General features: G+C 68.3%; 795 protein-coding genes, 12 tRNA genes, 1 other RNA gene, 14 pseudogenes and 4 riboswitches (1 of these 826 cut by a window edge). Of the genes and pseudogenes, 492 read left to right on the top strand and 330 right to left on the bottom strand.

From position 1 onward, the window contains the following. The first annotated feature begins 67 nt into the window (after window positions 1-67). Genes BJ970_RS08430 through serS form a run of 3 tightly spaced genes read left to right on the top strand, consistent with a single transcriptional unit; the run spans window position 68 to window position 3,262 of the window. Window positions 68-766: a hypothetical protein gene (locus BJ970_RS08430; RefSeq protein WP_184725661.1), complete on the top strand. Its 699-nt coding sequence runs from the start codon at window positions 68-70 to the stop codon at window positions 764-766. A gap of 3 nt (window positions 767-769) precedes the next feature. Beyond that, window positions 770-1,939: a glutathionylspermidine synthase family protein gene (locus BJ970_RS08425; protein ID WP_184725659.1), complete on the top strand. Its 1,170-nt coding sequence runs from the start codon at window positions 770-772 to the stop codon at window positions 1,937-1,939. 60 nt (window positions 1,940-1,999) lie between these two features. Next, window positions 2,000-3,262: a serine--tRNA ligase gene (gene serS, locus BJ970_RS08420; RefSeq protein ID WP_184725658.1), complete on the top strand. Its 1,263-nt coding sequence runs from the start codon at window positions 2,000-2,002 to the stop codon at window positions 3,260-3,262. Between the two features lie 90 nt (window positions 3,263-3,352). Here serS and BJ970_RS08415 read toward each other — a convergent pair whose 3' ends face one another. Next, window positions 3,353-3,988, bottom strand: coding sequence for an endonuclease (locus BJ970_RS08415; RefSeq protein ID WP_184728955.1), 636 nt, complete (start codon window positions 3,986-3,988; stop codon window positions 3,353-3,355). A gap of 93 nt (window positions 3,989-4,081) precedes the next feature. On the opposite strand from BJ970_RS08415, the gene BJ970_RS08410 reads away from it, so the two are divergent. Continuing rightward, window positions 4,082-4,687: a helix-turn-helix domain-containing protein gene (locus BJ970_RS08410; RefSeq protein ID WP_184725656.1), complete on the top strand. Its 606-nt coding sequence runs from the start codon at window positions 4,082-4,084 to the stop codon at window positions 4,685-4,687. Between the two features lie 41 nt (window positions 4,688-4,728). Here BJ970_RS08410 and BJ970_RS08405 read toward each other — a convergent pair whose 3' ends face one another. After that, complete coding sequence (locus BJ970_RS08405; protein WP_184725654.1) at window positions 4,729-5,601, bottom strand: LLM class flavin-dependent oxidoreductase; 873 nt, start codon at window positions 5,599-5,601, stop codon at window positions 4,729-4,731. A 109-nt stretch (window positions 5,602-5,710) separates the two neighbouring features. On the opposite strand from BJ970_RS08405, the gene BJ970_RS08400 reads away from it, so the two are divergent. Further along, the gene (locus BJ970_RS08400) at window positions 5,711-6,523 is read left to right on the top strand and encodes an HAD family hydrolase (protein ID WP_184725652.1); all 813 of its coding nucleotides are present in this window, start codon (window positions 5,711-5,713) and stop codon (window positions 6,521-6,523) included. Between the two features lie 16 nt (window positions 6,524-6,539). Here BJ970_RS08400 and BJ970_RS08395 read toward each other — a convergent pair whose 3' ends face one another. Both BJ970_RS08395 and BJ970_RS08390 read right to left on the bottom strand, forming a co-directional pair. After that, complete coding sequence (locus BJ970_RS08395) at window positions 6,540-7,571, bottom strand: peptidoglycan recognition protein family protein (RefSeq protein WP_184725650.1); 1,032 nt, start codon at window positions 7,569-7,571, stop codon at window positions 6,540-6,542. Window positions 7,572-7,618: 47 nt separating this feature from the next. Beyond that, window positions 7,619-8,920 carry a glycosyltransferase 87 family protein gene (locus tag BJ970_RS08390; RefSeq protein ID WP_184725648.1) on the bottom strand — a complete coding sequence of 434 codons (1,302 nt, stop codon included), beginning with the start codon at window positions 8,918-8,920 and terminating at the stop codon, window positions 7,619-7,621. A 305-nt stretch (window positions 8,921-9,225) separates the two neighbouring features. On the opposite strand from BJ970_RS08390, the gene glf reads away from it, so the two are divergent. From glf to BJ970_RS08365, 5 genes are all read left to right on the top strand, one after another. Continuing rightward, complete coding sequence (gene glf, locus BJ970_RS08385; protein WP_184725646.1) at window positions 9,226-10,413, top strand: UDP-galactopyranose mutase; 1,188 nt, start codon at window positions 9,226-9,228, stop codon at window positions 10,411-10,413. Between the two features lies 1 nt (window position 10,414). Next, on the top strand, window positions 10,415-12,376 hold the full coding sequence (locus tag BJ970_RS08380; RefSeq protein ID WP_184725644.1) for a glycosyltransferase: 1,962 nt from the start codon (window positions 10,415-10,417) through the stop codon (window positions 12,374-12,376). Between the two features lie 22 nt (window positions 12,377-12,398). After that, window positions 12,399-12,980 carry a phosphatase PAP2 family protein gene (locus BJ970_RS08375; RefSeq protein ID WP_184725642.1) on the top strand — a complete coding sequence of 194 codons (582 nt, stop codon included), beginning with the start codon at window positions 12,399-12,401 and terminating at the stop codon, window positions 12,978-12,980. Window positions 12,981-13,197: 217 nt separating this feature from the next. Further along, window positions 13,198-14,154 (top strand): decaprenyl-phosphate phosphoribosyltransferase, encoded by a 957-nt coding sequence (locus tag BJ970_RS08370; RefSeq protein ID WP_221467662.1) that lies wholly within the window; start codon window positions 13,198-13,200, stop codon window positions 14,152-14,154. A gap of 142 nt (window positions 14,155-14,296) precedes the next feature. Further along, window positions 14,297-14,854 carry a Uma2 family endonuclease gene (locus BJ970_RS08365; protein WP_184725638.1) on the top strand — a complete coding sequence of 186 codons (558 nt, stop codon included), beginning with the start codon at window positions 14,297-14,299 and terminating at the stop codon, window positions 14,852-14,854. 199 nt (window positions 14,855-15,053) lie between these two features. Here the strand turns inward: BJ970_RS08365 and BJ970_RS08360 are convergent, their stop codons facing one another. The 10 genes from BJ970_RS08360 to BJ970_RS08315 all read right to left on the bottom strand — a co-directional run bounded on the left by BJ970_RS08360 (window position 15,054) and on the right by BJ970_RS08315 (window position 28,025). Beyond that, entirely contained in the window at window positions 15,054-16,322 is a 1,269-nt protein-coding gene (locus BJ970_RS08360; RefSeq protein WP_184725636.1) for an NAD(P)/FAD-dependent oxidoreductase, read from the bottom strand. A gap of 13 nt (window positions 16,323-16,335) precedes the next feature. Next, the gene (locus BJ970_RS08355; protein WP_184725634.1) at window positions 16,336-16,743 is read right to left on the bottom strand and encodes a GtrA family protein; all 408 of its coding nucleotides are present in this window, start codon (window positions 16,741-16,743) and stop codon (window positions 16,336-16,338) included. After that, window positions 16,730-17,737, bottom strand: a complete 1,008-nt coding sequence (locus BJ970_RS08350; RefSeq protein ID WP_184725632.1) for a glycosyltransferase family 2 protein — start codon at window positions 17,735-17,737, stop codon at window positions 16,730-16,732. Before BJ970_RS08350 ends, BJ970_RS08355 begins: the two co-directional genes overlap by 14 nt. Before the next feature lie 2 nt (window positions 17,738-17,739). Further along, the gene (locus BJ970_RS08345) at window positions 17,740-20,793 is read right to left on the bottom strand and encodes an arabinosyltransferase domain-containing protein (RefSeq protein WP_184725630.1); all 3,054 of its coding nucleotides are present in this window, start codon (window positions 20,791-20,793) and stop codon (window positions 17,740-17,742) included. Window positions 20,794-20,943: 150 nt separating this feature from the next. After that, window positions 20,944-24,129 carry an arabinosyltransferase domain-containing protein gene (locus tag BJ970_RS08340; RefSeq protein WP_184725628.1) on the bottom strand — a complete coding sequence of 1,062 codons (3,186 nt, stop codon included), beginning with the start codon at window positions 24,127-24,129 and terminating at the stop codon, window positions 20,944-20,946. Window positions 24,130-24,318: 189 nt separating this feature from the next. Continuing rightward, complete coding sequence (locus tag BJ970_RS08335) at window positions 24,319-25,146, bottom strand: class I SAM-dependent methyltransferase (RefSeq protein WP_184725626.1); 828 nt, start codon at window positions 25,144-25,146, stop codon at window positions 24,319-24,321. A gap of 9 nt (window positions 25,147-25,155) precedes the next feature. Continuing rightward, window positions 25,156-26,496: a condensation domain-containing protein gene (locus BJ970_RS08330; RefSeq protein WP_184725624.1), complete on the bottom strand. Its 1,341-nt coding sequence runs from the start codon at window positions 26,494-26,496 to the stop codon at window positions 25,156-25,158. Between the two features lie 16 nt (window positions 26,497-26,512). Beyond that, window positions 26,513-26,878 (bottom strand): DUF397 domain-containing protein, encoded by a 366-nt coding sequence (locus BJ970_RS08325; protein ID WP_184725623.1) that lies wholly within the window; start codon window positions 26,876-26,878, stop codon window positions 26,513-26,515. A 92-nt stretch (window positions 26,879-26,970) separates the two neighbouring features. Further along, window positions 26,971-27,168 (bottom strand): DUF397 domain-containing protein, encoded by a 198-nt coding sequence (locus BJ970_RS08320; RefSeq protein ID WP_184725622.1) that lies wholly within the window; start codon window positions 27,166-27,168, stop codon window positions 26,971-26,973. Window positions 27,169-27,185: 17 nt separating this feature from the next. Then, a complete protein-coding gene (locus BJ970_RS08315; RefSeq protein ID WP_184725621.1) occupies window positions 27,186-28,025 on the bottom strand; it encodes a helix-turn-helix domain-containing protein in 840 nt (279 codons plus the stop codon). A gap of 202 nt (window positions 28,026-28,227) precedes the next feature. Between BJ970_RS08315 and BJ970_RS39920 the strand changes: the two genes are divergently transcribed. Beyond that, window positions 28,228-28,434 (top strand): HC3 family zinc finger protein, encoded by a 207-nt coding sequence (locus BJ970_RS39920; RefSeq protein ID WP_376775110.1) that lies wholly within the window; start codon window positions 28,228-28,230, stop codon window positions 28,432-28,434. A 41-nt stretch (window positions 28,435-28,475) separates the two neighbouring features. Beyond that, window positions 28,476-28,808 (top strand): hypothetical protein, encoded by a 333-nt coding sequence (locus BJ970_RS08305; protein WP_184725619.1) that lies wholly within the window; start codon window positions 28,476-28,478, stop codon window positions 28,806-28,808. Between the two features lie 70 nt (window positions 28,809-28,878). Here BJ970_RS08305 and BJ970_RS08300 read toward each other — a convergent pair whose 3' ends face one another. From BJ970_RS08300 to dprE1 (BJ970_RS08280), 5 genes are all read right to left on the bottom strand, one after another. Then, window positions 28,879-29,883 (bottom strand): hypothetical protein, encoded by a 1,005-nt coding sequence (locus BJ970_RS08300; protein ID WP_246470770.1) that lies wholly within the window; start codon window positions 29,881-29,883, stop codon window positions 28,879-28,881. A gap of 763 nt (window positions 29,884-30,646) precedes the next feature. Continuing rightward, window positions 30,647-33,625, bottom strand: a complete 2,979-nt coding sequence (locus tag BJ970_RS08295) for an arabinosyltransferase domain-containing protein (protein WP_184725616.1) — start codon at window positions 33,623-33,625, stop codon at window positions 30,647-30,649. A 136-nt stretch (window positions 33,626-33,761) separates the two neighbouring features. Further along, window positions 33,762-34,517, bottom strand: coding sequence for a decaprenylphospho-beta-D-erythro-pentofuranosid-2-ulose 2-reductase (dprE2, locus tag BJ970_RS08290; protein ID WP_184725614.1), 756 nt, complete (start codon window positions 34,515-34,517; stop codon window positions 33,762-33,764). After that, a complete protein-coding gene (dprE1, locus tag BJ970_RS08285) occupies window positions 34,514-35,869 on the bottom strand; it encodes a decaprenylphosphoryl-beta-D-ribose oxidase (RefSeq protein WP_184725611.1) in 1,356 nt (451 codons plus the stop codon). Before dprE1 (BJ970_RS08285) ends, dprE2 (BJ970_RS08290) begins: the two co-directional genes overlap by 4 nt. Then, window positions 35,869-37,233: a decaprenylphosphoryl-beta-D-ribose oxidase gene (gene dprE1, locus BJ970_RS08280; RefSeq protein WP_184725609.1), complete on the bottom strand. Its 1,365-nt coding sequence runs from the start codon at window positions 37,231-37,233 to the stop codon at window positions 35,869-35,871. Before dprE1 (BJ970_RS08280) ends, dprE1 (BJ970_RS08285) begins: the two co-directional genes overlap by 1 nt. 199 nt (window positions 37,234-37,432) lie before the next feature. Between dprE1 (BJ970_RS08280) and BJ970_RS08275 the strand changes: the two genes are divergently transcribed. After that, on the top strand, window positions 37,433-37,870 hold the full coding sequence (locus BJ970_RS08275; protein WP_184725607.1) for a GtrA family protein: 438 nt from the start codon (window positions 37,433-37,435) through the stop codon (window positions 37,868-37,870). An 87-nt stretch (window positions 37,871-37,957) separates the two neighbouring features. Here BJ970_RS08275 and BJ970_RS08270 read toward each other — a convergent pair whose 3' ends face one another. The 6 genes from BJ970_RS08270 to BJ970_RS08245 all read right to left on the bottom strand — a co-directional run bounded on the left by BJ970_RS08270 (window position 37,958) and on the right by BJ970_RS08245 (window position 46,267). Then, window positions 37,958-38,224: a hypothetical protein gene (locus BJ970_RS08270; RefSeq protein ID WP_184725605.1), complete on the bottom strand. Its 267-nt coding sequence runs from the start codon at window positions 38,222-38,224 to the stop codon at window positions 37,958-37,960. A 281-nt stretch (window positions 38,225-38,505) separates the two neighbouring features. Continuing rightward, the gene (locus BJ970_RS08265; protein WP_184725602.1) at window positions 38,506-41,808 is read right to left on the bottom strand and encodes an arabinosyltransferase domain-containing protein; all 3,303 of its coding nucleotides are present in this window, start codon (window positions 41,806-41,808) and stop codon (window positions 38,506-38,508) included. A gap of 148 nt (window positions 41,809-41,956) precedes the next feature. Further along, window positions 41,957-42,871 (bottom strand): galactofuranosyltransferase GlfT1, encoded by a 915-nt coding sequence (gene glfT1, locus BJ970_RS08260; RefSeq protein WP_184725600.1) that lies wholly within the window; start codon window positions 42,869-42,871, stop codon window positions 41,957-41,959. Next, the gene (gene wzt / locus BJ970_RS08255; RefSeq protein WP_184725598.1) at window positions 42,868-43,686 is read right to left on the bottom strand and encodes a galactan export ABC transporter ATP-binding subunit Wzt/RfbE; all 819 of its coding nucleotides are present in this window, start codon (window positions 43,684-43,686) and stop codon (window positions 42,868-42,870) included. The genes glfT1 and wzt overlap by 4 nt, the downstream gene beginning before the upstream one ends. A gap of 16 nt (window positions 43,687-43,702) precedes the next feature. After that, entirely contained in the window at window positions 43,703-44,566 is an 864-nt protein-coding gene (gene wzm, locus BJ970_RS08250) for a galactan export ABC transporter permease subunit Wzm/RfbD (RefSeq protein ID WP_184725596.1), read from the bottom strand. A 1,170-nt stretch (window positions 44,567-45,736) separates the two neighbouring features. Beyond that, window positions 45,737-46,267, bottom strand: coding sequence for a bacterial proteasome activator family protein (locus BJ970_RS08245; protein WP_184725594.1), 531 nt, complete (start codon window positions 46,265-46,267; stop codon window positions 45,737-45,739). 145 nt (window positions 46,268-46,412) lie between these two features. Here BJ970_RS08245 and BJ970_RS08240 point away from each other — a divergent pair, with 145 nt between their 5' ends. After that, window positions 46,413-47,612: a cysteine desulfurase-like protein gene (locus tag BJ970_RS08240; RefSeq protein WP_184725592.1), complete on the top strand. Its 1,200-nt coding sequence runs from the start codon at window positions 46,413-46,415 to the stop codon at window positions 47,610-47,612. Between the two features lie 76 nt (window positions 47,613-47,688). Here BJ970_RS08240 and BJ970_RS08235 read toward each other — a convergent pair whose 3' ends face one another. After that, window positions 47,689-48,666 carry an NAD(P)H-quinone oxidoreductase gene (locus tag BJ970_RS08235; RefSeq protein ID WP_184725590.1) on the bottom strand — a complete coding sequence of 326 codons (978 nt, stop codon included), beginning with the start codon at window positions 48,664-48,666 and terminating at the stop codon, window positions 47,689-47,691. Between the two features lie 211 nt (window positions 48,667-48,877). On the opposite strand from BJ970_RS08235, the gene BJ970_RS08230 reads away from it, so the two are divergent. Next, window positions 48,878-50,398 (top strand): M28 family metallopeptidase, encoded by a 1,521-nt coding sequence (locus tag BJ970_RS08230; RefSeq protein WP_184725588.1) that lies wholly within the window; start codon window positions 48,878-48,880, stop codon window positions 50,396-50,398. A 122-nt stretch (window positions 50,399-50,520) separates the two neighbouring features. Then, the gene (locus tag BJ970_RS08225; protein ID WP_312864158.1) at window positions 50,521-51,681 is read left to right on the top strand and encodes an endonuclease/exonuclease/phosphatase family protein; all 1,161 of its coding nucleotides are present in this window, start codon (window positions 50,521-50,523) and stop codon (window positions 51,679-51,681) included. A gap of 95 nt (window positions 51,682-51,776) precedes the next feature. Here BJ970_RS08225 and BJ970_RS08220 read toward each other — a convergent pair whose 3' ends face one another. After that, window positions 51,777-53,297, bottom strand: coding sequence for an MFS transporter (locus BJ970_RS08220; RefSeq protein WP_184725585.1), 1,521 nt, complete (start codon window positions 53,295-53,297; stop codon window positions 51,777-51,779). Between the two features lie 303 nt (window positions 53,298-53,600). On the opposite strand from BJ970_RS08220, the gene BJ970_RS08215 reads away from it, so the two are divergent. Beyond that, complete coding sequence (locus BJ970_RS08215) at window positions 53,601-55,022, top strand: hypothetical protein (protein ID WP_184725583.1); 1,422 nt, start codon at window positions 53,601-53,603, stop codon at window positions 55,020-55,022. A 389-nt stretch (window positions 55,023-55,411) separates the two neighbouring features. Here the strand turns inward: BJ970_RS08215 and BJ970_RS08210 are convergent. Together BJ970_RS08210 and BJ970_RS08205 are read right to left on the bottom strand one after the other, a co-directional pair. Beyond that, a tRNA-Ser gene (locus BJ970_RS08210) sits at window positions 55,412-55,496 on the bottom strand. Window positions 55,497-55,544: 48 nt separating this feature from the next. Then, window positions 55,545-56,021 (bottom strand): MarR family winged helix-turn-helix transcriptional regulator, encoded by a 477-nt coding sequence (locus BJ970_RS08205; protein WP_184725581.1) that lies wholly within the window; start codon window positions 56,019-56,021, stop codon window positions 55,545-55,547. A gap of 98 nt (window positions 56,022-56,119) precedes the next feature. Between BJ970_RS08205 and BJ970_RS08200 the strand changes: the two genes are divergently transcribed. The 6 genes from BJ970_RS08200 (at window position 56,120) to BJ970_RS39405 (ending at window position 60,914) form a co-directional block, all read left to right on the top strand. Next, window positions 56,120-56,593, top strand: a complete 474-nt coding sequence (locus BJ970_RS08200) for a MarR family winged helix-turn-helix transcriptional regulator (RefSeq protein WP_312864157.1) — start codon at window positions 56,120-56,122, stop codon at window positions 56,591-56,593. Then, window positions 56,577-57,560 carry an ABC transporter ATP-binding protein gene (locus BJ970_RS08195; RefSeq protein WP_184725579.1) on the top strand — a complete coding sequence of 328 codons (984 nt, stop codon included), beginning with the start codon at window positions 56,577-56,579 and terminating at the stop codon, window positions 57,558-57,560. The genes BJ970_RS08200 and BJ970_RS08195 overlap by 17 nt, the downstream gene beginning before the upstream one ends. Continuing rightward, on the top strand, window positions 57,557-58,327 hold the full coding sequence (locus BJ970_RS08190) for an ABC transporter permease (RefSeq protein ID WP_184725577.1): 771 nt from the start codon (window positions 57,557-57,559) through the stop codon (window positions 58,325-58,327). Before BJ970_RS08195 ends, BJ970_RS08190 begins: the two co-directional genes overlap by 4 nt. Window positions 58,328-58,594: 267 nt before the next feature. Next, window positions 58,595-59,107 carry a GNAT family N-acetyltransferase gene (locus tag BJ970_RS08185; RefSeq protein WP_184725574.1) on the top strand — a complete coding sequence of 171 codons (513 nt, stop codon included), beginning with the start codon at window positions 58,595-58,597 and terminating at the stop codon, window positions 59,105-59,107. A 401-nt stretch (window positions 59,108-59,508) separates the two neighbouring features. After that, window positions 59,509-60,318, top strand: coding sequence for a protein-sorting L,D-transpeptidase LdtCP (locus BJ970_RS08180; RefSeq protein ID WP_184725573.1), 810 nt, complete (start codon window positions 59,509-59,511; stop codon window positions 60,316-60,318). Between the two features lie 50 nt (window positions 60,319-60,368). Next, window positions 60,369-60,914 (top strand): cousin-of-CoaP protein, encoded by a 546-nt coding sequence (locus BJ970_RS39405; protein WP_184725571.1) that lies wholly within the window; start codon window positions 60,369-60,371, stop codon window positions 60,912-60,914. Between the two features lie 253 nt (window positions 60,915-61,167). Here the strand turns inward: BJ970_RS39405 and hisC are convergent, their stop codons facing one another. Then, window positions 61,168-62,229 (bottom strand): histidinol-phosphate transaminase, encoded by a 1,062-nt coding sequence (hisC, locus tag BJ970_RS08170; protein ID WP_184725568.1) that lies wholly within the window; start codon window positions 62,227-62,229, stop codon window positions 61,168-61,170. Window positions 62,230-62,419: 190 nt separating this feature from the next. On the opposite strand from hisC, the gene BJ970_RS08165 reads away from it, so the two are divergent. From BJ970_RS08165 to BJ970_RS08130, 8 genes are all read left to right on the top strand, one after another. Next, the gene (locus tag BJ970_RS08165; protein ID WP_184728953.1) at window positions 62,420-63,124 is read left to right on the top strand and encodes a dienelactone hydrolase family protein; all 705 of its coding nucleotides are present in this window, start codon (window positions 62,420-62,422) and stop codon (window positions 63,122-63,124) included. A 112-nt stretch (window positions 63,125-63,236) separates the two neighbouring features. Further along, on the top strand, window positions 63,237-65,231 hold the full coding sequence (locus BJ970_RS08160) for an acetoacetate--CoA ligase (RefSeq protein ID WP_184725567.1): 1,995 nt from the start codon (window positions 63,237-63,239) through the stop codon (window positions 65,229-65,231). A 113-nt stretch (window positions 65,232-65,344) separates the two neighbouring features. After that, window positions 65,345-65,434, top strand: a tRNA-Ser gene (locus tag BJ970_RS08155). A 42-nt stretch (window positions 65,435-65,476) separates the two neighbouring features. Next, window positions 65,477-65,549, top strand: a tRNA-Arg gene (locus BJ970_RS08150). 176 nt (window positions 65,550-65,725) lie between these two features. Next, entirely contained in the window at window positions 65,726-66,043 is a 318-nt protein-coding gene (locus tag BJ970_RS39915; RefSeq protein WP_376775006.1) for a colicin E3/pyocin S6 family cytotoxin, read from the top strand. Beyond that, window positions 66,036-66,389, top strand: coding sequence for a hypothetical protein (locus BJ970_RS08140; protein ID WP_184725563.1), 354 nt, complete (start codon window positions 66,036-66,038; stop codon window positions 66,387-66,389). The genes BJ970_RS39915 and BJ970_RS08140 overlap by 8 nt, the downstream gene beginning before the upstream one ends. Next, on the top strand, window positions 66,379-67,317 hold the full coding sequence (locus BJ970_RS08135; protein ID WP_184725561.1) for an ImmA/IrrE family metallo-endopeptidase: 939 nt from the start codon (window positions 66,379-66,381) through the stop codon (window positions 67,315-67,317). The genes BJ970_RS08140 and BJ970_RS08135 overlap by 11 nt, the downstream gene beginning before the upstream one ends. A gap of 869 nt (window positions 67,318-68,186) precedes the next feature. After that, window positions 68,187-68,855: an RraA family protein gene (locus BJ970_RS08130; RefSeq protein ID WP_184725559.1), complete on the top strand. Its 669-nt coding sequence runs from the start codon at window positions 68,187-68,189 to the stop codon at window positions 68,853-68,855. 82 nt (window positions 68,856-68,937) lie between these two features. Here BJ970_RS08130 and BJ970_RS08125 read toward each other — a convergent pair whose 3' ends face one another. Next, entirely contained in the window at window positions 68,938-69,756 is an 819-nt protein-coding gene (locus BJ970_RS08125) for an SAM-dependent methyltransferase (RefSeq protein WP_184725557.1), read from the bottom strand. 728 nt (window positions 69,757-70,484) lie between these two features. Here BJ970_RS08125 and BJ970_RS08120 point away from each other — a divergent pair. Continuing rightward, window positions 70,485-71,114, top strand: a complete 630-nt coding sequence (locus BJ970_RS08120; protein ID WP_221467087.1) for an SRPBCC family protein — start codon at window positions 70,485-70,487, stop codon at window positions 71,112-71,114. Between the two features lie 19 nt (window positions 71,115-71,133). Here BJ970_RS08120 and BJ970_RS08115 read toward each other — a convergent pair whose 3' ends face one another. After that, window positions 71,134-72,162, bottom strand: coding sequence for an MFS transporter (locus BJ970_RS08115; RefSeq protein WP_246470769.1), 1,029 nt, complete (start codon window positions 72,160-72,162; stop codon window positions 71,134-71,136). A gap of 23 nt (window positions 72,163-72,185) precedes the next feature. Next, window positions 72,186-72,407 carry a hypothetical protein gene (locus BJ970_RS37680; protein ID WP_246470768.1) on the bottom strand — a complete coding sequence of 74 codons (222 nt, stop codon included), beginning with the start codon at window positions 72,405-72,407 and terminating at the stop codon, window positions 72,186-72,188. A gap of 43 nt (window positions 72,408-72,450) precedes the next feature. Here BJ970_RS37680 and BJ970_RS08110 point away from each other — a divergent pair, with 43 nt between their 5' ends. From BJ970_RS08110 to BJ970_RS08100, 3 genes are all read left to right on the top strand, one after another. Continuing rightward, entirely contained in the window at window positions 72,451-73,458 is a 1,008-nt protein-coding gene (locus tag BJ970_RS08110) for a GlxA family transcriptional regulator (RefSeq protein WP_184725555.1), read from the top strand. A 245-nt stretch (window positions 73,459-73,703) separates the two neighbouring features. Next, a complete protein-coding gene (locus tag BJ970_RS08105) occupies window positions 73,704-74,375 on the top strand; it encodes an O-methyltransferase (RefSeq protein WP_184725553.1) in 672 nt (223 codons plus the stop codon). Between the two features lie 87 nt (window positions 74,376-74,462). After that, window positions 74,463-75,248, top strand: a complete 786-nt coding sequence (locus BJ970_RS08100; protein ID WP_184725551.1) for an SDR family NAD(P)-dependent oxidoreductase — start codon at window positions 74,463-74,465, stop codon at window positions 75,246-75,248. Between the two features lie 65 nt (window positions 75,249-75,313). On the opposite strand, the gene BJ970_RS08095 is transcribed toward BJ970_RS08100, so the two are convergent. Further along, a complete protein-coding gene (locus BJ970_RS08095) occupies window positions 75,314-75,538 on the bottom strand; it encodes a hypothetical protein (RefSeq protein WP_184725549.1) in 225 nt (74 codons plus the stop codon). Window positions 75,539-75,846: 308 nt separating this feature from the next. Further along, entirely contained in the window at window positions 75,847-76,317 is a 471-nt protein-coding gene (locus BJ970_RS08090) for a YbaK/EbsC family protein (RefSeq protein WP_184725547.1), read from the bottom strand. A gap of 349 nt (window positions 76,318-76,666) precedes the next feature. On the opposite strand from BJ970_RS08090, the pseudogene BJ970_RS08085 reads away from it, so the two are divergent. Continuing rightward, window positions 76,667-77,776: pseudogene (locus tag BJ970_RS08085) on the top strand (MFS transporter); the annotation flags it as partial. A 123-nt stretch (window positions 77,777-77,899) separates the two neighbouring features. On the opposite strand, the gene BJ970_RS08080 reads toward BJ970_RS08085, so the two are convergent. The 3 genes from BJ970_RS08080 to BJ970_RS08070 all read right to left on the bottom strand — a co-directional run bounded on the left by BJ970_RS08080 (window position 77,900) and on the right by BJ970_RS08070 (window position 81,229). Then, the gene (locus tag BJ970_RS08080; RefSeq protein ID WP_184725545.1) at window positions 77,900-79,078 is read right to left on the bottom strand and encodes a cytochrome P450; all 1,179 of its coding nucleotides are present in this window, start codon (window positions 79,076-79,078) and stop codon (window positions 77,900-77,902) included. Window positions 79,079-79,114: 36 nt separating this feature from the next. Beyond that, window positions 79,115-79,807: a TetR/AcrR family transcriptional regulator gene (locus BJ970_RS08075; protein WP_184725543.1), complete on the bottom strand. Its 693-nt coding sequence runs from the start codon at window positions 79,805-79,807 to the stop codon at window positions 79,115-79,117. A 453-nt stretch (window positions 79,808-80,260) separates the two neighbouring features. Then, on the bottom strand, window positions 80,261-81,229 hold the full coding sequence (locus BJ970_RS08070; protein ID WP_184725541.1) for a prephenate dehydrogenase: 969 nt from the start codon (window positions 81,227-81,229) through the stop codon (window positions 80,261-80,263). 123 nt (window positions 81,230-81,352) lie between these two features. On the opposite strand from BJ970_RS08070, the gene BJ970_RS08065 reads away from it, so the two are divergent. The 5 genes from BJ970_RS08065 (at window position 81,353) to BJ970_RS08045 (ending at window position 85,278) form a co-directional block, all read left to right on the top strand. Next, on the top strand, window positions 81,353-81,841 hold the full coding sequence (locus BJ970_RS08065; protein ID WP_010307658.1) for a tRNA adenosine deaminase-associated protein: 489 nt from the start codon (window positions 81,353-81,355) through the stop codon (window positions 81,839-81,841). After that, entirely contained in the window at window positions 81,838-82,314 is a 477-nt protein-coding gene (locus tag BJ970_RS08060) for a nucleoside deaminase (protein ID WP_184725539.1), read from the top strand. The genes BJ970_RS08065 and BJ970_RS08060 overlap by 4 nt, the downstream gene beginning before the upstream one ends. 134 nt (window positions 82,315-82,448) lie before the next feature. Next, the gene (locus BJ970_RS08055) at window positions 82,449-83,009 is read left to right on the top strand and encodes an RNA polymerase sigma factor (RefSeq protein ID WP_184725537.1); all 561 of its coding nucleotides are present in this window, start codon (window positions 82,449-82,451) and stop codon (window positions 83,007-83,009) included. Between the two features lie 44 nt (window positions 83,010-83,053). Continuing rightward, window positions 83,054-83,139, top strand: a tRNA-Ser gene (locus tag BJ970_RS08050). A 339-nt stretch (window positions 83,140-83,478) separates the two neighbouring features. After that, window positions 83,479-85,278, top strand: coding sequence for a DUF8508 domain-containing protein (locus tag BJ970_RS08045; protein ID WP_184725535.1), 1,800 nt, complete (start codon window positions 83,479-83,481; stop codon window positions 85,276-85,278). A 52-nt stretch (window positions 85,279-85,330) separates the two neighbouring features. Here the strand turns inward: BJ970_RS08045 and BJ970_RS08040 are convergent, their stop codons facing one another. The 4 genes from BJ970_RS08040 to BJ970_RS08025 form a co-directional block, all read right to left on the bottom strand. Then, on the bottom strand, window positions 85,331-86,698 hold the full coding sequence (locus BJ970_RS08040) for an FAD-binding oxidoreductase (protein WP_184725533.1): 1,368 nt from the start codon (window positions 86,696-86,698) through the stop codon (window positions 85,331-85,333). A 137-nt stretch (window positions 86,699-86,835) separates the two neighbouring features. Next, a tRNA-Ser gene (locus BJ970_RS08035) sits at window positions 86,836-86,921 on the bottom strand. A gap of 128 nt (window positions 86,922-87,049) precedes the next feature. Further along, window positions 87,050-87,247 carry a DUF397 domain-containing protein gene (locus BJ970_RS08030; protein ID WP_184725531.1) on the bottom strand — a complete coding sequence of 66 codons (198 nt, stop codon included), beginning with the start codon at window positions 87,245-87,247 and terminating at the stop codon, window positions 87,050-87,052. Between the two features lie 9 nt (window positions 87,248-87,256). Next, on the bottom strand, window positions 87,257-88,102 hold the full coding sequence (locus BJ970_RS08025; RefSeq protein WP_184725529.1) for a helix-turn-helix domain-containing protein: 846 nt from the start codon (window positions 88,100-88,102) through the stop codon (window positions 87,257-87,259). A gap of 487 nt (window positions 88,103-88,589) precedes the next feature. On the opposite strand from BJ970_RS08025, the gene BJ970_RS36980 reads away from it, so the two are divergent. The 9 genes from BJ970_RS36980 (at window position 88,590) to BJ970_RS07985 (ending at window position 96,049) form a co-directional block, all read left to right on the top strand. Next, the gene (locus tag BJ970_RS36980) at window positions 88,590-88,835 is read left to right on the top strand and encodes a helix-turn-helix domain-containing protein (protein ID WP_221467086.1); all 246 of its coding nucleotides are present in this window, start codon (window positions 88,590-88,592) and stop codon (window positions 88,833-88,835) included. Further along, a complete protein-coding gene (locus BJ970_RS08020; protein ID WP_184725528.1) occupies window positions 88,774-89,007 on the top strand; it encodes a hypothetical protein in 234 nt (77 codons plus the stop codon). The genes BJ970_RS36980 and BJ970_RS08020 overlap by 62 nt, the downstream gene beginning before the upstream one ends. Before the next feature lie 245 nt (window positions 89,008-89,252). Further along, window positions 89,253-89,543 carry an SAV_915 family protein gene (locus BJ970_RS08015; RefSeq protein ID WP_246470767.1) on the top strand — a complete coding sequence of 97 codons (291 nt, stop codon included), beginning with the start codon at window positions 89,253-89,255 and terminating at the stop codon, window positions 89,541-89,543. Beyond that, window positions 89,544-89,840, top strand: a complete 297-nt coding sequence (locus BJ970_RS08010; protein ID WP_184725526.1) for a hypothetical protein — start codon at window positions 89,544-89,546, stop codon at window positions 89,838-89,840. A gap of 13 nt (window positions 89,841-89,853) precedes the next feature. After that, window positions 89,854-91,044 carry a hypothetical protein gene (locus BJ970_RS08005; protein WP_184725525.1) on the top strand — a complete coding sequence of 397 codons (1,191 nt, stop codon included), beginning with the start codon at window positions 89,854-89,856 and terminating at the stop codon, window positions 91,042-91,044. A gap of 9 nt (window positions 91,045-91,053) precedes the next feature. Continuing rightward, on the top strand, window positions 91,054-91,665 hold the full coding sequence (locus BJ970_RS08000; protein ID WP_184725524.1) for a hypothetical protein: 612 nt from the start codon (window positions 91,054-91,056) through the stop codon (window positions 91,663-91,665). 256 nt (window positions 91,666-91,921) lie between these two features. Further along, window positions 91,922-93,025, top strand: a complete 1,104-nt coding sequence (locus BJ970_RS07995) for a thermonuclease family protein (RefSeq protein WP_221467085.1) — start codon at window positions 91,922-91,924, stop codon at window positions 93,023-93,025. A 638-nt stretch (window positions 93,026-93,663) separates the two neighbouring features. Continuing rightward, window positions 93,664-93,758: signal recognition particle sRNA small type (gene ffs, locus BJ970_RS07990), an RNA gene on the top strand. Between the two features lie 62 nt (window positions 93,759-93,820). Next, entirely contained in the window at window positions 93,821-96,049 is a 2,229-nt protein-coding gene (locus BJ970_RS07985) for a DNA polymerase III subunit gamma and tau (protein WP_184725521.1), read from the top strand. A gap of 45 nt (window positions 96,050-96,094) precedes the next feature. Here BJ970_RS07985 and BJ970_RS07980 read toward each other — a convergent pair whose 3' ends face one another. Continuing rightward, entirely contained in the window at window positions 96,095-97,918 is a 1,824-nt protein-coding gene (locus BJ970_RS07980) for a S9 family peptidase (protein WP_184725519.1), read from the bottom strand. Between the two features lie 197 nt (window positions 97,919-98,115). Here BJ970_RS07980 and BJ970_RS07975 point away from each other — a divergent pair, with 197 nt between their 5' ends. The 8 genes from BJ970_RS07975 (at window position 98,116) to BJ970_RS07940 (ending at window position 105,743) form a co-directional block, all read left to right on the top strand. After that, window positions 98,116-98,439: a YbaB/EbfC family nucleoid-associated protein gene (locus tag BJ970_RS07975; RefSeq protein WP_221467649.1), complete on the top strand. Its 324-nt coding sequence runs from the start codon at window positions 98,116-98,118 to the stop codon at window positions 98,437-98,439. An 86-nt stretch (window positions 98,440-98,525) separates the two neighbouring features. Then, window positions 98,526-99,122 carry a recombination mediator RecR gene (recR, locus tag BJ970_RS07970; RefSeq protein ID WP_184725515.1) on the top strand — a complete coding sequence of 199 codons (597 nt, stop codon included), beginning with the start codon at window positions 98,526-98,528 and terminating at the stop codon, window positions 99,120-99,122. A 402-nt stretch (window positions 99,123-99,524) separates the two neighbouring features. After that, the gene (locus tag BJ970_RS07965) at window positions 99,525-101,222 is read left to right on the top strand and encodes an ABC transporter substrate-binding protein (RefSeq protein ID WP_184725513.1); all 1,698 of its coding nucleotides are present in this window, start codon (window positions 99,525-99,527) and stop codon (window positions 101,220-101,222) included. 78 nt (window positions 101,223-101,300) lie between these two features. Further along, a complete protein-coding gene (locus tag BJ970_RS07960) occupies window positions 101,301-102,311 on the top strand; it encodes an ABC transporter permease (protein WP_184725511.1) in 1,011 nt (336 codons plus the stop codon). 4 nt (window positions 102,312-102,315) lie between these two features. Then, window positions 102,316-103,248 carry an ABC transporter permease gene (locus BJ970_RS07955; RefSeq protein WP_184725509.1) on the top strand — a complete coding sequence of 311 codons (933 nt, stop codon included), beginning with the start codon at window positions 102,316-102,318 and terminating at the stop codon, window positions 103,246-103,248. 12 nt (window positions 103,249-103,260) lie between these two features. After that, a complete protein-coding gene (locus tag BJ970_RS07950) occupies window positions 103,261-104,259 on the top strand; it encodes an ABC transporter ATP-binding protein (RefSeq protein ID WP_184725507.1) in 999 nt (332 codons plus the stop codon). A 109-nt stretch (window positions 104,260-104,368) separates the two neighbouring features. Beyond that, the gene (locus BJ970_RS07945) at window positions 104,369-105,478 is read left to right on the top strand and encodes an ABC transporter ATP-binding protein (RefSeq protein WP_184725505.1); all 1,110 of its coding nucleotides are present in this window, start codon (window positions 104,369-104,371) and stop codon (window positions 105,476-105,478) included. A gap of 82 nt (window positions 105,479-105,560) precedes the next feature. Then, window positions 105,561-105,743: a hypothetical protein gene (locus BJ970_RS07940; RefSeq protein WP_184725503.1), complete on the top strand. Its 183-nt coding sequence runs from the start codon at window positions 105,561-105,563 to the stop codon at window positions 105,741-105,743. Between the two features lie 121 nt (window positions 105,744-105,864). Here BJ970_RS07940 and BJ970_RS07935 read toward each other — a convergent pair whose 3' ends face one another. The 3 genes from BJ970_RS07935 to BJ970_RS07925 all read right to left on the bottom strand — a co-directional run bounded on the left by BJ970_RS07935 (window position 105,865) and on the right by BJ970_RS07925 (window position 109,300). Further along, window positions 105,865-107,505, bottom strand: coding sequence for a hypothetical protein (locus BJ970_RS07935; RefSeq protein ID WP_184725501.1), 1,641 nt, complete (start codon window positions 107,503-107,505; stop codon window positions 105,865-105,867). 20 nt (window positions 107,506-107,525) lie between these two features. Beyond that, window positions 107,526-107,738, bottom strand: coding sequence for a hypothetical protein (locus BJ970_RS07930; protein ID WP_246470763.1), 213 nt, complete (start codon window positions 107,736-107,738; stop codon window positions 107,526-107,528). Window positions 107,739-108,166: 428 nt separating this feature from the next. After that, window positions 108,167-109,300, bottom strand: a complete 1,134-nt coding sequence (locus BJ970_RS07925; protein WP_312864156.1) for a mandelate racemase/muconate lactonizing enzyme family protein — start codon at window positions 109,298-109,300, stop codon at window positions 108,167-108,169. A gap of 263 nt (window positions 109,301-109,563) precedes the next feature. On the opposite strand from BJ970_RS07925, the gene BJ970_RS07920 reads away from it, so the two are divergent. Beyond that, complete coding sequence (locus BJ970_RS07920; protein ID WP_184725496.1) at window positions 109,564-110,253, top strand: DedA family protein; 690 nt, start codon at window positions 109,564-109,566, stop codon at window positions 110,251-110,253. 107 nt (window positions 110,254-110,360) lie between these two features. Here BJ970_RS07920 and leuA read toward each other — a convergent pair whose 3' ends face one another. Further along, entirely contained in the window at window positions 110,361-112,154 is a 1,794-nt protein-coding gene (leuA, locus tag BJ970_RS07915) for a 2-isopropylmalate synthase (protein ID WP_184725494.1), read from the bottom strand. Window positions 112,155-112,416: 262 nt separating this feature from the next. Between leuA and BJ970_RS07910 the strand changes: the two genes are divergently transcribed. From BJ970_RS07910 to BJ970_RS07900, 3 genes are all read left to right on the top strand, one after another. Further along, window positions 112,417-112,698, top strand: coding sequence for a hypothetical protein (locus BJ970_RS07910; protein ID WP_184725492.1), 282 nt, complete (start codon window positions 112,417-112,419; stop codon window positions 112,696-112,698). A 28-nt stretch (window positions 112,699-112,726) separates the two neighbouring features. Next, window positions 112,727-113,077, top strand: a complete 351-nt coding sequence (locus BJ970_RS07905) for a hypothetical protein (protein WP_184725490.1) — start codon at window positions 112,727-112,729, stop codon at window positions 113,075-113,077. 331 nt (window positions 113,078-113,408) lie between these two features. Further along, entirely contained in the window at window positions 113,409-115,214 is a 1,806-nt protein-coding gene (locus BJ970_RS07900; RefSeq protein ID WP_184725488.1) for an FUSC family protein, read from the top strand. 15 nt (window positions 115,215-115,229) lie between these two features. Here the strand turns inward: BJ970_RS07900 and BJ970_RS07895 are convergent, their stop codons facing one another. Together BJ970_RS07895 and BJ970_RS07890 are read right to left on the bottom strand one after the other, a co-directional pair. Further along, window positions 115,230-115,853: a nitroreductase family protein gene (locus BJ970_RS07895; RefSeq protein ID WP_184725486.1), complete on the bottom strand. Its 624-nt coding sequence runs from the start codon at window positions 115,851-115,853 to the stop codon at window positions 115,230-115,232. 100 nt (window positions 115,854-115,953) lie between these two features. Next, entirely contained in the window at window positions 115,954-117,195 is a 1,242-nt protein-coding gene (locus tag BJ970_RS07890) for a putative hexosyltransferase (protein ID WP_184725484.1), read from the bottom strand. Window positions 117,196-117,471: 276 nt separating this feature from the next. Between BJ970_RS07890 and BJ970_RS07885 the strand changes: the two genes are divergently transcribed. The 6 genes from BJ970_RS07885 (at window position 117,472) to BJ970_RS07860 (ending at window position 124,157) form a co-directional block, all read left to right on the top strand. Next, entirely contained in the window at window positions 117,472-118,737 is a 1,266-nt protein-coding gene (locus BJ970_RS07885; protein WP_184725483.1) for an aspartate kinase, read from the top strand. Then, window positions 118,737-119,804, top strand: coding sequence for an aspartate-semialdehyde dehydrogenase (locus BJ970_RS07880; protein WP_184725482.1), 1,068 nt, complete (start codon window positions 118,737-118,739; stop codon window positions 119,802-119,804). Before BJ970_RS07885 ends, BJ970_RS07880 begins: the two co-directional genes overlap by 1 nt. Window positions 119,805-119,956: 152 nt before the next feature. Then, window positions 119,957-120,532, top strand: a complete 576-nt coding sequence (locus tag BJ970_RS07875; protein ID WP_184725481.1) for a Uma2 family endonuclease — start codon at window positions 119,957-119,959, stop codon at window positions 120,530-120,532. 63 nt (window positions 120,533-120,595) lie between these two features. Then, complete coding sequence (locus tag BJ970_RS07870; RefSeq protein ID WP_184725480.1) at window positions 120,596-122,071, top strand: gluconokinase; 1,476 nt, start codon at window positions 120,596-120,598, stop codon at window positions 122,069-122,071. Window positions 122,072-122,214: 143 nt separating this feature from the next. Further along, entirely contained in the window at window positions 122,215-122,715 is a 501-nt protein-coding gene (locus tag BJ970_RS07865; protein WP_184725479.1) for a Fur family transcriptional regulator, read from the top strand. Then, a complete protein-coding gene (locus BJ970_RS07860) occupies window positions 122,712-124,157 on the top strand; it encodes a catalase (protein WP_184725477.1) in 1,446 nt (481 codons plus the stop codon). Before BJ970_RS07865 ends, BJ970_RS07860 begins: the two co-directional genes overlap by 4 nt. Before the next feature lie 375 nt (window positions 124,158-124,532). On the opposite strand, the pseudogene BJ970_RS39910 reads toward BJ970_RS07860, so the two are convergent. Continuing rightward, window positions 124,533-124,589: pseudogene (locus tag BJ970_RS39910) on the bottom strand (hypothetical protein); the annotation flags it as partial. Between the two features lie 77 nt (window positions 124,590-124,666). Between BJ970_RS39910 and BJ970_RS07850 the strand changes: the two are divergent. Continuing rightward, entirely contained in the window at window positions 124,667-125,212 is a 546-nt protein-coding gene (locus BJ970_RS07850; protein WP_184725473.1) for an MDR/zinc-dependent alcohol dehydrogenase-like family protein, read from the top strand. 12 nt (window positions 125,213-125,224) lie between these two features. After that, the gene (locus tag BJ970_RS07845; RefSeq protein WP_184725471.1) at window positions 125,225-126,115 is read left to right on the top strand and encodes a 2-deoxy-5-keto-D-gluconate 6-phosphate aldolase domain-containing protein; all 891 of its coding nucleotides are present in this window, start codon (window positions 125,225-125,227) and stop codon (window positions 126,113-126,115) included. 119 nt (window positions 126,116-126,234) lie between these two features. Here the strand turns inward: BJ970_RS07845 and BJ970_RS07840 are convergent, their stop codons facing one another. From BJ970_RS07840 to BJ970_RS07830, 3 genes are all read right to left on the bottom strand, one after another. After that, the gene (locus BJ970_RS07840) at window positions 126,235-127,782 is read right to left on the bottom strand and encodes a dynamin family protein (RefSeq protein WP_246470762.1); all 1,548 of its coding nucleotides are present in this window, start codon (window positions 127,780-127,782) and stop codon (window positions 126,235-126,237) included. Continuing rightward, window positions 127,779-129,590 carry a dynamin family protein gene (locus BJ970_RS07835; protein ID WP_184725469.1) on the bottom strand — a complete coding sequence of 604 codons (1,812 nt, stop codon included), beginning with the start codon at window positions 129,588-129,590 and terminating at the stop codon, window positions 127,779-127,781. Before BJ970_RS07835 ends, BJ970_RS07840 begins: the two co-directional genes overlap by 4 nt. A 162-nt stretch (window positions 129,591-129,752) precedes the next feature. Beyond that, window positions 129,753-131,030, bottom strand: coding sequence for an IniB N-terminal domain-containing protein (locus BJ970_RS07830; protein WP_184725467.1), 1,278 nt, complete (start codon window positions 131,028-131,030; stop codon window positions 129,753-129,755). 285 nt (window positions 131,031-131,315) lie between these two features. On the opposite strand from BJ970_RS07830, the gene BJ970_RS07825 reads away from it, so the two are divergent. Further along, window positions 131,316-132,680 carry an Hsp70 family protein gene (locus tag BJ970_RS07825; RefSeq protein WP_184725465.1) on the top strand — a complete coding sequence of 455 codons (1,365 nt, stop codon included), beginning with the start codon at window positions 131,316-131,318 and terminating at the stop codon, window positions 132,678-132,680. Window positions 132,681-132,703: 23 nt separating this feature from the next. After that, the gene (locus BJ970_RS07820) at window positions 132,704-135,160 is read left to right on the top strand and encodes a LuxR C-terminal-related transcriptional regulator (RefSeq protein ID WP_312864155.1); all 2,457 of its coding nucleotides are present in this window, start codon (window positions 132,704-132,706) and stop codon (window positions 135,158-135,160) included. Window positions 135,161-135,231: 71 nt separating this feature from the next. On the opposite strand, the gene BJ970_RS07815 is transcribed toward BJ970_RS07820, so the two are convergent. Further along, window positions 135,232-136,350 carry an alpha/beta hydrolase gene (locus tag BJ970_RS07815; protein ID WP_184725461.1) on the bottom strand — a complete coding sequence of 373 codons (1,119 nt, stop codon included), beginning with the start codon at window positions 136,348-136,350 and terminating at the stop codon, window positions 135,232-135,234. 169 nt (window positions 136,351-136,519) lie between these two features. Here BJ970_RS07815 and BJ970_RS07810 point away from each other — a divergent pair, with 169 nt between their 5' ends. Both BJ970_RS07810 and BJ970_RS07805 read left to right on the top strand, forming a co-directional pair. Further along, on the top strand, window positions 136,520-137,074 hold the full coding sequence (locus BJ970_RS07810; RefSeq protein WP_184725459.1) for an NADPH-dependent FMN reductase: 555 nt from the start codon (window positions 136,520-136,522) through the stop codon (window positions 137,072-137,074). Between the two features lie 112 nt (window positions 137,075-137,186). After that, on the top strand, window positions 137,187-137,687 hold the full coding sequence (locus tag BJ970_RS07805) for a Dps family protein (RefSeq protein ID WP_184725457.1): 501 nt from the start codon (window positions 137,187-137,189) through the stop codon (window positions 137,685-137,687). A gap of 122 nt (window positions 137,688-137,809) precedes the next feature. Here the strand turns inward: BJ970_RS07805 and BJ970_RS07800 are convergent, their stop codons facing one another. Beyond that, window positions 137,810-137,947 (bottom strand): hypothetical protein, encoded by a 138-nt coding sequence (locus BJ970_RS07800; protein ID WP_246470761.1) that lies wholly within the window; start codon window positions 137,945-137,947, stop codon window positions 137,810-137,812. Window positions 137,948-138,016: 69 nt separating this feature from the next. Further along, window positions 138,017-139,081: an NADH:flavin oxidoreductase/NADH oxidase gene (locus BJ970_RS07795; protein WP_184725455.1), complete on the bottom strand. Its 1,065-nt coding sequence runs from the start codon at window positions 139,079-139,081 to the stop codon at window positions 138,017-138,019. A gap of 98 nt (window positions 139,082-139,179) precedes the next feature. Here BJ970_RS07795 and BJ970_RS07790 point away from each other — a divergent pair, with 98 nt between their 5' ends. From BJ970_RS07790 to BJ970_RS07770, 5 genes are all read left to right on the top strand, one after another. Beyond that, on the top strand, window positions 139,180-139,365 hold the full coding sequence (locus BJ970_RS07790) for a GNAT family N-acetyltransferase (protein ID WP_246470760.1): 186 nt from the start codon (window positions 139,180-139,182) through the stop codon (window positions 139,363-139,365). Window positions 139,366-139,372: 7 nt separating this feature from the next. After that, a complete protein-coding gene (locus BJ970_RS07785; protein ID WP_184725453.1) occupies window positions 139,373-139,561 on the top strand; it encodes a hypothetical protein in 189 nt (62 codons plus the stop codon). 447 nt (window positions 139,562-140,008) lie between these two features. Next, complete coding sequence (locus BJ970_RS07780; RefSeq protein WP_184725451.1) at window positions 140,009-141,919, top strand: ABC transporter ATP-binding protein; 1,911 nt, start codon at window positions 140,009-140,011, stop codon at window positions 141,917-141,919. A gap of 168 nt (window positions 141,920-142,087) precedes the next feature. Then, entirely contained in the window at window positions 142,088-142,777 is a 690-nt protein-coding gene (locus BJ970_RS07775; RefSeq protein WP_184725449.1) for a class I SAM-dependent methyltransferase, read from the top strand. Beyond that, on the top strand, window positions 142,762-143,253 hold the full coding sequence (locus BJ970_RS07770; RefSeq protein ID WP_184725447.1) for a DUF1059 domain-containing protein: 492 nt from the start codon (window positions 142,762-142,764) through the stop codon (window positions 143,251-143,253). The genes BJ970_RS07775 and BJ970_RS07770 overlap by 16 nt, the downstream gene beginning before the upstream one ends. Window positions 143,254-143,339: 86 nt before the next feature. Here BJ970_RS07770 and BJ970_RS07765 read toward each other — a convergent pair whose 3' ends face one another. Then, window positions 143,340-145,175 (bottom strand): S9 family peptidase, encoded by a 1,836-nt coding sequence (locus BJ970_RS07765; RefSeq protein ID WP_184725445.1) that lies wholly within the window; start codon window positions 145,173-145,175, stop codon window positions 143,340-143,342. Between the two features lie 914 nt (window positions 145,176-146,089). Then, window positions 146,090-146,521: an NUDIX hydrolase gene (locus tag BJ970_RS07760; protein WP_184725443.1), complete on the bottom strand. Its 432-nt coding sequence runs from the start codon at window positions 146,519-146,521 to the stop codon at window positions 146,090-146,092. 64 nt (window positions 146,522-146,585) lie between these two features. Between BJ970_RS07760 and BJ970_RS07755 the strand changes: the two genes are divergently transcribed. From BJ970_RS07755 to BJ970_RS07700, 12 genes are all read left to right on the top strand, one after another. Next, complete coding sequence (locus BJ970_RS07755) at window positions 146,586-147,362, top strand: GntR family transcriptional regulator (protein ID WP_184725441.1); 777 nt, start codon at window positions 146,586-146,588, stop codon at window positions 147,360-147,362. 218 nt (window positions 147,363-147,580) lie between these two features. Beyond that, window positions 147,581-147,943 carry a hypothetical protein gene (locus tag BJ970_RS07750; RefSeq protein ID WP_184725439.1) on the top strand — a complete coding sequence of 121 codons (363 nt, stop codon included), beginning with the start codon at window positions 147,581-147,583 and terminating at the stop codon, window positions 147,941-147,943. Between the two features lie 193 nt (window positions 147,944-148,136). After that, complete coding sequence (locus BJ970_RS07745) at window positions 148,137-148,361, top strand: hypothetical protein (protein ID WP_184725437.1); 225 nt, start codon at window positions 148,137-148,139, stop codon at window positions 148,359-148,361. A 700-nt stretch (window positions 148,362-149,061) separates the two neighbouring features. Then, on the top strand, window positions 149,062-149,355 hold the full coding sequence (locus BJ970_RS07740; RefSeq protein ID WP_184725435.1) for a hypothetical protein: 294 nt from the start codon (window positions 149,062-149,064) through the stop codon (window positions 149,353-149,355). Window positions 149,356-149,433: 78 nt separating this feature from the next. Beyond that, entirely contained in the window at window positions 149,434-149,700 is a 267-nt protein-coding gene (locus tag BJ970_RS07735) for a hypothetical protein (protein WP_184725433.1), read from the top strand. A gap of 27 nt (window positions 149,701-149,727) precedes the next feature. Beyond that, a complete protein-coding gene (locus BJ970_RS07730) occupies window positions 149,728-149,895 on the top strand; it encodes a hypothetical protein (protein WP_246471855.1) in 168 nt (55 codons plus the stop codon). Between the two features lie 97 nt (window positions 149,896-149,992). Next, window positions 149,993-151,390: a cell division protein FtsK gene (locus BJ970_RS07725; RefSeq protein ID WP_184725431.1), complete on the top strand. Its 1,398-nt coding sequence runs from the start codon at window positions 149,993-149,995 to the stop codon at window positions 151,388-151,390. Between the two features lie 27 nt (window positions 151,391-151,417). Beyond that, window positions 151,418-151,612 carry a hypothetical protein gene (locus tag BJ970_RS07720; protein WP_184725429.1) on the top strand — a complete coding sequence of 65 codons (195 nt, stop codon included), beginning with the start codon at window positions 151,418-151,420 and terminating at the stop codon, window positions 151,610-151,612. Window positions 151,613-151,622: 10 nt separating this feature from the next. After that, complete coding sequence (locus tag BJ970_RS36975) at window positions 151,623-152,483, top strand: DUF2637 domain-containing protein (protein WP_221467076.1); 861 nt, start codon at window positions 151,623-151,625, stop codon at window positions 152,481-152,483. A gap of 117 nt (window positions 152,484-152,600) precedes the next feature. Beyond that, complete coding sequence (locus BJ970_RS07710) at window positions 152,601-154,127, top strand: replication initiator (protein ID WP_184725426.1); 1,527 nt, start codon at window positions 152,601-152,603, stop codon at window positions 154,125-154,127. Between the two features lie 3 nt (window positions 154,128-154,130). After that, the gene (locus BJ970_RS07705) at window positions 154,131-154,301 is read left to right on the top strand and encodes a helix-turn-helix domain-containing protein (RefSeq protein ID WP_184725424.1); all 171 of its coding nucleotides are present in this window, start codon (window positions 154,131-154,133) and stop codon (window positions 154,299-154,301) included. Next, the gene (locus BJ970_RS07700) at window positions 154,301-155,533 is read left to right on the top strand and encodes a site-specific integrase (protein ID WP_184725422.1); all 1,233 of its coding nucleotides are present in this window, start codon (window positions 154,301-154,303) and stop codon (window positions 155,531-155,533) included. Before BJ970_RS07705 ends, BJ970_RS07700 begins: the two co-directional genes overlap by 1 nt. 98 nt (window positions 155,534-155,631) lie before the next feature. On the opposite strand, the gene BJ970_RS07695 is transcribed toward BJ970_RS07700, so the two are convergent. After that, window positions 155,632-155,705 (bottom strand) — tRNA-Pro (locus BJ970_RS07695). 51 nt (window positions 155,706-155,756) lie between these two features. Next, window positions 155,757-156,719 carry a metallophosphoesterase gene (locus BJ970_RS07690; RefSeq protein WP_184725421.1) on the bottom strand — a complete coding sequence of 321 codons (963 nt, stop codon included), beginning with the start codon at window positions 156,717-156,719 and terminating at the stop codon, window positions 155,757-155,759. A gap of 176 nt (window positions 156,720-156,895) precedes the next feature. On the opposite strand from BJ970_RS07690, the gene BJ970_RS07685 reads away from it, so the two are divergent. Next, on the top strand, window positions 156,896-157,366 hold the full coding sequence (locus BJ970_RS07685) for a GatB/YqeY domain-containing protein (protein ID WP_184725419.1): 471 nt from the start codon (window positions 156,896-156,898) through the stop codon (window positions 157,364-157,366). A gap of 73 nt (window positions 157,367-157,439) precedes the next feature. Here the strand turns inward: BJ970_RS07685 and BJ970_RS07680 are convergent, their stop codons facing one another. Further along, window positions 157,440-158,216 (bottom strand): siderophore-interacting protein, encoded by a 777-nt coding sequence (locus BJ970_RS07680; RefSeq protein WP_184728951.1) that lies wholly within the window; start codon window positions 158,214-158,216, stop codon window positions 157,440-157,442. Between the two features lie 109 nt (window positions 158,217-158,325). Next, window positions 158,326-160,725 carry a penicillin-binding protein gene (locus BJ970_RS07675; RefSeq protein ID WP_184725417.1) on the bottom strand — a complete coding sequence of 800 codons (2,400 nt, stop codon included), beginning with the start codon at window positions 160,723-160,725 and terminating at the stop codon, window positions 158,326-158,328. Between the two features lie 248 nt (window positions 160,726-160,973). Between BJ970_RS07675 and BJ970_RS07670 the strand changes: the two genes are divergently transcribed. After that, a complete protein-coding gene (locus tag BJ970_RS07670) occupies window positions 160,974-161,273 on the top strand; it encodes a WhiB family transcriptional regulator (RefSeq protein ID WP_184725415.1) in 300 nt (99 codons plus the stop codon). A gap of 57 nt (window positions 161,274-161,330) precedes the next feature. On the opposite strand, the gene bagB is transcribed toward BJ970_RS07670, so the two are convergent. Next, window positions 161,331-162,470, bottom strand: a complete 1,140-nt coding sequence (bagB, locus tag BJ970_RS07665) for an ATPase BagB (protein ID WP_184725412.1) — start codon at window positions 162,468-162,470, stop codon at window positions 161,331-161,333. Next, complete coding sequence (gene bagA, locus BJ970_RS07660; protein ID WP_184725411.1) at window positions 162,467-163,468, bottom strand: ATPase BagA; 1,002 nt, start codon at window positions 163,466-163,468, stop codon at window positions 162,467-162,469. The genes bagB and bagA overlap by 4 nt, the downstream gene beginning before the upstream one ends. Before the next feature lie 199 nt (window positions 163,469-163,667). Here bagA and sp36 point away from each other — a divergent pair, with 199 nt between their 5' ends. From sp36 to BJ970_RS07640, 4 genes are all read left to right on the top strand, one after another. Beyond that, window positions 163,668-163,826 carry a Sp36 family protein gene (sp36, locus tag BJ970_RS07655; protein ID WP_093157991.1) on the top strand — a complete coding sequence of 53 codons (159 nt, stop codon included), beginning with the start codon at window positions 163,668-163,670 and terminating at the stop codon, window positions 163,824-163,826. Between the two features lies 1 nt (window position 163,827). Next, a complete protein-coding gene (locus BJ970_RS07650; protein ID WP_184725410.1) occupies window positions 163,828-164,286 on the top strand; it encodes a RidA family protein in 459 nt (152 codons plus the stop codon). 386 nt (window positions 164,287-164,672) lie between these two features. Then, complete coding sequence (locus tag BJ970_RS07645) at window positions 164,673-165,287, top strand: hypothetical protein (RefSeq protein ID WP_184725409.1); 615 nt, start codon at window positions 164,673-164,675, stop codon at window positions 165,285-165,287. A 28-nt stretch (window positions 165,288-165,315) separates the two neighbouring features. Further along, on the top strand, window positions 165,316-166,377 hold the full coding sequence (locus BJ970_RS07640; protein ID WP_312864154.1) for a hypothetical protein: 1,062 nt from the start codon (window positions 165,316-165,318) through the stop codon (window positions 166,375-166,377). Between the two features lie 81 nt (window positions 166,378-166,458). Here the strand turns inward: BJ970_RS07640 and BJ970_RS07635 are convergent, their stop codons facing one another. Then, window positions 166,459-167,346: a Gfo/Idh/MocA family protein gene (locus BJ970_RS07635; RefSeq protein ID WP_184725407.1), complete on the bottom strand. Its 888-nt coding sequence runs from the start codon at window positions 167,344-167,346 to the stop codon at window positions 166,459-166,461. A gap of 144 nt (window positions 167,347-167,490) precedes the next feature. On the opposite strand from BJ970_RS07635, the gene BJ970_RS07630 reads away from it, so the two are divergent. Together BJ970_RS07630 and BJ970_RS07625 are read left to right on the top strand one after the other, a co-directional pair. After that, window positions 167,491-168,321 (top strand): NUDIX hydrolase, encoded by an 831-nt coding sequence (locus tag BJ970_RS07630; RefSeq protein WP_184725405.1) that lies wholly within the window; start codon window positions 167,491-167,493, stop codon window positions 168,319-168,321. Beyond that, window positions 168,321-169,118 carry an MBL fold metallo-hydrolase gene (locus tag BJ970_RS07625; protein WP_184725403.1) on the top strand — a complete coding sequence of 266 codons (798 nt, stop codon included), beginning with the start codon at window positions 168,321-168,323 and terminating at the stop codon, window positions 169,116-169,118. Before BJ970_RS07630 ends, BJ970_RS07625 begins: the two co-directional genes overlap by 1 nt. A 293-nt stretch (window positions 169,119-169,411) precedes the next feature. Here BJ970_RS07625 and BJ970_RS07620 read toward each other — a convergent pair whose 3' ends face one another. From BJ970_RS07620 to BJ970_RS07610, 3 genes are all read right to left on the bottom strand, one after another. Next, a complete protein-coding gene (locus tag BJ970_RS07620) occupies window positions 169,412-170,650 on the bottom strand; it encodes an MFS transporter (protein WP_184725402.1) in 1,239 nt (412 codons plus the stop codon). A gap of 751 nt (window positions 170,651-171,401) precedes the next feature. Next, entirely contained in the window at window positions 171,402-172,076 is a 675-nt protein-coding gene (locus BJ970_RS07615) for a Crp/Fnr family transcriptional regulator (RefSeq protein WP_184725400.1), read from the bottom strand. Between the two features lie 93 nt (window positions 172,077-172,169). Then, window positions 172,170-172,424 (bottom strand): hypothetical protein, encoded by a 255-nt coding sequence (locus BJ970_RS07610; protein WP_029535541.1) that lies wholly within the window; start codon window positions 172,422-172,424, stop codon window positions 172,170-172,172. A gap of 243 nt (window positions 172,425-172,667) precedes the next feature. On the opposite strand from BJ970_RS07610, the gene nth reads away from it, so the two are divergent. Genes nth through BJ970_RS07590 form a run of 4 tightly spaced genes read left to right on the top strand, consistent with a single transcriptional unit; the run spans window position 172,668 to window position 176,074 of the window. Beyond that, window positions 172,668-173,498 carry an endonuclease III gene (gene nth / locus BJ970_RS07605; RefSeq protein ID WP_184725398.1) on the top strand — a complete coding sequence of 277 codons (831 nt, stop codon included), beginning with the start codon at window positions 172,668-172,670 and terminating at the stop codon, window positions 173,496-173,498. Beyond that, on the top strand, window positions 173,495-174,130 hold the full coding sequence (locus BJ970_RS07600) for a TlpA family protein disulfide reductase (RefSeq protein WP_184725396.1): 636 nt from the start codon (window positions 173,495-173,497) through the stop codon (window positions 174,128-174,130). The genes nth and BJ970_RS07600 overlap by 4 nt, the downstream gene beginning before the upstream one ends. Then, on the top strand, window positions 174,127-174,837 hold the full coding sequence (locus BJ970_RS07595; protein ID WP_184725394.1) for an NUDIX hydrolase: 711 nt from the start codon (window positions 174,127-174,129) through the stop codon (window positions 174,835-174,837). The genes BJ970_RS07600 and BJ970_RS07595 overlap by 4 nt, the downstream gene beginning before the upstream one ends. Window positions 174,838-174,889: 52 nt before the next feature. Continuing rightward, entirely contained in the window at window positions 174,890-176,074 is a 1,185-nt protein-coding gene (locus BJ970_RS07590; RefSeq protein ID WP_184725392.1) for a MarP family serine protease, read from the top strand. 147 nt (window positions 176,075-176,221) lie between these two features. Here the strand turns inward: BJ970_RS07590 and BJ970_RS07585 are convergent, their stop codons facing one another. From BJ970_RS07585 to acs, 3 genes are all read right to left on the bottom strand, one after another. Then, window positions 176,222-176,719 carry a phage holin family protein gene (locus BJ970_RS07585; protein WP_184725390.1) on the bottom strand — a complete coding sequence of 166 codons (498 nt, stop codon included), beginning with the start codon at window positions 176,717-176,719 and terminating at the stop codon, window positions 176,222-176,224. A 94-nt stretch (window positions 176,720-176,813) separates the two neighbouring features. Continuing rightward, entirely contained in the window at window positions 176,814-178,049 is a 1,236-nt protein-coding gene (nhaA, locus tag BJ970_RS07580) for a Na+/H+ antiporter NhaA (RefSeq protein WP_184725388.1), read from the bottom strand. Between the two features lie 218 nt (window positions 178,050-178,267). Beyond that, the gene (gene acs, locus BJ970_RS07575) at window positions 178,268-180,250 is read right to left on the bottom strand and encodes an acetate--CoA ligase (protein WP_184725386.1); all 1,983 of its coding nucleotides are present in this window, start codon (window positions 180,248-180,250) and stop codon (window positions 178,268-178,270) included. A gap of 215 nt (window positions 180,251-180,465) precedes the next feature. Between acs and BJ970_RS07570 the strand changes: the two genes are divergently transcribed. Next, window positions 180,466-181,212: a Fic family protein gene (locus BJ970_RS07570; RefSeq protein ID WP_184725384.1), complete on the top strand. Its 747-nt coding sequence runs from the start codon at window positions 180,466-180,468 to the stop codon at window positions 181,210-181,212. Between the two features lie 65 nt (window positions 181,213-181,277). After that, window positions 181,278-182,213, top strand: a complete 936-nt coding sequence (locus tag BJ970_RS07565; protein ID WP_184725382.1) for a nucleoside hydrolase — start codon at window positions 181,278-181,280, stop codon at window positions 182,211-182,213. A gap of 109 nt (window positions 182,214-182,322) precedes the next feature. On the opposite strand, the gene murQ is transcribed toward BJ970_RS07565, so the two are convergent. Next, window positions 182,323-183,234: an N-acetylmuramic acid 6-phosphate etherase gene (gene murQ / locus BJ970_RS07560; RefSeq protein WP_184725380.1), complete on the bottom strand. Its 912-nt coding sequence runs from the start codon at window positions 183,232-183,234 to the stop codon at window positions 182,323-182,325. A gap of 58 nt (window positions 183,235-183,292) precedes the next feature. Continuing rightward, window positions 183,293-184,213, bottom strand: a complete 921-nt coding sequence (locus BJ970_RS07555) for a MurR/RpiR family transcriptional regulator (protein ID WP_184725377.1) — start codon at window positions 184,211-184,213, stop codon at window positions 183,293-183,295. Between the two features lie 249 nt (window positions 184,214-184,462). Here BJ970_RS07555 and BJ970_RS39400 point away from each other — a divergent pair, with 249 nt between their 5' ends. Further along, a complete protein-coding gene (locus BJ970_RS39400; protein ID WP_184725375.1) occupies window positions 184,463-184,825 on the top strand; it encodes a hypothetical protein in 363 nt (120 codons plus the stop codon). A gap of 10 nt (window positions 184,826-184,835) precedes the next feature. On the opposite strand, the gene BJ970_RS07545 is transcribed toward BJ970_RS39400, so the two are convergent. The 5 genes from BJ970_RS07545 to BJ970_RS07525 form a co-directional block, all read right to left on the bottom strand. Beyond that, the gene (locus BJ970_RS07545; protein WP_184725373.1) at window positions 184,836-185,228 is read right to left on the bottom strand and encodes a PPOX class F420-dependent oxidoreductase; all 393 of its coding nucleotides are present in this window, start codon (window positions 185,226-185,228) and stop codon (window positions 184,836-184,838) included. A gap of 201 nt (window positions 185,229-185,429) precedes the next feature. Then, window positions 185,430-187,166 (bottom strand): serine hydrolase domain-containing protein, encoded by a 1,737-nt coding sequence (locus BJ970_RS07540; RefSeq protein WP_184725370.1) that lies wholly within the window; start codon window positions 187,164-187,166, stop codon window positions 185,430-185,432. Between the two features lie 10 nt (window positions 187,167-187,176). After that, on the bottom strand, window positions 187,177-188,400 hold the full coding sequence (locus tag BJ970_RS07535) for an exo-beta-N-acetylmuramidase NamZ family protein (RefSeq protein WP_246470758.1): 1,224 nt from the start codon (window positions 188,398-188,400) through the stop codon (window positions 187,177-187,179). Window positions 188,401-188,520: 120 nt separating this feature from the next. After that, window positions 188,521-190,293, bottom strand: a complete 1,773-nt coding sequence (locus BJ970_RS07530) for a glycoside hydrolase family 3 protein (RefSeq protein WP_312864152.1) — start codon at window positions 190,291-190,293, stop codon at window positions 188,521-188,523. Between the two features lie 538 nt (window positions 190,294-190,831). Further along, entirely contained in the window at window positions 190,832-191,671 is an 840-nt protein-coding gene (locus tag BJ970_RS07525; protein WP_184725368.1) for an HAD family hydrolase, read from the bottom strand. Window positions 191,672-192,366: 695 nt separating this feature from the next. Between BJ970_RS07525 and ssd the strand changes: the two genes are divergently transcribed. The 8 genes from ssd to BJ970_RS07485 all read left to right on the top strand — a co-directional run bounded on the left by ssd (window position 192,367) and on the right by BJ970_RS07485 (window position 198,450). Further along, entirely contained in the window at window positions 192,367-193,449 is a 1,083-nt protein-coding gene (gene ssd / locus BJ970_RS07520; protein WP_184725366.1) for a septum site-determining protein Ssd, read from the top strand. A 372-nt stretch (window positions 193,450-193,821) separates the two neighbouring features. Next, a complete protein-coding gene (locus BJ970_RS07515; RefSeq protein ID WP_312864436.1) occupies window positions 193,822-194,991 on the top strand; it encodes a TadA family conjugal transfer-associated ATPase in 1,170 nt (389 codons plus the stop codon). After that, on the top strand, window positions 194,985-195,785 hold the full coding sequence (locus BJ970_RS07510) for a type II secretion system F family protein (protein WP_184725364.1): 801 nt from the start codon (window positions 194,985-194,987) through the stop codon (window positions 195,783-195,785). The genes BJ970_RS07515 and BJ970_RS07510 overlap by 7 nt, the downstream gene beginning before the upstream one ends. Beyond that, complete coding sequence (locus BJ970_RS07505; protein WP_312864150.1) at window positions 195,782-196,483, top strand: type II secretion system F family protein; 702 nt, start codon at window positions 195,782-195,784, stop codon at window positions 196,481-196,483. Before BJ970_RS07510 ends, BJ970_RS07505 begins: the two co-directional genes overlap by 4 nt. 38 nt (window positions 196,484-196,521) lie before the next feature. Then, window positions 196,522-196,725, top strand: coding sequence for a DUF4244 domain-containing protein (locus BJ970_RS07500; protein WP_221467073.1), 204 nt, complete (start codon window positions 196,522-196,524; stop codon window positions 196,723-196,725). Further along, on the top strand, window positions 196,725-197,117 hold the full coding sequence (locus tag BJ970_RS07495; RefSeq protein ID WP_184725363.1) for a TadE family type IV pilus minor pilin: 393 nt from the start codon (window positions 196,725-196,727) through the stop codon (window positions 197,115-197,117). The genes BJ970_RS07500 and BJ970_RS07495 overlap by 1 nt, the downstream gene beginning before the upstream one ends. After that, entirely contained in the window at window positions 197,114-197,461 is a 348-nt protein-coding gene (locus BJ970_RS07490) for an Rv3654c family TadE-like protein (protein WP_184725361.1), read from the top strand. The genes BJ970_RS07495 and BJ970_RS07490 overlap by 4 nt, the downstream gene beginning before the upstream one ends. 317 nt (window positions 197,462-197,778) lie before the next feature. Then, the gene (locus tag BJ970_RS07485) at window positions 197,779-198,450 is read left to right on the top strand and encodes a bifunctional DNA primase/polymerase (RefSeq protein ID WP_184725359.1); all 672 of its coding nucleotides are present in this window, start codon (window positions 197,779-197,781) and stop codon (window positions 198,448-198,450) included. Between the two features lie 100 nt (window positions 198,451-198,550). On the opposite strand, the gene BJ970_RS07480 is transcribed toward BJ970_RS07485, so the two are convergent. Next, window positions 198,551-200,929: a DNA 3'-5' helicase SftH gene (locus tag BJ970_RS07480; protein WP_184725357.1), complete on the bottom strand. Its 2,379-nt coding sequence runs from the start codon at window positions 200,927-200,929 to the stop codon at window positions 198,551-198,553. Window positions 200,930-201,440: 511 nt separating this feature from the next. On the opposite strand from BJ970_RS07480, the gene BJ970_RS07475 reads away from it, so the two are divergent. The 6 genes from BJ970_RS07475 to BJ970_RS07450 all read left to right on the top strand — a co-directional run bounded on the left by BJ970_RS07475 (window position 201,441) and on the right by BJ970_RS07450 (window position 209,981). Then, a complete protein-coding gene (locus BJ970_RS07475; protein ID WP_221467626.1) occupies window positions 201,441-203,747 on the top strand; it encodes a sodium-translocating pyrophosphatase in 2,307 nt (768 codons plus the stop codon). A 162-nt stretch (window positions 203,748-203,909) separates the two neighbouring features. Then, complete coding sequence (locus BJ970_RS07470) at window positions 203,910-204,506, top strand: hypothetical protein (RefSeq protein ID WP_184725353.1); 597 nt, start codon at window positions 203,910-203,912, stop codon at window positions 204,504-204,506. Window positions 204,507-204,666: 160 nt separating this feature from the next. Then, window positions 204,667-205,260 carry a hypothetical protein gene (locus BJ970_RS07465; protein ID WP_221467072.1) on the top strand — a complete coding sequence of 198 codons (594 nt, stop codon included), beginning with the start codon at window positions 204,667-204,669 and terminating at the stop codon, window positions 205,258-205,260. A gap of 211 nt (window positions 205,261-205,471) precedes the next feature. Further along, on the top strand, window positions 205,472-208,258 hold the full coding sequence (gene topA / locus BJ970_RS07460; protein WP_376775004.1) for a type I DNA topoisomerase: 2,787 nt from the start codon (window positions 205,472-205,474) through the stop codon (window positions 208,256-208,258). A gap of 102 nt (window positions 208,259-208,360) precedes the next feature. Further along, window positions 208,361-208,693: a hypothetical protein gene (locus BJ970_RS07455; protein WP_184725349.1), complete on the top strand. Its 333-nt coding sequence runs from the start codon at window positions 208,361-208,363 to the stop codon at window positions 208,691-208,693. A 64-nt stretch (window positions 208,694-208,757) separates the two neighbouring features. Further along, the gene (locus BJ970_RS07450; protein ID WP_184728944.1) at window positions 208,758-209,981 is read left to right on the top strand and encodes a DNA polymerase III subunit delta'; all 1,224 of its coding nucleotides are present in this window, start codon (window positions 208,758-208,760) and stop codon (window positions 209,979-209,981) included. A gap of 912 nt (window positions 209,982-210,893) precedes the next feature. Here BJ970_RS07450 and BJ970_RS07445 read toward each other — a convergent pair. Further along, complete coding sequence (locus tag BJ970_RS07445) at window positions 210,894-211,109, bottom strand: hypothetical protein (RefSeq protein ID WP_184725347.1); 216 nt, start codon at window positions 211,107-211,109, stop codon at window positions 210,894-210,896. 132 nt (window positions 211,110-211,241) lie between these two features. Here BJ970_RS07445 and BJ970_RS07440 point away from each other — a divergent pair. The 3 genes and pseudogenes from BJ970_RS07440 to BJ970_RS07430 all read left to right on the top strand — a co-directional run bounded on the left by BJ970_RS07440 (window position 211,242) and on the right by BJ970_RS07430 (window position 213,912). Further along, window positions 211,242-211,315 (top strand) — tRNA-Thr (locus BJ970_RS07440). A gap of 742 nt (window positions 211,316-212,057) precedes the next feature. Next, window positions 212,058-212,441 carry a GNAT family N-acetyltransferase gene (locus tag BJ970_RS07435; protein ID WP_184725345.1) on the top strand — a complete coding sequence of 128 codons (384 nt, stop codon included), beginning with the start codon at window positions 212,058-212,060 and terminating at the stop codon, window positions 212,439-212,441. A gap of 131 nt (window positions 212,442-212,572) precedes the next feature. Further along, window positions 212,573-213,912, top strand: a pseudogene (locus BJ970_RS07430) (IS701 family transposase). 510 nt (window positions 213,913-214,422) lie between these two features. Here BJ970_RS07430 and BJ970_RS07425 read toward each other — a convergent pair. Beyond that, entirely contained in the window at window positions 214,423-215,886 is a 1,464-nt protein-coding gene (locus BJ970_RS07425; RefSeq protein ID WP_184725344.1) for a DUF2637 domain-containing protein, read from the bottom strand. Window positions 215,887-216,338: 452 nt separating this feature from the next. Beyond that, window positions 216,339-217,493, bottom strand: a complete 1,155-nt coding sequence (locus tag BJ970_RS07420; protein ID WP_184725342.1) for a trans-sulfuration enzyme family protein — start codon at window positions 217,491-217,493, stop codon at window positions 216,339-216,341. A 756-nt stretch (window positions 217,494-218,249) separates the two neighbouring features. Between BJ970_RS07420 and BJ970_RS07415 the strand changes: the two genes are divergently transcribed. From BJ970_RS07415 to BJ970_RS07405, 3 genes are all read left to right on the top strand, one after another. After that, a complete protein-coding gene (locus tag BJ970_RS07415; RefSeq protein WP_184725340.1) occupies window positions 218,250-218,837 on the top strand; it encodes a M23 family metallopeptidase in 588 nt (195 codons plus the stop codon). Window positions 218,838-219,146: 309 nt separating this feature from the next. Next, window positions 219,147-219,959 carry a DUF4231 domain-containing protein gene (locus BJ970_RS07410; protein ID WP_184725338.1) on the top strand — a complete coding sequence of 271 codons (813 nt, stop codon included), beginning with the start codon at window positions 219,147-219,149 and terminating at the stop codon, window positions 219,957-219,959. A gap of 164 nt (window positions 219,960-220,123) precedes the next feature. Continuing rightward, window positions 220,124-220,855, top strand: a complete 732-nt coding sequence (locus BJ970_RS07405) for a hypothetical protein (protein ID WP_184725336.1) — start codon at window positions 220,124-220,126, stop codon at window positions 220,853-220,855. Window positions 220,856-221,093: 238 nt separating this feature from the next. Here BJ970_RS07405 and BJ970_RS07400 read toward each other — a convergent pair whose 3' ends face one another. Further along, window positions 221,094-223,709: a PEP/pyruvate-binding domain-containing protein gene (locus BJ970_RS07400; RefSeq protein WP_184725334.1), complete on the bottom strand. Its 2,616-nt coding sequence runs from the start codon at window positions 223,707-223,709 to the stop codon at window positions 221,094-221,096. 155 nt (window positions 223,710-223,864) lie between these two features. Between BJ970_RS07400 and BJ970_RS07395 the strand changes: the two genes are divergently transcribed. Both BJ970_RS07395 and BJ970_RS07390 read left to right on the top strand, forming a co-directional pair. Continuing rightward, on the top strand, window positions 223,865-224,167 hold the full coding sequence (locus tag BJ970_RS07395) for a hypothetical protein (protein ID WP_184725332.1): 303 nt from the start codon (window positions 223,865-223,867) through the stop codon (window positions 224,165-224,167). Window positions 224,168-224,252: 85 nt separating this feature from the next. Then, window positions 224,253-225,872, top strand: a complete 1,620-nt coding sequence (locus BJ970_RS07390; RefSeq protein ID WP_184725330.1) for an MDR family MFS transporter — start codon at window positions 224,253-224,255, stop codon at window positions 225,870-225,872. Between the two features lie 124 nt (window positions 225,873-225,996). Here BJ970_RS07390 and BJ970_RS07385 read toward each other — a convergent pair whose 3' ends face one another. Continuing rightward, the gene (locus BJ970_RS07385; protein WP_184725328.1) at window positions 225,997-226,485 is read right to left on the bottom strand and encodes an inorganic diphosphatase; all 489 of its coding nucleotides are present in this window, start codon (window positions 226,483-226,485) and stop codon (window positions 225,997-225,999) included. A gap of 146 nt (window positions 226,486-226,631) precedes the next feature. Here BJ970_RS07385 and dacB point away from each other — a divergent pair, with 146 nt between their 5' ends. From dacB to folK, 9 genes are all read left to right on the top strand, one after another. Beyond that, complete coding sequence (dacB, locus tag BJ970_RS39395; RefSeq protein WP_184725326.1) at window positions 226,632-230,834, top strand: D-alanyl-D-alanine carboxypeptidase/D-alanyl-D-alanine endopeptidase; 4,203 nt, start codon at window positions 226,632-226,634, stop codon at window positions 230,832-230,834. Between the two features lie 168 nt (window positions 230,835-231,002). Then, window positions 231,003-232,127, top strand: coding sequence for an Rv3626c family coenzyme F420 biosynthesis-associated protein (locus tag BJ970_RS07375; RefSeq protein ID WP_184725324.1), 1,125 nt, complete (start codon window positions 231,003-231,005; stop codon window positions 232,125-232,127). Window positions 232,128-232,221: 94 nt separating this feature from the next. Continuing rightward, on the top strand, window positions 232,222-233,208 hold the full coding sequence (tilS, locus tag BJ970_RS07370) for a tRNA lysidine(34) synthetase TilS (protein ID WP_184725322.1): 987 nt from the start codon (window positions 232,222-232,224) through the stop codon (window positions 233,206-233,208). Window positions 233,209-233,253: 45 nt separating this feature from the next. Then, entirely contained in the window at window positions 233,254-233,808 is a 555-nt protein-coding gene (gene hpt, locus BJ970_RS07365; RefSeq protein WP_184725319.1) for a hypoxanthine phosphoribosyltransferase, read from the top strand. A gap of 220 nt (window positions 233,809-234,028) precedes the next feature. After that, a complete protein-coding gene (gene ftsH / locus BJ970_RS07360; RefSeq protein ID WP_184725317.1) occupies window positions 234,029-236,416 on the top strand; it encodes an ATP-dependent zinc metalloprotease FtsH in 2,388 nt (795 codons plus the stop codon). Between the two features lie 78 nt (window positions 236,417-236,494). Further along, a complete protein-coding gene (folE, locus tag BJ970_RS07355; protein WP_312864435.1) occupies window positions 236,495-237,109 on the top strand; it encodes a GTP cyclohydrolase I FolE in 615 nt (204 codons plus the stop codon). Next, window positions 237,106-237,957 (top strand): dihydropteroate synthase, encoded by an 852-nt coding sequence (gene folP, locus BJ970_RS07350; RefSeq protein WP_184725313.1) that lies wholly within the window; start codon window positions 237,106-237,108, stop codon window positions 237,955-237,957. The genes folE and folP (BJ970_RS07350) overlap by 4 nt, the downstream gene beginning before the upstream one ends. Then, on the top strand, window positions 237,950-238,339 hold the full coding sequence (folB, locus tag BJ970_RS07345; protein WP_184725311.1) for a dihydroneopterin aldolase: 390 nt from the start codon (window positions 237,950-237,952) through the stop codon (window positions 238,337-238,339). The genes folP (BJ970_RS07350) and folB overlap by 8 nt, the downstream gene beginning before the upstream one ends. 106 nt (window positions 238,340-238,445) lie before the next feature. Then, entirely contained in the window at window positions 238,446-238,940 is a 495-nt protein-coding gene (folK, locus tag BJ970_RS07340) for a 2-amino-4-hydroxy-6-hydroxymethyldihydropteridine diphosphokinase (RefSeq protein WP_184725309.1), read from the top strand. A 236-nt stretch (window positions 238,941-239,176) separates the two neighbouring features. Here the strand turns inward: folK and BJ970_RS07335 are convergent, their stop codons facing one another. Beyond that, entirely contained in the window at window positions 239,177-240,124 is a 948-nt protein-coding gene (locus tag BJ970_RS07335) for a MerR family transcriptional regulator (RefSeq protein ID WP_184728942.1), read from the bottom strand. 115 nt (window positions 240,125-240,239) lie between these two features. Here BJ970_RS07335 and BJ970_RS07330 point away from each other — a divergent pair, with 115 nt between their 5' ends. The 13 genes from BJ970_RS07330 to BJ970_RS07270 all read left to right on the top strand — a co-directional run bounded on the left by BJ970_RS07330 (window position 240,240) and on the right by BJ970_RS07270 (window position 254,813). After that, window positions 240,240-240,704 (top strand): DUF3180 domain-containing protein, encoded by a 465-nt coding sequence (locus tag BJ970_RS07330; protein ID WP_184728941.1) that lies wholly within the window; start codon window positions 240,240-240,242, stop codon window positions 240,702-240,704. Window positions 240,705-240,852: 148 nt separating this feature from the next. Beyond that, the gene (locus tag BJ970_RS07325; protein ID WP_221467069.1) at window positions 240,853-241,728 is read left to right on the top strand and encodes a DUF6779 domain-containing protein; all 876 of its coding nucleotides are present in this window, start codon (window positions 240,853-240,855) and stop codon (window positions 241,726-241,728) included. A 50-nt stretch (window positions 241,729-241,778) separates the two neighbouring features. Continuing rightward, window positions 241,779-243,038: a PrsW family intramembrane metalloprotease gene (locus BJ970_RS07320; protein WP_184725305.1), complete on the top strand. Its 1,260-nt coding sequence runs from the start codon at window positions 241,779-241,781 to the stop codon at window positions 243,036-243,038. 180 nt (window positions 243,039-243,218) lie between these two features. After that, a complete protein-coding gene (locus tag BJ970_RS07315) occupies window positions 243,219-244,118 on the top strand; it encodes a Rossmann-like and DUF2520 domain-containing protein (protein ID WP_184728940.1) in 900 nt (299 codons plus the stop codon). Then, window positions 244,115-245,041, top strand: coding sequence for a pantoate--beta-alanine ligase (gene panC / locus BJ970_RS07310; RefSeq protein WP_376775003.1), 927 nt, complete (start codon window positions 244,115-244,117; stop codon window positions 245,039-245,041). Before BJ970_RS07315 ends, panC begins: the two co-directional genes overlap by 4 nt. 91 nt (window positions 245,042-245,132) lie before the next feature. Beyond that, entirely contained in the window at window positions 245,133-245,609 is a 477-nt protein-coding gene (gene panD / locus BJ970_RS07305) for an aspartate 1-decarboxylase (RefSeq protein ID WP_184725300.1), read from the top strand. A 117-nt stretch (window positions 245,610-245,726) separates the two neighbouring features. Next, window positions 245,727-246,530 (top strand): type III pantothenate kinase, encoded by an 804-nt coding sequence (locus BJ970_RS07300; protein ID WP_184725298.1) that lies wholly within the window; start codon window positions 245,727-245,729, stop codon window positions 246,528-246,530. Between the two features lie 160 nt (window positions 246,531-246,690). Next, entirely contained in the window at window positions 246,691-248,145 is a 1,455-nt protein-coding gene (lysS, locus tag BJ970_RS07295) for a lysine--tRNA ligase (RefSeq protein WP_221467620.1), read from the top strand. A 185-nt stretch (window positions 248,146-248,330) separates the two neighbouring features. Continuing rightward, window positions 248,331-248,684 (top strand): histone-like nucleoid-structuring protein Lsr2, encoded by a 354-nt coding sequence (locus tag BJ970_RS07290; RefSeq protein WP_184725296.1) that lies wholly within the window; start codon window positions 248,331-248,333, stop codon window positions 248,682-248,684. A 285-nt stretch (window positions 248,685-248,969) separates the two neighbouring features. Next, complete coding sequence (locus tag BJ970_RS07285) at window positions 248,970-250,052, top strand: FecCD family ABC transporter permease (RefSeq protein WP_312864148.1); 1,083 nt, start codon at window positions 248,970-248,972, stop codon at window positions 250,050-250,052. Further along, window positions 250,049-251,149 carry a FecCD family ABC transporter permease gene (locus tag BJ970_RS07280; protein ID WP_184725295.1) on the top strand — a complete coding sequence of 367 codons (1,101 nt, stop codon included), beginning with the start codon at window positions 250,049-250,051 and terminating at the stop codon, window positions 251,147-251,149. The genes BJ970_RS07285 and BJ970_RS07280 overlap by 4 nt, the downstream gene beginning before the upstream one ends. Beyond that, complete coding sequence (locus tag BJ970_RS07275) at window positions 251,146-252,018, top strand: ABC transporter ATP-binding protein (RefSeq protein ID WP_184725294.1); 873 nt, start codon at window positions 251,146-251,148, stop codon at window positions 252,016-252,018. The genes BJ970_RS07280 and BJ970_RS07275 overlap by 4 nt, the downstream gene beginning before the upstream one ends. A gap of 242 nt (window positions 252,019-252,260) precedes the next feature. Further along, window positions 252,261-254,813, top strand: a complete 2,553-nt coding sequence (locus BJ970_RS07270) for an ATP-dependent Clp protease ATP-binding subunit (RefSeq protein ID WP_184725291.1) — start codon at window positions 252,261-252,263, stop codon at window positions 254,811-254,813. 118 nt (window positions 254,814-254,931) lie between these two features. On the opposite strand, the gene BJ970_RS07265 is transcribed toward BJ970_RS07270, so the two are convergent. Beyond that, a complete protein-coding gene (locus BJ970_RS07265; RefSeq protein WP_376775002.1) occupies window positions 254,932-255,726 on the bottom strand; it encodes a DedA family protein in 795 nt (264 codons plus the stop codon). A 356-nt stretch (window positions 255,727-256,082) separates the two neighbouring features. Here BJ970_RS07265 and BJ970_RS07260 point away from each other — a divergent pair, with 356 nt between their 5' ends. Next, a complete protein-coding gene (locus BJ970_RS07260; RefSeq protein ID WP_184725287.1) occupies window positions 256,083-257,084 on the top strand; it encodes an endonuclease/exonuclease/phosphatase family protein in 1,002 nt (333 codons plus the stop codon). 30 nt (window positions 257,085-257,114) lie between these two features. Here the strand turns inward: BJ970_RS07260 and BJ970_RS38805 are convergent, their stop codons facing one another. The 5 genes from BJ970_RS38805 to BJ970_RS07235 form a co-directional block, all read right to left on the bottom strand. Continuing rightward, window positions 257,115-258,044, bottom strand: coding sequence for a DUF1444 domain-containing protein (locus tag BJ970_RS38805; protein WP_184725286.1), 930 nt, complete (start codon window positions 258,042-258,044; stop codon window positions 257,115-257,117). A gap of 57 nt (window positions 258,045-258,101) precedes the next feature. Further along, window positions 258,102-260,042 (bottom strand): YhgE/Pip domain-containing protein, encoded by a 1,941-nt coding sequence (locus BJ970_RS07250; protein WP_184725284.1) that lies wholly within the window; start codon window positions 260,040-260,042, stop codon window positions 258,102-258,104. After that, entirely contained in the window at window positions 260,039-260,722 is a 684-nt protein-coding gene (locus BJ970_RS07245; RefSeq protein WP_184725282.1) for an ATP-binding cassette domain-containing protein, read from the bottom strand. Before BJ970_RS07245 ends, BJ970_RS07250 begins: the two co-directional genes overlap by 4 nt. Before the next feature lie 162 nt (window positions 260,723-260,884). Then, a complete protein-coding gene (locus tag BJ970_RS07240) occupies window positions 260,885-261,421 on the bottom strand; it encodes a 2'-5' RNA ligase family protein (protein ID WP_184725280.1) in 537 nt (178 codons plus the stop codon). Then, window positions 261,421-262,326, bottom strand: coding sequence for an iron-sulfur binding domain-containing protein (locus BJ970_RS07235; protein ID WP_184725278.1), 906 nt, complete (start codon window positions 262,324-262,326; stop codon window positions 261,421-261,423). The genes BJ970_RS07240 and BJ970_RS07235 overlap by 1 nt, the downstream gene beginning before the upstream one ends. 351 nt (window positions 262,327-262,677) lie before the next feature. On the opposite strand from BJ970_RS07235, the gene BJ970_RS07230 reads away from it, so the two are divergent. Continuing rightward, on the top strand, window positions 262,678-263,274 hold the full coding sequence (locus BJ970_RS07230) for a hypothetical protein (protein WP_184725276.1): 597 nt from the start codon (window positions 262,678-262,680) through the stop codon (window positions 263,272-263,274). A gap of 125 nt (window positions 263,275-263,399) precedes the next feature. On the opposite strand, the gene disA is transcribed toward BJ970_RS07230, so the two are convergent. The 3 genes from disA to BJ970_RS07215 all read right to left on the bottom strand — a co-directional run bounded on the left by disA (window position 263,400) and on the right by BJ970_RS07215 (window position 266,627). Next, entirely contained in the window at window positions 263,400-264,509 is a 1,110-nt protein-coding gene (disA, locus tag BJ970_RS07225; RefSeq protein WP_184725274.1) for a DNA integrity scanning diadenylate cyclase DisA, read from the bottom strand. Beyond that, entirely contained in the window at window positions 264,506-265,885 is a 1,380-nt protein-coding gene (radA, locus tag BJ970_RS07220) for a DNA repair protein RadA (RefSeq protein WP_184725258.1), read from the bottom strand. The genes disA and radA overlap by 4 nt, the downstream gene beginning before the upstream one ends. Before the next feature lie 160 nt (window positions 265,886-266,045). Then, the gene (locus BJ970_RS07215; protein WP_184725256.1) at window positions 266,046-266,627 is read right to left on the bottom strand and encodes a copper chaperone PCu(A)C domain-containing protein; all 582 of its coding nucleotides are present in this window, start codon (window positions 266,625-266,627) and stop codon (window positions 266,046-266,048) included. A 299-nt stretch (window positions 266,628-266,926) separates the two neighbouring features. Here BJ970_RS07215 and BJ970_RS07210 point away from each other — a divergent pair, with 299 nt between their 5' ends. The 7 genes from BJ970_RS07210 (at window position 266,927) to rlmB (ending at window position 272,233) form a co-directional block, all read left to right on the top strand. Then, the gene (locus tag BJ970_RS07210; protein WP_009947449.1) at window positions 266,927-267,415 is read left to right on the top strand and encodes a CarD family transcriptional regulator; all 489 of its coding nucleotides are present in this window, start codon (window positions 266,927-266,929) and stop codon (window positions 267,413-267,415) included. Between the two features lie 19 nt (window positions 267,416-267,434). Continuing rightward, window positions 267,435-268,124, top strand: coding sequence for a 2-C-methyl-D-erythritol 4-phosphate cytidylyltransferase (gene ispD, locus BJ970_RS07205; RefSeq protein WP_184725254.1), 690 nt, complete (start codon window positions 267,435-267,437; stop codon window positions 268,122-268,124). Beyond that, the gene (gene ispF, locus BJ970_RS07200; protein ID WP_184725252.1) at window positions 268,121-268,603 is read left to right on the top strand and encodes a 2-C-methyl-D-erythritol 2,4-cyclodiphosphate synthase; all 483 of its coding nucleotides are present in this window, start codon (window positions 268,121-268,123) and stop codon (window positions 268,601-268,603) included. The genes ispD and ispF overlap by 4 nt, the downstream gene beginning before the upstream one ends. Before the next feature lie 199 nt (window positions 268,604-268,802). Then, window positions 268,803-269,003 carry a hypothetical protein gene (locus BJ970_RS07195; protein ID WP_184725251.1) on the top strand — a complete coding sequence of 67 codons (201 nt, stop codon included), beginning with the start codon at window positions 268,803-268,805 and terminating at the stop codon, window positions 269,001-269,003. A 123-nt stretch (window positions 269,004-269,126) separates the two neighbouring features. Then, window positions 269,127-269,807: an HAD family hydrolase gene (locus BJ970_RS07190; RefSeq protein WP_184725248.1), complete on the top strand. Its 681-nt coding sequence runs from the start codon at window positions 269,127-269,129 to the stop codon at window positions 269,805-269,807. A 71-nt stretch (window positions 269,808-269,878) separates the two neighbouring features. Continuing rightward, window positions 269,879-271,273, top strand: coding sequence for a cysteine--tRNA ligase (gene cysS, locus BJ970_RS07185; RefSeq protein ID WP_184725246.1), 1,395 nt, complete (start codon window positions 269,879-269,881; stop codon window positions 271,271-271,273). 3 nt (window positions 271,274-271,276) lie between these two features. Beyond that, window positions 271,277-272,233 carry a 23S rRNA (guanosine(2251)-2'-O)-methyltransferase RlmB gene (gene rlmB, locus BJ970_RS07180; protein ID WP_184725244.1) on the top strand — a complete coding sequence of 319 codons (957 nt, stop codon included), beginning with the start codon at window positions 271,277-271,279 and terminating at the stop codon, window positions 272,231-272,233. Between the two features lie 79 nt (window positions 272,234-272,312). On the opposite strand, the gene BJ970_RS07175 is transcribed toward rlmB, so the two are convergent. Further along, a complete protein-coding gene (locus tag BJ970_RS07175; protein ID WP_184725242.1) occupies window positions 272,313-273,182 on the bottom strand; it encodes a phospholipid scramblase-related protein in 870 nt (289 codons plus the stop codon). Between the two features lie 161 nt (window positions 273,183-273,343). On the opposite strand from BJ970_RS07175, the gene BJ970_RS07170 reads away from it, so the two are divergent. From BJ970_RS07170 to BJ970_RS07160, 3 genes are all read left to right on the top strand, one after another. Next, complete coding sequence (locus BJ970_RS07170) at window positions 273,344-274,777, top strand: MBOAT family O-acyltransferase (RefSeq protein WP_184725240.1); 1,434 nt, start codon at window positions 273,344-273,346, stop codon at window positions 274,775-274,777. Between the two features lie 260 nt (window positions 274,778-275,037). Further along, window positions 275,038-275,391, top strand: coding sequence for a DUF6879 family protein (locus BJ970_RS07165; RefSeq protein WP_184725238.1), 354 nt, complete (start codon window positions 275,038-275,040; stop codon window positions 275,389-275,391). Continuing rightward, complete coding sequence (locus tag BJ970_RS07160; RefSeq protein WP_184725236.1) at window positions 275,375-275,641, top strand: helix-turn-helix domain-containing protein; 267 nt, start codon at window positions 275,375-275,377, stop codon at window positions 275,639-275,641. Before BJ970_RS07165 ends, BJ970_RS07160 begins: the two co-directional genes overlap by 17 nt. Window positions 275,642-276,188: 547 nt before the next feature. Here the strand turns inward: BJ970_RS07160 and BJ970_RS07155 are convergent. Then, window positions 276,189-276,798: pseudogene (locus tag BJ970_RS07155) on the bottom strand (SDR family oxidoreductase). A gap of 175 nt (window positions 276,799-276,973) precedes the next feature. Between BJ970_RS07155 and BJ970_RS07150 the strand changes: the two are divergent. Both BJ970_RS07150 and BJ970_RS07145 read left to right on the top strand, forming a co-directional pair. Beyond that, the gene (locus BJ970_RS07150) at window positions 276,974-278,017 is read left to right on the top strand and encodes a 2,3-butanediol dehydrogenase (protein WP_184725234.1); all 1,044 of its coding nucleotides are present in this window, start codon (window positions 276,974-276,976) and stop codon (window positions 278,015-278,017) included. A gap of 43 nt (window positions 278,018-278,060) precedes the next feature. Then, entirely contained in the window at window positions 278,061-279,344 is a 1,284-nt protein-coding gene (locus BJ970_RS07145; protein ID WP_184725232.1) for an alginate O-acetyltransferase AlgX-related protein, read from the top strand. A gap of 978 nt (window positions 279,345-280,322) precedes the next feature. Here the strand turns inward: BJ970_RS07145 and thpD are convergent. The 7 genes from thpD to BJ970_RS07110 all read right to left on the bottom strand — a co-directional run bounded on the left by thpD (window position 280,323) and on the right by BJ970_RS07110 (window position 285,740). After that, on the bottom strand, window positions 280,323-281,225 hold the full coding sequence (gene thpD / locus BJ970_RS07140; RefSeq protein WP_184725230.1) for an ectoine hydroxylase: 903 nt from the start codon (window positions 281,223-281,225) through the stop codon (window positions 280,323-280,325). Between the two features lie 215 nt (window positions 281,226-281,440). Further along, window positions 281,441-281,851: an ectoine synthase gene (locus BJ970_RS07135; RefSeq protein ID WP_184725228.1), complete on the bottom strand. Its 411-nt coding sequence runs from the start codon at window positions 281,849-281,851 to the stop codon at window positions 281,441-281,443. Between the two features lie 112 nt (window positions 281,852-281,963). Then, entirely contained in the window at window positions 281,964-283,211 is a 1,248-nt protein-coding gene (gene ectB, locus BJ970_RS07130; RefSeq protein WP_184725226.1) for a diaminobutyrate--2-oxoglutarate transaminase, read from the bottom strand. Between the two features lie 87 nt (window positions 283,212-283,298). Then, window positions 283,299-283,865 (bottom strand): diaminobutyrate acetyltransferase, encoded by a 567-nt coding sequence (ectA, locus tag BJ970_RS07125; protein WP_246470756.1) that lies wholly within the window; start codon window positions 283,863-283,865, stop codon window positions 283,299-283,301. 544 nt (window positions 283,866-284,409) lie between these two features. Further along, window positions 284,410-284,559, bottom strand: coding sequence for a hypothetical protein (locus BJ970_RS07120; protein ID WP_184725224.1), 150 nt, complete (start codon window positions 284,557-284,559; stop codon window positions 284,410-284,412). 335 nt (window positions 284,560-284,894) lie between these two features. Further along, window positions 284,895-285,203 (bottom strand): DUF3099 domain-containing protein, encoded by a 309-nt coding sequence (locus tag BJ970_RS07115; protein ID WP_184725222.1) that lies wholly within the window; start codon window positions 285,201-285,203, stop codon window positions 284,895-284,897. A 60-nt stretch (window positions 285,204-285,263) separates the two neighbouring features. Beyond that, window positions 285,264-285,740 (bottom strand): DUF2127 domain-containing protein, encoded by a 477-nt coding sequence (locus BJ970_RS07110; RefSeq protein WP_184725220.1) that lies wholly within the window; start codon window positions 285,738-285,740, stop codon window positions 285,264-285,266. 301 nt (window positions 285,741-286,041) lie between these two features. Between BJ970_RS07110 and BJ970_RS07105 the strand changes: the two genes are divergently transcribed. Then, window positions 286,042-286,338, top strand: a complete 297-nt coding sequence (locus BJ970_RS07105; protein WP_184725218.1) for a hypothetical protein — start codon at window positions 286,042-286,044, stop codon at window positions 286,336-286,338. A 235-nt stretch (window positions 286,339-286,573) separates the two neighbouring features. Here the strand turns inward: BJ970_RS07105 and BJ970_RS07100 are convergent. Next, a tRNA-Thr gene (locus BJ970_RS07100) sits at window positions 286,574-286,646 on the bottom strand. Window positions 286,647-286,881: 235 nt separating this feature from the next. On the opposite strand from BJ970_RS07100, the gene BJ970_RS07095 reads away from it, so the two are divergent. The 3 genes from BJ970_RS07095 to otsB all read left to right on the top strand — a co-directional run bounded on the left by BJ970_RS07095 (window position 286,882) and on the right by otsB (window position 292,592). Next, complete coding sequence (locus BJ970_RS07095) at window positions 286,882-288,321, top strand: threonine/serine exporter family protein (RefSeq protein WP_184725216.1); 1,440 nt, start codon at window positions 286,882-286,884, stop codon at window positions 288,319-288,321. Between the two features lie 143 nt (window positions 288,322-288,464). After that, window positions 288,465-289,904, top strand: coding sequence for an alpha,alpha-trehalose-phosphate synthase (UDP-forming) (locus BJ970_RS07090; RefSeq protein ID WP_184725214.1), 1,440 nt, complete (start codon window positions 288,465-288,467; stop codon window positions 289,902-289,904). 138 nt (window positions 289,905-290,042) lie between these two features. Beyond that, entirely contained in the window at window positions 290,043-292,592 is a 2,550-nt protein-coding gene (otsB, locus tag BJ970_RS07085; RefSeq protein ID WP_184725212.1) for a trehalose-phosphatase, read from the top strand. A gap of 55 nt (window positions 292,593-292,647) precedes the next feature. Here the strand turns inward: otsB and BJ970_RS07080 are convergent, their stop codons facing one another. Continuing rightward, window positions 292,648-293,748, bottom strand: coding sequence for a LacI family DNA-binding transcriptional regulator (locus tag BJ970_RS07080; protein ID WP_184725210.1), 1,101 nt, complete (start codon window positions 293,746-293,748; stop codon window positions 292,648-292,650). Between the two features lie 184 nt (window positions 293,749-293,932). Here BJ970_RS07080 and BJ970_RS07075 point away from each other — a divergent pair, with 184 nt between their 5' ends. From BJ970_RS07075 to BJ970_RS07055, 5 genes are all read left to right on the top strand, one after another. Next, on the top strand, window positions 293,933-295,027 hold the full coding sequence (locus tag BJ970_RS07075) for an ABC transporter ATP-binding protein (RefSeq protein WP_184725208.1): 1,095 nt from the start codon (window positions 293,933-293,935) through the stop codon (window positions 295,025-295,027). 224 nt (window positions 295,028-295,251) lie between these two features. Further along, window positions 295,252-296,214 carry a metal ABC transporter solute-binding protein, Zn/Mn family gene (locus BJ970_RS07070; protein ID WP_184725206.1) on the top strand — a complete coding sequence of 321 codons (963 nt, stop codon included), beginning with the start codon at window positions 295,252-295,254 and terminating at the stop codon, window positions 296,212-296,214. 3 nt (window positions 296,215-296,217) lie between these two features. Continuing rightward, window positions 296,218-297,063 (top strand): metal ABC transporter ATP-binding protein, encoded by an 846-nt coding sequence (locus BJ970_RS07065; protein ID WP_184725204.1) that lies wholly within the window; start codon window positions 296,218-296,220, stop codon window positions 297,061-297,063. Next, window positions 297,060-297,929 carry a metal ABC transporter permease gene (locus BJ970_RS07060; RefSeq protein WP_184725202.1) on the top strand — a complete coding sequence of 290 codons (870 nt, stop codon included), beginning with the start codon at window positions 297,060-297,062 and terminating at the stop codon, window positions 297,927-297,929. Before BJ970_RS07065 ends, BJ970_RS07060 begins: the two co-directional genes overlap by 4 nt. Before the next feature lie 77 nt (window positions 297,930-298,006). Continuing rightward, the gene (locus tag BJ970_RS07055; RefSeq protein ID WP_184725200.1) at window positions 298,007-298,516 is read left to right on the top strand and encodes an ion channel; all 510 of its coding nucleotides are present in this window, start codon (window positions 298,007-298,009) and stop codon (window positions 298,514-298,516) included. A 92-nt stretch (window positions 298,517-298,608) separates the two neighbouring features. Here the strand turns inward: BJ970_RS07055 and BJ970_RS07050 are convergent, their stop codons facing one another. Beyond that, window positions 298,609-299,643, bottom strand: a complete 1,035-nt coding sequence (locus BJ970_RS07050; protein WP_312864147.1) for an ADP-ribosylglycohydrolase family protein — start codon at window positions 299,641-299,643, stop codon at window positions 298,609-298,611. A gap of 298 nt (window positions 299,644-299,941) precedes the next feature. Here BJ970_RS07050 and BJ970_RS07045 point away from each other — a divergent pair, with 298 nt between their 5' ends. The 5 genes from BJ970_RS07045 to dapA (BJ970_RS07025) all read left to right on the top strand — a co-directional run bounded on the left by BJ970_RS07045 (window position 299,942) and on the right by dapA (BJ970_RS07025) (window position 308,237). Continuing rightward, window positions 299,942-302,797 (top strand): AfsR/SARP family transcriptional regulator, encoded by a 2,856-nt coding sequence (locus tag BJ970_RS07045; protein WP_246470754.1) that lies wholly within the window; start codon window positions 299,942-299,944, stop codon window positions 302,795-302,797. 2,410 nt (window positions 302,798-305,207) lie between these two features. After that, complete coding sequence (locus BJ970_RS38800; RefSeq protein WP_184725198.1) at window positions 305,208-305,693, top strand: hypothetical protein; 486 nt, start codon at window positions 305,208-305,210, stop codon at window positions 305,691-305,693. Between the two features lie 75 nt (window positions 305,694-305,768). Continuing rightward, a complete protein-coding gene (locus tag BJ970_RS07035) occupies window positions 305,769-306,503 on the top strand; it encodes an ESX secretion-associated protein EspG (RefSeq protein ID WP_184725196.1) in 735 nt (244 codons plus the stop codon). Between the two features lie 180 nt (window positions 306,504-306,683). Beyond that, window positions 306,684-307,346: a DUF3159 domain-containing protein gene (locus tag BJ970_RS07030; RefSeq protein WP_312864146.1), complete on the top strand. Its 663-nt coding sequence runs from the start codon at window positions 306,684-306,686 to the stop codon at window positions 307,344-307,346. 48 nt (window positions 307,347-307,394) lie between these two features. Beyond that, window positions 307,395-308,237, top strand: coding sequence for a 4-hydroxy-tetrahydrodipicolinate synthase (gene dapA, locus BJ970_RS07025; protein ID WP_184725194.1), 843 nt, complete (start codon window positions 307,395-307,397; stop codon window positions 308,235-308,237). A gap of 45 nt (window positions 308,238-308,282) precedes the next feature. Here the strand turns inward: dapA (BJ970_RS07025) and BJ970_RS07020 are convergent, their stop codons facing one another. Beyond that, window positions 308,283-309,236, bottom strand: coding sequence for an N-acetylglucosamine kinase (locus BJ970_RS07020; protein WP_184725192.1), 954 nt, complete (start codon window positions 309,234-309,236; stop codon window positions 308,283-308,285). A 240-nt stretch (window positions 309,237-309,476) separates the two neighbouring features. Here BJ970_RS07020 and BJ970_RS07015 point away from each other — a divergent pair, with 240 nt between their 5' ends. Beyond that, on the top strand, window positions 309,477-310,319 hold the full coding sequence (locus BJ970_RS07015; RefSeq protein ID WP_184725190.1) for an amidohydrolase family protein: 843 nt from the start codon (window positions 309,477-309,479) through the stop codon (window positions 310,317-310,319). A gap of 167 nt (window positions 310,320-310,486) precedes the next feature. On the opposite strand, the gene BJ970_RS07010 is transcribed toward BJ970_RS07015, so the two are convergent. Next, a complete protein-coding gene (locus BJ970_RS07010) occupies window positions 310,487-311,536 on the bottom strand; it encodes an SIS domain-containing protein (protein WP_184725188.1) in 1,050 nt (349 codons plus the stop codon). Between the two features lie 503 nt (window positions 311,537-312,039). Here BJ970_RS07010 and BJ970_RS07005 point away from each other — a divergent pair. The 3 genes from BJ970_RS07005 (at window position 312,040) to BJ970_RS06995 (ending at window position 315,226) form a co-directional block, all read left to right on the top strand. Further along, window positions 312,040-312,795, top strand: coding sequence for a GntR family transcriptional regulator (locus BJ970_RS07005; protein WP_184725186.1), 756 nt, complete (start codon window positions 312,040-312,042; stop codon window positions 312,793-312,795). Between the two features lie 231 nt (window positions 312,796-313,026). Continuing rightward, window positions 313,027-313,935 carry a hypothetical protein gene (locus BJ970_RS07000; RefSeq protein ID WP_184725184.1) on the top strand — a complete coding sequence of 303 codons (909 nt, stop codon included), beginning with the start codon at window positions 313,027-313,029 and terminating at the stop codon, window positions 313,933-313,935. A gap of 160 nt (window positions 313,936-314,095) precedes the next feature. After that, window positions 314,096-315,226: a S1 family peptidase gene (locus BJ970_RS06995; protein ID WP_184725182.1), complete on the top strand. Its 1,131-nt coding sequence runs from the start codon at window positions 314,096-314,098 to the stop codon at window positions 315,224-315,226. A gap of 64 nt (window positions 315,227-315,290) precedes the next feature. Here the strand turns inward: BJ970_RS06995 and thiE are convergent, their stop codons facing one another. Continuing rightward, complete coding sequence (gene thiE / locus BJ970_RS06990; RefSeq protein WP_184725180.1) at window positions 315,291-315,962, bottom strand: thiamine phosphate synthase; 672 nt, start codon at window positions 315,960-315,962, stop codon at window positions 315,291-315,293. Between the two features lie 149 nt (window positions 315,963-316,111). Continuing rightward, window positions 316,112-316,217, top strand: a riboswitch (TPP riboswitch). Between thiE and thiO the strand changes: the two genes are divergently transcribed. From thiO to BJ970_RS06975, 3 genes are all read left to right on the top strand, one after another. Then, window positions 316,213-317,340 (top strand): glycine oxidase ThiO, encoded by a 1,128-nt coding sequence (gene thiO, locus BJ970_RS06985; RefSeq protein ID WP_184725178.1) that lies wholly within the window; start codon window positions 316,213-316,215, stop codon window positions 317,338-317,340. It overlaps the preceding riboswitch by 5 nt. Then, complete coding sequence (gene thiS, locus BJ970_RS06980) at window positions 317,328-317,528, top strand: sulfur carrier protein ThiS (RefSeq protein ID WP_184725176.1); 201 nt, start codon at window positions 317,328-317,330, stop codon at window positions 317,526-317,528. The genes thiO and thiS overlap by 13 nt, the downstream gene beginning before the upstream one ends. A 1-nt stretch (window position 317,529) precedes the next feature. Continuing rightward, window positions 317,530-318,294 carry a thiazole synthase gene (locus tag BJ970_RS06975; RefSeq protein WP_184725174.1) on the top strand — a complete coding sequence of 255 codons (765 nt, stop codon included), beginning with the start codon at window positions 317,530-317,532 and terminating at the stop codon, window positions 318,292-318,294. 118 nt (window positions 318,295-318,412) lie between these two features. Here the strand turns inward: BJ970_RS06975 and BJ970_RS06970 are convergent, their stop codons facing one another. The 4 genes from BJ970_RS06970 to BJ970_RS06955 all read right to left on the bottom strand — a co-directional run bounded on the left by BJ970_RS06970 (window position 318,413) and on the right by BJ970_RS06955 (window position 324,059). Continuing rightward, the gene (locus tag BJ970_RS06970; RefSeq protein ID WP_184725172.1) at window positions 318,413-320,398 is read right to left on the bottom strand and encodes an FUSC family protein; all 1,986 of its coding nucleotides are present in this window, start codon (window positions 320,396-320,398) and stop codon (window positions 318,413-318,415) included. A 171-nt stretch (window positions 320,399-320,569) separates the two neighbouring features. After that, entirely contained in the window at window positions 320,570-321,436 is an 867-nt protein-coding gene (gene thiD, locus BJ970_RS06965) for a bifunctional hydroxymethylpyrimidine kinase/phosphomethylpyrimidine kinase (RefSeq protein WP_184725170.1), read from the bottom strand. A 97-nt stretch (window positions 321,437-321,533) separates the two neighbouring features. Then, window positions 321,534-323,183, bottom strand: a complete 1,650-nt coding sequence (thiC, locus tag BJ970_RS06960) for a phosphomethylpyrimidine synthase ThiC (RefSeq protein WP_221467067.1) — start codon at window positions 323,181-323,183, stop codon at window positions 321,534-321,536. Continuing rightward, window positions 323,171-323,292, bottom strand: a riboswitch (TPP riboswitch). Its footprint overlaps the gene before it by 13 nt. Window positions 323,293-323,480: 188 nt before the next feature. Further along, a complete protein-coding gene (locus tag BJ970_RS06955) occupies window positions 323,481-324,059 on the bottom strand; it encodes a peptide deformylase (RefSeq protein ID WP_184725168.1) in 579 nt (192 codons plus the stop codon). A 332-nt stretch (window positions 324,060-324,391) separates the two neighbouring features. On the opposite strand from BJ970_RS06955, the gene BJ970_RS37665 reads away from it, so the two are divergent. Beyond that, window positions 324,392-324,673, top strand: coding sequence for a DUF3263 domain-containing protein (locus BJ970_RS37665; RefSeq protein ID WP_246471280.1), 282 nt, complete (start codon window positions 324,392-324,394; stop codon window positions 324,671-324,673). After that, window positions 324,673-325,308 (top strand): LytR C-terminal domain-containing protein, encoded by a 636-nt coding sequence (locus BJ970_RS06945; RefSeq protein WP_184725164.1) that lies wholly within the window; start codon window positions 324,673-324,675, stop codon window positions 325,306-325,308. Before BJ970_RS37665 ends, BJ970_RS06945 begins: the two co-directional genes overlap by 1 nt. Window positions 325,309-325,335: 27 nt before the next feature. Here BJ970_RS06945 and BJ970_RS06940 read toward each other — a convergent pair whose 3' ends face one another. The 5 genes from BJ970_RS06940 to moeA form a co-directional block, all read right to left on the bottom strand. Continuing rightward, window positions 325,336-327,567, bottom strand: a complete 2,232-nt coding sequence (locus tag BJ970_RS06940) for an AAA family ATPase (RefSeq protein ID WP_184725162.1) — start codon at window positions 327,565-327,567, stop codon at window positions 325,336-325,338. Window positions 327,568-327,652: 85 nt separating this feature from the next. After that, the gene (gene pssA, locus BJ970_RS06935; RefSeq protein WP_184725160.1) at window positions 327,653-328,606 is read right to left on the bottom strand and encodes a CDP-diacylglycerol--serine O-phosphatidyltransferase; all 954 of its coding nucleotides are present in this window, start codon (window positions 328,604-328,606) and stop codon (window positions 327,653-327,655) included. Then, entirely contained in the window at window positions 328,603-329,325 is a 723-nt protein-coding gene (locus tag BJ970_RS06930) for a phosphatidylserine decarboxylase (RefSeq protein ID WP_184725158.1), read from the bottom strand. Before BJ970_RS06930 ends, pssA begins: the two co-directional genes overlap by 4 nt. Before the next feature lie 562 nt (window positions 329,326-329,887). Next, window positions 329,888-331,855, bottom strand: a complete 1,968-nt coding sequence (locus BJ970_RS06925; RefSeq protein WP_184725156.1) for a M48 family metallopeptidase — start codon at window positions 331,853-331,855, stop codon at window positions 329,888-329,890. 171 nt (window positions 331,856-332,026) lie between these two features. Then, window positions 332,027-333,271, bottom strand: coding sequence for a molybdopterin molybdotransferase MoeA (gene moeA, locus BJ970_RS06920; RefSeq protein ID WP_184725154.1), 1,245 nt, complete (start codon window positions 333,269-333,271; stop codon window positions 332,027-332,029). 87 nt (window positions 333,272-333,358) lie between these two features. Here moeA and BJ970_RS06915 point away from each other — a divergent pair, with 87 nt between their 5' ends. From BJ970_RS06915 to BJ970_RS06890, 6 genes are all read left to right on the top strand, one after another. Continuing rightward, the gene (locus BJ970_RS06915) at window positions 333,359-334,042 is read left to right on the top strand and encodes a TIGR00266 family protein (RefSeq protein ID WP_184725152.1); all 684 of its coding nucleotides are present in this window, start codon (window positions 333,359-333,361) and stop codon (window positions 334,040-334,042) included. 428 nt (window positions 334,043-334,470) lie between these two features. After that, window positions 334,471-334,674 carry a cold-shock protein gene (locus BJ970_RS06910; RefSeq protein WP_093268692.1) on the top strand — a complete coding sequence of 68 codons (204 nt, stop codon included), beginning with the start codon at window positions 334,471-334,473 and terminating at the stop codon, window positions 334,672-334,674. 147 nt (window positions 334,675-334,821) lie between these two features. Then, window positions 334,822-336,078, top strand: coding sequence for a serine/threonine-protein kinase (locus BJ970_RS06905; protein ID WP_184725150.1), 1,257 nt, complete (start codon window positions 334,822-334,824; stop codon window positions 336,076-336,078). Between the two features lie 255 nt (window positions 336,079-336,333). After that, the gene (gene groL / locus BJ970_RS06900) at window positions 336,334-337,962 is read left to right on the top strand and encodes a chaperonin GroEL (protein ID WP_184725148.1); all 1,629 of its coding nucleotides are present in this window, start codon (window positions 336,334-336,336) and stop codon (window positions 337,960-337,962) included. A 93-nt stretch (window positions 337,963-338,055) separates the two neighbouring features. After that, on the top strand, window positions 338,056-338,721 hold the full coding sequence (locus BJ970_RS06895) for a copper homeostasis protein CutC (RefSeq protein ID WP_184725146.1): 666 nt from the start codon (window positions 338,056-338,058) through the stop codon (window positions 338,719-338,721). Window positions 338,722-338,830: 109 nt separating this feature from the next. Further along, entirely contained in the window at window positions 338,831-340,819 is a 1,989-nt protein-coding gene (locus BJ970_RS06890) for a glycoside hydrolase family 84 protein (RefSeq protein ID WP_184725144.1), read from the top strand. A gap of 39 nt (window positions 340,820-340,858) precedes the next feature. Here the strand turns inward: BJ970_RS06890 and BJ970_RS06885 are convergent, their stop codons facing one another. Together BJ970_RS06885 and BJ970_RS06880 are read right to left on the bottom strand one after the other, a co-directional pair. Continuing rightward, a complete protein-coding gene (locus BJ970_RS06885) occupies window positions 340,859-341,107 on the bottom strand; it encodes a PspC domain-containing protein (protein WP_184725142.1) in 249 nt (82 codons plus the stop codon). Between the two features lie 119 nt (window positions 341,108-341,226). Next, the gene (locus BJ970_RS06880; protein WP_184725140.1) at window positions 341,227-341,784 is read right to left on the bottom strand and encodes a suppressor of fused domain protein; all 558 of its coding nucleotides are present in this window, start codon (window positions 341,782-341,784) and stop codon (window positions 341,227-341,229) included. A 114-nt stretch (window positions 341,785-341,898) separates the two neighbouring features. Between BJ970_RS06880 and BJ970_RS06875 the strand changes: the two genes are divergently transcribed. From BJ970_RS06875 to BJ970_RS06840, 9 genes are all read left to right on the top strand, one after another. Further along, window positions 341,899-343,146: a transposase gene (locus tag BJ970_RS06875; RefSeq protein WP_221467066.1), complete on the top strand. Its 1,248-nt coding sequence runs from the start codon at window positions 341,899-341,901 to the stop codon at window positions 343,144-343,146. After that, window positions 343,080-343,604, top strand: a complete 525-nt coding sequence (locus tag BJ970_RS36960; RefSeq protein WP_221467065.1) for a transposase — start codon at window positions 343,080-343,082, stop codon at window positions 343,602-343,604. The genes BJ970_RS06875 and BJ970_RS36960 overlap by 67 nt, the downstream gene beginning before the upstream one ends. Before the next feature lie 522 nt (window positions 343,605-344,126). After that, the gene (locus BJ970_RS06870) at window positions 344,127-345,044 is read left to right on the top strand and encodes an AAA family ATPase (protein WP_184725138.1); all 918 of its coding nucleotides are present in this window, start codon (window positions 344,127-344,129) and stop codon (window positions 345,042-345,044) included. A 40-nt stretch (window positions 345,045-345,084) separates the two neighbouring features. Further along, window positions 345,085-346,215 carry a vWA domain-containing protein gene (locus BJ970_RS06865; RefSeq protein WP_184725135.1) on the top strand — a complete coding sequence of 377 codons (1,131 nt, stop codon included), beginning with the start codon at window positions 345,085-345,087 and terminating at the stop codon, window positions 346,213-346,215. A 117-nt stretch (window positions 346,216-346,332) separates the two neighbouring features. Further along, window positions 346,333-347,448, top strand: coding sequence for an XdhC family protein (locus tag BJ970_RS06860; RefSeq protein ID WP_184725133.1), 1,116 nt, complete (start codon window positions 346,333-346,335; stop codon window positions 347,446-347,448). A gap of 127 nt (window positions 347,449-347,575) precedes the next feature. Then, complete coding sequence (locus BJ970_RS06855; protein WP_184725131.1) at window positions 347,576-348,157, top strand: (2Fe-2S)-binding protein; 582 nt, start codon at window positions 347,576-347,578, stop codon at window positions 348,155-348,157. Further along, on the top strand, window positions 348,154-350,586 hold the full coding sequence (locus BJ970_RS06850; RefSeq protein WP_184725129.1) for a xanthine dehydrogenase family protein molybdopterin-binding subunit: 2,433 nt from the start codon (window positions 348,154-348,156) through the stop codon (window positions 350,584-350,586). Before BJ970_RS06855 ends, BJ970_RS06850 begins: the two co-directional genes overlap by 4 nt. Next, window positions 350,583-351,437: an FAD binding domain-containing protein gene (locus tag BJ970_RS06845; protein ID WP_184725127.1), complete on the top strand. Its 855-nt coding sequence runs from the start codon at window positions 350,583-350,585 to the stop codon at window positions 351,435-351,437. The genes BJ970_RS06850 and BJ970_RS06845 overlap by 4 nt, the downstream gene beginning before the upstream one ends. 279 nt (window positions 351,438-351,716) lie before the next feature. Then, window positions 351,717-352,508, top strand: a complete 792-nt coding sequence (locus BJ970_RS06840) for an SRPBCC family protein (RefSeq protein ID WP_184725125.1) — start codon at window positions 351,717-351,719, stop codon at window positions 352,506-352,508. A 31-nt stretch (window positions 352,509-352,539) separates the two neighbouring features. Here BJ970_RS06840 and BJ970_RS06835 read toward each other — a convergent pair whose 3' ends face one another. From BJ970_RS06835 to BJ970_RS06800, 8 genes are all read right to left on the bottom strand, one after another. After that, complete coding sequence (locus BJ970_RS06835) at window positions 352,540-353,523, bottom strand: o-succinylbenzoate synthase (protein WP_184725123.1); 984 nt, start codon at window positions 353,521-353,523, stop codon at window positions 352,540-352,542. A 77-nt stretch (window positions 353,524-353,600) separates the two neighbouring features. After that, window positions 353,601-354,251 (bottom strand): suppressor of fused domain protein, encoded by a 651-nt coding sequence (locus tag BJ970_RS06830; RefSeq protein WP_312864145.1) that lies wholly within the window; start codon window positions 354,249-354,251, stop codon window positions 353,601-353,603. 76 nt (window positions 354,252-354,327) lie between these two features. Continuing rightward, the gene (locus BJ970_RS06825; protein WP_184725121.1) at window positions 354,328-355,989 is read right to left on the bottom strand and encodes a DNA repair helicase XPB; all 1,662 of its coding nucleotides are present in this window, start codon (window positions 355,987-355,989) and stop codon (window positions 354,328-354,330) included. 172 nt (window positions 355,990-356,161) lie between these two features. Beyond that, window positions 356,162-357,376 (bottom strand): sensor histidine kinase, encoded by a 1,215-nt coding sequence (locus tag BJ970_RS06820; RefSeq protein WP_184725118.1) that lies wholly within the window; start codon window positions 357,374-357,376, stop codon window positions 356,162-356,164. Next, a complete protein-coding gene (locus tag BJ970_RS06815; RefSeq protein WP_184725116.1) occupies window positions 357,373-358,053 on the bottom strand; it encodes a response regulator transcription factor in 681 nt (226 codons plus the stop codon). Before BJ970_RS06815 ends, BJ970_RS06820 begins: the two co-directional genes overlap by 4 nt. A gap of 10 nt (window positions 358,054-358,063) precedes the next feature. Further along, window positions 358,064-358,882 carry an FAD:protein FMN transferase gene (locus BJ970_RS06810; RefSeq protein WP_312864144.1) on the bottom strand — a complete coding sequence of 273 codons (819 nt, stop codon included), beginning with the start codon at window positions 358,880-358,882 and terminating at the stop codon, window positions 358,064-358,066. Between the two features lie 2 nt (window positions 358,883-358,884). Then, window positions 358,885-359,325 carry an FMN-binding protein gene (locus BJ970_RS06805; protein ID WP_221467064.1) on the bottom strand — a complete coding sequence of 147 codons (441 nt, stop codon included), beginning with the start codon at window positions 359,323-359,325 and terminating at the stop codon, window positions 358,885-358,887. A 26-nt stretch (window positions 359,326-359,351) separates the two neighbouring features. Then, the gene (locus BJ970_RS06800; RefSeq protein WP_312864143.1) at window positions 359,352-360,710 is read right to left on the bottom strand and encodes a ferredoxin reductase family protein; all 1,359 of its coding nucleotides are present in this window, start codon (window positions 360,708-360,710) and stop codon (window positions 359,352-359,354) included. Window positions 360,711-360,906: 196 nt separating this feature from the next. Here BJ970_RS06800 and BJ970_RS06795 point away from each other — a divergent pair, with 196 nt between their 5' ends. The 3 genes from BJ970_RS06795 (at window position 360,907) to mdlC (ending at window position 363,992) form a co-directional block, all read left to right on the top strand. Then, window positions 360,907-361,620, top strand: a complete 714-nt coding sequence (locus BJ970_RS06795) for a hypothetical protein (RefSeq protein ID WP_184729392.1) — start codon at window positions 360,907-360,909, stop codon at window positions 361,618-361,620. Between the two features lie 135 nt (window positions 361,621-361,755). Then, window positions 361,756-362,277, top strand: a complete 522-nt coding sequence (locus tag BJ970_RS06790) for an LppU/SCO3897 family protein (RefSeq protein WP_184725112.1) — start codon at window positions 361,756-361,758, stop codon at window positions 362,275-362,277. A 119-nt stretch (window positions 362,278-362,396) separates the two neighbouring features. Beyond that, on the top strand, window positions 362,397-363,992 hold the full coding sequence (mdlC, locus tag BJ970_RS06785; RefSeq protein ID WP_184725110.1) for a benzoylformate decarboxylase: 1,596 nt from the start codon (window positions 362,397-362,399) through the stop codon (window positions 363,990-363,992). Here mdlC and BJ970_RS06780 read toward each other — a convergent pair. The 5 genes from BJ970_RS06780 to BJ970_RS06760 all read right to left on the bottom strand — a co-directional run bounded on the left by BJ970_RS06780 (window position 363,989) and on the right by BJ970_RS06760 (window position 368,983). Continuing rightward, a complete protein-coding gene (locus BJ970_RS06780; RefSeq protein WP_246470752.1) occupies window positions 363,989-364,867 on the bottom strand; it encodes an ABC transporter ATP-binding protein in 879 nt (292 codons plus the stop codon). The two genes, mdlC and BJ970_RS06780, sit on opposite strands and share 4 nt — an antisense overlap. A gap of 6 nt (window positions 364,868-364,873) precedes the next feature. Beyond that, window positions 364,874-365,674 carry an ABC transporter permease gene (locus tag BJ970_RS06775; RefSeq protein WP_184725108.1) on the bottom strand — a complete coding sequence of 267 codons (801 nt, stop codon included), beginning with the start codon at window positions 365,672-365,674 and terminating at the stop codon, window positions 364,874-364,876. After that, window positions 365,671-366,438, bottom strand: coding sequence for an ABC transporter permease (locus BJ970_RS06770; RefSeq protein ID WP_184725106.1), 768 nt, complete (start codon window positions 366,436-366,438; stop codon window positions 365,671-365,673). Before BJ970_RS06770 ends, BJ970_RS06775 begins: the two co-directional genes overlap by 4 nt. Before the next feature lie 9 nt (window positions 366,439-366,447). Then, window positions 366,448-367,449, bottom strand: a complete 1,002-nt coding sequence (locus BJ970_RS06765) for an ABC transporter substrate-binding protein (RefSeq protein ID WP_246470751.1) — start codon at window positions 367,447-367,449, stop codon at window positions 366,448-366,450. Between the two features lie 514 nt (window positions 367,450-367,963). After that, entirely contained in the window at window positions 367,964-368,983 is a 1,020-nt protein-coding gene (locus BJ970_RS06760; RefSeq protein ID WP_184725104.1) for an ABC transporter substrate-binding protein, read from the bottom strand. 606 nt (window positions 368,984-369,589) lie between these two features. Between BJ970_RS06760 and BJ970_RS06755 the strand changes: the two genes are divergently transcribed. Genes BJ970_RS06755 through BJ970_RS06740 form a run of 4 tightly spaced genes read left to right on the top strand, consistent with a single transcriptional unit; the run spans window position 369,590 to window position 374,637 of the window. Then, window positions 369,590-372,856 (top strand): sensor histidine kinase, encoded by a 3,267-nt coding sequence (locus BJ970_RS06755; protein ID WP_246470750.1) that lies wholly within the window; start codon window positions 369,590-369,592, stop codon window positions 372,854-372,856. Window positions 372,857-372,876: 20 nt separating this feature from the next. Then, window positions 372,877-373,284 carry a roadblock/LC7 domain-containing protein gene (locus tag BJ970_RS06750; protein ID WP_063713963.1) on the top strand — a complete coding sequence of 136 codons (408 nt, stop codon included), beginning with the start codon at window positions 372,877-372,879 and terminating at the stop codon, window positions 373,282-373,284. Between the two features lie 32 nt (window positions 373,285-373,316). After that, window positions 373,317-374,060 (top strand): DUF742 domain-containing protein, encoded by a 744-nt coding sequence (locus BJ970_RS06745; protein WP_184725102.1) that lies wholly within the window; start codon window positions 373,317-373,319, stop codon window positions 374,058-374,060. Continuing rightward, window positions 374,041-374,637: a GTP-binding protein gene (locus tag BJ970_RS06740; RefSeq protein WP_184725100.1), complete on the top strand. Its 597-nt coding sequence runs from the start codon at window positions 374,041-374,043 to the stop codon at window positions 374,635-374,637. The genes BJ970_RS06745 and BJ970_RS06740 overlap by 20 nt, the downstream gene beginning before the upstream one ends. A gap of 52 nt (window positions 374,638-374,689) precedes the next feature. Here BJ970_RS06740 and BJ970_RS06735 read toward each other — a convergent pair whose 3' ends face one another. After that, window positions 374,690-376,942 (bottom strand): helicase-associated domain-containing protein, encoded by a 2,253-nt coding sequence (locus tag BJ970_RS06735; protein WP_184725098.1) that lies wholly within the window; start codon window positions 376,940-376,942, stop codon window positions 374,690-374,692. 247 nt (window positions 376,943-377,189) lie between these two features. Between BJ970_RS06735 and BJ970_RS06730 the strand changes: the two genes are divergently transcribed. From BJ970_RS06730 to BJ970_RS06715, 4 genes are all read left to right on the top strand, one after another. Beyond that, on the top strand, window positions 377,190-377,375 hold the full coding sequence (locus BJ970_RS06730) for a hypothetical protein (RefSeq protein ID WP_184725096.1): 186 nt from the start codon (window positions 377,190-377,192) through the stop codon (window positions 377,373-377,375). 212 nt (window positions 377,376-377,587) lie between these two features. Beyond that, the gene (locus BJ970_RS06725; RefSeq protein ID WP_184725094.1) at window positions 377,588-379,042 is read left to right on the top strand and encodes an NAD-dependent malic enzyme; all 1,455 of its coding nucleotides are present in this window, start codon (window positions 377,588-377,590) and stop codon (window positions 379,040-379,042) included. 114 nt (window positions 379,043-379,156) lie between these two features. Further along, window positions 379,157-379,636, top strand: a complete 480-nt coding sequence (gene moaC / locus BJ970_RS06720) for a cyclic pyranopterin monophosphate synthase MoaC (RefSeq protein WP_184725092.1) — start codon at window positions 379,157-379,159, stop codon at window positions 379,634-379,636. A gap of 88 nt (window positions 379,637-379,724) precedes the next feature. Continuing rightward, window positions 379,725-380,639 (top strand): molybdenum cofactor biosynthesis protein MoaE, encoded by a 915-nt coding sequence (locus BJ970_RS06715; RefSeq protein WP_184725090.1) that lies wholly within the window; start codon window positions 379,725-379,727, stop codon window positions 380,637-380,639. Window positions 380,640-380,880: 241 nt separating this feature from the next. On the opposite strand, the gene BJ970_RS06710 is transcribed toward BJ970_RS06715, so the two are convergent. The 3 genes from BJ970_RS06710 to moaA all read right to left on the bottom strand — a co-directional run bounded on the left by BJ970_RS06710 (window position 380,881) and on the right by moaA (window position 383,600). Then, complete coding sequence (locus BJ970_RS06710; RefSeq protein ID WP_184725088.1) at window positions 380,881-381,516, bottom strand: transglycosylase family protein; 636 nt, start codon at window positions 381,514-381,516, stop codon at window positions 380,881-380,883. A 1-nt stretch (window position 381,517) separates the two neighbouring features. Beyond that, window positions 381,518-381,663: riboswitch (cyclic di-AMP (ydaO/yuaA leader) on the bottom strand. Between the two features lie 583 nt (window positions 381,664-382,246). Next, window positions 382,247-382,537, bottom strand: a complete 291-nt coding sequence (locus BJ970_RS06705) for a MoaD/ThiS family protein (protein WP_184725086.1) — start codon at window positions 382,535-382,537, stop codon at window positions 382,247-382,249. A 4-nt stretch (window positions 382,538-382,541) separates the two neighbouring features. After that, window positions 382,542-383,600, bottom strand: coding sequence for a GTP 3',8-cyclase MoaA (moaA, locus tag BJ970_RS06700; protein ID WP_376775001.1), 1,059 nt, complete (start codon window positions 383,598-383,600; stop codon window positions 382,542-382,544). Window positions 383,601-383,748: 148 nt separating this feature from the next. Between moaA and BJ970_RS06695 the strand changes: the two genes are divergently transcribed. From BJ970_RS06695 to BJ970_RS06675, 5 genes are all read left to right on the top strand, one after another. Next, window positions 383,749-384,150 (top strand): TOBE domain-containing protein, encoded by a 402-nt coding sequence (locus tag BJ970_RS06695; RefSeq protein ID WP_184725084.1) that lies wholly within the window; start codon window positions 383,749-383,751, stop codon window positions 384,148-384,150. Beyond that, entirely contained in the window at window positions 384,147-384,902 is a 756-nt protein-coding gene (gene modA / locus BJ970_RS06690; RefSeq protein WP_184725082.1) for a molybdate ABC transporter substrate-binding protein, read from the top strand. The genes BJ970_RS06695 and modA overlap by 4 nt, the downstream gene beginning before the upstream one ends. A gap of 68 nt (window positions 384,903-384,970) precedes the next feature. Beyond that, window positions 384,971-385,741: an ABC transporter permease gene (locus tag BJ970_RS06685; RefSeq protein WP_184728925.1), complete on the top strand. Its 771-nt coding sequence runs from the start codon at window positions 384,971-384,973 to the stop codon at window positions 385,739-385,741. Next, window positions 385,738-386,829 (top strand): sulfate/molybdate ABC transporter ATP-binding protein, encoded by a 1,092-nt coding sequence (locus BJ970_RS06680; RefSeq protein ID WP_184725080.1) that lies wholly within the window; start codon window positions 385,738-385,740, stop codon window positions 386,827-386,829. Before BJ970_RS06685 ends, BJ970_RS06680 begins: the two co-directional genes overlap by 4 nt. 101 nt (window positions 386,830-386,930) lie before the next feature. Then, window positions 386,931-387,833 (top strand): IS5 family transposase, encoded by a 903-nt coding sequence (locus BJ970_RS06675; RefSeq protein WP_312864142.1) that lies wholly within the window; start codon window positions 386,931-386,933, stop codon window positions 387,831-387,833. 35 nt (window positions 387,834-387,868) lie between these two features. Here the strand turns inward: BJ970_RS06675 and BJ970_RS06670 are convergent, their stop codons facing one another. Beyond that, complete coding sequence (locus tag BJ970_RS06670; protein ID WP_312864433.1) at window positions 387,869-389,302, bottom strand: NF041680 family putative transposase; 1,434 nt, start codon at window positions 389,300-389,302, stop codon at window positions 387,869-387,871. Between the two features lie 732 nt (window positions 389,303-390,034). On the opposite strand from BJ970_RS06670, the gene BJ970_RS06665 reads away from it, so the two are divergent. Together BJ970_RS06665 and BJ970_RS06660 are read left to right on the top strand one after the other, a co-directional pair. Next, window positions 390,035-390,355 (top strand): hypothetical protein, encoded by a 321-nt coding sequence (locus BJ970_RS06665; protein ID WP_184725076.1) that lies wholly within the window; start codon window positions 390,035-390,037, stop codon window positions 390,353-390,355. A gap of 367 nt (window positions 390,356-390,722) precedes the next feature. After that, window positions 390,723-391,514, top strand: a complete 792-nt coding sequence (locus tag BJ970_RS06660; RefSeq protein WP_221467061.1) for an HAD-IIA family hydrolase — start codon at window positions 390,723-390,725, stop codon at window positions 391,512-391,514. Between the two features lie 115 nt (window positions 391,515-391,629). Here BJ970_RS06660 and BJ970_RS06655 read toward each other — a convergent pair whose 3' ends face one another. Next, complete coding sequence (locus BJ970_RS06655) at window positions 391,630-392,031, bottom strand: YccF domain-containing protein (protein WP_184725074.1); 402 nt, start codon at window positions 392,029-392,031, stop codon at window positions 391,630-391,632. Between the two features lie 115 nt (window positions 392,032-392,146). Then, window positions 392,147-392,935: a PhzF family protein gene (locus BJ970_RS06650; RefSeq protein ID WP_184725072.1), complete on the bottom strand. Its 789-nt coding sequence runs from the start codon at window positions 392,933-392,935 to the stop codon at window positions 392,147-392,149. A 141-nt stretch (window positions 392,936-393,076) separates the two neighbouring features. Between BJ970_RS06650 and BJ970_RS06645 the strand changes: the two genes are divergently transcribed. Next, window positions 393,077-394,699 carry an AMP-binding protein gene (locus BJ970_RS06645; protein ID WP_376775000.1) on the top strand — a complete coding sequence of 541 codons (1,623 nt, stop codon included), beginning with the start codon at window positions 393,077-393,079 and terminating at the stop codon, window positions 394,697-394,699. Window positions 394,700-394,748: 49 nt separating this feature from the next. Here the strand turns inward: BJ970_RS06645 and BJ970_RS06640 are convergent, their stop codons facing one another. After that, window positions 394,749-395,723 (bottom strand): R2-like ligand-binding oxidase, encoded by a 975-nt coding sequence (locus tag BJ970_RS06640; RefSeq protein ID WP_184725070.1) that lies wholly within the window; start codon window positions 395,721-395,723, stop codon window positions 394,749-394,751. Window positions 395,724-395,838: 115 nt separating this feature from the next. Between BJ970_RS06640 and BJ970_RS06635 the strand changes: the two genes are divergently transcribed. Beyond that, window positions 395,839-396,459 carry an HAD family hydrolase gene (locus BJ970_RS06635; protein WP_312864141.1) on the top strand — a complete coding sequence of 207 codons (621 nt, stop codon included), beginning with the start codon at window positions 395,839-395,841 and terminating at the stop codon, window positions 396,457-396,459. 1 nt (window position 396,460) lies between these two features. On the opposite strand, the gene BJ970_RS06630 is transcribed toward BJ970_RS06635, so the two are convergent. Continuing rightward, on the bottom strand, window positions 396,461-396,685 hold the full coding sequence (locus BJ970_RS06630; RefSeq protein WP_184729390.1) for a hypothetical protein: 225 nt from the start codon (window positions 396,683-396,685) through the stop codon (window positions 396,461-396,463). A 223-nt stretch (window positions 396,686-396,908) separates the two neighbouring features. Here BJ970_RS06630 and BJ970_RS06625 point away from each other — a divergent pair, with 223 nt between their 5' ends. Next, entirely contained in the window at window positions 396,909-397,301 is a 393-nt protein-coding gene (locus BJ970_RS06625; RefSeq protein WP_184725068.1) for a cold-shock protein, read from the top strand. Window positions 397,302-397,545: 244 nt separating this feature from the next. Here the strand turns inward: BJ970_RS06625 and BJ970_RS06620 are convergent, their stop codons facing one another. From BJ970_RS06620 to BJ970_RS06610, 3 genes are all read right to left on the bottom strand, one after another. Further along, on the bottom strand, window positions 397,546-398,022 hold the full coding sequence (locus tag BJ970_RS06620) for a DUF2771 family protein (RefSeq protein ID WP_184725066.1): 477 nt from the start codon (window positions 398,020-398,022) through the stop codon (window positions 397,546-397,548). A gap of 9 nt (window positions 398,023-398,031) precedes the next feature. Further along, a complete protein-coding gene (locus BJ970_RS06615; RefSeq protein ID WP_184725064.1) occupies window positions 398,032-399,744 on the bottom strand; it encodes an MFS transporter in 1,713 nt (570 codons plus the stop codon). A 198-nt stretch (window positions 399,745-399,942) separates the two neighbouring features. Then, complete coding sequence (locus BJ970_RS06610; protein WP_184728920.1) at window positions 399,943-400,761, bottom strand: glutaminyl-peptide cyclotransferase; 819 nt, start codon at window positions 400,759-400,761, stop codon at window positions 399,943-399,945. Between BJ970_RS06610 and BJ970_RS06605 the strand changes: the two genes are divergently transcribed. Both BJ970_RS06605 and BJ970_RS06600 read left to right on the top strand, forming a co-directional pair. Next, window positions 400,645-401,703 (top strand): DUF3027 domain-containing protein, encoded by a 1,059-nt coding sequence (locus BJ970_RS06605; protein ID WP_312864140.1) that lies wholly within the window; start codon window positions 400,645-400,647, stop codon window positions 401,701-401,703. The two genes, BJ970_RS06610 and BJ970_RS06605, sit on opposite strands and share 117 nt — an antisense overlap. Then, window positions 401,700-404,678 (top strand): sacsin N-terminal ATP-binding-like domain-containing protein, encoded by a 2,979-nt coding sequence (locus BJ970_RS06600; protein ID WP_184725060.1) that lies wholly within the window; start codon window positions 401,700-401,702, stop codon window positions 404,676-404,678. Before BJ970_RS06605 ends, BJ970_RS06600 begins: the two co-directional genes overlap by 4 nt. A gap of 3 nt (window positions 404,679-404,681) precedes the next feature. Here BJ970_RS06600 and BJ970_RS06595 read toward each other — a convergent pair whose 3' ends face one another. Beyond that, window positions 404,682-404,855 carry a DUF397 domain-containing protein gene (locus tag BJ970_RS06595; protein ID WP_246471262.1) on the bottom strand — a complete coding sequence of 58 codons (174 nt, stop codon included), beginning with the start codon at window positions 404,853-404,855 and terminating at the stop codon, window positions 404,682-404,684. Continuing rightward, a complete protein-coding gene (locus BJ970_RS06590; protein WP_184725056.1) occupies window positions 404,833-405,708 on the bottom strand; it encodes a helix-turn-helix domain-containing protein in 876 nt (291 codons plus the stop codon). The genes BJ970_RS06595 and BJ970_RS06590 overlap by 23 nt, the downstream gene beginning before the upstream one ends. 115 nt (window positions 405,709-405,823) lie before the next feature. Between BJ970_RS06590 and BJ970_RS06585 the strand changes: the two genes are divergently transcribed. Both BJ970_RS06585 and BJ970_RS06580 read left to right on the top strand, forming a co-directional pair. Next, window positions 405,824-406,102 carry an HC3 family zinc finger protein gene (locus BJ970_RS06585; protein ID WP_184725054.1) on the top strand — a complete coding sequence of 93 codons (279 nt, stop codon included), beginning with the start codon at window positions 405,824-405,826 and terminating at the stop codon, window positions 406,100-406,102. 605 nt (window positions 406,103-406,707) lie between these two features. Then, entirely contained in the window at window positions 406,708-407,391 is a 684-nt protein-coding gene (locus BJ970_RS06580; RefSeq protein WP_184725052.1) for a hypothetical protein, read from the top strand. 67 nt (window positions 407,392-407,458) lie between these two features. Here BJ970_RS06580 and BJ970_RS06575 read toward each other — a convergent pair whose 3' ends face one another. The 5 genes from BJ970_RS06575 to BJ970_RS06555 form a co-directional block, all read right to left on the bottom strand. Then, a complete protein-coding gene (locus BJ970_RS06575) occupies window positions 407,459-408,688 on the bottom strand; it encodes a hypothetical protein (RefSeq protein WP_184725050.1) in 1,230 nt (409 codons plus the stop codon). A 44-nt stretch (window positions 408,689-408,732) separates the two neighbouring features. Further along, a complete protein-coding gene (locus BJ970_RS06570) occupies window positions 408,733-409,308 on the bottom strand; it encodes a DUF3558 domain-containing protein (protein WP_184725048.1) in 576 nt (191 codons plus the stop codon). Window positions 409,309-409,321: 13 nt separating this feature from the next. Continuing rightward, a complete protein-coding gene (locus tag BJ970_RS06565; RefSeq protein ID WP_184725046.1) occupies window positions 409,322-409,723 on the bottom strand; it encodes a hypothetical protein in 402 nt (133 codons plus the stop codon). A gap of 145 nt (window positions 409,724-409,868) precedes the next feature. Further along, on the bottom strand, window positions 409,869-410,660 hold the full coding sequence (locus BJ970_RS06560) for an ESX secretion-associated protein EspG (RefSeq protein ID WP_184725044.1): 792 nt from the start codon (window positions 410,658-410,660) through the stop codon (window positions 409,869-409,871). Window positions 410,661-410,761: 101 nt separating this feature from the next. Next, window positions 410,762-411,058 (bottom strand): DUF2530 domain-containing protein, encoded by a 297-nt coding sequence (locus tag BJ970_RS06555; RefSeq protein ID WP_184725042.1) that lies wholly within the window; start codon window positions 411,056-411,058, stop codon window positions 410,762-410,764. Between the two features lie 60 nt (window positions 411,059-411,118). Here BJ970_RS06555 and BJ970_RS06550 point away from each other — a divergent pair, with 60 nt between their 5' ends. The 3 genes from BJ970_RS06550 (at window position 411,119) to BJ970_RS06540 (ending at window position 414,521) form a co-directional block, all read left to right on the top strand. Then, window positions 411,119-412,582 carry an NCS2 family permease gene (locus BJ970_RS06550; RefSeq protein ID WP_184725040.1) on the top strand — a complete coding sequence of 488 codons (1,464 nt, stop codon included), beginning with the start codon at window positions 411,119-411,121 and terminating at the stop codon, window positions 412,580-412,582. Between the two features lie 140 nt (window positions 412,583-412,722). After that, the gene (locus tag BJ970_RS06545; RefSeq protein WP_184725038.1) at window positions 412,723-413,157 is read left to right on the top strand and encodes a MarR family winged helix-turn-helix transcriptional regulator; all 435 of its coding nucleotides are present in this window, start codon (window positions 412,723-412,725) and stop codon (window positions 413,155-413,157) included. Window positions 413,158-413,294: 137 nt separating this feature from the next. Then, window positions 413,295-414,521, top strand: a complete 1,227-nt coding sequence (locus BJ970_RS06540) for an MFS transporter (RefSeq protein ID WP_221467060.1) — start codon at window positions 413,295-413,297, stop codon at window positions 414,519-414,521. A gap of 276 nt (window positions 414,522-414,797) precedes the next feature. On the opposite strand, the gene BJ970_RS06535 is transcribed toward BJ970_RS06540, so the two are convergent. The 3 genes from BJ970_RS06535 to BJ970_RS06525 all read right to left on the bottom strand — a co-directional run bounded on the left by BJ970_RS06535 (window position 414,798) and on the right by BJ970_RS06525 (window position 418,417). Then, window positions 414,798-415,430 carry a superoxide dismutase gene (locus tag BJ970_RS06535; RefSeq protein ID WP_184725034.1) on the bottom strand — a complete coding sequence of 211 codons (633 nt, stop codon included), beginning with the start codon at window positions 415,428-415,430 and terminating at the stop codon, window positions 414,798-414,800. A 436-nt stretch (window positions 415,431-415,866) separates the two neighbouring features. Further along, window positions 415,867-417,363: a glutamate-cysteine ligase family protein gene (locus BJ970_RS06530; RefSeq protein WP_184728919.1), complete on the bottom strand. Its 1,497-nt coding sequence runs from the start codon at window positions 417,361-417,363 to the stop codon at window positions 415,867-415,869. Window positions 417,364-417,481: 118 nt separating this feature from the next. Continuing rightward, window positions 417,482-418,417 (bottom strand): aldo/keto reductase, encoded by a 936-nt coding sequence (locus tag BJ970_RS06525; RefSeq protein WP_184725032.1) that lies wholly within the window; start codon window positions 418,415-418,417, stop codon window positions 417,482-417,484. A gap of 261 nt (window positions 418,418-418,678) precedes the next feature. Here BJ970_RS06525 and BJ970_RS06520 point away from each other — a divergent pair, with 261 nt between their 5' ends. Together BJ970_RS06520 and BJ970_RS06515 are read left to right on the top strand one after the other, a co-directional pair. After that, entirely contained in the window at window positions 418,679-419,482 is an 804-nt protein-coding gene (locus BJ970_RS06520; RefSeq protein WP_184725030.1) for a TrmH family RNA methyltransferase, read from the top strand. Then, the gene (locus tag BJ970_RS06515) at window positions 419,482-420,093 is read left to right on the top strand and encodes a DUF2537 domain-containing protein (RefSeq protein WP_184728918.1); all 612 of its coding nucleotides are present in this window, start codon (window positions 419,482-419,484) and stop codon (window positions 420,091-420,093) included. Before BJ970_RS06520 ends, BJ970_RS06515 begins: the two co-directional genes overlap by 1 nt. A gap of 159 nt (window positions 420,094-420,252) precedes the next feature. Here BJ970_RS06515 and sepH read toward each other — a convergent pair whose 3' ends face one another. The 4 genes from sepH to BJ970_RS06495 all read right to left on the bottom strand — a co-directional run bounded on the left by sepH (window position 420,253) and on the right by BJ970_RS06495 (window position 424,915). Then, entirely contained in the window at window positions 420,253-421,155 is a 903-nt protein-coding gene (sepH, locus tag BJ970_RS06510) for a septation protein SepH (protein WP_184725028.1), read from the bottom strand. Window positions 421,156-421,429: 274 nt separating this feature from the next. Next, on the bottom strand, window positions 421,430-422,572 hold the full coding sequence (serC, locus tag BJ970_RS06505; RefSeq protein WP_184725026.1) for a phosphoserine transaminase: 1,143 nt from the start codon (window positions 422,570-422,572) through the stop codon (window positions 421,430-421,432). Window positions 422,573-422,766: 194 nt separating this feature from the next. Further along, the gene (locus tag BJ970_RS39390; protein ID WP_184725024.1) at window positions 422,767-423,693 is read right to left on the bottom strand and encodes an SEC-C domain-containing protein; all 927 of its coding nucleotides are present in this window, start codon (window positions 423,691-423,693) and stop codon (window positions 422,767-422,769) included. Window positions 423,694-423,790: 97 nt separating this feature from the next. Continuing rightward, window positions 423,791-424,915, bottom strand: coding sequence for a citrate synthase 2 (locus BJ970_RS06495; RefSeq protein WP_184725022.1), 1,125 nt, complete (start codon window positions 424,913-424,915; stop codon window positions 423,791-423,793). Between the two features lie 296 nt (window positions 424,916-425,211). Here BJ970_RS06495 and BJ970_RS06490 point away from each other — a divergent pair, with 296 nt between their 5' ends. From BJ970_RS06490 to BJ970_RS06445, 10 genes are all read left to right on the top strand, one after another. Continuing rightward, window positions 425,212-425,514: an urease subunit gamma gene (locus BJ970_RS06490; RefSeq protein ID WP_093272126.1), complete on the top strand. Its 303-nt coding sequence runs from the start codon at window positions 425,212-425,214 to the stop codon at window positions 425,512-425,514. A 44-nt stretch (window positions 425,515-425,558) separates the two neighbouring features. Continuing rightward, entirely contained in the window at window positions 425,559-425,942 is a 384-nt protein-coding gene (locus BJ970_RS06485; RefSeq protein WP_184725020.1) for an urease subunit beta, read from the top strand. Next, a complete protein-coding gene (locus tag BJ970_RS06480) occupies window positions 425,923-427,650 on the top strand; it encodes an urease subunit alpha (RefSeq protein ID WP_184725018.1) in 1,728 nt (575 codons plus the stop codon). The genes BJ970_RS06485 and BJ970_RS06480 overlap by 20 nt, the downstream gene beginning before the upstream one ends. A 40-nt stretch (window positions 427,651-427,690) precedes the next feature. Next, window positions 427,691-428,383, top strand: a complete 693-nt coding sequence (locus BJ970_RS06475; RefSeq protein WP_184725016.1) for an urease accessory protein UreF — start codon at window positions 427,691-427,693, stop codon at window positions 428,381-428,383. Further along, the gene (gene ureG, locus BJ970_RS06470) at window positions 428,373-429,077 is read left to right on the top strand and encodes an urease accessory protein UreG (protein ID WP_184725014.1); all 705 of its coding nucleotides are present in this window, start codon (window positions 428,373-428,375) and stop codon (window positions 429,075-429,077) included. Before BJ970_RS06475 ends, ureG begins: the two co-directional genes overlap by 11 nt. A 109-nt stretch (window positions 429,078-429,186) precedes the next feature. Next, the gene (locus BJ970_RS06465) at window positions 429,187-429,954 is read left to right on the top strand and encodes an urease accessory protein UreD (protein ID WP_184725012.1); all 768 of its coding nucleotides are present in this window, start codon (window positions 429,187-429,189) and stop codon (window positions 429,952-429,954) included. A gap of 325 nt (window positions 429,955-430,279) precedes the next feature. After that, window positions 430,280-430,933: a pyridoxamine 5'-phosphate oxidase gene (gene pdxH, locus BJ970_RS06460; RefSeq protein WP_184725011.1), complete on the top strand. Its 654-nt coding sequence runs from the start codon at window positions 430,280-430,282 to the stop codon at window positions 430,931-430,933. A 98-nt stretch (window positions 430,934-431,031) separates the two neighbouring features. Next, the gene (locus BJ970_RS06455) at window positions 431,032-432,321 is read left to right on the top strand and encodes an MFS transporter (RefSeq protein WP_184725008.1); all 1,290 of its coding nucleotides are present in this window, start codon (window positions 431,032-431,034) and stop codon (window positions 432,319-432,321) included. A gap of 116 nt (window positions 432,322-432,437) precedes the next feature. Next, entirely contained in the window at window positions 432,438-433,841 is a 1,404-nt protein-coding gene (locus BJ970_RS06450) for an APC family permease (RefSeq protein WP_184725006.1), read from the top strand. Window positions 433,842-433,933: 92 nt separating this feature from the next. Continuing rightward, window positions 433,934-434,854: an aldose 1-epimerase family protein gene (locus BJ970_RS06445; RefSeq protein WP_184725004.1), complete on the top strand. Its 921-nt coding sequence runs from the start codon at window positions 433,934-433,936 to the stop codon at window positions 434,852-434,854. 73 nt (window positions 434,855-434,927) lie between these two features. Here BJ970_RS06445 and BJ970_RS06440 read toward each other — a convergent pair whose 3' ends face one another. Then, window positions 434,928-436,073, bottom strand: coding sequence for an acyl-CoA dehydrogenase family protein (locus tag BJ970_RS06440; RefSeq protein ID WP_184725002.1), 1,146 nt, complete (start codon window positions 436,071-436,073; stop codon window positions 434,928-434,930). A 140-nt stretch (window positions 436,074-436,213) separates the two neighbouring features. Between BJ970_RS06440 and BJ970_RS06435 the strand changes: the two genes are divergently transcribed. The 3 genes from BJ970_RS06435 (at window position 436,214) to BJ970_RS06425 (ending at window position 439,441) form a co-directional block, all read left to right on the top strand. Next, on the top strand, window positions 436,214-436,834 hold the full coding sequence (locus BJ970_RS06435) for a TetR/AcrR family transcriptional regulator (RefSeq protein WP_184725000.1): 621 nt from the start codon (window positions 436,214-436,216) through the stop codon (window positions 436,832-436,834). Further along, the gene (locus tag BJ970_RS06430) at window positions 436,831-437,760 is read left to right on the top strand and encodes a carbohydrate kinase family protein (RefSeq protein ID WP_184724998.1); all 930 of its coding nucleotides are present in this window, start codon (window positions 436,831-436,833) and stop codon (window positions 437,758-437,760) included. Before BJ970_RS06435 ends, BJ970_RS06430 begins: the two co-directional genes overlap by 4 nt. Before the next feature lie 376 nt (window positions 437,761-438,136). After that, window positions 438,137-439,441, top strand: a complete 1,305-nt coding sequence (locus BJ970_RS06425) for a citrate synthase (RefSeq protein WP_184724996.1) — start codon at window positions 438,137-438,139, stop codon at window positions 439,439-439,441. Between the two features lie 83 nt (window positions 439,442-439,524). On the opposite strand, the gene BJ970_RS06420 is transcribed toward BJ970_RS06425, so the two are convergent. The 9 genes from BJ970_RS06420 to BJ970_RS06380 all read right to left on the bottom strand — a co-directional run bounded on the left by BJ970_RS06420 (window position 439,525) and on the right by BJ970_RS06380 (window position 448,571). Beyond that, complete coding sequence (locus BJ970_RS06420) at window positions 439,525-441,099, bottom strand: glycerol-3-phosphate dehydrogenase/oxidase (protein WP_184724995.1); 1,575 nt, start codon at window positions 441,097-441,099, stop codon at window positions 439,525-439,527. A 154-nt stretch (window positions 441,100-441,253) separates the two neighbouring features. Beyond that, window positions 441,254-441,646 carry a hypothetical protein gene (locus tag BJ970_RS06415; RefSeq protein WP_184724993.1) on the bottom strand — a complete coding sequence of 131 codons (393 nt, stop codon included), beginning with the start codon at window positions 441,644-441,646 and terminating at the stop codon, window positions 441,254-441,256. Beyond that, window positions 441,639-444,464, bottom strand: a complete 2,826-nt coding sequence (locus tag BJ970_RS06410; RefSeq protein ID WP_184724991.1) for an FtsK/SpoIIIE domain-containing protein — start codon at window positions 444,462-444,464, stop codon at window positions 441,639-441,641. The genes BJ970_RS06415 and BJ970_RS06410 overlap by 8 nt, the downstream gene beginning before the upstream one ends. 137 nt (window positions 444,465-444,601) lie before the next feature. Then, window positions 444,602-444,853 carry a hypothetical protein gene (locus BJ970_RS06405; RefSeq protein ID WP_184724989.1) on the bottom strand — a complete coding sequence of 84 codons (252 nt, stop codon included), beginning with the start codon at window positions 444,851-444,853 and terminating at the stop codon, window positions 444,602-444,604. Between the two features lie 104 nt (window positions 444,854-444,957). Then, entirely contained in the window at window positions 444,958-445,218 is a 261-nt protein-coding gene (locus BJ970_RS06400) for a hypothetical protein (protein ID WP_184728917.1), read from the bottom strand. A gap of 182 nt (window positions 445,219-445,400) precedes the next feature. Further along, window positions 445,401-446,252 (bottom strand): hypothetical protein, encoded by an 852-nt coding sequence (locus tag BJ970_RS06395; protein ID WP_184724987.1) that lies wholly within the window; start codon window positions 446,250-446,252, stop codon window positions 445,401-445,403. Between the two features lie 125 nt (window positions 446,253-446,377). Further along, the gene (locus BJ970_RS06390; RefSeq protein ID WP_184724986.1) at window positions 446,378-446,737 is read right to left on the bottom strand and encodes a PRC-barrel domain-containing protein; all 360 of its coding nucleotides are present in this window, start codon (window positions 446,735-446,737) and stop codon (window positions 446,378-446,380) included. A 157-nt stretch (window positions 446,738-446,894) separates the two neighbouring features. Continuing rightward, the gene (locus tag BJ970_RS06385) at window positions 446,895-447,698 is read right to left on the bottom strand and encodes an alpha/beta hydrolase (protein WP_184724984.1); all 804 of its coding nucleotides are present in this window, start codon (window positions 447,696-447,698) and stop codon (window positions 446,895-446,897) included. A gap of 192 nt (window positions 447,699-447,890) precedes the next feature. Next, window positions 447,891-448,571 (bottom strand): DUF4232 domain-containing protein, encoded by a 681-nt coding sequence (locus BJ970_RS06380; protein WP_312864139.1) that lies wholly within the window; start codon window positions 448,569-448,571, stop codon window positions 447,891-447,893. 375 nt (window positions 448,572-448,946) lie between these two features. On the opposite strand from BJ970_RS06380, the gene BJ970_RS06375 reads away from it, so the two are divergent. Further along, entirely contained in the window at window positions 448,947-449,729 is a 783-nt protein-coding gene (locus BJ970_RS06375) for a GH25 family lysozyme (RefSeq protein WP_184724982.1), read from the top strand. A 154-nt stretch (window positions 449,730-449,883) separates the two neighbouring features. Further along, window positions 449,884-451,035, top strand: a complete 1,152-nt coding sequence (locus BJ970_RS06370) for a hypothetical protein (protein WP_246470748.1) — start codon at window positions 449,884-449,886, stop codon at window positions 451,033-451,035. Here the strand turns inward: BJ970_RS06370 and BJ970_RS06365 are convergent. Beyond that, window positions 450,990-452,069 (bottom strand): CopD family protein, encoded by a 1,080-nt coding sequence (locus BJ970_RS06365; protein ID WP_184724980.1) that lies wholly within the window; start codon window positions 452,067-452,069, stop codon window positions 450,990-450,992. The two genes, BJ970_RS06370 and BJ970_RS06365, sit on opposite strands and share 46 nt — an antisense overlap. 955 nt (window positions 452,070-453,024) lie before the next feature. Here BJ970_RS06365 and BJ970_RS06360 point away from each other — a divergent pair. The 4 genes from BJ970_RS06360 to BJ970_RS06345 are packed head-to-tail and all read left to right on the top strand — an operon-like array spanning window position 453,025 to window position 457,447. Continuing rightward, window positions 453,025-454,020 (top strand): DMT family protein, encoded by a 996-nt coding sequence (locus tag BJ970_RS06360; protein ID WP_184724978.1) that lies wholly within the window; start codon window positions 453,025-453,027, stop codon window positions 454,018-454,020. Then, entirely contained in the window at window positions 454,017-455,249 is a 1,233-nt protein-coding gene (locus BJ970_RS06355) for a glycosyltransferase (protein ID WP_184724976.1), read from the top strand. The genes BJ970_RS06360 and BJ970_RS06355 overlap by 4 nt, the downstream gene beginning before the upstream one ends. A 6-nt stretch (window positions 455,250-455,255) precedes the next feature. Next, entirely contained in the window at window positions 455,256-456,251 is a 996-nt protein-coding gene (locus tag BJ970_RS06350) for an alpha/beta fold hydrolase (protein ID WP_184724974.1), read from the top strand. Window positions 456,252-456,274: 23 nt separating this feature from the next. Beyond that, window positions 456,275-457,447, top strand: coding sequence for a glycosyltransferase family 4 protein (locus BJ970_RS06345; RefSeq protein ID WP_246470747.1), 1,173 nt, complete (start codon window positions 456,275-456,277; stop codon window positions 457,445-457,447). Here the strand turns inward: BJ970_RS06345 and BJ970_RS06340 are convergent. Next, window positions 457,428-457,868 carry a peptidase inhibitor family I36 protein gene (locus BJ970_RS06340; protein WP_184724972.1) on the bottom strand — a complete coding sequence of 147 codons (441 nt, stop codon included), beginning with the start codon at window positions 457,866-457,868 and terminating at the stop codon, window positions 457,428-457,430. The genes BJ970_RS06345 and BJ970_RS06340 overlap by 20 nt on opposite strands. 243 nt (window positions 457,869-458,111) lie before the next feature. Here BJ970_RS06340 and BJ970_RS06335 point away from each other — a divergent pair, with 243 nt between their 5' ends. Both BJ970_RS06335 and BJ970_RS06330 read left to right on the top strand, forming a co-directional pair. After that, the gene (locus BJ970_RS06335; protein ID WP_184724970.1) at window positions 458,112-459,767 is read left to right on the top strand and encodes an FAD-binding dehydrogenase; all 1,656 of its coding nucleotides are present in this window, start codon (window positions 458,112-458,114) and stop codon (window positions 459,765-459,767) included. A gap of 43 nt (window positions 459,768-459,810) precedes the next feature. Next, window positions 459,811-459,993 (top strand): hypothetical protein, encoded by a 183-nt coding sequence (locus BJ970_RS06330; RefSeq protein ID WP_184724968.1) that lies wholly within the window; start codon window positions 459,811-459,813, stop codon window positions 459,991-459,993. A gap of 121 nt (window positions 459,994-460,114) precedes the next feature. Here BJ970_RS06330 and BJ970_RS06325 read toward each other — a convergent pair whose 3' ends face one another. The 3 genes from BJ970_RS06325 to BJ970_RS06315 form a co-directional block, all read right to left on the bottom strand. After that, entirely contained in the window at window positions 460,115-460,477 is a 363-nt protein-coding gene (locus BJ970_RS06325) for a hypothetical protein (RefSeq protein ID WP_184724966.1), read from the bottom strand. 363 nt (window positions 460,478-460,840) lie between these two features. Beyond that, on the bottom strand, window positions 460,841-462,433 hold the full coding sequence (locus BJ970_RS06320; protein WP_184724964.1) for a monocarboxylic acid transporter: 1,593 nt from the start codon (window positions 462,431-462,433) through the stop codon (window positions 460,841-460,843). After that, the gene (locus tag BJ970_RS06315; RefSeq protein WP_184724962.1) at window positions 462,430-462,849 is read right to left on the bottom strand and encodes a DUF485 domain-containing protein; all 420 of its coding nucleotides are present in this window, start codon (window positions 462,847-462,849) and stop codon (window positions 462,430-462,432) included. Before BJ970_RS06315 ends, BJ970_RS06320 begins: the two co-directional genes overlap by 4 nt. 727 nt (window positions 462,850-463,576) lie before the next feature. Between BJ970_RS06315 and BJ970_RS06310 the strand changes: the two genes are divergently transcribed. The 4 genes from BJ970_RS06310 to BJ970_RS06295 are packed head-to-tail and all read left to right on the top strand — an operon-like array spanning window position 463,577 to window position 468,255. Next, on the top strand, window positions 463,577-466,552 hold the full coding sequence (locus BJ970_RS06310) for a sensor histidine kinase (RefSeq protein ID WP_184724960.1): 2,976 nt from the start codon (window positions 463,577-463,579) through the stop codon (window positions 466,550-466,552). 54 nt (window positions 466,553-466,606) lie between these two features. Next, window positions 466,607-467,047: a roadblock/LC7 domain-containing protein gene (locus tag BJ970_RS06305; protein WP_184724958.1), complete on the top strand. Its 441-nt coding sequence runs from the start codon at window positions 466,607-466,609 to the stop codon at window positions 467,045-467,047. Between the two features lie 7 nt (window positions 467,048-467,054). Then, entirely contained in the window at window positions 467,055-467,645 is a 591-nt protein-coding gene (locus tag BJ970_RS06300) for a DUF742 domain-containing protein (RefSeq protein ID WP_184724956.1), read from the top strand. After that, window positions 467,626-468,255: a GTP-binding protein gene (locus BJ970_RS06295; RefSeq protein WP_184724954.1), complete on the top strand. Its 630-nt coding sequence runs from the start codon at window positions 467,626-467,628 to the stop codon at window positions 468,253-468,255. Before BJ970_RS06300 ends, BJ970_RS06295 begins: the two co-directional genes overlap by 20 nt. Before the next feature lie 295 nt (window positions 468,256-468,550). Here the strand turns inward: BJ970_RS06295 and BJ970_RS06290 are convergent, their stop codons facing one another. Next, on the bottom strand, window positions 468,551-469,366 hold the full coding sequence (locus BJ970_RS06290) for an SAM-dependent methyltransferase (protein ID WP_184724953.1): 816 nt from the start codon (window positions 469,364-469,366) through the stop codon (window positions 468,551-468,553). A gap of 228 nt (window positions 469,367-469,594) precedes the next feature. Between BJ970_RS06290 and dprE2 (BJ970_RS06285) the strand changes: the two genes are divergently transcribed. Next, window positions 469,595-470,338 (top strand): decaprenylphospho-beta-D-erythro-pentofuranosid-2-ulose 2-reductase, encoded by a 744-nt coding sequence (gene dprE2, locus BJ970_RS06285; RefSeq protein ID WP_184724952.1) that lies wholly within the window; start codon window positions 469,595-469,597, stop codon window positions 470,336-470,338. A gap of 26 nt (window positions 470,339-470,364) precedes the next feature. Here dprE2 (BJ970_RS06285) and BJ970_RS06280 read toward each other — a convergent pair whose 3' ends face one another. After that, window positions 470,365-471,075, bottom strand: coding sequence for an ArsR/SmtB family transcription factor (locus BJ970_RS06280; protein ID WP_184724951.1), 711 nt, complete (start codon window positions 471,073-471,075; stop codon window positions 470,365-470,367). A gap of 65 nt (window positions 471,076-471,140) precedes the next feature. Here BJ970_RS06280 and BJ970_RS06275 point away from each other — a divergent pair, with 65 nt between their 5' ends. After that, window positions 471,141-471,974, top strand: a complete 834-nt coding sequence (locus tag BJ970_RS06275) for an isocitrate lyase/PEP mutase family protein (RefSeq protein WP_184724949.1) — start codon at window positions 471,141-471,143, stop codon at window positions 471,972-471,974. Here BJ970_RS06275 and BJ970_RS06270 read toward each other — a convergent pair. Next, window positions 471,884-472,627, bottom strand: a complete 744-nt coding sequence (locus tag BJ970_RS06270; protein ID WP_184724946.1) for a dienelactone hydrolase family protein — start codon at window positions 472,625-472,627, stop codon at window positions 471,884-471,886. The genes BJ970_RS06275 and BJ970_RS06270 overlap by 91 nt on opposite strands. A 114-nt stretch (window positions 472,628-472,741) precedes the next feature. After that, the gene (locus BJ970_RS06265) at window positions 472,742-473,506 is read right to left on the bottom strand and encodes a GntR family transcriptional regulator (protein ID WP_184724943.1); all 765 of its coding nucleotides are present in this window, start codon (window positions 473,504-473,506) and stop codon (window positions 472,742-472,744) included. A 517-nt stretch (window positions 473,507-474,023) separates the two neighbouring features. On the opposite strand from BJ970_RS06265, the gene BJ970_RS06260 reads away from it, so the two are divergent. Beyond that, complete coding sequence (locus tag BJ970_RS06260; protein WP_312864138.1) at window positions 474,024-476,294, top strand: molybdopterin-dependent oxidoreductase; 2,271 nt, start codon at window positions 474,024-474,026, stop codon at window positions 476,292-476,294. Between the two features lie 47 nt (window positions 476,295-476,341). On the opposite strand, the gene BJ970_RS06255 is transcribed toward BJ970_RS06260, so the two are convergent. Beyond that, window positions 476,342-477,400, bottom strand: a complete 1,059-nt coding sequence (locus tag BJ970_RS06255) for a peroxidase-related enzyme (protein WP_184724940.1) — start codon at window positions 477,398-477,400, stop codon at window positions 476,342-476,344. A gap of 248 nt (window positions 477,401-477,648) precedes the next feature. Next, on the bottom strand, window positions 477,649-478,062 hold the full coding sequence (locus tag BJ970_RS06250) for a VOC family protein (RefSeq protein WP_184724937.1): 414 nt from the start codon (window positions 478,060-478,062) through the stop codon (window positions 477,649-477,651). A 229-nt stretch (window positions 478,063-478,291) separates the two neighbouring features. Here BJ970_RS06250 and BJ970_RS06245 point away from each other — a divergent pair, with 229 nt between their 5' ends. The 3 genes from BJ970_RS06245 (at window position 478,292) to BJ970_RS39905 (ending at window position 481,105) form a co-directional block, all read left to right on the top strand. Beyond that, window positions 478,292-480,061, top strand: coding sequence for a hypothetical protein (locus BJ970_RS06245; RefSeq protein WP_184724932.1), 1,770 nt, complete (start codon window positions 478,292-478,294; stop codon window positions 480,059-480,061). Between the two features lie 97 nt (window positions 480,062-480,158). Continuing rightward, a complete protein-coding gene (locus BJ970_RS06240) occupies window positions 480,159-480,878 on the top strand; it encodes a nucleoside hydrolase (protein ID WP_312864137.1) in 720 nt (239 codons plus the stop codon). Continuing rightward, entirely contained in the window at window positions 480,824-481,105 is a 282-nt protein-coding gene (locus BJ970_RS39905; RefSeq protein WP_376775109.1) for a nucleoside hydrolase, read from the top strand. Before BJ970_RS06240 ends, BJ970_RS39905 begins: the two co-directional genes overlap by 55 nt. A 32-nt stretch (window positions 481,106-481,137) precedes the next feature. Here the strand turns inward: BJ970_RS39905 and BJ970_RS06235 are convergent, their stop codons facing one another. Beyond that, window positions 481,138-481,989 carry a hypothetical protein gene (locus tag BJ970_RS06235; protein ID WP_184724931.1) on the bottom strand — a complete coding sequence of 284 codons (852 nt, stop codon included), beginning with the start codon at window positions 481,987-481,989 and terminating at the stop codon, window positions 481,138-481,140. A 1,063-nt stretch (window positions 481,990-483,052) separates the two neighbouring features. Here BJ970_RS06235 and BJ970_RS06225 point away from each other — a divergent pair. From BJ970_RS06225 to BJ970_RS06210, 4 genes are all read left to right on the top strand, one after another. Beyond that, window positions 483,053-483,742 carry a KpnI family restriction enzyme N-terminal domain-containing protein gene (locus tag BJ970_RS06225; protein ID WP_184724925.1) on the top strand — a complete coding sequence of 230 codons (690 nt, stop codon included), beginning with the start codon at window positions 483,053-483,055 and terminating at the stop codon, window positions 483,740-483,742. A gap of 17 nt (window positions 483,743-483,759) precedes the next feature. Further along, a complete protein-coding gene (locus BJ970_RS06220) occupies window positions 483,760-485,184 on the top strand; it encodes a ParB N-terminal domain-containing protein (RefSeq protein WP_184724922.1) in 1,425 nt (474 codons plus the stop codon). Continuing rightward, window positions 485,184-486,998, top strand: a complete 1,815-nt coding sequence (locus BJ970_RS06215; RefSeq protein WP_184724914.1) for a DEAD/DEAH box helicase — start codon at window positions 485,184-485,186, stop codon at window positions 486,996-486,998. The genes BJ970_RS06220 and BJ970_RS06215 overlap by 1 nt, the downstream gene beginning before the upstream one ends. A gap of 143 nt (window positions 486,999-487,141) precedes the next feature. Next, a complete protein-coding gene (locus BJ970_RS06210; RefSeq protein WP_184724911.1) occupies window positions 487,142-488,410 on the top strand; it encodes a DNA cytosine methyltransferase in 1,269 nt (422 codons plus the stop codon). Here the strand turns inward: BJ970_RS06210 and BJ970_RS06205 are convergent. Next, window positions 488,342-488,800, bottom strand: a complete 459-nt coding sequence (locus BJ970_RS06205) for a very short patch repair endonuclease (protein ID WP_184724908.1) — start codon at window positions 488,798-488,800, stop codon at window positions 488,342-488,344. The genes BJ970_RS06210 and BJ970_RS06205 overlap by 69 nt on opposite strands. 150 nt (window positions 488,801-488,950) lie before the next feature. On the opposite strand from BJ970_RS06205, the pseudogene BJ970_RS06200 reads away from it, so the two are divergent. Both BJ970_RS06200 and BJ970_RS06195 read left to right on the top strand, forming a co-directional pair. Beyond that, window positions 488,951-490,415, top strand: a pseudogene (locus tag BJ970_RS06200) (DNA-3-methyladenine glycosylase 2 family protein). Window positions 490,416-490,429: 14 nt separating this feature from the next. Continuing rightward, window positions 490,430-490,942: a methylated-DNA--[protein]-cysteine S-methyltransferase gene (locus BJ970_RS06195; RefSeq protein WP_184724905.1), complete on the top strand. Its 513-nt coding sequence runs from the start codon at window positions 490,430-490,432 to the stop codon at window positions 490,940-490,942. A 55-nt stretch (window positions 490,943-490,997) separates the two neighbouring features. Here the strand turns inward: BJ970_RS06195 and BJ970_RS06190 are convergent, their stop codons facing one another. Then, window positions 490,998-491,264 (bottom strand): helix-hairpin-helix domain-containing protein, encoded by a 267-nt coding sequence (locus BJ970_RS06190; RefSeq protein ID WP_184724902.1) that lies wholly within the window; start codon window positions 491,262-491,264, stop codon window positions 490,998-491,000. 80 nt (window positions 491,265-491,344) lie between these two features. Next, the gene (locus tag BJ970_RS06185; RefSeq protein WP_281399525.1) at window positions 491,345-491,530 is read right to left on the bottom strand and encodes a response regulator transcription factor; all 186 of its coding nucleotides are present in this window, start codon (window positions 491,528-491,530) and stop codon (window positions 491,345-491,347) included. Window positions 491,531-491,689: 159 nt separating this feature from the next. On the opposite strand from BJ970_RS06185, the gene BJ970_RS06180 reads away from it, so the two are divergent. Further along, window positions 491,690-492,259 (top strand): hypothetical protein, encoded by a 570-nt coding sequence (locus BJ970_RS06180; RefSeq protein ID WP_184724899.1) that lies wholly within the window; start codon window positions 491,690-491,692, stop codon window positions 492,257-492,259. Window positions 492,260-492,408: 149 nt separating this feature from the next. Here the strand turns inward: BJ970_RS06180 and BJ970_RS06175 are convergent, their stop codons facing one another. After that, window positions 492,409-492,990: a TIGR03086 family metal-binding protein gene (locus BJ970_RS06175; protein WP_184724896.1), complete on the bottom strand. Its 582-nt coding sequence runs from the start codon at window positions 492,988-492,990 to the stop codon at window positions 492,409-492,411. Between the two features lie 61 nt (window positions 492,991-493,051). On the opposite strand from BJ970_RS06175, the gene BJ970_RS06170 reads away from it, so the two are divergent. Next, a complete protein-coding gene (locus BJ970_RS06170) occupies window positions 493,052-493,795 on the top strand; it encodes a helix-turn-helix domain-containing protein (RefSeq protein ID WP_184724893.1) in 744 nt (247 codons plus the stop codon). A 75-nt stretch (window positions 493,796-493,870) separates the two neighbouring features. Here BJ970_RS06170 and BJ970_RS39900 read toward each other — a convergent pair. From BJ970_RS39900 to BJ970_RS06120, 10 genes and pseudogenes are all read right to left on the bottom strand, one after another. Further along, a pseudogene (locus BJ970_RS39900) lies at window positions 493,871-494,107 on the bottom strand (carboxylesterase family protein); the annotation flags it as partial. Between the two features lie 285 nt (window positions 494,108-494,392). Further along, a complete protein-coding gene (locus tag BJ970_RS06160; protein WP_184724890.1) occupies window positions 494,393-495,562 on the bottom strand; it encodes an alpha/beta hydrolase family protein in 1,170 nt (389 codons plus the stop codon). A gap of 102 nt (window positions 495,563-495,664) precedes the next feature. Then, window positions 495,665-496,438 (bottom strand): MerR family transcriptional regulator, encoded by a 774-nt coding sequence (locus BJ970_RS06155; RefSeq protein WP_184724887.1) that lies wholly within the window; start codon window positions 496,436-496,438, stop codon window positions 495,665-495,667. Between the two features lie 185 nt (window positions 496,439-496,623). Then, window positions 496,624-498,306, bottom strand: a complete 1,683-nt coding sequence (locus tag BJ970_RS06150) for a transposase (RefSeq protein ID WP_446689084.1) — start codon at window positions 498,304-498,306, stop codon at window positions 496,624-496,626. Between the two features lie 866 nt (window positions 498,307-499,172). Beyond that, window positions 499,173-504,995, bottom strand: coding sequence for an anti-phage protein ProA (gene proA, locus BJ970_RS06145; protein ID WP_246470741.1), 5,823 nt, complete (start codon window positions 504,993-504,995; stop codon window positions 499,173-499,175). A gap of 189 nt (window positions 504,996-505,184) precedes the next feature. After that, on the bottom strand, window positions 505,185-506,771 hold the full coding sequence (locus BJ970_RS06140) for a serine/threonine-protein kinase (RefSeq protein WP_184724879.1): 1,587 nt from the start codon (window positions 506,769-506,771) through the stop codon (window positions 505,185-505,187). Between the two features lie 116 nt (window positions 506,772-506,887). Then, window positions 506,888-510,070 (bottom strand): type I restriction endonuclease subunit R, encoded by a 3,183-nt coding sequence (locus BJ970_RS06135; RefSeq protein ID WP_184724877.1) that lies wholly within the window; start codon window positions 510,068-510,070, stop codon window positions 506,888-506,890. Between the two features lie 6 nt (window positions 510,071-510,076). Further along, window positions 510,077-511,348, bottom strand: coding sequence for a restriction endonuclease subunit S (locus BJ970_RS06130; RefSeq protein ID WP_184724875.1), 1,272 nt, complete (start codon window positions 511,346-511,348; stop codon window positions 510,077-510,079). After that, window positions 511,345-513,336 (bottom strand): type I restriction-modification system subunit M, encoded by a 1,992-nt coding sequence (locus BJ970_RS06125; RefSeq protein ID WP_184724873.1) that lies wholly within the window; start codon window positions 513,334-513,336, stop codon window positions 511,345-511,347. The genes BJ970_RS06130 and BJ970_RS06125 overlap by 4 nt, the downstream gene beginning before the upstream one ends. A gap of 70 nt (window positions 513,337-513,406) precedes the next feature. Further along, complete coding sequence (locus BJ970_RS06120; protein WP_184724871.1) at window positions 513,407-515,497, bottom strand: N-6 DNA methylase; 2,091 nt, start codon at window positions 515,495-515,497, stop codon at window positions 513,407-513,409. 188 nt (window positions 515,498-515,685) lie between these two features. Between BJ970_RS06120 and BJ970_RS06115 the strand changes: the two genes are divergently transcribed. Continuing rightward, window positions 515,686-516,906, top strand: a complete 1,221-nt coding sequence (locus BJ970_RS06115) for a DNA sulfur modification protein DndB (RefSeq protein WP_184724869.1) — start codon at window positions 515,686-515,688, stop codon at window positions 516,904-516,906. A gap of 199 nt (window positions 516,907-517,105) precedes the next feature. On the opposite strand, the gene BJ970_RS06110 is transcribed toward BJ970_RS06115, so the two are convergent. Together BJ970_RS06110 and BJ970_RS06105 are read right to left on the bottom strand one after the other, a co-directional pair. Continuing rightward, window positions 517,106-518,347: an exonuclease domain-containing protein gene (locus tag BJ970_RS06110; protein WP_184724867.1), complete on the bottom strand. Its 1,242-nt coding sequence runs from the start codon at window positions 518,345-518,347 to the stop codon at window positions 517,106-517,108. Window positions 518,348-518,636: 289 nt separating this feature from the next. Further along, the gene (locus BJ970_RS06105) at window positions 518,637-519,179 is read right to left on the bottom strand and encodes a hypothetical protein (protein ID WP_184724864.1); all 543 of its coding nucleotides are present in this window, start codon (window positions 519,177-519,179) and stop codon (window positions 518,637-518,639) included. A gap of 672 nt (window positions 519,180-519,851) precedes the next feature. On the opposite strand from BJ970_RS06105, the gene BJ970_RS06100 reads away from it, so the two are divergent. The 7 genes from BJ970_RS06100 (at window position 519,852) to BJ970_RS06070 (ending at window position 528,795) form a co-directional block, all read left to right on the top strand. After that, a complete protein-coding gene (locus BJ970_RS06100; RefSeq protein WP_184724861.1) occupies window positions 519,852-521,054 on the top strand; it encodes a DUF6361 family protein in 1,203 nt (400 codons plus the stop codon). Continuing rightward, window positions 521,018-522,871, top strand: a complete 1,854-nt coding sequence (locus BJ970_RS06095; RefSeq protein WP_184724858.1) for a phospholipase D family protein — start codon at window positions 521,018-521,020, stop codon at window positions 522,869-522,871. The genes BJ970_RS06100 and BJ970_RS06095 overlap by 37 nt, the downstream gene beginning before the upstream one ends. Next, entirely contained in the window at window positions 522,868-526,044 is a 3,177-nt protein-coding gene (locus tag BJ970_RS06090) for a helicase-related protein (RefSeq protein WP_184724854.1), read from the top strand. The genes BJ970_RS06095 and BJ970_RS06090 overlap by 4 nt, the downstream gene beginning before the upstream one ends. 6 nt (window positions 526,045-526,050) lie before the next feature. Further along, entirely contained in the window at window positions 526,051-526,455 is a 405-nt protein-coding gene (locus BJ970_RS39895) for a UDP-N-acetylglucosamine 2-epimerase (RefSeq protein ID WP_376774999.1), read from the top strand. A 234-nt stretch (window positions 526,456-526,689) separates the two neighbouring features. Further along, a complete protein-coding gene (locus tag BJ970_RS06080; protein WP_246470739.1) occupies window positions 526,690-527,517 on the top strand; it encodes an aminoglycoside phosphotransferase in 828 nt (275 codons plus the stop codon). 85 nt (window positions 527,518-527,602) lie between these two features. Then, window positions 527,603-528,370 carry a DddA-like double-stranded DNA deaminase toxin gene (locus BJ970_RS06075; protein ID WP_184724851.1) on the top strand — a complete coding sequence of 256 codons (768 nt, stop codon included), beginning with the start codon at window positions 527,603-527,605 and terminating at the stop codon, window positions 528,368-528,370. Next, window positions 528,367-528,795, top strand: a complete 429-nt coding sequence (locus BJ970_RS06070) for an Imm1 family immunity protein (protein ID WP_184724848.1) — start codon at window positions 528,367-528,369, stop codon at window positions 528,793-528,795. The genes BJ970_RS06075 and BJ970_RS06070 overlap by 4 nt, the downstream gene beginning before the upstream one ends. 17 nt (window positions 528,796-528,812) lie before the next feature. Here BJ970_RS06070 and BJ970_RS06065 read toward each other — a convergent pair whose 3' ends face one another. Then, a complete protein-coding gene (locus BJ970_RS06065) occupies window positions 528,813-528,959 on the bottom strand; it encodes a hypothetical protein (RefSeq protein ID WP_184724845.1) in 147 nt (48 codons plus the stop codon). Between the two features lie 435 nt (window positions 528,960-529,394). Here BJ970_RS06065 and BJ970_RS06060 point away from each other — a divergent pair, with 435 nt between their 5' ends. Continuing rightward, window positions 529,395-530,462: a replication-relaxation family protein gene (locus tag BJ970_RS06060; RefSeq protein WP_184724842.1), complete on the top strand. Its 1,068-nt coding sequence runs from the start codon at window positions 529,395-529,397 to the stop codon at window positions 530,460-530,462. A gap of 415 nt (window positions 530,463-530,877) precedes the next feature. After that, window positions 530,878-531,222, top strand: a complete 345-nt coding sequence (locus BJ970_RS06055; protein WP_184724839.1) for a hypothetical protein — start codon at window positions 530,878-530,880, stop codon at window positions 531,220-531,222. A gap of 727 nt (window positions 531,223-531,949) precedes the next feature. Here BJ970_RS06055 and BJ970_RS40405 read toward each other — a convergent pair. Next, the gene (locus BJ970_RS40405; RefSeq protein ID WP_221467055.1) at window positions 531,950-532,519 is read right to left on the bottom strand and encodes a hypothetical protein; all 570 of its coding nucleotides are present in this window, start codon (window positions 532,517-532,519) and stop codon (window positions 531,950-531,952) included. On the opposite strand from BJ970_RS40405, the pseudogene BJ970_RS40400 reads away from it, so the two are divergent. Beyond that, window positions 532,475-533,158: pseudogene (locus tag BJ970_RS40400) on the top strand (recombinase family protein); the annotation flags it as partial. The gene BJ970_RS40405 and the pseudogene BJ970_RS40400 overlap by 45 nt on opposite strands. A 635-nt stretch (window positions 533,159-533,793) precedes the next feature. On the opposite strand, the gene BJ970_RS06040 reads toward BJ970_RS40400, so the two are convergent. Beyond that, a tRNA-Arg gene (locus BJ970_RS06040) sits at window positions 533,794-533,866 on the bottom strand. Window positions 533,867-534,227: 361 nt separating this feature from the next. Here BJ970_RS06040 and BJ970_RS39385 point away from each other — a divergent pair. Further along, window positions 534,228-535,316, top strand: coding sequence for a tetratricopeptide repeat protein (locus tag BJ970_RS39385; protein ID WP_184724836.1), 1,089 nt, complete (start codon window positions 534,228-534,230; stop codon window positions 535,314-535,316). Window positions 535,317-535,418: 102 nt separating this feature from the next. Here the strand turns inward: BJ970_RS39385 and BJ970_RS06030 are convergent, their stop codons facing one another. The 6 genes from BJ970_RS06030 to rpmB form a co-directional block, all read right to left on the bottom strand. Beyond that, window positions 535,419-536,903: a GGDEF domain-containing protein gene (locus tag BJ970_RS06030; RefSeq protein WP_184724833.1), complete on the bottom strand. Its 1,485-nt coding sequence runs from the start codon at window positions 536,901-536,903 to the stop codon at window positions 535,419-535,421. 86 nt (window positions 536,904-536,989) lie between these two features. Next, window positions 536,990-537,670 (bottom strand): 5,6-dimethylbenzimidazole synthase, encoded by a 681-nt coding sequence (gene bluB, locus BJ970_RS06025; protein WP_184724830.1) that lies wholly within the window; start codon window positions 537,668-537,670, stop codon window positions 536,990-536,992. A gap of 170 nt (window positions 537,671-537,840) precedes the next feature. After that, the gene (gene rpsR / locus BJ970_RS06020) at window positions 537,841-538,080 is read right to left on the bottom strand and encodes a 30S ribosomal protein S18 (RefSeq protein WP_184724827.1); all 240 of its coding nucleotides are present in this window, start codon (window positions 538,078-538,080) and stop codon (window positions 537,841-537,843) included. A 3-nt stretch (window positions 538,081-538,083) separates the two neighbouring features. Continuing rightward, window positions 538,084-538,389: a 30S ribosomal protein S14 gene (gene rpsN, locus BJ970_RS06015; RefSeq protein WP_184724824.1), complete on the bottom strand. Its 306-nt coding sequence runs from the start codon at window positions 538,387-538,389 to the stop codon at window positions 538,084-538,086. Window positions 538,390-538,536: 147 nt separating this feature from the next. Beyond that, window positions 538,537-538,704, bottom strand: coding sequence for a 50S ribosomal protein L33 (gene rpmG / locus BJ970_RS06010; protein WP_184724822.1), 168 nt, complete (start codon window positions 538,702-538,704; stop codon window positions 538,537-538,539). Next, entirely contained in the window at window positions 538,704-538,940 is a 237-nt protein-coding gene (gene rpmB / locus BJ970_RS06005; RefSeq protein WP_184724819.1) for a 50S ribosomal protein L28, read from the bottom strand. Before rpmB ends, rpmG begins: the two co-directional genes overlap by 1 nt. Before the next feature lie 97 nt (window positions 538,941-539,037). Here rpmB and mrf point away from each other — a divergent pair, with 97 nt between their 5' ends. The 9 genes from mrf (at window position 539,038) to BJ970_RS05960 (ending at window position 547,476) form a co-directional block, all read left to right on the top strand. Then, the gene (gene mrf, locus BJ970_RS06000; RefSeq protein ID WP_184724815.1) at window positions 539,038-540,297 is read left to right on the top strand and encodes a ribosome hibernation factor-recruiting GTPase MRF; all 1,260 of its coding nucleotides are present in this window, start codon (window positions 539,038-539,040) and stop codon (window positions 540,295-540,297) included. A 61-nt stretch (window positions 540,298-540,358) separates the two neighbouring features. After that, window positions 540,359-540,610: a type B 50S ribosomal protein L31 gene (locus tag BJ970_RS05995; RefSeq protein WP_184724812.1), complete on the top strand. Its 252-nt coding sequence runs from the start codon at window positions 540,359-540,361 to the stop codon at window positions 540,608-540,610. Window positions 540,611-540,763: 153 nt separating this feature from the next. Continuing rightward, window positions 540,764-540,916: a 50S ribosomal protein L32 gene (rpmF, locus tag BJ970_RS05990; protein ID WP_132492918.1), complete on the top strand. Its 153-nt coding sequence runs from the start codon at window positions 540,764-540,766 to the stop codon at window positions 540,914-540,916. A gap of 136 nt (window positions 540,917-541,052) precedes the next feature. Further along, the gene (locus tag BJ970_RS05985) at window positions 541,053-541,748 is read left to right on the top strand and encodes a response regulator transcription factor (RefSeq protein WP_221467568.1); all 696 of its coding nucleotides are present in this window, start codon (window positions 541,053-541,055) and stop codon (window positions 541,746-541,748) included. Next, window positions 541,745-543,172, top strand: a complete 1,428-nt coding sequence (locus BJ970_RS05980) for a HAMP domain-containing sensor histidine kinase (RefSeq protein WP_376774997.1) — start codon at window positions 541,745-541,747, stop codon at window positions 543,170-543,172. Before BJ970_RS05985 ends, BJ970_RS05980 begins: the two co-directional genes overlap by 4 nt. A gap of 164 nt (window positions 543,173-543,336) precedes the next feature. Continuing rightward, window positions 543,337-544,131 carry a DeoR/GlpR family DNA-binding transcription regulator gene (locus BJ970_RS05975; RefSeq protein ID WP_184724804.1) on the top strand — a complete coding sequence of 265 codons (795 nt, stop codon included), beginning with the start codon at window positions 543,337-543,339 and terminating at the stop codon, window positions 544,129-544,131. Then, window positions 544,128-545,201 carry a galactose-1-phosphate uridylyltransferase gene (gene galT, locus BJ970_RS05970; protein ID WP_184724801.1) on the top strand — a complete coding sequence of 358 codons (1,074 nt, stop codon included), beginning with the start codon at window positions 544,128-544,130 and terminating at the stop codon, window positions 545,199-545,201. The genes BJ970_RS05975 and galT overlap by 4 nt, the downstream gene beginning before the upstream one ends. A gap of 82 nt (window positions 545,202-545,283) precedes the next feature. Further along, on the top strand, window positions 545,284-546,648 hold the full coding sequence (locus BJ970_RS05965; RefSeq protein WP_246470735.1) for a S1C family serine protease: 1,365 nt from the start codon (window positions 545,284-545,286) through the stop codon (window positions 546,646-546,648). Between the two features lie 327 nt (window positions 546,649-546,975). Further along, window positions 546,976-547,476, top strand: a complete 501-nt coding sequence (locus BJ970_RS05960) for a MogA/MoaB family molybdenum cofactor biosynthesis protein (RefSeq protein ID WP_184728909.1) — start codon at window positions 546,976-546,978, stop codon at window positions 547,474-547,476. A 69-nt stretch (window positions 547,477-547,545) separates the two neighbouring features. Here the strand turns inward: BJ970_RS05960 and BJ970_RS05955 are convergent, their stop codons facing one another. After that, entirely contained in the window at window positions 547,546-547,839 is a 294-nt protein-coding gene (locus BJ970_RS05955) for an antitoxin (protein ID WP_184724798.1), read from the bottom strand. Between the two features lie 147 nt (window positions 547,840-547,986). Here BJ970_RS05955 and BJ970_RS05950 point away from each other — a divergent pair, with 147 nt between their 5' ends. Beyond that, a complete protein-coding gene (locus BJ970_RS05950) occupies window positions 547,987-548,172 on the top strand; it encodes a hypothetical protein (RefSeq protein WP_184724796.1) in 186 nt (61 codons plus the stop codon). A 57-nt stretch (window positions 548,173-548,229) separates the two neighbouring features. On the opposite strand, the gene mscL is transcribed toward BJ970_RS05950, so the two are convergent. The 4 genes from mscL to BJ970_RS05930 form a co-directional block, all read right to left on the bottom strand. Beyond that, window positions 548,230-548,691, bottom strand: coding sequence for a large conductance mechanosensitive channel protein MscL (gene mscL, locus BJ970_RS05945; protein ID WP_184724793.1), 462 nt, complete (start codon window positions 548,689-548,691; stop codon window positions 548,230-548,232). 86 nt (window positions 548,692-548,777) lie between these two features. Then, window positions 548,778-549,428 (bottom strand): SAF domain-containing protein, encoded by a 651-nt coding sequence (locus tag BJ970_RS05940; protein WP_184724790.1) that lies wholly within the window; start codon window positions 549,426-549,428, stop codon window positions 548,778-548,780. 215 nt (window positions 549,429-549,643) lie between these two features. After that, the gene (locus BJ970_RS05935; protein ID WP_184724787.1) at window positions 549,644-549,958 is read right to left on the bottom strand and encodes an FmdB family zinc ribbon protein; all 315 of its coding nucleotides are present in this window, start codon (window positions 549,956-549,958) and stop codon (window positions 549,644-549,646) included. Between the two features lie 98 nt (window positions 549,959-550,056). Continuing rightward, a complete protein-coding gene (locus BJ970_RS05930; RefSeq protein WP_184724784.1) occupies window positions 550,057-550,653 on the bottom strand; it encodes a 5-formyltetrahydrofolate cyclo-ligase in 597 nt (198 codons plus the stop codon). A gap of 37 nt (window positions 550,654-550,690) precedes the next feature. Here BJ970_RS05930 and BJ970_RS05925 point away from each other — a divergent pair, with 37 nt between their 5' ends. From BJ970_RS05925 to BJ970_RS37645, 6 genes are all read left to right on the top strand, one after another. Continuing rightward, the gene (locus BJ970_RS05925; protein WP_184724781.1) at window positions 550,691-551,593 is read left to right on the top strand and encodes a UTP--glucose-1-phosphate uridylyltransferase; all 903 of its coding nucleotides are present in this window, start codon (window positions 550,691-550,693) and stop codon (window positions 551,591-551,593) included. Window positions 551,594-551,645: 52 nt separating this feature from the next. After that, on the top strand, window positions 551,646-552,869 hold the full coding sequence (gene glp / locus BJ970_RS05920; protein WP_184724776.1) for a molybdotransferase-like divisome protein Glp: 1,224 nt from the start codon (window positions 551,646-551,648) through the stop codon (window positions 552,867-552,869). Window positions 552,870-552,876: 7 nt separating this feature from the next. Further along, entirely contained in the window at window positions 552,877-553,542 is a 666-nt protein-coding gene (locus tag BJ970_RS05915; RefSeq protein WP_184724773.1) for a GNAT family N-acetyltransferase, read from the top strand. A gap of 270 nt (window positions 553,543-553,812) precedes the next feature. Then, complete coding sequence (sepX, locus tag BJ970_RS05910) at window positions 553,813-554,595, top strand: divisome protein SepX/GlpR (protein ID WP_184724770.1); 783 nt, start codon at window positions 553,813-553,815, stop codon at window positions 554,593-554,595. Window positions 554,596-554,670: 75 nt separating this feature from the next. Then, a tRNA-Ala gene (locus BJ970_RS05905) sits at window positions 554,671-554,743 on the top strand. A 178-nt stretch (window positions 554,744-554,921) separates the two neighbouring features. Beyond that, window positions 554,922-555,263, top strand: a complete 342-nt coding sequence (locus BJ970_RS37645) for a hypothetical protein (RefSeq protein ID WP_246470733.1) — start codon at window positions 554,922-554,924, stop codon at window positions 555,261-555,263. A 101-nt stretch (window positions 555,264-555,364) separates the two neighbouring features. Here the strand turns inward: BJ970_RS37645 and BJ970_RS37640 are convergent, their stop codons facing one another. From BJ970_RS37640 to BJ970_RS05880, 4 genes are all read right to left on the bottom strand, one after another. Further along, window positions 555,365-556,513 carry a recombinase family protein gene (locus BJ970_RS37640; protein ID WP_246470731.1) on the bottom strand — a complete coding sequence of 383 codons (1,149 nt, stop codon included), beginning with the start codon at window positions 556,511-556,513 and terminating at the stop codon, window positions 555,365-555,367. A 48-nt stretch (window positions 556,514-556,561) separates the two neighbouring features. After that, the gene (locus BJ970_RS05895; protein WP_184724767.1) at window positions 556,562-557,131 is read right to left on the bottom strand and encodes a recombinase family protein; all 570 of its coding nucleotides are present in this window, start codon (window positions 557,129-557,131) and stop codon (window positions 556,562-556,564) included. A gap of 771 nt (window positions 557,132-557,902) precedes the next feature. Then, complete coding sequence (locus tag BJ970_RS05885) at window positions 557,903-558,769, bottom strand: IS110 family transposase (RefSeq protein WP_184724761.1); 867 nt, start codon at window positions 558,767-558,769, stop codon at window positions 557,903-557,905. A gap of 496 nt (window positions 558,770-559,265) precedes the next feature. Then, window positions 559,266-559,811, bottom strand: a complete 546-nt coding sequence (locus BJ970_RS05880) for an Lrp/AsnC family transcriptional regulator (RefSeq protein ID WP_184724758.1) — start codon at window positions 559,809-559,811, stop codon at window positions 559,266-559,268. A 177-nt stretch (window positions 559,812-559,988) separates the two neighbouring features. Here BJ970_RS05880 and BJ970_RS05875 point away from each other — a divergent pair, with 177 nt between their 5' ends. From BJ970_RS05875 to BJ970_RS05850, 6 genes are all read left to right on the top strand, one after another. After that, window positions 559,989-561,128, top strand: coding sequence for a zinc-binding dehydrogenase (locus tag BJ970_RS05875; protein WP_184724755.1), 1,140 nt, complete (start codon window positions 559,989-559,991; stop codon window positions 561,126-561,128). Between the two features lie 50 nt (window positions 561,129-561,178). Continuing rightward, a complete protein-coding gene (locus tag BJ970_RS05870; RefSeq protein WP_221467052.1) occupies window positions 561,179-562,549 on the top strand; it encodes an NAD-dependent succinate-semialdehyde dehydrogenase in 1,371 nt (456 codons plus the stop codon). 131 nt (window positions 562,550-562,680) lie between these two features. Next, the gene (locus BJ970_RS05865; protein WP_184724752.1) at window positions 562,681-564,138 is read left to right on the top strand and encodes an APC family permease; all 1,458 of its coding nucleotides are present in this window, start codon (window positions 562,681-562,683) and stop codon (window positions 564,136-564,138) included. Window positions 564,139-564,196: 58 nt separating this feature from the next. After that, entirely contained in the window at window positions 564,197-565,090 is an 894-nt protein-coding gene (gene dapA / locus BJ970_RS05860; RefSeq protein WP_184724749.1) for a 4-hydroxy-tetrahydrodipicolinate synthase, read from the top strand. A 57-nt stretch (window positions 565,091-565,147) separates the two neighbouring features. Further along, window positions 565,148-566,575 carry an aldehyde dehydrogenase family protein gene (locus BJ970_RS05855; RefSeq protein WP_184724746.1) on the top strand — a complete coding sequence of 476 codons (1,428 nt, stop codon included), beginning with the start codon at window positions 565,148-565,150 and terminating at the stop codon, window positions 566,573-566,575. Continuing rightward, window positions 566,572-567,546: an NAD(P)-dependent oxidoreductase gene (locus BJ970_RS05850; protein ID WP_184724743.1), complete on the top strand. Its 975-nt coding sequence runs from the start codon at window positions 566,572-566,574 to the stop codon at window positions 567,544-567,546. Before BJ970_RS05855 ends, BJ970_RS05850 begins: the two co-directional genes overlap by 4 nt. 211 nt (window positions 567,547-567,757) lie before the next feature. On the opposite strand, the gene BJ970_RS05845 is transcribed toward BJ970_RS05850, so the two are convergent. The 3 genes from BJ970_RS05845 to BJ970_RS05835 all read right to left on the bottom strand — a co-directional run bounded on the left by BJ970_RS05845 (window position 567,758) and on the right by BJ970_RS05835 (window position 569,243). Beyond that, a complete protein-coding gene (locus tag BJ970_RS05845) occupies window positions 567,758-568,000 on the bottom strand; it encodes a hypothetical protein (protein WP_184724740.1) in 243 nt (80 codons plus the stop codon). A 143-nt stretch (window positions 568,001-568,143) separates the two neighbouring features. Further along, the gene (locus BJ970_RS05840) at window positions 568,144-568,944 is read right to left on the bottom strand and encodes a DUF2637 domain-containing protein (RefSeq protein ID WP_184724737.1); all 801 of its coding nucleotides are present in this window, start codon (window positions 568,942-568,944) and stop codon (window positions 568,144-568,146) included. Further along, complete coding sequence (locus BJ970_RS05835) at window positions 568,941-569,243, bottom strand: sigma-70 family RNA polymerase sigma factor (protein WP_312864135.1); 303 nt, start codon at window positions 569,241-569,243, stop codon at window positions 568,941-568,943. The genes BJ970_RS05840 and BJ970_RS05835 overlap by 4 nt, the downstream gene beginning before the upstream one ends. Before the next feature lie 606 nt (window positions 569,244-569,849). On the opposite strand from BJ970_RS05835, the gene BJ970_RS05830 reads away from it, so the two are divergent. The 16 genes and pseudogenes from BJ970_RS05830 to BJ970_RS39885 all read left to right on the top strand — a co-directional run bounded on the left by BJ970_RS05830 (window position 569,850) and on the right by BJ970_RS39885 (window position 594,141). Continuing rightward, a complete protein-coding gene (locus BJ970_RS05830) occupies window positions 569,850-571,133 on the top strand; it encodes an MFS transporter (protein WP_246470729.1) in 1,284 nt (427 codons plus the stop codon). Continuing rightward, window positions 571,130-574,576, top strand: coding sequence for a carboxylic acid reductase (gene car, locus BJ970_RS05825; RefSeq protein WP_312864134.1), 3,447 nt, complete (start codon window positions 571,130-571,132; stop codon window positions 574,574-574,576). Before BJ970_RS05830 ends, car begins: the two co-directional genes overlap by 4 nt. 84 nt (window positions 574,577-574,660) lie before the next feature. After that, window positions 574,661-575,659: an NADP-dependent oxidoreductase gene (locus BJ970_RS05820; RefSeq protein ID WP_184724731.1), complete on the top strand. Its 999-nt coding sequence runs from the start codon at window positions 574,661-574,663 to the stop codon at window positions 575,657-575,659. 216 nt (window positions 575,660-575,875) lie between these two features. Further along, a complete protein-coding gene (locus BJ970_RS05815; protein ID WP_184724728.1) occupies window positions 575,876-577,045 on the top strand; it encodes a fumarylacetoacetate hydrolase family protein in 1,170 nt (389 codons plus the stop codon). Between the two features lie 57 nt (window positions 577,046-577,102). Beyond that, window positions 577,103-579,781: an ATP-binding protein gene (locus BJ970_RS05810; protein ID WP_312864133.1), complete on the top strand. Its 2,679-nt coding sequence runs from the start codon at window positions 577,103-577,105 to the stop codon at window positions 579,779-579,781. A 347-nt stretch (window positions 579,782-580,128) separates the two neighbouring features. Beyond that, window positions 580,129-582,246 (top strand): hydantoinase/oxoprolinase family protein, encoded by a 2,118-nt coding sequence (locus BJ970_RS05805; protein WP_184724725.1) that lies wholly within the window; start codon window positions 580,129-580,131, stop codon window positions 582,244-582,246. Further along, a complete protein-coding gene (locus BJ970_RS05800) occupies window positions 582,243-584,576 on the top strand; it encodes a hydantoinase B/oxoprolinase family protein (protein ID WP_184724723.1) in 2,334 nt (777 codons plus the stop codon). Before BJ970_RS05805 ends, BJ970_RS05800 begins: the two co-directional genes overlap by 4 nt. Next, a complete protein-coding gene (locus tag BJ970_RS05795) occupies window positions 584,573-586,183 on the top strand; it encodes an FAD-dependent monooxygenase (RefSeq protein WP_184724720.1) in 1,611 nt (536 codons plus the stop codon). Before BJ970_RS05800 ends, BJ970_RS05795 begins: the two co-directional genes overlap by 4 nt. After that, window positions 586,180-587,847, top strand: a complete 1,668-nt coding sequence (locus BJ970_RS05790; RefSeq protein WP_184724717.1) for a (2,3-dihydroxybenzoyl)adenylate synthase — start codon at window positions 586,180-586,182, stop codon at window positions 587,845-587,847. The genes BJ970_RS05795 and BJ970_RS05790 overlap by 4 nt, the downstream gene beginning before the upstream one ends. Further along, window positions 587,844-588,629 (top strand): maleate cis-trans isomerase family protein, encoded by a 786-nt coding sequence (locus tag BJ970_RS05785; protein ID WP_184724714.1) that lies wholly within the window; start codon window positions 587,844-587,846, stop codon window positions 588,627-588,629. The genes BJ970_RS05790 and BJ970_RS05785 overlap by 4 nt, the downstream gene beginning before the upstream one ends. An 85-nt stretch (window positions 588,630-588,714) precedes the next feature. Continuing rightward, the gene (locus BJ970_RS05780) at window positions 588,715-589,488 is read left to right on the top strand and encodes a TetR/AcrR family transcriptional regulator (RefSeq protein ID WP_184724711.1); all 774 of its coding nucleotides are present in this window, start codon (window positions 588,715-588,717) and stop codon (window positions 589,486-589,488) included. A 249-nt stretch (window positions 589,489-589,737) separates the two neighbouring features. After that, a complete protein-coding gene (locus BJ970_RS05775) occupies window positions 589,738-590,376 on the top strand; it encodes a VOC family protein (RefSeq protein ID WP_184724708.1) in 639 nt (212 codons plus the stop codon). Continuing rightward, the gene (locus BJ970_RS05770) at window positions 590,373-590,618 is read left to right on the top strand and encodes a hypothetical protein (protein ID WP_184724705.1); all 246 of its coding nucleotides are present in this window, start codon (window positions 590,373-590,375) and stop codon (window positions 590,616-590,618) included. The genes BJ970_RS05775 and BJ970_RS05770 overlap by 4 nt, the downstream gene beginning before the upstream one ends. Then, the gene (locus BJ970_RS05765; protein ID WP_184724702.1) at window positions 590,615-591,862 is read left to right on the top strand and encodes an alpha/beta hydrolase; all 1,248 of its coding nucleotides are present in this window, start codon (window positions 590,615-590,617) and stop codon (window positions 591,860-591,862) included. The genes BJ970_RS05770 and BJ970_RS05765 overlap by 4 nt, the downstream gene beginning before the upstream one ends. Window positions 591,863-592,055: 193 nt before the next feature. Then, window positions 592,056-593,324, top strand: a complete 1,269-nt coding sequence (locus BJ970_RS05760; protein WP_184724699.1) for an MFS transporter — start codon at window positions 592,056-592,058, stop codon at window positions 593,322-593,324. A gap of 65 nt (window positions 593,325-593,389) precedes the next feature. Beyond that, a pseudogene (locus tag BJ970_RS39885) lies at window positions 593,390-594,141 on the top strand (SDR family NAD(P)-dependent oxidoreductase). A gap of 401 nt (window positions 594,142-594,542) precedes the next feature. On the opposite strand, the gene BJ970_RS05750 reads toward BJ970_RS39885, so the two are convergent. The 3 genes from BJ970_RS05750 to BJ970_RS36940 all read right to left on the bottom strand — a co-directional run bounded on the left by BJ970_RS05750 (window position 594,543) and on the right by BJ970_RS36940 (window position 598,963). After that, complete coding sequence (locus BJ970_RS05750) at window positions 594,543-594,758, bottom strand: hypothetical protein (RefSeq protein ID WP_184724696.1); 216 nt, start codon at window positions 594,756-594,758, stop codon at window positions 594,543-594,545. A gap of 149 nt (window positions 594,759-594,907) precedes the next feature. Continuing rightward, window positions 594,908-597,337, bottom strand: a complete 2,430-nt coding sequence (locus BJ970_RS05745) for an AAA family ATPase (RefSeq protein WP_184724693.1) — start codon at window positions 597,335-597,337, stop codon at window positions 594,908-594,910. Between the two features lie 36 nt (window positions 597,338-597,373). Next, a complete protein-coding gene (locus tag BJ970_RS36940; RefSeq protein ID WP_221467049.1) occupies window positions 597,374-598,963 on the bottom strand; it encodes a restriction endonuclease in 1,590 nt (529 codons plus the stop codon). Between the two features lie 767 nt (window positions 598,964-599,730). Here BJ970_RS36940 and BJ970_RS39880 point away from each other — a divergent pair. The 4 genes from BJ970_RS39880 to BJ970_RS05720 all read left to right on the top strand — a co-directional run bounded on the left by BJ970_RS39880 (window position 599,731) and on the right by BJ970_RS05720 (window position 602,931). Then, a complete protein-coding gene (locus tag BJ970_RS39880) occupies window positions 599,731-600,045 on the top strand; it encodes a LuxR C-terminal-related transcriptional regulator (RefSeq protein WP_376774993.1) in 315 nt (104 codons plus the stop codon). A gap of 17 nt (window positions 600,046-600,062) precedes the next feature. Then, window positions 600,063-600,362 (top strand): flavin reductase family protein, encoded by a 300-nt coding sequence (locus tag BJ970_RS05730; RefSeq protein WP_184724690.1) that lies wholly within the window; start codon window positions 600,063-600,065, stop codon window positions 600,360-600,362. Window positions 600,363-600,742: 380 nt separating this feature from the next. Then, window positions 600,743-602,302 carry a tryptophan halogenase family protein gene (locus BJ970_RS05725; RefSeq protein ID WP_184724687.1) on the top strand — a complete coding sequence of 520 codons (1,560 nt, stop codon included), beginning with the start codon at window positions 600,743-600,745 and terminating at the stop codon, window positions 602,300-602,302. After that, the gene (locus BJ970_RS05720; protein WP_184724685.1) at window positions 602,302-602,931 is read left to right on the top strand and encodes a DUF6875 domain-containing protein; all 630 of its coding nucleotides are present in this window, start codon (window positions 602,302-602,304) and stop codon (window positions 602,929-602,931) included. Before BJ970_RS05725 ends, BJ970_RS05720 begins: the two co-directional genes overlap by 1 nt. 78 nt (window positions 602,932-603,009) lie before the next feature. On the opposite strand, the gene BJ970_RS05715 is transcribed toward BJ970_RS05720, so the two are convergent. Further along, the gene (locus tag BJ970_RS05715) at window positions 603,010-603,996 is read right to left on the bottom strand and encodes a methyltransferase (protein ID WP_184724683.1); all 987 of its coding nucleotides are present in this window, start codon (window positions 603,994-603,996) and stop codon (window positions 603,010-603,012) included. 418 nt (window positions 603,997-604,414) lie between these two features. On the opposite strand from BJ970_RS05715, the gene BJ970_RS05710 reads away from it, so the two are divergent. The 3 genes from BJ970_RS05710 (at window position 604,415) to lat (ending at window position 608,622) form a co-directional block, all read left to right on the top strand. After that, entirely contained in the window at window positions 604,415-606,283 is a 1,869-nt protein-coding gene (locus BJ970_RS05710) for a DEAD/DEAH box helicase (RefSeq protein WP_312864132.1), read from the top strand. Next, window positions 606,280-606,849 (top strand): SWIM zinc finger family protein, encoded by a 570-nt coding sequence (locus BJ970_RS05705; protein ID WP_184724681.1) that lies wholly within the window; start codon window positions 606,280-606,282, stop codon window positions 606,847-606,849. The genes BJ970_RS05710 and BJ970_RS05705 overlap by 4 nt, the downstream gene beginning before the upstream one ends. 405 nt (window positions 606,850-607,254) lie before the next feature. Beyond that, window positions 607,255-608,622 (top strand): L-lysine 6-transaminase, encoded by a 1,368-nt coding sequence (gene lat / locus BJ970_RS05700; protein ID WP_184724679.1) that lies wholly within the window; start codon window positions 607,255-607,257, stop codon window positions 608,620-608,622. Window positions 608,623-608,943: 321 nt separating this feature from the next. Here lat and BJ970_RS05695 read toward each other — a convergent pair whose 3' ends face one another. From BJ970_RS05695 to BJ970_RS05675, 5 genes are all read right to left on the bottom strand, one after another. Next, window positions 608,944-609,336 carry an Imm1 family immunity protein gene (locus tag BJ970_RS05695; RefSeq protein WP_184724677.1) on the bottom strand — a complete coding sequence of 131 codons (393 nt, stop codon included), beginning with the start codon at window positions 609,334-609,336 and terminating at the stop codon, window positions 608,944-608,946. Further along, a complete protein-coding gene (locus BJ970_RS39875) occupies window positions 609,336-609,524 on the bottom strand; it encodes a DddA-like double-stranded DNA deaminase toxin (protein WP_184724675.1) in 189 nt (62 codons plus the stop codon). Before BJ970_RS39875 ends, BJ970_RS05695 begins: the two co-directional genes overlap by 1 nt. A gap of 74 nt (window positions 609,525-609,598) precedes the next feature. Next, the gene (locus tag BJ970_RS05685; protein ID WP_184724673.1) at window positions 609,599-610,099 is read right to left on the bottom strand and encodes a hypothetical protein; all 501 of its coding nucleotides are present in this window, start codon (window positions 610,097-610,099) and stop codon (window positions 609,599-609,601) included. 10 nt (window positions 610,100-610,109) lie between these two features. Next, window positions 610,110-610,370 carry a hypothetical protein gene (locus tag BJ970_RS05680; protein ID WP_184724671.1) on the bottom strand — a complete coding sequence of 87 codons (261 nt, stop codon included), beginning with the start codon at window positions 610,368-610,370 and terminating at the stop codon, window positions 610,110-610,112. 119 nt (window positions 610,371-610,489) lie between these two features. Further along, a complete protein-coding gene (locus BJ970_RS05675; RefSeq protein WP_221467561.1) occupies window positions 610,490-611,944 on the bottom strand; it encodes a dolichyl-phosphate-mannose--protein mannosyltransferase in 1,455 nt (484 codons plus the stop codon). 225 nt (window positions 611,945-612,169) lie between these two features. Between BJ970_RS05675 and rsmI the strand changes: the two genes are divergently transcribed. Then, a complete protein-coding gene (rsmI, locus tag BJ970_RS05670) occupies window positions 612,170-613,003 on the top strand; it encodes a 16S rRNA (cytidine(1402)-2'-O)-methyltransferase (RefSeq protein WP_184724654.1) in 834 nt (277 codons plus the stop codon). Window positions 613,004-613,050: 47 nt separating this feature from the next. Here rsmI and BJ970_RS05665 read toward each other — a convergent pair whose 3' ends face one another. Further along, on the bottom strand, window positions 613,051-614,319 hold the full coding sequence (locus tag BJ970_RS05665) for an aminodeoxychorismate synthase component I (protein ID WP_184724651.1): 1,269 nt from the start codon (window positions 614,317-614,319) through the stop codon (window positions 613,051-613,053). Between the two features lie 213 nt (window positions 614,320-614,532). On the opposite strand from BJ970_RS05665, the gene BJ970_RS05660 reads away from it, so the two are divergent. From BJ970_RS05660 to BJ970_RS05600, 13 genes are all read left to right on the top strand, one after another. Then, a complete protein-coding gene (locus BJ970_RS05660; protein WP_184724648.1) occupies window positions 614,533-615,558 on the top strand; it encodes a glycoside hydrolase family 183 protein in 1,026 nt (341 codons plus the stop codon). Window positions 615,559-615,578: 20 nt separating this feature from the next. Continuing rightward, on the top strand, window positions 615,579-615,737 hold the full coding sequence (locus BJ970_RS05655) for a hypothetical protein (protein WP_184724645.1): 159 nt from the start codon (window positions 615,579-615,581) through the stop codon (window positions 615,735-615,737). A gap of 5 nt (window positions 615,738-615,742) precedes the next feature. Continuing rightward, entirely contained in the window at window positions 615,743-617,536 is a 1,794-nt protein-coding gene (metG, locus tag BJ970_RS05650) for a methionine--tRNA ligase (protein WP_184724642.1), read from the top strand. A gap of 78 nt (window positions 617,537-617,614) precedes the next feature. After that, window positions 617,615-618,451, top strand: coding sequence for a TatD family hydrolase (locus BJ970_RS05645; RefSeq protein WP_184724640.1), 837 nt, complete (start codon window positions 617,615-617,617; stop codon window positions 618,449-618,451). A gap of 211 nt (window positions 618,452-618,662) precedes the next feature. Further along, window positions 618,663-618,995: a transglycosylase family protein gene (locus BJ970_RS05640; RefSeq protein ID WP_376774992.1), complete on the top strand. Its 333-nt coding sequence runs from the start codon at window positions 618,663-618,665 to the stop codon at window positions 618,993-618,995. A 585-nt stretch (window positions 618,996-619,580) separates the two neighbouring features. Then, window positions 619,581-621,077, top strand: a complete 1,497-nt coding sequence (locus BJ970_RS05635; protein ID WP_184724634.1) for a resuscitation-promoting factor — start codon at window positions 619,581-619,583, stop codon at window positions 621,075-621,077. A gap of 161 nt (window positions 621,078-621,238) precedes the next feature. Further along, window positions 621,239-622,108 (top strand): 16S rRNA (adenine(1518)-N(6)/adenine(1519)-N(6))-dimethyltransferase RsmA, encoded by an 870-nt coding sequence (rsmA, locus tag BJ970_RS05630; protein ID WP_312864131.1) that lies wholly within the window; start codon window positions 621,239-621,241, stop codon window positions 622,106-622,108. Window positions 622,109-622,282: 174 nt separating this feature from the next. After that, a riboswitch (SAM riboswitch) is annotated at window positions 622,283-622,372 on the top strand. Window positions 622,373-622,631: 259 nt separating this feature from the next. Beyond that, on the top strand, window positions 622,632-623,651 hold the full coding sequence (locus BJ970_RS05625; RefSeq protein WP_184724631.1) for a methionine ABC transporter ATP-binding protein: 1,020 nt from the start codon (window positions 622,632-622,634) through the stop codon (window positions 623,649-623,651). Next, a complete protein-coding gene (locus tag BJ970_RS05620; RefSeq protein ID WP_184724628.1) occupies window positions 623,648-624,331 on the top strand; it encodes an ABC transporter permease subunit in 684 nt (227 codons plus the stop codon). Before BJ970_RS05625 ends, BJ970_RS05620 begins: the two co-directional genes overlap by 4 nt. A gap of 109 nt (window positions 624,332-624,440) precedes the next feature. Continuing rightward, complete coding sequence (locus tag BJ970_RS05615; RefSeq protein WP_184724618.1) at window positions 624,441-625,247, top strand: MetQ/NlpA family ABC transporter substrate-binding protein; 807 nt, start codon at window positions 624,441-624,443, stop codon at window positions 625,245-625,247. Between the two features lie 195 nt (window positions 625,248-625,442). Beyond that, window positions 625,443-626,408, top strand: a complete 966-nt coding sequence (locus BJ970_RS05610) for a 4-(cytidine 5'-diphospho)-2-C-methyl-D-erythritol kinase (RefSeq protein ID WP_512700280.1) — start codon at window positions 625,443-625,445, stop codon at window positions 626,406-626,408. 82 nt (window positions 626,409-626,490) lie between these two features. Further along, the gene (locus BJ970_RS05605) at window positions 626,491-628,272 is read left to right on the top strand and encodes an ABC-F family ATP-binding cassette domain-containing protein (protein ID WP_184724615.1); all 1,782 of its coding nucleotides are present in this window, start codon (window positions 626,491-626,493) and stop codon (window positions 628,270-628,272) included. A gap of 86 nt (window positions 628,273-628,358) precedes the next feature. After that, on the top strand, window positions 628,359-630,017 hold the full coding sequence (locus tag BJ970_RS05600) for a fatty acyl-AMP ligase (protein WP_184724611.1): 1,659 nt from the start codon (window positions 628,359-628,361) through the stop codon (window positions 630,015-630,017). A 60-nt stretch (window positions 630,018-630,077) separates the two neighbouring features. Here the strand turns inward: BJ970_RS05600 and pth are convergent, their stop codons facing one another. After that, window positions 630,078-630,653 (bottom strand): aminoacyl-tRNA hydrolase, encoded by a 576-nt coding sequence (gene pth, locus BJ970_RS05595; RefSeq protein ID WP_184724608.1) that lies wholly within the window; start codon window positions 630,651-630,653, stop codon window positions 630,078-630,080. Between the two features lie 109 nt (window positions 630,654-630,762). Beyond that, entirely contained in the window at window positions 630,763-631,365 is a 603-nt protein-coding gene (locus BJ970_RS05590; protein ID WP_184724605.1) for a 50S ribosomal protein L25/general stress protein Ctc, read from the bottom strand. A gap of 573 nt (window positions 631,366-631,938) precedes the next feature. Here BJ970_RS05590 and BJ970_RS05585 point away from each other — a divergent pair. Further along, window positions 631,939-632,553: a malonic semialdehyde reductase gene (locus BJ970_RS05585; protein ID WP_184724602.1), complete on the top strand. Its 615-nt coding sequence runs from the start codon at window positions 631,939-631,941 to the stop codon at window positions 632,551-632,553. Between the two features lie 86 nt (window positions 632,554-632,639). Here the strand turns inward: BJ970_RS05585 and BJ970_RS05580 are convergent, their stop codons facing one another. The 4 genes from BJ970_RS05580 to BJ970_RS05565 all read right to left on the bottom strand — a co-directional run bounded on the left by BJ970_RS05580 (window position 632,640) and on the right by BJ970_RS05565 (window position 637,420). Continuing rightward, window positions 632,640-633,620, bottom strand: a complete 981-nt coding sequence (locus tag BJ970_RS05580) for a ribose-phosphate diphosphokinase (protein WP_184728901.1) — start codon at window positions 633,618-633,620, stop codon at window positions 632,640-632,642. A gap of 29 nt (window positions 633,621-633,649) precedes the next feature. Then, on the bottom strand, window positions 633,650-635,167 hold the full coding sequence (gene glmU / locus BJ970_RS05575) for a bifunctional UDP-N-acetylglucosamine diphosphorylase/glucosamine-1-phosphate N-acetyltransferase GlmU (RefSeq protein ID WP_184724599.1): 1,518 nt from the start codon (window positions 635,165-635,167) through the stop codon (window positions 633,650-633,652). 356 nt (window positions 635,168-635,523) lie between these two features. Beyond that, on the bottom strand, window positions 635,524-637,281 hold the full coding sequence (locus BJ970_RS05570) for a GGDEF domain-containing protein (protein ID WP_221467047.1): 1,758 nt from the start codon (window positions 637,279-637,281) through the stop codon (window positions 635,524-635,526). 68 nt (window positions 637,282-637,349) lie between these two features. Further along, a tRNA-Gln gene (locus BJ970_RS05565) sits at window positions 637,350-637,420 on the bottom strand. Between the two features lie 419 nt (window positions 637,421-637,839). On the opposite strand from BJ970_RS05565, the gene BJ970_RS05560 reads away from it, so the two are divergent. Both BJ970_RS05560 and BJ970_RS05555 read left to right on the top strand, forming a co-directional pair. After that, the gene (locus BJ970_RS05560) at window positions 637,840-638,808 is read left to right on the top strand and encodes an acyl-CoA desaturase (protein ID WP_184724596.1); all 969 of its coding nucleotides are present in this window, start codon (window positions 637,840-637,842) and stop codon (window positions 638,806-638,808) included. A 173-nt stretch (window positions 638,809-638,981) separates the two neighbouring features. Then, window positions 638,982-639,575: a TetR/AcrR family transcriptional regulator gene (locus BJ970_RS05555; protein ID WP_184724593.1), complete on the top strand. Its 594-nt coding sequence runs from the start codon at window positions 638,982-638,984 to the stop codon at window positions 639,573-639,575. Between the two features lie 82 nt (window positions 639,576-639,657). Here BJ970_RS05555 and BJ970_RS05550 read toward each other — a convergent pair whose 3' ends face one another. Further along, window positions 639,658-640,848 (bottom strand): PQQ-dependent sugar dehydrogenase, encoded by a 1,191-nt coding sequence (locus BJ970_RS05550; RefSeq protein ID WP_184724590.1) that lies wholly within the window; start codon window positions 640,846-640,848, stop codon window positions 639,658-639,660. 155 nt (window positions 640,849-641,003) lie between these two features. Here BJ970_RS05550 and mfd point away from each other — a divergent pair, with 155 nt between their 5' ends. The 6 genes from mfd to BJ970_RS05520 all read left to right on the top strand — a co-directional run bounded on the left by mfd (window position 641,004) and on the right by BJ970_RS05520 (window position 650,659). Beyond that, complete coding sequence (mfd, locus tag BJ970_RS05545) at window positions 641,004-644,600, top strand: transcription-repair coupling factor (RefSeq protein WP_184724587.1); 3,597 nt, start codon at window positions 641,004-641,006, stop codon at window positions 644,598-644,600. A gap of 237 nt (window positions 644,601-644,837) precedes the next feature. After that, a complete protein-coding gene (locus BJ970_RS05540) occupies window positions 644,838-646,538 on the top strand; it encodes a BCCT family transporter (RefSeq protein ID WP_246470727.1) in 1,701 nt (566 codons plus the stop codon). Between the two features lie 228 nt (window positions 646,539-646,766). Further along, window positions 646,767-647,702, top strand: coding sequence for a SurA N-terminal domain-containing protein (locus tag BJ970_RS05535; protein ID WP_312864129.1), 936 nt, complete (start codon window positions 646,767-646,769; stop codon window positions 647,700-647,702). A gap of 150 nt (window positions 647,703-647,852) precedes the next feature. Then, the gene (locus BJ970_RS05530; RefSeq protein ID WP_184724584.1) at window positions 647,853-648,875 is read left to right on the top strand and encodes a nucleoside triphosphate pyrophosphohydrolase; all 1,023 of its coding nucleotides are present in this window, start codon (window positions 647,853-647,855) and stop codon (window positions 648,873-648,875) included. Window positions 648,876-648,997: 122 nt separating this feature from the next. Then, window positions 648,998-649,777, top strand: coding sequence for a lytic murein transglycosylase (locus tag BJ970_RS05525; RefSeq protein ID WP_312864128.1), 780 nt, complete (start codon window positions 648,998-649,000; stop codon window positions 649,775-649,777). Between the two features lie 81 nt (window positions 649,778-649,858). Then, window positions 649,859-650,659 carry a lytic transglycosylase domain-containing protein gene (locus BJ970_RS05520; RefSeq protein ID WP_312864127.1) on the top strand — a complete coding sequence of 267 codons (801 nt, stop codon included), beginning with the start codon at window positions 649,859-649,861 and terminating at the stop codon, window positions 650,657-650,659. Window positions 650,660-650,720: 61 nt separating this feature from the next. On the opposite strand, the gene BJ970_RS05515 is transcribed toward BJ970_RS05520, so the two are convergent. After that, on the bottom strand, window positions 650,721-651,098 hold the full coding sequence (locus BJ970_RS05515; RefSeq protein WP_184724581.1) for a tetratricopeptide repeat protein: 378 nt from the start codon (window positions 651,096-651,098) through the stop codon (window positions 650,721-650,723). Between the two features lie 260 nt (window positions 651,099-651,358). Between BJ970_RS05515 and eno the strand changes: the two genes are divergently transcribed. Genes eno through BJ970_RS05500 form a run of 3 tightly spaced genes read left to right on the top strand, consistent with a single transcriptional unit; the run spans window position 651,359 to window position 653,703 of the window. Beyond that, window positions 651,359-652,645, top strand: coding sequence for a phosphopyruvate hydratase (gene eno, locus BJ970_RS05510; protein WP_184724578.1), 1,287 nt, complete (start codon window positions 651,359-651,361; stop codon window positions 652,643-652,645). A gap of 3 nt (window positions 652,646-652,648) precedes the next feature. Further along, window positions 652,649-653,182, top strand: a complete 534-nt coding sequence (locus tag BJ970_RS05505; RefSeq protein WP_184724575.1) for an FtsB family cell division protein — start codon at window positions 652,649-652,651, stop codon at window positions 653,180-653,182. Between the two features lie 2 nt (window positions 653,183-653,184). Then, a complete protein-coding gene (locus tag BJ970_RS05500) occupies window positions 653,185-653,703 on the top strand; it encodes a DUF501 domain-containing protein (protein ID WP_312864126.1) in 519 nt (172 codons plus the stop codon). Here BJ970_RS05500 and BJ970_RS05495 read toward each other — a convergent pair. Then, the gene (locus BJ970_RS05495) at window positions 653,687-655,327 is read right to left on the bottom strand and encodes an acyl-CoA dehydrogenase family protein (protein ID WP_184724572.1); all 1,641 of its coding nucleotides are present in this window, start codon (window positions 655,325-655,327) and stop codon (window positions 653,687-653,689) included. The genes BJ970_RS05500 and BJ970_RS05495 overlap by 17 nt on opposite strands. A gap of 197 nt (window positions 655,328-655,524) precedes the next feature. Here BJ970_RS05495 and BJ970_RS05490 point away from each other — a divergent pair, with 197 nt between their 5' ends. From BJ970_RS05490 to BJ970_RS05460, 7 genes are all read left to right on the top strand, one after another. Further along, complete coding sequence (locus tag BJ970_RS05490; protein ID WP_184724570.1) at window positions 655,525-657,198, top strand: lytic transglycosylase domain-containing protein; 1,674 nt, start codon at window positions 655,525-655,527, stop codon at window positions 657,196-657,198. Between the two features lie 184 nt (window positions 657,199-657,382). Beyond that, the gene (locus BJ970_RS05485) at window positions 657,383-658,336 is read left to right on the top strand and encodes a Ppx/GppA phosphatase family protein (RefSeq protein WP_184724567.1); all 954 of its coding nucleotides are present in this window, start codon (window positions 657,383-657,385) and stop codon (window positions 658,334-658,336) included. Between the two features lie 206 nt (window positions 658,337-658,542). After that, window positions 658,543-660,171 carry a peptide ABC transporter substrate-binding protein gene (locus BJ970_RS05480; protein ID WP_184724564.1) on the top strand — a complete coding sequence of 543 codons (1,629 nt, stop codon included), beginning with the start codon at window positions 658,543-658,545 and terminating at the stop codon, window positions 660,169-660,171. 72 nt (window positions 660,172-660,243) lie between these two features. Next, entirely contained in the window at window positions 660,244-661,170 is a 927-nt protein-coding gene (locus BJ970_RS05475) for an ABC transporter permease (protein WP_184724561.1), read from the top strand. Beyond that, the gene (locus tag BJ970_RS05470; protein WP_184724558.1) at window positions 661,163-662,134 is read left to right on the top strand and encodes an ABC transporter permease; all 972 of its coding nucleotides are present in this window, start codon (window positions 661,163-661,165) and stop codon (window positions 662,132-662,134) included. The genes BJ970_RS05475 and BJ970_RS05470 overlap by 8 nt, the downstream gene beginning before the upstream one ends. Window positions 662,135-662,146: 12 nt before the next feature. Continuing rightward, window positions 662,147-663,157 (top strand): ABC transporter ATP-binding protein, encoded by a 1,011-nt coding sequence (locus BJ970_RS05465; RefSeq protein WP_221467045.1) that lies wholly within the window; start codon window positions 662,147-662,149, stop codon window positions 663,155-663,157. Continuing rightward, window positions 663,150-664,157: an ABC transporter ATP-binding protein gene (locus BJ970_RS05460; protein WP_184724555.1), complete on the top strand. Its 1,008-nt coding sequence runs from the start codon at window positions 663,150-663,152 to the stop codon at window positions 664,155-664,157. Before BJ970_RS05465 ends, BJ970_RS05460 begins: the two co-directional genes overlap by 8 nt. Before the next feature lie 76 nt (window positions 664,158-664,233). Here the strand turns inward: BJ970_RS05460 and BJ970_RS05455 are convergent, their stop codons facing one another. The 4 genes from BJ970_RS05455 to BJ970_RS05440 all read right to left on the bottom strand — a co-directional run bounded on the left by BJ970_RS05455 (window position 664,234) and on the right by BJ970_RS05440 (window position 667,910). After that, entirely contained in the window at window positions 664,234-664,473 is a 240-nt protein-coding gene (locus BJ970_RS05455) for a helix-turn-helix transcriptional regulator (RefSeq protein WP_184724552.1), read from the bottom strand. 16 nt (window positions 664,474-664,489) lie between these two features. Beyond that, a complete protein-coding gene (locus BJ970_RS05450) occupies window positions 664,490-665,326 on the bottom strand; it encodes an ABC transporter permease (RefSeq protein WP_184724505.1) in 837 nt (278 codons plus the stop codon). Continuing rightward, window positions 665,323-666,213, bottom strand: coding sequence for an ABC transporter ATP-binding protein (locus tag BJ970_RS05445; protein WP_246471224.1), 891 nt, complete (start codon window positions 666,211-666,213; stop codon window positions 665,323-665,325). The genes BJ970_RS05450 and BJ970_RS05445 overlap by 4 nt, the downstream gene beginning before the upstream one ends. Window positions 666,214-666,434: 221 nt before the next feature. Beyond that, window positions 666,435-667,910: a S10 family peptidase gene (locus BJ970_RS05440; RefSeq protein WP_184724499.1), complete on the bottom strand. Its 1,476-nt coding sequence runs from the start codon at window positions 667,908-667,910 to the stop codon at window positions 666,435-666,437. A 73-nt stretch (window positions 667,911-667,983) separates the two neighbouring features. Between BJ970_RS05440 and BJ970_RS05435 the strand changes: the two genes are divergently transcribed. The 5 genes from BJ970_RS05435 (at window position 667,984) to BJ970_RS05415 (ending at window position 671,663) form a co-directional block, all read left to right on the top strand. After that, window positions 667,984-668,730: a uracil-DNA glycosylase gene (locus BJ970_RS05435; protein ID WP_312864430.1), complete on the top strand. Its 747-nt coding sequence runs from the start codon at window positions 667,984-667,986 to the stop codon at window positions 668,728-668,730. 57 nt (window positions 668,731-668,787) lie between these two features. Further along, complete coding sequence (locus BJ970_RS05430) at window positions 668,788-669,069, top strand: type II toxin-antitoxin system RelE/ParE family toxin (protein ID WP_184724493.1); 282 nt, start codon at window positions 668,788-668,790, stop codon at window positions 669,067-669,069. A gap of 11 nt (window positions 669,070-669,080) precedes the next feature. After that, entirely contained in the window at window positions 669,081-669,380 is a 300-nt protein-coding gene (locus BJ970_RS05425; RefSeq protein ID WP_184724490.1) for a HigA family addiction module antitoxin, read from the top strand. 365 nt (window positions 669,381-669,745) lie between these two features. Then, a complete protein-coding gene (locus tag BJ970_RS05420) occupies window positions 669,746-670,849 on the top strand; it encodes a GntR family transcriptional regulator (RefSeq protein ID WP_221467044.1) in 1,104 nt (367 codons plus the stop codon). 346 nt (window positions 670,850-671,195) lie between these two features. Next, window positions 671,196-671,663, top strand: coding sequence for a hypothetical protein (locus BJ970_RS05415; RefSeq protein ID WP_184724485.1), 468 nt, complete (start codon window positions 671,196-671,198; stop codon window positions 671,661-671,663). A gap of 157 nt (window positions 671,664-671,820) precedes the next feature. On the opposite strand, the gene BJ970_RS05410 is transcribed toward BJ970_RS05415, so the two are convergent. Both BJ970_RS05410 and BJ970_RS39870 read right to left on the bottom strand, forming a co-directional pair. Continuing rightward, window positions 671,821-672,243 carry a type II toxin-antitoxin system VapC family toxin gene (locus BJ970_RS05410; RefSeq protein WP_184724482.1) on the bottom strand — a complete coding sequence of 141 codons (423 nt, stop codon included), beginning with the start codon at window positions 672,241-672,243 and terminating at the stop codon, window positions 671,821-671,823. Further along, entirely contained in the window at window positions 672,240-672,485 is a 246-nt protein-coding gene (locus tag BJ970_RS39870; protein ID WP_376774990.1) for a FitA-like ribbon-helix-helix domain-containing protein, read from the bottom strand. The genes BJ970_RS05410 and BJ970_RS39870 overlap by 4 nt, the downstream gene beginning before the upstream one ends. A 238-nt stretch (window positions 672,486-672,723) precedes the next feature. Here BJ970_RS39870 and BJ970_RS05405 point away from each other — a divergent pair, with 238 nt between their 5' ends. The 10 genes from BJ970_RS05405 (at window position 672,724) to BJ970_RS05360 (ending at window position 679,611) form a co-directional block, all read left to right on the top strand. Further along, window positions 672,724-673,128 carry a hypothetical protein gene (locus tag BJ970_RS05405; RefSeq protein WP_184724479.1) on the top strand — a complete coding sequence of 135 codons (405 nt, stop codon included), beginning with the start codon at window positions 672,724-672,726 and terminating at the stop codon, window positions 673,126-673,128. Continuing rightward, complete coding sequence (locus BJ970_RS05400; RefSeq protein WP_184724476.1) at window positions 673,110-673,544, top strand: type II toxin-antitoxin system VapC family toxin; 435 nt, start codon at window positions 673,110-673,112, stop codon at window positions 673,542-673,544. Before BJ970_RS05405 ends, BJ970_RS05400 begins: the two co-directional genes overlap by 19 nt. Window positions 673,545-673,700: 156 nt before the next feature. After that, the gene (locus BJ970_RS05395) at window positions 673,701-673,889 is read left to right on the top strand and encodes a type II toxin-antitoxin system RelE/ParE family toxin (protein WP_312864125.1); all 189 of its coding nucleotides are present in this window, start codon (window positions 673,701-673,703) and stop codon (window positions 673,887-673,889) included. Window positions 673,890-673,900: 11 nt separating this feature from the next. Beyond that, complete coding sequence (locus BJ970_RS05390) at window positions 673,901-674,200, top strand: HigA family addiction module antitoxin (RefSeq protein WP_184724470.1); 300 nt, start codon at window positions 673,901-673,903, stop codon at window positions 674,198-674,200. Between the two features lie 195 nt (window positions 674,201-674,395). After that, entirely contained in the window at window positions 674,396-674,986 is a 591-nt protein-coding gene (locus tag BJ970_RS05385; protein WP_184724467.1) for a DinB family protein, read from the top strand. A gap of 333 nt (window positions 674,987-675,319) precedes the next feature. After that, window positions 675,320-675,736: a RelB antitoxin-like protein gene (locus tag BJ970_RS05380; RefSeq protein ID WP_184724464.1), complete on the top strand. Its 417-nt coding sequence runs from the start codon at window positions 675,320-675,322 to the stop codon at window positions 675,734-675,736. Then, entirely contained in the window at window positions 675,733-676,158 is a 426-nt protein-coding gene (locus tag BJ970_RS05375) for a cytotoxic translational repressor of toxin-antitoxin stability system (protein WP_184724461.1), read from the top strand. The genes BJ970_RS05380 and BJ970_RS05375 overlap by 4 nt, the downstream gene beginning before the upstream one ends. A gap of 483 nt (window positions 676,159-676,641) precedes the next feature. Further along, complete coding sequence (locus tag BJ970_RS05370) at window positions 676,642-677,964, top strand: NAD(P)/FAD-dependent oxidoreductase (RefSeq protein WP_184724458.1); 1,323 nt, start codon at window positions 676,642-676,644, stop codon at window positions 677,962-677,964. A gap of 318 nt (window positions 677,965-678,282) precedes the next feature. After that, entirely contained in the window at window positions 678,283-679,419 is a 1,137-nt protein-coding gene (locus tag BJ970_RS05365; RefSeq protein WP_246470725.1) for an ATP-grasp domain-containing protein, read from the top strand. A gap of 115 nt (window positions 679,420-679,534) precedes the next feature. Further along, window positions 679,535-679,611: transfer RNA gene (locus BJ970_RS05360), tRNA-Leu, on the top strand. 570 nt (window positions 679,612-680,181) lie between these two features. On the opposite strand, the gene BJ970_RS05355 is transcribed toward BJ970_RS05360, so the two are convergent. Further along, a complete protein-coding gene (locus BJ970_RS05355; protein WP_184724455.1) occupies window positions 680,182-682,422 on the bottom strand; it encodes a hypothetical protein in 2,241 nt (746 codons plus the stop codon). Window positions 682,423-682,529: 107 nt separating this feature from the next. On the opposite strand from BJ970_RS05355, the gene BJ970_RS05350 reads away from it, so the two are divergent. Beyond that, window positions 682,530-683,861, top strand: a complete 1,332-nt coding sequence (locus BJ970_RS05350) for a transposase (protein ID WP_184724452.1) — start codon at window positions 682,530-682,532, stop codon at window positions 683,859-683,861. A 465-nt stretch (window positions 683,862-684,326) separates the two neighbouring features. On the opposite strand, the gene BJ970_RS05345 is transcribed toward BJ970_RS05350, so the two are convergent. Further along, the gene (locus BJ970_RS05345) at window positions 684,327-685,802 is read right to left on the bottom strand and encodes an amidohydrolase (protein ID WP_184724449.1); all 1,476 of its coding nucleotides are present in this window, start codon (window positions 685,800-685,802) and stop codon (window positions 684,327-684,329) included. 698 nt (window positions 685,803-686,500) lie between these two features. On the opposite strand from BJ970_RS05345, the gene BJ970_RS05340 reads away from it, so the two are divergent. The 3 genes from BJ970_RS05340 to BJ970_RS05330 are packed head-to-tail and all read left to right on the top strand — an operon-like array spanning window position 686,501 to window position 690,933. Then, on the top strand, window positions 686,501-687,385 hold the full coding sequence (locus tag BJ970_RS05340) for an MBL fold metallo-hydrolase (protein WP_184724446.1): 885 nt from the start codon (window positions 686,501-686,503) through the stop codon (window positions 687,383-687,385). A gap of 28 nt (window positions 687,386-687,413) precedes the next feature. Further along, window positions 687,414-688,991 carry an ABC transporter substrate-binding protein gene (locus BJ970_RS05335; protein ID WP_184724443.1) on the top strand — a complete coding sequence of 526 codons (1,578 nt, stop codon included), beginning with the start codon at window positions 687,414-687,416 and terminating at the stop codon, window positions 688,989-688,991. A 31-nt stretch (window positions 688,992-689,022) separates the two neighbouring features. Further along, window positions 689,023-690,933: an alkyl/aryl-sulfatase gene (locus BJ970_RS05330; RefSeq protein ID WP_312864124.1), complete on the top strand. Its 1,911-nt coding sequence runs from the start codon at window positions 689,023-689,025 to the stop codon at window positions 690,931-690,933. Window positions 690,934-691,028: 95 nt separating this feature from the next. On the opposite strand, the gene BJ970_RS05325 is transcribed toward BJ970_RS05330, so the two are convergent. Genes BJ970_RS05325 through BJ970_RS05310 form a run of 4 tightly spaced genes read right to left on the bottom strand, consistent with a single transcriptional unit; the run spans window position 691,029 to window position 694,616 of the window. After that, entirely contained in the window at window positions 691,029-691,847 is an 819-nt protein-coding gene (locus tag BJ970_RS05325; protein WP_184724440.1) for an HTD2 family dehydratase, read from the bottom strand. Then, complete coding sequence (locus tag BJ970_RS05320; RefSeq protein ID WP_184724437.1) at window positions 691,844-693,073, bottom strand: CaiB/BaiF CoA transferase family protein; 1,230 nt, start codon at window positions 693,071-693,073, stop codon at window positions 691,844-691,846. The genes BJ970_RS05325 and BJ970_RS05320 overlap by 4 nt, the downstream gene beginning before the upstream one ends. Further along, window positions 693,070-693,339, bottom strand: coding sequence for a hypothetical protein (locus BJ970_RS05315; RefSeq protein ID WP_184724433.1), 270 nt, complete (start codon window positions 693,337-693,339; stop codon window positions 693,070-693,072). Before BJ970_RS05315 ends, BJ970_RS05320 begins: the two co-directional genes overlap by 4 nt. After that, window positions 693,336-694,616 carry a hydroxymethylglutaryl-CoA reductase, degradative gene (locus tag BJ970_RS05310; protein WP_184724429.1) on the bottom strand — a complete coding sequence of 427 codons (1,281 nt, stop codon included), beginning with the start codon at window positions 694,614-694,616 and terminating at the stop codon, window positions 693,336-693,338. The genes BJ970_RS05315 and BJ970_RS05310 overlap by 4 nt, the downstream gene beginning before the upstream one ends. Window positions 694,617-694,896: 280 nt before the next feature. On the opposite strand from BJ970_RS05310, the gene BJ970_RS05305 reads away from it, so the two are divergent. Then, a complete protein-coding gene (locus BJ970_RS05305) occupies window positions 694,897-695,751 on the top strand; it encodes an alpha/beta fold hydrolase (RefSeq protein ID WP_184724425.1) in 855 nt (284 codons plus the stop codon). Window positions 695,752-695,848: 97 nt separating this feature from the next. After that, the gene (locus tag BJ970_RS05300) at window positions 695,849-697,771 is read left to right on the top strand and encodes a helix-turn-helix domain-containing protein (protein WP_184724423.1); all 1,923 of its coding nucleotides are present in this window, start codon (window positions 695,849-695,851) and stop codon (window positions 697,769-697,771) included. Here BJ970_RS05300 and BJ970_RS05295 read toward each other — a convergent pair. The 6 genes from BJ970_RS05295 to solA form a co-directional block, all read right to left on the bottom strand. Continuing rightward, complete coding sequence (locus BJ970_RS05295; protein ID WP_184724420.1) at window positions 697,755-698,180, bottom strand: cupin domain-containing protein; 426 nt, start codon at window positions 698,178-698,180, stop codon at window positions 697,755-697,757. The two genes, BJ970_RS05300 and BJ970_RS05295, sit on opposite strands and share 17 nt — an antisense overlap. 21 nt (window positions 698,181-698,201) lie before the next feature. Next, the gene (locus BJ970_RS37630; RefSeq protein WP_184724418.1) at window positions 698,202-698,975 is read right to left on the bottom strand and encodes an ATP-binding cassette domain-containing protein; all 774 of its coding nucleotides are present in this window, start codon (window positions 698,973-698,975) and stop codon (window positions 698,202-698,204) included. Further along, on the bottom strand, window positions 698,972-699,889 hold the full coding sequence (locus BJ970_RS37625; RefSeq protein WP_312864123.1) for an ABC transporter ATP-binding protein: 918 nt from the start codon (window positions 699,887-699,889) through the stop codon (window positions 698,972-698,974). Before BJ970_RS37625 ends, BJ970_RS37630 begins: the two co-directional genes overlap by 4 nt. Then, on the bottom strand, window positions 699,886-700,842 hold the full coding sequence (locus BJ970_RS05280; RefSeq protein ID WP_184724415.1) for an ABC transporter permease: 957 nt from the start codon (window positions 700,840-700,842) through the stop codon (window positions 699,886-699,888). The genes BJ970_RS37625 and BJ970_RS05280 overlap by 4 nt, the downstream gene beginning before the upstream one ends. Continuing rightward, window positions 700,839-701,789 (bottom strand): ABC transporter permease, encoded by a 951-nt coding sequence (locus BJ970_RS05275; RefSeq protein ID WP_184724412.1) that lies wholly within the window; start codon window positions 701,787-701,789, stop codon window positions 700,839-700,841. Before BJ970_RS05275 ends, BJ970_RS05280 begins: the two co-directional genes overlap by 4 nt. Window positions 701,790-702,051: 262 nt before the next feature. After that, entirely contained in the window at window positions 702,052-703,182 is a 1,131-nt protein-coding gene (gene solA, locus BJ970_RS05270; RefSeq protein WP_184724409.1) for an N-methyl-L-tryptophan oxidase, read from the bottom strand. A gap of 749 nt (window positions 703,183-703,931) precedes the next feature. On the opposite strand from solA, the gene BJ970_RS05265 reads away from it, so the two are divergent. The 8 genes from BJ970_RS05265 to BJ970_RS05230 all read left to right on the top strand — a co-directional run bounded on the left by BJ970_RS05265 (window position 703,932) and on the right by BJ970_RS05230 (window position 711,966). Then, window positions 703,932-704,357, top strand: a complete 426-nt coding sequence (locus BJ970_RS05265; protein WP_184724406.1) for an SsgA family sporulation/cell division regulator — start codon at window positions 703,932-703,934, stop codon at window positions 704,355-704,357. 759 nt (window positions 704,358-705,116) lie between these two features. Further along, window positions 705,117-707,408, top strand: a complete 2,292-nt coding sequence (locus BJ970_RS05260) for a polyprenyl synthetase family protein (RefSeq protein WP_184724403.1) — start codon at window positions 705,117-705,119, stop codon at window positions 707,406-707,408. A gap of 3 nt (window positions 707,409-707,411) precedes the next feature. Then, a complete protein-coding gene (locus BJ970_RS05255) occupies window positions 707,412-708,029 on the top strand; it encodes an ABC transporter ATP-binding protein (RefSeq protein WP_184724401.1) in 618 nt (205 codons plus the stop codon). After that, complete coding sequence (locus tag BJ970_RS05250; RefSeq protein WP_184724399.1) at window positions 708,030-708,824, top strand: ABC transporter permease; 795 nt, start codon at window positions 708,030-708,032, stop codon at window positions 708,822-708,824. A gap of 433 nt (window positions 708,825-709,257) precedes the next feature. Next, entirely contained in the window at window positions 709,258-709,548 is a 291-nt protein-coding gene (locus BJ970_RS05245; RefSeq protein WP_184724397.1) for a WXG100 family type VII secretion target, read from the top strand. Between the two features lie 131 nt (window positions 709,549-709,679). Continuing rightward, window positions 709,680-710,897 (top strand): WXG100-like domain-containing protein, encoded by a 1,218-nt coding sequence (locus BJ970_RS05240; RefSeq protein WP_184724395.1) that lies wholly within the window; start codon window positions 709,680-709,682, stop codon window positions 710,895-710,897. After that, the gene (locus BJ970_RS05235; protein ID WP_184724393.1) at window positions 710,894-711,262 is read left to right on the top strand and encodes a hypothetical protein; all 369 of its coding nucleotides are present in this window, start codon (window positions 710,894-710,896) and stop codon (window positions 711,260-711,262) included. Before BJ970_RS05240 ends, BJ970_RS05235 begins: the two co-directional genes overlap by 4 nt. Before the next feature lie 329 nt (window positions 711,263-711,591). Continuing rightward, entirely contained in the window at window positions 711,592-711,966 is a 375-nt protein-coding gene (locus BJ970_RS05230) for a DUF6188 family protein (RefSeq protein WP_184724391.1), read from the top strand. Window positions 711,967-712,044: 78 nt separating this feature from the next. Here the strand turns inward: BJ970_RS05230 and BJ970_RS05225 are convergent, their stop codons facing one another. The 3 genes and pseudogenes from BJ970_RS05225 to BJ970_RS05215 all read right to left on the bottom strand — a co-directional run bounded on the left by BJ970_RS05225 (window position 712,045) and on the right by BJ970_RS05215 (window position 736,560). Next, window positions 712,045-734,175 (bottom strand): DUF8616 domain-containing protein, encoded by a 22,131-nt coding sequence (locus BJ970_RS05225; RefSeq protein ID WP_446689098.1) that lies wholly within the window; start codon window positions 734,173-734,175, stop codon window positions 712,045-712,047. 1,421 nt (window positions 734,176-735,596) lie between these two features. After that, a pseudogene (locus tag BJ970_RS05220) lies at window positions 735,597-735,973 on the bottom strand (bifunctional 3,4-dihydroxy-2-butanone-4-phosphate synthase/GTP cyclohydrolase II); the annotation flags it as partial. A 62-nt stretch (window positions 735,974-736,035) separates the two neighbouring features. After that, the gene (locus BJ970_RS05215) at window positions 736,036-736,560 is read right to left on the bottom strand and encodes a flavin reductase family protein (protein WP_184724388.1); all 525 of its coding nucleotides are present in this window, start codon (window positions 736,558-736,560) and stop codon (window positions 736,036-736,038) included. 153 nt (window positions 736,561-736,713) lie between these two features. Here BJ970_RS05215 and BJ970_RS05210 point away from each other — a divergent pair, with 153 nt between their 5' ends. The 3 genes from BJ970_RS05210 to BJ970_RS05200 all read left to right on the top strand — a co-directional run bounded on the left by BJ970_RS05210 (window position 736,714) and on the right by BJ970_RS05200 (window position 746,691). Next, window positions 736,714-737,076, top strand: coding sequence for a hypothetical protein (locus BJ970_RS05210; protein ID WP_184724386.1), 363 nt, complete (start codon window positions 736,714-736,716; stop codon window positions 737,074-737,076). A 209-nt stretch (window positions 737,077-737,285) separates the two neighbouring features. After that, window positions 737,286-737,798 carry a MarR family winged helix-turn-helix transcriptional regulator gene (locus BJ970_RS05205; RefSeq protein WP_246470722.1) on the top strand — a complete coding sequence of 171 codons (513 nt, stop codon included), beginning with the start codon at window positions 737,286-737,288 and terminating at the stop codon, window positions 737,796-737,798. 241 nt (window positions 737,799-738,039) lie between these two features. Next, entirely contained in the window at window positions 738,040-746,691 is an 8,652-nt protein-coding gene (locus BJ970_RS05200; RefSeq protein WP_184724382.1) for a WXG100-like domain-containing protein, read from the top strand. Here the strand turns inward: BJ970_RS05200 and BJ970_RS05195 are convergent, their stop codons facing one another. After that, window positions 746,692-747,696 (bottom strand): Lrp/AsnC ligand binding domain-containing protein, encoded by a 1,005-nt coding sequence (locus tag BJ970_RS05195; protein WP_184724380.1) that lies wholly within the window; start codon window positions 747,694-747,696, stop codon window positions 746,692-746,694. A 107-nt stretch (window positions 747,697-747,803) separates the two neighbouring features. Here BJ970_RS05195 and BJ970_RS05190 point away from each other — a divergent pair, with 107 nt between their 5' ends. From BJ970_RS05190 to BJ970_RS05175, 4 genes are read left to right on the top strand one after another with little or no spacing between them, the layout of a single operon-like run. Further along, window positions 747,804-749,015 (top strand): M20 metallopeptidase family protein, encoded by a 1,212-nt coding sequence (locus BJ970_RS05190; RefSeq protein ID WP_184724378.1) that lies wholly within the window; start codon window positions 747,804-747,806, stop codon window positions 749,013-749,015. Further along, window positions 749,008-750,294, top strand: a complete 1,287-nt coding sequence (locus tag BJ970_RS05185; protein ID WP_184724376.1) for an MFS transporter — start codon at window positions 749,008-749,010, stop codon at window positions 750,292-750,294. The genes BJ970_RS05190 and BJ970_RS05185 overlap by 8 nt, the downstream gene beginning before the upstream one ends. 2 nt (window positions 750,295-750,296) lie before the next feature. Next, window positions 750,297-751,100 carry a cyclase family protein gene (locus tag BJ970_RS05180; protein ID WP_184724374.1) on the top strand — a complete coding sequence of 268 codons (804 nt, stop codon included), beginning with the start codon at window positions 750,297-750,299 and terminating at the stop codon, window positions 751,098-751,100. A gap of 33 nt (window positions 751,101-751,133) precedes the next feature. Next, a complete protein-coding gene (locus BJ970_RS05175; RefSeq protein ID WP_184724371.1) occupies window positions 751,134-751,337 on the top strand; it encodes a hypothetical protein in 204 nt (67 codons plus the stop codon). On the opposite strand, the gene BJ970_RS05170 is transcribed toward BJ970_RS05175, so the two are convergent. The 5 genes from BJ970_RS05170 to BJ970_RS05150 all read right to left on the bottom strand — a co-directional run bounded on the left by BJ970_RS05170 (window position 751,334) and on the right by BJ970_RS05150 (window position 756,580). Next, window positions 751,334-751,816, bottom strand: a complete 483-nt coding sequence (locus BJ970_RS05170; protein ID WP_184724368.1) for a hypothetical protein — start codon at window positions 751,814-751,816, stop codon at window positions 751,334-751,336. The genes BJ970_RS05175 and BJ970_RS05170 overlap by 4 nt on opposite strands. Continuing rightward, window positions 751,813-751,920, bottom strand: a complete 108-nt coding sequence (locus BJ970_RS39865) for a hypothetical protein (RefSeq protein WP_376775108.1) — start codon at window positions 751,918-751,920, stop codon at window positions 751,813-751,815. The genes BJ970_RS05170 and BJ970_RS39865 overlap by 4 nt, the downstream gene beginning before the upstream one ends. A 25-nt stretch (window positions 751,921-751,945) precedes the next feature. Next, entirely contained in the window at window positions 751,946-753,934 is a 1,989-nt protein-coding gene (locus tag BJ970_RS05165) for a glycoside hydrolase family 15 protein (protein ID WP_246470720.1), read from the bottom strand. A gap of 1,215 nt (window positions 753,935-755,149) precedes the next feature. Further along, window positions 755,150-756,328 (bottom strand): helix-turn-helix domain-containing protein, encoded by a 1,179-nt coding sequence (locus BJ970_RS05155; RefSeq protein WP_184724364.1) that lies wholly within the window; start codon window positions 756,326-756,328, stop codon window positions 755,150-755,152. Window positions 756,329-756,370: 42 nt separating this feature from the next. Beyond that, entirely contained in the window at window positions 756,371-756,580 is a 210-nt protein-coding gene (locus BJ970_RS05150) for a hypothetical protein (RefSeq protein ID WP_184724361.1), read from the bottom strand. Window positions 756,581-756,648: 68 nt separating this feature from the next. Here BJ970_RS05150 and BJ970_RS05145 point away from each other — a divergent pair, with 68 nt between their 5' ends. Beyond that, window positions 756,649-756,840, top strand: a complete 192-nt coding sequence (locus BJ970_RS05145; RefSeq protein WP_184724358.1) for a MerR family transcriptional regulator — start codon at window positions 756,649-756,651, stop codon at window positions 756,838-756,840. A gap of 19 nt (window positions 756,841-756,859) precedes the next feature. Here BJ970_RS05145 and BJ970_RS05140 read toward each other — a convergent pair whose 3' ends face one another. After that, entirely contained in the window at window positions 756,860-757,060 is a 201-nt protein-coding gene (locus tag BJ970_RS05140) for a hypothetical protein (protein ID WP_184724355.1), read from the bottom strand. A 1,166-nt stretch (window positions 757,061-758,226) separates the two neighbouring features. On the opposite strand from BJ970_RS05140, the gene BJ970_RS39860 reads away from it, so the two are divergent. From BJ970_RS39860 to BJ970_RS05125, 3 genes are all read left to right on the top strand, one after another. Further along, window positions 758,227-758,388 (top strand): DddA-like double-stranded DNA deaminase toxin, encoded by a 162-nt coding sequence (locus BJ970_RS39860; protein ID WP_184724352.1) that lies wholly within the window; start codon window positions 758,227-758,229, stop codon window positions 758,386-758,388. Then, window positions 758,385-758,816: an Imm1 family immunity protein gene (locus tag BJ970_RS05130; protein ID WP_184724349.1), complete on the top strand. Its 432-nt coding sequence runs from the start codon at window positions 758,385-758,387 to the stop codon at window positions 758,814-758,816. The genes BJ970_RS39860 and BJ970_RS05130 overlap by 4 nt, the downstream gene beginning before the upstream one ends. Window positions 758,817-758,985: 169 nt before the next feature. Beyond that, window positions 758,986-759,456: an AMP-binding enzyme gene (locus BJ970_RS05125; protein ID WP_184724346.1), complete on the top strand. Its 471-nt coding sequence runs from the start codon at window positions 758,986-758,988 to the stop codon at window positions 759,454-759,456. Between the two features lie 27 nt (window positions 759,457-759,483). Here the strand turns inward: BJ970_RS05125 and BJ970_RS05120 are convergent, their stop codons facing one another. Both BJ970_RS05120 and BJ970_RS05115 read right to left on the bottom strand, forming a co-directional pair. Next, window positions 759,484-759,816, bottom strand: coding sequence for a protealysin inhibitor emfourin (locus tag BJ970_RS05120; RefSeq protein ID WP_184724343.1), 333 nt, complete (start codon window positions 759,814-759,816; stop codon window positions 759,484-759,486). Further along, window positions 759,792-760,883, bottom strand: a complete 1,092-nt coding sequence (locus BJ970_RS05115; RefSeq protein WP_221467043.1) for a M4 family metallopeptidase — start codon at window positions 760,881-760,883, stop codon at window positions 759,792-759,794. The genes BJ970_RS05120 and BJ970_RS05115 overlap by 25 nt, the downstream gene beginning before the upstream one ends. Before the next feature lie 641 nt (window positions 760,884-761,524). On the opposite strand from BJ970_RS05115, the gene BJ970_RS05110 reads away from it, so the two are divergent. Beyond that, window positions 761,525-762,367 (top strand): hypothetical protein, encoded by an 843-nt coding sequence (locus BJ970_RS05110; RefSeq protein ID WP_221467042.1) that lies wholly within the window; start codon window positions 761,525-761,527, stop codon window positions 762,365-762,367. A gap of 65 nt (window positions 762,368-762,432) precedes the next feature. On the opposite strand, the gene BJ970_RS05105 is transcribed toward BJ970_RS05110, so the two are convergent. Next, on the bottom strand, window positions 762,433-762,933 hold the full coding sequence (locus BJ970_RS05105; RefSeq protein WP_184724340.1) for a hypothetical protein: 501 nt from the start codon (window positions 762,931-762,933) through the stop codon (window positions 762,433-762,435). Window positions 762,934-763,227: 294 nt separating this feature from the next. Then, window positions 763,228-763,506, bottom strand: coding sequence for a hypothetical protein (locus tag BJ970_RS05100; RefSeq protein WP_184724337.1), 279 nt, complete (start codon window positions 763,504-763,506; stop codon window positions 763,228-763,230). On the opposite strand from BJ970_RS05100, the gene BJ970_RS37620 reads away from it, so the two are divergent. The 3 genes from BJ970_RS37620 (at window position 763,507) to BJ970_RS05085 (ending at window position 766,628) form a co-directional block, all read left to right on the top strand. Further along, the gene (locus BJ970_RS37620) at window positions 763,507-764,082 is read left to right on the top strand and encodes a hypothetical protein (RefSeq protein ID WP_246470718.1); all 576 of its coding nucleotides are present in this window, start codon (window positions 763,507-763,509) and stop codon (window positions 764,080-764,082) included. A gap of 249 nt (window positions 764,083-764,331) precedes the next feature. Further along, entirely contained in the window at window positions 764,332-765,384 is a 1,053-nt protein-coding gene (gene yidC / locus BJ970_RS05090; RefSeq protein ID WP_184724334.1) for a membrane protein insertase YidC, read from the top strand. 455 nt (window positions 765,385-765,839) lie between these two features. Then, window positions 765,840-766,628 (top strand): Bax inhibitor-1/YccA family protein, encoded by a 789-nt coding sequence (locus BJ970_RS05085; protein ID WP_184724331.1) that lies wholly within the window; start codon window positions 765,840-765,842, stop codon window positions 766,626-766,628. A 197-nt stretch (window positions 766,629-766,825) separates the two neighbouring features. Here the strand turns inward: BJ970_RS05085 and BJ970_RS05080 are convergent, their stop codons facing one another. Both BJ970_RS05080 and BJ970_RS05075 read right to left on the bottom strand, forming a co-directional pair. Next, window positions 766,826-768,046, bottom strand: a complete 1,221-nt coding sequence (locus tag BJ970_RS05080; RefSeq protein WP_184724329.1) for an acetyl-CoA C-acetyltransferase — start codon at window positions 768,044-768,046, stop codon at window positions 766,826-766,828. A gap of 187 nt (window positions 768,047-768,233) precedes the next feature. Next, entirely contained in the window at window positions 768,234-769,160 is a 927-nt protein-coding gene (locus tag BJ970_RS05075; RefSeq protein WP_184724327.1) for an SGNH/GDSL hydrolase family protein, read from the bottom strand. A gap of 255 nt (window positions 769,161-769,415) precedes the next feature. Here BJ970_RS05075 and BJ970_RS05070 point away from each other — a divergent pair, with 255 nt between their 5' ends. The 3 genes from BJ970_RS05070 to BJ970_RS05060 all read left to right on the top strand — a co-directional run bounded on the left by BJ970_RS05070 (window position 769,416) and on the right by BJ970_RS05060 (window position 773,260). Next, window positions 769,416-770,783 (top strand): cystathionine beta-synthase, encoded by a 1,368-nt coding sequence (locus BJ970_RS05070; RefSeq protein WP_184728887.1) that lies wholly within the window; start codon window positions 769,416-769,418, stop codon window positions 770,781-770,783. Between the two features lie 101 nt (window positions 770,784-770,884). After that, window positions 770,885-772,012 (top strand): hypothetical protein, encoded by a 1,128-nt coding sequence (locus BJ970_RS05065; protein ID WP_184724326.1) that lies wholly within the window; start codon window positions 770,885-770,887, stop codon window positions 772,010-772,012. A gap of 108 nt (window positions 772,013-772,120) precedes the next feature. Then, window positions 772,121-773,260 carry a cystathionine gamma-synthase gene (locus BJ970_RS05060; RefSeq protein WP_184724324.1) on the top strand — a complete coding sequence of 380 codons (1,140 nt, stop codon included), beginning with the start codon at window positions 772,121-772,123 and terminating at the stop codon, window positions 773,258-773,260. Window positions 773,261-773,369: 109 nt separating this feature from the next. Here BJ970_RS05060 and BJ970_RS05055 read toward each other — a convergent pair whose 3' ends face one another. Then, on the bottom strand, window positions 773,370-773,621 hold the full coding sequence (locus BJ970_RS05055) for a hypothetical protein (protein WP_246470716.1): 252 nt from the start codon (window positions 773,619-773,621) through the stop codon (window positions 773,370-773,372). Window positions 773,622-773,882: 261 nt separating this feature from the next. Between BJ970_RS05055 and ilvA the strand changes: the two genes are divergently transcribed. Beyond that, window positions 773,883-775,094, top strand: a complete 1,212-nt coding sequence (gene ilvA, locus BJ970_RS05050) for a threonine ammonia-lyase (protein WP_184724322.1) — start codon at window positions 773,883-773,885, stop codon at window positions 775,092-775,094. A gap of 49 nt (window positions 775,095-775,143) precedes the next feature. Here ilvA and hppD read toward each other — a convergent pair whose 3' ends face one another. After that, the gene (hppD, locus tag BJ970_RS05045; RefSeq protein ID WP_184724320.1) at window positions 775,144-776,352 is read right to left on the bottom strand and encodes a 4-hydroxyphenylpyruvate dioxygenase; all 1,209 of its coding nucleotides are present in this window, start codon (window positions 776,350-776,352) and stop codon (window positions 775,144-775,146) included. A gap of 153 nt (window positions 776,353-776,505) precedes the next feature. Between hppD and BJ970_RS05040 the strand changes: the two genes are divergently transcribed. Then, on the top strand, window positions 776,506-777,006 hold the full coding sequence (locus BJ970_RS05040) for an Lrp/AsnC family transcriptional regulator (protein ID WP_184724317.1): 501 nt from the start codon (window positions 776,506-776,508) through the stop codon (window positions 777,004-777,006). Between the two features lie 99 nt (window positions 777,007-777,105). On the opposite strand, the gene greA is transcribed toward BJ970_RS05040, so the two are convergent. Beyond that, window positions 777,106-777,594 carry a transcription elongation factor GreA gene (gene greA / locus BJ970_RS05035; RefSeq protein ID WP_184724314.1) on the bottom strand — a complete coding sequence of 163 codons (489 nt, stop codon included), beginning with the start codon at window positions 777,592-777,594 and terminating at the stop codon, window positions 777,106-777,108. 192 nt (window positions 777,595-777,786) lie between these two features. Further along, a complete protein-coding gene (locus BJ970_RS05030; RefSeq protein WP_246470715.1) occupies window positions 777,787-778,332 on the bottom strand; it encodes a DUF4307 domain-containing protein in 546 nt (181 codons plus the stop codon). A 90-nt stretch (window positions 778,333-778,422) separates the two neighbouring features. Between BJ970_RS05030 and mca the strand changes: the two genes are divergently transcribed. After that, a complete protein-coding gene (mca, locus tag BJ970_RS05025) occupies window positions 778,423-779,304 on the top strand; it encodes a mycothiol conjugate amidase Mca (RefSeq protein ID WP_184724311.1) in 882 nt (293 codons plus the stop codon). Then, window positions 779,301-779,612: a hypothetical protein gene (locus BJ970_RS05020; protein ID WP_184724308.1), complete on the top strand. Its 312-nt coding sequence runs from the start codon at window positions 779,301-779,303 to the stop codon at window positions 779,610-779,612. The genes mca and BJ970_RS05020 overlap by 4 nt, the downstream gene beginning before the upstream one ends. A 156-nt stretch (window positions 779,613-779,768) precedes the next feature. Here BJ970_RS05020 and BJ970_RS05015 read toward each other — a convergent pair whose 3' ends face one another. Further along, on the bottom strand, window positions 779,769-781,664 hold the full coding sequence (locus BJ970_RS05015; protein WP_184724305.1) for an FtsK/SpoIIIE domain-containing protein: 1,896 nt from the start codon (window positions 781,662-781,664) through the stop codon (window positions 779,769-779,771). Between the two features lie 322 nt (window positions 781,665-781,986). On the opposite strand from BJ970_RS05015, the gene BJ970_RS05010 reads away from it, so the two are divergent. After that, on the top strand, window positions 781,987-784,011 hold the full coding sequence (locus BJ970_RS05010) for a thioredoxin domain-containing protein (RefSeq protein ID WP_184724303.1): 2,025 nt from the start codon (window positions 781,987-781,989) through the stop codon (window positions 784,009-784,011). Here the strand turns inward: BJ970_RS05010 and BJ970_RS38780 are convergent. Then, window positions 784,008-784,130 (bottom strand): hypothetical protein, encoded by a 123-nt coding sequence (locus BJ970_RS38780; protein ID WP_281399415.1) that lies wholly within the window; start codon window positions 784,128-784,130, stop codon window positions 784,008-784,010. The two genes, BJ970_RS05010 and BJ970_RS38780, sit on opposite strands and share 4 nt — an antisense overlap. A gap of 52 nt (window positions 784,131-784,182) precedes the next feature. Here BJ970_RS38780 and abmR point away from each other — a divergent pair, with 52 nt between their 5' ends. After that, window positions 784,183-784,776, top strand: coding sequence for an ATP-binding transcription factor AbmR (gene abmR, locus BJ970_RS05005; RefSeq protein ID WP_184724301.1), 594 nt, complete (start codon window positions 784,183-784,185; stop codon window positions 784,774-784,776). A gap of 36 nt (window positions 784,777-784,812) precedes the next feature. Here the strand turns inward: abmR and trhA are convergent, their stop codons facing one another. After that, entirely contained in the window at window positions 784,813-785,490 is a 678-nt protein-coding gene (gene trhA / locus BJ970_RS05000) for a PAQR family membrane homeostasis protein TrhA (protein WP_376774988.1), read from the bottom strand. A gap of 106 nt (window positions 785,491-785,596) precedes the next feature. On the opposite strand from trhA, the gene BJ970_RS04995 reads away from it, so the two are divergent. Then, a complete protein-coding gene (locus tag BJ970_RS04995) occupies window positions 785,597-786,373 on the top strand; it encodes an isoprenyl transferase (protein WP_184724299.1) in 777 nt (258 codons plus the stop codon). A 105-nt stretch (window positions 786,374-786,478) separates the two neighbouring features. Here BJ970_RS04995 and BJ970_RS04990 read toward each other — a convergent pair whose 3' ends face one another. Continuing rightward, the gene (locus BJ970_RS04990; protein WP_312864429.1) at window positions 786,479-786,730 is read right to left on the bottom strand and encodes a cousin-of-CoaP protein; all 252 of its coding nucleotides are present in this window, start codon (window positions 786,728-786,730) and stop codon (window positions 786,479-786,481) included. Window positions 786,731-787,024: 294 nt separating this feature from the next. After that, window positions 787,025-787,273: a cousin-of-CoaP protein gene (locus BJ970_RS04985; protein ID WP_184724297.1), complete on the bottom strand. Its 249-nt coding sequence runs from the start codon at window positions 787,271-787,273 to the stop codon at window positions 787,025-787,027. A 259-nt stretch (window positions 787,274-787,532) separates the two neighbouring features. Between BJ970_RS04985 and BJ970_RS04980 the strand changes: the two genes are divergently transcribed. Both BJ970_RS04980 and phoH2 read left to right on the top strand, forming a co-directional pair. After that, a complete protein-coding gene (locus tag BJ970_RS04980; RefSeq protein WP_184724295.1) occupies window positions 787,533-788,747 on the top strand; it encodes a DUF885 domain-containing protein in 1,215 nt (404 codons plus the stop codon). 538 nt (window positions 788,748-789,285) lie between these two features. Then, window positions 789,286-790,596, top strand: a complete 1,311-nt coding sequence (gene phoH2, locus BJ970_RS04975; protein ID WP_376775107.1) for an RNA 5'-3' helicase PhoH2 — start codon at window positions 789,286-789,288, stop codon at window positions 790,594-790,596. A 68-nt stretch (window positions 790,597-790,664) separates the two neighbouring features. Here the strand turns inward: phoH2 and BJ970_RS04970 are convergent, their stop codons facing one another. From BJ970_RS04970 to BJ970_RS04945, 6 genes are all read right to left on the bottom strand, one after another. Then, window positions 790,665-792,104, bottom strand: a complete 1,440-nt coding sequence (locus tag BJ970_RS04970; RefSeq protein ID WP_184724291.1) for a GuaB1 family IMP dehydrogenase-related protein — start codon at window positions 792,102-792,104, stop codon at window positions 790,665-790,667. Between the two features lie 256 nt (window positions 792,105-792,360). Then, window positions 792,361-792,519 carry a hypothetical protein gene (locus BJ970_RS04965; RefSeq protein ID WP_184724289.1) on the bottom strand — a complete coding sequence of 53 codons (159 nt, stop codon included), beginning with the start codon at window positions 792,517-792,519 and terminating at the stop codon, window positions 792,361-792,363. A 131-nt stretch (window positions 792,520-792,650) separates the two neighbouring features. Beyond that, on the bottom strand, window positions 792,651-793,070 hold the full coding sequence (locus BJ970_RS04960) for a DUF4288 domain-containing protein (protein ID WP_184724287.1): 420 nt from the start codon (window positions 793,068-793,070) through the stop codon (window positions 792,651-792,653). 12 nt (window positions 793,071-793,082) lie between these two features. Then, complete coding sequence (locus BJ970_RS04955; RefSeq protein WP_184724285.1) at window positions 793,083-794,597, bottom strand: ATP-dependent DNA ligase; 1,515 nt, start codon at window positions 794,595-794,597, stop codon at window positions 793,083-793,085. A 61-nt stretch (window positions 794,598-794,658) separates the two neighbouring features. Next, entirely contained in the window at window positions 794,659-796,053 is a 1,395-nt protein-coding gene (locus BJ970_RS04950; RefSeq protein ID WP_184724283.1) for a class II fumarate hydratase, read from the bottom strand. 149 nt (window positions 796,054-796,202) lie between these two features. Then, the gene (locus BJ970_RS04945; protein WP_184728882.1) at window positions 796,203-796,964 is read right to left on the bottom strand and encodes a S1 family peptidase; all 762 of its coding nucleotides are present in this window, start codon (window positions 796,962-796,964) and stop codon (window positions 796,203-796,205) included. A gap of 194 nt (window positions 796,965-797,158) precedes the next feature. On the opposite strand from BJ970_RS04945, the gene BJ970_RS04940 reads away from it, so the two are divergent. After that, complete coding sequence (locus BJ970_RS04940; RefSeq protein WP_184724280.1) at window positions 797,159-798,142, top strand: NAD(P)/FAD-dependent oxidoreductase; 984 nt, start codon at window positions 797,159-797,161, stop codon at window positions 798,140-798,142. 184 nt (window positions 798,143-798,326) lie between these two features. Here the strand turns inward: BJ970_RS04940 and glpX are convergent, their stop codons facing one another. After that, the gene (gene glpX / locus BJ970_RS04935) at window positions 798,327-799,361 is read right to left on the bottom strand and encodes a class II fructose-bisphosphatase (RefSeq protein WP_184724277.1); all 1,035 of its coding nucleotides are present in this window, start codon (window positions 799,359-799,361) and stop codon (window positions 798,327-798,329) included. A 176-nt stretch (window positions 799,362-799,537) separates the two neighbouring features. Here glpX and BJ970_RS04930 point away from each other — a divergent pair, with 176 nt between their 5' ends. Beyond that, entirely contained in the window at window positions 799,538-800,131 is a 594-nt protein-coding gene (locus BJ970_RS04930) for a DUF4245 domain-containing protein (RefSeq protein ID WP_184724274.1), read from the top strand. 67 nt (window positions 800,132-800,198) lie between these two features. Here BJ970_RS04930 and BJ970_RS36930 read toward each other — a convergent pair whose 3' ends face one another. From BJ970_RS36930 to BJ970_RS04910, 4 genes are all read right to left on the bottom strand, one after another. Further along, window positions 800,199-800,414, bottom strand: a complete 216-nt coding sequence (locus BJ970_RS36930) for an exodeoxyribonuclease VII small subunit (RefSeq protein WP_376775106.1) — start codon at window positions 800,412-800,414, stop codon at window positions 800,199-800,201. 35 nt (window positions 800,415-800,449) lie between these two features. Further along, window positions 800,450-800,869 carry a hypothetical protein gene (locus BJ970_RS04920; RefSeq protein WP_184724268.1) on the bottom strand — a complete coding sequence of 140 codons (420 nt, stop codon included), beginning with the start codon at window positions 800,867-800,869 and terminating at the stop codon, window positions 800,450-800,452. Between the two features lie 13 nt (window positions 800,870-800,882). Beyond that, entirely contained in the window at window positions 800,883-802,109 is a 1,227-nt protein-coding gene (gene xseA, locus BJ970_RS04915; RefSeq protein WP_184728881.1) for an exodeoxyribonuclease VII large subunit, read from the bottom strand. 109 nt (window positions 802,110-802,218) lie between these two features. Further along, window positions 802,219-802,665, bottom strand: coding sequence for a lipid droplet-associated protein (locus BJ970_RS04910; protein WP_184724265.1), 447 nt, complete (start codon window positions 802,663-802,665; stop codon window positions 802,219-802,221). Between the two features lie 119 nt (window positions 802,666-802,784). Between BJ970_RS04910 and BJ970_RS04905 the strand changes: the two genes are divergently transcribed. Then, the gene (locus tag BJ970_RS04905) at window positions 802,785-803,804 is read left to right on the top strand and encodes a 4-hydroxy-3-methylbut-2-enyl diphosphate reductase (RefSeq protein ID WP_184724262.1); all 1,020 of its coding nucleotides are present in this window, start codon (window positions 802,785-802,787) and stop codon (window positions 803,802-803,804) included. Between the two features lie 90 nt (window positions 803,805-803,894). Here the strand turns inward: BJ970_RS04905 and BJ970_RS04900 are convergent, their stop codons facing one another. After that, entirely contained in the window at window positions 803,895-804,887 is a 993-nt protein-coding gene (locus BJ970_RS04900) for a DUF6542 domain-containing protein (protein WP_184724259.1), read from the bottom strand. A 239-nt stretch (window positions 804,888-805,126) separates the two neighbouring features. Here BJ970_RS04900 and BJ970_RS04895 point away from each other — a divergent pair, with 239 nt between their 5' ends. From BJ970_RS04895 to BJ970_RS04880, 4 genes are all read left to right on the top strand, one after another. Continuing rightward, complete coding sequence (locus BJ970_RS04895; RefSeq protein ID WP_184724256.1) at window positions 805,127-806,719, top strand: sugar ABC transporter ATP-binding protein; 1,593 nt, start codon at window positions 805,127-805,129, stop codon at window positions 806,717-806,719. Beyond that, window positions 806,716-807,759: an ABC transporter permease gene (locus BJ970_RS04890; RefSeq protein WP_376774986.1), complete on the top strand. Its 1,044-nt coding sequence runs from the start codon at window positions 806,716-806,718 to the stop codon at window positions 807,757-807,759. The genes BJ970_RS04895 and BJ970_RS04890 overlap by 4 nt, the downstream gene beginning before the upstream one ends. 23 nt (window positions 807,760-807,782) lie before the next feature. Next, window positions 807,783-808,787, top strand: coding sequence for a substrate-binding domain-containing protein (locus BJ970_RS04885; protein WP_184724253.1), 1,005 nt, complete (start codon window positions 807,783-807,785; stop codon window positions 808,785-808,787). A 433-nt stretch (window positions 808,788-809,220) separates the two neighbouring features. Further along, entirely contained in the window at window positions 809,221-811,584 is a 2,364-nt protein-coding gene (locus BJ970_RS04880; protein WP_184724250.1) for a glycoside hydrolase family 172 protein, read from the top strand. A gap of 75 nt (window positions 811,585-811,659) precedes the next feature. On the opposite strand, the gene BJ970_RS04875 is transcribed toward BJ970_RS04880, so the two are convergent. Further along, window positions 811,660-812,655, bottom strand: coding sequence for a LacI family DNA-binding transcriptional regulator (locus tag BJ970_RS04875; RefSeq protein ID WP_184724248.1), 996 nt, complete (start codon window positions 812,653-812,655; stop codon window positions 811,660-811,662). A gap of 245 nt (window positions 812,656-812,900) precedes the next feature. Here BJ970_RS04875 and BJ970_RS04870 point away from each other — a divergent pair, with 245 nt between their 5' ends. The 3 genes from BJ970_RS04870 to BJ970_RS04860 all read left to right on the top strand — a co-directional run bounded on the left by BJ970_RS04870 (window position 812,901) and on the right by BJ970_RS04860 (window position 816,938). After that, window positions 812,901-814,316 (top strand): L-fucose/L-arabinose isomerase family protein, encoded by a 1,416-nt coding sequence (locus BJ970_RS04870; RefSeq protein ID WP_184724245.1) that lies wholly within the window; start codon window positions 812,901-812,903, stop codon window positions 814,314-814,316. Between the two features lie 104 nt (window positions 814,317-814,420). Continuing rightward, complete coding sequence (locus BJ970_RS04865) at window positions 814,421-815,920, top strand: FGGY-family carbohydrate kinase (RefSeq protein ID WP_184724242.1); 1,500 nt, start codon at window positions 814,421-814,423, stop codon at window positions 815,918-815,920. 121 nt (window positions 815,921-816,041) lie between these two features. Continuing rightward, complete coding sequence (locus BJ970_RS04860; protein ID WP_312864121.1) at window positions 816,042-816,938, top strand: alpha/beta hydrolase fold domain-containing protein; 897 nt, start codon at window positions 816,042-816,044, stop codon at window positions 816,936-816,938. 48 nt (window positions 816,939-816,986) lie between these two features. On the opposite strand, the gene BJ970_RS04855 is transcribed toward BJ970_RS04860, so the two are convergent. Then, complete coding sequence (locus BJ970_RS04855; RefSeq protein ID WP_246471204.1) at window positions 816,987-817,880, bottom strand: DNA recombination protein RmuC; 894 nt, start codon at window positions 817,878-817,880, stop codon at window positions 816,987-816,989. Between the two features lie 340 nt (window positions 817,881-818,220). Between BJ970_RS04855 and BJ970_RS04850 the strand changes: the two genes are divergently transcribed. Both BJ970_RS04850 and BJ970_RS04845 read left to right on the top strand, forming a co-directional pair. After that, window positions 818,221-819,405, top strand: a complete 1,185-nt coding sequence (locus BJ970_RS04850) for an exonuclease SbcCD subunit D (protein WP_184724234.1) — start codon at window positions 818,221-818,223, stop codon at window positions 819,403-819,405. Then, window positions 819,402-822,353: an AAA family ATPase gene (locus tag BJ970_RS04845; protein ID WP_184724232.1), complete on the top strand. Its 2,952-nt coding sequence runs from the start codon at window positions 819,402-819,404 to the stop codon at window positions 822,351-822,353. The genes BJ970_RS04850 and BJ970_RS04845 overlap by 4 nt, the downstream gene beginning before the upstream one ends. A gap of 279 nt (window positions 822,354-822,632) precedes the next feature. Here the strand turns inward: BJ970_RS04845 and BJ970_RS04840 are convergent, their stop codons facing one another. Next, on the bottom strand, window positions 822,633-823,133 hold the full coding sequence (locus BJ970_RS04840) for a methylated-DNA--[protein]-cysteine S-methyltransferase (protein ID WP_184724230.1): 501 nt from the start codon (window positions 823,131-823,133) through the stop codon (window positions 822,633-822,635). Window positions 823,134-823,179: 46 nt separating this feature from the next. Next, entirely contained in the window at window positions 823,180-824,658 is a 1,479-nt protein-coding gene (locus tag BJ970_RS04835) for a DNA-3-methyladenine glycosylase 2 (protein ID WP_184724228.1), read from the bottom strand. 170 nt (window positions 824,659-824,828) lie between these two features. Here BJ970_RS04835 and BJ970_RS04830 point away from each other — a divergent pair, with 170 nt between their 5' ends. The 3 genes and pseudogenes from BJ970_RS04830 to BJ970_RS04820 all read left to right on the top strand — a co-directional run. Beyond that, window positions 824,829-825,008 carry a hypothetical protein gene (locus tag BJ970_RS04830; protein WP_184724226.1) on the top strand — a complete coding sequence of 60 codons (180 nt, stop codon included), beginning with the start codon at window positions 824,829-824,831 and terminating at the stop codon, window positions 825,006-825,008. A gap of 100 nt (window positions 825,009-825,108) precedes the next feature. Further along, window positions 825,109-826,188: a redox-regulated ATPase YchF gene (gene ychF, locus BJ970_RS04825; RefSeq protein ID WP_184724224.1), complete on the top strand. Its 1,080-nt coding sequence runs from the start codon at window positions 825,109-825,111 to the stop codon at window positions 826,186-826,188. Window positions 826,189-826,217: 29 nt separating this feature from the next. Continuing rightward, window positions 826,218-826,316 (top strand): annotated as a pseudogene (locus tag BJ970_RS04820) (IS3 family transposase); the annotation flags it as partial. Window positions 826,317-826,405: 89 nt separating this feature from the next. On the opposite strand, the gene BJ970_RS04815 reads toward BJ970_RS04820, so the two are convergent. The 3 genes and pseudogenes from BJ970_RS04815 to BJ970_RS04805 all read right to left on the bottom strand — a co-directional run. Then, window positions 826,406-827,041 carry an XRE family transcriptional regulator gene (locus tag BJ970_RS04815; protein ID WP_184724220.1) on the bottom strand — a complete coding sequence of 212 codons (636 nt, stop codon included), beginning with the start codon at window positions 827,039-827,041 and terminating at the stop codon, window positions 826,406-826,408. A 41-nt stretch (window positions 827,042-827,082) separates the two neighbouring features. Next, window positions 827,083-827,948: pseudogene (locus tag BJ970_RS04810) on the bottom strand (aminotransferase class I/II-fold pyridoxal phosphate-dependent enzyme); the annotation flags it as partial. Further along, window positions 827,948-828,685 (bottom strand): annotated as a pseudogene (locus tag BJ970_RS04805) (aminotransferase class III-fold pyridoxal phosphate-dependent enzyme); the annotation flags it as partial. The pseudogenes BJ970_RS04805 and BJ970_RS04810, both read right to left, overlap by 1 nt. Here BJ970_RS04805 and bioD point away from each other — a divergent pair. Then, a pseudogene (gene bioD, locus BJ970_RS04800) lies at window positions 828,685-829,325 on the top strand (ATP-dependent dethiobiotin synthetase BioD). The pseudogenes BJ970_RS04805 and bioD sit on opposite strands and share 1 nt — an antisense overlap. A 17-nt stretch (window positions 829,326-829,342) precedes the next feature. Next, on the top strand, window positions 829,343-830,302 hold the full coding sequence (locus BJ970_RS04795) for an FAD-dependent oxidoreductase (protein ID WP_184724219.1): 960 nt from the start codon (window positions 829,343-829,345) through the stop codon (window positions 830,300-830,302). Between the two features lie 98 nt (window positions 830,303-830,400). Here BJ970_RS04795 and BJ970_RS04790 read toward each other — a convergent pair whose 3' ends face one another. Further along, on the bottom strand, window positions 830,401-830,697 hold the full coding sequence (locus tag BJ970_RS04790) for a 4a-hydroxytetrahydrobiopterin dehydratase (RefSeq protein WP_184724218.1): 297 nt from the start codon (window positions 830,695-830,697) through the stop codon (window positions 830,401-830,403). Between the two features lie 209 nt (window positions 830,698-830,906). Between BJ970_RS04790 and BJ970_RS04785 the strand changes: the two genes are divergently transcribed. From BJ970_RS04785 to BJ970_RS04775, 3 genes are all read left to right on the top strand, one after another. Then, on the top strand, window positions 830,907-831,593 hold the full coding sequence (locus tag BJ970_RS04785; RefSeq protein WP_184724217.1) for a response regulator transcription factor: 687 nt from the start codon (window positions 830,907-830,909) through the stop codon (window positions 831,591-831,593). Further along, window positions 831,590-832,975, top strand: a complete 1,386-nt coding sequence (locus BJ970_RS04780; protein WP_184724216.1) for a sensor histidine kinase — start codon at window positions 831,590-831,592, stop codon at window positions 832,973-832,975. The genes BJ970_RS04785 and BJ970_RS04780 overlap by 4 nt, the downstream gene beginning before the upstream one ends. A gap of 234 nt (window positions 832,976-833,209) precedes the next feature. Then, a complete protein-coding gene (locus tag BJ970_RS04775) occupies window positions 833,210-834,058 on the top strand; it encodes an NUDIX domain-containing protein (protein WP_312864120.1) in 849 nt (282 codons plus the stop codon). Between the two features lie 786 nt (window positions 834,059-834,844). On the opposite strand, the gene trpS is transcribed toward BJ970_RS04775, so the two are convergent. Then, window positions 834,845-835,810, bottom strand: a complete 966-nt coding sequence (gene trpS, locus BJ970_RS04765) for a tryptophan--tRNA ligase (protein ID WP_184724215.1) — start codon at window positions 835,808-835,810, stop codon at window positions 834,845-834,847. Window positions 835,811-836,019: 209 nt separating this feature from the next. Here trpS and BJ970_RS04760 point away from each other — a divergent pair, with 209 nt between their 5' ends. After that, a complete protein-coding gene (locus BJ970_RS04760) occupies window positions 836,020-836,337 on the top strand; it encodes a YciI family protein (protein WP_184724212.1) in 318 nt (105 codons plus the stop codon). Window positions 836,338-836,379: 42 nt separating this feature from the next. On the opposite strand, the gene BJ970_RS04755 is transcribed toward BJ970_RS04760, so the two are convergent. Next, complete coding sequence (locus tag BJ970_RS04755; RefSeq protein WP_184729388.1) at window positions 836,380-836,586, bottom strand: hypothetical protein; 207 nt, start codon at window positions 836,584-836,586, stop codon at window positions 836,380-836,382. 275 nt (window positions 836,587-836,861) lie between these two features. On the opposite strand from BJ970_RS04755, the gene typA reads away from it, so the two are divergent. The 6 genes from typA (at window position 836,862) to dapC (ending at window position 844,314) form a co-directional block, all read left to right on the top strand. Beyond that, on the top strand, window positions 836,862-838,775 hold the full coding sequence (typA, locus tag BJ970_RS04750; RefSeq protein WP_184724209.1) for a translational GTPase TypA: 1,914 nt from the start codon (window positions 836,862-836,864) through the stop codon (window positions 838,773-838,775). A 393-nt stretch (window positions 838,776-839,168) separates the two neighbouring features. Continuing rightward, entirely contained in the window at window positions 839,169-840,914 is a 1,746-nt protein-coding gene (locus BJ970_RS04745; RefSeq protein ID WP_184724206.1) for an ABC transporter family substrate-binding protein, read from the top strand. Window positions 840,915-841,140: 226 nt separating this feature from the next. Next, on the top strand, window positions 841,141-842,052 hold the full coding sequence (gene mshB, locus BJ970_RS04740; RefSeq protein ID WP_184724203.1) for an N-acetyl-1-D-myo-inositol-2-amino-2-deoxy-alpha-D-glucopyranoside deacetylase: 912 nt from the start codon (window positions 841,141-841,143) through the stop codon (window positions 842,050-842,052). Then, window positions 842,049-842,408 (top strand): hypothetical protein, encoded by a 360-nt coding sequence (locus BJ970_RS04735; RefSeq protein WP_184724200.1) that lies wholly within the window; start codon window positions 842,049-842,051, stop codon window positions 842,406-842,408. Before mshB ends, BJ970_RS04735 begins: the two co-directional genes overlap by 4 nt. 452 nt (window positions 842,409-842,860) lie before the next feature. After that, a complete protein-coding gene (fdxA, locus tag BJ970_RS04730; protein ID WP_184724197.1) occupies window positions 842,861-843,181 on the top strand; it encodes a ferredoxin in 321 nt (106 codons plus the stop codon). After that, entirely contained in the window at window positions 843,178-844,314 is a 1,137-nt protein-coding gene (gene dapC / locus BJ970_RS04725; RefSeq protein ID WP_184724194.1) for a succinyldiaminopimelate transaminase, read from the top strand. Before fdxA ends, dapC begins: the two co-directional genes overlap by 4 nt. A 137-nt stretch (window positions 844,315-844,451) precedes the next feature. On the opposite strand, the gene BJ970_RS04720 is transcribed toward dapC, so the two are convergent. From BJ970_RS04720 to BJ970_RS04695, 6 genes are all read right to left on the bottom strand, one after another. Next, complete coding sequence (locus BJ970_RS04720) at window positions 844,452-845,393, bottom strand: CHAD domain-containing protein (protein ID WP_184724191.1); 942 nt, start codon at window positions 845,391-845,393, stop codon at window positions 844,452-844,454. A gap of 146 nt (window positions 845,394-845,539) precedes the next feature. Further along, window positions 845,540-846,526, bottom strand: a complete 987-nt coding sequence (gene dapD, locus BJ970_RS04715) for a 2,3,4,5-tetrahydropyridine-2,6-dicarboxylate N-succinyltransferase (RefSeq protein WP_184724188.1) — start codon at window positions 846,524-846,526, stop codon at window positions 845,540-845,542. A 134-nt stretch (window positions 846,527-846,660) separates the two neighbouring features. Beyond that, on the bottom strand, window positions 846,661-847,098 hold the full coding sequence (locus tag BJ970_RS04710; protein WP_184724185.1) for an LppA family lipoprotein: 438 nt from the start codon (window positions 847,096-847,098) through the stop codon (window positions 846,661-846,663). A 217-nt stretch (window positions 847,099-847,315) separates the two neighbouring features. Next, window positions 847,316-847,855, bottom strand: coding sequence for an LppA family lipoprotein (locus tag BJ970_RS04705; protein ID WP_184724182.1), 540 nt, complete (start codon window positions 847,853-847,855; stop codon window positions 847,316-847,318). Further along, window positions 847,852-849,627, bottom strand: a complete 1,776-nt coding sequence (locus BJ970_RS04700) for an alpha/beta hydrolase (RefSeq protein WP_184724179.1) — start codon at window positions 849,625-849,627, stop codon at window positions 847,852-847,854. The genes BJ970_RS04705 and BJ970_RS04700 overlap by 4 nt, the downstream gene beginning before the upstream one ends. An 8-nt stretch (window positions 849,628-849,635) precedes the next feature. Then, the gene (locus tag BJ970_RS04695) at window positions 849,636-849,941 is read right to left on the bottom strand and encodes a hypothetical protein (RefSeq protein ID WP_184724175.1); all 306 of its coding nucleotides are present in this window, start codon (window positions 849,939-849,941) and stop codon (window positions 849,636-849,638) included. 189 nt (window positions 849,942-850,130) lie between these two features. Between BJ970_RS04695 and dapE the strand changes: the two genes are divergently transcribed. Further along, window positions 850,131-851,207 carry a succinyl-diaminopimelate desuccinylase gene (dapE, locus tag BJ970_RS04690; RefSeq protein ID WP_184728878.1) on the top strand — a complete coding sequence of 359 codons (1,077 nt, stop codon included), beginning with the start codon at window positions 850,131-850,133 and terminating at the stop codon, window positions 851,205-851,207. Window positions 851,208-851,564: 357 nt separating this feature from the next. Here dapE and BJ970_RS04685 read toward each other — a convergent pair. Further along, window positions 851,565-852,305, bottom strand: a pseudogene (locus tag BJ970_RS04685) (slipin family protein); the annotation flags it as partial. Between the two features lie 235 nt (window positions 852,306-852,540). Here BJ970_RS04685 and BJ970_RS04680 point away from each other — a divergent pair. The 7 genes from BJ970_RS04680 (at window position 852,541) to BJ970_RS04650 (ending at window position 856,873) form a co-directional block, all read left to right on the top strand. Continuing rightward, complete coding sequence (locus tag BJ970_RS04680; RefSeq protein WP_184724170.1) at window positions 852,541-853,326, top strand: LOG family protein; 786 nt, start codon at window positions 852,541-852,543, stop codon at window positions 853,324-853,326. Next, window positions 853,323-853,907 (top strand): LOG family protein, encoded by a 585-nt coding sequence (locus BJ970_RS04675; protein ID WP_246470708.1) that lies wholly within the window; start codon window positions 853,323-853,325, stop codon window positions 853,905-853,907. The genes BJ970_RS04680 and BJ970_RS04675 overlap by 4 nt, the downstream gene beginning before the upstream one ends. A gap of 41 nt (window positions 853,908-853,948) precedes the next feature. Beyond that, window positions 853,949-854,818, top strand: coding sequence for a dihydropteroate synthase (gene folP, locus BJ970_RS04670; RefSeq protein WP_312864119.1), 870 nt, complete (start codon window positions 853,949-853,951; stop codon window positions 854,816-854,818). Between the two features lie 289 nt (window positions 854,819-855,107). After that, window positions 855,108-855,440, top strand: coding sequence for a PadR family transcriptional regulator (locus BJ970_RS04665; RefSeq protein ID WP_184728876.1), 333 nt, complete (start codon window positions 855,108-855,110; stop codon window positions 855,438-855,440). A gap of 43 nt (window positions 855,441-855,483) precedes the next feature. Further along, window positions 855,484-855,834, top strand: a complete 351-nt coding sequence (locus BJ970_RS04660) for a DivIVA domain-containing protein (RefSeq protein WP_184724163.1) — start codon at window positions 855,484-855,486, stop codon at window positions 855,832-855,834. 3 nt (window positions 855,835-855,837) lie between these two features. Next, the gene (locus BJ970_RS04655) at window positions 855,838-856,296 is read left to right on the top strand and encodes an SRPBCC family protein (RefSeq protein ID WP_312864118.1); all 459 of its coding nucleotides are present in this window, start codon (window positions 855,838-855,840) and stop codon (window positions 856,294-856,296) included. Next, window positions 856,271-856,873 carry a DNA-3-methyladenine glycosylase I gene (locus BJ970_RS04650; protein ID WP_184724160.1) on the top strand — a complete coding sequence of 201 codons (603 nt, stop codon included), beginning with the start codon at window positions 856,271-856,273 and terminating at the stop codon, window positions 856,871-856,873. The genes BJ970_RS04655 and BJ970_RS04650 overlap by 26 nt, the downstream gene beginning before the upstream one ends. A 146-nt stretch (window positions 856,874-857,019) precedes the next feature. Here the strand turns inward: BJ970_RS04650 and BJ970_RS04645 are convergent, their stop codons facing one another. Continuing rightward, window positions 857,020-857,808 (bottom strand): enoyl-CoA hydratase-related protein, encoded by a 789-nt coding sequence (locus BJ970_RS04645; RefSeq protein WP_184724156.1) that lies wholly within the window; start codon window positions 857,806-857,808, stop codon window positions 857,020-857,022. A gap of 100 nt (window positions 857,809-857,908) precedes the next feature. Between BJ970_RS04645 and BJ970_RS04640 the strand changes: the two genes are divergently transcribed. The 3 genes from BJ970_RS04640 (at window position 857,909) to BJ970_RS04630 (ending at window position 860,426) form a co-directional block, all read left to right on the top strand. Beyond that, window positions 857,909-858,049: a hypothetical protein gene (locus tag BJ970_RS04640; protein ID WP_184724152.1), complete on the top strand. Its 141-nt coding sequence runs from the start codon at window positions 857,909-857,911 to the stop codon at window positions 858,047-858,049. 152 nt (window positions 858,050-858,201) lie between these two features. Next, complete coding sequence (locus BJ970_RS04635) at window positions 858,202-858,369, top strand: DUF3117 domain-containing protein (protein ID WP_009949794.1); 168 nt, start codon at window positions 858,202-858,204, stop codon at window positions 858,367-858,369. A gap of 479 nt (window positions 858,370-858,848) precedes the next feature. Then, window positions 858,849-860,426: a leucyl aminopeptidase gene (locus BJ970_RS04630; protein WP_184728874.1), complete on the top strand. Its 1,578-nt coding sequence runs from the start codon at window positions 858,849-858,851 to the stop codon at window positions 860,424-860,426. On the opposite strand, the gene BJ970_RS04625 is transcribed toward BJ970_RS04630, so the two are convergent. Continuing rightward, on the bottom strand, window positions 860,395-861,348 hold the full coding sequence (locus BJ970_RS04625) for a LysR substrate-binding domain-containing protein (protein ID WP_184724150.1): 954 nt from the start codon (window positions 861,346-861,348) through the stop codon (window positions 860,395-860,397). The two genes, BJ970_RS04630 and BJ970_RS04625, sit on opposite strands and share 32 nt — an antisense overlap. Before the next feature lie 63 nt (window positions 861,349-861,411). On the opposite strand from BJ970_RS04625, the gene BJ970_RS04620 reads away from it, so the two are divergent. Further along, complete coding sequence (locus BJ970_RS04620; protein ID WP_184724148.1) at window positions 861,412-862,620, top strand: MFS transporter; 1,209 nt, start codon at window positions 861,412-861,414, stop codon at window positions 862,618-862,620. On the opposite strand, the gene tatB is transcribed toward BJ970_RS04620, so the two are convergent. From tatB to sigE, 4 genes are all read right to left on the bottom strand, one after another. Continuing rightward, the gene (tatB, locus tag BJ970_RS04615) at window positions 862,599-862,988 is read right to left on the bottom strand and encodes a Sec-independent protein translocase protein TatB (protein WP_184724146.1); all 390 of its coding nucleotides are present in this window, start codon (window positions 862,986-862,988) and stop codon (window positions 862,599-862,601) included. The genes BJ970_RS04620 and tatB overlap by 22 nt on opposite strands. Window positions 862,989-863,207: 219 nt before the next feature. After that, window positions 863,208-864,878, bottom strand: a complete 1,671-nt coding sequence (locus BJ970_RS04610) for a S1C family serine protease (protein ID WP_246470701.1) — start codon at window positions 864,876-864,878, stop codon at window positions 863,208-863,210. A gap of 197 nt (window positions 864,879-865,075) precedes the next feature. Next, entirely contained in the window at window positions 865,076-865,816 is a 741-nt protein-coding gene (locus tag BJ970_RS04605; protein WP_184724144.1) for a zf-HC2 domain-containing protein, read from the bottom strand. Window positions 865,817-865,819: 3 nt separating this feature from the next. Continuing rightward, a complete protein-coding gene (gene sigE, locus BJ970_RS04600) occupies window positions 865,820-866,395 on the bottom strand; it encodes an RNA polymerase sigma factor SigE (RefSeq protein WP_184724142.1) in 576 nt (191 codons plus the stop codon). Window positions 866,396-866,685: 290 nt separating this feature from the next. On the opposite strand from sigE, the gene BJ970_RS04595 reads away from it, so the two are divergent. Continuing rightward, a complete protein-coding gene (locus tag BJ970_RS04595) occupies window positions 866,686-867,291 on the top strand; it encodes an O-methyltransferase (protein ID WP_184724140.1) in 606 nt (201 codons plus the stop codon). Between the two features lie 44 nt (window positions 867,292-867,335). Here BJ970_RS04595 and BJ970_RS04590 read toward each other — a convergent pair whose 3' ends face one another. Next, on the bottom strand, window positions 867,336-868,475 hold the full coding sequence (locus tag BJ970_RS04590; protein ID WP_184724138.1) for an Mrp/NBP35 family ATP-binding protein: 1,140 nt from the start codon (window positions 868,473-868,475) through the stop codon (window positions 867,336-867,338). Between the two features lie 269 nt (window positions 868,476-868,744). On the opposite strand from BJ970_RS04590, the gene BJ970_RS04585 reads away from it, so the two are divergent. After that, window positions 868,745-869,191: a MarR family winged helix-turn-helix transcriptional regulator gene (locus tag BJ970_RS04585; RefSeq protein ID WP_246471199.1), complete on the top strand. Its 447-nt coding sequence runs from the start codon at window positions 868,745-868,747 to the stop codon at window positions 869,189-869,191. A gap of 4 nt (window positions 869,192-869,195) precedes the next feature. Further along, on the top strand, window positions 869,196-869,642 hold the full coding sequence (locus BJ970_RS04580; protein WP_312864116.1) for an NUDIX hydrolase: 447 nt from the start codon (window positions 869,196-869,198) through the stop codon (window positions 869,640-869,642). Between the two features lie 13 nt (window positions 869,643-869,655). Here BJ970_RS04580 and BJ970_RS04575 read toward each other — a convergent pair whose 3' ends face one another. Next, window positions 869,656-870,183, bottom strand: a complete 528-nt coding sequence (locus BJ970_RS04575) for a DUF1003 domain-containing protein (protein WP_184724135.1) — start codon at window positions 870,181-870,183, stop codon at window positions 869,656-869,658. After that, complete coding sequence (locus BJ970_RS04570; RefSeq protein WP_184724131.1) at window positions 870,183-871,481, bottom strand: magnesium transporter MgtE N-terminal domain-containing protein; 1,299 nt, start codon at window positions 871,479-871,481, stop codon at window positions 870,183-870,185. Before BJ970_RS04570 ends, BJ970_RS04575 begins: the two co-directional genes overlap by 1 nt. 182 nt (window positions 871,482-871,663) lie before the next feature. Between BJ970_RS04570 and BJ970_RS04565 the strand changes: the two genes are divergently transcribed. The 7 genes from BJ970_RS04565 to BJ970_RS04535 all read left to right on the top strand — a co-directional run bounded on the left by BJ970_RS04565 (window position 871,664) and on the right by BJ970_RS04535 (window position 881,748). After that, window positions 871,664-872,620, top strand: a complete 957-nt coding sequence (locus BJ970_RS04565) for an HpcH/HpaI aldolase/citrate lyase family protein (protein ID WP_184724128.1) — start codon at window positions 871,664-871,666, stop codon at window positions 872,618-872,620. A gap of 192 nt (window positions 872,621-872,812) precedes the next feature. Further along, entirely contained in the window at window positions 872,813-876,337 is a 3,525-nt protein-coding gene (locus BJ970_RS04560) for a patatin-like protein (RefSeq protein ID WP_184724125.1), read from the top strand. A gap of 262 nt (window positions 876,338-876,599) precedes the next feature. Further along, complete coding sequence (locus BJ970_RS04555) at window positions 876,600-877,124, top strand: YflT domain-containing protein (RefSeq protein ID WP_184724122.1); 525 nt, start codon at window positions 876,600-876,602, stop codon at window positions 877,122-877,124. 454 nt (window positions 877,125-877,578) lie between these two features. Further along, the gene (locus BJ970_RS04550) at window positions 877,579-878,790 is read left to right on the top strand and encodes an ABC transporter substrate-binding protein (protein WP_184728870.1); all 1,212 of its coding nucleotides are present in this window, start codon (window positions 877,579-877,581) and stop codon (window positions 878,788-878,790) included. Next, window positions 878,790-879,725 (top strand): carbohydrate ABC transporter permease, encoded by a 936-nt coding sequence (locus BJ970_RS04545; RefSeq protein WP_281399517.1) that lies wholly within the window; start codon window positions 878,790-878,792, stop codon window positions 879,723-879,725. Before BJ970_RS04550 ends, BJ970_RS04545 begins: the two co-directional genes overlap by 1 nt. Then, the gene (locus BJ970_RS04540) at window positions 879,725-880,570 is read left to right on the top strand and encodes a carbohydrate ABC transporter permease (protein ID WP_184724119.1); all 846 of its coding nucleotides are present in this window, start codon (window positions 879,725-879,727) and stop codon (window positions 880,568-880,570) included. The genes BJ970_RS04545 and BJ970_RS04540 overlap by 1 nt, the downstream gene beginning before the upstream one ends. Window positions 880,571-880,575: 5 nt before the next feature. Then, window positions 880,576-881,748 (top strand): ABC transporter ATP-binding protein, encoded by a 1,173-nt coding sequence (locus BJ970_RS04535; RefSeq protein ID WP_184724116.1) that lies wholly within the window; start codon window positions 880,576-880,578, stop codon window positions 881,746-881,748. Between the two features lie 74 nt (window positions 881,749-881,822). Here the strand turns inward: BJ970_RS04535 and BJ970_RS04530 are convergent, their stop codons facing one another. The 4 genes from BJ970_RS04530 to BJ970_RS04515 form a co-directional block, all read right to left on the bottom strand. After that, the gene (locus BJ970_RS04530; protein WP_246470698.1) at window positions 881,823-882,305 is read right to left on the bottom strand and encodes a CAP domain-containing protein; all 483 of its coding nucleotides are present in this window, start codon (window positions 882,303-882,305) and stop codon (window positions 881,823-881,825) included. A gap of 336 nt (window positions 882,306-882,641) precedes the next feature. After that, window positions 882,642-882,833, bottom strand: a complete 192-nt coding sequence (locus tag BJ970_RS04525; RefSeq protein WP_184724113.1) for a hypothetical protein — start codon at window positions 882,831-882,833, stop codon at window positions 882,642-882,644. A 143-nt stretch (window positions 882,834-882,976) separates the two neighbouring features. Beyond that, on the bottom strand, window positions 882,977-884,056 hold the full coding sequence (gene corA / locus BJ970_RS04520) for a magnesium/cobalt transporter CorA (RefSeq protein ID WP_184724110.1): 1,080 nt from the start codon (window positions 884,054-884,056) through the stop codon (window positions 882,977-882,979). A gap of 476 nt (window positions 884,057-884,532) precedes the next feature. Further along, window positions 884,533-884,940 (bottom strand): NUDIX hydrolase, encoded by a 408-nt coding sequence (locus tag BJ970_RS04515; RefSeq protein WP_184728867.1) that lies wholly within the window; start codon window positions 884,938-884,940, stop codon window positions 884,533-884,535. A 166-nt stretch (window positions 884,941-885,106) separates the two neighbouring features. Between BJ970_RS04515 and BJ970_RS04510 the strand changes: the two genes are divergently transcribed. From BJ970_RS04510 to BJ970_RS04490, 5 genes are all read left to right on the top strand, one after another. Then, window positions 885,107-885,268: a hypothetical protein gene (locus BJ970_RS04510; RefSeq protein ID WP_184724107.1), complete on the top strand. Its 162-nt coding sequence runs from the start codon at window positions 885,107-885,109 to the stop codon at window positions 885,266-885,268. 26 nt (window positions 885,269-885,294) lie between these two features. Then, window positions 885,295-885,867: a PH domain-containing protein gene (locus BJ970_RS04505; protein ID WP_184724104.1), complete on the top strand. Its 573-nt coding sequence runs from the start codon at window positions 885,295-885,297 to the stop codon at window positions 885,865-885,867. 81 nt (window positions 885,868-885,948) lie between these two features. Further along, window positions 885,949-886,830 (top strand): PHP domain-containing protein, encoded by an 882-nt coding sequence (locus BJ970_RS04500; protein ID WP_221467517.1) that lies wholly within the window; start codon window positions 885,949-885,951, stop codon window positions 886,828-886,830. Window positions 886,831-886,878: 48 nt separating this feature from the next. Beyond that, entirely contained in the window at window positions 886,879-887,712 is an 834-nt protein-coding gene (locus BJ970_RS04495) for a RecB family exonuclease (RefSeq protein ID WP_184728866.1), read from the top strand. 26 nt (window positions 887,713-887,738) lie between these two features. Continuing rightward, window positions 887,739-888,134, top strand: a complete 396-nt coding sequence (locus BJ970_RS04490) for a hypothetical protein (protein ID WP_184724098.1) — start codon at window positions 887,739-887,741, stop codon at window positions 888,132-888,134. Window positions 888,135-888,197: 63 nt separating this feature from the next. Here BJ970_RS04490 and BJ970_RS04485 read toward each other — a convergent pair whose 3' ends face one another. Together BJ970_RS04485 and BJ970_RS04480 are read right to left on the bottom strand one after the other, a co-directional pair. Then, on the bottom strand, window positions 888,198-889,445 hold the full coding sequence (locus tag BJ970_RS04485) for an Rv3212 family protein (protein WP_312864112.1): 1,248 nt from the start codon (window positions 889,443-889,445) through the stop codon (window positions 888,198-888,200). A gap of 105 nt (window positions 889,446-889,550) precedes the next feature. Beyond that, window positions 889,551-891,179, bottom strand: coding sequence for a DEAD/DEAH box helicase (locus tag BJ970_RS04480; RefSeq protein ID WP_184724096.1), 1,629 nt, complete (start codon window positions 891,177-891,179; stop codon window positions 889,551-889,553). A 508-nt stretch (window positions 891,180-891,687) separates the two neighbouring features. Here BJ970_RS04480 and BJ970_RS04475 point away from each other — a divergent pair. Both BJ970_RS04475 and BJ970_RS04470 read left to right on the top strand, forming a co-directional pair. Then, complete coding sequence (locus tag BJ970_RS04475; RefSeq protein WP_184724093.1) at window positions 891,688-892,374, top strand: ferritin-like fold-containing protein; 687 nt, start codon at window positions 891,688-891,690, stop codon at window positions 892,372-892,374. Window positions 892,375-892,476: 102 nt separating this feature from the next. Then, on the top strand, window positions 892,477-892,704 hold the full coding sequence (locus tag BJ970_RS04470; RefSeq protein WP_184724090.1) for a DUF3107 domain-containing protein: 228 nt from the start codon (window positions 892,477-892,479) through the stop codon (window positions 892,702-892,704). Here BJ970_RS04470 and BJ970_RS04465 read toward each other — a convergent pair. Further along, complete coding sequence (locus BJ970_RS04465; protein ID WP_184728864.1) at window positions 892,625-892,921, bottom strand: DUF4873 domain-containing protein; 297 nt, start codon at window positions 892,919-892,921, stop codon at window positions 892,625-892,627. The two genes, BJ970_RS04470 and BJ970_RS04465, sit on opposite strands and share 80 nt — an antisense overlap. Window positions 892,922-892,942: 21 nt before the next feature. Next, window positions 892,943-893,563, bottom strand: a complete 621-nt coding sequence (locus BJ970_RS04460; RefSeq protein WP_184724087.1) for a TetR/AcrR family transcriptional regulator — start codon at window positions 893,561-893,563, stop codon at window positions 892,943-892,945. A gap of 173 nt (window positions 893,564-893,736) precedes the next feature. Between BJ970_RS04460 and BJ970_RS04455 the strand changes: the two genes are divergently transcribed. The 5 genes from BJ970_RS04455 to BJ970_RS04435 all read left to right on the top strand — a co-directional run bounded on the left by BJ970_RS04455 (window position 893,737) and on the right by BJ970_RS04435 (window position 899,162). Beyond that, window positions 893,737-894,711 (top strand): alpha/beta fold hydrolase, encoded by a 975-nt coding sequence (locus BJ970_RS04455; protein ID WP_246470696.1) that lies wholly within the window; start codon window positions 893,737-893,739, stop codon window positions 894,709-894,711. 171 nt (window positions 894,712-894,882) lie between these two features. Beyond that, complete coding sequence (locus BJ970_RS37615; protein ID WP_312864110.1) at window positions 894,883-895,893, top strand: DUF3152 domain-containing protein; 1,011 nt, start codon at window positions 894,883-894,885, stop codon at window positions 895,891-895,893. Between the two features lie 169 nt (window positions 895,894-896,062). Further along, a complete protein-coding gene (moeZ, locus tag BJ970_RS04445) occupies window positions 896,063-897,235 on the top strand; it encodes an adenylyltransferase/sulfurtransferase MoeZ (protein WP_184724081.1) in 1,173 nt (390 codons plus the stop codon). A gap of 122 nt (window positions 897,236-897,357) precedes the next feature. After that, entirely contained in the window at window positions 897,358-898,155 is a 798-nt protein-coding gene (locus tag BJ970_RS04440) for a TIGR02569 family protein (RefSeq protein WP_184724079.1), read from the top strand. A gap of 185 nt (window positions 898,156-898,340) precedes the next feature. Then, window positions 898,341-899,162 carry a uroporphyrinogen-III synthase gene (locus BJ970_RS04435; RefSeq protein WP_184724077.1) on the top strand — a complete coding sequence of 274 codons (822 nt, stop codon included), beginning with the start codon at window positions 898,341-898,343 and terminating at the stop codon, window positions 899,160-899,162. A gap of 32 nt (window positions 899,163-899,194) precedes the next feature. Here the strand turns inward: BJ970_RS04435 and BJ970_RS04430 are convergent, their stop codons facing one another. Continuing rightward, window positions 899,195-899,482 (bottom strand): MGMT family protein, encoded by a 288-nt coding sequence (locus BJ970_RS04430; protein WP_132483254.1) that lies wholly within the window; start codon window positions 899,480-899,482, stop codon window positions 899,195-899,197. A gap of 225 nt (window positions 899,483-899,707) precedes the next feature. On the opposite strand from BJ970_RS04430, the gene BJ970_RS04425 reads away from it, so the two are divergent. From BJ970_RS04425 to BJ970_RS04415, 3 genes are all read left to right on the top strand, one after another. Then, window positions 899,708-902,878, top strand: a complete 3,171-nt coding sequence (locus BJ970_RS04425; RefSeq protein WP_184724075.1) for an ATP-dependent helicase — start codon at window positions 899,708-899,710, stop codon at window positions 902,876-902,878. A 160-nt stretch (window positions 902,879-903,038) separates the two neighbouring features. After that, the gene (locus BJ970_RS04420; protein ID WP_312864109.1) at window positions 903,039-906,320 is read left to right on the top strand and encodes an ATP-dependent helicase; all 3,282 of its coding nucleotides are present in this window, start codon (window positions 903,039-903,041) and stop codon (window positions 906,318-906,320) included. 122 nt (window positions 906,321-906,442) lie between these two features. Further along, window positions 906,443-907,051: a hypothetical protein gene (locus tag BJ970_RS04415; protein WP_246470695.1), complete on the top strand. Its 609-nt coding sequence runs from the start codon at window positions 906,443-906,445 to the stop codon at window positions 907,049-907,051. A 129-nt stretch (window positions 907,052-907,180) separates the two neighbouring features. On the opposite strand, the gene BJ970_RS04410 is transcribed toward BJ970_RS04415, so the two are convergent. Beyond that, window positions 907,181-907,708, bottom strand: coding sequence for a hypothetical protein (locus BJ970_RS04410; protein WP_184724071.1), 528 nt, complete (start codon window positions 907,706-907,708; stop codon window positions 907,181-907,183). Window positions 907,709-907,971: 263 nt separating this feature from the next. Between BJ970_RS04410 and BJ970_RS04405 the strand changes: the two genes are divergently transcribed. Next, window positions 907,972-908,964, top strand: a complete 993-nt coding sequence (locus BJ970_RS04405) for a potassium channel family protein (RefSeq protein WP_246471179.1) — start codon at window positions 907,972-907,974, stop codon at window positions 908,962-908,964. Between the two features lie 294 nt (window positions 908,965-909,258). Beyond that, window positions 909,259-909,687, top strand: coding sequence for a hypothetical protein (locus BJ970_RS04400; RefSeq protein ID WP_184724066.1), 429 nt, complete (start codon window positions 909,259-909,261; stop codon window positions 909,685-909,687). A 183-nt stretch (window positions 909,688-909,870) separates the two neighbouring features. Here the strand turns inward: BJ970_RS04400 and BJ970_RS04395 are convergent, their stop codons facing one another. Next, window positions 909,871-910,830 (bottom strand): neutral zinc metallopeptidase, encoded by a 960-nt coding sequence (locus BJ970_RS04395; RefSeq protein WP_184724063.1) that lies wholly within the window; start codon window positions 910,828-910,830, stop codon window positions 909,871-909,873. Between the two features lie 511 nt (window positions 910,831-911,341). Between BJ970_RS04395 and BJ970_RS04390 the strand changes: the two genes are divergently transcribed. From BJ970_RS04390 to nudC, 8 genes are all read left to right on the top strand, one after another. Continuing rightward, a complete protein-coding gene (locus BJ970_RS04390; RefSeq protein WP_312864108.1) occupies window positions 911,342-912,967 on the top strand; it encodes a DUF2207 family protein in 1,626 nt (541 codons plus the stop codon). A gap of 197 nt (window positions 912,968-913,164) precedes the next feature. After that, window positions 913,165-913,575 carry a hypothetical protein gene (locus BJ970_RS04385; protein WP_184724057.1) on the top strand — a complete coding sequence of 137 codons (411 nt, stop codon included), beginning with the start codon at window positions 913,165-913,167 and terminating at the stop codon, window positions 913,573-913,575. Between the two features lie 44 nt (window positions 913,576-913,619). Beyond that, window positions 913,620-914,120, top strand: coding sequence for a DUF3558 family protein (locus BJ970_RS04380; protein ID WP_246470694.1), 501 nt, complete (start codon window positions 913,620-913,622; stop codon window positions 914,118-914,120). Window positions 914,121-914,136: 16 nt separating this feature from the next. Continuing rightward, window positions 914,137-915,501 carry a PPE domain-containing protein gene (locus tag BJ970_RS04375; protein ID WP_184724052.1) on the top strand — a complete coding sequence of 455 codons (1,365 nt, stop codon included), beginning with the start codon at window positions 914,137-914,139 and terminating at the stop codon, window positions 915,499-915,501. Window positions 915,502-915,581: 80 nt separating this feature from the next. Continuing rightward, window positions 915,582-916,403, top strand: coding sequence for an ESX secretion-associated protein EspG (locus BJ970_RS04370; RefSeq protein ID WP_184724049.1), 822 nt, complete (start codon window positions 915,582-915,584; stop codon window positions 916,401-916,403). A gap of 242 nt (window positions 916,404-916,645) precedes the next feature. After that, on the top strand, window positions 916,646-917,974 hold the full coding sequence (locus tag BJ970_RS04365; protein WP_184724046.1) for a M16 family metallopeptidase: 1,329 nt from the start codon (window positions 916,646-916,648) through the stop codon (window positions 917,972-917,974). Continuing rightward, entirely contained in the window at window positions 917,971-919,338 is a 1,368-nt protein-coding gene (locus tag BJ970_RS04360; protein WP_184724043.1) for a M16 family metallopeptidase, read from the top strand. The genes BJ970_RS04365 and BJ970_RS04360 overlap by 4 nt, the downstream gene beginning before the upstream one ends. Before the next feature lie 25 nt (window positions 919,339-919,363). Next, the gene (gene nudC, locus BJ970_RS04355; RefSeq protein WP_184724040.1) at window positions 919,364-920,290 is read left to right on the top strand and encodes an NAD(+) diphosphatase; all 927 of its coding nucleotides are present in this window, start codon (window positions 919,364-919,366) and stop codon (window positions 920,288-920,290) included. 92 nt (window positions 920,291-920,382) lie between these two features. On the opposite strand, the gene BJ970_RS04350 is transcribed toward nudC, so the two are convergent. Beyond that, a complete protein-coding gene (locus BJ970_RS04350) occupies window positions 920,383-920,706 on the bottom strand; it encodes an XRE family transcriptional regulator (protein WP_184724037.1) in 324 nt (107 codons plus the stop codon). Between the two features lie 254 nt (window positions 920,707-920,960). Here BJ970_RS04350 and BJ970_RS04345 point away from each other — a divergent pair, with 254 nt between their 5' ends. Next, a protein-coding gene (locus tag BJ970_RS04345; RefSeq protein WP_281399414.1) for an ATP-dependent DNA helicase UvrD2 crosses the window boundary here: on the top strand, window positions 920,961-922,746 show its 5' portion. 383 nt of this gene lie beyond the right edge of the window; the window shows 1,786 of its 2,169 coding nt (coding positions 1-1,786); the start codon lies at window positions 920,961-920,963; its stop codon lies off the right edge, out of view.

Genomic DNA, 922,746 nt, shown 5'->3' with positions numbered 1-922,746 from the left:
ACTTCGGAACCGATTCGTTGCCGGGCACGTCGCCCTGGTAGGTACTGTTGCGTCCGGGAGTGGGGCAATGACGGAAGATGGCAAGCCAGTGGCACACGACGACCGGCCGCAGCGGGACGAGGGGACCCCGCAAGGCACCCCGGAGCAAGCAGCCCAACCGACGCAGCCCGAACCGGCGGCAGAGGAGGGCCGCGGCCGGATCCGGTACCAGGATCCCGAGCACACGACGCCGCGGGAGCCGACCCTAGCGGAGCAGCGCGCCCGCATCGCCGCCGAGAAGCGCCGCGACGAACAGCACCAGGCCGAGCTCGAAGCCGCAGCGCGCAAGACGCAGAAGCGGCGCCGCATCATGATCGGCGGCGGCGCGACAGTCGGCGTCGTCGCGCTGGTCGCCGCGATGTACAGCGCGTCAGAGATCAGCAACGAGGCCAACGCGGTCACGCAGTATTGCGCGTCCGATCAGGGCGGCCAACCGGTCGCGGCGAACGACCAGAACTGCGACGAGAACTACGTCAGGTCGCACGGCGGATACATCGACCACGGCAGCGGTTTCGTCTTCATGCCGCTGTTCCTCGGCGGCCCCCCGGTGCCCCAGTACCGCTACGCCTACACCGCGCCGGGCTCACCGGCGCCTGCGGTCGGTTCGCCGGCGACGGGGTCGACCTTCGCCAAGCCGTCCGACTCGACGATCAAGAGCAAGACCGGCTCCACCATCCAGCGCGGTGGGTTCGGCATCAACAGCAAGAGCGGCAGCGGCGGGAGCTGACGAGTGCGGCGCAGGACTTCAGCGCGACGACCGGACTGGCAGGCCAAGGTCGAGGAGCTCGGGCTCGTCTTCGGCACGCCCGCGCGTGCGGCGGATGGCACGGCGCGGCCCTACTGGGATGAGGGCGTGCACTACGAGTTCAGCCTCGACGAGGTGCTGTCGCTGGAGGCCGACGTCGAGTTGCTGCAATCGATGTGCCTGGACGCCGTCGATCACGTCGTCACCACCGAGCGCTACAAGGACTTCGGCATCGCGGAGTGGGTCTGGCCGCACATCGCCGAATCCTGGAGGCGGCACGACCCGCACCTGTACGGCCGGTTCGACCTGCGCTACGACGGCAGCGGCCCGGCGAAGCTGCTGGAGTACAACGCCGACACCCCGACCTCGCTGCTGGAGGCGGCGGTCGTGCAGTGGCACTGGCTGACCGAGTGCCACGAGGGCGACGACCAGTGGAATTCCATCCACGAGCAGCTCGTCGCGCGCTGGGGCGAGATCAGCGAGCAGCTGGCCACCAACGAGGTGCACTTCACCTGGTCGTCCGCGGACGTCACCGGCGAGGACAACCTCACCGCGGCCTACCTGCAGGAGACGGCGGCGGAGGCGGGGCTGGACACCGTCGGCCTACCCATCGAGGAGATCGGCTGGGACGGCCTGCTGGAGCGCTTCGTCGATCTGGAAGAAGCGCCGATGAACTCGGTGGTCAAGATCTATCCCTGGGAGTGGATGGTCGACGACGACTTCGGCAAGCACGCCGTCAAGACCCTGCCGGCCACGCAATGGGTCGAACCGCTGTGGAAGATGCTGCTGTCCAACAAGGCGCTGCTGGCGGTCCTGTGGGAGATGCATCCCGGGCACCCGAATCTGCTGCCGACGTTCCTCGACCAGCCCGGCCTGCTCACCGAGTACGTGCGCAAGCCCCGGTTGGGGCGGGAGGGCAACAACATCGCGATCGTCGCCCCGGGTTGGGAGACCGAGACCGGCGGCGTGTACGGCGAGGAGGGCTACGTCTACCAGGCGTTTGACCCGCTGCCCGAATTCGATGGCATGCGCCCGGCGCTCGGTGCCTGGGTGGTCGGCGATTCCTCGGCGGGCCTCGGCATCCGCGAGACGGCGGGCCTGATCACCGACGACGGCGCTGCCTTCGTCCCGCACCGCATCCCCGCCATCTCCTGAGGGGCCGCTGGCCCACCCTGCGGGTGGGCACGTCGATGGCGCGAGCTACGCTGACCAGCTGTGATCGACCTGAAGACGCTACGCGATGATCCGGAAGCGGTGCGCGCTTCGCAGCGCGCGCGAGGAGAAGACGCGTCCCTGGTGGACGCGCTGCTGTCCGCCGCCGAGCGTCGCAGGTCCGCGGTGTCCCGGGCGGACAACCTGCGCGCGGAGCACAAGCAACTCGGCAAGCAGGTCGGCAAGGCCAAGGGCGAGGAGCGGGAAGCCCTGCTGACCCAGGCAAAGGAGCTCGCCGCGCAGGTCAAGGACGCCGAGGCGGAGCAGTCGGCGGCCGAGGACGAGCTGCTGCGGTCGCAGAAGGCCGTCTCCAACATCGTCGAGCCCGACGTGCCGCCGGGCGGCGAGGACGACTACGCCGTGCTCAAGCACGTCGGGGTCCCGCCGGAGTTCGACTTTGAGATCAAGGACCACTTGGAACTGGGCATCGCGCTCGGCGCCTTCGACATGGAGCGCGGCGCGAAGGTTTCCGGTGCCCGCTTCTACTTCCTGACCGGCGTCGGCGCGCAGCTGGAGCTGGCGCTGCTGAACATGGCCGCCGCCCAGGCCACCGCCGCCGGTTTCACCCTCGTCGTGCCGCCGGTGCTGGTCCGCCCGGAGATCATGGACGGCACCGGATTCCTCGGCGCGCACGCCACCGAGGTGTACCGGCTGGAGGATGACGACCTCTACCTGGTCGGCACCTCAGAGGTTCCGCTGGCCGGCTACCACGCCGGCGAGATCGTGGACTTCTCGGCGGGGCCGCTGCGCTACGCGGGCTGGTCGACGTGCTTCCGCCGGGAAGCCGGTTCTTACGGCAAGGACACCCGCGGCATCATCCGGGTGCACCAGTTCAACAAGCTTGAGATGTTCGTCTACTGCCGGGATGACGAGGCACGCGACGAGCACCAGCGGCTGCTGGGCTGGGAAGAGGAGATGCTCGCCAAGATCGAGGTGCCCTACCGGGTGATCGACACGGCGGCCGGGGATCTCGGCGCGAGCGCGGCCCGCAAGTTCGACTGCGAGGCGTGGGTGCCGAGCCAGCAGACCTATCGCGAGCTGACCTCGACGTCAAACTGCACCACGTTCCAGGCCCGGCGGTTGAACATCCGCTACCGCGACGAGGATGGGCGCCCGCAAACCGCGGCCACGCTCAACGGCACGCTGGCCACTACCCGCTGGATCGTCGCGATCCTGGAGAACCACCAGCAGCCGGACGGCTCGGTGCGGGTGCCGGAGGCGTTGCGCCCGTTCCTCGGCGGCCGGGAAGTCCTCGAACCCAAGTGACGTTCACCGGGTGAACGCCCGGGAGCGGTTCGCGGCACCTCGAAGTGCTCCCGGGCGGCGACCTGACGAGGCGGAACCCGCCGAGGCGGTTCAGGCGGCCTTGGTGATTTCGGCGGCGAGGCCCCGGTCGAGGGTGGCGCGGACCAGGGCGGCAGCCAGCCGGGCGAGGTCGGGACCCTCGACGAGGTCCGCGAGCCGGTGCGGGGCGGTGGGCAGGCCGAGCTTCTCCGCTCCCGCCAACGCCTTCTTGTCGAAGAACGGGCGGAGTTCGGGCCAGACCAACTGAACCTCGCGGCAGAAGATGTCCGCGCCGGCCGGGCCGAGCCGGGGCAGCGCGGTGAGTTTGTCCCGCAGCACGTCGATGTCCCCGTCGGCCTTCGCCCGCAACCGCCGGAGGTCGCCGTGGTACTCGTCGAGCAGCGCCCGCGCGCCCTTGCCGAGCGCCGTGGAAGTGCTTTCGTCGTACCGCACGTAGTGCCCGCGATCGAGCGCTTCGACCCGCTGCTGCCAGGTCGCGTCGCACATCTTCTGCGGCGTCCCGAACTCGGCGAGCTCGCGCGCGGCCGAGACCGCGAGCTCCGCCTTGATCCGGGTGGACATCAACACGGCCAGCACCAGCAACCGGTACAGCGGGGCGGGTTTGTTCGTCAACGAGATCCCGGCCTGCTCGGCGTGGGTGGTGCCCGCCTCGTCCAGCAGGTATTGCACGATGTTCTTCGCCGACATCGTCACCACCTCCTGCAGCGGGCCTACCCGGCGGATCCGGCGGGCACACCTGTGCTCGCGGCGAGGGCTCGACACCGGATTTATGGTGGGAGCGTGTCGGAAGCACCTGGCGATGAGCAGGCCCTCGCACTGGCCGGTCTCGGCGATCGGATTCGCCGGTTGCGGGGCGCGCGCGGACTGGACCAGGCCGAGTTGGCCGAGCAGGCCGCGCTCGACGTCACGCACCTGGTGAACGTGGAACACGGTGACACGACGCCGTCCTTGGCCGTATTGGCCCGACTGGCCACAGCGCTGGACGTTGAGCTGTCGGAACTACTCACCGACACCAAGCCTGGGCCGGCCGTGACGGTGTTGCGCGGCAACGAGGTACCGACGGTCGACACCGAGGGGATGGCGCTGCAGGTGCTGACCCCGCGCGCCGTGGTTCCCGGCCTCTATGCCGCCCGCTACCGGATTTCGCCGACCGGCGACGGCGTGCGACCGGTTCAGCACGAGGGGCATGACTGGCTGTACGTGCTCAGCGGGCAGCTGCACGTCGAGTTCGACCAGGGGGCGACGACCTTGAGCGCCGGGGACAGCGTGAGCTTCAGCGCCCGGGTGCCGCACCGGCTCTCGGCGTTAGGCGAAGAACCTGCCGAGCTGCTGGCAGTCGGGGCGACGCTGCCGGCATCGCCCCGCGGTGACCTCGGTACGGCTTGATCGTTCCCGATGCGCGGTGCTGTGCATCCCGAACCGGTCGATCACAGTTCCGGGAGGACCTCGGAGGCGATCTCCTCGACGGTGGCTTCCTTACCCGCGTAGGGCTCCTCGGCCCGGGGCCAATGCGTGATCACGTCGGTGAAGCCGAGCTCCGCGGCCCGGCCCACCACGTCCCGGAAGTTGTCCACACTGGACATCGAATAGACCGGTGCCGCGTCCACCTGCAGGTACTTGTCGACCGTCGCAGGGTCGCGGCCCTGCTCGGCGAGCACGTCGGCGAAGCGCAGCGACAATTCGGCGACCGATCGCCACCATGCCTCCAGGTCCTCGGCCTGGTGCCCGGTGGTCACCCAGCCCTGACCGTACTGGACCGCCAGCCGCATCGACCGGGGCCCGTTGGCGGCGACGACGAAAGGTAGCCGGGGCAACTGAACGCAGCCGGGTGCCCGGTGCGCATGGACCGCCGAGTAGTACCGGCCGGAGTACTCGGTGCCGTCGCGGGTGAGGATCTGGTCGAGCAGCTCGACGAACTCGGTGAACCGGTCGACCCGCTGCCTGGGCGACAGTTCGGCGTAACCCAGGACTTGCGTGTCGAATCCGATGCCGCCGGCACCGACGCCGACCGTGATCCGTCCGTCGGAGATGTCGTCGAGCGCGGTCAGTTCGCGCGCGAAATGCGCCGGATGCCGGAAGTTCGGCGACGCGACCAGCGTGCCCAGCCGGATCGTCGAGGTGACCGCGGCGGCCGCCGTCAGCGTCGGGATCGCATCGAACCAGGGCTTGTCCACCAGGGACCGCCAACCCAGATGGTCGTAGGTCCAGGCGTGGGCGAAGCCGTACTCCTCGGCCATTCGCCACAGCGGCTCGGCGGCCCACCATCGGTATTCGGGCAGTATCACGATCCCAACGCGCACGCTGTTGACCGTACTGGTCCGACCCCGCGCTTATCGACCCGATCGGGTGACGGCCAGACGTGGCAGGGATCGCGTCGGCGGGACGGTCGGCACGAGGCAGGATGACGAGGTGCGCAAACCTGGCCTGGTGGCATCGGACGTGGACGGCACCCTGCTCGACCCGATGGAGCGGGTGAGCCGGCGCACCGCGCGGACGGTGCAGCGGGTGGTGGCCTCGGGTACGCCGTTCGTCCTGGTCACCGGGCGTCCACCGCGCTGGATGCCGATGGTGGTCGAGGGTCTGGGCGTGGCCGGCGTGGCGGTGTGCGCGAACGGTGCGGTGCTCTACGACGCGGCCGCCGACCGGGTGCTGCACAGCCACGTGATCGATCCCGTGCTGTTGCACGACGTGGCGCGCGAGCTACGGCACGAATTGCCGGGCTGCGCGTTCGCCGTGGAGCGGACCACCGACGGGGCGCGGGACCGGCCGCACGAACAGTTCCTCGCCGAGGTCGATTTCCGCCGCGTGTGGCCGAATTCGGACATCCGGGTGGCCGGCACCGACGAGCTGACCGGCAAGCCGGCGGTCAAGCTGCTGGTCCTGCACGACCACATGACCAGCGCGGAGATGGCGGCGGTGGTCGCCGAGGTGCTCGGTTCGCAGCTCCAGTTGACCTACTCGACCGGCTCCGGGCTGATCGAGCTTTCCGCGCCGGGGGTGGACAAGGCGACCGGGCTGGCGGCGGTGGCCGAGCAGTTGGGCGTGGACCGGGCGGACGTGATCGCCTTCGGCGACATGCCCAACGACGTTTCGATGCTGGAGTGGGCGGGCCACGGGGTAGCGATGCGCAACGCCCACCGCGCGGCGCTCGCCGCCGCCGACGAGGTGACGATCACCAACGCCGACGACGGTGTAGCCCACGTCCTGGACCGCTGGTGGTGAGCCTGACGCCAGCGCGTCACGGCTGGTGGGCGCGTTGGAGGGTGGCCGCCCGGGCGCGGATCGCGGCGAGCTGTTCGTAGCCGCGTTGGCCGGGGCAGAGCGTCTTGCTGACGTCCCGGTGGCCGAAGATCGTCGGCAACCGCACCGGCGTGTCGGCCGGGAAGTGCGAGTTGTTCGCCGGACCCGCGATCAGCTGGGCGTGCCCATCTACGGGCACGCCGCGGGTGCCCAGCTTCCATGCGCTGGTCTCCGCGACCGACTCGATCGTGGCGCGGGAAGGCAGGACGCGGTCGTAGTTGCCCATCATCGCAACGCCGAATGTGTTGTGGTTGAAGCCCCGCGCGTGGCCGCCGATGACGTCGTTGCGCAGCCCGCCGGCCCGCCCCTCGAAAATCGTGCCGCACTTGTCGACCAGCGCGTGATAGCCGATGTCGCCCCACTTCAGCTCGACGGCGTGGTAGCGGTAGATCGCCCGCACGATGTCCGCCGACCGACGGCAGTTGTAGTCGTTGGTCCCGGCGGTGTGGTGCACCGTGATCGCCCTGGTTTCGGTGGGCTCCGGCGGCCAGGTCATCAGGTTTTCGTCGGCGCCCCATTGCGCGCGCCCGACGACCGGTGGTGCGCCGGGAATGCTCGATCGGGGTGGCGTGGCGGGCGCGCTGCCCGGGTTGATCGCGACGAGGTCCAGGTCACCGGTCACGTCCGCGCCGGCTCTGAACGCCCGCACCTGGGCGATGTAGGTTCGCCCGGTCCACAGCGGTTCGCTGCCCTGCGCCGAGTCGATCGCTTCCAGCTCCGTCCATTCCCCCCAGCCGGCGGCGTTTCGGGTGCGCACCTGGATGCTGTCCGGGGCGGGCCCGCGCCAGGTGATGCCGACCAGCTCAAAAGCGCTGTCGGAGCGCGCTTCTCGGGTGAAGTCCCGGTCTTGCGGCGTGTCGCGCAACGCGATTCGAGTGCTTGTCGTTTCGGGGGAAACCGCCGCACTGGCAGCGGGCAAAGCCGTCGCGGTGAGCAACAGCGCGATCGCAACACTGAGCCGAAGACGCATTGGCGGTACCTCGTTTCCGCGCGCGGCGGCACCTGGATCGGGGCCGGTTACGAAAGGCGAGTATGCGGTGGGTCCGGATCAGCCGCCGGTTCAACTGCTCTGGACGGGTGACGCAAGGCGTCGGCGTCCCCTGTGGACACCGTGGCCGGAAATCGGCGGATGAGGCGGAAGTAGGCGACGGCCACGGCGATCAGGAAACCGATGCCGAGCAGCGTGTAGGCGTTGCCGACGACCTGTTGCGAGAACGTCCAGTCCAGCTCGCGGTCGTCGGTGTTGGGCAGGTACCACTGCGGACCGACGAGCACCGTGAGCGCGCCCAACCCAACGCTCAACAACACGCCGTACCAACGATGCCGCAACGACATGGCGAACAGCAGCGCCAGCGTCGGCCCGGCCCACACCCAGTGGTGCGACCAGGAGATCGGCGACACCAGCAGCACCAGCACGGCGTTGATCATCAGCGCCAGCGGCACGTCGGCCACCCGCAGCGCGTACCGCATGCCGAGCACCGCCAGGACGAGCAGCAGCGCCGAACCGGCCAGCCACAGCGAGTTCAGCGCGAACCCGGTCAGCTCCTGTTTCGCCAGCAGGCTGCGCAACGTGAGGTTCCCGGCGTAGACGGTGCCGAAGGAGTCGCCCGTGGACAGCATCTTGTCCAGCCACCAGTCCGCCGAGTCGCGCGGCGCCGCGACCAGCCCGATCACCACGGTGGCGGCGAAGGTCAGGCCGGTCACGGCCATCGCCCGAAAGTCCCGGCGCAGCAGGAACAACAGCAGGAACCCGAGCGGCGTCAGCTTGATCGCCGCCGCGATGCCCACCAGCAGCCCGCGCGGCCACCTGGTGCGCGGCAGCAGGCAGTCGGCCGCGACCAGCGCCATCAGCACCAGGTTGATCTGCCCGTAGTTGATCGTCTCGCGGGCCGGTTCGATCAGCGTGAACCACGGCATCAGCAAGGCGGTGGCCACGGTCACCTGCCCAGCGTGCGGCGCGAGATAGCTCGACGACCGGGCCAGCGAGTAGGCCGTGACGAGGATCGCGACGTGCGACAGCACCGCCACCAGCACCACGGCGCCGCCGACCGACAACCAGGTCAGCGGGATGAACAGCAGCGCGGCGAAGGGCGGGTAGATGAACGGCAGCGTCGCGTAGTCCGGGGTCTCCGGCGTCAGGTCGTCGCCGTACACCGGGTAACCCTTCAGCCACGCGCGGGCACCGAGCCGGTAGATCTCGGTGTCCAGGTAGCCGCGGGTGTCGATCCAGTGCACGAACCAGATCGCGAGGATCTCGATAATGATCGCCGCGATCAGCAGGAACCGCCCACCACGCGCGCTTACCAAGCCGATGCTCACCGCTCTCAGAATCCGGCGCCCGCACCCGCGCCGGACATCGGCCGGCGGCGAGAGTGGGGCGCGCCGACGCCGGGCGCGATGCTACCCAAAGCACGACTCGCCGACCGGGTCGCCTGACGGGTAATAACAATCGTCAACGGATGCAAAAGGTAACTCACGAATCACCCTTCGTGGTGAGCACACGCCTAGTCAAGCCTCGTGAGGCGGCGGGCTGCGGCGATATCGACACTCTTCGTAGCCATGCGTAGCGGAGAACGTCAACGCGGTTTCGATCCGGTCGCTTGCCCCCGCTACCCTCGACGACTGTGAGCTTCGCAGGCTATGACCTGATCGTTGTTGGTTCCGGATTTTTCGGCCTCACGATCGCAGAGCGCGCCGCCACCCAGCTGGACAAACGGGTGCTGGTGCTGGACCGACGTGACCACATCGGCGGCAACGCCTACTCGGAGGCGGAGCCCGAGACAGGTATCGAGGTGCATCGCTACGGTGCCCACCTGTTCCATACCTCGAACAAACGGGTGTGGGACTACGTGAACCAGTTCACCGAGTTCACCGAGTATCAGCACCGCGTGTTCACCCTGTACCAGGGGCAGGTTTACTCGATGCCGCCGAACCTCGCCACCATGAGCCAGTTCGCGGATCGCTATTTGAGCCCGGAGCAGGCCCGCCAGTGGGTTGCCGAGCACGCCTCCGAGATCGAGGGAGACGCGGACAACGCTGAGGAGAAGGGCATTTCCTTGGTGGGGCGCCCGCTGTATGAGGCGTTGTTCCGTGGCTACACGGCCAAGCAGTGGCAGACCGACCCGCAGAAGTTGCCTGCGGGGATTATCACCCGGCTGCCGGTCCGCTACAACTTCAACAACCGGTACTTCAACGACACCTACGAGGGCCTGCCGGTCGACGGTTACACGGCCTGGCTGCGGAAGATGGCCGACCACCCGAACATCGAGATCCGGCTGAACACCGACTTCTTCGACGTGCGCGGTGAGCTGCCCGCCGACGTTCCGGTGGTCTACACCGGTCCGCTGGACCGCTACTTCGACTTCGTCGAGGGTGAGCTGGGCTGGCGCACCCTGGACTTCGAGACCGAGGTCGTGCCCACCGGCGACTTCCAGGGCACCTCGGTGATGAACTACGCCGACGAGGAGGTCCGGTACACCCGGATCCACGAGTTCCGGCACTTCCACCCGGAGCGGGACTACTACCCGAAGGACAAGACGGTCGTCGTCCGCGAGTACTCGCGGGCCGCGGAGAGCGGTGACGAGCCGTACTACCCGATCAACACCCCGGAGGACCGGCGGAAGCTGGAGGCCTACCGCGAACTGGCCAAGAAGGAGGCCAAGGAGCGCAAGGTCGTCTTCGGCGGTCGGCTCGGGACCTACAAGTACCTGGACATGCACATGGCCATCGGCTCGGCGCTGAGCATGTTCGACAACAAGATCGCCCCTTACTTCACCGAGGGTCGTTCGCTGGACGGCTCGCTGGAGGACTGACGTGACCGACCGGACCCCCCGAGAGGACCGTGCCGCCGCCGCGGGTGAAAGCAAGCTCAGCGACGTGACGTCGGTGCGCGCCGGGACCGCCGACGTGGCGTCCGAGCAGGTGCTGCAGCGGGTCGTGTTCCCGCGTGGCGAGGATCCGCTGGACGTGCGCCCGCTGTACATCGACGAGCCCGCGGCGCTGAACAGCGCCGCGACCGTCGTGTCGCGGCGCCGCTTGCTGGTGCCCGCGCACAACAAGATCTCCCTCGCCTCCTACTTCAACGCCTTCCCGGCCGGCTACTGGAAGCGTTGGACCAAGGTCGACGAGGTCGTGCTGCGGCTGAAGGTCAAGGGGGCCGGTCGGCTCGACGTCTACCGTTCGAAGGCCAACGGAGACAGCGTCCACTTGCAGGGCACCCCGGTGGCCAGCGCGGACTGGACGTCGCTGGAGTTCCGGGTGTCGCTGACGCCGTTCGAGGACGGCGGCTGGATCTGGTTCGACCTGTTCACCAACGACATCGCGTTGGAGATCGACGAGGCGGCCTGGACCACCGACGTGCCGCTGCCCAAGCAGAAGGTGCTGGTCGGCACCACTACGATCCGGCCCGCCGACTGCGTGCTCGCGCTCCAGACGCTGGGCGAGGACCCGCAGGTGATGGACGTCGTGGAGCGGGTCGTGGTGGCCGACCAGGGACCGCAGAAGATCCGCGAAACCGACGGCTTCGCCGAGGCCGCCCGGCGGATCGGCGACAAGCTCCAGGTCATCGAGCAGGAAAACCTCGGTGGTTCCGGCGGCTTCACCCGCGTGATGTACGAGGGCATCTACAACTCGGACGCCGACCAGGTCATGGTCATCGACGACGACATCGCGCTGGAGCCGGACGGCGTGCTGCGGGCGAACGCGTTCGCCCGTGCCGCCGCGCAGCCGGTGATCGTCGGCGGCCAGATGCTCAACCTGCAGGCCCGCTCGCGGCTGCACACCATGGGCGAGGTCGTTGACCTCGGCCAGGGCGTCTGGCGGGCGGCGCCCGGCGCGGTCACCGACCACGACTTCGCCAAGAAGCCGCTGCGTAAGACGACCAAGCTGCACCAGCGCATCCACTCCACCTACAACGGCTGGTGGATGTGCCTGTTCCCGCGCGAGGTCATCGAGCGCACCGGCCTGCCGCTGCCGCTGTTCATCAAGCACGACGACTCCGAGTACTCCCTGCGCGCGGGCGGACACGGGTTCCCGACGGTGACGCTGCCGGGCGCGGCGATCTGGCACATGCCGTGGACCGACAAGAACGACGCCACCGACTGGACCGCGTACTTCCACACCCGCAACCGGCTGATCCTGGCCGCGTTGCACAGCCCGGAAGAAGTCAAGGCCAACATCGTCAAGCAGGGCCTCAAGCTCACCCTGCGGCACCTGCTGTCGATGGAGTACTCCACGGTCTCGGTGCAGCAGAAGGCGATCGAGGACTTCATGGCGGGCCCGGAGGGACTGTTCGAGAGCCTGCGCACGGCCCTGCCGGAGGTCCGCGAGCTGCGCAAGCATTACGACGACGCCAAGACGCTGCCCTCGGCCCGCGAGTTCCCGCCGCCGTCGGCGGACCCGATCATGGCCGAGGGACTGCTCAAGCCGCCGGTGAACCCCGCGGTGATCGCGGCTCGCGCGTCGAAGGCACTGCTGCACAATCTCAAGGAGCCGACGAAGTCGGCCTCGGACCGGCCCCAGCTGAACGTGCCGGCCGCCAGCGCCCGCTGGTTCCTGCTGGGCAACCTGGACAGCGCCACCGTGTCGAATGCCGACGGCAGCGGGGTCGCGTTCCGGCGTCGCAACCCGGAGGAGTTCCGCCGGCTCGGCATGCGTGCGCTGGCGAACTACAAGCGACTGGGTCAGGAATGGGCCCGGTTGCGGGAGGCCTACCGCGCGGCGCTGCCCGAATTGACCAGTGCGGAGTCCTGGAAACAGGTCTTCGACCAGAAGTGATCCCGATTCACCCGGAGACGATGTGGCAGAGCTGACGACGGCGACCGCCCCCGAAGAACCGGTCGCCGCCCCCGCCGAGGAAGCACCGGCGGCGGTCACCCCCGAAACCGTCGCGCTGCGCAAGGTGCAGGGCGTCCTGGCGAAACCCGCCGCGATCAAGACGGCGCGGGCGATGTCGCTGTTCGGCGAGCACGCCGGCGGCTGGCTGGCCATCGGCGCGGTCGGCGCGCTGGTGGACCGCAACCGCCGCGGCGAGTGGCTGACCGCCGCCGCCGGGGTCGCCGCCGCGCACGCGGCGTCGATCGCGGTCAAGCGGGTGGTCCGGCGGCGTCGGCCGTCCGACCCCGAGGTGCAGGTGCTGGTGGGCACGCCGAGCAAGTTGAGCTTCCCGTCCTCGCACGCGACGTCCACGACGGCCGCCGCCGTGCTCTACGGCGGGTTGGCGGGCAAGAAGCTGACCCCGGCGCTGGTGCCGCCGATGATGGTCAGCCGGCTTGTCCTGGGGGTTCATTATCCGAGCGATGTGGTCGCCGGTTCGGCGCTCGGCGGTGCCGTGGCGTGGGGCGTGCGGCGATTCATGAGACGGCGGAGGAACCGTGGCTGACAAGAACGAAACCGAGGTCGACACCGGCAAACCCGATGCCTCGGCCGAGGCCGACGCGGCGGACAGCAACGGTGCCCACGTCGGCGACGCGGTGCTGGCGAGCTCCGGCGACTCCGACGCGGTCGCGGAGCCGGAAGAACAGATCGCTCGGGCCAAGCGGGTCGAGGTCGAGGCGGACGCGGAAGGCACCATCGGCGCCGAGTTCGGTGACGAAGTACTGGAGCCGGTGGCGGCGAAGTCCGACGACATCAAGGACAAGTCCTCGGACGCCTACCACGCGAAGGTGACCGCGAAGGCGGGCACCACGGCGGGCCTGGTCTCCGGTCTGGTCAAGGAGCTGCGCCCGAAGCAGTGGGTGAAGAACGTCCTGGTGCTGGCCGTGCCGTTCGCGGCGGGCCAGATCCTGAACCCGGTCGTCCTGGGGCATGCGGTCGTCGCGTTCATCGTGTTCTCGATGGCCGCGTCCGGCATCTACTTCGTCAACGATGCGATCGACGTCGAGGCGGACCGGCAGCACCCCACGAAGCGGAACCGGCCGATCGCGGCGGGCCTGATCCCGGTGCCGATCGCCTACGTGGTGTGCGTGCTGCTGCTCGGTGGCTCGCTGCTGATCTCGGGCCTGACCAGCACGCCGCTGCTTGTGGTGATGGCGGTCTACATCCTGGTCCAGCTGGGTTATTGCTTCGGCCTGAAGCACCAGCCGGTGATCGACCTGTGCATCGTGGCGTCCGGCTTCCTGCTGCGCGCCATCGCCGGTGGTGCCGCCGCGAACTTGGTCATCACGCAGTGGTTCTACCTGATCGTGGCGTTCGGTTCGCTGTTCATGGTGGCGGGCAAGCGCTACGCCGAGGTCAAGCTGGCGCTGGAGACCGGCGCGAAGATCCGCAAGTCGCTGAAGGCGTACTCGCCGTCGTACCTGCGATTCGTGTGGGCGATCGCGGCGGCGATCACGATCATGTGCTACGCGCTGTGGGCGTACGCCATCCAGGAGGACGAGGCGTCCCGGTGGGGCCTGATCTCGATCATCCCGATGGTGATCGCGATCCTGCGGTACGCGGTGGACATCGACAAGGGAGTGGCGGGTGAGCCGGAGGAAGTGGTTTTGAAGGACAAGGTCCTGATGGTCCTCGGCGCGGTCCTCGCGGGCTGTCTCTTCCTGGCGTTCTACCTGTAAGGACCGAACCAGCAGCGCCCCCGGCCGAAACCCGGTCGGGGGCGCTGCTGTGCGTGCGCCGCAACCCGATGACCAGCGACACCACCGGGTGAGTACGGCACAATGACCGAGTACAGGTACCTGGCCTGAGGAGGAGGGCGCGATGAGCGCTGTGGCGTGGCCGGACCACCTACTGTCCTTGGAAGACTGGGCCGCTCTTCCAGAGGACAACAGCCATCGCGTTGAACTAGTCGAAGGGACCCTTCACGTGAGTCCTCGGCCGGTGTCCTACCATCAGTGGGCCCTGATGGAACTCGGTTACCAACTGCGCGCGCAGCTGCCGAAATCGCTCGTTGCGTTGCCCGAGGTCGAGGTTGTGCTGTTCGAGTACCTGGCAACCGTACGGATTCCTGATCTTGTGGTCGTGCCGGTCGAACTGGCCAGCAAGAATCCGGCGCGCTTCCGGGCGTCGGAGCTGGAGCTGGCGGTCGAGGTGGTTTCGCCGGGTTCGGGGCGGACCGATCGGGTCTTGAAGTTCGCCGAGTACGCCGAGGCCGGAATCCCCAACTACTGGATCGTGGATCTCGAAAAGCCGACCAGTCTGGCCGCGTACGTGCTCAAGAACGGGCATTACGTTCTTGTCACCGAAAGCGCGGCCGCGGTGGATGTGGAGTCGCCGGTCGCACTTACCGTCGACCCGGCGGCGTTGTTGTCGCGGTGAGGCAAGGCTTGTTCATTCCATGATCATCCGCAGGGCGTCAGGTGCTACTGGGCGGAACCCTGGTGGAGACCCTTGCGTCCTTCGTGATCGAAGACGGCAAGCCGGGCCTCAACAAGGCCTGACGCAAGCCGGCGGCGGGCAGTCCCAGCAGAACTGCCCGCCGTTTCCTTGAACTGGGGAGTTTTGCGCCGGGCCTTCGTTACTGGCGGTCGAGGCCGAGTCGGTGGGTCACCTCGTGGGCCATCGCGATGGCGTAGGACTGGCCCCGGTCCTGCGGGTAGATCTGGGACATCGTGGCCAGGGTGACGCCGGGCATCGTCGTGCGGTGGCCGGGAATCAGATTCCGGTACTGCGGCGTCACGATCGGCTGGGCGAAGCCCGCCTTGGAGAAGTGCCAGTCGAGGATCCAGGACCGGTCGAATTCCGGGTTGAGCTTGCGCAGCCAGGGTACGTAGAGATCCAGCAATTCGGCGGGTTCGGTGGTGAACCGCCAGTCTTCGCGCGGCACGTAGTTGCCGACGTAGACGATGTGCCGCCCGCCGTACTCGCCGCGGTCGATCATGTTGGTGTGCTCGACGACGGCCAGGAAGGGAAACGCGGTGTCGTTGATGTTGAGCCAGTAGTGCGGGATGACGCTGCGGTCGCACTCCAGGATGAAGCATGTCGCGCCGAGATACTGGTTCCGCCACAGCACGTGGTTGGTCTCGATCCCGGCCGCCTTGGCGAACACCGGTTGCGCAACGGTCACGATCAGCCGGTCGAACTCGTAGCTGCTGCCGTCTGCGGCCCCCACCAGCACCGTGGCGCCGGGCTGGCGGATCGTCTCCACCGGCTTGCTGAATTCGACCTTCCCGCCGCGTTCTTCGACCGCATCGAGCAGCGCCCGGTACACCTGCTCGAACCCGCCGTGCACATACCCCAGTTCGAAGGTGCGGTAGTGGATCCGCGCCCACAGCCAGGCCATCGAGATCTGCTCGGCGTGTGCGCCGAACTTGCCGGTCAGCAGGGGCTCCCAGATCGTCTCGGTGACCCGGGGCCCGGCCCAGCGGCGCATCCACTCCAGCGCCGGTACGGAGTTGAACCGCTGTCCATTTCGGACCGCTTTCAGCAGCGCCGAGGACGCCCCGAAGCGGAACCGGTCCAGCAGCGAGAACTTCGGGAACCGCAGCATCTCTTGTGGCGTGCCGAAGTCGTAGAGCTGCCCGTCCAGGTATATGCCCGTGCTGGGCCGGTGGAACCGCAGCAGGTGCCCGAGTCCGAGTTCTTCGACCAGCCCGATCATCGCCTGGTCGGTCCGGAAACTGTGGTGGTAGAAGCGTTCCAGCGGCGTGCCGCCGACCTCGATCGACGCCGCCAGCCCGCCCGGCTCCGCGGACGCCTCCAACACCGTGACGTCGTGTCCGGCCTTGACCGCGTCGAACGCCGCGGTCAGCCCGGTTGCGCCGGCTCCGACGATGCCCAACCTCATCGGATCACCAGTCTCATCCGAAGCTCCACTTCTTGTTGATCGTGTATTGGAAGAGCAGTACGACCGGCAGCGAACCGGCCTTGACCAGGTTCGGGTCGATGCCTAACCACCCGGAGAAACCCTGTAGCAGCACGAAGGTCAGCCCGATCCCGGTCACGCCGACGGCGTAGAAGCGCAGGAACCGCACCAGGATCCGGTCCCGCTTGCGGAAGTTGAACAGCGTGTTGAGCACGAAGTTGTTGGTGATCCCGGCCGTCGTGCTGATCGCGTTCGCGAGCTGCTCGTGCAGTCCGATCGCGTTGAACAGCAGCACGAACAGCAGGTAGTCCAGCACCACACCGCTCGCACCGATCACCGCGTAGCGCAGCAGCGACCGGCTGATCAGCCGGTCGCGGGAGGCGAGCGACTCAGTCTTTGTCATGCGAGATCACATTCCGCACGATGTACAGGGGGCGTTGTTGCACCTCGTGGTAGATCCGGCCGACGTAGCTGCCGATGACCCCCAGCGACAGCATCTGCAGCCCGCCGAGGAACAGCATCGCGACCATCAACATGGTCCACCCGGAGACGGTGATCTCGGGGAAGAAAAGCCGGAGCGTCACCGCGTAGAGGATGCCGAGCATCGCCAAACCTAAGCTAATGAACCCCATTCGGGTGATCAGCTTGAGCGGCACCGTGGAGAAGCTGGTGACCCCGTCGGCGGCCAGCCGCAGCATCTTGCGCATCGGGTACTTGGTCTCGCCGGCCAGCCGCTCGTCCCGGTCGAAGAGCACCTCGTGCTGCTCGAACCCCATTGACGCGATCATGCCGCGGATGAACCGGCTGCGTTCCCGGAAGCCCCGCAATTCCTCGGCGGCACGCCGGTTGAGCAGCCGGAAGTCGCCGGTGTCCACTGGGATGTCGACCTCGGCGCAGCGCCGCAGTACCCGGTAGTAGGTGTGCGCGGTGGCGCGCTTGAACGGGGTGTCGCGTCGGGTGCGCCGCCGGGCGGACACGATCTCCGCGCCGGCCAGCCAGGCGTCGATCATCTCCAGACTGACCCGCGGCGGGTCCTGCAGATCGGTGTCCATCACGATCACCGCGTCGCCCCGGGCGTGGTCCAGCCCGGCGGTGATGGCGATCTGGTGGCCGAAGTTGCGGGCGAAGTCCACCACCCGCACCCGCTGGTCGTTCTTGGCGAGGTCCAGCAGGATGCCCAGCGATCCGTCGGCGGAGCCGTCGTTGACGTAGATGAACTCGTAGTCGAATTCGGGGCGGGTGGCCGTGGTCGCGGTGAGTTCGTCGTGGAAGGGGCGGATGCCGTCCACCTCGTTGTAGACCGGAAGCACGTAGGAGATCAGCGGCGGCGAGCCCTCGTCGGTCCGCTGCTGTTGCGGCACCGGAACCGGGTCCCGGTGCCGCATCGTGTCGGCCATGGTCACTCCCCTCGCCAGCCCCACCGTGAAACTGGAACGCTCCGCGCGTCCAGGTCGTTGCCTGGAAGCGGGTAATCCATCGCGATCAGATGTCCCCATTCGGCGTAATCGGGGGTCTTTTCGGCCCCGAGCAGTCGCGTAGGGACTTCTCTCTCGGCGCCGATTTCCCGCACTCCGGCGAAGGTCCCGCCGATGCCGCGCGCGTACGCGGCGAACCCGGCGAATCCCATGTCGTCGGGCGGATTGACCAGGTAGGCCGGCGGTTCCACCAGCCCGCCGGCCACCCGCGGCAGGTCCTGAACGCACGGCAGGCTCCAGGTCATCGACCAATCCAACAGGATCGGGGCTTTCCCGCGCAGGTACTCGGCGAGCGGGATGACGTCGCGAACGCGTGGCGCGGCCACCGCGACCCAACCGGCCGGATCGGTGGTGCCGTCGGCCGCCCGCAGCCGCACCCGGTCGGCGCCAACCGGGACCTCCTGGGCGGAAACGTACAGGTCGCGCCATGCGGGATGATCCTGCGGCCGGTCCTCGACGACGTGGTCGGTCGGGTAGTCGACGCGCTCGTCGGGGTCCAGCCAGGTGTCGTCGAGGACACGTTCGCCGACGATGCCGGTGGGCGAGGCGAATTCCAGCGCGACCCGGTTGCCGTCGCCGCTGCGCCCGGCCACCGCGACGGCCAGTTCCTGGTTCGCGGCCAGCGGCGGCAGCGGGTACCAGCCGGTGGTCAGCTCGCCGGTGTTGATCGGCCCGCCGTCGAGGCTGCCCCACAGCTCCCGGACGCCCGCCGGCGGACCGAAGCCCGGAGAATACCCGGTTCCGGCGGTGAAGCCGACGCTCTCGGCGCGATCCCGGGTGGTCAGGGCGCCGCCGGGGACATCGGGAGTGGCGACCACATGGTCCGCGATCCCGCAGCCGCCGTCGGCGAGGGCGGCGAGGTTCTGCGCTCCGATGGAGTAGTCACCGGTCTGCCGGATCGGCGCGACGATGAACGAGTAGAGCACGAGCGCCACCGTCACCCCCACTGCTCCTGCGCTGATCACGGCGGGAGACCGGATCAGCATCCGCCGGGTTCGGTCCCGTCGCTTGCGTCCAGATAGGACGGATACCGCCAGCAGGACCCCCACCGGAAACCACCACCACGCCGGGTTGTTCAGCGGCCGTACCGGCTGTTCTCCCCAAGGCACCCCGTACCGCGAATGCAGGAACCAATTGTTCTTTCCAGCGAATGTCAGCGCCGCTGCGAACACGGCTAGCGCGGTGCACAGCAATCCGGCCACCGGAACGACCCGATCACGCGAGAGCCGCCGAGCACCGATCGCGATCAGCACCACACCTGCGGTCAGCGTAGCGGCTCCGACCCCCACCAGTGCGCCGAAATAGTGCGTCCACTTGGATGGAGTCAGGGCCATCAGGACAACGCTGATCAGCAGGCAGACCGGCGGCACGTGCGCCAGGCGCAGGCCGGGCAGCCGACCCGCACCGCGGAGCAAAAGCAGTCCGCCGTAGCCGGCCACCACCAGCGTCAGCAGGATCGGCGCGCGTCGCGCCAGGTCGCCTTGCAGGTCGAAGCCCAGCAGGTTCTGGTAGCGCACGATCTCCTGGAACCACGGCACGTCGGGGCCGTAGAAGGCGTGCAATTCGGTGGCTTTCCGGGCGCCGAACAGGGATTGGTCGGCGAACATCGTCACGATCCCGGTCGCCGCGATGCCCGCCAGCAGCGCGGCGACCGGCACGCTGAGCAGCCGCCGGAGCTGCGGGGCCAGCGCCACGAACGGCGCAATCGCGGTGATGCCCATCGGATTCACCGCCACCGAGAGCCCGGCCGCGAGCGCCGCCAGGCCCAGCCACCAGACCTGGCCGCGCCGGACCGCTTGCAGCACGCATGCGAACACCGCCGCCAGCCCCAGCGCCACGAAGGGTTCTGGGCGGATGCCCAGTCCGAAGGGCAACCACCAGGCAAGGAAACTGACCGCGGCGAGCCCCCGGACCGCGCCGCGTCGGCCGTGTTCCGGCAGCACCGCGCCGAGGATGCCGCGGCTGAGCACGAACCAGGTCAGCAAGCCGGCGAGCACGCTGGGAATCCGCATGGCGAGCGGGGTGAAGGTCCACGCGGCCACCGGCTCCAGGAGGTGCTGGGCCAGCGCGAAGGGCGTCTCGGAGGCGTTTTCCCAGCGGTAGTAGTTGCTGACGTCGCCGGTGTGCAGGCCGTTGCGGATCATCGTCGCCGCAAACGAGTCATCCGGCGTGGTCGGCCCCAGCACCCACCAGCCGCCGAGGACCACGACCACCGCGAGATCGACGAGGTAGCGCAGCGCGCTGCCGCGACCGCTGGGCGGCGAACCCCGTCGGCGCAAGCCGTGCGCGAACAACACCGCGAAAGCCAGTACGACCAGCAGGATCTGGGCCGCGATGAGGAGTTTCTTGGTGCCGGTCGGGGAGTTCTCGAACCAGTTCGCGGTGGTGACGTGCACCCGGAGGCCGTCGGCCTGCTGCGGGGGCAGGTCGGTGGCGAAGGCGACGATGTCCCGGATCCGCTCGCCGGGCAGTTCGACCACCCGGTCGCCGATCCGGGCGCGGCTGCCGGTGGCGTTGGCGTCGATCGCGACGTCGCAGCCCTCGGCGATCGGCGCGCGCAGCGCCTCGCGGCCTGCGACCAGGGCGATCGCGTGGTCGTTGGCGGTGGCGACGGCAAAGCCCTTGGTGGGCTGGCCGGGGAGTCTGCTGGCCACCAGCGTCGTCGGGTTGCCGCGTTGTTGCCCGGCCCGCACCACCGGGCACGGCACGCGGACGTGGACCTCGGTCGGCTTGTAGGGGACCAAGAACGCCAGCGTGCTCTCCGGCAGCCGCCCGCCCTGCGGCCAGCTCACCTCGACCCGCTGGGTGATCACCGGGGCGAGCGGAATGGCGATCGCGGCCAACACGGCCAGCACCCCGACGACGACTCCGGCGATGCGGATGGCGGCGGACGCTCGACGTGTCGGCTCGGCGCGGGAGTCGTCGGCGGCGGTCGGATCGTCCAGTCCGGCTGAGGTCTGTCCGATCCCGTGCGGCACCGACGTTCCCCCTGGTCAGTTCGGCTGGCGTGCGGCGCATTCCAGTCTTAGCCAACTCAGCGGATCCCGCAGCGCCTGAATGGGCGGCGGGGTTGGAGCCGTGCCGTTCCACCCGCACCGCCGCCCGCGTGACCGGGTGAAAATTGCCGGTCAGTGCTCCTTGAAGGGGTAGGCGGGGTCGCCGTCGGCGCCGCCGATGCGTTCGCGGTGCCGTGTCGTGGTGTAGTCGTCGCGTTCGATCGCGTAGCGCACCGAGTAGAGGTGACCCCAGGTGTTGCCGGGTGCGTCGCGCAGCCGGCTCGGCAACTCGAACCGCTGGGACTGCATCGGCACCCCGGCGAACACGCCGCCCATGTCGGTCCCGAACGTCATCGAGCCTTCGCCCTCGGGCGGCGAGATCAGCATCCGGGGGCTGGTCGCGACGCCGTGCGAAACCTGCGGATATCCGAACCGGCAGGGGAACACGAAGCTCATCTGCCAGTCGATCAGCACCGGTTCGCGCTCGTCGAGCGCCTGGCGCAGCGGCACCACGTCGCGCACCGCCGGGCCGCTGACGGTCAGCCACCCTTGCTCGTCGCTGGTGCGATCCTCGGCGAGCACCCGCACCCGGTCGGCACCGGCCGGGATCTGTGCGGCATCGACGGTGAGCAGCCGCCAATCGCGGAAGTTGCGCCAATCAATCGGTCGGCCGTGGCGCGGGTCGTCGAACGGCAGATCAGTCGGCGCCGCATCGCGCAGTTCGTGCGTTTCCAGTGGACGCACCTGCCGCGGCAACGAGGCACCGAATTCCAGGGCCAGCGAGTTGCCCTGCTCGGGCCGACCGGAGACCCACACCGACAGCGTCTGGTTCCCGGTCAGCCGCGGCAGGCCGAACCAGCCGGAGGTCAGCGAACCGGTCGTCTGCGGTCCGCCCGTCGTGCTGGTCCAGGCGAACTGGCTCGCCGAGGTCGACGCCACCTCCCCTTCCGGGGCTTTCGGGTCATCGGGCTTCTCGGCATGCAACGGCTCGCCCGGGTTTTCCGTGCGCAGGTCGGGTTCCTGCGGCGGCGTGCCACCCGAGGTGAAGCCGTCTAGTTCGGTGGACCCGTCCACCGGCGACAGCCGCTCGGCGATCGGCAGCGTCTCGACCTCGTCCTCCAGCCCGCAACTGCTGGCCCGAATGCTCTGCCAGTTCATCCGCGCGATGGAGAAGCGGTCGCCCATGATCTGCGGCGCGGCGATGAACGACCCGACCAGCACCAGCACCGACGCCAGCGCCGCCAACCCGAGCACCGACGCCGGCATGACCGTCCACACGAGACCGGTCAGGTCACGGTGCGACATCAACGCCCGGATCCGGACGAAGCCGAAGGTGAGCGCCCCAACCGTCGCGCCGGTGACGAGCCACAGCGCCGGGCTGTCCAGCGGCAGACCGGGCTCCACGGGCGTGTCGGACCACGGCATCGCGAGGTCGGACTGCATCGGCCACACGTTCGGCCCCATGAACGCCAAAGCCGCCGCCACCGACGCGGCGATCCCGCCGAACACGCCGATCAGCCGCGATTCCCGCTTCGCGTGGCCGAGTCTGCCGACCCGGCCCAGCAGCACGACCAGCACCACGAGCAGCGCCGAACCGACCCCGGCGAGCGCCCCGAAGTGGTGCGTCCACTTCGACGGCGTCAGCCACAACGCGACCAGGACCGCGACGACGGAGCCGAGCAGCACCGGCAGGTCGACCAGCCCGGTCCACCGGTGCACCTGCCGCATCGCGCACGCCCCCGTGATGAGCACCGCGGTGATGACGAGGAACACGGCCATGCGTTTGCCGGAGGCGCCCCAGATGATCGTGCTGAGCAGGCTCGTGTACCGCTCGATCTCCTGGTACCAGCCCAGGCTCGGCCCGAACTCGTTGTGGATGGCGGTGGCCTGCCGGACGCCGTTGAGGGTGGAGTCGGCGAACATCGCCACCAGCCCGACCGTACCCAGGCATCCGACCAGTACGACCCGCGTGGGCACGCTGATCCAACGGGGCAGTACGCCGTGTTGCACCAGCACCCGGCCGATGCGCGGCGCGAACACGAGCACGGTGACGAGCGCGCTGACGCCGGTGGGCGTGACGGCCACCGTAAGACCGGTGAGAAACGCGGCGACGCCGAGCCAGAAATGCGGTAGCCGCGTCCGGGTCATCTTCAGCAACGCCGCGACCAGCGCGGACGTGCCCAGCGCGACGAACGGTTCCGGCCGGATGCCCAGCCCGAACGGCAGCCAGCAGGCCAGGAAGAACACCGCGGTGAGCAGGTGCAGCGGCAGGCGCCGGGTGTCCTTGCACAGCGGCGCGACGATGCCGCGGCTGACGATGATCCAGGTCAGCAGCCCGGCGAGGACGCTGGGCAGGCGCAGCCAAGCGGGCGCGAGGCTTTCCTGCGACACCCAGCGCATCAGGTGTTGGACGAGCGTGAATGGTGTCTCGGAAGCGTTGAACCAGCGGTAGTAGTTGCCGATGTCGCCGGCGTCTTCGTAGTTGCGGATGGTCATCATCGCGAAGCCGTCGTCGTCCGTGAGCGGACCGATGACCAGCCAACCGGCCAGCACCGCGGCGACCGAGGCATCGACCGGCAGGAGTCGCGGCGACAGCCGGATCCTGCCGAGCGCGGGCGGGGAGTGGACGAGCAGCAGCCCCAGCGACACGACCGCGAGCGCCAGCACCGTGGTGATCAGGGTGCTCTTGACATCGGTCGGCGAGGTGTCGAACCACGAGTAGGTGCGGGCCGTGACCGAAAGCCCGGCCACTTGCCGGGGTTCGAGGTCCGTGGCGAAGGTGAAGATCTCCGGCGCGGCGATGCCCGGCAGCACGATCGGCGGCTGCCCGCCGGCGGTCACCACCGACTGCCCCGAGTCCGCGTGGATCGCCAGTTCGCAGGCGCCGGGCGGCAGCGGCACCTGGTGCTGGCCGAGCACGAGCTCCGGTTTGCCGAGCCGGGTGGTCAGGATCAGGCCCTCGCGGTCGCTGCCCGGCGGCAGGGTGGTCAGGACCGTGGTCCGTTGCGGCCGGTCGAGCGCCGCGCGCAGCACCGGGCACGGCACGAATGCGTCGAACGAGGCCGGCCGATAGGGGGCGAAGAGCGCGGTCGTGGACTCGGCACCCAATTCGGCGGCCGGCCAGTGCACTTCGGTCCGGTCTACCCAGACGGGTGCGAACGGCAGGGCGAGCGCGCAGGCGATGCCGACGATGCCGACGATGCACGCCACCACGTGCGCCAGCCAGTGACCTAGCCGGGACCGCTTCGGGCGTTCGTCGGCGGCGGGCTGCGGCTCGGCCGGCAGGTCGAGTTGCGCCGGGCTGATCCTGTACTTCACCGCGCTCCTCGGAGTTCGAAAATCCTTCGCAGTTCATCCTCGCGAACGCCTCGCGCGACCGTTGGTGTGGGTGCGCCGAATTCGTCCAGCCGATTGACGATCCACGCGCCCCACAGGTTGTCCTTGTATCGGCAACGTTGTGGCCGGCTTCCCGGTCTGGCCGTGGGCGCTGGCGGCCCGGCGGCCGAATCAGCGGGCCGGGGTGCGGGCGACGGCCATGATGTGCGGGCTGGTGCCGAGGAGTTCGGGGACCGCTTCGATGCGGCGGATGGCCCGGAGGACCGCTTCGCGGTACGTGTCGTCGGCCAGGCGCTCGGCGTCGGTCGTGTAGGCGCCGGCGCTTTCGATGGCCAGCAGCCGGACGTCGTCGAAGCCGGCGTCCGCCACTTCGTCGTGGAGTTCGGCGGGGCGGTGGAAGAAGGTCAGCGTGAACCAGTTCGGGTGCTTGTCCGGATCGACATTGCGGTGCACCCCGTCGCGCACGTCGCCCGCCACGATCGCGTCGAACTCGGGGTCGGAGATGTCACCGTTGCGGATACCGTCGAAGGTGGACGCATACCGGGAAACGGCTGCGGCGAGCAGGATTCCGCCCGGCCTGAGCACGCGGTGCGCCTCGCGCAGCGCGAGCACTCGGTCGTCCCGTTCGATCAGGTGGTAGAGCGGGCCGAAGAGCAGTACCGCATCCGCGCTGTCGTCCTCGAAGGGCAACTCGCGGGCATCGCCGACACCCGTGGAGCTCAGGGGCGCGTCGGGCTGCTGTTCCGAAGCCGCCGCGGCGGCCTCGACGTGCGGCGGCCATGCGTCGATCAGGTGCACCTGATAACCGTTGCGCGCCAACGGAAGCGCGTACGCGCCCCGTGCACCGCCGATGTCGTGGACTACCGCCGGGGCGGGCGGCAGGTACCGCTCCAGCAGCTCGGTGGTGCGAAGCGCTTCGAGCAAACCCCAGGTGGAGAGCCGATCGCGCTCGGGATCAAGGCGGTAGTAAGCCGAAATCGCGGTCTCGAAATCCTCCATGCCTGCACGCTACGCATCGGCGCAACTGAAAATGGCCGAGCGCGAGCTCGGCTGCACCGCCGCAACCGGTTGCTCCGGGTCGGTCTCCGCAAGCGCGTGAAGGAGGCTCGTGAACTCGCGGTGGTGCGTTGCGTTGTCCTCGGCCCCGTACAAGTTCGGGTTGGCGTTGAAGTCGATCCGCAGCGAGCCGTCCGAGCGGTCGTACACGTTGACCGTGAGGTCTTCGACCGCTCCGTTGCTCAGGTTGTGCACCTTCACCGGGTGCCGCCCGAAGTGCAGATTCGGTGTGTATCCCATGATGTTGATCGCCGGTGGTTCGGTCACCAGCCCGCTGTCGGCGATTCCCAGGTCGTGGACGAGGTACGCGGACGGATACCGCTGGTGCTGCATGAGGCCGCGCGCCCGCGCCGCGGTGTGCCGCAGGAACTCGCCGGTGGTCATCCCGGGATCCACCTCGACCCGCAGCGGCGGTGCGTTGGTCACCATGCCTGGCACGGCTCGTGCCACCGACCCCTGACGACCCGCCACCACCACTTCAAGCACCACGTCGTGCGCATCGGTTGCCCGCTGCACGTAGAGCGCCATCGTTGCCATCGCCACGGTCGGCAGGCTGCACCGAGCTCGCCGCGCCAGCCCGTGCAGTTGATCGGCGAGCGGGGGCGGCACTTGGCCGCTCGTGCGCAAGAAGCTGTGGGCGACCGGACCGCTCTTGCCCGCAAGCGTCGCGACGGCGGGGAGCGGGGACAACTGCTCCAGCCAGTACTCGCGGTCCCGCGTGAACCGCTCGGAACTCCGGTACCGGAGATCGTCCTCGATAAGGTGGCGCAACGAGCCCAGGCTGCTGGGCGGGCAGTCCTGCCCCAGTTCGATCGCCGTGTAAATTTCGCCGACCCGCTTCAGGAAAAGGGCGAACCCGAAGCCGTCCATCACGATGTGGTGCGCGCGGACGTAGAGCAGGGACCGGTCATCGGCCAGGACGAACACGGCGAAGTTGAACAGGGGAGTGCGCATGAGGTCGGCTGGCCGACGCAGGTCCGCCTCCATCTGCGCCAACGCCTCCGGCCACGGGTCCAGCGCACCCCGCAGGTCTACTACCGGCAGCGGCCAGTCGCGCAGCTGCTCGATTACCTGCCAGGGGCCCTCGGAATCGGCCTCGAACCGAACGCGGAAGGCATCGGTGTCCGCCACCGCCCGGCGCACCGCGATCTGGAGCAGCCGCAGGTCGACGGGGCCCTGGATGTCCAGGCATTCGGCGGCGGCGTGGATCGGATTCTCCGGGTCTGCCTGCTGAGCCAGCCAAACCGTGGTCTGCGAGGCGGTGAGCGGCAGGCGATCAAGACCACCCGACATGTGTCTCCCTAGGTTGTCACATTGGGTGGTCCCTGGCTCTACAAAGAGTGACGGGAAAACTGGCTGAGGACGCGCGGGCTGTCATCGGCCCGCATGCCCCAGTTGTCGGTAGCGACATCGCCCGAGCCTCTGCCAGGCTGGCGGAGTTGATCAATGCGACCTGGGGGACGGTTCGTGGGTTCGGGCGACGGAGTGCGCAACGATTCGGCGGCTTCGGTCGGTGGGCGCAGCGTGCAGGCCGGGCAGATCCACGGTGACGTGCACTTCCACCATGGACTCCGACGGCCGTCGGTGTCATCGCGACTTCTACGCAATCTCCGCCGGAGCCGTTGCTGTAGCTGGACTTCTGCCAAGTTACGCGAGATAAGCCATCGATGTCCATCCCGCGTACCCCTTGTCGCTACGCGACACGCCAACAATGTGGCGGAATCAGCCGTGCCACGTAAGTTGATTAGGGCGCACCGCAGCCCATCTTCAAGATGCGTTGTCGAGGTTGCGCAGGAAGGTGTGCCACTGGTCGGGCGCGAAGAGCAGGGTGCCGCCATCGCGGTTCTTGCTGTCGCGGACGCCCACGACCTCTCCTGTCAATGTGACTTCGATGCAAGCTCCGCCGTTTCCGTTGCTACGGCTGGACTTGCGCCACACTGCCCGGCATAAGTCGTAGTCCTGCACTTCGCGCCACTCCCTCGCTACCTGAGGTCTTTGATCATCCTTTCGAGTGTAGTGGCAGTTTCGGTTTCCTTGGAAGAGGAAACTTGGAGCTGTTGGAATGCCAGCGCGTATCGCTCGATCTGCGCAGCGTTGTCTACGTAGTCGCCGCTGGTCAGCGATTCGAGGTAGACCACGGTCGCCTTTGCCGGACGCTGGATTTCGAGGATGTAGAACGATGAACCCATCGCGACGTGCGCTCCTGCGGTGAAGGGGAGCAACTGGAGCGTGACGTTCGGCAGCTCTGCGATCTCACGTAGGTGCCTGAGCTGCTCGATCATGACCTCGGCTCCGCCGACGGTGCGGCGGAGTGCCGCCTCGTTCAGCACTGCCGAGAGGTGTAGCGGGCTCTTGCCTCGAAGCAGGGATTTGCGCTCGGTGCGGGCCGCGACCAGGCGATCGACCTCCTCCCCGCTCCGTTCCGGGTCTGCCGCCTGAGTGATCGCTCGCGTGTAGTTCTCAGTCTGAATGAGCCCAGGGATGAGCTCAGGCTCGTAGACCTGTATTGAGGACGCGATGCTCTCCAACGCGACGTAGCGCTGGGCCCAGTCCGGAATGCGGGCGGTGGTGCGTTTGCGTGCTTCGCGGGCAAGTTCGGTGACCGTCGCGCCGGTGGTCTCGTCGGCCCCGTAGAGCTCGATCAGCAGACGGACGTCACCCGCGCTGATCGTGGCTTTGCCGGTTTCGATCTTGCTGATGCGCGGCTTCTGACATTCAAGGATCTTGGCTGCGGCGTCCTGGGTCTTGCCTGACTCCTCGCGCAGCCTGCGCAGTAGTTGGCCGAGTTGGAGACGGGCGACGGGCGGGTTGGTCGCAGGCATTGGTGCCCTTTCGGCGAGATTTTCCTTTCAAGTAGCAATTCTTCGGTGGTTTCTTGGCAGTTCGCAACCATGATCACTCAACTGTGTAAATGCGAGGTAGAAACCTCACCCTCTATCGTTGATCTTGACGGCGGCCCGGGTGAGTCGCGGACTCCCTCCCCTGACCGGGCCGCCGTCTTTCCCAATTTCCCTTCACATTTCCATGTGGGAGGCAACGATGTTCGGGCTTTCTTCTCCTGGTCCCGTTGTTTACTGGCGGCCCAATGGTGGGCAGCGGCATGCCTTGTGGCCTCCCGAGCTTCCTCGGGCTGGTCAGACCCGCGAGACCGTTTGCGGGGCCACCATTACGCTGACCGAACCGTCCGAAGTAGACTGGTTTCATCCGACCTGCGAATCCTGCATGGTCTAGGCGCGCGAACTCCGTGACGCGCGAGAACGGGGAGAGGCGAAATGATCGGCGTCTTCTGGGTCCTCTGGATATCCGTGGCCGCTCTTGTCGTGCTGGCGGCACTCGGCGTCATGCCGCTGCGCGGTGGAACCGGCCAGCACGCGCACGCCGGGCCCGGCACTTACAGCGTGTGGCAACTGCGCGAAAACGCCACCAGACAAATGGAAATCGCTGCGGAGCCAGAAATCATCGTGTGGCCGACCGAAGACCCCGATCGGGGCCGCCACCACATCAGGAACATCGACCGGCTCTGTCACCGGCTGGCCGTGGCGATCCTGGAGCACGGAGCAGTGCGCTCGCCAATGCCAATTGACGTGTGTCCGCCGAGATTGTGAAGTACCGGCAAGGAAAACGGGCGTCCGGTGGACCCCGCTCCACCGGACACCCGTCCCTTCTCCCCTCCGCTTAGCGCTTCGGGAAGTCGACCACCGCGCCGTTGTCGCGGTGCCATTCGACGAAGCCGTGCTCGAACTCGCTCGCCCGGCCCTGTTCGGTGCCGTACTCACCCGTCACCGGGTACCCCAGGTAGGAGCGTTCCCAGCCCAGCTGCGACCAGCGGACGCGGATTCCGCCGTACACCTCGTGCGCGCCGGTCCGCGGCGTCCAGTAGATCGATGCCCCGCCGGTTCCGGTGAAGTGGTTGAACCGACCCCGCCCGTCCGGCGTGCCCAACTCATCGGTGGTCGGGTAGCCGAGCACGCCACCCGGGCCGCTCTGCTCGATGTACCGCTGCGCGATCACGCCCTGCACCGAGTGCGCGCCCGTCTGCGGGCTCCACACGATTCCGGCGGGGAACACGCCGTCGCCGTTGAACTGGTTGTAGCGCCCGACGCCGTCCGGCGCGGTGAGCTCATCGGTGGTCGGGTAGCCCAACGGACCGCGTTCCCAACCACTCGCCGCCCACTTCTCCCGAATCGCGCCCTGCACCGCGTTCGGGCCGGACGGCTGAGTCCAGTAGATCGAGGCGTTTTCGCGCTGAGAGTCCGGCGTGACGAAGTGGTTGTACACGCCGAAGTTGTCCGGCGTGTATCGCGTGTCGGTCGTCGGGTAGCCGAAGTGCGCGTCCTCGCCGAGTTCTCGGAAGTGCTCCAGGATCCGACCTGAGACCAGGTGCGCGCCGGTGCGCGGCGACCAGTAGATCGCCGAGTGGATCACGCCGTCGCGGGTCCGGAAGTCGCTGTACCGGCCGCCGCCGCTGCTGGCCAGCTCGTCGGTGATCGGCACGCCGAGCTTGTCGTGCCCGCCGAGCTCCACAAAACGGCTGTAGATCATCCCGCGGACCACCGTCACGTCGGTGTCCGGCGTCCAGTAGAACCGGGCGTGGGTGAAGTTCTGAAAGCGCAGCCCTTCATCCACGAAGACCTCCGGCCCGGCGGGCGTGCCGACCTGCGCTCGTTCCTCAGCGGACATCGACTCGTAGCGATACTGAATCGCGCCGCCGCCGAGATCGGCATCGCTCGCCGTCGGCGTGGCAGGTTGCGATGTGGCAGGTTCCGATGCCGGTGCCTGCGTGCTTGGTGCGGGCGTGCTCGGTGCTGGTTCCTGCGATGTCGTTGCCGTTTCCTCCGACGTCGGCATTGGTTCTGTCGGGGAAGATTCGGAAGTCGATGCGGTTGTGAGCGGTTCTCCGCTGGGCGTTTCGGTTTGCGCCAGTGCCGGCGCGGCCGTGGTCAGGCAAACAGCCGCTGCCGTGGCGACAGCGACCCCCAAGAGCCGTTTGGCTTTCACAGCAACCCCTTTCGCGTGTCACCTCGTAATCGCGCGAGCGGGGCGGGAGGTTGCCCGGTTTCCGGAACTTCTTCGCGCATTTCCGGGAAAATCCGGCGCGCCGGTCGCTCCTGTGGATGTCATGCGCGGCTAGGGGGTGGGTCGGCGTTGCCGACGGGCACCCTGGTCGGGGCCGGAACTTCCCAAGTTTAGGCAAAATCGGGAAACCAGAGGGGCCGGGGCACCCGCGCTTCCGTGGGTCCTCCGGTATTGCGGGCAGGTGGAGGACCCACGGACACGGGTACCCGATGAACCCCACTTCTCCGGGCACCCGCGCTTCCTCTGCGCGCAGCGCAGCGGGAAGTCGCATTCCGGACCCAGGGGCTGAAAAGCCCCCCGTCACCACAGTGATCGTCGCAGCGACGGGGAACGTTGCATCCAGACCGAAAATTTCCCACCTTCGGCGCTACCGGTGTCGGCTGCTTGCGCCGGGCTGCTGGATTCCCGAGTTGCGCTTGATTTCCGGATAGTCGTTGTCCGCCAGCGTCGGCAGGCGCGTCCACCCCCACCGTGTCTGCCGCGAGACAGTCAGGTCGTAGCGCCCCATCGGATGTCGGTAGCGGATCACGAACACGTTTCCCCAGGTCAAACGCGGCGGCCCGCCGGGGAGTTCGGCGGCCAGCCGGGTCTGCGTCCACTCCCTGGTCGTTTGCACCCACGCGCCGCCCCACTCCAGGTAGCTGATGTTGTCGAGCCATTCCGGCGGAATCGTCTCGAACTCGGTGAGCCGCACCGTCGGGGTGTCGGTGACACCGTCGCGGATGCCGACCTGGTCGACGCATGGCCACAGCGGCGCGTTGATGTGGTTGGCCAGCACGTGCTGGCCGCGAGTGAGTTCGGTGATGGGGCGGGCTTCGGTCAGCGTCGGTTCCGCGACCGCCAACCACGACTGCGCCCCGGTCACCTGGTCGGCCGCGATGACTCGGACGGACTGCGCGCCCGCCGGGATCGCGACCGCGAGCTGTTGCCATTCCCGCAACGTCGACCTGCGCAGCTCGGGGTGTAACTCCTGGGAAACGACGCCGCCAGGACGCGCGAACTCCACCCGGAGTTCCTGCCCTGCGAGTAGACCGGCCACCGGCACGGTCACGTGAGTGCCCGGACCGGACAGCGCATACCAGCCGGTGGTGAGGCGACCGACGTTCGGCGTCGTCCCGTCCGGCCGGTCGGTGTTCCAGATCGTCGTCGGTTCCGGCCAAGGTCCGGGCGGCAGCACCTCGCCGGGCTGGAAATCGCCGGAGAGCTGCGGCGCGGTCGGGGCACCGAGGCGCCCGGACGGCAACTGCACCTGCACATCGCTGGCCAGGCCGCAGCCGTCGCCGAAGAGGGTTTGCACACCCGAGCGTCCCACCGTCCAGCCGGGCGCCTGCCCTATCGGCGCGTAGCAGAACAAGGCGATCAGCAGCAGCACCGAGCCGATCGAGGCGACACCCAACACCGCCCGGTCCGGGCCTAGGCGAACCAACTTCCCGTGCCGACGACGCCATTTCGCCCACAAGTACGCGACCAGCGCGACGCCGATCCACAGCGCCGGATTCCGCAGGTAGAGCGGGCCGAAATGCGGTTCGAGGTTGTTGGTCTGCTCGTCCAGATTGAGGTGTTCGCCGAAGCGCTGCCCGGCGTCGGAGAACGGAATCCACCAGTTGTCCCCGGCGAAGCTCAACGAGATCGCCCCGATGATCAGCAGCATGCTCGCGCCGACGACCACCGGCCCGGCCCGTCGCGGCAACGGCGAGCGTAACAACGCCGCCGCCAATAACACCGTCGGCGCGGCGGCCACCGCGTGGAAATGGCTGACCCACTTCGTCGGGCTGAACGCGATCAGCACCAGCGCCACCGCCGTCGTGATCGCACTGGTGATCAGCAGGCGGCGGATCGGATCGCGGCCCATGCCGCCGCGTCCGCTGGCCAACGCGACCACGGCGACGATCGCCAGCGTCAACAGCACCGGCAGCCGACGTGCCCAACCGGCCGTGTTCAGCAGCGTGTTGTAGTGCCGGAATTCCTCGTACCAAGGAAATGCCAGGTAATACCAGCGGTGGATATCGGTCGCCTCCAGCACGTCGCCCAGCGTCGCGTCGGCGAAACCCACCGGTACAACGACACTCGCCGAAGCGACCGCCAGCAACAGCGCAGCGATGCGGCCCGACCACTGCTGCCGACGCAGCCACCGCAGCAGCCACGGCACGCTGAGCACTAGGGGAGCGGCTGCGACCAGCCCCGACGGCGAAGCGGTCATCGCCAACGCCGCGAACATCGTCGCCACCGCCAACGCGCCGATCGAATGGCGCAAGTAGGCGGCTTCGGCGAAGAGCAAGGTTGCGGCCGCGCAGACCACGATCACCGGTTCCGGGCGCAGCGACATGCCGTAGGACAGGAACCAGACCAGATGCGCGACCAGCAGGGCCCAGGGCACCGCGCGGATCTTCGCGGCACGACCGAGCAGCGTCGCGAACACGATGCGCAGCAGGGCCCACGTCGCGAGTCCGCAGAACATCGGGACCAAACGCATCCACCACAGCGACCAACCACCGAGCTCGCCCCACCACTGGAGCAGGTATTGGCCCAGCACGAACGGGTTCTCGGTCGCGTTGAACATGTAGACGAAGTTGCCGATGTAGCCGGTCTCGCCCGCGTTGCGGGCCATCATCAGGTACCAGCCGTCGTCCATGTTGACCGGCCCGAGCACCACCCACCCCGCGGCGACCAGCACCATGACTGCGTCGGCAGCGCCGGGACGAGGTATCGACAGGCCCCGCATCGACTGCCTCCCGCGCCAGCGGCGCCACGCGAGCACCAGCAGCGCGATCAAGCATGCGGCGTGCGCCAGCAGGAGCGCGATCTTCCAGGCGGTGGGAGAGGATTCATAGCGCGCGTCGGTGTGCAGCACAACCTTGAGGCCGTTGACCGAGCCGCTGGTGGACAGCTCGGAGACCTGCGGCGGCAACAGATCCGGGCGGTTCACCAGCAACGCGCCGTCCCGGAAGACGCGGATGCCGGTGGCGTCGGCCAACACTCGGTAGTCGCACTTCGCGCGCAGGGGATCGGCGAGGATTTCCTTACCGTCGACCAGGAAACGAGTTTGCCCTGCCCGCGCGGCCACCTCCAGGCCGGGGGCGTTCGGGGCGTGGGTGCGCAGGGCCGATGCCGTGCTCGTGCGGAGCGTTTCGCAAGAGATCGTGGCGTCGAAGTCCAACGGCCGATACGGCGACAACGGCAACACCGTCGATGGCGTCGTATCGCCGGACCGCGGCCAGGTGACCACGGGCGTATCGGCCTTCACCGGAGCAAGCATCGCGAGCAGCCCCAGCAAGATCGTCAATCCGGATAACGCCGCGAGCCGGCGGTTGCCTATGAGCCGCGAGTCCGGCGCAACGACTCCCATACCCTGTGGACTTCAGACAACGCACGGAGGTTGCCCGCCCGGGTCCACGAGTAGATCACGGATCGTGCCGTGGGGTACCTGATCCGGCGATTTCAATGGAAACCGGCGCGTCGGTTTCCATTGAAATCGCCCACGATCAGAACGGCAGGCGACGGAAGATGACCCGCGGCAGGTGCCGCAGCACCGTCATCACCCAGCGCATTTGCGCGGGCGCCCACACCTGCTCCTTGCCCTTGCGGACCGCATCCACGATGACGTCGGCGACCTGCTCCGGCGTCTGCGCCATCGGCGCCGGCTTCATGCCCTCGGTCAGCTTGGTGTGCACGAAGTTCGGGCGCACCACGGTGACCTTCACGCCGGAACCGCCGAGTGCGTAGGTCAGGCCGGTGTAGAAGGCGTCCAACCCGGCCTTCGACGAGCCGTACACAAAGTTCGAACGCCGGGCCCGCTCGGCGGCCGGCGACGACATCGCGACCAGGTGCCCGTGCCCCTGCTTGCGCAACTTCTCGGCCAGCCGCACGCCCAGCGTCATCGGCGCGACGTAGTTGACCTCGGCGACCTCGCGGGCGGCCTCGACGTCCGTCCAGCCCTGCTCGTTATCGCCCTGGATGCCGAACGCCACCAGCGTGACGTCGATGTCGCCGTCGGCGAACGCCTTGTCGACCGCCTCCGCGTGCGTCTCCGGCTTGCGCGCGTCGAACGGCACCGTCGCCACGGTGCTGCCGGTCTTGCGCAGCCGCTCGGCCGCGGCTTCCAGCCGCTCCGACGGGCGCGCCGCCAACACGATCCTCAGCGGACGCTGGGCGGCGTACTTCTCGGCCGTCGCCAGTGCGATATCGGAGGTCCCGCCGAGGACGAGCAGGGACTGGGGGTTACCAACCGCGTCAATCACAGGGCCAACCTTCGGGACAGATCGGAACGGAAAATGCCATCGGGGTCGACGGTGGCACGAACCTTGCGCCATTCGTCGAGCCTGGGATACATCTGCCGGATCATCTCCGGCGTGGTGCGCGAGTCCTTGGCGAAGTACAGCCGCCCGCCCGCGCCGAGCACCAGCTCGTCGAGTTCCTCGCAGAACCGGTGCAACCCGGCCTTGATCGGGAAATCCATGCTCAGCATCCAGCCCGGGTGCGGCCACGATAGCGGCGCCGGGTTGCTCTCGCCCATCCGCTTGAGCACGTTGATGAACGACAGGTGTCCGGAGTGGACGGTCTTGCGCACGATCCGCGCCAGCGTCTCCTCGCCACCGAAGGGCACCGAGAACTGGTACTGCAGGAACCCCTTCGAACCGTAGGCGCGGTTCCACTCCCCGAACAGGTCCAGCGGGTGGTAGAACTGCGTCAGGTTCTGCACCTTGCCGCGCGCCTGCCTCGGGTAGTTGCGGTACGCGACCTCGTTGAGCGCCCCGAAGGTGAGCTTGTTCGCCAGTCCGTTCGGGAACACGTCGGGGAACTTCAACAACTGCGGCGCATCGAACTTCAGCGGCTCGGCCCGCAGGTTCGGCGGCAGCTCGTCCAGCCTCGCCAGCGAGCCTCTTGAGAACCCGGCCCGGCCCAGCTTCGCGCCGGTCGAGATCGTGTCCAGCCACGCCATCGAGTAGTCGTAGGTGTCGTCCGAACCGTTGGTGAACAGCTCCATCGTCTCGTCGAGGCTGTTCGTGCGGTCGTTGTCGACGATGAAGTACGCGGTCTCGGTCTTCTTCATCCGGATCTTCGCGCGCAACACGATGCCGGTCAGGCCCACGCCGCCGACGGTCGCCCAGAACAGCTCGGCGTTCTCCTCCGGCGTCAGCGCACGGACCTCGCCGTCGGCGGTGAGCAGGTCCAGCGACAGCACGTGGTTGCCGAAGCTGCCATGCGAATGGTGATTCTTGCCGTGGATGTCGCAGCCGATCGCGCCACCCACGGTGACCTGCCTGGTGCCCGGCAACACCGGCACCCACAGGCCGTGCGGCAGCGCGGCCTTCATCAGCTGGTCCAGGCTCACCCCGGCGTCCACGTCGACGACCGCGTCCTCCGGGTCGATGGCGTGGATGCGGTTCAGCGGGGTCATGTCGATGACCGTGCCGCCCGCGTTCTGCGACGGGTCACCGTAGCTGCGCCCCAGGCCACGCGCGATGACGCCGCGCCCGTCGGCGGTGCGGACCGCCTCCGCGATCGCGTCGAGGTTCGTGGTGCTGAGCACCCGCGCCTTCGTCGGCGCGGTCCGGCCCCAGCCGGTCAGCGTCCGTACGGCAGTGGTCATCAGAGGCTCAGCCTCCGGGCCAGGTCGGAGCGGAAGACGCCCGCCGGGTCGACCGCGGCGCGGATCTTGCGCCACTCGCCGATCCGCGGGTACATCTGTTCGATCATCTCGGCCGTCGTGCGGGACTCCTTGGCCAGGTACAGCCGGCCACCCGCGTGCAGCACCATCTCGTCGAGCTCCTGGCACAGCCGGTCCAGGCCCGGGGTGATCGGGATGTCGACCGTCAGCGTCCAGCCCTTGCGCGGGAACGACATCGGCGCCTTGTTGCCCTCGCCGAAGGTCTTGAGCACGTTCAGGAACGACACGTGGCCGGACGAGCTGATCTTGTCGATCGAGCGGCGGAACATCGCCTCCTGCCCGAACGGCACCATGAACTGGTACTGCAGGAAGCCGTGCGAGCCATAGACCCGGTTCCACTCGCCGACCAGGTCCAGCGGGTGGAAGAACTGGGTGATGTTCTGCACCATGCCGAACTTCGTCGGCGCCTTGCGGTACCAGACCTCGTTGAACGCGGTGATGGTGAACTTGTTGACCAGGCCGTTGGGGAAGATCGGCGGGGCCGTCATCAGCTGCGGCGCGGTGAACTTCAGCGGGTCCTTGCGCAGCTTCTTCGGCAGGTCCTCGATCCGGGCCGAGTTGCCGCGGGTCAGCAGCGCGCGGCCCATCTTCTCGCCGCGGGCCAGCGAGTCGAACCAGGCGACCGAGTAGACGTAGTTGTCGTCCGAGCCGTCGGTGAAATGCTCGATCAGCTCGTCGAGGTTCTTGGTCTGGACGTTGTCCACCAGGAAGTACGCGGTCTCGACGCGCTTGAGCTTGATCGTCGCGTTGACGATGATGCCGGTCAGGCCCATGCCGCCGACCGTGGCCCAGAACAGCTCGGCGCCCTCGCCGTCCGGGGTCAGCGTGCGGACCTCGCCGTCGGCGGTGAGCAGGTCCAGCGACAGCACGTGGCTACCGAACGAGCCCTGCGAGTGGTGGTTTTTGCCGTGGATGTCCGAGCCGATCGCCCCACCGATGGTGACCTGCCGGGTGCCGGGCAGCACCGGGATCCACAACCCGTACGGCAGCAGTCGGCGCATCAGGGTGTCCAGCGACACGCCTGCGTCCACGACAACCGTCGCGTTGTCCACGTCGATCTGGTGCACCCGGTCGAGGGCGGTCATGTCGATGACCGTGCCGCCGGCGTTCTGCGACGGGTCGCCGTAGCTGCGGCCGAGGCCGCGGGCGATGACGCCCCGATCACCTGCCTCGCGGACCGCCTTGGCGATCGCCTCGACGTCCGGGGTGCTGACGACGTGCGCCCTGGTCGGCGCGGTGCGCCCCCAGCCGGTCAGCGTCTGAAGCTCGTCCTTTACCGATCCCACCCAGCCGAGTCTATCCGCGCAGTGGAGGCCGATACGGCCGGGTACATCCGGTCCCGGGCGGTGTGCGATGCCTCATCGCTACACTCGCGTGGGACGTCTGCGGAGTTCGATCTCCCGCGTCTTCGGCGTCTAGCCGGGTGCCCAGGTGCCGATTGCCCGGTTGTCGGAATGCCCTGTCGTCGGATCCCGAGGTGAACAAGTGGCCGTGGCCGATCCCGCAGCCGAGACCGAGACGAAGCGCCTAGGCGTCTTCAACCAGCTGTTCCGCTTCATCATCATCGGCGGCGGCTGCGCCATCATCGACGCCGGGGTGTACGCGATCCTGCTCTCGCTGGGATTGCCGAACTGGACCTCCAAAGCGGTGTCGTTCATCCTCGGCACCACGGCTTCCTACCTGATCAACCGGAAGTTCACCTTCAGCGGCGCGAGTACCGGCAATGCCAAGGCGAAGGCGGTCGCGTTCGCCGCCGTCTACGGCGTGACCTTCTTCGTCAACGTGGGCACCAATCAGCTGCTGTACGTGACGCTGCCGGACTTCAACGAGCAGTTCCGCTACGCCGTGTGCTGGGTCGTCGCGCAGGGTCTCGGCACACTGATCAACTTCGTGATGCTCAAGTGGGTCGTCTTCCGCGACTGATCCCGAGGGCCGCGACCGCGAGGCCGCGAGCGGGGCGTTGACGTTGGGGCGATTTCGCGCGAAAACGCCCTGGTCCCAGGGGCTGCGTCAACGTCGGAAGCCGGTGCCTCGGGCCGGTGCTCCGTAGGCGTTGGCGTCGGAGCGGGTCATTTCGATGTGTGCCGTGGCCACGTGCGCGAAGTTCACCGCGAAGCGGCTGCCGTCGGCCGTGGTGAGTGACTTCGTGTGGCCGTTGGCCATCAGGTCGGCGAGTACGTCGCGCAGCGCGTCGGCCTCGGCCGGGTCGAGCGCGATGTGCAGCGGCTGGCTGACTCCGGCGAGGTGCAGCACGAGTCCGGGTCGCGTGTCGGGCATCAGATCTCCCTATCGCAGGCGCCCCGACGTCCACCGGGGCAAGGCGTTCCTTGTACCGCAAGGACTTCTCGGTCCAGCGCACCACGATCCGGCCGCCCCGGACACCGGATTTCACCCTAAGCGGACCCCACAACCACCCGCCACCAGCGGTTTTCGCTCTCGGCGTACCCCGCCACCCCCGAATTCGCCCCAAAACCGGAAACCCCGAACCCGGGGTGCCGGTCCCGGGCCAGGGACGCGGGCTCCCGGTTTTGCCTGAACTTGGGCCCGGGGTCGCGCCCTTACTGATCGTTTTCTTCCTCGGGGGGTTCGAAGCCCTTGACGTCGTTGCGGTCGTCGCTGCTCGGGACATCGCCCGGCAGCTGGACAGTCTTCGACAGCGGGCCCGGCGTCCACATGCCCCAGTGCGTCTCCTGGTGCACGTCCATCGCCGCCTGCGCGGGCAGCGCGTCCGGCTCGTACGGGTCGACCGCGTACAGCGAACCCCAGTCGCGGTGGATGTTGTTCTTCAGGTACGTCGGCAACTCCCGCATGCTGGTCGCCACGTTGAGCCAGCCGAACGGTCCGCCCGCGTCCGGCGACGACCAGCCCTGCCCGATGTCGCGCACCTCGGCCCCGGCCGCCACCCGGAACTTCGGGATCTCGGCGATGCCGTTGTGCACGCCCGGCAGCTGCAGGCACGGGTTCACCAACGCGGCGGTCCATTCCACGAACGTCGGCTGGTCCTTGACGAAGTCGGTCATGTTCACCAGCTGCGGCGCCCGCGGCGCGCTCACTGCCACCCAGCCGTTCGGGCCCAGGGAGTTGTCGGTGGCCACCACCCGCATCTTGGTGGCGCCTTCGGACTTTCCGCCGAGGGTGAACCGGAAGTCCCGCCATGCCGGGCCGCCGCCCTGCACCACGTACCTGCGCTCGGTGATCAGGAATCCCTTGTCGGTGTCGTGGCCGAACTCCAACGCCACCGAGTTCGCGCCCAGTTCCGCACCGGCCAGCGAGAGCACCACCGGCACCTCGGTGTTCTTCGCCCGCTCCGGCAGGTCGTACCACTGGGTCCGCAACTCGCCGGTGCCGGTGCCGGTCGGGTCGTAGCTGCCCCAGACCGGCGCGTTGTCGTTGCCGAACTGGTGCGGCGGCTTCCAGTCCGGTTCCTGCGGGTCGGAACCGTCGCCGGGCGGCAAACCGGGCCGGTTGAAGCCGACCATCTTGGCCCGCAGGTACTGGTTGGAGTCTTCCTTGCCTTCCAGCCGCTTCGGCGGGACGCCGATGTCCTTGTCCTCGGACGGCGCGGCCATGCTCGGCTGATCGCTGGATACCCGCAGCATGCCGACCTGTGGGTTGGTCTCCACGTAGACGTAGTCCGACAGCCCGCAGCTGGAACCGACGATCTGCTTGATGTTGTCCGCGCCGAGGCTGTAGCTGCCCCACTGCTTCTGAATGACCTTGCCGAAGTTCGCCAGTTCGAACAGCACCAGCAAGGCGCAGATGATCGACAGCGGCGCGGTGCCCAGCCGCAGCGCCCGGCTGCGCTTTTCATCACGACCGAAGCGCTCGTCGACGACCTTCGGGTTGTTCTCGTCGATGCGCAGGTGCTCGATGAACGCCACGATGAGCGCGATGCCCGCGATTCCCAGGAAGATCGTGCTCAGGTTGTGGCCGCTGATCTGCGGCGGCATGTTGAACCAAGGCACGCCCCAACCCGAGACGTACCACCAGGCGTTCGGCCCGGTCGCCGCGAACGCCAGGATCACCATGAGCATCGCGAAGAACGCGGCGCGGTTGCGCTTGGACCGCAGCACGGTGCTGCTCGTGGCCAGCGCGGTCAGCGCCGCCAGCGCGCCGCCGAATGCGGCGAAAATACCGAAGTGGTGGGTCCACTTGGTGGGGGTCAGGATCAGCACCACGAACGACAGCGCGGTGACCGCCAGCAGCCGCCGGCTCGGGCCGAGTGCCGCCCCCCGGATCCGGCTGCGGCGAAGCAGCACCACCGCACAGGTCGCCAGGCACAGCATCACCAGCAGCACCGGGAAGCGGCGGGTCATCGAGCCATCCGGCGTCTGGCTGAACAGCAGGTTGTAGCGGCTGAGCTCCTCGTACCAGCTCTGGCTCGGGCCGATCTCGGTGCGCAGTTTGGTCGCGTCCATGACCGACTGCCAGGTCTGGTCGGCGAACACCAAGGTCAGGATCACGAATCCGGAAGCCGCGATCGGCGCCAGCACCGGTATCCAGCCGAACTCCTGGGCCCGCTTGCGCACCAGCCGGAACAGCGGCTTCATCGCGGCCACGAACGGCAGCACGGACACCATGCCGTGCGGGTTCGCTCCGACCGAGAGCGCCGCGACGACCAAGCCCAGCGCGGCCGGCATCAGCCGCCCGGTCGCCACGGCCCGCTCCACGGCGCACAACGCGAGCAGCGAGAACAGCACTACGACCGGCTCGGGTCGCAGGCCGTTGTTGTAGGGCAGCCAGAACGCCAAGAACACCGCTGCCGCAGCCCAACCCGCGGCGTTGCTGCGTCGCACCTGCTGGCCGAGCCGGGGGAGCACCTCGCGGCTGATCAGTAACCAGCTGACGATGCCCATCAGCAGCGCGGGCAACCGCACCCACGGCGTCGACGTCGACACCTGCACCCACAGCGAATACAGCTCGTAGAACCAGCCGAACGGGGCCTCGGGAACGCCGAACCAGCGGAAGTAGTTGCTGATGTAGCCGAAGCTCTCGCGGGCCCGCGCGATGGTCAGGATGTAGCCGTCGTCCGAGGTCATCGCGCCGATGACCCACCAGACGATCAGCGCGCCGATCACCGAGACGTCCCGGAATGTCGGCTTCCACCAACCGGCCGGAGCCAGCTTCGGCGGGCGCCGGCCGGCCCGCACGTCCAGCCGCCGCAGGCAGATCACCGAGCCGATGAAGGCCAGCACCGCGAGCACCATCGCCGCGACCTTGAGCGTGGTCGCATGGCTTTCGTAGCGGTTGTCGACGCGGGCCTCGAACGACAGGCCGCGCACGTCGTCCACGCCGTCCTTCAGGCTGGAGTAGATGCCGGTCAGCTGGGGACGCTGGTCGCCGCGCAGGTTCGCCAGCGACTCGTTGCCGACGCTGGCCGTGGTGCCGTAGGCGTCGGCGTGCAGCGAGACCGAGCAGTCGCCCGCCGGCAGCGGCACCGTGCCCACCTGCTGCCCCTTGGTCAGCATCGTCAGGTGGCTGTTGTCGACCTGCAACACGAGGCCCGTGAGATTGCCGTAGTCCGACGACGGCGGGTTCGTGCTCAGCAACGTGGCCGGGCCGGTGGTGCGCGCGTCGAGGCTGCGCACGGCCGCGCACGGCACTTCGGCGTTTAACCAGACCGGCGAGTAGCTGACCAGGGGGGCCGACACCGACTTGGTGCCCTCGGCCGTCGGCCACTTCAGGGTCGTGACGTTGTAGTTGACCGGAAGGAACGGCACGGCCAACGCGAGCGCCGTGCCGAGTAGCCCGAGGACCGACGCGAACAGCTTCAGCCGGAGGGCTGACGGTTGCCGGCGGTCTATTTCGGGGTGCGCCGAAGCATCATCCGTTCGGCGGCTTTCTTCCTGGCCACTGAGCACGGGTGGGAGAATAGTAGTTGCTGGTCCGGGCGCTTTCGCGGCGTTCGGCGGGTGTGCAAAGAAACACCCTGGCTAACGCCGTGAGCTGCGGTCTCAGGTTGCTCTAAGGACCGTCTCAGTGTTCCGTGACGGTACGGTGACCGATTCGTCAGCGGCGGAAGAACTTCTCCTGCTGACCTTGGCGGAGCAATCGCAGCCATTCCTTGAACGCTTTCGGGTCGCGGCGCTGGCCCACGAAGTACAGCCCGAACCGGAGCACCTCCAGCGCCCCGATTTTGCGCATTCCCGGCTGCGACAGCAGATACCCGCGGTTGCGGTAGGTGTAGTAGCGCTTCACCGAATCCGAGGGGTCCTGGGCGTGGAACCGGCCGCCCAGCATCGGCTTGAACTCCGCGGAACCATCAGGGTGCAGGAACCGGGTCCTCAGCGTGGTGCCGAACGGCAGCCCGGAGCGGACCACCCGGCGGTGCACCTCGACCTCATCGCCGCGGAAGAACAGCCGGTAGTCCGGCACGCCCACCACGTCGAGCGTCGAGGCGCGGAATAGCGCGCCGTTGAAGAACGAGGCGATGCCCGGCAGGAAGTCGCCCTCGCCGAGCTCGCTGACCCGGCGCTTCCAGGTCAGGCCCCGGCGCAGTGGGAACGCCAGCTTGTCCGGGGTGTCGATGTTGACCACCACAGGCGACACCGCCGCAAGCCGACGTTGCTTCGCGACCTCCAGCAGCGTCGCCAGGGCGTGCTCGTCGGCGGGACGACCGTCGTCATCGCCCAGCCACACCCACTCCGCGCCCAGCGACAGCGCGTGCAGCATGCCGAGCGCGAAGCCGCCGGCACCGCCCAGGTTGCGCTGCGAAACCAGGTAGGTCGACGGGATCGGGCAGTCGGCCACCACGTCTTGTGCGGGCTGCTCCGGGCCGTTGTCGACCACCACCAGATGGTCCGGCAGCCGGGTTTGGCTCGCGATTACCTTCAGGGACTCGGCCAGCAGCTCGCGACGGTGCCTGGTGACGATCACCGCGACTACGGACCCGGCAGGCAGCTGCTGTGCGGAGTCGGTGCTCATGAGCCTTCTTTGCTCCCGATCGTGGCCGCGGATTCGCCGATCCGGGCCAGGGTTTCCTCACTCAGGTGCTCGAAGGGGTCATACCCCTTGTAGTGGGTCAGCACCTCGCGCAGCGAACCCTGCTCGCGCATCCCGCCCTTGTCCATCCAGATGGCGGTGCTGCACAGCTCGATCAGGAATTCGTCGGAATGCGAGGCGAAGACCAGGATGCCGGATCGCTTGACCAGGTCGTTGAGCCGGTCCCGCGCCTTCTCCAGGAACTCGGCGTCCACCGCGCCGATGCCCTCGTCCAGGATCAGGATCTCCGGGTCGATCGAGGTCACCACGCCCAGCGCCAGCCGCACCCGCATGCCGGTCGAGTAGGTCCGCAGCGGCATCGCCAGGTAGTCGCCGAGCTCGGTGAACTCGGCGATCTCGTCAACCCGCTTCTCCATCTCCTTGCGGTTCATGCCGAGGAACAGGCCGCGGATGATGATGTTCTCGTACCCGGAGATCTCCGGGTCCATGCCGACCCCGAGGTCGAAAACCGGCGCGACCTTGCCAACCACCCGAGCACTACCCCGAGTCGGCTCGTAGATGCCGCTGAGCAGGCGCAACAGCGTGGACTTGCCCGCGCCGTTGTGGCCGACCAGGGCTACTCGGTCGCCGTGCCGCAAGGACAGGTTGATGTCGTGCAGCGCCTCGATGATCGGCACCCGGCTGTCGGTGCCGATCTTGCCGCCCGCCTTGCCCAGTACGGCTTTCTTCAGCGATCGGGACTTCGCGTCGAAGATCGGGAAGTCGACCGCTGCGTTCCAGACATCGATGCTGACCACAGTTGTTCGGCCTCACTCAGACCCAGTAGGAAACACGGGAACGGTAGTTGCGCAGGACAAGCAGGGCCAACACCCAACCCACGACGGTGATCACGCCGACCACCAACCAGTGGTGCCACACGATAGGAGTGCCGAGCATCGGCTGGCGGATGATCTCCAGGTAGTGCATGAACGGGTTGATCTCGGCCAGTTGGGCGCGTTCCGCGATCGCGGGGTTCGGGCTCGTCTTGAACTCGTCGTAGTTCCATACGATCGGAGTCATGAAGAACATCAGCTGGACGACGCTCTGGGTCACCGGCGGGATGTCACGGAAGCGGGTCGAGATCGTGCCCACGACGAGGATCACCCATGCGCCGTTCAGCGCCAGGACGGCGAACGCCGGGATGGCGAGCAGCGAGACCAGCGTGAGGGGCTTCGGGAAGACCAACATCAGCACGAAGTAAACGACGAGGTTGTGCGCGAAGAAGAGCACCTGACGCCACAGCAGCCGGAGCACATGGATCGTGACCGGCGCAGGGAGTTGCTTGATGAGGCCCTCGTTCGAGATGAAGACTTCGGAACCCTCGTTGATGCAGTTCCCGATGAAGCCCCAGATGATGAAGCCGACGGCCAGGTACGGGAGGTGGACAGCGAGCGGTTGGTTGAACAGCTGCGAGTACAGCAAACCGAGCGCGGTGACTGTGACGGCCATGCTGATGGTGATCCACAGGGGGCCGATTACCGAACGTCGATAACGCTGCTTGATGTCCTGCCAGCCGAGGTGCGCCCACAGCTGGCGCTGCCCGAGGGCGTCGCGGATGTCCTTGAAGGCTTTTCGCCAGGTCTGCGACGAAGTCTCGGCCGGGGCTTCGGGGCGGTCTACCGTGCTCGTGGACTGCACAGTGCGTCAGAGTACCGATCGTCGCGTTGCCCTCTGGCCGAGGGCGTCATCCGCGGCCTCCGTGAGGTTCGTTACTGCCAAGGAATGCTGCATGTGGGGTGCAGCCTGTCCCATTCGGGGTATCGGCCCGTAGCAGTGTCCCAAACGCGTGTTTGAAAACCCGTGGCCGACCCAACTGCATGTAGATACGGGCACGGGCATGGTGCTCAAGAGGTTGTCTAGATCATGTGATCGCCATGCCCGTGCCTACCTGCTGGCAGGCCTGACCGAGCTGGCCCGCCTTGTTTGACGATCTCGGATCACTGTCCAAGCAGATCGCGCACCTGGACTCGGGCAGGATTCGGAGAAAAGTCACATCCTGCTAGTCCCTTAGTGAGGCATTTACCGAGTCTAATATCTCTTAGGATCCATGCCAATCCGCGCGGTATTTTTACAGATTGGCGTAACCGCTTTCACGCAGGATTGGCACTCCCGGGATAATAACTCGGGTGTAGTAGGGCCCGGGGCCTCGATAAGCTCCCTTGGCCCAGACGGGAACCCCGTTATTGACACCCCCGCCTACAACGACCTCGTCGTCGAATCCCCATGAAACTTGCTTCCAGATGCTGACCCTGATCACCGAGCTACCATCACCGCTGACCCAGCCATCTGCGGCTATCTCGTTACCATTCCGCGAGGGGTAGACACTCCCGCATTGCCGCAGTTTCCCCTGCCGACGCGGCTCCTTCCGCGGCGGCGGACGCCGGAGCGATCAGACACGCCGTGGTCGCGGCGATAGCGGCGAATAGGCCGATTTTCCTGGACATAACGCTCCCAGTTATCTTCCCCAGGCCGGGGTCGCAATCGGAAACCCCGGTGAAGCGGTCACTTCACGGCTCACTATTTCACGCTGTCGGGGGGCGGTAACGGGATTGATTTGAGATCACCTAATCGGAGTAATCTAATCAGTTCGCGTGACACGGTTCCGTCTACGGATGTCCTTTACCATGCGGCGGTCAGCTAGCTGGTTCTGAGCCGCTTGCCTCGCCATGGTGTCTTTAACTTAGTTGATCCGGTCAGCTGGTCGGACGAAGATTAGTGCTGCCCTGGATCAAGGTCGCTCAGTCCAGGGCAGCACATGGCGTCATCGGGTCAAACAATGTCCGTCGTGGCCGTGTTGCCTTCTGTCTGTTACAGGTATTGGCCGGTGCCGCGGGCGTGGCCGGTTTCGCCCTCGCCCGTGCTGCCCATCGGCAGGCCGCGGCGCATCTGCTCCAGTTGCGCGCGGGCCGCCATCTGCTGGGCGAACAGGGCCGTCTGCAGGCCGTGGAACAGGCCCTCCAGCCAGCCGACCAGTTGTGCCTGGGCGATCCGCAGCTCCGACTCGGACGGCGTCGACTCCTGGGCGAACGGCAGCGACAGTCGCTCCAGTTCCTCGATGAGCTCCGGGGCGAGGCCCTGCTCCAGCTCGCGTATCGAGGACTGGTGGATCTCCTTGAGGCGGGTGCGGCTGGCCTCGTCCAGCGGCGCCGCCCGGACCTCCTCCAACAGCTGTTTGATCATGGTGCCGATGCGCATCACCTTGGCCGGCTGCTCGACCAGGTCGTTGATGTCCTCGCCGCGTTCCTGCTGTTCGTCGGCGTTTATGGCGGCCCCGATCGGCTTGCCGTCTTCGCCGACGACGAACACCTGCGGCCTGCCCTCACTCGGATCGTGGGTCATGTCTCCATCCTCGCCTGTCGGTGCCGGTGCTAAGAATTCAGGGTGCACCTCGCCCATGGGGCGGGCAGCGGGTGGGCGGCGCGAGTGATGCGATATTTGCCACCCGGCAGCGAGATCAAGTTGCCTCGTCCGTAACGTGTCCCCCATGGCGTTCGACGTCGCGGCGGTTCGCGGGCTCTTCCCCGCGCTGGGCGACGGGTGGGTCCACCTGGACGCTCCGGCGGGCATGCAGGTTCCCGAACAAGTGGCGACTGCGGCGTCTACCGCGCTGCGGGCCCCGGTATCCGGCCCGGGCGGGATCTTTCCCGCATCGCAGCGCGCCGAGGCGATCGTGGAGGCCGCCCGTCGCGCTATTGCTGACCTGGTGGGTGCCAACCCGGCCGGGGTGGTGCTCGGTCCGAACTCTGCCGTGCTTTTGCAGCGGCTCGCCGATGCGCTGGGCGACGGCTGGATGATCGGGGACGACGTGGTCGTCTCCCGGCTGGACCATCCGGCCAACGTCGCGCCGTGGCAGCGCGCGGCGCAACGCTCGGGCGGCACGGTGCGGTGGGCCGAGGTGGACATCGAGACCTGCGAGCTGCCGACCTGGCAGTACCAGGAGTTGGTCAACCCGCGAACTAAGGTCGTCGCGATCACCGCCGCGTCCGGTGCGGTCGGTACCCGGCCGGATGTGCGGCAGGCCGCGGAAGCTGCGGCTGAGCACGGCGCGCTGGTCGTGGTGGACGCCTCGTCCGCGGCGCCTTTCGTGCCGTTGGACATCACCGCGATGGGCGCGGACGTGGTGGCGGTAAATGCTTCGGCTTGGGGCGGGCCGCCGGTGGGTGCGCTGGTGTTCAAGAACGCGGCGGTGCTCGACCAGTTGCCGTCGTTGGCGTTGGAGCCCGGCGCGCGTGGACCGGAGCGGTTGGAGCTCGGCCCGCCCGCCTATCCGTTGCTGGCCGGGCTGGTTGCGTCGGTGGACTACCTGGCGGGTCTGGACGATGCGGCGGTCGGGCCGCGTCGGGAGCGCCTGTTGACCTCGCTGGGCTCGGTGAAGTCGTACCAGGCCGGGCTGCTGGCCAACCTGACCAACGGGCTGCGGAAGATGCGGCACGTGATGGTGATCGGCGACGCGATGCGGCGCGTGCCGTCCATGGCGTTCACGGTCAACGGCGTCAAGGCGGTGGAGGCGGTGGAGCACCTCGCGGAGCGAGGGGTGTGCGCCTTTGCGGACCCGGGCACGCACGGTGTGTTCGCGGTGCTCGGGGTCGGCGAGGTCGGCGGCGCGGTCCGCGTCGGCATGGCCCACTACACCAATGCCTCCGAAGTGGACCAGCTCGTCCGAGCCGTCGCCGAACTCGCTTGACGTCGGCCTGGGCGCGTTGGGATTGCGATTCCCATGGAAATCGCCGCTGGGGGCCAGCGGACAGCGCCGCCGCGGGTCAGCGCACGAGGAGGATCTTGCCGCGCACGTCGCCAGCCTCCAGCATCGCGTGCGCACGTGCGGCCTCCCGCATCGGCACCCGCGCGTGCACCAGCGGCCGCACCTTGCCCGCCTCGATCAGCGGCCACAGCCGCTCCCGCACGTCGGCGACGATCGCCGCCTTGCCGTTCGGCCCTTCGACCGGTCGCCCGCGAAGTCCGAGCACCGACATGTGCAGCCGCTTGACCAGCATCTTCCCCATGTCCAGCTCGGCCTTCCGGCCGCCCTGCAAGCCGATGACCGCCAGATGCCCGTCGGGGGCCAGGGCGGACAGATTGCGGTCCAAATAGGACGCCCCCATGTTGTCGAGGATGACGTCCGCCCCGCCGGCCTCCTTGACGACCGCGACGAAGTCCTCGTCCCGGTAGCTGATGACCGGGTCCGCGCCCAAATCGGCGCACAGCTGCCGGCTCTCGGCCGATCCGGCGGTGGTCGCTACTCGCGCTCCGAGCGCCTTGCCGATCTGGATCGCGCAGGTCCCGATGCCGCCAGCGCCACCGTGCACCAGCAGCAACTGTCCACTCCGGAGCCCGGCCTCCATCACGACGTTGGACCACACGGTGCAGGCGACCTCGGGCACCCCGGCGGCATCGACGAGGTCCACCCCGGCGGGCTTGGGCAGCACCTGCGCGGCGGGCACTGCAACCCGTTCGGCGTAACCGCCGCCCGCGAGCAGCGCGCACACCTCATCGCCGACCTGCCAGCCCGTCACGCCCTCCCCGAGTTCGGCGATGGTTCCCGAGCACTCCAATCCGGGAATCTCACTGGCACCCTTCGGCGGCGGGTAGTTGCCCTGCCGTTGGCTCAGGTCCGCGCGGTTGACCGCGCTGGCGACGATGTCGATGAGCACCTCGCCCGGACCCGGTCGCGGATCGGGGTGTTCGGTCCATTCCAGCACGTCCGGTTCGCCCGGCTCGCGGATCGAGATCGCGTACATACCTGCCGACGGTAGTCCGGTGCATCGCGGTTCGCGCCCGCCCACGTGACGCGCTTCCCGGCATGTGGTGCGAAAACCCGTGAACACTCAGACAATGCGGGAAAAATGGGAAAAATTCCCGGTTCTTAACTCTTCTCCGTGCGGACTTGACTTCGCTGCGTGATCCTCTCAAGGCTAGGCAACACAAATTCCACCCGAAGCGGGGAGCATGATGAGTTTGCGAACCATCACACCCAGGCGCTCGGCGGCGGCTCTCGCCGCAATCTGCGCGGCCGCGTTGTGCACCGTCACGCCCGCCACCGCGGCGCCGGCCGATCTCGGCTCGCGTATCAACGGCGACGCCGTGAACCGGCACCTGATCGCGTTGCAGCGGATTGCCGACCAGAACGGCGGGAACCGCGCATCCGGCCTACCGGGCTACGAGGCGAGCGTCGACTACGTGGTCGGCAAGCTCCGCGGTGCGGGTTTCGACGTCACCACGCCAGAGTTCACCTACCAGGCTTACTACCTCGATTCGTTCAGCCTGACGGTGGCCGGTCAGCCGACCGAAGGCGGCGTCCTGGAGTACTCCCGGGCCACCCCGCAGGGCGGCATCACCGCGCCATTGGCCGTCGCCCCGGTCGATGACACGCCGGGTTGCGAAGCCGCCGACTACGACGGCGCGGACATCACCGGGAAGGTCGTGCTGATCCGGCGCGGCTCGTGCACCTTCGCGCAGAAGCAGCAGGTGGCGGGCGAGCGCGGCGCCGTGGGCGCGATCATCTACAACAACGTGGACGGTCCGCTCAACGGCACGCTCGGCGACCCGGGAGCCGCGCGGATCCCGAGCGTCGGGGTCAGCAAGCAGGTCGGCGAGGCGCTCGCCGGGCAGGCCGGCGCCGAGGTGAAGCTGGACATCCAGTCCCGGCTGGAGACCGTCACCACCCGCAACATCGTGGCGCAGACCCGCACTGGCCGCCCCGACAACGTCGTGATGGCTGGTGCGCACTTGGACAGTGTCCCCGAAGGTCCGGGCATCAACGACAACGGCACCGGCAGCGCGGGCCTGTTGGAGACCGCGCTGAAGCTGGGCGGCAGCCCCAAGGTCAACAACGCGGTGCGGTTCGCGTTCTGGGGCGCGGAAGAGTCCGGCCTGGTCGGGTCGACGAAGTACGTGCAGAGCCTGAGCTTCGAGCAGCGGCTCGACATCGCCCTGTACCTGAACTTCGACATGATCGCCTCGCCGAACGCCGGCTACTTCGCCTACGACGGCGACGACTCCGACGGCGTCGGCGCCGGGCCGGGACCGCAGGGATCCGGGCAAATCGAGCGGGATTTCATCGCCGCGATGGCCGCGCAGGGCATCGAGGTGGAAGGCAACGACTTCGACGGCCGCTCGGACTACGGTGAGTTCATCGCGGTCGGGATTCCCTCCGGCGGGCTGGACACCGGCGCCGAGAAGCTCAAGACCGAGGCGCAGGCGGCGAAGTGGGGCGGCACCGCGGGCGTCGCCTACGATCCGAACTACCACTCGGCGAAGGACAACCTAGCCAATGTGGACCGGGTCGCGCTGGAGCGGAACGCGAAGGCTCTCGCGACGGTCGTCGGCGGCTATTCGCAGAGCACCGAGGCGGTGAACGGGATGCAGAGCCGCGCTCAGCGCGCGCAGCTGCGGGCCGCGCAGGGCACCCTGATGGCGCAGCACCACGCCCCGACGGAGCCCAAGGTCCCGCACGGCCACAACCTCGCCTGACCGGCCGTTTTTCGAGTTTCGGTGCACTATGGCCGTGAGTCCTTCGGGCAGCTAGCCCAAGGACTCACGGCCCCGAACCCGGGCCGCCATCCCCGATGCGCTTCCGCCGAAAGGACTGCGTCGTGAAACGTGTCGTCCTCGCCGTCGCCGTCCTCGCTGCCGTGCTGGTAGTACCCGTCGCGACCGCGGCCGAGCCGGTTCGCTTCGCGACGTTCAACGCGTCGCTCAACCGCGCCACCCAGGGCAAACTTCTCGCGGATCTGTCCGAACCGGACGATCCGCAGGCCCGCAAGGTGGCCGAGGTCGTGCAGCGGGTCCGCCCGGATGTCCTGCTGCTAAACGAGTTCGACTACGTCGAAGGCGGCGCGGCGGTCGATGCGTTCCGCGCTAACTACCTGGCGCGGGGCCAGCGCGGCGCCGATCCGATCGACTACCCGTACGTCTACATCGGCCCGGTGAACACCGGAGTGCCGTCCGGGATGGACTTTGACAACGACGGCACGATCGGCGGCGGTGGCGACGCCTTCGGCTTCGGCGCGTTCCCCGGCCAGTACGGCATGGCGGTGCTCTCGAAGTACCCGATCGGCCAAGCCCGCACATTCCAGCGGTTCCGGTGGATCGACATGCCGGGCGCTCGACTCCCAGACGACCCGGCGACGCCGCGGCCCGCGGACTGGTACTCGCCGGAAGAGCAGCGGTCGCTGCGACTCTCGTCGAAGTCGCACTGGGACCTGCCGATCCATGTCGGCGACAAGACCGTGCATTTCCTGACCTCGCACCCGACGCCGCCGAGCTTCGATGGCTCCGAAGACCGCAACGGCCTGCGCAACCAGGACGAAATCCGCTTCTGGGCGGACTACGTCACCCCCAGCCGGGCCGACTACATCTACGACGACGCGGGCACAACCGGCGGTCTGGCGCCGGGGGCCCGGTTCGTGATCGCCGGCGACCAGAACTCGGATCCGCTCGACGGCGACAGCAACGGCGCCCGCCAGATCCTTTACGCGCCTCGCGTTATCGATCCGCTGCCGGGCAGCGCTGGAGCGGTCGAGGCGAGCGCGGCCCAGGGCGGTGCCAACGAACACCAGCTCGGCGACCCGTTCTTCGACACGGCAGACTTCACCGACGAAGCGCCCGGCAACATCCGCGTCGACTACGTCCTGCCGTCGGCGCCCTTGATTCCGCTGCGCTCCGGGGTCTTCTGGCCGGCCTCGGGCGACGAACTGGCCCGGCTCAACGACGCTTCGGACCACCACCTCGTCTGGACCGACCTCATTCCTTAGATCAGGGGACGGCCGGGACCGCCGGATTCCAAGTTCAGGTAAAACTCGCCGCAGCGCAAAGAACTGGCTCCTTCGCAACCTCTTGACGTCGTTGGTCAACTCAGGGGCAGGGTGTGAGTCGTCGCGCTCGTGGCGGTGGCGTAATCGCCGAGTCCCGGCTTGGCCGGCCGGCGGGCGACCAGCAGTGCGAGCACGACACCACACGCGGAGAAGACCGCAAGCGCGATCGACGCTAGCGACAGGCCGCCGGCGAGCGCGTCCGCGAGTGCCGCGCCGCCGGTTTCCATCCTACTGGCGACCTTCGCGTAGATCCCGGCGACGACGGCCGTCATGACCGCCCCGCCGACGTAGCGCGCCATATTCGAGATCCCGGAAGCGGCGCCCACCTGTTCGCGCTTCACGGCGGCAGTGGCGACCGCCGATGAAGGACTGTTGGAAAGCGCCAGCCGCACGGCGACACCGATCAGCGGAAGGACGAACGCGCCATACCCCCAGGAAGGCCGGACTCCGGCGAGGACCACGAATGCGGCGGTCAGGATCACGAAGCCCGCGACGATGACCGGACGCGTCCCGAAGTAGTGGGCCAAGGGGGCGACCAGCGGCGCGATGAAAACCACCACCGCAGCGAGCGGCAGCGTCGCCAAACCCGCTTGCAAGCTGGTCATCCCGAGGGTCTCCGGTGCCTGGAAGTACAAGCTCACCAGGAAGCTGAGCGCGGCGATCGCTCCGGCCCCGATCAGGATCGCGCCGGTCGCACCCACGAGGAGCATGTTGCGCAGCAGGGCGAGGTCGACCAGCGGGGCGGCCACGCGCCGTTCGACCAGCACGAACCCGATCACGGCCAGTACCGACAGGACCAGGCACAGCAGGGTGGGCGGCGACAGCCAACCCCAGGACGATCCCTCGGTCATGGCGAACACGAACGGCACGAGCGCGGCGGCGACCAGGCCGGTACCCGCCAGATCGATCTTCCGTGGGCGGTCCGGGTCGCGGGATTCCGGGACCGTGCCCATCGTGACCGCGATGCACGCGACGGCGATCGCCGCGTCGATCCAGAACAGTCCTTGCCAGCCGGTGAATTCGTTGAGCACACCACCGAGCACCGGGCCGGCCGCGGCCCCGGCCGCTGCGGCGGCGCCCCAGAGGGCGACCGCCCGCATCCGTGCGGCACCGGAGGACGCCACCGACAGCAAGCTCAACCCGCAGGCCAAGATCGTTGCGCCGGCCGCGCCCTGAATCAGGCGACCGAGCACGACCTGCAACCCGGTCCCGGCGAGCGCGATGAGCACGCAAGACAGCACGAACAGGGCAAGCCCCGCGAGGAACAACCGCCGCCGCCCGAAGACGTCGCCCAGCGCCCCGGAGGTGACGATCACGGCGGCCCCGACCAGGAGGTACCCGGTGACCGCCCACTGCAGCACCTCGACGGGCGTCCCGAGGTCGGCGCTGATGGACGGGATCAGGATGCTCACCGCGGAGGTGTTCGCGTTGACGACGAACGTGGACAAGCACGCGGTCGCCAGGGGACCCCGTCCGGGCCGAATGCCGGGTTCCGCGCCACCCACCACCGCGGCGTCGGTCGGCCCATCCGGCCCGGTGGAGTTCGGCTTGCTCATACCGCAACAATTGCCCAGCGCCGACATCCGACGAAGTACCGAAAGACCCGGTCGGAAACCACCTCGAACGGCGGCACCGGCAACCAACAGCGGAGCCCGGCGGGAGACCACCCCTGCCGAGTCCTGTTCATGGCCAGAGCCGGTTTGGGGGTAGCTCGGACACTTTCCCGCTGCCCTGCTAGCTGTACGCCGGATGGTTCGAAGCCGAACGGGTGGCACTGTTGATCAAGGCTTGTTGCAGGGTCGCACGCTTACGTAACGTCTGCACCGCGAAAATGATCAACGGTCCGGAGGCTGGAACACGTGGCTATCGAGCAAGTGTTGCGCCTTTTGAGGCAAGAGGGAGCCATCGAACTCGACTCATCTCAGCTACTGGTCGACAGGGTACTTAACGAGGCTCGGCGGAAATCCACAGAAAACCCTGCCTACTTCTTCCGGAAAGATCCGTGTGTCGTGCCGGTTGCGCTTCCTCTGGTAATGCGCGTTGCTCCCGTCGAGGTGCTTCGGCAAGTTGGCGTGGCCACGACGTTTGACGGCAACTCGCCATTTGCGCACGTTTCACGCCACTGGGCACAACTTCGCTACTGCGCCGCATTGGAGACAAAGGCGGGTCGTCTATCGCTTTCGCCCTTGGGGAACGATGTCGTCTACCATCACAAGGTTGCGCAGTCTGAATATCTCGGCATCGGATTTGCCCTTGTTGTCGCACAGGAAATCTTGCGAAAACAATACCCTGGTTGGGAATTTCACCCGGTCGATGCGGATTTTGCCCTGGCGCGAGGAATTCCTGAAGTCGGGGCCGTAAACCAACTGGACGGTACACAGAGTCGCCCAGACTATTTCCTAATCGGCCGCCCAAGCGGCGGCTGGGGACTCAAGATCGTCGTACTGGAGTGCAAAGGAACACACTCTCCTGCCGAGTCTCAGGCGATCCGGCAACTGGCGAAAGCTTGTACACAGGTCCGGGCGGTAGAGATCGGTGGCCGCAACCTCGCTTCGCTGATGGTTGCTTCGCGCCTGTTGACCTCCGGGGTAAAGGTTTGTGTAGTCGACCCGCCCGGCGAAACTGATCTGTGGTCGGGTTCGGAGGACGAGTTAGACGAATTGCTTGGCGAGGACGTCGAAGGGCCGCCTGAATTTTTCGGTGTTCGAACTCCAGCGCAGGATGACCTAGAACTGATCGGCACGAAGTCGCCAGAATTGGGAGAGCCAGAAGACGTGGACAGGAGACCGCCTGAATTTTCGGCGGATGATCTAAAGATTCCCCAGGTAGTCACTATTCCACAAGCGAGCCGTAGCTGGTTCTCTCAGGTGCTCGCTCGCACCTTCGCCGCTTCGGTGTTGACGTTCGCCGGAGACGGCGAGGTAGCAGCCAAGTACCACGTGCCAAGGCGGTACCGGGATGATCACGGCCAAGAGGGGTTCCCGCTGGACAACACCGTTGAGGTCGACACGTCCGAGCGGTTGAGTATGCCGGGTGGTCTGAGCGCCCGAGGAACCCGTTACTCGATGGCGTTACCGGGCAACAGGCGCCTGGAAGTGTTTCGCGGGCTGGAGGAAAGCGTCTATGCCGATCTCGGGGAGCAAAGGCTAGGCTCATATTTCCGCACTGCGCAGCGGTTCTGGCGAAAGTGGCGCGAGGTCGCCCGAAACGGAACGGCAGATGGCCGGGCGGTGTCGGCTGGCCGGGATGGAACAGTGTTGACAATCGGTATCAGCGAGTGACGTTTTTCGTACCTCGGCGAGGCCGCTGGCTCGCCAGTAGGTCGGCAATCCGGGTGCTCTTTCACGACGAGCCTGGTTCGCCTGCAAATCCCGCAGCTCACCGTGCATGTTCTTTTGGTCCGGGCTGTTCGAGCGCGGAGTGACTCAACGCGTTGCCGAGCGTGTGATGGGTCGGGGCCCGACGCCGCGATGGCAAGCGGTACAAGCATGTGACCGGAGAACGCGCTCGGCATGGTCGCTGACAAGGTTGGGAGACTCTGGCGGAGACGCCGAATGAGTCGCCCCCGAAACGCTGGAAGAAGGCCAACTGAGACGGGAATTGAGACCAGCCGCGACAGGGCCCGGCGAAAAAGATCCCCGGCGGGCCCTGTTTTGCCTGGTCATAGCAGCGGAAGCGGGGGGATTCGAACCCCCGGTCGCTCTCGCGACGCTCGCTTTCAAGGCGAGTGCATTCGGCCGCTCTGCCACGCTTCCACGCCGCAGCGTAGCCAACCGGTGAAGATTGGCCTACAGCCGGTCGGGTCAGTCGAGGCTTCGCAGGTGGGTCGTGAGTCGGCCGAAAACCCCTGCCAGCACCTTCAGCTCCTCGGGGGTCAGCAGGTCGATCATGTGCTCTCGGACACCCTCGACGTGCGTGGGCGCGGCTTCGCGGAGCTTCGCCAGTCCCTTCTCGGTGAGCACCGCGAGCACGCCCCGGCCGTCGCTGGGGCATTCGTCCCGACGCACCAGCTTGGCCGATTCCAGGCGGCGGATCTGGTGTGAGATGCGGCTCTTGGAGTGCGCGATCTCGTTGGCGAGTTCGCTCATCCTCATCTGCTGGTCGGGCTGCTCGGACAGGCGGACGAGGATCTCGTAGTCCGCGATCGAGAGCCCATGTGCGAGCTGCAGTTCGCGGTTGAGCCGGTACTCCAGCAGCGCGCTGCCGACGATGTAAGCGCGCCAGGATGCACTCTCGCAGTCGTCCAGCCATTGGGTTCGCTGCTCGGTCACCTCGGTCACTACGCCAGGTTACCGGGCGGTTAGCGGTCCTGGCGCCACTTTGAACCGGCCCAAAAATAATTTGCCACCTAACCATTCATGGCGAGTACGATCGACTCGTGCCCGGCTTCCTGGAACAAGATCCGCAGCGGATGCCGTTGAGTCGACTGGTCGGTTTGACCGGTCGGCGGCTGTCGCACTACTGGGAGCAGGCCGTGGCACGGAGCACGGACCTGAGCCGAACCGCGATGATCGCGCTCACCGCGATCGACGAGCAGGACGGCCAAACGCACCGCGAGGTCGCCCAGCGCTGCTGGGTGCGCCCGGCAACGCTGACTCCGGTCATCGACGCACTGGAGTCGGACAAGCTGCTCACCCGGCAGCGCGACACGACCGACCGGCGCGTGGTCCGACTGCGCATCACCCCGGCTGGCCGGGCGGCGCTGAAGGCCGCGTGGCAGGGGGTTCGCGAGGAGTTCCGACGGATCGAACCGGACGCCAGTCCGGCGGAAGAGGCCCTGATCCGGAAGTACCTGCTCGCGGTCCTGAGCGGATTGAACGAGAAAGAAGGCGGATGTGACCACTGCGGTTGAAGTGACCGATCTGGTCAAGCGATATCCCAAGGCCCAGAAGAACGCGGTGGACGGGCTCAGCTTCCAGGTGGCCACCGGCGAGATCTTCGGGCTGCTCGGCCCGAACGGCGCCGGCAAAACCACCACCGTCGGCATCCTGACCACCAGGGTGCTGCTGACCAGCGGGTCGGCGCGCGTCGCGGGGGTCGACGTGGCGGCCGATCCGGTCGCGGCGCGCAGCAAGGTGGCGGTCGTGCCGCAGCGGGTGAACCTGGACCGCTCCCTGAACGCGCGGCAGAACCTCATCTGGCACGCCGCGTACCACGGGATTTCGCGCGGCGAACGGCAGCGGTTGGCCGACGAGCTGCTCGACCGCATGGGCCTGGCGGAGAAGGCGAAGGCCCGTGTCGACGCCCTTTCCGGCGGGCAGTCGCAGCGGCTGATGATCGCACGTGCCCTGATCCACAAGCCCGACGTGCTTTTCCTGGACGAGCCGTCGACCGGGCTCGACCCGCAGGCCAGGCTGTTCGTCCACGACCGGATCAACGAGCTGCGCGCCGAGGGCGTGACGATCGTGCTCACCACGCACGACATGGACGAGGCAGAGAAGCTGTCCGACCGGGTCGGCGTCGTCGACCACGGCAAGCTGCTGACGCTGGACACCCCCGAGGCGCTGATCAAGTCGTTGCCGGGCAGCGGCACGGTGGACGCCACGCTGCGCCCCAACGGCTACGACCCCGCCAAGGTCGCCGACCTGTTATCCGATGTGCGCGGCGTGCAGCGGGTCGAGCAGATCGCGACCGGCACGGACCCGGATGCAGAGGCCGAGCTGCGGTTGCGGCTGTACGTGGGCGACGAGCCCGCCGCACTGCTCGGGCCGGTCGCGCAAACCCTGCACGAGCAGCGAGTTTCGGTCAGCGACTTGTCACTGGGGTCGGCGACGCTGGAAGACGTCTTCATCGACCTGACCGGGAGGGAACTGCGATGAGTCCTGTCCGCGCGTTCACCGCGGTGCTGGGCCGCGACGTCTTCGTGACCGGTCGGGAGCTGCCGAGCTTCCTGGCGCAGGTGCTGGTGCAGCCGGTGGCGCTGCTATTCATCTTCGGCAAGGTGCTCAGCGAACTCGGCTACGCCCAGCCCGGCTACGCGCAGATCCTGCTGCCCGGCATGATCGCGCTCAACGCATTCCTGGTTTCGTTGCAGAACACGTCGTTCCCGCTGGTGCTGGACTTCTCGTTCTCCCGGGAGATCGAGGATCGCCTGCTGGCGCCGCTGCCGATCAGCTGGGTGGCGGTGGAGAAAATGTTGTTCGGCGCGCTCCGGGGCCTGCTCGCGGCGGTGCTGATGGTGCCGCTGGGGATGTGGATGCTCGGCGAGATCGACTGGGATCTCGGCGGCTTGGCGTTCGCCCTGCTGTGCATGGTCCTGGGCTCGCTGTCTGGTGCGGCGGTGGGCCTGACGGTGGGTGCGGCGGTGCCGCCCCGCCGGATCAACATCATGTTCGCGGTGATCCTGGCGCCGCTGATGTTCACCGGAGCGACCCAGTTCCCGTGGGCGCAGCTGGAACACCTGCGCTGGTTCCAGATCCTGTGCGCGATCAACCCGCTGACCTACGTCAGCGAAGGCATGCGCGGAGCTCTGCTCCCGAACGTCCCGCACATGCCGCCCTGGGTCTGCGTCCTAGCCCTGCTGATCGCCACAATCGTATTCGGAGCCCTCGGCATCAAGTTCTTCCTCCGCCGAGCCCTGGACTGATTCACGCCAGGCGAGGGGCGTCCTCAACCAAGCAACTTGATGACGGGCGCCCCTCGCTCTCAACCCGAACTCGGCGATCAGTGGTCAGGACGACCCGCCTTGAAATCACCGAGGATTCCGGCCCAGGTTCGGTGGCTCACGCATAACGTGCCGCCGTCGTGGGCTTTCTGTCGCGGAGGCACGTTGCGGACTCCGAGATGGGGCTTCAGCCTCCGCGAGCTCGGAAAGTCCATATCGGACAGTACTCGTCGTAATAGGGAGTGGTCGATGGCGCCGGAACAAGTGCGGCGAGGCGCCGACGGGGACCTCGCCGCGGTGGCCGAGATCTTCGCCCACTACGTCAACGGCAGCACCGCCACGTTCGAGACCGTTCCGCCGGATGCGGCGCATTGGCGGCAAAAGCTCGACACACTAGCGGAACAGGGGCTGCCGTTCCTGGTCGTCGAGGTCGAGGCGCGGATCGTCGGATTCGGCTACGCCGCACCGTGGCGGCCCAAGCCCGCCTATCGGTACACCGTCGAGGACACCGTCTACCTCGCGCCGGGGTGGACCGGCCGAGGTCTCGGCAGGCTGCTGCTCACCACCCTGATGGCCGATAGCGCGCGAGCCGGGGCGAGGCAGATGATCGCGGTCATCGCCGACGACGGTCATGATGCCTCGGCGGCGCTGCACCGCGCTTGCGGCTTCCGGGAGGCCGGTCGGCTGCACAGCGTGGGCCACAAGTTCGGCCGTTGGATAGATACCTTGCTGCTGCAACGGGAATTGGCTTCGTCGACTTAAAATCCGGTCAAAGTACGACTTTTCGCGCGCACCTAGCCGTTTGCCTGGAGTGCGTTCACCCCTCCTGATTGTTCTTCCGATTGGTGTGAAAAGGTTTTCGCCTGTGGGGTAGGCGCGGTTCTGTTAGCCCGCTGTCGCTCGTTAGAGGTAAAGATCGCACACGATCGAGCGAAGGACCTTGTGTAACGCTCCGAAGTCGGTGGTCGCGATGAGCTGTTTGTACTGATCAGGCCGTAGATGCCCGTGATCGAGATCCGGTTGGTCCGCGTCGGTGGCCGCCATGCCCAGGTTAGCGTCCCTGCGGCACCTGATCTCGCAGATCAGGCTGCCCGCCGCAGGTGCTTCCCGGCCTTCGCCGGACGCTGCCGAGAACAGGTACGCCAACGGGCCAGGAGCTGATCATGATACGCAAAACAGGTACCAGACCCCCCGATCGGGCCGATCGTCGAGTCCGTGCGGCGCCGGCCGTCGTGCTCGGCGTGCTCTGCCTGGCCCTCACCGGCTGCGCGAGCGCACCGTCGATCGATCCGGCGCACGCGATGGCGCGCGCCGACCTCGGCATGCAGGCCCCCGCGACCACCTTCGCCGATTTCCCCAAGGCGCCACAGGATCCGGCGCCCAACGCGGAAACCGACGGCGTCGTGCTGCACGTCAAGCAGGACATCGCCGTGTACGAGACGCCCAACGGCGCCGTGTTCGCACGACTCCCCGCCACCCAGCTGGATAACCCCACCTGGGTGCCGGTGATCGCGGAACGCGGACGGTGGGCGCAGGTGCTGCTACCGTCGCGACCCAACGGTGCGTCCGGCTGGGTGCGCACCGACGGCCAGGTCGAGCGGGCCCGGTCGCCCTACGATGTTGACGTCGACATCGACGCGCGCCGGCTCCGCGTGCGTAAGGACGGCGCGGCGATCGGGGAGTGGGTCGTCGGGGTCGGAGCGCCGGATTCACCGACACCGCGCGGCCGGACCTTCATCATGGCGGCGATCGAGGAGACCGTGACCCGGTTCAGCCCGATCATCCTGCCGCTCGGCGTGCACTCGGAAACGTTCAGCACCTACGGCGGCGGTCCCGGCACGGTCGCGCTGCACGGCTGGCCCGACCCCTCAGTGTTCGGTCAGGCGAGCAGCGACGGATGCGTTCGGGTGCCCAACGACGCACTTCGGCTGCTGACCACCCTGCCGTTGGGCACCCTGGTCCACCTGCGGTGATCGCCGCGGATGGAGATTCCCGAAGAACGACAGAAAAGGAAGTTCGACGAATGCGCAAAACTGCTTGCCTCGCCGGGATTTTCGCCGCCGGCGCCGGAATTCTGGCTGGCGGCGCACCGGCCTTCGCGGACAGCGCTGACAACGATGGCATCAACATCGGCAACGACAACAACCTGAGCGTGCTGCCGATCCAGCTGTGCGGAAACAACATCGCGGTGCTCGGGGCCGTGGTGCCGGTGCTGTCCCCGCAGGCCAACACCTGCGTCAACGCGCCGATCGTGGACCACCCGGGGGGCGGTTACAAGCCCACCCCCACCGTGCCCACCGAGCCGTGCAAGGCCGGCGAGTCCAAGCCCGGTTGGGCTGCCCAGTCCAAGCCCGGCTGGTTCAAGCCCGGCGAGGAAATGCCTGGCTGGTTCTCCGCCGGCGGGTCCGACCCGTGCGGCCCCGGTGGCCCCGGTGGCCCTGGTGGCCCCAACGTGCCCGGCGGGCCGGGCGCGCCGACCACCTCCGACAAGGCCGTGTCGGCCGCCAACCCGCTGCCGACCGCGCCCACCCCGGACCCGGTCCGCGGCCACCACGCGGTCACCGGCTGAGATCATCCGGCCGACTGGTTTGCGTAACCCGAACGTTGTACTGCTCGGGTTACGGCTGGCTAGCGGTGCTTGATCGGCACTAAATTTCGGTGCTGCGTAGATCACTACGCACTCCAAGTGGTCGTTTCGGCTCAAACGGCCACACCCCCTGTAGTGGTGTCCGGCGAAGTACTCCCCCTCTCTTCGCCGGACACCATTACTGCTTGATTTCCATTGAAATCGCGGACGACCCGGATCGATGCACGATCGGTGATCACTGCGCCGTTCGGCCGAACGAACGGGCGGCGGCAAGGAATGCGTCGTTCTCCTCGGGCTGTCCGATCGTGACCCGCGCACCGTCCCCATCGAATGCGCGGACCACAACCCGGTTCTGCAAGCAGTGCTCGTTGAACTCGCCGGTGCGCTCGCCCAGCGGCAGCCAGACGAAGTTCGCCTGCGTCTCGGGAACCTGGTAGCCGGCGGCCACGAGTTCCCGGTGCACCCGCTCCCGCTCGGCGACCACGTTGGCGCACCGCTTCTGCAACTCGTCCTGTGCGTCCAGCGAAGCGATCGCGGCGGCCTGGGCGAGCGCGTTGACGCTGAACGGGATGGCCACCTTCCGCAGCGCCTCGGCGACCTTAGGCGGTGCCACGGCGTAGCCCACGCGTAGCCCAGCGAGGCCGTACGCCTTAGAGAAAGTCCGCATCGAGGCAACGTTGTCGCGTTTCCGCGCGATCTCGACGCCGTCGGGGCCATCCGGGTCGACGACGAACTCGAAGTACGCCTCGTCGAGCACCACCAGCACGTCCTGGGGCACCCGGTCCAGGAAGGCCTCAAGCTCGGCCCGCCGCAGTAGGGTGCCGGTCGGATTGTTCGGCGTGCACACGAAGATCAACCGGGTGGCCGGGGTGATCGCGGCGAGCATCGCCTCCAGGTCGAGAGCGTGTTCGGCGGTCAGCGGGACCCGCACCTGCTTGGCGCCCACGACCTGCGTGATGATCGGGTACGCCTCGAACGACCGCCACGGGAAGATGACCTCGTCATCGGCGGTGCAAGTCGCCTGCACCAACTGCTCGCACAGCGCGACCGAACCGCAGCCGACGGCGATCCGTTCCGGGGCCACCTCCAGCCGCGCGGCCAGCGCGGCGGTCAGCCGCCCGATGCCCATGTCCGGGTAGCGGTGCACCTCGCCGGCCGCCTGGTTGATGGCCGCCACCGCGCTCGGCAGCGGGCCTTCGGAAACCTCGTTGCTCGCCAGCTTGATCGAGCCGGGGATGGTGCGACCCGCGACGTAAGCGGGCAACTGTTCGAGGTCGGCACGGGTGCGCACGGTCATGGACGACTCCTTGCTCCGGATGGGTCATCTGGACGTTAACCCCCCAAAGCCGGGATCAGCACCACCGCACCCGGAAAACGGGTGTGCCGATGATCCGATGCCTCATTATGGTGATCACCGGTGGAAATCACTCGTCCGACCGGTTGAACTCGTTGCCTTGCGTTCATCTCGACGTGATTACCTGCTGGGCATGATCCAAACCCGGACCGAGACGCTTGCGCTCACCGATGGCACCCAGCTCCGGCTCACCGCCGCCGAACCGGACACCGTTTTGCGCGGCGGGCTCGTCGTCCTGCATGAGGCCCGTGGTGTCACGGAACGGGTCCGCCGGTTGAGCGGCCTTCTCGCCGAGGAGGGCTGGCTCACCGTCGCGCCCCACCTGTACCACCGCGACGGCACCGACGAGTTCCACGACCACCACCCTGAGGAGCACGTGCACGACCAGGTGCAGCGGCTGTCCGGCGACTCGATCCTGGCCGACACCGACGCGTCCTTCCTCTGGCTGTCCGACCATGGGGTTCCCGCCGACCGGCAGGGCATCATCGGCTTCGACGTGGGTGGCACGGCGGCGTTGGTGGTGGCGGCCAGCCGCACCGTGGGGGCGGCGGTCAGCGTGGGCGGTCGCGGCATTCTTGACCCGCTGTCCTCGGCGTTGCCGCCGCTGGTGGAGATCGCCGGCGAGTTGGCCTGCCCGTGGCTCGGGCTCTACGGCGATGACGACGAGGAGATCGAGCCCGGCGAAGTCGAGAAGCTCCGCGAGGTCACCGACACCGCGCCGACGGCGACCGACGTGGTCCACTACCCCGGCGCAGGGCACCGCTTCGACCGCGACGCGGATGCGGCGGCCGAAGCGTGGCAGCGAGCCCGCAACTGGCTCGACCTCCACCTGCGTTGAGCCGACTCGGCGCGGGCCGGTCACGCCTCATGATCGGTCCGGGACACAGAACCGGCAGCTCACCGGCGCCGAAGGCTAGCTGAACCAGGGGCTATTGGGTTAGGAAGGGCGCATGACACCGAGCACCCACCCCGAGCAGATCCCCGAGCTGTTGTGGCAGCCCGACCCGCAGCGCGTGGCGGCCAGCCGGATGGCGGCGTTTCGTGACTGGTTGCGCCGCGAGCGTGACGTCGACCTGCCCGATTACCGGGCGCTGTGGCAGTGGTCGGTGTCGGACCTGAGCGCGTTCTGGTCGGCGGTGGCGGAGTTCTTCGGCGTCCGCTTCCACGACCGCGCCGAGCAGGTGCTGGCCGCTGAGGTGATGCCGGGAGCGCAGTGGTTCCCCGGGGCGACCTTGAACTACGCCGAGCATGCGCTGCGCGACGGCGACGGCAAGGCGGACGACGACCTGGCGGTGATCTTCGAGCGGGAGGACGGCCGCAGCGAAGAGATCACCTACGGCGAACTGCGGGCGCGGGTGGCTGCCGCTCGCGCGGGGCTCGCGGCGCTGGGAGTGCGGGCCGGTGACCGGGTCGCGGCACTGGCGCCAAACAGCCCCGAAACAATCGTGGCGTTCCTGGCGGCGGCGAGTCTCGGGGCGACCTGGTCGTCTTGTTCGCCGGACTTCGGCGCGCGGGCGGTCGCGGACCGCTTCGTGCAGATCGAGCCGAAGGTGCTGATCGCGGTCGACGGCTACTGCTACGGCGGCCGCAACTTCGACATCAGGTCCACTGTGGACAAATTGCGTGCGGAGATGCCGGGCCTGGCGGGCACGGTGCTGGTCGACTACCTCGGTGAGGGCGCGGAACTGGCCGGGACCATCGGCTGGGATGACCTGCTGGCGCAGCACCACGGCGCACCGCTGGAGTTCGACCCGGTGCCGTTCGACCACCCGCTGTGGGTGCTGTACTCCTCGGGCACTACTGGCCTGCCGAAGGGCATCGTGCACGGCCACGGCGGCATGGTCCTGGAACACCTCAAGATCATCGGCCTGCACTGTGACCTTGGCCCGGGCAACCGGTTCTTCTGGTTCACCACGACCGGCTGGATGATGTGGAACTTCCTGGTCGGCGGCCTGCTGACCGGCACGACCCTGGTGCTGTTCGACGGTAACCCGGGCTACCCGTCGCTGTCGGCGTTGTGGGAGCTGGCGGCCCGCCACCGGGTCAACTACTTCGGCACGTCGGCGCCGTTCATACAGAGCTGCCTCAAGCACGAGTTGCGCCCCAAGGACGACCTCGACCTGTCCGCGCTGCGCACTGTCGGCTCGACCGGAGCGCCGCTGACCACCGACGGCTTCCGCTGGGTGGCGGACGCGGTCGGCGAAGACGTGCAGATCGCCAGCGTCTCCGGCGGCACCGACCTGTGCACCGCGTTCGTGGGCGCCGCGCCGGATGTGCCGGTGTGGCTGGGGGAGATCTCCTGCCCGATGCTGGGCGCGGCGGCGGCCTCCTACGACGAGTACGGCAAGGAACTGCACGAGGAGGTCGGCGAGCTGGTGCTGACCAAGCCGATGCCGACGATGCCGGTGTTCTTCTGGAGCGACCCGGACGGCTCCCGGCTGCGCGAGGCGTACTTCGACACGTTCCCCGGCGTCTGGCGGCACGGAGACTGGGTGCGCGTCACCGACCGCGGCACCCTGGTGATCTACGGCCGCAGCGACTCGACGCTCAACCGCGGCGGCATCCGGATGGGTACCGCGGAGTTCTACCGGGTCGTGGAGGGGTTTGAGGAGATCGTCGACTCGCTGGTGATCGATACCTCGGGCGCGGGCGAGACCGACGGAGAGCTGCTGTGCTTCCTGGTGCTGGCCGAGGGCATCGACCTGGAGGAGGTCCAGCCGAAGCTCAAGGCGGCACTGCGCACCGAGCTCTCCCCGCGACACGTGCCGAACCGGTTCATCGTCGTCGACGAGGTGCCGCGCACCCTCAATGGCAAGAAGCTGGAGGTCCCGGTGAAGAAGATCCTCGCCGGCACCCCACCAGAGCGCGCGGTCAGCCGCGACGCCCTGCAGAACCCGGCGGCCCTGGAGCCGTTCGTGCAGCTCAGCGCCGACCTAGCGAGATGATCGAGGTCCGGGGAGACCGCCGCGGTGGCCTCCCCGGACGCGAAACCGACCCCCCTGTGTCGGCCGGTCGACGGGTTGTGTAATCTTTTCTCCGGTGGCCGCGAGGGTTACCGGGAGGCTTCGCCTAGTCTGGTCTATGGCGCCGCACTGCTAATGCGGTTGGGGGTTACGCCCCCTCCCGGGTTCAAATCCCGGAGCCTCCGCTGTGGCCTCCACCGCAAGGTGGAGACTGCACAACTGAACAAGCGCCCGTAGCTCAACGGATAGAGCATCTGACTACGGATCAGAAGGTTAGGGGTTCGAATCCCTTCGGGCGCGCGTCTGGTCGAGACAGCAGGAAACCCCCTGAACAGGGGGTTTCCTGCTGTCCGGGGGGTCACGGTGTGATTATCGCCGCGACCCCGCTGCCACTTTATTGCCACTTTTGGCCATCGCCGGCGCGAACGACCTGATCGAGCACTTCGGCACTGCGGCGCGACTTCTGACCCCGTCCCATGTACGTGTTGAGGGCTCCAATAGATTCCTTCTGGTTAGGCGGCGCCGGTTGCGCCCCTACGGGTCAAGGAGCAGCTTCGTTGATGGCCGGGGTACCACGACCACAGCCCTGTTTCCTGGACACGCAGCACTCATGCGGTGCAACTAACGGTCGAAAACGCTGGCGTAACGGCCGTGGTGACCGATACTACGAGTGGGACGCGCTGCATGGGCACATCGAGGTGTACAACAAGCGAGGGAAGCACCTAGGCGTCTTGGACGCTGTGTCAGGTGAAATGATCAGTGGCCCGGTGCGAGGGAGGAAGATCGATGTCTGAGCAAGCGAGCTTCGTCGAAGCGCACCTTGCCGGTAAGGCGTTGCTCGATGACATTGACGACTGGGTCGACGCCTGGCACGACGCTGATGGCGCCCCGTGCAGCCGCGTTCAGTCCCTAGCCAGCTACTTAGGGTTGACGGACGACGAGTACGCCTTGTGGGTGGAACGCCCCGAGTCGCTGAGGTTTGCAATCGCGGGAAAGCGTATGAACCGCCCGTCGGCTGAGGTCGCAGAACTTGGTGGGGTAGTGGCTGCCGCAGCACGTGCTGGCAATGACGCTGAGGCAGCTGGGGTCCTCCACTGGCTAAAGCAGACCGGACGGTTGCCGCAACAGAATGACTGCTGAGCAGCTTTTGGCAGCCGAGTTGGTCGATCGCTACGATCTGCACCCTCCGGTCGACGTCCAAGAGCTGGCCGAGCAATTCGCCGACTTCGAAGTTTGCGACTGGCCGTATGACTGCGACGGCATCGCGGTGCTGTCCAGCGAGCGACCGATGATCTTTGTTGGCGCCACACAAGCTTGGCGACGACAGCGGTTCACGATCGCGCACGAACTCGGGCATGTGGTTATCGGTTGGCATGTCGACACTGTCCGTTGTGATACCGGACCTGAGTCCAATCGCCAACCACACGGTCCGTTCGGCGTAAACCAGGAGGCCGAAGCAAATCGATTCGCATCGCATCTTCTGGTGCCTGACAGGTTTCTAGATAGATTCGCAGACCGATATGTGGATCCAAGCTTGGCGCTCGCAGAGATCGAGCAAGCGGAGGTATCCGCAGCGGCAGGCGTGCTCGCATTAAACCGTGTCCTGCTGCCCGGGTATGTGTTCTTCGTTCCAGGATTGGACCGGCCCGTGACCAGTCACGGGACACGGTTGGACGCGGTCGCGTCAAAGAAGGATCTACGGCGAAACGCCCTGGCGTGGGGTCGCACACTGCATCAAGGAAAAGAAGTTGAGTGGTTCCAGCTCGCTGAGGGTGTCGAGGTAATAGCCGAACCGAATGTTCCTCAGCAGGTGACGACGGGGCTACTGTGGCAAGCTTTGGCTGTAGCCAACTTTACCGGAGATCACCAGAAAGCTGCCCAGCGAATCAACGGAGTAGTCGGTCACGCTCTCAGTGTGGCCCGCGACGCGAGCGCCGAGAATCGCCTTGGAACCCTTCGGCATCGAGTTGCGACGCACCCAGATTTCGCCGTACTTCTGGCGATCCCTGAGTTCGAGCAGTACTTGCAGAACAAAGCTGCAACCCCGGCTAAGGGCCGTCGAAAATAACCCAACGGTACGGCTTACGAGTTCCTGCGTACATATCGCGCGGCGGTGACGTAGGTGGTTTACTTCTCGTCCCTCGGGATGTCCATCGATTTCGCCGTAGATGCGTGCGGTCACCACGATCAGGCAGCGTAGACAAGATCACCGACAGAGGCTGGGGGCTCGATGTACACGCCACTGCGTGCCGGGCCACTCGACGATGCAGCCGGATTGCAAAGAAATTGCCAATAATCGACCATCGATCATGTCAACCAACGGCAACCACGCGATCCGCGAGGCGTCCATCGGCGAGGCCACAGCAGGTAGCAAACGACGGCAAGTGTCGATGATCACGGAAACGAGATCAGAAGGTTAGGGGTTCGAATCCCTTCGGGCGCGTCTGGTCGAGACAGTCGGAAACCCCCTTTATCAGGGGGTTTCCTGCTTTTCGGCGCCGTCAGCCTTGGCCTTGGCGTCGGCTCAACCTCCCATTGCAGTCCCTTGGGCGCGAAATGGGTGCCCGGACGTTTCCCGGGGTGCCCGGCGCGGCACGATCGCAGACTCCTCAGTGGACGAATGACGGATGAGGATTATCTGGGAGCCTGGCGCTACCAAACCGACAGTGATCCAGGGAGAAGCGAGACCATGATCGTGGCAACCGGCATCCTCGACCGCGAATGGAGATACGCCCGCACCCCTGGGGAAATCCGCGACTTGGTGCGCGCACACCTGTCTGGACACCACACGGCCATCGGTCAACGGCAACGAACGGCCGACAGAGGAAAGAAGGAGGGATAGACGCCTGCTTCGCCCGGTCTGGGGGTACCCCGACGAAGCAGGACCTCGCGTGCCGCATTTGACCCCGTACGACGGGAAGAATCGAGGCGAGCAACATGGGTAATGAACAACTGCGCACCCGAGTCGAGCAGCTCGGCTGTGCGTCTCTGGTGGACGCCATGGGCCGGATCTACCACCATCGGGCGCATCTGTACCCGCTCACCAGCCCGGACCCTAGCCGCATGCTGTTCGGGCCGGTCGTCACGATCGCCTTCATCCCCTACCGCGACGACCTTCCCGATGGTCAGCTCGGGCTCGCTGCCTTGTTCTACCGCGCCATACAGGGCGCCCCACCAGGCGCCGTGCTCGTGCTGTCTGCCGGCGGCTACCCCGACGCCTCGCACGGCGGCGGAACGAAGCTGTCCCGGCTGCACGACCACGGCCTGGCCGGCGTGCTCACCGACGGACGGCTGCGGGATTTTGCCGAGCTCGCCAGCTATGACTTCGCCACGTGGTGCGGCGGTGAAGCCACCCATTGGGGCGGCGACACCGTAATGCCCTTCGCCGCCAACGTCACCGTCGAGGTCGGCGGCGTGTGCGTGACCCCCGGCGACTACGCCTATGCCGACCGGAGCGGAGGGGTGATCATCCCTGCCGCAAGCGTGCATCGGGTCGTCGACGAAGCCGAACGCATCGAACGCGACGACACTCGCTTCCGCGAACAGATCCGCACGGAAGACCCCACAGCCGTCCGTGACGGCACCGCGGCGAGGACTGAGCCCTGAGCCCACTCGCCCATGCATGCCTCAGTGGTGCGACACCGGTCGGTGCGCTAGGCATGCTCGGCACCTCGTCAGGGCTGAGGGGTTAGGGCTTGCGGCCCAGTGCGCCGACGTGGAGGTGGTAGGCCGGGAGGCGTGGTCGCGTCCGGGGTCCGTCGGGCCGCCAGTCGGTGGTGTAGACCAGGCCGGGTTCGAGTAGTTCCAGCCCTGCGAGCATCGGCTCGATCTGTGCCCGAGTGCGGAAGTTGCCGATGTTGACCCCGTTGCTCCTGGCCCCTTTCTGGAGGTGCTTGGCCAGTTCGTGGTACTCGTCCTCGGGGTCGAAGAACTGGCTGAACCCGAGGAAGGAACCCGACGGCAGCGCATCGATGTACTCGGCCATGACTTGGTCCGGATGCGGCCCGTCGTAGCTGTGCATCGTGGCGACCTGCAGGAGCGCGAGCGGTTGCGTGAAGTCGATATGCGCCCGGACGATCTCGTTGTTCAGCAGGTCGTGCGGTTCGAAGATGTCGGCTGCGGCGAAGCGGGTCCGTTCGTTCTCCTCCAGCAGGGCCCGGCCGTGGGCGAGGACGACGGGGTCGTTGTCGACGTAGACCACCCGGGCCTCGGGATTGATCCGCTGCACGACCTGGTGGACGTTGTCGGCGGTGGGCAGGCCGGAACCGCAGTCGAGAAACTGCGTGATGCCCATGTCGGCCGCCAGGAACCGGCACACCCGACCGAGGAAAGCCCTGTTCTCCCGCGCAAGCGGCTTCATCCCCGGCGCGATCCGCTCCAACTCCTGCATCGCCTCGCGGTCGACCGCGAAGTTGTCCTTACCGCCCAGAGCGGCATCGTAAGCGCGAGCGATACTCGGGGTGGAGGTGTCAATGCCAGCCGACGGCGGCAGATCAGGACTGGGCATGAGCATCCCTCACCAGTTGGTGGCACGTGAGCGGCGAACCGAGCGTATCGATCACGCGCTGGTCCAACACAGGTTGGTTGGCAGAAGTAGGTATTTCGTTACTGCGCACGCTGGTGAGGTCCGTGCGCAGTCCCGCAGCATTCTCCAAGTCTCCTGCTCACCGGCGGCAATGGCCCCAGGCGCCTGCTCGGTGTGCAGCTCGAAGCGTGCATGCTTGCCAACGAACGCACCTTTGAGTTGCGCAGCAAACACGCGCGCATCATACACACAGCCGGATGTGCGCAGAAGCCACGAAACCCAAGGCAGTGGGCCACTGATCACTCTCCGAACACGCCAAAAGCTCTAGCCGATCGCCCCCGCTATTGCGCGGCAATGCGGACCAACGCCATCAGCCCCCAGGCGCCGACCTCCAAAAAAATTCCGACCGACCGGGACGATTTGGCTTATTGGTGGGGCGGGCATGACCACGGCTGATGCGCGGCGATCAGCTGAGGTCGGCCGAACACCGCCCAAACGACGCCGGACCAGGCGACATCGGCAACGAGTTCCAGCAGAGGACGCAAAAGCGTCGTCAGGAAATGGAAAACAAGCGACATCAAGCTTCAACGACTTCTCTTGCGCGGACTTCCGGTCGAGCCGAATCAACCTTCTGCCGCTGTCGGCGAGCGAGCGAGCGGCGGGCCGAGGCCGGATGATGACCAGCGGTGGTCCGGACGGGAGGAAACCAAATGATCGACATCGCCAAGCAGGTCGCCTCCGTGCAGCGCGTGGTCAGCCAGCATTCGATCGACGGCTGTGCACGGGTGAGCGTGCTGCTGCGCCGGAACTACGCCGCCCCGATCAGGGACGTCTGGAGCGCCCTGACCGAACCCAACCGGTTGCGGCGCTGGTTCCTGCCGATCGCCGGTGACCTGCGGGAAGGCGGCCGGTTTCAGTTCGCCGGCAACGCCGGCGGCCAGATCCTGCGTTGCACGGCGCCGCGCTTGCTGAAGACCACGTTCGGCGCGGACGACAGTGTGGTGGAGCTGCGATTGTCCGAGGTGGGTGGCCGGACCGGGTTCGAGATGATGCACTCGGTTCCGCTGGCGCCGACCAGCAGCGGCGCGGGCGCGCTCCTTATCGGCCCCGGCTGGGACATCGGCCTGCTCGGACTGGACAGCTATCTCCGGGGCGAAGCCGTCGCCGACCAGGTTGTCGGGAAGAACACCGCGGAGGTGCAGCAGTTCTCCCGGCTGGCCATCAAGGCGTGGGCCGCCGCGACCGAGGATTCGGGCACGGCCGACGGCGACCAGATCGCCCAGGGTGTCGCCGCGGCGATCGCGCAGTTCACGCCGGACGTCGACCAAACCACCGCCTGACCCGGCGCCCGCCGTCGAGTCAACGACGGCCCCTGATCGCGGCCGCCATCAGGGCGGCTGCGGCGCACAATGCGGCAGCGCCGAGCCACACCGCGTCGTAGGAGCCCAGCAGGTCCCGCGTCACGCCACCGGCGAAGGCGACCAGCCCGGCACCCACCTGGTGCGCGGCGCTCACCCAACCGAAGACGATCGCGCCGTCCTCGCCGTGGAGTTCGCGGCACAGGGCGATCGTCGGCGGCACGGTGGCCACATCGATCAGTCCGAACAGGACAACGAAGACGAGCATCGCGGGACGCACGGTCGGCGCCAGCAGTACCGGCAAAAACATGAGTGAAGTCCCGCGCAGCAGGTAGTAGCCGACCAGCAGCAGGCGTGGGCTGAACCGGTCGGTCAGCCAGCCCGAGCCGATCGTGCCGGCGACGTTGACCACCCCGATCACCGCGAGCAGCGAAGCCGCCACCGTCGTCGGCATGCCGTGGTCTTGCGCGGCCGGGGTGAAGTGGGTCCACATGATCCCGTTGGTGGACGCCCCGCAGATCGCGAAAGTGCCCGCCAGCAGCCAGAACGGGCCGGTCCGCAGGGCGGCGAACAGCACTCGCAGCGCGCGCCGCGCCGCGTCCGGAGCCGGTACCGGCTTGGGTTTGAACTCGGTCGCGCCGTACGGGCGCAAGGCGACGTCGGCGGGGTGGTCGCGCGACACCGTCCAGACCAGTGGTGCCGTGCCCACTGCGATCACGGCCAACGTGACGGTCGCCGAGCGCCATTCGAAATGATCGACGATCCAGGACAGCACGGGAAGGAAGGCGAACTGGCCGAAAACGCTCGCCGCGGTCAGCAACCCGGTCACGAGCCCGCGCCGGGTGACGAACCAGCGGTGCGTCACGATTGCCGCGAAGGCCATCGCCAGTGCACCGCAACCGATCCCGACGAGGATGCCCCAGCCGATCACGAACTGCCAGGATTCGGACAGAACCGTGGTCAACCCGGCGCCCGACGCGATCAGCAGCAGAGCGCCGACGACCACCCGCCGGACGCCGAAGCGGTCCATCAGCGCCGCCGAGAACGGCGCGGTCAGCCGTAGAGCGCCATGTTTACCGAGACCGCGACTCCGATGGTCCCGCGGGACCAGCCGAATTCGTGGTACAGCGGAGTGACCAGCAGGCCGGCGGTGGTGGCGCAGGCACCCGCGCCAATGATCGCCAGCGCGGACACCGCGGCGACCCACCAGGCGCGATGGATGCGTGTCCGCGCGGCGGTTCCGGCCGTCGTTTTCGCTGCCGAGCCAAGTGTCATGCCTCGACCCTGCGCCGCGGCAACCAGCCGAACGAGTGGCCTGATGGCCAACATGTGCAAAAATCGGGCCATGCCTCGTCGAGTCGCGGTGTTGGTCCGCCACGGTGTGATGCCGATGGAGCTGGGGCTGGTGCACCAGCTGTTCAGGCGGGCGTGCTCGCCTGCCGGAAAGCCGCTGTACGAGGTCGTGACCTGCACGCTTGTCCCTGGCGAGGTGCGCACCGACGCGGACTTCCCGATCCACGTCACGCATGGCCCAGAAGCGCTCGCCGAGGCCGACACCGTGATCGTCCCCGCCTCGCATGAGTGCGACGAGACCGAGACCGCAGGCCGTCTCGGCGATGCCTTGGCCGACGCGTTCGCCCGCATTCCTCCCGGCGCTCGCGTCGCCTCGATCTGCACCGGTGCCTTCGTGCTGGCCGCGGCCGGGTTGCTCGACGGACGCCGGGCGACGACGCATTGGAACTCCTGCGACCAGTTCCGGCGGCTGTACCCGTCGGTCCAGCTGGATCCCGACGTCCTCTACACCGACGACGGCGACGTGCTGACCTCGGCCGGCGAGGCGTCCGGGATCGACCTGTGCCTGCACATGATCCGCTGTGACCACGGCGCGGCGGTCGCCAACGAGGTGGCGCGGCTGACCGTCGTGCCGCCGCACCGCGACGGCGGCCAGGCCCAGTTCGTCCGGCGCCCGATCCCCGAACCGCAGTCCTCGTCGACCGCGCAGGCGCGGGCGTGGGCGCTGGAGAACCTGAACCGGCCGCTGACCCTGCGCGAGTTGGCCGCGCGGGAGTCGATGAGCGTGCGGACATTCACCCGCCGGTTCCGCGACGAGACGGGCATCTCGCCGGTGCAGTGGCTTACCCAGCAGCGCATCGAGCGCGCCCGGCAGTTGCTGGAGGAGACCGATCTGCCGGTCGACCGCATCGCGGCGGACGCGGGCTTCGGCACCGCGGCCTCGCTGCGCCAGCATCTGCAGGTAGCGCTCGGCGTGTCACCGAGCGCCTATCGCGGCACCTTCCGGGGCAGCGAAGCAGCCGTCGCTAATTGAATACGACATATCCGGCAAGGGTCTTCTCAGTCTCGGCCGCGAGCCACCCGACCGCCCAGTTCCGATCGTAGGTGATCTGCGCCGACGGTGAAATGTCCGAGTCGGCCGGCGTCGCGGTGGTCTGGGGTACCACTGGCGACAGACGTCCACATCGGACCGGCCCGGCTCGCCGGCGACGGTTCAGCGCCGATCTGCTGCGCGGCTGGGCGCGGCCGGGTGGAATGAAGGGAGACGAGGAGGTCGGCATGGCAGAACAACAGCAGTGGAGCGCAGTGGACGACTACCTCGGCGGGCTGCTCGCGCCGGAAGATCCGGTACTGGCCGCCGCGCTGCGGGCCGGCGACGAGGCCGGGCTGCCACACATCAACGTGTCCGCCCTGCAAGGAAAGTTGCTGAACTTGTTGGCCCGTGCCGTGCAGGCACGCAGCGTCCTGGAGGTCGGCACGCTCGCTGGCTACAGCACGATCTGGCTCGGCCGCGCCCTACCGGCGGACGGTCGGCTGATCACGCTGGAGGCCGAGCCGAAGCACGCCGAGGTCGCGCGCGGCAACCTGGCCCGAGCGGGGCTGGACGGCATCGCCGAGGTGCGTCTCGGCCTCGCCCTGGACACCCTGCCGGAACTGGTCGGAGAGTCCTTCGACCTGGTCTTCATCGACGCGGACAAGGCGAACATCCCGGAGTACTTCCGCTGGGCCCTGGTGCTGACCAGGCCGGGCGGGCTGGTGATCGTGGACAACGTGGTGCGCGGCGGCGAGGTGGCCGATGAGCACAGCAGCGAGCCGGCCGTGCGGGGCGTGCGCCGACTCCACGAATTGCTCGCATCTGAACCGCGTGCGGCGGCTACCACGATCCAAACGGTCGGAGTGAAGGGCTACGACGGCTTCACCCTTGCCGTCGTGCTCCCGCCTGGTAAATGATCAGTTGGTCAGACCAATCCGCGGGTGCGCGGTGTGGCATGCCGGGCAACCCGCGCGCGGACCGATCACCACCCGGGAGGCAAGTTCATGACGAGTCGGCTCGCGAATCTCTTCCAGCTCGACGGACGCAAGGCGGTCGTCGTCGGTGGTGGGAGCGGTCTGGGCCGCTCCAGCGCGCTGGGACTGGCCGAATTCGGCGCGAAGGTGGTCGTCGCGGACCTGGACCCGCTCGGTGCCCAGGAGACTGCGGAGGCGGTCGGACAGCTCGGTCACGAGGCGAGCTGGCGCGAGCTGGATGTGCGGGACGGCGCGCAGGTCCGGCAGCTCGCGGAGACCGAAGCGGACGCCGACGTACTGGTCGTCACGCCCGGCATCAACGTTCGCAAGCGGCTGGTCGACACCGTCGACGAGGAATTCGACCGGGTCGTCGACATCAATCTGAAGGGCACCTACCGGCTGGTGCGGGACTTCGGCGCACGGATGGCCGAGCGCGGCCGGGGCAGCATCATCACCTTCGCCAGCTTCCGCGCCGAGGTGGTCGAACCCGGGCAGGGTATTTACGCCGCGACCAAGGCCGGCGTCGTGCAGCTCTCCCGCGCGTTGGCAGCGGAACTGGGCCCGAAAAACGTACGGGTCAACGCGATCGCGCCCGGCCCGTTCGAGACGCCGCTGACCAAGCAGATCAAGTCCGACGATATCTGGTATTCCGCTTACGCGGACAAGACCGCGCTGAAGCGGTGGGCCAACGCCGACGAGATCGCCGGTGCCGTGGTGTACCTGGCCTCCGACGCCGCGTCGTATGTGACCGGCAGCCTGCAACTGGTCGAGGGCGGCTGGACCGCGATCGACGGCCGCTTCGACCCCAGCGTCTGATTCGCTTGCGCCGTAAGCAAAAACGAGGCCCCGCCGGGGGTGGCGGGGCCTCGTGGCGAAACAGGTCAGCCAGCAATCCCGAAGTTCATGAAGTGGGTCGTGTTGTCGTGGACCTGGGTGACCACGGTGGGGCTCCAGGACACAGTCGTGGTCTCGGTGGTTTGGCTGCTGCTGGCTGTGATCCAGTCCCAGCCCCACGGGGCGTCAGCGGCGGCGGCCATACCAGCTCCGGCGAAAACCAACGGCAGCGCAAGCGCGCCCACGACGGCACTGCGGGAAAGCGAACGCATCGTGCTTCCTTTCAATCAGAGTACGTTGGCTCCCGGATCTGGGGGATCCGGAATGTGTTGCGTCATCTGTCTACCGGCAGCCACTTTTCCGCGCTGATCGAGATCGAGATCATTCACCTCAAGGTGTGCCGACCGGCTCATCGCGAAAGCCGTTCGACAGCGAGCGAAATCTCCGTAGATCTGACCTGGCAGTGCTCGATCCGCCGTGGTGGCCGGGCGATGTCGAAAGCCGTAGTCGCCGCGACCGCGGTCGAGTCAATTGCGCGGGAAACGGTTGGTGCGGTGTATGAATCGCGGGAAAGCGGACGTCAGGGCTTCTCGACTGCTGCGGCCAGTCCTCCCGTGATGCGCACCAGTTCCTCGAACGAGGTCGGGAACATCGCGTGCTTGCTGCCCGCACCGGCCCAGACCTCCGGGTAGTCGGCCAGCATTCGATCCACCACGGTCCGGATCGGCCGCGGATGCCCGACCGGGCCGACGCCGCCCACCGGCTGCCCGGTCACCTCCAGCACGAACTCCGGGGTGGCCCGCCGAATCTTGCGCGCCCCGAGCAGTCTCGCGACGTGCCTGGTGTCCACCCGGTGCGCGCCGCTGGCGACGATCAGCAGCGGCGCATCGTCGGCGGTGAAGACCAGGCTGTTAGCGATCGCGCCGAGCTCACAGCCGAGTTGTTCGGCGGCCGCTGCGGCGGTCGGCAGGTCGGTGTCGAACTCGACGACGCGGCCGGCGACATCGAGCCCGCGCAAGCAGGCGGCGAAGGTATCCGTGGCATTGCTCATGCGGCGCAGAATCCCGCAAGTCCTACGGCCGGTACAAGTCGTTTACCACGGTTGGTCGTGAGTCGCGACACGCGGCGTAACACCGGCGGGGGCGCGGTCGAAATCCCGGGTGCGGCCCGCCTGAGGTCGTTGTTCCAGCCGACACCGAGAACGGGTCTGCCTTCTTGGCCGTCCGCAGTCGCCGGGTCGGCTGTCAATCGAACATCCGGCACCGCCGTTGTCCGGCATGGGCCTCGTCACGCCCTGACGTGGTCGCGGAAAACGGTTCGTCGAGCGCCTCCCGGCGCTTCAACTCCGCCCTTGCGCGGTTCGTGCTGCCCTGCCCAACCCGCGACCTCGAAGGAAGCCAATGCCCTTGCGGCTCCTGGTGCTCGCTGTCGGCACCTTCGTCATCAACACCGGCTCCTACCTGGTCGCCGGCGTGCTGCCGGCCATCGCCAGGCACGTCGACGTGCCCGTTACGACCGCGGGCCAGCTGATCACGGTGCACGCCCTGACCTACGCGATCAGCACCCCAGTCCTGTCCACTGTGGTCGGAAGTTGGGAACGCCGGCGATTGCTGTGGCTGTCGCTGGCCCTGTTCGTCGTCGGCAACATCGCCACCGCGGTGGCCCCGGACTTCGCCATCCTGACCGCGGCACGGGTGCTCGGTGCGCTGGGCGCCAGCCTGTTCACCCCGACCGCCGTGGTGATCGCCGCCGATCTGGTGCCGCTGGATCGCCGCGGGCGCGCGGTGTCGATGGTGCTTAGCGGGCTGACTCTGGCGACGGTGATCGGCGTGCCGCTGGGTGTTGTGCTGGAGGATTCCGTTGGCTACCAGGGGTTGTTCTGGACGGTCGCGGCGCTCGGTGTGCTCGCCTCCATCGCTCTGCTGGCCCTGCCGCCGGTCCCGGCGCCGCCCGCGATGCGGATCCGGGAACGCGTGTCGGTGCTGAGCAATCGGGTTGTGCTGTGGGTCCTGGCGGTGTCGATGCTCGGCTCGCTGGCGGACTTCGCGGCCTACACGTACGCCTCGCCGATGCTGTCGTCGTTGACCGGCGCGGGCGCGGGCACCCTCGGCGTCCTGCTGTTCGTCTACGGCGTCGCGGGCGCGATGGGCAACACCGTGGTCGGGCGGATCACGGACCGTTTCGGCTCCGCGATCGGCATCGTCGGTTCGCTGCTCGTGCTCGCCGCAGGGCTGGTTTTCCTGCCCGTCGCCGGAGGTTCGGTGCCGACCACGGCGGCGATGCTGGTCCTCTGGGGACTCGGCGGCTGGGGCATCATGCCGGCCATCCAGCACCGGCTGATCTCGTTGACCCCGGACCGGGCGGGCGTGCTGATCGCCTTCAACTCGTCGGCGCTGTACCTGGGCATGGGCTTCGGCGGGCTGACCGGCGGAGCCGTCGCGGCCGAGTGGGGCTGGGCGGCGCTGGGCCCGGTGTCGGCCGCCGTCGCCGTGCTCGCCCTGGTCCTGTTCTGGCGAACCCCGACGCCCGCCCCGGCACCGGGCCCCCACCCAAGTTCCCACCGCGGCCTGCTCTGGGGACCGCAGTTTCGACTGAAGCCGCGGTCCCCATTTCGCGGCCCCGCGTGCACGGGTTCAGAGCAGCAGCGGGAGTTTGCGGACGCCGGTCATGTTGGGGCTGGGCATGAACTCCGGCCCGTTAGCCGGGTCGGTCCGCAGGTTCGGGAACCGGTCCAGCAGGATGTTCAGCGCGACCCGCCCCTCCAGCCGGGCCAGCGGTGCGCCGAGACAGAAGTGGATGCCCCGCCCGAACCCGATCTGCGGATTCGGGTCCCGCTCGATGTCGAAGACGTCCGGGTCGGTGAACTGCCGGGGGTCGCGGTTGGCCGCCGCGATCCACAGCAGCAGCAGTTCGTCGGCCGGGATCTGCGCTCCGGCGAGCTCGACCTCCCGATTGGTCACCCGGGACAGCGCCGCGAACGGGCTGAAGTAGCGCAGCGACTCCTCGATCGTCGCCGGCACCAGCGACCGGTCCGCCCGCACCTTCGCGAACTGCTCCGGGTGCGCGTCCAGGCACAGCACCGTGTTGCCCAGCAGCATCGTCGTGGTGATGTGCCCGGCGACCAGCAGCACCATCCCGAAGTTGACCACTTCGGCGTCGGTGAGCCGCGCGCCGTCCACTTCGGCCGCGACGAGCTTGCCCAGCAGGTCCTCGCGCGGAGCGCGTCGCCGCTCCCGGACGTGCTCGCCCAGGTAATCGGTCAGCTGCCGCACCTGCTCCATGGCTTTCGCCAGGTACTCTTCCTGCTCTTTCGAGCGCTCCTTGAGGGAGAACCGGTTGGAGTTCGCGAACATCGCGTCCACCCACTGCTTGAACAGGCCCCGGTCGCTGCTGGGCACGCCCAGCAGCTCCGCGATCACGATGACCGGCAGCGGATAGGCCAGGTCCGCGACCAGTTCGGTCCGGTCGTTGACCGCGTCGAGCAGTTCGCCGGTCAGCGCGGCGATCCGGGGTTCCAGGTTCGCGACGACCTTCGGCGTGAAGGCGTGGCTCACCAGCTTGCGGAGCTTGTGGTGCTGCGGCGGGTCCATCCTCACCAGGTTGCCCTCCTGGAACCCGGCCGCCTCAGGCACCAGCCGCTGGGTGTTCGAGGAGAAGGTGGCGGGGTCGCTGAGGACCTCCAGGACTTCGGGATACCCGTAGACGTTCCAGAATCCGGCCGCCGAATCGTGCTCGACCGTTCGTTCCGGTCGTAAGCCCCGCAGCCAGAACTGCGCCTTGTTGATTCCCCAGGTGTCGGCGAGGGTTGTCATGTGTTCCCCCTTCTGAATGACGACGAGCGCCACCGATCAGGTGCGCTCTGACTTTGCCCCGGAGGTGTAGATCCACTCCCGGTAGTTCGTGTTGATCTCGTCGAACAGCGAGCTGATCTCGGCCGCCGCGGCGGTCAGGGAGGCGCGGTCCGGACCGTGGTCGGGTTCGAAGGCGCGCCGCAGGGTCCGCCCCAGCGCGTCCGCCTTGGACTGGTCGTCCAAGGCCGCCATGTTTGGGTTGAGTTTGTCCACCAGGAAGAACCCGGAGGCCACGGCGTTCAGCGAGAAGGTCAGGTCCGGCACGTCGTCGCGCACCAGGCCGTACTTGGTGATCAGTTCGAAGTACCGTTCGGTGAATTCCTGCCCGCGGTTGCGCGCCGTGCTCCGCTTGAGGTTGCCGAGCAGTTCCGCATCGCCGGTGACCAGCGCCCGCGTCAGCGGCCTGCGCTGGGTGGCCAGGAACGAGGCCCGCATGAACCGGTGTGGCCGGACCTCCTCGGGATCGCGACGCACGCCGTCGACGAGCTCGGTGATCATGGCCACCGATTCGCGCAGGAACAGCGACTCGAACAGCTGTTCCTTGGTGCGCCAGTGCAGGTAGACGGTGCCCTTGCCGATACCGGCCTGCCTGGCGATGTCCTCGATGGTCACCTTCCGGTACCCCAGCCGAATCATCAGTTCGCCCGCCGCGTCGAGGATGCGGTCGGGGCGTTCGGTGGGCTGCGGCATGGGACGTCTCCAAGGTCGGGTCCGGCTCATCTGATGACCACATGACCAGATTTGAAAATTGGTCACGCCGTCATGGACCACGGTAGCGCGCACCAAAGCCGTGAGCAATGGGTCACCCGAAGGCGTCGCCCCATGCCTCTGCCGAGCGAAGCTCGGCGCGCGCCGCCGCTCCGGCGGGACTAGTTTCTGAAGGGCTTTTCCGGCGGCCCCGAAGGGCGCACCATGGGATTCGGGGTGTTCTACGCAACCGAACATCGCCGCCCGACCTACGCTGACGAGCGGGACCAGGTGAGGGCCGTCCCTGCTCGGCAGTGGTCGGAGCGGATCATGGAGAGGCCGCCTCTACGCACAGGGCGGCCTCTCTTTATGCGCGCGGCCGCCACGCGCTCCGCCCCCGTGAGATGCCGATTCATGGAAATCGACGGGTGGATTTCCCATTGAGGTCGACCCGGGTCACGTCACCGGCAGCTCCACGCTGGCGGTCTCCGCCGAAAGCGCGAGGACGCGTCCACCGCGCTCGCCGAGCTCCCGCAGTCGTTCCAGCGCGGTGGCGTTGAGCTGCACCGTCGCGCTCGCGCGCTCGCTGCTCGCGAGGTCTTCGAACGCTCGCCGCGCCGCGTGACCAAAGTCCACTGTGGACTTTAGTCCGCCGGTAGAAGCGAGCGACCCGCGCGCCGCGCCGAGCCGGCCGAGCGCGTCGTCGACCGCGTCCAGCAGCGCGACCCGGTTGCCTTCCGTCATGGCCCGCACCAGCTCCGGCGCGGTGCCCGCGACCCGGGTGCCGTCGCGGAACGAGCCCGCAGCCAGCGACAGCGACAGCGGGCCGCCGTCCGCGCCGACCGCAGCGAGCACCGCGGCGAACAGGTGCGGCAAGTGCGAGACCCGCGCGACCGCGGAGTCGTGCGCGGATGCCGAGGTGGGCACCACCTGGGCGCCGCAGTCGAGCGCGAGCTGAGCGGCCTCCCGCCACGCCTCCAGCGTGGTGTTTTCCTCGACGATCACCGCCCAGGCCGCCCCGGCGAAGAGCTCGCCCGAGCCGGCCGACCAGCCGGAACTCGACACCCCGGCCATCGGGTGGCCGCCGGCGTACCGGGCGCTGGGCAGCAGGCTGCGGACCTCGGCGTCGACCGGATCCTTGACGCTCACCACATCGGTCAGCAAGGCGTCGGGGGCGTGCTCGGCGATCTGCCGAAGCACCTCGCGCACGGCGGTCAACGGCGTCGCGACGACCACGAGCGCGTCCGCTTCGGCGGCTCGGCGCAAGGCCGACTCGGCGTCGACTACGTCGAAGCCCTCCGCCCGCGCTTCGGCGGCGTCCGCTTCCGATGCGGTGGCCCCCCAGACGGGGCGTCCGGCAGTGGCGGCGGCTCGCAGCACAGAGCCCCCGATGAGTCCCAGTCCGATCACGCACACGGCACGCATCGGTCCATCCTGCCCGACTTTCGCCGGCGATCACGCACCCGGTTGAGCGGCAAACGAGGCCCGGAAGGTGACGCGCGCACAATAGTGCTTTCGGGTGGCGTTCGTACGCTCTACGGTGTCCTCATGACGGTGCAGGAGCCGGTCGCTGGCTTCGCCGTCGCCGTGGTGCGGGAGGACGGGCGGTGGCGGTGCAGCACGATGGACAAGTCGGTGCTGACCGGCCTGGACGCCTCGATCACGGCGTTGCGCGAGCTACGTTCCACCGGCGCGGTGTTCGGTATGTGCAATGTGGACGACGAGTTCTTCGTGCTGATCAGGCCAGTGCCCGGCGGGGTGGACCTGCTGCTGTCGGATGCCGCCGCGGCGCTGGACTACGACATCGCGGCGGACGTCCTCGACCTGCTGCGCATCGACCCGCCGGATGAGGACGACGAAGAGGTGTGGCCGGAGGGCAACCTCGCTATCCTGTCCGACCTCGGGCTGCCGGAGGGCGAGCTGCTCGTGATCATCGAAGAGGTCGACCTCTACCCCGACGAGCAGCTGGAGATGATCGCCCAGCGCTGCGGCTTCGGGGACAACTTCGCGAAGGTGCTGGAGAAGCTGGACCAGTGAGCACATCCGGTGCCCGCGCCGAGGATGCCGAGTTGGTGCGGGCCGCGTTGCGAGCCGCCGCCGAGGCACCGTCCACAGGGGATGTTCCGATCGGTGCGATCGTGGTCGACCAGGACGGGCGGATCCTCGCCCAAGCGCACAACCGGCGCGAGGAGCTGCAGGACCCCACGGCGCACGCGGAGATCCTCGCGCTGCGCGCAGCGGCTGCGGTGCACGGCGACGGCTGGCGCCTAGAGGGCTGCACGCTCGCGGTCACGGTGGAGCCCTGCACGATGTGCGCCGGTGCCCTGGTGCTGGCGAGAGTGGCCCGAGTGGTCTTCGGGGTGTGGGAACCCCGGACCGGCGCGGTGGGCTCGCTCTGGGACGTGGTGCGAGATCGCCGGCTGAACCACCGGCCGGAGGTGGTCGGCGGCGTGCTCGCCGACGAGTGCGCGGCGGTGCTGGAGGGCTTCTTCGCCGAACACCGCACGTGAGACGGTCACACTGGCGAAGCTGTCATATTCCACCGATTCGGGCGGCCTGTCCGCACCGCGAACGACATGCCCTGCTGTGACGATGAATCCGTCCCGATCCGGCGGGGCGGACTCATCGCGTTGCGGGGGGTGACGTGGAGCCGACCGATGCAGTTCTGGCGACGCGCATCGCGGCGGGCGACGTCGATGCCTTCGAACTGCTGGCGCGCCGCTTCTCCGACGGGGTGTTCGGCATGGCGCTGCGGATGCTCGGCGATCGGGCCGAAGCCGAGGACGTGGTGCAGGACGTGCTAGTCACGGTGTGGCGGCGCTCCGGGGAGCTCGCCGAGCCGGCCGCCCTGCGGACCTGGTTGTTCCAGGTCGCACGCCGGAACTGCCTGATCGTGCTGCGCCGGCGCCGGACGCGCCGCACCGAACCGGTCGGCGTGGTGCCCGAGCACCGGCCCGTGGTCGGGGCGGCGGTGACGACGGCCGACCCGCAGCGGATCGCGGAGGCGGCGGCGGGGGTGCTGGCGTTACGGCGCGCTCTCGCGGGCCTGCCGGCCCAGCAGCGCGACGTCTGGCTGCTCGCCGAGGTCGACGGGCTGTCCTACATCGAGATCGGCCACCGGGTCGGGGTCGGCGAGCAGGCCGTGCGCGGTCGGCTCTCGCGGGCCAGGGCCACCCTCGCGGACATGATGCGCGCCTGGCGTTGACCCCCGGTGCCAAGCGATATCGGGCGGCCGGTACGCTAGCTGGCGGTAGCGTGTCCGAGCGGCCGAAGGAGCACGCCTCGAAAGCGTGTGAGGTTAACAGCCTCCGTGGGTTCGAATCCCACCGCTACCGCAGGTGAGGGCCGGTCCCCGTCACGGGCGGGGACCGGCCCTTTGTCATGCGGTTGCCGGAGTCATATTTAACCTGCGGATTCATATCCAACCCGCGCAGTCATATCCAACGGAGTCCAAACGTCGCCGGAGCCGGGTCGCGTTCCGCTCGGCATACATCTCGGCCCCGGCCGCCATGCCGAGTTTCTCGTAATGCCGTTCGCAACCGACGCGCGCGGTTTTCTCGGTCACGGTGACCGGCTTTCTTGCTTGTTCTGGCGGGTTTACGTGATCAGGTGCCTTTCGTCGCAGGGCTTCGGTAATTTCCCTGGAGCATGTCGCCGGGCGAGGGGAAGCCGAAGTGCGCATCACGTCGTTGCTGACGGCCACCGGACTGCTGCTGACGATTCCGTCGACCGCGGTGCACACGGTGACCGCCGTCGCGCAGCAGCAAGTCCGCATCCACGACATCCAGGGGGCCACCCGGGTCTCCCCGCTGGTCGGCCGGCCGGTGGCCGGGGTGCCCGGTGTGGTGACCGGGGTGCGCGGCTCCGGCCCGGCCCGCGGATTCTGGTTCCAGGATGCCGAGCCCGACGCTGACCCGCGCACCAGCGAAGGGTTGTTCGTGTCCACCGGTAACCAGATCCCGGCGGTGGCAATCGGCGACGCGGTCGCGGTTGGCGGGCGGGTCGCGGAGTACTACCCGATCGCCGAAGGGGAAACACCGGAGACCACGCCGAACCAGTCCGTCACCGAACTCGTCGAGGCGACCTGGCAGGTCACCGGCAAGGGCGGCGTTCCCATCGAGGCGGTCGGGCCGGAAACGGTCCCGTCCGAACTGGCCCCGCAGGACGGCGCGATCGACAAGCGGGAGTTGGAACCGCAGCGATTCGCGCTTGACTACTACGAGTCGCGCGAGGGGATGTTGCTGAGGGTCGACAACGCGCGGGTCGTCGGGCCGACCGACGCGTTCCGGGCGCTGTGGATCACCAGCAAGCCGGATGAGAACGCCAACGGCCGAGGCGGCACCACCTACACCGGCTACGCCAACGCCGGGCGGCTCAAGGTCGAGTCCCTATCGGTCGCGCCGTTCCCGGCGGCGAACGTCGGCGACAGGTTGCGCGGCAGCACAGAAGGCCCGCTGGACTACACGCGCTTCGGCGGATATGTGCTGGCTGCTACGCGGCTCGGCGAGCACGTGGCGGGGGATCTGCAACCGGAGTCGACGCGACCGCAGTGCGCCAACGAGCTCGCGATCGCCACGTACAACGTCGAGAACCTCGCCGTTGGAGGCGACCCGGCCAAGTTCGCCCGGTTGGCCGAGGGTGTCGTGGACCGGCTCGCGGCGCCGGACATCGTTGCGCTGGAAGAGGTTCAGGACAACACCGGACCGGCCGACGACGGCGTGGTAGCCGCGGACCGAACCTTGCGCGAGTTCACCGACGCGATCGTGGCGGCGGGCGGGCCGCGCTACCTCTGGCGGCAGATCGACCCGGAGAACAACGCCGACGGCGGGCAGCCTGGCGGCAACATCCGGGTGGCGTTCCTCTTCAACCTGGCCCGAGTGTCCTTTGTGGATCGACCCGGTGGGAGTGCGACCACGCCCGTGCACCCGGTGGCCGACGGCGAGCGCGTCGCGTTGAGCGCCTCGCCGGGACGCATCGACCCGGCCAACGCGGCGTGGCGGGAAAGCCGAAAACCGTTGGTGGGCGAGTTCCTGTTCCACGGCAAACCGGTTGTCGTGGTGGCCGACCACTTCGCCTCCAAGGGCGGTGACCAGCCGCTGCACGGCCGGTTCCAGCCGCCCGCGCGGACCTCGGAGGAGCAGCGGGAGCAGCAGGCGCGGGCGGTGCGCGGGTTCGTCGACGAGGTGCTGGCCATCGACGGTCGGGCCAGGGTCGTGGTGCTCGGCGACCTCAACGACTTCGGGTTCTCCTCGGCCCTGGCGCCGCTTACCGCCGGAGGCGCGCTGGTGCCGCTCGCCGAGGAGCTGCCGCCGGTCGAGCGCTACAGCTACGTCTTCGAGGGCAATTCGCAGCAGCTGGACCACATCCTCGTCAGCCCCGCGATCACCGCCGACTACGACATCGTCCACACCAACGCTGAGTTCGCCGACCAGGCCAGCGACCACGACCCCCAAATCGCGCGCCTCCGACGCTAACGCGGCTACGGCATCGCGGGTGGTGACCGTCGCTGCGGCCACCAAGGCGCGGTCAGGGCCGGATGTTCTGGTTCAGGTGGAAGAGGTTGTCGGGGTCGTACGCGCGTTTCACCTGGACCAAGCGGTCGTAGTTGCCCTTGTAGTTCGCCCTGATCCGGTCCTGGTCGTCGCCGGCCATGAAGTTGACGTAACCGCCCTCCTCCGACAGCGGCGCGATCGCGGAGTAGTAGTCGCGCACCCAGGCGATGTTGGCCTTGTTGGCCCCCGGGTCGGGCCACATCCCGGCGATCACGGTCGCGAAGTTCGCGTCCCGGTACGCGAACGCCGTGGCGTCCGGCGCGACCCGATGGCATGCGCCGTCGATCGGGTAGATGTGCACCGTCGAGTTCACCACCGGCACCTTCGGGCCGTATTCGACGTGCGCGTCGATCATCTCGTCGGTCAGCTTGACCACGAAGTTGGCCTTCCAGTAGTGCTGGAGACCCGGCGGGACGAGCACATCGAACATCGTATTGAGCAGCGGGTACGGCATCGGGCCGACGTGCTCGGCGACGATCGGGGCGATGTCGCGTAACGGCTGGAGGGCGGCCGGGCCCGCATCGAGCGGACCCGCCCAGCAAGTGACGATCGCGATCAAGGTATCGCCGTGCCGGTTTTCCGGAATGAACGGCAGCGGCGGTGCGATCTGGAAAGCCGGAAACGCGCAAAGCTCCTCGGGCGCGTCGGCGATGATCTCGCGGTAGGACCGCAGCACGTTCGCGACCTGGTCCAGGTCGAAGAAGATGAGGCCGCCGTAGATATCGCGCACCGGCGCGAGCTCGTACTCGAACGAGGTCACCACGCCGAAGTTGCCGCCACCACCGCGCAGCGCCCAGAACAGGTCTTCGTGCTGCCGCTCGTCGGCGACCACCAGCTCACCGGAGGCGGTCACGACATCGGCCGAGATCAGGTTGTCGCAGGACAGGCCGTGGCCGCGCGACAGGTAACCGATGCCGCCGCCGAGGGTGAGCCCGCCGATGCCAGTGGTCGAGATGATGCCACCGGTGGTCGCCAGGCCGAACGCATACGTCGCGGCGTTGAGGTCTCCCCAGGTCGCGCCGCCGTCGGCCCGCGCGGTGCGATCGCCCGGCGCGACGCGCACACCGCGCATCGGCTTCAGGTCGATCACGACTCCGTCATCGCAGGTACCGAACCCAGGCACGCTGTGCCCGCCGCCACGCACGGCGAGATCGAGCCCGTTCTCCCGCGCGTAATCGACGGCCGCGACGGCGTCCCCGGCGTTGACGCACTGCACTATGGCGTGCGGACGGCGGTCGATCATGGCGTTGTGAACGCTGCGGGCCTGCTCGAATCCCTCGTCCTGCTGGCTGATCACCGGCCCCCGAACCCGCTCCCGCAATTTCTCGATCGTAATCCCCATCGGTGCCACTCCGCCCCGGATAACGTGCGCTATCGCAACAACAGTGCGGCGCACCAGCGCGGCCGGACAGGGACGTTCGACCCGGGTGCAAACGAAAGAGACCCGAACGCGGCGTCCGCGTCCGGGTCTCTGACCAGCGGAGGATACGGGATTCGAACCCGTGAGGGCTATTAACCCAACACGATTTCCAATCGTGCGCCTTAGGCCGCTCGGCCAATCCTCCGTGCGGAAGCCTAGCAGGGCGACCTTCGAACAGCGGATACGGGTCATGACCTGGGCTGACGGCCGGAAGTCGAGATCAAGCACAGCGCCCCGCCCGGCAGGTACCGGGCGGGGCGACTGGGGTGGTCATCAGTGGTCGAGCTCGCCCCTCTTGACGGTCTCTAGGAAGGCAGACCAGGTCGCTGGGGCGAACATGAATGCGGTGCCCAAGGGATCCTTGCTGTCCCGTACGGCGTTGGCGAACCTGGCAACTTCGATGCAGTTGTTGTTGCCGGTGGTGCGGCTGGACTTGCGCCAAGTGACCGGCCCAAGCTCTGGGGCTCGCATGTAGCCCTCCTAGGTGAGTTCCTCGATCCGCCGTTTGAGCATCGTCGTCGACTCTCGGTCGCCGAGTGCTGTCACACGGAGCTTATCGAACACTTCGCGGTACACGGCTGTGTGGCCGGGACGGTCGAGGTAGTCCGCATCCGTGAGTCCTTCGAGGTAGGCGAAGGTCGCTACCGGGTCCGCGAGGTGGATCAACGTGAACGACGTGCCGAGCGCGATGTGCTCGCCGCTTCTGAAGGGCAGCACTTGGATCGTGACGTGCCGGAGTCGGCCGATGCGAACCAGGTGTTGAAGCTGAGCACAGAGCAAGTTTCGGCCACCGACTTCCCTGTGCAGGGCAGCTTCCCCGAGCACGACCCAGAGCGAGGGCGGTTCGTTGGTATGGAGGCGCTCGCCGCGCTGCAGTCGCTCGGCTACTCGTGCCTCGATCTCGTCTGCGGTATTCGCGACCGAGAGTGAGAGGACCGCCCGGGCGTAATCCTCGGTTTGAAGCATGCCAGGGATCAGCTCACCGTCGTAAACCTTGATCTCTGCTGCGGCGGTCTCCAGTGCGACGTATGTCTGTCCCCAATCGGGCACGCGCGACGGTCGGTCCCGTTTGCGTGCCTCGGACCCGAGTCGGCGAACTTTCTCGGCTTCCTCGCCCTCGACGCCGTAGAGCTCGATGAGGCGGTCAATCTCGGGAAGGCTGATCGTCACGTCGCCCTTTTCGAGCTTGGTCACCTTCGCGACGTACCAGCCGAGTTTGGGCGCGACGTCCTTCGGCTTGAGCTCGGCGCGTTCGCGCAGTAGGCGAAGGATGATCCCAAGCTGTACTCGCCTGACGGCAGGGTTCAGGGCGTCGGAGTTGACCATGACCGCCATCCTCCACCGGGCGGCCTTGCCTTGTCATTCAACATCTACCCCATCCGGGCGATTTTGAATCAGGAATTCCTAACTATCAATTCCGTTGTGGGTATGTTGATCGACGAGAGGTCAGGGGTCTTCTGCCGGGCGAGGTGTTCGCTGGTAGAGGCGGGTTCTTGTGTGACGGGGGCGCATCGGATGGAAGGCGCGGATGGCACGGGCAGCTTGGACAACGACACAGGAACTCCGAGGAAGGAACTCGCGATCTGGAGTATGTGTTGGAGCGCCGCAGCCCGGCCGAGTTGCACGTTCTTGTCGGTGAGCGGCTCAGCGCGCTCGCTTCCGCGCGGGATCGGTCGTGACCAGCCCGCTGCCCGGGCTGGGGTCGCCGACCGGGGGAAAGCACGATGCTCTGCACCTCCTCGACCTCTGTTTGTCCAGTCAGACAGGCCGTCATGTCGCCTACCCCGAATTTCCGTGTTGCCCCAAGGAGTTGATGGAAACGCAGAAGATCTCGCGAGGTAACCGAATCGCAGGAGCACAGCGGGAAACCCTCGCCCGCACCTTGAAAACGCGGTACGAGCAGGGAGCCAGCATCCGGCAACTCACCGAGGAGTCCGGGCGGTCGTTCGGGGCGGTGCGTCGCATGTTGTGCGAGGCCGGTGCACAGCTGCGACCCCGTGGTGCGCCACGCGCCCCCGAGCCTCCTGCGCCGCCGATGCTTTTTCGCATCACGCTATGACCGCGAAAAAGGCGATGCCCAAACGGTTCCTGCCGATCACGTGGCCAGCTCACGCGACGATCAACACAAGGTGACCGGACCGCCGATCCCAACACCCGTCGACATCGACCCCGTTGCAACCGCGGTCGGACACGACATCGACGAGAAACCGGAGACCGACAACGACGGTTGAGCAGTTCCCGCTGAAATGGGCAAAGGCCGGCGCGGCCGAGGTGAGCTTCGCGCCGGCCCTTGTCGTGTCTGCGCCTTTCGAGTGATCTTGCGTCAGGGGAGCAGCGAAGCAAGATCATCTCTGTACCGTGCTGAACTGGAAAGCCGCCGAATCAGGGGGAAAGTTTGGTATACGGCGAAAAGGACGTGATGCGGGAACACGTAGACGTGGCACCCTCCGTGATCCGCGCCGAGCACGTCGCACCAATGGACGAGGAGGAACTTCCAGCGACCGCGTATATCCCATGCCAGCGCGTCACGAAAGGCGCCACCGATGTGACCGTGGAACTGCGCGACACTGCCGACGGGCAACGGGCTCTACTTGCCTTCACGTCGGTGCAGGAACTCGTTGACGGGTGCGGTGACGGCCAGGCGTGGGTTGCCGTGCAGGGCGAACAAATCGTCGACATCAAAGGCCGCAGCGGTGCGGACGTCGTCCTTTGGGACGCGGCTTTGCCGGTCGAGGACCGTCGCACACGGTTCCAACAGGGGAAATAGATGGCGGACCTGAACGCGAATCCGGAGTTGCTCGACGCGCTCGCGAGCCGCCTCCGCAACGCCAGTGCCGACCTTGAAGCCCACGCCGCGGCGCCGCCGGACCCGCAGGCCGGCGTCATTACCGGAGCGGTGCAAGGAGCCCTGGCACTGCTGATCGATGCACTCGGCAACTTGTCCAGCGGCATAAGCGCCGTCGGCGACGCAACTGCGGAAAGCCGAGCCGTGTACGCCGATACCGATTACGAGCACGCCGTCGCGATGCAGGCCAGCGAACTCGCGGCCGAGCAACCACGTTGACTGGGGATGAATGATGTCGCTGGACACCGAAGTCAAGGGAGATCCCGACAGTCTCACCGCCGTCTACGACTGGGCGTACCGGCAGTCCGATGGCGTCGAAGAAGCCGCACGGCAAATCCAGCTTGCCAGCGCCGAGTCCGAGGCAGGCTGGAAAGGTGCTGCGGCCGACGGGTTCCGCGCCGTGTTGATCGCCGTAGGCAAGATGGCTGACACCGAAGTCCGGGCGTTGCAAGACACCTGCCGCGAGCTGCAAACCCACGCCGACGACCTACGCACCGTCAAGGCGATGATGCAACGGGCCCAGGACGTAGCCGCCCTGGGCGGACTGGTGGTCCATGGCTTCACAATCGAAGAACCCGGGCCCGCACCACCAGACCCCAAGCCACTCCCGGAGGGACGCCAAGGAACTCCAGCGGAGCAGCAAGAACACGCGGCAGCCGTGCAAGCGCAGGCGGCGTTCGACCGCAAGGCAATGGCCTACGCACAGGCCAGCCAGATCGTGAAGGAAGCACGGGACAAGGAATCGCAGTCCCAGCACATCCTCGTGCGGTTCCTATCTGGGGTACTGGACCCGGTGAAACTCTCGCTCACCCTCACCGACATCTCATGCGGTGTCATCGGCGCGACGGCCGTGCGCATGAGCAAGTACCGTCGGCTCGCTGAAGATGCGATGAGCAAGGCCGAACGCGCGGCCAAGCTCACGACCAGCCAGAACCTGAGCATCGCCAACCGCAGCAAGGCCGCCGCCATCCAGATCACCAATGAGCTGCGCGCCAAGGAAGCGATGGACCAAGCCGTCGCTACGCGCGCCTCACGGGTGATCGGCCGCTTCCCCCCGCGGGTGCAGGACCAACTGGAGCGCTTGGACCGCAAGCTCGTCCCGAAGAGCGTCAAGACCGCCAACCCGTACCTCAAGGGCTCCGTGCGCTTCGGCAAGATTGTTCCCGGCCTGGGAATCATCGCCACCGGCTTGGGTATTGGATACGACATTGGCCAGGGCAAGGACCCGACCATTGCGGTCGCCAGCGGCACGGCCAGCCTCGTTTCCGGCGCGATCATCGGTGCTGCGATCGGCGGACCGCCAGGAGCGATCGCGGGCGGAATCGTCGGTGTCGGAGTCGGTTTCACGGTCGATGAACTCGGCGATGAAATGATCAACCTTGGTAAGAAGCTCGAAGAGATCAATCCGAAGATGACACGCTAAGGATTGCTCGTGACGGCGACACTCCCCCCGAAACCCAACTCCCGCACCGGCGAGCCTCGCCCACCCCAAGCGCCCAGGTTCACCGCGTTCGGCGAACTTCCTCGCAGGTCACCAAAGCTCGCGCGGTACCCGCAGGCCCCAGCCGGGCGAGGGCCGGTGCTGGAGTGGTACCAGGGCACGATCGATGGAGCGATCATTTCGGGCTTTGTCGTGTCCGGACTTGGGTTCCTCATCCTCTGCTTCAAGGACTGGGGCTTTGACTGGATGTGGAACACGCCCTGGCTCTGGGCCCTCGTGGTTGGCGTGGCGCCCCTCTGGGCTGGCTGGCAACTTCTCTGCGACCGCTGGGGAATTTCGGCAGGAGCGGACTGGCTCGCGGTCAAAGGTGGCTACGTCGACTTGTACGAGCTCACTGAGGTCAAGGTTGTGGGCACCAGCGGCGGGCTGGCGTGGGACCTGGAGCTCACCGACAAGAAGGGCACCGAGCTATCGCTCAACACCCGGGAGGTCCAGGCTAACCAAGCGCTTTGGGACCTCGTCTACAACGGCATCCTCAACTCAGTCCTGCGGAGCAGCGCCAAGACCAACCAACGAGCCCTTGACAAGCTTCGACTGCGCTGAAATTCCGAGCGTGGCTGTTCGGGCTCGCGCCTGCGGATAGGCGGCTAGGTGGCCCGTGTCGATCATCCGCCTCGTGACGATCTCGCTCCGACAGGCAGTGGTGTGGTCCAGCGCTGGCTTCGGTCGATGACGGGCACTATTCGGCACCCCGCAGCCTCACCTGATGTGACGCAGACCACTTTTGTCCCTTTGGTAACGGATTTTTCATGGGTCGCGATTAGGCGCTTGACTACAACTACAAAACTGGGAGATCTGGATGGCGTTGGCCGTCATCATGTTGATCGGAATGGCTGCGACCGTTGCCATGAGCATCGTTCTGTGGCAGCTGAAGGCGCGGGATCGCAGCATTTTGCCCTGGATCGTGGTCGGCCTCCTGGCGATGTTCATTTGGCCGATCTCGCTGTGGGTGGCGATCGGCTTGTGGTGGTATTGGCGCGGTCGGTCCGTTCCGCCTGCCGGGGGCGCTTATCAGCAGGTATCGCAAAGGGGAGCGCGTGGTCCTTTGATCACGGTGGCATGCGCTTTCAGTTCGCTGATCACGATTTTCCTCCTCGCCGCGCTCGTCCCACCGCAGGAGCAATCGAACCAGGCGAAACCCGCTGTGGTTACCGACGTCCCGTCCTCGGTATCACAGGCCCCTTCGGCATCGCAGACGCCGCCCGCGCCGCTCGTGCAGGATGCCGTCGTATCGGAGATCGTCGACGCGGACCGGGTCAAGGTCCAGATCGTGGGTAAAGCGGCCCAGGTGGTGCGACTCGCTGGCGTTCGCAGCCCGGTACTGGGCGCGGACCCCGAATGCTGGGGAGCCGAAGCCAAGGCGTTCGCTGAACAGGCCTTGCTGGGCAAGGCGGTACGTATCCAGCTTGACCCGGCGGCGGAGGCTGGCTCGCAGGTAGAACAGACCGCGGTGGTATTCGTTCCTGGTGGCGCCAACTACTCGGTTCTCGCTCTCGAACAGGGGCAAGCGCGTTTGTCCGCGCAAGGTGCGCCTGCCGAATTGATCGCCGAATTCGCGCGTGCGGAGGCGGATGGGCGAGTGGCACAGCGAGGGGTGTGGGGAGCGCCGTGCTTCGGCGCGATTCGTCTGGCGCCGCCGCCAAGCCCGGCACCGGTCCCCAGCCCGGCATCGGCCCCAAGCCCGGAGCCGAGCCCAGTGCCGGAACCACGGCGGGCGCAGCCTAAACCGGCCCCGAAGCCGGAACCGGAGCCTGCACCTGAAGTTGAGGAGCGCCCGGCGGCGGCTTACTACCCGAACTGCTCGGCCGCCAGGGCGGCGGGCGTGGCACCGCTGCACCGGGGAGAACCCGGCTATTCCTCGAAATTGGACCGGGACGGTGACGGCATCGCTTGCGAAACGTGAGCGGCGGTCACGCGGCGTTGAATAGCCCGAAATTGACCGGGGGCATCGTCCAAGCGGACACGGGTTCCTTGGCGGCCGCACCGTTGGACCGAGTTTCGCCTCGGTCCAACGGTGCAGGGTGTGCGATGGCAATGAGATTTGCTCGCGGTCATCCGATGTTTGCTCGGTAAAAATGAATGCCGGCGGTCGGATTTGGGACTCGCGCGGTTCGGCTTGGAACGAGCTTTGCGCAGCTTCAATTCGACCTGGCTAGTGTCCAGGAACGTTGGCCGGGGTATCGAGGGCGCGTGGCGTTTCCGCGCGAAATCGGCGACCCGGACAGTGGGGGTCTCCGCTTCGGCCACGTGGTGCCGCCGACCGAATGATCACCTTGATTGTTCGGTGTTCATCCTGTGCACGCTGGCCTTCTTGGTGCACGGGTTGACCGGGGTGCCGTCTGTGGGTGGTCCGTGGCTTGGTCGTACTCAAGCGAATCCACGCTGTCGTAGCACTGGCGGGCGCTGGAGGGGGTCCCCTGACCAGGGCCGGGGCCTTCGGCGGGCGCGTGGCGGCGCTGCGCTGGATGGCGGAGAACCTTCCGGCGGATCAATGATCGGGGGCCGCTTCCGCGGCCTCGCGCAGCGTCGGGTTACACTGACCGTGGACCTCGTGCGGCGTCCATCCTGTGAACTCCCCCAGGGCCGGAAGGCAGCAAGGGTAAGCGGGCTCTGGCGGGTGCACGGGGTCCCCTTTATTGTCTGGGGCGCTTTTCGGGCCCCGTTCGAGTTGTCAGCCGGACCGCGTAGGGTTTTGACCGTGGCGCTCGCCCTCTACCGCAAGTACCGACCGGCGACCTTCGCTGAGGTCGTCGGGCAAGACCACGTCACAGAGCCGCTGCGGACCGCGCTGTCCTCCGGTCGGATCAACCACGCGTACCTGTTCTCCGGGCCGCGCGGTTGCGGCAAGACCTCCAGCGCCCGCATCCTCGCCCGTTCGCTGAACTGTGCTCAGGGGCCGACCGCCGACCCGTGCGGGGAATGCGATTCGTGCGTCGCGCTTGCGCCCGAAGGCGGCGGCAGCGTCGACGTCGTCGAACTCGACGCGGCCAGCCACGGTGGCGTCGACGACACTCGCGAGCTGCGTGACCGGGCGTTTTTCGCGCCGGCCCAATCGCGGTACCGGATCTTCATCATCGACGAGGCCCACATGGTCACCACGCAGGGCTTCAACGCCCTGCTGAAGATCGTCGAAGAACCGCCCGAACACCTGATCTTCGTCTTCGCCACCACCGAACCGGACAAGGTGCTCACCACCATCCGGTCTCGGACCCACCACTACCCGTTCCGGTTGATGCCGCCGGGCGTGATGCGCGAACTCATCGAACGCATCTGCCGAGACGAAGACGTGCGCGTCGAGCCCGCGGTGTATCCGCTGGTGATCCGCGCCGGTGGCGGCTCCGCCCGTGACACATTAAGCGTGCTTGACCAGCTGCTCGCCGGGGCGAACGCCGAGGGCGTCACCTACGAGCGCGCGATGGCGCTGCTCGGGGTCACCGACATCGCGCTGATCGACGACATGGTCGATGCGCTCGCGGCCGGTGACGGTGCCGCCGTTTACAGCACGGTCGACCGGCTCGTGGAAGCCGGGCACGATCCCCGCCGGTTCGGATCCGACCTGCTCGACCGGCTGCGCGACCTCGTGCTGCTCCACTCGGTGCCGGACGCTGCGGAGCGCGGACTGGTCGAGGCCGCCGGTGACGAGCTCACCAAGATGCAGAGCCAGGCCGAACAGCTGGGCGCGGCAACGCTGTCCCGGTTCGCCGAGATCGTCCACACCGGACTTGCCGAGATGCGCGGCGCGACTGCGCCCCGGTTGCTGCTCGAACTGCTCTGCGCGCGGATGCTGCTGCCGACCGCATCCGACTCGGAAACCGCTTTGCTGCAAAGGTTGGAGCGCGTCGAGCGCCGAATGACCATTGCGCCAGGTGAGGGCGCGCCGGCTGCGTCCGCCGCCGCGCAGCCCGCCGCCCCGGCGGCCGATAGCGAGGCGCGGCCCAAGCGCGTCTTCCAGCGCCCGCACGAGCGCGCCGCGCAGGAAGCGGCGGAGCCGCCGCGCGCGGAACCTGCACGCCCGGCGACGCCCCCGCAAGCGCCCGCACCGGCGACGCCTCCGCCGGCACCCGCAGCTGCGCCGCCCCCGCAGGCGGCTGAGCAGGGGCCGCCTCAGCCTCCGGCGGTGCCGCAGGCGGCTGAGCCGAGCCCGGCGCCGGCGGAGGCCGGGTTCGACGCGGCTGCGGTGCGGCAGGTGTGGTCAGGAGTCCTACAGGCGGTTGCGAAGCGGAACCGGCCGACGCAGGCGCTGCTGCTCAACGCGACGGTGCAGGATCTCAACGGCGGCGCGCTCGTGCTGTCGATGCCGACCTCCGGGCTGGTCAAGCAGCTCGCCCAGCAGCGACGACTGGACTTCGTCCGGGAGGCGCTGCGCGAGGTGATCGGCGGCGAGTGGGACATCGAGTGCGTCGAGGCCGGTGCGGCACCGCCGCCGCCGACTCGACCGGCCGCCCCGAAGCAGCCGCCGCAGCGCCGTTCGACCAGCCAGCAGAGCGAGTCCGCTGGGGCCAATCCCCAACAGTCCGCGAACGCCCGGGCCGCCAACGGCCACCCGCCCGGCCAGTCGGCCAACGGCCGGACCTCGCCACGGCCGCAGTCGAGTGCGTCCCCGCGCCAGGGTTCGGTGCCGCGCCCGCCGGAGCCGGACGACATTCCGCCGCCGCCCGAGCCGCCGGACGACGAGCCGCCACCGGACGACATTCCGCCTCCGGAGCCGCCCAGGCCCCCGCAGCCGTCGCGGGATCCGCAGCCGCCGCAGGAACCGCAGGCGACGCGGGAACCGCAGCCGCCGGTCACCGACGACGAGGAAGACCCGGAGGCGATGCTGGCCGAATCGTCCCCAATGGACGCTTCGGTGCGCTCCGGGCCGGATCCGGAGGCAGCTGCAGTGGAACTCTTCGAGCGCGAGCTCGGCGCCCGCCGCATCGACGACTGAAAAGCCGTCGTGAACACCTGACCAGGGCCCAGCCCGGTTGGGCGCTCACGACCTGAGGTGGCGGGCGAGGAACGCGAGGGCTCGCGGGTAGGCGTCGAGGCGGTTGGTCCGCTTGGCCAGGCCGTGGCCCTCGTCGCCGTAGACCAGCAGCTCGCACTCCAGGCCCTTGGCCCGGACCGCCGCCGCGATCTGCTCGGCTTCGGACAGCGGCACCCGGGGGTCGTTCGCCCCGTGCAGCACGAACAGCGGTGCAGCGATCGCGGCGACCCTGGTCAGCGGTGACGCCTCGCGGAGGAACCCGGCGTCGGCGGCGAGCGAGCCGTACTCGCGCTCGCGGTGCGCGCGCCGGTACGCGGCGGTGTTCTCCAGGAACGTGACCAGCGACGAGATCCCGACGATGTCGACCCCGGCCGCCCACCGCTCCGGCTGGAACGCCAGCCCGGCGAGCACCATGTACCCGCCGTAGGAGCCGCCCCACAGCGCCGCGCGCTTGCGGTCCAGCCCGATCGTCGGCAGCCAGTCGTGCAGGTCGCCGAGATCGGCCACCGACTCCAGCCGCTTGCGCCCGTCGTCGGCGGAATACCAGCGCTTCCCGTATCCGGTGGAGCCGCGCACATTGGGCACCAGCACGGTGTGCCCTTGCGCGACGAGCGCCTGGACGATCGGGTTGAACGACCGCACCGCCTGGCTTTCCGGGCCGCCGTGGATGATCAGCACCGCCGAACCGGCCAGCTCCGGATCGGCCGCCTCCGGGCAGTACACGGCGCACGGCAGCTGCTCGTCATCGCGGGTCGGCACCCGGTGCGCGGTCGGCTCCACCGGCCGCTGCCCGTCGAGCTGCGCGGCGGAGTCGGTCAGCGACTCGTATTCCCCCGTCGCGGCGTCCACCAGCAGCACGTCGCCGGGGACCGTCGGGGCGCTGAACGACAACGCGACGAATCGCGAGTCCGGTGACCAGACCGGGGTGGGCAGCGGGAATGCGCACCAGCCGTCGGCGGGCAACCGGACCACGCGCATCAGGTGACCGGTGGCGGCGTCGTGCAGTGTCAGCCGACTCGCGCCGTCCTCGTTGGCCTGCACCAGCAGCGTCGATCCGTCCGGGGAGAGCCAGCCGGTGAGGTCGTGCTCGTCGGAGGTCACCAGCCAGCGCCGCGCACCGGTGCGCGGGTCGATGCGCGCGATGCCGGTGCGGTCCCGGTCGGCGTCGGTGCTGACGATGAGCCCGGAATCGTCGGGCAGCCAGTCGATCTGGAAGTGCCGGGCGGGCTCGTCGCGGCGGGTCAGCGGCAGCACGTGATCGGCCTCGGTCATCGGCAGCGTGTTGACCACGATCAGCCGGTCGGACATCGGCCGGTCGGCGGGCACGGTCAGCGCCAGGTAGTGGCTGTCCGGTGCGGCCGCCGCCTCCATCACCATGCCGCCCCGGTCGTAAACCACCTGCTCCTCGCCGGTGACCGCGCTGCGGATCACCACGTCGAAGTCGATGCCGTTGCGGCGGTTGGTCGAGTAGACGATCCGGCCCGGCAACACGTCGAGCAGCCGGTGCACCTGGTCCGGGTCGCGGACCAGCGGCTCCAAGTCGCGCAGCTGCGCCGGACGGAGCAGTGGTTTGTCCAGGCGCAGCAAGGAGAGCTGGCCGCGCTCGTCGCCGTCGGTGTCGTGCTGCACGATCACGGCCCGTTCGCCGGGCAGGTAGCGGCCGGTGACGGCGCCCGGAAGCGCCGTAAGCGGGGTCCGCCGGCCATCGGCGAGCTCGACCAGTTGGGTCGAACCGGACTCGTCGGACCCGGCCAGCACCTGGCCGGTGTCGGCGACGTCGAAGGCCCGCCAGCTGGTCAGCTCCAGTAACCGCACGATGTCCAGCGCCATGTGATCACCCTGTCATGCTTCCTGCGCGCCGCCCAGGGGCACGGGACCGTGCGTGCGGCTCGCGCGCGGGGCGCCGCCTCCCGCACCGCCAGGCGGACCAGGCCATGCATTCTCTAGGCTGGTGGGGTAACCGTTGCGGGGTACGTGCACGCGCCAGCCGGAGGAGGATCACGGTGCAGCCAGGTGGGCAGCCGAACATGCAGCAGATCATGGAACAGGCGCAGAAGATGCAGCAGCAGCTGATGACTGCGCAGCAGGAGCTCGCCGCCGCGGAGGTCACCGGGAGCGCCGGTGGCGGACTGGTCACCGCGACCGTCAGCGGTGCGGGCGAGTTGAAGGGGCTGTCGATCGACCCGAAGGCGGCCGACCCGGAGGACACCGAGACGCTGGCCGACCTGGTGGTCGCGGCGGTGCGCGACGCTAACCGCGCCGCGCAGGAGCTGCAGGCCCAGAAGATGGGCCCGCTCACCGGTGCGCTGGGCGGCGGGGACCTCGGCGGTCTCAGCCTCCCAGGCATGTGATCGCGGTCTCAATTGAAACTGCGCACCAGCCGATGTGGAGTGCAGTTTCAGTTGAAACTGCGGGGATTCCTGGAAACGAGCGATAAGTGTACGAAGGTCCGGTTCAGGATTTGATCGATGAGCTCGGCAGGTTGCCGGGCATCGGCCCGAAGAGCGCGCAGCGCATCGCCTTCCACCTGCTCGCGGCCGAGCCCGCGGACGTGACCCGGTTGCAGGAAGTCCTGCAGAAGGTCAAGGAAGGCGTGGTGTTCTGCGAGGTCTGCGGCAACGTCTCGGAGGAGACGACCTGCCGCATCTGCCGGGATACCCGGCGCGACACGACGCTGGTGTGCGTCGTCGAGGAGCCCAAGGACGTGCTGGCGGTCGAACGCACCCGCGAGTTCAAGGGGCGCTACCACGTGCTTGGCGGCGCGCTGGATCCGCTGTCCGGGGTCGGGCCGGACCAGCTGCGGGTGCGCGAGCTTCTGGCTCGGATCGGGCAGGACGAGATCACCGAGGTGATCATCGCGACCGACCCGAACACCGAGGGCGAGGCGACCGCGACCTATCTGGTGCGGATGCTGCGGGACTTCCCGGGCCTGACGGTCACCCGGCTGGCGTCCGGCCTGCCGATGGGCGGCGACCTGGAGTTCGCCGACGAGCTGACGCTCGGCCGAGCGCTCTCCGGCCGCCGCGCGATGTAGCTGCGCTTTTCGCCTGATCAGGCCCGGTGAGTGCTTCGGGGGAATAAGCCCCCGAAGCACTCACCCGCAATTACCTGCGCCCACTCTCATCCGGCGGTGTCAAACGTCGTTCACACGGAGTCAAGTCTCCGGGCATCGTCGCGGGTGGACTCGTCGTGAGAACCGGTCGCCGCAGAGGTTTGTTTCCACATTCTTTTTACCGGTTTTCCCGGGTTATCCGGTCATTCTTCCGGGGCGTCTGAATAGCCCAATAGTCTCGCCCAGATGGGTGAAGACCGAAAAAATCGGCCTAATCTTAGGAATCCCTAAGTAGTGGGATCGTAACCTCAGGTGCCCCATCGAACTTCTAACGCGAGTTAGTCTCACGGAACTCTGAGACCTGAAACACACCGAGGTGCTTCCATGAGTAGAGCTCCATCGGCTTCGCGTCGCGCGCCGAGCACGCGGCGTCGTGTTGTGGCCGCCGGCGTCGCCCTCGTCGCGACCACCTCGCTGGCCGCCGCCTGTGCGCAATCGCAGCGCGAGGCGGGCGGCGGTGCAGGCGGCACACTCACCTTCGGCGCGGCCGGTGCACCCGACCTGTTCGACCCGTTCTACGCATCCGACGGCGAGACCTTCCGGATCACCCGTCAGATCATGGAAGGCCTGGTCGGATTCAAGCCGGGTTCCGCCGACGTCGAACCGGCGCTCGCCGAGAGCTGGGAGCACACCCCGGACGGCAAGACCTGGACCTTCAAGCTCCGCCAGGGCGTGAAGTTCCACGACGACACCGACTTCAACGGCGACGCGGTGTGCAAGAACTTCCAGCGCATGTTCAACCAGACCGGCGCCGGTCAGAACAACGCGCTGTCCTACTACTGGATCGGGAGCTTCGGCGGGTTCGCCGACGGCAAGACCCCGTCGCTGTACCAGTCGTGCGAGACGCCGGACGCGGCCACCGCCGTGCTGCACCTGACCCGCGCCACCTCCAAGTTCCCCGACCTGCTCGCGCTGCCGTCGTTCAGCATGCAGTCGCCGACCGCGATGGACCGGTACCAGGCGAACAACGTGCAGGCGCAGGGCGACAGCTTCGTGTACCCGGAATACGCCAAGGCCCATCCGACCGGCACCGGCCCGTTCAAGTTCGGCTCCTACGAGGAGAGCAACGGCACCATCAAGCTGGTCCGCAACGACCAGTACTGGGGTACGAAAGCCAAGCTCAACGAGCTGATCTTCCGCATCATCCCGGATGAGACGGTCCGCAAGCAGGAGCTCGAATCCGGCGCCATCGACGGCTACGACCTGCCGAACGCCGCCGACCTCAAGGCGCTGCGCGACGCCGGGAACAACGTCCAGGTCCGCGACCCGTTCAACATCATGTACCTGGGCATCACGCAGAAGAACAATCCGGCGCTGCGGAATCTGAAGGTGCGGCAGGCGCTGGCCTATGCGGTGGACCGGGAGACGCTGGTCAAGGCCAACCTGCCGGAAGGCGCCGAGGTGGCCACCCAGTTCTACCCGAACACGGTGGACGGCTACGCCCAGGACGTCCAGCAGTACCCGCACGACCCGGCGAAGGCCCGGCAACTGCTCGCCGAGGCGGGCGCGTCGAACCTGACGGTGAACTTCTACTGGCCGACCGAGGTCACCCGGCCCTACATGCCGGACCCCCAGGGCATCTACAACGCCCTCGCCGAGGACCTGCGCGACGCCGGTATCACCGTCAACCCGGTGAGCAAGCCGTGGAACGGCGGCTACATCGACGACGTGGACAACGCCAGGGCGGACATCTTCCTGCTCGGCTGGACCGGTGACTTCAACTCGCCGGACAACTTCATCGGCATCTTCTTCGGCACGCCGACCAACCGCTTCTACACCGCCGCTTCGCCGTGGGGCGAAGAGCTGGCGGCCCAGCTGCGAGCCGCCGACGGCGAGCCGGACGAGACCAAACGCAACCAGATGTACCAAGACATCAACCGGAAGTTGCTGTCGGAGTACCTGCCCGCGGTGCCGCTGTCGCACTCGCCACCGGCGATCGTGACCAGCTCGAAGGTCCACGGGCTGCAGCCCTCGCCGTTGAACGCCGAGGAGTTCGCGTCGGTGAGCGTCTCGGGGCAGTGAATTGACCACGCCGGCGATTTCACTGGAAATCGACGCGCTGATTTTCAGTGAAATCGCCGGCCACCAAACGGGGGTTTCGTGCTGCGCTATACGATCCGGCGACTCGCGCAGCTGGCGCTGGTCGTCGTTGTGCTGTCGATGCTGCTGTTCGCCTGGCTGCGGATGTTGCCCGGCGGTCCGGTTTCGGCGCTGCTGGGTGACCGCGCCACGCCCGAAGCACGGGCCAGGCTGGAAGCCGATCTCGGCCTGGACCAGCCGATCTTCGTGCAGTACTGGCGTTTCCTGGCACGCGCGGTCACCGGCGACTTCGGGACGTCGACCGGCGTGCAGCGCGGTTCGCCGGCGTTGGAGGTATTCCTGACCCGGTTTCCGGCCACGCTGGAGCTGTCGATCCTGGCGCTGCTGCTGGCGGTCGTCGTGGGCATCCCGCTCGGGTACTTGGCCGCCCGCAAACGCGGCAGCTGGCTGGACAACCTGAGCATCACCTGGTCGCTGATCGGTGTTGCCGTGCCGGTGTTCTTCCTGGCGTTCCTGCTGAAGTTCGTGTTCGCTATCGAGCTGGGCGTGCTGCCCGCCTCCGGTCGCCAGGACACCGGGCTGGACGCGACCCGGGTGACCGGCTTCTACATCCTGGACGGGCTCCTGACCCGTGAATTCGACGCCGCGTGGAACTCGTTCGTGCACCTGATTCTGCCGGCGATCGCGCTGTCCACCATCCCGTTCGCGGTGATCTTCCGGATCACCCGGGCCGCGGTGCTGGATGTGATGGACGAGGACTACGTGCGCACCGCGCGGGCGAAAGGCTTGGCGGGCATGGTGATCCGGCGTCGGCACATCCTGCACAACGCGATGCTGCCGGTGGTGACCACGATCGGCCTGCAGACCGGCGCGCTGCTCGCCGGGGCAGTGCTGACCGAGCGAGTGTTCAACATCGCCGGGATCGGCCAGGCCGTGGCGATCGGGTTCCAGCGCAAGGACTTTCCGGTGCTTCAAGTGGTGATCCTGGCCTCCGCGATGGTGTACGTGCTGGTCAACCTGATCGTCGACCTCTCGTACGCGTTGATCGACCCACGACTGCGGACACGGTGAGGTCATGGTGCTGAAAACGCAGCGCAAGGAGCGGATCGACGAACTCGCGGGGACCGCGTCGGACGCCGGGGTGAGCCTGGCCGCGTCGGCGTGGCGGCGATTGAAGCGCAACCCGGTGTTCGTCGTCGGCGCGTTGATCATCGCCGCGTTCGTGCTGCTGGCGCTGCTAGCTCCGGTCCTGGCTCCGCACGATGGCGCGCAACGCCTGCTGGAACAGCAGGTCTCCCGCGCGGAGAACACGATCCCCCCGCCGCAGCCGGGTTTTCCGCTCGGCGGCGACCAGTACGGCCGCGATCTGTTCTCCCGGCTGCTGCTGGGCTCTCAGCAGACGCTGCTGGTCGCGGTGCTGGCCACCGTGATCGGGCTCGGCGGCGGACTGGTGCTGGGCATCCTGGCCGGCGCCTTCGGCGGTTGGGTGGACTCGGTGGTCATGCGGATCGCCGACGTGATGCTGTCCGTGCCGTCCCTGCTGCTGGCGGTGTCGATCGGCGCGTTGTTCGCGCAGCAGACGCAGTTCACCGTGATCCTGGCGGTGGCGATCGTGCAGGTGCCGGTCTTCGGACGGCTGCTGCGCGGCACGATGCTGGCGCAACGCGCCAGCGACCACGTGCTGGCGGCGCGGGCGCTGGGGGTGAAGGAGAGCGCGATCGTGTTCCGGCACATGCTGCCGAACGCGCTCGGGCCGGTCATCGTGCAGGCCACGCTGGTGCTGGCAGTGGCGATCATCGACGCGGCGGCGCTGTCCTTCCTGGGGCTGGGCGCGGCCGACGATTCGGTGCCGGAATGGGGGCAGATGCTCGGCGGCGCGCAGAACATCATCGACTCGCACCCGCAGCTGGCGTTCTGGCCGGCTGGCTGCATCATCCTGGTCGCGCTCGGGTTCACGCTGGTCGGCGAATCGCTGCGGGACGCGCTCGATCCGAAGCGTCGGCGCTGACGGAGGGAACCCATGGCACTGCTGGAAGTTCGCGACCTCTCGGTGGTCTTCGCGCGCAAGGGCGAGCCGCCGGTGACCGCCGTGGACGGCATCTCCTTCGACGTCGAGCCGGGCCGCACCGTCGGTCTGGTCGGCGAGTCCGGCTGCGGCAAGTCGGTCACCTCGCTGGCGATCATGGGCCTGCTGCCGAGCACCGGTGCGGAGGTGTCCGGCTCGGTCACCTTCGACGGCACCGATCTGCTCCGGCTGCCCCGGCGGGACCTCGACCAGCGCCGCGGCCGCGACCTGAGCATGGTGTTCCAGGATCCGCTGACGTCGCTGAACCCGGTGGTGCCGATCGGCTTGCAGGTGTCGGAGGTCATCGAGCGGCACCGCGGCCTGCCGCGCAAGGCCGCCATGCCGGCGGCGGAGGACCTGCTGCGGCGGGTGGGGATCCCGGACCCGGGGCGGCGGCTGAAGGAGTATCCGCACCAGCTCTCCGGCGGCATGCGGCAGCGCGCGCTGATCGCGATGGCGCTGGCCTGCAAGCCGCGGCTGCTCATCGCCGACGAGCCGACCACCGCGCTGGATGTGACGATCCAGGCGCAGATCCTGCGGCTGCTGGCGGAACTGGTCGTCGAGACCGAGACCGCGCTGATCATGATCACGCACGACCTGGGCGTGGTGGCAGGGCTGTGCGACGAGGTGAACGTGCTGTACGCGGGCCGGGTGGTGGAACGGGCGCTGCGGCACGAGTTGTTCGCGCACCCGCGACATCCCTACACGGCGGGCCTGCTGGCGTCGATCCCGCGGCTGGATTCGCCGCGCGGGCAACGGTTGTCGCCGATCAAGGGCTCGATCACCGACAACATCCCGTGGGACACCGGGTGCGCGTTCTGCCCGCGCTGCCCGAACGCGTTGGAGGTCTGCGAACAGCAGACCCCGGACGTGAGCATCGACACGGGGGCGCGGCTGTTGCGCTGCCACAACCCAGTGCGCGAGACGATGTCGACTTCGATGGAGGCGTCATGAGCGACCCTTCGCGCGTGCGTGAAGAATTCGGATCGCACCGGTACGGCCGTTCACGACCCGCGCTATGGCCAAGCTGGCCGGTTTGCCAGCACGACCTCGTGGAGCGGTCATGACGGAAACGCCGGAGAACACGGAAGCTGCGGCGAATTCGGCCACTGGTGACGTACTGGTCGAGATCGATCAGATCGCGGTGCACTTCCCGATCAAGCGCGGCATGGTGCTGGACCGCACGGTCGGCTATGTGTACGCAGTGGACGGGGTGTCGTTGCGGATCGAGCGCGGCGAAACCTACGGCCTGGTCGGGGAATCCGGTTGCGGCAAGTCCACGCTGGGACGCGCCGTGCTGCGGCTGGAGAAACCCACCGCGGGCAAGGTGCTCTTCGACGGGGTCGACCTCGCCGGGATGAAGGGCGAGCCCTTGCGCCGGATGCGCCGCCGGATGCAAATGGTCTTCCAGGACCCGCTGTCCTCTTTGGACCCCCGGCAGTCCGTGCGGTCGCTGCTGGTCGAGGGCATGCGAGCGCACGGGATGGACACCGACCGGGCGGCCACCGACACTCGGCTGCGCGAGTTGCTGTCGGCCGTGGGCCTGCCGTCGACGTCGCTGCGTAAGTACCCGCACGAATTCTCCGGCGGGCAGCGGCAGCGCATCGGCATCGCCCGAGCGCTGTCGGTGGGGCCGGACCTGGTGGTGGCCGACGAACCGGTGTCCGCGCTGGACGTATCGGTGCAGGCCCAGGTGCTGAACCTGGTGGAGGACCTGCAGTCCGAGTTCGGGTTGACCTACCTGGTGATCGCGCACGACCTGGCGGTGGTGCGGCACATCGCGGACCGGGTCGGGGTGATGTACCTCGGCGGCCTCGTGGAAGAGTCCACATCGGACGAACTGTACGAAGAACCGCTGCACCCTTACTCGAAGGCGTTGCTCTCGGCGGTTCCGGTGCCCGATCCGGCCGTAGAGGACGAGCGGGAGCAAATCCTGCTCTCCGGCGACCTGCCGTCGCCGGCCGCTCCGCCGTCAGGATGCCGTTTTCACACCCGATGCCCGTGGCGGCAACCGGCCCGGTGCGACACGGAGCGTCCCGAGCTGCGCGAGCTCAAACCGGGGCATCGCGTGGCGTGCCACTACGCCGAGGACATTCGCGACGGCCTTCTGAAACCGCACGAAGCCCACCCCGCCGGCGACTTCAAGGGAAATCAACCCGTCGATTTCCCTTGAAATCGCGCGTTGTCCACCGCGGCCGGGGCCCGACCCCATAGGTTCAACGGGACCGGTGGTGACTGTGGAACGGAGGCAGTGAGTGAGGTACAGCAGCGCGCCGCGATGCTCCGCATGCGAGCACCGAGCGATCCTGGAGCGGGAGACCGCCGATCGCCTGGTGTTGGAGTCCGGCGGAGTCCTGGTGACCTACGACTGCCCCGAAGGCAACGGCGTGCACCTCTGCAGTCCCGACTTCGAACGCGGCAATTCCCCCCTCAGCTGACCACGCCGCAAGGGTCCCGAATTCAGGCAAATTCCCCAAATTTAGGCAAAATCGGAAGCCTGTGCGCCCCGGCAAGCTCCCCAGTTCCTGGGAAGTTCGGGGCGGGTTCGGCGAGTCCGGGCTACTTGGGGGCGTGGTCCTGGGCCCAGCGGCAGATGGCCGCTACCTCATCCGCGTGGGCCGGCAGGGTGTCGTCGACGATGCCGACGATCGGAAGGTGGGCTTCGCGTTCTACATCGTCCCTGCGCCGCACGAAGCCCTTCTCGTGCACACCAGTGCTGCCCGGTCCCGGGGTTCCTTCCGCGAGATGGCCGGTGGTGCGCGCATAGCGCGCGAGCACGCGGGGCTTGCGCAAGTCCCGGTCCGCGCCGTTCCAGTGCTGGCTGAGCGGGAAGATGGCGGACAGCGCGTCCCACCAGCCCTCCGTCGCGAGCACCAGACCGGGGTGGCGGCGACGCAGTTCGTCGGCCAGTCGCCGGTAACCGTCGATGACCTCGTACCGCGGGTCGTTGAACCAGTAGCCCAAGGTGTCCAGGAAGGCCGCGTCGACGCCGAAGTCCCGCGCCATCGCCGAGATCGACTCCACCAGGTGGGCGCGGAACTCCGGCTCGCCCGGGTTGAGGAAGACCTGATCGCCTTCGCCCACCCGGTCGCCGTCCCAATCCGGCCGGTTCAGCAGTTCCACGTAGCGGTTGGTGTCGTTGCGCAACACCGACTTTTCCCACGTCGGGTACTGCGTCACGTTCGCGCCGTGCCCGCCGAACATCGGCATCAGCCGCACGCCCAGCTGCCGCGCCGTATGCGCTAGCGCGGCGAAACCCTCGGCGCCGCCCAGATCTTCGCCGGGGCGGTACTGCGGATAGGCGTGGTAATAGCGGCCTTCCCAGCCCGGCAGGTAGGCGAGCACCCGGTGCGGTTCGATGTGCTGCCCGACGAACCGCAACGCCTCCGCCATCTGCGCGAACGTGTTGAACACGTAGCCAGTCCAGTGCTGGCCGTGCAGCGTCACCACCAGTGCGGTCTGGCGCAGCCAGTCCGGCACGTCTTTGCGGGACGACCACGGCACCAGGTTGTGCGCACCTTCCACGAAGGACAGGTGCTCGTCCAGGTCCGCGTCGGCGCTGTGCTCGGTGGCGCCCAGGCGCAGCCGGATCGACGGCACCTGGCAGGTGGTCGAGCGCGCCGAGGCGGAGGGGACGTGCACCAGCTCGGCGATCGGACCCGGCGCGTAGGCGGGGTGGTGGAGGTGCAGGATCTTGCGCCGCACCAGCGGATCGCGAACGCTGAGCACCAACCCGTTGGGCTCGTCGCCGGCGGCCACCCACGGCGTCGCCCAGTCCGGACCGGGGTATTCGAGCTGGAACCGCTGGCCGTTGACGCCGTGCGCCCAGCTGCGCCCGGTGTTCGGGGTCCACCAACCGGCCCTGAGCTGCTCCGGCGGCAGGCCCCGGAGCAGCAACTTCACCGCCTTCACGGGCTCGTCGTGGCGCACCGTTATCGACCATTCCAGCGCGCCGACCCTGCGGGTTACCTCGACGTCCACCTCACCGGCCTCGACCGGCCGCTGCTGCCCGAGCCGGGCGTACCGGTCGGCGTGCACGTGCACCCGGTCGCCCTCGCGCACGTGCGCGCGATCGACGTCGATGCCGTAGCCGTTGTCCGTGGTGAATACCTGCAGTGCCCATTCCACCCCGGAGGCACCGGGGGTGGGGAAGTAGGGGTCGCGGGGATCGAAACTCAGGTCGGTGTCGATGAGGGCCACGATGCCGCCTCCGGTTCCTCCTAGGCGCCGCGCGAGGCGTGGACCGCGGCCTGGTCGAGCAGCGCGGCGAGGTCATCGGCTTCGTCGGCGGTGAAGATGAGCGTCTCGCCAGGCGGCAGCACCACTGCGACCCGATCGCCCACCACCAGCACCGTAACGATGCCCGCAAACCCCGGTGTCGTGCACGGGATTCGCCAGCGGAGCATCTCGGTCGGGTCCTCGGTCGGCCACATGTCCACCTCAACACTGGTGCGTTTTAGGTGCCTGACTGAACCTTCTGCGCCGCCCCGCATCAAGTCCGGTAAACCGAACGGGTGGCGTCGCGACGAGCAGTCAGCGGTGATTCGTGCGGTGCGCGGCGGCGTCGAATGATCCCGCCTGCGTGAACACCTCGCACCGTAAGGCCCCCGGGTTTGCCGCCTGAGCCCCGGCTCGAACGACCAACGAGAAGGATCGAGGGGGAGTGGCCGGAGCCCCGACGTGTTCCCCCGTCATCCGACCGCTCCCCCTGACCCTGTGTTCCCCAGGGGCGTCGCCTGGCGTCCCGCGACGAACACCATCGTGCCGACCTGGAGGAACGCGCAGTACCGTCTTTGGTCGAGTGTGTTCACCGGTCCGGACGCTGTTCATCGGACCAGTGCACTACAGATCGTGGCGTAGGTCACCGCTCGGGTGGCTCCGGGGCGCCGTCCGCGCGGGCGGCAAAACCGTATTCGTGCCCCGCGACCTGGTATAGCTCGGCGTAGCGGGCCAGCCGGTCGCGGTCCAGCAGGACCCCGATGCCCGGACCGTCCGGCACCCGCAGCCGCCCGTCGCGGTAGGGCAGCGGGCCGCCCTCGACCACGTCATCGGAGAGCAGTTGGCCGTAGGACTGGTTGGCGCAGCGGAAACCCGGCGTGGCCGCGATCAGGTGCGCCGCGGCATAAGTCGCCACACCGAGTTCGCCGAGGCTCTGCTTGACCACGGGGATGCCCGCGGCCTCGCAGATCCCGGCCGAGCGCTTCATGTTCAGCAGGCTGCCGTCGAGCACGTTGTCCACCGAGATCGCGTCGGCCGCGCCCTGCCGGATCACGTCCAGCTGGTCGTATCGCGTCCGCGACGCCTCGTCGGCCAGCAGCGGGACCCCCGAGCGGGCGCGCAACAGGGCCATCTCCGGCACGTTGTGGCGGGGAACGGGTTGCTCGGCGAACTCGATGTCGTAGGGCTCCAGCGAGCGCAGCGCCCGCAGCGCCGTTGGCGGTGACCACGATTCGTTGGCGTCTACCCGCAGTGACGGCCCGCTGCCGATGCCGTCGCGGATTGCGGCGACGCGCTGGACGTCGGTGGCCGGTTCCGTGGCGCCCACCTTGACGTAGAAGGTCTTGAATCCGGCCGCCGCGCCGCGCGCGGCCTGTTCCCGCATCCACTCGGGCGTGCCCTGCGGCACGTAGTGCAGGTATTCGACGTCCTCGCGCAGCGGGCCGCCGAAGATGTTGACCAGCGGCTGGCCGCAGGCCTTGCCGATGATGTCCCAGCAGGCCATGTCGATGGCGGCCATCGCGGGACTGGTGGTGCTCACGTGGTGCCAGGTGCTCACGATGTCGATCAGCTTCGCGATGCGCTCGGTGTGGAACGGATCCTCGCCGATGGCGAACCGCTCAATCGAACGCAGCACGGCGAGCACGATGTCGGCCGACGGGTACGCCGGGGCCTCGCCGAGGCCGGTGATCCCTTCGTCGGTGTCGATCTCGATCAGCACGCTGACCAGGCCGCGGCGACTGCCGTAGGCCCATTGTTCGTCGTTCTGGAACGGCACGGCGACCGGAATGCTACGGATGCCGATTATGCGCAAAATGCCCTCCCCCCAGGGCATCGTGAGCCGCGGTGGTCGCTAGGACGACCGTGCACGGTCACGACTATTGTGTGGATACGGTCACATCAACCGCTGCGCTTTGCCACAGATGCGCACCCGTTGTCCGGTTGTCAACGCGGCCTACCCCGGGACACATCCGTACCCTGTCCGGTGGCCGGTCGTAGCCGACGACCGCACGACGCGTTCTCGGACCGAAACGGACGTTCATGATCGAGTGGCTGGACACCATCCCACCCGGGGTGATCTACCTGGTGGTCGGATTGATCATTGGGTTGGAAAGTGTGGGCATCCCATTACCCGGTGAGATCATGCTCGTCAGCGCCGGGGTGGCGGCGTCGCAGGGGGTGGTCAACCCGGTGCTGCTCGGCGCGATCGCCGCAAGCGGCGCGATCGCCGGCGATTCGATCGGCTACGCGATCGGCAAGCGCTACGGCCGCACGCTGCTTGGCTGGCTTGGCCGCAAGATGCCGAAGCACTTCGGGCCGCGCCCGGTGCGGCAGGCCGAGCGGGCGTTCGACCGCTGGGGCGCGTGGGCGGTGTTCGGCGGCCGGTTCGTGGCGCTGCTGCGCATCCTCGCCGGGCCGCTGGCGGGCATCCTCGGCATGAAATACCGCAAGTTCCTGCTGGCGAACGCGACAGGCGGCATCGCCTGGGCGGGCACGGTGACGACGCTGTCCTACGTCTTCGGCCTGGTGGCCGGGCAGTGGTTCCACCGGTTCTCGTGGGTGGCACTGCTCGTCACGGTCGTCCTCGGCTGGCTGATCGTGCACGTGGTGCGCCGCCGGGCGGAGCGCGCCGAAGAGGCGGGCGAAGCCGATCAGCCGGAGGGAGCCGATCAGCCGGAGGAAGCCGAATCCGAGTCGGCCGAGCCCGAAACCGACGCTCCAGTGCGCTGACCCCTGGAACCGGTTTTCGAGGTGACTTGCGATGTCAATGGAAACCGGCGCGCGGCAACGGCCCGTTCGTCTCGGTAGGCGAGTGAACGGGCCGTTCGCGTCCGCCCTCAGCGGTTGGCGCGGTTCACCGCGGAAACCACCGCACGCAACATGGCGGTGATCGTCGAGGTGTCGACACCGGCGCCCCAGAAGATCTCGTCGCCCACCGCGCACTCCAGGTAGGCCGCGGCGCGCGCGTCATCACCAGCGGTGAGCGCGTGCTCGTGGTAGTCCATGACGCGCACGTCGTAGCCGATGCTGCTCAGCGCGTCGACGAAGGCCGAGACCGGGCCGTTGCCGACACCGGTAATCTCCTGCTCCTCGCCGTCCACGACCACGGTCGCGGTGATGGTCTCGTTGCCGTTCTCCCCGGCGGCCCGCTGCCGGACGAGCTTCAGCGGCGTCGTGGCCTCCAGGTACTCCCCGGAGAACGCCGTCCACATCTCGGCCGGGCTGACCTCGCCGCCCTCGGAGTCGGTGTGCGCCTGCACCACCTTGGAGAACTCGATCTGCAGCTTGCGCGGCAGGTCCAGCTGGTGCTCGGACTTCATCACGTAGGCGACGCCGCCCTTGCCGGACTGCGAGTTGACCCGGATCACGGCCTCGTAGGAGCGGCCGACGTCCTTCGGGTCGATCGGCAGGTACGGGACCTCCCACGGGTACTCGTCCACCGGCGTCCCGGCCCGGTTCGCCGCGTCGCGCAGCGCGTCCAGGCCCTTGTTGATGGCGTCCTGGTGGCTGCCGGAGAAGGCGGTGTAGACCAGCTCGCCGCCCCACGGGTGCCGCTCCGGCACCGGCAGCTGGTTGCAGTGCTCGACGGTGCGCTTGACGTAGTCGATGTCGGAGAAGTCGATCTGCGGGTCGATGCCCTGGCTGAACAGGTTCATGCCCAGCGCGACCAGGTCGACGTTGCCGGTGCGCTCGCCGTTGCCGAACAGGCAGCCCTCGATGCGGTCCGCGCCGGCCTGGTAGCCCAGCTCGGCGGCGGCGATCCCGGTGCCGCGGTCGTTGTGCGGGTGCAGCGACAGGATCACCGAGTCGCGCCGGGACAGGTTCCGGTGCATCCACTCGATGGAGTCGGCGTAGACGTTCGGGGTAGCCATCTCGACGGTGGCCGGCAGGTTCAAGATCACCGGCCGCTGCGGGCTGGGCTGCCAGATCTCGGTGACCGCGTCGCACACCTCGGCGGCGTAGGACAGCTCGGTGCCGGTGTAGGACTCCGGGGAGTACTGGAAGCGGAAGTCCGTGTCGGAGTACTTGCCGGCCAGCTCCAGGGTCATCTCGGCGGCCATCGTGGCGATCTTCTTGATGCCCTCGCGCTCCTCCCGGAACACCACGCGGCGCTGCAGGATCGACGTCGAGTTGTAGATGTGCACGATCGCTCGCGGCGCGCCCTCCAGCGACTGGAAGGTCCGCTCGATCAGCTCCGGGCGGCTCTGGGTGAGCACCTGGATGCGGACGTCATCGGGGATCGCGTCATCTTCGATGATCTCCCGGACGAAGTCGAAGTCGGTCTGGCTGGCGGCCGGGAAGCCAACCTCGATCTCCTTGAAGCCCATCTGCACGAGCAGGTCGAACATGCGGCGCTTGCGGGCGGGCGACATCGGGTCGATCAACGCCTGGTTGCCGTCGCGCAGGTCGACTGCGCACCACAGCGGGGCCCTGGTGATCCGCTGGTCCGGCCAGGTCCGGTCGGGCAGCGATACGTCCTCCACCAGTTCGTGGAACGGACGATAGCGGTGGTACGGCATGGCGCTGCCCAGCTGCGTGTTCCACGGTTGCTGATCGGCGGGCGCGGGCCGGGACGGCTTGCGCACCTTGCCGGCGAACGGGGCCTGGGCATCGGGGGAGTTGGTGGTCATGCGAGTGATTCTCCTGCTCGGTTATCGGGCTTGTACCGACGACCGGCGCGTTCGAACCCCGCGACGAGGGGCCGGCCTAAGAGACCCCGTCGCGGCGGCGAAGCAGGAGCTCGCGAGCCACGGGCCAAGGCTAACCGCAAAGGCAACCCGAAATGCAAGCACCCCATCCAGATGGTGGGACGGAACACGTGGTGATCTGTTGCTGACTCGGTCGGTCCGGGCTGGCAGAGTGAGTGGCCGGCGCGAGGAAAGGATCGATCGGATGGCGGCGAAAACTGGACGGTCCGGGGTCGCGACGCTGATCAACGGCGCGGGTTTCCTGCTCGCCGTGCTGCTGGTGCTGCATATCGTGTTCGTGCTGACCGGCTTCGCCGCGGAGAACGGGCTGGCGCAGTCGGTGGCGCAGGCCGCCGAGCCGCTGGTGTTGTTCTTCCCCGGCCTGGTCCACGCGAAAAGCGAGGTGTTGCAGGTGCTCCTCGACTACGGCCTGGCAGCGGCCTTCTGGGTGCTGTTGTGCGGGGTGCTGGCTCGCGTGTTCGGCTGACCGCACCGACCGTGCCACACTGGAGATCGTGACGGAGGACGTCAGCACAAGCGCGCACGAGGGCGGCATGCGCCGTGCTGACCTGCGGCGGGTGCGAGCCCGCGTGGTCGGCGTGCTTATCACCGCGGTCCGGTGGGGTGGGACGGCGTGTGCCGCGCTGCTCGCGATCCACGTGGTACTCACCGTCGGCGGCGCCAATCCGGACAACGGCATCACCCGGTTCATGGCGAAGTGGGCGGATCCGCTGGCGCTGGGTTTCCAGGACTTATTCACGCCGGACGACCCGAAGCTCGCGGTACTGCTCAACTACGGCATTGCGGCGCTGTTCTGGCTGATCGCCACGTCGATGGCCGCCAAGATCCTCCGCGCCATCGCCTAAAGGTCCACTCTGGATGCGTTGGGGCAGGCTGCCGGAAACCGTCTGCGGCTCGCGCAATCGGTGTGTCTTCACCCGACTTTCCGTTAGCTGCCAACGCATTCCGGTGGCCGATACGTGGCGGCAACCCGGGAGGGCGCGCTCCTCGAACGTGCTGAGAATCGCAGCTCTGAACGACGATGTTGGGGCACGAGATCGGGATGTGATCGAACGCAAGGTGTGACGCCGGTGGCGTTCGGGGGTGCGACGGTGGTCGCCACGCGACAATCGAGTCCAGATCCCAATGCCGCTCGGCGTGGAGCGCGTGTCCCCGGTCACCGAAAGGGATGTGCGTGTGACGACCGAAGCGCTCCCCAGGCTTTTGCTGCCGTCCTGGCTGCTGCGGATGCTGCGCCCGATGCCGATCCCGGCCGACTGGACGCGCGCGTGCGCGGCCAGCGTCGCGGTCGGCGCCCCGCAAGTCGTCGGCCTGCTCACCGGCCGGATGGACGAGGCGGTGCTCGCCTCGGTCGGCGCGCTGTGCGCCAGCTTCTCGGACCTGACCGGCTCGTACCGCTACCGCCTGCGCCGGGTGGGGCTGGCCGCGATCCTCGGCGCGCTCGGGTTCGCGGCCGGGGCTGCCGCGGCGGGCCCGTGGTGGGCCGCGGCGGTGGTGCTCGCGGTTTCGGTGCCGTCGGTCCTGTCCAGCAGGATGGGTGACCTGTGGTCGTCCGGCGGCGCGCACATGCTGACGTTCTGCGTGGTGGCGACCGGGCAGAAGTCGGTGTCGTTATCGCTGGGCGCGCAAGTCTGGTGGTTCTTCGTGGGTGAATTCCTGCTGCTCGCGATGGTCGCCGCCACCTGGCCGTTTCACGGCACGGCCCCGGCCCGCGGCGCGGTCGCGGCGATCTTCGAGGCCACGCTGCGCATGTTCGACGGCGAATCTCCGATCACCGCGCGGCAGAACCTGACGAAAGCGCTCGACAACGCGCACGATGTCCTCGTGGGCGACGGTTCGATGGCGCGCAGCCGCGTGCGCGACCGCCTTTACCTCGTCTACACGTTCGCCACGCCGATCGTCGAAGCCTCGGTTTCCTTGGCGCACGCAGGAAAGCAGCCGCCCGACCGGGCTCGCGAAGCGCTGCGCACGTTGGCGCGTTGCATGCGGACCGGTGATGTCCCGCCGCCGTACCAGCCCGGCGCCGACGAGTCGCAACTGGTACGCGCCCTCGACCAAGGCATCGCCGAGCTGATCACCGCGTTCCGGCGCGCGGAACTCCCCCAGCCTTCCGGTGAACAGCACGAGCGCCTCCAGCTTTCGTTCGGCCGATCCACCTGGGCGCAGGTGTGCCGGATGGTGCTGTGCCTGGCGCTCGCGGAAGGAATCGGGCTGGTCGCGGGCCTGGACGAGCCTTACTGGATCGCCCTGACCGTCGCGTTGGTGCTCAAACCGAACTCCGGCTCGGTCTTTGCCCGCACCGTGCTGCGCGCGCTCGGCTCGGTCATAGGCGTGCTCATCGCGCTGGCGCTGCTCATGCTCGTGCCGACCGGCTGGTGGCTGCTGCCGTTCGTCGTCGCGCTAGCCGCCAAACTGCCCACCGCGCTCAGTCGCCACTACGGCCTGTTCAGCGCGGTTGTGACGGCGTTGGTCCTGTTGCAGATGAGCCAGAGCGAGCACTTCCTCTCCACGGTCCGGCTCATCGACACGATCGTCGGCTGCGCGATCGTCCTTGTCGTCGGCTTCTTGCTGCGGCCGCTGAACCGTGGCCCGGCGCTGCCGAGCAGATTCGCCGACGCGGTGGATGCGGTCTCGGAGTACGTGTCCAGGTCGCTGGCCGGAGTCCGCCACGGCCGCTCGGCCCTGCGCCGCCGCACCTACCGGCAGCTTGCGGACCTCCGAGCGGCCCTCCAGCACCAGCTGATGGACCCCACGGCAGCGGCGCAGGCCGAACGGTGGTGGCCAACGATCATCGTGCTGGAACGGGTGGTCGACGCGGCCACCGAGAAGGCGGTCCTCGACGGCCCCCAAGACCTCCAGGAAGCCCAACGCCTGGTGTCGGCCATGCGCACGATGACCCGTCAACTTCGCACCACCCGGGTATCGCCATCCGAACTGCGGGGCGAGTTGGAGCGGATCTACGCCGATGTCGCCGGGCCCTGAGTGCTTTGTGGGCGGTCAGAACAGCGGTTCGCCCCAGGTTTCGGTGAAGACCATCTCGGACAGCGGTTTGCGGGTGCGCGGGCGAAGTTCCTTCTCCCGCAGCCGTTCCGGCATGCCGTCCAGGGTGCCGAGGCGGCCGACCGCGACCGCGACGATCGGTTCGTACTCGGCCGGGATGCCGAACTCCGCGCGCGCGGCGTCCCGGTCGAACCCGGCCATCTGGTGCGCGTGCAGGCCCTCCGCGACGGCCTGCAGCACCAGGTTCTCGGTCGCCAACGCCAGCCCGTACTCGCCGTAGGGCATCGGCTCGCCGTCCTCGTTGATCACGAGCGCCACCCCGATCGCCAGCGCTGAGGCGTTGCTGGTCCACCCCTTGTTGCCCCGCGACAACGTGCCGTGGATCCGGTCGAAGGTGGCCTCGCCGCGCCGTCCGGCGAGGTAACGCGCGGGCTGGGTGTTGCCCCAGGAAGGCGCCCACCTGGCCGCCTCGAACAGCGCGGTGAACTGCCGATCGCACAGCGTCGCGTTCGGGTCCAAAGCGCGTGGGCTCCACCGCTCGGCCAGCAGCGGATGCAGCGGCACCGACGTCTCCGCGGGCCTGCTCGCCGGCACGTCCACCGCGTATTCCTCGGCAGTCACGGGCACCTCCTGGATCGCTACTGGCGAGTCTGTCGGCCGCTCGCGCCGATGTCCATCAGATCGATGTCGCTCAGATCGGCTTCCATCAGATCGGCTTCCATCAGATCGCATACTGCCAGGCGGTCAGCGAGAAGGCGCCGAACCAGGAGCCGAAGAACACCAGCAACACCGAGGTGGTCACCGCCGTCGTCGTCCGCCTGTTCGCCAACCCGATCGCCACCGGGATCAGCAGCGGGAACGCGGGCAACATCAGGCGGACCTTCGAGTACATCAGCCCATCCGAGCCCAGGTCCAGCACCACGACCGCGGCCGCGAACGCGACCAACGGCCACGGCAGTCCCCGCCAGAGGCAGAGCACCAGCAGCATCACCGCGGCCAGCACGATCCACACCGTGACCGCCTCCAGCACGGACGTGTCGGTGGTCAGCGCCTCGATCATGAACTTCCCGGTGGCCAGGCCGCCGTCGAACGCCGACGACCAGCCCCGCCGCTGGAGTGCGAAGTACCCGGTGAGCTCGTTCGTCCGCAGCCCGACCCAGCCGATGTAGCCCAGCATCCCGGCCGGTGCGAGCACGAGCGCCAGCCACGGGCGCCAAGTCTCCCGGCGGCGCACGATGGCGATCAGCGCGGCCAGCCCGACGACCGCGATCAGCGCGGCGGCCGTCGGGCGCACCAGCCCCGCGCCAGCGCAACACAGCCCGGCCAGCAGCCAGTTCCGCTCGACGACGCCGATCAACGCCCAGATCGACAACGCGCAGAACAATGCCTCGGAGTACGCCATTGAGAGCACGACGGACATCGGGGCCGCGGCGAACAGCACGACGAGCAGCAACCCGACGCCGTCCGAGCCGCCGATGCGGCGTCCCAGCCGAGCCAACCCGTACGCGGCCACGACGCCGCAGGCCAGGCTCGCGGTGATCGCCGCGCCGGTGACGCCGACACCGGGGATCCAGGACAACGCCATGATCAGCAGCGGATAGCCAGGGAAGAACGCCAGCGGCGTCTCTGGGTAGCGGTGCCCGAATCCGTCGACCATGTTCGGGTTGACCCCGCTGTAACCGTGCGCCGCGATTTCCAGGTACCACTGCCCGTCCCAGGCCCGCAGGTTGTCGATCACCGTCTCGTGGTTGGCGGCCGACAACCACGCCAGCACCAGCAGCCCGACCAGCCGGATTGCGAGGTAAACCACAGCCGGGCCGAAAGCGATGATCAGCCGCTGCCGCCGCGGCGAGCTCCGGCGCACCCGGTCCAGCAGTCCCCAGACAGGTTGTTTCCGCAGCGTAGCGGCAATGTTTCCGGTGCTCCCCAGGGGCGGATCGATCGCTCCGGGAGTGGTGGACAACCCGGCCCTCCGCTCTTGTCGACAATCGCGTCCAACAGGGTAGTGGCGGCGGCCGGGACTGGGGTCGGGCGGTATCGGTTCGGTAGGCTAATCCGGCAGCGGAGCGACCTGGTGAGAGGCCGTTTCGGCCAGGTTGGCCGACGCTGCCTCCTACCCGGTCGCGGGGCTTTCCGGCCCGCCGATGCGGTGTGCCGGGGTGCTCCTTCGTCCACTCGGTGTCAGTGCGGGTCCAACCCGCGCCCGGGACGACCGCACGGTCGAGGAGGTTTGTTTCACGTGGCGCTCGTCGTCCAGAAGTACGGCGGTTCCTCACTCGAAAGTGCTGATCGCATCAAACGGGTCGCCGAACGCATCGTGGAGACCCGCAAGGCGGGCAACGATGTGGTCGTCGTGTGCTCGGCGATGGGCGACACCACCGATGAGCTGCTCGACCTCGCCAAACAGGTCAACCCGGCCCCGCCGGAGCGCGAACTTGACATGCTGCTCACCGCCGGGGAGCGGATCTCCAACGCGCTGGTCGCGATGGCGATCGAATCGCTCGGCGCCGAGGCCCGCTCGTTCTCCGGTTCGCAGGCCGGCGTGATCACCACGTCGGCGCACCAGAACGCCCGGATCATCGACGTCAGCCCCGGCCGGGTGCAGGAGGCGCTGGAGCAGGGCCAAGTCGTGCTGGTCGCCGGCTTCCAGGGCGTCTCCCAGGACACCAAGGACATCACCACGCTCGGGCGCGGCGGCTCGGACACCACCGCGGTCGCGGTGGCGGCCGCGATGAACGCCGACGTGTGCGAGATCTACACCGACGTCGACGGCGTGTACACGGCTGATCCGCGCATCGTGCCGGTTGCCAAGCACCTTGAGCGCATCACCTACGAGGAAATGCTCGAAATGGCAGCGACCGGTGCCAAGGTGCTGCACCTGCGCGCCGTCGAGTACGCCCGCCGCTACGGCGTGCCGCTGCACGTCCGCTCTTCTTACACACCCAAGCCCGGAACGATCGTGTCCGGCTCAGTGGAGGACCTTTCCGTGGAACAGGCGATGATCACCGGCGTCTCGCACGACCGGTCGGAGGCGAAGGTCACCGTGCGCGGTGTGCCCGACAACCCGGGTGTCGCGGGGCGGATCTTCCGCGTGGTCGCCGATGCCGAGATCGACATCGACATGGTGCTGCAGAACGTCTCCAGCACGTCGTCCGGGCTGACTGACATCACCTTCACGGTGGCGCGCAGCAACGGCGGGGTGGCGGTCACCGAGCTGGAGAAGATCAAGGAAGAGGTCGGCTTCGAGCAGGTCGTCTACGACGACAAGGTGGGCAAGGTCTCGCTGGTCGGCGCCGGGATGCGCTCGCACCCGGGCGTCACCGCGACGTTCTGCGAGGCGCTGTCCAACGCCGGGGTGAACATCGACATCATCAACACCTCGGAGATCCGGATCTCGGTGCTGATCCGCGACACCCAGCTCGACGACGCGGTGCGCGCCCTGCACGACGCGTTCGAGCTCGGTGGCGACGAAGAGGCCGTGGTGTACGCGGGGAGTGGTCGCTGATGGCCCAAGAGAAGAAGGCGCCGACGCTGGCAATCGTGGGTGCCACCGGCGCGGTCGGCACCGTCATGATCGACATCATCAACCACCGCGAATCGGTGCCGTGGGGCGAGATCCGGCTGATCGCTTCGGCCCGGTCCGCGGGCAAGAAGATCACCGTTCGCGGCCAGGAGCGCACCGTCGTGGAGCTGGCGCCGGAGGCGTTCGACGGCGTGGACATCGCGCTGTTCGACGTGCCGGACGAGATCTCCGCGCAGTGGGCGCCGGTGGCCGCCGAGCGTGGCGCGATCGCCGTGGACAACTCGGGTGCGTTCCGGATGGACCCCGAGGTGCCGCTGGTGGTGCCGGAGGTCAACGCGGACAAGGTGCACGAGCGGCCCAAGGGGATCATCGCGAACCCCAACTGCACGACGCTGTCGATGATGGCGGCACTGGGCGCGCTGCACCACGATTTCGGCCTTCGCGAACTGGTGGTTTCGTCCTACCAGGCGGCTTCCGGCGCCGGGCAGGAAGGCATTGACCGGCTGCAGGCGGAGATCGCCGCGGTGGCGGGCAAGGGCGTCGGCTCGCGAGCCGGTGACGTCGCCGAGGCGCTGGCGGCCGCCGGGCTGCCGGAGGAGACGCCGTTCAAGGCGCCGCTGGCGCTCAACGTCGTGCCGTGGGCCGGTTCGCGCAAGGACGACGGCTGGACCTCGGAGGAGCTGAAGGTCCGCAACGAGTCCCGCAAGATCCTCGGCATCCCGGATCTGAGGGTGTCCGCGACCTGCGTGCGGGTGCCGGTGGTGACGACGCACGCGCTGGCGGTGCACGCCACCTTCGAGCGCGAGGTGACCGTCGAGCAGGCGCACCGGGTGTTCGAGGCGCAGCCGACGGTCGTGCTGCGGGACGACCACGACAAGGGCGTGTTCCCGACCCCGGCGGGGGTGGTCGGTACCGACCCGACCTACGTGGGCCGGGTCCGGCAGGCGCTGGATTTCCCGAACACGCTGGACTTCTTCGTCTGCGGCGACAACCTCCGCAAGGGCGCGGCGCTGAACACCTACGAGATCGCCGAAACTCTCGCCAAGTGACCTGAGGTCCGACGGGGCGCCTTCCTCCTGGCCACAGGGGGGAGGCGCCCTTATTGTTGCTCATGGAGGCGGAGCGGCGCCCGTTTCACTCGAACGCGTGTTTGATCAACCGAAGGCTCAAATGCCCGTTCGATTCGGCCGATAGTGGAGGCATGTCCGTGATGACCTGGCCCGACCACCTGTTGACCCTGGCGGAGTTCGATCAACTCCCCGAGGACAACTCGCGGCGCTACGAGCTCCAGGAAGGCGTCCTCCAAGTGACCCCGAAAGCCGCTCCGTTCCATCAGTTCGTGATAGCCCGACTCACGAGCGAGCTTGATCGAAGGCTGCCTGCTGGCTGGGCAGCGGTTCCTGAGGCGGAGGTGGTCATGGCCGAGAAGTGGCCGCCTACTCTGCGAATTCCCGACGTGATCGTCGTTGGACTGGACAGGGTCCAAGAGCGGCCATCGAAGTTCCATGCGCAGGATGTGGCCATTGCTGTGGAGGTCCTGTCGCCCGGTTCGCGCCGGATGGACAACCTCGTGAAACGACACGAATATGCCGACGCTGGGATTCCGTTCTATTGGATCCTCGACATTCGGTCAAAGCTCGAGTTGACTGCTCATCGGTTGGTTGATCGCGCCTACAAGATAGAGTTCGAAGGAACCGGGACTTACCTCACCGACGAGCCCTTCGATCTGAAGATCGAACTGGACCGACTCGGCACCCGCATCGTCCCGCCCAGTTGAGTGGTCGGTACCAACGCGGCACGGACGAGTAAGGCCACGGTGTCCGGCGGATAGGTTTGGGGCATGGGTCAAGCCCCGGTCATCCTCGGCATCGATCTCGGCACCACGGCGACGAAGGTCGTCGCGGCGGGCAGCGATGCTCGCGTGCTGCATCAGACCGAGCGCGGATACCCGCTGCGCACCGATGAACCCGGCGAGGCGACGCAGGACGCCTCCCAGGTGCGCAACGCGGCGATCGAGGCGCTGGCCGAATGCGTGGCCTGGGCGGACGAGCATGACCACCCGGTCGCGGCGCTGTCGTTCAGCACCTCGATGCACACCCTGGTCGGCCTCGACTCGGCCGGTGAACCGGCCACCCCGTCGTTCAGCTGGGCCGACACCCGCGCGGCGGCGGTCGCGGCGCGGTTGCGATCCGACTGGGACACCGCCGCGGGCCTGCACCGGGCCACCGGGACTCCGGTCCACACCCAGTCGGTCATGGTGAAGTTGGCTTGGCTAAACGAAAGTCGCGGCGACCTGACCGAGGGCGTGGTGCGGTGGTGCGCGCTCAAGGACTTCGTCGTGGCCGCCTTCGTGGACGGGTTCGTCACCGAGTATTCGTTGAGCTCGGGCAGCGGCCTACAGGGCATGGCGACGCTGCGGTGGCACGAGCCCGCCCTGGAGGTCGCCGGCGTCGGGGCCGATCAGTTGCCGGAGATCCATGCGCCGACCGACACTTTGCCGCTGAAACGGCAGGTGGCCAAGGCTGCCAGGTTGCCGGAGGGGCTGCCGGTCGTGCTCGGTGGCGGCGACGGTCCGTTGGCCAACCTCGGCGTGGGGGCGGTCAGTCCCGGTGTCGCCGCGTTGTCGTTAGGTACCAGCGGGGCGCTGCGGGTGACCCGTGATCGGCCAGGCGTCGACGACCGATGCCGGACGTTCAGCTACGCGATGGGCGACGGGCTCTGGGTGATCGGCGGTGCCGTGAGCAACGGTGCCGTGGTCGGCCAGTGGGCCTCGGAGGCGTTCGGGGTCGACGTCGCGGATCTGCTCGACGAGGCGTTAGCGGTGCCGCCGGGTGCGGACGGGCTGATGTCCCTGCCGTACCTGCTCGGCGAGCGGGCCCCGTGGTGGGCGCCAGGTTTGACGGGTGCGTTCCTGGGGCTGCGACGCTCGCACGGACGCGCCGAGATGACTCGCGCCGTGGTCGAGGGGGTCGCACAGCAACTCGCGCTGGTGCGCGATGCGGTGACGGATTCCGGGGCGGAGGTGCGCGCGGTGCGCGCCACCGGCGGTGGATTCCGGAGCCGGGTGTGGGCCGACGCGATCGCGGCGGCGCTGGACCTCGACCTGGAGCTGGCCGAAGGCAGCGGCGGATCCGGGCTCGGCGCGGTGCTGCTGGGGTGGCGAGCGCTCGGCGAGTTGGATTCCCTGGAACGCGCCGCCGAGCTGGTGACCCCGGACGGCAAGGTCTCGCCGGACCCGGCGGCGGCCCGGGTGATGGCCCGCCGCCGACCGCTGGTCGATCGGCTGCACGCCACGCTGCGCGATCTGCAGTTCTGAGCCCAATGCCTGCGCCGTTCCGAGGCCGCGCAACCCGGTGAGGCGGTGGGGCGAGCGTCGATCGGCCGGACGAGGTTCGTAACCACCCCCTCGGGTGTTTTCTTGACTCATTCAAATCTAACCGTGGCATACTGGGCGTCGCCATGACCCTCAGCGCGACCAACGGCAACCACGCTGCCAGCGCGGGCGATCCGCGCGAGCGGCTACGAGCTGCCGGTCTGCGGGTCACCAAACCACGACTCGCGGTCCTGCGGTGGCTGGCCGACCATCCGCACGCGACCGCCGACCAGGTGGCGACCGCGGTGCGTCGGCGGCTCGGTTCGGTTTCCACGCAGGCCGTCTATGACGTGCTCCACGCGTGCAGCAATGCCGGGCTGTTGCGGCGGATCGAGCCGGCCGGGCACCCGGCCCGGTTCGAGACGCGGACCGCCGACAACCACCATCACCTGGTGTGCCGCGGGTGCGGCCGGACCGAGGACGTCGACTGCGTCCACGGCGCCGCCCCGTGCCTGACCCCGTCGTGCACGGCGGGCTACGCGGTGGACGAAGCGGAAGTCGTGTTCTGGGGGTACTGCCCGGATTGTCGGTCCTCGGCAACCGAGCCGGAGGATCTCAGCGACCACCACGAGGAGGGACGATCGTGAGCTCGGCACGACACACGACGACCAACGCCGGTATTCCCGTCGCCAGCGACGACCACTCGCTGACCGCCGGACCGAACGGCCCCGTTCTGCTGCAGGACCACTACCTGATCGAGAAGAACGCCCAGTTCAACCGCGAGCGGGTGCCGGAGCGCGTGGTCCATGCCAAGGGCGGCGGCGCGTTCGGTTTCTTCGAGGTCACCGACGACGTGAGCCAGTACACCAAGGCCGCAGTGTTCCAGCCGGGCACGAAGACCGAGACGCTGATCCGGTTCTCCTCGGTCGCCGGTGAGCTGGGTTCGCCGGACACCTGGCGGGACCCGCGCGGTACCGCGATCAAGTTCTACACCACCGAGGGCAACTACGACCTCGTCGGCAACAACACCCCGGTGTTCTTCATCCGCGACGCGATCAAGTTCCCGGACTTCATCCGCTCGCAGAAGCGCCGCGCCGACAACCACCTGCGCGACCACGACATGCAGTGGGACTTCTGGACCCAGTGCCCGGAGTCGGCGCACCAGGTGACCTGGCTGATGGGTGACCGCGGCATCCCGAAGACCTGGCGCAACATGAACCTCTACGGTTCGCACACCTACCTGTGGGTCAACGGCGCGGGCGAGAAGTTCTGGATCAAGTACCACTTCAAGACCGACCAGGGCCACGCGTTCCTGACCCAGGCCGAGGCGGACCAGCTGGCGGGTGGGGACGCCGACCACCACATCCGCGACCTGTGGACCACCATCAAGAACGGCGAGCACCCGAGCTGGACGCTGTACGTCCAGGTCATGCCGTTCGAGGAGGCCGCGGACTACCGGTTCAACCCGTTCGACCTGACCAAGGTGTGGCCGCACGGCGACTACCCGCTGATCAAGGTCGGCAAGTTCGTGCTGAACCGGAACCCGGAGAACTACTTCGCGCAGATCGAGCAGGCCGCGTTCGAGCCGTCGAACATGGTGCCGGGCATCGGCGCCTCGCCGGACAAGATGCTCCAGGGCCGGCTGTTCTCCTACCCGGACGCGCACCGCTACCGGATCGGCACCAACTACATGGACCTGCCGGTCAACCGTCCGATCGCGCCGGTGAACAGCTACGCCAAGGACGGCCAGATGCGGTTCAGCTTGGGCCAGGACCCGGTCTACGCGCCGAACTCCTACGGCGGCCCGCGCGCGGATGCCTCCGACGGCACCGACGAGGCGGCGACCGGCATCGAGCAGGAAGTCATCCGCTCGGCGTACCGGCTGCACTCCGAGGACGACGACTTCGGTCAGCCGGGGACGATGGTCCGTAACGTCTTCAGCGACGAGGAGCGGGCCCGGTTCGTCAACAACGTGGCCGGCCACCTTTCCGGCGGCGTGAGCAAGCCGGTCCTGGACAAGGCGCTGGACTACTGGCGCAGCGTCGACAAGGCCACTGGCGACAAGATCGCCGACAAGGTTCGCGGCTGAACACCGCGACGGCCGTTTCCACGGAAAGCGGTCCCCAGTCGGCACTGACCGCGGCAACCACCACGAGCGAAGGCCCTAGGAGCCCCAGGTTTCCAGGGCCTTCGCCCATGTCGCTGCGCGAAACCACGCAACCGCAATGACACCCCCAACGCTCACGGGTGAGCCGCCTCCTCCGCCGACTCCAGCAGGGCCAGCCGCAGCCGGGAAATGTGCAAACCGGCGGCCGGCGTTCTCTACGGCGGCCGTGCGGCGAGTCCTTCGAGCACCTCGCGCACCTCGTAGAGCGTCGCCAGTTCCGCCGGGCCGACGCGGGCTACCACCACGCCGCGGCTCATCCCTGGCCAGCCGTTCCTGCGTCAGCCGGAGTACCGCGTCGCGGACCGGGCTGCGGCTGACCTTGAGCTCGTCGGCGAGCCGCGTCGTGGCTGGCACCGGCTCGGGACCGCGCGGACGCCTGGCAGGCCGGAGCGCATGCCGCACGCCTACCGCAAAAGGGATCGACCGGATTGATGGTGAGCCTCGACCCGGTCGCCGACGAGCGGTCTGAGAGCACGTGCTCGACGGTGTCGCTGAGCGAGGTGGCCGGGCTCACCCGCGCGGTGCCGTACCTGCTGGCCAGCGATCTGTCCGCGACCCGCCTGGCCGCCGCAACCGAACTGGGTGCCGAGCCGATGCCCGAGGACGTGCCGCGAAACGATCATCCGCTGGTGGTCGAGGCCACCGGGTCTGAGGCGGGCCGTCGCCTCGCCTGGGAACTGGTCGAACCCGGTGGCGTCCTGCTGCTGCTCGGCGAGGGTGCGTCGGACCTGTCGTTCCCGATGGGACCTCGTTGGCGTCGCACGGACATGACGATGGTGCGCTCGTTCTACTTCCCGCTGCACGAGGTCGAGGCCAACTGGACGATCTTGCGCGCGATCGGCGAGGACCTGGCGCGAACGCTGTGCGTACGAACGGATTTCGCGGACCTCGAACAGACCTACCGGATGTTCGGCTCCGGTGATCAGCTCAAGCCGCTGGTGCGGATTCACTCCTCGAAGAACGGAGATACCCGATGACCCCCCTGGTACATGCTGGCCATGGACCAGCGGCTGTGGCTGAAACAGGCCGTGTTCGGTACGACCGACCTCACCGGGACGCAGACCCACGAGCTGGTGGCGATCAAGGAACTGATCGTCGACGGGGCGATCCGGGCCGTGTCGGAGCACGACGTGGATCCGGCGGCGGCCGCCGTTCTCGTCGACGAGGAACTAGGCGGTGAAAGCCCAGGCCGGATCAAGGGCGCCGGGCTCAGGTTATCGGTGGCGCTGGAGAAATCCCAACCGTCTGTCTACGAGGAGGAACCGCGCTCGGTCAGCGGCGAACTCCTGGCCGCGCACCGCCCGCACCTGCCCAAGGTGCTGGTCCGGTACAACCCGGCGGCGGCAGACGACCTCGCGCGCAAGCAACTGCTCGATCTGAAGTCCACACCGGACAGGGTGCGGCAGAGCGGGTTGCCGTTCTTGGTCGAGATCATCGTCCCACCGACCGAAGCGCAGTTGAGCGAGGCCGGCTCGACCGGACGATTCGACAGCGAACTGCTGCCCGGACTGACGCTGACCGCGATCGACCACATCAAGGAGACCGGTGCCCGGGTGGACTACTGGAAGCTCGAAGGCATGCCCGATGCCGAACGGTTCGCCGAGGTGCTGCGGCGGTGCCGGGCCGGCGTGGATCACTCGGTCGACGCCGTCGTCCTCGGCAAGAACGCGAGCCAGGAGACGGTGGCCCGGTGGTTGCGCGACGCGGCCGAGGCCGGGTTCATCGGCTTCGCGATCGGGCGCAGCATCTGGTGGGACGCGGTGCGGGAGCTGCGGGCCGAACGGATCGACCGGGACGCCGCGACGGGCATGATCGCCCAGTGCTACGCCGACAACTGCCAGATCATGGCTGATGCCTTGGGCCGTTGCACGCTTCAATGATGCACTTGGCCGAAAAGCCGTTGGCTTAGCGCGCCTTGCCCGACCAGTTCCGGCCGAACCGCCGTCACCGGCTTCCGGCGTCGCGTGCGAGGCCGAGGGCGCGGCCGGAATCCGGCGGGTCAACCGCGAGCGTGCGCGCCGGATGAGCCTTGGGCCGGGTGGGGACTTTGGGGATACTGCTGGTGTTGGGCGGTTTGCGGTCGGTGTGCACTGTGGACCTGGTGCACGATCAGGCGTTCGCAGCTGCGCAGGATCGTTCGGACCGCTTCGCGGTGAGTCCGGTCGTGCAGCGGGTTCACCGACTGTTCCCGCCAGCGCGACAGCGCGGCGGCAGCCTCGTCGGCCAAGTCCACTTCCAGGGTCGCCTCGTCCCGGCCGAGCCGCGCATACGGCGCGTTGCCGAACCCGCCCAGCAGCCGCTTCGCCTCCGCCTGGAGCGGACGGGCGAACCGGACCTGCCCGGAATCCAGCGCCGACAGCAGCCGCAATTCGTTCCAGTCGTGCGCGTTGGCCAGTAGCCGCTCGAACTCACCTCGCAACTGCTGCACCCCAGGCCGGGGGTTGGCGCGCAGCACCATATCGACGGCCAGCAACGCCGATCGCGCCCGCAATGCGTCCTGCCGCTCAACGAACTGCTGGTGCACCGTCTCTTGCAGCAGGGCCAGGCCGCTTTCGTCGAGCAACGCCGTACGCAGCTCTTGCGGCTCCGTCACGCCGCTGCGTAGTAGCGCCACCGCGCGCTCGATGCCGAAGTGCCCGAAGCGTTCGAGCAGCCGCTGCCGGACGGGCCCCGGCGTCGATTCCATCCCGCTGTTGATGAACCGGTCCGCCGAAAGCATCAGCGCGTCCTGTTCGTTTTGGGACAGCCGCGCCAGGTTGCCGAGCGCGGTGAACTCCTCGTCGGTCATCGTCGCGACGGCCTGCCCGAGCAGCCCGACCACCGGGACGAGGTGCTGCGCGAAGGACTGCAGCGTGGGATCGGTGCGGTAGCGCTCGGCGATCCGCTGGGCGGCTTGCAGCGCTTCCGGGCCGCCGCTGCCGGTTTCGTCTGCCCGGGAGAACGCCACGATCGTGTTGATCGGCACGCAGCGGGCCGTCTGCAATTCGTTGACCGACTGCAGGAACTGCAAATCGGTCTGCCGCGGGTACCGCGTCAGGTACAGCACCGCGTCGGCCTCGGACAAGATCTGCGCGAGCGCGGACCGCCCGGTCTCTTGCACCGCCGCGGACGCGACACCGGGGGTTTCGATCAGGGTGATGGCCTGCAGGCCCGGCGTCGGCGATTCGATCACCAGCCGGGCCACCTCGTCTGGCCGCCAGTGCTGCAGGTCGCGGATGGTCCCGGCGTCCAATGTGGTCACCGGTACCTTCTGCACCGCGCCGTGCGGGGTGTGCACCAGGATCTTCGGTTCCGGCCCGTACTGGTAGAAGGTGTTGACCTGGGTGCGTTCCTCGGCGTCGGTGGGCGCGAGCTCCTCGCCGACCAGCGCGTTGATCAGCGTGGACTTGCCCGATTTGACCCGTCCGCTCACGGCGATGCGCAGCGGTTGGTCGAGCCGTTCCAGCCGGCCGCGCAGCCAGGTCGAGGTGCGCGCGTCGTCCCGGTAGAAGGTCAGGGTGCGGATCAGCAGCGCACGCGCGCGTTCCAGCAGGCTGTCGTTGCTCATGCCGCGGTGATCCGGTTCTGGGTCAGCATGGTGGCCCGCCGTCGCAGCACCGCGAGCTCCTCCAGCTTCTGCCGGATCTCCCTGGCCCGCTGGTCCCGGTCGACCGCGCTGCGTTCGGCTGATCGCTTGATCTCCTGGATGGCCCGGCTGATCTCCATCTGGGCATCTTCGGTGATCCGCGAGTAGTGCGTGTACAGGGCCCGGTGCACGTCGCGGATGGCGTTCTTGGCGTCCCTGTTCACGTGGAAGATGACCTGCTCGATGTAGCGCTGGACGGCGCTCTTGGCCTCGGCCTGGCGGCGGCGCAGCCGCACGTCCTTCTCTTCCTTGAGGCTCTTGGTGCCCAGCAGCACGCCCGCCGAGATCGACACCACGTTGATCAGCGGCAGGTTCGCCATCGTGGTGATCAGGCCGAACATCAGCACCCCGCCGTAGGACCCGCGTAACCCGGTGAGGGCCTGGTCGAAGCGCTTGTATTCGGAGCCGGGCGGCAGCCTCGGCTCGGGGACATCGTCCAGCGGGTCGGGCGGGCGAACCCGGTCCAGTGCGGGGAGGGACCCGCCGTGCTCGGCCAGCATCTGGCCGGCGATCTGCTCGGCGAGCCGAGCCTGGCGCAGTTCCAGCCACTCGAAGCTTTCGACGATCGCGTCGGTGAGCCGGGCGGCCAGCCAGCCGCGGAACTCGTCCCAGACCTCCAGCGGATCCGCCGTCTCGAAGATCTCGCTGACCTGGTGCATCACCGCCCAGCCGCGTTCCCGGAAGTCGAATTCGATGTCGGCGAACAGCTCGGAAATGCCGTCGTTGAGCGTCTTTTGCCAGCGGCTGGAGACGCGCCGGAGATCCTCGGCGCGGCGCTGCGCGGTTTCCAGCTCCACCAGGGTCTCGGCGGCGGTTCGTGGGTTCTGCGCCGCCAGTTCGGCACGCAGCGCGTCGTTGATCTGGGTGAGCGCTTCGGAGACGTTGTGCGCCACCAACCGGCGGGTCAGGTTCTCGTGCTTGCCGGCCATCTCGGTCTTGAGGAATTCGAGCAGTGGTGGGAAGCCGGATTCGACGTTGAGGTTGGTGTTCTTGGCCTCCATCGCGTGCATCCGGATGCTCGACGAAACCGGGAAGATCTTGGCGGAGATACCGGCGTTGTCGAGGTGCTTGCGGTTGACCTCCAGGACCTTGCGCCAGTGCGGGGTCCGGTCGATCTTCGGCAGCACCAGCGCGACGTTCGGGCACAGCGCGGTGGCCTGCTTGAGGAAGGCCAGCTCGTTGGTGGTGAGCTCTTGGGTGGCGTCGGAGACCATCAGCAGCGCGTCGGCCTCGGCGACCACGCCGAGCGTGGTCGCGGTCAGCGACGAGGACACGCTGCCGACGCCCGGGGTGTCCATCAGCGCGAGACCGTTCTGCAACACGACGCGCGGGATGCCGATCTCGCCGCGGGTGACCGGGCGGCCGTGCGCGAGGGCGCGGTCGAGCTGTTCGCGGACCTGCTCGATGGGCACCGGCAGGCGCTCCAGCGCCGTCGGCCCGTGCGCCGGTTCGTGCTCGATGAGCAGGGCGGTCGGCTCGTCGGCGTACCGGACGAGGGTCGGCACGACGGTGGTGACATCGTCGCCGGAGGCACACACCGGGGCGTTCACGATGGCGTTGACCAGGGTGCTTTTGCCCTGCTTCGATTCGCCCACGACCAGCACGAGCCGCGTTGGGTCGAGCACGCGGGTGCGGATTTGCCGCAGCCGCCCGTGCAGATCGGCGCGCTGCTGCTCGGCACATTCCGCAGTCGCGCGATCGATCAGTTCCACCAACGCCGTCTCGATCACGGCGTCGATTGTGGCGTGCGTCGGCGATGAGAGAAACCCAAACGACTGAACTCACAGATTCGGCGCGCACCCGGAGTGCCTGAAGATCACAAAGCCGGGGCGCAATGCGAAGAATGCCGGGATCCGCGAGGGCGGATCCCGGCATTCAGTTGCTCACTGCGTTCAGAGCATGCCGTCCAGCGGCAGCGCCGAGGTGGCGTCGCCTGCCACGTGCTCCACGGCGTCGCCCCCGACCGGCAGGTGGGAGGCCGCGTGGTGGGAGGTGACGTGGTCCACCGGCAGGTGGGAGGTGACGTGGTTGACCGCCAGGTCGTGGGAGATGTCGTCGCCCGCAATGCCACCGGCGACGCCGGCGACCGGGACGTTGCCCGCGATACCGGTCACGTCGCCGTCGACGCCGGTCACGTCGGAGACCTTGGCGAGCACGTCGGTGTGGTCGATCACGTTGCCCGCGATACCGGTCACGTCGCCGTGGACGACGTCGCCCGCGACACCGGTCACGTCGCCGACGTTCACGTCGCCGACGGTCGGCGTGGCACCCGCGGTCCTGGCCGCGTCGCCAGCTGCCACGTCGTTCACGACCGGGGCGTGGGCGACGATCGAGGTCACGTCGCCGCTGGCCACGTTCTGGGCCACGTCGGTGACGTTGACCTTGCCGATCAGCGGGGCGTTGTTCACGATGCCCAAGGCGTCGCCGCTGGCCACATCGCCGACGAGGTGGTTCGCGTCGCTGTTGACAAGGGCGCCTGCGGCCACGCCGACGAAGTCGCCAGCGGTCTGGTTGACCTGGGTGACCCCGCCGTAGGTGACGTCGCCCGCGGTGGAGGCGATGTCGCCCACATTGACGACGTTGCCGATGATGTTGCCGTTGGCGATGCCGTTGGCGATGTTGTTGTCGCTGACCACGTCGTGGACGCTAACGAAGTTGTGCGAGTCAGTCTCGTTGTGCTCGACGTTGACGTTCACGTCGCCGCCCTTGGGGGGGTACGGAGCCGGGGCCGGGGCCGGCAGGTGCGCGTCGACGTCGCTGTCCTTGCCGAAGGAGGCGGGGACGGGGTTCTTCAGCATGCTTTGTTCTTCCTGCTCGAGTGGATGTGCGGGATGCAGTTGGTTGATCGCGACGTGCTGGCTGCTCGCAGCGAAATTCTCAACGCTGCTCTGGAGCGAGCGGTCGTATTCCGTTACGACCTCGACCGGCGCGTAGTCGAGAACCAGCGACGTGGCTTGCAGCACGTCTGTCGCGCTCATGCCCCCGAGTCCGGCCTGATCCAGCGTGGCTTGCGGATCAGCATCGAAGGCCGATCGGGCGGCTGGGTCGCTGACGAGGCGCGTGAGGAACTCGTACAGCGTCGGCTCGCCCGACGGGCCAGTGGCGGAGTGCGTCCCGGGGTCGGAGGTAGGGGACTCGGCCCGACCGGTCGCGTGCTGAGAGTTCACCATCGTTTGGTCCTCCCGATGCTCAGCGTTACTCGGCTGGGTGTCGAGCGAGGCCGCGCGGTCCCTCACTCCGATGTTGATCACGTTAAAGGCAGCGGGCTCCCCCGGCCATCGGGAACGACTCCTAGTTATCCAAGCCCCTATTAGGGGAAGAGGGAGGTGGCTCGTTGGGGGGTCTGTTAGGGCATCCGGAACCTGTGCGTAATCACGCACACGCTAAATTGTGTTCACCCGGTGCCAACGCGGGCATCGCCCGTTGGTGGCCGGTTCGTGACACGAAGGGATTGCATGCCTTACGTCCTGGGCATTCATCTGGGCGCGACGACGACCACGGCCGCCATCGCCCGGCGAGACGGCAGCCGGTGGGTGGCAGCCGCGCCGGTCCCGCTGGCGGCCGGCCCGGTGATGCCGACGGTGCTGTGCAAGGTGCAGGACGGGTCGTTCGTCGCTGGGGATGCCGCCCAGCGGCAGGAGATCACTCACCACGAATGGGTCGCGCGCGGCTTCACCGGACGGCTGGGCGACGACCTGCCGCTGCTGGTGGGTAGCGAGTTCATTCCGGCGCAGCGGCTGGTCGCGACCATGATCGAGTGGGTGGCCGACGTGGTCGCGCACAAGCAGGGGCACCCGGCCGAGCACATCGCCATCGCGCACAGCGCCACCTGGGGGCCGCACCGCACCCACCTCGTCCACCAGGCGTTGGCCCAGCAAGGGCTGGCCGACGTCACGTTGCTGGCCGAACCGATGGCCGTCGCGCTGGACTATGCGGCCAAGCAGCACGTTGCCGAGCACGAGCCGATCGTGGTGGCCAACGTCGGCGGCAGCGGCTTCGACGCGACGGTGCTGCGACGGCGGGCGCCCGGGTTCGAGGTGGTCGGCTCGCCGCTGAATGCCGACCACCCGAGCGGCCAGGATCTGGACGACGAGATCTTCGCCGCCGTGCGCGCCGAGTTCGGCGACCGGCTGGACGCGCTGGACCTCGCCGATCTCAACCAGCGGGCCGCTCTCGCGCACCTGCGGGCGGAATGCGTCCGGGCGAAGGAAGCCCTTTCGCACCAGCCGGGCGTGCGGCTGCGGGTGGATCTGCCCGGAATGGGCACCGACTTCGCATTGTCCCGTTCGCGGTACGAGCAGCTCGCCCGGCCGCACCTGGAGCGGGTGCCGGAACTGATCCTGCAGGCAGTGCAATCGGCGACGTTGTCGCCGGACGATCTCGACTCCGTCGTGCTGGCCGGCGGCACCGCACGCACACCGCTGCTGAAGCAGCTGGTGGCCGAGCGATTGCAGCGACCCCCGCAGGTCGACGTGGCGCCCGAGCTGGCCGCGGCCAACGGGGCGGCGCTGGCTGCCGTGCAGGTCGTGTCGACCGACACCGACCAGAGCTCGATGGCCGAGACCAACGTGCTGATGCGCATCGAAGGCGGCCCCGAGGACTTCGACCTCGATGCCGAGCCGGTGGCGGCACCGCGCCCGCCGATCGAGGTGGAGCCCATGCCGCTGGAGCCGCCGGACGAGGATCGAGCGCGGCGGCTCAAGATCATTAAGCTGTCGGTTGCGGCCGTCTTGATCATCGGCGGGCTGCTGCTCACCTATTTCGTGCCCAATGCGTCGATCGGCAGCGTGCTCAGCGCGTTCCAACACATGCGCCAGTGACCCCGATGACAAGGACTCCAGGCGTGAATCATTCGACGTCCTCCCGTCCCGCCCTGCTGCCGGACGGGTACGCGGCCGGGCTGCGGTCGGCGATCACCGCCGATCCGGCCGCGCGGCTCGTCGCTGGGGTCCAAGGCGCCGGCGGCTACGGCAAGACGGCAGTGCTGGATCAGCTCGCGCGCGCCTACCGCGACGCCGGGGTGCCGGTGTTCGGCGCGAACTCCCTGGACCGGGCCGGCGAAGGTGCGGTGCTCGTCGACGACGCCCACCGGCTGGCCGAGTCCGTGCTCGGTGAGCTTCGGGAGATCGCGCGGCGGCCCGAAGCACGGTTGGTCGTCGCCTACCGGCCGGGCCCGCGACCTGCCGCGCTGGGGGAGCTGATCAGCGAGCTCGGCGCGCCGGTGCTGCTTTCCCCGCTCGGGCGCGACGAGATCGCGGCGCACGCTGCAACGGCATCGCCGGAGTGGATCGACTGGGTGCGGGCGCAGACCGGCGGCGTCGCGCGATACGTGCACCGGGTACTCGCCGCCGCCGAGCCGGGCAAGACGGAGTTACCGACGCGCGCGCTCGATGAGTTCCAGCACGATTTGGACCAACTCGGCGAAGCCGGTTGGGAATGCGTGACGGCTATGGCGGTCGGCGCGACCCCGCACCCCGACCTGCTCGCGGCGCTGCTCGACCTCGACTCCGCAGTGGTCGGCTCCGCGCTGCTCGCGGTTCGGGCGGGCGGATTGGTCGGTGCCGACGACGCGCTGCTGCCGATCGTCCGGGCGGCAGCGCTGCGGCTGACGCCGTGGGAACGGCGGCTGCGGGTGACCCGCCGCCTCGTCGAGATCCAGCTGGCCCGTGGCGGTTCGGTGTTACCGCTGGTCAGCCCGCTACTCGGGGCCGACATCGCGCTGTTGCCGGAGGCGACCCTGGCTGCGGCGTTCGAGAAGGCCGCGGAGGAAGCCCTGCGGGACGCGCCGCACCTGGCCCAGCGGCTTTTCGCGGCCGCGGTGTCGGCCGGAACGCCCGCCGCGTCGGTGGCGGCGCGGCAGGCGCGCGCCGCTGCGGTGGCAGGCGAGCTGGATGAAGCACTGCGGTTGGCCGATCAGGTGATCGTCGACGACGCCGTGCCGGACAAGGAGCTCGGCGTGCAGGTCGCGGCGAGCGTCTTGGCGCACCGCGGCCTGCTGGAGCGTTCGGCGGAGCTGTGCCGGTGGTCGGTGGGGCGGCTGCGGTGGCCCGGCGACCGGGCATTCGCCGCGGTCGGCCTGATCGGTGTCGGCCGGTTGAGCGACGCCGACGAGCTGCTGCGTTCCTCCGACGACGCAGGGCCGCCGACGTCAATGACCGGTGCCGCCGCACAACTCGCCGCCGGAGCTCGCGAATCGGTCGTCGGATCGTCGGCGACCGCACTGTCCACATTGGTGCGCGCGGCTTCCCTGTCGGAACCCGTGGGGCGCCACATACTCGCGCCGGATACCCCGGCATCGATCGCGGCTCTCGTCGCGCTGCACTGCGGTGAGCTGGACGTCGCGCAGTCCACACTGGACCGCGTGATCGAGTCCGGTACCGGTGGTCCGCTGCTGCGCAACCGGCACCGGCTGCTGGCGGCGTGGTTGCCGCTGGTGCGCGGCGACACGGTGACCGCCCGCGCGAAGCTGCCGGCGACGACCCAGTCGGCGGTCCGCGACCGCTTGCTGGCGACCGCGATCGAGGCGGGCATCGCCAGCCGCGACAACGACATGGCCGCCCTCGCCGCCGCCCGCGGCCAGGCCAAGCAAGCCGTCGCCGAGCATTCGGTGGACCTGTTCGCGTTGCTGCCGCTGGGAGAGCTCCTGGTCGCCGCCGCGCGGTTGCGAGACCAAGACTGGCTCGCGCCCTACCTGGCGGAGGCGCGGGCGCTGCTGGACCGGCTCGGCAATCCTCCACTGTGGACATCGATGCTCACCTGGAAACGTCTGCATGCCGCGATCGTGCTGGAAGAGCTGGACGTTGCGCGGCAGCTAGCCGCGGAGCTGGGCGGCCTGGCGCACCACAACCCGTTGGCCGCGGCCATGGCCGAAGCCGCCCGCGTGTGGCTGCGGATCGTCGATGGTCAGGTGGATCAGGACGAGGTGGAGCAGGCGTCGCGGGCATTGACCACGGCCGGACTCGCGTGGGACGGCGCGCGGCTGGCGGGGCAGGCGGCGCTCCGCACGGCGGACCGCCGCGCGATGCTCGCGCTGCTGGAATGCGCGCGCGCCTTGCAGGGCAAGCCACCGCGTCCGAGGGCGGTGCGCGGCGCGATGTCGGCGGAGACCGACCTGCTCAGCGAGCGCGAGAAAGAGGTCGCCGAGCTGGTGCTGGCCGGCCTGACTTACAAGCAGGTCGGCAAGCGCCTGTTCATTTCGGCCAAGACGGTGGAACACCACATCAGCCGCATCAAGCAACGCCTAGGCTGCGCAAACCGAGAAGATCTCCTCAACCGCCTGCGTGAACTCCTCGGCCAGTAGCGGTTCGCGGAATCGTCCTGAATGGCAGGAGACCAAGACCACAGAGGCCCGAAGCGGCCGGGCGTTGGTGTTCACGGCCGCTGGAGCGCCTTCCGGCGGCCGGACTCCTGACCGGCAGTGGGTGAGGTTTTCTGGAGTTCCAATCCGGCGCGGAGGGTGCCGACGATCTCGAACAGCGCTTCCTGGAACCGGCCGCCGATCGGCCGGAGGTTGACGAAGCCGTGGATCAGGTCCGGGAACCGGCGGCTGACCACCGGCACCCCGGCCTCCGCCAGCCGCTGTGCGTAGGCTTCGCCCTCGTCGCGCAATGGGTCAAACCCGGCCGTGATGACGTACGCCGCCGGCAGCCCGCTGAGGTCGTCGGTGAGCAGCACCGACAGGCGCGGGTCGCGGCGAGCGTCCACCTCGGGCACGTAGCAGTCCAGGAACCAGTCCATGTCGACCGCGGTGAGCAGGAATCCGTTGCCGAACAACTCCCGCGACCGACGACACGTGGTGGCGTCCACGGCGGGGTAGATCAGCAGCTGGAACACCGGACTCGGCAGCGCTGACCGGGTGGCGTGCAGGGCGACGGAGGCCGCCAGGTTGCCGCCCGCGCTGTCCCCGCCGACCGCGATCGTGTCGCGACTGGTGCCGAGCTCGTCGGCGTTGTCGACGGCGTAGACGTAGGTCTCGATGCAGTCGTTCAGCGCGGCCGGGAACGGGAACTCCGGCGCGAGGCGGTAATCCACCGACAGCACCCGGATGCCGGCGTGCTTGGCCAGGAATCGGCACAGATCGTCGGCGCTGTCCAGGTCGCCGATGACCCAGCCGCCGCCGTGGAAAAAGACCAGCAGCGGCCCGGGCTCGGTGAGCTCGCGCGGCCGGTACAGCCGCGCCGCCAGGTCACCCGCCGGGGTCGGGATGCTCCGGTGGGCGACCACCACGCCGGGCACCTGAGGGCCGGCGGTGATCTTGGTCGCTTGGCGCATCCCCGTGCGGGCGAGCTCGGGCGTGGCAGCCGTCAGCGGCTCATGGCCGGTGAGTCGTTGCAGCCTGAGCACGAGTTGGGCGTCCAGCGCGAGCTCCTGGTCGTCCAGCCGGATCGGCCGCCCCGCGATGAGGCGCTGCATGGGTCGAGGAAGCGCAAAAGCGCCGCGCACGACCGCGGCCCCCAGCATCGGTTGCACCAGTTCGAGGACATTCGACATCGACGTGACCTCCCCAGGACGACGACAGGTGCTGCTGAGGTTACCCGCAGGTAGCCGTGCCGGGGGGACAGACGGGGCGGCTTTGACCTCCAGCGGACTCGAAGTCGTAGCGTGGCGGGCAGCCGCGCGAGAGGCGACAAGCGCGGGGTGTGAGTGAAAGGATCAGTGCATGACGGTGACCGTGGTGGGAATCGGCGGTTCGGTCCGACCGGATTCGCAATCCGAGCGAGCGCTGCACGCTGCGCTCGCCGGGGCGCGGGAAGCCGGTGCCAAGGTCCACTCGATCACCGGGAGCAGCCTGGCCCTGCCGTTCTACGACCCGCATCTCACCGAACGCACCGGCACCGCGCTCGAACTGGTGGACGCCCTGCGCACCGCGGACGGCGTGATCCTCGCTTCACCCGGCTACCACGGCACGATCTCCGGGCTGATCAAGAACGCCCTCGACTACGTCGAGGACCTGCGCGAGGAAGAACGTCCCTACCTGGACGGCCGGGCGGTGGGTTGCATCGGCATCGCCCACGGCTGGCAGGCGACGGTCACCACGCTGCAGGCGCTTCGCTCCGTGGTGCACGCCCTGCGCGGCTGGCCGACACCGCTGGGTGGTGCGGTGAACTCAGCCGAGACGCATTTCGAGGCGCGTGGCGAGTGCGGCGACGAGAAGGTGGCCAACGTCCTGCGCACCATCGGTCACCAGGTCGTCGAATTCGCCAACCGTGCCTGACCCGTCCGAGGCCGACGCGACCACTGTGCGTGTTCGATGTGTAGTGCTTCGACCCGCGCGGGTACTTCCCAGGAAGTCGAAAGGATCTGCTCTCGGTTGAGGAGGTAGCACCGTGGCCCAGAAAACGGCTTCGAAGAAGGCTCCGATCAGCAGCCCGTTGGGCGATCAGGACCGGGAGATCACCGGCAAGATCCTGCAGGGCACGCTGCTCGACCTGATTGACCTGCACCTGATGGCCAAGCAGGCGCACTGGAACGTCGTCGGCAATTTCTTCCGCGACGTGCACCTTCAGCTGGACGAACTGGTCGCGAAAGCGCGCGGCTTCGCCGATGACGTTGCCGAGCGGGCTGCCGCCATCGGCATCTCGCCGGACGGGCGTGCCGCGACCGTTGCGGAAGGCTCCGGATTGCCGAAGTTCGATCCGGACTGGCGCAGCGACCACGAGGTAATCGAGGCGGTCGTGCAGGCCCTGGCGGAGCTGCTCCGTCGGCTCCGGGCCCGCATCGACGAGACCGACAAGACTGACCTCGTCTCGCAGGACCTACTGATCGGCATCTCCCGCGAGATGGAGAAGGCGCACTGGATGTGGCAGGCGCAACTCGCGGCGGCCTGAGCCGCCATCCGGGGGCCGCCGTTCCCACGGGACAGCGGCCCCCGTGATCCCGACAGCTCAGTCCGGTAAGCAGGACGGGGTGCGCTGACTCGTCGGTTTAGCCTGCGGCGCGGGCGTCGGCGTCAGCGATCGAGCTCGTTCATCGAGAAGGTTACGTCGTGGTCGTCGAAATCGGCCACAAGCCGCAGGCGTCCGCCTAGGGCCGCCACGTAGCGCTCGACCGTACCTACCTCGATCTGGGATCCGTCTGGAAACGGCAAGGAACAACTCTGATCCGCGCACCGGCACGAACCGTTACCGCAGCGGTGTTCTTGTGGTGACCGTGGCGGTCAGATCCGGCGGGCGCGTTCGTATTGCTTGGGCCAGATGTTGTCCGCGTGCAGGCGGTCGGCGGCGCGCAGCGGCCAATGCGGGTCGCGCAGCAGTTCCCGGCCGAGCAGTACCGCGTCTGCCGAACCGGACGAGACGATCTCCTCGGCCTGCTCCGGCGAAGTGATCAGACCGACCGCCGCGGTCGGCAGGTCCGCCTCGGCGCGGATCCGCCGCGCGAATCGCACCTGATAACCGGCTCCGATCGGGATGTCCGCCTTGGGCACCGCGCCGCCGGTGGAGGCGTCCACGAGATCCACCCCGCGCTCGGCCAGCAGCCGCGCCAACCGCACCGAGTCGTCCCCGGTCCACCCGCCGTCGACCCAGTCGGTCGCGGACAGGCGGGCGATCAGCGGCCGGTCCGCGGGCCACGCCGCGCGAACCGCTTCGGTGATCTCCAGCGGAGCCCGCACCCGGTTGTCGAAGTCGCCGCCGTAGCGGTCGGTCCGGTCGTTGACCAGCGGGGAGTAGAACTGGTGCGCCAGGTAGCCGTGCGCGAAGTGCAGCTCGACGACGTCGAAGCCCGCGGCTTCGGCCCGCCGCGCGGCCGCGGCGAACTGCTCGGGCAGTTTGGCGACCTCGGTTTCGGTCAACGCACGCGGCGCGGCCAGGTTGCCGAAGGCGTTGCCGGTCGAGCTGACCGTGTCCCAGCCGCCGTCGGATGCCGGCACCGCCTGGCCGCCTTCCCAGGGCGGCGTCGTCGACGCTTTGCGCCCGGCATGCGCGAGCTGCACACCGGTCGCGGCACCCTGCTCGTGGAGGAAGTCGTTGATGCGTCGCCATGCCGCGACCTGGTCGTCGTTCCACAGACCGGTGTCCTGCGGGCTGATCCGGCCTTCCGGGACCACTGCGGTCGCCTCGCTGATGATCAGCCCGGCGCCACCGGTGGCGAACTGGCCGAGGTGCACCAGGTGCCAGTCGTTGGGCAGGCCGTCGACCGCCGAGTACTGGCACATCGGCGATACCCACGCGCGGTTGCGGATGACGACGTCGCGCAGCTTGATCGGTTCGAAAAGGTGGCTCACAACCGGGATCGACACCGCGGCGGAACGAGATATTCCGATGCCCAAAGTCATCTCATCATCTGGGAGCCGGCGCGAACAGTCCATTCGCCCGGACGCTGTTGCACGCGCTGCTCGATCATGCGCGCCGCCGAGGGTTCGAGCGGGTGAAATTGTGGACGGCCGACCCGCTGGAGGCCGCCGCCCGGCTATACCTAGAGGTCGGATTCCCTTGCACCGAGCGGAATTCCGTCCGGCAGTGGGGGCACCGGCCCGACGAGCTGAGATACGACCTCGAACTGAGGTGAGGGCCACATGCGGACCTGGAGTTGGTCGCGCGCGCTGCACGCGCTGGTCGATTACGTGCGGAGGATGAACGAGCTGTCCGACCGCCACCTGCTGGCCTGGCCGCCGAAACCCGCGCCGCTGCACTGGGTCCGCCGCGACGACACGTGGATCCTGCACGGTGAAGTGCTCCCGCCGCCCGCACGGGATACCGACTGAGGCTCGGCCAGAGCTCAGCACCGCCTGCGAATGTGCTGGGAATTTCATTTCCGTCGCTGCGCCCCGCGACCGTTCAGGGAACGTCCAGCGAATTCTGCGGGAGCTCACGTCGAAATTGCGCGCCGGGTCCGATTAGGTTGGCTGGTGTCGCCGCCGGAAAGGCGACGGAAGAACATCGATCAAACAGGAGGAAAAAATGGGTTTCCCGATTCCTGTTCCGGGTAAGCACCAGCACGGCCATCGGTGCCGTCGGGGCGAGCGTCTGCGGCAGCCGGGCATTCCCGCGCCCGCGCCGCGGCAGTGATTCCAGCTAATTCCGCATCGACGAGGAGGAAATGATGGGTTTCTCGAATCCCGTGCCAGGCAAGCCACGGCACCAGACCCGGCAGCGCCCGAAGCCGCAGCCGGTTCCGGCCCGGCACAAGTGACTGAACGGGAGGGTCGGCGATGCCCCTCGTCGTCGGCTCTCCCGTCGGCCGTAGGGAGTTCGTTGTGGGGGTGCGCGAGTTGTTCCGTCGGTTCTGGCCGTTCCTGCGCCGGAATCGGGCCGCGTTGTTGCTGGCCGGAACCCTGCTAGTGGTGTCCGCGTTGATGGACACCGCGGCGATCTGGATGTTCATGGTGCTCACCGATGATGCGTTGGTGACCGGTGAGCTCGCCGCTTTCTGGGCGCCCGCGGCGGCCTGGCTGGGCATCGCGGTCATGGGTGCCATCGCCTCCTTCTGCGGCGGATTCCTGTCGGCGAAAATCGCGGAGACGTTCCTGCTCCGCCTCCGCGCGCACGTATTCGAACACGTGCAGAAGATGCCACCGCATTTTTTCGCCCGGCACAAGTCGGGTGATTTGATAGCGCGTTTTTCCGGGGATGTCGAAGCGGTCGAAAGGCTGGTCGTCTCGGGAATTCTCGAAACGGTCACCGTACTGGTGAGCGTCATTCTGTACGCGGGCGCGGCGCTGTACCTGCGTTGGGATCTGGCGCTGCTCTCCTTCGCGCTCGCCCCGGTTTTCTGGGCGGTCGCCAGGAAGTTCTCGAAGCAGCTCAGGGCCGTCTCGACCGAGGAGCGGGCGGCCAACGGGGCGATCAGCACCGTGGTTGAGGAAGGGCTGTCCAACATCGAGTTGGTGCAGGCGTACAACCAGCAGGAGCGGCAGCTCGCGAAGCTGCACGCCCAGTCCTTGCGCTGGTTTCGCGCCAAGCTCGCCGAAGCGCGGCTCTCCGTGCTGTACGCGCCGCTGGTCACCGTGGTCGAAACCATTTGTATCCTGCTGGTGATTGGCCTCGGCATCTGGGAGATCTCGGCGCAGCGCATCACGATCGGCGGGCTCATGGCGTTCGCCGCATACCTCGGCTACCTCTACCCGCCGCTGCAGAACCTCGGGCAGATCACCATGACGGTGACCGCCGCGCGGGCCGCCGCGGAGCGGTTGATCGAGATGCTGGATCACCGACCGGCCGTGACCGACGACGGCCGCAGGCAGCCGCCCGCCGACCGGCACCGGGGAATTCGCTTCGAGCGCGTCGGATTCCGGTACCCGGGTGCCGATCGTGCGGCGCTGGTGGACTTCGACCTGCAGGTCCGGCCCGGCGAGTTCGTCATGATCACCGGGCCCAGCGGGGCGGGCAAATCCACGCTGACCAAACTGCTGCTGCGGTTCTACGACCCGGCGGCTGGGCGGCTGGTGGTCGACGACGTGAACCTCTCCGAACTCCCGCTGCAGACCCTCCGCGACACGATCACGCTCGTACCGCAAGAGGTCGCGGTCTTGCACAGCACGGTCGCGGACAACATCGCCTTCGGCGTACCGACCGCCACTCGCGCCGAGATAGTCGCAGCCGCGCGGGAAGCGGACGCCGACGAGTTCATCCGCGGGCTGCCGGAGGGCTACGACACGATCCTCGGTGAGCGAGGGGCGTTGCTGTCCGGTGGGCAACGGCGGCGGATCGCGATCGCCCGGGCGATCCTGCGTCGCGCGCCGGTGCTGGTGCTCGACGAGCCCACCAACGGGCTGGACTTCGCTTCAACGCGCCGGGTGCTCGACCCGCTGCGCCGTCTGGCCCGGTCCCGCACCACCATCCTGATCAGCCATGATCTGGACCTTGCGGCGGAGGCGGATCGGATCGTCGTGGTTTCCGGCGGGCGGGTCATCGAGCAGGGATCGCACCGGCAACTGTTGGCGGGCGGCGGCCACTACGCGAAGCTGCACGGGCGGAAGTCCGAACCCCCGGCTCCCCTCGGGCGCACCCCGGCCAGTGTCCAAAACCGTCGGGAACAGCCCCATCGAGGCTTCTCCGGCGAGCTGTTCGGGCCCGACGAGACGCCGACCGTTCGGCAGCTACGCCCGTGGGTCCCGATCTAGTGCCCCCGCGCGCTCGCGGCCTTCGCGGAGCATGACCCGACCGGCCGTTGAAGCGCCACCGCATGCCAACTGGACCATCCTTGATCACCAGCGCGGGCATTCGCGAAATGACGGCCCTCGGGCCGGAAGCCCCTGGCGGGCACGCCGGGGGGTGTGCATCCTTCGGCCATGACGTCGGACGATGTCCACGCCGTCCGCCCGGCCGTGACCGTGACGTGCCACTACAAGCGCGCTGGTGTGTTGCCACCCGAGGAGATGCTTGAGCGTTTCCGGGTGCTGGCCGGGAAGCGAGCCGCCGGGCGGGTCTTGGACATCGGCGCGTTCCGCCTCGAAGACCTGCTGGCCTACCGCCACGTCTGCTATCTCGCCATGCTCGACGCGAAATCGGAGCTGCGCGGCGAGCGGCCCGACCTGTCCGTGGACTTCGTCGACGGCGACCCGGCGAACCTGCCGTTCCCGGACCGCGCCTTCGACGTGGTGGTCTGCCGATTCTCATTGTGCAGCACGGCGAAACCGGAGTCCGCGCTGGTCGAGATCTGCCGGGTGCTGCGGCCCGTCGGTCAACTGCTGTTCCTTGAGCACACCCGGGCGCCCGGCGTCGTCGGGCAGGCGCAGGACCGCGCCCAGGAGATGCTGCACGGCTGCCGTCGCTGCCGCCTCAACGTCGAGGTCCTGGCGCAGGTGCAGCGGGCCGGGCTGGTGGTGCGCCGCGCCGACTGGTACTGGCCGTCCGCGCATGTGCGCGCGCCGCTGGTACAGGGCGTCGCCACCCACCCGGATCCCCAGTACAGACGCGAACTGGCGTGGCTGCGCAATCCGATCCGGAAGACAGGAGAACCGTTATGGCCAGGAAGATAGCGGACTGCCGCAAGTACCCGAGCGAGATCAACTGCTCGCTCACCATCATCGGTGAGGAAGAGGAAGTGCTGCGGGCCGCCACCGAACACGCGGTGTCGGTGCACCAGCATCAGGACACCCCGGAGCTGCGGGCCCAGATCCGGGATCTGCTGGTGGACGAGACCGCCGCGGCGGACGGCATGAGCTTCGTGCAGCTCATCGAGTTCAAGACCGGGAAGCGGGCGGAGCTCGACCGGCTGCTGGACGAGTGGGAGGAAGCCACCGGCGGCAAGCGCACCGCGACGCGGGCGGTGCTCGCCCAGGACCACGAGCAGCCGGGCAGCTACTACGAATTCGTCGAGTTCCCCTCCTACGAAGAGGCGATGCGCAACTCGCAGTTGCCGGAAATCGATGCCGTCTCCCGCAAGATGCGGGCGATCTGCGACGAGGAGCCGACCTTCCACAACCTGGACGTGGTCCGCGCCGAAGCCCTGTGACCCGGTGGCGGGCGCAGATGCCCGCCACCCGGCCTCGTCTCCGCCCGCACCCGGATTTGCGGTCTCACAACGGAACCGCGCGCACCTCAGCCGAGGCCAACGGCGCGGCGCGCGAAGTGGATCTCGGCCGCGATCTGGCGCAGTGTTTCCGACACCACCAGCGAGCCGTGCCCGGCGTCGTAGCGGTAGAACTCGAACGGGATTTCCCGCTGCCCCAACCGGTCCAGGTAGTTCAGGATCTGCTGGATCGGGCAGCGCGGATCGTTGTCCCCGGCCAGCACCAGCACCGGCGCCCGCACCTCGTCCACGTAGGTGATCGGCGAAGCCACCCGGTACACCTCCGGGACGTCCTCCGGCGAGCCGCCGAACAACGCCCGGTCGTAGGCCCGCAGCGGTTCCATCTCGTCGGCGTAGGCCGAAACGTAGTCGGCCACCGGCACTCCGGCGACCCCGCCGGCCCAACGCTCCGGCTGCGTCCCCAGGGCCAGCAGCGTCAAGTAACCACCCCAGGACGCGCCCGCGACGATGCTGAGCGTCGGCGTGGTCAGCCCGGCGTCGATCGCCCAGTCATGCACGCGCGCGACGTCGGCCAGCTCGGTCAGACCCGGTCGGCCCTCGATGGCGTCCCGCCACGTCGAGCCGTATCCGGTCGAACCCCGGTAATTGATTTCCACCACGGCGAACCCGGCGTCCAGCCAGGCCGCCCGGTAGGCGGAGAACCGGTCTTCGTCGGCCGCGTGCGGCCCGCCGTGCAGGCTGAACACCGTCGGCAACGGCCCGGCTCCGGCGTCGGCCGGGCGCGCCACCAGCGCGTGCACCGTCTCGTTCGGCCCGTAGGGGATCTCCACGAACACGTCGGTGACGGCCTCCGAACCGGGCGCGCGCTCGCCGGGCGGCGTCAGCAGCACCCGGTCCTCGCCGTCCCGCGAAACCGTGCGCACCAGCGACGGAGTCGCCGCCGAGGACCACACGTACTCCACCGCGTGATCGGGGCGCACGGAGGCGCCCGCCACCGTGCCCGGCGGCGTCGCCAGCTCGGTCAGGGTGTCCTCGGCGAGGTCGTAGCGGTGCATCGTGGTTCGCGCGTGGTGCGTGTGCGCGATAAGCAGCGCCTTGCCGTCCGGGTACCAGTCGGCGGAGACCTCACCGGGCAGGTCGAGCTTGATCTCGGTCTCGCGGTCCGCGACGACGTCCCAGATCAGCAGTTCCTCCTTGCCGCGCCGCTCGTGCAGCACCAGCAGCCGAGGATCGCCGGTGACCGGCGCGAAGTCCAGCGCGTCCAGGCCCTTGCCCGGACCGTCCCACTTCGCGGAGACCTCGGAGCCGTCGACGCGCAGCACCCGCAGCGCGGGGTGGCGGCTGTCGCCGTGCTCGGAGTGCGAGATCACCACCATCGATTCGTCCCAGGACATGGCGGCCAGCCCACCGTCCTGCTCGTGCTGGTAGAGCACCTCCGGGCGGCCGTCGTCGCGCGCTACCCACACGGTCACCCCGTCGTCGGTGGACATCCCCATGCCGATCACCGACGCGCCGAGTTCGAGCCCGGCCGGGTATCCAGGGTGGGTGCCCGGCAGGCCCGGGCGGCCCTCGCCGGAACCGAAGGGTTCCACCACCCAGCTGCCGAACTCGTCGCCGTCGGTGTCGTCGAACCACCAGATCTGCCCGCCGTCCGCCGACAGCGTGCCGTGGAATGTCCCCTGTGGACGGTCGGTGACCTGACGGTGCTCGCCCGCGTCGCGGTCCCAGGCGTAGATCTCCCAGGTGCCGCTGGAGTTCGAGACGTACAGACTGCGTTGCGGCGCGTCCCGAGCCCAGTCCGGTAGCGACACGCGCGGCGCGCTGAACCGGGCTCGCCAGCGGGCCTCCCGCTCCGGATCGTTGAACAGCGTCTCGGGGATCTTCGCCTCGGGGTAGGTGCTCACGCCTCGATACTGCCTGATGCTCGCTACCCCCTGCGGACCCGGCAGGCGGTCAGCGCCGCACCTCGAGTCGATCTTGCGGAGTTCGTCGAGCACGGCTGGTTCGATGGGCATGCGAAGGTTCATGGCTCATGGTCGCCGCGGGCGGCCCGGTCAAACGGAAATCGGCCATCCCGCCCCGCGATGCCTCGGCGAGCTGAGCCGGAAACGAGAAGAGGTCTTGGCCGGAAACTCCGGCCAAGACCTCTCAGCGTCGGGGTGGCGGGATTTGAACCCACGACCTCTTCGACCCGAAAGACGCGATCAAGCGCTGACCTGGGGTTTTGCTGTGACGCCTGGTGTCGCCGAGTCCGGCCGACGTGCCGTTTCGTGCTGATCGATGTCAGGCGCGACCGCTGCTCTTGCTGACTTTCTGCTGACCGGTTGGCTGTCTTTTGCCTACAAGGGAGGGCCTCTGCCCTCACCCCGTCGACCTGGCGTTAGCCCGATCAGGCCGTGTCAAGGGGGCAACCTGCGATACCAACGGGTACGTGGCGGCCGAAGCTTGCCCCCTTGACGCGGTCTGATAGCCCTTGTGGAGGTCGATGGGGTGAGGGCAGAGCAGCCACGACCGAACCGCAGCGTTCGAGCTCGAACCCTCACCCTGTTGGCCTGCCCGTCCGGCGAGGACATCTCTTTGCGCTTCAGCGTGCCCCTTCTGCGGCGCGGGGCCGCCTGCCTTCCCGTCCGGCCGGGACGCGGGGCGCAGGGTGGCCGCTTGCGGCCGGGCCCCTGCGGCCCCGCTGGCCCGGCCAGGGAAACAGCAGGCAGGCGGCCCCGCAGGGGCCGCCCTTGATGAAGAAAAGAAACTCTGAACACGAGAGCAGTGACGTTCAGATCGTTGTGTCTTCCCCTGTAGGACCACGCACGGGTTCGAGTCACAAACGTGTCAGTAGTTGTACGCCGTCGTGAGCGCGGATTGCAGGAACGTCTTGGTAGGCGTCGGAGACCCGTACGGCATACGCTTCGTCCATTCGTGACAAGGCGTCGGCCAAATCGAGCCATTCGACGTTTGAGCTCTCCTCTGTTGGCCGCGCTGAGCCGCTGATTGGTTTACAGCGGAAGACAAGCGCAACGATCCCACGCTTCACGTTCTTGTAGACCCCGGTGAGTCGTGCAACCTCTACCGAAACGCCGGTTTCTTCTTCGACCTCTCGGCGTACACCGTCTTCGACGGTTTCGTTTAGTTCAAGTACTCCGCCTGGTGGTTCCCAGTGTCCGTTGTCGCGACGTTGAACCAACAAGACCCGTTGCGAATCATCGACAACGACCCCAGCGACGCTAACGGAGTGTTTGGCCGTATCCGACATCTTCCCTCCCCTCAAGGTCACGCATCGGGTACGCTACCACTCGTCTGCACGTCTGGAGGTGTACATGCGATTGGGATCTATCGATCGTTCTAGCGATCGGCCTCCCTATAGGCAAATCGCTGATGATCTGCGTTCGTTGATCACCTCCAGCCACTTCGCTCCGGGTGAGAAGCTTCCGTCTGAAGCGACCTTGATCGAACACTACGCCGTTGCCCGAATGACCGTGCGGCAAGCAATACAGGAGTTGCGCAACGAAGGTCTGGTGGTTGCAGAGCATGGCAAGGGCGTGTTTGTGCAGCGCAAGGCCCCTGTGCGACGGCTTGCTTCTGACCGATTCGCTCGACGGCATCGGGAGCGCGGCAAGGCTGCCTTCCTGGCTGAGACTGAGAAGGCAGGTGCTCGGGCGTCTGTGGATCGTATCCGGGTCCAGGAGCGTGTCCCTGACTCGGAGATCCAGGAACGCCTGCGGCTCGCTTCTGACGAGCTCGTTGTGGTTCGGTCACGGCGGTACCTGGCGGACGAAGTTCCGGTAGAAACGGCCGTCTCCTATATCCCTGCGGATATAGCTCACGGCACTCCCATAGCTGAACGCGACACGGGTCCAGGCGGGATCTATGCCCGCTTGGAAGATCTTGGGCACATCCTCGATCACTTCGTCGAGGAGGTCACTGCACGGATGCCTAGTCAGGAAGAGCGTGATGCTCTACTGCTTGGCTCCTCACTGCCGGTTCTTCGGGTCGTACGCACGGCATACGACACCGCCGGTCGACCCGTCGAGGTCTGCGACACGATCAAGTCGGCCCCTGCTTACGTGCTGGAATACGACTTCCCCGCGCGCTAGCTCCTGCATGAGGAAAAGGCGGCTCGCCCTGCGGGCATTAAAACCGCAGGTCAGAGACTTGTGTCCAGTGCGCCCTGGCTCGGCCGCCCCGCACACCGCACAACCCTGCCGACCCAGTTCACCCGAATGGACTCGTCTAGAGCGGTTGACACTCCTCTAGTCGCCTAGGAGACTAGAACTCGTCTAGAGGAGACAAACGGTCTAGTACGGAGGCAGACATGCTGAGGAACATCCCGGTGAACATGCAGGGCTACAAGCTGATGGTGACCGAGGCCCCGCAGGAGAAGACCCGCGAGGGCGAGAACGGCAAGTCGGAGTTCGTGACCGACCGCGAGGGCGTGCAGCAGTTCGTGGTGTCGCTGTTCGCCAAGCGCCGGGTGCAGCCGGGCGAGTTCGCGGGCAAGGGCGAGGAGATCAAGGTGACCCTGACGGCCGACCCCGGCGAGGGCTTCGAGGAGGGTGTCTACGTCCAGCTGGTCGACGCGACGGTGAGCCACTGGGAGAACAACGGCCGTTCGGGCCTGTCGTTCAAGGCCAACGGCCTGGCCCCGGCGAACGTCCAGATCCCGGCCGCCGCCTGACCGGCCCCGGATTCTGACCATTCCGATCTGACGTTTCACTAAGCCCTATTCGGGCTGCTTGTTCCTTGAGAATTCCATAGTGGGCCGAGCTATGCCTTTTTCGGCGTGAATTGTTGCGCCAGGGAGGCCATGTTAGCCCCCGAATGCAAAGGAGTCGGGGGCTTTCATGGTTTCCCAAGAGAAAGGAGAGAGCGTGCTAAGTCAGCGTCAGTACCACGAGTTGATGAACTCCTACACGCACGTTGCGGAGATAGTAGAGAGCGCCACGTCGTTTCTGGACGAAGACTCGCGGACCGTCGTGTCAGCCGGTGGCGCTTGTCGCCAGCGATCAGCGAATCTCATCCACGACATGGAGAGAATGTGCATGGAGCTGCGCCGCTGGATCGCGTTCTTCGAAGAGAATGCTGAGGTGGAGTAAATGCCCACGTATTCCGAAAGCGCGACGGCCTCGTGTGCGAATGGCTGCGGGATGCCCGTGTGGGCCTCGCAGGTGATGTGCACGTCCTGTGCGACGAGGTAGTCAATCAGCAGGGAAGGAAGTGGTTTTCGTGTCTTTGCGCTATTGCCCGGCTTGCCACATTGACCCGGCCCGGTACCGGCACTCAGGTGGCCGGTTCTGCGAGCGCCGCAGTCCGGGGAGTTGAGTGGGATGGTCGGGCCGAATGGTTCTGAGTGCCGCGATCTGCACTGTATCGCGGGAGGGCTGAAGGCGATTTCGGAGAGTATCGAGGATTTCGCCCGGCGCACTCGTTCTCGGGCGGGGGAGCGGAATTGGCGGGTGCCGTTCGCTCTGTCCGCAGTGGAGCAGGCGCGGGATGAGTTGCTGACAACCGCAAGTGAATGGGAAGGGTAGGGATATCACAATGTCCGATGATTTCCGGCTGGGGTGTGGGCACTCGGTTTCCGATGAGGTTGAGGCCGATCACCACGAGTGTGAGTGGGCGCGGGCGGCTGATTACCTGCGGGGTGATGACGAGTGAGCGGGTTCGGTTTTCACGGGTCCGGCTGCCTGGGAGCGGGTAAAGGGGTGACCGGCCGTGGTTGGTGAGACGGATTTGTTGGGCAACCCGGTGGCCTCGCCTGCGCCTCGTTCGGAGCCTCGCCCGACGGTCAACGATATGGAGTTGATCGAGCGGGTGTTGCGTGAGGCGGCGTCGGTGGGGTTCGTGCTGGTGGGCATCCGCGAGCTGGTGTGTCGCCGTGTCACTGATGATCTGGTCGAATCGGTGTCGCCGGATGTGGATCACGCGGTACACCAGCTGATCGAGTCTAAGTGGCTGGAGGTCGGCGGTACGCACCATGTGCGCTATGACCGCTACACGGGTCCGGCGCGGTCGGTGCTGGTGCCCCGGAAGTCGAAACAAGCCGCGTATCGCTGGGGCTCGCTGGCAAAGCCGTGGAAAGCCGCCTAATCGCTTTCTGAAAGCATTCCTCGACGCAGATGGCGAGGAGTGAGCACGGAATCCGTAACGGAAGGGAGTAAAGAGAAAATGCAGGTGCAAGCGCTGAACAAGCGCGCGATGAACAAGTATCAGGAGTTGCACAACGCGCTGGAGGTGGTGCGGATCGCGTTGCAGGAAGCGGCGAGGCTGCACGCCAAGATCCGGAAGCCCGTTGATGAGGACTCCGGGTGGCGGGTGCCGGACCGTGAACAAGTTGAGGCCGGGCATCACAAGGCGACCGAGCAGTTGAACGTGCTGCACACGAGCACGGTGAAGTGGGAAAAGGAACTCGTTTCGCGTGGATGGAGGGTTTAAGGAATGGGCCGGTTTCAGGTGGATGCCGTGATTGAGGATCTGGACAAGGCGATGGTCAAGCTTCGTGACGCGATGGCCGGGATCCAGGTGCGCACGGCGGGGTTCAAGAAGGAGCATGACGAGTTGGCCCGGAAGGTGGCCGATTACAAGGTGGACCTGGAAGACGTGGCCCCCTACATCGCCGCGTCCAGGTAGCAACACAACGCACGATCGTTTCGGGGCTCGGCTGCCCTATGTGGTGGCCGGGCCCCCCTTTTTTGTCTTTTTCCGCGATATCGGGAGTTGGTCAGTGATGGGTAAGGAAACCCGACGCAAGGGAATCGAGTGGCGCGTTGCCGGGTGGATGGTGCGGCATCCGGGGATCAGTGCCGCTCCGGCCGTGCTCGGTGCCGGTGTGGCCGAGTTGGGGCCCGCTGGTGCCGGGGCCACGCTGGCGGCTCTGGGTGTGGCGGGGTTGTCGTGGTACCGGGGCCACCCGGAGACCTTCGACCGTTACGCGGCTCCGTATGTGCGGGCGTTTCGCCGTAGATGGCTGCGGTATGTGGGCCGCAGGTGGCGGGATTTGATGATCGATTGCGAGTTCGGGCGGGAGAACCGCCGCACCGGCCACATCGAGGTGCCGCGCCTGCTGCGGGTGCGTTCGGCGTCTCCGTCGATCGACACCCTGTATGTCAAGGTCTTGCGCGGGCAGTCGCTCAAGCGTTTCCAGGACGCGCAGGATGAGTTGGCGATGGCGCTGCGGGCCGACGCGCTGGGCATCGTGAAGGTTCAGCCGGGTGTGATCGCGTTGACCGTGGTGCGGGGCAACCCGTTCGCCGACGTGATCGACCCGGCCGAGGTTCCCGTGGATTCCGCTGATGTGGATTTGCGCAACCTGTATTTCGGTGAGGACGAGTACGGCAACGACTGGACCGAACCCCTGCTCGGTCATCACCTGATCGGGTGCGGGGCGACTGGTTCGGGTAAGGACTCGCTGATCTGGAATCCGTTGCGTGGGATGGGCCCGGCGATTCGTGACGGGTTGGTGCGGGTGGACTTCCTCGATCTCAAGGGCGGTATGGCCGCCGGGACCGCCCGGTCGCTGTTCCACCGCTACGCAGCCGAGCCCGACACCGGTCTTGAGGTCATTGAGGCGTTCCGCGATGACATGAAGGCTACCCAACGTCACCTGGCCGAAAGGGGCTTGCGGAAGTTCACCGTCAGCCGCGAGACCCCGTTTCGGGTGCTGATGATCGATGAGCTAGCCATGATGACGGCCTTGGGCAGTTCAAGCACCACGCGGGCGGCCATCAAGCTCATGGCCGAGGTGATGACCCAAGGCCGCGCCCCGGGTTTCGCGTTGTGTGCCTACGTGCAGGAGCCGACCAAGGACATTGTTCCGGTCCGGGACCTGTTCACCCGCCGGATTTGCCTGCGCACCACGGCCGAGAACCACCCGGACATGGTGCTGGGCGAGGGCATGCGCATCAAGGGCGCGCTGACCGATGAGATCCCGGCCGATGAGGAATACGCCGGGATCGGGTTCCGGGTGGATCAGCGCTCGCGCCGCCCGACCCGTGTGCGGGCCGGGTGGGTCTCGGATGCCGATATCGCCGAACTCGTGCGCACCTGCACCCCGGGCCCGGTGGATGAGTCCAATGTGGTCCAGTTCCACCGCGACGAAGACCAAGACGAAGACGAAGTCGCCTGAAAATCCTTACGTAGAAGGGAAAGCGTGATGAAGCCTGTTGTCCTTTTTGAACTGACCGGTCAAGCGATCAAGACCATTCTCGGGTTGCTGGTCCTGGTCGTGGTGGTGCTGGCGTTGGTGTGGTTGCTGATCGGGCCCGCCTACGCCATCGGCGGGGGCATCGGGGTGATCGTGCTCGTGCGGGGCCTCTACGCACTGTTCGCCCCTAGCCGCGACGAATAAGGGGGCGGTCATGCGACCCGAGAATGTCTCTCGCGCACCGTCGGCGGGCCTGGCGCAGTCGTGGTTGTCGCCGGTGGCGTTGGTGCTGGTGGCACTGGCGGCGGTGATGGGGTGGGGCGCGAGCTTCGTCGGTTTGCACGAATACGGCATGACTTCCATGACCGGATTCGACTGGTACACCGCGTGGTTGGTGCCCGCCACCTTCGACGGCGCGGCGTTCGCCTGCACCCTGATGACCTACCGGGCCTCGATCAACGGCCGCTCCGCGCTGCGGGCCCGCATGTTGATGTGGGGCTTCACGGCCGTGAGTGCGTGGATCAACTGGATCCATCAAACCACCCTGGAAGCCCGCCTCGTGGCCGCCGGGTTGCCGGTGGCGGCGGTCGCGGTCTTCGACATCGTGCTACTGGAAATGCGGGCCGACTTCGAAGCCCGCCACGGCCGCACCGGCGTCCGGCTACGCCCCGGACTGCTCCTGGTCCGCTGGCTGGTCGACCGCGCCGGTACGGCAGCGGCCTTCCGGGCACAGATCACCGATATTCCCGTGCATCACCTCGTGGGCCTGGGCATCCAACCACCTGCCACACCGGACGGGCAGGACAAGCCCGCACCGGCCCCGGAGCCCGACCAGCCGCCTGCCCCGACACCACCGCAGGAGCCTGCGCCGACACAGAAATCCCCGGCTGTTGCCAAGCGGGGGCCGAATCTGCCGCCCCCGATGGTCAAAGCCGTCCTCGGCGCGCGATCAAAGGCGGCTGCGCAGGGGCGGGAGCTTACCGTTGCCGACGTGCAGGCCGTGATCAATATCTCCGGCGAGTTGGCCGAGCGGATCGTGGCCGACTACACCACCAACGGGCACCCGGTCGCCTGAAACCCGTTGCCGCACAACTGAATACCCGGAACCAATGTCAGCTCGGCGGGATACCACCGTAGGGCCAATGGGTCCGGGGGTGTCCCGCCTTTGTGTTTGTCCGGAGGTGGACACCCATTGCCCCCAACCGCTCTCATCAACCACACCGACTACCAGCGGATCACCGCCGATGGTTTCCAGCGCCGTGCCCGCGCAGCCGGGTTTGCGCAGTGGCGCACCGATATCGAACGGCTCGGCGGCTGCACCCAACCCATCCGCTTGTCGGGCTCGTGGGCGGTTCAGGACAACACCACCGGCACCGTGCTGGACTCGCTGCATGGGCGGGTGATGGTGCCCTGCGGCAACCGCCGCGAAAGCGTCTGCCCCGCCTGCTCCGACCGCTACGCCGCCGACGCCTTCCACCTGCTGCGCGCCGGGCTGGCCGGGGGCACCAAGGGCATCCCGGTCACCGTTGCCGACAAGCCACGCCTGTTCCTCACCCTGACCGCCCCCAGCTTCGGGCCGGTCCACAACCGCCGCACCCCCCACGGCAAGGCGATCCCGTGCCGCTGTGGGGAGTTCCACCATCCCGACGATCCCCGCCTCGGGCAGCCGGTTGACCCAGGCACCTATGACTATCTCGGTCATGTTCTCTGGCAGGCACACGCTGGCCAACTCTGGCACCGGTTCATCACCGCCCTGAAACGCCACCTCGCCCACGCCGCAGGGCTCCCGCAACGCGCGTTCGCCGACCACGCCCGGCTCTCGTTTGCCAAGGTGGCCGAATACCAGCGGCGCGGGCTGGTCCACTTCCACGCCGTGATCCGCCTCGACGGACCAGACGGACCCGGCGACCCCACCCCCACCTGGGGCACCGTCCAGGCACTCACCAACGCCATCCACACTGCCCACGTCGGCACCCGGATCACCTCGCCCGACATCGACGGGCGCACCTGGGAGCTGGCTTTCGGAGAGCAGATTGACATCCGCCCGATTCGCCCCGTCCAGGCGGGTCAGGTTGAGGATGAGCGCGGTGTGATCACCGATGACCGGTTGGCCTCCTACGTGGCCAAATACGCCACCAAAGGCACCGGCAAGAGTGAAGCCGCCGACCGCCCCATCCGCTCCCAGGCCGACATCGACCGGCTACGCATCACCCCGCACCACCGCCGGATCATCCAGACCGCCTGGGATCTCGGGGCCCCGGTGCCCTGCCCGGACTGCCACCCCCACGGCTTCCACCACACCGACGGGTGCGGCTGCCAGCACGCCCACTACTGCGCCACCTGCGGCAACGGCGGCGAGGTCACCCGCACCGTCCGGCAACACCGCCTCCACCCCGAACTCGGCGACCGCCCCGACCCAGTGGACGCGCTCAAACTGCGTCGCTGGGCACACATGCTCGCCTTCCGGGGCCACTTCCTCACCAAGTCCCAGGCGTATTCCGTGCCGTTCCGGCAGATCCGCGACGACCGACGCCGCTACCGGCACGAACACACCCTCGCCGAACTCGGGGTCACCGACGACTCGATCACGGTGGTCAACCACTGGTCCCTGGTCAGCGTCGGCCACCACACCCCCGAAGAACGCGAATTGGCTGCCGCTATCGCCGAACGGCAGCGAGAGGCACGCAAACACCGCTACGCAACAGAAAGGAAAGACTGATCAATGGAACGTCAAACGTACACAGTGGACGAAGTCGCCGGGGTGCTCGGCGTCTCTCGTGGCGTGGCCTACGGGCAGGTCCGCGACGGCGTGATTCCCTCGCTCCGCCTGGGTAAGCGCTGGGTCATTCCCAGGGCGCGGTTTGATGCGTGGCTGGCCGGGGGTGGGGCCTGATGGGTTTCGTCAATCCCACCCCGAGCGGCAAGTGGCGCGCGAACTGGCGCGACCCGGAAGGCAAGCAACGGGCCAAAACCTTCCGCACCAAACGGGAGGCCAGTGCCTTCCTGGCCCAGATCGAGACGCAGAAGACGCAGGGCTCCTACGTCTCACCCCATGCCGGGCGGCTGCTGTTCGGTGATCACGCGCAACGGTGGATGCGCACCTGGAATACCGAGATCACGACAGCGGCACGTGACGGGTCGGTCATGCGCAACCACGTTCTACCGCAGTGGGCCGCCTGGCAGCTGTCGAAGATCGACCATATGGCCGTGCAGGAGTGGATCACGCAACTCTGTGAAAAGCACTCTCGCGCGCTGGTCGTGGAGTGTTACCGGCTGACCTCCGGGGTGCTGAAGTCGGCTGTCCGGAACCGTCTCATCCCGTTCAACCCGGCTGAGGAGGTGAGGATTCCGAGGAAGCGCAAGCGCGACACCGACGAACGCATCATCAGCCGGGCCGACGTCCGCTCGCGGTTGCTGCCTGCGGTTCCCCAGTTCTACCGGGCTGTCGTGGCCACTGCGGCGGGGGCGGGGCTGCGCTGGGGCGAGGTAGCCGGACTGTGCTCCGATGCCCTCGACCTGGACAACGGCACGCTCCGCGTGATCAGAACCGTGGTGGAGGTCGGCGGACACACCTCGTTCAAACCGTTCCCGAAATCGAGCGCCGGTCGCCGCACGGTCCCGCTTCCGTCATGGCTGGTCGAGATCATCCGTGAGCACGTTCGAGCCTGGCCACCATCGGAGCAGGGCCCGGTGTTCACCAACACGGTCGGCAAGCCGCTTAGGCGGACCCTGTTCCGTTCCCGGGTGTGGAAACCGGCACTCGTCCGCGCGGGCCTGCTCGGCGAGATTACCCAGACCTCCTCTGGTGCCTGGGTCGGCTCCTGGACTGGCGAGCATGGCGACCCGGTGTCGGCGGAGTTCATCACCTACGCGGCCGTGGTGAAGGAGGTGGCACGACACGCCCAAGGCGGACTGAAATTCCACGACCTCCGCCACTCCTACGCCACCTGGCTCGTTGACGACGGCGTACCGGTGAACATGGTCCAGCGAGTCATGGGCCACGAGCGCTCCTCAACCACTCTCGACCTCTACACCCGCCGCACCGACAACGGTGACCGCATCCTCCGCGCACTCGACGACGAGAATGGCGACGACGACGCCAACGGGCCCGTACCCGTCCGCTGATCGCCTGCTGACTATTCGCTGACTGGTGCTGGTCTGAGGAATGGGAAAGGGCCTGGTCGGAGTCTCCGTGTGGAGCTCTGACCAGGCCCTTTGCCTTGTCGGGGTGGCGGGATTTGAACCCACGACCTCTTCGACCCGAACGAAGCGCGCTCCCAAGCTGCGCCACACCCCGATCTTCCAGCGGCGAACATCTCGGGTGCTCGTCCAACCGCCGGATCACAGTCTAGCGGACGCCTTGACCCGCTCCGGACCGGGTCCCTCTGGCGGACTTTCCGCTGGTTGAAGCGAGTTTCTCGGAGCGGGGCAGCAAGGTCAGCAGGGTGGCCTCGGGTGGGCACGCGAAACGCACCGGAGCGTACGGCGAGGTGCCCAGGCCCGCCGAGACGTGCAGGTGCATGTGCTCGCCCCAGGTGGACGCGCCGCGCGCCCGCGACCGGTCCAGCTCGCAGTTGGTCACCAGCGCCCCGTACCCGGGCAGCCGCAGCTGCCCGCCGTGGGTGTGCCCGGCCAGCACCAGGTCGTAGCCGTCCTCGGCGAACGAATCCAGCACACGCGGCTCGGGGGAGTGCGTCACGCCCAGGCGCAGCTGGGCGTCGGCCGGTGTGGGGCCCGCGATCAGGTCGTAGCGGTCCAGGTGAAGATGCGGGTCGTCGAGCCCGGCCAGGTGGATCCGCATCCCGGCGACCTCGATCTCGTGCCGCCGGTGCGTCGCGTCCAGCCAGCCCCGTTCGGTCATTGCAGCCCGCAGATCGCGCCACGGCAGCGGCTCCCCGTGGAGGCGCTTGGCCTTGGCCGACGGCAGCAGGTAGCGGGCCGGGTTCTTCGCGGTCGGCCCGTAGTAGTCGTTGCTGCCGAAGACGAACACGCCCGGCCGGTCCAGCAGTGGGCCCATCGCGCGCAGCGCCCCGGGCACCGCCTGCGGGTGCGCCAGGTTGTCGCCGGTGTTGACCACCAGATCGGGGTCCAGGTCGGCGAGGGCGGCCACCCACCGCTGTTTGGACCGCTGGTTCGGGGTCATGTGCAGGTCGGAGATGTGCAGCACCCGCAGCGGTGCCGCGTCGTCGGCGAGCACCGGCAGCGTCGCCTGCCGCAGCGTCCAGTGGCGCCGTTCGATCGCGGCCGAGTAGGTGACCGCGGCGGCGCCGAGGGCGCCCGTGGTGAGCAGAATCCGCCCGAACTTGTTCACCCCACCAACCCTACGACGACACCGGTCCCAGCGGCTGACTGCCCGCCTGCGGACTCGCTCTGGACGCCGGTGCGGGTCGTAGGGGCGCTAGGCGGATTAGCCGCCTCTCGGGGACAACGATCAATCCAACCACCGGCTGCGGCTTGGCTCCGCGCCCCAAGCGGGATAATCAGCACATGGCCGAGCTCAAGGACAAGCTGCGGACGGACCTTTCCGCCGCGATGAAGCAACGCGACACCGTCGTCACTGGAGTCCTGCGGATGGCGCTGGCCGCCGTCAGCAAGGAGGAGGTCGCCGGCAAGCAGGCGCGCGAACTCACCGACGAGGAGGTGCAGCGCGTGCTGAGCAAGGAGGCCAAGAAGCGCGACGAGGCCGCCGAGGCATTCCGCGGGGCCGGGCGCGCAGAGCAGGCCGAGGCCGAGCTCGGCGAGGCCGAGATCTTGCGGGCCTACCTGCCGAAGCCGCTCGGCGACGACGAGTTGGCGCAGCTCGTCAAGGACGCCGTCACCGACGTGGCGGGCGAACTCGGCGAGCGGCCGGGCATGAAGCAGATGGGCCAGGTCATGAAGGCGGCCAACGCCAAGGTCGCCGGTCGCGCCGAAGGCGGCAAGGTCGCCGCCCTGGTCAAGGCCGAACTGGCTGGCTGACGCCGACCCGAGACAGCGGCTCAATGATCGCCGAACCAGGTTGGTCGGCCGGGTTGGCGTGTCGGGACCGCGGTCAGTCGCCGGTGGCGTTACGGCGCCAGTAGGCGAGGGCGTACAGGCGACGCCGGTCCAGCGCGAGCTCCTGCTGGCAGTGTTCGCGCAGTTGGCGGACCACGTCGGCTTCCGCGCCGATCCACACGTGCGGATTCGGGCCGAGCTGAGCGGATCGCAGCGCGTCCGCCAGCAGCGTGCTTTCGCCTGGCGGGATGCCGTCGCGGTGCAGCCAGTGCCAGGCCACCGCGGCGGCCGAGGAGATCGACTGCTCCTCCGCCGCGTCGGCGACCTCCGCGAACACCTGCACGCGCGCCTCGGCGGGCAGCTCCTCCAGGATCGCCCCGATGGCGGGCAGCGCGCTCTCGTCTCCGATCAGCACCAGCGCGTCGGCGTCCGGCTGCGGCCGGTACGCCGGGCTGGGGCCGACGGTGACGATTTGCTCGCCGGGCGCGGCCTGCGCCGCCCAGGTGCTGCCCGGCCCGTCGTGGTCGTGCACGACGAAGTCGATCGCCAGCTCCAACCGCTGCGGGTCGAACCAGCGGACCGTGTAGGTGCGCTGGCGCGGCTGCTGCTCGCGGGGCAGCGCGAACACCTCGGCGCGGGTCCGGCCCAGCGGCATCGGCTGGCCGGGCTGCGGCAGACACAGCTTGATCCGCTGGTCGCTGCCGTTGCTGGCGAAGTCCGAAAGCCCCGAACCGCCGAGTATGACGCGCACCATCCGTGGCGTGATGCGCTCGGTCGACCGCACGTCAAGCAACCGGTATCGGGATCGCGCGCGCCTAGTGCTCGCCTGCATGCTCGTCACGCGTCCGAGTCTAGAAACCCGTTGCCGGGCCCTGGCGGGTGGCGATTTCAACGGAAACCAGCACGCAGCACGCCTAGCTCCATGAAATCGCCGGAGGGTGTCACGGCGGGAAGCCCCCGGTCGGGAGGCCGGGCATCTCCGGCCGTTGCGGCGGGCCAGGGGGTGGTGGCGGCGCCGCACCGGGCGGCGGCTTCGCCGGCGAGGGCGGTGGCACATAGCCGGTGCTCACCGAGATCGTCACGACCTCGCCGGGCAGCGCGAAGCCCCGAGGCGTCTGGCTGGTCACGGTGCCCTGCCTGCGTCCGCTGTTCACCGAACGCTCCTGGACCTTGTAGCCAGCCTTCTGCAGCGTGTCGGTGGCCCGCTTCGCCTCCAGGCCGACGACGTTGGGCACCTGGAATTCGTCGCCGCCCTGCTCGTACCGCTCGGTTGTCGGCGGCAGCGGCGCCACCGGCAGGCCCTCGTGGATGACCTTCATCGCGTCGAAGAAGGTCCGCGCCGGCACCTTGCCGCCGTAGATGTTGCCGCCGTTGACCCCGCACAGCCTGGGCGGATCGCTGTCGCAGATGCCCTGCGGCGAGGTGCCGTCGCTGAAGGTCAGCACGGCGCCAGCGAACTGCGGGGTGGCACCAATGAAACCGGCCGACTGGTGGGCTTCGGTTGTCCCGGTCTTCGCGGCCAGCGGACGGGTCCAGCCCGCCGAGCTGGCCGCGGCGGCAGCGGTGCCGCCCGCCTGGTCGTCCCGGCTCATCCCGACCGCCAGCGCGTTCGCCAGGCCGGTGTCCACGGCCTGTTCGCACGGGTCCTCGGTGATCGACACCGGGTTGCCGTTGCGGTCCTGGATCTGCTCGATCGGCGTCGGCGGGCACCACACGCCGCCGCTCATGATGGTGGCGGCAACGTTGCTGAGCTCCAGCGGACTGGTCGGCGCGTAGCCGAGCGTGAAGGCGCCGATGTTGCGCTGCTTGACCTGATCGGCCTGGGACTGCCCGTTGGAGCCGTTCGGCGCCAACGGTTCGCCGCCCGCAGTGTGCGCGAGCAGCGTCTGGCGCATCCCGAGCCGCGCCGCCATGTCCACCGTCTGCGCGAGTCCCACGCGTTCCTGCAATGCGACGAACGCGGTGTTCGGCGAGGTCGCGAGGGCCATCTGCAAGGTGCGCGGGCCCGGCGCCACGCCTTCGGCGTTGCCGACCGTGTAGGGCGCCATGCCGTTCCTGTACACCATTGACGTGTACGAGCCGGGGGCCTGGATGGTGTTGTAGATGCCCATCCCCTTCTCCAGCGCGGCCGCCGAGGTGAACACCTTGTAGACGGACCCAGCGCCGAACTTGGCCACGCCGCTGGGCAGCGCGTACGCGGTCTGCCCCTTCGCGGCGTCGTTGCCGAAGTCGCGGTTGGCGACCAGCGCGCGGACCCGGTGTTTGTCCTGGCCGGGTTCCACCACGCTCATCACATTGGCGACGCCCTTGGTCATCTTCGGGACGCCGCGCTCGGCGGCGGTCTTCGCCGCGTCGGTGGCGCGCTTGTCCAGCGTGGTGCGGATCGTGTAGCCGCCGCGCTTGAGTTGCTCCTCGGTGAACCCGGAGCGCTCCAGATAGTCGATCACGTACTTGCAGAAGAACCCGTCCGACGGCCCGGCGCCGACGCAACCGTTGGGGATGCCCTGCAAGGGTTGCGCCAGGCCGAGCGGCGCGTTGCGGGCCTCCGCCGCGGCTTCGGGGGTGATCCGGTGCTGGTCCTCCATCGCCTTGATCACCAGGTTGCGGCGATTGAGCGCCTCGCCGGGGTTGCTCTCCGGGTTCAGCGCGCTGGGACTGTTGACCATGCCGGCCAGCAGCGCCGCCTGGGCGATGGTCAGCTGGTCCGGCGTGGTGTTGAAGTAGGTGCGCGCGGCGGCCGCGATCCCGTAAGCCTGGTTTCCGTAGGGCACGACGTTGAGGTAGCGGGCGAGCACTTCCTCCTTGCTGAGCTGCTTCTCCAGCTGCAATGCGATCCGGATCTCGCGCAGCTTGCGTGCCGGGGTCTGCTCGATGGCCTTGGCCTGCTTGACCGGGTCGCCGGCGGCGACCACGTGCACGAGGTAGTTCTTCACGTACTGCTGGGTCAGCGTCGAGCCGCCCTGCGCGATCTCGCCCGACATCTGGTTGGTCACGGCGGCGCGCACCGTGCCCGCCCAGTCGACGCCGCGGTGGTCGAAGAACCGCCGGTCCTCGATCGCCACGATCGCGGCCTTCATGGTGTCCGCGATCTGGTCGGGCGAGGCCGGGGTCCGGTTCTGTTCGAATAGGTACGCGATCGGCCGACCGTCCCGATCTGTGACGGTCGTCACAAGGGGTGGTTCCTTGATCATCAGGTCGGTCGAGATGCTGTTGACCGCGTCGCTGGCGCGGTTGGAGACCACTCCGAGTGACCCCGCGATAGGGAACAACAGGCCGGCCACCAGGACGCCAGCCAGCACACACAGACCGAATAGCTTCAGCAAGCCGTCTCGGACACGCACTTCGCCAGAGTAAATCCGCGCCGCTTCGTGACAGACTGTCACGGCCAAGATCCGCCCGATGTGATGAGTACCAAAGATAACGGAGCGACAACCCTTGGTTGGTTGTGGAACCGGGGGGCTCTACAGTCCGTCTACGTCCAGCGACAGCACTGTTGTGGTTGAAGCAGTTCTGAGCACAACATCCGGTGCCGGGGGGCTCCGGACGAAAAACAGTCGCCGACGATCCAGTGAGGAGCTGGGGGAACTCTATGTTCGAGCAGGGGGACTGGCGGGTTAATGCCGCGTGTCGCGACCAGAATCCGGACCAATTGTTCGTCCGCGGTGCCGAGCAGCGCAAGGTACGAATGGTCTGCTTCGGTTGCCCGGTCCGTACCGAGTGCCTCAGCGAGGCGCTCGACAACAAGATCGAATTCGGTGTGTGGGGCGGAATGACGGAACGGGAGCGGCGCGCGTTGTTGCGGCGCCGGCCCGATGTCCGCAACTGGCGAGAATTGCTGGAAGCCGCCCGGCAGGATTATGCCGATTTCACCGAGTACCAAGTGAGTTAGCCCATTTGGAGTCTGACCGGGCAATTCGCAACCGCGGATTGCCCGGCCCGGCGACCGTCATTCACCGGCCAGCCGGCGGCCGATCTCCCGCAGCCCGGCCAGGTCGTGCACATCCGACGGCAGCGCCGGAACCCCGACCAATGACACTTCCGGGTGCGCCCGGGTAAAACGGGCGAGCAGCCGCTTCTCGCGCTCGGCCACCGCGACGCGGTCGCCGTGCACCCGCAACACCGCTGCGGCCAGCGGCGCCGAACCGGCCTGCTCCATTTCCTCGGCGGTGGTGGCGGCCCGGGCGCCGGAGAGCGCCGCCAAAACCGGGTGGGTACGGTTGGCCACCAGGCCGACCAGCGGCATATGTTCCCCGGCCAGCCGCTCCACGAAGTAGGCGGCCTCCCGCAGCGCGTCCGGTTCCGGCGTGGCGACCACCAGGAACGCGGTGCCGGGTGACCGCAGTAGCCGGTAGGTCTGGTCGGCGCGCTCCCGGAACCCGCCGAAGGTCGAGTCGAAGGCCTGCACGAATGCGGCGGCGTCGGTGAGCAGCTGGCCGCCGATGATGGTGGACACCGCCTTGGCGAATATCCCGAATCCGGCCCCGACGAGCTTGCGCAGGCCCTTGCCACCCGCCCGGGCCGGGCTGGACAGCATCTTGATCAGCCGACCGTCCAGCACGGTGGACAGCCGCTGCGGCGCGTCCAGGAAGTCCAGCGCGGACCGGCTCGGCGGGGTGTCCACGACGATCAGGTCCCAGGCGCCGGAGGCGGACAGCTGGCCGAGTTTCTCCATCGCCATGTACTCCTGCGTGCCGGAGAACGACGTGGAGATCGTTTGGTAGAAGTGGTTGTTCAGGATCTGCTCGGCCCGATCCTGGCCAGCGTGCGCGAGCACCATGTCGTCGAAGGTGCGTCGCATGTCCAGCATCATCGCGTTCAGGTCGCCGGTCGGCTCGAAGCCCTCGGCCACCACCTGCTTGGGCTGGTTGCTGAGTTCCCGCAGGCCGAGCGCCTGGGCCAGCCGCTTGGCCGGGTCGATGGTGAGCACGACGGTCTTGCGGCCGCGCTCGGCGGCGCGCACCGCCAGGGCCGCCGCGGTCGTCGTCTTGCCCACGCCGCCGGAGCCGCAGCAGACGACGATGTGCGTGTTCGGGTCGTCCAGCAATGCGTCGATGTCGACCTGCGCGGGTCGCAGTTGCTCGCTCATCGGGGGCTCCGGATGCCGTGTTCGTTGAGTATCTCGGCGAGTTCGTAGAGCTCTGCGACGTCGATACCGGCAGTGAGGTCGGGCAACGACACGGTCGGCAGGTCGGTGTCGGCGAGTTGCGTGCGGGCCTCGTCCTCGGTGCTGGCGCGGATGGCGTGCTCGATCGTCTCGTGCACGAGCCCGTCCAGGGTCTCCTCGTCGACGTGCAGTCCGGCGGCGGTCAACCCGGTGCGCACCCGCGCCCCGTCCACCCGGCCGGCGGCGGCCGCGGCGACCGAGCGGGTAGGCAGCCGGTTGGGCCGGACCCGGTTGCACACCACGGCGCCTGGCCGCAGGTCGGCGGCATCGAGTTCGGCGACGGCCTCCAGGGTTTCCCGCACCGGCAGTTCCTCCAGCAGCGTTACCAGGTGCACGACGGTGTCCCCGGAGTGCAGCAGGCGAACCACCCCGTCGCTGTGGTCCCGGATCGGCCCGACCTTGGCGAGGTCGGCCATCGCCCGGGTGACGTCCAGGAATTTGACCACCCGGCCGGTCGGCGGCGCGTCGACCACCACCGCGTCGTAGACGTGACGGCCGCGCTCGTCGGTGCGGCCGACGCATTCCTTGATCTTCCCGGTGAACAGCACGTCGCGCAGGCCCGGCGCGAGCGTGGTGGCGAACTCGATCGCGCCCATCTTGCGCAGCGTGCGTCCGGCGAAGCCGAGGTTGTAGAACATCGACAGGTATTCCAGCAGCGCCGCCTCGGCGTCGATGGCCAGCGCCCGGAGCTCGCCACCACCGGGTGCCGCGGCGATCCACTCCTCGGCGTAGGGCAGCGGAGCGGTGTCGAAGAGCTGGGCTATGCCCTGTCGGCCCTCCACCTCGATCAACAGCACCTTGTGACCGCCGGTGGCCAGCGCGAGAGCCAGCGCGGCGGCGACGGTGGTCTTGCCGGTGCCACCTTTGCCGCTGACGACGTGCAGTCGGGCCTGATTCAGTTCCCCGTCCCAGTCGGTCACACGATCAGCGTAAGTGCCGAGTTCGCAAAATGTCCGTCGGTCGCGAACTCGGCCGCTTGCCGTGATCGGCGGCGAGACCGGCGGCTCTCCGCTGGCTACGCAGGGTGCACGCCAGATCCGTGCCGCAAGCCCTCGGTTGTGAAGCAGGCCACGGAGCGCGGCGGCGTAAGCCCGGTGACCGGTCTCCTAAGCTGCACGCATGCAGAAGTGGGAGTACGCGACGGTTCCGCTGTTGATCCACGCGACCAAGCAGATCCTCGACCAGTGGGGCGAGGACGGCTGGGAGCTGGTCTCCGTCCTGCCGGGTCCGACCGGCGAGCAGATGGTGGCCTACCTCAAGCGGCCGAAGGAGGCCTGACATGGGTCGGTGGACGGATCGCCTCGCGGAGCTCGGAGTTCCGCTGCCCGAGGTGGTGGCCCCGGTCGCGGCGTATGTGCCCGCGGTGCGCACCGGTTCGCTGGTGTACACCTCCGGCCAGGTGCCGATGGTGGCCGGTGAGGTCGCGGCGACCGGCAAGGTCGGCGCGGAGATCAGCGCGGACGAGGCCAAGCAGTACGCCGGTATCTGCGCGCTCAACGCGCTCGCCGCGGTGGACGCGTTGGTCGGCCTGGACTCGGTGGTGCGCGTCGTCAAGGTCGTGGGCTTCGTGGCCTCGGCGGAGGGCTTCACCGGGCAGCCCGGGGTGGTCAACGGCGCGTCGGAGCTGCTTGGTCAGATCTTCGGCGAGGCAGGCCAGCACGCCCGCTCCGCGGTGGGCGTGGCCGAACTGCCGCTCGGCGTCCCGGTCGAGGTGGAACTGATCGTCGAAGTCGAGTGATCGCGGTAGTGAGCGAGCAGTGGGGCAGGAGCCCGACTTGCGCGCTCACGACCGGTTATCGCGCGGCGTCACCTGGTTTTGGGTGACGCCGCGTTTTGCTTGCGTCACGGCGGGTCGTCGGCGGGTATCGCGTGCATTGCTTTCGGTGCCTCGGCCATGAAGCGGCATCCACGCCCAGTACGCTGCGATCATCTCGTGCTTGGGTTCGTCCAATCCGTCCTAACCCAAATCGGGCGAGATCAATTCCATTGTGTTGCAAAAGATCGTCCAAGGGCTTGATTTGACCCGGCCCATCCGACCAAAGTTCACCTGGACGGGTGAAGCTGGGAGTCGAGGGCCGCGGGCAACACCCGCGTCGATGGCGTGCGAGGCTTGGAGGGGCCGACGTGGCGGTGCGTGAAACCGATCTGCTGTGCCACGAACTACTGCTTCGACTCGCCGGCCGACTGCCGGACCGGCACCTGTGGCGCTTCCGAGACTGGCTGGCCGGGGACGCCGCCGACATCGTCGCGAGGATGCTGCCGGGCACGCTGGTCCGCGAGCGCATCGCGCTCGACGAGGCCGAGTACCAGCTGCTTTCCAATGCGCTGGTACCGCTGGGCGCCGACGCCGCGATGGTCAACGCCATCCTGCCCCTGGATCCCGACGCCGTCCGACAGCACGCATTCAGCTCCGAGCGGCCGATGGACCGCGTCGGCGATTCGGCGCTGCTGGTGCTCGGCGCCACGCTGCGCGGGCGACCCGGCGTCCGCGAGGTGCGCAGCAGCTGGCGGCACAGCGCGGACGGTGCGGTGAAGCTGGTCGTGCTGGTGACGGCCGGTGCCGATGTAGTCGGCCTCACCGGGGAGATCCAGCGCGTCCTGCGGGCGCTCGGCGAACCCGAACCCTGCGTCGAGGTGCTCCCGCCAGACCTCGAACCCACCGCGTACCACCACGCCGCGCTCGCCGAGTCGGTGCTGGTGTGCGCGGGAGCCGAAGAACTTGCCGGCCGTCGCGGTTGAGCGGCGGACATCCGTGAAGGAGGCGCGCGTGGTGGATGTGGCTGAGGGGGCCGGCCCGGTGGACCGGTTGCACAACCTCTTGCTGGCCGTGACCGGACGGGTGGACGACGATGGGATCAACTCGATCCGCGAGCTGCTCGGCATCGGTAGGCCGGACGCCGCGGCCGAGTTCCTCACCGGCTGCCTGGTGGCCGGCCGTATCCCGGTGACCTCGACCGAGCAGTACCACCTGCGCCGGGTACTTGACGAGACCCGATCGGCGCACGCCCTGACGGACCGGCTGCACGTGGTGGACTCGGTGCCGTCCGAACAGCACCGGTTCGGCGATCCGGGCGAAGCCGACGCCGACTTGGTGGCGGCGCTGGCCTCGGTCACCGGGCGGCTCCAGGGTGTGCGCGGCCTGTGGTGCACCTCGCGGACCACTCCGGCCGGAGCCAGTTATGGAGCGCTGCCGCGGCGCATCCTGCTCGCCGAAGTGGGTTCGGAAGGCTCCGCCGCGGCCGTGGCCTACCAGCTGATCGAGGCCCTGCGGCGGGCGGGCGTCTGCTGCTCTGTCGACGTCTTCGACAGCGGCGCCGAGCTGCCCGAATACCACCGGGAAGCACTCGCGGCAGCGCACCGGGTGCACCTCGACGAGCGCGCCACCCACCAGTCGACGACGCCACGTCGGCACAGCGCACCGGCCGAAGAGGCGCAACACCCGGCCCCGGTGGCGCGGGAGGATGCGCAGCCGGCGTTAGCGAAGCCGCGGCGGGCAGCGGAAGAGCTTCCGGCGGAGCCGGACCAATCGACCCCGCAGTCGGTGGCACAGGCCGCCGAGGCGGGCGATGCGCAAGCCGAGGGCAACGGCATGCGGGTGCCGCCGGCGGTCGATGCGAAACTGACCGACCGCGAGCGCAACTTGTTGCGCAAGCTGCACGAGGAGCTCGCGCAACGCGAGCGGTCCGCGCCCAGGCGGCCGAATGGCGCGGGCAACGGCGAGGACGGCTGGACCTCGACCATGCCGGGCGGGACCGGCGGTTTCCCGCCGATCGGCGCGGCCCCGGCCAACAACCAGGCGGCCTACACAGCCCAGCAACAGCGCTCCTAGCCGCTCAGCCACGCCGTTTTCCAGCTGACCACCGTGCGCACACTGGGGTGCTCTGGCACCACCACGCACACACAGGTCCTGCTAGATCGCCTGTTGCGCGTCGGCGAGGATCTGTTGCAAGTGCAGGCCCCGATGCACGTCGCAGGGGTGCTCCGAGCGCTCTTCGCGGATCATCGTGAGGAGGTCGTCGAGCATCCGCGCGTAGCAGTCGCGCGCAGCCGTCCGGCGTCCGGCCAGCGGCGCATGGCCGTGCTCCCCGTACACCGCGAAGTCGACCACCGACGGCTGCACCGGCATGCGCAGCGACAAAGTCAACGTGCTGGTCGCGCCGCCAGCGTGGCCGAACACGAGCTGCCAGAGGTCGTCGCGGCTTCGGTGCGCGTAGTGCACCTGTTCGATCTCGCCGAGAGCCACGTCGAGCAGGTCGATCGCATGCGGGCCCGCGTCGATCAGCGCGCCCTCCTGCTGCTGGCGCCACTCCGACCCGGCGTAGTCGCCGGCGAGCAGGCCGCCCGCCAGCCAGCGGCCGGTGCCGCCCTGCCAACCGCCGAGCTCCCGCACTCCCGACAGCCACGCCTGCACCTCCGGCGCGAAGCGGCGGGTGAGCATCAGCAGCGCAGCGACTCCGTTGTCGTCCACCGCCTGGACGATCTCGCGGGCACCGGCCGGATCCGCGGCCAGCGGCTTCTCCAGCACCAAGTGCTTACCCGCCCGCGCCGCCTGCGGCGCGAGCTCGGCCTGCACCGCCGGTGGCACCGCGAAAGCCACCGCGTCGACCGTATCGAGCAGTTCCTCGAAACCGTCGGCGACCGCGGCTTCGTAGGGCTCGGCGAAGCTTTTGGCCGCATCCGGCCGCCGCGCCCACACCGTTGCCAACCGCGTTCCTGGGTGTGCGTACAACCCTGGGCCGTGCACCCGATGGGCCCAGGGACCGGCTCCGACCACGCCGACCCGCAGTGCTTCGTCCATGCCGACATCGTGCCGTTGACCGGTCGCGGTTACTGCAATTGGGGGGTCCAACCGCGTCGGGCGTGTCGGCCGGGGACTTCGCGCGCGGTGAGAAATTGATTGTGGTAGCTCTTTCCCGGGGCTTTCCAGCATAGGGTGACCCGCATGGTGTTACTGCCCGAAGACCGGTCACTGCCAACGGGTTTTGTGCCTGAAACGCCACCCCAGCAGCCGGCCGAGGCCAAGGACGCGGCCACGGTGGTACTGCTGCGCAATGGCACGACGGGTCTGGAGGTGTTCCTGCAACGCCGGGTAAAGGGCATGCCGTTCGCCGGTGGCATGACCGTGTTCCCCGGTGGCGGCGTCGATCAACGCGACGCGGACACGTCGGTGGCCTGGAGCGGACCGGATGCCCAATGGTGGGCCGCGCGGTTCGACTGCTCGCCAGAGCTGGCCCGCGCCCTCGTGTGCGCGGCCGTGCGTGAGACGTTCGAGGAATCCGGGGTGCTGCTGGCCGGGCCGGACACCGCGACGGTGGTCGGCGAAACGAGCCGTTACGCCGAGGCGCGCGCCGCGATGGTCGCCCGCAACCTGTCGCTCGCGGAGTTCCTCGCCGACGAGCGCTTGGTGCTGCGCGCAGACCTGCTGCGCCCGTGGGCGAACTGGCTGACCCCGGAGCGCGAACCGAGGCGTTACGACACGCGCTTCTTCCTCGCTGCGATGCCGGAGGGGCAGCGCGCCGACGCGGTCACCACGGAGGCCGCCGAGGCGTACTGGGCAACCCCGGAACAGGCGCTCGCGGACTTCGCGGAGGGCCGCTGCCACCTGCTCCCGCCGACCCGCATCACGCTGGACGAACTCGTCGAGTGCGGCAGCATGGCGGCGGCGCTGGCGGCCGAGCGCACCCTGGGCAAGATCAGCCCGAAACTGGTGCGCCGCAACGGTCGGTGGCATGTGGTGATGCCCGGCGAACCCGGATTCGAGGAGGCGAACTGATGGAGCACCCCGCCTACGGAGCGCTGCGCCAGGTCACCCCGTACGCGTCGGTGCTGCTGGCGCACAACCCTTCGCCGATGACGCTGGAAGGCACCAACACGTGGGTGGTGCGCGAGCCGGACGCGGGCGACTGCGTGGTGATCGACCCGGGCCCGGCCGATGCCGACCACCTGCGCCGCGTCGCCGACCAGGGCCCGGTGTCGCTCGTGTTGCTGACCCACCACCACAGCGATCACACCGGAGGCGCCGCGCGGTTCGCCGAGTTGACCGGCGCGCCAGTGCGGGCGCTGGACCCGGCGTTGTGCCTTGGCGCGGGGCCGATCCAGGACGGCGAGAGCATCAAGGCTGGCGGCATGGAGCTGCGCGTGATCGCCACCGCCGGCCACACCGCCGACTCGGTGTGCTTCGTCGTCGACCACGAGGAACCAGCGGTCTTCACCGGCGACAGCTTGCTCGGCCGGGGGACGACGGTCGTGGCGTATCCCGACGGCCACCTGGGCTCCTACTTCGAGTCGCTGCGGCTGCTCGCCGGGCTACCGCCGGGCCTGCGGGTGTTGCCCGGCCACGGCCCGGAGCTGCCCGACGTCCGGACGATCGCGAATGCCTACCTGGAACACCGCGAACAGCGGCTCGACCAAGTCCGGGCGGCCGTCCGCGACCATGGCCCCGCCGTCACGCCGCGCCAGGTAGTGGAGGTCGTGTACGTCGACGTCGACCGCTCGGTGTGGCCCGCCGCGGAACTCACTGTCCAAGCCCAACTCGCCTACCTGCGCGAAAGAGGCGAACTCCGCTCTTGACCGTGGTCTCCGTCGCCGCGCCACGGCGAAGCCGCGGTGACACGGTGATCGCTCACGACCGCTTCGGCATCAGGACGTAGTGCAACTCGGCCCCGCTCGGGTCCGGCTCCGCGCCGGTGATCACCGTTGACCGGCGCGTGCTGGACCGCAAACCAATGCGGACGGTCTGCGGGCCGAAGGCCTGCAACGCCTCGGCCAGGTACCGGGGCTGGTAGGCGGTGGTGAAGCGCTCCGCAGCGCCGGTGTTCGTTCGGGCGCTACGGCACCATGTGGCCCCGACCTGGCGAAGCGGGTCAGCTCCAGGCGAGGGAGAGGTCCGCGCGGGAGGCGCTGGGGACCAGGGTGCGGCGGCGCAGCCAGAGGACCGCCGCGACCACGACGCCGACCGCGCTGGCGGTCAGGAACGCCGCGGGCGGGCCGCTGAGCTCAACTAACTGCCCGCTGATCGACTGGCCGATGGCCGCGCCCAGCGTCACCGAGGTGACTACCCAACCGAATGCCTCGGTGGAGGTGCCCTGCGGAGCCGCGATCTCGATGGCCACCGAGTGCGCGGTGGACTGCGGCGTGATCAGGCTGCCCGCCACGAGCAGCGCCAGACACAGGCCCCACAGCGTCGACGGCAAGGCCAGCAGCGTGATCAATGCGGCGAAGCCGAGCAGCAGCGCGGGTAGCCGCAGATGCATGGGGCGCGGCCAAGGACGCAGCCCGTAGGCGACACCGACTGCCACCGAACTGACCGACAACACGCTCAACAGCAGGCCACCGGCGGTGGGTTGTCCCGCCCGCATGGCGGCGGCAGGCACGCCGACCTCGACGAAGCCGATCAGGATGCCAAAGCCCAGCGCGGCGAGCGCCACGGTTCGCATCCCCGGACTGGCGATCGCTCCGAGCAGGCTGCCGTCGGCACGCTTCGCGAGCCCCGGCCGGTGGCCGCGGGCGGCGTGGGTGGCGGCGAAGCCCACGCTGCCGATGATCATGCACGCCGCGCCGACCACCACTCCGGTCCCCGGCCACGGCATCGCGACCATGAGCCCAGCCAGACCGGGGCCGAGGATGAAGAAGACTTCCATGCTGATCGCCTCGTACGCGTAGGCGGCGTCCCGCGCCCGGCCGGGCGGGAGCAGTCGTCCCCAGAGCGCGCGCGAGGCAGGCCCCACCATCGGCTCGCTGCCCCCGACCAAGAACGCCAGCGCGGTCAGCAGCACCAGCGGGGCGTGCAATTCGATGGCCACCACTTCGACGGCCACCAGGATCGCGAACACACCGGACATCACATGAAGCGGCACGGACGGCCCCACGCGGTCCATCACCCGGCCCTGCGCGACCGAGCCGCAGGCGACGCCGAGTAGCGCCCCCGCCGACACCAACCCGGCCGCCGCGAACGACCCGGTCTCCCGCTGCACATACAACATCAGCGCAAGGCCGATCATCGCGATCGGCAAGCGGCCCAGCAACGAGGCCACGACCGGCCCGCGAGCGCCGGGAGCAGTCAGGGCGGTGCGGTAATCGACTAGGGACGCGGATTGGGACACGCGAACCAGTATCCCGATTATGGTACGGCGGTACCAGCTCTTTTTCCGGGTAATCCGCCTCACGCCCGAAGTAGGGACCTTCTACCCGGTTCGCCCTCTGGGCGAACCGGGCACACTCTTACCAAGGCGGCTACGCAATCCGGGTGAATCCTGCAACCGGGCTGTGGGTAGCCGCGTCTTGGAGGTTGAGAGGTGTTGCACACGGCATGGGCCGTGAAGCATCGTCGACAGGAGAGCTTTCCTCTGGTGCTTAGGATTCGGGGCCGACGCATCGGAGGATCGGGGGAGCGTGGTTAGTCGTCGGGGGACGAACCACGCACATGTGAAGGGGCTGGAGCGCCGCGTCGGGGGCGGCGCCCAGCCCCTTCGCATGCCAGATGTCTCCGGGCCGGGCGAGCGAGCCTCAGCAGGAGCCTCCGCCGCCACCGCTGAAACCGCCCCCGCCGCTGTCTCAGCCGCAGCCATAAGGACGCGTGTCACCCACAAGTGGTTCCCTCTCGGTTACTGAGAGTGACGGCAACTCGGTCGCCACCACCGGAGTTCACCGCCGCTGGAGTCGGCAACCTCGGGGCGGGCAGGTTGCTCCTGCCCAGTCCATGCCCCCGCCTCTCACCCGCTGGATCAACGTTTGCACCCGGGAGCGGGCCGAAAGGTTGGTCTTGGAAACGAAAAACGCACGCCAGCTGGGGAGTCCGGGATTCGGCCCGGACCCATCGGCCGACGCGCGTCAGTTCACGGCGTCGCTGATATGTCAGCGGGCGCGGCGGGCCAGCCGCTCCGGGTCGAGGATGAGCACGCTCTTGCCCTCAAGCCGCAGCCAGCCGCGGTGCGCGAAGTCCGCCAGCGCCTTGTTGACGGTCTCCCGCGACGCTCCGACGTACTGGGCGATCTCTTCCTGCGTCAGGTCGTGGGTCACCCGCAGCAGCCCTGCCTCCTGGCTGCCGAAGCGCTGCGCGAGTTGCAGCAGTGCCTTGGCAACGCGGCCCGGCACATCGGTGAAGATCAGATCGGCCAGCATGCCGTTGGTCCGGCGCAGCCGGCGCGCGACCACCCGCAGCAACTGCTCGGCGATCTCCGGACGCGTGGCGATCCACTGCCGCAGCGCCGCGCGGTCCATGCTCAGGGCGCGGACCTCGGTGACCGTGGTCGCCGTCGAGGTGCGCGGCCCGGGATCGAAGATGGACAGCTCGCCGAACATGTCCGACGGCCCCATGATCGCCAGCAGGTTCTCCCTGCCGTCCGGGGATTTGCGTCCCAGCTTCACCTTGCCGGACTGAATGATGTAGAGCCGGTCACCCGGCTCGCCCTCGGCGAAGATCACGTGTCCTCGCGGGAACTCCACCGGTTCCAGCGACTGGGCCAGTGCCTCTGCCGCGGCCGGCTCAACGCCCTGGAAGATGCCGGCCCGGGCCAGTGTCTCGTCCACCTCGTCCCTCCATGTTGAGACGCGGCGGCTGTCTGTGGTGCCGGACCCGCAAGTGCGAATCTAGCGGTGTGCCGCCGATCACTACCAGTAATTCTAAGACTGGTCGCGGGAGCGGCGAGTACGCAGCCTACCGGCGCGCCCCACCCTGCGAAGCTGGAACAACTCCAGCGCGCGTCCAATGCCTTGCCGGAACAGTGCCCGCACCTCGTCGGGGCGAGCGTTCTCCAGCAACTCCTCCACCTCGTTCTCTTGCACCGCAACGTGCCGCAGGCGGGCCTCCACGCGCTCCATGAAGAGCGTGAAGAACATGATCACGAGCGGCACGACGATGACGAACCAGGCAGCCATCATGACTTGAATCCTCGCTCATGCCTTCGGGGCGGGTGTAACCGGGGTCGGATTACCGGTGAGCGTGACGATGCGGCCACCTTACGTGACGATCTGCTCTCATGATCCGCTCCGTTAACCGGACCGTGTCAGCGGGCACCTTATCCAGGACGTCCGGCGTTCGGTGTTCGACACGCCCCGGGCGGCCCGGGGTCACCGCGGTGCGGTCGTCTTCCGGGGCGACCGAATCCGTAGTCTGGTGGGGTGTCAGACCTGGCTCGGAACAAGCGTAAGAGCACTGCCGGGACCCGCACGGGCGGTGAAACCCGGTTGGGTCTGGTCCGTCGGGCCCGCCGGATGCTCCGGGCGTTGCGCGAAGCGTATCCGGACGCGCACTGTGAGCTGGACTTCGGAACACCGCTGGAACTCGCGGTCGCCACGATCCTGTCCGCGCAGTGCACCGACAAGCGGGTCAACGAGGTCACCCCGGCCCTGTTCAAGCGGTACCCGACGGCCGCCGCCTACGCGGCGGCGGACCGCACCGAGCTGGAGGAGATGATCCGCTCCACCGGGTTCTACCGGAACAAGGCGGCGTCCCTGATGGGCCTGGGCGCGGCCCTGGTGGACAAGTACGACGGCGAGGTGCCGGGGCGGCTGGACCAGCTGGTCAAGCTGCCCGGCATCGGGCGCAAGACGGCCAATGTGATCCTCGGCAACGCCTTCGACGTCCCGGGCATCACGGTGGACACCCACTTCGGTCGGCTGGTCCGGCGCTGGGGCTGGACCGCGGAGGAGGACCCGGTCAAGGTCGAGCACGCGATCGGCGAGCTCATCCCGCGCAAGGAATGGACGATGCTCTCGCACTGGGTGATCTTCCACGGCCGCCGCGTCTGCCACGCCCGCAAACCAGCCTGCGGGGCCTGCCTGCTGGCCAACGACTGCCCGTCCTACGGGCTGGGGCCGACCGAGCCGGCCGAGGCGGCGAAGCTGGTGCGCGGCCCGGAGACGCCGCGCCTGCTGGCGCTGGCCGGGATCGTCGACGAGGTCCCGGAGCGCACCATCGAACAGGCCACGGCCAAGGAGCCGGTGGCGTGAACCTGCGCGCCTACCGCAACGAGATCCGCTGGACCATCGTGGTGGTCGTGCTCGCGGTGGTGGGTGTAATCGCGCTCTGGCCACGCGGCGCGGACCGGCAGCCGGAAACCGCTACCCCCGGGCCAGCGGCGACGGCTCGCGTTGTCGACCCCGCGCAGCGCGCGGCGGCGGCGCTGCAACCCTGCCCGGCGGCCAGTGGCGGGCCGGCGGAGTTGGCCGGAGTGCATGGCAGCTGCCTCGCCGACGGACGGCCCGTGGACGTGGGCGCCGCCGTCGCCGGAGGTCCCACGTTGATCAACATCTGGGCGGCCTGGTGCGGGCCGTGTCGCACCGAGCTGCCCGCGTTGCAGGCATACGCGACGCGGCCGGGAGCGATCCGCGTTCTCGGCGTGCAGGTGCAAAGCGATCCGGCGGACGGTCTTGACCTTCTGACCGAGCTCGGCGTTCACTTCCCCAACGTGCATGACGGGGACGGCCGCCTCCGGGCCGCGCTCAAAGCGCCGAACGTGCTGCCGGTCAGCTACCTGGTGACCGCCTCCGGCGAGGTGCGTCGCATCGATCCGCCGGTCGCGTTCGAGTCTCCGGACGAGGTTCGGGCCGCCGTAGAGCGCACCTCGGGGAGCGGCCAGTGAACCAGCGACGAACAGGACCGCTGGTCGACCCGGCGGAACTGCCGGACTGGCTGCGGGGCCTGGCCAAGCGCACCGCCGACCTCGATCCGGGACACTTCGGCTGGCCGCGCGAGAGCCCACCCGCGGACGCCCGTCCCGCCGCGGTCCTGGTGCTCTTCGGCGAGGGGCCGGATGGCCCGGACGTGCTGTTGCTCCGTCGCGCCGATGGGCTTAATTCGCACCCCGGACAGGTTGCCTTCCCCGGTGGCTCGCTCGACGATGTTGATCGCGGGCCCGTCGACGCCGCGCTGCGGGAAGCCGTCGAGGAGGTGGGCTTGCGGCCGGGGGGCGTTCGCCCGGTGGCGACCCTGCCGGAACTGCACGTGGCGCACAGCGGTTTCCGGGTGACCCCGGTAATTGCCCACTGGGTCGAACCGTCTCCGGTCGCGCCCGTCGATCTCGGCGAGACGGCGGCGGTGGCCCGGGTGCCGATCTCCTGGCTGACGGATCCGGCGAACCGGCTCCGGGTAGAGCTGACCGGACGACATTCGAGCCCGGCGTTCCTGGTGCCCGGCATGCTGGTGTGGGGGTTCACCGGCGGGCTGCTGTCCGGGTTACTCGACCTGGCCGGCTGGTCGCGCCGATGGAACCGGGCCGACGTGCGCGAACTCGGCGAGGCGTGGCGGGCCGCCGAAGAGGCCGAGGACATCGGCTTCGGCCTTACTTGAGCGGTCTGAGACCGTGGTGCGGGCCGAACGTCGGCGAGAATGAGGTGAGCGGGTGAATTGGGTCGACCTGCTGGTGGTGCTGTTGGCACTGCTCGCCGCGGTGTCGGGGGCGCGAAGCGGCCTGGTCACCGCCCTGTTCTCGTTCCTGGGGGTGTTCGTCGGCGCGGTCGTGGGGCTCAAGCTGGCGCCGCTGATCCTGGATCGACTGGACAGCCCGGTCGCCCGTCTTGCCTTCGGCGTCGGGATCGTGGTGCTGCTGGTCGCCTTCGGCGAGACCTTCGGCATGTGGGCCGGACGGGAGCTGCGGGACCGGATCACCTCGCCGAAGCTGACCGGAGTGGACAACGCGCTGGGCGCGGTTTTGCAGTTCGTCGCAGTGCTCGTGGTCGCGTGGCTGATCGCGCTGCCGTTCACCTCGGCGTCCGCGCTGCCTGGTCTTGCCTCCGCGATCAGCCGGTCGAAGGTGCTGAGCACGGTTAACTCGGTGATGCCCGCATCGGCCAAGGCGCTTCCGGACGATCTGCGCGAGATGCTCGGGGTGTCCGGTTTTCCGCAGGCGTTGGAGCCCTTCTCGCAGACGCCGGTCGCCCAGATCGCGCCGCCGGACATGTCGCTGGCCTCCAGCGAAGCAGTGCGCAACGCGCGGAGCAGCGTGGTGAAGGTCCGCGGGCGCGCGACGTCCTGCGCGCGGGCGCTGGAGGGCACCGGGTTCGTGATCTCGCCGCACCGGGTGATGACGAACGCGCACGTGGTCGCGGGCACGGACCGGGTGGCGATCGAGATCGGCCGTGGCGAGTTCGACGCGAAGGTCGTGCTGTACAGGCCGGACGTGGACATCGCGATCCTGTCGGTGCCGGATCTGGACGCCGACGCGATGTCCTTCGCGCCGGGTCCCGCCGCTCCGGGCAGCGACGCGATCGCGCTGGGATATCCGCTGGATGGGCCCTACACCGCGTCGGCGGGTCGCATCCGGGAGCGGATCAGGTTGCGCGGACCGGACATCTACGACGCGAGCACCGTGGTCCGGGACGTCTATACGGTGCGGGGCAAGGTGCAGAGTGGGAACTCCGGTGGCCCGTTGATCGACCCGAGCGGCAAGGTGGTCGGCGTGGTCTTCGGCGCCGCCGTCGACGACCCGGAGACGGGCTTCGCCCTCACCACGGAGCAAGTGGCCGACGAGGTGGCAGCGACGCCTCGCCTGTCCACTGAGGTCTCCACGGGCTCTTGCACCAACTGACCGCCGGAGCACCCGCGAGCGATCCGCGCAGCTATCGCGACCCGATGCGCTAACGGCCCGACTGGCGCAGCCCCCGCATACGGGTGCAAAGCCGGATGATGTCCTGGGCGGTGATGGTCGTCGACCATCACCGCCCAGGAGGCGTCATCAGGCCGAAGCTTGCTTTTCCTCGGCGGCGTGCTGCCGCTTGGTGATCTGCTTGGTGTCCTTGAGAGTTTCGATGGTGCGCTTGGGGGCCCGGATCTTGCGCACCCGCACGTACCCGAGCAGCGCCAGCAGGCCCGCCACCAGCAGCATCACCAGGAACACGATGCCGAAGGCCGCCCACCGCCACAGGCCGAGCTGGGCCAGCCCCTCGGCCAGGGTGAAGAACAGGAAGAACAGGCTGAAGCCGAGCACGGTCAGCGCGAGGATGAAAAAGACGCTGCCCTTGGCGGCCTTCTTCATCTCGCCGGCGAGCTCGGTCTTGGCCAGCTCCATCTCGGATCTGACCAATGTGGACAGATGCGTCGTGGCATCGCGGACCAAGGCACCGATGGACTGCCCGTCGGGAGAAGTGGCCTCTTCGGACAGCGGGATGGACGTGACCGCAGTCCACCCCGCACCGCCACGGCTGCCGTTGGTGCTCTTCTGGGCGCTGTTCACGGCTCCATCGTGCCACGCGCGATCAGCAGGCGGCCCGGCGACTCGCGGTGCGTTACCCGTGAGTGACATGTCGGCGGTCCAGCGCTCCCGGGGGTCAGGAGTCGGTGGCCGCGTCGTTGTTGCGCTTACGGCCGCGCCGCAGCAGGACCGCCGCGGCCAGCAACGACGCGATGGCGGAGGCGATCAGTACCGCGGCCTTCGCGCGTTCCGCGGCAGCGCCCGCCAGCGACAGTTCGGCGATCAGCAGGCTGACGGTGAAACCGACGCCGCCGAGCATCGCCAGCGCCGCCAAGTCTCGCCACTCGACCGACTCCGGCTTCGCGCCGACGCCCAGCTTCACCGCGAGCAGGCAACTGCCGAAGATGCCGATCAGCTTGCCGGCCACCAGGCCGACGATGACCGCGATCGCGACCCGGTCCGCCCAGATCGCGAGCAACGCATCGCCGTCCACCGGAACCCCGGCGGCGAAGAACGCGAACACCGGCACGATGAGCCCGGCCGACCAGGGCTGCAGTCGGCGCTCCAGGCGCATCGCCGGCGACGCCGGCTCGTGCGGATCGCGCCGAACGCGGGTGAGCAGCCCGAGCGCCACTCCTGCGATCGTCGCGTGGATGCCACTGGTGTGCACCGCCACCCAGGTGGCCACCGCCAGCGGCACGTACAGCACCGGCGTGGTGACTCGCTTGTGCTGCAGGTACCAGTACCCGGCGCCGAGCACGATCGCCGCGAGCAGCGCGATCACGCTGAGCCCATCGGTGAACAGCACCGCGATCACGATGATCGCACCCAGGTCGTCGACCACCGCGAGGCTGAGGAGGAAGACCCGTGCGGCGGTGGGCATCCAGGAGCCGGTCAACGACAACACCCCCAGCGCGAAGGCGATGTCGGTCGCGACCGGGATCGCCCAGGCCGCATGGGCGCCGGGCGCGCCGTGACCGATCGCGAAGGCCAGCGCGGCGGGCACGATCATGCCGCCGACTGCGGCGATCACCGGCAGCAAGGCGTTTTTGCGATTGGACAGCTCACCTGTCACGAGTTCGCGCTTGAGCTCCAGACCCGCGACGAAGAAGAAGATGGCGAGCAGGCCGTCCTTTGCCCAGTCGCCGACGGTCAGGTCGAGATGCAGGAGGTGCGGCCCGATTCGGAGGTCGCGGACCGTGTGATAGAGCTCGGCAGCGGGGGAGTTCGCCAGCAGTAACGCGGCGGCGGTGGCGGCGAGCAAGATCATTCCGCCGACGGTCTCGGTGCGCAGGTAGGCGGCGAAGTCGAACGTTCGCGCCGATCGCTTGGACTTGGCGGGCCGGGAGCGCTTGCGGGCGGCTTTCGACACTGGCGGCTCCGATCGTGAACAGCACGAACAACGACGCCGACCAGTCTTCCCGGCACTCCTTTGCCGCGATTTTAACATTGCTGGCATACCTGGTTGCAGTCGCAAACGGTGTCGGATCGGCAGGCCAACCGCAGCAGGGGCGCTCGCCCGGGTGGGAGAACGCCCCTGCTCTGCGCTGCCGTGAGTCCTTTGCGATCCGAAGGACTCACGGGTGGTGCTCAGTCTTCGGTGGTTTTGCTGAGGCCTTTGGAGATGAGGTCCATGACCGAGGAGTCGGCGAGGGTGGTGACGTCGCCGATTTCGCGGTTTTCGGCGACGTCGCGCAGCAGTCGTCGCATGATCTTGCCGGAGCGGGTCTTGGGTAGTTCGGGCACGACCATGATCTGGCGGGGTTTGGCGATGGGCCCGATCTCGTGGGAGACGTGTTCGCGTAGTTGTTTGAGGGCGGTCTGGCCGGAGGCGGTGTCGTCGGTGCCGCCGCGCAGGATGACGAAGGCGACGATGCCCTGGCCGGTGGTGGGGTCGGAGGCGCCGACCACGGCGGCCTCGGCGACGTTGGGGTGGGAGACCAGGGCGGATTCGACCTCGGTGGTGGAGATGCGGTGTCCGGAGATGTTCATGACGTCATCGACCCGGCCCAGGAGCCAGATGTCGCCGTCGTCGTCGTATTTGGCGCCGTCGCCGGCGAAGTAGAAGCCCAGGTCGGCGAATTTCGACCAGTAGGTGTCCCGGTAGCGTTGCTGGTCGCCCCAGATGCCGCGCAGCATCGCCGGCCAGGGCTCGTCGAGTACCAGCAGGCCGCCGTTGCCGTGGCCGACCGGGGTGCCGGTCTCGTCGACGATCTTGGCCGAGATTCCCGGTAGGGGTTGTTGGGCGGAGCCGGGTTTGGTGGGGGTGATCCCGGGTAGGGGGGAGATCATGATGGAGCCGGTCTCGGTCTGCCACCAGGTGTCCACGACGGGGGTGCGGTCGCCGCCGATGTTGTGGCGGTACCAGATCCAGGCTTCGGGGTTGATGGGTTCGCCCACGCTGCCCAGCAGCCGTAGTGAGGACAGGTCGTAGTGGGCGGGGATCTGGGGGCCCCATTTCATGAAGGTGCGGATGGTGGTGGGTGCGGTGTAGTAGATCGTGACCCCGTATTTCTGGACGATTTCCCAGTGGCGGCCTTCGTGTGGGGTGTTGGGGGTGCCTTCGTAGATCACTTGGGTGGCGCCGTTGGCCAGGGGGCCGTAGACGATGTAGGTGTGGCCGGTGACCCAGCCGATGTCGGCGGTGCACCAGTAGGTGTCGGAGTCGGGTTTGAGGTCGAAGACGGTGTGGTGGGTGTAGGCGGCCTGGGTGAGGTATCCGCCGGAGGTGTGCAGGATGCCTTTGGGTTTGCCGGTGGTGCCCGAGGTGTAGAGGATGAACAGGGGGTGTTCGGAGTCGAAGGCCTGGGGGGTGTGGGTGTCGGGCTGGCCGGCCCTGGCCTCGTCCCACCATTTGTCCCGGGTGTGGTCGAAGGCGACGTCGGTGTTGGTGCGTTTGACCACGATGACGTGTTCCACGCTGGGGGTCTGGGCGACTGCTTCGTCCACATTGGCTTTGAGTGGCATGGCTTTGCCGCGCCGGTATTGCCCGTCGCAGGTGATGACGACCTTGGCGGCGGCGTCGTTGATCCTGGTGCGTAGGGCTTCGGCGGAGAATCCGCCGAAGACCACGCTGTGCAGTGCTCCCAGGCGGGCGCAGGCCAGCATCGAGTAGACCGCTTCGGGCAGCATCGGCAGGTAGATGGCTACCCGGTCACCGGCGCCCACGCCCAGTGCCGCCAGTGCGTTGGCGGTGCGGCAGACCTCTCGCTGTAGTTGTGCGTAGGTGATCGTCTGTGAATCGCCTGGTTCGCCTTCCCAGTGGATGGCGACCCGGTCCCCATGTCCGGCTTGCACGTGCCGGTCCACGCAGTTGTAGGCGACGTTGAGCCGTCCGCCCACGAACCATTTCGCGAACGGCGCGTCCGACCAGTCCAGGACCTGATCCCATTTGGTGTCCCAGTCCAGCCGCTCGGCCTGCTTGGCCCAAAACGCCTCCCGGTCCGCCGCGGCCTCGGTGTACAACGCCGACGTGGCGTTGGCCTGCGCCGAGAACTCCTGAGACGGCGGGAATGTCCTGCTTTCGGTGAGCAGGTTGTCGAGCGTGTTGCTCTGCCCGTCGGGCTGGCTCATTGCCGAGAACCTCCCTGGTGATGGGGATACCAGTGCTAAGGGAACCGTAGTGCGATCGGGCTCACTGCAACAGAGGGATCAGCCAATTGGTTCAGACCAATCCGACATACGGTCCGAAACCGCTGCCTTACGCAGGGCGGCAGCGCGGCCACTGTGTCATATGTCGCAGTCGGGGTAAGCGGTCGGGGGAAGGCCGGGCGGTAGCGTCGTCGGGCGTGAACGACAAGCCATCGCTGGCGCCGCTGCTGGAGCTGGACGGCGTCGCCGATGCCGTGACGGTTGCCCGCGCGGCGATCGACGAGGTGCACCGGCACCCGGCCAACCGGCGCGGCTGGCCCACCACTGCGGCCGAGGCGTCGGTGCGGGCCGCCCGCGCTTCGGCGGCCATCGCGGGCGGTGTGGCGGAGATCCCCGAGTCCGGCGAAGTCAGCGACCCCCTGCTGGCCGGTTCGCTGCGGATCGCCGAGGCGATGGGCACCCTCCTGCCGACCTGGCAGCGCGCGCCGCGGCAGGCCCTGGCCCGGATGCACGTGCTCGCGGCGGCCGACCTGATCGACGACCCGGATCGGCTCGGACGCCCACAGGCCGACCCGGTGATCGCCGAACGGCTCGACCTGCTCGCCGAAATCATCACCGATCCGGAGGCGCAGGGCCCTGGCCCGGTGCTGGCCGCGGTCGTGCACGGCGAATTGCTCGCCCTGCAGCCGTTCGGCACCGCCGACGGGGTGATCGCGCGAGCCGCGGCGAGACTGAGCGTGATCGGCAGCGGACTGGACCCGAAGGGGCTCGTGGTCCCGGAGGTCGCGTACTTCCGGCGCCAGGAGGAGTACGCCGAGCGGGCCCTCGGCTTCGCTACCGGCGAGATCGACCAGGTCGCGGCCTGGATCGTGTACTGCTGCACGGCTTTGGAAGCCGGCGCGCGCGAGGCCAAGTCCATCGCCGATGCGGTCCAGGAGGGCTGAGCCCGCTTTACTGATCAGCATGGAAACTGATCACGCCCCCCACGGCCGGAGGAAGAAGGTTGTACGTGGCGAAGAAGATCTTGATCGATTGCGATCCGGGCATCGACGACGCGTTGGCGTTGGCGCTGGCGCACGGTAGCCCGGAAGTGGACATCGTCGGCGTAACGACCGTCGCCGGCAACGTCGGACTGGAGCACACCACCGACAACGCTCTGCGGTTGCGCGACTTCTACGGAATGGAGGCCCCCGTCGCGCGCGGTGCCGCTAGGCCACTGGTTCGCGAGTCGTTGACGGCTGCCGACGTGCACGGCAACACCGGACTCGGCGGCGTGGTGCTGCCCGAGCCGAAGTCGAAGCCGAGCGATCGGCACGCCGTCGACTTCATCATCGACGCTTTGGCCGCCGCGCCAGGTGAGATCAGCCTGACCGCGGTCGGGCCGCTGACCAACATCGCGCTCGCGCTGCACAAGGAACCGCGAATCACCGAGTGGGCCAAGGAATTCGTCATCATGGGCGGTTCCTACACCCGTGGCAACACGAACCCGGCCGCCGAGTTCAACATCCTCGCCGATCCCGAGGGCGCGGCCGTCGCGTTCAACGCGCCCTGGCGGACGGTCATGATCGGGCTGGACCTGACCTACCAGGCGCGGGCGACGGCCGCGGTGCGGTCGCGGTTCACCAGCCTCGGCCGCCTGGACACCGAGCTGATCACCCCGGGCCTCGACTTCTACGGCCAGCACATCAGCTACCGCGACGAGGGCCCGGCGATCCACGACGCGTGCGCCGTCGCCTACGTGATCGACCCCGGACTGTTCCAGACGAGGTCAGCCCGCGTCGACGTCGAAACGCAGGGTCGGTTCACCTCCGGCATGACGGTCACCGACTTCAACGCCACACCCGATCTGCACAACGTCGACGTCGCCACGACCCTCGACGCGGAACGCTTCTGGACGCTGCTCACCGACGCCTTCCGCAACGTCGCGGACAACCTCCCGGACTGACGGGCACGTGCTCGGGGTGCCGGTCACATCCGGTTGACCGGCTCGCCTGAGGTCAACGCGGACGCTCGGCAGGATGAGGTCAACGGAAGCTGCTCGTTCTCGCCTGGAGTCACGTCCCCAGGGTGTGGAGGGCATCGCGGACATGGCCTTCTGAAAGCGCCAGCGCCGCCGCCGCACGCTCGATGTCGACGCCCGTGAGCAAGTGCACCAACGCGGTCTTGAGGTCTCCGCCGGCAGCCGTGAGCGCCGCCGAGCACACCTCCTCTGGGGCGTCGGTCGCCTCTTGAAGGATGCTGATGGTGCGGCCGCGCAGCTTCGCGTTGGTGGCGAGCATGCTCACCATCAGGTTCGAGTAGGTCCGGCCCATCCGGATCATCACCGCGGTGGAAAACGAGGTGAGCACCAGCTTTTGCGCGGTGCCCGCCTTCATCCGAGTCGATCCGCTGATCGGTTCCGGGCCGGTGTCGACCGCGATCACCACATCGGCGGGCACCTCCCCGACATCCGGGTTCGACGTCACCAGCGCGGTCCGCGCCCCGAGATCCTGCGCGGCAGCCAACGCGCCCAACACGTACGGGGTGCGCCCGGAGGCGGCCAGGCCGAGGACGAAGTCGCGCCCGCCCGCGTTCTCGCGGATTACCGCGGCACCCGAGTCCGGGTCGTCCTCGGCGTTTTCCACGGCGTGCTGGAACGCCTCGGCGCCGCCCGCCTGGTGCGCGACGATCCAGTCTGGCGGGACGTTGAAGGTCGGGATCAACTCGGCGGCGTCCAGCACCGCGAGCCGTCCGGAGGTGCCCGCCCCGACGTAGTGCACCCGCCCGCCCGCGTGCAGCGCCGCGACCGCCATGTCCACCGCTTGCGCCAGGTCGGGCAGCACCCGACCGACCGCCACCGGCACCGTCCGGTCCTCGCTGTTGAGGACGTGCAGGATGTCCAATGTCGGCAGCAGGTCTATGTCCTTGGTCCTGGGGTTGTTCTGCTCGGTAGGAGCGTCTACGCGCACCGCGCGGTCCCAGCTCATCACGCCTCCTGCGGCTGTCGCGAGAACACCCGGTGAGGGTGTGGGTGGCGATCGCGCATCACGTCTCCTTCTGGCGCCGACGGTCCGGTCGGCTGCCGAGGCGGTGGCCGCCCACGGCTTCGTAGGTGGCTTCCAACGCCGCCTTCGCCTGGTCCAGGTGGCGCTGCGCAACGCCGATGAACAGGCAGTCGATCACGGTCAGCTGCCCGATGCGGCTGGCCATGGCGCCGGAGCGATAGGTGGTCTCGCGCACCGCGGTGGTCAGTACCCGGTCGGCGACCTCGGTGATGGGCGAGCGGGCGAAGTTCGTCAGCGCGGCGGTAGTGGCTCCGCGCCGACGGGCCTCGCGCAGCGCCTCGACCGTCTCGACGGTGGCGCCGGTGTGCGAGATGCCGATGGCGACGTCGCCTTCTTGCAGTATTGCGGCCGAGGTCAGCGCGTTGTGCGTGTCGGACCAGGCGAAGCACGTCAGGCCGATGCGATGCAGCTTCTGCTGCAAGTCCAGCGCAACGAACGCGCTGGCTCCGACGCCGTATACGTCGACGCGGCGGGCTCCGGCGACATCGTCGACGAGCCGCTGCAGGATCACGGGGTCCAGCTGCCCCGCCGTCTCCTCGACGGCCTTGGCGTCGGCGTAACCGACCTTCTCGATGATCTGCCCGATGTCGTCATCCGGGGCGATGTCGCTGCCCAGCTCGCGATCTCGGGTCGAGGTGCGGGCGGTGTCGGCGGCCAGCGCGATGCGCAGGTCCGGATAGCCGCCGACGCCGATCGCCTTGCAGAACCGGGTGACAGTGGTTTCGCTGGTGCTCGCGGCTTCGGCGACCTCGGTGATGCTGCGCCGGGCTATTGACGCGGGGTCGGCGAGCACAATGTTGGCCACGCGCTGCTCGGCTCGGGCGAGGCCGGGCAACAGGGAACGAATCTTGACGAGCGGGCTGGCCTCGCCCGATTCGCGGAAGGTGTCGTCAGTGACCATGTGGGAAACTTACTAACCGCTTCTTGTGCAGGTCAATGGGCCTCTCTCGGGTTTCCGTCCCGGCGACGGGGCAAACCCATACCCAGATTGCATCCGAACAGAACTACTCCGAAAGGGGTAAACGCAGGTCGGGCGCTGTGACGCTGCACTTCACATGCGGCATCTTGCGCCGAAACCGCCGTCGTTCTTGATCGAAACATTAGTGCCCACTTTTGCCATCCGCACGCGTGTTCGGGAGGAGGCGGGCGAATGGCCATCGGAACAGCGTGGAGCGATCCGTCGAAGGATCAGATGGTGCGGGAGACGCTGGAGAACTACACCCGCCGCTTCGCGCCGCGCGGCTACCGCCGCTGGTGTGGCTGCGACCTGGGCGGCTTCGCCTACCTCGCTGACTTCTCCATCGGGGCGGGCATCGGACTGAGCTACGGCACACTGAACGCGCGGGTCTCGATCCTCGTTGCGGCCGTGATCATCTTCGGCCCTGGCGCCGTGTCCAGGAAGGTTGCCGGTAATCGAGCGAACGTGGCGAAAACGGCATTTTTCCCCGAAGCTGCCCGGACAGTGCGGTTGGTTGCGCGCTTGACCAACCAAGGTCCCTGGACGAGGGATTAGATCTTGGTGATCACTGCTTCGTGGCGTGCTCCGGTTCGACGTAGACGACCACGCGTTCCTCGCCGGGCTTGGGCCACGGGTACTTGTCCTCGTCGAGGTACTTCTTCGCCATCTTGTCGAGGAACGCGTTGTCCTGGTCGGCCTCGATCTTGGCGACCTTGCCGCGCACCTCCACGTACCGGTAGGGCTGGTCGGGGTCGTGCACGGAGATGGCGATGCGCGGCTCGCGCTTCAGGTTCCGGTACTTCTGGCGGGTCTTGGTCTGGCTGAACTTCAGGTACCGGCCATCCCAGTCGATCCATACCGGGCTGGACTGGGGTTCCCCGTGCGGCCCGATGGTGGCCACGTGGCCGAAGGCACGCTTGCTCAGAATGTCCTCGTGGTCCTGCGGAATCGCCGACACTTCGACTCCCTCCGACGGTTGCGACTCCCTCCGACACTGCCCGCCCCCGACCCGCCGCGCGACTCGAGCCCCGCCCGAAAACGGGAAACCTCTCCCGCGAGGTCAGGCGGGTTCCCGATGCTGCCTGAAACTGGAGACTCGGTCCGGGCCGAACCGGCTTCTGGCTTTTCCTGAAATCGGGGTTTGGCGCGCGGCTTTCGGTCAACGGTTGGTGGAGATCCAGCCATCCGGGTGGAGTCGGCCCGCTTCGAGCTCGCCGTCCAGCAGGGTCGCGTCGCGGTCGGCGACGAGGATGCCGTCCACGTTCACGCCGCGCCCGGCGTAGAGGTTGTCCAGGGCGTACCGCCACCGCAGGCGCACGTGCTGACCGGCATTCGCGTCGATCGTGCCGCGCACCTTCCACCAGTTGCGGTGCCCCGCCCCGGCCAGGAACTCCTGCGGCCCGTCGGGTGCGCCTGGGCCGGATGCCTGCAAGGTCACCGGGCGCCACTCCGCGCCATCCGCGCTGGACTCGACGAACAACGGATCCACGCCGTCGCTGTCGCGCTCGGTGTCCACGAAGGCTTTGAACGACACCTGCATCGGGCCGCTGACTGGTCCGAGCGCGTCGGTGGTCAGCGTCCCGCCGCGATCGGAGTGCCAGGATTCCGAACCGTGCGCCGGATCCACGGCGAGGGATTGTGCCAACCCCTGCGCCAGCGCTTCCCGTGCGGGGTTGTTCGAGCCCCACTCCCGCGACGGATGCACCCGGTTGGTGAGCAGCACCACCACCGAACGCGACCCCGGGTCGATCACCAGCGACGTGCCGGTGAAGCCGGTGTGGCCCGCCGTGCGCGGCGAGCTGAGCCCGGCCATGTACCAGCGCTGGTCGAGTTCGAAGCCCAAACCGTGTGCGTTGCCAGGGAAGGCGCCGTTGTAGTTGGTCAGCATCTTCGCGACGCTGTCCTCGGACAGGATGCGGTTGCCGCCGTAGGTGCCGCCGTTGAGCAGCGTCTGCCCCAGCCTTGCGAGGTCGTCGGCGGTGGAGAACACCCCGGCCTCCCCGGCGACGCCGCCCAGCGACCACGCGTTCTCGTCGTGCACCTGTCCGCGGACCAGGCCGCGCGGCGGGTCTGCCTGGTACTCCGTGGCCGCGGTGCGGTGCAGCACCGAGGGAGGCGGGTTGTAGCCGGTGTCGACCATGCCCAGCGGTCCGGTGATCCGCTGCTGCACCACCTGGTCAAGCGGCGCGCCCGAGACCCGTTCCACCAGCAGGCCCAGCGTGATCATGTTCGGATCGGAGTAGGCGTAGTGGCTGCCGGGCGGGAACTCGGGGGTCAGCTGCATGATCGTCGGGATCCGCTGCTCCGGGGGCAGCTTCCAGAGTTTCACCTCGGGCTGCAGGCCGGAGGTGTGGGTGAGCAGTTGCTGAACGGTGATCGATTGCTTGCCGTTGACGCCGAATTCCGGCAGGTAGTCGGCCACCGGCGCGTCCAGCCGCACTTGACCGGCGTCGACCGCCTGTAGCACCGCGATCGAAGTGAACAGCTTGCTCAGCGAGGCGACGTCGAAGATCGTGTCGGGCCGCATCGGTTCTTGCTGGTCCGGAGGCAGTTCGGTGCCCTGGGCGTCCGAGTAGCGCAGCTCGTGGCCTACCGCGTCGCGGCGGACCACGACGCCATCGTGCACCAGCAGGCTGACCGCGCCCGCGTACATCGGGTGCTCGAGGTCGGGCGTCTTGTTCGTCCAGGTCGCGATCTGCCGAAGGGCCGCGTCGATCGGCGCCGGATCGAGCCCGACCTCTTCGGGCGTACCGTCATGCAACTGGGTCCCCGCGGGGGCGAACTCCTCCTGCGGGAGATCGAAATGGCCGTGCACGTAACCGGGCGCCGCCGTGGCCGCTCCGGCCAGCGCGGTGACGGAAAGCAGCGCCATCGCTGCCAGAATCGTCCTGCCCATCGCGTCCCCCTTAGTGGTACAGCAGATATGGCTGACGTTGTCGTTGGAAGTCGGCCACGTCGATCTGCCAGGGATCGACGATCTCGGACAGGTCGGCACCCGCGTCGACCATCGTGCGTAACCGGTCCGAACCCGACAACTTGTCGATCATGTTGTCCGGCCGCCAACCGAAGACTTGCGGGTACAACCGGCGCGCGGTGACGATCATCGCGACGGCGGTGCGGATCGCGTCGATCTGATCCGAGCGATGCACCTGCAGCCCACCACAGGTCTCGTTGGCGTGCTTGGAAAATGTCGGAACGAAATACGTTTCGCGAAATCGGACGCCCGGCAGCCCGGCAGCGTTGAGCTCCTCCGCCCACCGCCAATCGATGCCAGGCGCGCCGATGATCTCGAACGGCCTGGCGGTGCCTCGTCCCTCGGACAGCGAGGTGCCCTCGAACAGCCCGGTTCCGGGGTACAGCGCCGCGGTGTCCGGCGTCGGCATGTTGGGGCTCGGCGGGACCCACGGCAGCCCGCTGTCCACGCCGCGCGCCCGCCAGCCCTCGACGCGGACCACGTCGAGCTTCGCCAGCGGGCTGGGCAGGTACTCGCGGTCGAACATCCGCGCCAGCTCGCCGACGGTCATGCCGTGTTGCTGCACGATCGGCAGCAGCCCGACGCCGGAGGCGAACCGCGGATCCAGCCGCGGACCCGCCACCTGATCGCCGATCGGATTCGGCCGGTCCAGCACCAGGAATGCGGCCCCGACCTGGTGCGCGGCCTGCATCGCGGTGTACATCGTCCAGATGTAGGTGTAGAAGCGGACGCCCACATCGGCGATGTCGAACACGACCTGCTCGACACCCGCCTTGCGGAACATCGCGGCCAGCTTCGCCGCGTCGGCCCCGTACGCGTCGTACACCGGCAGTCCGGTGCGCGGATCGCGATAGTCGCCTTCCGAGCCGCCGGCCTGGGACGTGCCGCGAAATCCGTGCTCCGGACCGAAAACCGCGACGACGTCCACCGCCCCGCTGGCATGCATGACGTCCACGACCTGTTCCAAGGACGACAGCACGCCGGTCGGGTTGGTCACCACGCCGACCCGGCGGCCGGCAATGTCCTGCCAGTTCCGCGCGGCGAGGACGTCCGCGCCGGTCCGCACGGCGTAGCCGAGGTCGGTGGGCTGTGGGTTCGCGCAGGCGGAGCTTGCCGCGAGCCCTACCGCGGGCACCGACAGGGCCGCAGCGGTCAAGAGCCCGCGTCGAGTGACTCTCGGGTGCTCACCCTCCCGTCGCCCGGCCACCGCTTGCCGAGGAGGCGCTGCGCCGCGCGGTGTCGACGGGGGCATGCCAGGTCCGTCACTCACGAGTTCTCACCAGCTCAAACCGTGGCCGAACGGGTACCTGTCGACTCCGGGCCGGTTCGGGTCGGGCACCGGGACTGGCAGCTTGCCGGTCGGTGGGATCTCGCCGAAGAGCACCTTCGTCAACGACTCCATCGCGACCTGCTTGTCCGAGTAGGTGGCGATCCAACCGGGCAACTCGACGTATGCGGCGTCGTACGGGTCGCGCACCGCGACGGCGACCACCGGCTTCCCGGTCTGCTGCAGGGCGCGGACCAGGTCGAGCTGCGCCTTGTTGGCCGGGCTCCATGCGGCGTTGGTGAGCACCACCGCCACGTCGCTGCGCTTGGCGCCTTCGACGGCCTGGTCGATCTGCTCGCGAGTTGGCTTCAAACCCGTTTCCAACGCCGTCGCATTGGGCCCGCGCGCCTTGATCCGCTCCGCCAATGTGGCGGTCGCCGTGTCCCCGGCGCCGGTCACGAACATCGTCCCGGGCGGCTTCAGCGGCAGCATTCCGTCGTTGCGCAGCACGGTCGTGGTGTGGTCGGTGATGCTTTGCGCCGCCGCGAGGTGTTCCGGCGTCCCCACGACATTGTCCACTTTGGACACATCGACCAACGGGTTGGCCAGCACGCCCCGGGCGGACTTCAGCGCCAGGATGCGTTCCACGCTCTGATCGATGCGCTGCTCGCTGAGCCGACCGGTGCGCACCGCGTTGAGCACGCCGTCGATGGCGACCTGCAGGTTGGCCGGCATCAACATCATGTCGGCCCCGGCCTTGAGCGCCAGCACCGGGATCTCGGCGTCGGGGTGCTGCTTGCGTACGCCGTCCATCTGCAGCGAGTCGGTGACGATCACACCCTGGTAGCCCAGCTCCTCGCGCAGCATTCCGGTGAGCACCTTCGGCGCCAGCGTCGACGGCCCGCCCGAGTCGTCGAGCTTGGGCACCACGATGTGCGCGCTCATCACGGCGTCGGCCCCGGCGGCGATCGCCTCCTTGAACGGCGGTGCGTCCAGCTGTTCCCACTGCTGCCGGTCGTGCTCGATCACCGGCAGCGAGGTGTGGCTGTCGTCATTGGTGTCCCCGTGCCCGGGGAAGTGCTTGACCGTCGCCGATACGGTTTCGCCTGGCTTCGCCGAGTCCTCGTAGCCGCGGATTTGCGCGGCGGTCAACCGCGCGGCGAGCGCCGGGTCGGACGAGAACGACCGCACCCCGATCACCGGGTTCGCCGGGTTGACGTTGACGTCGCCGCTCGGCGCGAAGTTCTGGTTTAGCCCCATCGCCCGCATTTCCTGCCCGGTAATCGCGGCCGAGCGCCCGGCGTCGTCGGCATTGCGGCCGGCGCCTAGCGCCATGTTGCCCGGGAATTGGGTGGCCGGCTCCAGGATGCGGGTGACCTGTCCCTGCTCCTGATCGGTGGAGATCAGCAGCGGCACCTTCGCCCCAGAAGAAACCGCTGCATTCTGCAGGCCGTTGGACAACTCGGCGATCTGCTTGGGCTCATAGAGGCTGTCTGTCCAGGAGAAGTGGATAATGCCGCCGAGGTGGTACTTCTGTACCACCTGAGCCGGGGTGTCGACGCCGAACTCCTCCTGGTTCTTGGGGTGCGAGGTGTCGGCGGTGCGACCGTAGGCGTAGGTCACGAACAATTGCCCGACCTTCTCCTCCAATGTCATCTGCTTGAGCAGTTCGGCGGGTGAGAGCCGATTCGGCGGTATGGCACCGCCAGTCACGGAAAGCGCAGCGGCACCGATGGCAAGGGCGCTCAGCGCGACAACGGCGCGGCGCGCTCGGGTCTTCACGTTGGGCCTCCCTGCGGGCGGGGACTTCGCCGGGCTCGGAAAGTGTTCACCACGAAATCGGTCGATTTCGCAAGTTACTCACAGGACCCGCGCCCGGTCAACGCTGCGCACCGGTGGGAATACAGACAGCCCCGCTCCGGGGGAACCCGGACATGCGGCGGCGCCCGTCGATAAGATCGACGGGCGCCGCCCCTCTGCGCGAATACTCGGGTTACCAAGCGTGCACTTCTTGTCGTAACTTCCGGGCTAGGCGTCCGGCGTCCCGGTACGCAACCCCGTGGAACGACCAGCCTTGTGTGCGGCAACGCGTGGGTGCTCCGGGCATCGCGCGCGGAGTCTGAGTCGGGGTGGATGCTACTTCTCCTCCGTAACATCCCTGGCCAATCAGGGTCCGCACCTCCTTTGTAGCGGGTGACGCCCGGCACTGCAAGGGTTCGTGCAGGTGCTCTAGGTATGCGTGCTCCGCAGGTGGCGATCACCGCGTCCTTGTGGTGATCACCGGTGGTTTTCGGTGCGGGCTATGGAAAACCGGTGTCCGTCAGCGGCGACGGCGCCAGGCGCGCAACCCCCACCATGCTGCGCCGGCCGCCGCTACGGCCCCCATCCCGACGCCGGCCGCGGTCACCGCGGCGCGGGAGGGGGTGGGGATTCGAGCGCGCAGCGAGACCGGGTGCTCGAAGGACAGCGACGGCCAGCCGCGCTGAACGGCTTCCTTGCGCAGCCCGCGGTCGGGATTGACCACGGTGGGGTGGCCGACGCTCTCCAGCAGCGGCAGGTCGGTGATCGAGTCCGAATAGGCGTGGCATTCGGCGAGGTCGTAGCCGTACTTGGTGCCGAGTTCACGGGCGGCGGTCGCCTTGTTCTCGGCCGAGCAGTAGAACTCGACCTCGCCGGTGTAGCGGCCGTCGACCACGACCATCCGGGTGCCGGACCAGTGCGTGGCGCCGAGCAGCTTCGCGATCGGGGCGACCACCTCCTCGCCGGAGGCCGACAGCACGACGATGTCGTGGCCCTGCTCCTGGTGTTCCGCGATGAGTTGGGTGGCTTCCTTGTAGACCAGCGGGTCGACGATGTCGTGCAGGGTTTCCTCGACGATCGCGTTGACCTGCTCGACGTCCCAGCCGGTGCACAGCGAGGTGATGTGCGCACGCATCCGGTCCATCTGATCTGCGTCGGCGCCGGCCAGCATGAACACGAACTGGGCGTAGGCGCTTTTCAGCACGGCCCGTCGGTTGATCAGTCCTTCTTGGAAGAACGGTCGGCTGAAGGCGAGCGTGCTCGATTTGGCGATGACCGTCTTGTCCAGGTCGAAGAACGCGGCCACCCGGCGTCCGGTGGGGGCCGAAGGGTTCGCGGGCTCTGTCACGCCGCACAGCATACGAGCCGGGCGGCGCGGCCTGCGGGCGCGCTTTACCGGGTTTTTCGTTCCGGGCTTTTGGGCTCGTCGTGGAACTAATTTTGCTCGAACGAGCTAAAACCGAGGTTGTTAACGCGTCCCCCTCCGGGATTGCCGGTTCCTCTCGCCCCGATGCCTTGCGGACCTGCCACGCGGACAGCCTCGCGTTCGTGTGTATTAGTGCCCCGATTCGAGGAAAGTGCTCACCCTGTGTGCGTTATTTCGTCTCGTTTTCCGGTAGTGAGATGCAATTCTTGACTCGAATGTCGGCTAACTGATGGTTCGGCGCGCTACTGAGAGCAAGAGCGTTCCCTCAAATGGACGGGGGCGTTGTGAACGATCAGCGGGCTACAGTGAGGGATGTCCGGTGCGGCCGGACGAGTTCAGCTCAACCCCCCGGAGCTGAACTCACGGCGACCCCCGTCCTCCCCCCGGCGGGGGTCGCCCTGTTTGCGAGAGGCTGCGCAGCCAAATCCGCGATCGAATGTGAATTCTTTCCGGTTTCTTCCAGGGGTGAACCGAGCCCTTCCGGGGGTGCGAGTTATCCACAGGACCGCTGCTTTTCCACAGATTTGAAAAACCCGCTTGGCGGCGGGCGATGATCCGGCCACCTTGGTTACCGAGCGCGCCATTCGGGCGCTCGGCTCACCGCTCATTTCAATGCCGGAGGCATCGCCATGACTACCGCCCCGCTGCTGGTTGCGCAGGATTCCACGCTGGCCGAAGAGGTTTCCCGATTGGCCGCAGCGGCCGGCGGCGAACTGGAGCACACCCAGATGCCGGCCGCCCCGAGCTGGCGCACCGCGCCGTTGGTGCTGCTCGACGCCCAGGCGGTCGGTGTGGCCGACGGCCTGCCGCGAAGACGCGGCGTAGTCGTCCTGTGCCGGGACCCGACGCCCGATCTTTGGCGTGCCGCTTTCGAGATCGGCGCCGAGCACGTGCTCGAAATGCCCGCTGACGAGGCGGGCCTTATCGAGCTGCTGGCCGATGCGGCGGATGTCCCGGCGCAGGGTGGCCGGGTGCTGGCGGTGCTGGGCGGTTGTGGCGGTGCCGGGGCTTCGGTGCTGGCCACGGCAGCAGCCGTGGTAGCCGCGCGCGGCGGCGAGCGCTCGCTGCTGGTCGACTGCGACCCGCTCGGCGGCGGGGTGGATCTCGCGGTCGGCGCGGAAGCGACCGACGGGCTGCGCTGGTCTGGGTTGGCCGTCAACGCGGGCCGCCTCGCGGCCAGCGCGCTGCACGAGGCTCTGCCCAAGCGCCGGATCGGCTCCGGTGCGATCACCGTGCTCTCCTGCGACCGCGACGGGCCGTCGACCGGGCTGACTCCGGAGGCGGTGCGAGCGGTGGTCGGCGCCGGGCGCAGAGCCGGTGACACCGTGGTTTGCGACCTGCCGCGCAGCCTCCCGGCAGCAGCGGCAGCCGGACTGCGCCAAGCGGACCTGGCGGTGGTCGTGGTGCCCGCCGAGGTGCGGGCCTGCGCCGCGGCGGCTCGCGCGGTGGCGAGCATCCGGGAACACGCGGCAGGCCCGATCAGACTGGTGGTGCGGGGTCCGGCGCCAGGGGGACTGCGCGCGGCCGACGTGGCACGAGCGGTAGGCGAGGAGGTCCTGACGGTCATGCGGCCGCAGCCACGCCTGCCGGCCGTCCTGGACCGCGGCGGGTTCACCACGACTGGACCGACTCGTCGCGGCCCGGTGACCCGAGCCGCGCAGGAAGTCCTTACCGCGCTGACCCACGCCGAATCGTCCACTGTGGTGAGTTGACGAGGCCGGCCGACCAAGGCCGGTGTCGGTCGCCGCACTTCGGGCGAATTCGCGGGTCGAACTCCACCGCAAAACGGATTGAGCCGCGCGACGGTGTGTTCGGCGTTGGCGCGCGGGAATCGTCCGTGGTTTTTGCAAACCGGCGTTGGCGGGCGGCGTCGCCCCGCTGGGTCGCGACAACGCCGAGCCCGGGCCCGCCGGTACGAACGGCACCGGGGCTTGCCAGCCCCAGCAGTTCGGTCTCGACCGGGTACGGGAATTGCTCTTTCGGTGTTCCTTCGAAGGGAAGCGAGTTCAGCCATGTCCACGAGTCAAGCCTTGGAAATGGGACAGATCGCCGACGGCGTCGAATCGTCCACTGTGGTCGATCAGATCGATGGTGCGTTGCTGGAGCGGGTGCGCAACCGGCTGGTCGGCAACGGCGCCACCTTGACCTCGGCCGCCGTCGCGTCTGCGGTGCGGGAGGAGTCGGGTGGGCTGGTCGCCGACGCCGATGTGCTGGCCGCACTTCGGCTGGTGCAGCAGGAATTCCGCGGCGCCGGCGTGTTGGAGCCGCTGCTGCGCGATCCGGCTGTCTCCGACGTGCTGGTCACCGCGCCGAACAAGGTGTGGGTCGACCGGGGCGACGGGCTACAGCGCGCGGCGGCGCGCTTCGCCGACGAGGATGCGGTGCGCCGCCTCGCGCAACGGCTCGCGGTGGCCAGTGGTCGTCGGCTGGACGACGCTCAGCCGTGGGTCGACGCATGGTTGCCGCAGGAGAGCGCGTCCGGACCGGTGCGGTTGCACGCGGTGCTGCCCCCGGTCGCGGGAGAGGGCACCTGCATCTCGCTGCGCGTGCTCCGCCCGGCGGCGCACGACCTCGATGCGCTGCGGACTTCCGGCTCCTTCGACGGACCGATCGCCACAGTGTTGCGCGAGATCGTGGCCACCAGGCTGGCGTTCCTGGTGGTCGGCGGCACCGCCAGCGGCAAGACGACGTTGCTGGCGGCGATGCTGGGCGAGGTAGCGGAGTCCGAGCGCATCGTGTGCGTCGAAGAAGCCGCCGAGCTCTATCCGCGGCACCCGCACGTCGTGCGGTTGCTCACCCGACCCGCGAACGTCGAGGGGGCCGGGGAGATCCAGGTGCGCGATCTGGTTCGGCAGGCGCTGCGGATGCGGCCGGATCGGCTCATCGTCGGTGAGGTGCGCGGCGGCGAGGTCCGCGAGTTGCTCGCCGCGTTGAACACCGGCCACGACGGGGGCGGCGGCACGCTACACGCCAACTCGCCGCAAGAGGTCCCGGCCCGGATGGAGGCGTTGGCCGCGCTCGGCGGACTATCGCGCGCTGCCCTGCACAGCCAGCTGGCCGCGGCCGTGCAGGTGGTGCTGCACGTTCGCCGCAGCGCCCTGCGGGGCAGGCATTTGGCGGGTATCGGCGTGCTGAACCGCAGCGGAGACCAGGTCCAGGTGCTGCCGGCCTGGCAGTCCGACGACGGGTGGGGGCCGGGCAGGGATGCATTGGCGGCGCTGCTGGCCTCGCGGGGAGGTGCATTGCCGTGCTGATCCATCCGCTGGTCGTATTGGCTGCGGCATTGTTGTGCTGGCCGGAGATCAGGGCCCGCGATCGGCTCCTCGCCGCGCCGGTGCCGGTTCCCGTTCGCCCGTTCCAGCGTGGAGCGCGGTTGCTGGCGATTCCGGCCGTGGCGGGGGCGGGCTTGGTCGTCGCTGGCCCAGGTGGCTTATGTGCGGGCATTGCGCTGTCACTGGTTGGCCTGAAGTACTGGCGATCGCAGCGGGACTGGCGAGACCGGCTGAGCCGGGCCGATGAGCTGACCGCCGGGATGCGACTGCTGGTGGCGCAGCTGCGGGCCGGTGCCCATCCGGCCGCTGCGGCCGAGGGCGCGGCAGCCGAGGCCGGACCGGTGGTCGGAGGCGTGTTCGGGGACATGGCCGCCACCGTCCGGCTCGGCGGTGACGTCGCGACGGCTCTCGAAGCGCACGAAGGGACCGCCGAGCTACGCGAACCGCTTTGCCGAATGGCCAGAGCCTGGGCATTGGCGGAGCGGCATGGCGTCGCATTGGCCGACTTGCTGGACGCGGTTCGCCGCGATATCGAGCGGCGCACCGCGTTCCGGCGAGACGTCGAGGCGAAGATGGCAGGCCCGCGCTCGACCGCTGCGGTGCTCACCGGGCTGCCGGTATTCGGGCTGCTGTTCGGCGAAGCAGTCGGTTCGGCCCCGATCGCCGTGCTCACCGGTGGGCTGCTCGGGCAGCTGCTCCTGCTCGCCGGGGTCGCACTGCTCTGCGCCGGGGTCGGCTGGACATTGCGCTTGACCAGGGCGGTGGTGCAACCGTGATCGAACTGCTGCTGGCTGCGGTGGCGCTGTTGCTCCTCCCGATGAGCCCGGCACGAGCGAGATTACGGGCGCTAGGACCGCGTCCGCAGGGCAGGAGTCGGCGCAGAACGTCCATTGTGGTCTGGGCGCTGCCGTTGGCCGCTGGGGCGATCGCGGTGCAGGTGCTCGGAATGGTCGGCGGGATCTCGATCGGCCTGGCCACCGCCTTCGCCGCGCGCCGGTGGTCCGCGCTGGCCGGCCGAAGACGCGACCGGACCGATCCGCTGGTGTTGGCCGCCGGCTGGGACCTGCTGGCGGCCGGGATGCGGGCCGGGCTGCCGGTGCCGGTGATCGTGCGGGCGGTCGCCGACGAACTCACCGGTGCGGCCCGCCGAACGCTGCGCGAGGTCGCCGACCACCTCGCGCTCGGCTCGGACGCGGTGACCGGCTGGGAACCGGCCCTGCGGAACCCGGACACCGCGGAACTCGCGCGTGCTGCCCGGCGGACAGCGCGCACCGGTAGCGCCCTGGCGGACGTGGCCGCCGACATCGCCATCCAGGCGAGAGCCGTGGTCGCTGAGCAGGCCCAAGCGCGTGCCCAACGAGCAACGGTGTGGATCTCGGTGCCGCTGGGCCTGTGTTTCTTGCCCGCGTTCCTGTGCCTCGGGGTGCTGCCCGTGGTGGTCGGCATGGTGCACCGCATCGCGGTGCTCTGGTGAATTCCATTGTGGATCGGAGACTGAGGAGGTTGATCGAGATGAGTACCCGATCATGGATGGCGGTGAGTCGGCTCCGCGCGCTGTTGCACGGCGACGGCGGGATGTCCACGGCCGAATACGCGATGGGCACTGTGGCGGCGGTGGCGTTCGCCTCGCTGCTCTACGACATCGTGACCGGTGATTCGATCAAGGACGCGCTCGCTGCGCTCATCACGCGTGGACTCGAGGGCGGCGGTATCTGATGGCCAAGGTGGTTCCGGCGTCGCCAGGCGCCGGAACGACCGGCGGCGATGCCGGTGCGGTGACGGTCGAGGCGGCGTTGGGCATCTGTTCGGTGATCGCGGTGTTCGCGTTGATCCTGAGCGGGACGGGTGCTCTGATCAGCTATCTCCGGTGCACGGATGCGGCGGTCGAGGCCGCGCGGCTGGTGGCACGCGGCGACCGGGCCCGGGCGGACGAGGCGGTCGGCCGTATCGCCCCGGGCGGTGCGGCGCTGTCCGTGCTCGTCGAGGGCGATCAGGTCAGCACCGAGGTGAGCACCTCTTTCCCCGGCGAGTTCCTGCCCGGCCGCTGGCTTCGCGCGCGGGCAGTGGCGGTGCTGGAACCGGGCGCGGAGGGGCAGGTGACGCGATGAACGGCGATCGAGGCGCGGCGACCGTGCTTTCAGCGGCACTCTCGATGGCCCTGCTCGCCCTGCTGTGGTTCGTGCTTCAGCTGGGCGCGGTCACCATCGCCCGCCACCATGCCGAAGGTGCGGCAGATCTCGCTGCGCTGGCCGCCGCCGCGTATGCGCCCCACGGCCAGCAGCTCGCGTGCGAGCGGGCGAACCAGGTCGCGACCGGGATGCGCGTCGAGATCGCGGAGTGCCGGATGGACGGTTGGGACGCCCGAGTGGAGGTGCGGGCCGGCCTTCCTGCTTTCGTCCTCGGCGGGCAGCGGGTCGGCGCCCGGGCTCGCGCGGGACCGACCGAGGAATGACGGGCGGGCTGATCGGCCCGGCCGCGATGAGCGGTCGATGAGCGGTCGAGCGGCGCGGAAATGACCGCGCAAACGGCCGTTCAGGCACCGTTCACCAAGATGATCTTTCGGTGGCAGTGTTCCGATGGTGAGCGTTCGTCGCCGATCAGCTACCGGTCGCCGAAAGGGGGTGTACTCGCAGGATTCGGATGACGTTGATTAGTGGTGTGAGCCAGGACTCAAGATTCGCGGCGACGAGGCCGAGAATCAGGTGGCTGCCGCAGGCACCCCCCGAGCCGCCGGTCCGGTGCGCACTGCGGAACAAGGAGGCGGAGCAAATGCATCGGTCGGCGGACAGGTGGCGGAACACCTTCCCCGGCATCCCGGCCCACCCGGCCGGGCTGACCAGCAGCCGGATCGAACTACGTGTGCAGGCAATCGGATTCGCCTCGCGCGGTTGGCCGGTGCTACCCGGAACCTACCCGGAAGGAGACCACTGGACCGGCCGTCGCGGAGGGCAGGACAACGGCCCGATGCCGACGCATCGCGACTGGCAGGACCGGCTCGGCACCAATCCGGATGAGGTCACATCCTGGTGGACCGACCGCCCGTACAGCCTGCTGGTCGCCACCGGAATCACGGTCGACGCGATCGAGGCGGACGCGGATCTCGGACGCCGGGCCGCATCGGTGTTGCGCGCACTCGGCTTCCCGGTGCCCATCGTGGCAACCCCCGACGGTCGCTGGTACTTCCTGACCGCCAGCGGCGGACGGCTCTACCCCGAACTGGCCGAGCATGGCGAAATCCGCTTGCATGGCAACGGGAGCTGGGTTCCCATGCCTCCGACGGCGTATCCGCGAGGCGCGGTGCACTGGCGGGTCAAACCGGAGGTGTGCGCCTGGCATCTGCCAACTCCGGAGTTCGTGCAGGACGCGTTCTGCACGGGGCTCGACATCCTTGACAACAACAGTCCCGAGAACGTGGCGGAACTTCTCGCAGCAGGCAGGTGACCACCTGCCGACCGTGCGGCGGCGACCGGATCGGCATCCGCGCCCCGGGCTTCCCGGCACGACCGGACACCCCCGTCGAGCACGTACCGACCCTTCGTGCTCAGATCTCTTGTGGACGGTCGTGCGGCCCAGCCGATCCGTCGGTATTTCCGCCGAGCACGGTCGACACTGCGTCGAGAACAGCCACCGCCCCCGCCTTGTCCAGCGGCTCGTTGCCGTTCCCACACTTCGGCGACTGGACGCAGGACGGGCACCCAGCCGGGCAGTCGCAGGAAGCGATCGCTTCCCGCGTCGCGGCCAGCCATGGGACCAATGCGGCATAACCGCGATCGGCGAATCCGGCCCCTCCCGGATGGCCGTCGTGCACGAACACCGTTGCCTCCCCGGTGTCGGCATGCAACGCGGTGGAAACCCCGCCGATGTCCCATCGATCGCAGGTCGCGAACAGCGGTAGCAGGCCGATCGCCGCGTGCTCGGCGGCATGCAGCGCGCCGGGGATGCGCGCCGGATCCAGCCCGGCGCCTCCCGGCGCGCTGCTCACCAACAGCTCGTCGCTGACCGTGTACCAGACCGCGCGGGTCAGCAGGGTCTGCGCCGGTAGGTCCAGTGGAACCTGGTCCAGTACGGCACCGGATGGCCGCTTCCGGAGATATCCGACCACCTGCGAGGTGACTTCCACCTCGCCGAGGCAGACCGCGACGCCGCGACCGGTGTCCTGCCGCTCGATGGTCCGCAGCACCGAGATGTCCACCACGTTGCGCGGCGAGGTCGTCCAATCAGGACTCTCCGGATGCACCAGGGCGATCGCGGTCTCCAGGTCCAGCTCGTCCACCACGAACGACTCGCCGCGGTGCAGGTACACCGCTCCCGGGTGCACCGTCGCGCACGCGGAGTCCGGGTCCACGGTGCCGAGCATGCGTCCGGACTCGCCCTCCACGACGGCGATCGGATGCCCGCCGGCGCCGCGCAGCTCGATGTTCCGATGTGGACGTTCGCGGGAGGTCCAGAACCAGCCGTGCGGGCGCCTGCGCAGCACCCCGTCCGCCGTGAGCGCCTGCACGGCCCGTCGCGCCGGTTCGCCGCCGAAGGTGTCGAAGGAGTCCTCGTCGAGCGGCAGTTCGGCCGCAGCGCAGGCCAGGTGCGGTTCGAGAACGTATGGGTTGGTCGGGTCGAGCACGGTCGCCTCGACCGGCCGGTGCAGCATGGCCGGCGGGTGGTGTACGAGGTAGGTGTCCAGCGGGTCGTCGCGCGCGACGAAGACCACCAGCGCTCCTTCGCCGTCCCGGCCGGCGCGACCGGCCTGCTGCCAGAAGGACGCGAGGGTGCCGGGATACCCGGCGACGACGACGGCGTCGAGCCCGGAAATGTCCACGCCGAGTTCCAGCGCGTTGGTGGTGGCCACCGCGCGAAGCTCGCCCGAGAGCAGGGAACGCTCCAACTCCCGGCGATCTTCGGGCAGGTACCCGCCTCGGTAGGCGGCCACCTTCGCGGCCAGCGAATCGTCCACATCGGACAGTGCGCGCTGCGCGGACAGTGCGGCCAGCTCCACCCCACGGCGAGACCTGATGAACGCCAACATCCGGGCGTCTTCGATGACCAGTTCCGTCATGATGCGCGCCGCTTCGGAGCCGGCCGCCCGGCGTACCGGGGCGCCGTTCTCGCCGATGATCTCGTCGAGCAACGGCGGTTCCCAGAATGCGATCGTCCGAGCCCCGCGCGGCGACCCGTCGTCGGTGACGGCGCGGCACGACACGCCGGTCAGGCGCTCGGCCAGCGAGGCCGGGTCGGACACCGTGGCCGAGGCGAGCACGAAAACCGGATCCGCACCGTAATGCTGCGCGATCCGGCGCAGGCGGCGAAGTAGCAGCGCCACGTGCGAGCCGAACACTCCGCGATAGGTGTGGCACTCGTCGACCACGATGTGGCTGAGCCGCCGGAAGAACCGCGCCCACCGGCCGTGACCGGGCAGCACGCCGTAATGCAGCATGTCCGGGTTCGTGAAGATCCACCGGCCGTGCGCGCGCACCCAATCCCGCTCGACCTGCGGGGTGTCGCCGTCGTAGCTGGCCGCCCGGATGTCCTTCATGCCGAGCTCATCGACCGTGCGCAGCTGATCGGCGCCGAGCGCCTTGGTGGGCGCGAGGTACAGCGCGGTCGCCCGGTCGTCGTCGAGCAGCCGGGACAGCACCGGAAGTTGGTAGACGAGCGACTTGCCGGAGGCGGTGCCGGTCGCGACGATCACGTTCTCGCCCGCCCAGACCGCTTCGGCCCCCTCGGCCTGGTGCACCCACGGCTCCCGCGCGCCGCGCTGGCGCAGCGCGTCCACCAGCCTCGGCGGGGCCCACTTAGGCCAGTCGGCTGTCCGGGCCGGGCGGGTGGGCAATTGCTCGATGTGGCGGACCGGTGTTTCGTCGGCGGGTATGCCAGCTACGGCGCGGTCGAGTAACCGCCGCCCCCGGTCCTGGTCCGCTGCGCGCACGGAATCGAGCCTCGCACAGTGCCGATCTCGCGCTCCCACGCGTTCCCGATTGCCGCATGCGTGTCGGTATCGCTCGATCGGATGGTTCTTTCCGCAAGTCCGGGCGGCGGGACTGACTCCGGTGGAAACCGGGTGGATGGTCGGGGGCGTATCCATTACCGTATGTCACCCAATCGGGCCAAATTGAACCTTGCCTACTTGGGCGATCAAGGAACCAACTGAATCGATTATTTGGTAACAGATCCCCACGTCAGGACGAGGTGCGTATCACACCGTGAGGTAAGCCACTCGTGGCCTGAATAGACTCCCGAGCCACGACGTCGCCACGGACGGCCAGCAGTTGATGACCAGCCGTACCGGGCGGGGCCGCCTACCGCGCATCGGAGCCCGGTTGAGCGTTACGGGGCTCCGGTACTGAACCGAGCACAACCCAGGAGGACGGATGTCCCTGCTCACCCCGGTCCAGCAAGGCTGGGCCCAGGGCGCTGCACCACCGAGCTCGCAAACCCGGATGGACCTCGCCCAGCAAGCCACCGGTATCGAGCTCGGCGGCGCCGACTACGCCGTGGTCGGCGTCGTCATGGTGATCGCCCTGGCCGCATTGGCCTTTGGCTACGTCCTGATCAAAGAGGTGCTGTCCGCGGGCCAAGGCACGGCCAAGATGCAGGACATCGCCAAGGGCGTGCAGGAAGGCGCATCGGCCTACCTGAACCGGCAGTTCCGCACCCTGGCGATCTTCGCGGTGGCCGTTTTCCTGGTGCTGTTCGCGCTACCCGCGGAGACCACCGGCGAACAGATCGGCCGGTCGATCTTCTTCCTGTTCGGCGCCGCCTTCTCGGCCACCATCGGCTACCTCGGCATGTGGCTGTCCACCCGCGCGAACGTCCGCGTCGCGGCGGCTGCCCGCGAGGCCGGCCAGGGGCGCGAGAAGGCGATGCGAGTCGCATTCCGCACCGGCGGCGTCGTCGGCATGATCACCGTCGGACTGGGCCTGTTCGGCGCCGCGCTGGTGGTGCTGGTCTACGCCGGCGGTGCCCCGCGCGTGCTGGAGGGCTTCGGCTTTGGCGCCGCCCTGCTGGCGATGTTCATGCGGGTCGGCGGCGGCATCTTCACCAAGGCGGCCGACGTGGGCGCCGACCTGGTCGGCAAGGTCGAGCAGAACATCCCGGAGGACGATCCGCGCAACGCCGCCACGATCGCCGACAACGTCGGGGACAACGTCGGCGACTGCGCCGGCATGGCGGCCGACCTATTCGAGTCCTACGCGGTCACGCTGGTCGCCTCGCTGATCCTGGGCACGGCCGCGTTCGGCCTGCACGGCCTGCTGTTCCCGCTGATCGTGCCCGCGCTCGGTGTGATCACCGCCGTGATCGGCGTCTACATCACCAAGGCACGCACCGGGGAGAGCGCGCTGACCGCTATCAACCGGTCGTTCTACATCTCGGCCGGGATCTCCGCGGTGCTCTGCGCGATCGCCGCGATGCTTTACCTGCCCAGCACCTTCGGCGAACTCACCGGGGTCTCCGAGAGCATCCGCGCCACCGGCGGCAGCCCGGCGCTGATCGCGCTGGTCGCGGTCATCATCGGCATCCTGCTCGCGGTGGTCATCCTCAAGCTCACCGGCTACTTCACCGCCACCGAGCACCGGCCGGTGCGCGATGTCGGCAAGTCGTCGCTGACGGGCGCGGCCACCGTGATCCTGTCCGGCCTGTCGGTGGGCTTCGAGTCCGCCGTGTTCACCGCGCTGATCATCGGCGCGGCGGTCTTCGGCGCGTTCCTGCTGTCCGGTTCGCTGCCGGTGGCGCTGTTCGCCATCGCGCTGGCCGGCTGCGGCCTGCTGACCACCGTCGGCGTGATCGTCGCGATGGACACCTTCGGCCCGGTCAGCGACAACGCCCAGGGCATCGCCGAGATGTCCGGTGACGTCGAGGGCGAGGGCGCGAAGATCCTCACCGAGCTGGACGCCGTCGGCAACACCACCAAGGCGATCACCAAGGGCATCGCGATCGCGACGGCGGTGCTGGCCGCCACCGCGCTGTTCGGGTCCTACACGGACGCGATCGGCGTTGCGCTGGCCGATGTGGCTGGGCGGCTGAGCGTCTCCGAGTTCTTCGTCTACGCGCCGAACGTGCTAGTGGGCGTGGTCATCGGGGCGTCGGTGGTGTTCCTGTTCTCCGGTCTGGCGATCAACGCGGTGTCCCGCGCTGCCGGGGCCGTGGTCTACGAGGTGCGGCGGCAGTTCCGGGACAAGCCGGGGATCATGGACGGCTCGGAGCGTCCCGAGTACGGCAGGGTCGTCGACATCTGCACCCGCGACTCGCTGCGCGAGCTGGCCACCCCGGGGCTGCTCGCGGTGCTGGCTCCGATCGCGGTCGGTTTCGGCCTGGGCGTCGGCCCGCTGGCGGGTTACCTCGCCGGTGCCATCGCCACCGGCACCCTGATGGCCATCTTCCTGGCCAACTCCGGTGGTGCCTGGGACAACTCGAAGAAGCTGGTCGAGGACGGCTACCACGGCGGCAAGGGCTCCGAGGCGCACTCCGCCACGGTCATCGGCGACACCGTGGGCGACCCGTTCAAGGACACCGCGGGTCCGGCGATCAACCCGCTGCTGAAGGTGATGAACCTGGTGTCGGTGCTGATCGCGCCGGCCGTGGTGACCCTCGCCGTGGGCGCCGACGCGAACCCGGCGCTGCGGATCAGCATCGCGGTCGTCGCCGCCCTGGTGATCATCGGGGCGGTCGCGGTCTCCAGGCGCCGTTCGACGGCGATCGCGGAGTCATCCACGTCCGACGACAAAGCGGTGAACGGCGCGGCTTGACGCCGAGCCGCCGGAAGGGCGCTGCCCCGCGCGGGGGCAGCGCCCTTTCTGTGCGCTGGGGTTTTCGCAGGCGGCCGACCCCGGCCTCCGGTGTCCGGCAGGCGGTGCGGGAGAGTCTGGGCGGCACGCCGAAAGCATCTCCGATCACTGCGAGGAGTGCGCATGAAGATCCGTTCGACGTCCATCGCGGCACTGGTTGCCGTCCCGCTGGCCCTCGCTGGGTGCGCGGCAGACCCGGCACCGCCGCCACAGGCCCCGGCAACGCCGCCGCAGGCCGCCCGCCCGAGCCCCGAGGGAGTCGCCTGGACCGGCAAGTTATGCGGGCTGGTGGGTGGCTTCGCCGCCGCCCAGCAGCGGCTGCCCGGGGTGGACAAGACAAGTACGGACACCCTCAAGAAAACGGTGGTCGAACGCATCGACTCGGCGTCGCGTTCCGCCGACGACACGATCCGCGGCCTGCAGGGGCTGGGCCCGTCGCCGATCGCGGGTGCCGATCAGGTCAACGACGGCTTCCAACAGGGCTTCACCCAGGTCCGCGACCTCTTGGCTGCGGCTGGCGACAAGGCTAAGCAGGTCGACCCGACCAACAAGCAGCGGTTCCAGGAGGGCATGACCGGCGTGCAGCAGGAGTTGCAGAAGGGGCAACAGCTCAATCTGCAGGACAAGCTGGTCCAGCTGGAGCAGAACAACGAGCTCAAGACCGCCGCGCAACAGGCACCGGAGTGCAAGCAGTTCTTCACCCAGCCTCGGCCGCAGTAACCCACCGCGGGTTTCAACCGAGACCGCGCAACCGCACGTCCCCGCTGGTCGGGCGCACTCCAGCCGGGCGCGACGGCAAGGACGGAAGGCACAAATTCTTGTCCGATCCGCTCGCGCGATCGGGTGGAAACGCTGGCCAACGTCGAACTGCTGTTCTAGCATGCGGGCCGTGGACCAGCTGTCCTTTTACTCGGCCGAGGCGCGGCAGCCCGACATCGCCGATCTCGCGGGCATGCTGTGCGGACCCGGACAGGCGGTCGGCTTCGGCCGCGGCACCGCCGCCCGGCTGTCCGTGGTGGTCGACGCCGAATGGCGCGCCCGCTCCCTGGTCGCGGCCTGCGCCGAACGCGGCGTGGAAGCCGAGCTTGGCCGCTCCGACGAAGGCCACCCGCTGGTTCGCACCGCCTTCCGCGCCGACCTCACCGGCCTCGCCGCGCGCTGGCTGCGCGGTGCCGTGAAATCCGTTCCGCCGGCCTTCGTCCCCGACGGTGCCGCCCTCCGGATCTGGGCGCTGACCGCTGGCGCCGCCGAACCCACCGGCTACCGCCTCGGGCTCGACCCGCACGCCCCCGACACGCACGAGCCGCTGGCCGCGGCGCTGCTCGGCTGCGGCCTGCCGGCCAAGCCGGTCGGGCTGCGCGCTGGCGGTCCGGCGCTGCGCGTCACCGGTCGCCGCCGACTCGCGCGGCTCGCTGAGCTCGTCGGACCGATGCCCGATGGTGCTATCGAGCGAACGTGGCCGCTGGTGTCCTGACCGGTTTGACGCACATCACGCCAGGTCACGCAACGGAACATGACGGTAACCCGATACGTTCGTACAAGAAGACGTGACGAGTCTCGACGTGTTATGTGCAACCCTGTGCCTTCCCGGTGCAGCGCGATTGGGCGTGTTGGGGGCACACTGGGGAACTTGTCGGTTAGCACCGGGTGCAACGGAAGCCTCCGGAAGAAGAGAGCAGGTAAGCGTGGCTGGGTCGACACGGACGAAGAAGGCCGGCGGTACCGGCCGGGCTTCGGGGCCCCCCAACGGGGCTGGCTCCGCGGGTCGGCGCTTGGTGATCGTCGAGTCGCCTGCGAAGGCCAAGAAGATCGCCTCCTACCTGGGCTCGAACTTCATCGTCGAATCGTCTCGCGGGCACATCCGGGACCTGCCGAAGAACGCCAAGGACGTGCCCGAGAAGTACAAGGGCCAGGCGTGGGCCCGGCTGGGCGTTGACGTGGACAACGACTTCGAACCGCTGTACCTGGTGACCGCGGACAAGAAGTCGACGGTCACCGAGCTCAAGGATGCGTTGAAGCAGGTCGACGAGGTCTACCTCGCCACGGACGGTGACCGCGAGGGCGAGGCGATCGCCTGGCACCTGATGGAGACGCTGAAGCCGAAGGTGCCGGTGCGCCGGATGGTGTTCCACGAGATCACCGAATCGGCGATCCAGGCGGCCGCGGCCAACCCGCGTGACCTGGACCACGACCTGGTGGACGCGCAGGAGACCCGCCGCATCCTGGACCGGCTGTACGGCTACGAGGTCAGCCCGGTGCTGTGGAAGAAGGTCATGCCGAAGCTCTCGGCGGGCCGCGTGCAGTCGGTGGCGACCCGGATCGTGGTCGAGCGGGAGCGCGAGCGGATTAAGTTCGTCTCGGCCGAGTACTGGGACATCTCCGCGACGATGGACGCCGGGCCGGACGCCTCGCCGCGCCGCTTCGGTGCCCGCCTGGTCAACGTGGACGGCGCGAAGCTGGCCACGGGCCGCGACTTCGGCCCGGACGGGCAGCTGAAGAACGCCGACGCGCGGGTGCTGACCGAGGAACAGGCCCGCAATCTCGCCGCCGCGCTCACCGACGCGCGGCTGCACGTCTCCAGCGTCGAGGAAAAGCCGTACACGCGGAAGCCGTACGCGCCGTTCATGACCTCGACGCTGCAGCAGGAAGCCAGCCGCAAGCTGCGGTTCTCGGCCGACCGGACGATGCGCACGGCGCAACGGTTGTACGAAAACGGCTACATCACCTACATGCGTACCGACTCGACGACGCTGTCCGAGACGGCGATCGCGGCGGCGCGCAATCAGGCCCGCGACCTCTACGGCGAGCAGTACCTGTCGCCGCAGCCGCGCCAGTACAACCGCAAGGTGAAGAACGCCCAAGAGGCGCACGAGGCGATCCGCCCCGCGGGCGAGAGCTTCCGCACCCCGGGCGAGGTCGCGGCCGAGCTGAGCAACGACGTCGACGGCTACAAGCTCTACGAGTTGATCTGGCAGCGGACCATCGCCTCCCAGATGGCCGATGCGAAGGGCACCACGCTGTCGGTGCGTATCACCGGCACGGCAGCCAGCGGCGAGGAATGCATCTTCGCCGCGTCCGGTCGCACGATCACCTTCGCCGGGTTCCTGAAGGCCTACGTCGAGGCGGTCGACTCGGAGGCAGGTGGGGTCGCCGACGACGCCGAGTCGCGGCTGCCGCAGCTGGTGCGGGACCAGCCGATCACCGCGCCGGAACTGTCGCCGGACGGGCACATCACCAACCCGCCCCCGCGTTTCACCGAGGCCAGCCTGGTCAAGACGCTGGAAGAGCTGGGCATCGGCCGGCCATCGACCTACGCGTCGATCATCAGCACCGTGCAGGAGCGCGGCTACGTGTGGAAAAAGGGCTCCGCCCTGGTCCCGTCGTGGATCGCCTTCGCCGTGGTCGGGCTGCTGGAGAAGCACTTCGGCCGGCTGGTGGACTACGACTTCACGGCCGCGCTGGAGGACGAGCTGGACCGCATCGCCGAGGGGCGCCAGCAGCGCACCCGGTGGCTGTCCGGGTTCTACTTCGGCGGCGAAGTCGGCCCGGAGGACTCGATCGGCCGGGCCGGCGGGCTGAAGAAGCTGGTCGGATCCGGGGTCGAAGAGATCGATCCGCGGGAGATCAACTCGATCCCGATGTTCACCGATGACGAGGACCGCACCGTCTACGTGCGGGTCGGGCGTTACGGCCCATACCTGGAACGAACGCTGGCGGACAGCTCGTCGCAGCGCGCGAACCTGCCGGATGACCTGCCGCCGGACGAGCTCACCACGGAGATCGCGGAGAAGCTGTTCGCCACCCCGATGGAGGGCCGCAGCCTCGGCACCGACCCGGAGACCGGGCACGAGGTGGTCGCGAAGGAAGGCCGGTTCGGTCCGTACGTCACCGAAATCCTGCCCGAGGGCAGCAAGGGAAAGCCGCGCACCGGCAGCCTGTTCAAGAGCATGTCGCTGGAAACCGTGACGCTCGACGACGCGCTGGAGCTGCTGTCGCTGCCGCGCGTGGTGGGTAAGGACCCGGAGTCCGGCAACGAGATCACCGCGCAGAACGGGCGCTACGGCCCGTATCTGAAGAAGGGCACCGACTCGCGGTCGCTGGAAACCGAGCAGCAGATCTTCTCGATCACGCTGGAGGAGGCGCTCAAGATCTACGCGCAGCCGAAGCAGCGGGGTCGGCGGGCCGCCGCGCCGCCGCTGCGGGAGCTCGGCGAGGCGCCGGACACCGGTAAGCCCCTGGTGATCAAGGACGGCCGGTTCGGCCCGTACGTCACCGACGGCGAGACCAACGCGTCGCTGCGCAAAGGCGACGACGTGGAGTCGTTGACCATGGACCGAGCGGTGGAGCTGCTCGCGGAGCGGCGGGCCAAGGCACCGGCGAAGAAGAAGCCGGCCGCGAAGAAGACCACGACGACGAAGTCGAAGAGCACGACGACGAAGAAGAAGGCCAGTTCCTCCTCCAAGTCGTCGTGATCCTGGCGTTTCGCTGACCTCGGGCGGAGAGTGGGTCCGTAAGCACTTTGGGTTGCTATGGCGACGCAAAGTACTCACGGGCCCCGAGCTCGGGAGGCGGACATGCGGGATGCCTTGCATGGTCCGGGCGGCACGCAGCCCTTGCCGCCCATGCCGGTTTATCCGGATGCGCTGTCCGGTTCGTTCGCGATCCCGCAGCAGCGGACCGTGGCGCCCGAGCCGTGGGCACCGACGACTACACCCGAGGACGTCCGGAGGCCGGTGCGGCGTCGTCGGCCTGCGGAGCGGGGCCCGCAGACTCCGCAGCTGGAACCGCCCCAGGAGAAGCCGCGGAGCACGGCCGGGGCGATCGTGGGCTTCCTGATCGCTCTGCTCGCGGGTGCCGCCGTGGCGTTTGCGATCTTGCACCGGGTCCTCGAAGTGTTCTTCAGGTGACCGCGGGCCGGTCGGTGCCGCCCCGTACAGTCTGGGTGTCCGTGAAGTACTGGAGGGCGACGTGATGCAGACCGACGCTCCGGAGCAACCGAGGACCGGGGTATGGGCGGAGGTCGTCGGACAGCCCGACGCGGTGCGGACGTTATTCGCCGCTGTGCGTGCCGCCCACCTTCAGGTGCGGGGCGAGCCCGTCCAACCAGGCGCCATGACGCACGCGTGGCTGTTCACCGGGCCGCCCGGTTCGGGTCGGTCGATCGCTGCCCGCGCCTTCGCCGCGGCGCTGCAGTGCGTCGACTCGGAGTTGCCGGGCTGTGGCCACTGCGCGGCGTGCCGGACGGTGCTGCACGGCACCCACGCGGACGTGCGGCTTGTGGCGCCGGAAGGACTGTCGATCTCGGTCGCGGAAATGCGGGCGCTCGTGCAGGCCGCGGCTCGGCGGCCGACCACCGGTCAATGGCGCATCGTGTTGATCGAGGATTCCGACCGGCTCACCGAAGGCGCGGCGAACGCACTGCTCAAGGCGGTGGAGGAGCCGCCGCCGCGCACCGTGTTCCTGCTGTGCGCGCCGTCGGACCACCCGGAGGACGTGTCTGTCACGATCCGCTCCCGGTGTCGCGTCGTGCAGTTGCGCACGCCGTTGTCCGCTGCGATCGCCGAGGTGCTGCACGAGCGCGATGGCCTGGACGCGGCGCTCGCGCAGTGGGCGGCTTCGGTGTGCGGCGGCCACATCGGCCGGGCGCGGCGGCTGGCGACCGACGAGGAGGCGCGTGAGCGGCGCGAGTCGGTGCTGCGCATTCCGTTGGGCCTGCGACGGTTCTCTGATGTGTTCACGGCGGCGACCGGGCTGGTGAAGCTGGCCGAGACCGAAGCGGTCACCGCGAACGAGGACCGCAACGAGGCTGAGAAGGAAGAACTGAAGACCGCGATGGGTGCGGGTGGCACCGGCAAGGGCACGGCGGCGGCCACCCGCGGCGCGAACGCGGCGCTGAAAGAGCTGGAGAAGCGCCAGAAATCGCGCGCTACGCGCTCCCAACGGGACGCGTTGGACCTGGCGCTGGTCGATCTCGCGGGCTTCTACCGGGACGTGCTGGTGACCCGCGCGGGCTCGACCGCGCCGCTGAACCACCCGGACTTCGAGCGCTCGGTGTCCAAAGCGGCGGCGGAGTGGACGTCGGAATCGACCCTGCGCCGGCTGGACGCGGTCCTGGAATGCCGCCTGGCCCTGACCCAGAACGTCAAGCCGATCATCGCGGTGGAAGCCATGCTCGCCGTCCTCTACACCGGATAATTCCACAGTAGACATCCGTGGCACGGCGGCCGCAAAATTCGTGCTCGTGTTTATTCGCCTTTAGCGGTGCGCAATTGGCGGAAAGGAAAACCGAAGGGTCGCCGTCGTGGCGAAGAGCATGAACTGAGCCCTTCGTGAAGTAGCGCCCGGCCGGGGCGTTCGGCGGGAGGGGGTCGCGACAACGCCCCGGCCGGGCAGGGGCCTCGACGCGCCTTATCAGGGTCGGCACGTCGAGGCGTCTGGAAAGTTCAGGAACCCCAGACGGTGGATGGAAAGCCGATGTCGATCAAGGGCATTGATCTCCTAGTTCGCCGTGCGATGCGCGAGGCGTAGCACAAGGAATCTTCATGTTTCTGCGGCGCAAAGTGGAACGAAGATCCAACGACGGTCTCCCACCGAACTGCGACAGCAGCATCATGCTCCACCCACCACATCGGATTCTCCTCGCGACAAACGATCGCTTGCAAACTTGCACTGTTGTGCGGCGGTCGCCAACTGCTTGATCGGGTGACGAAGAGTGGCGAATGGGTGGCATTGCTCATCTACGTGGTCGGCGCCCCTCGCGCACGCACACTTTCGGCCGAATCGACGGGTGGCCGACCCGCCCGGCAAGACGCCGTGCAGGAAGCGCCAGCGGCGGGACTGGTCGAGTGTCGGGATTTCCCAATTTTAGGCAAATTTCGAACCCGCAGCCGCCGCCCATTGCGGCTCTTGGTTGTCCACAATGGATTTACGTGTATTTCCGCTAGTGGTGGCGACGAGCCGGGCTCGCCGACGTCAATGCAAGCCTCCAGCGCAGTCGCGGCGAACAGCCGAACGATGGAAACCTGCAACGTCGAGGTGCCGAGCCGCAAGGTGTCAAGCAGCGAGGCGTACGCGCGTCGCCGGGTGGTCCCCGTGGCACCCACGGCCTCACCGAACCGCGCAGTCGACGGCCCGGTGACCACGTCGAGAAGTCGCCGCGCGGCCGCTACCCCCGCGTCTGGCCGGCGCGCCGGAGATGAACGTGCCAGTCAGTGGATGTCCGCCGAAGCCCAGCGTCCCACCATGCCGGTCGGCGACGAGGGCCTTGATCTCGGTGCTGCCCACGTCAACACCGACGAGCACTTCGGTCGCAACGAAATCCACCCCGGCCCCTCCTTACGATCGACACGGCCCCCGCCGGAGTCCCACTGAACTTCCGACTTCGGTGTCATCGACCGGACCGGCAGGGGGCGTGCGAGATCCGCGGATCGAGCCCGCTACACTTGACCGCGCACCGCCGCCTTAGCTCAGTCGGCCAGAGCGACGCACTCGTAATGCGTAGGTCGAGGGTTCGATTCCCTCAGGCGGCTCGCCCGGAAGACCGCAGGATCACGCACGTGACCTGCGGTTTTTCTTTTGGGGTGATCGACGCGGGATAGCGCAGCCTCCCCACGAACGGACTGTGCATGCCCGATGCGTGGCGTGCCCATCGGTACCGGTGCGCGCCCGTGGAACCAGCCGCACGGCAGCCTCAGCCGCCTCGCGGGCGACCTGCGGCAGAACGCCTGTGCAGGATCTCCTGAACCACTTGCCGTCGGCGAGTGCGAGCGTCGCCGTGTCGTGCCGTAGATCGCGCAGCCGAACCGGCGGTAGGTCGGCCGACCGACCTTTCTGAGGTTGGCGATCGTGGTCACGCCATCGGCGGTGCTGTCCCGATGCGGCGTGATGGTCCCGAGAGACCGCGCGAGGTCGAGCAGTCTTGCCTGGTCGTGGACACCGTCGAGCGTGATTCCGTCGGTTGCGACCTTCGTAACGAGTGCCGAACTCGTAGCTGGACACGAGCGTCGACGCCCGCGTCATCCAGCGTTCGTTATTAGCATCGGTCTGTGGAGGAAGTTGTGCGACGACTATGGCATGCGGCCACCGGAGGACCGACTAGGAGAGACCTATTCGGCGCGTATCTTCCGAAATGAGATTGGTTCGATAATCAGCAGTGCGTTCCAGGAAGGGAAACATAGCTTCGCAAGTGCGTCGAACTCGTGGCACGTAGCGTTCGTGCCTCGACTTTGGCTGGAAGAGGGGATGCGTCGCATAAGAAGAGATACTGGCGAGGTGTCCTTCACCTACGCTCACCGGCTCGCCACCCGCGAGGACTTGCCCTCGATCATCGACATTTACAACTCCGCCATACCAAGCAAGACCGCTACTTGCGACCTGGAACCTGTTACTGTCGCTTCCCGAGAGGCATGGTTCGAAATTTCGACTCCGGATCGCCATCCCATCTGGGTCGGCTACGAATCCGGCTCTCCGCAGACTGTGACGGGCTACCTGTCTTTCGAACCTTTCCTCAATAGCCGCCCCGGATACGATGTGACCGCAGATCTCGCCCTGTATCTCCACCCTGAACATCGCGGCCGGGGGCAGGGGGCCTATCTGCTTCGTGAGGCGATTGCGCATGCTCCGAACCTAGTACGGCAGCAGCCATTTGGTTTTTGACCTGCGGGAACGTGTGGTTGGGGGCTGCGTTCGATGTAGGGCAGCCGCCTGTTGATCATGTGTTTGTGAGGACAACAGGATCACAGGCGGCTGCGGCTGCCAGGATAGGTGTTCGGTTGGGTGGGCGGAAGTTGGGTGAGTTACTGGAGGAGCTGCGCTGGTGTTTTCGGCGGATCGGCCGTTCGTGCAGGCCCGTAAGTACGTGCGGGCGGTGATGAGCGAGATACCGAAACGGAACGGATGGACCGTTGCCGAGCACGTCGGGGACCGAACGCCGGACAAGACGCAGCGGCTGCTGAACCGGGCGCGCTGGGATGAGGCCGCGGCGATGGCCGAGATCCGGCGGTTCGCGGTGTCCGGGCTAGAGGAGGCGGCCCGCAAGTCCGGACGCAGGCGCGGGAAGCTGGTGATCGGGGCGCTGGATGAGACGGGGCAGCAGAAGAAAGGCGAAGCCACCGCAGGCGTCAAACGCCAGCATATGGGCTGCGCGGGCCGGGTGGAGAACGGGATCAACATGGTGCACCTGTCGTATGTGCGCGAAGGCACCGGACACGCGTTGATCGGGTTCCGGCAGTGGATCCCCGAAGGACACCTCACCGACCCGGTGCGGGCGCTGCGCATGGGACTACCGGCAGACCTGACCTTCCGCACCAAAGGACAGCTCGCCATCGACATCTGCACCACAGCGACCACCGACGGGATCCGACCCGATTTCTACTGCGGGGACGAGGTTTACGGAAACTGCACCGAACTGCGGGAGCACTTCGAGGCCGACGAGCAAGCCTATGTGCTGCGGGTCCAGAAGAACTTCCGGATCACCCTGCCCAGCGGCACGGTGCTGTCCTGCGAACAGGCAACCAAGACACTGCTCAAACACAAGCGACGGTGGGAAATCCGCTCGGCCGGCAAGGGCTCCAAAGGCGACCGGTGGTACGCATGGGCCTGGATCGCCACCGCCTCACAACGGCACTACCTACTCATCCGCAAACACCTGCGCACCGGCGAACTGGCCTTCCACTACTGCTTCGTACCCGAAGGACAACTGCTCACCAAGACGAGGCTGATCCGGGCCGCCGGGCTCCGTTGGCCCGTCGAGGAAGGATTCGAGTTCGGCAAAGACAGCTTCGGCCTGGACCAGTCCCAAGCCAGGCTCTACACCGCGATCGCCCGGCACACCGTGCTCGTCTGCGCCGCCCTCGCTGTCTGCGCCGTCACCGCCGCGCTGCTACGCGACCGCACCAACAGCCAAGCCTCCGAACCAGCACACCCGGACCAGCCCCCACCCGCCGATCCCGGCATGATCCCGCTCACCATCCCCGAAATCAAACACCTGACCGCCGACACCACACGCCGACCATCCGAAAACACAGCCCACTGGGTGAACTGGCGCCGCAAACACCAAGCACGATCACGATGGCACCACAAACGCACCAGACTCGCCCGCGACACCAAGATCACCCAGGTCAGCTAGCGAATGGCTGCTGCCGTACTAGGCCTGCGGACTCTCGCCACCACCATCTTCGCCAGTAATGAGCGCAGTATCCGGCTCTTCCAGGCTCACGGGTTCGCGGAGTGGGGGCGACTTCCTGGTGTGGCCGACCTCGACGGTGTGGTACAGGATGTTGTCTTCGTCGGACGGCCAGTGAACTGACTGGCCGTCCGGGCCGCAGGCTGTTGCGCACCGCGGTGTGGGACGCCGACGCTGTGCGTGCCTCGGCGGGGATTAGAAACGTGCGTGCGTGAGGACGACCGGCGCGGCAGCCACGTGGGGCCCGTACGGAACCCGCCATGCCTGCCCGATGCGAGCCCATTTCTGACGGTCTGCGGGTCGATCCGGGGGCCGGCAACGTGGCGGCCCATCGGGATCGGTCGGAGCAAACACCGTGGCCGCCGAGTTGCTGCGGCCAGTTCGCGATGCGTGCTGGGACCTGTTCGGCGAGCGTGTCAGGTGCTGCGGTGTGAGCATGCACAGTTGCCGCGTTCAGTCGACGCTGATCAACTGGCGATTGTATGTTTGTTCGTCGTGTTCCATTTCGACTCGGACCGCCGCGATCTGGCGGCGGCCCCAGCGTTCCGAGAAGCCGTAGCGTTGGCCCAGCTGAGCCCCGGTGATCGGTTCGCCGATCTCCAGGGACAGGCGATAGTCGCGCCGGGCGAAGGTTCGCTTGTTCTCGTCTGTCAGGGGCTCGGCCGGGACCGGTGGCAGCGTTAGGGTTTGCTCCGCCGACTCGACCCCGATCGGCCTCGCTGGCGTCTTGACGTCGTCGCGGTTCTCGACCGCTTCGGGGCTGGCGGAGGTCTCGGGTTCGGTTTCGCCGGGGCTGGGATCCTGGCCGAGCTGGTCGTCGGCCTTGGCGCCCGACTGGGTTTCGTCCGGCTGGGTTTCGGATCGGTCGTTGTCGGATCGATCTTCGGTGTTTACCTCGGGTTCAGCCGACGGTGTTTCCGCGGTCTCCGTGTGCATCGCGATTTCCGGAGCTGCCTGAGGTTCTGGTTCGGTTGCGGACCGCTGCGGTTCGGGTTCAGGCCGCGAATTCGCGGAGTTCTGCGGCGGTTCGGCTTCAGGAAGCGGGGTTGTGGCGTTCTGCAGCGGGTCAGCTTCAGACAGGGTTGTGGAGTTCCGCTGCGGCCCGGGTTCGGGCTGTGGCGGTGCAGGGGCGTGTCGCGGCTTGGGGCCGGGCTGTCGAGGTGCGGCGGCTTCCCGTAGCTCGGGTTCGGCTTGCTGTGATAGGGAACCCGCGATTTGTGGTGGCTCGGGGTTAGTCGGCGCTTGTGCCGGTGCGCCCGAACGAGGCTGCGGGACGATGGGGATCGGCTGGTCGCCGGGCTGCGCGGTGCGGTCTTCCGGCACCGCGAGGGTTGACGCCTCTGGCGCGACTTGTTCGTGGGACGGGGTGCCGAGGCCAGCGATCTCCGACACCGGGATATCGGTGACCTGGCGGCGGAACGCTCCGGAGGTGCCGTCGCGGTCCACCAACCAGCGCAGCACCAGAAGTCCCGGCCGAAGGCGGAGGCGGCGCTTGCCGTGCCGCTCTTCGTAGTCGGCGCGCAACTCGGCCAGGACCACGTCGAACACCGCGACCGCCGCGACCGGGAGACCGGCGGCAACGACCCGGGCCTCCGGCGTCGTCTGGTGGATCCAGTTGATCCACGACGAGATCGCGGTGAAGGTCCACATCAGCAGCCGACCGCGCACCGCGCTGCGTCCGTAGATCGAGGCGCGGTAGGTGATCAGCGTGGCACCGAAGGCCGCCCCGTCGAAGGTGGCCGGAATCAGCCAGGCCGTCCAGTAGCTGAAGCCGACCATCTGGTCCTGGCCGTAGGCGTGCAGGCCGACGAAACTGGCGCCCCAGCCCATCACCGCCGCAAGGGCCACGAATCCCAGTGCAGCACGGGACAGCCAGAGACCGTGGCCGGATTTCGTGCTCTTCGGTTGATTGCTCAACGTGAGTCCTCAGTCAGCGGATCTTCGCGGGACTCGACGATCGTAGACGCCGCGTTGTCACTCGAACAGGTGGTGCGTATCCCGATTTCGCCAAGTTTTCGAGGGGTGGAACATCGCCAGACGGTTTTACCGCCGGTGGTGGCATCGATGTCCTATGTAGACGATGCTGGACGAGCAGGCGATTCGCCCCCGACGAGCTCGCAGCTGCGGACCTCGAAGGACGGTCAGGCGGGCATCCTGCGACTCGCGGTGCCGTTCCGGACGAACTCCGAGCTGACCCAGCGTCACTGCGACTGCCGGTGCGCTGCCCGATGCAGAAGTGTGGTCCAGCGGGACGTAGCCCACGACATCGACGGTCCTCGTCTTCCACGCCGTGGCGATCGAGCAGGCTACTGGACATCACGACTCGGCGCCGGCCCTGCGAAAACGGCAGGACGAAGCGTTGTCAGTGGTCAAAGCTTCGCCAGGGCCTGGGCGAAGTCGGCAATGAGGTCGTCGCGATGCTCGATGCCGATGCTGATCCGGACCAGGTCGTCGGTGATGCCGAGGGATTCCCGGTCGGCTCGGCTCATCCCCGCGTGCGAGGTGGCCACCGGCCGGGTGATGAGGGATTCCACGCCGCCGAGACTCGGTGCGTCGTAGGGGAGTCGCACCGCATCGATCAGCGCGCGGGCGGCTTCAACACCGCCGGTGGGCCGGATGCTGAGCATTCCGCCGAAGCCGTCGAACAGCTCCGCAGCGTGCGCGTGGTCCGGGTGCGAGGCGAGACCCGGATAGTTGACTTCGCGGATTTTCGGCTGTGCCGCTAGGAATTCGGCCAGCGCCAGCGCGTTTTCGTTCTGCGTCCGGACGCGCAGCGCCAGCGTCTTCAGGCCGCGGGCGAGGAGGAAGCCGGCGTGCGGGTCGAGGCTGCCGCCGAAGTGGTTCGAAGTGGTCCGGGCGCGCTCCACGTGTTCGGCGCGGCCGATGATCGCCCCGGCCACGATGTCGGAGTGGCCGTTGAGGTATTTCGTCGCGCTGTGCAGGGAAAGGTCGAATCCCGCTGCCGTCGGCCGGAAGTTCACCGGCGTCGCGAAGGTGTTGTCGATCAGGCTCACCAGGCCGTTCCGCCGCGCGAGTTCGGCGACCTCGCCCAGCCTGCCCACCCGGACCAGCGGATTGGTGATGCTCTCCACCAGGATCGCCCGCGTGCTCGGCGTGCGGGCGGCCTCCCAGGTCTCCGGGCGCTGCGGATCGATGAACGTGTAGCGCCAACCGAAATCCGCGGCATGGTGGGTCAGGAAGTCGTGCGTGCCGCCGTAGAGGCAGTCGCCGACCAGCAGATGATCGCCGGTGCGCAGCACGCTGTGCAGAGCCGTCGAGATCGCGGCCAGGCCGGAGGCGGTCGCGAGCGCGGCTTCGGCGCCTTCCAGCGCGGCGAGCTTGTCATGTAGGTACGCCTGCGACGGGGTCGAGTTCAGCCGGATGTATTTGATGTCGTGGTAGTCGGTGTCGGACGGAACCGAGTACACCGTGCTCTGGTAGATCGGGTACACCACGGACCCCTCGGGGCCCGGCCGCCGCTCGCCGCCGTGCACCGACAAGGTCTCGATCCGTGCTTCGTCCACCTGAACCTCCCTGGCTGCTCGTGAGCCTCGATCCGGCAAGGACCAGAACAAACGGCTCACGACCCATCGAATGACTTCGCTGCCACCCTAGAGAGGGTTTCAAAGGTGGTTTTCGTAGCGGTGCGGGTAGCGGCCCCCCTGCGGAAGTTACCGTCGCCGCCGGGGCTCCGGGATCCCCGACTTATGTATGCCCAATACACGGCGCTGGGGCTGTCCTCGCCAGGCAACGCCCGAGAACCCACGGCGGTGCAAGCTAAGTCCCGCACCGCAAGTGGCTTACGCCGCTTACAAAACAGACCCCAGGAACCCCACCCCCGCCGCGGGAAGCACCTGACCGATTCCGGCCGCCGGCTTGAGGGCCCCGCTCATTCTTACCTCGACCGGATTACGACCGCTCGGGTGGTGTGCGGATCGGGAGGTGCACGGAGCGGATCGGCGGCGTCCGGCACGCTCCGTGACACGTGGAAAGAGCTTCGGCTTAGACCCGGGTGCGATTCACCGGTAATTGTGACCACTGTGGACTCAGGGTGTTGGCGGCGTGGTCTTGTGGAGGATCTTCCGGCGCATTCGAGCGGAAACCGAGAATTGCCCACCCGTCACGCCATTGAGTCATTTTCGAAATGCGCTGCGAACGCCTTTCGGTTGCAATTTCTGCCGACCCGCCCGGCTGTCGGTTTCGAATAATCGCGGCCCCAGTGCGGAATTCGGACCGGCTGTCGCGCGAAAGGGCGCGGGCGGCGGAGGAGTGGAATCACAATGGCGATGCGACAAAAGACCGTGATTGGCGGATTGGTCGTCCTGCTCGTGATCAGCGCGCTTGGCCCCATCGGTGCCGTCACCGCCGCGTTGGCTGTGCAAGACGCCCATCCGAAGCTCCCGGCGGTCGGACGGGACCGTGCCGTCAACTTCGCCGCGCGGGCACCGCGCAGGTCCGAACGGGCTGTTGAGCCTCCTCCGGCGTGGGTAACGCCGACAGAGGGCGAGATCAGCAGCGGCTTCGGCGAGCGTGGCGGCACGGTGCACAAGGGCATCGACATCGCCAACGAGATCGGCACTCCGATCCGGGCGGTTTCGCCGGGCACCGTCATCGATTGCGGGCCGGCCAGCGGCTTTGGGCTGTGGATCAGAATTGTGCACCAGGGCGACGTCGTTTCGATTTACGGGCACATCGACGAGACCTTTGTAGCGGTCGGGCAACCGGTGCGGCCCGGACAGTTGATCGCGACTATGGGCGATCGCGGCCAATCCACCGGCCCGCACCTGCATTTCCAGCTTGAGGTCGCCGGGCGGCCGGTGGATCCGGAGCTGTTCTACCGGGACGTCTCTGCCTGGTTGACGCATTAAAGAAGCTGCCCGCGCCTCTCCGCGACTTCCCACGGCGCGCCGACCGCCGAGGGTGATCGGGTTGCCCGATCGCCGGTTGCTCTGTCAGGGTGACAGCCTCCGGAAAGTGCCCGTGATGCCGGACATGACGCCACTGGCTATTACCATTGTCCGTTATTGGGCGACGGGCAGCGTTCTAGCCCAGCGGCGATCACCTTGCGCATCGGGTGGTGAGCCGATCAGACTAACCCACGATCACCCTCCTGGTCGATTGTCGTGGTGCTTCGAGAGCTACTTCGATCGCATAAAAGCGCTGGGAGGATCAATGTGATGAAACGGGTGGATACGACCGGAATCATCAGCAGTGGGGTGCTCGCCGCGGATCGCCAGCCGCTGGACTGGGAGCGTCGGATCACCGCGCGGTCCGAGCAGCACTACCGCGCGCGGTTGGTGCAACGGCTGCTGCTGGTTTGGGCGGTGCCGGGCAATTCGCTGCTGATCGGCGCTGGCGCGATCGCACTGGGGTTATGGTCGTCGCCGCTGCCCGCCGCCGTGCTGTTCGCGCTTGCGGTGGGCTCGATCGCGGTGTCGACGAAATTCGTCTACCAGCAGCACTTTAAGGTTCGTGCGGTGGAGTCGGAACTGCGTTCTCTCGAATACGAGAATCGCGAGCATGTGCTGGAAGAGTTGGGGTCTGGGGATTTGCTGGGGACGCACAAGCGTTACCGGGCGCAGTTGCCGGAGCTCATCGAGCGCTATCGGGGCGAGGCCCGCCGGGACCGCCGGAAGGACAACGTCCTGCAGACGGTGATCATCGGTGGCTCGATAATCGCCGCGTCGGCGACCTCGGCCGCGATTTCCGTTGTGGATGCTCGCTGGGTCGCGTCGGGATTGAGCCTGCTCGTGGCGGTGGCTGCGGCCTTCGCCGGTTATGCCAAGTACCGGGACCGGTCCACGGCGTGCCAGCAGACGGCCGATGCGCTGGAGCGCGAATACGAGTCGGTGGAGTTGCGGGTGGGCCGGTACCGGGGATTCGACAGCGAGGGCGCGTCGTACGCGGCGTTCGCCGACGCGGTCGAAGCGTTGCGGGCCGAACAGGCGCACCGGTTGCCGTCGGCAGTGACAGATGGGATCGCGCTGTAGTCGCTTCGACACCTGGCCGCCCAGAAGTGGGGCAGGGTGAGCGGATAGTGATCACCGACCGTCCATTTTTCCCACTTATGTGATCGCTGAATAGTGGAGAGTGATTCTTCCGTAATCTCCGGCGCGGCGCACAGGAATCGGCCTGTGCAGAGAGGAGCATTGCGATGAAGCGCACCCTTACCGCAGCAGCCGCCGTGCTGGCCGGCGGCGCCGGCGCGGTCGGCTTCGCCGCTACCGCGAACGCGGCCGAGACCCCGCAACTGCCCGCAGAGCTGCCCACCGACAACAACCTCGCTCAGACGGCGTATCACTTCGCCGGCACGGTGCACTCCGCGCAGCAGACCGTGGGTGACGTCGTTCCGGTGCAGGAGCGGCTCGCGGGGCGCAGCGGCGCCGATGACTCGCTCAACGGCCTCACCGGAGCGCTCGATGGCGACAAGGTCACCGGCAAGCTCGGCGACATGACCGGTGGCAAGAGCCTCGATACGCGCGACCCGCTCGGCACGCTGCCGGTCGGCGAAGTGATCCCGGCCGGGCAGACCCTGCCCCTGGCCAGGACCGGCGGACCGGCCAACGACCTGCTGCCGCCCGAGATGGCTTCGGCGCTGGACGGCACCCGGCCGGGCGTTCCGCAGACCGGGCCCGAGCAGCAGAATGTCGACTTGGTGGGCGAGGCGCTTAACGGCGCGCTGGCCGGTTCCCCGGCCGGCGGTTCGAAGCCGTCGGTGGCCAGGGGCGGCGAAGCGCTCGGCGGAGTCACCGGCCCGCAGGGCCCGCTCGGCGGCGTGACCAACGACCTCCCGGTCGGCAAGACCGCTCCGGCCGCGCCGCTGGGTCAGGTCGACGACCTGCTCGGCCACGGCCCGCTGGGCGGCGCCAACCAGCTCGGCGGCTGAGCGAATCCCGGCGGCTCGTCGACCACGCCCAGCGGTTCACCGACCGCACCGGAAGCACCGGCGAGGGCTGAAATGCGCGATCAGCACCGGACCCCGGTCGATACCAACGCTGAACCGCCGATGGCGCCCGTGAGGATTCGATGGCCCCTGCCGAAACGGCGGGGGTCATCGTCATGGTTCGCCGGCATGGGCAGTGCTTGGCGGTGAGTCCGCTGCGGGAGGTGGCCAGCCGAGGTGATCAGGTGATTTCGACGGTGCCGGCCGAGCCGTGGACGGTGATCTGCCGGCCGTCGACGATCCGATTCGTGGCATCGGGAACGCCCACCACCGCGGGGATTCCGTATTCCCGGGCCACCGTCGCGCCGTGCGAGTTCGGCCCGCCCATCTCCATCACCAGGCCACCCGCGGTCAGGAACAGCGGCGTCCACCCCGGGTCGGTGGACGGCGCGACCAGGATCTCCCCGGGCGCCAGCCGCGCGCGGACCGGATCGTGCACCACTCGCGCCGTCCCGGTCACGGTCCCCGCCGAGGCGGATGTCCCGACCAGGTGCCCATCGACCGCTTCGGCGGGCAGCGTCGCTTCGGGTTCGGTGCCGTCCGAGAGCAGCACTCGCGGCACGTGCCGCCGACGCAGCTCGCGTTCGTGCGTTTCGCGGCGTTGAGCCACCAACTGCCGGTGATCCGCACCGGCGAGCACCTCGGAAACCTCTTGGTAATCGAGGAAGAACACGTCGTCTGCCTGTGCCAACCGCCCCGTCGAGGCAAGTTCGCGGCCGACGGCCAGCAGATGCCGTCGGGCGTTCGCGATCGCCAGCACCAGGCAGTATTTCGGCAGTTCGCGCAGCCCGGCGAGCTGGCGCACCCGGTCCACCGCGAATCCGGCTACCCGAGCGCGCAGCGGGCTCTTGCGGCGCAGTCGGGACACGATCTCGGCGGCCATCCGTTCCGCTTCTTGCGCCCCGCGTAGGTAGAGCTCGTCGGCGGCGTGCCCGCTATCGCCGGTCTGCACGTAGTTCGCGATGAGGCCGAGCACGTGCGCCGGATCCTCCGACCAGCGCGGGACGCCGATGTCGATTTCCGCGACCGTGCGGTGCCCGTCGCGGTCCAGGAAGACGTCAAGTCCACTTTGGATTTTTTCCGGCAGGGTGCGGCTCCGGTAGCGCTCGGCGAGCTCGTCGACGGCGGAATCGCCGAACAGCCGGGCGGTTTCGGGGTTCTGCCGGGCGAGCTGCGCGATGCCCCACAGTTCAAGATCCATTTCGGTGGTGACGTTGTGCGGGATTCCGCGCAGCAAGATCTGCACTTCTTCCGCGGTCGCCGCCGTGCCCAACAGCCGCGGGAGCAACCGGCTGAGCACGAGGATGGGCAGCATCCGCGGCGGAATCCGCGCGATGCGCGGAGCCGCAACCTCTACCAGGCCCTGCTGCGCCGCAGCCAGCCGTTCGCCAGCGGATGACGGGTTGGTGCGCGCCAGGCCCGCGCGGATTTCTCGCACCAAGCCGAAAGCCTGCTCGCGGGCGCGTTTCGGGCTCCACAGCGTGCGTGCCAGCTCGATCGGCGCTTTGGTGTGCGCGACGATCCCGGCGAGCCGGCGCACCAGCGGCCACGGCACCTTCGGGTCCAGGGGCAGCCGCGGGTCGTCGAGCAGCGACTCGAAGACCTTGCCGGTGCGCGCTTCGGCCATCGCGAACACCTGAGGTGCCACGGCCCGGCCGATTCTGCTGCGGGTCATGCCGGTGATGTCGGCGAACAGCCAACCGTCGGCCTGCCGCCAGAGCTTCGGCTGAGGGCCGTCGGTGGGGATCCCGAGATTGCGCATCAAGTGCGTGAACATCAGCGCCAGCGTCGCCCCGCCCATCGGAGTGATCGGCCGGTAGACCCCCTGCGCCACGTTGATCGACAGGTAGACGTGCAGGCCGCCGAGGGGTTCGGCGGGCACCGGGAACAGCGTGGTGATCGGCCGCGACTGGGTCAGCCAGAGCGTGCCATCACCGTCGATGGCCCACTCGATGTCCTGCGGGGTCCCGTAGTGGCGCGCCACGTCCGCGCCCAGCGCGGCGAGCGAGCGGGCTTGGTCGTCGGTTATCGAAGGATGATTTCCTTGCTGCACAACCGATTCCGTGCCGCCGCCGGGCTTCGAGCGAATGCTGGTGGGCTTGTCGCCGAGCCGCCGCGCGGTGATCCGGCCGGACTCCACCACGAAGTGGTCCGGGGTGACCGCGCCGGATACCACCGACTCGCCGAGTCCGGTGTTCGCGTCGATCACGGCCTCGGTTCGGCACCCGGTTACGGGGTTCGCGGTGAACAGCACGCCGGCCGCGGTCGCGTCCACCATGCGCTGCACGACCACCGCCAGCCGTACCGCGCGGTGGTCGATGCCGTTGGCCGCCCGGTAGGTCACCGCTCGTTCTGTCCACAGTGAACTCCAGCAGCGGCGCACCGCGTCCAGCAGGGCGGCTTCGCCGACGACGTTCAGATAGGTGTCCTGTTGGCCCGCGAAGCTGGCGTGCGGCAGGTCCTCGGCGGTCGCCGAGGAGCGCACCGCCACCGGTACGTCCGGCCCGAGTTCGGCGTAGGCGGCCGCGATCGCGGCCGCTAACCCCGCCGGGAGTTCGGCGCCGGCCAGCCGGGAGCGGATTTCGGCGGCCGAGCCGGGTAGCCGGTCGAGCAGGTCGCCGGTCAGCTCCCGGCAGACCTCGTCATAGGCGCGGGTGCTGATGCAGAAACCGGGCGGCACCCGGAAACCCGCCGCCAGCAGCTCGCCCAGGTTCGCGGCCTTGCCGCCGACCAGCTCGCCGTCCTGCGCGCCGATCTCGCCGAGGTCGAGCAGGGTCTGGACCTCCAGCGTGCTCATTTCAACCTCCCCGCGCCGATGAAAGCAAGGTAGCTCGCAGCCGACGGTTAAATCAACATATGTTGAATTTTTGCTGAGCCATTGGGGTGATATCGGCGGCTGCCGCATCAGGAGCCGAGCGGTCCGGCATTTCTCTCTCCGGAGGAGGGATCGGAATGCAGTGGTGGATTTTGATGGTGGCGGCGATGGGCGGCCTGGTGGTGCCTGCCCCGGCGATCCGGCGGCGCGTGCGCCGGCGGCGGGCGATATCCCGGGTGCGGACCGAGCTGGCGCGGTTCTACCCCCCGCGCGAGCCGGGCAGCGGGAAGCGCCCCTCGACCGGTGCCGCGACGGACCGGCAGCCCGGTGTGCGGCATGCCCGGCCCGTCGGAGGCGCGGCGGCGCTGACGTGGCCCACCGCACAGGAAACGAAGTTGCCTCGCATTTGTTCGCAGGTCATGCTTGATCTCGGCAACTAGTTGAGTGCTGCAAGCAAATTCCTGGGGATGTTCGTACTGCGGCGCTTCCGCCGGTATCGCACCGGCCCCGTCACGAGGAGAAATGATGTCGGAAACGGCTGTGCCACCGGCGCAGACCGCCGCGCCCGCACTGAGCCACCGCCAGATCCTGACCGTGCTCACCGGCCTGATGCTGGGCATGTTCCTGGGCGCGCTCGACCAGACCATCGTCAGCTCGGCGATCCGCGTCATCGCCGACCAGTTGCACGGGCAGACCGCGCAGGCCTGGGTGACCACCGCATACCTGATCACCGCCACCATCACCACGCCGCTGTACGGCAAGCTTTCCGACATCTACGGCCGCAAGCCGCTGTACCTGACCGCGATCTCGCTGTTCCTGACCGGATCGCTGCTGTGCGGGCTCGCCAACTCGATCTACGAGCTTGCCGCGTTCCGCGCGATCCAGGGCCTCGGCGGCGGTGGCCTGATGTCGCTGGCACTGACGATCATCGCGGACATGGTGCCCGCCCGGCAGCGCAGCCGCTACCAGGGCTACTTCATGGCGACCTTCGGTGCCGCGAGCGTGATCGGCCCGGTGATCGGTGGCCTGTTCGCCGGCCTGGACACTTTCGTCGGCATCGACGGCTGGCGCTGGGTGTTCCTGGTCAACCTGCCGGTCGGGCTGGCGGCGCTGGCCGTCGTCGCCAAGGTGCTCAACGTTGCCACCGAGCGGGTCCGGCACCGCGTCGACTACCTGGGCGCGGTGGCGCTGGTCGTGCTGCTGGTGCCGGTGCTCACCGTCGCCGAGCAGGGCCGCGAGTGGGGATGGCTGTCGCCGACCGCGCTGGTCATGTACGCCATCGGCGCGTTCGGGCTGCTGCTGTTCGTGTTCGTCGAGCGCCGGATGGGCGCCGAGGCGCTGTTGCCGCTGCGGATGTTCCGGCGCCCGTCGTTCCGGATGGGCAACCTGCTCAATTTCCTCGTCGGCGTCGGGATGTTCGGCGGGTTGAGCTCGGTGCCGCTGTATCTGCAGATCGTCAAGGGCCTGAGTCCGACCGAGGCGGGCCTGATGCTGCTGCCAATGACCGCCGGGATCATGACCGCTACCGGCGTCGTCGGCACGCTGATCGCCAAGACCGGCCGGTTGAAGGTGTTCCCGATCATCGGCGCCGCGTTCATGTCCGCCGCGCTGTTCCTGTTCAGCCTGATCGAGGTGGACACCTCGCTGATCCAGGTGGGGTTGACGGCCGTGGTCATGGGCTGCGGGCTGGGCATGCTGATGCAGACGTTGACGCTCGTGGTGCAGACCGACGCCACCCCGCGCGACCTGGGCGTGGCGACGGCATCGGTGAACCTGTTCCGCCAGACCGGCGGCACCGTGGGTGCCGCGGCCTTCCTGTCGGTGCTGTTCAGCACGGTCGGCGGCCGGATCGAGGACGCGATGCGCGCCGCCTTCGCAAGGCCGGATTTCGTCGCCGCGCTGCGCGATCCGGCGCTGCTGGCGAACCCGGCCAACCGATCGTTCGTCGAAGCGATGCAACACGGTCACGGGTCGGGGCTCGACCTCAACGACACGTCGTTCCTCTACAACCTGGACCCGCGCCTGGCGCGGCCCGTCCTGGAGGGCTTCGCCAGCTCGATGGACACGGTGTTCTTCGTCGGGGGCTGCGTGATCCTGGTCGCTTTCGCGCTCGCCTGGCTGCTCCGCGACATCCGCCTCGACTGACCCTGTCCCCAGAGTTATCCACAGAATCCCCAGTTATCCACAACTCTGTGGATAACTGGGGATAAACGCGAAAGGGCCCTCACCGCATCCAGCGCGGTAAGGGCCCTTTCGCGGGTCGGGGGTTTCAGTGCCCCTGTTCCTTTGCCCGTTCGTACGAGCGCTTGATCTCCGCTTCGGCCTCGGTGCGGCCGACCCACGTTGCGCCCTCCACGCTCTTGCCCGGCTCCAGGTCCTTGTACACCTCGAAGAAGTGCTGGATCTCCAGCCTGTAGAACTCGGCGATGTGATGGATGTCGCGCAGGTGCTCCTGGCGCGGGTCATCCGAGGGCACGCAGATGACCTTGTCGTCGCCGCCCTTCTCGTCGCGCATCCGGAACATGCCGATGGCGCGCGACTTGATCAGGCAGCCGGGGAACGTCGGTTCCTGCACCAGGACCAGTGCGTCCAGCGGGTCGCCGTCCTCGCCGAGGGTGTCCTCGATGAACCCGTAGTCCGCCGGGTACTGGGTGGCGGTGAACAACGTCCGGTCGAGACGGATTCGTCCCGTTTCGTGGTCCACCTCGTACTTGTTCCGGTTCCCCTTGGGGATCTCGATCGTGACGTCGAAGTCCACGCGGTTCCTCACTCGTCTTGCGTCGGATGCAGCCGCCCGCTCGCGCGCGCGACCACGTCTAGTGTGGACCACGGGGGCTCTCCGGGCCCCACCGCAGTGCGGGAGCTCGCAATCTGGCAGGCTGGCGATCTGTCGAGGAGGAGCACGTGCCCGAACCCCAGAACAACGGGGGTGAGGTGTCCGAGACCGACGTCCGAGCGTCAGCACCGGATAGCGAGAGCCCGACCCGAACCGATGCGTCGTCCCCGGACGGCTCGCCGCCGGACTGGCCCTCGGCAGACGAAGCCGCCGCGACGTCGGAGAACACCGAACCCCAGACCGGCCCCAACCCGCCTTCCGAGGCCGCGACCTCGGTCGCTGCCGCGCCCGATGGCTCGCCGCAACCCGGCGCGACGAGTCAGGGCACACCCGGCGCGGCACAGAAGCCCGTGGGACAGGCCGATTCTGATGAGACCAATGACACAGCCGCTGCGGTCCCGGTCACCGCGACGAAGAGAGTCGGGGGCAAGCTTGACGCTGGATCCTCGGCTGCCGCTGGGGAAGACGCCGCCGGCGTGCGGGACACTGCGCGGCTGACGGCTTCCGAGTCGGCCGCTGACGAGAAGTCCTCGCAGATCAATGCCGAGGCGAACGCGACAGGCGGCGAGGTCGAGAAGGCCGCGCGGTTGACGACGGCTGATCCGGCCGAATCCAACGGCGGCGAACAGGCCGACGCCGCGCAAGCCGCAGTATCGGCCAGCAGCGCGAGTAATGCGGAGACGCTGCCCGAGTATCAGGCGAAACCGCAGGGACAGGCGGCTGCCGCCGACGAGCAGTCCCAGCGCAGTGCCGATGCCGACGATGGCGAGCCGAAGCGCGTCGCCGGGAGGCTCGGCGAAGGGCCGTCGGAAGCTGTCTCCGATGCGGCCGAGCGGTCCAATGAAACTGCCGCCGATGGTCAGTCGGGTGACGCCGATGGTCAGTCGGGTGACGCCGATGGTCAGTCGGGTGACGAGGTCGCCGACGAGCCGGGGGATGGGGCCGAGGGCGTCGCCGAACCGATCAAGGGAACCGAAGGCGAAAGCACACCCCGCGAACACGCCGAATCCGGCGCGAGCACGGAGAAGTCCGGAACGAAAGCGGAGACCGGTAGCGGCGCCGAGAGCGAAACGGTAGCTAAGACCGGAGCCGAGCCCGCTGATGCGGAGCAAGAAACTGCTGCGCCGGGAACCGGCGACAGCAGCGCGGAGACCCCCGAGTCAGGGACGGCGACGGACGCGGGCGCCGGGCCCGAAACCGACAACACCACCGACCTCGGAACCGACTGCGAGACCGACCCCGAAACCGACGGCGCCACCGAGCGGGAAACCGACGGCGCCACCGAGCGGGAAACCGACGGCGCCACCGAGCGGGAAACCGACGGCGCCACCGAGCGGGAAACCGACGGCGCCACCGAGCGGGAAACCGACGGCGCCACCGAGCGGGAAACCGACGGCGCCACCGAGTCGGGGGCAGTCGCCGCTGGGGAGAAGGCCGAAACCGGCACCGACGCCCGATCCGGAACGTCCAGCACCGAGCCCGACGCCGGAATGACCACTGGCTTGGGAACGGTCGCTGCGGCCGGGTCCGAGTCGGAAACGGGTGCGGATTCCGGGACGACTTTTGCCGCTAGCACCGCATCTGGAACGGCCGTCGACACCGAGGCCGGTGCGGAGGCAGAGGCCGCAGCAAGCGATGGGCCCGGTCCCGGATCGGTGGTTGCGGCCGACATCGAATCTGGAGCGGCAACCGAACCCGCACCTTCCGCCACTGGCCCAGAGTCCGCTGTGGATGCCGGATCCGGAGACGCGACGGGCGTCGGCTCCGAGCCCGGCACGGCGGCCGATTCCGCTGTTCCCGCCACCGGTGCGGCGGCCGAGCCAGGGGGTGCGGCAAACATCGGCGGTGCGGCCCCGGAGACTGCGGGGGACTCCCATTCCGAGGCCGACTCCGGTTCAACCGTCGAGTCCGGGGGCGAAACGAGCGCCGCCGCGGAGCCTGGTCGCGACGCCGCTGCTGAGGGGAAGATCAGTGTCGGCACCGAGCGCGGCGCGGAAGTTGGAACCGCAGCTGCGACGGAGGCCGAGTCCCGAGAGGTAGGCGGGACGACAGCGGCAACCGGCGGCGAGCCGACGTCCGAGCGAAGTGACAGCAAAGAGCCCGAGCGGGACGACCGGCCGACCGACGAGCAGGAACGCGTAGTCGTCGAGCCACCGACCGCTGCCGAGCAGACCCAGCCAACCGGTGCTGATCAGACACAGCGGTTCACGCCGATCATCGCCGCGCCGCCACCGAGTGGCGGCCCTGCCGATTCGGCGCCCAGCAACACCGAGCAGACGCAGCAGATCCCGCAGATCGGTGCCGCCGGGCAGTTCGCGCCAGTCGCCGGGCAGCGTGACCCGACCCAGCGGATCGCGAAGGCTCCGGCGGAAACCGAGGCGGAGAAGACCGCCCGGATCGATCTCAAGGACCTCGAAGGACTGCGCGCCGCCCCGGACTCGGGGTCGGCGACACAGCAGTTCAAGGCCGTTCCGCCGGTCGCGCCAGCCGAGCGGACCCAACAGTTCGCCCGACCGGACTTCGACGGGCCGCCGCCGCGCCCGGCATCCGGCGGGAACTTCGCGGGTCTGGCCGCGCCGCGCGCCAATCCGTCAAGCGGGCCGCCGCAGGGCCCAGCGGGCCTAGCACCACCGGCCCCGGCCGCGTCGCCGGACGCATTCGCGGGCCTGGCTCCGCCGCGGGCTCAACCGCAGCGCATCGGGCCGCAATCCGTGTCGCCGGCGGGCTTGGCCGGTGTTTCGGCCCCCAAACCCGCGTCGCCGGAGGATTTCGCCGGGCTGACCGCACCGCGGGCGCAGCCGCAGCGGATTCCCCCGAACCAGCCGCCGACCACCCCACCGCCGCAGCCGCCGATGAGCGCGGACCCGCCGGAGGCCGAGCCGCCCGAGGCCGAGCAGCCGCGGCGACGTCGCCGGATGCTCATCGCGGTCGCAGTGAGCGTGGTCGTGCTGCTCGGGGCAGGCGTCGCCTTCGGTCCGACACTGGTCGACGCCCTGACGGAGGCGCAGATCGCGGACCCGCCCGCGCCGGTCCAGCTCGATCCGGCGTTCAAACCCCTCAGCCGGAGCGCGCCGCTGCCCCAGCAATCCGGCATCGGCTCCGCGCTGGCGGGCCCGCTCGCCGACCCCGGTCTGGGCACGCTCGGTGGGGTCGTGCTCGATGCCCAGACCGGCTCGGTGCTGTGGCAGCAGAATCCCGGCCAAGCGCTCGTCCCGGCCTCCACCGGCAAGCTGCTGACGATGAGCGCGGCGCTGCTCGCGCTCGACCACCAGCACCGGTTCACCACCAAGGTGGTGCGCGGCAGCCAGCCGGGCAGCGTGGTGCTGGTGGGTGGCGGCGACCCGACGCTGTCCAAGCTGGCTGCGGGCAAGGAGTCGGTGTACCCCGGGGCACCGCGGCTCGACGACCTGGTGGCCCAGGTCAAGGCCGCGACCGGCGGGAACGTGACTTCCGTGCAGGTCGACACCAGCCGGTACACCGGGCCGCGCAGCGCCCCGGGCTGGTTGCCACAGGACGTGGCCGCCGGGTTCTACTCGCCGATGGAGCCGGTGATGCTCGACGGCGGGCGGTCCGACCCGACCCAGGACGTCAGTCCGCGTTCCTCGGTCCCGGCGCTGCAGGTCGCGCAGGAGTTGGCCGCGCGGCTGGGCGTCGCAGCGGTGTCGCAGGGCACGGCCCCGCCGAACGCTCAGGTGCTCGGGCAGGTTCAGTCGGCGACTGTGCAGGAAATGACCGAGGCCGTGTTGCAGCACTCGGACAACGTGCTCGCCGAGGCGCTGGCCCGTGAGGTCGCCATCGCCACCGGCAACGAGCCGTCCTTCGCCGGTTCGGTCAAGGCGGTGCGCGAGGTCCTGCGGAACAACGGCTTCGACCTCGGCGGGTCGGCGATGGTCGACGGCAGCGGGCTGTCGCTAGAGGACAAGGTCACGCCCAACCTGCTCGGCTCGCTGTTGGCGTCGGCGAATGCCGCGGCGAACCCAGAGGGCGGATTGCCGCCGCAGTCCGCGAAGCTGCGGGCGCTGCTGCCTGGCCTGCCGATCGCCGCGGGCAGCGGCAGCCTGACCGAGCGCTATCACGGCAGCCCGGGCCAGGGCTGGGTGCGGGCCAAGACCGGCACCCTGGACGGTGCCAACAGCCTCGCCGGCACGGTGGTCACCGAGGACGGGCGGCTGCTGGTGTTCGCGCTCATGTCCAACGGCACCAGCTCGGCGGCGGCTCGTCCGGCGCTGGACAAGGTCGCCGACGCATTGCGTGGCTGCGGCTGCCGATAGCCACAGCGCCGCTGTTGCGCGAAATCGGCGGTCCGGCGCATGGCGGCAGCGACCGACCCGATCGGGCCCTTGCCGGGCCGGGATGTTCCGGCGGCTGCGCAGGGTGTCGGCGTCGACCGCTCGAAAGTGAGGTACCTGCGAGGGTGGCGAGCGGGTACGGTCGGTCGTGTGAACGCCCGACCTTCCACCCTGCCTCCGCCGCCGGACCGGGGCGTTGCCGGGGAGCATCGGGCGCTGGACTGGAACGTCGCCGTCGCTACCGCCGTCCGGTTGATGAAGCCGGGGCCGGAGGTGCCGCGGGCCGAGGCCGAGCAAGCGGTGCGCTCGCTGCGGCAGTTCAGCGTCGAAGCCGAAACCCACGTCCGCGAGCTGACCGGCCTCGGCCAGGAGCTGCCGATCGCGGAGGGTGATGTCGTCGACCGGCCCGCCTGGGTGCGCGGTGCGGCCGATGGTCTCGCCGAGCTCACCGACGCCGCGCTGTCCACAGCGGACTCCCAGGTGCTGCGGGGCGCCGAAGCCTTCGGCGGCCTGGGCGCACGTGGTGCCGGGGTACAGGCCGGGGTCGTGCTCGCCTACCTCGGCGGCAAGGTGCTCGGCCAGTTCGATCCGTACGGTGAGTCCGGGGTCGCCGGGCAACGCGGCCGGTTGCTGCTGGTGGCGCCGAACGTCGTCGCGGCGCAGAAGTCGCTCGGGGTGCCCGCAGACGACTTCCGGATGTGGGTGTGCCTGCACGAGTCGACGCACCGGCTGCAATTCAACGCGGTGCCGTGGCTGCGCGAGCACTTCACGGCGTGCCTTGGCACGTTGCTGGCCGAGATGGAAGGCACCACCGGCGAGTTGCTGAGCCGGTTGCCCGCCGTGTTGCGCGAGGCCCGCTCGGTCCGATCCAGCAGTGACTCCAGCCCCGGCGTGCTCGGGTGGATCGAGCTCCTGCAAACGCCGACGCAGCGGGCCGCGCTGGACCGGATCATCGCCATCTCCACGCTGCTGGAGGGGCACGCCGATCACGTGATGGACGCGGTGGGCCCGCAAGTGGTGCCGAGCGTGGCCACGATCCGGCAGCGGTTCACTGAGCGGCGCAAGGGCGGCGGGCTGCTCGACCGCGTCCTGCGCAGCCTGCTCGGGGTCGACGCGAAGATCCGCCAGTACGCGCAGGGCGGGGCGTTCACCCGGCACGTCGTGAACGCCGTCGGAATGGCCGACTTCAACGCGGTCTGGTCGTCGCCGGAGCACCTGCCGAACCGCGCCGAGATCAACGATCCCGCAGCCTGGATCCGCCGAGTCCACGGCTGACCGCGCTACCGGCGTTCCTGAGCGGAAGGCTCCGGCCCGCACCGAACGGAGCACTCGTGCGGATCCGGCCGGGCCGAGGCGGGAGAATGGCCCTGTGCCGCCCGACCCCGCCGTCAGCGCCGTCCGCACCGCCGTCCGGCGTCTGCTCGGCTCCGCTGCCGCGGCGCCTTTCCGGGGCGAACCGCTCGTCGTCGCGTGCTCCGGCGGCGCGGACTCGCTGGCGCTCGCCGCTGCCGCCTCGCACGCCGCTCGCCACGGGGGCATCGCGGTGCACGGTCTGGTCGTGGACCACGGGCTTCAGGCTGGCTCCGCTGATGTCGCCGTTCGCGCGGCTGAGCAGCTCCGCGAGCTTGGGTGTTCCGCCCGGGTGATCAAGGTCGAGGTCGGGACCGGCGGTGGGGTGGAGGCCGCTGCCCGCCACGCGCGCTACACGGCGCTGCGCGACGAACGTCCGCCAGGCTCCCTCGTGCTGCTCGGGCACACCCTCGATGATCAGGCCGAAACCGTGCTGCTCGGGCTCGGGCGCGGTTCGGGCGCCCGCTCGATTTCGGGAATGCGGGCGGTGGATCCGCCATGGGCGCGCCCGTTCCTGGGCATCCGCCGGGCGACGACGGAGGCCGCCTGCGCGGCCCTCGGTCTGGAGCCGTGGCAGGACCCGCACAACTCCGATTCCCGCTTCACGCGTGTGCGGTTGCGCACAGAGGTCCTGCCCCTGCTGGAAGACGTGCTGCAAGGCGGGGTGCGGGAGGCGCTGGCTCGAACCGCGCGGCAGCTGCGCGAGGACGCCGACGCGCTGGACGTCATGGCCGCCGAGGTGCAGAGCCGCGTCGAGGTCCGCGGAGCACTCGATGCCGTGGCGCTGAAGGAAGTTCCGGGCGCGTTGCGGCGCCGGGTGTTGCGCTCTTGGCTGCTGGAGCGCGGCATCCCCGAGATCACCGACGAGCACCTCCGGGCGGCGGATTCGTTGGTGGCCGAGTGGCGCGGCCAAGGCGGACCGGCCTTGCCAGGCGACTTTGTGCTGCGCCGGGCACATGGCACGCTTCTGGTGGAAGCGGCGGGTCGCAAGCCGCCGAATGTCTGACGAGGCCCACCGGTCCCGTCGATTCGGAAGAGGGGAAGCCGGGCCGTGTACGACGGCGACATTGCTGCTGTGCTCATCACCGAGCAGCAGATCAACGACAAGGTCACCGAGCTGGCCAAGCAGGTCGACGAGGACTACCGGCAGACCGGTGGTGATCTGTTGCTGGTCGGCGTGCTCAAGGGCGCGGTGATGTTCATGACCGACTTCGCGCGGGCGCTGCCTCAGCCGGCGCAACTGGAGTTCATGGCGGTCAGCTCGTACGGCTCATCCACCTCGTCGTCCGGCGTGGTGCGCATCCTCAAGGACCTCGACCGCGACATCGCCAACCGGCATGTGCTGATCGTCGAGGACATCATCGACTCCGGGCTGACGCTGTCCTGGCTGCTGAAGAACCTGAGCTCGCGCAACCCGGCGTCGTTGGAGGTATGCACGCTGCTGCGCAAGCCGGACGCGGTACAGGTGGACGTCCCGGTGAAGTACGTGGGCTTCGACATCCCGAACGAGTTCGTCGTCGGCTACGGGCTGGACTACGCCGAGCGTTACCGTGACCTGCCTTACATCGGAACGCTGGACCCGAAGGTCTACACGTCCGGGGTGTGACGGCTGGGCCGCAGTGTCCGGTTCGGCCCTCCCGTCCCATCGCGGCTGGGCCGCCGAGTACGCTGGACCTCCTGCGTCGAGCTCGGCATGGTCGTGCCCTCGCATCGGCCGGTACGCTGGTCTGAAGGGGTTGACGGCGAGGACTAACTGTGTCTGCCGACAAGCCGTAGCCCGAAGTGACAGTCAGGGAGGGTCGAGGCCGCCCGTCGGCCGCAAGTGAATGGACCGAAAGCGCCTGCTCCGCAACCCGCTGCTGTGGATCCTGACAGCGTTTCTGCTGATCTACGCGTTCAGCGTGCTCTTTGACGAGACTCGCTCCTACCGCGAAGTCTCTACCTCGCAGGCTCTGGAACAGATCGCCCAGGGCAAGGTCAAGGAAGCGACCATCGAGGACAAGGAGCAGCGGGTTCGGCTGACCCTCAACCCCGGCCAAGGCTTCCAAGGCAGCGAACAACTGATCGCGCAGTACCCGGCGGGTGCCACCGACCAGTTGGTCACCGACATCCGCAACGCACACGTGCCGAACTGGAACACCAAGGTCACCCAGGACTCGTTCTGGGTGCAGATGCTGTTCTACCTGGTGCCGATCGGCCTGCTCGTGCTGCTGCTGATGTGGATGATGAACAACGTTCAGGGCGGCGGGAACCGCGTCCTGAACTTCGGCAAGTCCAAGGCCAAGCAGCTCACCAAGGACATGCCCAAGACGTTGTTCACCGACGTCGCGGGCGCCGACGAGGCCGTCGAGGAACTGCACGAGATCAAGGACTTCCTGCAAAACCCCGGCCGCTACCAGGCCCTCGGCGCCAAGATCCCGAAGGGCGTGCTGCTCTACGGCCCGCCCGGTACCGGTAAGACGCTGCTCGCGCGCGCCGTCGCCGGTGAGGCCGGTGTGCCGTTCTACTCGATCTCCGGTTCCGACTTCGTCGAGATGTTCGTCGGTGTCGGCGCCTCCCGCGTCCGCGACCTGTTCGAGCAGGCCAAGCAGAACGCGCCGTGCATCATCTTCGTCGACGAGATCGACGCGGTCGGCCGCCAGCGCGGCGCCGGCCTCGGCGGCGGGCACGACGAGCGGGAGCAGACCCTCAACCAACTGCTGGTCGAGATGGACGGCTTCGACTCGCGCGGCGGCATCATCCTGATCGCCGCGACGAACCGCCCGGACATCCTGGACCCGGCACTGCTGCGCCCGGGTCGCTTCGACCGGCAGATTCCGGTGTCCGCGCCGGACATGCGCGGCCGCCGCGCGATTCTGAACGTGCACTCCAAGGGCAAGCCGCTGGGGCAGGACGCCGACCTGGACAGCCTGGCCAAGCGCACCGTCGGGTTCTCCGGCGCCGACCTGGAGAACGTGGTCAACGAGGCCGCGCTGCTCACCGCCCGTGAGGGGGGTCAGCTGATCACCGCCGCCGCGCTGGAGGAAGCGGTCGACCGCGTGATCGGCGGACCGCGCCGCAAGAGCAAGATCATCTCGGAGCGGGACAAGAAGATCACCGCTTACCACGAGGGCGGGCACGCGCTGGCCGCCTGGGCGATGCCCGACCTGGAGCCGGTGTACAAGCTGACGATCCTGCCGCGCGGTCGCACCGGCGGGCACGCCCTTGTCGTCCCGGAAGACGACAAGGACATGATGACCCGTTCGGAGATGATCGCCCGGCTGGTGTTCGCGCTGGGTGGCCGCTCAGCCGAGGAACTCGTCTTCCACGAGCCGACCACTGGCGCCTCCAGCGACATCGAGCAGGCCACCAAGATCGCCCGCGCGATGGTCACCGAGTACGGCATGACCGCCCGGCTGGGCGCGGTGAAGTACGGCAAGGAGGAAGGCGACCCCTTCCTCGGTCGCACCGCCGGTCAGCAGCCGAACTACTCGCTTGAGGTCGCCCACGAGATCGACGAGGAGGTGCGCCGGCTGATCGAGGCCGCGCACACCGAGGCGTGGGAGGTGCTCAACACCTACCGCGACGTGCTCGACGACCTCGTGCTGGAGCTCATCGACAAGGAGACGCTGAACCGCAAGGACCTGGAGCGGATCTTCGCCCGCGTGCAGAAGCGGCCCAGGATCACCGTGTTCAACGACTTCGGTGGTCGCACGCCCTCGGACAAGCCGCCGATCAAGACCCCGGGCGAGCTGGCCAAGGAGCGTGGCGAGCCGTGGCCGCCGGTCAAGGAGGAGCCGACGCCGGCGCCATCCCCGGTGGGAGCCGCGGGTAACCAGAACGGCGCGTCCCCGCACCACGAGCAGCCGACCCCGGCCGGGGCCGGCGCGCACCAGGGCACAGTGCAGTTCCAGAACCCGAACCAGGGCCAGCCGCAGCAGCAGTCCGGCCAGCACGGTCAGCAGCAGTCGGGCCAGGTGCCGCAGGCGGTGCCGCCGAACTACGGCGCGCCGCCCGGATGGACACCGGCGACCACGCCGTCCGGTTCGAGCTACCCCGGCGGAGGCGGCCAGCAGTACAACTGGACGCCGTCCTGGGAGCGCGGCCAGCACGCCCCGGCCGAGCACCCGACGCCGGAGCAGGGTGAGCCGAAGGCGGGGGAGGGCTCACGGTCCAACCCTGAGCAGGGCTCGGACTCGGCTCAGGACAACGGCAGCGGCAATTCCGGCCGCTGAACACTCCGGTGCACCCGGCGCCTTCGGGCGCCTCGGCCGGTGGAGGAACGACAATTGACCAGCACGGTCGACGAGCCGATCGGGGCGGGAGGCGACTCCCGTCCCGACGGCTCTTTCCACTTTCCCCAGTTCGACCAGGCCCGCGCGGAAGCGGCGATCCGGGAACTGCTGATCGCGGCAGGCGAGGATCCGGATCGGGAGGGGCTGCGGGACACCCCGGCCCGCGTCGCTCGGGCCTACCGCGAGCTGTTCGCGGGGCTCTACACGAACCCCGACGAGGTCCTGGACCGGACCTTCGACGAGGCCCACGAGGAACTCGTCCTGGTCCGGGACATCCCGGTGTACTCGCAGTGTGAGCATCACCTTTTGCCATTCCATGGAGTCGCTCACGTTGGATATATTCCTAATGAAATGGGTCGGGTCACCGGGCTGTCGAAGCTGGCCAGGCTGGTCGACCTCTACGCCAAGCGCCCGCAGGTGCAGGAGCGGTTGACCTCGCAGGTCGCCGACGCACTCGCGCGCCGCTTGGAACCGCGTGGGGTGATCGTGGTGATCGACGCCGAGCACCTGTGCATGGGAATGCGCGGCGTCCGCAAGGCGGGATCGACCACTACCACTTCGGCGGTGCGTGGTATCTTCCGCAGCTCGGCGTCGTCGCGTTCCGAGGCGCTGTCGCTGATCAGGGGCCGATGATGCATTCGCTGCTGCCGAATCCACCGCGCTGTTCCGTGATGGGCGTGCTCAACGTGACCCCGGATTCGTTCTCCGACGGCGGTCGCTACCTGGACCGGGCGGCGGCCGTCGCACACGGCATCGAAATGCACCGATTGGGCGCGGACATCATCGACGTCGGCGGGGAGTCGACCCGGCCTGGTTCGGAGCGCGTCGACCCCGCCACCGAGATCGAGCGCGTGCTGCCGGTGGTGCGGGAGCTGGTCGCCGCGGGCGTGCCGGTGAGCGTGGACACCACCCGGGCCAAAGTCGCGGCGGCGACGGCCGAAGCCGGTGCGATGATGATCAACGATGTCTCGGGCGGGCTCGCCGATCCGGACATGGTGCACGTCGCCGCGGATGCCGGGATCCCGTGGGTGCTGATGCACTGGCGCGGCCACAGCAAGGACATGAACAGCCTCGCGATGTACGAGGACGTCGTGGCCGAGGTGCGCGAGGAGCTGCTGCGGCAGGTCGGCGTGGCGTTGTCCGCCGGGGTGGCCGAGGACGCCATCGTGCTGGACCCGGGGCTCGGGTTCGCCAAGAGCGGGGCGCACGACTGGCAGCTGCTGCAGCGGCTTGACGTCTTCGTGGACCTGGGTTTCCCGGTGCTGGTCGGGGCCTCGCGCAAGCGGTTCCTCGGCCGGTTGCTGGCCGACGCCGAGGGTAAGCCGCGACCGCCTGCCGGGCGGGAGACGGCGACCGCGGTGGTGTCGGCGCTGGCGGCCGATCGCGGGGCGTGGGGCGTGCGGGTGCACGACGTGCGGCAGTCGTTGGACGCGGTCGCGGTGACCGCCGCGTGGCGCAGCGGAGGGGAATTCGGTGGCTGACCGGATCACGTTGACCGGCCTGCAGGTGCGCGGCAACCACGGCGTCTTCGAGCACGAGAAGCGCGATGGGCAGGACTTCTTCGTCGACATCACGGTGTGGATCGACCTGGGCGAGGCCGCCGCGAGCGATGACCTGGACAAGACACTGCACTACGGCGAGCTGGCCGAGCGGGCGGCGGCGATCGTCGCCGGACCGTCGCGGGACCTGATCGAGACCGTGGCGGGCGAGATCGCCGACGACATCATGACCGACGAGCGGGCGTACGCCGCGGAAGTCACCATCCACAAGCCGAACGCGCCGATCCCGCTGGCCTTCGGCGACGTGGCGGTCACCATCCGCCGCTCCCGCCGTGGCGGTCGCGGCAACGTCGTCCCGGCGTGAGCGCGGCGCGCGGCCCGGACGGGTGCCGTGGGTATTTTGGGTCGTGGCGGCGTCCCGAAGCGCTCACGGCAGCGTGCCGGCAGGAACGGCGCTTCTGGAGGGTGCGATGAGCAGGGCGGTGCTTTCACTCGGGTCGAATCTCGGGGACCGGTTGGCGTACCTGCGGCTGGCCGTAGCAGGACTCTCGGATGTGCTGGTCGCGGCGTCCCCGGTGTACGAGACCGCGCCGTGGGGCGTCACCGACCAGCCGGACTTCCTCAACGCGGTGCTCATCGTGGAGTCCCCAGAGCTCGACGAGTGGGGCTGGTTGCGTCGCGGTCAAACCCTGGAGCAGCAGGCCGAACGCCGCCGCGAACAACGTTGGGGGCCAAGGACTCTGGACGTAGATGTGGTCACTGTGGACGGTGTGCGCAGCGAACACCCGGACCTGCTGCTGCCGCACCCCGGCACTCCCGGCCGCGCCACCGTGCTGATCCCCTGGCTGGCGATCGACCCGCAGGCCGAACTCCCCGGCCACGGCAGCGTCGCAGATCTCCTGAGAGCCCTGCCGCCCGAGGAGATCGCCGACGTCCACCTCCGTGCCGACCTGAGCCTCCACTGAGGACTTTCAGGCGCGTCACATCGGTGGCCCCAGGGTTGGAAGCCCAGTCGCCTCGGCGTGCTTTGCGTGTGGCGTTTTCGCGCGAAATCGACGTTCTCCCAGGGCGTCTCGGACAGTGCGGTGGGTTGTGCGACCGAGGTGATCTATAGCCCAGCCAAGATTCCTGGCCGAGGCACTAACCGCCGACCGGTCGTGCGTGCGCAACCCGCTCTGGCCCGGTTGCGCACGCACGAGCGTTATCCGACCGACGCTCGGAGCGCCGCGGCCAGCCACCGGTTCGCCTCGGTCGTCACCGGGTGCTTCGGCCAGTCGTTGATGATCGCCAGCAGCTCCCAGTAGCGCGACATCCGCTCGTCGGTGCGCTTTTCGTAGTCCTCCGCCAGCGAGCGGCGGAACTCGGCGGAATCGGGCTGGCCCCACCCTTCCGTCGTCAGCACCATCACCCGCTCGACGAGAGCCCGCGCCTCGGTGCTCTCCGGGGACACTCCCGACTCGGCCGAGATCCGCGCCTCGTCGGTGATCGCCCACCACTTCCGAGCGTCCTCCGGCGCCGCCACCGCCATCGACTCACCGGCGTCTCGGCGGTCCGAATGTTCCTGGTAGAGCGCCCGAACCGCGCGCCGGAAGTCCGGATCCCGCACGAGTTCCGCCAGCTCGATCCAGGCCTCCAACTGCTCGGTCGTCGGGTCGGCGGGCAGGTTGGGTTTGGCCTTGCGCAGCCATTCGGTGAATCCCGGGGTGATGTTCAGGTTCGCGCTGACCTCGTCCCAGAATTCATCGATCAGCCGGTTGCGTTCCTCATCGGGCATTTGCGCCAGCTTGTGCATGAGTCTTACCTCCTCGGTCGAACGGTTGAGCTTCACGACCGCCCGCAGCACCGCCCGCCGGGTCCGGAGCACGCGCATCTGCTCCTCCAGCAGCTCCAGGTGCGCTTTCGCCAGCTGCGAGAGCGTGGTCTCGCGGGCGAGCACCCGCTGCACCTCGTCCAGCCCGGCGCCCAGCTCGCGCAGGGTGCGCACCAGCTCCAGACGGCTGATGGCCGTCACGTCGTAGCGCCGGTAGCCGGCCGCGGTGCGGTCGGTGGGCGGCACCACGCCGCTGTCGGAGTAGAACCGGATCGTCTTCACGCTCAGCCCGGTGCGCCGGGCCAGCTCGCCGATCGTGTACAGCACGGTGTCGTCCACGCGATCCACTTTCGACCCTCCTGTCGGGGGAGACTCAAGACGATTTTCGCCCGCGGCTGATGCCGGCGGGGTGAGGTGGGATCCTGGAACCGTGGCACCGCGACGCGTAGAGCAGATGACCTTCACCAAACCGCGGGAGCTCATCGCGAGCGGGTTGGTGGCGGCGGTTGTGATCTACCTGCTCACCCGGCTCCTCTACGGCGAGTTGCCGCCGTTGCCGCTGCTGGCCGGGGCGACGCTGCTGTTGATCGCGCTCGTCGATGTGCTGCTGGCGTTGAACATGCGGCCACGGGTCAAACGCAGGCCCGGCACCGAGCCGGTCGACGGGCTGACCGCCGCGCGCGCGGTCGCGCTGGCCAAGGCGTCGTCAATGGCCGGCGCGATCATGGCCGGGGTGTGGGTGGGGCTGATCGCCTACCTGCTGCCGTTGTTCGGCACGGTCGAGGCCGCCCGGCCGGATACCGCCGCCGCGGTGATCGGGCTGATCAGCGCCGGCGCGCTGATCGCCGCGGGACTCTGGCTGGAGAACTGCTTGCGCAATCCCGACGAGCCGGAAGAGCCCTACGACGAGGAAGAGTGAGCCGTGGGCGCGGAAAAACGGATCGGTTCCCGTTCACGACGAATTCGACCGTTCAGGCGCCGGTGCGCTGCGCCAGGCCGACTAAAAGTGGCACCGGGTCGCTTCCCTTGAGATCTCGAACTGATAACCGCCCGGTACCGTGGTGGGCATGTCCGATCGCGGCAGTACCAAGACCGAACCCCGCAAGGGGCGATCGACCGCCCTTTGGGTCGGCGCGCTGGTGCTCGCCGCAGCCGCCACGGCTGTCATGGTGCTCAGCAATGACGCCCGCTTACTGCGGCTCGGGCTGGTCGCCGCGCTGTGGTCCGCGCTGATCGGCGCGTTCGCGGTCGCCAAGTTGCGCAATCGAGTCGTAGAGGGTGAGCAACTGGCCGCGGAGCGTCAGCTCGTCTACGAGCTGGAGCTGGAGCGGGAGATCGCGGCCCGGCGCGAGTTCGAGTTGGAGGCGGAAGCCGAAGCACGGCGGCAGGCGGCCGAGGAGGCTGATGGCGAGTTGAAGGCGCTGCAGGCGGAGCTGCGCCGACTGCGGGAGAGCCTGGAGCAGGTGGTCGGCGGCGACGTGCTGTTCGAGCGGGTCGCGCTGCGCGCCGAATCCACCCGGGTTCGCTCGCTGCCCGAGCGCGGCAAGGCCGAAGCGCAGCTCATCCAGCCGCCGAGCCGCGAACTGCCGGCCGGGCCACCGCCGCTGGCCCCTGCGCAGCCCAACTCCGAGCTGATCACGAGGCTGGCCGGCGATCAGCCGGAGGGGCTGCCCAAGCCGCGCCAACGCTCCAAGCCGCAGGCCCGCCCGTCGCGCCTGGCCGAGGCCAGGCGGCCGGAGAAGGCGCACTACGAACGGCCCGAGCCGCCGCACCGTGCCCCGGAGGCGTCGGCACCGCCCAGGGCGGCCACCGTCGAACCGGCCGCCCCGCCGCCCGAGCCGGACCCGGCGGGCGCCCACGCCGAAGGGACCTCGGTAAATGACCTGCTTGCGGCCTATGGGAATTCCAGCGACACGCGACGCCGACGTCGCCGCCGCGCCTGAGAAGGTGACTATCTGGGCACTGTCTGAAGCCGTTCTCTAGGGTTTTGTCCGTGTCGAGTCCTGATCTTGGGAGCCGGCCCGCCGATCTTTCCGGCGCGCGCAAGCTCCAGACCCGCAAACACCACGCCGTTGGTTGGCCGATCGCCGGCCTGATCGTGCTCGGAATCTGCGGTTTGGCGATGTTCGGCGTCACCTCGTCGAAGGTCGGCGTGTTGCCCTCGCTCGTCGGTGCGGCGGCCGCGCTGCTGCCGGTGGGCGTGGTGTTCGCCGCGATCGTCTGGATCGACCGCTGGGAGCCGGAGCCGCCGATGCTGCTGCTCGGCGCTTTCCTGTGGGGCGCGGGCGGGGCGACCGCGTGTTCGCTGATGCTCAACGACACCATCAACGGGCTCGGCAACCTCCTGTTCGGCGCGTCGGATCAACGGTTCTTCGCCACGGTCGTGATTGGACCGCTGGTGGAGGAGGCGGCGAAGGCGCTGTTCGTCGTCGCGTTGTGGTTCCGCCGCCGGTCGGAGTTCAACGGGCTGGTCGACGGCATCGTCTACGCGGGGCTGACGGCGGCGGGTTTCGCCTTCATTGAGAACATCCTGTACTTCGGCAAGGCATTCGACGCTGGTGGACTTGGCGGCGTCAGTGGCGGCGTGGTGGCGGTGTTCATCCTGCGTGGCGTGCTCGCGCCGTTCTCGCATCCGCTGTTCAGCTCGATGTTTGGCATCGGCATCGGGTTGGCCTCGCGCACCGACAGCAAGAGGTTGCGGCTGCTGTATTCGTTGCTCGGCTACCTGGCCGCAGTGGTGCTGCACGCGGTGTGGAACGCGGCCACGCTGCTCGGTGGCGCGGAGTTCCTGAACATCTACTTCCTGATTATGGTGCCGATTTTCCTCGGCACCTTCTGGCTGGTGTGGTGGCAGCGCAAACGGGAGCAGCGGATCGTCATCCAGCAGCTGCCGGTGCTGGAGCGGGCTGGGCTGATCGTGCGCAGTGAGATGGAGATGCTCGCGACGCTCGCGGGCCGCCGCGGCTGGCTGCGCAAGGTGCGGCGCAGCGCCGGGCACGAGGCGGCGAAAGCGGTGCGGGACTACCAGATCGCAGTCACCGAGCTCGCGTTCCTACAGCACCGCGCCGACCAGGGCCAGACCACCAGCGCCGCGCGCCGGGCTCGCCGCGAGAAGCTGATCGAGGAGCTCAAGCAGGCGCGGCGGTCGGCGGCGGGTACCCACCAGGCGATCCAGACGGCCCGCATCAAGCTCACCGAACTCACCCGGCACAACATCAAACGCCCGCCTAACCCCAGGCCCCCGATCCGATGACGCCGGCGATTTCGATGGAATTCAGCGCACCGATTTCCATGGAAATCGGCCACGCTCGGAACCCGGATCGCGTGGTTCTCGCCACCTGAGGCGCACAGCGGTGGGATCGGCGGGCTAGTCTCGCGCTGCTGTCTGGTACCCGGTGGTTGGGACTGGAACGGTAGGGAGGACGACGTGGCGATGTCTGCTGGTCGCATGGGCCCCAGGCTGCGAGTCGGAGTCATTTCGGCCGGCCGGGTCGGTGCCGTGCTGGGTGCGGCGTTGCAGCGCGCGGGCCACCAGGTCGTCGCGGTCTCCGCGGTGTCCGAGGCGTCGCTGCGCCGAGCCGACGAACTGCTCCCCGGGGTCGCCGTGCTCCCGCCGGACGAGGTCGCCCTGCAGGCCGACCTGGTGCTGCTGGCGGTGCCGGACGACGCGATCGGCGGGCTGGTCCGCGGCCTGGTCGCCACCGAATCGCTGCGCCCCGGGCAGATCCTGGTGCACACCTGCGGCGCGCACGGCGTGGCAGTCCTCGCCCCGGCCGCCGAGGTCGGCGTGCTCACCTTGGCGCTGCACCCGGCCATGACCTTCACCGGCCGCGCGGAGGACGTCGAACGGCTCGCCACCGCCTGTATGGCCGTCACCGCATCCACTGTGGACGAATCGGGCTGGCACGTCGCGGAGGCGCTGACGCTGGAGCTCGGGATGGAACCGGTGCGGGTGCCGGAAGAGTCCCGCCGCCTCTACCATGCCGCCCTCACGCACGGCGCCAACCACCTGATCACGCTGGTCAACGAGTGCGCCGACCTGCTTCGCGGAGCGGGCATCGACGTCGCGGACCGCGTCATGGCGCCGATCCTGTCGGCCTCGCTGGACAACGCGCTGCGCCTCGGCGACCGCGCGATCACCGGCCCGGTGATGCGCGGCGACGCCGGCACGGTCCGCGCGCACCTAGCCGTGCTGCGCGCGGCGAGCCCGGATGCGGTGCCCAGCTACCGCGAGTTGGCGAAGCGGACCGCGGAGCGCGCCGAGGGCACCGGCATCCTGCGTTCGGACGGGGCCGAGGCGGTCCGAGAGGCACTGGACGAGGAGTCGTCATGAGCCGTGCAGACACTGGAGTCGTCATGAGCGCACCCGGAAGCCCAGGTTTCGCGCGCGGCGAGCTGACCGTGCACCGCGACCCCGGTGAGCTGGCCAAGGTCACCCGCGCCCTACAGGCGAACGGCCGCAGGATCCACCTGGTGCCGACTATGGGCGCGCTGCACCGCGGCCACCTGGAGCTGATCCGCCGGGCTCGGCAGGACATCAACAGCATCACCGTCGTGTCGATCTTCGTAAACCCGTTGCAGTTCGCGCCCAACGAGGACTTCGACCGCTACCCAAGGACCTTCGAGGCGGACCTGCGGGCGTGCCGGGAAGCCGGGGTCGAGCTGGTCTTCGCCCCCTCGGTCGAGACGATGTACGGCACCGACCCGCAGATCACCGTCCACTCCGGACCGTTGGGCGAGCAGTTGGAGGGTGTCTCCCGGCACGGGCACTTCGACGGCATGCTCACGGTGGTGTTGAAGCTGCTCAACATCGTGCGGCCGGACCTGGCGTTCTTCGGTGAGAAGGACTATCAGCAGCTCGTCCTGATCCGGCGGATGGTGCGGGAGCTGAACCTGGACGCCCGGATCCAGGGCATCCCGACCGTGCGGGAAGCCGACGGCCTGGCGCTGTCCTCCCGCAACGCGTACCTCACCGCCGAGCAACGAGAGGCGGCGCTGGTGATCTCGGCGTCGCTGACCGCCGGGGCGCACGCCGGAACGGCCGGTGCCGACGAGGTACTCAAGGCCGCCGGTGCGGTGCTGGCGACCGAGCCGTCAGTGCAGGTCGACTACCTGGAGTTGCGCGACACCGAACTGGGCCCGGCCCCGGCCGAGGGCCAGGCGCGGCTGCTGGTGGCGGCCAGGGTCGGATCGACCAGGTTGATCGACAACGCGCTGGTGCTGCTGGGCAGCCCCGGCGTGACCGAGCCGGCGTGATCCCGCGGAAGTCGCGGGTGCCCGTCGATACCGCTCGGGCGTCGCGCAAGATACGTCGGCAAACCGCGGTATCAGCAGTAGGAGGTCTGCGATGTTCCGCACCATGCTGAAATCCAAGATCCACCGTGCCACGGTGACCCAGGCCGATCTGCACTACGTCGGTTCGGTCACCGTGGACGCCGACCTGATGGACGCCGCGGACCTGCTGGAAGGCGAGCAGGTCGCCATCGTCGACGTCACCAACGGCGCGCGGCTGGAAACCTATGTCATCACCGGCGAGCGCGGCTCCGGGGTGATCGGCATCAACGGTGCTGCCGCGCACCTGATCGAGCCCGGTGACATCGTGATCCTGTTGTCCTACGGCGTGATGGACGAGATGGAGGCGCGTTCGGTACGGCCGAAGGTGATCTTCGTTGACGCGGACAACCGGATCGTGGAGCAGGGCGGGGATCCGGGCAGCGCGCCGGAGGGTTCTGGGCTCCGCAGCGGTGCCGTGATCGCCGACCCGACGGCCGAGACGGACGATGCCGCCAAGCTCGACGCCCTGCTGCAGCAGCCGGAGCACTGAAGCCGCTGTCGTTGGTGGCCCACCCAGAGGCGCCGGCGCGCGGCAGCATCGACGGGTAAGCACCGGAAAGATTGCCCACGAGCCGTGACCTGGCGAAACCCGAAGGGATGAACGACGGTGCTGCTGGCCATCGACGTCGGAAACACCAACATCGTGCTCGGTCTCTACGCCGACCGCCCGGAGGTGGCAGAAGCCGACGTCGCCACGACGCTGATTCGGGATTGGCGGATGCGGACCGAGCCGCGGATGACCGCCGACGAGATGGCCCTGACCATGCGCGGGCTGCTCGGCGAGCACGCGGACGAGATCACCGGCATCGCCGCGCTGTCCACAGTGCCTGCTCTGCTGCGCGAGCTTCGCGTCATGCTGAGCCGCTACTGGAGCGACGTGCCGTGTGTGGTGGTCGAGCCCGGAGTGCGTACCGGTGTTCCGCTCCTCGTCGACAACCCGAAGGAGGTCGGCGCCGACCGCGTGATCAACACCCTGGCGGCGCACCACCTACACGCGACGAACTGCATCGTGGTCGACTTCGGCACGTCCACGAACATCGACGTCATCTCGGCCAAGGGCGAGTTCCTGGGCGGCGCGTTCGCCCCCGGCATCGAGATCTCGTTGGACGCGCTGGCCGCGCGCGCCGCGCAGCTGCGCAAGGTCGAGCTGGTCCGGCCGCGGTCGGTGATCGGCAAGAACACCGTGGAGTGCCTGCAGTCCGGCATCCTCTTCGGCTTCGCAGGCCAGGTCGACGGTCTGGTCCGCCGGATCGTCGCCGAGCTCGAATCCACTCACGGCGGCCCCACCACGGTCCTGGCCACCGGCGGCCTGGCCCCGCTCGTCGTCGCTGAGTCCACGACGATCACCCACCATGTCCCGGACCTCACCCTCCTTGGCCTCCGCCTGGTCTACGACCGCAACTTCGGCTGATTCATCGAGGTCAAGGGCGCCCGCAGGGCCAGCTTTCGGAAAGGACGCCTGGTCGCGGAGGGCGGGAGCGCGAAACGTACCCTTGGTGGCCGTGACTGACCAGGACCGTCCCACCCCCCCGGCAACCAGCGCTGACGGCGTCGACGACCTGCCGGAACAGATGCGGATCCGGCGGGAGAAGCGGGAGCGCCTGCTCGCCGCCGGAGTCGATCCCTACCCGGTGAAACTGCCGATCACGCATAGCCTCGCCCAGGTACGCGCCGCCCACCAGGACTTGGCCCCGGACACCGCCACCGGCGAACGCGTCGGCGTAGCGGGGCGGGTGATGTTCGTGCGCAATACCGGAAAGCTCTGCTTCGCCACGCTGCGCTCCGGTGACGGCACCGAGCTGCAGGCGATGCTCAGCCTCAAGCAGATCGGCGAGGATGCCCTGGCGGCCTGGAAGAGCGACGTCGATCTCGGTGACCATGTGTTCGTGCTCGGCGAGGTGATCACCTCCCGGCGCGGTGAGCTGTCCGTGATGGCCGAAGAATGGCGGATGGCGGCCAAAACGCTGCGCCCGCTGCCGGTCATGCACAAGGAGCTCGGCGAGGAAACGCGCGTCCGGCAGCGCTATGTTGACCTGATCGTGCGAAAGCAGGCCGCCGATACGGTCCGCACTCGCGCCGCGGTGCAACGATCGCTGCGCGATTCTTTCGACCGGCGCGGTTTCATCGAGGTGGAAACCCCGATGCTGCAGACGTTGCAAGGCGGTGCCGCTGCGCGTCCGTTCACGACGCATTCCAACGCCTTCGACATCGACCTGTTCCTGCGGATCGCACCGGAGTTGTATCTCAAGCGATGCGTGGTCGGCGGGATCGAGAAGGTTTTCGAGATCAACCGGAACTTCCGCAACGAGGGCAGTGATTCTTCCCACTCGCCGGAGTTCGCGATGTTGGAGTTTTACCAAGCCTATGCCGATTACAACGACATGGCTGAGCTGACCCGATCGGTGATCCAGGAGGCGGCCGTCGCGGTCTCCGGTTCACCGGTGGTCACCTGGTTCGACGGAACAGAGTACGACTTGTCCGGCGAGTGGGCATCGATCAGGATGTACGACTCGCTGTCGGAAGCGCTGGAATCGGAGATCACGCCGCAAACAACGGTGGAGACGCTGCGTAAGCACGCGGACTCCTACGGTTTGCAGACCGATCCCACGCATGGTCACGGAAAGCTAGTCGAGGAGCTGTGGGAGCACCTGGTCGGCGATCATTTGACCGCGCCGACCTTCGTTCGCGACTTCCCGGTGGAGACCTCGCCGCTGACCCGGCAGCACCGAACCGAGCCGGGGTTGGCGGAAAAATGGGATCTGTACGTTCGCGGGTTCGAGCTCGCCACCGGATACTCCGAACTCGTCGACCCGGTCGTGGAACGCGCTCGCCTGGAGGAACAGGCCGCACTCGCGGCGGCCGGTGACGATGAGGCGATGCCGATCGACGAGGACTTTCTCCGCGCCCTCGAGTACGGAATGCCACCCAGCGGCGGGGTCGGAATGGGGATCGACCGGTTGTTGATGGCGTTGACCGGTCTCGGTATCCGGGAGACGATCCTGTTCCCGCTGGTCCGCCCGGAATGACCCGATCAGGGCGAGAGCCAGTGAATTTTCCGGCCTGGGTGAGTGCATTATCGCAGTTACTGCGCTAACCTGAGCTCAGAATGTCTCGGTGACGGCTATTGGCTTACTCGCAAGGGAGTTCCGCTCCTGGCGGATGGCTGCTGTCCCGCTATTGCACAATTCTTGCTCCGGGGAGGACTTCGAAGATGGCGCAGAAGGTCACTGTCACCCTTGTCGACGATCTGGACGGCGGACAGGCGGACGAAACCGTTGAGTTCGGATTGGACGGCGTCTCCTACCAGATCGACCTTTCCGCGGACAATGCCGGCGAGTTGCGGGATGCACTGGCGAACTACGTCTCCAGCGCGCGTCGGGCCGGCGGTCGCAAGAAGCCGGGTCCCCGGCCGGGGGCCGCGGCGCGTTCCGGCGGCGGTTCCACGAGCGCCGATCGCGAGCAGAACCAGGCCATTCGGGAATGGGCTCGCAAGCGCGGCCTGAAGGTGTCGGACCGGGGCCGTATCCCCGCCGACATCGTCGAGCAGTACCACCAGGCGAACTGAAGTCGTCAACCCGAGGGGCGTTTGCGAGGCTCACCTGCCCGCAAACGCCCCTTGACGCGTTCGGATAACTCTATTTACCGCTTAGCGGGCCGAAAAGGGCGATTGATCGACCCGAGATGTTGTCCGATTGGGCATCGCGTTGCCCCTTTTTTCCGCTCTGTCCCGGGCCGGGGCCGGCGCTGGTCGTCGGCATGTGACAACGGACATTCCGGCCCGCCCTGTTCGGCTAGCCTTAGGTGGGCCTAACCTAAGTGCGGTCCGGACGAGTGGCAGGGGGAGTGGGACGTGAGTCGCAGCGTGGCCGTCGGTAGCCCTCGCGCATCCGGGCATGGCGCGGCATCGACGGCCTCCGGCGGTGGGCGCCTGCGACAACGCCGACGCCGCCGGTTCGCCGGCATCGCGGTCCTGCTGGTCGTGCTGGTGGTCAGCTGCGTGCTCAGCGTGGTGATCGGCGCCAAGACGATCCCGCTATCCGACGTGTGGAGCGGGCTGTTCACGCCCACCGGCACGGAGAACGACCTGATCATCCGGGAGCTGCGGGTACCGCGCACGGTCGTCGGCGTCCTCGCGGGCGCGGCGCTGGGCCTGGCGGGCGCGTTGATGCAGGGCCACACCCGCAACCCGATCGCCGACCCCGGCATCCTGGGCATCACGCAGGGCGCGGCGCTGGCCGTGGTCCTCGCGGTCTACACCTTCGGCGTCACCACGCTGCTCGGCTTCATCTGGTTCGGCTTCGCCGGCGCCTTGCTGGGCGCGCTGGCCGTGTTCGCGATCGGCTCCCTCGGCCGCGGCGGCCCCACCCCGGTGGCCCTGGCGCTGGCCGGCGCCGCGATCAGCCACCTGTTGCAGGCCATCACCTCGGCGCTGGTGATCTCCGACCAGCAGACCATGGACACCTACCGGTTCTGGAAGGTCGGCTCCGTCTCGATCAGCGACCCGGCGGTGATCCCGCAGGTGCTGCCGTTCCTGGCGGTGGGCATCGTGCTGGCGCTGGCCAACGCGTCCAGCCTCAACGCCCTGTCGCTGGGAGACGATGTGGCCCGCTCGCTGGGTCACCGCGTGGAGTGGGCGCGCCGGGCGGGCATCGCGGGGATCGCGATCCTGGTCGGTGGCACGGTCGCGATCTGCGGGCCGATCGGGTTCGTCGGCCTGATCGTGCCGCACGTGGCCCGCTTCTTTACCGGTGCCGACTACCGCTGGCTGCTGCCGTTCGCCGGGCTGCTGGGCGCGTCGCTGGTGCTGCTCGCCGACGTGCTCGGCCGGATCGTGGCGCGGCCGTCCGAAGTGCAGGTCGGGGTGATGCTGGCGATGGTCGGCGCGCCGTTGTTCATCGCGCTCGTGCGCCGCCGGAAGTTGGTGCGGTTGTGACCCGAGTCCTGGACAGCAGCGAAAAGACCGCCAGGGCCGTCGCCGGGCGGCGACCGATTCGGCTGGGCCCGTTCTCCGGGGTGCTGCGCTGGCAGCCGCTGGTGGCGCTGCTGGGCGGCCTCGTGGTGCTGCTGGCGTTCTTCGTGCTCAACCTCGGGCTGGGCGAGTACCAGATCAGCCCGGTGGAGGTGCTCAACACGCTGCTCGGCGGCGGCGACCGGGCGCAGCAGATCATCGTCGTCGAGCTGCGGCTGCCGAGGTCGCTGACCGGCCTGCTGGTCGGCGCCGCCCTCGGTCTCGCCGGCGCGATCATGCAGGCACTAGCGCGGAACCCGCTGGCCAGCCCGGACATGCTAGGCATCACCTGGGGCGCGGGGACCGCCGCGACCGCGGTGATCGTGCTCGGCGGCACGGCGGGCAGCATCGCGGGTGCGCTGGCGAACTACGGCCTGCCGCTCGTGGCGCTGGCGGGCGGGCTGGTCACCGGCATTGCGGTCTACGTGCTGGCCTACCGCCGCGGCGTGGACTCCTTCCGGTTGGTGCTGGTCGGCGTCGGCGTCAGCGCGCTGGCGGGCAACGCGACCTACTGGCTGCTGACCGTCGGCGATGTGAACGACGCGAGCCGGGCCCTGATCTGGCTGACCGGCAGCCTCAACGCGCGCGGCTGGGAACACGTGATTCCAGTGGCGATCGCCCTCGTCGTGCTGATCCCGCTGACCCTGATCGGCACGCACGTGCTCGGGGCGCTGCAGTTCGACGACGACACGGTTCGCGGGCTGGGCGTCCGGCGGGACCTGTCGCGCGGTGCGCTGCTGCTGGCCTCTGTCGTCTTGGCGTCGATCGCGACCGCCGCAGCAGGACCGATCCAGTTCGTCGCGCTGGCCACCCCGCAGATCGCGCTGCGGGTGGCGCGCACCTCGCGGCCGCCCCTGCTGACCTCGGCAGTGCTCGGTGGCGCGCTGGTCGTCGGTTCGGACGTGATCTCCCGGACCGCCTTCGGCGGCATGGAGCTGCCGGTCGGCATCATCACCGCCGTCCTCGGCGCCCCGTATCTGATCTACCTGCTCGTCCGTCGGTATCGGGAGGTCCGCGCATGACAGCATCCGCCACGTCCAGCGAAGCCCAGCCCGCCGCGCCGACCGAGGGGGGTGACCGGCAGCGGCTGCACGCCAGCGACCTTCAACTGGCCTACGGCGACCGGGTCATCGTCGACGGTCTGGACTTCGACGTCGTGGACGGCACCATAACCGCGGTGATCGGCCCGAATGGCTGCGGCAAGTCGACGCTGCTGCGCGCGCTGGGACGGCTGTTGCGACCGCGGCGCGGCAGCGTGCTGCTGGACGGCAAGCAGATCCACAAGATGTCCACCAAGGAAGTGGCCAAGGTGCTCGGGGTGCTCCCGCAGTCCCCGGTGGCCCCGGAAGGGTTGACCGTCGCCGACCTGGTCGCGCGCGGGCGGCACCCGCACCAGTCCTGGTACCGGCAGTGGTCCTCGGATGACGAGTCGGCGGTGGCCGAGGCGCTGGGCATGACCGGCATCGAGGACCTCGCCGACCGCACCCTCGACGAGCTCTCCGGCGGCCAGCGGCAGCGCGCCTGGCTGTCCATGGCGCTGGCCCAGGGCACCGACCTGCTGCTGCTCGATGAGCCGACCACCTACCTCGACCTGTCCCACCAGGTGGACGTGCTGGAGCTGGTGGGGCGATTGCACGACGAGAGTGGACGTACCGTGGTGATGGTGCTGCACGACCTCAACCTGGCCGCGCGCTACGCCGACCGGCTGGTGGCGATGAAGGGCGGCGCTATCGTTGCCGAGGGCGAACCGGGTGAAGTGCTCACCGAGGAGTTGCTGGCCGAAGTTTTCGAGCTGAACGCGCGGGTGATGGCCGACCCCGTAGCGGGTACTCCGATGGTGGTGCCGGTTGGCGGTCGTCGCGGCGCGGCCGCCGATCAGTTCGGCTCGTAAGACCTGTTCGCGCTGAGCGGACAGGTCTATCCGATCGGTCGGAACCCGGAATCCCGCAGGCCAGCGGGTCGTTAGTCAGGATGCCGGACAAGAATGCGGGCACTAGGTCGCAGCGGGCACGGACCGCGACCAGGTGGGGCTACTACAGTGGTCCTGAAGAGTGCTGAACCCGTCGTGGGCATCGGCGATGCAGGAGCCGTGTCCCGGAACGAGACCGCCGGCGCAGCAGTCAGGGAGTGCGAATGTTCGAGAGGTTCACCGACCGCGCGAGGCGGGTGGTCGTCCTGGCCCAAGAAGAGGCCCGGATGCTCAACCACAACTACATCGGCACCGAGCACATTCTTCTGGGCTTGATCCACGAGGGTGAGGGTGTCGCCGCCAAGGCGCTGGAGTCGCTGGGTATCGCGCTTGAGGGCGTGCGCCAACAGGTCGAGGAGATCATCGGCCAGGGACAGCAGGCCCCCAGCGGACACATCCCGTTCACCCCACGGGCGAAGAAGGTGCTGGAGCTGTCGCTTCGCGAGGCGCTGCAGCTCGGCCACAACTACATCGGCACCGAGCACATTCTGCTCGGGCTGATCCGCGAGGGCGAGGGCGTCGCCGCGCAGGTGCTCGTCAAGCTCGGTGCGGACCTCAACCGGGTGCGTCAGCAAGTCCTCCAGCTGCTGTCCGGCTACCAGGGCAAGGAGCCCGCGGAGGCCGGTGGGCGTGGCGAGGGCACCCCGTCGTCGTCGCTGGTGCTGGACCAGTTCGGCCGCAACCTGACGCAGAGCGCCCGGGAGGGCAAGCTCGACCCGGTGATCGGCCGGGAGAAGGAAATCGAGCGGATCATGCAGGTCCTCTCGCGGCGCACCAAGAACAACCCGGTGCTCATCGGTGAGGCCGGCGTCGGCAAGACGGCGGTCGTGGAGGGGCTGGCCCAGAAGGTGGTCAAGGGCGAGGTGCCCGAGACGCTCAAGGACAAGCAGCTCTACACCCTGGACCTGGGATCGCTGGTCGCCGGTTCCCGGTATCGCGGTGATTTCGAGGAGCGCCTGAAGAAGGTGCTCAAGGAGATCAAGACCCGCGGCGACATCATCCTGTTCATCGACGAGATCCACACCCTGGTCGGCGCGGGTGCCGCCGAGGGTGCGATCGACGCGGCGAGCATCCTCAAGCCGATGCTGGCCCGCGGCGAGCTGCAGACCATCGGTGCTACCACGCTTGAGGAGTACCGGAAGTACGTCGAGAAGGACCCGGCGCTGGAGCGCCGCTTCCAGCCGATCCAGGTCGGCGAGCCGTCGCTGCAGCACACCGTGGAGATCCTCAAGGGCCTGCGGGACCGCTACGAGGCGCACCACCGGGTGTCCATCACCGACGCCGCGCTCGTCGCCGCGGCGAGCCTGGCCGACCGCTACATCAACGACCGTTTCCTGCCGGACAAGGCGATCGACCTGATCGACGAGGCCGGGGCCCGGATGCGCATCCGCCGCATGACCGCGCCGCCGGACCTGCGCGAGTTCGACGAGAAGATCGCCGACGTGCGCCGGGAGAAGGAGTCCGCGATCGACGCGCAGGACTTCGAGCGGGCCGCTCGCCTGCGGGACGAGGAGAAGCAGCTCCTCGGCCAGAAGGAAGAGCGGGAGAAGCAGTGGAAGGCCGGTGACCTCGACGTGGTCGCCGAGGTCGATGACGAGCAGATCGCCGAGGTGCTGGCGAACTGGACCGGCATTCCGGTGTTCAAGCTCACCGAGGAGGAGACCACCCGGCTGCTGCGCATGGAAGACGAGCTGCACAAGCGGATCATCGGCCAGGACGACGCGGTCAAGGCCGTCTCGCAGGCCATCCGGCGCACCCGTGCCGGGCTCAAGGACCCCAAGCGCCCGTCCGGCTCGTTCATCTTCGCCGGCCCCTCGGGTGTCGGGAAGACCGAGCTGTCCAAGGCGCTGGCGGAGTTCCTCTTCGGCGACGACGACGCGCTCGTGCAGATCGACATGGGCGAGTTCCACGACCGCTACACCGCCTCGCGGCTCTTCGGCGCCCCGCCCGGCTACGTCGGCTACGAGGAGGGCGGTCAGCTCACCGAGAAGGTCCGCCGCAAGCCGTTCTCGGTGGTGCTCTTCGACGAGATCGAAAAGGCGCACCAGGAGATCTACAACACCCTGCTGCAGGTGCTGGAGGACGGCCGGCTCACCGACGGGCAGGGCCGCACGGTGGACTTCAAGAACACGGTGCTGATCTTCACCTCCAACCTGGGCACCCAGGACATCTCCAAGGCCGTCGGGCTGGGCTTCTCCAGTGGTCAGGGCGCCGAGTCCAACTACGAGCGGATGAAGAACAAGGTCAACGAGGAGATGAAGAAGCATTTCCGGCCGGAGTTCCTCAACCGCATCGACGATGTGATCGTGTTCCACCAGCTCACCGAGGCCGAGATCATCCAGATGGTCGACCTGCTCGGGGGCCGGGTGGAAAAGGCGCTCAAGGGCAAGGACATGGCCCTGGAGCTGACCGACACGGCCAAGAAGCTGCTGGCCAAGCGCGGGTTCGACCCGGTGCTGGGCGCCCGGCCGCTGCGCCGGACCATCCAGCGCGAGATCGAGGACAAGCTCTCCGAGAAGATCCTGTTCGGCGAGGTCCAGCCGGGTCAGATCGTGATCGTGGACGTCGAGGGCTGGGACGGCGAAGGCGCCGACGACAAGGCGCACTTCACCTTCCGCGGCGAGCAGAAGCCGTCGCTGGTTCCGGACACCCCGCCGGTCGCGGTCTCGGCGAGCTCCGAGGAGAAGTCGGACGGCTCGGACACCGAGTCCGCCTGACGACCAACGGCAGAAGCGGCCCCGCAACCTCCAGGTGCGGGGCCGCTTCGTTGTCGGAGGCATCTTTTTCAGGTGGGGTCCTGCACCAAGGGCAGGGTGTCCAAGGGGTACGGACGTCTTACTTCAGGCCGAAGCCCTGATCAGCGGATGCGGTGGTTTCTTCGGTGGGGGCGTCCGAGCGGGCCCGGGCGATCTGGACCGTGTGTGCCGCCGCCGACTCGCGTTCGCGGCGGTTATTGCGGATGCGGATCACGACGAACGCCACGACCGTCAGGATCGACGTGATCAGCACCGCGCGGGAGAGCAGGCCCGCGTATTCCTCGACGAGGTACCAGTGCTGGCCCAGCAGATAGCCCGCCGACACGAAAACGGTGTTCCAGATCAGGCTGCCGAGGGTCGTGAACAGGACGAAGGTCGTCAGCCGCATGGGCTCGGCGCCGGCCGGGAGCGAGATGAAGCTGCGGAACAGCGGGATCATCCGCCCGAAGAAGACCGCCTTGACGCCGTGCTTGGCGAACCAGGCCTCGGTCTTGTCGATGTCGGAGATCTTGACCAGCGGGATCCTCGCGGCGATGGCGCGGGTGCGGTCGCGGCCTAGCGTCGCGCCGATCCCGTAGAGCGCCAGCGCGCCCACCAGCGAGCCGAGGGTGGTCCACAGAATCGCGCCGAGCAGCGACATGCCGCCCTGGCCGGCGGTGAACCCGGCCAGCGGCAGGATCACTTCGCTGGGCAGTGGTGGGAACAGGTTCTCCAGCGCGATGATCAGTCCGGCACCGGGACCGCCGAGCTTTTCCATCACCGAGATCACCCAGGCGGTGAAGCCGGTCGGTTCGGCGGGGGTGGCGGCCAACGTCGTCAGATCCATGCGGGCGGCTCCGGGATTGCGCGCCCCGCGCCCGGCGGCCTCGATCACCTGGGGTGCGAGCAGCATCGGCGGAACGACTGATCGGCAGAATGTCCGTTCTGTTCATGATTCCAGCCCGCAGCCGCGCTCCCGCCGCCGACGTGGTGATCTATGCCGCGAATGACGGGCACGGCGAACCTGCGGTGGTCCCTCCCGCCCCCGACGCAGGAGGGGCCACCGCAGGCAGTCATGAATATTATTCCGGTCTTATCCGGGAGGGGTTAGGGAAGGTGCGCCTCCGCATGGTTCGCGGGCGACATGCAATCTCCTTCGCCGCCTGCCCCCTCTCGATCTCGGCGGGGGTGCTGACAGGTCGAGCGCAGCGCGCTGACAGGCTGGGGTGCGGCGGACGACAGGGGAATCGCATGGATCAGACGTTGCTGGCGGAGCCGGAGCAGGAAGAGTGGCCGCGGCGCAAGCCAGGTGGCAGTGCGGTCACGGTGCTGTTGCTGTTGGCCGCGCTCGGCTTCCTGGCGTGGTCCGCACTCCCGCTGGCCGGTTTGGACACCAACCGGTACACGGTAGCGCTGGTGGCGCTGACGCCGTACGCGGCGCTGACCGGCATCGTGCTGGCACTGCTGTGCCTGGTGCTGCGTCGTTGGCTGACCGCGCTCATCGTCGCCGTGGTCACTGCCACCCTGGTGCTCTTCATCGCGCCGCGGGCGGTTCCCAACGTGACTCCGGCGCAGGGCATGCCGCTGCGGGTGCTGTCGGTGAACAGCTACCTCGGCGAGGCGGATGCGACGCAACTGGTGGACCTAGTACGGCAAAACCACGTCGACGTGCTCAGCCTGCAGGAACTCACACCCGAACTGGTGGCCCGGCTGGATGCGGCCGGACTCGCCGCAGAGCTGCCCTACCGGGTATTCCGCCCAGGGCCGAAGGCGGACGGCTCCGGAATCGCCGCCCGCCATCCGCTGCGGGAGTTGTCGCTGGTGCCGTCCACCACGCTGGCCCAGCCCTCGGCGCGGTTGGACTTGCCGGGCGAGCGACACCTCGAATTCGTGGCGGTGCATCCGCTGTATCCGATGGGCCGCGACACGACCGCGGTCTGGGGTCGCGACCTGGCCGCGCTACCGAACCCCGCCGACGACGGCACGCCCCGGATCCTGGCGGGTGACTTCAACGCGACCCTCGACCACACCCGGCTGAAGTACCTGATCGGAATGGGTTACACCGACGTCGCCAAAGTGACCGGCGGCGGTCTGTACCCGACCTGGCCCGGGCCGGGTACCTGGTTCCCGCCGCCGGTCACGATCGACCACGTCCTCACCAGCAAGGGCATCGCCGCCCAGTCCTACCGGACCTTCGACGTAGCGGGTTCCGACCACCGCGCGATCCTCGCCACGGTGGTCCTGACCCGGTGAACCTGCCTGGGGGCGATTTCGATGGAATCGCTAGTCGACGGCCGCGACGGACACCTCGAAGCGGCTGAAGGAGCCGTTCTGGTACCAGTACGCGCCGCCATCGATGCCGTAACCGACCTCGGTTTCGGCGACGTGGTCGCCTGCCACTTCCGCAACCACCTCGACCACCAGGTCCAGCATGTCCTCCTCGGGCACTTCCGCCACGAGCAACGTGTCCTGCGAGGGAACGGCCAGCACCACGCCGCTCTCCGCCAGCTCCGGCTCGACCTCGTCGAGGAGCAGCGCCCATGCCGCGCTCCCGGACGCCATCAGCAAGGTGATCGTCTCGACCGGCTCCCCGGCCTCATCGGACACCTGGACCAGCACCTCGCCCCACGCCGGGGCGTCCTGCTCCCGGCGCAGGTTCGCAAGCGCCGCCTCGACCAGCCGATCGGGCTCCACACCCCAGGCCTGCACCGCGGCGTTGTGCACCTGGGTATCGATCTCGGAGTCGTCGTCGGACGACGGCGTGCCCGCGACCACCAGCCCGACCCACAGCCCGTCGGCCAACTGCAGCCGGAACCACTCTTCGGGATCCTCCGGCTCCGCCTCGTCATAACGCGGGCCACCGTCGTACAGGTGGATCCGCAGGCGGTCCCGCACCTGGTCGAGGGTGGCCTGTTCGAGCCACTCGGACTGGGCCTCCGCGGCACTCCACGCGTCGATCTGGCCGAAGCACAGGCTCTCCCAGTCCTCCGGCGGCGCTTCCGAGCAGCGCTTGGCGAGCTGTTCAAGCGAGAATTCGTGGATGTCGGAGTAGACACCGGCGGCCAACTCGACGAAGCCCGATTCGAGGTCTTGCCCCTCGGCGCCGAAGCAGCCGCATGCGTCGTCGACCTCTTCGCAGAAGGTCCCGAACTGGTCGACATCGAAGAAGCCGCACCACGCCGGGACTTCTTCGACAGCAGTAGTTTGCACCATGTGGCCGCACGCTAGCGGAGCCCGGTGACAGCCCGACCACGGACCGCGTCATCGGGGCTAAAACTCGATCTGCGGATGCAGGCGGCCGAGGGTCCAGGACCGCTGGCGCTGCACGGCGACCGTGGTCAGCGCCAGGAAGACGACGACGAACCCGGCGAGCACGGCGACATCGCGCAGCAGGTGTTCGGTGACGCCGCCGGAGATCGTCACCCGCAGCCCGTCCACCAGGTAGCTCATCGGCAGGAACGGGTGCACCGCCTGGAACGGCACCGGGGCGGTCTCCATCGGGTACAGCCCGCCGCACGCGGTGAGCTGGACGATCAGCAGCACCAGCGACAGCAGGCCGCCGATCGCGCCGAAAGCGGTGCGCAGGAAGTGGTCGATGGCCACGAATGCGACCGCCGCGAGGCTGAGCAGGCCGGTGGTCCACCACACGTGCTCGGGGTCGAGGCCGAGCCCGAAGTCGACCGCCGCGTACAGCGCGAGGCCGCCTAGCACGCCCAGCACCGCCGCGGGCAGGAACCCGGCGACCGCGATCGTCAGCGCGCCGACCCGATCCGCGAGCGCCCGCAGGTTCACCGGCTTGAGTAGCAGATATGCGAACAAGCCGAACACCCACAGGGCAATCGCGAAGAAGAACGGCGCCAGGCCACGCCCGTAAACGTGGGCCGGGTTGAGGTTGTCGGTGCGGATCTCGGTCGGCGATCCGAGGACATCGGCGGCGTGCGAGACCTCGGTGGGGTTCGTCGGCGGGATCTTTTCCAGCGTGCCGTCGACCAGCCCTTGCAGGTTCTTCGCACCGTCATTGAGCTGCCCGGCCCCGGTGTGCAGCACCCCGCTGCTCGCGGCGAGCGTGTTCAGCCCGCTGGTGATGCCGTTGGCGCCGCCGGACATTTCCGCGGCGCGCGAGCGCAGCGTGTCGACCGGGGCGGTGATCGCGCGGACCTGGTTCTGTAGCGGACCCATGCTGTCCTGCAGCGACAGTGCCTGCCTGTTGGCGTCTTGCGCGGTGGTCAACGCCCGATGGGCATCCTTGTCGGCGGTGCCCGCGGCGTCGGCGAGCTTGCGGGCGTTGTTTAGCGCGCGCTGGTAGACGGGGTCCTGAGCGAGCTCGGGATGCTTCTGGCCGAGTTCCTCGACAGCGCCCCGGCCTTCCCCGGCGCGCTGGCCGAGGAAGCCGGTGGTGGTCTTGATCGTGTTCAGGCTGTTGGCCGCGACATTGCTCGCGTTGACCAGGGCGTTGACCGCGCCAGGAAGCCGTTCGGCCGTGAAGTTGCTGATCGTGGACAGCCGCTGGTCCAGCTGCGCCGTGGCGTCCGAGATGTCCTGCACGCCGCGCGAGAGCTGGCCGGTTCCATCGCGGACACCGTTGAGGCCCTTGGCGAGCGCGTCGGTGCCTTGCTTGCTCAAGTCGCTGCCCTGGACGAGTTGCTTCGTCGCCTCCGACGAGAGTCGCAGCTTCTCGCGAGCCTGGCCGAGGTCGCCGTAGAGCGAGCGAGCATAGGTGACGTGTGCAGCCGCGTTGATCTGGTTCTGCAGCTCGGTTTGCGCCGTGTCGGCCATGATCCCGACGATGAAGCCGTTGGCGTCGTTCTTGACGATCCGCACCGCAGGGCGCTGGGGTTTGTGGTCGGCCGTGGTCGCCAACTTCGCGCTGAAGTCCGGCGGGACCTCGATCGTGAGGTAGTACCGACCGTGCACCAGCCCGCGCCGGGCCTCGGCGGCGTCCACGAAGTTCCATTCGAACATGTCGGTCGCCTTGAGCTGCTGGACGAACTGCTCGCCGGCGTTGATGTGTTCGCCGCGGCTGTCCACCGGGCGGTCCGAGTTGACCACCGCGACCGGCACCCGGTTCAGCCGGCCATAGGGATCCCAGTTCGACCACAGGTACATCGCCCCGTACAGCAGCGGGACGAGGATCAGCACGAGCGGCACGAAGCGGCGCAGCGGTCCGCGAAAGCGCCGCAGCTCCAGCCAGGCCAGTTTGATCGCTTTCACGGGGCGTCCACTCCCTGCCGGTCGAGCACCTTCGTGGGGCGGTGGTCCGGTTCGGGGGCGGGGAGGCGGATCACCTCGACGTCGCCGGACGGCGGGTCGGTGGCGCTGGTCAGCACCGTCATCCCGGTGCGGGTCACCTCGCGCAACCCCGCCCACACCTGTGCGCGCGCGGACATGGAAAGGCCGGCCTCGACGTCGTCGACGAGGATCCCGGCGGGTTCGGCCGCGATGGTGAGCGCCACCGCGAACAGCAGCCGTTCGGCGGGGTGCAGGTCGCCGATCAGCGCAGTGCGATCCGGGGCGATCCGGACCTTGGCGAGCGCGGCCTCGATTTCGTCCTCATAGACGCCGCTGATCAGGCGGCGTTCTGCGATCGCCTCGCGGACCCGGTGCCGGTTCTCAAGTTCGCAGACCGGCCGCACCCGCGCCGGGCGGATCAGCTGGCGAACGGCCTTGGCCTGCGCGGGCAGCACGTGCCCGGAGACGTCCAGGTACCCGGTGATGAGCGGGAGGCGGCCGGACAGGGCGAGCAGTAGCGAGGTTCGGCCCGTCCCGGAAGCGCCGGCCACTACGACGAGCGCCCCGGGGTCGACGCGCAGGTCGAGGTTGGCGAACACGACGCCTTCGGGGCCCTTGGCGGCGATTCCGCGGGCGAGGATGGCCACGCCTTCGACGTCCATTCCGCCTCCTCCGTGCAAGGCTGCTGATCCAAAGTGGCCGCTCGTGCGGAGGTCGGCAACTCGTAAACCGAGTGAGTCCACTGTGGATACGCACGGAGGGGCGATAGTGCTCGCGGTTTCAACGGAAATCGCCGGGCACCGGGCGCCCGGGTGGTGTCGATTTCAATGGAAAACGGCGGGTGTGATCGTCTCGGCGTCACCGGTGCGGGTGTCGACGATGGCGATCTCGGTGATCTTCGCGCGCACCGGCTCGGGCGGTTGCAGAGCTCGAAAGCCCGCCGTCAACTGCTCATCGGTGACGCCCTGGGCGAGCGTGCAGTGCGGGATCCACGCGCCGGGGAAGTAGTAAGCGGATGGGTGTTGCACCCGGCCGGCCAGCGCATCGTGCACCGCACTGTGCACCGCCAGTAGTTCGGTGTCCACGATCGCGCTAAGCAATAGCACCCGATCGTCGCCGGGGAACGTCCCCAGGGTGTACAGCCAGAGGTCCGGAATGGACAGCAGGTCCAGCTCTGCGCGCAACGCCTTGCGCGCAGCGGCCGGAATGCTGCCGGCCGCCGCCAGCGTCACGTGTGGACGATGCTTGCCGTTCGTCCGGGTGTCGATGCTGGGCACCCCTGCGTCGTCCAACCGCCGCCACAGCGCCCGGATCTCGGACTCCGTGGTGTCGTCGAAGTACGACACCAAGGCGTGCGCCATCAGTGCTCGCCGGGGAGCGCGAAACGGCCGTCGTCGGTCTGCTCGACGAGCCCGTCCACCAGCAGGGAGTCCAGGCACCGGTCCCGCTGGCCAGCATCCGCCCACACCGCGTCCAGCTGCTCGCGCGGCACCGGACCGGTCGAGCCGCGCAGCACGTCCAGCAGCTTGCCGCGCACCTGGCGATCGGTGCCGGCGAACTTCTGCACCTTCTTCGGCGGCCCGGCGTAGGCGGGACGGCCCGCGTGCTGCCACGCGCAGTCGTGCGCGATCGGACAGGCCTCGCACAGCGGTGAACGCACGGTGCACACCACCTGACCGAGCTCCATCAACGCAGCGGACAGCTTGGCGGCGCTCGCGTGGTCGGCGGGGAGCAGGGCGTCGACGTCGGCGAGATCGCGTTTGGTCGACGGCGGACCGGCATCACCGGCGCCGTGCACGGCCCTTGCCACCACCCGGCGGACGTTTGTATCGACCACCGGTGCGCGCCTGCCGTAGGCGAAGGCCGCCACGGCTCGGGCGGTGTAGGCGCCGATGCCGGGCAGGGCCAGCAGCGTGTCGACGTCCGACGGGACCACATCGTCATGGTCGGCGGCGATGGCGGCGGCCGCCTCGTGCAGGCGCAGGGCTCGGCGCGGATAGCCGAGCTTCCCCCAGGCGCGCAGCACCTCGTTCTGCGGCTCGGCGGCCAGGTCGGAGGGGCGCGGCCAGCGGCGCATCCACTCCTCCCAGATCGGCTGGACCCGGTTGACCGGGGTCTGCTGCAGCATCGTCTCGCTGACCAGCACGCCCCACCCTGTCGTGCCGGGGGCGCGCCACGGCAGCGGCCGGGCCGTGGCGGCGAACCAGTCGATCAACTCGACCGGATCCAGGGATGGGGCTGCGGGATGTGCGGCGGTTGGCTTCATGGCGCTACCGATCCTGCCAGGTGCCCGATCCCGTGGGGAACCACGTCCGCGACAAATCCCCGAAGGCGCCCCTCCCGTCGCGCGGAACTCCATCTAAGTGGAGCCAAGACAGCCTTTGCCAGCTGCGGAAATAGACAGTCTCGGCGTATGCGGTGCCATTTCGCGGGAAACGACCGGCGACCGGGCGAACGTCGATCCACCGGCAAACTTGAGGCCTCGGTTCGCGGCCGGGCTAGGTGCTCCGGTGCGTAGTGGTCTTCCCGGCCCTGGGGCGGAATCCGCTGTGATACGCCCAATTGGGTGATCGTCGATAACGCTGTTCGGAGTAGTCATCGAGTTACTGTCGTTTCCGTGTTTGATCCGAATGGGCCGCTGCCGCCCGCGGTGTACTGGCGTCGCCGCGTGCTGGCGATTGGTGCGGTCGTACTCGCCGCGGTCCTGCTCGGCTGGGGCGCGGTCGCCATGGTTGGCGGCGCCGCGCAACCCCGCGGGGCTCCGCCGCCCCGACCGCCGGGGCCGCCGGTCGCGGTGGCGGCCGACGCCCCGCCGCCGCAATGCGCAGACCCGGCGATGCGCGTTGTCGCCGAGGTGGCCCGCCCGGAGTTCCGCGTCGGCGAGCGGATCGACCTGAGCATCGTGGTGACCAACGCCGGCGACCGGGCGTGCGTGCGCGACACGAACCGCATGCTGCGCGAGCTGACCGTGTCGACCCCGGCCGGCAAGCACGTGTGGTCCAGCAACGATTGCTACTCGGAGTCGACCAACGAGCAGCCGCTGCTGCAGCCGGGCCAGTCGGTGCGCAACGACGTCCAGTGGTCCGGCCAAACGTCCACACCGGACTGCGGCGCCGACCAGGGCCGCGTCCCGGCCGGGGAATATCAGGTGGTGGCCAGGGTCGCCGCGCTGAAGAGCTCGCCCACGTCGTTCCGCTTGGTCGCCGGATCCTGACCACCGGATTCCGCTCGGTGACCACAAAGGACCCCGCGTGGACGGCGCGGTAGGGCGACCCCGCCGGTCAATACGCGGGCCGCTGATTCAGCCGATCTGATGCTCTCGGCGGCAGTTCACCCGACTCAGGAAAACCGCTCCACAATAGACGTTTCCGCGATCCGTGAGAGGCCCTCCCGGACCAGGCTCGCCCGCGCGTCGCCGATCGACTCCACCGCGCGCAGCTCGTCCACCGTCGCCGCGAGCAACCGCTGCAGCGAACCGAAGTGCTCTACCAGGTCCCGCCGGACGGTCGCGGGCAGCCGCGGCACCCTGGCGAGCAGCCGGTAACCGCGCGGGCTCAGGTGCTCGTCGAGCGCCTCCGGCGCGTCCGGGTAGCCGAAGGCCCCGGCGATCGCGGTCAGGTCCAGCAGCTCGGTTCCGTCGAGCTTGCGCAGCGCCGTCTCCACCTGTTCCGAAGTCGGCATCGCGCCGCTGGTCGGCAGGTACTCCTGCACGATCAGCTCGCGGTCGAGGTCGATGCCGTCGCGGGCGTGGCCCCGGCTGTTCCGTGCCTCCCGCGACGCCCCGACCAGCTCGTCCAACTGCAGTTCGATCAGCCGGCCGTCCTTGCCGAGCTCGACGACGTCGCCCTCGATCTCGTCGGCGATCCGCCGCACCATCTCCATCCGCTGCACGACGGTCATCGCGTCGCGCAATGTCACGTAATCCTCGATCTCCAGGGCCGACAGCGCCTGAGCGACCTCGGCCAGCCGGGCCGTGTAGCGCTCCAAGGTGGCCAATGCCTGATTGGCGCGGGACAGGATCTCCGGCGAGCCGATCAGCACGTGCCGGTAGCCGTGCGTGTAGATGCTGATGATGCTCATCGACTGGCTGACCGACACCACCGGATAGCCGGTCTGGATCGCGGTGCGCTCCGCCGTCCGGTGCCGGGTGCCGGACTCCTCGGTAGGGGTGCTGGCGTCCGGCACCAGGTGCACGTTCGCCCGCATGATCCGCGCGGCGTCCGTGGACAGCACCACTGCACCGTCCATCTTGGACAATTCGCGCAGCCTGGTGGCGCTGAACTCGATGCCGAGGTGGAACCCGCCATCGCAGAGGGCCTCGACCGCCGGGTCGTAACCGAGCACGATCAGGCCGCCGGTGCGCCCGCGCACGATGCGCTCCAACCCGTCCCGTAGCGCGGTTCCGGGAGCCAGCCGGGCGAGCGTGCTGCGCAGCTGCTCGTGCCTCATTTGCCCTTCTCCACGATCTCGAGCGCTTCGCTGACGTTCGACACCACCGTGGCGCGCACGCCCTTCGGCAGCGGCCCCGCATCCGGCGGGACCAGCGCCCGGTCGAAGCCGAGCCTGGCCGCTTCGGCCAGCCGCCGCCCGACGCCGCTGACCCGCCGGATCTCCCCGGCGAGCCCGACCTCGCCGACCACGATCAGGTTCGATGGCAGCGGCCTGCTCCGCCTCGACGAGGCTATAGCCAGCGCGATCGCCAGGTCCGCGGCGGGTTCTTGCACCTTCGTGCCGCCGACCGTCGCGGCGAACACGTCGTGATCGCCGGTGTGGACCCCGCCGTGCTTGCTCAGCACGGCGAGCATCATCGACACCCGTGCGGAGTCCAGCCCGCTGACCGAGCGCCGCGGCATGGCCATCTGGGTCTTCATCACCAGTGACTGGACCTCCACCAGCAGCGGGCGCTTGCCCTCCACCATCACGGTGACCGCCGTGCCGTCGACCTGGGTTTCCTGGCGGTTGATGAACAGCCCGGACGGGTCCGGGACCTCGGCGATGCCGTCGTCGCGCTGCTCGAAGCAGCCGACCTCGTCGGCGGGGCCGAACCGGTTCTTGACGCCGCGCAGCATGCGCAGCGCCGAGTGCCGGTCGCCTTCGAAGTGCAGCACCACGTCAACCAGGTGTTCGAGCACGCGCGGGCCGGCCACCGCCCCGTCCTTGGTGACGTGCCCGACCAGCACCACCGGCAGGCCACGTTCCTTGGCCAGCGCCACCAGTGCCGTGGTCACCGCGCGGACCTGGGTGACGCCGCCGGGGCTGCCGTCGGCTTCGAGCGACTGCACGGTCTGCACCGAGTCGACGATCAGCAGGCCAGGTTTCACCGCGTCGACGTGCCCGAGCACGGCGGAAAGGTTGCTCTCGGCGCCGAGGAAGAGCTCCGGGTGCACGGAGTCGGTGCGCTCCGCCCGAAGACGGACCTGACCTGCGGATTCCTCGCCGGTGACGTACAGCGAGGGGCCCGGTGAGGCGCCTGCGGCCCAGCGGTGCGCGACCTCCAGCAGCAGGGTGGACTTGCCCACGCCGGGCTCGCCGGCCAGCAGCACGACCGCGCCCGGCACGATGCCGCCGCCCAGCACGCGGTCCAGTTCCGCGATGCCGGTGGACACGGCGCGGGCCGAGTCCAGGTCGACCTCGGCGATGGGGCGGGCCGGGGTCGCCGGGGCACCCGCCGTAACCTTCGCCAGCGCCGGGCGGACCGCGGCCGTCTCGTCGATGGTGCCCCACGCCTGGCAGCTCGGGCACCGGCCGACCCACTTGGCGACCTCGTGACCGCAGTCGGCGCAGCGGTATCCGGTGCGGGCGGTGCGGGCGTTCTTCGGGGGCACGCCGCGAGGCTATCCGTCCGCGGCGACAGTCCCGATCACCGGCGTCGCGAGGTGAGCGCGTTGCCGGGGAAACGTTCGTGCATTCGCCACCATCGAGTGGATCAGATGCGAAGACGGGCCGCCCGCGCGTGCGGACGGCCCGTCTCGATGAAGCCTGTGGTCAGTGGCTCTGCGCCTCGCCCGGCAGCGGGCCGCCGTGCTCGGGCCGCGGATTGTGGTCCGGGCCGACCGGGACCTGCACGGTCACCGCTCCGGCTTTTTCGAAGACGAAGGTCACCGGGATGGTCACGCCCGGGGTGATGTCCTGCTTGAAGCCGTTCAGCGTGATCTGCACCTCGCGGTCCGCGGGCGTCTCGGCCTGCTGGACCTGGGCGGCCTGGCCGGCGGCGTGCAGCGCGGTGCGGCTCGGTAGGTCGGTGATCCCGCCGAGGGTGGCCGACGCGGCATACGGGCTGGAGACCTGGACCAGCTTGTCATCCGGGCCCTCGTTGCTGATCACCAGTTGGACCGGCGCCGAGGAACCGGCCGGGTAGCGCGCGTCGGTGGTCGGGAAGGTGAAGACGGCATTGCGGATCGCGATCTGCTTGAGATCGCCGCTGCCACCGTTGACGGCGGCGACCTGGGTGTCGGTCTCGGTCACCTGACCGGCACTGCACCCAGCGAGGGCGACAACGGCGCCGAGCCCGATAGCGGCCGGGATCAACCGCAGGCGAACGGCCTTGAGGTGCTTAGGGCGGCTCACGGTTGCAGCGTCCTTCCTGATTGCCGGACAACCGGGGGAAGCTTAATCCCCACCCGCGCGCGGCCGCGCCAGGGGCTAGCCGAACTACCTATTTCGGGGTCAACTGCGGCCCGGATCCGGTCGCGGTCAGGACGTCCATTGTGGACGATTTCAGTGGGCCGAAAGGTGTCTCCTTGCACGTCAGGGGCCCCCTTGTCAACCCCTACGCGCCGCCTGACCTGCGATTACGGATGGTGAGGCGGTCGAGGGTCAGTTGCCCGGCGTGTTAAAGTGGGCATAGCGAAAGGGGCAGAGGACACATGGTTTTCAAGGTCGGAGAGACCGTCGTCTACCCGCATCACGGTGCCGCGCTCATCGAAGCAATCGAGACTCGTGTGATCAAGGGCGAGGAAAAGCAGTACCTCGTCCTCAAGGTCGCGCAGGGCGACCTGACCGTGCGCGTTCCCGCGGACAATGCCGAGATCGTCGGCGTGCGGGATGTTGTCGGTCAGGAGGGACTCGATCGGGTTTTCGACGTGCTGCGGGCCCCGCACACCGAAGAGCCCACGAACTGGTCTCGGCGGTACAAGGCCAACCTGGAGAAGCTCGCCTCCGGCGATGTGAACAAGGTGGCCGAAGTGGTGCGCGACCTCTGGCGACGCGAAAAAGATCGTGGCCTGTCCGCAGGCGAGAAGCGAATGCTGGCGAAAGCTCGGCAGATCCTGGTCAGCGAGTTGGCGCTGGCCGAGGGTACTGACGAAGGCAAGGCAGAAACCCTGCTGGACGAAGTCCTCGCCACCGCAGTGTGATCATCGGGAACAGACGAGCGTGAGCGTAGTCGCGCTGGTCCCCGCGGCTGGCCGTGGGGTGCGCCTGGGTGCCGGTATGCCGAAGGCACTGGTTCCGGTGAACGGTGAATCGTTGTTGTTGCGCGCGGTTCGCGGCCTGCTGGCCTCGGGCTGCGTGCAGCACGTCGTGGTCGCGGCCCCCGCCGATCAGATCGGGGTCGTGGCGGCGGAGCTGGCCGCGCTGCCGGCTGCGCATGTGGTCGCCGGGGGAGCGGAGCGGACCGACTCCGTGCGGCGCGCGCTCGATGCGGTCGAGCAGGTGGCCCCGGACGCGCGGGTGGTGCTGGTGCACGACGCGGCGCGGGCCTTCACCCCGGCTTCGATGATTCGTGATGTCGTGTCCGCGGTCGAGCAGGGCGCTCCCGCGGTGATTCCGGTGCTGCCGGTGACCGACACGATCAAGCAGGTCGACGACGCGGGCGACGTCGTGTCGACCGTGGATCGCTCGCCGCTGCGGGCGGTGCAGACGCCCCAAGGTTTCGCCATCGACGTGCTGCGGGCGGCCTACGCCGCGGCCGGCGACGTGGCCACCGACGACGCCGGACTGGTAGAGCGGATCGGCGGCAAGGTGCACACCGTCGGCGGGCATCCGCACGCCTTGAAGATCACCACCGCCTTTGATCTGGCCATCGCCGAGTCGGTGCTGGCCGTGTCTGGAGAACCCGAATGACAGAGCTGCTGCCCCGCGTCGGCCAAGGCGTCGACGTCCATCCGATCGAGGCCGGGCGCGACTGCTGGGTGGCGGGCCTGCGGTGGCCCGGGGTGGACGGCTGCGCCGGACATTCCGACGGCGACGTGGCGGCCCACGCGCTGTGCGACGCGCTGCTGTCGGCGGCCGGTCTTGGCGATCTTGGCGCGGTGTTCGGCACCGACGACGACCGCTGGGCGGGCGCCCACGGCGTGGACTTCTTGGTCGAGGTGCGGGCCCGGGTCATCGCGGCAGGCTTTCGGATCGGCAACGGGACCGTGCAGGTGATCGGCAACGCGCCGCGCATCGGCAAGCGCCGCGAGGAGGCGCAGCAGGTGCTTTCGGAGGCGATCGGGGCGCCGGTGTCGGTGTCCGGCACGACCTCCGACGGCCTGGGCCTCACCGGCCGCGGCGAAGGCATCGCGGCAATCGCGACCGCGCTGGTCGTCCCGGTCTCCTGACCGGCCCGGCGGCTGACGAATAGGGAAATCGCCGTCGCGGCGCAAAGCTTCCGCAGCGCTGGCCGGCGGCGGATGGCCGGGCGGATGCGCGCCCCAGGAGTAACAGGCAGGTACCTAGGCGTAACACGTAGGCGGAGTAAGGGAAAACTCAAGGGCGTCGGCCTGGAATGCAGGGGGCGGTGCGCGCCATGCTCGACTCATGGTGATCGAGCGGAACCGGTGGGTGCGTCGTCTGCTCGTAGTGCAGCCGACGATGGTGTGGCCAGTGTCGTTCTTGTTGTGGTCCGACGGCGGCGACGTCGGGCTCGCGGCGGCGGTGATCCTGTTGTGGGCGAGCGCGGCCGTCTGCATCGCGGGCATCATCGTCCCGATGCGCAGCCAGCAAACCCCGCGCTGCTGACACATCGGTGAACCGCAGTCTCAACTGAAACTGCAGAACCACTACGTCACTGGAGTGGCCGGGGCCGGTGAGCTTCGCCGCATGTCGGTGCCGAGCCGATCCAGTCCGCTTACCGTTGATGCCGTGACTCTGCGCGCGGTGCTCTTCGATTTCTCCGGCACACTGTTCCGGCTCGAGGAAGACGAGTCCTGGTTCACCGATCTCGCCGACGCCGACGGCAGCCCGTTTGACCTGGAGGCGCAGGCCGAGGTCATGCGCCGGATGACCGCACCGGTCGGCCAGATCGTGCAGCTCGAACCCGAGTTCCAGGACGCCTGGGAGAACCGCGACCTGGATCCGGCGTTGCACCGCAAGGTCTACCTGGAGGTGCTGCGCAGCTCCGGCGTGCTGGACGGGCAGGCCGAGGGCCTCTACGCGCGGCTGATCGACACCGACTTCTGGACGCCGTACCCGGACGCCGCGGAAGTGCTGCGTCGGCTGCACGAGGCGGGCATCAAGATCGCCGTGATCAGCAACATTGCCTTCGACATCCGGCCCGCTTTCGAGCGAATCGGGATCACTCGATACGTCGACGAGTTCGTGTTGTCCTACCTAGAGGGCGTCATCAAGCCGGACCCGAAGCTGTTCCTGCGGGCCTGCGAGCGGCTCGGGGTCGCGCCCGCGGAGGCGCTCATGGTCGGCGACAGCGAGGAGGCCGACGGCGGCGCCGCCCTGGTCGGTTGCCGGGTGGCGATCGTCGACCCGGTGTCCACCATCGAGCGGCCGGACGGGTTGCTGACCGCCGTCGCCGACGTGCTGCGCTGACGATCACTCTCCCTTGACGCGACCGCCCCTGTCGTGATTCGGCGCCCACCTGCCCCCGTACCATCAGGGGCGTGAGCCTGCACCTGCATGACACCGCGACCCGCACGACGCGCGAATTCCACCCGCGCTGCGACGGAGTGGCGTCGATCTACGTCTGTGGTGCAACCGTGCAGGGCGTTCCCCATGTCGGCCACGTTCGCAGCGGCCTGAATTTCGACGTGTTGCGCCGCTGGCTGCAGCACGGCGGTTACGACGTGCGCCTGGTCCGCAACGTCACCGACATCGACGACAAGATCCTCATCAAGGCGGCCGAGGCAGGCCGCCCGTGGTGGGAGTGGGCGGCGACGCACGAGCGCGCCTTCGAACGGGCCTACGACCAGCTCGGCTGCCAGCCGCCGTCGGTGCTGCCGCGCGCGACCGGGCACATCACGCAGATGACCGACCTGATCCAGCGGCTGATCGACAAGGGGCATGCCTACGCGGGGGGCGGCGACGTCTACTTCTCGGTCGCCTCCTACGCGGACCAGTACGGCAAGCTGTCCGGGCAGCGCCTCGAAGAGGTGCAGCAGGGGGAGACCCTGGCCAGCGGCAAGCGCGATCCGCGCGACTTCACGCTGTGGAAGGGCGCCAAGCCGGGCGAGCCGAGCTGGCCGACGCCGTGGGGTTACGGACGCCCGGGGTGGCACCTGGAGTGCTCCGCGATGGCGACCTTTTACCTCGGCAGCGAGTTCGACATCCACGGCGGCGGTCTGGACCTGGTGTTCCCGCACCACGAGAACGAACTGGCCCAGTCCAACGCGGCCGGGGACGGCTTCGCGCACTACTGGATGCACAACGCCTGGGTGACGATGAGCGGCGAGAAGATGTCGAAATCGCTCGGCAACACGCTGTCCATCCCGGCCGTGCTTGAGCGCGCCCGCGCGGCCGAACTGCGGTACTACCTGGTCACCCCGCACTACCGGTCCACGATCGAGTTCTCCGAAGCGGGGTTGGCCGAGGCGATCGCCGCGTACCGGCGCATCGAGTCGTTCGTCCGCCGGGTCGGGCAGCGCGCCGGCGGCGTCGAGCGCGGCACGGTGTGCCCGGAGTTCGCCGCAGCGATGGACGACGACCTGTCGACGCCGCAGGCCGTCGCCGTGGTGCACAACGCGGTCCGGGAAGGCAACGCGGCGCTGGACCGGGGCGACGACGAGGCGGCTCGCGAGGCGGCGGCCTCGGTGCGGGCCATGACCGGCGTGCTCGGGTTGGACCCGCTGTCCGAACAGTGGGCCGAGGACTCCGGCGCGGACGACGCCGCGTACCGCGCGTTGGGCGAACTGGTCGCCGCCATGCTGGAACAGCGCCAGCAGGCCCGCAAGGAACGCGACTTCGCCACCGCCGACCTGCTGCGCGATCGGTTGCAGGACTGCGGGATTGCCGTCGAGGACACCCCCGACGGTCCGATGTGGACATTGAAAGACGGGTAACACGTGGCCGGCAACGACAAACGCCGCGGCGGCATGCGCAAGAGCAACAAGAAGGGCATGGTCGTCGGATCCGGCGGGCAGCGGCGGCGGGGGCTGCGCGGCAAGGGGCCGACGCCGAAGGCGGAGGACCGGGTCAGCCATCCCGCGAAGCGGCGCGCCGATGCTCGCAAAAACGCCGAGCAGCAGCGCATTAAGCGCAAGGCGCAGCAGGATACGCAGCCCGAGCTGGTGGCCGGGCGCAACCCGGTCGTGGAGTGCATCCGGGCCGACGTGCCCGCGACCGGGCTGTACGTGGCGCAGGGCATCGACATCGACGAGCGAGTCACCGAAGCGGTGCGGGAGGCGAAGGCGCGCGGCATCGCCGTGGTCGACGTGCCGCGCATCGAACTTGACCGGATGACGAACAAAGCGATGCACCAAGGGCTCGCGCTGCAGGTGCCGCAGTTCACCTACGCGCACCCGGACGACGTGCTCGCGGCGGCGCATGATTCCGGGATGCCGCCGCTGATCGTCGCGCTCGACGGCGTGACCGATCCGCGCAACCTCGGCGCGGTGATCCGGTCCGCGGCGGCGTTCGGCGCGCACGGCGTGATCGTGCCGCAGCGGCGCAGCGCCGGGATCACTGCCGTCGCCTGGCGCACGAGTGCGGGCACTGCCGCAAAGCTGCCGGTGGCCAAGGCCGTCAACCTCACCCGCACGCTGAAGGACCTCAAGGATGCCGGGCTGATGGTCGTCGGGCTGGACGCCGACGCCGACATCACCTCGGACGAGCTGGAGCTGGCCACCGAGCCGCTGGTGATCGTCGTCGGTTCCGAGGGGCGCGGGTTGTCCCGGCTGGTCCGCGAGACCTGTGACCAGACGGTCTCGATCCCGATGGCGGCCGGCGTGGAGTCGCTCAACGCCTCGGTCGCCGCGGGCGTGGTGCTCGCCGAGGTCGCCCGGCGCCGTCGCAAGGGCTGATTATTTGTAAACGCGGGGCGTTCTTTAGCCAAGTTGCTTGGTCGAGGACGCTCCGCACGCGGGTTGTTCGCCCGGCGGGTCAGGACTGGCGCTGGCCGAGGATGGTGTCGACCGTCAGCGCGGCCGCGACGACCATGCTGAGCAGCGGGTCCGCGAGTGGCCGGTAAATCTGCAGGACGTAGTTGTCCGCGGTGGTGAACGCCGCCTTCGCCAGCCCCTGCCAGGTCTTGGTGATCTGCCCGATCTCGGCATCGGCGTGGTCGAGCACCTTCAGGTCCCAGGCGCGCAGGTTCTCGGCGCGCAGGCCGCCGATTCGCTGCCCGTTGACCTCGAAGTCGAATCGCGCCTTGCCCCAGACGTTCGTCAGCTTGATGTCTCCGATCGCCGACTTGTCCGGGCGCTGCACATGCACCGTGCTCTTCCACATGGTCGCCGGGCGGGTCAGCAGTAGCACCGGGCGTCCGGTGATGTCCCGGATCTCCAGCGTCACGGTCATCAGCGAGTCGAGCTTGGTGAACAGCCGCAACGCCTTCTGCGCACCGCTCTGGCCGACCTGCATGACCGAGCCGAGCTGGCGTCCGTGCTGGTCGTAGACGGCGTACTCGTTCGCGATCTCGACCAGCTTCGCCTTCTGGTTGATCACCAGCACCGGCTCGGTGAACAAGGTGCCGCCGCCACCGGAGACCGGGCCGCCGACACCGGCGCGCTGTTGCACCTGCTGCTGGATGGACGCGGCGTCGCCGGTGCCGCCCAACGCGAGCTCGATGGCTGACGCGTCGTCCTGCTGCGCCATCGGGTGCTGGACCGGCTGCTGCTGAATGCCTGGTTGCGCAGCGACCGGTTGCTGTTGGGCGGGCTGGACATGCCGAGTCCACTGCCTGCCGTCCCACCAGCGCACGTAACGCCGATCTGCCTGGTCCGGGTACCAGCCGGGCGGTGGAGCGTTCATGCGCCCCAGGCTAGGCGATCGCGGCACCGGGTGTCCGGGGTTTGAACGCATCGCGTTTTGGGTCGATCACGTTCCGAGCTCGGCTAGAGTCGCTTAAGCAAGACAGCTGAAAACACCCCCACCACGGGGAGGCGCGGGCCTCCCATACCCCGAGGCCCCCGATGTCGTTCGCAAGCCCGCTTTTCCTCTGGTACTTCCTGCCGAGCGTGCTCGCGGTCGTGCTGATCGCACCCCGCAGCGGACGCAACGTCGTGATCGCGGTCGCCAGTCTGCTGTTCTACGCCAGCGGCGCGGGCGGGACGACGCTGTTGCTGCTGGCCTGCATCGTGGTGAACTTCTTCGCCGGACGGCAACTGGAACCCGATGAGTGGGGCTTCGAGCGGGGCCGGCGGAAGTGGCTGCTGATCGGCACGGTCGCGTTCAACGTCGCGATCCTGGCGGTGTGGAAGTACGCCGGCTTCGCCACCGCGCAGCTGGCGGTGCTGAGCCAGTGGTTCGGCGGCGACTTCCCGGTGCTGCACCTGGCGCTGCCGATCGGGATCTCCTTCTACACGTTCCACCACATCTCCTACGTGGTGGACATTTACCGGGGGGAGCGCCCGGCACTGCGCGACCCGGTTTCGTTCGTCACCTACATCGCGATGTTCCCGCAGTTGGTGGCGGGTCCGATCGTGCGCTACCGGGAGATCGCCGATCAGCTGCCGCAGCAGCGCACCCACCGGCTCGACGACATCGCGGCGGGCTTTCCCCGGTTCGCATGGGGCCTGACGAAGAAGGTCGTCATCGCCGACACGCTGGCGCCGATGGTGGACGCCTGCTTCGCGACCCCGAACGAGGACATGACTTTCGCGATCGCGTGGCTCGGCGCGATCGGCTACACGATCCAGCTGTACTTCGACTTCTCCGGCTACTCCGACATGGCCATCGGGCTGGGGCGGATGTTTGGGTTCCGGCTGCCGGAGAACTTCGCCCGGCCGTATTCGTCGGTGACCATCACGGAGTTCTGGCGGCGTTGGCACATGTCGTTGTCCCGCTGGTTCCGCGACTACGTCTACATCCCGTTGGGCGGCAACCGGCTGGGCACCGCCCGCACCTACCGGAACCTGGCGATCATCTTCGTGTTGACCGGCTTCTGGCACGGCGCGGCGTGGACATACCTGGTGTGGGGGCTGTTTCACGGCGGACTCCTGGTGGTCGAGCGCGCCTTCGGCTGGTCGCACGCGCCGACCGAGCCCCGTGCTCGCCTCGGCCGCCGCGCGCTGACATTGCTGCTGGTGGTGGTGGGCTGGGTGTTCTTCCGGTCGCCGGACCTGGGTAGCGCGTTCGTGATGCTGGGTCACATGCTGGTGCCGGATTTCGTGGGCCTGACGGACATCGTGGCGGCCTCGGTGACGAACCAGCGCCTGGTGTTCCTGCTGCTGGCCCTGATCGTGGTGGCGCTTCCGGCGAACTCCGGAACGGGCCCTTTCCTGGAAGCGGTCCGCACCCCCCGGGCCTACGCCCTCCGGGCCGGAGTCCTGACCGTGGGTCTCGGCTATGCGGCCCTCCTGGTCGCCACCGGCTCCTTCAGCCCATTCCTCTACTACCAGTTCTAACGAATGCGGCGTCGTGACCAGCGGATCGCCGCCGTGCATGCCATCTACCAGCAAAAACGGTACCAGTCGGTGGCTGTTGTTGACGGCCTGTGAGGGATGTCGTGCCCCACATGCGGCCTAGCAATGTCCACAGTGGGCACGCGGCATGACCGAGAGGAAGCGCGTGATCACTCGTGAGCAAGTGCAAGAGGCTAATGCGGCCCACGTTCAACCAGTGGGCATGGAGTCCGGCAGCGTGGGCATTCCCGCCAGCCGGGAGAATGTGGCATGAAACCGTCCGCAACAACGCCGCAGCCGGTAAGACCATGCAGCGGATCAAGTTCGTTCGCAAGCCCTTAACGGACTACGCGCGGTTTCTCTTCGATTGGGTCATCGCGGACAACGTAACTGCTGGCGAAGATTACCGAATCGTCGACTTGGCCGAATGCAAGGTTGACCTGCCCGCGCAGGACTTTTGGATCTTCGATGAATCAATGGTGGTGCTGCTGAACTTCAATCCCGATGGCACCTTGCGAGATCGAGAAATCATCGATCCTGCCCACTCTGCGAAGTGCTTCGAGTGGCGAGACCTGGCGTTGAAAGAGTCCGTACCGTTCGATGAGTATCGAGCCTGACGCACGGCGAGCAAGTAGCGATCTCGCGGACACACTCCGGAAGCTACGCAAAGCGGCCGGCCTTTCCGGTGAGAGACTGGCCGTTCGCTGTGCCATGTCGCAGGCCAAAATTAGCCGGATAGAACGTGGGAAGACGATCCCCAGCGTCGTCGACGTAGAGCGTATTCTGCAGGCACTCGAAGTGCCGCCCGATGCCACAGACGAGATTGTTGCGCTCGCGCGGAGGGCCAACGTTGAACACATTTCTTGACGCTCGGTCGCTGAGGCGGGGCTGTGGAGACAGCAGGCTGCGACCGGCCGGGCGCTGCCGATGGGGGTCGCGTTCATGGAGTCCCGGACGGACCGCACGCCACGGGCACGACTGCGCGGATTCAACCACGAACAGGACGGGACCGACGAACGTGTCACCGAGATCGAGCCGTGGCCGCTGTTGAAGCTTCCGTCGCTTCGGTGGGCTTTGGCGGTCGCCCTGCCCTCGTGCCGGTACGACATAGAGCCCAGCAGCGAGCACCGGCCGCACAAATTCGCTTGGCTACACGATCCGCTGTCGGACTCGTGGGCGTCGGCGGTACCACTCGGAGAACGCAAGTACCGCATTCGTCAGTCCGGCATTCGACGGCTGTGGGACGAAGCCGAAGCGGCCTACCAGTGGTGGACCGACAAAGGCGAGCCGCACATCACCGAATGGCGGTGGACCATTACCCCCGACTGTCAGAGCATCACATTTCCGGGAAACACAAAATTCACTCAAGTGTCCTAAATGGACAATGATAAGGGTGCGGCGGTGGTGCCCGTCTTCAGGGTGTGTTCCAGCTGTCGGGCTGGGTGCCGTCGATGTCGGTGAAGCCGTACTCCCGCGCGAGTTGCGCGGAGCTGAGCGATTGCTGGTTCCACCTCGCTCGGTCGGGGTCCGCGGCCAGCGCCGCGACGGCGCGGCCGACGTACCGGGGTGACTCCGATCGGGCAAACGCCGCCGGAGCGCTGGGGTAGCCGTCGCCCCGGTTCGGCGCCAGGGCTTCGCGCCAGTTGTCCTCGGTGACTCCGAAGTTGTCGAGCATCATCTCCGAGCGGAGCCAGCCTGGGGTGATGGCGATCGCCGTGGCACCGTGCGGTCCCAGTTCGTGGCCCTGGGAGAAGGCCAGTCGGTACTACACGCTCGGCCAAGCGCGCAACCTGGTCGGAATCGAGATGATCGACCTGGATCGCGGTTCCGGTACCGCCGAGTTGAGTGACGAGCTCAGCCGTCTCCTCGATCGTCTCGGGGCGGTCGTAATCCGACCCTCCGCTGCCCGCCACGCTGCTGCGCCCGGTGCAGATCACCGTCGCGCCGGCCTCACCGAGCGCGGCGGCGATGCCGCGCCCGGCGCCCCGGGTCGACCCCGCGACTAGGGCAACACCCCCGCGCAACGCGTCCGGGTTCAACGACGAAGCCACCTGCCGACTATGGCAGACCCGGGCGGGCAACCTTGATGAGTGGAGCCTCGCGACGCGGGCGGTTGCGCCGGTTATGACCGGAAAGCGTGCATCGGTTGCCGCTGGCCGGAAAACGCAGTGTGCTGGGGCGAGGCCGAAGGAGGAGCCCATGCGCGCTGCGGTGTACCGGGGTCGGGAGAAGCTCACCGTGGAAGACATCGACGAACCGTCTTGCACGCCGGGCTCGATCAAGGTGGCTGTGGCGCACAACGGGATCTGCGGCAGCGACCTGCACGAGTACTACGCCGGGCCGATCGTCATCCCCACCGAGCCGCATGCCTTGACCGGGTACCAGCTGCCGCTCACCCTCGGCCACGAATTCGCCGGGACCGTCGTCGAAATCGGCGCGGAGGTGCGCAACGTCGCGATCGGCGACCGCGTCGCCATCGAACCCATCTACCGCTGCGGGAAGTGCCCGTCCTGCCAGCTCGGCCACTACAACATCTGCCGGCGGATCGGCTTCCACGGGCTGATGGCGCCGGGTGGCATGGCCGAGTACACCGTGGTGCCGGCCTGGATGGCCCACCGGTTGCCGGACTCGATCAGCATGGAACTGGGCGCGCTGGTCGAACCGATGTCGGTCGCCTACCACGCCACGCGGCTCAGCGAGGTGCACGAAGGCGACAGCGCGGTGATTTTCGGCGCCGGCCCGATCGGGATCGGCATCTGGTTCGCGCTGCGCGGCATCGGTGTGGAGGCGGTCACGGTGGTCGAGCCCTCGCCGACCCGGCGCGAGGCGATCGCCGCCCTGGGTGCGATCGACGTGCTGGACCCAACGCGAACCGATCCGGCCCAGCACATCGCCCAGCGCACTCGCGGGCACGGCGTCGACGCGGCCTTCGACGCGGCCGGGGTGGCGGCCAGCGTCTCCGGCGCGTTGTCCTGCCTGGCCACCCGCAAACGCCTGGTGGCGGTCGCGGTTTACGAGCAGCCGGTGGAGACCGAGCTGATCAAGTTGATCAGGAATGAGACCTTGATCCAGGGCTCGCTCTGCTACACCGCGGTCGACTACCGCGCGGTGATCGATCTGATGGCCCGTGGCCACTACGACACCACCGGCTGGGTCAGCCACGTCCCGATCGAGCAGGTCGTCGAGGAGGGTTTCGCCGCGCTGCGTGCCGGGCGGAAGATGAAGGTTCTCATCGATCCGTGAGTTCGCGATCGATCGCACTGCGTGCCCGGTTAACGTGGATGCCGTGTCGCGGCAGGAGCACTCCGATCTTCCCCCGGTCCACGAGGCGTGGCTGCCGCGGGAGCACCCGATGCACCGGCCCAGGCACGGCAAGCGGCAGTTGGCCGCCCTGGCGTGCGCGGTGCTGTTCTTCACCGCACCGGTGGTGAGCTGGGTCTTCGGCGCGCGTGCGGAGCAGTTGGAGAACCGGCCGCTGGCGGCCTTTCCCAGCATCACCGACGGCTGGGGGTTCTTCACCGGGCTGAATACCTGGGCCACCGACAACCTGCCGTTCCGCAAGGACGCGGTGCAGTCGGTCGGCGCGCTCAGCCAGGGTGTGTTCGGCGAGCCACCCCGGCTGGCCGGCGGCTCGCATACCTCGCCGGTCGGCGCCGGACAGGTGGACGCCAAGCCGCCGATCGACGAGAACGTGTTCCCGGCCGTCATAGAGGGCAAGAACGGCTGGCTGTATCTCGGCCACGACGTGTCGTACCGGTGCGTGCCGAAGCGGACGCTGGACCAGGTGATCGCCGGGCTGCGCCGCTGGCGGGCCGTGGTGGAGGCGTCGGGACGGAAGTTCCAGTTGGTCATCGCCCCCGACAAGTCGACGGTTTACCCGGAGAACATGCCGGACGACTACGCCGGCAAGGACTGCTCGACGCAGGCCCGCAACGAGTTCTGGCGCCGGGTGCCGGACGCCACCGGCGCGGTCGACCTGCGCGACCAGCTGCGCGCGGTGGCGGCGCGCAACCAGCGCCCGATCTACCACGACATCGACACGCACTGGACCCACGAGGGCGGCATCACGATGGTCTACCAGCTCGCCGAACGGTTGCAGCCGGGCGTGACGAGCAGTTGGAAGGTCCTGCCGTCCCGGCGGTACCCGCACAGCGCCGACATCCCCGACCTGCTCGGGCAGGACCGAACCGTGCCCATCCAGGCGTACTCGCTGGCACCCGACGGCGGCTCGGCGGACAACACGCAGTTCAAGCCCAGCGACTTCCACCAGCCCCTGCACCTGGAATCCGGGGCGAAGCCGGGCATGATCACCCAGCCCGTCCGGATGGTCGGCGACTCGTTCACCCAATTCGCCAGTCCCTACCTGGCGGCGACCTTCGCCAACATCACCATCGTGCACCCGGACACCGTCGCGGTGGACCCGGTGGCGGCCGGCAAGTTGCTCGCCGAAGGCGAGATCGTCACGTTCGAACTCTCCGAGCGCTTCGTCGCCGGGGGCCGCTACCCGATGCTCGATCCCGCGGTGGCCGACCAGGTCGGAGCGATTCTCGCCGCTTACCCGGTGCGCTGACTCGAACTCCCCGATGCGGACCGCGTTGTCGCGTGCTCCGGTTTTGCCTGAATTTGGACCCCGGCTCGGGCACTGGTCTTGAGAATCGTGACTCCGCACTTGCAGGTACGACGAAGCCGAAGGTGCTTCGCGCTGGATGTACGTTCGGGCCAATGTAGCGGGACGCACGTACGATTTCCATGTTTTTCGACGGCGGATCGGATAGCCTCGATGCGCACTGCGATTGCGGGGGAACATTCCGTATCTGCACGTGCACGCTGGGACAGGGGACGGGTCGAAGCGGCAACTTCAACCCGCCCCCGGACAAGGGATCAGTTGTGGTCGTCCCACCAGACTAGTAGCCACAGCATTACCCGGATCAGCATCAGAAGCGCCCGGATCGTCTGAAGCGGCCGGTCCGGGCGCCGTGCTGGCCCCCGACGCCGACGGTTCGAGCGTGCCTTCCGGCGCTGCTTGCGGTTCACCTGGTCATACCTCCATCTTCAGCAAAAGCGTCCGGCGGTTGCCGGACGCCGAAATCCGATCCGCGCGGATCGGATCAGCAGGACTCCATGCCTGCTGAGACGGTGTGGAGGGCTCAACTTCAGGTGGCTACCGCGGGGTCTCCCTTCCGGTCCCCAGGTTCTGAAACTCCTCAACAACGAATTAGGAATGATTGCCAAACACAATAACCACAGGGCGTAGTCATTGCCACCGTTGACTCGGCGTGGCGTACGACTTTTTGGGTGGCATATTCCAAATTGTAGTTACTTAACGTCGAGTAAAACTGCTGGATTTAGCCGGATGGAGCATTTGACTAGCTGAAATGGAGTAGGTTCGACGCCGGGAATGATGATGATCACGTAGCGCGACCAAGCGCCTACCCGAGCGGCTGTGATCCACTTCGCCTCGGCGCAACCGAACGCGCCCACGCAGGAAAGGATCGTTCGCCCAAAACGCCCCGCCCGAGATGGGGCGGGGCGTTTCGACCGCAGGGGCTTAGCGCAGGATCGGCGTCGCGCTGCGGGAAGCGATGAATCCCGGGCGCGGTTCGCTGGCTGCGAACGGGCGGACCAGCTCGTTCTCCACGCTGTTGAACACGATGAAGATGTTCGAGCGCGGGAACGGCGTGATGTTGTTGCCGGACCCGTGCATGCAGTTCGAGTCGAACCACAGCGCCGACCCGGCCTGGCCGGTGAACTGCTCGATGCCGTGCTCGTAGGCCAGCTTCGTGATGTCGTCCTCGATCGGCACCCCGACCCGTTGTTCCTTCAACGACGACTTGTAGTTGTCCTCCGGCGTCGCGCCGACGCAGGAGACGAAGGTCCGGTGCGAGCCAGGCATGATCATCAGCCCGCCGTTGAACGGGTAGTTGTCGGTCAGTGCGACCGACAGGCTCACCGCGCGCATCGCCGGCATGCCGTCCTCGGCGTGCCAGGTCTCGAAATCGGAGTGCCAGTAGAAGCCGGTGCCCCGGTAACCGGGCATGTAGTTGATCCGGCTCTGGTGCACGTACACCTCCGAGCCGAGGATCTGCCGGGCCCGGTCCAGCACCCGCGGATCGCGCACCAGCTCGGCGATCAGTTCGCTCATCCGGTGCACCTCGAAGATCGAGCGAACCTCATTGGACGTCCGCTCCACGATGGTGCGCTCGTCGGCCCGCACCTTCGGGTCCTGGGTGAGCCGGTCCAGCTCCTGCCAGTAGGTCTGGACCTCGGCCGGCGATAACAACCCCTCGACGACGTGGAACCCCTTGGCCTCGTGGCCCGCGAGCTCCTCGACACTCGCCGGGCCGGACGTCACGCCCGGCCAGACGGTGGGATCGCTACGCTCGATCAACGCCGATTCGGCGCTCACCCGGGTCGGATATCGATCCTGGGTGCTCAGATCAGCGACGGTCATGGTTTGCGCCTCCTTCACGAATTCCCGCCGGAGCGGCATGGTGCCGATGGCACCCCGCCGCCATTTCTCGGTTCCTCGGTTAGAAGCGGCGCATGCCGCATCGGCATGCGCCCGCAATTCCCCACCTCGCGTGTGAGGAAGACCAGTCAACGCGCGTGGCGGGCAACCAACTCTGGCTACCCGCCACCGGCTGTTCACAAGCGCGACCGGCCAACTCAGCCGGCGACGGCCGCCTCGTCGTCCTCGACGACCAGCGGGTACACGCCGTTTTCGTCGTGCACCTCACGCCCGGTCACCGGGGGGTTGAACACACACACGGTGCGCATCTCGGTCCGCGGGCGGACCTGGTGCTTGTCGTGGTTGTTGAGCAGGTACAGCGAGCCGGGCTTGAGCTGGTGCACCTCGCCGGTCGCCTTGTCCTCGATCTCGCCCTCACCTTCGACGATGAACACCGCTTCGATGTGGTTGGCGTACCAGAAGTCGTTCACCGTGCCCGCGTAGAGGGTGGTCTCGTGCACCGAGAAACCCACCTTCTCCTTGGCCAGCACGATGCGCTTGCTGCGCCAGTTCTCCGTCTTGATGTCGGCTTCGGTGTTCTCGATGTCCGAGAGGTTCCGGACGATCACATTTCCTCCAGTGGATCTTTCGTTCGGTCCTGTGCTCCCGAGACGAGGCGAACGGCCCGTTCGCGTCGTCAACCGACGAACGGTCCGTTCGCGCCATCCTGGGCGTGCCGGATCAGGCCAGCACAGAGTGCACCGATTCGCGCACGATTTGTAGACCCTGTTCCAGTTCGTCATCCAACACGGTCAACGGCGGCATGATCTTGAGGACCTCGCCGGACGGGCCGGAGGTCTCCATCAGCAGCTTGCGGTCGAACGCGGCCTTGGAGACCTTGCCCGCGACATTGGTGTCCTCGAAGCCGAGCCCGCGCGCCAGCCCGCGGCCCTTGGCCATCGCGCCGCCGTACTTGGTGGCGAGCTCCTCGAGCACCTTGCCGACCCGCTCGCCCTTGGCGATGGTGGACTTCTCCAGCTTGTCGTCGGCCCAGTACTGGTTCAGCGCCTCGGTGGCGGTGACGAACGCCGGGTTGTTGCCGCGGAAGGTGCCGTTGTGCTCGCCCGGCTCCCAGACGTCGTGCTCGGGCTTGATCAGCGTCAGTGCCAGCGGCAGGCCGTAGCCGCCGATGGACTTCGACAGGCACACGATGTCGGGCTGGATGCCGGCTTCCTCGAAGCTGAAGAACGGGCCGGTGCGCCCGCAGCCCATCTGCACATCGTCGACGATCATCAGCATGCCGTGCTTCTGGCACAGGTCGTAGAGCCCGTGCAGCCACTCCGGCCGGGACGAATTGATGCCGCCCTCGCCCTGCAGCGTCTCGACGATCACCGCGGCGGGCTCGTTGAGGCCGCTGCCGCTGTCTTCCAGCATCTTCTCGAAGTACAGGAAGTCCGGAACCTGGCCATCGAAGTAGTCGTCGTAGGGCATCGGCGTGGCGTGCACCAGCGGGATGCCGGCGCCACCGCGCTTCATCGAGTTGCCGGTGACCGACAGCGAACCCAGCGTCATGCCGTGGAAGGCGTTGGTGAAGCTGATGATCGATTCCCGCCCGGTGATCTTGCGGACGAGTTTCAGCGCCGACTCCACCGAGTTGGTGCCGGTGGGGCCGGGGAACTGGATCTTGTAGTTGTAGCCGCGCGGCTGGAGCACCCTGTCCCGGAAGGTTTCCAGGAACTGGCGTTTGGCCACAGTGGACTGGTCCAGGCCGTGGGTGACCCCGTCGCGCTCGATGTACTCGATGAGTTTTCGTTTCAGCAACGGGTTGTTGTGCCCGTAGTTGAGCGCACCGGCACCGGCGAAGAAGTCCAGGTACGCGGTGCCGTCTTCGTCGTAGAGGTAGCTGCCGCCGGCGCGGTCGAAGGTCGTCGGCCAAGTTCGGCTGTAGCTGCGGACTTCCGATTCCAGGGTTGCGAAGATGTCGTTCACGATCCTCCGTTCGGCCGGGCAGCGCGAGTCATCGCGCCCCGGCACTCCGAGAGCAAGTTTTCGTGCCGGTACCAACGGTTGCGGTGGTCAAGATCCGGCGGCGATGACCGGGGCCACCGCGAAAGGCCCGATTCGGTACAGGTCCTCCCCCAGGTGCGCATCCGGGAACAGGTCGGCGGTGAACAGCTCGCTGCGCTCCAGGTCCGCCTCGCGCTTGCGCGCCAGCCCGGTGAACAATTTGATCGAGGCGGCATTGTCCGCCGTGATCGTCGTTTCCAGGTACCGCACTCCGCGCGCCAGCACGCGATCGACCAGCTCGCCGAGGAGTCGGCCGGCCACGCCACCACCGCGCTGGGATGCATCGACGGCGATCTGCCACACGACGAGCGTGTCGGGAGCGTCCGGCCGGATGTACCCGGTGACGAAGCCCACGACCGCGCCGTCGATGCGCGCCACCGCGGAGGTTTGCGCGAAGTCCCGGCACCACAACAAATATGCGTAGGACGAGTTCACATCGAGCACCGCCGAATCACGGGTGATCCGGTAGAGCTCAGGGCCGTCCGTGACGACCGGAGTGTCGATCTCCAACCGTCCGGCTGAACCGCTTTCGCCATTCTGATTGTCGATGTTATGGCTCGGTTTGTCGCCGGTCATGCTTTGCCAACTTAACAGAACATCCGTAACGCGTCAGGCTCTCACGCGTTTCCTGATCCATCTACCAGGCGAGACGCAATTTTACACGTGAGAAGCACTACAGAAACGTTGCTTTATGCTTCGGCGCAATGCTACCGATCGGGTGCCGCATTCTTCGATCTATCCATTTAACTATGCCTGACCTGCGAAAACGCCGTTCTCCCAGGCCCTGCTCGGGATGCATCAAGAAGCGCGATTCCGATTGACGAAAAACTGCTCAGATCGGGTGAATGTCAAGGCTCGGACTGTCCGCCCGGGGCGCCATGGGCCCCGCCCGGTATCCAGCCGCCGGTCGCCCTGGGCCCGGTCGCGGTGCTGTCGGCGCACGCGCTGGTGGTCAGTCGGTCGCGGTCGAAGTCTCGCCCACCAGCACCTTTCCGGCGAACATCGGGCTGCCGGAGGCGCCGACGGCCGTCGTGCGGCTTGCGCATCGGTGGTGCGGGATCTCACGCCGGTGCCGTCGCTACGGGCTGCGCACCCGCTTCGGGGCGATGATCTTTGCGGTTCAGGTCTCGCCGCCGTCAACGAACAGCCGCGCCGCCCGGGATGTGCCGACCGTGTCCCGGCCGCCGATTGTATCGCTTCGTCGCAACTCGCCAATTATTGCAAAATGATCAAATTTGATCAAGGTCCAACCGATGTCGAGATCGAACAATCGTCGCGATTCCCGTATTTCACGGACCACGAGAAGTTCCGGTTAGCTCGGATCGGCGGGGCGCCGTGCTGATGGATCCGCGGCCCCGTCGCGCCGGCACCGAAGATCCCTTCGGTGTGCGGCTTGGAAGCGCCGCCGCGCCGGCACGGGTGCTTCCGCATGAGGCCGACAGTAGCGACGCCCGTCAGGTCCGTCCACTTTGGACCATGCTGCGCGCGCCGTGCCGGTTCGTCGCCAGCACTGCGCAGTCATCAAACCCGGCTGCCGGGCACGACGGCGGGTCGCCCTCGGGCTCCGGGCCGCGTAGCGGTCCGGAGCGTGCCCCGGTTACGGCGTCAGAGGTCGATCTGGTCGTGGTGGCCGTCTTCGATGGCCGATTTGCGCACGCGGCGTAGGCGGCGTTGTCCGCGGCCGGAGGTGCGGTCATTGGCGATGACGACCGCGACCCACGGCAGGGCGCCGGTGACGATCACGATGCCCAGCGCCAGCCACCAGATGTGCGCCAGCAGCCCGGCGGCGGTAAAGCCCACCAAGTGCACGGCCATCAAAACGGCATAAACCCGTTTCCGGTGCCGCTGCTCCTCGTCGAAAGACGGTGCCGCATCGGTGATCAGCACGGGCTCGTCGTGATGCCGTCGCCGCATGGCCCCCTCCAGAATCGGCCATGACTCGGCATACCCATCGTGACGCGCCCCGAAGCGCCGTCACAGCGACTGACGGCGCAACTCTCGGTACTCCTTGAGCACGAGCACGAAGATCACCACATCGAGTGCGGCGAAGAAAGGCAGCACCAGCGACCTCGTCTGCACGGCGCGCAGCAGTTCGAAGATGATGAACAGGCCCAGTGCCGTCATCGCGACCGGGTACATCGGCATGATCTTGCACAGCAAGGCGACCACGAGGCCCACCTTGATCACCCCGTGGGCGATCAGGAAGATGATCAGAAACGTCTGACCGCCGGCGACGAAATGCTGCGCGGCCACCTCGAAGTGCCCGGCGAGCGCACCGGTGGGAGGCCCGAGCAGATCTCGCGTGACGACGGCGTGCGCGAACCGCGTGACGATGGTGGGGGGCACGAAGATCAGCAGCACCCCGCCGATCAGCTGAACGGCTCCGTCGAGTCCCTTGAGCACAACGGCGATGCGGAACAGCTTGTCCGTCAAAGTGGGTTCGGTGCCCATCCCGCCATGATGGCGCGCCGACGCCGGAACCGGCGATGTTGCGCCCCGGACATGCCCTTGCCGCTGAGTCCACCGCGCCGCTGAGAGCCCTTGAGCCTGCCAATAGGTAAACTTCTGCCGCCTTAGCGCGTTCGTGGCTTCTACGATGATTTCAGCGGCCCGTGAGATAGCTTCTGCTGACGATCACCTAGACGGCCTTCGCGACGGTGACCAGCGCTCTAGCGCCTAGAGGCGTGATCCGCAGTCCCCCCACTGTTCCAGCCCTTCCGGCGGTGGTTGATCGGCGCGAGGACGCAGCAGAATGGAGACCATGAGCGAACAGCCAGTGAGCGTATCCGCTGACGGCCTGGCGTCGTGGAACGAAGAGGTGCAGCGGGCCGAGCGCGGCGAAAGCGTGCCCGTGATCGCCCACGGTGAGCATGTAGCCGACGTTGTTCCTTCCGGCGAGATCGACCGTCTACGGGAGACGATCGAAGTGCTTTCCGACTCGGACCTCGTGCGCGACTTGCGCGAAGGGTTCGCCGACATGACAGCCGGACGGACCATCTCCGCCGATCAGATGGCCGCTGACCTCGCAGCCCGCGCGGCCAACGAATGAACCACCAGCGCAGCTACACCGTCACCTACACCGCCTCGTGACCGTCGCTCATCGATGCGACGCATACCGCACACACTAAAAGCACTGAGCAAGAGGTCTGTGCGAAATTCGACTACTGACGATCAGTCACATCGTTAGGCGGCCCAGGTACTTCTGGAACGTCAACTGCGTCCGAAAGTGAGACGGATCGCGCCTGGTCACCGGTGGTCAGGCGCGTTTCCGCTGGTACGGTCGGAGCCGCTGAGGGGACTCGAACCCCTGACCGTCCGCTTACAAGGCGGGCGCTCTACCAACTGAGCTACAGCGGCATGCACTTTCATCGTGCGGGGACATCGTAAGCATCGATCCATCCGGGTTGGAATCCGGCCGTGTGACCGCCGCCGGATTCCTGCCGTCGGCCGCGTGACGACTGGCCGAAACCAGTGATGGACGACACAGAAGGTTGGGTGCAACGGTCGGCTTATGACAGGCGATGCCCGAGGGGAAGCGGAAGATCAGGCACGACGATCCGCCCGCAAGGCTGCGCGGCAGGAAGGAAGATCAGTGGGAATAACGCAGCGCGCCCGCGGTGTGCTGCGGCGGCGCGACCCGGAGCTCACCCTCCCGCCGGGGATTCGCAACGTCGTCTACGGGCCGGCACTGCCCGACGAATCCACCGTCCACCTCGTCCTGGACCTCGGGCTGCGCATCGGCGAGGTGCAGATGGCCAGCGGCGCCGGCGCCTCCGATGTGACCGCGACGATCATCGCCGTGGTCAGCGCCTACGGTCTGCCGCACACCGAGGTCGACGTGATCTACACATCGATCACGGTTTCCTGCTACCGGGGCACCGACCTGCCGCCGATCACCTCGCTGCGGGTGGTCCGCAACCGGTCCATCGACTACACCCGGCTCACCGACGTCGAAGACCTGCTGCGGCGGATCACCGACAACGAGCTGACCGCCGCCGAGGCCTATGCCGAACTGGACCGGATCACGACCGCGCCGCACCCGTTCCCGCGCTGGGTAGCGACGCTGTCCTGGGCGGGTATGGCCGCCTCGCTGGCCGTGCTGCTCGGCGGTGGTAACTCCCCGTCGCTGCCGTTGATCGCCGCCGCGGCGACCGCGCTGGTGGACCGCATCGGCCGGCTGCTGAACAGGCGCGCGTTGCCGTTCTTCTTCCAGCAGGTCGTCGGCGGGGCGGTCGCCACCACCGTCGCGCTGGCGTGTTATTCCGCCAATCTGCTGGGCAACGCTGGATTGGCGATCGCGGCCAGCATCATCGTGTTGTTGTCCGGGATGACCGTGGTCGGCTCCATGCAGGACGCGATCACCGGTTACAACGTGACCGCGGCGGGCCGGATCGCCGAGCTCGCCCTGATGTCGGCCGGGTTGATCGCCGGTGTCGTGCTCTCGCTCTACGTCGGCCTGCGCATCGGCGGCAACCCCTTCGGCGGCCTGGACGCGCAGGACCTCGGGCGAGCCGAGGTGTTGGCACCGGCTCTGCACCTGCCGGTGCAGATGCTGGCCGGAGCGTCCACGTCGGCCTGCTTCGCGCTCGCCAGCTACGCACCGCCGCGCCCGCTGCTCGCGGCCGGGATCGCCGGTGCCGTCGCCGCTGCGGTGCACGCGCTGCTGACGCTGGCCGACGTGCACACCGTGCTCGCCGGGGCAGTGGCGACCACGATGGTGGGCTTCATCGGCGGGATCATCGCCCGGCGGCTGCGAATCCCCGCGCTGGTGATCGCGGTTTCCGGCGTCGCGCCGCTGCTGCCGGGGTTGTCGACCTACCGCGGGCTGTACGAGCTGTCCGTGCTGGGCAGCCCGAGTGGGGTCGCCACGCTGATGCTCGCCGTCGCCACCGGGCTCGCGCTCGGCGCCGGTGTGGTGCTCGGCGAATACCTCGCGCAGCCGGTTCGCACCAGGCTCGGTAGGTTGGAACGCCGAATCTCCGGGCCGCGGATGTCCGGTCCGCTGCGCCCCACGAAGCGGCGGCTGGATTGATCGGCTGTGAGTCGTTTGGGCTGCCGCAGCAGCCCAAACGACTCATGGGTCGGTCTGCCGCGTTTGCACCACACGCAGCACGCAGGACGAGACGGGATTAGCTAGCCTCGCGACAGGTGGCCGACACAGCGGGAGGATTACCGGTGAGCAAGGGCAACACGCCCAATCGAGCGGATTTCGTCGTAGTCGCGAATCGGCTGCCGGTGGATCTGGAACGCCTCGACGACGGCACGGAGCGTTGGAAGCACAGCCCCGGCGGTCTGGTCACCGCGCTGGAACCGTTCCTGCGCGCCCGGCGTGGCGCGTGGGTCGGCTGGCCCGGGGTCGCCGACATCGAGGTCGAACCGTTCACCGACGACGGCCTGCGGCTGCACCCGGTGCCGCTGTCGGCATCCGAGTTCGCCGAGTACTACGAGGGGTTTTCCAACGCCACGCTGTGGCCGCTGTACCACGACGTGGTCGTGCCGCCGGTTTTCGAGCGCTCCTGGTGGAACGCCTATCGGCGGGTGAACCGGCGCTTCGCGCAGGCCGCCGCGGAGGTCAGCGCCGAGGGCGCGACGGTCTGGGTGCAGGACTACCAACTGCAGCTTGTGCCGACGATGCTCCGCGAACTCCGGCCGGACCTGCGCATCGGTTTCTTCCTGCACATCCCGTTTCCGCCGGTCGAGCTGTTCATGCAACTGCCGTGGCGCACCGAGATCGTGCGCGGTCTGCTCGGAGCCGACCTGGTCGGTTTCCACCGGCCCGGCGGGGCCCAGAACTTCCTGTGGCTGGCCCGCCGCCTGGCCGGCTTCGAACCCAGCCGCGGCCAGGTCGGCGTACGGTCCCGGCCGGGCATGGTGCAGGTCGGCGACCGCACGGTGCGGGTCGGTGCCTTCCCGATCTCCATCGCCTCCACCGAGATGGACCGGCTGGCGCGCACCAAGGAGATACAGCAGCGCGTCAAGACGCTGCGCTCCGAGCTCGGCAACCCGCGCAAGATCATGCTCGGCGTCGACCGGCTCGACTACACCAAGGGCATCGACGTGCGGCTGCACGCGATGCACGAGCTGCTCGCCGAGGGCCACATCAAGGCCGAGGACGTGACGATGATCCAGATCGCCACGCCCAGCCGGGAACGCGTCGAGCACTACAAGCAAATGCGCGAGGACATCGAGCGCAAGGTCGGGCGGATCAACGGCGAATTCGGCCGCGTTGGGCATCCCGCGGTGCACTACCTGCACACCTCGGTGGACCGCAAGGACCTGGTGGCCTTCTACTGCGCCGCCGACGTCATGGTGGTGACGCCGGTGCGCGACGGCATGAACCTGGTGTGCAAGGAATACGTGGCCTGTCGGTACGACCTCGGTGGCGCACTGGTGTTGAGCGAGTTTGCCGGTGCCGCGGCCGAACTCACGAGTGCATTCCTAGTGAACCCGCATAACCTGGACGGTGTGAAGGACGCGTTGCTCGCGGCCCTCGAGATCGACGAGGCTGAGGGACGCCGTAGGATGCGCGCACTGCGCAGGCAAGTGCTCACGCACGATGTCGACCGCTGGGCGCGGTCGTTCCTCGAGGCACTGGGCACGCCGCTCGCGGAGTAGCTGCGAGCAACTGGTCCGTAACACGGACAGCAAAGCTTCAGTGATACTTGTTGCACCCCGGTTACCGTCAACGGTCACCATCGACGACGCGAAACCGGATCGATACACATCTGATTTGACCGCGCCCCCCTGAGGAGTATGGCGTTGACCGCCGAAGCCCTGCCCGCGGAGCTGCGACGCGTGATTGTGCAGCTCGCGCGCACGCCTCGACTTCTGGTCGCCTGCGACTACGACGGCACCCTTGCCCCCATCGTGGCGGACCCGACCCAGGCCAAACCGCTGCCCGAATCGGTGCACGCCCTGCGGTCGCTGGCCGCGCTACCGGCGACCACCACAGCGGTGATCTCCGGGCGTGCGCTGCGCGACCTGGCCACGCTGTCGCGGCTGCCCGCCGAGGTCTACCTGGTCGGTAGCCACGGGTCCGAGTTCGACGTGGGGTTCGTGCACGAGCTCGAACCCGATGCCACCCAGCTGCGCACCGAACTGCAGATCGGCCTGCAGGACATCGTGCGCGGCAAGCCCGGCGTCACGCTTGAGGCCAAGCCGGCCAGCGTCGCGGTGCACGTCCGCCGCGCCGAGCCGGCGGTGGCCGAAGCGGTGCTGGAGACCGTCCGCACCGGCCCGGCGGCCTGGGAGGGCGTGCAGGTCACCGAGGGCAAGGCGGTCATCGAGCTGGCCGTGGTGCAGACCGACAAGGGCAACGCGCTGGACGCGCTGCGCCACCAGGTCGGCGCCACTGCGGCGATTTTCCTCGGCGACGACGTCACCGACGAGAAGGCGTTCGCCCGGCTGCACGGCCCGGACCTGGGCATCAAGGTCGGCGACGGGGACACCCTCGCGCACTACCGGATCGGCAGCACCACCGAGGTCGCCACGGTGCTGGCGTTCCTGATGGAGGAGCGGCGCACCTGGCTCTACGGCGAGCAGGCCCCGCCAATCGAGCGGCTGACGATGCTGTCCAACGAACGCACCGTCGGCCTGCTCACCCCGGACGCGCGGCTGACCTGGATGTGCCACCCCGGCCCGGACTCGGCCGCGGTATTCGCCGACCTGCTCGGCGGCCCCAGCGCGGGGCACTTCACGATCCGTCCGCAGGGCGGCAACGGGGCCCAGCGCAGCCCGCTGCCGCTGGGACAGCGTTACGTGCCGAACACCATGATCGTGGAAACCCGCTGGTCACGGCTGCTGGTCACGGACTACCTCGCGCACGGCACCGACAGCCACCGCACCGACCTGGTCCGGGTGATCAGCGGCAGCACCCGCACGGCGGTGGAGTTCGCGCCGCGCCCCGAGTTCGGGCAGGTGCCGGTGCGGCTGACCGCCGAGGCGGGCGGGCTGCGGGTGCAGGGCACGTCGGAACCGATGGTGGTGTACTCGCCGGGCGTGCAGTGGGAGATCACCTCCGACGGCATGCACGAGTCCGCGCACGCGGTCGTCGACCCGACCGACGACAGCCCGATCGTGCTGGAGCTGCGCTGCGGCACCGAAGATCTGTCGCCGGCGGGCACGGAGCTCGAACGCCGAGGAGAGGCCGACCGGTACTGGTCGGAGTGGATGCGGACGCTGTCGCTGCCCGACGTGGAGCACGACCTGGTCGCCCGGTCCGCGCTGACGCTGCGCGGCCTGTGCAACTCCGACACCGGCGGGATCATGGCCGCGGCCACCACCTCGCTGCCCGAGGAGATCGGCGGCGTGCGCAACTGGGACTACCGGTACTGCTGGCTGCGCGACGGCGCGATGACCGCCCAGGCGCTGGTCACGCTCGGGTCCACGGCCGAGGCCGAGGCGTTCCTGAACTGGCTGCACCGCGTCCTGGAAACGCTGCCGGGGCCGGAGCGGCTGCACCCGCTGTACACGCTGCAGGGCACCGGGCTCGGGCCGGAGGCCGTGATCGACAGCCTGCCCGGCTATGCCGGGTCGCGCCCGGTCCGGGTCGGCAACCTCGCCGACCAGCAGGTGCAGCTGGACGTGTTCGGCCCCGTCGTGGAGCTGATCGCGCACTTGGCCCAGGCCACCGGCCGGGTCCGGGACGTCGACTGGGACCTGGTCAAGGCGATGGCAGAGGCCGTCTCGCACCGCTGGTTCGAGCCCGACCACGGCATCTGGGAAGAGCGCGACGTGCCGCGCCACCACGTGTACTCCAAGGTGATGTGCTGGGTGACGCTGGACCGGGCGCTGAAGCTCGCCACCGCGTACGGCCGCGTGGCCGACTCGTCCTGGGAGCCGCTGCGCGACCAGATCGCCCAGGACGTGATCAAGAACGGCTGGCATCCGGACGTGCAGGCGTTCACCACCGCCTACGAGGGTTCGGACCTGGACGCGGCATCGCTGCACGTCGGGCTGTCCGGGCTGATCGACCCCTCCGACGAACGGTTCCACGCCACGGTGACGGCGATCGAGGCGGAGTTGCGCAGCGGGTCCACTGTGTACCGCTACCGTCGCGACGACGGATTGCCCGGCGATGAGGGCGGTTTCCACCTGTGCGCCGCGTGGCTGATCGAGGCGTACCTGCTGATCGGTCGTCGCACCGAGGCGGAGGAGCTGTTCCAGCAGATCGTCGACACCGCCGGTCCGACCGGGCTGTTGTCCGAGGAGTACGACCCGATCGCCGAGCGCTCGCTGGGCAACCACCCGCAGGCGTACTCCCACCTGGGCCTGATCCGCTGCGCCCAGCTGCTGTCCGCTTAGGACTTTCGGCGATTTCAATGGAAATCGGCGCGCCGATTTCCATTGAAATCGCCGGTCACGGGCCGAACCAGCGTTCTTCGGCCGAGCGGGGCGAGGCCGCCGTCTTGCCGGTGATGAGCTGGGTTTCCAGCTGGATGTGGCGGGAGCGGCTCGGCTCGCTGGTCTCCAGCAGCAGCCTCCCGGCGGCGCGGCCCTTCTCCAGCCACGGCTGGCGCACCGTCGTCAGGCCCGCGCGCTCGGCGTCCGGGATCCCGTCGAAGCCGGTAATGCTCAGGTCCTCCGGCACCCGCAGGCCCCGGTTGCGGGCCTCGCTGAGCGCGCCGAGCGCCAGAATGTCCGAGGTGCACACGATGGCCGTAATGTCCGGGTCGATCTCCAGCAGCTGAGCCGCCGCCGACGCCCCCGATGCCGTGGTGTGGTCGAAGCGCTCCACCACCGGCACCGTCGACCAATCCACCCCGGCCTCGCTGAATGCCTCGGCTAGCGCGGTCAACCGTGCCTTTTGCACGTGGAAGCTGGCGTTGGCCTGCCGCTGCACCGACGCGGGCCCGTCGTTGCGGCCCCGGGCCAGGCGCATGCACAGCACGCCGATGCGGCGGTGTCCGAGCCCGATCAGATGGTCGGCGACCGACTTGGTGGCCTTCCGATCGTCGGGGCCGACCCAGTCCAGATTGTCCAGCCGCGGCTGGTCGCAGACCACCACCGGCACCGGGCGTTCGAGCACCGCGGCCAGGTGCGGATCGTCCTCGGGGACCGAGTAGACGACGAATCCGTCCACCCCGGCGCGGTGCACCGCGGCGACGTCCTCGCGTTCGGGACTCGCCGGGATCAACAACAGGCCTTGACCGGCATCCTCGCAGGCCAGCGCGAGACCTTCGAGGAAACCTACGGCGCCCGGATCACGGAAGGCGTACGAGAGGTTCTCGGTGAGCAGCAGTCCGACTGCGCCCGCCTTCCGGGTTCGCAATGACCTCGCCACCGGGTCCGGTCCCGGGTAGCCGAGCCGACGAGCCGTCTCTAGGACTCGCTTGCGCAGCTCCGGGGAGAGCTGGTCCGGCCGGTTGTACGCATTGGAAACCGTGGTCCTGGAGACGCCGAGTTCTGCAGCTAGCGAGGCAAGCGTCGCAGGCCGCCGGGCATTCGTTGACCGCGCCATGGAGGAACCGTAACGGTTCAGTACCCCTCGGTGAAGCGAGCATGATGCATATCCCACTGGCATTTGATCTCGAACACGGAGCGGCGCAGCGGGCTCACGCTCCGAGTTGATTCGCCCAAGGGGCTGACCTCAAGCGATTTTACGGTTACGTTCTTCGGGACCGATTCCGTGAAAGGTGTCACAGATGGCCGAGGTTGCGTACGTCAACGCATCGCGCGTTTACCAGGGGAACCCGCCGGTTCGCGCCGTCGACCAACTAGCCTTGGACATCGCCGACGGCGAGTTCCTGGTGCTGGTAGGTCCGTCCGGCTCCGGCAAGTCGACGGCGTTGCGGATGCTCGCCGGTCTTGAGGATGTCGACGAGGGCGGCATCACCATCGGTGGCGACGATGTCACCCACGCCCCGCCGAAGGCGCGGGACATCGCCATGGTGTTCCAGTCTTACGCCCTCTACCCGCACATGACGGTGGCCGAGAACATGGGCTTCGCGCTCAAGCTGCGCAAGACGCCCAAGGGCGTCATCAACGAGAAGGTCACCGAGGCGGCCAAGATGCTCGACCTTGAGAAGTACTTGGACCGCAAGCCCAAGGCGCTCTCCGGTGGGCAGCGGCAGCGGGTGGCGATGGGGCGTGCGATCGTCCGCGAGCCCAGCGTGTTCCTGATGGACGAGCCGCTGTCCAACCTCGATGCCAAGCTGCGGGTGGAGACCCGCGCCAACATCGCCGCGCTGCAGAAGCGGCTGGGCACGACCACCATCTACGTCACCCACGACCAGGTCGAGGCGATGACCATGGGCCACCGCGTCGCGGTGCTCAAGGACGGGCTGCTGCAGCAGGTCGCCACCCCGCGCGAGCTGTATGAGAACCCGGCGAACGCGTTCGTCGCCGGCTTCATCGGGTCGCCGGCGATGAACCTCAAGACGGTGCCGCTGACCAGCGAAGGCGCGGTGCTGGACGGGACCACCATTGCGCTGCCGCGGGAAGCCATCGCCGCCGCCGGGGGCCTCAAGGAGGTCACCTTCGGTGTCCGTCCGGAGGCGCTGTCGCTGACCTCCGGCGACGGCAGCGGACTGGCCATGACCGTCGAGCTGGTCGAGGAGCTTGGCGCCGACGCGCTCATTCACGGCGTCATCGACGTCAACGGCTCGCCGGAGCGTTTCGTCGTCCGCACCGACGGTCGCACCCCGCCGGCGCTCGGCCAGAAGGTGACCGTGGCACTGCGCGACCACAGCGAGATCCACCTCTTCCACCCCGAGACCGGAGTTCGCCTGGCCGTGTAGTCGTGGGTGGGAAGGCGGGTTGATCTCGTCTTCGGCTCACGACCACCCGACGACGCCCCCGCTGGTCCCGGCGGGGGCGTTGTTGTGTGCGCAACAGAATTAACTCGGTTGGTGGAGTGTTGTGCGTTAGCGTGCTTAGACTGTAAATGACAACGGTTTCCGTTACCGTTCGCAGTAAGCCGTCATCCCACTGCGTCACAGGCCGACCACCGAGGAGTGCATCGATGACCGTCCGCAGCCGCTCTGCTGCCACTGCCTTAGCCGGCCTCACCGCCACCGCCCTCGCCCTGACGGCCTGCGGCACCGGTGACCAGGCGGCTCCGGGCGGCGGTGACAAGATCAAGGTCATCGCCTCCACGAACGTGTGGGCCAGCGTCGTGCAGGCCGTCGGCGGCGACGGCGTCGAGGTGGAGTCGATCATTAAGGACCCCAGCGCCGACCCGCACTCCTACGAGAGCAGCCCGCAGGATGCCGCGAAGGTTACCGAGGCACAGTTGGTGGTGCTCAATGGCGGCGGGTACGACGAGTTCATGGAGCAGATCCTGGGCAACGGCGGGCAGGGCAAGCCCACCGTGGAGGCGTTCAAGGACGAGCACGCCCAGCCCGCGGGTGAGCATGGCGCAGCCGACGAGCACGACCACGGGGGCCACGACCACTCGGTGAACGAACACGTCTGGTACGACATGCACGTGGTGCACGAGGTGGCCGATCAGGTCGCCACCGAACTGGGCAAGCTGCAGCCGGCCAAGACCGAGCAGTTCCACCAGGCCGCCGACCGCTTCGAGCAGCAGGTCGACGCGTTGGAGGGCCGGGTCGGCGAGATCGCCGCGGCGAACCACGGCAAGCGGGTGATCGTCACCGAGCCGGTCGCGCATTACCTGGTGGAGGCGGCGCAGCTGCAGGACATCACCCCGCCCGGGTTCGTCAACGCCGTCGAGGCGGAGAGCGACCCGTCGGCGGCCGCGGTCGCCGAGATCCAGAACGTCGTGAACGCCAAGCAGGCCGCGGCGGTCATCTACAACCCGCAGACCGAGTCGCCGGTCACCCGCAACGTGCGCGCTGCCGCCGAGCAGAACCAGACCCCGGTGGTGGAGATGACCGAGACGTTGCCGCAGGACAAGACCTACGTGCAGTGGATGGACGCCCAAATCACCGCGTTGCAGAACGCCTTAAACCAGAATCGCTGAGTTATGACAGCCAGCTCCGAGACCGAGCCCACCGTCGCGCGGACCACAACGGCCCCCGCCGTACGGCTGCGCGACGCGACGCTCTCCTACGGCCCCCGTGTCCTGTGGTCCGGCCTGGACCTGGACGTCGCGCCGGGCGAATTCCTGGCCGTGCTCGGACCGAACGGTTCCGGCAAGACGAGCCTCTTGCGGGTGCTGCTCGGCTTGCAGCAGCTCTCCGCGGGCACCATCGAGATCGCCGGTGCGCCGGCCCAGCGCGGTAGCAACCGCATCGGCTACATCCCGCAGCAGCGGGCCCTGGAAGCCACGGTGACGGTGCGCGGCAGCGATCTGGTCGGTCTCGGGCTGGACGGTCACCACTGGGGCTTGGGCATCCGCAGCCGCCGCGAGCGCAAGCGCCGGGTGGCGGCTGCGCTGCGCGCGGTCGAGGCGACCGAATACGCGCGGATGCCGCTGGGCCTGCTCTCGGGCGGCGAGCAGCAGCGGCTCCGCGTGGCGCAGGCGCTGGTCAGCGACCCGTCGGTGCTGCTGTGCGACGAGCCGCTGCTGTCGCTGGACATCTCGCACCAGCGCAAGGTCAGCCGGTTGATCGCGAACCAGGCGCGGGAGCGCGACGCCGCGGTCCTGTTCGTCACGCACGAGATCAATCCGGTGCTGCCGCTGGTCGACCGGGTGCTCTACCTGGTGGGCGGCCGGTTCCGGATCGGTAGTCCGGACGAGGTGATGAACTCGGCGACGCTGTCCGAGCTGTACCGCACCGACATCGAGGTCGCCCGCGTCGGCGCCCGGCTCGTGGTGGCCGGCGCCGATGATCACGACCACCACGTGCAAGAGGCGGATGAGGCGTGAACGCATTCACCGATGCCCTGGGCAAGATCCTGGACTTCACGACCACGGTGAACCTGCTCGGCTATCCGTTCGTCCAGGAGGCGCTGCTGGCGGCGGCCGCGCTCGGCCTGGTGTCCGGCTGCCTGGCACCGCTCATCGTCGCGCGGAAGATGTCCTTCGCCGTTCACGGCACCGCCGAGCTCGCCTTCACCGGTGCCGCCGCAGCGTTGCTGATCGGCATCGGCGTCGGTGTCGGAGCGCTCGCCGGGGCGGTGGTCGCGGCACTGCTGCTCGGCTTGCTGGGGCAGCGCGGCACCGAACGCGATTCGGTGATCGGCGCGATCTTGTCCTTCGGGCTCGGCGTCGGGGTGCTGCTGCTGTGGCTGAACCCGGAGCGGACCGCGAACAAGTTCAGCCTGCTGGTGGGCCAGATCGTCGGGGTCAATTCGTCGGACGTGCTGCTGTTGGCGGGTTGTGCGGCACTCGTGTTGCTGGTGATGGCTTTCGTGTATCGCCCGCTGCTGTTCGCCAGCGTCGATCCGGACGTCGCGGTGGCCCGGGGCGTACCGTCCCGGGTGCTGACGCCGCTGTTCGCGGTCCTGGTCGGCGTGGCGACCGCGCTCGGCGTGTACACCGTCGGCGCCTTGCTGGTGTTGGCCCTGATGGTGACGCCGGGGGCCGCCGCGGCGCGGGTGACCGCGAGTCCCGTCAAGGCGACGGTGCTGGCCGTGGTGTTCGCCGAGGCCGCGGTGCTCGGCGGCATCACCCTGTCGCTGGCGCCGGGGGCTCCGGTGAGCGCCTTCGTGACGATCATCTCGTTCGTGATCTACCTGGTGTGCCGGGTGGTCGGCACCCGCCGCCTGGCCCGGACCTCGGTCGCCGCCTGACCGCGGTTTCCGTGGACGCCTGGTCAGTGACCGGGGCCGAATGGCGGCACACCCGAGGTTGACCCACGCTGGCCTTCGTGCCCGGTAGGAGCCGGAAGAAGGTCCTGATCAACCTGGCGACGGCGCTGGGCGCGGTGGCGCTGTGTACCGTCGTGTATTACGTGCTGCCAATCGGCCAATTCGGTCTGGTCGGCACCGTGAACTCGGTGGTGCTCTTCGCCATCGGCCTGGCCGCGATCTCGTCGTTGATCATGATGCAGGTGCGCCGATTCCGGCTCGAAGGCGCCCGCCACGGCAGTTCCATCGCCGGGGTGGTCGCGGCGTTGTACCTGGCCGTGCTGTTCTTCGCAGCCGTCTACTTCGGACTCTCCAGCCACGATCCGGGTTCGGTCGCGCAGTTACGCACCAAGACCGACGCCCTCTACTTCTCGCTGGCGATCACCAGCACGGTCGGCTTCGGAGACGTGCACGCGGTGTCGCAGTTCGCTCGCGCCGTGGCCACGGTGCACATGGCCTTCAACATTGGATTCCTCGCCGTGGCCGTTGCGGTCGTCCGGGTCAAGGCGGCGCGCCCCCCAGGACCCTGACGTCACCGGTTCCGCGCTTCAGGTGCCCTCGGGTGTCGCAGCGCCGCAACGTGCTCATGGGAGTTCGCCAAGGCGAAACGCCGCCGCGGGCATCAGGCAAGCCCGAGGTAGCGGCGTTCGTTGAACTGCTCACCAACGCAGGACGCCCCGAGGTCTTGGCCGATTCGCTCGATCACGTCCGCCAGTTCCAGCCGGGCCAGCCATGAGCGCGGCAGTACCGCCGTGCCGTGCCGGGCGCCGAGAATGCTTCCGGTCACGGCCGCGGTGGAGTCGCTGTGTCCGGAGTGGTTGACCGCCAGCCGCAGGGCGTCGGCGAACTGGTCCGGCTTCGGCAGTGCCAGCGCGCAGTAGACGCCGATGGCCAGCGCCTCCGGGCCGACCCACCCCTGTCCGAGCCGTTCGATGTGGCCGACGCTCGCGCCCAACCGGGCCAGGGTCGATGCCTCCGCGAGGGCGCTCGCGGTCTCGACGTCCTCGCGCAATACCCGGCCCGCCGCCTGATCCACCGCGGCGGGCAACTTCCGCTGCTGCACCGCGACCAGGTGCACGATGAGCGCCAGTGCCCCAGCAGATGCCCAGCCGCCAACTCCGCCGTGGGTAAGCGCGGCGCATTGGCAGGCCAGCTGGTAGGCCATCTCGGCGGTCGGCGCGAAGCCGAGGGGCGCGCTGCGATCCACCCCGCCGCAGCCCTTGGAGGTGTTGCGCGGCCGGTCCGGCGTGCCGAGCTCGGGTTCCTGCAGCGCACGAAGGCTGGTCAGGCCGGGCGCCCGATTGGCGTAAAGCTCGGGTTCGGCGAGCAAGCCGGTGACCCCGGGTGGCGGCTTGTCCTCCTGCTGGGTAATCAACCACCGACGGTAAGCGGCGGCGGTGGACTCGACGGGACGCCACTTCCCGCCGTTGTTGCCGGTTGTCCAGGCGTGCAGGAAGCCCTCGCCGGTGAACAGCGACATCTGAGTGGCGTCGCCCAGCAGCGCCTGCGGGGGTGGTTCGGCGACGCCGGCCTGGCCGAATTCGGCACGGATGTCGTCCAGCTGCGCGTACTCGACCGGGCTGCCGAGCGCATCGCCCAGCGCCCCGCCGAGCAGGCAGGCCACTGCGCTATCGACCACTGTGGACGGCGTGGGCACAGGTGGGGCTCTCCTTCCACAGTGTCCTCGTACGAGTGATCGGCTGTGTTCCGACTTTACTTGGCGTATCCGCGCCCCGGGAGGTGTTCACGGCAAGAACGGGGCGGAGTGGTACATCTGAGCAGGAATCGGGCATGGCTCCATTGGGGTGAACCGGGGGCCAGGGGTACATCCACTTTCGGCGGATGATCGTTACGGTGTGTCCGGTTCGGGGGGCCGGGCTCGTCGCCGCGTGGGCTGCCCAGGGTGTGGACTCGGTGTGCGCCTTGGCCGAGACTGTCTGAAGGCTCAACAAAATATGAGCGAAAGTCGAATTTTGGAGATGATGGCGGGGCAGAACTCGATCGAGACACCGGGCACGGGGTTCGAGTTCCGCCTGCTCGGGCCCTTCGAAGTGCGTGTCGACGGCCTTGCCCAATCGCTGGGCAGCGCCCCGGTTCGCGCTCTGCTGGCCTGCCTGTTGCTGGAACCGAACCAGGTCGTCTCGATGGATCGGCTGATCGAAACGCTGTGGGACCAGGAGCCGCCGGCCAGCGCCCGCACCATCATCCACGGCTACGTCTCCCGGCTGCGCAAGCTCTTCAGCGGCGGACCGCAACGGCCCGAGATCATCACCCGTCCACCCGGCTACCTGCTGCGGGTGGACAGCGACCGGGTCGATGCACACCGCGCGCGAGCGCTGATCAACCGCGCGCACGGCATGGAACCCTTCGAGCGGTCGCGGGTGCTGGCCGAGGCGTTGACCTTATGGCAGGGCCCGGTGCTCTCGGACATCGCCAGCAGTCGGCTGTACCGGATGGTCGCACCCAACCTCGACGAGCTGCGGTTGCTCGCGTTAGAGGAGCGGGTGGCGGCGGACCTGGAACTCGGCCGGCACCACCAGCTGGTGCTGGAGCTGTCCACGCTGGTCGACCGGAACCCGCTGCGGGAACGGCTCACCGGCCAGCTCATGCTGGCCAATTACCGCGCGGGCCACCGCGCTGAGGCGCAGTCCCGCTACCACGCGTTGCGCCTGCGGCTGTCCAATGAGCTCGGTCTGGATCCCGGACCCGAACTACGCGAACTCTACGAGCGGCTGCTCCGCGACGACCCCACCCTGCGCAACCCGCATCGCCGACCGGAACCCGGGCTCGGCATCAAACGCCCGATCCCCGCCGAGCTTCCCCCGGCCCCGGCCGGATTCGTCGGCCGCCAGCGCGAGTTCGCCGCGCTCGATCGGATGCTGGCCGAGCGCGAACGCGTTTCCAGCCTGCTCGCCGTGGTAACGGGCACCGCGGGTGTGGGCAAGAGCGCACTGGCGCTGACCTGGGCGCATCGCGTCGAGCACGAGTTTCCCGACGGGCAGCTGTACGCGTCGCTGCGCGGCTTCGACTCGGAGCGCGAGCCGCTGACCCCCGGCGAGGCGCTGACCAGCATGCTGAAAACGCTTGGTGTCGCGGCGAACGCAATCCCGGTCGAGCTGGACGCCCGCACGGCGCTGTATCGGTCGTTGCTGGCCAAGCGGCGGGTGTTGGTGCTGCTCGACAACGCGCGGGATTCCGAGCAGGTGCGGCCGCTGCTGCCGGGTAGCGCCGAGTCGTTGGTGCTGATCACCAGCAGGCGGCGGCTGGACGGGTTGGTGGTGCGCAGCGGGGCTCGGGTGCTGCCGCTGGAAACCCTGCCGACCGAGACCGCGATCGAACTGCTGGACCGTGCGGGTGTGCCGGGCAAGTCCGCCGCTGAACCGGCAGCCGCCGCCGAACTGGCGGAACTGTGCGGCGGATTGCCGCTGGCGCTGCGGATCGCCGCCGCGCGACTCGCGGCGAACCCGGCGCGCGGCGTGTCCGACCTGGTGCACGAGCTCACCGATGAGCGCAACCGGCTGCACGCGCTGGACATCGACGACGCCGACACCAGCGTCCGCCGCGCGTTCGACATCTCCTACCGGAGCCTGCACCCTGTGCACGCCGAAACATTCCGGCTGCTCGGGCTCGTGCCGGGGCACAACTTCACCGCGCACGCCGTCGCCGCGCTGTGCGCCACCGATCCGTCCAGCGCGCAGCGGCGGCTGCGGGCGTTGGCCCTGGCGCACCTGGTCACCGAGCCGGCGCCGGACCGGTTCGGCATGCACGACCTGCTGCGCGTCTACGCCCGAGACCTGCTCGCCGCGCCGAGCGCGGTCGGCAGCGAAGCGCTGCGCCGGTTGCTGAAGCACTACCTCGTCACGGCCGACCACGCGCGCCGCTTCCTCCGTCCCGCCCGGGACGACCTCGACTTCTCCAGCGGCACCGACGTGCCCCGGCCAGAGATCACCGACCGGACCCAGGCACTGGAGTGGTTCGACGCCGAATGGCCCAACCTGGTCGCCGCGGTCCGGGCGGCCAACGCGGAAGGCATGCACGAACTCGCCTGGCCGCTGGTGCGACTGCAGTTCAACTATCTGATGGTGCGCTGCCCCTGGGAGGACTGGATCCGGATCTACACCGACGGGCTCCACTCCGCCCGCGCGGTCGACGACGCGGCGGGCAAGGTGCTGATGTCGGCCGGGTTAGGGGTGGCGCACTCGCGATCCGGCCAGCTCGACGCCGCGCTCGCGCACTACGACGAGTCCTACCGGGTGGCGGTGCAGACCGGTGACCCCGCCCGGCTGGCGATGACGCAGGTCAACATGGGCAGCGTGCTGTTCCGGCTCAAGCGCTACGACGAGGCGAAGGTGCACTGCCAGGACGCGCTGCGGGTCTATCGCTCCTTGGGGGACCGGTACTTCGTGGCCGGGGCGCTGAACAACCTCGCCATGGTCGAGCAGGTCAACGGCGAGTTGGCGGAGGCGCTGGCGCACCTGCGCGAGGCCGAGTCGCTGTACCGGGATGCCGATGATCTGGAGACGCTCGCGATGGTGCTGAACAACTGCGGCGAGGTCAGCATCGAACTGGGCCGGATCGCCGATGGGGAGCGGTTCCACCACGAGGCCCTGGACGTCGCGTTGAAGTGCGGCTCCGCCATGCGTCAGGCATCGGCCTACCTCGGCCTCGGCGACGCCGCCCGTTCCCGCGGCGACCTGGAGGTCGCGCGGACCCGCTGGGACACCGCGCTGGCGATCTTCGAAGCGGAGGGCTCGCCGCGCACGACAGAGGTCCGCGAGCGGCTGGAAGACCTCACCGCAGCCGCTTGCTAAAGCGGCGTTTAGCCGACGTTTAGCGGGTGTCTAGTGCCCGCTGGGAACTTTCATGGCGTGCGGATCAAGCCGTGCATGATTCGCACGTACGGGCGGCTCTGGGGGGGAACACGGGGGATTGTCGCCCGGTCGCCCCGGCCGGCACTCGTGGCCGGCCGGGGCGACCGAAGGGGGTTTGACATTCGGGGCGGTTTCCCGAATGGACGTTGGGGGTGAGTGCGGGCTTTCGGCGCGGAGTGGGGGCTCCCGCCGAAGGTCCGCACTTCGTCTTTCCCGGGCCCCGGCCGATCGGCGGCCACTGCCCGGTTTCCGTTCGGATCGGCGTCGGCGAGGCCTTCGGTGAAGCTGTCCCCCAGCGCGACGAAGCTGTCCCAGCGTGCCGAGCCGACGCTGCGCTGCGATTCCGTTGACGATGTCCTTCCTGGCGATTTCCGCACGTGCGCTGATGCGGAAACCACAGTGGCGCTCGGGACTGCTACCTGCGCCAATGTCCGTTCCGCCAGAGTGAGTAACGCCACCGAATTGTCTAGAATTCCCGTCCGATTCGCCGGTTTCGGGCATGCCGCGGGTGTTTTCCGTTGCCGCGCCGAACTTTTCCGGCGTCGTGGCCGCAAGGGAGTGGCTATTGTTCGAAACACCGATACGGGTGAACGGCAGCTGCTACTGTCCTTCGGCGGTAGCAGAAGCAATGAGGGGGCCCGCAATGTCGCGATCGATGCAGGTGACAGCTCGATGTGCGTTCGGGAAGACACAGCGTCGTCTGCTCTTTCGCGCCATCGCGGTCAGTTGAGTTGGGGAACGGCATCATGCTCCATTGCGTCGTTTCCGGCGTGCCTGCACTCCGGGCCAGCCTGGACACCGCGCGGCACCCGGACCGTCCCGAATACCTGGGGGAACCGTGACGTCTCCGCAGAATCCGGCGCCCGCGCCGGGGCCAGCGGGCTTCGACGCGCACTCCCGGGCCGCCGGCCCGGGAGGACGACGCCGCGCCGATGCGCCGATGCGCGGCTCGCTCGGCGGTGAGTTGCCGCCCGGCGCACCGCCCGCGCCCGGGGAATCGCCCGCATCTGGCGGATCCCGGCCGGCGCCGCGCCAGCCGCGCTTCGACTTGCGCGGCGAGTTCGCCGCATTGGCGGCGGAACCGCATCCGTTCGCGCTCTGGCAGCGCGCCGAACAGCTCGCCGATCGTTTCGAACACGAGCAGCGCGGGCAGCTCCAGGACGCCCGGTCGGCGCCCTTGCCGGAACGTCCAGAAGCGCCGAAGACGCCGAGCAGTGGCGTATCGGCGCTCTCCGGCGATCTCGGCTGGCTCGACGAACGGCCGCCACCGCTTGCCGCTCGGGAACCGGCGGCGGAACTCTCCGGTTCGCTCGAACCGGATCCGTTCGAAGAAGCGCAGCGTCCCGCGAGTTTCGCCGGTGGCCTGAGCGGTTCGGTCTCGCCGCCCCCGCCACCGCAAGACAGCCCGCAGAGTGCCCCGTTGCCGCCGATCCATGATGGCCCGTCGAACGGCCCACTGCCCCAGGTGCAAGGCGGCCCGTTGCGTGGTTCAACGCCAAAGCCTCAGGTGCCGGCTGCGCCGGATGGGACGCCGCGGCGGCATGATGCGCCGACGCCTGGTCCGCCGAGCGGTCGGGTGCCGCAGCTGGGCCCGCCGAGTGGTCCGCAGCCGCAGGCCGGGCCGCCACACGAAGCCCCGTTGCCGCCCTCGTCCGATGGTCCGTCGCCCCGACTGGACGCTCCGGCGCCGCCCCCGCAGGCGGGTACGTCGACTGGTCCGTTGGCGCAAGCTGGCCCGTCGAGCGGTCCGTTGCCCCAGGCAGTTCCGCCACGGCACGACGGTCCACCGCCCACGCCCGACGGCCCGCCGCCGAGACACGAAGCGCCGCCGTCGCACAGTGGGCCGCCGCGGCGGCATGATGCGCCGACGCCTGGTCCGCCGAGCGGTCCGGTGCCGCAGCTAGGCCCGCCAAGCGGTCCGCAGCCGCCTCCCGGGCCACCGCCCGACGGCCCGCCCGGGCCTCGGCTCGCCGGGCCGCCGCCCATCGACGGCCCGCCGGTGGCGGACCCGCCGCGTCCCGTTGCTCCGCAGGGTCCTCCGTCGCCGCCGGCGGGAAGCCCTGCGCCTCCGACGGGTGGTCCGCCGCCGCAGGCTGGGCCACCGCCCGACGGCCCGTTGCCTCCCGGGCCTCGGCTCGCCGGGCCGCCGCCCATCGACGGCCCGCCCGGCCCCCGGCTCGCCGGGCCGCCGCCCATTGACGGGCCGCCGGCGGCGGACCCGCCGCGTCCCGTTGCTCCGCAGGGTCCTCCGTCGCCGCCGGCGGGAAGCCCTGCGCCCCCGATGAGTGGTCCGCCGCCGCGGCCTCCGGCCGCTCCCGGCCCGCCGCAGGACGGGCCGTCGAGCGGTCCGATGTCATCGGCCGGTCGCCCGCCAGGCCCGCCGCCTGCCCGGCAGGACGGCTCGCCGAGCGGTGCGGTACCGGTCAACGCCGGACCGCCGCCGGCAGCCGGGTCACCGGGGCTGGCGCCCCGCCCAGCGGAGCAGCAGCGCCCACCGGAGAGCCCTGCGCTGCGGGCGCGGGCGTCGAGGCTCACCCAACGCGCCGATGGCGGGTTCGGGCCGATGGGGTCGGCGGGCACCTGGGCCGCGGCGTCGTCGGGCCGATCCGGCTACGGCCGGAACATGACGTGGTCGGCCGATGACTTCAAGGAGGAACGGCGCGAGGACGACGACCTGCGCGCCGGCTCCGGCTACAAGCCGGGCGAGGGCGGTGGCGGTGCGGTGCCGCAGTTCCTGGTCGAAGCCGATGAACTCTTCGAAGAGGACGACAGCGGGGGCCGGCTGGTCGCCCCGCCGGTGCTGGGCGAAGCGCCGTCGAGCTACCGGGACTTCTAGCGGGCACGGCCGGTGCCCGGTCAGCGAGCCTGGCCGGGCACCGATCGTTGCACCCCGACTCGAAATGAGCGTGTGATGGTCGAGACGATCACCCTGTCGATCCCCGCGGTCGACGTGCTCGGTGAGCAGCTGAACCTCACCGTGCGGCAGTACCCGTTCGAGCTCCCGCGGCTCGGTGAGGCCGCTGAGGACCGCAACCGACTGATCCACCAGGTGTGGCAGGAGCTTGAGTCCACCGGCCTGGCCCGCAACGGCCGACCGGAGCCCGAGGTCGAGGACGCGCTGTACCTGCTGTGCAGCTCCGAGGTGTCGATCGCCGCCGCCGGACTGCTAGATGTGCGCGCCGGGCACCGGCTGGCCGCGCGGGTGGTGGCGACCGGCGAGGTCGGCGTGCTCGGCGTGCTCGACGGGCGGGGGCTGCGGATGAGCTTCCTCGCACCGGACACCCTGCCGAGGGTGTGCGCCGAACTGCTGCCCGACGCCCCGCCCGGCGGCGGCGACGGAGTGCGCGCGGTGGCCGATCGCAGCGGCGGCCGTCCGACGGACGCCGACATCGACGGGCTGGCCGAACTGCGCGCGATCACTTCGGGGCAGAAGTACCGGCTCGGGCACTTCGTGGTCAGCGGCGCCCGCCGGGGCGGGCCGCGCGGCCGGGTGCCCAACCTGATCTGGTTCGACAACGACCGGGGCCGCTATGCCTTGCAGGGCGAGCGCGCCGACGGCCAGGACATCGTCACCTGCCGCCCGGCCGACAAGCCTCACATCGTGGAGCGGCTCACCGCCCTCCTCGACCGCGCCCGTCAGCGTTGAGCGGCCCCAGTGCCAGTTGAAACCCCCAGTTGAAACTCCAGGGCCAGTTGAAACCCCAGGGCCAGTTGAAACCCCAGTGCCGGTGGAAACCCCAGTGCCGGTGGAAACCGCGGTCAAGTCGACGAGGTGCGTGCCACGGGTACGTGCGGTCGAGGCGTTGCTTAGGGCAGGCTGTGGACTGTGACGCAGGACGGGCAGACGAAGATCGCAGCTGAGACCGACGACCGCGACTCGTTCATGCGCCTGCTCGGCGGCCGTGGCAGCGCGATCGATGCGAGCCTGCCGCCGATCGCATTCGGCCTCGGATGGTTCTTCGGCCACGAGTCGATCGCCATCGGCGGCGGCGCGGCCGTGGTCGTGGGCGCACTCCTGGCGGGATGGCGGCTGTACCGGGGAGCCCGCCCGCTGGCGGTGCTGATCAGCCTGCTGGCGGTCCTGCTCGGCGCGCTGATCGCGCTGTACACCGGCGATGCCGCGGACTTCTTCCTGCCCCGGCTGGCGACCAACGCACTCAGCGCGATCGCCTGGATTACGAGCATCGCGATCCGTTGGCCGCTGCTCGGTGTGGTCGTCGGCACGGCACTTGGCCAGGCGCGGCGGTGGCGTCGCGACCGGGCGCTGCTGCGCGCGTACAGCCGGGCGAGCTGGGTTTGGGTCGGGCAGTACGTGGTTCGGCTGATCGTGTTCATCCCGCTGTGGCTACTGGGCGCCACCGGTTCACTGACCATCGCGCAGGTCGCGCTGACCTGGCCGTTGGTGGCGGTTTGCGTGGCCGCGAGCTGGTGGGTGGTGCGCAGGTCGCTGCCCGCGGAACATCCCGGCCTGCGGCATCCGCAGGCGTGAGCGACGGCCCGATGTGACACCGCTCGGACACCCGAGCAGAATGCGCTCATGTCTCTCGGCAGCGTGATCACCGCGATAGTCACCCCGTTCGACGACGAACTACGCGTCGACGAAGCAGCCTTCCTGTCGTTGTTCCGCCACCTGATCGACCATGGCTCGGACGGCATCGTGGTCTGCGGGACGACCGGCGAGGCGCCCACGCTCACCGACGAGGAACACCTGCGGCTGATCGAGCTCGCCTGCTCGCAACGTCCGGCGGGTGCCACGGTGATCGCGTCGACCGGATCGAACGACACCGCGCACGCTTGCGAGATGACTCAGCGGGCGACCGAACTCGGCGCCGACGCGGTGCTCTCGGTGACGCCCTACTACAACCGCCCCAACCGGCGCGGTCTCGTCCGGCACTTCACCGAGATCGCCCGGGCCACGGACAAGCCGGTGGTGCTCTACAACGTGCCGTCCCGGATCGGTCTGTCGCTGCCCAACGACCTGCTCGCCGAGCTCGCCCAGGTCGAGCACATCGACTACGTCAAGCAGGCGGACAACGCCGCGCTCGCCCAGATCGACGGTCTCGGCCTCTACGCGGGCAACGATGACGGTTTCGCGGCGGCCCTCGACCTTGGCGGAGTCGGCGGCATCCTGGTGGCCAGCCACCTGGTGGGACCCCAGATGCGGCGGATGGTCGAGGAGCCGGAGCGCCGCGCCGAGATCGACGCCTCGCTCAAGCCGCTCTACGCCGCGCTGTCGGTGACCACCAACCCGATCCCGGTCAAGGCGGCGCTCAACCTGGTCGGCATCCGGGTCGGTGGCCTCCGGCTGCCGCTGGTCGAGGCGGACGAGGCGGAGCTGGACGTGATCCGCCGGGCCCTGCAGGAGCTGAAGAGCCTGTGAGTTTCTTGGGTTGCGACCGCCTCCCGGGCGGCCGTTGATCGAGACCTAGCCGAGCAGGCGGTTGTGCAGGGCCGTCGGATCGGCGGTGAGATCCAGGGCCGCCAACCAGGCGGCTCCGGCCGCCCCGGAGCCGGCGACCCGCGGCTTTCCATAGCCCCGGTCCGCCAGCTCGGCGCGCAGCGCTTCGCCGACCGGGTTGCCCCGGGCGAGGAGCCCGCCGGCGAGCACGATCGGGCTGGTGTCGGCGGGGGAGCGGGTGGCGGCCACCGTGTCGGCGAGCACCCGCGCCGCGCGCCGGATGATGTCCTCGGCCGTTTCGTCGCCGACCGACGTGACCAGCGGTGCGAGCTCGGCGAGGTGGATCGGCGGGGCCGCGTTCACGGCGCTGATCAACTGCTTGCGTTGAGCGTCCGGTGCGTTCGGCAGGAGCCGATCGCGCACCGCCGCGGTGAGGCCGTGCAGCGGCTCGCCGCGGTCGAGCGCTCGGAGCGCGGCTCGGACCGCTTCGCGGCCCAGCCAGAACGCCGAGCCCTCGTCGCCGAGCAACCAGCCGTGGCCGCCGACGATCACGGCGATCCGATGCTGTTCGATGCGGGCCGCAATGGCCCCGGTCCCCGCGATCAGCACCGTCCCGCCGGGGGCCGAGGTCCCGGCTGCGAAGGCCACCTCGCAGTCGCTGATCGGGTGCTTCGGACAGTGCAGGCCCAACCGCGACCACTCGCGGTCGAACAACTCGCTGAACTCCGGGTCGGCCATCTTGCTGACCCCGGCCATGCCGACCACGCAGTTGCGCACCGCAGCCGGGTCGATGTCGCGCAGCGCGGCGCACGCGGCTTTGGCGATCTGCCGCACCGCTTCGTCGGCCGGGTGCGAATTCGGGTTTCCCCCGGCCGCTTCGCCGCTGCCCAGCACTCGCCCGGACAGGTCGCTGACTAGGGCCCTGCTGCTGGTGCCGCCGATGTCCAGACCGAGTACGAGCGCCGCTTCGTCGCAGTGCATGCGCCCTTTCTACCCGTCGTGGGCGCTGCTGGTCGTTCTTGCGGGCAAAACCGCCCTCGACCGTTCTCGCCGATCCTTGGCATCCGACGCGGCGAGCGGCTATACATCGATGCGTCGCGTGATCAGTCGGGGAGCGGAAACGATGGACGACCTTGCCGAGCCATGCCGAAGCATGTCCGATTTGGACAGTGCGGGTGAGGTTCCCGGGCGGGCCCATTCCGGCGCGAGCGGGGGAGTCCGATGACCGTCGACACCCACCACCACCTGTGGGATCTCGACGTCCGCGACCAACCGTGGATCGTCGGCGTCGAGATGGAACCGCTGCGCCGCGACTTCCGGCCCGCCGACCTGCAGGCCGCGCTGAAGGGGTCCGCGGTGGACGCCACGGTGTTGGTGCAGACCGTCGCCGATCCGGACGAGACACCCGAGATGCTGGTGCTGGCTGACACCGTGGACCGCGTCGTGGCGGTAGTCGGCTGGATCGACCTGACCGCGCGCGACGCCCGCGAGCGGATCGGCCGCTTGCAGACCCACCCGTCCGGCGGCTGGTTGAAGGGCATCCGGCACCAGGCCGAGGACGAGCCGGACCCGGACTGGTTGATCCGTCCGGACGTGCTCAACGGCCTGGCCGCGGTCGAGGACGCCGGCCTGGTCTACGAACTGCTGGTCCGGCCGCACCAGCTGCCCGCCGCGATCAAGGCGGTCGGCCAGTTCCCGCAGTTGACCTTCGTGCTCGACCACTGCGGGAAACCGGCGGTGGCCACCGGCGAGCTGGAGCCGTGGGCGAGCCGGGTCCGGACACTGGCCGCTTTCCCGAACGTGGTGTGCAAATTGTCGGGATTGGTCACCGAGGACGACTGGGCCCGGCAACCTGATCCGGTGAGGCTCTTGCCCTACGTGGACGTGGTGGTGGAGGCGTTCGGACCGAAGCGGCTGATGTTCGGCTCGGACTGGCCGGTGTGCACGCTCGCCGCCGAGTACGGGCAGGTCATGGACCTGGCCCGGCAGCTCACCGCGGGACTCGACGACCAACAGCGGACGGCGGTGTTCGACGCCACGGCGCGGGCGGTGTACGACATTTAGGGACCGTCGGCGCTACTGTCCGGCGCGCCTGACGTTTGCAGCTTGCTCCGTTCGGCGTAACCTGGCGATGCCCGCTTCACCCCGCCCCCTCGGTGAGGCGGGCTTTTACCTGTCCGGCCGCAAAAACGTGCATCGGTTTCGGTGGTCAACCGCGGGGCGCGCGATGCTCACCGGGTGCGGGTGACCTTCCGCAGCCCGCGCGGGTTGTCCGGGTCGAAGCCCCGGGCCAGTGCCAGGCCGAGGGCCAGTCGCTGGACCGGCAGGACCTCCAGCACCGGCGCCAGTTCTTCGGCGCAGTCCGGTACCGGAATGCGGTGCGAGGCGCGCACGTCGGAGGCGGCCGAGCCGATGGCGCAGACATCGGCGCCGCGGTCGTGCACCACGTCGAGCACTTCGCGCATCGCATCGCCACCGCGCCCGTTGCTGCACAACGCGAGCACCGCGGTCTCCGCGTCGACCGCCGCGACCGGTCCGTGCAGCAGGTCCGCGCCGCTGAAGGGGCGGGCCGAAAGGTAGCTGGTCTCGGCGAGCTTCAGCGCCGCTTCCGCCGCCGTGGCCAGCGAATAGCCGCGGCCGGTGGTGACCATCCGCTCCGCGAAGCGGTAACGGCGGACCGCGTCATCCACCGCGCCCTGGCCCGCCTCCAGGGTGCTGGCCGCCAGGTCGGGGATCGGCTGGGCGTTTGCACCGGTGCCGCCCCGGACCGCGTCGATCAGCAGGTACAGAGCCAACAGCGTCGCGCTGTAGGTCTTGGTTGCGGCCACCGCCCGTTCGCGGCCCGCGCGGATGTCCACCGACAACTCGGCGGCGGCGTTCAGCGGCGAGTCCGCGGTGTTGGTGACCGCGACGGTCAGCGCGCCCCCCTTGCGGCCGGACTCGGTGACCTCCAGCAGGTCCGGGGAGCCGCCGCTCTGGCTGACCGACACCAGCAGCACGTCGGTCAGGTCCGGTTGCGCGCCGTAGAGCGTGGTCGTCGACGGCGACGCCAGCCCGGCGGGCAGTCCGAGCAAGACCTCGATCAGATACTTCGCGTAGAGCGCCGCGTGGTCGCTGGAGCCGCGGGCGGCCAGCAGCGCGAAGCGTGGTCGGCGTTTCGCGATGTGCGCGGCGACCTCGCCGATCACATCGCGACCCGCGAGCAGATCGGCGAACACGGCCGGTTGCTGGGCGATCTCGTCGGTCATGTTCCGGCCCGGAGTGGCGGCGGCCTCGGTCATCGGGTCCGATCCCTTCACGTCGAGGTCTAGACCAATCGTACGTGCTCATCGATTCGTTGGCCGTGATGCACGCCACCATTCTCCGCTGAAAAGCATCGGGGAACACCGGCAAGGCCCCGAGTTGTCCGGGTGTGATGTCGCCGCCCGTAACCGGGCGGCTTGGCGATCGCGGCGACCGGCTCGTCGCGGGTAATCGGCGGCTGCGTGTGCGCGCCTGCTGGAGCAGTCCTCGTTGGCGCCGGTGGACGCGGTTTGGATCAGGCCAACGCGACGAAAATTGTGGCGCGAGACACGCGATGTCAAGACTTCTCGGCGCTAGTGTGCACGCACGCATGAGACCGAATAGGACCTCGGGCGTTGCTCGCCGCAGCGGAACCTTGGGCGTCGGCGGCGCTCGCACGGTCGACTTTCGGGCATGCTGAAGCTACTACTAGGACTTGGCAGGGCGGCTTCGACGCTTCGGGGAGCGGAACGGCGGCAAGGTTGCGGTGGCAGGAGGAAAGATGCTCGAAACGTCCGTGGCTGGCGGGGCGGAATCGCCCGGACGCGCACAACGTGAACCGAAGTACTGGGGGCTCAAGCAGCACCTCTTGGACATGCTCCGCTCGTTGCCTGCGGGTGCGCCGATTCCTACCGAGCGCTCGCTGGCCGCCGAGTTCGACGTCTCGCGCACGACGGTGCGCCAGGCTTTGGCCGAACTGACCGTGGAAGGCCGGCTGTTGCGGGTGCAGGGCAAGGGCACCTTCGCGGCCAAGCCGAAAGTCGCCCAGCGATTGCAGTTGAGCAGCTACACCGAAGACATGCGCGCCCAGGGGCGTCAGCCGACCTCGCGACTGCTTGAGGTTGTGGAGGAACCGGCCGCGGAGGAACTGGCTGGGCTGCTGGCGACCAAGCCGAGCGCGACCGTGTTGCGGTTGCGCCGGTTGCGGCTCGCCGACGGCGAGCCGATGGCCATCGAGACCACCCACCTGCCGCTGACCCGGTTCCGCGGGCTGACCGGTCGGCTGGAATCCGGGGGCTCGCTCTACCAGGTGCTCCGCGAGCACTTCGACGTCGAGTTGGGCCACGCCGAGGAGACCATCGAGACGGCGCTGGCCAGTCCGGAGGAAGCGGAACTGCTCGGCTCCGATGTCGGCCTGCCGATGCTGTTGCTGTCCCGCCACTCGTTCGACACCGAGGGCCGCCCGGTGGAGTGGGTGCGCTCGATCTACCGCGGCGACCGCTACAAGTTCGTCGCGCGGCTCAACCCGCCGGGCTGATCGGCTCCCGCCGCACCGAGCGGAAAGCTCGCCGTGGAAACCGATTTGCCCGATGCTTGCGCCGTTGCGCGGTCGAGATCGAAAGGCACCCGGACCGGGGCCCTTTCGTCCTTCCGGTCCGCGGCGTTACTTCGAAGTGGGAGTCCTCACGGTTTGGCAACGATCTGGAGAAAACCGCCGTGCTCCCCCGTTGGACCGTAGGGAGAGAGTGCGTTCAAGAGCGTGGGAGCCATGGTCAGGCAGAAGGCGGAATCCAACCGGCAGGATTCGGACGAGGAGGGGAAGAAGCCCAAGAAGGTCGACGTGGCACCGGCCCAGGTCGCTGGGGCGGCACTGGCATCGGTGACGGCGGCCTTCCTGGGGTCCCGGCTCGGGGTGGCGGGCACCGTGGCGGGTGCCGGGATGACGAGCGTGGTCATCACCGTCGGCGGGGCGCTCTACCAGCGATCACTTGAGAACGCGAAGGAAAAGGCGGTGTCCGCGGCCGCCAAGGCATCCGAGAAGCGGCTCAAGCGGACCTCCGTCGCGCGCTACGTGTCCAAGGACCGGAAGGTCGAAACGACGCGGCGGATCCACCTGGCACCCGGCATGCATTGGCCCGGTGGGGAGACGGTCGTAGACGAGGACCGCACGGCGAAGGTCGACACCGAAGCAGCCACCCGGAAGTTGCACGTCGCCGCGCTCGACCAGGCGACCGAGGTGACTGACGTGAAGCCGGAGCCCGATCGGCGCAAACGCCGGGTCCGGTGGGCGATGGTGGCCGCGAGCTGCGCGGCGGCGTTCGTATTGAGCATGCTGATCATCACCGGCTTCGAAGGCGTGACCGGAAAGCCGCTCTCCGGCGGCGAAACCGGCACGACGCTCGGGCAGGTGCTGCAACAAAAACGGCAGCCCACGCCGAGCGTCCCGACCGAACCGGCCAAGCCGCAGGAGACGCACAGCAGCAAGCCGCAGCCGTCCACGGAAGTGACGCCGACCGAGGAGCCGACGGCGCAGCCGACCACCGAGAACCCGGCGCCCACCCAGCAACCGACCCGGGCTCCGGCGACGGAGCAGCAGCCGAGTCAGGCGCCGGAATCGGGTGTCTTCGAGCAGCCCACCGAGACCGGCGTGTTGCATCAGCCCACTTCTGGGCGATAAAAAGCCAAGGTCAAGACGCCCGCGGTGCTACCTCGATCGAGTAGCAACGCGGGCGTTTTGGGCGCTATGGGGCGAAAGGGAAATGTGGGACTGCTGATGTCCTCTGATACTGGATCGGCGACGGGGGCTCTGAGATCCATTTCACAAAGGGAGACGTCAGATGAAGCGCAGACTCGCGGCCCGGATAGCCGGGACCGTGGCGTTGGCGACGGTAACGGTGGCCGCGTTGACCATGCCGGCGATCGCCACCGAACCCACGCCGCCGCCCGCGCCCGCGGCGGTGACCCTGCTTGACGCGATGCAGCGCGACTTCGGCTTGACCCGGGACCAGGCCCGCCAGCGGCTCGACCGGGAATCCGACGCCATCCGCGCGGACCATGCGCTGCGCGGTTCGCTAGCGGGTACCTACGGCGGTTCCCGTTATTATCCGGCGCTCGGCAAGCTCGTCGTCGGCGTGACCGACCAGGCCCGATTCGACGAGGTGCGCGTGGCCGGTGCCGAGCCCAAGCTCGTCACCTACACCATGGAGCAGCTCAACGGGGTCGTCGACAGCCTCAACGAGCACAGCCCGACGGCCCCAGGAGAGGTCTCCGGCTGGTACGTCAGCGGCGGCGAGAACGCGGTCGTCGTCACCACCGAGCCGGGCACCCGGGACCGGGCGGCGCAGTTCGTGCGGACTTCCGGTGCCCTCACCGAAGCGGTTCGGGTCGTCGAGTCGGCGGAGAACCCGCGCACCTACGCCGACGTCATCGGCGGCAACGCCGTCCACATGAGCAGTGGGTCCCGCTGTTCGATCGGGTTCTCGGTGGAAGGCGGCTTCGTGACCGCCGGGCACTGCGGCAGCACCGGCGACAGCACATCGCGGCCCGCCGGCCGGTACGCGGGCTCGTCCTTCCCGGGCAACGACTACAGCTGGGTCCGGGTCGACTCCGGCGAGACCCCACGGCCGCTGGTCAACCGTTATAACGGCAGTACCGTCGGCGTCGCCGGTTCCACCGAGTCCGCCGAGGGCGTCTCGATCTGCCGCTCCGGCTCGACCACGGGCTGGCACTGCGGTTCGGTGGAGGCCAAGAACCAGACCGTGCGGTACTCGCAGGGCACCGTGAGCGGCTTGACCCGCACCAGCGTGTGCGCCGAGCCCGGCGACTCGGGCGGGCCCTATCTCTCCGGGGACCAAGCCCAGGGGGTGACCTCCGGTGGCTCCGGCGACTGCACCTCCGGCGGCACGACCTACTTCCAGCCGGTGAACGAAATCCTGCAGGCCTACAGCCTGACTCTGCTCACCCAGTAACCCCGGATCGACCCCGGCCCCCGGCCCCGCCGGGGGCCGCGTCATGCCCGCGCAGGTCTCCGCGTCACGGTAGGCGGTCGCGGAGGTCGCGGGCCGCCGCGCGGGGATCTTCGGCTTCGGTGATCGCGCGGACCACGACGACTCGCTGCGCCCCGGCCTCGATGGCCTTGTCGAGGTTGTCCGGGCCGATGCCGCCGATCGCGAACCACGGCCGACCGTGCCCCCGGTGCTCCGCTGCGTGTTCCACCAGGTCGAGCCCGGCGGCCGGGCGGCCCGGCTTGGTCGGCGTCGTCCATACCGGGCCGGTGCAGAAGTAGTCCACGCCGGCCTCGATTGCCGCGGCGTCGGCCTGCACGACGTCGTGCGTGGACCGGCCGATCGCGATGTGCTCGCCGACGATGCGCCGGGCGATCTCCACCGGCAGGTCATCCTGCCCGAGGTGCAGGATGTCGGCCTCGGCGGCCATCGCCACGTCCGCGCGGTCGTTCACCGCGAGCAGTGCACCGTGCCGCAGACATGCCTCGGCCAGCACCTCCAGCGCAGCCAACTCATAGCGGGCCTCCAGCGGAGCGCCGCCCGGTTTCTTGTCCCGCAGCTGGATGATGTCGACCCCGCCGTCCAGTGCCGCGTCCGCGAACTCCGCGAGGTCGCCACGCTCGGTGCGTGCGTCGGTGCACAGGTACAGCCGCGCCTCGTCGAGGCGAGCGCGGATGCCGAAGCCGTCCAATCCAGGCATGTTCTACAGGGTAGCTTTTGGCGCCACAGTCGCCGGACCGCGCGCGTCGGTTACCCGACCGCGGGCTCGGGCGCGCTTGCCGGACTTGATCTTTGTGAAAAGTGCTCGACCTCGCCCCTGACGTCGAGATCCTCGCCCGGTACGGTGGACTCGGTGAGCACGGGAGTCCGGGCACCGGGCTGAGAGGGGGCGTTGGCCCCGACCGTCGAACCTGATCCGGGTCATGCCGGCGCAGGGAGCGTGGAGCTAGTTGTCTGAAGCACGAGAAAAGCACGTCGTCGTAGTGGGCGGCGGCGTCATCGGTATGTCCGTCGCCTGGCGTGCGGCCGCCGCCGGGCATCGCGTCCGACTCGTCGACGCCGAACCGGCATCCGGGGCGTCCTACGTGGCCGGCGGGATGCTGGCGCCCGTTGCCGAGGCATGGCCCGGCGAAGAAGAGCTGCTGGAACTGGGTTCGGAGTCGCTGCGGCAGTGGCCGGCGTTCGCCGACGAACTCGGTCGAGCGTCCGGATTGCCGTCCGGCCTGCGCGGTGCGGGAACCCTGGTCGTCGGTGTGGACAGCGCCGACCGGACCGAGCTGGACAACCTGGCCGACTACCTCGCCCGGCTCGGCCGCGCCGTTACCCGGCTGTCCGGCCGGGAGGTGCGGCGGCTCGAACCGTCGCTGGGTCCGGCGGTCCGTGGCGGGCTCGAAGTGCCGGGCGATCTCGCGGTCGACAACCGCCAGGCACTGATTGCGCTGCGCGCGGCTGCCACCGCAGTGGGTGTCGATTTCGTCGCCGCGCACGCGAAACGGGTCCGCCCCGGCGCGGTGGAGCTCGAGAACTCCACTGTGGACTGTGATGTCGCGGTGATCGCGGCGGGCGTGAACTCGGGTGCCCTGCATCCCGTGCTGCAAGACCGGATTCGCCCCGTGAAAGGCGAAATCCTCCGCCTGCGCGCGAGAGCCACGGCGCTGCCGCCGCCGAACCGCACGATCCGTGGCCCGGTGCGTGGCCGCCAGACCTACCTCGTACCGCGCGATGACGGCGGCCTGGTGCTCGGCGCCACCCAATACGAGGTCGGGTTCGATACCGAGGTCACCGTGGGCGGGGTGCGCGATCTGATCGCAGACGCCGAGCGGCTGATGCCGGGCCTCGCCGAATACCAGTTGGTCGAGGCCGCGGCCGGGTTGCGCCCGAGCACCGACGACAACCTGCCGGCGCTCGGCTGGCTGGAACCCGGCGTGCTGGCGGCGACCGGGCACCACCGCGGCGGCTTCCTGCTCGCCCCGGTAACCGTCGAAGCGGTGCTGGCGTTGCTGCGTGGCGAGGAGCCCGCCGCAGAGGTCAAGGCCGCCGATCCGAGCAGATGGGGTGAACAGCAGTGCTCATCGTGATCAACGGAGAAGCCCGGCAAGTTGCCGCCGACGCCACGCTCGCGGCGGTGCTCCAGGAATTCGGGGTGCCCGAGCGGGGCGTGGCCGTGGCGCTGGACGGCGCAGTGGTGCCGCGCGTCCTGTGGCCGGACACCGGATTGCGCCCCGATGCCACGATCGAGGTCCTCACCGCAGTGCAAGGAGGGTGACATGGACGACCCGTTGGTGATCGCTGGTCGCGAGTTCGGTTCGCGATTGATCACCGGGACCGGAGGGGCGACGAACCTCGCGGTCCTGGAGCGAGCGCTGATCGCGTCCGGAACCGAGCTGACGACCGTGGCGATGCGCCGCGCCGACGCCGGCGGGGGCACCGGAGTGCTCGACCTGCTGCGCAAGCTCGGCATCGAGGCGCTGCCCAACACGGCGGGCTGCCGAACGGCGGCCGAGGCCGTGCTGACCGCGCAGCTCGCGCGCGAGGCGTTGGAGACGAACTGGGTCAAGCTGGAGGTCGTCGCCGACGAGGACACCCTGCTGCCCGACCCGGTGGAGCTGCTCGACGCCGCGGAACAGCTGGTCGACCAGGGTTTTGTGGTGCTGGCCTACACTAACGACGACCCGGTGCTGGCGCTGAAGCTGGAGGAGATCGGCTGCGCCGCGGTGATGCCGCTGGGTTCGCCGATCGGCACCGGTCTGGGCATCCGGAACCCGCACAATATCGAGATGATCGTCTCGCGCGCATCGGTGCCGATCGTGCTGGACGCGGGCATCGGCACGGCCTCGGACGCGGCGCTGGCGATGGAACTCGGCTGCTCGGCGGTCCTGCTGGCGACGGCGGTCACTCGGGCCCAGGACCCGGAGCGCATGGCGGCGGCGATGCGGGCGGCGGTCGAGGGGGGCCGCCTGGCGGCCCTGGCGGGTCGAATCCCCCAGCGCTTCTGGGCCCAAGCCTCCAGCCCCGGCCGTCCCTTGGAGTGATCAACGACCGCGTAGCGGTTTTGGCGGTTTGGCGCGAAAACGACGGTTTCGGCGCGGGACGGGCGACGATTTGGCGCGAAAATGCCGCCCATCCCGCGCTGACAGCTCGTGGCGGACCTCAGCGAATGTGGAGGCGCTCCGGGCGGACGAAGGCGATCGTGTAGCTCTTCCACGGGTTGTCGTAGCCGAAGGTCCGGTCGATCGCCTGGCGCGCGTGCAGGGCGTTCTCCACCAGCGAGCTCGCCAGTAGCTCCGTCGCCGGAGCGCTGCCCTCCGGCACGTCCGGGATCTTCGCCGTCGGTTTGCCGCCCAACAGGTCGTCCACCGCGCGCAGCGCCGGAACCGCGACCGCCTGCTCGGCCTCCGGCCGGAAGGCGAGCGTTGCGACGTCCTGCCGCAGCGCGTCGAGCGCGATCGCCGCCGCCCGCGTCGCGCGGTCGTCGTCGGTCTCCTCACCGGTCCCGTCGAGCAGCGCAGGCATGCCCAGCAGATCTTGCGTGCGCCGCAACGCGAGCACGTTCGCCGCCTGCAATGCCGCAGGCAGATCGACGCCCTGGCCGGCGGCTCGCACACTGCGCAGCAGTTCGGACACCGACCACACCGTGGACCGCACCGCACCGCGCACGTCCGGCAGGATGCTGCTCGGCAACACCAGATAGCTGATGTAGCCGACGATGAGCGCGATCGCCGCGCCGACCGCGGTGTTCGCGGCGAAGCTGATGCCCACGTTCACCAGCGGCCGTTCCAGCCGCATCGCCTGATCAACGACGGTCACCACGATCAGGCAGCCCAGCAGCGCCTGGTAGTCGGCGCGCAGCCGCGTCATGTTCAGCAGCATCCCGCCGATCACCAGCGGCACCAGCAAGAAAGCGCCCGGCAGCAGGGTGATCAGCACCGCCAGCCCGGTCACGCCCAGCACCGCGCCACCGGTGCGCTCCAACGCGCCCGTCATGCTGTCGCGAGCGGCGGGTTGCAGCACCACGTAAAGCGCGAGCAGCAGGCTGGACGCCGAAGGGTCGCGCAGCAGCAGGACGATCACCATGCCGAAGGCGACCGCGAGCGTGCAGCGCAGCGAGTGCCGGAACAGCGACGAGCGGAACGAGAGGTGCGCGCGCACCGCACCGAGGAATCGTTCCCGTCGCGCACCGGGAGCCGACGGCGGCAGCGGGGTCTCGACGCGTCGCACCACCGCGGCCCGGATCCGGTCCAGCCCCTGGTTGATGCCCTGCACCGCATCCGGCAGGTCCTGCCGTCCGCCGCGCGCCACCACGGCCTGGGCCGGCTCGCGGCGGGCCGCCGCGGGCAGTCCGGTGCAGGCGCGGGAGCGCACCGCCCGGGCGAGTTCGGCGGCGACCTGATCGGCTTGCTCGACGATCTGCCGGAGCCGTTCGGCTTCGGTCCGATCGCTCTGCTGGGCCTGCGCGAGCAGGGTTTCCCGCGCCGCGCGGAACCGGGCCGCGCCCGCCAGCACCTGACCGAGCCAGGTGCTCGAACCGTCGGCACGCCATGCCGCTGCGGCGGATTCGACCACGCCCGGGCCGGGTTCGAGCAGCGTCCGGGCGACCGCCACGCGAGTCGCCCGGGTCGGATCGCCGAGGCCGATGATCACCCGGAGGACCAGCGCGAATGCCGCTCCGGCGGCGGATGCGGCCAGCAGCACCAGCACCGGCTGGTCGGAGCCGAGCCCGGTGGTGGTGGACACCAGCGTCGCGGCGGCGAAGGTCTGGCCGCCGATGCGGTAGTGCTCGCCGAGCGTGGGCAGCATGCCGCTGCCGAAGACCACGACCGCCACCGCGAGCCCGGCCAGCACCGGGGTGTTCATCAACAGCGGGCCGACGGTCATCGCGAGCACCAGCGCCGGGGTGAACCAGGCGAACCGGTGCAGGTCGGAGCGCAGCGACTGACCGCCGGTGGCGATCAGCGCGAGCACCGCGGTAAGGCCGGCGATCAGGGCCGGGGTTTGCAGCTCGAAGCTCCAGCCGATGGCGGTGCCGACCACCACGGCGGCGAGCACCAGCAGGGCGTATTGGCGCTGCCGGGGGTCTGGTGCCCCTGCTTCGGTGGTCAGTCGTCCCCGCACTCGTGTCCACACCGATTTAGCCACGCTGTTGCAAACCCCTGTCGTCGTCGTGCGCGCGGCGCGCAGCGAAGCGCCCGCCGCCGATTGGCCCGGTCTTGGGACTTACGCGCTTCTCAAACCTTATGTCGATGAGGCACGCCATTCGGGTTACAGATCCGGGATCAAAATCACTCTATTAGGGGGACTGTTGGGGGTTCAGAAGGAGCGGGGGCTGACGCGCCAGAACGTCGACACCGGTCCCACTCCGGCGCCGAGCGGGTACGCGTGCGACACGCTGCGGGTGACGAACCGCTTGCCGCTGCGCACCGCGTCGGGCATCGAAGCGCCCTTCGCCAGGGCCGCCGTGATGGCCGAGGCGAAGACGTCGCCGGCGCCGTGGGTGTGCACCGTCGCGTAGCGGGGCGCGGGCAGCGGGATCGCCTCGTTGCCGTCGAAGAGCAGGTCGACGCACTCCGGGTCGCCGGCCAGGTGGCCGCTCTTGATCAGCACCCACCGCGGGCCGAAGTCGAAAACGGCCTTGGCCGCGTCCAGCAGGTCCGCGCGGCTGCGCGCGTCGATCCCCGTCAGCAGCCGGACCTCGTCGAGGTTCGGCGTGACCAGCGTGGCGCGCGGAAACGCCTTGTACCGCAGAGCGTCCAGCGCATCCGGCCGCAGCAGCGGCTCGCCGCTGCGGGAAGCGGCGACGGGATCCACGACGAACGGCGTGCGCGCGTCGCGGCCGATGCCATGTTTGTCGCAGGCGTCCAGGACCGCCTCGATGGTGGCGGCCGAGGCCAGCACGCCGGTCTTCGCCGCGTCCACCCCGATGTCCGAGGCGACCGCCTCGACCTGCGCGGCCACGGTCTCCGGCGGGATCTCCACAAGTCCGGTGACGCCGACGGTGTTCTGCACCGTCACTGCGGTGACCGCGGTCATGCCGTGCACGCCGCAGGCGAAGAAGGTGCGCAGGTCCGCGTGCATTCCCGCGCTGCCGCCGGAGTCCGACCCGGCGATGGTCAGGGCGGTCGGCGGCGCGGTGTCGTTCGCGGGCCGAACTTCGTGCCCGGCCGAGGTCTCGTGCATCCGGTTCATGTTACGGCCCCGATCCTGCCGGGCATCCCTGGCGATTTCAACGGAAATCAACCCGCCGATTTCCCTTGAAATCGCCAGCCCCAGTGCCTTAGTCGGCGATGGGGAGGTACACCTTGCCGCCGGTGCCCGCGAACTCCGCGGACTTCTCTTGCATGCCCGCCTCGATCGCCTCGACGCTGGTGAGCCCGCGTTCCTCGGCGAACTTCCGGATGTCCTGGGTGATCTTCATCGAGCAGAACTTCGGCCCGCACATCGAGCAGAAATGCGCGGTCTTGGCCGGTTCGGCGGGCAGCGTCTCGTCGTGGAAGGCGCGCGCGGTGTCCGGGTCCAGCGCCAGGTTGAACTGGTCGGTCCAGCGGAACTCGAACCGCGCCTTGGACAGCGCGTCGTCCCACTCCTGCGCGCGCGGGTGACCCTTGGCCAGGTCGGCGGCGTGCGCGGCGATCTTGTAGGTGATCACGCCGGTCTTGACGTCGTCCCGGTTCGGCAGCCCGAGGTGCTCTTTCGGGGTGACGTAGCAGAGCATCGCGGTGCCCGCCTGGGCGATCATCGCCGCGCCGATCCCGGACGTGATGTGGTCGTAGGCGGGGGCGATGTCGGTGGTCAGCGGGCCGAGCGTGTAGAACGGCGCTGCACCGCACAGCTCCTCTTCCAACCGCACGTTCTCGGCGATCTTGTGCATCGGCACGTGCCCGGGGCCCTCGATCATCACCTGCACCTCGTGCTCGCGGGCGATGTGGGTGAGCTCACCGAGGGTCTCCAGTTCGGCGAATTGCGCGCGGTCGTTGGCGTCCGCGATGGACCCGGGTCGCAGGCCGTCGCCGAGGGAGAACGTGACGTCGTAGGCACGCAGGATCTCGCACAGCTCGCCGAAGTGCGTGTACAGGAAGCTCTCCCGGTGGTGCGCCAGGCACCACGCGGCCATGATCGACCCGCCCCGGGAGACAATGCCGGTGACCCGGTTCGCGGTCAGCGGCACGTAGCGCAGCAGTACCCCGGCGTGCACGGTCATGTAGTCCACGCCCTGCTCGCACTGCTCGATCACGGTGTCGCGGTAGACCTCCCAGGTCAGCGCGGCCGGATCGCCATTGACCTTCTCCAGCGCCTGGTAGATCGGCACGGTGCCGATCGGCACCGGCGAGTTGCGCAGGATCCGCTCCCGCGTCTCGTGGATCCGCTTGCCGGTGGACAGGTCCATCACGGTGTCGGCGCCCCACCGGGTGGCCCACACCATCTTCTCCACCTCCTCCTCGACCGAGGAGGTCACCGCGGAGTTGCCGATGTTGGCGTTAACCTTCACCAGGAACTTCTTGCCGATGATCATCGGCTCGCTCTCCGGGTGGCAGCGGTTGGCCGGGATCACCGCCCGGCCGCTGGCCACCTCGTCGCGGACCAGCTCGGGCGGCATGCCCTCGCGGGTGGCGATGTACTCCATTTCCCGTGTGATGACACCGGCTTTGGCCCAGCCGAGCTGGGTCCGGTGCTCCCGGCCGTCGGCCCATCCCGCCCGCATCCGATGAAGTCCACTGTGGACGTCGACGGTGGCGTTCTCGTCGGTGTACGGCCCGGAGGTGTCGTACACGTCGAGGTGTTCGCCATTGGTCAACTCGATGCGGCGGAATGGCACTTGCAGGCCGGACTCGGTGCCGCGGAACACCTTCCGGGAGCCGCTGATCGGCCCGGTGGTGATCTCGGTGCCGTTGTCGGACGCGTTCGGACGCACGTCGGCCACTGCCATCCACTCCCTACGCCGGCATTACCCGGTCAGGTTCATGCGGTCGGCGGCCCCGGAGTTCTCCAGCCGCCCTCTCAGCCCGCTGTTGGTGCGAGCTCCCGCGGTGTTGGTTTGTCGCGGCAGAGGCTAGCCGCATCGCTGTCGGGCTGCCAACCCCCCATTTGCCCGGATGACGGCAGCGCGGTGTGCCACTGCGCTCGTGACCAGGAAGATCGTAAAGCTTCCCGATTGCACATGTCTGCCGACAGGGTCGAGCGGCCCGAGCCGGACCTCATGCCGAACACCAAGGGTTTCTGATTACTACTCGCCTTCGGCGAACGGGTCGCCGACCTCCGCCGGGTTCCAGGACAGGCCGGGCACGCCCCAGCGGTTTCGCCTGATCATTTTCTTCGCCGCCCGCACGTGGCGGCCGACCAGCCGGTCCAGGTACACATAACCGTCCAGGTGGTCGGTCTCGTGTTGCAGGCAGCGGGCGAAGAGGCCGGTCCCCTCCACTTCGACCGACTTTCCGTCCACATCGGACCCGGTGACCTTCGCCCAACTCGCCCGGCCGGTCGGGTAGGACTCGCCGGGCACCGACAGGCAACCCTCCCAGTCCTCCTCCGGGTCCGGCATGGTCTGCGGAATCTCGGAGGTCGTCAGCTCCGGGTTGACCACCACGCCGCGGTGCTGGACCCCGTCGTCGTCTGGGCAGTCGTAGACGAACAACCGCAGGTCGACGCCGATCTGGTTGGCCGCCAGCCCGACTCCGTTCGCGGCGGCCATCGTCTCGAACATGTCGCCGACAAGGGTGTGCAGTTCGTCGTCGAACCGCTCCACCGGACGGGTGGGGGTGTGCAGCACCGGGTCGCCGACGACACGAATCGGGTGAACAGCCATGAGCGGGACTTTAGCGGTTTCGCCGCCCGGCCCGGCAAGGGCTCTTGCCTGCTGCCCGCCGGTGTGATCCGCTCACGCCGGGCATCTCGGCATGGTGTAATTAAGGAGGAATCACAGCCATGTGATTACGGCGAACCCGGGGAGTCCCGAATCGCGAGGCGAGGAGTCAGATGGACGCCGCCCAAATGCTGACCGCGCGGGAGATCGCTCGTCAGTGCAAGCAACTGGCGCGCCTGCAACAACGGCAGAATTCATCGGAATCGACATCCGGTCGGCGCCTGCGACTCGCCGAGCCGGTCACCCAGCCGATCGAGCGGATCGTCGAAACGCCGCTGCCGCCGCGGCCGTCGGTGCCCGATGGCGATCTCGATGACCGGGCCCGGGGCATCTTGGCCTTTGAGTCGCAGTGGTGGAAGCGGGAAGGCGTCAAGGAGCGCGCGATCCGCGAGCTGTTCGACATGTCGCCGTCGCGCTACTACCAACTGCTGAACGCGTTGCTGGACAGTCCGGCCGCCGTGCGGACAGACCCTATGCTGATCAAACGGCTGCGCAAGGCGCGGGCGGTTCGGCAGCGCGCGCGGGCCGCCCAACGACTGGGAATCGAGTTGCACTGATGACTTCAGGGGAACCGTCCACCGGGCCCACCAGGGCCAAGATCATCGGATACGGTCTGATCGGAGTCGGTGCGGTCGCGGGCGTCTTCGGCATCGCCACGCTGGTTTCCGGCGGTGACACCACGAACTCCGCCCGGCCGCTGCCCCCGGTCGGCAATCCGCCGCCGATCACCTCGGTGGTCCGGAACCCGCCCACCGAGACCGCCGTGGTGCCGCCCGTCGCCAGCGCGCCGCCGGTAGCCTCGCCGCCACCAGCCACACAGGACAGTCCGCCGCCCGCGCCGCCGCAAGGCACGCACAATCAGGACGTGCCGGTCGGGTCCGGCAATGCGACGGCCAAGATCGTGGTGCGGGTTTACAACAACAGCACCATCAGCGGCTTGGCGCACCGGGCCGCGGAGGACTTCCGGCGAGCCGGGTATGAGGTGCCGGAGATCGGCAACTACCCGATGGGGCGCATTCCCACCACGACGGTGTACTTCCGTCCCGGCACCGCCGAGGAGCGGCAGGCGCAGGAGCTGGCCGCCCGCTTCGGGGCGCGTGCCGAACCCCGCTTCGAAGGCATCCAGGACGCCACACCGGGCCTGATCGCCATCATCACCAACGACTACAAGGGCATCGCCAACACGAAGTGAACGGCCGGGATGTCGGCCGCGAACCGTTCATTGCTGCCGTGTCTTGGCGTAGGACTCCAGGGACGCGAGCTGTGCCGGGTCTAGGGACGGGCGGACCGCCTTGCGGGCGGTGGCCAGGTGGGCGGCGGAAACCTCGGCTGCGGAAAGGGATTCGCGCATCGCGGTGAGCGCCGCTTCCCGGATCAGGGCCGCGCAATCCGCTGCCGAGTAGTCGTCGAGTTCCTCGGCCAGCGCGGCGAGGTCCACATCGGACGCCAGCGGCGTGTTCTTCGCCGCTGCTCGCAGGATCGCTTCGCGGGCCGTCGCATCCGGCGGTGGGACGTAGACCAAGCGCTCCAGGCGGCCGGGGCGGAGCAACGCCGGGTCGACCAGTTCCGGTCGGTTCGTCGCGCCGAGCACGACCACGTCCCGCATCGGCTCCACGCCATCGAGCTCGGTCAGCAGCGCCGCCACCACTCGGTCGGCCACACCGGAGTCGGACGACTGCCCGCGACGCGGCGCCAGCGCATCTACCTCGTCGAGGAAAACCAAGGCCGGGGCGGCGTTGGCGGCTCGCAGGAACAGCTCGCGCACCGCGCGCTCGGACTCGCCGACCCATTTGTCCATCAGCTCTGCGCCCTTGACCGCCAGCACGTTCAGCCGCCCGCTGCCGGCCAGCGCACGCACCAGGTAGGTCTTGCCGCAGCCCGGTGGCCCGTACAGCAGCACGCCGCGCGGCGGCTCCACTCCGAGCCGGGTGAACGAATCCGGGTACTGCAACGGCCACAGCACCGTCTCGGTGAGCGACTGCTTCACCTCGGCCATGTCTCCGACGTCGTCCAGCGTCAGCCCGCCGGTCTGCAGATTGTCCGATGTGGACATCGAGATCGGCCGGACCGAGGACAGCGCGTCCAGCAGGTCCTGCTGCCGGATGCGGGGATCGGCGGTGTCGTCCCGGTGGCGCAACGCGGCGCCGACGGCCGCTTCCCGGCACAACGCCACCAGATCGGCGACGACGAATCCCGGGGCCCGCTCGGCGACCTCGGCCAGCTTGACGTCCGCGGCCAACGGCGCGTTGCGCAGCAGCACCCGGAGCAGATCCGTGCGGGTGGCGTCGTCGGGGAGCCCAAGGGTGAGTTCCCGGTCCACCAGGCCCGGCTCCCGCAGCCGGGGGTCGATCGCCTGCGGTTGCGAGCTGGTGACGACCAGAGCGAGCCGATCGGTGCCGATCGCGCCGCGGATCGCGTCGAGCGCCACGGTGGCCAGCGGCGGCGGCTCGCTGCCGGGTAGCAGGCTCTCGACGTCGGTCAGCAGCAGCACGCGATTCCCGCCCGCAGTGGTGGCGCGGGTGATCGCGTCTTGGAGGTGTTGGGCTGCGGCGCGCGGTTCGAGCGCGGCGATGCTGGGCGCGGCGAGTTCCACGAGCTCCGCGCCGATCGCGTTGGTCACCGCGCGGGCGAGGGTGGCTTTGCCGACTCCGGCCGGGCCGCTGAGCAGCACGCCGAGGCGCGGTTCGGCGCCGAGGCGCCGCAGCAGTTCGGGCTGGTCGAAGGCCAGCCGGAGCCACTCCGCCAGCCGTTTAGCGCTGTCGCGGGAGCCGACGAGGTCCGCGACCGGGACCGCCGGCTCGACTTGCTTGGCGTGCTCGGCTGGCTCGGTGGGTGCCGGATGCGGGGCGGCTGGCGCTGCTATCGGTGCGGATGCTGCTGCTGCCGCCGTCGCCCCGTTGCGCCACTCGACCACCGTGGAGGGTTGCACGGCTACCGCCCCGGGCGGCTCGGTGGCTGCGATGGTGATCAGTTCGTTGGTCCAGGTGATGCCGATGGCACTGGCGAGCTTGCGGCGTACCTCGCCGGCGTTCGCAGTGCTCGCCGGGGCGACGTCCTGCGGCAGCAGCGACACCGTGTCGCCGGTCTCGAAAACCTTGCCGGTCAACGCCAAGCGCACCGTCTCGGGTGCGACGGTGGCGCGCGCCAGCTGCGAGCCCGCGATGCTCACCCGCTTCGCGACCGCGACCTGCACGGGCGAGACGCCCACCTCGGCACCTTCGGTCAGACCCAGGTTCATCAACGCCACGTCGTCGAGCAGTAGCACGCCGGTCGGGGTGCCCGGGGCGGACGCGGCGGCCAGCGCCACGGTGACCCGGGCGCCGATGAGCTGCACGGCGTTCCACTGCCGCAATCCCAACGCGTCGAGCACCTCGGGGTGCAGGCGCACCACCCCGCGCCGGGTGTCCTTGGCGGACGGCGACAACCGAGCGGTCAACGTAATCGACGGCACGCCGCGAGCTTAACCGTGGTGGGGCCCATCGTGAGGTGGGTGATTTCAAGGGAAAGCGGCGGGTTGATTTCCCTTGAAAACGCCGTTAACGCGGTGCGCCGTCGTTCCGGCTGCCGTTCCGGCTGCGCCGCAGCTCCAGCCGCCGCCAGCTGCGCCGCAGGCCGTCCGGGTGGCTGTAGCGCCGGGACAGCCGCACGCGCCGTGCGGCACCCGCCACGCGGCGTCGCAGGGGCGGGCGCAGGCCGAGGCGACGCTGGGTGCGCCGCCGGATCGCGCGCCGCTCCCGTGGCGGCGCTCCCCACGCCTCCGGGTGCTTGGCCAGCCAGTTGTGCCGGTAGACCGCGTAGGGAATGTGCAGCAGGTAGATCACCAAGACGATGGCCAGCGAGATCAGCGGGAACATGATGACCCCCGCGGCCAGCAGCGCGACCAGCACCAGCAGCGGTGCGGCGGCCTTCGGCGGCACCTTGACGGTCTTCAGGGACAGCGTGGGCACTCGGCTGACGGCCAGCGCCGCGATCAGCACCATCCACACCATCACCGCGTTCTGGTTCGCCCACCAGCCCGGGTGGCCGAAGTGCGCGGTCAGGACCAGCGGCAGCAGGGCGAGCAGCCCCGCCGCCGGGGCGGGCACCCCGACGAAGAACTCCTTGGCATACAGAGGTTGTTCGGTGTCGTCGAGCAGCGTGTTGAACCGCGCCAGGCGCAGCACCATGCACACCGCGAAGATCAGCGCGACCACCCAGCCGGCCCGGTTGTCCTGCAACTGCCACGCATACAGCGTCAACGCCGGGGCCACGCCGAAGGACATCGCGTCGGACAGCGAGTCGAGTTCGGCGCCCATCTTGGAGGTGGCGTCGAGCAGCCGGGCGATCCGCCCGTCGAGGCCGTCGAGCACGGCCGCGACCGCGACCGCCGCGATCGCGCCGTAGAGCTGGGCGTTGAGCGCGAACTGGACCGCGGACAGTCCGGCGCACATCGCCAGCACGGTGATCGCGTTGGGCAGCAGCCGGACGCCGGGGGTGGTGCGCACGCTCATGAGGTGCGCTTCCCCTGCGGCAACTCGGCTAGGGCGGTTTCCCCGCCGATGGTGCGCTGGCCGGGCTCGACCAGGATCCGGCTGCCAGTCGGCACGTAGAGATCAACCCGGGAGCCGAACCGGATCAGGCCGTAGGTGCTGCCGGCCCGCAGCACGTCCCCTTCGGAGACGGAGCAGACGATGCGCCGCGCCACGAGCCCGGCGATCTGCACCACGGCGACCTGGGTGCCGTCGTCGGTGCGGATGACCATCGAGTTGCGCTCGTTGTCCTCGCTGGCCTTGTCCAGGTCCGCGGAAAGGAATTTGCCCGGCCGGTAGGCGATGGTCTCGATCTTGCCGCTCAGCGGGATCCGCTGGACGTGCACGTCGAAGATCGTCAGGAACGCGCTGATGCGGGTCATCGGCGCGTCGCCGAGACCCAGCTCGGCCGGCGGCACCGCGGGCTCGATGTGTGAGATCGTGCCGTCGGCGGGGGCGACGGCGAGGCCCTCGCGGCTGGGCGTGGTGCGCTCGGGTTCGCGGAAGAACCACGCGCACCAGGCGGTGACGATGCCGCCGAGCACGCCTGCCGGGCGCCAGAAGCGGCGCAGCAGGAGGGTCGCGATGGCGGCGCCGAGGACGAACGGGCGGCCTGCCGGGTGCATCGGCGGGATGGTGTTCCGGGCCAGCGTCGCGAGGTGCGCCAGCGGATTCTTCTTCGGTTCTTTCGCGGTGCTCATCGACGTGTTACGCCCCTGCGTCGGCGGTCATGGTGCGGCGGATGTGGTCGGATTCCCGGGGGGACGGGATGCCGACCGGTGCCGTCGTCGGTACAGCATCGCGGACGCCTCGGGTCAACCGACGCCAGGGGCGTAGTTGATCAAGAACAGCCCTGCTGACCTGCATTGATTCGATTCCCGGATGGTACCCGCCAGCGCGGCGATCATGTCACCCGTTTGCGTGAACGCGCGGCGGACCGCTCAAGACGCCAGGCGCATCCGACGAGAACCGAGACGGCGCCCGGATCGACGGGCCATAAAACGGGGACCGTTCGGCGTCTCCCCGTAGACGCCGAACGGCCCCTCATGCGGGTCCGTGCACCCCCCGACGGCACACGGTCCTCGGCATGTCCGCCCCACTGGCAAGCAGGAGTGGGAAATGCGGACGTCTGAGAGACGTAGTTGATCGACGATTCGTTACGTGGTTTCGAGTGTAATTGAGTTCACAAAAAACCCGTAGCCGCTAATGGAGTACATTAGCCAGCCGTTGCATTACTTAGCGTTATCGGGTCTCGATGCTTTCTCACTCGTTCGCGCTAGTGGGATCGTCCAAATTCATCCGGGCTCCCATCAGCTCGCCCAGGCCGCGGTACGGATCGCCGTGTTCCACGCCGTCGGCCGTGCTGCGCAGCACCAGCTCGCAGCTGCCGTCCTCACCGCCCAGCACGATCGTGTCATCCAGCTCCGACACCGCGTACTCGTCCAGGTACAGCTCCAGCGACAGCGACCAGCCCCCGCGGTCCTGGTCCAGCAGGGCGCTGGCCACGTCCCGGCTGTCCACCCACTGCGCGCCGGGTCGCTCCCGGAGTTCGCCGATCGGCGTCGCGGCCAGCTCGGCGAGCTGTTCCTGCTCGGCCTTGCGGAACCGGGCGAGGGTGCCGGCCAGCAGCCGTTTGGTGGTGCTGGCCGAGCTGGGCAGCAGCACCAGGCCGCGATCGGTGACCAGCAGGTCGTAGTTGCCGCCGGGACACTGCACCGGGCTGACGATCCCGGCCAGCGCGGGCTCGGGTTCCGCGGCGGGGCGGCGGGCGTGGGTCAGCGGCACGCCGAGTTCGACCAGGGTCCGGTGCAGTCCCGGGATCAGCCGGGGATCGGCCACCGCCGGCCGGACCAGCCGGTCCGGGTCCAGCGGGTGCCCATTGGCCAGCCGCACCGTCGACGGGCCGCCCCAGTCCAGCTCGTGGTGCGCCCGCCGGGCGCAGATCAGGGCGTCCACCACCGCGCAGCCGAGCAGGTCGGTCAAGGTGTCGACGGCGGCCTGCTCGATGCGTTCCGGGGACAGGCCTGGGTTGAGCACCGGGTTGACCAGGTCGTGGCCCTCGCCGCGGTGGATGGCGGGCAGGATGCTGAGGATCGTCGGCTCCACCGGCAGCCCGCTTTGTGCCGCGGCCGAACTCAGCAGCGCGGCTCGCTCAGCGACGTGCGCGGCGCCCGCCAGCCGCGCCAACTCCGGCCACCCCAACCGACGCTTGAGGCCGTCGATCATCAGGCGGTCTTCGAGCAGAGGCACGCTCTTGCGCGGGTTGCGCAGCATGGCGAACGCGGGCCGCTCGTCGAGGTCGCCTTGGGCGCCCTTGATGCGCTTCATCGCATCGATGCGCACGCGCGCGGGCGGGTGCGTGCGGCTGCCGTCCTGCTGCTCGGCGATGGTCCGCTTGACCCGTTCGGCGAGCTGCGGTTTGCGCACCGGGTGCTCCATGAAGGAGCGGAATCCCAGCAGCACGTCCGGCGCGTGGCCGACCGCCTTGGCCATGCTGAGGTACTGGTCGGCGTACTCCTGCCACCCGATCTCGATGGCGATCGCCTTGCGCAGGGCGGTGACGGCCGCGCGGTTGCCGGCCTCCCGGACCGCGATGGCGTCGGCGGCGAACTCCAGGTCATGGCCGGTGGTGGCCGCTATCGCGGTGAACAGCCGGGCGTAGCCGGTGAACAGGCATTTGACGGGGCCGCCGGTGAGGCGGGAGACGGTGCGTTCGACGCTCGCCGACGCGCGGTATGCCGTCGCGATCAACCGGTTGCGACCGGTCAGGCGGCCTAGCTTGTGCGCCACGACGGCCCGCAGCTCGCTGACGTTGAGCGCGGCCAGCAACGGCAGCCCGAGCTCCAGGTAGCGAGTGCGGGTCCGCAGGCCGAGCAGCGCGGTGTCCTCGCGGATGGCCGCGTTCGGCTCGGAAGTGATGCGGATTTGGTGCGGCGCCGGGGCATCGGCATCGGCGGCGATCGACTCCACCATGCGCCACAGCCGCGGCTGTTCGTCGTGGTCCAGCCCGACGCCGCGCGGCCGGATCCGGGTGCGCAGCACGGCGCGTAACCCGATCGCGAACAGTGCGCCGACCACGACTGCCGCCAGCGCGGCCTTCAACCCGCTGCCTTGGTCGTATCGGAAGGTGAACGCCGCGATCGCGAGCAGTCCGAGGACCAGCGCGATCGGCGCGATGAAGAAGCCTATGTGCAACGCCAGCGCCAGGGCGGCGCGCCAGGGGCCACGCACGGTGTAGAACTCCGGGGGGTTGGTCGGAACGGTGGTGCAGGCTTGGTGACGGCATCTGAACCGTCAACAAGACGATCTTCCGGGCCCGCTGCGGCGGGTGGTCGCGGCCATGCCGCGCGCCCGGCGCCGGGTGTGGTCGAGCCCATCGGACCTCGCGGTTCTCGGCGGACCTTAATCCAGCAGCATCACGTCCACTGTGGCTCCGGCGGCGAGTTCGGTGACGTCTTCGCGGACCTCCAGCAGGCAGTTCGCCTTGGCCAGGCCGGCCAGCAGGTGCGAGCCGGGGGCGCCCTGTAACGCGACGGTGCCGGTGGCCTCGTCGAACAGGCCCCTGCGGTACTGGCGCTTGCCGGCCGGGGCGGACAGTGGCTCGATAAGCGTCGCTTGCCGCATCGGGCGGCGGGTCGCCCTATGCCCAGCGGCGGCGCGCAGCGCGGGCCGCACGAAGACCTCGAACGAGACCATCGCGCTGACCGGGTTGCCCGGCAGGGTCACCACGGCGACGCCGTCGCGGTACCGGCCGCAGCCCTGTGGCATCCCCGGCTGCATCGCGACCTTGGTGAACTCGACGCCGGTTCCCGTCAGTGCGTCCTTGACGACCTCGTAGGCCCCCGCGCTGACGCCGCCGGAGGTGATCAGCAGATCGGTGGAGTTCAGGTGCGGGGCGAGCGCGGCGTGGAAGGCATCGACGTCGTCCGGCACGAATCGCAGCAAGGTGGCTTCGCCACCGGCCTCGCGCACCGCAGCGGCCAGCATCAAGCCGTTGGACTCGTAGATCTGCCCGGGCTGCAGGGCGGTTCCGGGCGCCACCAGCTCCGACCCGGTCGACAGCACCAGCACCCGCACCGGCTGGTGCACCGACAACTCCGCGGCTCCGACGGCGGCCGCGACGCCCAGTTGCGAAGGCGCCAGCGTGGTGCCCGCCGCGAGCACGGTGGCACCGGCCGTGACGTCCTCACCCGCGCGCCGAACATGCGCTCCCGGCTGCACCGATGCGAACACCTGCACCTGCTCGGCACCGCCGTCGGTGCGTTCCACCGGGATGACCGCGTCCGCTCCCGGCGGCACCTGCGCGCCGGTCATGATCCGGTGCGCGGTACCGGGCTGCAGCGGCGGCACGTCGACCCGGCCCGCCGGGATGTCCTCGTGCACCGGCAGCTTCACCGGCTGCTCCGGGGTGGCGCCGGCCAGATCCACCGACCGCACCGCGTAGCCGTCCATCGCGGAGTTGTCGAACGGCGGCAGCGAGATCGGTGCGGCCAGATCCTCGGCGAGGGCGAGCCCCAGGCAGTCCGCCAGTGGCTTGGCCAGTACTGGGGTCGGGGCGAGCAGGGCGGCGATCTTCGACCGGTGGTCGGCGACCGCGGTCAGGGCTGGGGTTCCGGTTCCGTGCGACACGCCCAGATCATCGGTCATCGGTGCCCCCGCTGTCCCTACCGGCGTGGAAATCGTCGCACTGATCGCGTGGCAGACTCGTCAACGGTCTCGTCTAGGAGGTACCCCGTGCAGGTTCGCACCCGTCACACGCCGTCGTTCGGGGTGGCCCGGCTGCTGCTCGCCCCGGGTGAGCCCGTGCAGGTCGAGTCCGGCGCGATGCTGGCCACCAGCTACGGCGTGACCGTCGAGGCCCGCGCGCAGGGCGGCTTCCTGAAATCGCTGGCACGCGCCGCGCTCGGCGGCGAGTCGTTCTTCGTGTCGACCTACACGGCCCCGCAGCAGGGCGGCTGGGTGGACGTGGCGCCGAACCTGCCCGGCGACCTGAACGTGCTCGAACTCGACGGCCGGGTTGGCTGGTGCGTGACCAAGGGCTGCTGGCTCGCCTCCGCGAGCACCGCGCAGGTCGAGACGCAGTGGGGCGGCTTCCAGAACCTCTTCGGCGGTGAAGGCGGCTTCATGACCCACGTCGGCGGCCAGGGCCCCGTGGTGGTTACCTGCTACGGCGCGCTGGACGTCGTGACGTTGCAGCCCGGCGAGTACGTCACGATCGACACCGGCCACGTGGTCGCTTACGCCGACACGGTGCAGAGCCGGCTGCGGCAGATGAACCAGGGCATCACCCAATCGCTCAAGAGTGGCGAGGGCCTGGTGTTCGATTTCGCCGGGCCCGGTCAGGTGCTGACCCAGACCCGCAATCCCCGAGGACTCGTCAGCTGGTTGCAGGCCAATGGCCTGGGGGCTCGTTCCTGAGTGGCCCAGGCTCGCGGCGGTGTGTGTGGCGGACGCTGCGAAATCGGCGATCGCCGTTCACGGCCGCGGGATGACTTGCGCATGCCCGAGGAAGCGGCATCGGCGCGGAACTCCTGGACCGCATTTTGGGGTGCGAGTCCGCGGCGGTGCCGACCGCATGCGTGGCGCGGGTGGGTGACGTTGCTTATCGAACAGGACGAGGTAGATTTCGCCAAGGGCGGAAATGGATTCCTGCACTCGGGGGAATTGCGTCCGTCAACCCTACTTCGATAACTGAACGTGGCCGGAAAGAGCACCCATTCGGCCCAGTGTTTAACGGAAAAGTTGCATTGCCGAACACGCGACGAGGCTTGATTTCTGGGGTAGCGTGGCCGTTGCTCCAGCGACGTTTGGCGCGTCGTGCATCACTTTTTCATGAGGAGGACGCCGTGGCGGTCGGCACGGTCAAATGGTTCAACTCGGAGAAGGGCTACGGATTCATCGCAACGGACGGTGGATCCGATGTGTTCGTCCATTACTCCGCGATCAACATGTCTGGTTTCCGAACCCTTTCCGAAGGGGATCGGGTGGAATTCGAAGTAAAAGCGGGACGTGACGGCCGCACCCAAGCAGACGGAGTCCGCAAGGTCTGAAGCCTCGTTCTGCGCACGGCCCGGTTCCCCTGGCGGGGACCGGGCCGCAGCGTGTTCGGCCGACCGGTCAAGCCGCCCGGGATCGATGTCGTCACGGTGTGGCCAACCCGAGGACGTGCGTGATCGCGAAACGTTAGGCTGCTTCGCGTGTCGGAAGACCTCACCGGGCGGCGCCTCGGCCACTACAAGATCGACGGAGTGCTCGGTCGCGGCGGCATGAGCGTGATGTACCGAGCCACCGATGTCCGGTTGGGCCGCAAGGTCGCGCTCAAGGTCATGGGTGAGCACATCACCGGCGACGCCGAGTTCCGCGAGCGGTTCGTCGACGAGGCGCGCAACACCTCCGCCATCGACCACGCCAACATCGTGCCGCTGTACGACTTCGGCGAGGTCGACGGCATGCTCTACATCGCGATGCGGTTGGTCGACGGGTCCGACCTGGCCAGCCTGATCAAGGACGGGCCGATCTCGCCCAAGCGCACCCTGGAGTTACTTTCCCAGGTCGCCGAGGCGCTGGACATGCTGCATGAGCGCGGGCTGGTGCACCTCGACCTGAAGCCCGCCAATGTGCTGGTGACCTCGCGCGAATCCGCCAACGAGCACGTCTACCTGGCGGATTTCGGCCTCACCAGGCGCGGCGCGACCGGCCACCGCACCAGCAGCGGCGACTTCCTCGGCTCACCGACCTACGCGGCCCCCGAGCACCTGCGCGGCGAGCCGGTGGATGGCCGCACCGACCTGTACGCGCTGAGCTGCATGCTGTTCGCCTGCCTGACCGGGCGGGCGCCGTTCCGGGGCCAGGTGCAGGAAGTCATCCAGGGTCACCTGGGTGCCGAGCTGCCGTCGGCGACCTCGTTGGTGGTGCTGCCCAGCGGTATCGACGAGGTGCTGCGCCGCGGCATGGCGAAGAAGGCCGACCGGCGCTTCGACACCTGCAAGGAGCTGATCGCCGCGGCCCGGTCCGCGCTCGGTCCGGCCGCCGGGGAGAACCCGCCGCCCCGGCCGGCAGGTCCGGTGGGCCCGATGTCCGGGCCGCAGCCGGCGCAGTACTCGCCGCCGGGACCGCCCGGCCACCCCGGTCCGCAGGCGCCCCCGAGGCCGCCCGGCTACCCGACTTACCAGCAGCAGCCGCCGCGCCCGCTGCCGCCACCGGGCAACGACCCGGTGCGGCTGCGGCCGCCGAGCCCGGCCGGCTCGGCCTCGTTCGCGACCAAGTCGGGCGGCTCGGCGAAGTGGATCGTGCCCGTGCTCGTCGGTATCACGCTGGTGGTCATCGTGGTCATCTTCGTGGTGATGGCCAATTCCATCGGCGGCGGTTCCGGCAGCGGCGAGACCAGCTCGACGACGCCGGGAACGTCCTCGCACAACCACAGCCGCCTGCCCACCTCGGTGCCGACGCGCTGACGGCCGGACTGCCCCGACCGGTCTTACCACGCGGGCGTCGCTTGCACTCGCCCGGTGAGAGTGCTAAACACGGTACTGGCACTCAGCAAGGTTGAGTGCCAGGTCGGGACGGTGAGGCCGTCTCCGGCGGTGCCACCGACGGTACCGCCGAAACGGTCGTCCGTCGCGGGCACCGAGCCTGGCCGAGCACGAGTCCTGCCGTGGGGTGCGCAATCCACCTCCGCGGCGTCCAGACAGGTGGAGGACCACACCGCAATGGCCAAGATGATCGCGTTCGACGAGGACGCCCGCCGCGGTCTTGAGCGCGGCATGAACACCCTCGCCGACGCCGTCAAGGTGACGCTCGGCCCGAAGGGCCGCAACGTCGTGCTCGAGAAAAAGTGGGGCGCGCCGACCATCACCAACGACGGCGTCTCCATCGCCAAGGAGATCGAGCTCGAGGACCCGTGGGAGAAGATCGGGGCCGAGCTGGTCAAGGAGGTCGCGAAGAAGACCGACGACGTCGCGGGTGACGGAACCACCACCGCCACCGTGCTGGCCCAGGCGCTGGTGCGCGAGGGCCTGCGCAACGTCGCGGCCGGCGCCAGCCCGATCGCCCTGAAGAAGGGCATCGAGAAGGCCACCGAGGCGATCGCCGAGCAGCTGCTCAAGAACGCCAAGGAGATCGAGACCAAGGATCAGATCGCCGCCACCGCCGCGATCTCGGCCGGTGACCGTCAGATCGGCGAGCTGATCGCCGAGGCGATGGACAAGGTCGGCAAGGAAGGCGTCATCACCGTCGAGGAGAGCAACACCTTCGGGCTGGAGCTGGAGCTCACCGAGGGCATGCGCTTCGACAAGGGCTACATCTCGCCCTACTTCGTGACCGACTCGGAGCGGATGGAAGCGGTCCTCGACGACCCCTACATCCTGCTGCTGAGCAGCAAGATTTCCAACGTCAAGGACCTCCTCCCGCTGCTGGAGAAGGTCATGCAGGCCAACAAGCCGCTGCTGATCATCGCCGAGGACGTCGAGGGCGAGGCGCTGGCCACCCTGGTCGTCAACAAGATCCGCGGCACCTTCAAGTCGGTCGCCGTCAAGGCCCCCGGCTTCGGTGACCGCCGCAAGGCGATGCTGCAGGACATGGCCATCCTCACCGGCGGCCAGGTCATCAGCGAAGAGGTCGGCCTCAAGCTGGAGAACGCCGACCTGAACCTGCTGGGCCACGCCCGCAAGGTCGTCGTCACCAAGGACGAGACCACCATCGTCGAGGGTGCCGGCGACGACGAGCAGATCGCCGGGCGGGTCAACGAGATCCGCGCCGAGATCGAGCGCTCGGACTCCGACTACGACCGCGAGAAGCTGCAGGAGCGGCTGGCCAAGCTGGCTGGCGGCGTGGCCGTCATCAAGGCCGGTGCGGCGACCGAGGTCGAGCTCAAGGAGCGCAAGCACCGCATCGAGGACGCGGTCCGCAACGCCAAGGCCGCGGTCGAGGAGGGCATCGTCGCCGGTGGCGGCGTCGCGCTGCTGCAGGCCGCCCAGGTCGCCTTCGACGGGCTCAAGCTTGAGAACGACGAGGCGACCGGTGCCAACAGCGTGAAGATCGCCGTGGAGGCCCCGCTCAAGCAGATCGCCATCAACGCCGGCCTTGAGGGCGGCGTTGTCGCGGAGAAGGTCAAGGGTCTGCCCTCCGGCCACGGCCTCAACGCCGCGACCGGTGAGTACGAGGACCTGATCCAGGCCGGCGTCCTCGACCCGGCCAAGGTCACCCGTTCCGCGCTGCAGAACGCCGCCTCCATCGCCGCGCTGTTCCTGACCACCGAAGCCGTGGTCGCGGACAAGCCGGAGAAGGAGAAGGCCGGCGCTCCGGACCCGACCGGTGGCATGGGCGGCATGGACTTCTGATCCGCGCCGCTGTCATTTTCGAAGGGCCGTCCCCGCTGGGGGCGGCCCTTCGAACGTTCGCGATGTCCGGCGCGGTGCGGTTACGGTGCGGGTATGGGCGCGCTGTTGGAAGTGATCGTGCTGGACGCCGCCGATGCCGAGGCCGCGCAGGCGGGCGGTGCCGACCGGCTGGAGCTGGTGCGGGACCCCGCCGTCGGCGGCCTCACACCGGACCAGACCACCGTGCGCAGCGTGCTCACGGCCACGGACCTGCCGGTGCGCGTCATGGTGCGTGATGAGCCTGGGTTCGCCGCGGACGTCGAGGTCTTGCGCCGGCGGGTGGGGGAGCTGCGTGCGGCCGGCGCGGAGCAGTTCGTGCTCGGGTTCCTCGACGCCTACGACCAGGTCGATGTCGGCGCCACCCGCGACGTGCTCGCCGAGCTCGACGGCTGCCCGTGGACCTTTCACCGAGCACTGGATCACGCCGCCCAGTACCGGCTGGCCTGGGACCACGCGGTGTCCCTCGGCCCGGACACCGTGCTCACCGCCGGCGCCCCCGGCGGAGTCGACGATGGCCTTGCCGACCTGCGGGAACTCGCCGCGCGGCAGGACATCGACGGCGTGACGCTGCTCGTCGGCGGCGGTCTGCGCGAGGAGCACGTGCCCGACCTGCGGGCTTGCGGTGCGCGTGCCTTCCACATCGGCACCGGCGCCCGCGCCGACGGGTCGGTGCGGGCGCAACGGGTGCGCACCTGGCGGGACCTGCTCGCTACCGCCTGAAACCTCCACCGCATTGTTCTTTGTCCGGGTCTGGTTTCGGGTGCGGGGGCGGCCGGAACCGGCGTGTGATCTCCTGGGGGTCGGTGGTAATCCAGTCGAGGTAGGAGTCATGCTCGTTCGAAATGCCCGGCGGTCGGCCTCGGTCGCGACGCTCCTGTGCGCCGTGCTGGCGGGTTGCACGAACACTGCGCCGCAGGCGCCGACACCGACGGCGCCGCCGCCGTCGCTGCCCGCGACCGGACTGCCGCAGGTCACGCCGCAGCCGCGGGAAATGAAACGGCTCGGTGATGACATCCCCGTGCGGGGCAAGGTCGAAGTGGTCGTCGACCCGATGGTCGACCAACCGACCCGCGACCTCGCCGAACAGGTGCTGCGGCAGGCGGGGGCCGGTGACGTGGTGGTGCGAAATCCCGGGCCGCGCGCCGAGGACGCCACGCTGAGCATCCGCATCGGCGACCGCGTATCGCCGTCGGTGGTGAAAGGGCTGCAGGACTTGAACTACGCCGCGCCGGCGCCGCTGCCCGCCGAGGGATACGTGCTGGCCGGGCGTGGTGACGGCACCCCGACCCTGTTCATCGGAGCCTCCGATGCCGCCGGTGCCTACTACGGCGTGCAGACGCTGCGGCAGATCGCCTCGCCGGGCCGCATCGCCGGGGTCGGCATCGTGGACCATCCGTTGATGCCGCTGCGCGGCACCGTCGAAGGCTTCTACGGGCCGCCCTGGACGCACGCCGAACGCATGGACCAGTTGGCCTTCTACGGCGATGTCAAGCTGAACACCTACATCTACGCGCCCAAGGACGACCCGTACCACCGGGAGAAATGGCGTGAGGCGTATCCGCCGGACGAACTCGCCCGGGTGCAGGAGCTGATCCGGCAGGCCGAAGCGCACCACGTGAAGTTCACCTTCGCGCTCTCGCCGGGCACGTCGATCTGCTACAGCGATGACGCCGACTTCCGCGCGCTGGCGGCCAAGCTGCAGGCGATGTACGACTCGGGGGTGCGCGACTTCTCCGTGCCGCTGGACGACATTTCCTACACCCGCTGGAACTGCCCTGGTGATGAGGCGAAGTACGGCAGGCCGTCCGAAGGCGCGGCCGGACGGGCGCAGGCGGAGTTGCTCAACCGCGTGCAGCGCGAATTCATCGACACCCACCCCGGTGTGGCGCCGCTGCAGTTCGTGCCGACCGAGTACTCCGACGTGGAGGATTCGGCGTACAAGACGGCGATCCGGTCGGCGCTCGACCCGCGGGTGCTGGTGATGTGGACCGGCGACGGCGTGATTCCCCGGCAGATCACCGTCTCCGACGCGCAAAAGGCCGAACAGGTCTGGGGGCGCAAGGTCTTCCTGTGGGACAACTACCCGGTCAACGACTTCGACGGCTCCGCCGGGCGGGTAATGCTCGGCCCGTACGACAAGCGCGAACGAGGGTTGAGCGGGCAACTCGCCGGCGTTGTCGTGAACCCGATGAACCAGGCTGCGGCGAGCAAGGTCGTGGAGCTGGGTGCAGCCGATTTCGCCTGGAACGACGCGGCTTTCGACCCGCAGCGGGCCTGGCGGGCGGCAGCCGAGTACCTGGCCGGGAAGCAGGCGGCCGACGGAATGCCGGACCCGGCGAGTGTTGCGGCGCTGATGGTGTTCTTCGACCTGGAGCACATGGCGCCGCTGGCCAGCGGGCGGCCGTGGCTGCCGCCGGCGCCGGAGTTGGCGCGGCAGATCACGGAGTTTCGCGACCGCTGGGACGGCGGCGACCGCGCGGGCGCGGTGCAGCAGATGCGCGGGTACGCACAGGCGATCGCGGATGCGCCGGCGCGGATCGGTGCGGGCGCGCCGGCGGACTTCGTTTCCGATGTGCGGCCGTGGCTGACTGCCACCGAACTCTGGGGCAAATCGTTGCTGGCCACGATCGACGGCTTGCAGGCTCGGGCGAAGGGCGACGAGGCGAGTGCCTCCGGGCGCTTCACCGCGGCACAGCAGTTCGCGGATCAGGCCAAGCAGATCCGCACCCTGCCCGGCGAGGTTCGACCCCAGGGCCAGGTCCTCGTGGCCGACGGCGTCCTCGACACCTTTATCGAACAGGCGCCCAACATCCGCTAAACGGCGCGATGGGGAATCGGAGTCCGGCCGCCCCGAGGGTCATTCCTGCGGGACGATCAGCCAGCAGACGAGGTAGATCACGATCCCCATGCCGAAGCCGAGCAGGGTGGCGGCGACCAGCAGGACGCGGATGATCGTGGCGTCCACGCCGAGCGTCTTGGCCGCGCCGCTGCAGAGCCCGGCGATCATGGCGTCGTCCCGGTCGCGCCGGAACCTCCGCACCTGCCGCTCGGTGGTCCCGGTATCGGTGGTCTGGGCGCTGTCGATGCTGGAGAAGTTCTCAGTCATGCTCCTAGCCTGCGCTCCGGCAAGCAGCGGGACCTCGGGGAACGACCCCGAGCCGCCCCGGAGTCGTCCCGCGCCGACCCCTGATGCGGCACCCGGACCTTCGAAACGCGAGAAATGCCTCAGGCGGCCGAGGGACGGTGGATGTCGAGCAGGTTGCTGCTCTCCTGCTCCCAGGCGTCGTACAGGGCATCGCGGCCGTAGCGGGCCACTAGTTGCGCCTCGCCGCGGGTGATCGGGATCAGCGTGATGAGCTGCAGGACCGGTCGACCGCTGCCATCCAGCAGGACGTCGAAGGCGTCGCCGAGGTAGGGGTGCGGCGCGGCCAGGGCCCCGCAGATCTCGGTGTCCGGCAACAGGATCCGGTCGTTCATGATGAGCGCGCCGTAGCCGACGCGGCTGTTGCTCTCGGTCAGCAGTTCGGCGACCACGGCGGTGAGGTGTCGCGCGTAGCGCTCCTGCTCCGCCCGCAACGTGCATACCAGTTCCTGCGGCAGCGGTGCGCCAGCGGTGCGGTCGCGCAAACCGCTGGTCAGGACCGAGACGTGCGCGCCGTCGGGGTGGTCGCAGTAGACGAGGTGATAGTTGCGTTCGCGCCCGTTGGCATCCCGGCCGTCGGCGCCGCGGACCCGGCCGACGTGTGTCTCGACGTGTGCGGGAAACCCGCTGAACCGGCTCATGCACCACCTCTCCGAACCCCCAGCGATCCTAGCTAGGTGGCTGGTGTTTTGGGTTGCTAAGGATCGGGGTGTGTCGGTGTTCCGTCGGGGTGATCGTTTGGCAGGATGTCGGGGGTGACGTTGGGACGCGCGCCGCGGCAGGGTGATCTGCTGCGATCGACGGTGGATTACTGTGAGGGCCGGGTCGCGGCGGGTTCGATTTATGGGGTGTTGCATCGGGAGTGCTTCAGTCTGTTCCCGGATGAGATGTTCGCGGATCTGTTCACCGATGTGGGTCGCCGGTCGGTGCCGCCGATGATCGTGGCGGTGGTGATGGTGTTGCAGCGTGTCGAGGGCCTGTCGGATCGGGAGGCGGTGGAGCGGTTCGCATTTGACACGCGCTGGAAGTACGCCGCCGGTGGCCTGGATTTCGACTATCCGGGGTTCGTGCACACCGTGCTGGTGGACATGCGGGCCCGGTTGGCCCGCTCGGCTCGGCCGGACCGGATCTTCGAGACGGTGCTGGATGTCGCGCGTCAGGCGGGTCTGGTCGGGTGCAGGAGGGTGCTGGACTCGACCCCGTTGTATGACGCGGTCGCGACGATGGACACCATCACCCTGATCCGCTCGGCGATCCGTGGTCTGCTGGCCACCGCTGAGGCCGGACTGGCCGCCCGGTTGCGGGCGGTGCTCACCTCCGGAGATGACTACGCCGGAGCGGGCAAACCCCTGATCGACTGGGACGACCAGGCCGCCCGGGAGGCGTTGATCGACTCCCGGGCCCGGGACGGGTTCGCGATGCTGACCCTGATGGAAGGCCAGAAGTGGACCAAGTGCGTGGATGAGGCCGCGCGCCTGCTGGCCACGGTGCTGGGCCAGGACCTGACCGAAGACAGCGACGGGGTGTTCCGGATCGCCCGCCGGGTCGCCCCGGACCGGGTCATCTCCACCGTCGATCCCGAAACCCGCCATGGCCACAAAACGCAGGCCCGCGGTTTCGACGGCTACAAAGGACATCTCGCCATCGACCCCGACAGTGAGATCGTCACCGCCACCGAAGTCACCCCCGGCAACAGCGGCGACGCCGAGACCGCCGAGACCCTCCTGTCCGACATCCTGCCCTCCGAAGCCGAAGCCGAAGCCGAAGCCGAAGCCGAAGCCAAGCCGAAGCCGAAGCCGAAGCCGAAGCCGAAGCCGAAGCCGAAGCCGAAGCCGAAGCCGAAGCCGAAGCCGAAGCCGAAGCCGAAGCCGAAGCCGAAGCCGGGGATGAGGGTCAGGCCGCGGTATATGGGGATGCGGCCTATGGGGCGGGGGAATTGCTGGAAAGGCTGGACGAGAATGGGATCCACAATGGGCTCAAGGTGCAACCGCCGGCTGCGGTGAAAGGCCATTTTCCCAAGGACCGTTTCGATATCGACCTTGAGCAGCAGACCGTGACCTGCCCGGCCGGGCATACCGCACCCATTCGCGCCCGTGAGCGTCACGCTGGGGCGGCCAACTTCGGCGTCGTGTGCGCCACCTGCCCGCTGGCCGCACAGTGCACCACCGCCAAGACCGGCCGCACCATCACCATCAGCCCCCACGAAGCCGCACTGGCCGCCGGTCGTGCCCGCCAGACCGACCCCGCCTGGAAGGCTGACTACCGCGCCACCAGGCCCAAAGTCGAACGCAAGATCGGCCACCTGATGCGCCACCGCCACGGCGGACGACGGGCCCGTGTCCGAGGACTGCGGAAAGTGGCCGCTGATTTCTCGCTGCTGGCCGCCGCGGTCAACCTCGCTCGACTGGGCGTGCTCGGGATAACCCGCAAGGCAGGCGGATGGGCCGTGACGACCGCCTGACCAGACCAACGCCCAGCCCATCACCAACACCACACGTCCTCCCCACCGATAACCGGCACACGCGACACACAAACCCACCGACCACACTCGAAAACGATCGGCAATCACACCCACCGCCCGCCACGCTAAGACCAGAGCAAACACCTCAAAACCCCGTTCGACACCAGCCACCTAGAGAGTGTTTCAAAAACTGGTGTGCTTAGCGGTGCAGGTAGCGCAACCTCAGACGCCGCCTGGGCTCCGGGATCCCCGACTTATGTATGCCCAATACGCGGCGCTGGGGCTGTCCTCGCCAGGCGACGCCTGAGAACCCGCGGCGGTGCAAGCTGAGTCCCACACCGCAAGCGGCTTACGCCGCTTATAAACAGAACCTAGAGCCCGTTCCGGAACGTGATCTGCGCAGGCGGTCGGCAGCCGATCCCGGCCTTGGCAGGTGACACAGTGATCCACGCGGTGGGGGAACTCGTTATCGGATGATCGGCTGATCGCCTTGCGGCCGGTAGTTCGCCTACGCTCGGCGGCATGGCGGTGGATGACGCGCTCCAGATGAAGTCCCCGGCCGAGGTCGCGAAGGCACTGGATGAGACCGGGTACCTGCCCGACGAAGGAATCGCGACGGCGGCGTTCCTGGCGATGCGGATGCGTCGCCCGCTGCTGTGCGAGGGCGAACCCGGCACCGGCAAGACCGCGTTGGCGCAGGCCCTGGCCACGGCGCTCGGGGTGAACCTGATCCGGCTGCAGTGCCATGAGGGGATCGACGCCGCGCAGGCGCTCTACGACTGGGACTTTCCGCGTCAACTGCTGCACCTGCGCACCCTGGAGGCGGCTTCCGGGGGCGAGCTGGACGCCGACGCCGCCGAGTCCTCCCTGTACACCCCGAGGTTCCTGCTGGCGCGGCCGTTGTTGCGCGCGTTGCAGGAGGCGCCTTGCGTGCTGCTGGTCGACGAGATCGACCGAGCCGACGACGAATTCGAGGCGTTCCTGCTGGAGGTGCTGTCGGAATACGCGGTGACCATTCCGGAGTTCGGAGTGGTGACGGCGCCGGAACCGCCGATCGTGGTCCTGACCTCAAACCGGACCCGCGAGGTGCACGACGCGCTGAAGCGCCGCTGCCTCTACCACTGGCTGGAGCACCCGGACCTGGATCGGGAGGTGGCGATCCTGCGCCGTCGCCTGCCGGGCCTGGAGAGCCGGCTGGCGGAGCAGGTGGCCGCGGCGGTGCAGCGGATGCGGCAGATGGAGCTGCTGAAGCCGCCCGGGGTGGCCGAGGCGCTGGACTGGGCGCAGGCGTTGCAGGCGCTCGACCGGGACGAACTGGACACCGAGGTCGCCGCGACCACGCTGGGCGCGGTGCTGAAGTACCGGGAGGACACCGAGCGGGTCCGCGCGGCGGGCATCGTGGGCGATTTCCAGGGAAATCAGCGCGTCGATTTCCCTTGAAGTCGCCGCCCAGCGACACCGAAGGTTCAGGAGGGGGCCGATGGAGCACACCGTGACCGGGCTGGTCGGGTTCGCCCGCGCCCTGCGGCACTCCGGGATGGCCTGCGGCCCCACTCGCGTCCAGGCATTCCTCGCCGCCACCGAGCACGTCGGCCTTGACGACCGCTCCGCGGTCTACTGGGCCGGCCGCCTAACGCTGTGCTCCGAACCGGATGATGTCGCGCGCTACGACGCGGCCTTCGACTCCTGGTTTGGCGTCGCGGTCCTGCCCACCGAGTCGCCGGGGCGTCCGCTGCCGCGTCCGGCGCGGATCGCCGCGCTTTCCGCTGCGGACGGCGCGGGCGACGGCGACGCGGACAAGCCGCTCGCCGCTGCTGCGAGCGACGCGGAGGTGCTCCGGCGACGCGACCTCGCGGAGCTCGGTGTGGCGGAGCGCGAGCACCTGCGGCGCATGCTCGCGGTGCTGCGTCCGGAGCCGCCGACGCGCCCCGCGCTGCGGCATCGCCGCAGCAAGCGCGGAACGCTCAGCCCGCGCGCGACGCTTCGCGAGCTGCTGCGCGCCGGCGGTGAGCCGATGCGGTTGCCGCGGCAGCGGCGTTCTCGTCGGCCCCGCCGGGTGGTGCTGTTGATCGACGTCTCGGGTTCGATGAGCCCGTACGCCGACGCGCTGCTCCGGTTCGCGCACGTCGCGGTGCGGCGATCGCCGGCCAGCACCGAGGTCTTCACCCTGGGCACCCGCATGACGCGGGTGAGCAGGCAGCTCCGGCAGCGCGATCCGGAAGCGGCGTTGTTGGCGGCTTCCCGGGCCGTGCCGGACTTTTCGGGTGGCACCAGGCTCGGCGAGACGCTCCGGGTGTTCTTGGACAGGTGGGGGCAGCGGGGGGTCGCGCGGGGTTCGGTGGTCGTGTTGTTCTCCGATGGCTGGGAGCGCGGCGACTCGGCGGAGCTCGCCGAGCAGATGCGGCGGTTGCGGCGGCTGGCCCGCGCGGTGATCTGGGCGAATCCACATGCCGGGCATGACGGATACCAGCCGGTGCAATCCGGAATTGTGGCGGCCATGCCGCACGTTGACCGAATGGTGGCCGGGCACAGCCTGCGCTCCCTGGAGGACGTGTGGTCGTGGGTGCGCCGGTTGTCCCAGCCCGGGTACGAACCGGTGGGTGCGGCCTGAGGCCGACTACCCGGAACCGGAGGAAGACGTGTCAGTTTCCAGGCATTGCCGACGTCCAACGCGACTCAAGCGGAACTGGCGCAGCGCCGGGAGGCGTCGAGTAAGCGGAGGTGCGCTGTGCGTGACGTGCTGGACGAGTTGACCAAGCGGTGGGAGGCGGGCGAGGCCATCGGACTGGGCACCGTGGTCGCGACGTTCCGGTCGGCGCCGCGACCGCCCGGGGCCTCGATGCTGGTGACCGAGGGCGGCGAGGCCGTCGGCAGCGTGTCCGGCGGGTGTGTCGAGGGCGCGGTCTACGAGGAGGCGACCGGCGTGCTGGAGGGCTCAGAGCCGGTCCTGCGCCGCTACGGCGTCAGCGACGACGACGCCTTCGCAGTGGGTCTGACCTGCGGCGGGATCCTCGACGTCTTCGTAGAGCGAGTGGATCGCGAGACCTTCCCGGAGCTCGACGTGGTCGCCACGTCGGTTCGCGCGGAGGAGCCGGTCGCGATCGCCACCGTCCTGGAACACCCCGATGCCGCGAAGGTCGGCTCGCATCTGCTGGTGTGGCGCGAGCGCACCAGCGGCGGCCTCGGCTCGGCGCGGATCGACGACGCGGTGATCGACGACGCGCGCGGCATGCTGGCCAGCGGCCGCAGCGGCGTCATCGAGTACGGCCCGGAGGGACAGCGTCGTGGCGAAGGGCTGCGGGTGTTCGTGAACTCCTTCGAACCGCCGCCCCGGATGCTGGTGTTCGGCGCGATCGACTTCGCCGCGGCGATGGCCAGGATGGGCGCCTTCCTCGGCTACCGGGTCACGGTCTGCGACGCGCGCCCGGTCTTCGCCACGCACAGCCGGTTCCCCGGCGTCGACGACGTGGTGGTGGACTGGCCACACCGCTACCTGATGGCCGAGGCGGAGGCCGGGCGGCTGGACGGGCGGACCGCGATCATGGTCCTCACCCACGACCCGAAGTTCGACGTGCCGGTGCTGGAGGCGGCGTTGCGGCGCAACGTCGGCTACGTCGGCGCGATGGGTTCCCGGCGCACCCACGACGACCGGCTGCGGCGGCTGCGCGAGCAGGGCTTGACCGACAACGAGCTGGCCAGGTTGTCCTCGCCGATCGGTCTGGACCTGGGTGCCCGGACTCCGGAGGAGACCGCGGTGTCCATCGCGGCTGAGCTGATCGCCCTGCGGTGGGGCGGCCGCGGCGTGCGGCTTTCCGAAATCGAGGGACCGATCCACCATCACTAGTGAGCGTGGGTTGCCCGCGGTCGATCGAAGTAGCAGGCTCACGAAGTGACGCCCGTCACCTAGACGGTGCAGTCTGTTCCAGCTCGTCCGCGCACCGCGGGCCAGTTCCTCTGAGGAGGCCGCCCAAATGCCGCGCATCACCGTCCACGTCGACGGCACCCAATACACCGATGAGGTCGAGCCGCGCCTGCTGCTCGTCCAGTATCTCCGCGAACGTCTCGGCAAAGTCGGCACGGTCGTCGGTTGCGATACCAGCAACTGCGGCGCGTGCACCGTCCACCTGGACGGGCACAGCGTGAAGTCGTGCTCGGTGCTTGCGGTGCAGGCCGACGGGCACGACGTCACTACCATCGAGGGGCTCGCCCAAAACGGCCAGCTGCACCCCTTGCAGCAGGCGTTCCACGACAACCACGCTTTGCAGTGCGGGTACTGCACCCCGGGGATGATCATGCAGGCGCTGGACCTGCTCGCCGAGGTGCACCAGCCCGACGACCAGCAGATCCGGGAGGGGATGGAGGGCAACCTCTGCCGCTGCACCGGCTACCAGAACATCGTCCGCGCGGTCCGCGACGCGGCCGAGCGCATGCAGCCGGGCGCCGGTCCTGCCGCGGAGCAGACCTCCGAAGGAACACAGTCCCAGGCTCCGAGCCCGCGAACGCCCGGTGACGCGCAGGTCGAGACGAAGGCGACGGGAGGTCGGCAGTCATGACATCGGTCCTGGAACCCGAACTCGGGCGTTCCCGCAAGCGCAAGGAAGACGCGCGGCTGATCACCGGCCGCACCCGCTGGACCGACAACCTGACGCCCGCGGGCACACTGCACCTGGCGATCCTGCGCAGCCCGGTCGCACACGCCCGGATCACGTCGATCAACACCGACGAGGCGCGCCGGATGTCCGGTGTCGCGGCGGTGATCACCGGTAGGGACATCGCCGACGAGCAAGGCAGCCTGCCTTGTGCGTGGCCGATCACCGAGGACATGAAGGCACCGGCGGCACCGCCGATGGCGGTGGACACGGTTCGCTTCGCCGGAGAAGCGGTCGCGGTGGTCGCGGCGCGCAGCGCGGCCGAAGCGCGCGACGCGCTGGACGCCATCGACATCGACTACGAGGACCTGCCGGTGGTGCTCGATATGGAATCGGCGTTGCGGGCGGATTCGCCGTTGGTGCACGACGATCTGGGCACCAACCGCAACGCGACCTGGACGTTCGACTCGGCCGAGGCGGGCACCGGCGGCGATGTCGAGCAGGCGCTGGGCAGCGCCGAAGTGCGCATCGACCGGACCTTCCGGCAGCAGCGGCTGATCCCGGCGTTCATGGAACCGCGATCGGTGGTCGTCGACCCGACCGGTGAGCAGATCACCATGTGGTCGGCCACCCAGGTGCCGCACATCCTGCGGCTGATGCTGGCGATGTCGCTCGGCGTGCCGGAGCAGAAGATCCGGGTCATCGCGCCGGACGTGGGCGGCGGGTTCGGCGGCAAGCTCCAGGTGACACCGGAGGAGTTCATCGCCTTCGTGCTGGCCCGCAAGCTCGAACGGCCGGTGAAGTGGACCGAATCCCGGTCCGAGACGATGGTCTCCGCGCACCACGGCCGCGACCAGATCCAGAAGCTGTCGATGTCGGCGACCCGGGATGGCAAGATCACCGGGCTGAGGGTCGAGCTGCTCGCCGACATGGGCGCCTACCTGCGGCTGGTCACGCCGGGCATCCCGATCCTGGGCGCGTTCATGTTCAACGCGATCTACAAGATCCCGGCGTACCACTTCAGCTGCACCAACGTGTTCACCAACAAGACGCCCACCGACGCCTACCGCGGGGCCGGCCGGCCGGAGGCCACGTTCGCCATCGAGCGGATGATGGACGAGCTCGCCAACGAACTCGGCATGGACGCGATGGAGGTGCGGCGCAAGAACTGGATCGGGCACGAAGAGTTCCCGTACAACACGGTCGCCGGCCTGACCTACGACTCCGGCAACTACGAGGCCGCCACCGACAAGGCCATGGAACTGTTCGGCTACCAGGCATTGCGCGAGGAACAGGAGGAACGGCGCCGCTCGGGCGATCCGGTCCAGCTGGGCATCGGCATCTCGACGTTCACCGAAATGTGCGGGCTGGCCCCGTCGCGCGTGCTGGGCTCGCTGTCCTACGGCGCGGGCGGCTGGGAACACGCCTCGATCCGGGTGCTGCCGACCGGGAAGGTTGAGGTCGTCACGGGGACCTCGCCGCACGGGCAGGGGCATGAGACGGCGTGGAGCCAGATCGTGGCCGACCGGCTCGGTGTCCCGTTCGAGGACGTCGAAGTGCTGCACGGCGATACGCAGGTCGCGCCCAAGGGCATGGACACCTACGGGTCGCGGTCGCTGACCGTCGGCGGCATGGCGGTGGTCAACGCGGCCGACAAGGTCGTGGAGAAGGCCAAGAAAATCGCCGCGCACTTGCTGGAATGCGCCGAGGACGATGTGGAGTTCGTCTCGGGGCGATTCGGGGTCCGCGGCACCGACCGGGCCACCGCGCTGGCCGAGGTGGCGCTCGCCGCCTTCGCCGCGCACGATCTGCCGGACGGGGTGGAGCCGAACCTGGACGCCGACGCGACGTTCGACCCGGACAACTTCTCCTTCCCGCACGGCACCCACCTGTGCGCGACCGAAGTGGACACCGAGACCGGGCGGGTCCAGATCCGCAAATACGTCTGCGTGGACGACATCGGCAGCGTGGTCAACCCGCTGATCGTGGAAGGCCAGGTGCACGGCGGGTTGGCGCAAGGCATCGCGCAGGCGCTGTTCGAGGAGGCCGTCTACGACGAAACCGGCACGCTCACGACCGGGACGCTGGCCGACTACCTGGTGCCGTCGGCCGTCGATCTGCCGGATTTCGTCACCGACCGCACCGAAACCCGCGCGACGTCGAATCCGTTGGGCGTCAAGGGGGTCGGCGAGGCGGGCACCATCGCCTCGACTCCGGCGGTGGTGAACGCGGTCGTGGACGCCCTGCGGCCGATGGGCGTCAATGACGTGGAGATGCCGTGCTCGCCGCAACGGGTGTGGCGGGCAGTGACCGGTGCTCGCGAAAGTGACGTCATCGCGCCGGAGGCCGGCGGTGGACTCGGCTCGATGGACACCCAGGGAGGTAACCGGTGATTCCCGCCCAGTTCGATTACGTCGCACCCTCCACTGTGGAGGAAGCGGTCGTCGCGCTCACCGAAGCCGGCGAGGACGCCAAGGTGCTGGCCGGCGGGCAGAGCCTGCTGCCGGTGCTGCGGATGCGGCTGGCCGACCCGCGGGTGGTCGTCGACCTCGGCCGGATCGCCGCGCTGCGCGGCGTGCGCGAGGACGGCGATGCCCTGGTCATCGGCGCGATGACCACGCACCACGACGTCATGGGCGATCCGCTGGTGCAGCGGCACGCGAAGCTGATCACGCTGGCCACCCGCACGGTCGCCGATCCGCAGGTGCGGCACCGCGGCACCTTCGGCGGCTCGCTGGCGCACGCCGACCCGGCCGGGGATCTGCCCGCTCCGGCGCTGGTGCTGGATGCCGAGATGGTGGTGGCCGGGCCGTCCGGGCGGCGCACCGTGCCGGCCGCGGAATTCTTCGTCGACTACTTCACCACCGCGCTGCAGCCCGGCGAACTGCTGGTCGAGGTGCGGATGCCGAAGTGGACGGGGTGGAGCGCGCACTACGAGAAGTTCAGCCGCGTCGCCCAGGCATGGTCGATCGTTGGCGTGGCCGCCGCGCTGCGGGTCTCCGACGGGACGATCGCCGAGGCCCGCGTCGGGCTGACCAACATGGGGCCGACGCCGATCCGGGCCCACGGTGTCGAGCAGGCTCTGGTCGGTCAGCCCGCCACGGCGGAGGCCATCCGGGCGGCGGCCCGGCATGCCACCGAAGGCACCAGCCCGGCGGCCGACTCCAGCGCGGACGTCGACTACCGCGAGCACCTTGCCGAGGTGCTCACCGGTCGAGCGGTGCTCGCGGCGGCGAGCGGCTAGGCCCGGCAGGACGACCGGCGCGGGTACTTCGGGATGCCGGAGAGGTGTGGTTCCGCACGATGGCGCAGCTGCTCAATTCGCGCGCTGCGCCACGCAAGAGGAATCTGCAGACAGCCTCCAGCGTGCCCCGGAGTACTCGCGTTCGGTTGCATTGAGTGATCCGAATGGGGTATCCACCGGCCCTGCGGGCTGGGAAGCTGTGGGTGGACTGTTGAAACGGCTTCCTCAGGAAGGACGGCTCTTTCGAGCCGAGCTCGGTCGAACCAGGAGGACCCTCTAGTGCAGATGCAGCACCAGTTCAGCGTTCCGGTGCCGGTGGACGTGGCGTGGCAGGCGCTGCTCGACCCGGAGCGGGTCGCCCCGTGCATGCCCGGCGCCACGCTCACCAAGGCCGAGGGCAACGAGTTCGCCGGTTCGGTCAAGGTAAAGCTCGGCCCGGTCACCCTGCTCTACAAGGGCACCGGCATTTTCAAGGACGTCGACGAGGCCGCCCGCCGGGTGGTCATCGACGCCAGCGGCAAGGACGCGCGCGGTAGCGGCACGGCCGCCGCGACGGTCACCGCGGCGCTCAAGCCGGAAGGCGACGCCACGGCGGTCACCGTGGACACCGACCTGAAGGTCACCGGCAAGCCGGCGCAGCTCGGTCGCGGGCTGATCTCCGAGGTCGGCGGCAAGATCCTGAACCAGTTCGCCGTCAACCTCGCGAAGCGGCTCACCGAGGAGGAACCGGCCGCGGCACCGGCCGAGAAGGCCGCTGCCCCGGTCGCGGAAGGCCCGGAGGCCGAGGCGAAGCCCGAGCCATCGGCGGTCGCCACGGGGCGGGCGAACTGGCGGGTCACGCCGGCAGGTAGCCAGCAGACGTCGTTCGTGAGCACGGCAAAAGAAGAACCATCGCGAAAGGCGGACGCGGTGATGACCGGCGGCGTGGCGCCGTCAGACGAGGCAATCGACCTCCTCGGCACGGCGGGAGCCCCGCTTCTCAAGCGTCTGGCCCCGGCCGCGGTCGCGATCGTGGTCCTGGTTATCGCCTTCCGCATCATCCGGCGCCGACGCCGCCGCGCACGCGCCTGAACACCGGCGAGCACGCACGTCCTAGGCCGCGCTATGGCAGCAGGCTATGCACCCGCCGGAGCCGGTCGAGCCAGATGCGCTGCACGTCGGCGGGCGGCGTAGCCGCCGCGACCAGCGCAGGATCCGGCTCCGGCGGACGGCGGGGCACCGGCAGGCGGCCGCTCACCGGAAGCAGCGAGTCGGCGACGACGTCGCCGTCGAGCAGCGCCATCGTGCCGAGGCCGCAGGCGAAGGGGAGCTCTGGTAGCGCGCCCGCCAGGGCGAGCTGCGCGGCGAGGCCGACGCTGCTCTCCACCGCGGAGGACACGACGCAGGGCAGGCCGCAGGACTCTGCGACTCGCAGCGCGCGGCGAACGCCGCCGAGCGGCGTGGCCTTGATGATCGCGACGTCGGCCGCTCCGGCGACCGCCATGCGAAGCGGGTCGTCGGCGTGGCGAATGCTCTCGTCGGCCGCGATCCGGACGTCCACGCGGCCCCGGACCGCAGCCAGTTCGTCGATCGTCGGGCACGGTTGTTCCGCGTACTCCAGGCCTCCGGCGGCCTTGTCCAGTTCGCGGATTCGGGCGATCGCCGTTTCGGCGTCCCAGGCGGCGTTGGCGTCGACCCGGATCGCGCCGTTCGGCCCCAGCGCGTCGCGGACCGCCGCGACACGTTCGACGTCGTCACCGGGAGACTGGCCGGGCTCGGCGACCTTGATTTTCGCCGTGCCGCACCCGGATGCCGCGACGATCGCCGCGGCCTTGTCCGCCGGCACTGCGGGCACCGTGCAGTTGACCGGAATGCTGTCGCGCATCGGCTCCGGCCAGTCCTCGGTGCACGCCTCCAGTGCAGCGCGCAGCCACGGCACGGACTGGTTGTCGTCGTAGTCCTCGAACGGACAGAACTCACCCCACCCGGCCGGACCGCTCAGCAGGACTCCGCGCCGGACCGTGACGCCGCGGAACCTGTTGCGCATGGGCAGCGCGTACACCCGAACCGCGTCCAGTTCCGCTAGGTCGATCGTCGCCGAGTCCATGGTCTGATCCTTTCAGTCCGCCGTCGCGACGGCGATTTCAAGGGAAATCGGCACGTCGATTTCCCATTGAAATCGCTCTACACCACGCTCGGGCGACCGAGGTCGAACACGTCCACCTCGAATCGGGCCCACTGCTGGCGCAATGCGGTGACGCCGTTGTCGAGGATGAAGTTCAGCTCACCTAGGGTGACCGGCAGCAGCGTGAACACCTGGAGCTGCTCCACCCCGTCGGGATCGGTGAACCTGGTGAACTCGGGCGGGAACAGCGGGTGGCCGGAGGCCAGCACCCCGTGGAACTCGGTGCCCGGCAGCAGCGGCTTCTTGTTCGGCACGATCTGGTCCGGCACCAGGTAGGTGCGATGCTGCACCAGCAACTCGGCGGTGAGGTCGACCAGGTGCCGGGCGGCTTCGGTCTGCTCCTTGTAGACCGTGCAGGCGAGCTCCTGGGCGGGCTCGGCCCCCAGCGGCTGGAAGCGCAGCCCGGTGCTGATCACCGTCGTCAGGTGGTACTGCTCCTGGTGGAAGAACACCAGCCCGTAACCGCGATTGGTGCCATGCACGTTCGGGGGTTCGGCCCCGGTCGGCGCGCCGGCGTGGCGTTCGAGGCTTTCCGCGAGTCCGATGAACCGGTGCGCGCCGCCCATCGCCGCGCGTTCCTGTTCGGTGGCCATCCGATCTCCAGTGTCTTCGCGGACTCCGAGCAGCGCCTCGGTGCTGCGTGCGTGCACCGCAACGGTAGCCGTTGCGGTGCCGAACACGGACCCTTTTGGGTGACAGTCAACCGGGTGTGTCCCCCGAATGTCGTCACCCAACGTCCGGAATCGCCGGCCCGAGCAGGTCGTCGGCGTCAACGATCCGGTACGCGTAGCCCTGCTCGGCGAGGAAGCGCTGCCGGTGCGCCGCGTAGTCGGTGTCCAGGGTGTCCCGCGAGACCACCGAGTAGAAGTGCGCCTGCTTGCGCTCGGCCTTCGGCCGCAGCAGCCGGCCGAGCCGCTGCGCCTCTTCCTGCCGCGACCCGAAGGTCCCGGATACCTGAACCGCGACCGACGCCTCCGGCAGGTCGATCGAGAAGTTCGCCACCTTCGACACCACGAGCCGCTTGATCTCGCCGCGCCGGAAGGCGTCGAAGAGCTCCTCGCGGTCCTTGTTCTTCGTCGAGCCCTCCACGATCGGCGCGTCCAGCGCCTCGCCGAGCTCGTGCAGCTGCTCCAGGTATGCGCCGATGACCAGCGCGGGTTCGTCCGGGTGCCGGTCCAGGATCGCCTTGACGACCGGGGCCTTGGTGCGCGCCGTCGCACACATCTTGTAGCGCTCGTCGGCCTCGGCGGTGGCGTACTCCAGCCGCTCGTTGTCGGTCAGCGTCACCCGGACCTCGACGCACTCGGCCGGCGCGATCCACCCCTGCGCCTCGATGTCCTTCCACGGCGCGTCAAAACGCTTCGGCCCGATCAGCGAGAACACGTCGCCCTCCCGGCCGTCTTCGCGGACCAGGGTCGCGGTGAGCCCGAGGCGCCGCCGCGACTGCAGGTCGGCGGTCATCCGGAACACCGGCGCGGGCAGCAGGTGCACCTCGTCGTAGACCACCAGGCCCCAGTCGCGGGAGTCGAACAGTTCGAGGTGCTTGTATTCGCCCTTGGAGCGGCGGGTGATCACCTGGTAGGTCGCGATGGTGACCGGCCGGATCTCTTTCTTCTCCCCGGAGTACTCGCCGATCTCCTCCTCGGTCAGCGAGGTCCGCTCGACCAGCTCGCGCTTCCACTGCCGCCCGGCCACGGTGTTGGTGACCAGGATCAGCGTCGTCGCCTGTGCCTCGGCCATCGCCGCCGCGCCGACCAGCGTCTTACCCGCGCCGCAGGGCAACACCACGACGCCCGAGCCACCGGCCCAGAACGACTGCACCGCCTGCTGCTGGTAGTCGCGAAGCACCCAACCGTCCTGCTGCAACGCGATCGGGTGCGCCTCACCGTCGACGTAGCCGGCCAGGTCTTCGGCGGGCCAGCCGACCTTGAGCAGCAGTTGCTTGAGCCGCCCGCGCTCGCTGGGGTGCACCACCACGGTGTCGTCGTCGATGCGCGCGCCGAGCATCGGGATGATCTTCTTATTCCGCAGGATCTCTTCCAGCACGGCGCGGTCCAGCGAGCTCAGCACCAGGCCGTGCGCCGGGTCATTGACCAGCTGCAGGCGGCCGAAGCGGCCCATCGTCTCGACGATGTCCACCAGCAGCGGCTGCGGCACCGGGTAGCGCGAGTAACGCACCAGGCCGTCCACCACCTGCTCCGCGTCATGCCCGGCGGCACGCGCGTTCCACAGCGCGAGCGGCGTGATGCGGTAGGTGTGCACATGCTCCGGGGCGCGTTCCAGCTCGGCGAACGGAGCGATGGCGGTGCGAGCCTCATCGGAGAGGCCATGGTCGACTTCGAGCAGCAGTGTCTTGTCGGACTGGACGATCAGGGGTCCGTCGGTCACGGGTGCGCAGCTCCCTCGGGTCGGACGGCGTGTTCGCAGTGATCAGCGGTGCCTTGGGCATCTGCCGGACTCCGCACCCAGTATTCCACCGCCGCCGTTATCACCCGTTCGGCCACCCGTCCGCGGCAGGCGATGGGCTGCGTGGTGCTCGGGCGCGAAGCACCTGAACGAGTCAGCGGGCGGGCAGGAGCAACCGCAGTGCGGTCCCGCCGGCGTCCGGGCGCCGGGCCGACACGGACCCGCCGTGGCGCGCCGCGATCTCGCTCACCAGCGCCAATCCCAGGCCGTAGCGCCGGCTCCCGCGATCGGAGCCCCCGGGTGCGGAGGAAAACCGCTCGAACAGCGTCGGCAAGATCGTCGGGTCGATGCCGGGCCCGTCGTCGACCACCTCGACGACGGTCGAGCGCGCGTCGGTGCCGAGCACCACCCGCACCTCGCTGCGTGCGTGCCGGATCGCGTTGTCCAGCAACGCGTTCAGCGCGCGCCGCAGGCCCGCATCGAAGCCGATGACCTCGATGGGGCCATCCGCTTCGAGCCGTACTGACACCCCGTGCCGCTCGGCCGCCGGACTGGCGGCCGCCACCGTCTCCCCTGCGAGATCGGTGAGGGCCACCGGCCCGAGGGGCAGCTCGCCGCGCGGGTCGGCCGCCAGCAGCAGGTCTTCGAGGATCGTCGTGAGCCGGTCAGCGTCCGCGACCAGAACGTCCACATCGGACCGAATGTGGTCCGGATCGGCGGATCGGCCGAGCCTGCGGCGGATCAATTGGGCGCGGGTGCTCAACAGCGTCAATGGGGTGCGCAGCTCGTGGCTCGCATCGGCCACGAAACGGCGTTGCAGGGCAAGGGATTCCGCCAGCGGTGCCACTGCGCGCCGACCCAGCCACGCGCCGGCCAGGCCCGCGAGCACCAGTCCCACGCCCCCGGCGGCGGCCAGCGCCTGGATGATGCGGATGCGTTCGGCATTCGCATCGCGCAGGCTCAGGACCGCTTGCACCACATCCGCGCCGTGCGGCTGGGTGCGGACGTAGTAATCGTGCCCCTCCACCACGACGTCCGCCGATCGCATCAGATGGTCCCGGGCGGTCCGGCGCAGCGATTCCTCGTCGGGGAACCCGTGCGGCAGCCCCGGGGACGCCAGCACCCGGTCCGCCGAGCGCACCACCAGCCACACGCCTGCCGGTGGGTCGCTGACGTCGTCCATGCGAGCGGTGGCGGTGCTCAGTAGCTCGTCTTGCGACCGGTGCTGGTCGTGCTCCACGACTAGGAGCGTGACGGCGGCGAGCAGCAACATCGCGGCGGCCACGGCAGCGGCCGTTTGCAAGCCGAGGCGCAGCTGCGCACGGCGGAGCATCGCGGCGTCCGGGGAACGCACCCGCCGCGCCATCATGCGGACCGCCCCAGCTGGTATCCCCGGCCGCGCACCGTGTCCACGATGCGTTTGCCGAGCTTGCGTCGCAGGTAGTGCACGTAGGTGTCCACGACGACCGGGCTCCCGGCACCGTCGAAGACCAGCCGCAGCAGGTCGTCACGGCTGAACACCCGCGACGGTCGGGCGGCCAACACGGCGAGCAGCGCGCATTCCCGCTCCGATAACCGCACAGGTCCGCCTGCCGCGTCGGCAGCCATTCGACTGTCGAGATCGAGGCGGCCGTTCGGTAGGGGCACGGATCGCGCGGTGTCGAGGTGCCGACGCCGCAGGGCGCGCAGCCGCGCAAGCAGTTCTTCGATGTCGAAGGGCTTCGGCAGGTAGTCTTCCGCCCCCGCGTCCAGCCCGGCCACCCGGTCGGCCGGATTGCCGAGTGCGGACAGCACCAGCACGGGGGTCGCCACGCCCCGCATCCGCAGGCGGGTGAGCAGGTCGAGTCCTTCGAGTGCGGGCAGCCCGCGATCCAGCACGATCACGTCATAGGCCCGGGTGAGCCCCAGGTGCAGCCCGCGTTGACCGTCGGCTGCCGCATCGACCGCGTAGGCCTCCTCGCGCAGCAGCGAGGTCAGCATGCCGGCCAGTTCCGGGTCGTCCTCGACCAGCAGCAGCCGCGGTGGTGTGTCAGCGGCCCGATCCATGACGCCATTCTTACTGCTGCGGCCCTGGTGCGGCCGATCCGCCACAGGTCAAGAGCAGCTCGGGGGTCACCACCGGCTCGTCGAGTAGGGGCGACCTATGCACTCGGCGCTCGGCATCGACCGCGAACACCAGGCAGCCGGGCTGGGTCGCCGCCCACTCCATGCCGTCGACGCCCATCGCGAATGCGGCGGTCGAAACAGCGTCGGCCGTGGTCAGGTCGGGTGCCAACACGGTCAGGCTCACTAGCTCGCGGGCCGGGCGGCCGGTGCGGCCGTTGATGACGTGGGCGCCGCGCTCGTAGTTGCCAGAGGTGGCGACCGCGCAGTCGCGCACCTCGAACACCGCGCACACCTGGTGCGCGATATCGGGGTGGCGGATGCCCACCCGCCAGGGGCGGCCGGGCTCGGGCTCGCCGACGACGAGCACGTCGCCTCCGGCGTTGAGGCTGAACCGGTCGGCTCCGGCCGCGCGCAGGAGCTCTCCGGCACGCTGGACGGCCCATCCCTTCACCACCCCGCAGGGATCGAAGGGGCGTCCCGGTAGCCAGGCACGGAAGGCGCCGCCGCTGTCCCGTTCGTAGCGCCGACACAGATCGATGATCTCGGTGAGTTCCGGACTTGCGTGCTCAGGCGTTGCGCCGTCGCCGCACCGTTGGACCTCGCTGCCAGCACGGAAGGGGCTGAAGCGGCGATCCACCTCGCGCAGCCAGTCGAAGGCCCGTGACACGGCATCCCGTACCGCAGGCGCGGCAGCCCGCACGTCCGCCGAGATCGGCAGGCCCATGATGTGCTCGACGCGCCGGAGCCGAGCGCCCGATTCGCTCGCCACGGCTACCCTCCCTGGGAGTCGATCGCGGCCTGCAGGGACTGGGCGTAGGCATTGCTGGTCGTGGTGGCGCCGGACACCGTGTCGAGGTTCGCGTTCTGCGCCCGCAGCGCTTCCTGCCGCAAAGTCGGAGCGGCGCTGCTCGCGATCCGCCTGCTGTGCCGGTCGGAGGGCTCGGTGATCAGCTGGACGTCGGTGATCTTGGTGCCGGTGAACACCACCCGCACCTGATAGGGCCCGAACTCGGTTTGCACCAGCGATCCGTCGACCGTTTTGTCGCCGCCGGCCGGGTTCGGGGGCGCGGTCTTTCCCGGTGCCGGGGCCGCGCCGGTCCCGGCTGGCACGGCCGACGAGGCGCGCGCCGCCGCGTCGTGGCTTGACTGGTAACGCACCAGCGGGAGCAACCCCGCGACCGCGAGGGCCAGGATCGCGCCGAAACGCCGCATGTCATCACTCCTGGGTTTTGCTGCCTCTAGGCCGCGAAGGCGAATCGTTCGGTGTGGCATTGGGCACGCGGCACCCCCAGGGTGCGCAGGGCGCCGAGGACTGCGTCGGTCATGCCCGGCGGGCCGCAGAGGAAGACATCGCGGTGGCGGATACCGGGCACCAGGGCGGCGAGGTGTTGCGGTCCCATGATCGGCCCGTGACGACCCACCGCGGTGGCGGGACCGATCACGACGTGCAGCTGCGCTCCGGCTCGCTGCGCCAGCCACTGCAATTCCGACACCAGAACCGCCTCCCGCTGGTCGCCGACGCGGTAGAGCACGACGACGTCCTGGCGGGTCTGGGCGAGCTCTTCGAGCAGCGCGCGGATCGGCGTCACCCCGACCCCGCCGCCGATCAGCAGCACATCCCGGCCGGTGCACTGCTCGGTCGTGAACGCGCCGTACGGCCCCTCCGCGAGCACCCGCGTTCCGACGCGCAGGTTCCGCAGTGCGGCGCTGCCATCGCCGAGTGCTTTCACCGTGATGCGCAACGTCTTCCCGTCCGGCATCGCCGACAGCGAGTACGGATGTGCCTGCGCACAAAGGCCGGTGGCGAGGAATCGCCACAGAAAGAACTGCCCGGCCCTGGCGGGCAACCTGTCCAGCCGACGGCCGCCGATGTGGATCGACACGACGTCCGGGCCTTCCGGAACCACCCCCAGCACCCGGGTGTCGTGCCGCGCCATCCGCCACAGTGGCAGCAGAAAGCGGAACACCAGCACCATGCCGAGGGCCGCGCCGTAGAGCGTCCACCAGTAAGCCCGGCCGATCGGGCTGCCCACGAAGTCATTTCCGCTCGTCACCTGGTGCAGGAAGCCGAGTAGGACGGCCAGGTAGGCGCCGAGGTGCAGGAAATGCCACGTCTCGTAACGCATCCGCCGTCGGGCCGCCCGCGCGGAGGTGACGCCGACTACGACGAGCAGGGCCGCGCCCGCTGCGGCCAGCAGCAGGTCCCCGGTTTCGGACACCAGCGATCCGAACTCCGACAGCACCGGGCTCCGGTCCTGCTCGGCGTAGCCGACCGTGATCAGCACGACATGCGCCGACACCAGCCAGAGGACCCAGGTGCCCGTCCACCGGTGCCAGCTCGTGAGCCGGTCCATGCCGAGCCGCCGCTCCAGCCAAGGCACCCGCGCGATGAGCACTAGTTGGAGCACCAATGCCAACGCGCCGCCGAGGCCGGTCAACCGGCCCAGTGCCAGCACCAAGCCCTGGGGCCCGGTCAGCACGCCCACCTCGCCGCCGAGCACGAAGAGGTCGACGACCCACATGGCGTTGAGCACCAGCAGGGCCCAAAGCCACCACTTCGCGTCGCCCGCCCTGGTCTTGCGTCGTTCCGATTGCACGTCGTCGATTCTCGGCCGCGTTTCTGGGAAGAAACTTGGAAAACCGCGGGCGATCGGCGCGGTGTCGTCGGTGTGCTGCGCACGGTGATCGTGCGTGTTCGGGGTGTGCTCGGGCGCTGCCGTTATCGCCTGTTCGGGCGAGTGTCCGGGGCGAGCTCGGCTAAGTTGCTCGTTGCGAACGAAAAACGGAGGAGCAGTGAGCTACCCACCGCAGGACCCGTACGGTACGCAGTCCGGCCCGTACGGATCGCAGCCGGGCCAGCACCCCTCGGGGCAGCACCTCTCGGGCCAGTACCCCTCGGGCCGGTACCCGTCGGGCCAGTACCCGACGGGCCTGTACCCGACGGGCCAGTACCCGCCGCCGAACGGCACGGACGACTTCTGGCGCCATGTAGCGGGAAACCAGCCCCCGATGCAGCCGAAGAAAAGCCGTACCGGGCTCATCATCGCCCTGGCCGGCGTCGGCGCGGTGGTGGTCATCGCAGTGGTGGTCACGATCATCCTGCTCGCCGTCAACAGCGGTGGCCGGATCGAGGCCGGTGAGTGCATGTCGCTGGCCAGCGAGAAGGGCGGCGAAATGAGCGCCGCGACCTGCGGTTCCGCGGATTCGGACTACAAGGTCATCGAGGTCCGGCAGGGCACCAGTCGTGCCGTGTGCCAGAACAATTACAGCAACGTCATCGACGGCAAGACCTACTGCATCGAGCTGGACGTCAAGGTGGGCGACTGCCTGACCTCGTTCCAGCGGGCCGAGGAGATCCTGCCGCTCAAGATCGACTGCGGCAAGGCAGAAGACCAGGTGACCAAGGTCGCCAACAGCACCGACCCGGAAAGCGCCTGCGGTTCCAACGAGGGCTACTACGTCTTCGAGAAGCGCACCGTCTGCTTCGGCGACGTGCGGGGCACCTGACGGAGCGCGAGCGCGTGTCCACTGGGGACGCACAACATCCTGATTCCGGAAATCCGGGGTAATCCTGCTGATCGGCCGTGGCCGGACCGTCGGCTCGGCTAGGTTTGCGCGCCTAGATCGATTCCGGAGGGATCCATGAGCCAGCCACCGCGCGACCAGGACGGCAAGATGATCAGCAGCGTCCTCTACCTCGGCGCACTGGGCATCGGCATCGCCATCGCCATCGTCGCGTACTTCGCCTCCAGCACCGATCAGCCCGAGGCAGGCAAGTGCGTGGCCATCACGGACGTCGACAGCGCGGCGCCAGGCTGGCGCCGGGTCGACTGCGGCAGTGCCGAATCCGACTTCGTGATCGCGAAGGTCACCGCGGTTTCGGCGGCGTGCCCGCCGGCGTACGCGACGGCCAGCCGAGATACCCGGCGCGACAGCGGGGTGCGGTTGTGCCTGGTGCCGGACGTGGCCGTCGGCGATTGCCTGCGCGTTCCAGTGGCCGGTATCGAGACCAAGGTGCCGTGCGACGAGCCCGGGGCGAACGAGCGGGTCACCCGGGTGGCGGCGAACAGCAGCGGTGCGGCGGCGTGTCCGGCCGGGACCAACCGGGCCGCGGTCTACCCGGAGCCGGCGCGAACGGTGTGCGCCGAACCCTTCCCGGCGTAACCGGCTCAGTAACCGGCTCAGTGACCAACGCGATCTGGTTCCGCGGCCTCCGATGTGATGTCGTGGCAGGGCAAGCTCGCAGGTGAAGGCGGTTGTACGCACGATGAGGGAGGGCTTCGATGCGCAGCGAGGACCGCACGGTCCGCGACATCACCCGGGGGCTGATGCGGGAGCTCGGGCTGACCACGGTATTCGGCAATCCGGGCACGACCGAGGTGCCGTTCCTGACCGGGTGGCCGGACGACTTCCGCTACGTGCTGGGCCTGCAGGAGTCCGCGGTGGTCGCGATGGCCGACGGCTACGCGCAGTCCCGGCGGGAACCGGTGCTGGTCAACCTGCATTCCGCCGGCGGCGTGGGCCATGCGCAGGGCGCGATCTTCACCGCGTACCGCAACCGGACGCCGATGATCGTGACGGCCGGGCAGCAAACCCGCAGCCTGATGTTCGACGAGCCGTTCCTCGGCGCCACCGACGCCACCACCTTCCCCAAGCCGTATGTGAAGTGGAGCTACGAACCGGCCCGCGCCGCCGACGTCCCGGCGGCCCTGATGCGCGCCTATCAGTTGGCGACAACCCCGCCGTACGGCCCGGTCTTCGTCTCGATCCCCGCCGATGACTGGGACCAGCCCGGCGTGCCGGTGACCGCCCGGCCGCGGACCCCGGGTTTCGCTCCGGCCCCGACCGCGGTGACCGAGCTCGCCGATGCCTTGCGGCGTTGCGAGCGTCCCGCGTTCGTCGTGGGCCCGGCGGTGGATGCGGACGGGGCCGTCGCGGACATGGTCGAGCTGGCGGAGAAGACGCAGGCCGCGGTGTTCGCGGCGCCGATGTCGCCGCGCTGCTCGTTTCCCGAGGACCACCCGCAATTCGCCGGTTTCCTGCAGCCCGAGCGGCGATTGCTCAGCGCGGAGCTCGCCGAGCACGACCTAGTCGTGGTGTGGGGCGCACCGGCGTTCACCTTTCACGTGTACCGAGGTGAGAGCGAGACCGAGCTGCCGGATCTCTTCCTGGTGCACGACGACCCGGATGTGCTCGCCCGCGCCCGGCAGGGCCGCGGCGTGCTGGGCACCTTGGCGCACTCGTTGCGGCAGGTCAACGGCCGGGTTGAGGCGTCGCAGCGGAGCGCGCCGGAGACCTATGCGCGGCCGCCGAAGCCGATCGCGTCGACGCCGCTGACCGCCGCCTACGTCTTCGACACGATCGCCGAGGCGCTGCCCGAGGACGCGGCGGTGGTGGAGGAAACCCCCAGCCACCGCAACGATCTGCACGAGTACTTCCCGATCCGGTCCACCGACGGCGGGTTCTTCACCTGTTTCTCCGGTGCACTCGGTTACGGCATCGGCGCCGCCGTCGGGGTGGCGATGGCCGACCCGTCGCGGCGCACGGTCGCGCTGATCGGCGACGGCTCCAGCATGTACGGGATCCAGTCGGTGTGGACGGCGGTGCGGGAGCAGGCGCCGGTCACCTTCGTGATCATGGACAACGCGCGGTACGCGGCGGTGGCGGTGCTGGGCGCGGCGGCGGGCGGCAGCAAGCTGCCCGGTGTCGAGCTCGGCGGTATCGACTTCGCCGCGCTGGCCACCAGCCTGGGCTGCCCGGCCAAGCTGATCCGGACACCGAAGGATCTCAACGCGGCCCTCGCCGAGGAGTTCACCGGCAAACCCGGCCCAACCCTCCTGCACGTCAAAGTCAACCCAGCCCATCGCCACCTGTACTAGGGCGATTTCGATTGAGGTCCCGCTAATCCGCCGGCCCCGTCGTGATGCGACGCGCCGGAGATCGTTGATTTCAATGGAAATTCCCCCGTCGACTTCCCCTGAAACCGCCCCACGTCGAGGAGGCGGGCGACCTCGCTGCGCAGCTGGACGAAGGTCTCCGACTCGCGGGTGGTGATCTGATCGCGAACGTCGCCGAGCGGGATCGCCAGGTCCGCCACGATGTTCGCCGGCGACTTCGACAGCACGAACACCCGGTCCGCGAGGTAGATGCTCTCGTCGATGTCGTGGGTGACCAGCAGGACCGTGCTGTCGAACTGCTTGCGGACCCGAAGCAGCAGGTCTTCCAGCTCGAAGCGGGTCTGGGCGTCGACCGAGGCGAACGGCTCGTCCATCAGCAGCAGCGCCGGTCGGCAGGCCAGCGCGCGGGCGATCGACACCCGCTGCTGCATGCCGCCGGAGAGCTGCCATGGGTACTTCTTCGCGGCGGCGCTCAGGCCCACCCACTCCAGCACCTCGTCGGCCCGGCCGCGCCGTCCGGCCTTGCTCAATCCCCTGGAGCGCAAAGGGAATTCGACGTTGGACCGCACCGACAGCCACGGGAACAGCGACCGGCTGTAGTCCTGGAACACCACGGCCAGGTCGGTCGGCACGCCCTGCACGGCGCCGCCGTGCAAGCGGATATCGCCGCTGGTCGGCTTGATCAGCCCGGAGATCGAGCGCAGCAGGGTGGACTTGCCGCAGCCGGATGGGCCGACGATGCAGGCCAGTTCGCCGATACGCACCTGGAACGTCAGGTCGGCGATGGCCAGGTGGCCCTCGCCGCCGTAGCGGTGGCCGAGCCCGGAGACCTCGAGCATGGTCTTGGTTTCGGTCATGACAAGTCAGCCTCCGGCCATTTGGTGCGCTTGCGATGGTTGCCAGCTCAGCGCGCGGCGCTCCACCGCGAGCAGCAAGGTGTTGAGCAGATAACCGAGGATGCCCAGCAGCACGATGCCCGCCCACATGGCGGGAAAGTCGAACTTCCGCTGGTCGAACATCAGCCGGTAGCCGATGCCGTTGGTGGAGCCGACCAGTTCCGAGACGACCATCAGCACCAGCGCCAGCGACAGGCTCACCCGCAGCCCGGCGAAGATCTTCGGCGTCGCCGCGGGCAGCACCACCCCGAAAACCCAGTGCGCGCGGGGAATGCGGAACGACCGGGCGGTGTCCACCTTGACTTGGTCGACGGAGCGGACCCCGTCGACGGTATTCAGCAGGATCGGCCACATCACGCCGAAAACGATCACAGCGATCTGCATCTGTGCCCCGATGCCCAGCAATACCAGGAAGACCGGCACCAGCACCGGCGGCGGAATGGCCCGCATGAACGCCATCAGCGGCCCGACGTAGTCCAGCGCGGTGCGAGACCGGCCCAGCAGCGTTCCTAGTCCGACGCCGAGCGCCACCGCGATGAGCCAACCCCCGGCGATCCGCCCGAGGCTGGCCAGCAGATCCGTGTACGCCTCGTCGGTCAGGAACAGTGACGAGGCCGGTCCGCTGAACCACTTCTCTACGGCGGCGCCGACGATCCGCGTCGGGGCGGGGAAGAAGGGGCTCGACGCGGCGCGGGTGAGCAGTTCCCAGACCACGATCGCGCCGATGAACACCGACCAACGCCGCAGGAATCCGTGCACCCCGATCACCCCGCCTCCCGATCGACCGCGCTCCACCGGAAGGCGCGCTTGTGCACCAGTTCCAGCGCTTCGTTGCTGAGATAGCCGACGATTCCCGCGACCAGGGTGCCCGCCAGCACGAGGTCCATCCGGCCGGCACCGGTGCTCGCGTCGAGCACGAAGCTGCCCAGCCCGCTGCCGCCGCCGGCCAGGAACTCGGTGCTGACAACCAGAATCAGCGCGACCGCGGCGGACATCCGGATGCCGGTGAGCACGAACGGCGCGGCGCTTGGCAGCGCCACCGTGCACATCACCCGGCCGCGGCCGAACCCGAAGGAGCGCGCGGTATCCACCATGACCGGGTCGATCTCGTCCAGCGCATAAATGGTGTTGAACAGGATCGGCCACACCGCGGCGTACACGGCAAGCGTGATCTTGGTTTCCGGCCCGGCGCCGACGAGCACGATGGCGAGCGGGATCAGCGCGACCGACGGGATCGGACGGAGGAACTCGATGATCGCCCGGGTGCCCGACCGGATCCAGGGCACGCTGCCGAGCAGCAGGCCGGCGGGTACCGCGATGGCGATGGCGATGCCCAGCGCGATCGCCCAGGCCAGCACGCTGGCGATTAGGTCGAGCAGGAAGGCGCGGTCGCCGAGTAGTTCGACGAATCGAGTGAGCACTGTGGACGGTGGCGGAAGGTATTGCTGCGGGACGATTCCGGACCGGCTGAAGACTTCCCACGCGAGGAGGAAACCCGCAAGCCCGATCAATCCCCGGAGTGTTCTGGTCATTTCCGCGAGTCAGCTCTGCGGCGGCGCGATGATCATGCTTGCCACGTCGACATCCTTGTCGATGTAGCCGAATTCCCGCATCAGCCGCGGGATGCGCTGCAGGCGGGTGCTGTCGGCGCGGGAGTTCATCTTCAGCAGCGTGATGATCGACGCGGTTTCCTTGTCGATCTTGGCGAATTGCGGGAGCAGCGGCTCGATCTTGCTGCGGTCCTGCGCTTCGGCGACCGCGGTGTCCATGGCGCGCTGAAATGCCGAAATCGTCTTGGGATTCTCGTCGGCGAACTTGGCCGACGAGACGTAGCCGCCAAGCGGAAGGTCTTCCAGCGGTCCGGTGGCGGTGTCCACGACCGGGATGGCGCCCGCGTCGCGGGCGGACAGCGTCAGGAACGGCTCGACGACGAAGGCGGCATCGACCTGGCTTGCGCGCAGCGCGTTCGGCATGTTGACGAATCCGAGCGGCACCCACTGCACCTTGCCGTAGTCCACGCCGTTGGCTTTCATCGCGGCCTTGACCATCAGCTCGGAGATGGTGCCCGCGCCGCTGATCGCGATCTTCTTGCCCGCGAGGTCTTTTGGCCTGCGCACGCTGGAGTTCGGCGAGGCCATGATCATGCAGGTGTTCGGCACGCTCGATGCGCAGTCCGCGACGATCTTCAGCTGGGCCACGCCATGGGCCTGGGCGGCGAAGATGGGCACGTAGCTGCTGAACGTGATGTCGTAGTCGCCGCCGATGGTGCTGTTCAGCGCGGAGGCGCCGTCGGCGGCGTTGATGATTTCGACGGTGAGGCCCTCGCGCTGGAAATGACCGTTCTGCACCGCCAGGTGCAGGGGTGCGAGTTCGCTGGTGGGCAGGCCGCCGACCCGCAGATTCGCCTTCTCGACCTGGGCGTTGCCGCCCTGTTGCGCTTCCGAACCGCCGAGTAGCCCGCAACCGCCAGTGCCCATCACGGCGCCTGCCGTGATCATCCCGCCTGCGAGTTTCAGCAGGTCTCGGCGTGGAAGCGGACTCATCTGGATCCTCCTGGCGTCGGGGTGCGGTGCGCGTACTTCCCTTGTGCCGCGCGCCGGGAGCAGGTACGGGTCCGCTTCGACGACCGGTGCCACGCGGGCGTGGCTCGTCCGAGGTGGACGGCGTCGTCGCGTTGTTGACCCGGGAGGACGGGCGGGGCGAGCGTTGACTCCGGGCCGGTTGACTGCCGCGGTCCGGAGGCGGTGCATCGATTCTCCCGGTGCAGTGGCGGGCTTGGTGCACTCGAACTGTAGAAGGTCGGACCACATGCGACAACCAGGCGTAATTAGCTCGTTGTCACAACTCACTCACGCGTGTTGTATGGCTCACTCGGAGCAACCAAAACATGGTGTGACTGCGAGCTGAATCAAAACAGGTTGTGACGGCGAGCTGAATTCGCCTGGACAATTCGGGGAAACGCCGAATTCCTTCTGAGTCAAGGTGATTCGGGATCCGGCCCGTGAGTTCGTTGGCGGCGACGGGCCACTCGCGGACTCACGGCCGCTGCGGGAAAAGTCAGTTCCGCGGCGGAGGCACGATCATGCCGTCGACGTCGACGTCGGTGTTGATGAACCCGAAGTCCCGCATCAGGCGCGGCACCCGCTGCAGGCGGGTGGCGTCGGCGCGCGAGTTGAACTTCAGCAGCGTGATGATCGACGCGGTTTCCTTGTCGATCTTGGCGAATTCCGGCAGCAGTGGCTCGATCTTGCTGCGGTCCTGCGCTTCGGCGACGGCGCGGTCCATTGCCCGCTGGAACGCGGCGATGGTCTTCGGATTCTCCGTGCAGAACTTCGTCGTCGCGCCGTAGCCGGTCAGCGGCAGGTCCTCAAGCGGTCCGGTGGCGGCGTCCACCACCGGCACCGCGCCGCTGTTGCGGGCCGCCAGGGTGAGGAACGGCTCGGTGAGAATCGCGGCGTCCACCTGGTCCTGCTGCAGCGCGGCGGGCATGTTGATGAACGGGATCGGGACGAAGCGCACCTTGTCGAAGTCCACGCCGTAGGCGCGCATGGTGGCCTTGACCAGCAGTTCCGAGATGGTGGCCGGGCCGCTGATCGCGATCTTCTTACCGGCCAGGTCCGGCGGCCGGCGGACCTTGGAGCGCGGCGAGGTCATGATCACGGTGCTGTTCGGGGCGGCCGACGCGCAGTCCGCGACGATCTTCAGCTGCGCGACGCCCCGCGCCTGCGCCTGGAAGAACGGCACGTAGCTGCTGTAGGTGATGTCGTAGTCGCCGCCGATGGTGCTGTTCAGCGCGGAGGCGCCGTCCGCCGCGGTGATGATCTCGACGGTCAGTCCTTCTTGCCGGAAAAGCCCGTTCCGAACGGCCAGGTGCAGCGGCGCCAGGTCGTTGATCGGCAGCGCGCCGACCCGCAGGTTAGCCTTCTCGACCAGGCCGTTTCCGCCCTCCGCCGACTGTGATCCGCCGAGGAGTCCGCAGCCGCTCACGCCCAGCAGCGCCCCGGCGGTGGCCGTCCCGCCGGCGAGCTTCAGCAGACTCCTGCGGGGCAGGGCGCGGTGGGCGAGGACGGGGCTCATGTACTCCTCCTTGCATTGGGTGCGGCGCCGGGCACGGCTGCGGAGGGATTGGCGTGAGCAGCCGAACGGTGCGGACGTGCCCCCGCGAGCGGTCCAGAAGCGCGCTCCAGTGCACTGTGGACGATGCCGTCGTTGGCGATCACCGGCTGTTCACGGGCCATTGGCGCCGCGGCCCGGTGGTGGAGCGGCAAAGGTTTCGGGACGTGGCCGGGCGGGGGTGCACGCAGGACTGTAGGGCGTCGAACCAACGTCGACAACCAGGCGTAACGAGCTCATAGTCACACGAATGGCCTACGTGTAGTTCATGCCACTCATCCGAGTGAGGAACTCTCGCTCTAGGGGCCTGACTTGTGACGCCCAGTTAAGTATAGTCTCGCCCGTCGAGGTGACCGGCCTCTGCTTCGGGGGATGCACGTTGTGACCAGGGAGTGTGATGGCAAGCCCGGCTGACAGAGTCAGGGTCTACGGGGGCTCGACGCGAGTCGAAGGCCCGTCGTCCCGCTCGTGCGTATTTGGCGCCACCGCGTCGGATCGCGGGCACATTCCTCACACGTCGATCAACACTGCCGCGGCGCGGAAGGGCAGCTAGCCGTGGCGGTGTCGAACATGTCCGCCGCAGCGCAGGAAACAGGGATGCTCAACAACGACCCCGCTACCGGAGCCGGCGCAGCCACTGATCCGGCTGCCAACCGGACCAAGAAGTGGTGGCTGCGCAACTGGCGCCTCCGGTACAAGATGGCCGCCGTCCTGCTCGTGCCGACCCTGGCCGCGCTGGCCGTCGGCGGGATCCGGGTCTATGACGGACTTGCCACCCAGTCGCGGCTGAACAGCATCGTCGAGCAGGTCGAACTCGGCCAGCAAGTCGCGAGCCTGACGCACGAGCTGCAGCGCGAACGCGACTTCGCGGTCGTGCTCACCAACGCCAACGGTCCCAACGGGGTCGGCGATTACACCGCGCAGAACCAGCGGGTCGACGCGGCGGTGCAGCAGCTGCGGGCATTCGATTCGCGGGTCGCGGACTTCACCCTGGAAGTAAGCAGCGCCTACCAGAGCGCGATGCACCGACTCGACAGCCTGGGTGCCCTGCGCAACACGATCAACACCGGCTTTACCGGCCCGCAGACGCTGGTCGCCTACAACTCGGTGCTCGACAGCCTGCTGCAGATCAACCGGACGGTATCCACCGCCGCGGTCAACACCCAGGTCAGCCAGACCGCGCGGGCCGCCGAAGCACTCGGCCGGGCCAAGGAGCAGCTCGCCCAGCAGCGCTCGATCCTGCTCATGGCCGGGCTGCGTGGGCAGTTCCTCACCGGGCAGACCGACGCGGTGCGCGCCGCCAATGCGCGGTTCGAGGCCGCTTTCGCGGAGTTCGAGAGCGCCGCCACCCCCGAGCAAAGCGCCCTCTACGCCGCGCGGGTCGCCGGTCCCGAAGTCGACCGGACCGAGCAGATCGAGCAGACGGCGCTGATCGCGGCCGACCGCGAGAACCCGCCGGGCATCGACCCGCTCGAATGGGGAACGCAGTCGGCCAAGCGCACCGACCTGGTCCGTTCGGTGGAAGACGAGGTGCTGACCGACTTCCACGACGATGCCGCCGCCCTGGCCGATTCCGCGACGTGGTCGCTGATCCGCGACTCGGTGTTGCTGTTGCTGCTGCTGGTGGTGGCGTTCGGTGTCGCGGCCTACATCGCGCGCTCGATGCTGCGCCCGCTGCGCACCCTGCGCTACGGGGCCCTGGAGATCGCGCAGCAGAGCCTGCCGGACGCGATCAACAAGGTCAACGAGAACCCGGGCACCGCCGCCCAGATCACGGTGCCCCCGGTGCCGGTGTACTCCAACGAGGAAATCGGGCAGGTGGCCCGCACCTTCGACGCGGTGCACCAGCAGGCGCTGAGGCTTGCCTCCGAGCAGGCGCTGCTGCGCACCAACGTCAACGACCTGTTCGTCAACCTGGCGCGCCGCAGCCAGACCCTGGTGCAGCGGCAGCTGGCCCTGATCGACCGGCTGGAGCGCGACGAGCAGGACCCGGACCAGCTGAGCAGCCTGTTCGAGCTGGACCACCTGGCCACGCGCATGCGCCGGAACAACGAGAACCTGCTGATCCTCGGCGGCACCGACCTGACCCGCCGGATGATGCGGCCGGTGGCGCTCAACGAGGTTCTCGGCGCGGCGGTGTCCGAAGTGGAGCAATACGCGCGGGTCGCCGTGGTCGACGCGCCCGACCTGGCCATCCAGGGCCGGGTGGTCAACGACTTCGTGCACCTGGTCGCCGAGCTGCTGGAGAACGCCACCGTGTTCTCCAACCCGGACACCGAGGTCACCGTCCGCACCGCATACCGGAGGCAGGAACTCGTCATCGAGATCCGGGACCGCGGCGTGGGCATCGACGCCGGCGAGGTCGACGAGATCAACGAGCGGCTCACCCGGCCGCCGGAGATCGACGTCGCGGTGTCCCGGCGGATGGGGCTCTTCGTGGTCGGGCAGCTGGCCCGGCGGCACAACATCCGGGTCGAGCTGCACAACAACGACGGCCTCGAAGGCGGCGTCACCGCGACGGTGCGCGTGTCCGGCGAGTTCGTCGTCCAGCTGACCCCGGACGGCCCGATGCCGATGCCCGACGTGCCGCGCGCCGCGATCGGCGAAGAGCCGCGCGAATCCGTCAGCGAGACCGGCACGCACCTCGGCCTGGCCGCCGCGTTCGGCGGTCGCGCCGCCGCCGGAACCGATCGTGGGATCGAACCGCTGCCCGAGCGCACCCCGCTGCCGTCGCTGGCCGGGGTCGAGCAAGCCACCGCGTTCACCCCGAAACCACAGGACGAACCGGACAACGACGACACCGAGGTGTCCACGCAGTATTCGGTGACCGTTACTTCCGGCGATTCGTTCGGTGCCACCGACGTCCCGGAGTGGGAGGATGCGTCGCAGGCGCCCGCGGACGATGAGGTCCGCGCCGAGGAGTGGCCCAGCGAGGAGAGCGGCGGCCAGTTCCCGGATGAATTCGACGGCCAGTGCGGGGGCCCGTCGGATCCCATCGGATCGGCCGATCTGTTCCGCAGCCCGTTCGAGGCGGAGAAGACCGCCCGGTTCACCTCGGCGGAGTTGCCGGTGGGGCTGGACGAGCCGGTGCCCAACGGCAGCGGACCGGACGGAACCGGGTTGGGCGGAGCCCTTTTCGGTTCCGCGGACTCCGAGGGCGCCGCGGACAACGGAACCCGGCAGGAGCCGGCCACCGAAGCCTGGGCCCTAGGGGGTGGCCCGGTGGAGGGCACCGACGGCAGGCCGCCGGCGTTCGCCGACGACGAGCCGAGAGGGACCGCCTGGGACATGGACGACGCGCCGACCCAACGCCTGCCGATCTACGAAGCGGTGCTTTCGCAGTGGTTCCGCGAGTCCGATGTGGACGAATTTCCGGCCACCCCGGCCACCCCGGCCCGTTCGGCTTCGGCCGACAATCCCGAGCAGGCCGAGACTCCCGAACCGGTCGAACCGGAGCCGGAGAACGAGCAGCCGGACGCCCCGGAGGAGCACGTCGACGAGGTGCCGCGCACCACGGTGCCGGACCCGGGCTGGGGTTCGGCCGATGTCGGCTGGAAGGCAGCCGAGGCGCTGCTGCAGACCCAGCAGGTCCAGGAGACCACCGCGGCCGGGCTGCCCAAGCGGGTGCCCAAGACGAACCTGGTGCCGGGTTCGGCGGCCCCGCGCACACCCCAGACCCCCCGCCGCAAGCCCGCCGCCACCCGCTCGGCAGACGCCGTGCGCGGTCGGATGGCGAACTTCCAGCAGGGTGTCAAACGGGGTAGGCATTCCAAGGCCGAACCGGTTTCCACCGAACCACCCCGCTCGAATCCGAGCCGTCCCGAGGAGCAGGAGTGAACGGGTCCGTGCAGCAACCGATGAGCAGCAACAGCTTCAGCTGGCTGATCACCGACTTCGTGCGTCGCGTCCCCGGTGTGGCGCACTCGGTGGTGGTCTCGGCCGACGGACTGTTACTCGCCGGGTCCCAGGGCTTGCCGCGGGATCGCGCCGAGCAGTTGTCCGCGGTGGCCTCCGGGCTGGTCAGCCTCACCCAGGGCGCCGCGCGTTGTTTCGAAGCAGGTGAGGTCACCCAGACCGTGGTGGAAATGGAGCAGGGCTACCTGTTCCTGATGTCCATCAGCGACGGTTCCTGCCTGGCGGTGCTGGCCGCGCCGAACGCCGACATCGGCCTGGTGGCCTACGAGATGACCCTCCTGGTCGAGCGGGTCGGGCGGCAGCTAACCCCGGAGCTGCGGGCGCAGCTGCAGGGCATGGTGCGCCGATGATTCCCGCTGGGCAACGCTGAGGGGAGCTCGTCATGAACACCGGTTCCGAGCCCAGCTGGGACGGTGACCTGTTCCGCCTCTACAACAAGCGGTTGAGCCCCGATTCCTGGCAGGACGACTTCGTCGAGGACGATTCCGCGCCCGGTCCGGCTTCGGAGTCGATCGGCGGCTACGAGCGGGCCCTGTTCGGCGGTCCGGGTGCCGACCTGTTCGGCTCCGGCTACAGCTCGATGCCGGAGGTCGCCGGGCACCGGCCGACCGACAGCGGTCCGCAGTCGGTGTCGATGCCGTCGATCTCGCGGTCGATGTCGCCGATTTCCCAGTCGATGCCCTCGATTTCGCAGCCGCTGCCGCCGCTGTCGCAGTCCATGCCGTCGATCTCCGGATCGATGCCGGCGATTCCCAGCGCCGAATCGCCGGAGTCCGACAGCCTCGACGGCGGTTCGCTGGTGCGGCCCTACGCCCGCACGCGCGGGCGCACCCGCACCGATTATGATCTTGCTATCGAAACGCTGGTCTCCACCAGCGAACGCGGTCGCACGCAAGCGACCCAAACCCGGGCCGAGCACCGCTCGATCTCCGAACTGTGTATGGAGGCTCGCTCGGTGGCCGAGGTCGCCGCGCACCTGCGCCTTCCGTTGGGCGTGGTGCGGGTGCTGATCGGCGACATGGCCGATACCGGCCTGGTTCTGATTCATGACAGTGGCATGGTCGTCGGTGATCGGCCGTCCATGGAGTTCTTGGAAAGGGTGCTCAGTGGGCTTCGCAGGCTCTGATCCCCGAGCGAATGCGGGCCACCAGAAGACCTCGACGAAGATCGTGGTCGCCGGTGGCTTCGGGGTCGGCAAGACGACGTTCGTCGGTTCGGTCTCCGAGATCGTGCCGTTGACCACCGAGGCGGTCATGACCGAGGCCAGCGTCGGGGTCGATGACCTCAGCGCTACGCCGGGCAAGGTCACCACCACGGTGGCGATGGACTTCGGCCGGGTCTCGCTGGACTCGGACCTGATCCTGTACCTGTTCGGCACTCCCGGCCAGCACCGGTTCTGGTTCATGTGGGACGACCTGGTGCGCGGCGCGATCGGCGCGGTGGTGCTGGTCGACACCCGGCGGTTGGCCGACGCGTTCGCCTCGATCGACTTCTTCGATGACCGGGGCCTGCCCTACATCATCGCGGTGAACACGTTCGACGGCGTGCTGCACCACCGGCAGGAGGACATCCGGGAAGCGCTGACCATCTCGGCCTCGGTGCCGATGATCACCTGCGACGCCCGGAACCGGGAGTCCACCAAGCAGGCCCTGATCACCTTGGTGGAACACGCCATGCGCCAACGCTTGGCCGCCGCCCACTGATGTGGGCAGCGATTTCAAGGGAAATCAACCTGCCGATTTCCCTTGAAATCGCTCAGTCCTCGACGAGGGCGACGGACATGATGCGGTGCAAGGGGAAGTTGCCCAGCTCTTCGCTGCTGGGGTCGAAGCCCTGCAGGATCCCGCCGCCGACGCTCACCGGCCGCACCACGCGCTGGCTGCGCACTCCGTGCGTGTCGACGAACCCCAACCACACGCTCCGGCGCTGTTGCGCCGCGTCGCGCAGCAGCTGCAGCGTCGCTTCGGCACTCGGCCGCCCGCGTTCGGGGCGCACGGTGCTGCCGCGCCGCGCCGCCCCGGCCCGGTCGCCGGCTCGCAGGTGCGCCACGAGCTCGCCGAGCTGCTCCTCGCTCGGCGCGGCGATCGCCGCCGGCTGCGCAGGGCGGCTTTTGCCGCGCACGCGCCGCCCGCTCTCCCGCAGGTCAAGCACGTTGCCGTCGGGGCCTTCGGCGACCGGGGCGAATCCGGCGGCGCGTAGTTCGGCGACTACGTCGGCCAGCGGCAGCGGGCTGACCAGGACGGTGGGCGCGATGCGGCGGAGTTCGAGTTCCTCGGTTTCCGGCTTGGCCAGGATTTCCGCCAGCAGCAGCGGGTCGTCGCAGCGCAGGAAGGCCGCGGCGGTGCCCGCGCGGAGCAGGCCGTGGCGGCGGGCGACGTCGTCGATCAGGTAGGTCAACGACTGCGGGACCGGGGTGCGCGAGCGGGTGCGGAACAGCGCGTGCAGGTCGTCGGCGGTGTAGCCGGTATCGAGGGCGCGTCGGATGCTGCCGTCGCTGATCCGGTAAACGGTGGCGCTACCGGCGGATTCGACGTCCGCGACGAGCTTCATCTCGATGGCGAGCTCGGGTTCGAGGCGACCCGGGGCGACGACGGTGAGGTCGGCCTGCACAAGGACGTGGTCCAGGGGTTCGGGCAATGCAAGGGCGAGTTGGCGGGCCGCTTCGGCCGATCCGTCGGCGAGCAGGACGCGTCCGGCGGTGGTCATCGCGTGCAGGGCGACGATGCCGAGGGTGGTGGCTTCGGCGAGGGTCCAGCGCACCAGGTCGTCGCGAAGCCGCCCACCGCGGCGCGGGGCACGCCACCCGAGGACCGCGGCGACGTCGTCCGGCCGGGCCCCGTAGCCACCGGGCAGTTCGTCGAGGTAGTCGAGGATGCGGCGGCGGTCCTTCGGCGCGAGCGGTCGGCGTAGGTCTTCGGAGAGCGGGTTGAGCAGCCGGTCCTTCTCGTCGCGGGCGCCGATCAGGCCGGGCAGCCGGGGCAGGTCGAGCCAGGCTTGGGCCAGGGTCGCCCAGCGCTGTTCGGGCGGGGCGGCCAGCCAGGTGTCGGACTCGATGGTGGGGACCCACTGCGGTGCCGCGCCGTCGCTGCTGGCCAGCAGGTTGGCCGCGGTCGCGAGTTCCACGAGCAGACCCAGCCGGTTCTCGTCGACGTCGATGGCCTTGGCGGTGCGGCGCAGGTCGCGTACCCCGACGCCGCCGGAACGCAGCACGTCGGGCGGCTCCTCGCCCCAGGTGTTCAGCAGACCCTCCACGTGCCGCAGCAGCTCCAGCGCCTCGCCGCCCGCCGTTTTGTCTACTGTGGACTGATCGGTGCCGGTCAGATCCGGTACGGGCTCGTCGGGTTCGACCGCGCCCATTGGCCGGTCGCCGCGCACGGCCAGGGCGAGCTGGCGCGGCAGCTCGACGGTCTCGGCATCGCGCCGCAGCAGCAACCCCTTCGCGAGCAGCCGTTGCACCGGATTAGTCGCCTGCTCCAGCGGAACCTGCTTGGCCGCGTCCTTGGTGCGCCCGATCGGCGCGCCCCCGGCGAGCTTGTCGACCAGCCGCCGCTCCTCCTTGTCGAGCTCGGCCAACGCCGCTTTCGCCGCCGCGCCGGTGAGGTGGTCGGCGGCGCGTCCGAGACCGGCGGGGAAGGTCGGCAAGGCCTCCCGTGCCGCCGGAGCCACGGCGAGCTCGCTGTCCTCGCCCCAGGTCAGCGCGAGATCGCGCAGCTGCGCGACGGATCGGCGGGCGCGTTCGACCGTGACATCGCGGCCGAGCAACTCGGTAACGGCGTCCAGCGGCACGGGCGCATCATCCGCGTCGAGCAGCACCAGCGCTTCGAGTGTGGCGAGGGTGAAGGAGTCGAGGTCCTCGCAGGCCCGCGCGACCGACGAGCGCACGCCAACGCGCGTCGCTAGCACCGAGGTATCGGCGGGCGGCGGGGTCGCGAGGTCGGGCCGGGCGCGAAGCAGCGCGACAAGCTGTTCGTCGCTGCGCGCCCGCAGCCAATCCGCGAGTGATGACATCTCCCTCACGATACCCAGCCGCCCCCGGGCGAATAGGTCGTCTCCGCGCGGCGATGCGGGTGGCCGTTGGCTGGAGTCGGCGTCGCCGCGACCGGGTGGCTCGTCGCTTGCGCGACCTCTCGGTCGTTTCGCGCGGGTGAGAGATGCGTCGCACTTGTTTTGTTTCGCCGCGCCCCCTTGGGTGAGGTCTGGGGCAGGATCCGGCAAACTGGAAGTACACCGCAGCCGGAATGCACAGGAGGACGACGTGGCCGGCAAAGCCAAAAAGGACCGCATTGACCCGTCTTGGCCGAAGGTCGGCGAGGGCGATCACCCGGTGAGCGAGTTCCTGGCCGACAAGCAGGGCGCGCTGTCGCCGTTCGGGGAGACCGCCTTTCCGCTCGGGCAGGACGCCGTGCCGTACGTCCACCCGGTCACGCGCATCAACAAGTAGCGCTCCTGTCAAGAGGGACCGTCGGTAACGGGAACCGGACGTCGCTCACACTCTGGAAAGTTTTAGGCTTTTTCGTGCTGGGTGAAGTTCCGGTCGCTTAGCGGGCCCGCAGGGCTTGCATCCCGGAGGAGCGATCTGCTCCGGCGGCTCGCGGGCCGCCGGAGAACGGCACCCGCCAAGTCCACAGCCGATCAGCTCGACAGGGGTGTGCCATGCCGGTTCCAGGTCCGGGTTATTCGATCACCGTTCGCGTCGAGGCGCCGCCGTCGACGACCGCGGCGGGCGACCTGACCAGTGCGATCGGACGCGCCGGCGGGGTCATCACGGCGTTCGACGTCGTCGAGTCGCACGCCGATCGCATCGTCGTCGACATCACCTGCAACGCGTTGTCGGCGGATCACGCCAACGACCTCGCCGAGGTCTTGGGCGCGCTGCCCGGCGTCCGGGTGCGCAAGATCTCCGACCGGACCTTCCTGGTTCACCTCGGCGGCAAGATCGAGGTCAACTCGCGGGTCGCGCTCAACAACCGCGACGACCTCTCCCGCGCCTACACCCCGGGGGTGGCGCGGGTCTGCACCGCGATCGCGGAGAACCCCGAAGACGCCCGCCGCCTGACCGTCAAGCGCAACGCGGTCGCGGTGGTCACCGACGGCTCGGCCGTGCTGGGGCTGGGCAACATCGGCCCGGAGGCCGCGTTGCCGGTCATGGAGGGCAAGGCCGCGCTCTTCAAGAAGTTCGCCGGGGTCAACGCCTGGCCGGTCTGCCTGGACACCCAGGACACCGAGGAGATCATCCGGGCCGTGGAGCTGATCGCCCCGGTCTACGGCGGTATCAACCTGGAGGACATCGCAGCCCCGCGCTGCTTCGAGATCGAGGCCCGGCTGCGGGAGAAGCTGAACATCCCGGTCTTCCACGACGACCAGCACGGCACCGCGGTCGTGGTGCTCGGCGCGCTGCGCAACGCGCTGCGCGTGGTGAACAAGGACATCACCGACTGCCGCATCGTGGTGTGCGGCGTCGGCGCCGCCGGTTCGGCCATCATCCGCCTGCTGCAGCACAAGAAACCCGGCGACATCATCGCAGTCGATATTGACGGCATCGTCCACAGCGGACGTGGCGACGCCGATCCGAACCTGCAGTCCATCGCGGAGGCCACCAACAAGGATGGCCGCACCGGCACGTTGTCCGACGCGGTTCGCGAGGCGGATGTGTTCATCGGGGTGTCCGCGCCGAACCTGCTCACCGCGGACGACGTCGCGACCATGAGCGCCGACTCGATCGTGTTCGCGCTGGCCAACCCGGACCCGGAGATCGACCCGCTGGAGGCGCAGAAGCACGCCACCGTCGTGGCCACCGGCCGCAGCGACTACCCGAACCAGATCAACAACGTGCTTGCCTTCCCCGGTGTCTTCCGCGGGCTGCTGGACGCGCATGCGCACAAGATCACCGACGAGATGATGGTCGCGGCGTCGAATGCGATCGCCGACGTCGTGGACGGGGAACGGCTCAACGCGTCGTTCATCGTGCCGAGCGTGTTCGACTCGGCGGTGGCCCCGGCGGTCGCCGACGCGGTCAAGCGCGCGGCACTCGCGTCGCAGGCCGGTGACCCGGCCCCGCACGGCGGTTCCGCCCTGCCCTGGTCCATGGGCGAGGACACCGAGTACTGATCGTCCGAGGTGCGGCACCCGGGGCCGGCGGTCCGCGGGTGCTCGCACCGGGCGGCAGCGGCCGCTGTGCGACCGTTGCCGCGCGCGCCGAAATCGGCGGTCTACGCTCGGGGTATGGCGCAGGACGAGCTAACGCATGTCGATGAGGCGGGCGCGGCTCGCATGGTCGACGTCTCCGGAAAGCAGCCCACCGCCCGCATCGCGGTCGCCAGCGGTGTGGTGCGCACGACCGCCGAGGTGATCGCGTTGCTGCGCCGCGACGGGCTGCCGAAGGGCGACGCGATCGCGACCGCCCGGATCGCCGGCATCATGGCCGCCAAGCGAACCCCGGACCTGATTCCGCTGTGCCATCCGATCGCGATCTCCGGTGCCAAGGTGGAACTCGCGCTCGGCGAGGCCGAAGTGCGGATCACCGCGACGGTGAAGACCACCGACCGCACCGGCGTCGAGATGGAGGCGCTCACCGCGGTCGCCGGGGCCGGGCTCGCGCTGCACGACATGATCAAGGCCGTCGACCCTGCCGCCGTGCTCGACGCCGTCCGGGTGGAGCGCAAGGAGGGCGGCAAGACCGGGACCTGGACGCGCGACGACTGACACCGGCCGTTTGATGCGGTGTCGGCCTGGCCTAAAAGATGGCCCTGCGGCCGACGTTCGGACGGGGCGCAATACACAGGAGGTCTCCATGACGAGGACAGCGCGAGTGATCGCCGCGTCCAACCGCGCTGCGTCCGGCGTGTACCCGGACCGCACCGGTCCGGTGATCGTCGAGTGGCTGCGTGGGCACGGTTACTCGACGCCCGATCCCGTCGTGGTGCCCGACGGTGACCCGGTGGGGGAGGAGCTGCGTCGCGCGGTCGCCGACGGCGCGGACGTCGTGATCACCACCGGCGGCACCGGGATCAGCCCGACGGACCGCACCCCCGAGGTCACGGCGGCCGTGCTCGACTACCCGATACCTGGACTTGCGGAGGCGATCCGCTCGGCAGGTCTGCCCGAGGTCCCGACGGCGGTGCTCTCCCGCGGGCTGGCCGGGGTCAGCGGGCGGACGTTGATCGTGAACCTGCCGGGCTCGCGCGGCGGCGTCAAGGACGGGCTCGGCGTGCTCGACGGGGTCCTGGACCACGCCGTCGACCAGCTGCACGGGGGCGATCACGCGACCCCGAAGCGGGTGGTGGCGGACGTCCTGCGGGCCGACGTGACCGAGCAGGTGATCGATGTGGAGGCCCTGGCCCGGTCGGTCGAGCACCGCGCGGCCGGCGCCGTGGTGACCTTCGGCGGGGTCGTTCGCGACCACGACGGCGGACGCGGGGTCCGCGAGCTCGAATATGTCGGGCACCCCAGCGCCGCCGAGGTGATCGCCGAGGTTGCCCAGGACATCGCGGCCCGCTTCGAGGGTGTGCGAGCGATCGCGGTGTCGCACCGCACCGGGCTGCTCAAGATCGGCGATGTGGCCCTCGGCTGCGCGGTGGCGGCGGAGCACCGCAAGCAGGGTTTCAGCGCCTGCTCGGAGCTGGTCGACGAGGTCAAGCGGCGGCTACCGATCTGGAAGCGCCAGGTCTTCGAAGACAACACCGAAGAATGGGTCAACTGCCCATGAGAGCTGGGCTCCGCGGGTGAACGCCAGGGAGCACGGCTGGTCGTGATGACCCGCAAGTACTCGGGGCATCCGAGGGGCCGCGTCGGTTCGGGTGGGCGGCGCGGGGTGGCGCTTGCCCGGAAATGACGGAACCCCCACCGCTGGGGGCGTGCGGTGGGGGTTTCCGAGAGGTGCGGAGCACGTGCCGTGTCGGGGGTTACGACACGTACTCCTTGCCGACCGGACCAGCCGGTCGGTCAGATCATTTGATGTCGAGCTGCTGGCCCGGAAAGATCAGGTTCGGGTCATGGATGATGTCCGAGTTGCGGTGAGCGATGTCCTGGTAGCTCACGCCGAACATCTCGCCGATCTTGCTCAGCGTGTCACCGAGCTGGACCGTGTAGTCCGCGCCGTTGGACTTCACCGCGGGCTTGCTGGGGGTCGCCTTGGGCTTGGGCTTGGGCTTGGGCGCGGGCTTGGTCTCGGCCTTCTTCGGCGTGGTGGTCTTGATGCTGACCTTGGTGCCGCCGCTGGTCCAGTTGAGCTTGGCGGTGCAGCCGGGCCACGCGTTGGAGCCCTGCGAAGCGAGGACCTTCTCGGCGACGGCGATCTGCTGCTCGCGCGTCGCCTGGTGCGCGCTGCCGGCGTACTGGGTGCCGCCGTAGGCCGCCCAGGTCGACGGGGTGAACTGGAGTCCGCCGGAGAAGCCGTTGCCGGTGTTGATGCTCCAGTTGCCGCTGCTTTCGCACTGGGCGAGCTTGTCCCAGTCCGGGGCCGCGTTGGCGGCGGGGGCGGCGATTGCGATCGGGGTGGCGACCACCGCGCCGGCGATGGCGACGCGGGCGATGGTGCGGCTGGCATTGGACGATTTGCGGTGCTTGCCTAGGTAGCGAGCCATGTCCCTCTCTCCTGCCGCGCCTGCGAGGTGAGCTGTCGGGTTCGGGCTGAGAGGCAGCCCGGCCGGTTCCGGGGAACCGGCTTCACCCCTAGGGCTTCGGGGAGCCCGGTGGTTGGGTCCCCCGCCCCTGTCCGGTGTGTTCGTTTCGGGGGTCGGAAGCCCGCCGGACAGGGTTCGGCGCTGCGAGCTTCCCGCTTCTTCCTGATCGGTTCGGGGCCGACCGAGGAGCGACACTACGTAACCAACGAGAAGATCGGAAATCTTTGTATATGTGTCGCTCGTCACAGTAACGCCCGAAATGGGTGCTCCGATCCGACCTATTTGCGCTGATCAGAGCGTCGTTACCAAGTCGTTTCCGCGTCGATATCGATCACCGTCAGTGAGGCGTGGGTCACCTCGTTGTCCTCTCGGAGCAACGCCCGTCGCAGTGGTTTACCCGCCCGCCGACTCCTCGTCATCGTCCCCCAGGTGGGCCCGAACGGTTGTCCGAGAAGTCGCGAGATGGATTCACATCAGCACGCAGAGTAGTGATCTATGTCGCTAGATCGGAGGCTTCTAGTCTGTTCGAAGGACACGTGCCGAAAATCAAGATCGACACGGCCTTTGGGGGGACCAAAATGTCACCCGAGTGAGCGTGTACGACACGCCGACGAATGTTGTATTCGCGTGCGCGCGCACGCCCGCGCGCGCAGTAATGCAGTGTCGCGTCGACGGGCCTCGACGGTGGGATTCAGCCGCCCGCGAACGGCGGGAGGACATCCAGGGTGGCGTCGTCGGCGACCTGGATGCCGCGGTCCCGGACGGCGACCCCGTCGAGCAGAAAGCTGCACGCCGGCAGCACCTTCGCCAGGTTCTCGTCATGCCGGTCCAGCGCGGCCGCGATGACGTCCGCGGCCGTCACAGTGCCGCCGGTGCGAGAGACGCGCACCGTCTCCTCCGGGACTCCGGCCGCCGCGCGAGCGCCCGCGAAGTATCGGACTTGCACGGCCACGGTCCTGACCTGGCCCGGCAGCGTCGTCATCCCCTCAACCCCCAATGGCGCTCATCGGCCGCGCCGGCTGGGCGAACTCGCCCGAGTCCATCCCGTGCCCGGCCGCCTTCGCCCACATCGTCTCCTGCCACAACCTGATCAGTTCGGCGTCGTCCGCCCCGGTGCGCATCGCCCCGCGCAGGTCCGTTTCGGTCGTCGAGAACAGGCACGAGCGCAGCTGACCGTCGGCGGTGAGCCGGGTCCGGTCGCAGGCGGCGCAGAACGGCCTGGTCACCGAGGCGATCACGCCGACGGTGGCGGGTCCGCCGTCGACCAGCCAGCGCTCGGCGGGTGCTGAACCCCGCTCGGCCACGTCCGGGGAGAGCGTGAACTGGGCGCTGAGCCGGTCCAGGATCTCCTCGGCGGTGATCATTTTCTCGCGGTCCCAGTCGTGCTGTGCGTCCAGCGGCATCTGCTCGATGAACCGCAGTTGGTAGCCGCGCTCGATGCAGTACCCCAGCAGGCCGGGCGCCTCGTGATCGTTGATGCCGCGCATCAGCACCGCGTTGACCTTGACCGGCTCCAGCCGCATCGTCTTCGCGGCGGCGAGCCCGGCAAGCACGCCGTCAAGCCGGTCGCGGCGGGTGAGCTGCTTGAACACCTCGCGGTCGAGGGTGTCCAGCGAGACGTTGACCCGGTTCAGTCCGGCCCGCACCAGCGGCTCGGCGAAGCTGCCGAGGTTGATCCCGTTGGTAGTCAACGAGGTTTTCGGACGGGAAGGCAGCGCCGCGGTCGCCGCGATGATGTCCACCAGGTCCTGGCGCAGCAGCGGTTCGCCGCCGGTGAAGCGCACCGTGGTGATGCCGAGCTCCTCGACGGCGATGCGGATGAGCCGGTTCATCTCGGCGGTGTCGAGCAATTCCGCGCGTTTCAACCAGGGCAGCCCCTCGGCGGGCATGCAATAGGTGCAGCGCAGATTGCACTTGTCGATAAGGGAGACCCGCAAGTCGGTGGCCACGCGACCGAACCGGTCCACCAGCGCGGGCGTGTCCGGACGCGCGGACATGTCGATCGTGCGGCGCACGAGCGGGATTCCCAGGTCCACCGCGGTCACCCCACGACCCTACGTGTCGCAGCCAGGAATTTCGATCGTGCGGGTGGCCTTCGGGGCGCTCGGAGAACGGCACGAAAACGCGCAACAATCCGGATTCGCGGACGCATTCCCTGGTTTTGCCCGCAACTGCGGAAGTATTGTTCCGGCTGTGCCGCACTATCGGATCTCAGAGGCCGCCGGACTGCTTGGCGTCAGCGATGACACGGTGCGCCGGTGGATCGAAGGTGGGCACCTGCCCTCGGAGCGGGATGCCGCCGGCCGGCGCATCGTCGACGGCGCCGCGCTGGCCGAGTTCGCCCGTGCCCAGGCCCGCTCGACGCCCGACCCGTCCGGCATCGGCCGGTCGGCGCGCAACAAACTGGTCGGGCTGGTCACCGAGGTGATCTCGGACCGGGTCATGTCGCAGGTGGAGATGCAGTGCGGCCCGCACCGGATCGTGTCGCTGATGAGCACCGAGGCGGTGCGCGAACTCGGGTTGGAGCCCGGGGCGCTAGCGGTAGCCGTGGTCAAGTCGACCAACGTCGTGGTGGAAACGCCGGGAGAAGGATGATGTCGAAGCTCAGGATGATCATTGGCGCGATGATCGCGTTCTTGGTGCTGGCCGGGTGCGGGCAGTCCCAGCCGCAATCCCAGCCGCAGCACATGCTGACCGTGCTCGCGGCGGCATCGCTCACCGAGTCCTTCAACGAACTCGGCACCCGGTTCAGCCAGCAGCACCCGGATGTGCATGTGCAGTTCGACTACCAGGGTTCGTCGACGCTGGCCGAACAGATCAAACAGGGGCGGGCCGCGGACGTCTTCGCCTCGGCGGACACGAAGAACATGGACAAGGTGCGGGATCTCGTCGGCACTTCGGAGACGCTGGCGACCAACAAGTTGACCATCGTGGTCCCGCCGGGCAACCCGGCCAAGATCGCCTCGCTCGCCGATCTCGCGGCTTCCGGCCGGACCGTGGTGGTCTGTGCTCCGCAGGTGCCGTGCGGGTCGGCCACGCAGAAGGTGTCGCAGGCGTCGGGCGCGCAGCTGAAGCCGGTCAGCGAGGAGGACGACGTCAAGTCGGTGCTGCAGAAGGTCGTTGCGGGCGAGGCGGACGCCGGGCTGGTGTACGTCACCGATGCGCGCGCGGCCGGGGCTCAGGTGCAGGCGGTCGACTTCCCGGAGGCGGCGAAGGCCATCAACACCTACCCGATCGCGACGATCAACGCCGCCCCGGAGAAGCAGCTTGCGGCGGAGTTCATGGCGTTCGTGCGCGGCCCGGTGGGCCGCGAGGTCCTCGCCAAGCACGGCTTCGGCACCCCGTGACCGCTGGACCACCGCGATTTCAATGGAAATCAGCACGTCGATTTCCATTGAATTCGCACTCCTCCCGAGTGCCGCCGGTGCTGTGGGCGCCAGCGGTGCTCGCGCTGGCGCTCGTGGTCCTACCGGTCCTCGGCCTGCTGACCCGCGTCGACCCGGCCCGGCTCCCGGAGCTGCTGCTCAGCCCTGCCGCGCTGGACGCCCTGTGGCTCTCGGTGATCACCGGCCTGATCTCCACGGCACTGGCCCTGGTTCTGGGTGGCCCGCTGGCGCTAGTGCTGGCGAGATCGCGGATGCGCGGTCTGCGCGTGGTGCGGGCATTGGTGTTGCTGCCGCTGGTGTTGCCGCCTGTGGTCGGCGGCCTTGCCCTGCTCTACCTGCTGGGGCGCACCGGACCGATCGGACAGTGGCTCGACGCCGCGGGACTGCGCCTGCCGTACACGACGACTGCCGTGGTGCTGGCGCAGACGTTCGTCGCGATGCCGTTCCTCGTGGTCGGCTTGGAAGGTGCGCTGAGGACCGCCGGCGGGCGCTACGAGCAGGTTGCCGCGACGCTGGGGGCCGGGCCGTGGCTGGCCTTCCGGCGGGTGACCGTGCCGCTGCTGCTGCCCGCCCTCGGGTCGAGTCTGGTGCTGACCTTCGCGCGGGCGCTGGGAGAATTCGGCGCGACGATTACCTTCGCCGGTAGCCTGCAGGGCACCACCCGGACCCTGCCGTTGGCCATCTACACCACGGCCCAGTCCGACGTGGATGCCGCGGTGGCGATGTCGCTGCTGCTGGTGGTGGTCGCGCTGCTGGTGATCGTGGTGGCCCGGCCCAAGGCCGTGGAAGGACAGCTGTGAGCGGATTGCGGGCCGACATCGAGTTCCGGCGCGCCGACTTCACACTGCGGGCGGAATTCGAGGTGGCACCGGGGGAGGTCCTCGCGGTGCTCGGGCCGAACGGGGCCGGCAAGTCCACCTTGCTGTCGGTGCTGGCCGGCCAGCTCGTACCGAATCGCGGACGGGTCGAGCTCGACGGCACGTCGTGGCTGGACACCGAGCGCCGGATCAACGTGCCGACGCATCGCCGGGGTGTGGGCCTCCTCGCGCAGAACGCCCTACTGTTCCCGAACCTGACCGCGCTGGAAAACGTCGCCTTCGGCCCCCGCGCGGTCGGCGTCGGCAAGGCCGAGGCCGGCAAGCTCGCCGAGCGCTGGCTGTCCGAAGTGGACGCAGATGGGCTGGCGGCGCGCAAGCCGGGTCAGCTCTCCGGCGGTCAGGCCCAGCGCGTCGCGTTGGCGCGGGCGCTGGCCGCCAATCCCCGACTGCTGCTGCTCGACGAGCCGCTGGCCGCGCTCGACGTCGATGCCGCGCCGGCCATGCGTGGGCTGCTGCACCAAGTGCTGCGGCGGCAGGAGAAACCGACCGTGCTGGTCACCCACGACGTGCTGGATGCGGTCGTGCTGGCGGACCGGCTCGTGGTGCTGCTTGACGGCTGCATTGTCGAGCAGGGCCAGACCCGTGAGGTGCTGGCCCGGCCCCAGGATGCCTTCACCGCCCGCGTAGCCGGGCTCAACCTAGTGCCCGGGGTGGCCACGGCCGACGGCATTTCGTTCGGGGACGGCACTATCAGCGGCCGGACCGTCGAGGCGTTGGAGCAGGGCGAAGACGCCGCGGCGGTGTTCGCGCCATCGGCCGTCGCCGTGCACCGCGAGCAGCCGCACGGCAGCCCGCGCAACGCAATCCCGGTGCGGTTGGCGGCGCTCGAACCACGCGGCGACGTCGTACGGGTGCGCGGCGCGGTGCGGGACTGCGCGCTGGCGGCCGACGTGACCCCGGCTGCCGTCGCCGACCTGCGGCTCGCCCCGGGCGACGAGGTCTGGTTCGTGGTAAAGGCAGCCGAGGTGGCCATCCACCCCCTGTCCGGAGGTGCGGCGGTTGCTCCTTAGAGACTGTTGGGTAACCGGGTGGGCACGTAGCGCCACGTGATGTTGATCATGGTTGGCGTGTCGGGAAGACCAAAAGATCATCCCCGCCGTCATCTGGTTGTGTGTGCAACTGCGATACCGGCGGGGATGATCGCCGCTCATGTTATCCGTCCAGTCTGACCGATGAGGTGTGGGCGGTCCTGGAACCGTTGATGCCGGTACGAGACCGCCGAAAGGGCGGTGCCGCAAGGAGATACGGCGATCGTCTGGTGCTGGACGCGGTCTTCTTCGTGCTGCGCTCGGGCTGTCAGTGGCGGATGATTCCCCGCGATCTGCTGCCCTGGGACGCCGCCTACCGCTGGTTTCGGACCTGGGCGGCTGACGGCACCATCGACCGTGTTCACGACGCGCTGCGCGATCAGGTCCGTATCCAGGCCGGGCGCCAGGCGGACCCGTCGGCGGCGGTGCTCGATGCCCAGTCCATCAAAAGCAGTGAGGGCGGCCAAGCGCGCGGGTTCGATATGGGCAAGAAAACGACAGGCCGCAAACGGCACCTGATCGTGGACACCCTCGGCCTGCTGCTGGTCGTCATGGTCACCTCCGCGTCGGTCCAGGACCGCGTCGGCGGGCGGGAGATCCTGCAACGCCTGGCCGCCCGGTTCCCCTCGATCGCGCTGGTCTGGGCCGATGGCGGATACGCCAACTCCATCGTCAACGGCCTACTGGCCTGGGCGAAGGAAAAACTCGGACTGGTACTGGAAATCGTCAAACGCAGCGACGATGTCAAGGGGTTCCAGGTGCTACCGCGCAGGTGGGTGGTCGAACGAACTTTTGGGTGGCTGATCCGTCATCGCCGCCTCGCACGAGACTACGAACGCCGGACCGTCAACTCCGAAACCATGATCAAGCTCGCGATGATCCGCCTCATGGCCACCCGGCTGGCCGGCCAGACCGTCCAGTGGTCCAACACCAGCGAACGCGAAGCCGCCCGCCGACTCACCGTGGAGACCCATCTCGCAGCGTAATCACTCACATACCCAACAGCCTCTCAGCTTGTTGTTTAACCTGTGCGGTTTTGGTGTTGTTGGAGGGTGAGGTTGCGTTTGATGGTCTTGCCGACATCGTGACGGGTGGCGCGGTGGGTGTTGGGGGAGCCGGGTGGGCGTCCGGGACCGGGTCGGGAGGGTTTCGGTGCGGCTGCCGGGTGACCGGCCTTCGCGCGGATGTTGCGAAACCCTCGCCGGACGCGGGCGGGAGTCAGCCGGCGGGGCTCGGTGACCGGTTTTTCCCAGGGGCGTCGAAGGTCTTCGGTGATGGGGCGGGCGAGGCGTAGTTGCGTGTGGGCGACCAGGATCAGCCAGGTCCAGCGATCGGCCGAGTCGGGTGCCCGCAGTTTCGGGCGGGTCCATCCGAGGGTTTGCTTGAGAAGTCGGAAGGTGTGTTCGAGGTCGAACCGGCGTAGGAACGCCTGCCAGAGCAGATCAACCAACTCGGCGCTGGCGCCGGTGACCGAGGACCACAGCCACACCGGTGTGGGGTCCCGATCGCCGGGCAGGTGTTCGACCTGCAAACGGATCACGGTGCCCTCGACGAGGGGCAGCTCGCCCTCATGGTCCAGCCAGGGGCCGCGGTGGGTCAGGCGCGGGTGCAGCCGGTCCCAGGCCCGCGCCTGGGCGTGTCCGTAGCGGGTGGTGTCGGTGTCGGTGGTGTGGTCGGGGGCATGCCAGCTGTTCTGGTCGGCCAGGGTGAACACGCCGCCGTGCTTGTGCGGACGCCCGATGGTCCCCGGCGGCCGGGGCGGTGCGGGCCGCAGCATGACGCGGTCGGAACGGATTCTGCCCACCAGCTCGACGGGCAGATCGGCCAGAACGAAGGCCAGCCGGGTCACGTCGTAGCCGGCGTCGGCCACGATCAGGATGTGTGGATCGCCAGGCTGCCAGTGTCCGGCGTCGATGATCCGGCCCACGACCTCACGCAGTTGAGCGGCGGTGACCGCGGTGGCATCGTCGGCGGGCCCCAGCCGTACCGCGTCGAGGATCGCCGTCCAGGAGGTACGCCCGGTCTCCAGCGCGGCGACAAAGGAGTAGGGCCAGCCCGGGATGAACTGCGAGCCGCTACGGGAGCGGCCATGGACATGGCAGAACAACCGCTCGGGGCTGCACGGGGCGTCCGGACGCAGCCAGGGTGAGATGTCCACGGCCAGGGCGATCCGCCCGTCTGCGGCGCGCGGTAAGGGGAGCTCGGCCAGGGCGGTGCGTAACCGGTCGATCTCGATGCGGCCGTGGTTGATCGCGTCGTAGCCGGCACCATGCCCGCGCCGATGCTCCGCGGTAAGGGACAGTTCGGCCAGGCTGGTCACCGGTCCCGCAGTGCACAGCACCGCGTCGGTCAGCTCGAACAACGCATCCCCCCGCCTGGTCAGACACTCGTCGTAGAACCGCTGGCGGAACCCGGACAGCTCCCCGAACGCATCGGCCTGGCCGGTGTCGTGCACACTGATCATCGAAGCCCTTGGTTGTGATCTTCCTTCTGTCGCAAGAGGAATGATCAACCAAGGGCTTCGTCCGTGATCAACTGGGGGCACACCCCAGCGCTACCTGGTTAAACAACAAGCTTAGCGGGGGCAATACTCCATCGGAGTGAGGATGATCGAATCGGGCCCGTACATGGGTGCTCGTTTGTAGCGTCGCGACACGTGAAGTTGGGACGAATTGCAGGCGCAGCGTTCTCCGCCGCCATTCTTGCCGTGGGCACCGCATCCGTTGCCCTCGCGGAGGCGCCATCGGAACCGCTCGCCACTAGGGCGGCACCCGCTGTGGTCACGTTCGCCCTACCGGGGCCCTCCGCCGGAACTCCGGGGATTCGAGCCGAGTGTCGCATCGTGCAGAACGGGGATCCGCACGTCAGGACGAGCACCAGGGGAGCTGGGGCAAAAGCCTCCGTCAACTGCACGACACCCGTGCGCCACATCGAGATCACAGGCGAGATGTTCTACTACTGGGGAGACTGGCTGCCGCAGTCAGGCAGCGAAATCTCGTTTGCCCAAAACTGGGATTCGCCGACGCTAGCCAACGATCGGACCAGCTCACCGCCGTGCAGCTCGCCGAGTCCGACCTGGTGGTACGGCGAGTTCAACGCAATTATGATTCCGGTGGAGGGCGCTGCGCCTCAGAAGCTTGCCCTGACTACCACCAGCAAAGAGATCCCCTGTGCACCATAGAGAGCTATGGACATAAGCCAGTTCGACGATCAGCTTGTTTGCGATCGACAGGATCACCCGACGTTCCTAGTCGAGCTGTGGTCGGGGCACTACGACGAGCACGGTGAGCCCCAAGGCTGGGTAGTAAGCCACCACATCCTGAACGGCTGTGATGTGCGTGAAGCCCTGGCCTGGGCCCAAGAGCAGGAGTCGGACCCTGGCGGTTTCGTACTCTTCGCCGGCACCTGGACCAATCGCGGCTTTCTCAAAACGCTGTGGTTGGCCGGGCAGGCTCCCGGCTATGGCGCGCGCAGTGCCACCGTGACTTTCGAAACCTCATCCGGATAAAGCGAACAAGGCATCCGCCCCGCCGCGCCCGCGACGTTTACCAGCGCCCTGGCATCACGGGCCGTGTCGTCGGTCAAGGATCATTGGGGGGTGGCGCTGCTCTGGTCAGCGAGCGCATCCGCCGCAGCAAGACCTCGACGACGGCGGACATCAAGGGTCGCGATTAGCCGGATGTCGCGGTGGGGATCGCCGATGAGACCGGCAACGCGATCAGGGGCCTGCGCAGCGCTGACCGGAAGACGACCAGTAGACGAGCGCACAAGCCCGCGATGGTCTCTGAACGCACTGGTGGGGAAGGGGAATCGGAGCCGCGGTCTGGGCAGGTCAGCTGGGGTGTCCGAATGATGTCGGAGGATAAGGTGAACCGATGAGCGACGGTATTTGGACGTACCTGATGGACATGGACGGCGTGCTTGTCCACGAGGAGCACATGGTGCCGGGCGCGGACGCCTTCATGGCGGCTCTGCGCGAGAACAACATCCCGTTCATGGTCTTCACCAACAACTCGATCTACACCCCGCGCGACCTGCGCGCCAGGCTGCTGCGCACCGGGCTGGACGTTCCGGAGGGCGCGATCTGGACCTCCGCGCTGGCGACCGCGCAGTTCCTGGAGAAGCAGCGGCCGGGCGGTTCGGCCTACGTGGTCGGCGAATCGGGGCTGACCACGGCGCTGCACAACATCGGCTACGTGCTCACCGATCGCGACCCGGACTACGTCATCCTCGGGGAGACCCGCACCTACAGCTTCGAGGCGATAACCAAGGCGATCCGGCTGGTCGAGGGGGGTGCGCGGTTCATCGCCACCAACCCCGACGAGAAGGGGCCGAGCCGGGAGGGCACGCTGCCGGCCACCGGTGCGGTCGCCGCGCTGATCGAGCGGGTGACCGGCCGCGCGCCGTACTACGTGGGCAAGCCGAACCCGCTGATGATGCGGTCGGCGCTGCGTCACCTGGGCGTGCACTCGGAGAACACCCTGATGATCGGGGACCGGATGGATACCGACGTGCGCTCCGGGCTGGAGTCGGGCCTGCAGACGATCCTGGTGCTCTCCGGGATCTCCAAGGAGCACACCGCGGAGTTGTTCCCGTACCGGCCGACGAAGGTGGTCAACTCGATCGCCGACCTCACCGACCACGTGATGGACCCGTTCAAGGCCTGAACCGGGTGGGGGCACCCGTCAAGGGGTGCGGGTGCCCCCAATCGGCGCGTACCGCCGATGCGGCGGGTTCCGCAGCGCGGATCGCTTCGGCTTATTTGCCACGCGGCGGCGCAAGTCATCTGAAGCGCATGAACGCGTACGCGTCGTCGGCGTCGACGATGCGTTTGCCCAGCGGCAGCAGGGAAACCGGCACCAGCTTGAAGTTCGCGATGCCCAGCGGAATGCCGATGATCGTGACGCACAGGGCGATACCGGTGAAGATGTGCCCCAGCGCCAACCACCAGCCGGCCAGCACCAACCAGATGATGTTGCCGATCGCTGCCAGCGCTCCCGACGTCGGCTCGTCCACCAGGCGCCGGCCGAACGGCCACAGCGCGAAGCTGGCCATCCGGAAGGAGGCGATGGCGAACGGGATGCCGATGATCGTGATCGCCAGCAAAACCCCGGCGAAGGCGTAGCCCAGCGCCATCCAGAACCCGCACAGCACCAGCCAGATGATGTTCAGCAATAGCCGCATGTATCTACGGTGCCACCCCGGCACCTCGGCCGCCGAACCCGGTGACGATCATCGCCGGACAGGCTGTTCGGCCGGTCCAGCACCGGCGAAGGTATCCCGAGTCGGTTAGGGGCGGTCAGACGAGGAGTTCGCCGCGCAGGACCGTGACGGCTTTGCCGCGGAGGCCGACGCGGTGGCCACGCACGGCCATCTGGACGATGCCGCCCCGCTCGGAGGCTTGCTCGCCGACGAGGGTCGTGTCGCGTTCGTCGCGCTTGAGCTTCGCCGCCCACCAGGTCGCCAATGTGCAGTGCGCCGAACCGGTCACCGGGTCTTCCGGGACGCCGACGCGCGGGGCGAACACGCGGCTGACGAAGTCGATGCCGGGCCGGTCACCGCGCGCGGTGACGATCACGCCGGGCGACGGAACGTCCGCCAGCATCGAGAAATCGGGCCGCACCGCCCGGACCTGCGCGGCGGACGCGGTCTGCACCAGCACCTTGGTCTCGCCCTCCGCGGCCTCCTCGATGGTGATGCCGGGCAAGCCGGCGGCCAGCGCCTCCGGCGGTTCCACCGGCTCAGCGTGATCGACGGGGAAGTCCATCTCGATCCAGCCGTCGGTGTGTGCGGTGCAGGTGAGCACCCCGCTGCGGGTGTCGAACCGCTGAGCGCCGCCGAGCACGTGCGCGGTGGCCAGGGTGGCGTGCCCGCACAGCGGCACTTCGGTGCTGGGCGTGAACCAGCGCAGCGGTTTCGGCTCGTCCTCGGGACCGCCGACCACGACGAACGCGGTCTCGGAGTGCCGCAGTTCGGCGGCGACGGATTGCATCCACCCGGCCTCGGCCGGAGCGTCCAGCAGCACGACTCCGGCGGGGTTGCCACGGAAAGCGCTGTCGGTGAAGGAGTCCACTACGAAGGCACGCACCCCTGGAACCCTACGTAACTACCGCAACATGCTCGCCCGACTCGCCCCAGTCGAACGCCACCGCCGGGTGGGCCCGGGGGTTGGCCTGGTCGCAGCTTCAGGCCAAGATGAGTGCCCTGTTTCACTACTGTTCGGGAGGTCGTGAACGTGGAACCAGTGCAGTTCAGCTACGACTCGGGCGTGCCGGACGTGCCGTTGTTGGGCGAGACGATCGGGGCAAATCTGGATCGGACGGCGGCGCGGTGTGCGGATCGGGATGCGTTGGTGGAGTGCGCGACGGGGCGTCGGTGGACCTACCGGGAGTTCGTGACCGATGTGGACGCGCTGGCGGTGGGGCTGCTGGAGGCCGGGATCGGCAAGGGCGACCGGGTGGGGATCTGGTCGCCCAATCGTGCGGAGTGGACGCTGACGCAGTACGCCACGGCCAAGATCGGCGCGATCCTGGTCAACATCAACCCCGCCTACCGGGTGCACGAGCTGGAGTACGTGCTCAACCAGGCCGGGATCCGGCTCCTGGTCTGCGCGCGGTCGTTCAAATCCTCCGACTACGTGGCCATGGTCGAGCAGGTCCGGCCCAGATGCGCCGAGCTGCGGCAGGTTGTGTTCCTCGACACCCCCGAATGGCGCCAGCTCTCCGGCGGCCCGGCGGACCCGGCGCGGCTTGCCGGGATCGGGTTGTCACCGGATGACCCGATCAACATCCAGTACACCTCGGGCACCACCGGCTTCCCCAAGGGCGCGACCCTGTCGCACCACAACATCCTCAACAACGGGTTCTTCGTCGGCGAACTCTGCGGCTACACCGAGACTGACCGGATCTGCATCCCGGTGCCCTTCTACCACTGCTTCGGCATGGTCATGGGCAACCTTGCCGCCACCAGTCACGGCGCCGCCATGATCATCCCTGCCGAGGGCTTCGATCCCGCCGCCACCCTGGCCGCCGTGGCCGCCGAAGCCTGCACCTCCCTCTACGGGGTGCCCACGATGTTCATCGCGCAGCTGGACCTGCCCGGGTTCGCCGACTATGACCTGTCCAGCCTGCGCACCGGCATCATGGCCGGCTCACCCTGCCCGGTGGAGGTGATGAAGCAGGTCATCGACCGGATGGGCATGACCGAGGTCGCCATCTGCTATGGCATGACAGAAACTGCTCCGGTGTCGACCCAGACCCGCGCCGATGACTCCCTGGACCGGCGGGTGTCCACCGTCGGCCGGGTCGGCCCCCACCTCGAAGTCAAGATCATCGACCCGGCCACCGGGCTGACCGTGCCCCGCGGCATCCCGGGCGAGTTCTGCACCCGCGGTTACTCCGTCATGCTCGGCTACTGGCAACAACCCGACAAAACCGCCGAAGTCATCGACACTGCCCGCTGGATGCACACCGGCGACCTGGCGGTCATGAACTCCGACGGCTACGTCAGCATCACCGGCCGCATCAAGGACATGGTCATCCGTGGCGGCGAGAACGTCTATCCACGCGAGATCGAGGAATTCCTCTACACCCATCCCGACATCCTCGACGCCCAGGTCATCGGCGTTCCCGACCCCAAATACGGCGAGGAGCTCATGGCCTGGATCCGCCTGCGCGACGGCGCGCCACCCCTCACCGCCGAGGCGCTGCGCGAGTTCTGCACCGGCAAACTCGCCCACTACAAAATCCCCCGCTACGTCCACCTGGTGACCGAATTCCCCATGACCGTCACCGGAAAGATCCGCAAAAACGAGATGCGCGAAACCGCCAGAAAACTCCTCAACCTCGACTGATCGGACAGGGTTAGGGCACGGCTGCCGCCGGAATCTGCCGCTGGCGATATCAGCCCTGGGCGTCCAGCTTGGCCAACTCTGCCTCGTCCTCGGCGCCGAACTGGTCTTCCAGCCGCTCCGGGGACGCGTCGACATCGATCTGGGCCGGCGGCATTCCGCGGGCGCTGGAGATCGCGCCGAGACGGCGGGACGCCCGGTCCGCGGCGTAAGCGGTGAGTTCCTCGAGGTCCAGTTCGAAGGCCGGCGACTCGGGTGCGCCTTCGGGCTGCCACTGGATCTGCGCGATGGCGTGTGGCAGCAGCCGCGCCATCTGGTCCTGCACCACTGCCCAGTTGCGCTCGTCGGCGGCGACGTGGCGGCGGCAGGTGAACGTGCCCCATGCCATGTGCCGGCGCTCGTCGTCACCGATGTGCCGGATGACCTGCTGCATCCCGGGCAGGATGCCGCGGCTGACGCAGATCTTGTGCCAGGCGTAGTAGCCGGTCAGGGCCAGGGTGCCCTCGACGATGTGGTTGTAGGTGACCGACGCGCGCACCTGGTTCTCCGGGCTCGGGTCCGCGTGCAGCACATGCAGCGACTCCGGCAGCGCCTTGTAGAAGATCTCGCGGTAGCCGGGATTGTTCTCGACGAATTCGTGCATGTCGCCGGTGAGTCCGACGGCGTCCATCCACAGCCGGAACACCTGAGTGTGCTTGGCCTCTTCGAACAGGAACTGCGTCAGGTACATCTCGTCGCCGAAGCGGCCTTCGGCGGCCATCGCGGCCATGAACGGCTGGAGGTCCTGGGTCACGGCCTCCTCGCCGGCGACGAACTGCGCGCACAGGCTGGCAACGTTGCGCTGCTCGACCTCGTCGAGTCGCTGCCAGTCCTCGGCGTCCCTGCTGAAGTCGATGTCGGCGGGGTTCCAGAACTTGGCGTTGCCCTTGCTGAACAGCCGCAGCGGCAAGGTGTCCCAATTCAGGCCGCTGGCCCGCAGGGAGTGGAAGCCTTCGCGGTGCACGGGATGCGCGGTGATGCTCGTCATCGAACGACTCCGGCTCAAATGTGAGAAATATTACGGCAAGATTTACGGTACTGCACAGTTTCGGGGCAAGGTTCCACGCCGAGCGGTGAGGCCGGGCGCACGTAAGGTGTAGCGCGTGGCAGAACAGCGCAGGGCCCTGACCGTCGGCTTCGACCTGGACATGACCCTGATCGACCCGCGCCCGGGGATGGTGCGCGCCTTCGATGCCCTCAACGAGGAGTTCGAGCTGTCGCTCGACGGTGAGCACTTCGCGGCGAACCTGGGGCCGCCGCTGGTCGACGTGATGCGCGGATACGGCTTCGACGAGCCGATGGTCGAGCGGCTGGTGACCAGCTTTCGCCAGCTCTACCCGACGATCGTGGTCGGGGCGACCCAGCCGATGCCGGGCGCCGCGCAGGCGCTGGACGTCGTCCGCGACGCTGGCGGACGCACGCTGGTGATCACCGGGAAGTACGGGCCGAACGCGGGACTGCACCTCAAGGCGTTCGGCTGGGACGTCGACCGGCTCGCCGGTGACGTGTTCGCCGCCGCTAAGGGCGAGGTGCTGCGCGAGGAAGGCGCGACGATCTACGTCGGCGACCACCTCGGCGACATCGTCGGCGCAAAGGCCGCGGGCGCGGTCGCCGTCGGCGTGGCCACCGGGCCCTACGGCCTCGACGAGCTGGACGCAGCCGGTGCCGACGTCGCCCTGCGTGATCTCACCGAGTTCCCAGCGTGGTTCGCGCAGCACGCCTGAGTTAGCGCCGCCGGTTGCGAACAACCGTGGCGATCACGCCGAAAATCAGTCCGGCCGGGCATAGCAGGGTCGCGAGATTGAGCCAGATCGGCAGGTTTTGGTAACCGGCGGCGAACAGCGCGAAGATCGCGACGATCGCGAGCAGGCCCAGCCCGAACAGGATCATCGAGACCGGGAGGACCGCGGACCTGGGCGAAGCACTTGCCATGCTGAGCAGCGTATTCACGTACTACGCCGGGTGCCGCAGCGGGCCTACGTCGATAAGGCAGGGTGTTATAGACCGGGTACGCGGTACGCTTGGTGGGACGCGTCCCGGCGCGCCCAACTGCGTGGCGTTTTCGGGGCGCTTTCGTCGTGCGGGGCCCGTTCGGCCCCGCTCGGCGGAAAGCCAGGGACGACCGAGGACCCGGAATCCGGGCCAGCGCATTCGACAGGGAACGGTGAGGACAGTGCCGACCGGCAGGGTCAAGTGGTTCGACGCGGAGAAAGGCTTCGGCTTCCTGACCCAGGATGGTGGGGAGGACGTGTACGTGCGAGCCTCCGCGTTGCCGTCCGGTGTGGATGCGCTTAAGACCGGCCAGCGAGTCGACTTCGACATGGCGCAGGGGCGCCGCGGTCCGCAGGCGCTCAAGGTGAAGTTGCTGGACCCGCTGCCGTCGGTGGCAGAGGCGCGGCGCCGCCCCGCCGACGAGCTGCACGGCATGGTCGACGACATGATCAAGCTCCTTGAGCTGAAGATCCAGCCGGACCTGCGTCGGGGCCGTTATCCGGACCGCAAGACCGCAAAGCGCATCGGAGAGGTGGTGCGCGCGGTCGCCCGCGAGCTCGACCCGGGCAGCTGACCAACGCCACTTCTCCAGGCCGGGCGCATCGCGGTGCGCCCGGCCTTTTCTGACTTCTTCGTTGCTGCGCAGGAGTCCGAGGCACCGACGCTTCGTCGGGACGAGACTGTCCAATTTAGTACGTGGCAGCGGCAGTTCCGCTCCGAGGACACGGGTGCAAGTCGGCACCATCAGGCAACGCCTGTCCGCGAACGACCGGGGCCTCGACAGCCGGGCGGGGCATCCACTGAACCGGGGCCCTGACTTACTGATTGATGTTCAGTACCCAGCTGCCGCCGATGCCGAAGTCGACACCGCCCTCGGCGCCGGGGGTGAGCACGGCCGAGAACTGCTGGACCTCCACGTGCTCCAGCCGTGTACCGTCCGGCGGCAGCTGCAGCGTGTAGGCGTGGCGCTTGTTGGGCGGGAAGACCGCGCTGCGGCCGTCCAGCTCCTCGCCGTTGATGCCGCGATAGATGAAAGCCACCTGCCACGGCGCTGCGGCGACCTTTCCGGGCACCGAGATCTGCAGTGGGGCGTGGTCGGGGACTCGCAGCTCGCCGACCGGATTCTTCGACGGCGTCACGCAGTTCTGCCCGGTCGCGTCGCAGTACTGGGCGGGTTCGACGGCCACCGAGTTCCCGTGGGAGTAGAAGGTGACCTGCGGTTGGCTGGGGGCGGCGCAACCGGCGACGAGCGCGATGCCCGCCACGGCCAGCAGCGGCTTCAGTCCACGATGCACGTTCCGAGCCTACGACCCGGTCCTTAACGGGGTGGTGGCCGGTGCGGCCCGGCGCGGAAGTCGTGGCAGCAGCGTGCCGCCGCGACCGGCGATGATCGTCTGCGCCAGCACGAGCGCCAGCAGGACGGCGACCACGGTGAACCCGATCCAGTAAACCGGCGGCAGCAGAATTCCCAGCGCGCCGCCGAAGACCCAGCCGAGCTGCAAGATCGTCTCGGATCTGCCGAACGCCGAGGCCCGCGACGCCTCCGGCATGTCGTGCTGGATGACCGCGTCCAGGCAGACCTTGGCCAGCGCGCTCGCGGTCGCGCCCACCAAGCCGACCGCCACCGCGAGCGGCAGCCCGGCCAGCAGGGCCGCGCAGACCACCACGGCCAGCGTGCCGCCCAGGCAGGCGATGATCAGCCTGTCCGGCTTGCCGAAGTGCATCTTCGAACCGAGCCCGTTGCCAAGGAAGCTGCCGACGCCGGCCGCGCCACCGACCAGGCCGAGCAGCACCAGTTGCATGAACGGCTCGTGCTGGGTGCTCTGCTTGATCACGAACGCGGCGAACAGCGTCAGGAATCCGGTCAGCAACCGGATTCCGCCGTTGCCCCACAGCGCCACGACCACATGCCTGCTCAGCGGGACCTTCCTGGCCTGCTTCGGGCGAGAGCTGATCGAGGTCGGCACCTCACCCTCGGTGCTCTCCACCCAGCCGGGGATCCGCAGGCACAGCCACACCCCGCAGGCGGCCATCGCCGCCATGAACCACAGCGCGCCCTCGGAACCCAGCAACCAGGCGAAACCGGACGCGATCGCGCCGAAGATCCCGCCCGCGGCCATGCCGAACGCGGTCAGCCGGGAGTTGGCCTTGGTCAGCGTGATCTGCGACGGCAGCACCCGCGGCGTCATGGCGGCCTTGAGCACCCCGAAGGACTTCGACAGCACCATGCAGCCCAACGCCGCCGGGTAGAGCAGCCAGCTGTTGAAGTTCACCGCCATCACCACCGCGAGCAGCACGCGAATCGCGAAGGACGCGGCGAGCGCGATGCGGCGGCCCTGCTGCAACCGATCCAGCGCCGGGCCGATCACCGGGGCGATCACGGCGAACGGTGCGACCGTGATCAGCAAGTAGAGCGCGACCTTGTCCTTGCTCTCGCCGGTGGCGGCGGAGAAGAACAGCGTGTTGGCCAGTGCGACCGCCATCGCGGCGTCCACCGCGTAGTTGCCCATCACGGCGTAGGTGAACTTCGCGAGCCCGGACCGGTCGGCCCCGTCGGCATGCGCGAGCGAGAAGAACATCCGCATCGCGCGTTGCGTCAGGTCCCTACTGCGCCAAGCGGCCACGCGCGTCACCGTCAGCTTCCGGGGTGGTGCGGTGCCGCTGGCCTTGTCGGGCTCCGGATCCTCCCGCGCCCGGCCCGGGTGGTCCTCGGGCAGCGGCGGCAGCCCCCGGGCGCGGCTGCGCGGCCGGGCGTAGTCCGGGTCCTCTTCCCACGGGTAACGACGGCTGTCCCGCTCGGCCCGGTCGTCTCCATGCGACGCTCCGGCGCCGAACTCCCGACCCGCCCGCTCGCTTCTGCCGGGGCTCGGCGCCTCGAACCGGTGCTCCGAGGCGTCTTCGCTCGGCACCGCCTGGCCGCCTTCGGCGTACCGACCGCGCTTGCCGCGCTGCCCGGCACCCCAGCCCGGACGCCCGCGCGAGGCGTCCGATCGCTGGTCATGGCGTCGCAAACCCATGCTGCTCATCCTGCCTCACCCGCCTCCGGTCGATCGGGTCTCGCCGGATTTCGGCGCTCCCACGGGTTAAAGAGACGCGAGCCCGCCCGCCAGATACATCTGGACACCATCGAGCGACATGAGCGCCCGAAAACACCCCCGAAAGGGCGGCATGATCACCTGTGCACGGCCATTCTGATGATCAGGCCATTCTGATGATCAGGACGGAACGAATCGGACCCGGAAAATCGACGGCCAGTACTTCCCGGTGATCAGGAACTCGTCGGTGCCCGGCACCGCCGCGATGCCGTTGAGGACATTGGTACCCGCCCGCTGCCGGGGGCTCAGCAGCCCCGACGCGTCCACCACGGCAGTCACCTGACCGCTCGCCGGGTCGATCCGCAGGATCTCGTCGCGGCCCCACACGTTGGCCCACACCTGCCCGCCGACGCACTCCAGTTCGTTGAGCTCCCCCACCGCGCCCCCGCCGCGGCGCACGTCCACCCCGCCGATCGGGGCGAACGTCACCGGATCCCGGAAGGTCAGCCGGTCACTGCCGTCACTCATGACCAACCGCGACCCGTCGAAGCACAGGCCCCAGCCCTCGCCGGAGTACGACACTCGGCGCAACTCGGCCAGCGTCTCCCGGTCGCGCTCGAGCGCAACCCCTTCCTGCCAGGTGAGCTGCCAGATACGGTCACCCGTGATGGTGATGCCCTCACCGAAGAGTTCGGCCGGGAGCCGGGTTTCCCGACGCACTTGGCCGGTGGCGAGGTCGGTGGCGCGCAGCAGCGAGGAACCCCGCAGGCCGGTGCCTTCGTAGAGGGTGCCGGCGGCGAGTTCGAGGCCCTGAGTGAATGAGGAGCGGTCGTGCGAGAGCACGGAGATCACCTCCGCTCGAAGGTGTGGCAGGCTTCCCGCGTGCCCAACGCCCTGATCGGTTTGCTCGCGGTCATCCTGGCCGTCGCGCTGCGCTGGTACCTGCGGTGCGCACGCCAGCAACCCCAACCCGATGGTGAGCACAACGCCGCACAGCACACGTCGAGTCGGGAAGAGTCGCACCCCGATAGGTTGACACGGCCGACGGCAGCGGCGACCACGTACGGCACAATCAACCACGTGACCCCTATGCCTGCTCCGATGACCAACCCAGGTGCGGGTGCCCCGTTCGAGGACGCCGGTCAGCCCGTGCCCGCGACCCCGGACCGGGAGCTCGCCGCCGCGGAGGACGTCGCCCGAGCTGCGGCGGAGGACGAGGCGCGCCCGGGTGCGGATCCGATCGGCTCGCCGGTGCTGACCCTGGATGCGGAGGTCAGCGATCCGGTCGGCGCGCACGTCGGGATCGAGCCGGAGGGCCCGCACGCGGTCACGCACTACTTCGAGTCGAACTACCCGGGCTATGTCGGGTGGCGCTGGGCGGTCACGGTCGCCAGCGTCGGGCCGGGCGAGCCGGTGACGGTCAGCGAGGTCGTGCTGCTGCCCGGTCCGGACGCGCTGACCGCGCCGGATTGGGTGCCGTGGAACCAGCGGGTGCGGCCGGGTGACCTCGGTGCCGGGGACCTGCTGCCGACCAGCGCGGAGGACCAGCGGCTGGCGCCCGGCTACCTGGCCAGCGACGATCCGGCCGTGGAGGAGGTCGCCCGGGAGGTCGGCCTGGGCCGCAAGCGGGTGCTCAGCATGGAGGGGCGGCTGGAGGCCGCCGACCGCTGGCACAACGGCGACTTCGGGCCGCGTTCCGAGGTGGCCCGGATGGCCCCGGCGTCCTGCGGTACCTGCGGTTTCTTCCTGAAGCTGGCGGGTTCGATGGGCGGTGCCTTCGGTGTCTGCGCCAACGAGGTCGCGCCCGCCGACGGCCGGGTGGTCAGTGTCGAGTACGGCTGCGGCGCGCACTCGGAGGTCGAGGTGGACACTTCGTCGACGGTGCCGGTGGCCGAGGTCGTCTACGACGACGCCACCCTGGACTTCGAGTCGCGCGGGTGAACGGATCGGACGCGTTCGGTGCGGCCGAGCTGCGGCAGGCCGTGCTGCAATCCTGGGAGGCATCGCCGACGCGGTTCCGCGAAGACGCCAACGCCGAGGAGGACCTCCGGCTCGGCGGCTACCGGGACCGCCTGCTGGTCGAGCTGGCGCAGAACGCCGCGGACGCCGCGGGCACCGGTGGTGTGTTGCGGGTTGAGTTCATCGACCGCGAACTGCGGGTGGCCAACACCGGGGCGCCGCTGACCGCGGACGGCGTAGCCGGCTTGGCGTCGTTGCGCGCATCGGCCAAGCGGGAGGGTGCCTCGATAGGCCGGTTCGGCGTCGGATTCGCCGCGGTGCTAGCGGTGTCCGACGAGCCGCAGGTCGTGTCGACCTCAGGTGGCGTGGCGTTCTCCGCGGCGCGGACCAGGGAAGCGGCGGCGACGCTGCCCGGACCTGCCGAGGAAATGGCGGCGCGCGAGGGCGCGGTGCCGATCCTGCGCTTGCCGTGGCCGAGCATCGGCGAGCCGCCGACTGGTTTCGACACCGAGGTGCGGCTGCCGCTGCGCCCGGAGGTCGATGTCGACGCGCTGCTGGCGGCTTTCATCGATCAGGCCCCTGACCTGTTGCTCGCGTTGCCCGCGCTGGCCGAGATCCGCATCGGCGAGAAAACCTGGCGTCGGGTGGACGAAGACGCCGATCGACTGGTCGTGGCCGGCCCGGCCCGCAGCGAGCGGTGGCTGGTGCACCGGGCGGCGGGCAGGTTGAGCGAGACTGCGCTGACTGGTCTGGGCGTCGAGGCTCGGCACGCCACGGAGTGGCACGTGACCTGGGCGGTGCCGTTGGACGACGACGGGATGCCGATCCCGCTGGCCGAAGATGTGCTGCACGCCCCGACCCCGACCGAGGAGCGGCTGTCGCTGCCCGCGCGGTTGTTGGCGAGCGTGCCGGTGGAGCCGGATCGGCGCCGGGTGGCGGCGTCGGCCGCCTCGGATGCGGTGCTGACCTTCGCCGCCGAGTGCTATCCCGCGCTGGTCAAGAAGCTTGCGGCGGAACACCGGACGGCGCTGGTGCCGCTGCCGGGCTTCCCGCTGTCCGATGTGGACGACAAGCTGCGGCAGGGTGTGAACGACCGGTTACGGGTCGCGGCGTGGCTGCCCGCCGCCGACGGAAAACTGGTCGCACCGCTGAAATCCAGGGTCCTCGACTACGCTTCGCCGGAGCTCGTCGAGCTGCTCCACGATGTGGTTCCCGCCCTGCTCACGGCCGATCTGGCCGATGCCCAGCACCGCAGGTCGCTGCACGTGCTGGAGGTCCGGCGACTCGGCGCGGCGGAGATCGTCGAAGCGGTCACCGGCCTGCAGCGCCCGCCAAGCTGGTGGCATCGCCTCTATGACGCGCTGACCGTGATCGAAGGCGCTGATCCGCTGGCGCGCGAGGAATTCACCGCACTTCCGGTGCCGCTGGCGGATGGCCGCACCGTGACCGGCGTGCGGGATGTCCTGCTCAGCCAACGAGATGCGGACCCAGACCCGGCCGCGATGCTGTCTACACTGGACATTTATGGGATGCGCATCGCGCACCCCGAAGCAACGCACCCGTTGCTGGAAAAGCTCGGCGCGCACCCGGCTGGCCCTTCGGAACTGCTGGATGCCCCGTCGCTGGAAGAGGCGGTGCGCAGCAGCGTCTCCAATGCGCGGGCCGGGGCGGACGTGCGGCCGCTGGCGGAGGCGGTGTTGCGGCTGGTCGCCAACGCACAGCCGCGCGACTGGCTGGGTGCTTTGGCGCTGCCCGACGCGGACGGCGACGTTCGTCGCGCGGATGAGCTCCTGCTGCCCGATGCGGAGCTGCTGGAGGTGCTCGACGCCGAGTACATAGGCGAAGACGCGCCGCTCGCGGTGCTGGATGAGGATTTCGCGGCCGACCATCCGAGGGATCTGCTGCGATCGATCGGGGTCCTGGACACCTTCGTGGTGCACGTGGAGGAAGAACCGGCCGAAGCCGACGAGGGCTTCCCCGATTCGCACGGCTGGTGGGCGGAGCAGGAAGCCGCCCAGCCCGACAACTGGCCGCCGGCCAGGTTCGTGGGCATCCGCGACCTCGACCTGGTCGCCGAGGATGCCTGGCCGGAGGCGATCCGGCTGCTGGTGCAGAACCCGGAAACCCTGCGAGCACTGCGCGAACCGAACAGCTACCCGGCCTGGTGGATCGCGCGCTACGCGCTGATCGAGGGCTATCCGCCCCGGCACTGGCGGTTGTCCGAAGCCGAAGATCTCGCGGGCCTGTACGACACGGTGCCCGACGTCCAGCTCGACGACGAGCACCTGAGGATCGCGGGAGTGCGCGCCGAGCTCCGCATCGCGGACGCCGACGACGCTGCGGACCTGCTGGAACGCCTCGGCGATCCGGAGCGCACAGTGCGCGCCGGAACCGCGCTGCGCGCGCATCAGGCGCTAGCGGATGCGGTCGCGTGCTCCCATGTCGATCCTGGTGAGCTCGAACCGCCGGAGATGGTGCGTTCGGTGTCGGGTGCCGTGGTCAGCACCGGGCGCGCGGTGGTGCTCGACGAGCCGTGGATGCTGAGCGTGCTGGAAGCGCCGTTGGTGATCGCCGGGGGCAGCCCGGACCAGTTCGACGCGGAAGCCCTGGCGGAACTCCTGGACCTGCCGTTGGCTTCCGAGGAGAACACCATGCAGGTGGTGGACCCGGGGCGCACCCAGCGCTGGCCCGAGGTGGCTCGCGTCCCGGCGGCCTGCGAACTGCTTGGGATCAAGGTGCCTTCCGGCGATGTCACCCTGCACGACGTGCTGCGTGTCCGAGCCTCGACAGGTGAACACCGCGTGCACTGGTGGGTCGACAACACCGGAAAGCTCCACGCGGAGCGAACCCCGGACGGCCTGGGCCGAGCGCTGGCCTGGGCATCCGGCACCTGGCAAGAGCGATTCGCCCTAACGGCCCTGCTGGCAGACCCAGAAGCAACAACCCTGCTGCGCTGACCGTCAGCCGAATCGCTCAGCCTTGACCACGGCTAAGAACGAACCCCATGCCGGGTAACCAAAAACCAAGGTCCCCCCGCCCGGGTCCTTGCTGTCCCGAACCCCGACAATGTCAAGCCCCGCCCCAATCTCAACACAGTTGGACTCTTCACCGCTATAGCTGGACTTCCGCCACATCTTGATCTGCTTCATCGCGTTCCTCCATCGTTGCGGCACAAGCAGCGACGAGGCTGGCAGATTCGGCCGGGCTCAACGCTGCTTCAGCCAGCCTAGCCACGGTTTCTACAAAGGGAGAAGCGTCATTCGGGTCGTCCAAGAAGACACCGCCACGTCGGTGTTCCAAGTGAACCATCGTGCGTTGCCGTTGAAATTCCATGATCAGCTGGCTTCCGTTCAGGCCCACGTGCGCGCCTAGGCTGAACGGAATGACTTGAACCGTGATGTGTGGGCGAAGCGCCATTCGTTCGATGTGGCGCAGTTGATCAGCCATGATGCTGTAGCTCCCCACCGGTCTATGCAGCACAGACTCGTCGATGAGGGCATGGAACGACACCGGATCCTTCCCGGTTAGGACGGTCTGCCTGCCGAGGCGTAGCGCCACTCTCGACTCGACGTCTTTGTCTCGGAGCCCGCCTGCACCGATGACGGCCCGGGTGTAGTCGGGAACCTGGAGCAGACCTGGAACTAGTCCGAGCGCTACGTCGGTAATTTTCGTCGCGCGTCGTTCAAAATCCAGCAACGCGACGAGTTGGAGGGGGAGTCCTGTGTTGCCCATTACTTCCCACCAGTGCGGCTGATGTGCGTCTTGGGCTAGTTCGAGCAGACGGGTTCGTTCCCGACTTTTGACTCCGAGAGTTCCCAGGATGATTGCTATCTCAGTTTCCGTGGGAACCTTTGCTCCGGACTCGATCCGCCCCAACGTTGCCCTCGACCAATCGCACTGTGCTGCCAGTTCTTCTAGCCGCAGGCCAGCTTCCTTCCTGAGCTTGCGAATCTCCGCACCCAGTCCACGGGAACGTGCAGTTGTCATAAGCCCACGCTATTCCAGGACCTGAGACTTTGCCATTACACGTAGTGATGAATCGCCTTGATCTGAGACTCCAGAGCCAGTCTTATCGACTCAGAGACAAGGAAGGAGAGCTTGTGTGTCTGAGTATCTGACCTACATCTGGCGTCCTGTCACGGGCGGTCGCCATGCTTTTCCCATCGCTGCTAAGAAAACGCCCGCTGGGGGCTCAGTGACCGCGTACTGCGGTGCGGAGGCGGATGCGGCGCAGCTGCACGAGAGGTCCGAATTGGACTGGATCCGCGAAGGCACGTGCATGTCCTGCTGGCGCATCCTCGCCAACGCCCCGAAACCCGGCCGCGGTGCCATTCCCAAGGGGCCCGCCGGACGGCACCACCTACGCACCTCACCGTCGTAGGCACCCAAAGCAGGGCCGGTGTGGTGCCTTCCCCGGCGCACCTCTACCGGCCCTTGGTGGCCGGGCGCGACAAAACCCCCTCCCGCCAGCGCCCGGCCACCGCCCAACCCGCCACCGAGAGACGACGATGACGCGAGCAACAACGGACCGCGATCCCGATGAGTCTGCCACCACTTCTGGCTACTGGGCGGCTTTCGGCTACCAGAACCACGTGATCCCAACCGATGACCCGCGCCGGGAAGGTCCAGAGCTGATCGCGCTCTGCGGAGTAATGACGGCGCCCGGCGACATCGGCCCCCGAGACGGACGCCCGACCTGCTCCGTCTGTGCCAGCAAAGTCCGAAGTGGACTAATCGAAATACCGCAGGGCTGGATCTTCGGCTGAAGAAGACCTTTCCGGCTTTGAGGACCTGCCCTATGCCCTCTAGGGGGAGTGCTCCGAATTCTACGAGAGCACATTCATGCGAGGGGAGCATGTTCAAGTGACCTACCAAGGCTGGCCAGGAAATCAAGGTCAGCAGCCCTGCCCGCAGCAACCGCACCCGCCGCAGTATCCGCCAGGGCCAGGCCAAACTCCACCCCGGAGATCGCGAGCGTGGTTTACGGTGCAAGTCACCGTTCTGGTTACCGTGGTGGTGGTCGGCGGATCGGTCCTCGCGTTGCTGCTCGACGTCGGAAGTGTGCCAAGCCCGAGTCGAGTTCAGGCAGATCCTCCCCCAGTTCCCACCGCAACTACCAACGTATGCGCCTCGGTTGACCGGCTTGGGGGTTCCTGCTCCGAATGGGCACGGCCCGAACCTCGGCCGTTCAACGAGGTTTTGCGACTGAATCGTCTTCCGCAGCAGCCACCTGCGTCAAAGTGGTCGCCGCTTTACCTGTGCTCCTATCCGCCGGACGAGCTGATGACGCAGTTCATGGGACCGGACTTCCGAAAGATGGTGATGAACGGATTTATCTGTTCCTACGAAACACCGAGCCCGGTTATGCGAATCTCGTTCGACGTTTACATCGGGTCGGGGAGCTTCCAAAGTTGGACCGACATCAGCCCGGAAGCAGAGGTCATCGACTTCAAGGGTCGTCGTGTGATTGTCGATCACGATGTCGAGGGGCAGTACGATGCCTTCCGCAGTTGGATCATGGAGATTCCCGGTGCACCGAACAACGTTCTCGTTTTGGACTACAAGCAGATGCCTGGGATCGCCCGTGTCGGCTTCATCTCCGGTGATCAGGCGAAGGCCGACCGGGCGATGGCTGCTCTGGGCGAGATCTACCGCAAAGCCTCCGAGTGACGAAACAGGCCGCGCACCGGGTTGGTGCGCGGCCAGTCTGCTTACAGCCGACTTCGGCTGGTGTTGGTCACTCGCCGAAGACCGGCGGGGCGACCCTGGGCAGGCCGAGGTCGTCCCACGCTTCGTCCGTGTCGACCATGTACTTGTTCTCGTGTTCCTGGTCTTCCTCGCCCTGCTTGCCCTGGCCACGGCCACCGGCACCGGCTCCCATACCGCCTGCGCCGCCACGGCCGCCCGCGCCAGCAGCGCCACCGGCTCCGCTAGCGCCCGAGCCGGGGCCGCCAAGACCGGCACGCCCGCCAGCGCCCATACCCGCGCCGCGACCAGCGCCGCCAGCACCCAAACCGCGGCCACCGGCACCAAGACCACCCGCGCCAGCGCCAGCACCAAGACCTCCAGCGAAGCCAGCGAACCCGCCGGTCGGAGCGCCGGTGCCCGGCCCTGTTCCAGCAGGAACACCGGTACCAGGACCGCCACCGGGCAGCCCGGTGCTACTAGTGCCAGCCGGCGGCGCAGACCACTGCGAACCGCTCTGCGCCGGAGTCGACGAACTGGAACCGCCGCTGTAGTCACCGGTACCGGTGCTACCGCCACCGTGAGTGCTGCTGCCACCGTGAGAGCTGCCACCGCCGGGGATGCCGGAACCGGTCGGCATGCTGCCGACCGTCGGATTCGTCCCCGTGCTGTTCTCCGAACCCGGGGCGTAGGCCATTTCCGGGGCCTTCGGGTAGAACGCTAGGTTCTGCGAGACGTTCGAAGTGCTCTCGCTGTAGTTGTCGTAGTACCGCTTGGCTTCCTGGGCCTTCTCGGTAGCCTCGCGCTCCTGCTTCTGCAGGTCCGTCTCGCCACCGATCAGCCAAGCGCCGCCCTTCTCCAGCAGGTTGTCGGTCGCATCGACCTTCACCGGCGGGGGCATGCTGTTTTTGACGGTGAAGTAGTTGTCGACCTGTTGCCCCGCCGAGTCTCCGACGGACGCCGAGACGGTCTTGGCGTCGTCAATGAACTGCGCCATGGGCTGCAGCGAGGTGCCGTGTTCTTCCGCAGCCTGACCGGTCCACGCCAGATTGGCCTTCTTGTTCGCACCGTCGAGGATCGAGTGGACCTCGTCGAACTGACCGCCGATATTCGTTTTCCATGCGGATACGGCGTTTGTCAGCTCGGTCGGGCCTTTGCCCTCGTGAATCTGCTTGTACTTCTCCGGGTGGTTGAAGCCGACCTGCTGCATGATCTCGTCCGTGTTGCCACGGTCCGATTCACGTGTGAGCAAGTACCCCCCGATGATGAGCGGTAAAACCATGATCACACCCCCTTGTTGGTTATGGTCGTGGTACGCGGACGCGATCAGGCATCCGGGATGTTCTTGAGGACTTCACTGGTGATCTTCTCGGCGAAGCCACATGGGTCGTTCATCTCCGGCTTGCCGCCTGAGTTTCTGAAGTAGTTGATCGCCACGCTCTGGTCATCCGCGATTGCGATCTCTACCCGGCACAGAGCGCTCTGCTCGTCAACCCGTGCACCCTGGTAACCGTCGACTTGGGTCGGCTTGAAGTTGTCGCTGGACTCTGCGATTTTGGTGATCTCGGTCAAGCCGCCGTGTTTCGTATTGATCGTGACAGCGGTTGAGAACGCGTTGTTTCGCCAATTGCACTTTGGTTCGCCCAGCGCGGAGGTCTCGCCCTGCGGTGGCCTCGCGTCTGTCCCACCGCCGAGCTGTGAAAGCTGGTCTTGTGTCAGCAGCTGGCAAGCATCAGTGATCGATTTTAGGTTCTTCGGGTTCTCGACCTTGGGAACTGCGGAGGTTGTGGGGGCCGCCTCGCTGGTGGTCGAACTCGGCGTCTCCGGCGAGCCCGGAGCGCATGCTGATGCCCCCAGGACCCAAAGGAGGGTGACGGCGGTGAAAGTTGCGCGGCGTAGCAAGTGAGATCTTCCTTTAAACCTGGCGCGCCGTAGCGGCTTCGTCGGTGTTCTGGTAGGTGCCCTGAGCAGCCTTCAGCTGGTCGATCTGAGCCTGGATACGATTACGTGCGTCGTTGACGGCCCAGGAAAGGCAGCCCTCGCCGTCACCGGCCATTTCCCCAAGCGCCTTCGCCAACTTCTGGCTGACGTCATCTTCGCCCGGTCCCTTGATGTACCGCAGGTCTTGAGCCGTCATCAGGATGTCGCTGAGCTTGTCCCGGGCCTTCTCGTATTCCGCGATCAGCCCCGGGATCTGCTCGATGTCGACCGAGAAGGACGCCGCCTTCGCGGTGCCGCCTGAGTTGATCGCCGTGTGGATCGTCGCCTTGCGTGTGATGTCTTGCCACGCGTCAACGACGCCGTCGAAGAATGCCACCTCAGTACCCCCTTGCCTGCTAGATCGGGTGCGCGTCGCGCTTAGCTTGCCAAATGGTTGCCCGTCCGCGCACGAATGTGACGATGTTCGAGGCCGATCCGTTCCCGGCGACTCGTCGGATTAGTCCATTTGGCGGAGTTGCAGGCTACCGCCAGGCGGCTTCGCGCTGGGTCTTGGTCGTCAGCTCGCCGAGCACTCGGGTGAAGGTGCTCATGTCCGCTCCGGCGAACATGCGTTGCGCGCCGCTGTTGTAGACCGCCGTGCGGCCGACCTGCAGGTCGATGATGCGGAGCGTCTGATCGCCCCGGAACTCCTTGCGTCGGTCGTCCCAGATCGTGACGCCCACCTCGCCGAGGCCCAGCCGGGGGCCGTCCAGGAGCTGCGTCATCTTGCGGAAGCTGGCGATGTTCACGCCGCGAGCGCGCAGGGTGTGCTCGATCGCTTGCGGGTCCTCGTCGCCGCGGCGGCGCACCTCGGTCATCGCGGCGCGCATCTCGGCGAGGTCGACGCTCAGCGGCGGGCGGATTCGCGCGGGCGGGTGTTCGGGCAGTACCGACACCAGCGCCGGGATCACGTCGTTGGGGTGCACCGGCTCCAGGATGATCCGGTCGCCGTCGACGACGGTGCGCACTGCGGTCTTGCGCGCCTTGGACACCGCGACCCGCAGCTCGGTGCCCTTGTTCGAGGAGAACCGCAGATCGTACTCGACCGCCGCGTGCGGGTAGATGCCCAGCAGCTCCATAACCCGGTCGTTGACGCCGCCGGGGTTGATCAGCCCGCGATCGCGGACCCGCTGCTCGGCCGCCTCGAACTCGCGTGGCATGTCCTTGACGGTCGTCCCGTAGTTGCTGTACGACGCGATCATCGGGATCCTGCTGAGCCCGGCGCGTTCGGCCAGGATCGCGAATTCGAGTCGGTCGACATCGAGCTTGGGCACTGGTGCTGCGCTCCCGCTTAGGTTCAAGTTGCGCGTCGGTACTGGCGTCAACTGTGCAGACTAACGGGTCGCGCGAGGGTACGGACCGGGATTCGGCAACCTCAGCCGTCGAGCCCGGACAGGCCCTGCCAGGCGCCGCGGGAGCCCCGGCGGGCCGCCGAGCGCTGCCAGCGGAACACGCCGTAGCCGAGGATGCCGAGCGCGGCGCCGGCCAGGCAGGTCCAGAACTGGATGTCCCAGCCGCCGGCCCAGTCGCGGATGCCGAACAGGACCAACCCGGCGAGCCACAGGCCGGTGCCGACCAGCACGACCGGCGTCGGGTCCGCCAGCCCGCGCGGCAGCGGCGGGACCTGTCGGTGGCCCGGTGCCGAGGGGGCGGGTTCGTTGTCCTGTGCCACGTCAGGCAGGCTACTCCCGGTAAAGAATGCGCGCGCAGGCACCGTGATCGGGAAGCACTGATGGTGGATCGAGACGTCAAGAAGTCGTTGCTGGACCGGCACTTCAAGATCACCGATCGCGGGTCCAGCATCGGGCGGGAATTGCGCGGCGGTGTGGTCACCTTCGTCACGGTCGCCTACATCATCGTGCTCAACCCGCTGATCCTCGGCAGCTTTTCCGCCGAGGATGCCGGGGCCAAGCGCGACGTGCTCGGGGCCATCTTGCCGGTCTCGCAGGTCGCGGCGAGCACCGCGCTGGTCGCCGGCGTGATGACGATCCTGTTCGGACTGATCGCCAACTATCCCTTCGCGATCGCGGCCGGGCTCGGCATCAACACGCTGCTGGCGGTGACCATCGCGCCGCAGGTGACCTGGCCGGAGGCGATGGGCCTGGTGGTGGTGGACGGCATCATCATCCTGATCCTGGTCGCCACCGGTTTCCGGACGGCGGTGTTCAACGCGGTGCCGCCGGAGCTCAAGGCCGCGATCGCGGTCGGCGTCGGCGTGTTCATCTCCTTCGTCGGCCTGGTCGATTCCGGGTTCGTCCGGCGGCTGCCGGATGCCGCCAACACCACGGTGCCGGTCGAGCTGGGCATCGACGGCTCGATCGCCTCGTGGCCGACCGCGGTGTTCGTGTTCGGGCTGATCCTCACCTCGGTGCTGGTGGCCCGGAAAGTGCGCGGCTCGATCCTGATCAGTGTGGCGGTCACTACGGTGCTGGCGATCGTCGTCGAGTCGGTCTTCCGGGTGGGCCCGTCGGAGGGAACCAATCCTTACGGCTGGAACCTGGGCTATCCGGCGGTGCCAGCGAAAATCGTCGGCTTGCCGGACCTGTCGTTGGTCGGCGACGTCTCCTTCGGCGCGTGGACCCGGCTGCCCGCGCTGGCCTGCGTGCTGCTGGTGTTCACGCTGGTGTTGGCCAACTTCTTCGACGCGATGGGCACCATGACTGGTCTCGGTAAGGAAGCCGGCCTAGCCGACAAGGACGGCAACCTGCCGGACATCGGCAAGGCGCTGGCCGTCGAGGGCGTCGGCGCGGTCGCCGGCGGGTTGGGTTCGGCGAGCTCCAACACCGTGTTCGTGGAGTCCGCCTCCGGCATCGCGGAGGGTGCGCGCACCGGGTTGGCGAACGTGATCACCGGGCTGCTGTTCCTGGCGGCGATGTTCTTCACCCCGCTCTACCAGGTCATTCCGGTCGAGGCGGCGGCCCCGGCGCTGGTGGTGGTCGGGGCGATGATGCTCACCCAGATCCGGCAGATCGACCTGTCGGACTTCAGCATCGCGCTGCCCGCGTTCCTGACGATCGTGGTCATGCCGTTCACGTACTCGATCGCCAACGGCATCGGCGCGGGCTTCATCAGCTACGTGCTGCTGCAGGTGTTCACCGGCCGGGCCCGCACGGTCCACCCGCTTATGTGGGGCGTCTCGGCGGCATTCGTGCTCTACTTCTGCTCCGGCCCGCTGAGTGTGCTTTTCGGCGTCTGACCTGATCCGGCGCCGTTCGGGTACTGCGTCGATTGGATTGCGATCCCGGAACCGGGGCTGCCGCCTGACTAGGGTGGACGGCTACTGATCCCCTTGATCAGTTTGTCCGATTCCCTGAGATAGTTTGGTAGACTAACGACGTGTCCGAAATCGCGGAGCGCGAGCGCACCCTGGCGAGTCGGCTGCGGCTCGCAGTCGTTCGCCTGAACCGGCGGCTGCGCGCGCAGAGCAACGACTCGAAGATCACGCTGTCCCAGCTGTCGGCGCTGTCTTGTCTACACAAGACCGGCGCGATGACGCCGGGCGAGCTGGCGGCCCGAGAAGGCGTCCAGCCGCCGTCGATGACCAGGGTGATCGCCGCCCTGGAAGACGCCGGTCTGGTCGCTCGCCGGGCGCATCCCACCGATGGCCGGCAGGCCATCGTGGAACTGACCGAGGCCGGTCAGGCCCGCGTCGACGAGGAGGTCTCGATCCGGGAGCGCTGGCTGGACCAGCAGCTCGCGGATCTGTCCGAAGACGACCGCCGGGTGCTGTGCCAGGCCGCCGAGATCATCGACCGGCTGGCGAGTCGATGACCGACCGGTACTGAAAGGCGGTCCGCAGGAGCGTGGTTGACCAGTCCGCATCTCGCGCGGGAACAGACCCGAGTGGGGATCCGGTCAACCACCTTCCAAGGTCCACATCGGACGGTTCGGTCGACACCGGCGGCGGCATGTTCCGGTCGCTGCGGGAGCGCAACTACCGCTATTACGCCTCCGGCCAGGTCGTATCGCTGACCGGCACATGGATGCAGCGCGCGGCGCAGGACTGGCTGGTGCTGGAGCTCTCCGGTGGCAGTCCGGCCGCGCTCGGCGTGGCGGTCGCACTGCAGTTCATCCCGACGCTGCTGCTGACGCTCTGGGCGGGCGTCTTCGCCGATCGCTTCGACAAACGGCGCATGCTGATCGCCACCCAGAGCGCGCTCGGCGCTTGCGGCCTCATGCTGGGACTGCTCGATGTCACCGGTGCCGTGGTGCTGTGGCATGTCTACGTGCTGTGTTTCGTGCTCGGATGCTTCGCGGCCGTCGACGCCCCGGTGCGGCAGTCGTTCGTCGTCGAGATGGTCGGGCCCGCGCAGCTCACCAACGCCGTCGCGCTGAACTCGATGACCTTCAACCTGGCCCGCATCGTCGGCCCGGCCATCGCCGGGGCGCTGATCACCGCGATCGGCACCGGCTGGGTTTTCCTGGCCAACGGGCTCAGCTCGGTCGCCGTGGTCGCCGGGCTGGCATTGATGAATCCGGCGGCGCTGCACCGGGCTAAGCCGCCGCCGAAGGAACGGGGCCAACTGCGCGCCGGGCTGCGCTACGTGCGCGGGCGGCCGGATCTGATCGTCGTCATGGTACTGGTGTTCTGCATCGGCACCTTCGGGATGAACTTCGAGAGCACCTTCGCGGTGATGGCGCGCAACGTCTTCGGGCGGGATGCCGACGGCTACGGCCTGCTGATCACCATGCTCGCGGTCGGGACGTTGACCGGAGCGGCGCTGGCGGCTCGGCGCAGTGGTCGCGGGCAGCCGAGGCTGCGGTTGATGCTGTCGGGCGCGGCCGTTTTCGGCGTGCTGGAGGCGGCGGCCGCGCTGATGCCGACCTACGCGCTGTTCGCCGCGGCGCTGGTCCCGGTCGGGATCGCCGTTATGACGTTCAACACAAGCGCGAATTCGACCGTCCAGCTGGCCGTGGATCCCACCATGCGCGGCCGGGTCATGGGCCTGTACATGCTGCTGTTCCTGGGCGGAAAACCGTTGGGCGGACTGGCTTCCGGGTGGATTGCCGAGGTGTTCGGGCCGCGGTGGCCGATCTTGCTTGGCGGGCTCGCGTCACTGGCCGCCGCGCTCGCCGGGGCCGCCGTGCTGGCGTGGCGAAGGCGAGGGGTTGCCCGATCCGACAGGTTAGGCTAACCTAAATTCAGTCCGCTTCGTGGTGGGAGCGGCAGTCAGTTCGGGAACAGATCGGGCCCCGGCCTCCTGCGGGAGACCGGGGCCCGGTCGCGTCCGGGCCGCGAGCACGGGCCCGGACCCCGGGCGGAAGTCCGCGCTGGGAGTCCGCGCTGGGAGTCGGGCCGGAAAAGGACTTCGGGGCCCTCCCGGAGGAAGGCCCCGAAGTTTCGGCAGTGGGCTTGTCGGAGCACTCACTGCCGAGTCCGGTGCCGGGCGGGGAGCCGACGGCGCCGAGTCTCAGGCGGTGGGCAGGCGCAGGCCGTTGTAGCCGGCGCGGGCATCGGCGAAGCGCGCGGCGACCTCGTTCCAGTTGACCACGTTCCACAACTGCTTGACGTAGTCCGCCTTTACGTTCCGGTACTGCAGGTAGTACGCGTGCTCCCAGATGTCGAACACCAGCAGCGGCGTCGTGGCGATCGACAGGTTCGAGTGGTGATCCCGCAGCTGCTGCGTGATCAACCGCTGACCCACCGGATCCCAGGCCAGCACGCCCCAGCCGTTGCCCTGGATCGTGGTCGACACCGCCTCCATCTGGGCCCGGAACGCGTCGAAGGAGCCGAAGTCCTCGTCGATGGCTGCCGCCAGCTCACCGGTCGGCTTGTCCCCGCCGTTCGGCGAGAGGATCTTCCACCACACCAGGTGCAGCGAGTGTCCCGCCAGGTTGAACGCCAGCGTGGTCTCCAAGCCCACGATGGCGGAGAAGTCGCCCTTCTCCCGCGCCTCGGCGATCTTCTCCACCGTGTCGTTGGCGCCCTTGACGTACGTCGCGTGGTGCTTGCTGTGGTGCAACTCGTTGATCTCACCGGCGATCGCCGGCTCCAGCGCCGCGTAGTCGTAGTCCAACTCCGGCAACACGTACTGCTGCGCCATTGAGCATCTCCCTTCGCTGTCGACAGTCTCTAGCTACTGCCAGTCTATTGCAACTAGGTCGGATGGAGGCATTGCGATGGAGGCATTGCGCTCACCAGTCGGGCGAGTCGCTCGAACAGCCTTGATGACCAGCGGAAACGTCGTGATCGGATGCTTCGACGACCGTCCTGCGTTTTGGGGACTTCGACAGGCGGCACGTCGCGCGGCGTCGGCCTGCCCGCAGGACCGGAATCGAGGGGCCCGTGCAGCAGGGCTCGCGTTTTCGCGCGAAAACGGCGGTCCTGCTGCGGAGCCGGCGGCGATTTCGCGCGAATACGGCGTTTACCCAGGACGCCCTGGGCAGGCGGCAGGTCGCACCCCCGAGGTGATCCATGCCCCAACCAAGGCTCCTGGACGAGGCACTAGCCACACGAGCGTTGCGGAGGGGGCTGGGAAATCACCCCACCGGCCAGGTGTGGACCGGGTCTCCGTTATCGGCGAGGTCGATGTAGCGGCGCAGCATGCCCACGAGCGCCTCGTGCCGGTCCGCGCCGCCGTTTTCCAGCATCGCAACGGTTTCCCGCTGCCACGTCGCCCCGTTCCGCCCAGCCAGGCAGCGCTGCTCGATCACGCCCAGGTAGCGCTCGCGGGCCGCGTCGGACACCCCGTACGCCCGCAGGCCGTCGTGCGCCATCGGCAGTAGCCGACGCAACACCAGCTCATCCGGCGACACCCAGCCGACGCTCGGCCAGTACAGGTGCGCTTCGAAACCCTGCCGCGCCCCGGCGAAGAAGTTCTCCTCCGCCGCCGCGAACGACATCTGTGTCCACAGTGGCCTGTCTTGTTCGGTCAGCGCCCGCTGGGCGCCGTAAAAGAATGCGGCGTTGGCCACGGTGTCCACCACCGACGGCCCGGACGGCAGCACCCGGTTCTCGATCCGTAGGTGAGGGACCCCGTCCACCAGGTCGTAGACCGGCCGGTTCCAGCGCCAGATGGTGCCGTTGTGCAGCCGCAGCTCGGCCAGGGTCGGTGCCCGGCCGGCGTCCAGCGCGGCCACCGGGTCTTCCTCCACCGGCTCCGGCAGCAACGCCGGGAAGTAGCGCACGTTCTCCTCGAACAGGTCGAAGATCGAGGTGATCCAACGCTCCCCGAACCACACCCGCGGCCGCACGCCCTGGTTCTTCAGCTCGACCGGCCGGGTGTCGGTGGCCTGCAGGAACAGCGGAATCCGCGTCTCGTGCCACAACGCCTTGCCCAGCAGGAAAGGCGAATTCGCGCCGATGGCCACCTGCACCCCGGCCAGGCACTGCGCGGCGTTCCAATGCGCCGCGAAGTCCTCCGGCGCCACCTGCAGGTGCAGTTGAACGGACGTGCAAGCCGATTCCGGCAGGATCGAGTCGGCATAGGACCGAAGCCGCTCGGAATGCCCCTCGGTGAGCGGCACGCCTTCCATGTCGAGCAGCATCTCCTCGCCGCGCGCTAAGAAGATCTGCTCGTTGAGCAATGAATACCGGGGGTTGCGCGACAGCCAGTTCGGGTCGAAGTGCGCGCTGCGCAGCGTCGGCAGCGTGCCGATCATGACGATCTTCGCCCCGGCGTCGTGCGCACCGCCGTCCGCGCGCTGCAACGCGGCGCGCACCCGCTTCTCCAGTTCCAGCGCGCTGTCTCCGGCCAGCACCTGGGGGTCCACGTTGAGCTCGATGTTCTGCTGCCCGAGCTCGGTAGTGAAGGCCGGCTCGCTGATCTTCTCCAGCACCACGGCGTTGGACATGGACGGCTCCATCTGCTCGTCCACCAGGCACAACTCCATCTCCAGTCCCATCTGCTGGTGGGGGAAGGAGAAATTGCCTTCGGCGAGCATCCGGGCCAGGGCGTCCAGGCCGCGCTGCATCTTGTTCCGATACCGTTGCCGGTCTACTGGCTTGAACGCTTGATCTTGCACGTGCCGTCCCATGCTGTCTCCCCGCTTGATCGGCAGCACGTCAGCGCCCAGCGCTGGGGAAACCACCGTGACACATCGGTACCCGGCGGACCAGCGGCCAAAACGGTGCCGCCGAGTGGGTCCCGAGTGATCAAATGGAGGCATCCGCCAGCCGCTGCAACTCGGCCGCGGTGAGCTTGAGTTCGACCGCTGGGAGCAAATCCGCGAGCTGTTCGGTGTTGCGGGCGCTGGCGATCGGCGCAGTGACACTGCGTTGTCCCAGGAGCCACGCCAGTGCGACAGACGGGATCGGCACGTTACGCAGCGTCGCGATTTCGTCCAGTCCGGCGAGCACTTTTACGCCACGCTCGTTCAGATACGCACGGGCGCCCTCGGCCCGCGGGCTCTCCGAACTGTCGCCGCCCGGCCGGTACTTCCCCGTCAGGAATCCCTTGGCCAACGAGTAGTAGGGCAGCACGCCCAAGTCCTCGCGGGCGCACAGCTCGGCGAGCTCGCCTTCGAAGTGGCCGCGTTCCACGAGGTTGTAGTGCGGCTGTAAGGCGGCGAAGCGGGTCAGGCCTTCGCGGCGGGAAATCTCCAGCGCCTCGGCCAGGCGGGGTGCACTGTAGTTGGACGCCGCGATGTAGCGGACCTTGCCGTCCCGTACCAGCTCGTCGAAGGCGCCCAGCGTCTCGGCCAGCGGCGTGGACTCGTCGTCGCGGTGGGCATAGTAGAGGTCGATGTGATCGACTCCCAAGCGCCGCAACGAATCCTCGGCGGCGGCTTTGATGTTCGGGGCCGACAGGCCGGGGCGCTCGGTCCAGGCACCCACCTTGGTGGCGATCACGATGTCGTCCCGGTTACCCCGGGCGCGCAGCCACTCGCCGATCAGGGTTTCCGACTCGCCGCCGGAATTGCCCGGTGCGAAAGCCGAGTAGCCGTCGGCGGAGTCGATGAAGTTGCCGCCCGCGCCGGCGTAGGCGTCCAGGACGGTGAAGGTTTCATCGCGGTTGGCGGTCCAGCCGAAAACGTTGCCGCCGAGGCAGATGGGGAAGACGTCGAGTTCCGTGCTGCCGAGTCGAGCCATGTCGCCGAACCTACTCTTTCCGGATCTTCGCGACCCTGTGTCGGATGGCACAGTCGCCGAGCGGCGCGGTCACCACCCGAGCCACCGGAGTTGCCCCCGGAACTCGATGCGGGTACCAGGCTCAGCGACCTCGCCGATGTCGGCGACCCCACGAACTCGGCCGTACAAGAGCGACAACGCGAGGTCGACCGGATTTCTTCCGCGCTGGCGTGCCCGCCCGGGGCGGCAAGGTCGATTGGCGGCGGGTGCGAGAATGCGAGCGTGGCGCACATTGTCGAGGTCAGCGATGCCGTCGACCCGCGGGTCGACGACTTCCGCGATCTGTCCCGCGCGGACCGCCGCCCAGACCGGCCGGGCGGACGCGGACTCGTGATCGCCGAAGGCGTTGTCGTGGTCGAGCGGCTGCTCGCCTCGCCGTATCCGGTGCGGGCGCTGTTCGGGGTACGTCGCCGGGTCGACGAACTTTTGGCGGCCACCATGGACCTCGATGTGCCCGCCTACGTCACCGACGCCGATGTGATGGCTCGGGTCGTGGGCTTCCACCTCAACCGCGGCGTGCTGGCCGTCGCCGATCGAGCCCCGGTCATCGCGCCCGCGGAGCTCATCGGCCGGTCCCGTCGCCTGGCGGTGTTGGAAGGCATCGGCGACCACGAGAATCTCGGTGCCCTGTTCCGCAACGCCGCCGCGCTTGGCGTCGACGGCGTGCTGCTCGGTGCGGGGTGTTCGGACCCGCTGTACCGGCGCAGTGTCCGGGTGTCGATGGGACACGTGCTCCGGGTCCCCTTCGCCCATCTCGACTCCTGGCCGGAAGACTTGAAGCTGTTGCGCGACAACGGTTTCCGCGTCGCCGCGCTGACGCCCCGGGCGGATGCGAGAGCACTTCGGGATGCCGCGCTGGACCGGGGTTCGGTGGCGGTGCTGCTCGGCTCGGAAGGCCCCGGGCTCACCGACGAGGCCATCGCGGCCGCAGACCTCGCGGTCCGGATCCCGATGGTCGGCGGGGTCGATTCGCTCAACGTCGCCACCGCCGGGGCGATCACCTTCCACGCGATGAGCGGGGCGTGATGGACCTCCGCGAAGCCGGTTGGGAGCTGCACGCGCGCTCCGGTCGCGCGGTGCTGGTGCGCGGCATCGACCGGGAGGTCGACCCGGCCCGGCTGGGGCTGCCCGACGCGCTGGTCGCGGCCTTGCATGAATGGGCGCACGTCGCGGAAGCCGTGCAGGCGAAAGAAACCGCGGACACCACGGCCGACTTGGTCTCGCGGCGCGGCCGGCAGCTGGCGATGCGACTTGCGGCGGAGACCGGCGGTCAGATCGGCTACGTCGACCCGCTCAGCGGCGAACTCGACCGCATCGGCCGGCCGCGTTCGTCGCACGCCATGCGCGGGCGGCGCGGGGAAACGGTCGCCCCGGTGGGACCCACGCCGTGGGGCCCGGGCTTGGTGGTCAGTGCGATCATCGGGACCATCGTGGTGGTGACCCTGGTCGTGGTGACGCTCGGGTTGGCCGATGTCAGCGGGATCCTCGCGGCCGTGGTGAACCTCGCGGTGGCGGCCGGGTTCGCGCCGTCGATCTGGCTCGGCCGCAACGTCCCGGTCTGGCGCTGGGTCGCCTACGGTACGGCGGCGGGCATTGTCGCGGCCTGGATCGCCCTTCTCCTCAGCCTCCTCGGCTGACCCGGCGGCCTCGGGTCTGTTTTATTAAGCGGCGTAAGCCACTTGCGGTGTGGGACTCGGCTTGCACCGCCGCCCCAATGGGTCCCAAACCACTCAGACGTCACCGGCAAAAGGCCGGGGCGAGCGCGGTGCTCGCCCCGGCCTTCTCGGGTAGTTGGGTCAGCGGTGGGACCGGACGCCGAGCAGGACGTCCTCCCACGACGGCACGATCGGATGGCTCTTGCGCCCGCGCCGCGGCTCCGCTTTGCGCTGTGCGTCGTCCTCCGCTGCCTCGGCGGTCGCGCCTTCGGTGCTCTCCTCCACCGTCGGCTCCTCCACCGGCTCGGGCGGCGGACCGGTGTCCAGGTCGAGGCTCGGCGCCTCCGGTCGCGCCGCGGTCACCGGCTCCTCCACCCGTTCCGGAACCGGCTGCGCCTGCTGGTCGAGCTGCAGCGCCTCGCGGGCCAGTTCGGTGACCGGCCGGACCGTCCGCAGCGGACGGTTCGGGGACGGGTCGAGCAGGTCGGCGGCGTGTTCGTCGAGCACTGCGACGGTGCCGCCGTGCGCGCCGGGGTGGAAGACCCAGTGCGCACGGTTCTCCGAGCGCCCGGCCTGCCAGGACAGCTGCACGACCCACTTGCCGTCTTCGCCGCGCCAGGAGTCCCAGTGGGCCTCGGAGTACTCGTGACCGCGCATGCCGAAGGTGTGCGCGACGACCTCGCCGAGCGTCTGCACGTCCGGCCCGTCTTCGCGGACCGGGTGCGCGCGCTGCGCCATCTCGGCGATCTGGGCGCGTTCCAGCAGCACGGGGTAGGCGTAGCGCTCGACCCGGTGCTCGGGGATGCCGGCGGCCGTCGCGATCTGTTCGACGGATGCGCCGCCGCGGATGCGGGCCTGGATTTCCCGCGGCCGCATCTGGGCTTCCATCTCGATCTGGACCTGACCGAGCCGGGTGAGATCACCACGTGCCGCCGCACGCAGTCGTTCGTCGGCGGGCACGGTGAAGCGCTCGCCGTTTTCCGGGTCCTCGCAGACGACGGATTCACCGTCCTCGTCGAGCCCGACCACTCGCAGCGCTCGCATACGCCAGCCTCCCGCCGACCTACATGTCACCAAGCTGTGACAGTAACCCGGCGCGCCGCCTTGACGCGGGAGGCACGCCGGGCACGTCGTGTCGTTGTTGGTCGCTCTCCCGGCTTCGATCTTGCCCGAAAGACGACAAGTGGGCGAACGAGTAAAACCACTCATTTTCGATGACGATCACCGATTGTGGCCGATTGTTCACTTGATGGTGTGGCATTAGACGAAAAGCCGCGGGACCCGGCGCGGGTCCCGCGGCTCAGGCGTGCCAGGAGTGTCAGGACAGCTGCGAGACCACCCAATCGACGGACTTCGTCAGTGCCGTGACATCGTCCGGCTCGATCGCCGGGAACATGCCGATCCGCAGCTGATTGCGGCCCAGCTTCCGGTACGGCTCGGTGTCCACGATCCCGTTGGCGCGCAACGCCTTGGCCACCGCCGCGGCGTCGACGGAATCGTCGAAGTCGATGGTGCCGACCACCTGGGAGCGCTTGGCCGGGTTGGTCACGAAGGGGGTGGCGAACTCCGCCGCTTCGGCCCAGGAGTACAGCCGCTGCGAGGACTCGCGAGTGCGTTGCACGCACCAGTCCAGTCCACCCTGGCCGTTCATCCAGTCGATCTGGTCGGCGAGCAGGAACAGGGTGGCCACCGCCGGGGTGTTGTAGGTCTGGTCCTTGCGGGAGTTGTCCAGCGCGGTGGGCAGCGACAGGAACTCCGGAACCCAGCGGTCGGACGCGCCGATCTCCCTGATCCGCTCGATCGCGGCCGGGCTCATCGCGGCCAGCCACAGCCCGCCGTCGGAGGCGAAGCACTTCTGCGGGGCGAAGTAGTAGACATCGACGTCGGCGGCGTCGAACGCCAGCCCGCCCGCGCCCGAGGTGGCGTCGACCGCGATCAGCGCGTTCTCCGAGCCCTCCGGGCGGGTTGGCGCCAGCATCACGCCGGTGGAGGTTTCGTTGTGCGCCCAGCCGATCAGGTCGACGCTCGGGTCCGACACCGGCTCCGGCGCGTCGCCCGGCTCGGCGGCGACCACCACCGGGTCGGCCAGGAACGGCGCGGTCCTGGCGGCCTTGGCGAACTTCGACGAGAACTCGCCGTAGGTGAGGTGCAGCGACCGCTCCCGCACCAGGCCGAACGTCGCGGCGTCCCAGAATGCGGTGGTGCCGCCGACCCCGAGCACGATCTCGTAGCCGTCGGGCAGCGAGAACAGCTCCCGCAAGCCTTCCCGGACCCGTCCGACCAGGGACTTCACCGGCTTCTGCCGGTGTGACGTGCCCATCAGCGCGGCGCCCTCGTCGGCTAGGCGTGCGAGTTGCTCGCCGCGCACCTTGGACGGACCGCAGCCGAACCGGCCGTCGGCGGGCTTGAGTTCGTCGGGCAGCTTCAGGGTCGTCGGATCGATGGTCTCGGCCTGCGTCATGCCGGCGCCTCCGGGCTGTTGTGGTGACTATGCAGGTGGCGGGGCAATGCCTCCCGCGCGCCAGTGGCCTGATGACCGGCGTCGTTGCCGGCTCGGCCAAGTGTTGCAGCAGCGTTTCCGGGCCGTGACCCCGGTGCTGCGAACCGCCGCACCGCAACTTACTGCGCCCGTCGGCCTTTGGCCAACATGACCGGTCAGGCGAAGCCGGGTGCGCCGCAGCACTTCTTGTACTTGCGGGTGGAACCGCACCAACACGGGTTGTTGCGGCCTGGCGGCCAGTCGGCGGCCTCGCCACGGCTGGCGGTGTACGCAGCGAACTCCGCGCGGGTGGACGGCTCGTCCAAGGGTTTACCCCGGGACGCCGCGAAGTCCACCAGCGCCTCGATCGAGCCGGTGGCCAACACGGGCCTGGGCTGCTCCCGCAGGTCGCGCTCGACGTCCCGGCGATGTTCCAGGTGTGTCGTGTCCGGGTACCAGCTCGGTCGCTCTCGCTGGAGCCTGGTGAATTCCTCCTCAGGCCAGTAGAGGACCGCGACCTGGCCGATCAAGTCGGGGCGCCGGATTTCGCTGATCCGCGCGCTGATCTGGCGGCCGTGCTCGGCGAGCCGGTCGAAGCGGTCGTCGAGCCTGTCCTTCGGCAAGTCCAGCTCGCGGCGCAGGATGCTACGTTCCCGCAGCAGTTCGTAACCGGAGTCACCCAACCGCAGGTCGATGTCGAGGTCCGGGACGAACCGGTTTGCGCCGACGTTGAGCCAGCGCAGAGCCTCCCTCGGTTCGTTGATCTCCTGGTAGGCGATCGCGGCCGTCACATAGGCCCACTCGCAGTCCGAGCCCTCGCGCAGCAGCGTCGCGAAGCGCTGCTCGGCCTCCTCACGCCGCCCGTGCGTCAGCAGGAACTTGGCGTATGCGGCCGGCGCGCTGAGCACGCTGTTGCCGTCGTCGACCTCGATCGCGGCGAGCAGGACGCGCTCCTCACGCTCGTGCTCACCCGCGAAATGCCAGTAGTCCGATGCCTCGACGAGGTCGGTGGACCGCTCGTCGCTGGTCGCCGCATCGGCCTCAAGCGCTTCTGCGTATTCGATGTGTAGTCGCCGCTGTGTCTCTGTGAATGTGACCGCCACGACACCACGCTACCGCCCCCGGCGGGGGCGGCCTACGCATCCCGAAAGCAGCAGGTTGGCCGCTCCACCACTTGCCGGGCACCCGCCTCAGCGCCGATCACGCAGCGGTCATCTGGTTGACCGAGTCCCAGCCTGCGACATCGTGCGGGGAACGCGGGGCCGGGCCGGTGTACTGCGCCGACGGGCGCACCAGGCGCCCGGTGCGCTGCTGCTCCAGGATGTGCGCCGACCAGCCCGCCAGCCGGGCGCAGGTGAACATCGCGGGCATCATCGCCGTCGGAACCTGCGCGAAGTCGAGCACCACAGCGGCCCAGAACTCCACGTTGGTCTCGATCTGCCGGTCCGGGCGGCGCTCCCGCAGGACCGCCAGCGCGGCCTGCTCCAGTTCGCGGGCCACCTCGAAGCGCGGCGCGCGCAGCCGGTCGCAGGTGCTGCGCAGCACCCGGGCCCGCGGGTCCTCGGCGCGGTAGACGCGGTGGCCGAATCCCATCAGTCGAGCACCGCGATCGAGGATCGAGGTCACCACCCGGCGGGCGTCGCCGGTGCGCTCAGCCTCCTCGATCATCGGCAGCACCCGGGCCGGGGCGCCGCCGTGCAGCGGCCCGGACATCGCGCCGACCGCCCCGGACAGGCAGGCGGCGACATCGGCGCCGGTGGAGGCGATCACCCGGGCGGTGAAGGTGGAGGCGTTCAGGCCGTGCTCGGCCGCCGATACCCAGTAAGCGTCGAGCGCCTGCACGTGCGTCGGGTCCGGTTCGCCGCGCCAGCGCGTCAGGAACTGCTCGGTTGCGGTGGTGGCTTCCGCGATCCTGGCGTGCGGCACCGCTGGCTGGTCGCCGCGGGCGGACTGGGCGACGTAGGACAGTCCGAGCGCGCTGGACCGGGCGAGCTGGGCTCGGGCCCGCGCCTCGTCGATGTCCAGCAGCGGTTCAAAGCCACCGGCCGGCGCCGCCATCGCCAGCGCGGCCTGGACGTCGGCCCGCACATCACCGGTGCGAACCGGGAGCGCGGTGTCGTCCGCGGGTGGCAGGCCGTCCCCGAACCGGCCGTCGACCAGCAGCGCCCACACATCGCCGAAGGACACCGTGCCCACCAGATCCTCGATGTCCACGCCGCGGTAGCGCAGCGCACCGCCGTCGCGGTCGGGCTCGGCGATCTCGGTCTGGAACGCGACCACGCCCTCCAAGCCGGGGCGGAATTCGGACTGGCCTGCAGTGCTCATGGCTGCCTCGTCTCCTCGCTGGTTGTGCCGCGCGTGCGCGGTAAGGGACGTGGCGGGGTGCAATGCATGTTGCCGCTCGGTACACGTTGCCGTTCGGAACACACTGCACCCGGCGGGGCGGGGGAGGCAATCGGATCCGGGGGAAAAAATCACCGGATGAGGTAGCTCACAGCACCGCCGGGGAGTTCGTCAGCGATGCAAAATTCGGGAAAAATCGTGGTTACCAGCCAATTGTGCGGTGATAAGAACGTGGGACGGGCCCGATTTCGCCGATGTTCGTATGTTAAAGAGCTCTCATGCATCTGGCTCCTCACGAGCGGGACAAGTTGCTTGTCTACGTCGCGGCGCGGCTCGCCCGCGAACGGCTGGACCGCGGGCTGAAGCTCAACTACCCCGAGGCGGTGGCGCTGATCACCGACCACGTCGCGGAAGGCGCGCGGGACGGGCGGACCGTCGCCGAGCTGATGCAGAGCGGACGCCAAGTGCTGCGCGCCGACCAGGTGCTCGACGGGGTGCCGGAGATGATCCACGACGTGCAGGTCGAGGCGACCTTCCCGGACGGGACGAAGCTGGTCACGGTGCACGACCCGATCACCTGAAGCGGTAGCCCGCCGATCTCGAAACGACCTCGCGAGGAGTTGCCATGCGGCCCGGGGAGATCATCACCGGCGAGTGCCCGATTCCGCGGAATCCGGGCCGGGAACGCATCCGGATCACCGTCGTCAACCGCGCCGACCGCGCCGTGCAGGTCGGATCCCACTACCACTTCGCCGCCGTGAACCCGGGCCTGGAGTTCGACCGGGCCAAGGCATGGGGCTACCGGCTGGACGTGCCGTCGGGAACCGCCGTGCGCTTCGAGCCGAACCAGGACCGGGAGGTCGACCTGGTGCCGATCGGCGGCAGCCGGCTGGTGCGCGGCCTGCGGCTGGAATACGCCGGCGAGCTCGACGGCCGCGACCACGAACCCGCTCCGTTCGGCTACGGCGAGAAAGGCGAGGGGCATCAAGATGAGCGCATCGTCCATTGACCGGCCCCACTACGTCGAGCTGTTCGGCCCGACGACCGGCGACCGGATCCGGCTGGCCGACACCGATCTGCTGATCGAGGTCACCGAGGACCGCAGCCAGGGCCCGGCCGGCTCCGGCGACGAGGCGGTGTTCGGCGGCGGCAAGGTCATCCGCGAATCGATGGGCCAGTCGGCCGCGACCCGCGCCGAAGCGACGCCCGACGTGGTGATCACCGGCGCGGTGATCCTGGACCACTGGGGCGTGATCAAGGCCGATGTCGGCATCCGCGACGGCCACATCGTCGGCATCGGCAAGGCTGGCAACCCCAGCGCCGTCGACGACGTGGACGGCACGCTCGTGATCGGGCCGTCCACCGAGGTCATCGCCGGCAACGGCAAGATCCTCACGGCCGGTGGCATCGATTCCCACGTGCACTTCATCTGCCCGCAGGAGGTCGAGACGGCGCTGGCCTCCGGCCTGACCACGCTGATCGGCGGCGGCACCGGTCCGGGCGAGGGCAGCAAGGCGACCACGGTCACTCCCGGTGCCTGGAACCTGCGGATGGTCATGCGGGCGCTGGACTTCATGCCGGTCAACGTCCTGCTGCTGGGCAAGGGCAGCACAATGCGCGGCGAGGCGCTGCGGGAGCAACTGCGGGCCGGGGCCGGCGGGTTCAAGATCCACGAGGACTGGGGCGCGACCCCGGCGGCGCTCGACAGCGCGCTGCGGGTCGCCGAGGAATCCGGCGTCCAGGTCGCGCTGCACGCCGACACGCTCAACGAGGCCGGGTTCTACGAGTCCACGCTGGCGGCGATCAACGGCCGTTCCATCAGCGCGTTCCACGTCGAAGGCGCCGGCGGCGGGCACGCGCCGGACATCATCCGGCTCGCCTCCCAGCCCAACGTGCTGCCCTCCTCGACCAACCCGACCCGGCCGCACACCGTCAACACCATCGACGAGCACCTCGACATGGTGCTGGTCTGCCACCACCTCAACCCGTCGGTGCCCGAGGACCTGGCCTTCGCCGAGAGCCGCATCCGGCCGTCCACCATCGCGGCCGAGGACGTCCTGCACGACCTCGGCGCGATCTCGATGATGAGCTCGGACGCGCAGGCGATGGGCCGAATCGGCGAGGTCATCATGCGCACCTGGCAGACCGCGCACGTGATGAAGCGCCGCCGGGGCGCGCTGCCCGGCGACGGACGGGCCGATAACCACCGGGCGCAGCGCTACGTCGCGAAGTACACGATCAACCCGGCGATCGCGCACGGCATCGCAAAGCACGTCGGTTCCGTCGAGGTCGGCAAGATGGCGGATCTGGTGCTGTGGGAGCCCAAGTTCTTCGGGGTCCGGCCGCACATCGTGCTCAAGGGCGGGTTCGCGGCGTGGGCGGCGATGGGCGATGCGAACGCGTCGATCCCGACGCCCCAGCCCTACATCGCGCGGCCGAGTTTCGGGGCGCAGCCGCGCGCAGCGGCGGCGAGCAGCGTGTTCTTCGTGGCGCCGGTGGCGCTGGACGCCCAGCTGCCGGAGCAGTTTCAGCTGAGCTCGGGGCTGGTCGCGGTCGAAAACACCCGCGCGACCGGCAAAGCCGACATGGTCCACAACGACGCCACTCCGGACATCCGGGTCGACCCGGACAACTTCGCGGTGGACATCGACGGCGAGCGCGTCGAACCGCACCCGGTCTCGGAAGTCCCGATGGCCCAGCGCTATTTCCTGTTCTGACCGGTCCGATGGCCACCCGGCGAATCGAGAGGAGACGGCGGTGCGAGCCGGTCTCGCGGTGCTGACGCTCGCGGACTCGCGGTTCCCCGGCGGGGGACACGCGCACTCCGGCGGCGTCGAGGAGGCGGCCGCGCGGGGGCTGATCACGGGAGTCGGCGACCTGCGCGAATTCCTGCACGGGCGCCTGCATGGTGCCGGTGCCCTGCAAGCGGTGTTCGCCGCCGCCGCGGCGCACGCCGCCGCTCGTGGCGTCCGAAGTGGACATTGGCGGGAGCTGGACGTCGAACTAGACGCCCGCACCCCGTCCCCGGCGCAGCGGGAGGCATCGCGCGCCCAGGGGCGGGGCATGGTTCGCGCCGGCCGGGCAGCCTGGCCGTCACCGGTGCTGACCGAACTGGTGGCCGCGACCCCGCGACCACACCACCCGATCGTGCTCGGTGTGCTGGCGGCGACCGCCGGAGCCGGACCGTGGGAGGCGGCGCTGGCCGCCGGCTACCTGGCCGTCAGCGGACCGTCCGCCGCCGGCGTTCGGCTGCTCGGGCTGGACCCGTTCGCGGTCAACGCCGTGGTCACCGAACTGGCCGATGACCTCGACCGGATCGCCGCCGAGGCGGCCTCGGTGGCCGGGCTGGACCCGGCCGAGCTGCCCGCCCCCGGCGCCCCGGCACTCGACCTGCTCGCCGAGGCCCACGATCGACATCACCGGGAAGAGGTGCGTCTATTTGCGTCCTGACAATGGTTACTCACCCGGCCACGGGCACGGCCACACGCATCCGGTCAACTTCGACCCGACGGCGACCGGACCCGACCCGTTCTCGGTCGAACCGCACCATGGGCGCCCGTTCCGGCTCGGGATCGGCGGGCCGGTCGGCAGCGGCAAGACCGCGCTCACTGCGGCGCTCTGCCGGGCGCTCGGCCCGGAGGTCGAGCTGGCCGTGGTGACCAACGACATCTACACCACCGAGGACGCCGACTTCCTGCGCAAGGCCGGGGTGCTCGACACCGACCGGATCGAGGCGGTGCAGACCGGCGCCTGCCCGCACACGGCCATTCGCGACGACATCACCGCCAACCTGGACGCGGTCGAGCGGCTCACCGAGCGGCATCCCGGGTTGGAGCTGGTCATCGTGGAAAGCGGCGGCGACAACCTGACCGCGGTGTTCAGCCGGGGGCTGGCCGACCGACAGGTCTTCGTGGTGGACGTCGCCGGCGGCGACAAGGTGCCGCGCAAGGGCGGGCCCGGGGTCACCACCGCGGATCTGCTGGTGATCAACAAGGTGGATCTGGCCGAGCTGGTCGGCGCCGACATGGCGGTGATGGTCGCCGACGCGCACCGGATGCGCGGCGACCTGCCGGTGATCACCCAGTCCCTGACCCGCACCCCGAACGCCCCCGAGGTAGCGGCCTGGGTCCGCGAACAGCTCTGAGGTGGGACTTCGCGTGGCGGGACTCTGAGGTGGGACATCGCGTGGCGGGACGGCGATTTCAAGCGAAATCAACCGGCTCGCGCCGGGCTCGGCCGGAAGGCGGTGCGGCGTGCGGGCCAGTGCGCGGCTGAGCGTCGAGATCGGCTCCGGCGGGCGCAGCGTCGTGCGGGAACTCCGTTCGGAGGCGCCGATCACGCTGGTGCCCCGGCGCACGGCCACGGCGAGCCCGGACGGCACCGCCGTGGTGCACGTGGTCGGTTCCGCTGCCACGCCGGTCGGCGGCGACCGGGTCGACCTGCGGGTCCGGGTCGGGGCGGGCGCGCGGCTTTGGCTGCGCGGCACCGCCGCCACCGTCGCGTTGCCAGGGCAGCACGGCGGGCCCAGCCGGTCCACAGTGCACATCGAGGTCGAAGCCGGTGGCCTGGTCGATTACCTGCCGGAGGCCACGGTGATCAGCGCTCGCGCCGATCACCAGGCGGAGATGACCGTCGAGCTGGGCGACGGTGCGCGCGCCAGGTGCCGGGAGACGTTGGTGCTGGGCCGATACGGCGAACTTCCCGGCCGGCTGACCACCACGACGCGCGTGGTGCGCTCGGGTACGCCGCTGCTGCGGCAGCGGCTGGACATCGGCGCGCAACGGCTGGCGACGAGCGCCGGATACCTCGCGGGAGCGCGCGTGCTCGCGACCGAGACGGTCGTGTGGGATCGAGACCCCGCCGAGCCGACCAGCGGCCAGTGGTGGTCGCTGGTGCCGTTGGCGGCCGGTGGTGCGCTGGCCACCGCGCTGGGCGAGAACGCGGTGACCGCGCATCGGCGGCTCGCCGAAGCGATCGGTCACCACCCGGCCGCGCAAGACCTGGAGGCGCGCAGCTGGTGAGACCATCGCACGGCCGCGGGCGTCGATCATTTCCGGCTTGATCGGTAAGGGACATCTCGCCGCACGGTGCACGACGGTTGGTCCCGGCGGGCGTTTCGCGGCGCTGTCGGCGTCCGAACGAGTGTGTAAACGATCACTGCATCGGTTGCGGAATCGATCGTGAACTACCGTCGATTCGGCGTCTGTTCGGATCCCGTTTACCGTCGTACGCGTGGCTGACGCCACCAAATCCTGTCGGGTCGGCCAGGCCAGCCCGTACCGTCCGGAGAACAGCCGGAGAAATCGTCGAGTCGCGCCATCGCCGAGCGAGTCAGGGAGGAAAAGGATGTCGGAGGCCAACGTCGCGTTGCCGTCCATGCGGGTGTCCTACGAGGCCGGGGCGTTGGACGAGTCCTCGCTCGCCGCCACCTGGCACGAGCAGCTTCAGCTGTGGTTCGACGAAGCGGTGCAGGCCGATCTGGTCGAGCCGAACGCGATGGTGCTGGCCACCGCCGACGCCGACGGCATCCCGTCTTCGCGCACCGTGCTGTGCAAAGGCTTCGACGAGCGCGGTGTGGTGTTCTTCACCAACTACACCTCGGCGAAGAGCCACGACCTCAAGGCCACCCGAGTGGCCGCCGCGACCTTCCCGTGGCTCGGGCTCCAGCGGCAGGTCAACGTGCGCGGCACCGTGGAGAAGGTGACGTCGGCCGAGACCGCCGAGTACTGGGCGGAACGGCCGCGCGGATCCCAGCTGGGCGCTTGGGCCTCGCCGCAGTCGCAGTTGGTCGCCAACCGCCAGGCGCTGCAGTCTTCGCTGAGCGGCATCGAGCGCCGTTTCGCCGACGCCGAGAACGTCCCGCGTCCGCCGCACTGGGGCGGTTGGCGGATCCGCCCCGAGTCGGTGGAGTTCTGGCAGGGGCGTCCGGATCGCCTGCACGACCGCCTGCGCTTCCGCCGCACCAACAACGGCTGGACGGTCGAACGCCTCGCCCCCTGAACCGGTGCGATTTCGCGCGGCGGAGCTGGTAGACGTCCGTCACATGGGCCGGAAAATGAGCTGCCGTTAGCGGGCCTAACGGCTAGGCTGCTGAATCCGTGCAGCCCAGCAGCGGAACCCCGACCAGGTCACTTCGAACCCTGCTGAGCAAGGTATTCCTCGATACCAGGCCGCTGCAGTACCCGGCGTACCGCCGCCTGTGGCTGTCGAACGTCGTCACCTCGGTCGGTGCGCAGTTCTCCGCGGTCGCGGTGCCCAAGCAGATCTACGACATCACCGACTCCTCCGGCTACGTCGGCCTCGCCGGGATCTTCGGCCTGGTGCCGCTGCTGGTGTTCGGCTTGTGGGGCGGTGCGATCGCAGACACCGTCGACCGCCGCCGATTGCTGCTGATCACCAACGGCGGCCTGGCGTTCACCTCAGTGCTGTTGTGGGTCGCAGCGGCTGCGGGCACCCGGTCGGTGTGGCTCGTGCTGGTGCTCTTCGCCGCGCAGCAAACGTTTTTCGCCGTGAACATGCCCACTCGCGGCGCGGCGATAGCCCGGCTGATACCGGTGCACCTGCTGCCGTCGGCGCAGGCACTCAATGCCACGGTGTTCCAACTCGGATCGATCGTGGGGCCGCTGCTGGCCGGGATCCTGTTGCCGCTACTGGGTCTTTCGGTGCTCTACCTGGTCGACGCGTTGGCGTTGTGCGCCACGCTGTGGGCGGTGTTCCGGCTGCCGGCGCTGCCGCCGCAGGACGGCGCCCCGAAGCGTGCCGGGCTGCGTGCGGTGCTCGACGGATTCCGTTACCTGGCAATGCATTCCGTGCTGTTGGCATCGTTCCTGCTGGACATCATCGCGATGGTGTTCGGCATGCCGCGAGCGCTGTTCCCGGAAATGGCGGAGCGCACCTTCGGCGATCCGCCGGGCGGTGGGGCGGCGCTGGGCTGGCTGTTCGCGGCGATCCCGTTGGGGGCGTTCGCGTTCGGCGTGTTCTCCGGCTGGTTGCACCGGATCACCCGGCACGGCGTCGGCGTCACCGCGGCGGTCATCGCGTGGGGGATCGCGGTGATCGGGTTCGGCTGGTCCGATTCGCTGTGGCTGGCGGCGTTCTTCCTGGCGCTGGGCGGCGGGGCGGACCTGGTGAGCATGGTCTACCGGAGCTCGATCATGCAGGCCGCGGCCACTGACGAGATGCGCGGCCGGATCCAGGGCGTGTTCACCGTCGTCGTCGCCGGTGGCCCGAGGCTGGCCGACACGCTGCACGGTTTGGCCGGTGCGGCGCTCGGGACCGCGACGGCTGTCACCGTCGGAGGCGTCCTGGTCGTCATCGGCGCGGTGGTCGCCGCAGCCCTGCTGCCGGCCTTCTGGCGATACCGGGCACCGGCCTCCGACCAGCGGTGACAGCGCGGAGCGGGAGGCGGGGATGGGCAATGTGCCCGGCTTAAGCCGCCCGTAGCAGACAATTCGGCCAGGGGCGGGCAGACAGGTTGAAAACCCACCCGGCACACTTCTCAGCCATGGCCAACGAGACGACGGTGAACGACGACGCGCCCGGTGGTGCGCAGGGCCCTGGCCTCAAGAAGGTGATGGGCCCGAAACTGCTGCTGTTCTTCGTGGTCGGAGACATTCTCGGGACCACGATCTATTCCCTGACCGGCAAGGTCGCCGGCAAGGTCGGCGGTGCACTGTGGATTCCTTTCCTGGTCGCCTTCGTGGTCGCCTTCCTGACCGCGTTCAGCTACCTGGAACTGGTCGGCAAGTACCCCAAGGCGGGCGGCGCGCCGCTGTACGTGCACCGGGCGTTCGGGGTGCACTTCCTGACGTTCCTCATCGCGTTCGCGGTGATGTGCTCGGGCATCACCTCGGCCGCATCGGCCGCGCAGGCGTTCAGCGGTGATTACCTGGAAGCGATCGTCGGCGAGGGCGTTTCTCCGGTGTCCTGGCTGGTAGCCATCGGCTTCCTGCTCCTGCTGGCCGCGATCAACTTCCGCGGCGTCGGCGAGTCGGTGAAGATGAACGTCGTGCTGACCTGCGTGGAGCTCACCGGGCTGGCGATCGTGATCGTCTTCGGCCTGTACGCGATCTTCGCGGGCAGCAGCAACCCCGACCTGGTGCCGGATCCGAGCCGGCTGCTGCAGTTCAACACCGACAGCACGCCGCTGGTGGCGGTGACGTCGGCGACCGCCCTGGCGTTCTTCGCGATGGTGGGCTTCGAGGACTCGGTGAACATGGCCGAGGAGACCAAGGACCCGACCAAGACCTTCCCGCGCGCGCTGCTGCTGGGCATGATCATCACCGCCTCGGTCTACCTGGTGATCGCGCTGATCACCTCGACGCTGGTGCCGACCGACGAGCTGGCCGAGTCGGACGGCCCGCTGCTGCTGGTGGTCAAGGCCGCCGCGCCGTGGTTCCCGCCGGTCCTGTTCTCGCTGATCGCGCTGTTCGCGGTCACCAACACCGCCCTGATCAACATGCTGATGGCCAGCCGCCTGGTCTACGGCATGTCGGAGGAGCGGATCATTCCGAAGCAGTTCGGCCTGGTGCACCGCACCCGGCACACCCCGTGGGTGTCGATCCTGTTCACCAGCCTCATCGCGGTGATCCTGGTGAGCACGCTGAAGATCTCGGATCTGGGCAGCACCACGTCGCTGCTGCTGCTCATGGTGTTCGCGGTGGTCAACGTGGCGGTTCTGGTGCTGCGCAAGGACAAGGTCGAGCACCAGCACTTCCGGGCGCCCACCTGGATGCCGGCACTGGGCGCGCTCACCTGCGCGTTCTTCGCCAGCCCGCTGTCCGGTCGGCCGGCCACGGAGTACATCATCGCCGGCGTCCTGCTGGGCATCGGCGTGATTTTCTGGGGGATCAACTTCGTCGCCGGTAGTCGGCAGCAGGAGTTCGACGCCGCGAAGCTGGGCAAATGAGGAATCATGAGCGCCTGACCGGGGACCGTGGCTAGTGGGCCTTCCGGGGCGCGTCGGCGCACCGGAAGGCCCTTTGCTTCTACAGTGATTAGGTGCATGATCGTGTTCCCGCCACTGGGCGGCAGTTCGAAATCACTTCCGGCGCTTCGCGTGCCGTGGTCACCGAAGTCGGTGCGGCGCTTCGGGTCTTCGAAGTCGACGGGGTGCCGTACGCGGAGAGCTACGACGCTGACCAGTTGCCGCCCGCCGCTGCCGGCGGGGTTCTGGTGCCGTGGCCGAACCGGGTCGCGGACGGCCGCTGGCGGCTCGAAGGCGAGCCGCAGCAGTTGGCCCTGACCGAGCCCGCGCGGCACAACGCGATCCACGGCCTGTTGCGGCACACCGCGTGGGACGTCGTCGAGCACGCCGAGTCCACGGTGGTCCTGCACGCGATGGTGCCCGCGCAGCCCGGCTGGCCGGTGCCGCTGCTGACGTCGATCGGGTACACCCTGGATGCCGATGGCCTGACCGTGACGCACACCGTGGAGAACCTCGGCTCGCGGGCGATTCCGTTCGGGGTCGGAGTGCACCCGTTCCCGCGCGCTGGCAACGCCGAAACCGACGACTGCACGTTGCAGCTCGCGGCGGCGACGGTGCTGCCGGTGGACGCCGAGCGGTTGCTCCCGGCGCGACCGCCGCGTGCCCTGCAAGGCGACGAAGTGGATTTCCGCACCGGGCGCCGGCTGGCCGGTGTCTTGCTCGACACGGCCTTCGGCGGGGCCGCCCCGGCGCCGGGCGACGAATTCGTCCGGCACACCCTCACCGACCCCGGCGGGCACGGTATCCAGCTGTGGGCCGACCCGGTATTCCGGTGGGTCCAGGTCTACACGGCGGACGAGTTCCCGGGCCGGGGCAGGGCGATCGCGATCGAACCGATGACGTGCCCACCGGACGCCCTGAATTCCGGCGTCGACCTGCTGGTCCTGCAACCCGGTGAGAGCTGGCTCGGCCGCTGGGGCCTCACCCCGTTGTGATCCGGAGCATTTCCGCCCCTGCGCCCCAGGACCTAGCGCGCCGGGCTCATGGCATCTGACCAGCGCGGACGCCCTACGGCTTGGCGAGGTGGCGGGCGATGAGCATGCGCTGGATCTGGTTGGTGCCCTCGAAGATCTGCAGGACCTTGGCCTCGCGCATGTAGCGCTCCGCCGGGAAGTCGCGGGTGTAGCCGGCGCCGCCGAGCACCTGGACCGCGTCGGTGGTCACCTTCATCGCGGCGTCCGTCGCGATGAGCTTGGCCACCGACGCCTGCTGCCCGAACGGTAGCCCGGCGTCGCGCCGCCGCGCACCGTCGAGGTAGGTCGCCCGCGCCGAATGCACGGCGGCGGCCATGTCGGCGAGCAGGAATTCCAGCCCCTGGAACTCGATGATCGGCCTGCCGAACTGCTGCCGCTGCCTGGCGTAGTCCACCGCGAGGTCTAACGCCGCCTGTGCCAACCCGACCGCGCAAGCGGCGATGCCGAGCCGACCGGAATCCAGCGCCGACAGCGCGATCTTCAGCCCGCTGCCCTCGGCCCCGATGAGCCGCTCCGCCGGCACCCGCGCGTCTTCGAAGTAAAGCGGCGTGGTCGGCGATCCGGTGAGCCCCATCTTGTGCTCGTGCGGGCCCGCCGAAACCCCGGGCGTCGCGCCGTCGACGAGCAGGCAGCTGATACCGGCCGGCCCTTCGTCCGAGGTCCGGGCCATGAGCGTGTAGAAGTCCGCGACCCCGCCGTGCGTGATCCAGGCCTTGGCGCCGTTGATGGCGTACGAGTCGCCCTCGCGCGCGGCCCGGGTGCTCAGCGCTGCCGCATCGGAACCGGCATGCGGTTCCGAGAGCGCGTACGCGCCGAGTAGTCCGCCGCCGATCAGCTCCGGTAGCCATCGCGAACGCTGCTCCGCGCTGCCGAAGTGGACCAGCGGGTAGCAGCTCATGGTGTGCACCGACAGGCCGACGCCGACGGTCATCCAGGCGCTGCTGAGCTCCTCCAGCACCTGCAGGTAGACCTCGTACGGCTGGGCGCCGCCGCCGTACTCCTCGGGGTAGGGCAGGCCGAGGAAACCGGCCGCGCCGAGCAGCCGGAAGACATCGCGCGGGAACTTCTCCGCGGCCTCGTCGCCCGCGGCCCGCTGAGCGAGCTCGTCACGGGCGATATCGCGGGTCAGCGCAAGCAGATCGGTGGCCTCTGGGGTGGGAAGCAGGCGGTGAACGGGCATGACGATTCGCGCTCCTGATGCCGGTGTGACGGCTGCCGGGAGTACTGATTCTAGTACTGTTGGAGCTCCGGTAGTACTCCCAAATTCCGGCTAAGGGAACCCACGCAACCCGCCGCTAGCGCTGTGGCAGGCTTCCATCGATGACCACCTCCGAAGGCCGCCGCCGACAGGCGAACGCACGGCGCGCACAGCTGCTGGACCGGCTGTGCGATCTGTTCCTCGCGGAGGGCTTCGCGCACTTCACGCTGGACGACCTCGCCGCGCGACTGCACTGCTCCAAGTCGACGCTGTACACCCTGGCGGGCAGCAAGGAGCAGCTCGCGGTCCGTGTCGTCGCGCACTACTTCAAGAACGCGACGGAGCAGATCGAGCAGCGCGTCACGGCGACCGACGACGTGCGCGAGAAGGTCCGGGTGTACCTGGAAGCCGCGGCCGAGGCGCTGCGCCCGGCGTCCCGCGAATTCATCGACGACATGGCCGCCAACCTCTCGACCCGCTCGACCTACGAAGCCAACGCGCACGCTGCCGCCGACCGGATCCGCGGCTTCATCCGCCAGGGCGTGCGCCAGGGTGTGTTCCGGGAGGTGCACGCCGGGTTCGTCGGCGAAATGGTCGGCCGCACCATCGTCGGCATCCAACGCGGCGAAATCGGGGAACGCACCGGCTTGTCGGACGCGGCCGCCTTCGCCGCGCTGTCCCAGTTCTTGCTCGGCGGGCTCACCGCCGGGCCGGAGGACCAGTACACAGTGGAGGAAATGTGATCGTCATCGGCGGTGAGGCGCTCGTCGACCTCGTTCCGGACCCGTCTACCGCGGACGGCGAGCTGGGACCGCTACACCCGCGGCTCGGCGGCGGCCCGTACAACGTCGCCATCGCCTTGGGGCGGCTCGGTGTTCCGGCCGCTTTCTTCGCCCGGCTGTCCACGGACCAGTTCGGCGACAAGCTCCTCGAACGGTTACGGTCCTCCAATGTGGACGTCGAGCTGGTGCAGCGCGGTCCGGAGCCGACGTCGCTGGCCGTGGTCGGGCTGGCCGAGAACGGTTCGGCCCGCTACAGCTTCCACACCGAAGGCACCGCCGCCCGCTTCGTCACGGACCAGCAGCTGCCGGAACAGGCCACGGCGGTCTGTCTGGGCACCCTCGGCCTGGTGCTCGAACCGGGCGCGTCGGTTTACGAGAAGGTGCTGTTCCGGGAGGCCGAGCAGGGCCGGTTCATCGCGCTGGACCCGAACATCCGCGCCGACCTGATCACCGACCCCGTCGCCTACCGCGCGCGGTTCGCCTCCTGGCTGCCGTCGGTGGGGCTGCTGAAGGTCTCCGACGACGACGCCGAGTGGCTGGCCGGTGACCAGGACGTGCTCAACGCGGCCCGCGACTGGCAGCGTCGCGGCCCGGCTGCCGTGGTCCTGACCCGCGGAGCCGACGGACTGACGGTCGTCACCGGCGACGGAGAGCCGGTAAGCGTGCCCGGGGTGCGCGCCCAGGTGGCCGACACCATCGGCGCAGGCGACACCGTGCAGGCAGCCCTCCTGGCATGGCTGCACGACAACGGCGCGCTCTCGGCCAGCGCCATTCGCGCGCTCGACCGCGCACAGTGGGAGAGCGCGCTGCGGTTCGCTGCGGCCGCGGCTGCGGTCACCGTGTCCCGGCCCGGCGCCGAACCGCCCTGGGCGAACGAGCTGTCTTGACGCTTCCCGGGGCTACGTGCGCGAGACCACCCTGTGAGTTCAACCGCGCGATGCCGGTCGGCTGAGCGCTGTAGCCCGATCGGCTGGGTCTGCTGGTCACCTTCCGTCCAGGTCGGTTCCGCGGCGTCGAAAATCTTCCGGCCAAACCGGCCGAATGTGATGTGATCGTGGTCCCACCTGCCAAAAAGCCGAAACGCGATTGCTGCGCGGGGACCCCACTGCGGTCTAGCGTGACTACTGACAGGACCCCAACGGGGTGGTGCTGCGGCGGTTCGGACACCCCGACCGGCGCGCGGGCGACAACGCAGCCCTGCCGCTTGGCTGGGCACGCTGGTCGCTCCCACAGCGCACCCCGACGAGCGCGAGAGGTTCCCGAATGCCCGACGACGTGACCGCCAAACGTACCGTCGCGCTGCGCTATGACGCCGGCGAGCACGAAATGCAGGTGACGCAGCCGACCGAGGGTGCGCCTGGTGTGGATCTCGGCAAGCTGCTGGCTCAGACCGGTTTGGTGACGTTGGACCCGGGCTTTGTCAATACGGCGGCCTGCACCTCCGACATCACCTACATCGACGGCGACGCCGGCATCCTCCGCTACCGCGGCTACCCGATCGAGGAGCTCGCGGCCAGGTCGAACTTCATCGAGGTCAGCTACCTGCTGATCTACGGCGAGCTGCCGACCCAGCAGCAGTACGACGACTTCGCCGAGCGGATCCGGCGGCACACCCTGCTGCACGAAGACCTCAAGCAGTTCTTCGACGGCTTCCCGCGGGACGCGCACCCGATGCCGGTGCTGTCCTCCGCGGTCTCCGCGCTGTCCACCTTCTACCAGGACAGCCTCAACCCGTTCGACAAGGACCAGGTGGAGCTGTCGACCGTCCGCCTGCTGGCCAAGCTGCCCACCATCGCGGCCTACGCCTACAAGAAGTCGGTCGGCCAGCCCTTCCTTTACCCGGACAACTCGCTGGGCCTGGTGGAGAACTTCCTCCGGATGACCTTCGGTTTCCCCGCCGAGCCCTACGAGGTCGACCCGGTGATGGCCCGGGCCCTCGACCTGCTGTTCATCCTGCACGCCGACCACGAGCAGAACTGCTCCACGTCGACGGTGCGGATGGTCGGCTCGGCGGAGACGAACCTGTTCGCCAGCATCTCGGCCGGCATCAACGCCCTGTTCGGCCCGCTGCACGGCGGCGCGAACAGCGCGGTGCTGGAGATGCTGGAGGGCATCAAGGCGAATGGTGGGGATGTCGACTCGTTCGTCAACCGGGTCAAGAAGAAGGAGCCGGGCGTGAAGCTGATGGGCTTCGGGCACCGGGTGTACAAGAACTACGACCCGCGCGCGGCGATCATCAAGAAGACCGCCGACGAGGTGCTCGGCAAGCTCGGGGCCAACGACCCGCTGCTGGACATCGCCCTGAAGCTGGAGGAGAAGGCGCTCGCCGACGACTACTTCGTGGAGCGCAAGCTCTACCCGAACGTCGACTTCTACACCGGCCTGATCTACAAGGCGATGGGCTTCCCCACGAAGTACTTCACCGTGCTGTTCGCGCTCGGCCGGCTGCCCGGCTGGATCGCGCACTGGCGGGAGATGCTGGAGGACCCGGCCCGCAAGATCAGCCGCCCGCGGCAGGTGTACACCGGTGCGCCGGAGCGCCCCTACCAGCCCATTAACCAGCGCTGAATCGAAACCTGAATCCTGTCGGTACCCGTCCCCGCGATTTCGATGGAAATCACCGCGTTGCCTTCCATTGAAATCGCCACCGGTCAGGCGGAAACGCCGGGCAGCGCGCGGTCGACGAGCGCTTCGACCACCGGCAGGGCCGCCTCACGTTCCGCGGCGTTCAGCCCGACGCGGCTGCGGCGATCGAGGACGTCGGCCGCGTCCAGGGCGCCCTCGTGCCGGACCGCCCACACCACCTCGGCGGCGGTGAGCTGCACCCCTGGTGCCACCGGCTCCGCCAAGTCCGCGTCGAGCTCGGCCAGCGCCGCAACGCGGACGGCCTCGGTGCCGTATTTCGCGACCAACCGCGCCGTCGCCTCGACATCGGTCAGGTGGCGGCGCGGTGCGGCTCCGACCAGCGCCACGGCCGCCGTGCGCGAGGGCCCGGCGGGCAGCGCGCCGGTGCGGACCGCCGCGTCGACCGCATCGGTGGCCATCTTGCGGTAGGTGGTGAGCCTTCCGCCGACCACGGTCACCACGCCGTCCGGCGAGGCCAGCACCGCATGCCGGCGGGACAGGTCGGCCGACTCCTTGCGCCGTGGCGCCTCCAGCAGCGGCCGGAGCCCGGCGAAGGCACCGAGTACGTGCCTGCGTTCCAACGGCTGTCCCAGCAGATCGCGGACCGACGCCAACAGGAATTCCACATCGGACCGCGGTACTTCGGGAACGGACGGGATCGGTCCGGGCACCGGTTCGTCGGTCAACCCGAGCAGGGCCCGTCCGTCGGGCTGCGGCATGAGCAGCAGGTAGCGGTCCGAGCCGCCCCGCATCGGCGCGACCAGGGCGGTTCCGGCGATCCCGGCGGCATCCGCATCGACCAGCAGGTGCGAGCCGCGCGACGGCCGCAGCCGGACGGCCGGCGCGAGCTCCCCGGCCCACACCCCGGTCGCGTTGACGACCGCACGGGCGCGGATCCGCAGCGACTCGCCGCTGAGCTGATCAACCGCGTCGGCCCCGTCTCCGTCGAGCCGGCGCACCCGCACGCGGGTGAGGATCCGCGCGCCGAAACCGGCTGCGGTGCGCGCGAGCGCGACGACCAGGCGCGCATCGTCGACCAGTTGGCCGTCGAAGCTGAGCAGACCCCCGCGTAGACCGGCGGTGCGCAGGCCGGGGACCAGGGCGATCGCCTCCGCAGCGGGGATCCGCCGCGGCGGCGGGAGCAGGTCCGACGGGGTGCGAGCGGTGCGCCGCAGCGCGTCGTCCGCGTGGAGCCCGGCGGTAAGCACCAGCTCGGAACGGCGCGACACCCTGCCGTGCAGCGGGATGAGCTGCGGGAGCGTCCGCACCAGATGCGGCGCGGTTCGCGTCATCAGCACGTGGCGTTCCACCGCGCTTTCGCGGGCGAGGGCGACATCGCCGTGCGTCAGGTACCGGAGCCCGCCGTGCACGAGCTTGCTGGACCAGCGGGAGGTTCCCCAGGCGAGGTCTTCGGCTTCGACGAGGGCGACGGAAAGTCCGCGGGCGGCCGCGTCCAGGGCCACCCCGGCGCCGGTGACGCCGCCGCCGACCACCAGCAGGTCCACCTGGTCCTCGGCCACGGCGGACAGGTCGGCGGCGCGGCGCGCGGCGGTCAGCGAGGTGGCACGCAGCGAACCGGCGGGCAACGGAGTGGTGATCATCGGTACTCCGGAGGGATCGGTGGGTGCCGGCCGACGGGGACCGCGGTGTCCATGGGTGGCGATTGGAAATCAGCATGCCGGTTTCCATTGAAATCGCCACCGGGGACCGACCACAAGCTCGTCCGCCGACTCACGGCGCACGCCGTGTGCCCGCTCACGACTCCTTTTTGCGGCGGGACAAGAGGTTCGCGGCGAAGCGGGTCTTCTCCAACGATTTGTAGAGCGCCATGAAGGCTTCTTGAACATCCCGACGAGAAGCGTCCGGAGTGGACGGTGCGGCCGAGCGGTCCGGTTCGGGCATGGCCTTGACCTGCATCCACCGCTCGTCCCACAGCGCTTCCATCGCGGCGTTCCACCGCTTGCGCACGTCCTCGACGACCTGCTTGCGCTGCTCGTCGGCCGCCTCCCGGCGCTGCCGACCCGCCGCGACCGCCTCGCCCAACTCGCCGGCCCGCTCGCGCTCGTGCCGACGCAGTTGCTGCGCGGCCGTGGTGGCCAGCGCGGCGATCTCCTTGTACCGCTCCGATGCCGGAACCTGGTCAGTCACCGGCTTCCTCCCGGATATCGGACAGCCCGTCGGCCGCCCGCTGCAACGGCACGGAGGGCACCGGTTTGGCCTGGTCACCGAGGTCGAACGGCAGGATCACCTCGGGGCGGGAATGCACCGCCCGGTCGAAGAACAAGCCGCGACGCGCTCGCGGTGACCAGGTGACCATCTGCCCGGCCGCGAAGGTGGCCAATTCCTGGCCGTGCACGTCGAAGGCGACCCACGCCCCGATGTCGTCGACCGGTCCCATGCCGAGGGTGTTCTTCACCCGCTGCACGCTGCGCCACCAGCCGATCACGTGCACCCGCAGCTCCGGGCCCTGCTTGAGGATCTTCCGCAGGTGGTCCAGCCCGCTGACCATGGTGGTGGGGTCTTTTCGTTCCAACGTCGTGTGCGCCGCGTCGGCGGCGTAGAGGACCAAGCAGTGCGGCAGATCCGCGCCGGACCGTTGGTCGATCGCCTCGGTTGCCGAGGCCAGCGCGGCCTCGATGCCGTCCAGGCCGACCAGCTCGACGTCGTGTTCGTCGTTGCCGAGTGCTTCGAACACGCCGCGGGCATCGTCGTCGGCGTCGTCCAGCAGGCTGGCGATGGTGAATTTGATGGTGCCCGGTTCGTATTGGCGCGCAAGGGAAAGCGCCGCGGTCCCCAGCACGCTGGTCGCGTCCGCCAAAACCGAGCCGATCACCGCGATGTTGCGCCCCGGCGACCGGACGAGCCGCACCGCGGCGGCCGTGCCGTTGACGTCGATGATCTGCCCCAGCAGGACCTTCGGCACCACCACGGGTGCGCGCAGCCTGGTGTAATCATCCAATGTAGACAGATTGGGCAGGTTCGAACCGTCGAACAAGCGCGGCGGCGGCAAGCTCTTGTCGCGCTGGTCCCATAGTCTCGATTGCAGGGCGTCGAAGGTGTTCTTCGCGGTCGCGTCCGGGATCCGCGCAATCTCGTTGCCGTGCTTGACCCCCGACTCGTGGTTGATCACCGCGTGCCAGCGCGGAAGTTCCAACGCCGCCGGGTTCTGTTCGGCCAGCACCCGCCGGGCCTTGGGCAACGCGATCCGCAGGATGAATTGCTCGAAGATCGCCGGCTTGCCCCAGAACGCCTCGATCCCGGACACGTCCTGGCTGGCCAGCACCAGGTGGATGCCCTGCGAACGGCCGCGCCGCGCGACGTCTTCCAACAGCGTGGTGGCCTGTGCGGTCACCGGATCGCGCTCGGCGAACAGGTACTGGAACTCGTCGATCACCGCGACGATCCGGGGCCATCGGCCGCTCGGGTCCTCGGCGCGCAGCTCCTCCAGCTTGGTGACCTCGTGCTGCTTGGCGATCTCCGCCCGCCGCCGCATCTCGTCGGCCAGGAAGCGCAGCAGCGCCAGCCCGAATTCGCGGTCGGTGTTGACGTTCACCCCCACCAGCTGGGCGTGCGGCAGCCAGCTCGGGTCCCGGCGTCCCGGGGTGAACTGGGCGAACGACACGCCTTCCTTGAAGTCCAGCAGGTACAGCTCCAGCTCGTCGGGGGAGTAGCGGGCCGCGAGCCCGCCGAGCATGCCGTAGAGGAAGTTCGTCTTCCCCGAGCCGCTCGGACCGCCGATCAGGGTGTGCGGGCTGCCATCGCCGAGGGTGATCCACACCGGCTCGCCCTCGGCGAACCCGACCGGCGCCTGCAGTCCGGACGTCGAACGGTGCGTCCACAGCCGGTCGGGCACCAGGTCGTCGAAGGTCCGCACCCGGGCGCGGCGGGCGAGGAACGCTTCCGCGATCGCCGTGCACGCCTTAGTGACCTCATTGCGCGACGGGGATTCGTCTAGCTGCACCACGGCTTCCGGGCCGGTCATGCTGGTGCGCGCCCGGTCGCCGCCGAGCAGCCGGATGGACTCGATGGCGCAGTTCACCGTCAGCGATAGGTCCACGACGATCAGCTGGATGCCGCAGGCCAGGCCGTTGCGTGCGATCCGCTGGAGCTGTTGCTGCTGCTCCTCGCGCAAGGGTTCGCCGTTGCCGAACAGCACTGCGACGCGCCACGGTTCCGAGCGGTGCCCGTTCTCCTCGGCCAGCGACCGCAGCGAGGTGTGACCGCCGACCAGCGAGCTGGTGTGAATCCGCCGGATGTGGTCGGAGAGCCCTTCGAGCATCTCGTCCAGCCTGGTCGGATCGTGCGCGGTGAGCAGGCCCGCACGGGTCAGCGGGTACAGCCCCGGCAGGGTCCCGGCCAGCTGCGCGACGTCCCACACGTGGATGCGCACCAGGCCGGGCTGAAAGTAGCTGAGCAGCCGCAGCAGCAGGTTCTGCACCAGGGTTTCGGCGGAGTCGGGGGTGTCGTCGGTGATGACCCGCAGGTGCGACTCGTCCACCAGCGGGATCGCGGCCGGAAAAGGTTGCGGTTCCGGCGAATCCGGGACGGTCGCGGTGCCGATCCGCCACAGGCCCGGGGGTGGCGCGGCGGCGTCCTGGGAGCCGATCTGGCCGAGCCATTCCGGCCACGGGAGCCCGGCGGGGCCGGGCGCGGCCGCCTCCGCGAGCCGGGTGAGCTGTTCGGGGCCCTGCGTGGTCCACTCGGCGTAGATCTCCGCCCGGTCCCGCAGCGCTTCCCGCATCGCGGCCTGGAACACCGGGTCGTCGGGGTCGGCGATCTCGGCGGGCTCGTGCTCCGCGGCGGCCACCCCGCTCTGGGCGATGCGCAGCGCGAACTCCTGCTGCGCGCATTCGGCGAGGACGCGGTCGTGTTCGTTCTCGGCCGCGCCGAGCGCGGCGGCGATGCTGGTTCGCAGGCGCTCGAAGGCTACTTCGATCCGACTTCGCCGTTCGTTGCGTTTACCCACGTCCCACCTCGGAACCCGTGTTACTGCCCGTGATCAAAGTACCACTCGACGAGGAACCGGGCAGACTTCTGGTGCACCGCTGCGCGATGCCGAATACTGCGCGTTTGAGCGCCGAATACCGGAAAGTCGGGCAGGTCCTAGAGGCGGGTGACGAAGTCGCGCACCGTATCCAGGATGTGCTCGATCATGCCCTGCGTTCGCTCGATCTGGTCGTCCGCGCGATGGAGGCCCGGCGGCACCACGGTCTCGGGGTGGTCCGGGTCGAGCTTCACCAGCGCCTGCTCCGCCTCGGCCAGGGCCGTGCGGCTGGTGACGAGGTGCACACCCGCTTTTTCCAGGTGTTCCTCGACGAGGCGCAGCATCTGGATCAGTTCGTCGAGTGCCGACACGGTGCTACCGAGCCCGTCCTTGAAGTCGGTTTGATCTTTGTCCTTGACGCGTGTGAGGTTCCGCGACTCGCGCCGCCGCGCGAAACGAGTCCGGCAAGAGCTCGCTACAGCCGACCCGCGTAGCCCTCGGTGGAGCTGATCGTGGCGCCTAGCAAGCCCTGCACGCCGCTGATCGTCTGCATCACCTCGGCGAGCATGCCGTGCGCGTGCTGCATTTCCTCCTGGCCGCTGCCCTGGGTGGCGGTGACCAGGGCCGCCTGCGCCTCTTCCAGCACGAGGTTGGTCTGTTGCAAGGCGGCGATGCCTTCCTGCATCTTTTGGTTGGCCAAGGCAATGCCTGCGCGAACCTCTTCCACGCCCGCCATCTGGTTTCCGGACCTCCCCGTGGTGCACAACGCCGTATCGGTGCACAAGTTAGCGTTCGATGTCGCCGGTGGCGACGGCAGGTCGCCACTGTCGATCGCGGTTCGATCGCTGCGCGTGACCACCAGCGAAATTGATCACCCGATCGAAAAAAGTGAAGCTGATACACATTTTACCGAGTGGGTCAACCACTCCCGGCGCTGTCCACTGTGGAGTCCGTGTTGTCCGGTTCGTCAGCTTCCGGATCGATTGCCGAGATCTCGATCGCCGCGATCCCGGACGGCGGCAACGGGGCGGCCGACCAGCGGGCGACGGCGTGATGCTCGTCGACGCGCAGCCGCGACCAGCCGCTGCCGCCGAGAGCGGCCACCGCGCCGAGCATGATCTCCGGCGGATCGCCGAGCGCGGGTCCGAGGTCCATCGCGACCTGCACCAGCGGCGGATCGACCGCGTACCCGGTGATCGTCGCGGTGCGCGACAGCCGGCTGGCCACCGCGCGTGCCGGCCACTCCGCACCCGCCCGTCGCTCGGTGACCACGTCCACCCGCAGCCGCAGCCGCGGGCGCGGCATGCCGTCTTCGTCGAAATCGCCGATGCCGGGCGCGATCTCCAAGGGCGGCTCATCGGGGTCGGAGACGTCGGACCTGCCGAAAAGGATCGAACCGCCGGCCCACGCCTCGACCAGCAGCCGCTCGCCGCCGACGACCAGATCGCCCACCAGGTCCGGGTGCTCCACCACGGTCCACGCCGTCGGCGGCTCGCAGGACACCCGGTGCCGGGCGTAGCCGGGGCCGAGCTCGCGCAGGAAGTTGCGTACCGCGCGGGAAAGCCCGGCGACGTGCTGCCCGGTTTCCGCGCTGGCCCGGCTGATCGTGACCGACCAGCAGCCGGGCTCCTCGTCGGAGCAGTCCCCGGAGGCCACGATGCGGCCGCCGATGCGTTGCACCAGGTCGCGGCAGGCGGCATGGGCGGATTGCTCGTCGTCGGCCCCGACGACCACGGTGATCAGGAGTTCGAGCTCGGTGTTTTCAGCCATCGCGGGACGCATTCTCGCGCATGGTCCCGAAACTCCGAACGGATGATCAGCCGAAGTCGCGGAGTCGACCGGCGGCCTCGCGTCGCGCAGCAGCTACGCCGCCGCGACTGCGTCATCGCCCAGGCTCAGGCTTCGCCCTCGCCGCGCTCGGTTTCGGAGGCGGACTGCTCGCTCTGGTCCAGGCCGTAGTAGTGGTAGAGGTCGCGGCCCTCTTGGTCGGTGAGGTGGCCGTGCTCGGCCTCGATGCGCGGGGCGTTGCGCACCCGATCCCGGGAGACACCCAGGTCTAGGCGGTTCTCCTCGGTGGATGCGCCGGTGAGCGGCACGAAGGTCTCCTTGATGCCGAACACGCCGATCCGGACGGTGACCCACTCCGGCTGGTGGGTCACGTCGTCGACGTAGACGTTGCCCACCCGCCCGACCCGGTCGCCGTTGCGGTCGAACACCGGGGTGCCGATCAGGTCCTGTGCGCGCTCGACGTTCATGGTCAACCTCGCTCGATCCACCCAGACTGGAGGCCGACGTCCGTCGGCTTCCTCAAGCTGCCCGCAGTGGACTTGACCTGCAACTGCGCAAGCGACACGCCTCACCCGATCCGGTAATGATCGAGATTATTTGGCGCTCGTTAATAACAGTGACCGATCACGAGTTGAGCTCTCGGGCGATGAAGGTGAGGACGTCGTTCATCACCTCGGCCTTGTTCGTCTCGTTGAACAGCTCGTGGCGGCCGCCCGGGTAGATGTGCTCGTGAAACTCGGCGCCGCGAATGCGGTCGATGCCGGTGCGGGTGTCGGCCTCGGGCACCAGCTCGTCGTCCTCGCCGTGCACCCACAGGGTCGGCCGCTCCAGCGTCGGCCCGTCGTTGATGGCCAGCAGGCAGTTGTCGATCGCCCGCAACGTGGCGCGCTTGAACGGGCCGTGCCAGACCAGCGGGTCGGCGAGGTACGCCGCGCCGACCTCGGGATCGCGAGACAGCGTGGCCGGGTCGACCGGAGTGTCCGGGATCTCGTCGTGCTCCAGCAGGTCGAGCACGTGCCAGGTGCCCAGCACCGGGGCGGACAACACGATCGCCGCCAAATGCTCTTGGTGTTCCTGGGCGTAGCGCCCGGCGAGCATCCCGCCCATCGAGTGTCCGATGAGGACGATGGGCAGCCCCGGGTGCTCGGCGGCGACCTCCTGACGGAGGGCGTCCAGATCGGCCACGATCGTCTCGGCGTCCTCGAAATGGACCCGATCGCCGGAGGAGCGGCCGTGCCCGAGGTGGTCCGGCGCGTACACCAGGGCGCGGGCGCCCACCAGCTGCTCGGCGACCCACTGGTAGCGGCCGGAGTGCTCGCCGTAGCCGTGCGCGATCAGCGCGATCCAGCCGGGATTGGGCGTCGCCCATTCCCGCACCATTAGCTTGCCGCGACGTCCGCTTACCTCGCGATCCGTTGACTCGATCATGTCGCCACCCCAGCACACCTCCTCCGATCGAGCCAGTATTTCGGCGTATTTGTCGTCTTGCCCGCCGTTGGCATCGACCGGTCTGGCCCGTGGATTCTTCGCCGCGAGGAGTTGCCGTTTACCCGGGCGTCGGCGAGGTCCTCGCGAGGCCAACGCCTCGCGCGAACGCTCCGATCCGGGGTGCGGTCGGCATTACCGGTGATAGGCGCTGCCGCTGATGGAGCCGAACCCGCACACCGGGCCCGAGTTCCAGGTGACGGTAATCGGGTCGGTTTCGTCGGGCGGGATGACCCGCGCGCGGGCCGGTGTCGGCTGGCACGGGCCGTTCGTCGGTTCGCCGTCGTGCGAGACCACGGTCCAGTGCAGCGTGGCACTGGCCGTCTCGCCGGGCCCCAGCGTGATCAGCGACGGGCCCGGGTTCGGCGTCCGCTCAATCGAGGTGGGCAGTGGACGGCCGGACTGGTCAACCAGCTGCATACCGCCGTAGCCGTAGAGGGTGCAGGTCTGGTGGCTGGAGTTGCGCAGCACCAGCTCCGCGTAGCGCTGGCCCGCACCGGCTTCGGACTCCCGCAGGGAACCGCTGAGCATCGAGGTGTGGCAGCGCGTCACCTTGCTCGACTGAGGGCGCGTGGCGACCGGATCGGGTAGCGCCTGGCTCTCGGCGCTGCCGGTGTTATCGGTTTGGGGCGGCGAAGTCAGCGTTTGCGTTCCGGAGTCGATGGCCGGTGGCGCTGGTGGGACGTTCGGCGCCGTGATCACTTGGCCGTTCGGTCCGCCCGATGTGCCGCAGCCGGTCATCAGTCCGGCGATCAGCAGGGCCCCGGACGCTTGGGCCGTCCGTAGGCCGAGCCACCGCAGTCGATGCGGGGTCACGGTGACCACCTCCCGTCCCCGTCCACACGGCGGGGTCGTCGGTAATTGTTCTTTTGTTCTCTAGACGTCCGGCTCTCGGGTGGGTTGCCTCCACCGTCGATTTTCCCCCGTTGGCAACCGCGTGACCTGCTCTGCTTCGCCTCTCGCGGTCGGCGCCTGCGACCAGCGGATCGAGTGAGTGCGAGCTGCGCCGAATAGGGCGCATTGTGATCGAATGTAAACTTGATGTAGCTAATTCGGCGCTTCCTTAATCGATTGCGGTCCACTCGGGTATCAACCAATCGGGTTATGATCTTGACCTGAACGGCGGGAGTGCTCGGTTGCTCGATTTCGATACTTTGGCACGAGCAGAAGGCCAAAGTCAGGGAGTTGATCATGGCCGAGCGAATTCCCGGCATCGACGTCGCGCGGTATCAGGGGGAGCCGGACTGGGGAGCGGTTCGCGGCGCCGGATACGTCTTCACCTACATCAAGGCAACCGAAGGCATCGGATACGTCAGCCCGGTGCTGGACGCCCAGCTGGCCGGCGCCCGCAACGCGGGAATGGTCACCGGGCTCTACCACTTCGCCCGCCCGGACACGAATTCCCCGCAGCAGGAAGCGGCCGATTTCGCCGCCCAGCTGGCGCGGCTGAACTCCGGCGCGGCCGGGAATCTGCCGCCGTGCCTGGACATGGAGACCGAGGCGCCGAACCTAGGCGCCTGGATCAAGGGATTCATCGACGCGCTTCGCGGGCACACCGGTCGGCACGAGGTGATGGTGTACGCCTCGGCGTCCTGGTTCCAGAGCAAGCTCGCGCCGGAGACCTGGGTCGACCCCGGGGTGTTCCTGTGGGTCGCGCACTACGGCCGCCCGCCCGGTGAACCCGGCTTCCTCACCGACCGGGTGGTGATGCACCAGCACGCCTCCGACGGGCAGGTTCCGGGGGTCGGCGGCGACACCGACCTCAACGTCTCGATGGTGCCGCTGGAAGTGCTCACCGGGACCGGTGCGCCGCCCCCGCCGCCGAAGGACGAGACCTACGTCGTGCAGCCCGGCGACATACTCTCCGAGATCGGGCAGCGGCTCGGCGTCGACTGGCACGAGATCGCACGGGTCAACGGCATTGCCGACCCCAACCTGATCTACGTCGGCCAGGTGCTGAAGATTCCGCGCTGACGTGCGGTGCGCGCCGGTACCGTTTCGAAGGGAGTGTTGCGGAAGCGGTGGTGTGCGCAAAACGTTACTGCCGGGTATGTCGTTAAGCCACGTTCGCGATCAGTACCGACTACCGTTTTTCGCGTGAACATCGCGCAAGGCGGAGGTGAACGCGATGGCGGGTACAGCGGAGCTGGTCCGAAGCCACTGGACGCGTGGTGAGCCGGGTCGTGCGGCTCCCCGGGAGCTCGTGGTCGCGCTCTACCGCTGGTGGGTGGCCGCGATGGCGTTCAAGATCGCGGGCGCCACGTGGGACATCTGCTGGCATTTCCGTTGGCTGCGCGACGACTTCGCGCCGCCGCACCTGATCAACACGGTCGGCACCGTGATCGTGATCGGCCTGGTGGTCTTCCACGCCTACACCGGGATCGGCGTGGATCGAGTCACGCTGCGCTGGATGCAGTGGGGCCTCGGCGTCTTCCTGATCGCCGCGCCGCTGGACGTGATCAACCACCGGATCAACGGGCTGGACATCACCGCGTGGAGCCCGTCGCACGCGCTGCTCTACTTCGGCACCGGGTTGATGAGCGTCGGCCTGATCCGGGGTTGGCAGCGTTACGGCGGCGGTGACCGGTACTTCTACCCGGTCACGTGTTTCCTGTGGTTCACGGTGCTGGACAACTTCCTGTTCCTGAACCAGCACCAGGAGTACGGCGTGCTCGGGCTGGCGGCTTGGGAGCGCGGGACGCCCTACGCCGAGGACAGCCTGCTGCAGTTCGCCGCCAACGACCTGGGGCGGCCGTTGGACTGGATCGCCGTCAAATCCTTCACGCTGCCGGTGCCGGACTGGGTTTATCCGACCTGGGCGACGATCACCGGACTGGGCACGCTGCTGCTGGCCCGGCGGCTGGTCGGGCGCCGGTGGACCGCGACGACCATCGCCGCCGGCTACCTGGTTTTCCGTTGCGTGGCTTGGGGATTGCTGGCGGCGGCCAATTTCCCGCTCTCGACCGTGCCGTTCTTCCTGCTCGGCGGGGCCGTGGCGATCGACCTCTCGTTCCGGTTGGCGCCGCGCATCCGGCCGCTGGCCGGGGCGGCGATCGTGACGGCCGTGACCTACGTGGGCTTGTGGGTGCAGCAGACCTACCTCGCCGCGCCGCCGGTCGACTACTGGTCGGCGCTGTACACCGTGGTGCTGGTCGCCGCGGTGTGGTCGGTCTTCTCGTATCTCCTCGACACCGAGCACGGTCTCCAGAGCTGGCAGCGGCTGGTTTCGTGCGGTCAGACGATGACCGGGGCGCGGGAGAGCACGACTCCCAAGCCGTAGGCGATACCCATCACGCCGACCTCGGCAGCGGCCCAGCCGATCAGCGCGGTGCGCTGGTGACGTGCGATGCGGGGCAGCAGGCGAAAGCGCAGCTGCGACGCCACCGCGCCCAGCGCCACCAGGCACCCGGTCTTGGCCAGGATGATCTGGCCGTAACCGGTGTTGATCAGGCCGGGCAGCCCGACGGTCGGCGTGATGATCAATTCCATCAGGCCGTTGAACAGTCCGGAGCTCCCCACCGCGAAGATGGCGATGGTGGCCAGCTTCGAGAAGCGCGGCAGGGCCTCGGCGAGCAACCCCCGGCGTGGCGCGACGAACAGTACGACGGCCGCCAGGCCACCGGTCCACATCGCGGCGGCGATCACGTGCAGCTCCATCGAGATCATGCTGAAGTCGTGGTATCGCCAGTCCGTCGCGTGTCCGGTCAGCGGTATCGGCAGCAGACCGAGCAGCGCGACGATGGTGCGCAGTTCCGCCGGGACTTTCTCGCCGAACCGGACCGCGAGCAGGCCCAGCACCGCGCATAGCAGCCCAGCACCGGCGCTGGCGAGCAGGCCGGGGCCGGCCGGAACGTTCGCAACGTAGTCGACCAACAGCCCGGTGGTCAGGCTGCGGCCCGGGCTCAGCTCCGCGGCGTGCAGCACCAGGGACAGCAGGGCGCTGAGCATCCAGACCAGCGCGGTGATCACGGTGATCCGCCGGGCCGGTGACAGTACCGGCTCGGTGCGCTTAGGCCGGTCGAAGCCCAGCAGCTTCGGCAGCAGACTCAGGCCGACGGTCGCCAGCGCCGCGAGATCGAGCAGGGCTCGCGTGGCGGGCAGCCCGAAGCGCACGAGCGGTGGCAGGTCTGGCAATCCCGGGATGGTGCCGACGGCCGTGTAGGCCGTGGCGGCCAGCGCGGTGAGCAGCGCACCGCCCACCAACGCCGCCACGACAGCGGCCTTCGCGCCGAACGCAGTACGCGCGTCGGCGCCGGTGGGATACGCCGCTTTCGCGGTCCCGCCGTGCTGGGAGACATCGAAGTCGGCAGCCACGACCGCATCGTCTCACTGAGACGAGCGGGCATCGCCGGTCGGTCCTGGAGAAATGCCGAATTTGATCACCGTTCGTGACGGAGTTGTTTCGGTGTGCAAGCCGCTTGCCGGGAGTGATGTCGTCGCGGTGTCGCATTGGTCACCGGTCGGCGCACCTGGAATGGTGATCTTCATTCTCCCGGCTTCCCTGCTGGCGCGGTGTTTTCGCCCGCGCATCGAAAATCCGTGTGTTTGTCGCCTTCGGTGCTGCCGTTCCGGCCCGGTCGAGTCGGGATGTGTTGCTGACAAAGTCCTCAGCGAACTTGTTCTACAGTCGTGCACGTGTATCCGGCGGACAGTGCAGAAGCGCACGTGGAGGGCGCGACCGGCGCGCCTCGATCACGCGCGGGTGCAACGATTCCGGAACCAGCGTGGTCCTTTCCGCTCGATTCGCCGGACCGTCGACTTTCGTTCACCGGATCGGTTCACGCGTATTCGTCTGTCGTTTCACAAGCCGCCGCAAATAGATGCTTTGCTGTATTGCCCGGCGGGCGGGTCAGGGTAGGCGTGCGGGTTACCCGGATGGCCGGGCAGGTCGGTGCCGTGCCGCGTTTCACCAGGCCCGGCAGGGTCGGCGGGATGTCCCCGCGTCGTTGTGCCCCAGCGGTCCAGCGGGCGCCCCGGGGTGCGAACTTGGCATGTCTCAGGGAAATTGGGGGTCCGGCCCCGGATGTGAGTCGGGCTCACGAGACGCGAGATTGAGCGGTGTGGACGGACAGCGGAGGCGGGAACCAGCGGGTTCGGAGCCCCAAACTGGTAGCAGGCCGAGGCGGCGGACGCCGCGAGGCTCGACAGCGGGACGTGTCATGGATCGCGCACTAGGGTGTTCGGTAGTCGGACATACCCGCAGCCTGGTGAAAGGGACTGACCCCGTCGTGCATCACCATCCGACCAAGGCCGCAGGGCGTGGTCCGCGATGACTGCGCTCGCGGTACTGCTCGCCGCGCTAGGGGCCTGCGGGTACGCAATGGGAGCGAGGCTGCAGCACGCCGCCGTGCACGACACGATGGACGGTCGCGGCCTGGGCCTGCGGCACCAGGCCCAGCTCGTCCGCAACCCCCGTTGGCTCGGGGGTTTGGCTGCGCTCGGTAGCGGCACGGTGCTGCACGCCTGCGCGCTGGGCCTCGCACCGCTGAGCGTGGTTCAGCCCGTCGGCGTGCTGGCGCTGCCGATCACCGTTCTGCTCAACCTGCGGCAGCAGGGCATCCACGCCCGAGACCTCAACCCCAGCGTTGCGCTGTCGGTGGTCGCGGCCACCGGCGGCGTCGCCTCCTTCGTGTTCCTCGCTGCCGGCAGCGCTACGGCCACCCCGGTCTCCGGCGACGACCAGTTGCTCGCCACGCAACTGGTGACCGGCGTGATCCTGGCGCTAGGTGTGCTGGCCGTGCTGACCCGGTCGAAGGCGCGCTGCGTCCTGTTCGCCGCCGGGTGCGCGGTGGCATACGGATATGTCTCGGTGCTGGTGCGGGCGGTGGCGCAGCAGCTGGGCACGATCGAGCTATTGGACATCAACCCGCTGCCGCTGCTCGGCATCGCCGTGGCGATGGTGGTGGGTGGTTGGCTGCTGCAGCACGGTTATGCCAGCGGTCCGGCGGACCTGGTGGTGGCCTGCCTGACCGTGATCGACCCGCTGGTGGCGGTCGGGTTGGGTATCGGGCTGCTCGGCGAGGCCGACCGCGTCAGCACCGGGACGGCCGTCGGCGAGGTGCTGTGCGCCGCGGTGGCCTGCGCGGGTGTGTTCGCGCTGGCCCGCTACCACCCCGACACCCAGGAACGTCGCGTACCCGTCACCGCAACCACCATGACCTCTGCGACCACCGACACCTCTGGGATCACCGCGACCACTGCTACCGGCAGCAGTGATCTTGCCGGGCCGAGTTCGACAGATCGTCCTGACGGGAGTTCCACTTGACTTCGCAACCGTTCAGCAGGCGCCCCCTGCGGATCGTGGTCGGCGCGACCACCTACCCGCCCGACGTGAACGGGGCGGCGAACTTCGGCCACCGCTTGGCTACCGGGCTGTCCGAGCGCGGCCACGACGTGCACGTCGTCTGCCACTCGACGGACCGCCAGGCGCGCATCGAGGTCGAGGACGGCGTGACGGTGCACCGCGTCCCTTCCTATGGCTCGCCGTTCCACCCGTCGATCCGCGGGATCCTGCCGTGGCAGGCCGCGCAGGCGGACCGCCTGGTGGCCGAGATCCAGCCCGACGTCGTGCACGTGCAGTCGCACTTCTTCATCTGTCGCGGCCTGATCAACGCGGCGCGCCGCCGGAATATCGGGCTGGTGGCCACCAACCACTTCATGCCGGAGAACATCTTCGGCTACTTCAAGGTGCCGCGGTTCCTGCAGCACGCGGCGGGCCGAGTGCTGTGGCGCAACCTGGTCAAGCACTACCGCGAGGCGCAGCTGGTCACCGCGCCGACCCCACGGGCCGTCCAACTGTTGCAGGACAACGGGTTCCTCGACCTGGCGCTGCCGGTTTCCTGCGGCATCGACGTCGAGCGGTACCGGCGGCGCGCCCGGCGTTACCGCAAGCAGCACCCCGATCCGGCCACCCGCACCGTGCTGTTCGTCGGGCGGCTCGACGAAGAGAAGCACATCGACGACCTGCTGCGGGCCATGGCGCTGCTGCGCACCGAGGCGCCGACCCGGTTGGAGATCGTCGGCGACGGCAGCAAGCGGGCCGCCTACGAACACCTCGCCGCGCAACTCGGCATCGCCGACCGGGTCCACTTCCACGGGTACCTCAGCGACGACGAGGTGCTGGAGGCCTACGCCCGCGCGGACCTGTTCTGCATGCCCAGCATCGCGGAGCTGCAGAGTCTCGCGACGATGGAAGCCATGTCGGCGGGTACGCCGGTGGTGCTCGCCAACGCCATGGCACTGCCGCACCTCGTGCAGCCGGGCCAGAACGGCTGGCTGTTCCCGCCGCGAGACGTGCACGCCCTGGCCAGCGCCATCGACGACGTGATCGGCGATCGCGCGACGATCGACCGGATGGGCGCGGCCAGCGAGCGGCTGGTGTCCCGGCACGACATCGGCGAGATCCTGGGCCGGTTCGAGGCGATCTACCACCACGTGACGGATCCGGAAAGCACCGTCGAGCTCGACGAGATCCGCACCGAGCTGGCGAGCTGACCCGCCATGACCACCCGGGAACTCCACCCAGCGGAGCGGGTGGAGCGCGTCAGCGGCGCCGAAGTGCATTACTGGGTCTACCGCGAAGACCTCGCCGAGACCGGTGACCCGGCCGCGGCGGCGGGTTCGCTTCGCCATGTCCTGCCGGTCGGTTCGATCGTGCCGGTGGGAGCAGCCGCGCCCGCGGACCCGGCCGCGCAGGTCGACCGATGTGCGCCGGCCGACACGGTGCTGATGGTGCACGGCCTGCGTGGCACCCACCATGGCCTGGAGCTCGTCGCGGCGGGCCTGCCCGACCAGCACGTCGTCATCCCGGACCTGCCCGGGTTCGGGGACTCCGGGCCGATGACCGAGCGGCGGCACGATGTCGCCGGCTACGCGCACGTCATCACCGAACTGATCGAGCGGCTCGGCGGGCGCACCCGGCCGATCGTGCTGCTCGGGCACTCCTTCGGTTCGATCGTGGCCGCGCGCGTCGCCTCCGCCAACCCTGAACTCGTCCGCCGCCTGGTGCTGATCAACGCCATCGCGACACCCGCCCTGCGCGGACCGCACGTGGTGCTGTCCGGGCTGACCTCCGCCTACTACACGCTGGGCAAGCGGCTGCCGCTGCGGGCCGGGCACTCGCTGCTCAGTAACCGGTGGGTGGTGCTTGCGGCGAGCCGGGCGATGACGCGCACAAAGGACAAGCGGCTGCGCGGTTTCATCGACGAGAGCCACCTGCGGTATTTCAGCCGCTTCCATAGCCCGGCCCTGCTCAGCGAGACCTTCGAGGCGTCGGTGACGCACACCGTGGCGGACCATGCCGATGCCCTGCGGATGCCCACCCTGCTGATCGCGGGGGAGTCCGACGAGATCGCGCCGTTGGCGGGCCAGCGCGCGCTGGCGGCTCGGCTCGCCGACGCCGAACTCGTGGTGATCCCGGACGTCGGTCACCTGGTTCACTACGAAACACCGGGGCCGGCGGCCGAAGCGATCCAACGGTTTCTTGGAGCGCCATGAACGGCCCTGGGAGGGAAGGCAGCATGGCCGCCGACCGGCGTTCGAGCGAGTCCGGGGCGATGAACGTCGTCGTCGACGCGCGCTGGACGCGGACCGATCAGCACGACGGGATCAGTCGCTACGGCGCCAGCTTGATCGAAGCATTGCACCACCTCCATCCGGTGACGATGTTGATCCATGACGAGCGGCAGCTGCGGCTACTGCCGTCCGGTATTGCGCATCTGAAGGTCAATAGCCCGTTCTCGCCGCGGGAGCTCTGGCTGTCGCGCACGCTGAACCGGCTCGGCGCGGATGTCGTGTTCAGCCCGTTGCAGGTGATCGGCGGATTCCGGCGCGACTACCGGCTCATCCTCACGCTGCACGACCTGATCTACTACCGGCATCCGCAGCCGCCGGGATTCCTGCCGCTGCCGGTGCGCGCCGCCTGGCGCCTCTACCACCGAGCGTTCTGGCCGCAGCGAGTGATGCTCAACCGGGCGGATGCGGTGGTCACGGTCAGCGACACGACCCGCAAGCTCATCGCGGAGCACCGACTCACCCGGCGTCCGGTGACCGTGGTCCACAATGCGCCGTCCCCGCCCCCGGACGATTGCGCGGCGGGCAGGGCCGCCGAGTCCGGTGTCGATGCCGGTCCGGCCCGGGAACCGGCGGGTGGGCCGCGTGAGCTGGTGTACATGGGTTCGTTCATGCCGTACAAGAACGTGGAGACGTTGCTCGCGGGCATGGCGCTCCTTCCGGATTATCGTTTGCACCTGGTCAGTCGGATCGCGCCGGCGCGCGAAGCGGAATTGCGTGCGCAGCTGCCTCCAAACGTCGATGTCGTGTTCTGGCGGGGGATCAGTGAAGGCGACTACCAGCGGCTGCTCGGCCGGGCGAGCGCACTGGTCACCGCTTCTCGGGACGAGGGTTTCGGGCTGCCGATCATCGAGGCGATGAACGCGGGGACGCCGGTGGTCTGCAGCGATCTGGAGATCTTCCACGAGGTGACCGGGGGACACGCGAGGTTCTTCGATCCGGGGTCGTCGAAGGATTTCGCCACCGCGGTGCGCGCCGTGGAGGATGCCCGAGCACGGGCCGATCTGGTCGCCGCGGCTCGCGGTCAGGCGGCGAAGTTCACCTGGGCCAACTCCGCCGAACGACTGCTGGAGCTGATGCGGGACCTGGTCCGCGCACCGGTCAGTGCGACCAGATCTTGATGGCCCGCGCCACGAATGTCGCTTGTGGAGCTTGCGAACCCGTTGGGTACGTGGCGAATTCCGCTTCGGTGTCGCAGTTGGGGTCCTGGTAGACCGTCACGGGATGGCCGGTGTTGTTCACGAAGGACTGGGCGTCTATCCCTTGCTGGAGTCGGACGCACTGCTCCATCGCGGTCGCCTGGACGCCGAGCGCATGTACCTTCCCGGCGAAATTCGCCGCTGGCCAACTACAGAAAGACCCTGCGGGACAAGGAGTTCCGGGCGGATCGGCATGCGCGACACCGGCGCCGACCAGGATGGTGGCGAAGGTGAGCACCGCGGCGAGAAGCATCCGCCAGACCCCGTCCCGCGTAGCCTGCCGCCAGCCGGGCGGTCGGGTGACGACCTGGTTCAATGCGGTGGAAGAAGCATACTTAAACATGCGAAAAATCCCTTCGTGAGTGGAAAATCAGTGGAAGGAGTCCGGAATCGGCTCGCTGAAAACAAGATTCCCGAAGCCCGGATCGGAATGCCAGCGAATTGAGTGGATACACCCCGACCGGGTGGATTTCGGCTGCCTGGGGACCGTTGCGGCGCCGCCGCGGATCGCCCGCCCGACCTGCCATAGTGCCCTCGGCTGCGGTATACAGGCCTCGGTTACCCCTCGGTAGTACGGAGGTCGGCAATGGCACTGGACGCTGATGTCATCGTGGTGGGTGCCGGACTGGCCGGCCTGGTCGCCGCCGCCGAGCTGGCCGACGCCGGCCGCCGGGTGGCGCTTTTGGACCAGGAACCCGAGGCGTCCCTGGGCGGTCAGGCGCACTGGTCGTTCGGCGGCCTGTTCCTGGTGGATTCCCCGGAACAGCGCCGGTTGGGTGTCCGGGACTCACGCGAGCTCGCCCTCCAGGACTGGCTCGGCTCCGCCGGATTCGACCGCCCCGAGGACCACTGGCCCCGGCAATGGGCGGCGGCCTACGTGGACTTCGCCGCCGGGGAGAAGCGGGCCTGGCTGGCCGCGCAGGGCGTGCGGTTCTTCCCGCTGGTGCAGTGGGCCGAGCGGGGTGGCTACCTGGCCACCGGGCACGGCAACTCCGTGCCGCGGTTCCACATCACCTGGGGCACCGGCCCCGGAGTGCTCGCACCGTTCATCCGCCGGGTGCGGGAGGCCGCCGAGCGCGGCCTGGTGTCGTTGCGCTTCAGGCACCGCGTCAGCGAGCTGATCATCAGCGGCGGCGCGGTGGCCGGCGTGCGCGGCGAGGTGCTCGCGCCGAGCCCGGTGGAACGCGGACAACCGAGTTCCCGCGAGGTAGCAGGGGATTTCGAGCTGCACGCGCAATCCGTGGTCGTCGCATCCGGTGGCATCGGCGGCAATTTCGACCTGGTGCGGCGGAATTGGCCGGCGCGCTACGGCACGCCGCCGAAGGAGATGATCGCCGGGGTACCCGACTATGTGGACGGACGGCTGCTCGACGTGGTGGCCCGCAGCGGCGGGCGCCTCATCAACCCGGACCGGATGTGGCACTACACCGAGGGAGTCCGCAACTACGCGCCGATCTGGAGTAAGCACGGCATCCGGATCCTGCCCGGCCCGTCGTCGCTGTGGCTCGACGCTCAGGGCCGTCGGCTGCCCGCGCCGCTGTTCCCGGGCTTCGACACTCTCGGCACGATGGAGCACATCGCGAGAAGCGGCCACGACTACACGTGGTTCGTGCTCAACCGGCGCATCATCAGCCGAGAATTCGCGCTGTCCGGCTCCGAGCAGAACCCCGACCTGACCGACCGGAGCCTCCGCAAGCTGCTGCAGCGCGGTGGCGGCGGCACGCCCGGACCGGTCGCCGAGTTCGTCCGCCGCGGTCCGGACTTCGTCGTCCGGCGCACCGTGCCGGAGCTGGCACGCGGCATGAACGACCTGGTCGGCGAGCCGCTGATCGATGCGGTCGCGCTGGCACGGGAGATCGGCGCCCGCGACCTTCAGGTGGCCTCGGCACTGGGCAAGGACCAGCAGATCATCGCCATCCGCGCGGCCCGCCGTTACCTGGTCGACCGGATGATCCGGGTCGCCGAGCCGCACCGGCTGCTTGACCCGGCCGCCGGGCCGCTGATCGCGGTGCGGCTGTCCATCCTGACCCGCAAGACGCTAGGCGGGCTGGAGACCGACCTGGCCGGCCGGGTCCTGCGGGATTCGGGCGAGCCGCTGCCCGGGCTCTACGCGGCAGGCGAGGTCGCGGGTTTCGGCGGCGGCGGGATGCACGGCTACCGGGCTCTGGAGGGGACTTTCCTCGGCGGCTGTCTGTTTTCCGGCAGGCAGGCCGGGCGCGCGGCCGCCGCCGCGCTGGGATAGCCCGCCGAACCTGCGGGATCATCGGGGCACGCAGGCTCGGCTTATGAGCGACCTGACCGAGCCGAGCCGGTGGATGCTGCGGATAGGGCGGGATGAGCTGCGGAAATGGCAGCGGCCTGAGGTCGTCGTCAACGACTTCCAGATCGCACCTTCGTTCATCGTCGGCATCCTGATCTTCTGCCACGAGTCCACGGCGACGGCGGGCACTTGGGCAGCCGCGCGCTGATGATCCGGCCGGCGATCAGGCTTGCCGGGCACGTGCCGCTGCGGCGGTTGCGGCCGGTCGGTTTCCGGTTGATCGGACCGGGATTTCTGCCCCGGCGATTTCGCGGCCGAATGCGGCGTGATCAGATGTAGCAACCGCTGACGAATCCGCCGATGCGCGTGCGGCGATTCGTGACGTCCAGCCATTCCGAATTCGCCGATCCGTCCGGGCAGCGTACGGTTTCCCCGTTGACCTTCCGGTGGATGGTGGCGTTGTCTCCGGGATTTCCCGCACCGCGTGCGGGCGCGCCGGTATTGGGCGCCGAGCGGATCCGCACACCGGGCACTCGGAAGTCGCCGGCCCGGTCGTGTGCGGCCTTGTTGACCAGTTCAACCAGGCCGTTCTTGAGTTCGACCGCGATGGTGGCGGCCTGGGTGCCCAGCCCGGAAACGGGCAGGACGGCGGCGGTGACGGTAGCGAGCAGTGCATTACGAACCGTTCGCATGGAATACCCCCCGATTCGCCCGCCGGATCGCTTTGCATTGCCCCCAGCTATTGCCGAAGCGTCTCTTTGTCGGGCAGCTTCCAGTTTATGGAGAATTGGGGTCGATCGGCAGTATCCGATTGGGTAGAGCGCAATTGTGCGCGACGGCGCAACTGCCGGTGACTCGCGGCGATCGGGCCGGGCCGGCTAACTCCACCGACGGGTCGGCGGCGGTGGCGCGTCGATGCGGTGTGTGCCGACGAAGACGGCCCCGGGACGCCAACGTCCCGGCACGGGCCGCGCCGCGTTTTCATGTTTCGGTGAGCGGTGGAGCCGCGCCCCGCGTGGCCCGCTACGCGGCGAACGCGCCTGGCAGTCCGTGCTTCAGCCGGCGCGGGAGCCCAGGCCGGTGAGGGAACGGACCTCCATCTCGGCCTGCCGCTCCTCGTCGACCGCGTCCTTGCCGAGGAAAGTGCCGATGAAACCGCAGATGAACGAGATGGGGATCGACACGATGCCCGGGTTCTTCAGCGGGAAGAACGCGAAATCCACGGTCGAGACGATCGAGTCCGGCGAGCCGGACACCACCGGGGAGAAGATCACCAGCAGCAGGCAGGAAACGAGCCCGCTGTAGATGCCCCACAGCGTCCCGGTGGTGTTGAACCGCCTCCAGAACAGCGAGTACAGCAGCGTGGACAGGTTCGCCGATGCCGCGAACGCGAACGCCAGGCCGACCAGGAACGCGATGTTCTGCCCGATCACCAGGATGCCGCCGAGGATCGAGGCCACGCCGATGACCAGTGCGGTCACCCGGGCCACCTTCACCACCGAGTCGGAGTCGATGTCGCCGCGTCGGATCACGTTCGCGTAGATGTCGTGCGCGAACGACGCCGACGCGGTCAGCGTCAGCCCCGCCACCACCGCCAGGATCGTGGCGAAGGCGACCGCCGAGATGACGCCCAGCAGCACCGTGCCGCCGATCCGGTAGGCCAGCAGTGGAGCCGCGGAGTTCTCCGCGCCCGGTGCGTCCAGGATCGCGTCGGTGCCCACCAGCGCGCCCGCACCGAAGCCGATGACCAGCGTGCAGATGTAGAACGTCGCCATCGTCCAGGTCGCCCAGACCACCGAGCGGCGGGCCTCGCGGGCGTTGGGCACCGTGTAGAACCGCATCAGCACGTGTGGCAGGCCGCCGACGCCGAGCACCAGCGCCAGCGACAGCGACACGAAGTCCAGTTTGGTCAGTTCGGACTTCCCGTACTGCACGCCGGGCGCGAAGATGGCGCGGCCATGCGGGTTGTTCTCCGCGGCCTGCTGCAAGAGGCTCGTGAAGCTGTAGCCGAACTTGCCGAACAGGAAGATCGTGATCAGCGCGACGCACAGCAGCAGCATGGTGGCCTTGATGATCTGCACCCAGGTGGTGCCCTTCATGCCGCCCACCAGCACGTAGATCATCATGATCGCGCCGACCGCGGCGATCACCAGGGCCTGGCCGAACCGGCCGTGGATGTTGAGCAGCAGCGCCACCAGACCGCCGGCACCGGCGATCTGGGCCACCATGTAGATGATCGTGATGGCCAGTGTCGAGGAGGCGGCCGCGGCCCGCACCGGACCCTGGCGCATCCGGAAGCTGAGCACATCGCCCATGGTGAAGCGGCCGGTGTTGCGGGTGCGCTCTGCGATCAACAGCAGGTTGACCAGCCAGGCGACCAGGAAGCCGATGGAGTACAGGAAGCCGTCATAGCCGTAGATCGCGATCGCCCCGGCGATGCCCAGGAAGGACGCGGCGGACAGGTAGTCACCGGAGAGCGCGATGCCGTTCTGCACGCCGCTGAACGAGCTGCCCGCGACGAAGTAGTCGCTGGAGGTGCCCCGGTTGCTCACCCGGTACACGATGAACAGCGTGATCAGCACGAACACCGCGAACACGCTGGTGTTGATGATCGCGTTGCCGGCCGGGATCAGCTGCGGTTCGTTCATCGGTCGTACTCTCCCGCGTCCTCTCGGATCCGGTCGACCTGGGGGTCTATGCGTCGCCGGGCGAACCGGGTGTACAGCGTGGTCAGGCCCACCGTGGTGACGAACTGACCGACGCCCATGACCAGCCCGACGTTGATCTCGCCGATCAGCGGCTGCGCCATGAATTCCTGGGCGTAGGCGGCGACCGCCACGTAGCCGATGTACCAGATCAGGAAAAACGCCGTGGCGGGAAAAACGAACCATTTCAGTTGGCGGCGCAGTGCGCGGAATTCCGCACTCTGCTGGATAGCGGTGAAATCGGGGCGTTCGTTAGTCGCACGAACGGCGCTCTTGTTGATTCCGCCGAAGGCCGCAGCTGGATTTCCGGGCTGGTCGCGGGGGCTGCCGCGCAGCGCCGATTGCGGTGCGTTGCTCATGGATCCTTCCTGGAACATCGCGGTTGGCCCGTTTGGCCGATGCCTGGCGGCGGCGGGGAATTCTAACCACTGCACGCGCCGAATCAACAGTGTGGTGATCGCCACCGGGGTGCGGATTCCGGGGTGCCGGACGGCGCCCGCCGCCACCCGTCGAGAAGGCTGGAGGGGCGGCGATCGACGCTTGGTTACTGTCCGGTATTGCCAGGTCAGCGGTCGGCTTGCGGGTGATGATCTTGCTGACCTGGTCTTTTGTTGAGTTTGTGACCAAAGTGGATTATCTATCGCTAGGCTGAAAGGGTGAAAACGGCGCGGCGGGCGGCGGTCCTGTTTGGCCACAGGGGGTGACTGGCGCCGTTTGTCGTAGGTGAATGCCAAAAAGCCCCCGGTGCTATCCGGGCTTCCGGGGCATATAGTGCTGAGGCACTGAAAGACAGTCGCGCGATCGGGAAAGGTCACGGTTCGGTACCAGTGTCCGAAATGCGCCAACCGGAGACGCCTGCGGTGACGTTGGGTGGCGTTCGAACCCCAGCGGTCCGGTTCAGTGCGGTAAGGAGCTCCCGGTCGTTGGGTGGTACACGACCACGGCTGGATTTCATCCTCGACAGCCCCAAGACGACGATTGCGGGACCTCACGCATGCGCCGTTCTCCAACGCATTGTTCGCCCGAGAGGATGCCGACCGTGACTGACCAGCGAGGAGACCCGAACTTGCAGCCGGGAGGGCGCTCGTGAGCGCGGGCGGCTTCGGGCGCGCTCGCGACGCCCTGGTGCAGTGGCGCAACTGGTCGCTCCCGACCAAGCTGGCCGCGGTCGTGCTGGTGCCGGTGATCTTCGCGATCACCCTCGGTGTCGGGCAGATCCGGTGGCAGGTCGAGCAGGCCGCCGAGTACGACCGGGTCGCGCAGGTGGTCGACGCCGTCGACCGGATCGAGCCGCTGATCGCCGGCGTCCAGCACGAGCGGGCCCGCTCGGTGGAGTTCCTGGCCGGCGACCGCGGCCTCGACGCGGTCGACGAGCAGGTGACCGCGGTGGACCGGGCGGCCGCCGACCTCGAAGGGATCTTCGCCTCGACCGACGCCTACGCCGGGGTCGTTTCCGATCGTTACCGCGAGCTGCGGCCGGGGTTGGACGGTCTCGCGCAGCTTCGCCAGCAGGTGCGCGACCGCCGGATCAGCCCCGAGCGGGCGATCGACGCCTACACCCGCGTGATCAACTCGGTGCTCGCCCTGGACCGCGCGCTGACCAGCAGCGTCGCCGACCGCAGTCTGGCCCCCACGGCGACCGCACTGCAGGACATGCTGGGGCTGACCGAGGAGGTGCGGCTGCAGCAGGCCTGGGTGCTGACCGGGCTGAGCGACGGCAGCCTCAGTTCCGTCGCGATGGAAAACCTGAACGGCTCGCGGGCCCGCCTGCTCAGCAAGATCGGTGATGCTCGGTCCACCGTTGCCGCGTACTGGCAGCAGCGGCTGGACCGGACGATGGTTGCTCCGGAGATCAGGAACCGCAACCAGATGCTCGACACGATCATGGCCGAGAGCACCGACAACCGTTACACCGGCGAGTATTCGGTGCGGCGCGAGGACTGGAACTCCGGTACCGACCGCGCGGTCGCATTGATCGACCAAGGGCACGACGACCTCGCCGCCGACGTGCGGTCCACCGCCGCGCGGCTGGAAGACGAGGCCAGCAACGTCGCCGGTTGGGACTCGGTGCTGCTGCTGTCCGCGCTGATCGTCGCCGCCGCGATCATCATCGCGATCGCCCGGCAGCTGCTCGGCTCCTTGCGAGACCTGCGCAGCAGCGCGCTGGACGCCGCCGAGTACGAACTCCCGGCGGCCGTGGCCAGCGTCCGGCAGGGCAACACCGCCGACGCGGTCGTGGAGCCGTTCCCGGTGGACACCACGGACGAGGTGGGGCAGCTGGCCCGTGCCTTCGACGAGGTGAACCAGCAGGCGTTGCGGCTGGCGGTGGAGCAGGCGGACCTGCGTCGCGGCTACAGCGACGTGTTCGTCAGCATTTCCCGGCGCAGCCAGAGCCTGCTGGAACGGCAGTTGCGGCTGTTCGAGCAGCTGGAGCAGGACGAGGAGGACCCGGACCAGCTCGCGCGGTTGTTCCAGCTGGACCACCTGGCGACCCGGATGCGGCGCAACAACGAGAACCTGATGGTCCTCTCCGGCAGCGACCTGGCGCGGCGCTTCACCCAGCCCACCGACCTCGCGGACGTGCTGCGCGCCGCGGTGTCCGAGATCGAGCAGTACCCGCGGGTCGTGGTGCAGCCGCCGCCGACGGTGAAATTGCGCGGGCACACCGCCAGCGACCTGGTGCGGCTTGTCGCCGAGTTGTTGGACAACGCGGCGAATTTCTCTGCCCCGGACACCACCGTCACGGTGTCCAGCTACCAGTCCGGCGATGGCACCGTGGTGATCGACGTGCTGGACCAGGGCATCGGCATGGGGGACCAGGAACTCGCCCGCGCAAACGAACAACTGGCCCAGGTGGACGAGGACGACCTGGCCAGCTCGCGCCGCATGGGGCTGTTCGTCGCTGGCCGCTTAGCGGTGCGCCACGGCGTAGGTGTCGAGCTGCACGGCGGGCCGGACGTCGAGGGCGTGCGGGCGACGGTGATGATCCCGGTCGAGCACGCAGTCCAGTCGGAGTCCGGGACGGTGTTGCGGCCGTCGTCGACGCAGGCAAGCCAGCGCAACGGGCACGTGCACACCGACCTGGCGACTTCCAGGCCGCTACCACACCGTGGCGAGCAGCCTGCTGCGGCGCAGGAGAGCATGCCCTGGCAGGAGCCGACCCCGGCGAACCTCTTCGAGCCCGGTAGCGCCGAGCGGGAGGACTCGCCGACGGAGCACCTGTTTGACGCGCCGCTCGGCATCCCGCAGCAGCCGCGCACGGCGCCCGCGGACTTCGGCGTCGACTGGCCGGGTGCCGAACCGCCTGCGGAACGACCGGCGGCGGCGTCGCCGATCTTCAACGAGGTCTCCACCCAGTGGTTCCAGCCGGCCAGCGCGAACCCGTATCTGCATTCGCGGGCCGACACCGGCGAATTCGGCTGGCCCGGCACGGAAAGCGACCCGGCCGGGGAGGCGGGACCGCCGCAGCGTTCGGACTTCCTGCCGGGCGACCCGCAGGAGGGGGCAGCGCTCACCTCGTCCGGGCTGCCGCAGCGGGTGCCGCGCGGGAACCAAGCGGCGGAACCGGCGGCCGGCGCACCCGCCCGCAGCCCGGAGGACATCAGCCGGAGCCTCGCCCAAAACGGCGTCCAGTTCGGCCGGTCGGTCGATGCGTCGGCGGAGACCCCGGCGGAACCAACCGGCGCGGGCTCGTGGATGCAGGAATCCGCCGGGCAGGACCCGTGGCCATCGGAACCGGCCGGATCGGACGGCTGGAGCTCGGAGCCCGCAACGTCGCAGTCGTGGATCGCGGAGACTTCCGACGCGGATTCCTGGACTTTCGCCGCGGACAGGGCGCGCGAGGCGGCCGAGGCCGCGGCGAACCCGCAGTCGGCGACGTTCACCCAGGCCGGTTTGCCGCGCCGAACCCCCAAAGCGCACCTGGTCCCGGGCAGCGTGGCGAACTCCGAGTCACGGGAATCCAAGCGGTTCCAGCGGGACGCGGACCAACTGCGCGGGCGGCTGGCAGACTTCCAAAGCGGTATCAGTCGCGGTCGGCATCGAGCAACCGACGAGGACTGACATGAAGGCTGCCGCGCGAAGGCGTGATCACCTCGGCGACGAACAGGAGGTTGCATGACTGCTCAGGAGACGATTTCCCGCAGGTTCGGCTGGTTGATCACGGACTTCACCGAGCGCGTGGCCGGTGTGGCACACGCGATCGTGGTGTCCGCCGATGGCTTGGTGCTGACCGCGTCGGCGACCCTGCCCAGGGACCGGGCCGACCAGCTGGCCGCGGTCGCCTCGGGGCTGCTGAGCCTTACCCAGGGCTCGGCGAAGTGCTTCGAGGCCGGGCGCGTAGTCCAGACCATCGTGGAGATGGAACGCGGCACGCTGCTGCAGATGGGCATCAGCGATGGCTCCTGCCTGACCGTGCTCGCCGCCCCGCAGTGCGACATGGGGCTGATCGCCTACGAGATGACCATGCTCGTGGAGCGCGTCGGCCAGATGCTTACACCGGAGATTCGGTCGCAGTTGCAGGGAACGTCGAACGCGTTCACCGGCCAACTGGTGTGAGGATGCGATGAGTAGACGCTCGGATAACCCACGTCAGGGCCGAAGACGGGACAACTCCGGAGACGACAGCTTCGCCGAGGTCGTCCACGGGTTCGCCTTCGGCAGCGGGCGCAAGCGCAAGCGCGAGCTTTACGAAGAGCTGGACGAGCCGCCGCCGGAGGAATACCCCGAGCACGACGACGAACGGTTCGACGAGCAGTACGAGGAGTACGAGGAGTCCTATTCGGACGACCACGTCGAGTCGGCGGAACCGGACGCACCGGCGGCGTCCAGCATCCGGTCCTACACCTGGACCGGCGGGCGCACCAGGTCGAACTACCAGCTGGAGCTGGAAACCCTGGTTTCCACCGGCGAGGTGTACCGGCCCGGCGCGCCGATCCGGCTGGAGCACCAGTCGATCGCCGAGCTGTGCCAACATCCCAGATCGGTCGCGGAAGTGGGGGCGCTGCTGTCAGTGCCGATCGGAGTGGCCCGGGTGTTGTTGGCCGACATGGCCGAACTGGGGTTGATCACCGTGCACCAGACGGTGAGCGAAAGCGGCAGCGCACCACACATGGTGTTGATGGAAAGGGTTTTGAGTGGACTCCGTCGGCTATAGCGCGCCCCAGCTCGGCTCCGTGCAGCCGCAGACCCTCAACCGGGGCGGCACCACGTCCACCTCGGCGAAGATCGTGGTCGCGGGCGGGTTCGGGGTCGGGAAGACGACGTTCGTCGGGTCGGTGTCGGAGATCGTGCCGTTGACCACCGAGGCGGTGATGACGGAGGCCAGCCGAGGCGTCGACGACCTGGGTGCGACGCCGAACAAGACCACCACCACGGTCGCGATGGACTTCGGCCGGATCTCGCTGGCCTCCGATCTGATCCTGTACCTGTTCGGCACGCCCGGCCAGCAGCGGTTCTGGTTCATGTGGGACGACCTGGTGCGGGGCGCCATCGGCGCGGTCGTGCTGGTGGACACCCGGCGGTTGGCGGACTCGTTCTCCGCGATCGACTTCTTCGAGGACCGCGGGCTGCCCTATCTGGTCGGGGTGAACTGTTTCGACGGTCAGATGCTGCATTCGATCGATCAGGTCCGCGAGGCGATGGCGATCGGCCCCAACGTGCCGATCGGGCCGTGCGACGCCCGCGACCGGGAATCGACGAAGCGCACCCTGATCGCGCTGGTAGAGCACGCCATGCGGCACTGGACGACTCGCCCGCACGGCTGAGCTGGGGCCGCTGCGCGTGGCGGTGCGGGCGACCTCGGCTGTCGTTTCGCTGCGGGATCCCCGATCTGCGCCCGGTGCGCAAATCGGGGTTGTCCGCGCGCGAGACGACGGCTGAGAACTCGCGGTGGTGCCCGTGACCGGACTGGGTATGGAGTCGCGGGTGGTCGATTGACCGTAGCGTCAATTGAAACCGGATCAATGGAGACCGGGTCAATGGAGACTGGGTCGATTGAGACCGGGTCAATTGAACCGTGTCATTTGAGACTGGGTCAGTTGAAATCGGGGGTTCACGGGGTCACGGCTTGCGGGCCACACCGCCGAGGAGGTTGTACTCGCCGTCGGACGGCTCGGCGAGACGCGGACCGTCTGGCCACCAGTCGAACAGGTACGTCAGGCCGGGCTCGACCATCTCCAGACCCTGGAACAACGCCTGGATCTCGTCCCGCTTGCGGTAGTAGCAACTGCCCATCATCGCGTTGAACCGGGCTTGCGACTCCACCGCGAGCCTGGCTCGCGAGCTGCCGTCGTCGGGGTTGTGCAGGTGCGAGATCGCGAGGTAGGAGCCGGCGGCCAGGGCATCGACGTAGGTCGACATGATCCCCAACGGGTCCTCGTCGTTGGGGACGTGGTGCAGGGTGTTGCACTGGATCAGCGCCACCGGCTGGCTCAGGTCCAGGTACTTGGTCACCACCGGGTTCGTCAGGATCTCCGCCGGATTGCGCAGGTCCGCGACCACGAAGTGGGTGTTCTCGTTCTCCTCCAGCAGCGCGCGGCCGTGCGCCGCTACCGACGGGTCGTTGTCGACGTAGACGACCCGGGCCTCGGCGTTGATCCGCTGCGCCGCCTGGTGCGTGTTCTCCGCGGTGGGCAGCCCGGAACCCAGGTCGAGGAACTGCGAGATGCCCGCCTGCCCGGCCAGGAAGCGGACCACGCGGATCAGCCATCCCCGGCACTGCCTGCCGACCTGCACCGCCTCCGGGGCGATCTTCAGGATCTGGTGCAGGACCTCGCGATCCACCTCGAAGTTGTCCTTGCCGCCGACGAATGCGTCGTACACCCGCGCGATGCTGGGTTTGGTGGTGTCGATCTGCGGGCTGTCAGCACTTGCCATGGGAAGGATCCGCTCGGTCCGGGGTAGAAACGATCACGAGCAGGGTATTCCGGGCAGCACGCCAGGTAAACCGCTGTCACGCAGCAACCGGTGGTCTTCGCGGCCACCGTCTCTGCGTCCTTTGTGGACAACTTCTGGCCGGGCTCTAACTGCGCGAGGCAGGCCCATAGGCCGAGGTAGGGCGAGCCGGAATCGGGGTGTGCGACGGCCGGTGGCAGACTTGCGGCGATGAGCGGAGCGGTATTGGTCCTCGGGGGCCGCAGCGAGATCGGCGTGGCGGTGGCGGAGCGCCTGGTCGAACGCGGGCACCGCACCGTTGTCCTGGCGGCGCGGCGTTCGGCGGATCTCGACGCCGAGGAGGCCGCGCTCCGCGAGGCCGGTGCCGCCGAGGTCGTCCGCGTGGAGTTCGACGCTTCGGACGTCGGTAGTCACGCCGAACTGCTTGCCCGGGTGGTCGACCGGCACGGCCCGGTCGACGTGGCGGTCACCGCCTTTGGCGTGCTCGGCGACCAGGAACGGGCCGAGCGGGACGCCGCGCACGCGATCGACATCGTGCACACCGATTACGTCGCGCACATCAGCGTGTTGACACACCTGGCGAACCTGCTGCGGGAGCAGGGCAGCGGTCAGATCGTCGTGTTCTCGTCGGTCGCGGGCGTGCGGGTGCGGCGGACGAACTACGTCTACGGGTCGGCGAAGGCCGGGCTCGATGGGTTCGCCAACGGTCTTTCCGACGCCTTGGTCGGCAGCGGCGCGCAGTTGTTGATCGTGCGGCCCGGGTTCGTCATCGGGCGGATGACCCGGGGGATGCGTCCGGCTCCGTGGTCCAGCACGCCCGACCAGGTAGCGGATGCGACGGTCAAAGCCCTGCGGCGCGGGCGTCGCGTGGTGTGGGTGCCGCCGATCCTGCGCTGGGTCTTCGCGATGATGCGCTTGCTGCCGCAGGCGATCTGGCGCCGCATGCCCCGCTGATCCCCCTTTGGCGCACCGCAGCCGCATCACACCAGATCGTGAGCGGTCGCATCGATGGCGAGCAGGTCGCGCAGCGCCGTGGTGCCGGCCGGGGTGAGGCGGACCGCGCGGTCGGTGCCGATGCGCTTGATCCAGCCGTTTTCGAGGAAACGGCGCAGTAGGTGGGCGCCGGAAGTGCCGGCGAGGTGCGAGCGTCGTTCGGTCCAGTCCAGGCAGGCGCGGGCCAGCGGGCGCCGGGTGACGCGGAGATCGGCGGCGGCGATGCCGAGAGTGCCGGTGAGCCAGTCGATGCCTGCCTCGGTGATCGCGAACCCTTCGGCCTGGTTGAGCAGGCCCTCGGCGGTCATGCCGTCGGCGATCGCGACTCCGAGCCGCCCGGCGAGGTGGTCGTAGCAGGTGCGCCCCCGGGCCAGAGCGGCCGACGCGCTGACGGCGCGCAGGCCGCGCGGCGGCTCCCGGCTCGGCCCCAGGTGGCCGATGAACGCCTCCAGCAGGTCCGCCGCCTGCGAGTTCGCGAGCTGCACGTACCGGTGTCGGCCCTGCTTGCGTTCCACCAGCAACCCGCCCGCGACCAGCCGGTTCAGGTGCTCGCTGGCCGTCGGGGCGGCGACCCCGGCTTGCGCGGCCAACTCGGTCACGGTCCAGGCCCGGCCATCGAGCATCGCCAAGCAGAACGCGGCACGGGTCGGGTCGGCGAGCAGTCCAGCGAGCCGGGCGACGTCGCGTGCCATCGTCATGCCGGCCATTCTCCGACGACCACGCTTCGGTGGATACCGAACCGCCCCGGACTTAAGGTGCACGCATGTCGCGAGAATTTCATGCGCTGCACCACGCGGATTCCCCGTTGCTGCTGCCGAACGCCTGGGACTTCGCCTCCGCCGCCGCACTGGTCGAGGCCGGGTTCGAGGCCATCGGCACGACGAGCCTCGGCGTGGCGGCGGCCCACGGGCTGCCCGATGCCGCGGGCTGCACGCGCGAGGCAACGATCGAGCTCGCCCGCCGATTGGCCGATTTGCCCCGCCCGGTCACCGTGGACGTGGAGGCGGGTTTCGGCGGCGGTCCCGGCGAAGTCGCGGAGCTGGCCGCCGAACTGGCCGAGCTGGGCATCGCGGGAATCAACCTGGAGGACGAGCTCGGCGACCCCGCGCGCCATGCGGAGCTGATCGGCGCGGTGAAGGAGCGGACGCCAGAGCTCTTCCTCAACGCGCGCACCGACACCTACTGGCTGAGCACAGCGCCATCCCTTGCCGACACGATCAGCCGCGCCGAGCGCTACGTCTCGGCCGGCGCGGACGGCATCTTCGTGCCGGGCATGGCTGACCAGAGCGACATTCGTGCGCTGCGGGACGCGCTCACCGTGCCGCTCAACATCCTCTTCCAGCCAGGCCACCGCGTCGAGCACTTGGCGGCCCTAGGCGTTCAACGCATCAGCATGGGCTCGCTGCTGTACCGCGCCGCGCTGCACGCCGCGGTGACAACCGCATGCGGCATCCGCGCCGGTGCGGACTTGCCGACGGGCATTCCCAGTTATTCGGCTGTGCAGGACTACGTGGGCGGTGGTCGCCGGCGAGGTGACGGCGGTTTCCAGTGCCCTCCGTCCGGTCCGGTCCAGCGCTCGACCCCAGCCCCGAGGTAGGTGCGGAACCAGTCCGCGGCGAGCTCCGCGACCCGCTCCAGCGCGCCGGACTCTTCGAAGAGGTGACCGGCGTGCGGCACGATTTCGATTTTGACGTCGGCCAGCGGCAGCGAAGTGAGCAGCTCGGCGGCCTGCCGGTTGAGGTTGAGCACCTCGCGGTCGTGGCCGCCGACGATCAGCAGCGTCGGAGCGTGCACCGAAGCCAGTGCTTCGCCGCCGAGGTCGGGGCGCCCGCCGCGCGACACCACGGCACCAACGCGTTCCGGTCGCCGAGCGGCGGCCTTCAGCGCCGCGGCGGCGCCGGTGCTGGCGCCGAACAGCCCGACCGGCATGCCAGTGCTGGTGGACCACGCGTTGAGTTCGTCGATCGCGGGCACCAGCCGCCCGGCGAGCAGTTCGATGTCGAAGCGCAGTTCGTGGGTCCGCTGGTCGAACTTCGCCTCTTCCGGGGTGAGCAGGTCCAGCAGCAGGGTGCCGAACCCAGCGCTCTGCAACGACTCGGCAACCGCGCGGTTGCGGGGGCTGTGCCGGGAACTCCCGGATCCGTGTGCGAACAGCACCACCGCCTGGGCTGGCGGTGGCACAACGAGATCTCCGTCCAGGGCTCCCTTGGGGGTCTTGACGATCACCGGCTCGGTTGAGACTTGAACCATGTGAGCCTCCTCCAGATCCGCAAGCTCCGACTACCCCGCCGCGCGAAGCGCGACACCCCGGTGTCGGGCGATTTCACGGCTGTGACGGGAAATCCGCGATGGGGGATGACGCTGTCAACGCGCCGGGTGCCGGGGATACACCGGGATTTCGTACTCGATCTGGTAGCGGGACGCAGCCACCACGATGTCCGCCGTTTCCACCGGGCGGTCGGCCGCGTAGTAGGTGCGCTCCAGGACCTGGACGATGCTGCCTTTCGGGACGTTCAGGCGGAGGGCTTCGTCCGCCGACGCCGTTCGGGCCGAGACCGCTTCCACCGTCCGGTCCACGATCACGCCGATGTAGGCCATCCGCTCGACCACACCTTCCCCCGCCCCCGGGCCCGCATTCGGCAGCGCTACCGGGGTGCCGCCGGTGATCGCGAGCGGCTCCCAGCTGGTCGACAGCATCGTGCGCTCCCCGCCAGCCGTGAACTCGTACTCGCTGCGCATCGTCGCCTCCCCGACTTCGATCCTGAGCCGCGCCGCGATGCGGGCCGGGGCGGGCATCGTGCTCGACACCGATTCGCGCTGCCCGGCGATGAGCTCGCCGGTGCGGGTCGCGACGAACGGCGATCCGTGGACGTGACCGCTCAGCGACGAACGCTGGACGCGCAGGTGGCCCGTGGTTTGGCGGACGTAGACGCCGCTGCCGGTTCGGCCTTCGACCAGCCCTTCGGCCATCAGGACCTGCACCGCCGAGATCGCGACGTTCTGGCCGACCCGGTAGGTGCGGCTGATCTCGGCGCGGGACGGCAGCCGGTCGCCGGGCGCCAGATCGCCCGACACGATCCGGTCGCGGAGATCGTCGGCGACCCGCAGATAGCCGGCCGGTTCAGCCATAGGTGCGCTCCCGTTCCGTTCGTCATTCGATGACCTGCGGTGCCCGGCAACATCGCGCACACTGAGCCACAAGCCTTAACCTGTTGCAACAGGTTAGCACCTGGTGGCTCACATTGACCGCATCGTGGGATGACCGTCGAGAAAGTTGTTGCAGCAGGTATCTTGGCCGCAATGTCGTCGGGGGCGGACCGGCGTCCGCCAGCGGTTGACATGCCCGCCCACCGAGGGCAGCTTGTCGAGTCATTCGAGCCGCCGACCACCAGGAGTCCGTCCATGAACGCCCGCACGCCCGCCCGCCCGGTCGCGTGTGTGGTCGTCGCGGGGGCCGGGCCCTGCGGGCTGTCGGTGGTCGAACGATCTGATTTCGGTGTGCTGGTCCGGCACATGCGCTCGCGGGTAGCGGTGCTCAACGGCGGGTACGTGGTGGAGGTCGGGGACAGCGAGGAAGTGCTGGGCAACCCGCAAAGCGAGTACACTCGCGCGCTGCTCGCCGCCGCGCCCGATCTCGAACTGTGGGGTGATCGTGTACCAGCAGCACAGCTCGCACTGGGGCCTGTTCACCGCGGCTCGCACGCCGGACGGCCTGGACGTGGTCGCCGACTCGGACGACCCGGACCCGGCTCCGCTGCTGCGCAACATTCCCGCGTCGCTAGACGAACGCGTGCGCGTGCTCGCGCCGCACGTGCGGAAGGGTTGGTTGGACGGCCAGTCCGAGCGCGGCGGCGATGAATACGTGCCGGTCAGCTGGCCAGCGGCGATCGAGCTGGCGGCAAGCGAGCTGGATCGGGTCCGCGGCACCTACGGCAACGAGGCGATCTACGGCGGCTCCTACGGCTGGGGCAGCGCGGGCCGCTTCCACCACGCGCAGAGCCAGATCCACCGGTTCCTCAACGTCATCGGCGGCTACACCCGCTCGGTCAACACCTACAGCCTGGGCGCGTCCCGGCCGCTGTTGCAGCACGTCGTCGGCAACGACGACCCGATCGTGCGCCCGACGGCGTGGCCGGTGCTGGCCAAGCACACCGAGCACTTCGTCTGCTTCGGCGGCATCCCAGCGAAGAATTCGCAGGTCAACGCGGGTGGGGTCAGCAGGCACGCGGTGGCCGGGCACCTACGTCGGGCGCGGGCGCGCGGCGCCTGGTTCACGCTGATCAGCCCGCTGCGCGACGACCTCGCGCCGGAGCTCGGCGCCAGGTGGCTGGCACCGGTGCCGGGCACCGACACCGCGCTGATGCTGGCGCTGAGCCATGTGCTGATCGAACGCGGTTGGCACGCCGAGGAGTTCCTCCGCACGCACTGCGTGGGGTTCGATGAGTTCTGGAAATACCTGTCCGGCGCGGCGGATGGCATCGTGAAGAGTCCACAGTGGGCGGAGTCGGTCTGCGGCATCGACGCGGCCGTCATCGTCGGGCTCGCCGAATCCATGGCGACGCGGCGCACGATGGTGACGCTGAGCTGGTCGTTGCAGCGCGCCCGCTACGGTGAACAGCCGTTGTGGGCCGGCATCGCGCTGGCGTGCGTGCTCGGCCAGATCGGCCTGCCCGGCGGCGGATTCGGCCACGGCTACGGTGCGATGGCCGGCATCGGGATGCGCCCGCTGCCGTACCCGCTGCCGACGTTGCCGCAGGGCGAGAACCGGGTTCGCGAATACATCCCGGTCGCGCGGATCGCGGACATGCTGCTGAACCCGGGGCAAGAGTACGACTACAACGGCGAGCGTCGCCGGTACCCGGACATCCGGCTGGTCTACTGGGCCGGCGGGAATCCGTTCCACCACCACCAAGACCTGGCGCGGTTGACCGAGGCGTTCCGCCGCCCGGAGACGGTCCTCGTGCACGAACCGTTCTGGACGGCGACGGCCCGGCACGCCGACATCGTGTTCCCGACCACCACCACGTTGGAGCGCAACGACCTGGGCTGCGCCAAGGAAGACCGTGCGCTGATCGCCATGCGGCAGGTCACGCCGCCGCTCGGGCAAGCGCGGTCGGATTTCGAGATCTTTACCGCTCTGGCCGAAAAGCTCGGGGTGGCCGCGGAATTCACCGAGGGCCGCGACGAGTGGGCCTGGCTGGCGCACCTCTACGAGCAGTGGCGGCAGGCGTCCGCGGCAGGACCGGATTTCCGGCGGTTCTGGGAGATCGGCCGGCTCGAACTGTCCGGCGACTCAGACGACCAGGTGCTCTATGACCGGTTCCGTGCCGACCCGGCCGGTAACCCGCTGCCGACGCCGAGCGGGCGCATCGAGCTGTTCTCGCGGCGGATCGGCTCCTTCGGTTACGCCGACTGCCCCGGGCACCCGATCTGGCTGGTCCCGGAAGAACTGCAGGTTCCGCCCGGTGCCGGGGATTTCCCGCTGTTCCTGGTCGCGAACAACCCGGCGACTCGCCTGCACAGCCAACTCGACCACGGCGCGACCAGCGCCGAGTCCAAGATCCACGGCCGAGAACCGCTGCGCATGCACCCCACTGACGCGGCCTACCGAGCATTGTCCGCAGGCGACGTCGTGCGGGTCGTCAGCGCGACGGGGAGTGCCCTCGCAGCGGTCGTGATCAGCGACTCGGTCCGCCCCGGGGTGGTCCAGCTCGCGACCGGTGCCTGGTTCGACCCCAGCGCCCCGGACGTCGCCACGTGCATCCACGGCAACCCGAACGCCGTGACCCGGGACATCGGAACCTCCCGCCTGGCCCAGGGCTGCACGGGCCAACTGACCCGAGTCGAGGTCCAGGGCTTCGCCGCTGCGCCACCCCCGCTGCGTATCTACGATCCGCCCGTCGCGCAAGAGAACTGAAGCGCCTCCGTTTCCCTGGCGCTTGAAGGGCAGCGCAAGTGCCGGGATCAGGCGGCGGGGTTGCCGAGGGTCAGCATCAGCCTGTTGGCCCAGGCGAACATCGCCGAGACCGCGACGAGGTCGCGGATGTCGTCAAGGCTGAGCCCGACCGCGCGTAGGCGCCGGATGTCGGTGTCGGCCAAAGCCGCCGGGGTGGGCGCGAGGGCGCCGGCGGCATCGACGATCGCGCGTTGGCGCGGATCCGCCACAGCGGCCGGGCCGGCCTTCGCCAGTGCCACCGAGGTGACCTGGTCCTTCGACAACTGGACCTGGCGGCGGCCGTGCACACCGGCGCAGTACTCGCAGCCGGTGATCAGCGACGTGGCGAGCGCGGCGAGCTCGCGGTCGGCGCGGTCCAGTGCGCCGGTGCCGGTCATGATCGCGTTGTAGAGCGCGGTCCGCTCCGCCAGCACCTGCGGATCGTGCAGCAGCGTCAGGTAGAACGGGGACCGCTTCTCGTCCGCCCCGGCGGATTTCTCCGGCGCGGTCGCCGGATCGACCCACGGAACCCAGCGCAGCACCGGAAACGCCTCGGCCGGGGTCGGCAGCTCGCAGCCGTCGGCAGTGGCCCCGACCGCGATGGAGTAGGCCGGCTCGGGCGGCACCGGACCGTCGTCGGCCTGCTCGATGAGCCGCAACCCGAGCAGCAGCCGGACCCGGTAGCTCACGTAGGCCACGACCTGCGACGCGGCTACCACCTCGGCGGAACTGAACCCGTGCGCCCGCAGCGCGGCGATCTCGTCGAACCCCGCATCGACCGGATCTAGCGCGACCTGCTCGCAGTGCGCGAGCAACGCTTGCAGCGACTCGGAAAGCTCGGACCAGCGCTCGACGTCCCGGATGACGTCGGCGGCGCCTTCCCCGGCCAGCGAATCCAACTGCTCGGCCAGCTCGTCGGCGTATTCGGCGTGCTCGTTGACCAACGCGACGCGCAACGCGATCCGGGCACGATCGGCCCGGCTGAGCACGGACTCGTCGGCGGGGCGCAGCACGGCGGCATCAACGCTCGCGGTGAACTCGCGCACATCCGGCCGGAGCACGGCCAAAGCCTCCTGCGTTCGGCTCACGCGCTCAACGCCGACGGTCGTCATAAGCATCCAATCCCGCTAGAACGACTTCTCCCACAATAGTTTTCCACTGTGCACGACCGCCCGTGACCGTGCCCACCTCGCGAACGCGCAAGCACCCACGAATTGCGTGTGGCCGCAACGTGAACGTCGGCTGGCGTCCCGATTACCTCAGCACGTAACTGAGGTGAATTCCGCAGAGTCAAGGGGTTCGCTGCGGAAGCAGTTGGGCGCGCGTGACCTCACGGTCATTCGGGGAGGTTCAGTTGCCAGGACACTCCGAAGCGGTCGTTGATCCAGCCGAACTTGGGGCTGAAGCCATAGGAGCCAAGCGGCATCAGTGCTTCGCCGCCCTCCGCGAGTGCCGCGTAGAGGCGGTCGAGCTCGGCTTCCGTTCGGCAGGTGACGAAGAGCGACATCGACGGCGTGAAGCCGAACTGGTGCGGCGTCGGGCTGTCGATGCACATGAACTGCTGGCCGGAGAGGGAGAACGTGGCGTGCTGAACGCTGCCCTCGGCGCCGGGGCCGTCGGCGCCATAACGGCTGATGGCGAGGATCTCGGCGTCCTCGAACAAGGACGTGTAGAAGGTCATCGCTTCCTCGGCCGTGCCCCCCTGGAACATCAGGAAGGTCGTGATCCGCTGGGGTTCATGGTTGATCATCGCGTCTGCTCCTTCGCTAGGCGACTCGCCGGAATCTAGCGGCCACCCCCGTCAAACCGCAGCGCTTGCGATAAGCGGCTCGTCGGCAATGGACGGTCACCGGTGGGTCCGCAGTTTTAATTGGGACTGTCCACCCACCCCGCAGACCCCCGAACCGCTCAGCCCGCCTCGGACCTCACCCGTCGAGGCTAGCTCCCGCGAGCGGCCTCGGGACCGCTACGCTTCGGGTATGGAGCGCGACCCGGTCGAGAGCCTGCTGCCCGAGTTGGCTGAGTGGGCGAAGAAGCAGGAACAGCCGGTGCAGGGCAACACCGACGAGGCTGCGATGCTGCTCCGACTGCTGAACGAGCACGTCGGCATCGCCAACCTGGGCAAGCTGCGTCCGCAGCACCTCAACGAGCTGCTGCTGGAGCAGTACCCGCGCAGGACCACGATGGAAGCCAACGATCACGTTTCCACGGTGCTAACCACCATTCGCGAGCTGCTGGATTTCGCGGCGGACACCGGACGGCTGTCGGTGGAGCAGGTCGACGAGCTGCAGGAAGAGATCGACGCGATCGAGCCGTGGTTCCCCGAAGCGGTCTTGGACTGGGGCCTCGACCACCCGCTCAGGCAAGTCTTGAACGCAGCCGGGATCGACCCGGCCGATCAAGAGGAGGTGGCCGTCCGCTGGATCGAAGAGCACACCGTCGCCCCTGAGGCCGAAGCGAATCTCGACCTCCGCGAGCAGCTCGGGCTGCCTGACCGGCTGCCGCCGCTCCGGTTGCCGTCGGACGAAGACCTGGCCGCCGCGGCGCGGCGCAGCCCGCTGCTGGACCGAGCCAGGCGCCTGGCGACGTGGGCGAGCGGCCGCCCGCTCGCGGCCGGCGAGCTCGCACCCGCCGACGCGGTCGCCGCGGCCGAGGAACTCGGTTTCCCGGTGCCGGATTCAGTGGCGGCGATGGGCGATATCCCGGAGCTGGCGAGCCTGTGGGCGCTGGCGGCGGAGCTGGAATTCATCGGCCCTGCCCCGGACGCTGTCGAGACCGGCCCGACGGTCGATGAGTGGCCGGACGGCAGCGACGAAACGGTGCTCGACGTCTGGGCGGACGCGTTGGGAGTGCTCGTCAACGAAGCCCTCCAGGACGACGATGTCCTGCTCGACCTGGCGGACTCCGCGACCATCGGCATGGTGTCGTTGTTCCTCGCCCGCAACGAAGGAATGCCCGTCGCGGAGCTGCGCGAGGTGATCGGGGAAACCGCGGTCGACGAATTCACCCCGCCCGGCGCCTGGGAATCCTGGGTCGACAGGCGCGGCGATCCGGCCGAGCGGCTGCTCTCGCCCCTCGCCGACCTGGGCGCAGCGCAGGTCGATCAGGGGATCGCGCGGCTCACCCCGCTCGCGCAGTACGCCTTCGGCGGCGCGTTGACCGACGGCGGCGTCGAAGTTCCGCTGCTGCCACCGGTCGAACAGCTGGCGGCCTTCGACCTGTTGGACTTCGCCAAGGGCGCGACCGACGACGAGCTGGCGGCCGAGACGGAGGCGTGGTTCGAGGCCCGCGGAGCCGACGCAGCCACGCAGGAGTTGCTGACCGCCGCCGCGACGGGCGACGCGGAGGACCGGATGATCGCGATCGCGATCACCGCGCCACGCGCCGCGACCGCGCCGCAACGGTGGCGGGAGGCACTGGACGAGCCGATGCTGCGGCCGTACGCGAAGTTGACGCTGTACCAACTCGATCCTTCCGAGCAAGAACTAGAGCCGACGGTGACCGACGCGGCGCGGTTGCTCACCGACATGCTCGGTGCGGCGCTGGACTCGGTGGAATCCGAAGAACTGCCCGACGTGCTGGCGGAAGCCGTGCCGCCCGGCGAGGAAGCGACGATCTTCGAGGAGATGTGGCGCCTGGACCATCCGGACGTGCGAGAGGTGCTTACCTTGATCGGCACCAAGCACCCGGACAAGAAGATCGCGAAAGCCGCCCGCAAGGCAGCCTTCAAAATCGCCCCCGCCAAATGATCTTTTGAACGAGTATGCGCCGATTTCGATAGAAATCGGCGCCCAGGGCCTCCGAAGCACGGGAGACGTCATCCCAACGTCTGAGCCCATCCCGCTGGTGATCGACACCGACACGGCGCAGGACGACTGCATCGCCCTGCTCGTTGGCCTGCTCGACCCCCAAGCCGACCTGCGCGCCGTGACGATGGTCGCCGGCAACGTGGACTTTGGCCAGCAGGTCCGCAACGCCTACCTGACCTGCAACGTCGCGGGACGCCTCGGCGACGTCCCCGTGCACCTCGGCTGCCGCCGCCCGATGGTCCGGCCGTGGGAGAGCGCGGAGAACGTGCACGGCGACGGCGCGGGCGGCCTGACGATGGACATGACGGGCTGCGACCCGGAACCCGAGCACGCGGTGGACGCGCTGATCCGGCTAGCCGCCGAGAACCCGGGCGAACTCGCGATCGTCGCGATCGGCCCGCTCACCAACATCGCGACAGCGGTGGTCAAGGTCCCGGACTTCGCCCGCAACGTCAAAATCCTTTACGTGATGGGCGGTTCCAACAACGCCCGGGGAAATATCACCGCAGCCACCGAGTTCAACTTCTACGTCGACCCCGAAGCGGCGAAGACGGTGTTCGCGGCGGGCTTCGAGATCACGGTGGTCCCGTGGGCACCGCTCACCCTGGACCAAGCGGTGTTCGCCCAGCCCGAGCTGGACGAGATCGCGGCGCTGGGCACCCCTCTCTCTCGGAGTTCTTCACCCGAGTCTGCGCGGCAACGCTGGCCTTCGACCGCAGCGTCGGAATCGACGGCACAACCCACCCGGACTCGCTGACGACGGCGCTCCTGCTACACCCCGACCTGATCCGCCGCAGCGCCCGCTACCACGTAGATGTCGAGACATCAGGCGAGCTGACCCGCAACTACGCGGCAATGTCCTGGGGAGTCCACGGCCTGACACCCAACGCAACGGTCATCGAGCAAATCAACGCCCAAGCCTTCTTCACCTACATCAAGAATCTCCTGGCTACCCCCACTGCACCCGCCCGCAAGATCACCTGAGTCCGATGACCGAGACAGCGTGTGCCGGCAAGTCATCCAACAGCAATTCGCAGAGCGTTGCCGGCGTCGTTGGCGAGATCGAATTCCTGCAGTCCCAGAGCGAAGCGCATCACATCTTTCTCGGGCTGCTCACGGCTGTAGATCTGGATCAGTGTCTCTGCGGGTTTATCCAGCTCTTGTCGGCGGAGCAGGGCAACGGAAGCTGCGCTATCTCGCGGTGTAAGCAGCCCTGGGATCTCCCGAAGAACCGCGAGGGCTGCCTCGCGCTGCCCGTCGGCGAAGAGTGTGGCAACTTCGGCGGCAAGCTGCGTTGCGGCAGAGGTGTCGGAGGTGCTGCGCTGCCGGTCTCCCTTCCGAGAGGGGACCGGCAGGTGTGCCGACTTGTGTTGCACCGTAAGTGCTGCATCTAAGACCGCCTTGTCGGCCCGCAGGGCTTGGGCTTCCTGCAGTAACTCCGAGACCTTCTGCTGAAGGTCGAGCACCTGCTGCTGAAGGCTGCGGATGTTCCGTCGGTATTCAGGACATGCGCTGCAGCGCGGCTTCCTGCGCTTCCGGTGTGCCGCCTCAGCTGCGCTGTACAACCCCTTCAGTTGCGTGTCGGTTGTGCCGACAGCAAGTCGGCCCGCATCGTCGCAGGCCGACTCGTACAGGAGCTTGACAAGCATTTCCCATGACGGGAAGGAATCGCAGGTCAGCCCCCGGTACAAAGCGCTGCTGCTGATGCCAAGCCGCTTCGCGGTACTATCGAGCTTTTTCCCGGGCTGTTTCTTGAGTAGGTCATATAGCCCAATGAGGGCCTTAGCGAGCGCACCTTCTTCTTTGGACACTGCGCCTTGCGTTAGTTTCCTGTTCACTTTGTCCTCGAATGATCGGTCCTCTGGCATCGTCGTGCGTTTCCTCCTGCCGGTCCCGTCGCTGGCCGCTAGGCCACGCGCCGTACGCGTGGTTGCACTTTTAGTTGAAACTCCAGCGTCGCTTGTGCACTCATGTGGCTGATGGTATCCAATAAGGTGATCACGCAAGGTGGCTGTCTTGGCGCTGACCTGCCCAGGCAAGTGCCACCCGAGATGCACGAGTAAGGGAGGGTTGCCTAAGGCTGAGGGAACTGGTGGTTTACGAGACGCAGCGCCAGTAGGCGTACCAGACGGAAGTCGTTAGCCTTCTGCTGGTTGTTGCTTCATGCAAGCACTTTGATGCTGAGGATTATCGTGACTTTGTCGCGCTTGAAGGCTGCGCATGATTGATGCTCGGCGAATGAACCGGGACTGAATTTTGGGTGCGTGGGAACTGCTGCGCGCCAGGCTTTATCTCATTCTTGACACCCTTTGGAGGGAGCACAATGTGTCGACGCGTGGTTCCGTCGGAGCCTAAAGTGGAGATCGCGGGGAAGAGGCTGCGCGGCGCGGCCGTTGCAGCGGTCGCCAATGAATACGGCGTCTCCAAGGGTTCTGTGTCGCGCTGGGCAGCGAACTATAGGTCAGGTGGCCGGACAGGGGTTGTCCGTGGCGGCAAGAGCGCTCCGTCCAGCTATAACCGCAGTCACCGCCAGTGATCGACCAGCAAGTCGGGGGGCGTATGTCGAGCTGCGGGTGTTTAAGCGGCCAGCGTAGTGCGGTCGGTCACCTCAGGTCATCGAGGCCATCTGCAAAACCAGATCAAGGGCTCCGGGTTGATCGTTTCGAGCCGTGACTGCACCGGGTGGGTTGCCAAGCCTCAGACGCGGAACCCGCGGGGCTGTGGGTCGACACCTGGATCGTGCCGATTCTGGGCGAATATCCCCAGAACTGGCTGTGAAGCTCGCAAAATTAGCGCTTTGATGCGCGTGCTGATGCCTACGGCTTTCAGCGCCGGGCTAGGTCTGATCACCGTCCGGGGCCGGCAGTCAGCACGTCAGCCACCGGCTGAAGCGCTCAATTAACCTGGAAAGAACCGAGAAAGGTTGAACTCATGACGTTGCCATCGTGGCGGAACCCGAGCTTTGGAAGCATGATCCGGGCTGCCTTGTGGCTGGAGACCGAAGTCGGGGTAGGTAACGCTTTCAGGAAAACCGCTCTGCGCGAGGCGTTTCCGGATGTTGCACAGATCGACCGGCGTGTGCGCGATCTTCGGAAGCACGGCTGGCGGATCGACACGCACCGCGAGGACCCGACTCTCAAGCAAGAGGAACAGCGGTACGTAAAGAAGGGCGCGGAAGTCTGGATTCCTGGGCAGGCGAAAGGTGAGCCCAATAGCAGTCTGACGGCAGCTAGGCGTTCCAAGGTGTTGGCAGAGGACAGCTTCCTCTGCCGGTCCTGCGGCGTTGCGGCAGGTGATCTCTACGACGATGGGGTGCTAAGCGCGCAACTGGATGTCGCTCGCCGCAAAGTCCAGCTGCCAGACGGAATTTTGGACGTGCAGCTCGTCACCGAGTGCAACCGCTGCCGGGTGGGCGGCCGTGGAACCATGATCGACCTCGCGGAAGTGATCAGTCGGGTGAAGTCCCTTTCCCTGTTGGAGCAGGAGATCTTCGCAAGCTGGGTCAAGGAGGACCGTCGCAAGTTCAGCGAGCTCGATAGCTTGTGGGGGATCTACCGGGCACTACCGGCGGTGTCACGCGACGCTGTCAAGCAGGCGCTAGGCAGCGGAGACACCAAGTAGAAGGGAGCAAAACAGCGATGCTGCGGGAGTTTCCACCGCCACCACGTGCGGCTGAAAACAGTATGCTGATCAAGAAGAGGCTGGCGGAGGTACGAAACGCCGGAGGTACCCGGGAGACGGTCACAGTTGACTGGAACGGCCAGCTGTTGTCTGTCGAGGTGATTGACCTCCCGCTCGCCAGCCTCTACTACAACCCCGCGACCCACCGTGTCCGGGCGCAGCGCAGCCACGATCCGGTTCGTGATAAGACGCTCAACAAAGATCCGTACAGCGACGAGAGCCAGGATTACCTGAAGTTTTTGCTCCAGGCCGAGCCGAAAGACCCGCGCCGACGGGACACGGACTTTGACGCGCTCAGGCAAAGCTTAAAGGACTTCGGGCAAAGCGATCCAGGGCTCATCACGCATCAGGGCGTCCTAGTGAACGGCAACACGCGCGCTGCCGCTCTCCGCGAGCTCGGCGTCCAGTCGATGCGGGTAGCGGTGCTACCAGAGTCGTTTACTTGGGCGGACATTAATGCGGTCGAGTTATCGCTGCAGCTACGTAAAGATCACAGGCGAGCCTATTCTTACATTAACCGTCTGCTTGCGATGGAGGAACAAGCCGCGCTGGGAAAGACTCCAGAGGCCATTGCTAAGGAGTTCCGGATTCAACGTGCAACGTACGAGCAGGAGAAATGGATCCTCGCGGCGATTCGCGAGCAGATCAAGCGCAGCAAGAGTGCCGACGGGCGTGCGGCGCTCCGACTGATCGACTTCGAAGACCACCAAGAGAAGCTCAAGGAGCTGCACCGAGCTCACCAGAATGCACAGGCCGACGACCCTGACCGGGCGGACGTGCTCAAGGAAATCCGGATGGCGGCGATCGTCCTAGGGTTCGCGAAGACAGCCGTACGCCATATCGACGAAAGCTTTCCAGAGACTTACCTGAACTCGACTTTGCCGGGAGAGTTGAGCGACGTCGCTGCTGAGCAGGAAGCTGTGGCTGTCCCCGGACTAGGGATCTCTATCCCCGGTGAATCGGCCGGACTAACAGCTGCGCGAGCGCTGAATAAGCACATCTTACGTGCCAAAGCAGTGGCAGTAGCCGCAGCCTCTGACGTGCCGGAGGCGGAGAAAAGGAGCGCGCAAGGGCTTATTGACAAAGCCCAAGAGGCGTTCCAAAGCGCCCTCGATACAGCAGAAGGCGACGCCAAGGTTCGGAAGCGCAAGCAACAGGCGCCGGCTCGTCTAGCAGAGGCATGCCGAGATATCGACCAATGCGTTGTGGATCTTGTGCGGGCCCGCGCCTCACAAACCCTGGATGAAGAGGCGTTCGACGAAGCAGTAGTCGAGTTACGGCACAGTATTCAGAAGCTTGCCCGCCAGGCCGGACGTGGGATCCCGCACCCAGGTGACGGAGTCGCGTGGCTCCTTGAAGCGGCTTCCTTGGAGGGGAAGTGATGGCCGACCTGGTTGACGGTGCGTCGTTACACCTCGGGTTCGACGAGACGCGGACAAAAGTTGTGCTGAGAACTATCGCGGACCACCGCGAGGATCTCGTTCAGCTGGCCGGACGTTTCCATTCGAGCACACAGTTCGGGCTCCTGGCCGTATCGGTGGATCTTGACGATCTACTGGTACGGCTGAACGCGATCGGCACATGGCCGGACCACCGTGGTGTGGAGTGGGCGCCCGAGCTGGCGGATTTGGTTCGCGGAAACGTCCAGGACGCTGCGGCAGTCAAGGCACGCATTGAGACGCCAGCACAGAACGGAGAGGTTCCCGCCAATGAGGTGCTCACTCTGCTTGGACCGGACTGGAAGGCGGATTTACGGGAGTTTCAGCGGCGCGACATCGCCAAGTTGCTGGCTCTCCAGCACGGTGCGAACTTCAGCGTCCCGGGCGCCGGAAAGACACGTGTAGCTCTAGCGGTTTATGCGGCACAGAAGACCCAGAAAAAGGTTAGTCGTCTTGTGGTCGTCTGCCCCAAATCCGCTTATGAGTCCTGGCAGTTCGAAACGGGGGAGTGCTTTCAGTACCCGTTACGTACCCATATACACGACCGCTCGTTGGATGCGTGGGCCGAGGTGCTGATCATCAACTATGAGCGGCTGGACCGTTCGCTCGGCACACTGGCTGGGTGGTTGAAGTCGGCTCCGACGATGATCATCCTGGACGAGGCGCACCGCATGAAACTCGGGACCCGGGGAACGTACGGTGCGGCGTGCATGGCGCTCGGTCCACTAGCGTATCGACGACTGATCCTTACCGGCACGCCGGCTCCTAACGGAGCGAAAGACCTCGAGAACCTCCTGGGTTTTGTGTGGCCGGGCCACGGGCATCGCACTGTTGCGTCGGCGATTGGTGGAGGTGACCTTGCCTATGCCAGTAGGGTCTTGCGGCCGCTCTTCACTCGCACGACTAAGGATGAACTTGGGCTTCCTGGCATGAAGACGCGTGTGCGCTACGTGAGCATGCCGCCACTGCACGCGGAGATCTATAGCTCGTTGGTAGGGAATCTATCTGGCGAGACCGCGCGCGACGACCTCCGCTCGCTTGGCAAGACGGCCCTAAGGCTGCTGATGGCAGCGACAAGCCCCGCGCTCTTGCTGGAAGGTGCAAGCAAATACGAACCTCTCGCGTATCAAGTGCCGCCACTTGAGATTCCTCAGACCGGGTCTCTGTACACGCTCATGCAGAACCTCCCCAGCTACGAGCTATCGCCAAAGTACAAAGAGGCCGTTGCCATCGTTGCCGAAAATGCCCGGAAACACCGGAAGACCCTGGTTTGGACGACCTTCGTGAGGAGCCTGACAACGCTGGAGAAGCTGCTCGAGAAGTATCAACCCGCCGTGATCCACGGCGGGACCCTTGATCGTGACGAGCAGCTAAGACGGTTCCGGGAGGACAAGAACTGCATGGTATTGGTGTCCAATCCGGCCACCCTGGGCGAGGGCATCAGCCTCCACCAGGTCTGCCACGACGCTGTCTATGTGGACCGCGACTTCATGGCAGGTCGGTTCCTGCAGAGCCTCGACCGTATTCATCGTCTTGGCCTCGCACCCGAGGTAGAGACGAGGGTCACTGTCTTGGCTGCACGCGACACAATCGACGAGGTGGTGAAGACGCGTCTAGACCAGAAGCTTGAGTTTATGGGGAAGATCCTCGATGATCCCTCTGTACAACAGCTGTCCGACCTCCAAGAGGAGCCTTCGGTAGCCGGCGGCTTGGATGCCAGCGACATCCAGGCTCTGATTCGGCACATGGGTAGCTAGCCATCGGCGTGTGGTCGCGGGCTTCGGCTTCCCCTCCCGAACCCCGCGATCCTTGGTGCTGTAAGACTCCTGATGTATGTGGCGGATGGCTAATCACCGTCTGCGACACTTGGTGTCGATTGCGTGAAGCAGAAGGAGTGCCGATGGGCGCCGGCAGGAGCCGACAGCTGACCTCGATTGAGATCTGTGCAGGTGCCGGAGGCCAAGCTCTCGGCCTGCACAGGGCTGGCTTCAGGCACAAGGCGCTTGTCGAGTGGGACGACGATGCTGTTGAGACACTCAAGGCGAACGTTCGGAAGTGGCCCGGATGGAAAACAAAGGCCGATAAACTTACTTCTGCGGATGTGAAGGAATTTGCTGACGATCCGTGTGATCAATTTAAAGTAAAAAAGGGAGAGATTGATCTCCTCGCTGGCGGAGTCCCGTGTCCGCCATTTTCGCTGGCCGGTAGACAGCTTGGCAAAGATGACGAACGTGATCTTTTCCCTGATATGCTCGAGATTGTCGGCAAGCTTGAGCCCAGGGCAGTCATGATAGAGAATGTTCGCGGACTGCTTGAGCCTTGGCATACGTTTTCGTCGTACCGTAAGATGGTCTTAAAAGAACTTGGCCGACTTGGTTATGTAGTCGCGGATGGGGGGGCTGATCTTAGCCAGTCTTGGCGGATTCTTGAAGCTCGTGATTTCGGCGTGCCGCAACTGCGTCCGCGAGCTATTCTTGTTGCAATTAGGGCAGATATTCTCGGGAATAACAAGTTTATCTGGCCTATCGGAAAGGAAGGCGATCCTGTCAATGTAGCAGACGCCTTGCGGGCCACGATGTTGGAGCGATGTGAAGCTCACGGGGCCAAGGGGATCGAAGTCTTTAAAAGGTGGCTGAAGAAGGCGGAAAAGGAAGCCCATGCGGGGCGTGGTGTGGCGCCGACGCTCGTCGGGGGCTCTCGAAAGCATGGTGGTGCTGACCTCGGGCCAACACGGGCTAAGCGGGCCTGGGCTGCGCTGGGTATAAACGCAATGGGTGTCGCCAACGATCACGACCCGGAGCTAAAATACTGCGCCCCAGAGAGGGACATTTTTCGGGAAACCGGGCCGATGCTGACAGTCAAGCAGGCGGCAATAATTCAAGGTTTTCCTCCCGGCTGGGAATTTAAGGGACGTAAGACCGCACGATATCGCCAAGTAGGAAACGCTTTTCCGCCGCCAGTTGCTGAGGCTGTTGGCAGGGCTATTGCGGCTGTGCTGCAGCCGGCTCGGCGCGATGATTACCTTCAAGGTCTCGTGATGGAAGAGGAAACGGAACACCAGGAGATTGCGGGGCTCTTCCCTGAATTTGAACTGTCTGGTTCACGAAGAGTCGGCGCCATTCCGTCGAGCAATGACCGTTGCGGCGATCTTATCGACGCAGTTGGTTGATTCTTCGTGTTCCCAGAAACGCAGCACGAGCCATCCTGCTCTGGTGAGCCGTTCGTCAGTGTCACGATCACGTGCGATATTGCGGGCTACTTTATCCGACCAGTATTCAGAATTGATTTTTGGTGACGCGTAGTGGTCGGGGCAGCCGTGCCAGTAGCAGCCATCAATAAAGACGGCCACCTTCGTTGGGCGGAAAACCAGGTCAGCAGTCCGGCGAAGATCGGGCAACGGACGTGCATGGACGCGGTAGCGCAGCCCACGAGCATGGACGAGCCGCCGAATCACCTGCTCTGGCTTCGTGTCGCGGTTGCGAATCGCTTGCATGTTTCGCCGACGACCGGCTGAAGACGCCCAAGACCCAGCCGGGACGGTCGAACTCGCATCGAGCATGGCTTTGAGGGTAGCGACTACCCAAGGACGGCTCGAACGCATCCGAGTGGACTGGCAGAAGATGGACGTCTTCGTGCTTGCTGGGTGGAGCACGGAGGTTGATTTCGGTTTCCGCTTGCCCCGCATCGGTGCTGCGGTGATGTTGGGTACATGCATGAGGATGTGGCTCGGTGTGTGAGGGCCGTGCAGTCGAAGGACACTCGGTTCGATGGGTGGTCTTTCACCGCCGTGATCACTACTCGGATCTACTGTCGGCCGAGTTGTCCGGTGGTGCCTCCCGAGGTTGAGAACATGCGGTTCTACCCGAGTGGTGCCGTTGCCCAGCAGGCTGGGTCGGGCCTGCAAGCGGTGTCGGCCCGATGCGAGTCCCGGGTCTCCGCAGTGGAACGAGCGGGCCGATCTGGTGGCTCGGGCGATGCGGTTGATCGCAGATGGGGTGGTTGATCGGGACGGTGTTCCCGGGCTCGCCTCGCGGTTGAGGTACAGCGTCCGGCAGATCCAGCGGCAGCTGTTGGCCGAGCTAGGGGCCGGGCCGCTTGCGTTGGCTCGGGCGCAGCGCGCGCAGACCGCTCGGCTGCTCATCGAGACCACGGACGTGCCCATGAGCGATGTTGCCTTCGCGGCGGGGTTTGCGAGCGTGCGAACCTTCAACGACACCGTGCGGGAGATCTTCGGCCTAGCCCCGACCGAGTTGCGGGCGCGCGCATCCCGGCAGCATCCGGCCACCGCCGGATCGTTGGGATTGCGGCTGCCCTTCCGGGCGCCGCTGTGTCCGGACAACCTCTTCGGGCACCTCGCTGCCACCGCTGTTCCTGGGGTCGAGGAGTGGCGTGACGGTGCTTATCGCCGCACGCTTCGCTTGCCGCACGGTCATGGCGTGGTCGCTCTTCGGCCAGCGCCCGAGTACATCGACTGCCGGCTGACCCTGACCGATCTTCGGGACTTGTCCGCCGCGATCACCCGCTGCCGGTGGCTCCTCGACCTCGATGCCGACCCCGTCGCCGTCGACGACCTGCTGAGGACCGATGCGGCGCTCGCGCCGCTGGTCGACAAAGAACCCGGCCGCCGGGTACCGCGCACCGTGGACGCCGAGGAGTTCGCCGTGCGCGCGGTGCTGGGGCAGCAGGTGGCCACCACTGCGGCCTCGACGCATGCCGCCCGGTTGGTGGCTGCTCACGGCGAGGAGATAGCCGACCCGGCGGGCGGGCTCAGCCACCTGTTCCCGGACGCGGCGGCGTTGGCCGCGCTAGATCCGGACACACTCGCCTTCCCGAAGGCGCGCCGCAAGACGATCATCACGCTCGTCGATGCCCTGGCGGGCGGCGACATCGCCCTCAGCGTCGGTAGCGACTGGCACCGGGCCCGGGCCCAGCTCGCCGAGCTCCCCGGGATCGGCCCGTGGACCGTCGAGACCATCGCCATGCGCGCCCTGGGCGATCCCGATGCCTTCGCGCCGACCGATCTGGGGGTCCGGTACGCCGCCCGTAACCTGGATTTGCCCTCGACGCCCGCCGCGCTTACCGGTCGCGCTGCCGCTTGGAGCCCCTGGCACGCGTATGCGGTGCAGTGCCTGTGGGCGACCGGTGACCACGCGATCAACCGGCTACCAGCCTGAAGAGAGGATTGTCAGTGCACCGGGTAAACACCGTCGTAGACAGCCCCTTCGGCCCGCTTACCCTTGTCGCGGCCGACGGCGTCTTGGTCGGTCTGTACATGGATCGGCAGCGACACCGCCCGTCGGAGGAGGTGTTTGGCGAGCCGGACGCCAAGCCTTTCGGTCCGGTGATCGAGCAGTTGGCGGAGTACTTCGCCGGGCAGCGCAGCGAGTTCGACCTGCAGATGGCCTTTTTCGGCACCCCGTTCCAGCGCACCGTGTGGGAAGCGTTGCGCGAAATACCTTACGGTGAAACGGTTTCCTACGGGGAAGTGGCGGAGCGGATCGGGCGCCCCACCGCCTCGCGCGCCGTCGGCCTGGCCAACGGGAAGAACCCGATCAGCATCATCGTGCCGTGCCACCGGGTCATCGGCTCCACCGGCAACCTCACCGGCTACGGTGGCGGGCTCGAACGGAAGCGGAACCTCCTGGACTTCGAGCAGCGCAACGCCGCCGGAGCGCAATCGGCGCTCGCGTTCGAGGTCTAGGCGATAGCCGGATGGCCAGGAGAAAGGACGGCTCGACCCGGGCCGCGGGTTGACTTCAGTCCCGGGCGAGCCGCTTGCGTTCGGGCGTGTACTCCCACCACGGGCGTGCGGGGGCGCCGTTGGCCTGGTCCACGGCCGACATGAACGTGTCCAGCAGGCACGGGTCATGCCGGTGGCCGTCGAGCGCGCACAGCCGCTCGTATAACTCCACCGGATCGAGACCCGTCAGCTGGCTCCGCTCGGTGATGCCCACCCGTGCAAGTTTCCGCACGATTGCCGGGCCGACGTTGGCCAATGCCAGCAGATCCGTGTCAGCACTCATGCGAGCAGGACATCACGAACGCGTCGCACGGGTCTTGAACAATCCGGACATCATCGCCGTTCCAGGCGAGGCGAGCTCCGTCAGGTCAGGTCGGCGTCGTGGGCGAGTAGGGCGATCTGGGTTCTGTTGCCGAGGCTTAGTTTCGTCAGGACGTGGGAGACGTGGGCTTTCACCGTGGCCACGCTCATGAACAGGTCCGCCGCAATCTCGGCGTTCGTGCTGCCGCCGGCGACCGCCAGGGCTACCTCGGGCTCTCGGTCGCTCAGCTTGGCGAAGCCGACTCGGGCCCGTTCGTATCGGCAAGCGTGCTCTCGTTGCCACGGTGTGCACCGCGGTGGTGCTCACCACGACGCTCTCCTCGCGCGCGAAGAACTCCGCCGGTCGTGGCTGCGTCCGCCGACCTCAGCGGCTAATCCGGCGAGCTGGTGGCGGACGAGCCGCTGATTTCGCTGGATGCCGCTGGACTTGCCGAACACGTGGCGCAGAAGGGCTTCGAGTCAGACGGGATCCGCTACGGCGTTGACGCCTACCGGTACCTCTATCGCACGACCAACTTCGCGGGAGAGCAGACGATCGCCAGCGGCGTGGTCGCGTTCCCGCGCCCTAAGCAGAAGGAAGAACTGCCGCTCACCGTGTACCCGCACGGCACCAATCCGGTCCGCGGGGTGGCGGCATCGGTTGCGACAGCCCGGAGCGCCCTCCTGCTTTTCGCCGGCACCAGCCAGGCCGCCGGTTCCGGTCCGGCTCTACCACGGCACCGCCGACGAGGACGTGCCGTTCGCAGATCACCGCAGTGGATCCGGCAGGAGTGCGCGACCTGCAAAGCCACGTCGTCGCTGTGCTGCGCGGAGGCGCTCCGGTGTACCAAGTCGCACGCGAGGACGCCGCGCTGGTCGGGCTCGCCGCAGCGGGCGGGCTGGTGCGCGACAACGTCCCGTCCAGGGACTGCGGGAGCATCGGAAACGTGTCAAAGCGCTCGCCGCGCACGGAAGTGAGGCGATACCGGCCGTCGGGGCGGTGCTCGACCGGATCCGGGCCGGGCGGATCGCCAGCGCCACCGCCTACCATGGGGGTTAGGCGGTTTCGTTGGCAACGGGGCCGCGAGTCCTTTGGGTAGCACCAAAAAGGACTCACGGCCCCGTGTTCAGTGGGTCCAAGCTGGGTCGCGGCCGGTGAGCCCGAGGAGCTTGTCCAATGTGGATGATGAAGGTGTCACGGTGACCTCGGCGCCGTAGACGTCCATCGCCCGGCCCTGCTCGGCGGTTTTCGCGACTTCCTCGTGCACGAAGTCGAGGAGGTCATCATCCAGTTCCAGGCGTTGGTCGGTCGCCTTCGCCAGATCCCAGCCGTGCACCAGCATCTCGACCACGACCATGCCGCCGACCAGCGAGGCCGGTAGTTCCGTCGGGCCGCCCATGTGTGTGGTGCCCTCCCACGCGCCGGGCTCGCTCCAGGAGTCGGCGGTGCGGTCCAGGTGCGTCACCAGGTCCGCCGCCCAGTCGCCGCCGGTCAGGTCCACGTCCTGCTCGGCTTCGGCCGGCGGCGGCACCGTCTCCTTGCGCGCGGCAGCCTCCAGCGACGGCCCCCAGAACAGCAGGTGGTTCACCAGCTTGCGCACGTCGTACTCGGCGCACGGAGTCGGAGCGCCGAGCTGGTCGGGCTTGATGTTGCGAACGACTTCCCGCAGCGACGCGGCCGCGCGGTTCAGGAACTGTGCCTCGGACATGGCTCCAGGAAAGCACGGCCGGCAGCCGACGTCTTGCACGAACGCGACATAGAATCCAGCCGTGACCAGGGACGCCCGCGAACTCGGGGGCGCGTGGACGAAGTACCAGCGCCACGCCTTCCCGGCCCCGTCACCGGACCTCGCTCGCTTCGTCGAGCGCTACTGGATCGTCTCCTGGGATTACCGCGAGCCCTACCGGCAGCTGGTCGTGCCCTACCCGAACGTGCACCTCACGTTCCGTGACGGGAGCGCGACCGTGAACGGCGTCGCCAGCGGGCACCAGATCAAGGTGCTCGAAGGCCGCGGCGAGGTGTTCGGAGTGGCGTTCCGGCCCAGCTGCTTCCGGCCGTTCCTCGGCGCGTCCGCCTCGACGATCACGGACCGGACGGTCGACGCGCGCGAGATCTTCGGGCCGGGCCTGCCGGACGAGCCGGATGTGGCGGCGGTTGAACGGTTCCTCCGGGCCCGCCTGCCGCGGCCCGACCCGAAGGCGGAGGAAGCCGCGGAAATCGTCGCGAAGATCGCCGCGAAACCGGAACTGACCAGGGTCGATGTGCTCGCCCGCGAGCTCGGCATGAACGTTCGGAGGTTGCAGCGACTGTTCGCGGAGTACGTCGGGATCGGGCCGAAGTGGGTGATCCGCCGCTACCGGTTGCGCGAGGTGACCGAGCGGCTGGCGAACGGCGCGGAGCCGAACTGGGCGGCGCTCGCGGTCGAACTCGGCTATGCCGACCAGGCGCACTTCGCCCGCGACTTCAAGGACATGTTCGGCGAGTCCCCCACCAAGTACGCCGAGCGGTACTAGTGCCGCGTCCAGATGACGAACTGACCGCCGTGCAGCAACACGACCATCGCTTGGCGCTCCCCCTGCGTTGGAAGGTGCCGTCACGTTCAGGTAGAGGCAGTCCTCGTCGTTGGCGACGCCCGATTGCTCGCCGGGGTGCTGCGTGCAGGCAGGCGCGCGTTTCGTCGCGTCCCGCTCGCCGGTCCAAGGCGCCGACGGCTGCGGGTCCTGCCAGCGCAGTTCGCCGACCGGTGGCGCGGCGTACGGAATCCTCTGGAATTTCCGGACACCGTCCACCGTAGAGCCGCGTACCGCGCCGCCTTCGGTAGGCACCACGTTCGCGTCGGAGTCGGCGGCGAGGGCGCTATCGGCACTGCTCGGGGCCTCCGCCTCGCAGCAGGCGGTAGCGGTCAGCAGCCCTATCAACGCCGCGCCACCTCCTGGCTTCCATTCGAGTCTCCCCTCTCAGTCCGAGAACCGGACTCCGGCCGCTCTGCTCAAGCCGCTCGGGAAGCTACGGTCGAGCCGGAGGCGCCGCATCAGGTTTCGGTCGACGGCCGATGGCCGAAGTGCGGAGGAACCCGAGACCAAAGCCGTTGCGGTGGCGGCGAAAGACGGTCATCGGGACAAGTGCTCGGCGAAGAACGTCAGCACCTGGTTCCGGACCGCAGGCACTGAATCGGCCGGGTCGATCGCGCCGACCAGCTTCGCCCGGTCCTCGGCGCTCATCAGCCCGGCGTCCTGGAGCTGCGGTGCCATGTTGCTGTAGTCGGTGAATACCCAGTGCGTGGCGTTGTCGAGCTGTTCCCAACGGGTGCAGCCCTGCTGGTGGTCGAGCATCGCCGACCAGGAACGCTCGATCCGCGCGTCCCGGAAACCGTCGGTTCCCAGCAGCAACAGCGGCTGATCCACCCCGTGCTTGGCGATCGGGAGCAGTTCGCCTTCCTGGTCGGGCTCTTCCGGCATGTAGTCGAGGTAGCCCTCCATGTTGATCGCCGCGTCGATCCGCCGGTCCTCGTACAACGCCTCGGCCACGGTCGCCCCGCCTGCGGAGTGGCCGTAGGCACCCACCCGGCGCAGGTCGAGGGCTTGCCCGAGGTTCTCCGGCAGCGGGCGTGCGTCGGCGTCGGGGTTTCGGCCGGCCGCCAGCTTGGCCAGCTCGTCCAGCACGAATCGGGTGTCCGCGATCCGGGTGTCGATCATCGTGCGGAACAGCCGCGGATCGGTCCGGGGATCGCCCGGGATATCGATCGCCCGTACCCTGCCGCCCGGGAACTCGACTTCGCTGGCCTCGCCGGTGTGGTCGATGGTGACCACCACGTAGCCGTGGCTCGCCAATTCCTCGGCGACTCCGGTGCCGATGGTGCGCGGATCAGCACCTCCCGGGCTGTAAAGCAGCACCGGCCGTCGACCCGGCAGCGCCGGCGCGCCGGTGTGCGAATGGGTCTGAGTCGCCGTCCAATTCACCCCCGAATCCGGCAGTTCCGGGTGCAGGTGGACGGCGTCGAGCGTTGAGAACACGGCTGCGGCTGCGTGTGTCAGCTGCGGTGCGACCGGGTAGTCCGCAACGTCGGCGGCGGGGTAAAACACCGTGGTCATCAGTTCTCGGACGGTGCCGTTCCACGGGTCGCGCCTGGACTCGTCGACCAGGTGCAGCGTGGTGACGCCGAGCTGGTGCTGGCCGGTCGGCGCGGGCAGCCGCAAGGTGACCGGCGTTGTTTGTGCTCGCGCGATGTCGTCGCCCGCCACCGGCAGTGTTGGGCCGAGAACTCCGTTTCTACGGAACATGTTTTCCCTCCGTGGCCAGAATTCGACGAGCAACTGGCACCATGCGCCGGTTGTTTTTTTGCGGTTCTTCTTCTGGAAATCAGTTCCTGGTATCGGGTCGAGTTATTCGCGGGACAAGGCCGCGTAAGCCCGGTCTACGTAGTCGAGCAGTTCCTCGCCGATCTCCTGCTGCTCTCCCGTCACGCCTGGCGGGATTGTCGGGCCTTGCTCGCGGAAGAATCGGACCATCGATTCCCGGATCGCGGGCTCGCCGCCGGTGAAAAGCTCGACCAGCTCGAACAGGCGCCGGGTGGTCCGCTGCACTTCGGGATCGTCCACCGGGTCGTTGTCCAGGTAGTGCTGCGCCAGTTTCGCCGCCACCAAGGGCCATTCCGCGTCCAGCTGCCTCCTGCCGTCCGCGCCGAGCTCTTCAGCCCTTTCGTCTAGGAAAGCGTGCTGCTCCTCGGTGATGTACTGGTCGACAGTGCTCATCCGCCCCAGCATGGAGAGGAATTCGCCTGGTTCGGGGCGCGACGAACCGTCCAGTTGTTCCAGCAGGTTCCTGGTCCGGTGGCGCAGCGCCGCCAACCGGCGCGCCTGGTCGTCGAGCTGGGTCAGGTGGCCCGTGAGCACCTCGCGAAGGATGCCGGGATCGTCCTCGGCCAGCACGTCGCCGATCTCGTCCAAGGACATCCCAAGCTGGCGGAGCAGGCGGATCTGGTAGAGCCGCCGCAGATCCTGCTCGGTGTACCTGCGGTGGCCCGAGGGGGTCCGTCCGCCGGGGCGCAGTAGGCAGAGCTCGTCGTAGTGGTGCAGCGTCCGCACGGTGAGGCCGGTGGCCTTGGCCAAGGCCCCGACGCTCCATCGTGGCTGCTTCCCGTCCCCAGTTCCGGTCACGACAACGACCCTAGGTGGCTGGTGTCGAACGGGGTTTTGAGGTGTTTGCTCTGGTCTTAGCGTGGCGGGCGGTGGGTGTGATTGCCGATCGTTTTCGAGTGTGGTCGGTGGGTTTGTGTGTCGCGTGTGCCGGTTATCGGTGGGGAGGACGTGTGGTGTTGGTGATGGGCTGGGCGTTGGTCTGGTCAGGCGGTCGTCACGGCCCATCCGCCTGCCTTGCGGGTTATCCCGAGCACGCCCAGTCGAGCGAGGTTGACCGCGGCGGCCAGCAGCGAGAAATCAGCGGCCACTTTCCGCAGTCCTCGGACACGGGCCCGTCGTCCGCCGTGGCGGTGGCGCATCAGGTGGCCGATCTTGCGTTCGACTTTGGGCCTGGTGGCGCGGTAGTCAGCCTTCCAGGCGGGGTCGGTCTGGCGGGCACGACCGGCGGCCAGTGCGGCTTCGTGGGGGCTGATGGTGATGGTGCGGCCGGTCTTGGCGGTGGTGCACTGTGCGGCCAGCGGGCAGGTGGCGCACACGACGCCGAAGTTGGCCGCCCCAGCGTGACGCTCACGGGCGCGAATGGGTGCGGTATGCCCGGCCGGGCAGGTCACGGTCTGCTGCTCAAGGTCGATATCGAAACGGTCCTTGGGAAAATGGCCTTTCACCGCAGCCGGCGGTTGCACCTTGAGCCCATTGTGGATCCCATTCTCGTCCAGCCTTTCCAGCAATTCCCCCGCCCCATAGGCCGCATCCCCATATACCGCGGCCTGACCCTCATCCCCGGCTTCGGCTTCGGCTTCGGCTTCGGCTTCGGCTTCGGCTTCGGCTTCGGCTTCGGCTTCGGCTTCGGCTTCGGCTTCGGCTTCGGCTTCGGCTTCGGCTTCGGCTTCGGCTTCGGAGGGCAGGATGTCGGACAGGAGGGTCTCGGCGGTCTCGGCGTCGCCGCTGTTGCCGGGGGTGACTTCGGTGGCGGTGACGATCTCACTGTCGGGGTCGATGGCGAGATGTCCTTTGTAGCCGTCGAAACCGCGGGCCTGCGTTTTGTGGCCATGGCGGGTTTCGGGATCGACGGTGGAGATGACCCGGTCCGGGGCGACCCGGCGGGCGATCCGGAACACCCCGTCGCTGTCTTCGGTCAGGTCCTGGCCCAGCACCGTGGCCAGCAGGCGCGCGGCCTCATCCACGCACTTGGTCCACTTCTGGCCTTCCATCAGGGTCAGCATCGCGAACCCGTCCCGGGCCCGGGAGTCGATCAACGCCTCCCGGGCGGCCTGGTCGTCCCAGTCGATCAGGGGTTTGCCCGCTCCGGCGTAGTCATCTCCGGAGGTGAGCACCGCCCGCAACCGGGCGGCCAGTCCGGCCTCAGCGGTGGCCAGCAGACCACGGATCGCCGAGCGGATCAGGGTGATGGTGTCCATCGTCGCGACCGCGTCATACAACGGGGTCGAGTCCAGCACCCTCCTGCACCCGACCAGACCCGCCTGACGCGCGACATCCAGCACCGTCTCGAAGATCCGGTCCGGCCGAGCCGAGCGGGCCAACCGGGCCCGCATGTCCACCAGCACGGTGTGCACGAACCCCGGATAGTCGAAATCCAGGCCACCGGCGGCGTACTTCCAGCGCGTGTCAAATGCGAACCGCTCCACCGCCTCCCGATCCGACAGGCCCTCGACACGCTGCAACACCATCACCACCGCCACGATCATCGGCGGCACCGACCGGCGACCCACATCGGTGAACAGATCCGCGAACATCTCATCCGGGAACAGACTGAAGCACTCCCGATGCAACACCCCATAAATCGAACCCGCCGCGACCCGGCCCTCACAGTAATCCACCGTCGATCGCAGCAGATCACCCTGCCGCGGCGCGCGTCCCAACGTCACCCCCGACATCCTGCCAAACGATCACCCCGACGGAACACCGACACACCCCGATCCTTAGCAACCCAAAACACCAGCCACCTAGAACCTCCCGCAGGGTGAGGTTCAACACCAGTTTTCTATTAGGTAGTCGAAATGGGTGTATCCGACGTCGACGAGAACGCTATGCGACCCGCGCTCACCTGCGAGAGGCCATGAAGGAATCGCAGTGGGAAGGACTCCATCCCATGCCTTCCGGCACCTGGTTGCCAGGGTGCTCGACGGGCCGACCTTACCGCTCGCGAGATCGCGGACTACCTCGGCCACGAGAAGGTCAGCATGACCCAGGACGTGTACATGAACCCCAAGGCCGCCAGCGGCTCGGCAGCCAGAGCGCTGGCGAACATGCAAGCTAGAAGGCTGACGCGAAGGTGGGTATAAAGCAGGGGTTGATCTCGGATGAGATCTGCCCCCACGGGGTCTACCTGGGTTTTGCGCCCCCGGCGAGGCTCGTACAGCATCTACACAGGGCAGCACCCGCCGTGAACTGCTGGTTTCCGGCACAGTGAAGGTAGTGCGTCGCCCCCGCGCTCGGGGCGATCGTGCGTGATGACCGAGATACCCGTGAGGCACTTGCCGAACCCGCACAAGCGGGAGTCGCTAGCGAGGCAGGCTTATGGCGGTCGCGGGCAAGCCGAGAGATTTAAGGGCCGGGCAGCGTTCGTCGACGGTGTCGCGCACACCAATCTCGCTGCAAAGGTCCTGACGACCTTCTGCAACAGAATCCAAAGCTCGTCAACGACGTCATCCGCTGACATCCCGGTCGGGCCGACCCCCCGGCTACCGAGTCGATCAGCGACAAGTCCCGTTGACCATCCACGACGAGGCGGTCAGTCCGCGAGCTGTGGTAGGCGCCCTTCCGCCGCTCCATCGGTCATCGCTCTGCCGAAGCGGTGCTCCATTGACTTGGTGGTTTTGCCGAACCCCAGCAATTCTCTCGTCGTTCGGAAGAGCTGCTTGGTGTCGTTGGCACGTCCGGTGTCGCACGCATGACACATCGCGTTGACGATTTCTTCCGGCGAGATTTCATCGAATTGCCGACCGTTCTGTTTGGAGTTGGGTCGGAAGCCCGGCCAGGTCGCCGGATCGCGGTGGTCTGGCCAAACGAACTTGGTGTTGAAACCGCCTGTGACGTGGTACCGCCGCGGCAGATACCGCTGTAACAACTGGTTCCGGTCGGCGGACAACCTCTGTAGTCCGAAGCACTTGCTGACCAGCTTCATCAACCGGTCGATCTCGATCGGGCCCTCGCAGGCAATCACCTTATCCATGCATTCCCGGACCAACAGCTGCACGGATTTGTCATGCGCCAATTCGTCGAGCTGCTCGCGGGTGCCGACCGGGACCGGTTCGAACGGAACGAACTCCTCGACCGCCGTGCCGGGATCGGTTTCGGCAGTTTCGGGAATCACGACAACGTCGCGCAGGATTGGTCGGTCCTCCTCGACCTCGATGGTCGGCACCACCTCGATCGTTGTTGTCTTCTCCGCCTGAGTTGGCCATTCCCCGTCCAGCACCGGGGACTCCTCGACTGGTGTCGGCTCATCCTGCACTGATACGGCAGCCACCGCCCGGTCGATCCCGTCGAGAACACCATCCCTATCCGTCATCCACTGCGGCAGCCAGACCCGAACCATGTCCGGCCAATTCATCAAGTCGGTGAGTAGTCGAGGTGCTGCGTCCCGGTCGGCCAACGTCGGGCGCGCCGCCCATTCCGGGCCGTCGAGCACGACTGCAACCTGCCAGCTCCGGTGTCCAGGTTCGCGTACCGCGATGTCGACGGTGAAATTCGACAGCCCGTAATGCGTTTCCACCTCGTGCCCGCGAGCCCGGATCGCGGCGGCGATCTCCTCGGTGATCCGGTCGATGTTCGGACGAGGACCGGTGAGATCGCCGGAACTGTGCAGGCCCCGAGCTGCGAATTCCAGGTACGCGCGCAGGTGGTGAATACCGACGGACTTGGTGGCCGTAAGGTCGATGTGCTCCGGATCGAACGAGCTGAACACGATCACCTGGGCACGAGCTCGGGTCACCGCAACGTTGAGCCGCCGCTCGCCGCCGGCATTGATCAGCGGTCCGAGCTGCAGGCGGACCCGCCCGGTCTTGGGGTCCGGGGAGAACGCCAGTGAGAACAGGATCACGTCTCGTTCGTCACCCTGCACATTCTCCAGGTTCTTGACGAACAGCTCCTCGTTGTCGCCGCGGATCAGCGCCTGTTGGATGTTCCTGTCGTCGCTGCTCTCCAGTAGGTTCAGCACCAGGTCTCGTTGGTGGATGTTGAATGTGACGACCCCGATCGACCGGTCAGCGGTGCGCGGGTCGGCGAGGATTCGGGAAATCTCCGCAACGATTGCCCTGGCCTCGACGACGTTGGTCCGGCTGCCGCCCGACTCGAAGTGCCCGTCCACCCGGCGCCAGACGATCCCCGCGGACTCGTCGCCGCCCGGTGCGGGCAGGCTGGCAAGTTTGCCGTCGTAATAGTGCCGGTTGGAGAAGGCGATGAGGGACTCGTCGGTGCTGCGGTAGTGCCAGGTCAGCAACTCCCGGGGCAGCCCGGACTCGACGCACTCGGAGAGGATGCTGTCGAGGTCCTCGGGCACCGTGGAATCTTCCGGCTGGTCGGTGTTGCTGGCCTGCATGACGCTGGTGGGCGGCATCTGCTTGGAGTCACCGACCACTACGACCGATTTCCCGCGTCCCATCGCACCGATAGCCTGCGCAACGCGGATCTGCGAAGCCTCGTCGAACACGACGATGTCAAAGTCGATGCCCCCTGGTTCCAGGAAGGCCGCCACCGACGCCGGGCTCATCAGCAGGCACGGGGTCAACCGGCTGATGACGTCGGGGTATTGGACCGCGGCTTCCCGGAAGGAGAGCCGATCGTTGCGGGCCCCCAAGCGCCGCACCAGCTTTCCAGCACGGTCCTGGAACGCGGAGTCGCGTTGTGCTGCGTGGACGAGCCCAGCAGCGATCTGCTCGGGCACGCGGTCTCGGATCTTTTCGCCGAATTCCAGGTAGTCGCCGACGTGCTGGTTGTGGGTCGTCGAGTCGAAGTACTCCAATGCGCTCGTGCGCAGGCGTTCGTCCACCGCGGATCGCGCGATGCCCCGAAGTACCGCCATCTCGATCTCTGCGGACTGGGCTTCCCCGGCGAGGATTTTCTCGCGGAACTCGGTCAGCCCAGCGTTGTTCAGCACATCGGTGTGCGCGAGCACGACGCCCCACCGCTGGATCGCGACCAGACCGCGACCGAGGTCCGTAACCCAAACCTGGCCGTCGCGTGCCCAGGCAGCGGCCCAGCCGGAATCCGCCGCCCAGCGGGAGAATTCCTCGTCAGCTGTGCCCACGACCTGCAACCAGCGCTGCCAAGCACCGACGAATCGCTCCAACTCCTCGGTCGGAGCGTGTGCGCCGAGCCCGCTGAGCGCCTCCCACACCTCGGGGAGTCGATGACGGGCTTCTCGCGACACCTGCAAGGCGCGGTGTTCAGCTTGCACGACTGCTGCGGCGTCCGGACGGGTCGGCAACCAGGACGGCGGCAACAGCAGCCCAGGCACCGCGCGGGTGTTGTGTGCGATCTCGGCTGCAGCCTGTCGCGCTTGGAACGCCGCTTGGAGCTTCGCGAGAACAGTCGTCTCGTCGAGCTCCCCGTCCTGAGTCAGGTGCTCACGCAATGCGCTGACCAGCGCCACGCGGCGCTTCTTCTTGCCGAAAAGCCCGCGACCAGCTTCTGCGGCCTGGGTCTGAAGGCTGTCGAAGGCAGGATGCACGAAGAACTCGGGCCGGAATGTCGCGAGTGCGTCCTGGTGCTGTTGCTGGAACAGGGCGATGGCTCGCACCGCTGTCTGCACGACGTCGTCCCACCTAGGTCGCGTTGCCGCCGCGGTTCGGTTGGCGTCCGGGAGCCTTCCCGACCTGGCAAGCCGGGCTGCCTCGATGACCTGCCCGAGCTGCAACGGATGTGGTAGCGCGCTGACCCGGTGCCGCAGCATCTCCGGAAGCCGGTCGAAAGCCTGCCGCACGCCCTCAAGTTCCTGCGCAGCGGCAAGGAAAGCCTGGGACGCAAGCCCATCGACGCTGCGAAGTCCGCTGATCGCCCACGGGTGATGCGGCCGCAGCCGGGCGGAGTGCGTTGCGCTGGGTAAGTCCCGAGCGGCGGCTTCGACAGCACGACGCTGTTCCTCCGGGAGCGAGAAGTAGCCCGGGGGAACGGGCGCCGCCGGGCCATCGCCGTACGCCAGCTTCGCCTGATAACCGGACCAGACCGAGAAGCCCGCGCCGTTGGTGCCGTGCAACTGCTCGGGGTACTCCAGCAGTTCGGTGACCCGGGACCGGAACTTGGCCGTCAGCGCACTCCATTCGTGGGGATCCGCCGGCACCTGCCGCTCCATCGCGGCCTTGAGTTGCTGGGTGATGCTGCGCTGGGACTGCTTGCGGCCGTGCACGTCCAGGCAGAACGTGTCTAGTCCGAGCGCGGCGAGTCGCCGCTTCACCACGTCCAACGCGGCCTGCTTCTCCGCGACGAACAGCACGGTCTTGCCGGACGTCATGGCATGGGCGATGAGATTGATGATCGTCTGGGACTTCCCGGTGCCGGGCGGGCCCTCCAGGACGAAGGAATGGCCTTGCTCGGCGAGTGCGATGGCCCGCATCTGCGAGCCGTCCGCGGCGATCGGCAGGAGCAGCTCGGTCTCGTCGATGTCCACGTCGACCGGCGCGGTACCACCCATCGGCTGGCCGGGGTTCTCCACGAGGTGCCGGACCAGCGGGTTCTGCATGAAGCTCTCCCAGTGCTGCGTGAGATCACGCCACATCTGGAACGTGGAGAACTCCAGCAGCCGCAGGCTCGCCGTCTCATCGATGCGGAAGTTGAGGTTGTTGTCGACGAGTCCCTGCCTGATCGCGCGCAGCGATGCGCCGATGTCGATGCCGGCGCCGTCGAGGATCGGGTTCTGCAGCACGGGAATCTCGACACCGTGCTTCTGCCGCAGCCACTGCACCAGGCAGTGGTTGGGTGCGGCGAGCTCGTCACCATCGACGACCACCGTGTAGGGCCGACGTCCGGTGCCACCCTCGATGCGCACCGGAAGTACGAAAAGCGGTGCGTGCGCCTCACCGGTCGGAGTTGGGTGCACCATCGAACCGAGGGTGAGGTACAGGTAGTTGCTACCGGTTTCCTGCTCCACGGTTCGTGCCGCACGCTGCAGCTCCCGCATGCGGTCGACGTAGCGGGCCTGGGTCACCGATGCGTAGACGCGGCGATCGGCCACGAGTTCGTTCGCCACGATCTCGTCGGGAAGCTCTTGGGCGCGCCGGACGCCCTGCAACTCGTGGACACCGCCGAGGACGTCCTGGGCCACGATGTTGAGCGGCTTCCCCGTGTGCACCAGGTCATCTAGGTCTTTCAGCGACCCGGCGGGAATGTGCAGGTCAAGTCCTTTGCCGCGCTTGGGGAGCTTGAGCAGGGGGTTGCGCAGGCTCAGATCGAGCAAGGCGCGCCGCCAAGCTCCGATCCGCGGTGGCGCATCGCTGGTGGTGGCCTGCTGTTCGAGGTTTTCCTCCTCGTCGAGCACACCGCTGGCGATCAGCTCGTCCGGAAGGGCGAGACGGCTCTGCGTCACCGATGGCGGCACCTCCTCAACGGCCTCTGGGACCACGGCATCCGCCGAGGGCATCGGCCGGATGTCGGAGCGGTGCGCGAGGTGGACGTCGACCATGCCGTAGAGGTCACGCGGCCCCCGCAGGTGGGCACGGCCCAGCCGAACTGCCCCGGCGAAGTCGACGGAGTCCGCGCCGGGGCCGATCCCGGTGAGCTCGACGGCGACAGCCTTGGCGGACTCGACCACGTTGATCATCTGCGACGGTTCCAGCGACACGCTCTCCGGTAGCCGTTCCTCGTTGAGGAAGAACCCGGCGAACGCGTGCCCACGCACGATCCAGATCAGCGGATGCAGCCCAGCTGCCTCCAGGCAAGCGGCGTAGGTGACCGACAGGTCAATGCAGTTGCCTACACGGTCCCGCAGCACCTCCGAGGTGGTGCGAACCTTCTGACCAGTGTCCTCGAAAGACGCGGGCATGCCGACGTAGGTGATCGCGTGCTCGCGCAACGCTTCGTACAGGGCCGCGCCGATCTGCACCGCACGTTTCGGCCCCGCCTGATAGCCCTGCAGCGAGCTGGAGCCGGTCTCCCGCAGGAGCAATGCTCCGGCTGCCCGCAGAACCTGCTGCACCGCAGCGGTGTTGGGCTGTACGAAAGCGGAAATCGACTCATAGAGCGCCGGAGCGCTCAGCCACTCGTTGTGGGCGAGCATCCGCGACGGAACCGACAGTTCGAGATCAGCCCCATCCCCGGTTAGCACGGCGACGCGATAGGTGACTGGAAACGCTTCGTCGGCGCTCTTCAGTACCGATGCATCCGGCGCGAACTCGCGGAAGTCGTCCCAGCTCACCACCCCGTCAGCGGGCACGGTCACCGCAGACCGAGTCCAGGGTTCGGCGAGTGGCCCGTCCGGCCCGGCCAGCTCCAGCGTGACGTCGACGGATTCGACCGCAGCGTCGCCAAGATTCTCAAGGCGAAGGTGGTGCACCACCGGAACCCTGTTGTGCACCAACGCGTAGTACATGGCGGGCGGATGCAAGAGCTCAACCCGCAACCGCTCGTTCTCACGGCTGGACGTGCGAAAAACCGAATGGCTCATTGCACTCGCAATCGGAATAGGCAACGCACTACACCAAACAGGGCATCAACCGCTAGGTCGGCAAACCAGACAAATTCGTTACCAGCGGAGACGGAGACCACGCAACGGCATTGTCTCGATACTCGGGCGGCGTGGCACGTGGGATCAGGCTCGGCCATCAGGCCCCTCGGCCAGGCGAATGCGGGCCAAGATCGCCCTAACCTCCTGCGCACTCTCGTCGCTTTTCCCTCGAACCAGACACAGGTCGTCATAGAGCGGCTGCAGGGTGTCCCACGCTTCCTGAACCTTGTTCTCCGACAAGAGCAGCATCCCGATCAGGCGGCGAACGTCGAAGGCCATCGGGGACGCGTCACCGTCCGTTGCCCGAAGCCGGACCAGCACGTCCCGGAATTGCCGCAGCGCTGCCGTGACCTGACCGAGCTCGGCGCGGCACAAGGCGGCCTGTTGCAGGCATTCAACCGCACTCTCGCTGCCGGCCCCTTCGGTTCGCGTGAACGCGGCGGCTAGTGCGTCGAACTCCGGAAGCGCAAGTCGGTAGTCGCCGCCGATCACGAGAATCGCCGCGCGCCGCCTCCGCAACGAAAGCACCTGCAGGCTCTCAGCACCCAGCACCTCGCCTGCTGGCTCGATGACGTTCTGGAGCATTTCGGCCGCCTGCGCATAACGAGCCTCTTCCAGCAACGCATCGGAACGCTCGTACGCCGCCTTGATCGACTCACGGAGTCCGGTCCGCGGTGCCTGCTGAACGGATTCGGCCAGTTCAGGGGCGGTCTTCTGGAGAACCGGCTCCGCAATGGAACGCTGCCGCGGCGCATTCGGCCGACGGAACATCACCGTTGGGTCCGGCACGCCAGTGGGTATCGCGGTCCCAGACTCCGGCCGGGAACCAGGTGTCGGCAGGAACGGCAGCAACCGCTCGTACACCTCGTACGCATCTACTGGGCGCTGCTCAGGAACCTTGGCCAGCAGTTCCAGCACAAGCGAATCGAGCTCGTCCGGGACATCAGCACGGACCTGCTGCGACGGCACTGGCTCGTCGTACACGTGCTGGTGCATCCGCGTGAAGTCGTTGTCCCCGTCGAAAACAGGATGCCCGCAGAGCAGTTCGTAGAGCACGCAGCCCAGGGCGTACAGGTCGCTGTGCGGGGCGACCGTCCCGCCCTGGATCTGCTCCGGCGACATGTACTGGCTCGTGCCGATCGGGGTACCGGTCGCGGTGATCCGGGTTACGTCGGTGCGCAGGATCGCGGCGATGCCGAAGTCCAGCACCTTCACGACGCCTTCGTCGGTGACCAGCACGTTGTCGGGTTTGAGGTCGCGGTGGACCACCGGCACCGCGTGAGCGTGCGACAGCACCGTGCAGATCTGCGCCCCGAAAGCAGCCGCCCAACTGACCGGAAGTGGCTGCTCAGGATCGATGAAGGCGCGTAGCGAACGCCCGTGAACCAGCTCCATCACCAGGTAGAGCCGGTCGAACGAGTCGTCGAGAACAGCGTCGTAGACCTGTGGCACGCCGTGGTGCTGGATCCGCGCAGTCACCCGCGCCTCGCGCTGGAAACGCAGGGCGAATTCCTCCGCTTGTTCGGCAGAGACGATCGCATCGGTCCGGATCAGCTTGACCGCGACCTCGCGGTCCAGCACGGAGTCGAAGCCACGCCAGATCGCACCCATGCCCCCAGAACTGATCTCCTCGATCAGTTCGTAGCGATCCCCGACAGCGTCCGCCTGCACCTTCCGCCATCCCCCTCGATCACGTCACTCTCGGCGAACAATCGTGCCCCCTGTGCGATCACTAGTCCACCGAAACCGGGGATCCGGTACCCACCCGGTCCCCGGCTCCACGGCGTTCAGATCAGGTCGTCACCGACGCCTTCCTCCCGGCGGATCATCCGCCACGCGGCGCTGCGGAGAGTGCTGTTCAACGACTTCTTGAACGTCTTGTCCGGGGCGAAGTACTGCCGTCCGAGGTCGGCGACGGTGTCGATGTGCTCGGCCATCTTGTCCTCGAAGACGGGGTCGAAGACGATCCCGAAGTTCTCTTCGTCGTTGGACATCGCCGCTTGCCGCACTTTCGGATCGCGATAGGCCTCCTCGAACGGCTTCAGCGCGTCCTTCTCGGTGAGGTCGGTGCCGTGCTTCTCGTTGAACTTCTCGATGAGCTCGGACAGCAGCGACTTCTCGGGTTCCTGAGCAGAAGCCGCGCCATCCCCGAATCCCTTCATGAGGGTCGGTCCCTCGGGCACGAGGCTGAGGTCGTGGTCCCCGGTCTTTTCCACTCTCAAGTGACTGAGGTCCACCTCGCCGATGTCGGTGCTGCCGTCGTGCCGCTTGGGCAGTCGGTTGAGCAAATGCCGACCGAACAGGTAGAGCTGTTCCAGCTCCGGGTCGTGGTAGGGCACGATCTGGGAGAGGAACCCGTACTTGCGGACGTAGTCGTTGAGGTCGCTGCGGAAGTTCTCTGCGGTCTCCTCCTCGTCTTCGTGGTCAGCCAGCTCGGTAAACCGCGCGACCGCCGGCTCGGTGTGCCGGTACAGCTCGGCGTGCAGCTTCGCCCACTTGGCCGCGCGTCCGGCCGCCTTCTCCTCCGCGGCCAGGAAAGCTTCGGCGAACACCCGCATCTCGCTCTCAACCAAGATCGGTGGAGCCATGACCCTGCTCTGCGCGTTGTAGAGCAGGTTGGGGTCTGATGGCAGGGTCATCGCTTCTTCGAAGAACGGGCGGAAGGATTCCTGGATGTGGTCCGCTTCGTTCACGAAATCGATTACCGCGAGGTCCGCCTGGCTCTTGCGTTCCGCCGTCCTGTTGAGCCGCGACAGGGTCTGCACGGCGGAAATACCGCTGAGCTTCTTGTTGACGTACATCGTTGTCAGCAACGGCTGGTCGAAGCCTGTCTGGTACTTCTCCGCGACCACGAGGATGCGGTATTCGGGCTGGCCCTTGCCGGTCTTCGTGGTCTTGTCATCGGCCCTGGTGTACGCGAACGCCTTCGGCAGCGCACTTTCCGGCAGGCCACCGTTCTCCTTGGATTCGGTGGTCTCCTCGCCGTCGCACTTGAGCGTTCCGGAGAACGCCACCAGGACGCCGATGTTCCGGTACTCCAGGTCGGCGATGTAGCTCTTGATCGCCCGAGCCATCTGCACCGCACTCAAGCGGGAGGCCGTGACAACCATCGCCTTGGCCCGACCGCCGAGGCGGCCCGCGGTGTGTGTGCGGAAGTGCTCCACGATCACCTGCGCATGCCGGGCAACCGTGGAGTCGTGGGTGAGGGCCGCCCTGGCCAGCAGTGGGTTGGCCTTCCGGGGATCGACTTCCTTGTCGTCCGGGTTTTCGTTGACCAGCTTCCAGTACGTGTTGTAGGTGACGTAGTTGCGGAGCGGATCGAGGATGAAGCCTTCCTCGATGGCCTGGCGCATCGAGTAGGTGTGGAACGGAACGTGGGTGGCCTTGCCGTCGCGTTCGGTCAGGACGCCGAAGTTCTCCAGCGTCTTCGCCTTCGGGGTCGCGGTGAATGCGAAGTACGACAGGTTGGGGCTCTGCCCCCGGTCTTCTGCCCGCTTCTTCAGCTTCGCGTCGGTGTTGCCTTCAGCTTCAGCTGTGACGGCCCCCGGCTCGCCGGAGTCGTCATCGGCGTCGAGTCCGAGGCCCCGGAGAACCTTGCGCACATCGGTCGCCGCATCGCCGGACTGCGACGAGTGCGCCTCGTCCACGACGATCGCGAACCGGCTGCCCTTGATCTCGGTGGGGTTGCGTCGCAGGTAGTCCAGGAGTGCCGGGAAGGTGTGCAAGGTGACTGTGACGATCTTGCCGGTTTCCTGGGACAACGCCTTGGCAAGCTGCTCGGACTTCGCGCCGTACTTCTCGTCGATCTTCACGACGAGCCCGGCGGTCTGCTCGAAACTTCCGACGGTTTCGCGCAGCTGGGAGTCCAGGTTCCGCCGGTCGGTGATGATGATGACCTTGTCGAACACCGGCGTGCCCGGTTTGAGCCCGTTGGCCAGCGCATCCGGGTCGAGTTCGGCGGGATTGGTGGGCGTGTGCAGCGATGAGATCCGGTGCGCCAGCCAGCCGATGGTGTTGGACTTGCCGGACCCGGCGGAGGCCATCGCGAGGTAGTTGTGCCCGGAGCCGTGCGTCGCGGCGTGTGCGGTGATCTTCTTGACGACGTCCCACTGGTGGTAGCGCGGGAAGATGAAGGTCTTCTTGGACCGCCCGTCCGCACCCTTTTCCTTGTGGACGTGGACGAAGCGTTCGAGCAGGTCGAGCCAGTTGTCCGGCTGCCACACGCGTTCCCACAGGTAGGACGTGGCGTACTTGCCAAACTCCTTCGCCGGCGGGTTGCCGGCGCCACCCGGCTCGCCCGGGCCGTTGGATCCGGTGTTGAACGGCAAAAACCGGGTCTTCGCACCTCGCAGCTGTGTAGCGACGAACACCAGCTCCGGGTCGACCGCGAAGTTGGCCACCACGCGACGCGAGAAGATCAGTTCGGTGGGGTCACGCTCGGCGCGGTACTGCTCCTTGGCGTGCTCCACACCCTGACCGGTGAGCGGGTTCTTCAACTCCGCGGTCGCGACCGGAATCCCGTTGAGGAACAAGGTGAGGTCGAGCCGGTTGTCCCAGTCGGCTTGCTTGGTCGCGTACTTCAGCTCCCGAACGACGGTGAGCCGGTTGGCCCGGTAGTTGTCCAACACGTCATCGGAGGTCACGAGCGACGGCTTGAAGTAGGCGAGCCGGATCCGCACGCCGTGGTCCTTCACGCCTTTCCGCAGCACCTCCAGCAACCCATCGTTGCTGATGGCCTGGTCGAGCCGCTTCGCAAACCCCCGTTGCGCGGCGTTCGCGTCGTTGCCGTAGTAGCCGAGCAGCTCGTTCCACTCGTCGATCTGCGTCGCCCCGATGAAGGTGAGCAGCTGCGCGGTGTCCAACCCAAGATCGGCGTCGTAGTCGCTGGCACTCCCCAGCTCCCACCCGTTCTCAAGCATCGAGGAGACAATCGCATCCCCGAACACAGACTCGTGATGTGCCGGGCTCATAGCACGTTACCCCTCAATCCCTCGTCCGCTAGCAGTGGCGACTTCGATTTGGCCGGTAACGGCGGCAGTAATCAAATCTTGTCGACGTTCAGCCAGGAGAGCGATCTGCCTACTTAGCAACCCATCCATTTCCGAAACCGCTGCACTATGCCCCCCCAATTCCTTCAGGATCGAATCCTGCTCAACTAGCGACGGCACAGGAATCATAAAGTCGACAACATGCGATACGTTAATCTGCTCTTGTGCTGCCCCGTATCTAACAGAACTTACATACGTTTCACCCAGGGGGCCATTGAAATAGTATTCCAAAAATTTTGACCGGAGAAATTTTCCCTTTTTAAGCACAAGAATTGAGGCGCAATTCGCCCCGTCAAGCTCTGAAGGAACCACGGCGGCACGGCCCGGATAGCCAGCCCTGACCACAACGACATCTCCCTCCGACAGACGCGATCGACACAGCTTCTTACTATCGAGCTCCGAAATAAATCTCACGCCATCAAGATCGAACCCTCCCGGCCTAACATTCGACCCTCTGATGAATGGAACCCCATCCTCCGCAAAATAGGATGAGGGGTCAACCACCACTCCGACGCCAATTCTTGGAATCACTCTACGCAGAGACAGCGCTCTCCACGCGTCTGGCAACTCCCCAAGAACCGGATGAACACTTCGCTCTCCGGAGATATGGGCACCTCGGAGAAACCATGCATTCTGCGCCTCAAGTCGCTCATGCAAAACATCCCTGAGCCGACGAGCAACTTCCACCATTCTACCAATCCGGGCGGTTTCGGCGTCGAGGAAGTCGGCGATGCGGCGCTGCTCCTCCAGCGAAAACAGGACAACCGGGAAGTCCCGAATAAATTCATCAGGTACCCGCTTCTGTCCGGCGACGCCGTACATTTCAGCTTCGCCTTTTTTGAGAAAATGATACGAGCTCATGCAATACAAGAGAAATCGCGAGTCAAGGCCAGCTCCAGCCCGAAGAACATGGAGCTCGGTGGTTCCGGCTCCAGTTCCATTGCACAGTCCATCGACCAGTACAGCACGCCCCGCCTCAAAAGTTGGCGTAATTTTGGGAACGAGAACATCGCCATCCTGAAATCTCGTATAACCCGACGCCACCGACGATTTTTTCCTATGCTGCGAAATATCAAGGCCACTTCCCGGCCACACTGACTCCATGGGAAGAAACGTGACGTCTTCATCTGCACTCAATCGGTCAAACGCAGGAGCCGAAGGATTCACCTGGGCCAAGTGGCGCAAGCGCATTTCTTTCATTCCGTCACCTCACCAAGCAGGGCCTGGATCTCAGCTTCCAGTGCTTTCAGCTCGGCGTCGATCTCCGCTAGCGGGCGCGGAGGCTCATAGACGTAGAAGTGGCGCGTGACGGGAATTTCGTAGCCGATCTTGGTTTTGTCGTGGTCGATCCAGGCGTCGGGAACGTGGGGCAGTACCTCGCGTTCTAGGTACGCATCGATGTCGTCGTCGAGCGGGACGTTCTCGTAGTCGCGGAGTTCGGTGTCCGGCTCGGGCGCACCCTTGACCTTCTGGACCTCACCGTCGGGAGCGCGGACGCCGGCGGCGTCGCGGAGCGCCTTATTGAACGGTGCCCCCGTGGGCCACAGCGAGCCAGCTGCGGCGACTGCGTCTTTCATCTCCAGCCATGCCTCGGACTTCTTTTTCCACACCTTGCCGATCAGCGGGCGCAGCGCGGCGATGAATTCCTCGGTGTTGTCGAGCTTCTGGATCGGCTTCGCCGCCGCCAGGGCGGCGAGGGTTTCCTCGGTCAGCTCGAAGCGGAGCTTCAGCGGGCGTTCCACCGTGATCCGGCGGTAGCCGAAGTCCTCGTTGCGGAAGACCTTGACCTTGCTGTGCAGCGGGTGTTCCTCGTTCTGCGCGACCTCCAGTGCATCCGCATACAGCCGCGTGATCTCGGCGATCTGGTCGGCCCCAATGATCTTCCGCTTGTCTCCCAACGACTTCCGCATCTTATGCCAGTACTCGCGAGCATCGAGCAGGACCACTTTGCCCTGGTAGTCCTTGCTCTTGCGGTTAGTCAGGATCCAGAAGTAGGTGGAGATCCCAGTGTTGTAGAAGAGCTGGTCGGGCAGGGCGACGATACCTTCCAGCCAGTCGTTCTCGATGATCCACTGTCGGATCTTCGACTCACCAGACTCGGCAGCGCCGGTGAACAGCGGTGAGCCGTTGAAGACGATCGCAACCCGGCTACCGCCGCTACCGTCCTCGCTGACCGGCTTCATCTTCGACAGCATGTGCTGCAGGAACAGCAGAGATCCGTCGTTGATCCGCGGCAGGGCCGGCCAGAACCGGCTGTTCTCCCCCAGCGTCTTCAGGTCGTTCTCGACCTCGTCCTTGACCTTCTTCCACTCCACGCCGAAGGGCGGGTTCGCCAGGAGGTAGTCGAACTTCTCGCGCAGGTGGCCGTCGTTGCTGAAGGAGTTGCCGAACTTGATGTTGTCCGGGTCCTGATCCTTGATCATCAGGTCGGACCGGCAGATCGCCCACGACTCCGGGTTGAGTTCCTGCCCATGCATCTCGACCGACGCGTCCGGGTTCAGCTTGGTGATGTGCTCGTATGCCGCGCTCAGCATCCCCCCGGTTCCACACGCCGGGTCGAGGACCCGGCGAGCGACGGCCGGCAAGCTCAGCGCATCGTCGTCTGGCGCGATAAGCAGGTTCACCATCAGCTCGATGACCTCGCGCGGAGTGAAGTGCTCACCCGCGGTCTCGTTGGACTGCTCGGCGAACTTCCGGATCAAGTCCTCGAAGACATAACCCATCTGATGGTTGTCCACCACGTCCGGCTGCACCGGAAGATCAGCGAACCGCCCGACCACCTGGTACAGCAGGTTGGCCCCATCGAGCCGCTTGATCTGCTGGCGAAAGTCGTACGCCTCCAGCACTTCTTGCGCGTTCGGGGAAAAACCCGCGATGTACTGGTTGAGGTAGGTCGCCGCATGGGCCGGGTCGTTGGCGATCGCCGCCAGGGTGTACTTGCTGGTGTTGTAGAACCGGTGCCCGGACGCCTTCCGCAGGAAGTGATCCGTGTCGATGTCCTGGCCCTGGAAGCGTTCCACCGTCTCCAGGACCTTGTCCCGCGTCGGCTCCAGCACGCATTCGAGGCGCCGCAGCACCGTGAACGGCAGGATCACCTTGCCGTAGTCGGATTGCTTGTAGTCACCGCGCAGCAGATCGGCAACGGACCAGGCGTGATTCACCAGCTCCGTGTGCTTGTTGGTGTTCAACGGATCCCCTCGATCATCGTCCGGAACAGGACAAAGTACTAATTGAACTGTAGAAGTGCTCGTTGTTCGATCAGGATGAGGCTGGTCCTGCTTCTGGTGGCAACAATGCCCCGCTGGTCAGGCCCATCGCCAGCTCCCGCACCGTCTTGTCCGCGAGCTGTGCGGCAGCTCGGGCCGCCGCCCGCATCTCGTGCAGGTGCTTGAATGCCTTGCCGTAGTTCCGCTGCTGCTCCAACGGGAGCAGCGGCACCCGAAGCCGCTTGACGTCGAGACGCACAATCGACGTCCCCGTGGTCGCACCGTAGATGTTCTCCTCGGCCGAGAGGAATCCGGCGAGAAACCACGGATCCAGCCGCTCCGGGTCGGGACGCAGCAGGTAAAGGCGCCGCCCCAGCAGAACTCCCGCGTCCCCGTCGTCAACCACGCGAGCCGTAGGCGCCTTCTCCCCGTTCAGCGTCTCCGGTATGACGACGTCCCCACTTTGGAGCTGAACGTGCTCAGTCAGCGGGTTCTCCCGCAATGAACTCGAAGCCCGCTCACCGGCCCGCACATCGCGTAGGGACAGGACCTCGTGGTTGCCTTCCTCCTCCGACTCGTCGGAGACACCGCGGGCAGCCGAGGCACGGCGCATGCTCACGGCACCGCCACGCAACAGGTCCGCAACCGTCGCAGTCCGCCAAGTCAACGCGCCAGCACCGGCCGGTGGCCAAGGCGCACCCCCACTGAGCTCGACCAAAGCGCTACTGGCCTGCCCCAGCCCGGATCGCAACTCTCGAACCACCGCGTCCTGACGATCAGGGTCCGCTGTTGCCACGGCAGCGCGCACATGACGAGCCGGAGTGAGGTCGACGGACTGGTCGAGCAGGTCGACAACGGACTGACTCCGCGCAAGCCCCGGCTGCGGCTCGAAGCTTTCCGGGCCACTGCTGAACTGCCGCCACAGGTCAACGACCTGTTCAGACAAGGTCGGCCAATCAAGCGCTCTCGAACCCGTGGAGCGACCGCTCCGCCCGCTGTCCGAAGCGTCGACGAACAAGACCGGCTGCGGCTCCGGCTTCGCCGGGTCCGGACTGGCCAGCAACCACAGGTGCAAACCGATGTGCAACGGCGGCGCCGCCCCGGGCGGCAGGGCAATGACGCCACGAAGCGCACCCCTGCGAACCAGCTCGGTGCGGATCCGACGACCGCTGGCCCGTTCCGCCGTTCCCGGCGGCATCAGCACAACGGCGAGCCCGCCGGGCTCCAGATGCGCAAGACAGTGCTGGACCCACGCGAGTTCAGACTCCGACTTGGGCGGCAACCCGTACTCCCAGCGCGGGTCGTACGCGAGCTCGTCGTGCCCCCACTCCCGCACGCCGTACGGCGGATTGCACAAGACTGCATCGACCTTGAGCCCCGCGAATGCGTCAGCTCGGAGGCTGTCCCCGACTTCGACAGAGGCATCAGCTTCCACCGATGCCATCTTCGCCCGGACCGAAGCCAACGCCGCCTGCGACACGAGCACTTCCTGCCCGTACAGGTTTCTCGCCCCCACCCGCGCAGCGGCCGAAAGCAGCCCACCCGCACCACAGGCCGGATCCAACACCCGCGATGGCGTCCGAAGCACCAACGCCACCATCAGGTCAGCGAGCGGTTGCGGCGTCGAGTAAGCCCCCGCAGCAAGGTCTTCCCCGAGATGCTCTGCAAGCACGTCGACTGCGACGGCGGGACTCTCCTCCGCGACGCATTCAAGGACTGATTGCAACGCGCGAGTCGGGAACGACGCTACATCCTGCGGATCCTCCCCAGGGACGGACGGCAAGTACTCCCCAACTGCACCCGAAAACGCTCGCGGCAGATCCGGAGCAGCCGCCAGGCGCTCAAGCTGCTGCGCATCGAGCTTCGCCAGCGACGACACCAACGGCAAAAGCCGGAGCGCAGGCACCGTTCCTTCGCGGAGAAAGTTGCGCAGTTCATCGGCGGGCGAGCCCTCCGGCAGCTGCCCTCGCGCAGCCAGCCACGAACGCACCTCCGCGAGGTCGTACGCGGGGCTCGTTTCCGTTCCCCCCGCCGGAGTAGGGAAGTCGGGATGGCGACGACGCCAGTTGCTAACAGTGGCACGCGTCACCCCGGCCAAGCGGGAGATCTCCGCAGCTGTGACCTGCGCAGATGACTTCGACATGACAGCGTCCCGTCCGTAGTCGTTTGCGACGAGATCAGCTTACAGCATCGTCGACAGCTGTAAACAGATTTGACAATGCTTTCAACGCATGATCTCATGATGGAGCTTTCAGTGATCGCCGGATGGGTAACCACTCAGACCAGCGCTCGCTTCGCCCAGCTCCTCACCGACCTTCAGGAGGTTTTGTCGTGTCCATTTCCATGCCTGCTCCGCAGGTTGACGGCATCCGGTTGACCGTCATGCCGTTTCGGACGGATGCCGTCATCGGGACCATGGGACTGCCCACGCTGATTCAGCTCGTGCCGTCGCCGAGGAATCAGGAGAACAAGCGGGCTCTGCAGTACGCCTCCGGTCCACAGCGCAGACATGCCGAGGTCCGTGGGCTGGTGCAGCGGACTATCCAGAAGTCCAGCAAGGGCAAGAACATCACCCCGTATGCCGAGTACATCGCGAAGGGGCTGACCAGCCGACACGGCGCGGGGTGGTCGACCCCGCCCGTCACGCTCTGGCTCGCCGACGAGCTCGGCTGGATCAGCGACGAGCTGGTCCCCGGCACCGCCATCCGCAACATCGCGGTGACGCCAGGCTCTGCCGTGATCGCGGTTGACGTCGAAACGCAGGTCAGCGCGTGGCACGAGCTCTACGACGACCCTACGAGCTTCGGCTTGACCCATGAGGCGCTCACGGCTGTTCGGGTGCCGTTCGAGCTGTACTGGGGGCTCGGTGTCGATGACGCGCGGCAGATCTTCTACGACCGCAATGTCGAGGGCGTCTCGGTTGCCAAGAACCTGGCGATGTCGATGGACCAGCGCGACCTGTGCACCCAGATTGCCCGCCAGGTCGCTGACGCGGTCAAGCTGGAGCACAACGGGGAACTCGTCGCACTCACGAAGTTCCTCGAAACCCGCAGCCGTCAGCTCAAGAAGACCGGCTCGGAGCTCGTCACGCTGTCCGCGCTGCGCGAGATGGCGGTCACCACGCTGCACGGACGCAGGGGGCTGGGACTTTCGCCGGCCCAGGCGAACGCCATGCCTGCGGGCGTTTCGGTGGAACACGCCACCCGCCGGCTCACCGTCCTGCTGTCCGCCCTGATCTCCCGGCTCGCGGTGCCGTTCGCGACGCGCTCGGCCGTCTCCGCCCCGGCCGTCATGGCAGGCATCGGGATTGCCGCTCACCAGGCCACCGGCTGGGCCGTCGAGGGACGGATGCTCAGCGAAGACGAGCTGTTCAGCCTGTTGGCATCGGTGCGTTGGGAGCGGGAAGCCCGTTACTGGCACGGAGTCGCGGCCAGCATGAACGCCAACGGCGTCCTCAACTTCGGCGGTGGCGCCAAGGATTCCGGTGGCCGCGTCGCCAATGCCCTGCTGGAGCCGGACAGCGAGTACGGCCGCAGGATCCGCGGCCACTGATCACGAACTTCCACCCCGGCGCGAGCCCACCGTGAGCACTTTGGGGCGTCATGGCACCCCAAAGCGCTCACGATTCCGGCCAAGCCGCGCGATCATCCATTAAGGAAACAAGAAAGCGATGTCCATCCCAATACGTCCAGCCGCAGCCGAAGGCCAAGTTCAGCGGTCTCCGAGCTAACGCGGAACCTCAACGTTGCTTTCACGCTGGTAGCTGGGTAATCGAGTCGAGCATTCGGCCGAAGGCGGTTTCTGTGATGACGGGGATGGAATAGTCACGCGCCTTGCGGGCCTTGCCTGACTGGCTGTCGGGGTCTGCGGCGACCAGAAGCTTGACCTTCTTGGTGACCGCGCCGTGGGGTTGCAGACCTGCTGCGGCAGCGGCGCTTTCCCACTCGCTCCGGGGTCGGCTCATGTCGCCCGTGAACACCACCAGATCGCCGGGCTCCAGGTGGAACGAACCGTGGTACAGAGTTGGTTTCGAGGGCGAGGTTCGTTCGGTTTCGAGGATGGTGTCTACCTCGTGGTTGGCCAAGCCCAGCATGTCAGCGACCATCAGCAGGTCGTGGCGCTCGTCGTCGGTGATCACTCCGTCTGCCCATGCGGCCTTCGCTAGTTCGCGTACGTAGAGGGTGTGCAGTTCGCGTGCCGCGGTACGCCCGATGTTGAGTTCCTGGGCGACCGCGACCAGGGCGTCCGCCTCGGTGACGGAGATGTGCCGGTCTAACAGTGCCTGGTCGAGGATCGCGAGGTAGGCCGAGTGCAGCTCGGGTGTGCAGGGGTCGGGCATGCGCTCGACGAGGCGGGTGAGGAAATGTTCCTCCTCACGGCGGGCGTGCCCACGCGGACACCAAGTGGCGCGCGGGTGTTGAACACGTGGCCAGGGTAGAGAGGAGGCGTCTGCGAGTGCCTGGCTCCACGTGAGGCTCTGCGGATCGAGGTCTAGATAGCCGGCGAGGAGATGCGCCGCAGCAGCGGCGTCATCGATCGCGCGGTGCGCGTTGTCAATCGAGATGCCGAAGGCAGCGCAGCAGTCGGCCAGACTCCGTCCGGCGCCGGGAAGGTAACGGCGAGCCAGCGTCATCGTGCACAGGCCGAGTTCGTGGCTGATAGGCGGGGTGACTTCGCAGCGCGCGAATTCTGCAGCGAGAAAGCCTGCGTCGAAGCGCAGGTTATGCGCGACGATGACCCGACCCATTAGCAGTTCGGCGAGTTCGCCGCTGATCTGCTCGAACCTCGGTGCTCGCAGAACTTCGGCTGCGGCGATGCCGTGGATTCGTTGTGGGCCGAGGTCGCGCTGCGGGTTCACCAGGGTTTCCCAGCATCCGGTGACGTGCCCCTGCGGGGAGAGGTGCACGACACCGATCTCCACGATCCGCTCGTGGCGCCCGGGGTGGATACCGGTCGTTTCGAGGTCGATGACGGCGTATCCGGGTCCGGTCATTCGTGTGCTCCAGTTTTCTGTTAGTTCAGCCAGACGCTGCCGCTCGGGCAGCGCACAAGTAATCACGCGCTGACCGCCGTTAGGCGGGATCCCTCCCGCACCGACTGCTGCCTTCTAATGGATCCGGAGATCACCCCGGATTGAACGGACCTGAGCAGGGCAGGGTTTGGGCAGACCATGAGTGGAATCGTGTGACCTGGCCGTCTTCGACGGCAGTGAGGGCGATGGCGCAGAGGGGCCGACCTTGGGTGGCCGCCGTGTCATCGAAAGGCCGCATGGTCAAGTACGTTTACTTGTCGGCCTTCGAGATTGCAATGGGAGTGGGCCGACGTTTGTGGCCACCAGGCATGTACCCGCGCACGACACGTTGAGCCTCGATCTTTTCCCAAGTGGCTGCGACCTGCGCCAACCAGCGAGCTAGAGCGAGCGCTACTTGGGTCGGCTCCGGTGATATCGCGCTCGGCGGGTTTCGCATGTCAATGGGCTCGGGCAGGGACGGCCAGGTCGGAGCGACGAGATCATCGCGTTCTTGGGCGTCGTATGCGGCCTGTAGTTCGTCCCGCTGCGTCCGCAGACTGTCAAGAGTGACGTCTGGGGCGATGCGCGCCGGGACGGCGATGCTGAGTTGGTCGAGAGCCTCCTGCCCGGCTGATGTCATGAGCACGCGACGTTCGGCTACGAGCAGTTTGACCTTGTCCACTTCGTCGAGGCCGAAGGTCCATGCGCCTGTTAGGCGTGACAAGCCGACCGCTGGGCCGGTGTTGACGTGCCAGATGATGATCTTTTCGCCACGAGCGTCGACTACACAATCGGTGCGGGTTGGATCTGACAAGGATCCTCCAGATAGCCCTGGTATGGAGCGTCGCCACTTGATCATTGCTTGATTGCGAGCTTCGCAGGGACGAGTTGAGGGCCGAGTCCTCGTTCCTGGAACCACCCACGCGCGTAGCTCGGCGATCGCGGCATGCGCCGCGGTCAGGCGGTGTTGAGGTGCAGCAATCTCCGCGCACTGATTCTTGCCGAACAAAGCGACGTGGTCCTCTCACCTGGCCCACTCAGGCTTGCGTGATGGGCATCGTCGTGTTCCGCCCTCATCCATGGATCTCGATAAGGGCATCCGGCGTTACCTGGTGTCGCGGTGGCGAGACGTCATTCACTGGATTGGCCTAGCGTCGTACGGCAGGCGCCTGCCGCGGCAGTGCGGGCCACGTCGTAGGAGCCGGGCGTGGCGTGCTCCTTGTGCTGCGCCAAAGCTCAGAACTTGGGTCTGAACTCGGGTTTTACGATCAGCTTTGGGCGGCTCGGGGTATTCGTTGATCAATTACCGCTGTGAGATCGTGCTCCGGCGGGTGTCCGTCGAGGCTCTAATGTGGACGATCGGTGTTGAAATGGTCCGCGTACCTACATAGCCCCTCATTGCGCGTGGATGAATCGTGGTTTCGCCCCATGAGCGTGATTAGTATTGTGTGAATTCCTCGTTCACCAGGTGGGGGCCGGAGGCTGGATGGGCTCGACGTTCGGGTGGCTCGATGTAGATGACGAGCAACGACGGCGAATGATGCAGGTCGTCGAGCTGTTCAAAGAGAAGGGCACTCTCGACGAACTCGGCATCGGCCCGGTGCGCGATGCGATCGCTGACCTGTTGTTCCCCGGCACGTCGACCCTGCACACCAAGGTGCGCTACCTGCTCCTGGTGCCCTGGGCGATGGCGGAGGCGGTCGGATCACGCCATCGCGGTGACTCCGCGGCCCAACGGATGCGGCGAATCGAGTTGCGTACGATCGAGGCCTTGCTGAAGGGTTCCACCGATTACGAGGGCATCATCGGGCGAGAAGCGCGAGCGAAGCTGCGCAGAACCCCCAGTGAGATGTACTGGAGCGCGTTGTGCCGGTACGGCATCGTCACCGTTGACACCAGTGCGCAAGGCTGGTTTCGGCAAGGGATGCGCGCACAGCGTTCGGTCGACGACGCACCACTGGTGAGTCGTGCGGTGGCGGTGACCGGCCTGCACCCGAATCTGCCTGGACCACCGCGGGGCTGGCTCGAGGAGTGCACAACCGAGCTTGTCAGTGCGGAGGCCGAGTTTCTCCGGGACTGCATACTTGGCAGCGTCGGTGACTCGTTGCTGGGCTGGCTCGCGGCCCATCCCGAGCACAATGAGCAAGGCGTCGCCTACATCTGGGAGCACCCTGCCCTGGACGGTTTCCCCGTCGACCTGCAGGACATCGTGGAGCACGCGCGGCGGCTCAACGTGGTCTTCCACGGCGCGGTTCTGCTGTACAACTTGATGCTCGCCGAGCAGATCAGTGACGGGCAGACCGACGGAACGGAGCTGGTCGAGACATACCGTGGCTTGCTGTCCGAATGGGAGCAGGAATTGGATGACTCGGGTGCCCTCATCGGCTGGAACCACAGCAGCCTGTGGGAGATGACCGAGCGTGCCGGCCGTCGGGCCAGACCAGGGCTGCGGGAGTTCTTTGGCATGTGGCGCCGGATTGTCGAAACAGGCGAGCCGGTGTCTGACAGTCAGCAGGCCCGCCACCTGGTGCGCAACCGGGAGCGTGCGCTGAAAGGGAGTCGTTCGCGGTTCGACAACCAGGCGGCGCTCAATGTCTGGTCCGGGGAAAGTGGACTGGGGCGGCTGACCTTCCGGTGGCAGGTGGCCGACCGATGGCTCAACGACCTGCACACGGCGGGGGAGAGCTGATGCTGGCACCGGATTCCCGGCACCTGTTCAGTGACGTGCTGCGGCCGCCGCCGGGCTACGTCGTCGACGTCGCCGTCGGCACGACCTACAGTCTCGATCTCGCCGCGCTGCTGCTGGTGCCGATGACCTTCGCACTGCACGACGCCACCGATATGCGGGGCCAGTTGAACGACCCGGTGGCGGTGCTGCACGGCCTGCGCAGGCATGCCGATCACACCACTGTGTTCTGCCAAGCCGGTGAGCTGGCGGTTCCTCGGTCCTACCAGCCGTTGTTCGCACACCTCGAAGATGTGGTCCATGAAGTCACCGCCCCTGCCGAGGGGCGACTGTTCCACCCGAAGCTGTGGGCAGTGCGTTTGCGCTCACCTGACGGCGAACTCCAACACCGGGTGGTGTGCCTGAGCCGGAATCTGACCTTCGATCGCAGCTGGGACACGGTCGTGCGCCTCGACGAAACCGATGCCGGCGCCCGGAAGACGATCACCGCCGAGCCGCTGCGAGATTTCCTCAGCGCTTTACCCGGCCGGTCGGTGACCACGGTGTCGGCACAACGCCGCCGGCAAATCAACGATCTCGTCGCGGGGCTGGAGGGCGTCGTCTTCGAGGTGCCCGCCCCCTTCCGGTCCGGTGAGCTGCTGCCGCTGGGGCTGGGCACGGGCAACGATCCGTTCGCCGGTCCGGTGAGCCGGGCAGTGGTCATCTCGCCGTTTTTGGACGCGGCATTCACCGCTCTGGTCTGTGACAACGTGGCGGAGCGCACGTGGGTGTCGCGCTCGGAAACCTTCGACCGCATGGGAGGCGATGCCTTCGCCGACGATTCGGTGTTCGTCCTGCAGCCACAGGCCGAATCCGACGACGGTTCCGGCGAACCCGACCAGCAACCGCACGATGCCGGTGTGCCGTCGCGCTTGTCGGGCCTGCACGCCAAGGTGCTGGTACTGGAAGAACGCGGTTCGGCCACGGTGATCAGCGGCTCGGCGAACGCGACGTGGGCCGGGTGGAACGGCAACGTCGAATTCGGTGTCGCGCTGACCGGTCCCAGCGACACGTGTGGAGTCGAAAGCCTTCTGGCCGACGCCGGGAGCGGCAAGATGAGCTTCCGCAGCGTCCTCATGCCCTACGAGACCACCGCCGAGGCGGCGAGCGAGCCGGTGGTAGAGGCATTGGAATACGAGATCGACGAATGGCTGCGCACCGTGGCAACCGAGCCTCTCGACTTGTTCATCGAGGGCGATGTCGAGCCGTTCAACGTCCTGCTGCGGCTTCCGGATGTCCCCGCACTCGGCACCACCCGGGTCGCCCCGGCACCGTTGCGCTTCGTCACCCACTCCCGAGACTGGGAGCGGGAGCTGACCTGGCAGCGGCTGACGCTGCGCGACCTGTCGCCCTACATCGCGGTCGAGGTCCAGGTGCAACGCGACAGGGTGACCGCAACGGGGCGGCGATTACTGGTAGCCCGGCTACACGGCGACGTGGCCGATCGGGGAGCTCGGCTGTTGTCGCAGTTCCTGCGCAGCAAGGACGACGTCCTGCGGCTGCTGCTCTTGCTGCTCGGTGACGAGGCCGCAGCGGAACTCTTCGCCGCCGAACTCGCCGGCGGCGAGGCAGGAAAGCGGTGGAAACGGGCGGCCACCGCGGATACGCCGCTGTTCGAGCGGTTCGTGCGGGCGCTGGCCAATGACCACGCCGCATTGGAGCGCGTGCACAACCTTCGCAACGAGATGGAATCCGATCCGTACCTCGTCGATCTGCTGCCCGAGGGATTCGACGAACTCTGGCAGCCCGTACGGCAGGTCTGGCAGGAGCAGGCACGATGAGCGAACTGCCGAAGACCGGCGAGGTGCTGCGCGGCCTCAAGGACTTTCAGCGCGCCACCGTCGACTACGTGCACGAACGGCTTTGGGATGACGACGGAACCGGCAGGTTCCTCGTCGCGGACGAGGTCGGACTCGGCAAGACGCACGTTGCCCGGGGCGTCGTCGCCCGCGCCGTCGAGCACCTGACCGAGGCCGGCGACGAGCGCATCGACATCGTCTACATCTGCTCGAACGGCCAGATCGCCGCGCAGAACCTGCGTCGGCTCAACGTCATCGGCGGACAGCAGGTCGAGCACGCCGACCGACTCACCATGCTGCCCAAAGCGTTGCGCGACATCGACACCCAGCGGGTCAACTTCATCTCGTTCACCCCGGGAACGTCCTTCGACATCACCGATCACGGGGGCAAACAACAAGAGCGGGTTTTGCTTTACTGGCTGCTGGAGAGGTTCCTCGGCAGCCACGAGATCAACCTGAGGAAGGGCTACTGGACACGTTTCTTCGAGGGTTACGCCAGTACCGAAAGGTTCAAGGCGCTCCTCAGGAAACGCGGCGAATCCATCACAGTCCCGGAGACATTCGTCGACGACTTCACAGCGGCACTGAAAGAAGCACGCACGGACGACGGACGACCGCTGGTGAGGGCAGTCCAGGACTGCGCCACGCGATTCCACAATTTGCGCGGCCGACCGGAACAGTCTCTGTCCAGACAGCGATACGGCCTCATCGGTGCACTCCGTGCCCTCGTCGCGCGCACGGCGGTCAGAGCCCTTCATCCCGACCTGGTGATTCTGGACGAGTTTCACCGCTTCAAAGACCTGCTCACCGGGGAGGGCGCGGGGTCCGAACTCGCCGGCGCGCTGATGAGCAATCCCGGCACGCGTGTGCTGCTGCTTAGCGCGACCCCGTACAAGATGTACACCTTGCCGGACGAACCTGGCGGCGAGGACCACCACGAGGACTTCGTCGCCACATACAAGTTCCTGGCCGGTGACGACAAGGCAGACGAGTTGCGGGCGCACCTGCGCGTACAGCGCGAGGCGCTGCTGGGTGCGCGCGACCAACTCGACGGCAAGAACGCCTGCGTGGAGATCGAGAACCGGCTTCGCGAGGTCATGTGCCGCACCGAACGCACCACCGGGAACGCCGACGGCGACAGCATGGTCACCGAACGGCCGCTGGGAACAATACAGACCGACGCCGATGATCTGCGTGCCTGGCTTGGAGTAGCCGAGGTCGCCAAGGTACTCGACGCGCCTGATCAACTCGAGTACTGGCGGTCCGCGCCGTACCTGCTGAACCTGATGGATCATCAGTACAAGGCGAAGCACGCTCTCGTCAGCCGCTGCGGTTCGCGGGACCGGGAACTCGCGAAGGCCGTACGGAACGCCCGTGGGCTGCTGCGCCATCGCGATGTCCACGGTTATGGCGCGCTGGAGGCGAGCAACGCCAAGATGCGCGCGCTGTTCCACGATGTCCTCGACCGGGAAGCCTTCCGGTTGCCGTGGATCGCGCCCAGCTTGCCGTACTGGACGCTTGAGGGCCCCTACGCCGATCCCGAGCTGGCCGGTTTCACCAAGCGGCTGGTGTTCAGCGCCTGGGCCGTGGTGCCCAAGTCCATCAGCGTCATGCTGAGTTACGAAGCCGAGCGCCGGCTCGTCGGGTCCTCCCGCCGCAACTACGACGACCGGCGCCAGTCGCAGCTGTTGACCTTCAGCTTCGGTGCGGATAGACGACTAGCAGGGATGCCGGTGTTCGCGCTGATGTATCCGAGCCCGACGCTGGCTCGACTCGGTGACCCCCTGCGGTGGGCACGTGAACATGACACGACACTGCCGCTTGACCGGGCATGGCTGATGGAGGCCGTGACCACCGAGATACAACGCCTCCTCGATGAGCTTCCCCGCAGCGACGCGGCGGTGGCAGACCAGCGATGGTACTGGGCCGCGCCGTTGGTTCTGGACGCCGACGTGAACGACCAACAAGCGTTCCTTACCCAACTGGCCACCGGCGGCGAGGACGAGGAACATGACTGGTCACGAAGTATGGCCGAGCACATCGAACGGGCACGCGACCTCGACCCCACCTCACTTGGCCCCATGCCGGACGATCTCGCCGAGGTTCTGGCCGCTATTGCGCTGGCAGGGCCCGGCACGGTGGCGTTGCGGGCACTGCTGAGACTTTCCGCCGAGCTCGAACCAATCGGCCTCGACCTGCGACGCTTCGCGTGGTGGATCAGCGCCGGATTCCGATCCTTCTTCAACAGGCCGGAGATCATCGCGATGCTGCGACGAGAGCAGGCCACTGAAGCGTACTGGCGCAGCGTGCTCAACACGTGCCTTGACGGCTGCATCGGCGCTGCACTCGACGAATACGTGCACATGCTCGCGGACACATACCGCGATGCCGATGCTTACACGAAGGCCTACGAACTTGCGTGGGCGGTCTACGCAGTGCTGGGCTCGCATGCCGACGCCGGGGCGAGCCCGTCATCCGGCGCACGGACCGGCCGTTCCTACCTTACGGCGTTGAACACAATCGACGACTTCGAGGTGCGTGCTGATACTGTCACGCACACCTCACACCGAATGCGCAGCCACCTCGCGCAGACCTTCGGTCGCCGCGACGAGGACAACGCCGGCAGACGCGACAAAGAACTGCGCGACGCGTTCAATTCGCCTTTCTGGCCCTACGTACTGGCCTCGACCTCCGTGGGGCAGGAAGGGCTCGACTTTCACACCTACTGCCACGCCGTAGTGCACTGGAACCTGCCCAGTAACCCGGTCGACCTCGAGCAGCGTGAAGGGCGAGTACACCGTTTCAAAGGGCACGCGGTGCGTAAGAACGTCGCCGCGGCTTACGGCCACCAGTTGACATTCAAGAACGCTGACCCGTGGGAAGAGCTCTTCGAGATCGCGGTCAGGGAACGGGCCGACGGCCACAACGATCTGGTGCCGTACTGGATCTGTCCGGGGGAAGCCGGTATCGAAAGGTTCGTGCCGATTATCCCGCTCAGCCGGGAGGTCACCAAAAAGCAACGACTGCTGCGCACCCTGGGGGCCTACCGATTGGTCCTGGGACAGCCACGCCAGGACGACCTACTGGCCTACCTCGGCGAGGACATCGACCACACCTGGACCCGAATCGACCTCCGCCCCGAACGTCACCGCTAACAGCGCATGCCAGGGCCAGAAACCCCATCTCGTTTGAGCCCGCGTGCTGCAGCTGCCCCACACTGGTTCACCGGCTTGTTTGAGGCACGCCGTGCTTTGCGAACTCGCGCAACTTCCCGTGCCGGTCGTTCTCCCGCTCCACCCGCGAACCCAGCATCAGATCGTCCTCCATGGCCTGGAAAAACTCGCCGACCGCCTGCGCCTGACCGGGCCGCTGAACTACCCCGCACTGCAGCCCTGATCCGTCGCGCCGCGATGGTGATCTCCGACTCCGGCGGAATCCAAGAGGAGACCACCATCCTCAAACGACCCATCCTCATCGTCCGCCGCAGCAACGAACGCCCCGAAGTCGAAGGAACCTTCGGCAGCCGCGTCCTGCCCGCTCGAGAGGGGAGCGGTTATCGCAGTTGATCGAGCCAATCTGGATGAGATGGCGTGCCGCTCGGCGGGGACCGGGAACCGCAACGCGGGTGCGTGACTGTTGTCCGAGTCGAACAGGTGCTCTTGCGCCTCAAGTGATGACAACCCCTACTGATCGACAACGCGCTGCTCGAACGGGTCTGCACACCGCGTCGTGTGCAGGCCCGTTCCGTCGGCTCGCTAGCCTTCCCGCCGACCCACAAGCCACGGAACGAGGAACGATCAATGGCGCTAGCCCGCGTGGACTGGCAGGACCTGCCCCCACACGTCCGCGACGTCGTCGAAACGAACACCGGCCCGGTGCGGTCGGCGCGAACCGTGTCGGCCGGGAAGAACTCCCCAGTCGCGCTGCTGCTCGACACGGCCGACGGGCGGGTGTTCGTGAAGGGACTGCACGCGGATCACCCCGGCGTCGTGACGCAAGCGCGCGAGGCGGTCATCACGAAGTACGTGACGGCGGTGTCACCGCGCCTGTTGTGGCGGACCGAGGTCGACGGGTGGGACTTGATCGGCATCGAGTATGTCGAGGGTCGGCACGCCGACTACCGACCGGACTCGCCAGACCTCCCGGCGGTCGTCGACGTGATTCAGCGGCTTGGCGCCGTCGAATGCCCTGACCTGCCGGAGCTCAAGCGCCCGGCGCATCGGTGGGGCGCCTACGTCGACGACCCCGCCGAACTTGAGTTGCTCACTGGCTCGACTCTGCTGCACACCGACTACAACCCGCTGAACGTCATCATCGACCGCGCCGGGCGAGCACACCTGATCGATTGGGCATGGCCAACGCGCGGCGCGGCGTTCATCGACCCATGCGTGCTGGTGTACCGGCTGATATCGGAAGGCCACTCGATCACCGGCGCCGAGAAATGGGTCGCCGGCACGCCCGCGTGGGCTTCTGCGTCGGCCGAAGCGGTCGACGTCTTCGCTCGCGCCAACGCCCGAGTCTGGGAACAGATTGCCGCCGACGACCCGTCCCCGTGGAAGCAGCGCATGGCGGCGGTTACCCGTGAGTGGTCCGAGAGCCGACGAGGCAGGACAGCGCGAGCGAAGTAGCCGCCGGTCGTGCGTTCCGGTGAGGTGTCAGGGCTAGCTGTGATGATCTGCGCCTGTCACTGTCCGCCCGGCTGAGGGGGCGCTGTTGGCATCTGCTGTGGAGAAGCTCGACCAGGCCATCGCGACCGCGCTGGGCAAGATCGAGGCGGTGGCTGGCGGGATTTCGCAAGCGATCAATCACTGCGAAGAAGGCAACGACTATTTGGCTGCAGCGCTGCAGGGCGCTACCGACGACGAGGTGCTCGCCGCGGCGCAAGCCCAGCAGGGCACCCCCACCGAACTGGCGACTGCACAGGGGAAGCTGCGGATCGTCGCGACACAGCTCGCTGAGTATCGGCAGCGTCTCGGTGTTTCCTCGACCGCTGCATCGGCCTCGTCGTCTCCGGCAGCCCCGAGCTCCTCCCGCTCGGCGTCATCCGGCTCGGCGTCGTCGGCCGCCGCGCGTTCCGAGCTGCCACGGCCGCCGGAGGTGGGTAAGACGCACGGCCGGTGGTTCAACAGCGACGGCGAGGCGGTGATGTTGGAAAGCGGCAAGGGCGGCGAGTATTACCAGGCGGCACGGAGGCGTGCCGTCGAACTCGGGTTGACCTACGGTCGGCCGAATGCCGAGGCTGCGGTCGCTCGGCACGTCGAGGTGCAGTTCGCGATGCGGATGCGTGACCAGGGCATCACCGACGCCGAAATCGAGATCAACCGCCGCGTCTGTGGAACAACGCCGGGCAGGGATGATGACCTGCCGGATACCTGTGACAAGCAGCTGGAGAAGTTCCTGCCGCCGGGAACCACACTGAGGGTCAGAGACGGGAGCAGCCCGGACGGGAGGCTCTATCGAGGCAAGGAAGGACAAAGATGACCATCGACGCCCGTTGGGCCGTGTTCACCGAGGACGGTGCGGAACGCGGGGCGAACCTGCTCATCAAAGACCGCGACCAGGTACGTGAGCTCATTGAGCTGCTCACCGACCCGCTCGCCGACCTTGCGCGGTTGATCCACCGCGACCGGCCGCTGTGGGACACCGAGAGCGGGTTTCTTGACCACGACGTCTACGCCATCGTTCGCGACGGGTTCGGCTACCTCTCTTACCAGGACGCCACCCGGGACAAGGCGTATCCCGTAGGTGACCCGGCCTCGGTGGGCTGCGAGTTCGACGACGACGACTTTCCGCCCGGCTCGGGCCTGCCTCTGGTGCAGTTCACTGAGGTTCTCGACGAGTTCCTGCGCACCGCCGACCGGCCTGTGTCGGTGACGTGGCGCGAGCCCGAGGGTGCGAGCGAGTGACTCGACGGCGGTCACGCTCAGCGCTGGCCGACACAAGCACACATTGAGCAGGCGCAGGTCGGCAGTCTGCCCGTGAGCACGAAGAAACGCCGGGCCCGCGTGTCCTGCGCGATCACCGCGAGCACCATGCGTGGTTGACGATCGTTCGCGAGATAGATCAACATGCGTCGCGTTTTCCCAGCCCTCAGCCGAGCCACTCAAAATGATTTGCCTCACATTTTTCATGCTTGGTGGCCCATTGCAGCGTTTTTTGCGGACTTCAGGGGTGCAAGCAGTTTCCGGCTCGGGACGAACGACGAAGAACCTGTCACGGTCGAAAGGCTGGTGTGACCATGGAAGGCCCCCTGGATCGCGACGGAAACGAGGCTGCGGCTGACGCGGATGGGGCAGCGGATTGTTCGGCGTTTGGTCCGGCGAATGCCCGCGTGTCCGGAAGCGCTGGCCCAGACGTCGGGGCCGTAGTAGACAAGACCGCTGGTCAGCGGCGATCTGACGGTAGTCGGAAAGTTGGCCGACTGAATACTCATTCGAAGCATTCCCATGCGGGGACGCGCGGGCAGCGCGGACGAGGCGCTCACGGTGGTGAGCCGGATGCCTCGGTGTGGTTTCGGCTAACGGATCGAGATCGTCGCATTCTGGGTTTGCTGGGTGAGCACAAAGTGTTGACCACCGAGCAGATCGCAGCGGCGGAGTTCCAGTCTGTGCGCCGCGCGCAGGATCGGCTGGCGCAACTGCGCGCGCTGGGCGTGGTGTTCGGCTTCCGCGAGTCCTACCGCGATGGCGGCACGAGTCAGACGCGGTTCGCGCTGGGCTATCTCGGCGCGCGGGCGATGGCCGCGCAGCGCGCTGAGAAGCCGCCGACGCGGCCCGCGCATCAGCGTGCGCTGGAGCGGCTGGCGTGGTGGCCCAAGCTCGGCCACCAGCTCGGCGTCAACGGATTCTTCTGTCACCTGGCCGCGCACGCCCGCCGCAGCCAGACCGACGTCGGCGGCACCGGTGATGACAGTGCTGGGTGTGGGTTGGGGCAGTGGTGGTCGGAGCAGCGTTGTACCGAGTTCTTCTGGAACAGCGCGGTGAAACTGCGTCCGGATGGCTACGGCTGCTGGGCGGAGCGTGGTCGCTGGGTGCGGTTCTTCCTCGAATACGACACGGGTACCGAGGCGCTGTCGAAGGTCACGCGCAAGATCAGCGACTACAGCGCGTTCCCGACCCATTCCTTCGGCGTCCTGCTGTTCTCGGTGCACTCGGCGAAGCGGGAAATCGCGCTACGGCAGGCGCTTCGCCGCGCGGCTGGCACCGGGCGCCCGCCGCTGGTGATCGCGACCACCACACGAGATCAGGAGCACCCCGACGGGCCAGCCGGCCCGGTGTGGGCTGTGTGGAGCCAAGGCCACGGGAATGCAGTGGCACGGCGCTATCGGTTGGCCGAGTTGCCCCAGCGAGGCCCGCGCATCGAGCCGCACGCGCCGTGGCTGGGCCAGCCCTACAGCGAGGCCGCCTTTGACCCGCAGGACCAGCAACTCGTGCGCCTGGCTGAAGACCGGCCACCCGCCACCGTGCCCACGCATCAGCCCGCAGCCGATGTGCGAGGAGGTGACGTGGATGACGACGTGATGCTTTACGACGACGAAGACCCCGATGACGAGTACGAGCATCGGATCGCATGAATCCCTTGATTAAACTGGACTTCACGTCGACCGTCCAATGAGGTCTCGCCAGGCGAGACCCCGGACGAAAGCAGCGAGACCGACCGAGACGGCCAGCCTCGGGCCGTGTCTCGGCGGTCTCGCAGCGAGTCTCGCTGTGACGGTAAGAGGTCCAGTCGACCGGTGATCGTCGGCCCCGACGGGTGCCTGAGTGCAGTCGGGGAGTCGAGGCCCACCGGTTGTCAGCCTGATGACGCCCGCCCTGACACGCGCGTGATCGCGCGGCCAGCCGTCCCTATCAAGCCCGCTCGCGGGTACGGAACCTGGTGACACGGCAGGCGACATCCGCTGCGTCGACGGTTGCCCGATGACCACGACCAGCACCCGCGACCCCGGTCCCACCTGAGTGTGGGCGGTCGCGGCCAGGAGGTGCGCGATGTACCCCCACAGCCACACCCCGAACGAACCCGACGACCACACACCCAGCGGAGATGATCACACCGGATCCATCATCCCGGCACCCCGCTCAGCCCCCGACGACAACATCAAGGGCGCGCCGGACATCGACCCTGACCAGCCGATTTGGCGGTATGATCAGAAACGCACGCACGGTGATCATCGCGGCTTCACTGGTCACATTACGCACGTTCGTGGTGCGGAAGGTGAGCGGCTGCGCGGCGAGTTTGCCGACGTGATCGGTGATCTTCTCCGCTGGGCCCAAAGCCAGCAGCAGCCCGAAAGCAGCGACGTGGATGATCCCGAGGAAGGCACGGCAGCGTGATCCACAGCGCGCGCCCCGTCCAGGGGGCCGTCCGCCCCGCCGTTCACCACGCTGTTGGTACCCCGTCCTCCAGCACGGGGTACCAACGGCCCCCTTACGCCAACCATTGCCGCAGCACATACCCGTGATCGACAAAACCGACAGGAGTCAGACTGGTCCCAATAACCAGGTTTTATGCACCGCGGCCCGCTACAAAGGAAAGGGGGAATATAACAATCGAGCCTCTGTGTAAGCCTCGTTCCGTACTGAGCGCCACAACCCGCGCTTTAGAAGAGAGTGAAGGGACAGCCGGCCCACCAGCCCGAACATGCCGCCACCAGCCGGAACGAGACCTCAGAGCCCACGTCGAGGAGACCCGCCGGATCACCTGACCCGGGCGAGATCCCACAGCCCAGAAAATCGCCCGAAAACAGCGACGCAGGGATCGATAAAACGTCGACCGGCAACGGCGATTGGAGGTATCCTAGCCCGCAGAAACGACGCGGCGGACGGGATTTCTCCGGCAGTGTCATCTGGGTGAGAGATGCCGATTCCAAACGACTCCGCGGGGAGTTGTCCGCGGTGATTCGAGGCCTCCTGGAATGGGCGCAGAACGCACAGTTCGGAACATCTGATCATGAGGAGGTGAGGCGTCGTGACCACCGATGACGAACCTGCGGTGAACCCTCCGCCTCCGGCTGTCGTGCGGCGCACCGCCGAGGTCTCCGCCACCATGCCCGTGCGGGCCTCAGGACCGTCGGGCTTGTCGGACTACGCGGTGTCGCCGCAGGGAATGTCCACGGCGGCGCTGCTGCGCGACGAGGTGCGGGTGGCCTTCCTCGGCCGCACGTCCACTGAGGATCAACAGGACCCGCGCCAGTCGCTGCTGCGACAGTTGGGCAACTGCAAGACTCCGATCCCGGAATCGTGGGTCATCGTCGCGCATTTCTACGATGTCGAGTCCGGGCGAATGGAACTCGACCAGCGCGGCCACGGAGAGAACTACGAGCGGTTCGACATCCCCATCGCCCGAGACGGTGGGATCGCCGACCTGCTCGACGAGGCGGCCCACCCTGGACGTCGATTCGATGTAGTGATCTGCGAAAGCATCTCCCGGGTCGCCCGGCGCGCCTATGAAGGACTCTCGGTCGAGCGCGAGTTGGAGAAGGCGGATGTGCCGCTGTTCGCATCGAACGAGCCGATCACGCTCTCCGGCAGTCGCGCCCAGCGGGTCTTGCAGCGGCGGATCAACCAGTCCATCGCCGAGTACGAGGTGATCAACACCCTCGAACAGTCCTGGGGCGGGCTGTGCACCCACGTGCGCGAGGGCTGGAACATCGGCAAGCCGGCCTATGGATACAAGGCCAAGACCTACCGGCACCCCAACCCGACCAAGGCTGATCGAGGCCAGACAAAGACTCGGCTGGAACCCGACGGTGTGCGCGCCGAGACCGTGGCGCAGATCGCGCAGTGGCGCTACCACGAGCAGCTCGGGTACGACACCATCGCCCAACGCCTCAACGCCGATCCCGAGAAGTACCCGCCACCCGAGCCGCCGGGCGGCAAGGCACGGGCGCGGGGTGCGTGGGGCAAGACCAGCGTGTACGAGATCCTGCGCAACCCGAAGTACACGGGCTATCAGGTGTTCAACCGGCGGGCGTCGCGATCCAAGCGGGGCAAGGTCAACGATCCCGTCAAATGGGTGTGGTCACCGAAACCCACGCACGAGCCGTTGATCCCGAAGTGGATGTTCGACGAGATGACCGCCCGCACACAGGCCAAGCGCGGCTCCCGTGCGGGCAATGCCAAGAACGTCCACCCGGAAACCCGGCGCACCTACGTGCTGCGGGGGATGGTGTTCTGCCCCTGCGGGCGGCGCATGTTCGGCAACCACCGGCACAACAGCACCTACTACATGTGCTGGCCCCGCGCCAACAACCGAGGCCGCCCGGACAAGTACGAGGGCCACCCCAAGGCGGTCTACATCCGCGAAGACGCCGTACTCGACGCGGTATCGCGGTTCTTCGCCGACCGGGTCTTCGGCCCACACCGCCGCGAAATCCTGGCCGCCGACCTGGATGGCATCGATGACCGTGCCAGCCGCCAGCGGCAAGCCGAACGGGAACGCCTGCAACGAGTCTTGGCGGATATCGCCCGCCGTCAGGACTCGATCCTGCGGCAAGCCCAGGACGGAGACCCCGACGACCCGTTCACCAAGGGCCTGCGCGGCAGCTACAACGAGCTGGAAGCCCAGAAGAAGGCCGTGCTGGCGAGCGTGGCCGAACTCGACAAAGCCGACGAGGCCGAGCCACGCAGACCCAGCGAGACCGATGTCGCTCTGCTCGACGCGCTGCCGTATCTGGCGCTGAACCTCGCCCACGCCCCCGAGGCGCTGCTCCGACGGCTGTTCGAGATCACCCAGCTCACTGTCAGCCTCCGCGATGACACTGACGAAGCCACCATCACCATCAAACTTCCGGCCGACGAACTACCTGAGATCGCCCACGCGGCAGAAAGGATCATCGAAACAATGCCATCTACACGAGACGTGCCTGTTCAGCAGGCAGCCGCCGCTCGTGTAGATGCTGTACGCGCCCCCGGCAGGATTCGAACCTGCGACACCCGCTTTAGGAGAGCGGTGCTCTATCCCCTGAGCTACGAGGGCTTGGTCTTCGACCTAGTCGGAGGGTACCTGCACGGCTGTTCGGCGCTGACACCCGGTTGGTGTCCCTCGCGTCACATGGGCCCCAGCCGTCCGTCACGTATCGTCAGATGATCGTTACCGTTCGGCGCATTCGGGGTGGGGTATGGGCAACGAGAACAGCGGGCCGGTGTGTGACCTTGTGCGGGCAGGGGCCGGCGGCAGGAGCCCAACGCGCAGCCGGACGCGCCCAGGTCGCGTGGGCAGCTGTTTCCTAAGCCGGTCCACCTCGTCGGCGGGGTGTTGGAGCGGGAGCTCACGGTCTGCTTAGCCGGGTGAGGTTGACGCCGAGTCTTGTTTCGCCGAGTTGTACGGGACTGATCTGGTGGAAGAGAACGATCAGGAGCAGTACCTACCTGAAGACCTCTTGGGCCTGCACTCCAGCGAGGCCGCCCGGGCGCTGGCGGCCGATCGGCGCGATTACGCGCTGCGGCGCCTTGTCGATTGGTATCGGCGGCAGGGGGCTTTCGCCGATCGGGCGGTGATGGAGCCGAGTCGGTTTCGCGTCGTCGATGACGTCCCTGAAGGGGCGAACCCGTTTTCGCGGGAGGAGGCGCTGGAGTGGCTGGAACGCGAGCGGGTCAACCTTCTCGGCATGGTGCGGTTGGCCTCCGAAAGCGGGTGGCACGTCGACGTGATCGCGCTTTGCGATGGTCCTCTGTGGGCGTCGCAGGAGCAGAACGAGCACTACTCCGACACGTTGGTCGCTTTGCAGGCGGCGATCGAGTCGGCGGCGGAGATCGCGGATCCCGTTGCCGAGGCCCGGATGCGGAGCCTGCGCGGCCAGCTGCTGATGGAGTGCGGTGAGCTCGTCGAAGCGCACGAGGAATGCGCGCAGGCGGTCGCTGTCGCCGAGCGGGCCGAGCATCGGCGGGTGCTGGCTTCCGCACTCGAAGTACAGGGCAAGGTGCTGCACGCGCGCGGTGAATTCGCCGAGGCCGTCGGGAATTTCGAGCGGGCCCGGCGGCTTGGCGAGGAGCCGGGTTTGCCGCATGCGATGCGGGAATACTTGATGGGGAAGTCGTTGTCTTGCCTTGGTCGGCACGACGAGGCACTGGAAGCGTTCCGGACGGCCCTGGGCCGGATCGCGGAAATCCCGGGCGACCAGCGGGCTTCGGCGTGGATCGCGGTCGCGGCGGCGCGGGTGCACCAGGCGCTCGGACAGCATGAGCAGGCGATTCCAGCGCTTCGGGAGGCGATTTCGGCGACCCGGGCGCGGCAGGCTCTCGTTGAGCTCGCCGAGGAGTTGGAACTGCTCGCCGACTCGCTTGCCGCGACCGGGCGGCCCGGGGCACGGGACTGCCTTGAGGAGGCGCTGGCGATCTACGAGCAGGTGCAAAGCCCGTCTGCGGAGCGGGTACTCGGCAAACTAGGCACGAGCGAGGGCACGTCCGGCGGTGGTGAGTTGGCGTGATCAGGCGCCGGAATCGCCGCATCGAGCGGGGGCATACGCCTCGCCCGCTCGCTCAACGGCGCCATAGGAGCTGCGGCCGAACCTGCCGACCGAACTGCCGCCTCAACCAGTGGTCGACCGATCCGCGATCGACCGGTTCCCATCGATCTCCACGCGGTTGCGCCCGGCCCGCTTCGCCCGGTACAGCGCGATATCGGCGGCGACGAACAGGTGCTCCAGGTTCGCCGGGCCCGCCGCCACACCGACGCTCACCGTCGGTTCCTTGGTGATTCGCCCCAGCACCAGCCGCCAGTCGTGCTGGTGTACCGCGACGCGGATCCGTTCGGCGACGATCGGGCCGAGGTTGCGGGATTCGTCGGGGGCGTCGAGCACCAGTACCACGAACTCGTCACCGGCCCACCGGCAAATCAGGTCGTCGGCGCGGCATTCGCGGCGCAACAGGTGTGCGATCTCCTGGAGTACCACGTCGCCCGCGGTGTGACCGGCCAGGTCGTTGACGTCCTTGAACCAGTCCACGTCCAGCAGCAACAGCCACGGCACCCGGCCTTGCGCGGCGATGCGTTCCAGCAGCATGGGTGCGCGCCGTTCCAGGCCCAGGCGGTTGGTGAGCCCGGTCAGCGGATCCCGCAGCGCGGCTTCTCGGGCGGCCAATGCCATGCGCTGCGCCTGCACCGCCACCCGGCGCTGCTCCAATGCCTGGCCCAGGCCCTCCTGCAGCACCTCCACCGCCGTGCTGCTCGCGGCGACCGTTCGCCGCAGTGCAGCGGCTTCACCGACCGGATCGGAGAGGGCTTCGCAGATCGCCGCCAGGTTGAGGGAGAACTGCATCATCAGCATGGTGTCGCGGATCGTTTCGGCGCCGTCCAGGGCGCGGCTGGCGAACGTTCGCGCCTCCTCCAGCCGGTGCCGGTCGCGGTACACCACCGCCAGCACCCAGTTCGCCATCGATGTGGTGTACCAGTCGTCGGCCGTTCGGGCCAGCGCCAGTGCCTCCTGGCCGACCCGTTCCGCGGCCTCGGTGTCGCCGACGCCGGCCAGGGCTCGCGCGAAACCGGCCAGCGCCGCGCGTTTCACCTGGCCGGGTTTGGCCAGCGCCTGCGATTCGTCGAACAGGTCGCGGGCCAGCGCGAACTGCTCCGCGCTGGACCTGCCCGGGTGGGTCACGGCGCGGAACACCCGGGCGTTGGCTTCCCGCACCAAGCAGTGCGCCAACGTTCCCGGATCGCCGGAGTCGCGGGCGATTTGCACCGAAAGCGCCATCAGGTTCAGCGCCGGGCTGCGGTGCCCGATCGTCTCCAGCAGGTAGCCCAGCATGCTGATGGTGTGCGCGGACGCCGCGCCTTCGGGGCGGTCCACGTCCAGATCGGTCCAGCCCTCGGCGACCAGTTCCAAGGCGAGCGGGATGCGTCCGAGACGCCACGCCAGCAGTGCCCGGTGCACCAGCACCGTGGAGCGGTTCCACTGATTGTCGACGTCGTTCGCCCCGGCCGAGATCAGCTCGTCGAACGCCACCCCGGCCTCGGCGAAGCGGCCGGAGTCCAGCAGCAACCGCACCTGGCGGTCTTCGGTCGGCAGCTGGCCGGCCATCAGCGGATCATCCTGCTGCACCGCGTCCTCGCAGGAGCACACCTAGTAGTTGAACCGCGTGCCGGGGCGGTTTCGTGGCCTAAAGGTTACCGGGTGCGACCGTGACCGTACTTGTCGTAATGGACGACGTTCTCCAATGGCAGTCGCTCCCGCCAGCCATGTCGTTCCAGGTCGGGAGTGTCTGCCAGGGTTCGCACCGGGCCCACGCACAACCATGCCACCGGGCGAACCCCGGACGGAATGCCCAGCAGGCGGCGCAGGAACTCTTCCCGGTAGAAGCTGACCCAGCCGACACCGAGGCCCTCGGCGGTCGCGGCCAGCCACAGGTTCTGGATGGCCAAGCACACCGAATACAGGCCCGCGTCGGCGATCGCGTGGCGGCCGAGCACCTGGGGCGCGCCGCGGTTCGGGTCGTAGGTCACAGCGATGCACAGCGAGGACTCCACGATGCCCTCGACCTTGATCTTGGCGAAGGTCTCGGCGCGTTCCCCGTCGAGCTGGGCGGCGAACACGCTGCGTTCGGCCAGCACGTGTTCGCGGAAGGCGCGGCGGGTGGCGTCGTCGCGTACCAGGACGAAGTCCCACGGCTGGGACAGGCCGACGCTGGGCGCGCTGTGCGCGGCGGTCAGCACGCGGCGCAGCACCGATTCGGGTAGTTCGCCGCCGGTGAACTCCCGGCGCACGTCGCGGCGGCGGTTGATCACCTCGTAGAGGTCGGCGGCGGGGGCGGAGTCGGTCAACTTGGGTGCTCGTCCGGCGATCGTCATCGCGCCCATCCTGCCGTGCCGGGGCGGGCTGCGAGGCGCGGGGCACCTCGACCCGGTTGTGGACGGCTCCTGGGACCAACCCGGTGCGGGTGCGGTTTTGCCTGGTCGGCGCCGGTGAGGGCGTTGGTGGCTGCCAGCGCCCTCACCAACCGTTCACGTTGGTAAGCCGGTCACTTGCGGCCGTTGCAGGGGTAGGGGAGGAGGGCCATTTCGCGGGCGTTCTTGATCGCCTTTGCGACCTCGCGCTGCTCCTGCGTGGTCAGGCCGGTGACGCGGCGCGACCGGATCTTGCCCCGGTCGGACAGGAACTTGCGCAGCAGCGCCGTGTCCTTCCAGTCCACCTCCACGACGCCTTCGCGTTGCAGCAGGTTGGGTTTGCGGCGGTAGCTGCGCCGATCGGTGTTGGCCATGGCTTACCAACTCGATTTCGTCACACCGGGCAGTTCCCCGGAATGCGCCAGCTCGCGCAGGCGCACCCGGGAGACGCCGAACTTGCGGAAGTAGCCGCGCGGACGCCCGTCGACCGCGTCGCGGTTGCGCACCCGGACTCGGCTTGCGTCGCGCGGCTGGCGCTGCAGCTCGCGCTGCGCGGCAACGCGTTGCTCGGGGCTGCTGCCGGGCGTGACGATGATTTCCTTCAACTCGGCTCGTCGCTGCGCGTAGCGGGCGACGATCTCGCGGCGCTGTTCGTTGCGCGCGATCTTGGACTTCTTGGCCACTCGGCCGTTCCTTTCCATGCTCAGGGCTCGTGCGCGGTCGCTCCAGAACGCCCACTCACGAACGAGGTCATACGCAGGTCGGGGATCCCGCAGTCCAAGCGGCTATCCACGGCACCGCTAAGCAACAGGTGTCTGGAAAACCCCAGATCACCGTTCTTCGCGGAACTCGACGTGCTTGCGGGCCACCGGGTCGTACTTGCGCAGGACCAGGCGGTCCGGGTTATTGCGGCGGTTCTTGGTGGTCACGTAGGTGAAGCCGGTGCCGGCCGTGGACCGCAGCTTGATCACCGGGCGGACGTCGGTGCTCTTGGCCATCAGATGCGCTCCCCTCGCGCTCGCATCTCGGCCACCACGGCGTCGATGCCCCGCTTCTCGATCGTCTTCATCCCCTTCGTCGACACGCGCAGCCGGATCCAGCGGCCTTCGGATGGCAGCCAGTAGCGACGCCGTTGCACGTTGGGCAACCAGCGGCGGCGGGTGCGGTGGTTCGAGTGGGAGACCTGGTTGCCGTAGCCGGGTTTCTTCCCGGTCACCTGGCAGCGGATGGACATGACCTACCTCTCGATAATGATATCCATTTTCATTTTGATGCCGTCGAGAGTAGCGTGTCGTCGCGTCAGATGAAAACCGTTGTCGATTGAGGTGGGGATGGGAACCGAGTCGTCCGCGAACCGGCGGATTCCGCTGATCATGGTGGCCGGGATCCGCGCGGAGCAGGTCGCGGCGGCCGCCGAAACGGCGCGGCGGGAAGACCCGGTGGGCACCGCGCTGGTGCACCACGACTTGCGCGAGGTCACCCAGGGCGTCGTCCGGCGGCTAGTCCGCCACGGCGAGGCCGAAAGCACCGAGGTCCTTGAGCTCGCACATGGTTGCGTCTCCTGCACGCTGCGCGGGGACATGCTGCCGTTGCTGCGCCGGTTGTCCGCCGCACCCGATGTGCGGCGGATCGTCGTGCAGCTCGACCCGGCGCTGGAACCGGAGACCATCTGCTGGGCGTTACAGCACGTCCTGGTGGACGGCCGTCCGCTGGTCGACGACATCGAGGTTCGGGCCGTGGTCACCACGGTCGATCTGGCGACCTGGTTGGCCGATGCGACCGGCGATGAGGAACTCGTCGAACGAGGGCTCGGCGGCAGCGCGGACGATGAGCGCACCGTCGCGCAGGTCGTGGTGGGGCAGGTCGAGTTCGCCGATGCGATCGTGCTCGCTGGTCACGCCGACGATCGCTGGAACCGGGTGCGCACCGAGGCCGTGATCGCCCGGCTGACGCCCACCGCGCCCAGCGTGCACCTCGACGAACTGGACTTTGCCGGGATGCTGGCCAGGGTGCCGGCGGGCGCGCGACGCGGCGCGGTCGACGGGCCGCAGGGTCAGCTGCTGCGCGGACAGCCGTCGCTGGACACCGATGCCGGGGTGTCGATGGTGCTGTTCGAGGAGCGCCGCCCGTTCCACCCGCAACGGCTGCACGAGGCGGTCGACGTGCTGCTGGACGGCGTGGTGCGCACTCGCGGGCGGGTCTGGGTCGCCAGCCAGCCGGACGTCGCGCTGTGGCTGGAGTCCGCCGGCGGCGGACTCGGCGTCGGGCACGCCGGGCCGTGGCTGACCGCGATGGAGCGGGACCTGTGGGCCGAGGTCTCGCCGGAACGACAGGTCAGGGCCTCGCTGATCTGGGACGACTACTACGGCGACCGGATGCAGGAGCTCGTCGTGATCGCCCACGAGGCAGATCCGCAGGACATCGTCCGCGCCCTGCGTCAAGCCCTGCTCACCGACGACGAGCTCGCTGCGGGCGAACGCGCGTGGGCGAGCTACGAGGACCCGTTCGGCGAATGGCACGCCGACCCGTGCGGTGACGACCCGGCGGAGCGCACCGCCGACGCCACCGGAGAAAGCGGCAACCGGTCGTGAGGGCGAACGCCGCCGCCAGTCGGCGTTCGCGCTTTCGGCCCCCCACATCGAAGGAGATCCCTTGAAGCCCGGAATCCATCCCGAGTACCGGCCGGTCGTGTTCCAGGACCGAACCACCGGAGACCGCTTTCTGACCCGCTCCACCGCGACCTCCGACGCGCGGACGGAGTGGTCGGACGGCAACTCATACCCGCTGATCGTGATCGATGTGACCGCGTACTCGCACCCGTTCTGGACCGGCAACCAGCGGGTGCTCGACACCCAGGGGCGGGTCGAGAAGTTCCGCCGCCGCTACGGCAACCGCACCCGCTGAGCAGCAGGCCGTGAGTGCTTCGGGGCGCTGCTGAATCCCGAAGCACTCACGATTTCTAGATCCCGAAGCACTCACGATTTCTAGCGCCGGTGGCAAGGGCGGCAGGGCGGCCAAGGCCACGCACTACCTCGACGCAACCACGAAAGGACCGACATGGCCGTTCCGAAGCGGAAGATGTCCCGCAGCAACACTCGGCACCGCCGATCGCAGTGGAAGGCGACGGCACCGGATCTGGTGCCGATCGTCGTCGACGGCGAGCGCAAGCTGGTGCCGCGCGCGCTCATCCGGCACTTCCAGCAGCGGTGACAGCTCCGGCGCGCGTGGTCACTCAGGGTGATGGCGCGCGCCGGGATCATGCCTAAGCGGAGACCCACGTCACGCGGTCCCGCGACGCACGGCAGGTTCTCAGCTGCTTCTCAGGGCCAGGAGTAAAACTGTGCCCATGCGCATCCTCGTCGTCGACGACGATCGTGCCGTGCGGGAATCCCTGCGAAGGTCGTTGCAGTTCAACGGGTACCAGGTCGAGCTCGCCGCGGACGGTCAACAGGCATTGGACTTCCTGGCCGGCAACCGTCCGGACGCCATGGTGCTCGACGTGATGATGCCCCGCCTGGACGGCCTGGAGGTCGCACGCCGCCTCCGCAGCACCGGCGACGACCTGCCGATCCTGGTGCTCACCGCGCGCGACGCGGTGTCCGACCGGGTCGCCGGGCTCGACGCGGGCGCCGACGATTACCTGCCCAAGCCGTTCGCGCTCGAAGAGCTGCTCGCCCGGCTGCGCGCGCTGCTGCGCCGCGCCAGCCCGCCGGATCTCGGCCAGGACGCGCAGCCGGCCGCGCTGCGCTTCGCCGACCTGGAACTGGACCCCGGCACCCGCGAGGTCCGCCGCGGCGAGCGCCCGATCAGCCTGACCCGCACCGAGTTCGCCCTGCTGGAGCTGCTGATGGCGCACCCGAAGCAGGTGTTGACCCGCAGCCGACTGCTGGAGGACGTGTGGGGTTATGACTTCCCGACCTCGGGCAACGCCCTGGAGGTTTACATCGGATACCTGCGCCGCAAGACCGAAGCCGAGGGTGAGCCCCGGTTGATCCACACCGTCCGCGGCGTCGGCTACGTGCTTCGTGAGACGCCGCCGTGACGATCCCCGCACCACCCCCGCCGGACCTTGACAAGCAGACGAGCCCCAAGGGTCGGTTGCAGCGCGTGTCGCTGCGCAACCGGGTCACCTGGCTGGCCGCGATCTGCGTGGCGGGCGCGGTCGCGTTGGTGTCTGTCGCGGCGTTCGTCACCGTGCGCGACAGCCTCTACCAGCAAATTGACGACAACCTGACCGAGCGCGCGGTGGAAGCGGCCGAGGGCCCGCTGGTGCGCACCTCGGACCTGCAGCAGGTGCCGGTGGCGTTTTTCGTCGCGGCGAACTTCAAGATCAGCGTGCTGTCCGCGGACGGCCTCGTGGTCGGTCCGGCCGATCGGCCGCCGATGAGTCTCGCGGAACTGGCGGTCGCCAAGGGCGAGACCCGCGACTCGCTGCGCACCGATCAGCGCACCAACAGCCGTGTGGTCGCGGTGCCGACCGGGCAGAACGCCGCGCTGGTGATGTCCACGTCGCTGCAACAGACGCAGCGCACGCTCGCGCAGCTGAGCGTTGTGCTGGTGGTGATGGGCGGCGCCGGGATCCTGCTCGCCGCAGCGGCGGGGACAGCGGTCGCGCGCGCCGGGTTGCGGCCGGTGCAGCGGCTGACCGCGGCGACCGAGCGCGTCGCGCTCACCGGCGACCTGCGGCCGATCCCGGTGGGCGGCGACGACGAACTCGCGCGCCTGACCGCGAGCTTCAACGGAATGCTCAGCGCCCTGGCCGAATCGCAGGAACGGCAGCGGCGGCTGGTCGCCGACGCCGGACACGAGCTGCGCACCCCGCTCACCTCGTTGCGCACCAACCTGGAACTGCTGATGGCCTCGGCCCGGCCGAACGCACCGGAACTCTCCGAGCAGGACCGCGCGGAGATGTTCGCCGACGTCCAGGCCCAGGTGACCGAGCTGTCCGCGCTGGTCGGCGACCTCGTCGAGCTGGCCAGGGAGGACACCCCGCAAGCGGTGCACGAACCGGTGGACCTCATCGACGTCGTGGAGCGGGCGCTGAGCCGGGCAAGGCGCCGGGCGCCGCGCATCGAGTTCGACGTCCGCCTTGAGCCGTGGGTGATGATGGGCGACGCCACCGCCCTGGAACGGGCGGTGCTCAACCTGCTGGACAACGCCGCCAAGTGGAGTCCGGACGGCGGTCGGGTGCGGGTCGAGCTGCATCCGGAGGACGCCGACCACACCGTGCTGGAGGTCGCCGACGGCGGGCCCGGCATCGCCGCCGCGGACCGGCCGTACGTCTTCGAGCGCTTCTACCGCTCCTCCGACGCGCGGACCCTGCCGGGCTCCGGGCTCGGCCTGTCGATCGTCAAGCAGGTCGCCGAGCGGCACGGCGGAACGGTCTGGGCCGGTGAGGCGCCCGAGGGCGGTGCGTTGCTGCGCATGTCGCTGCCCGGCCGAGCGCAGGACATCGAACAGCAATGAACAGCAAGTCCCAACGTCACGGTAGAGAGCCGCGCACGCCGTGGTCATTTGTTCGGGTAGTGTTGGTTCTTGTTTGCTTGGTGGCCGTGCATGATCGTTTGCGGAGGAGCGGGAATCTCGCTCACGAGCCGAACACGCCGCGCGGTTTGAGGGGACGGGGTGCAGTGCTCGCGAAGCAACGCCAGGAAGTGATCCTCGACGAAGTGCGGCGCACCGGCGCGGTCCAGGTCGGCGACCTGGTGCTGCGGCTTGGCGTGTCCGACATGACGATCCGCCGCGACCTCGACGCGCTGGCCCGGCGCGGCCTGGTGGAAAAGGTCTACGGCGGGGCCACTTCGATGATCGGCCGCAGCACCGACGAGCCGGGCTTCGAGGCCAAATCGGTACGCCAGCTCGCCGAGAAGGAAGCGATCGCGCGGCTGGCCGCCGAGCAGGTCCGGCCGGGCACCGCGATCGGCCTGTCCGCCGGAACCACCACCTGGACCCTCGCGCGGCACCTCGACGACGTCAACGATCTGACGGTGGTGACCAACTCGGTGCGGGTAGCCGACGCCCTGCAACAGCGCGGCCGAACCGACCGCACCGTGGTGCTCACCGGCGGGGTGCGCACGCCCTCGGATGCGTTGGTCGGGCCCGTCGCCGTGCAGTCGCTGCGCTCGCTGCACCTGGATCTGGTGTTCCTCGGGGTGCACGGGATGGCGCCGCGAGCGGGCTTCACCACCCCGAATCTCAGCGAGAGCGAGACCAACCGGGCGCTGGCCGAAGCGGCCGGCCGGTTGGTCGTGGTCGCCGACAGCTCCAAGTGGTCGACGGTCGGGATCTCCACGATCGTCGACTTCGCCGAGGTCGATCTGCTGATCAGCGACGAGGGCCTGCCGACCGACGCGCGCCAAGTGCTGGCCGAGCACGTCGAGCTGCTGCTGGCCGATCAGCAGCATGCGGAAGAGGAGGAGCAGTGAAGCGGACGGCGCGACGCCTGGCCGATGGCCGCGAGATCATCTACTTCGACGCCGATCCGGCGCGGGTCCGGGAGGCCGCGGACACCCGGGACCTGCCCCCGCAGGCCCCGGCGTCGGAAATGCGGCGGGACCCGCTGACCGGGGAATGGGTGGCGATCGCCGCGCACCGGCAGTCGCGGACCTACAAGCCGCCGGCCGAACTCTGCCCGCTGTGCCCGAGCAGCCCCGGGCGGCCCACCGAGATCCCGGAATCGGACTACGACGTCGTCGTGTTCGAGAACCAGTTCCCGTCGTTCGCACAAGGAATCCCCGGCGGCGAGTCCACTGTGGAGGGCATGCCGATGGTGCCGTCCGCGCCCGCGCGGGGCCGCTGCGAGGTGGTGTGCTTCACCTCCGACCACGACTCCTCGTTCGGCAAGCTCAGCCCCGCCCAGGTGCGCACCGTGGTGGACGTCTGGGCCGACCGGACCGCCGCGCTCGCTGAAACACCCGGTGTGGAGCAGGTTTTCTGCTTCGAGAACCGCGGTGAGGAGATCGGCGTCACGCTGCACCACCCGCACGGCCAGATCTACGGCTACCCGTTCATCACGCCGAAGACCGAGAAGATGTTGCAGGTAGCCGAGAAGTACCTGGCGCAGCACGGTCGGCACGTGCAGGGCGACGTGCTCAATGCCGAGCGCGCCGCCGGGGACCGGGTGATCGTGGAGTCCGATCACTGGACCGCCTTCGTGCCCGCCGCCGCGCGCTGGCCGGTCGAGGTGCACCTGGTGCCGCACCGCCAGGTGCCGGACATCGTGGCGCTCACCGACGCCGAACGCGATGACTTCGCGGTGACGTACCTGGACGTTCTGCGCCGCCTCGACGGCCTCTACGACCGCCCGCTGCCCTACATCGCGGCCTGGCACCAGGCTCCGGTGCGCGCCGACCGGGAGCTTTCCTGGCTGCACCTGGAGGTCTTCTCGGTGCTGCGCTCGGCGGACAAGCTGAAGTACCTTGCCGGCTCGGAGTCCGGCATGGCGGTGTGGATCAACGACGTCACGCCGGAGCAGATCGCCGCGAGGTTGCGGTGATCCTCGCCACTTGGCGGCGTTATCAGGCTGCTCCACAGTCTGGTCTCAGGCACTTCTCAGCCGACTGGCGCAGAGTGGAGTCATGACCGATCACACCCCGGGCTCCTACGGCGAACGGCCGGACGAACCGAAGCCGCAGGCGGACGGGCCTGCCGCGGGCGCCGGCGACATGCCACCAGCCGGGGTGCCGCAGCAACAGCCGGACCAGCAGCAGCATTACGAGCAGTCGGCTTATCAGCAGCCGACCTATCAGCAGTCGGCCCACCAGCAGGCCTTCCAGTCACAACCACCGCATTCGACCCAGCAGTTTCAGTCGCAATCCTGGCCCTCGGGCGGCGGCTACACGGCGATGGCCCCGATGCAGCAGCATCGGAACCGGCACACCGGGCTGATCGCCGGGGCGGCGGTGCTCGCTCTGGCGGCGGGACTCCTCGGCGGCGGCGTCGGCGGGTACGTCGGATACCAGCTCGGCGGCGACAAGGGTGCCGTGACTTCCCTGGAACAACCGCGCCCCGCGCGCAGCGCGAGCACCGCGCCGCAGGGCTCGGTGCAGCAGGTTGCCGAGAAGGTGCTGCCCAGCGTCGTGCAACTGCAGGTGGTGACCGGGCGCGGCGCCGGTGAGGGTTCCGGAATCATCCTCAGCAGCGACGGCTACATCCTCACCAACAACCACGTTGTCGACGGTGGCGGCCAAGGTCGTGGTCAGGTCACCGCGCAGTTCCAGGACAACCGCTCGGCGCCGGTGCGGATCGTCGGCACCGACCCGAAGTCCGACCTCGCGGTGGTCAAGGCCGATGTCACCGGGCTCACCCCGGCCGACCTAGGCCGCAGCGACGACCTGCCGGTCGGCGCCGCGGTGGTGGCAATCGGTTCGCCGTTCGGCCTCTCCGGCACCGTGACCAGCGGCATCATCAGCGCCAAGGACCGGCCGGTGCGGGCCGGCGGCGAGTCAGGCAGCCAGGAATCCGTGCTCGACGCGTTGCAGACCGACGCCGCGATCAACCCCGGGAACTCCGGCGGGCCGCTGGTGGACATGGACGGCAACGTGGTGGGCATCAACTCCGCGATCTACAGCCCCGGCTCGGGTCAGGAGCAAGCCGGCTCGGTCGGGCTCGGCTTCGCGATCCCGGTCGACCAGGCCCGGCGCATCGCCACCGAGTTGAAAGACACCGGTTCGGCCACCCAGACGACCCTGGGCGTCACGATCGGCAACGCGCAGCAGGCGGGGGCGCAGGTCCGCGATGTGGTGCCCGGTGGACCCGCCGAACAGGCCGGGATCCGCTCCGGCGATGTGATCACCAAAATGGACGATCGATCGATCATGGACGCCGATGCCCTGGTAGCTGCGGTCCGCTCGCACGCCCCCGGGGATCGGGTGCGGATCACCATCACCGGGTCCGGCGGGGATCGCACCGCTGATGCCACCCTGACCGGTCAGAAGGGGTGAGGTGAACGCGCGGCCGGGCCGTCCGGCCGCGTACCGCGTCGACCGTGCCGGGCCGCCCTGCCCCCTCCGCGCTGCCCGGCGCGGTCGTCGGCCCCCGGCATGCGCGAGAGCCGGGGGCCGTGTGTCCGTACCGATGTGGCAACACCGATGTGGCAGCTGAGATTTCCGCTGATAGACCAGTGCGCGATGAGACCGCACACCACCATCACTGGGAGGAACATGTCCGACAAACGAGGCACTGTGGTGCCACATCGGGCTCGTCGGCTGGTCGATCTCACCGGCTCACCGGACCTGACCCGGACGCTCCTTGGCACTACGGTTACCGGCATGGAACGCAGCGCGCAGCGGTTGGGGCGGGCCCTCGTGGTCGTGGTGGACGACCGGGTCGCCCAGGGCGAGCAGGAAGACAACATCGGTCCGCTGGTGACCGAGTTGTTGGAGGAGGCCGGTTTCATCGTCGACGGGACCGTCGCGGTGGCCGGGGAAACAGTGGACATCCGCAACGCGCTGAACACCGCAGTGATCGGCGGGGTGGACGTGGTGATCACCGTCGGCGGCACCGGGGTGTCGCCGCGGGACGTCACGCCGGATGCGACGGCAGGAGTGCTGGACCGCCCGGTCCCGGGCATCGCGGAAGCGCTTCGGGCCTCGGGCCTGGCGGCGGGCGCCGTCGAGGCGGGTGTGTCGCGCGGTCTGGTCGGGGTCTCCGGCAGCACGCTGGTGGTGAATCTGGCGGGTTCCCGAGCCTCGGTCCGGGACGGCATGGCCACCCTGACGCCGCTGGTGGCCCACGTGATCGAACAACTGTCCGGGCTGGAACCGGCCTGACCCCACCTGAACGGTGGCGGCTCCCGCGGGGAGCCGCCACCGCGTTGTTTCCCGTGCTTTGGGTTGGTGTCAGGGGGTTTTCGGGCCGGTGCCGGGTTCGGTGGGACCGCCCTTGTCCTCGGGGCCCTTGTCCTCCGGGCCCTTCGGTGGCTGGCCGTCGTGGTGGTCGCGCTTGATCATGCCCTCGACCTTGTGGCTGACCGTCTCGATCTTGTCGTGGTACTTGCCGCCGGTGGCCTTGTCCAGGCTCGACTTTGCGGCGTCGAGTCCCTTCGCCGCGCTCGGGCCCGCCTTCTCGGCGAGTTCTTCGGCCTTGCCCTTGGCCTGATTTGCCAGTTCCTTGGCCCTATCCAGGAAACTCATCTCTTGCCTCCCGTGGCATCGACGCCCGGTGAGCCACGCTCGGCGCCGCCCCCGCGGCATTTCCCTGCAACAGCCTTCACTGTATCTGACATCACACGGATGGTCGGCGGTGCTTTGGTCCGCTCGCGGCGGGGGGACCATGGCGGTGTGACCGAGAACGACCCCGGTAAGACCTCCGAACGCGCCGAGCGGGAGCGGCGACGCAAGCTCGCCGAAATCTTCGGCGACGTCCTGCCGGAAGCCACTTCCGACGACCGTGCGGACCGAACCACCGGCGGCGACGACGAACGCTGGTACCGGGAGAACCGGCCACCGCATCACGACGCGCGCTGAGGTTCGGCCCCTTGCGGGGGCGCACCCGCTCAACACGGGTGCGTCGCTGCGGCGCGGTTACTTCTGCTGGCCGTTGCCCGAGACGCTCGCCTTCTCGTCCTCGGCAGCCAGTCCCTTGACTGCCGGGAGGCCCTGCTCGCGGCGCAGCAGGTCGCGGATCTCCAGCAGCAGTTCGACATCGGTCGGCTCGGACTGGCCTTCCTCGTCGCCCTTCTTACGACGCTCCGAGATCTTCTTCATCGGCACCACGAACAGGAAGTAGACGACCGCCGCCGTGATGAAGAACGTGATCACGGAGTTGATCACCGCGGCGAAGTCGATGATCGAGGCAATGTTGCCTGCGCGTAGCTGGATGCTCAGGCCGGTGACGTTGCCACCTCCGGTGGCGGCGATGATCGGCTTGATGATGCTCGTGGTGAACGCCGTGACCAACGCGGTGAACGCGCTACCGACGACCACCGCGACGGCCAGGTCGATCACGTTGCCGCGCATCAGGAAGTCCTTGAAGCCCTTGAGCACGCTGGAAGCTCCTCTCCAAACATGGTGATCCGGACGAAACCCGGACGGTGATGCACCGAATCGATGGGGACCGGCGCGACGCGTACTCAGCGGAGCGTAATGGTCACCGGCTGGGCCACGGATGCCGCGGCCACCGCCGCCGCGGGCCCTTCGGGGAGCCCGACGAAAATGAGTCTGCCCTGGTCGCGACTGCCGTGCGCGGGCTGGACCGCGACCACCGGGACGTCCTCGGCGAGCACCGAAGCATGACCCGATCGAGTGATCGTTGTGACGATGTCCACGCGTCTGCCGGGGACCAGGAAATCGGCCACCTCGGGGTCGGCGAGCCGGACCGGTGCGGATGCCGTGCCGGCGCGGCCCGAGGCCACCACCGGGCCGTTGAACCGGACGTCGGTCAACGGTTCGCCACTGCGCGAGGCAGCGCCGAGCACCCGGCCCTCGGCCGCTGCGATGTCGCGCAACGCGCCGTCCGGCACGAGGTCCGCGGGCAGCTCACGGCGCGCCAGGTCCGCCTTCGACAGGACCCGGCCGGGCGGGAGGTCGCGGGCGGCGACCAAGACGGCGACGCGCTTATCCGGTGGCCCGTGGCGTGGCTGCAAAGCGAGTCCAGCGGCGAGCAGCAGCAGCGCGGCGGCGGTCAGCCTTCGCAGCACGTGCAGGCGAAAACCCCGCTTGGCAAGGAAAAGCGCGCTGATGCGGTCGCGCGCCGTCGAGTCGAGACGATCTTTCGGTGCCATGATCCACTCCCCGGTCGCAGCAGTCGACGACCTCCGAAACTAGGGAGCTTCCGGCGGGAAGGGGAGGGGGCGGCGGAAATCTGTGGATAGACCGGTCAACTGTGGACAACTCGGCTCACTCGGATGGTCTGCCATGGCCGGAGGAGATTACTCGCCGCGCACACTAAACCGCCGACCGCGGCAGTCGCGGCCGGGGCGTTGTCCGGTTCGCCAGATCAGGAAGCGGCGGCCGTGGCGGTCGAGGAACTGCTGCTCGAAGACGACGAGCTCGACTCGGACGACGAACTGCCGTTGCCGTTGCTGCTCGATGAAGAGGACGTGTTGCCGCTGGTCGAGCTGGAGGACGAGTTCGACGACCGGTTGTCGGTGCGGTAGAAGCCGCTGCCCTTGAACACGATGCCCACGGCGTTGAACAACTTGCGGAGCCGGCCGGTGCACTGCGGGCAATCGGTGAGCGAGTCCTCACTGAACGACTGCACCGCCTCGAACCGGTGATCACATTCGGTGCAGGCGTACTGGTATGTGGGCACGGCCGTGAACCTCCGACATCTAGTCTTGGCACTCTAACAGCAGGAGTGCTAAATCCGATAATGCGTCACACCGGGTGCCCAGTGCAAACACTCTTATGTCACACCGGTAGCGCCACGACCCCGCGCCGTGGTGTCAGCACACCGGTCATCCGCACGTCGTGCGCCTCCCCGGGCAGCTCGACGACGAACTCGCCGTCACGGACGATGCCGATCCGCGGCGCGCTCGGCGCGGCCATCGGCAGCGATCTGTCGTAATACCCGGCCCCGCGCCCCAGGCGAACCCCCTGGTGGTCCACGGCCAGCGCGGGCACCAGCACCGCGTCGGCCGCGCCGATGGTGGTCGGTCCCAGCCGATCACCGGCGGGTTCCAGCAGACCGAACCCGGCGGAGCGCAGCGAGCCCGGTCCGGTGTAGTCCGCCCACTCCAGCGGCCTGCCCCGGACCACGATCGGCAGCAGCACCCGCAGCCCCGCGTCGCGCAGCGCGTCGAGTAAGCCCGGCGAGCCCGGCTCGCCGCCCACCGGGACGTACGCCGCCACCGTCCGCACCGGGCGGCCGTCGAGCCAGCGCAACAGCGCCTGCTGCAGCGCCTCGTCCTCGGTTGCCCGGGTGTCCTCGTCAACCGCCCGGCGCTGCTCCAGCAACATGCGACGCCACTCGGATTTGGTCGTACTCGATTCGTCCAGTGAGCTCACAGCTCCACTTTAGGGATTCCCGATAGGCTCCCTGGCCATGAGCAGCCCGACGAGCACGCCCACAGCGTTCCGGACCGCCATCGTCCCCGCCGCCGGCCTGGGAACCCGGTTCCTGCCGACCACGAAGGCGGTGCCCAAGGAGTTGCTACCGGTCGTCGACACCCCCGGGATCGAACTGGTGGCCGCCGAAGCGGCCGAAGCGGGTGCGCAGCGCCTGGTCATCGTGACCTCGCCGGACAAGCAGGCGGTGACCGAGTACTTCCGGCCGCAACCCGAGCTCGAACAGACTCTCAAGGCCCGCGGCAAGGACGAATTGCTCGATAAGGTCCGCCGCGGACCCGCGCTGATCGCCGCGGAGGCCGCCCTGCAGGAACAGGCCCTCGGGCTGGGCCACGCCGTGAGTTGTGCGGAACCGAATCTGACCGATGCCGACGACGCGGTCGCGGTGCTGCTGCCCGACGACCTGGTGCTGCCGCGCGGCGTGCTCAAGCGGATGGGCGAGGTGCGCGCCCGCTACGGCGGCAGCGTGCTGTGCGCGTTCGACGTGCCGCGCGAGCAGATTTCCGCCTACGGCAGCTTCGACGTCACCGACACCGACGCCGACGATGTCAAGCGGGTCCGTGGCATGGTCGAGAAGCCCGCACCCGACCAGGCCCCGTCCACCCTGGCCGCGGTCGGCCGCTATCTGCTGGATCGGGCGGTCTTCGACGCGCTCAGGCGCATCGAGCCCGGTGCCGGAGGTGAACTTCAGCTCACCGATGCCGTAGCGTTGCTGATCTCCGAAGAACACCCGGTGCACGTCGTGGTCCATCACGGTGGGCGACACGACTTGGGAAATCCTGGCGGTTTCCTCAAAGCTGCGGTGGACTTCGCGCTGGAGGATCCCGAGTACGGGCCGGACCTGCGGGACTGGCTCGTCGAGCGGATGAGCAGAAGCTAGGGCCGCGTCATGCCAGGCCACGGCTAGGGCACGCGGGAAGAGGTCGACAGCCATGAGGTCAGTGGACGAGCAGCTCGCGCGCGTACTGGCGGCCGCCGTCCGGCCCGCGCCGGTCCGGGTGGCGATCTCCGAGGCGCAGGGCCTGTTGTGTGCCGAAGAGGTGGTCGCCGAGCAGGCGCTGCCCGGATTCGATCAGGCCGCAGTGGACGGTTACGCGGTGCGCAGCGTCGACGTGCAGACGGCTGCCGACGAGTCGACCGTGCTGCCGGTAGTCGGAGAGATCCCCGTCGGTTCGCGGCAGCCGCGCCGGTTGCAGCCGGGTCAGGCGGTGCGGGTCGCCACCGGTGCGCCGCTGCCGACGCTCGCCGATGCGGTGGTGCCGCTTGAATACACCGACGAGCATCCCGCCAAGGTCACCGTGCGGCGACCGGTGCCGTCGGCGGCGTTCGTCCGTCGCACCGGCGAGGACGTGCAGACCGGCGACGTCGCGGTGCGTCGCGGGTCACCGATCGGCGCGGCTCAGGTCGGATTGCTGGCGGCGGTGGGCCGCAACAAGGTGCTCGTGCACCCGCGGCCGCGGGTGTCGGTGATCTCGGTGGGCGACGAACTGGTGGACGTCGACCGCACGCCCGGGCAGGGCCAGGTCTACGACGTCAACTCCTACGCGCTGGCCGCCGCCGCGCGGGACGCCGGGGCCGAGGTCGCCCGCGTTGGCATCGCCAACAGCGACCCGCGACGGCTGCACGAGATCGTCGAAGGGCGGCTGCTGCTATCCGAGATCGTGGTGATCGCGGGTGGCGCCGGCGGTGCGGCGGGCAACGAGGTCCGCGCGTCCCTGGCCGACCTGGGTGAGCTCGACGTGACCCGGGTGGCCATGCAGCCCGGCTCGGTGCAGGGATTCGGGCGGCTCGGCCCGGACGAGATCCCCACCTTCGTGCTGCCCGGCAACCCGGTGAGCGCGCTGGTGGTCTTCGAGGTGCTGGTCCGGCCGCTGGTCCGCGCCGCGCTGGGCAAGCTCAACCCGCACCGGCGCAGCGTGTCGGCCGAACTGCTCTCGCCGATCACCTCCACCCAAGGACGCCGCGGTTTCCACCGTGGCCAGTTACTGCGCGACCCGAAGAACGGCTCGTACCTGGTGCAACCGCTGGGCACCTCGGGATCGCACCTGCTCGCGTCGCTGGCCGAGGCGAACTGCCTGGTCGTCCTCGACGAGGACACCACCGAGGTTGGCGCGGGAGAGCAAGTGCAGGTCCGGTTCCTCTCGCAGCGCGCCTGAGCCGCCGATGCAGCCCACCGACGCTGATGGGTTCCCGATCGGCCGCCACCCCGGCTGGCCGGTGCGCCTCGGGCCGCTGATCACCGCGCGCGGCGCCGTGGCGTTGCGCCCGCCCCGGCTGCGCGACGGCTCGGCCTGGAGCCGGACTCGGCTGCAAGACCGGGTTTACCTACAGGAATGGGAACCCACGGCGGTCGGCGGCTGGCAAGAGCGCAACGCGCTGATGGCCTGGCCCGCGCAATGGAGTGCGCTGCGCGGCATGGCCCGTCGCGGCCAGGCGCTGCCGTTCACGATCACCGTCGACCGCGAGTTCGCCGGACAGTTGACCATCGGCAACATCGTGCGCGGCGCGCTGCGCTCCGGCTGGATCGGCTACTGGGTGGCTTCGCGGTTCGCCGGCGGCGGGGTCGCCACGGCCGCCGTGGCGCTGGCGGTCGACCAGTGCTTCGGCCCGGTGGGGCTGCACCGGCTGGAGGCGACCGTGCGACCGGAGAACCAGCCGAGCGTGCGGGTGCTGGAGAAGTCCGGGTTCCGCCGCGAGGGGCTGTTCCACCGATACCTGGACGTGGCCGGTGCCTGGCGGGACCACTACGCCTACGCGCTGACCGTCGAGGACATCCCGGACGGCGCGGTGACCAGACTGATCCGGGCCGGCGGCGCCAGCCGGCCATGACCCCGAGATCTTGATCATGAACGGCCCTCATCGGCCTTAGGCCGACCGCTGCGAAGTTGGGCTGTTTGGCTGAATCACGCGCGGCGTTCGGCGGTGCGGAGACGGACATTCCGGCGCCGATGTTGCCTCGGACTGCTCTGAACGTGCGATTTCCTTGACATTGGGGAACCAATGCGGCTCGGCGTGGCTCCGAGACAGAAGTGACTGATGTGGTTAGCGTGGCGATCGCAGACTTGTGTGCTGCCGGTGGCCAGGGGGAGGTGGCGAGGCATGCCCAGCTCATTGATCTTCGCTGCACTGGCAGCGGCGTGGCTGGTGGTACTGGTTCCGATGTTCGCACGCCGCCGCCAAGAAGTGTCCAAGACCACCGATTCCGCGCTCGCCGCGCGAGTGGTTCGGCGCGGCAGCGGTCGGCGACCGGCGACGCCCGGAGCCGAGACAACCGACAGGGTGGAGGAGGCGTTCGGGATGCCTGACACCGACCGGGACGACGTGGTCGAAGAACAAGAGGCCGACGGTTCGTGGCGAAGAGTGCACAGCGACGACGCCCGCGCCGGGCGCCGCTACCGGCCGGGCCGCGGCGGCTTCGACCCGGAAGCCGCCGCGTTGGCAGCGCGTGCCAAATACGCCCGGCGGCAGCGCATCGTGCTCGTCATGCTGCTCGTGGCGGTGACCACGGCGCTGCTGGCCGGTCTGATGTGGCCGGTCCTGTGGTGGGCGCACGGCATCACAGACCTGGTGATCGTGGGTTACCTCGCGTACCTGCGTCGGCAGGTCCACATCGAAGATGACATCCGCAGCCGACGGCTGGCCCGGATGTCCGGCGAGCGCGACGAGTACGAACAGTACGACGAGTACGACGAAGTCGGCGCGGGCGACCAGCCGGTGGACGAGTACGACGAAGACCTCGACCACGTCGGCGAAACCCGGCGACCCGGCGACCGCCGGCCGGCCCCGCAGGCCGTCCGCGTGGAGATCGACGACGAGGACCCCATGTTCGATGAGCTGGACGAACGTACCTGGGAGCCCTACCGTCGAGCCTCCGGCGAATAGCCCGCAGCGCCCGAACAGGGGGGTGCCGCGAGTGCTGATTTCGAGGCTTGCTAAGGTTTCGTCAGCACTCAACAAGGGGCTGTAGCGCAGTTGGTAGCGCGTCTCGTTCGCATCGAGAAGGTCAGGGGTTCGATTCCCCTCAGCTCCACGTTAGGGTTGTTATTAGAACCCATGCACACGTTGAGGTCTTGGAGCAGGATCTCAACCCCGAATAGGGAGGATGGGCCACCCGCTTTGCGGGTGGCCTTTTTGCTGTTCCGGGGCTGTGGGATGGCCGGTGTGTCCTCGTCGCTGTATTGCCCGACGGCTCGCGTGTTCTGGAGGGCGTGGAGCTGCCCGAAGGGCTCACGGAGGTCGCCGTGGGTGATCTCCTCGTCTTCGATGTAGAGGCCGTGGAAGATCGCCTGGTTGAGCAGGCGGCGTTGCTGCTCGGTGCAGCGCCGGTACAGCTCGTGGGGGTTTTCGAGGAGTTGGAGGCTGGCCTCGATGAGCCGGGCGCTGTCGGTGAGGTCGGCGCTGGCGGTGTCCAGGCGGCCGGTGAGGTGTTTGCGCTGGCGTTCGATGTCGCGCAGCTTGGCTTTGACCTTGGTTTGCGGCAAGGTGCCGTCGGCGGCCAAGTCGATCAAGTTTTTCTCCTGGGCATCGAGTTCGGCGAGCTGACCGGATAGTTGCTTATGCAACAGTCGTGCGGATTTCTCCTGTTCGCGGATGACGGTGTCGATCTGGGAGCGGACGTCGTCGATGAACGCCGGGTGAACCGGATACTGGTCTAATGCCGTTCCACGGCGTCTTCGACCAGGTCCACATGGACGTGGGGCGCTTGGCAGGTGCCGTCACGCTTGTTGCGGCAGAAGAAGTACAGGTATTCGGTGCCGTGCCGGTTCACGGTGCGTTGGATGATCATCCGCTGGGTGATCCCGGCGCGGCGGCAGCGACCGCAGAACACCGAGCCCTTGAGGTAGTGATGGTGCACCCGGCGGCGTTCTTTTGCCGCGGTCCGGGAGTTGAGCCGGTCCTGGACTCGGTCGAAGAGGTCTTCGTCGATCAATGGGTCGTGCCGGCCGCGGATTTCCTCGCCCTGGTAGGTCACGTAGCCGAGGTAGTAGCGGTCGCGCAGCATCTGCGAGAGCTTGTTGATCGAGACTTTCTTCGCCGGGTGCTTGGCGGTGGGGCGGGTGCGTAGGCCGCGGTCGTGGAGTTCGTCGGCCAGATCGGCGAGGGTGTAGTCCCCGGTGTCGTAGAGCTCGAAGGCGAGCTGTACCAGCGGGGCCCGTTCGTCGTCGACGACGATGGTGCGGATCACGCGGCCTTCGGAGTGGTCGATGTGGTTGAGGTAGCCCAGCCGTGCGCGGCCGATCGTGCCGCCGTTGCGGGCTTTCTGCCCCATCTTGTAGGCAATGTCCACACCGGACTGGAGTGACTGATACTCGTTGAAGGTCGCCAGGATGCCATGCATGAGCTGCCCGACGGGCGAGTCATCGATGGACTCGGTGGCGGAGACGAGCGTGACGCCGCGCTTGCGGAGGTCGGCCATGACGATGGCGTCGTCGTAGCGGTTCCGGGCCATTCGGGAGAGTTGATAGATGATGATGTAATCGACGTCGCCCTGGCCGCGCACGCGTGCCGGCATCCGCTGGAATGCCTCACGCTTGGTCATCTCCGTGGCAGTAGGGCCCGGTTCGACGTACTCGTCGATGACGGTGACACCGAGGTCTTTCGCCTTGCGCAGGCACGCTTCCCGCTGGGCCGGGATGGAGATGCCCTCGGGGTCATAGTCCCGTTTGACCTGCCCGGCCGAGGACACGCGTAGGTAGATCACCGCTCGCGTGCCGGGTTCCACGTCGTCTGCGGGGTGCTCGACAGGAACAGCGATGTCCTGCTGCAACTCGTCGTAGGAGTCAGCGTATGCGCTGGTCATGGCAGCCCTTCGTGATTCCTTCTGAGTAAAGGGATCTCGTCCAACGGCTCACTGGTTGGTAGCGGCGCTGTGGCTGATCGGCCGGACAGTGGCCGAGCGGCCGAGGCCCTGCACAGGCGAACACCCGTTGCTTGACCTGGTGCTGGAGCCTCGTGCGGCACGGCGATCTTCAAATACTCCTGCTTTCTCGAACTGTGCAAAAGAGCCCAGCATCTGAACCTGGAACCGCCCCTCGGGCGTTGAGGTGTCGAAGGAGCGGTCGAGGGCCGGGTGGAAGGCCACGCCGTACGAGTCCAGCTTTCCGAGCAGGAAGTGCAGGTGACGCACCTTGCGGGACAGGCTGTGGACGTTGTCCACCAGTAGGACGTCGAGCAATCCGGCGCGTGCGGCGTCCAGAACCCGTTGCGGTCCGGGCCGAGCCAACGTGCCGCCGGACGCATCGTCGAAACACCGCATGACTGTGTGCCAGCCGGGCTGAGACTCTACATAGGACTGCAAAAAGTCGTCCTCTCTCGCCGAAGGCCACCGGGTGTAGATCCCGATCCGGACCGATTCCGGACCGCTCGGACTCGTTGTTGCCCGGTGGCGGGCATGTCGTGGCGGCAGCGTGTGCGGCATCGTCAGAGCTCCTTACGGGTGCTGCGTAACGGTGTGCTCGGTGTGGTGTCAGTGTCGACTGAAGGGCAATGCCCGAAACTACGCCGCTCGACGGTGTTTTCTCTGATCATCCGTCGTTGCGCTGTCCGATGCGTGGGTGTCGGCCGGTGCCGGTTGCTCATTGTCGGTCTCGTCCTCCAACATCTCTGCCGCGAGACTGGCGACCACTTGCGCGAGCTTGTGGATATCTGGTGGATCGCGGCGGACACCGCGAACGACCAGGTTCTGGCCGGTCCGGCGGGCGTTGCCTCGCCTTCGCGTCTTCCTGGCTGAGGCGCTGGCGTTGCCCCGCGGCTGGGGTTCGGTCGGAACCGTAACGCCGGCGCTGTCGTCGAGGTGGGGCAACTTGGCGACGTTGCCGGGTTCGTGTTCGCCTCCATCGGTCGAGGCGTGCTGGGCGTGGGGTTCGTCGGGGCACATGAGCGCACCTTTCGAGCCCGCGAGCCCGCTGCCGAGCGGGAGGTCGCGGGCGCTGGTCGGCCGGTTGGGCAACCGTCGACGCAGCGGACACACCCCAGCCGGGTCACCTGCGGCCCTTACCAGCAGCCTATGAGGGCGAAGTCAAGTGGTGATGTTTCCGGTTGTGGGCGTGTGGCAGCGTCCCCGCGGGTGCGCGGGGTTGATCATGATGGGTTGTGATCTGGTGGTTGGTGCGACTGGCCGCGTTGGCGGGGACCGACGCTCACCCTCCGTGCTCGACCTAGCGAACAACCGGGTTTGTCCCAACAGCCCTCATACGAGCTTGGGTGGAGGGTCATGGTGCCAGTCATCCAGTGCGTAGGCGGCGCGTTCGCAGGCCGCGGCCCGCTCGGTGACAACCCCGCCCGGTGCGTGCGCGGCGTCGAAGATCGCGCGCAGGATGCGCCACTTGCGGCGGATGCCGCCCCAGCGGGGCAGTTCCTCACGCACCGCCCGGGCGAAGGCGTCCAAGCCCATCGCGACGATGCGGTCCGGGTCGGTGGATACCGACATGGCCGCCCGCCAGGTCAGCGCGTCCAGCGGATCGGTGGCCACGGCAAGCACCGCGGGCCAGGCGCACTCCAGCAGATCACGCAAACGCTGCCGGGCCGACCCCGCGGCAACAAGCTGATCGGCACGGCGAGCCCCCAGATGCCGCAACCGGCACCAGTGCCCCTCCAGCACATAGGGCACGTAGCAGCGCAGTTCCGCGACGCGTTTGGCGATGATCGTGGCGTCTTTGAAGTCCGACCGGTCGCGGGTGAAGTCCTCTTCCTCCCGGCCACGGTGCACCAGCATCGGGTTCACACATACCAGCTCAACTCCGCGAGCGCGGGCCCGGTCCAGCAGCGGCTTGAAGCGATGCCCCGTCGGCTCGCAGCCCAGCACCACACCGGCGAACCCCGCCTTGGCGGCGACCGGCCCGGCCCAGTCCAGGATGTCATCGATCACCCATGCATCCCCGCTGAACATGCGTCGGCCCAGCACCTGCGAATCGTGATCGGCGACCACCGCCGCCTGCTTGGCCGAGGCCAGATCGACCGCGACCACCGCGAACTCGCGGCGCACGATCGATCGCAACCGGGTCAGCCGCTCGTTCCGACGACGATCACCGCGCGTAAGCGCCCTGACATGAGGCACAGCATCCTCCTCGATAGCAACTGGTCCAGAACCCGAACACTCACGAGAAGGAGACTCTGCGCAATGAACTCCGGATCAACCACTACCGGTACTTACTAGGGGGGATCGGCGGGGCAACCCGCCGGTCCTACCCGACAACCTCCTTCACCACGTCCGCGACCAGACCTTCCGCGAGGACGACTCCAAGATCCGTACCGCTCAACTGCCCCGCACCATGGCCAATCTCCGCAACTTGGCCATCGGCCCCCACCGGCAAGATGGCCAGAAGAACATCGCAGCCGCCCTCCGCCACGCGGCCCGCGACTACCGCCGGCCCCTGGCCCTCCTCGGCTTCACCGGATAAAACCGGACAAGATCACTTCACGCAAAGACCCTGGGTGCCAGGGACCCGCGAGCTCGGCCGGCCGGTATTGCCGATCGGGCTCGCCCTTGCCGTCGTAGCGCTCAGCCGCCATCCCGCCCCTCTGTGACGCGCATCGAACCGGAAGTCTTCTGATCATCTGTCGAAGGCGTCTCCGTCGATGTCCCGTCGCATCTCTTCGTAGCCGGCGACGTGGCCCATGTGCTGGTTTCCGATGAGGTGCTCGAAGACGATGTGGGTCTGCGTGGAGACGACGGCGGGGTCCGCGCTGAGGTGGACCGCCACGAAGTCGCGCAGTTGCTCGGTCGAGGTCGCGGCGACGTGGACGAGGAAGTCGTCGGCTCCGCCAAGGAAGAAGATGTTCAGCACCTGCGGTTCCATGATCGCCCGCTGGGCGTACGAACGGATGCTGTGCCTGGCCTGGACCCGCATCCGGACGAACACGATGGCCTGGATCGGCAGCCCGAGCGACGGGTAGTGCACCTGCGCGTGAGCGCTCTGGTACACGCGTTTCTGCTGCAGTCGCCGCAGTCGCTTCAGTGTGGTCGACGGCGCCACGTGCAGCCGCTCAGCCAGCGTGTTGTTGGGAATGCGCGCGTCTCGTGAGAGTTCCCAAAGGATCTGTTCATCCAGCTCGTCCAGGGAAACATCCTTCGGCGCGGGCTCTCGCGCCAGGCTCATGCTCGAATTTTCTTTCCGATTGTCGCGATGTGCAGTCACATTCGTTGCCCTTCATGCGCCCCATCGTTACGTTCCTTTCACCTTAGCGGCAGCCCAGGACATCGTGTCCCGGTCCTGCCCGGCTGTTTGCGCGGTGACCGCAGCAATGTCGCTGAGCTCGTCGAAAGGAATCTCGTGATGTCGCAGTCCGCCACTGGAACCGCTGTCCGTGGGGTCGTCCTGGACGAGGTGGCTTCCGGGCCGTCGTTCACCGAGCTGCACCTCGCGGCCCCCGGGCCGAACGAGGTCGAGGTCACCATCGCCGCCGCCGGCGTGTGCGGCTCCGACCTGCATGTGGCCCTCGGTGAATGGAACGTCCCCCGGCCTGTCGTGCTCGGCCACGAGGGCGCCGGAGTGGTGACCCGCGTCGGGGAGAACGTGACGTCGCTGGAGGAGGGCGATCACGTCATCCTGACCTGGATGCCCCAGTGCGGCTCCTGCCGCCAGTGCAACAACTCCCGTCCCTGGCAGTGCGAGCAGGTCGTCGAGGTCATCGAGACCAAGGGCGTGCTCTACGACGGAACGACGCGCTGGTCGCGGAACGGATCGGCCGTCCACCACTTCGCGGGCGTCTCCAGCTTCGCCGAGAAGGTCGTGGTGCCCGAGTCCGGCGCCATCCGCATCCGCCGCGACGCCCCTCTCGACGCCGTCGTGCTGATCGGCTGCGGCGTGGCGACCGGCGTCGGCGCCGTACGCAACACGGCCGCTGTGCCGGCCGGTGCGTCCGTCGCGGTCATCGGCTGCGGCGGTGTGGGCCTCTCCTGCGTGCAGGGCGCGCGTCTGGCGGGGGCGGGCCGGATCGTCGCCGTCGACGTCAACCCGGACAAGCTTGAGGTGGCGAAGAGGCTGGGGGCCACGGACACCGTCGATGCCGGCGCCGAAGGCGCCGACGTGGCCGAACTCCTGCGCGACGTCGTGCCCGGCGGTCTCGACTACGTCTTCGACGCCATCGGCCGGACCTCGACGACCGAGGCCTCCGTGGCCGCCCTGGCCATCGGCGGAACGGCCGTCGTCGTGGGCCTGCCCCCGGAGGGGACGACCGCCCGCTTCGACCCCCTGGCCCTGTCCGAGTCGAGCCGCCGCATCATCGGCTCCCACTACGGATCGATCGACCCGCGCCGCGACATCCCCGCTCTCGTCGACCTCTACACGGAGGGCGAACTCGATCTGGAGACGCTGATCTCCGCCCGGCGCCCGCTCAGCGAAGCGGTCGAGGCGCTGGAGGACCTCAAGGCGGGGCGTGCCCTGCGCACGGTCCTCGTCAACGCCCAGCCCTGAAGCGACCCGTCCCCCCCTTCTTCCGGTCACGGAAAGCGAGAACCCTGAACATGTACGCCGTTGTGAACCCGGCAACCGACGAGCCGGGCAAGAGCTATCCGACGATCACCGCCGAGCAGCTGTCCGCCGCTGTCCAGCAGGCCGACGATACGTACCGCGACTGGGCCGGCGCGCCCTCGGTCGCCGACCGGGCCGCTCTGCTGCGCCGCGTCGGCGAGCTCCACACCGAGCGCCGCGAGCAGCTCGCCGACCTCCTCGTCACGGAGATGGGCAAACCCCGCGACCAGGCCCTCGGCGAGATCGACTTCTGCGCGGACATCTACGCCTACTACGCCTCCCACGCCCCGGCGATGCTGGCCGATCAGCCGATCGACCTCGCCGACGGTGCCGGCTCCGCACTCCTGCGGCGCTCTCCCGTCGGGGTACTGCTCGGCGTGATGCCGTGGAACTTCCCCTACTACCAGGTCAGCCGATTCGCGGGCCCGAACCTGGCGGCCGGCAACACCGTCCTGCTCAAGCCCGCACCGCAGTGCCCGCAGTCGGCGCTGGCCCTCGGTGAGATCTACCGGGACGCGGGCTTCCCCGACGGCGCCTACACCGTCGTCATGGCCGACAACGACCAGGTGCAGGACCTCATCGCCGACCCTCGCATCCAGGGGATCTCGGTGACCGGTTCGGAGCGCGCCGGCGCCGCGGTCGCCGAGGCCGCCGGCCGGCACCTCAAGAAGGTGGTCCTGGAGCTGGGCGGATCCGACCCCTTCCTGCTGCTCAGCACGAACGACCTCGACGCTACGGTCGAGGCCGCGGTCGCCGCCCGGCTGGAGAACGGCGGACAGGCGTGCAACGCCGCCAAGCGGTTCATCGTGATGGACGACCTCTTCGAGGCCTTCACCGACCGGCTCACGGCCCGGCTGACCGCGATCACCGCGGGTGATCCGACGGCAGAGGGCACCGAGGTCGGTCCGCTCTCCTCCACTGCCGCCGCCGACCGGGTGGAGAACCAGCTGCAGCGTGCCGTCGCCCAGGGCGCGAAGCTCGCCGGCGGCGAGCGCCGCGGCAACTACGTCTCGCCGGGCGTCCTGACCGCGGTCAAGCCCGGCGATGACCTCTCCGCCGAGGAACTGTTCGGGCCGGTCGCGGTCGTCTACCGGGTCTCCTCGGAGGCGGAAGCCGTCAGCGTCGCCAACGCCTCCCCCTACGGGCTCGGCTCCTACGTCTTCACCACCGACGAGGAGCAGGCACTGCGCGTGGCCGACCGCATCGAAGCCGGCATGGTGTGGATCAACATCGTCGGCGGTGACGCCCCCGAACTGCCCTTCGGCGGCGTCAAGCGCTCCGGGTTCGGCCGCGAGCTCGGCACCCTGGGCATCGACGAGTTCGTCAACAAGAAGATGATCCGCATCGCCCCGGCCGCCCCGTAACCGGCCGCACGCAACCGACGACACCCCCACTACATCCTCGGGCTCGCCCCTGTCATACGGAGACAGGGGCGGCATCGCAGGAGCGCATATCGATCCTGAAGACTACGTTTAGTGCCTAGGTGAGGTCCGCCATGTCCAGAAGCCTCGAGCCCTCCAGCACAACAACTGCAACATCAGATCAGCACGAGCTCCTCAACCGCGGGCTTGGAGTCTTCTCCGTCGTCCTGATGGTCGTGGCCGCCGCTGCACCGCTGGGCACCGTGGCCGGCCTGCTGCCGGTCATGACCTCCGCCAGCCAGAACGTCGGCGCCCCGCTGTTCTTCCTCATCGCGGCCGTCCTCCTCATCCTGTTCGCGGTCGGATTCACAGCGATGAGCAGGCACGTCCCGAACGCGGGAGCGTTCTACTCCTACATCCAGGCAGGACTGGGCCGTCACCTCGGCACCGCCGCAGCCGCCTTGGCGGTCGGCTCCTACCTCGTCCTGCTCATCGGGGTCAACGCCTACGCGGGTGTCGCCGTCTCCAACGTCATCGCCACCTACACCAGCGTGCATCTGCCCTGGTGGCTCCTGGCCTTCGCCAGCCTCGGAGTCACAGGCGCCCTGGGATACCGCGACATCGAACTCAGCTCCAAGGTCCTCGGACTGCTCCTCGTGTGCGAGTCACTGATCATCGTGGTGGTCGCCGTGGCCATCGGCATCCGCGGCGGAGCCCACGGCATGAGCAGCGAACCCTTCTCCACAAGCCAGCTCACCACCGGAAAGCCCAGCCTCGGGCTGATGTTCGCCATCTTCAGCTTCATCGGATTCGAGGCCACCGCCGTCTTCCGCCACGAAGCCCGCGACCCTGACAGAACCATCCCCCGTGCCACCTACATCTCGGTGCTGTTCATCGGCCTCTTCTACGGCATCGCCTCCTGGTTCATGATCGTCGGCGTCGGGACCGACAAGGCCGTCGCGCTGGCCGGCACATCCCCCGAGAACTTCACCCTCGACCTCGGCCAGGTCTACGTCGCCACGGCAGCCCGCGACATCATGCAGCTGCTCCTGGCCACCAGCCTGTTCGCCGTGGTCCTGGCCTTCCACAACGTCGTCACGCGCTACCAGTTCACCCTGGCCGAGCGCGGCCTGCTGCCCGCCAAGCTCGCAGAGGTTCACCCCACCCACCGGGCTCCCTCAAGATCGTCACTCGTGGTGTCCGCCGTCTCGGTGATCGCGACCGTGCTCACACTCGGCCTCGACCCCATCGCCGAGACCTACACCTGGCTGTCGGGAGCCTCCACCCTCGGCCTGATCGCCCTGATGACACTGACCAGCCTCGCCGTGGTCCGGTTCTTCCGGAACAACCCCGCACGGCCGGGTACCTGGCGCGCGGTGGTGGCCCCCGCCCTCTCGTTCCTGGGACTCGCTGCGGTCCTCGCGCTCGTGATCGCGAACTTCCCCCTCCTGGTCGGCGGCACCGCCAACGCCATCGTCATCGGCGGCATCATCGCCCTCGCTTTCGTGGCCGGCCTCCTCGGAGCCGAGTACCTGCGGCGGCGCCGTCCGAGCCGCTTCGCCGAGCTGACCACTCTCTCCACCGAGGCCTGACCGGCCCTCCTCGTCAGATCCCCTGGCAGTCCCACCTCACCTGATCGGAGCACTTTCCGTGACCACCCCCCTGCACGGTGTACTCGCAGCTCTCTCGACCCCCTTCACCGACGACGGCGGCCTCGATGAGGCCGGGCTGCGTGAGCACGTCGACCGGATGATCGACGCCGGGATCCACGGCCTCGTCCCGTGCGGCAGCACCGGCGAATTCGCCGCGCTCACCCTCGACGAACGCAAGCGGGTCACCGAGATCACCCTCGACCAGGCCGCCGGCCGAGTTCCCGTCGTTCCCGGCACCGGTTCCACCAGCACGGCCGAGGCGATCGAGCTCTCCCGCCACGCCGCCGAGCACGGTGCCGCAGCCGTGCTGGCCGTCCAGCCCTTCTACGAGGCACCGACGCGCGACGAAGTCATGGAGTACTTCACACAGATCGGCACCGCCGCCGGCGTTCCCGTGGTCGTCTACAACCTCCCCTCCGTCACCGGCATGAACCTCGACCGGGGCTTCTACGAGGAACTCCTCGAACGCACCGACGCGGTCCAGTACGTCAAGGACACCACCGGCAACCTGGAGCAGGCACTCGACCTGATGATCAACATGAAGGGCCGGGTTACGACCTTCGTCGGCTGGGATACCATCGTTCTGCCCGGCCTGGCCGCCGGCGGCACGGGCACCATCTGGGGCACCCCCAACTTCGCACCGCGCGAGTGCGTCCAGATCTACGAACTGGCCGCCGCCGGACAGTACGACAAGGCGGACGAGATCTTCCGCCGTCTGTGGAACGTCATGCACTTCCTGGACCGCGAGGGCTACAGCGTCTGCGTCAAGGGCGCAGCAGCCGCTGCTGGCATCGACCTCGGGCGCCCCCGGCGCCCGTACAGCCCGCTGCCCCCGGAGAAGCAGGAGCAGCTGAGCCGACTGGTCGCCGAGGCCGGACTGGCAGCGGCCTGACCCGAGCCTGTTTCTCTGTTGTGGTTGCCGGTGGGTGGCCGCAGGTCTGGAGTTGTCATGGAGCGTTTGCAGAATTTCGTCAACGGTGAGTTGGTTGCTCCGCGGTCGGGCCGGTATGCGCCGGTGATCGATCCGAGTACGGGTGAGGCGTATCTGGAGGCGCCGTTGTCGGATGCGGCAGACATCGACTTCGCGTGCCGCAGTGCGCGGGAGGCGTTCGCCCAGTGGCGCAGGACGACGCCGGGGGAGCGGAGTCTGCTGCTGTTCCGGGCGGCCGACATCCTGGAGGCGCACAAGGAGCAGTTGGTCGATGCGGAGAGTCTGAACACGGGCAAGCCGCGGCATGTGATGGCGGAGGAGGAGTTTCCCGCGATCATCGATCACCTGCGGTTCTATGCGGCTGCGGCGCGTGATCTGCGGGGGCTGGCCGCGGGCTCGTTCGCGACGGGGTACGAGTCGTTGGTGCGGCGTGAGCCTTTGGGTGTGTGCGGGCAGGTCGCGCCGTGGAACTATCCGTTGAACATGGGGCTGTGGAAGTTCGGTCCGGCGCTGGCGGCGGGCAACACGGTGGTCCTCAAGCCGTCGGACACGACGCCGGTCTCCACGGTGCTGGCGGCGTCCTTGATCGGTCCGCTGTTCCCGCCGGGGGTGTTCAACGTCGTTGTCGGGGACCGGGACACCGGCCGGGCGCTGGTCGACCATCCCGTGCCGGCTCTGATCTCGGTGACCGGCAGTGAGCGGGCGGGGATCGAGGTCTCCCGGGCCGGCGCGAGTGATCTCAAGCGGATCCATCTCGAGCTCGGCGGGAAGGCGCCGGTGCTGGTGTTCGAGGACGCGCACGTGGACACGACCGCCGAGCAGATCGCGTCGGCCGCGTTCTTCAACGCCGGGCAGGACTGCGAGGCGGCCTGCCGTGTGCTGGTGGCCGATGCTGTCTATGACGCGTTCGTGGAGGCGCTAGTGGCGCATGCACAGGCCACGCACTACGGGCCGCCGCACGACACCCGTGCTGTCTATGGTCCGCTGAACAGTGCGGCTCATCTCGCCAAGGTCGAGGGCTTCTTCGAGCGTCTGCCCGAACACGCCGTCGTCCACTGCGGAGGCAAGGCCGACCGTGCTGACGGCGGCTACTACTTCCAGCCGACCGTGGTGACCGGTGTCCGCCAGGACGACGAGATCATCCAGGAGGAGGTCTTCGGCCCGGTCGTCACCGTCCAGCGTTTCAGCAGCGAGGCCGAGGCCGTCGAACTGGCCAACGGTGTCCGTTTCGGTCTGGCCGCGAGTATCTGGACCCACCAGCACGAACGCGTCCTGCGTGTCACCGATGCCCTGGACTTCGGCAAGGTGTGGATCAACTGCCACCTCGTCATCGCTCCGGAGATGCCCAACAACGGCTACAAGCACTCCGGCAACGGCAACGACATCTCCGCCTACGCCATCGAGGAATACACCCGCATCAAACACGTCATGAGCTACATACCGTGAACGCCGACAACGCACAGATCACCTCCGACAACAGGCTCGTGTGCTGCCTGTCCCCGTTCGACGAGACCGAGGTTCGCGGCTGGTTCCCGCCGGACGTCACGCTGCGCATGGTCGATCCCACCATCGGCCCGCGGGACCTCCAGGCGGCCTGTACAGGGGCCACGGTCGTGATCGGAGATCTCCTGCACCGTGCCGTCCTCGACCGGCACTTCCTGGCGGTTCTCGCACCCGGCGCCTTCGTGCAACAGCCGAGCGTGGGATACGACACCATCGACGTGCCGACTGCCTCGCAGACAGGCGTCACCGTGGCCAACGCCGCCGGCTACAACAGCGACGCTGTCGCCGACTGGGTCGTCGCCGCCCTCTACAGCCTGGTGCGCGGCCTGCACTGGCGCGACGCCCAGATCAGGAAGGGGCAGTGGCCGGACCATTCTCCGGCTCGTGAACTGTCGACTCTCACCGTCGGCCTGCTCGGATTCGGCAACGTCGGCCATGCCATCGCACAACGGCTCACTCCGATCGTGGACACCGTGCTCTACCACGACCTGAGAAAAGCCGAGACGGCAGCCGCTTATGTGTCCCAGCAGGAGGTACTGGAACGCTCGGACGTGCTCTCGGTCCAGTTGCCCCTCACTCCCGCCACCCGGGGTCTCATCGGAGCCGACGAGCTGAACCGCCTCCCCGAGGGCGCCCTGCTCATCAACGCCGGACGGGGCGGCGTCGTCGACGAGCAGGCTCTGGCCGACGCGGTCACCGCAGGCCACCTGGCAGGAGCGGCTCTCGATGTGTTCGCCGATGAACCCCTGAAGCAGGACAGTCCCCTGCTCGCCTGCGACCGCGTCCTGCTCTCACCTCACATCGCGGGCGACACGGTCACGGCCAATGACCGCCTCCTCGACGTCGTCCGAGAGAACGTCCAGCGCGTCCTGACAGGCTGGCCGCCCGAACACATGGTCACCAGCAGCCGGTAGCCCTCACTCGGCCCAGGGCCTTCACGGCCCCGGGCACCCGATCGCCGCAGCACCCTGCTGCGACGGAGGTCCGCACCACGGGCGCATCCGGTCAGGGCTGGCAAGGCTGCCGCCGAGGGTGAGGGTCCTCGGCAGCCCGTCATGGTTCCGCCGCACCGGAACCGAAAGCCACCCACTCACCGGCTGTGAGCGGATCACGGTGCCCGGCAGATCACGAGTCTGCCGGGCACCGGTCGTTGTCAAGCATCAGAATGAACACTGCATCCGTTGTGCGTTCGAGCACGACTCCAAGAAGATCGTCACTGGACATTCGTTGCAATACGGTCAGAGCAACACACTCGTACTGGTAGTCATAGCGAGCGACAGTCTCCGGTGCTGTGTTCTTCTCGTCCACGGGCAAGTTGCGGACGGTCTCGGGCAAGGGCGCGTCACCCTGGCTGCCAGCGTCACCCATGCTCTGACGGTAGCGCTCGGGACCGACAGTACGGGTGACGACGCTGACAGATGGCCCTCGAACATCACCCCGGATTCAGTAGCGGCCATTCGGCCGGTGCGGTGGGCTGCCGGGCGCATGGCATCCCGCCACTGGTCCGGTGCTCATTCCACTGTCGCCATCACCGGTCCGGGGTGGCGTTGCTGGCGGATGTAGTGGGTGAGGGCACGGGCTCGTGTTGAGCCGATGCTGAGCTTCCGGCGAAGTGTGTCGGCGGAGATCGGACGTTGGTAGAGGTTCCAGTGTTCGGCGTCGAGCCGGTATGCCTCTTCGCGTAGGGGATCATAGCCCTCGCCGTGCGTTATCCCTGAGTCTGTTTTGGTGGAGTCGACGCTGTGACCCGGCATGTTGTTCACAACCGTGCGCAACGCTGGCATATCTGCAGTCTCTGCGGAAGTCTCCAGCGTCTGGCTGTCCCTGCCCGGGGCCGCCGAATCAGGCTGCGATAGTCCGGTCTCCTTGGCCTCGGGAATGATCTCATTCGTGGTCTCCGCGCGGCGCCGCTTGAGCGCCTGGTTGAGGAGTTCGACCGACAGCAGCAGCGCGAGCGGTGGGCAGGCGGCCACGGCGATGGAGAAGGCGTTCAGCTCGGGCGCGGAGGCGATGTTGGCGCACAGCGACAACCCGATGCCGAGGGCAAACGACAGCCACGCCTTCCACCGCCCGGTGGCGAAATGACGGTGGCTGGCCTTCCAGAGTTCGATGGTGGCCATCGTCAAGAGGCCGTCGACGATGAGTGGCCAGAGGGTGGCGGTGGTTTCGTCGGCGCCGAAGCGGAGGGCGAACTCGCGGCCGTGTCGGTAGGAGACATAGGCCGCGCCCACTGCCACGAGGAGAGTGCAGGCGCACTGCAGGTGCAGCGATCGATCGGGACGAGCGCTGGATGTGGATGGCGTGCTGGTCATCGGGTGTCACCTGCCCGAGGCTGCCCCTGGGTGTCGCGGATCGGGACGTCACGCTCGTGCAAGCGCTGGCGCACGGTGCCGGCGGCGACATCCATGCGTGCGGCGATCCGGGCCAGCGACCACCCCTGGTTGTAGAGCCGGACCGCGTCGTCGATCTGCTCCTCGGACAGGCCGCGTCGGCGCATCGGGACACCATGGCGGTGGAGGATCGCGCTGACGGTGCGGCGCTCGATGCCGAACTGATCACCCAGTTCGTAGACGGTGGCGCCGGACTTGTAGCCCTCGATCAGTTGCTGCACCTGGTCGCCGTCGAGCTGCCGGGCGGCCAGGCTTAGCTCGCTCAGGTGTCGGTTGGGCGGGAGTATTCGGGTCCGGCAGCTTCTTCCGCAGTGCTTCTAGCGCTGTGACCTGGTCTTTTGTGTTGTAATAAGCTCCCCCAACCTCCACGTAATGGGTGGCGGGTGCTCACGGAGAGCGTAGGTTGGGCTGGACCAGTGTGGTTCTGGGTTCGAGTGAGCTCTCACGAGGTCCACCAGTGGAAGGGTCTTTGCAGGTCAGTGCCTGTGAAGGCGCACCGTAGGACTCGGTGTGGAAATCACGGAATCGCACCAGGCGGACTTGATCGGTGCGCGCCGCTTCCCACTGGGGCCTTTCTTCAGAGCTGAGTTGGTACGCGTCGGCGAGTCATGGGTGTATTTGCTGCGCGGCGGCGAATGCCTCTGGTGCGGTGGACGGTGGCTGTCTCGCGGCGTGGCGCGGTGATTGGTCGAACCGGTTTGTTGGCCGATCGACCACATTAATTTACCCTTTTGAGTCTTTTCGTCGCGCATCGCGCCATAGGGTGATCCACAGCGCCGTCCCGGACCGGCCCTGAGACGAATTGACCAGGAGTTTGGCAATTGGCGATGTCCGACACCCCCACCGTGATCACCGAAGCCGACGAACGGCGATCCGCTCGCGGAGGCGCGTTCGCGATGTTCGTGGACAGCTTCGACGTCTACCTGCCCGCGCTGGTGCTTCCCGCCGCCATGGCGTACTTCATGCCCGCGGACCTGCCACCGGAGATCCGCGCGACCTTCACCACGCTGCTGTTCACCGTGGGCCTCATCGGGCGCCCCATCGGCAGCGTCATCTTCGGTAACCTGTCCGACCGCATCGGCCGCAAACCGGTCACCATGATCAGCGGCTGGGGCTTCACCATCATCACGCTGCTGATCGGCCTGCTGCCCGGGTACGGGTCCTGGGGCTACGGAGCGATCGTCGTGTTCGCCGTGCTGCGGCTGATCGGCGGGATCTTCCTCGCCGGCGGGTACGCCGCACCGATCTCGCTGGCGTTCGAGCAGGCGCGCCCCTCCCGGCGTGGCCGGGTCGTTGGGCTCATCGCGGTTGGCGCGCCCGGCTCGTTCCTGGTGATCAACCTGCTTTTGCTCGGGCTGCTCGACGTGGTACCGCGCAGCGGTTTTCTGGGCTGGGGCTGGCGAATCCCGTTCTTCCTCGGGTTCGTGCTGGGACTGGTCTACCTGTGGCACTACCGCCGAGTGGTCGAGGACGAGTCGTTCTTCGCCGAGCGCCGCACCCGGCGGCAGCCGGTGCTCGAACTGTTCACCACGCACCGTGCGCTGATCTTCAGCGTCTTTCTGTTCACCTGCGGCTACTGGTTCGCCACCCAGATGTCGGTGTCGTTCCTGCCCACGCTGCTGGTCCAGGTGTTGAACCAGAGCCCGCAGCTGTCCAGCACGGTGGAGATCATCAGCTCCACGTGCGGGATCTTCCTGATCATGGTGCTGGCCGCGGTGTCGCAGCGGATCGGCCGGCGGACGCTGCTGATGCGCTGGGCCCTGGTGCTGACGTTCGTCGTCGGCGGCGCGTTCGTGCTGATGGTCGTGGCCGCCCGCGCGGATGCGCCGGTCTGGCTGATCGGGCTTATCGCGGTGGTGGCGAAGGTGCTGCCCACGGCGCCGCTCGGGGTCATCCTGGTCTACCTCAACGAGCGCTTCCCGGCTTCCGTACGAGCCAGTGGGTACGGCATCGGCTACATGTTCGGTCTGATCCTGCCCGGTCTGTACACGGTGTGGCTGCTCGCCCTGAGCTCCTTCATGCCTTATGCGTTCACCCCGGTCGTGCTGATCGTTTTCGGCGGTCTGCTGATGTTCGTGGCCGTGCGCCAGGGTCCGGAGACCAACGCGTGACGGTGGCGACGTCAGACCCCAAGATCGGCGACGGTGCCGAGCAGCCGCTCGCGCACCTGGTGGAATCGATCATGGCCCGGTATGCCGACCGGCCCGCTCTCGGTGACCGAGCGACCGAGGTCGTGACCGATCCGGTGACCGGCCGTGGCTCGTTGCGCCTGCGCGCGGAATTCGACACGACCAGCTACGCACAACTGTGGTCGCGGGCGCGCGCGGTGGCCGCGGAATGGCACTGCGACTCGCGCCAACCCGTCGGGGCGGGCGACATCGTGGCGCTGTTCGGGTTCGCCAGCAGTGATTACGTCACCGTGGATCTGGCGTGCCTGTCGCTCGGTGCGGTGCCCGTGCCGCTGCAGCCCAGCGCGTCGCTCGCCCACCTGCGGACCATCCTGGACGAAACCGCTCCGCGGGTGCTCGCGGTCGGGATCGAGTATCTCGACAAGGCGGTCGAGTTGGTGCTGGTCGCCACCACGCCGCCGCGGCTGATCGTGTTCGACTATCGCCCCGAGATCGACGACCAGCGGGAGGCATTCGAGACGGCCCGAAACCGACTCGCGGCCATCGACGGAGTCGTGATCGACTCGCTTGCCGCAGTGGTCGATCGCGGCGCCACGCTGCCGGCCGCTGCCCTGCACACGCCGCCCGCCGATGAGGACCCGATCGGCTTGGTGATCTATACCTCCGGCAGCACCGGCACGCCCAAGGGGGCGATATACACCGAGCGCATGGTGCGCCGGTACTGGGCCCGCCTCGCGCCGAAGACCGACCCGGCCCCGCCGGTCTGCGTCAGCTACATGCCCCTGACCCACATGGCTGGGCGCAACCTGATCAGCCACACGTTGAGTCAAGGTGGGCTCATCTACTTCACCGCGAAAAGCGACCTGTCGACCTTGTTCGAGGACATCGGCCTGGCGCGGCCGACCCAGATCAGGCTGGTGCCGCGGATCTGCGACATGCTGTTCCAGGAGTATCAGAGCGAATGCGACCGGCGCGCGGGCGAGTTCGCCGATTCGCACGAGCTTGACGCCGCGGTGAAAACGGACCTGCGTGAGCGGTTCTTCGGTGGCCGGGTTCGGCAGGCGAACTTGGTCAGCGCACTACTGTCGGCCGAGATGAAGTCGTTCGTGGAGTCCTGCCTCCAGATAAACCTCCACGACATCTATGCCTCGACAGAGACGGGGCTGGTACTGACCGACGGCAGGATCCAGCGGCCCCCGGTGATCGACTACAAACTCGTCGACGTACCCGAACTCGGGTACTTCCGCACCGACCGCCCGTACCCGCGTGGCGAGCTGCTGGTAAAGACCGAAGCCATCATGGCCGGGTACTACAAGCGGCTCGACGTGACGGCCTCGGTGTTCGACGAGGACGGCTTCTACCAGACCGGCGACATCATGGCCGAGATCGGCCCCGACCAGCTGGCCTACCTCGACCGCCGAAACAACGTGCTCAAACTGTCCCAGGGCGAGTTCGTCGCGGTCGCCGGCCTGGAAGCCACCTTCGCCACGAGCCCGCTGATCCGACAGATCTTCGTCTACGGCAGCAGCGAACGTGCCTACCTCCTTGCGGTGATCGTGCCCACCGACGGCGCCCTGCGCCAGGCGGGCAATGTCGCGGCTCTCAAACCCCTGCTCAGCCAGTCGTTGCAGCGCATCGCCAAGGATGCCGGGCTCCAGTCCTACGAGGTTCCGCGCGACTTCCTGATCGAGACCGAGCCTTTCACCGTGCAGAACGGGTTACTCTCGGACGTTCGCAAGTTGTTGCGGCCCAGGCTGAAAGAGCGCTATGCGGCGCAACTGGAGCGGCTGTACGTCGAACTCGCACAGGACCAGGCAGACCAGCTACACGCGCTGCGCCAGCACGGCGCACAGCGGCCGGTGTACGAGACGGTCTGCACGGCAGCGCAGGCATTGCTTGGCTGTGCGAGCGTCGACCTCGAGCCGGACGCGCGCTTCAGCGATCTCGGCGGTGATTCACTGTCCGCGCTGTCGTTCTCGACTCTGCTTCGGGAGATTTTCGACATCGAGGTGTCGGTCGGTGTGATCACCAGCCCGGCCACCACCCTGCGGACGATCGCAAACCAGGTGGAATCCCAGCGCGACGGCGCCGCGACGCGGCCGACGTTCGCCAGCGTGCACGACCCGAACAGCCGCGAGGTGCGCGCCGGCCAGCTGACCCTGGACCGGTTCCTCGACGCCGAGACCATCGCCGCAGCCGCGAATCTGCCCCGCCCGGACGGCCACGCACCGGCGACGGTGTTGCTGACCGGGGCCAACGGCTTTCTCGGCCGGTTCATGTGTCTGGACTGGCTGGAACGGCTCGCCGAGCACGACGGCTCACTGATCTGCATCGTGCGCGGCGCCGACGCCACCGCGGCCCGGCGCCGATTGGACGCGGCATTCGACACCGGCGACCCCGACCTGACTCGCCACTACCGACACCTGGCTGCGGCACACCTGGAAGTGCTCGCCGGAGACGTGAGCCAGGATCGTCTCGGGCTGGACCGGGCGACATGGAACCGTCTCGCGGACGAGGTCGACCTGATCATGCATCCGGCGGCGCTGGTGAACCACGTGCTGCCTTATGACCAGCTGTTCGGGCCGAACGTGGTCGGCACCGCCGAGCTGATCCGGCTGGCGATCACCGGCCGGATCAAACCGTTCACCTATTTGTCCACTGTGGGCATCGCCGGGCAACTCGACTCCACGGTGCTGGACGAGACCGGCGACGTCCGCGAGTTGAACCCGGTGCGCACCCTCGGCGACGGCTACGCCAGCGGGTACAGCACCAGCAAGTGGGCCGGCGAGGTCGTGCTCCGGGAGGCTCACGACGCCTGCGGGCTGCCCGTGTCGACGTTCCGCTCCGACCTGATCATGGCCCACAGCCGCTACGCCGGGCAGCTCAACGTGCCCGACATGTTCACCCGTCTGCTGCTGAGTCTCGTCGCCACCGGGGTGGCGCCGGCATCCTTCTACCGCGGGGATCACGGGGTGCGGGGGCGGTCGCGTGCGCACTACGACGGGTTGCCGGTCGAGTTCACTGCCGAGGCGATCAACACGCTCGGCGCCGGCAACATCGACGGGTACCAGACATTCAACGTGATGAATCCGCACGACGACGGGATCTCCCTCGACACCTTCATCGACTGGCTGATCGACACCGGCCACGACATCCACCGCATCGACGACTACGACGAGTGGCTCACGCGGTTCAGCACCGCGATCCGCGGACTCCCCGAGCGACAACGCCAGTACTCGATGCTGCCGCTGCTGCACGCCATCCAGCACCCCGGGCAACCGGTCGCCGGGTCGATGATCCCGGCCGACCGGTTCCGCGCGGCGGTACGGGAGGCGAAGATCGGCGATGACCGCGACATCCCGCACCTGTCGTTCGAGCTGATTCGGAAATACGTCGCCGACCTGAAACATGTGGGTCTGCTGTGAACGTCGTGGCGACACATTCAGAATCCGCGCCCCCTTGGGCGCGTTGCGGGTGGGGAAAGTAAACCGAGTTGAAGGAGTTCCACGATGAGCACGGCGACCGAGATCCGGCTGGCCTCGCGCCCGGTCGGCGCCCCCACCCTGGACGATTTCTCCATTGTGGACGTCGAGAGGCCCGAGCCGGGCGAGGGCGGGGTCCTCGTTCGCAATCTGGTGCTGAGCGTTGATCCGTACATGCGCATGCGGATGAGCGAAGCGAAGGCCTACGCCCCGCCGTTTGAGGTCGGCAAGGTCATGCCCGGTGGCGCGATCGGTGAGGTGATCGAGTCGCGGTCGGCGGCCTTCGCCAAGGGCGAGGTCGTGCTGCACTCCGCCGGCTGGCGGTCGCATGCCGCGGTGCCCGCCGAGCAAGCGGTGAAAATCGACACCGACGCTGCGCCGCTGACCGCCTACCTCGGCGTCCTGGGCCTGACCGGGCTGACCGCCTACGCCGGGCTCATCGAGGCGCAGTTCGAGGAGGGCGACACGGTCTTCGTGTCCGGCGCGGCGGGCGCGGTCGGCTCCGTGGTCGGTCAGCTCGCCAAGCTCAGGGGCGCCAAGCGGGTCATCGGCAGCGCCGGTTCCGCGGACAAGGTCGCCCATCTCGTCGACGAGCTCGGTTTCGACGCCGCGTTCAACTACAAGGACGGCCCGGTCGCCGAGCAGCTGGCGGCCGCGGCGCCCGACGGTATCGACGTGTACTTCGAAAACGTCGGCGGCGAGCACCTGGAGGCGGCCATCGACGCGCTGAACCGCAACGGCCGGATCGCGTACTGCGGGGTGATCTCCCAGTACAACGCCACAGAACCGGTGCCAGGGCCCCGAAACATGATCAAGGTCCTGCACCAGCGGCTTACCATCCGCGGCTTCCTGGTAGGCGACCACACCGCGCTGCGGCCCCAGTTCCTCGCCGAGATCGCGCCCCTGGTCAAGCAGGGGAAGCTGCGCTACCGAGAAACCATTGTGGACGGTCTGCGCAACGCGCCGCAGGCGTTCCTTGATCTGCTCGAGGGCGCCAACACGGGCAAGATGCTGGTCCGCCTGTGAGCACCGGTACGTGAACTACTCCGTTCCGGAACTGGGCAAAAGACATCCCGTTCCAGGCCGAGGCCTCGGCTGTCATCCGCGAGGAGCTTGCGGGCGGAGCGGCGGGCCGCGTTGCGGCGCATGATCGGCTGTACGGAGCTCTACCGGTCCAGTCAAACCCCGGCCGAGCCCAAACCCCAGCCAGCAAGCGCCGCCGCTCGGCCGAAAGGAACCGATGTGTCCGAGTTCCCCCTAGACGCCGCGTCCACCCTGCCCGCCGACGGCGCACTGGTCGGCCGGGTGTGGCGGCCCGAACTGGCAGGTCCGTCCGTCGTCGCGGTGCGGCCCGAAGGCGTTTTCGACGTCGCCGCTGCCTTCGCCACCGTGCGCGATCTCTGCGAAACCCCTGACCCAGCAAGAGAATTGCGGGCCGCGGCCGGGGAGCGGCTCGGTGATCTCGACGAGCTGCTCGTCAACACCCCGGTCGAGAGCCGCGACCGCGGCAAACCGTGGCTGCTCGCGCCGATCGACTTGCAGGCGGTCAAGGCCGCCGGGGTGACGTTCGTGGTGTCCATGCTTGAGCGGGTCATCGAGGAGCGGGTCCGCGGCGAGGCCGCGTCGGCGGCCGCCGTCCGGGCGCAGATCCACGAACTGGTCGGCGGTGACCTGTCGAAGCTGCGCCCGGGATCACCGGAAGCCTTGACGCTGAAGGAACTGCTCGTCAAGCGCGGTGCGTGGAGCCAGTACCTGGAGGTGGGGATCGGCCCGGACGCGGAGATCTTCACCAAGGCCCAGCCGCTCGCCGCGGTCGGCACGGCCGCCGACGTCGGGGTGCACCCCGGTTCGCAGTGGAACAACCCCGAGCCGGAGGTCGTGCTCGTGGTGGACTCCACCGGCAGGACGGTCGGGGCCGCCCTGGGCAACGACGTCAACCTCCGCGACATCGAAGGGCGTTCGGCGCTGCTGCTGCCGAAGGCCAAGGACAACAACGCTAGCGCGTCGCTCGGCCCGTTCGTGCGGCTGTTCGAGGACGGGTTCGGGCTCGACGAGGTGCGCGGGATGACCGTCGGACTCACCGTCGACGGTGCCGACGGGTTCCACCTCGACGCCGCCTCGTCGATGACCAAGATCAGCCGCGACCCCGAGGAGCTGATCGCGCAGCTGATCGGGCCGCACCACGGCTACCCCGACGGGGCGGCGCTCTACCTGGGCACCATGTTCGCCCCGGTCGAGGACCGCGACAGCCCCGGCGGCGGTTTCACCCACCACGAGGACGATCTCGTCACCATCGCCACCCCGCTGCTGGGTGCGCTGGTCAACCGGGTCCGGGACACCGACCGGTGCGAGCCGTGGACGTTCGGGGCCGCCGCGCTGATGCGGAACCTCGCCGGGCGACGGCTGGTCTGACGGCGCCGCCGAGGTGGTCGACCAGCGCGAAGGGAGCGCTCTCTATCAACGCACACCGTGCACGCCTTCTCCGAGGAGCTGAGCCGGGCCGGGTACCAGATCTTCGTGGGCTCGACCGACGACGACGTGGCCCGCGAGGAGCAGATCGTGCGGAGCTTCCTCGGCCGAAGGCCCGACTGGTTCCTCCTGGTCGGCGCGCAGCACACGGCCCGCACCCGCGCACTGCCGGGCTCGGCAGGGGTGCCGGTCGTGGAGACTTGGGACTGGACCGACGAGCCCATCGACCTGCGCGCCGGGTTCTCCAACGCCCTGGCCACCGCCGACGCGGTACCTGTTCGAGCGCGCGCACTGGAGCGCATGACCGATTTGTCGTCTGCTTGGCCACGGAGCGCTAGCCTTGACACTGTTATGCATGCGCCTTCTTTGCGGAGGTCCGAAGGCCGTTGGCCGGCGGACGTCACGAGCTTCGTCGGCCGTCGTAGGGAACTGATCGAGGTCCGGCGTGCGCTGTCGTCCTCGCGACTGGTGACTCTCACCGGTGTCGGCGGGGTCGGCAAGACGCGGCTGGCTTCTCGTGCCGGCCGGGAACTGCGGCGAGTTTTCTCCGACGGGGTGTGGCTGGTCGAGCTGACAGGGCTGGAGGACGAAGGTCTGGTACCACAGGCCATCGTGACCGCTCTCGGATTCCATGATCCGTCCACCCGGTGGACCGCGGAGACCGTGGCCGAGCGGGTGGGAGACCAACAGTTGTTGTTGATTTTGGACAACTGTGAACACGTGCTGGACACGTGCGCGGTCACGGCTGCGACGCTGCTGAAAAACTGCCCGCAGATTCGCATTCTGGCCACGAGTCGGCAGGCCCTGGGCATCGCTGGGGAGCACCTCTTCTCGGTGCCGACGTTGCGGTGGCCGGAGCCGCACGCGGCTACGGAGGGCCACGGCTTGACGGCCTACGAGGCGTTGGCTCTGTTTGTCGACCGAGCGAAAACCGTGGTCCCGGATTTCGCCCTGGATGAGCGCACCGGCCCATTGGTGGCCGATCTGTGCCGGCGGTTGGACGGGATTCCGTTGGCCATCGAGCTGGCCGCTTACAGCCTGCGCGTCCTGTCGCTCGATCAGATATTGCAGCGACTGGATGACCGATTCGGCCTGCTTACCTCGGGCAGTCGTGCCGCGTTGCCGAGGCATCAGACGCTACGCGCGGTGATCGACTGGAGTTTCGAGCTGTGTTCGGAAAAGGAGCGGAAGCTCTGGGCTCGGGCATCGGTTTTCGCCGGAGATTTCGATCTTGAGGACGCCGAGGTCGTCTGCTCCGGGGACTGTCTGGACAGGTACGACGTGTTGACCGCGGTCTCGGGTCTGGTGGACAAATCGATCCTCATTCGGGAGGAGCGAGAGGGCCGAGTTCGTTACCGATTGCTGGAGACGATCCGGCAGTACGGCCGGGAGGTGCTGGGCGATTCCGGCGAAGAATATGAGGTGCGACGCCGGCATCGCGACTGGTGTCTCCAGCTGGTCGAGCAGATGGAGCACTGCTGGTTCGGTCCGGACCAGGCCGCCTGGTTCTCCCGGATACGCGGTGAACACGCCAATATCCGAACAGCGCTCGAGTTCTGCCTCCACGAGGTCGACGAAGTCGTCGTCGGGATGCGCATGGCCGATGTCTTGCGCGACTACTGGCGGGTCGGCGGGCTGATCAGCGAAGGACGACGTTGGTGTGAGCGCCTTCTGGAACGAGACGGCGAGCGGGGCACGAGCCGACTGGATCTCGTGATCAGCGCCATTCATCTCGCGCTTTTGCAGAATGACTTGCCAGTGGCGAACGCGCTGCTTGAGGCGGGGCACCGCCTTGCACGCGACCTCGGTGACGAGACCGCGACTATGCGTATGCGCGCGCCGGAAGCGTTTGCCGCGGCGCTTCAGGCGGATTTCCGGCAAGCGGTCGCCAAGGGCGAACAGGTCATGCCCGAGCTTCGCGAGTCGGGTGATCTGCGCTCGCTGTCGACGGCCCTGACGATTCTGGCGCTGAACTGCTCACTTCTGGCTGACCCGGAACGAGCGACCAGATACAGCGAGGAACTTCTCGAACTGTGTCGCTCGCATGGTGAGAAGTGGCGGCAGTCGTACGCGCTTTGGGCGCTTGCTCTGGAGGCATGGCGCCAGGGCGATATGGGGCGTTCCTCGGAACTGGCGCGGGAGAGCCTTTCCCTACAGCGGGAGTTCCGGGATTATCACTGCACGGTCCTCAGCGTTGAGGTCCTGGCCTGGGTCGCCGCGACCGAACATAACAGCGCGCAAGCCGCCCGGCTGTTCGGGCTCGCTCACCGGATTCGCCGCGAGGCAGGCGGAAAACTGTTCACCTTTTTCAACGGGTATCAAGAACAGTGCGAAAAGCAGGCGCGTCACAGTCTAGGGGAGAGCGAGTATGCCAAGTTGTTTGCGCAAGGCGCGGAAGTGAGTCTTGACCGAGTGCTCGCCTACGCGCTGGGCGAGCCCGGCGGTGCGGCAGAGCGACCGAAGGAAGAATTTCCAACGCAGCTGAGTCGGCGCGAACGAGAGACCGCTGAGCTCGTCGCGCAGGGAATGAGCAATAAGCAGATCGCCGAGCACCTGGTGATCTCCCAGCGCACGGCAGAAGCCCATGTGGAACATATCCTCGTCAAGCTCGGGTTCACGTCGCGCAGTCAGATCGCGGCATGGGTGGCAGAGCGGTGGACTGAGCCGGGCCCACGCTGAGGCTTATGGCGGCCGTCCGCCCGGCTCGCCGAAGTGGTTTCGCCACGTGGGCAGGTTCGGGACCTGATGCGGCTGTCACACGGGTGCGCACCGGCCCCTTACGGAACTGGCCATCGCCATGCAGTTAGCGCCGATGCGACTCGAGCCCGAGGTCAGGGCACGTCGGCCGAGCGCTATGCCAAGCGGGATTCGAACGCACTCCATCTGAATCGGTCAAACAGACGCGGGTGGACACAGCCCTTGACCCGATCGTCGTTGGTGTCGAAGAATCGACGCAGTCGTAAACACCCAGCGGTGTTACCGCAGGTTGCTGGCGGTGCGGATGTTCTCAACGAGGAGAGTGAGCCATGGTCTATGTCATCGGCGTGGACGTGGGCGGCACGTTCACCGACGCGGTGCTCGACGATGACGCGGGAACCATCATCGCCGCCAAGTCGCCGTCGACCCCGCCGGACTATTCCCAGGGGGTGCTCGACGTGCTCGGCGCGCTCGCCGAGCAGCTGGGGCGTCCGCTGGAGGAGATGTTGGCCGAGACGCACCACATCGCGCACGGCACCACGTCCTCGTTGAACGCGCTGGTGATGCAGAACGTCCCGCCGGTGGGCTTTTTGACCACGAAGGGACACCGCGACTCGATCTTCATCATGAACGTCGAGGGCCGTTACCTCGGCCGCTCGCCCGCCGAGCTGCAGAACGTTCTGGGACAGCGGAAGTCGCACACGCTGCTGCCGAAGAAGCACGCCCTGGAAGTCACCGAGCGCATTGACCGCTCCGGCAGCGTCGTGCTGGGCCTGGACGAGGAAGAGGCGCGCACCGCGATTCGCCAGTTGCTGGACGACGGCGTGCGAGCGATCGCCGTGTCTTTGCTGTGGTCGTTCAAGAATCCCGTGCATGAGCAGCGCATCCGTGAACTGGTGCACGAGATCGATCCCGACGTTTTCGTGTCGCTGTCATCCGAGATCAGCCCGCGTATTCGCGAGTTCGCCCGCAACGCCACGACGATCATGAGCACCCAGATCGGCCCCGGCCTGCGGGACTATCTGGACAACCTGGAAACCGCCCTGCGGAAGCGGCAGCTCGCCGGGCCGCTCCTGGTCATGCAAAGCAATGGTGGGGCGGTAGCGGCCAAAGAGGCGCCGGCGAACGCGATCAGCACGATCGGCTCGGTGCTGACCGGCGGCGTGATGGGGTCGGTTGCGCTCGGCGAGCAGTTGGGGCACCGCAACATCATCTCCACCGACGTCGGTGGCACCACGTTCCTCGTGGGTCTGGTCGTCGATGGCGAACCGGTGCGGACCTCGACGACCGTGATCAATCACCACCCGATCAACGTGCCGACCCTTGAGGTGCACGCGATCGGTTCCGGTGGCGGGGCGATCGCCTGGCTCGATGGCGGCGGGAACCTGCATGTCGGCCCGCGCAGTGCCCAAGCGGTGCCCGGACCGGCGTGCTATGGCCAGGGCGGCGAGGAACCGACCAACACCGACGCGAACCTCGTCTTGGGTATCCTCCCGGAACGCGGGTTGCTGGGCGGGCGCAAGGCGCTGTCGAAAGAGCTGGCGCGCAAGGCGATTCAGACCAAGATCGCCAAACCTCTCGGGCTGTCCGTTGAGGACGCCGCTGCGGCGATATATGCCGTGCAGAACGCGCAAACCGGCGACCTGCTGCGCAAGACGGTCGTGGAAGCCGGGCACGATCCCCGGGAATTCGTGCTGTACGCGTTCGGCGGTGCCGGCCCAGCGAACTGCGCGGCCTACGCCACCGAAGTCGGGGTCGACCAGGTCGTGGTTCCGCTGGGCCAGGTGGCGTCGGCGTTTTCGGCCTACGGCCTGGCGTCGTCGGACATCGTGCTGGCAGCGGAGCTGTCCGACCCCCTGCAGGCGCCGTTCGATCCTGCCCGTGCGGAGAAAAACTTCCTGCAGTTGGAGCAGCAAGTCCGCGACGGCCTGGCCCGGCAGGGGCTGACATTCACCGATATCGAGATTCACCGCTCGGTCGATATGCGGTATTCGATGCAACTGGCCGAGGTGTCCACGCCGGTTCCGTCGGGTCCGCTCGACGCGGCCACGATCGAGGCCACGGTCGAAGCCTTCGAGCGACGTTATGCGGCCCTGTACGGGGAGGGCTCGGGCTTTCGCGAGTCCGGAATTCAAGCGATCACCTTCCGCGTGCGGGGCGTGGGCCTGCTGCCGTTCTCCCCGGCGCTGCCGGGCGTCGCGGACGCCGACTCGAGTGACCCCTCCGAGGCGCGAATCGGAAGCCGACCGGTGTGCCTGGACGGCGCGCTGGGATTCGTCGACACCGCCGTCTACGACTACAGCAAGCTGCGGGCCGGGCACGTCCTCCCGGGACCGGCCATCGTCGAGGTTCCGACGACGACCGTGGTGGTTCCCGCCGGTCGGACCGGAACCGTTGATTCCCTGGGAAACATGATCATTCGTCACCCGCAGGAGCGCGCGTCATGACCGCACCCATCCCCGGAAGCGAAATCTTCTCCAGCCGCCCCGTGGACCCGGACGAGCTCGCCCGGTCGCTGCCGAGTTCCCTGCCGGTCCACACGGTCGGCCAGGAACAGATCGACGCGCTCGACCCCATGACCTACGAGGTCGTGCGACACCGGCTGTGGTCGGTCACCGATGAAATGGGCGAGGCGCTCAAGCGGATGTCGGGCTCGCCGATCGTCACCGACGCCAACGACTTCGACTTCGCGATCAGCGATGAGCTGGGTCAGGAAGTCCAGGTCGGGCTCTACAACACGATGCTGGTCGGCGCGGTGGACCTGGCGATTTACTGGACCCTGCGCCACCGGGCCGCCAACCCCGGCATCGCCGAAGGTGACATGTTCCTGTGCAACGACCCGTGGGTGGGCGGGGGATTGCACCAGAACGACGTGATCGTCTACCAGCCGATTTTCCACGAGGGCAAGCTGTTCGGGTGGACCAGCGCGATCTGCCACGAGCCGGACCTCGGCGGTGTCGGGCTCGGATCGTTCTCCCCGGCCGCCGAGGACGTGTTCTCCGAATCCGTGCCCACCCCGCCGGTCAAGGTGGTCCGGGACTATGAACTGCAGCGCGATGTTGCCGATCTGTGGACACGTCGGTCTCGCGTGCCGATGCTCGTCGCGCTCGACCTGCGCGCCAAGATCGGGGCGAACACGGTCGGCCGCAAGCGGCTGCTATCGGTGATCGAGCAGTATGGCGCGGACACCGTCAAAGCCGTCATGAAGCGCATGATGGCCGATGCCGAGCAGCGGTTGCGCAACAAGCTCACCAGTCTGCCCGACGGCACGTGGAAGGCGACGGGATACCAGGACCAGGCCCACGAGGGCGACCGCGACCTGCACAAGATCACCGTGGCGATGACCAAGAGCGGCGATCACCTGACCTTCGACTTCACCGGTACCGACAAGCAGGCGGGGGTCATCAACTGCACCTACGCCGGGATGCGCGGCGGGGTCATGCTCGCCCTGCTGCCCATCCTCGCCGGTGACATTCCCTGGTCGGCGGGCGGGCTGATGCGCTGCTTCGACCTGATCACCGAGGAAGGCACGATCAACAACGCGAGCTTCCCGGCCGCGGTCAGTCGCGCTCCGATCGGTCCGGCCTGGCAGACCGGCAGCCTGGTCGCCGAATGCCTGGCGCAGCTGCTCGACACCTCGCCGGAATTCGGCAAGAACGTGCAGGCTGCGTGCTGCGGCACGTGGGACACCGCGGTGATCGCCGGTCTGGACGAGCGCGGTGAGCAGCCCGCGCCGTTCCTGAGCATCATGATGGATCCGATGGCCGGTGGTTATGGCGCGCGGCCGCAGGCCGACGGCATCGACACCGGGGGACTGTTCTGCATCCCCATGGGACGGGTTCCCGATGTGGAGATGACCGAGTTCCTTTACCCGGTGCTGTCGCTGTGGCGGCGCGAAGAGCCCGATTCGGGCGGACCCGGGCGGCACCGGGGTGGGGTGAGCGCCTCCATCGCGATCACCCCGCACGGAACCAGCATCCCGATCGGTCTCGTGCTCGCCTCGGCGGGCAAAGCCGTTTCGCAGAACGCGGGCCTGGCCGGTGGCTATCCGGGAAACACCGGGCTGGAGGTGCTGCTGCGCGGCAGCGACCTGCACGAGCAATTCGCCGACGGCCGGATGCCCGGTGAGCTGGCGGAGATCGCGGGGGAGAAGGAACTCGGCAACTGCTATGCACACAGCTACATCGCACCTGGCGAGGTCTTCTACATGTTCTGGCAAGGCGGCGGCGGGTACGGCGACCCGCTGGCGCGTGACCCGCAGGCAGTTGCCGTCGATCTGCAGGAGCACAAGGTGACGCCGGGCGCGGCAGCGGACATCTATGGCGTGGTCATCAAGCAGGACGGAAGTGTAGACGAGGCAGCCACTTTCGAGCGACGACAGGAGTTGCGGGACCGGCGTCGCCAGCGTTCGACCGTGATCGCCGACGTTCCGGCCGCGCGAGTCGACACCTCTGCCGGACGCCGTCTCGACGACAACCTCATCGAGGTCACCGGTCGCGGCGAGCGGGCCATCGCATGCGTGCACTGTGGACAGGTGCTCGGCGATCCCGATAGCGAGGCAGCGCTGGCTCTGACGCGCTACGAAGGCCCATCAGGCGATGCCGGCCCCCAAGTCGTGTCCGCACCGGAGTCCTATGTGGATGCCGCTGTGGTGTTCCGTCAGTACTGCTGCCCAGGATGTCACGCCGCGCTGTACTCGGCGATCGTGCCGACCGATCACCCGGACCACATCGCCGATTTGGGCCGCTTGAACGTGGCAGGAGTTAACCCGCGATGAGCATCGATCGCGTCGCCGTGCTGGGAGGCGGACCGGGCGGCCTCTACGCCGCCCGGCTGCTCAAACTCGCCGCACCGCGCCTAGAGGTCACCGTCTACGAGCAAGGCGTACCGGACAAGACTTTCGGGTTCGGTGTCGGGCTGGCCGGCCGGACGCAGCGCAACCTCGACGCCGCCGATCCGGACACGCTGCGCGACATCGTCGCCGCCGCCCACGGCCACCACATGGAGCTGCGGGTCGGCGGCGCGAGCGCCTGGATTCACAACGACAATCTGATCGCGATCGCCCGCACCGAACTGCTGGCCGTGCTACAGCGTCATGCCGACAAGGCCGGGGTCGTGCTGCGGTTCGGGGAGCGAGTGACGCCCGCGGACGTCGATGCCGACCTCGTGATCGCCGCCGACGGCGTGAGCTCGGCGGCCAGGCAAGCACTGTCCGACGAGCTTGCCGCGAGCATCGAGCAGGGAAGCGGGCTCTACCTGTGGTGCGGTGCGGATTTCGCCCTGGACAACGCACTGTTCTCGCCCGTGGAAACCGAGCACGGCACCTTCGTCACCCATGCCTATCCCTACGCGGACGACCTCAGCACCTTCCTGATCGAAACCGACGAGCACACCTGGCAACGTGCCGGGCTTGACCAGACGACGGCAAGCACCCCGCCCGACCAGTCGGACACCGCCTCGCTGGCCTACCTGGAACGGATATTCGCCGAGCAATTGCAGGGACACCGGTTGATCGGAAACCGTACCCGCTGGCAACGATTCCGCACCGTCCGGTGCGGGAAGTGGCACCACGGCAACACCGTTCTGCTCGGCGACGCCGCGCACACCGCGCACTACTCCATCGGTTCGGGAACGAAGCTCGCCATGGAAGACGCCATCGCGCTCTGCCAGGCCATCGTCGAGGAACCCGACCTCGCAGCGGCGCTGGAACGCTACGAGCGCGTGCGCCAACCCGAGGTTGGCCGCCTGCAGGAGGTGGCCCGGCGAAGCCAGCTGTGGTGGGAATCGTTCCCCGCGAGAATGACCATGCCGGTGGAGCAGCTGATGGTGGCTTACATGACCCGGGCCGGGAAAGTCTCGCTGGACCGGTTCGTGCACAGCTCCCCGGACGTCGCGCGGGCCGGTCTCGCCTACTACGGCGGCACCGAGTCTCGATCAGTGCCCGAGGCCGATGTGTCCAGCTGGGTGCTCGAACAGCCGTTGCACCGCAACGGCGTCTCGTTTACCCGGCGAGTGCTCGATGACGACAGCGCCCGAAAGCTGAATGTGGTCGAGTTCCAGAAGGCCGACGTCGAGCTTCTCCAGGGCGATCTCTGCCTGGCGGAGGTGGCCGACCAACTCCTCAACCCGTGGAGCCGCTTCGCCGACATCGTGGTGCAACGCGCGGTCGAGCTGCGAAGCAACGGCATTGCCGGGTTCTGGCTCAGCGGGCCGCGCGATCGAGAGGCCGTGCTGACCAGAATGGAACTGGCCGAACGGCTGCGCCTGGAGACCGGCGGCCTGGTGGTCGTGCAGGCCCCCCAGGGACTCGTGCCGGACCTTGCGGCCGGATTGGCCAGCGGTCGCATGGATCTCATCGCCTTCGACGAGGAGCACGCGGCATGACCCCGACCGACGCCTCCCAGCGGCTAGTGCCTTACGCCCCGGAAGACGTTGCCCGCTACCGGGCGGCCGGACTGTGGGGCACCCGCACCATCGCCGAGGAATTCCACGAGGTCGCTGCGGCCCACCCGCACCACGATGCCGTTGTCACTGCCGAGGGGCGGATGACTTTCGCCGAGCTCGATGCGCGCAGCGACCAACTCGCCGCAGGCCTGGCCGAACTCGGCCTGGTTCCCGGTGATCCGGTGCTGTTCCAGGTCACCAACCGCCTCGAAAGCGTGCTGGCCTGGTACGGCGTGCTCAAAGCCGGCCTGGTACCGGTGTGCACGCTGGCCTCCCACCGGGCCCACGAAATCGGCGAGATCAGTCGTCGAGCCGGGGCGGTGGCGCACCTGGTCGACGCCGGAACGACGTTCGACCTCGTGGGCTTCGCGCACGAGCAAGCCCGTGACCACCCCACGCTGCGCCAGGTGCTGGTGCTCGGTGCCGACGCCTCGGACCCACGGGTCGAGGATCTCGGCCGTACCATTGCGCCCGCCACCGCACGCGGCATCGTCGAGCGGATCCAGCGGGACATCGACCCCGATGACGTCGCGGTGTTCCAGCTTTCCGGCGGCACCACGGGGATACCGAAGATCATTCCCCGGCTGCACGCCGAATATTGGTACAACGCGCGGGAGTACGCACGCGCCTGGGGCTGGGACGACACGACCCGCAACGCGCACTTGATCCCGATCATGCACAACGCCGGCATCGTCTGCGGCGTCCACGGGCCGCACAGCGTCGGCGCATGCCTCGTGATGACGAGCGCGAACCTGGCCGAAGCCCTTCCGTTGCTGGTTCAGGAGAAGGCCACCGACATCCTGCTCGGCCACGGCCACTACCGCGCCGTCGACGATCCCGCGTTCCCGGCACTGGCGGCATCGCTGCGCACCGTTTTGCTCTCGGGCGCGAAGGTTCCACCACAGTTGTTCGGCATGCTTGAGCACCTGGGCCTGTGGGCAGGGCAGCTGTTCGGCATGGGCGAAGGACTATTCGCCGTCACCCGGCCGGACTCGCCCCGCGCGGCACGAGCCACCACCGTGGGAACGCCGCTGTCGCCGTTGGATGAAATACGCATCCTCGAACCCGGTTCGGAACGCGAAGTGCCCGACGGGCAGGTCGGCGAATTGTGTTGCACCGGCCCCTACACGCTGCGGGGCTACTACGACGCGCCCGATCACAATGCCGTGGCATTCACCTCGGACGGGCTCTACCGCACCGGCGACCTGGCCGCGCTCGTGGTCATTGACGGCCAGCGCTACCTGTCGATCGAGGGACGCATCAAGGACGTCATCAACCGGGGCGGCGAGAAGATCAACGCCGAGGAGATCGAGCTGCTCCTGCTGCGGCATCCCGCCGTGGCTGCCGCGGCGGTGGTGGCCATGCCGGATGCCCGGTTAGGAGAGCGCACCTGCGCCTACCTGGTGCCCACCCGCGGCCCCGTGCCGCTCGCGGACATCCAGGAGCATTTCACCCGGCTCGGCGTGGCCAAGTTCAAGTGGCCGGAGCGCCTGGAATGGCTCGACGAGCTCCCCACGACCCTCGTCGGGAAAATCAACAAGAAGTCTCTGCGCGCGGACGTCGCCGCGAAGATCCGCGCCGAGTACCAGCAGGAGCACGTATGACTCACCACCGTATCGGCTTGGTTGTGCCCAGTTCGAACGTCACCGTCGAAACGGAAATGCCCGCACTGCTCGCGCGGCATCCCTCGGCCGAATTCTCGTTCCACGCCAGCCGGATGCGCATGCACAATGTCTCGCCGGAAGAGTTGCGCGCGATGAATTCCCAGCGTGAGCGCTGCATCGACGAGCTCGCCGATGCGGGCGTCGACGCGGTGTTGTACGCGTGCCTGGTGGCTGTGATGGCGCAGGGACCCGGCGAGCATCGTCAGGTCGAGAAGGCGGTGACGGCGCAGCTCGCCGACCGGGCTGTCGCGGCAGAGGTGATCTCCAGTGCCGGGGCACTCGTGGAAGCTTTGCGGGCCGTCCCGGCTCGCCGGATCGCGTTGGTCACCCCCTACGTTCGGCCGTTGGCCGAGCAGGTCGTCGCCTACCTGGAGTCCGAGGACTTCGAGGTGACCGCCTGGTCGGCCCTCGAAGTCGCCGACAACGCCCAGGTCGGCTGCATTCCGGGTGGGGACGTGATGGCCGCGGCCCGCGGCTTGGACCTCGCCGGAGCCGATGCGCTGGTGATCTCCGCCTGCGTGCAGATGCCGTCACTGCCCATCGTCCAGGCCGCCGAAGATGAGTTCGGCATTCCGGTGCTGTCCGCGGCCACCGCCGGGGCCTATACCCTGCTGCGGCGCCTGCGACTGCCGATCGACATCCCCGATGCCGGAAGCCTGCTGCGCGCGGGTCGAAACTCGGAGGCCGGCCTGTGCCGCAGCCCGGCCGTATCCGCGCAATAAGGTGGGATTGGATCAACCACCGCGATAGCACCTCTGACCCCTCACGCACCGCTTCCCGGCGGTTGCGTCATTACGATTGGGCGCTATGAGTCCCGCGTCATCCCGCAAGGGTGCCACCGGTGAGACGCCGCCACGCTCCCGCCGGCGGCGCACCGATGTGCAAACGACCGAAGCCAACGGTCGTGCGTCCGCCCGCCGGGAGTTGGTGGAGAACGAGATCTACGAGCACGCCGCGCGCCTGTTCGGCGAGCGAGGCTTCGCCGGCACCAACCTGCAGGACATCGCCGATGCGGTCGGCCTGACCCGGCCCGCGCTGTACTACTACGTCAAGAGCAAGGACGAACTGCTGGCCAAACTGGTCACCGAGATCACCGAAGCTCCAGCCGCCCAGCTACGAGAGATCAACGCGCGCACGGATCTCGATGCCACGGGCAAGCTCCGCATGATCGCCCAGGCCCTGGTGACCCGGCAGGCCAGCCACCCGGCCCGATTCCGGGTGATCATCCGTTCCGAGGCGGAGCTGCCCGAGGAACTGTCCCGCGCTCATGAAAGCGGTAAGCGAGCCGTGCTGCGCGAAGTCACCAAGGTCGTCGACGAAGGCATCCGCTCCGGGCAGTTCCGGCCGGTGGATCCGAGGACCGCGGCCCTCGGGGTCATCGGGATGTTCAACTGGGTCGCTTGGTGGTTCCGCGCCGATGGTCGCGAAACCATCGATTCGGTCGCCGACCAACTCGCCGCGATGGCAGTGGCCGCCGTGGCGCAGCAAGGTCATCGAGTCCCGGAAGAAGCCGGCCCGGCGGCGGCGATCGCCCTGATCCGCCAGGACCTGGACTTCCTTGAGCGCGTCATCGGCAGCTAGTGCCGCGGCACGCTTGGGCTGGCCCGGATGGTGAGTGGGTTACGCGCCCACCGGTGGTCCGAGCGTTCCCAGACGCGGAACTGGCCCCCGCAACAGGCCCCCGATCGCCGATCGGGGGCCTGCTTGTATCGCCGTGACCAGTAAATATGCAGGTTCAACTTTCTCGCATGTCGAACTATTGACTTTAATGTCAACACAAGCCTAGCGTGGCAAGTGCCAAGCCGAGCTCGACCTGTGCGGAGGCACCTCATGACTGAGCTTGATCACCGGGTCCGCGGTGTCGACCACGCCGCGTTTCCGACCTTCGACCCCGCCGGCACCGTGCGCTTCTACCGCGACGTCCTCGGTTTCCCCGTCGTGCACTCGATCTGCGCGGCCGGCTGGGGGCCGGAAGACCACCCGGACTTCATCCACTTCTTCTTCGACATCGGCAACGATGACCGCATCGCGTTCTTCTACTACTTCGGCATCGAGCCGTTCAACCAGAGCGGGCGCGGTGATTCCTACGCCGCCTTCGGCCCCGATGTCCCCGAGTACTTCATCCGCTCCCGGCACTTGGCGATCCACGTCGACAGCCAGGAAGACTTGCTTGAGTACCGCCGCCGGCTGGACAACAGCCAGTGGCCGGTGGAGATGCAGATCCAGCACGAGACCATCGAGTCGATCTACACCCACGATCCGAACGGCTACATGGTCGAGCTGACTCGTGCGATGCGTCCGGTCACCCCGCAGGAAGACCTCGACGCCAACCTCACCATCGACGCGCTGCTCGATGTCGTCGACGCTCCCGAGCCGACTTTCGCCAAGCTGCTGGCGCGCAAGGCGGAGCTGATCGTGGCCCGCGCCGCGCAGTGGGAAGCCGCCCAGGCGCAGGAGAGCAACGCATGACCACGCTGTATGTGCTCGACGTTCCGGAGAACACGCCCCTTGCCAAGGTGGCATCCGAGGACCACGCGGTCACGGTGGGCAAGATCGGCCCCTATTTCGAGATCAGCGCCGACGCAGCGATCGTCATCGACCGGCGCGCGACCGGCTGCCGCCACGCCGTCTGGTACAGCTCGGTGGCCGGCGTTGCCGACGGCCGAATCACCCAGCACGACAAGGACGCACTGCGCGTGGAGCCCGCATGACCAGCACATCCGCCCACCGGCTCGGGGCCGGTCGCTACCTGGCCGCCGGTGAACGGCCGGAGGCCACGGTGACCTCCGTGCACGAGTTGACCACCGCGGACGGGGCAACCGTCCGAGGTGTGCTGGCCAACGTTCCCGGCGCCACCACCGTGGTCTGCCTGATGCACCCGCGCCAGGACGTCACCCACCACCCGCTCGTCCCGCTGCTTCTGCGGGCCGGGGTCGCCGTATGGACACAGCACACTCGCTCGGTGAACAACGACCTCACCCTCGTGCACGAGCAGGCGCTGCTCGATGTCGCCGCGGGAATGGTCTTCCTTCGCGAGCAGGGCTTCGACTCGATCGTCCCCCTCGGCCACTCCGGCGGCGGCACGCTGTACGCCTACTACCTCGAACAGGCCGCGCTGCCTGCGGAGAAACGACTCGCCGCGACGCCGGGCGGCCGACCGACGAAGCTCGCCGACGCACAGATGCCGGTGGCCGATGGTGCGATTTTCCTCGCCCCGCACCCCGGCCAGGGCCGTCTGCTACTTGGCTGCATCGACCCGTCCGTTGCCGACGAGAACGATCCGCTGTCGGTGGTACCGGAACTCGACCCGTTCAACCCGGCCAACGGATTCGCCGAACCGCCTACCAGTTCCACCTACAGCTCGGAGTTCCTCACCCGGTACCGGGCCGCGCAGCGGGACCGCGTGGCCCGCATCGATGCCATCGCCCGCGAGCACATCGCCCGCGCTCAGGAAGCCAAGGGCCGCTTCAACAAGACCGAGGATCCCGCCGATCGACGTCGTTCGCTGGCGCCTCGGATCATCACCATCTTCCGTACCGATGCCGACCCCCGCGCCGTCGACCTGTCCCTCGACCCCAGCGAGCGCCCCTACGGCTCGCTGTTCGGCAAACGGCCCGATTTGATCAACTATGGCTTGGTCGGCTTCGGCCGCCTGACAACCCCCGAGGCATGGCTGTCCACCTGGTCCGGACTGAGCTCCAATGCCGACTTCGTCCGCTGCGCGCCCGGAGTCACCGCGCCCGCTCTCTTCATTGAACTCACCGGCGACCAGGCGGCGTTTCCCGCCGACTCCCGCCGGATGATCGACGCGCTCGGCGCCCAGGATCTCACCACCGCAACCGTCCGCGGTTTGCATTTCGGTGGCCCCATCGCCGAAGGCGAGCCGACCGGAAACGAACTCGCCGCCGCTGAAATCATCGACTGGCTCGCCAAACGACACGAACTCGCATCCTGATCTGCCGCACCCGCACGACACACGTCTGATCGTCCCCGACCGGATGGGCGGTGCGAATCCGGCTGACTACTGGGCATATTCGAACTACTGGGCATATTCGAAAGGCAACGGCGCCATGTCCTCGTCACTGTCCCCCTCCCCGGCAACAGCTACTCGAACCCCGGTCAGTGTTCTCCTGCTCTGCCTCGCGTGCATGACGCTTGAGGGCTACGACGTCATCGCCTACGGAGCGGCGCTGCCGTTCATGCTCGCCGATTCCTCGTGGCATCTGACTGTCGCACAGGCGAGTCTGCTCGGTAGTTTGACGCCGATCGGGATGCTCGTCGGGGCGATCAGTGTCGGTGTGCTGACCGACCTCGTCGGGCGTCGCAGGCTGATTCTCGCCAGCGTCACCCTGTTCTCCTTGGCGATGCTGGTGTCCGGCCTCGCGTCCGGAGTGCCGCTGTTCGCGGCCGGACGGATCTTCGTGGGTCTTGGCGTGGGCGGTGTGCTGCCTTCCATCGCGGCCTTGGTCTTCGAACTCTCCGCGCCGCAACGGCGCAACGTCAACGTAGCCCTCTCCTTCGCCGGTGTGGGCCTCGGCGGCGCGCTGGCCGCCGTCGTGGCGGCGGTCATCGTCCCCACGGCCGGGTTCCGTGCCGAATATCTGGTCGGTGGCCTCGCCGCGCTGGTCGTCCTTCCGTTCGCGGTTCGGTACCTTCCGGAGTCCCTGGTCTACCTTCGCGCCGCGGGTCGGCATGCCCAGGCGCAGCGTTGGGCCGAGCGGTTGGGGTTCGATGCAACGCTCGCGACCCTGCCGACGCCCGAACCCGGGAACGATGGCCGCCGTGGTCGACTCACTGCGCTGTTCTCGCGCCGCTACGCCGTGACCACGATTCTGTTCTGCCTGACCACCTTTGCGTCCCTCCTGGTGCTGTTCGGGATCTACACCTGGTTGCCGCAGCTCATGCGCTCGGCCGGCTACGAGACCGGGTCGGCCTTGACCTTTTTGCTCGTGCTCAACCTCGGCACCGCGGTGGGAGCGCTGCTGCTGGCCCGGTCCGCGGACCGCGTCGGGGCCAAACCGGTACTTGTCGGGGCTTTCCTGCTCGCAGTCGTCGGTATCGCCGTGCTCAGCTACCCGCTGCCGATCGTGCTGCTCTATGTCGCGGTCGTTCTCGCCGGTGTCGGCACCGTGGGCACTCAGACCCTCATTAACGTGTTCATAGCGAGCCGGTATCCCGTCCAAGTACGAGCCACCGCGATCGGGACCGCCCTGTCGGTGGGCCGGCTCGGTGGCATCCTCGGCCCGCTCTACGGCGGGATGCTCCTGTCCTCGGGGCTCCCAACGGCGTGGCTGTTCTACGGCTTCGCCTTACCCGCGCTCGCCGGGGCCGTGCTCGTTTCGCTCGTGCCGCGGTCTCACCGGCAGACAGCGCCGAGCGCCGCTGAATCGGTGGCTTCCGAAGTGAGCGCAACGTGATCGACACGCACTCGCGAGGTGGCAACACCGCGCAAGGTATCCCTGATTGAAAGGTCTCTCCAACCGTGACTATCGACTTCGCCGGCAAGGTCGCGGTCGTGACCGGAGCCGGTGGCGGCCTCGGTCGAGCGCATGCGCTGGCGCTGGCCGCGCGTGGTGCGAAAGTCGTCGTGAACGACATGGGCGGCTCCGTTTCGGGCGGTGGCGGCGACGACGGTCCGGCGGCGCGCGTCGTCGCCGAGGTCGAACGGCTCGGCGGTGAAGGGCTGTCGAATCGCTGCGACGTCACCGATGTGGACGGTGTAGAGGACATGGTCGCGCAGGCGATCGAGCGGTGGGGCCGCGTCGACATTTTGATCAACAACGCGGCATCCTCCGGGACAAGTCGTTCGCCAAGATCGAACTCGACGACTTCCGGAAGGTGGTCGACGTGCACCTGATGGGATCGGTGCACTGCACGAAGGCGGTCTGGCCGCACATGATTCGGCAGGGCTACGGCCGAATCCTGATGACGACGTCGGCATCGGGAATCTACGGCAATTTCGGTCAGTCGAACTACGGCGCGGCAAAGTCGGGAGTGGTCGGCCTGATGAACGTGCTCGCGGCCGAGGGCGCGAAGAAGGGCATCCGCGTCTACTCGCTCGCGCCGACCGCGGCGACCCGCATGACCGAGGACCTCATCGACGCCGAATCGTTGACTCTGGTGTACTATCCCGCCGAGAACCGAGCCCTCCAAGACGAGATCGCCCGTACCGGCCTCGTTCTCTCCCATGGTCGAGTCGAACGAGTGGGCGCGCAGGCTGGTGAACCAGCCTAGCGTCTATGTGGCATCGAGCACACATGCGATCATGAATTGGCGGAACGGCTCGTTAGCGAGGACGTACCGGTCGATCACATGCTGAGGCAACTACTGGGGCAATGAGCGGCGATCCCAGCGGAGTCACGGAGAAGAGAGCACAACTCGATGGGATGCTGGGAGCGGCATTCCTCCGGAACACTCTCCGCATCGCAAGCGCCACCTGCGTTACCTGCACCGGTCCGCTGACCAATGGTCAGCTCTGCAAGTGCAGCCGCCACGAACAGGAAGCGCACTCCTATGGTGCCCACGACAGGCCGCATGGATCTTCCCGCACTGCGGTGGGCTTCTCTCCGCTGCGGTGTCCAGGAACGTTGGCCGAGTAATCGAGGGAGCGTGGCGTTTCCCCAGCGCAACCTGGACTAGGGGGTCTCCGTCGATGGCATGAGCGCTGCGCAGAGGTGCGTCGCTTCTCGGTGCCAATCGCGGAGTTCGGTCGCGGTCGGCGCCAGTGCGTAATCATCGTGGTGGGCGACTCGGCTGAGCGCATACCACAGCGCGCTGACGCGACGAGCTGTCTCCAGATCGACGAATCGCGACACGGCCAGCAGTTGGGCTCGCATCTTGCACTCGGGCAAAGCGGAATGGTGTGCCGCCAGGAGGACGCGAATGCTGTTTTCCAAGGCGAGCCGGATTAGCCATGCGCAGCAGCGGGGCCAAATCCCAACGGTCACACCGGGTCCGGTGAGCAACTGCTCGACGAAGTCCAGACGCGTTTGGCCTGCGCTCAACGCTTTTCCAGCCATCGCACCAGGCGTTCCGTGTCGTTGATGAGGGTGCGGAGATCACCGTGGTGTCCTCGATGCGCCCCCTGCTTGCAGGCCCTGACGGTGTCCACTGCTCGCGGTCCGGCAAGGCGAAGCCTGGCATACAGTTCGCCGTCCTTGGACGGATCGTCCAGCACGGCCAGGGTGAGTTTGTGGTGCGTCTTCACCGCGTTGGCCAGGAGACTCTCCACGGCAGAATGTTCGTCTCCATTACCGAGCCGGCGGGCGCGGAAGACCTTTTCGCTGGTGGCCTCCAGCGCGGCACGACAGAAGTTCGCGACGAGTTCCGAGCACAGGCCGGAAGGCATGCCCTTCGTCTCCGACAACGCGCGTGCGTCAGCGAGGTACCGGTCCGCGGGATCGTCGATCTTGCGGATCTCCACTTGCGACCTTTCGCGTCGGCACACCTCCCAGACCGTCGCGGGTAGTTGCAACCGACGAACCGCCTCGGTGAGCCGTGCGTCGTGGGTGAACACGACCACCTGGCGAGTGCGTGCGGTGGCCGCGAGCACGTGTGCGAGCCCATCCACCTTGGCCGGATCCATAGCCTGCACCGGGTCGTCGATCACGATGAACCGGAACGGGCTTCGGTCGACCGTCGCTCTCGGGAGGAACAGCGCGAGCCCCAGCGCGTGGAGTTCTCCTTGGCTCATCACGCTGAGCGCTTCGGACCGTGTGCCGTCGATGCTGACGTCGAGGTCGACTCTGCGTTGCACCGTGCCGCCGGCCAACTTGATGTCACCCAAGTCGACGTTGCTCTGCTGCCGCAGCGAACGCCACACGCGCTGGCTCTCCTCGGCGAACGGCTCCCACCGTTCCCTGCGCAGGTCGGCGTTGGTTTTCGTGAGCCACTTCAAAGCCGTGGTGAGCTGCTCGCGCCGAGTGGCCTGTTCCCGCAGTCGGGCGGCGCGGTCGTGCCAGGTGCTGAGCCGCCGGGCGAGAGGTTGCCAGATCTCGTTGCGCTGTTCGAGCGTCGAGATCGCCGCGTGCTGAGCTTTGCCGATGTGGTCGGATAATGCGCGGTGGTGCTCGATGAGTCTTGCCGAAAGTTCCCCCGAGGGGAGTGTTCGGAGCGCGTGCCATTCACGCCAAGCGTGCAGGGCCTCCGCAGTGGGAACACCGGCGACCTCGACCTGGAGCTCCTCGGGCACTGGCTGGATCAGTTCCCGGGCGGCTGCGAGGGCGTTGGTGACGTCTTGCTGGGCGTCGTGAAGTTGCTTCGCATGCCTTTCGTGCTCGTCGGCGGCGTGTTCGGCCTGCCTGCGCCAGGTTGCGTTCAGCGTTCCGTGGCCACAGACCGGACAAGGGCCGTCTCCGGTGGTCTTGTGGTGGGTGATGCTGTGCCGGATCAGCACAGCGAGATTACGTGCGGCTTCGGCTTGTGCCGTGCTTAGCGCGCTGTGCTTGTCGATTGCCACCGTTAGTTTTTCCACCGCGTTCGCGACTTGCTGCGTGCTGGGAAGCTTGAGACCGGTAATGCGCCGAAGCGCGGCGAGTTGAGCGACCGCGGAGTCGTCACCGAGGACGAGATTCGCCACCGCCGTCAGGTCCGGGTCCGGTTCGCCCAGCAGGACCGCACATTCCTGTGCTCGCTCATCGTTGAGCGCCAAACAGTCGTCACGAAGTTGCTCGCGTTCGCACCGCACATCCTTCGCGTGGTCTCGATGCGTTCTTTCGCGTTCGCTGAGGCGTTTGATCGCGTCTCGCACCGAATCGAGACCAAGCAGCCGGTGCAGCGAGTCGTAGAGGTCGCTGGGCCGGCCGTTGATCAGCTTGCCCAGCTCGCTGTAGGGCAGGAACGGGCGGTAGGCGACTAGTTCTTCCTGCCACTGGGCAGCGGGATGGGGTCGTCGTTTCTCGCCGTGGGCATGCTGGGACCACTCGCCTGTCGAGAGGTTGTCGTCGGCCCAGGACCAGGTGATGTGCGTCGGTTTGGCACCCTCGGCGACCAGTTCGAGTTCAACCGACGACTGGCCTGTGTGATGCAGGTTGCGCCACCCCTTCTGCCACACCGCCGGTTTATCGTTCCAGCGCGCGTTGCCGCCGGTGAGGGCAAGTTCGGCGGCTTCGGCGAAGCTCGACTTGCCGGACCCGTTGCGCCCGGCGACAAGAGTGAGGCCCGGTCCGGGTTCCACGTGCAACGTGGCGCGGGAGGACACGCCGCGAAACCCCGTCACGGAAATGGATCGAAGGAAGACGCCGCGCGCGCCGGTTCTCGGCTGGCTGTCCCGGCGCGACGAGACCGCGTGTGTACCCGACAACCAAGCGTCGAGCTCCTCGCTGCCCTCCAACGCGGCCAGTACGAGCTCCTTGGCCGGCTCCGGTAGTGTGCTGTCTTCCGCAACGCGGTCCAGCACCACCTCGTGCACGGCTGCGAAAGCCGGATCCACGATTCCCCTTTCTGGCGCCCTTGGATTTCCGGCGTCTCACTTCCGCCTGTTCGCGGGTTGTTTGGCCCCGAGGATGACGTCTTTGCCGAGATGCTGCTGAATCAAGTGTTTCAGCTCTGGCCCTTCGATCAGCCGTACACGCTCGTTGCGCTTGGCGAAGTCGTGGCTGGACTTGCCGAAGTACGAGGTGGTGACCAGCACCCCCGTACCTGCTTTCTTGTCCTCCATCACGCCCCACAGGGCCCGTACCGCATCGGCCGGCACCACCTTGACGTAACGCTTCGCCTGGATGACCGTCAGCCCGCCCATGATCGGATCGGGGTTGTGCGCTACCCCGTCCACACCGTCGTCGCGGGAGGCTTGCGTGACCCACGACTGCATTCCCATCGCCTCGAAGAGTTCGCGGACTAGGTGTTCGAACTCGGTCGGCGTGAGCTCGACGAGCACCGTGCGGGAATCCAGGCCGGCCGCCACTTCTTCGGCGTCGGTCAACCGGAATCGGGACAGGTCGGGTGCGAAGATTGGCGTGACGGGCTCGACATCGTACGGGTGTGGCGACATCAGGGCGTTGAGGTGGCGCAGGCACTCCCGGGGCTGGAGTCGGTCCAGCACCAGGTCGTCGAAGTCGGCGCGCGTAGCCGAGACGGTGAGCAGGCAGGGGCGGATTCGCTTGCCGGTGGAAGGGTCCGTTGTGGACAAGTGGCAGTTCACCGCGACTTCGTCGACCAGCTTCGCGGGCGTGGCCGCGAACACATCACGCAGTGTCAACAGGGCCAACTGCGCGATCAGATCGGCATATCGTTGCTTGACTTCGGTCGGTTTGCGCTGCGCCGACTCGATCTCGTCGCGCTTCTTGACATACCGGAATGCTGTCTCGGTCGGGATGACGTCGGTGTCCGGCAGTTCGCGAAGCACCAAGACCTGACCGGTGTCCCTGCGGTAGCCGACTTCTATTTCGGTCGGGAGGCCTTCGGGCAGCTGCGCCGTTTCCACCGCCATGCGCACGCAACGCTCGACCGCAGCTGGTTCACCAGCGCGAAAAGACCGCTCCAGCGCGTCGATCTCGGCATTTCGCTCGTCCGCCTGACGCTTGCCTTCGGCTTCCGATCGCTGATGGTCTCGCTGCGCTTTGTCCAGTTCAGCGCGGCGATGTTGCTCGCGTTCGCGATGGGTCAGGAGCTCTTGTTCGAACCGAATCCGCGCCTGGTCAACGGCCCGCATGCGACGGCTTTCACCGCCGAACATTCGCGTGAGGAAACCGGGTTCGGGGGGCGCGAACCGTTCCCACGATGGCTCAGGCTCAGGCGTGCCCAGGTGTCCGGGATTGAACTGGCTGGCGAGATACGGCTTCTTCAGCGCCACGAGGTCGAGTACCTTGCGCCGCTTAATACCTGTCAGCAACAGTGTTGTGAGCTCCTCGGCACGCCGCTCGACTGCTGCCGTGCGTTCCTCGGCTTCTGCCTCCCGCTCTGCTGCGTACTGCGCCTTCCGTTCCCGGTCGGCTTGTGCTGCGGCGCGTTCGGCCTCCCGTTGTTGCTGGGCAACAAGCCGCTCGTATTCCCGTTGCGTCCGAAGCGCTTCCCGCTGCTGGCGTTCGCGTTGCTGCCGCCAGTTGGTCTTCGCCATGCCCCCGGCCCTGTCTCGCTTTGCATTCCGACCGTCGAGCCCGACGAGGCTCCGTGGTCATGGCGTGGAAGGTTACGATCTTGCTGTCCGGGGTCAAGGACCTTCCGAAATGGATCACCTGAATGGCGTAAAATATGGCCTTGGGGGCCGAAGTTAATTCGTGGCGGCAAGGCGAGGCTGCGGGCTAGAAGTGGGTTCTTGCGCTACGTCGATTTGGTCTCCACCGTCTCCACCGCAAACCTGAAGTCGCGCTGGGTGAGCGTTGTTCATCGGCAATGAACCCCGCGTCGTGCCGCTCCAGGTTATCGAGCTGCTACCGCCACCTGTCGCATTCAGTCATGCACGCCTGATGACCGGGGGATACGGCCACGAATTTGCCGGGCTAGCTCCGGGATAATCAGGAGTCCACTCGCGAGGGGCACGCCAAGTGCCCGGTAGCGGCTGCGGGTTGGCATTGTTCCGGGTAGTTGGATAACGGGGCCAAGGCTCGTTGTGGCAACGTGAAAAACGGCAATAATGTGACCTGGGTCACGTTAGGCGAAGTGGGTGTTCGGTTGTGAACTGCGGCATACTCGGCTGCGCGACACCGATGGTCGTACTGGGGTCTGCGAAACAGGGGTGAGATCTGGCATTCCTACACCTTGTTCGTCGTGTCAGTTGCGATCCTGTTCAGCTGCGGGCGAGTTTTGCGGGTGAACGCGGTCGAGAAAAAAGTCCTTTTGCGGGTCTAGTGCGCGTTTCCGGCGCGGCCGGTGCGAGAACGTTTAATGCACGACTTTGTTCTTCGGCGCTGCGATCCGGCAATTCATTCGGCCGGGCGGTGTCGTTCATGGCCGTGTCGTGCGCCGGCGGCATTGGACCTACGCCAAACGCCCGGCCAGCGGCTGGAGCAGCCGCACCGAAACGGAGCGTTCCGTGGCGCAGCTGGTCGCCACCGGGCCGACCAACCGGCAGGTCGCGGCCGGATGTTCCTGTCGCCGCACACGGTGGGCTTCCACCTCCGGCAGATCTTCCGCAAGTTGCACATCCGATCGCGGGTGGAACTGGCTTCCTACCACCGGACACCTCCGGCGGACTTCTAAGCGCAGAGAGGTAGTACATGTTAATTCCGTTGCCCGGCAACGAACGTGATGATGCGCCGGAGCACGATCGGCCACAGTGGAACGTCACGACTCAGCAGCACCGGAGCTTCATACTCGTAGCGGACGCCTTCGCGCGCGCCGGCTGCCGAGTGCGAAGTACGGCCGTCGTCGAGGACCACGAACTGGCCATCGGCGAGCTAGAGGAAGTCGAGTGCACCGTCGGTATGCCGCTGCGCTACGGGCTGCGTCGCTTCTCGGCCTGGGAGCGCACCGAGTGCTCGGCAGGCTTGGGTGGCTGGTGTGTTCGGGGACCGTAAGAGCGACTTGCTCGTCGCGATGGTCACCACCGCAATGACCGGTCCGGCCGTCCAAGCCCTGCTGCGATCGCGCCCCGGAAATCCCCTGCCCATTGGGTGAACGCGTGGGACTCTAGGCTCCGCCCGCAGTTGCGTCGGAGCCGCATGCCACACGTCCGCGTGGACCGTGGCGGAGTTGCTTGTTCCTACGTCAGGGGGTGCGCACAGTCGATCTCGGATATGTCGGCTCCAGCAGGGGAAAGAGGTGTCATGGGCGAGCCCGGCGCAAGATCGTCATCCTCGGGGGGCGACGGGATGGAGGCCCGCCTCCTGCCTCGCTCGTGCCGCGGGGCGGATGGTGAGGATCACCGTGCTGCCCGCGCAATCCTTGGAGGAAAAGCGTGATCAGATCCGTGGTGATCGTCGGTGGCGGTACTGCGGGGTGGATGAGCGCCGCGTATCTCAAGGCCGCGTTCCAGGACCGCGTGCCGGTCACCCTGGTGGAGTCGCAGCGGATCGCGACGATCGGCGTCGGCGAGGCCACGTTCAGCACGATCCGGCACTTCTTCGAATACTTGGACCTACCGGAGCAGCAGTGGATGCCGCACTGCGCGGCGTCCTACAAGCTGGCCATCCGGTTCCAGGATTGGCGCGGCGTCGGCCACCACTTCTACCACCCGTTCGAACGGCCGCGCACCGTCAACGGACTGAGCCTCGCGGACTGGTGGCTGCGGTTGGGCGAGCCGGGGTCGGCCTTCGACCAGAGCTGCTTCCTCACCCCCTCGCTGTGTGAGGCGAAGCGGTCACCGCGCCGGCTCGACGGCGAATTGTTCGCGGCCGACCTGGACTGCCCGCTCGGCCGCTCCACCCTCGCCGAGCAGCGCGCCCAGTTCCCTTACGCCTACCACTTCGACGCGGACCTGCTGGCCCGTTTTCTGGCCGGTTACGGGGTGGATCGCGGCGTCCGCCACGTCGTCGACGACGTCGTGGCGGTGGGGCAGGACGAGCGCGGCTGGCTCACGCACGTGCGGACCCGCGAACACGGGGAGTTGGCCGGTGACCTGTTCATCGACTGCACCGGATTCCGTGGCATGCTCATCAACAAGACGCTCGGCGAGCCGTTCCAGTCGTTCGCCGACGTCCTGCCGAACAACCGAGCGGTCTCGCTGCGCGTGCCGCGCGAGGACCCCGGCGCGGCAGTCGCCCCCTACACGACCGCAACCGCGATGGGCGCCGGCTGGATCTGGACCATCCCACTGCACCGGCGCAACGGCACCGGTTACGTGTACTCCGACCAGTTCTGCAGCCCGGAGGAGGCGGAGCGGACGCTGCGCCGCTTCTCCGCCCCGGGGCGGGATGACCTAGAGGCCAACCACATCGCCATGCGCATCGGTCGCACCAAGCGACCGTGGGTGGCCAACTGCGTGGCGATCGGACTGTCCAGCGCGTTCGTCGAACCGCTGGAATCCACCGGCATCTTCTTCATCCAGCACGCGATCGAGGAACTGGTCAAGCACTTCCCGGACACGCACTGGGACAGTGCGGTGATCGACGCCTACAACCGCCGGATGGCGCATGTGGTGGACGGGGTAAAGGAGTTCCTCGCGCTGCACTACCGCGCCGCTGCCCGCGACGACACGCCCTACTGGAAGGAAGCGAAGCTCCGGCCGGTTCCGGACGGACTGGCGAACCGCTTGGAGCACGGCGCAAGCCTGCTGCTCGACGAGTCCACCAGTTATCCCCGATACCACGGGTTCGAGCCGTACTCCTGGAACACCATGCTGCTCGGCCTGGGCGGCGCTCCCCGCGCGCCGCGTCCGGCGGTCAGCCTGATGGACCCCGAACCCGCACGACGGGCGTTCGCGGCCCTGCGCCGGGATGGCGAGCAACTCGTGCGCGCACTGCCGTCCTGCTCGGAATACCTCGCCACCCTGCACCGAGCGTCCGAGGGGGAGAGCTGATGTCTGACGACCGCTTGGCATTGGCGCGCCGGTGGGTCCGGGAGTACACGCCGAATCCGCATCCGGACCTGGGGCGTGACGGAGTCGTATGCCCCTACATGGTCCGCGCCCTGCGCCGGAACTACGTCCGGATGGAGAGCTTCGACGCCGCTCGCGACGACGAGGAACTCGTGGCCCTGGCCCGGCGCCTGCTCGATGACAGCCTCCGGCGCGCAAAGACGATGGGCCCCGACCGCACCTACCTGGTTTCGCTGATCGTCCCGCACGGAAAGCCCGAGGACGAGTTGAAAGCCTTGGTCGGCCGGGCTCACGCGGTGCTCAAACCGGATTTCGTCCAAAGCGGATACATGGCCGGGGACTTCTGGCCGGACCACGAGACGGTGGGGCTGCACAGCGACACCTTCCGGCCGTTCACCAGCCCCGTCCCCATCCTCGGCATGCGGCCGATAGTGCCGGCGGATCTGCTGTTCTTCGTCAAGCACGAGCCGACCCCGCAGGACCGGCTGCGGTACCTGCGGTACTTCCAGACCCTCTTCTCCGGTCGGCTCAACGAGTACTGGCAGGCCGAGCTCGACCGGGAACTGGATCGGGCGGAGCGCGACGCGCAGGCCACCAGAAGCACGAGGTAGTGACCAAGATCTTCCAGCGACGCTGGGAGCCGAACGCGGCACTGTCCGGGTTGCGTTGGGAAACGCCACGCGCCGCCGTCAGGAAGCCTGGATCGCTTCGATCGCGACCGCACCGCCGTTGAGCCGGTGCCGCTTTCGGACGGCGAAACCCGCGTCCGAGAGCAGCCTTTCCATCTCCCCCGCAGTGCGTTCCCGGCCCCCGACAACGGCGAACATGTAGAGGTCCATCAAGTGGTTGAGCAGATGTGGATCCTCGTTCGAGGGTGTGCTGCGCTCGATGACCAGCAGCGCAGCCGATAGGGGCATGGCTCGTCGGCAAACCCGCAGCAGAGCCACGCACCTCTCGTCCGGCCAGTCGTGCACGATGTCCCGAAGAACGTACAGGTCGCCCCCGGAGGGGACGGATTCGAAGAAGTCCCCGGCGATCACCTCGCAGCGCTCCGCGAGTCCGGCGGTGGCCAATCGACTTCGAGCCCGCTCCGCCACCGATGCCGTTTCCAGCAGTACGCCGCGGGATTCGGGGCAGGCGGTCAGCACGTGTTCGAGCAAGGCGCCGTCCCCGCCGCCCACATCCACCACGGTGCGGTAGGACTCCCACCCGACCACGGCCAGCTCCGCCAGCGTGATCTCCAGATCGGCCGCCTGGGACCGGTAGAACACGGCCTGTAGGTCGGGTGCGCCGTCGAGGTAGCTGAACACGTCGACCCCGAACGTCGCGTCGAACGCCGGTTCACCGGTGCGCACAGCGGGCAGCAAGTGGTCCCAGCACCGGCCGATGGGCCCGCCCACGAGCAGTGCGCAGTGGCGGGCCGTTCCCGGGACGTCCTCGCGGAGCGTGTTGCCGAACGGGGTCAGCGCCAGCCCGCCGTTCGCCGGATCCTCACTGAGCACGTCGAGGTTGATCAGCACGAGTACAAGCCGCCGCACGGCCGATTCATTCGCGTCGAGGTCGACGGCCAGTTCCGCCGCGGTACGGGGACCTTCGTGCACGACGTCGGGAATCCGCAGGACGACCGCCGCGTGCAGCGCGGACGACACGAGACGCCCGAGGAGCAATTGGCGCATCGCGATCTCGTTTGGAATTTCTTCCGGCGTGTCCATCGTTCTCCCATCCGAAGGCGGTGACGGCCGGAGACTACGCCGATCTGCCGGTATGGCCCGGAAATCGATACCGCACGAATGGGTTTTCCGGCCGCTCGGCGCCGATGTACGGGCCCTCGGCCCGGCAGCGAACCTCCGTGTTCTAGGGATGGAGCGAGATCATCAGCGGCAGATGCGGTGTTTTCGGCTGGTACCGGGCGGTCCGACGGCTAGCATGGCGGGCTGTGCCAGCACCGATGAACGAGCAGGTGTCGCCCCGCATCGGCTACGAAAACCCAGTCCTCGACTCGTGCTCGGTGGCGGCCTACCCGCTGCTGCGGTTGACCGATCCGACGACGCCATGATCGCGTCGTCTTACTAGTGCTGACCAGGAGATTGCTTCGTGCGCGCGGTTGTTCCGGACGAACTGCAGGTCACCTACGAACCTGGCACGGCGAGGTTCGCGTTCTGGGCGACGGATGACCCCGGCGAGGCCCTGCGCGACCTGGGTTTCCCGGAGGGTGCGGAAGAAGAGCTGCCCATAGCGTTGCCGGAGGCTCCGAATTCGTCCCGGGCGGTGGCTACCAGCGTGCTGGCCAGGTTCGTGCCCCTAGCCACCGCCGTCTCCGCGCTCGCCAACGATGATCACATCCGGGCCAGCGTTACGTTCCGGGTGTGGCGCGAGGCGGCAAGGCTGGCACGTGGCGGGGCGTGCTGGTCGGACTACGCCGCGCTGGCGCAGCGAATTCCACCGGCCGGGCACGCGGTTCTGCTGCCGGACAAGCGATCCGTTCCCACGGCCGAGGCGTTGTTAACGGAGTTCCGCACCGCGGTTGAGTTGGCCATCGAGTCGCCGGTGCAGGCGAAGCTGCGGGAGTACCAGGAGCACGGCGTCGCCTGGCTGCGGACGTTGCCCGAGCGCGGTGGCGGCGGCATTCTCGCCGACGAGATGGGGTTGGGTAAAACCCTGCAGGCGATCTGCCTGATGGCTGCTCGCGCCTCGGAGCGGCCGCATCTGGTGGTGTGCCCGACGTCGTTGTTGCGCACCTGGGAACGGGAACTCGCCCGATTCGCCCCCCAGGTACCGGTGGTGCCCTTCCACGGATCGCGACGTCGGCTGGAACCCGATGCGATGGCGGGCGGGAGCGTGGTGGTGACCAGTTACGCACTGCTGCGCCGGGAAAGCGAGCTGCTGCGCAAGATCGACTGGGACGTCGTGGTGGCCGACGAGGCCCAGCAGATCAAGAATTCCGCTTCGCAGGCCAATCGCGTCGCGCGTCACCTCAACGCGCGGTTGCGGCTGGCGATGACGGGTACGCCGGTGGAGAATCGGCTGGATGATTTGTGGTCGATCATGGCAGTGACCAACCCCGGTCTCCTCGGCACGCGCAGTCGGTTCCGCGCCCGGTTCGCCACGCCCATCGAGCAACGCCGATCGATCCGCAGCGCCCAGCGGCTGAGCTCCATGATCGAGCCGTTCGTACTGCGCCGGACGAAGGGAGAAGTCGCCGCCGACCTGCCCGCCAAGCAGCACGTGCTGGTGGCGTGCACGCTGACCCGCGAGCAGGCGGCGCTGTACCGGCAGTGCGTGGCGGAGGCTTTCGATGCCGGGTTGGGCACCGGAACGACGCGACGCGGACGCGTGCTGGCGCTGCTGACGCGGCTGAAGCAGATCTGCAACCACCCGGCCCAGTTCCTCGGCGAGTCCGGCCCGCTCGCCGGTCGTTCCGGGAAACTGGACCGCACCGCCGAAATAGTCGAGGAGATCGCGGACGCCGGCGAGCGCGCCCTGGTGTTCACGCAGTACACGGCGATGGGCGAACTGCTGGCCGAGCACCTCGGGGCGCAGTTGGGGCACGCGGTTCCGTTCCTGCACGGGGGGTTGTCGAGCGGTCGACGCGACCAACTGGTCACTCGATTCCAGGAAAGCGATGACGCCGCCCAGGTCATGGTGTTGAGCCTGCGCGCGGCCGGGTACGGGCTGACGTTGACGCGCGCGAGCCACGTCCTGCACTACGACCGGTGGTGGAACCCGGCGGTGGAGGACCAGGCCAGCGACCGGGCGCACCGGATCGGCCAGACGCGCCGGGTCCTGGTCCACACGCTGCTCACCGACGGCACGGTGGAAGAGCACATCACCCGGATGCACGAGCAGAAGCGCGACCTGGCATCGCTGGTCACCGGCCGTTCCGAGGCCGCGGCGCTCGCCGACCTCCCCGATCGGGACCTGCGCGAACTGCTGGAGCTGACCAGCGAGGGGGAGAACGGATGACCGAGTACGGTGCGACCGCGTGGGGACAAGCGTGGTTGCGGCTCGCCGAACCGACGATGGTCACCGGGATCGACACGCGACTGCCCAAGGCCCGGGCGATCGCACGCCGCGACGCGGTCCACGGCGTCGAAACCGAGCCCGGCGGAATCAGCGCGCACGTCACGGTCCGCGGCCGCGACTATCCCGTGCGGATCCGGTTTCCCACCTGGACCGAGGAAGAAAGGAAGCCGGTCGGCGAATACCTGAAGGCCCATCCCGGTGCGGCCATGATCCTCTCCACCGGGGATGCGCCCGACGAACTCGCGGCACAACTGGCCAGCGCGCCGGACCCGGACCAGATCGAGATCGACTGTCCCTGCCGTGAGTCCCGCCGCCCCTGCATGCACGCACTGGCCACGTACTACGCACTCGTCCAGCACATCGACGAGGTACCGGCCCTCGCCTTGGTGCTCCGAGGTTTTCAGCCACACCAGGCGGAACGGGTCTTGGCCGACCGGGCCGCCATCCCGCTGGAGGAACTCGACGCACGCGGATTCTTCGAGGAACGCCCCGTTTCAGCCGACTGACCCGCGCGTACGGACGTCGCCGGTTGGTGGAGGGGCGGCGATGGCGTTGGGTTCGGATGCCGAGCCGATTCCTGATCGCTTTCGGGATCGCGGCTGGACCGTCGTCGAGGGCTTTCGGTCTCATGTGGAGCTGGCGACCTGATGACCTTCGTTATCGGATCGGTCAGGCGTTCGATCGGCAGTGGCCGTCCCGGGTTGCCGCGTCGGCGCCCTGAGTGAAGCTCTAGCCACTCGATCGGGTTGTTACCCAGCTCAAACCCGGCGGCGGGCCCTACCTGAGTAAAAAGAAAATCTTTCTCTCTTAATCGGTGTTGGCTGAAGAAAGTTGCTCGCCTGAGTCGTTCTGTTGTAATTTTTGTTGGGAGATGATGCGCCACAGTGCGCCACGACGGCGGGAGGCCCAACATGACCGCGCAGCAGGAGACCGTTCGTGACGTGGTATCGACCGACGTGCATGGTCCGCGCGAGGCGGCGACCGACCCTGTCGCGGCGCTGAAAGCGCACGTGACCGGCGACCTGCTGAACATCGTCGTGGACCTCGACGCCGGTGACGGGTGCCGGCTCCGCGACGCACGCGACGGCACCGAGTACCTGGACATGACGATGTTCTTCAGCTCGGCACCGCTCGGGCACGGTAACCCGGGGCTGCGCACGCCCGAGTTCGAGGCGGCGCTGGTGCGCGCCGGGCGCGTCAAGCCGTCCAACCCCGACTTCGCCACCGCCGAGCAAGCCCATTTCGCCGAGACCTTCCGCCGCGTGGTCGGCGTGCCCGAGCTGCCGCTGCTGTTCTTCATCGACGGCGGCACCCTCGCGGTGGAGAACGCGTTGAAGGTGGCGTTCGACTGGAAGACGAAGGTCAACGCGCGCAACGGAATCGGGGTGCGCGGCAGTCGCGTGTTGCATCTTGAGCGGGCCTTCCACGGCCGCAGCGGCTACACGCTTTCGCTGACCAACACCGATCCGGCGAAGATCCGCGACTACCCGATGTTCGACTGGCCGCGCATCCCCAGCCCGGCGGTCGCACCGGGCGAGCGGTGGGACAGCGCGGAATTGCTGCCAGAGGAGACGAACGCGCTCGACGCCGCCCGCGCCGCACTGCGTCGGTACGGCAGGGAGATCGCCTGTTTCGTGTACGAGCCGATCCAGGGCGAGGGCGGCGACCGGCACCTGCGGCCCCAGTTCTTGCAGGCGGTGCAGGAACTCTGCCGGGAGCACGACGTGCTCACCGTCGCCGACGAGGTGCAGACCGGTGCGCTTACCGGGCAGGCATGGGCGCACGAGGCGCTTGGTCTGGAGCCGGATCTGGTCGCGTTCGGCAAGCGCCTGCAGGTGTGCGGGGTGATGGGCGGGCGGCGCGTGCTGGAGGTCGCCGACAACGCCTTCCGCGAGATGAGCCGGATCAGCTCCACCTGGGGCGGTTCACTGGTCGACATGGTGCGCGCGACCAGAATCCTGGAGGTCGTCGAGAGCGAGGGCCTGTTCGAGCACAGCCGGCTGATGGGCGAACTGCTGCTGGGCGAACTCCGTGACCTGACAGCGGAATTCCCGTCGGCGATTCACCAACCGCGCGGCCGCGGCCTGATGTGCGCGATCACCTTCCACGACCCGGCGCGGCGCGATCGCGCGTTGGCCATCGCCCGCGACAGCTACCACGCGCTGTTCCTGCCGTCGGGTCCGGACTCGCTGCGGTGCCGCCCGCCGCTTTCGGTCCAACCGGCGGAGATCATCGACGCGGTGACCGCGCTGCGCAACACACTCAAAGACCTGCCCTGAGGACTCGCGCGTTGGTGAGCACGTCTGCGGCGCGGCGAGCAGGTCAGCGAGTACCACCTGAAGCGACACAAGCTGATTGGCTAGCGTCGCTGTGCGGGCAGTCCCTCAGGTCCGAGTCAGCGAGCACGACGGCGGACTGAAATGCGTCGGCTACGAGGTGCTTCACCGCTACGGGAATGTCTCCGTCGCAGCGGGGGCGTTGAATGGCCGCCGTTGAGAGCACACCGCAGGCCACCGTCAATGTGGCGGCAGCACACTAAAGGCCAACCGCCCCGACCTCGACCCCGCAGCTCGACCGCACCCGCGAGCTGATGATCAACCTTACCTGGGCACCCACTCAATGCAGGTGGGGCGCTGGCCTGTGACCAGGAACTCCCGCAGCCCGGCTAGCGCCCGGTCCGCCGGGAGCTCCAGGCCGGTGCCCAGTTGGGAGTGGTGCCCGCCTAGCCAGTAATCCACCGGGTCCTTGTTTGCACCGTCGGCGGGACCGTAGGTGCCCGAACCGCCCCACCAGGTGATCACGCCACGGTCTCCGTTCAGCCCGACCGTCAGCCGGGGAGCTTGGCTACTCGACAGGTCAACATAGAACGCCCACGCCTGCCCGGGGCGCTTGCCGTTCGCCTGCTTGACCAACTCGATCACCTCGGCGCTGTCGGTCACCGCGGAAAGCTCCAGACCGCCGTCAGCCAGCAGTTCTGCAACGGCGCTGCACATTACGTCCCTCGCCCCCTGTAGGTGTGGCGGAATGGCTGGTTGTTCTGGTCGGTCCCGTAGACCGTCAAGCTATACCCTTCCGGTAGGAACCGGTCGAGAACCCTATGGCAGGTATTAGGCAACCGGCGTTGGCGTTCGTATCCGCACGGCGTGTAGTTGATTGCGACCTCTTTGCTGCCGTGTATCACGCATCATCGCGGCCAACTTCAGCTCCACGTGACCGTCCAGCCATTCCGACGGCACACCCACTTCGTCCAGCCCTTCACGCACCTTCCCCGACCACACGGGATCGCGCCCTGAATGCATCTGGGGGGAAGAGTTTGTCCCCCAGTCGAGCCACGCCCACGGTCCTTTCGTTGTTGTTCGGCGTGACCCGCTTCGGTAGCTGCTCGATAAGCCCAGCCGCTTCCGGAGGGTAGGCATCGCCATGGAAATTACTGATCGGCTTTGATTCGGCCGGTGGCATGCCGCCTGCTCCGGTCGGTGTCGGGGCCTCGGCCGAACCGAGTTGCTTTTGGTATTGCTCGATCCGGCGTTGCACCGCCCCCAACTGCTCCCGCACCACGTACATCGCTTCCGACGTGACACCTTGGCTCGCAAGGACTTCCTGGGCGTCCGGATCATTGGTGCCATACAGGCACCCCGCCAGCATTTCGCCGCGTTCTTCCCAACGATCCTTGGCTGTGGAAAGTCCGTCGCGAGCCTCGTCGATCTTGCCGACCGCCGTGCGGAGTGCCTGTAAGACATCCTCCAGCGCGCTCACCACCGGAAGCCTACAAGCGACCGGCGTAGCTTTCGGACGTTTCGATGCTGGCGCTGATCGTTCCTTGCAACTCGGTTGTCGACTGGGCGGCTTGCGCTAGCAAGCCCGATGCCTGCAGGATCTCGTCCTGAGTCGTGCCGTGTGTGGCGGTACCTAAAGTCTTCTGGGCTTCGCCCAGGACGTGAACAACGTGCTGTAGCGCAGCGATGCCTTCCCGTGCCTTTTCATTCGCAAGCGCAATTTCCATCCGAACTTCCTCGACGCCAGCCATTTTCGGTTGTCCCTTCAATTGTCCTGAATGGACGATAAACGGCGGTCCTGGTAGCGCCTGGTTCCGCTGGGAGCCACGTGCCTGCCCGGCCGTTTTGGCTGGTACTGCTCGGCGCGGGCTTAGCGCCAGGACGGTAGCCAGAGTTCGGCCTGCCAGTGTTCCTGGGTGATCGGTTCGCCGTTGAGGATCGGCCACAGCCACACGAAGTTCGCCACCACGAGCCCCACGTAAAGCGCCACCGCGAGCAGCCCGGTCCGGCGCCGCTCGAAGTGGTCCCGCGCCGTGCCCAGGACCTCGCCCAGCACCAGCACGATGCCCAAGATCAGGAACGGTGCCAGCGGCGTCGCGTAGAAGTAGTACATCTGCCGGTCCAGGTTCGTGAACCACGGCAGATAGCCCGCGCCGTAGCCGACCAGGACCGCGGCATAGCGCCAGTCCATCCTGCTGGTCGCGCGCCAGACCGCCCAGCCCGCGACGGGCAGCGCCAACCACCACATCGCCGGGGTGCCGATCAGCATCGTCGCCTCGACGCAGCTGGACCGGCCGCAGCCCGGCATGCCCGACTCGTAGTAGTAGAGCATCGGGCGCATGCCCATCGGCCATGCCCACGGCTTCGACTCCCACGGGTGCGGGATTTTCGGCGTGACCAGGTGAGTGTGGAATTCCAGCACGTTCAACTGGTAGTACAGCAACGAGCGCACCGTGTCGGGCAGGAAAGCCCACCCGACCTTGTCGGAGATGAGCGCCGCGTGCCGATCGGTCGCGGTCTCGCTGGCGAACCAGCCCGTCCAGGTCGCGAAGTACACCAGCACCGGGATCGCCACCAGCGACCACAACGCCGGGGCCGCGTCGCGTACCAGCGCACCGCGCCAGGGGCGCCGGACCCCCGCCGACCGCCGCGCCAGCGCATCCCAGACTACGCTGAGCAGGCCGAACGCCATGACGTAGTAGATGCCGTTCCACTTCACGCCGCAGGCCAGCCCGAGCATCAGCCCGGCGCCACACCGCCACCAGCGGAAACCCAGCCGTGGGCCCCAACTGCTCGCGTCCAACCGCCCGTCGGCGCAGACCTGCCACATCCGGCTGCGCACCTGATCACGGTCCACCAGCAGGCAGGCGAACGCGGCCAGCAGGAACATCGCCTGGAAGATGTCAAGCATCCCGACCCGGGCCTGCACGTGGCTGAGGCCGTCGCAGATCAGCAGCACACCGGCGAGCGCGCCCAGCAACGTGGACCTGGTCATGCGGCGGGCGATCCGGACGATGAGCAGCACCATCACCGTGCCGGACAGAGCGGCCATGATCCGCCAGCCCCACGGGTTGTAGCCGAGCAGCCATTCGCCGATCGCGATCAGCTGCTTGCCGACCGGCGGGTGCGCGACCAGCTCGTAGCCGGGGTTGTCCTCGTAGCCGCCGTTGCGAAGCATCTGCCACGCCTGCGGCACGTAATGCTTCTCGTCGAAGACCGGTGTGCCTTCGTTGGTGGCGCGACCGAGGTCCCAAAGCCGCACCAGGCCGGCGACCAGGGTGATCACGATCGTGACCAACCAGCTGCGCAGTCGGTCCGCGGGCATGGTCACATCGAGCAGCGACCGCGGATCGCTCTCGCCCGGTTGCCGAGCCGATGGCGTGCGGCCGACGGGGACGAGTTCGTCGGAGCTGCGGCCACCGGGGTTGGGGACGAGGACGCTCACAGCCCTCGATCGTAGGAGACCACCTGTGAAGTCGCGTTATGCAGGTGGCCCGGCAGCACTGGGCGGGCCACACCTCGAACGGCCGCGGAAATACGCTGTGCAGTTATGGACTCCGGCACGCTACTGCTCGCCGCCACCCCGCTCGGTGACGCTCGTGACGCCTCGGCACGCCTCGTCGACGCACTCGGCTCGGCCGACGTCATAGCCGCCGAGGACACCAGGCGGGTGCGCGCGCTGGCCGCCGCGCTCGGCGTCACGCCCGGCGGCAAGGTGGTCAGCTACTACGAGGCCGTCGAGTCGTCGCGGACACCCGCGCTGTTGGACGCCCTGCGCGAGGGGCGCACCGTGCTGCTGGTCACCGACGCCGGGATGCCGAGCGTGTCCGACCCCGGATACCGGCTGGTGTCGGCCTGCGTCTCCGAGCAGTTGCCGGTCACCTGCCTGCCGGGGCCTTCTGCGGTGACCACCGCGCTGGCGGTGTCCGGACTGCCTTCGGACCGGTTCTGCTTCGAGGGGTTCCCGCCCCGCAAACCGGGGGAACGGCGTCGCTGGTTCGGCCGGTTGGTCGCGGAGGAGCGCACTTGCGTGTTCTTCGAAGCGCCGCACCGTCTCGCGGACACGCTGGCCGATGCCGTCTCGGTGCTGGGTGGCGAGCGGCGGGCGGCGGTCTGTCGCGAGCTGACCAAGACCTACGAGGAGGTCCGCCGCGACAGCCTCGCGGAGCTCGCCGCTTGGGCTGCTGAAGGAGTGCGCGGCGAGATCACCGTGGTGCTCGGCGGAGCCGAGCCGACGGCGGCCGATCCGGCGGAGCTGGTGGCGCAGGTGGAGGAGCGCGCCGCCGAAGGCCTGCGGCTCAAGGACGCGGTAGCGGAGGTTGCGGAGCTCGCAGGCGTGCGGAAGAAGGAGCTGTACGACGCCGTCCTCGCCGCGCGCCGGTAGGGCTCCGGAGATCGCGATTTCAATCGATTTCGCCGGAAACCGGCGGTTCACCCGTCGAGGAGGGACAGCACCGGGGCGGCTTTGGTGAGCACTTCCTGCCATTCCCGTTCCGGATCGGAGTCCGCGGTGATCCCGCCCCCGACGCCCAGGTGCAGCACGCCGTCGGCGTATTCCAGGGTGCGGATGGCCACGTTGAGCTCCAGGCCCGCAACGGGCGAGACCATGCCGACCGCGCCGCAGTAGACATCGCGCGGCTGCGACTCCAGCTCCGCGATCACTTCCAGCGCCCGCGCCTTCGGCGCGCCGGTCACCGACGCCGGCGGGAAGGCCGCGGCCAGCAGCGCCGAATTCGGCAGGTCCGGGGGGATCTCCGCGCGCACGTCCGACACCAGGTGCCACACGCCGGGGTGGGGCTGCACGTCCAGTAGCCGAGGCACCGTCACACCGCCGACCTCGGCGACCTGCCCGAGATCGTTGCGCGCCATGTCCACGATCATCACGTTTTCCGCGATGTCCTTCGTGGACGAGCGCAGCAACTCGGCATTGCCGTCGTCCTGCGGCCCGCGGCGCGGGAGCGTGCCCTTGATCGGGCTGGAGTGCACCACCCGGCCTCGCCGGGCCAGGAACAACTCCGGCGACAACGACGCCACCGCGCCCCACGCCCCGGCCACGTACGCCGCCCGAGCAGGCCGGAACCGTGCACTACCGGCGGCGAAGACCTCCAGCGGATCGCCCCGGAACGGTACCGCGAACCGGCTGCAGATGTTGGCCTGGAAGATCTCGCCCGCGGCGATCTCCTCCACGCAACCGCGCACGGCTTTGCAATGCTGGTCGGCGTCCGGTCTGCCGACCGGACCCGCCTGCCCTGCCGCCTGCGGCGGATCGCTTGCGGCGACCACCTCGGCGAGTTCCGCGACCAGGCGCGGTTCTGCGGCGCCCAGCGCCTCGAACCACCACTGCCCGTGCGCGTCGCGGCGCAGCACGTGGTCGGCCCAGCCCCACGCGGCGAGGGGGAGCCGTCGGGATTGCGTGTGCCGTGCGGGATCGGTGAGGCCGTAGCCGAGGTAGCCGATCCAGCCGCCGCCGACCTGGCCCGGCTCCGCCTCGATCGGCGGCGTGTCCAGGGTGGTGAAGGCCCGCTCGGGCGGGGTGGCGGCGATCCGCACGGACGGCGCGAGGACGGCGGAGCCGCCGAACCAGTCCCCGGTGAACGCCGCAGGCGGCGGTAGGCCGCGTTGGCGTGCGCGAGCCGCGAGGCGGCGCAGCACCTGCGCTGCGCTCGCTTCGCCGTCAATCGGATGGGCGAGGACTGGCACGCCGACAGTATGCCCACGCGGGATCCCGGGTTCGGCGCCTCGGCCAGGCGTTCTCGCTGTTCGGCGGCCTGTCGGCCAGCAGCTGTGACATCAGCCGCACCGGCCCCGATCGACTGCCTGCCGCGGCTCCCGTGGCCCGCCGTTCGCACTGGTCACGGGCGACTATCCGGGCGAACGTGGTTTCCTCGGGCGTTGTTTCCGTACGGTGGCGGCATGGTGCGTGTGAGCGGTGCGACCAGGATCGCAAGGATCACCGGCGAGGACTCCTGCAACCGCACGGCGAGCCGGTACGGCATCCACGCGACGGATCTCGGGATCTTGTGGGATGACGGCCGGGGCGGGGTGCTGGCGGCGTTCGGCGATACCTACGGCGACGGTTGGGGTGGGCACGGCGGCGGTCCGCCGCACGCCGACTGGCGGTACAACGTGATCGCGCGGTCCACCAACACCGATCTCGATGCGGGACTGAAGTTCGATTCGGTCCTGGAGCGCGAGGACGGCATGGCCGGACAGGTGCTGCCAGGCGACCGCACCGGGACGCCGGAGCACACCGTGATCCCGACCGCGGGAATCGCGGTCGGTGACCGCAACTACCTGCACTACATGTCGGTTCGGCATTGGGGGACGCCTGGTGTGTGGCACACCAACTACGGCGCGCTCGCCTACTCCGACGACGGCGGGCGCAGCTGGACGAAGTCGGAGACCGCGGTGTGGCCGAACCGGCGACAGGGCTGGCTGAGCCGGTTCCGCCGACGCGACCAAGGCGGACATCCGTTCCAGATGATCGGTTTCGCGGGTGTGGTGGACCGCCGGGTGTACCTGCTCGGCACGCCGAGCGGTCGGTTCGGCGCCGGACACCTCGCCCGCGTCGGCGCCGACGACCTGCTCGAACCGGCGGCCTACGAGTACTGGACCGGATCCGGCTGGGGCAGCGACCCGTTCGCGGCCGCGCCGGTGCTGCGAGAGCCGGTGGCAGAGCTTTCGGTGCAGTACAACCGCCACTTCGACCGGTGGTTCGCGGTGCACCTCGACGAACACCGGGCGGCGATCGTGTTGCGCACCGCGCCGGAACTCACTGGGCCGTGGACCGACGGCGAGATCGTGGTGTCCGGCGCCGAATACCCCGCGCTCTACGGCGGTTTCCAGCATCCGTGGGCCGCGGACCGACCGGCGATCTACTTCACCCTGACCCAATGGGGCCCGTACAACGTGGACTTCTTACGGGCCGATCTGGCGTGACCGACGCCACGCCGGGTCGGATGCTGGTCACTCCTGCACTGGCGGCTACCCGCGCGCGAAACGCGATCGACATCCTGCGCCAGGACGTTTGCCCGCAGGACTGCTCCGGACGCCTCGTGGTGGCCATCGCCTCGAACCAGAACCCGTTCGAGGTCACGCCCCCTGGAAACGTAGGCTAAGCACCATGAGTGCCTCTGTGTTGACCGCTGTGGCCTGGCCCTATGCGAACGGCCCGCGGCACATCGGCCACGTATCCGGCTTCGGTGTGCCCTCGGACGTCTTCTCGCGCTACCAGCGAATGGCGGGCAATCAGGTGCTCATGGTGTCCGGCACCGACGAGCACGGCACCCCGATCTCGGTGCAGGCCGAGAAGGAGGGCCTGACCACCCGCCAGCTCGCGGACAAGTACAACCGGGTGATCACCGAGGACCTGCAGGGCCTCGGCCTGTCCTACGACCTGTTCACCCGCACCACTACGGGCAACCACTACGAGGTCGTTCAGCAGATCTTCCTGGCGTTGCACCGCAACGGCTACGTCGTGCCGAAGACCACCACCGGCGCGATCAGCCCGTCCACCGGCCGCACGCTGCCCGACCGCTACATCGAGGGCACCTGCCCGATCTGCGGTTACGACGGCGCGCGCGGCGACCAGTGCGACAACTGCGGCAACCAGCTCGATCCGGCCGACCTGATCAATCCGGTGTCGCGCATCAACGGGGAGAAGCCGGAGTTCGTCGAAACCGAACACCTGTTCCTGGATCTGCCCGCGTTCACCGAGTCGCTGGGCAAGTGGCTGTCCACCCGCACCGACTGGCGGCCCAACGTCCTGAAGTTCACCCAGAACCTGGTCGAGGACATGCGACCGCGGGCGATCAGCCGGGACCTGGACTGGGGCGTGCCGATCCCGCTGGACGGCTGGCGCGACCAGCCGATGAAGCGGTTCTACGTCTGGTTCGACGCGGTGATCGGCTACTTCTCGGCCAGCGTCGAGTGGGCCCGCCGGATCGGGCGGCCCGACGCCTGGCGGCAGTGGTGGACCGACCCGGCCGCCAAGGGCTTCTACTTCATGGGCAAGGACAACATCACCTTCCACGCCCAGATCTGGCCGGCGCTGCTGATGGGCCACAACGGCCAGGGCGACCGGGGCGGCGAGGTCGGCCCTTACGGTGAGTTGAACCTGCCCGGCGAGATCGTCTCCAGCGAGTTCCTCACGATGAGCGGGTCGAAGTTCTCCACCTCCCGCGGCACGGTGATCTACGTGCGGGACTTCCTGCGCGAGTTCGGCCCGGACACCCTGCGGTACTTCATCTCGGTGGCCGGTCCGGAGAACCAGGACACCGACTTCACCTGGGAGGAGTTCGTCCGGCGCACCAACTTCGAGCTGGCCAACGAGTGGGGCAACCTGGTCAACCGGTCCATCTCGATGGCCGCGAAGAACAATGGTGCGGTGCCCGCGCCGACCGCGCCGCAGGCCGCCGATGCGGAGCTGAAAGCGTTGTCCCGCAACGCTTTTGACACCGTCGGCGGGCACCTGCAGCGGTCCCGGTTCCGGGCCGGCGCGCAGGAGGCCATGCGGGTTGTATCGGCAGCGAACAAGTACTTGTCCGACCAGGAGCCGTGGAAGCTCAAGGACGACCCGGATCGGCGGGACGCCGTGCTGCACACGGCGTTGCAGGTCGTCTCCGACGCCAACACGCTGCTCACCCCGTTCCTGCCGCACTCGGCGCAGAAGGTGCATGAACTGCTCGGCGGCACCGGGGTCTGGGCGGCCCAGCCGGAGATCCGCGAGGTGTCCGATCTGGATGACCCGAGCATCGAGTACCCGGTGCTGATGGGCGACTACGCCGCCGAGCGGGCGACGTGGCGTTCCACCGAGATCGAGGTCGGGCGGCCGCTGCGGAAGCCGACGCCGCTGTTCGCCAAGCTCGACCCGAAGCTCGGCGAGACCGGCCCCGAATGGGCTCCGATCGAGGGCTGACTGCCGAGATGTGTTGCGATGCAATGGAAATCCGCACGTCGATTTCCATTGAGATCGCCCGAGCACGGGGGAGGTGCGATGAGCAAGCGCGATAAGAATCGGGAGTTGCCGCCGCCGGTGCCGGAGGCGCTGCCCGCATCGGCCGTCGACGCACACACCCACCTCGACGCGTGCGGCGCGAAGACGCCGGACGAGGTGCGTGCCGTCGTGGATCGCGCGCAGGCCGCCGGGGTCGGCCGGGTGGTGACCGTCGCCGACGACATCGCGTCCGCGCAGTGGGCGGTCGAGGCGTCCACTTGGGACGACCGGGTGTTCGCCGCGGTGGCGCTGCACCCCACCCGGACCAAGGACTTTGACGACGCCGACCGGCGGGTGCTGGAACAGCTCGTCGAACACCCGCGGGTGGTCGCGGTCGGTGAGACCGGGCTCGACTACTACTGGGACTTCTCGCCGCCGGAGCCGCAGCAGGAGGCCTTCCGCTGGCACATCGACCTGGCCAAGCGCTCCGGCAAGCCGCTGATGATCCACGACCGCGAGGCGCACCAGGACATCCTGCGGATCCTGGCCGAGGAAGGCGCTCCGCAAACCGTGGTCTTCCACTGCTTCTCCGGGGACGCCGAGTTCGCCCGGGCCTGCGTGGACGCCGGCTACATTCTGTCCTTCGCCGGGACCGCGACCTTCCGCAACGCCAAGGGCCTCCGGGAGGCCGCGCAGCTGGTGCCGGTGGAGCAGCTGGTGGTGGAAACCGACGCGCCGTTCCTGACCCCGCACCCGTTCCGCGGGCGGCCGAACGAGCCGTACTGCGTCAATTACACACTTCGGAATCTTGCCCAACTCCGTGGAATGACACTCGAAGAACTGGTGGTAGCGACCACTGCCACTGCCGAGCGAGTATTTCGCCTCGATCAGGCGTAACCCGCCCCCTCTCTTTCTCACGCCCCGTTTTTTGCTATCGCGCGCTGAACCGTGCCCGCTTGCAGTCCGCGACGCCGTCCTTACCGTCCACTGTGGAAGCCGGGATGGGGACACACCCCGTAACTCCGCCCGCTGGACGGAGGTCCTTCTGCCCGGACGAACGGCAGTCAGGATTGCGATGAAGTTCGGTTTGTTCGCGAAGGCGACGGTAGTGACGGCCATTGTGATCTGCGGTGGTGCACCGGTGGTGGTGGCGTCCCCGAGTGCTGGAGTAGCACCGACCTCCCGCGCCGCGGGCGTCTGGGACCTGCTCGCCAGGTGCGAGTCCGGCGGCAACTGGGCCGCCAACACCGGCAACGGCTACTACGGCGGCCTGCAGTTCAACCCTCGCACCTGGGCCGCCCACGGCGGCAACCGGTTCAGCCGGTACCCGCACCGCGCATCGCGGGAGCAGCAGATCGCCATCGCCGAGTCGCTGCGTTCGGCCCGCAGCGGCTTCGGCGCCTGGCCCGGGTGCGCCCGCAGGCTGGGATTGCCGCGATGAGGTGATCAACTCGTGCCTCGGTGCGGATCCCACGGGAGAGGGGCGGGGCGAGCCCGGTCCGAGCGCGTTGCGTGCTCGGACCGGACTCGTGTCCGGGCCCGCATCCGCTGGCATCGGCGTGAAAACAGACGGTGTCGGGGACGTGTGATATGTCACCAAGCCCGCCGAAGGCCCAGTTAACGGCCGCCGTTGGTACCTCCAAACGGACGAAAATCGGGCGACCTTGCTTACCGGTAGTGCTCGGTTGCTCGGCAAATCGGCGTAACGCAGATCACAAGCCCGAATGGGGTTCTTGGCTGCATCCGTTGATCACGCTAGAGTCTCGGCCTCGTAACCGATGACAACCAGTCATGGGGAACGCCCGTTAGTCTCGCCGGTGTACGTCGGGGAAGCGGGCCACGAGCAAAGACGCTCGCGGTCGGCTAGGGACGGCGCTTGGCTACGGGAGTCGGATACAGACACGAAGCACGAAGGTTGTGTGCCCGCAAGGAGCGAGGGAGTTGAGCGACGACATGGTCTCGCCCGACACCGCCCGCGTTCCGCGATACGTGAGCACGACTTCCGCCTTCGGGAGGTAACGACCCTGTGAACGGACGCGGCGAGCCCAGCCATCCCGGCCATGCCCATCGGTCGGACGACGGCTACTGGGCCGAATCCTTCGACGCGGCAACGGACTGGTTCACCCCGGTGCAAGTTGCCGAGCCCCGCACCGCCGTCGGTCTCCTGGAACGCCCGGGCCAGCAGAGCTACCCGGCCGACGACCACCCCAGCTTCCCGCCCGGTTCGCTTGAGATCACCCCGGCGGACATCTACGAGGTGCTCGGCCCGGACGCCGAGGACATGCTCGCCACCGCCGAGATCGATGTCGACGAGGTCATCCGGCTGATCAACGCCGAGACCACGGTGCTGCCGCCGCTGGTCATCCCGGACGCGTTGCCGGAGGCCGAGGAGAGCGACGCCCCGCCGGTGGAGCTCGCCGAGGCGATCACCACCTGGAAGCAGCGGTTCCTCAAGGGCGCGGTGGCCGGTGTGCTGCTCACCCTCACCGGCACCGGCGGCGCGGCAGCCGCGATGGACAAGTCGGTGACCGTCGAGGTCGACGGGCACGAGCACACGATCAGCACCTACGAGGGCACCGTCGGCGAAGTGCTCGCCGATGAGGGCATCACCGTCGGCCAGCACGACGCGCTCAGCCCCACGCCGCAGGCCAAGGTCAGCGACGGCGACACGATCACCCTCGACCGCGGGCGGCTGCTGAAGCTGACCGTCGACGGCGAGCACCGCGAGGAGTGGGTCCGCTCGGTCACGGTCGACCAGGCGCTGCGTCAGCTCGGCGTACCGGCCGACGGCGCCTCAGTCTCGGCCGACCGCACGATGGCCGTGCCCGAGCAGGGCATGGACCTGGTCGTCAAGACCCGCAAGAACATCACCATCATCGACGGGGCGAATGCGCCCCGGCAGCTGACCACCACCGCCGTCAACATCGACGAGCTGGCCCAGGAGCAGCAGCTCAAGCTCGGCCCCGACGACACCATCACGCCCGGTGGCGATCAGCGGCTGGTCAGCGGCGCCGAGGTGCGCATCGACCGCACCGGCAGCACGGTGATCAACATGACGCTGCCGGTCCCGCCGCCGGTGCAGGAGATCGTCGACAACACGATGTTCAAGGGCGATGAGCGGGTCGATTTCCCGGGCGTGCCCGGCGAGAAGATCGTGTTCACCCGGGTCACCACCCGCAATGGCGAGGAGACCGGCCGGGAATCCGTCGGCGAGCGGATCACCAAGCAAGCCCAGCCCAAGGTCGTTCGGGTCGGCGGCAAACAGCGGCCGACCGACGGGATCTGGGACAAGCTGGCGCAGTGCGAGGCGACCGGTAACTGGGCGATGAACAGCGGCAACGGCTACTACGGCGGCCTGCAGTTCGACAAGTCGACCTGGAATGCCTTCGGCGGCGACCAGTACGCGCCGTACCCGCACCAGGCCAGCCGCGAGCAGCAGATCGCGGTCGCGGAGAAGGTCCGGGCCTCCCGCGGTGGGGGCTACGGCGCCTGGCCGAGCTGCTCGTCCAAGCTCGGCCTCTGACGGGCACCCGACCGCCCGTTCCGCGGCGAACGCCACCCACGGGTGAAGAAGTTCCAGGTGAGGGGCCCGCTTGACCAGGCGACTCGGTCAAGTGTGCCCCTCCTGCTTCGCCTGACCGGGGCGCGGAACTGGCGGGTGCGGGCCGCGGGTAGTTTTTCGGTGTGGACGACCAGCAGGCGACGCTGCTCGGCCCGGCCGATGTGCGTCGGCTGGCCGAGGAACTCGACATCCGGCCGACGAAGAAGCTCGGCCAGAACTTCGTGCATGACCCGAACACGGTGCGCCGGATCGTGGCCGCGGCGTCGGTCACGCCGGATGATGTCGTCCTGGAGGTCGGTCCCGGCCTGGGCTCACTGACGCTCGCCCTCCTTCCCGCCTCCGGCGCAGTGACCGCCGTCGAGATCGATCCGGTGCTTGCGGCGCGGCTGCCGCGCACCGCCGCCGAGTTCGCCCCGGCGTTGGCCGAGCGGCTTACCGTGCTCCGAGCTGACGCCCTGCGGGTCCGCGCCGAGGACTTCCCGGAACCGCCGACCGCGCTGGTCGCGAACCTGCCCTACAACGTTGCCGTTCCGGTGGTGCTGCATCTGCTGGCCGAGTTACCGAGCATGGAACACGGCCTGGTCATGGTGCAATCCGAGGTGGCCGACCGGATGGCCGCCAGGCCGGGCAGCCGGGTCTACGGCGTGCCGAGCGCCAAGGCCGCGTGGTTCGCCGATGTGCGCCGCGCCGGTCCCGTGCCGCGCAAGGTGTTCTGGCCGGTGCCCAATGTGGACTCCGGCCTCGTGTCGTTGCGCCGCACCGAACCGCCGTCGACCGCGCCGCGCCAGGAGGTCTTCCGCGTGGTGGATGCGGCGTTCGCCCAGCGGCGCAAGACATTGCGCGCGGCGCTGTCGGGCTGGGCCGGGTCCGCTGCGCACGCGGAGAGCGTTCTGCGGGCGGCCGGGGTGGATCCGGCGGCGCGCGGCGAACAGTTGGAGATCGGCGATTTCGCGCGCATCGCCGAAGCCGCGGCTACCGAGCGCGGTCGCTGAACCACCCGCCTGGCGGCTTGTCAACCGGAATCGCATTACTACGCGGAGTCACGACAACACCTGGTATGTCGAGAAAATTCCCGCTCGTCCAGCTGTGTGATTTGGCAAACGATTTCGGAAAGTGACGACTATCAACTTGCGCTCGAATCCGCCAGTGGGGTCTACTATTCGAGAAATCCATCCCGAGCGGCCGAGAGACCTGGCTCCGCGAAGCCGCAGCAACCACCCGATGCGGGCAGGTGCTAACGCCAGGACCGATGGAGTTGTTGTGGAGTCCAACGCGCTGTTAGCCGACCCGCCTGCGGGCGAGGCCCCTGGGGGCCAGAACAGAGCTCAGCTGGCTCGATCCCGGCAAGCCCACATCCGGAGGCTGCTGACGCAGCGTCGCGTCATCGACCACGGGCGGCGCACCACCACCGCCTGTCGTCGCGAGATGTGACCCAGCCTTCCTCCGTTTCCGAAGTTCCTTGGCCTGTCGCCGTTCTGACGTGCGCGGCCGTCGCGAGCCGATGTGGAGCCGATCGTGATCACAGTTGAGAACCTGACCAAGTCCTTCCAGCACAACAACGGAACCGTCCGCGCCCTCGACGGCGTGTCGATGGACGTCCCGGCCGGTGCGGTGTGCGGCGTGGTCGGCCCGAGCGGGGCCGGCAAGTCCACCCTGGCTCGCTGCATCGCTCTGTTGGAGAAGCCAGACGGCGGCGCTATCCGCGTCGACGACACCGACCTGGTTTCCCTTGACGGCAAGGCCCTCCGCGCTGCTCGTCGGCAGATTGGCGTTGTGCCGCAAGGTGATTCGCTGCTGCGGCAGCGCACGGCCGCGGGTAACGTGGCGCTGCCGCTGGAAGCGGCCGGGCTCACCGGCCCGCAGCGGCGCAGCCGCGTCGGCGAACTGCTGGATCTGGTGGGCCTGACCGACAAGGCCGCTGTCTACCCCGACCAGCTCTCCGGCGGGCAGCGCCAGCGCGTCGCCGTGGCGCGTGCGCTGGCCGCCAAGCCGTCGGTGCTGCTGGCCGACGAGCCGACCTCGGCGCTCGACCCGGGCACCACCGACTCGGTGCTCACCGTGCTGGACCGCGCCCGCGCCGAACTGGGCGTCACCGTGCTGGTCGTCACCCACGACATGGCGGTCGTGCGCAAGCTCGCCGACGACGTTGCGGTGCTGGAGAACGGCCGGGTGGTCGAGCACGGCAAGGTCCTCGACCTGGTCGCCGAGCCCGGCAGCCGGGTGGGCGCCGCACTGCTGCCCGACACCGACCAGGCCGAGCCGCTCAGGCCGACCAACGGTCGGCATGACGTCGTCGCCGAGGTCGTGCTGGTCGGCTTCGCCGCGGTCGGCGCGCTGCTGCCGGAAGCTTCCAGCCGGTTCGGGGTCGAGTTGGCAATCCTGGGCGGCGGGCTGACCCGGCTGGGGGACACGCCGGTGGCGAAGTTCAGGGTCGGCCTGACCGGCGAGCGCGCCGAGGCGGCCCTGAAGTGGATGATCGAGCGGGACGCGCATGTGCGACGCGCCCCGGTTTGCGTTGACGGAGCTGCCGCGTGAGCGATGTGACCCCCTGGTCGGAGGTCCTTGAAATACTTGGTGAAGCGACGATCGACACGCTCTACATGGTGTTGGTGTCGACCCTGCTGGCAGTCCTCGGCGGCCTGCCCCTGGGCGTGCTGCTGCACTCGGCCTCGCCGGTCGGCCTGAGCCCGAAGCCCGTGCTGTACCGGGTGCTCGGCGTGGTCGTCGACGTGGTGCGTTCGGTGCCGTTCGTCGTGCTGCTGGTGGTGCTGGCGTCCTTCACCCGGCTGTTGATCGGCACGTCGATCGGCAGCACTGCCGTGATCGTGCCGCTGACCATCGGTGCCATCCCGTTCTTCGCGCGGCTGACGCAGAACGCGTTGCGCGAGGTCAGCTTCACCGTGGTCGAAGCCGCGATCACCACCGGATCGAGTCGGCCGCGGATCGTGTGGACGGTGTTGCTCGGCGAGGCGCGGGCCGCGCTGGTCGGTGCCGTCGGCGTCACCGCAGTGGCGCTGATCGGCTACGCCGCGATGGCCGGCGCGATCGGCGGCGGCGGGCTGGGTACGACCGCGATCCAGGACGGCTACCAGGGCTATGACGACCGGATCCTGTGGGGATCGGTGGTCGTGCTCGGGGTGCTGGCCTTCGCCATGCAGCTGATCACCGACCGCACCGCGAAGATCGTCGACCGCCGGCGCATCGCCACGAACTAGCGATCAGAGGCGGTGGTGGTCGTTTCCGGCGACCACCACCGCCGCCCACCTCAATTCCACGGCCCTGTCCAAGGGCCCGTTTCACCCTGTCCAGAAAGGACGAATCCTGATGCGTTTGCGCTTTGCCGCCCTGCTGGCCGCTGCCGGTCTGGCGCTGGCCGCGTGCGGCGGCAGCTCGGCCGCCGAAGACCCGAACGCGCCGCTGCGGATCGGCGTCAGCCCGACCCCGCATGGCGAGATCCTGCAGTACGTCAAGGACAACTTGGCCCAACAGGCCGGGATCGGTATCGAAATCGAAAAGTTCGACGACTACATCCGGCCGAACGAGGCCGTCGCGCACGGGGAGCTGGACGCGAACTACTTCCAGCACCAGCCCTATCTGGACGAGTACCGCAAGCAGCGTGGCGGCGACTTCGCCTGGGTCCAGGCCGTGCACCTGGAGCCGCTCGCGGTGTACTCCAAGCAGGTCAAGTCGCTGCAGGAGATCCCGAACGGCGCGACGGTCACGCTGTCCAACGATCCGGCGAACCAGTACCGCGGGCTAAAGCTGCTGGAGCAGGGCGGCCTGCTCAAGCTCAAGCCGGAGGCCGCGGTGGGCACCCGGCTGGCCGCGGCGGTCGCCGAGAACCCCAAGAACATCCAGCTCAGGGACCTTTCGCCGGACCAGCTGCCGCGTTCGGTGGATGACGCCGCGGCGGCGGTGGTCAACGGCAACTACGCGATCAAGGCGAACCTGCAGAACCCGATCGCCGTGGAGAGCCCGGATCACAACCCGTACGCCAACGGTCTGGTGACCACCCCGGCGCTGGCGAAGGACCCGCGAATCCAGAAGCTCGCCGAGCTGCTCCGCTCGCAACAGGTCAAGGACTTCATCAACCAGAAGTACGGCGGCGTCGCGGTGATCCCGGCGTCCTGACCGGAGTTACGCGCGACAGCGCCCACCCGTGACCGACCGGTCACGGGTGGGCATCCATAAGTCGGGATCCCGGAGCGCCGGCGGCGCCTGAGCGGTTCCTACCCGCGCCTACGCAAACCACTTTTGAACACTCTCCAGTAGAGCTGTGTGCAGGGAAGTCGGCGGTGGGCTTTCGCGGACACGTACGCTCTAAGAGTGCTCTCCGTGGTTCCTACCCCGATCACCGTTCGCGTCCCGGCCAAGGTGAACCTGCACCTGTCGGTCGGTGACCCCCGCCCGGACGGCTACCACGAGCTGGTCACCATCTTCCAGGCGCTGTCGATGACCGATGAGGTCACCGTGCTCGTCGCCGAGGAACCGGGCATTGACGTGCACGGCGACGGCGCGGACTCGGTGCCCACCGGCCCCAGCAATCTGGCGTGGAAGGCAGTGCAGCTGCTCGCCGAGCACAGCGGCCGGGATCCGGAGGAACCCGGGGTGCGGCTGTCGATCAACAAGGGCATCCCGGTCGCCGGCGGGATGGCCGGGGGCAGCGCCGACGCGGCCGCGGCCTTGCTCGCGCTGAACCACCTGTGGCGGCTGGAGCTGGGCCGCGACGAGCTCAGCGAGATCGCCGGGCGGTTGGGCAGCGACGTCCCGTTCTCGTTGCAGGGCGGCACCGCGTTGGGCACCGGTCGCGGCGAGCGGCTCGTGCCGGTGCTGGCGCGGCACACCTTCCATTGGGTGATCGCGCTGGACCGGCGAGGTTTGGGTACGCCCGGCGTCTACACCGAACTCGACCGGCTGCGAGCGGAGTCGAAGCCGAACCGGGTTGGCGAGGTCGAACCGCTGCTGGAGGCACTGGCGACCGGCGACCCGCGGCAGCTCGCCCTGCTTCTAGGCAATGACCTCCAGGCCGCCGCGGTGTCGCTGCGGCCCGGCCTGCGGCGGACCTTGCGCGCGGGGGTGCAGGCGGGCGCGCTGGCGGGGATCGTGTCCGGATCGGGCCCTACCTGTGCCTTCCTCTGCACCGACGCGGACGCCGCCGTGCGTGTGGCGGCCGAGCTCTCTGGCGCGGGAGTGTGTCGCACGGTCCGCGTCGCGCATGGCCCGGTGCCCGGCGCGCGGATCGTCTCCGAGGACCGTGCCGACCGCCCCACCCCGCCCCAGGTCCACGCCTGAGGGCCGCCGATTTCACTGGAAACCGCGGGCAGCGTCCGGCCCGTGACCACGCCACGCAGTTGATGGAGTAGACGAACGCCCGATGGTGAACCTGGTCAATCTGGAATCGGTCAGCAAGAGCTACGGCGTGCGTCCGCTGCTGGACGGCGTTTCGCTGGGTGTCTCGGCGGGCGAGCGCATCGGCGTCGTCGGGCTCAACGGTGGGGGCAAGACGACGCTGCTGGAGGTGCTCTCCGGTCTCACCGAGCCGGACAGCGGCCGGGTCAGCCAGAGTCGCGATCTGCGGATGGCGGTGGTCACCCAGCGCACCGAGCTTGCCGCGGACTCGACCGTGCGCAACGCGGTCCTCGACCCGCACGGTTTCAGCGCCGAGCACGAATGGGCCGCCGACCCGCGGGTGCGGTCGGTGCTCACCGGCCTCGGCATGACCCGGCTCGGCCTGGACACCCCGGTCACCGATTTTTCCGGCGGCGAGCGCCGCCGCGTCGCGTTGGCCGCCGCGCTGGTGCGCGACCTCGACCTGCTGGTGCTCGACGAACCGACCAACCACCTCGACGTCGAGGGCGTGCGCTGGCTGGCCGACCACCTGCTGGAGCGCAAGTGCGCGCTGGTGATCGTCACCCACGACCGCTGGTTCCTGGACACCGTCTGCAACCGCACCTGGGAGGTCGTCCAGGGGAGCGTGGAGCAGTACGAGGGCGGCTACGCGGACTGGGTCTTCGCCCGTGCCGAACGGGCCCGCATCGCGCAGCAGGCCGAGGAGAAGCGGCAGAACCTCGCGCGCAAGGAACTCGCGTGGCTGCAGCGCGGCGCGAAGGCGCGAACCTCGAAGCCTCGGTACCGGATGGAGGCCGCCGAGGCGCTGATCTCCGATGTGCCGGCGCCGCGCGACACCGTCGAGCTGGTCGCGTTCGCCAAGCGGCGGCTCGGCAAGACGGTGCTGGAGCTGGAGGACGTCGACCTGCGGATCGCGGACCGCACGCTGCTGGACGACGTCACCTGGCGGCTCGGCCCGGGCGACCGGCTCGGCCTGGTAGGCGTCAACGGCTCCGGCAAGACCACCCTGCTGAAGCTGCTCGCCGGTGAGCGCGAACCGGATGCGGGCAAGCGCGTCGAGGGCAAGACGGTACGGCTGGCGCACCTGACCCAGGAACTGCACGACCTGCCCGGGCATTGGCGGGTGCTGGAGGCGATCGAGAACGTCGCCGAGCGGGTCACCCTGGGCAAGTACGAGCTGTCCGCCTCCCAGCTCGGCGAACGCTTCGGGTTCGGCAAGGGGCGGCAGTGGACGCCGGTCGAGGACCTCTCCGGCGGCGAGCGCCGTCGCTTGCAGCTGGCGCGGCTGCTGATGGCCGAACCGAACGTGCTGATCCTCGACGAGCCCACCAACGACCTCGACATCGACACGCTCCAGCAGCTCGAAGACCTGTTGGACAGCTGGCCGGGCACATTGGTGGTCGTTTCTCACGACCGCTACCTGGTGGAGCGGGTGTGCGACAGCGTGCACGCGTTGTTCGGCGACGGTCGGCTCACGCACCTGCCGGGCGGCATCGACGAGTACTTGCAGCGCCGGCAGTCGCTGCTGTCGGCCGCCGAAGGCAGCGTCGGCAAACAGGCGACCGATGCGGCGAAGCCGCGAGGGCTCTCCGGCGCGGAGGAGCACGCAGCGCGCAAGGAGCTGGCGCGTTGCGAGCGGCAGCTCGACAAGCTCGCGGAACGCGAGAAGGGGCTGCACGAGAAGCTGGCCGCGGCGGCGACAGCGCCGGAGCGGCTGGCGGAGCTGCATGCGCAGCTGCGCGCGCTGCACCAGGAGAAGGACGAGGTTGAAACCCGCTGGATGGAGCTCGCCGACCAACTCGGGTGACCCGAGCAGGTGTTACTCCTGGCTAGAACCGGCACGCGTCCCGCTTTCCCTGTGCGCGAGATCACGGGGCTCGTAAGCTTCGTCACATGAGTCGGTTCGTGGAGACATTGGTGGCCTCCGCCCGAGAGAACTCCGGGGAGCAGGCGCGGGGGCTAACGACGGGTGAGCCCGAACAGCCCCGGTTCCGGACGTGGGCCGAGGTGCACGCCGAGGCACGGCGGATAGCCGGGGCGTTGGGCCACGATCTCGGTCCCGGTCGCGTCGTCGCGATCCTCGCCGCCGATCCGGGCGTTATCGCGCCCGCGGTGCAGGGCGTGTGGCTCGGCGGCGGCAGCGTGACCATGCTGCATCAGCCCACGCAGCGCACCGATCTCGCGCACTGGGCCGAAGACACCGTTCGGGTGCTCAAGATGATCGGCGCCCGGCTGGTGCTGCTGGGCGCTCCGTTCGAGCAACTGGCCGAGGTGCTGGAAGAAAACGCGATCGTGTACCGGAATCTGGCTGAGCTCACCTCCGGCGACGCCGAGCCGCTCCCCGAGCCGGTCGCGGTCGGCGAGGACGCGACCGCCCTGCTGCAGCTGACCAGCGGCTCCACCGCAGACCCGAAGGCGGTGCGGATCACGCACGGCAACCTCTACGCCAACCTGCAGGCGATGATCACCACCGCCGAACTCGATCCCGCGCGCGATACCGCGGTGTCCTGGCTGCCGTTGTTCCACGACATGGGGATGGTCGGTTGCCTGACGGTGCCGATGGCCATCGGGATGTCGGCGGTCAAGGCCACCCCGGCGGACTTCCTGGCCCGGCCGCTGCTGTGGCCCGAGCTCATCAGCCGGTACCGGGCGACCGTGACCGCCGCACCGAACTTCGCCTACGCGATCGTCGGCCGCCGGATGGCCCGCGCCGACGACGGCGCCTTCGACCTGTCGAGCCTGCGGTTCACGCTCAACGGCGCCGAGCCCATCGATCCGGCGGCGACGCAGGGCTTCATCGACGCGGGCGCCCGGTTCGGGCTCAGCCCGGACTGCATGGTGTGTGCCTTCGGGATGGCCGAGGCCACGCTGGCGGTGTCGTTCGCGCCCCTGGGGCGCGGGCTGGAGGTCGACGTCGTCGACGCCGAGGCGCTGGAACAGCGGCGGCGGGCCGAGCCGGTGCCGCCGGATGCCGAGCATGCACGGCGTTTCGCGCTTTTGGGTGCTCCGCTGCCGGGGTTGGAGGTCGACGTCGTCGACGACGCGGGCCGGCAGTTGGGGGAGCGGCAGGTCGGGCGGCTGCGGATCCGGGGCGCGGCGGTGACGCCTGGCTACCTCACCGTCGACGGCCCGTTGTCCACACAGGACGAGGCGGGTTGGCTGGACACCGGCGACGAGGGCTACGTGGTCGACGAGCAGGTGGTGATCTGCGGGCGGCGCAAGGACGTGATCATCATGGGCGGCCGCAACATCTACCCGGTGGACATCGAGCGGGCCGCCTGCCAGGTCGAGGGAGTGCGCGCGGGCAACGCCGCGGCGGTCCGGCAGGACGCCGGGAGTCGGCGGGAGCGGTTCGCGGTGGTGTTGGAGTCGCGCCTGGCCGGCGACGTGGTCGCGGAGAAGGCCCTGTGCAAGGAGGTCACGGCCCGCATCGTCGATGCCGTCGGGGTGCGCCCCTCGGCGGTTGTCGTGCTGCAACCGGGCAGTCTGCCCAAGACGCCCTCGGGAAAGCTCAGACGAGCCGCCACCGCCGCCCTGGTTCCGGCCAACTGACCCTTGTGGATGGTCGGGGCGTGCCGCACCTGTGCGAGCGGGCGATCGGCTGGCCCGAGATCAGTGGAAGCGGTTCTGGGCGGCTTCGAGGCCGTCGGTGACCAGGGTTTCCACCGCGTCCGCGCATACGTCGATGAAGTAGGCGAGTTCCTTGCGCTCGGTCCCGGAGAAGTCCTTCAGGACGTAGTCGGCGGGATCCATCCGGCCGGGCGGACGGCCGACGCCGAAGCGGACCCGCAGGTAGTCGCGCGTGCCGACGGACTTGCTGATGGAACGCAGCCCGTTGTGGCCGTTTTCGCCGCCGCCGCGCTTGAGCCGGATGGTGCCGAACGGAAGGTCCAGCTCGTCGTGGATCACGATCAGGGATTCCGGCGGCGTCTTGTAGAAATGCACCGCGCCGGCCACCGGGCCACCGGAGAGGTTCATGAAGGAACGCGGCTTCACCAGCACGGCGCGCGCGCCGGCCAGCCGCCCTTCGACGACCTCGGCACCGGCCTTGTGTGCCTTGAACTTCCCGCCGACCCGGTCGGCGAGCTCGTCGGCGACCAGGAAACCGATGTTGTGCCGGTTTCCGGCATAGCGCGGGCCGGGATTGCCGAGTCCGACGATCAACGCGACCGAGTCCGGAGTGCTCACGGGAAGAAGTCTCCTGCTCTGGATGGCACGCGGCGCGCTGCCCCGCTCGGCCGATCAATGCGTGTTCGATCGGAGCGGGACAGCGCGCGGTGCGCCCGACGTCGAGGACTCAGGCCTCCTCGGCGGCTTCGCCCTCGCCTTCCTCAGCGGCCGCTTCGGCGATCTCGGCGGCGGCCTCGGTGACGTTGACGACCAACGCCTCGGGGTCAGACTGCAGGGTCACACCCGAGGGGAGCCGGATGTCGGAGGCGTGGATCTGGGTACCGATCTCGGCGCCGGCGATGGACAGCTCCAGCTGCTCGGGGATGTGCAGCGCCTCGGCCTCGATGTCGACCACGGTGATCTCCTGGCTGACCAGGGCGCCGGGGCCGGCCTCGCCGCTGAGCACGACCGGCACCGCGACGGTGACCTTCTCGCCGCGCTTGACCAGCAGCAGGTCGACGTGCTCGATGTAGTTCTTGATCGGGTGCGTGGTGATGGTCTTGGTGAGCGCGAGTTCGCTGTCGCCACCGGACACATCAAGCGTCAGCACCGCGTTGTGCCCGTTCTCGCGGATGGCGCGGGCGAATTCCACGGAGGGCAGCGACAGGTGCTTGGGGTCGGAGCCATGACCGTAGAGCACCGCGGGGATCTTGCCGGCGCGGCGGGTGCGGCGGGCCGCTCCCTTGCCGAACTCGGTGCGCTGCTCGACGGCGATACGTACCTCGGACACGGTGGTGCACTCCTCATGACGTCAGGCGGAACGTGAGTTGGTCGCTGGCCTGCGGCGGTGGGGCGCGCTACTGGCGTGAATACGACGCGGTGCCGAGCGGGCACCCGGGGTGTGAGCGACATCAGTGCGCCAACCGAATGGTCGGCGGCCACCGTGCCACCGCGCCGATCACGCCGGGCGAACGTCCCGACCTCGCCGAGGCAACCTGAACAGTCTAAACGGTGCTTGCATAGTGGTTATCGCACGGGTGGACCCGGCTTGCTTTCCCATCGCCCGGCTCGGCGGTTGCAGCCAGGAATTCGGCGCACTTCAGGAGCGCCGGTAACCGCTGGTCATCGAGGGTGACCGGGAGCGGGGTGTGTCTGGTCCTGTTCGGTGCTGTGCCCTCGTTCGTCGGCAGTGCGGTCGACGAGTTGATCGGACTCCTCGAGTGATGCCGGTTACAGCTGATCTGTTCTGGAAATGCTTGAAGGATCAAACATGTTGAGATTGCCGTGGCACGCCCTGCCCTGCGTGGCGCGCGGGCGATCCGCTGATTCAAGCCCCACCCCGACCGCTCCAGGAGTTGAGTTCATGACCGCGATCGAACAGACCGAGCAGCTGGCGCTCGGCACGGACGCCCAGAACCTGCTGTTCCGCGAGGCGCGCACCGCCAACAGCTTCAGTGCCGAGCCGGTCACCGACGAGCAGGTCCAGGCCATCTATGACCTGGTCAAGTGGGCCCCGACCTCGATGAACCAGCAGCCCTTGCGGATCGTGCTGGTGCGCTCCGCGGAAGGCAAGCAGCGGCTGCTGCCGCACCTGATGGAGGGCAACCGGGCCAAGACCGAGAAGGCGCCGCTGGTGGCGGTACTGGCTGCCGACACCGAGTTCCACGAGAACCTGCCGCGGGTGTTCCCGCACGCGCCGAACGCGAAGGACATGTTCGTCGCCGACGACGAGTTCCGCCTGAACAGCGCCAAGCTCAACGCGAGTCTGCAGGTCGCGTACTTCATCCTCGGTGTGCGCGCCGCCGGACTGGCCGCCGGCCCGATGACCGGATTCAACCCGGCCGGGATCGACGGGGAGTTCTTCCCGGACGGCAAGCAGCGGGCTTTGGTGGTCGTCAACATCGGCAAGCCGGGGGAGAACCCGTGGTTCGACCGCCTGCCGCGCCTCGACTACGACGAGGTCGTCACCACCGTTTGATCCGACGCCCGCCGATTTCCAGTTGAAATCGGCGATCCCTGACGCACGACGGCCCCGGTCCGAACATGCGGACCGGGGCCGTCGCGTCAGGCGCGGCCGTCGAAGAGGCTGGTGACCGAGCCGTCCTCGAAGACCTGGTGGATGGCCTCCGCGACCAGCGGGGCGATCGACAGGACCGTGAGGTTCGGGAAGCGCCGCTCCTCGGGAATCGGCAGCGTGTTGGTCAGCACGACCTCCTTGGCGCCGCAGGACGACAGCCGCTCCACGGCCGGGCCGGACAGCACGGCGTGGGTGGCGGCGATGATGACGCCCTTCGCGCCCGCCTCGATCAGCTGCTCGGTGGCCTTGGTGATGGTGCCGCCGGTGTCGATCATGTCGTCGACCAGCACGCACAGCCGGCCCTCGACATCGCCCACGACGCGGTTGGCGACCACCTGGTTGGGCTTGCTGGGGTCGCGGGTCTTGTGGATGAACGCCAGCGGCGTGCCGCCGAGGTCGTCGGCCCACTTCTCCGCCACCCGCACCCGGCCGGAATCGGGGGAGACCACGGTGATCTGCTCGCCCGCGTATTTGTCGCGGATGTAGCTGGCCAGTAGCTTCTGGGCCATCAGGTGATCCACCGGGCCGTCGAAGAAGCCCTGGATCTGGTCGGTGTGCAGGTCCACCGCCATGATTCGGTCCGCGCCGGCGGTCTTGAACAGGTCGGCCATCAGCCGCGCCGAGATCGGCTCGCGGCCCTTGTGCTTCTTGTCCTGGCGCGCATAACCGTAAAACGGCATGACCACGGTGATGCGCTTGGCGCTGGCGCGCTTGAGCGCGTCCACCATGATCAGCTGCTCCATGATGGCGTCGTTGAGCGGGTTGCAGTGCGACTGGATGACGAAGGCGTCGCAGCCGCGCACCGACTCGTCGTAGCGCACGAAGATCTCGCCGTTGGCGAACTTGTAGGCAGCCTGGGGCGTAACCGTTACGTCGAGCTGCTTGGCCACCTCCTCGGCAAGTTCCGGGTGACTGCTACCGGAGAAGAGCTTGAGGCTCTTCTTCGGGGTCGCAGACATGGCACTCACGGTCATCGTCCCTCCCCGTAAAACGTCCGTCATTGGGCGTCGCTCGTCGGATTGGTGGTTTGTTCTGCTTTCGCCAAAGCCTGCTGCGCGGCCTGGTCTGCGGCGGTGCCGGAGCGGCGCTCGGCCACCCAGCCCTCGACGTTGCGTTGCCTGCCCCGGGCGACCGCCATCGCCCCTGGCGGGACATCCTCGGTGATTACCGAACCGGCGGCGGTGTAGGCGCCGTCGCCGATCTTGACCGGGGCGACGAACATGTTGTCCGCGCCGGTCCGCGCGTGTGATCCGATCACGGTGTGGTGTTTGGCCACCCCGTCGTAGTTGACGAAGACCGTGGCGGCGCCGATGTTGGACTGCTCGCCGATGGTCGCGTCGCCCACGTAGCTCAGGTGCGGCACCTTGGTGCCCTCGCCGATCACGGCGTTCTTGGTTTCCACGAAGGTGCCGATCTTGCCGTTCGCGCCGAGCCGCGTGCCGGGGCGCAGGAAGGCGAACGGTCCGACTTGGGCGCCGGGGCCGACTTCGGCGTTCTCGCCGTGGGTGCGCGCCACCGACGCGCCGGGGTGGATCGCGCAGCCGGTGAGTGTGGTGTCCGGGCCGACGGTCGCGCCCTCGCCGACGGTGGTGCCGCCGCGCAGCTGCACGCCGGGTTCCAGCACCACGTCGCGGTCCAGCACCACGTCGCAGTCCAGCCACACCGAGTTCGGGTCGGTGATCGTGACCCCGGCGCGCATCCAGCTCAGCAGCAGCCTGCGGTTCAGTTCCGCGCCGAGGTGGGCCAGCTGCACCCGGTCGTTGACGCCCTCCACCAGCCACGGGTCGGCGCAGATCAGGGAGCCGACCGGGCGGCCGTCGCGGCGTGCGATCGACAGCACGTCGGTCAGGTAGAGCTCGCCCTGGGCGTTGTCGGTGGACAGCCGCTGCAATGCGTCGGTGAGCACTTCCGCGTCGAAGGCGTAGACCCCGGAATTGATCTCGGTGATCTCCGCTTGCTCGGGGGTGGCGTCCTTCTGCTCGACGATTCCGGTCACCCGGCCCTCGGCGTCGCGCAGCATCCGGCCGTAACCGGTCGGCTCGTCGACCACCGCGGTCAGCACGGTGACGGCGTTGCCCGCGCCGCGATGTTCGGCGAGCAGGCTGCGCAACGTGTCGCTGTCCAGCAGGGGCACGTCGCCGTAGCTGACCAGCACCGTGCCGGTGAGGTCGGCCGACAGCTCGGAAAGTCCGCAGGAGACCGCGTGACCGGTGCCGAGCTGCTCTTTCTGCACTGCGGTGCGCACCGGGCGACCGAGGACCTCGGCCAGCCCGGTCAGGTGCTCGGCGACGGCGTCGCGGCCGTGCCCCAGCACGACCAGCAGGGCGTCGGGGTCGACACCTGCCGCAGCGCGCACGGCGTGTTCGACCAGGGGCCTGCCCGCGAGTCGGTGCAGCATCTTCGGTGTGGCCGATCGCATCCTGGTGCCCTCGCCCGCGGCGAGCACGATCGTGCTGACGGTTTCCGAAGACGCGTCGCTGCGGGAGGAGGGCTGGGCGTTGTCGCCCTGGAGCATCAGCGCTCTCCCTTGATCTCTAGAAGCGGCTCGACGGGGTCGATCGGCCGTCGGGCCGACGGTGCCTGTTGCGTCCAAGCGGGTGAAGAGTAACCGGCCCGGTGCCCCCACGGCTCCGGTGCCCCTGCGCCCTTGTCCGGCGGGTGTGATGGTACCGCCGACTGGCCGAATTCTGTGTGCTGATGCCGCCCTCTAGCTGCGGCTTTGTGATCTTCGATGCATTTTGATGGGTGCCGCTGGCGTGGCCCTGGTGGCTGACCATGCGGCTGCGCCCCCAGGTGTTCTGGCGGGCGTGGAGGGCGTCTTTCACTGACTGTGCCCGGCCGAGGGCACCCTGCACTCAGCACCCGAAGGGGTTAGAGCGCGTCCGGCGGAATCCACACCGAATGATCCGCCACCGGGCGGCTCGGCGGGGAGGCGGTCACGCCCGAGAACGCCGCGACGCGGTTGCCGCCGTCGCGCTTGGCCTGGTACATCGCGGCATCCGCGCGCGCCAGCACCTGCGCCGCCGACTCCTGCGGGCGCATCGCCACTACGCCGATCGACAGCGTCACCCCGCGCGAGAGCTCGCTGGGCAACCGGTCGACCGCCTCGACGGTGCGGTGCAGCGCGGCTTCGGCGGCGCCGAGCGTCGCACCCGGCAGCAGCACGACGAATTCGTCACCGCCGTAGCGGGCCACGAAGTCGTCAGTGCGCAGGGTGTCGCGCAAAGTCACCGCGACGGTGCGCAGCACATCGTCGCCTTCCGCGTGCGAGCAGCGGTCGTTGACGCCTTTGAAGCCGTCGAGGTCGACCAGCGCCACCGCCAGCGGCTGTGCATCGGGCTCGTTGAGCAGCACATCCAGCCGGTCGTCCAGCGCGCGACGGTTGGACAGGCCGGTCAGCGGATCCTGCAACGCCTGCCGGGTGATCGCGTCGTGCTTGTGGCTCAGCCGCGAGTTCTCCAGCCGGGTGACCAAAGTGGACAGCCGGGCCTGGCGCATCGTCCACAGCTCGGTCTCCAGCTCCAGCGCGTAGTCCCGCAGCGCGTCGTGGATGCCGACGTTGTCCAGTTCGGTCAGTTGCGCGTACTCGCGGGCCAGCGAGATCCGCAGCGTCGGCTCCGAGGCGTCGTTCTCCAATTCCGCGCGGGTCTCCGACAGCACCCGCACCGCCTGCTCGCCACGGCCCGCGTGGATCAGGCATCGGGACAGCGCGATCGCGACGACGATCTTCTCCCGCGGGTGGATCGACTGGTCGAGGGCGCGCAGCACTTCGAGCCGTTCGATGTGTTCCACGTGCGGTTGGGCCAACGCGTGCGCGGCGCCGAGCACCGGCATCTGCTCGGCGGCGGGCCGGTCGGAAACCCGGGGGAACAGCGATTCGCGCCACGGGCCCTCCACCGCGACGGCGATCGCCGAGGCGGTGGCGAACCGCGCGGTCGCCTCCTCGTCCTGCCCGATGCGCTCCAGCCGCAGCCCCCAGCCGAGCAGCATCCGGCACCGGTTGATCATGTGCACCGCGATCTCGTGCGGCCCGCCGCTCTCCCGAATCCGCTGGTGGGCGCGGGCCATCACCTCGTCGGCCAGTTCGTACACGCCGAGCTGGGTCAGCACCAGGCCGATGTCGATCAGCGAGGTGGCCAGCAGCCGTTCCCAGGATCGGCGGCCCAGCGTGCGGTCGGGGACCAGTTCCTCGTCGAGCATCGCCAGGCCGTGGGCGACCTCGGTGAGCGCGCTGTCCTCGCTGCCGCCGAGCAGCGCGCGCCGACCGCGCAGCGCGTGCGCATCGGCCTGCAGCACATCCAACCCGTGCCGCCGGGTGTGCGTGAGAAGTTCGTCGAGCAGTGGATCGGAGCCGTCGACCAGGCCGGGCGTCGCCAGTCGCATCGAGGCGCAGTGCCGCAGGAGTTGGGCGACGATGCGCGGCTCACCGCGGCGCTGGGCCTCGGCGAGCAGGTTGTCCGCCTCGCGGATGGTGCTGCGCTGGCCTGCCGCGTCGCTGTGCTGGCCAACGGCATTGAGTTCGCGAGCGCGTCCGACCAGCCACGCGTCGGACACCTCGCTCAGCGTGGTCACCGGATCCTCGCGCACGGTGGTCGTGTCGTCGCGCAGCGGCGCACACCCCCTGTTCAACTTTCCCCCCGGTCGACCCGCGCGGCGAACGTCGCCGCGCGCCGCGCCGGGTCCGGGAGGACCGCTCGCTCCGCCGCCAGGATTCGAACCTGGACCATCGGAACCAAAATCCGAGGTGCTGCCTTTACACCACGGCGGATCGGGCGTTGTCGGCCCGCGGCACCGGCGTGTGACCTCCGGCACCGCTGCCCGAGCTTACCGGCCCGGGATGACAGGCGGTGGTACCCGGCCGACATCTTGACATGCCATGGTCGTCGGGTCGGCGCCGGGCTTGCGGGTTCGCGGGATTCATCTCGGGCTGGCACGTGTATGGGACGCGCCGAAGGGTCGTCCGGTTGCGTAGATGATCACGGCTGATCGGGTGAACACAAGCGATTTGGACACGCCCGGACGTGCGCGACACGCCGCAACTTTGCCGCTGGGGGGTGACGATTCAGTATCGAATAACTTACGCTTGCGTAGGTTACGGTCCCGTAGGGTGGAGGTGTTGCGGGGCCGTGATTCCCGCCTCAGACCGCAGTTCTCCCACCTCCCCAACGCCATTTGAGGTATTCGAGTATGACCGCAGCAACCGAGCGCGTAGCCCCAACAGAGGCCAGCGCGGAGTCCGGGCCGAAACCGCTGACCGCGGGCAGCCGACCCTGGGTGGCACAGCTGTCGGTGTACGTCTTCGTCCTGGTGCCGTTCCTCGCACTCGTGGCTGCGGTCCCGGCGGCCTGGGGCTGGGGCCTCGGCTGGGTCGACATCGGCTTGGCGGTGTTCTTCTACTTCGCGACGGGGCTCGGTGTCACGGTCGGCTACCACCGGTACTTCACGCACGGATCTTTCAAGACCAACCGCGCCGTCAAGATCGCGCTGGCGATCGTCGGCATGATGGCCGTGCAGGGCCCGGCGATCACGTGGGTCGCCGACCACCGCCGGCACCACGCCTTCTCCGACCGCGAGGGCGACCCGCACTCGCCGTGGCGCTTCGGCAGCTCGCCCGCCGCGCTGGCCAAGGGCTTCTGGTACGCGCACATGGGCTGGCTGTTCGAGCGCGACCTGACCAACGAGGACCGCTTCGCGCCGGACCTGCTCAAGGACGAAGAGCTGGTGAAGGTGAACCGGCTGTTCCCGCTGTGGACGGCCCTCAGCCTCGTGCTGCCCGCCGTGCTGGGCGGGCTGTTCACCTGGTCGCTGTGGGGCGCGTTCACCGCGTTCTTCTGGGCCGGGCTGGTCCGGGTGTCCTTCCTGCACCACGTGACCTGGTCGGTGAACTCGATCTGCCACATGATCGGCGAGCGGCCGTTCAAGAGCCGGGACAAGGCGGCGAACTTCTGGCCGCTGGCGATCCTGTCCTTCGGCGAGTCCTGGCACAACCTGCACCACGCCGACCCGACCTGCGCCCGGCACGGCGTGCTGCGCGGCCAGATCGACATCTCGGCGCGGGTGATCTGGTTCTTCGAGAAGTTGGGCTGGGCCTGGAACGTGCGCTGGTCCAACGAGAAGCGCCTGGCCCGGATCGCGGTCACGGATTACAAGGGCTGACCACCCGGGTTGGAAGTGCCCGTGCGGCGGCCGTCGCGCGGGCACTTCTCGTCAGGCCAGCACGCTACGTATCGGTCCCGCAGCTTAGGGTTGAGCAAGTGGTATCACGGCGACGCGGGCGGACTACGCCCGAACCGGAGGCGCGACCCAAGGGGCGCGCCGCACGGGTCAGGATGACCGGCAAGGAGCGCCGCCAGCAGCTGCTGGACGTGGCCCGCGCCTTGTTCGCGGAGAAGGGCTTCGACGGCACGTCGATCGAGGAGATCGCGCATCGCGCCGGGGTGTCCAAGCCGGTCGTCTACGAGCATTTCGGCGGTAAGGAAGGCGTCTACGCGGTGGTGGTCGACCGCGAGATGCACAACCTGCTGGATTTGGTCGTGTCCGCGCTGTCGGCGGGACACCCGCGGGATCTGCTGGAGCAGGCGGCGCGGGCGCTGCTGGACTACATCGACAACAACACCGACGGCTTCCGGGTGCTGGTGCGGGATTCGCCGGTGGCCAGCAACAGCGGCACGTTCTCCAGCTTGCTCAACGACATCGCGAGCCAGGTCGAGCACATCCTCGGTCTGCAATTCAGCGCGCGGGGCTACGACTCGAAGCTCGCCCCGCTCTACAGCCAGGCCCTGGTCGGCATGGTGGCGCTGACCGGCCAGTGGTGGTTGGAGGCGCGCAAGCCGAAGAAGGAGGAGGTCGCCGCGCACCTGGTCAACCTCGCGTGGAACGGCCTGTCCCATCTTGAGCACAAACCCCGGCTGTCCACCAAGTGACGGCGGCGCGAACCGATTTCCCAGCGATTTCAACGGAAATCGGCATGTGGGTTTCCCTTGAAATCGCCCCACCACCTCGGGGTCAGGCTGCGGTGATGCGGAGGACCTTGTCGTCGGGGCCGTTGGACGTGGTCAGGTAGAGGGCGCCGTCGGGGCCCTGGCGGGCGCCGCGGAGACGGCCGTAGGTGTCGTTGAGCTCCGCCGGGATCTCGACCTCGCGGACCGCGCCTTCCGGGGAGATCCGGAACGACAGCAGCTTGCTGCCGCGCAGCGTCGCCACGGCCAACATCCCGTCGAACCTCTTCCACTGCGGTCCGGTCAGGAACGCCGCACCGCTCGGCGCCTCGCGCGCGTTCCCGGAGGACCACGCGGCCTTGACGGCGTCCGGGAAGCGCTGCAAATCGGTCATCGGCACGGACTCGTCGTAGGAGCTTTCGGTGCCGCCCTGGGACGGGTCCCAGCCGTAATTCGCGCCCGGGCGCAGCAGATTGATCTCGTCGTCGTAGGCAGGTCCGTGCTCGGAGACGAACACCTGCCCACCCGGTCGGGGCGCGACGCCCTGCACGTTGCGGTGCCCGAAGGTGTAGATCAGCCGCTCCCGGGGGTCCGGCGAACCGATGAACGGGTTGTCGGGCAGCGGCGCGCCCGTGTCGATGTTCATCCGCAGCACCTTGCCGCCCAGCGACGAGCGGTCCTGCGCCACGGCAGGGCTTGCGGTGTCGCCGGTGCCCAGGAGCAGCGCGCCGTCTTCGCCTAGCGCCGGACGGCATCCCGAATGCCGTCCGCTGGGGTTCAGCGGGAGCCCGGTCAGCAGCGGCGGACCGACCCGATCGGCGCGGGTACCGTCCTCGGACAGCCGCCAGGTGATCAGCCGGATATCCACCGCGTTGCCGTTGACCTGGTGCGTCTGGCAGGTGATGAACCGCCGGTTGGCGGCGAAGTCCGGGTGGATCAGCATGCCCATCAGGCCGCCTTCTCCCTCGACCAGCACATCGCCGAAGTCGGCCCGCACCGGGCGCACCAGCGCGCCGGGGCGGTGATCGGCGAGCAGCGCGAGCCGACCGGGCCGCTGTGTGACCAAGGCAGTGCCGTCCGGGAGGAAGCCGATGTCCCACGGGTGCTCCAACCCGCTGGCGACCACTTCTACGCGCAGTTCTGAAGCGGGCGACGGGGGCGCGGTGGGGGCCGGTGCCGGTCGGTTGGCGCTGCCCGCGTTGTCGCAGGATGCGAGGGCGACAACCAGGGCCACGGCGGCGAGCCGGCGGATGAGCATGCGCCCAGTGTGACACCGGTCATGCGGTGCGTTCGGGTCGTCGCATTCGTGTCGCGCCCGGGTCGTAGGCTGGAACGCGACGCCCACCCGGTCATGGCGTTCGTCCCGGGCAGGGGTGTGTCCGCATTCGCGATGTCTTGCTGCGAGGTAGCTCCATGAGCCAGGCCGGTCCCCTGCGCGGACTGCTCGAAATCGTGCTGCGCGATCCCGCCATCCGGCAGGTCGTGGCGGCGGCCGGGCGGCCCCGCCTGGTGCTGGAAGGTCCCGCCGCGGCGCGATCGCTGGCCGCCGGGTCGCTGGCCGCCGCCAATGGCGCCGCGCGTCCGGTGCTGTTGGTCACGGCCACCGGACGGGAGGCGGAGGAGGCCGCCGCGGCGGTGTCGGACCTGCTCGGCCCGGACGGCGTCGAGGTGTTCCCCTCCTGGGAAACCCTGCCGCACGAACGGCTTTCGCCTCGCGCCGACACCGTCGGTCGGCGGCTGTCGGTACTGCGCCGCCTCGCCCACCCCGAGGAGCACCCGCACGGTGCCGTCCAGGTGCTGGTGACCACGGTGCGCAGCCTGATCCAGCCGATCGCGCCCGGCTTGGGCGAGCTGAGCCCGGTGCGGCTCGCGGTCGGCACCGAGCACGACTTCCAGGAACTGGTCGAACGGCTCGTGGCGCTGGCCTACGACCGGGTCGACATGGTCGAGAAACGCGGCGAGTTCGCGGTGCGCGGCGGCATCGTCGACGTGTTCCCGCCGACCGAGGAACACCCGCTGCGGGTCGAGTTCTGGGGCGACGAGGTCACCGAGATCCGCCCGTTCGCCGTCGCCGACCAGCGCTCGCTGCCGGACACCCCGAGCACCGAGCTGTTCGCCCCCGCCTGCCGCGAACTGCTGATCACCGAGCAGGTCGCCGAGCGCGCCGCAAAGCTGGCCGAGCAGCACCAGACCGACACGCACCTCGCCGAGATGCTTGAGAAGATCGCCGACGGCGCGCCCGTGGAGGGCATGGAGGCGCTGATCCCGGCGCTGTGCGAGGGCGAGATGCAGCTACTGACCGACCTGGTTCCGGCGGGCACGCACGTGCTGCTCGCGGATCCGGAGAAGATCCACGCCCGCGCCGCCGACCTGGTGCGCACCGGCCAGGAATTCCTGGAGGCGTCCTGGATGGTCGCCGCCGACGGCGGCAAAGCGCCGATCGACCTGGGCGCGTCGGCGTACCGCAGTCTGGCCGCGGTCGCCGAGCACACCCGCTCGACCGGGCTGCCGTGGTGGCCGCTGACCCAGTTGACCAGCGAGGAAGACGAGGACGACGACGAGGTCATCCGGCTCGTCCTCAAGCAGGTGGATGCCTACCGCGGCGAGATCGAGCGCGCCTTCGCCGACCTGCGGGCGCATGTCGCCGCCGACGGAGCGGCCGTGCTGGTGGTGGCCGGTGCGGGCACCGCGCAGCGCGCGGTGCAACAGTTGCGCGAAGCGGAACTGCCCGCGCGGTTGGCCGAGGACGGCCTGACTGCAGAGCCGGGTTCCGGCGTGGTCACGGTGGTTCGCGGTGGCCTCGAAGACGGCTTCGCCGCCCCCGCAGTCGCGCTGGTGGTGCTCACCGAGGCGGACCTCACCGGCGGCCGGGGCGGAACGTCCACCAAGGACATGCGCCGGATGCCGTCGCGGCGGCGCAACGCAGTCGATCCGCTGGCGCTCAAGACCGGCGACTTCGTGGTGCACGAGCAGCACGGGATCGGCAAGTACGTCGAGATGGTGCAGCGCACCGTCGGCGGCGCCACCCGCGAGTACCTGGTGCTGGAGTACGCGGCGAGCAAGCGCGGCCAGCCCGGCGACCGGCTGTTCGTGCCGACCGACCAGCTCGACGAGGTCACCCGTTACGTCGGCGGCGAGGTGCCGACGCTGAACAGGCTCGGCGGCTCGGACTGGAAGAACACCAAGGCCAAGGCGCGCAAGGCGGTCAAGGAGATCGCCGCCGAGCTGGTGCAGCTGTATGCGGCGCGGCAGTCCTCGCCCGGGCACTCCTACGGCGCTGACACCCCGTGGCAGCGGGAACTGGAGGACGCCTTCCCCTACACCGAGACGGGTGATCAGCTGGCCGCCATCGACGAGGTCAAGGCGGACATGCAACGCCCGGTGCCGATGGACCGGGTGATCTGCGGCGACGTCGGTTACGGCAAGACCGAGATCGCGGTGCGCGCGGCGTTCAAGGCGGTGCAGGACGGCAAGCAGGTCGCCGTGCTGGTGCCGACCACGCTGCTCGCCCAGCAGCACCTGAACACCTTCACCGACCGGATGCGGTCGTTCCCGGTGACGGTCAAGGGACTGTCGCGGTTCACCCACGCGATGGAGTCCGAGGAGACCATCAAGGGCCTGGCCGGCGGCGCGGTCGACATCGTGATCGGCACGCACCGGCTGCTGCAGACCGGGATCCGCTACAAGGATCTGGGTCTGGTGATCGTCGACGAGGAGCAGCGCTTCGGCGTCGAGCACAAGGAGCACATCAAGGCCCTGCGGACGCATGTGGACGTGCTGACCATGTCGGCGACCCCGATTCCGCGGACGCTGGAGATGAGCATGGCGGGCATCCGGGAGATGTCGACCATCCTCACCCCGCCGGAGGAGCGGCACCCCGTGCTGACCTACGTCGGCGCGTACGACCAGAAGCAGGTCGGTGCCGCGATCCGGCGCGAGCTGCTGCGCGACGGCCAGGTTTTCTTCGTGCACAACCGCGTGCACGACATCGAGAAGGTCGCGCGCCAGCTGCGGGAACTGGTGCCGGAGGCGCGGATCGTCACCGCGCACGGGCAGATGAACGAGGACCGGCTGGAGAAGATCATCCAGGGTTTCTGGGAGCGCGAGCACGACGTGCTGGTGTGTACCACGATCGTGGAAACCGGCCTGGACATCTCCAACGCCAACACGCTGATCGTGGACCGCTCGGACCTGCTCGGCCTCGCCCAGCTGCACCAGTTGCGCGGCCGAGTCGGGCGGGCGCGCGAGCGCGGGTACGCCTACTTCCTGTACCCGCCGGAGAAGCCGCTGACCGACACCGCGCACGACCGGCTGGCGACGATCGCGCAGAACTCCGAGCTCGGCGCGGGCATGGCGGTCGCGATGAAGGACCTGGAAATCCGCGGTGCGGGCAACATCCTCGGCGCCGAGCAGTCCGGGCACATCGCGGGCGTCGGCTTCGACCTCTACGTGCGGTTGGTCGGTGAGGCGGTCGATGCCTTCCGGCGGCACGCGGGCGCGGAACCCGGGGAAGCCGAGGAGGAGCTCACCGAGGTCCGGGTCGACCTGCCCATCGACGCCCACATCCCGCACGACTACGTGCCGGGAGAGCGGCTGAGGCTGGAGGCGTACCGCAAGCTCGCGTCGGCCGTCGACGCCGAGGCGCTGGACGCGGTCCGCGCCGAGCTGGTCGACCGGTACGGGCCGCTGCCGGAGCCGGTGGAACGGCTGCTGAAGGTGGCCCGGTTCCGTCAGCAATGCCGGGAACACGGGGTCCGCGAGGTGACGTTGCAAGGCGCATCGCTGCGGATGGCGCCACTGGAGCTGCCGGACTCCAAGCAGGTGCGGCTCAAACGCCTCTACCCGAAGGCGATTTACAAGCCGACGGTCCGCACGGTGTCGGTACCACGCCCGACGGAAGGTGCCGCAGGCGGCCGGATGGGCGCCCCGCCGCTGCGCGACGAGGCGCTGCTGGACTGGTGCGCGAGCTTCTTGGAGTCCCTCACCACCGCTCCGGCGCCGGTCGCCTGAGCCCGGGGCCTTGCGCCGATGGCGCAGAGCCCCGCCTGGTGAACGGCGCGGCCGGGGCGCTGGCACCCAGCGGCACTCATGGCACCTGATCAGCGCGAACCCCGCCACCACGAGCACGCCGTTACGACCGCCCCCAGGCCGGTCCCGCGGGCCTGCCGTGCTTTGGAGTTGCCGAGATCCCGACCGAGCGTGACGGTTGATCCGACTTCGCCGTGCGTGACGAGGAGGCGTCGGATTATGACCAGAGAGGCCGCACAACCGGACCGGGCGCGAAACGGCATACCACGGTCCCCGGATGCCTTCGCCGCCGAACAATCGCTGCGCACCGACTTCGTCGTCTTCGGGCTGACCGCGGTCATCACGGTGATCTTCGTCTGCTGGGGCGTGTTCTCCACCCACTCGCTGGCGCGGGTCTCGAGCGCCGCGCTGTCCTGGCTGGTGACCAACATCGGCTGGGGTTTCGTGCTCGCCGCCACCGGGTTCGTGGTGTTCGCGCTGTGGCTGGCGATCAGCCGCTACGGCACGATCCCGCTCGGGCAGGACGACGAGAAGCCGGAGTTCCGCACCGTGTCGTGGATCGCGATGATGTTCAGCGCCGGGATGGGCATCGGCCTGATGTTCTTCGGCGTCGCCGAGCCGCTGGCGCACTTCGTCAAACCGCCGCCAGGCACGGTGGAGCCGCTGAGCGAGGCGGCGGTGGACACCGCGATGGCGACGTCGTTGTTCCACTGGACGCTGCATCCGTGGTCGATCTACGCGGTGGTCGGCCTGTCCATCGCCTACTGCAGTTTCCGGCGCGGCCGCAAGCAACTGATCAGCGCGGTGTTCACGTCGCTGATCGGCAAGCGCAACGCCGAGGGACCGGTCGGCAAGCTCATCGACATCCTCGCGCTGTTCGCGACGCTGTTCGGCTCGGCCGCCTCGCTCGGGCTGGGGACCCTGCAGATCCAGAGCGGCATGCAATCGGCCGGGTGGATCGGCGGGATCAGCAACACGGTGCTGGTGCTGATCATCGTCGTGCTGACGATCTGTTTCATCTTCTCGGCGGTTTCGGGCGTGGCCAAGGGCATCCAGTGGCTGTCCAACATCAACATGGTGCTGGCCGCACTGCTGGCGATCTTCGTGTTCGTGGCCGGGCCGACGGTGTTCATCCTCGATCTGCTGCCCGCCTCGATCGGCAACTACCTGAGCGACTTCGGCGAGATGGCGTCCCGGTCCGGTGCCACCGGCGGCCGGGCGATGAACGAATGGCTGTCCAGCTGGACGGTTTTCTACTGGGCGTGGTGGATCTCGTGGACGCCGTTCGTCGGCATGTTCATCGCGCGCATCAGCCGCGGTCGCACCATCCGGCAGTTCGTCACCGGCGTGATCCTGGTGCCCAGCGCGGTGAGCCTGGTGTGGTTCGCGATCTTCGGCGGCAGCGCGATCCGGGTGCAGCAGAGCGTGGCGGATGTATTCCGCAGTGGCAGCGAGGAAGCGCAGACATTCGCGGTGTTGCAGACGTTGCCGCTGTCGACGATCACCACGGTGCTGGTGATGGTGCTGGTCGCGATCTTCTTCGTCTCCGGCGCGGACGCGGCGTCGGTGGTGATGGGCACGCTGTCACAGCGCGGTTCGATCGAGCCCAAGCGGTGGATAGTGGTTTTCTGGGGCGCGGCAACGGGTGCGGTGGCCGCGATCATGCTCATCGTCGGCGGCGAGGACGCGCTCAGCGGCATCCAGAACCTGACCTTCCTCGCTTCGGCCCCGTTCGCGGTGGTGATGGTGCTGCTGTGCGTCGCGCTGATGAAGGACCTCCGCGAGGACCCGCTGATGCAGCGCGGGGAAAAGGGCGCGCAGGTGCTGGAGCAGGCGGTTATCGCCGGAACCGAACGCCACGGCGACTTCCAGCTGGAAGTCGGCCCGGCCGAAGAGGATTCGAAGCCGGGCCGATTCTGATCCGTGCCGGGGCGCGCGGCATTCTGGCGCGAAATCCTGCGAGGTGCTGATCGAGGGCGAGAAGGTGGCCGGAGGGGCCGACGGACCGTTTTGCAGCCCCCTTTTTTCAGCCGGTTGTGCGGCCCGTTGTTCCGCTGAGCCGAACCGGCCTCGCCGCACCGGGCGAGTGTCGACTTCGGACTGTGTCGAGGCTTCACCCCAGCGTGGCTTCGTGAGAGGGTGCCCGCTGTGAGGTTCCGCATGCTGCGCCACGGGCGCCTTCTCGCATCCATCGCCGCGGCCGGACTGCTGCTCGCCGGCTGCGGTTCCGGCCCCAATCAGGTCGGCGCCGCCGCCATCGTGGGCGACACCCGCATCCCGGTCACCGAGGTCCAGACCTGGTTCGACGAGGCTCTGGCGAAGGAACCAGACCTCAAGCCGCAGCTGCGAGAGCAGGGCCAGCTCGACGACCTCGGGAGGCAGCTGGCCGCGCAGCTGGTGCGGCAGGAACTGGTCGAGCAGGCGGCCCGCGACGAGCGGCTGGCCGTCACCGATCAGCAGGTCACCGACCTGATCAACCGGATGGGCGGGCCGCAACAGGCGACCGCGGGCAAGATCTACACCCAGCAGAACCTCCGCGAGGTGATGCGGACCCAGTTGCTGGCAACGGAACTCGGCCGCAAGTACTTCGACCGGCTGGCGATCACCTTCGACTACACCCAGGCGACCACGCGTCGAGAGGCGCAGGAGAAGGCGCAGCGCATGTTGCAGGGGCCGGCGGAGGCGGCCGCGGTGGTCAACACCGACGCCAGGACTGGTCTCCCGGCAGCGCTCGGTCAGCACTTGCGCGCCACCGACAGTCCGCGACTCGCGGCCGCGACTCCGCTGTTCGGCGCGCAGCCCGGCACGGTCCTGGCCTTCGAGCCGGAGCCGAACTCCGGCCAGTGGCTGATCGCGCGGATCAACGACCGCCGCACCGACGCGCCCCCGGCTTCGCCCGCGGGCGGGGCGGACGAGCAGACGTTGCAGGGCGTCGGCATGTTTCTGCTGGGCATCACCGCGGACCGCGTCGGGGTGCGGCTCAGCCCGCGCTACGGAGTGTGGGACCAGGTGAGCCTGACGGCGGTCCCCAACGACAGCGAAACCACCGGCTTCCGCCTGACTGGCCGGCCCACGGCCTCCTGACCTGCCGACCCGGTAGCTCCGTCCAGGGAACCGTTCGTCGTCGCCGGCCCGGCAGGGTCCGCTGAACCACTCGATCGTCCACCGGGCGCGGCGGGCGACGCTTCGGAGCCCGTGCCCACGGCCAGGGGCACGGCTTGGGACAATCGCAGCATGAGCGACGAAGTCCGGGTTGCCGAAGGTTCTGCCGTCGTCGTGGTCGACGACCGGCTTGGCGAAGTCCTACCGGCCGCCGCGCTGTCGCTGCTGCGCAGCGCGGCCGTCGTCTACGCCGAACCCGGTCTCGCGCCCGCCACGCGTGCGGCGCTCGATGTTCCCGCACCGCCTGCGGCGGCCGATCTGCTGGCGCAGGCGGTGCAGGAGCCGGTGGTGCTGATCGTTGGCGAACTCGCCTCCGCCGCGGCTGACGGCCTATGTGCCGCCGGTGCCCGGCTGGTCACCGCCCCGGCTCCGGCCGGGATCGAGCTGTTGGACGCGGTGACGGTGATGGACCGATTGCGCTCGCCGGGCGGTTGCCCCTGGGATGCCGAGCAGGACCACGACACGCTGCGGCAATACCTCGTCGAGGAGACCTACGAGCTGCTCGACGCGATCGAGCACCGCGACCGGGAGGCGTTGTGCGAGGAACTAGGTGACGTGCTGTTGCAGGTCCTGTTCCACGCGCGGGTCGCGACCGAGGACCCGGCCGATCCGTTCGGCATCGACGCGGTCGCCGCCGGGCTCGTCAGCAAACTCGTGTCGCGGCATCCGCACGTCTTCGCCGACGGCCCGGCGGTGCTGGATGCCGAGTCGCAGCACACCCGCTGGGAAGAGCTGAAGCAGCAGGAGAAGCAGCGAGAGTCCATTGTGGATGGAGTGGCGTTGGGGCAGCCGGCGGTGGCCCTAGCGGCCAAGCTGGTGCAGCGCGCGAACCGCGCCGGGATCCCGGCGGATGCGATGCCGCGCGGTGAAACCCCCGGCGACGTGTTGTTCGGTGCCGCCGCGCAGGCGAAGCTGACCGGGCACGACCCGGAGGACCAGCTGCGCTCGGTCGCGCTGGCCTTCGCCGAGCGGATCCGCTCGGCCGAGCGGCTGGCCCGCGAATCCGGCCGGAAACCGGCGGAGCTTTCGGCGGCCGACTGGCGCGAGCTGATGTCCGGTTTGCCGGGTCCGGCGGGTGCGCGCTCGGAAACGTGACGCACACCGCTCGCGGGCGCATCGGCTGACGAAAACGCGGCTCGCGGCGATGACTGTTGATGGGGTTTGCCCGGCTGAACTCGGCGCCCCGGTGCGTCCGCGTGGGGAGAGGGAGGAGTCTCGTGCCGCGTCGGTTATGGATGTTGTTGGCGCCCGCGTTCAGCCTGCTGGCTTCTTGTGCGCCGCCGTCGACAGCGCCGCATGCCGGCGGCGGATTCACGCTGCCGTCGGCGGTCGCGCCGCCCGACCGCGGGGTCGACCCGCCGCCGGTGCAACTGCTCGCGCCGGGCGGCCCGCCGGTGCCGCCCGAAGCCCGGCCGCAGCGGCAGCTCTCCGGCTGGGCCGAATCGATGGCCGACGAGCTCAACATCCCGCGCGCCGCGCTCCAGGCCTACGGCTACGCGCAGCACGTCATCGCCGCGGACCGGCCGGACTGCGGAATCAGCTGGTCGTTGCTTGCCGGGATCGGCGCGGTGGAATCCAGCCACGGTCGCCACGGCGGGGCGCGGCTGGACGTGACCGGGCGGCCGAGCCGTCCGATCATCGGGCTGCCATTGGACGGAAGCTCCGGGGTCAAGCGCATTCCCGACACCGACGGCGGCGCGCTCGACGGCGACCAGGCGTGGGATCGCGCGGTCGGGCCGCTGCAATTCATCCCGACCACGTGGCGCACGTGGCAGGTCGACGCCGACGGCGACGGCGTCGCCGATCCGCAGGACATCGACGATGCGGCCCTCGCCGCCGCCAACTACCTGTGCAGCGAGGGCGGGCATCTCCAGGACCCGGAGCGGTTCTGGTCGGCGTTGCTGACCTACAACGAGAGCCGCAGCTACGGCCAGGAAGTGCTGGATTACGCCGACTACTACGGCAAAACGAGCCGCACGCTCCCGGCCGAGGGCTAGCCGGGCGGCGTAATCCGGGTCTGCGGGGACCCACTGATCGGCCCCTGGAGCCCGGAGCTACCGACGAGTAGCGTGGGCGGCGTGATCAAGAACACGTCCCCGATGTCCGCCGCCTTCGAGCGGCTCGGCATCGCCGTGGCGCTGTTGGCCGCGATGGTCACCGGCGTCGGGCTGATCAGCGTGTTCGGCGAGCCGCCGAAGGCGCCGGTGGCCGGACCGCCGCCCGACCAGGAGCTGGAACCCGCGCCCGTGGCTCCCGGCTCGGTCGCGCCGCTGGTCGAGGAATTCCTCCCGCAGCACGGCCCGGGCGGGGACCCGGTGCGGCAGTGGGCCGACCAGGTGGCGGCTGTGGTGGACATCCCGGCCCGTGCGATCGTCTCCTACGTCAACGCGGACCTGGCGATGCGCGAACACCAGCCCGGCTGCAAGATCTCCTGGGCGACCCTGGCCGGCATCGGGCGCATCGAATCCGATCACGGCCGCTACGGTCGCCGGTTGCTGCGCGAGGACGCCCGCCCGTCGGCCCCGATCATCGGGGTGCCGCTCAACGGCGCACCGGGAATCCGGCTGATCCCGGACACCGACGGCGGCGCGCTCGACGGCGACCCGGTGCACGACCGCGCCGTCGGGCCGATGCAGTTCATCCCGTCGACGTGGCGGAAGTGGGCGACCGACGGAAACGGCGACGGGCTCGGCGATCCGCAGAACCTGGACGACGCCGCGATGACCGCGGCGCGCTACCTCTGCACGGGCAGCCGGGACCTGACCACCGGTACGGGCTGGTGGTCAGGCGTCCTGTCGTACAACAACTCGGTGGAGTACGGCCAGAAGGTCTTCGCCCTAGCCGAGTCCTACGCCGAAGCCGGCAACCGCCGCCGCTGACGCGCGCCAGCGGTGTCGCTATGACGACTGCGGACGCCTTGCGACTGCGAACTCACCGAGGTCAGATCCCGCGGGTGGCGATGTGGGCGTTGATCTCGCCCAGTGCTTCTTGATATGCGGGCACCGGGTGCATAGTGGCGGCCAGCCTGATCTGGGCCCGTGCCTCGTTCAGCCGGCCCTGGCGTTGCAGGGTGCGGCCCAGCACCAAGCGCGCGTAGTGGTCCGACGGATCGAACTCCAGCACGCGCAGAAACGCGTGCTCCGCGCGGCGCAGCTGGGCCGAGAAGTAGTAGGCCCGACCGAGCAGCAACTGCACGCTTGGTTTGTCGGCGGCGAAGTCGAGCACGGGTTCTAGGACGCGGAGAGCTTCCAGCGGACGGCGCTGCGCGAGCAGTTCCTCTGCCCGGCGGAACGCTTCAACGGTGCCTTTGGTCGTCATGGCCGGGACAACGTTACGTGCCGATCGGCTGTTCCGAGACGTCCGTCCGGATGGTATTCCGGCTGATGCCCACGATGCGGACGCCGGACCGGCACCGGCTCGCCGGGGCCATCCGCGGATGGCATGCGAGCCTGCGTCCGCGGCTCTACCGGCCCGGTTAGGCTCGTAGGCGGTCGTCGGGCGTTCGGCCGGTTCGCTGCGTGCGGGAACGCCGAGACGGTTCGCAACGTCCATAGTTCAAAGGCTGGTTAGGAGCACACGTGGCGATCATCGAGCAGGTCGGCGCCCGCGAGATCCTGGACTCCCGCGGGAACCCCACCGTCGAGGTCGAAGTGGCTTTGGAGGACGGCACGCTCACCCGCGCTGCGGTCCCCTCGGGCGCCTCGACCGGCGAGCACGAGGCCGTCGAGTTGCGCGACGGCGACGCCGCCCGCTACGGCGGCAAGGGCGTGGAGAATGCCGTCGCGGCGGTGCTGGACGAGATCGGCCCGGAGCTGTCCGGGCTGGACGCCACCGAGCAGCGCGTGGTCGACCAGAAGCTGGTCGACCTGGACGGCACGCCGGACAAGTCCCGGCTGGGCGCCAACGCCATCCTCGGCGTGTCGCTGGCCGTGGCCAAAGCCGCCGCCGAGACCTCCGGGCTGGAGCTGTTCCGGTACGTCGGCGGGCCGAACGCGCACGTGCTGCCGGTGCCGATGATGAACATCCTCAACGGTGGCGCGCACGCCGACACCGGCGTCGACGTCCAGGAGTTCATGATCGCGCCGATCGGCGCGGACACCTTCTCCGAGGCGCTGCGGTGGGGCGTGGAGACCTACCATGCGCTGAAGTCGGTGCTCAAGGCCAAGGGCCTGGCGACCGGCCTGGGTGACGAGGGCGGGTTCGCCCCGGACCTGCCGAACAACCGCGAGGCGCTGGACCTGATCGCCGCTGCGGTCGAGAAGGCGGGTTACAAGCTGGGCCGCGACATCGTGCTGGCGCTGGACGTCGCCGCGACCGAGTTCTTCTCCGAGGGCGCCTACACCTTCGAGGGCGCCAAGCGCACCGCCGAGCAAATGGCGGAGTACTACCAGGAATTGCTCGGCGCCTACCCGCTGGTCTCCATCGAGGACCCGCTTGCCGAGGACGACTGGGAGGGCTGGACCAAGCTGACCGAGCAGGTCGGCGGGCAGGTGCAGCTAGTCGGCGACGACCTGTTCGTCACCAACCCGGAGCGCCTGGAAGAGGGCATCAGCCGGGGCGCGGCGAACGCCCTGCTGGTCAAGGTCAACCAGATCGGCACCCTGTCGGAGACCCTGGACGCGGTCAGCCTGGCCACCTCCTGCGGCTACAAGAGCATGATGAGCCACCGCTCCGGCGAAACCGAGGACACCACCATCGCCGACCTGGCCGTCGCCACCGGCTGCGGCCAGATCAAGACCGGTGCCCCGGCCCGCAGCGAGCGCGTCGCCAAGTACAACCAGCTGTTGCGCATCGAGGAGGCCCTTGGTGACGCCGCCCGCTACGCGGGCGAGCTGGCCTTCCCGCGGTTCACCTCGGAGAGCTGAGCCATGCCGGTCGGGCGCGCATCGGATCAACAGCGGCGAAACCACCGGGGCGAGCCCCCGGCGGAGCGCCGCGGCGAGCGCGCCCGCCGCGATGGGGCCAGGAGCTCGGGGAAGCGGCCGGGTCGGCGGGCGCCGACCCGGTCCCGTCCCAAGTCCAGCACTGGAGGAGCGTTCAAGCTTTCCTCGACCAGGCGGGCCGCGGGCCTGGCCATGCTGGTCTGCGTGATGGCGCTGAGCGTGTCGGTGCCGCTGCGCACCTATCTGAGCCAACATGCCGAGCTGGCCGCGCAAGAGCAGCAGCAGGCCGACCTGACCCGGCAGGTCCGGGAGCTGGAACTGCGCAAGCAAGAGCTTTCCGACCCGGCGCAGGTGGAAGCGGAAGCGCGGGCCCGGCTGGGCTACGTCCGGCCGGGCGAGACGCCCTACATCGTGGAGGTCCCGGCCCCGGCCGCGCCGCCGCCTCCCACCGCATCCGCCGACGATGGCGTGCCGTGGTACGAAAACCTCTGGAATTCGGTGATGGGAAAGGGATCTTGACGGTGAACTCGGGCGTGCCGGTGATCGGCGATGCGGATCGGGAGTGCATCCGGCGGCAGCTCGGTCGGCCGCCGCGCGGGCTGCACGCGATCGCGGCGCGCGACGCGACCGGTGATCCCACCGTGGTGCAGACCAAACCTCGGCTGGAAGACGGCACGCCGTTTCCGACGCTGTACTACCTGACCGCGCCGCAGCTGGTGGCGCACGCGTCCACCTTCGAAGCCGAGGGCCTGATGCGGGAAATGACCGATCGGCTCGCCGAGGACCCGGACCTTGCGAAGCGCTACCGCCGGGCGCACGAGTCCTACCTCGCGGAGCGTGACGCGCTCGAATCGCTGGGCACCCGGGTCAGCGCCGGCGGCATGCCGGACCGGGTCAAGTGCCTGCACGTGCACATCGCCCACGCCCTGGCCAAGGGGCCGGGCGTCAATCCGTTCGGCGACGAGGCGATCGACCTGATCGCCGAACGCTGGCCCGAACACCGCTACCTACTTGGCGGCGATTTCAACGGCTTCCGTTGAAATCGCCCAGCAGGATCGTCGGTGCGATCCGGTCGAGGAGGGCGCGGGCGCCCGGGATCGAAGTCGCACCAAAGGTGCGGCCGGGAGCGACGAGCCGCGTAGCGGTGAACGCCTCGGCTACCGGCGCGGGCGCGTAGCGCAGCAGCAGCGACGCCTGGAGCGTCAGCGCCAGGAGTTCCGCGAGGCCTCGCGCCCGTTCGGGCGCAGGCGCGGCGAGCTCGCCGCGGAGCCGCCGCAGCGCGGCATCGTAGTCGGCATTGCCGCCGGAGGCGGCGTCGAGCTCCACGAAAACAGCGTCCAGAGTGGACGGTTGCTTGTCGAGTGCGCGCAGCAGATCCAGCGCGGTGACGTTGCCCGATCCTTCCCAAATAGAGCTCAGCGGCGCTTCTCGGTACAGCCGGGGCATCCCCGATTCTTCGACATAGCCGTTGCCGCCCAGGCATTCCAGCGCTTCCGCGACCACCGCCGGGCCGCGCTTGCAGACGTAGTACTTCGCCGCCGGCAGCGCCAAGCGCAGCAGGTCGTCCTCGCCGTGTTCGACCGCCGCCGCCAGTCGCATCGCCAGCGTCGTCGCGGCTTCCGACTCCAGTGCCAGGTCCGCCACGACGTTGCGCATCAACGGCAGGTCCGCTAGGCGCCGGCCGAACGCGCTGCGGTGCTGCACGTGGTGGGCCGCCTCCGACAGCGCGATCCGGATGTTCGCAGCCGCGCCGAGTACACAGTCGAGCCTGGTCATCGACACCATCTCGATAATGCAGCGAACCCCGCGTCCCGCTTCGCCGATCAGCTGGCCGATCGCCCCGGCGTACTCGATCTCGGCCGACGCGTTGGACTTGTTGCCCAGCTTGTCCTTCAACCGCTGCAGCCGGATCTCGTTGCGGCTGCCATCCGGCAACACCCGCGGCACCAGGAAGCAGCTCAGCCCGCCGGGTGCCTGCGCCAAGGTCAGGAACAGGTCGTTCATCGGTGCCGATGTGAACCATTTGTGCCCGACGATCCGGTAGCTGCCGTCGGCAAGCGGTTCGGCGGTCGTGGTGTTGGCCCGCACGTCCGAGCCACCCTGCTTCTCCGTCATCGACATGCCGGCCAGCAGCGCCGTCTTCTCCATCGGCGGGCGCAGCCCGAACTCGTAGGCGGACGCGGTGAGCTTCGGCTCGTACTGATCCGCCAACGTCGGCGCGTACCGCAGCGCGGGCACGGCGGAGTACGTCATGGAGATCGGGCAACCGTGCCCGGCCTCGACCTGCGACCACAGGTAGAAACCGGCCGCGCGCCGCAGGTGCGCGCCCGGTCCCTGCGTCCACGGCGCGGCGTGCAGGCCGTGATCGATCGCGCGCGACATCAGCCAGTGCCAGGACGGGTGGAAGTCGACCTCGTCGATCCGGCTGCCGTAGCGGTCGTGGGTGCGCAGTTCGGGCGGGTGTTCGTTGGCGAGCCGACCGTGCTCGCGCGCTGCGGCCGAGCCCGCCTCCCGTGCGAGCGCGGTGAGATCACCGACGGCGTAGAGGGTGAGCGCGGCGCCGAGGGCCGGATCGCAGGCCAGTGGGTCGAAGCCGGCCAGTGGCGGTGGCTGGTTCGCCACCCGGTGGGTGCTGAATGCGGGCGGCTCGTCGATGAGCGTCATGTTCGGAGGGTAGGCACAAACACCGCGCGAAAAGCCCGGAGTCGATGCGATTGCGCGCCCGTCGGGAGCAACCGGGCGGGCGGTTGAGGCGTTCACCAGTCGGACGGGTGATGTGTCGGTTCGCTATCCGGCGTTCTTCTAACCGGTGGTGTATCCAGGGATCCGTCTCGGTTTGTCCGGTGATGTTCGGTCTGGGGATGTGGCTAGTGACGGCTCGCAAGAAGCGCCACGGCAAGCACGAGTGGAAGACGGCTCCGCGGCTCTGCGGGGCGGCACGACGAAAGGCGCGCAAGTGGGTTGCGGTGACTGCGCTGACCCCGGTGTTGCTGCTACCGGCCACGCTGATGGGCGCGCCCAGCTTGTTTCTGGCCGCCCCGCAAACACCGGCCGGCGAGCGGGATCCGCGCGACCTCGGTGCCGGCGGGCGTCTTCCGCAGGCTCCGTGGCTCAGCACTGAGGTGCTGGAACGGGCGGCCGACCCGCAGCAACTCGCCACCGGAGCGGGTCCGCAGGTGGACCTGCCGGTCGGGTCGCTGGGCATTCCGCAACCGGTGCTGGCCGCCTACGTCCAGGCCGCGAACCAGGTGGCTCGTTCCGACCGGGGCTGCGGGTTGCACTGGTCGGTGCTGGCCTCCATCGGCCGGATCGAGTCCGGCCACGCCCGCTCCGGCAGCATTGACGTGCTCGGCACGACGGTGCGGGCCGTCCTCGGCCCGCGGCTTTCCGGTGGCGCGGACATCGCGGCCATCCCGGACACCGACGGGGGCCGCTACGACGGTGACCCGGTGTGGGACCGGGCGGTCGGGCCGATGCAGTTCATCCCGTCGACCTGGCGCAAGTACGCCGTCGATGGCAACGACGACGGGGTCGCCAGCCCGCACAACATCCACGACGCCAGTCTCGCGGCGGCGCATTACCTCTGCGGCGGGGGCGGCGACCTGACCAACTCGCGGGATCTCGCGGCGGCGGTGTTCCGCTACAACCATTCCGACAGTTACGTGCGGACGGTGCTGATCTGGGCGGCCGCGTATGCGAAGGGCGTGACGCCGACGCCGTCGGAGCTCGCTCCGGAGGTCGACGACGTGCTCAAGGGCGAGCGACTGCTGGACGGTCCGGCGGTGCTGGCCTTGGCACCGCCACCTCCCGCACCGGCACCCGGCCCGGCACCAGCTCCGCCGGCCTCGCCCGTGCCCGCCGAACCACCGCCCCTGGCGCCGACATCGAGCCCAGTGGTGCCACCACCGGCGATCAGCGTCGAGCCGCCGGAGATCCCGGCGCCGTCGCCGCCGAACCTCACCCCGCCCGAAACGACCACCCCGCCTGGCGCGATCTCCCAGCCCGGCACTCTGCCGGGCTGGTCCCAGCCCGACTCGCCGCCGGGTTCGAACCAGCCGGGCACGCCACCTGGTTCGACACAGCCCGGTCCGCCACCAGGTTCTACAGATCCCGGCACTCCGCCGGGGTCGAACCAGCCGGGCAGTCCGCACGGGTCGTCACAGCCGGGCACTCCGCCGGGATCGACGCAGCCCGGCACTCCGCCGGGTGCGACGCCGCCCGCGACGACTCAACCGGGGACTCCGCCCGAGACCTCGGCGCCGCCGGCGTCCGCGCCCGGCAGCACCGCGCCGCCATCGGAATCGGCGAACCCGCCGAGCCCGACGCCGAGCGCGCCGTCGAAGACCTGCGATCCGGCGGTGCTCGGCGCCGGTCAGTTCGCCGCCTCGGAGCAGTCGTCGGGCACGAATCTCCAACCGGGGGCGAGTGATCCGCACCGTGCCGTGCCCGGCCAGACCGTATATGTCCAGTCCGAAACCGCGGTGCTGCTGGAACCCTGCGTCGTTCCGGACGGATTCACCGCACCGCCCCGGTGATGCTCCGCCGATAGCCAACCTTGAGTCTTTCGGGCAGTCATGTCTGCCCGAAAGGCTCGCTGCCGCGTTCGGCGCCGCGCCTTGGGGACGTGGCTTCCGGCGGGCCGATGGCGGCTAGCGGCGAGCGGTAGCGTGAAACAGTGGGCACGCGCTGGGCGTCGCCCGTCGAGCGAGGAGGACGCAGATGCCACGGGTTGCGGCGATCGACTGCGGGACGAACTCGATCCGCCTGTTGGTGGCCGATGTGATGGTGCATGACGACGGTCGGCACGACCTGCGCGACGTCCACCGGGAGATGCGGATCGTCCGGCTCGGCCAGGGCGTGGATGCCACCGGACGGCTCGCCGACGAAGCACTGGAGCGCACCCGCGCGGCATTGGTCGACTATGCCGCGATCGCCGCTCGCAAGGGCGTCGAGCGGATCCGCATGGTGGCCACCTCGGCCACCCGCGACGCGTCCAATCGCGAGGATTTCTTTGCGATGGTGCGGGAAACCCTCGGGGTCGAGGCCGAAGTGATCACCGGTGACGAGGAGGCCCGGCTGTCGTTCACCGGTGCGGTCGGCGACCTCGACCCGGCGGACGGGCCGTTCGTCGTCACCGACATCGGCGGCGGCTCCACCGAATTGGTCGTGGGCACCTGGGACGGCGCGAAAGCCGACATCGCCGCGGCGTATTCCGCTGACGTCGGCTGCGTGCGGTTGACCGAACGCTGCCTGCGCAGTGACCCGCCCACCGACGAGGAGGTCCGGGAGGCCGAGAAGGTGTCCCGGCAGATTCTCGACGAGGCGTTCGCCGCGGTGGACTGCTCGGGCGCGCGCACTTGGGTCGGGGTGGCAGGCACGGTGACCACGTTGTCCGCCATCGCGCAGGGATTACCTGAATACGATCCCGCGTCAATTCACCTTTCCCATATTTCCCAGACTCGCATCGAACAAATCACCGAAAGCTTGCTTCGGATGGCGCATGACGAACGTGCCGCGATCGGTGCCTTGCATCCGGGCCGAGTGGATGTGATCGGGGGAGGCGCGCTGGTCGTGAAGGTGCTCGCGGACGAATTGGCGGAACGTGCCGGCATTTCCGCGATGACCGTCAGCGAGCACGACATCCTGGATGGGATAGCCTTGTCTATCAGCTAGTTCTCGGTATGTGGATGGTCTATTCCACCTTTTGGGTGACGCTTCAACTGGATCGAGTCAGAAAGTGACGGCTTTGTGACAGGGCATTGCCGTGAGCTGGTTCTCACTTATGTTTACGCTCATCTGACGCGGCGGTGAATGTTCCGCCGCGCGTGATGACCCAGGTAAGCAAAATCTGGGGCGCGCGTGGAATCGGGAGGACCTACATGCGAAAGGGACGTTTGGCCGCTATGGTCGCGGCCCCGCTCGCGGTGGCGCTGATCGCCACCGGCTGCGGCGGGGGCGGCAGCGGCTCGGGAGAGGACGGCTACATCACCCTGAATTGGGCTGAGCCGGAGAATCCTCTGGTCCCAGGCAACACCACCGAGGAAAACGGCGGCTTCATCATCGACGCCCTGTTCACCGGCCTGGTGCAGTACCGGGCAAGCGACCTCAAGGTGGAGAACGCGGTCGCGGAGTCGATCGAGAGCACCGACCACCAGAACTACACGATCAAGTTGAAGCCGGGCTGGACGTTCCACGACGGGACCCCGGTCCAGGCCCACAACTTCGTGGACGCCTGGAACTACTCCGCCTACGGTCCGAACGGCTTCCAGGGTGCGAGCTTCTACGAGCAGATCGACGGCTACGACCAGATGCAGTCGAAGGACCCGGACGGCGACGGCCCGGCGCACGCCCCTAAGCCGGCCGCGGACAAGTTGTCCGGCCTGCACGTGATCGACGACAACACCTTCACGGTCCGGCTGAAGTCGCCGTTCACGATCTTCCCGGTCCTGCTGGGGTACTCCGCCTACATGCCGCTGCCCGACTCGTTCTTCAAGGACCCGAAGGGCTTTGAAACGCATCCGATCGGCAACGGGCCGTTCAAGTACGAGTCCCGCACCCCGAACACCGAGCTCAAGGTGGCCGCCTACGACCGGTACGCGGGTGCCAACAAGCCGCAGATCAAGGGCGCCACGTTCAAGGTCTACGACCAGCTCGACGCCGCGTACCAGGACTTGGTCTCCGGCAACCTGGACTTCCTGGACGCGATCCCGGCCTCGGCGCTGGTCGGCGACAAATGGAAGCAGGACCTCGGCGACCGCGCCAAGCAGAAGCCGGGCCTGCTGACCCAGAACCTGGGCTTCCCGATCTACGACCCGAAGTTCAAGAACCCGTTGGTCCGCAAGGCGATCTCGATGTCGATCGACCGCAAGACCATCACCCAGCAGGTGTTCTCCGGTGGCCGTGACCCGGCGGACGGCTTCGCCACCCCGGCGGTCGACGGGTACCGGCCGGCGCAATGCGGCGAGGCCTGCGAGTTCAACCCGGCGAAGGCCAAACAGCTTCTGCAGGAGGCCGGCGGATTCCCGGGCGTGCTGACCGTGGAGACCAACGCCGACGGCGGGCACAACGAGTGGGTCCAGGCCGTGGCCGCCAACATCAAGCAGAACCTCGGCATCGAGACGCAGTTCGTCCCGACCCCGACGTTCGGCGAGTTCCGGCAGAAGGCCAACGCGTTCAAGTTCTCCGGCCTGTTCCGAACCGGCTGGAAGGCCGATTACCCGAACCTGGAGACCTTCCTGACGCAGCTGTACCGGACGGACGCTTCGTCGAACGACTACAAGTACAGCAACCCGGCGTTCGACGCCGCGCTGGACCGGGCGAACGCGGCCCCGACGGTGGAGGCGGCCACGGCCGCCTACGGGGACGCGGAGAAGCTGCTCGGCGAGGACTTGCCGGTCATCCCGCTGTGGGTGCAACCGGTGCAGTACGGCTTCTCCGAGCGGATCGCCCAAGGCGAGGTCAAGGCTTACCGTGAACTCGACCTGACCACGGTGCGCCTGAACCAGTGAAACCGCGCCGGTGCCCGGCCCGCCGCGACCCGGCAGGCCGGGTAGCGCGCTGGCTGTGATGAGGAGGCCCGAATGGGTCGCTACGTGTTGCGGCGGCTGCTGCAACTGGTCCCGGTGTTCATCGGGACCACGCTGATCATTTACCTGCTGGTTTGGGCGATTCCGGGCGACCCGTTCGCCGGCAAGTGCGGTGACCGGGGCTGCCCGCCCGCCTACATCGCTGAAATGCATGAGAAGTACAACCTGAACGACCCTTTGATCGTCCAGTACTTCAAGTACCTCGGAAAGCTGCTTACGGGTGATTTCGGCGAAACCTACGCCGGGGTGCAGGTCGGGACGCTGATCCAGCAGGCGTACCCGATCACGATCAAGCTGGCGCTGGTCGCGTTGATCATCGAGGGGGTCATCGGCCTGCTGGCCGGCATCCTGACCGGGCTGCGCGGCCGCGGGTTCCTGGACAACCTGGTGCTCGTGTCGACGCTGTTCCTGATCTCGCTGCCGGTGTTCGTCACCGGTTTCGTGCTGCAGATCGTGCTGGGCAGCGAACTCGGCATCATCAGACCCACGGTGAGTTCGAACCCGTCGATCGGGGAATTGATCGTGCCCGGCTTCGTGCTCGGCTCGTTGTCGATGGCCTACGTCGCCCGGTTGACCAGGACCAGCATGATGGAGAACCGCCGCGCCGACTACGTGCGAACCGCGGTGGCCAAGGGCCTCGGATCCCGGCGCGTCGTCGGCGTGCACCTGCTGCGCAACTCGGTGATCCCGGTTATCACGTTCTTGGGCACCGACCTCGGCACCCTGATGGGCGGCGCGATCGTCACCGAGGGCGTGTTCAACATCCGCGGCATCGGGGGGCTGATCTACAAGGCGATCCTGACCAAGGAAGGCACCACGGTGACCGGCATCGTCACCCTGCTGGTGCTGGTCTACCTGCTGATGAACCTGCTCGTGGACATTCTCTACGCGGTTCTCGACCCGAGGATCCGATATGACTGACCAAAGCGCTTCCAGCCTGGTCTCCGGCCCGTCCCCGACGGGGCCGGAGGCGCCGATGCCGGAGACCCCCGGCTCGACCGGAACCAAGCCGGACAAGCCCCGCGGCCTGTGGGGCGACGCATGGCGGGACCTGCGCAAACGTCCGCTGTTCATCATTGCCTCGGTGCTCATCGTGGTGCTGCTGTTCATCGCGGCGTTCCCCGGCCTGTTCACCTCGGTGGACCCGTCCTGGGTGGACCTGTCGAAGTCCCGGCAGAAGCCCTCCGCCGCGGCGTGGTTCGGCTACGACAACCTCGGTCGGGACATCTTCGCCAGGGCGATCTACGGGACCCGGACCTCGATCTCCGTCGGCCTGCTGGCGACGTTGTTGACGGTGCTGCTCGGCGGCACGATCGGCATCATGGCCGGCTACTTCGGCGGCTGGTTGGACAACGTGGTGTCCCGGTTCTCCGAGATCTTCCTGGGGCTGCCGTTCGTGCTCGGTGCGATCGTCATCCTGACGACCTTCAACGCCGCGGTGGTCACGCCCAGCGCGCCGCGGATCATCGCCCAGGTGGTGCTTTCCATCGCGGTGCTGTCCTGGCCGATCGCGATGCGCATCATGCGATCCGCGGCGATTTCGGCCAGGCAGCAGGACTACGTGAAGGCGGCTCGGGCGCTCGGGGCCGGCGCGCCGCGGATCATCCTGCGGCACATGCTGCCGAACTGCCTGGCACCGGTGCTGGTGTATTCCACGATCGCGTTGGGCGGGTTCATCGGTGCCGAGGCGACGTTGTCGTTCCTGGGCATCGGCCTGCGCGACCCGGTGGTGTCGTGGGGCGTGATGATCGCCGAGTCGCGCTACTACATCCAGGCCGCGCCGCATCTGCTGCTGTTCCCGGCGGCGTTCCTGGTGGTCACGGTGCTGGCGTTCGTGATGCTCGGCGACGCCGTGCGCGACGCGCTCGACCCGAAGCACAGGTAGGGAGAAACCGCTTTGTCTACTGTGGACAAAAAGGCCCCGGCGGAGCGGCTGCTGGAGGTCGAGGACCTGCACGTGGAGTTCCGCACCCGGGACGGCGTGGCCAAGGTCCTCAACGGCGTCAGCTATCACGTCGACGCCGGTGAAACCCTCGCCGTGCTGGGCGAGTCCGGCTCCGGCAAGAGCGTCACCGCGCAGACCATCATGGGCATCCTGGACATCCCGCCGGGCGTGATCACCGGCGGGGCGATCCGGTACCGCGGCGAAGACATGCTCAGCGCGTCCGACGATCGGCGCCGCGAACTGCGTGGCGAATCGATGGCGATGATCTTCCAGGACGCGCTGTCGGCGCTGAACCCGGTCTACACCGTCGGGTTTCAGATCGCCGAGCAACTGCGCACCCGCCGCGGCATGTCCCGGAAGGACGCCACCGCCAAGGCCGTCGAACTGCTGGACCAGGTGCAGATCCCGAACGCCAAGCAGCGCGCGAAGGAATTCCCGCACCAGTTCTCCGGCGGCATGCGGCAGCGCGCGATGATCGCGATGTCGCTGGCGCTGGACCCGGACCTGCTCATCGCCGACGAGCCGACCACCGCCCTGGACGTCACGGTGCAGGCCCAGATCATGGACTTGCTCGATCAGCTGCGCCGAGACCGCGGCATGGGGCTCATCCTGATCACCCACGACCTGGGCGTGGTCGCCGAGGTCGCGGACCGGATCGTGGTGATGTACGCGGGGCGGATCGTGGAGGCCGCGGACGCGTATTCGCTGTACCGGCAGCCGGGTCACCCGTACACCGAGGGCCTGATGCGGTCGATCCCGCGACTGGACCTCAAGGGGCAGGAGTTGGAGACGATCAAGGGGCTGCCGCCGAGCCTGCTGGCGGTGCCTGCGGGTTGCCCGTTCCACCCGCGCTGCCCGCGAGCCGAGCAACGGTGCCGCCAGGAGGTTCCGGGTTACCACCAACTGGGTCTGGGGCGGGCCAGCGCCTGCCACTTCGCGGAGGAGTTGATGAGCCGTGGCTGACGCGATCCTCCAGGTGCGGGACCTGGTCAAGCACTTCCCGGTCACCCAGGGCGTGGTGTTCCGGCGCACGATCGGGCAGGTACGGGCCGTCGACGGGGTGTCGTTCGATCTCAACCGGGGCGAAACCCTCGGCGTGGTGGGCGAATCCGGCTGCGGCAAGTCGACCCTGGCGCAGGTGCTGATGCGGCTGGAGAAACCGACCAGCGGCAGTGCCCTGTTCGAAGGCCGGGACATCTTCCAGATGCGCGGCGCCGAGCTCCGCAAGTTGCGCCGCGACCTGCAGATCGTGTTGCAGGACCCGTACACCTCGCTGAATCCGCGGCGCACCGTCGGCGACATCGTCGGGGAGCCGTTCGAGATTCACCCGGAGGTGGCGCCGAAGGGTGAGCGGCGGCGCAAGGTGCAGGAGCTGCTGGAGGTGGTGGGGCTCAACCCGGAGCACATCCAGCGCTATCCGCACCAGTTCTCCGGCGGTCAGCGGCAGCGCATCGGCATCGCGCGGGCGCTGGCGCTGCGGCCGAAGGTGATCATCTGCGACGAGCCGGTGTCCGCGCTGGACGTCTCCATCCAGGCGCAGGTGATGAACCTGCTCGGTGAATTGCAGCAGGAGTTCGGACTGTCGTACGTGTTCATCGCGCACGACCTCGGGGTGGTCCGCCACCTGTCGGACCGGGTGGCGGTGATGTACCTGGGCAAGGTCGTGGAGATCGGCTCGGACGAGCAGATCTACGAGCACCCTCAACACCCGTACACCCAGGCGCTGCTGTCGTCGGTGCCGGTGCCGGACCCGGCGATGCGGGGCCGGCGCGAGGTGATTCGCCTGACCGGCGACGTCCCGAGCCCGGCGAACCCACCGTCGGGCTGCCGCTTCCGCACCCGCTGCTGGAAGGCGCAGGACATCTGCGCCGAGCGGGTTCCGGAGCTGAAGGTCCGCCTCGGCACCCATCCGGCTGCGTGCCACTTCGCCGAAGAACGACCCCGCGTCGTGTCCGCCACGTGAGTTCCACCAGGTGCGGGGCGCCCTTGACCAACCCGGTCAAGGGCGCCCCGCGCGCGTCGATCCGACCTGCTGAACCTCAGGCGGAGCGTTCTCGGGTGCCGATCCGGGGGAACGGCCGGATCGAGAACACCACCTCCACCGGGACCTCGAAGTGCTCGGCGATGCGCAGCGCCAGATGCAGACTCGGGCTGTACTCGCCCCGCTCCAGGTACCCGACCGTCTGGTAGTGCACGCCGAGCGACTCGGAGAGCTCCCGGCGGGAGATCCCGCGTTCGGCCCGCAGCATCGCGATGCGGTTGTAGATCGTCTCGCTCATGTCTCCTCCGCCGGCATCACCGCACGCGCTGCATGGCCTTCTCGCGCCGCGCGGCCACGCTCGATCCGGACTCGCGCCGGGCCATCCGGCGCAGCACCATCGGAGCCACCACGAACCCGATCACGGCCCACAGGCCGAGCACCCCGACGGTCTCCAGGTGCCGCCAGGACTCGCCGATCTCGGCGGCGGCCAGTCCGTCCGGCAGCAGCGCCGAGCGCATACCGAGCCCCAGCCAGTACATCGGGAACGCCTGCGCGATCCACTGCAACCATTCCGGATACCCGGTGATGGGGTAGAAGATCCCGGATATCGCGATCAGCCCCATCATCGGCAGCATGATCAGACCCATGCTCCGCGGGTTGGCGAACAGCGAACCGATGATCGCCCCGATCGGCATCGTCGCGACGAGCCCCAACACCAGCACCCAGGCCAGGGTCAGCCATGCCCCGACACCGGTGGACAGGCCGTCGAACATCAGCAGGCCGGGCACCAGGATGACCGCGAGGCTGAGCAGCGACATGCCGCCGACCAGCGTGATCTTGCCGATCAGGTAGCCGAGCATGCCGTCCGGGGTGGCCTTGGCGCGCAGCAGGGTGCCGTCCTCGCGCTCGACCGTCAGCTGCTGGGCGACCGTGATCAGCCCGGAGAATCCGATGTTCATGCCGAGGACGCCCGGCAGCGTCATCGCGCCCAGCGAGAAACCGCCCACAGTGGACCCGCGCTGGAAGGACATCACCACCAGCAGGATCACGGTGGGGAACAGGTAGCCCCACAGGTCCTGCGCGGTGGTCAGGGTTTGGCGGAACTCGATCCAACCCCGGTGCAGGCCCGTGCGCACCGCGTTCGCCTTCATCGGGTGGCCTCCTCGGCGCCGAAGGTCAGTGCGGCGGCGTCGCCGTGCCCGGATTCGTGGGCGCGCACCATCGCCATGTAGGTGTCTTCCAGGGTGGCCCGGCGTACCTCAAGGTCGCTGATCGCGTCGCCGTGCTGCGCGAACAGGTCCCGCACGAACCGGGTCGCGTCGGCGGCCGAGTGCACGAAGCGCTGGCCGTCGCGGGTCCATTTCACCTCCGACTCGGCGGCCACCTGCCGGGATAGCTGGTCGGCCGAGCCGTCGGCGACGATCCGGCCGCCGGCCAGGATCAGGATGCGGTCGGCCAGCTTCTCGGCCTCGTCCAGGTCGTGCGTGGTGAGCAGGATGCCGGTGTTGTCATCGTCGGCGAGCCGATGCACCAGGTCGTGGAACTCGCGCCGGGCCTGCGGGTCGAAGCCGACGGTGGGTTCGTCCAGGAACAGCAGTTCCGGGCGGCCGACGATGCCGATGGCGACGTCGAGCCGGCGCCGCTGGCCGCCGGAGAGCTGCCCGGACCGCTTGTCCGCGTGCTCGGTCAGGCCGACCGCCGCGATCAGTTTGTCGATGTCCCAGGGCCTGGGGGCGCCCTCGGTGGAGTACGGCGCGTAATAGCTGCCCAGGTGCGCCAGGAGTTCCCGCACCCGCCACTTGCTGTGGTCGCGCCAGGATTGCAGCACGACGCCGAGCCGGGCCCGCCAGTGCTCGTCGCCGTGGGCCGGATCGGTGCCGAGGACCTCCACGTGGCCACCGGAGCGCATCCGGAAGCCCTCCAGGATCTCGATCGTCGTGGTCTTGCCCGCCCCGTTCGGCCCGAGCAGCGCCACCACCTCGCCGCGGCGCGCGGTGAAGCTGACGCCCTTGAGGACGTCGGTCGTGCCGTATCGCATCCGCAAATCGCGGACGTCGAGCACGGCATCCGCGGCGGGTAAGTGCACCGGTGGCGGTGGTGCCTCCGATTGGTCAGCGACTGTCATGACCCCAGTGCCTTCCGTAGTAGAAGTAGATCCCCATGTAGCACACATGCTACATGGGGCGCGATCTCTACGTCTAGCGCGCTCGAGGTCGGCGGACCGGCGGGGGCCGTCTGCTCACTCGGGGAGACCATCCACTATGGACGGCCTTCGGTCACGAATTCCGCCAGGTCCGCGGATTGCTGGAGCCGGGATTCCTCGTGCACGTACATCATGTGACCCGCCGGGTAGTAGCGGACGTCGATGTTCTCCCGCAGCCGCTCGGGAATCGGCAGCTGGGCGAGCACGTGCTCGGCCGCGAAGTACGGGGTCGCGCCGTCGGTGTAGCCGCAGCCGACGTGGATCCGCAGGTGCGGATTCGCCTGGATCGCCGCGCCGAGCTTGTCGACGACGGACACGCTCGCGCCCTCGAACTCCTTGTAAGACCAGGGGTATACCCGGCTGGACAGCGTCTCGTACGGCAGGTCGCTGGCGTAATCGAGCTCTTCCCGCACGTAGTGGTTGATCGCCGCGGCGTAGGAGCCACGGATGCCGGAGATGCTGGGGTCGTCGGTGAAACGCTCCCCGGCGGCGTCCGGCTCCCAGCCGGTGAACCGGCCGTCCATCCGGCCGACCGTCTGCCGCCGGTCGCGCAGCAGCTCGGTGAAGAACCGTACGTGCTCGATGCGCATGTTGACGCGGTCGACGTAGTCCTCGGACAGCCCGGACAGCTCGGCGACCCGCCGAACGATGTCCTCGCGTTCGGCAGGGCTCAGCCGTGCACCGCGCGCCAGTGCCCACGGGTAGTCCTCGGCGGCGAACTTCTCGGCCTCGTCCAAGACCTCCCGCAGCGGCCGGTCGCCGTGCTTGCCGTGGTAGTGCGCGATCGCCGCGTACGTCGGCAGGTAGAGGGAGTACGGCAGGTCGTTGCCCCCGGTGAACCGGATCGTCCCCATGTCCAGCACGGACGAGATCAGCAGCAGGCCGTTCGGATACAGCCCGTACCGCGACTGGAGGTGCTCGGCGAGCGCCGCGGCGCGCAGCGTGCCGTAGGACTCGCCGGCCAGGTACTTCGGCGACATCCAGCGGCCGTTGCGGGTGGTCCACAGCCGGATCACCTCGGCGATCGACTCGATGTCCCGCTGGTAGCCGTGGAAATCGCCCGGCGTGCCGCCCTCGACCGCCCGCGAGTATCCGGTGGACACCGGGTCGATGAACACCAGATCGCTTTGCCGCAGCAGGGTTTCCGGGTTGTCTGCCAGCCCATACGGCGGGGGCGCCAGGTCGCCGGCGTCGCCGGAGAGCACCCGGCGGGGGCCGAGCAGTCCCAGGTGCAGCCACACGCTGGAAGATCCAGGACCGCCGTTGAACGCGAACGTCACCGGCCGGGTGCCGGGCTCGGCGTCGGCCACATAGGAGGTCAGGAACACCTCCGCCTTGGGCTTGTACCCGTCGAACTTGCCGTCGGTGTGGACCTCTTCGCGCAGCACGATCCGGCCGGTCGTGGCGGTGTAGGCCAGCTCCGCGCCGTCCACGGTGACGGTGTGATGGGTGCTGACCAGATCATCGACCGGCTCGGCCGGGGTGGTGGCGCCCTGGTTGACCTCGTCGGTCTTGTCCTCGCTGCCTGACATGCCGCCCACATTACGTGCCATCGAACGGGTTATCTGTCACTTTTGGGACGTGCCCGACGTGACCTCCCAGCTGATCGCCGATCCGGTCGAGGATCCCGCCACCGCCGCCCCGAGGGCCGAGCGCCTCGCCGACCTCGACGAGCGGGTCACCCGCTGCATCGCCTGCCCGCGCCTGGTCGGGTGGCGGGAAGAGGTCGCGCGGGTCAGGCGCGCGGCGTTCCGGGACCAGCAGTACTGGGGCCGACCGGTGCCCGGCTTCGGCCCACCCGACGCGGCGATCGCGATCGTCGGGCTGGCACCCGCCGCGCACGGCGGGAACCGGACCGGCCGGATGTTCACCGGCGACCGCTCCGGTGACGTGCTGTACCGGGCGCTCTACGACGTGGGCCTGGCATCGCAGCCCGAAGCCCGGCACCTCGGCGACGGTTTGACGTTGCACCGAACCAGAATCACCGCGCCCGTCCGGTGCGCCCCGCCGGCCAACAAACCGACGCCGGCCGAGCGGGACACCTGCCGCCACTGGCTCGCCCGCGAACTCGGCCTGCTGCGCCCGACGCTGCGGGTGATCGTGGTGCTCGGCGCTTTCGGCTGGCAGGCCCTGATGCCGGTCCTGAGGGACACCGCCTGGCAGTTGCCCAGACCCCGCCCGAAGTTCGGCCACAATGCCCACGCGGAACTGCCCGCCGCCGACGGCGGCGCCCCGCTCCACCTCCTCGGCTGCTACCACGTCAGCCAGCAGAACACCTTCACCGGCAAACTCACCCCGGAGATGCTGCGCTCGGTACTGGACCGCGCGAAGGAACTGGCAGGCTTTCGCTGAGGTCCGGCACTGCCAGTCGCATAACGCTTGCCGTTATTAACGTGCTACGTTAAACTGATGCTGCGATCTTTCGCCGACAAGGAGACCGAGCGCGTATGGCACCGTCGCCGTTCACGGGTCCTCGCCCCGAATGTCCAGCGAGCGGCTCTGCGTAAGCTCGCCATCCTCGATGCTGCGGAGACCGTGGAGGACTTGCGCATCCCTCCTGGTAACCGATTGGAGAAGCTGAGTGGAGATCGGGTCGGCCAGTACAGCATCCGGATCAATCAGCAGTGGCGCATCTGTTTCGAGTGGACGCCTGCCGGGCCAGAGAACGTCGAGATCGTGGACTACCACTGAAGGGAGCGAAGATGTCTGACGAGATCGTCATGCCGCCGGTTCACCCTGGGGAGGTCCTGGCTGAGGAATATCTTGAGCCCCTTGGCGTGACCCAGCACCGGCTGGCCGTCGCGATCGGCGTTCCGCCGCGCCGCATTAACGAAATCGTCCACGGCAAACGCGGGATCTCCGCTGACACGGCGCTGCGGCTAGCGCGGTTTTTTGGCACGTCCGAACGGTTTTGGCTCAACCTGCAGTCTCGTTACGACCTGGAACGACAGAAGGGCGCCCTCGCTGACACGCTAGCCCGCATTCAGCCACTGTCGGCCTGACTTCCTTCCGGCGCTGCTTTGGTACGGGCGCTGTTTCGCCCGCTGACCTCAAACACAATCACTCCTGGCGGTATAGCGGCTGTCAGACCACCCGGTTCTCTGGTTTGCGAGGGGCCGGGTCTCTTTGTGCCTGGGCTAATGGGTCCTTGAGGCGATCCTTGTGACCGCGCGGAGAGATCAGGCGAAGGCGGCGGGTGACTTCCGTAAACCCGTTCACGTATAGAACACCTTCACCGGCAAACTCACCCCGGCGATGCTGCGCTCGGTGCTGGAGCGCGCGAAGCAGCTGGCAGGGGATGCCTGAACACACTCCTTTGGGCGATGGAGCTTGCGGCGAGGTTGTTCCGCAAAATAGTCTGATCCGCGTGTCGCGGAACGATGCATTTTCTGGAACGACCGAACATGAGCTGATCGAGGAGTTAGAACAGGCGATCGGTCTGGCGCTTCCTGCGGCGTGGAGCCTGACCGTGGAGCACCAGCCGAAGCATGGCAAGTATCGGCTCGACGCCGTATTTCGGGTCGACGCGCCGGACGGCAGTCATGCGACCGTGGTTGTCGAAGTCAAGGCGTCAGCCGAGCCGCGAGCGGTGCAGGCGTCGTTCCATCAGATGCAGAACATGAGGGTTGCTGCCTCCGGCGATGCGATCCTTTTCGTTGCGCCGTTCATCTCCCCGTTAGCCCGTGAGCGTCTTGGCGAGGCAGGGATTGGGTGGTTCGACGGCACGGGAAACATGAGGTTGGCCTTGGACCGGCCGAGCGTGCTCATCCAACGTTCCGGGGCTGATCGCAACCCGTTCTCGAATCCGGCGGATCGTCGGTTGAAGTCGCTGCGTGGACCCGGAGCTGCTCGGATCGTACGCAGCCTGCTGGAAATAGAGCTGCCCGTAGGAGTGCGCGACTTGGCGATGCGGGCCGAGGTCGGTGCCGCAACCAGTGCCCGAGTGGTGGATCTTCTCGACAGGGAAGGGCTGGTTGAACGCGGTGCCGGAAAGGTGATCTCCGAGGTGAGAAGACGGCCCCTCGTGTACCGGTGGACTGACGATTACGGTCTCACCAGCTCGAACAAGGTTGAACAAGCAGTGGATCCGCGGGGTTTGGCCCATGCGCTTGACGGGCTGAGGTCAAGTGAAGACCAATACGTCGTCACCGGTTCCGCCGCCGCACGTACCTACCTACCTGCTGATGTTCTGTCGGTCGCCCCGTTGACCACTCTGGTTCTTTACGCGAATCAGCCAAGGAAACTGGCGCGGAACATCGGTCTGAGAACAACGAACCGAGGTGCGAATGTCTTGCTGGTGCGGCCATTCGACGACGCGCTCACAAGGGGAAGTCGGGTTGAGGGCGGCATTAGGTATGCGGCCGCGCCACAAGTGGTCGCAGATCTGTTGACCGGCCCGGGCAGGTCAACAGAGGAAGCCGATCAGTTGATGAATCTCATGGCGGAAAAAGACCCGAGGTGGACCGCGTGACCGAGCGAACGATCCCGCACGAGTACGTCGTTGCACGTTCGGTGCTGCTCGACGCTTTGACTGCGCTGCGCGCGCACCTCGATGCGATGGTGCTCGTTGGTGCCCAAGCGGTTTACTTTCATACCGGTGACGCGGACTTGGCGACGGCGCCGACGACAACCGACGCGGATGTCGCGCTTGCACCGAATCGTCTTGCCGGCGAACCGCTGCTCGAAGACGCTTTGCACCGAGCTGGATTCGTCCGCGACACCGACCCTGGAACCTGGCGAGGGCAGGGTGCGGTTGCCGTCGACCTCATGGTTCCGGAGGCGCTCAGTGGTCCAGGGAAGCGGGCGCCCGGCTGCCGGTGCACGGAAGGTGGGCGGCCCGGAGAGCGCGGGGACTTGAACCAGCCCTCATCGACAACGAATCACACGAGATTCAATCGTTCGAGCCCGACGACGATCGCCACACGCATCTGCGTGTCGCCGGCCCGGCTGCTCTTCTTGTAGCGAAGATCGTCAAGATCGAGGAACGACGCGCCACCCCGCGACGTCTGAAGCCGAAAGATGGGCTGGACGTACTGCGCCTACTTCGTGTCGTCGACATGGGAGAGGTCGCACAACGTCTTCAACTGCTTGCGGCCGACGAGATGGCAGGAGAAGTGACCCGGTCTGCGCTCGCCGCGCTACGCGAACATGGCACCCAAGGTGATGGCCCGGTAGCTGCGCTCGCGGCCAGCGCCGTGACCGGAACCGAAGACCCTGACATTGCGATCGAGTCGACAGTCTTTCTCGTCGAAGAGCTGCTCCAAGCCTGCGATGAGCGTCGATGATTCGGACTTGGTTCGTGAATCCGTCCATCTCTGCCAGCAGGACACCTGCATCGGCAAACTCACCTCGGCGATGCTGCGGTCGGTGCTGGAGCGGGCGACGGAGCTGGCGGGGATCTGAAACTGGCCGTCCTGGCTCTGGCGTGGATCGTTGCGCGATTTAGCGGCTGCCCCAGGGATTCACGAGCTCGACTCCCGTCTCCTCGAAATCCTTGATGTTGCGGGTAGCCAGCACTGCTCCACGCGCACGGCAAATCGCTGCGATCTGAGCGTCAGCGGCGCTGATGGGGCGGCCGAGCTTGTCGCGTTCGCTGACTACGACGGCGTAATGGGCTGCCGCTGGTGCGTCGAAGGGTTCGACACGCCCGTGGAAGTCATCGTCGATCAGTGCCTGAACCGCCGCTGTCAGCGATGTCTTCCGTTGCCCATCGGGAAGCCGGGATACGCCATACAGCAGTTCGGCGGCAGTGATCGCGGTTGTCGCTACCTCTGTCGCGGGGAGCGAATCAAGCCACGCCAGTACGTCAGCTTCAGGTGTGTGACGGGTGAGTTCCGAAAGGACGTTGGTGTCGAGAACGATCACGATTCAAAGTCCGCTGCACGAGGGGGTTCGTTCCGGGTGGGGAGTTCGATTTCGGGCTCACCGAGGCCCGCGAACCGGGCGTGGATGCGACTGCCCAGGCCGTGAGCGGGAGCAGATGGCGCCACCGAGGCTTGCAGGATCGCCCGGACCTCGGCCTCCATCGAGCGTCCGTGCTGCGCTGCCTGGACCCGGAGTCGTGCATGGGTCTCGTCATCTAAACCGCGGATCGTCAAGGTCGGCATGAGTCGCCTCCGGATGCTGTCGATGACTGCAATGCTAGCACCGGCCGGACCTGCGCACTAGCCAAGGCCGAACGGGGTACTCCGCAAAACCGTTCACGTTAGCCAGCAGAACACCTGTACCGGCAAGCTCATCCGGCGATGCTGCGGTCGGTGCTGGAGCGGGTGAAGGAGCTGACGGGGCTGGAGTAAACCGTAAGCGAGTTAGCCCCTGGGTTGCTACCGGCGGTAGCATGGCGCTATGAGTGCGATGCCTCACGACTTCGCCCCCGACGACCCGCCCGCTCGCCACGCCCGAGAGACGGTCGACCTCGCTGAGCGCGTGGCGGCGCTGCTCAGCGGGTACCACGAGCTGAGCAAGCGTTCGGCTGGTTTCGAGGAATCCCAGGACACAAGCATGGCGAGCAACGTGCGGTCGCTGGGGAGGGCTCGCAAGGTCAGCGTGTCCATGCCCGAGGAACTCACCGCAGCAGTGCAGCGACGCGTAGGAAGAGGCGAGTTCAGTCACTACGTGACAGACGCAGTGGCAAGGCAGCTGGAGTTGGATCTCCTCGCTGAACTATCTGACCTCCTTGAGGCCGAGCATGGCCCGGTGCCCGAGGACGTGCTGGCGGAGGCGAGGGCGGCATGGCCGGACGCTCAATAGCGGCGGGCGGCGCACTTGTCCTTGACAGCGAAGGCTTGTCGAAGCTTGCGAGCGGCGATGCACGCGCACGTGCGTACCTGGAAACCGCGCGTGCTCGCCGTGCCAGAGTCGTGGTCAGCGCCATCACGCTTACTGAGGTGCTCCGTGGCGGTCGGCGCGATGCCTCCGTGCATCGCGTGCTGTCGCGGATTTCGGTTCTGCCGGTAACTTCGGACGTTGCACGAGCTGCGGGCGAGCTGCTCGGCGCCACCGGATTGTCCGGGCATCGCTGTGCCATCGATGCTGTGGTGGCGGCTACCGCGCTTGGCCTCGTCCGTCCGGTGGTGCTCCTTACCAGCGATCCTGATGATCTGAACCGGCTCGTCGAGGAAGTCGATCGGCCCAAGGATCAGCGGGTGGTCGTCGTCCACGGGTGAGAAGGCGCGCCGGCCATCCGTCGACGAAACAACTGGCGGATCTCCGTAAACCCGTTCACAGGGCCAGCGGGACACCTGCATCGGCAAGCTCACACCGGCGATGCTGCGGTCGGTGCTGAAGCAGGCGAAGGTGCGGGCGAGAATCGGATGATCTCGGTGCCGTTCGTTGTCTTGGATGCGGCGGAGACCATGGAGGACCTGCGGGTTCCCCCTGGTAACCGGTTGGAGAAGCCGAATGGTGATCGAGCCGGCCAGTACAGCATTCGGATCAACCAGCAGTGGCGCATCTGCTTCCAGTGGACGACCGCTGGTCCGGAGAACGTCGAGATCGTGGACTATCACTGAAGGAAACGAGGATGTCTGACGAGTTCGTCATGCCTCCGGTTCATCCCGGAGAGGTCCTGGCCGAGGAGTACCTGGAGCCGCTCGGCGTCACTCAGCACCGGCTGGCAGTCGCGATCGGCGTTCCGCCACGCCGCATCAACGAGATCGTGCACGGCAAGCGTGGGATCTCGGCTGACACCGCGCTGCGGCTCGCACGCTTCTTCGGTACATCGGAGAGGTTTTGGCTGAATCTTCAGTCCCGCTACGACCTGGAGCGGGAGAAAGACGTCCTCGCTGACACGTTGGACCGGATCCAGCCGTTGTCGGCCTGAGTTTCTGGTCGAAGAGCTCCTCGAGGCCAGCGACGAGCGTCGATGATGCGGACTTTGCCGTGAATCCGTTCACCTCTGCAGAACACCTGCACCGGCAACCTCAACCGGCGATGCTGCGTGACGTGCTGAAGCTGGCGGGGTTCAGTGATCTCTAGTTCTGAGGCGCTGTCGGCGTCTGGTGGCAGGGTGTCCGGCATGACCGGATCTGATCAGAAGGCGGACCTCCATCGTTACCTCCAGGCCGCCCGTGAGGCCCTGTTGTGGAAGCTCGACGGGCTCGGTGAGCGCGACGTCCGCCGTCCGCTGACACCGACGGGAACCAACCTGTTGGGGCTGGTCAAACACGTCGCCAGCGTGGAGCTCGGGTATTTCGGTGAAACGTTCGGGCGCCCGTCCTCCGAACAGCTCCCCTGGCTTGCCGAGGACGCCGAACCCAACGCGGACATGTGGGCGACCGCGGATGAATCCCGCGACCAGATCGTCGGGCTGTACCGCAGCGTATGGGCGCATTCGGACGCGACGATCAACGAGCTTGCGTTGGACGCGGTTGGGCGAGTTCCGTGGTGGCCGAGCGACCGGGGTGAGGTGACGCTGCACCGGGTATTGGTGCACATGATCGCCGAGACTGAGCGGCACGGCGGTCATGCCGACATCGTCCGGGAACTCATCGACGGGGCCGTCGGGCTTCGAGACGGCAACGAAAACATGGCGCCGGGCGACGAGGCGTGGTGGGAGGACTACCGAAACCGGCTGGAGCGGGTGGCGCAGCAAGCAGCCCAGCGCTGAGACCCGACCCCTGCCCTCAAGATCGCCCGGGCTTCGGCCTCGCGAAGCCGGGCGGGTACCTCCTGGTCGAGACCGCGAATTGTCAGGGTCGACATGGCCGCCAACCCCGAATGCAGCCGGTGACTGCATAGCCGGCACTCCTGGGGCTGCGCCAACAAAATGCCTAGCCACAACGCGCTCCGTGCCCATGACGTCAGTCACCAGCACACCGTGACCGGAAAAACTCACCCCCCAGTTGCTGCAGGTCACCGGCTGCGGAGTTCATGTAAGTACGTCGAGTACTTGACGTACTTATCGGCATGGGGCAAGCTGAAGGTGACCAGAGGAGAGGCAATGTCCGCACTGCACTACGGCAGCTACACCGAGGCGCGAGCACATCTGAAAGATTTGCTGGACGCTGCCGAACGCGGGCGTGTCGCCACGGTCCGCCGTGACTCGGCACTGACGGCTGTCGTCGATGTAGAACGCCTGCGTCATTTCCTCGCGTCGCTCGTGATCTCGCGCGCGCAGGTGGTTCCGGAAGCCGGAGGGTGGTCAGTGTTCATCCCCGGGCTCCCGGTGGCGGCCGACGGGGCGACGTTCGACGAAGCCATCGCCGAGATGATCGATGCCTTGCGGGAGTACGCGGACGATTGGCAGGACCGTTTGCTCGATGCGCCGAATCATCGGGAACATTGGGGCTTGGTCCAACTGGTGAGCCTGAGCAATGACGAGCAGTTGCGCGACTGGCTTATCGGGGCAACGCGGTGACGTGGCCGCTGGCAACGCGCAAAGACCACGACACCTTCTGCCGAGTCGAGCAATGGCGCGAGGTGCGCAACGCGCATGGGCGTACCGGTACCCATCACGTCACCTACGAACTCGGTCTGCCGGATGGGCGAATACTCCGAACGCGGATCTCGCACCCGGTGGATCGGACCGACTATGGACCGGGGATGTGGAAGCACATCCTCCGTGATCAGCTCGAGGTGGACGAGAAAGAGTTCTGGGCCTGCGTAGGCGATGGAGTCAAGCCGGATCGCGGCATTCCCGAGCAGCGGCCGGAGGCTTTGCCCGCCGATCTCGTGCACCTGCTGCTTTCCCGTGTTGGCCTTGATGAGGCGGAGGTCGCGGGTATGACGAAGGATGCCGCGATAGCCCGGGTGCAGCGGTACTGGACCGAAGGCTGCTGACCTCGCGGGTCAGTGCGAGCATTCGGCGTCGGGCCGAAGCAGGTGATCCAGAGGTCGTGCAGGTACCACCCCGGCGTGGCCCTGGATGGTTCGTCCCGGGGAGCTTGAGGAGTACCTCAGAGCGGTTCTGGCCTGCATCGCCTCAGGTTGTCGAGGCGGCAACGGCGTCGCCGAGTCGCTCGAAGGCGCCATCCGTCTGGGTTAAGTTCGCATCAAATATGCAGGTCGACGGATTGTAATCAGAAGAATTCGCTTCGGTTTGGTCATCGGGCCGCAAGATTCGGTAGGGTGGCGGAAACCAGCCACCCATGACACCTAGGTGATGTCACTCTGACACCGCCTTCTCGTGCCCCGAGCGGGCGCGTACGCAGCGCGTTTGTCCGTGCACAGCGCGTTGATCGTGATCGATGCCACTCGCGACTGGCGTCACATTAAGGGGGGTGGCTGCAGCGCGTGCACGGTCCGTGGTGCGACCATGCTGGCATGGCTGGTAAATCCGATCCCACGCGGATTCTCATCCTCGGCGGCGGTTACGTCGGCATGTACACGGCACTTCAGCTGCAGAAGAAGCTGGGGCGTCAGGAAGCCTCCGTGACGGTCGTCGATCCTCAGCCGCACATGACCTACCAGCCCTTCCTACCGGAAGCGGCAGCGGGTTCGGTCGAACCCCGCCATGTGGTAGCGCCACTGCGACGAGTGTTGAAGCGGTGCCATGTGGTCACCGCCGCTGTCACCGAGATCAAGCACGACGAAAAGGTCGTGACGGTCGAGAACCCGCAGACCGGTTCCGAGAACCTCGCCTACGACGTGCTCGTCGTGGCGCTCGGCTCGGTCTCGCGACTGCTGCCGATCCCCGGCCTCGCCGAGGAGGGCATCTCCCTGAAGACCGTTGGTGAGGCCACCTACCTGCGCAATCACGTGCTGGGCAAGATGGACGCCGCAGCCAACACCGACGATCCGGAACTGCGCAACCGGCTGCTGACCTTCACCTTCGTCGGCGGCGGCTTCGCGGGCGTCGAAGCGCTGGCCGAGCTGGAGGACATGGCCCGCTACGCGACGCGCTACTACAACAACATCAAGCCCGACGACATGTCCTGGGCGCTGGTCGAGGCCGCCGGCCGGGTGATGCCCGAGGTCAGCGAGAAGATGGGCGTCTACGTCGTCAAGGCCCTCGAAGAGCGCGGCATCAAGGTCTACCTGAACACCTTCCTGAAGTCCGTCGAGGGCGGGCACGCGGTGCTCTCGGACGGCACCGAGTTCGACACCGACACGCTGGTGTGGAACGCGGGTGTGAAGGCCAACCCGGTGCTGAAGAACAGCGACCTGCCGCTGGACGAGCGCGGCCGGGTGCGGGCGTCCGCGCACCTGCAGGTCGAGGGTCTGCCCGGGGTGTGGGCGGCCGGTGACTGCGCCGCGGTCCCGGACCTGTCCAAGACCGAGGAGAACCCCGGCGCCACCTGCGCGCCCTCCGCTCAGCACGCGGTGCGGCAGGCCAACCAGCTGGCCAAGAACCTGCTGGCCTCGCTGCGCGGCAAGCAGACCAAGGAATACCGGCACGCCTACGCCGGTTCGGTGGCCGGCATGGGGCTGTACAAGGGCGTCGCCGACGTCTACGGCTTCAAGGCCAAGGGCTTCATCGCCTGGTTCATGCACCGCTCGTACCACGTGAGCCGGATGCCCACGTTCAACCGCAAGATGCGGATCATCATCGACTGGACGCTGGCGTTCCTGTTCAAGCGCGAAGTGGTGTCGATGGGGCAGATCCAGAACCCGCGGGCCGCCTTCGAGCGGGCCGCCGCGAGCTGACCGAGCGAAGCGCTCAGGCACTCGCCGCAACGAAGCCGCGTGCCGCCCCGGCACGCGGTTTTCTTGTGCCCTTCGCCGTGATCCGTGCGGGCTATATCTCGCACCGCTATCCTTGACAATCTGTAGTGAGAAATCGAAGACTGTCTCGAGGTCTTCACCTGAAAGGATGCGTCATGCGGGGGAAGGGGTGAATTCCTTGACACTGAAAGAGCTCGCTGCACTGCTTCGCAGCGGCGCGGTGGAGGAAGGTCCGCTCGCCGAGTTCGCGGTGGATTACCACGAGGCATCCCGGGTCTTCCGGAAGAAGGACGATTGACGATGGGCGCTGCCGAGGGTCGACCCGCCGACCCCGGGAACTCGTCTGGGGCAGCCGTTGAGCCGTCCCTCCGTCCCACCCCGATGCTGCTGCAGGGCCAGGACTACTTCTTCCGGTCACCGGACACGGCGCTGGACTTCCAGGACCGGATGTTCCGGGCGGACCTGGTCGCCGACGAGCCGGGCGACCCGACGCCCTGCGTGCTGGTGCTCGCCCGCGCCGCCGACATGGAGATGAACGAGCTGTCGCTGGCGTTGGCCGAGCACGACATCCGCATGGTGCGCATCGACGCCGACCGCTGCCTGGACCTCGCCCTCACCATCTACACCGACACGCCGCTGATCGAGTTCCAGCGCTGGTTGCTGAGACCGGTCCTGGTCTGGCGGCGGCACTTCGACATCAGCGCCCTCCCGGTCGATCCGACCACGGTGCACGGCGCCTACGTCCGCGAGCAGTGGCACGCGGTGGCGAACTGGCTGGCCTGCCGTGGCGACTGGGAGCAGGTGAACTCGGTGCGCAGCACCGAGCACCTCGACCGCCTGACGCAGCTGCAAGGCGCCGCAGCGGTCGGCCTGCGGGTGCCCCGGACCGCGGTGACCACCATGCCCGGCCGAAGCCGCCCGGGCGGTGGGCGGTGCATCGTCAAGACGGCCGGACACCACCTGCTCGAACCCGAGCCGGGAGCCCTGCGCGGTCTCTTCCCGCAGCCGCTGGACATCCGGCGCACCGGCGAAGCGCGCGAACCGGCCCCCGTGCTGGTCCAGCAGTACCTGGACGCGGACCAGGAACTGCGCGTGTTCGTGATCGGCGACCGGGCGATCGGCTTCCGGGTGCAGAAGCTGGACCCGGCGCAGCTGTGGGTCGACCCGGAGTCGGTCGTGGTCGAATCCGTCGCCGTGCCGACGGACCTGGCCGAGCGCCTGCTGGCGCTGTGTCGGCAGTGGCGGCTGGACGTCGCGGGCTTCGACTTACTCGGCGTCGGCGACGACTGGGTGTTCCTGGAGGTGAACGTCAACTGCGACTGGCGCTGGTTCGAACACCGCGCCGACAGCACGGAAGTCTCGACGGCGGTGCACGACTGGGTGCGCAACCGCTTCGCCAAGCTCTCGGCAACGACGGGCGGGTGGAGCCGTTGGTGACCATGCGAAAGGCCGAATACCGAGGCATCGTTCGAATGTTCCTTGGAACCGAGCGCAGCGCCGCTGCGTCTTAGAAGTTGCGGCAGGCGCCCGCCGTGGCGCCGGAAGCCGACCGGCCCCCGTAGCCCAACTGGCAGAGGCAGACGACTTAAAATCGTCCAAGTGTCGGTTCGAACCCGACCGGGGGCACCATCATCGCAGGTCAGAGGCTTGCGGGTGTCGTTTCCGGGACTTGCGTCATGTCGGAAGCTAAGCGCTTATCCGGCGGTTTGGTCCCTGCGCGAGGGAGTCAGACGTGCCACGACCGCCCCTCCCCCGATCGGCTCACCTGGCAAGATCGAAACCCTGAAGGAGGCCGACGGCACTTGGCGGGCCTTCACCCGGTTCCGCTCTCGCGGCCGCCCCGGACGAGAGGCTGCGGGGCTGTTGGCGGGCCTGGATGCGTTCGTTCTCGATCATCGCTATTACAGGGGATCGGAATGGCACAAGAGAGGCCACTGTGGACATGAGGAAACTCTTCCGCCGCTGGCCTTCTTCGACTAGTTGTGAATGTATGGCAAGACATGCGGCGACAACGGTCGACTTGGTGTGGTGATGATGCATGACTCGGGTCATTCAGAATCCCGGTGACGCGGATCGGTTGTTGTGACGGTGGCCGTCACCGCGGCGATGCTGTTCGGACACGCGCTTTCGTCGTGGAACTTGCCTGCCGGGTAGGTCTGCTGGGAGCGGGCGGCGGCGTTGATCGGCTGGCGGGCGGCGTCAGCTCACAGCCGATGACGGCTCGGCGTCGACGTGCATGGGGCTCGCCCATGCTAGATGACCGTCGGCCTGGTGGACCTTGACGAAGTAGGGGTTGCGGCCGGGACGCAGCGGAAGCCGGTCGAAGACGACGTGGGCGGTGCACGCCCCGTGCTTTTCTGCGAGTCGCGTGACGGTGACCGCACGGTCGACTCCAGCGTCGAGGGGGAACTCGCGATGCCATTTGATCCCGACCAGATCGATGTCGAGCTCCACGCCGCCGGCGCGGAAGAGGATGCGCTCGGCATCCGTGTCGGTCTCGAACTCCACTCCGTCGCTGTCCCCGTTCGTCGTGCTGTGCCAGGCGAGTTCGCGCTCTCCCACCAGGGTCAGTCCCTGGTCCGGATGGTCGAAAGCCCAGGTGCGCGCCTCGCGGATGCAGGCACCGACGAGCGTGAGCCCCCCGCTCCAGTCTTGGGTCCGACGACGGTTGCGATCGCGCGCACCCCGCCACGCGACCCGCAGGCGCCGGCGGGACATGGGCAGGTCAGGCTCCCACCGCGCGATAACGCCGTGTGCGTCCAGGACCTCGACGGCCTCGACAGGTGCGGTACCCGCGACATCCACCTCGATCACGGGAGCGGCAGGGGACCGCCAGTGGTCGCCCATCCGGTACGGGCCGCTGCGCACATCGAGAAGGATGCGCTCGCCCGTGGTCGCATAGCAGTGCCGCGCGCGCATTGCCCGCAGGATGCCGGAACGAGACAAGTCGTCCGTCTGCACGGCCGCAAGGCCGTTCCGCGTGCCGAATGCGGGCGACGTCGGGAAGCTGCCGCCAGGGCGCCCGGAGTGGTCGTCCGAGGCGCCGATGACGCCGACGATCAGACCTAGCTCAAGCGCCTCCAGCGCGAGCCACTCGAACCATCCGTGCACCGAGACGATTTCCAGCACCGGCGCGTGGCGCGGATCGATCAACGAGAGTTCGACCCGGCGGCCTCCGACATGCGGCACGCACACCGCGTCGGCACCGGAGCGCTCCAGCACGCCGTAGAGGTCCCGCACGGTCGGCGCATCCGTGTCTACGTCGCCGAGGTCGTCGACGAGCGCATGGCTGGAGCGGGCCAAGGGCGCGTTCGTGGTGTCGGCGTAGAGCACGTTGTGATCTCCGCCGACCGGTGTCGTGCCCGACCATTCGAATCCGCCGAACGCCGCGAACTCCCCCTCATCGCTGTATCGGTCGCACGCCCGGAGCGATTCGGCGTAGGCGCCGGAGGTGATCTGGAAATCGTTAGCGGAGTGGGCGACGAAGTCCAGGCGCGCGACATCGCGGGCGTACTCGAAGAACTCCTCGATGGTTCCGGCCCCGACGGTCTCGCCGGTCTGCCCCTGCGTGTCGCCCCAGAGCACGGTCGCCGAGCCCCGGGCTGGCAGCGGATTCGACACCGCTGTGAGTCCGCGCTCGTCCGCGACCTCGAACCACACGGCACGGTCGCCGCGGGCGACCGGCAGCGGCGCGGTCACCACTCCGGCTTCCCGTTCGCCGAACGTCAGCCGGGCGAGGGCATCCTTGCCGCCGGCATCCCGCACCGTCACGACCCCGCGATAGCTCACGGCGACGTTCCCGTACCTGTCCACGGCCCGGACGGATAGGGTCGCCGGGCGTCCGTCCGCCGTGCCGCGCACGGTGGCGATCAGGCGATCGGCAGGGCCCGCAACGACGTGGAAGCCGGTGTCTCCGGCGACCGGATAGAACACGCCGGTGGCGAAGGGGTCGACGAGCAATCGCAGGGCGGCGTCGTGTTCCGCGTAGCTTTGGGCGCGCGTTCCCGGACCGCCGCTGGATCGATCGCCGACGATGATCTCGACGACATCCCCCGGGGCGAGCGAGCCGTCCATCACGTCGATGTGGATGCCCTTGCTCCATGGGCGCACGGATGCACGCTTCGCCCAGCGAGGAACCAGCCGCGCATCGCCGGTCGTGCGCACGCTCGTGTAACCGGCCGCTGCGGGATCGTCGAACTGGGGGATGCCGATGTCCGCCTGCACGACCCAGAGCAGCTTCAGCCCACCGGCGTCGTCGATCCCGTACGGACCCACGGTGTGCTTGATGACCAAAGTGCCGTACCCCCCGGCGACCCACGCCGGCGGGGAGGACGCCGCGACCGAACCCAGACGACCATACGGCCAGAACGTCTCCTCGCCCGTGTGCCGCTCCGGATGTATGGCCACCGGCCGCCCGGCCCGCACGATCTGCTGCGTCATCGGATCCTCCTAGTAAGTACGGGTAGTGGTTGATCCGGAGTTCATTGCGCAGGTCTCCTTCTTGTGAGTGTTCGGGTTCTGGATCAGTTGCTATCGAGGAGGATGCTGTGTCTCATGTCAGGGCGCTTACGCGCGGTGATCGTCGTCGGAACGAGCGGCTGACCCGGTTGCGATCGATCGTGCGCCGCGAGTTCGCGGTGGTCGCGGTCGATCTGGCCTTGGCCAAGCAGGCGGCGGTGGTCGCCGATCACGATTCGCGGGTGCTGGGCCGACGCATGTTCAGCGGGGATGCGTGGGTGATCGATGACATCCTGGACTGGGCCGGGCCGGTCGCCGCCAAGGCGGGGTTCGCCGGTGTGGTGCTGGGGTGCGAGCCGACCGGGCATCGCTGGAAGCCGCTGCTGGACCGGGCCCGCGCTCGCGGAGTTGAGCTGGTGTGTGTGAACCCGATGCTGGTGCACCGTGGCCGGGAGGAAGAGGACTTCACCCGCGACCGGTCGGACTTCAAAGACGCCACGATCATCGCCAAACGCGTCACGGAACTGCGCTGCTACGTGCCCTATGTGCTGGAGGGGCACTGGTGTCGCCTGCGGCATCTGGGGGCTCGCCGTGCCGATCAGCTTGTTGCCGCGGGGTCGGCCCGGCAGCGTTTGCGTGATCTGCTGGAGTGTGCCTGGCCTGCGGTGCTGTCCACCGCGAGCAAGCCTTTGGACACGCTGACCTGGCGGGTGGCCATGGCGGTGTCCACCGACCCGGCCCGGATCATGGCGATGGGCTTTGATGCCTTTGCCGCGGCAGTGCGTGACGAACTTCCCCGCTGGGGTGGCAGCCGCCGCAATCTGCGCATTCTGCGCGCGATCTTCGACGCCGCTCGCACACCTGGCGGGGTTGCTACCGAGCAAGCCGCGGCCTGCGAACGAGCGGCCTACGCACTCGACGACTGGCACCATGCCCTGGGGCAGCTCGCCGACGTTGAGGCCCGCATGATCGAGGTCCTCGACACCCTGGAACTGTCCACGTTGGTCACCACCATCACGGGGTTGTCGGTCGTCGGGGCCGCCGCCATCCTCGCCGAGACCGGCGACCCAGCGCGCTTCGACTGTGCCCGAACCTGGGTCAAGCATGCGGGGTTGTGCCCACGTGCCAACGAATCCGGGAACTTTCACGGCATCACCACGGTCTCCCGCCGCGGCCGCCCCGGACTGCGCACCGCCGCTTGGCGGGCCATCTGGGGCGCACTGACCCACAACCCGGTCTACACCGCCCGCTATACGCACCTGACCACCCGTGAAACCAACCCGCTGCGCCCGGGACAAGCCCGCACGGCCCTCGCAGCGGCACTGCTGCGACAGCTGTTCGTGGTCGTCACCCGCCGGGTGGCCTGGGATCCGGCGGTTGCCGCCGGCACTACGAAGGAGGTGGCGCCGCAGGCCGCATAGCGCGACACTGGCCATGGGCGGGGCGAACCCGACTCCTCCTTGGGCAGAACCCGGAACTGAGCAGGGGCGCCCCGCCCACCCTCCACCCAAGCTCGGATGAGGGCTGTTGGGACAAACCCGGTTGTTCGCTAGGTCGAGCACGGAGAGTGGGCGCAGGCACCCGCCACCCCGGCCAGTCACGCCACCCACCACATCACCACCCACCATGATCAACCCCGCACACCCGCGGGGACACTGCCGCACGCCCAAAACCGGAAACATCACCAATTGACTTCGCCCTCATAGGCTGCTCAGATCGGGAACATTCCATATTCGTCGCGCATGGAGTCGGCGCAGGCCTCGTCTCGCGGTCCTCGACGGTCACGGCCGACGCTCTCGGCGTATCGCTGTGCCCGCTGGATCCACCGCAGGGATCGCCGTCGCAGCGGACGGCGGCTGAGCGACCATGTGACGCGCCGCTTCCGGTCAGAACCCGCGCCAGGTCCAGCGTCCGCCCAGCAGGGTGCCGGACACCGGCAGCTCGCGGAGCTGCCGCGGTGTGGCCGTGTGCGGCTCGATATCGAGGATCGCCAGGTCCGCCACGTCACCGACCGAGAGCCTCGTGCGCCCGCGCATGCTGGCGGCGAGGGCGACATCGAGCGGGATGCACTCACGGGGATGCCACGGCTCACGCCCGTCACGGCTGCGCGTCGTCGCGGCGGAGATCGCGAACCAGGGGTCCAGCGGCGCGACGGGAGCGTCCGATCCCATTCGCAGGGTCGCTCCGGCATCGTGCAGCGAGCGGAACGCGAACGCACGATGCGTGCGTCCGGCCCAGTGCCGGTCGGCGACATCCCGATCGTCCATCGCATGCTCGGGCTGCACACTCGCGATCAGGCCGAGGGCACCGAAACGGGAGAAGTCGTCGTCGCTGACAAGCTGCGCGTGCTCGATCGTGCCGGGTATCCCGAACTGTTCGAAGATGTCGATCACCTCGGTGTTCGCCCGATCGCCTATCGCGTGTACCGCGGGCTCGATGCCGTTCGGCACGGCTCGGGTCAGCAGGCGACGCAGCTCCTCCGGGGGAACGCTGGCGATGCCGCAGGGATTGGGGTCGCCGGGCGCCAGATCCGGGTACGGGTGCCAGCACCATGCGGTCCGGGTGTTCAGGGAGCCGTCGACGACGACCTTGAGCCTCCCCATGGTCACCAGACCCTGCGGCTCTAGAACGTCTCCGGTGCGAAGGCCCGCGGTGACGGCGTCCTCGAGGTATTCCGGCCAGATGGATGCCTCGACCCGCAGCTGGTCGACGCCGGCTGCGACCCGCTCCGGCCACTGCGCGAGGTTGTCGGTGTGCTCGAACTCGACGATCCCCACCACGCCGCGTCTGGCCGCGACCTCGGCGGCCTCGCGGTACCTCGCCGTCGTGGGCGATGATGCGTCCCGCAGCTGTGCTGGAGTGTGCAGCCAAGCACCCTCGCGGACAAGACCGGTCTCGTCGAGCTCGACTCCGAGCCGCGCGGCCGCCGGGGTGTTGATCCAGGCGCAGTGCAGGTCTCCGCTGATGAGGATGACGGGAGTGCTGCCGCTGATCGCATCGAGCGCCTCGCGGCTGGGCGCATCCGGCCAGGTTCCGTCGCGGAACCCGTAGCCGGTGACAGTCGCACCCGGCTCTCGATCAACGCTTCCGAGCACTTCGCGGACCCGTTGCAGGGCATCGGCCGCGCTGCGGATGTCGGAGAGGTCGAAACGGGAGCGACGGATGACCCATTGGCTGAAGTGAACATGCTCATCCCACAGCCCGGGGGAGAGAACGCGACCGCCGAGATCGATAGGCTCCTCCGGCCCTTCGGGCAGCGCCCCGCGCGGGGCGATCTCCGCGATGCGCCCCGAGACGATCCGCACGTCCCGCGTGCCACCGCCGCCCAGCAGTCGTGCGTTGCGCAGCAGCATCGATGTCATCCGGTCGCTCCTCGCTCCTCGCTCCTCGCGGACGGACCGTTTGGAGCCTATGGCGCGCTCACGCCACCGGGTCATGGGTCCGCACCCCATCTTGCATTGGTGTTTGTGGGGCGAACCACCATCACGGCGGTGTTCTCCCGCCGGAAGCGTCGGACAGCGAGGTCTCGCGCGCGACGACGGGGTCGGTCGTCGAGGATCCGGACAGGAGGCGGAACGTGACCGGCAGCGCTGAAGCACTCGCGCACGATCCGGCTGCCGAGCGCCCGGGTTCCAGCCCCGCGCGGTCCTCGGGGGAATCGATTTCACGCGACTTCTTGCAGGTCCTTATGCGACGATGACGCGCCGAACTCGGCGCCGAGGCGATCAAGGTGGAGCAGACCGTGAGTTCGCCGACGAGCTCATCGCCGGCGCGGATGTCGTCGTGGAGAGTTTTCCGCCCCGGCGTCGCGGAGCGGTCGGGCGTCCGTCCACAGTGGAGGATGGAGCATTGCCCTCGACTGATCTACGCCTCCATCAGAAATCGGGGCCGTCATCGCTCGGTAGCCCGTCTCGGTGAGGAGCCCCCGGGAGGGTCGTGTGGGGACACCACACATCTCATCGCGTGGTTCCTGTGCCGAAGAGCCATCTTCCTGGGCGCTCGATCTCTGTAGCGTGACGGCAACGAGCCAGCCGGCGGCTCCGAAACGGGGAGGACCACCATGGCCGCGACCGTACATATCCTGGGCAGCGGAACGCCCACCCCCGCGCCTGACCGGTTCGGAAGCTCCTTCGCCGTCGACGTGGACGGCGATCTTCTGCTGGTCGATTGCGGGCCCGCGACGACCTGGAAGCTCGCCAAGGCGGGGCTGAAGACGACGGATGTGAACACGATCTTCTTTACCCATCACCATTTCGATCACAACGTCGACTACCCGTGCTTCCTGCTGACCCGCTGGGATCAGGGCGGCGCGCGTGCCGAGCCGCTGCACGCCCTGGGGCCCTCACCGACCTCCCTGATCACGGAACGCCTCATCGGCAGCGAGGGAGCGTTCCGCTCCGACATCGAGGCGCGGATGAACTTTCCCGGAAGCCGGGCGATCCACGTACACCGCGGCGGCACTCTGCCGCGGACGCCACCGGAGGTGCGCACGAGCGACATCGAGCCCGGCTACGTGCACACCGGCGCCACCTGGACGATGCGTACAGGCCTGGGGCGACACGTTCAGCCCTGGCTCGACTCGATCGCGTACCGGCTGGAAACGGCCGACGGGAGCATCGTATTCACCGGCGACACGGAGCCGTGCGACGAGATCCGCGAGCTCGCCGCGGGCGCGGACGTGATGCTGGCGATGTGCTGGAACACCGAAGAGGCGCAGCCGAACCATCGCGATGGCCTGTGCACGCTCGAAGGCGCCGTGAGGATGGCGGCGGATGCGAGCGTCGGGACGCTCGTGCTTGTCCACTGTGGAGCGCACGTGGCCGCTCCCGGTGTCGCCGATGCCGCCATCGCCGCGATGGGCGAGGTCTATCAGGGACGCGTCGTGCTCGCCGACGAGCTGATGCGCATCGAGCTTTCGCAGAACCGGGTGACGGCGAAATCCTGAAACGCACTCTCCAGGAGGAGAAGTTGACATGACCATCCGTACAACTGCATGGATCGCATCCCTCGCCGTCTCGGCTCTCCTACTCGTCGGCTGCGGCGCCGGGGGCACCACCGACGACCAGTCGGCCGGCCCCCCAGTCCCGGGAGGCACCCTCACCTGGGCGATCCCGGGTGGACCCGCCGCGGGCGGCCTCGACCCGATGGTGGGGACCTCTCTCGCCGCCCAGGTCGTCAATGACGTCGCCTACGACACGCTGCTGACCAAGGACGACTCCGGGCAGATCCGGCCGGGCCTGGCCGTTTCCTGGGAGCAGCCGGACGGCCTCACCTACGTCTTCAAACTCCGCGAGAACGTCACCTTCGCCGATGGCAGCAAGTTCAGCGCCGACGATGTTGTCTACACCTTCGATACCTACATGAAAGCAAAGACGTCGAAGCGCACGTATCTGGTCAATGTCAAGAGCGTCGAGGCCACTGGTGACAACGAGGTGACCTTCCGCCTCTCCAAGCCGGACGGCACGTTCCTGAACGCCATGTCCGGCTCTCAGACGTTCTTCATCGTCGGCCGTAAGGGCTACGGGAACGCGACCGAGCAGGAGCGGCAGACCCGCACCTTCGGCACCGGGGCCTTCCAGGTCGTGGACTGGAAGGACGGCGTCAACCTCACCCTGGAGAAGAACAAGAACTACTGGGAGGCCCAGAAGCCCTACCTTGACAAGATCGTCTTCGAGATCATCCCCGATGAGTCCACGCGCCTCGCGGCGTTGCAGCAGGGCAGTGCGCAGGCAGCGTACTTCGGCGACGGTGGACTGGCCGACCAGGCCGCCCAGAGCGGATTCACCCTGGGTAATCCCGCCTACACGCAGAACATTTCGATCTACGTCAATCCCGAGTCCGGACCGCTGTCCGACATCCGTGTGCGGAGGGCGATCTCCCTGGCGCTGGATCGTCAGGCGCTGGTGAACACCGCGATGCTCGGCCACGGCGCCGTTTCCTTCATTCCTCCGGCCGGCGAACCCGAAGCCCCCAAGGTCGATAAGGACACGCCCTACTACACGCGCGACGTGGGGGAGGCGAAGAAGCTGCTGGCCGAGGCCGGACAGCCCAACCCCGAGATCACTTTGACCTACATGGGCGACGCCGCGGCCGCACAGCATCCGATCTACGAGCTGATGCAGCAGCAGCTCGCGGAGGCGGGAATCAAACTCAAGCTGCAAGCCAAGCCTCTCGCCGAGATCGCCCCCACCTTCACCTCGGGCGAGTCGTTCGTCGACTTGATCTCCATCCCCGGCACCCCGAAGGCGGACCCGCTGTTCTACTTCGATCCCGTTCTCGCCGAGAAAGGCGTTTATAACCATTGGAAGGGCAACCCGGACGCCGACCGGGCGCGGGCACTCTTCGCCGAGGCGCGCTCGACAACGGATCACAATGCCTACGTCGGGCTCGTCGACCAGCTCTCCGACGAACTCGCCAAACAGGCCATGGTCTTCGTGCCGATGTCGGTGCCGGTGTACTTCGAGGTCTGGGACAACAGCAAGCTGCACGGGTACCAGAGCGACCCGTATTACTCCCGGTATCGCCTGAACGAGAGCTGGCTCGAACAGTGAGCCGTGGCGACAGAGGAGAACGGAGATCGATGTGAGTCAGGACGAGCAGGGGCGGCGTGCAGCGCAGCCTACGACGGCGGAGGCCAATCGCATCGAGGGCGAAGCGGCGTGGATCCATGATCACCGGGACTTCGAGGATGCGCAGCGCGGCTTCATCGCGACGATCGACCCCATGATCATCCGGGACGAGACCGGCAGAGCCGTGTGGGACCTCGATGCCTACGCTTTCCTGGACGGGGAGGCACCGGACACGGTGCATCCGAGCCTGTGGCGCATCGCACGGCTGAACCGGCTGCATGGGCTTTTCCGGGTCGCGGAGCGCGTCTACCAGGTGCGTGGCTTCGACATCTCGAACATGACGGTCGTCCTTGGCGACAGCGGACTCATCCTCATCGATCCGCTGACTTGCGTCGAGACCGCCTCCGCCGCGATGGACCTCGTCCGAGAGCACCTCGGAGACAAGCCCGTCACCGGTGTTCTCTTCACACACTCGCACATCGATCACTTCGGCGGGGCGGGAGGCGTGATCGACCGCGAGACTGCCGCACGGATTCCCGTCATCGCGCCCGAGGGCTTCGTGCATCACGCGGTGGTAGAGCATGTGCACTCGGGCGTCGCCGTCAGCCGTCGCTCGCAGTTCATGTTCGGGAAGCGGCTGGCGCCCGGTCCTCGCGGACAAGTTTCGGCCGGTCTGGGCATCACATTGCCCACCGGTCGGATCAGCCTCATCAAGCCGAACACGATCGTGAGCCGGACCGGCGAGGAGCTGACCGTCGACGGCGTCCGGATGGTCTTCCAGTTCGCTCCGGGGGCCGAGGCGCCGACGGAGGTGAACTTCCACCTCCCTCAGCTGCGGACCCTATGCATGGCGGAGACCGTCTCGCACCACATGCACAACCTGTACACGCTGCGCGGTGCGCAGGTACGCGATGCGATCGCGTGGAGCCGCTATCTGGATGAGGCGATCCGGCTGTTCGGCGACGAATCCGACGTCTTGGTCATCAGCCACCACTGGCCGGTGTGGGGAGCGCAGCGGGTCGTGGAACGGATCGCCGAGCAACGCGACCTGTACCGCTACATCCACGACCAGACGCTTCGCCTGGCAAATCACGGCCTGACCCCTGCCGAGATCGCCGAAACCATCGCGCTGCCCAAGGAGCTCAGCGGCGCGGGCAATCGCGGCAACTACGGATCGCTCAGCCACAACGTGAAGGCGGTCTACCAGCGCTACCTCGGCTGGTACGACGCGAACCCGGCGAACCTGCATCCGCTGCCGCCCGCCGAGCTCGGCCACCGGTACAGTGCCGCGTTCGGAGGCGTAGAGGCCATGGGCCGGCACGCCGAGCAGGCGTTCGCGGACGGCGACTATCGCTGGGCAGCGGAACTGCTCAAGCACGCCCTGGCCGCGGAACCTGAGGACAAGAAACTGCGCGCCCTTCAGGCCGACGTGTTCGAGCAGCTGGGATACCGGAGCGAAAGCGGCCCGTGGCGCAACTTCTATCTGCTCACCGCTGCAGAGTTGCGTGGCCGGTCGCAAGCGGTGGGCACCTTCCAGGCGGCGAATGCGGAGATGGCATTCGGAATGGACCTGTCGCTTCTGCTCGATTTCGTGGCTATCCGCCTGCACGGGCCTCGCGCGGCAGGACGGCGGCTCGAGTTCGTTGTCGAGGCTTCGAACACCGATGACGGGCCGCGCCGCGTCATTGTCGAGCGGGGCGTGCTGCGGCATGAGCCCGCCGGGTCAGGTGCACACAGCAGCGCGCTGGTCGGTTCCCATGACGTCCTCGCGCGACTGTCGCTGGGCGGCTTGAGCCTGAGTGAAGCGCTCGACGACGGCGGGCTGCGGATCGACGGCGACAGAGCGCCGATCGAGGAGCTGTTCGCGCTTCTGGACGACTTCACCGGGGATTTCAGCATGGTCGCACCGCACACGGCCCCCTGACCGCCGTCCGCGGGATCTTTACTGCCACGCGCTCCGCATCGCCATGGCGGTGCACACCCCGTCCGAGGCACGCACATCCCGCGCCGACCGCTTCGTCACACCCAGGTCACCTCGGCGACGGCGAGGACGACATTCGCCTCGTCGACGGCGGTGACCCTTGTAGCCGACCCCTTGGTGCGTCCGGTGAAGCGGATCGGCCGGTCCACGAGCATGGGCGCGATCGCGCGGACGTCCAGTGTGGACACGGACCTGCCGGGCGCGTGTCGTCGCGCGGCGTCCATGAGGAGGATGCGCGTGAGCGGCCCGTGGACGAGGAGGTCGGGTAGCTCCTCGACCTCCCGCGCCCAGGCGCGGTCGTAGTGGATGCGGTGGGTGTTGAAGGTCAGCGCCGAGAACCGGAACAGCTGGCGTGCATCGAGCACGCGTTCTTCGACCCAGTCGGCGTCCGCCGCAGCCTCCGGGTCGGCGCGAGGCGCCCGCGCAGGGGCATCCGGGGCGGCGGCCGCGAGGAAGACGTCGTGCCAGACGCTGCGAATCGCCACCTCCCCGCCGAGGGCGTACTCCCGCTCGATGTCGACGAACAGGAGACGCCCGCTCGATCCGGTCTTCTCCGTCATCTCGCCGAGCGAGGTCGTCTGCGTGACCGCGTCGCCGACCGTCAGCGGACGAAGGAACGTGGTGTGCTCGCCCGCGTACTTCCGGCGCGGCAGCTCGATCTCCGGGACGACGCCGTCGCGCGCTGGGGTTCCGTCCGGTCGGAGGTCGGCGAGCGGCACGGCGAACGGGAAATAGAACCCCTCCCATGCTGGGGGCAGCGCGTCCCCGTCACGCAGCGCCGTCTCATCCGGGGCGAAGGTGCCCCGATACGCCTCTGCCGCCGGCGCGGCGATCGGTTCGGTCCGCAACACGCTCACGGCAGGACCCCCGCCTTACGCAGCGCCGTGATGCGGGCCTCGTCGTAGCCGGCGAGTTCCGCGAGCACCCGGTCGGCGTGCTCGGCCAGTCGGTTCGCGGTGCGCGCCGGCGTCGCCGGTGTCGCGCTCAGCTTGATCGGCTGTCCGAACATGCGGAGTGTCCCGAGGGCGCCGTAGTCGGCGGACACGATCATGTCGCGCTCGGCCGTGCCCGGATCATCCACCACCTCGCCGATCGTCTTGATGACGGTGAGCGGGACGACTTCGCCGGCGAGTTCCTCCAGTTCCGCTTTCGTGCGGTCGGCGAGCCAGGCTACGACGATCGGCTTCACCCGGCGCTCGTACACCTCGGGGTCGAAGCGCTTGCGCATCGTGTCGATCTCCGGGTCGTCCGCGAACTCCGGCGTGCCGAACAGCTCGCAGCTCGCCCGCCAGAGCTTGTCGGTGTATGCCCCGAAGAACACCTGCCCGTCGGCGCAGTCGAACAGCTCGTACGGGCGGACCCAGACGTGCTCGTTGCCGGCGGGCGAAGCCACCTTGTCCGTCACGGTGTAATCGACGACGGCGGTCTCGGTTAGGGCGAGGATGCTGTCGACCTGAGCGACGTCGACAAGCTGCCCCTCTCCCGTCGCCTCGGCATGGCGGAGAGCGGCGAGGGTGCCGACGACCGCAAACAGCGTCGCGGACAGGTCGCCGATCGTCACGCCGACGCGCACCGGAGGCAGGCCGGGGTAGCCGTTCATCGACCACAGGCCGCCTGCGGCCTGCGCCGTGTTGTCGAAGGCCGGGCGCCTGCTGCGGGAGCCCGTCTGCCCGTAACCGGAGATGGCGGTGTAAACGAGCGTCGGGTTGACCTCGCGCAGAACGTCATAGCCGATGCCGAGCTTTTCCATGGTGCCGGGCCGGAAGTTCTCGATCAGGATGTCGGCGGAGCGCACCAGGTCCTTGAGCACCTCCTTGCCCTCGGAGGTCGCGAGGTCGAGCCCCACGCCCAGCTTCCCGCGGTTGTACTGCGCGTAATAGGCGCTGAACTCCTCGTCGCCGTCGGTGAGATACGGCGGGAAGCCGCGGGACACATCGGGGTCGCGAGGGTTCTCGATCTTGATGACGGTCGCGCCGAGGTCGGCGAGCATCTGCGCCGCATACGGCCCCGCCAGCACGCGCGAGAGGTCGAGGACGACGACGCCGTCGAGGGAACCGGGCGTGGTGGGCGTGGTTTCGGTCATGCGCGTGATGCCTCCTCGGGATGTGGTTCCGTGGCGCCGAGTCCTGCTGCGGCGAGCGCCGCCGCGACGATAAACGGCGCGCGGACACAGCTGATTCGAGAAAGCCAGAGGGGCGTGGCGGCGAGCGCACGATATCGCTGCCGGCACGGCTCGATCTTCACGTTCGACGGGATGATGTCGGTCTCCGACCGCGGACCCGCCTCGTATACCGTGACCCGGGCGGGAAGACCGGGTTCCGGCTCGACGCGTGGTGCGGGGTCGGTCATGCCGGCGTCCTCTTCCCGCGCAGCTCCGATAGCACCTCGCGGGCGTACTCCACCCGGATGCGGCGATCGGCGACGATACGGGCGGCGACGGCGCCGATCTCGTCGACGGTCGCCCCTGCGCTGGCGGCGACGGTGCGCGCGTGAAGTGTCATGTGACCGCGCTGGATGCCCTCGGCAGCGAGCGCCCGGCACGCGGCGAGGTTCTGCGCCAGGCCGACCGCCGCGATGACGGCGGCGAGCTCGCGTGCCGTGTCGACGCCGAGGAGGCGGATGGCGGCCTGGGCCGTCGGGTGAGCGCGGGTGGCTCCGCCCACCAGCCCCACGGCCAGGGGAACCTCAAGCGACCCGACGAGGTTGCCGTCGACATCCTTCTCGAACTGTGACAGAGCCGAGTACTGGCCGTTGCGCCCCGCATGGGAGTGACAGCCAGCTTCGACCGCTCTGGTGTCGTTGCCCGTGGCGAGCACGACGGCGGTGATGCCGTTCATGATGCCCTTGTTGTGTGTCGCCGCCCGGTACGGGTCCGCCTCGGCGAAGGCGCTGGCGGCGACGATGTCGTCGACGACCTGCGCGCCGCCGAGGAGCTCCGCGTCGAAGACGCCGCGCGTACGGGTGAGCCGCAGCTCCGCCTTGTTCGTGAGGATGCGCAGAAGAGTGCGCGTCTGCGCGATTTCGGCGATGCGCGGGGCGATCGCCTCAGCCATCGTGTTGACGGCGTTCGCGCCCATCGCATCCCGCACGTCGACGTGCAGGTGGACGATGACCTGGGTGCCCGCGCGCGTAGGGAGCACCCGCACCGAGACATCCAAGACGCCACCGCCGAGCGAGACGAGCATGGGGTCCTGCTCGTTGGCGAGGGCACGGAGCTCGTCGCTGGCCTCCAGCAGCCGCAGCCGCGTCGCGAACGGGTCGACGGCGTCGAGAACCTGTATCTGGGCGATCATGATGTCGCCGGAGGATGAGGTACGGAAGCCTCCGTGCCCCCGCGCCATCCGCGCCGCGTTCGAAGCGGCGGCGACGACACTGGGCTCTTCCGTCGCCATGGGGATGAGCCGGTCCACGCCGTCGATGGTGAAGTTCGCTGCGACGCCGACGGGAATCGACATGAGCCCCACGACGTTCTCGATCATGTGGTTGGCTTGGTCGAGGGTCAGTCCGCTCTCGGTGCGCAATGCGGAGAGCGCATCGACGTCGAGACCGGCGCCTTCGGCGACGAGACCGAGACGCTCGTCGGGGGTGCGGTCGCGCAGACCTCTGATGCGGCTGTTGATCGGCATCGGCGCTCTCCTTCGCGTGCACAGCTCTGCTACACGATGCTGCGACTTCCCCCACGACGATAGGTGCGCTGTGCGGCGACGACGATGGATGATCGTCTCATTGTGCGCCCTGGTCTGCGTGTGCTTCGCACACACGTCAGCGGCGCCTTTCGCCGCACCGGTGCCGACAACCCGCCAGCGTGGCGATCCCACAAGGGCGCGCCGTCCAGATAGGACATTCGCACATTCCCGCGTGGATGCTTCCTCCATAGACTCGCCGCCAAGCGGAAGGATATTCCCAGTGCCATACGCGGATGCCGACGGAGTGAGGATCTACTACGAGGTCGCCGGGGACGCCGGAGCCCCGGCGATCGTGCTGATCTCCGGCGGCGGTGCCCAGTTGATCAGCTGGCATCCGCGCGTCGTGGAGCTGATCACGGCCGAGGGGTTCCGCGTCGTGCGCTTCGACAACCGCGACACCGGGCTCTCGCAGCGCTTCGGCGGCGAAGCCGACATCGACGGCGGGTATGGGCTGTCGGACATGGCCGAGGACATCCTGCGCGTCCTCAACGATCTCGGAGTGGACTCGGCGCATCTGGTCGGCCACTCCATGGGCGGGATGATGGCGCAGCTGGCGGCGATCGAGCACCCGGAGCGTGTGCGCAGCCTCGGCCTCCTGTCGACGATCCCGGGCCGGGACCCGCGTTACATCCTGCACGGTGAGCGCAAGGAGCTGCGCTCGGCGCCGCAGCGGGTCAGCCGCGAAGAGGCGATCGCGTGCGCGGAGGCGGCCGCGCTCGCCGCGCCGCCGAGCCGGTACGACCCGCAGGTGCAATGGCACCGGGACAAGGCGGCTCTCGCCTACGACCGCGGTTACGCCCCCGAGGGCTTCGCCCGCCAGTGGTCGGCGCTGCTGCGGGCGCCCGAGCGACTGGAGCGGCTGAAGGCCGTTACCGTGCCGGCGCTCGTGTTCCACGGCCGAGCCGACGCCGTGCTGCACTGGTGCTCCGCGATCGACATGGCCGAGGCCCTGATCGACGCGGAACTGCAGATCCACCCGGAGGTCGGTCATCTCATCCCGCACGAGCTTTGGCCGGAGCTCGCCGCGGCCATCGTCCGGACAGCCCTGCGCGGAGAGAAAGTCCTCGCCCATTGACACCGCCGTTCGGGTGTGACATCGACATGTATGGGCATACATTTGCCCTCCACACCGGTTCCGGCCCCGGACTCGCGAGGGGCGAGGGAGGACGTCGATGGCGGATGACACCCTGGCGACGGCCGTGGCGGTCCTCATCGATGCCACAGGCAACGACGACGGACTCGGCCCGACGGCGGTGAGCGACGCGCTCGGCCTCCTCGGTCTCAGCGGAGAGGCCGCCGCCGAGGTCGCCGAGCACGTGCATCGTGCGCAGCGCGAGCATGCCCGGTTGCGCCGTCGCGAACACGAGCTCTCCGCCCTGTTCTCCAGCGCTCGCGAGCTCGCGGAGCTCCGCGACAGCGAGGCCGTCCTCGCACGGCTCGTGCAGCGCGCCCGCGAGATGATGGGCGTGGATGTCGCCTATCTCTCCGAGTTTGACCCGGAGACCAGTGAACTGCGCGTCCGGGAGACGAGTGGCTCGGTGAGCGCGTCCCTCCAAGCGCTGCGGGTCCCTCCCGGGCGGGGACTGGCGAGCGCGGTCGTCGAATCGCGCACAGCCCAGTGGGTTTCCCGGTACGCCGACTATGCCCGCGAGCGGCACGACGCGGGCATCGACAACGCGGTCTCCGCGGAGGGCCTCGTCTCTCTCCTCGGCGTGCCGATGCTGTCGAGCGACGATGTCCTCGGCGTGCTCTTCGTCGCCAACCGTGAGGAGAAGAGTTTCGCGCCGGAGGAGGTCGCTTTGCTGTCCGCGCTCGCCGATCACGCCTCCGTCATCCTGCAGACCGCCCAGATCTTGCGCGACTTACGCGAATCCGAGGACAAGAACCGGCGTGCACTGGAACGGCTCACCGATCACCTCGCCGAGCGAGACAGAGCCAACGCCGTGCACCAGAAGCTCGTTCAGGCGGTGCTTGCGGGCGGGGGCTTCTCTCCCGTCGCCGAGACCCTCGCCTCCGCACTTGGCTGCGCCGTCGCGATCATCGATGCCCGCGAGCAGGTCATCGCGGCCGCAAGGCTTCCCCTCGCGGCCGGCATGCTGGAGCTGGATGACGCCGTCCGTGACGCGATCGCGGAGAGCCGCAGATCTGGGCACTGCATATCCGTCGAAGTCGACGGCATACGAGCCGTTTCCGCGCTGACGGCAGGCAGCCAGCACTTCGGCGCGCTACTGCTCGGCGACGGCGAGCTGGCCCTCGGCGCCGTGGACCGCCGCACGATCGAACGGGCGGCCCAGGTCGGCGCCCTCCTCGGGCTGCAGCAGGAGGCCGCCTCCGGTGCCGACCACCGAGTACGCAGCGAGCTCATCGGCGACCTCTTGGACGACGTGCCAGAGCGCAGGGCCGACGTGGAGCGACGGGCGCGGCGGCTCGGCGTGGACCTGCACGCACTCGACTCGCTGCTCCTTCTCGCCGTCCCCGGGGACCAGCAGACCGCCGCGGCGCTGGCCTTGGCTCCGCACCTCGACGACAGGGCGCTTGTCGGCGAGTACCGCGGATACGTTGTCGCGGCCTTCGCCGCACAACGACGATCCGTTGACGCCGAGCGGGTTCGCGAGCACGTCGCGCACGCCATCCAGCATCCGGTTGTCGTGGTGGTCCCCCCGCCCGCACCGGACGCGATCCCGGAGGCGTTCAGGCTCGCGATGAGGACGGCGCGACTCCTGGCTGCGCTCGGCATAGAAGACGTGGCCGCGACGACGGACGACTTCCTTCCCTACTCCGCGGTTCTCGACACCGATTCCCGCGCGCTCGCCGCTTTCCTGCGGGAGACCATCGGTGCTGTGCGCCGCTACGACGCTGAGCGCAATGCCGACCTGCTGGGCACACTTCGCGCGTTCGTCCGCAACAACGCCAGCCCGACGCGGACGGCGCGCGCGCTGAACTTCCACACCAACACGATCTTGCAGCGCCTAGACCGCCTCGACCGCGTACTGGGTGAAGACTGGCGCAACGACGAACGCTTGTTCCGTCTCAGCATCGCCGTGCGTATCGACGAGCTGCGCGAGAAGCTTCAGCAAGCTATGACAGAGCGCTGAGCCCGAAGCTCTCCGTTCCGGTCTGCGGCCGAGGATGGCTGCCGGGCGGCCCGAAGATCAAGACGAGTTCGGCGGGTTCCGACGACTCGTTGCGCACACCGTGCAGAGTTCCCGCCGGTGCATAAAGGGAATCCCCCGACCGCAGCACGGCGCGGTCGTCACCGCTGGTCATCACTACCTCGCCCGAGGTGACGACATAGATCTCATCGGAGCTGTTCGGCGTGCAGCTGCCCGCGTCGCCGTCGAGATGGAAGTGCTGTCCTTCCTCGGCCCCCGGATCGAGGCGATACAGCATCACCGAGCAGGCAAGCCTCGTCGTCTCCTTGAAATACCACTCGACGCCGACCGAGCCCTGCCCGTGGTAGAGCCGCCAGTCGTGAGCGTTGTCGCCGCGGCGCTGTATGCGCATCGCGCTTTCCCTCCTACCACGTCAGGTCCGGTACAGCACCGGCATGGATTCGAGGAGCCCCTGCGTGTACGGATGCTCTGGTGCCGTCATCACCTGCTCGCCCGTGCCCTCCTCGACGAGCCGGCCATCGTGCATGACGGCGACGCGGTGTGCGAGGTGATGCACGACGGAGAGGTTGTGCGTGATGAAGAGGTAAGTCACCCCAGTCTCCTCCTGCAGCCGGACGAGAAGGTTGAGCACCTGGGCCTGCACGGAGACATCGAGGGCCGACGTCGGTTCGTCGAGCACGACGAACTCCGGTTTCGCCGCCATCGCCCTGGCGATCGCGACGCGCTGTCGCTGCCCGCCGGAGAACTCATGCGGGTAGCGCACCGCCGCATCGGAGGGGAGGCCCACCTGCTCCAGAGACTCGATCACTCGTCGCCGGCGGTCCGCACGACCGTATCCGGCGGCGACGAGAGGCTCCGCGATCGATCGCTCGATCGTAAACCGCGGGTCCAGCGAATCGTTGGGATCCTGGAACACGAGCTGGACCCGACGGCGATGCTGGCGCAGCGCGCGGCCCCGTAGTCCGGTCACATCCGTTCCGTCGAATTCGATGCTCCCCGATGTCGGACGGCGCAAGAGCAGGATCGCCCGGGCCAGGGTGCTCTTCCCCGAACCGGATTCGCCGACCAGCCCGAGGGTCTCGCCTCGCCGGATGTCGAGGCTGACATGGTCGAGCGCCGTCACGGCGTGTTCACCATGACCGAACCGCTGTGTGAGGCCATTGACGCGCAGCAGGATCTCGCTCACCTGACCTCCTCGAGCGCAGCGGGCACATCCTCGAAGTCATTGTCTGGGGGGATCACGGCCAGCGGGGAGCGCACCGGAACGGACGGACGCGGGATGCTCTCCAACAGCGCGCGGGTGTACGGATGGCGCGGATCGGCGAGTACTCGCTCGGTCCTACCGGACTCGACGACACGGCCGCGGTACATCACGGCGACCCGTTCGCAGAGCTGCCCGATGACTCCCAAGTCATGGCTGATGAACAGCACGCCCATGCCGGTCTCGTCGCGCAGGCTGCGGATGAGATCGAGGATCTGTGCCTGCACCGTGACGTCGAGCGCCGTGGTCGGTTCGTCCGCCACCAGCAGCGAAGGACCTGCAGCCACCGCGATCGCGATCACAACCCGCTGCCGCTGCCCGCCAGAGAGCTGATGCGGGAAGTAGTTCATCCGCCGTTCCGGATCGGGTATGCGCACCAGCTTCAGGATGTCCAGAGCGCGCTGCTCAGCCGTGGTTCTGTCGGCGATGCCATGGATGCGGAGCACCTCGGCGATCTGCGCACCGATCCGCATGCACGGGTTGAGTGCCGACATGGGTTCCTGGAAGACCATGGACGCGTGCACGCCGCGCACCTGTGCCCAATCGCGCTCTCGGGCATCTCTTACGTCGAACCCGGCGACCTGCATGCTGGTTGCGGCAACGCGGGCGGAGTCGGGCAGCAACCCCATCATGGCCAGCGCGACGCTCGACTTTCCGCTGCCTGACTCTCCGATGACGCCGACGATCTCTCCCTTGCGCACGCGCAGCGTGACGCCTGAGACCGACGGTGCAGCGCTCCCGTAGGCGATGGTCAGACCCTCGACCGAGAGAGCATCGATATCGGCCGTGGGAGCCGAGTCGGCTAGGGCCGATGCACACATCCTGTTGCGAGTCTTCACGATCGTCTCTTCTCTGCTTCCTCGGAGTGGAGCGGCGTCTTCCCGGGTGTTCTCCCGGGACGGTCGGCACCGCGTCGCCCCAGGGAGAACGCCGGTTCCCGGCGAGGCGCGAGGTAATCCTGGACGCCGTCGGCGAGGAGATTCCACGCCGATGACAGCAGCACGATGATCAACGAGGGCAAGATGATCAGCAGAGGCTGCAACTGCATGAATCGCGTGAACTCACTGATCATGCGGCCGGCGGACGGCTGGGGGGCCTGAACGCCCTGCCCCAGATAGCTCAGCGCGGCCTCGATGAGCACCACCTGCGAGGCGACCGAGGCGAATTGCACGAACAGTGGCGTGAGCACGTTCGGCAGGATGTGCTCGATGACGACCCGCCTGCCGTGTACGCCGCTCAGCCGGGCGGCGAGCACGAAATCGCGCTCGCGCAGCGCGATAACCGGGGCGCGCATGACACGGGCGAACCCGGGGGCGAAGACCAGTCCCAGCGCGAAGATCAGCGGTCCTGGGCCGTTTCCGATAACGACGCCGACGACGAGGGCAACGAGGATCGCCGGGAGCGCGAGCATCGCATCGACGATGCGCATGATGATTGAATCTACCCACCCCCCAACGTATCCGGCGATCAATCCAATGACCGTGCCGATCGCCGCGCCCAGAAGTGCGGCCGCGCCGGAGATGAGCAGACTCGTTCGCGCCGCCAGCGCCAATCTCGTGAAAGTGTCGCGCCCGAGATTGTCCGTGCCGAGCGGACTCTGCAGGCTGGGACCGGACAATGCCTTACCTACGCTGCCGAGCGGATCGTGTAGCGGCCAGAGGCTCATCCAGGTCGAAAGGACCAGGATGGCGAGCAGGATGCCCGCGCCGCTCCAGAAAGAGGGACCGAGGCGCCGTCTACGCGCGCGGCCTTTGACAGCCTTGGCCATGGCGAGTTCCCGGGTGACAGTCATCGCGTATGAACCCTCACTCGTGGGTCGATCAGCGGATAGATGAGATCGACGACGAAGTTGATGAGGACATAAACCGCGCCGATGAGGAGCACGGTGGCCTGAATGATCGGATAGTCGGAGGCGCGAATGCCGGTGATCAGGAGTGTGCCCATCCCGGGCAAGGCGAAGACGGTCTCGATGACGACCGTCCCCCCGACGAACGCCGCAAGCTCGATCCCGACGACGGTCGTCACGGGGATGAGCGCGTTGCGCAAGGCATGCCGCCGTACGAGTCTGCCGGGCGAAGCGCCTTTGGCTCTCGCAGTGCGAACGAAGTCCTGACCGAGCGTGTCCAGGAGTGTGCCGCGCGTATAGCGCGCGATGACCCCGGCGAGGACGAGCCCGATCAGCAGGGCGGGCAGGATGAGCACCCCGATGGCCTTGAGCGGATCAGTTGCCGCACGAGAGAACCCGACCAGCGGGAGTCTGAGGGTGAGCGAGTTGATGAGGATGAGAATGGTACCCAGTACGAACGGCGGCGTCGCCATAAGCACGAAAGTGGATCCCCGCACCATGTGATCGGCGAGTCTGCGCCAGCGAGTCGCGGCGAGCACTCCGGCAGGGATGCCTATGAGCGCACCGAAGATCGTGCCCAGGACGGCGAGCCCGAGACTGAGCGGCAACCGCGCCGCGATCAGATCGGACACCTCGCCGGGCACCGTAATCGCACGGCCGAAGTCGCCATGCAGGACACCTGCGAGCCAGACGAAATACTGCGTGTACCAAGGCTGATCGAGGCCGAGCTCGTGACGGAGGGCGTCCAGCGCGGCGGGGTCGGGATTGGACGGATCGGCGAACGCGGAGAGCGGGTCGCCGGGGATGATCCGGACCATCGAGAACACGAGGACCGAGAGTACGAAAAGGACGAAGAGAGATGAGAGCAGGCGTGAGACGATGTAACGGAGCATTCAGCACCTCACCTCCGGCCGTGTACGCCACGAGCATCGACAGTGAAGCGGCGCCCCCCGGGCCTGCTGCCGATGGCGACCCAGACAGGGTTCGCCGCACGAGACTGTCGCCGGTGACATAGCGGTCACCCTACTGAGCGTGGACGATCGGCTAAACGTCGCTTTTCCCCACTGGACCCACTGCATGATGGGTGAACCCTCCAGAGATCGAGGCAGGCCGAGGCCGGAACCGTGACATCCAACGACGAACTTGCACACCTGGCTAACCCGCCGGGACGGGAGTCGGCGCGACGAAAGCGGAGATGTCGTCCGATGTCCGGCCGTCGACGGCCAACTCCGCGAGGATGCGCCCGATGGCAGGGGTGAACTTGAAACCGTGCCCGGCCGCGAGTGCGACGATGATGTCTGGGTGCTGCCGCAGCGGGCTGATGACGAAGCGCCGATCGGGTGTGAGCGCGTACTGACAGGTCACGGTGCGCAGGTCTGGACCGCTTGCCGGGATGAGGCCGTGGACGAAGGACGACAGCTGCTCGGTGAGCTCCGCCGATGGGACGAAGGAGCGCTCGTCGGGCATCATCCGGTTGCCGGACACGTCGCGGGCGGCTTTGATGGTCGGCTCTCCGTATGTCGGGAAGCCGTAGAAGCATTGCTCGTCCTCCCAGATCCACACCGGAAACCGCTCACGACCGAAGTCGTCGGGGTCGTCCGGCCTGAAGTAGGTGACCTGCTCCTGCATGACATCCAGTGGGATGGCGGCACCAAGCGGTTCCAGGAGCGTGTTCGTCCAGGCGTCGGCGGCGAGAATCACCCTGTCCGCGCGGATATCGCCGTTCGCGGTGTGCAGAACGACGCCGGAACCGCCCGGGGTGAGCCGTTGGACCGGCGTGCGATCGCGGATGTCGGCGCCATGCGCCCGGGCCCGCATCTGGAGGGTTGCCACTGTGCGCGCCGCGTGCACGATTCCCGAATCGGCCGTGTAGACGATCTCGACGTTCTCCGGGATCCTGAACTGCGGCCAGCGCTTGTGCACTTCGGCGGGCGTGAGCATTTCGTGCGGGGCACCGCACTCCTCGAGGGCGGCGGTGAAGTCGGATGCCGAGTACGGTCCGTCAGCGGGAAAGAAGATCACGCCGCCGGTGATGCTCATTAGCCGTTCGCCGGATTCCCGCTCGAGGTCTGCCCAGTCCTGGTAAGCCGACTGGGCAAGGCGCACGTACTGGGGTGCCCCGTAGGAGGTTCGGACGATGCGGGAGGTGTCGTGCGAGGCTCCGCGCACATGACCGAGCTCGAACTGTTCGAAGGCGACGACACGGGCGCCTTTGCGTGCGAGATGATAGGCGGCGGCGCTGCCCAGCGCTCCCATGCCGACGACAGCTGCCTCGAATGATTCCATGGTCTGATTTCCTCCTTGCCCTGCTTCCGTACTCTGACGAGACGCTCCTGTGCTTCGCAAGCAGGAAGCAGAAGACTGCGGACGAATGGATCGGGCTTGCGTCGCGACGCCGCGACCCGGTGGCGGCCCACCCAGAGATCGGGTGGCGCCTGCCCCGCCATTGTTCGGCGCGACGCATAGCCACAACATGGGGCAAGCGCCCATGTTCCGGGAGGCGGAGTGTAAGAACAGCCCAGAGTGCTGCGTCGAGGTGCTTGGTGACTGTCGCAACGTCGCGGTCACCGCGGACCGCGCCCACTCGCAAGCCCTGCAGAGGTACGGCTCCACATAGGTGCGGGTTGCTGCAAGGCGTTTCGGAAGCGGCGCCAGCTCGCCGGAGCTGGCGCGGATCGCAGGCGTTTCGTGGGCGGGATTCTTGGGTCAAGGTGCCGCCGCAGCCTGCTCAGTGGTGAACTCTCGGATTCCCGGGGGTTCGGCCTCGTCGGGCTGCCGCGAAGTCCTACGATCTGGGCCTTTGTTCTCGCGAGGCGGCGATGTGACGCAGGTTGCAGCCCTGTCGTGCCGATGGCCGTAGAGACCGCTGGACGGGGCAAAAGTCCAGCTCAGCGTGCCCTGTTGGGAGTGTGTGGGCGCTGTCGATCGTCGCGTGGGTTCGGTGCTCCCGGCCGCCTGTAGAGGACGTGAAGAAGTCCTCGACCGGGGTCGGTCAAGCTTGAGTCAGCCAGGGGGCCGACACCGAGGAGCACACAATGATGGCCAGCGACCACCGGACGATCCAGACCGCCACTCTCTTCCACCTCGTGGCCCCGGCCAGCGTGAGCGCGCCGGTGGGGGTGGAGCTGCGGTACGACAGCCGTAACCCCTACGAGGTGTCGATGAGCTTCAACGCCGGTAAGCCCAACACGGTTGACTGGGTGTTCGGCCGAGATCTCCTGGCCGACGGGCTGTTGGTCGACAGCGGTGAAGGCGACGTGCGGATCAGCCCCCGCTCGGGCGAGACCGCGCTGGTCCTGATCACGTTGACCTCGCCGGCCGGACAGGCCATCTTCGAAGCCGACGCCGATCTGCTGGCGGAGTTCTTGAACGACAGCTACGAGGTCGTCGCGCCCGGTGACGAGCACCTGTTCATGAATGTCGACGAGGCGCTGAGCCAGCTGATGCAGCACGAACTGTGACCGGTCGCTTACCAGGACGGTCGCGGTTGCTAGCAACGTGCCGCCCGGTCAGCTGAGAGTCCCGCGCTGCCTTAGCGCGGACTTCTGGTGGCCGTCGATGCCGAGGAGTACCAGGCGGCAGCCACCGAAGACGACAACTTGCCATACCGACCATGCCGACCGGATGAGCCGCCGCGAATTCAGGCGTGCTCTGGCGGAATGCCGTGCAGCCGCCGACCGCGTCAACGCGATGACCGCTCAGGCATGGTTTCGGTGCAGTGGTTTGCAGACCTGCCAACGCCCGCCGATGGCGCGCAAGCCCATGACCCGCACCCGGTCCGCGCCCGAACAATCAAAGCCTCTCTCGGGGTTCACCCGTCGACGTTAAAGCCTGCCGCCCCAGTTGCTCGCCCCTGGCTATCCCCCCCAACCCGCACAGCCGCTGCTTTTTGACCTGGCCCAGCAGCACGCATGATCGAGGCCAAGATCCAGACCGAGCTCGACGCCGCGGTCGCGGCGGGTCTTCTACGGCCGGTGCGGCTAAGTGCGCCAGCGCTACTGCGAAGGTATGGACGACCAGCGTGGCGCCCTTGGCCTCGTGCTGAATGCGCTGGTGCTGTTCCCTGCCCGCTACCTCGACGCTCAAATCGGTGGCTTGTCCGGTCACGCTTGTGTCATGACCACGCGGGGTGGTCAACGGGCCACCCGATTGATTCGGACTCAAGCGATCTGTGGTACATACTGCGCACGCGCAGTTACTGTGAGTGGGAGGTTCGCTAGATGGTGCGGGATCTGCCCGAAGCCACGATCGACCCAGTGGTGGATGATTTGCCGCACCTGGATTGCGGCATGGAGTGGTGGTACTTCCACACCCACCTCACGACCGAGCACGGTGACGATGTCGGCCTGGTCCTTGTGTTCGTCCGCCACCTGGCGACGCGTGCTGAGGAGCCGCTGCGCGCGCATTTCGCCATGATCGGACGCACCGATCACACGGCTGGAAGACATGCGAGCGCGGTATGGGTTGATCGAGGCTGGATCGACACCGCGCGCACCACGATCACGAACGACGCGGTCATGGATCCCGGTGTGCGGCAGGCGCTTGTCGAAATCTTCGACGACGGCACCCCGGTCTCTCCCGACCTGCTTATGAGCGGCGAGGTGAGGATCGCCGAGCACGAGCTCGACCTGCGCTACGGCGACGTCGCGACGTTGCGCAAGCTGGCGGACGGCTCGTACCACGTCACGTTCGACGACGACACGCAGTCTTGCGATCTGGTCTTCACGCCTGGGAAGCCACCCATCATCCAGCACGATGATGTGTTCCAGGTCAGGTTCCAGGGCCCGGAGTCGGAGGCGTTCTCCTACTTCGCCCCGCGCATGGCGGTGCGTGGCCGCATCGGCAACGCCACGGTGTCCGGCAGCGGCTGGTACGAGCACACCTTCGGCGCGGAGTACCTGCGGCCGGACGGGGACCAGCGTTACCCGGACGGTACCTGGAACTGGACGGGGATCCAGCTGGACAACGGCTGGGAGATCAGCGCGGCGACGATCGACCACATCGACGTCAACTCCCGCCAAAGCGTATTCACCCAGCGGTTCGCCACCGCGTACTCGCCGGACGCCGAGCGGGTGTCCTGCGAGGTTGAGCTGGTCGGTGACCGGCCGTGGACATCGCTGTCCTCGTTGAACACCTACCCCACGCGGTGGAGCTTGTCCGCGCCCGCGCTGGAACTGGATGTCGTAGTCGAAGCCGAGCTCCCGCAGCAGGAAATCCTCACGATGGTCGCCAACGGGTCCTATCTGGAGGCCTGCGCGAACGTGCGCGGCACCATGCGGGGCGAACCGGTGTCGGGCCGCGCGTTCATCGAAGTGATGCGTGCCAACAGGGTCGGGCGGATCGAGGAGTTTCTCGGGCGTCTGCGGGACGTCACGCACGACGAGGTGCGCAAGCTGTACCCGGATTCCCCGAGCGAAGCGCTCACCGTGGCACTCGCCGCGCGGGAGGCGTCCGGCGCACCTCACAAGGCCGTGTACGACGCCATGGTCCGGCCCCTGCGCTACGTCTCGGACACATCCGGCCGGGGATGGCGCTCGTTCGTCACCTGCGCCGCGCTGGAGCTGTTCGGTGTGCGCGCCGAGCGGTACCGGCAGCTGCTCGCCGTGACCGAGCTGATCCACTCGGGATACCTCATGGTCGATGACGTGGAAGACGACTCGCCGATGCGGCGGGGCGAGCCGACTGCGCATCTGGTGTTCGGCGCGCCGACGGCCATCAACGCGGGTACCGCTTCCTACTTCGTGCTCGACCGCGTCCTGGCCGAGATCCTGCCGGACGAGCGGCGCCGCTTACACGCTTACGAGATCTACCTACGGGCGATGCGCGGTGCGCACGTGGGGCAGGGCATCGACATCACTGGACACCACGACGCCATGAACCTCGCGGTCGCGACCGGTGATCCGACCGCGTTGCTCGATGGTCTGCGCTGGGCGCAGCGACTCAAGACCGGTGCCTATTCCCGCACGCTGGCCGAGATCGGCGCACTGACCGCCGGGGCGAGCGAAGAGCAAATCACCGCCATGGGCAACTACTTCGAGACTGTTGGGTTGGCGTATCAGATCACAGACGACGTGATGGACCTCGACGGTGTCACCAACCGCCTGCCGTCTGGCGAGGTACGCGCTACCAAGCACATCGGCGAGGACTTGCGCGCGGGCAAGGTGACGATGCCGCTGGCGCACGCAGTGGGACGGTTGCCGCACGACCGGATGGCCGCGATCTGGACGGCCGTGCGCGACGGCGACGCCAGCGACGCGACCGTGCGCGAGGTCGCCGCCGCACTGGTGGAATGCGGCGCCGTGCAGGCCTGTTACGACGACGCCAAGGCGCAGGTCGAGGCGGCGTGGGCACTGCTGTATCCGTTGCTGCCGAAGAGTTTCGCCAAGGCCATGGTGCGCGCCCTTGGCTTCTACGCCTCGCTGCGTGAACACGAACCTGCAGTGGGCGAACCCGGAACTACAGTGGGCGTCCACGAGGCCGCAGCGGGCGAACACGTCAACAGTGGACAGTGAACGATGGTCCTTCGCGCGAACGAGCTGCACCACCGCTACGGCAAGCGTCAGGTCTTGCGCGGCGTCACCTTCGAGGTTCCGCCCGGCAGCCTCGTCGGGGTTGTCGGCGAGAACGGAGCGGGCAAGACGACGTTGCTGCGCATCCTGTGCGGCGAGCTGACCCCCACCAACGGAACGGCGACGGTGAGCGGACGGCTCGGCTACTGTCCTCAGCATGTGGTGCTCAACGACGCGTTCACCGTCGCCCAGCACCTCGCGTTCTTCCAGGTGGCGTACGGACTTCCCGACCTCAGCTACGCCCACGAGCTGATGGACGTACTACAGTTCGCCGACTTCCTCGATGAGCGCGTCGGCGTGCTCAGCGGCGGCACGCGGCAGAAGCTGAACCTGACCATCGCACTCATGCACGACCCGGACGTGCTATTGCTGGACGAGCCCTATCAGGGCTTCGACTGGGAGACCTACCTGCGGTTCTGGGAACTTGCCCAGCGGTTGCGCGGCCGGGGCCGTTCGGTGCTGGTGATCTCCCACCTCGCCTACGACGCCGACCGCCTCGACACGCTGCACCGACTTTCGGCCGGCGTCCTGCGCGAAGGCACTACTTCCCACGGAGGCCGGTAGATGTGGTGGACCCGCTTCGGTACTGCCACCCGGATGGCGTTGCTCGAACACCTTCGCAATCGCCTCGCCATGTGGCTGGTGGCACTCTATGTGCCGATCTGGCTGAGCCTGGCCTACACGATCATCGCGAACATTCCCGTCCGGTTCTACTTGCGTGCCACGGACCACACGGTGCTCGCCCAAGGCAATGAGCTGACGCAGATCTCGGGCGCGCTCAACGCCGTCACCCAGATCGTCGGCTTCATGATGTTCACCGTCACGTTCAAGTCCAGCGCGTTCGACCGGCGGCTGGCGATGGCCGGGTACCCGCGCGGCCACCTGCTCGCCGCCAAGGTGGTCGCCCTCGTGCTGGTTTCGATCGTGCTTTCCTGCTACGCCACCGCGATCGCGTGGGGTTTCTGGCATCCTCAGCAGCCGTTGCTGCTCGCGGCGAGCGTGTTCACCGACGCGCTGACCTACGGCGCGCTCGGCGTGATGCTGGGCGCGTTGCTGCGTGGCGAACTCGAAGGCATGTTCCTCATCGTCATGATCAGCATCATTGACATCTCACTGCAGAACCCGATCCCTAACCCCGCCGCGGACAGCGACTTCCTCCGCGTCTTGCCGTCCTACGGCGCAATGCAAGCCGCGACCACCGCCGGGTTTTCCACAGTCGCTCCCGTCGCGCACCTGCTGCTGCAGCTGTCCTGGTGCGCCCTGCTCACCGGGATGGGACTGCTGGCGTTCCTGCGACGCACCCGCGACCAGAACCGTACTGGGCGTGTGCCCACGACAGCACCGATTCCCGCGACATAGTCGGGCGTTCGGCGCCGGGCCGCGAACTCTCGTTGTCAAGGACAGAGCAACTCACTATCGCTAGTCGAGTCTGCAGGTGGTTGTGCAGACAACTGCGGCACAGCGCTAGAGGAGTGTTGCTTCGCGTGGTGAGGTCGAGATGAAAGTCCTGGCTACCTGCGGAGTCCACGGCACGGCGCAATCGGCTGCCACGCCGCAGCGGACTTTCGTCAGTGCTGTGTCGGTTGGGCAGGAATGCGTAGTCGTCACTTTCATCGGGATCGGCGAGTAGTTCCGCTAGCTGGCGTGCGAATGCCAGGCAGCGGTCGACGTTGATGCTATTGAGCGATCTCGGTCGTGATCTCCGCTGAATCGGTTGTGAGACCCGCTGGAGTATGTGAAATTCGGCGGTCGGTCAACGTGGCCTGCTGACGACGGACTGGGGAGCAACCGGGTGGATCAGATCGCGGTGGACTTTCACGCTCTGGCGGCTCGCGAAGAGGCGCTACGGCGGGACGTCGACGAGATCGACCTCCAGCTGACGGAACTCGAAGGCGTCGTGGCGCGATTACTCGGCACCTGGAGTGGCACCGCCGCCGATGCGTATCAGGCCACGCAAGCGGAGTGGGATCAGGCCGTGGCGGGGATGCGGGAGAACGTGCGCGAGATGCACCAACTTGTGGTGACGACGCACGGTAACCAAGTGGCGGCGGTGCGGTCGAACTCGTCGATCTGGGAGGTCTGAGGCCAGTGTCGTCTCCAGCTCCGCGGCCCTTGGCGCCGCCACCCGAACCCGGCCCGGCGACCCCGGTTGATATCCGCCCGGACGACTACTACCGGGTCGCCCAGGACTTCTTAGCCGGACAGAACCAGATCATGCGTACCTACGAGGCGCTGGGCAACGGTCTGCGTGATCTCAGTGGCGCGGCGGGAGATGACGAACCGGCGCAGAAGTTCGCCGGCTCCTATGCACTCGCCGTCCGTACCATCTTCGGCGGGTTCGTACGGCTGCATGAGTTGCTCGGCGGCATCGCCCGCGGCATTGCCCAGTCCGCGCAAAACCATTGGCGAGCAGACGCCGATGCCGCAGGAGTGGACCTCGGGGGAGGGTTTCCACCGTTGTGGCCGGACAAATGTCCTGCCGCAGCGGAGCCGCCACCGATCTTGGGTGACGGAGACAGCAACCTGCTGGCCACGATCTCGGGGTGGGTGAATCCCTACTACCCCAACGGCGATGTTGCTCGGATGCACGACATCGCAGGGGCCTTCGCCGCAGCACGCGACGGCATCAGCGCCATCGCCGACGACTTACACGCTAAACTGCGGTCATTGGTGGGCAACAACGTCGCCGAAGACCTCGACGCCCTGGAGGCGTTCTGGCGGCACGTCGCCGTCGGTGAGGCCGCGTTGCTGGAAGCGTTGCCCGCCGCGTGCGACACGGTGGCCAACAACTGCGCGGAGTATGCCTCGGCCATAGAGCGCACCCGCAACACCATCGGCGACATCGTCGAAGAAACCAGCGCCGAACTGGCGGCCGTCACCGGCGTCGCGATCGTCGTCTCTCTGCTGGCCACACCCGTCGGAGGCGGGGCGGTCGAAGGCGGCGTTGGTGCCGCAGTCGTCGACGCGGCCGGGGCGCGGATGGCCGCCGTCGCCAGCGACTTCGTGATCGCGATCGGGGGCGCCGTGACCACCGTCGCCGCCGTGGAAGCAAGTGCCACCCTCGCAATGGCCATCAACAACACGCCTGATCCCAACGTGACCGAACACGAAGCCACCCAGGTCGGTGACCAGGTGGGCGCGCCCCCGATGGACACACAGCGGGTCCGAGACATCTACAATCAACTCCCACGCGGAAAGAACAAGAAGGTCCGTACCGTCGGCTCTGACGCCGAACTGCAATCCGTATTCGACCAAATGACCGTTGGCGGTAAACCCCTACCGCCTGAACCAGGCTACAAGGGTATCAAGACGGAGCTCCCTGATGGCACAACGATCGGCCTTCGAGATGGAAGCTTGAGTGGTGGTCGTACTATCGACATCTGGTGGCCGGGAGAAAGTCGTGGCGTGAAGATTCATATCGCGGGGGAATGATGGAACTGAGTGATATCGCTAAGGAAGCCGTCTACACGGGCTTGGACGACTGGGTCTACCTAGGGGAGCTGTGTTCGTTTGTCAGGGCGCAGAAGAAAGCGAGTACCGATGAGGCGGCGCTTGCGATTGCGCTCAAAGAAATCGAGATTCTAGTGAATGCTGGGTTGATGGAAATCGGTGCAATTGGTGACGAGGGATTTGTTCCGTGGCGCCAGCCTATCCGGGAGTCTGTCCAATACATCCGCTCGTACGCGGCGAATAGGCGCATCCAGGAATGGATGCATGTCGCCTGGCTGCAAAACACCGCTAAAGGCAACGAGTACGCCGAAACCCTAGACCCCGATGAGTTCATCGACGAAGACTGACCCGTGCCGTCGCAGCTTGCCCCGCCACGCGGGCCTGCAGGTCGATCCGCACCCGATCGCACCCGTCTCAGGACGTAGACCCAACGGATAGGCATTTTGCCTGGTGCCTCATCCGACGCACGGGAAAGTGTTGGGACGCACGGATGTCCATTCGCTATATAGGGCGCTGACAGTGGAACGAGGACGCATTTGCACCGTCTGCCCGACCGAAGGACCGATCGCGCACGGACAACCAGTTGGATTGAATGGAAAACCAGGGCCGAACTCGGAAACACACATTCCGCTTCGCCCTGACGGCTTCTACTCGGTACCGGAAGGCTGGTAAGGAAATGGATCTCGGGCTGCAGGGCCAGCTGGTCACCACGCAGACCTTTGACTACACCGTGTCCTTCGAGACCAACGGCGGGTGCGAGCTACGCATCGAAAACGAGTACATCCTCCAAACCCCCCACGGCACGCTGAGCTTCTCTCCGGAACCGTCCAATGCGGACTCCGAACCATTGAAATCCCTTGCCGAGCAATCCATCAGCCACGCTTCCGTGGAGAACGACGGCACTCTCGGCGTGACGTTCGCCAATGGCAACGAGCTACGAGTACAACCCAGCCCCAGCTACGAAGCCTGGACAGTAGCAGGCCCCCGGGGAATGAAGGTGGTCTGCATGCCCGGCGAAGAACTCGCCATCTGGAACGCCACCGAAGCCTGAGCATCCCGAGTCACTACGGCCATCCGACGATGAGCGTGGCCATTGGCCCGCACGCGAGATGACTGCACAGCGCTTGCACTACGGTCCAGACGGGCTGTCGGGGCTAGGGACGGTTCCGGGTGTGGGTGGACGGGTCAGGTCGGCGGGTGGATCGACCAGTCGGGGGCGGCTTCCGTCCGTTCGGTACAGCATCCACTTCGGTCCCAGGCCGACGTCGACCCTTGCCAACACATCCGCGCCGGTATCGCGCACTGCGACAACAGCGTCGCCGGAAATGACCGTCTCGTCGTGCCCGAGCACTAGCAGCGGCCGAGCGCCGTGTGGGGCAGCGGCGGCATGTTGCGCCGACCGGGTCCAGCCGGCGTACTCGGCACGCTCTCTCGCCCCCTGCACCGACAGGCTCACCGGGCTAGTGGATGCTGCGTCCTCGTTGCCCGCCGGCTCGGGGTGTGCTTGCTCGGCATGCCGCACCACCGGCAGGGACGGAATAGTTGCCGCCATCGCTGCGGCATCGGCCCACGCGTCGGCTTCCGACCGGCCGTCGCCGGCGAGTCGGTAGGCGATCCGCTGGGCCATTCGGTCCCACAGGGCCTGCATGGCCATTGTCGACGGTGTGTCGCCTTGTCCGGGGCGTTGCCACAGACTTCCGAGGATTGTCCTGGCTCGTGCTTGCAGGTCTGCCACCCAGTTGGCCGAGAGTGTGGTCAGTGCCCCCTCGGCTTCTTGGAACTGTTCGGTCCACCGCTGGTGCACGGTGGCGATCTCGGCTTCGGTGACCTCGGCGGGCTGGGTTGGGCGGGCGGTGCCGGACAGGGCTGCGCGGAGTTGCCTGTCGACCGACGTGATCGCGGACGCGACTTCTCCGGCGTTGTCGTAACTCGGTGGCAAATCCCGCTCATAGGGCGGTAGGAGCTGCCGAGGCACCTCTGCGTCGCGGTCCTCCCCGGCCGTCCGCCAATGCAACTCTGGCGTCACATCCCGCAAGCGGTCCAGCACCGTATCGGTGTCGGGAGCCTCCTGGTGGAAACTGTCGTAGACGTACACGGGTCGTGGGGGCCCACCGACTCGGCGTAGGCCTTCGGCGAGCGCTCGGGCGTACCAGTCCGGAAGTGGCACGCCGTCCTCGGAGTCCGCCACGATTACTACCGTTCGGCCGAGCTGTCCAGGATCGGGAGTCTCTTCTGATTGATCACCCGCATTCTGGAAATGCGGGGAACGCTGGATGAGCATGCCCAGCTCAACGGGGTCCGGTGACTCAGGTTCGGACTCGGGCTCGGACTCGGGGTCGTCGTCTTCGGGGCGTGCTACTACGACTTTTCCGTCCGACACTTTCACGAGGACGAACAGCGGGTCCGGATCGAACTCACCCACCGCCCGCCGCAGCATCGGCCCGTGCCAGTCGTAGTCCAATGAGCAAAATGTTTCCCAGCGCTCGCTGGTTTCGTTGCCCACGGGAAAAGCCACGGCGTTGAAGGCCGATTCCTGGCCGACTCCGAGACGCAAGGAGTAGGAGCGAGATTCGCGGTGCGGAGGGGGCGGCTGCATTCGGCGGGGCGTTAGCAGTCTCAGGCCGTCCCACACAACGCGCTCGTCCGGATTCCTGGTCAACGTGTCCCCGGGAACCCGTTCTCCCGAGACGTAGACGGGCCGGTCAGCGTCGGGGTTGCCCAGCAGGTGTTCAGCGAGGTTGAGATTCGCCGTCGCGCTCGGGTTGTACGCCCCTACGGGGAGGATCACGACCGGTCGCCGCCAGTCCCCCCGGGTCGCCGCAAGATAATCCGGGTTTCGCGCCACCATAGCGCCCAACCGTGCGGCGGGTATTTTCGCTTGCCCGCCAGGGGCGAGGAAACCATCGATACCCGTGCTCGCGAGGATGACGATCGGCTCCTGGGGACCGCGATACTCCAGTCGCGACAACAGCCGGGAGATCCCGAAGGAACGAATCTGGTCAAGGTCATCGACGTCGCGACTGCCCAGGCAGGAGATGAGCTGCGGCCGCCGCGCCTCGATAGCACTGGCGGGATGGGTGCGCAGTGCAGATTGCGCGGACGGCGCCTCGACCAGGGCATAGGGCCGTCGCCCGGTCTCATGCTCGTCGAGTTGGCCCATTGACAGGAAAACGGGCCGCTGGATGCCGTCGCTGCGTAACCCCTCGGCCAGCGCCCGCGCGTCCCGCTCGGTCAAACCGGACGGCCACTGGTCGAACATCACGACGACCGGGCGGGCCTGATCGTCGCTGATCGCCTGCCGGAATTCCGCGCCCCTGGCCACGCTCATGCCGAAGTCCGACGGCCCGAGAACCCTCGTCTCGCCATTCGATGGATCAACCAGGTGGAAACGCCCGCGCACCGACCGCGCAACTAAGACCACTGGCCTACGGTGGCCGACCTCCGAACGAAGCCAGTTCGTGTCCACGACAAGCGGTGGCCTCGGTTCTGGGCGGGACAGATACAGCAGCGCTTCGAAACCGTCGTCGTCGGGGAGGCTCAGCCCAGCCGCCGGTAACCAGTCCTGCGCCGGCACGAACCTCGGGGGATCTGTGTTGAGGGGGAGAACGGGCACGCCGTTTTCGTGTCGCAACCGGAAGTCCCGGTCGGTGACCAGGATCGTGCGATTCGGGTCGTTGCTGTGCACGCCTCGGGCGAAGTCATGCGCGGTGTTTTCGCTGAGCCCGGTCTCGGCTCCCACGGTCGCCAACAGGACTGGTGCGCTTGGTAAAGCGGTGATTGAGGTCTGGTACGGCGTGCTGTGCGCAAGCTGGCGACCGAATTCGAAGGCCGACACGGTGCCCGACGGTGTGACGAACTCATCGCCCCACAACCGCGCGAGCACAGTCGTCGCCGAACGCATCCCGAACCGCCGCGCACCGGTCACCCGGAAGCCATCCGATGACCACTGGCTCCACCAGTCCACATCCGCCGAGGTTGCCCCGGCCGCCAGCAAACGATGCCACGGATCGGGGGCCAGTTCCCGCACCGACAATTCGGCCTCGCGCGGACGTCCACCGGCCAGCGCGATGTCGCGAATCTCGAACCGGAGGTTGCCGCCGTCCTCGCTTTCCACGGCGGCAGCGACATACACCGGCCCGGCGTGGCCATGCCGGCGTATTCCGCTCGCGAGCTCTCGGCGTGTCTGCTCGCCCAGGCCACCGGCGTTTTCCGACTGCGCCGCGAACACGACGACGGTCCTGCTGAGGCTCGCTGTCTCGCCCAATACACCGGCCAGGAATCGACCGAATTCTCCAGCCTGGAGGTTCCTGGTGTACCGGCCTCCGGGGTCGGTGTAGGTGAAGGTTCCATCGGGCCCCGGGCGCGTCAGCACGAGGATCGGTGATTCGTCACGTACTCCTGCCAGCAGCCGGTCCAGGTCAGGACCCGACTCCGCCCAGTGTCTCCAGGAGGCTTCCTCATCGCTGTTGCGTGGGTACGCGATCGCGTCGATCACGCGTGAACCCGTCGGTATGGCCAGCCGCACTCGGGGCGACCACGGGACCATGGGAGCGGGGGAGACACTTCCCGTCTCAGTGTCCAATGTCATCACGGAAACCGGCCCACGATGTCCGGCTTCGCGGAAGCTCGCGGCCAGCTCCTGCTGGGCCGGTTCCGGCAGTGCGTACCCGCGTCCTCTGTCGTAGAGATTGAGGATGAGTGCGCGGCGATCGTCGGGGTGGGTGATTCCGTAAGAGCGGGCGTCCTCGATTACGCGGTGGGCGAACTCGTGCGGGCTCAGCTGCTGTGTTTGCCACGTGTCGCGGTCGGCGACGATGAATCCGCCTTGCGGTGTGACGTGTGCCAGCACGAACGTCGGCGCATCAGCATCAAAAGCCCCCGGTGCCCTTCCACCTGGGGCGTCCAGTCGTTGGACCGCATCCCTGGTCCCGGCGTCAATCGGGTAGGCGATCGTGTTCTCGCGCGCGGCACCCGCTGGCCGCAGCGCCAGTACGCTGGGCTGCACGCCTGAGGGCAGTACCAGCCGGGCGTGTTGCCGGTCGGCGGCCGGTGGCCCGGCGGCGACCAATCCGAGTCCGGCGGGATTGTGTGAGACATAGCCTTCGGCGAGCAGGACCTGTCGGTTGTTGTCTCCGCCCGTGTTGAGTCCTTCGCCGAATTCGTGGGTGAGTTCGTCGCGGCTGAGGTGTGGGCCGAGTGCCGCGTTGCCGCCTGTGACCACCAGGACGACCGGGCCGTCCGGGTTGCTGGTGGCGATCTGCTGGTATTGCGCGGTTCCGGCCACACGCCGACCCAGCTCGCGTGGGGTGTCCAGGTGTGCGGTCGTCCCGCGGATCTCGTCGCTGATCAGGAATGATTTTTCCGCACCGGCCGTGCGTCGTCGGGCTTCGACCACGATGATGACCGGTTGGCGGTCTGGGGTGATTCCCATTTCCTGCCGGAGCTGGTCGAGGTTGACTCGGCCGCCGTGGAAGTCTTGCCACCATCGTGATGAGCCCGCGCTGGCGGGGTAGGCCACGGTGTTGTCGGTGTGAGTGCCCATCCGCAGTGTTATTGCCCGGGTGGCTCCGTGCTGCCATTGCGCGCGTAGTTCGGATGCGGTCGCCCGGTGCGGGCCTTGCCGTTCCCCTCCCTGTTCCGCTTGTCGTAGGACTTCGGCCAGGTAGCGCAGTTCGTGTGGGCGGGTGTTGGTGGGGGTTTCGGTCAATTCCTGGACGGCGTTGTGGACGTCGTTGGCGGTGACTGTGGGTCCGGGCATCCGGCCGGTGTCGCGGATCCAGTCGGCTACCAGCCGGATATTCCGCACATCGGAGACGGTGGGTTGCCCGCCTAGTTCCTGGGTCAGCTCAAGGACGTGGACAAGCCTGCCCCGCAACCGCTCCGCACTGCGTGTGCCTGGTCCGCCCACGCCGTCGCGGTACCGCAGTTCTACCGCGTCAGCCAGCCGGTGCACATCCTCATCATCAGGCAATCTCCGCTGGGCAGACGCACCATCCTCGCGCGCGGCCCACCACTGACTCAACAGCTCACCGGGTGACTGTCTGATCTCGTCAAGCCGCTGGGCGCCCCATTCGCTGTCCTGGCCGAACCTCGCCCCCAATACCTCAGCGGCGTAGGGTTCGCCGGCGTCACGGGCCCGCCGTGCCGCCGCCCGGGCCTCTAGTTCCCGGACGAACTCCTCCCTCATTTCGGCAAGCCGAGCCGCGCCCCATTCGCTGCTCTGCTGGAATCGTGCCCCCAACGTCCGAGGGGTGTAAGGCTCAAGTTCGTCCATGGCCTGCCGCGCCTGCGTCCGCGCTTCCCGCTCCCGCTCATCCTCGAACTCGGCGATCCGCGCCGCTGCCCATTCGCTGTCTCGCCCGAACATCGCCCCCAACTCCCGAGGGGGGAATGGCTCGCCGGACTCATCCGCCCGCCGTGCTAACGCCCGCGCCACCGCCCGATCGTCCTCATCTTCGGTCTCGGCGATCCGCGCGGCGCCCCGCCCGAACACCGCCCGCGATTCCCCAGCGGTGACGGGCTGGCCGGTCTCATCAGCCTGCCGCCCCGCCCACCGCTCCTCCTGGTCCCGCTCCAATGCCACCTCGTTGAGCTGCTCCTCGCCCCATTCGCCGTGCCGCCCGAACATCGCCCCCAACTCCCAAGAGTCGAAGGGCTCGCCGGCCTCAGCCGCCCGCCGTGCTAACGCCCGCGCCTCCGCCCGATCCCGCTCCGCTTCCTCCCGCATCTCGGCAAGGCGCGCCGCGCCCCAATCGCTGTCTCGACCGAACCTCTCCCCCAAGTCCTCAGCGGAGCAGGGATCACCTTCCTCATCAGCCTCCCGCGCCATCTCCCGCGCCGCCCCCCGCGCTTCCGACTCCAGGTCAGCCTCGATCTCGGCAAGCCGCGCCGCACCCCATTCGCTGTCCAGCCCGAACATTGCCCCCAACGCCTCAGCGGTGATGGGCTCACCGTCGTTATGAGCCCGCCGCGCCTCCACCCGCGCCAGCCTGTGCGACCACGATTCCGCCCGCCTCGCCTCGTCGAGTTCATCGACACGAGCGCGAGACTCGGCGGACTCGGCCCCCTCGTCGTCTGACCACTTGATCACGGGCTCGGGGTGCGTGTGGTCGGGGTAGCGTGGTGGGGTCGTGCCGGTCAGTGCGGCCCGTAGTTCTGGGCCGCGACGCGAGAGCACCTCGCGCCCGTCGGGGCCGAGTAGGGACCACTGGCCGGTTCCTTGGCCGTTGGTGAACATTGGCTGCATCCGGCCGTCGGCTGTAGCGATGGTGTCGGTGGCGTGTACCGCACCATCGTTGGTTTGCCAAACGTCGGTGGCGTCCGTTGTCCACACATACGCCCGCATCCTCGCGGCGAACCGTTGCGCGAACGACGTGTCGCCCGGCTCTGGTCGTTGTCCGGCACCGCATCCGAACAGCGCCACCGGCAGGCCCGCGACGAAGCGTCTGTCGCGCCATACCCGCTCGGCGGATTCTTCTGGTCCGGTTTCTCCGTCTGGCCACCGCGCACGCCCGTGCGGGGTGACGTGCATGCCCACTACTTGCACACCCGGCAGATCCGAAGCCAACGCCATCGCCGCGTACGCCGCCGCATCGTCAGCAGGTCCGAAGACCATCAACGGCGCCGGGCTGGCCAGCCGGGTTAGCTCTGCTGGTGGCTCCGCCGGCAACGGCTCGCGCCCGTCGGAGCGGAACAAGGTCCATCGTGGACCTTCTTCGATGTCGGTCCGTGCCAGCACATTCACGCCCGAACGCCGTACCTCGGCCACCGATTCACCGGGCACCACTATGTGGTCACTGCCCAGCACCACCAATATCTGGCCCCGGTCCGGTGATACCTGCGCGAATCCCAGCGATCTCGTCCATGCCGGGTAGCTGACCGGCTCGTCCGATCCCCGGACAGCCAGTACGACTGGCAGGGATGGAATGGTTGCGGCCATTGCTGCCGCATCCGCCCACGCGCCCGTCTCCGACCGACCGTCGTTGGAGAGTTGGAAGGCGACCCGCTGGGCCATTCTGTCCCACAAGTCCTGCATGGCCATTGCCGGGGATGTGTCGCCCTGCCTCGGGCGTTGCCACATGCCTGCGAGGATTGTGCTGGCCCGTGCTTGCAGGTCGGCTACTCGGTCAGCCGTCAGTGTGCTCAGCGCCCGTTCGGCTTCCTGGAACTCCTGGTTCCAGCGTTGCCGCACGGTCGCGATCTCGGCTTCGGTGACTTCAGCGGGCCGGGTGGGCCGGGCGGCACCGGACAGCGCTGCCTCGCGTTGCTGGTCGGCCGCCGCGACTGCGGACGCGACCTCTCCGGCGTTCTCATAACTCGGCAGCGAGTCGCGCTCGTAGTGCGGCACGATTTCCCGGGGCTCCACCGGGTCGCGGACCTCTCCAGCCTGCCGCCAGTGCAGTTCGGGTGTCACGCTCCGCAGCCGGTCCAGCACGGAATCGGTATCGTAAGCCTCGTTGTGGTAGCCGTCGTAGACGTACACGGGGCGCGGTGGACCGCCGACTCGGCGCATGCCTTCGGCGAGTGCTCTGGCATACCAGTCCGGTAATGGCCTGCCATTCTCGGACATCGGCACGATCACCACCGTGCGCCCGAGCTGCCCGGCATCCGCAACGGCCGATGTCGGGTACTCAAGATGCTGGAAATGCGGCGAACGCTGGATGAGCATGCCCAGCTCGACAGGATCCGGTGACTCGTGCATTTGGCCAGGCTCAGGGGCGGACTCGGGGGCGGACTCAGCATCGGACTCCCACCATCCCGGTTCCGACTCCGACCGCGGTTCCGGTTCGTGAGCTCTGTCGCGCACTACTACGACTTGTTCGTCCGACACTTTCACGAAGACGAACAGCGGGTCCGGATCAAATTCGCCCACCGCGCGCCGCAGCATGGGCCCGTACCCGTCGTAATTCAACGAGCCCCAATCTTCCCAGGCGGCTAGGTCTTCCGATTCCACCGGGAAACCCACCGCGTTGAGCGCCGACTCCTCGCCAACACCGACACGCAGGGTCTGGGACCCCAGTTCCTGCTGCGTACCGGGAGGCTGCATTCGCTCCGGTGTCAACAGTTTCGGGCCGGGGAGGCGCCCGCCTTCCTGCATGGTGAGCCCGCCGACCGACATGATGTCTGCCGAGATGTAGACGGGCCGGTCAGCGTCGGGGGTGCCCAGCAGGTGTGCGGTCAAGGGAGTGATGTCCGACGCTTCATCGACGTAGTGCGGCGGCAGCCGTACTGGGACGATGACGACCGGTCGCCGCCAGTCCCCTTGGGTCGCCTCAAGGTATTTCGGGTCTTCCGCCAGGAAATCGCCGAGCTGCGCAGGCGACAGCTCCCCGTATGGCGTCATGAAACGACCGAAACCCGCGCTCGTAAGGACGACAATCGGATGTTGGGCCCCGCGATACCCCAGCTCCGACAACAGGCGGGAGATCCCGAGCGAACGAACCTGGTCAAGGACCTCCGCCTGGGAAGAGGGGTCCAGATAGGAGATGAGCGCCGGGCGCCGCGCACCGGCGGCACTGGCCGGATGCGTGAGCAGCATCGACTGCGCTGACGGCGCCTCGACCAGGGAGTATGGCCGCCACCCGGCCCCGCGCTCCTGAAACTTGCCCATCGACAGGAAAACGGGCCGCCGGATGCCGTCGCTGCGCAAGCCCTCGGCCAACGCCCGCGCGTCCCGCTCGGTCAGTCCGGACGGCCACTGGTCGAACACCACCACAACCGGGCGGGCCGGATCGTCGCTGACGGCCTGGTGGAACTCCGCGTTCCTGGCCACGCTCGTGCCGAAGTCCGCGGGCCCAAGAACTCGCACCCGGTAAATCGATGGATCAAACACGTGGAAGCGTCCGTGCACCGACGGTGCTACCACCACGAGTGGCGTCCGGTGGCCGGCCTCCGAAACAAACCAGTCCGCGTCCACGGTAAGCCGTCGCGTCCGTCCTGGGCGGGACGGATACGTCAGCACCGCAACGAAGTCGTCGTCGGTGGACCGGTCCACCTCAACCTCCGGCGACCAGTTCGGCGGGGGCACGAACCGCGGGGGATTTTCGTTGAGCTGGAGAACGGCCGCGTCGTTTTCGCGCCGCAACCGGAAATCCCGGTCCGTGACCAGGACATCCAGATCCGGGATGTCCTGCCGCAAACCACGGGCGAACTCGTGTGCGGCGTGCTCGCTGAGCCCGGTCTCGGCTCCTACCGTCGCCAACAGCACCGGAGCGTCTGGATCTTGCATGGTCACGGTCCGGTACGGTTGCCGGCGCGTTACCTCGCGACCGAATTCGAAGGCTGACAGGGTGCCCGACGGTGTGACGAACTCATCGCCCCACAACCGCGCGAGCACAACCGTCGTCGAACGCAACCCGAGACGTGGCGCACCGCTTACCCGGAAACCACTCGTCGACCATTCGTGCCACCAGGTCATATCCGCCGAAGTTCCGCCGGCTGCCAGCAAACGATACGACTGTTGCCAGCGAGCCAACCTGTGCACCGGCAGCTCGGCATCGCGCGGTTGTCCTCCGGCGAGATTGATATCCAGCCCAAAATGAATACGGGTGGTGTCGCCGTTATCGATTTCCACAACGGTAGCAACATAAACCGGCCCATGGTGGCCAAATCGGCCTAGCCCGTTCGCGAGTTGCTGACGTTCCGGTTCTCCCAGGTTGGCCTCATATGGCCGCTGCATAGCAAGCACGACGACGGTCTTTCCCGGATTCGAGGACGCTATCTCGCCCAGGGCCCCGGCCACTTCCCGGCCGAATGCTCCGGCGCTCAGGTGCCTGCTGGCTCGGGTTGCGGGGTCGAAGTAGGCGAAAGCCCTACCGGGCAGCCAGCGGGCCAGCACGAGGACCGGTGATTCGTCACGCACCCGTTCCAGCAGATCGTCCAGGTCAGGCTCCGACTCGGCCCACCGCCGCCACACGGCCTCCTCGCCACTGTTGCGCGAATACGCGACGGCGTCGAGCACGGTTGAACCCGCCGGTATCGTCAGCCGCGCTCGCGGCGACCACTGGACCACGGGAGCGGGATGGAAACGTTCCGTCGCAATGTCCCGTTCCAACACGTGAACCGGCCCGTGATGTCCCGCCTCGCGGAAGCTTTCGGCCAGCTCGTGGCGGGCCCGTTCTGGCAGCGATCGGTGACGGTCCCAGGCGTATGTGCGGACGATGATGGGACGTTCGTCGTCTGGCCTGGCGATCCCGTGGGATCGCGCGTCCTCGACCGCCCGGCGAGCGAACTCGCGTGGGCTCACGTCCTGCGTTTCCCACGTATCCCCGTCGGCGACGGTGAACCCACCCGTCGGTGTAATCCACGCCAGCACGAAGATCGGCGAATCAGCCCTTGCGGTGTCCCATCCCAGACCCAGGCCAACCGTTGAAAGCAGTTGACTCTTGTCCGTGGCGTTAATGGGGTAGGCGATCGTGTTCTCCTGCGCGGATTCCAGCCGCAGCGTCACCACACTGGCTCGTGTTCCCGAGGGCAGCACCAGTCCGGCGTTCTGCCGGTCACCGGCCTGTGGGCCCGCAGCGATTAATCCGAGCCCGGCAGGATCGTGGGAGACATAGCCCTCGGCCAGCAGGACCTGGCGGATGCCGTCCCCTCCTGCGTTGAGCCCTTCGGCGAATCGCTGGGTGAGTTCGTCGCGACTGAGGTGCACGCCGAGTGCCGCGTTGCCGCCCGTGACCACCAAGACGACCGGACCGTCCTGGTTGGTTGCGGCGACCCGCTGGTATTGCTCGGTGCCGGCCACCCGCTGTCCCAGTTCCCGCGGGGTGTCGAGGTGTGCGGTCGCCCCGCGGATCTCATCGCTGATCAGGAATGACTTTTCCGCACCGGCCGTGCGCCGTCGGGCTTCGACCACGACGATGACCGGTTCGCGATCCGCGGTGATTCCCATCTCCTGCCGGATCTGGTCGAGGTCTACCCGGCCGCCATGGAAATTTCCCCACCACCGTGATGAGGCCGTGCTGGCGGGGTAGGCGACGGTGTTGTCGGTGTGGGCGCCCATCCGCAGTGTCACGGCCTGGGTGGCTCCATGCCGCCATTGCGCGCGTAGTTCGGGCACGGTCGCCCGTCGCTGCTGGCCTTCCTGTTCCACTCGCCGCAGGACATCGGCGAGGTAGCTCAGTTCGTGCGGGCGAACGTTCGTGGTGGTTTCGGTCAGCTCGTGGACGAGGCTGTGCACGTCGGCGGCGGTCACCGTCGGCCCCGGCATCCGGCCGGTGTCCCGGACCCAGTCGGCTACCAGGCGGATATCCCGCACGTCGGCGACGGTGGGTTGTCCGCCCAGTCCCTCGGTCAGCTCAAGTACGTTTACAAGCCTGCCCCGCAACCGCTCTCCACTGCGCGTGCCCGGTCCACCCGCGCCGTCCCGGTAACGCAGTTCGACCGCATCAGCCAGCCTGCGCACGTCATCATCAGACAACTGCCGCCCAGCAGCCGACCCGCCATCCGCACGCGCGGTCCACCACCCGCTCAACAACTCATCGAGCGGCCGCGCGATCTCTTGACCACCCCGCCACGTCTCCAACCGCGCCCGCTCGTCGTGGAAGGAATTGGTATTGCCGTTGTCCGACCACCTGATCACCGGCTCGGGGTGCGCCTGGTCGGGGTAGCGCGGTGGGGTCGTGCCTGTTAGTGCGGCGCGTAGTTCCGGGCCGCGATGGGAGAGCACCTCGCGCCCGTCGGGGCCGAGCAGGGACCACTGGCCGGTTCCTTGGCCGTTGGTGAACATCGGCTGCATTCGCCCGTCGGCGGTGGTCACGGTGTCGGTGGCGTGTACCGCACCATCGCGGGTCTGCCATACCTCGCTGGCGTCGGTCGTCCAGACGGATAGCCCCAAGCTCGTCGCGAATTGCTGCGCGAATGACGCCTCACCCGGCTCTGAACGCCGCCCGGTAGCGCAACCGCACAACGCCCCCAGTCTCGCCGTGAATCGCTGGGCGAATGATGCCTCGCCCGGGGCCGAACGTCGTGCGGCGCCGCATCCGAACAGGGCCACTGGTAGTCCGGCGACGAAGCGCCGGTCGCGCCATACGCGGGCGGCGGATTCTTCCGGTCCTGCTTCTCCGTCTGGCCACCGTCCGTTTCCGGACGGGGTGATGTGGATGCCCACGACTTGTACGCCGGGCAGATCCGAGGCCAGCGCTACCGCTTCGACAGCCGCCGCGTCATCGTCGGGTCCGAAGTACATCAACGGTGCCGGGCTGGCCAGTCGTGTTAGCTCTGCTGGCGGTTCCACCGGCAGGGGTTCGCGCCCGTCGGCCCGGAAAAGTATCCATTGTGGACCGTTTGTGGTGTCGGTTCGTGCGAGCACGTCGGCGCCCGAGCGTTGTGCTTCGGCGATCAATTCATTGAGCACGACCGAGTGGTCGGTGCCCAGTACCACCAGCAACCGATCCCGGTCCGGTGTGAGCTGCGCGTGTCCCGGTGATCTTGTCCATGTCGGGTAGGTGACCGACTCGTCCGATCCCCGGACAGTCAGCACGACCGGCAGGGATGGAACGGTGGCGGCCATTGCTGCGGCGTCTGCCCACGCGCCCGTTTCCGACCGGCCGTCGTGGTACAAGCGGAACGCGACGCGTTGGGCCATCCGGTCCCACAAGCCCTGCATGGCCATCGCCGAGAGGGTGTCGCCCTGTCTGGGGCGTGGCCACACGCTTGCCAGGATCGTCCTGGCCCGTGCCTGTAGGTCGGCCACCCAGTCGGCCGGGAGCGTACTCAGCGTGCGTTCGGCTTCGTGGAACTGCTCGTTCCACCGATGGTGCAAGGTGGCGATCTCGGCTTCGGTGGCCTCGGCGGGCTGGGTTGCGCGGGCGGCGCTGGCCAGGGCTGCCTGGCGTTGCCGGTCGACCGCCGCGACCGCCGAGGCGACTTCTCCGGCACTGTCGTAGGCGGGCAGCGCACCCCGCACATAGTGCGGGACGATTTCCAGCGGATCGTCTGGGTCGCGGACTTGCCCGGACCGCTGCCAGTTCAGCTCGGGTGTCACGTTCCGCAGGCGGCCCAGCGCCTCGTCGGTGTGGAAAGCCGCGTGGTTGTAGCCGTCGTAAACGTACAGGGGTCGGGGTGGGCCACCGGTTCTGCGGAGTCCTTCGGCGAGTGCTCTGGCGTACCAGTCCGGAATTTGTGGGCCCATGAAGTCCGCCACGATCACCACTGTGCGGTCGATGTGGCCGCCGGCGTCCTGGAACTGTGGGGACTGCTGCATGCGAAGGCCCAGCGCAACAGGATCCGGTGTTTCAAGCACGCCGGTTGCGTCGCGGACTACTATTTGTCCGTTCCGTACCGGTACGAAGACGAACAGCGGGTCCGGGTCGAACTCGCTCATCGCGCGGCGCAGGGCGGGCCCGTACCAGGTGCGCTCCAGCGAGCCCCACCCGGTCCATTCTGTCGGCAGGTCTGGTCCCGCGGGGAAGCCCACGGCGTTGACGGCCGATTCCTGGCCGACGCCGACACGCAAGGAGTGGGACACCAAGTCCTCCCGCGCAGGGGGAGGCCGCATGCGCTCGGGCGTCAGCAGTCGCAGGCCGGGCTCCACGTGATGGATGTTGTGCTCGGCAAGGTAGACGGGCCGGTCAGTATCGGGGTTGCCCAGTAGTTCCGTTGTGAAGTCAGTGAAGTCCTGGGGCCTTGGGTCGGGGTCGTTCGGTTCTCCTACCGGGACGATCACGATCGGTCGCCGCCAGTCCCCGCGAATCGCCTCAAGGTAGTCCGGGGTTCCCGCCAGCACCGTGCCCATGAGCCGTGTCGGCCGTACGTTCCTTCTCCCGAGGGGGGCGACGGAATCGTTGGCGGGGTTGTTTGTGAGGACGACAATCGGTTGCTGGGTGCCGGAATACCCCAGCTGCGACAACAGCCGGGAAACCCCGTACGAATGAAGCTGGCCGAGAACCTCTATGTGCTCACTGCCCAGAGCGGACAGGAGCAGGGGCTGCCGCGCATCGGCAGCGCTGGCCGGGTGGGAGAGCAGCGCCGATTGTGTTGATGGTGCCTCGGCCAGAGCGTGGGGCCGTGCTCCGGTCTCGCTGTTCTGGATCCGCCCCAGCGAGAGGAAAACGGGCCGCTGGATGCCGTCGCCGCGCAGCCCCTCAGCCAGTGCGCGCGCGTCTTGTTCGGTCAGGCCGGGGTGCCACCTGTTGAACACCACGACAACCGGGCGTGCCAAATCGTCGGTGACGGCCTGCTGGAACTCCGTACTCCTGGCCACGCTTGTGCCGAAGTCCGATGGCCCGAGGACCCATGTCTGATCCGTCGAGGGATCCAGCACGTGGAAACGGCCGCGCACCGATCGGGCCATGACGACCAGCGGCTTGCGGTGGCCGGTTTCCGAGGCAAACCAGTCCGTGTCCACAGTGGGTGTTGGAGTCGGTCCGGGCAGGGATGGATATGTCAGCACCGCTGTGAAGCCGCCGTCGGCGGGCCGGCTCGTTCTGGCTCCCGGGAACCAGTTCGGTGGCGGCACGAACCGCAGGAGGTCGGCTTCGAGGGGGAGCTCGGCCAGGTCGTTTTCGCGTCGCAACCGGAAGTCCCGGTCGGTGACCAGGACCGTGCGATCCGGGTCGTTGCCGCGTACGCCTCGGGCGAATTCATGCGCGGCGTCCTCGCTGAGCCCCGTCTCGGCCCCCACCGTGGCCAGCAGCACCGGAGCGTCTGGATGCTGTGTGGTCGAGGTCTGGTAGGGCACGCTGTCGGTTACCTGGCGGCCGAATTCGAACGCGGACATGGTGCCCGAGGGTGTGACGAACTCGCTACCCCGCAACCGCGCGAGCACCACCGTCGTCGAATCGAGCCCGAGCAGTTCCACGCCGCTGACCTGGACGCCATTCGACGACCACTGATTCCACCAGTCCGCATCCGCCGAGGTTCCCCCGGCTGCCAGCACATGACGTCCCGGATCGGAGGAATTCAGTTCCCGCACCGGTAGTTCAGGGTCCCGCGGACCTCTCTCGGCCAGGGTGATGCCCTGGATCTCAAGCCGAATGCTGCCGCCGTCATCGCGTTGTACAACGTCAGCAACATAAACCGGCCCGTCGTGGCCATGTCGGCTTATTCCGTTCGCGAGTCCCTGGCGCCCCTGCTCGCGCAGGCCACCCCCGTTAGGCAGCTGCACAGCGAACACGACGACCGCCCTGCTGGCATCCAAACCCGCTGCCTGGCCCAATGCTTCAGCCACGGCCGCACCGAATTCTTCGGGCCCCGTGCGCACGGGAGCCCAGGTTTCGGGGTCGGCGTAGTCGAAAAATCCGTGCCGGTTCGCCAGCACGAGGATCGGTGCTGCACCCTGCACCTGTGTCGATAGCCCGGGCAGGTCAGGTCCCGACAGCACGGTCAGGTCAGGTCCCGACTCCGCCCACCGCCGCCACGCCGCCTCTTCATCGCTGTTGCGCGGAAAGGCCACCGCGTCGATCATGGTTGGCCCCGCCGGAATCGTCAGCCACGCTCGTGGCGACCACGGGGCCGTGGCGGGGCCGTGCGTAGGACTATGCCGTGCGGACCCCTGAATCGGCCCGTGACTCCGGAAACTCGGCGGCGCACCCGAGGACAGCACCAGCCCCGGTGCGTCTTGGCGGCCGGCGGGCCGTGACCCCGCGGCGGTCAGCCCGAGCCCGGCGGGAGCGTGCGAGATGTAGCCCTCGGCCAGAAGAACCCGCCGGGCACTGTCGCCGCCTGCGGTGAGTCCTTCGGCGAATCGTTGAGCGAGGGCGTCGCGAGTGCGGCGGAGTCCGGCGTTGCCGCCCAGGATCACCAGCACGACCGGGCCGTCTGGGTTGTTTTCGGTGACTCGCTGATACTGCTCGGTGTCGGCCACCCGCTGGCCCAGCTCGCGTGGTGTTTCCAGTTCCACGCTCGTATTGCGAAGTTCGTCTCCGAGCAGGAACGATCTGTTCGCACTGGCGGGCAGTCGTCTGGCCTCCACCACGACCAAGAGGGGCTCGCTGTCGTCGGCGATCCCCAGATCACGCCGAATCTGACCCAAATCCACCCCGCCACTGCGGAAACTGCGCCACCATCGTGCCGAGACCTCGTCGGCCGGGTATACCACGGTGTTCTCGGCCTGGCTGCCCATTCGCAGCGTCACCGCCCGGGTGGCCTGCCGCTGCCACTGCGCCCGCACCTCGGCCAGCGTGGCCCGCCGCTGTTCACCCCTTTGCTCCAGTCCCTGCTCCACCCGCCGGACGACATCGGCCAAGAACTGCACTTCCTGCCAGCGGGCGTCCGTGGTGCTCCCGGTCGCCTCCCGCACCACACGGTGCACATCCGCCGCGGAGACCAACCTCGGTCCCTGCATCGCACCGGTGTCCCGGACCCAGTCGGCTACCAGCCGGACATCCCGCACATCCTCAACGACGGGCCGCCCACCCACCATCTCGGTCAGCCAGAGAGCGTGAATAAGCCGCAGCCGCTCTGCACTGGGCGCCCCCGGCGCACCCACCCCATCCCGGTCACCCGGTTCCACCGCATTAGTCAGCCGCCGCACATCCTCATCGGACAACACCCGCCCAGCAGCCGCCGCGGGATCCGCACTCGCGGCCCACCATCCCCGCAACATCTCACCCACCGACCGCACCCCACCACCAGCGGCAGACCGGCCCACACCAGGGTCGGCGTCCTGCGGCGCTCGCGATGTCCGCTGCGGCCCGACACCCGCCGCCCGAGCCGGCCACAGCTGAGCCTGTTGCCGCGAACCGGGTCCGGTCGCAGCCTCCCTGACCTCCGCAAGCAAGCTCGCAGCCCACGCGCGGGATCGTCCGAACCTCTGCCCCAAAGCCGCAACGGTGTAGGGCTCACCCGCGTTGAGGGCTCGCTGCGCCTCCGCTCGCGCCTCTTCCCCCACCCGATCCGCACCCGCTCGCGCCCCTTGGCGTGCCCGCCGCCCAGTCACTCGCGTCTGTTCCCGCACCCGCTGCGTCTCGGCTTGCGTCTGTTCCCGCACCCGCTCCGCTTCGGCTTGCGCTTCCTGGCGTGCCCGCTCCGTTTCCGCTTGGCGCGCGGTCACCCATGCCAGCTCCTGGAACGCTTCCTCATGTTGCTGCTCCAGCACCTCCGATGCACCCGGCCGAGCCCGCTGCACCTGCTCCTGTTCCTGCTCTGGACCGTGCTGGGGCCCAGCATCAGCCTGCGTCTCCTCGTCGCGTTCGTCGTGGAGCCTGGCGGGGTCGGCGTCGCCGTTGTCCGACCACCTGATCAGCGGTTCCGGGGCTGTTTGGTCGGTGTAGCGCGGTGTGGTCATGCCGGTCAGTGCGGCCCGCAGTTCTGGGCCGCGACGTGAGAGGACCTCGCGCCCGTCGGGGTCCAGCAGTGACCAGTGGCCGGTTCCCTGGCCGTCGACGAACACCGGCAGCATCCGGCCGTCGCCGGTGATCACCGTCTCGGTGGCGTGTACCGCGCCATCTGAGGTCTGGAACACCTCGGCGTCGGTGACCCATGCCCGCTCACCCAGGGCGCGGGTGAACCGCTCGGCGAAGGACAAGGCGCCCGGGCGGGGACGTTGGTAGGCGGCGCATCCCAGCAGGGCGATGTTGGGCCCTGGCACGAAACGCCGGTCTTGCAGAACGTGTGCGGCGAAACCTTCGGGTTCGAGCAGGCTGCCGTCTCCCAGGACCGCGCGCCCGTCCCCGGTCATGTGCACACCGACGATCTGGGTGTCGAACAGATGGGGCGCCAACCACGCGGCGCGCCCGATGAGCTCGCTGGAATCGCGGGGGCCCCGGAACAACAACGGTTCCGGCCTGGGCCTGCGGGTCAGCTCTGAGGGCGGATCGACAGGTCGGGGCCGGCTACCGTCGGCCGGGTACAGCAGCCATCTCGGCCCGGTACCGAGGTCGCCCCGCGCCAGCACGTCCGCCCCGGTGGCGTGCGCTCTGGCGACAGTGTCGCCAGAGACGACCATGTCGTTGTGTCCGAGCACCAGTAGGGGCCGGGTGTTTTGCGGGGCGGTGGCGGCTTGGTGAGGCGAGCGGGTCCACCCGGGGTAGTCGGCACGTTCTCCCGTGCCCTGCACCGAAAGGCTCACCGGCGCTGTCGGTAGCGCATCCTCACGTGCCGGGCGCACCGCATCGTGGTGCCCGTGACCGATTCCCACCACATCAAGCCGCTGGTCCGCCGAGGCCGCCGAACTCGCCGCGGTAGCAGCAGAGTCGCTCCTTGTCCCCTCAGCGGGTGCCGCGTCGGTGGAAGACTCACCGGTCTCACCGGCAGGCCATGCTTCCTGCTCCGGTTCCTGTGGCCGGGGCTGGGTAGTGGCCGCTTCGGCCTTGATTTCGGTAAGCCGCTGACGACCCCACGTGTCGCTCTTGCCGAACTTCCGCCCCAAACTCGCCCCGTGGTAGGGGTCGCCGGCGTCACGGGCTCGTCGCGCCTCTGCTCGCGCTGCCTCTCTCAATTGCGCCGCTTGCAATTGCGCCCAGCTTAACCGCGCCGCACTACCAAGTCTTTCGGCTGCCTCGTCGGGTTCGGGGAGCCTGTCCGTGTGCGCCTGTTCTTGTGGGCGTGGTTGGGTTGTGGCGGCTTCGGCCTTGATTTCGGCAAGCACCGCCTGGGCCCACGTGCGGGATCGTCCGAACCTCTGCCCCAAAGCCACAGCGGTGTAGGGCCGGCGGGCGTCACGAGCCCGTCGCGCCTCCGCCCGCGCCTCCTCTCTCAATTGCTCCGCTACCAATTGCGGCGTGCTCAATTGCGCCGAGCTACCAAGTCTTTCGGCTGCCTCGTCGGGCTCGCCGGGCCTGCGCGCGGCGCCGTCATCGGCCGCGCCATCGGAAAGGCCTCGTTTTCGTGCTCGGTCACCGGCCGGGTCCGCTGGCTGTGCGGTCTCCTCGCCGGCCTGACCGGGGTCGGCGGACTGGTCGGGGGCTGGGGTATCGGGTTGCCGGTCCGGTCCCGCTCCGGCGCGGATGGTCACTCCCGTTCCCCGGGTATCGAGTCTGGCTGCCAGCTTGCGGGAAAACCGCTTCGCCCCGTCCGGGCCGTACACGGTGACCCGCGCGGCGACCAGGGCCACCACGTCCTCCAGCGCCACGCCCGCCTGGCCACGGGCCAGCCGCACCACGTCATGGGTGCCTTGCACGATCCGCATCGCTGCGGGGCGTGGTCCGCCCACCGTCTTCGCCCGCTGGACTTCCCGGCGAAGGTCCGAGGCCGTCCAGTCGGCGACACTTGTCGGGTCGGGTCTCTCCCGCGTGCCCTGCCCGGGGCCCGTCGCGGTGGCCTCGGTCTCCGCGACCGGCGGCACCGTCTCGGACTCGCCGGTTGCATCCGGCGTCCCGGTCTTGGCGGTGCTGGTCGGGACGGCGGTGGCGGAGTCGGTCAGAGCATCGAGTTCCCGCTGTCCTGGGCTGGTTTGCCGCGGTGGCAGGATTTGTCCCGGCCCGCCTACGGGGCGGGGACGTGCCCCGTCCGCTGCGAACCGCATCCACCGGGGTCCACGTCGGCCACGTCCCGGTACCAGCGCGACGATGTCACGTCCCAGGCTGCGCGCCACGTCGGCGGCCTGGTTCGATGGGACCACCACATCAGAGCCCGAATCGACGCCCGAGGTCAACACCACCGGGCCGGTACCGGCATCGTCCACCCGGGCCCGTAGGAACTCGGCGACCCCGCCGCTGGAGACCGCATCCGCAGGCACCGGCACGCGCACCGCATCGACGGGCAATCCCACCGCACCCGGCACACGGCCACCCGAGGACACCGTGCCCGGGGATTGCGGTATCGCACCGCGGGCCGCATCGGTAGTGCTCGTGACCGGATCCGTTCTCGGGGGAACACCGGAGACGGTGCCATCACCCCGCGTGGACACCTGGCCGGGCACTGTCACCTCGCCCTCGGTGGCCGCAACCGCCCCGGCCGCAGCAGGCGTCGCTTCCGGAGCCACGCCGCCGGAGGACACGCCAGGATTTTGGGTGGCGCTCGTCAAGGGCGTGTCGACGGGGGAGCCGGGCTCGACCGCCCGCGCATCGTCCACCGCAGCGCCCAGTCTGTCCACACCAGACAAAAAGGTGCCCGGGTGGCCGTCCAGAACGGTGCCGGGGTGGCCCTCGCGTGGTGGCGAAGCGGCAGGAGGATCCCCGGTCGGCACCGCACCTTCAGAGGCCACCGGGCCCCCCGCAACGGGCGGGCCCGACCCCTCAAGCGGGGCCGGGTGTTCCACCGGCACACCCGTGCTGCCCGTGTCAGACGTGCCGGTATTCGCGTGGTCGGCACCGACCGGGCCGTGCATCGGGGGTGCGCCGACGCGGGATCCTGCCGTGGTGACCCCGCCATCAGAAACCCGCGGACCGTCCCGGCTGTCACCGGTATTGTCCATAAGGGACTGTTCGGGTGTGGTGTGGTCGTTACGCGGCGGCGCATCCGAACCGGGTATTCCGGTCGTCGCCCCGGCGTCGGAGACCGGCGGGCCGTAATGGCTCACCGGCACCAGCCCCGACTCCGACTCCGACTCCGGGGATAGCTCTGGAGGCCCCATCGGTTCGCTGGGACTGTCCACAGCGGATTCTGGGCTGGTGTGGAGGGCGTTGGCGGACGGGCTGTAGGCCGGTGGTGGTGTCCCGGTATGGGTGCCCGCCCCGGTCGCGTCGCCGGGCTCCGGTGTGTGGCCGTGGACATGGCCCTGTCCTTGCGGCGCGCTGTAGGGCGGCGGCGGGGTGCCCAGTCTGTCGGGGCCCGGAGCCCCTGCCTCACCCGGATATCGCGGCACCGGCGGGACGACCGTTGTCCCGGGCACACCGGTCTCGGAGTCCTCACCCGCCACGGCGCCCGTGCCCGCCTGGCCCGGTCCGCCAGACGGGGCTGCGCCAGCGGGCGTGGCAATCCCGGTATCGGGTACGGAGGTCTGATGAGCCGGGCTGTCCGGCCCCGCGCCCGGGGACGAAGACAGGCCCCCCGCACTTTCCTCGGTCACCGCGCCGGTTCCGGCTCCCGTCGTACCGGAGGAATCACCCGGCGACGTTTTCCCGGGGGCGGTGCCGATGGGCAGGACGGCCGAGGTGACCGCAACACCCGGCCAACCCTTCTCCAGCTCAGTGGCCACCACCTTTTTGGAACCCGGCGCCGGAATCCCGGAATCCACATCGGACATTCCCTTTGGAGATCCGGGTTTCTCGCTGAAAGTCTCGGTAAAGCCAGGCTTCTCGCCCGCCCGCATCCCGGACTCGGTCTGCAACTCGCCGGCCGTGTCGGTGTCGGTGCTGGCGGAATCCTTCTCCCCGCCCGTGTCCTCCCGGGCCCGGCCCGCCGGGATCAGCTCGCCCCGCACCGCCAAGCCCGCCAGATTCCCGATACCCGAACCGATCGCCTCCGACACCCCGGCGGTAAACGAGAACGGATTCCACTGCGCCCCCTGGCCGCTGATCGCGCCATACCCCGCCTCGCCCAGCATTTCGGTCAAGCCCTCTTCCAGGGATTCGCCCAGGCCGTGACCGAAGCGGGCCACCCACATCGCCCGCACCGACATACCCGTGTAATCCTCTAGATTCTTCGACACGACATCGGCGAATTTCGCCATCGAAGCCACCGGGTACTGCTCCGCGTGCTCTTCGGCCACCTGCCGCGCCGCCGCCGCCAACACCTCAGCATCGATCTTGTCGCCCAGACCCCGCACCAACACCTTGGCGATCGCGTTGCCCACCACATTGCCCAGCGCCGAGAGCGGCACCGCCAGCAGCCCGCTGAATGAGCCGACCCCCACCGCCATCTCCGACATCGCCGCATCCCACTTCTTCCGCGTCCCCAACGCGAACTGCAACCCTTGGGCCCCGGCATCCATCACCACCTGTAGCCCAATGCCCACGATCTGGGCCATCGCCAGCCGCATGAACAACTGGCCCCACCACCGGGTCAGCAGCAACCGCATCACCGCGAACCGCGCCGCCAACCACGCCATACTGGCTCCACCAGTGGGACCGGCCATCGCCACCGCCCAGGCGATCTCGGCCACCAGCAGCAGCAAACCCCCCACCGTGACGAACTTCAGATACTGCACCTGCAACGCCAGATTCCGCGCGAACTCCGCCAACTGCCGCACACCCGCACCACCGGACTCCAAAACCGGTCCGAATGCCTCCAGCCGTTGCGCGAACCGGTCCGTCGCCTTGCCCGAAAACCCACCCCGCACCCGCTCCACCACATGCCCCACCACGGGTGCCAAACTCTCCACCGTCGCCGCACCCGACTCCAATGCCGCCGCCACAACGAACAACGCATCCTCATCCGCATCCGTCATGTCCTCACCGGTCAACACCTGAAAAAGCCGCCTCACCTCCTCCGGCACCATCAAGGACACGAAAAGACACCCACTCTGCGGACATACGAACTACGCGACCCAATCATTGGGCCGTTAGTATGAAGTATGAACCAGCCATCCGCCCCGGCAAACTGAGACGGCCGCGCGTGCGGCAACTATGCACGTTCAACCACGAAAATAGCGGAAAAAGGGCTATTGCGAGTTGTTTGGTGGTGTGAGCTCGCTTTTTCGAGCCCGGAATGCAGGGGACGCCGGTGCTGCGTCTAGTACTGTGTTCCGCTATTGACCGTTGGCCTCGTTGGCGCGGGCTTGGTGGCGCGTGAGTTACGCCGAAGCTGCTGGTTGCGATGGCAAGATGCGTAAGCTGGCTGGTGCTCGGCGTGCTCTGCGGACCTGGACTCGCAGGGCCCGGATGGTCACTGCGAGCGGGGAGGGTAAGGCCATCGCAGTCATGCGGCGGAGGTGGGAGGCCATCCGCAGACGGTGCGGAAAACGTCTGCACCGGTTCAACATTCACGGTCTGGCGATAGGCAGACCGGCCGGGGGCCGGACGTAAGCCCCGGCTGACCGAGGAAGAGCGCAGCCGCATCGTGACTGTGGTTGCCACCACACCTGGGCGCTTGACGCGGCGGTCCGATGGCGCTCCGGAACCGAGCGGGAGGCTGCCGCATCCCAGTGGACGCTGGACTCGTTGACCGAGTATCTCCGTGCCGGTGGGATCGTCGTGGGTGGCAATCAGGTACCAAGAAATCCTCTGGCGGAAGGCAGTTCGCTGGCGCAGGCCCCATTACTGAGCGAGGAGCAAAGACCCCGACTAGTCTCAAAAGGACACGCGTCGGCGGCGGTCTCTGCACGCAGCCACCGGAAGGTTCCACGGGCGTCCGCGCCGACGAGTTAGGCGCGGTCATCCCGCACTTTCGCGCCCGCATCAGGCTGGTCGGTGCACGGGCACCGGATCAAGGTGCCTCTGAAGTATTGCCGAGGCCCAGAGAAGATCTGGGGGTACGACTCGATCCGGATCCGCGGCGGCCAGGCCGTCACACTCACCGCCCAATCCCGGAATAGCGCAGCGAGGAACACGCGCTGAGAGCTAGTTTTGTAGACATGTATGAAAAATGAGTATAACTGGCCATGTTGGTCGGGGATGCTACTCAGTGGAATTAGGCCTATCGACTCGGGGGCAAAGAGACGAGCATAGTGGTCCGAAATCGTGGCTTCTTTACGCTGGGTTGAGTGATCTTCGTGGTGACTTTTGAGCTGTTGGTGGGTGGGAAGCAGAGCTGCGGGCTCTGACGATTAGTCGGGATGCGTCAACGAGGATCGCCACGAGGGCGCGGATTGTGTTGTGGTGCAAGGAAGGCAGGCGTAAGAAGGAGGTCGCGTTGTTGGTGGGTGTCACAGCCACGGCGTGTACTTCGCCTTGCTGGCCGCTCCTCCCCGTGAGTTGGGGCCTAGCCAGCGATTTCGCCGAGGGACAAGTGGTGGCCCAGACGGTCTTGCTTGGTGCGGAGGTTGTGGGGGTTTGCGCTTGTCGTGAGTCCGACCCGGCTGACGATTTCCACGCCGTAGCCGCCGAGCCCGCCGTATTTGGCAGGGTTGTTGGTGATCAGCCTCAGCCGCGTAATGCCCAGGTCGGCGAGGATCTGCGCACCCATGCCGTAGAGGCGGGAATCGACCGGCAGACCCTGGGCGTGTTGGCGTCAACGGTGTCCAGGCCGTTCTCTTGGAGTTCGTAGGCTCGGATCTTGTGGGCGAGCCCTATGCCACGGCCTTCATGACCGCGCAGATACACCACTGTGCCAGCGCCTTCGGCCGTGATCGCCCGGAGTGTTCATGGTTGCTCTTGGTGGGAGCCGTAGCGATGGTGCTGCTGATTGACGGTGGCGGCAGTCAGGTGGCCGAGGGTTCGGAGGCGATCGCTCTGTAGCCGCCTCGGAAAAAGACGAGGGCGCTGGGGTCGGCTGGTTCGGCGGCGAGTGCCCGGACGCGGCCGACGACGATTTCGTGGTCGCCGGCGTCATGCACGGCGTCGATGTCGCAATCGATCCACGCGACGGCCCCCGCGAGTATCGGTGACCCCGTGGGCCCGGGGGACCAATCGACCCCGGCGAACTTGTCGCCGCCGCTTACGGCGAATGCTCTGCAGAGGTCGCGCTGTGCGGCGGCGAGCACGTTGGCGCAGAAGCTGCCCGAGTCCCTGATCTTGGGGAAGGTTGTGGATGATTTGGTCGGCAGGAAGGCCACGAGGGGTGGGTCTAGCGACACCGAGGTGAAGGAGGACACGACCAATCCGACCGGCCCGCCGGTCTGATCCACGGCGGTGATGCCGACAACGCCCGCCGGACAGTGGCCGAGCACTCGTCGGAACAGGGCCGGATCATCCGTCTCGTGCAGCAACACCGGAGATGTAAGCATGCTGATATAATAACAAGATACGTTCATGATGCAAGCTGTTACGCTAAGGCGTGAGGTCGCGCTACTGTTCGCGGTTCGGCTCAGCCGAGTAGTCGTGGAACCCGCGTCCGGCCTTCCTGCCGAGCAGACCCGCGTCGACCATGCGCGCCAGCAGTGGCGGTTGCCCAAGACCTTCTCGACCAGGTTCCGGGACCGTTCGATGGTCTCCGGCGCGGTCAGCAAGCTCGGTACGAGCTCGCGCCGCAGCCCACCACACCCACCTTGTGCATCGATGATCACACTCCCTGTCCGCCTGAACGCCTAAGCTGCCTTTACCACAGCCTGTTCAAGGCGTTGTTCGACCACTGCGACCGCCACCTGCCGCACTTCATGGTCCCCCGCTACTACCGCATCGTGCCCGAGATGCTCCGCACGCCGACCGGCAAGATCCAGAAGGTCGTCCTTCGCAACGAAGGCAGGCCGGTCGAAACCTGGGACTCCGCCGCAGCGGGGCTGCGGCCGACCCGCGATCTCTGACGGTCACCGGAGTAAAGCGAGCAACTCGGTTGGCATCTCGGCACGAGGCTTCCTCCGCCACGTCGGGCGCGTTCCCACCGCGCCCGGAGCGGGCCTAGCGGCCAACGCGCGCGTCTCCTGGCGGCACTGACCACCACGGCCCCGGCGAGGCCGCGCCACGGAATTGGCATGGACGACCAGTTGGCTCGTAGGCTGTCAACATGACAGCCTTGAATGACGGTGACCAGCGTGGTGCGTCTCAGCCTTCGTCTGAGGATTTGGACCTCAAGGACGCGAGCTACCTGGTAGACGCCGTGTTCCGCCTTGAGCACGCGGTCACGCGGATCGGCAATATCCGGTTGGCGCCCTGGAGCTTGACGCTGTCGTCCTACACGGCAATGCGGGTGATGTACAACCGTCCCCATCTTTCGCTGGCACAGGTCGCTCGCCGTTGCTTCGTTCGGCCGCAGACCATCAATCGGATCGTTTCGCAGCTCGAAGCGCGCGGCTTCGTCGCCCGCGGGCCGCATGAGGATAGTGAGCGGGCTGTCGCGCTGTCGCTGACCGCGGAGGGGATCGTCGCGCTGAAGGAAATGACCGCCGAGGTCGACAAAATCAACACGACGCTGACGCAGGCGCTCGGAGCCGACGAGATCGGGCTCATGCAGGAGATGCTTCGATCCAGTGCGCGGATGGTCGAGGCGGAGGCCAAAGAACTGCAGAAGGCCGCGAAGCGGGACTAGTCTGGCGATTTCAATGGAAACCGACCCGTTGATTTCCATTGAAATCGCCGTCGTGGTCAGTGTCCCGTGTCTAGATCCCCGGGCGTACTCACCTTTCTCCTTTCGCTGCGCTGCTATGCCTGAACGTGCATAGTCGTTGGGTCTGGGAGGCAATGTTTTAGTGCGGCGTTATTGCTGGCTCATACTACGGCGCGGTGGCCGTTTCTGACCGGTTCGAGGTCGAGCTGAGTGGGTGGCTTGGGTGGCTGTGCTGGTGCCGGAGGAGGTGCGGCGGCTTTTTCAGGTGTTGACCGGTGAGGACATGACGGATGCGGATGAGGATGCGTTGTTCGCGGTGGCGGCGGCGTTGGAGCAGGGTGCGGCGGCGGTGGAGACGTTGGGTCCGGTGGTGCGGGATGTGGTGAGGCGGGTGCGGGGGGAGTTTTCCGGCAAGGCGGCGGACCGGTTCACCGAGCGGTTGGCGGCGTTTGGCCCGGTTTTGGAGCCGGGTGCCGCGGGTTTGCGGGAGCTGGCGGGGTTTGTGCGGAATCTGGCCTTGCAGGTGCAGTATTTGAAGTTCGTGACAGTGGGGAGTTTGCTGCTGCTGTTAGCGGAGATCGCGTGGGCGGTGTCGATGGCGGGGCTGACGGCGGGGGCGAGTATGGCGTGGCTGGCGGCGCGGTTCGCGGTGATGCGGTTTCTGTTGTCGCGATGGTGGGGGCAGCTGTTCATGCGGCTGGCGGTGGCCCAGATCGTGGGGATCGGATTGCAGTTGGTGGTGGAGGTAGGGGCGCAGGGGGCGCAATTCGCGTTGGGGACGCGGAAGAAATGGGATGGCGAGCTAACGACGATGGCGGTGGGGGTCGGCTCGTTCGGTGCCTTGCTGGCGGTGCCTCTCTCGGCGCTGGGCAACGTGGTGGGCAATGCGATCACCAAGGTGTTGGTGCGCGGCCTGGGCGATGAGATCGATGCGGAGGTGTTGGCAGCGGCGGCTAAGCATGCTGCGGAGGAGCATGCGCAGCTGTATCCGTTGTCGTCGATGGCCCGTTTTGCCGATGTGGTGTCGAAGAGCCTGGATGATTACACGAGGATGTCGGTGCGGGCGATGTGGGCGGCCCGTTTCGGTCACGGCCTGGGGGAGTCGCTGGAAGAGGGCCTGGCCGAGATGTTCGGCGAGGCCGGGTATGGCGCGTTGAGTGGTCAGGGGGCGCAGTGGAATCCGTTCTCCTTCACCGCCGGGTTGTCCGAGGCGGTGGGGTCGGGCATCGGGAACCTGACCGGACTCGCGTTGCGGGGCCAGTTGATTCCACCTGGCCGAGCTCAGGACGCCGCTGGCGGGGAGAAGGATTCCGGCAGCACGGACACGGATACGTCCGAGAGCTTGTGGGTGAACTCCGGGTCGCAGACGGACGAGAAGACCGGCTTCTTGGAATCCCTCAGCGAAAAGTCCGACTCTCCGAGCGGGGTGTCCGGTGCGTCGTGGCACGAGGCCGATGCAGCGGCCCCGGGTGTGCTGCGGGATGCGGACCGGCCAGGCACGCCACCGCCACCTTATAGCCCGCTTCACGGAGACGACCTCGACCGGAGCGATTTACCGGTGCCCGGCGGTGCGGTCACGATAGGAGGGGCTGGTGTCGATGGGCCGCCGCCGGCCTACAAAGCGGATGCCCAAGCAGGTGTTGCTCTGACCTATGTGGACCATGCGGACGCCTTGCCGGTGGAAAAGCCGTCGACGGACGCCATCGATGCGTCCAGTGCGTCTTCGGACACCGCTACGTCGCAGACGACTTCTTCGGTGGCTGGCGTGGTCTCGGATACCGAGGGCGGGGCCACGTTGCAGAACCAGGGTTCTGCGGGGGGTGAGGCGACCGGTCCAGGTCCGCCTGTGGCGGCGGGTTCCGGTGCGGCGGGCGCGATGAATGCGGATGCGTCTCGCTTGGGCGAAGATGCGCCGCAGTCTCCGGTATCGCCGGATTCATCGCTGCTGCCGGGCGTGTCGGGGGTGGTGTCATCCGGTGACCCAATGCTGGGCGAGGTGCCAGCGGGGTTGCCTGCGGGCGCGGTGCGGGTATCGGTGCCGGTAGATGCGGTGTCTGGTGGCGGGGTTGCGGAGTACGTGCGTGGTCGGGTGCGGGATATCGGTGCGGGTCCAGTGGTATTGGTGTCGGGCTCGGGTGCCGGTGTGGTGGTGTCGTCGGGTCAGGCTTCGGAGGCGGCGCGGGGCGTGGGGCGCGATGTTGTTGCACTGATGGCGGAGCGTGGTCCGCGATGGATGCGGTTCGCTCCCGATGGATCTCGACCCCGGCCGCTGGGTGGGCCGTGGCCGGTGGTTGCGCCGAAGCAGGCCGGCCAGGGCCACGATGGGCCGAATGCGTTGGCAAGTTCGTCGATTGCGGTTCCGGCGGGTGCGGCCGACACGGTGGCTGCGCGTCCGAGTGAGGCGGGTCGTGCCGAAACGGAGTCGGCGGTCACGGGCCCGCACTTCGCGGCACACGACACTTCGGCCATGTCCGATGCGGGCATGCCGAGGCAGGACGAGCGCGCACCGGTTGCTGTGGCGGAGTGGACGGATTCGGAATTGCGTCGGGAGGTTGAGCGGGCTCGGTCGGTGGGTGGGTTGCGTGACGTGGCTGTGGGGATTGTGCGGGCTACGCACGATGTGGCGGCGCTGGCGCGGGGAGACGCGGGTGTGCCGTTGGATGATGTGATGGCCTTGGTTGCGGCGCGGGTTGATGGGGCGGGGCGTGCCGAGGCGGTGCGGTTTTCGCTGGAATTGGCGGACAGGCTTGGTACGCATGGGACGGGGTTGGCCGTTCGTGCTGGGGCGGGCCAGGGGACGGGTGAGGATGCTCCGGTTTTCGGGAGGCCTGCGGGCGGTGGTGAGGCTGGGTCTGGGAATGAGGCGGCGGCGTGGGCGTTTGGGTTTGATCCGGGTGTTGCTGAGTCGGGGGAAGATCGACGGGCGTGGGCGGTTGATCCGATGGCTGCCGGGCCGTCCTTGGATTCTGCGTGGGGTGCTGCGCTTGGGGCATCGGTGGCTGAGGACGGGGTTGAGCGGACGCGGTTGGTTTCTGAGTTGTGGCGGTTGGTTGGTTCTTTGCGGGAGCTTTTGGTTGGTGCGCCGGAGGGTTATATGCCCAGGTTGCGGGGCCGGGTCGGGCTGTGGTCGGAGACGTTGGGGCGGGGTGGGTTCGATGGTGCGGCGCTGGTGGATTTGCGGAAGCGGGTGAATGATGCTGGGGCGTTGGTTGAGCGGATGCGCAACGATTTGGGGTCTCGTGGTGTTACCGAGTTGTTTCAGGGCGCGGATGCCGGATTCGGGGCGAGTGGTGAGTATGTGAATCCGGATGTGGCGGAGCCGTCGGTGTCTGTTGGGGATGCGTGGTGTGGCGGTGGAGCAGCGGTTGGTGGTGGTAATGCTCGTAAGCGGGGTCGTGCCGATGATGAGGCTGATGAGGGTGTCTTGCGGGGTCGGGTGCGGACTCGTGTCGTGGCAGGGGATTCGGACTCGCCGGCATCGGAGGAGGCCGGGCGGCTTGGTAGCGCGGCGCAGTTGCGGGAGGCGGCGCGGATGGAGGCGCGTCGTGCTCGTGACGCCGGTAAGCCCTACAGCCAAGGGGAATTGGCGGACCAGTTCGGAAAGAGCGTGACGTGGGCTAAGGCCCGGCTTAGGGAAATCAGGGATGAGGGTGGTGTGACCCGGAGGGAAGCCGTGGCGGAGGAGCGGGAGCGGGAGTGGGAGGCGGCGCGGGTGGAGGCGCGTCGTGCTCGTGACGCCGGTGAGCCCTACACCGGCGAGACGTTGGCGGAGAAGTTCGGAAAGGGGGCGGGGTGGGGTTGGCAGCGGCTTGCGGAAATCAGAGCTGAGAGGGGGGAAGAATACTCAGAGCGAGAGCGGGAGGCGGCGCGGGTGGAGGCGCGTCGTGCTCGTGACGCCGGTAAGCCCTACAGCCAAGGGGAATTGGCGGACAAGTTCGGAAAGAGCGTGACGTGGGCTAAGGCCCGGCTTAGGGAAATCAGGGGCGAGGGTGGCCTGACCCGGCTGTCTTTTCGGGAGCAGGAGCGGGAGCGGGAGTCGGAGGCGGTCCGGGTGGAGGCGCGTCGTGCTCGTGACGCCGGTGAGCCCTACACCGGCGAGACGTTGGCGAAGAAGTTCGGAAAGAGCGCGGCGTGGGGATGGCGGCGGCTTGCGGAAATCAAAGATGAGGGCGGCCCAACTGGGCAGGCTTTGACTGAGCAGGGGGAGGCAGCGCGGGCGGCGGGTCGCGCTCGTGATGCGGGTGAGCCCTATAACAGTGAGGCGTTGGGGACGAATTTCGGAACGGCTACGGAGCGGGACTGGGCGCGGCTTGCGGAGATCGGACGTGAGGGTCGTGTGCCCCAGAGGGAAGTTTGGGCGGACGAGCGGGAGGCGGCGCGCGTGGAGGCGCGTCGTGCTCGTGACGTCGGTAGGCCCTACACCCGAATGGAGTTGGCGGAGAAGTTCGGAAAGAGCAAGAAGTGGGGCCGCACGCGACTTAAGGAAATCAGGGATGAGGGTGGTGTGACCCGGTGGGAGTGGGAAGTGCAGGAAGGGGAGCGGTTGCGGGAGGCGGCGCGGGTGGAGGCGCGTCGTGCTCGTGATGTTGGTGGGCCCCACACCGGCGAGACGTTGGCGGAGAAGTTCGGAAAGAGCACGAAGTGGGGTCGCACGCGGCTTAAGGAAATCAGGGAAGAGGAGGGAGTGCCCCCTGTGGGGGACGAGCGGGAGTGGGTGCGGGTGGATGAGCGTCGTGCTCGTGACGCCGGTGAGCCATACATCGGCGAGACGTTGACGGAGAAGTTCGGAAAGAGCGCGGTGTGGGCACGGAAACGGCTTGCGGAGATCACGGATGAGGGTGGTGTGACCAGGAAGGAGTTGGCAGCGCGGGAGGCGGAGCGGTTGTGGGAGGAGGCGCGGGTGGAGGCGCGTCGTGCTCGTGACGCGGGCGAGCCCTACACCAGTGTGGCGTTGGGCAAGAGGTTCGGAAAGAGTTCGGAGTGGGGCCGCAACCGGCTTAAGGAAATCAGGGATGAGGGTGGTGTGACCCGGCAGGAGTTGTCTGCGCAGGAGGGGGAGCGGTTGCGGGAGGCGGCGCGGGAGGAGGCGCGCCGTGCTCGCGACGCGGGCGAGCCCTACACCAGTGCGGAGTTGGGGAGCAAGTTCGGAAAGACCGAGAGATGGGCTAGGTACCGGCTTGCGGAAATCAAGGATGAGGGTGGTGCGGGCAGTGGGGCATTGTTTGAGTGGGACCAGGAGGCGGCGCGGGCGGAAGCCCGTCGTGCTGACGCGGGTAAGCCCTACACCGACGCGGATTTGGGCAAGAAGTTCGGAAAGAGCGCGAGGCGGGCTAGAAACCGGCTTAAGGAGGTCCAGGATGAGGGTGATGTGACCCGGGAGGAGGTTGTGGCGGAGGAGCGGGAGGCGGCTCGGGCGGAGGCGCGTCGTGCTCGTGACGCCGGTGAGCCCTACACCGGCGAGACGTTGGGGAAGAAGTTCGGAAAGGGCGTGACGTGGGGCAAAGAGAGGCTTGCGGAGATCAAGGATGAGGGTGATGTGACCCGGGAGGAAGTTGTGGCGGAGGAGCGGGAGGCGGCTCGGGCGGAGGCGCGTCGTGCTCGTGACGCCGGTGAGCCCTACACCGGCGAGACGTTGGGGAAGAAGTTCGGAAAGGGCGTGACGTGGGGCAAAGAGAGGCTTGCGGAGATCAAGGATGAGGGTGATGTGACCCGGGAGGAAGTTGTGGCGGAGGAGCGGGAGGCGGCTCGGGCGGAGGCGCGTCGTGCTCGTGACGCCGGTGAGCCCTACACCGGCGAGACGTTGGGGAAGAAGTTCGGAAAGAGCGCGACGTGGGGCCGGGAGCGGCTTCGCGAGATCAGGGATGAGGTTGACAGATCCGTCGGCGAGGTACCGAGTTCTGGGATTGGTGTGCCGCCGGAGGTTGGGCCGTCTGCGGATGTGGCTGCGGAGTCGGAGCATGGTTCTGAGTCATTAGTCGTGGCGGAGTGGGCGGAGTTGGATTTTCGTCGGGAGGTTGAGCGGGCTCGGTCGGTGGGTGGGCCGCGTGAGGTGGCTGTGGGGATTGTGCGGGGTACGCATGATGTGGTGGCGCTGGCGCGGGGCGATGTGGGTGTGTCGTTGGATGATGTCGTGGCGTTGGTTGCGGCGCGGGTTGATGGGGTGGGGCGTGTTGAGGCGGTCCGGTTTTCCCGGAAGTTGGCGGACCGGCTTGGCACGCAAGGGACGGGGCTGGGCATCCGTGCCGGGGCGGGGCCGGATCCCCAGGCGGACGTTTCGGTGCCCGAGGACCCCGCGGCCACCGAGCCGGCGGAAACTCCGATGACGTGGACGCTTGATCTGGATGTCGCGTCTGCGTTGGATTCGCTGGAGGTCGCGGGATGGTCGTGGGGTGATGGGCCGGGGGCGGGGGCGGACGATGCGGGTCAGCTGGCTTTCGGTTCGGCGGCGGCTGATGATCCTGGTGTCGGAGGAATGGATGCGGCTGCGAGCGGTAGCGGGGGTCGTGAGGATGACTCTGCCGATGAGGGTGCGGCGCGCAGGCCCGTGGGTCCGGAGGCGAACGTCCCAATTCTGAAGGAATTTGGGCTCACCGCAGAGACTGATGAGTGGAGGACCGCGCGGGTTGAGGGCTGGTCGGCGCGGTTGGCGAGAGGCGAGTCGGCTGGCGTGGATGTGGCGGCCTTGCGGAGGCGGGTGGGGCAGGCGGTGCACTTGCTGGAGCGGGTGCGGGCAGAGCTGTCGGGGCTGGCTGTTGAGCCGGCTGTCGTTGGGCCCAGCGCTGTGGAGAAGGTCGTCGAGGCGGTAGCGTCGCCGGGTTCGCGAGAGGTTGCGGCGACGATTGTGCGAGGGACGCATGACGTGGTGAGGCTGGCGCGTCAGGGGGCTTTGGACGCGGTGGTGGGGCGGGTTGCGGCGAGGATTCGTGAGTTTGGCCGCGACGAGGCGTTGCGGCATTCCCGGGAGCTGGCGGCCGAGCTCGGTACCGAGGGCAACGCGCTGACTGTCCACGCTGGAGCCGGGGCGGATTCACCGGCGGCTGCCCGACAGTCGGGTTCCGCCGAGTCGGCGGGTGGCCCGCCGACGGTTGATCTGTCGGAATCCGCGCTGGAGCGCGCCTTGCTTGAATGGGCTGATTCGGCGGGTGGTGCGGGGTCGTGGTCGGTTGATCCGTCGAGCGCCGGACCGTCGTTGGGTATCGAGCGGGATGCGACACTCTCCGGCCAAGCCGGTGGCGCGGCGACGAAAGGCACGCCGGGCGCGGATCTGGTTGCGGCCCAGTCGAGTGCGGCCCAAGTGAGTGCCCAGTCGAGTGTGGATGGTTCGAGTGACGAGGGTACCGAGTCTGCGGGGGCGTCCGGTCGGCCTGTGCTCCGGGCGGAAGGGGTGGGCCGGGAGGAAGCGTGGGCGGAGCTGCGTCGTGCTCGCGACGCGGGTCAGCCGCACACCGCCCGATCGTTGGGGGAGGCGTTAGGAAAGAGCAAGCGGTGGGCTAGGGATCGGCTTGCGGAGTTCAGGAGGCGCGAGGGCGTTACGACCGAGGATCAGCACGATGCGCGGTTGGAAGAGGTGTGGGCGGAGGTGCGTCGTGCTCGTGACGCGGGTGAGCCCCACAACGGTGCGACCTTGGCTACCAGGTTCGGAAAGGGTAGCTGGTGGGGTAGGCAGCGGCTGGCGGAGTTCAGGAGGCGCGAGGGCGCTACGGCCGAGGATCCGCACGATGCGGGGCTAGAGGATGTGTGGGTGGAGCTGCGTCGGGCTCGTGACGCGGGTGAGCCGCACACCGGTGCGACCTTGGCTGCCAAGTTCGGAAAGAGCGTGACGTGGGGCGGCCAGCGGCTTGCGGAGTTCAGGAGGAGCGAGGGCGGTACGACCCAGGCGCAGTTGGCTCAGCAGGATTGGGACGCCGAGTTGGCGGAGTGGCGTCGGGCTCGTGACGCGGGTGAGCCCCACACCGGTGCGACCTTGGCGGCCAAGTTCGGAAGGGGCACGTCCTGGGGTCAGCGCCGGATTAGGGAATTCCGGATTATGGAAGGGATTATCGTTTCGCCGGATGCGGCGAAGCAGCAGCGGGGTGCGGAGTTGGAGCAGGTGTGGGCGGAGCTGGGTCGGGCTCGTGACGCGGGTGAGTCCTACACCGGTACGACATTGGGGGCGAAATTCGGCAAGGGCAGGAAGTGGGGTGATCGGCGGCTTGCGGAGTTCCGTGGCAGGACGGGAGATAACGGTCCGGCAAGGGTGACGACGCGGCAGTCAAGGAAGAACTTGGAGCCGGTGTGGGCGGAGGTGCGGCGGGCTCGGGACGCGGGCGAGCCCCACACCGGTGTATCGCTGGCGAGGGCGTTCGGAAAGAGCTCGTCGTGGGGCAGGGCGCGGCTTGCGGAGTTCAGGACTGCGGAGGCCAGTGGGTCAGCCCTGGATGCCTCGGGGCCCGGGGATGCTGCGCCAGCAGAGGACGTGTCGGCAGCGCGGGCGGATGTGCCTGGTGAACGATCCCCGGTCGGAGAGGAATCTGCCGGGGTTGGCGGGTCGAGTGGCGTGGACGCTGCACCGATGGACGATACGTTTGACCCGCTTGCTAGCGAATCGGTGCGCAGTTTGCTGGCGTGGGCTGCTGAGCCGCTGGGCGGTGTGGAGCCGTGGTCGGTTGTTCCGTCGAGCGCTGCGCCGTTGTTGGATCCCCGGAGGGCGACGAATGATGAGATCGGATGGGGCGAGACTTTTGACGCGGACACTGCTGTTCATGCTCTCGCCGAAACACCTTCGATAGGCGAACGCGGTGGCCGTAAGCGGGGCGCTGATGATTCGGGTGATGAAGGTGCTGCGCGCAAGGCTGGGGGGCCGCGCCGCCTGTCCTGGCCGCGCTCCCCCGGGTAGTCACAGCGCCGCAGGAGGAATGACCTCCCCGGTGGCGCGGCCGTCGGGGTGCAGCATCCATCCCATGCGTTTCGGTGTGCGCAGGTTGACGCCGTTGTCCTTGACGCGCAGCCACGGAATGCGTTCCCCGATGAGACCCTCCAGCCGGAGCAGATCGGGTAGCGAGCGGGTCCAGAAGGTGAAGACGATGTTGCTATCCCCGGTAGTGGAGGCGCAGAGCCGTAGTTCCGGGAACGTCGCCAGCGCCTGGACGGTTCGCTGGTGGTCTGCTGGCGCGACGCTGCCCATCCAGGTGCTGCTGATCGGCCAGTTGGACACCGACTGCGCCACTTCGCAGCGGAAGGACAGCAGACCGCTCGACAGCAGGCGCCCCAGTTGCCGTCGTACCGTGGCGGGGTTGCGGCCGGTGCGCCGGGCGAGATCGGCTGCCGCCTGCCGGCCGTCGTAGGCCAACGCCCCGATTAGCGCCCGGGCGTTGGCCTGTGCGCTGACTCCCGGTACTGGTCGCAACGTCCGGGCCGCCGCCTCGAACGCCCGCTGCTGCTGGGGGCTGAGCGCGTCCAACCGCCAGGAGCTGCCGTCTCGATGCGTGGCGCTGACCACGTGCGTGCGTTGCCGTTCGACGCCCGGTAGCCGGGGCAGATCGTCGAGCACGAACCGCGTGAGCTCGGCCAGATCCCGAGTGATCACCGTCAGCAACAGGTCTCTGCCGCGCGTGGACTCCTCTACCGTGACCGCCCGCGGATCGGCGCACACGGCGCGCACCGCGTCGGCCCGCGCTCCCGGCAGGCAGTCGACTTCCACCAGCGCAAGCACGATCCGCTGATAGTCCCCACCGGGATGAGCTGTGACCCACGCGAGGCCCTCGGTATGCAATCGCGCCCAACGCCCCGCCAGGGTGGCCGGCGTCGAGTCCAGGATCCTGGCGGCTTCCGCCCAGCTCGCCCGGGGTGCGATCTGCAGCCCGTGTAACAGCGCCAGGTCACGCTCATCGAGGTCCTTCACGAAAACAACATAACAAGTCAGATCAGTGCACGAATCAATCGATTTTCGGCTCAGTCCGTACCGGAGATGCACACTCTGGGGACATTCTGCACCGGGAGGGTCACATAATGTCGGCAGTGGTGGATGCGCGGGCGATGGCGGGAGACCTCATCGAGCTACGCAGAACATTGCATCGTGAGCCCGAGATCGGCCTGCGGCTGCCGCGCACCCAGGAGCGCGTTTTGGTCGCTCTCGACGGGCTGCCGCTGGAGATCACCACCGGCGACAGCTGCACCTCGGTGACGGCGGTGCTGCGCGGCGCCCGGTCAGACCACAGCGTTCTCCTGCGCGCCGACATGGACGCCCTGCCCGTGCAGGAGGCCACGGGGCTCGACTACACCTCTACGGTCGATGGCGTCATGCACGCATGCGGGCACGATCTCCACACCGCGATGCTGGTCGGCGCCGCCCACCTGCTGTCGTATCGTCGCGACGAACTCGCCGGCGACGTCGTTTTCATGTTCCAGCCCGGCGAGGAGGGCTGGGAAGGCGCACGAGCCATGATCGATGAGGGCGTGCTCGACGCCTCCGGTCGGCGGGTCGCTGCCGCCTACGGGCTGCACGTGTTCTCCACGTTCTCCCCGGCCGGTGTGTTTCAGAGCCGCCCCGGGCCGATGCTCGCCGGGTCGGCGTCCCTCACGGTCACCGTGCACGGCGGAGGAGGGCACGGATCCACCCCGCATCTCACCAGAGACCCGATCATCGCGGCGGCCGAGATGATCAGCGCCCTGCAGACGATGGTCACGCGCGAATTCGATGTGTTCGACCCTGTCGTGCTCACCGTCGGCGTGTTCCAGGCGGGCACTCGCAGCAACATCATTCCCGAGTCCGCGCGGTTCGAGGCCACCATCCGGACGTTCTCCGCCTCCGTCAAGGAGCGGATCCGGGCGTCGGCGGTGCGACTCGTGCGGGGGCTCGCGGACGCGCACGATGTCGAGGTCGACGTCGACTACGCCGACGCTCGGCCGGTGACCGTGAACGACAAGGCCGAGCACGATTTCGCCCGCGAGGTCGTCCGCGAATCCTTGGGCGAGCGACGTTACTCCGCGATGGCGAACCCGGTCGCGGGAGCAGAGGACTTCTCTCGCGTGCTCGCGGAAGTACCCGGCTGTTTCCTGGCACTTGGCGCGATGCCCCGCGGCGCAGAGCCGGACCAGGTCGCTTTCAACCACAGTCCACGCGCCGTCTTCGACGACTCGGTCCTTGCCGACGGCGCGGCCCTGTTCACCGAGCTGGCAACCCGTCGGCTCAGCATCTCACCGGAGCCCAGCCATGACTGATACCGCTGCGCCAGCGCCCGCCACGCCGGTGCGGAAACGCGACACCCACATGCTCGTCGGCACCGTCCTCGGCCATGCCCTGGAGTGGTACGACTGGGGCATCTACGCCATCTTCGTGCCGTTCTTCGCCACCCAGTTCTTCGATCAGCAGGACCCCTTCTCCGCGCTGCTGTCGAGCCTCGCCATCTTCGCTGTGGGGTTCATCGCCCGGCCGCTCGGTGGGTTCGTGTTCGGCTGGCTGGCCGACCGGATCGGCCGCAAGGCCAGCATGTCCGCCACCGTCTCCTTGATCGCTGCGGCGAGTTTCGTCATGGGGGTATCCCCCACCTACGCCGCGATCGGCGCCTGGGCCTCGCTGATTCTGCTGGCGGCCAGGGTGGTGCAGGGCCTCGCCACGGGTGGCGAGCTCCCGTCGGCGCAGACCTACCTGTCCGAGATGGCACCCGCGGCACGACGCGGGCGCTGGTCGAGCCTGATCTACATCGCAAGCGTTTTCGGTAACACCGTCGGCGTGCTCCTCGGCGTTATCCTGACCACCGCCCTGTCCAAGCAGGAAATGCAGGCGTTCGGCTGGCGCATACCGTTCATCCTCGGCGGCGTATTCGGTCTCGTCGCCATCTACATGCGACGGAAGATGAACGAGTCACATGCCTTCACCGTTGAGCAACAGACGGACAAGGTTCGGCTGTGGCCGGAAATCGTCAAGCACCGCAAGCAGGCCATCCACGTGATCGGCCTGACCGTCGGCATCACGGTCGTCTACTACTCCTGGGTGGTCGCGGCACCGGCTTACGCGATCAGCTCCCTGCACATTGACTCCAGCGCCGCGCTCTGGGCGGGAGTCGCCGCCGCCGTGGTGATGATGGCTGTCATGCCGCTCTGGGGCATGTTGTCCGACCGGATCGGCCGCAAGCCGGTGTTGTTCATCTCCACCCTCGGCTGCGCGATACTGGTCTTTCCGCTCCAGTTCCTCGTGCGCGACAGTGCGTGGCAACTTTTCGCCGGTATGGCGCTGGCCGCGGTGTTCATCTCGGCCGGTGTGTCCATCCTGCCTGCCGTGTACGCGGAGATGTTCCCCACCCGGATCCGCGCCATCGGACTCGCGGTGCCGTATTCCATCGCGGTCGCGGCGTTCGGCGGCACCGCACCGTATCTGCAATCGTGGATGGGAGCGGAATTCGGCCGCTCCGCCTTCACCGGATACGTGGTGGTGCTGATGCTGATCTCCAGCGTGGTCACCGTTTCGATCCCCGAAACTCGCGCAAAGGAACTCGGCTAGCGATGCGACTACTCGACGTGCTCGCCGACGGCGACCAGCAGATCATCGACCTGTCACAGCCACTGCAGGAAGGGATGCCCGCCTCACCCACCCACCCGGGATTCCGGCTGGCCCTGGCGCAGCGCCACGGCGACGTGGTCCGTGCCGACGGCATGACAGGCTCGCACGAGCTGATCGTCATGGGCGGGCACGTCGGCACCCACATGGATGCCTTCAGCCACGTCGCCACGGACGGCTTGATGTACGGGGAGGTCCCCGTGGCCGACGCCGTGGAGCACGGCCGCTACCGGGTAAACGGAATCGACCAGGTCCCGCCGATCGTGTGCCGGGGAGTGCTGTTCGACATCGCGCGGCTACGCGGCGTCGCCCGCCTTGAGCCGGGCGAACCGGTGACCGCGACCGACCTGACGCGCACCGGTCTGGAACCGCGGCCCGGCGATGTCGCACTGATCCGAACCGGGTGGCCCCAACTGTGGGATTCCCGCTCTGCTTACGTGGGCGGCGAAAGCGGGGTGCCCGGCCTTGACCCCAGCGGGGCGAAATGGCTGGCCGCCCGCCAGGTCCGGGCGGTCGGTGCCGACACCATCGCCCTGGAACAGATCACGCCCAGCGGCGGCCTGTCCCAGCTGCCCGTGCACCGCATCCTGCTGCGCGAGGAGGGCATCTACCTCATCGAGGTCATGAATCTCGAACAGCTTTCGGCCACCGGAGCGACGGAATTTCTCTTCATCTGCGCGCCGCTGCGCATCGTCGGCGCAACCGGCGCGCCCGTGCGGCCGCTGGCGGTGCTGGCATCGCCATGCTGATGCCGAATTGCCGCGGGGTACCACTGGTCCAATGTGGACAAGGACGCCGCCTGGGAACAGATGTTGCGCGACTCGGTGTGTCCCATCCGGGACAGCGGACTGCTCGAACTCGTCGATGTGCCGGCGGAAGGCATCGAGCTGGAGCCGGGGGGGCCGGCTGCTGCCGGCACCCATTTCCCGGCTCCAACCGGTGGCGTCGTCCGCCGGGAAGGCAACGGATACCGGCCCAGACCCTAGGTGGTGTAGGAAATGAATCCGCCGACGAGGGCACCGTAGACGATATGCCCCAGCAGGCCGACGATCGGTGTCACCACCCCGTAGTTGAGCATGAGAAACCCTGGCGGTTCGAGCAGCGCGGTGTGGGGAGCGCTGGTCACGCTGGTTCCCATCCGCGGGTGCACCGCCGGCAGCAGGATGTTCACCAGCGCGGTGGCAGCGAACATGCCATGAACCAGACCGAAAATTGCCCCCAACCACCAGCTACTGGTTCCCAGGGCCACGAACAGCCCGTAGTAGCCCAGGGCGAACAGTTCTCCGATGACGAAGTGCGCCAGGTAGCCGAGGGCTTTCGCGCGGGAGCGGTTGGCCGTAACGCAGGTGCCGAGCAGGAAGGGGAGGTCTATGCGGGTCAGTTTGAGCTCATTCGCCGCGCGCAACGCCGTGGTCAGCACCAGGGTGCCGATGAACCCGCCGGCGAGCGCCCCCCAGATCGTCACCGTGCCATCGCCCCCTCGGTGATCGCACAGGCCGCGCTGATCAACGCCAGATGAGTCAGGCCCTGCGGCATGTTGCCCAGAAATTCCCCCGTGGTCGGGTCGATTTCCTCGCCGTAGAGGCCAACGTCGTTAGCCAGCCCGACCAGTTGGGATCAACTCCGTGGCCTCTTTGAGGTGGCCGCAGCGAGCCAGGGCCTCAGCCAACCAGAACGAGCAGGCCACAAACGCCCCCTCAGTCCCCTGCAGACCATCGTCGCCGCTGTAGCGGTACACAAACGGTCCATGCGCCAGGTCGCGGCGGATGGCCTCGACCGTGCCATGCATCCGAGGATGCTGCGGACTCGCATAGCCGCGCAGCAGGCCGAGCAATACGCTGACGTCCACATCCTCGGCGTCGGCGCTGCGCACGTAGCTGTTCTGGTTCGCGCTCAGACAGCGCGTTTCGATGAAATCTTCGATCGCGTCCTGCTCGCGTCGCCACGCGGGTGCGTGCCGGCGGGAAAGCAGCCCTCGTTCGGCCAAACGCAGCGCGCGGTCGAGAGCGATCCAGCACATCATCTTTGACTGAGTGAAATGTTGGGGCGGGCTGCGGACTTCCCAGATCCCCGCGTCCGGTTGCCGCCAGCTCGCGCACACGAAATCGGCCACCCTTGCCAGCCGTCGAGCGATGTCGGGATCGAGCCGGCCGCTGGCTGTCGCATACAGCCAGGCCGTCTGCAGCAGTTCGCCGTAGGTGTCCAGCTGCAGCTGCTCGGCCGCGGCATTGCCCACCCGCACCGGCGCTGACCCGCGGTACCCCTCCCATGCGAGCGGCCGCTCGGGTGCGCGGGCCCCACCGTCGAGCCGGTACAGCGGGCGCAGGCGCGGCTCGGTGAACTGGGTGGCATGCATCAGCCACCAGAAGTAGGCCTGCGCCTCGCCGGGGCACCCGAGTGCGAGAAAGGCGTCCAGGGTGAAGGCGGAATCCCGCAGCCAGGAAAACCGGTAATCCCAGTTGCGCCCGCCGCCGATCTCCTCGGGAAGCGACGAGGTCGCAGCGGCGGCCACCGCGCCCGACGGGGCGAACACCAGCAGTTTCAGGGCCAATGCACCGCGCGTCACGGCTTCCTGCCATCGCCCGGCGTAGGCGCGATCCCGCAGCCAGGCCCGCCAACGGTGGCCGGTCTCCGCCAGCCGCGCCGCACACTCTGAGCGTGCGGGCACCACCAGCGGCTCCTCATGCGCGAAGCTCAGTGCGAGCAGGGCCTGCGAACCCAGCCGGATCTCGAAGGCACCTTTGATCGCCCCATCGGCACCTACCGGCTCGCCCGCACCCCAGGTGCACACGGCCACCGCGTCCGTGCCTGCCGACGCCATCGGTACGCCTGCTCGCCGGTTGATACGTGTGCCTGCGGCGCCGTAGCCGAAACGGGGCTGCACCCTCCAGCGCATGGGCACTGCCCCGGACAGTCCTTCGACCTTGCGGACAAGTTCCCGGGTGGGCGTCAACGCCGCTCCGGGCAGTGTCAAGGCGTCGGTCACCTGGGCCGTGCCCTCGGCCGTGGTAAACGTCGTCTCTACGACGTTCGTGCTCGGGAGGTACCGGCGGCTCACCCGATACGGCAGCTCCGGTTCCAGGGCGAAACAGCCTCCCCGACGCGCATCGAGCACCGCGCCGAAGACCGTCGGCGAGTCCAGGTCCGGCATCGGCAGCCAGTCCACCGAGCCGTCCCGGGCGAGGAGGGCCACGGTGCGGCCATCGCCCAGCGCCGCGTACTCTCGCAGCGGCGCATACCCCTGCCAGCGCGGCGCAGCGACCCGTGAGCCGTTCCCGAGATCGGACCCGATCACCGAACCCTCCGAACTGCTACCGGGAGATCTCCTCAGATGGGTCTCAACTCCTTCACAATCGTCGGTTGCCGGACCCTCCCGTAGGGTCGCCGGTCCGCAGGTGGTCGCAAACCGCCTCTTCCGCTCCTCCGGATCGAAGGCCACGTGGTTTTTGATCAGCCGGGCTAGCGGGCTGGGGTGCGCGTGATACCAGGTCCCATTGCTCAAGGTGCTGGATTTGCACACGATGTTGTAGTAGCTGGCGATGCCCTCCCACGAGCAAAGTGCTTTCGCCTTGCTCTTGGTCAAGAAACCGCACCCAGCAGTGCGGCCCGGCTCCACGGCCGGGGCGCACTGAGCTGGGTTTTGCCGATCACCTTCAGGCGATCGCGTCCGGCGTTGCTCGCACCGCGTCTATTGGTCGCTTCCCCTAGATATAATTACGGTGGATGTTTTCGACATGAAGGCTTGGCCGTGCACTTGGTATTCGTGCGGCCCCATTATATCTGGGTCTTGGTGTGAAAACGGACATCCACTTGCTGGGCACTCCCACACTATGGGTTCGTCGGTATCGATCGTTTCCGCTTCGTCAAGCATCGAACCCTTCATTCATCGGCTTGTTGTGCGTGCGGTAGAAGTCTTTGATGGCCCTTGACAAGTATGGGCCGTCAGGGGCCTTCTTAGCGTTTCGGCTTTGTTTGATATCTATCATCGCGTTGAGACAGCCACCGCCGACGTTTCGATGGTCTTGGTATCTAGGTAGAACCTCGATTATCCGCCGATGTACTGGACCTTTCAGCCTATGGCCGCAGTAAGCCAGCGGCCTAGGTCCCCCCGTCTCGATCTGGTGCCACCGTGCCTCGTTTTCGCCAGCCATCCAGTTGGCGAATTCGGGCACCGATATCAACGGTCTCTCGTTGTAGGCCAGAGGAGAGACAAAAGGGGCAATCCTATAATCAATATTTGGGCCCACGTCTGCGTGTACATCGGCGTACGTTCTCCGCTCCGCCGTCGGTACCACTGCGGCTGGTCACAGAATTATCAAGGCCACCACAAGGCACAGTAGTAATCGCCTAAATCTCAGCAAGGGTCTTCCTTACGCAGGAGTTCTATCAATTCCGTGAGTGTGTCTGCGAGCACGTTCAGGTCTTCTTTAGACGCGTCACGCCGGGGCAATTTAAATGCCACCTGATCAAGATCCCATGAAACTTTTCGCAGGACTATGTCTAGCTTCGGTCCAAGACTAGAAGAGCTTTCTGTGGGCTCCGGATCAGGGATGTCCGTCACAGGTACACCCTTACTCGCCTGCGGATCATGTCTCGCCGAACTCGGTTCCTGCGCCTGCGCTCTAGGCAGGACTTGAACGGGTTCCTCAACGCGTGCCGCCTTCCCTCCGTTGGAAGGGCGGCCCCCGCCGTCCGGCTGCCGGGGGGATCACGAACGACCGGCGGGGGCTGCCCAAGATGGATCTTGTCGGTGCACGGAGGGCGTGGGTGACACGCGGTGTGGCACTACCCAATCGCGTTAGTGGACTCCGAGTGTCTTAGCTAGACTCCTCAACTGCTCGGATTTAGCTGCGGGTGTGTGGAGCAGATCCCGAACGATAGATTTCGGCAGGCGCTGGTTCTTGAACCAGAAGGGGGCAGCGGAAGCCGTTGAGGACAACAGGGCTACCGCTTTGTCTTCGCCTCCGGTTTTGAGATGGACCAAAGCGCGATCGACGCTATGCCTGCTCCTAGATAGAGTAGGCAGGGAAGACCCTCCCTCCGGCACTGTCTTTGATGCTGTCAAAGCGTCACCGAATTCTCCTAGGTTGATAGCGATATCTGTGCTTTGCATAGCGACCGCCGACGGCCCGAAGACACTGCTGTGGTGGCACTGCCCGTCGGGAACCTCGTTGGATACCCCCCGTGCCTCAGCTAGAAAATGCATCGCCTCTGCGGCGTTGCCCGCACGTGCCTGCACGTTACCGGCTGAGAGCAACAAATTCCCGTAAACGCTCATTTGGGGAATGGTGTGGGTCCTGCCCGGTTCGATCGACTTAGCCGTCGAGGCGTACAGCTCGATGGATTCTTCGTACCTTCCCGCGACCATGAGTTGCCTTGCCAAAGATCCGCTAGCAGCGGCAGTCATTACGGGATCGTCTAGCTGAGCGGACAAGCTAATAGCCCTCTGCGAAGCTATATGAGCCGCGTCAGCGTGTCGTAGCCCCGAAAGGATACGCCCAGCAGCCCACAGCACCCGAGACAGCGAATGAACATAAGCTGGTCTGTCCGCGTCGTTTGACGCGGCTAGACCGGACTCTAGCCGTCGGATCAAATAAGGGAGAACACGCACAGCGGCATCGTGCCTACCATCAAAATACGCGCTCCAAATCGACAGTTCGGCATGCGCCGCTTCCTGGGTCGTCGCAGGGTTGTCTTTCGGGACGCCTACCAAGCTCACGGCGTGTCGTAGTGCCGTGATTCCTTGATCTTGATCGTGCTCAGGTATCGAGGCTGGGACGAGTAGATCAGCGAGCGTGACATCTAGGGCGCGAGCGATCTTGTGCAGGCTCGCGACGCTGCATGTCTGTCGCGTGCCCTGTTCGAGTTTGCGGATCAGCGCGATTGATAGACCCGCTCGGTCTGCAAGTTGCTGCTGTGTGTTGAGGTCGCCGCGTAGTTGCCGGATGCGTTCGCCTAGTGACTGTTGGTTACTCATGTGGCCACGGTACAGCGGAGTTGACCGGTGGGATAGATGATGCTAATGCGCTTCGTGGCAGCTGCCGCAGATCTGACAGGGCACGGCCACGCCGTGGAGCTCGATGTGTAGGGCCATAGCGTCTAGCGCCACCTGCCCCATGTCGACAAGCACGCGGCAACACCGCACGCCGCCGATCGGGCAGGCCCACCAACGCCGCCGGGCGACAACCACCACCTTGTAGGGGCTGCCAGGCTGCGCCAACTGGGACATGCGAGCCATGCTAACGCGACTGAGTCAGTGAACGGGACAAGCGCGGACAACGGGGACACGATCGGAGCATGATCAGGCCCAGGCTGCTCACGTCGTCCCAGCTGGCGGACGAACTTGGAGTTTCGCGCCGTTCAGTGGCGCGTTACGTGCAGGCTGGGATCTTGGTGCCTGAGCTGTTCACGCCTGGCGGTCAAGCACGGTTTGACCTGGAGGACTCCAAGCGGCAGCTCCGGGAGTACACGCGCAAGATGCGCGGGTAGGGCCACTGACCAGCAGAAACTAGATTTGTGTAAGCCCGGTGTTCCAGCCCCGGAACTCGGCTAGACCCAGCGCAGTACTGCGCTGGACAAGCAGCCCGTAGACGTCGGCGAACTCGTCACGCTCCCACTGACTCGCCACGCAAGGGTGCAGGTTCAGCGTCCCGTGCAACCCGACGATAAAGGCCGGGTAGTCCGCGTACCGCGTGCTCACAGCGCTCACAGGTGGCACTTTAGCCACTGCGGTTCAGTGACAAGGACATTCGAATCGCCCACCAGCCAGTCAATGTCCACGTCGAGCCGCCCGATCGGCGCGCGATATGTGGTGAAGATGGACCAATCCGTGCTCAAGGACCAGTCCCGCTGAGCGGCGGCATGACAAGCCCGCACATGGGCCTGTCCGGGGGCACTTCATCGTTGATGGGAGTGGGCTGGTGGGGGTCACCGGCGGGGGTACGTACCCCGAATCCGTAGCCGAATACGTATAGATACCAATGTCTCCGCAACCGGGACGAAAGACACTGGTCGTAACCCGACAACGCTGCCCCAAGGAAGGCAGAGCCCGTGCTTCTCCACACTTACCCCGAACGGACTGAGGCCGAGTGCCCTCAGCCACGGCGTGCGCTACGCCCACCCCGACCCGGACCTGCGGAACTCCTGCAGTTCGGTGAGCGCTACGCCGACTTACATGATCGCCGCCTAGCGGACACCCTCATCCTGGAAGACGCTGCGGAAGAGCGCGAGGAACTCTCGGCGTTAGACCGCATCTCCTGCCACGTGCATCGCCGATGGGCGCACGAATGCATCAGCTCGCCTGCGCACGTCATCATCGTGACCGGACACCGCTGGTGCCGGCGCTGCGAAGCCGAGGCTTCCGTCGCGGTGGACGAGGTCTCGGGTTCGGTCAACGTTACCTGCACGCGTTGCGGCCGAAGCCCCGATACCGCAGCGACGCGGCAGATCCTCCGAACCTGCCGAGCCAGCCTGGCCGCCGCGCTCGATAGCCGCCGAGCGCGTGCGAAAGGGCGTCCCCTCGCAGCCTGAACGTGTCCACTGTGGGAGAGAAGGGGTAGATGCGCCCCTTGTTCAAGACTGCCCTGGGTGTCGACTAAAACGTCGCTGTGCTGCTCCAGTGACCGCAGCTTGGCCAACTGCTCGGGGCCGGTGGACGTAGTCGAACGGCAGGTTGTTCTCACGAATTCGCTTGGTCATCGCTTACCACCGCACATCGTCGGGCAGTGCGTCCACGGCCGTCGGCACCACGACGGGGCACGTGCTGCTCGCGGGGGAGCCGCTGGTCAAGCTGTTGCGGTAGGTGGCGCTTTGGCGGCCGGGGGTGGGCGATTTCAATGGAAATCAGCGCGTTGATTTCCATTTGAAATCGCCAAGATGCGGCGGGAAGCGACCGACACCTGCCCGCGTCTAGAGCCCCAGCCGTCCGGATGCGACCAGGTCGTTGAACGGTTCTTGCCGAACGGGTACACGTTGACTGTGCACGGCACCACTCAGGACGGTAAGCCGTTCTCCAAGACCTACAAGGGAAAAGCATGACCAGCGCTCCGGACGCAGGCATCCTCAAATGCGGGGAAGTACTCGTGCCCGCCCGCACCGACGTTGACCAACTCGTGCGCGGCATCTCCGAGCACGACCAGAAACGCACAAAGCCGGAATGCGGCATCGCGTGGAGCTTCCAGCACCAACCCGGCGACGACACGCCCACGCTCATGTTCGGGGTGCGCTGCGAAACCGGCGCACTCATGTGGTTTGACGCGACATCCGCCTTAGTTCCCGCCCACGGCACGAACCACGACCACGTCGACTACTTCCTTGCCGGCGCCCACCTCATGGTCATGCCACCCGGCGCAGAACTGCCTATCGCCCAAGCCCACGAAGCCCAGCGCGAGTTCGTCCGCACAGGTCAACGGCCCACATGCGTGGATTGGGTGCCCGATCCAGAGTTTCACGAGCACTACCAATGACGTTCCGGCAACTACGCTGGTTGCGGCCATTTCGATGGGAATGTTCGCCAGTGATGCACCGAATGTGAATGGCGCGACGGCGATTCCAGCGGCGAGCAACGGATGATCCTTGCGGGCGCGCTTGCCTTCGTCGTGCTCGCGGTGCCCGGCTACCTCATCGCCGGCAGCGGTGGGCTCGTCCTGGCCATCCTCGGCCATAGGCTATTTCCGCAACGACGAGGCCACCGCGCGGTCCCGCCGCGGCCCATGGTGGCGGACCGGCGACCGTGGCCGTTTCAGCGGCGGCGCGCTGCACTTCACCGGCAGGCTGACCGATTCGTTGCGGCACCGCGGGGAAAACGTCTCGGCCTGGGAGGTCGAGGCGATCGTCAACACACATCCGGCGGTCGCCGAGAGCGCCGTCGTCGGCGTGCCCGCCCAGGAGGGGGACGAGGACATCAAGGTGTTCGTCACCGTCACCGACCCGGGCGCGTTCGACCCGGCGATGTTCGTCGCCTGGTGCGGGCAGCGCCTAGCCCGGTTCCAGGTGCCGCGCTACGTCGCCGTCGTGGACGACTTTCCGAAAACGCCGAGCCTGCGCATCCAGAAGTCGCTGCTGTCGCGGGCGACGAGCGACTCCTTCGACGCCCGGAGCGGGTGAACTCATCGTCACACCCCTGGGGCGATTTCAAGAGGCATGCGGATTTCCCTTGAGATCGCTCCTTTTCGTTACCCAGGCCACGAGAGAGCGCACCGCACCAGACAGGTCGCGCTCGTTCAGCACGACCGTCCGGCTACTTTCCTCCGTCTCAACGGTGATCTCGAAGGCCTGCTCATCCGGCATCGCCGGGCTCGTGCTCGAAGGAACGTTCTCCAGGTCGGCGGCGCGGACCAGGTCCCGCAGCGTCGTCGCGTCCTGCTCGGTGAGTGCGGACGTGTCGACGGCGGTGGTGATGACCAGACCGGCCAGCCCACCGCCGCGAACGATCGTGACTCTCAGAGGACTCCGACCTCCTTCCACGCCGAATGCACCGCCTTCTCGGCGTCGTGCCCGGCTCCGTAGAGCTCCACCGCGGAGTTCGTGGTCGCTTCCGCGGCCTCCGCGAAGCTGCTGCTCGGTCGCAGCTGCGTCGTCAACGCGTGGTACCAGATGTGTCCCGCCTGCTCCCAGGAGTACCCGCCGAGCGTGGTAGCCACCAGGTAGAACGCCTTGTTCGGGATGCCCGAATTGATGTGCACCCCGCCGTGGTCATGCCGCGGGTCGTTGTCGTCGGGTAGGTCGACGTATTCGTCCATGCGGGCGGGCTGGCGATCCTGATCGAAGGCCGTGCCCGGTGCCTTCATCGACCGCAGTGCCTGGCCGCGCAGTTCGCTGCCCAGGATGCCCTCGCCGATCAGCCAGTCGGCCTCGTCCGGGGTCTCCTTGGCGAGGTACTGCTTGACCATCGACCCGAACACGTCGGCGATGGACTCGTTGAGCGCACCCGACTGCTTGCTGTAGCGCAAACCGGCGGTGAACTGCACGATGCCGTGGGTGATCTCGTGCGCCACCACCGCGACATCCCGGGTCAGGCTGTCCTTGGCCATGATGAGGCCGCTGCCATCGCCGTAGACCATCTGTAGTCCGTTCCAGAACGCATTGTCGAAGTCGGTTCCGAAGTGGACGCTTGAGACGAGTTCCATGCCCTCCCCGTCGACGCTGTTTCGCTGGTACACGTCCCGGTAGAAGTCATGGGTGTGGTCGGCGTTGTCGAACGCCTGGTTCACGGGCTCGTCGTCCACGGGTTGACCGCCCTCGTTGCGCCGGAGCACGCCGGCGAGGTCTTCGTGCCCGCCGTGCTGCGCGTCGTAGACGGATTTGCGTTCGTCTGTCGTGGGGTTCAGCGCGGCGAGGTCCGCCGAGGCGACGCCGAGTTGCTGGAACATCTGTGTGATGACGGTGCGCCTCGTGCGCATCGCGACCGACGTCCCGATGGTGCGCAACGCGGTCGCCCGCAGTTCTTCGTCGCCCTGCACCGCGAGGTCGGTCAGCACGTACTGTGGCAGGATGCTGCACCGCGCGCATGTGTGGTGGTTGGTTCGTCTCATTGCTGTGCTCCCTCGGCTGCGAAGCCGAAACTTTCGGTTGCGCCGGTCACGGACTCCCATGCCCGAAGTCGTTGTCCGCGGTGTTGAGCAGCCATCCGCCGAAGTGTTGCATCGGTCAGGCCGTCCCCGAGCGCTCCAGCACACCCAGTACCCACGGGCTGGTGACCAGGATTTCCGACCGGCCGTCGCCGTCTTAGGCCGTACCGAGCGTCTTCTCGGCCGTGTTGAAAGCCAGTCGCCGAGCCGCGTTGGGTTCTGGGCGAGAATCCCGGTCCGCCACCAGGCCGGTATTCGCGCACTAGCGCAGAATTCAGCATGGTCGCCCGCGCAGATACCCATCCAGGGGCGAACGTCCCGGGCCGCGCCGGCGGAGATTTCGCCGCAGCGCAACGCAGAACCCGTCGAGCTAGTGCTCATCCTCCCCCCAGAGCCGGAGCCGTAGCACAAGTTCTGGTGATCGTTGCCCGACACGGTCACCTGACCGGCTGGCGTGGCTAGTTCGCGGGGGCCGGGCACGGCAGTCTTGGTCGGGGTGCCCGGTCAGGGCGTGGACCGAGTAGGAGAGGACCCTCATCTTGAGCTGTACACCTGGCGAGGAAAGCAAAGCCGACGCGACCTTGTGCCGGGCTGAGGACCCCCTGGTGGAGGCAAGGACCGGGTTCGAACACGTCTACGACCAACCGGACCCGCGTGGGTACTTCCGGGCGCTGACGCCGTTCGGGTACCAGACCCCGCACCACGCCCAAGCGGTGTTCCGGCGCTTGGTCGCCGCGCTCACCCGGCACAACGCCGGGCGGCCGGTCACGGTGCTGGACATCTGCTGTTCGTACGGGATCAACGCCGCGCTGCTCAACCACGATGTGAGCCTGGCCGACCTGCAGGCCCGGTACACCGGGCCGGACATCACGACACTGTCGGTCGAGGAACTGGTCACCGCCGACAGGCGCTTCTACGGTGCCCGCCGCTACCCGGCGGGCCGGCGGACGCGTGTGGTCGGTCTGGACGCGGCGCGCAACGCCATCGACTACGCCCGTGCCGTGGGGGTGATGGACGCCGGGTTCGCCGAGAACCTGGAAACCGCGCCTGCCAGCGCGGCCTTGCTCGCCGCGACACGGGATGTCCGGTTGATCACGGTCACTGGCGGAGCCAGTTTCCTGTCCCACAGCACTTTCCAGCCCTTGCTGGACAACGCCGAGCGTCCGGTGTGGGTGGCGGCGTTCGTCCTGCGCACCGGCACCTACCAGCCCATCGCCGACGCGCTGGCCAACTGCGGGCTGGTCACCGAAACCTCCTCCCACACCGTTCTGCAACGCCGGTTCACCGGCCCTGCCGAGGAGCGCTACGCGATCGACGCCGTCGTCGCGGCGGGGCATGACCCGTCCGGGAAGGAGACCGACGGCGCGTTCCACGCCACGCTTCACCTGTCCCGCCCTCCCGCGGACATCGCGGCAATTCCGCTGTCCACCCTGCTACCGGGCCATTAACCAGCTACACCCGCAGGCATGCCGCAAGGGCGGCGATCCTCTTCATTGGTAAAGGATTTCGCGATTCAATTCCTCGAATCTGGTTTGGCGAGGGCGGATTTGGCGATCGTCGTGGTCGGGATGTGGGCTATCGCGTCGAAGGCCTTGAAGATCGGTGCCGCCATGAACTCGCCCTCCATCCGCATTCTTCGGTAGGCGGGGGCGTCGTCGAACCCGGGGCGGAGATCGGCGATCGTCGTGGTCGGGATGTGGGCTATCGCGTCGAAGGCCTTGAAGATCGGTGCCGCCATGAACTCGCCCTCCATCCGCATTCTTCGGTAGGCGGGGGCGTCGTCGAACCCGGGGCGGAGATCGGCGATCGTCAGCGGGGCTTCGTCGGTGAAAGCCGTTTCGATGCAGTCCGGTTCCAGAGCAGCGACGAAGCGCAACGGCCGCTCGGCGCATTCGTTGTGCCGCCGAATCTCCCGGTTGATCGGCACGCTGCCGAACCTCGTTACCAGGAACGCGGTCACGCCAGGACAGCCGTGCCGATCGCGGACGCTCTCGCCGAGCCAGGCGGCCGTCACGCTCGCGGGGCAGACGATGCACTCAAGGTTGTGGTGCGTCTCATGGGTTGTTCGGTGGAGAAGGGGGTTTCGCCTGGGAGGGATCAACCGGGACAATGCGCGGCCATGGCCTATGAGCGTGGAGATCCCCGAGCCGGGTATCCGGGGCGGCCGGGCCCGGGACAGCCAGGGCACGAGCGGCCCGGTCCGCCGCCGGGCCCCCCGCAGGGCGGATCGCCACCGGGAGCGCCCCAGGGACCACCGCGTCCGGGACCACCGCGGCCGGGGCCGGGCCAGCCGGTGCCACCAGGCCAGTCAGGGCCGCCGCAGGGCCAACCGGGCAGGCCGCCGGGCCAGCCAGGCCCCCCACCGGGTCCACCGGGACCCCCACCGGGTCCGCCCGGCCAGCCAGGCCCGCGCCAAGCCCCGCCCCAGCAGCAGGTCCCACCCCAGCAGCAGGTCCCACCCCAGCAGCAGGTCCCGCCGGGCCAGCCCGGGCCACAACCGCTGGGAGGCCAGCCGGTGCCCCCACCGCTGGGAGCCGCGCAGAGCGCCCCGTCGTCCGGACCCGGGCCGACGGCGCAAGCGGGCCACGTGGCACCGAATCCGGCCGGTCCGCCCCCGGTTCAGCAGCCGCCCGCCAACCAGCCCCCGGCGACGCGCATCCAGCAACGCCCGGATCTCGACGCGGATCAGCCCGCTCCGTTCCGCGACCCGGATCCCTACCCCCCAGATCCGTACCCGGAGTACTACCGGGACGCCGATCCCTACGACGACCGCTACCGGGACGACCCCTACGACGATCGCTACCGCGACCGGGACCGCTACCGGGACCGGGACCGGGACCGCGACTACGAAGAGCGCCGGTACGCCGACCGGGGCGACCGGTTCCGCGGCCCCAGCGCCGACACGATCGGCCGCACCATCCAGGTGCTCTCCGCGCTGATCTCGCTGGTCTTCGTGTTGCACATCATCTTCGTGGTCACCGGCGCCAACCAGAGCAACGACTTCGTCGCGTTCACCTACGGGACCGCGAAGTTCTTCGTGCTCGGGCTCGGCGACGTGTTCACCCCGGGCGATGCAACCATTGGCGTCATCCTGAACTACGGCCTCGCCGCGGCGATCTACCTCGTTGCGGGCCGGATCATCGCGCGCGCCCTGCGGCGCTGACACGGCGCGGAGCCCGACACCGCGCGCATGCCCTAGGGTCTGTGTCAGGGGCCGGGTGAGCAGGTAAAACGGGGTCTGTCTTGGTGCGTCGGCGGCCTGCCTCGCGGCACAATTCCAGGGGGGCGACGGCCGTGTTGCGGCTGGGCATGGCACCCTTGGGATGGCTGTTCCTGCATTCCAGCGCGGGTACGGCTGCGCACGTACGCCCCGGTAGCGCCGGATAGCCGGGCCATGACCAGGAGTGGCTGAGTGGAAAGTTATTTCTCCTTCATCCTCTACCCGGTGTCGGCGATCTTGTGGTTCTGGCACAAGGTCTTCGGTACCGTGCTAGGGCCGGACAACGGCTTCGCCTGGGCGCTCTCGGTGTTCTTCCTGGTGTTCTCGTTGCGTGTGGTGCTGCTGAAGCCGGCGCTCAGCCAGCTGCGCGCGGGACGCCGGATGGCGAAGTTCGCGCCGCAGATCCAGAAGCTGCGCGAGAAGTACAAGAACGACCGCCAGCGCATGGCGCAGGAAATGCAGAAGCTGCAGTCCGAGCACGGGGTGAACCCGCTCGGCGGCTGTCTGCCCGCGCTGCTGCAGATCCCGGTGTTCCTGAGCCTGTTCCACGTCCTGCGGAACTTCACGCCGACCGCGCAGAGCAACTTCATCTTCGACCGGGCAGGCGTCGAGTCGTTCATCAACGCCGACATCTTCGGTGCCAAGCTGTCCAACTGGATCAGCCAGCCCGCGGACCAGCTTGCGCTGTTCGGCACCGACCGGACGTCCATGATGATCGTCGGCATCCCACTGATGCTCACCGCCTCGGTGGCCACCTTCTTCACCATGCGGCTATCGGTCAAGAAGCAGACCGACGCCGCGATGGCCAACCCGCAGTCGGCCATGATGGCCAAGTTCATGATGTACATCGCGCCGGTCGGCGCGATCATCTCCGGCTGGTTCCTGCCGATCGCGGTGCTGCTGTACTGGCTGGCCAACAACTTCTGGACGCTCGGCCAGCAGCACTTCCTGACCAAGAAGATCGACCACGAGCAGGAGCGGGAGAAGGCCAAGGAGATCGAGGCCAAGAAGTCCGCGCCGCGGCCGAAGCCGGGGCAGAAGCCGGTGCGCGCGGAGGCCAAGAGCGATGAACCGGGCGCGGAGCCGGCCGCCGCGACGGCGACCGACGCCGACCAGCAGGTGACCAAGAGCAGCAGTAACGGCCAGCGGCCGGGTGGTGGCCGACCGGGCGGCAAGAAGAACCAGCCGAAGAACAGACCGGGCAAGCAGGCCGCGGCGGCGAAGAAGGGCAAGAAACGCCGCTAGCCGGGCAAGCAGCCGAAAAGGGCCGGTGGGGAATGTCTCCACCGGCTTTTTCGCACGTCAAGAGGCGCGTAGAGCCTGCGCCGGGTGCCAGGGCCCGGCCGTGAGCTTCGGACGCGATTAATCGCATCGGGCAGGGCGTCGAGTTCCCGTGTAGCCCTTTTGGTTACGCTGCGTTGGACATTGCAGCACGAATCGTTCGTTTCTATCTGCCGCTACCGGACAGCTCACGCGGCACGGAGCCGGCGAGGTAGTCCCGGGCGCAGGGCCACAAGCGCCTGCAATGTCCGGCGACGCGGTGTGATCGTTACCGTTCGCGAAATCGATACCGAGTAGTTCTCCGCCGCGGTGCGGCAACACGAGATCGAACGGTAAAGTCGGCTTTACCGAAACGGGAACCGGTCAATGCCCTCGATCGTTGTTCCGAGTGACGGCGCAAGCACGCCCAGGAGGATGAGTTGCGCACAACGAGCAACCCCGCGTTCCGAAATCTGCCGACGACCGGCGGTTACGCGAACTTCAACTATGGCCAGGGGCAGACCTCGCCCTTCGGTCAGGCGCCGGCTGCGCCGCCGCAGACCGCGCGTCCAATGACCATCGATGACGTGGTGACCAAGACCGCGATCACGCTCGGCCTGGCGGTGATCACCGGCACCCTGACCTACCTGGTCGGGCCGCCGGCCGTGGCGCTGGCGCTGCCGGCCGCGATCATCGGCCTGGTGATCTCGCTGGTCATCATCTTCAAGAAGAAGGTCAGCCCGGCACTGGTCATCGTCTACTCGGCGGTCGAGGGCGTGTTCCTCGGCGGAATCAGCTACGTGTTCGGCGCCGTGTTCTCCCCGGGGATCATCATCCAGGCCATCGCGGGCACCGTGGGTGTGTTCGCGGCCATGCTGGTGGTCTACAAGACCGGCGCGATCCGGGTCACACCGAAGCTGACCAAGTGGATCATTGGCGCGGTCGCCGGTGTCGTCGTGCTGATGCTGGTGAACCTGATCGCCGGCTTCTTCACCCCCGGCGGGCTGGGACTGCGCGACGGCGGCGGCCTCGCCATCGCGTTCAGCCTGCTGTGCATCGGGATCGCGGCGTTCAGCTTCCTGCTGGACTTCGACGCAGCCGACAAGGCCATCAGGGGCGGGGTGGACGCCAAGTTCGCCTGGTACATCGCCTTCGGTTTGATGACCACGCTGGTCTGGCTGTACCTGGAGATCCTCCGCCTGCTCTCCTACTTCCAGAGCAGCGACTGACCGGGCGGTCTCCGCACTCGCTTGGCGAATCGGTGCCGGTTCGTGTCCGCGAGTAAAGCGTGCGAACGGGGTGTCGTCGTCCACGTCGGACGGCGGCACCCCGTTCGGTTTGGTTAGCGAGTGAGCTTCCTGCGGCGAAGGGCGCCTGTGACCAGGTATTCCGGTCGGCACAGGTGCCCCCGTCACCGGGTTCAGGGTCAGCTGAGGCGTTCCAGGACCATTGCCATGCCTTGGCCGCCGCCGACGCACATCGTCTCCAGGCCGAACTGCTTGTCGTGCCACTGCAGGGAGTTGATCAGCGTCGTGGTGATCCGCGCGCCGGTCATGCCGAACGGGTGCCCCACCGCGATGGCGCCGCCGTTGACGTTCAGCTTCTCCAGTGGGATGCCCAGGTCCTGGTAGGACGGGATCACCTGGGCGGCGAACGCCTCGTTGATCTCCACCAGGTCGATATCGCCGATACTCAGCCCGGCCCGCTTGAGCGCCTGCTGGGAGGCGTCCACCGGCCCGAGTCCCATGATCTCCGGCGACAGTCCCGAAACGCCGGTCGACACGATCCGCGCCAGCGGGGTGAGGCCGAGCTGCTTGGCCTTCGTGTCGCTCATGATCACCACGGCGGCAGCGCCGTCGTTGAGCGGGCAGCAGTTGCCCGCGGTGATCCGGCCGTCCGGGCGGAACACCGGTTTGAGCCCGGCCACGCCTTCCTTGGTCACGCCCGGCCGCGGCCCGTCGTCGGCATCGACGACCTCGCCGTCCGGGGTGGTGACCGGGATGATCTCCCGGCTCCAGAAACCGTTGGCGATCGCCTTCTCGGCCAGGTTCTGCGAGCGGACGCCGAAGTCGTCCATCTCGTCGCGGCTGATGCCCTTGAGCCTGGCGAGGTTCTCGGCCGTCTGCCCCATCGGGATGTAGACGTCCGGAATCAGGTCCAGCGTGCGCGGGTCGGTCCAGGTGTCCGCGCCTTGCTCGGCGGTCTGCTCGGTGCGTGCCTGGGCGTCGGCGAACAGGGGGTTCATCGTGTCGTCTAGCGAGTCGGAGTTGCCCTTGGCGAACCGGGAGACCATCTCCACCCCGGCGCTGATGAACACGTCGCCCTCGCCGGCCTTGATCGCGTGCATGGCCATCCGGGTGGTCTGCAGGCTCGACGAGCAGTAGCGGGTGACGGTGGTGCCGGGCAGCCGGTCATAGCCGAGCAGCACGGCGACCACCCGTGCCATGTTGTACCCCTGCTCGCCGCCGGGCAGGCCGCAACCCAGCATCAGGTCGTCGATCTCGGAGGGGTCCAGCTCGGGCACCTTGTCCAGCGCGGCGCGGACGATCCGCGCGGCGAGATCGTCCGGCCGGAGGTCCTTGAGCGACCCCTTGCCTGCTCGGCCGATGGGGGATCGTGCGGTGGCGACGATGACTGCTTCGGGCATGGAGGAACTCCTTTGTTCGCGAGTCGTGCGCACGAACCGGGTTTCCAACCGCTTCGCCACCCACGACCGCTCAGGACGACATGGCCTACTGATTGGTCACTTTAAAGCCGGTGCCCTCATCTTGGCGGTGATGGCGGTCATGGTACAAGAGGAAACCGACCGGTTAGTATGTCGGTTTCGTGGGGATTCAGGAGTCGGCGCGGCGGTGGAGGCGCCGGTTCAGGCGCGCCACGATCCGGCTGGTCGGGCGGCGGGCCTCGGCCGCCTCCGACCGGATCGGGGCCGGCGGCAGCGGGCCGCCCTCCCATTCACCGATGGCCGCGCACATCGCCGGTAGCAGGATCGTCGTCGCCGCCTCATAGCCCGCCGCCGACGGGTGGTACCGGTCCGGGCTGAAGAACTCGCCCGGTCGCGCCAGGAACTCCGGTGACAACAGGTCCGCCAGCGGCAACGCGCGCCCGCCGGCCGCGTCGACCACACGCCGTTGCGCCCGGCCGAGCGCGAGGCTCCAATGCCGCGCGATGGAACGCAACGGCTGCGGGATCGGCCGGATCGCCCCCAGATCGGGGCAGGTTCCGACGACCACCGTGACCCCCGCCTCGACCAGCCGCCGCACCGCTTGGCCGAGCAGGTCGGCGCAGGCCGACACGGGCAGCATCGAGGTGACGTCGTTGGCCCCGATGATGATCAGCACCAGCTCCGGCGGTCGGACCAGCGCGGCGTCTACCTGCGCGGCTAACTCCTGCGACGTGGTGCCGACGATCGCGTGCGTGGTCAGCTCGACCGGCCGGTCGAGCTCCTCGGCGAGACCGCGGGCCAACCGCACCCCGGGCAGTTCGGCCGGTAAGTCGACGCCGAGTCCCGCCGCGGCGGAGTCGCCGAGCACGGCGAACTCCAGCGGTTCGACGTCGTCGACCAGTTCCCGGCGCAGCACCGGTCCGATGCCACTGGGCAGGTGGATGCCGTCGGCGCGCAACGGGTCGTTGGCCGGTGGTCCGATTACCCACCGGGCGTACCGGGACTGCCCGTTGAGCAACCCGTACGCCGCGCCGGAGAGTCCGCCGGCGGTACCCGCCGCCAGCAGTGCGAGCCGAAGTGCCCTTGCCGCGATCATTCGGCCCTCCCTCACCCGTCCCGTGCCCCGATGGCGGACGCAGCAGCGGGCCGCATCAACGGGGAGGGAAATGGTCACCCACCTAGCCCACGGTCCGCAATCGCCCCCCGTCACAAAGCAAGACGCGGCACGGACCGATTTCGTTCCCTGCCCCTATGTCGTGCCGCAGGTCCCTTGGGTTAGCCAGTGACCAGCAGATTAGGCTCGGCGTCACACATCTGGCGAGTAGCAGTGACGAAGGATCGAGGACCGGACGTGGACTACGTCGAGCACGTCACCGAACTGGTGGGCAACACCCCGCTGGTGCGGCTGAACGCGGTGGCCACCGGACGAACTCCGGTGCTGGCCAAGGTCGAGTACCTGAATCCCGGCGGCAGCGTGAAGGACCGCATCGCGCTGCGCATGATCGAGGCCGCCGAGGAGTCCGGCGAGCTGCGCCCGGGCGGCACCATCGTGGAGCCCACCTCCGGCAACACCGGGGTGGGGCTGGCGATGGTCGCCCAGCGCAAGGGATACCGCTGCGTGTTCGTCTGCCCGGACAAGGTCAGCGAGGACAAGCGCAACGTCCTCAAGGCGTACGGCGCGGAGGTCGTGGTGTGCCCGACGGCCGTGCCGCCGGAACACCCGGATTCGTACTACAACGTCTCCGACCGCCTGGTCCAGGAGATCGAGGGCGCCTGGAAGCCGAACCAGTACGCCAACCCGGCCAACCCGGAATCCCACGTGCACTCCACCGGCCCCGAAATCTGGAAGCAGACCGGCGGCAAGGTGACGCATTTCGTGGCCGGCATCGGCACCGGCGGCACCATTTCCGGCACCGGCGAGTACCTCAAGAAGGTCTCCGACGGGCGGGTGCGGGTGATCGGCGCCGACCCGGAGGGCTCGGTGTACTCCGGCGGCAACGGGCGGCCCTACCTCGTGGAGGGCGTCGGCGAGGACTTCTGGCCGACCACCTACGACCGGAACATCTGCGACGAGATCGTGCCGGTCTCCGACGCCGACTCGTTCGAGATGACCCGGCGGCTGGCTCGCGAGGAGGCGCTGCTGGTCGGCGGCTCCTGCGGCATGGCGGTCGCGGCGGCGTTGAAGATCGCCGAGCAGGCCAGCCCGGACGACGTGATCGTCGTGCTGCTGCCGGATGGCGGTCGCGGCTACCTGACCAAGGTCTTCAACGACTCCTGGATGGCCTCCTACGGGTTCCTCTCACCGGACCACAGTGGAGGGTCGGTCGGCGACGTGCTGCGCCGCAAGGACGGCACCATCCCGGACCTGGTCCACGTGCACCCGACCGAGACCGTCGCCGACGCGGTGGCGATCTTGCGCGAGTTCGGTGTGTCGCAGATGCCGGTGGTCAGCGCGGAGCCGCCGATCATGGCCGCCGAGGTGGTGGGCGCGGTCAACGAGCGCGACCTGCTCGACGCGTTGTTCGCGGGCCGCGCGAACCTCGCGGACCGGGTGGAGCTGCACATGTCGCCGACGCTGCCGACTATCGGCGCGGGCGAGGAGGTCAGCGCCGCGATGACCGCGCTGGCCGGTGCCGACGGGGCCATGGTGTTGATCGACGGCAAGCCCGCCGGCGTCGTGACCCGTCAGGATGTGCTCGGATTCATCGCTGGTCGATGACGACTTGTTACTAACCGCACTACGCCGCTGGTTGATCAGATAGCGTGTGTGGACGCATGCCTAGGACTTTGCATTACGCCTCGAGGGAGTAGGACAACCCGATGAGCTCTCCGCAGCCGCCGGACGGCGGTCAGCAGGGTTCGGACCCCATCTCGAACCGGATGGACCCGCAGGACCCCAACCAGGCCGGCAGCGACGCGACCCAGGTCGTCCGACCTGTGCAGTCGCAGGGCCAGCAGCCGCCGTCCGACTCGACGCAGGTCGTGCCGCCGTCGATGCAGCCGCCGCAGCCGATGTACCAGCAGCCCGGCCTGGCCGACCAGGGCAGCGGTGCCGAGGCTACCGCGATGGTGCCGCCGTCGATGCAGCCCCCGCAGCCGATGTACCAGCAGCCCGGCACCCAGAGCCAGCCGGGCGGCTTCCCGGCCCAGCCGCAGCAGTCGGGCACGCCCAGCGGCGGCTTTCCGGCACCGCAGGCTCAGGGCGGCTTCGGCGCCCAGCCGCCGCAGGCCGCCTACGGCCAGCCCGCGCAGCAGGGCCAGGGCAACGCCCCGCTGGCGAAGACGACCGCGATCGTCGCCATCGTCCTCGGCGGCCTGAACGTGATCTTCGGGATCCTCGGCATTGTCGGCTTGGCCGTTGCCTCCAGTAAGGCTGCGCAGTACGGGGTCCATCTCAAGGTGTCGATGGGCTTGCTGTACACGCTGGTCATCGTCGGCTTCTTGTGCGCCATCGCGTGGATTGTCGGCGGAATCCTCCTGCTGAAGCGCAAGCCGATCGGACCGCTCCTGGTCGGCGGTGCCGCCGCCGTTTCCACCTTGTCCGGCATCATCAGCGTGATCATGTACCCGAATGCCTCCGCCATTGTCGGGCTCGTGTTCGGCATCGCGCTCGCTGTGCTGGCCTTCCTGCCGGGTACGCGGCAGTGGGCCGCCGGTTCCGGTACTCCGGCTCCGGCTGCGGCCGGTAGCTACGGCCAGCCGCAGCAGTTCGGGCAGCCAGGCCAGCCGCAGCAGTTCGGCCAGCCGGGCCAGCAGCAGTTCGGCCAGCCGGGCCAGCCGCAGTTCGGTCAGCCGGGCCAGCCGCAGCAATTCGGGCAACCGGGTCAGCAGCAGTTCGGCCAGCCGGGCCAGCCGCAGCAATTCGGCCAGCCGCAGCAGTACGGCCAGCCGGGCCAGCAGCCCGGTGGCTTCCCACCCCCCAGCGGGCAGCAGCCGCCCCAGTGGTGATGGTGGTGTAGCGATTTCAAGGGAAATCGACGTGCTGATTTCCCTTGAAATCGCCGCCCGGGGGAGCGCAGTACGCCGCCGTTAGGCGTGGGACGTACTCTGCTCCACATGAGTGACGGCTTCGCCACCCGCGCCATTCATGCGGGCCAGGAGGCAGACCCGACGACCGGTTCGGTGATCGTGCCCATCCACGCCACGTCGACCTACGCCCAGGACGGGGTGGGCGGCATGCGCGCCGGTTACGAGTACTCCCGCACCGGCAACCCGACCCGCACCGCGCTGGAGGAATGTCTGGCCGCGCTGGAAGGCGGTCGGCATGGGCGCGCGTTCGCGTCCGGCATGGCGGCCACCGACGCGGTGCTGCGCGCCACCCTGCGGCCCGGCGACCACCTGGTCATTCCGGACGACGCCTACGGCGGCACGTTCCGGCTGGTGGACAAGGTGCTTACCGGCTGGGGAATCGAGTACACCCCCGCCCCAGTGTCCAATGTGGACGCAATGCGGGCGGCGATCCAGCCGAACACCAAGCTGATCTGGGTCGAGACGCCCACCAATCCGCTGCTCAACATCGGTGACATCGCCGCCCTGGCGCAGGTTTCCCGCGACGCGGGCACGAAGCTGGTCGTGGACAACACCTTCGCCTCGCCATACCTGCAACAGCCGCTGGAACTCGGCGCGAACGTCGTGGTGCACTCGACCACCAAGTACCTGGGCGGGCACTCCGACGTGGTGGGCGGCGTCGTGGTCACCTCCGACGACGAACTGGCCGAGCAGGTCGCGTTCCTGCAGAACGGAGCGGGCGCGGTGCCCGGGCCGTTCGACGCCTTCCTGACGCTGCGCGGCATCAAGACCCTCGCCGTCCGGATGGAACGGCACAGCGCCAACGCCGAGCGGATCGTCGCCGCACTGGTCGGCCACCCCAAGGTGGCGAAGGTGTTCTACCCGGGCCTGGCGCAGCACCCCGGCCACGAGGTGGCGGCGAAGCAGATGCGCCACTTCGGCGGGATGATCTCCTTCACCCACGTCGACGGCGAGTCGGCGGCGCTCGATGTCTGCGCGCGGACCCGGCTGTTCACCCTGGCCGAATCGCTGGGCGGCGTGGAGTCGTTGATCGAGCACCCGGGCCGGATGACGCACGCGAGCACCGCGGGCTCGATGCTGCAGGTCCCGGAAGACCTGGTGCGGCTGTCCGTGGGCATCGAAGACGCCGACGACCTCGTTGAGGACATCCTCACCGCCCTCGGCTGAAGCCAGTGGCGGGGCCGTGTAGCCAGCCACCCAAGGGACGCACGGCCCCGCTTCGGAGCAAAAACCGGCTTCACCATCGGGTGGGGACTTTCAGCCGTTCGACGGGCTATCAGCGTTCGAGGGAGGGGTCGCTGCTGCCGAGCGGTCGGCTCTCGGTGGGGTGCCGGGGGCTGACCGGGAGGTCGCCGGGCTGCAGGCAACCGCCGATCAGTTCCACGACGCCGTCGTGCGAATGGTAGGAGCCCGGCTCGTCACAGCCCGACTGCAGGACCGCGAGCACCGCCGCACCGGACAGCGCCGTAGCCGTGACAATGCCCGTGACCAGCGGGAACGCGCTGTTCATAGGGGTCAGCCGCGTCATGCTTCCTCCCGTGTGTGGCCCGGCACCAACGGCGGACGGCGGGCGCGAACCCGGTTCGACAGCAAGGTGGGTCTTCACGACGGATCGATGGCCGCGCATTCCCCCTCCGCGACAGCCTGCCCGCGCCTAGCCCCGTTCGGCAGGGCTCACTCGCCGGGCATTCCTCGCGGTGCCGTCCGGCTGCGGGTAACCGGCCGCTCCCAAGAGAGTACCGAAGGTGCGGCCCGAGTAGCCCGCGATCCGCGGTGGCACGATTGGCACATGCGGCTGGTCGATCTGGACCGAATCCGGGTCGCCGGTGAAAGTCTCGCCGGGATCGCACGGCGCACCCCCATCGAGCACTCGCGGGTGCTCGGTGAGTACTGCGGCGGCGAAGTCTTTCTCAAGTGCGAAAACCTCCAGCGCACCGGCTCGTTCAAGCTCCGCGGCGCCTACGTGCGGTTGCTGGGGTTGGACGAATCGCAGCGCGCCGCCGGTGTGGTCGCAGCGAGCGCCGGGAACCACGGGCAAGGGGTCGCGCTCGCCGCGTCGCTGCTGGGCATCCACGCCACGGTGTTCATGCCCGAGCGCGTTCCGCTGCCGAAGATCGCGGCCACCAAGGCATACGGCGCAGACGTCCGGCTGCACGGCGCGGAGCTGGAGGCAACGCTCGTCGCGGCGCGGGACTACGCCCGGCAGACCCGAGCGGAGTTCATCCACCCCTACGACCATCCCGACATCATCGCTGGTCAGGGAACCGTGGGGCGGGAGATCCTGGCGCAGCTGCCCGAAGTCCGCAGCATCGTGGTGCCCACCGGCGGCGGCGGGCTGGTCGCCGGCATCGCCGCGGCGGTCAAGGCCGAGCACCCGCAGATCAAGGTGATCGCGGTGCAAGCCGAGCGGGCCGCGGCGTGGCCGGTTTCGCTGGCGGCGGGCAAACCGGTGCGGCTGTCCGAAACGCAGACGATGGCCGACGGGATCGCGGTCGGCGAGCCCGGTCCGATCACGTTCGCGCACGTGGCGGAGCTGGTCGACGAGGTGTTGACGGTCAGCGACGAGGCCCTGTCCCGAGCCCTGCTGCTGTGTCTGGAACGGGCGAAGCTCGTCGCGGAGCCCGCCGGGGTCGCCTCGGTCGCGGCGCTGCTGGAGCATCCGGAGCAGGTCACATCGCCGACGGTGGCGGTGCTTTCCGGCGGCAACATCGATCCCGTGCTGCTGCTCCAGCTGATCCGGCACGGCATGACTTCGGCGGGCCGCTACCTTTCGCTGCGGGTGCGGCTGCCGGATCGGCCCGGCTCGCTGGCGGAGCTGCTGGCGAAGCTGGGCCGGCTGACCGCGAACGTGCTCGATATCGAGCACTCCCGGATCTCCGGTGCCCTCGCCCTCGGCGAGGTCGACGTCGAGATCTCGCTGGAAACCCGGGGCCCGGAACACCGCGAGTACGTCGTCCGCGAGCTCGAATCCGCCGGCTACACGCTGATCGCCAAGCGCTGAACCGCCGGCGGGTGCCCCGGGGCCATCGCAAGCACGGTGCCCGATCACCTCACAGGTTGCCGCGCAGCTCCTGCTCGCGTTCGATCGCCTCGAAGAGCGCCTTGAAGTTGCCCTTGCCGAAGCCCAGCGAACCGTGCCGCTCGATCAGCTCGTAGAACACCGTCGGCCGGTCACCGATCGGTTTGGTGAAGATCTGCAGCAGATACCCGTCCTCGTCGCGGTCGACCAGGATGCCGTGCGCCTTCAGCGTTTCGATCGGCACTCGCACCTCGCCGATCCGGGCACGCAGCTGCGGGTCGTCGTAGTACGCGTCCGGCGTTTTCAGGAACTCCACCCCGGCGGCCCGCATCGCGGTGACGGTCTTGATGATGTCGCCGGTGGCCAGCGCGATGTGCTGGCAGCCGGAGCCGCGGTAGAACTCCAGGTACTCGTCGATCTGCGACCTCCGCTTGCCGACGGCCGGTTCGTTGAGCGGGAACTTGACCCGGTGGTTGCCGTTGGCCACCACCTTGCTCATCAGCGCGGAGTAGTCGGTGGCGATGTCGTCGCCGACGAACTCGGCCATGTTCACAAAACCCATGACACGGTTGTAGAACTCGACCCAGCGGTCCATCTGGCCGAGCTCAACGTTGCCCACGCAGTGGTCCACGGCCTGGAACAGCCGCTTGGGTGCGTCGGCCGGCTTGACGTAGCTGCCCTGCTGCGCGACGTAGCCGGGCAGGTAGGGGCCGGTGTAGCGAGTGCGGTCGAGCAGCGTGTGCCGGGTTTCGCCGTAGGTGGCGATGGCCGCCGTCCGGATCGTGCCGTGCTCGTCGGAAACGTCGTGCGGCTCCTCAAGCACCGTGGCGCCTTGGTCGCGGGCGTGTTCGACGCACTTGTCGACGTCGAGGACTTCCAGCGCCAGGTCGACCACCCCGTCGCCGTGCCGGCGGTGGTGGTCCGAGAGCGGGCTTTCCGGGTCGACCGCCCCCTTGATGACGAACCGCGCGGACCCGGACTTGAGCACGAATGCCTTGTGGTCGCGGTTGCCGTGCTCGGGGCCGGAGTAGGCGATCAGCTCCATACCGAACGCGACCTGGTAGAACAGCGCGCTCTGGGTGGCGTTGCCGACGACGAACACCACCGCGTCGAGCGCCTTGACCGGGAACGGGTCCTTCGAGTCGTCGTGTTCGACGAGGCCCACGAGGCGGCGCAGCTGGTCGAACGTGACCTCGTCGAGCTGGCCGGTGCGGCTGCCGTGGTTGATGGTTCCGGTCACGATGCCCTCCCCCGAGTTCGCCGAAGCGGTGCTGAGCCTCAGCGTGCGCTCGGCAGATCACCCTGAGCAACAGTCGTTGATTTCGCTGCACAAACTGACCAGTATTTGATCCGAAACCCTGGTTGGATTGGTCAATCTGAACGGAGGCGTGACATGGCTCCCAACGCCGAAGGTCTGGACGCGTTGGACGCGCGCCTGCTGCTGTTGCTGTCCGACGAGCCCCGGCTCGGGGTGCTGGAATGCTCGCGGCGGCTTGGCGTGGCGCGCGGCACCGTGCAGGCGCGGATGGACCGGTTGGCGCAGCGCGGCATCCTGTTGGGTTTCCCGCCGGAGCTGGACCTGGCGGCGATGGGCTATGGCCTGACCGCCTTCGGGGTACTGGAGATCGCGCAGGGGCGCCGGGCGCTGGTGGCCGAGCGGCTCGCGGCCATCGATGAGGTGTGCGAGGTGCACGCGACGACCGGTCAGGGGGACCTGTTCGTGCGGATGGTCGCCCGCTCCAACGCCGATCTGCAACGGGTCATCGATGAGGTCGTCGGGGTGCCCGGGGTGCGGCGCACGTCGACCTCGATCGCCCTTTCCACGCCGGTGGCGCCGCGGGTTCGTCCGCTGCTGGAACGCTTGGCTGCAACGGCCGACGGGCACGAACCCTGATCCGGTATGGGCGAACGCGTACCCAGGGGTCTGGGTGGCGGCAAAAAGAACCGCGGGCGTCCCCGCTCGGGGACGCCCGCGGCAAGAATCGGGCCGGGGTCAGCCGGCGAACGGCTCGGCCTTGACCAGCGTCACCGTCATCGTGCCGCCGTTGGGCAGCTCGTACTCCCTGGTCTCGCCTTCCTTGGCGTCCAGCAGGGCCTTGCCCAGCGGGGAGTTCGGGGAGTAGACCTCCAGGTCGCCGTGCGCGCCCTCTTCCCGCGTAGCCAGCAGGAACTTCTCGGTCTCGTCCTCGCCGTCGTAGCGGACGGTCAACACCGAACCCGGCTTGGCGATGCCCGACTCGGTGGGCACGTCGCCGACCTTGGCGGTGCGCAGCAACTCCTGGAGCTGGCGGATCCGGGACTCGATCTGGCCCTGCTCCTCACGAGCCGCGTGGTAACCGCCGTTCTCCCGCAGGTCGCCTTCCTCGCGGGCTTCGTTGATCTTCGCGGCGATCGCCGGGCGGTTGGCCACGAGCTCGTCCAGCTCACCCTTGAGCCGGTCGTAAGCATCCTGGGTCAGCCAGGTCACCTGGGTCTCGCTCACGGTCACCACTCCTCGTCGACTGCGGCCCGCGCTTGCCCACGGGCCAATTGCAATTCCGCACCTTGATTCCTCGGCCAAAGCCAAGTAATGGAAAAACACGGCCCGCGCGGGGCCGTGCTGAAATCGACGATAGCATGAATCACCACACCCAGGGCCCGGATTTTCCCAGCACCCGGTGTGGTACGGCTGTGTTCACCCAGTTGGCCGCGGGTGAGTGGACAAATATTCAGGAACGTTGTAAGTGCAGCCGTACACCTCCCCGATGGTTGCTCGGGTAGAGGTTCGTAACACAGTGTCTTGCGTGGCGGTGCCGTCCGCAGGCCGGATCAGAACTTCTTTGCGTCCGACTTCTTCGCCGGATTCGGCGCGGGCCCGCACCACGCAGTCGGCGGGCCGCCGGGGATCGTCGCGCTGGACTTCGAGGACGATCCGCACCGAGTGGTCGTCGAGCACGTCGAAGGCGACCTGTTTGCCCTGGATCGGTGCGCTGCCGAGATTGCGGTAGCCCACGATCGCCACGCCCACCAGAGCGACCAGCACGATGCCGGTCAGCAGCCAGCGCAGAACCGGGCGCGGACGCGTGCGGGCACGCGATCCGTACCGGTCTTGCGGGATCTGCTGGTTCGTCACCGGCCTGGGTAGCCTTTCGACATCGGTCTCCGCCGCCGCCCGCAAACGGGTGATGCGGGGGCTGGCGCCGAGAACGTCGGACCCACGGGGAACAATGAGACCCGACATCCACGTTAAGTATCCCTGGGGTGTGCAGCGGCCCGTCAGCGGGGCCGTGCTCAGGAAAGATGCTGCGAAGCGGGAGGGGACTACGGAGCGATGGCGGACAAGTTGCGGCTGATGACGGTGCATGCGCACCCGGATGACGAGTCCAGCAAGGGAGCCGCGACGACCGCGCGTTACGTGGCCGAGGGACACGAAGTGATGGTGGTCACCTGTACCGGTGGGGAGGCGGGCAGCATCCTCAACCCGGCCATGGACCGGCCGGAGGTGATCGAGAACCTGACCGAGGTCCGCCGCGCCGAGATGGCCGAGGCCGCGAAGATCCTCGGTGTTCAGCACCGCTGGCTGGGCTTCGTCGACTCCGGGCTGCCGGAGGGCGACCCGCCCCCGCCGCTGCCGGAGGACGTCTTCGCCACCGTGCCGATCGAGGTCTCGACGCGTGAACTGGTCAAGGTGATGCGAGAGTTCCGCCCGCACGTGGTGATCACCTACGACGAGAACGGCGGCTACCCGCATCCGGACCACATCCGGTGCCACGAGGTCTCGGTGGCGGCCTTCGACGCGGCCGGCGACCCCGACCTGTTCCACGACGCGGGCGAGCCGTGGCAGCCGTTAAAGCTCTACTACTCGCACGGCTTCTCCCGCAAGCGCATGCAACTGTTCCACGAGGCGCTGCTGGCCAACGACATGGACTCGCCGTACGGCGAGTGGCTGGCCAAGTGGGACTCGACCCGGCCGGATCCGGACGAGCGGGTTACCACGCGGGTCGAGTGCGGTGGATACTTCGAGCAGCGCGACGACGCGTTGCGCGCCCACGCGACCCAGATCGACCCGACCAGCCGCTGGTTCGCGGTCCCGCTCGACATCCAGCGCGAGCTGTGGCCGACCGAGGACTACGAGCTGGTGCGCTCCCTGGTCGACACCACGTTGCCGGAGGACGACTTGTTCTCCGGCGTGCAGGAGAAGGTGTGCGCATGAGTGCACTGGAAACGGTCGCCTACGCGCTGGCGCAGGCACCGCCTCCGCCGAACGATCCGGGCGGCCAAGGCGAGGACTTCGGCAAGTCCTCCCCGGTCGGCCTGGTGCTGCTGATCTTGTTCGCGATTGCGGTGGTGTTCCTGATCCGGTCGATGACCAAGCACCTGAAGAAGGTCCCGGTGGTCTTCGACGAGCAGAAGGCCGCGGCAGCGGCCCCGGCGCGGGCGAAGCGAGCCGAGGCCACCGCGGGCGACGAGGCCGAAGCCGAGCAGAGCGAGGCGAAGCCGGACAAAGACGAAGCCCCCTAACGGGGGCGCGGCGAGCGGGGTCACCTGGTGTGCCGGGGTGACCCCGCTCTGTTTTCTGGGGACATCGGTCGCTCGCGAGTCAGGGATCCAGTGGGCGCGGGAGCCGGGCGACGCGCAGGCACCGCTTTTCGAACCGCTGGTGGCGCCGTTCGTGGATCACGGCTCGGATTTCGGGAGGCCCGCGTGGTCGACGTCGAGCGGTGCGCGGCGGAGCTGGGGAAGCGGCGTGCTCTCGGTCCAGGATTCGCGGATTCGCTGCACCAGTTCGCGGGTCTTCCCGCCGAGGCCGTCCGGAAGACCTTCTTCGGCGTAGTCGAGTTCTTCGCCGAGCACCGGCATGTTGATCGCGCAGTGCCGCGCGTTGCAGACGCCGCGCCCTGGTTTGTCCGCCGGGACGGCCTGGGCGCATTCGACGGAGCTCAGCGAGTCCCGCGGGTCCGCCAGCCGCAGCTCGACCCGTCCGCCCGCGAGTTCGCGCAGTTCGCGCGGCAGGTCGTCCCAGCGGTTGGCGGTGACGATCAGGTGAATGCCGTAGGACAGACCGCGCCGGGCGAGGCGCAGCACCCGCTCGTTCAGCCCCGGGTGCTGATGCACTTCCGGCCAACCGTCGATCACGAGGAAGTGGTCGGTCGAGAGCTCGTCGAGCGGCTCCGATTCGCGTCGCTTGCGGAACTCGGCGATCGAGTCGATGTCGTTGCGCGCAAAGGACTTCTCCCGCTTCGCCAGCAGGTCGGTGAGGTCATCGACGGCCTGCGCCACGTATTTCGAGTCGTGGCTGGCGGTCACCACCCGGGTGTGCGGCAGGTCCCGCAGCGGCGCCAGGCCACCACCACCGAAATCGAGGCAGTGGAAGCGGATTTCCGCGGGCGTGTGGGTCAGCGCCAGCGCCAGCAGAGTCGTTTGCGCGGCGGTTGTCTTCCCGCTGCGCGGTCGCCCCACGATCGCCAGGTTGCCGTCCGCTCCGGCGAAGTCCACCAGGAGCGGGTCGTGCCGGTGCCGGAAGGGGTTGTCGCTCAAGCCGATGGGGACGTTCAGCGGGGACTCGGGCCGGGCGGCGAAGCCCCGGTCCTCGGTGACCTCCGGGGCGAGCAGCGACGTGTCGATTCCGGCGGGTAGTTCCCCCGGCGGCGGCAGGATGAGCCGGCGGGCCGGGGGCGCCTGGCAATGGATTCGCTCGGCGAAGACCTGCGGGATGGTCGGGTGGTGCTCGCCTTGGGGCGTCCCGTGCGGCAGGTCGGTGAACGCCGCGTGGAAGCGGATCGGTGAGTCCCGCAGCAGGGGAGCGAGGTAGCCGTTGCCCGGGGAATCCGGCAGGTCGTGCGCCCACGGTCGGCCGATGAGCGTGACCGAGTCCGATTCCGAGCTCCGCAGCGCGACGCGGGTCGCGATACCACGCGCGAGTTCCGGGATCTGCTCCGCCGAGGCGGCCGTGTACATCAGCTTGATCCCCGAGTGCCGGACGCGGGCCAACCGGTCGATGATCGCGGCGAAATCGGGCCGATCGCGGAGCACGCCCGGCAGGTCGTCGATCGCGACCAGCAGCATCGCCATCGGTTCGTGGTCGGTTTCCGGCTGGATGCGCTGGTACTCGGTGAAACTCTTGACCTCCGCCCGGTTGATCAGCTCGATCTGCCGGTCGAGCGCACCGATCAGCGCGTCGTCGAGCCGTTGCCCGGTGATGTCGTCCGAAAGCATCGGTGCGGCCAGCGCCGTGTGCGGGAGCGAGTAGAGCGTGCGCCAGACCTGATCGCAGTGTTCAGGGCTGATGCAGGCGAAGTTGATCGAGGTCGAGGAGTGCGTGGCGGCCAGCCCGAACAGGATCGTGCGCAGCAACTCGGACTTCCCGGAGCCGGCGCAGCCGAAAATGCCCACCCCGTGGCCGCACTTCTTCAAATCCAGGTGCACCGGGTTGCCGCGCTCGTCAACGCCGATCGGGATCCGGTAGAGATCCTCGATGCTGCGCCGCCGCCAGGCCCGGTCCAGGTCGCACTGGGCGGGATCGCCGAACCCCACGAGGTCGAACAGGTTGATCGGCTCGTCGCTTCTCGGCACGGTGCGGACGATCTGCGTCGTTTCGGCACTTGGCGGCGCCAATGCGGTCGCATGCGGCGGACCGACCGCGCGAGGTGCGGCCGGAGGCGGCATCGGCGGCCTTGTGGGCGGCGGCATGCTCGGGTATGGCGGTGGTGCCATCGGGCGGTGTGTTGGCTGGAAAGGCGGTCCTGGCTGCAACGAATTACCCCCTGTCGATCAGCTGCGAACGCACCGTAGCCGACCCGGGATCGGTCCCGGATGCAGGATCGCCGTCGCGCCGTGGGGCCGGCGGGGACGCCTGGTGGGTGCGCACGTTTCGGGCAGGTGGGAGGCTGGGGGCATGGCTAACCGGCTAGCTGGCGCGACCAGCCCTTACCTGCTCCAGCACGCCGACAACCCGGTCGACTGGTGGCCTTGGTCGCCCGAGGCGTTCGCCGAGGCGCGGCGGCGGGACGTGCCGGTGCTGCTGTCGATCGGCTACGCGGCCTGCCACTGGTGCCACGTCATGGCGCACGAATCGTTCGAGGACCCGGAGACCGCCCGGGTGATGAACGAGAACTTCGTGAACATCAAGGTGGACCGCGAGGAGCGGCCGGACATCGACGCGGTCTACATGGAGGCCACCCAGGCGATGACCGGGCAGGGCGGCTGGCCGATGACCTGCTTCCTTACCCCGGACGGCGAACCGTTCCACTGCGGGACCTACTACCCGGCCGCGCCGATGTCCGGCATGCCGTCGTTCCGGCAGTTGTTGGACGCGGTGGAGCAGGCGTGGACAGGTCGCGGCGAGGAGGTCCGCAAGGCCGCCACCCGGGTGGTGGAGCAGCTGGCCGCGCAGCGCGCCCCGCTCCCGGAGTCCATTCTGGACGAAGAGGTGCTGGCCGGGGCGGTTTCCCGGTTGCGCACCGAATTCGACGCGGTGCACGGCGGATTCGGCGGTGCGCCGAAGTTCCCGCCGTCGATGGTGCTGGAGTTCCTGCTGCGCCACCACGAGCGCGTCGGCCCCCCGGACGGCGGGCAGTCCGCATGGGAACTCGCCGAGGCCACCTCCTCGGCGATGGCGCGCGGGGGCATCTACGACCAGCTGGCCGGCGGCTTCGCCCGCTACAGCGTCGACTCCGCGTGGGTGGTGCCGCATTTCGAGAAGATGTTGTACGACAACGCTTTGCTGCTCCGCGTCTACGCGCACCTGGCTCGCAACGGCAACGCGCTCGGCGAGCGGGTGGCCCGCGAGACGGCCGAATTCCTGCTGCACGAGCTGCGGACCCCGGAAGGCGGGTTCGCGGCTTCGCTGGACGCGGACACCGAAGGCGTCGAAGGGCTGACCTACGTGTGGACGCCGGAGCAGTTGCGCGAGGTGCTCGGGCCGGTCGACGGGGACTGGGCGGCGGAACTGTTCGAGGTGACCGACGCGGGCACCTTCGAGGACGGTGCCTCGACGCTGCAGCTCAAGCGCGATCCGGACGATCCGGCCCGCTGGCGGCGGGTGCGGGACAGCCTTCGCGAGGCCCGCGACCGGCGCCCGCAGCCGGGCAAGGACGACAAGGTCGTCACGGCCTGGAACGGCATGGCGATTGTCGCGCTGACCGAGGCGGCGGGGGTGCTCGACGAACCGAGCTGGGTCGACGCGGCGGCGCAAGCGGCGGATTTGCTGCTGGAGCGGCATTGGGTCGACCGCCGGTTGCGCCGCACATCCCGCGACGGGGTGGTGGGAACGGCTTCGGGGGTGCTTGAGGACTACGGGTGCTTGGCCGATGGCCTGCTTTCCCTGCACCAGGCGACCGGCGAGCCACAGTGGCTCGAAGCGGCCTGTTCGCTGCTGGACACGGCGCTGGAACAGTTCGCCGACGCCGACCACCCGGGCATGTTCCACGACACCGCGGCCGACGCCGAAGCCCTCGTCCGGCGCCCCTCCGACCCCACCGACAATGCGAGCCCCGCCGGGGCCTCGGCTCTTGCCTCGGCCCTGCTCACCGCTGCCGCGCTCGCGGGAGCGGACAGCGCGACGCGCTACCGCGCCGCCGCCGAGCAGGCGCTGGCGCGCGCCGGGCTCCTCGCGCAGCGCGTTCCCCGCTTCGCGGGTAACTGGCTCAGCGTCGCCGAGGCGCGTGCCCACGGGCCGTTGCAGGTCGCGGTGGTCGGCGACGCCGGCGACGCCGACCGGACGGCGCTGCTCGCCACGGCCAGGCGGCACGCCCCGGGCGGAGCCGTGGCGTTGGCGGGCGAGCCGGCGGCGACCCGGGTGCCGCTGTTGGCGGGACGGCCGCTGGTCGGCGGAGCCGCCGCGGCGTACGTCTGCCGCGGCTACGTGTGCGATCGGCCGGTCACCACCACAGAGGACCTCGTCGAATCCCTGGCTCGCTAGAGAATGAGCCGCTGGCGTTCGTCGTCGTGGTGCTCGACGACAGCGCCCATATCGGGCAGATCAGCGTGCACGGGGACCACGCCCGCCAGGGCATCGTTTCGCCGTGAGCCGAACGGCACCGCTCCCACCTGCGATGTAAGTGTGTAATCCTGTAATCAGGAGGTGGCGGAGATGTATTCAAGGTTTGGTCGAACGGCACGCGGCCGGGGCAGGGGAGGCCCGCCGTGGGCAGGCGGTGGGCGACGCAACGAGCCGCCCACGGCCGACGACGCCAAGGCGTGGTTCACCGGGCGGCTGCCCGAAGGGTGGTTCACCGGTGGCCCGACGGTCACCGTGGACCGCGAGGAAATCGTGGTGGTCGGCGAACTACCGCCAGTGGCGGGCGAGTTCGGCGACGACGCCGAGCGCGCCGCCGCCGAGAGCGGCCGGATCTCCCGGTTCCGTGAGCAAACCCGCGAGGAGCGAATCGAGATCGCCCGCCAGGCGGAGCACCGCTACGGGCGCAAGGTCGCTTGGGGTGCCCGGCTCGGCGACACCGAGGAACTGTTCACCACACTGTCCGTGCCGGTGATGACCCGGCTGCACCAGTCCGAGCGCATGGTGCTGGACACCCTCGTGGACGCCGGTGTCGCCCGGTCCCGTTCCGAGGCGTTGGCCTGGGCGGTGCGGCTTGTCGGCAAGCACACCGAGGACTGGCTGGGCGAACTGCGCGAGGCCCTGTCCAAGGTCGACGAACTGCGCAACCGCGGTCCCCAGGAGTCGTGAGCGCGGTGGCCGGCCACCCCGTGCGCACGGCCGAGCTCAGGCGTAGAGCGCCAACCAGATCGCGATGTGGTGGCAGATCGCGGCCAGCGACACCGCCGAGTGGAAGAACTCGTGGTAGCCGAAGGTCTTCGGCCACGGGTCCGGCCACCGGACCGCGTAGAAGATCGCGCCCGCGGAGTACATCAGCCCGCCAACGATCAGCAGCACCAGTGCCGCCATCCCGGCGTTGTGCAGCAGGTCGGGAAGCACGAACACCGCGACCCACCCGAGCGCGAGATAGACCGGCACCCCCACCCAGCGCGGTGCGTTGGGCCAGGCGAGCTTGAGGATCACGCCGCCCAGCGCACCGCCCCAGACGACCGCGAGCACCACGGCACCCGTCGTCGGCTGCATGGCGACCATCGCGAACGGGGTGTAGGTGCCCGCGATGAACAGGAAGATCATCGAGTGGTCGAGGCGCCGCATCCAGGTGCGCGCCCCGAGCGTGGTCCAGGTCTTGCGGTGGTACAGGGCGCTGACGCCGAAAAGACCCAGGACGGTCGCGACGTAGATCGACGTGCCCACCGCGGCGGCCGTCGACACGGTGGCGGCGGCGAGGGCGATCAACGTGGCACCGGCAACAACGGACACCACCAGGGACCACAGATGGATCCAGCCGCGCATCCGCGGCTTGACGAACGCGTTGGGGCGGCGGGCGGAGAGGGCGCTAGGCACACCTCGAGGTTACGGGAGCGTAGGTTCAGGGAAACGTGACCTGTGCTGCACCGCGCCCTTGAGGCGGGGGCCGCGGCTCATCCGGATCCGCGTAGGCTCAGCTGGCGTGGCGCTCAAGGTTCGGTTGAAAGAACTCATCTACGACGTCTATGAGCGGCGGCTGCGCCGGAAGCTCGACGGAGTCCAGCATCCGAGGCACGTCGGGGTCATCCTGGACGGCAATCGCAGATGGGCCAAGGACGCCGGCTTGGACGCCGCCCATGGGCATCGCGTGGGTGCCCGCAAGATCGTCGAACTGCTCGGCTGGTGCGAAGAGGCCGAGGTCGAGGTCGTCACGCTGTGGCTGCTGTCCACCGACAATCTCAACCGCAGCCCCGAAGAGCTCGGCGCGCTGATGGAGATCATCGCCGGAGTGGTGGACGAGCTCACCGACCCGGCCACGCCGTGGCGGGTGCGGATCGTGGGCGCCCTTGACGTGCTGCCCACCGAAACCGCGGCGCGGCTGTCCGCCGCGGCCCTGCGGACCAAGGGCCGCACCGGCATGCAGGTCAACGTCGCGGTCGGCTACGGCGGGCGCCGGGAGATCGCCGACGCGGTACGCAAACTGCTTCAGCAGCACGCCGAAGCGGGCACCACGATCGAAGAACTCGCCGAGGTCCTCACCGTCGACCACATCGCCGAACACCTCTACACCTCCGGGCAACCCGATCCCGACCTGCTGATCCGCACCTCGGGGGAACAGCGGTTGTCCGGCTTCATGCTGTGGCAGTCGGCGCACTCCGAGTTCTGGTTCACGGAGGCATACTGGCCGGCCTTCCGGCGGGTCGACTTCCTGCGCGCCCTGCGCGACTACGCGGTCCGGCACCGCCGCTTCGGCGGTTGACCCTGGGAAAGCCGGCCCTGGGAAAGTTGGCCCTGGGAAAGCCGGCCCTGGGAAAGCAGAAAGGCCAGGTCGCTGGGACCTGGCCTTTCCGGTGCGACGAGGCGATCAGCCCTTGGGGTGGTCGATGATCGGCGCGTTGACGCACTGGTTCAGCTGCGGAGACGCGATCGGCACGACGGCGCCGGCCACGGCGATGTTGTTGCCGCATGCCTGAATCGGCACAGCGCTGATGTTGTTGTCGTTCAGGATGTTGATGCCGTCGTTGTCGGCGCTGTCGGCGTTGGCGACGGGGGCCAGGGCCAGCAGTCCGGCGGCGGCACCGGCGACGATCGCTGCCTTCTTCAGCACTTGGGTCACTCTCCTCTGATTACCGCGGGATTCGGAGTTCACACCGAGCGGACTTCGAAAAGACCGCGAGGTGGTCATCGAGTCTGGTGTGTACCGGCTGCAAACTACCGGCGACGTGCCGGATACCCAAACTCGTTAACACCATTGTGTGAACAAGAATCTCGTATTCGCTGGTAGTCGCGCGAATTGGGCGGCGAGATGGTTTTTCGGTGGGTCGTTGCACGCAAAAAGGAGCGTCGAGACTGGCCCGACGCCCTTTTTGCCACCTGAATCCGCTTATCGGATCCAGGCGATTCGCCTCGATCAGTACCCGGCCTTGGGGTGGTCGACGATCGGCGCGTTGACGCACTTGTTGACCTGCGGGGACAGGATCGGCACGACGGCGCCCAGCACGGCGACGTTGTTGCCGCAGGCCTGAATTGGCGCAGCGCTGATGTTGTTGTCGTTCGCGATGTTGATGCCGTCGTTGTCGGCGCTGTCGGCGTTGGCGACGGGGGCCAGGGCCAGCAGGCCTGCGGCGGCACCGGCGACAATCGCTGCCTTCTTAAGCACTTCGGTTGCTCCTTGTTGGATGGGATGGAGAGAGTGCGCTGTTTCCCCGGCTGCGCACCCCAAAGTCAGCCGGAGGGGAAGCACCCGGCGTGAAAGATATCTAGCTAAACCGAAAAAACAACACCTCGTTAACACCATCGTGTGATTTCTTCGTCGGTTTCGTCGGCCTTTTGTTGCGGCGGCAAAATGCGCATGTTTCCCGGGTTCGGAAACGGGACCGGTTGTCCGCCCCGGCGACCGCCCGGCGTAGTGTCCTGATATGGACTCCGAAGCGCTGGTGGCCGAATACCTGCTCCTCGGGCTCAGATTCGACCGGCTCGTCCAGGGATTCGTGGATTCCTATACCGGCGACCCGTCGCTGCGGCGGCGGGTTAACGACGAGGCCCGGCCCGATCCGGCGCGGTTGGTCGCCGACGCGCGGCGACTGCGCGCCGAGTTGCCGGACTCCGGACTGGCCGCGCCGCGCCGCCGGTTCCTCGCCGCGCAGTTGACCGCGCTGGAGTGCTCCGGACGCAAACTGGCCGGCGAGCGGTTGCCCTTCCCCGCCGAGGTGGAGGCGTACTTCCAGGTCACGCCGGTGCCCGGGGAGCCGGACGCGTACCGGGAGGCACACCGCGAGCTGGCCGAGGTGCTGCCCGGCCGAGGACCGCTGGACACGCGGCTGGCCGCCATCCGTGGTCGAGACCAGGTCCCGGCGGCGCGGCTCAAGGTCTGCGTCCAGGCGCTTTCGGGCGCGCTGCGGGAACGCGTGCGCGACCGGTTCGGCCTGCCGGTCCAGGAGGCCGTCGACTACCAGGTCGTGACCGACAAGCCGTGGAGCGGTTTCAACCACTACCTCGGCGACTTCCGGTCACGGGTGGCGGTCAACGCCGACGTCGGGCACCGGGCCGCGAACCTGCCGCAACTCGTCGCGCACGAGTCCTACCCGGGCCACCACACCGAGCACTGCCGCAAGGAGGCCGGCCTGGCGATCCGGGACGCCCAGGCCGAGCACACGATCTTCCTCATCAACACGCCGCAGTGCCTGATGGCCGAGGGCCTCGCCGACCTGGGGTTGCAGGCCGTGGTGGGGCCGGGCTGGGGTCCGTGGGCGGCGGAGATCTTCGCGGACCTGGGCATCTGGATGGAAGGCGAGCTGGCGGAGCGGGTGGAAAGCGCGATGAACCGGCTCCTGACGGTCCGCCAGGACGCGTTGCTGATGCTGCACGACGATGGCGCGGACGACGCCGAGGTTACCGCCCACCTGCAGCGCTGGTTGCTGATGTCGGATCGGCGGGCCCAGCACCTGGTGCGGTTCATGCGCGATCCGCTCTGGCGCGCCTACACCACCACTTACGTCGAGGGTTATCGGCTGCTGCGGCAATGGTTGGAGAACCGGCCGGTCGGCACTTCGAGCGCCGATCGCTATCGCAGACTGCTTGACGAGCCGCTGGTGCCGGATGTCCTGCGGGCCGAGCTCGCGGCCCGCGTCTGAGCTGTTCACCCGACAAGGTTCACCCGTACGGAGCAATTCTGGTCACCAGGCGTGCCGGGGCGAGCGGCCCGCCGAACCGGCCGCCGGAGCCGTCCTGACCTGCTGCCGGTGCGCGCGCCGCATCCGTACGGCGCCGTCGGCAAGACCGTGACCTGCACGGATTCCGAGGCACATGAAGAGATATCGACGAATTGGCGAATCACCTGTGTGGCTGCCTGCCGAGACGCGATCACGCCGGTAGCGTGCGCTGGTGACGGGCCGTTCTCCTTGCAAGTCCGTACGCGGCCCGTCCGGGAGGCCCTGATCGTGGCTGTTGGCTGGAGCGGACGGTTACTACGTCCACCTTGGTCGCGAAGGGCCGGTGCCCGGCCCCTGCGGCCACGGCGGACGACCGGTCCGGCCGGGGCGCGACGGGGGCAGGCCCGGCCCGCCGACGAGCGGGTGTGCATGCCACGCCCGCGAGGGAGTAGCCGTGACCGCACGACGTTCCCAGCCCCAAGCGGAGACCCCAGCCGGTAGCGGCGAGTCCGCGAGCACCGTGCAAACCAGTGACACCGAGATCCGCACCTATGTCCTGGACACCTCGGTGTTGCTGTCCGATCCGTGGGCCATATCCCGCTTCGCCGAGCACAACGTGGTTCTTCCGGTGGTGGTCATCAGTGAATTGGAAGGCAAGCGCCACCACCCCGAACTCGGCTGGTTCGCCAGAGAAACCCTTCGCGTCCTCGATGACCTGCGGATCCGGCACGGACGGCTGGATCAACCGGTTCCGGTCGGCGCATCGGGAGGCAGCCTGCACGTCGAGTTGAACCACTCCGATCCGCACGTGTTGCCGCCGGGGTTCCGCACGGACTCCAACGACGCCCGAATCCTGGCCTGCTCGCTGAACCTGGCCGCCGATGGGCACCGGGTCACGCTGGTCAGCAAGGACATGCCGCTGCGGGTCAAGGCCGCGGCGGTGGCCCTGGACGCCGAGGAGTACCGCGCGCAGGACGTGGTGTCGTCGGGCTGGACCGGCATGGCCGACATCGATGTGTCGTCGGAGTCGGTCGACGTCCTGTTCAAGGACGGGGTCGCCGACCTCGACGAGGCGCGGGAGCTGCCGCCGAACACCGGGGTTCGGCTGCTGTCCGGCTCACAGAGCGCGCTGGGCCGGGTGAACGCGGATAAGCAGGTCCGGTTGGTGCGCGGCGACCGGGAGGCATTCGGCCTGCACGGCCGGTCCGCCGAGCAGCGGATCGCGCTGGAGCTGCTGCTCGATCCCGAGGTCGGGATCGTGTCGCTGGGCGGCCGGGCCGGTACGGGCAAGTCCGCGCTCGCGCTGTGCGCGGGCCTGGAGTCGGTGCTGGAGCGGCAGCAACACCGCAAGGTCGTGGTGTTCCGGCCGGTGTACGCCGTCGGCGGCCAGGAGCTCGGCTACCTGCCCGGGACCGAGAACGAGAAGATGGCGCCGTGGGCGCAAGCGGTGTTCGACACCCTTGGCGCGCTGGCCAGCGAGAACGTGCTGGATGAGGTGATGGACCGCGGGATGCTGGAGGTCCTGCCGCTCACCCACATCCGGGGCCGGTCGCTGCACGACTCGTTCGTCATCGTCGACGAGGCGCAGTCGCTGGAGCGCAACGTGCTGCTCACCGTGCTGTCCAGGCTCGGAGCGAATTCGCGGGTGGTCCTCACCCACGACGTCGCCCAGCGCGACAACCTGCGGGTGGGCCGTCACGACGGGGTGGCGGCGGTGATCGAGAAGCTCAAGGGTCACCCCTTGTTCGCCCACGTCACCCTCACCCGCTCCGAGCGTTCCCCGATCGCGGCCCTCGTGACGGAAATGCTTGAAGGCGAGTTCACCCCGTAGCCAGCCGCGCGACGGGCATCTTCGAGCCGCAAGTCGCCCGAAGATGCCCGTCACCGGGGAAACTCAGCTCACCAGCCGGAGGGCAGCGGGCGGCCTTCGGCGAAGCCGGCCGGGGACTGGATGCCGACGACGGCGCGGTCGTAGAACTCCTCCAGGGTGCGGGCGCCGGCGTAGGTGCACGACGAGCGCAGTCCGGAGGTGATCTCGTCGAGCAGGTCCTCGACGCTCGGCCGCTGCGGGTCCAACCGCATCCGGGAGCTGGAGATCCCTTCCTCGAACAGCGCCTTGCGAGCCCGGTCGAACGCGCTGTCGGTGCGGGTCCGGGCGGACACGGCGCGCTTGGAGGCCATGCCGAAGGACTCCTTGTAGGCCCGGCCGTGCTCGTCTCGCTGCAGATCGCCGGGCGATTCGTAGGTGCCGGCGAACCACGAACCGACCATCACCGACGCGGCACCGGCGGCCAGCGCCAGCGCCACGTCCCGCGGGTGCCGGATGCCACCGTCGGCCCACACGTGCTTGCCCAGCCTGCGAGCCTCCGCGGCGCATTCGGCGACCGCGGAGAACTGCGGCCGACCGACGCCGGTCATCATCCGCGTCGTGCACATCGCGCCCGGCCCCACGCCGACCTTGATCACGTCGGCCCCGGCTTCGATGAGGTCGCGCGCGCCTTCGGCGGTCACCACGTTCCCGGCCACCACCGGAACCGCCGGACCCTCCGCCCGGACCGCCCGCAGCGCGGAGATCATCTTTTCCTGGTGGCCGTGCGCGGTGTCCACGACGAGCGTGTCGACCCCGGCATCCAGCAGCGCGGACGCCTTGTCCGCGACATCGCCGTTGACCCCGACCGCCGCAGCGATCCGCAGGCGGCCAGTGTCGTCCAGCGCCGGCGTGTAGATCTCGGCGCGCAGCGCGCCGCGACTGGTCATGATCCCGGCCAGGCTGCCCTCGGCGTCGACCGCGATCGCGACGTTGCGGGCGTGCTGGTCCAACTGTTCGAACACCTCGCGGGGTTTGGTCTCCAGCGGCAACACGACCGGATGCCGATCCGCGACCTCACCGACCCGCGCGAACCGGTCGACGCCGGTGCAGGCCGCCTCGTCGACGACACCGATCGGCCGGTTGTCATCGTCGACGACAACCACGGCGCCGTGGGCGCGCTTGGGCAGGAGGTTGAGGGCGTCGGCGACGGCGTCGTCGGCGTGCAACACCAGCGGGGTGTCCCACACGGGGTGCCGCGCTTTGACCCAGGAGGTGATCTCGGCGACCACGCCGGGATCGACGTCCTGCGGCAACACGACCAAGCCGCCGCGCCGAGCGATGGTCTCGGCCATCCGGCGACCGGCCACGGCGGTCATGTTGGCGACCACGATCGGCAGGGTGGCCCCGGTGCCGTCGCTGGTGGCGAGGTCCACGTCGAAGCGAGACTCGACGCCGGAGCGCCTGGGCGCCAGGAAGACGTCGTCGTAGGTCAGATCGGTGGAGGGCTGCTGCCCGTTCAAGAACTGCACGTCTCACCACCCTACGGGGTCCGGTGCCCCCAGTCGCCTGTCCGCAACCCGACGACCCGACCGGATCGCAGCGATCTCGGGTCCGGGGTCCATGCGTACAAGATCACGTGTACCCGCTTTATTGCCGGACCCCGGCCTCTGCGTTTCTGGGACTAGTTCACGTCGATCGTTAGTAGATGTGCGGTATCTCCGAGCTGCTCGAGGAAGCCGAGATCTCCTCGCTGCGCCTGGAGCGCGGAGCCGCACGCGATGTCGGCTAGCCACAACAAGAGTGAAGTTTGCCGTGGCCGGCGTGAAGCTCCCGGAGCGTGCAGCGGATTTCCTCGGCGTCGGTGAGGTCGACGATGCTGGCCGTGAGGATGTAGCTGCCGATGGTCAGGTCGTAGGACTCATCGACGTAGGCGTGGACGAACACGAACCGTAGTGAAGCGAGAACTACAGTTCGAGATCAAATCGATGCACACGGTAGTGATCACGAATCCGGCGCTGCTAGTCGTGGCCCCAGGGCGACCCGGGGCGGCGCGGTGGGTTGCGCGCTGCCGCGGATCAGAGGTCTTCCTCCGTCAAGGGTTCGAAACCGCTGTATGCCTCGTAGTTGCGGAAGAAGCGGCTGTAGAGTTCCGTGCCGTCGTCGAAGGTCGCGTCTTCGACGGGTTTCACCTCGATGATCTTCTTCAGTTTCCAGGTGATCAGTTCGTGGTTCTCGTTCTGGTAGCTGGTTTCCTGCTGCTTGCCGTGCTCGGCGGCCTTTTCCGTCGCCTCTTCTTCGGACTCCGCTTTGAGCAGCACGAAGGACTCCTCGTACCACGGCTTGTGGTTCGCGGCGTCCGAAGTGGCCTCCAGGACCAGGACCGCGATGTAGTAGTCCAGCTCGACCGCATCCGCGTCGGCCTGGAATTCGCGCGGATCGATGGTGCCCGGCCCGATGTTGATCGAACCGATCGCGTCGAAGTCGTTGCTGCTCATGCCCTCAGGATCTCACCCGCCCGGAAGCATGGCGCGAACCGCCTCGATGCTGTCGGCCGAGGCGGCGTCCTTGTCGGGCCGGTAGCGCAGTACGCGGGCGAAGCGCAGTGCGACGCCGCCGGCGTAGCGGGGACTGGCCTGCACGCCGTCGAGTTCGATCTCCACGATGAGCTCGGGAACGACGTGGACCGTCCAGTCGTCGCGGTGGGTCTCCCGCCGCTGGAATTGCGCGGTCTGCCACGCCAGCAGTTCGTCGGTGAGGCCCTTGAACGTCTTGCCGACCATGATCGGCGGGCCGCCGTCGGGGTCCCGCGCGCCCAGGTGCAGGTTCGACAGGTAGCCCCGGCGCCGTCCGTGCCCCCACTCGGCGGCGAGCACGATCAGGTCGAGGGTGTGCTCTGGCTTGACCTTCCGCCAGGACCGGCCGCGTCGCCCCGCCGCGTAACCCGAGTCCAGGGCCTTGACCATGACGCCCTCGTGCCCGGCGTCCAGTGCTTCGTCGAATAGCGCGGAGGCGCGGTCCGCGGATGGCGACAGGATCGCCGGGATCCGGTGTTGCGGCGCGACCTTTTCCAACGCGTCGAGGCGTTGCCGCAGCGGCAGGTCGAGCAGGTCATCGCCGTCGAGGTGCAGGCAGTCGAAGAAATATGGGTGCAGCAGGAGATCTCGTGAGTTCTGGGCACCGAACCGGCCCATGGTCTCCTGGAACGGCCGGGGCCGGCCCGAGTCGTCGAGTGCGAGCGTCTCGCCGTCGAGCACCACTGCCCGGCAGCTCAGGCCGCGCGCCAGGTCAACGAGTTCCGGCACGTTGCGGGTGATCTCGCGCAGCGTCCGGGTGTAGATGTGCACGTCGTCGCCGTTGCGGTGCACCTGGATCCGGGCACCGTCCAATTTGTACTCGACGCTGACGTCGCCGAGCTCGTCCAACGCGCCGTCCAGGGTCTCGGCGGGCGATGCCAGCATCGGCCGGACGGGGCGTCCGATCTCCAGGCGGAACTCGGCGAGCGCCGGTTCGCCGCCGCACAAGGCGGCCTCGGCGGTCGCGGGCAACCGGCCGGAGAGCATGAACGCCCGCCGCACCGCCTCGGTCGGCACTTCTGCGGCTGCCGCGATGGCTTCGACCATCACGCCTTCCAGGGCGCCCTGGCGGAGTTCGCCGCCGAACAGGCGCACCAGGAATCGCTGCTCGTCCGGGGTCGCTTTGCCGAGCAGCCCGGTCAGTGCCGCGGCCCGGCGCTGGCCCGAGCCGGAGCCCTTGATCAGCCGGACCGCGTCGATCGCCGAGTCGACCTCGGTGATCGTCAGCACGGGCTCGGGCGCCGGTTCGACGTCCAGCGCGGCCAGCGTCGACCAGCCCACCCCGGCCCGGCCGCCGGGCAGTTCGCCGGCCAGCAGCGCCGTCGCCGGGCGGACCTCGCCGGGGTCGAGCCGCCCGAGCAGCCCGGCGATCGCAGCGGTCTTGGCCTTGCGAGAACGAGTCGCCGTGACCTCTGCCGAGGTCGCCACCACATCCGCGAGAAGCACCATGCGCTCATGGTGCTTCTCGCCCGGGCCATCCGTCGATTCCAGTGATGGAAATCGACAGGTGTCAGTGGCCCTTGGCCATGCGGAGGACGTCTAGCGCCTCGTCCAGCTGCTCCAGGGTGAGCTTGCCGGAGTCGATGTGGCCGCGCTCCACGACCACATCGCGAACCGACTTGCGCTCCTTGAGGGCTTGCTTGGCGACCGCAGCGGCCTCCTCATAGCCGATGTAGCGGTTCAGCGGCGTGACGATCGACGGCGAACCCTCGGCGTAGGCGCGGGCCTGCTCGACGTTGACCTGCACCCCGGCGAACACCTTGTCGGCCAGCAGCCGCGACACCGCGGCCAGCAGCCGCGCCGATTCCAGCACGTTGCGCGCGATCACCGGCAGCATCACGTTGAGCTGGAAGTTGCCCTGCGAGCCCGCGAACGCCACTGCCGCGTCGTTGCCGATCACCTGCGCCACCACCTGCAGGGTGGCCTCCGGGATCACCGGGTTGACCTTGCCCGGCATGATCGACGAACCCGGCTGCAGGTCGGGCAGCGCCAGTTCGGCCAGCCCGGCGCGCGGGCCGGAACCCAGCCACCGCAGGTCGTTGGCGATCTTGGTCAGGCTCACCGCGACGGTGCGCAGGTCCCCGGAGATTTCCACCACCGAGTCCTGCGCGGCCTGCGCCTCGAAGTGGTTGCGCGCCTCGGTCAGCGGCAGGCCGGTGACCTCCGCCAGCTCCGCGGCGACCGCCCCGCCGAAGCCCGCCGGCGCGTTGAGGCCCGAGCCGACCGCGGTTCCGCCGATCGGCAGTTCACCGAGCCGCGGCACGCCGCCGTGCAGCCGCTCGATCCCGTAGCGCACCTGCGAGGCCCACGCGCCGGCCTCCTGCGCCAGCGTGATCGGCACCGCGTCCATCAGGTGCGTCCGGCCGGACTTGACCACCTCGGTCCACTCCGCGGCGCGGCCCTCGATCGTCGTCGCGAGGTGCTCCAGCGCCGGGATGACGTCGGTGAGTACCGCTTCGGTGGCCGCGACGTGGATCGTCGTCGGGAAGGTGTCGTTGGACGACTGCGAGGCGTTGACGTGATCGTTGGGGTGCACGTCGCGGCCCAGCCGCCGGGACGCCAGGGTGGCGATGACCTCGTTGGCGTTCATGTTGGACGACGTGCCGGAGCCGGTCTGGAACACGTCGATCGGGAAGTGCTCATCGTGGGTGCCCGCGGCGACCTCATCGGCGGCGGCGGCGATCGCCTCGGCAGCCTCGGCGTCCAGCACCCCGAGCCGACCGTTGACCCGGGCCGCCGCGGCCTTCAGCAGACCGAGCGCCCGGATCTGGGCGCGCTCCAAGCCCCGGCCGGAGATCGGGAAGTTCTCCACGGCTCGCTGCGTCTGCGCCCGGTAAAGGGCGTGGGCGGGAACCCGCACCTCGCCCATCGTGTCGTGTTCGATCCGGTAGTCCTGTTCAGCCATGCCGAAAGTGTCCCGCCGGAAGGCACCCGGGGTCAGCGTGGGCCGCCCCACCCGCCGGTCCAGCTGTGGTCCGGCGCACGCGAAATGTCCTCACTGGACCGATGAAGGTGCCCGATCTCGCACCTGGGCCGGGGATGACGACGAACGGATCAGCTGATGGTGGACTTGATCCAGGCCTTGTAGGCCGTTGCGTCGGTGTAGACCGACGGGGCCATGCCGCAAATCGGGACCAGGCTGCCGAGGCGGCTGGTGATGCCGGTTAGCTTCCAGTCGCCGGGCTCGCCCTCCAGCTGCGGACCGCCGGAGTCGCCGAAGCAGGCGTTGGCAAGCGGCTTGTCGCTCCCGGTGCAGATCTCGGTCGGTCCGTCGATCTGGCTCAGCGAGCACTGGCCGTCGGCGACCACGCGGGTGTCCAGTTCCTGCAGCTGCGCGGGCGGCTCGCCGCAGCCGCGGGTCGGGCAGGTCAGGCCCCAGCCGATGATCCGCGACGGGGTGTTGGTCGCGCCGGAGTCGTTGGCGATCTTGACGGGCTTCTGCGACACGGCGCGGTCGAGCTTCAGCAGCGCGAGGTCACCGTTGGGGTTCTTGGTTGCGTAGTCCGGGTGTACCACGATCTTGGACACGCCTACCTCGGTGCCGCCGGTGGTGTGGTTCGGGCTGCCGATCCGGAGGCCGAGGTCGGCCGGTGCGGTGTTCTGCACGCAGTGCGCTGCGGTGAGCACCCACTTCTTGTCGATCAGGGAGGCCCCGCAGCTGTGGTTGCCTCCTCGCTGCAGCGACGCCATCCAGTCGTACCGCTCGGTGGCGTCGTGCCCGCCCAGGATCAGCGTGCCCGGGTCATCCACGGCGTTCGCGGTGGCGGGCAGCATCGCCATGCTCAGCGCCAGCGACGCAGCACTGCCGAGCAGCATCAAGGTCCTTCTCACGAGTACCTCCCCGACATGATCACCTTTGGGTGAACCTATGTGGGAAGTTGTCGAGCGGGTACCGCCGACTGCCAAGGTGAATTCGGCGATCTGGCGCAGCACGCGCCAAAAATGCGGACATTGCCTGCTGATCCGGCTAGCCTGGGTGTGTCCACACGGTCAACGACGAGGTGGCGGGCATGACTGCGGTGTCGCATGAGGTCGATCTGCTGATCGTCGGCGCGGGTCCGACCGGTTTGTTTGCCGCCTACTACGCGGGGTTCCGCGGCATGTCGGTGGCGGTGGTCGACGCGCTACCCGAGCCCGGCGGCCAGGTGACCGCGATGTACCCGGAGAAGATGATCTTCGACGTGGCCGGGTTCCCCGAGGTGCGCGGGCGGGATCTGGTTGACGCACTGGTGAAGCAGGCCGGTCAGTATGACCCGGTCTATCTGCTCGGCCGACCGGCCACTGGACTGTCCGATGTGGATGGTTCTTTGCTCGTCAATGTCGGCGAGCATGAGGTAGTGCGGGCTGACGCCGTGCTGGTCACGGCAGGAATGGGCGAATTCACCCCGCGGCCGCTGCCCGTCGGCGGTGACTGGGTCGGTCGTGGCGTGGTGCACTTCATCCCGGAGTTGTCCGTGCACAGTGGACGCGACGTGGTGGTGGTCGGCGGTGGTGACTCCGCATTCGACTGGGCGCTGGCGCTGCACCCGGTTGCCCGCAGCGTCACCCTGGTGCATCGCCGCACGCGGTTCCGCGCGCATCCGGGGCTGGTGCACAAGGTCGAGGACCTGGGCGTCCCGCTGATCACCCCGGCCGAGGTCGCCGAGATCCGCGGCGACGACACCGGGGTCCACGAAGTGGAGATCGCGCTCGGCGGCGAGCGGCGCCAGGTGCTACCCGCGCAGACGGTGGTCGCGGCGCTCGGGTTCACCGCCGACCTGGGGCCGATCGAGAAGTGGGGCCTGGAGCTGGAGAAGCGCTCGATCCTGGTGGACAGCACGATGCGGACCAACCGGCCACGGGTGTACGCGGCGGGGGACGTCGCGGCCTACCCGGGCAAGGTCAAGCTGATCGCCACCGGCTTCGGCGAAGCAGCGACGGCGGTCAACAACATCGCCGTGGAGCTCAACCCGGACGCCCACCTCTTCCCCGGCCACTCCTCGAACATGGGTTGACATCGCCTGGTCGGGTGGTTTGGCGGGCGGTTTCGCCGAAAAATCCGTGTCTGGCGGTTCCGACACGACCGCCGCGGGTCGTCGTTGACTACCGGTTCTGTCCAGAACCGCCCACCGGGCACCCGAACGGGGTCAACCGTCAGTGTGCTGGTTGACCCCGTCGATTTCCGTCGGAACCGCCAGGTCAGGGCAGCAGTCCGTGCCGTGCGGTGTCGCTCTCGCCGAAGTCCACATCGGAGTATTCGCGCAGCTTCGACAGCTTGTGCAGCCCCTCGATGACCCGGACCGTGCCGGACTTCGAGCGCATCACGATCGACTGTGTCGTGCACCGGTTCGCGCGGTAGTGCACGCCCTTGAGCAGCGCGCCGTCGGTGATGCCGGTGGCGACGAAGAACATGTTGTCGCCGCGCACCAGGTCGGAGGTGGTCAGCACCTGGTTCACGTCGTGGCCGGCTTCGCGGAGCTTCGCCCGCTCGGCGTCGTCCCGCGGCCACAGCCGCGTCTGGATCTCACCATCGAGGCACTTCAGCGCGCATGCGGAGATGATGCCCTCCGGGGTGCCCCCGATGCCCAGCAGCATGTCGACGCCGCTGTCCGGCCGGGCCGCCGCGATCGCACCGGCCACGTCGCCGTCGGAGATGAACTGGATGCGCGCGCCCGCGTCGCGAACCTCCTTGACGATCTGTTCGTGCCGCGGGCGGTCCAGGATGCACACCGTGACGTCGGAGACGTCGATGTGTTTGGCCTTGGCCACCCGGCGGATGTTCTCCGCGATCGGGGCGGTCAGGTCCACGACCCCGGCCGCCTCCGGGCCGACGGCCATTTTCTCCATGTAGAACACCGCGGACGGGTCGAACATGGTGCCGCGCTCAGACACCGCGAGCACCGCCAGCGCGTTCGGCATTCCCTTGCTGAGCAGCGTGGTTCCGTCGATCGGGTCGACCGCGACGTCGCATTCCGGGCCTTCGCCATTGCCGACCTGCTCGCCGTTGTAGAGCATCGGCGCTTCGTCCTTCTCGCCCTCGCCGATGACGACGACGCCCCGCATCGACACGGTGCCGATGAGTTTGCGCATCGCGTCAACCGCGGCGCCGTCACCGGAGTTCTTGTCGCCGCGGCCGACCCAACGGCCCGCCGCCATCGCGGCGGCCTCGGTCACCCGGACCAGTTCCATCGCCAGGTTGCGGTCCGGTGCTTCGCGGTGTCGTTCGGTGCTCATCGCGCCTCCCGGTGGTGAGCAATTTTCGTGTTCTGCTGCCCGGGTTCGGCGGGATCCGGCCCGCGCCCAGGCTCGTTACCCCGATCTTCGCAGATCGGCGGCCTGCCGGAGCTTTCTCGTGGGGCAGCCCACTCCTGCTCGGAGGGCCGGAGGCCCGCAGCCGGGCCGGTGAGACCATGAGCGGCGTGGCTGAACCCCGCAACGAGCGACCAGCTCTGTCCCGCCCGCCCCGGACCGTGTCGGCGATGGTGTTCGCCCTGCTGCCGATGGTCCTGGTCGCCTTCGGGATCGCCGGGCTGGTGGGGCAGTGCTCGTTCAGCCCCGGCGGCCCGTCGATCCAGGGCGGCCCGGTGCCGACCGTGGACGTTGCCGCCGAACTGCGCCGCGCGGCCGGGCGGGTGGGCTTCCCGGTGCTCGAACCGAGCCTGCCCGCGACCTGGCGGGCCAATGCCGCGAATGTGACCACGCTCGCCTCCCATGCGCAGGTCGTGCGGGTCGGATGGTTGACCGGCCGGGCCCGGTACCTGCGGTTGGCGCAGTCGACCGCGGCCGAAGACGAGCTGGTCGCGAGCGAGACGCGGCAGCCGCCGCACGCCCGGGGCACGGTCGATGCCGCGGGGCAGCGATGGGTGGTCTACGACAGCGTGCGCGGCGAGCAGGCGTGGGTTGCCGAGCGGGCCGGAGTCCGCCTGCTGATCACCGGCAACGCCGACGAGGCCGAGTTCCGCACCCTCGCCGAAGCCGCGATCAACGCCCCGGCGGGCATCTGACCAGAGCCGACCCCGACTGCGATTTTAAATCGAAACTGCGGAGCATGGGTGGGGCGCCAACCGCGAGTCAGTCCTGTTCGACGGCGGCCAGGGCGCGCTCGACGCGTTCGCGGGCGCCCGCGAGGTGCCGTTCGCACACCGCCGCCAGGGCCTCGCCGCGCTCCCACAGCGCCAGCGAGTCCTCCAGGGAGAGCCCACCGGCCTCCAGTTGCTTGACCACCTCGGCCAGCTGGTCGCGGGCCTGCTCGTAGCCGAGCTCGGCGACCTCGGGGTGGTCGGCCACCGGGTCGAAGTGCTCGTCCTGCTGCTCGTTCGCGGTCACGGGGTCGCACTCTCCACATTGCTCTGCACGGACACCACCGCCGTGGCGATCGCCTGGTCGTAGCCGACGAACGCCTCGGCGAACTCGGCGCCATCGCCTTCGCGCACCGCGTCGTTGATGCGCAACTGCGCTTCCGCGACCCTACGTCGATGCGCGGAAACGGCCCACCCCCCGGTCCCCACGTACCCGGAGGTGGCGGCGACCAGCGCGCGTAGCCGGGAAGGCAAGTCGCGGCGCTCGGCGGACTGGCAGCCGCCCAGCAGCGCGGCCCAGCATCCGACCGCCGTGGCGTCGGCTGCCTCGGCACAGCGCTGCACCTCGCCGGCCCGGTCCCGCTGCGGTCCCGCGTCGGTGGCCGCCGACCGCGCGACGCCGACGGTCAGGGGGAGGAACGATGGTTCCTGCTTCGGGTGCACGGTTCCGTCCTGTTCAGCCTGCTCGGTCCGGTACGACTGCCTGGATCGCACCGTCAACGACCCGCACTCGCAGGCGAGTTCCCGGCGGCGCCTCGTCGACGGACCGGAGCACACCATCCACGCCGTCCTCGATGCGCTGCACGATTGCGTATCCACGAGCCAGAGTGGCCGCCGGGCCCAAGGTCGTCAAGCGAGATCGAGTGGCGGTCAACGCGTGTCGTTCGGTGTTCAGCGCCGTCGTCACCGCGCGGCGGGCCCGGTCGCGCAGCAGCTCGACCTGCTCGGCACGCCGCGCCAGCGGTCCGAACGGGTCGGCCAGCACGGGCCGGCTGCGCAACGCGTCGAGCAGCCGACGCTCCCGGTCGACCCAGCCATGCAGGGCGCGGCGGGCGCGGTCGCGCAGCTGGTGGATGCGCTGCGTCTCCTCGGCGACATCGGGCACCACTCGTTTGCCCGCGCCGGTCGGGGTGGAGCAGCGCACGTCGGCGACGTGGTCCACCAGGGGCGAGTCCGGTTCGTGCCCGATGGCGCTGACCACCGGCGTCCCGCAGGCGGAGACCGCGCGGCACAGGGTCTCGTCGGAGAACGGCAGCAGGTCCTCGACGCTACCGCCGCCGCGCGCCAGCACGATCACGTCGACCTCCGGCAGCCGGTCCAGCTCCCGCAGGGCCTCCAGGATCTGCGGGACGGCGGTCGACCCCTGCACGGCGACGTTGCGGATCTCGAACTGCACCGCCGGCCAGCGCAGCTGCGCGTTGGTCAGCACGTCGTGCTCGGCGGCCGAGGCGCGCCCGGTGATCAGGCCGACGCGGTTCGGCAGGAACGGCAGCGGCCGCTTGCGCGCCGGGTCGAACAGGCCCTCGGCCTTCAGCAGCCGGCGCAGCCGCTCGATGCGTGCCAGCAGTTCGCCGATGCCGACCGCGCGGATCTCGTCGACCCGCAGGCTCAGGGTGCCGCGACCGACGAAGAACGTCGGCTTGCCGTGCACCACGACCCGGCTGCCGTCGGTCAGCGGCGGCTCCATCGTGCGCAACAGCGCGGCCGAGCAGGTGAGCGTCAGCGACACGTCGGCCGACGTGTCGCGCAGCGTCAGGAAGGCGGTGGCCGCGCCTGGGCGTAGCGAGATCTGGGTGATCTGCCCTTCCACCCACACCGCGCCGAGCCGGTTGATCCAGTCGGCGATCTTGCGCGCCACGGTGCGTACCGGCCAGGGCTCCTCGGGACTGGTCGGAGAACTCAGCGTCACTCCTCGGATGTCGTTCGGGGCGGGCACTTTCGACCGGTCAAGCCCCCACGCAGACGCCCATCAGCCCGGTCAAGGGTCCCCTTACAGTCTGCCTGCTGCCGGGTCACTGGTTGCGCAGCCGGTCGAGGCGGTTCCGCAGCATGCGGAGGAATTCCGCGCGCCGACCGTGCTGCTGCTCGTAGGCGAGCAGTTCGGCCAGCTCCGCCTCGGTGAACGAGCGGAGCCTGCCGCGCAGCTGCGGCAGCGTCAGGTGGTCGTAGTCGGCCAGCACCGACAGGTCCTCGGCCAGCACCTGCGGTTCCATCGGCTCGTCCTCGTCGAAGGTGGCCCAGGCGGGCTGTTCCTCCGGGGTGCGCAGTCCGGCGAGGGCCTCGTCGCCCTTGATCGCCAACTCGGTGATCTGCTGCTGGATCCGCATCGACGCTTGCAACGCCTGGCTGGCCACGGTAACCGGCAGACCGAGCAGGGTGGCCGGGAGCTGGCGTGCCTGCTCAACGGCGGTGGCCGCGAGTCCGGCGGCGACCCGCAACGGCAGGGGGAACGATGACATGGCCCCAGCCTGCCGCACTCGGGCCGCCTAGGCCATCGCCCCGCTGCGCGACTGTGATCTAGGCGGGTGCGGCGACTGCGCCAGGTGGTGGTCTTGGCCCGACCCGTACCCTTGGCGATATGACGACCTCGCCCGAGGCCAATGACCTCGCTGACCAGGACAACGGCCGGACCAAGCGGGTTCTGCTGGCCAAGCCGCGCGGGTACTGCGCAGGTGTCGACCGCGCCGTGGTCACCGTCGAGAAGGCCCTGGAGACTTACGGGCCCCCGATCTACGTGCGCAAGGAGATCGTGCACAACCGGCACGTGGTGGACACGTTGTCCGAGCGCGGCGTGATCTTCGTGGATGAGACCGACGAGGTGCCGGAGGGTGCGCTCGTGGTGTTCTCCGCGCATGGCGTTTCGCCGGCGGTGCACGCCGAAGCGGCGCAGCGGAATCTGCGCACCATCGATGCGACCTGCCCGCTGGTTACCAAGGTGCACAAGGAAGTCAACCGGTTCGCCCGCGACGACTACGACATCCTGCTGATCGGCCACGAAGGCCACGAGGAGGTCGAGGGCACCGCGGGCGAGGCGCCGGACCGCGTGCAACTGGTCGACACGCCGGAGGACGTCGACAAGGTCGAGGTCCGCGACCCGAGCAAGGTCGTGTGGCTGTCGCAGACCACGCTCAGCGTGGACGAGACGATGGAGCGGGTGGACCAGCTCAAGGAGCGCTTCCCGGATCTGCAGGCCCCGCCGAGCGACGACATCTGCTACGCGACCTCGAACCGGCAGTACGCGGTGAAGGCGATGGCGCCGGAGTGCGAGCTGGTGATCGTCGTCGGTTCGCAGAACTCCTCGAACTCCAAGCGTCTGGTCGAGGTCGCCCTGCAGGCCGGCGCGTCCGACGCGCACCTCGTGGACTACGCGGCCCAGATCGACGAGGCATGGCTGGACGGCGTCACCACAGTCGGCGTGACCAGCGGTGCGTCGGTGCCCGACGTGCTGGTGCTGCAGGTGCTGGATTACCTGGCCGAGCGCGGCTGGAGCCACGTGGACGAAGTCACCACGGCGAACGAGAAGGTCACCTTCGCGCTGCCGCGAGAACTTCGCAAGGACCTCGACGCCAACCCGGACAAGCCCACGAGCGTCCGGTGAACGGCTTAGCGAAAAGGGCATCCGCGCCGCGCGGATGCCCCTTTTTCGAGGTCTGAAGATTTCCCCCGGCTCGGGCGGAAAATGCCCGGCCTACCCGAACTGCTCGTCGCGCCGCGGCCGACGGGGTCGCCGGGGCGGCTCCCCCTGCGGCGGGTCCGCCGGTCGCGGCCGCCCGGGTGCCTGCCGCGGGGCCGCGCCGCGTCGCGGCGGCACCGCCCGGCCGTCGTGCTCCGGTCGTCCCTCGCCTCCGCGCGCCCTGCCGGGCGATTCGCCTCGGGCTCTGCCGGATGCCTCGCCTCGGGATCTGTCGGCGTCTCCCCGGGTTCTGCCGGATGCGTCTCCTCTGGCCCTGCCAGGTGCCTCGCCTCGGGCTCTGCCGGGTGCCTCGCCTCGGGCCCTGCTGGCTGTGTCGCCGCTGCGGGGCCGCCCCGGGGCCTGCGCCCGCCCGCGGTCAGTTTGGGCCCGCTGCTGACGTGCTGAGCCCTCGGCACGGGCCTGCCTCCGGCGCTCCCGCTCTTCCGGCCGCCGCCTCTCGACGTCTTCGCCCGGCTTCTTGCGGGCCGGGTCGGCGGGGCGGCGGCGCTTCTTGGCCTCGTCGCTCTCGGCGACCTCGGGGCGGGAGCCGGCCCGCTGCGTGACGAACATCCGGATCAGTCCGATGCCCAGGGCGACGATGGTCGCGCCCGCCATGATCGGGAAGCTGCTGATCAGCGGGCGAGCCACGGCGAGCGCCTTGGCGGTGACGCCTGCCCCGGCGGTCATGCCGCTGCCGGTGATCAGCACCAGCAGCGGCATGACGATGGTGAGCACGAGCGGCGGTTGCACCATCGGACCGAACACGCTCTGGCGCTTCACCAGCAGAACGGCCAGCACGCACCCGACGAAAAAGCCCGACTTGAACAGCATGCCGGGCTGCGCCCAGATCAGGATGTCGAGCACTGTTCCGATCGCGGTCAGTACGGCAGCCAGCAGCACGGCACCCCACAGCGGCACGCCGTTGGTGCCGAATGCTGAGCGCGTCGACCAGTTGGGAGCGCCGTTGCTGGGAGGTGGGGCGCTCTGGCTCTCGCGGATCGCGGTCACGAGTCCCAACGGTAACGGTCCAGTACCCCGCGCCGAGAGCCGTCTTCGAGAACTTGCGTATTACCCCACGTTGAGTTACTGGCACTTTCTGTCAACGTGACCGCTATGTGATGTTCGTGCAGCCGAACGGATGCCCCGTCACTGGGGCGAGTGTGTGAACCTTGACACAAGGAGCATGACGACTTTAGCGTCCGAGCAATCGTTTTCTCGGGATTCGCGAGCGGCGTGACGGGGGTCCTATGAGCACGGCGCCACCGCTGGTCGAGATGACCGGCATTTCGAAGCGCTACGGGGGTGTGCTCGCGTGTGACGGCGTGGATCTGACGGTTCGCGCGGGCGAGGTGCACGCGTTGCTGGGGGAGAACGGCGCGGGCAAGAGCACGCTGATGAAGGTGCTCTCGGGGGATGTCGTCGATCACATCGGGACGATCTCGGTCGAGGGCCGGCGGGTGCAGTTCGGCAAGCCGGCCGACGCCCAGCGCGCCGGCATCGCGATGATCCACCAGGAGCTCGACCTGGTTCCCGGATTGAGCGTCGCCGAGAACCTCTACCTCGGCCGGGAGCTGCGCAACAGATTCGGCGTGGTGGACCGCCGGAAGATGGCCGCACACACCCGGGAACTGCTGCGGCGCACCGGCATTGACCTGGATCCGTTGCGGTCGGTCGGGGAACTGCGCATCGGCGAGCAGCAGTTGGTGACCATCGCCCGAGCGCTGTCGCTGGATGCGAAGGTGCTGATCATGGACGAGCCGACCTCGGCGCTGTCCAGCACCGAGGTGGAGCGGCTGTTCTCGGTGATCACCGAACTGCGCCGCAGCGGCACCGGGATCGTCTACATCTCGCACCGGATGGACGAGATCGGGCAGGTGGCCGACCGGGCCACCGTGCTGCGCAACGGCCGCAAAGTCGCCGAGTTCGATGCGCGGAAGCTGACCGCGGAACAGGCCGCCGAGGCGATGGTGGGACGATCGGTGCAGACGATGTATCGCGCCGAGCGCGGCACCATCGGCGCGGATCTGCTGTCGGTCTCCGGGTTCGCGGTCCGCCCGCGGCGACCGCGGGTGGGGCGCCGGGAACCCGACGGCATCGATCTGACCGTGCGTCGCGGGGAGATCGTCGGGCTGTGCGGGTTGCTCGGCTCAGGTCGCACCGAACTGCTGGAATCACTGTTCGGGGCGGCGTCCTCCGGCACGTGGGAAGGGCGGGTGTCCATCGATGGGCACCGGGTGCGGCCGAGGGGTCCGCACCGCGCGCTGCGCGAGGGCATCGCCTTCGTGCCGGAGGACCGCAGGAGCTCCGGCCTCGTGCTGGAGCATTCGGTGCTGGCCAACACCGTGCTGTCGGTGCTGGACCGGCTTGGCGTGGCCGGGCTGGTGCGTCGGCGCGCCGAGGTGTCCGCGACCGAGCGGAGCGTGCGGCAGCTCAAGGTCAAGCTCGGCCGGATCCTCGACCCGGTGGGCACCCTGTCCGGGGGGAACCAGCAGAAGGTCGTCTTCGGGCGGATGTTGCTGACCGAACCGCGGTTGTTGCTGCTGGACGATCCCACCCGCGGTGTGGACATCGGCGCGAAGTCCGAGATCTACCAACTGCTCGGCGAGATCGCGGGCCGCGGCATCGGCGTGCTGCTCGCGTCCTCGGAACTGCCGGAACTGGTCGGCGTGTGCCACCGGGTGGTGGTGTTGCGCGCCGGGCGCAGCGTGGCCGAGTTCGACACGGCCGAGGTCGGTGAAGCGGAATTGCTGGCGGCCGCCATGGGCGAGCACGTCGCGGCCGACGGGTCCGGGCCGGTGGTCGGCACCGGGCGGCAGAGCACTGGGGGAGGTGCGCGGTGAGCAACCAGACGAAAGACCGGCCCGCGGAACCCGGCGGATCGGTGGCCGCCCCGGCCAGGCGGGCGAACACGGTCGAGACGCTGTTCCGGTTCCAGAGCTTCTTCGGACTGGTCGCGGTGTTCGTGGCGGCGGTGATCTTCTCGCCCCGCAACAACGGGCAGATCCTTTTTTTGAGCAGCGACAACCTTTTCAACATCGTGCGTGCGGTCTCCGAGATCGGGATCATCGCCATCGGGCTCACCTTCGTGATCTTGATCGGCGGCATCGACCTGTCGGTCGGCTCGGTGCTCGGGCTGGCCGCGGTGGGGTCGGCCGTGCTGATGGTCGATGACGACTTCGGCGTGTGGGCAACGGTCGCGCTGGTGCTGCTCGCGGGCATCGTCTTCGGCCTGTCGCAGGGCGCCGCGGTGGCCCTGCTCGGGGTGCAGGCCTTCATCGTCACGCTGGCCGGCTTGCAGATCGCCCGGGGTCTGGCGCGCATGTGGTCCGGCGGCGAGACGGTACAGATCTCCTACGGCGACGGTCCGGGGCAGGCGCCGATGCTGTTCTCCCTGCTCGGGGAACGCACTTTCGGCGGTGTGGTGCCGATTCCGGCGCTGATCTTCGCGGTGGTGGCCGTCGTGGCGATCCTGTTCCTGCGCGGCAGCGCCTACTCCCGGCACCTCTACGCCATCGGCGGAAACGAGAAGGCCGCCCGGCTCTCGGGTGTGCCGGTGAACCGGGTCAAGATCATCGCCTTCGGCATCGCCGGATTCTGCGCCGCGTTGGCCGGCATCGTGCACGCCGGCCAGCTCAACGCGGGCAGCCCGAACGACGGAATCGCTTACGAGCTCGACGGAATCGCCGCGGTGGTGGTCGGCGGTACCAGCCTGGCCGGCGGTCGGGGCTCGGTGATCGGCACCATCGCGGGTGCCTTGTTGCTCGGAATCCTCAACAACATCCTCAGCCTGAACAGCGTCAACACCGATCTGCAGCTACTGATCAAGGGGTTGGTGATCGTCGCGGCGGCGGCACTGCAGCGCTTGCGTCCAACGTCCTGAAACCCTCTCCGGAAGGAAGCACGATGCGCGAGACAACTAAGTCCTTGGTTGCAGTCACGTGCGCCGCGGTCGCGTTGATCGCCGCCGGTTGCGGTACGACCAGCGAGAACACCGGACAGGTGCGGGCCCAGGATCCGACCAAGAACTGCCACGGCCCGAACGGCAAGTACACCATCGGGATGAGCCAGGCCAACCTCGCCGAGCCGTACCGGGTCCGGATGGACGACGACATCCGCCAGGCGGCCGGGAAGGTGCCGCAGTTCGAGGTTCAGTTCGCCGACGCGGCCAAGGACAACTCCAAGCAGGTCAGTGACGTGGAGAACTTCATCACCAAGCAGGTCGACCTGCTGATGATCTCGCCCAACGAGGCGGCGCCGCTGACCGATGTGGTCAAGAAGGCCTACAACAAGGGAATTCCGGTCGTGGTGCTGGACCGCAAGATCGATGGGGACGCCTTCTCCACCTACATCGGCGCCGACAACGTCCAGATCGGTCGGCAGGCCGGCGAGTACTTCAGGAACACGGTGCTGCCGCAGGGCGGCAAGATCGTGCAGATCAAGGGCCTGTCCGGCTCGACCCCGGCCGCGGAGCGGGAGCAGGGCTTCAAGGACGGCATCCAGGGTTCGCCGATCGAGATCGTGGCCACCGCCGACGGCGAGTGGGAGCGGTCGGTCGGGCAGCAGAAGATGGACGCCCTGCTCAAGGCACATCCGGACATCCAGGCCGTCTACGCGCAGAACGACCCGATGGCCGAGGGCGCGTACCTGGCCGCTCAGGCCGCCAATCGCAATGACCTGAAGTTCGTCGGCATCGACGGGCTGCCCATCCCGTCCGGCGGTATCAAGGCGGTCGAGGAGGGCCGGTTGCAGGCCACCAACCTGTACCCGACCGGCGGCGCGGAAGCGGTCGAGGCGGCCAAGAAGCTGCTGGTCGATTGCCAGCCGGTGCCCAAGTCGCAGACCTTGCAGACCCAACTGGTCACCAAGGACAACGCCGCCGAGATCTACGCCCGGCTGAACCAGGGTTGATCCAGGGCTGAGCCGATCGGCGCGAGTGGTCGTGCATGCCGCCGCGACCACTCGCGACCGCAGGTCGGCTCGATGTCGCACTCGCCGGTGAGTAGCGGATTTGCCGAGTCCATTGTGGATGGTCGCGTGTCGGGGCGAATTCCGTTGGTGGTCTGCGCGTTCCGCGCGAAACAAGCCAAATAACACCTGGATGGTGGTTGTCGGTCGCCCCCGGGCCCGGCAACCATCTCATTGAGTGAATTCGCGTTGCGGATTCTTCGACACCGCCCGTCTTAGTTGCCTTTGTGGAGGGCATTTTCTTACGCTGCGCTCAATGCGCGAATGATCTTTCACCCGTAGTCGGACAAAACTTCATCCATGCGCGCACCACCATCCAAGACAGAGCGGGATCACCGTCTACTGCGGGCAGTGGTGTGCGGGGAGGACGAGCACGATGAGAGACCGCTCAGCACTGTCGCCGCCGGGAAACGGTCGTCGGCGCGCTCGCTGGCTCGGTGCCTACCTCGGAGTCGCTTCGCTGGCGGCGGCCGCCGTGGTCGCGGACGCCGGATTCGGCTCTGTCCGCGCATATGGTCAAACTTCAGCGCCCACGACGAAAGGCCCAGTAGGCTGGGAAACGTACCGCGATCTTGACGGACTGGCGCAACTGCGCGGCGCGGAACAGTCGCGGCAGTTCTCCAGTTACGACCGGACCGGCGGGAATAACGACGGATTCGAGGGCACCTATTCCTGCCTGCGTCATTCGGGCCGCGGTTGTGTCATCGCCGAACACGCCGGCGCCGGCGAAATTTCCTCGATCTGGTCCACTCGCGAACCCCTCGGCGACGTCACCGGCACCGGCAACATCGTGGTCGAGCTCGACGGTCGGGTGGTGCTGGACGCGCCGCTGATCGACGTGGTCAACGGGAAGCTGGGTGCCCCCTTCGAATGGCCACTGGTCGCCAACGCCGACGACGCCGCCGGCGGCGTGGTGGTCAAGGTGCCGATGCCGTATCGCAAATCGATGCGGGTCACGGTGCAGAACAACCCGTACTTCTACCACGTCGACTACCGCGCATTCCCCGACGCCGAGGGCGTGCGGACCTTCAACCCCGGCGACCCCGCCGAAGACGTCCTCGCGCGGCTCCGCGCGTTCGGGGTCGCCGATCCCAAGCCGCGAGCCGGTGGCACGCCGGTCCGGCGGGACTTCGACCTGCCGGCCGGCGCGGCCGCCACGGTCGCCGAACTCCGCGGACCCGCCCGGATCAACCAGCTGCGGCTGCGACTGCCGCAGGTGATGGCGGCACCGCAGGTGGTGGACGACGGCCGGGCGTTCGGCGCCGGCGGGCGCAGCCGGTTCAGCATGCGGGTACACCCGGACAACCAGGGCATCCGGGTGATCCGGCGGTACGACCCGCAGATCGCCGACCAGGTCGGCAACCTGCGCGTCAACGGTCGGCAGGTCGGCGAGTGGCGCAGCGGCCCGGCCGCCCCCGGGTCGTGGGGCGTGCAGGTCATCGACGTGCCGCCGGGCGTCACTGCCGGTCGGTCTTCGGTGGACATCGAGAACCGGTTCATCTCGTCCTCGCTGGACTTCAACGAGTTCCGCTACGACGTGCACAGCTTGGTCAACGGCGAGTGGGTGCGCACCGACGTGCTCGACCTGGGTCCTGGGCACCCCGGCGAGGAAGCCGCGCACGGCTACCGCATCGACAACCCGGTGTTCGCGCGGTCCAAACTGCTCGGGCGCTACCCGACCCGGCCGGAGGACGTCGCGGCCTCCGACGAGGTGCTGGAGCGCACCCGGCTGCGCATTACCTTCGACGGAAAGACCACTGTGGACGCGCCGGTCGGCGAGTTCTTCGGCACCGGGCTCGGCGAGCACGACGTGCGCGCCCTGATGAGCTCGGTCGATCCCGGGCTGGATGGCTGGTACACCGCCTGGTGGCCCATGCCGTTCGGCCAGCACGCCACGGTGGAGCTGGTGAACACCGGCGGGGTGCCGATCGTCGGCGCGACCGCGGAGGTGACCAGTTCCGACGGTCAGCTCGACCCCAACGCTGGCTACTTCCACGCGACCCACCAGCGCGGGCGGACCATATCGGGGCAGGACTGGAACTTCTTGAGGGCCGAGGGCGCGGGCACCTTCTACGGCGTCACGCACACCATGCGCGGGCTGATACCGCCGGGTACGAGGCGGCACACGAGCGAACCGCTCTCCGATATGGCGGAGGTCAACCAGCGCAACTACCTGGAGGGCGACGAACGGTTCTTCGTCGACGGCGCAAGCATGCCGGCGTGGCACGGCACCGGTACCGAGGACTTCTATGAATCCGGTTGGTACTTCCGGTTCGGCACCACGTTCTCGATGCCGTTGACCGGGAACCCGGCGCACGAGATCAACGGCGATGGCTGCCGGTACGACTGCACCGGTGCCTACCGGCTGCTGCTCAACGACGCGGTGCCGTTCCGCAATGGTCTGGTGGCCGGTATCGAGCACGGTCCGGTAAACGACGAGCCGGGCGACTACAGTTCAACGGCGTACTGGTACGGCGGACGCCCATCGACCCGGCAACTGCCCGGCGTCCCGCAACTACCGACCCAAACCGCGGAACTACCGACCCAAACCCCGGAACTTCCGCCCTCGGCCCCGTCGATTCCGCCCACCGCCCCGACGACACCACCGGCCTCGCCGACCGAGTCCACCGTGCCGGAGTCGGGCACCCCGGACACGACCGGCCAGGACGACGGCGAGCCCCCGACCGACGTGTGGCAATTGGTGCAAGTCGTCATTCGCCAACAGCAACGCGAAAACTGACCCCTCGCCTCGCCGAAGGGCACCGCTTGGATCTGCTTTATAAGCGGCGTAAGCCACTTCTAGCGAGGTGAACGTTCAGGGGCGGGTGCTGCTGGCTCGGACGACCAGGTGCGCGGAGAGCGTTGTCGTGGTCGCGTCGACGCGTTCCCCGCTGATCCGGCCGAGCAGCAGCCGGGCGGCCACCGCACCGATGTCGTAGGCGGGCTGGGCGACGACCGTCAGCGGCGGGTCGAGCAGGCTCGCCCAGGGCGCGTCGTCGAAGGCGACGACGCCGATGTCCCGGCCTGGTCGCAGGCCCAGCTCGGCGCAGGTCTCCAGCACGCCCACCGCCATCATGTTGTTGGCCACCAGGATCGCGTCCGGCTGGTCGTCCTGGCTCAGCAGCGAGCGCGCGGCCTGCTTCGCCCCGGCGGCCTTGAACTCCGAGCGCCGGACCAGCGCCGCCGGAACCGGCAGCTGCGCCGCGCGCAGCCCGTCGCGGTAACCGGCGAGGCGGTCGTCGGCGGTCAGCACGCCGTTGGGGCCGGTGAGGCAGGCGATCCGGCGGTAGCCCTGCTCGGCTAGGTGCTGGGTGGCTTCCCGCGCGGCGCCCTTGCTGTCCACCAGCACCGTGTCGCTGGGCGAGTTCGGCAACGGCCGGTCCACCGCCACCACCGGGGTGTCGTTGCGGCCGAGCAGTTCGGCGCTGTCCCCGCGCCCGCTTGGCGACAGCAGCACACCGGCCACCCGCTCCTGCAGGGCGACGTCGATGTACTCGCGCTCCTTGTCCGGTTCGTCGTCGGAGTTGCACAACACCACCGAGTAACCGGCGGCGTGCGCCACGTCCTCGACGCCGCGGGCGATCGCGGTGAAGAACGGGTTCTCCACGTCGGAGATGATCAACGCCAGCACCGCGGTCTCCTGTTTGCGCAGGTTGCGGGCCGGTCCATTGGGGCGATAGCCGAGTTCGGCGGCGGCCGCGAGCACCCGCGCGGCCAGCTCCGGATCGACGGTGCTCTTGCCGTTGAGCGCGCGGGAAACCGTCGCGGTGGACACCCCGGCGCGGGTCGCCACGTCACTGATCGTTGCCACGGCTCCTCCTCGTGCCCGCAAGCCGAGTGATGGCGGGCCGCCCGTCTTGACAGCCCGTGTGATGCCAGAATAGCGTCCGAGTAAACGATTGCTCGCCGGTCTCATCGGCAACTGAAGTGGCGAGTTTTCCCGGTCGGGCAGCCCCGCGGGGAGTTCACCGGTGCCGCCGGGATGGCGTGCCCACGTGCTCCCGCCGCCGGTTCCGCAGCAGTCAAAGCCGCCTGTCAGCGAACTTGGGAGGAATCGTGGCTCGCATCGGTGTAGTCAGCATTTCCGACGGTCGTGACTACGTCCACGCACGGAACGCGGATTTCATTAAGTCCAAACAGGATTCCCTGGTCCGGGCGCTGCGCGACGCCGGGCACGAGGTGGTGGTCGGCGACGACCTGGTCGCCACCAACGCGCTCGCCACTTCGGTCTCCCGCAAGGTCGCCGCCGCCAACGTGGACGTGACGGTCTTCTACTACGCGGTATGGGCGTTCCCGCACTTCACCATGCTGGCCGCGGACGCCACCCGCAGCCCGCTGGTGCTGGTGGCCAGCACCGACCCGACCGAGCCGGGCCTGGTCGGCATGCTCGCCGCGGGCGGTGCGCTGGATCAGGTCGGCCGCCGCCACACGCGGGCGTGGGGAGCGCCGGACGACGCCGACCTGGTGGCCAAGATCGGCGTGCACGCCACGGCATCCGCCGCGGTGCGGTCGCTGCACGGCTCGACGTTCGGCCGGTTCGGCGGGCGGCCGATGGGTATGAACACCGCGGTCGCCAACACCGACCAGTGGATGCGCAAGTTCGGCATCGACGTGGAGGAGATCGACCAGTACGAGCTGGTCCTGCGCGCCGAGCAGGCCGACCCCGCGGAGGCGAAGGAGGCTCGCGAGTGGATCGAGCAGCGCGCCGCGGGCGTGCACTACGACGGCAAGAAGCTGACGCCGGAGCTGCTGGAGCGGCAAATCCGGTCCTACCTGGCCATCCGGGACATCATCGCGGAGCGCAATCTGGACTTCTCCGGGATCAAGGCGCAACCGGAGCTGACCGAGCACTTCGCCACGATGGACATCACCGAGGCATTCCTGAACGACCCATACGACTGGAACGGCCCGAAGGAACCGCACGTCTGCGCCACCGAGGCGGACATGGACGGCGCGCTGACCATGCAGCTGTTCAAGGCGGTGGCCGGCACCCCGGTGCTGTTCGCCGACGTACGGCACTACCACGGTGACCGGGACATCTGGGACCTGTGCAACTCGGGCCAGCACGCCACCTGGTACGCCGCCCGCAGCGACGATCCGGCGGAGAACCTGGCGAAGGTCAACTTCTATCCCGAGGTGTTCTTCTTCCCGGCGGGTGGTGCGGCGGTGCAGCACATCGCGGCGCCGGGGCAGATGACGCTGGGCCGGCTGACTCGCGAGGACGGTGCGTACCGGCTGCAGCTGATGCTCGGCGAGTTCGAAAGCTACGACGACGCGACCAACCAGCAGTTGATGAACCAGTCGACGCCGGAATGGCCGCACGCCTTCGCGCGGCTGGACGCGCCGGGCGAGCTGTTCCTGTCGAAGTTCGGCGCCAACCACATCCACGCGGTGCCCGGCGACCACCGTGCCGCCCTCCGCGCGGTGGCGGACCAACTGGACGTTCGCCTCGACGAGTGGACCCGGGGCTGATCGGGCCTACGGTTGGGAGTGATTTCGCGAGAGGTTGACCCGGGTGGGCGCCGGTCTCTCGCGAGGTCGCCCGCAGCGGTCCGGCGACGAGGAGGGACAGCGCAATGGCCGACGCAGTGTTGCTCGGGATCGACATCGGCACGGCGAGCTCAAAGGGGGTGCTGGTCAGCACCGACGGGCGGATCATCGCCCGCGCGACCCGGCCGCACGAGACCTCCTACCCGCACCCGGGCTGGGTGGAGCACGACCCGGAATCGGTGTGGTGGGAGGACTTCCTGGCGCTGGCCGGGGAACTGGTCTCCGCCGCCGAGGGCCGGGAGATCGCCGGCCTAGGTGTCAGCGGTATCGGTCCCGTGCTGCTGCCCGCCGACGGCGATGGAAAGCCCTTGCGCCCGGCCATTCTCTACGGCGTGGACACCCGCGCGACCGAGGAGATCGCGGAGCTCACCGAGGAATTCGGGGCCGACGAGATCCTGCACCGGGGCGGCTCGGCGCTGTCCAGCCAGGCGGTCGGGCCGAAGATCCGCTGGCTGGCCAAACGCGAACCGGAGGTCTACCGGCGCACCGAGATGCTGTTGATGTGCAGCTCGTACCTGGTGTACCGGCTGACCGGGCGGTACGTGCTGGACCACCACTCGGCCAGCCAGTGCGATCCGCTCTACGACCTGCGCGCCCGCGACTGGTCGGCGGACTGGGCACAGCGGGTCGCGCCGGGGCTGCCGCTGCCGGAGTTGGCGTGGCCGACCGAGGTGGTCGGGCGGATCACCGCGCGGGCGGCGGCCGAAACCGGGCTGCCCGAGGGGCTTGCGGTCACCGCGGGCACGGTGGACGCGTGGGCCGAGGCCACCAGCGTCGGTGTGCGTGAACCCGGCGACGTGATGCTGATGTACGGCACCACGATGTTCTTCGTCCAGGTGCTGACGGACCTGCGACCGCATCCGGCGCTGTGGGGCACCTGCGGGGCGTTTCCCGACACCTACACGCTGGCCGCCGGGATGGCGACCTCGGGCGCGGTCACCGAGTGGCTGCGCAACCTGGTCGACGGCGATTTCGCGCAGCTGGTCGAGGAAGCCAGCGCGGTTCCCGCAGGCAGCCGCGGGCTGTTGCTGCTGCCGTATTTCGCGGGTGAGCGGACGCCGATCTTCGACCCGGACGCGCGCGGCGTCCTCGCCGGGCTCACCACCAGTCACGCCCGGGCCGAGCTGTACCGGGCCGCGCTGGAGGGCATCGCTTTCGGGGTTCGCCACAACCTGGCGGCGATGGGCGAGGCGGGCGGCACGGCCCGTCGGCTGGTCGCCGTCGGCGGCGGCACCCAAGGCGGGCTGTGGACGCAGATCGTTTCCGACGTTACTGGTCAGGAGCAGCAGATCCCGGCCGAGACGGTCGGCGCGGCTTACGGTGACGCGCTGCTCGCCGGCATCGGCACCGGGACGGCCGTCGACCCGGACGGCTGGAATCCGGTGACGCAGACTGTCCGGCCGAATCCGGCGCATACCGAGCGTTACAACGCATTCTTCCGCCACTACCGGGACCTCTACGACTCCACGGTGCGGATTGCGCACTTTTTGGCAGGTGAGCAGCGCGCCGCGGATGAATGTGGCTGATCGGCCAAGGGCATACCGCCGATCTTGTTAAGCTCATTCTTTTGGGTGAACCATAACGAGATCGGGAGGCGCGGGGCCGATGGCGGTGACACGGCGTGTCTTAGCGGCCTGCCTCGCAGTCGTGGCGTTGGTCGTGGCCGGCTGTTCGCGCGAATCTGACGCCGACGAGGCCCCGCCGGTCGGCGTCGCGATCCGCGATCTCGGTGCCGCCAGCGTGCAGCGGAACCAGGTCTACGCGCGGCGGGACACCGGCGCGCTGAAGCTCGATCTGTTCCTGCCGCAACGGCGGACGACGCCGACGCCGTTAATCGTGTACGTGCACGGCGGCGGCTGGGATGCCGGGGGCCGCACGCTGGACGCCGATCTCGCTGCACCGGAGGCGCAGGTGGCGCAGCGGCTGTTGGAGCGCGGTTACGCGGTGGCCACAGTGGACTATCGGCTCAGCGGGGTGGCGCATTACCCCGCGCAGGTGATCGATGTCGCGGATGCCGTGCGCTGGCTCCAGCAGCGGGCCGAGACGTGGCAGCTGGATCCCGGCCGGGTCGGGCTCTGGGGCGCCTCGGCGGGCGGTCAGCTGGTATCGCAGTTGGGCGCCGTGGCCGGCGATCCGACGAAGCCGGGCGGTGGGCTGTCCGGCATCCGCGCGGTGGTGGACTGGTTCGGGCCCACGGACATGAGCGCCGAGGCGCAGGTGGCGCATCCGCAGATACCGGACTACGCGCGCCGTGTCGTGACGGAGCTCCTGGGCTGCATGCCGGTGGAGTGCCCGGCCACGGCCGACTCGGCCAGCCCGATCAAGAACATCTCCGGGGACGAGCCGCCGTTCCTGATCCAGCATGGCACCGCGGACTCGCTGGTCCCGATCGACCAGAGCCTCGACTTCGCCCAGGAATTGCGCCGCCGAGGTGTCACGGTGGAACTGCACCCCTACGAAGGCCTGGAGCACGGTTTCGGCCGAGGCCCGGACAACGTCCTGATCGTCGACACGGTCACGGCCTTCGTCGAAAACCACGTCTGAGCCGTTCTTCCGCATCGCGGATGCCGTGCCATCGCACCGCCGGCGATTTCAATGGATATCGGAGCGCTGATTTCGATGGAAATCGCCGGTCCCCAGGACCAAACCCTCCTCGTCCTGGCGGATGGTGCCGACGCCGCCCGCGCCCGCGGCCTCGGCCAGCGGTTGCACCGTGCCGCGAAAGGATTCCAGCGCGTCGAGTTCGCGGCGGCGGGCGGAGACGAAGCGCTGCAAGTGCGTGCTGGAGAGGTTCACCGCATCCACCGCGTTGGATGCGGCGCGCTGGGCCCGCACCGCCTGGGCGCGCACCTGCTCGATGTCCTCGGCGATGGTGCGTTCGGTCGCGGCGAACATCGACGCCGACGCCAGCACCGCGAAGCCCGTTGGCCCACAGAGGAAAACCCGCTTGTCGAGCAGCCAGGTGAGCAGCTGCGGGTCGGTGTCCAGGGCGGCGATCACGGCCGCGTCGGAGGGCACGAACATGATCGAGCCATAAATCGCATCGGCCCACTTCTGGTAGCCCTTGCCCGCGAGTTCGGTGGCGCGCGACCGGATGTTGCGGACGTGGACCCGCAGCGCGTCGGTGCGTTCCTCCGCGTCGTCGGTCTCCATCGCCTCGGCCCACACGGCAAGGCTCGCCTTGGCGTCGACCGGGACCTGACGCCCGCCGCCGACGGCCAGCACCATGTCGGGGCGCGCGGAGCCGCCGCCGGCGAGGTCGGTCTGCAGCGTGAAGTGGATGCCTTCGCGCAGCCCCAGCGACCGCGCGGTCTCGACGAGCACCTGCTCGCCCAGCTCGCCGCGGCCGGTGATGGAGGCGAACGCCACCTCGTAGCGCCGCAGCGCGGCCTGCTGCTCGGCGGCGCGGGCGCGTTCGGTTTCGACCATGCGCAGCGATTCGTCGGCGCGGCGCGCGGTGTCCGTATACAGCCGCCAGATCAGCATCAGCGCTGCCGCGAACAACAGCGTCAGGACGACGACGATGGTGATCAGGACGCCGGTACCCACATGAGCTCCGTCCGGTAGTGAACGTGGCAACTCACATAATGGCGGACACGTCCGACAACATCACGCACAGCCGTATCGCCAGTGCGCCGTGCACGAATTCGCGGCAGAGTCTACGTTTTCCCGATCGACGTTCAGTCATCGCGAACCTGGCGATCAGCGGCCCGCATGATCACTTTTGGTGATCATGTTGTCACTCACCGGATTTGAGGTGCACGACACGCCGAAGCGATGTGGGGGGTCGACGAAGTTCGGTGGAATCGCCGATAACTTGAGGCTCATGCGAGTGCTGCACACCTCCGATTGGCACGTGGGACGGACTTTCCACGGGCGAGACCTGCTCGGAGATCAGGAAGCCGTCCTGGGCGGGCTGGCGGACCTGGTCGCCGAGGAACAGGTCGACGTCGTGGTGATCGCGGGCGATCTCTACGACCGCGCGGTGCCGTCGGGTGAGGCGGTGCAGACCTGCGTGCGGGTGCTCGCCCGGATCCGCGAGGCGGGTGCCCAGTTGGTGGTCACCTCGGGCAATCACGATTCCGCCGCCCGCGTCGGCGCGTTCGCCGAGTTCGCCGCCGCCGGCGGCCTGCATCTGCGCACCCAGATCGCGCGGTTGCACGAACCGGTGTTGATCGACGACCGGCACGGTCCGGTCGCCTTCTACGGGATTCCTTACCTTGAACCGGATCCGGCGCGCCACGCGCTGCAAGCTTGCGCCGAGGTGGCCGGGGCCAGCCCCGAGATCGAATCGCGCGGCCACACGGCGGTGCTCACCGAGGCGATGAACCGGGTGCGCGCCGAACTCGCCGAACGTCCACAGAGGACACGTTCGGTCGTGCTGGCGCACGCGTTCGTCACCGGCGGCGATAGCAGCGATTCGGAACGCACCATCGCGGTCGGCGGCGTCGAGCAGGTGCCTGGCTCGGTGTTCGACGGCGTCGACTACGTCGCGCTGGGGCACCTGCACGGGCCGCAGCGACTCGCCGAGCACCTGCGCTATTCCGGCAGCCCGCTCGCGTACTCGTTCTCCGAGGCGGCGCACCGCAAGTCGGTGTGGCTGGTCGAGCTGGATGCGGACGGGCTGGCGGGGGTCGAGCGCCGCGAACTGCCGGTGCCCCGGCGGCTGGCCGCGGTCCAAGGGCTGCTCGAAGACCTGCTCACCCAGCCAGAACACGCCGACTTGGAGGATTGCTACCTGTCGGCGACCCTCACCGACGAGGTGCGCCCGCTGGAGGCGATGCGGCGGTTGCAACAGCGCTTTCCGCACGCCGTGCACCTGGAGTGGAAACCGGCGACCGGTCGGGCGACCGCGCCGCTGCGCTACGCCGAGATCGTGCGCGGTCGCGACGACCACGCCTTGACGGCGACGTTCGTAGCCGATTGCCGGGGCGCGGAACCCAACGAATCCGAACGCGCGCTGCTCGACGAGGCGCTGCGGGCGGTGGCTGCGACCGAGGGGACGAGATGAGACTGCACCACCTGGAGCTCAGTGCGTTCGGTCCGTACCGCGACCACCAGCGGGTGGACTTCGATCGGCTCGGCACCGATGGTCTCTTCCTGCTGCACGGCGACACCGGCGCGGGCAAGACCACGTTGCTGGACGCCGTCGCTTTCGCGCTCTACGGCTCGGTGCCGGGCGCGCGCGGCGACGTCAAACGGCTCCGTTGCGACACGGCGGAACCCGAGACCGCCACCAAGGTCGTGCTGGAACTGACGGTGCAGGGGCAGCGGCTGCGGTTGGCACGCAGCCCGGAGTACCAGCGGCCGAAGAAGCGCGGCGACGGCTACACGACGCAGCCGGCGAAGGCATCCCTGACCTGGGTCGATGGAGCCCCCACCGAGCTCCCGCCGGAAGGCTTGACGCGCATCGACGAGGTCGGTCGCACGGTGGGGCGGCTGCTGGGGATGACCGTCGAGCAGTTCTTCCAGGTCGTGATGCTGCCGCAGGGCGAGTTCGCCAAGTTCCTGCGCTCGGACACCACGGAACGCGAGCAACTGCTGGAGAAACTGTTCGGCACCCAGCGGTTCGGCGAGGTCGAGCGCTGGTTCGTCGAGCGCCGCCGGGAGCGCGGCCGGGAGGTCGAGACGCAGACCCAGGAGGTCCGCGAGCTGCTTGCGCGGGTCTCGCAGGTCTCGGGGGCCGAACCGGGCTCCGACGCGGACGAGCAGAACTGGCTGGAGGACATCGAAAAGCGCTCCGTTCGCGAACTTGAGGGCGCGCAGGCCGAACACTCCCGCCTGCGGCGCGCGCGGGAAGCGGCGGAGACCAAGCTGACCGAGCGCCGAGCGCTGGCGGAGAAAGTCCGCCGGGTCCGGCAGGCCAACGCGACCCTCGCCGAGATCGGTGACCAGCGGGCCGAGCACGACGCTTGGCGAGCCGAACGGGAAGCCGCACAGCGCGCGGTCCCGGTGCTCGTTGCCCGTCGAACGGCGCTGCGGGTCGAGCGAGAACGCGACGAAGCACGCGCGGCGGTCGTTGCCGCGGCTGCCCGTTGCGAGGTGGACCCCACCGCCTCGCTAGCCGGGCTGCGTTCGCTCGCGGGCGCGAAGCGGGAGGAAGCCGGCGCTCTCGCGCATCTGATTCCCGAGGCGCAGCAACAGGAGATCGACCTCCAGAAGGTAGCCGCGCACGCCGAGCGGATCGCTGCGGACGAGAACCGGGAGACGGAGCTCGTCGGGCGGCAGGCCACCCTGCCGGATCGCATCAGCGCCGCGCGACAACAGGTCGACGAGGCGAAACACGCCGAACTGCGGCTGGAAACGGTGCAGGCCCGTAGCAGTGAGATGGCCGCTCTGCTGCAGACTGCGCGGGAACTGCCCGGAGCGCAGCAGAAACTCGCGGCGGCGACCGTCCGGGCGCAGCAGGCCATCGACGCCCACCAGCAATCCCGCGATCAGTTGCAAGACATCCGCGCCCGCAGACTCGCCGGGATGGCCGCCGAACTCGCGGCCCGGCTCTCGCCCGGCCAACCATGTCCGGTCTGCGGCTCGCCGCAACACCCGGAGCCCGGCGAACCGGTCGACGACTCGGTGCGCGCCGAGGACGAGGACAACGCGCGGGAAGAAGAACAGCGCGCGGCCGCCCGCCGGGAAAAGGCCACGTCGGAAGCGCAACGAGCGCAGCAACATGTCGACAACCTGACCGAGCGTCTCGGCGCGCACCGTGAGCCGGACCTGGCCACCGAACTCGCCGAACTCCACGCCGAACGCGACGCACTCCAGAACACTGCCGCGCAACTACCGCAACGCGGCAAACACCTGACCGAACTCGAAGAGTCCACCGAGCGTCTGACCGAACAATTGTCGCAGCTGCGAAGCCGGGTCGCTGCGGCCCGCAGCGAGCACGCCGCCCTGGTGACCACAGTGGACGAACGTGAGGCCAGGCTGCGCGACGGGCGAGCCGACTTCCCGAGCATCGCCGATCGACGGGCGCACTTGCTCGACACCGCGACCCGCATCGAGCAACTCGTCGCCGCCCGGACCTCCCACGACGACGCCGAACACCGCATGGCCGAACACGACACGGCCCTGGCCGAAGCCGCGACCGCGGCCGGCTTCGACGACGTGGCGGCCGCACTCGCCGCCGAGCGAACCGAAGAACGGCTTGCGCAGCTCACCGGGATGCTCGCCGAAATCGAGGAAAGCGCCGCAGGAGCCCGCGCAGCGCTGGCCAGCGCGGAGCTGTTCGGCGTAGACGCGAACGCCGAGGTCGGCCTCGAAGAGGCCACCGAGGAGGCCGTTGTAGCACGCGAAGCCGCGGAGCGTGCGGCTGCGCTGGCGCATCGCGCCGAGCAACGGCAGCGCGACATCGCCGGACTCGCGGAGCGACTGCGCGCGGCGTGGGCGGAGCTCGGCCCGGCGTTGGCGGAGCACGCTGAGCTGGAGGCGTTGGCGGATGTGGTCAACGGGCGCGGGCAGAACGCACGCAAGATGTCGCTGCGTGCATACGTGCTGGCCGCGCGGCTGGAAGAGGTGGCGGTCGCGGCCACTCGCCGATTGCAGCGGATGAGCGACGGTCGGTACTCGTTCGTGCATTCCGACGCGGCCGGGGCGCGGGGAACCCGCGGCGGCCTCGGACTGGACGTGCTAGACGACTACTCCGGCAAGATCCGGCCGGCCAAGACCCTCTCCGGTGGCGAGTCTTTCCTCGCTTCGCTTTCGCTGGCGCTCGGTCTGGCCGACGTGGTCGCCGCCGAGACCGGCGGCGCGCTGCTGGACACCCTGTTCATCGACGAGGGTTTCGGCACGCTCGACGCCGACACCCTCGACCTGGTGATGGACACCCTCGACGATCTGCGCGCGGGCGGCCGGGTCGTCGGACTGGTCTCCCACGTCGAGGAGATGCGCCAGCGGATCTCGGTTCGCCTCCGGGTCCGCAAGTCCCGCACCGGCTCCACCCTGGAACTACAGACCTGACCATCCACTGAGGACGAATCGATGCGGTGTTAGAGCACTTCAAAAGTGGTGTGCGTAGCGGTGCGGGTGGCGGCCCCCTGCGGGAGTTACCGTCGCCGCCTGGGCTCCGGGATTCCTGACTTATGTATGCCCAATACACGGCGCTGGGGCTGTCCTCGCCAGGCGACGTCTGAGCCGTTTGGGACCCTGTTGGGGCGGCGGTGCAAGCTGAGTCCCACACCGCAAGCGGCTACGCCGCATATAAGCAGACCCTAGTGGGGCCCGGCTTCCGGGATGTGGTCAGGCGGTCGTGCGCTCGTGGTCCAGGAGCCAGCGCTTCACCGGGAGGCCCCAGCGGAAGCCGCCCAGGGAGCCGTCGCTGCGCAGCACCCGGTGGCACGGCACGAAAAGTGCCGCCGCGTTGCGTGCACAGGCCGCAGCGGCGGCGCGAACCGCCTGCGGACGGCCCGCCAGCGTAGCGAATTCGGTGTAGCTCACGGGTTCACCGGCCGGGACCTTCCGCAGCACCTCCCACGCGTGTTCCAGGAACTCCCCGGAGCGCTGCCGCACCGGGATCTCGTCGATCGCGCGGACATCGCCGGCGTGGTAATCCCGGATCGCACGCGTCACCGGGCCGAGGTCGGCCGACTCGCGCGGCGCTGCGGACAGCAGGTCGCGGGAAATCTGTGGCACGAGTTCGTCGAGTCGGGCCGTCCAGCCGGAGGCGAGTACGACATCGTCGGCGTCGACCACGGCGGTGAACGGACCGGCCGCGGTATTCGCGGTAGACCACTTGATCATGATTGCTCCAGCATCTCGTGCGAAAAGTCGTGGCGGCGCGGCGGATTCACGATGCCATCTGTACCTGCGGGGCCGCGCTGACGGCTGCCTCCCAAAGGAGCACCCCGGCATACGAGCGCCACGGGCTCCAACGCCGCGCATGCGCCTGGATCGCGGCCGGATCCTCGGACAGACCGAGCGCCCCGGCGCCCCGGCGCAACGCGAGATCACCGGTCAGCAGGACGTCCGGCGCACCGAGCACCCGCATGGCGACATAATTGGACGTCCACGGGCCAATACCAGGGATGTTCTCCAGGTCCTGCCGCAGTTCGGCATCGTCGCGCCCGGAGTGCAAAGCCAGCCGGCCGTCGGCTATGGCCGCCGCGACGGCCCGCACGGTCTCCGCCCGCCGACGCGGCCCCGGCAGGGCCTCCGGCGCGTGCTCGGCAAGCACCTCCGGGGCCGGGAAGAGCGTCGTCACAGCGCCTTCCGGCTGGGCGAGTGGCTCGCCCAGCGCCGTGACGAGCCGCTCGGTCGCTTTGCGCGCCGCCGCTACCGAGATTTGCTGGCCGATCACCGCACGAATCAGGATTTCCATCCCGTCGACGCTGCCCGGCACTCGCACCCCGGGCATTCGCGCCACAGTCGATCGCAGCGCCGGGTCAGCCCCCAGCACCTCGTTGATGGCGACAGGATCGGCGTCGAGGTCAAGCAGTCGGCGCAGGCGGGACACCGCGCTACCGAGATCGCGCAGGTCGGTGAGCCGCAACGCGCAGGAGACGTACTTGTGGTCCGGGCGCAGCGTGGCGATGCCGGTGCCGTAGGGCAGCCGCATAGCGCGCGTGTAGTGGTCCGGCCCGGCGTCTTCGAGTCCGGCGAGCGCGCGCTGGCCGAGGAAACGCACCACGCCAGCCACATCGCAGGGCGCCCGGAACGGCAAGCGGAGCTGAACGACTCCGGCGCTGCCGGGAACGTCGGTGCGCCGCTGCGCCCGTCCACGCATCGCGGTCGGAGTCACCCCGAAGACCTCACGCAGGGTGTCGTTGAACTGGCGGAGGCTGGAGAACCCGGCGGCGAACGCGACGTCGCTGAACGGGATCGTGGTCGTCTCGATCAGGATCCGCGCCGAGTGCGCCCGGTGCGCCCGCGCCAGGCCGAGCGGTCCGGCACCGAGCTCGGCGGTCAGCACCCGGGTCAGGTGGCGTTCCGAGTAGCCGAGCTGGTCGGCCAGCCCGCGCACACCGGCGCGGTCCACGACCCCGTCGGTGATCAGCCGCATGGCGCGACCGGCGAGATCGGCGCGCAGGTTCCACTCCGGCGAACCCGGCACGGCATCCGGCAGGCACCGTCGGCACGCGCGGTACCCGGCGGCCTGCGCAGCGGCGGCCGTGGGGAAGAACAGGCTGTTGTCGCGCTTGGGCGTGCGGGCCGGGCAGGAGGGGCGGCAGTAGATACCAGTTGTGCGCACGGCATGGATGAAACAGCCGTCGAAACGGGCGTCGCGTGCGGCGACGGCCCGCAGCGCTTCCTCGGTTCCCACCAACATGCCTTCGATCGTGCCAGCGCCCCGGGGCAGTTACTAGCGGGAATCAGACACGCTCAAGTCCGGTCGCAGTCGCCGCACGAGCGGCTTCGCCGACGACGGCCAGGCCCGGTTGATGAGGGATTTCGATCTAGATTCGTGCTCGTTGCGTGATTCATCCCTATTGTCGCGTCATGGCTCAATCGAGTATCCGAACCAGGTGCGGCTTCAAGCTCCTCGGCGCGGTGGCGAGTGCCGCCTTTGCCCTGATGGTCACGGCGGGCTGCAACGACCCTGCACCGGCTCCCGAGCAGCAGCAGGAGCAGGAAGACGGCGGCGACGAGCAGGACCGCGACCAGGAAGACGATGGCTGACGCGGCGGGTTGCGTGTCGTTCCGCTCGTAAACCACAGCCACTCGCGACCCACGCCACCGGGGACAATGCCCTCGCGGGCAAGCCCCTAGACTCCGGGGTGTGAGTCTCACCCTCGGAATCGTCGGGCTGCCCAACGTCGGCAAGTCCACCCTGTTCAACGCGCTGACCAGCAACGACGCCCTCGCCGCGAATTACCCGTTCGCCACCATCGAGCCGAACGTGGGCGTCGTGCCGCTGCCGGACGAGCGGCTGGACAAGCTCGCCGAGGTCTTCGGCTCCGCCAAGACGGTGCCCGCCACGGTGTCGTTCGTCGATATCGCGGGCCTGGTCAAGGGTGCTTCCGAGGGGCAAGGGCTGGGCAACAAGTTCCTTGCCAACATCCGCGAGGCGGACGCGATCTGCCAGGTTATCCGGGTCTTCGACGACCCCGACGTGGTGCACGTCGACGGTCGGGTGGACCCGTCCAGCGACATCGAGACGATCAACACCGAGCTGATCCTGGCCGACCTGCAGACCCTGGACAAGGCGCTGCCCCGGCTGGAGAAGGAAGCCCGCACCCACAAGGACAAGCGCCCGGCTCTTGAGGTTGCGCAGCAGGCCAAGGAGATCCTCGATTCCGGCAAGACCCTGTTCGCGGCGGGGCTGGGCAAGGACACCCCGGAACTGCGCGAGCTCAACCTGCTGACCACCAAGCCGTTCCTCTACGTCTTCAACGCCGACGAGGGCGTGCTGGCCGACGAGGCAAAGCAGAAGGAGTTGCGCGAGCTAGTCGCGCCCGGCGACGCGGTGTTCTTGGACGCCAAGGTCGAGGCGGAGCTCAAGGAGCTGGACGAGGAGTCGCAGCGCGAGCTGCTGGAGTCGATCGGCCAGCCGGAGCCCGGCCTGAACGCGCTGGCCCGCGCGGGCTTCCACACGCTAGGTCTGCAGACCTACCTGACGGCCGGGCCGAAGGAGGCGCGGGCCTGGACGATCCGCCAGGGCTGGACCGCGCCCCAGGCGGCCGGGGTGATCCACACCGACTTCGAGCGCGGCTTCATCAAGGCCGAGATCGTCTCCTACGACGACCTAATGGCGGCCGGCTCGATGGCGGAGGCCAAGTCAGCCGGCAAGGTCCGCATGGAAGGCAAGGACTACGCCATGGCCGACGGCGACGTCGTCGAATTCCGCTTCAACGTGTAGCCCAAAAAGCCGCGTACTGCATCACCGCGTTGCACGAATACATCATCTGGTACAACACCGACCGCAGCGCAACAAGACTCGAGGGCCTGAGCCCGGTGAAATACCGGACACAGGCCCTCGCCGCATAGCCGCTAAGCTCTCCCTTAACCAGTCCAACTCCAGGGGACCAGTTCACAGCGGTTCGAAGCTTCTGCTTGTGCTGCAAGGAGTTCAGTACCTACCGGCCTAGCACCGGGACAAGGCCCCGGAGCAGATACGCTCCGCACCAACGCGACTCGGCATCGGAGTCCGAGAGCGCTTCCTTGGCTAGCGCCTTCGCGAGCTTCCGGGGGTTCGGGGCCGTCGTCGGATCCTTTGCGACCGCCTTCGACGTCTCCCAGTCGTGCTGCATCAACTTCGACACCTCGGATGCCAGGGACAGAAACCGGACCTTCTCATCCGTCTCCAGGCACTCCACAATTAGCCCGACATCCTCGCGCTTCGACATTTTCGAGAGCACCGCCAGCGCATTTGCACGGAGAGTCGACGTCTTCCCGGTGCGGACCCAATCCCGAAGGTGGCTCGCCCCGGACTCGCCGAGCTTCGACGCCAGGAAGAAGTCGACGGATCGACTGGTCGGTGCGGTCGCCAACACTCCAGGGTCCCCATTGTCGATCGAATGGGCTAGCTGGGTGAGCGTCGGTCGGTCCGCCTTCATGGTCCGGGGGTGGGTTATGTCTCGACGACGCAGCATGTCATCCCCGATCGGTCCTAGCTCGCGTTCGTATGCCATGACGATATCGACCGTGATCGGCCGCCGACCAGTCTCAACCAATCCGAGGTAGGGCTTGGAGTAGTTCGTGAGCCGCGCCATCTGCGCGAGGCTGGTCGCCGCGTGAACCCTGGGCGGGGATCTTACGGGAGTGGGCGTGCGTTCGTGATCGTGCGGATTGCTTGGGTGATCTGGTTGTCGGTGAGGTTTGCGCGTGCCGTCAGGCGGAGGCAGGAGTCGGTGTCAGGGACCGATGGCGGGAAGCGCCGACGACGACGCCGTTCGCACGGCAGTTCGCGGCCCACTCCACCGCTTGGTCCGGGGAACTCGCCGGGATCGACAGCACTGCCGCGCCTGGATCGCTGACCCGTATGCCGGTCTCGGATAGTCCTTTGTGGAGCATCTTGGCGACGTGCTGGACTCGATCGGCTAACTCGGGCTCGGCGAGGAGGACATCGAGCGCCGCCAGGGCGGCTCCGGCGCACGCGGGTGCCAGGCCGGTATCGAAGATGAACGTTCGCGCGGTCTGCGTCAGATGGTCGATGACACGACGCGGACCGAGGACGGCTCCGCCTTGTGCTCCAAGGGATTTCGACAACGTCACCGTAGCGACGACATCGGGTTCGCCGAGCAGCCCGGCCGCGCGGAATGCGCCTGCCCCGCCCGGGCCGATGACGCCCAGTCCGTGCGCGTCACCCACGAGCAGTCCGGCGTTTCGTTCTCGGCAAATTCGGTGGAGTTCCGGCAGCGGCGCGATGTCGCCGTCCACGGAGAACACCGACTCCGTCACGACCAGCGCGCGCTCGGAAAGTTCCACCCGAACCTCCTCGGGGCTTGCGTGTGCCGCGATTGCCGTCCGTGCGCGGGACAGGCGGCAGCCGTCGATCAGCGATGCGTGGTTGTGCCGGTCGGAGACGATTTGGGTGCCCGCTTCGGTAAGTGCGGTGATCGCCGCCATGTTCGCTGCGTAACCGGAGGAGAACACCAGCGCGGCCTCCGCGCCGTAATAGTCGGTCCGTGCGCGAGAGCCGGGATCCCAGCGGCCAGCTGCTCGGTGCACAGCGTGGCGGCCATCGTCAGGTATCCGCCGGTGAGCGCCTTGCCCAGGCACAGCACGTCAGGGCGGACTCCGGCGTGCTCGGCGGCGAACAGCCCCCCGGTGCGACTGAACCCGGTAGCGATCTCGTCGAAGATCAGCAGGACATCGTTCGCATCGCAGAGCTCGCGGAGCTTCCGCAGGTAGTCAGGGCTGTGGAAACGCATCCCGCCGGCTCCCTGGACGAGCGGATCCACGATCACCGCGGCCAGTTCCCCGGCATGTTGGGCAAGGAGTGCGCCCAGGTGGTCGACGTAGTCCTCGTCATATTCCGTTGGTGGCGCGTCCGCGAAAACCTGCTCGGCGAGGGCCCCCTTCCACAGGTGGTGCATGCCGCCCTCGCGGTCGCAGACCGACATCGGATGCCAGGTGTCGCCGTGGTAGCCGCCGCGCCAGGTGAGCAGTCGGCGCTTGGCCGGTCGACCGGTGCACCGCCAGTACTGGAGGCACATCTTGATGGCGACCTCGACGGACACCGAGCCGGAGTCGGCGAGGAAGACGTGCGGCAGCGTGGTGAGCTCGGCCAGCCGGGTAGCTAGGCGGATCGCGGGTTCGTGCGTCAGGCCGCCGAACATCACGTGGCTCATCCGATCGAGCTGCTCGCGCACGGCCTGGTCCAACACCGGGTGCCGATAGCCGTGGATCGCCGATTGTCACCGCAGCCATCGCAGCGCTGGCCGACAGCGTCGCGGTGCTCAAGGCCGCGCAGACCGGCGTGGCCGACGGCGAAGCCGGCGACGCCGCGACGATCGCGCGGCTCAGCGGGGTACCCGCGACAGAGCTCGCGCGATATCCGGAGCCGCTGGCCCGGCGACAGCCGCTCGACGCGCGGGAGCTCGGCCGGTGCGGCCGGAGGCCGTGGCCGCCGCCGCAGCGGAGCTGGCGGCGGAACACGAGCTCGTGCTGATCGAAGGCGCGGGCGGTTTGCTCGTCCGCTTCGACGACACTGGTGGCACGCTCGCCGACGCTGCGGCGGCGCTTTCCGCGCCGGTCCTGGTTGTGGTGCACGCCGGTCTTGGAACGCTCAATGTCGCCGCGCTGACGGCCGAAGCGCTGAGCGCTCGCGGATTGCAGTGCGCCGGGGCGGTCATCGGCAGCTGGCCCGCCGCGCCCGATCTCGCAGCGCGCTGCAACGTCGTTGACCTGCCTGAGGTGCTGGGGGCTCCGCTGCTCGGCGCCATGCCGGAAGGCTCCGGCGAGGTCACGCCGGAGGTGTTTCGGTCGGTCGCGCAGCGGGAGCTCGCACCGGAGTTGGGCGGCAGCTTCAACGCCGTCGAGCTCGCTCGTTGACTGCTAGCGTGTCGAAGATGACCGCATCCGCAGAGCCGGTGCTGGTGATCGGCGCGGGCGTGCAGGGCCTGACCACGGGAGTCGTCCTCGCCGAGGCGGGTCAACGCGTGCGCATCCGGACCGCAGACCGGCCGCAGGACACCACCTCAGCCGTCGCGGGCGCGATGTGGGCCCCGGCGATGCTGCGGCCCGCCGATCGGGTGTTGTATTGGGTGACCCGGTCGCATGCCGAGTTCACCGCGCTCGCTCGAGACGAGAGCTCGGGTGTGCACTTGGCCGCGGGGCGAATGGCGGCCCGGTTCGATCTCGGCGATGCGGTCCCGCCCGAGGCGAAGCTGATCCCCGACCTGCACCGCTGCGCCCCGGAGGACTTGCCGGGCGGATTCGTCAGCGGCTATCACGCGACCGTGCCGCTGATCGACATGCCGCGCTACCTCGACTATCTGGTCGCCAGGTTCCAGGATGCCGGCGGTGAACTGCAGCTCAGCCCGGTGCCCTCGCTGGCCGACGCGGTCACCGAATCTCGCACGGTGGTCAACTGCACGGGCGTCGGCGCGCGGGAGCTGGTCGGCGACCCCGGCGTCCACCCGGTGCGCGGTCAGCACGTCGTGGTGCGCAATCCGGGGATCGACGAGTACTTCATCGAGCTGAGCGACTCTGCCGAGTTCGCCGGGTACATGCCGCACGGCGACCGGGTGGTGCTCGGCGGCGTGGCGGTGGAGCACGACTGGCACCTCACGCCGCGCGCCGAGGTCAGCGCTGGCATTCGGCGCCGGTGCGCCGAGGTGGAGCCGCGGCTCGCCGACGCCGAAGTGCTCGCGGAGCTGGTCGGGCTGCGGCCCGGACGGGAGACGGTGCGGGTGGAAGTCGAGCACTACGAAGGCGCACGCATCATCCACAATTACGGCCACGGCGGCTGCGGCGTCGCGCTGTCCTGGGGATGCGCTTTCGAGGCCGCGGATCTAGTCGAAGAGTGACCCGTGGCGCAAAAGCCTTCGCCTGGTCAAGGCCGCGAGCACCGGGCGGGCTCACGGCCGTTGACCTGGGCAGTTGTTCGTCCAGATGGGGGCGGTGGTCAGGACTGGATCTGCTCCACCACGTTGTCGATCTCCTGGGCGAGCGAGGTGTCGTTGGCCGTGATGCCGCCCTTCGAATGCGTGGTGCAGTAGAACGTCACGGTGCGCCAGCGGATGTCGATGTCGGGGTGGTGGTTCTCGCTCTCAGCGATCTCGGCGATCCGGGTCACCGCCTGAATGGCCTGCGGAAACCCGCCGAACTCGACGGTGCGGGTCAGCTTGGCGCCGTCCTGGTGCCACTCCGGCAGGTGTTGGAGCGCATCGGAGACCTGGGTATCGGTGAGTAGTTCCGTCATATGGACATAGTGGAGCTTCGAAGCGCCAACCTCCACCCGGGTGTCCGGTGCAAAACCCGGCGAGTTCAATGGAAATCGCATGTCGATTTCCATCGAAATCGCCCACTTCGGGCGCCGGTAGCTGAGACCAAGCTGAGAAACGGGCTCGCAGCTGAGAACCGGCTGAGATTTCGATGCCTGCGACGTTGCCGGATCGGCATGCTTGGAACATGGTGCCGCGGGTGTTAGTGGTGGACGATGAGCCGGGAGTGCGTGCAGCGCTGCGCCGTGGGTTGTCCGCCGAGGGCATGGACGTGACCGTCGCGGCCGAGGGCACCGATGCCCTGCGGCTGGCCCTGACCGGCGCCTTCGACGTCGTCGTGCTGGACGTGATGCTGCCCGGCCTGTCCGGCTACCGGGTGCTGGAGCGAATGCGCGGCCAGGACGTAACCACCCCGGTGCTGCTGATCTCCGCGAAGAACGGCGAAGTGGATCAGGCCGACGGGCTGGATCTCGGAGCGGACGGCTACCTGGTCAAACCCTTCTCCTTCCTGGTGCTGGTCGCGCAGGTGCGCGCGCTGCTGCGGCGGCGCGACACCGCCGGTCGGCAAGCGAGCCTGCGGGTCGGCGAACTGGAGATCGACCGAGCCGCCCGCGAGGTTCGCTGGGCGGGCGAGCCGATCGCGCTCTCGCCGCGGGAGTACGGCTTGCTGGTCGCGCTGGCCAGCCACCCGGAAGCCGTGGTGCCCAAGGATGACCTGCTGCGCATGGTGTGGGGTGAGGAGCAGTTCGTCACCCGCAACGTCGTCGAGGTCTACATCGGATACCTGCGCCGCAAGCTCGCTGCGGTCGGCGCCGGGGAACTGGTGCAGACCGTGCGCGGCCAGGGCTACCGCGTCTGCGCCGAGTCGGCATGATCAGCAGCCTGCGCCGGTGGTGGCACCGCCGCACCATTCAGTTCCGGACCAGCGTGGTGGCCGCCGTCGTGGCGTTGATCGGTCTCGGCGTGATCGCGCACGCTAGCACCGGGATCGTCAGCTGGCTGCTGATCAACTCGGTCGACGCCGACCTGCAGCGCACCGCCGCAACTACCGCGAGCCAGCTCGCCGGCGGGGCGGCGCCCGCCACCGTGGCCAACCCGGATATCCGGGTGCTGGACACTTCCGGCGCGCCGCTGGACGGCCTGCCCCGGCCGAGCCTGCACCGCTGGCAGATCGATGAGCTGCGTTCCGGCGACGGCGTGATCGACTTCGATCCGCCTGCCGGACTGTACCGATGGCGCGGCGTCGTCGTGCCCGATCCGACGGGCCAGCCGCTGCTCATCTCCACCGGAGCGAAGCTGGTCGGATTCGCCGACACCGCAGGCAAAACCGGCCGCCTGCTGAGCATCGGGTCGATCCTTGCCGCCGCGCTGGTCGGGCTGGCCACCTGGCTGGTGGTGCGCCGGTCGCTGCGTCCGGTGGAACGGATGCGGGTGGCCGCCGCCGGACTCCCCGAAGGCCGGCGTCTGCCGGTGCCCGAGGCCGCCGATGAGATCCGCGCGCTCGCCGAAGAGCTGAACACGATGCTCGCCCGGCGCGACGCCGACACCGAACGGCTCCGGCGGTTCACCGGCGATGCCGCGCACGAACTGCGCAACCCGGTCGCATCGATCCGCGCCCAGGCCGAGGTCGCCGTGATGCACCCGGATCCGGAGCTCGCCCATGAGACCCTCCAGGACATCGCGCACGAGGCGCAGCGCCTGTCCGCACTGGTGGAGAGCCTGCTCGCGTTGGCGCGGGCCGAGCGCGGCACGGCGGCACCGGGGCAGCCGCTCGATCTCGGTACCGCGGTGCGAGCCGCCGCCGACCGGCTCGAACTGCCGACTGGCTCGGGGCCACGGATCGAGGTCGAGGTCCCGGCCCGGCCGGTGCTGATCCTGGCGGACCCGGCGGAGGTGTCGACGGTGCTCGACAACATCGTCAGCAACGCGTTGCGCTACACCAGCACGTTGGTGCGGGTCTCCGTTTTCGCTGATGGCATGGGCTCCTCCGGAGTGGACTGGGTGCGGTTGGTGGTGGACGACGACGGTCCCGGGATCCCGGTGGCGCACCGCGAGCGGGTGTTCGACCGCTTCCACCGGGTCGAACCGGACCGAGCGCGCAGCACGGGCGGAGCCGGGCTCGGGCTTGCCCTCGCGGCCGAGGCGGTACGCCGCCGGGGCGGAGCGGTCTGTGCCTCGACCGCGCCCGACGGCGGCGCCCGTGTCGAGGCTCGCTGGCCGAGGCACACGGCCAACGGTTTGACGGGTAGCCCCTGAACCGACCCGAACGCAGAACCCAGGCGACCGCAGTGCCAGTGGCTCGCAAACGCTGCGGGAGTCGGAGGTTTTGCGCCGAGCGTCGGAAGCGGGGCGAAACCGGTGACGGTCCTATGCTCTGCCGGGCTGCGAGCCGAATAGGGGCGACGCCGATGCCACTTCGGTCGGCGGGCGAGCGCAGGCGTGTCGAGGCGGTGGCAGGCGGCCGACCTGGATCGGGCAAGATGTGTGCACGTGTCGGTTTTGCGGAGCACGGGACTGATCGAGGCACCCGCGGCCACGGTGGGGGCCGCGCTGCGGCACACCCGGACCGCCGAGGTCGGACTTGCGTCCCTCGGCGTCGGCGGCCACGCCGCGACCCGCCCGGCCGCGCTGCTCGTGCCCGGCGACGAGATCGTCTTCCACATCAGGATCGCCCGCCTTCCTGTCGATCTGACCACTCGAGTCGTGCGCGCCGAAGCCGACGCGATGAATTCCGTGCTGATTTCCGGCCCGCTGCCGGAGTTGCGCCACGAGTCGGTGCTCGCCGAGGTTGGCCCCCGAACGCTGCTCACCGACTCGATGCACTGGAGGACACCGTTCGGGCCGCTGGGACGGCTCGCCGACATCACAGTCGTTCGCCGGTTCGTGCTGGACGTGCTTGCCGCGCGCATCGCTGCCGTGCGAGAGCTCGCCGAGTCCTGGGCGAAGCGCCCGATCGTCGTCGGCACCGCCATCGTCCACAAGGGACGATTGCTGGCGCAGCAGCGCCGTTACCCGGCCCCGGACGCGGGCCGCTGGGAACTCCCCGGCGGCCGGGTCGAGCCTGGTGAGGACGAGAAGGCCGCAGTCGTCCGGGAATGCCAGGAAGAACTCGCTGTCGACGTGCGCCCGACCGGCCGCGTCGGCACGGACGTCCCGCTCAGCAACGGAATGCTGCTGCGCATCCACACCGCCGAGCTCGCAGACCCGACGGCGATCCCGGAAGCGGTGGAGCACCACGAAGTCCGCTGGGTGACCGCGGACGAACTGACCGCACTCGACTGGCTGGACGCCGACCGAGTCCTCGTCCACTCCCTCCGAGACCTGCTGGCCGAGGCTTGAGTCGCTCCAGTAACTCGGCTGGGTTGAAGGACAACGGAAGCGGCAGGTCCGTCTCGAAGACCTCGGCTTCGGAACCCCTGGAGTGTGGTCGGTACTCGCCGTTGTCCAGCCGAAGCAGCACGACGTTCACGCGGCCATCGGAGTAAGCGACCTCGACACGCATGAAGTAGGGAATGCCGACTGCCGCGCATCTCGCGGGTTTGTTGACGTGATCGTTCTGCTTGCTGGACGGCGACACGCATTCGCCCGCAAGCAGTACGTCTTCCGGCGGAATCCAGGTGCGACCACGGCCGGAACGTTTCAGCACGACGAAGTCGAGTTCGATCCACTTCTGCACATCGAGCAGCAGGTTGACGGTCAGGTAAAAGAGGTGCCCGCACTCGGCCGCAGCCGGTTCCAGATGCTTTCCCAACGTCCAAATGGCGAACATGGCTTCGCGTGGGCTCGTGATCAGTTTTCCGTCCAGGCACTCGTACTTGGCCGGGGGCATCCCCGGAATCGGTAGGTACCTGTCGGCGAGCTCGGGCGTCCACAAGCCGTCCAGACCGATGAGAGGGTCGAAGTCGAACGCTGGTGCGGCCACGGCGGCACTCCCTATCAACCTGGAACGTCTCAACCAAAAGCGCGGTGTTGCCTTCCATCGCAGTACGCATGAGTCCAGGTTGGGGGCAGTGATCAGGTGTTCGCCAGGTGATCCACTCGAACTGGTCAACGAATGCGCGGACAGGCCAAGTACGAGGCGCTCGTGACCGGTTGGTCCGGCCACGAGCCCCCGGCCTCGGCAGATCAGCGCAGGCCGGTCACGCGGAGCGCGGCCTGCAGCCGGGGCTGTGCTCGCTCGCTCGCGCGCTTCGCGCCGTGGGCCCGGATGCGGTCCAGCTCCGTCAGGTCGTCCAGGAGCTTCCGGGCGCGTTCGCGCACCGGTCGCAACTCCTCGATCACGGCCTCGGCCACCGCGTCCTTGAGCTCCGCGTAGGTGCTCGCGGATTCGGCCGCGGTGTACGGGCTGGTTTCGGTGCAGGCGGCGAGGATCTCCAGGAGGTTCGCCACACCGGGGCGGCCGTCCGGGTCGTAACGCACTTCGTCGAGGCCGTCGGTGACCGCTCGGCGGAACTTGCGGCGAATGACGTCGGGCTCGTCGAGCACGAAAACCACGCCGGGGGACTGCTGGTTGGACTTCTCCATCTTGCGGCTCGGGTCGGCCAGGTCACGGACCCGAGCCGCGGTCTTGGGCACCACGGCTTCGGGAACGGCGAACACGTCGCCGTAGTTGGCGTTGAACCGGCGGGCCAGCGTGCGGGCGAGTTCCACGTGCTGGTCCTGGTCGCTGCCGACCGGCACCTGGGTCGCGCCCTGCAGCAGGATGTCCGCCGCCATCAGCACCGGGTAGGTCAGCAGGCCGACGCGCACCGATTCCTGCCCGGCGCCCTTCTCCTTGAACTGGATCATCCGGGCGGCTTCGCCGTAGGAGCAGGTGCACTCCAGGATCCAGTTCAGCGCCCCCAGCTCGCCGGCCAGGTCCGATTGCACGAACAGCGCATCCGGGTCGATGCCCGCGGCGAGCAGCACCGCGAACTGCTCGCGGGTGAGTGCGCGCAGCCGCTGCGGCCGGGGCGGCGTGGTCATGGCGTGCAGGTCGGAGACGAAGAACAGGTCCGCGGGTTCGCGCTCGGCCGCCCACCGTCGCACGGCGCCGAGGTAGTTGCCCAACTGGACGTGGCCAGACGGGGTGATCCCGGACAAGCGGGTCATTGGTCTCTCCTGGGGTCTCGGGCCGCTGTCACCGGGATCGACCTCGCATCGCTCGGCCGTCCGGAGGAGCGACCGATGATCTGCGTGTCAGTGCACGATGCCGCTGGGCCGCCCGCGGACGGCCCACCAAGTGTTCGACATTGCGCGCACATCGCAATGTTACCGCTTGGTGATCGGCAGCGGTCAAGTGGAAGGGCTACCGTGAAAGAATGTTTGTAGTGCTGCTGCAATACACCGCGCCAGAATCGGATATCGACGCCCACTTGGTAGATCACTATGAATGGGTGACCCGGCATTACGATGCGCACGACTTCATCGCCGCCGGCCACCGCCTGCCGCGCAGCGGTGGGGTGATCATCGCCCGGGCGATGTCTCGCGGCAGGCTGGACGCGATCCTCGCGACCGACCCGTTCGCACTGCACAAACTCGCTCGATACGAGGTCATCGAGTTCCAAGCGCTGCGGACGATCCCCGAGTTGGCGATGTACGCCGACCCGTTGCCCGCGTCCACGGCAGTCCGCAAGTAGTCTCGGAAGTACCCGTGAACCACGGCAGGCGCCGCGGTCAGATCATTTTATGCTCTTTTTCTTTGCTCCTTTCTTAGCCTTCTTTTGCGTTTTCTTGACCTCCTCCGCTTTGGCCTCGCGCAGCAAGCTGCGCAATACCACGATTGGACAGCTCTTGCATGGTGGTTGAGACTTGCAACATTTCTTTTTGACCTTGATAGTGCCTTTGCCCACGGTTTGTCTTTCCGATGCTGATTCGCGGTTGGGCACAGGCTAGGCGAACCTAACCTCGGTTGGCGAACTTGATGTCGGCACCGGGCGTCGGGTGTTGCGCTGAGCACGCGACGGCCGGTCCCGCATCAGGTTGCACTAAGCTGGACCGAGCCGCGCGTCGACGCGCGCACCCCACTCCGGTGGGGTGCCGCCCAAGGAAGCTCCGCAGCTGCGGCGCAGTGGAGCCGCGGCTCGGTGCCTTGCGGAACACCCGCGCCCGGTCAAGTCGACGAACCCGCCGCGCCCACCTGCGCCGATCCAGGAGTACCCGCGTGTCCGCCATCAGCGTCGCCGCCCCCATTCGCAGTGATCTGCGCAATGTCGCCATCGTCGCCCACGTCGATCACGGCAAGACCACCCTGGTGGACGCCATGCTGCGGCAGTCCGGGGCCTTCTCCGAACGCGCCGAGCTCGTCGACCGCGTGATGGACTCCAACGACCTGGAGCGGGAGAAGGGCATCACGATCCTCGCCAAGAACACCGCGGTCCGCCGGGAGACCGACGCCGGCCCGGTGACCATCAACGTGGTGGACACCCCCGGCCACGCCGACTTCGGCGGCGAGGTGGAGCGCGCCCTGTCGATGGTCGACGGCGTGCTGCTGCTGGTGGACGCCAGCGAGGGTCCGTTGCCGCAGACCCGGTTCGTGCTGCGCAAGACGCTGGCCGCCGGGCTGCCGGTGATCCTCGTGGTGAACAAGGTCGACCGCCCGGACGCCCGCTGCGCCGAGGTCGTCGAGGAGACCCACGACCTGCTGCTGGAACTGGCCAGCGAGCTCGACGGGGAGGTCGAGCTCGACATGGAGGCCATCCTGGACCTGCCGGTCGTCTACGCCTCCGCGCGCGCCGGCCGGGCCTCGCTGGCCCAGCCGGTGGACGGCGAGCTGCCCGCCGAGGAAGACCTCACCGCGCTGTTCGACGTGCTGCTCAAGCACGTGCCTGCGCCGGTCGCCGACACCGAGGCGCCGCTGCGTGCCCTGGTGACCAACCTCGACGCTTCCTCGTTCCTCGGTCGAATCGCGCTGTGCCGGATCCACTCCGGCACCCTGCGCAAGGGCCAGACCGTCGGCTGGTGCCGCGCCGATGGCACCGTCGAGAAGGTCCGGCTGACCGAGCTGCTGATCACCGAAAATCTCGACCGGGTGCCGTGCGGCGAGGCGTCCGCGGGCGACCTGGTCGCCATCGCCGGGATCCCGGATATCACCATCGGCGACACCCTCGCCGACCCTGACGCCCCCGAGCCGCTGCCCCGGATCACCGTCGACGACCCGGCGATCTCGATGACCATCGGCGTCAACACCTCGCCGCTGACCGGCCGCAACGGTGGCACCAAGGTCACCGCGCGACTGGTCAAGAACCGGCTGGACGCCGAGCTGATCGGCAACGTCAGCATGAAGGTGCTGCCCACCGAGCGGCCGGACGCCTGGGAGGTGCAGGGCCGCGGCGAGCTGGCGCTGGCCATCCTGGTGGAGACCATGCGCCGGGAGGGCTTCGAGCTCACGGTCGGCAAGCCGCAGGTGGTCACCCGGACCATCGACGGCCAGCTGTGCGAGCCGTTCGAGCGGCTCACCATCGACGCCCCCGAGGAGCACCTCGGCGCGATCACCCAGCTGCTGGCCGGGCGCAAGGGCCGGATGGAGAGCATGGACGGGCACGGCACCGGGCGCATCAAGCTGGAATACGTGGTGCCCGCCCGCGGCCTGATCGGGTTCCGCACCGAGTTCCTGACCGAGACCCGTGGTACCGGCATCGCCAACCACGTCTTCGAGGGCTACTTCCCGTGGGTGGGCGAGCTACGCACCCGGCACACCGGTTCGCTGGTGGCCGACAGGGCCGGCTCGGCGACGACCTACGCGCTGCTCCAGCTGGCCGATCGCGGCAGCTTCTTCGTGGAGCCGGGCAACGAGGTCTACGAGGGCATGGTGGTCGGGGAGAACCCGCGCGCCGAAGACCTCGACGTCAACATCACCAAGGAGAAGAAGCTCACCAACATGCGGTCCTCCACCGCGGACGAGCTGGAGCGGCTGGCCAAGCCGCGTACGCTGGCGCTGGAGGAGGCGCTGGAGTTCTGCTCCGCCGATGAGTGCGTCGAGGTCGGTCCGGCGGCGATCCGGGTGCGCAAGACCGTCCTGGACAGCACCACCCGCGCCCGCGAGCGGTCTCGCGCCAAGGCCCGCGACAACGCCTGATTTCCTGTTGCCAGGCTCGCTTTGCGTGGCGGTGCGGGTAGCGGAACCTCAGAGGTCTTCTCGACTGCGGGGTCCCCGACTACACAGCGTCGGGGCCGTCCTCGCGAGGAGACCTTTGAGAACCCGCGGCGGTGCAAGTGGCGTAGGTGCGCTAAGCGGCTGCGCCGCTTCAAAGACGAAGAGCAAACCAGCGTTTAGGGACGGTGCGCGTGCGGTTCCGGCGCGCGCGAAATTCGTGGTTTCGTGCGCGGCACGTGCACACTGGGCGTTGACCCCGGTGTCGATCACCTCGCCGACGCCAGGAACCATGAGGGCACTCGCGCCCTTTTGCGCGGGCGAGTCGCCCCGGGTTGCCGGGGTGGTCGGGGGAGCAGACATGAGGGGAGGTTCGGCGTGTCCCAGGGTCGACGCCGCCCACTGGCTGCGGTCTCCCTGCTGGTGACAACCGTTACCGTGGTGGCTGCCTGCACGAATGCGCCCCCGCCGCCACTGGTGCCGCAAGCCCCGAAGCAATCCCCGACGACCAGCGCCCCGCCGACGCAGCCGATGCCGGTCGAGGTCGTGGTCGGGGTCGACGAACTCGAAGGCGGATTCAACCCGCACACCCTCGCCGACCTGTCGCCGACGAGTTCGGCGCTGGCCAGCCTGATGCTGCCGTCGGTGTTCCGCCCGGCGCCCGACGGCAGCCCGCAGCTGGACAGCACGCTGATGGAATCGGCCGAAGTGGTGCCGGACGCGGAGAAGTTCACCGTCCGCTACCGGATCCGGCGCGAGGCCAGCTGGTCCGACGGCGCGCCGATCGCGGCCGAGGACTTCGTGTACCTGTGGGAGCAGCTGCGGTCTCAGCCGGGGGTGTCCGACCCGGCCGGTTACCGGCTGATCGACGACGTGGCGTCGCGGCAGGGCGGCAAGACCGTTGACGTGACCTTCGCCAAACCTTTTCCGGGCTGGCAGACGCTGTTCAGCAACCTGCTGCCCGCGCATCTGCTGCGGGACGCGCCGCGCGGTTGGGCTACCGTGCTCGACGACGGCTACCCGGCCTCCGGTGGGCCGTTCGCGATTCGGCAGGTCGACCTTGATCGCGGCGAGATCATCCTGGAGCGCAACGACCGGTACTGGGGGCCGCCCGCGCAGTCGGACCGGATCGTGCTGCGTTCGATCGACAAGGCTCGCCAGGTCGAAGCGTTGCGCAGCGGTGACAGCCACCTCGCGGTCTTCGGCGCGGACCGGGGCACGATGCAGTCGCTGCGGGACCTCGGCAACGCGGTGCAGCTGATCACCGTGCCCCGTCCGGCGACGATGGAAGTCCTGCTGCGGCAGGACAGCCGAGCCCTGGCCGACGTCAAGGTGCGCCAAGCGGTCCTCGCGGCGCTCGACCGGCCCGCGTTGATCGAAGCCGGCACCGGCGGCGGTCCGGCCGAGCAGCTCCAGGCGCACGCCCAGGTGCTCGCGCCGTCCGAGCGCGGCTACACGCCGACCGAGCCGGGGCTGCCGAACCAACCGGATCCCGCGCAGGTCGAGCGGCTGCTCAACGAGGCCGGGTACCAGCGCAGCGGCGGGGCGTGGTTGCGGGACGGCCGCCCGCTGAACCTGGTCATCGCGGCGCCGTTCGAGCACGAGTCGTACATCCGGATCGCCGAGGCGGCCGCGCGCCAGCTGCGGGACCAGGGGATCCAGGCGACGGTGGTAACGCCGACCGGTGATCAGCTCTTCGGCGAAACGCTGGCCGCCAACCCGCGCTCCGGGGATTCCAGTGGGGCGGGCTCGGTGGACATGGCGATCGCGCCGCGTCCGGCCGGCGGCGACCCGGCGGGGATGATGGCCTCTTCCTACGGCTGTCCGGGCGTGGCTCCGGACAGCGAAAAACCGTTCCCGCACAACGATGCCGGGTTCTGCGACCCGCTGTTGCAGCCGACTATCGACGCGGCGGTGACCGGGCAGGTGCCGTTCCCGAAGGCGTCGGCGGACGTCGAATCGGTGCTGTGGCGGGACGCGGTCGCGCTCCCGTTGTATCAGCAGGCGCAGGTGATGGCGCTGCGCCGGGAGGTCAGCGGGGTCCAGCCGGGCAACGGCCTGTCCGGGCCGTTCTCCACCGCTGCCCAGTGGGTCGGAACGCCCGCCGATAAAGACGGCTATTGACGCTCGCTGCCAGTGAACGTTCCGGGCCTGCTCGGGTAGCTGCGACTACCCGGCAGGCCCGCAGCACGTGAGCAGGAAAGACGCCCGTTCGTGCGGCTCGGCGACGTACCGCTTCCGTCCCGTTTGGCGCCTTTTGATGATCCGTTCGCGACGCTTCGATACGGACGTTCGGGGTAATGCCGCTACCGTGCGTTGTGTGGTGCATGCCGCACATTAGGCTGGGCCGGTGACGCTGACGGCCCCACCGAGGTTGCTGCTGGTGCACGCGCACCCAGACGACGAGACCCTCTGGACCGGCGGGACGATCGCCCGCTACGCCGCCCGCGGTGTGCAGGTGGCGGTGGTGACCTGCACCCTCGGCGAGGAAGGTGAGGTCATCCCGGAAAGCCTGCGCGGCCTGGCCTCGGATCAGGCCGACCAGCTCGGCGGTTACCGGGTCGGCGAGCTGCGCTCGGCCTGCGCCGCGCTGCGGGTAGCCGATCACCGGTTCCTCGGCGGCATTGGCCGGTGGCGCGACTCCGGGATGCTCTGGGAGCAGCCCGGCCAGGCCGGTGCCCTGCCACACGCCCACCCGCGCGCCTTCGCCATCGGCGATCTGCAGGAGCAGACCGACGCGTTGGAAGCGGTGCTGCGCGAGGTGAAGCCGCAGGTGGTGGTCAGCTATGCCGCCGACGGCGGTTACGGCCACCCGGACCACATCCGCGCCCACGAGGTGACGGTCGCGGCGGCGGCGAAGGTGCCCGACGTGCAACGGGTGTTCTACGCCGTCCCTTCGCGCGACACGCTCGCGAAGGGCCTCGCCGGATTGGCGCAGGCCGAGGGCATGCCCTTCGAACTACCCGGGCTGCACGAGCTGGCCAGCGTCGCGGACGACTCGATCACCACGGTCGTCGATGTGTCCGAGCATCTGCCCGCCAAGATCAGCGCCCTGCGCGCACACGGCACCCAGGTCAAGGTGTGGCTGGAACAGTGGCACAACGGCGACGGTGTCGCGGCGTATGCGTTGTCCAACGGCGTCGCGAATCCGATCGTGACCACCGAGCACTACGTGTTGGCGACGGGTGATCCGCAGGGCTGCCAGACGGACCTGTTCGGCGGGCTCGGGGTGAGCGGTACCGAACCGGTGGACGACCGGTGACCGCGCGTGATCGCGTGTTGTTCGGCTTCCTGCTGTTAGATGCCGTGCTGCTGGCCGTGATCGAGTTGCTCTACCTCCCTTCCTACATCGGTGCCGTGCAGTTCCCGATCACAGCCGCGCTCGCGGCTGTGACCACGCCCCTGCTGGTGGCCGAGGCCGCGCGGATCTCGCCGCGGCGGCGGGTGGCCGGGGCACCGTTGTTGGTGTGGTTCGTGACGGTCTTCGTGTTCGGCGTCTTCGGGCCGGGCGGCGACATAGTGTTGCTCGGCGCCGACTGGCGCACGCTGCTGCTGATCGGCGGCGGTGCCTTGCCGAGCGCCCTGATGCTCGGAATCGCGATGGGTAGGCACGCCTAGACGTGAGCCCGGGGAACCCCGTTGGCTGAGGTGCTGACCGACGAGCGGATCGCCGCTGCGCCCGTTCGTTCGCGCGACCGCGACATCGACGCCTCGCGCCGCGAGTACGGCCGACGTCGAACGCCGTCGCGCGCACGGTGTGGCGAATGGCACGTACGCTGGGCGCATCGATTGGGTACTCGACAAGCGCCCGCTTCCGCGAGCTGCTCGGCAGCGTCGTCGGTGGGCGGCTACCTGGTCGAGAGATCCGCTCTGCGCAAGGTTGCGAGGCTAGGCGTGCAATGGCTGGGACGCAGTGGTTTACGCCGTTAACCCACAGTCGTAGAGTCGGCTCGGCTCCCGTGCTGTGGGACCAGTTACATGTCCAGGGTGGGTACGAGGGATACTGTCAGCAGTCGCGTCGGGAGATTCCTGCGCGCGATCAGGACAACGCTTCGAGCAGGAGAGCAACCGTGACCTACGTGATCGCCGAGCCCTGCGTCGACGTGCTCGACAAGGCATGCATTGAGGAATGCCCTGTCGATTGCATCTACGAGGGCGGGCGGATGCTCTACATCCACCCCGATGAGTGCGTCGACTGCGGTGCCTGCGAACCGGTCTGCCCGGTGGAGGCCATCTACTACGAGGACGACGTGCCGGAGGAGTGGGCCGCCTACACCAAGGCGAACGCGGACTTCTTCGAGGAACTGGGCTCGCCGGGCGGTGCGGCGAAGGTGGGCAAGGTCAACAAAGACGTCGAGCCCATCACCAGCCTGCCCCCGCAGGGCGAATGAGCTCCGCGTCCGGCCCGGACGCCATCGCGTCCGGGCCCGGCTCGGGTCTTCGGGGCCCGCAGCTCTCGGACTTCCCGTGGGACTCGCTGGCGCGCCAGACCGCCACGGCCCAGTCACACCCGGACGGCATCGTCAACCTGTCGGTCGGCACGCCGGTCGACCCGGTGCCTGCGAACCTGCAACGGGCCTTGTCGGCAGTCGCCGACCAGCCGGGTTACCCGGCCACGCACGGCACCCCGCAGCTCCGCGAGGCCGCGGTCGCCGCGTTGCGGCGACGCCACGGGGTCTCCGGGCTGGAGCCCGACGCCGTGCTGCCGACCATCGGCTCGAAGGAGCTGGTGGCGTGGTTGCCGACATTGCTCGGCGTCCGGGCGGGTGACATCGTCGCGATCCCGGAGCTGGCCTACCCGACCTACGAGGTCGGCGCGAAGATCGCCGGCGCCGAGGTCGTCCGGCTAGCGCCAGGCGAACCACCTCCGGCCGGAACGGCGTTGCAGTGGCTCAATTCCCCGTCCAACCCGACTGGTCAGGTGCTGGACGCGCAGCAGCTCGCCGACTCGATCCGCGCGGCGCGGGAGCGCGGTGCGGTGGTGGCGTCCGACGAGTGCTATCTCGCGCTCGGGTGGGACGCCGAACCGGTGTCGGTGCTGCATCCCTCGGTGTGCTCCGACTTCCGCGGTGTGCTAGCCGTGCATTCGCTGTCGAAGTCTTCGAACCTGGCGGGGTATCGCGCCGGGTTCGTCACCGGCGATCCGGAGCTGGTGAGCCGCGTGCTGGAGGTGCGCAAGCACGCCGGGATGATTGTTCCGCGTCCGGTGCAGGAAGCGATCACCGCCGCGCTGAGCGACGACGTTCACGTGGGTGTGCAGCGCGAGCTCTACGCGGCGCGGCGGGCTGTGCTGCGGCCCGCGCTGGAGGCGGCCGGGTTCCGCATCGATCATTCGCAAGCGGGCCTGTACCTGTGGGCGACCCGCGGCGACGATGCGTGGCAGACGGTGGATTGGTTGGCACGGCGGGGAATTCTCGTGGCGCCGGGCACCTTCTACGGCCCAGGCGGCGACCGCCACGTCCGCATCGCCCTGACGGCGACCGACGAGCGCATCGCCGCAGCCGCCAAGCGCCTGGGTGAGTGATCGGAGCTTCCGGCACGGCGCGGGTTCTGTCCGGTCGGCTGTCGGTGTGCTGTTCGTGGGCCGGTCAGGCGCCGTGATTGCGTCAGGTGCGATAGCGCCCGACGTCCTCACGGGCCTGCACCAGGGAAAGGTGCCCGTCAGATCTTCGATGCCGCCTCGGTGAAGGCGTCCCAGGTCGGCCGCCATTGAGCACGGCGGGCTGCTTTGCGTGCCTCTTCTCGCTCGACGAGGCGGCCGGCTACGAAGCCGACCGCGATGTCGACGTCCTCGCCGAGGTCGCTCAGCAGACCGCGGACGCGCTCCTCGGCAACGCACGCGTCTTGGTGCTCTCCGAGCACGTCCTGGAACCGCTGCGCCGCCTTGATCAGCCGCCGCATCGGCTTGCCGAAGATGGGTTGCGCCAGTTCCGCGGTGTAGCGCACCCGCTTGCCCAGGATGCGGAGCATGTGCAGCTGCTCGTCGGTGGGTTCATCCGGCAGTTCCGCCACGGATTTGCGGAGCTTGCGGAACTGGCGGCGTACCAGCCTGCGTAGTTCGCGCGAACTGTCCACATCGGATTCCGGTGCCGGCAGTTCGGTGCGGAGCGCTTTGGCGATCGAGCGCACCAAGGCCAGATACCGATCGCTGTCCAGCGCGGCGAGCATTTCGGTCCGGGCCTGGCCGTGCTCGGTCTCCAAGCCGGAGATCAACCGGGCCGCCGCGGCGCGCTCGTCGACCGGGAAGTCGGCGATCTCCGTGCGCAGCCGCTCCAGCAGCACGTCGAGATCGCGGACCGGACCCAGCTCGCGGCCCAGCCAGCCGAGCTCGGCACGCAGCGGTTCCGACCAGTTCCGGTCTAGGAAGGGACGACCGGACCGCAGCATCGCGCGCATTCGGCGCACCGACACCCGCATCTGGTGCAGCTCTTCGGGATCTTCGCCCAGCCGGGTGCCGGGATCGTGCGCGATCAACGCGCGCAACCGGGTGTCCAATCCCGACCGGATGTGCTCGGCGATGGGAGCCTGTCGACCGGCCGTCACGGGCTCGGCGGCAAGTCCGACGGCATTGGTGAGGTCTCGCTGTTGCCAGCTCGTAGCCATTGCCAATGATAAACCCGATCGACCTCGGCATGCCTGGTCCATCCAGCGGAAACCAGCGCCGCGGTGATCCAGATCGGGATGAGGAGTGCGGGGCGTCTTCGACCTGTGTGGGCGAAGACGCCCCGCAGCCGGTGCCGCTGGAAAGGTCAGTCGTTGGCGTGCAGTGCCGCGTTCAGCTCCACCTTGCCGCCGGTGCGAGTCGTGACCTCGACCGCCCCGGTGGTGGAGTTGCGGCGGTACAGCACGCCGTCGGAACCGGAAAGTTCGAGCGCCTTGGTGATGGTGCCGTCCGGCAGCGTGACCTTGGTGCCCGCCGTGATGTACAGGCCCGCTTCCACCACGCAGTCGTCGCCGAGCGAGATGCCCACCCCGCCGTTGGCGCCGATCAGGCAGCGCTCGCCGATGGAGATGACCTCCTTGCCGCCGCCGGAGAGGGTGCCCATGATCGAGCCGCCGCCTCCGACGTCCGAGCCGTCGCCGACGACGACGCCGGCCGAGACCCGGCCCTCCACCATCGACGCGCCCAGGGTGCCGGCGTTGAAGTTGACGAAGCCTTCGTGCATCACCGTGGTGCCGCTGGCGAGGTGCGCGCCCAGCCGGACCCGGTCGGCGTCACCGATGCGGACCCCGGACGGCACGACGTAGTCGACCATGCGCGGGAACTTGTCGATGCTGTAAACGGTGACCGTGCCGCGCGCCCGCAGCCGCAGCCGGGTCGCCTCGAAGCCTTCCACCGGGCACGGGCCGTGGTTGGTCCACACGACGTTGGCGAGCAAGCCGAACATCCCGTCGAGGTTCTGCCCGTGCGGGCGGACCAGCCGGTGCGACAGCAGGTGCAGGCGCAAGTAGACATCGTGCGCGTCGACCGGCTGGTCGGAGAGCCGACCGATCTCGGTGCGCACCGCGACGACCTCGACCCCGCGGGCCTCGTCACGCCCGAGCAGGGCGGCCCCGGCCTCGCCGAGGGACTCGGCCGCCTGCTCGGCGGACAGCCGGGCGGTGCCGGACTGGCCCGGCTCGCCGAGCTTGACGGTGGCGAACCAGGTGTCCAGCACCGTGCCGTCGTCGGTCACGGTGGCCAGGCCCACGCCGTGGGCGCCCGTGGTCTGCGGGTCGGGAGACTGTGCACTCATACCTGGAACGGTAATCGGCGCAGGCACCGACTGACCGCAGGGGTGGCGCCTGCGAGGCGGTGATCGGCACGCCGCAGAACGCCAGGTAACAGGCTTCGAGCAGCCCCGGGGACGGCGGCGGGCCGGCGCGAGCGTCAGCCCTTCGCGGCGGCGAACAGGTGGCAGCCCGTGGTGATCACGAGCACCGTGTCGGCGGCGGTGCCGAACTGGTAGACCGCGCCGTACTGGTCGTTACCGGTGATCTCGTGGTCGCCGCTGCGGTTCACGATGATCTCGGGCTCGTCGAAGCCGTACTCGACGGTGATCTCCTGGACGATCTCCACCGCCCGGGACCACACCGCGTCCGGCAGATTGCCCGGTGCCCGCCACGATTGCAGCACCCGGCTTTCCGCGTCGAAGATGTCCGGGAACTCGGCGCAGCCCGCGCGGCTGACCGGGTCCCACAACGCCCAGGCCAGCGGGCCGACCTCGATGTTGAGGCGGTCCAGCAGTCGCTGCTGCATCTGTTCGTAGCGCTCGCTGATCTCCTCGATGCTGGGGCGCTGTTGGAGCAGGCTGCGCGGGTCTTCCACGGTTCCCCCGTCGGGTCAAGGTATGGGCGGCAGGTCGCCTCAGAAGATGATGCCGGAGATCACGTAGCCGATGCCGCGACCACCGTTCTTGACCGCCCGATCAGGCGCCCGGCCACCACGGTGCCCGATCGGCGATCCTGGCGATTTCGCGTGAAAGCGGCGGTCCTGGTGCGGAGCCGACGGCGATTTCGCGCAAAAACGGTCCCGGCCACGGCGGTCAGCCTCGACCGCCCTTTGCGGACTGAAGCAGGTGGCAGCCGGTGCGCAGGCTCATGACCGTGTTCACCGCGGTGCCGAACTGCAGCGCCGCGCCGAAGTCGTCCCGGATCTCGACCTTGTGGTCGCCGGGCCGGTTCACGACCACTTCCAGCTCCTTGAAGCCGTACTCCTTGGTGACGTCGATCGCGATCTGCTGCGCCCGCGCCCACTGGTCGTCCGGGATGTTGCCCTCGTAGATCCAGGTGTCCAGGCTGTGCTCCTCGGCACCGTCGACATGCGAGAGCTCTTGGCCCTGGCATGCCGCCTGGCCGGGGTCACCTTGGTCGGCCCACCGCGCGCCCAGGCCGAGGCCGGCCGACAGCCGGTCCCGCAGCTTCTGCTGCATCTCCTCATAGCGGGCGGTGATCTCTTCCATGGACGGTCGCTGCCGCAACATGCTGAGTGGGTCTGCCATGTTTCCCCCGTCGGACGGATCGGGTCCGCTCGCGCACCCGGCGGCGAACAGGCCGAAGAGGACGAACAGGACGAGCTTTTTCATGAGAAGACGTCCTTGACTCCGGATATCGTCTTTTCGCCGAAGTCCTTGACCCCGGCCACCGTCTTCTCGCCGAAGTCGTAGACCGCGGATCCGCCTTCCTGGGCCTGATGCGGGACGTAGGAGAGCACATCGCCGACGCCGTCGGTCTTGCCCGCCACGGCGTTTTCCGGCATGCCGGCGACCACGGAGGCCATGTTGTGCTGGCTGGTGGTGTCGGGATCCAGGTAGTCGCTGTGGCCGGTGACGCCCGCGCCCTCGCCGGACTTCTCGGTGGACAGATCCTTGAACCCGTCCATGTGGGACGGGTCCCCGCCGAACCGGGCGAAGTCCGCGACCGGGTCGTCTTTGGCCTCCAACCGGTAGGCGTGCCCGTCCGGGACGCCGAGGTCCCCGATGTCGTTGGTGCCGACGCCCGGCGAGCCGAAGATGATCGCGTCGTCGACGTCGTGGCCGCCCTGCTGCAGGGCGTATCCGGTGGTCGTCGAACCGTAGGAATGGCCGATCGCGGTCAGGTGCGGGTCGTGGTCCCTGGACTCGTTGATGCCCTTGTAGAAGTCGTTGAGCTTCGCCCCGCCTTCCTGGGCGGAGTGGGAGCTGACCACCGAATCGCCCAGCACGTCCAGGTTCTCGGACTTCTGCGGGGCTTCGTAGCCGAGCCAGGCCACCGCGGCCACGCTCTCGTTCTTGCCGTGGCGGTTCAGCTCGACCGTCGACTCCTTGACCAATTCCTGCATCTTCGAGTCGTAGTCGCCGAGGCTGCCCTGGACCGTGGTCGTGTAGCCGGGGGTGAACACCGAGACGTGATCGGCCGTGTCCACATTGCCCACCGCGACCGCCGCCTTCATCCGCTCGCCGCTGCTGTCGAGCACCAGCAACTGGCGCGGCGGTTTCTCCCTTGCGATGGTCTTTTCGACCTCGTCGAGGGACTTGAGCTTGTCGTCGACCTGCTGAAGTTTTTCGCGCTCGTCTTCGGCGATGCCGCCCTGCTCAAGCTTGGCCTTCTCCTCGCGCAGCGACTCGCGCTCGTCGTCGATGCGGCCGCGGTTTGCCTCGTCGCGCACCTCGGCGGGGATGCCATCGCGGTTGCCCAGCCAGGCGGGCGGGTTCTCCCGCAACGCCGCGCGCTGCTCGTCCGACAGCGACTTCCACCACTGCGCGGCGGCCCTGGGCGAGTCGTCCTTCGGCTTGCCCGCGGCGGTAACGAGGGCCTGGATGTCGTTGGTGTTCGCGGCGTCGGCCAGCGAACCGCCCTTGCCCGGCTCGATCCGGTCCCGCTCGGCGGCGACCAGGACCTTGGCCAGCTCGGCGTCGGTGCGTTCGGCTTCGTCGAGGATGTGCTCGATCGTTTGGACGAGCTTGTCCCGGACCTGGATCCGCTGCTGCCGCACCTGCGCCAGCTGGTCCTGCGGCACGTCCTGCGGCGGCTTGACGTCCTTGACGCCGCCCTCTTCGGTGATCTCGAAGCCATTGGCCTGTGCCTCGTGGTCGGCCTGCTGGATCTGCTGCTTGATCTTGGCGACGTCGTCGGCGGCTGCGGCGACCGCGACGCGCACGGTGGCGACTTCGGCGACCAGCGAACGCATGCTCCTGACGAGCTTCGCGTGCTGTTCGGCCGCGTTGTCGGCGGCTTTGCCGCTCCAACCGTCGGGGTTCTTGGCGCCGTCCAGCTCGTCCTGCAAGTTGATCAGGTCGTCGCGGCGCCTTCCGAGTTCGTTGTGGACGGCATCGAGGCCCTCGGGCTTCCAACGGCGCACATCGGCGAAGGACACCATCTGTCCGCCTACCTCTCGGCCTGCGCGCCGAGGCGGCCGATGTCCGCCGCGCTGGACTCATCGGAGCGCTCGTACTCGTCGGCGCTCGCGTTCAACGATGCGCCGTGCTCCTCGGCGCCCCGGCTCCATGCCTTGATCGCCTTTTCCCAGCTCTGCGCGACCTGCCTCGCCGCGCCCTCGGACTTGCCGCCGGGCATCTTTTCGGCGATGTCCTCGGCCGGCGGCCCCAGCCTGACCTGTCCGGCCTGCTCCCCGGCCGACTTCGCGCTCGCCCCGGCTTTTCGGAGCGAAGCCGGATTTGCCGTGTAATCCATGCCCACCTCCAGCGGCGGAAGCCTAGCGTCATGATCACGCGTTGGACGGTGGTCGCGCGGATCCGGTTCCCGCCGATCGGCACCACCCGCGCGCTCCGCCTGCACCGGTCAGTGCCGGGTCGGGCTGGATCGCAGCAGCTCGCACCCGTTGCGCCGCCGGGGCGGGAGCACCCGGGTAGCCTCCGGGACGTGACTGCGTCGTTGGATCTCACTGCGGACCCCGTCGAACTCACCGCCGCGCTGGTCGACATCCCCAGCGTCTCCGGCGAGGAGAAGACCATCGCCGATGCGGTGGAGCAGGCCCTGCGTATTCAGGCACCGCACCTCGAAGTGGTGCGCAACGGTGACGCCGTGCTGGCGCGGACGAACCTCGGACGCGACTCGCGCGTGGTCCTCGCCGGGCACTTAGACACCGTGCCGATCAACGACAACCTGCCGCTGCGGCGTACCGGTGCGGGCGTCGAAGAGGTACTGCACGGCTGCGGCACGGTCGACATGAAGGGCGGGGACGCGGTCATGCTGCACCTCGCCGCGACGCTCACCGAACCGCGGCACGACCTGACTTTCGTGTTCTACGACTGCGAGGAAGTCGAAGCCGAGCGCAACGGCCTCAACCGCATCGAGCGGGAACTGCCCGACTGGCTGGCCGGTGACCTGGCGGTGGTGTGCGAACCGTCGAACGCCGCCATCGAAGCGGGCTGCCAGGGCACCATGCGGGTCGAGGTGCGCACCACCGGCACCCGCGCGCACACGGCCCGTGCGTGGATGGGCGCCAATGCGATCCACGCCGCGCAGCCGGTGTTGCAGCGGCTGGTCGAGTACACGCCGCGCAACCCGGTGATCGACGGCCTGCAGTTTCGGGAAGGGTTGCAGGCGGTGCGGATCGAAGGCGGTGTCGCCGGCAACGTGGTCCCGGACTCGTGCGTGGTGGCAGTCAACCACCGGTTCGCGCCGGACAAGTCGCTCGCCGAGGCCGAAACGCACCTTCGCGAGGTTTTCTACGGCTTCGAGGTTGCCGTGGTCGACGGCGCCCAAGGGGCCCTGCCCGGTCTCACCGCTCCCGCGGCGGCGCAGCTGGTCGAGGCATCCGGCGCGGAGCCGGTCGCGAAGCTCGGCTGGACCGACGTGGCGCGCTTCGCGGCCCTGGGCCTCCCGGCGGTGAACTTCGGCCCCGGCTCACCGACCCTCGCCCACACCAAGCAGGAGCACGTGGCGAGCGCCGATATCCGCCGCTGTGCGGACGTCCTGCACCGCTTCCTCGCCTGATCCTGCGCCCGGTTCTTCGGCGAGTTGTGGTCAGGCGATGCCGAGCATCGACTCCTCCCCGCTCTCGGAACTCTCCGCGCGCTGCGCGCCGCCCGGCTTTCGTCCCTCGGCGGCCGTTGCTTCGCGTGGCCGCGGCAGCTCTGCGGCGTCCCGCTCCGCGCTGGTGAGCTCGGCAGCCGGACGCTCTGTCTCCGGCTCCGCTGCGGGCAGCTCCGCGGCTTCCCGTTCGGCGGTGGCGAGCTCCGCCGCAGGCAGCTCTGCGGCTTGCCGCTCCGCTTCGGTGAGCTCCGGCGACTGCTCCGCCACGGGCTCCTGCTCCGCGCTCGTGCCCTCACGCGTTTCGCCGCCGACGTGCTTGGCGGTGTCGACGAACTGCAGGAGTTCCACCGGGAACGGCAGGACCAGGGTGGAGTTCTTCTCCGCGGCCACCTCGACGACCGTTTCCAGCAGCCGCAGTTGGAGCGCGGCCGGGGTGTCGGACATGACGTGCGCCGCGTCGGCGAGCTTGCGGGACGCCTGGAACTCACCGTCCGCCGCGATGACTCGCGAGCGCCGCTCGCGTTCGGCTTCGGCCTGGCGGGCGATCGAGCGCTTCATCGACTCCGGCAGCGAGACATCCTTGATCTCCACCCGATCGATGTGCACGCCCCAGCCCAGCGCCGGGCTGTCGATCATGAGCTCCAGGCCCTGGTTGAGCCGTTCGCGGTTGGACAGCAGGTCATCCAGGTCGCTCTTGCCGATGATCGAGCGCAGCGAGGTCTGCGCGACCTGGCCGACGGCGAACAGGTAGTCCTCGACGTTGACGACGGCCCGCGCCGGGTCCTCGACCTTGAAGTACACCACCGCGTCCACCCGGACGGTGACGTTGTCGCGGGTGATGCCCTCCTGGGCCGGCACCGGCATGGTGACGATCTGCAGGTTTACCTTCCGCATCCGGTCTACGCCTGGGACGATCAAGGTCAGGCCGGGTCCGCGGGTCAGTTCCTGCAGCCGCCCGAAGCGGAGCACCACGCCGCGTTCGTACTGCTTGACGACCTTGACGCCAGAGGCGACGAGGATGCCGAGCACGAGGATTGCGATGATCAGGGCGATGAGCATGGCTGACTCCCGGGCTCGATTCCGGTCGTGCCCGGCGACCCGACTCCGGCGCCTGCGTAGATCGAGGCGGATCTGCGTGGTGTGCGCGGCCGGCGTCGCCGGCGGCACTCGATCTTTTCTTCGTATCGTACGCCGCCGCACGCACGTGTGAATCCCTCGTGAACAGGCATTTCTCCGATCGTCCCGGAAGCGGGCAGGCGTCGGCGGCCGAGTGTGCGTGCGTACTCTCGACCGCATGACAATCGAAGGCCCGTGGGGCGAGCCGAACGGCGCGGAGCGGCCCCAGGAGAAGCAACGGGGACCCGTGGTGCTGCGTCGATCGAGGTTGCGCGAGCACACCACCACCGACCAGCGGCTGCTCGACTCTCGCGGCCCGTCGGACTGGGTGCACACCGATCCGTGGCGGGTGCTTCGCATCCAGGCGGAGTTCGTGGAGGGCTTCGGTGCGCTCGCCGAGGTGCCGCGCGCGGTGACCGTGTTCGGTTCGGCGCGGACGCAACGGGAGCATCCGGAGTACGCCACCGGCGTCGAGCTCGGCGCGGCGCTGGCCAAGATCGGTTGTGCTGTGATCACCGGCGGCGGACCCGGGGCCATGGAGGCCGTGAACCGGGGGGCGTCCGAGGCCGGCGGGCTGTCCATCGGGCTCGGCATCGAGCTGCCCTTCGAGCAGGGCCTGAACCCGTGGGTTGACCTCGGCGTGAACTTCCGCTACTTCTTCGTTCGCAAGACGATGTTCATCAAGTACGCGCAGGCGTTCGTCTGCCTGCCCGGCGGCTTCGGCACCATGGACGAGCTGTTCGAGTCGCTGACCCTGGTGCAGACCAAGAAGGTCACGAAGTTCCCGGTGGTGCTGTTCGGCAAGTCCTACTGGCAGGGCCTGTACGACTGGATCCGGGACAGCATGCACGGCTCGGGCAAGATCGGGGCCAAGGACCTCGCGCTGCTGCACCTCACCGACGACATCGACGACGCGGTCGGCATCGTGCAGGAGGCTTACGAGGCATGGGAGGCCACTCATTGAGCAGCACTGATTCCGCACCGGGGCAGACAACTGGGGAGGCCACTGTGGACGTTTCCGTCTGCGTGTACTGCGCATCGCGCCCGGTGCCGCAGCAGCACCTGGACCTGGCCGCCGAGGTCGGCACCAAGATCGCCAAACGGGGCTGGACGCTGGTCTCTGGCGGCGGGCGGGTGTCGATGATGGGCGAGGTAGCGCGGGCCGCGCGGGCCGGCGACGGCCGGACCGTAGGGGTGATCCCGCGTGCGCTGGTGGACCGCGAGGTGGCCGACACCGACGCCGACGAGCTACTGGTGGTGGACACGATGCGCGAGCGCAAGGGCCTGATGGACGCGCACGCGACCTCCTTCCTCGCGCTGCCCGGGGGCATCGGCACCTGCGAGGAGCTGTTCGAGATCTGGACCGCCCGCTACATCGGCCTGCACGCCAAGCCGGTCGTCCTGCTCGACCCGGACGGGCACTATCGCGGCCTGCTGGACTGGTTGCACGGCCTCGTTGACAGCGGGTTCGCCGCCCAGCACTCGCTCGATGTGCTCACCGTGGCCACCGATGTCGACGAGGCGCTCGACGCCTGCGTGCCGTGAGCCTCCCGGAGCGGCCCGGCGGCGTGCCAGGATCTGCAGATGTGCAGTCACTCCGGTTCCGCGACAAGGACATGCCCCAGGACCGACCGCTGGTGATGGCGATCGTCAACCGCACCCGCGACTCCTTCTTCGACCGGGGTCGCACCTTCGAGGTCAATGCGGCCACCGCGGCGGTGGACCGGGCGGTCGCCGACGGCGCGGACATCGTCGACATCGGCGGGGTTCGCGCCGGGGCACAGGGCGAACCGGTGGACGCCGCCGAGGAAATCCGCCGGGTGGTGCCGTTCGTCGCCGAGGTACGGCAACGCCACCCTGGGCTGGTGATCAGCGTCGACACCTGGCGGCACGACGTGGCCCGGCAGGTGTGCGAAGCCGGCGCGGACCTGCTCAACGACACCTGGGCGGGCGCCGATCCGAAGCTGGCCGAGGTGGCCGCCGAATTCGGGGTCGGCGTGGTCTGCTCGCACACCGGCGGCCTGCCGCCGCGCACCGACCCGTACCGGGTCCGCTACACCGACGTGGTCGCCGAGGTGACGGCCGAGCTCGTCGAGCGCGCCGAGCGGATGGTGCGGCTCGGGGTGCCCGCGCACGGCGTGCTGATCGACCCGACGCACGACTTCGGCAAGAACACCTGGCACGGCTTGGCGTTGCTGCGCCGGGTCGGCGAGCTGGTGGCCACCGGCTGGCCGGTGCTGATGGCACTGTCCAACAAGGACTTCATCGGCGAGACGCTGGGCGTCGAGGTGACGGAGCGCTTGGAGGGCACGCTGGCGGCCACCGCGATCGCGGCCTGGGGCGGTGCTCGCGTGTTCCGCGCCCATCACGTCGTGGAAACCCGCCGGACGGTGGAAATGGTCGCGGCGATCGCCGGCACCCACCCGCCGGCGCGGGTTCTGCGGGCGATGGCCTGAGAACCCGGGCGGTTCAAACGGAAACTCGGGTACCGGATGGGTGAACTCTGACCACGAATTCAACCGAAGTGACGGTCGGCGTTCACTCATCACTCGCGTGGCACATCCGACTCCGCAGCGTGTCCGGGTTCGGCCCCGGTCAACTCCGTTTCGGGTTTGCTCCACCCGAACGGCGCATCCTCGCGCTCGGTGTGATCGACATCATCGGGAGTCCGGATCGCGAAAGGACTTAGGTCCTCTTGTGTGAGAGCGGTGACAGTGGTGGCAAATGACCGTAGAGTCGCTACTTGTGAAGGCTGATGCGCTCCGCGGCCACTTGGACGCCCTATTGCTGGCCACGCTCGATGGCAGGGCCTTGCATGGTTACGCGATCATCGAGGCGCTGCAGGAACGCAGCGGCGGCGCCCTCGATCTGCCCACCGGAACCGTATATCCGGCACTGCGCAGGCTGGAGCGCGCCGGTTACGTGCAGAGCACCTGGAGCACGGTGGGCGGTCGGCAGCGGCGCACCTACCGCCTGACCCAGACCGGCGTGCAGACGCTGCAAGCCGAGCGCCTCGCCTGGCGCGAATTCACCTCAGCCATCGAAGGTGTGCTCGAAGCCGCTCCCGCCAAGACGTGACCGTGGCCGCGGCGGCTCGCCGTCCGTGCCACGATGGATGACCGTGGCTAGTGCGCTCATCTACCTCTTCGTGGTGCTCGCCGTCGCTGCGGTGATCTACCTGCTGGCCTCGCTGGTCTTCGGACGCGGCGAGCAGCTCGGTCCGCTGCCGCCCGGTTCGACTCCGACCCGCCTGCCCCCGGCCGACATCGGGGGCGCCGACGTGCGAGCCCTCCGGTTCCAGCAGGTCGTGCGCGGCTACAAGGCGTCGGAGGTGGACTGGGTTTTGGAACGCCTCGCCGGTGAAATCGACGACCTGCACGGCCGGATCGCGGTGCTGGAGCGGCAGCTCGACGCGGCCGGGCAGCAGTTGCAGGAGTCCCGCGCCGGGCGCCCCGACGAGCCGGAGGGCTGACCGGTGCGCCCCGTCGAGCTGCGGTTGAGCATTCCGATCCAAGAGCCGCCCGAGGTGGTGTGGGCCGCGGCGACGGACTGGGCGCGGCAGGGCGAATGGATGCTGGGCACCGAGGTGCACGCGCTCGACGACGCCGAGGGGCCCGGGACGCGGCTGGTGGCGATCACCGGGTACCGGGGGGCCGGCATCGTGGACCGGATGGAGATCGTCGAATGGCGGCCGCCGCAGACCTGCCGGGTGCGCCATCACGGGCAGCTGATTGTCGGGGAGGGCGGGTTTGATGTGGTCCGGTGCGGCAATGCCGCATCGACGTTCATGTGGTGGGAGCGGCTGGCGCTGCCGTTCGGCGGCGCGCTGGTCTGGCCCATGGTGCGGCCGGCCTTCGCCTGGGGCATGCGCCGGTCGCTGAGCGCTTTCGCGGCGTTCTGTCGCGGCTATGCAGGTGGAGGAAAGCGTGGGTGAATCAGGTGCGGCGGTGGTCGGTGCGGACGGCCGGGCGCGCTGCCCGTGGGGTGCGGGTCCGGCGGACTACACCGAATACCACGACCGCGAGTGGGGCATCCCGCTGCACGGCGTCGCGGAACTTTTCGAGCGGATCACCCTGGAGGCATTCCAGTCCGGGTTGTCCTGGCTGACTATCCTGCGCAAGCGCGCGGCGTTCCGGCGGGCGTTCGCCGAGTTCGACCCCGAGCGGGTGGCCGCTTTCGGCGAAGCCGACCGCCAGCGGCTGCTCGCCGATGCGAGCATCGTCCGCAACCGGGCGAAGATCGACGCGGCGATCCGCAACGCCGGCGCGGTGCTCCGGCTGGACCGCCCGCTCGATAACCTGTTGTGGTCGTTCGCCCCTGAACCTCGCAAGAGGCGCCCGGCCTCCCTCGGTGACATCCCGGCCACCACCCCTGAGTCGACGGCGATGGCCAAGGAGCTCAAGCGCCGCGGCTTCGTGTTTGTCGGCCCCACCACGTGTTACGCGCTGATGCAAGCCACCGGCATAGTCGACGACCACCTGACGGACTGCTGGCGCGCGAACTGCGCTTAGCGTGCACGGGCCGTTCGCACCGCGGTGCGAACCTCGGCGGCCGCGCGCTGCGGGAGCCCCGACGATGTCCAAACTCACAGCGCCGGGGCTGTCCGCGCCAAACGACCGCCGACAACGGCGGCATCTGACCCGCGGAGCCGACCGCGTCAGTGGCCGGTGAAGTCCGGGGTGCGCTTCTCGACGAAGGCCGCCACGGCTTCCCGGTGGTCGGCCGTCGACCCGGCCTCCGACTGCGCGCCTGCCTCGACGGCGAGCGCCTCGGCCAGGCCCTCGGCCGCCGCCGCCAGCATCTCCTCCTTGATCCGGGCGTAGGCGCTGGTCGGTCCGGCCGCCATCCGGGAGGCCAGCTCGGTGGCCGCCGCGACGGCCTCCCCGGTGTCGACGACCCGGTTCACCATGCCGATCCGCAGCGCGTCTTCGGCGGCCACCGGCTCGGCCAGCAGCAGCATCTCCATCGCCCGGCCATAGCCGATCAACCGCGGCAGCGTCCAGGATGAGCCCGAGTCCGCGGCCAGGCCGACGTTAGCGAAGGCCATCAAGAACTTCGCGTTCGTCGAGGCAACCCGCAGATCGCACGCGTAGGCGAGGGAAGCGCCCGCGCCGGCCGCCGTGCCGTTGATCGCGGCGATCACCGGCTTCGGCATGCTCGTCACGGCCCGGATGATCGGGTTGTAATGCTCCTCGACGGTGTTCAGCGGCGCCGGGTCGCCCGAATCCAGCAGCGCGATGTGCTCTTTGAGATCTTGCCCGGCGCAGAACGCCTTGCCCGCACCGGTGATCACCAGCGCTCGCACCGAGTCGTCGGCCGCCGCCTCCCGCAGCGCGGCGATTAGTGCCTGCTTGAGCTCGACGTCGAGCGAGTTGAACGCCTCGGGCCGGTTCAGCGTGAGCAGGCGCACACCGGCGGTGTCCTGGGTCAGCAATACGTCGGTCACTTGGCACTCCTTGCCTTGAAGTCCGTTGTGGCGGGTCGCAAGACCGCTAGGCGCGCTTCCAAAGTGGACTTCGCGGATCGCGCGAAGTCCCGAGTAGACAGTGTTGTTGCTGGTGGCCCGGGCCGCGATCGAGCACCAGCGGGACCGGGCCGCGACCGTGGGCACCCCGGAGACGCCGACCGCCGGCCGGGCCGCCGACGGCACAGCCGGGATGCACCGAAAGAGCCCGCACGAGCGGTGAGTCTGCCAGCCTTTGCGGGCATTCGACCAGCGCACGGGGGACACGAGTTGATCGGTTCGGTTTCGTCCCCGCCTCGGGATGGGGGAGAATGGGAGAGGACCCGAACTGGTTGTGGCGACCAGCGGGGGAAGAGTTCACGGAGGGAGCACGCTATGGCGGCCATGAAGCCCCGGACCGGTGACGGTCCCCTCGAGGTGACTAAGGAGGGACGTGGAATTGTGATGCGCGTCCCGCTTGAGGGTGGGGGGCGGCTCGTCGTCGAGATGTCGGTCGAGGAGGCCAAGAACCTGGGCGATGCCCTGGAGTCGGCCACCGGCTGAGGCCGCCAGCCGGCGATCAAGGGAAGCACCGCGGGCCGGATCGCGACGCCGTCGGCCGCGCGGTGCCCCCTCAGCCGAGGCGACAAGTCAATCATATCGACGGCGAGTGGCGAGCGTTCTTCGCCACGGTCGGGCTCCGGTGTCGGGGGCGCCGCCGGAGCCGCCGTCGGCAACTTGCAAGTCCTTGATCCGCCTCGTGATCACCTGAGTCGTCCGGCGTGCGACACCGCCCTGGCGCCGGCCGCCGCGTCCAGGGTGCGCATCCAGACCGACGTGGAAGACGGTAATTTCAGAACTGTCGTTGAACCCGGCTCGTAGCGGTGGTCGCGCGACGGAGGACCCGCCGGTGATCTGCCCGCGCAGGGGGCCAAGCGGGTTCGCCGATACAACGGCAGACAGTCGAATGCGCGCGGCGAGCCGTGCAGGAAGGTCTTTTCGTGTCCGGTGCTTCAGTGTTCCGTTCCGCCCAGTCGGCCCGCATGGCGGACCCGGCGCTGCCTGTGATCCCGACCTCACTGGTCGAAGTGGACGTCGTGCGGCAGTGGCGGGATGGCGTGCCCGGCGCAGTCGCGGTCTTCGACGGGGCCTCGGGCCCGGACTTGGCCGCCGCCGCCGAACCGTTCGATGTGGACATCGCGGTGTTGCAAGCCGTAGGTGCGTCGGCCACCGCTGGTGATGTCCGGGCGTTGCCGTTGCCCGCCGGCGGCGTCGGCTGGGTCGTGGGCGTCGGTTCGGGGGCGGCCGTGCAGTGGCGCAGCGCCGGGGCGGCGCTGGCGCGAGCGTTGCGCGAGCGACTGGGCGAGGCGGCCGAGTCCGAGGACGAGGTTGGTGACCTCGGGGACGCGTCCGAGGCGGACTATCTCCAGATCCGGCTGCCCGACAGCGTCGACGGGGACACCGTGTCGGCGCTGACGCTAGGCCTGGCGCTGGGCGGGTACCGGTTCCGGGTAACCGGCAAGCCGGCTCCCCCGCGCCTGCGGAAGGTCTTGCTGGTGGCGCCGGACGGTGCCGACGCGGAGGCGCTCGGTGCGCAGGCCCGGCGGGCCCGCGAGCTGGCGGCGGCCACCTCGCTGGCCCGCGATCTGGCCAATGCCCCCTCAAACATCAAGGATCCGGCCTGGTTCACCGGGGTCGCCGCCGAGCTGGCCGCCGACATCGCGAACCTCAGCGCCACGGTGCGGGACGAGAAGTGGCTCGCCGACAACGGTTTCGGCGGGATTCTCGCGGTCGGCGGCGGCTCGTCGCGGCCGCCCCGGTTGCTGGAGCTGAGCTACCGGCCGAAGGACGTCGAGGGGCCGCACCTGATTTTGGTGGGCAAGGGCGTCACCTTCGACACCGGTGGCATCTCGATCAAGCCCGCCGAGGGCATGCACCTGATGCGCACCGACATGTCCGGCGGTGGGGCGGTGATCGGCGCGCTGCTGGCCATTGCGCGGCTGGAGCTGCCGGTGCGGGTGACCGGTCTGGTGCCGTCGGCGGAAAATCACGTGTCCGGCAGCGCTTACCGGCCCGGCGACGTCGTCCGGCACTACGGCGGCACGACCACGGAGGTCAGCAACACCGACGCCGAGGGACGGATGGTGCTCGCCGATGCCCTCGCGTACGCCGTGGACCGGCTCGAACCCGACCTGCTGGTCGACGTCGCAACGCTGACCGGCGCGATGAAGGTCGCGTTGGGCCTGCGCACCGGCGGGATGTTCGCCACCGACGGGGAGCTGGCCGACCGCATCGGGCAGGCCGGGGAGCGGGTCGGCGAGGCGTGGTGGCGGATGCCGCTGCTGGAGGACCACGCCGAGGACGTGAAGGGCCAGCTCGCCGACGTCAAGCAGACCCCGCCGGGGCCGGGTGGCATCACCGCCGCGCTGTTCCTGCGCGAGTTCACCGGCGGTCTGCCGTGGGCGCACCTGGACATCGCCGGCCCGGCCCGGGCCGACAAGGACTACGCCGAGGTGGTGTCGGGCGGCACCGGTTTCGCGGCCCGCAGTCTCGTCGAATTCGCCGCGACCCTGCCAGAGTGGGGCGATTTCAAGGGAAATCCGCACGCCGATCTCCATTGAAATCGCCGTGGGTGCGGGTGAAGTCCCGGAAGGCGCGGACCGCTGGCGGTAGCGTTCGGGCCGCCGGCCAGGCCAGGCCGATCGTGCGGTGCGCCGGTGGGTCCAGGGGAACCTCCACCGTGCCCGGTGTTGGACCGTTGTCGGCCGGCGGCAGCAGCGCCACGCCGAGCCCCGCGGTGACCAGCCCGCGCACCGTGTCGGCCTCTTCGCTCTCGAAGGTCAGCTGCGGCTCGAACCCGGCGCACTCGGCCAGGCCCGTGAAGATCTGCCGCAGCCCGTAACCCTGGCGGGTCGCGACGAAGTCGTCCCCGGCGAGTTCGGCGAGCCGCAGCTTGCGCCGCCGCGCCAGCCGGTGCCGCACGTACAACACCGCGACGAGCGGTTCTTCCCGGATCGGGGCGGTGCCCCAGCGCGCATCGCGGTCCGGCAGCGGCGAGACGAGGCATAGGTCGATCTCGCCCGCCCAGGTCCGGGCGAGCATGGCGTCACGCGGACCCTGCACGAGCCCGAACCGCACATGCGGGTGCTCGTCGCGGAAACCGCGCAGCAGCGGCGGCACCAGCGTGCTGCCCATCGTGTGCTGGAACCCGAAGGTCACCTGGCCCCGATCGGGGTCGATCTCCTCCAGCACCGCGCGACACCCCGCCTCCAGGCCGCGCATCGCATCCTCAGCGGCAGCCGCGAGGATGGTGCCTGCGCGGGTCAGGTGGATGCCGCGCCCCTGCCGCACGATCACCGGCGCGCCGAGCCGATCGCCCAGCTTCGCCAACGCGCGGCTGACCGTCGGCTGCGGGACGCCCAGGGTTTCCGCGGCTCGTGTGAGATGGCCCTCGGCGGCGACCGCCCGCAGCATGGCGAGCGCCGGGGCCAGATGAGCCGCGAGCTGCGACGCGTCGTCGGGAACGGCTGATTGATTCACCATCGCATCAATAATGCGCTCATGGCGCATTGGACGCATTAATTAGGGCTGCTTACGTTCGAGCTCGTGAACTCCGTCGATCCGGCCCGCGTCCGCAAGATCCGCATCGCCTTGCTGCTCGGCGCGCTGGCGCTGTTCGCGCTGCTCTACGCGCCGCAACCGGTGCTGCCGCAGTTGGCCCGGGACTTCGTGCTGGATCCGGGCACGGCGGCGTTGCTGGTTTCGGCGAGCACGCTCGGGCTCGCGGTCGCGGCCATCCCGCTCGGCACGATGTCCGAGGCGGTCGGTCGCCGCCGGACCATGATCATGGCCCTGCTGATCGCCGAGATCCTCGGCCTGCTACTGCCGTCGGTACCCTTTTTCCCGGTTTTGGTGGTCCTCCGGCTGGTGCAGGGCGCGGCGATCGCGGGTCTGGCCGCAGTCGCGACCGCGTATTTGGCAGAAGAGACCGGCGGCGAGCAGATGGGCACCACGATGGGCCTTTACGTCGCTGGCACAACCATCGGCGGCATGGCCGGCAGGCTGTTGGGCGGCGTGGTCGGCGACTTCGCCGGTTGGCACGGCGGAATGCTCGCGGTGGCGTTGCTCGCCGGAATGTGCACGGTGCTGTTCGTGGTGCTGCTTCCTGCCGAGCGCAACCATGCCCGCCAACCGCTGAGCTGGCACCCGCTGCTGAGCGGCTTGCGCGCCGCGCTTGGCGACCCGGTGCTTTACGCGCCGTACCTGGTCGCTGCGCTTGGCATGGGTGTCTTCGTCACGGTCTACAACGTTCTCGGCTTTCGCATCACCGCGCCGCCGCTGCTGGTGCCACCGTCGCTCGCCGCGCTTGCGTTTCTCGCTTACGCCGCCGGAACGGTCACCTCGACGCTCGCCGGTCGTGCCGCCGACCGTTGGGGGCGCACCCGGGTGCTGCTCACCGGCCTGGCGGTGAGCGCGCTGGGACTGCTGCTGATGCTCGCCAACACCCTGCTCGTGATCGTGGTGGGCCTGGTCGTGTTCACCGGCGGATTCTTCGCGGCGCATTCGGTGGCCAGCGGATGGGTCGGCGCGCGGGCGTCGGCATCGGCCCGCGGCCAGGCGTCCGCGCTGTACCAGTTCGCCTATTACGGCGGGAGCAGTGTGGGTGGGGTGTTGGGCGGCACCGCCTACGGTGCCTGGGGATGGTCCGGCATGACGGTTCTGCTCTGTTGCTGGCTCGCGGTGGCCGCCGTCGGGGTGTGGATCGCCCGCAGCGCACCCAAGCGGGTGCTGGTTCAGGTCGCGTCGGAGTCGTAAGGGGGACGCTCGCCCGGCGCGAGCGGACGCTGCGGCGGCTTGGGCAGGTCGGGTGGTTTCGGCAGGTAGCCGTCGCCGTTGGTGAGGCCGTCGAGCGGATTCTCCCCGTCGAAGAGGTGCTTGGTCACCGCCGAGCGCGGGTTGAAGTTGCGGATGCTGCGCAGATCCTCCAGCGGCTTGCGCAGCTCGTCGAATTCCGGGCCCAGCTCGGACCGGATCTGCTCGCGGGCGCCGGTTGCGTACTCCTTGACCTGGCGGATGGTCCGGCCCAGCCAGGCGGCGCCCTGCGGCAGCCGTTCCGGGCCCAGGACGAAAAGCCCGACCACGATGAGGACCAGGATCTCGGGCCAGCCGACGCTATCGAACACTCTCGACTACCTCCCGGTCCTCGCGGCTCGCGGACCGGCACCGCGCGAGCTGCCAACGCCCCCCAGCGTACCGACCGGGCGATATCGGCAGGAGAGGGAAGTCGGTCGGCACCTGGCTGTCACGAAGAGTTGGCCGGTCGTTCCCACCCGGGCCGACCGTTCGGTAAGTTCCCGGTCCCAGGCGCCTGAGTAAAACTCACGCGGGAGCGGTTCCGCCGCTCACTTCAGCGTCACGTCGAGCACCAACTCGCGGCCCTGCCGGACCACGGTGACCGGAACCCGCGCGCCTACCTGGTACCGGTCGACGGCCACGATCAGCTCATCGGCGCTGGCCACCTTGCGCTCGCCGACCCGGGTGATCACGTCGCCCTCGGCGAGCCCGGCCGCCGCCGCGGCGCTGCCGTCCTGCACGTTCTGCACCTGGGCGCCGTCGGCGAGCCCGTCGCTGACGGACTTGGCGTTGACGCCGAGGTTGGCGTGCGCCACGTTGCCGGTGCGGATCAGTTCCTGGGCGATGCGCCGTACGTCGTCGATCGGGATCGCGAATCCCAGCCCGATCGACCCGCCTTCGCCTCCCGAGCCGAGGGTGCGGATCGCGCTGTTGATGCCGACCACCGCGCCGTTGCCGTCGACCAGCGCACCCCCGGAGTTGCCCGGGTTGATGGCGGCGTCGGTCTGGATCGCGTCGATGACGGCGTTGGTGTCGGTGCCCTCACCGGCCAGCCGCACCGGGCGGTGCACCGAGCTGACGATGCCGGTGGTCACGGTGCCGGCCAGGCCCAGCGGCGAGCCGATGGCGATCACCTCGTCGCCGACCGCCAGCCCGTCGGAGTCGCCGAGCTGGGCGACGGTCGGGTTCGCGACCTCGACCTTGATCACCGCCAGGTCGGTCTTGACGTCGCGGCCGACGATCCGCGCCGGGGCCCGGGTGCCGTCGTGGAAGACCGTGGAGACCTGCGCGTTCGGCGTGTCGGCGGCCATCGAGACGACGTGGTTGTTGGTGACCACGTAGCCGTTGCCGTCGATGAGCACGCCGGAGCCGCTGCCGCCCTGCGAACCGACGCGGACCTCGACCGACACGACGGCGGGCACGACGCGTTTCGCGACCGCGGCGACGGCGCCCTTCGGTCGTTCCTGGCCCTGCTCCACTTCGGCGAGGGTGACGTCGGGGTTGGTGAGGGGGTTGCCTTCCTCGGCGGTGATCCGGCCAAGGAACCCACCGGCCACCCCGACTAGCAGGGCGAGCGCGGCGAGGATCACGAGCGCACGCGGGTGCACCCGGCGGCCGAACAGCACCTCGCGGGCGCTCAGCAGCGGGCCGGTCTCGGCGCTGTCGGCCTTCTCCTGCTGATCCTCGGCCACGGCGGGCGGGCCGAGGACCGCACCGGCGGCCGGGTCGCGCCACGGATCGCGCTCGCCGGAATTCCATAGCACCGGCTCTTCGGCCGGTTCGGGCGTCATCGGCTGCTCGCCGGGCGCGCGCTGCAGTCGTTCGTCGCTTCGCTCGCGGCGGCCGAACGCTTGGGTCAGGGCGTCCGGCGGGGGCGGAGCCTGGGCCCTGCCGCGCACCGGCAGGTCACGCCGGTTCGGGTCGAAGCTACCCCTCACGCCCTTCGGGCGGCCGAACACCGACCTCTGCGACGGGTCGACCGGTGGGCGCTGCAGCGGGCGCGGGGCTAGGCGGTGAGGTTCGGCCGGCGGGTTGTCCGCGGCGCGGGCCGGGGTGAAGCCCCCGGCCGGCACCCCGCCGGTGGCGCTCGTCGCACCCTGCCATGGATGCACGGGTGGGGCAGACCGTCCGTTGGGCTCCTGCTGTCCCGCGTATGGCTGGTCCCGGCGCGCGCTGTCGGCGTCGGAGCCCTGCGCGGGCCTTCCTGGCTGGTCGCTCATCGCTCCCCGGGCATGCGGTCGAGACTCGTCCGTTCGAGTGGATCACACGGGCGGCGAGCCCGCGTCGCCGGCATGTGGGCGCACTGCCGGTGTGCCCATTTTGCCTGGCGACCAGTGAAGTCCGTGTGGGAGCGGGCGAAGTGGTCGTGAGAGGCTGCTCCGGCCCTTACCGGCGGAGCCCCCACGTGCGGGGGATTTCAGTCCCCTGGCCGACTGTTCGCCGAGGTCGTCGGCGCCGGGGCGGGGGACGAGGGCGGCTGGACCGCGGCGACGAGCGGGGCCGGGCTCGTGGTCGGTGCGGCGGGCAGCGTCTCGCGCGCCGAAGCCGGGACGACGGGATTGCTGAACGCCTCGCCGGGCAGCGGGTTCGGCCCGCCCTGCACCGGCTGGCCGTCTTCGTCGGTCGGCATGTTCATGAGCGCGAGGGCGCCCAGCACCAAGCCGGAGAACACCACTCCGGCACCCTGCCGGGTGCGTCGGCCGATGCGCCGCGCCGGGGCCGCCTCATCGGCGTCACCGGCGTCGTCGGCAAAAGGGGGGACGCTACCCAGGGGTTGCTGGTTGCCGCCCAATGGCCTGCTCGATCCCAGCACTGCGCCGGTGCCGAACCGCTTGGCCTGGTCCGGGCGGGACACGGCGACGAGCCGGCCGTCTTCGGTCAGCGCGAGGCCGTCGGGCTGGCTCGGCAGTTCTGCGTGCGCCGGAATTGCTTGCAGCGCCTGCAGAAGCTTCGGCGAGATCGACGGCGTCTGGGCAGCCCGGAGCGCCGCGCGAGCCTGCCGCTGGGCGGCGGCGTCCGCTGTGCAGGCGGGACATCGGGCCAGGTGGGCGACGGCGCGATCATGGGCGTTCGGGCTCAGCTCTCCGTCCACCAACGCGACGATGGCGTCCAGCGCGAGATGCTGCTCCGACAACCCCCACCCATGCAAAACCGTCATTCGTCAAACCTCCGGGGCGTGCTCGCGGCGAGCTTCCAAGGTGGCCTTCAACATCTGGCGCCCGCGGTGAATCCTGCTGCGCACAGTACCCAGCTTCACGCCCAAGGTGGCACCGATCTCTTCGTAGGAGAGGCCCTCAACGTCGCAAAGTACGACCGCCGCCCGGAATTCCGGTGGCAGTTCGTCGAGCGCCGCCTGGAGGTCAGGGTCCAGGTGGGTGTCGTGAAAGACCTGTTCAGGGCTCGGGCCACCGCCGGGCAACCGGTCGGTGTCCTCGGGCAGGCCCTCCATCCGCAGGCGGGACCTGCGACGGGCCATGTCCAGGAACAGGTTCGTGGTGATTCGGTGCAGCCATCCCTCGAAAGTTCCCGGCTTGTACGACGCCAGCGAGCGGAACACCCGGATGAAGGTCTCCTGGGTCAGGTCCTCGGCGTCGTGCTGGTTGCCGGTCAGGCGGTACGCCAGCCGGTAAACCCGGTCGGCGTGCTGACGTACCACCTCGTCCCACGTCGGCGGGGTCCAGGCGACCTCTTCCGCGGCGGGCGAGATGGTGCTCTGTCGGGCACTGGGGGCACTCATCGGCTGTGTTGCCATTGGGCGAAAAGCCACCTCCTGTGCTGGTGCATCCCCAACAACGAACATGTCCGGGCCGTTGTTCCCGGAGCTGTCGCGGCGGAGACGGCGATGCTGGTCGGTTATGTCGGTACCTACTCTCGTATTCCCTGGTGAGGTAGCGATTAAAGACGCCTGAGAACCGGCTGAGAAGATGACGTGACGTGAGTCGCACCGGCGGACTGCCGGAAACGGCCCACTAACGATGTCGGCCGCGCGGGACACCCGTTCGGGCAACGCCGATAACCTTTCGCGTTGTGATTCCCGAGACGCCGGTGGGTGCCGGGCCCGTGGGTTGGGAGCAGGCGCGCTCCCGCTTGTCCGACGACGGTCCGACGGACGCGTCGGTCGGGGCGTCGCCGCTGCACGTATTGCGGTTCCTGGCGGCGGCGTTGCGGGCCAAGGCCGTCGTCGAAGTCGGCACCGGCTCGGGCGAGAGCGCGTTGTGGCTGCTCCAGGGCATGGTGCCGGATGGCGTGCTGACCTCGATCGATGCCGACTCCGCCGGGCAGCGCATGGCCCGCGCGACGCTGCGGGAGGCGGGCGTGCCGACGGGGCGGACCCGGCTGATCGCCGGTCGGGCGGTCGACCTGATGCCGCGGCTGACCGAGGGCGGCTACGACCTGGTGTCGGTGGGCATCGCGACCACGGACTACCCCAGGTATCTGGAGCTCGGCGTCCGCCTGCTGCGCCCCGGCGGCGTGATCGTGTTCGCCGGAGTCCAACTCGCCAGCCCGGACACCCGCAGCGCGTTGGCCGTGGCGCTGCGCGAACTGGTTCGCGCCATCCAGGCCGATGAGGACCTCATCCCCGCCACCGTGCCGACCGGCCCCGGCCTCCTGGCCGTGGCGAAGCGGACGTGAGCGATGCCTTGCGGGCATCGCCGCTCGCGACCGATGAGGCGCGGCTAAGCGGGGGAGACGGAGAGGAGTTTGCCGGAGAGGCCGCGAGCCCGGGTGGACAGGCGCTTGGCGATGTCGTTGAGAACCACCGCGGCCGGTGAGTCGGGGGCATCCAGCACCAGCGGAGTGCCATTGTCGCCCGCCTCGCGCAGCCGCGGATCCAGCGGCACCTGACCGAGCAGCGGCACCTCCGACCCGATCGACCGGCTCAGCGACTCGGCCACCAACTGACCGCCACCGGAGCCGAAGACCTCCATCCGCTGGCCGTCCGGCAGCTCCATCCAGGACATGTTCTCCACCACCCCGGCCAGCCGCTGCCGGGTCTGCATGGCGATCGCCCCGGCCCGCTCCGCGACCTCGGCCGCGGCCTGCTGCGGGGTGGTAACCACCAGGATTTCCGCGTTCGGGATGAGCTGGGCGGTGGACAGCGCCACGTCGCCGGTGCCGGGCGGCAGGTCCAGCAGCAGGACGTCCAGGTCGCCCCAGAAGACGTCGGCCAGGAACTGCTGCAGCGCCCGGTGCAGCATCGGCCCGCGCCAGACCACCGGGGTGTTGCCGGGGGTGAACATGCCGATGGAGATGACCTTCACGCCGTGCGCTTGCGGCGGCATGATCATCTTCTCCACCTGGGTGGGCTTGCCGCCCGCGCCCAGCATCCGGGGCACCGAATGCCCGTAGATGTCGGCATCGACGACACCGACCGACAGGCCACGCTCGGCCATCGCCACCGCCAGGTTGACCGTGACGCTGGACTTGCCGACCCCGCCCTTGCCGGAGGCCACGCAGTACACCCGCGTCATCGAGCCGGGCTCGGCGAACGGGATGCGCGGTTCCTCGGCGCTGCCGCGCAGCATCTTGCGCAGCTCGGTGCGCTGCTCGTCGCTCATCACGTCGAGCTCGACCTGGACCGAGCCGACGCCCTCGACGGCGGACACGGCGGAGGTCACCCGCTGCGTGATCGTCTCCCGCATCGGGCAGCCCCGGACCGTCAGGTACACCTCGACCGTCACGGCGCCGTCGGAGCCGATGGACACGCTCTTGACCATGCCCAGATCGGTGATCGGCCGACGGATCTCCGGGTCCTCGACCTGACTGAGGGCCTTCCGGACGGCGTCCTCGGTGGGCGCGGACTGCGTACTGGTCACGGTTACCTCGGCAAGCTCTGTTGCGGACGTGGTGGATGGTCGCTTCGGACGAAGGCTCTCACACCGCGCTTTGCGGGCAACCCCATGCTACGGACCGGTAGCCCGCCGGGAACAGGGCACTTGACCAGTGGCGTCGCGCCGGGCGGACTGCGCTCGCCGGGTAGCGCGCCGTACTTGTTTGGGGGCGCTGCGCAGTTGGATGAACGCGTTCCGTAATATCAATCTTCGTGGCCGAAATGGCTCTTGATCGATTACCGACGCGAAGTGAATTGTTGGCGTACCGCAGCTTCCTCCGCGCACACGCCAGAGTCACGCGCTGCCTGGAAGGCGACCTGATCGCCGAGCAGCGGCTGACGCTCGCCGCCTACGACGTCCTCGAAGCGCTGGCGGAAGCCCCGGAGCAGCGGCTCCGGATGACCGAACTCGCCGATGTCGTGCTGCTGTCCCGTTCCGGGGTGACCAGACTGGTCGACCGCCTCGAACGGCTCGGCTTGGTGCGCCGGGTGCGGGTGGATTCGGACGGGCGCGGCGTGCAGGCCGTGATCACCGAACGCGGCGAAGCCCGGTTGCAGCTGGCGGCGTCGACGCACCGCACCGGCGTGGCGCGGTATTTCCTGTCCGCGACCGCGGGCGAGCTGGAGTCGCTGATGCGCACCTGCGAACGGCTCGCCGATGGGGGTGTGCCGTCGCCGCCCGGCCAGCGTGCGCAAGCATGAGGGCGTGCACGATGCGACCTCTTCGACTCCCGAGCGGCTGATCCGGGCGGCCGGCCTGGTCCGGTTCGTGGATCGGCGATTGCTGCTGGTCCGCGCCGACTACCAGACCGCCTTCTACCTGCCCGGCGGCAAGATCGATCCCGGCGAGACCGAGGTGCAGGCCCTGCACCGCGAGGTGCGCGAGGAGCTCGGTGTCGACCTGGTCGGGGCGGAATTCCTTGGCCGCTACGTCGCCGACGCGGTCGGCCAGGGCGACGGCGTGCAGGTCGAGCTCAGCTGTTACACGGGCGAACTGGAGGGGGTTCCGGAACCGGCTGCCGAGATCGCCGAACTCGCCTGGCTGACCCGCGAGGAGTACCTCGCCCACCGGGTCACCGCGCCGGCGATCGTCGCCCTGTTCGCCGACCTCGACGGCGATTTCCATGGAAACCGACCCGCCGGTCTCCATTGAAATCGCCTGCGGTTCACGCATCATCCGGGTTTCGGGCGACGGAGCGCGCCCGGCGCTTCTCGGCCGCGCTCCGCAGCCCGGGGACCTCTTCGCGCAGCCGGTCGAGTTCGCTGCGCAGGTAGTCGCGGGTGGCCACCTCGCCGATCGCCAGCCGCAGGGCGGCGAGTTCGCGGGCGAGGTAGTCCGTGTCGGCCTTGGTCTGCTCCGCCCGCGCCCGGTCCTCCTCCAGCGAGACCCGGTCCCGGTCGTCCTGCCGGTTCTGGGCCAGCAGAATCAGTGGCGCGGCGTACGAGGCCTGGGTGGAGAAGGCCAGGTTGAGCAGGATGAACGGATACGGATCCCACTGCATGCCGACCGCGAGCAGGTTGGTCGTGATCCAGCTGATCACGAACACGGTCATCCAGAACAGGAACTTGCCGGTGCCCAGGAACCGGGCGATCCGCTCCGAGATCTGCCCGAACAGCTCCGGGTCGAACGACACGCTGAACCGGTGCGGTGGTCGGGGCTGGTCGAGTCGGCGATGGGTCAGCAGCTCGGGCATCAGCGCGCCTCCCGGTCCCTCGGCTGGTCGGTCGAGCCGGTCTCCGGCTCGGGAAGTCCGCTCTCCCGCCAATTCTCCGGCAGCAGGTGGTCCAGCACGTCATCCACGGTAACCGCGCCGATGAGGTGCTCCTCGTCGTCCAACACCGGCCCGCATACCAGGTTATACGCGGCGAAGTAGCGGGTGACGTCGGTCAGCGACGCCGCCGCCGACAGGCTCGCCAGGTCGGTGTCCAGCGCACCAGCGACCAAAGTGGACGGTGGTTCGCGAAGCATTCGCTGGATGTGCACGCAGCCCAGGTAGCGGCCGGTCGGGGTGGCCGACGGCGGCCGGCAGACGAACACCAGGCTGGACAGCGCCACCGGCAGGTCCGGGTTGCGCACCATCGCCAGCGCCTCGGCGATGGTCGCGTCCGGCCCGACGACGATCGGTTGTGTGGTCATCAGCCCGCCCGCGGTGTCGAACGAGTACGCCAGCAGCCGCTTGACCGGTGCCGACTCCTCCGGCGCCATCAGCCCGAGCAGCCGCTCCTTGTCCACTTCGGACAGCTCGGCGAGCAGGTCGGCCGCGTCGTCCGGGTTCATCGCCTCCAGCACGTCCGCGGCGCGCTCGTCGTCCAGATGCGCGAGCAGGTCTTTCTGATCGTCCTCGGGCAGTTCCTCGACAACGTCCGCGAGCCGCTCGTCGTCCAGTGCTTCGGCGACCTCGTAGCGGCGCTTGGTCGGCAGTTCGTGCAGGGTGCTCGCGACGTCGACCGCGCGCATCGTGTCGAACATGACGAGCAGTTGCTGCACGCCCTGCGGTTGGCCGGTCAGCTCCGCGACGGCCAGTCCGGTGACCTGGTCCCAGTCCAGCACCTGGGTCGGGCCGCGGCGACCGAGCCGTCCGGTGCGCTCCCGGACGGCGAGTTTGGTCAGCTGCCAGTCGCGGGTCCGGGTCTGTTCGAGCGCGACGTCGACCAGGACCGCGGATGCGCCGGAGGAATCGATCACCACCCTGGCGTCCAGAAGTTGGCCGAGCACCAGCAGTTCGTTGGGACGCTGGTGGAAGTGCCGCAGGTTCACCGAGCCGGTAGCCAGCGTCACCGCGCTCGGCTCGATGCGGGTGACCCGCAGCATCGGCACGAAGATCCGGCGTCGGGTGGGCAGCTCGACCACCAGGCCGAGGACGCGCGGCGGCTGCCGCCGGACGCTGAGCCCGGCGACGACGTCGCGCACCCGGCCGATCGATTCGCCATCCGGCCCGAACACCGACAGACCGGCCATCCGGGCCGCGAAGACCCTGGTCGCGGCTGCCACGCGATCAGGCTATGCATTCTCCGAGCCCAGCGCTGCCTGGACGAGTGATACCCGCTAGGGAGTGACCGTTCCGTTAGGAATCGCGACGCTGGCACACGAGTTCTGTGCCCCCGAGCACTTGTCGGGTCCCGGCCACGGCGTGCGTGGTACACACGCAGCAACCCGAGCCGGAGGAGGACAACGTGGACGGTCGACGTGCCCGGCGCAGCTGCCTGGCGGTGCCGGGATCCAGCGCGAAGATGATCGACAAGGCGCGCGGGCTGGCCGCCGATCAGTTCTTCCTGGACCTGGAGGACGCGGTGGCGCCGCTGGCCAAGGCCGAGGCGCGGGAGCGGATCGTCGGCGCGCTGAACGAGGGCGGCTGGGGCGAGAAGATCCGCTCGGTGCGGGTCAATGCGCTGGACACGGAGTGGACCTACCGGGACGTGGTCACCGTCGTGGAGGGCGCTGGTGCCGAGCTCGACACGATCATCCTGCCGAAGGTCAGCACCCCGGAACACGTTCGCTGGCTGGACCTGACGCTGACCCAGATCGAGCGGGCCGTCGGGCTGGAGATCGGCCGGATCGGCATCGAGCCGCAGATCGAAGACGCCCGCGGCCTGGTCGAGGTGGACGCCATCGCCGGTGCCTCGCCGCGGGTGGTCGCGCTGGTCTACGGGCCGGCGGACTTCATGGCCTCGATCAACATGCGGTCGCTGGTGGTCGGCCAGCAACCGCCGGGCTACGACGTCGGCGACGCCTACCACTACATCCTGATGCGCATCCTGACCGCGGCCCGCGCGGCCGGAGTGCAGGCGATCGACGGGCCCTACCTGCAGATCAAGGACGTGGACGGGCTGCGGCGGGTGGGCGGCCGGTCGGCGGCGCTGGGCTTCGACGGCAAGTGGGTGCTGCACCCGGCGCAGGTGGACGCGGTGAACGAGCTCTTCTCGCCACGGCAGGAGGATTACGACCACGCCGAGAACATCCTGGATGCCTACGAATGGCACACCTCGGCAGCCGGCGGCAAGCGCGGCGCGGCGATGCTCGGCGACGAGATGATCGACGAGGCGTCCCGGAAGATGGCGCTGGTGATCGCGGGCAAGGGCCGTGCCGCGGGCATGACCCGCAGCGACCGCTGGACACCGCCGGGGTCCTGACCACCCGGCCTGGAGCCGCTCCCCCGGGAGGGTCGTTTCCACTGGCCAGGTGCCGTGAGCACGGCTGCGGGCGGCATCCCCGAAAAGTCCTGAGCATTCGGGTTGAGTTCGCCCGTTGCGGATCTACATCGTCGGTCGGCGCGGTACGTTTCGAATGATCCGCAGGCGTCGATCGAGAGGGCGGGCTCCGAGGTGGCCACCGCGGCAGGGGCGGAGAACGAGCAGGAACTGCGCTTGGCACTGGCGATGCGCGGCGGCGCGAGCATGGCGGTGTGGATCGGCGGCGCCGTCGCCGAGATCAACCGATTGCGCGAAGCAGTGGCGGACTCCGAGGCGTCGGCGGACACGGAACCGACCGACGCGCACCCGTGGGCGGCACTGGCGAAGCTGGCCGGCTACGACTCCGTCCGGGTCGACGTCCTGGCCGGGGCGTCCGCCGGCGGCCTGAACGCGACGCTGCTGGCGGCGACGCTGGTCTACGGGATGCCCTTCGACCGGATGCGCCAGGTGTGGGTGCGGCTGGCGGACATGGAAGCGATGTCCCGGCCGGTGCCGAGGTTCTGGCAGCCCAGCCCGCCGTCGCTGTTGGAGGGCGACCGCTACTTCCGTGCCGAGCTCATCAAGGTCATCACCGACAATGTGCCGGCGACGGCGGAGCACCCGGGCAACCGCGCCGACCTGCTGCTGACCGCCACGCTGCTGGACCCGGTCGTCGAGCAGCACTTCGACGGCCGCTCCGGGCCGATGTTGCAGGAGCGGCGCACCGCGATGTTCCGGTTCCGGCACCAGGGCAAGGCCGGCGATCCGCTGTCGGACTTCGGTGCGGGCGACGACTTCGCCGCCACCGTGCAGCAACTCGCCCACGCGGCTCGCTCGACGTCGTCGTTCCCGTTCGCCTTCGAGCCCGCGCAGGTGCGTTCCTCGATCGGCAAGCCGCCGGACGGCGAGCCGAACATGGTCGGGGTGTTCTCCGAGACGGCCGCCGAACCGGGGCTCGCGCCGTTCCGCGTCATCGACGGCGGCGTGCTGGACAACATTCCGGTGTCGGCGGCGATCGACGCGATCACGGCAGCACCGGCGGACCGGCCGACGCACCGGTGGCTGCTCTACCTGAACCCGGATCCAGTCGCCTCGCACGGCCAGCGCCGCGAGCCGGGGTTGGCCGTCCCGGTCACGCTGGCGGCCCTGCGGGCCCGGTTGTCCCAGGAGTCGTTGCTGGCCGACATCGACGCGCTGGACGAGCATAACCGGGTCGTCGAGCGAATCGCATTGCGCCGCAGGGCTTTGTTCGCTCCGTTGCGCAACGCGCCGGTTGCCGAACGGGCCGCGGTGCTGGAGCACCAGGCCGATGCCGTCGAGTCCGACAACGCCGTGGTGCGAGCGGAGTTGGATGCCCAGGCGGTGCATCGGCTGCTCACCGAACCCGCGGGCACCGAGGACGGCAAACTGCTGCCACCGGTTGTCGGCGACCCGCTCGCGCAGTGGTCGGCGCAGGCGCGGACACAGCTCGCGCAGCGGCTCTCGAACGGGCTCGGGCGCGAGGCCACCACGCGCGTCTTCGACGACGCGCGTGGCTTGCTCACCGCGGTGCAGGAATGTCTTGCCTGGGCCTGGGATATCGAGCGCTGGGCGCCGGAGAGCCGCGAGATCGGGCGCTGCAAATCCGTGTTGTACCGGCTGCGGAGCTTCGGCGAGGTGCTGGAGGGGCACGCCGACCGGTACTGGATCAACGGCGCGAAGCTGGAGCCGATCGTCGAGACCGCCGAACTCGACGAGTGGGTGCAGCGAGTGCTGCGCCGCCGCTCCAGGCTGCAACACCGATTGCCCTCCCCGATCCGTCCGCTCCTGGGCGCGGCGCTGCGCGCCGTCGAGGACGGTGCGGATTTCCAGCAGGAGCTCGCCGAGTTCGCCCGCGAACTGCTGTCCATCGTGGAATCTTCGGGCGCGGATGCGGTCCCGGACGATGTCGGTCTGGATGCGGTCGCCGAGGCGCGTGCGGTGCTGCACCGCGTCGTCGAACGGCTGGCTGCGGCGGCACCGCCCCGCGAGAACTTCGATGAACCTCAGCAGATCGGCTACGCGCTACTGGAACGCAGCGACCGGTGTCCGGAGACGTTGCGGCAACTGGTGGTGCTCACCGCTCCGCTGGACGTCGGCCGGGTGCCGGGCTCGCGCATCAACCTGCTGCGGGTGGTCAGCGACGAGCAGAGCCCGCTGCCGTTCACCGCGCTGCGGCGCGGGGAAAACGCGCCGTTGCGGATCGCGGACAAGATCCGCGGCCTCGACCTGGGCAACTTCGGCGCGTTCCTGTCCGCGAAGTGGCGGGCGAACGACTGGATGTGGGGGCGACTGGACGCCGCCGCCGCGCTGGTCGGGCTGCTCACCGACCCGGCTCGGCTGGCGCAGCGCCACCGCGGGTCGGAGGAACTCGGCGATGCCCTGCAGTCGATCGTCTGCCGCCCGACGACGGCGGAACTCGGGGAACTCGACGAGGAGCAGTCCAAGCAGTGGCGCGGATTCCTGGCCGAGGTGTGGGCGCGGCACGCCGGCGAGGTGCACGCCGAGCTCGACAAGCTGTTCGCCGACCCGGACGACGAGCACCCGCTGACCGAGATCCGGCGGCTGCTCACCGAGCGTCTGCAGTGGACGATCGCCGCGGAGGAAATCCCGTTCGTGGAGGCCGTTTCCTCCGGGGCGGATCCGCGAGGAGGCCGTCGACAGCCGACGCCCGCGCCGATGCGGCTGTCGAGCGAGGTGGAGCGTTACGACGTCGGCCGCCAGCGGTTTGCCGATCTCGGTGAGTGGCGCGCACTGTCGATGGCGACGCGCTTCGGGTTGCTCGCCTACCGCGCGGCTCGCCCCGCCGGACACGGCGTGCTGCCGTGGCTCGGGCGGCGGGCGATGACGCTGATCAAGCCGTTGCTGATGGCGACCGTGTTCGCCGTGGCCGCACCACGTCGCGCGGCCCTGTTGGGGTTCCTGGCCGCGAGCGCCGTGGCCTTCACCGGCACAGGTGCATCGCTGCCGGACATGCAGCTCGTATACGGCAGCCAGAATGCGTCCTCCGGCTACCAGTGGTATGGCTCGCTGAACGCGGCCGAGGGCGCAGACTTGTCCCGGCTCGGCGCGATGGCGGCCACCTCCGGGGCACCGCTGCTCCGGGGCTGCCCGGAAGGGGCGGAACCCGGCACCGTGGTTGCGTGCGCGGTCGCGGACGAGCATCTCGGTCGGTGCGGCGAAGCGCCGGGCGACTGGATGGTCGTCGCCGATTTCTCGGGCACGTCCTTCGGCGCGGGCGTGCTGCTGGCGGCGCTGTGCACGGCCGTGTTCGCGGTGTGGTCCGGGCACCGACTGGCCCACCGCTTCGGTCGCGGCCTGGCGCATTGGCTGCCCGCGGTGTTCATCGCCGCCGCGCTCCTCGGGGCCGAGTTCTGGTTGTTCACGACCGGATTCCGCCTCGGCCCGCTCGGCCTAGCCGTGGCCGTGGGGCTGCTGACCTGGCCCGCTACGGTCGCTTACCGCTCGTTTGCCCGCGTCGGCGCGGCGGTCCTGACGACCCTGGTGTTCCTCGGGGTCCTGTGGCTGTGCGAGCCAACCGGCTGGAACGGCGGGTGGATTGTCCTGGCCACCGTCCTCACCGGGTATGCCCATATGATCTTGCTCGGCACCGTCGACGTCCTCGCCCCCCGCCCCAGAGAGACCAGCAGTCTCACGTGAAACCGTGGTCAGTGCTCGCGGGCCGGGCCCGGGGCGTCATGCCTGCCTCGGGAGCCGCTGGTCCTGACCCGCATGGTGTCCGCCGGGAGGCAATCGCGTGAAAACCTGGGGGGGTGTGGATGCGCGGGTGTGCGGCGACCGACATGATCTCCCGGTGAACCCTGCGGGGTAGCCTGAAGGGGTAAGGGACATTACGCCGGAATCGGGCTTGCCCGGTCCCGAGGTCCCGATCTTGGCAGCAAGTTCAACGGAGGTGTCAGCGGTGTCCAATCCGTTCACCGGCTCCGGTCGGCAGACGCCGGGCACACCCAACCTGCCCACCCCGCCGAGCGGCTGGCCGATCGGCTCCTACAGCACCTACGAAGAGGCGCAGCGCGCGGTCGACCATCTGGCGGACAGCGACTTCCCGGTTCAGGAGGTGACCATCGTCGGCGTCGACCTGATGCTCGTCGAACGGGTCACCGGACGGCTGACCTGGAGCAGGGTGCTGGGCGGCGGCGCGGCCTCCGGAGCGTGGTTCGGGCTGTTCGTCGGCCTGATCCTGGGCTTGTTCACCCCGCAGGGCAGCTGGATCGGCCCGGTGCTGGTCGGCTTGGGCGCGGGCATCGTGTTCGGCCTGGTCTTCGCGGCGGTCGGCTACGCCTCCACCCGCGGCCGCCGGGACTTCTCCTCGGCCAGCCAGCTGGTCGCGGGCCGCTACGACGTGCTGGCCCAACCCCGCCACGCCGAACAGGCCCGAGACCTGCTCGCCAAGCTCGCCATGCGCCCACCACCACCGGCGCAGTGATTCAGTCGTGAGCGGGCTGCCGGGGCCCGCCACGACCGACTCGACGGAAAGCGGAAACGGACCCAGGATCCCCTGTGCGGAGCCTGGGTCTCCTGCTGCTCGGACCGCTTCAGGCCGGCCGCGAGCCCTCGGCGTTGCGGATCGGCACCGGAGGAAAGCACCGATGCCAGCGTTCGGCGGGCCTGCCGTGCCGACGATCATCGCAGCGCGGCGCGGCCATCGGCGCAGCACGCTGACGTCGTGCTTTTGCGACTTCACGTATTGACAACAAGGGATCCGCCGGACTTGCCTGGACTGATCAAGAGGCCTAGCTTTCCAGCATCGGCGCACCGCCGGTGGTGGCAGGCGACGGAGCGTGGGCACCCCAGTGCTTGGTCGCGGCTGCGACCAGCAACTGGAAGGACCGACCGTGAAAGTTCGCCGCATTCGTCGGGCGGCAGTGCTGGGCGCGTCAATGGTGTGCGCGTCCGCGCTGACCGCCTGTGCCCTGGCCTCGGGCGCGAACACCGTGAACCTCTACAGCGCGCCGGAAGAGAACCTGCAACACAACGTGGACCGCTGCAACGCCGAATCCGGTGGGCGGTACCAGATCGTCTACCACAAACTGCCCCGCGACGCCGATGGCCAGCGCGAGCAGATGGTGCGCAGACTGGCCGCCGGCGACAGCGGCATGGACATCCTCTACCTGGATGTCACCTGGACCGGTGAGTTCGCCGAGGCGAACTGGATCCGGGAATGGACCGGGGAGAACAAGGCCGAAGCGGAACGCGGCACGTTGCAAGGACCACTTGAGACGGCCACCTGGGAAGGCAAGCTCTTCGCGGCGCCGAAGAACACCAACGTGCAGTTGCTCTGGTATCGCAAGGACCTGGTGCCGGAGCCGCCGAAGACCTGGGGCGAGATGATCTCGACCGCCCAGCGGCTCAAGCAGGAGGGCAAGCCGCACTGGATCTCGCTCACCGGCGCGCAGTACGAGGGCCTCTACGTCCACTTCAACACGCTGGTGCAGTCGGCGGGCGGGCACATCATCACCGATGACGGCAAACGCGCGGTGGTCGACGATGGCGCTGTGCAGGCCTTGCGAGCGCTGCGCGACCTCGGGACCGCGGGCGTCACCAGCGCGGCGATGAACAACGCGAAGGAGGACAACGCCCGGCAGGAGTTCGAGACCGGGCAGTCCGCGTTCGAAATGAACTGGCCATTCGTCTACCCGTCGATGCTGGAGAACAAGCCTGAGCTGGCCCGCGAAGTCGGCTGGGCGCGGATGCCCGGCCTGCGGCCGGGCGTCCCGGGCAAATCCACGATCGGGGGAGCCAACCTCGCGGTCAGCAGCTACTCGACGAAACCGGACCTGGCCTTCGAAGCGGCCAAGTGCCTGCGCAACCCGGAGAGCCAGAAGTTCTCCGCCATCAACGACGGCGTGCCGCCCACGATCGAGTCCGTCTACGCGGATCCCCAGGTGGCCGCCCAGTACCCGATGCGGGAGACCATCCTGGAAGCCCTCAAGGACCCGGGCGTGCGACCGGTGACGCCGGCCGCGCAGAACGTCTCCACGGTGCTGTCCAACATGCTCTCGCCGATCGCGGCGATCGACCCGCAGCGCACCGCTGAGCGGATGCGCACCGAAGTGCAGAATGCCTTGGACTCCAAGGGAGTGATGCCGTGATGGTGCAGACGGCCCCAACGGCACCCGGCACCGCCTCCGACAGCGGGGCGATGAGCGAAGGAAAGCGGGCCGAACGCAAGCTCGGCTGGCTGCTCTGCGCCCCGGCCGCGCTGGTAATGGTCGCGGTCACCGGTTGGCCGATCCTCTACGCGCTGTGGCTGTCGTTCCAGCGCTTCGACCTGAAGTACCCGGACCGGCGCGAGTTCGTCTGGCTGGACAACTACATCACGGTGCTGACCAACGGCTACTGGTGGAGCGCGTTCTGGGTGACAGTCCTGGTCACCGTGATCTCGGTGGCGATCGAATTCGCGCTCGGCATGAGCCTGGCGCTGGTCATGCACCGGGCGCTGGTCGGACGCGGCCTGGTACGCACCGTCAGCCTGATCCCGTACGGCATCGTCACCGTCGTCGCGGCCTTCAGCTGGCGCTACGCCTGGACGCCGGACACCGGCTACCTGGCCAACGCGATCACCCCTGATGGCGCGCCGCTGACCGAGCACGCCAGCGCGCTGGCCATCGTGATCCTGGCCGAGATCTGGAAGACCACGCCGTTCATGGCGCTGCTGCTGATGGCCGGGCTGGCGCTGGTGCCCGACGACCTGCTCAAGGCGGCGGCGATGGACGGCGCCGGGCCGTGGCAGCGGTTCGTGAAGGTGATGCTGCCCGTGATGAAGCCGGCCATCCTGGTGGCGTTGCTGTTCCGCACCCTCGATGCCTTCCGCGTCTTCGACAACATCGTGGTGCTCACCTCCGGCGCGCAGGACACCTCGTCGGTGTCCGTGCTGGCCTACAACAACCTGATCAAGGGACTGAACCTGGGCATCGGCTCGACCATGTCGGTGCTGATCTTCATCGCGGTCGCGCTCATCGCGTGGATCTTCATCAAGCTCTTCGGCACGGCCGCACCCGGTAGCGATGACAAGGGGAGGCGTTGATGGCCGGCGTGGGCGGGGCGCAGACCCCCGCGCGGAAAACGAAGTGGGCGCTGCTCAACATCGTCGTGGTGGTCTACGCGCTGGTGCCGGTGTTGTGGATTCTGTCGCTGTCGTTCAAGAGCCCGGCGACCCTCTCGGACGGCAACCTGATCCCGCGCGAGTGGACGCTGGAGAACTACGCGGCGATCTTCCGCACCAGCGAGTTCACCCGAGCACTGCTGAACTCGATCGGCATCGCGCTGATCGCCACCGCGATCGCCGTGGTGCTGGGCACCATGGCCGCCTACGCGATCGCCCGGCTGGAATTCCCCGGCAAGCGGCTGCTGGTCGGCGCTTCGCTGCTGATCGCGATGTTCCCGCAGGTGTCGCTGGTGTCCCCGCTGTTCGAGATCGAGCGGGCGCTGGGCCTGTTCGACACCTGGCCGGGGCTGATCCTGCCCTACATCACCTTCTCGTTGCCGTTGGCGATCTACACGCTGTCGGCGTTCTTCCGGGAGATCCCGTGGGAGCTGGAGAAGGCGGCCAAGATGGACGGCGCCACCCCCGGACAGGCCTTCGGGAAGGTGATCGCGCCGCTGGCCGCGCCGGGCGTGTTCACCACCGCCATCCTGGTATTCATCTTCTGCTGGAACGACTTCCTGTTCGCGATCTCGCTGACTTCGACGGAGAACTCCCGCACCGTGCCGGTGGCGCTGCAGTTCTTCACCGGTGACTCGCAGTTCGAGGACCCGACGGGGTCGATCTCCGCGGCCGCGGTGGTGATCACCATTCCGATCATCGTGTTCGTGCTGTTCTTCCAGCGACGCATCGTGTCCGGACTGACCTCCGGCGCAGTGAAGGGGTAACCGAAGTGGCCGAGATCGTGCTGGACAAGGTGACCAAGCGCTACCCGGACGGGGCGCTGGCGGTCAATGAGGTGAACCTGGAGATAGCGGACGGCGAGTTCGTGATCCTGGTCGGCCCCTCCGGCTGCGGGAAGTCCACCACGCTGAACATGATTGCCGGGCTGGAGGACATCAGCGGCGGCGAACTGCGCATCGGCGGGGAGCGGATGAACGAGCGCGCGCCCAAGGACCGCGACATTGCCATGGTGTTCCAGTCCTACGCGCTGTACCCGCACATGACGGTGTTCGAGAACATGGCGTTCCCGCTGCGGTTGGCCAAGGTCGACTCGGTGACGGTGCGGGAGAAGGTCGAGGAGGCCGCCAAGATCCTCGACCTCGTCCAGCACCTGGACCGCAAGCCCGCCAACCTCTCCGGCGGGCAGCGGCAGCGGGTCGCGATGGGGCGCGCGATCGTGCGCAGCCCCAAGGCCTTCCTGATGGACGAGCCGCTGTCCAATTTGGACGCCAAGTTGCGGGTGCAGATGCGGACCTCGGTATCGAAGTTGCAGAAGCGGCTCGGCACCACGACGGTCTACGTGACGCACGACCAGACCGAAGCGATGACCCTGGGCGACCGCGTCGTGGTCCTGCGCGGCGGCGTGGTGCAGCAGGTCGGCGCTCCGCAGAACCTCTACGAGCACCCGGCGAACCTGTTCGTAGCGGGCTTCATCGGTTCGCCGGCGATGAACTTCGTCCCCGTCGAGGCGGCCGAGGGGGTCCTGCGCAGCGCGCTGGGCGACGTGCCGCTCAGCGACCGGATCCGCAGCGCGCTGGAGTCGGCGGACGCGCCGCGCGAACTGGTGCTCGGCATCCGTCCGGAACACTTCGAGGACGCGGAGCTGCTGGACGGCACGGCCCGCGCCGCGGGCGCGTCGTTTACCGGCGAGGTGGACGTGGTGGAGGAAATGGGCTCGGACAAGTACGTCTACTTCACCCTCCACGGTGGACGCGCGAGCTCGGCGGAGCTCGACGAGTTGGCGGCCGACAGCGGGCGCGCCGAGGTGCCCACCGACGAGGGCCAGGTGGTCACCCGCCTGTCGGCCGGATCAGCCGCTCGCGAGAACCACCCGGTGACGGTGTGGTTCGACCCGGACAAGATCCACCTGTTCGACCCGACCACGGGCCGAAGCCTCACCTGACCGGGGCGCGGGGCCGTCGGCCGGTGCAGGGCACTGTCGGTCGATCGGTCGAAGGTGTCCGGCACCCGTGGATTTCAGGGGCGGGCCAGTTCTTGAGTCCAGTAGTGATGGAAGTCGCTGTCCGCGGCACGCGCATGGCCGATACCGAGGTCGGTGAAGGCGCAGTCGAGGATGTTGTGCCGGTGCGCGGACGTCTCCATCCACCCGCGGAAGGCGGCGTCCGCGGTTTCGTGGCCCGCCGCGATGTTCTCGCCGATGTAGTTGCCCGGGAATCCCGCCGACCTGACGCGCGAGGTGGCATCGCTGCCATCGCTGCCGGTGTGCGCGAAGAAGTCCTGGCGCGCCATGTCCGCGCTGTGTTCGGCGGCTGCCTCGTTCAGGCTGGCGTTCAGGCGCACGGCCGGGCAGCCGACGCGGGCGCGCTCGGCATTGGTGAGTTCGAGGATCCGCTGTTCCGGCGAAGACCGCTGGGCCGCCTGCAACGGCGGCCCAACGCAGCACAGCGCCAGCGGTACGACTACGGTCCCGCACAACAACATACGTTCGACCAGCGACATCTGCGATCACTCCCCGCGTCGCGATGATTGGCTGGGCAACGTTGTAACCGTGTCGCGGCGGCGACGCCCGGCATGGTCGCTAGACCCGGCTACCGGCCGGGCGTGGCCGATTCAAACCACAGTGGACGGCCCCGGGGGCCGGGGCGGAGTGTCAGACTGGTCAAAACTGGTTCGCGATGAGCACGAACAGGGTGACGATCCACCCCATGATCAGCGCGACCAGGATGGTGAGCTTGTTGGTGACCAAGCGAGTCATGGCGGTGCTCCCAAGGTGAAGAACGAAGATCTACAGGAGATTCGCTTTCACGATGTGGCCCGCGGTGATCCCGGCAGGCGTCAACGCGCGGCGGCGCTCGGCGCGGCGGGAACCGCGTCCCACATCGCGCCGGGTTTTCGCTGGACCCATGCAGAGTGCCGGAACAACTGCTCGGCGATCTCCCGACGCGTCACCGGACTTCGCCGGGCAGGGACCGGACCGGTGAGGAGCCGATGCCGGACCCGCCCTCGGTTCTGCGGCAGACGGTGCATGACAACCTCCTCACACGCTCGCGCCGCCCGATGTGAACGGGCGGTGGTGAATGACAAGCGGAACGGCTCCCGGCGAGCAGCCGGGCGCGCAGGAACCCCGCACAGCACATCGCCGGCGGCGCGAAATTCGTTACACCGCAGGATCACAGCCACTTGTTCCGCCGGAAGATCTTGAACAGGACGATGCAGCAGCCGAGCATCACCATGAGGGACGCCGGATACCCGAAAGTCCAGTGCTTTTCGGGCATGAAGTCGAAGTTCATGCCGTAGATCCCGGCGATCATGGTCGGCGTCGAGATGATCGCGACCCACGCCGAGATCTTGCGCATGTCGGTGTTCTGCTGGAGCGTGATCTTGGCCAGCGTCGCGTCCACCAACGTGGTCAGCAGCTCGTCGAAGGACCCGACCATTTCGGACACCTTGGCCAGGTGGTCCTCGACGTTGCGGAAGTAGGACCGCACATCCTCGGCCACCATCGGCGTGTAGCCCTCGGCCAGTCGCTGCATCGGCTTGGTCAGCGGCTGCACGGCCCGTCGTAGTTCCATGACTTCGCGCTTCATCAGGTAGATCTGCTCGGCGTCGATCTTGGTGCGTGGCTCGAAGACCTCGGCCTCGATCTCGTCGATGTCGTCCTGGATGGCCTCGGTGACGTCCAGGTAGGTGTCCACCACGTGGTCGGCGACACCGTGCAGGACGGCCGACGGGCCCAGCGCGAGCTGTTCAGGGTCGGTCTCCAGTTGGCTGCGCACCTCGGCCAGCCCCGCGTGCTTGCCGTGTCGCACCGTGATGACGAAGTCGCGGCCGAGGAACACCATCAGCTCGCCGGTGTCGACGATCTCGCTTGTCGCCGACCGCGTCTCGGTATCGGCGTAGCGGACCGTCTTCAGCACCATGAACAGGGTGTTGTCGTAGCGCTCCAGCTTCGGGCGCTGGTGCGCGTGCACGGCGTCCTCGACGGCCAGCTCGTGCAGGCCGAAGGTGTCGGCGATGCCGTTGATCTGGTCTTCGGTGGGCTCGTGCAGCCCGATCCAGACGAAGCCGGAGCCGCGCCGCCGCACCTCTTCGATGGCGTCGACGTGGTTCCACGAGCCTTCGAGGCGATGTCCGTCGATGTAGATCGCACAGTCGACGACGTAGGCGGAAACCGGTGCGGGTGTGCGGTCGGCCAGTCGCGAGCCGCGACCGTTGCGGTTGCGCAAGCCGAGTGAGGACAAGTTGGGCACGGCGACCTCCAAGGTCCGGGCACAGCACCCCGGGGATGGACGGTCCGGGCGACACTGCGCGGATGGCGCGCTAAGCGGAATTCCTCTCGCCGATCGCGCATCCCTACCGGGCCCCGAAGGGCGACGCCTAGCGGCCGACCCTCCCGGTGGGGATGCGGTTGGTACTGCACGGAAGCGCGCTATCGGCACTGCTGTCCACGATCCCTCACCTCCCGAAGGCCATCCACCGATGCGGTGGTCCCTGAGTCAGCCAACCGAACACGATACTCCGTCCGAGTGGGCCATTGGCAACGGCTCGCATTCAACGTCACAACCTGCGGAACGACCGTGCATGAAATGGGTGAATTGGGCAGGTTGGGCGAATCGCATCCGGATTCGTGTTCGGCTCGAACCGTCGTTGTCGACCCGCCCGGATCGCGTTGTCGACCCGGACTTGACCGAGGCTTGACCGGATATGCCGGGTCGCCTATCGACCCTCACTCGTTGCGGGGTAAACAATCCCACGACCTCAAGGCCTCGGACAACCCTTCGGTCAACGCCCCATTGCGTTCCAGTGTGGCGAAAGTCGCAGGATCCGCCCAGATCGCATCCGCGGCGTCGTCACCAGGGAAAAGTTCCGCACCGCTACTCCGGCAGGAGTAATCCAGAATCTCGTAGGTGCCGTGCGGCGCCGGGCGGAAGACGCGGCCGACGAGTGCGCCGACCGTGACGGAGAGTCCGGTTTCTTCGCGCACCTCGCGTTGTACCGCCGAATGGTCGGTCTCGCCGGGTTCCACTCGTCCACCCGGTAGCGACCACTTCCCTTTACCGGGTTGATGTGCGCGTTTGACCAGCAACAACCGTCCGCGTGGGTCGTGAATTATCGCGCCGACGCAGCGGATCACGGGATTCTCGGATACGATCACCAACACGGAGGGTAGTTGATCCGGGCCCGCCCGGAAACGACTGACCCAAGTGCGGTACAAAGCTGCCGTAAAGGGGCGGAGTGCGGTACAACGGATCAGCAGGCGCCTGGGCTACTCAAGGGCATTTCGGACGGGGTGCGTCACAGTGAACATGAAGAAAATCCTCACGTGGGCCGGAGTTGCTTTCCTCTTGTTCTTCCTGTTTTCCGCGCCAGACCAGGCCAGCAATGTCGTCAACGGCATCCTGGCCAGTCTGCGGGGAGCAGCCGAGGCCGTCATCACCTTCATGCAGAACCTCTTCCAGTAAAGCGCGAGCCGCGGGAGGCGGGTGCCGTGTTCGCTCCTAGGGATCCCGACGAGTACCTGCTGGACACCGAACGCCGGGTGATCCGCGTCCGGCGGCACTGGGCGACCCTGGTGTGGGACCTCTTCGAGGCGGTCGGCTTGCTGGTGGGTCTGGTGATGGTGTCCTACCTGGTGCCCTCGGGCAGTGGGTGGGTGGTCCAGAACGTCCTCTGGTACGCGGGGTTGATCATCCTGATCCGCTTCGCGTACCAGGTCTTGGACTGGTACGTGGAACGCGTCGTGGTCACCGACAAGCGCTTCCTGATCACCTCCGGCATCTTCACCACCAACGTGGCGATGATGCCGATCACCAAGGTCACCGACCTGACGTTCGCGCGCTCGATGATGGGCCGCATCTTCGGGTACGGCACGCTCGTGGTCGAGTCGGCTGGGCAGATCCAGGCGCTCAACCGCATCGAGTACGTGCCGAACCCGACCGAGGTCGAGGACGCGATCTCGGGGCTCGTCTTCGGGGACAAGAAGGGGCAGCAGCAGGACCGCTTCTCGATGCTCAAGGCGCGCCGCGCCGCAGTGGGCAAGCGGAAGGCCGCAAAGCTCTGATCAGGTCGGACAAGCCAGCAGCGGTCTGTCCGGCTAGCCGCTCGGGTGTTGGTTCGGCCCGGCCCCGGCCCATCGGTCACACTGGTGGTTGTGCGAATCGACCTGCACACGCATTCCACCGAGTCCGATGGGACCGACACGCCGGCTGAGCTGGTGGCGACCGCGGTCGCTGCCGGCTTGGACGCGATCGCGCTCACCGACCACGACACGACCGCGGGATGGGCGGCGGCCGAGCGGGCCGTGCGCGATCTGTCCGAGCCCGGTCGGCTCCTGCTGGTGCCGGGCGCGGAGCTGTCCTGCTCGTGCCTGGATGCCACCGGTCAGAGCATCACCGTGCACCTGCTGGCCTACCTCTTCGACCCGAACTCGGCGGCGCTCGTGCGGGAGCAGGCGCGACTGCGTGCCGAGCGCCGGGAGCGGCTGTACGGGATGGCCCGGCACATGGCTGAGGACGGGTTCCCGGTCGATCCGGACGAGATCATGGCGGGGCTGCCGCCCGACTCGCCCGGCGGTCGTCCGCACTTGGCCCGGGCGCTGGTCAAGGCGGGGACGGTGGCCAGCGTCGATGAGGCGTTCGCCGAGTATCTCGGCGGCAGCGGCCGTTACTACTTGCCGCGTACCGACACACCGGTGCACCGCGCGATCGACATGATCGCCGACGCCGGCGGGGCGACCGTGCTGGCGCATCCGTTCGCGACCGCGCGTGGCCCGGTGGTGACCGCCGACGTCGTCGCCGAACTCGCCGAGCACGGGCTGAGCGGCATCGAGATCGACCACCCCGACCACGACCCGGATACCCGGGCGCGGCTGCGCGGCTTGGCCGCCGAACTGGACCTGATCCCCACCGGCAGCAGCGACTACCACGGCACCAACAAGACGATCAGGATCGGTCAGGAGACCACTCCGCCCGACTCGCTGGATCGCTTGATCGAGCGGTGCAGTGGCAGCAAGGTCATCAGCTGATCGGGGCGCTTGGCCTGCGTAGCGGGGAAGCTGCGTAGTGTGGGAGCTGTGCAGGGGCAGCTCGATCTAGAAGGTATTCCCAGCAAGCTGGTGCGGGTCACGCCGGCCAAGCTCACGACTTGGGCGCAGTGCCCCCGGAAGTACCGCATGACGTACCTGGACCGGCCGACGCCGACGCGCTCCGGCGCTTGGGCGAACGCCACGTTGGGGGCCGTGGTGCATAACGCGTTGCGGGCGTACTTCGAGCTGCGGGCAGATCAGCGCACCTCGGAGCGCGCTGCCGCGCTGGTCCGCGACTACTGGAAGACCGACGGGTTCGCGAGCCCCGAGCAGGCCGACGACTACCGGCGCCGGGCGCAGGAGTGGGTCGGCGCCTACGTCGAGCAGCTGGCGCCCGATATGGCGCCGCTGGCCGTCGAGCGTTGGGTATCCGCGCCGATGGGGTCGATCATCGCCGAGGGACGGGTGGACCGGATCGACGAACGGCACGGCGAACTCGTCGTCGTCGACTACAAGACCGGGCGGCATGGACTGCGCGTCGACGACGCTCGGCAGTCGCTGGCACTTGGGTTGTACGCGTTGGCAGTGCGCAGGAATCTGCGTCAGCCTTGTCGGCGCGTCGAGCTGCATCACCTGCCGACCGGAACGGTCGCTGGATGGGATCACAGCCCGCAATCGCTGGCTGACCTGCAGGATCGCGCCGAGCAACTAGCAGCGGAGCTGCAGGCCGCAACGGATGAGTTGGAGATGGGGGCCGACGCGGACGCGTCGTTCCCTGCACTTACCGGGCGGCATTGCTCGTGGTGTGACTTTCGGGCGCACTGCCTGGAGGGAAAGCGAGCTGCGCCTAGCCTGCCCCCGTGGGCCCTGCTGGGGGACTGACGAGCATGCGACCGGAGGACTGGCCGATGCGCACATCCGCTTCGCCACAAGTGCCGCCGCCCCGCGCGCGGCCGCGGTCGGAGTCCGGCGGAATTCCGCCACAGCTGCCGCGCCGCCGGCACACGCTGCGCCGGCCGAAGCCGACCAGCCGAGCCGGATCCGCGGTCCGGGCCCTCACCGGTGCGTTGGCGACCGGTTCCCTGCTGCTCGCGCTTGCGCTCGTGGTGGTGCAGCTCTGGGCGACGAGCCGGGGGCAGCAAGGCCCCGGGCCGACGGCGGTGATCGCCCATCTGGTGGTGGCCTTGGTGGCCTTGGCGCTGCAAGCGATCGCAGACCGTCGCCGCGACTTGCCGGGCGGCCTGGCGGTCCTCGGTGTGTTCGCGGTCGTGTTCGGCTCGCTTTGGTACTGGTGGTGGGCCTGACCGCGGTGTCCTGCGCCGTGCAGCCCGTTATCGTGAAGCGGCTGTTGCCGGTAGCGATTGTTCTCAGCGCAGGGCGACCAGGGTGTCGCCGCGTTGTTCCAGGACCGTCTGGCCCACCGCGTTGAGCTGGACCGGACCGGGGTAGCCGGCCCGGTCCACCGGGATCACTCGTTCACGGTTCCCGGTGGCCCGGTCCACCGGGATCACTCGTTCACGGTTCCCGGTGGCCGGGTCCAGGACCGCGATGCCACCGGGCACCGGTACCAGCACCTTTCCGCCGAAATCGACACCCGGGCCGAGAGTGTCCGGCAACGTCCACAGCGGCGTGAGGGTCGCCGGGTTCAGGGCGATCGTGTCGGTGCCGGTGTGCCAGTACGTCAGGCGGCCCTTGGTGGTCGACTCGACCTGCACGTTCGCCCGCAGATCGGGAGTGCCGAAGCGCACCGGGAAGGTGGCCACGACGGTACCGGAATTGTTGAACACCACGACCTCTGAGCGATCCCGGAGAGCCACCGCGACGTGCTCGTCGGTGACCGCGATGACCCCGGCGGCCGTGCTGCCGAGGCCGACGCTGAAGACCTCTTCCGGCTTCTCGTCGTCCTCGGGGCGGGCCTTCACTACCGTGATCCGGCCCTGCTCCTTCGGGCAGAGCTCGACCGCCCCGACCCGCTCGTAGCCCACGGCGATCGAGGAGTAGGTGCACTCCGGGCGCTTCAGGTTGTTGCCCGGGTTCTTCACCGCGGGCGGCATGCCGAACTGCTGGGTACGCACCAGGTCGGAGCGCCAGGACTCGAAAGACCGATGGCCGGTGGCGGTCACGTAGGTGCCGTCGGAGAGCAGTTGGGTGCCGAACTCGGCATCGGAATTGCGCTGCGGCCCGCGCACTCCGGTCGGTCCGCGCAGCGAGGTGACCTCGCTGCAGTTCTCCGACTTGCGGTAGACGGCGATCGCGCGGCCCCACCCGGCGCCGATCGTGCACAGTGGAATGTCGCGGGCGTAGCGCCAGGCGACCTGGCCGGTCAGCGGGTCGTGCCCCAGTACTTCATTGCCGGACCCGGTGACCACCGCTGGCCCGGCCACCACCGGGACCGCAGTGGCCGTGCTGGTGGCGCGCCAAGCCTCGGTCAGCGTCGGGGGAACGCCGCCAGCGGCGGGCGGTTCCGGGATCGGCTGCGCGGCCGGTTCGGAGACGGTGGCGCGTACATCGCTGTTGAACCAGAACACGGCGATGCCGACCAGAACAGCCACGACGATCAGCGCCACCACGACGAGGTCGGTTCTCGTGCGCCGCTCCGGCCGGACCACAGTCACTCCTAGATCGCTCGGCTGTTCCTGGGCCGAGCTTAGAACTCGACCCGCGAGCTGTCCGGAGCGCTCCGACTCCACGGGCTCACGGGTCTCGGCCTTCGACCGACGCTACGCGGCGCCGCCTTCGGCGCTGCGCGCCGCGTCGCCGGCTTCGCCGGTCGCCTCGCCCGGACGGCGCCTGCGGCGGCGTCGGCGAGGCCGCTCGCCGGCGTCCGCTTCGCCGCCGGCGACGGGCGGTTCCGTCGGCTGGGCGCCGGCATCCATGCCACCGCGGGTGCGGCGGCGCGGCCGCCGCGCGGAGGGCCGGGTCTCGGCGTCGCTGTCCTGGCGAGCCCCGTTCTCGACATCGCCGATTCGCGGGTCCGCGCCGCCTCGGGTGCGGCGCCGGTTGCGGCGCGGGCGCTTGGCCTCGCCCTGCGTTTCGGGCTCGGCGTCCAGCCCGGCGCGGGTGCGCTTGGCCAGCGGGAGCCGACCGGTGACGTCGGCCGGGATGTCCAGGTCGCTGAACAGGTGCGGCGAGGTCGAGTAGGTCTCGACGGCTTCGGGCTTGTCGAGGCCGAGCGTGTCGCTGATCAGCTTCCAGCGGGCCTCTTCTTCCCAGTCGACCAGGGTGATCGCGACGCCTTCACGCCCGGCCCGGCCGGTGCGGCCGATGCGGTGCACGTAGGTCTTCTCGTCGTCCGGGCACTGCAGGTTGATCACGTGCGTCACGCCGGCCACGTCGATGCCGCGAGCCGCCACGTCGGTGGCCACCAGGATGTCGACCTTGCCGGAGCGGAACGCGCGTAGCGCCTTCTCGCGCGCGCCCTGGCCGAGGTCGCCGTGCACCGCGCCAGCCGCGAAGCCGCGCTCGGTGAGCTCGTCGGCGAGTTTCTGCGCCGTCCGCTTGGTCCGGCTGAAGATCATCGCCAGGCCGCGATCGGTGGCCTGCAGGGCCTTCGCGATCAGCTCGATCTTGTCCATGGCGTGCGCCCGGTAGATGAACTGCCGGGTGCGTTCGTGCACCGCGCTCTCGTCGGCCTGCTCGGCCCGGATGTGCGTGGGCTGCGTCATGAACGTCCGGGCCAGGGTCAGGATCGGGCCCGGCATGGTGGCCGAGAACAGCATCGTCTGCCGCTGCTCGGGAACCATGTGCAGGATGCGCTCGATGTCCGGCAGGAATCCGAGGTCGAGCATCTCGTCGGCCTCGTCGAGCACCAGCCCGCGGACCTTGCCGAGCACCAAGTGGCGCTGTTCGGCCAGGTCGAGCAGTCGACCGGGGGTGCCGATGACCACATCGACGCCCTTGCGCAGCGCGGAGATCTGCTCCTCGTAGGGGCGGCCACCGTAGACCGCGACGGTGCGCACGCCCAGGTGCTTGCCCGCGTCGGTCAGGTCGCGCGTGACCTGCAGGCACAGCTCGCGGGTCGGTACCACGACGAGAGCCTGCGGGGTGCCGTCACTGGGCAGCCGCAGGCGGTGCAGCAGCGGGACGCCGAAGCCGAGGGTCTTGCCGGTGCCCGTGCGGGCCTGGCCGATCAGGTCCTCGCCCCGCATCGCCAGCGGCAGGGTCAGCTCCTGGATGGCGAAGGTTTGCTCGATGCCGGCTTCGCGCAGCGCGCGGACGATGTCCGGGTGCACGTCCAACTCGGCGAAGGTCGGAGCGTCCGGGTTGCCTAGGGTGCCGACCGTCAGGGGCGTGCTGTCGTCGATGTCGGGGGCGCCGGACTCGCTGTGCTCCAGCTGCCGGTCGTCCATCGTCTCGGGGCTACCGCCCCCGCTGTGATCTTCGAGGCCGTCGGGGGCCTGGTTGTTGGTGAACGTCAGAATGATCGCCTCTCTCGGTACCTGCGCGCACGCGTCTCGGTTCGGGCCGATCCGTGGCGACGTCCTCCCGGCACGGCGGTTGCTCGCTGTTGACAGCCGCTCGCAGTGCTCGTGGTCACCGACGTGATGGTGCGCGCCCTTGTTCGCTCAGCGGCTTGATCCGCTGTTGGTTCGTTCCTCTCGGCGTCGCATGCGCGCCAAAGCCGACGAGCGGTTCGCTCGGGCCGCCTTCGCGTCGGCAGTGGTCCGGGGGCCGTCCCGCTCGGGCGCGAGTCGCCCGGATCGTGACGTTCGGGGAGCCAGCCCCACGGTGTACGACCGGGTCGCCGACCGCGCCGCCGGACGCCGATGCTCCTCCGAGGGCCGAGGATACCTGTTCGGCGGCCGTTCTCGCCGTGGTGCGTATAACTCGGGCGTGCCGCCGGTTAGGCTCGCAGCCATGAATGACGCTGACCAGCGCGTGACGTTGCCCGTGGAAAGTGACGAGCGTTACGAGGAAGGCGTCGTGGATCTGCTCGCGGCGCTGGCCTACGGAGAGCTGTCGGCCTTCGATCGTCTTGCCGAGGACGCGCGCACCGCACCCACGCTGACCGGCCGTGCGGCGCTGGCCAGCATGGCCGCCGCGGAGATCGGCCACTACCGGCAGCTGGAGGACCACCTGGCTGGCAGGGGGGTGGCGATCGACGAGGTGATGCAGCCGTTCGCCGCGCCGTTCGAGGCGTTCAACGAGTCCACCGCGCCGCATTCATGGCTGGAATCACTGGTCAAGGCATACGTCGGAGACGGCCTGGCGGCCGATTTCTACCGCGAGGTGGCCGAGTGGCTGGACCCGACCACACGGGATCTGGTGCTGACTGTGCTCGCCGACACCGGCCATTCGGCGTTCGCCGAGCGCGAAGTACAGGCCGCTTGCGAGTCGGACCGCAAGCTGCGCGACAAGCTGACCCTGTGGGGGCGGCGGTTGCTGGGCGAGGCCATGACGCAGGCGCAGCGGGTGGTCGCCGAGCGGGACGCGCTGGCGGAGCTGATCATCAAGGGCTCCGGTGACCTCACTGGAATAGCGGCGATGTTCCGCCGGTTGCAGAACAACCACACCAAGCGAATGGCGCGGCTCGGCCTGGGCTGAGTGCGGCGCTCGGGAGCGTTGATTCGCTCACGAGTCCCGGCTGGAGCTGGGATAGCCTTGCCACATCCCCATTGGATTACGAGTGCTCAACGGAGGTTCGGCGTGGAGGTCAAGATCGGCGTCGTGGACAGCCCGCGCGAATTGACGGTCGTCAGCGGACAGTCCCAGGAAGAGGTCGAGTCGCTGGTCGCCGACGCGCTGAAGAACGCTGACGGCGTGCTGGCGCTGACCGATGAGAAGGGGCGTCGCATCATCGTCCCGTCCACCAAGGTCGCCTACGTCGAGATCGGCCCGGCGGCGCTGCCGCGCGTCGGGTTCGGCGTGAGCTGACCATCGAACCGCGGGGCACCCTGATCCTGTCAGGGTGCCCTTGCTCATTGGAGTCCGGTCGGCACCGGAACCGGGAGCGGCCGGTGCCGATGATCCGGTAGCAGCCCCAGGGATCCAGATCGGACAGCGTGCCAGTCGCTTCGCCCGACGGTGTGCGCAACAGCACATCTGTCTTGCGCCGGGTGGCGAACTCGTCGACCGAGTCGTGCGCCGCCAGTCTGCCGCACGCGGACTATGGTCAGGGGTTCTGCAGGGGGAAGCCCGCGAGGCCCTTCCAAGCCAGGGTGGACATCAGGGTCACCGCTTCGTCGCGGGAGATGGTCTCCCGCGCGTCCAGCCAGTAGCGCGCGGTCACCTGGCTGAGACCGACCAGGCCGACAGCCAGCAGCCGCGCACGCTCCGCGTCCAGCCCGGCATCCGCCGTCACGGCCTCGGTGATCGCGTCGATGCACCCGGACAGGGCGCCCTCCACGGCCTTCTCCACGGCCGGTTCGCCACGCAGGTCGGATTCGAAGACCAGCCGGAACGCTTGCCCGCCGCCGGCCACGAACTCGTACAGCGCACCGACCGCGGCCCGCACCCGCAGCTTGTTGTCCGAGGTGGACTCGATGGCCTTGCGGACGCGGCGCACTAGCTCGTTGCCGTGCGTTTCCAGCAGCGCGAGGTAGAGCTCCAACTTGCCCGGGAAGTGCTGGTAGAGGACCGGCTTGCTGACGCCCGCGCGCTCGGCGATGTCGTCCATCGCGGCCGCGTGGTAGCCGTTGTGCACGAAAACGTACTGAGCCGCCTCGAGCAGCTGGGCCCGGCGTGCGTCGCGGGGCAACCGGACGCCTCTGCTCGACTGCGCGGTCTCGGTCATCCTCGCCTCCACCCGATTCCTTCCACTCACACCCGGCGGCCTTCCAGCCCCCAGTGGAGCCTGACTCTACTCGCCGGTAGAGGCAGGTAGCGAAATCCGGGCTGGCCCGGACCCGCCATGCTGTAGGTGTGACCACGACAACGTCTGCCGCTCCGCCGCGCCAAGGAGCTCAGTTGCGCCGACGTGACCTCACGAGGGTGCCGTTGGTAGCCGATGGCGTTCCGGCGGTCGACCTCACCGCGAAGCCGCCGCCCGGTCGGCACGTCGAGCTCCCGACCCACTGGGGGCCGATGCGACTGCACCTGCGGGAGACGCCGGGGCCGTCAGTGAACGCGCCGACCGCGGTGCACCTGCACGGGCTTGCCGGTTCGTCGACGAACTGGACCGATCTGGCCGGGCTGCTCGCCGGGCGGCTGCGCAGCATCGCCCTGGACCTGCCGGGTTTCGGCCGCTCCGAACCGCCGCTCGGGTTCGGCTTCACCCGCCAGGCGAATGCCGAGGTGGTAATCGGGTTGCTGGAGCGGCTCGACGCCGGGCCGGTGCACTTGTCCGGGAATTCCTTCGGCGCCGCAGTGGCCGTCGAGGTGGCGGTGTTGCGCCCGGATTTGATCGCGTCGCTGACGTTGATCTCGCCGGCGATGCCGGATCTCCGGCTGAACCCGCGACGGCTCTCCGACCCGCGGATCGCGCTGGCCATGGTGCCGGTCCTCGGCGCCCGCACCCGGCGGCAGCTGGCGGCGGTCTCGCCCGCCGACCGGGCCACGCAACTGCTGCGGTTGTGCTTCGCCGACCCCGACGCAGTACCGCCGCACCGGCTTGCCGAGGCGATCGCGGAGTTCGAGGAGCGCGCCCTGATGCCGTGGTCCGGGCCGGCGCTCGGGCGGACCACCGCGGAGCTGGTGCGCTCTTGGCTCGCGCCGCCGACGCGTTCGCTGTGGCACCGGTTGCCCGAAGTCGTCGCCCCCTCCCTGGTCGTGTGGGGGAGCGCCGATCGGGTGGTTACGGTCCGCAAGGCGCCACGCACCGCAATGCTGCTGCCGCGCGGCCGCCTCCTCGTGTTGCCACGAACGGGCCATGTTGCCCAGATGGAGCGGCCACGAATGGTCGCGCAAGCCGTCCTCGGGCTCGTGCAAACCGATTCCTGGTAGTGACCGTTTGCGTCATTTCGTGTGGTTTTTGGTGTTTCGGTCACCCGGAGTGGCCAGTGGTGCCCTAAGCTGCCTGATCGTCTGTGGCAGGCTTAGACCGTGACGCGCCCGCCGCAGCGACCTCGTACCACCACCGCCGACCGCCGACCGGCGATTCGCACGAGAGTTGGCGTGGGTTCCGCAAGTCGCCGTCGAGGCGAGCCGTTAGCCGCGTCCTGGCACCCCGTCGCCGAGCCGCCACCCGGGGACCCCGAGTTCGTCGCCGACGCCGACGAGTTCGATGCGGGCGTCAAGCCCCGGCCACGTCGCCAACACCGCCGGGGCGTGCACTCCCGCTACGGCTGGCGGATCTACGCGGTGCCGCTGCTCATCGTGGTCAGCGCACTCGCGGTGTTCCAGACCGTCCGCCCCGCCGAACGCGGGGCGGCCAGCGGGCTGCTGGATCCGATCACCTCGGACTTACCGGACGAGCCGATCGTCACCGAGGCTCCGCCCGGCCAGACCTTTCCCCCCGGCATGTTCTCCGCAGACCTGCCGCCCGGTGGCCCGATCCCGGAGACCGGCGCGCGCACCTTCCAGGTGCTGTCCGGCACCTCCCCGGTGATCGGTTCGGGCCATCTGTTCCGCTATACCGTCGAGATCGAAGTCGGTGTCCAGATCGGCAACCCGAACACCGAATTCGGCAACCTCGTGCAGGCCACGCTGTCCGATCCGCGCAGCTGGACGAATCCGCAGGCGGGCGGGATCTCGCTGCAACGGGTGGACGCCACCGGTCCGCGCCCGGACTTCCGGGTCATCCTGGTCAGCCAGCAGACCGCCCGCGAAGCCTGCGACTACCACAACGGCGTGCCCTACGACAGCTCGTGCCGCAAGGGCGACATGGTCTACCTGAACGCGGCCCGCTGGGTTCGTGGCGCGGTGTCGTTCGAGGGAGACATCGGCAACTACCAGCGCTACGCGATCAACCACGAGGTCGGGCACGTCTTCGGGAACAAGCACGTCGGCTGCCCGGTGCAGGGCGGGCTGGCGCCGGTGATGATGCAGCAGTCCTTCAGCGTGTCGAACAACGAGCTGCACGAACTGAACAAGATCGCCGACCAGGGCACCTCGATCCCGGCCGACGGTTTCGTCTGCAAGTACAACGCGTGGCCGTTTCCCACGGCCGGTACGGGGGGCTCGTGAGCGAGCGCGACGTCTCGGATCGTGGGAGTAGTTTGGGTTGCGGAAGTCCATCGGGGAGTCTTGCGTTGCAGATTCTGTGAGGCCCCGTTCGGGTGCCCCTCGGGGACGGGTGAGGTGCCGCTGACGCTCGCCAGCGCGGCCGGTACCGACCATTGAGGAGGAGCTGGGAATGTCCGGCGCATCGTCGCTGCCGCCGCTGGTCGAACCGGCGGCGGAGCTGACCAAGGAAGAGGTCGCGCGCTACAGCCGCCACCTGATCATCCCGGATGTCGGGATGGACGGGCAGAAGCGGCTGAAGAACGCCAAGGTGCTGGTGGTCGGCGCCGGCGGACTCGGCAGCCCGGCGCTGCTGTACCTGGCCGCGGCGGGGGTGGGCACGCTCGGCATCGTCGAGTTCGACGAGGTCGACGAGTCCAACCTGCACCGCCAGGTCATCCACGGGCAGTCCGACCTCGGGCGCCCCAAGGCGGAATCGGCGCGCGATTCGATCGCCGAAGTCAACCCGTTCGTCCAGGTGAACCTGCACCAGACCCACCTGTCCTCGGAAAACGCGCTCGACATTTTCCGGGACTACGACCTGATCCTGGACGGCACCGACAACTTCGCCACCCGGTACCTGGTCAACGACGCCGCGGTGCTGCTCGGCAAGCCGTACGTGTGGGGCTCGATCTTCCGCTTCGAGGGCCAGGCCAGCGTGTTCTGGGACCAGCACGGTCCGAACTACCGCGACCTGTACCCGGAGCCGCCGCCGCCCGGCATGGTGCCGTCCTGCGCCGAAGGCGGCGTGCTGGGCGTGCTGTGCGCTTCGATCGGCTCGATCATGGTCAACGAGGCCATCAAGCTGATCACCGGCATCGGCGAGACCCTGCTGGGTCGCTTGATGATCTACGACGCGCTGGAGATGAGCTACCGCACGGTCAAGATCCGCAAGGACCCGGAGGCGAAGCCGATCACCGAGCTGATCGACTACGAGGCGTTCTGCGGGGTCATTTCCGACGACGCGCAGCAGGCGGCGGTGAACAGCACGATCACCCCGCGCGAGCTCAAGGGCATGTTCGACCGCGGCGAGAAGTTCGAGCTCATCGACGTCCGGGAGCCGCATGAGTACGAGATCGTCAAGATCGAGGGCTCGAAGCTGATCCCGAAGGACCGCATCCTCTCCGGTGAGGCGCTGGCCGAACTGCCGCAGGACCGCAAGATCGTCCTGCACTGCAAGTCCGGTGGCCGCTCCGCGGAGGCGCTGGCGGCGCTGCACAAGGCGGGCTTCGCCGACGCGGTGCACGTCGGCGGCGGCGTCCTGGGCTGGGCCAACCAGGTCGACCCGAGTCTGCCGACGTACTGACGGTTCTCGTGGTCGGCGATTTCCGGCGAAATCGCCGACCACACCCGGGGGAGGGCCGTCCGCTGCGCGGCACGCGGAGTGCCTGCTACGGAAATCGCGGTCACTTAGGTAGCGTCTCGCCCGTGAGTCATACGCCGGAGCCGCCCCCGCCGCACGTGCGCGCGGCATTCGGTGCGCGCGTCGAAGAACCCGAGCGGCTGGACGGCGCGGTGGCGTGGCGGTGCGGCGATATCGTGCTCAAGCCCGCCGCGAACACCGCCGAGGCCGCCTGGGTCGCCCAGACGTTGGACCTGCTGGATCCCGACGAGGTGCGGGTGTCCCGCCCGGTGCGATCCACCGATGGGCGCTGGGTGGTGTCCGGCTGGTCGGCGAGCCGGAACCTCGCGGGTCGGGCCGAGCCACGCCACGACGACGTGGTGGCCATGTCGCTGCGGCTGCATTCGGCGAGCCGGTTCCTGGCCCGGCCGCGGTTCCTACAGGCCCGGCAGGACATCTATGCCTTGGCCGACCGGATGGCCTGGGACGAAGAGGAGTACGTGCTGCCGCAGGAGAAAGGTGGTCGGCTCTACGACGTGCTCGCCGGATCGCGGCGGGAGGTTGACCTGCGGCCGCAAGTGGTGCACGGGGACCTGTTCGGCAACGTGCTGTTCACCGACGACGCGCCGCCCGGCATCATCGACTTCAATCCGTACTGGCGGCCGGCGGAATGGGCCGCGGCGGTCGCGGTGATCGACGCCCTGGCCTGGGGCGGTGCCGACCCGGCCATCGTGGAACGCTGGTCGCACCTTTCCGAGTGGCCGCAGGCCCTGCTGCGGGCCCTGCTGTTCCGGCTCGCGGTGCACGCCCTGCACCCGCGTTCCTCGTCGGAAACCCTCATCGGCCTGGAACGCGCCTCCCAAATGGTCCTTGAGGTCCTCTGACCTGGCGGTTCGTGGGTTCGCTCGGTCAGTCGCAGGGGCGTCCTCCGGGCTGCGGCGGCTACTGGGACGACGCCGGACTATCGCCCCCGGTGGCTGCTTTGCCACTTGAGGCGCACCGGGCCAGGTTGCCTTGCCGTCACAGATCTGTGCTCCGTTCTGGTCGGCGGTTGTGTGACGATTGGGGCGTGCAGGACGTGTTGAACGGCTTCACCGTCGGCGTGACGGCCGAGCGCAAGGCTGCCGAGATCGGCGCTTTGTTCGCCCGCCGTGGTGCCCGCGTGATCTTCGGCGCGGCGATGCACACCGTGCCATTGCCCGAGGACGGCGAATTGGCCACTGCGACCGAGGAGGTTCTCGCCGTCCCGGTCGATTACGTGGTCGCGGTAACCGGTGTCGGGTTTCGGGGCTGGATCGAGGCGGCGCAGCTCAGTGGTATCGGTGATCGGTTGCTGGCGCGTCTGCGCTCGGCCGAGGTGATGGCGCGTGGGGCGAAGGCGCGCGGCGCGGTTCGAGGTGCCGGGCTGGTGGAGTCCTGGACATCGCCGTCGGAGGAGTCCGCTGAGATCCTGGAGCACTTGCTGGCGCATGATCTCGCGGGCAAGCGGGTCGTGCTCCAGGTGCACGGTGATCCGATGCTGAAGTTCCGCGAAGCGTTGCGGGCGGCCGGTGCCGAGGTGGTGCCGGTGACCGTCTACCGGTGGACGGATCCGGTCGATCTGCCCGCATTGGACCGGCTGATCGACGCCGTGCTGCAGGGCGAGGTGGATGCGCTTGCGTTCACCAGCGCCCCGGCCGCGACCAACCTGCTGGCCCGCGCGGACCGCACCGGACGCGGCGCGCGGCTTCGGGAGACGTTGCGCGACAAGGTGTTCATCGCCTGCGTCGGACCGGTCACGGCGGCGCCGATCGATGCGGCGGGCTTGCCGTACATGCTGCCGGAGCGTGCCCGCACGGCATCCCTGGTGCGCCTCGTCGCCGACGAACTCCCGAAGTACGCGGTGCGGTAAGCCTTCCGTCCAAACAGGACATCCCGCCTGGGTCAGGCTCCCCAGCGGTAGCGGCGCATGTCAATGCGGGCACCGTCGGCGAGTACGCCTTCGGCTCGCAGGAGTTCCAGTTGGCGTCGGCGCAGGTGGTCGGCGACGGTGCCGTTGGACCGGAGGACGCGGTGCCACGGCAGATCGCCGCCGTCCTCGGCGAGGATGCGGCCCACCAGCCGGGCCGAACGCAAGCCCGCGAGCTCGGCGACGTCGCCGTAGGACAGCACCGATCCCGGTGGGATCGACGCCACCACGGCCCGCACCTGCTCCACGGTCTCCTCGTCCACATGCCCGAAGGTACTCCACTTCATGGGTTCGTCTTCCGCGGCCGATCCCGCCCGGGAGGCGCGCTTTCGCAGGTCACCGGGCAGGGGAGGCGAGTGACGAACAGAGCCCCGGCGGACAGGGAATAGTGGTTTGCACCACTAGGGGTTTCGGCTGGTTCCCGGTTGAGCGGGAGCTATCAGCGAGCCCTGCGCGACCTTGTCACCGTCGCGTGGTTCCATCGATGCGTGCCATCCCCGACCGCGCCTGTCCTCGTTCGCCGAGCGGAGCCCGCCCGACGGCCGAGGATCTGGGACGCCGCCGGGCAACGGGCGCTGGCGCACCGCGACGGCCTCCTGCGGCTCCTCGGCGGACCGGGTACCGGCAAGAGCACACTGATCGCGCAACTGGCCGCCGACCGCATCCGAAACCAGGGGGTGTCGCCGGAGAACGTCCTGGTGCTGACCGCGAGTCGGCGCGCCGCGGCCTGGATGCGCACCGAGATCACCCGACTGCTCACCGATCGTTCGGAGGAGCTGCGCACCGCGCCCGAGCCGCTGGTGCGGACGGTGCACTCCTACGCCTTCGCCGTGCTGCGGTTGCAAGCGGTGCGCGACCAACTGCCGTCCCCGCAGCTGCTCAACGGCCCGGACCAGGATGCGCTGGTGCGGGACCTGCTGGCCGGTGACGTCGAGACCGGTGCCCGGGACTGGCCGGAAACGCTGCGCCCGGCGTTGACCGTGCCCGGCTTCGCCGAGGAATTGCGCGATCTGCTTCTGCGGGCCGCCGAACGTGGTGTGGGGCCCGAGCGACTGGTCGCCCTGGGGCGGCGGCACGACCGTCCGGAGTGGATCGCGGCAGGCCGGTTCGCCCGGCAGTACGAGCAGGTCACGTTGCTGCGCGGAGCCGGCGGGGCGCAGGCCCCGGCGCTGGACGCCGCGGAACTGGTCGGCTCGGCGCTGCTGGCGTTCGATACGGATCCGAGGCTGCTGGCAGCCGAGCAGGAACGCGTGCGCTACGTGTTCGTGGATGACGCGCAGCACCTGGACCCGCAGCAGTACTGGCTGGTCCGGCGGCTCGGCGACACGGCCACCGAGTTCGTGCTGGCCGGCGACCCGGATCAGGCGGTGTACTCCTTTCGCGGCGCCGACCCGCGATGCCTGCTGGACGCCGACCCCGACGGCGCGAACACCGAGGTGCTCACCGTCGACCACCGGATGTCGAAGGCGATCCGGGAAGCGGTGCAGCGCCTGGCAGCGCGGCTGCCCGGGTCGGGTCCGCAGCGCGAGTTGGTCGAGCCCGAGAACGGGCGTCGTGGGTCGGTCCAGGTGCGGCTGCTGGCGACCGAGGCGCAAGAAGCCGCATGGGTGGCCGATCAGCTCCGCCGGGCCCACCTTCTCGACGAGGTCGCCTGGCCGGACATGGCCGTCGTGGTGCGGTCGACGGGACTGTCGCTTCCGGTGCTGCGCCGGGCTTTGCTGGCTGCTGGCGTGCCGATCGCGCTGCCGGTCGACGATCTGCCGCTGGCGCAGCGCAATGCGGTCCGTCCACTGTTGACGCTGCTACGCTGCGCCGCGCGCCCGCAAGCGCTTGACGCGGACGCTGCGGCTGAGCTGCTCGCCTCGCCGCTCGGCGGCGCCGACCCACTCGCGCTGCGGCGGCTCCGCCGAGGGCTCCGTCGCCTGGAACTCGCCGCGGGCGGCAGCCGGGCCAGTGGTGAGCTGCTGGTCGAGGTGCTGCGCGACGACGACCGCCTCGCAGCGCTCGAAGATTCCGCCGCCGAGCCCGCGCGCCGTCTCGCGCGGCTGCTGCGCGGCGCGGCCGACTCCGTCGCCGCTGGGCACACCGTCGAGGAAACCCTGTGGCGGGTGTGGAAGGCCAGTGGTCTGGAAAAGCGCTGGGTGGCGCAGGCCGAGCGGCACGATGTGGCCGGGGCGCAGGCCGATCGCGATCTCGATGCCGTGGTTTCGCTGTTCGACGCGGCCGCCCAATACGTCGACCGGTTGCCGGGCGCGGACGTCGCCGGTTTCGCGGATTACCTGACCAGCCAGCAGATCGCGGGCAGTTCGCTGGCGCCGACCGCGCCTCGGGACAACGCGGTGTCGGTGCTGACCGCGCATGCCGCGAGCGGTCAGGAGTGGGAGGTCGTGGCGATTCCCGGGGTGCAGGAGGGTGTTTGGCCCGACCTCAGGCTGCGCGGGTCGCTGCTCGGCGTGGAGCGGCTGGTCGACGTGCTGTCCGGAGTGGACGCCGAGCGGGTGTCGGCCACCGCGCCGCTGCTGGCCGAGGAACGGCGGCTGCTCTTGGTCGCGGCGAGCCGGGCCCGGCGGAGTCTGCTGGTCAGCGCGGTCCGCGGCGAGGACGAGCAGCCGTCTCGGTTCCTGGACGAGTTGGAGGGCGTGGTCAGCGACCCGGATGCGCTGGAGCGGCCGATCGCCCGCCCGGAGCGTGGGCTGACGCTTGCCGACCTGGTCGGCGAGCTGCGCCGGGTGGTGTGCGACGCGGAGACGGAGCCGAGGCGGCGGGAGCGGGCGGCGGCGCAGCTCGCGCGGCTGGCCGCGGCCGGGGTGCCCGGCGCCAGCCCGGACACGTGGTACGGCCTACCGGAGAGCTCCAGTTCGGCGCCGCTGGTGACCGGCGACGATCCGGTCCGGGTATCGCCATCCACTGTGGACATCCTGGCCAAGTGTCCGCTGCGTTGGCTGATCGAGCGGCACGGCGGCCAGGACACCGCAGAACTCGCCTCGGTCACCGGTACTCTCGTGCACGCTCTTGTACAGGCCGCCGCTGATGGCGCGGACACCGCGCAGCTGCACAAGGCCCTCGACGACGCGTGGAAATCGGTGGACGCCGGTGCGCCGTGGTTCTCCCGAAAGGAGCGCAAGCGCGTGGAGCACATGCTCGATGCGTTCCTGGCCTGGCTGGTGCAGTCACGTGCCGAACTCACCCAGATCGGCGTGGAGAAGGATTTGGACGTCACGGTTCCGGGCCGGCCGGGCGGGCCGTGGCTGCGGCTACGCGGCCGCGTCGACCGGCTGGAGGCCGATGCCGACGGCCGCCCGGTAGTGGTCGACGTCAAGACCGGGAAGACGCCGGTCAGCAAGGGCGATGCCGAGGAGCACCCGCAGCTGGCGGTCTACCAGCTGGCCGCGGCGCTGGGGGCCTTCGGCGACGGCGATGAACCCGGCGGGGCGCGGCTGCTGTACGTCGCCAAATCCGACCGCAGCGGGGCGGCCACCGAACGCGCCCAGCAGGCGCTGGACGCCGAGCGCATTGAGGTGTGGCTCGACGTGGTGCACACTGCCGCCGCGTCCAGCCTCGGCCCGGCCTACGTGGCCAGCGAGAACACCGACTGCCCGCGTTGTCCGGCGCGCATCTGCTGCCCGGTCCACCCAACCGGAAGACAGGTCGCGCAGTGATCAGAGAATGCGCGTCTGGTCTTGAATGGCGGTGCGGGCGGCGGAACCTCAGCGGCGGTGCCGGTTGCGGTGGTGGGCTCAGCGGCTGCGCCGCTTGCGACGGCCCGTGCGCTTTTCGGCGGTCGGCGTCGCGGCGACGGTCTCGGAAGGGGGTGTGCACGTGAGCGCATCCCATGGCCAATTGGCGCGAATCGTCAGTCCACATCGGATTGCGCAGGCTCTTGGGCTGCATCCGCCTACGCAGGAGCAGGCGGCGGTGATCGCCGCGCCCGCCGAACCGGCGCTGGTGGTGGCGGGTGCAGGTGCGGGGAAGACGGAGACGATGGCCGCCCGTGTGGTGTGGCTGGTCGCCAACCAGTTGGTGACGCCCGAGCGCATCCTTGGCCTGACGTTCACCCGCAAGGCCGCGCGGCAGCTCGCCGACCGGGTGCGGGCCCGGCTGCGCCGGCTCGCCGGATCGGGGCTGCTCGACGAGGTCGATCCGAGCGGACAATTGCGGTCCGCGGTGCTCACCGAAGAACCCACGGTGCTGACCTACCACGCCTACGCGGGGCGGCTCGTCGGCGAGCACGGGCTGCGGGTGCCGGTCGAACCCGGCGCGCGGCTGCTGACCGAGACGGCGTCCTGGCAGCTCGCGCACCGGGTGGTCGCGACCTGGACCGAGGACATCGACACCGACAAGGTCCCGGCCACGGTGACCGGTTATCTCCTGGCCCTGGCCGGGGAACTCGCCGAGCACCTGGTGAGTCCGGACCAGCTGCGCGCGCACGCCGAAAAGCTGTGCCAAGTGGTCGAGAACGCTCCGCGCGCCAAGGGTCAGCGCGCGAATCTCCCGCAGGATTTGGTGAAGGTCGTTGCCGCGCAACGCTTGCGAGTCGCGTTGATGCCGCTGGTGGAGGAATATGCCCAGCGCAAGCGGCGCGAAGGCGCGATGGACTTCGCCGACCAGATGTCGTTGGCGGCGCTACTCGCCACCGAGCACCCCGAGGTCGTCGACGGCGAACGAGCCCGCTACGGGGCGGTGTTGCTGGACGAGTACCAGGACACCGGCCACGCACAACGGGTTCTGCTGCGCTCGCTTTTCGGGCGGGGACTGCCGCTGCCGGTCACGGCGGTCGGCGACCCGGCGCAGGCCATCTACGGCTGGCGGGGCGCGAGCGCGGCGAACCTGCCGCGCTTCACCGACGACTTCCCGCGCATCGAGGACGAATCCAAGGCCCGGGCGCATCGGTACGGGCTGCTGACCAGCTTCCGCAACCCGCCGGAAGTGCTGCACGTCGCCAACGCGGTCTCCGGGCCGCTGCGCGAAACCGGCCTCGAGGTCGATGAACTGCGCGCCCGCGACGGCGCCGAGGCCGGCGACATCCGGTTGGCGTTGGCCGAGCACGTCCGGGAAGAGCGCGACTGGGTCGCCGATCAGGTCACCGCGCAGTGGCAAGCGGCGCTGGACGAGACGGGGCGGCCGCCGACGGCGGCCGTGCTGGTGCGCCGCCGTGCCGACATGGCCGACATCGCGGCGGCGCTGCGCGGACGCGGCCTGCCGGTCGAGGTCGTCGGGCTCGGCGGGTTGCTCGACGAGCCCGAGGTGCGTGATCTGGTCAGCGCACTGCGCCTGCTGGTCGACCCGCTCGCCGGGACGGCCGCGATGCGGCTGCTCACCGGATCGCGCTGGCGTCTCGGGGCGGCCGACATCGCCGCGCTGTGGGACCGCGCCCGGCAGCTTGGCGCACAAGCCTTCGGGGCGCCGGAATCCACCGATCCGTCCGCCGTGGTCACCGCGGCGCTGCCGGGGGAGAACGCGGAGCAGGCCGGACTGGTGGACGCGCTCGACGATCCCGGCAACGAGCAGCACTACTCCGCCGCCGGCTACCGGCGTGCCCGGAGCTTGGGCAAGGAGCTCGCCAAGCTGCGGCGGCGACTCGATCAGCCGCTGCCGGAACTCGTCGCGGACGTCGAGCGGACGTTGCTACTGGACATCGAGAGCATGGCGCGGCCAGTGGGCGCGGGGCGCATCCACCTCGACGCATTCGCCGATGCGGTTACCGATTTCGCCACCGCGAGCCCGTCGGCGACGCTGCCCGCCCTGCTGGACTACCTGGCAGCCGCCGAACAAGCCGAGGACGGGCTGGAACCCGGCGAGGTCGAGGTAGCCGAGGACCGGGTCCAGGTGCTCACCGTGCACGCGGCCAAGGGCCTGGAGTGGCAGGTGGTCGCCGTGCCGCACCTGGTCAACGACGTCTTCCCCGGCAAACGCAAGTCCTCGTCGTGGCTGCGGTCGGTCACCGAGCTACCCGCCGAACTGCGCGGCGACGCCCAAGATCTGCCCAGGTTGGACGTCGACCGGCTGTCCGGGCTGAACCGCAAGGAACTCGCCGAGGCGCTGGGAATCCACGACGAGGAGTTCGAGGAACGTCGGCTCGCCGAGGAACGGCGCCTGCTCTACGTCGCGGTGACGCGCTCGGAGCGGACTTTGCTGCTGTCCGGGCACTGGTGGGGGGAGAACGGCGACAGGCCTAAGGGGCCGTCGGGCTTCCTGCTGCAGTTGTCCGAGGTGTTGCGCGAGTCCGGGGCGGGTGTCGTCGACCGGTGGACCCCGGAACCGGACGAGGACGCGGCGAACCCCTTGGCCGACGCCGTCCGGTGCGCGGAATGGCCGGTCGATCCGTTGGGGCCGCGCCGGGCCGCGGTGGCCGAAGGCGCGGCGCTGGTGCGAGCAGCCTTATCCACTGTGGACGATCTGGAGCCGGAAGACGATGAGGACGGCTGGTCCCGAGACGTTGACGTGCTGCTGGCCGAGCGCGCCGCGGCCGCGCAGCGACGCGAGCAGGTGCGGCTGCCGGAGCACCTGTCGGTCAGCCAGCTCGTCGAACTCGCCGGCGACACCGACGGCCTCGCGCGGCGGCTGCGCCGTCCGCTGCCGTTCCCGCCGAACCCGATGACCCGCCGCGGCACCGCTTTCCATGCCTGGCTGGAGCACCGGTTCACCTCGACCGCGCTGCTGGACTTCGATGAACTGCCCGGTGCCGCCGACGATTCCGCGCCGGTGCATGAGGACCTGGCCGAGCTGCAGGAGGCGTTCCTCGCCGGTTCCTGGGCAGATCGCACGCCACACCGCGTCGAGGTGCCCTTCGAGACCCAGGTCGAGGGCGTCGTGCTGCGCGGCCGGATGGACGCGGTGTTCGCCGACGCCGACGGCGGCTGGACCGTGCTGGACTGGAAAACCGGCGCGGTGCCCGGCGGCGACCAGATTCCCGCGCTGTCCGTGCAGCTCGCGGCGTACCGGCTGGCCTGGGCAGAGCTGTCCGGAACACCGCTGTCGAAGGTTCGCGCGGCGTTCCACTACGTCCGCCGCGATTACACCCTCCGCCCGGCCGACCTGCTCGACGCGAACGGCATCCGGGACCTGATCGCCTCGGTCCCGACCGCCTCCCGCCAGTCGTGACCCGTGGCGGTCGTTCCTCGCGCTGGGTTTTTCTAGAGCATCTTCGGTGTGGCGCTGAGATCATTACACGTTCGGGTGGCGGAGCTTGAGATCGTGGTTCGCGACGGACGAGTATGCCCGCGATGAACACGGACTGGAAGCTCAAGACACCACCGGAATCCGAAGTATTCGTGGACGACGACGTGCTGGCGATGCGCGCCCCGCTGGTGCGGGTGCACCGCGATGACGAAGGCACCTGGTCCTTCGACGGTCCCGGTAAGAACCCGCGACCGTCGAAGAAGACGATGCTCAGCGCCGTGGTCGGCGCCTGGCCGCACGTCGCCGCGCTGTCCGAATTGGACACCGGCGGCGCCGCGGTGTGGTCGTGGAAGCAGCACGGCTGGGCCAGCGAGTTCGAGTGCGAATGCGGTAGTTGCGAACAGCCGGTGGCCGCGGACATCGACCGTGGCAGCTGGCCGAGCGAACTGCAGCCGCAAACCATCCTCAGCGTCGAGCAGGCCGCGCTGTCCGGCCAGGTGTCGCTGACCGACATCATCTCCACTCCCGGCGGCATCGCGCTGCTCGGCCCGGGCGACCACCGGCGCACCGCCGATCTGATGGCCCCGGTCGCGCTGGCGAACGTGATCCGCCGCTGGCCGCACACGGTGCAGGCGCTTCGCGCCCTGAAGGAAGATCGCGGCATGCGCTGGAACCCGGAGAACCTCAACTGGCACGAGTACGTGCTGGCCTGACCGAGGAGAACCGGGGCAATGCTCGTGGCGCTGTCGGCGGCTCTTGCGGGAGTCGCCGACACCGTCTCGGGCCGCCGCATGTCCGACGTCGAGACGCAGCCGAGTGCGATGAACCCGCGGGGCGGTCTTTCAGGCGTTCTCGGTCAGCTGGGGGAGTTCCAGGATTCGCGAGTAGAGGACCTCAAGCAGCCAGCGGCCGAACATCGACGAGCCGAACTCGGCGGTGCGGTCCTCCGGGGCGATCACCAGCTCGGTCGGCCCCTCGAAACCGGCGTTGACCACGCCGACGCCGTAGTAGTCCAGCTCCAGCATCGGCCACGGCTGGTACCGGGAATTCGACGGCAGCACGACGACGCAGGGTGCCAGCGTCAGCAACGTCCCACACGCCTGCAAAGCGAACCGGGCGTGCGGCACCGGCACCAGGATCCCGAGCAGATCCACCGCGGCTACCGGTAGGTGATCGTGCAAGGCGGGCTCGGACCAGGAGCGGAACCAGCTGGGGTTGAGTTCCGGCGCCCAGCCGTGGTGGCTGCGCCATTGGTGGACGTCCTGCCGGATCCGCGCCACGGCGGCGAACCGCGCGCCGAGTACCTCGACGTCCGGGATCAGCCGGCCATCCCACCCCAGGGCGCGCGCCGCATGCTCAAGCTGCTGCACCGCTGCATGGTAAGCCGACGCACCCGGATGTCCAGACCAAACTCTTCCACTTGGAGGAAAGGTCGGCAGCAAAGTGCCGGTGCCGCCTCACGCCGCAGCCGCGCACAACGTTACTGTTCGGCCGTGAAGGGTCACGGAGCCGGGGAGCACGGGTCATGATGCGGCGCAGTCCCAAGCAGTTGGCGCACCCCTTCATCGGTGGGCGCACCGACGAGGAGGAGCTGACCAACCGCCCCGACCACGCGCTCGTCGGCGTGATCCGGATGCCGGGCAGCACGATCAGCCCGGTCCGGTCCATCGTCCGCAGGATCATCGGCGCGATGCTCGCGCTGGGCGCCACGGTGCTCATCGTGTACTTCGGCCGCAACGGCTACCGCGACACCGCCGGTGGTGAGCTGGACCTGCTGGACGCCGTTTACTACGCGACGGTATCGCTGTCCACCACCGGCTACGGCGACATCACGCCCGTCAGCGCGCAGGCGCGCCTGGTGAATGTGCTGATCATCACGCCGCTGCGGGTGCTGTTCCTGATCGTGCTGGTCGGCACCACACTGGAAGTGCTCACCGAGCGCTCTCGGCAGGCTTTCAAGATCCAACGCTGGAGGTCCAAGGTGCGCGACCACGTGGTCGTCATCGGATACGGAACCAAGGGGCGGTCGGCGGTCACCGCACTGCTCGGCGACGACGCCGAGCCCGGCCGCATCGTGGTCGTCGACACCGACCAGCGGGCGCTGGAATCCGCCTCCGCGCAGGGCCTGGTCACCGTCAACGGCTCCGGCACCCGCTCGGACGTGCTGCGGGTGGCGGGTGTGCCGCGGGCGCGGGCGATCGTGGTGGCCCCCGCCCGGGACGACACCGCAGTGCTGGTCACCCTGACCGCGCGGGAGCTTTCGCCGAAGGCCCAGATCGTCGCGGCGGTGCGGGAAGCCGAGAACGTGCACCTGCTGCGGCAGTCCGGCGCGGATTCGGTGGTGGTTTCCAGCGAGACCGCGGGCCGGCTGCTGGGCATGGCGACCTCGACGCCGTCGGTGGTGGAGATGTTCGAGGACCTGCTGACCCCCGACGCGGGCCTGGCGATCGCCGAGCGGGAGGTCGAGCCGCAGGAGATCGGCGGCTCGCCGCGACACCTCTCGGACATCGTGCTCGGCGTGGTGCGCGACGGTCAGCTCTACCGGGTGGACGCGGCGGAAGCCGACGCGATCGAAGAGGGCGACCGGCTGCTCTACGTCAAGAAAGTGACGCCCGCAGAAGCCTAGAGAGTGTTTCAAAGGTGGTTGCGTAGCGGTGCCGGTAGCGGCCCCATGCGGGAGTTACCGTCGCCGCCGGGGCTCCGGGATCCCTGACTTATGTATGCCGCAATACGCGGCGCTGGGGCTGTCCTCGCCAGGCGACGTCTGAGCGGGACTCTGTGGGGCGGCGGTGCAAGCTGAGACCCACACCGCAAGCGGCTTAAGCCGCTTATCAGGCAGACCTTGGAACCGGTGGTGATTCGTCGACTGCTCGGGGTGACGTTGCGACCCTTAGTGCGGAGTTCTGCCACTATCGACTCCGTGGGAAGACAACGAGGTTCGGCGTCGGTGGCGTCGATCCTGCTTGTCCTAGGAATACTCGGCGTCGCGGTGGCCGCCGTAACGCTGTGGCCGCTGGTGACGGCTGTCGGTCAGGGACGAACCGCGATGCGCCCGGCGATGGCGACCGTCATCGAGTCGCGACCGTGCGGCGGACAGTCGGCGAGAGACCTCGTCGAGGTCCAGATCGACGGCGTCGTCCGGCAAGCGCCCTTCGACGGCTGCGGGCACGCCCGCGGCCAAGAGCTATCCGTGCAGGTGCCGGCCGACCCGGGCCAGGACTTCGTGGTGCGCCCCGCGCACGCCGCGGACTCCGAACTGGACGCCCAAGAGCAGCGCGCCAAGTGGGTCCTGCTGACCCTCGCCGCTGTCGCGGGGGGCGGCTACGGCCTGATGCTCCGCCGACCCTGAGCGGCCATGCCGCCCAGAATTCCTAGAGAGGTTTCAAAAGTGGTGCGCGTAGCGGTCCCGGTAGGCCGCCTGGGTTCCGGGACTGTCCTTGCCAGGCAACGTCTGAGCGGTTTGGGACCCTGTGGGGCGGCGGCGCAAGCTGAGTCCCACAACGCAAGCGGTTACGCCGCTTATAAAACAGACCTAGTCGACGTCGGATGGTGCTGCCAGCCACGTATTGCACTCCGTGACCCGGTTCTTGGTGAAACCCTGCCGGACCCATGTGCGGTTGGTCGCCTTGCTTCCGTGGTCGGGCACTTTGCTGTTCTCGTCCCCGCGCCCGGAAGAGTCCTCGAGCGCCGGGAAAATGTAGTTATTGCTGACGCCGCCGTTCTGCAACGCCGCCAACGACATGCCCTCGAAGCAGGTTGCCTGCAGTTCCGACCGTCGGGTCAGCTCCAGCCCTCCCGCCGTGGTGCTGCCGCCCGCCTCGTAGGACGCGTCGCCGTACGCGCTGTTGATCCCGCTCATGCCTTGCACCGCGTGGCCGAATTCGTGCGCGAACTGGCCGAGATAGGCACCGGCATCGGTACGCCCCTCCACTTCGGCGTAATACCGGGCGGTCATGTAGATCGTGTGGCTACCGGGGCAGTACATGGCCGTCTGGTTCCACATCCTGGTACCGCAGGGGGTTTCGATGTCGGCACTGGTGGTGATGACCTTCGGCGCCTCCACCGGCAGGTTGGCGGCCTCCAGCGCCGGGGTCCACGCTGCCATCAGGCAGGGCAGCGCCGCTTGGTAGAAATTGTCCTGCGAAGCCACATCCGTGCCGAAGGCGGGCAGGCGGCACGAGGTGTTCTTCGCGCCGTTCCCGGGGATGTTGATCGGGTTGTCACCGAGCGCAACGACCGGCTTCCCTCCTTCATCCGTGGTGCTTTCGGACGTGCCGGTGCTTTCCTCGGCGCTGGACGTTTCGCTGGTGGACGTTTCGGGCAAGCTGGACTCTCCCGAGGACGTCTCGGTTGAGCCGCCGGCGTAGTCGGAGGCGCTGTTGGAAACCGAGGCCGCGAGGGCGCCGATCGATCCCAGGCCGAACAACGCGACCGCGACGATCACCAGCGCGACCACGAAGCCGCTGCCGCTCTTGCGCTGCGGCACACGCATCGGCGGCAGCTGCGGCGGTATCTGCCGCGGTGGCGCCTGCACCGGCGGGACCGCGGTGAGGCGAGTGGTCGTCTGCTGCGGCAGCGGTCGTGCGACCGGCGGTGGCGCGACGGGCCGCGACTTCGGCCGGGAAACCGGCGGCTGTGGCCTTGGTTGCCCGGGCGGTGGCTGGGGTGCGCGAGATGGTGGTTGACGAGATGGCTGCTGCTGGGGCCCGGCTGGTGGACGCGGCCGTTGCCCCGGCGGTTGGGGCCGTTGTTGCCGGGTGCCGGGCGGCGGTTGCGTGCCATGAGGTTGTCGCGGAGGCCGAGGCGGTGGCGGCGATTGCGGTCCGCGCGGTGGCGGTGGCCAGGGCGGCTGCGTCATGCGTCCGTCCTCGTGACGTGTCGAATGTGGACGGTTTGACCAGGCTCAACGCGCCGCCACCCATCCGTCATGTCCCCGAACCTTCTCATGTTGATCGCGCTCGTTGTGGGCCAGAGCTTAACCGCGGGCCGCTATGGTTCGGGCCGTGTTGACCAAATGGGGACTGGCTGCGGTGCTGGTGGGACTGCTAGTCGGCGGGCCGGGCACGGCCGTGGCGAAGGAAAAACCGGTCGACTCGCTGCCCGGCACGGTTTCCAGCACGCTGCACCTCAAGCTGCAGCGCGACGGCCTGCTGTCGGTCACCGAGCGGATCACGGTTCCGCCTGGCCCCCCGGTCGAGCGCACGGTGCCGCTGCGGCAATCGGCCGGACCCGGCGCCGACCGCGTTTTCACCGTCTCCGAGGCCACCCTGGATGGCGGGGGCACCGTTCGAACCGACGCCGACAACATGCACTTGGCCCTGCGCCCCGGTGTGTCAACGCTGAAGTACGCCGTCCGCGGTGCCGTCGCCGATGCCGGGGACATGCAGGAAGTTCAGTGGCAGGTGTCGGGCGGCTGGAGCGTGCCGGTGGACCGAGTCGAGGTGGCTTCGCTGCTGTCCCCGAAGATTCCGCAGGACATCCTGTGCCTGGCCGGCCCGGTTGGCAGCGAGGCCCGCTGTGCCCGGTTCGAGGTCACCCACACTCAGGCGGTGCACGCGCTGACTTACGGGCTCAAGCCGAGTGACCGAGTGGACATCACCTTCAAGGTCCCGGCCGGCACCGTCCCGGCGAACGCAGTGACCGAGCAGCACTTCAGCCTGGCGCGGGCCTTTTCGCTGACGCCGGCGACGGCCGCGGGCCTGGCCGGAATCGGCTTGCTGCTGATCGGCGGACTCGGCCTGGTCTGGTACGCCCGCGGCCGGGACGAGCGCGCATTCGCCGAGGACGTCGGCCGGGTCGAGATGCTGATGACGGACTCGCGGGGAGCGGTCACGTTCGCCTCCCCGGACGGCGTGCTGCCTGGCCAGATCGGCACGGTCATCGACGAGCGGGTCGACCCGCTGGACGTCATCGCGACGGTCATCGACTTAGCGGTCCGTAACTACCTCTGGATCGAGGAACTTCCCGGCCGGGACTGGCGAATCGTGCGGCTCAACCCGGCGGATGAGTCGCTGCGGCCGTTCGAGCGAGCGGTGTACGAACTGCTCGTCGGCGATGCCGTGGAGGTGCGGCTGTCCCAACTCCGCGACCTGGACCTAAGCCCGGTCCGGGCCGCGCTCTACGCGGATGTCGTGGACAAAGAGTGGTTCGCGCGGCGCCCGGATGCCGACCGTAACCGGTTCTGGTGGATGGGAATGGGCGTCACCATCGGCGGCGCCGCGCTGACCGCGGTGCTGGCGGTCACGAGTTCCGCTGCGCTGCTGGGAATCGGTGTATTGCTCGGCGGTATCGCGATGACGTTCGGCGCCCGCCTGATGCCCGCCCGCACGCGACGCGGCAGCGCGCTAGTGCTGCAGGTGCGGGGCTTGCGGAGCTATCTGCACGACGTCTCGGCGGGCTCCCTGCCGGTGTCGGACCGCGAGACGGTGTTCTCCCGTTCGTTGCCGTACGCGGTGGTGTTGAGCGAAACCGACCACTGGCTCACCGAATTCGCCGAGCTGGACCCGGGAGCGGATGGCACTGCGGGCCTGTACTGGTACGCCAGCCTCGAATCGACGCCGAACCTGCAACGCTTCCGCGAAGCCTTCCCCGCCCTGATGGCGAAACTCAACGAAACGGTCAAGTGCTGACTGGGTAACGATTGGCGCACGGTTCTCCTCGACTGGCCGTAAGTGGTCGCTCGCGGTGCGTGATGATCCCGCGACCCGCGGTCGGGCAGTGATGTCGAACTTTGCCTGGTTCGGCGGGAACCGTTACGCCCTTACCTGCGTCAAGTTAAAGTGTTCACGTTTCATGGGGGAGATCGCGAGATCCAGAGGGGTCTGGGATGGCAACCGACGCGGGTGGTTTCGCCGCAGCCAAGGAAGGGCTGAAGGCGATCAGCGGGCAGACGCAATGGATGAATCAGCAGGTCAGCGCGGGCAAGCTAGCGCTGGACCCCGATGTCGCCGACAAGGCCGCCAAACGCTGCGAAGAGGAGATCGAAGCGCTTAGTGGGCTTCTCCGGAATGCGAACGCTTTGCAGACTGTGAAGGGGCTGGGCGACTACCCCGACGGTCAGCAACTCGCGAAGCGCTTCCAGGACAAGGCGACTGATGGGGATGCCGGGGTCCTCAAGCTGATCCGTGACATGCAGGAAGAGCTGAAGAAGCAGGCGGACGCATTCCGCGGTGCCGCCAAGGATTACCGTGCCACCGACGAACAGAACGCCGACGACCTGAGGCGAGGTATTCAGTGAGTACGTTTTCCCGGTCCCTGATCGCTACGGCTGCCGGCCTGGCCTTGTTCGGGCTCTCCGCGTGCACGGGTGGCGGTTCAAGCGCCGGCGGTGGCGAGGAGACGTCCTCCGCGCCGACGTCGGCTTCGTCGGGTTCTGGGCTGGCGGGCTTTAATCCGTGCACCTTCTTCAAGCCCGAGGAGCTCACTTCGTTCGGCGTTTCGACGCAGAGCAAGGATTTCACGCAGGTCAGCTTCCAGCCGGGCTGTGAATGGACGGGCGAGAAGCAGACCATCGGTCTGCAGAAGAACGCGGAAGAGACAGTGCAGAGCCTTGGTAAGGGCGGCGGCTTCGACGAGTTCACGCCCACCACGGTTGCTGGACGCGAGGCGGCGAAGATGCTCACCGCAGGCGCGACAGGACAGGGCGTCTGCAACTACGTCGTGTCAGCAGGTGGCGGGATCGTCCTCTACCAGATCACCGGTGCGATGCGTGATTCCGTGGCAGACCCGTGCGGCGAGCTGAAGAAGATCGCCGATCAAACGGCTTCGCGACTTCCAGAGTGATTAGACAGGGGGAGTGATGGGACTTCTCAGCACACTCGACAACGCGGGTTCCCGGGTCTTTGGCTGGGAGAGCGCTGCGGAAGAGGAGCGGAAGAAGCATGACGAAAAGGCGGCCCAGGTAGCGCAACAGCAGCAGGCCCAGCTCGCGCAGCAGAATTCCGGTCTGAACGTCGCCAGCTACGACTCGCCCGCCATCAGCCAGTGCGTGAACTGGTCCGGCTTCTCCCATGCGCAGATCTTCAAGACCAACCAGGAGTCGATCGACCAAGGCAGGGTCGGGGAGGTCGCGCAGGCGTGGATCAAACTCGCCAAGGGACTCCGGGAGCGCGGCGAGAACTACGCCAAGGACCTCGCCGGCATCGTTGACCAGGGCTGGGAGGGCGAAGCGGCGGATCAGGCCCGGGAGGTCGGCAAGCCCGCGTCCGACTGGATGAAGGCCAGCGCCGACGCCTTCGAGATGACCGGCAACAATCTCAACGCCGCGGGCGAGGCCGCCGGTCAGGCGAGCAAGATGGTCGAGCAGCCGCAGGGGTTCAGCTGGGGCGAGGCCGCGGCTAGTGCCGTTCCGTTCGGTTTGGCCGGGAGCGGCATCAACGCGCTGAGCCAGATGGAGGAGCGGGAGCAGGCGGAGAAGGCCGCGCAGGAGACGATGGCCCGGGTCTACAGCCCCACCCTCAGCCAGGTCGACGCGAAGATGCCGCAGTATCAGGCTCCGGACGGCTCGACCAAGGAGCCGCCGCCGGTGCCGCCGCCGGACCGCACGGACTGGGGTGGCGGCCCGGGCGGCGGTGGCCCCGGTGGCGGACCCGGCGGTGGTGGGCTCCCCGGCGGTGGCGGAATCCCGGGCGGCGGCGGAATCCCGGGCCGGATCCCCGGCGGCGATCACCCCGGCGGCATCGGATCGGGCGGCATCGGATCTGGCGGGCTCGGCGGCAACTACACCTCGCCGGCCGGAACCGGCAGCCAATGGGCCGGTACGCCGGACGGATCGGGGCTCGGACTTCCCGGCGGCGGATCCGCTGGGCTCGGTGCCGGTGGTGCCGGTGCCGGTGGTGCGGGTGCCGGGATGGTCGGCGGCATGGCCGGTGGACTCGGTGCTGGGGGCTTGGGCCGTGGCGGCGCCGGTGCGGGCGGTATGGGCGCTGGCGGCCGGGCCGGCGCGGGCGGTCTCGGTGCCGGCGCCGGTGCGGGCGCGGGTGCGGCCGGTGCTCGGGGGGCGGGTGCCGGCCGCGGCGCGATGGGCGGCATGGGAGGCGCCGGTCAACGCGGGAAGGGCGGCGCCGAGGACGAGGAGCACGAGCGCCCGTCCTGGCTTGAGGAGCAGGACGACATCTGGATGAACGACATGCCCCGGACCGCGCCGCCGGTGCTCGGGGAGTGATCCGGTGACTGACCGGTGGTGGTGGTCGTCGGCCGCACCACCGGTCCGCTAACGGACAAATTCACAAGGGGAGAAACGCAGTGAGTGTGTTGGGGCGGTGGCAGCTTCAGCCGGTGCACCTGGATGTCGTCCTCAAGTACCTGCGGATCGAGAGCCTGACCTTGCCGCTGAGCAGCCGCTCGGCCGGATACACCGCGGACCACTTCAGCCGGATCGCGAAGGCCGAGCTGGAGCGAATGACGGCCGCGGGGGTCGTGGTCAACGACGAGGTCGCGCCGCCGCTGGTCGCCGCGCTCAAGACGCTCGCCACCCCGTATCTGTGGGTCGACTCGCTGTGGTTCCCGCAGGTGGGCACCGACCACTGCTGGCGGGCGCTCGCCGTGTTCACCGAGGGGAACCGGGTCGTCCTCGGGGTGCAGACCCCGAGCGAGGATCCGCAGCGCGGCGGGATGCTGACCGTCGAGGTGCACGAGAACGTTCCGCTGCCCCAGGTCCTGCTGGCCACGCTGCCGCCCACCAAGCCGGGCAACCGCGGGCCGGTGCGCGTCCCGCGGAGTTCGCTGGTGCAGCAGCAACAGCCCGACGACTTCGGCCAGACGAGCATGATGCAGTCCGCCACGCCGAACCGGGGCAGCAGCGGCGATCGGCAGGTGGAGCTCTACGAGGCGATCGGGAAGTCGCCCCACCAGCGCATCGGCCAGATCGCGGCGAACGTGCGTGACCAGTACGGCCGCCGGAAGCGCTCGCAGATCGTGTCCTGGTTCGACAACCCGGAGCCCGACGGCCGCTACCTGAACCGGATCGAGCGCGGCAGCACGGGTGATCAGGTCTTCGCGCTCCTGCCCGCGGACGCGCGCACGATCGGAGCAGAGATCGATTCCCTCATCGCCCAGGTCCGCTGACAGGGGCCGGAGTGCCTCTGCCGCCTAGCCCGCACTGGGTACCGTTTCCCTGGTCAAAGCCTGGTGGCCCGGGGGGATCGCGATAGCCCTCCACAGGCGCTGGCTGTCACACTCTTGGGCGAACTTCGATCCGGGCGGTGCGACTGGCTCCGAGCCCTGAATCACGCTGGGCCACTACAACGCGCCGAAGAGTAGCGAAGGGGGCACGCGCAGGTCGACGGCTCGCACGTAGGCTGCATGGCATGGTCGAACCCCAGCTGCATCGCGTTACCTTGCCCAATGGGCTGCGCGTGGTGTTGGCACCGGACTCGGCGGCGGGCCAAGCGTCGTCCGGGCAGGCCCCTGTGGTCGGTGTCAGCGTGCACTACGACGTGGGCTTTCGCTCCGAACCGGAAGGACGCACCGGTTTCGCGCACCTCTTCGAGCATTTGATGTTCCAAGGCAGCGAGAGCCTTGAGAAACTCGCGCACTTCCGGCACGTGCAGGGCTCCGGCGGCACCTTCAACGGTTCGACGCATCAGGACTACACCGATTACTACCAGGTGCTGCCCTCGGCCGCGCTGGAGCGGGCGTTGTTCCTCGAGGCGGACCGGATGCGGGCCCCGAAGATCACCGAGGAGAACCTGCGCAACCAGGTGGACGTGGTCAAGGAGGAGATCCGGCTCAACGTCCTCAACCGCCCCTATGGCGGGTTCCCGTGGATCCTGCTGCCGCCGGTGCTGTACTCGACCTTCGCCAACGCCCACAACGGCTACGGCGACTTCACCGACCTGGAACAGGCCACCGTCGACGACTGCGCAGCGTTCTTCGACACCTACTACGCACCGGGCAACGCGGTGCTGACCGTCGCCGGTGATATTGACGTCGAGCGGACCATCGACCTGATCAACAAGCACTTCGGTGACGTGCCGCGGCGCGATGTCCCGGAGCGGCCGTCCTTCGCCGAGCCCTTCCCGTCCGGCGAGCTGCGCGGCCGGCACGCCGACCCGCACGCACCGCTGCCCGCTGTCGCACTGGGCTACCGCCTGCCCGACCCGGTCGGCGAGCTCGACGCCTACCTGGCGAACGTCGTGCTCGCGGCCGTCCTGTCCGACGGCGACGCCTCCCGCCTGCAGCAGCGCCTGGTCTACCAGGACGCGCTGGTGGTAGACGTGCACGCCGGTTGCGGACTGATGGGTTCTCCGCTGGACGCCCGTGACCCGGACACCTTCAACATCACCGCGATCCACACCCCGGAGGTCGGGCTCGACCGGGTGGTCGGGGCGTTGGACGAGGAACTGGAGAAGCTGGCCACCGACGGTCCGAGCGCGGACGAGCTGTCCCGCGTCACGGCCCGCTGGGCCGCCAGCCTGTACCGGGAGCACGACCGGGTGGTTTCCCGGACCCTCGACCTGGGCGGCGCCGAGCTGCTGCACGGCCGCGCCGAGCTGATCTCCGAGCTGCCGCAGCGGATCGGTGAGGTCCGCGCGGAGGACGTCGCATCGGCCGCCAAGGCCCTGCGGTCCGACGCGCGTGCGGTTCTGGAGATCGAACCGGTGGGCGACGAGAACGCTACAGGAGGTGCGGCATGACCCGCGCAACGCACCGCAGCGCCGAGGAAATCGGCCGCACCGAGCTCGGCCCGCGGCCGCTGCCGCCGCTCGGCGAGCCCCGTCCCGGCCGCCCATCGGCCACTGTGGACACCGTGTTGGACAACGGGCTGCGGGTGATCGCCGTTCGGCACGGCGTGGTCCCGATGGTCGAGCTGCGCCTGCGGATTCCGTTCGCCGATGAGGCCCCGAAGCACCCGGCCCGCGCCGAGTTGCTGGCCGAGACGCTGCTGACCGGCACCGAGCGCCGCAACCGCGTCCAGGTGGACACCGATCTGGCCGCGGTGGGCGGTGCCCTGAACACGATCGTCGACCCGGAACGGCTCAGCATCACCGGCGACGCACTGGCCAGCGGGCTGGACACCCTGCTCGATGTGCTCGCCGACGCGCTGACCGGCGCGGTGTACCGCGACGAGGAGGTCGAGGGGGAGCGAGCTCGGCTGGTTGAGCGGATCACCGTCGCGCGCTCGCAGCCGCGGGTCATCGCGCGAGAGGAGCTGCAGCGGCACCGCTACGGCGACCACCCGTTCGTCCGCGAGGTGCCGCAGGCCGACGACGTCGCCTCGGTCACCGCCGAGGAAGTCCGCATCCTGCACCGCGAAGCCGTGCTGCCGCGTGGTTCGGTGCTGGTCCTGGTCGGCGACATCGACCCGGACCAGGCGGTGGCCGGCGTCGCACGCATCCTGACCGACTGGCACTCCGAGGACAGCGCGCGGGAACTGCCGTCGCTGCCCGCGGTGCGCGGTGGCGACGTCCGGCTGGTGCACCGGCCCGGTGCGGTGCAGTCGCAGCTGCGATTCTCCGCGCAGGCGCTGGCGCGCACCGACCCGCAGTACCCGGCGCTGCAGATCGCGAACCTCGTCTTCGGCGGCTATTTCTCGTCGCGGCTGGTCGAGAACATCCGCGAGGACAAGGGCTACACCTACAGCGCGCACTCGTCGTTCGAGTTCACCCGGGGCAACGGCACGGTCCTCGTCGACGCCGACACCGCGAGCGAGGTCACGGCGGCCGCGCTGCTGGAGACCCGGTACGAGCTGGCCCGGTTGGCACTGGTGCCGCCGACCGAGTCGGAGGTCGAGTCGGCCCGGCAGTATGCCATCGGCAGCCTGCTGACCTCCACCGCCTCGCAGTCCGGGATGGCGTCCACGCTCATGGCGCTGGCCGCTGCCGGGCTCGGGCACGACTGGCTCTTCGCGCACCCGGAGCGGTTGCGGGCGATCACTGCCGAGCAGGTGGCCGAGGCAGCGCGGCTGTTCGCCCCGACCGCGTTCACGGGCGTGGTCGTCGGCGACGCGGACAAGCTCGCCGACGAGCTGCTGTTGCTCGGGGGCGTGGTGCTGTCGTGATCCGGTTAGACGGTGGGGCGGGCAAATGACCTCCGACGTGTTCGCCGGCGCGGGTTTCCAGCTGGACTCCGCCCCCTTGCTCTCCCGGTCCACTGTGGACCGAAGGGAGATGCTGCGGGACACCCCGGATGGCGGCGCCGAACTCTGGTCGACCGGACGCGTCGTGCTGGTGGACGCAAAGGGGCGCACTCAGATCGATGCTGACTCGCGGTTGGTAGTGCATCCGGCGTCCGACTTCGGGGAACGTCCGGCCCCGAACGCCATCCTGCTCGGCGTCGAGCGCGGAATCAGCTATTGGGCGCTGCGCAGCGAGCACGACGGCGCCCAGGACGGCTGGCGGGACCTGCGCGCCAGCGGCGGTCTGCTCAACGACACCGACGCCGGACTGCTCACCACGGCCGTCGGTCTGCTCGGCTGGCACGACAACGCCCGTTACTGCGCGGTGTGCGGGGCGGCGACCACGCGGGTCCGCGCCGGGTGGGCGCGGCGTTGCACGGGCTGCGACCGTGAGGAGTACCCGCGCACCGACCCAGCGGTGATCTGCCTGGTGCACGACGGTGCGGACCACGTCCTGTTGGCGCGCCAGCCGATCTGGCCGCCGGATCGGTACTCGGTGCTGGCCGGTTTCGTCGAGGTCGGTGAGTCACTGGAGGCGTGCGTCGAGCGCGAAGTCGCCGAGGAGGTCGGGGTCGCGGCCTCGGATGTCCGGTACCTCGGCAGCCAGCCCTGGCCGTTCCCCCGGTCGTTGATGCTGGGCTTCGCCGCGCTCGCGGACCGGTCCGCGCCGTTGATCCCCGCCGACGGGGAGATCGAGGACGCCCGCTGGGTGCATCGCGACACGGTTCGGGCGGCCCTGGAGTCCGAGGGCGCCGCGGTCGACGGGCTACGGCTCCCACCAGGGGTGTCCATCGCCTCCCGCATGATCAGAGGCTGGGCGACCTGGCGGGGCTGACGCGCGAGGAGCCGGCCGGGATGTGATCCCGCCCGGCTCCTCGGTGCCGGAAGCCCGGATGAGATTTCCGCGACCGCCTGCGGATGGCGGGCTCACACAGCGGATTCGGCCACTCGCAGCTTGATTTCGGTGTCGCCGAAGCGTGCCACGAGCTGCACCGTTCCGCCGAGCGCCGCCACGTACGAGCGCAGGCTGGCCACGGTGAGCGCCTCGATGTCGCCGCGTTCGATGGAGCTCACCCGAGGTTGCCCGATGCCCATCCGCCGAGCCAGCTCAACCTGGGTGACCTGCGCCGTTTTCCGCAGCTCGGCCAACCGGTGCCCGGTGACGTAAGCCTCGGTGATCCGACGTCCCAGTTCCTGCTGCTCCGGGGTGATTCCCAGGCGCTCCCGGACTTCGTTCCACGGGATTGTCATGGCTGGCCCTCCCGACCTCTCGCCTGATCATCTGCGGCCGCCCCGAAGCCCGCAAGGCAAGTACGGGTGATCTCGGCGGCGCGTACCCGGTCTTCGCAGGTCGATGCCGTGGTCGATGGTGATTTTCATGCCTGCGGGACGGCCTGATCCTGACCCGGAAGTGGGTACGAATCGTGTGCTGCGTCGTTCCGACACGCGGGCGCGGAGTTGGGGTGTGGCCCCGAACGGGGAATGGGTCTGCGAAGATGCCGGGCATGACCGATCAGCCGCGACTCCTGGAAGGTCTGGACCCAGAGCAGCGGCAGGCGGTCATCGCACCACGCGGACCGGTGTGCGTGCTGGCGGGCGCGGGCACCGGCAAAACCCGCACGATCACCCATCGGATCGCCTATCTCGTCCAACGCGGACTCGTTGCGCCGCAACAGGTGCTCGCGGTGACGTTCACTGCTCGGGCGGCGGGGGAGATGCGCACTCGGCTGCGTGCGCTCGGCGCGGCGGGCGTGCAGGCGCAGACCTTCCACGCGGCGGCCTTCCGGCAACTGCGCTACTTCTGGCCACGGGTGCACGAAACGCAGATGTGGCAGCTGACGGACAACAAGTTCCGACTGGTCGTACAGGCCGCGAACAAGGTCGGGCTGTCCACCGAGCGAGAGGACGTCCGGGACCTCGCCGGCGAGATCGAGTGGGCCAAGTCGTCGCTGATCGGCCCCGAGCAGTATCCGGCCGCCGCGGCCGCCGCCGACCGCGACGTCCCGGTGCTGCCGGAGCAGCTCAGCAAGGCATTCGCGGCCTACGAGCAGCTCAAGAACCGGGCGCAGGCCCTGGATTTCGACGATTTGCTGCTGCACATCGCGGCGATCCTGGAGGAACAGCCCGAGATCGCCGAGGAGTTCCGCAGCCGGTACCGGTCGTTCGTCGTGGACGAGTACCAGGACGTCAATCCGCTGCAACAGCGGGTGCTCGACGGCTGGCTGGGCAACCGAGACGACCTCACCGTGGTGGGCGACGCGAACCAGACGATCTACTCGTTCGCGGGCGCCTCGCCGAAGTGGCTGATCGGCTTTCCGCACAAGTACCCGGATGCCACCCTGGTGCGGTTGGAGCGGGACTACCGGTCCACGCCGCAGGTGGTCGGCTTGGCGAACCAGGTCATCGGAGCCGCGCGGGAGCGGCCGGCCGGCACGCGGCTGAAGCTGGTCGGGCAGCGCCCGGACGGCCCGCGCCCGGACTTCGCCGAGTACGACGACGAGACCGAAGAGGCCGACGCGATCGCGCGCAGAATCGCGCAACTGGCCAAGCGGGGTGTCGCGCTATCGGAGATGGCCGTGCTGTTCCGGGTCAACGCGCAGTCGGAGGTCTACGAGAAGGCCCTGTCCGACGCCGAGATCCCTTACCAGGTGCGCGGCGGCGAGCGGTTCTTCGCGCGCGCCGAGGTGCGCCAGGCAATGGTGACGCTGCGCGCCGCGGTCGCCTACGGCGGCAATGACGAAGACCTGCCCGCGACCGTGCGCGCCGCGCTCCGCGAGGTCGGGCTGACCGACGAGCCGCCTGCCGGCGGCGCCGCCCGCGAGCGGTGGGAGTCGCTGATCGCGTTGGTGGAGCTCGCCGAAGAACTCGCCGCCACGGCGCCCGACGCGGACCTGGCACGCTATGTCGCCGAACTGGACGCCCGCGCCGAGGCCCAGCACCCGCCGACCGTCGAGGGCGTCACCCTTGCCTCGCTGCACGCGGCCAAGGGCCTCGAATGGGATGCGGTGTTCCTGGTGGGTCTGGTCGAAGGAACCCTGCCGATCCAGCACGCCGACACCGACGCCGCCGTCGAGGAAGAACGACGCCTGCTCTACGTCGGGGCCACCCGCGCACGCGAGCACCTCTGCCTGTCGTGGGCGCTGGCGCGCGCCGGCGGTCGCCGCTACCGCAGGCGCAGTCGCTTCCTATACGGCCTGGTGCCCGATGAGCACCCGGCGGCGCTGCCGAACAAGGTCAAGCAGCGCGAGCTGCTGTCTCGGCCGGCGAAGCCCGAGAAACCGCGTTGCCGCA

This window comes from Saccharopolyspora phatthalungensis (assembly GCF_014203395.1).
GTDB classification, from domain to species: domain Bacteria; phylum Actinomycetota; class Actinomycetes; order Mycobacteriales; family Pseudonocardiaceae; genus Saccharopolyspora; species Saccharopolyspora phatthalungensis.
Note: the sequence above shows the minus strand (reverse complement) of the source record. Positions and strands in the feature narration are given on the sequence as shown.

Coding starts and splice junctions, on each gene's coding strand:
- BJ970_RS05155 (WP_184724364.1), bottom strand. CDS start 756,328: ATGAGTAACCAACAGTCACTAGGCGAACGCATCCGGCAACTACGCGGC.
- BJ970_RS05485 (WP_184724567.1), top strand. CDS start 657,383: ATGCCACGGGTTGCGGCGATCGACTGCGGGACGAACTCGATCCGCCTG.
- BJ970_RS06305 (WP_184724958.1), top strand. CDS start 466,607: ATGACTGCTCAGGAGACGATTTCCCGCAGGTTCGGCTGGTTGATCACG.
- BJ970_RS04780 (WP_184724216.1), top strand. CDS start 831,590: ATGATCAGCAGCCTGCGCCGGTGGTGGCACCGCCGCACCATTCAGTTC.
- BJ970_RS07870 (WP_184725480.1), top strand. CDS start 120,596: ATGGGTCAAGCCCCGGTCATCCTCGGCATCGATCTCGGCACCACGGCG.
- BJ970_RS07840 (WP_246470762.1), bottom strand. CDS start 127,782: ATGAGCAACGACAGCCTGCTGGAACGCGCGCGTGCGCTGCTGATCCGC.
- BJ970_RS39405 (WP_184725571.1), top strand. CDS start 60,369: ATGCGCAAAACTGCTTGCCTCGCCGGGATTTTCGCCGCCGGCGCCGGA.
- BJ970_RS39915 (WP_376775006.1), top strand. CDS start 65,726: ATGTACGTGTTGAGGGCTCCAATAGATTCCTTCTGGTTAGGCGGCGCC.
- BJ970_RS07865 (WP_184725479.1), top strand. CDS start 122,215: ATGACCCTCAGCGCGACCAACGGCAACCACGCTGCCAGCGCGGGCGAT.
- BJ970_RS06315 (WP_184724962.1), bottom strand. CDS start 462,849: ATGAGCAACGCACCGCAATCGGCGCTGCGCGGCAGCCCCCGCGACCAG.
- BJ970_RS06480 (WP_184725018.1), top strand. CDS start 425,923: ATGAGCGCATCGTCCATTGACCGGCCCCACTACGTCGAGCTGTTCGGC.
- BJ970_RS07930 (WP_246470763.1), bottom strand. CDS start 107,738: ATGTGGCCGACCGAGGACCCGACCGAGATGCTCCGCTGGCGAATCCCG.
- BJ970_RS06135 (WP_184724877.1), bottom strand. CDS start 510,070: ATGAGCCCGGCACATCACGAGTCTGTGTTCGGGGATGCGATTGTCTCC.
- BJ970_RS06660 (WP_221467061.1), top strand. CDS start 390,723: ATGAGCGACGGTATTTGGACGTACCTGATGGACATGGACGGCGTGCTT.
- BJ970_RS07210 (WP_009947449.1), top strand. CDS start 266,927: ATGGTTTTCAAGGTCGGAGAGACCGTCGTCTACCCGCATCACGGTGCC.
- thpD (WP_184725230.1), bottom strand. CDS start 281,225: ATGACCGTCGCTGATCTGAGCACCCAGGATCGATATCCGACCCGGGTG.
- BJ970_RS06220 (WP_184724922.1), top strand. CDS start 483,760: ATGCTGCGGGAGTTTCCACCGCCACCACGTGCGGCTGAAAACAGTATG.
- BJ970_RS08080 (WP_184725545.1), bottom strand. CDS start 79,078: ATGACAACCCTCGCCGACACCTGGGGAATCAACAAGGCGCAGTTCTGG.
- BJ970_RS05075 (WP_184724327.1), bottom strand. CDS start 769,160: ATGATCGCGGCAAGGGCACTTCGGCTCGCACTGCTGGCGGCGGGTACC.
- BJ970_RS07880 (WP_184725482.1), top strand. CDS start 118,737: ATGGCCCAAGAGAAGAAGGCGCCGACGCTGGCAATCGTGGGTGCCACC.
- BJ970_RS07975 (WP_221467649.1), top strand. CDS start 98,116: ATGCAGCAGATCATGGAACAGGCGCAGAAGATGCAGCAGCAGCTGATG.
- BJ970_RS06110 (WP_184724867.1), bottom strand. CDS start 518,347: ATGACCGGACCCGGATACGCCGTCATCGACCTCGAAACGACCGGTATC.
- BJ970_RS08185 (WP_184725574.1), top strand. CDS start 58,595: ATGGCGCCGGAACAAGTGCGGCGAGGCGCCGACGGGGACCTCGCCGCG.
- BJ970_RS05405 (WP_184724479.1), top strand. CDS start 672,724: ATGAGTGCGATGCCTCACGACTTCGCCCCCGACGACCCGCCCGCTCGC.
- thiC (WP_221467067.1), bottom strand. CDS start 323,183: ATGGCAGTGGCCGACGTGCGTCCGAACGCGTCCGACAACGGCACCGAG.
- BJ970_RS08125 (WP_184725557.1), bottom strand. CDS start 69,756: ATGCCCAGTCCTGATCTGCCGCCGTCGGCTGGCATTGACACCTCCACC.
- BJ970_RS06820 (WP_184725118.1), bottom strand. CDS start 357,376: ATGATGGCGCGGCGGGTGCGTTCCCCGGACGCCGCGATGCTCCGCCGT.
- BJ970_RS07455 (WP_184725349.1), top strand. CDS start 208,361: ATGCGGGATGCCTTGCATGGTCCGGGCGGCACGCAGCCCTTGCCGCCC.
- BJ970_RS07785 (WP_184725453.1), top strand. CDS start 139,373: ATGCGGACCTGGAGTTGGTCGCGCGCGCTGCACGCGCTGGTCGATTAC.
- BJ970_RS05370 (WP_184724458.1), top strand. CDS start 676,642: ATGGCTGGTAAATCCGATCCCACGCGGATTCTCATCCTCGGCGGCGGT.
- BJ970_RS36975 (WP_221467076.1), top strand. CDS start 151,623: ATGCGACCCGAGAATGTCTCTCGCGCACCGTCGGCGGGCCTGGCGCAG.
- BJ970_RS04945 (WP_184728882.1), bottom strand. CDS start 796,964: ATGCTGCTCGGCAGTGCTGCGTCGCTGGCGCTGAGCATGGCGATGCTG.
- lysS (WP_221467620.1), top strand. CDS start 246,691: ATGCGGATCCGGCGGGAGAAGCGGGAGCGCCTGCTCGCCGCCGGAGTC.
- modA (WP_184725082.1), top strand. CDS start 384,147: ATGATGTCGAAGCTCAGGATGATCATTGGCGCGATGATCGCGTTCTTG.
- sepX (WP_184724770.1), top strand. CDS start 553,813: ATGCCCAGCTCATTGATCTTCGCTGCACTGGCAGCGGCGTGGCTGGTG.
- BJ970_RS05480 (WP_184724564.1), top strand. CDS start 658,543: ATGCGAAAGGGACGTTTGGCCGCTATGGTCGCGGCCCCGCTCGCGGTG.
- BJ970_RS08030 (WP_184725531.1), bottom strand. CDS start 87,247: ATGCGAGCCCCAGAGCTTGGGCCGGTCACTTGGCGCAAGTCCAGCCGC.
- BJ970_RS05615 (WP_184724618.1), top strand. CDS start 624,441: ATGCGTTTGCGCTTTGCCGCCCTGCTGGCCGCTGCCGGTCTGGCGCTG.
- moeA (WP_184725154.1), bottom strand. CDS start 333,271: ATGACCGATGATCTGGGCGTGTCGCACGGAACCGGAACCCCAGCCCTG.
- BJ970_RS06325 (WP_184724966.1), bottom strand. CDS start 460,477: ATGCGAACGGTTCGTAATGCACTGCTCGCTACCGTCACCGCCGCCGTC.
- BJ970_RS07075 (WP_184725208.1), top strand. CDS start 293,933: ATGGCCGAGGTTGCGTACGTCAACGCATCGCGCGTTTACCAGGGGAAC.
- BJ970_RS06330 (WP_184724968.1), top strand. CDS start 459,811: ATGAGCGACCTGACCGAGCCGAGCCGGTGGATGCTGCGGATAGGGCGG.
- BJ970_RS05255 (WP_184724401.1), top strand. CDS start 707,412: ATGGTCCTTCGCGCGAACGAGCTGCACCACCGCTACGGCAAGCGTCAG.
- rpmB (WP_184724819.1), bottom strand. CDS start 538,940: ATGTCCATCCGCTGCCAGGTGACCGGGAAGAAACCCGGCTACGGCAAC.
- BJ970_RS08240 (WP_184725592.1), top strand. CDS start 46,413: ATGGCGTTCGACGTCGCGGCGGTTCGCGGGCTCTTCCCCGCGCTGGGC.
- BJ970_RS07950 (WP_184725507.1), top strand. CDS start 103,261: ATGGCACTGCTGGAAGTTCGCGACCTCTCGGTGGTCTTCGCGCGCAAG.
- BJ970_RS05915 (WP_184724773.1), top strand. CDS start 552,877: ATGCAGCCCACCGACGCTGATGGGTTCCCGATCGGCCGCCACCCCGGC.
- BJ970_RS07260 (WP_184725287.1), top strand. CDS start 256,083: ATGGATCAGACGTTGCTGGCGGAGCCGGAGCAGGAAGAGTGGCCGCGG.
- dapA (WP_184725194.1), top strand. CDS start 307,395: ATGTCTCTCGGCAGCGTGATCACCGCGATAGTCACCCCGTTCGACGAC.
- BJ970_RS07240 (WP_184725280.1), bottom strand. CDS start 261,421: ATGGCGCACGCCTTGGTGTCGTACTTCGACGACACCACGGAGTCCGAG.
- BJ970_RS06835 (WP_184725123.1), bottom strand. CDS start 353,523: ATGGACTCGGCGACGATCGACCTAGCGGAACTGGACGCGGTTCGGGTG.
- BJ970_RS04885 (WP_184724253.1), top strand. CDS start 807,783: ATGCGCGAGACAACTAAGTCCTTGGTTGCAGTCACGTGCGCCGCGGTC.
- BJ970_RS05425 (WP_184724490.1), top strand. CDS start 669,081: ATGTCTGACGAGATCGTCATGCCGCCGGTTCACCCTGGGGAGGTCCTG.
- BJ970_RS04405 (WP_246471179.1), top strand. CDS start 907,972: ATGCCGGGCAGCACGATCAGCCCGGTCCGGTCCATCGTCCGCAGGATC.
- BJ970_RS05040 (WP_184724317.1), top strand. CDS start 776,506: ATGGCTCCCAACGCCGAAGGTCTGGACGCGTTGGACGCGCGCCTGCTG.
- BJ970_RS04375 (WP_184724052.1), top strand. CDS start 914,137: ATGGGACTTCTCAGCACACTCGACAACGCGGGTTCCCGGGTCTTTGGC.
- BJ970_RS07685 (WP_184725419.1), top strand. CDS start 156,896: ATGGCCGAGCTCAAGGACAAGCTGCGGACGGACCTTTCCGCCGCGATG.
- BJ970_RS07650 (WP_184725410.1), top strand. CDS start 163,828: ATGGGTCGGTGGACGGATCGCCTCGCGGAGCTCGGAGTTCCGCTGCCC.
- panC (WP_376775003.1), top strand. CDS start 244,115: ATGAGCCGTGCAGACACTGGAGTCGTCATGAGCGCACCCGGAAGCCCA.
- moaC (WP_184725092.1), top strand. CDS start 379,157: ATGGCGCAGGACGAGCTAACGCATGTCGATGAGGCGGGCGCGGCTCGC.
- BJ970_RS07405 (WP_184725336.1), top strand. CDS start 220,124: ATGAAGCGCACCCTTACCGCAGCAGCCGCCGTGCTGGCCGGCGGCGCC.
- BJ970_RS07995 (WP_221467085.1), top strand. CDS start 91,922: ATGGCGTTGGCCGTCATCATGTTGATCGGAATGGCTGCGACCGTTGCC.
- BJ970_RS06955 (WP_184725168.1), bottom strand. CDS start 324,059: ATGGCTGTTCACCCGATTCGTGTCGTCGGCGACCCGGTGCTGCACACC.
- BJ970_RS06995 (WP_184725182.1), top strand. CDS start 314,096: ATGAAGCGCAGACTCGCGGCCCGGATAGCCGGGACCGTGGCGTTGGCG.
- BJ970_RS05660 (WP_184724648.1), top strand. CDS start 614,533: ATGGTGCGTGTGAGCGGTGCGACCAGGATCGCAAGGATCACCGGCGAG.
- BJ970_RS07750 (WP_184725439.1), top strand. CDS start 147,581: ATGCTGAGGAACATCCCGGTGAACATGCAGGGCTACAAGCTGATGGTG.
- BJ970_RS07680 (WP_184728951.1), bottom strand. CDS start 158,216: ATGCAGGCGAGCACTAGGCGCGCGCGATCCCGATACCGGTTGCTTGAC.
- BJ970_RS06205 (WP_184724908.1), bottom strand. CDS start 488,800: ATGCTCGATGCGAGTTCGACCGTCCCGGCTGGGTCTTGGGCGTCTTCA.
- BJ970_RS39400 (WP_184725375.1), top strand. CDS start 184,463: ATGGCCATCGGAACAGCGTGGAGCGATCCGTCGAAGGATCAGATGGTG.
- BJ970_RS05225 (WP_446689098.1), bottom strand. CDS start 734,175: ATGGTGCCGGAGGAGGTGAGGCGGCTTTTTCAGGTGTTGACCGGTGAG.
- BJ970_RS07045 (WP_246470754.1), top strand. CDS start 299,942: ATGAGCGAAAGTCGAATTTTGGAGATGATGGCGGGGCAGAACTCGATC.
- BJ970_RS04865 (WP_184724242.1), top strand. CDS start 814,421: ATGGCCGACGCAGTGTTGCTCGGGATCGACATCGGCACGGCGAGCTCA.
- BJ970_RS06265 (WP_184724943.1), bottom strand. CDS start 473,506: ATGGCTGAACCGGCCGGCTATCTGCGGGTCGCCGACGATCTCCGCGAC.
- BJ970_RS06160 (WP_184724890.1), bottom strand. CDS start 495,562: ATGTTCCGTAGAAACGGAGTTCTCGGCCCAACACTGCCGGTGGCGGGC.
- BJ970_RS06435 (WP_184725000.1), top strand. CDS start 436,214: ATGACCACCTCCGAAGGCCGCCGCCGACAGGCGAACGCACGGCGCGCA.
- BJ970_RS08235 (WP_184725590.1), bottom strand. CDS start 48,666: ATGTACGCGATCTCGATCCGCGAGCCGGGCGAACCGGACGTGCTGGAA.
- BJ970_RS06540 (WP_221467060.1), top strand. CDS start 413,295: ATGTTCCGGTCGCTGCGGGAGCGCAACTACCGCTATTACGCCTCCGGC.
- BJ970_RS04545 (WP_281399517.1), top strand. CDS start 878,790: ATGGTGCAGACGGCCCCAACGGCACCCGGCACCGCCTCCGACAGCGGG.
- BJ970_RS05720 (WP_184724685.1), top strand. CDS start 602,302: ATGTCTGACGACCGCTTGGCATTGGCGCGCCGGTGGGTCCGGGAGTAC.
- BJ970_RS06450 (WP_184725006.1), top strand. CDS start 432,438: ATGGCCAACGAGACGACGGTGAACGACGACGCGCCCGGTGGTGCGCAG.
- BJ970_RS05555 (WP_184724593.1), top strand. CDS start 638,982: ATGACCGGCAAGGAGCGCCGCCAGCAGCTGCTGGACGTGGCCCGCGCC.
- BJ970_RS04905 (WP_184724262.1), top strand. CDS start 802,785: ATGACGACCTCGCCCGAGGCCAATGACCTCGCTGACCAGGACAACGGC.
- BJ970_RS07965 (WP_184725513.1), top strand. CDS start 99,525: ATGAGTAGAGCTCCATCGGCTTCGCGTCGCGCGCCGAGCACGCGGCGT.
- BJ970_RS04525 (WP_184724113.1), bottom strand. CDS start 882,833: ATGCACCGTCTGCCGCAGAACCGAGGGCGGGTCCGGCATCGGCTCCTC.
- BJ970_RS05310 (WP_184724429.1), bottom strand. CDS start 694,616: ATGCCGATCAACAGCCGCATCAGAGGTCTGCGCGACCGCACCCCCGAC.
- BJ970_RS05775 (WP_184724708.1), top strand. CDS start 589,738: ATGACTGAGCTTGATCACCGGGTCCGCGGTGTCGACCACGCCGCGTTT.
- BJ970_RS08100 (WP_184725551.1), top strand. CDS start 74,463: ATGACGAGTCGGCTCGCGAATCTCTTCCAGCTCGACGGACGCAAGGCG.
- BJ970_RS04650 (WP_184724160.1), top strand. CDS start 856,271: ATGCAGGTGGAGGAAAGCGTGGGTGAATCAGGTGCGGCGGTGGTCGGT.
- BJ970_RS08120 (WP_221467087.1), top strand. CDS start 70,485: ATGATCGACATCGCCAAGCAGGTCGCCTCCGTGCAGCGCGTGGTCAGC.
- BJ970_RS06320 (WP_184724964.1), bottom strand. CDS start 462,433: ATGAACGAACCGCAGCTGATCCCGGCCGGCAACGCGATCATCAACACC.
- BJ970_RS06705 (WP_184725086.1), bottom strand. CDS start 382,537: ATGACGACGCTGCCGGGCCAGGTCAGGACCGTGGCCGTGCAAGTCCGA.
- BJ970_RS08245 (WP_184725594.1), bottom strand. CDS start 46,267: ATGACCCACGATCCGAGTGAGGGCAGGCCGCAGGTGTTCGTCGTCGGC.
- dapC (WP_184724194.1), top strand. CDS start 843,178: ATGAGCTCCGCGTCCGGCCCGGACGCCATCGCGTCCGGGCCCGGCTCG.
- BJ970_RS06870 (WP_184725138.1), top strand. CDS start 344,127: ATGGCGGTGGATGACGCGCTCCAGATGAAGTCCCCGGCCGAGGTCGCG.
- BJ970_RS04760 (WP_184724212.1), top strand. CDS start 836,020: ATGTTTGTAGTGCTGCTGCAATACACCGCGCCAGAATCGGATATCGAC.
- BJ970_RS08360 (WP_184725636.1), bottom strand. CDS start 16,322: ATGAGGTTGGGCATCGTCGGAGCCGGCGCAACCGGGCTGACCGCGGCG.
- BJ970_RS07610 (WP_029535541.1), bottom strand. CDS start 172,424: ATGGCTGCCTGGTTCGTCATCGTCGTGCCGCTCGTGATCATGTTCTTC.
- BJ970_RS39860 (WP_184724352.1), top strand. CDS start 758,227: ATGCGGCGGGAAGCGACCGACACCTGCCCGCGTCTAGAGCCCCAGCCG.
- BJ970_RS08230 (WP_184725588.1), top strand. CDS start 48,878: ATGAGTTTGCGAACCATCACACCCAGGCGCTCGGCGGCGGCTCTCGCC.
- BJ970_RS04705 (WP_184724182.1), bottom strand. CDS start 847,855: ATGAAAAAGCTCGTCCTGTTCGTCCTCTTCGGCCTGTTCGCCGCCGGG.
- BJ970_RS05895 (WP_184724767.1), bottom strand. CDS start 557,131: ATGCCGCACACGCTGCCGCCACGACATGCCCGCCACCGGGCAACAACG.
- BJ970_RS07315 (WP_184728940.1), top strand. CDS start 243,219: ATGTCTGCTGGTCGCATGGGCCCCAGGCTGCGAGTCGGAGTCATTTCG.
- BJ970_RS06225 (WP_184724925.1), top strand. CDS start 483,053: ATGACGTTGCCATCGTGGCGGAACCCGAGCTTTGGAAGCATGATCCGG.
- BJ970_RS05130 (WP_184724349.1), top strand. CDS start 758,385: ATGACCAGCGCTCCGGACGCAGGCATCCTCAAATGCGGGGAAGTACTC.
- BJ970_RS06360 (WP_184724978.1), top strand. CDS start 453,025: ATGACTGCGCTCGCGGTACTGCTCGCCGCGCTAGGGGCCTGCGGGTAC.
- BJ970_RS08315 (WP_184725621.1), bottom strand. CDS start 28,025: ATGCCTGCGACCAACCCGCCCGTCGCCCGTCTCCAACTCGGCCAACTA.
- glmU (WP_184724599.1), bottom strand. CDS start 635,167: ATGCTCCAGGGCGACAACGCCCAGCCCTCCTCCCGCAGCGACGCGTCT.
- BJ970_RS06515 (WP_184728918.1), top strand. CDS start 419,482: ATGGACCTCCGCGAAGCCGGTTGGGAGCTGCACGCGCGCTCCGGTCGC.
- BJ970_RS05390 (WP_184724470.1), top strand. CDS start 673,901: ATGTCTGACGAGTTCGTCATGCCTCCGGTTCATCCCGGAGAGGTCCTG.
- BJ970_RS07010 (WP_184725188.1), bottom strand. CDS start 311,536: ATGACCGAGGCCGCCGCCACTCCGGGCCGGAACATGACCGACGAGATC.
- BJ970_RS05820 (WP_184724731.1), top strand. CDS start 574,661: ATGAGCACGGCGACCGAGATCCGGCTGGCCTCGCGCCCGGTCGGCGCC.
- BJ970_RS08190 (WP_184725577.1), top strand. CDS start 57,557: ATGAGTCCTGTCCGCGCGTTCACCGCGGTGCTGGGCCGCGACGTCTTC.
- BJ970_RS05280 (WP_184724415.1), bottom strand. CDS start 700,842: ATGACTGTCACCCGGGAACTCGCCATGGCCAAGGCTGTCAAAGGCCGC.
- BJ970_RS06065 (WP_184724845.1), bottom strand. CDS start 528,959: ATGTTGATCTATCTCGCGAACGATCGTCAACCACGCATGGTGCTCGCG.
- BJ970_RS05115 (WP_221467043.1), bottom strand. CDS start 760,883: ATGAGACGAACCAACCACCACACATGCGCGCGGTGCAGCATCCTGCCA.
- BJ970_RS06385 (WP_184724984.1), bottom strand. CDS start 447,698: ATGATCGAGTCAACGGATCGCGAGGTAAGCGGACGTCGCGGCAAGCTA.
- BJ970_RS04475 (WP_184724093.1), top strand. CDS start 891,688: ATGAATGACGCTGACCAGCGCGTGACGTTGCCCGTGGAAAGTGACGAG.
- BJ970_RS06615 (WP_184725064.1), bottom strand. CDS start 399,744: ATGGGTTTGCGACGCCATGACCAGCGATCGGACGCCTCGCGCGGGCGT.
- BJ970_RS06665 (WP_184725076.1), top strand. CDS start 390,035: ATGGACATAAGCCAGTTCGACGATCAGCTTGTTTGCGATCGACAGGAT.
- BJ970_RS06655 (WP_184725074.1), bottom strand. CDS start 392,031: ATGCGGCTATTGCTGAACATCATCTGGCTGGTGCTGTGCGGGTTCTGG.
- BJ970_RS05315 (WP_184724433.1), bottom strand. CDS start 693,339: ATGACCGACCCCGCACCACGCGTCGAGCCGGAACCCGGTCTTCCCGCC.
- BJ970_RS07150 (WP_184725234.1), top strand. CDS start 276,974: ATGCGCGCTGCGGTGTACCGGGGTCGGGAGAAGCTCACCGTGGAAGAC.
- disA (WP_184725274.1), bottom strand. CDS start 264,509: ATGAGGCACGAGCAGCTGCGCAGCACGCTCGCCCGGCTGGCTCCCGGA.
- BJ970_RS05400 (WP_184724476.1), top strand. CDS start 673,110: ATGGCCGGACGCTCAATAGCGGCGGGCGGCGCACTTGTCCTTGACAGC.
- BJ970_RS06945 (WP_184725164.1), top strand. CDS start 324,673: ATGACTTCAGGGGAACCGTCCACCGGGCCCACCAGGGCCAAGATCATC.
- BJ970_RS07070 (WP_184725206.1), top strand. CDS start 295,252: ATGACCGTCCGCAGCCGCTCTGCTGCCACTGCCTTAGCCGGCCTCACC.
- BJ970_RS36980 (WP_221467086.1), top strand. CDS start 88,590: ATGGAAACGCAGAAGATCTCGCGAGGTAACCGAATCGCAGGAGCACAG.
- BJ970_RS05020 (WP_184724308.1), top strand. CDS start 779,301: ATGAGTGCACTGGAAACGGTCGCCTACGCGCTGGCGCAGGCACCGCCT.
- sepH (WP_184725028.1), bottom strand. CDS start 421,155: ATGCGAGCGCTGCGAGTGGTCGGGCTCGACGAGGACGGTGAATCCGTC.
- BJ970_RS07175 (WP_184725242.1), bottom strand. CDS start 273,182: ATGAACGCTCCACCGCCCGGCTGGTACCCGGACCAGGCAGATCGGCGT.
- BJ970_RS07630 (WP_184725405.1), top strand. CDS start 167,491: ATGGTGTTACTGCCCGAAGACCGGTCACTGCCAACGGGTTTTGTGCCT.
- BJ970_RS05550 (WP_184724590.1), bottom strand. CDS start 640,848: ATGCTCATCCGCCGGCTCGCCGCCGTGGCCCTGGTTGTCGCCCTCGCA.
- BJ970_RS07000 (WP_184725184.1), top strand. CDS start 313,027: ATGGTCAGGCAGAAGGCGGAATCCAACCGGCAGGATTCGGACGAGGAG.
- BJ970_RS08095 (WP_184725549.1), bottom strand. CDS start 75,538: ATGCGTTCGCTTTCCCGCAGTGCCGTCGTGGGCGCGCTTGCGCTGCCG.
- BJ970_RS06485 (WP_184725020.1), top strand. CDS start 425,559: ATGCGGCCCGGGGAGATCATCACCGGCGAGTGCCCGATTCCGCGGAAT.
- BJ970_RS05190 (WP_184724378.1), top strand. CDS start 747,804: ATGTCGGCAGTGGTGGATGCGCGGGCGATGGCGGGAGACCTCATCGAG.
- BJ970_RS04840 (WP_184724230.1), bottom strand. CDS start 823,133: ATGATCAAGTGGTCTACCGCGAATACCGCGGCCGGTCCGTTCACCGCC.
- BJ970_RS08025 (WP_184725529.1), bottom strand. CDS start 88,102: ATGGTCAACTCCGACGCCCTGAACCCTGCCGTCAGGCGAGTACAGCTT.
- BJ970_RS07495 (WP_184725363.1), top strand. CDS start 196,725: ATGGCCAAGGTGGTTCCGGCGTCGCCAGGCGCCGGAACGACCGGCGGC.
- BJ970_RS06765 (WP_246470751.1), bottom strand. CDS start 367,449: ATGAGTCCGCTTCCACGCCGAGACCTGCTGAAACTCGCAGGCGGGATG.
- BJ970_RS05605 (WP_184724615.1), top strand. CDS start 626,491: ATGGTGAACCTGGTCAATCTGGAATCGGTCAGCAAGAGCTACGGCGTG.
- BJ970_RS06490 (WP_093272126.1), top strand. CDS start 425,212: ATGCATCTGGCTCCTCACGAGCGGGACAAGTTGCTTGTCTACGTCGCG.
- BJ970_RS07825 (WP_184725465.1), top strand. CDS start 131,316: ATGCCTTACGTCCTGGGCATTCATCTGGGCGCGACGACGACCACGGCC.
- sigE (WP_184724142.1), bottom strand. CDS start 866,395: ATGAGTGCCCCCAGTGCCCGACAGAGCACCATCTCGCCCGCCGCGGAA.
- BJ970_RS08065 (WP_010307658.1), top strand. CDS start 81,353: ATGACGGTGCAGGAGCCGGTCGCTGGCTTCGCCGTCGCCGTGGTGCGG.
- BJ970_RS04850 (WP_184724234.1), top strand. CDS start 818,221: ATGCGAGTGCTGCACACCTCCGATTGGCACGTGGGACGGACTTTCCAC.
- BJ970_RS07875 (WP_184725481.1), top strand. CDS start 119,957: ATGTCCGTGATGACCTGGCCCGACCACCTGTTGACCCTGGCGGAGTTC.
- BJ970_RS05800 (WP_184724723.1), top strand. CDS start 582,243: ATGACCGCACCCATCCCCGGAAGCGAAATCTTCTCCAGCCGCCCCGTG.
- BJ970_RS06780 (WP_246470752.1), bottom strand. CDS start 364,867: ATGACCGAAACCAAGACCATGCTCGAGGTCTCCGGGCTCGGCCACCGC.
- BJ970_RS08135 (WP_184725561.1), top strand. CDS start 66,379: ATGACTGCTGAGCAGCTTTTGGCAGCCGAGTTGGTCGATCGCTACGAT.
- BJ970_RS06760 (WP_184725104.1), bottom strand. CDS start 368,983: ATGAGCCCCGTCCTCGCCCACCGCGCCCTGCCCCGCAGGAGTCTGCTG.
- BJ970_RS07110 (WP_184725220.1), bottom strand. CDS start 285,740: ATGGGCACCGAACCCACTTTGACGGACAAGCTGTTCCGCATCGCCGTT.
- rsmI (WP_184724654.1), top strand. CDS start 612,170: ATGGACTCCGGCACGCTACTGCTCGCCGCCACCCCGCTCGGTGACGCT.
- BJ970_RS05230 (WP_184724391.1), top strand. CDS start 711,592: ATGGATCTCGGGCTGCAGGGCCAGCTGGTCACCACGCAGACCTTTGAC.
- BJ970_RS05705 (WP_184724681.1), top strand. CDS start 606,280: ATGACCGAGTACGGTGCGACCGCGTGGGGACAAGCGTGGTTGCGGCTC.
- BJ970_RS08305 (WP_184725619.1), top strand. CDS start 28,476: ATGATCGGCGTCTTCTGGGTCCTCTGGATATCCGTGGCCGCTCTTGTC.
- thiE (WP_184725180.1), bottom strand. CDS start 315,962: ATGCCTGGATTGGACGGCTTCGGCATCCGCGCTCGCCTCGACGAGGCG.
- BJ970_RS08140 (WP_184725563.1), top strand. CDS start 66,036: ATGTCTGAGCAAGCGAGCTTCGTCGAAGCGCACCTTGCCGGTAAGGCG.
- BJ970_RS06595 (WP_246471262.1), bottom strand. CDS start 404,855: ATGTGGCGGAAGTCCAGCTATAGCGGTGAAGAGTCCAACTGTGTTGAG.
- BJ970_RS07555 (WP_184725377.1), bottom strand. CDS start 184,213: ATGGTCACTGACGACACCTTCCGCGAATCGGGCGAGGCCAGCCCGCTC.
- BJ970_RS07755 (WP_184725441.1), top strand. CDS start 146,586: ATGCGATTGGGATCTATCGATCGTTCTAGCGATCGGCCTCCCTATAGG.
- BJ970_RS05300 (WP_184724423.1), top strand. CDS start 695,849: ATGGCGGATGACACCCTGGCGACGGCCGTGGCGGTCCTCATCGATGCC.
- BJ970_RS04700 (WP_184724179.1), bottom strand. CDS start 849,627: ATGGTGTCCTTCGCCGATGTGCGCCGTTGGAAGCCCGAGGGCCTCGAT.
- folK (WP_184725309.1), top strand. CDS start 238,446: ATGAGCAGGGCGGTGCTTTCACTCGGGTCGAATCTCGGGGACCGGTTG.
- BJ970_RS07035 (WP_184725196.1), top strand. CDS start 305,769: ATGGTCGAGACGATCACCCTGTCGATCCCCGCGGTCGACGTGCTCGGT.
- BJ970_RS05600 (WP_184724611.1), top strand. CDS start 628,359: ATGAGTCGGTTCGTGGAGACATTGGTGGCCTCCGCCCGAGAGAACTCC.
- BJ970_RS07065 (WP_184725204.1), top strand. CDS start 296,218: ATGACAGCCAGCTCCGAGACCGAGCCCACCGTCGCGCGGACCACAACG.
- BJ970_RS05855 (WP_184724746.1), top strand. CDS start 565,148: ATGGAGCGTTTGCAGAATTTCGTCAACGGTGAGTTGGTTGCTCCGCGG.
- BJ970_RS05180 (WP_184724374.1), top strand. CDS start 750,297: ATGCGACTACTCGACGTGCTCGCCGACGGCGACCAGCAGATCATCGAC.
- BJ970_RS06215 (WP_184724914.1), top strand. CDS start 485,184: ATGGCCGACCTGGTTGACGGTGCGTCGTTACACCTCGGGTTCGACGAG.
- BJ970_RS07725 (WP_184725431.1), top strand. CDS start 149,993: ATGGGTAAGGAAACCCGACGCAAGGGAATCGAGTGGCGCGTTGCCGGG.
- acs (WP_184725386.1), bottom strand. CDS start 180,250: ATGAGCCAGCCCGACGGGCAGAGCAACACGCTCGACAACCTGCTCACC.
- BJ970_RS04625 (WP_184724150.1), bottom strand. CDS start 861,348: ATGGTGAATCAATCAGCCGTTCCCGACGACGCGTCGCAGCTCGCGGCT.
- BJ970_RS05675 (WP_221467561.1), bottom strand. CDS start 611,944: ATGCCCGCGGACCGACTGCGCAGCTGGTTGGTCACGATCGTGATCACC.
- BJ970_RS05765 (WP_184724702.1), top strand. CDS start 590,615: ATGACCAGCACATCCGCCCACCGGCTCGGGGCCGGTCGCTACCTGGCC.
- BJ970_RS08130 (WP_184725559.1), top strand. CDS start 68,187: ATGGGTAATGAACAACTGCGCACCCGAGTCGAGCAGCTCGGCTGTGCG.
- BJ970_RS04385 (WP_184724057.1), top strand. CDS start 913,165: ATGGCAACCGACGCGGGTGGTTTCGCCGCAGCCAAGGAAGGGCTGAAG.
- BJ970_RS06335 (WP_184724970.1), top strand. CDS start 458,112: ATGGCACTGGACGCTGATGTCATCGTGGTGGGTGCCGGACTGGCCGGC.
- BJ970_RS04610 (WP_246470701.1), bottom strand. CDS start 864,878: ATGAGCGACCAGCCAGGAAGGCCCGCGCAGGGCTCCGACGCCGACAGC.
- BJ970_RS07910 (WP_184725492.1), top strand. CDS start 112,417: ATGGCGGCGAAAACTGGACGGTCCGGGGTCGCGACGCTGATCAACGGC.
- BJ970_RS06815 (WP_184725116.1), bottom strand. CDS start 358,053: ATGGATCGGGCCGCTGACACACCACCGCGGCTGCTGCTGGTCGAGGAC.
- BJ970_RS07490 (WP_184725361.1), top strand. CDS start 197,114: ATGAACGGCGATCGAGGCGCGGCGACCGTGCTTTCAGCGGCACTCTCG.
- BJ970_RS05870 (WP_221467052.1), top strand. CDS start 561,179: ATGTACGCCGTTGTGAACCCGGCAACCGACGAGCCGGGCAAGAGCTAT.
- BJ970_RS07635 (WP_184725407.1), bottom strand. CDS start 167,346: ATGGACGAAGCACTGCGGGTCGGCGTGGTCGGAGCCGGTCCCTGGGCC.
- BJ970_RS05185 (WP_184724376.1), top strand. CDS start 749,008: ATGACTGATACCGCTGCGCCAGCGCCCGCCACGCCGGTGCGGAAACGC.
- BJ970_RS05250 (WP_184724399.1), top strand. CDS start 708,030: ATGTGGTGGACCCGCTTCGGTACTGCCACCCGGATGGCGTTGCTCGAA.
- BJ970_RS06890 (WP_184725144.1), top strand. CDS start 338,831: ATGCTCGTTCGAAATGCCCGGCGGTCGGCCTCGGTCGCGACGCTCCTG.
- ispF (WP_184725252.1), top strand. CDS start 268,121: ATGACAGAGCTGCTGCCCCGCGTCGGCCAAGGCGTCGACGTCCATCCG.
- BJ970_RS05055 (WP_246470716.1), bottom strand. CDS start 773,621: ATGACGCGGCTGACCCCTATGAACAGCGCGTTCCCGCTGGTCACGGGC.
- BJ970_RS07080 (WP_184725210.1), bottom strand. CDS start 293,748: ATGGCGCGGTCAACGAATGCCCGGCGGCCTGCGACGCTTGCCTCGCTA.
- BJ970_RS08160 (WP_184725567.1), top strand. CDS start 63,237: ATGACACCGAGCACCCACCCCGAGCAGATCCCCGAGCTGTTGTGGCAG.
- BJ970_RS04490 (WP_184724098.1), top strand. CDS start 887,739: ATGCGCACATCCGCTTCGCCACAAGTGCCGCCGCCCCGCGCGCGGCCG.
- sp36 (WP_093157991.1), top strand. CDS start 163,668: ATGCAGAAGTGGGAGTACGCGACGGTTCCGCTGTTGATCCACGCGACC.
- BJ970_RS06750 (WP_063713963.1), top strand. CDS start 372,877: ATGAGCAGCAACAGCTTCAGCTGGCTGATCACCGACTTCGTGCGTCGC.
- BJ970_RS04950 (WP_184724283.1), bottom strand. CDS start 796,053: ATGGCTGAACAGGACTACCGGATCGAACACGACACGATGGGCGAGGTG.
- BJ970_RS05790 (WP_184724717.1), top strand. CDS start 586,180: ATGACCCCGACCGACGCCTCCCAGCGGCTAGTGCCTTACGCCCCGGAA.
- BJ970_RS04480 (WP_184724096.1), bottom strand. CDS start 891,179: ATGGACGACCGGCAGCTGGAGCACAGCGAGTCCGGCGCCCCCGACATC.
- BJ970_RS05440 (WP_184724499.1), bottom strand. CDS start 667,910: ATGTCAGGCAGCGAGGACAAGACCGACGAGGTCAACCAGGGCGCCACC.
- BJ970_RS04845 (WP_184724232.1), top strand. CDS start 819,402: ATGAGACTGCACCACCTGGAGCTCAGTGCGTTCGGTCCGTACCGCGAC.
- bagB (WP_184725412.1), bottom strand. CDS start 162,470: ATGAGCGAGCAACTGCGACCCGCGCAGGTCGACATCGACGCATTGCTG.
- BJ970_RS06130 (WP_184724875.1), bottom strand. CDS start 511,348: ATGAAAGAAATGCGCTTGCGCCACTTGGCCCAGGTGAATCCTTCGGCT.
- BJ970_RS39880 (WP_376774993.1), top strand. CDS start 599,731: ATGCACGACTTTGTTCTTCGGCGCTGCGATCCGGCAATTCATTCGGCC.
- BJ970_RS08395 (WP_184725650.1), bottom strand. CDS start 7,571: ATGCGTCTTCGGCTCAGTGTTGCGATCGCGCTGTTGCTCACCGCGACG.
- BJ970_RS06755 (WP_246470750.1), top strand. CDS start 369,590: ATGTCCGCCGCAGCGCAGGAAACAGGGATGCTCAACAACGACCCCGCT.
- BJ970_RS06790 (WP_184725112.1), top strand. CDS start 361,756: ATGAGCCAGCCACCGCGCGACCAGGACGGCAAGATGATCAGCAGCGTC.
- BJ970_RS05215 (WP_184724388.1), bottom strand. CDS start 736,560: ATGCTTACATCTCCGGTGTTGCTGCACGAGACGGATGATCCGGCCCTG.
- BJ970_RS07325 (WP_221467069.1), top strand. CDS start 240,853: ATGTCCGATCGCGGCAGTACCAAGACCGAACCCCGCAAGGGGCGATCG.
- BJ970_RS06390 (WP_184724986.1), bottom strand. CDS start 446,737: ATGAACGTCGAGCGCGCACAGGACCTGATCGGCACCCCGGTGTTCGAC.
- otsB (WP_184725212.1), top strand. CDS start 290,043: ATGGCGTTGACCGCCGAAGCCCTGCCCGCGGAGCTGCGACGCGTGATT.
- BJ970_RS07815 (WP_184725461.1), bottom strand. CDS start 136,350: ATGTCGAATGTCCTCGAACTGGTGCAACCGATGCTGGGGGCCGCGGTC.
- BJ970_RS06280 (WP_184724951.1), bottom strand. CDS start 471,075: ATGACGATGGCACGCGACGTCGCCCGGCTCGCTGGACTGCTCGCCGAC.
- BJ970_RS06425 (WP_184724996.1), top strand. CDS start 438,137: ATGCCCGACGACGTGACCGCCAAACGTACCGTCGCGCTGCGCTATGAC.
- BJ970_RS08115 (WP_246470769.1), bottom strand. CDS start 72,162: ATGGACCGCTTCGGCGTCCGGCGGGTGGTCGTCGGCGCTCTGCTGCTG.
- BJ970_RS06550 (WP_184725040.1), top strand. CDS start 411,119: ATGGTGGATCGAGACGTCAAGAAGTCGTTGCTGGACCGGCACTTCAAG.
- BJ970_RS08430 (WP_184725661.1), top strand. CDS start 68: ATGACGGAAGATGGCAAGCCAGTGGCACACGACGACCGGCCGCAGCGG.
- BJ970_RS07955 (WP_184725509.1), top strand. CDS start 102,316: ATGGTGCTGAAAACGCAGCGCAAGGAGCGGATCGACGAACTCGCGGGG.
- BJ970_RS07705 (WP_184725424.1), top strand. CDS start 154,131: ATGGAACGTCAAACGTACACAGTGGACGAAGTCGCCGGGGTGCTCGGC.
- BJ970_RS08295 (WP_184725616.1), bottom strand. CDS start 33,625: ATGGGAGTCGTTGCGCCGGACTCGCGGCTCATAGGCAACCGCCGGCTC.
- ssd (WP_184725366.1), top strand. CDS start 192,367: ATGACTACCGCCCCGCTGCTGGTTGCGCAGGATTCCACGCTGGCCGAA.
- BJ970_RS05795 (WP_184724720.1), top strand. CDS start 584,573: ATGAGCATCGATCGCGTCGCCGTGCTGGGAGGCGGACCGGGCGGCCTC.
- BJ970_RS05530 (WP_184724584.1), top strand. CDS start 647,853: ATGAGCGACGAAGTCCGGGTTGCCGAAGGTTCTGCCGTCGTCGTGGTC.
- BJ970_RS05495 (WP_184724572.1), bottom strand. CDS start 655,327: ATGACGCTCATCGACGAGCCGCCCGCATTCAGCACCCACCGGGTGGCG.
- BJ970_RS06895 (WP_184725146.1), top strand. CDS start 338,056: ATGGGCGCGCTGTTGGAAGTGATCGTGCTGGACGCCGCCGATGCCGAG.
- BJ970_RS05960 (WP_184728909.1), top strand. CDS start 546,976: ATGGAACGCAGCGCGCAGCGGTTGGGGCGGGCCCTCGTGGTCGTGGTG.
- BJ970_RS05455 (WP_184724552.1), bottom strand. CDS start 664,473: ATGAGCGAGACGATCTACAACCGCATCGCGATGCTGCGGGCCGAACGC.
- BJ970_RS06745 (WP_184725102.1), top strand. CDS start 373,317: ATGAACACCGGTTCCGAGCCCAGCTGGGACGGTGACCTGTTCCGCCTC.
- BJ970_RS04955 (WP_184724285.1), bottom strand. CDS start 794,597: ATGGTGCTTCTCGCGGATGTGGTGGCGACCTCGGCAGAGGTCACGGCG.
- BJ970_RS04795 (WP_184724219.1), top strand. CDS start 829,343: ATGACCGCATCCGCAGAGCCGGTGCTGGTGATCGGCGCGGGCGTGCAG.
- BJ970_RS07670 (WP_184725415.1), top strand. CDS start 160,974: ATGTTCGAGCAGGGGGACTGGCGGGTTAATGCCGCGTGTCGCGACCAG.
- BJ970_RS08325 (WP_184725623.1), bottom strand. CDS start 26,878: ATGGACATCGATGGCTTATCTCGCGTAACTTGGCAGAAGTCCAGCTAC.
- BJ970_RS07450 (WP_184728944.1), top strand. CDS start 208,758: ATGCAGACCGACGCTCCGGAGCAACCGAGGACCGGGGTATGGGCGGAG.
- BJ970_RS07500 (WP_221467073.1), top strand. CDS start 196,522: ATGAGTACCCGATCATGGATGGCGGTGAGTCGGCTCCGCGCGCTGTTG.
- BJ970_RS05985 (WP_221467568.1), top strand. CDS start 541,053: ATGCGCATCCTCGTCGTCGACGACGATCGTGCCGTGCGGGAATCCCTG.
- BJ970_RS37640 (WP_246470731.1), bottom strand. CDS start 556,513: ATGACCAGCGCATACGCTGACTCCTACGACGAGTTGCAGCAGGACATC.
- BJ970_RS07980 (WP_184725519.1), bottom strand. CDS start 97,918: ATGGCGCTGGACATCGTGCGGTTACTGGAGCTGACCAGCTGGCGGGCC.
- BJ970_RS04695 (WP_184724175.1), bottom strand. CDS start 849,941: ATGGATTACACGGCAAATCCGGCTTCGCTCCGAAAAGCCGGGGCGAGC.
- BJ970_RS05695 (WP_184724677.1), bottom strand. CDS start 609,336: ATGTGCAGCGCCGTTGCAGAACTGCTGGCTGACGGCGGTCTGGAGCTT.
- BJ970_RS05715 (WP_184724683.1), bottom strand. CDS start 603,996: ATGCGCCAATTGCTCCTCGGGCGTCTCGTGTCGTCCGCGCTGCACGCG.
- BJ970_RS05150 (WP_184724361.1), bottom strand. CDS start 756,580: ATGTCCCAGTTGGCGCAGCCTGGCAGCCCCTACAAGGTGGTGGTTGTC.
- BJ970_RS04815 (WP_184724220.1), bottom strand. CDS start 827,041: ATGGCGCGGCTCACGAACTACTCCAAGCCCTACCTCGGATTGGTTGAG.
- BJ970_RS05345 (WP_184724449.1), bottom strand. CDS start 685,802: ATGACATCGATGCTGCTGCGCAACGCACGACTGCTGGGCGGCGGTGGC.
- BJ970_RS08365 (WP_184725638.1), top strand. CDS start 14,297: ATGAGCGCTGTGGCGTGGCCGGACCACCTACTGTCCTTGGAAGACTGG.
- pssA (WP_184725160.1), bottom strand. CDS start 328,606: ATGAGCGTGCGCACCACCCCCGGCGTCCGGCTGCTGCCCAACGCGATC.
- BJ970_RS06400 (WP_184728917.1), bottom strand. CDS start 445,218: ATGGCGGGCGTGGAAGAGGTTCGCGCAGGCATTGCCTTGGCCAACCAA.
- BJ970_RS07005 (WP_184725186.1), top strand. CDS start 312,040: ATGCTCGAAACGTCCGTGGCTGGCGGGGCGGAATCGCCCGGACGCGCA.
- BJ970_RS04530 (WP_246470698.1), bottom strand. CDS start 882,305: ATGTCGCTGGTCGAACGTATGTTGTTGTGCGGGACCGTAGTCGTACCG.
- BJ970_RS05145 (WP_184724358.1), top strand. CDS start 756,649: ATGATCAGGCCCAGGCTGCTCACGTCGTCCCAGCTGGCGGACGAACTT.
- BJ970_RS07830 (WP_184725467.1), bottom strand. CDS start 131,030: ATGGTGAACTCTCAGCACGCGACCGGTCGGGCCGAGTCCCCTACCTCC.
- BJ970_RS06370 (WP_246470748.1), top strand. CDS start 449,884: ATGGCGGGTACAGCGGAGCTGGTCCGAAGCCACTGGACGCGTGGTGAG.
- BJ970_RS05875 (WP_184724755.1), top strand. CDS start 559,989: ATGTCGCAGTCCGCCACTGGAACCGCTGTCCGTGGGGTCGTCCTGGAC.
- BJ970_RS05295 (WP_184724420.1), bottom strand. CDS start 698,180: ATGCGCATACAGCGCCGCGGCGACAACGCTCACGACTGGCGGCTCTAC.
- BJ970_RS07165 (WP_184725238.1), top strand. CDS start 275,038: ATGTGGCATGAAACCGTCCGCAACAACGCCGCAGCCGGTAAGACCATG.
- BJ970_RS06270 (WP_184724946.1), bottom strand. CDS start 472,627: ATGGTTCAAGTCTCAACCGAGCCGGTGATCGTCAAGACCCCCAAGGGA.
- ftsH (WP_184725317.1), top strand. CDS start 234,029: ATGGACCGAAAGCGCCTGCTCCGCAACCCGCTGCTGTGGATCCTGACA.
- BJ970_RS06190 (WP_184724902.1), bottom strand. CDS start 491,264: ATGAGTGCTGACACGGATCTGCTGGCATTGGCCAACGTCGGCCCGGCA.
- metG (WP_184724642.1), top strand. CDS start 615,743: ATGAGTGCCTCTGTGTTGACCGCTGTGGCCTGGCCCTATGCGAACGGC.
- BJ970_RS38805 (WP_184725286.1), bottom strand. CDS start 258,044: ATGGTGCAAACTACTGCTGTCGAAGAAGTCCCGGCGTGGTGCGGCTTC.
- mdlC (WP_184725110.1), top strand. CDS start 362,397: ATGCGCAGCGAGGACCGCACGGTCCGCGACATCACCCGGGGGCTGATG.
- BJ970_RS36940 (WP_221467049.1), bottom strand. CDS start 598,963: ATGGCGAAGACCAACTGGCGGCAGCAACGCGAACGCCAGCAGCGGGAA.
- BJ970_RS05965 (WP_246470735.1), top strand. CDS start 545,284: ATGACCGATCACACCCCGGGCTCCTACGGCGAACGGCCGGACGAACCG.
- BJ970_RS05475 (WP_184724561.1), top strand. CDS start 660,244: ATGGGTCGCTACGTGTTGCGGCGGCTGCTGCAACTGGTCCCGGTGTTC.
- BJ970_RS05065 (WP_184724326.1), top strand. CDS start 770,885: ATGAGCTCTCCGCAGCCGCCGGACGGCGGTCAGCAGGGTTCGGACCCC.
- BJ970_RS08005 (WP_184725525.1), top strand. CDS start 89,854: ATGTCGCTGGACACCGAAGTCAAGGGAGATCCCGACAGTCTCACCGCC.
- bluB (WP_184724830.1), bottom strand. CDS start 537,670: ATGACGATCGCCGGACGAGCACCCAAGTTGACCGACTCCGCCCCCGCC.
- BJ970_RS08090 (WP_184725547.1), bottom strand. CDS start 76,317: ATGAGCAATGCCACGGATACCTTCGCCGCCTGCTTGCGCGGGCTCGAT.
- BJ970_RS05655 (WP_184724645.1), top strand. CDS start 615,579: ATGCTGGTCACTCCTGCACTGGCGGCTACCCGCGCGCGAAACGCGATC.
- BJ970_RS05830 (WP_246470729.1), top strand. CDS start 569,850: ATGTCCGACACCCCCACCGTGATCACCGAAGCCGACGAACGGCGATCC.
- BJ970_RS06175 (WP_184724896.1), bottom strand. CDS start 492,990: ATGTCCGAGGCACAGTTCCTGAACCGCGCGGCCGCGTCGCTGCGGGAA.
- BJ970_RS07525 (WP_184725368.1), bottom strand. CDS start 191,671: ATGCTGTGCGGCGTGACAGAGCCCGCGAACCCTTCGGCCCCCACCGGA.
- BJ970_RS04720 (WP_184724191.1), bottom strand. CDS start 845,393: ATGGCTACGAGCTGGCAACAGCGAGACCTCACCAATGCCGTCGGACTT.
- BJ970_RS05490 (WP_184724570.1), top strand. CDS start 655,525: ATGTGGCTAGTGACGGCTCGCAAGAAGCGCCACGGCAAGCACGAGTGG.
- BJ970_RS06245 (WP_184724932.1), top strand. CDS start 478,292: ATGGAGCGCGACCCGGTCGAGAGCCTGCTGCCCGAGTTGGCTGAGTGG.
- BJ970_RS06975 (WP_184725174.1), top strand. CDS start 317,530: ATGGACGACCCGTTGGTGATCGCTGGTCGCGAGTTCGGTTCGCGATTG.
- BJ970_RS05540 (WP_246470727.1), top strand. CDS start 644,838: ATGACCAGAGAGGCCGCACAACCGGACCGGGCGCGAAACGGCATACCA.
- BJ970_RS06350 (WP_184724974.1), top strand. CDS start 455,256: ATGACCACCCGGGAACTCCACCCAGCGGAGCGGGTGGAGCGCGTCAGC.
- mfd (WP_184724587.1), top strand. CDS start 641,004: ATGAGCCAGGCCGGTCCCCTGCGCGGACTGCTCGAAATCGTGCTGCGC.
- BJ970_RS05320 (WP_184724437.1), bottom strand. CDS start 693,073: ATGACCGAAACCACGCCCACCACGCCCGGTTCCCTCGACGGCGTCGTC.
- BJ970_RS06640 (WP_184725070.1), bottom strand. CDS start 395,723: ATGACGAGCATCACCGCGCATCCCGTGCACCGCGAAGGCTTCCACTCC.
- groL (WP_184725148.1), top strand. CDS start 336,334: ATGGCCAAGATGATCGCGTTCGACGAGGACGCCCGCCGCGGTCTTGAG.
- mca (WP_184724311.1), top strand. CDS start 778,423: ATGGCGGACAAGTTGCGGCTGATGACGGTGCATGCGCACCCGGATGAC.
- BJ970_RS04460 (WP_184724087.1), bottom strand. CDS start 893,563: ATGACCGAGACCGCGCAGTCGAGCAGAGGCGTCCGGTTGCCCCGCGAC.
- BJ970_RS05265 (WP_184724406.1), top strand. CDS start 703,932: ATGATGGCCAGCGACCACCGGACGATCCAGACCGCCACTCTCTTCCAC.
- BJ970_RS07170 (WP_184725240.1), top strand. CDS start 273,344: ATGTCGTTCGCAAGCCCGCTTTTCCTCTGGTACTTCCTGCCGAGCGTG.
- BJ970_RS04940 (WP_184724280.1), top strand. CDS start 797,159: ATGACTGCGGTGTCGCATGAGGTCGATCTGCTGATCGTCGGCGCGGGT.
- BJ970_RS07475 (WP_221467626.1), top strand. CDS start 201,441: ATGGACCTCGCCCAGCAAGCCACCGGTATCGAGCTCGGCGGCGCCGAC.
- lat (WP_184724679.1), top strand. CDS start 607,255: ATGACCGCGCAGCAGGAGACCGTTCGTGACGTGGTATCGACCGACGTG.
- BJ970_RS06080 (WP_246470739.1), top strand. CDS start 526,690: ATGGCGCTAGCCCGCGTGGACTGGCAGGACCTGCCCCCACACGTCCGC.
- BJ970_RS06865 (WP_184725135.1), top strand. CDS start 345,085: ATGGAGCACACCGTGACCGGGCTGGTCGGGTTCGCCCGCGCCCTGCGG.
- BJ970_RS04550 (WP_184728870.1), top strand. CDS start 877,579: ATGGTGTGCGCGTCCGCGCTGACCGCCTGTGCCCTGGCCTCGGGCGCG.
- dprE2 (WP_184724952.1), top strand. CDS start 469,595: ATGAGCGGAGCGGTATTGGTCCTCGGGGGCCGCAGCGAGATCGGCGTG.
- folP (WP_184725313.1), top strand. CDS start 237,106: ATGATGCATTCGCTGCTGCCGAATCCACCGCGCTGTTCCGTGATGGGC.
- BJ970_RS06235 (WP_184724931.1), bottom strand. CDS start 481,989: ATGCCAGAGGACCGATCATTCGAGGACAAAGTGAACAGGAAACTAACG.
- panD (WP_184725300.1), top strand. CDS start 245,133: ATGTTCCGCACCATGCTGAAATCCAAGATCCACCGTGCCACGGTGACC.
- BJ970_RS04360 (WP_184724043.1), top strand. CDS start 917,971: ATGACCCGCGCAACGCACCGCAGCGCCGAGGAAATCGGCCGCACCGAG.
- BJ970_RS05560 (WP_184724596.1), top strand. CDS start 637,840: ATGACCGCAGCAACCGAGCGCGTAGCCCCAACAGAGGCCAGCGCGGAG.
- BJ970_RS08110 (WP_184725555.1), top strand. CDS start 72,451: ATGGCCAACATGTGCAAAAATCGGGCCATGCCTCGTCGAGTCGCGGTG.
- BJ970_RS06210 (WP_184724911.1), top strand. CDS start 487,142: ATGGGCGCCGGCAGGAGCCGACAGCTGACCTCGATTGAGATCTGTGCA.
- BJ970_RS05865 (WP_184724752.1), top strand. CDS start 562,681: ATGTCCAGAAGCCTCGAGCCCTCCAGCACAACAACTGCAACATCAGAT.
- BJ970_RS06855 (WP_184725131.1), top strand. CDS start 347,576: ATGCCGCGCATCACCGTCCACGTCGACGGCACCCAATACACCGATGAG.
- BJ970_RS06055 (WP_184724839.1), top strand. CDS start 530,878: ATGTACCCCCACAGCCACACCCCGAACGAACCCGACGACCACACACCC.
- BJ970_RS06345 (WP_246470747.1), top strand. CDS start 456,275: ATGGCCGCCGACCGGCGTTCGAGCGAGTCCGGGGCGATGAACGTCGTC.
- BJ970_RS05730 (WP_184724690.1), top strand. CDS start 600,063: ATGTTAATTCCGTTGCCCGGCAACGAACGTGATGATGCGCCGGAGCAC.
- BJ970_RS07410 (WP_184725338.1), top strand. CDS start 219,147: ATGAAACGGGTGGATACGACCGGAATCATCAGCAGTGGGGTGCTCGCC.
- BJ970_RS06120 (WP_184724871.1), bottom strand. CDS start 515,497: ATGTCGAAGTCATCTGCGCAGGTCACAGCTGCGGAGATCTCCCGCTTG.
- BJ970_RS04960 (WP_184724287.1), bottom strand. CDS start 793,070: ATGAGCAGCAACGACTTCGACGCGATCGGTTCGATCAACATCGGGCCG.
- BJ970_RS06495 (WP_184725022.1), bottom strand. CDS start 424,915: ATGAGCACTGCAGGCCAGTCCGAATTCCGCCCCGGCTTGGAGGGCGTG.
- BJ970_RS05515 (WP_184724581.1), bottom strand. CDS start 651,098: ATGACGACCAAAGGCACCGTTGAAGCGTTCCGCCGGGCAGAGGAACTG.
- BJ970_RS08015 (WP_246470767.1), top strand. CDS start 89,253: ATGGACGAGGAGGAACTTCCAGCGACCGCGTATATCCCATGCCAGCGC.
- BJ970_RS39870 (WP_376774990.1), bottom strand. CDS start 672,485: ATGCCGACCTTGACGATCCGCGGTTTAGATGACGAGACCCATGCACGA.
- BJ970_RS08220 (WP_184725585.1), bottom strand. CDS start 53,297: ATGAGCAAGCCGAACTCCACCGGGCCGGATGGGCCGACCGACGCCGCG.
- BJ970_RS07780 (WP_184725451.1), top strand. CDS start 140,009: ATGCCCCTCGTCGTCGGCTCTCCCGTCGGCCGTAGGGAGTTCGTTGTG.
- BJ970_RS05940 (WP_184724790.1), bottom strand. CDS start 549,428: ATGGCACCGAAAGATCGTCTCGACTCGACGGCGCGCGACCGCATCAGC.
- BJ970_RS05840 (WP_184724737.1), bottom strand. CDS start 568,944: ATGACCAGCACGCCATCCACATCCAGCGCTCGTCCCGATCGATCGCTG.
- BJ970_RS08180 (WP_184725573.1), top strand. CDS start 59,509: ATGATACGCAAAACAGGTACCAGACCCCCCGATCGGGCCGATCGTCGA.
- BJ970_RS06770 (WP_184725106.1), bottom strand. CDS start 366,438: ATGACCAGAACACTCCGGGGATTGATCGGGCTTGCGGGTTTCCTCCTC.
- solA (WP_184724409.1), bottom strand. CDS start 703,182: ATGGAATCATTCGAGGCAGCTGTCGTCGGCATGGGAGCGCTGGGCAGC.
- BJ970_RS04910 (WP_184724265.1), bottom strand. CDS start 802,665: ATGTCATCGTTCCCCCTGCCGTTGCGGGTCGCCGCCGGACTCGCGGCC.
- BJ970_RS07105 (WP_184725218.1), top strand. CDS start 286,042: ATGGAGACCATGAGCGAACAGCCAGTGAGCGTATCCGCTGACGGCCTG.
- pdxH (WP_184725011.1), top strand. CDS start 430,280: ATGTCGGAGGCCAACGTCGCGTTGCCGTCCATGCGGGTGTCCTACGAG.
- BJ970_RS05680 (WP_184724671.1), bottom strand. CDS start 610,370: ATGGCTGGCGTCGAGGAAGTTCGGATGGAAATTGCGCTTGCGAATGAA.
- BJ970_RS07195 (WP_184725251.1), top strand. CDS start 268,803: ATGGTGATCGAGCGGAACCGGTGGGTGCGTCGTCTGCTCGTAGTGCAG.
- BJ970_RS04785 (WP_184724217.1), top strand. CDS start 830,907: ATGGTGCCGCGGGTGTTAGTGGTGGACGATGAGCCGGGAGTGCGTGCA.
- glp (WP_184724776.1), top strand. CDS start 551,646: ATGAGGTCAGTGGACGAGCAGCTCGCGCGCGTACTGGCGGCCGCCGTC.
- BJ970_RS06590 (WP_184725056.1), bottom strand. CDS start 405,708: ATGACAACTGCACGTTCCCGTGGACTGGGTGCGGAGATTCGCAAGCTC.
- BJ970_RS05645 (WP_184724640.1), top strand. CDS start 617,615: ATGAGCAAGCGCGATAAGAATCGGGAGTTGCCGCCGCCGGTGCCGGAG.
- BJ970_RS08010 (WP_184725526.1), top strand. CDS start 89,544: ATGGCGGACCTGAACGCGAATCCGGAGTTGCTCGACGCGCTCGCGAGC.
- BJ970_RS06030 (WP_184724833.1), bottom strand. CDS start 536,903: ATGGCCGGCCAGCTGCCGACCGAAGACCGCCAGGTGCGGTTGCTGCTG.
- BJ970_RS06440 (WP_184725002.1), bottom strand. CDS start 436,073: ATGCCCGTTCACCGCCTGCTTCCCACCCCAGAGGCCACCGATCTGCTT.
- BJ970_RS07775 (WP_184725449.1), top strand. CDS start 142,088: ATGACGTCGGACGATGTCCACGCCGTCCGCCCGGCCGTGACCGTGACG.
- BJ970_RS05585 (WP_184724602.1), top strand. CDS start 631,939: ATGACCGCGATCGAACAGACCGAGCAGCTGGCGCTCGGCACGGACGCC.
- BJ970_RS04835 (WP_184724228.1), bottom strand. CDS start 824,658: ATGTTGGTGGGAACCGAGGAAGCGCTGCGGGCCGTCGCCGCACGCGAC.
- BJ970_RS06250 (WP_184724937.1), bottom strand. CDS start 478,062: ATGATCAACCATGAACCCCAGCGGATCACGACCTTCCTGATGTTCCAG.
- BJ970_RS07485 (WP_184725359.1), top strand. CDS start 197,779: ATGCATCGGTCGGCGGACAGGTGGCGGAACACCTTCCCCGGCATCCCG.
- BJ970_RS06300 (WP_184724956.1), top strand. CDS start 467,055: ATGAGTAGACGCTCGGATAACCCACGTCAGGGCCGAAGACGGGACAAC.
- BJ970_RS07400 (WP_184725334.1), bottom strand. CDS start 223,709: ATGAGCACGCTGGAGGTCCAGACCCTGCTCGACCTCGGCGAGATCGGC.
- BJ970_RS05260 (WP_184724403.1), top strand. CDS start 705,117: ATGGTGCGGGATCTGCCCGAAGCCACGATCGACCCAGTGGTGGATGAT.
- BJ970_RS05770 (WP_184724705.1), top strand. CDS start 590,373: ATGACCACGCTGTATGTGCTCGACGTTCCGGAGAACACGCCCCTTGCC.
- BJ970_RS06715 (WP_184725090.1), top strand. CDS start 379,725: ATGACGAGGACAGCGCGAGTGATCGCCGCGTCCAACCGCGCTGCGTCC.
- BJ970_RS05340 (WP_184724446.1), top strand. CDS start 686,501: ATGGCCGCGACCGTACATATCCTGGGCAGCGGAACGCCCACCCCCGCG.
- dprE1 (WP_184725611.1), bottom strand. CDS start 35,869: ATGACCACTGCCGTACGGACGCTGACCGGCTGGGGCCGGACCGCGCCG.
- BJ970_RS07945 (WP_184725505.1), top strand. CDS start 104,369: ATGACGGAAACGCCGGAGAACACGGAAGCTGCGGCGAATTCGGCCACT.
- BJ970_RS07810 (WP_184725459.1), top strand. CDS start 136,520: ATGACGGTGACCGTGGTGGGAATCGGCGGTTCGGTCCGACCGGATTCG.
- BJ970_RS08165 (WP_184728953.1), top strand. CDS start 62,420: ATGATCCAAACCCGGACCGAGACGCTTGCGCTCACCGATGGCACCCAG.
- murQ (WP_184725380.1), bottom strand. CDS start 183,234: ATGAGCTGGGACCGCGCGGTGCGCGTAGACGCTCCTACCGAGCAGAAC.
- BJ970_RS07275 (WP_184725294.1), top strand. CDS start 251,146: ATGACAGCATCCGCCACGTCCAGCGAAGCCCAGCCCGCCGCGCCGACC.
- BJ970_RS06395 (WP_184724987.1), bottom strand. CDS start 446,252: ATGGCTGAAAACACCGAGCTCGAACTCCTGATCACCGTGGTCGTCGGG.
- BJ970_RS07015 (WP_184725190.1), top strand. CDS start 309,477: ATGACCGTCGACACCCACCACCACCTGTGGGATCTCGACGTCCGCGAC.
- BJ970_RS07245 (WP_184725282.1), bottom strand. CDS start 260,722: ATGGACGTCGAAGGCGTGGCCATCCTCGCCCGCGGAATCGCCGCCAAG.
- BJ970_RS05355 (WP_184724455.1), bottom strand. CDS start 682,422: ATGACGCAGCAGATCGTGCGGGCCGGGCGGCCGGTGGCCATACATCCG.
- BJ970_RS07700 (WP_184725422.1), top strand. CDS start 154,301: ATGGGTTTCGTCAATCCCACCCCGAGCGGCAAGTGGCGCGCGAACTGG.
- BJ970_RS06375 (WP_184724982.1), top strand. CDS start 448,947: ATGGCCGAGCGAATTCCCGGCATCGACGTCGCGCGGTATCAGGGGGAG.
- mrf (WP_184724815.1), top strand. CDS start 539,038: ATGGGAACCGAGTCGTCCGCGAACCGGCGGATTCCGCTGATCATGGTG.
- BJ970_RS06525 (WP_184725032.1), bottom strand. CDS start 418,417: ATGGCTCGACTCGGCAGCACGGAACTCGACGTCTTCCCCATCTGCCTC.
- ectA (WP_246470756.1), bottom strand. CDS start 283,865: ATGACCGGCGACAAACCGAGCCATAACATCGACAATCAGAATGGCGAA.
- BJ970_RS08330 (WP_184725624.1), bottom strand. CDS start 26,496: ATGTCGGGTGGTCTTGATCGCCTGCCGCTCACCGCCTCGCAGACCACG.
- BJ970_RS06850 (WP_184725129.1), top strand. CDS start 348,154: ATGACATCGGTCCTGGAACCCGAACTCGGGCGTTCCCGCAAGCGCAAG.
- BJ970_RS08070 (WP_184725541.1), bottom strand. CDS start 81,229: ATGCGTGCCGTGTGCGTGATCGGACTGGGACTCATCGGGGGCTCTGTG.
- BJ970_RS04980 (WP_184724295.1), top strand. CDS start 787,533: ATGGACTCCGAAGCGCTGGTGGCCGAATACCTGCTCCTCGGGCTCAGA.
- BJ970_RS04635 (WP_009949794.1), top strand. CDS start 858,202: ATGGCGGCCATGAAGCCCCGGACCGGTGACGGTCCCCTCGAGGTGACT.
- BJ970_RS07920 (WP_184725496.1), top strand. CDS start 109,564: ATGATCGAGTGGCTGGACACCATCCCACCCGGGGTGATCTACCTGGTG.
- BJ970_RS05235 (WP_184724393.1), top strand. CDS start 710,894: ATGATGGAACTGAGTGATATCGCTAAGGAAGCCGTCTACACGGGCTTG.
- BJ970_RS07020 (WP_184725192.1), bottom strand. CDS start 309,236: ATGCACTGCGACGAAGCGGCGCTCGTACTCGGTCTGGACATCGGCGGC.
- BJ970_RS07760 (WP_184725443.1), bottom strand. CDS start 146,521: ATGTCGGATACGGCCAAACACTCCGTTAGCGTCGCTGGGGTCGTTGTC.
- BJ970_RS06880 (WP_184725140.1), bottom strand. CDS start 341,784: ATGAGCCGGTTCAGCGGGTTTCCCGCACACGTCGAGACACACGTCGGC.
- BJ970_RS06070 (WP_184724848.1), top strand. CDS start 528,367: ATGACCATCGACGCCCGTTGGGCCGTGTTCACCGAGGACGGTGCGGAA.
- BJ970_RS06725 (WP_184725094.1), top strand. CDS start 377,588: ATGCCGGTTCCAGGTCCGGGTTATTCGATCACCGTTCGCGTCGAGGCG.
- dapD (WP_184724188.1), bottom strand. CDS start 846,526: ATGAGTGCACAGTCTCCCGACCCGCAGACCACGGGCGCCCACGGCGTG.
- BJ970_RS06885 (WP_184725142.1), bottom strand. CDS start 341,107: ATGACTGAGAACTTCTCCAGCATCGACAGCGCCCAGACCACCGATACC.
- BJ970_RS05925 (WP_184724781.1), top strand. CDS start 550,691: ATGAGCAGCCCGACGAGCACGCCCACAGCGTTCCGGACCGCCATCGTC.
- BJ970_RS07845 (WP_184725471.1), top strand. CDS start 125,225: ATGCTGGCCATGGACCAGCGGCTGTGGCTGAAACAGGCCGTGTTCGGT.
- BJ970_RS04395 (WP_184724063.1), bottom strand. CDS start 910,830: ATGCGTGTGCCGCAGCGCAAGAGCGGCAGCGGCTTCGTGGTCGCGCTG.
- BJ970_RS07740 (WP_184725435.1), top strand. CDS start 149,062: ATGGAGTTGATCGAGCGGGTGTTGCGTGAGGCGGCGTCGGTGGGGTTC.
- BJ970_RS04880 (WP_184724250.1), top strand. CDS start 809,221: ATGAGAGACCGCTCAGCACTGTCGCCGCCGGGAAACGGTCGTCGGCGC.
- BJ970_RS08075 (WP_184725543.1), bottom strand. CDS start 79,807: ATGCCGCAGCCCACCGAACGCCCCGACCGCATCCTCGACGCGGCGGGC.
- BJ970_RS07540 (WP_184725370.1), bottom strand. CDS start 187,166: ATGGGCAGGACGATTCTGGCAGCGATGGCGCTGCTTTCCGTCACCGCG.
- BJ970_RS08350 (WP_184725632.1), bottom strand. CDS start 17,737: ATGGCCGACACGATGCGGCACCGGGACCCGGTTCCGGTGCCGCAACAG.
- BJ970_RS39920 (WP_376775110.1), top strand. CDS start 28,228: ATGTGGGAGGCAACGATGTTCGGGCTTTCTTCTCCTGGTCCCGTTGTT.
- BJ970_RS08415 (WP_184728955.1), bottom strand. CDS start 3,988: ATGTCGGCGAAGAACATCGTGCAATACCTGCTGGACGAGGCGGGCACC.
- BJ970_RS06735 (WP_184725098.1), bottom strand. CDS start 376,942: ATGTCATCACTCGCGGATTGGCTGCGGGCGCGCAGCGACGAACAGCTT.
- glpX (WP_184724277.1), bottom strand. CDS start 799,361: ATGAGCACCGAACGACACCGCGAAGCACCGGACCGCAACCTGGCGATG.
- BJ970_RS04830 (WP_184724226.1), top strand. CDS start 824,829: ATGGCTCAATCGAGTATCCGAACCAGGTGCGGCTTCAAGCTCCTCGGC.
- BJ970_RS05845 (WP_184724740.1), bottom strand. CDS start 568,000: ATGGGTGACGCTGGCAGCCAGGGTGACGCGCCCTTGCCCGAGACCGTC.
- BJ970_RS04855 (WP_246471204.1), bottom strand. CDS start 817,880: ATGCTGATCTGGCGGCTGTATACGGACACCGCGCGCCGCGCCGACGAA.
- BJ970_RS05275 (WP_184724412.1), bottom strand. CDS start 701,789: ATGCTCCGTTACATCGTCTCACGCCTGCTCTCATCTCTCTTCGTCCTT.
- BJ970_RS05430 (WP_184724493.1), top strand. CDS start 668,788: ATGCTGCGATCTTTCGCCGACAAGGAGACCGAGCGCGTATGGCACCGT.
- BJ970_RS04575 (WP_184724135.1), bottom strand. CDS start 870,183: ATGCCCGAGCTGCTGACCCATCGCCGACTCGACCAGCCCCGACCACCG.
- glfT1 (WP_184725600.1), bottom strand. CDS start 42,871: ATGAGCACCGACTCCGCACAGCAGCTGCCTGCCGGGTCCGTAGTCGCG.
- BJ970_RS08335 (WP_184725626.1), bottom strand. CDS start 25,146: ATGGAGGATTTCGAGACCGCGATTTCGGCTTACTACCGCCTTGATCCC.
- rpsR (WP_184724827.1), bottom strand. CDS start 538,080: ATGGCCAACACCGATCGGCGCAGCTACCGCCGCAAACCCAACCTGCTG.
- BJ970_RS07395 (WP_184725332.1), top strand. CDS start 223,865: ATGCAGTGGTGGATTTTGATGGTGGCGGCGATGGGCGGCCTGGTGGTG.
- nudC (WP_184724040.1), top strand. CDS start 919,364: ATGACCTCCGACGTGTTCGCCGGCGCGGGTTTCCAGCTGGACTCCGCC.
- BJ970_RS07390 (WP_184725330.1), top strand. CDS start 224,253: ATGTCGGAAACGGCTGTGCCACCGGCGCAGACCGCCGCGCCCGCACTG.
- BJ970_RS06340 (WP_184724972.1), bottom strand. CDS start 457,868: ATGTTTAAGTATGCTTCTTCCACCGCATTGAACCAGGTCGTCACCCGA.
- BJ970_RS04895 (WP_184724256.1), top strand. CDS start 805,127: ATGAGCACGGCGCCACCGCTGGTCGAGATGACCGGCATTTCGAAGCGC.
- BJ970_RS05955 (WP_184724798.1), bottom strand. CDS start 547,839: ATGAGTTTCCTGGATAGGGCCAAGGAACTGGCAAATCAGGCCAAGGGC.
- BJ970_RS07330 (WP_184728941.1), top strand. CDS start 240,240: ATGACCTTCACCAAACCGCGGGAGCTCATCGCGAGCGGGTTGGTGGCG.
- BJ970_RS05365 (WP_246470725.1), top strand. CDS start 678,283: ATGGGCGCTGCCGAGGGTCGACCCGCCGACCCCGGGAACTCGTCTGGG.
- BJ970_RS04790 (WP_184724218.1), bottom strand. CDS start 830,697: ATGACGGAACTACTCACCGATACCCAGGTCTCCGATGCGCTCCAACAC.
- BJ970_RS06095 (WP_184724858.1), top strand. CDS start 521,018: ATGGCTCAACGACCTGCACACGGCGGGGGAGAGCTGATGCTGGCACCG.
- BJ970_RS05010 (WP_184724303.1), top strand. CDS start 781,987: ATGGCTAACCGGCTAGCTGGCGCGACCAGCCCTTACCTGCTCCAGCAC.
- BJ970_RS04680 (WP_184724170.1), top strand. CDS start 852,541: ATGACAATCGAAGGCCCGTGGGGCGAGCCGAACGGCGCGGAGCGGCCC.
- BJ970_RS07735 (WP_184725433.1), top strand. CDS start 149,434: ATGCAGGTGCAAGCGCTGAACAAGCGCGCGATGAACAAGTATCAGGAG.
- BJ970_RS06530 (WP_184728919.1), bottom strand. CDS start 417,363: ATGGGACGGCACGTGCAAGATCAAGCGTTCAAGCCAGTAGACCGGCAA.
- BJ970_RS06535 (WP_184725034.1), bottom strand. CDS start 415,430: ATGGCGCAGCAGTACGTGTTGCCGGAGTTGGACTACGACTACGCGGCG.
- BJ970_RS05450 (WP_184724505.1), bottom strand. CDS start 665,326: ATGAAGGCGAACGCGGTGCGCACGGGCCTGCACCGGGGTTGGATCGAG.
- BJ970_RS07235 (WP_184725278.1), bottom strand. CDS start 262,326: ATGAAGCCAACCGCCGCACATCCCGCAGCCCCATCCCTGGATCCGGTC.
- BJ970_RS08105 (WP_184725553.1), top strand. CDS start 73,704: ATGGCAGAACAACAGCAGTGGAGCGCAGTGGACGACTACCTCGGCGGG.
- BJ970_RS04415 (WP_246470695.1), top strand. CDS start 906,443: ATGAACACGGACTGGAAGCTCAAGACACCACCGGAATCCGAAGTATTC.
- BJ970_RS06100 (WP_184724861.1), top strand. CDS start 519,852: ATGGGCTCGACGTTCGGGTGGCTCGATGTAGATGACGAGCAACGACGG.
- BJ970_RS06420 (WP_184724995.1), bottom strand. CDS start 441,099: ATGATCACCACTCCGTTGCCCGCCGGTTCGCTGCGTGCCACCTCGCTG.
- BJ970_RS37680 (WP_246470768.1), bottom strand. CDS start 72,407: ATGACACTTGGCTCGGCAGCGAAAACGACGGCCGGAACCGCCGCGCGG.
- BJ970_RS08355 (WP_184725634.1), bottom strand. CDS start 16,743: ATGACAAAGACTGAGTCGCTCGCCTCCCGCGACCGGCTGATCAGCCGG.
- BJ970_RS05080 (WP_184724329.1), bottom strand. CDS start 768,046: ATGCCCGAAGCAGTCATCGTCGCCACCGCACGATCCCCCATCGGCCGA.
- BJ970_RS38800 (WP_184725198.1), top strand. CDS start 305,208: ATGTCATCGGCCGGTCGCCCGCCAGGCCCGCCGCCTGCCCGGCAGGAC.
- BJ970_RS04630 (WP_184728874.1), top strand. CDS start 858,849: ATGGCGGACCCGGCGCTGCCTGTGATCCCGACCTCACTGGTCGAAGTG.
- thiD (WP_184725170.1), bottom strand. CDS start 321,436: ATGCACGAGACCTCGGCCGGGCACGAAGTTCGGCCCGCGAACGACACC.
- BJ970_RS06710 (WP_184725088.1), bottom strand. CDS start 381,516: ATGGCTCGCTACCTAGGCAAGCACCGCAAATCGTCCAATGCCAGCCGC.
- BJ970_RS06805 (WP_221467064.1), bottom strand. CDS start 359,325: ATGCGGCGTTTCGGCGCGATCCTGGCCCTCGCGGTCGCGGGGTTGCTC.
- BJ970_RS07850 (WP_184725473.1), top strand. CDS start 124,667: ATGGTGAGCCTCGACCCGGTCGCCGACGAGCGGTCTGAGAGCACGTGC.
- BJ970_RS05445 (WP_246471224.1), bottom strand. CDS start 666,213: ATGCGATACGGCACGACCGACGTCCTCAAGGGCGTCAGCTTCACCGCG.
- trpS (WP_184724215.1), bottom strand. CDS start 835,810: ATGACCCGCTTGTCCGGGATCACCCCGTCTGGCCACGTCCAGTTGGGC.
- BJ970_RS06290 (WP_184724953.1), bottom strand. CDS start 469,366: ATGGCAAGTGCTGACAGCCCGCAGATCGACACCACCAAACCCAGCATC.
- BJ970_RS05805 (WP_184724725.1), top strand. CDS start 580,129: ATGGTCTATGTCATCGGCGTGGACGTGGGCGGCACGTTCACCGACGCG.
- moeZ (WP_184724081.1), top strand. CDS start 896,063: ATGTCCGGCGCATCGTCGCTGCCGCCGCTGGTCGAACCGGCGGCGGAG.
- BJ970_RS07270 (WP_184725291.1), top strand. CDS start 252,261: ATGTTCGAGAGGTTCACCGACCGCGCGAGGCGGGTGGTCGTCCTGGCC.
- BJ970_RS39895 (WP_376774999.1), top strand. CDS start 526,051: ATGCCAGGGCCAGAAACCCCATCTCGTTTGAGCCCGCGTGCTGCAGCT.
- BJ970_RS05380 (WP_184724464.1), top strand. CDS start 675,320: ATGTCCGCACTGCACTACGGCAGCTACACCGAGGCGCGAGCACATCTG.
- BJ970_RS04365 (WP_184724046.1), top strand. CDS start 916,646: ATGGTCGAACCCCAGCTGCATCGCGTTACCTTGCCCAATGGGCTGCGC.
- BJ970_RS08040 (WP_184725533.1), bottom strand. CDS start 86,698: ATGGGGATTACGATCGAGAAATTGCGGGAGCGGGTTCGGGGGCCGGTG.
- BJ970_RS05030 (WP_246470715.1), bottom strand. CDS start 778,332: ATGTCGGGTCTCATTGTTCCCCGTGGGTCCGACGTTCTCGGCGCCAGC.
- BJ970_RS04350 (WP_184724037.1), bottom strand. CDS start 920,706: ATGACAATCCCGTGGAACGAAGTCCGGGAGCGCCTGGGAATCACCCCG.
- BJ970_RS05060 (WP_184724324.1), top strand. CDS start 772,121: ATGAGTGACGGCTTCGCCACCCGCGCCATTCATGCGGGCCAGGAGGCA.
- abmR (WP_184724301.1), top strand. CDS start 784,183: ATGTATTCAAGGTTTGGTCGAACGGCACGCGGCCGGGGCAGGGGAGGC.
- BJ970_RS07625 (WP_184725403.1), top strand. CDS start 168,321: ATGGAGCACCCCGCCTACGGAGCGCTGCGCCAGGTCACCCCGTACGCG.
- BJ970_RS05335 (WP_184724443.1), top strand. CDS start 687,414: ATGACCATCCGTACAACTGCATGGATCGCATCCCTCGCCGTCTCGGCT.
- BJ970_RS07290 (WP_184725296.1), top strand. CDS start 248,331: ATGGCGCAGAAGGTCACTGTCACCCTTGTCGACGATCTGGACGGCGGA.
- BJ970_RS06090 (WP_184724854.1), top strand. CDS start 522,868: ATGAGCGAACTGCCGAAGACCGGCGAGGTGCTGCGCGGCCTCAAGGAC.
- BJ970_RS07470 (WP_184725353.1), top strand. CDS start 203,910: ATGAAGATCCGTTCGACGTCCATCGCGGCACTGGTTGCCGTCCCGCTG.
- serC (WP_184725026.1), bottom strand. CDS start 422,572: ATGACGCAGGCCGAGACCATCGATCCGACGACCCTGAAGCTGCCCGAC.
- BJ970_RS06275 (WP_184724949.1), top strand. CDS start 471,141: ATGTCGCGAGAATTTCATGCGCTGCACCACGCGGATTCCCCGTTGCTG.
- BJ970_RS07115 (WP_184725222.1), bottom strand. CDS start 285,203: ATGCGGCGACGGCATCACGACGAGCCCGTGCTGATCACCGATGCGGCA.
- leuA (WP_184725494.1), bottom strand. CDS start 112,154: ATGACCACCAACTCCCCCGATGCCCAGGCCCCGTTCGCCGGCAAGGTG.
- ilvA (WP_184724322.1), top strand. CDS start 773,883: ATGCGGCTGGTCGATCTGGACCGAATCCGGGTCGCCGGTGAAAGTCTC.
- BJ970_RS04540 (WP_184724119.1), top strand. CDS start 879,725: ATGGCCGGCGTGGGCGGGGCGCAGACCCCCGCGCGGAAAACGAAGTGG.
- BJ970_RS06930 (WP_184725158.1), bottom strand. CDS start 329,325: ATGAGCACCGCGAAAGAACCGAAGAAGAATCCGCTGGCGCACCTCGCG.
- rpmF (WP_132492918.1), top strand. CDS start 540,764: ATGGCCGTTCCGAAGCGGAAGATGTCCCGCAGCAACACTCGGCACCGC.
- BJ970_RS04605 (WP_184724144.1), bottom strand. CDS start 865,816: ATGACGGTTTTGCATGGGTGGGGGTTGTCGGAGCAGCATCTCGCGCTG.
- BJ970_RS04930 (WP_184724274.1), top strand. CDS start 799,538: ATGAGCGGCGTGGCTGAACCCCGCAACGAGCGACCAGCTCTGTCCCGC.
- BJ970_RS05785 (WP_184724714.1), top strand. CDS start 587,844: ATGACTCACCACCGTATCGGCTTGGTTGTGCCCAGTTCGAACGTCACC.
- BJ970_RS05470 (WP_184724558.1), top strand. CDS start 661,163: ATGACTGACCAAAGCGCTTCCAGCCTGGTCTCCGGCCCGTCCCCGACG.
- BJ970_RS05780 (WP_184724711.1), top strand. CDS start 588,715: ATGAGTCCCGCGTCATCCCGCAAGGGTGCCACCGGTGAGACGCCGCCA.
- rpmG (WP_184724822.1), bottom strand. CDS start 538,704: ATGGCCAAGAGCACCGACGTCCGCCCGGTGATCAAGCTGCGGTCCACG.
- BJ970_RS05240 (WP_184724395.1), top strand. CDS start 709,680: ATGCGTACCTACGAGGCGCTGGGCAACGGTCTGCGTGATCTCAGTGGC.
- BJ970_RS07160 (WP_184725236.1), top strand. CDS start 275,375: ATGAGTATCGAGCCTGACGCACGGCGAGCAAGTAGCGATCTCGCGGAC.
- BJ970_RS07465 (WP_221467072.1), top strand. CDS start 204,667: ATGCGGGCCGTGGACCAGCTGTCCTTTTACTCGGCCGAGGCGCGGCAG.
- BJ970_RS05760 (WP_184724699.1), top strand. CDS start 592,056: ATGACGCTTGAGGGCTACGACGTCATCGCCTACGGAGCGGCGCTGCCG.
- BJ970_RS08270 (WP_184725605.1), bottom strand. CDS start 38,224: ATGCCCGACACGCGACCCGGACTCGTGCTGCACCTCGCCGGAGTCAGC.
- BJ970_RS07770 (WP_184725447.1), top strand. CDS start 142,762: ATGGCCAGGAAGATAGCGGACTGCCGCAAGTACCCGAGCGAGATCAAC.
- BJ970_RS07720 (WP_184725429.1), top strand. CDS start 151,418: ATGAAGCCTGTTGTCCTTTTTGAACTGACCGGTCAAGCGATCAAGACC.
- BJ970_RS06575 (WP_184725050.1), bottom strand. CDS start 408,688: ATGGTTTTACCGCTCATCATCGGGGGGTACTTGCTCACACGTGAATCG.
- BJ970_RS05880 (WP_184724758.1), bottom strand. CDS start 559,811: ATGAGCCTGGCGCGAGAGCCCGCGCCGAAGGATGTTTCCCTGGACGAG.
- hisC (WP_184725568.1), bottom strand. CDS start 62,229: ATGACCGTGCGCACCCGTGCCGACCTCGAACAGTTGCCCGCTTACGTC.
- BJ970_RS05385 (WP_184724467.1), top strand. CDS start 674,396: ATGACCGGATCTGATCAGAAGGCGGACCTCCATCGTTACCTCCAGGCC.
- BJ970_RS07415 (WP_184725340.1), top strand. CDS start 218,250: ATGGCGATGCGACAAAAGACCGTGATTGGCGGATTGGTCGTCCTGCTC.
- BJ970_RS05505 (WP_184724575.1), top strand. CDS start 652,649: ATGCCGGTCGGGCGCGCATCGGATCAACAGCGGCGAAACCACCGGGGC.
- BJ970_RS08300 (WP_246470770.1), bottom strand. CDS start 29,883: ATGTCCGCTGAGGAACGAGCGCAGGTCGGCACGCCCGCCGGGCCGGAG.